This window comes from Janthinobacterium agaricidamnosum (genome assembly GCF_003667705.1).
Classification (GTDB): Bacteria; Pseudomonadota; Gammaproteobacteria; order Burkholderiales; family Burkholderiaceae_D; genus Janthinobacterium.
The window spans coordinates 1,257,861-2,172,083 of record NZ_CP033019.1; the positions used below are offsets into that span (position 1 = coordinate 1,257,861).

A 914,223-nucleotide genomic window follows, 5' to 3' on the forward strand; every position below is an offset into this window, starting at 1 on the left:
GGCGCTCAGCGTCAGGCGCACGATGCGCTGGTCCGGGCGGCTGCAGTTTTCTATCACCACCACCGGGGTGTCGGCACGGCGGCCCTGGGCCAGCAAGCGCTGCGCCGTGGCAATGGCTTCGCGGCCACCCATGTATTGCACCAGGGTGTCGCAGTCGGGAATGCGCGTCTGGTCCGGTTCGCCCGGCGCCGTGCTGGACGTGAAAAAGGCCACGCTGCGCGACACGCCCCGCTTGGTCAGCGGCTGCTGTGTTGCGGCCGCCGCCGCCAGCGCCGTGGTAATGCCGGGCACCACTTCGACGGCGATGCTCGCTTCTTCCAGCGCCCGCAATTCCTCGTCGGCACGGCCGAACAGCATGGGATCGCCCCCTTTCAGGCGTACCACGACGGCGTGCTTGCGCGCGTTGTCGACCAGTTGCTTGTTAATAAACGCCTGCGCCGTCGACAACTGGCCGCAGCGCTTGCCGACCAGGATTTTTTGCGCCTGCGGGCACAGCTCCAGCATCTCTTCGGTGACCAGCGCGTCGTGCAGCACGACATCGGCCTGCGCCAGCAGGCGGGCGCCGCGCAAGGTCATCAGGTCTTGCGCGCCGGGGCCTGCGCCGATCAGGTAGACCTTGCCGGGGAGAGATGCGGAGTTGTTCATGCTAGCCTTCTTCAGTCGAGATACGGGTTACAGCCGAACCATGCCCGCGGCGACGGTCTGGTGGGTGACTTCATCGATCAGGATGAATGCCCCCGTGGCGCGGATATCGGCATACGCATCGGCCGCCAGCGCCTGCTGCACGTTCAGGCTGATGCGGGCGATGTCGTTCAATTTCAAGCCTTCGGCCGGATGGCGCTGCTGCGTATTGATGTCGAGAATCGACTCGATCGCCGTCACCTTGGCCGCCGTCTGTTTGGTGCCATGCTTGATCCAGTACTTGCGGCGCAGGTCCAGCGCGTCTTCCGACAGCCAGCACACGTCGGCCACCACCTGTTTCAGCAGGGTGGCGGGGCGCTCGCTGCTGGCCAGCAAGTCGCCGCGCGAAATGTCCAGATATTCATTGAGCAGCAGGGTCACGGACTGGCCCACCACGGCCGTTGGCAGCGAACCGTCGAGGGTGACGATGTCTTTCACTGTCGCCGTCTGGCCCGATGGCTGCACCACCAGGGTGTCGCCGATGCTGACCTTGCCCGCCTCGATGCGGCCCATGTAGCCACGGAAATCGTTCGCTTCGTGGCCGTTGTGGCGCGCCACCAGCTGCACGGGGAAGCGGAATGGCGTGTCGTGCGATTCGTCGTAGACGGACAGCGATTCGAGCAGCTCGATCAGGGTGGGGCCCGTGTACCAGCCCAGCTTGTCGCCGCGCTCGACGACATTGTCGCCCGTCAAGGCCGACAATGGAATCGGCGTGATGTCCTTCAGGCCCAGCGACTGGGCAAATTCGCGGTAGGCGGCGACGATGCGGTTGTACACCGTTTCATCATAATCGACCAGGTCCATCTTGTTGACGGCCACGACCACGTGCTCGATCTGCAGCAAATGGGCAATCGTCGAATGACGTTTGGTCTGGATCAGCAGTTCCACGCTGCCGTCGTCACCGAGTTTGACTTTCGACACGTCGATCAGGATGATGACGGCGTCGGCCGTGGACGCCCCCGTGACCATGTTGCGCGTGTACTGTTCATGGCCCGGCGTGTCGGCGATGATGAATTTGCGTTTCGGCGTGGCAAAGTAGCGGTAGGCCACGTCGATGGTGATGCCTTGCTCGCGTTCCGCTTCCAGGCCGTCCGTCAGCAAGGACAGGTCGACCGTGTCGCCCACCGTGCGCTTGTGCTTGGAGCGCGACATGGCGTCGAGCTGGTCGGCGAAGATGCCCTTGCTGTCGAACAGCAAACGGCCGATCAGGGTGCTCTTGCCGTCATCGACGGAACCGGCTGTAATAAAGCGCAACATGCCGCGTTCAACGCTGTCGGTGAGAGTGGTGCTGGAGATTGCTGCGTTCATTAGAAATACCCTGCTTTCTTGCGTTTTTCCATCGAGGCTTCGGAAGTCTGGTCATCCATGCGGGTGGCGCCCCGCTCCGTGATTTGCGTGATTGCCGTCTCGGCGATGATGGCGTCCACCGTCGCCGCGTCGGACGACACGGGGCAGGTGCACGAGATATCGCCCACCGTGCGGAAGCGCACGACTTGCGTTTCCACCGTTTCGCCTTCGCGCGGCGGCGTCAGATCCGTCAGCGGCACCAGCAGGCCGTTGCGCGGGATCACCTGGCGCTCGTGCGCGAAGTAGATCGGCGGCAATTCCAGTTTCTCGCGGGCGATGTATTGCCACACGTCCAGCTCCGTCCAGTTCGAGATGGGGAAGACACGCATGTTTTCACCGGGATGCACGCGCGTGTTATACAAGTCCCACAGCTCGGGGCGCTGGGCTTTCGGGTCCCAGGCGCCAAATTCGTCGCGGAAGGAAAAAATGCGTTCCTTGGCGCGGGCCTTCTCTTCATCGCGGCGCGCACCGCCGATGCAGGCGTCAAAGCCATGTTCGGCGATGGTTTCCAGCAAGGTCACGGCTTGGGCCGCGTTGCGCGAATCCGTGGCCGGGTTGCGCAGGCGCACGGTGCCGCGCTGGATCGAGTCTTCGACGGAGCCGACGATCAGGCGCTCGCCCAGCTCGGCCACTTTTTTGTCGCGGAAAGTGATGACTTCCGGGAAGTTATGGCCCGTGTCGATATGCACGAGGGGAAACGGGAACTTGCCCGGGCGGAAGGCTTTCTCGGCCAGGCGCAGCAGGACGACGGAATCCTTGCCACCGGAAAACAGCAGGGCGGGATTGGCCGATTCGGCCGCCACTTCGCGCATGATGTGGATGGCTTCCGATTCAAGGCTGTCGAGGTGACGCTGGTTCAAAATATTGCTCATATAGGATGCTTTCTTGTTCTGTGTGTCTGTTCAGGCTGCCACGGATTTGATGCGGATCAACTTGCCGTCCACCATGTGCAGGCCGCATTCCTTGGAATCCGGGTTTTCCCACCACCAGCGCCCGGCGCGCACGTCTTCGCCCGGCTGCACGGCACGCGTGCACGGTTCGCAGCCGATGGACGGGTAGCCCTGGTCGTGCAGCGCGTTGTACGGCACGTCGTTCGCGCGGATATAGTCCCACACATCCTGCTCGGACCAGTCGGCCAGCGGATTGAATTTCGTCATCGCGTGTGCCGCGTCGTCTTCCTGCACGTGCAATTCTGCGCGCGTGGTGGACTGGGCGCGGCGCTGTCCCGTGACCCAGGCCTTGTTGCCGGCCAGGGCGCGGCCCAGCGGTTCGACCTTGCGGATACGGCAGCATTCGCGGCGCATCTCGACGCTGTTATAAAAGGCGTTGAGGCCGTTCTGTTCCACGTAGGCAGCGACAAGCTCCGGCTGCGGGCGGTACAGGGTGATGTCGTGGCCGTAGCGGGTTTTCACCTTGTCGAGCACGGCCAGGGTTTCCTGGTGCAGCCGGCCTGTTTCCAGGGAAAAGATGCCGATCGGCAGCTTTGCCTTGAGAATCATGTCGGTCAGCACCATGTCTTCGGCTGCCAGGCTGGACGCGAACACGGCCGGCGAAAAATCCGCGGCGATGCGTGTCAGCGTTTGCTCGGTGGCGTGAATCAAAGAAGTCAGATCGCTCATGATGGGTCCTCAGATGCCGGCCGCGTTGTCGAGGTCAGGATTCTGGCCTTCGCGGTGGTGGCGGCGGAACAGCGGCGATTTCTGGTCCCACGACGCCTGGTAGGTTTCCGAAAAGACGGACAAACCTTTCAGGGCGTCATGGATGCTGCGGTCCGGACGCGTCGCATAGGCATCGAAGCCGACGCGGTGCATGGAAAACAGCTGGTCGCGCAGCACGTCGCCGATGGCGCGCAATTCACCCTGGAAACCCAGGCGGGCGCGCAAATTGAACGCGATGGAATAGCCGCGGCCATCCGTGAATTTCGGAAAGTCCACGCCGATGACGGGCAGTTGCGCCACGTCGGCCGCCAGGTCTTCTGGCCGTTCGTCGCTGGCCAGCCACACGCCGATGTCGGGCAGGCGCGCCAGCAGGGTCTCGCGCTGTGCTTGCCACACGGGCAGGGGGACGATGACCTTGCCGGCAGGCACGACCACCGTTTCCGGCGTGTCGGTCTCATCGAGGCGCAGCAAGCCCCAGGTATTCGGCACCACGGCGGCGTTCTTGATGATCTCTTCGCGTACTTCAAACATATTCGTCTTCTCCCACCAGGTTGCCGACCGTGATCGGCGTTGCATATACGTGTTCCTTGAACGGCGCCAGGCCCAGGCGCTGGGCCGTATCGACGAAGCGCTCGCCTTCATGGCGGTCGCGCACGTAGACGTGCAGCAGGCGGCCGATGACTTCAGGCATCTGCAGGGAAGAGAACGATGGTCCGATGATCTTGCCGATGGCCGCATTGTTGCCTTGCGCGCCGCCAATCGACACTTGATACCATTCGCTGCCATCCTTGTCGACGCCGAGGATGCCGATGCTGCCCACGTGATGGTGGCCGCAGGCATTGATGCAGCCGGAAATATTCAGTTCGATCTCGCCGATGTCGTGCTGGAAGTCGATGCTGTCGAAGCGTTCCGCGATGGCGGCCGCGATCGGCAGCGACTTGGCGTTCGCCAGCGAGCAGAAATCGCCGCCCGGGCAGCAGATCATGTCCGTCAGCAAGCCGATGTTCGGCGTGGCCAGGCCGTGCGCCTTGGCTTCCTGCCACAGTGCAAACAGTTTCGACTGTTCCACGTCGGCCAGCACCAGGTTTTGTTCATGCGTCACGCGCAGTTCGCCAAAGCTGTAGCGGTCGGCCAGATCGGCCACGAAGTCGATCTGCTCGGCCGTCGCGTCGCCTGGCGGCACGCCCGTTTTCTTCAGGGACAGTACCACGGCCACGTAGCCGGGGCGTTGGTGCGGCTTGACGTTGCGCGCCAGCCAGTTTACATACGCCTTGTTGTCCGCGTGTTCGGCCTGGTAGTCGAGTTCTGGCAGGGCAAGGTAGGCGGGCGGATTGAAGAAGTCCGCCACGCGCTGCATTTCCTCGGCCGTCAAGGTTTCCGGACCATCCTTCAAATCGACCCACTCCGCTTCCACCTGGCGCGTGAATTCTTCCACGCCGATGGCTTTCAGCAAAATCTTGATGCGCGCCTTGTATTTGTTGTCGCGGCGGCCGTGCAGGTTGTACACGCGCATGATCGCCTGGATATACGTCAGCAAGTGCTGCCATGGCAGGAAGTCGCGCACGACACTGCCCAGGATCGGCGTGCGGCCCATGCCGCCGCCGGCCATCACCTTGAAGCCCACTTCGCCAGCGGCGTTGCGCACGGCCGTCAAGCCGATGTCGTGCACGGCGATGGCGGCGCGGTCTTCCTCGGCGCCATTGATGGCGACCTTGAATTTGCGGGGCAGGGCGATGAACTCGGGGTGGAAGGTGCTCCACTGGCGCAATACTTCCGCGTACGGGCGCGGATCGATGATTTCATCGGCGGCGACGCCCGCAAACGGGTCCGATGTTGTATTACGGATACAGTTGCCGGACGTCTGGATCGCGTGCATTTCCACGGAAGCGAGGTCCGTCAGGATATCGGGCGTCTGTTCCAGCTCAATCCAGTTGAACTGGATGTTCTGGCGCGTCGTGAAGTGGCCATAGCCGCGGTCATACTTGCGCGCGATGTGCGCGAACATGCGCATCTGCTTGGACGACAGCAAGCCGTACGGCACGGCGATGCGCAGCATGTAGGCGTGGCGTTGCATGTACAGGCCGTTTTGCAGGCGCAGCGGAATGAATTCCTCTTCCGTCAGTTCATTGGCGATACGGCGCGCAACCTGGTCTCGGTACTGGGCGATGCGTTCTTTGATGATGAGGTGGTCGTACTGATCGTAATGGTACATATCAATTCCTAAAAAAGCCGGGGTGCTTGAAGATTGCCTGGGATGATGTTCTTGATACTGCTCTTGTCACTTGTTCGGTCATTAATAGATTAGCTTCACTGCCACGCCGGTCAAGGTCATCGCCAGCAAGACTCTTAAAAACTGTTCCGGCACGGATCGCGCGACCCAGGAGCCGAGCGTGATGCCGGGCAGGGAGCCGACCAGCAAGGAGGCCAGCAATTCCCAGTGGATGGAGCCGAGCCACCAGTGGCCCAGCGCGGCGATGGCCGTCAGGGGCACGGCGTAGGCGATGTCGGTGCCCGCCACTTCGGCCGAGCTCATGCGTGGATACAGCATCACCAGCAAGGTCGCGCCGATGGCGCCGGCGCCGATCGACGAGACCGTCACCAGCACGCCCAGCACGGCGCCGGCAATGATGGTTGCGGCGGCAAGCTTGCTGCCTTGCAATTGTTTCTCAGGGTGGGCATTGATCCAGGCCAGCATGCGGCCCTTGAAAATGAGTGCCACGACGGTCAGCAGCACGGAGCCGGCGATCGAGTAACGGATGATCTGGCCGATTTGCGGCGACAGGGTGCCGAACGATTTGAGCGCCAGGGTCGCGATGACGGCGGCGGGCAGGGCGCCGATGCACAGGCGCTTGACGATATCCCAGCGGATGGTGCCGCGCAGGCGGTGCGTCAGGGTGCCGGCGCTCTTGGTGATCGAGGCGAAGGCCAGGTCGGTACCCACCGCCACGGAAGGCGGTACGCCAAACAGCAGGGTTAACAGCGGCGTCATCAGCGAGCCGCCGCCCACGCCGGTCATTCCTACGAGTAATCCTACGGCAAATCCTGAGACTATATAAGACAAAGTCATGCTTGCACCCCCAAAGTACTCGCAATAGTAATAAACTTAGTGTTTATTCCAAACTACTAAGTACGCATTTGCTTATATGCGATATGCGTATATGCATGCATGCAAAATCATGGGTGGGGCGGAAACTCGGCAAATCACGGCAATCTAGGGCAAACCAGCAATGAATCTCCATCAACTGCGCTTCGTGCGCGAAGCGGTCCGGCAGAACTACAACCTGACGGACGCCGCCAAGGCCTTGTTCACGTCGCAACCGGGCGTATCGAAAGCCATCATCGAGCTGGAGGAAGAGCTGGGCGTGGATATTTTTACGCGCCACGGCAAGCGCATCCGCGGCTTGACGGAGCCGGGCCGCCTGGTGCTGGAGTCCGTCGAGCTGATTATGCAGGAAATCGACAGCATGAAGCGCATCGGCAAGGAATTCGCGGCGCAGGACAGCGGCAGCTTTACCATTGCCACTACGCATACACAGGCGCGCTACACCTTGCCCAAGGTGGTGCAAGCTTTCATGCTGAAGTTCCCCAAGGTGCGATTGTCTTTACTGCAAGGAAATCCGCGCCAGATCGCCGAGATGGTGCAGCGCGACCAGGCGGATCTCGCCATCGCCACGGAATCGATCGCCGCCATCGATGGCCTGATCACCTTGCCATGCTATCAATGGGAACACGTGGTGGTGGTGCCCGTCGACCATCCGCTGCTCAAATCGAAGTCCGTGACCCTGGAAGAAATCGCCGCCTTCCCCCTGATTACCTATGACAGCGCGTTCGCCGGACGCAACAAGATCGACCATGCTTTCGTGCTGCGCGGCCTGAAGCCGGACATCTTGCTCGAAGCCATCGACGCGGACGTGATCAAGACTTATGTCGAGTTGGGCATGGGGATTGGTATCATAGCTGGTATGGCCTTCGATGCCGAGCGCGACAAAGGCTTGCGCGCCATCCCTGTCGGGCACCTGTTCGGCATGAATGTGTCGCGCGTGGCCGTCAAGCAGGGCGCGTATTTGCGCAGCTATATTTATACCTTTATCGAGTTGCTGACGCCGACCTTGAACCGCAAGCTCATCGAGCAGGCGATGAGCGGTGATAAAGAGCACTACGAACTATAACAATGCATGAAGTCGGCCGGGCGAGGTGCCTGGCCAAGATTATTTAAGAAGAGAAGAAACAATGATTACCGATCAGCTTGCCAAATATTACGCCACCATCGCGCAGCAGTACGAGCGCGTCTATGACAAGCCCGAACGCCAGGAAGACCTGGAAGTGTTGCGCGACAAGGTCGCCGACGTGCTGGAAGGCCACACCGTGCTGGAACTGGCTTGCGGCACCGGCTACTGGACGGAAGTGGTCGCCGAGTCGGCCGAGTCCGTACTGGCCACCGATATCAACGATGAAATGCTGGCGCTGGCCCAGGCACGCGGCTTGCCCGACAACGTCACCTTCGCCAAGCTCGATGCCTTCAACTTGCCCGACGACATGCTGGGCAAGTTCACGGCCGTGTTCGCGGGTTTCTGGTGGTCGCACGTCAAGCGCGAAGACCAGGACAAATACCTGAAGCAATTGCGCACGAAGCTGGGCAAGGACATCCTGCTGGTGCTGATCGACAACTCGTATGTCGATGGCAGCAGCACCGTGATCGCGCGCACCGACCTGGAAGGCAATACGCACCAGTTCCGCACGACGGAGGCGGGCGAGCGCTATGAAGTGCTGAAGAATTTCCCATCGGATAGCCACCTGCGCAAGAAGTTTGCCCACTCGGCCCGCGAAATCCGCATGAAGCGCCTGGAATACTACTGGCTGTTGAGCTGCCGTCTGAAGTAAGGCTGATCTGTCTATATGGTAGCGGTAGGTCGGATTAGCCCGTAGGGCGCAATCCGACAGGCGTTGCCGAAGGTGCTAGTCGGATTATGCGTGGCCTTGTCCCGCTAATCCGACCTACGGTAAATAGGCCTTGCCGCCGCATGAATCGCCTCCGGGCGGTTTTTTTTCGCCTGTTGTTTTTATCTGACAAGATGTTGTTCCAAAAAACAACATCTTGTCGATGTCATATTGTTGAAGTATTTCGTGGGCATGATTCGGTTCAGCAGCTAAGCAGCACCATTCTTGTCCAACCTAATGTAGAGAATCTCAAGTGAAAAAAATTACTCTGGCAGCATTGATCATCGGCACCTTCGCAGCAGCTACGGCACAAGCACAATCGAACGTCACCGTGTACGGCCTGGTTGACCTCGGTATTGCCAAGACCACTGGCCAGCCGACGGTACAACGCGAAAACAATGCGTCGCGCCTCGGTTTCAAGGGTACGGAAGATCTGGGTGGCGGCCTGTCCGCAATTTTCAACCTGGAAAGTGAATTCCTGGCCGACACCGGCGCGCAAAAAGGCGTGTTGTTCGACCGTCAAGCGTACGTGGGCTTGAAAGGCGCTTTCGGTACCGCCATCCTGGGCCGCACCAAGAATCTGGTCGATGGCACCATCGCCCGCGTCGACCCATTCAACACCTACGGCGTGGTCGGCAAGAACAATGAAACCCTGCTGCGTTCGGGCGTCGGCTCGTCGCGCGTCAACAACGCCGTCACCTACAACAGCCCAAGCTTTGAAGGTTTCGTGGGCAGCCTGCAATACGTGCTGAGCGAAGTCAACAGCGCTGACGCGGGTGTGATCGGCCTGGCAACCTACGACAATGGCCCGATCAGCCTGCACGCCGGCTACGAAAAAGCCGTGCAAGCAACGGCAACGGCGGCCAAGCCTGACCTGTGGTCCATCGGTGGCGGCTATAAATTCGGCCCGGCCAAGATCACGGCCGCCTACTCGAAAGGCGACACCAAGGTTGCGACGACTGGCGAATTCAAGTCCTACTTGATCGGCCTGAACTACACGGTGGGCGGCGGCGATGCCAAAGTGTCGTATGGCAAGCAAGAGCAAAGCAACAACAAGTTCAAGGATCAGGACACCATCAAGGAATTCGGCGTCGGTTACGACTACCACCTGTCGAAGCGCACCGACGTGTACGCTTACGCTGGCCGCGAGCGCGTCAAGTCGCTGACTTCGTACCAGATCGGTCTGGCACACAAATTCTAAGCATCATTCGATGTGACGAAGCAAAGGCGCCTGCGGGCGCCTTTTTTATTGCATCGCCGCGGATGCCGCCTCGGCATTCATGGGCAGCGAGATGTCGATGCGTGTGCCGCCAAGCTCGCTATCGGCGCCGATATGGATGCTGCCGTTCAAGCCCCAGACCCGCTCGCGCATGCCCAGCAGCCCTAGTGCCGTGGCTTTTTCCAGGTCGTGTTCGGCAATGCCGCGGCCGTCATCCTGGATGGTGATGGCCAGCGAGGAATCGATGCGGTGCAGGGCGATGGTGATGTGGTTCGCTTCGGCATGGCGCGCGATATTCGTCAGTGCTTCCTGCACGATGCGGTAGATGGCCGTGCTGCGCGCGTCGTCGAGCACGAGGTCAGCCTCGTCGGCCAGCAAGTCGAAATGGATGGCGCGGCGCAGCAGGAAGTCGTGGCGCAGTTTTTGCAGCGCAAAATACAATCCCCCTTCATCGAGCGCGCGCGGGCGCAGGTTGCTGGCGATGCGCCGCAGCGAGGTAATGGCCGTCACCAGCAAGCCGTCCATGCTGTGCAGCAGGGCTTGCAGGGGCGCGGTGGTGTCCGTGTGCTGGCGCACCAGGGTCAGGTCGACGCGCAAGGTGGCCAGCAATTGCCCCAGGTCATCATGCAGTTCGCGCGCGATATGCTTGCGTTCTTCTTCGCGGATGGTTTGCAGCGCGCTCGACAATTCACGCAATTGCGAAAAGGAGCGGGCCAGCTGTTCATGCATCTGCTGACGCGCCGTAATGTCGCGCACGATGATGGTAAAGACGCTGTGGCCGTCTTCCTGCATGGCCGAGAGCGATCCTTCGAGGGGAAACATGACGCCATCGCTGCGCCGTCCCGTCAAGGTGTAATCGGTGGCGCGCCGGCCCGTCAGGCGCAGTTCCTGGCTGATATCGCCAAACGGCGGCTCGCCATCGTGCTGGCCCAGGCCGCCGAGGGTGCGCAAGTCGCGCAGGATGTAGTGACCCAGGCGCATGCCGCGCATGCCGGCCGGCGTGTCGTCGAACAATCTGGCCGCTGCCGCGTTTGCATGCAGGATGATTTGCCGGCTGTCGATGCTGATGATGGCGTCGCTGGCGCTGTCGATGATGGCTTGTCCGCGCGCCTGCTGCTGCCGGCGGGCTTTCAGTGGCGGAAACAGGCACAGCAAAAGCGCAGCCGCCATACCCAGCGGCAAGATGCGCAGCAGTGCAGGACTGCCTCGGTCGGGCATGGGGCTTCTCCTTGCGAACGTGTACGAAGGCAGACAGGACAGCGATGGAGAGTTGGACTTTATCTAGCCTATGCCTGCTGGTGCGGCGCGGCTTGATGTGGCGCAGGAAGGGGAAAGGAAGAGATCAAGGCGCCGCACCGGCCTGGGCCGGGCGGCGGCGGAGTCTTACATTTGCTTGAACAGGTGCAGGAAACTGCGGCTCACTTCGAGCTTGTCGGATTTGCCTTTGATGAGTACCAGGTGACGGCCGCGGATGTCGCGCGTCACGCCTTCGATGGCATTCACGTTGACCAGGGTGGCGCGGTGGATTTGCCAGAACAGCGAAGGGTCGAGCTCTTCGGCCAGGTCGCGCACGGGCTTGCGGATCAGCGCTTCATACTTGGCCGTCTGCACGCAAGTGTATTTCTCGTCAGAACGGAAGAACAGGATCTCTTCCACGGGGATCATGCGCAAGTCCTGGCCGATGCTGGCCTGTATCCATTGCAGGTAGGTGGGCTTGGCCGTGATTTTTTCCGCCAGTTGCGACAGCATGGCCGTGACGCTGCTGTTGACGTCCAGGGCCGGCTTGTTCAAGTGCGTTTTCAGGCGCTCCACCGTCACCAGCAGACGCTCATGCTCGGGCGGCTTGAGCACGTAGTCGACGGCGCCCCGCTCGAAGGCTTCGACGGCGTGACTGTCATAGGCCGTGACGAAGACGATATGCGTCTTGTTGCCTATTGCTTGCGCCGCCTCCATGCCCGTCTTGCCCGGCATGCGGATATCGAGGAAGGCAAAATCGGGTTTGAGTTGTTCCACCAGTTCGATCGCCTCGTCGCCATTCTTGGCTTCGCCGATGATTTCCAGTTCAGGCCAGGCCTGGCCCAGGCGCAGGCGTAGCTGGTCGCGCATCAGTCTTTCGTCGTCGGCAATAATAGCGGTAGGCATAGGTCTCAAGTGTGAACAGGCGAAGATTGATTATTCAATGATTTAGCGTTTTTATCAACTACTCTGTCTTACTTGGACAATTGATATGGCACTTCGATCACGGCGCACACGCCGGACGGTTGATTTGGCGTAATGGTCAGGCTGCCCTCGTCGCCATGCAACAGCTTCAGGCGTTCGCGTATGGTGGGCAAACCCAGTCCCGTGCCATCGCTGGGCACTACGCCAAAGCCCAGGCCGTCATCGGTGACGGTCACGCGCAGCTTGCTGTGCGCCACTTCGGCCACGATGCGCAGGGTGCCGCCTTCCGGTTTGACTTCCAGGCCGTGCTTGATGGCATTTTCCACCATCGATTGCAGCATCATGGGCGGGAAGGCGGCGCTGCGCAGGCCGTCGGGAATCTGGAAGTCGACGGTCAGGCGTTCTTCCATCCGCATTTTCAGCAGGTTCAAGTACGCTTGCACCATGTCCGCCTCACGGCCCAGGTTGGTAATCAGGGCGTTGTCGCGCATTTGCGGCAGCACGGCGCGCAGATACTGGATCAGGCTGCGCTGCATCTTGGCCGCGCGCGGCGGATCGACCTGGATCAGGTGTTCGACGGAGGCAAGCGTATTGAACAGGAAGTGCGGCTCGACTTGCGCCTGCATCATCTGCATCTTCGCCTCGCTGAGCTGGCGCTGCATGGATTCGCGCTCGGCCGCCTCATTTGCGGTGACGGTTTCCGCTTCGGCCCGCTTCTTGCCGCCGACCAGGGCCTTCATGGCGAACAGGGCCAACACCAGCAAGGAGACAAAACTCTTGAACCATGTCGAGGCTTGCTGGTGGTAGCGCGACACTTTTTGCTCGGCGGCATCATCGACCGCTTCTTCGATGGCATTCGACAACTCTTCGCCGATTTGCGGCGGCAATTCGATATGGACTTCTTCCCCTGAAGCATTGGTGGTCACCGGATAGTTGGGCTTGGCGGGGGCGGCTGGTGGTTGCGGCGGTTCCGGCGGCACGGCACTGGCTTTTGCGTCCGCCTCGGCGGCATCGGCTGGATCGCTGGCCGCCTCGGCCGCGCTGCTGCGGCGATTCTTGCCACTGCGGGGATTGAAATGGATGCCCGTATCGTCGATCAGGATATTGGTTTCCCCCGAACCCTTGCTGCTGCGTTTATGCGACTTGATGACCACTTCTTCGTCCGGGCTGGACGAGAACAGCTCATCTTGCAAAATGGAGCCGGCGATCAGAGCCAGTGCAGCGAACAGGAAGAATTTCCACCAAGACAGTTGGGTGACCCAGGTTGTCGTCGCGTCGAATGCCCGTTGTAACCAAGCGAGGATGGTTTTCAACAATTGGGGCAGGCTGGAAATCGGAAGCATGAGGGGACACTTTCAAGTACTAGAGTTTAATCGACGCAGCGGGCAAGTTTAACCCCTTGTTGAGTAGCGTCAGAGTCTGATATTGCCACTGTGCCTAAAGACCACGAACTACGCCAGCCGATTGCGACAGGCTGCACAAAAAGGCGCTTGAAGTGAAGACAAGGCTTGCTGGGCTGTGAGCGCGGGAAAATAGCGCTTGCGGGCCGCGCGGCGCAGGGCTATAATTCGCCCCCTCGCTGAACGACGCATGCAAATGCCGAGTAAAGCAGGGTGAAAAAAGAAGGTTGACGAATTAGCCGAAACGCTTCATACTCTTCCTTCTTCGCAGCTGACAAACACAACGCTTTGTCGATGGCGCGAAAGTAGCACCGAATACAGTTCTTTAACAATTAACAGTCGATAAGTGTGGGCATTTGATGTAAGTGCAGCGCTGCGCAAGCAGCGTAAAACTTAAAATATCAAATGTTCACAAGAAATAATGAAATAGGCGCTACGAAAGTAGTGGCCTGTCAGTTTTTTGAGTGAGCGACCCGTCAGCAATGACGGTGCCGGTAAAATGGCAAAGTAACAGAGATTAAACTGAAGAGTTTGATCCTGGCTCAGATTGAACGCTGGCGGCATGCCTTACACATGCAAGTCGAACGGCAGCACGGAGCTTGCTCTGGTGGCGAGTGGCGAACGGGTGAGTAATATATCGGAACGTACCCTGGAGTGGGGGATAACGTAGCGAAAGTTACGCTAATACCGCATACGATCTAAGGATGAAAGTGGGGGATCGCAAGACCTCATGCTCGTGGAGCGGCCGATATCTGATTAGCTAGTTGGTAGGGTAAAAGCCTACCAAGGCATCGATCAGTAGCTGGTCTGAGAGGACGACCAGCCACACTGGAACTGAGACACGGTCCAGACTCCTACGGGAGGCAGCAGTGGGGAATTTTGGACAATGGGCGAAAGCCTGATCCAGCAATGCCGCGTGAGTGAAGAAGGCCTTCGGGTTGTAAAGCTCTTTTGTCAGGGAAGAAACGGTGAGAGCTAATATCTCTTGCTAATGACGGTACCTGAAGAATAAGCACCGGCTAACTACGTGCCAGCAGCCGCGGTAATACGTAGGGTGCAAGCGTTAATCGGAATTACTGGGCGTAAAGCGTGCGCAGGCGGTTTTGTAAGTCTGATGTGAAATCCCCGGGCTCAACCTGGGAATTGCATTGGAGACTGCAAGGCTAGAATCTGGCAGAGGGGGGTAGAATTCCACGTGTAGCAGTGAAATGCGTAGATATGTGGAGGAACACCGATGGCGAAGGCAGCCCCCTGGGTCAAGATTGACGCTCATGCACGAAAGCGTGGGGAGCAAACAGGATTAGATACCCTGGTAGTCCACGCCCTAAACGATGTCTACTAGTTGTCGGGTCTTAATTGACTTGGTAACGCAGCTAACGCGTGAAGTAGACCGCCTGGGGAGTACGGTCGCAAGATTAAAACTCAAAGGAATTGACGGGGACCCGCACAAGCGGTGGATGATGTGGATTAATTCGATGCAACGCGAAAAACCTTACCTACCCTTGACATGGCTGGAATCCCCGAGAGATCGGGGAGTGCTCGAAAGAGAACCAGTACACAGGTGCTGCATGGCTGTCGTCAGCTCGTGTCGTGAGATGTTGGGTTAAGTCCCGCAACGAGCGCAACCCTTGTCATTAGTTGCTACGAAAGGGCACTCTAATGAGACTGCCGGTGACAAACCGGAGGAAGGTGGGGATGACGTCAAGTCCTCATGGCCCTTATGGGTAGGGCTTCACACGTCATACAATGGTACATACAGAGCGCCGCCAACCCGCGAGGGGGAGCTAATCGCAGAAAGTGTATCGTAGTCCGGATTGTAGTCTGCAACTCGACTGCATGAAGTTGGAATCGCTAGTAATCGCGGATCAGCATGTCGCGGTGAATACGTTCCCGGGTCTTGTACACACCGCCCGTCACACCATGGGAGCGGGTTTTACCAGAAGTAGGTAGCTTAACCGTAAGGAGGGCGCTTACCACGGTAGGATTCGTGACTGGGGTGAAGTCGTAACAAGGTAGCCGTATCGGAAGGTGCGGCTGGATCACCTCCTTTCTAGAGTTTGCACGAATCAGGTAACTGGTTCACGCATCAAATGTTCACACTTATCGGCTGTTAGTCAAAGAAGAAACAGTAGTCGTAGAAGTTCCGCGTTGGGGCTGTAGCTCAGCTGGTTAGAGCACCGTGTTGATAACGCGGGGGTCGTTGGTTCGAGTCCAACCAGCCCTACCAGTAAGACCCGAGTCGTAGAAATATCCTGGGGGATTAGCTCAGCTGGGAGAGCACCTGCTTTGCAAGCAGGGGGTCGTCGGTTCGATCCCGTCATCCTCCACCAAGTACTTTGAAAGTGCAAACGTAAGCCGGTCAGTGACTCAGGTTTAGGTTTGATCTTTTAGCGATCAAAGCTGTTTCGTTCTTTAACAATCTGGAAGAAGTAAAGATTATTTATTGATCGGTTTGCCGTAACAAGCGAATCGATGGGTAATGATTGTATGTATCAACAAACAAGCAACAACGTTGTACTTTCTTATCCCTGTAGCGCTCTTTGAGGACTTCGGTCTTCAGAGGCTAACGTTATAGGGACAAGCGAATAAGTGCACATGGTGGATGCCTTGGCGATTACAGGCGATGAAGGACGTAGTAGCTTGCGATAAGCTGCGGGGAGTGAGCAAACACACTTTGATCCGCAGATTTCCGAATGGGGCAACCCACCCTTTTAGGGTATTGCATACTGAATACATAGGTATGCAAGGCGAACGCGGCGAACTGAAACATCTAAGTAGCTGCAGGAAAAGAAATCAACCGAGATTCCCAAAGTAGCGGCGAGCGAAATGGGAGGAGCCTGTACGTGATAGTCGGACCGATAACAGAATCCTCTGGAAAGTGGAGCCATAGCGGGTGATAGCCCCGTATGTGAAATCGGACCGGTGGTACTAAGCGTACGACAAGTAGGGCGGGACACGTGACATCCTGTCTGAATATGGGGGGACCATCCTCCAAGGCTAAATACTCGTAATCGACCGATAGTGAACCAGTACCGTGAGGGAAAGGCGAAAAGAACCCCGGAAGGGGAGTGAAATAGATCCTGAAACCGTGTGCATACAAACAGTAGGAGCGGACTTGTTCCGTGACTGCGTACCTTTTGTATAATGGGTCAGCGACTTACATTCAGTGGCAAGGTTAACCGCATAGGGAAGCCGTAGAGAAATCGAGTCCGAATAGGGCGATCAGTCGCTGGGTGTAGACCCGAAACCAAGTGATCTACTCATGGCCAGGATGAAGGTGCGGTAACACGCCCTGGAGGTCCGAACCCACTAATGTTGAAAAATTAGGGGATGAGCTGTGGGTAGGGGTGAAAGGCTAAACAAACTTGGAAATAGCTGGTTCTCTCCGAAAACTATTTAGGTAGTGCCTCAAGTATCACCATCGGGGGTAGAGCACTGTTATGGCTAGGGGGTCATTGCGACTTACCAAACCATTGCAAACTCCGAATACCGATGAGTGCGAGCTTGGGAGACAGACGTCGGGTGCTAACGTCCGGCGTCAAGAGGGAAACAACCCAGACCGCCAGCTAAGGTCCCAAAGATTGGCTAAGTGGAAAACGAAGTGGGAAGGCTAAAACAGTCAGGATGTTGGCTTAGAAGCAGCCATCATTTAAAGAAAGCGTAATAGCTCACTGATCGAGTCGTCCTGCGCGGAAGATGTAACGGGGCTAAGCCAGTCACCGAAGCTGCGGATATTGTTCTGTGATTTATCACAGATATATATGGTAGGAGAGCGTTCTGTAAGCCTGCGAAGGTGTCTTGTAAAGGATGCTGGAGGTATCAGAAGTGCGAATGCTGACATGAGTAGCGATAATGGGGGTGAAAAGCCTCCACGCCGTAAGCCCAAGGTTTCCTGTTCAACGTTCATCGGAGCAGGGTGAGTCGGCCCCTAAGGCGAGGCAGAGATGCGTAGCTGATGGGAAGCAGGTTAATATTCCTGCACCGTCGTATGATGCGATGGGGGGACGGATCGCGGAAGGTTGTCTGACTGTTGGAATAGTCAGTTTCTGTCTCATAGAAGGCGCTTAGGCAAATCCGGGCGCGCAATTCAAGGGGATGGGACGAGTGAATTTATTCACGAAGCAATCGGAAGTGGTTCCAAGAAAAGCCTCTAAGCTTCAGTCATACGAGACCGTACCGCAAACCGACACAGGTGGGCGAGATGAGTATTCTAAGGCGCTTGAGAGAACTCGGGAGAAGGAACTCGGCAAATTGGTACCGTAACTTCGGGAAAAGGTACGCCCCGGTAGCTTGATTGGTTTACTCCATGAGGGTGAAAGGGTTGCAATAAACTGGTGGCTGCGACTGTTTAATAAAAACACAGCACTCTGCAAACACGAAAGTGGACGTATAGGGTGTGACGCCTGCCCGGTGCTGGAAGATTAAATGATGGGGTGCAAGCTCTTGATTGAAGTCCCAGTAAACGGCGGCCGTAACTATAACGGTCCTAAGGTAGCGAAATTCCTTGTCGGGTAAGTTCCGACCTGCACGAATGGCGTAACGATGGCCACACTGTCTCCTCCCGAGACTCAGCGAAGTTGAAATGTTTGTGATGATGCAATCTACCCGCGGCTAGACGGAAAGACCCCATGAACCTTTACTGTAGCTTTGCATTGGACTTTGAACCAATCTGTGTAGGATAGGTGGGAGGCTTTGAAGCGGGGACGCTAGTTCTCGTGGAGCCAACCTTGAAATACCACCCTGGTTTGTTTGAGGTTCTAACCTTGGTCCGTTATCCGGATCGGGGACAGTGCATGGTAGGCAGTTTGACTGGGGCGGTCTCCTCCTAAAGTGTAACGGAGGAGTTCGAAGGTACGCTAGATACGGTCGGACATCGTGTTGATAGTGCAATGGCATAAGCGTGCTTAACTGCGAGACTGACAAGTCGAGCAGGTACGAAAGTAGGACATAGTGATCCGGTGGTTCTGTATGGAAGGGCCATCGCTCAACGGATAAAAGGTACTCTGGGGATAACAGGCTGATTCCTCCCAAGAGTTCATATCGACGGGGGAGTTTGGCACCTCGATGTCGGCTCATCACATCCTGGGGCTGTAGCCGGTCCCAAGGGTATGGCTGTTCGCCATTTAAAGTGGTACGTGAGCTGGGTTTAAAACGTCGTGAGACAGTTTGGTCCCTATCTGCCGTGGGCGTTGGAAATTTGAAGGGGGCTGCTCCTAGTACGAGAGGACCGGAGTGGACGAACCTCTGGTGTACCGGTTGTCACGCCAGTGGCATTGCCGGGTAGCTAAGTTCGGAAGAGATAACCGCTGAAAGCATCTAAGCGGGAAACTTGCCTTGAGATGAGATTTCCCAGAGCCTTGAGCTCTTTGAAGGGTCGTTCGAGACCAGGACGTTGATAGGCTGGGTGTGGAAGTGCAGTAATGCATTAAGCTAACCAGTACTAATTGCCCGTACGGCTTGTCCCTATAACCTTAGCAGGTACAGAGGATAAGACGGTACAACGTTGCGTGTGTGTTGATACACCAATTCATTACCCCCAATCTTTGCTTCTTCCAGATTCATGGCCTTGTCGTCCTACAGGAGACAAGCGTCAGTACAAGTTATGCCTGATGACCATAGCAAGTTGGTCCCACCCCTTCCCATCCCGAACAGGACCGTGAAACAACTTTGCGCCGATGATAGTGCTGCAACCAGTGTGAAAGTAGGTTATCGTCAGGCTTGTTATACGCAGTAAGAGAAAAACCCGTCAAGCAATTGGCGGGTTTTTTTTCGTCTGGTGGTTTTGTGTACGCCAGCGATTGTCGGATTTTTGAAAGGGATATCTTGTCTGCTATGCATACGCTGGAACAATTACGCACTGGCCAACTGGCCGGCCTGCGCCGCCTGAAGCTGTCGTGCGGCTTGACGGACTTCCCACGCGAGATATTCGACCTGGCCGACAGCCTGGAAATCCTCGACCTGTCCGGCAATGCGCTATCTTCGCTGCCCGACGATCTGCCGCGCCTGCACAAGCTGCGCATCATATTTTGCTCGGATAATCTGTTCACCACCTTACCGGCCGTGCTCGGTTCCTGTCCTGGGCTGGAAATGATCGGTTTCAAGGCGAACCGGATCGGCCACGTGCCGGCCGCAGCCTTGCCATCGGCACTACGCTGGCTGACGCTGACCGACAATGCCATCGAAGTCTTGCCTGATGAACTCGGCAAGTGCGGGCAATTGCAGAAACTCATGCTGGCGGGAAATTGCCTGAGCAGTTTGCCGGCATCGCTGGTGAACTGCCGCAAGCTGGAACTGGTGCGCATCGCCGCCAACCGTTTCACGGCGCTCCCCGATTGCCTGCTGGCCTTACCACGCCTGAGCTGGCTCGCGTATGCGGGCAATCCCTTTACGGAAGCGCGTGAACTGGCGGCCCTGAGCGGCGCCGGGACGGCGGGCGTGGCTTGGCCGCGTTTGCAACTGGCGCAGCAGCTGGGCGAGGGGGCATCGGGCGTGATTTTCCGTGCCCGCCTCGATGGTGTTGAGGATGTCGCCGTCAAAGTATTCAAGGGGGCGATGACCAGCGACGGCTTGCCGCGCAGCGAAATGGCTGCCTGTGTCGGCGCCGGCGCCCATCCGGGGCTGATCCCCATCCTTGGGACGCTCGATGCGCATCCGCAAGGGGCGCTGGGACTGGTCATGCCGCTGATCGACGTGGCCTATCGCAACCTGGCAGGGCCGCCCAGCCTGTCATCATGCACGCGTGATGTGTATGCCGAAGGCGTGCGCTTTGAGGCACCGCAAGCCTTGGCCATTGCCCAGGGCATCGCCTCGGCCGTATGCCAGCTGCATGCGCGCGGCATCGTGCATGGCGACTTGTATGCACACAATATCCTGTATGCGGACGGTGGCGCCTGCCTGCTGGGCGACTTCGGCGCGGCGTCGATGTTTGCGTCCGGTTCACCGCATGGGGAGGTACTGCAAGGCATAGAGGCGCGCGCCTTTGGCGTGCTGCTGGGCGAGTTGATCGCGCATTGCGCGACGTCGATGCCCAGCCTGCAGGCCATGATGGATGCTTGCCTGCAGGAAGAAGTATTGCGACGGCCCAAGTTCGACGTGATCGAACGGGCATTGCGGCAGATGCTCCCCGCATAAAAAAATGGCGCAGCCTTCGCAGGCTGCGCCATTTTTATGTCAGGCTGACAAGATTCAGCCCGCTACCAGGATTTCTTTTTCCGGCAGGGCGATCTGGTTGTCGACGCTGAACTGGTAATCCTTGAAGACGTGTTCGGCCGTCAGGATCTGGTATTCGCCGTTGTCGAGCTTATGCGTGGTGTCCTTCAGGCGATACGTGTAATGGCCGCAGGTCCAGCAGTTGAAGTTGCGCATGTGCGTGCACAGGCAAGTCTTGTCCATCACGACGACGGTTTTTTGTTCCGGATGGGCCGCCACTTCGCGGTTGTACGAGTTGATGTATGCGCAGTTGCCCGTCGCGTCGAGCAGGTAGCCATACGATTCGCAGCCTGGGCGGATACCGGCGCCGATGGCGGGCGTGTTCTTCAGCATGCGCATCGGGTAACCGGTCGGCGAGACGCCGTTGACGATGATGTCTTCTTCCGAGGCCTTGTAGTATTCCTGCTTGACCTTGTTTGGCAAGCCGCATTCCTCGGTGACGGTAAAGCGCGTCGCCACTTGCACGCCAGCCGCGCCCGCTTCCAGGAAGGAGACGGCATCGCTGCCCGTGAAGATGCCGCCGGCGGCGATCAGCGGGATGTCCAGCTGTTCCGCTTTCAGGTAGGCCAGCAGTTCAGCCGTGATCGTGTGCAGGTCGTAATTGGCCCAGTCCATGCCGAAACCCAGGTGGCCGCCGGCCAATGGTCCTTCGACGATGATGAAGTCGGGCAAACGGTCCAGCTTGGCGTTCTTGCGCAGGAAAATCTGCAAGGCGCGCACGGACGAGACGATGATGCCCAGCTTGGCGTCACGGAAACGCGGATGGTCGGCCATCAGGGCGAACGAGCCGAAGTGCAGACCGGCGGACAGGGTGATGCCGTCGATGCCCGCGTCCAGTGCCGCATTCAGGCGCACGCGCAAGGTTTCACGGGGGCCATTCATGGTCAGCTTTTCCATGCAATTGACGAAGATCAAGCCATCGCCTTTTTTTGCTTCCATGGTGCGGCCGATATGCAGGCGCTGCGCTTCCGCCAGGCGGCCCAGGTCGAACTGCACCACGGCCTTGTCGCTGTTATTGATGTTGAATTTGTACAGTTTCGTCTTGTCTTTGACGAAGGTGGTGTCGAAACGGCGATCCGACACGTCTTCCACCATGGCATCGGAGATATGCCCGATACCGTTCAGCCGTGCCGCTTCCAGGGCCAGCTCCGACGTGGAAATATCCACACCCATTCCGCCTATCATGATGGGCACATATTCTTTTTTGCCAAATCGCAGGCGGAAATCATCAACACGTTTCATTGCTATCCTTAGACTACCGTGGTTATCACTGAGCCAGATGTACGGTCAAGCCCGCTGCCGGTCAGGCGCGCGGGCGCATGTAGCTGTGCGCAGCTTCAATTCTACCCCAAGCGGGCAGGTGCTCCGAGGCAGCTTGCCGCCATGCCGGTGCAAGCGCAGGCCGGAGCGTGCGCATCATCGAAATTAATCGCGGAAATTGTTAAATTCCAGCGGCATGTCGGGCACGTCCTTGCGCAGCATGGCCATGGCCGCTTGCAGGTCGTCGCGCTTGGCGCCCGTGACGCGCACGGCTTCACCCTGGATGCTCGCTTGCACTTTCATCTTGCTGTCCTTGATGACGCGCACGATTTTCTTGGCATCATCCGATTCGATGCCATTCTTGATCTTGATGATCTGCTTGACCTTGTCGCCGCCAATCTTCTTGATGTCGCCTTCGTCGAGGAAGCGCACATCGACCTTGCGTTTGGTCAATTTATTGGTCAGCACGTCGCGCACCTGGCTGAGCTGGAATTCCGAATCCGCGAATGCGGTCAATTCGTTTTCCTTGTGTTCGACGCGGGCATCGCTGCCCTTGAAGTCGAAGCGGGTCGTGATTTCCTTGTTGGATTGCTCGACGGCATTCTTGACTTCGATCATATCGGCTTCGGAGACTACATCAAATGACGGCATGGTCTGTTCCTTTTCTTGTTAAAGCGAGCGCGCGCTCGGCGCGCTGGGCCTTGGCGGCTGATTCTGCGCCATGGGACGGCCCTGTTAAAGATGCGACATTTTAACGGACAACGGGCAAGTCGCCCTTGTCCTGAGGTGGTTTTTTGTCGCTTTCGCTCTATAATCGAGCAAAATTTCCCTATCCCATGCATCCAGAGCTCACCATCGAACACAATTACAACCTCCAGCGCCTGAATACCTTCGGCATCGCGGCCCATGCGGCCGCCTACGTACGCATTACTTCGCAGGCCCAGCTGCAGGCCGCACTGCAAGATCCCGCCCTGTCCGCCATGCCGCGCCTGATATTGGGCGGCGGCAGCAACATCGTACTGACGGGCGATTTTCCCGGCGCTGTGCTGCACATGGCCACGCGCGGCATGCGCCTGGCGCAGGCGGACTTCGAGACGATACTCGTCACGGCCGCGGCCGGCGAAAACTGGCACGACTTCGTGCAGTGGACCCTGGCACAAGGCGTGGGCGGACTGGAAAACCTGTCCTTGATCCCCGGCACGGTGGGTGCGGCGCCTATCCAGAATATCGGCGCGTATGGCGTGGAAATCAAGGATTATCTGCATAAGGTGAGCGTCATGCACAGCGCCAGCGGCATCGTCTTCGACATGGACCGCGACGCCTGCCGTTTCGCCTATCGCGACAGCATCTTCAAGCAGGCCGACGGGCGCGAGCTGATCGTGCTGGAAGTGACGTTTGCCTTGCCCGCCGAGTGGCAGCCGAACTTGCGCTACGCGGAACTGGCGCAGGCCGTGGCCGAGCGCAATCTTGCCGAACCGACGCCGCAACAGGTGGCCGACACGGTGATGGCGATCCGCCGGAGAAAATTGCCGGACCCGGCCGTGATCGGCAATGCGGGCAGCTTCTTCAAGAATCCGGTGGTGTCACGCGAGCAATGTCTTGCCTTGCTGGAACGTTTCCCCGCCTTGGTGCACCATGCGCAGCCCGATGGCACGGAAAAGCTGGCGGCCGGCTGGCTGATCGATCAGTGTGGCTGGAAGGGGAAAAACCTGGGGCCCGCGGGAGTGTATCCCAAGCAGGCGCTGGTTCTTGTGAATAATGGCGGCGCTCGTGGCGCGGACATTACCCGGCTGGCGGAAGCGATACAGGATGATGTAGAGGCGAAATATGGCGTGCGCCTGTCGCCCGAGCCTGTGTTTGTTTAATCAAGCGAAGTGGCAGACGTAATCCACGGTTTCCGTTGTTTCGATGTCAAAATAGCTATTGCCCGGGATTTTGAATTCCGTGCCCGCGCCATAGCTGTTCCACTCCGTCGCGTCGGCCAGGCGCACCTTGCACAGGCCGCCGACGATTTCCATCGTTTCCGGCGCGCCCGTGTTGAAGCGCAGCGATGACGCGAAAATCACGCCCACGCTTTTCTTCGTGCCATCGGCGAGGATGACGTTGTGCGAGACGCATTTGCCGTCAAAGTAGATATTCGACTTCTTGACGACGCTGACATTGTCCAGTTGTGTGCTCATGCTTCACTTTCCTTGCTGTTAAAAATCAGTCCTGGACGTCATCGGCGCTCAGCACGCTGTTGCGTCCGCCGCGCTTGGCCGCGTACAGGGCCTGGTCGGCGCGGTTGATCAGTTGCTCGACCGTCGAGTCGGGCGAAGGCACGACGGTGGCCACGCCGATCGAGATGGTGACGATGCCCGTGCCTGCCGCCGGGTTCTCGATCTGCAAGCCTTCCAGATGGCGCCGGCATGCTTGGGCGATCAGCAGCGCGCCGGCCGCTTCCGTTTCCGGCAGGATCAGGGCGAATTCTTCTCCCCCGTAGCGGGCGGCCAGGTCGGCCGGGCGTTTCAAATGTTCCGTGAGCACGGCGGCAACTTTTTTCAGGCACAGGTCGCCCGCCAGATGGCCGAAATGGTCGTTATAGCTCTTGAAATGGTCGATATCGCAGAACAGCAGGCTCAGCGGCGCCTTGTCGCGCTGGCCCCGCTGCCATTCGAAATGCAGGGTTTCATCGAAACGGCGGCGGTTGGCGATGCCCGTCAAGCCATCGAGGGCGGCCAGTTTCTGCAATTCAATGTTCGCGTCCGCCAGGTTCTTTTGGCTTTCGCGCAGGAAACGAAAAGCCTGGTCGCGCTGCAGGCGGCTGATGTGCGCGTTGGAATGGTAGCGTATGCGCGCCAGCAGCTCCAGGCGGTCCGGCAGTTTCACCACATAATCGTTGGCGCCGACGGCAAAGCTGTGGGCCTTCAGTTTCGGGTCGTCCTTGGCCGACATCACGATCACCGGCACGTGCGCGAGCGCCTCGTTTTCGCGGTACTGCTGGATCAAGGCGAAGCCGTCGATGCCCGGCATCACCAGGTCTTGCAGGATGACGGTCGGTTGCAAACGCAGCGCCGTGTCCAGCGCCTGCGTGGCGTCGGTCACATAATGAAATTCGATATCCTGCTGGTCGCTGAGCATGCGGCGGACTGCCTCGGCAATGATCAACTGGTCGTCCACCAGCAGCACGCTGACCTTGAATTCGGTCAATGCGGGTTCATGCTGGGTGAAGCTGGAGGAGAATTCTGGCATTGCATTCTTTTCAGATGTTAGGGGAGGGCTCCCACCCATTGTTGAGTTTTGCGCCCAGACGGCCGCGCAGGCTGGCGCCTATTCTATCCAATGGCAGGATTTGCTGCGCCGCATCGAGTTCAGCCGCCGCGCGCGGCATGCCATACACGGCGCTGCTGGCCTGGTCTTGCGCGATCGTCGTCTTGCCTGCGCGGCGCATGGCCAGCAAGCCGTCGCCGCCGTCGCGCCCCATGCCTGTGAGCAATACGCCGATGGCGTCGCCGCGCCAGTGCTGCGCCACGCAGTTGAAGAAGACATCGACGGACGGGCGGTAAACATAGTCGCGCGGTGCTGCATCGTAACCCAAACGATAATTTTGATCTAGCAGCAAGTGGTCATTGGTCTTGGCGATCAGTACCGTGCCGGACACCAGTTCATCGCCTTCGGCGATCACGCGCACGGGCATGCTGAGCTGGTCGTCCAGCCATTTGGCGAAGTGCGAGGCGAAGGTTTCATCGATGTGCTGCACCACCACGATGGCGCAGCCGGGCGGCGCCGTCCAGCCGGCCAGCACCTTGGCCACGGCCGAGGGGCCACCCGTCGAGGCGCCGATGGCCACCAGCGTCGATACCTGGCCGTCGCCGCGTTCGCCGCCATTGCCGTTCGCCGGGCGCGGCGGCGGTGCTTCGGCGCTGTGGCGTATCAGCTTGCCGATGGTCTTGATCTTGGCCAGCAGTTCGCTGTCGCCGCCCACTTCCCCCTGCAGCACCGGCGTGGCCGTGACGTCGAGCGCGCCCGCGCCCAGCGCGCGGAAGACCTGGTTGACATTGTCTTGCGGGCGGCCCGTGACGACGAGGATGGCGCACGGGCTTTGCTCCATGATCAGGCGCGTCGCTTCCACGCCATCCATCTCCGGCATGTTCAGGTCCATCAGGATCAGGTCGGGGCGGTTGCCCTCGCACATGCGCACGGCCTCGAGCCCCGTGCGGGCGATCCACAGCACCTGGTGTTCCTGCGTACTGGCGACCACCCGGCGCAGGGCCTCGGCGGCCATGGCGACATCGTTGGCAATGGCAATTTTCATGAATGACGGCTCATAAGCGGGCATCTCCTATCAGGTCGGCTACCGCGTCGAGCAAGGTCTCGTCGTGGAAGCTGCCTTTGGTCAGATAATAATCGGCGCCGGCGGACAGGCCGCGCGCGCGGTCTTCCGGGCGGTCCTTGTACGAGACGATCATCACCGGCAGCTTGTGCAGGTGCAGGTCCTTCTTGATCAGCGAGACCAGTTCGATGCCATCCATGCGCGGCATGTCGACGTCGGTGATCACCAGGTCGTATTCGCCGCTGCGCACCACGTTCCAGCCGTCGATGCCGTCGATGGCCACGTCGACCTCGAAACCGCGCGCCAGCAGCAGCTTGCGCTCCATCTCGCGCACCGTCAGCGAATCGTCGACGACAAGGATGCGCTTGGCGCGGCGCTGCTGCGCGTGGCCGGCCTGCGCCAGCTGGTGCAGGCCGCCTTCGTGCAGCAGCTTGTCGATCGACAGCAGCAAATCGGGCACGTCGAGGATCAGCACCGGCTCGCCGTCGTCGAGCAGGGCGGCGGCGGAAATATCGCGCATCTTGCCGAAGATCGGATCGATGGCCTGCACGGCCAGGCTTTGCTCGCCGCGGATGGCGTCGACCACCAGCGCATAGCTTTGCTTGCCGCGCCCGATCACCACCACCGGCAAATCGTCGGTCTGGCTGGCCGCTTCGCCCAGTTCCAGCACCTGCGCGGCCGACACCAGGCCCAAATGTTCGCCCTTGAGTTCGAAGAACTGCTTGTTTTCCAGGGTATGGATGGCCGCTTGCGGCACGCGCACCACGCTTTCCACCTTGACGATGGGGATGGCATAGGCTTCGCCGTGCACGTCGACCACCAGCGCGCGCACGATCGACTGCGTCAGCGGCAGGGTGATCAGGGCGCGGAAGCCGCGGCCCGGCTCCGATTCCAGGCGCACCGTGCCGTTTTGCTGGCGTATCGTCTCGTGCACGATGTCGAGGCCCACGCCGCGTCCGGACAATTGATTGGCCGTCGCCTTCAGGCTGAAGGCGGGCAGGAACAAAAACTCCAGCAGCTCGCCCGGCGACAGCGCGGCGGCCATGGCGGGACTGGCCATCTTGCGTTCGATGACGGACTGGCGGATTTTTTCCAGGTCGACGCCGCGCCCGTCGTCGCTGATCTCGATGCTCAGCATGCCGGCGCGGTGGCGCGCTTCCATGCGTATCGTGCCCATCGCTTCCTTGCCCGCGTCGATGCGCTCGTACGGGCCTTCCATGCCATGGTCGATGGCGTTGCGCAGCATGTGGTTCAGCGGGCTTTCAATCTTCGCCAGGATGTCGCGGTCGACCAGGGTATCCTCGCCTTCGATCTCCAGCTGCACTTCCTTGCCCAGGCTGCGCGCCAGGTCGCGCACCATGCGCGGAAACGCATGGATGCCGTCGCGGAAAGGGCGCATGCGCAGGGCCAGCACTTCGTCGACCATGCCTTGCGAGACGGCCAGCAGGCGCCGCTCATAGGTTTCGATGTCGGCGATGTGCTCGAGCATGAACTGCTTCAGCGGTTGCGTCTTTTGCAGCGCCAGCAGGGACTTTTCCATCAGGCCCGGGTCGGCCAAGCGGGCAATGGCTTCGTGCAGGTGCTCGATGGCGGAAAACAGGCTGCTCTGGTTGCGCTTGAAACGCTGCAGGGCACCGACGAACGGGTGCATCTGGTGCGCATTGATGCGCGATTCGCTGGCCAGCGACAGCAGCTTGTCGAAGTTTTGCGCCACAGCCTTGGCCGGTGCGGCACCCGCACGCGGGGCAGGCGCGGCCGCCGATTCAGGCTCTTCGCCTGCCAGGCCGCTGGCCACGGGAGCCTGCAGTTCGGTCGGGTTGGGCGTTTCCTGCGGCAAGGGGGCGGGAGCGGAGGCAGGCAACGAGGGCAGGGCCGGCAATTCGGGCAGGTCGGCGATGCCGGCGATGGCGTTCAGGGTCTGGTCGATTTGCGCCGCATTCGCGGCCAGCCACGCTTCGGCGCCCGCGTCGTCCAGGCGCGACAGCTGCACGATCAGGTCGACGCCCGACAGCAGCACGTCGACCCTTTCCGGCGTCAGCTTCAAGCGGCCGTGCTGGGCGGCGACAAAGCTGTCTTCCATGCCGTGCGCCAGCTGCACCACCACCTGCAGGCCGACGATGGCGGCGGCACCCTTGATCGAGTGCGCCGCGCGCATCATCGCCTCGACGGCCGCCGCGTCGCCCGCATGGCGCTCCATGGCCAGCAAGCCGTCGGTGAGAATCTGGGTCTGGCTGTCCGCCTCCATGCGGAACAGGTCCAGCATGGAAAAGGCACTCAGGTCGCCGTGCTGGTCCTGGCTCATCGTAATAGTCTCGCAAGTTGAAAGCCGATCAGCGCCGTGTCGAGGCAGCCGATGCGCATGTCGCCCTCGGTGATGACGCCGGACAAAAAGCGCGACAGGCCCTTGTTGATGGTCGCCGCCGGCGCCTGCACGGCGCCCGACGCATAGCGCACGATGCCGTGCAGGTCGGCCACGGGCAGCGCGTAAGCCTGCTCTTCCCAGCGCAGCAGCAGCAGGCGCGCAAACGTGTGGCGGCCGCGGGCCGCTGGCGCACCCTGTTCGTCGATGCCCAGCAAACTGGCCAGCGACATGCACGGATACAGCTTGCCGCCGATATTGACGATGCCCGCCAGACCGCGCCCGCTGCGGTGCGGCAGCACATGCGGCCTGGCCTGCGGCGCCACGGCGTCGAACACGCGCGTGGGCAGCGCCAGCCATTCGCGGCCGATGCGAAACACCAGCGCGGAACTGTCGCGCACTTCGCCGCCCGTATCGATCTGGCGGAAGTGGCTGGCCCAGTCGCGCCGGTAGTGTTCGTCCACGGGCCGCTGCAGGTTTCGCCGGGCGGCGCCCGCGTACACGTCGCAGTTGCGGCAATGCACGTTGGCTGGCAGCTTGGGGCAGCTCTGGTCGCCGACCACGCCGATATGGTTCCAGCAGTCGTCGATGGTGGCGGGGGACTCGGTGGCGATGAGATTTGTCATGCTTGCCCCTTAGTTGGACGCCTGGCGGCGCTCGTAAATGCGTGCCGCGCGCGCCTTCAGGGTGGCGGCGGCCGTTTGGTTGCCATTGCGTTCGGCCAGCAGGGCCAGATGGCACAGCGCCTCGTAATGGTCGGGCTGCAGGTAGATGCAGCGGCGCCAGTAGTCGTCGGCCAGGTCCATCTTGCCGGCCAGTTCATTGATGATGCCCAGCATGAAATACGCTTCCGCCGCCTCGGGCACTTTCGCCAGGTGCGCGTGGCATTTGTCGCCGGCCTCGCGCAACTGGCCGCGGTCGGCCAGCAGGCGCGCCTCTGCCAGCAAATCGGCTTGCGCTGCCGGCGCGGGCGATGGCACGGACACGGGGCGCGTGCGCGGCACCGCCGACGCGGCGGAAGAGGGGGCTGCTACTGCAGCGCGCCCTGGCGCGGGCGGCACGCTGCGCAGGGGACGCGCGACAGGCAGCGGCGCCACTAGCACGGGGCTGGCCGGCGCCGCTGTTTCCTTCTTCAGGGCGAAAGCCTGGCGGAACTGCAGCGGCGCAAAGCCGTTCTGGCAGAACGACGGCACTTCCGCATAACCGGCCAGCAGCATGCCGTCGTCGGCCAGCAGGGCGGACAGGTTGGCGATGGCGGCGCGCGTGGTCGGTTTGTCGAAGTAAATCAGCAGGTTGCGGCAGAAGATGACGTCGTAATGTTTGTTGCAGCTGGCGGTATCGAACTGCAGCAGATTGCCCTGCCTGAAGGTCACCTGGTCGCGCAGGGAGTCGATGATGCGGTAGGCGTCGTCGGCCACGTGCGTGAAATAGCGTTCGCGGAAGGCCACGTCCTGCGCGCGGAAGGCGTTGCGGCCATACACGCCGGCCTGCGCCCGCTCGATGCAGCCGGGGCTCAGGTCATACGCGTCGATGCTGAACGCCTGTTTCGGCACACCGCCGTCGCGCAGCGCCATGGCCATCGAATACGGTTCCTCGCCGCCCGCGCACGGGATCGACAGGATGCGCGTGGCGCGTCCGCGCGCCCAGCGCTCCTGCACCAGTTCGACGGTGGCGTAGAACGCTTGCGGATCGCGGAACAGCCACGATTCGGGCACCACCACCAGTTCGATCAATTGCGTCATTTCGGCCGGCGTGAGCGCCTGCAGGTAAGCCTGGCTATCGGCAAAGCCCGTCCGCTCCATGCGCTGATTGACGGCCCGCTCGGCCACGGATTTGGACACCGACAGGCCGGTCGCGCGGCGCAGCAGGGCTTGCGCCGTCATGCCGCGCTCGCTTCCTGAAACAGCAGCGCGCGCACGTCCGGCGGCAGCAGGTGATCCAGCTCGACCAGCTGCACGATGCCGTCGGCGTCGCTGGCCACCTGGCCCAGGAAGGGCGCCGTCGCCACGCCGCTGTCCTCAAGCTGGAGCGGGTCGATGTCGGCGATGCCGCGCACCTGCGAGGCCAGCAAGCCCAGCGCGTGCGTCGTCCCGCCGCCCGGTGCGCGGTAGTCGACGATGACGATGCGCGTGTCGAACTGCGCGGCGGCGGGCGGCAGCCCGGCCAGGCGCGACAGGTCGATCACGGGCACGGGCGTGCCGTGCAAGTCCATCAGGCCGGCCACGTAGTCTGGCGTGAGCGGCAACTGTTTCAGCTCCAGCAGCGGCAGCACGCGCACGATGCCGGCCAGGGGCAGGCCATAGCGGTCGCGTCCGATGTGAAAGAGCAGCACTTTCATGGGATCAGATGGTGACGGCGAAGGTCGACACGCTCGACTGCAGGTCGCCCGCCGCATATTGCAGCTGGTGCACCGCTTCGCTGGTGGCTTTTAATGACTCCACCGTTTGCTGGGTGGCGTCGTTGAGCTGCATCATGGTGTCGGAGATTTGCGACGCGCCGATCGCCTGCGACTGCATGCCTTGCAGCACGGCGTCGAACTGCGGCGTGAGTTTCTGCACCTGGTCCATCACGGACGACAGCTGCTCGGCCACTTGCCGCACTTCGCCCACGCTGCGGCGAATTTCTTCCGAGAATTTATCCATGCCCATCACGCTGGCGGACACGGCCGATTGCATTTCCTTGAGCATTTGCTCGATATCCCAGGTGGAGACGGACGTCTGGTCGGCCAGGCGGCGGATTTCCGTCGCCACGACGGAGAACCCGCGGCCCGCCTCGCCCGCCTTTTCCGCCTCGATGGCGGCGTTCAGCGACAGGATGTTGGTCTGGTCGGCCACCTTCGTGATGGTGATCAGCACGCTATTGATATTGCTGGCTTTTTCCGACAGGGCGGCCAGCTTGGCGTTGATGGAATCGGTGGCCGAGACCATGTGCTGCATGGTCGAATCCATGCGCTTGAGGTTGTTTTGCGCTTCGGCCGTCGCATTCGTCGTGTAGTCGGCCACGGCGGTAGCGTCTTCCATGGTTTTGAGCAACTGGCTCGTGTTGGCCGAGATTTCCTTGGTGGTGCTGAGAATTTCCACGCTCGTTTGCGCTTGCTCAATGCCCGTGGCTTCCTGCTGGCGCGCCGAGGCGGCGATTTCCGTGGCGGACGTCGTCACCTGGATGCCGGCCTTTTGCACATTGTTGAGCAGGCTGCGCAGGTTTTCGAACATCTTCGCCAGGCCATTGCCCAGCTGGCCGATGGCATCGCTGCCCGTGATGCCGACCTTGCCCGTCAGGTCGCCCGAGGCTGCCTTGGACACCACTTCCAGCAGGGAATCGACCTTGGCCCGCAAGGTGTTGGTGGCGGCCAATTCGTTGGCCTGGTTGTCCTGGATGGTTTGCGCCATGCGGTTGAACTCTTCCGTTACCTTGCCCAGTTCGTCGCGCGAGAGGATGGCGGCGCGCGCGCCTTGCTCGCCGCCGGCGATGCGCCCGACGGCGTCCGTCAGGCTGTTCAGCGGGCCGAGGATGGCACGGCCCAGCAGATAGGAAATGCCCAGCGCCAGCACCACGCACAGCAGGCCGCCCAAGGCCAGGGTCAACATCATGGTTTCCTGCAATTTTGCCGTGGTGGCCGTGCGTTCGGCCAGCAAGCGGGTTTCCTCGGCGGCCACTTCGTCGAGCAGCTTGTTCGCTTGCGCGACAGCCGGGTAGCCGCTTGGCGGCATGGAGCGCGCCACCGCTTCCGTGGCGCCCGGGGCATTGCCCAGCGCGCGGCGCTTCTCGATCAGGGGAGTGATCCATTCCTTGACCCAGGTGGTGGTCAGCTGGTCGATCTTGCGGAAGCGTTCCGACTGCAGCTTGTTGTCGACCGTCATGGCGATGGCTTTTTGCGTGTGTTGGCTCAGCATTGCCGTTTCATCGGTTTCCGGCGTCAGCGAGGCTTCGTTGCCGGTCAGGATGAAACCGCGCGCTTCCACCTGGATTTGCAGGATGGAATTGTGGATCTTGTCGATCTCGACCAGCACTTCCATCGTATGGCGGTCCCATGCATTAGCCTCGGACAGCCGCGAAAAGCTGTTGTAGGCCACGCCCAGCAGGATCAGGATGATGGCCACGATGGAGCCGAAGCCCAGGTACAGTTTATTCTTGATACTCAGGTCTTTGAACATGGTGGCTCCGGAAGCGGGAAGTTTTCGACTAAGAGCGCCTAACAGAACCGTAGCGAGCGGTAGCGAGTTGCGGCTGAGAAGCGCAACTGTGCGCATGCACAGTGAGCATCGCAGGCCGCAAATCGCGCCGCGCAGTAGGTTATGTTAGGTGCTCTAAATTGCACTGTAGCATTTTGCCATGCGGACAGCAAAATGGGGGTGATCCGGGCGCGCGCAGGGCCGTAAATCGCGGACGAGTGCGTTTCAAACGCAAAAAAGCCGCCCGTGGGCGGCTTGAGCTGGCGCGGGAGCAGGTGCCCCCTGGCTAACTAATTACTTCTGGCCCCGTTTTTCGCGGGCGATGGCGGCGATGCGCATGCGCAAGGCGTTCAGCTTGATGAAGCCGCCGGCATCGGCCTGGTTGTAGGCGCCGCCGTCTTCGTCGAAGGTGGCGATGTTCATGTCGAACAGCGAATCCGTCTTCGAATCGCGGGACACAACGATGACATTGCCCTTGTACAGCTTGATGCGTACCCAGCCGTTCACGGTTTCTTGCGTGTGGTCGATCAGGGTTTGCAGGGCAACGCGCTCGGGCGCCCACCAGTAGCCGTTGTAGATCATCGATGCGTAGCGTGGCATCAGGTCATCTTTCAGGTGGGCCACTTCGCGGTCCAGGGTGATCGACTCGATGGCGCGGTGGGCCTTGAGCATGATGGTGCCGCCCGGGGTTTCATAGCAGCCGCGCGACTTCATGCCGACGTAGCGGTTTTCCACCAGGTCCAGGCGTCCCACGCCATGCTTGCCGCCAACTTTATTCAGTTCGGCCAGCACGGTGGCGGGTGACATGCGCACGCCGTTGATGGCGACGATGTCGCCTTTTTCGTATTCGATGTCCAGGTATTCCGCTTCGTCCGGCGCCTTTTCAGGGCTGACGGTCCAGCGCCACATGGTTTCTTCCGCTTCGGCGCTCGGGTTTTCCAGGTGGCGGCCTTCAAAGCTGATGTGCAGCAAGTTGGCATCCATCGAGTACGGCGCGCCGCCGTTCTTGTGCTTCATGTCGATTTCGATGCCGGCGTCTTCCGCGTACTTCAGCAGTTTTTCGCGCGACAGCAGATCCCATTCGCGCCATGGGGCGATGATCTTCACGCCTGGCTTCAGGGCGTAGGCGCCCAGTTCGAAACGCACCTGGTCGTTGCCCTTGCCGGTCGCGCCGTGCGAGATGGCGTCGGCGCCCGTGGCGTTGGCGATTTCGATGAGGCGCTTGGCGATCAGCGGACGGGCGATCGAGGTGCCCAGCAGGTATTCGCCTTCATACACGGTGTTGGCGCGGAACATCGGGAAGACGAAATCGCGCACGAATTCCTCGCGCACGTCTTCGATATGGATGTTTTCCGGCTTGATGCCGAATTTGATGGCCTTGGCGCGCGCCGGTTCCAGTTCTTCGCCCTGGCCCAGGTCGGCCGTGAAGGTGACGATTTCGCACTGGTAGTTATCTTGCAGCCATTTCAGGATGACGGAGGTGTCGAGTCCGCCGGAATAGGCCAGGACTACTTTTTTAATGTCGCTCATATTGCTTCCAGTTGTCGTTGTCGATGTATGTATTGCGATGCTGCCAGGTTTTTTTATGCAGTGCCGGGCGAATTATTGGATTTTACCGAGTAACAGGTATTCGATCAGCGCTTTTTGCACGTGCAGGCGGTTTTCCGCCTCGTCCCACACGACCGATTGGGGGCCGTCGATCACTTCGGCGGCCACTTCCTCGCCGCGGTGGGCGGGCAGGCAGTGCATGAACAGGGCGTCGGGCGCGGCGCGGGCCATCTTCGCGCCATCGACGATCCAGCCGTCGAAGGCGGCGATACGGGCCGCGTTTTCCGCTTCGTAACCCATGCTGGTCCACACGTCCGTGTTGACCAGGTGCGCGCCTTCGCAGGCGTCGGACGGGTTGGCGAAGAAGGTGTAGCGCTCGGTCTTGACTTGCGACAGGTCGATGTCGTAGCCCTTCGGCGTCGATACGTTGACGTGGAAGCCGAACACTTCGGCCGCCTGCAGCCACGAGTACAGCATGTTGTTGGCGTCGCCGATCCAGGCGACGACCTTGCCGGCGATCGAACCGCGGTGTTCGATGTAGGTGAAGATATCGGCAAAGACCTGGCACGGGTGGTGTTCATTGGTCAGGCCATTGATCACCGGCACGCGCGAATTGGCGGCGAAACGCTCGATGATTTCCTGGCCGAAGGTGCGCACCATGATGATGTCGCACATGCGCGACATGACCTGGCCCGCGTCTTCCACCGGCTCGCCGCGGCCCAGCTGGGAGTCGCGCGTGTTCAGGTAGATGGCGGCGCCGCCCAGCTGGTGCATGCCGGCTTCGAACGACAATCGCGTGCGGGTGGAGTTCTTTTCAAAGACCATCACCAGGGTGCGGTCGATCAGTGGATGGTAGATTTCGTAATTCTTGAACTTGCGCTTGATCAGATGGGCGCGTTCGATCACATATTCATACTCTTCCAACGTGAAATCGGAGAACTGGAGGTAGTGCTTGATCGGTTTTTTTGTCGACATAATGACCACTTGAAGATGCGCAGGCCGCCGGCGGCGTGCCTTTCCCGCCGGGTTGCATCAGCGTACAACATCTCGTCTGATGACTGCCTCGCCCGGCGCGCTGCTGTGTTGATCGGTGCCCGCGCCTGTTTGTCGCGCGGGTCGATGCGGTTTGCCAAGTTGTAAATCATGCAATGGCAGGGACTTCAGCCATTCAATTATAAGGGTTTTGCTTTTAGATTGGAAAGACTGGCCGGACGGGTACTTGTGTAGACAAGTATCCGCGTCCAGCCACGGTCTTGCCGGCATCAATAGATGCTGGCCGGGCTGGCCGCATCGATCTGCGGCGCCACCAGGGGCAAGTCCAGCGTGAAATGCGTGCCGGCGGGGCTGCTGGCCACCTGGATGGTGCCGCCCAGCAGGGCCGTGACGATGTTGTAGCTGATCGACAAACCGAGGCCGCTGCCGCCCTGGCCCAGCTTGGTGGTAAAGAAAGGGTCGAAGATGCGCGACAAATGCTGTTCGGCGATGCCGCCGCCATTGTCGGCGAAGACGATCCGCACGCGCGCGCCATCGGGCGTGGCGGACAAACGCATGCAGCCCTTGCCGGCGGCGCCGTCGTTGGGCGCGGGAGCGAAGGCGTGCAGCAGGGCGTTGTTGATCAGATTGGTGATCACCTGGCCGAACGGGCCCGGATAGCTGTCCAGCGAGATGCCGAATGCGATATCCGTCTCGATGCGGTGGCCCGAGCTGCGGATGCGGTTCATGACGGTGGCGATGATTTCATTGCTCACCTGCTGCAGGTCGAACTGGCGCCGTTGTTCGGTGGTGCGGTCAACGGCCACCTGCTTGAAGCTGTTGACCAGGTCGGCCGCGCTGTGCAGGCCGCGCATCACCAGCGCCGATGCCTTGCCCGCATCGTCGATGTAGGCGGCCAGGTCCGAGCGTCGCAGGCCGGGACCGTTCATCAGGCGTTCCACGTCTTCCGTCTTTTGCAGCATGGTGCTGGCGATCAGCAGGCTGTTGCCGATCGGGGTGTTGAGTTCATGCGCCACGCCCGCCATCAGCGAACCCAGGGCGGCCAGTTTTTCCTGCGATACCAGTTGCGCCTGGGCGTCTTGCAGTTGCCGGTAGGCGCTGGCATTGTCGAGCGCGATGGCGCCATACGCGCACAGGGTGCGGAAGATCAGGCGTTCGCGTTCGCCGTAGGCATGGGCATGGCAAGCCTGCACCGTCATCACGCCCAGCACGCGTTCGCCCACCGTCAAGGGCACGTACAGTACGCTCTGGTTATGCAGCGTGCCGGGCACGGTGTAGGCGTGGCGCTTGGGCGGCACCTGGTCGATATACACTTCGCGCCGGCCCAGCAGGCAGCGCACGGAATAGGCGCGTGGGTTGCTCAGTGGAATGGCGTTGTCGGACAGGGGCCGGCCCGCCTCCATGCCGTGCGCGCGGCGCAGCGCTGTGCCCGCCGCATCGAGCATGTAGACGGCAAAGGTATTGACTGGCAGCAAGGCATGCACGTGGCGGTCCAGTACCTGGAACACGGCGCTGGCGTCGAGGTGGGTGGTGATTTCCTGGCCGATGGCCGACAGCCGCTCCAGGGTCTCGCTGGTCTGCTGCAATACTTCGGCGCGGCGCGCTTCGGAGGCGGCCAGTTCGCGGTGGTGATAGCCTTCCGAACGCGCATGTTCCGTCTGGTGGTAGACCTGCATGGCGGTGGCGCGGTTGCTCGCCTGCTGGGTGTGGCTTTTTTCGCGCGCCACGCCCGCATCGAGGGCGATATCGTAGGCGCGCGCATAGTCGCCCGCATGCGCGTACTCGCGCGCCAGCGCATCGAGCAGTTCGCCCGGCGGCACATAGCCTTCGATGGAGTCGGCCACCTGCAGTGCCTGGTGCAAGAAATGCAGGGCGGGATTGCGTTCCTGCATGCCTGCGGGCGGCGGCAAGTCGTGGCGCGCATGCAGCATGGACAAAACGCGCAGCGCCGCCACCTGGTGCATGGCGTCGCCCTGCGCGGTGGCCAGCTGGCAAGCCCGTTCGGCCGCCTGCAGCGCCTCGTCCGGACGGTCCAGATAGGACAGCGCGTGGGCGCTGCCGCGCTGGGCCATGCTGCGGAAATCGGCCTGGCCCAGCGCTTCGGCGCGCTGCGCCAGGCGGCTGAAGGCGTCGAGCGCCGTGTCGTAGTCGCCCTTGTCCAGGCTCAGTTCGCCCAAGTGGAACAGGGCGTTGGCATAGGTGCGCGCGCCCGCCACGGGGGCCAGGATGTGCAGCGCTTCGCGCAGCAGTGTTTCGGCGTCGGCCAGGCGCCCCAGCTTGCGCATGGTTTCGGCCGTATGCGTCTGGCAGGCGCCGATGCTGCGCGGCCAGCCGGTGGGACGCGCCAGGTCCAGCGCGCACTGCATCCATTCAAGGGCCGATTCGTTGTCGTTGAGGCTGGAGAAACAGTCGCCGATATTGATGGCGGCCGTGATCGCGCCGCGCAGCTGGCCGCTTTCCAGGGCCGCCTCATAGCTTTGCATGTAGTGGCCGGCGGCCGTGCCCAGGTCGCGCGAGGTGTGCGCCAGCAAGCCGCGAAAGTCGTGCACCCAGGCGGCCAGCGGCGCGGGCAGCTTGCCGCTGGCGCCGTCGGTCTGGAAGTAGCCGCCCCATCGGACCTGGGCGGCCGGCGCGTCGTGCAAGACGGCCCAGCGCGCCGTGGCCGCGTCGGCCAGGCCGGCGCGTATCGCATCGCCGGCGCTACGCGCTTGCTGCGCCGCAGCCAGCAGTTCGGCGTCGCAGCGGGCATGGTCGCCCCGGTCGACGGCGATCGAGGACAGCAGCCAGTGGGCGTCGGCGCAGCCGGCGCCGTCGCCATGCGCGCATAGGATGGCGTGCGCCGCCATGGCCAGGCTTTCGGCCGCATCGAGTGCGCCTTGCAGCCATGCCACTTCCGCCTGCACCAGTTGCAGACGCGCTTGGGCGCTGGCCAAGGCGGGGGGCGGCAGTTGGACGTGGGGCAACAAGGCTGCCGCTTCGGCTGCATGGTGCAGAGCCTGTGCGCAGTTGCGCTGGCGCAAATGCCATGCCAGCAACAGCAGCAGCGGTACGCGCCCGGCGCCGCGCAACGGCAGCAATGCGCTTTCCCACTGCGCTACGTCATGTTCGAGCGCGAACATTTCCATTCAAGCATTCTCCCCGCAAACAGTGGCGCCAGCCTGCGACCGCACAGGCCATGCGTCATCGCATTGTAAGCTGCATTCAGGGGAATTGTTCAGCCCGCAGGGCAGAATTGTGCGTCCCGCCCGGCCGCCACGACAGGGCGTTTCTCCGGCCGTGCTACGGCCGGCCGCAGGCGTCTAGCGTGACACGAGGCGGATGCGGGCGCTGCCGTCCATGGTGCTGGCGCTGCGCATGTCGGCAGGCATGCGCAAGCCGGGCAGGAACTGGGCGTCGTCGATCACCACGCGCTCGCCCGTATTGCTGAAAACGAAGGTCGAGCCCTTTTTGCTGACAAACTGGCCCGGCCCGGTGGGATAGATTTCCACGCTGGGCTTTGCATGCAATTCCCTGTCGTCGATCAGGCGGCCAAAGAAATGGGTGTCCTGCTGCTGGACTTCCAGCCGTTGTCCATTCGACAGGCGGTATTGCTGCTCGATGTCTAAGGCTTCCTGTGCCGTGACGTGATAGTAGGTGCCAGAGGTGACGCGCACGCTGTCTGCGGCTTGCGGCGTCATCGCGGTTTGGGCCTGGGCCGTGCCGCCGGCAAGGGCAAAGATAGCGACGAGGAGGGGGAGTAAGCGTTTGGTCAGCATGACATTCACCTTCGATCAGGATGGCAGGATGGAGAGTAGTTAGATCGTGTGGTCGCTGGCGGGTTTCCGGCAGCGACTGGTGTCAAGTTAGCAAACGCGCCTGGCCATCGCCAGCGGCAGGCGACGGGCGGCAGGTTTGACGCGCTGAAATGCCTAAAACGGCGGATGAACGGTTTTGGGATTAAAGTCGAAAAGCAAGCTCGGCCGCAAAATTAAATTTTGCCGGCCGAGGTTTTGTCGTGGCTTTATTCGTGCTGCGGCATTTTCTTAATACAGTGTCTGCGCCGATTCGTGCAGCAGCTGGCCATACAGGGTATGGCGCATCTTGGCGATCTTGCCTTCCGACAAGGCTTGCAGGATGGCGCACTGCGGCTCGATCAGGTGGCGGCAGTTATAGAACTTGCAGCCGCCCAGGTAGGGCTGGAACTCGCGGAAAGCCCGCTCGAGCATGCCTTCGGACAGGTGATACAGACCGAATTCCTGGAAGCCGGGCGAGTCGATGATGGAACTGTTGGCGCCCAGTTCATCGAGCTTGTACAGCCGCGTAAAGGTCGTCGTGTGTTTGCCCGTGTCGAGCGCGGCCGAGATTTCGCGCACGGCGATGTCGGCGTCCGGCACCAGCAGGTTGATCAAGGATGACTTGCCCATGCCCGACTGGCCGATCAGGATCGACGACTGGCCCGCCAGCAGCGGCGCCAGGGTGGCCACGGCGTGTTCAGGTTCGGCGCGCGCCGACACTTCATCGACGGGATAGCCCATCGAGGAATACGGCAGCAGGCGCTCGCGGGCCCGTTCCAGCGAAGCGGTCACGTCCGTTTTATTCAGGATGATGCGCGCCTCGATGCCGGCCGCGTCGGCCGCCACCAGCGAGCGCGAGATCAGGTCATCGGCAAAGCCCGGTTCCGTCGCCACGACGATGAACAGCTGCGTCAAATTGGCCGCCAGCAGCTTCGATTTGTACTGGTCCGAGCGGTACAGCAGGGTCTTGCGTTCCTCGATGCGGTCGATGACGGCCTGGTCGTTCGAGGTGCGCGTCAGGTGCACGATGTCGCCCACGGCCACATTGGTTTTCTTGCCGCGCGTTACGCATTGCAGCTTGGCGCCGTCCACGTCGGCCAGGTAATGGCGGCCGTGGGCGGCGATGATGACGCCCGTCAACTTGCCTTCGCTCATGGGGCCACCTGGCTGCTCTGGTAAATGAGGTCGGCCTTGGCGGCGCAGATGAAGTCGTTTTCGGACAGGCCGCCGGCGCCCTGGTTGACCGAGTGCGTGTCGTAGCGCACGGCGCAGGTTTTGTAAGTAATGATGAGCTCCGGATGGTGGTCTTGCGTATGGGTCATATAGGCCAGGGCGTTCACGAACGCCAGGGTCTGGTAGTAATTCTTGAAGCCGAAGTCGCGGCACAGCTTGCCATTTTGTACTGTCCATTGCGGCAGCAGCGCGTGCAGGGTGGCGACGCCGGTGTCGCCCAGCGCGTGCTGGCGCGGCGCGCAGGACAGTTGGGCCAGCTCTTGCAGTGTGGATGGCGTATTCATGTCGTAGCCCCTTTCAGGTGGCGGATGCGCACGCTGGCCGGTGGGTGGCTATCGTAAAAGGCCGAGTGCAGCGGGTCAGGCGTCAGGGTCGACGCATTGTCTTCATACATTTTCACGAGGGCCGAGACCAGGTCGTCCGCCTGCGTGTGCGTGGCGGCAAAGGCGTCGGCTTCGAATTCGTGCTTGCGCGAGCTGAGCGAGGTCAACGGTCCCAGCAGGAAGGTGAAGACGGGCAAGGCCAGCATGAACAACAGCAGGGCCAGCGCGTCCGTCGGCTGGCCCGTCAATGCCAGCGCGACAGGGTCGACGCCCAGGCCCGCATAGAACCATGGCTGCGTTTTCAGGAAGCCCAGCAGCGCCAGAAAGCCCAGCGAGATGACGAACATCATGGCGATGCGCTTGACGATGTGCTTGAGCTTGAAGTGGCCCAGTTCATGCGCCAGCACGGCCTCGATCTCCTGCGGCGCCAGGCGCGACAGCAGGGTGTCGAAGAAGACGATGCGCTTGTTGGCGCCAAAGCCCGAGAAATACGCATTGCCGTGGGCGCTGCGCTTCGAGCCATCCATGACGAACAAGCCTTTCGAGGCGAAACCGACGCGCTGCATCAAGCCTTCGATGCGGTTTTTCAGCGCTTCGTCGGCCAGCGGCGTGAATTTGTTGAACAGGGGCGCGATGACGGTGGGAAACAGCACCATCATCAGCAGCTGGAAGCCGCTCCAGACGAACCACGCGTACAGCCACCACAGGCCGCCCGACTTGGCCATCAGGGTCAGCACGACCCAGATCAGCGGCAGGCCGATGGCAGCGCCCAGGCCCACGCCCTTGAGCATGTCCGTGAAGAACAGCTTGCGCGCCATGGTATTGAAGCCAAAACGTTGTTCCAGCACAAACTGGCGGTAGTAATCGAAGGGCAGGTCGATCAGGCCCGAAATGACGGCAAAGGCGACGATCAGGCCGATCTGGTACAGCATGGGCGAACCCGCACCCATCCATTCATTCAGGTGCAGCGCCAGCCATTGCAAGCCGCCCAGCAGGGTAAAACCGATCAGCACGGCATAGTTGACCAGCAGGGTCAGCAGGCCGAACTTGGTCTTGGCCACCGTATAGTCGGCCGCCTTCTGGTGCGCCGCCAAGGGAATTTTTTCCGCGAATTCGGGCGGGACTGCCGCGCGGTGCGCCAGCACGTGGCGGATCTGCCGCGAAGCGAGCCAGAAGCGCACGGCCAGGGTCAAAACGAGGACGGATACAAACAAAATCGAAAACGCGAGTGAATACATTCTGTGCCTGTGAGAAAATGGCTGATTATTTAGTTTGATTAGGCCAAGAGAGAATTATGTCACAAGCGACCGACTTAACCGCATCCACCCCCGCACCCGCCGTGCCAGCACGTCCCAACGAGATGAACCTGGTCTGGGTCGACATGGAAATGACGGGCCTGGAGCCTGATACCGACCGCATCATCGAGGTGGCGGTGGTGGTGACGGACATGCACTTGAACCTGCTGGCCGAAGGCCCCGTGTTCGTGATTCACCAGTCGGATGAAACCCTGAACAAGATGGATGCCTGGAACAAGGGCACGCACGGCCGCTCGGGCCTGATCGACAAGGTGAAAGCGTCGACCGTGACGGAAGCCCAGGCGGAAGCGGAACTGATCGCCTTCCTGAAGAAATACGTGCCTGCTGGCAAGTCGCCCATGTGCGGCAACACCATCGGCCAGGACCGCCGCTTCATGGTGCGCGGCATGCCGAAGCTGGAAGCATTCTTCCACTATCGCAATGTTGACGTATCGACATTGAAAGAGCTGTGCAAGCGCTGGAAGCCGGAAATCGCCACCGGTTTCAAGAAACACCAGAAGCACACGGCCCTGGCCGATATCCTCGAGTCGATCGAAGAACTCAAGTACTACCGCGAGCATTTCATTAAATTGTAATGGGGTTGTCGGCTTAGGCGCTGCGCGCTAAGCCGACCTACCTGCTCTGATCGGTTTCTCCGGTTGCTTTCCGGGTGTTGTCGGCTTACGCGCTGTGCGCTAAGCCGACCTACGGGGCATTGCAACCTCTGGCGTAGGTCGGGTTAGCGCCTTGGCGCGTAAGCCGACACAGCCGCCTCAAAGGCAAGGCTGTGCCAAACCCCATCCTCACCCCGCCACTCCAGCGCAAACGCTCCCGTTTGCCGCAAGTCCGTAATCCAGCGCACTTCGCCAGGCTGGCGGTAGTATTCCGCGCACTGGCCGAACCCCTGTTCCAGCCGGCAAATCACCAATCCTTCGCCCGCCACGGCGCACCATTGCTCATGGTCATCGATCAAGGCCACGGCCGGGTCGCCATAGAATTCGCCCAGGCTGGCGTGACGCCCATCGGCGGCCGTCACCCTGGCATGTTCGTATTCGTGCTGGACAATATAGTCGGCGCTGCGCGCCAGTTCGTGTGTCGTCATGCTGTCTCCACGGTGGGCCAGACGGTTTCCTGGTCGGCGCGCGCTTCGGCGATCAGCCATTCGCAAAACGCGTGCACGAGGGGCCGCGTTTCCGCCTGGGGCGAACGCAGCAGATAATAGCAGTGGGGGCCGCGCACGGCGTGTTCGAACACGCGCACCAGGCGGCCCGAGCGCAGGTCGTCGCCGATCAGGGGACTGGCGGCAATGGCCACGCCCTGGCCGCTGGCGGCTGCGTCCAGGCATAAATACGTGTGTGAAAAGCGCGCGCCGCTGTTGCCGCTATTGCCGCTGTAATGCACGCCGCAGCTGTGCAGCCAGCGCGTCCAGTCGATTTCGCCGGGCAGGTGCACTTCCGGCTCGTCGTGCAGCAGCGGATAGCGCAGCAGGTCGGCCGGCTGGCGCAGGCTGGCCGCGTTGGCGCGGAAACCGGGGCTGCAGACGGCGGAAAACCATTCTTCCATCAATAGATCCACTTTGAGGCCCGGATAGCGGCCTGGTCCCAGGCGGATGGCCACGTCCACGCCATCGCGCGCCAGGTCGACCGGGTGCATGGACGCCAGCACGCGCAGTTCGATCTGCGGGTAGCGGTCGCGCAGCCGGCCCAGGCGCGGCATCAGCCAGCGCGAGACGAGCGAGCTGGTGGCCGTCACCGTGACGACCTTGTCGTCGCCCTGGCGCCGCGCCTGTTCGGAGACGTCGGCCAGCTGGTTGAGTATCGGCCCCAGCGAAGCCGCATAGCGCTGGCCGGCGCTGGTGAGCACCACGCCGCGCGGCAGACGCTGGAACAGCACGATGCCGAGCCACGCTTCCAGCTGTTTGACGTGGTGGCCGATGGCGCCGGCCGAGACGTGCAATTCTTCGCCCGCGCGCTGGAAACCTTCATGGCGGGCGGCCGCCTCGAAGGCGTGCAGGGCGGCGAGCGGTGGCAAGGGACGTGACATGGCGTTCTTAATAGAATTGAGCCTCAGTAATATTCGGCCTATCCGTGAAGAATATTGGTTTGTTTCATTTTGCGCAAGCGAATATGATGCCGCTCATGCGTGAAACGACCCGCAACAGGATTCACGCATGCATCATCTTCCAGCCTTGCTTGGCATTAATATTTACAACGCCTGGGAAAACCGTCGCGAGCGGCAGTGATTTGTGGCTGAGAAGCGCAACCGTACTTCAGTACGGTGAGCATCGCCGGCCGCAAAGCGCGACGCGCAGCAGGTTTACCCTGGCGTACTCAAAGAGGTTTAGTCATGTCTGATCGCCGCGCCGTTGCGCTGGTGTTGCTGTCGGCCGCCGGTTTCGGCAGTTCCGCAGTGTTTGCCAAGGCGGCCTATGCGTCCGGGGTCAACCCGTCGACCATGCTGGCCTTGCGTTTCGTCATCGCCGCCATGCTGTTGCTGCCGCTCGTGTGGCTGGGCGGCTGGCGCTTGCCGCGCGGCCGCCTGCTGGCCGGCTACATGCTGATGGGCCTGATGTACACGGCCCAGTCGCAAGGCTATTTCAATGCCCTCATGTATGCCAGCAGCGGCCTGTGCGGCATGCTGCTGTACGTGTATCCCGTTCTGGTCACCATCCTCGCGCTGGCCTTGGGCTGGGAAAAGCTGGACCGGCGCATGCTGGTGCTGATGGCGCTGGCCATTGCCGGCATGGCCATCACCCTGGGCGGCAAGCTGCAGGGCCAGCCCATCGGCATCGCCCTGGCCTTGATGGCGGCCGGCGTGTACGCCGTGTACATCCTGTTTGGCAACAGCCTGTCGAAAAGCCGCGAGAATATTCACCCATTGGCCGCTTGCGTCGTGATTCTGGGCACGGCGGGCCTGTCGAACAGTGCGATTGCCTTGTGGCAAGGCGTGTCCTTGCCGGGCACGGCGACGGGCTGGCTGGCCGTCAGCGCCATCGCCCTGTTCTCGACGGCCATCGCGATCGCCGCCTTCTTTGCCGGCGTGGCGCAGATCGGCGCGGCCAAGGCGTCGATCATTTCGACGTTTGAACCCGTCATCACGATGGCGTTCGGCGTGACCTTGCTGAAGGAATCCGTCAGCGGCACGCAGTTGCTGGGCGGCGCCATGGTGCTGGCCGCCGTGGTCTTGCTGGCGCAGCGGCCCGCGCCCAAGGCAGCGGCCATGCCGGGCGTGCAGGCCAGCGCCTGATCCTGTTTTTCCCGAACTGATCGGTTGTCTCGATCGGTCTCCTTTGGCGCCGCGACGGGTTTCCTGTCGCGGCGCTTTTTTTATGCGCGCACAAATAAGACTTGATTGCGAATGATTCTCATTTATAATTAACTTCAAGATTCCCCCACCACCAGCCAGCCCATGCCAGCCAGTGTTCGCCTTGAAAGGAGACACCGTGTCGAGCATGCCCCCTATTTGCAATATCGAGCTGGTCACCAGCGAATTTGCCCGCCTGCGCCGCGAAAAGAAGGCCCGCCACCGCGACATCGCCGAGGAACTGGGCATAGCCGAAGGCGAGCTGATCGCTGCGCATGCGGGCCTGTCGCTGGCCGATGGCGCCTTGCTGGGCGCCGAGCGCCTGCAGGCCGACTGGCCCGCCATCATCGCCGCGCTGGAGCCGCTGGGCGAAGTCATGGCGCTGACGCGCAACGCCTCGTGCGTGCATGAAAAGACGGGCGTCTACCGAAAAGCCAGTCACAACAACCATGTGGGCCTGGTGCTCGGTGGCGACATCGACCTGCGCGTGTTTTACCGCCAGTGGGCGCATGGCTTTGCCGTGCGCGAGCTGGGTGAAAAGGAAGTGCAGCGCAGCCTGCAGTTTTTCGATGCGGCCGGCCACGCCGTGCACAAGATTTTCCTCAAGCCGCAAAGCGATATTGCCGCCTACGACGCGCTGGTGGCGCGCTTTGCCGATGCCGACCAGACGGCCGGCATCGCCGTGACGGCACCGCTGCCGGCGCCGGCCGAATTGCCCGACGCGCAAATCGACGTGGCCGGTTTTCGCGCCGCCTGGGCCGACTTGCGCGACACGCACGAATTCTTCACTTTGCTGAAAAAATATGCGGTCTCGCGCCTGCAGGGCCTGCGCCTGGCCGAAGCGCGCTTCGTGCAGCAGATCGACAAATCCTGCGTGCTCGACCTGCTCAACGATGCCGCGCTGGAAAAAGTATCCATCATGGCCTTCGTCGGCAATGCCGGCATGATCCAGATCCATTCGGGGCCCGTGCACAAGATCGCCGTGATGGGGCCATGGATCAATGTCCTCGACCAGCGCTTCAACCTGCATTTGCGCGAAGACCATATCGCCAGCGCCTGGGTGGTGAAAAAGCCCACCGTCGACGGCCTGGTGACGTCGGTGGAACTGTTCGATGCGAAGGGCGACACCATCGTCATGTTCTTCGGCGAACGCAAGCCGGGCGTGCATGAATTGTGCGAATGGCGCCATATCGTCGACAGAGTGGCGCAGGAGGGCGAATTATGCGCCGCATGATCGCCGCCAGCGTGGCGCGCCGCATCGCGCTGAAAAAGATGGGGGCGGGAGCATTGGCCCTGGCCGCGCCGATGCAGGTGCTGGCGGCAGTGACCGACGCGGGCAAGCCGCTGGCCAAGGCGCGGCGCATCGTCAGCGTGGGCGGTGCCCTGACGGAAATCGTGTATGCGCTCGAAGCGCAGGGCGAACTGGTGGGCGTCGACACCACTTCGCTGTATCCGGCCGTGGCGCGGCAGCTGCCGCAGGTCGGCTATGCGCGCACCCTGTCGGCCGAAGGCGTGCTGTCGCTGGCGCCCACGCAGCTGATCGCCACCGAGGAAGCGGGGCCGCAAGCGGTGCTGCGCCAGGTGCGCGAGGCGGGCGTGCCGGTGGCGGTGCTGAGCGCGAACAACCGATTCGAAGGCTTGCTCGAACGGGTAAAGCAGGTGGGCCGCATCACGGGCCGCGCCGAGCCCGCCGCGCGCCTGGCGCAAAGCCTGCAGCAGCAGTGGAGCGGCGCCCTGGCCACGGTGCAGCAGCGCCAGCATGCGCCCGTACGCGTGCTGTTCATCCTCGCCCATGCGCCGAACCAGGTAATGGTGGGCGGGCGCGAGACGGGCGCCGATGCCATGCTCGCGTATGCGGGCGCCGTCAACGTGATGGGCGGGCAGGGCGGATTCGCCGGCTACAAACCGCTCACGCCTGAAGCCGTGATCGCCGCGCGGCCCGACATCGTGCTCGTCACCGACCAGGGCTTGAAAGCTTCGGGCGGCGTGGACGGCATCCTGAACCTGCCAGGCCTGGCGCAGACGCCGGCCGGGCGCAAGCACCGCATCGTCTCGCAGGAAGCCATGCTGCTGCTGGGCTTTGGCCCGCGCATGCCGCAGGCGCTGGCGGAACTCGACGCCGCTTTCGCCAAAGCCATGGCCGCATGAACGTGGCCTCCCTGGTCTCCGCCGCGCCCTGGCGCTGGCCACGCTGGGGCGCCGGCGGGCTGCTGGCCGCCGCACTGGCTGGCGGCCTGCTCGTCGCCGTGCAGGCGGGCGCCGTGCCCGTGACCCTGGCCGACTGGCTGGCGCCGTTTCAAGCGGGCGACGCGGCGCTGTCCGGCGGCGCGTACGTGCTGTGGCATATCCGTTTGCCGCGCGCGCTGTTCGCCGCCCTGATCGGCGCCGCGCTGGCGCTGGCCGGCGGCCTGACGCAAGGGCTGTTCCGCAATCCGCTGGCCGACCCGGGACTGCTGGGCGTGAGCAGCGGCGCCGCCTGCGCGGGCGCGGCCACCATCGTCTTCGCCGCCAGCCTGCACGTGGCGCCCGAACTGCGCGTGTGGCTGCTGCCGGCCGCCGCGTTTGCGGGCGCCATGCTCATTTGCGTGCTGCTCGACCGGGTCGCCCGCTGGGCCACGCCCGGTTCCATCGTCGGCCTGCTGCTGACGGGCGTGGCGCTGAACGCCATCACGGTGGCCGTCATGGGCCTGTGCATCTACCTGGCCAGCGACGATCAATTGCGCACCCTGACTTTCTGGACGTTAGGCTCGCTGTCGGCCGGCAGCTGGCGCCAGGTGGCTGCCCTGCTGGTGGTGCTGGCCGGCGCGCTGTGGGCCACGCGTTTCCTGATGCGTTCCCTGAACGCGCTGGCGCTGGGCGAGGCGCAGGCGCTGCACGTGGGTATCGACGTGGGCCGCCTGCGCACGCAGGTGATCGTGCTGGTGGCCGTGCTGACGGGGTTTGCCGTCGCCTGGTGCGGCGGCATCGGCTTCATCGGCCTGATCGCGCCGCATCTGGTGCGCACCTGGCTGGGGGCCGACCAGCGCAAGGTATTGCCGCTGGCGATGCTGATGGGCGGCTTGCTGCTGCTGTCGGCCGACACCCTGGCGCGCACGGTGGCCATTCCCGCGGAAGTCCCCGTCGGCATTTTCACGGCCTTGCTGGGCGGGCCATTTTTCCTGATGCTGTTGCGGCGCTTCCGCCACGGCACCGCCTGAAAGGATGAGCATGACGCCTTTATTGGAACTCGCCTTCGCCACCACGCAACTGGGCCAGCAGTATTTCGGCCCGTTCAATCTGCAGGTGGCACCCGGCGAGCGCGTCGCCATCCTCGGCCCCAGCGGCGCGGGCAAGTCGACCCTGTTGAAACTGATGGCGCGCGAACTGCGGCCGCAGGCGGGCCAGGTGGTCTTCGCCGGCCGGCCGCTGGCGCAGTGGCCGCTGGCGGAACTGGCGCTGCGCCGCGCCGTCCTGCCGCAAGGTTCGACCGTGGCTTTCGGCTTGCCGTGCGAACTGGTGATCGGCCTGGGGCGGGTGGCGCGCCTGGCCGACCCGCAGCTGGGACGGATCGTGCAGCAGGCAGCCGCCCTGGCGCACGCCGCGCATTTGCTGGGGCGGCGCCTGGACACCCTGTCCGGCGGCGAGCAGGCCAGGGTGCAGCTGGCGCGCATCTTCGCGCAGATGTGGGATGTGCAGGATGGCTTGATACTCGTCGACGAACCGCTGGCGGCGCTCGATCCCGGCCTGCAATTCGATTTGCTCGACAGCCTGCGGCAGTTTTGCGCCGCGCGCGGCCACGCCGTCGTCGCCATCCTGCACGACATCAACCACGCCTTGCTGGGCTTCGAGCGCTTGCTGCTGGTGCGTTCGGGCCAGCTGGTGGCGGATATCGCCAGCGATGCCGGCGCCGTGCCCGCGCTGGCCGCGCTATATGGCATCGCCCTGACGACGGCGACCAGCAGCGACGGCCACGTGTGCGTCATCCCTGCGAGAAGCGCGGTGCGCAGGGCCGCCTGATCGATCCATTTACCAGACGTCCGCCGCGCGCGGCCGCGCCATCTGGCCGCTGCCCAGCAGCCAGACCATCAGGGCATCGGCCTGTTCGCGCGTGGCCGTCACCTCCTGCACGATGCCGAACGCTTTCATGGCGCCGGCCGCCAGCGCCTGCAGACGCGCGCGCTGCTCCGCGTCCGCCTCGACCGATACGAGGCCGCGGCAAAGGGCGGCCAGCGCAACCTTGTTATGCTTGAGCCACAGGCCGCGCCGCTTGCGGTCGATGTGCGCTTCATCGCTGCGTTCCGCTTCAAACAGCAGGACGAACGGCTCGCCATGGCGCAGCAGGGCGTCCATGTCGTTTTCCCACAGCGGGGCATAGCCGTCGACGGCCGTTTCAGGGCGAAAGCGCACGATGGGAAAGTCGCTGACGTCGTGGATGGAGAAATGGGCGGGATTCGGTTTCATGGCGTGCTTCCTTGCGAGGTGGTTGAAAATGCTTGCCAGCCGCCGCCCAGCGCCTTGTAGACCTGGACCAGCGACAGCGAGGCGGTGGCGCGGCTGTCGACCAGCGCCGCTTCGTTGTTCAATAAGGTGTTTTGCACGTGCAGCACGTTGATCAAGTCCGTGCCGCCCTGGCGGTACCGCAGTTCCGCGCTGCCCAGCGCCCGCCGTCCCTGCCTGACGGCTTCATCGAGGCTGGCCTGGCGGCGGGCGTTGGCCTGGTAGCCAGAGAGCGCGTCTTCCACTTCGTGCCAGGCGGCCAGCACCGTCTGGCGGTAGGCGATGGCCGCTTCCTGCTGCTGCGCCTCGCGCAATTGCAGTTTGCCGCGCAGGCGGCCGCCATCGAACAGGGGCACGCTGAAACCGGGGCCGAAGGCAAAGCGTTTGGCGTCCCAGCCGATGTCGGACAGCTGCATCGCTTGCAGGCCGATGCTGCCCGACAGCGTGATGCGCGGATAAAAATCGCCTTGCGCTACGCCGATGGCGGCCGTGGCCGCGTGCAGCTGCGTTTCGGCACGGCGGATGTCGGGACGCCGCTCGGCCAGGCCGCTCGGCACGCCCAGTTGCACCTGCATGGCCACGGCCGGAATGTCCTTGCCCGCCGCCAGTTCCGCCTGCAAGGCTTGCGGCGGCAGCGCCAGCAAGAGGGCGAGGGCGTTGCCCAGGCGCGCTTCGCGCTGCTGCAGCGGCGGCAGGCGTGCTTCGATGGTGGCCACGTGGGCCGCCGCCTCGGCTTCGTCGAGTTGCGTCGCCACGCCTTCGCGCAGGCGGATGCGGGTCAGGTCCAGGGTATGGCGGGCGATATCGAGCAGCTGCTGCGTGATGGCCAGCGTCTGCTGCGCGCCGCGCAGCTCGATGTAGTCGCGCGCCGTCTCGGCCAGTACGGCCAGCAGCACGCCGCGCTGCGTTTCCAGCGCCACGTCGACGTGCGCGTCAGCCGCTTCCACTTCACGGCGCACGCGGCCCCACAGGTCCAGCTCCCAGGCGGCGTCGAGGTTGCCTTGCCACAGGTTGTAGGCTGACTGGCCGTTGTTGCGCGACGGGTCGCTCAAGCCCTGCTCGCTGTTGCGCGCGCGGCCGTAGCTGCCATTTGCGCCCAGGGACGGGCCTTGCGCGGCACCGGCCACGCCGCGCGCGGCGCGGCTTTGTTCCAGCCGGCTGCCGGCCGCCAGCACGTCGAGGTTGGCGCCGGCGGCGCGCTGCAGCAGGGAAGACAGGGTGGCATCGCCGAAGCCGTCCCACCAGCGTTGCTCGATGGCGGCGTCCTGCTGGGCGGCGAAACGGGCATCCTGCGCCTGGCGCCATTGCTGCCCCAGCTCGTGGTGCGGAGGCTGGAAGTCGCTGCCGACGCTGGCGCAGCCGGCCAGGCCCAGGGCCGTGAAAATGATCAGTGCTTTCATCGCGCGCTCACCTGTTGCAGCAGTTGACGGCGCATGGCCGCAGCTGTACTAATGCGCACTTCGGCCGACATGCCCACGCGCAGGCGGCTGCCGTCATCCTGGCCCGGATCGAGCGCGATCCTGACGGGGATGCGCTGCACCACCTTGGTGAAGTTGCCGGTGGCGTTTTCCGGCGCGATGGCGGCAAAGGTCGCGCCCGTGGCGGGCGCGATGCTGTGCACCGTGCCGCGCAGGAGCATGCCCGGATAGGCGTCGACGGCGATGCTGGCGCGCTGGCCCTGGCGCACGTGCGTGAGCTGGGTTTCCTGCAGGTTGGCGATGACGAAGCTGCGGTTCAGGGGCACCACGGCCATCAGGCTGGCGCCGGGCGCCACCAGGGCGCCGACGCGCACGGCGCGGCGTCCCACGATGCCGTCGATGGGGGCGCGCAGCTGCGTATGCGACAAATCAAGTTCGGCCCGCTGCAGGCTGGCGCGGGCGCGCAGCAGGGCCGCTTCGGCCGCGCCTTGCTGCGCCTGTAAAATGTCCGTCTGCTTGCGGGTGGCGACGAGGGCGGCGCGGTTTTGCGCCAGGCGCGCCCGGCTCACGTCGAAGCGCGATTGCGCCTGCTGCGCGTTCTGCACGCTGCCCGCGCCCTGGCCTGCCAGGTGCGTTGAGCGGGCCAGTTCCTGCTGCGCCAGCTTGTCTTCCGCCTGGTTGGCGTCGACCAGGGTCGTGGCTTGCTCGATCACCGATTGCTGGCGCTGCAAGGTGGCGCGGGCATTGGCCAGCTGCGCTTCGGCGCCGGCTACCTCGGCGCGGGCCGAGGCGGCGGCGGCCTGATAGTCGCGGTCGTCGATGCGCGCCAGCAGCTGACCCGCCTTGACAGTCTGGTTGTCTTCCACCAGCACTTCCCGCACGATGCCGCCCACCTTGGGGGAGAGCACGGTGTAGTCGGCGCTGACGAAGGCGTCGTCGGTGCCTTGTTCGTCGCCGCGGGCGAACAGTAGTTGCCAGGCGCAAAAGGCGAGGGCGCAGGCCAGCAGGGCCAGGCCGAGAAGAAATGCGCGTGAGCGCAGTATGGTTGTTTGCATGGGGATGCTCTTTCTTGAAATAAAAGTCAGGCTGCGCGCGGCGGATAGACGCGCGTCGGCAGGATGGGAATGATCACAATCATGGCCAGCGCGATGGCCGCCACGCACAGGTACAGATCGGACGAGGTCAGGGTGACGACTTGCGCATGCATGCGCGCACTCAGGCCCGGCACGTCCACGACGCCAGGCAGGTTGCCCAGGCGCTCGCTGAGCACCGTCGAATGAAAATGGTTGCGGCGCGTGATCAGCGCGTCGAGCACGCCGGTGGCGACGACGGCCGACATGCCCTTGATGGTGTTGAACCAGGCCGAGGCGAAGGGGCCATCCTGCGGCGCCAGGCCCGTGGTGGCCAGCAGCAGCAAGGGAATCACGGCCATCGGTTGCGCGAAGATCTGCACCGCCTGCAGCAGGTAGAAGTGCGTGCGTATCCAGTCCGGCGACATGCGCGCACCCAGCACGCAGGACAGGGCCAGCAGGGCCAGGCCGATGGCCAGCACCCAGCGGCAGTCGACGGCGCGGATATTGCACAGGGCGGCCACCAGCGGCAGGGCGACCAGCTGCGGCAGCGCCACCATCAGCATCACGGGCGCCGTTTGCAGCGGGCGGTAGGCGTGCACCTGCGCCAGGTAGGACGAAGGGATCAGGATCATGGCCAGCAGCACGAACAGCACGCCGCCCAGGGTCAGCAGGGCGTGGCTGAGGTTACGCCGCGACAGCAGCTGCAGCTTGAAGAACGGCAGCGGATGCGACCATTCATTGACAAAGAACAGCACCAGCAGCAATAGACCGCCACCCAGCAGCACGCAGATCAGGGGCGAGGCGAACCACGCCAGGCGTTCGCCCTGCAGCAAGCCCACCACCAGCATGCTGATGGCGGGCAGACCCAGCAGCAGGCCGCGCCAGTCGAATTGACGGAAACGCTCGAGGCGCAGCGGGTCTTGCGGCAAGCCCCACGACACCATCAGCAGCGCGACGATGCTGCCCGGGACGACTTGCCAGAACGCCCATTGCCAGCCCAGGTACTCGGTCCAGAAGGCGGCCAGCGGCGTGCCCAGGCTGGGACCGAAGGTGGCGCTCAGCGCGTAGCCGCCCAGGCCATACAGCTTGATGTTCGGCGGCAGGAAGCGCAGCGCCACCGTCATCAGCATGGGCGGCAAGGCGCCGCCGGCCGCGCCCTGCACCACGCGCAGGAACATCAGCACGGACAGGTTCGGCGCGAACGGGCAAAGCACGCCGGCGGCCATGCAGACGACGATGGCGGCGGCCGTCAGGCGGCGCAGCGAGAAGGTGACGGAGCACCACGGCGCGAACGCCATGGCCGACACCGAGGCGGCCGCATACAGGGCCACGAGCCAGCTGGCGTCGTCGCGCGCGATGCCCATGGCGCCGCGGATGTCGGCCAGCGCGACCTTGGTGATGTTTTCATTCAGGCCCGATACCAGCACGGCCAGCAGCACGCCGGCCAGGCCGGTGGCCAGGCGCGGACCAAAGACGGGTGGCGCCGGCGGTGAAGGGGGAGGCGGCGCCATCGTCGGGATGGCGCCAGGAAGTAATACAGCGGACACAGGGAACTCCGTGGATGAGAATCAGTCCACGCAGTATAGGTAGCCGTTAATCTTGTGAAAATTGATAATTGATGAAGTCTCGATTGCGTCTGGCGCAATGATATTGGGTTCAGCGCCTACGCGCCCGGCGCGCTGCCGCACAGCGACTTGATCGTCGCGCGCAGCCAGCGGTGTGCGTGGTCGTGGTCGAGGCGCGGATGCCAGGCCTGGAACACGTCGACGTTGTCGACGGGAATGGGCAGCGCGAAGGTGCGCAGCTTCAATCCCAGGCGCTCGACGATGGGCAGCAGGGGCGTGGGCATCAGCGGCAGCAGCAGGCGCGAATCGGCCACGGCGAAGATGGCGGACTGAAAATTGGGCGTGATCAGCGAAACGCGGCGCATGTAGCCCCGCTCGGCCAGGGCCGTGTCGAACGGGCCGCGCGCCAGGCCGCGCCGCGACACGCTGATATGTTCGTACTCGGTGAAGCTGTCCAGGTTCATGGGGCCGTCGAAGATCGGATGGTCGCTGCGGGCGATGCCGACAAAGCCGCTGCTAAACAGCTGCTGCAGCTTGATGTCGGGCGCAAAGGCGCGTCGCGCGCTGATGTACAGGTCGATGCGGCCCGCGTGCAGGGCGTCGTTTTCCGTGGCGCCATCGCCTTCGGGCACGAAGCGCAGCACCGTGTTCGGCGCATGGCTGGCCAGCAGGTCGCGCAGCTTGCCGCCGTAGGCGCCGACGAACACGTCGTTGGCGCACAGGCTGAAGGTGCGTTCCAGGGTGCGCAGGTCGATTTCACGGCCGGACGTGAAGACGGCGTGCGCCTGCTCCACCACGCCGCGCACCTGCTCGCGCAATTCCAGCGCGCGCGGGGTGGGCGCCAGGCCGCGCCCGGAGCGCACGAAGACGGGGTCGCCGATGGCGTCGCGGATGCGCGCCAGGGTGCGGCTCATGGCCGGCGCGCTCAGATTCATGCGCCGCGCGGCGGCCACGGCGCTGCCTTCCTCGAGCAGGATGTCGAGGGCGACGAGCAGATTCAGGTCGGGGAGTTTCATGCGGCGATTATAGCCCGGGGGCCAGCGCCAGCGCTGCGCCGGCAGGACGCCGGCGCAGAGGGGATGCTATTGCGGTATTACTCGGCTGCCGGCTCGGCGCCGCAGCATTTCTTGTACTTCTTGCCGCTGCCGCAAGGGCAGTCGTCGTTGCGGCCCACTTTCGGCTCTTCGCGCTTCAGGGTTTGCACCGGTGCTTTGCGGCGCGGCACCCAGAAACGGTGGATGGCCGGCAGGTTCGCTTCCAGTTCCTGCGCCAGCTTGTGCGCCTTGACCGGGTCTTCCACCAGTTTCAGCTCTTCTTCCTTGATTTCGTCGGCGCCCAGCAGGTAGATCGGCTGCATCAGCGCGGCCACTTCGGAATCCCAGATTTCGTTCCACGAGCCTGGACGCAGTTCCATGCCGTCCCAGAAGCCCCAGCACCACGCTTCGGCGTCGATCAGGGTCTGGCCTTCGTAGTCGTGTTCGACGAACAGGGCTTCGAATTCCTTGGGTGCCACTTCAAACGTCACCAGCACTTCGTTCATGAAGCGCATGATCAGGTTGACGATGCGCTCTTCTTCCTTGCTGTTCTTGAATTTCGGCGCATCCTCGGCATCTTCGCCCCACACGCGCGGCAACCACTCGGCCGGCATGATCGGTTCCGGACCGATGGCGACGGCCGTCAGATAGCCGTGCAGCATATCCATGGTCATGGCGTCTTCGGAGCACCGGTCCGACAACAGGAATTGGTCTAATTCGTCAAATTCTTTTTCTGATAATGGCTGTTCGAGTGACATGGCTTGCTCTTTGATGAAATGTAAGGCGTCAGTATACGCCTTGCGGCGCTTCATCACCGAAGTGTTTGCACCGGCGGCCCGCGCGCGCCTTACAATGTCGCTCATGCACAATGAAAACCAGCCGCACGAGGACGACCGGCCCGTCCATCCCTTTTCCGCCCTGAGCCCCGATTGCGTGCTCGACGCCCTCGACAGCGTGGGCTTGCGCGGCGATGGCCGCCTGCTGGCGCTGAACAGCTATGAAAACCGCGTCTACCAGGTGGGCATCGAAGACAGCGCGCCCCTGGTGGCCAAGTTTTACCGCCCAGCGCGCTGGAGCGATGCGGCCATCCTGGAAGAACACGCGTTCGTATCCGAGCTGGTCGAGCGCGAAATCCAGGTGGTGCCGGCGCTGGCGATCAACGGCAGCACCCTGCACCAGTACCAGGGCTTCCGCTTTGCCGTCTTTCCCCGCCACGGCGGCCGCGCGCCCGAGCTGGACGACCCGGCGACCCTGGAATGGATAGGGCGCTTCATTGGCCGCATCCACGCCGTCGGCGCGCTGTCCACGTACAAGGAACGCCCGGCGCTCGATCACCAGACGTTTGGCGTCGAACCGCGCGAGTTCTTGCTGGAGGGTAACTTCCTGCCGCCCGAGCTGCTGGCCGCGTATTCCAGCGTGGCGCAGCAGGCGCTCGACGGCGTCAAGCGCTGCTATGACCGCGCGGGCGACGTGGCCGTGCTGCGCACGCATGGCGATTGCCATGGCGGCAACGTGCTGTGGACGGACGCCGGCCCCCATTTCGTCGATTTCGACGATAGCCGCATGGGTCCGGCCATCCAGGACCTGTGGATGATGCTGTCGGGCGAACGCGGCGACCAGGTGCGCCAGATGAGCGACATCCTGGCCGGCTACGAAGATTTCTGCGATTTCGACCCGCGCCAGCTGTACCTGGTCGAAGCGCTGCGCACCCTACGCCTGATCCATTATTCGGCCTGGCTGGCGCGCCGCTGGGACGATCCCGCCTTCCCCGTCGCCTTCCCGTGGTTCAACACGCAGCGCTATTGGCAGGACCGCATCCTTGAACTCAGGGAGCAGGTGGCGCTAATGGATGAAGCGCCGTTGTGGCCCATCTGAATGCATATTTTGCCAATAAAACCGTAGCGAGCGGCAGTGATTTGCGTCCGAGAAGCGCAACTGGGCTGACGCCCAGTGAGTATCGCCGGACGCAAAGCGCGACGCGCAGTAGGTTTGATTGGTGAAATGATGAAAAGGGCGGTAAAACAGGCTCTTCTTGCCGCGCTGATTTGTGCATGCCTGTTCGATAATGGTGGTAATAAATTCCCATAAGCAACGGAATTCACCCGAATAAGCGAGAAATCATGCAAGCACAGCAAAATCAGCGCCAGGCCGCCTCCCTCACCGTCGCGTATTCCGCCGACGACGAGTTCGACCAGGACAGCATCGTTTCGCTGCATGATTTCAAGGACCTGGAGCGCAAGGCGGAAGCGCCAGCGCCGGTTCCAGCCGCTCCTGCCACTCCTATGTCCGAGCCGCAAGCCGAGCCGGCAGCGGAAACCGACAGCAAGGCGCCTGCCGCTGAACGCCAGAAAATGGAACTGAAGGCCATCCACGAGGCGATCGCCCGCGTGGAAGCGGAAGCGAAGGCCACCTGCGCCGCCGAAAGCCGGGCCCTGGCCGAGGCGCGCGTGCGCTCACTGGCCGAGGACCGCGCCGCCATCGACGCGGCCGCCGCCGCCGCCGCGCAGCAAAATGCGCAGGCGGCCGAAGAAGCGATCGCCGCCAACCGCGAACGCCTGGAAACCATGCGCGCTGCCGCGCAAGCCAGCGTGGCCCGCCTGGAAGCCGTCAAGCAGGAGACGGCCGAACTGCGCGCCCGCGTGGAGTCCGACAATGAAATCCGCCTGGCCGCGGAACAGCGCGCCCGCGCCGAGCAGGAAAGCCGCTTGCGTGCCAGCGAACAGGTGGCCGTGCAGTCGGAACTGGCCGAGCAGGCAGCCCGCGCCGCCGAGGAATTGCAGGTGCAGACGGAGCAGGCGCGCCTGCAGGCCGTCGAGCGCGTCGCCGCCGTGCAGGCGGCCAAGGAAGAAATGGTGGGCATCGCTTCGGCGGACGCCCGTGTCGCCGTGCTGGCCCGTGAACGCGAGCGCCATGCGCACGGTGCGCGCCAGACGGCGCAGATGCTGGCCGAAGCGGAAAGCGAAGCGCTCGACTTGACGGTGCAGCGCGAGCGCGCCGACCAGATCGCGCTGGAATCGGCCTTCAACCGGGCCGCCGCCGAAGTGCGCGCCCTGGAAGAAGCGCGCGCGCTGGCGCACCTGGAGCAGGAACGCGAAGCCATCGCGCTGGCGCAGGCGGAATCGGAACGCCATGCGGCGCAGTCGCTGCGTTTGCGCCTGCAGACGGAAAAGGAATTGCGCGACGCGGCCATCCACCGCGAGCGCCTGGAAATGGTCGCCGTGGCCAGCGCGCAGGCGCGCCGCGATGCCGACGTGCGCATCCTGGCCGCCACCGAGGCGCGCATCGAGGTGGACCGCCAGCTGCGCGCCGTGGCCCTGGCCCGCGTGACCGCCGAACAGGATGCGGAAATCGCCGGCCACGCCAAGCTGGAAGCGGAAACGGCGGCCCTCGAAGAAACCAAGGCCCGCGAAGCGGCCGAGCAGGCTGCCGCCGTGGCGGCCGCCCGCGAACTGGAAGAGCAGCAGCGCGCCGCCAGCCTGGCGCAGGAACGCGCCGAACTGGCGCGCCAGGCGGCAGAACTGGCCGCCAGCCAGAACGACGCCGAGCAGGCCGAGGTAGATGCCGGCAAGGCGACACTGGCTGCGCAGGAACAGGCAGCGCAACTGGCGCAGGAAAAAGCCCGCCAGGCAGAGCAGCTGCTGCAGGCGGAGCAGGAGCGCCTGGCTGCCGAACAGGCCGCCATCGCCGCCTTGAAAGAAAAACTGGAAGCGGAAGCGCTGGCGTGCCACGCGGCGCAGGAGCGCATCGTCGCCGAAGGCGCACAAGCGGAACTGCTGCGCGGCCAGCAGGCGGCCGAACAGGCCTTGCGGGAGGCGGCGCAAAAGGAAGCGGACGCCATCCGTATCCTGATGGACCAGGCGCTGGTCGAGGGCGAAAAAAAGACCGCTGCCGCGCAAGCCGTGCAGGCGCAGGCGCGCCTGGCCGTGGAACTGGGACAAGTGCATAGCGAGCGCGCCCGCGTGGAGGAAGACAAGGCGCAAGCTGCCGAAGCGCTGCTGGCGTCCGAGCGCGATTTCGTCGCGGCCGAACGCGAGTCGCTGGCGCTGATCGCGCAAAAACTGGTGCAGCAGCGCCAGACCAGCAGCGCCGAAGAGCGTGCCTCGCAAGCGATCGCCGGCCGCCTGGAAGCGGAAAAACAGGCGACGGCGGCAGCCGAAGCGCGCGCCGCCATGGAACAGCAGGCGCTGGAAGCCGTGCGCCAGCGCGAGCAGCTGGAATTGGCTGCACAGCAGGCCGCCAGCGAGAAACTCGACGCGCAGCAAGCCTTGCTGGCCAGCGCCCAGGCCCACGCCGCCCTGCAGCGCAAGGCGGCCGAGACGACGCGCGCGATGGCGGCCGCCAAACAGCAGTTGCTGGAACGCGATACGGCCCGCGCGCAGCAGCAGGAGCGCGAACTGGCGGCCCTGCGCGCCAGCCTGGAGCAGCCGCAAAGTGCGTTTTCCAGTTCATTGACCGCCGCCCGCGCGAAAGCCGAACAGGTGAGTTCGGCCAGTCTGACGCGCGAAGTGATCGAGCGGCTGACGCAGCCTAACGACGCTGGCGCCGTCTGGCGTTCGCGCTGAGAGCCTGAAAACCCGATAACAGCCGGGGTCGGACCCTCAGGGTCCGACCCCAGTCCCAGGTTTGGGTTGCATCTGTATTCCCATCAAAACTTGCGTCCTACCCCCACCAAAATGACATCCGCATCGCGGTGATAATCGGTGATGACCCGGTTCCACGCCACGTGCGTCACCCAGCGGCGGTCGACGTGGTAGCGGGCCACGGCCGACAGCAAGCCCGTCAGGCGCGTGCTGTGGCCCTGGGTGTCTCGGCCGTCCCATGCCACGTAGGGCCCGCCGCCCATGCCGAATTCCACCTTTTCATTGAGCGAGCGGATCAGCCACAGCTGGGCGGCGATGCCGCGGCGGTGCGCCAGGTCGGTGTTGCCTTCGTCGAGGGCGGTGACCGTCCAGTCCACGTATTTTCCCGCCGCGCGCCGGTATTCCAGGGTGAACGGGCGCGAGGACTCCGAGCGCAAGCTGTTGACGATGGTGTGGCCGGTCGATAAGGTCAAGGTGTCGTCGTGCGCCCAGTTCTGCAAGTGCAGCTTGGCACCCGGCACGCCGTCATAGCGGTAGCCGGCGCCGATCAGCAGGTGCGTGGTGTTGTCCTTGCCGCTGGGCCGGATGCGGTTGAGCTGCGCTTGCGCATACCAGCGGTTGTCGAACTGCCAGCGCGCCTGCAGGCTGACGATGGAGCCCCAGCCGTGGTCATTGTCGAAGTTGTGCAGGCCGTCGTCGGTCTTGGCCGTGTCGAAGAAAAAGTAGCGGCCCGCGCCGGCGCCCAGCATCAGGCCCTGCTCCACTTTTTTCGTGCGCAGCCAGACCTGGCCCGCCATGCCGTCGCGGTGATGGTCTTGCGGGTGGCCTTCATTGATGTACGACAGGCTGACGGCGCTGTAGTCGCCCACCGGCTGGGTGTAGCTGATGGCCGCCACAAAGGTACGCTCGTTGGTCGAGTTCACTTTCAGGGCGCCGGCCATGCCGGAGATATCCTGTGCCTGGGCGGACAGGGCGAGCGAGGCGGCCAGCAAGGCCAGGGCGGCGGGGCATATGCGCATGGTATTTCCGATAGTGGTGATACACGCTAATGGTGGGCTGGCTGGACGTGTTGCGCTAGCGCAAGCATTGTGTGTTTTTACTACAGCAATGAACAGTTCCAGTCAGAACTAATTGCGAGTGTATAAGAAAGTGAGAATGTGTGAGGCGCGCCATGCGGCTGGAGAGCGGGGAGGGGCGCCGGCGCGAGTATGGCTGGCCGGCGCGATGCTGCTGAAGTTGCTGGACTTGCGGTGGTATTGCTGTCTGTATTACTGACTCAGGACGACTTTATCGGCAAAATATTCCGTCTCGCCGAAGCATTGCGTGGGCACGCCCTTGTGCTGGCTGTAGGTGACGAGGATGCGCTTGCCGGCGGCGGCCGACAGTTGCTTCGCCACTTCCTCGTCGCGCACGCTGAACTGGAATTTTTCCGGGATGGTGCCCGGCAGCGCCGTCAGCAGCAATTCACCCTCCCATGTCTTGCAAATCCAGCCCCGCTTGGAAAACTTTTGCAGGTAGCCCGCCCGTTCGCCTTCCGAGTACGAGAAGCTGAGGGCCATCCACGTGTAGGCGGCCAGCAGCAGGAAGCCGGCCACGAGGAAGATGGCGAAGGCGAAGGTGACTTTTTTGGTCGTAGGGGTCATGTTAAGGGGTGAATTGTTTAGTTGGAGAAAGAGTTAGTCTTTCCGTCCGGCTTTCCAGTTGAGGCCAAAATTGTATCGCTCGTCCATGGCCTGGTGCGCCGTGATTTTACCTTGGCCGCCGAAGTATTCCACCAATTTTGTCACCTGCAGGTTGCCGCCGTGGTTTTCCAGCATGGCGATGGCGCACATGGCGTGCGGGCTGTCTGTGTCGAGGCGTACTTCCACGGTCGGCTGGCCGGGAATTTCGATCGTCACGACGCCATCCGTGGCGGCCCAGTTCGGCACGCCTTCGTAGATGAACGCGTACACGAGCACGCGCTTGATCTGGTCGAAATGGGTGCCGTTGATGAAGATGTTTTCGCCGCTGCTGACGCTGCCCGTGCGGTCGTCGCCTTCCAGGTGGATGTACGGTGGCCTGTCATACGCGCCCCAGCTGTTGCCCAGCGCCTGCACGGCGCTCTTGCTGCCATTGCTCATCTCGAACAGGCAGCCGATATCGAGGTCGATGCCGCCCGAACGGCCGGCCGGCTTGTTGAACAGCTTGCCGAGGAAGCCCGTGTCCAGTTTTGAGGCGGGCGCCTGGCCTTGCGACGCGTTCTGGTTCCAGTTCAGATTGACCCGGATGCGGCCATAGCCGCCGCTGTCGCGCTTGTCGAGCGAGATCTTGTCGCCGCGCTTTTCCAGGCGAATTTTTGAGAGCGAGATTTTATTCGCCGCTGGCGGGGCCGCTGGCGCCGGCGCAGGCACGGGAGCCGGCGACGGAGAAGATTGCGCTGCCTCGCTACCGCCGAAGTGCTTCAGCAGCGCCGCCAGGCCGCCCGCGAAACCCTGGCCCACGGCGCCGAAGCGCCAGCTGCCGTCGCGGCGATACAGTTCGCCGATGATGACGGCTTTTTCGTCCTGGAAGTCATTGCCCGTGAAGGCGAACGTGGCGGCCTGGCCCAGCGCCATGCTGGAGTTGCCCAGCGCGCGCATGCTGCCCTGTTCCGTCGCGGCCGTGAAGACCAGCTTGTCGATCGAGGCGGGCAGGCGGGACAGGTCGACCTGGAAGGTGGAGCGGGGACCGTTCAATTCCACCGTGACGGCGTTGTCCGGCGCGCTTTTCTGATTGTAGAACACCATGTAGCGGTCGTCCGACAGCTTGCCGGCCGCATCGACGCCGAAGCAGCTGACGTCCACTTCCATCGAGCCCGAAACGATATCGAGCGTGACGGCAAACGGGCCGTTCAAGCCCAGGTCAGTCAGTTTGCCTTTTTGTCCGCGTGTGAAATTGGTCATGGTCGTGCAATCCCTTCGTCGCTTGAGAGTTGAGTCAATGAGATAGTCGGCACGTGCGCGGCGGCGTTGTCGGCCGCATGGCGGATGCCGAACAGGCGCGCCTGCTCGATGATGCGCAGCGCCCAGCTGCTGTGCGTGGCCACTTCGCACATCGATTCCTGCATGCGGAACACGGCCGGGCTGTCCGGGTCGATGATGCGCAGCGCCAGTTCGATGTCCGACTGCGCCACCTGGTAGTGGCGCTCGATCTGCGGCACCTGGTCCGGATGGATGGCCGTCTTGGCGATCATGCCGTGCGCCATGTCCTGCGCCACTTCGGCGTCCAGCCAGCTGCCCTGCGACAGGTGCTCGAAGACGGGCGCCGTCAGCTGGAAGCCGTGCGGCTTGAAGATCGTCACCAGGCGGCCGATGACCTGGCCCAGCGGCGTTTGATAGATGGTGCCGCTGGTGGGGCGGCGCAGGCCCAGCAGGGCCAATAAATCGTTGCCGCCGATGCGCAGGGCCAGGATGCGGCGCCGCACTTCCGGCGCCGACAGGATGAGGCGGAACTGCTTCATTTCCTCGTCGTCGAATACTTCCGCCGTTTCCAGGGTCGGCATCAAGAGGTGATGCGTGTGGCGCACGAGGTCGAAATACGTGGCGAAATTGTGGCGCGTGGATTTCGGCAGCACGAAGCCGCTCAATTTGTCGGCGCCCGGCATGGCCAGCACGCGCGCCAGCACCTCGAGATTACGCACGCGCACGAAGCGCAAGGTATCCGATTCGTCGGCCATGTTTTGCAGCGCCAGCGACAGGTTGAACAGCGCGTAACTGAGGTCGCGTTCGGCGATGGCGTCTTCGGTGCACAGGATGACCGAGCGCAAATGGCTGAATTTGTCGCCATTGGCGATCGCCAGCAAGTCCTTGTGCGTGGTCGGCACGTACATGGAGGCGCCCAGCGCCGCTTTATGTTCGCTTTGCGGGTGTAGGGAGTTGTTATCCATCGACTGCGCTCCTGATAAGGGCGACCGCCTGGTAAGGCAGCGCCGGTTCTACTATGACGGGTATGGCTTTTTCCTGCGCCAGAAGCAGCAAATGTGCCACGTCCGGCGCATTCGTGTCGCGCACGATCAGGCGCTCGGGCACGCGGCGCAGCAGCACGCGCGTCGCTTCGCCGATGCCTGGCTTGATCAGGTTGATGTCGCTGATGCCGTATTGCTGCTGCGCGGCGGCCATGTAGGCTTGCGAGCGGGCCGCCATGGCTGGCGCATCGCTCGCTTCGGCCAGCGGAATGCCGCTGCTGGCGGCAATCGCCATGGCGTCGGCCACCAGGCCGTCGGCGAAAGCGCGCGACTGGTCGTGCTGCTCGAACTGCGCGTAATACACGCAGCCGTGGAAGTCGTCCGGGCCGATGGCATCATTCAATACGGAGCGGCTCACCAGGCCCGAGACGGTGGCATTCAAGATGCTCGACGGGATCAGGTAGTCGCTGGCCGAGGCGGCGCAGGCGGCCGTGCCGGCCAGGTCGGACAGCACGAACAGGCCGCCGTCGATCGCCGTGCCATTGGCCGCGTTGAAATCGTGGACCGTCTGGCGCAGCTCGCGCGAAATCACGCCCTTGCCCGTCCAGCCGTCGACGAAGACGAGGGAAGCGTCGCCATGGCCCTGCGCCAGGATGTGGTGCAGGGCGTTCGCGTCGATGCCGCGGTCGCGGATGATGGAGACGGAATAATGGCTGCACTCGCGCTGGAAGACCTGGCGCAGCAAGTGCCCGAGGATGACGCCCACGGGCGTGCCGGCGCGCGCCAGCGACACGAGCGTGATGGGCCCCGTGCGGCGCGCCGCGATCAGGGCGGCCAGGCGCAGGCAGTCGCGTGCCATCTGCAGGCGGTTGGCCGCGAACGCGTTCTGGAACAGGGCCAGGTAGGCGGGCGAAGGCAGGGATTCCGGCGACAGCATCTCGCTGTAATGGCGCTGGCCCGACTGGATCAAGCGCTCTTTTTCGGCCAGGTCGAGAATCGGTTCGAGCGCCATCGGCGTCAACAGAAACTCCACGTCTTCCTGGCGGTAGCTGCCGCTGAAATGCAGCGTGCTGTCGGTCATAGCGCCGCCACCGTGAGGGCCGCCAGCTGGGTGCCGTTGGGGATGATGGCGTAGTCGCAGGCGGCCATGAAGCGGGCGTCCGAACGGCTGTCGCCCATGCCGAAGCTGACGATGGGGCCATGTTCGGCTTCCAGTTCCGCGCGCAGGTAGGCCACGGCGCGCGCCTTGTTCAAGGTTTTCGGCAGCACGGCCAGGTTGTTGCCGTTGCGGTGGATGAAGTAGTCGGCGCCTTCGCCGGCGATCCACTGCTGCAGCACTTGCTCCTCGATGTCGGCCAGGCGCTCGCCGCGCGCTTCATGGTCCTTGACGACGATGTAGAACGGCGTGTTGTAATCCTCGATCAGGCGCGCGCGCGAAGGCATGCCCGTCTTGATTTGAAAATCGTCGATGATACGCATGGCGTCCCGCAGGCCGGGCAGGGCCGTCTGCATGTCGTTCTGCATCAGGGACAGCCAGCCAGCGTCGAGCGCGCCGCCCGGCTGCAGCACGATGCCGCCGTAATCGAGCACGCTGTAGCTGGTAAACGGCAGGTCGACACGGCGGAATGCGTCGCCATTCCTCGCCGTGGCGGGGATCAATGTCATGCCGCTTTGCGCGAATTCAAAGAAGGCGCGCTGGCGCGCCGTCGTAAACGAGCAGGCGTCGCCATTTTTCAGATAGGCGGCCGCTTGCAAATCGGTCTCGCCAGCGCATTTTTTCGGGGTCTGGAACAGTGTGTCGTCCAGATCAACAAACAGGAATTTCTTCAATTTTGGTCTCTGACTGAAAGTGGAACAGGCGGCCGTTCAATTGGCCGGCGAGTTGCATGAGGGCGGGGCTGGTCGGGGTTTCATGGCAGATGAACACGTGCTGGTACTGGCCAGGCGCCACGTTGTACAGGTAATTGGCGATGCCTTCGCCGTAATTGTCGTCGCAGTGGACGATATGGCCGACGGAGCCCCACGACAAAATGGGCGAGCGCGTGGTCGACTGCACCACGACGTTCTTGCCCAGCGCTTCGAGTTCGCGCGCCAGCAAAAACGACGGGTGCATGAATTCGCCCGTGCCCAGCACCAGCACGGAATCGCCGGCGCCGATTTCCTGCGCCAGCTGCACCGCCAGGCCCTGCGGCGGCGCCAGGGCGCGTCCCACGCCGATGCGGCCAAAGGCGGGGCTGGCACCCCGTTCTTCATTCGCCTCGAAGCGCTGCGCGCTGGCCGCCACGGGGGCTGGCGCGGCGCCGGCCTGGAAGGCGTAGTGGCCGGACAGCGCCGCGCCGATGGTCGTGGGCAGGCCGAAACGCTCACTCAAGCCCGCGTTGGCGGCTTGGCCCATGAAGTTGGTGATCACGCCCAGGTGCAGCTTTTCCAGTTGCGGATAGCGCGCGCGGCACACTTGCACCAGGTTGGCGAAGGTGTTGCCGGTCGACGCTTCATCGTCGATCAGCACCAGGCTGCGGGCCGTGGAAAACAGGGCGCTGGCCGCATCCGACAGGTGCAGGAACTGGCGCGGCGCGTGGCTGTGCGATTCCTCGAATTCGAAGAAGGGCACCGTGCCCACGCGGTAGCGCGAGCTGTGCAAAAACAGAGCCTTGCAGGAAGAGCCGGGGTTGGCGCGCAACCACGCTTCGAACACGCCCTGGCCCAGGCCGACGGCCGTTTCCGCCATGGCGATGAAGACGACGGGGCCGGGCAGGCTGGGGGGAATCTGCGCGGCCAGGTCGTCGTGGATGGCTTGCATGGCGCGCGGCGTGACGGGCCAGTGCTTGCCCAGCACCTTCGAGAGGAACAAAAAGCCGCGTTTGGCGTTGGCGCGCGCGGCAAAGCCGATCAGCCAGTCCAGCGGAAAGCGCGCCTCGTCCACTTTCAGGGTCAGCTCGCCCGTGGGCATTTGCTGCTTGACGAGGTTCATGGCAGCTCCACGGCATAGGCGGCTTCGCCCACGCGCATGCCCTCGCGGATGGCGGGCACGGCGAGCTTGTCGAAACCGTGGTCGAAGCCGGCCAGCGCCAGGTAGGGCAGGTTGGGGCCGGCCGCGCAGGCCATGCCGATGCCGCCCGACATGCGCGGATTGATCTCCAGCAGCGCCAGGCCGTTCGCCCCTTCGCGGAACTGGATGTTGAACACGCCATTGAGCCGGTAGTCGCGCGCCAGTTTGTCGCAGGCCGCCAGCAGGTCGTCGCGCAGTTCGATCAGCTGGCCGCTGCCGCCCCCATGCAGCTTCTTGCGCGGCACGGCGCAAATGAGCTTGCCCTGGTCGGCGACGCAGTCGGCGCTGTATTCGTGGCCGTCGAGGTATTCCATCAGCAGCAGGGTTTTAAATGTACCCATCTGCGCCAGGCCGGCGCGCAGCTCCTGCGCATTGATCTGGTAGGCGGCGCCGGCCAGCAGCAGCTGGGCGCTGGTGCGTTCTTCATCGAGTATGGCAAAGCCCAGGGCATACACGGATTCGGACGGTTTGATGCACAGCTTGCGGTGCAGCGGGCGCAGTTCGGCGTAGGCGGCGTCGTATTCTTCAATGGTGGTGACGGCGCGGTAGTCGGCCGGGCGCGCCATGGGCAGGTCGAGGCCCTCGCAGAAGCGCGCCTTGTCATGCATCAGGGTCAGGGTGTCTTCGCTGGCCACGCTGAGCACGCGCGTGCCGATGGCGGCGAAGCGCGCGCTGGCGCTGCCGATCAGGCCCGCTTCCTTGCCGGGCCAGAAAATCGTGATGCCCCGGTCGCGGCAAAATTCCAGGCACCACTCGACATAGTTGTGGCCCGTCAGGCCCGACGGTTCGACCGCGTATTCGTGCGCCGACAAAAAGGCGGCCGCATGCGCGTTCGTATTGCTGCACACGATGTGATAGCGGGGCGCGCCACTGGTGGCGGCGCTATCGGCTTCGCGGATCAGGCGCATCGCCGTGCCGACCGAGGAAAATGTTTTGTTGAACCAGACTCTTTGCATGTACGGGGACCGGGTGGAAATAGGAGAAGCCGCGCGCAGGTGCGCGCGCGGGCAGTGTAGCCAGAAAAACTTAACATGGCCTTAGAAAAACGCCAGCCCAAACCTGCTGCGCGTCGTGGACGCGGCCTGCGATGCTCACTGTGCCTCCGCACAGTTGCGCTTCTCGGCCACGTCCCCATCCGCTCGCGACGGTTTTGGCGGGCGTTTGGGAATCAGCCGGCCTTGCCGCTCGCTGTCCACTTGAGGAAGGCGTCGCGGTTGCGCGAGCAGATGAACACCTTGCCCGAGCCGGAAAAGCGCAGCACGATGCCTTCGCCGCTGGTCACGCTGTTGACGATATTGCCGAGGAAGCCGCCGATGCCGCCGCCGCTGGCACCGCCGCCCGTGGTCACGGAAATCTCGTACTTCAGGCTGTTGTCCCAGCACACGACGTGGGAATTGTCGATCACGACGTCCTTGCCCGGCTCGACGTCGAGCTGGAACATGGAGCCGAAGCCCGACACCACCACTTGTCCCGTGCCGGCCGTCTCCATGACGAAGAAGCCGCCCGACTGGGCGAACAAGGCGTTGCCGATGCTTTGCGTGCGCACTTTCATTTCCGTGCCCGAGGTGGCGGCGACAAAGGCGCCGTCGTTGAGCAGGTACTGGCGCGCGCCCACGTCGACCACTTCGATGGCGCCCGGCAGGGTGGGCGAGAGCAAACAGTCGCCGCTGCCGCGCACCGCTTCGATGTGCTGCTGGAAGAATGATTCGCCGTTGGCGAAGCGGCGCATGATGGCGCTGCCCAGGCCGCCCGTCATCTTGCCCTTCAAATCGAGCGCCGTTTCCATCATCACCATCGCATCCGATTCGCAATAGATGGTTTCGCCCTGCTTCATGCTGACGTGCAGGAAGGGATCGACGTCGCCCGTGACACTAAATACTGGCATGATAAATCTCCAAAAAAAAGCCGCCTGATCTGTGCAGGCGGCAGTAATGATATGACATTAAGATAATTCACCTCGGAAAACCGTAGCGAGCAAGCTCGATTTCGGGTTAAGTCGCGCAGCTGTACGGAGGTACAGCGAGCAACGCAGGCCCGAAAGTGAGCGGCGCAGTAGGTTTAACGAGCGTGAATTAAGCGTTGACGCCGAAAGAACGGGCGAGGGGACCGAGGCCGCCGTTGAAGCCCTGGCCGATGGCCTTGAACTTCCATTCGCCGTTGTAGCGGTAGATTTCGCCAAAGATCATCGCCGTTTCCGTCGAGCTGTCTTCGGACAGGTCGTAGCGGGCGATTTCTTTTTCGCCTTCCGCGTTCAGGCAGCGGATGAAGGCTTTCGACACCATGCCGAAGTTCTGGCGGCGCGCGTCGGCGTCGTGAATGGTGACGGTGATGCTGATGCGGTCGATGTCGGCAGGTACGCGGGTCAGGTCGATTTCGATGCGCTCATCGTCGCCTTCGCCTTCACCGGTCGTGTTGTCGCCCGTGTGCACGACGGAACCGTCGGTCGACTTCAGGTTGTTGTAGAAGATAAAGTCAGAGTCGCCACGGACTTTACCGTCGTTTTTCAGGAGGAAAGCACTGCCGTCAAGGTCGAAGGTGGCGCCATCCGTCGAACGAGGATCCCAGCCGAGGCCGACGATGATCTTCTTCAGGTTCGGTGCTTCCTTGCTCAGGTTGACGTTGCCGCCTTTTTGCAAACTGATTGCCATGTGGTGCTCCTTTTCAGTAAATAACTCAAACATGCCTTCATGGGATGAGCGCCAGGCGCTCGTGCCATTATTCTCTCAATTGGGGGCGGAACCCCCGATTTCAAGCTTGTGCCGCGTGCCGTTTGCGATAGCGCAGGGACGACCACAGCGAGACCAGGATGAAGGCCACGCCCGACAGGCCCGTGAACCACTCCGGAATATGGTACTTGACGGATGCCAGCATGATCAGGGCGAGGATGCCGATCGCATAATGGGCGCCGTGCTCGAGGTAGACGAACTCGTCCAGCGTGCCCTTGTGTACCAGGTACACCGTCATCGAGCGCACGAACATGGCGCCGATGGCCAGGCCCAGCATGATGATGACGACGTCGTTGGTGATGGCGAACGCGCCGATCACGCCGTCAAAGCTGAACGAGGCGTCCAGCACTTCCAGGTACAGGAAGCCGCCGATACTGCCGCGCGCCACCGTTTTTACCAGGTCGCCATTGCCGCTTTTGGCGGGCGCGGCGCCTTCTTCTTCATCATCCTGCAGGTCCGGCTCGCCTTCTTCCAGCAAGCCGCTGATCCAGTTCACGCCGATGTAGACGGCGATGCCGACGATGCCCGACGCGAGCACGCTGTATTTTGCTTCCGCAGGGCCCATCGCCACGCAGGCGGCCACGGCGCCCATGGTGATCAGCACGGCCAGGCTTTCGGTGCCCAGCGCGTTGACTTTTTCCTCGGCCCAGCCCAGCCAGTGCAATTCCTTCTCGTCGTCGAACAGGAAGTTCAGGAACACCAGCAGCAGGAAGGCGCCGCCGAAGGCTGCCACTTGCGCATGGTTGTCCGTCAGGTGCTTGGCATACACGTCCGGCGTGGTCGTGGCCATGGTCCACACATCGACCAGGCCCAGGCCCGTGGCGACGGAAACGATGACCAGCGGGAACAGCAGCCGCATGCCGAAAACGGCCACGAGGATACCGACCGTGAGGAACAGTTTTTGCCAGAATTCATTCCAGTGGCGCAAGACGGAGGCATTCACCACGGCATTGTCGAACGACAGCGACACTTCCATGACGCCCAGCACGCCCGTGATCCACAGCGCATTGATCAGGCCGGGCATGCCGCCATGGCTGTAACCCCACCAGCCCGACACCGCCATCAGGATAAAAGTGACTAAAAAGGAAATTCTGAAATGCCGCATGAGTACCCCGTTGCAAGTGAAAGACGTTTGATTATCCGCGCCGCTGTGCGCGCCGCGCTCAGTGTTGATATACGTCAATTGTTGTATATGCCATGATTTTATATTAGTTGCCGCCCGGGGCGGCGTTTTATAGACCGGCGACAGACAGTTCTGCTGGCGCGGACGATCTGCGATAATTGCGGCGCGCCCATCCGGCTGCCGCAGTCTCTTGCACACTCTCGACATATATAGAAGAAGGAATACCCCGTGGATATCGCTTACCTCGTCACGCCCCTGATCACCTGGATCCTGGTCGGACCGATCAAATTCCTGATCAACAGTGTCCGCACGCGGCAATGGGCGTTCGGCCTGGTCGGCAATGGCGGCTTTCCCAGCAACCATAGCGCCGTCGTGTCCAGCATGGCCACCCTGATCGCCTTGCGCGAAGGCATAGGCCATCCCGCCTTCGGCGTGGCCGTGACCCTGGCTTTCATCGTCATCATCGACGCCAACAGCCTGCGCCAGCACGTGGGCAAGCAGGCGGCCGCCATCAACCGCCTGGCGGGGGAAGCGGCCAGCCCCGCGCACAAGACCTTGCGCGAGCGCATGGGCCATACCCTGGTGGAAATCGCCGGCGGCCTGTGCACGGGCGTGGCCATCGGTTTCCTGATCAATTACGTGTTTGCCCGCTAAGCACTCGTTTCCTCTAGTCAAAACCCCGCTTCAAGGCGGGGTTTTGCGTTTCAGGGCGCAAAAACTACGTTTCATCCACTGATTAAAGCATTACAGGAAACGGCCGATTGACATGGCCGGATGCGCTCATGGATACTTTGGCGCTTGTGGTTTTAATAAAAATATATGCCTGCCATCGCCTGCAGTCCTATCCGGGCCGCCGGGACGGCCGTGGCGCTATCTATCCGGAGAATTACCCATGTTGCGCAAAACCCTGTTTGTTCTGGCAATTGCTTCTGCCTTGGCCGCCTGTGGCAAAGAGTCCAAAGATCCCGGCAAGGGCGGCAAGGATGGCAAGGAACAGGCGGGCGCTAGCGTCAATCTGCTGGTGTCCCCGGAAGACTTGCTGACCATCCAGAGCAATGCGCTGGCATCGGGCCCCGTCATCACCGGTTCCGTGCAGCCCGAGCGCAACGCGGACTTGCGCGCCGAAGTGTCGGCCGTGGTGATCCAGGTACTGAAGGAAAACGGCGAAATCGTCAAACGGGGCGACGTGCTGGTGCGCCTGGACGAAACGGCCATCCGCGACAGCCTCAATTCGGCCGAGGAAGCCAGCCGCGCCTCGAGCCAGGTGCTGGAGCAGTCCGAACGCATGTTCCAGCGCATGAAAACCCTGCGCGCCTCGGGCATGACGTCGACGCAGGCGCTGGAAGACGCGGAAATCCGCCGCAACAATGCGCAAAGCGATTTGTCCGCCGCGAAGAGCCGCGCCGCCCAGGCGCGCCAGCAACTGCAGCGCACCCTCGTGCGCGCGCCGTTCGACGGCATCGTGAGCGAGCGCAAGGTATCGAATGGCGATACGGCGCAAATCGGCAAGGAATTGATCAAGGTCATCGATCCGACCAGCATGCGCCTGGAGGGCCTGGTATCGGCCGACAAGATCGGCGTCGTCAAGGTGGGCCAGCCCGTGCTGTTCCGCATCAATGGCTATCCCGGCCAGGATTTCGCGGGCAAGGTGCGCCGCGTCGATCCTGCCGCCAACGCCGTCACGCGCCAGGTGGCCGTGCTCGTCGATTTCAATGACAAGCAACAGCCACGCGTGGCCGGCCTGTACGCGGAAGGCCGTATCGAGACGGAAACCGTCAGCGCGCTGATGATCCCCGATTCGGCTCTGGTGAAGGCGGGCGACGTCACGTACACGTGGAAAGTCAAGGACAAGGCCTTGCATAAAGTCACACTGCGCATCGGCGCGCGCGACGTGCGCACGGGCCAGTGGGAAGTGCAAAGCGGCCTGGCCAGCGGCGACACCGTGCTGCGCACGCCCGGTTCGACCTTCAAGGATGGGCAGAAAGTGGAATTGACGGCAGCCAAGGCCGTGCCCGCCGCCGCCATGGCCAGCAGCAGCGCCGCCGTTGCCGGTAAAGGAAACTAAGCCATGTTCCTTTCCGATTTCAGTATCAAGCGGCCCACCGCCACCATCGTCCTGATCCTGGCGATGATGTGCGTCGGCTTGCTGGCGCTCAAGAAACTGCGCGTCAACCAGAATCCGGACGTCGAAGTGCCGTTCATCGTCGTCAGCATTCCTTACCCTGGCGCATCTCCCGACACGGTCGAGCGCGAAGTGGTGAACCGCCTGGAAAAGTCGCTGCAAAGCATTTCCGGCGTGACCGAGGTCAACAGCGATTCAAATGAAGGTGCGGCCAGCATCTTCCTGAAGTTTTCCTTCAATACCAATTTGATCGAAGCGTCCGACAATATCCGCAATGCGATTGCCGCCGTGCGCTACAAGTTGCCGACGGAAATGCGCGAGCCTATCCTGCAGCGCATCGACCCGGCTGCCGAGCCGATCATGCAGCTGGCGCTGTCGTCGAACTCGCAAAGCCATGCGGAAATTTCGCGCCTGGCCGAAGACGTGCTGTCGGACCGCTTCCGCACCGTCGATGGCGTGGCGCTGGTCAACGTGGGCGGCTCGCTCAAGCGCGAACTGTCCGTGCTGCTGCGGGCGGAGAAACTGCGTGAATACAATGTGTCCGTCAGCGACGTCGTCACCGCCCTGCGCAACCAGAACACGAATGCCCCCGTCGGCAAGGTGCGCGGCACCCTGGACGAGAAAAGCATCCGCCTCGTGGGCCGCATCGAGTCGCCAAGCGACTTCGAGAAAGTGGTGATCAAGCGCCGCGGCGAGGAAATCGTGCGCCTGGCCCAAGTGGCCACCATCGAGGACGGCTTTGCCGAAGTCAACAGCCTGAGCATGCGCAGCGGCAAGCCCAACGTGGGCATTTCGATCACCCGCGTGCGCGACGCGTCCACCGTCAGCGTGGCCAACAAGATCCGCGACATGGTGGCGGACATCAACAAGACCTTGCCGAAAGGCACCTTGTTGCAAGTGACGCGCGATGGCGGCGAAAACGCCCAGCATAGCTTGAACAATGTGATCGAATCGCTGGTCCTGGGCGCCGTGCTGACGATTTTCGTCGTCTACGCCTTCCTGAACTCGTGGCGTTCGACCCTGATCACGGCGCTGAGCCTGCCCACGTCCGTGATTGCCGCCTTCATCGCCGTGTGGCTGTGCGGCTTTACCCTGAACTTCATGACCCTGCTGGGCCTGTCGCTGGCCATCGGCGTGCTGATCGATGACGCCATCGTCGTGCGTGAAAACATCGTGCGCCACATGCAGATGGGCAAGGACCGTCGCACGGCCGCGCTGGAAGGCACGGCCGAGATCGGCATGGCCGTGGCCGCCACGACCTTCTCGATCATCGCCGTCTTCATTCCCGTGGCCTTCATGCCGGGGATCTCGGGCGAATGGTTCCGTCCGTTTGCCCTGACGGTGACGTGCTCGGTGCTGGTCAGCCTGGGCATCTCGTTTACGCTCGACCCCATGCTGTCGGCCTACTGGGGCGACCCGGTGGAAGAGCACTCGGCGCCGAAAAAAGGCATCGGCCGCGTGCTCGATAAATTCAACCACTGGTTCGACCACCAGGCCGACCGCTATGGCCGCGTGATCGCCTGGGCCCTGCACCACCGCCGCTGGATGGCCTTCATTGCCGTCATCAGCCTGGCGGGCGCCATCGCCCTGCACATCACGCATGGCGGCACGAGTTTCTTGCCTGCATCCGATTCGGGCAATCTGATGATCAATGTGCGCACGCCATCGTCGAGCAGCATCGAGTATTCGCGTCTGAAACTGGAAGCGGCGGCCGTGCTGGCGCGCACCTTGCCTGAAACCAAGGATACCAACAGCTCCATCAATGCGGGCGGCGGCCGTGTGTATGTCGACATCGGCAAGCGCAACACGCGCAAGCGTTCGGCCAAGGAAATCGCCGTCGAGCTGCGCGAGAAGATGTCGCGCCTGGTGGGTGCCGAATACGTGGTACAGGATGACTTGAGCAACGGTTCGCAAAAGCCGATCCAGGTGGAATTCACGGGCCCCGATTCGCGTAAACTCATGGAAATTACCAACGCCTACATGGACAAGCTGCGCGCCATTCCCGGCGCCGTTGACGTGGGCCTGTCCGAGCAGGACCCGAAGAACGAGCTGCAGATCGAGCTCAACCGCGGCCTGGCCAACTCGATGGGCATTTCCGTCAATGATGCGGCGCAATCGTTGCGCGTGGCGTTTGCCGGCGTGGAAGTGGGCGACTGGGTCGATCCGACGGGCGAAACGCGCGACGTGGCCGTGCGCCTGCATCCCGACGACCGCGTGGCATCGGAAAACATCGAGCGCCTGCCGATCAGCGTGACGGGCACCTCGCAAATGGTGCCGCTCGACCAGATCGCCACCATTACCATGGGCAAGGGCCCGTCCGGTATCGAGCACAAGAATGGCAAGCGCACGATCACCGTGTCGGCCAATGCGCAGGGCCGTTCGAATGGCGAAGTGACGAGCGACGCCATGAAGCTGGCCAACTCCATCGACTTCCCGCCCGGCTACGGCCTGGCGCTGGGCGGCGCCGGCCAGGACCAGCAGGAGCTGTTCACGGAAATGCTGATTGCGCTGGTGATGGGTATCGGCCTGATGTATTTGATCCTGGTGATGCAGTTTGGTTCCTTCACGGCGCCGGTGGCCGTGATGATGTCCTTGCCGCTCAGCCTGATCGGCGTGGTGGTGGCGCTGGTGATCACGAACAACACCCTCAACCTGATGAGCTTTATCGGCATCATCATGCTGATGGGCCTGGTCGCCAAGAACGCCATCCTGCTGCTCGACGCGGCGCGCAAGCGCGAGGAAGAAGGCCATGGCCGCGAAGATGCGCTCATGTATGCGGGCCGCATGCGTCTGCGCCCCATCCTGATGACGACGTTCGCGCTGATCGCCGGTATGTTCCCCGTGGCGCTGGGCCTGGGCGAGGGTGGCGAGTTCTACCGTCCATTGGCGATCGCCATCATCGGCGGCACCATCACTTCGACGATTCTGACCCTGCTGGTCGTGCCGACCTTCTATGACAGCATCGAAATTGCCCGCGATGGCGCCGTGGCCAAGTTCCACCGCCGCGCCGCGCGCATGCCCGTGGTCGTGGCCATGATATTGACCCTGATCGAATGCGTGCTGACCCTGCTGATGGTGCGCTTCGTCTACCGCATGCTGAAGAAGGCCGTGCTGTTCCTGATGGGACGCCGCGCGCCGAAAGCGGCGTCGGTCAGCCTGCAAAAGTAAGTCAGGCAGCCTCGGCTGCGCAATCCTTGTTCCAGGTCAAAGAGCCTTCTTCGGAAGGCTCTTTTTACGTCCGGTGCTCTACAATCGTAGGACGGGTGGGCAGGATCGCCAGCCTGGTATCGCGATACTTTTGCGATATTTTTCAACGGCAATGTGGCACGGCAACGTAACGGACCAGCACCATGTTCTTCAGCATCCGGCAGCCCATATTCGGCATCCTCATGGCATGCCTGCTGGCCGCTTGCGCCGTCGGGCCGGATTTCCGGCCTCCCGCCGCCCCCGGCGGCGACCGCTACACGCCGGCACCGTTGCCGGCGCACACCGTGGCCGCCCCTGGTCCCGCCGGCCAGGCGCAGCGCTTCGTGCCGGGCCAGGATATTCCCGCGCAATGGTGGTCGCTGTTCCAGTCGCCGGCGCTGGACCAGCTCGTGCGCGGCGCCCTCGCGCGCAGTCCGGGCCTGGCGTCGGCCCAGGCGGCCCTGCGCCAGGCCGATGAAAACTACCGCACCCTGTCCGGCCGCCTGCTGTATCCCGAAGTGGGCGCCCGGCTGGGCGTCAGCCGCGAAAAAAACAGCAGCCTGGAAGGGGCGGGCGGCGTCCTCAATTTGTACAATGCCTCGGTGAATGTGTCGTATGCGCTGGATGTATTTGGCGGCAACAAGCGCCAGCTGGAGGGCTTGCAAGCGCTGGTCGACTATCGGCAGTATCAGCTCGAAGCCGTGTACCTGGCCCTGACGGCCAACCTGGTGACGGCGGCCATCCGCGAAGCGTCGTTGCGCGCCCAGCTGCAGGCCACCGGAGAAATACTCGACGCGCAGCAAAAGCAGCTGGACCTGATCGAGCAGCAATTGCGCTTCGGCGCCATCGGCCGCGCTACGGTGCTGGTCCAGCGCAACACGGTGGCGCAGACGCGGGCCAGCGTGCCGCCGCTGGAAAAGGCGCTGGCCCTGACGCGCCACCAGCTGTCCGTGTATGCGGGCCGCTTGCCCAGCGAGCCCGGCATGCCTGAATTCGACCTGGCGTCGCTGCACCTGCCGCAGGACTTGCCCGTCTCCCTGCCGTCGGCCCTGGTGCGTCAGCGTCCCGACATCCGCGCCAGCGAAGCGCTGCTGCAGCAAGCCAGCGCGCAGATCGGCGTCGCCACGGCAGCCATGTATCCCCAGTTCACCCTGACGGGCAATGCCGGCGCGCTGGCCACCAGCGTTCCCGCGCTGCTGCACGCCGGTTCTGCCGTGTGGGGCGTGGCGGCCGGGCTGGCCCAGCCTATTTTCAGTGGGGGCGCATTGCGCGCCCAGCGGCGTGCCGCCATCGCCGCCTACGAGGGCGCGGCGGCCGATTACCGCGCCACCGTGCTGGCCGCCTTCCAGAATGTGGCGGACAGCTTGCGCGCCCTCGAGGCCGATGCCGCCGCCTTGCAGCAGCAAGCCGAAGTGGAGGCGCTGGCCAGCGAATCGCTGGCGCTGAGTACGCAGCAATTCAAGCTGGGCGCCATCAGCTACCTGAGCCTGCTGGACGCCCAGCGCACCTACCAGCAGGCCAGGGTGGGGCTGGTGCAGGCGCAGGCGGCCCGCTATGCCGATAGTGCCGCGCTGTTCCAGGCGCTGGGCGGCGGCTGGTGGAACCGTCCTGCGTTGCAGGCCGTTTCCATGGCGGCAGACTGACGGGCTGGCAAGGCAAGGTCTTGCAACACGACACGCGCAATGGCAGCCGCAAGCAACAACAAGGAGCGTATCCATGACGAAACGCACGAAACGCATGCTCATCATGCTGGGGGCGGTGGTGCTGTTGATTGCCCTGCTGGCGCTGGGATTTTTCCTGCACATCCGCCAGCTCATGGCCAGTTCGCCCAAGCCCGCGCCGGAAACGGTGTCGGCGACCGTCATCCGCAAGGTCGAGTGGCAGCCGCACCTGGCGTCCGTGGGCACCCTGGTGGCCGTGCGCGGCGTCGACGTGACGAGCGAAATCGCCGGCCTCGTCAGATCCATCCATTTCAAGTCCGGCCAGGAAGTGAAGGCGGGGCAAGTGCTGCTGCAGCTGAATGCCGACGCCGACCTGGCGCAGCTGCGCGCCTTGGAGGCGGCGGCCGAACTGGCCGCATCCGTGCTGGCGCGCGACCGCCAGCAATTTGCCGTGCAGGCGATCAGCCAGGCGCAGGTCGACAACGACGTGGCCGACCTGAAAAGCCGCAAGGCGCTGGCGGCCCAGCAGGCGGCGCTGGTGGACAAGAAAACCATCCGCGCGCCGTTCGCGGGCAAGCTCGGCATCACCACGGTCAACCCGGGCCAGTATCTCAATCCCGGCGACAAGATCGTCACCTTGCAAACCATCGATCCCATCTATGTGGATTTTTATATTCCGCAAAAGCAGCTGGGCGGGCTGCAGGTGGGACAGGTGCTGAACCTGTCCAGCGATGCGCATGCGAACACGGCGTTTGCGGGCAAGGTCAGCGCCATCAGTTCCAAGGTCGACCCGGCCACGCGCAATGTGCAGGTGGAGGCCACGGTGGCCAATCCCCAGCGGCAGTTGTTGCCGGGCATGTTTGCCAACGTCAAGGTGGAGGTGGGAGAAAAAAAACAGTACCTGACTTTGCCGCAGACGGCGATCACCTACAACCCGTATGGTTCCACCGTCTTCGTCGTGCAGCCGGCGCAGCAGGCGCCCAAGGCCGCCGCGCCGGGCAGCGCCGCCCCCGCCGCCCCACCGCCGAAGGCGGGCGAGCTGGTGGTGCGGCAAGTGTTCGTCACGACGGGCGAAACGCGCGGCGACCAGGTGGCCGTGCTGACGGGGCTCACCGAGGGCCAGCAAGTCGTCACCAGCGGGCAGATCAAGCTCAAGAACGGTAGTCCCGTGGTGATCAGCAACGTCGTCGAGCCGCGCAATAATCCGCAGCCCACGCCGCAGGAACATTGAGGCGCCGCCATGAACTTCACCGATCTCTTTATCCGCCGGCCCGTGCTGGCGATGGTGGTGAGCCTGCTGCTGGTGGTGCTGGGCTTGCGCTCCCTGTTCAGCTTGCCCATCAACCAGTATCCGAAGACGCAGAACGCCGTCGTGACGATCTCGACCACCTATTACGGCGCCGACGCGCAGACGGTGGCCGGTTTCATTACGCAGCCGCTGGAATCGGCCATCGCCCAGGCGCAGGGCATCGATTACCTGTCCTCGTCGAGCAGCAGCGGCGTGTCGACCATCACGGCCACCCTGCGCCTCAATTACGACGCGAACCGGGCTTTGACGGAAATTAACACCCAGGTCAGTTCCGTGAAGAACCAGCTGCCCGCCCAAGCGCAGACGCCCGTGCTGACGGTGCAGATGGGGCAGACGACGGACGCCATGTACCTGGGCTTTTACAGCAAGACCTTGCCGACGAATAATGTGACGGATTACCTGAGCCGCGTGGTCAAGCCCAAGCTCGATTCCATCAGCGGCGTGCAGACGGCGGAACTGCTGGGCGCGCGCCTGTTCGCGCTGCGCGCCTGGCTCGATGCGGACAAGATGGCCGCGTTCGGCGTGACGGCGGCCGAGGTCAGCACTGCCCTGGGCAATAACAATTATCTGGCCGCGCTGGGGTCCAGCAAGGGGCAGATGGTGACCGTTCCCCTGACGGCGGGCACGGACCTGCATTCGGTCGAGGAATTCAGGAAGCTTGTCGTCAAACGCAGCGGCGACTCCATCGTGCGGCTGGAAGACCTGGCCACCGTCGTGCTGGGTTCGGAAAACTATGATTTCAACGTGGCTTTCAGCGGCGTGCGCTCCGTCTTCATCGGCATCAAGGTGGCGCCGGAAGCCAATATCCTCGACGTGGCCAAGCGCGTGCGCGCCAGCTTTCCCGATATCCAGTCCCAGCTGCCGGCCGGGCTGACGGGGGAGATCGTGTACGACTCGACGTTCTTCATCAATACCTCCATCAGGGAGGTCATCAAGACCCTGGTCGAGGCGCTGCTGATCGTCACCATCGTCATCTATCTGTTCCTGGGCAGCCTGCGGGCCGTGATCGTGCCCGTGATCGCCATGCCGCTATCGCTGATCGGCACGTTTACGGCCATGCTGGCGCTCGGCTATTCCATTAACTTGCTGACCTTGCTGGCCATCGTGCTGGCCATCGGCCTGGTGGTCGACGACGCCATCATCGTGGTGGAAAACGTGGACCGCCACATGAAGCAGGGCCAGCCGCCGCTGGAGGCGAGCCTGCTGGCGGCGCGCGAACTGGGCAGCCCGATTCTGGCCATGACGGTGGTGCTCATCGCCGTGTACGTGCCCATCGGATTCCAGGGCGGCCTGACGGGTGCGCTGTTCACGGAATTCGCCTTCACCCTGGCCGGCGCCGTGGCCGTGTCGGGCATCGTGGCCCTGACCCTGTCGCCCATGATGTGTTCGCGCTTTTTCCGTCCGGAACAGGATAGCGGCCGCTTCGTGCAAGCCATCGACCGCGTCTTCGGCAAGGTGCACGACACGTACCAGCGCCTGCTGCATGCGCTGCTCGACACCTGGGTGGTGCTCATCGTCATGGCGGCGCTATTGATGGTGGTGCTGGGGCTGATGTTCAAGATGTCGCAGTCCGAGCTGGCTCCCGAGGAAGACCAGGGCGTCGTGCTGTCGCAGGTGGTGGGCGACCCGACGGCCACGTCGGACCAGATGCAAGTGTATGCGGAGCAAATCTACCAGGTGGCCAAGGCCATGCCCGAATACAGCCAGATGTTCCAGATCACGGGCGTGCCGACGGTCAACTCGGGTTTTGGCGGCATGCTGATGACGCCGTGGAACGAGCGCACGCGCAGCGCCAAGGAAGTGCAGCAAGACTTGCAGGCGGGCTGGAACCGGATTGCCGGCGCCCGCGTGGCCGCCTTCCAGTTTCCCGCCTTGCCCGGTTCCTCGGGCTTGCCCGTGCAGTTCGTTATCTCTACCACGGAGCCGTTTGAAAATCTCGACACCATTGCGCAGCAGGTGCTGGAGAAGGCGCGTTCATCGGGCAAGTTCTATTTCATCGATACGGACTTGAAAATCGACAAGCCGCAAGCGACCGTCGTGATCGACCGCGATAGTGTCGCCGCGCTCGGCATGACACAGCAGGATGTGGGGCAGGCGCTGGGCGCGGCCTTGGGCGGCAACTACGTCAACTATTTTTCCATCGCCGGGCGTTCCTACAAGGTGATCCCGCAGGTGCTGCAGGTGGACCGCCTGAATCCGTCGGCAGTACTGGATTTCCACATCAAGACGCCCGGCGGCACGATGATACCGGCCAGTACCGTCGCGCATATCCAGTACGACGTCGTTCCCGAGTCGATCAACCGCTTCCAGCAACTCAATTCCGTGACGCTTGCCGGCGTGTCCGGCGCCTCGCAGGGCGAGGTGCTGGGCTTCATGCGCGACACACTGGCCCAGGTGGCGCCCAGCGGCTACACGGCCGATTATGCGGGGCAGTCGCGCCAGTTCGTGCAGGAATCGGGCGGCTTCATCGTCACCATGCTGTTTGCCGTGGTGATCGTCTTCCTGGCGCTGGCGGCGCAGTTCGAGAGCTTCCGCGATCCCGTCGTGATCCTCGTTTCCGTGCCGCTGGCCCTGTTTGGCGCCACCATGTTCATCTTCCTCGGCTTTGCGTCGATCAACATCTACACGGAGGTGGGCCTGGTGACCCTGATGGGCCTGATCAGCAAGCATGGCATCCTGATCGTGGAAGTGGCCAATCAGCTGCAAAAGACAGGCAAGAGCAAGCGCGAGGCGGTGGAAGAAGCGGCTGCCGTGCGCCTGCGCCCCATCCTGATGACGACGGCCGCCATGGTGTTTGGCGTGCTGCCCCTGGTGATCGCCTCGGGCGCGGGCGCGGCCGGGCGCCACGCGATGGGGCTGGTGATTTTCACGGGCCTGTCCATTGGCACCTTGTTTACCCTGTTCGTGGTGCCGGCCATGTATCTGTTCCTGGCGGCGGACCACCAGGCGCTGAGCGCACGGGCGGCTGGCAAGGCGGTTCCGGCCCACTGACGCGCGGTGGCTGCGAGATATTGCGCTCTGCAATAAAAAGAGCCTTCATCGGAAGGCTCTTTGTTGCGTATTCTGCTACGGGCTTGCAGCCCGGCCGGTCGTCGGGGCGGAGCGCAGGCGGTATTTAGCTGCCGCGTGGTGGGGTGGTGCCGGTCCCTGTGCCCGTCCCGCCCCCTGTGCCAGTTCCGGTCCCAGTGCCGGTTCCGGTCCCTGTCCCGTTACCGGTGCCGGTACCCGGCGTCGTGTTGGGCGTGGTGGTCGGCGGCGTGGTCGTGCCGTCGGGATTGGTGGTCGTGCCCGGTGCAACGGATGGGGTAGCGGGCGTGGTGGTGTCCGGCGTGGTGGTGCCGCTGGTGCCCGAGGTGCCGCTGCCGCCTGTGCCGGGCGTGGTGGCGGGCGTAGCTGGCGTGGCCGGGGCGGTCGTGGTTTCGTTATGCTTGTTGCAGCCGCCCAGCAGCGCGCAGACGATGGCGGTGCCGAGGACAAGCTTGCTGGTGCTAGGGAGTGGGGCCGTCATGATTGTTCCTTTCTCGTTGGAAAGCTGTCGTGGGTAGTCATACCTTGCCAACTGCCTGCCACGGTGCGGGCAGGCCGTCGTAGCAAGGCTGGCATCGCTTGCAAAAAATTAGAGTGGGCAGGTGCGCGCAGGTTCACCGGATTTACAAATCAACGGCTATCGGCAGCAGGATCGGCGATCCGTTTTGATATGGCGCAAACGCGCCACGTGAACGAGAAAGAAAGGGCCAGGACAGGACGTCCCGGCCGCGGGCTTATTTTGCGGCAGGGGCCTTGCTCACTTCCACTTCCCAATCCACGCCTGACGCGACGTGGTGTTTGGCGGCGAAGTCGCCCTGGCTGATGGCCACGGCCACGTCGAGCAGGCTGTTCAGGTAAACCAGCGGCTTGCCTTTGGCGACGCCGCCAAACGTGTGCTCGAACGGCGCGATTACCTTGGCCACTTGCTTGCCCTTGTGCAGGATGCGTACTTGCAGCGGATCGTGCAGTTTCACCTGCAATTCGTCGAGCAGCGATTTCGGGATATTCGTCCAGACATTGCCATATTTCACATCGAGCACGGGCACGATACCGCGGATGGTATTGCCGTCGCGCACGGGTTTTTGATACGCGATCTTGACCACGGATGCGCTGGGCAATGACGGGCCCACCTGTTCGTAGGTGATGGCGCCCGAGGCCAGGCGCGCGCCCACGTACGCGTACACGTCGCGGCCATGGAAAGTGTAGGACTCGGCGGAGCCCGCCAGGCGGTTGACCTTTTCATCGATTTCACGCAGTTCGGCCACGCCGTCGCGCTCGGCGATCAGGGTGAACAGGCCGTTGTCCGGCCCCACGAAGTAGCGGCCACCCTTGGTTTTCAGCACCACCGACTTGCGCGCCGTGCCCACGCCCGGGTCGATGACGGAAACAAACACCGTGCCTTGCGGCCAGTAATTGGCCGTCTGGTACAAACGGTAGGCGCCCAGCCAGATGTCGTAGTCGGGAATCTGGTGCGTCAGGTCCGAAATGGTGAGCTGGGGATCGACGCCATAGGCGACGCCATGCATGGCGGACACGGCGCCGTCGGCCGTGCCGAAGTCCGTCATCAGCACCAGCGGCGCGGCAGCCTGGGCACTGGATAACAGGAGGGCGCTCAGGCAGGCACCGGCGACGAGATGGGAGATTCGTTTGATAATCATGTTTTATCCTTTGCTTTTAGTACAAATAACAGTGCTTGGAAACGCATAACAAAACCGTAGCGAGCAGCAGTGAGTTGTGGCTAAGAAGCGCAACCGTACTGTAGTACGGTGAGCATCGCAGGCCGCAAATCACGACGCGCAGTAGGTTTTGTTGGCGTTTAAAATGTGTAGCTCAGCTTGGCGTAGAAGTACGCGCCGTTCACGCCGATGGGGTTGATGAAATTGTAGGGCAGGGCGCCGCCATACGTGGCGTTGTTCGTTTCCCGCACGCGCTGCGGATAGCGGTCGAGGATATTGTTGCCGCCCACGCTCACCGTCAGTTGCTTGCTCAGTTTCAATTGCCCTTCCAGGTCCAGCGACCACACGGCGCCGAAGCGCTGCGCGGGAATGCCGTCGATCAGGGGCGCATCGCTGTCGTAGGAAAAATCTTTCAGTTCGCCAAAGCGCGTGGCGCGCGCCTGCACGCCCCAGCCTGCCGCTTGCCAGTCGGCGCCGAGGATCACTTTGCTGGTGGGCGACGCATGTTTGATGCGGAACAAACTCGTCTCCGTCAGCAGGGTCAGACTCGGATCGATGGCGGCCAGCGCGGTGGAACTTTGGCGCACCTTGTCGAGACTGGTCTTGTTCAAGTTCAGGGCCGCATTCAGGTTCAGCTTGCCTGACGTGAAGGCCAGATCGTGGTTCAGCACCACGTCCAGTCCTTTGGTACGCGTGTCGAGCAAATTGGCCAGGTAGGCCACGGACTGGATATCGCTGCGGCCATTCGCGGCCAGGTAGGCCGTGACGGCGTCGCTTTGCAAGTCGCTCGAACGCGTGATGCGGTCGCGGATGCGGATCACGTAGGCGTCCACCGTCACGCTGGTGGCGGCCGCCGGTTTCCAGGCCAGGCCCAGCGAGACGTTGGTCGATTTTTCCGGTTTCAGCTGTTGTGCGCCGAAGTTGCGCGCCAGCGGGTCGCTGGCCGGCAGCAGGGCCGCCGTTTGCAGGGCCGTGCCATCGGCGTTGAAGTTCAGGGTGGCGAAGCGGAAACCCGTTTGCACGAGGGCCGGTGCGCGGAAGCTGTTCGACAGCGAGCCGCGCACAAGAAAATTGTCCGTGACTTTATAGCGCGTGGACAACTTGCCCGTGCTGGCGCTGCCGAAGTCGCTGTAGTCGGAATAGCGGGCGGCGGCGCCCACCAGCAGGCGCGGCGTGAGGTCGCTTTCCACATCCGCATACACGGAGCGGATTTGCCGGCTGCCGTCGTAGGCGTCCGATGGACGCAGGCCCGGTCCCGCCTGCGCGCCCGGTGGCGCATCGGTGAAGCTGCCGGCCGCATACGAGGCAGGATCGCCGGCCGAGCTGGTGTAGGTTTCGCGCATCCACTCGGCGCCCACGGCCACGCTCAAGGGGGCGGGCAATCCGATGTCGATGCTGCGCGTGGCATCGATATTCAGGGCATTCTGGCGGAAGTCGAAACCGGCCAGATTGAAACGCGTGGGGCTGGCCGCGCCCAGCGAAGCGTTGACGGAGTGGCTTACGCCGTAGTCAAAGCGGTCGCTGCCGTGGCGCGCGCTGGCGTCCCAGTTCCACGCGCCCGCGCTGCCGCGCACGCCGGCAACGATGCTGAGGTCGCGCTTGTCGCCGTTGGTGACGGGGCGGTAGCCGTTCGGATACAGGGCCGGTACATTCGACGGGTCGCCCGGATAGCGGAAGTAGGCGCTGCCGTCGGACTTGCGCTCGTTGAGCGTGGCAAACGAGTACAGGTCCAGGCCGTTGGCCAGGGTGAGCTGGGTGTTGTAGAACAGGTAGTTGTTGCGCTGGCGCGAGTCACCCGACTTGAACACCACCTTGCCGTCGAGCGCCTGGTCGGCCGGCGTGAAGTTGTAGGACGTCCAGCCGGCGTCGCTGGGGCCGGCCCGTTCCGTGGGCGAGCGGCGCCGGGTTTCCGCGCCGAAGCGGAAGAATCCCGCCTCGCCCAGCGGCACGCCGTAGTCGGCGTTGACGATGACGGTCTGGCCATCCGTCAGGGTTTGATCGGTGGGCTCGAAATGCGTGTGGTTGGCGCCGTAGCTGACGGAGGCGGCGCCGCCCGTGCGCGCCTTTTTCAGCACGATGTTGATGACGCCCGCCACGGCGTCGCTGCCGTACTGGGCGCCCGCGCCGTCGCGCAGGATTTCGATGTGGTCGATGGCGTTCGGCGGAATCGCGTTGATGTCGACCGGCACGGTGCCGGCAAAGCTGCTTTCCGTGTCGAGCACGGCGCTCGTGTGGCGGCGCTTGCCGTTGATCAGCACCAGCACCTGGTCGGGCGCCAGCCCCCGCAACTGGATGCCGCGCACGGAGTCCGACGCGCCGCTCGATTCGATGCGTGGGAAGTTGATCGAGGGCGACAGGTTTTGCAGGGCCGCGCCCACGTCGCCCGTCGACAGCGCATTGCTCACTTCGCGCGCGCCGAAGCGGTCGATGGGCACGCTGCTGTCGAACACCGTGCGGTTGCGCGCGCGCGAACCGACGATGGTGACCTGGTCGATGCTGGCGCCGGCTGGCGTGGCGGCACTCGTGAACGTGTCATCAGCTTGGGCCCAGGCGGGTGCGGCGCCCAGCATGGCGCAGGCCAGCACGATGGCGCGCAGCGGCGTGGCGGGAAGGGAAGGCGTGGCGGATGAATGGCGCGGATACAAGGCGGTGTCCTTTTGGCTCGATTAGTGTTAGTACGGAAACAGTTGCAATGAGCTTAAGGGAGGTGGCGGTGTGCGCTAACGATTCTTTCTGGATATGCTTATGCTGTTGTTTTTATGCCGCCAGATTGCGCAGCAGGGCGGGAATCTCGGTCGGGATTTCGCGCGCCAGGTAGCCGAGGATGCCGAAGCGCAAGGCCAGCTGTTCGCCCGCCAGCGCATGCAGGGCGATGCCCCAGGCGCACGCCTGCTCCAGCGGCGCGCCGCGCGCGGCCAGGCCCGTGATGATGCCGGCCAGGGTGTCGCCGGAACCGGAAATGGCCAGGCCGATATTGCCGCCCGCATGCGTCCAAGTGTTGCCATCGGGCATGGCGATGACGGTCAGCGCGCCTTTCAGCGCGACGATGGCATGCCAGCGCCGCGCCGCGTCCACGGCGCAGGCATGCGGGTCGGCCAGCACGGCATCTTTGGTCACGCCCATCAGCTGGGCCAGCTCGCCCGCGTGCGGCGTCAGCAGCACGGGCTGCTTAAAATGAAACTGCGGCGGCTGGCGCACGACCTGCATGGCGCAGGCGTCGAGGATCAGGCGGCTGCCGGCAAACAGGGGCAGCAGGTGGCGCATCAGCTCGCAGCTAGCGGCTGTGTCGCACATGCCTGGCCCGACGAGCACGGCATCGACCTTGCCGGCCAGCGGCGCCAGCTGGTGGCGCGCCTCGTGGCGGAAGCCGCCCTGCGCCGTTTCGTCCAGGCCGATGACCCGCGCCTCGGGCATGGCGACGGCCACTTGCGCCGCCACCGACGCGCCCGTCGCCAGGGTCAGCTTGCCCGCGCCCGCGCGCAGGGCGGCCGTGGCTGCCAGCACAATGGCGCCCGGCATTTCTTCCGAGCCGGCGACGATCAGCAGATGGCCGCGCACTTCCTTGTCGCCGTCGGGCTGGGGCATGGGCAGGGGCCAGGAGCGCAGCAGGGAGGGGGTGATGTCGATGGCGTCCATGGATGAGCTCCGAAGGATCAGGATTTCGGTGCGGCCGGCATGTCGGGCTGTGCCGTGACGGGTGTGCCGGCCGCTTCCAGCGGCGCGACGAAGTTGCACAAGTCCAGCTGCAGCTTGCCGTGTCTGCCCAGGGCGGGGTTGAAGGCATACGAGGTGATGCCGCAGTTGGGCACGTCGGCCGCCTTGTCGATGGCCAGGATGGTGTGCTCGTCGCAGCGCTCGAGCAGGTAGCGGAAGCAATTGACGATGACCTGGTGGCCGACGATCAGCACCCGTTCACCCCGGTATTCGCGGGTGATGGTGTCGAGCACGCTGCGCAGGCGCAGGATGACGTCGCACCAGCTTTCGCCGCCCGGCGGGCGGAAATAAAACTTGCCGACGTGCTGGCGCTGTTCGTGCAATTCCGGGTACTTGCTGGCGATACCGTGCACGGTCAGGCGGTCGAGGATGCCGAATTCCTTTTCGCGCAGGCGTTCGTCGGCCACCACGGCGCCCAAGCTGTCGGCATCGATGCGCGCCAGCACGGCGTGCGCCGTCTGCTGGGCCCGCACGTAGGGCGAATACAGCACGACGGTCGGTTGTTGTTCAGGGGGGAGGGCGGCGAACCAGTCGCCGAGGGCTTGCGCCTGGCGCGCGCCAAGCTCGGAGAGGGGGACGTCGACATCGCGCTCGGCGATGGCGATTAATAACTGTTTTTCCGCTTCGGCGGCATCGCGCGCCACGTTGCCGGCACTTTGGCCGTGACGCACGATCCAGATTTGCTGCGGCCATTTCTGTTCCATCGCCTTGCGCCTTCCTCCGTATTGATTGCGATCCAATATAGACGAAAGCGGCAAGGCGCGGCGCGCAACTCGTTGGGCTTTTAGGCGGCGTGTTCCGCCTCATCCAGGTCCGGCGCGTCGTCGCTGTTGTAGACGGCCAGGTCGGTCTCGCCCATGACCCGGCTGGTGACGGTGCCGGCCGTGATCGAGCCGCTCACGTTCAGGGCCGTGCGGCCCATGTCGATCAGCGGTTCGACGGAGATCAGCAAGCCGGCCAGCGCGACGGGCAAGTCCATCGCCGACAGCACGATCAGGGCGGCAAACGTGGCGCCGCCGCCCACGCCGGCCACGCCGACGGAACCGATGGTGATGATGGCCAGCAAGGGCAGCAGGAAGCTGATGGTGAACGGATCGACGCCGACGGTGGGGGCGATCATGACGGCGAGCATGGCCGGATAGATGCCGGCGCAGCCATTCTGGCCGATGGTCGAGCCGAACGAGGCGGCGAAGTTGGCGATGCCTTCCGGCGTGCCCAGGCGCTGGGTTTGCGTCTGCACGCTCATCGGGATGGAACCGGCGCTGGTGCGCGAGGTAAAGGCGAAGGCCAGCACGGGGAAGACTTTTTTCACGAAGCGCAGCGGGTTCAGGCCCACGCCGGCGATGATGGCCAGATGCACGAGGAACATCAATATCAGCGCGCTGTACGAGGCGACGACGAAGTTGATCAATTTCAAGATGTCCGTGTAGCTCGACGACGCCACCACTTCAAACATCAGCGCGAACACGCCGTACGGCGTCAGGCGCAGCACCAGGGTGACCATGCGCATGACGATGGCGTGCGCCACTTTCATGAAGTGCTCGAAGGACGCGAAAATTTCCGGCTTTTTCGCCGCGATGCCCGTGGCCGAGATGCCGATGAAGATCGAGAACACGACCACGGCGATGGTCGACGTCTTGCGCGCGCCCGTCATGTCGAGGAAGGGGTTGGTCGGGACGAAGCTGACCAGCAGTTTCGGCAGCGACAGGGCTTTCGCCGTTTCCAGCGAGCCTTGCAGCTGCACGCCGCGCGCCACTTCGGCCGCGCTCGAGGTCAGGCCGACTGCCGTCAGGCCGAACAGCTTGGCCATCAAAATGCCCAGCGCGGCGGCGATCGTGGTGGTAATGAGCAGGGTGCCGATGGTCAGCGCGCTGATCTTGCCCAGGGAACTCGCATCCTTGAGCTTTAAAATGGCGGAGATGATGGAGACCATGATCAGCGGCATGATGATCATCTGCAGCAGTTTGACATAGCCGCTGCCGACGATGTCGATGTATTCATTGGTGCCCGCGATGACGGGCGAACCGGCGCCGTACAGCCACTGCACGGCCGCGCCCAGCAGCACGCCCAGGCCCAGGCCCGTGAAGACGCGCACGGTGAACGTCGCGTGTTTGCGTTGCTGGTGGAACATGAAGGCGAAGACGATCAGCGCAACGAGCAGGTTCAGAATGATGTTAATTGCCATGAAGGGGCCTTATCTTGGTTTTATTCGAGACTGCGGAGAGCACTTTACTACAAGTCATTGCTGCCCCAGCCTGGGGCGAAAGGGCAAGCACTGTACAGTACTATGGGGTGTTTTACGCGATACTGCTGCGAATATTACGCTATATAAATATGCTCCACAGGCATAAGCCTTCAGGATGATTGTGAAATTGGCTATTTCGTGCCAGCATGGTTTTCCCGTTTGTTAATATGCGCGCGTGATTTTAATAAGGAAAAAAATGAATGCTTTAACGGAAGTACAAGTGCTGGATGCGGAAGAGCGCTTGCGCCTGGCCATGATGGCGTCCGACGTGGCCGCGCTGAATGTCTTGCTGGCCGACGAGCTACTGTTTACGAATCACCTGGGTCATCTGCTGAGCAAGCATGCGGACCTGGCCGCGCACGAGCAGCGCCTGCTGGCCATCACGGACTTGCGCGCGTCCGAGCGCCATGTGCGCATCAACGGCAACGTGGCCGTGGTCTCCGTGCGCATGCAGTTGACGGGCAAGTATCACGACGTGGAAACGCATGGCGACTTCCGTTTTACGCGCGTGTGGGCGCAGGATGCGGCCGGCGCGCTGCAAGTGATCGCCGCCCATTCGGGCGTCGTGGCTTGAGGAGCACGGTTTAGTGGATCATCGTTCCAAAGGGCAGCTGTTTGAAGCTGTCATCGCCGCCGGCCCCGCCACGCTCGCTATCACGGCCGGCTATCCTCTGCTGCTGTACAACCTGGTGCGTACCTGGGCCGACGCCCCCGGCGCCAATGCGCTGGCCGCGCTGCTGCTGACGGGCGGCCTGTGGGCCTTGCTGGAATTCTGGCGCATCGCGCTGGCGACGGTGGCGCGCAAGGCCTATGCATTCAACTGGCGCTTCTGGCTGGCCATCGCCGGCTTCCTTGCCTGCTTCGTGCGTTTCGTGCCGGACATGCCGGCCGGACTGATGTTGTTGCTGATGGTGTTGCCCGCGCTGGCGTGGACGCATTTCATCTTGTTGCAGATCAAGCGGCCGCGCGACCTGTAGGGTTTATTCTTCCTCTTCGGCTTCTGCCTTCAGCCAGGCTATCCGCCCATTGCCCGCCTCATGCAGATGGGCGAGCAGGGCGGTGGCCGCCGTTTCAGGCAGGCTGAAGTCGAACAGCACGTCTTCCCCGTGCGCCACGTTCAGCAGGGTGGCGCCGGCGCCATCGAGTTCGCGGCGCAGCATGCCTTCCATCGCATACGGTACCGTGCAGCGCAGGGTGCGCTGGCGCACGATGGCCGTCTTTTCCGCCTGCAATAATGCTTGCGCCACGCTGTCCGTGTAGGCGCGCACCAGGCCGCCCGCACCGAGCTTGATGCCGCCAAAATAGCGCACGACGGTGGCCAGCACGCCTTCGAGGTCCTGGTGGCGCAGCACGTCGAGCATGGGCCGCCCGGCCGTGCCGCTCGGTTCGCCATCGTCGACGGCCGCCGACTGTCCGCCCGCCAGCAGCGCCCAGCACACGTGGCAGGCGCCCGGATGCTGCGCCCTCAAGTCATTGACCACCTGCTGCGCGCTGGCGCGGTCCGTCATCGGCTGCACGCAACCGATGAAACGGCTTTTCTTGATGATCAGTTCGCTGTGGACGGGGGCGGCAATGGTAAACGGCATGGCGGGTGCGAAGGCGGGCAAAGCAGCATGATAGAGGAAATGCGCGCCGGGGACGAGCCGTTGGCCGCTTACTCCGTTGCGACGGCCACCAGTTCGCGCAGCGCCGCATCGCGCACCTGCAGGATATCGAACAGTCCCAGCGCGTGCAGGGCGGGCAGGGCGTCCACAATGTCGCGCTCGGCGATGGCCTTGTCCTCGATGCTGCTGGCGTCGTCCAGCCACAGCCGGGCATTGGCCAGAAAAGCGCCCACCGTGCCTTTGCGCACGGTGACGCCATTGAACTGGCCCTGGTTTTGTTGATCGGCTAAGACGTCTTCTGCACGCATGCTGAACTCCTGAAGGTTGGAAAGACTTCACTGTATGATGGCCGGATTGTCTTGCCTGCGTTGTTTATGTCATTCGATACGTCAAATCCGCCAATCTTGCCGCCAGCACCGCCGCTGCGCGCCATGCGCATTGTCCAGCCGCAGGAAAGGGTGACGGCGGCGCACCGCCATGCCAGCGGCCAGCTGTTCGGCGCCATGCGGGGCTTGCTTTCCGTTGCCGCCGACAGCGGACAGTGGGTGGTGCCGGCCAGTCACTGTGTGTGGGTGCCGCCCCATCACGTCCACGCGCTGCGTTCGCACGGCCCGTTTGCGGGCTGGAGCGTATATGTGGACGAGGCCAGCTGCGCCGGCTTGCCCGCCGCGCCGTGCGTGATGCGCGTCTCGGGCTTGCTGCGCGAGGCGGTGAGCCGCGCCAGCACCTGGGGCGAGGGCGCGCTGGAGGCACTGGATGCGCGGCAGGCCCGGGTGGCGGGCGTGATCCTCGACGAGATCGCCGCCGCGCCGCACGAATCCTTCGGCTTGCCCCTACCCACGGACCCACGCCTGCTGCGCGTGGCGCGCGCCGTGCTTGACGACCTGGCCGACGAGCGTGGCGTGGAAGCACTGGCCGCCTGGGCCGGCGTCTCGCCGCGCACCCTCGCGCGCCGATTCACGATCGAGACGGGCTTTACCCCGTCCGTCTGGCGCCAGCGCGCCCGCATCCTGCGCGCCCTGGAACGATTGGCCGCCGGCCAGCCCGTCACGACGATTGCGCTGGACCTGGGTTACGACACCGTCAGCGCCTTCATCGCCATGTTCAAGCGGGTGATGGGGGTGACGCCGGGCAGGTATGGGGATGGCAGTGGATCGGGCAATATCGGTGTTTGATAAAGCGCAACTTGCTGTTGATAGAGGCGGTCAAGGCTGAAATTGTGTATGAATGGTGGACTTGACCCGGCCCTTGGTTGGTGTTGGCGGCGAAAACAATATTTGCGCAAGCGCAGTTTTGGATGTTGTTGTCTGATATACACTCTTGATATTACATAAGCTATGTACGGGGCGCAAATGTTTGATTTCACGACACTCTCAAAGTCTGCTCACGCGGATATTCCCAAAACCTTACAAGAACTATTTGGTCAGTTGGATAGGAAGGCTACCCACATCAGTTTGCGATTGGCGCAGGCCGCTGCAATGTCCGCGATTGACGCTCAAATTGACCATCACGACGTGGTTGTTAAGCTCAGTACCGGCTCCGGGAAAACAGTGGTTGGACTGGTCTACGCTGAAATGATGCGGCGTAGATACAAGGGCGACCCAGTAGTTTATCTCTGTCCAACGACCCAGCTTGTAGATCAGGTCGTCCAAACTGGCCAAGCGATCGGAGTGAATGTCGCTACGTTTCCAGCCAAGGGTGCACCCTACGAGGCATTCGCTGGCGATATGATATTGGCATGTACTTACGACAGACTCTTCAACTCTAGGTCAACCTTTGAGAACAACTCAATTCGTCCAGCAGCGTTCGTTTTAGATGACGTTCATGCAGGTATTGAACGAGTGCGCCAGTGTTATACGGCGAAGTTGCCCGCTCAATGTTTTGTCCAACTTCGTGAGCTGCTGAAGCCGCTTTGCGAGAATACTGATCCTGCTACTTGGCGAGGAATCGATGCGGGAGCTTTTGATTCGCGTTACGAGGTGCCTTACTGGGTATGGACAGCGGTCCAAAAATCGGTCATGGATTTGCTTGAACCACATAAGGAAGAAGAAGACCTTTTGTTCCGCTGGGATAACATCAATCGGTATGCCGAATTGGCAAGAGTTTGTATTTCGGGGACCGGTGCGGAGATTTCGTTGCCCCTCCCAGCAGTGGAGGAAAACGCAGCCTACAGCATGGCGAAGCACCGATTGTTTATGTCTGCGAGTATAAAAGATGGATCGTCGTTGATCTCAGACTTGGGCTGTGATGTGGCTGCCTTTTCGAGATTAATCGAACCACTGGAGGATGCAGGGGCAGGTGAGCGCATGATTCTACCGACTTCGTTGATTAGCAACGGAGTTACCAAGCAAGAGATCGCGAACATGTGCTCGGGACTCGCTAAATATACGAACGTTGTGGTGTTAACCAATTCCACCGCACATTCGAAAGTATGGGAAGAGTCTGGGGCGACACTTTCACAGGGGAAGCAGGTAGACGCTGCAATCGAAACGTTGCGAACAAGCACCAAGAACTATGCGGTCTTTGCACAGCGATTTGATGGCGTTGACCTTCCTGATGATGCCTGCCGAATTTTGGTTATTGATGGAATTCCCGGTGGGGATCGTCTTTGTGATCAGATTGACTCCAGTCGGCAGAAAGATTCACCAGAGTACGATGTCCGCGCTGTGAATCGGTTTGAGCAGGCATTAGGGCGGCCCGTTCGATCGAGCGCAGACTATGCGGCTGTACTTTTAGTTGGAACCGATATAGCTTCATTTATTGGCAAAAAATCGGTTCGAAACTTGCTGGAGGGGAGAACTCGGGTGCAAGTTGACCTGGGGAAGGAACTGTCGAAAATGGGGCCAGGAAAATCCATTTCGGAAGTGATCTGGGGAATGGTTGCGGGTCTACTTAGTCGCAACGAGGGTTGGAAAGATGCTCACCGGGCGCGGGTAAAGGAAGCACCGTTGACAACGAGGTTAAGTGCAGAGCTTACTACTCATGAGAAGGTCGCTATCGCGAACCGGGAAGCATGGAAGTACGCGAAATCAAGGAATTTCCAGGCTGCGGTGTCAGTCTTGCGGGAGGCTGCCAACGACAGAACGCTGCATCCAATTCAGAAGGCAGAAATCCTGTATCGCGTTGCTACTTATTTGCATCAATTTGAGCCTGGTGCGGCAGTTGATGCCTATCGTGCAGTGTTTGATATGAACTCGAACTTCCCGAGGCCGGAAAAGGTGGCTGATAGAAAATTCACCAAAATGAGTGATCAAGCTGTAGCCGTATGCGCGTATTTCAGCGAATTCGTCTCCGCTAATGCCGCGATAGCACGACTAGATGAAATTCGCGGCAAGCTGAGTTTTTCATTGCCCGCAGATGTGGTTGAGCAAGGTTTATATGAGCTTGGTGTAGCGCTAGGATCTGCATCTAGTCGCCCCGAGAAACAAACTGGACGTGGGCCAGATGCGCTTTGGATTTTCGATGACATTGCCTATTGCATTGAGGCAAAGAGCGAGAAGGCTGCCCCTGTTCACAAAAGCGATGCAGGACAGCTTTATCTCAGCCTTGAGTGGTGTCATCAGTATGTTGAGCTGGATAAGAACTCCGTTCATCCAGTTTTTGTCACAAATGTGCTGGCGGTTGATCGAGTTGAGGATATTTCTTACGGTCCGCTTGTTCAGGATGAAGCTACTACGCTCTTATTGGTGGAAAAGCTTAGGCAGCTAGTACTCGGGCTTTCCTTCGATGGCCCCCTATTCACGGAACCAGCACTGGTAGCTATGCGTTTAGCGGAGCTTGGGCTTCGTGGGCGGCAATTGTTGCCTACATTGCGGAAGCTGAAGCCCTGATCGGGAAGAATTTTTGCCCCCTACGTTTTTCATGGCCTAGATTTTCGTTATCTAGGCAACCCTCCGAATCTTTACCGCGACCAGAGCACGGCCAGAAACAAAAAAGCCCACGAACCGAAATTCGTGGGCTTCTCTGAAGTATTTGGTAGGCCGTGCGGGATTCGAACCTGCGACCAACGGATTAAAAGTCCGCTGCTCTACCAGCTGAGCTAACGACCCAAAAACTTTTTACTACTACTGCGGTAACACTGTGCGGTGCGTGCTTGCCATGGTGGCATGCAAACGACTGCAAATTCTTGGTAGGCCGTGCGGGATTCGAACCTGCGACCAACGGATTAAAAGTCCGCTGCTCTACCAGCTGAGCTAACGACCCAAGGGCGGCTATTATGACGGCCAACGGCGGTTTTGGGAAGGGCCGGGGTGGAAAAAAGCCTTGCGTGGCCCACATGCTCGGTCTAATATAGGTAGATAGCCTACCTATTTAACTCATTCCATGCTTATTACCGAAGACCTTCCCATCCCCGAACGCGCGCTGGCGCTGTCCGATGACTTGCGCGTGGCGTTCAAGCGCCTGTTGCGCTCCATGCAGCGCGAAGGGGGCGAGCTGGATGCCCATGTGTCGATGATGCAGTACATGCTGCTGGCCCTGATCCACGAGCAGCCGGGCATCGGCGTGGCCGCGCTGGCGCGGCTGCAGAACGTGCGCGGGCCCACCGTCAGCGCCCAGGTCAAGTCGCTCGAAGAGGCGGGGCTGGTCGAGCGCAGCGCGCCCGATCCGCAGGACCGCCGGCGTTCGGGCCTGCACGTGTCCGCGCAAGGCTTGACCATGCTCGAGGCCCTGCGCGCGCGGCGTCGCGATGCGCTGGCGCGGCGCATCGCCCGCTTGTCGCCGCAGCAGGTCGATGCACTGGAAGCCGCCATGCAGCCCTTGCTTGAGATCGGACAAGCATGAGCCGCCACGATCAAGCCTCCGATGCTGTAAAACCCGTCACCGAGCGCGAAGTGCGCGCCATCTACCTGGGGCTGATGGCCGTGCTGGGCCTGGGCGCGCTGGACCAGAGCATCGTCGCCACGGCCTTGCCGCGCATCGTCGACGACCTGGGCGGCATGGCGCATCTGTCGTGGGTGGTGACGGCGTATGTGCTGGCGTCGACGGCCACCATGCCCCTGTACGGCAAGCTGGCCGACCAGTACGGCCGCCGCCCCATGATCTTCACGGCGCTGCTGACCTTTTTGCTCGGCTCCGTGCTGTGCGGGCTGGCGCAGAACATGACGGAGCTGATCATTTTCCGCGCCATCCAGGGCCTCGGCGCGGGCGGCTTCATGCCGCTGGCGCAAATCATCATCGGCGACATCGTGCCGCCGGCCGAGCGGGGCAAGCGGCAGGGCATGGTGCCCGTCGTGTTTGCCGTCACCAGCGTGCTGGGTCCCGTGCTGGGCGGCGTCATCACGGATGCCCTGTCGTGGCACTGGATTTTCTATGTGAACCTGCCCATCGGCGCGGCCGCCTTTGTCATCATCGCGCGCGCCATGCGCAAGCCGGCGCGCATGCATGCGCACCAGATCGATTACCTGGGTTCCGCTTTGCTGACGGGCGCCATCACGGCGGCCCTGCTGGTGCTGGCGCTGGGCGGCACGGAGTGGCCATGGGACTCTCTCGCCATCAAGGTGTGCGGCGGCATTGCTGTGTTGCTGGGCGCCTGGCTGGCCGTCCACGTGGGCAGGGTGGACGAACCCGTGCTGCCGCCCGACCTGTTCGAGAACCGCACCTTCAATATCGCCAGCCTGGTGATGGCCATGACTTTCATGGGGCTGATGGGCGCCAGCGTCTTCTTCCCCCTGTTCTTCCAGCTGGTGATGGGCACGAGTCCCGCCGAATCGGGCGTGATGACGGTGGCGATGATGGTGGGGCTGGTGGCGTCGTCGATGTTCAATGGCCGCGTGCTGTCGCGCTCGGGCAAGTACAAGATGGTGCAGGTGGCGGGGCTGGCCGTGGCGCTGCTGGCGTTTGCCGTGCTGGCCTGGGCCATGGAAACGTCGCGCGGTTACTGGGTCATCGAACCGGCCATCTTTCTGCTCGGCACGGGATTAGGATTGGTGATGCCGAACATGACGATCGCCGTGCAAAATGCCTTGCCCCTGGCGCGCCGCGGCGTGGGCACGGCCATGCTGGCCTTTTTCCGTTCGCTGGGCGGCTTGCTCGGCGTGACGGCGTCCGGCGCCATCCTCGCGCACCAGCTGCACAAGCATGGCGTGGAAGCCGTGTCGGCGCTGGGCGCGCAGGCGGCGGTGCAGACGGTCGAGGTGTACCGCCATGCGATCGCCAGCGTGTTTGGCGCCGGCGCCGTGCTGCTGCTGGTGGGACTGGTCTTCCTGCTGTTCCTGCCGGAACTGCCCCTGGAGGGGCATCCGGCAACGTTAAAGCCCAAGACCGATCAGTAGCGCTCGAGCCAGTGCGCGTACGGTGCCGGCAAGGTCCACGAGGCGCGTTCCACGCCGAGTTCTTTGGCGGCAAAGTATGCCCAGTGCGGATTGGCCAGGTGCGCCTTGCCGACCATCACCACGTCCAGCTGTTCTTCCTTGACGACGCGCTCGGCGATGGCCGGCGTGCCGAAGCCCCAGGCGGACGAGACAGGTACGCCCGCCTCCGTGCGCACGCGCTCGGCAATCGGTCCCATGAAGGCCGGGCCCCACGGAATCGACACGTCGGGAATGGTAAAGCCCATGCTGACGCTGATCATGTCCATGCCCGCATCCTTGAACTGGCGCACGAGGCCGATTGATTCGAGCAGGGTTTGCTCGTCGCGGCCGTCGAATTCCAGCACGCCGAAACGGATGGTCAGCGGCAGGTGCTCGGGCCACACTTCACGCACGGCTTTCAAGGTTTCCAGCAGGAAGCGGCTGCGGTTTTCCACGCTGCCGCCATAGATGTCGTCGCGCTGGTTCGAATGGGCGGAAAAGAAGCTTTGTGCCAGGTAGCCGTGGGCGAAGTGCAGTTCCAGCCATTCGAAGCCCACTTCGCGGGCGCGGATGGCCGCGTCGACGAAGTTCTGTTTCACGCGGGCGATATCGTCGAGGTCCATGGCGCGCGGCACCTTGCCCAGGCCGCCGCCGAAGGCGATGGCGGACGGGGCGATGGTTTGCCAGCCGCGCGCGTCGCCTTCAGCAATGTGGTCGTCGCCTTCCCATGGGCGGTTGGCGCTGGCCTTGCGGCCCGCGTGGGCGATCTGGATGCCGGGCACGGAGCCGGCCGCCTTGATGGCTTTCACGACGGGCACGAAGGCTTGCGCCAGGTCATCGTTCCAGATGCCCGTGCAGCCGGGCGTGATGCGGCCTTCGGGCGCCACGGCCGTCGCTTCGACGATCACCAGCCCGGCGCCGCCACGGGCCATGCCCGCGTAATGCGACAGATGCCAGTCGTTGGCCTGGCCATCGACGGCCATGTACTGGCACATGGGCGGCACGGCGATGCGGTTGCGCAAGGTGACGTTTTTGAGGGTGTAGGGCTGGAAGAGGGCGGACATGGTGGCCTTTGTGTTTGTTAGTAGGAAAATGGGGAGATGCTGATTCGGTAGTTCGTAAATATTCGAAGAATGGAATTAGTATAGCGCATGCTGTATGATTCTGCACATGCGTCCACACAAACATCCTCCCGCCAGCGAATTCGTCCTCGAGCGCGTGCTCTACGCCTTGAGCGATTCGATCCGCCTCGACATCGTGCGCCACCTGGCCAGAGTCGACGCGGCCGCTTGCGGCGACCTCGACGGCGGGCGGCCGAAATCGACCGTCTCTCACCATTTCAAGGTCTTGCGCGAAGCGGGCCTCGTCTACACGGAAAACGCGGGCACGACGCACATGAATACGCTGCGCCGCGCCGATATCGACAGCCGTTTCCCCGGCTTGCTCGACGCCATCCTCGCGCAGCAGCCGCAAGCGAATCAGCCCTGAGTCAGTCCTGAATCTGCCGTAGAATGCCTGCAAGATTGCCGAATTTGCAGCATGGGCGGGCAGTCCTGACCTGAAGGGCTGACGACGCATGAAAAATTTCGCACGGTATCGCTGGTGGTGCGCCGCCGCTTTCGTACTGCTGACTGGCTGCTGGCCTTACACGGAGCCGGCCACGGGCGAATACGCCGCCGTGCTGCGGCGCGGCGAAAAGGTGACCAGGGCCGACACCTACGGGCGGTTTGCCGCCTTGTCGGTCGAGTACCGCCAGGGCGGCGGCTCCCTGATGTCCACCGAGAATCACTCCATGCGGCTGATATATAACGACAAAATCGTCGTCAAGACCACCGATGGCATCGAACGCTGGACCGATTTCGCCCAGCCCGTGTATTTCGTCAAGCGGCAGGAAGACGACGGCATGCTGGCGCTGGTCCACGAGCAGGCGGGCAAGGCCGTGGTCGAGAAGATTGCGGCGTCGGAATACGGCTACCGTGGTAACGAGACGTACATGCATGGCTTCCCCCTGTCTCCTGGCGTGCGCTATTTTCCCGTCGACCAGCGTCCCGGTTTCCTGTTGCGTGGCCTGCCGCTGAAAACCACCGTGCTGCCCAGTCCGCCCGAAGGCGACGGCTACCTGCAAGCCTATGTTCTGGCGGCCATCTCGCCCGACGGGGCATCGTTTGCCTATGTCGACAGCGAATATGCGCCGTCCGTGGTGCTGGTGGTCGATGCGGACGGCAAGCGGCGCGATCCCATTCCCTTGCCGAGAATCTACCTGGCGGACGCGCCCAGCTATCAATTCAACCCCTACGAGCGGCTGTGGGCCTGGTCGCGCACGGCGTTCGCATGGCACAAGAACGGCGCGGGCAGCTGGGAGGTCCGTCCGGACGGTATTGCGCCTGGCGCGGCCGGCGCACGCAATGTGGTCGAGGAATTGTTTATCAGCGATCAAACCGGCTACCGGACCTGCTTTGCGGCCGCCAATGCCGCCTGTCTGCCGGGCTGGCGCGCCGCAAACGCCGCCGAGCAGGCCAGGACTTTTGTGCGGGACGGCGCCGCGCCGCCGTTTGCCTACGTGCCATCAGCCCCAACGGCCGCTTTTGGCTCCGCGGTCGGTGTGCTGTTGCTGTCCAGGGAATGCTGCCGTGTGCCGTCCTACCATCTGTATCTGGATGGCGCGCCGGCAGCGGTGACGGCGCAATTGTCCGCGCGCTTGCGCGAGAGCAAGACGCCTTTCGTGCGCGTCGATGAGTGTCCGCGCCGCACTGGCAATGACGGCAAGTGCGCGGCGCAACTGGCGCAGCAGCTCAAGCGGCCGGAATCGCTGGGGCGCGAGCTGGAGCAGTTGCTCGACACCTGGGAGGAGCGGGATGGCGTGCTGTTCGTCATGCCGTCGATGGTGGTCGCGGTGCGCGCGAACGCGCAGGGCGGCAGCGTGGTCCAGACCCTGTTGCGCGCCGATTTGTCGCGCAAGGACTGATGCCGCTCATCTGCCGCGCGTCACCAAAGTGCCAGGCTCGGCTATGATGTCGGCCTTTCGGTAAATCCTCGGCCGCGCGCCTGTTGCGCGATGGGCTGGCGACACTACCTGGCACGGCAAGGATTGGGAATGACGGCAGCAGCAGTGGTATCACAGGCGGACCTGGCAAATCGTCCGCAGTTTGGCTGGATCAATGGTTTGAAGGCGGGCGCGGCGCAGTTGATCGTGTTGCACCATCTGGCGTTTTACGGGCCCATGTCCGACTACGTGCAGCCCCTGTGGCCCGAGTTGCTGGGCTGGCTGGGCGGCAGCGCGCGCATCGCCGTGCAAGTGTTTCTCGTCATCGGCGGCTTTCTCGTCGCCAAGTCCCTCTCTCCCGCAGGCCGTCCCGGCATCGCCACCCCCTTGCAGGCCGTCTGGCGCCGCTATGCCAAGCTGGCGCCGCCTTTCCTGGCGGCCACCTTGCTCGCGGCCATCATCACCCCTGTGGCCGGCATCTGGATGATGCACGACTCCATGTCGGCCGCCGTTACCCTGGGCCAGCTGAGCGCCCATGCCTTGCTGCTGCACGGCGTGCTCGGCTATGAGTCGCTGTCGGCCGGCGCCTGGTACGTGGCCATCGATTTCCAGCTGTACCTGCTGACGGTATTGCTGCTGTGGCTGGGTGGCCGCCTGGCCGGCCAGCGGCGCGGGCACTGGCTGATGCCGCTGGCCATCACTGTGGGCATCACTTTTTCCCTGTTGTATTTCAACCTCGATGCGGGCTGGGATAACTGGGCGCCGTATTTCTTCGGCAGCTATGGCCTGGGGCTCATGGCCTGGTGGGCCAGCGACCCGGCCCGCAAGCCCGGCGCCATGACCGCGCTCATGGCCATGGCCGCCGTGCCCGTGCTGCTGGCTCTGGCCGTCGACTACCGCAGCCGGATCGCCCTGGCCCTGATCGTCGCCTGCGCCCTGTTCCTGTTCGGCCGCGCCCGCACCCCGTCGCAGGGCCGTGCCTGGAATATCGTCAACACTCTGGGCCGCATCTCGTATGCCGTCTTCCTCGTGCACTTCCCCGTCAGCCTGCTGGTGAATGCGCTGTTTATCAGCTATGTCCCGCTCGAACCGGAGTGGCAGGCGCTGGGCATGCTGACGGCTTGGGGCGCCAGCCTGGCGGCCGGCGCCGCGTTTTACCGCTGGGTGGAGGTGCCGCTGGGGCGGGTCGTGGGCGCGGTGGTCGCGCATCTGGCTGGAAGGCCGGCGCTGGCGTCGCGTTAACGACTGGTTTTCGATATGCGGGGGAGGGAACTTTGAGTCAGCGATGGCATCCCGCGCAGGTGATGCTGCCGAAAACAAAAAAGCCAACCGCGAACGGTTGGCTTCTCTGTAGTATTTGGTAGGCCGTGCGGGATTCGAACCTGCGACCAACGGATTAAAAGTCCGCTGCTCTACCAGCTGAGCTAACGACCCAAAAACTTTTTACAACAACTTCGGTAACACTGTGCCGTAAAAAAATGCTTGCTATAACAACTCGCAAGCAGATCAGTACTGCGTATTCGTGGTAGGCCGTGCGGGATTCGAACCTGCGACCAACGGATTAAAAGTCCGCTGCTCTACCAGCTGAGCTAACGACCCGAAGAAGAAAGATTATAGGGGGTGCCCGGGATTCTGTCAAACCTAACGGGCAACTTTTTCCCCGCTTTTACTTTTTGCCGGCCCGTTCCTTGGCCGCTTGCGCCGCGCTGGAGTCCGGGTAGCGCGAGATCAGGGCGTTCAGCGTCTTGGTGGCGTTCGGCTTGTCTTTCAGCTCCGTGTAGCAGCTGGCGATGTTGAGCATGGCGTCGGGCGCCTTCGGGCTGTCCGCGTAGTGTTTCAGCACTGCCTGCTGGGCCGTGATGGCGTTTTTGCAGTCGCGCTGGGCGTAATAGGCGTTGCCCAGCCAGTATTGCGCGTTGGCTGCGTACGCCGATTCCGGATAGCGCTTGACGAAGGCGTCCAGGGCCGTGACGGCGCCCTTGTAGTCGCCCGACTTGAACAGGCCGAACGCGGACTCGTACGCGCTTTGTTCGGACACGCCCACGGCCGCTTCCTGGCCGTCGATGGTGACCTGGCGCGGTTCGAGCTTGCGCAGGCGCGCGTCGATGTCGGTGTAGAAATCCTTCTGGCGCTTTTGCACATTCGCCAGGTCGTTGCCCAGCACTTCGATCTGGCCGCGCAGGCGGGCGATCTCCTGCATGGTCTGGTCGTGCTGGTTGAGCAGGCTCAGGGTGCTGGTCTTGTCCGCCTTGGCGTCGATGCGGCCGTTCAGGTCGCGCGCCATCGCGTCGACCTTGGCGCGCAGCTCGAGGATGGCTTTGCGTGCTTCGTCGTCGTCGAACAGGGCGGCGTTGGCGTGCAGGGGCAGGTAGGCAAACGCGGCCATCAAGGCGGCGGCGACGCCGGCTTTCGAGAATGTCATCATGGGTCGGGCTTTCTAAGGTTACGCAAAACATGCAAACGGGGCGCCGGGCGGTGAATCACCGCGCTGCGCCCCATTATTATGCCTATGACTGGCCAGTTAGGTAAGCGCCAATGCTGCCGCGCTCACCCGTCAACATCAATAAACGATGTCAGCGCGGCGGTTTTCAGCCCATGCTGCTTCGTTGCTGCCTTGTGCTTTAGGCTTTTCTTTGCCCAGCGACACGGCTTCCATTTGGCCTTCCGGCACGCCCAGGGCAGCCATCGACTTGCGCACGGCTTCAGCACGTTTCTGGCCCAGGGCCAGGTTGTACTCAGCGCCACCGCGTTCATCGGTGTTACCTTGGATCAGGATCTTGCGCGATGGGGTTTTCACCAGGTAAGCAGCGTGGTTTTGCACGACTGGGGTGTCCGCTTCGCGTACGACGTATTTGTCGAAGTCGAAGTAGATGCTGCGGTTAGCCAGCACGCCTTTTGGATCGTCCAGTGGATCGACCGATGCGGTCGTTACTGGCTGAACTTGACGGGTGTCAACTGGAGCTGCGACTTTTTCAGGAGCGCGCTCAACCACTGGGGTCTCTGCAACTTTGACTGGGGTGCTGCAGGCGGACAGCAGAGCTGCGGTAGCGGCGATGAAAGCCAAACTTTTAAAGTTACTCATTTTTATTCTCCGGGTCATGGTTAAAGGTGAAACTGTACAGCATTTACTTCATAAAAGGACCCCAGGTGGGCTCCTTGATATTGCCAGCTTGCGTAGTCAAACGCTGTTTGACGCGGCCATCCACCGATACCACTGCCAGCGACTTGCGTCGTCCGGATTCGGTCGCGTACATGATATATTTCCCGTTGGGCGAAAAGCTCGGTGATTCGTCGTTGGCGGTGTCCGACAGGCGCAGTTCCTGGCCACTAGCCAGGTCGAGCGCGTAGAGCTGGAAATTGCCGTCGCGACGGGAAATATAAGCGAGTGTCTTCCCGTCGGACGAAATCCGCGGGCTGATGTTGTAGGAGCCGCCAAACGTCACGCGCTTGGCTTCGCCACCGCTGGTCGACATGCGGTAGATTTGTGGTCCGCCGCTGCGATCGCTGGTGAAGTAAATACTTTGGCCATCGGCCGAGAATTGGGGTTCCGTATCGATGCCGCTGCTGGTGCTGACGCGGCGCAAGCCGCTGCCGTCGGCATTGACGGTGTAGACCTGGGTATGGCCGTCGCGCGACAGGGCCACGGCCAGGCGCGAGCCGTCCGGGCTCCAGCTCGGCGCCGAATTGCTGCCTTTTTCATTCGACACGATGGTGCGCTGGCGCGTCACCAGGTTTTGCACGTAGACGATGGGCTTTTTCTTTTCAAACGACACATATGCGACCTTGGTGCCGTCCGGCGACCACGATGGCGAAATGATCGGCTCGTTCGAGCGCAGGGCGACCTGGATGCCTTCGCCATCGGCGTCGGCGATTTCCAGGCGGTATTCGCGGCCCGATTGCGTGACGTAGGCGATGCGGGTGGCGAACGCGCCCTTGACGCCCGTCAGCTTTTCATAGATGTCGTCGGCGATCTTGTGCGCCAGCAGGCGGTTGAACTGCGGCGCGGCCGCATTGTTCATGCTGGAAATCTGCGCGCCCTTGATGGTGTCGAACAGTTTGTAGCGCACGTCCAGGCGGCCATCGGCCATGCTTTGCACGCTGCCGGCCGCCAGCGCGTCGGCGCCGCGCGATTTCCACTGCTCGTAGCTGACGGGCGCCGTTTCCGCCACGGGCGCATCGGCGTCGATCAGCTTGAACACGCCGCTACGCGCCAGGTCGGCCTTGATAATGCCCGACAGCGATTGCGGCGCCGCCGATTCATTGACGAAGCTGGCCACAGCCACCGGGATCTGGTTGCTGCCGATCCCCGTAATCTCCACGCGCAGCTGCGCCTGGGCGCTTGACGCTCCCAGCATCAGGCTGGCGCAGAGCACGACATAGCTCATTTTTTTCATGGTCATCATTTAGGCAAATCCTTCATCTCGAATATGAGTTCAATCTCGCGTTCCACGGTGCCGTCTTTTTTCTTCGGCAGTGGCGACGATTTATTAATGGCGTTTTCCACCGAGCTGTCATACGCCGGCAGGCCGCTGCTTTTAATCTTTCGGACCGAAATAATTTCCCCAGTTGGCAGTTGCTCGATCTTGAACACGGCGCGCGGGTTGCCCGGCACCTCCGTGCTACCGCTGTACGCGATATTGCTCTTGATCTTGCTCGTCAGGGCAGCGACATAGCCGCTGTCCTTGCGTGGCGCGGTCGCTTTCGCGGCCGTGCCCGTTGTGCCGTTGCCTGCCTGCGCCATCAGGCGCTTCATATCATCGGCACGCAATTTGTCTGCCGCCGCTTTTTCCGCAGCTGCTTTTTTTGCCTTGGCGGCTTTTTCCGCCGCCGCTTTTTTCTCGGACAGTTCTTTCTCGGCTTTTTCTTCCGCCGCTTTTTCTTTCTCTTTGGCCAGCTTGGCTTTCTCCAGCTTGTCGGCCTTTTCTTTTTCCAGCTTTTCAGCCTTGTCTTTTTCTTTCTGCTTCTGTTTTTCCAGTTCGCGCTTTTCTTCCTCGCGTTCCTTCTGTTCCTGCTTGCGGCGTTCTTGCTCTGCCGCTTTCTCTTTTTCTTCCTTCAGCTTGGCCTTCTTGCGTTCCAGGGCGATCTCTGCCTCGCGCAGGTCGACCTTCGGCTCGGGCGCGGCCACGGGCGGTGGCGGCGGCGGGGCCGGCTGTTCCACTTGCGGTTCCGGCGGCGGGGCGGGTGTCGGCTCCGGTTCCGTCGCCACTTCGGGCGGCGGCGCGGCCGTCTGCACTTTCATGTCCCACACTTCCGCTTCGACGGCGACAGGTTCCGTATTTTGCCAGTGTACGCCCACCCACAGGAAAAACAGCAGGCCAAGGTGCATCGCCAGCGCCAGGCCCAGCGAGGGCCAGCGGCTGCGTTCGCGCGGCACGCTGTAGGGCTTGCCGAGTACATGGTCGATTTGTTTGTTCTGCAAAGTCTAGTCTATCTAAAAACGGTCAAGTCTGGAAACAGGATGCTGCGCTTACTTGGTGGCCAGGCCGACACGGGTAATGCCCATCTTTTTCGCTTCCGAAATGAGCTGGATCACATCGTCGTACTTGCTTTCCTTGTCGCCCGCGATCATCACGGGATAGTCTGGATTGCTCTCGTGCAAACCGCGCAGCTTGCGCAGCAGGGCGTCGCGGTTCGGTTCCGTTTCCGGCGCCAGCTGTTCCTTGCCGATGACGCCGATCGACAGCGAACCATTCGGTTTCAGCACGATCTGAATATAGTCATCGGGCGGTTTCGCCGACTTTTCCGCGTTGGGCAGGTTCACCACGCTGGGATTGTTCGACGACGGCATCACCATGAAAATGATCAGCAGCACCAGCATCACGTCGATATACGGCACGACGTTGATCTCGGACTTGAACTTGCGGCCACGGCCACCGCGCATGCCGCCGCTATTGAATGAGGAACCCATGGACGCTGCTCCCTCTTAGCGCGACTGGCGCTGCAAGATGTTGGAGAATTCCTCGACGAAGCTTTCGAAGCGGATCGCCAGGCGGTCGATGTCATGCGAAAAACGGTTGTAGGCGACGACGGCGGGAATGGCCGCGAACAGGCCGATGGCCGTGGCGATCAGCGCTTCGGCAATGCCGGGCGCGACGGCGGCCAGGGTCGCTTGCTGCACGTTGGCCAGGCCGCGGAAGGCGTTCATGATGCCCCAGACGGTACCGAGCAGGCCGATGTACGGCGAGACGGAGCCGACGGACGCGAGGAAGGCCAGGTGCGATTCGAGCACGTCCATTTCGCGCTGGAAGGCGGCGCGCATGGCGCGGCGTGCGCCGTCGAGCACGGCGCCCACGTCCAGCGCTTCGCGCGAACCGTAGGAAGCCTTGCCCTTGATGAATTCGCCCATGCCGGCGTCGAAGATGCGGGCCAGCGCGCCGCTCTGGTCGCGGTTGCCGCTGGCGTTCTGGTGCAGCGCATGCAGGTTGCCGCCGGCCCAGAAGCTGCGTTCGAATTCGATGGTTTGCTTGCGCGCCTGGCGCACGGCAAACATCTTGCGGAAAATGTAGGTCCAGCTGGTCAGGGAAATCAGCAGCAGCAGGGCCATGATCAGTTGCACGATCAGGTGGGCATTGGTGATGAGCGCGAGGAAAGAAAGATCTTGTGTAACGTTCATTGGCAGGCAGTCTGTTGGGTGAATTATCCGGGGGTGGCGGTAGGGCTCAGGTGGCGCGCATGCGGGCCGCGACTGCATCAGGCACGGCGCGCGGGCGCAGTGCCGAATCGACGCAGCCGATCTTGACGCGGGCCGTGTTGAGCAGGCGGTCGCCGCACCAGGCTTGTTGCAGGAAAACGATGGAGGCACGCCCCATTTTTTCTATGCTTAAGGTTAATCTTACCGTGTCATCGAGCCTGGCTGGCGCATGATAGTCGGCGTTGACGCTTTTGACAACGAACATCGCGTCATGCTGTTCCAGCAATTCCTGCTGGCCCACGTCGATGGCGCGCAGCCATTCCGTGCGTGCGCGCTCGAAGAATTTGAGGTAGTTAGCGTAATAGACGATGCCGCCGGCGTCGGTGTCTTCATAGTAGACACGTACGTTCCAGGTAAAGACTGAAGGCATGTTTATTGCGCCAGTAGTGAGATTGAGCAACATTTTACGCGATTTTTCTTCTTGTGACTGTGGGCGCTTGCTGGAAAGCCATGCAAAAGCTGCATATAAGTTGCACCGCAGCATTGTAAATCCGGGGCGGGCAATGGCAAGCCTCGTAACATACGCTTACAAGCCGCAGCCAGGTTTAAGTCCAGCTTAAGCGCCGCGGCCTTGTCCGGGCTGCGGCGGCGCGCGGCGATTATAGCTGCACGGTTGCATTCCTTGCTCAATTTGGGCACTTAACTTACAATTTGACTTCCATTACGTCTCACGTGACTGGCGAAAAGTCGGGCGATCTCCCTGAGTGGCGATCGGCAAACCGGCGAAAGGTGGGCACCCACCGGGAAACGTGAGATTTTTCATCAGCCGTTCGCCTGGGTAGCCACTATGGAAAAGCACGAAGAGGCTGCCCGTCCAATGTTGTTATTCACTTAACGCCGGCTCCCCTCATTCGATCCAACCTGCCAGTACAAGCACCCTCATACTTGGAGTTTTTACATGTTTGCAAAAGATCACACCCTCGCCAACGTCGATCCTGAATTGTTCGCCGTCATTCAAAAAGAAAACACGCGCCAGCACGATCACATCGAACTGATCGCCTCGGAGAACTACACGTCGCCAGCCGTAATGGAAGCGCAAGGCTCGCAGCTGACGAACAAGTACGCCGAAGGCTACCCGGGCAAGCGCTACTACGGCGGCTGCGAATACGTCGACGTGGCCGAGCAACTGGCCATCGACCGCGTCAAGAAACTGTTCGGCGCCGAATGCGCGAACGTGCAGCCGAATTCCGGCTCGCAGGCGAACCAGGGCGTGTTCTTCGCCATGCTGAAACCAGGCGACCTGATCATGGGTATGTCGCTGGCCGAAGGCGGTCACCTGACCCACGGCATGCCGCTGAACATGTCCGGCAAATGGTTCGATGTCGTCTCCTACGGTCTGACGGCGGAAGAAGACATCGACTACGAGGCGATGGAGCGCCTGGCCCGCGAACGCAAACCGAAACTGATCATCGCCGGCGCATCCGCGTTCTCGAAAAAAATCGACTTCGAACGCTTCGGCAAGATCGCCAAGGAAGTGGGCGCCTACTTCATGGTCGACATGGCCCACTACGCGGGCCTGATCGCCGCCGGCCTGTACCCGAACCCGGTGCCGTTCGCCGACTTCGTCACCTCGACCACGCACAAATCGTTGCGCGGTCCGCGCGGCGGCATCATCCTGATGAAGGCCGAGCACGAAAAAGCCATCAACTCGGCCATCTTCCCTGGCATCCAGGGCGGCCCGCTGATGCACGTGATCGCCGGCAAGGCCGTCGCCTTCAAGGAAGCGCTGAGCCCTGAATTCGTCGAATACCAGAAGCAAGTGATCAAGAACGCCGACGTGCTGGCGAAAACCCTGATCAAGCGCGGCCTGCGCATCGTGTCCGGCGGCACCGAATCGCACGTCATGCTGGTCGACCTGCGCGCCAAGAACCTGACGGGCAAGGAAGCCGAAGCCATCCTCGGTTCCGCGCACATCACCTGCAACAAGAACGGCATCCCGAACGACCCGCAAAAACCCTTCGTCACCTCGGGCATCCGCCTGGGCAGCCCGGCGATGACGACGCGTGGTTTCAAGGAAGCGCAAGCGGAAGAAGTGGGCAACCTGATCGCCGACGTGCTGGACAACCCGCATGACGCCGCCACCATCGAGCGCGTCAAAGCGGCCGTGAAAGTGTTGGCCGACGCGCACCCTGTGTACGCAGCATAATTATTTGTCCAGAATGTGTCATACGGAGTAAGATTCCGTATGACACATTCCTTCGTGCCCAAGGGCGCCCGGAGTGATTCGGGCGCCCTTTGTACAAGGGCGGCGATTTCCCGTAATTATTACTATAAAGTTGTAACCAGCCCATGAAATGTCCATTTTGCCAGCACGGCGACACCCAGGTTCTCGATACGCGCGTATCGGAGGAAGGGGATGCCATTCGGCGCCGCCGCCGCTGCGGCAAATGCGACAAGCGGTTTACCACGTACGAACGCATTGAACTTATCATGCCGGCCGTCGTCAAAAAGAATGGCAGCCGGACGGAGTTCGCTGCGGATAAGTTGCGCGGCAGTTTGATGCTGGCCTTGCGCAAGCGTCCCGTCGCGGCCGCCTCGGTGGATACGGCCATCGCGTCCATCCAGGAAAAACTGCTGACCAGCGGCTTGCGCGAAGTCGATTCCGGCTATATCGGCGAACTCGTCATGCAGGAACTCAAGCGCCTCGACAAGATCGCCTACATCCGCTTTGCCTCAGTGTATAAAAATTTCGAAGACCTGGCCGAGTTCCAGGATGCGATCGCCGAAGTGGGGCAGGCGCGCAAGCCCTGACGCCTGCTCGAAGCCTCTTGTTCGACGACGGGGCTGCTCATGTGCCCCGTTTTGCGCCCCGTGTTCACCACGCCAGCGCTCGCCTGGCAAGCGGCCTGATCAATAACTACACCGTTCTTCTCCCTTTATCGCTGCGCTGTTTGCGCTAGCGCAGATACTGGTTTTTGCGTGCGCCTATCGTGTAGCTGGGCCGCCTGTTCTTGCGACTCTTTCTGCGGAAGGGAGCAAGGCATGCACATGAGCGGTCGCACTATGTTTCCAGCGGGTGGCAGCAGCCTCGTCGAGGTGCTCGTGTCGCTGCTGCTGTTGGCGCTGGGCCTGCTCGGTGCCAGCATTTTGCAACTGCACTCCCTGCGCGCGCGCCATGAGTCGGCGCTGTTGTCGGCGGGCGCGCAGCTGGCGGCCGGCATGGCCGAGCGCATGCGCGCAAACGGCGTGCTCATGAATGGTCCCGATGAGGGCAATCCCTACTTGAACGTGGCCTACGCGGCGGCGGACGACGCCGAAGCAGGCGGCACCGCGCCGGACTGCTTTGGCGCTAGCGCCTGCAGCGCGGCCGAACTGGCGCAATTTGACATCGCTGAATGGAAGCAATCGCTGCATGCGGCCTTGCCCGGCGCGCGCCTGCATATCTGCCGCGATGCCTCTGTCTGGGATGCCGCCGCGCAAGGCTTGCACTGGGCGTGCAGCGGCGGCAAGGGCGCGCCCATCGTCATCAAGCTGGGCTGGCGCGGCCGCTTGCCCGATGGCTCGCCCGCCGTGAATGCGGCAGGCGAGTCGCTGCCCAGGCTGGTATTCCAGCTGGGCGGAGGCGGCGCATGAACGGCGTGCATGCCGCGTGGCGCTGGCGGCGCGGCATGAGCCTCGTCGAATTGCTGGTGGCTCTGTCGCTGGGCGCGCTGCTGATGCTGGCCGCCAGTAGCGTGCTGGTGGCGGCCAGCGGCAGCTATGGCGACCAGTCCGCCAGCGCGCGTCTGGACGATAACGGCCGCTATGCGCTCGACACCATCGCCCGCGCCGTGCGCCAGACGGCGTACGTGAATTGGGATAGCAGCGCCGCGCCCGTCGCCCATGCCGATGACGACAGCGCCAGTGTCGCCGGGCTCGACGCGCGCAGCCTGGGCAAGAACAGCGAAGGCATCAGCGGCGCCTTGCCCGGTGTCCTGCATGGCAGCGATGTGCTGGCCCTGCGCTATTACGGCGCCGGCAAGGAAGAGGGCGGCGACGGGTCCGTGCTCAATTGCGCCGGCTTTGGCGTGGGTGCCGCGCAAACGGAGGCGCAGCGGGGCTGGAGCATTTTCTATGTGGCGCAGGGCGCCGATGGCGAAGGCGAACTGCGCTGCAAATACCGTGGCGCGAACGGCTGGGGCGCGGATGCCGTCATTCGTGGCGTCGACGGTTTCCAGGTGCTGTATGGCCTCGACACGGATACGCCGCCCGACGGCGTGGCGAACCGCTATGTCAACGCCAGTGCGCTCGACGCCTACGATGCGGCGCTGGTGCTGCAGGGCGCGGATGCGGCCGCGCGCCAGCGCGATTTGCGGCGCCGCACGCACTGGAAGCGCGTGGCCAGCGTGCGCGTGGCCTTGCTGCTGCATGGCGAGGCGGACCAGGCGGACAAGATGGCGGAGCTGGGGCCGGCGCAGTTCGACCTGTTCGGCAAGGCATATGCCGAGGCGCACGGCGCCGGCGACACGGGCGTGCGCATCGCGCGCGCGTCCTTGCCCGCCGCGACGCGCTCCCGGCTGCGGCAATTGGTGCAGACGAGCATCATGCTGCGCAACGGGCCGGCCTAGGCGGGCGGCACGATGGCTGGCGCGGGCGTCCGCTGCTGCCTACCTCGTTGCGTGCCTTGTTCACCTTGCGCGCGCCACAGTGGCGCCACCCTCGTGTATGTGCTGTGCCTGTTGGTGATCATCTTGCTGCTGGGCATATCGGCGGCGCAGATGGCCTTGCAGGGCGAAAAGGCGGCGCGCGGCGAGCGCGACCGGCAGATCGCGTTTCAGGCGGCGGAGGAAGCATTGATGGATGCGCAGAACGATATCGAAGGCTTGCCCGGCGCGCCGGGGCGTAGCAGCCTCTTTGCGCCAGGCAGTGCGGCCGGGTTCGCGGACGGCTGCGGCGAGGCAGGCGCACTGGGCCTGTGCCTGCCCGCAGCCCCGGAGGCGCCGGCGCTCTGGCTGAGCATGGACCTCGACGGTCCTGAAGGCAGCAGCCACACCGTGCCGTATGGCCAGTTTACGGGCGCCGTCATGCAGACGGGGCAGGGTTTCCTGCCGTCGCGCCGGCCCCGTTACCTGATCGAATTGCTGCCGTTTTACCCGCCCGGCGCGCAGGCGGCGGCAGTGGCCGGCGGCCTGGCGACGGAAAGTTATGTGTACCGCATCACGGCCATCGGTTTTGGCGCGCAGGAAAGCACGCAAGTCGTGCTGCAAAGTTATTACCGAAAGCAGGCGGCGGGAGCGGGACCATGAGGGCTTGGTCGTTTGCTTTGCCATCCGCTTGGTGCTCCGCCTGGCTGCTGCTGATCGGCCTGGTTTGCCTGGTTTGCGGCGCCGCTGTTGCGGCTGCACCTCCCGTGGCGCTGGCGCGGGCCGACGCTGGCTTGCACGGCGCCAGAGTGCCGCCGAACCTGCTGCTCAATCTATCCTTCACGCATGCGGCGGCTGCTGCCGCTCATGGCGGCGAGTATGCGCCGCAGCGCGAGTACCTGGGGTACTTCCATGCGCGCATGTGCTACAGCTATCCGTACCGCAGCAAGGACGGCGTCATGCTGCCGGACTTGCGCGTAGCGACCGCTTACTTCTCCGTACTGAAACCGGCGGATGTGCTGCACGGCTGCGGCGGCGATAGTTTTAGCGGCAACTTTCTGAACTGGGCCAGCGCCAGCATGCTCGACATCGTCCGCTATGCCCTGACGGGCGGCGACCGCGTCATCGACGAAGTGCGCAAGACGGTGCTGCAGCGCGCCTACCTGCCCGATGCCGACGGTCCCGTCGATTTCTATGCCAACCCCGTCTTTTTCCCGCGCAAGGTCTTGCACACCGGCGTGGCGGCGGCGACGCCGTTTGCGGTGGCGCAACTGGCCATCGTTTCCTGCCGTAATCGCCTGCTGTTCGGCGACGCCAGCTTGCCTCCGGGCGGCAGTTGCGACGCGCCCGGCATCGCCGCCACGCACGGCGTGTTCCTCGCGCGCGTGCGTGTTTGCGATGCCGATGAGGGGCCGCTGCGCGACGACCTGTGCCTCGCGTACGGCAAGAACTACAAACCGGTGGGCGCCGTGCAGCGCCTTGGCGGCAGGGTACGCGTGGGCGTGTTTGGCCATTTGAACGGCGTCTCTGCCAGTGCCGGCCCCGTGTATGGCGGCGTGCTGCGCGCGCCGCTGGCCCACGTGGGCAGGCAACGCTGGACGGCGCCCGACTTTTTGCTGCAAGACAATACCGGCGCTGAGTGGAATCCCGTCAATGGCGTGTTTGCCGTCCAAGGCGCTGACCAGGGCGCAGGCCCTGGCGGCGGGGTGACCGCTTACATCAACGGCCTGGGCCGCAGCAATGCCGGGCATCCGGGCGCGTACGCGAGGGCCGCGCCGCTGGCTGAATTGCTGTACGAATCGCTGCGCTACCTGCAGGGGCGGCAAGCGAGCGCCGCCGTGCCGCCCGCCACGGCTCCGCCTGCCATCGACGACGGCTTGCCGGTCGTGACCCCATGGAGCGACCCGCAAACGGCCAATTGCCAGCGCCACGTCGTCGTCAGCCTCGGCGATGCGGGCATGGCGGGGGACCGCTACGTGCCCGGCAACGTCCCTGTTGTGCCTGCCTCGGCCGGTGACCGCGCACGCGCCGCCGATGGTTTTGCGCCGCCGCCGTTCGATGCGATGGCGTGGACGCATGCGGTGGGCAGCCTGGAAAGCGGCGGTGCGCAGGGCAATCCCGCGCCACGGCCCGACCTGGCGGGACTGGAATGGCTGGCCGACGGCGCGGGCGGCGCCAGCTACCATGCGGCTGGGCTGGCCTACTGGTCGCATGTGCAGGCGCTGCGTCCTGGCGGCAAGAACGACGGCCTTGCCAAGGTCGAGCACTACGCGGGCGACTTGCGCCAGGGCGACCCGGCCGGCGAATCTGCCGCCACTCCCGCTGCTACTCCCTTGCTGCTGGCGGCCAAGTATGGCGGTTTTCTTGATGCGAACGGCGACGCCAACCCATTCAAGAGCGCAACGGGCAGCGCGTTCGATGAATGGAGCCTGGACGGCCGCTGGCCCACCCATTACTTGCCCGGCAGCGATCCGGCCGCCCTGATCGCGGGACTGCGCGCGGCCTTTGTCTCCGCCGACAAGGGCACGCTGGCGGCGACGCTGCCGGGGCCGGCCCTGATGGCGCTGGCCAGCGGTACGGAAGAGGCTTACTGGTTTCACACGCGGATGCGCCTGGCCGATGGCGGCATGATCTTGTCGCGCAGCGCGTTTGCCGTGGGCGCCGATGGCGCACTGCTTCCCGGCAAGCCATTGTGGACTGCTGGCGGACAGTCCAAGACCATGCCGGATGGACCATCCACGGCCTTGCGTCCCGTCTACACGCTTGACGCCAAGGGCGCCCTGATGCCGCTGGCCTGGAAGGCGCTCGATGCAGCACAGCGCGGCGCATTCGACGGCGGCGATGGCAGAGGCGAGGCGCGTCTGGCATATTTGCTGGGCCAGCGTACGCACGAGGTGGGCCAGCCCGGCGGCTTCCTGCGGCGCAGGTCCGGCAGCCTGGGCGCGGCGCCGCACGGCAACCTGCTGTACGTGGGCGCGCCGGGTCTGGGCATGCCGGGGGCCGGCTATGGCGTGCATCGCCAGGCGCTGCTGCAGCGCCGGAAAATGCTGTACCTGGGCGCCAACGACGGCTTGCTGCATGCGTTCGATGCGCGCACGGGCAGCGAATTGTTTGCCTATCTGCCGCAGGCGCTGCTGCGGGCGGCGCCAGCTGCTGCGAGCACTCACTACAGCCCCGGCCCGCTGCTCGATGGCGCGGCGGCCACGGCGGAAGTGCTGGCGCTGGGACACTGGAAGACGGTGCTGGTGTCGGGCATGGGCGGCGGGGCGCAAGGCGTGTTTGCGCTCGACATCACCGATCCGATGCGTTTTGCGCAAGACGGTGCGTTGTGGGAATTCACGGACCGCGACGACAAGCTCATGGGCAGTGTGCGCGCGCCGCCCGCCTTTGCCCGCATCAACATGGGCGGCAAGGAGGGCGCGCCGGCCTACCGTGATTTTGCCATCGTCGCCAGCGGCTACAACAACCATGTGAATGACGGCAAGGACACGACGGCGCCCGCATCGGCCGCCGCCATCTTCCTGCTGGCCCTGGACAAGGCGCCTGGCACGCCATGGGTGATAGGAAGTAATTACTTCCGGTTCAAGGTGCCTGTGGCCGACGCCAACGGTGGTGGCGATGGCGGCCATGACGCTGATGCGGGCGCGGATGCCATGCCCCAGGCGCTGGGTCCGCCCGCCGTGGTGCCTGGCGGCGACGGCGCGCTCGCGTATATCTATGCGGGCGATTTGCAGGGCAATATCTGGCGCCTCGACATGGCCGGCGGGCCGCCGTGGAAGGAGGGCCAGGGGCGCAAGCTCGTGTTTGTCGCGCGCGATGCACAGGGCCGGCGCCAGCCCGTGACGCAGCAGCTGAGCGTGGCGTATGCGCCCGGTGGCGGCTATCTGCTGCTGTTCGGCACGGGCAAGCTGGTCGAAGCGGGCGATACATGGCCATCCGCCTTTCTGTCGCAGTCGTTTTATGCCGTGCACGACGATGTGCGGGAAACATCCCCTACGCGCAGCCGGGCCGACCTGGAACAGCGCAGTCTGGGCGAGACGACGGGCGGCGTGCGCGTCGACGGCGCCGAACTGCGCTACACGGGCAGCGACGCCATGCGCGGCTGGTATCTCGACTTTCTCGATACCGCGCAGACGGGCGAGCGCAGCATCAGCATTCCCGTACTGGCCGCCGGCAAGGTACTGTTCAATACCGTCCTGCCGGGGCGCGACGCTTGCGCCAAGCCGGTCACGCGCCTGTACGTGCTCGATGTGCTGAGCGGCTTTGCCGCCGATGGCGCCGGTGTGGTGCAGGCGGGCGAGCAGACGGGACGCTTGTTCGACGGCCTGGCGCGCGCGCCGCCGCTGGCGCTGGAATTGAACAGCACGGTGGGCGCAGCAACGGCGACAGGGCGGGCCGAGGGCCGCAAGGAGCTGGCCGTGCTGCAACCGGGCTTGCCCGGCGCGGCCAGCGTGGCGGGACTCAAGGTCGTCAGCGCGCCGCTGCCCGCACGGCGCCTCAGCTGGCGCGAAGTGGCGAACTGGCGCGAATTGCACGAGGCGGCCAAGAAGAAATAAGAGAGGGGCATGGCTGGCGTGTCGCAAGTGACCGGCGTGCAGACCGGCGCCGCGCATCGGCTGGCGGTTTTTGAGAAGAAGGGAGGTCAGATGGAAATGCTGGCAAGCCGGAACTGGGCCGCTGCAAACGGTCGCGCCCCTGCCGCCGTCCCGGGCTTCAGCCTGATCGAACTGCTGGCCGCGCTGGCGATCATGAGCCTGCTGCTGGCGCTGGCCGTGCCCGCTTATCACGGCCATGTCGTGCGGGCCAAGCGTGTGCAGGGGCAGGCGGCCCTGCTGCGGCTGATGCAGCAGCAGGAGCGCTATTACTCGCAAAACAATCATTATCTGGCGTTTTCCTCGGCCTCGCCGGCGCCGCAGGCGCAAGCGTTTCCATGGTGGTCTGGCGAAGGGGGCGCGGCCGGCAGTGCGTATGAAATCGAGGCGCTGGCCTGTCCCGGCCTGGCGATCGGGCAATGCGTGCTGTTGCGCGCCGCGCCGGGCACGTCCAAGGTTGATGCGCAGTTCCAGGATGCCGATTGCGGCGTGCTGTCCTTGAGCAGCACGGGCCAGCGCGGCAGCAGCGGCCCCGCCAGCCATTGCTGGCGCTAAGTAACCCCCAATAAATTATTGTGATTTCTGACTTCCATAACCGGCCCTCTGCGGCGTTGCCCGCTGCTAGCAGTGCTCGCACTGCGTCGCAGCGGGCGCCTTGCATAGCATCCGGTTCTGTTCGTCATAAATTCACAATAATTTCCTGAGGATTACTTAGGCCATGGCCACGCGCAAGCGGCCACCGCGGACCGGGCGCACCTTTGGGCGGGCCTTCGGGCACACCATGCTCGAATTGCTGGCCGTGCTGACGATTGCCGCGCTGCTGGCGGCCGCCGCCATGCCCAGCTTGCAGCAGGTGCTGGCGCGCCAGCAGGTGCGCGCGGCGGCCATGGACTTGTTCTCGGCCATCGAATTGACGCGGGCGCAGGCGATGGCGCGCGGACAGCGCGTGCTGTTGATGCCGGCCGGGCCTGGCGGCACGGATTGGCGCACGGGCTGGCTGGTGTTTATCGACCGTAATGCCAGTCTGGCGTTTGACGACGGCGACGAATTGCTGTTCCGCCAGGGGCCGCTGCCACCGGGCATCACGGCCCAGTTTGCGTTTTCGTCTGCCACGGCGCCGTTTTATATCGCCTACAATGGCGCAGGACGCAGTTGCAGCGCGACCAATAGCCTGGCGGCGCGCTGGGGGACCTTGTCCCTGGCTTTGGGAAAGCAGGTGCGCCATATTAAAATCAATATGCTGGGCAGGGTGCGCGTGTGCGACCCGCAGCAGCAGGCGGCCAACTGCAGCGGCGTGGCCGACAGTTCGTAACCCGACTTATCTATTACTCACTCTCAAAGAAGCCCGTGGAAATACTCAACGATATCGATGGCATGCGCCTGGCGCTGGAATGGGCGGCGCGCGGTTTATACACGACCTCGCCCAATCCCCGCATCGGCTGCGTGATAGTCCGGGATGGCCAGGTGATCGGTGCCGGCGTGACACAGGCGGCCGGGCAGGATCATGCCGAGGTGCAAGCGCTGGCCAATGCGGCAGCGCGCGGCAACGACGTGCGCGGCGCCACCGCCTATGTCACCCTGGAACCGTGCAACCACCATGGCCGCACGCCGCCGTGCTCCGATGCGCTCGTGCGCGCGGGGCTGGGGCGCGTCGTGGCCGCCATGACGGACCCGAATCCGCTGGTGGCGGGGCAGGGGCTGGCCAAGCTGGAAGCGGCAGGCATCGCCGTCACCACGGGCGTGCTGGCTGACGAGGCGTATGAAATGAATATCGGCTTCTTTTCGCGCATGCAGCGCGGCAAGTCGTGGGTGCGCATGAAAACGGCGGCCAGCCTGGATGGCATGACGGCCTTGCACAATGGCCAGAGCCAGTGGATCACGGGGCCGCAGGCGCGCGCCGACGGCCATGCGTGGCGCGCGCGCGCCTGCGCCATCCTGACGGGCATCGGCACCGTCAAGGCGGACGACCCGCAATTGAACGTGCGCGCCGTCGAGACGCCGCGCCAGCCGCGCCGCATCGTCGTCGACAGCCGGCTCGACATCAGCCTTGACGCGCGCATCTTGCAGGGCGGCGGCACGTGGATCGTGGCGGCCGTGGCCAACCCGGAAAAGGAAGCGCAGCTGCGCGCCTTGGGCGCGGAAGTCATCATGTTGCCGAACGCGGCCGGCAAGGTCGACCTGGCCGCGCTGATGCTGGAACTGGGGCGCCGGCAAATCAATGAAGTCCACGTCGAGGCCGGCTCCAAGCTGAACGGCTCGCTGATCCGCGAAGGCTGCGTCGACGAGTTGCTGGTCTACCTGGCGCCCACCTTGCTGGGCGACGCGCAAGGGATGTTTGCCTTGCCCGCATTGACGGATATCAAACAGCAGCGCACCTTGCAATTTCACCAGGTTCAGCAAGTGGGCGAAGATTTGCGTATCCTTGCAAGATTCGCCCAGCGCAATAATTAATACTCACATTTTATAGGGTTAGTTCATGTTTACAGGAATTGTTGCCGCCATTGGCAAGATTGAAACCGTGCAAGCACTCGAAGGCGGCCTCGACGCAGGCGTGCGCCTGACCATCCACGCGGGCGGCTTGCCGCTGGCCGATGTGGCCCTCGGCGATTCCATCGCCATCAATGGCGCCTGCATGACGGTGGTGGAAAAGTCGGACACGGGTTTTGCCGTCGATGTCTCGCGCGAAAGCCTCAATTGCACCGTGGGCCTCGATACGACGACGGAAGTGAACCTGGAAAAAGCCCTGACCCTGGCCGAGCGCCTGGGCGGCCACCTGGTCTCCGGCCACGTCGACGGCCTGGGCATCGTGCGCAAGTTCGAAGCCGTGGGCGAATCGTGGGAACTGGTGATCGAAGCACCGCACGAACTGGCGAAATACCTGGCTTTCAAAGGTTCCGTCGTCGTCAATGGCGTGTCGCTGACCGTCAACAGAGTGGAAGACCTGGGCGCGGGCGCCGTCAACGGCTGCCGTTTCTCGATCAATTTGATTCCCCACACCATCGCCATGACGACCCTGAAACACTTGACGGTCGATGGCAAGGTCAACCTGGAAATCGACCTGATCGCCCGCTATGTCGAGCGCATGTTGTCGCTGGACAAGGCTGCCGCCTGATACAAGAACACCGCAACACATTCTCGCCTTGCCAAGCGTGTGTTGCTTTTCTTTCAGACGCGCATACTATGAAGCTTTCCGCAGTGGAGGCTAGCCATGGACCCGATTTCGCGCGCAACCGTGCCCAATACCATCGCGGCCACGTCCCGCGTGGGTGAGACGGCGCCGCTGGCGCCGGCGCTGCCCGTGCCGCCGTCCAGCGCGGCGGCGACCCTTGCCGCTTTGTCATCGACCCAGGTCGACATCTCTCCGCTGGGCCAGTTCCTGTCCGGCGTGGCCTTGTCGCGCCGGCAACTGCTGGCCTTGCAGGGCGCCACGGACGAGGCCAGGGCGGCCAATACCCCCGTGAATGTCAATGACGACTTGCTGGCGCTGGCGCGGCAGTTGACGGAATCGTTCGCCCAGCTGCAAACGAGCGGCATCGACGCGAGCCAGCTGGCGACGGCCGGCGACACCCCGGGCAGCCTGGCGCAGCGTTATGATTTGCTGTCGGGCGACGGTACGACGGATGCGGCGGCCGCACTGGCGCAGGACGGCAGCCTGCTCACCCAAGCGCAACTGGCCCGCATCGGCATCGACTTGCGCAATGAAGATGTCGATCCCATCACTTTGCAGGCTGCCTATGCGGCCGACAGCAACGCCACCCTGGATGCCCTGCAACAGGGAACGGACGTGCTGGCGCAGGTGGGCGCCGTGCTGGCCCAGCAGCAGGGCGCGCCGCTGGCTGCCGCTGTCGAGGCGGATTTGACGGGCGATGCACTGCCGGCCAGCGCTGCACAGGACTCGCAGGCCGCGCAGCCGCAAGCCATCGACGAGGCGCCGCCGCAAACGGCCGCGATTGCACAGCGACAGCTGGAATTGCAGCAGCAACTGGAAGCGCAAGAGCTGAACGTGGATTTGCAGGAATTGCGGCCCCCGTCGACGGCGCAACAAGCCGACAATACCGCGGACTTGCTGCAGGTGCAGCGCACGGACAGCCAGCGCGTGGATGCCCAGCGTGTTGACGACGAACGCCTCGACAGCGAACGTATTAATGCCAGTCAGCAGGCGCAGCAGCAGGAAGCCGCGGGGTTGGACGAGCTGCGCCAGGGGCAAGTACAGCAGCAGGGCTTGCAGCAGCAGGCGCAAGCGGCGGCGGACGATGCGGCGCGGGCGCAGCTGGCCGCCAGCGATGCGCAAATGGCGGCCCAGGCGGCCAGCGAGCGGGCGCAATTGCTGGCGCGCGCCGCGCAGGGACAAGCCGATGCGGGCCTGGCGACGGCGCAAGCCCAGCTGGCCCAGCAAAATGCGCAGGCGCAAGAGATGGCGGCGCAAGCGGCGGGCCAGGCCGTGCCGCCACCGTCATCGCAAGACCCGTCCGTGGCGGCCGCCATCGCCGCGTATAACCTGAACAATGCGGCCCTGAATCCCGGCTTGATGAACCGGCCATTGCCGGCCAGCGACTCGCGCCTGCCGCTGGTGGCGCCGGTGGCGCCCGTGGAACCCGTCAAGCCCGTGACGAAAATCTAGGGCAGCAGGGTGGCGTCGAGGGTAATGTTGGCTTTAAGCAGCTTCGACACGGGACAGCCGGCCTTGGCCTTGCCCGTCAATTCCTCGAATTTCGCCTGGTCGGCGCCGGGAATTTTCGCTTTCAGGATCAGGTGGACGGCCGTGATGGCAAAGCCGTCGTCCACCTTGTCCAGGGTCACTTCGGCCGTCGTTTCCATCTTTTCCGCCGTCAGGCCCGCTTCGCCGAGGATCAGCGACAGGGCCATGGTGAAGCAGCCCGCGTGGGCGGCGCCGATCAGTTCCTCTGGGTTGGTGCCGGGCTTGCCTTCGAAGCGGCTGGCAAAGCCGTAGGGATATTCCTGCAAGGCGCCGCTGCGCGTGCTGATGGCGCCCTTGCCGTCCTTGATGCCGCCTGACCAGATGGCCGATCCGTTGGTTTTCATGTTGCCGCTCCTGTGTGGGGTGTCGCTGCGAATGGGTGTCAGCGCCGTGGCGGTGACTGACTGATCTTATGCTCTTTGCAAGGCCGGCGGCGCGCGCCTTGCCGCCGCCGTGTGCGTTGGATCGCGGAATCGGCGCTTTGCGGGGCAGGCTGCGGCACCCATGCCGCAAACCTGTCTTATTTCAGGTCTGCAAGCGCTAAATCCTTTAAAATAGCGGGTTATAAGAAAATTCCCGGAAATCCGAGGAATATTCGCGCTCGAGGTTCAGTTTTAGTTTCAGTTTTAGTTACATTAACAACGCCCGGCAAAACCGTCGCGCAGCAGGTTTTGACTGGCGTCATACGAGGATGAAGAATGTCTATATCGAGCACCGAAGAGATCGTCGCTGAATTGCGCGCCGGCCGCATGGTGATACTGGTCGATGAAGAAGACCGGGAAAATGAGGGCGATCTGGTGCTTGCCGCCGATTTCGTGACGCCTGAATCCATCAATTTCATGATCACGCATGCGCGTGGCCTGGTCTGCCTGACCCTGACGGAAGAGCGTTGCGACGAGCTGAACCTGTCGATGATGACGTCGCGCAACGGCACCGCGTATGGCACCAACTTCACCGTGTCGATCGAAGCGGCCGAAGGCGTGACGACGGGCATTTCCGCCGCCGACCGTGCCAAGACCATCCAGGTAGCCGTGGCCAAGGGCACGCAGCCCAGCGATATCGTCCAGCCTGGCCATATCTTCCCGCTGAAAGCGCAAAAAGGCGGCGTGCTGATGCGCGCAGGCCATACGGAGGCCGGTTGCGACCTGACGGCCATGGCCGGCCTGACGCCCGCGTCCGTGATTTGCGAAATCATGAAGGACGACGGCACCATGGCGCGCCTGCCGGACTTGCTGGTGTTTGCCGAGCAGCATGGCCTGAAGATCGGCACGATTGCCGACCTGATCCATTACCGCAGCCAGACGGAGTCCCTGGTCGAGCGCGTTGCGGAGCGTACCCTGCACACGGCGCATGGCGAATTCCGCCTGATCGCCTTCCGCGACAAGCCCAGCGCCTCGGCCCACCTGGCCCTCGTGCATGGCGACCTGGCGCCCGGCCTGGAAGCGCTGGTGCGCGTGCACCAGCCCGTTTCCCTGCTGGACGTGCTGGAAAGCGAAGCGACTACCCACTCGTGGACGGTGGCTGCCTCGATGGCCGCCATCAAGCAGTCCGAGCGGGGCGTGATGGTCTTGCTGAACTGCGGCGAGACGTCGAGCGAGCTGTTTGCCCAGTTCGCCGCGCTCGATACGCCGCAAGCCAAGCCGAAAGGCCGCGCCGCCAGCATGGACTTGCGCAGCTACGGTATCGGTGCGCAAATCCTGCGCGACCTGGGCGTGAGCAAGATGCAATTGCTGGCCAGCCCCCGCAAGATGCCGTCGATGGTCGGTTTCGACCTGGAAGTCACAGGTTTCCAGTGCCATCCTGGCCAGACGTCGATGTGAGAGTAAACGATGGCGGCATGTGCATGCCGCCCTGAACCACCAGATTAAAGAGGCATATGATGACCGTAGGAACCTATGAAACCAATTTTGCCGGCGAAGGTTTGCGCGTCGGTATCGTCCAGGCACGATTCAATGAAATCGTCGGCGGTGGCTTGCTGTCGGCATGCCTGGAAGAGTTGAGCAAGCTGGGCGTGGCCGATGAAGATATCCTGCACGTGACCGTGCCGGGCGCCCTGGAAATCCCGCTGATTCTGCAAAAAATGGCAGAAACCGAGCAATTCGACGCCCTGATCGCATTGGGCGCCGTGATTCGCGGTGAAACCTACCACTTCGAGCTGGTATCGAATGAATCGGGCGCGGGCATCACGCGCGTCGGTCTCGATTACGGCATCCCCATCGCCAACGCAGTGTTGACGACGGAAAACGACGAGCAGGCGGAAGTGCGCATGCTGGTCAAGGGAGCTGAAGCGGCACGCGTGGCAGTGGAAATGGCTAATTTAGCGCAAGCGCTAGAAGAGTTGCAAGAATCCGAGGAGGACTAGCCGTGTAGTGAACGTCCGATAAAACGCCCATAGCTGCGTTGCAAGCCCTCGCCGTACATTCGTACTGTCTTCGGGCTCGCGCCTTGCTCTGAGCATTTTCTCGAACGTTCTGACACGCGGTTGGCTGCGGCGCGTTGAAAAGCGCGCCGTGCTGTCTCGCCGGAATTTGTAGTGAACACGTACTTAAGAACAGGTAACAATCATGACTGAGAAAAATTTGCTCGCCAACCCCAGCAAGAACCGCACGCCGCGTCACCGCGCGCGCGAGTTCGCGCTGCAGGGCTTGTACCAGTGGCTGCTGAACAATGAAGACGCGACCACCGTCGTGAACAATATTCGCGCGGCCCACGGCTTCGACAAGGCCGATGGCGATCATTTCACGGTGCTGCTGTACGGCGCCATCAAGGATTCGCTGGCGCTGCGCGACAGCATGGCACCCTTGATCGACCGCAATATCGCGGAACTGTCGCCCATCGAACACGGCATCCTGCTGATCGGCGCGTTCGAGCTGAAGAACAACATGGAAATTCCGTACCGCGTCGTCATCAACGAAGCGGTCGAGCTGGCCAAGTCGTTTGGCGGCATCGACGGCCACAAGTATGTGAACGGCGTGCTGGATAAATTGGCAGTGAAATTCCGCGAGGAAGAAGTCAACGCCAACAAGCGCAAGTAATAGCGTAGGAGATCCTGCGGCTGCTGCCGCAGGGCAATAAAAAAGCCACCGGCACTTGCGTGCGGTGGCTTTTTCATTGGATGCTGCTTTTCGGATGCCGCTGTGAGGGCTTTTAAAGGGTCACAGGCCGGCGATCTCGTTATGCGGTGCAATCTTGATGGTAATGTTGCCGCTTTCCGCTGCAGGCGCCTTGGCTGGCGCTGGCGTGTTCGATGCCATCACCGGCGTCGTGGTCGGCACGCGCTGGCCGGCCGATACTTGTTTCAGGCGGCGGTATTCGGCCAGCACGCGCGAGCCGTAGCCCGAGTCGGTGGCGAAGTTGGCGGCGCCTACATAGGTTTTCAAGCCCGCTTCGACGGAACCGCCACGCGTGACGTAGTCTTTCAGGATCAGGGAGCCGACGCGGATGTTGGCGACGGGATTCAGCGCTGCCTGCACGCCGCCCATTTCCTGGAAGCGCTCATGGTGCACTTTCGACATGACTTGCATCAAGCCTTGCGCGCCGACGGGGCTTTCCGCAAACGGGTTCAAGCCCGATTCGATGGCCATCACGGCCAGGATCAGCAGCGGGTCCAGCTTGATTTCGCGGGCCGTCAGGTAGGCCGTCGAGACGAGCATATTGGTCGCGTCGTTGGCCACGCGATAGCGCTTGGAGAGCCAGTTGGTGACCCATTGCTGCTGCTTTTGCGTGCCCAGCAAGGCTTTTTCTTCCTTGGTCAAAGGTGCTTCGCTGGCGGCGGCCGTTTGTACGGATGCAGGCGCTTCCATCAGTGCCGACAGGGCCGGCGCTTCGACGGCTTGCGCTTCTGTCATCGGCAGCGGGAACAGGCTGTGCGTCAGTTGCTTGCCCAGGTCCGGGCGGAACATCAGCAGGGCGATCAGTGCCAGGGCGGAAATGCCGAAGACTGTCAGTGTGTGTTGCGCGGTGGTCAAAACACCACGTGCCGAAATGGCTTGTGCGCGGGCGCGCAAACGCGCCAACGCTGGCTGGCCAGCCACGGTTGAAGCAGGCAATGCTGCTTCAGTGCTACGATGAGTCATAGAGTTCCCCGAAATGTCGCGTCAACAGGCAGTCCCTCCGCGGTGTCGCGGTGTTGTGGGTACTGCCAATGCCGTGCATCAGAAATATCATCGTTTCCGCCGCGTATGGATGCGTGCGAGAAACGCCGTCATTGCTTGCTTGAGCTGATCGGTCCCATGCTGGTATTGGATCAGTCGCAATACAACTTTTACCGGGGGTAAGGCAGACGCCTTTTGAAAACACTCCTTAAAATGTCATGTGGAGCCCCGACTCCGTGAATGAAAGAGAAACGCTAAAATCAAGCTCTGGGCCGGCGTGCTCTTTCAAGTTGGGCGAATTGTAGAAGCCGTTTTATATCAAGTCAATACTAACGAATCGTTTCTTTATTACTTTTATGTCTTACTTTTTGACTTGCATTGTGCCAAAAGCCAATAAAATCAATTACTTGGCATAGATCCTTCAGCAACGGCGTCCGACGTCAAAAAAAATTAAAAACACATGAAATATTCAGATTTACGAGATTTTATTTCTCAACTGCAACAAATGGGTGAACTTAAGCCCATTTCGACCCCCATTTCACCGATTTTAGAGATGACGGAAGTGTGCGACCGCACCCTGCGCGCGGGCGGACCGGCCTTGCTGTTCAACAATCCGACGGGATATGACATGCCGGTGCTGGGCAATCTGTTCGGCACCACGCGCCGCGTGGCGCTGGGCATGGGCGCGGAAGACGTCAGCGAATTGCGCAAGATCGGCCATGTGCTGGCGCGCCTGAAGGAACCGGAGCCGCCGAAGGATTTCAAGGATCTGCTGGGCCTGGGTTCCTTGGTGAAATCCGTGTGGGACATGTCGCCGAAAGAGTTGCGCGGCGCCAAATGCCAGGAAATCGTCTGGGAGGGCAATGACGTGGACCTGGCGCGCCTGCCGATCCAGCATTGTTGGCCCGGCGACGTCGCTCCCCTGATCACCTGGGGCCTGGTGATCACCAAGGGTCCGAACAAGAAGCGGCAAAACCTCGGCATCTACCGCCAGCAAGTGCTGGGACGCAACAAGGTCATCATGCGCTGGCTGGCGCACCGGGGCGGGGCGCTGGACTTCCGCGAGCATGCGATCCAGAGCAAGGGCAAGCCGTATCCGATCGCCGTCGCCCTCGGTGCCGATCCCGCTACTATATTAGGGGCCGTCACGCCGGTGCCGGACAGCCTGTCCGAATACCAGTTCGCCGGCTTGCTGCGCGGCAGCCGCACGGAGCTGGTGAAAGCCATCGGCAGCGAGCTGCGCGTGCCCGCCTCGGCCGAAATTGTGCTCGAAGGCCATATCTACCCGGACGAAAACCATCCGAGCGGCTACGAGCACGCGCTGGAAGGGCCATATGGCGACCATACGGGCTACTATAATGAGCAGGACAGTTTCCCCGTGTTTACCATCGACCGCATCACCATGCGCCGCGACCCGATCTACCACTCCACGTATACAGGCAAACCGCCCGACGAGCCGGCCGTGCTGGGCCTGGCCCTGAACGAAGTGTTCGTGCCCCTGCTGCAAAAGCAGTTCAGCGAAATCACGGATTTCTATCTGCCGCCCGAAGGCTGCAGCTACCGCATGGCCGTGGTGCAGATCAAGAAACAGTACGCGGGCCACGCCAAGCGCGTGATGTTTGGTGTATGGAGCTTTTTGCGCCAGTTCATGTATACCAAGTTCATCGTCGTCGTCGACGAAGACGTGAATATCCGCGACTGGAAAGAAGTCATCTGGGCCATCACCACGCGGGTCGACCCCATTCGCGACACCACCCTGGTCGACAATACGCCCATCGATTACCTGGATTTTGCCTCGCCCGTCAGTGGCCTGGGCAGCAAAATGGGTATCGATGCGACAAATAAATGGCCGGGCGAAACGACGCGCGAGTGGGGTACGACGATCGCCATGACGCCGGAAGTGAAGGCCAAGGTGGATGGGATATGGCAAGAGCTGGGTTTGTAGGTACTGGGTAGGTCGGGGTAGATCGGGGTAGGTCGGGTTAGCGCTGGCGCGTAACCCGACGTTGCGGCTCGGCAGTGTCGGCCGCGTACGCAGGACTGTCGGCCGCGTACTTAGCAGTGTCGGCTTACGGCCTGCGGCCTAAGCCGACCTACGCCGACCTGCGCCGACGCACACAGCATTGAGACGGCAATTTCCCAATCTGGCGCAGACCGGTTATAATTGTCCCCGGCGGGCCCCTGCGCATCGTGGCATGGCTAACCTGGTCAGGTCGGGAACGAAGCAGCCACGGCTATTAACCATGAGTGCCGCAGATCAGGCTCGCCTCCTTCGGGAATGTTTTATCAGGATCAACAATCAAGCTGCCATGGGCAGCTTTTTTGCTTTTGCGGCGCCATTTTCCTGCGACGCCGCAGCATTGCCGGGCTTGCCGTGTTTTCCATATTTCCAGCTGGCCATGTTATACAATTGCTGCTTTGCCGCGTTTGCCAGGTTTGCCTGGCCCGGCCATGAGGCTTGCGCCCGCCGCGCAGGATCACCCGCAAAATCGCATGGTAAAATCTCAGCATGTCCTATCAAGTCCTCGCCCGTAAATACCGCCCCAAGAATTTCGAGACGCTCGTCGGCCAGGAGCACGTCGTGCGCGCGCTCACGCATGCCTTGCACAGCGGCCGCTTGCATCACGCCTACCTGTTCACGGGCACGCGCGGCGTCGGCAAGACGACCCTGTCGCGCATCCTGGCCAAATCGCTCAATTGCATCGGCCCCGACGGCACGGGCGGCATCACGGCCCAGCCTTGCGGCGTCTGCGAAGCGTGCACGGCGATCGATGCGGGACGCTTTGTCGACTATATAGAGATGGATGCGGCGTCGAACCGCGGCGTCGATGAAATGGCGCAACTGCTGGAGCAGGCGGTCTACGCGCCCAGCAATGCGCGCTTCAAGGTCTATATGATCGATGAGGTGCACATGCTGACCAATCACGCCTTCAATTCCATGCTGAAGACGCTGGAAGAGCCGCCCGAGCACGTCAAGTTCATCCTGGCCACGACGGACCCGCAAAAGATTCCCGTGACCGTGCTGTCGCGCTGCCTGCAGTTCAACCTCAAGCAGATGCCGCCCGGCCACATCATCAGCCACCTGGACAATATCCTGGGGCAGGAGGGCATCGCCTTCGAACAGCCGGCCTTGCGCCTGCTGGCCCAGGGCGCCCACGGCTCCATGCGCGATGCGCTGTCCTTGACGGACCAGGCCATCGCGTATGCGGCCGGCGAAGTCACGCTCGATGCCGTGCAAGGCATGCTGGGCGCGCTCGACCAATCGTACCTGGTGCGCCTGCTCGACGCGCTGGCGCAGCAGGATGGCGCCGACTTGCTGGCCGTGGCCGACGAGATGTCCTCGCGCAGCCTGTCGTATAACGGCGCCCTGCAAGACCTGGGCACCTTGCTGCACCGCATTGCGCTGGCGCAAACCGTGCCCGCCGCCTTGCCGCAGGATTTGCCCGAATACGCGGACATCGTGCGTCTGGCTGCCGCGTTCGACGCGGAAGAAGTGCAGCTGTTTTACCAGATCGCCGTGCATGGCCGCAATGAACTGGGGCTGGCGCCCGACGAATACGCGGGCTTTACCATGACCTTGCTGCGCATGCTGGCCTTTCGGCCCGGCATAGGCGGCGCCGAAGGCGTGCCGGCTGCCGCACCTGCGTCGGCTCCTGGCAATCGTCCCGCCGCCGTGGCCGCCGCGCGCGCCGCCGCTGGCGCATCCGCACCGGCCGCCCGCGCCGCCACGAACAGCGTGGCCAGCCATGCCGCCGTGACACCGCCCGCCGTTGTCGCAGCTGCTGCCGCCAGCATGGCCCGCAGCGAAGCGCCGCCGCCACGCGCACCGGCACCCGCACCCGCACCTTCAGCAGCCCCGGCACCCGCACCAGCGGCGCCGCCGCCCGCCGCCCCTGTTCCCGCAGCCGCGGCTGCCCCGGCAGCATCGGGCGCCCCGATCAGTTCCGCCCGCGCCGCCATCAATGCGGCGCTGGAAGCGGCCCGCGCCGCCTCGAAAGGCCGTCCGGGCAGCGCACCGTCGGCGCCATCGTCGGCGCCCAAGCCGGCCGCTCCGGCACCGGCCGCCGTAGTCGCTACGCCAGCCCCGGCAGCACCCGTCCAGGCGGCACCGCCGCCGGCCGCCGCGCAAGCGCCGGCGCCGTGGGACGATGCGCCGCCAGTGGCCGTGATGGAAGCGCCCGCGCCGGTGCCGCCTGCGCGTCCCGCCGCCCCGCCGCCACAGCAGCAAGCCGATGACGACTTGCCGCCGTGGGTCACCGAATTTTCCGACGACAGCGCCTCTGCCGCCGTGTCCGCGCCCGCCGCGCAAAGCAGCGAGCAGCCGGCCGTCATCATGCCGCAGCGTGCCGCCAAGCAAGCCGCGCCCAGCGGGCCGTATGTGATCACGCCCGTTCCCGGCCTGGACTGGGACGGCAACTGGCCGGCCGTGGCCGCCGTGCTGCCCTTGCGCGGCGTGGCCCAGCAGCTGGCCGTGCAGGCCGAGCTGATCGAATGCCTGCACGATGGCCACAGCACTACGTTCCGCCTGCGCGTGCCGATCGATACGTGGCGCAGCCCGGCCAACGTGGAAAAACTGGCGGCCGCGCTGACCGAACGCTTCGGCCGCAAGGTCAATGTCGACACGGAACTGGGCGCCGTCTGGTACACGGCCAGCGCGGAGGCGCAGGCCCACCGCGAGGCGTGCCAGCTTGCCGCGGAAGCAACCATCGCCAGCGATCCCTTCGTGCTCGACATGAAGCGTGCATTCGACGCTTTTGTCGTGCCGGGAACGATTACCCCTGCACCGGCCGGCTCCGCCGCGCCGACCCTGCATTGATGATTAACACACTCACAAACTGAATTAACGGAGCATTCTTATGATGAAAAATCAACTGGCTGGCCTGATGAAGCAGGCGCAAGCAATGCAAGACAACATGAAAAAGGCCCAGGAACAACTGGCGCTGGTGGAAGTGGAAGGCCAGTCCGGCGCCGGCCTCGTGAAAATCGTCATGACGTGCAAGAACGACGTCAAGCGCGTCTCCATCGACCCGTCCTTGCTGGCCGACGACAAGGACATGCTGGAAGACCTGGTGGCTGCCGCCTTCAACGACGCCGTGCGCAAGGCGGAAGCGACGTCCGCGGAAAAAATGGCAGGCTTGACCGGCGGCATGAACTTGCCAGCCGGCTTCAAAATGCCATTCTGATGCACAGCCGCATGCGCCCGATCGATGGCACGGGGCAGGGTTGATCCATGTCCAAGTCGCTTGAATTTTTGACCGAGGCGCTGCGGCGCCTGCCCGGCGTCGGCCCCAAGTCGGCGCAGCGGATGGCGTTTCATTTGTTGCAGCACGACAGGGAAGGCGCGGCCATGCTGTCGCGCGCCTTGTTCCAGGCCGTCGATGCCGTGCATCACTGCGGCCTGTGCAACACCTTTACCGAACATGAAGTGTGCGAGACCTGTCTCGACGACGAGCGCGACAAGCGCTTGCTGTGCGTGGTGGAAACGCCCGCCGACCAGCTGATGATCGAGCAGACGCTCACCTACAAGGGCCTGTATTTCGTCCTCATGGGACGGCTCTCTCCGCTGGACGGTATCGGCCCGAAAGATATCCACCTCGAAAAATTGCTGAACCGCGCCAACGATGGCGTGGTGAGTGAAGTGGTGCTGGCCACCAATTTCACGAATGAAGGCGAAGCGACGGCCCATTACATCAGCGAAATGCTGAAGGCGCGGGGCTTGCGCGTGAGCCGCCTGGCCCGCGGCGTGCCCGTGGGTGGCGAACTGGAATACGTCGACGCGGGCACGATTGCCCGCGCGATGCTCGACCGCAGGGCAACCTGAGCACAACATGACAGAATCCTCCGCGACCACTGGTCCATTGCAAGGCATTAAAGTGCTGGAACTGGGCACCCTGATCGCGGGGCCGTTCTGCGCCCGCATGCTGGCCGAATTCGGCGCCGACGTGATCAAGATCGAGTCGCCCGATGGCGGCGACCCCATCCGTACCTGGAGAGTGCTGAAAGACGGCACCTCGCTGTGGTGGTCGGTGCAGGCGCGCAACAAGAAAAGTTTAACGCTGAACCTGAAGTCGCCCGAGGGCCGGGCGATTGCCCGCCAGCTGGCCCTGGAAGCGGACATCATCATCGAGAACTACCGTCCCGGCGTGCTGGAAAAGTGGGACTTGGGATACGAACAACTGAAGAAAGACAAGCCTTCGCTCATCATGGTGCGCCTGTCCGGCTTTGGCCAGACGGGACCGATGAAGGATTTGCCCGGTTTCGGCGCCATCGGCGAATCGATGGGCGGCTTGCGCTATGTGTCCGGCTTTGCCGACCGTCCGCCCGTACGGGTCGGCGTGTCGATCGGCGACTCGGTGGCGGCCCTGCACGGCGTGATCGGCGCCATGATGGCCTTGCGCCACCGCGACGTGACGGGCGGACGAAACGGCGGGGAAGGGCAGATGGTCGACGTGGCCCTGTACGAATCCGTGTTCAACCTGATGGAGTCGCTGGTGCCCGAATACGACCAGGCGGGCGTGGTGCGCGAGCGCACGGGCGGCTCGCTGCCCGGCATCGTGCCCTCGAATACCTACACGACGGGCGACGGCGAAAACATCGTGATTGCGGGTAATGGCGACGCCATCTTCAAGCGCCTGATGCTGGCCATGGGCCGCATCGACATGGCGGGCGACCCGCAGCTGGCGCGCAACGACGGCCGGGTGGCGCGCACGCAGGAAATCGACGACGCCATCGGCGCCTGGTGCGCCACGCACACGATAGCCAGCGCGCTGGCCGTGCTGAAGGCCGCCGACGTACCGGCCGGGAAGATTTACTCGGTGCGCGACATGATGAGCGATCCGCAATTTCTCGCCCGCGACATGTTCGAACAGCACCATTTCGCCGACGGTACCCCTGTGAAACTGCCCGCCATCAGCCCGAAACTGTCCGCCACGCCGGGCAAGACGCAATGGCTGGGACCGGCCCTGGGCCAGCACAACGACGAGGTGCTGGCGTCGCTCGGCTATGACGCCGCCGCCATCGCGCAACTGAAGGCCGATGGGGTGGTGTGATTCATTCTTAGCCGACAGAATTAAAGCTGGGGGCAGACCCGGCGGGTCTGACCCCTGAATTTCGAAGTGGGGTAGGTCGGGTAGGTCGGATTAGCGGCGTAGCCGCGTAATCCGACAACCACCACGTCACGTTATCGACACCACCGCGCCACGTTACCAACACCACCACGTTATACCGACACCACCAGCCAAGCCAACAATGTTGTCGGCTTACGCGCTTCGCGCTAAGCCGACCTACGCAACTCACTGATACCTGTCATGCATCGAATTTTCCGTACCGCGCTTGTCCTGGCATCCAGCATTATCCTCCTCTCCGCCTGCGCCAGCTTCCCCCACGACGCGCCGATTGCTGGCCTGCGCCTGATCGGCGAGCAGCGCATCGCGCTTAAGTACGCGTTCGAGGGCACCACGGTGGGCGGCTTGTCGGGCATCGACTACGATGCGGCGAGCAATACTTGGGTGATGGAAAGCGATGACCGCTCGGAAATCAATCCGGCCCGCTTCTACCGCGCCAGCCTCAATTACGACAGCAAGGCGTTCTCTGGCGTGACTTTGAGCAGCGTGCATTTCTTCACGCAGCCCGATGGCAGCCGCTACCCGAACCTGGCCCATGCAAAACTGGACCGGGGCGACCAGGTGCCCGACATCGAAACCATCCGCGTCGATCCGCAGGACGGCAGCCTGTGGTACGGCAGCGAAGGCAACCGCAAGGTGGGCTTGCATCCGTTCGTGCGCCATGCGGACCGCGATGGAAAATTCCTGGCCACCTTGCCCACGCCCGCCATGTTCAATGTCTCGAAGGAAGAAATCGGCTCGCGCAACAACATGACGTTTGAAGCGCTGTCGTTTGCCAGCGATGGCAAGAGCTTGTGGCTGGGCATGGAAGCGGCCCTGTACCAGGACGGCCCGCTGGCCACGCCCGACAACGGCTCCGTGGTGCGCATCACGCGCCTGGACCGCGCGGGCAAGGTGCTGGGCCAGTATGCGTATCCGATTGAGCCCGTGGCGTCGCGGCCCGCGCCGGGGCGCGAGGCGGACAATGGCGTGTCGGAAATCCTCGCCGTGAACGGCCATCAGGTGCTGGTGGTGGAGCGGGCCGGCGTGGCCAACGCGAACGGCCTGTACACGAATCACGTGCGCATCTACGAAATGGAGACGGATGGCGCCACCGATATCCGGGATATCCCGGCCCTGGCGGGCGCGGCTTATGTGCCGGCGCGCAAGCGATTGCTGCTGGACCTGGAAAAGACCGGCTTGCCCAAGGTCGACAATATCGAAGGCATCAGCTGGGGGCCGCGCCTGGAAAACGGCCGCCGCAGCCTGGTGGTGATTTCCGACGACAATTTCAATCCGCAGCAAGTCACGCAAATCCTTGCCTTCGAAGTGCTCTAGTTTCCAGGCTGGCCAGCTGGCCCGCCTGCCTGGCCAGCATGGCCGTGATCGTGTCGTGCGGCGACGGGTGGCCTAAAAAGTATCCCTGGGCCATGTCGCAGCCGTATTCTTCCAGCATCAGCAGTTGCTCGTCCGTCTCCACGCCCTCGGCCACCACCACCATTTTCAAGCCGTGCGCCATGGCGATGATGGCGCGCGTGATGGCCGCGTTTTCCGTATCCTGCGGCAAGCCGGCGATAAAACTCTTGTCGATTTTTAAAGCCCGGACGTCGAAGCGCTTCAGATAATTCATCGACGAATAGCCCGTGCCGAAGTCGTCGATGGACAGGTAGACGCCGATGCCGCGCAATTGCTCCAGGGTCACCATGGTGGCGCGCGCATCGTCCATCAGGGTACCTTCCGTCAATTCCAGTTCCAGCAGGCGCGCATCGAGGCCCGTGTCGGCCAGTGCCGAGAGCACGATCTGCATCAGGTTTTCATCCTTGAATTGTTTGGCCGACAGGTTGACGGCCATGCGGATGGCGTGCCCGCCATGGCTTTGCCAGGCCTTGGCCTGGTTGCAGGCCGTGCGCAGCACCCATTCGCCGATGGGCACGATCAGCCCCGTCTCTTCGGCCAGCGGGATGAATTCCGTGGGCGAAATGATGCCCCGCTCCGGATGGCGCCACCGCACCAGCGCTTCCACGCCCACGATCTGCGTGCTGGGCACGTCGATCTGCGGCTGGTACAGCAGATACAGTTCGTTGTTCTGCAAGGCTTTGCGCAAGCCCACTTCCATCTTGACGTGGCTCATGATTTCCATCGTCAGCGAGGAGCTGTACAGCTTGGCGTTGTTCTTGCCGCAGTTCTTCGCGTGATACATGGCCGTGTCCGCATATTTCAACAGCGAGTTGCAGTCCTCGCCATCTTCCGGATACAGCGAGATGCCGATGCTGGCCGTGACGAAAATCTCGTGCCCCTCGATCATGAAGGGCCGGCGCATGGCTTCCTTGACCCGGTGCGCCACGTTCAGCGCGTCTTCCACCCGCTCCAGGTCGGGGATCAGGATCGTGAATTCGTCGCCGCCCAGGCGCGCCAGGTTGCTGCCGCCGGAGGACGCCTCGAACTCGTGTTCGGCGCGCAGCACCAGGTCGCTGGGGCGGATGGTTTCGCGCAGGCGCTCGGACACCACCTTGAGCAAATGGTCGCCCACGTCGTGGCCCAGGGTGTCGTTGATGCGCTTGAAGGCATCGAGGTCCATGAACAGCACGGCAAATTTCTTGTCGTGCTCCTTCGAACGCAGCAGTTCCCGTTCCAGGGTTTCCAGGAAGGCCTGGCGGTTGGGGATGCCCGTCAGACTGTCGCAATAGGCGAGGCGGCGGATCTGCTCTTCCGTGCGCTTGCGCTCGCTGATGTCGCGCACCAGGCCCAGCACCTCGTCGGCCCCCGTCGCCACCAGGCGCGCCTCGAAATGGCGCGTGCTGTCCTCGTGCGTGAGCGTGTAGTCGACCGAGCCGATGTGCTGCGTGGCCAGCACCGCGTGCGCCTTGTCGAGCAGGCGCGCGGCGATTTCAGGCGGCAGCACGTCGCGGATATGGCTGCCCACGCAGTTGCTGATGGAAAAGCCGGCGCTGGCGTCGTGGCCCTGTTCGTAGTCGAGATAGAAGCCTTCGCGGTTGAGACGGAAGAAGGTGTCGGGGATGGCGGCCAGCACGGCGCGGTTGTGCGCGTCGGCGATGCGCAGGCGGGCGATGGCGTCGCTGGCGCGCAGCACGTACAGCACGCGGTGCCCGAGGATGGGCCAGTTGATGGGTTTGGAAATGAAATCGGTGGCGCCCACCTCGTAGGCGCGCGTGACGGCTTCCAGTTCGTCGCCGCCCGTGACCATGATGACGGGCACCGTGCCGCCCACTTCCTGGTGGCGGATTTCGCGGCACACGGCAAAGCCGTCCATGGCCGGCATGTCGATGTCGAGCATGACGAGGTCCGGCCCGCTGTGCTTGTAGCTGGCCAGCGCCTGCACGCCGTCTTCGGCCTCGATCACGTCCAGGCCCACTTGCGTGAGCATTTGCCGCATCAGCAAGCGCATCACGGGATCGTCGTCGGCCACCAGCACCAGGCCGCGGGGAGGGGAGAGGGGCGCTGTCATGTCAGTGTTCCTTCACGAGGATGGCGTTCAGCGATTCGCGTACGGTCAGGAAGGCTTGCTGCATCTGCAGCAGCAGGGGAGCCGCGCCCTCGGTGCTGCCGGCGCGGCCCAGTTTTTCCATCTCCTTGCACAGCTGCGCCAGGCCGTCGGCGCCCACGTTGGCGCTGCCCGATTTGAGGCTGTGCGCCACCTTGCGCAGCGCTTCCGCGTCCGCGCCGGCGATCGCTTCGCGCATGGCGCTCAACTGGCGCGGCGTCTCGCCGGTGAAGGCCTGGATGACCCGTTCCAGCAGCGCATCGCCGTCGGCGTGCGACAGGGCGCGGATGTTTTCCAGCGCCTGCCGGTTCAGCGGCTGGACCGATGCCGTGGCGGCGGATGGCGGCGTCACCTCGGGCGGCGGCCCGGGCGGCGCTTCCTGCGGCGCTTCTTGCGGCGTCTGCGGCTCCGGCGCTTCGCTGTGGTGCACGGTGGCGGCGCGCGGCAGGGTGATCCAGCGCGCGATCGTGTGGCCCAGGTCCAGCTGCGTGAACGGTTTGCTCAGGTAATCGTCCATGCCGGCCGCCAGGCACGCTTCGCGGTCGCCCTGCAGCGCATTGGCCGTGATGGCGACGATGGGCAGCACGCGCGCGTGGCCGCACTGCTGTTCGTGGCGGCGGATTTCCGCCGTGGCGGCAAAGCCGTCCATCACGGGCATCTGGCAATCCATCAGGATCAGATCGAAATCCTCGGCCTGCGCCGCCTGCAGGGCTTCTTCGCCGTTGCGCGCGCAGACCACGTCCAGACCCAGGCTGTCGAGCATGGCCAGCGCCACTTCCACGTTGACGGGGTTATCTTCGGCCAGCAGCACGCGGCGGCGCTGGCGCCGGCCCACCTGCCGCGCCGCGTGCGGCGGATGGATGCGCAGGCTATCGCTGGCGCGCGGCGGCGTGACGATGCAGTCGAATAGGTCGCATTCGCGGGCCGGCTTGATCAGCTGGAAGGCCACGCCCGCCTCGCGCCGCTGCACGGGGTCGGCCGCCGCCTGTTCCGTGCTCAGCAGCAGTAATTTGAGGTCGGCCAGCAGCGGGTCGCTCTTGATGGTGGCGGCCAGGGCCAGGCCGCTGGTGCGCGGCAATTCCATGTCGAGCAGCGCCACGCCATATGGCGTGCCCGCCTGGGCCGCCGCGCGCAGCTTGGCCAGGCAGTCGCTGGCCGTGCCGGCGCTGTCGCTGACGATGTGCCAGCTGGCCAGTTGCCGCTCCAGCACGGCGCGCGTGGCGGGTGTGTGGTCGACGATCAAGGCGCGTAACCCTCGCGTGGTTTTCAGGTTGAAGGAGGGGTCGTCGCTGTCGACTCGCCGCTTATCGAAATTTACTTCGAACCAGAAGATCGAGCCTTGCGTTAAAGCATTATCAACGCCGATAGTGCCGCCCATCAGTTCCACCAGCTGTTTCGAGATCGTCAACCCAAGGCCCGTGCCGCCGTGCTTGCGCGTGGTCGAGCCGTCCGCCTGCGAGAACGATTCGAAGATGCGCGTCTGCGCCTCGTTTGATACGCCGATGCCCGTGTCGTGTACCTCGAAGCGCAAGCCCACGCTGGGCGCGTCTTCGCTGCACACGGTCACTTTCACGGTGACCTTGCCCGTTTCCGTAAACTTGATGGCGTTGCCCAGCAGATTGACGATGATCTGGCGCAAACGGTTGGGGTCGCCGCAGATGGCGATCGGAATGTCGTAGGCGATGTCGAATTCCAGGCTGATATTCTTCGCTTCCGCCTGCGGCGCGAACACGTGTTCTATGTCGTCGAGCAATTCGCGGAAATTGAAGCGGATGTATTCCACGCTCAGCTTGCCTGCCTCGATCTTGGAAAAGTCGAGGATGTCGTTGATGATCACCAGCAGATTCTGTCCCGAGCGCTGCACCATGCTCGTGTAGTGGCGCTGCTGCGGGCTCAACGGGCTGGCCAGCAGCAATTCCGTCATGCCCAGCACGCCGTTCATCGGCGTGCGGATTTCATGGCTCATGGTGGCGAGAAACGCGCTCTTCGCCTGGCTGGCCGCCTCGGCCGCATCCTTGGCCTTTTCCAGCTGCGCCGTGCGCACGCCCACCTGGCGCTCGAGCTGGTCGCGGTAATTGGCCAGGGTGCTGTCGCGGCTGTCGATCTGCGCCAGCATGTCGTTGAAACTGTCGATCAGCACGCCCAGCTCGTCGCTGCGCTGGTGCGCAATGCGGTGGCTGTAGGTCTGGCTGCTCGACACTTTTTGCGCCGTATCGATCAGCTTGGTGATCGGTTCGGCGATCACGCTCTTGAAACGCCGCGCGAGGAACACGGCGATCAGGAAGGACAGCACGGTGGCGCCGCCGATGGCGCCCACGTGGCGGCCGATGTCGCGCCACATGTGGTTCAGGTCCGCCTCGATCAGCACGGCGCCGATGATCTGTTGCGGCTCGCCTGGCCGGTAGACGGGGCGGTACAAGCGCATGGCGGGCGCCAGGGTCGTGCCCGAGCCTTGCGTGACGGGCTGCACGGCCATGTCGGCCAGCAGGGCCGGGTCCATGTCTTCCGGCGCCGCCAGGCCGTCCGCATGCTGCGGCGCGCGGTACAGGGCGAACAGGCGCCCGCCCTTGTCGAACAGGGCCGCCTGGGCGACCTCGTCGCGCGCGGACAGTGCCGCCAGCACCTGTTCCGCCTGCGCCTGCGCCGGCTTGCCCAACAGCATGGGCGCCGCGCTGGCCGCGCCGATCACGCCCGCCAGCGACAGCAGTTGCTTGCCTTCATCGTTCTTGTGGTTGAGCACGGAAGTCAGCGCAAACGCCACGAACACCAGCAGCAGCGCGCAGCCCGACGACAATACCGAAATCATGGTCAGCTTCTGGCTGATGCTGGAGCGTTGGAAATTGAACATGGTTGTGGCGCTTCTCCGGTCGGCCTGTTGACTGTTTTTTAATTTCCTATTGGAAAAATATAGACGCGAAGACACATCCCGATATTGATGTGGGTCTAATGGAGGAGAGGGGAGGGGAACTTATAAGAGATGAAACAACGGAGGGCAGCACATAGGTCGGATTAGCGCGGCAAAGCCGCGCGTATCCGACAGCACCACCGGCCGCGCCAACGATGTTGTTGGATTACGCTCTACGAGCTAATCCGACCTACGCAACTGACCCCGGTATTTGCTTTTGGGGATGCAATTAAACCCCTGAAAGGCCGGGGTCAGACCCAGGAGGGGGCATGTGTCCCAATGGGGCACATGCCGATCCCGAAGGGACTGACCATACTATTAACAACAACCTCCACGTTTTCCCGCCCCGCCGTAACGGGCTTCCTGCCGCTCGCGGAAAAACTCTTCATACGTCATCATCGGCTCGCCGGGATGGGTCACTTCCCGGTGCGCCACATAGGTGTCGTACTCGGGCAAGCCGCACATGAGCCGCATGCTTTGCCCCAGATACCGTCCAGCCTTGATGATTTCATCTATCATCATTGCACCGTGGGCATGGCCTGGAACGGCGTTTCCTTGGTGCTCGGTTTGCTGTCGGCGCGCGCCTTCATGATGGTGCGGATGCCGAAGAACAGCACGCTGATCACGACGATGACGAAGAAGGCGGCCAGGCCGGCGTCGAGGTAATCGTTGAAGATGATCTGCTGCATCTGCGCCACCGACTTGGCCGGCGCCAGCAGGGTGCCTTCATCGAGGGCCGCCGAGTATTTCTTCGCATGCGCGAGGAAACCGACGCGCGGGTTGGCGTCGAAAATCTTTTGCCAGCCCGCCGTCAAGGTGCACAGCAGTAGCCAGATGGTCGGCGTGATGGTGACCCATGCGTACTGGCCACGCTTCATCTTGAACAGCACGCAGGTGCCGAGGATCAGTGCAATCGCCGCCAGCATCTGGTTGGCGATGCCGAACAGCGGCCACAGGGTGTTGATGCCGCCCAATGGATCGACCACGCCCTGGTACAGGAAGTAGCCCCAGGCCGCCACGCACAGGCCCGTGGCCAGCAGGTTGGCGATGACGTTTTCCGTCTGTTTCAGCGCTGGCACGAAGCTGCCCAGCAAGTCTTGCAGCATGAAGCGGCCGGCACGTGTGCCCGCATCGACGGCCGTCAGGATGAACAGCGCTTCGAACAGGATGGCGAAGTGGTACCAGAAGGCCATCATGGCCTTGCCGCCGATGGCGCCGGACAGGATCTGCGCCATGCCCACGGCCAGGGTCGGTGCGCCGCCCGCGCGTGAAATGATGCTGTGCTCGCCAACGTCCTTGGCCGTTTGCGTCAGCATTTCCGGCGTGACATAGAAGCCCCACTGCGAAATCGCCTGGGCGGCCGATTCCGCCGTGGTGCCGATCAGGGCGGCCGGGCTGTTCATGGCGAAATAGATGCCCGGCTCGATGGTCGAGGCGGCCACCAGGGCCATGATGGCCACGAACGATTCCATCAGCATGGCGCCGTAGCCGATGAAGCGGGCGTGGCTTTCGTTTTCAATCATCTTCGGCGTGGTGCCCGAGGAAATCAGCGCGTGGAAGCCGGAAACGGCGCCGCAGGCGATCGTGATGAACAGGAAGGGGAACAGATTGCCCGACCAGACGGGGCCGGAGCCGTCGATGAACTTGGTCATGGCCGGCATTTTCAGGTAAGGCGCGACGACGATGATGCCGATGGCCAGGCCCAGAATCGTGCCGATTTTAAGGAAAGTCGACAGGTAGTCGCGCGGCGCCAGCAGCAGCCACACGGGCAGGACGGAAGCGATGAAGCCGTAGCCGATCAGCATCCACGTCAGTTCCGTGCCCGTGAACGTGAACATCGGGCCGAGAACGGCATGTTCCTGCACGTACTGGCCGCCGATGATGGCCAGCATCAGCAAGACAAAGCCGATGATGGAGATTTCGCCGATGCGGCCCACGCGGATGAAGCGCGAGTACACGCCCATGAACAGGGCGATGGGAATCGTCGCCATCACGGTGAAGCTGCCCCAAGGCGAGCCCGTCAGAGCCTTGACGACGATCAGTGCCAGCACGGCCAGGATGATGACCATGATCATGAAGCAGCCGAGCAGAGCGATCATGCCGGGAATTTCGCCCAGTTCAGCCTTGATCAGGTCGCCCAAGGAACGGCCATCGCGGCGCATGGAAATGAACAGCACGATGAAATCCTGCACGGCGCCGGCAAACACGACGCCCGCCAAAATCCACAGCATGCCGGGCAGATAGCCCATCTGCGCGGCCAGCACGGGGCCGACCAGGGGGCCGGCGCCGGCAATTGCCGCGAAATGGTGGCCGAACAGCACATATTTGTTGGTCGGCACGTGGTCCAGGCCATCGTTGTGCTTGAAGGCGGGCGTCATGCGGCGTGCATCGAGGCCCAGCACCTTGTCGGCGATGAACAGGCTGTAGAAACGGTAGGCGATCAGATAGACGCAGACGGCGGCGATGACGATCCAGATCGCGCTGATCGGTTCGCCACGTTGCAGGGCGACAACGCCCAGGGACCCGGCGCCTGCCAGCGCAAGCGCTGCCCAGCCGAGTTGTTTGAAAATGCGGTTCATGCTTCCTCCAGAGATTGACGGGCGCTGTGCCGTGCGATGATGTGTGCTGCCGAGCCTGGTCGTCGCCAGTTTGGATGTGACTTTTGGTGTATCTGCAGCTTATGGCGAGTATTCAGGAATCGTATAATTGCCGCAAGCGCAGCACTACGCAGTAACGCTCAGTATTACTACGCAGACCGATCGCCGCGCCGCGACGTAAAATCACCCATTCCCACCAGCATCGACGCCGCCGGAGCGCGCAAGGCCATGAAACTCAGACAGAAAGTCATCTTCCTGGCCCTCACGCCGCTCATCCTCGCCCTGTGCGCCATTGCGTTTGCCGTGCGGCACCAGGCGATCACCCTGGCCGAGCAGCAGCGCGCCACCATCCAGCAAGCGTACCTGGCCAGCAAGGAAGCCGAGCTCAAGCATTACGTGACCCTGGCCAGCCATTCCATCGCCTCGTTATATGGTTCTGGCCGCAAGGATGACGCCACGCAAGAGGAGGCCAAGCGCATCCTGTCCGCCCTCAGCTATGGCGACGACGGCTATTTCTTCATCTACGATTTGCAGGGCAAGTCGCTGATGCATCCGCGCCAGCCCGAGCTGGTGGGGCAGAATCTGTGGGAGCTGCGCGACGCCGAGGGCAATCTGACCATCCAGCGCCTGATGCAGCGGGCGAAGAGCGGCGGCGGTTTCGAGCGCTACAACTGGATCAAGCCGTCGACCAACAAGTCCGCGCCCAAGCTCGGCTATGTGATCCTGATGCCGGAATGGGGCTGGATGATGGGTACCGGTATTTACATGGACGACGTGGACCAGGCGCTGGCCAAGGTCGACGCCCAGCAGTCGCGCAATATCCGCTCGACCATGGAGTTGATCGCCGCCATCGCCATCCTCGGCTCCCTGCTGGTCGCCGCCTGCGGCCTCGTGCTGAACTTGCGCGAACTGCGCGTGGCCGATGCCAAGCTGAAAGTGCTGGCGCAGCGCGTGGTCGAATCGCAGGAAGAAGAGCGGGCGCGGCTGTCGCGTGACTTGCATGACGGCATCAGCCAGTGGCTGGTGTCGATCAAGCTGCAGATCGAGGCGGGCATCGCGCGTCTGGCCGGCAATGCGGAACAGAAAGACAAGGCGCCGGCCACGTTCGAGCGTGCCGCCGAGCAGCTGAACAAGGTGCTGGGCGAGGTGCGGCGCATTTCGCACAACCTGCGCCCGGCCATCCTCGACGACCTGGGCCTGGCCGCCGCGCTCGACCATCTCGTGCATGAGTTTAACGACAGCAGCAGCGCGCAAGCCAGTTTCACGGCCAGTCCGGCGGCGGCGGGCGAGGGCTTGCCCGACATGGTCAATACCGTGCTGTTCCGTATCGCCCAGGAAGCGCTGACCAATTGCGAGCGCCATGCCCACGCCCGCGGCGTGGAAGTAAGCCTGCGCGAGGCGGGCAAGGCCGTGGAATTGCGCATCCAGGATAACGGCGGCGGCTTCGACTTTGACGGCATCGCCCTGCATCCGCAGCGCGGCATCGGCCTGCGCAACATGACGGAACGCATGGAAGCCATCGGCGGCAGCCTGCACATCACCTCGTCCCCGGCCGGCACCGTGGTGCTGGCGCGGCTCGCCCTTTCATCCACCCACTAAGAATAGATACGCAACCATGACCGAGAAGATCAACATCCTGCTGGTGGACGACCACCCCCTCGTGCGCGACGGCTTGCGCGCGCGCCTGGAAGCGGTGGCGCATTTCGACGTGGTGGCCGAGGCGGGCGGCGCCGACGAAGCGCTGGCCCAGGCGCGCGCGCACCAGGTGGACCTCGTGTTGATGGATATTAATATGCGCGGCACGAACGGCATCGAGGCGACGGCGCTGTTCAAGCAGGCGTTCCCGCAGATTGCCGTGCTGATCCTGTCCATGCACGACAAGCTCGAATACGTGTCGCAAGCCATCGCCGCGGGCGCGCGCGGCTATGTACTCAAAGATGCTCCAGGGAAAGATATTGTGTTTGCCATCGAGACGGTGATGTCCGGCGGCATTTATTACAGTGCGGCGCTGGCGCGGCAGCTGTCGCGCCCGCAAGTCCACGATTCCTTCCTCACCACGCGCGAGCAGCAAGTGCTGCAGCACATCGCGGCGGGCCAGTCGAACAAGCAGATCGCCCGCGTGCTGGACCTGAGCGTGCGCACGGTGGAGACGCACCGGCTGAACATCAAGCGCAAGCTCGGCATCGAAGGGCAGGCCGAATTGATCAAATATGCGGTCGAGCATGCACAGGGCGGCAGCGCCTGAGAAGGCGCGCGCGGCGGCACCCGCATGCCAGGCGGGTCTCGCGGGGGAATGTTCTTTTTGAATATTTATTGCCAAAATTAAACTGTTTCATGGGTGAGATTCGGATAGAATGAATCTCGCTGTCGAAATGGCATCCCTGTCGGGCCAGGGTTGCCAATGCTGGTCAGTTTATTTACTATGGCGCCCTACCCACACTGAGATACCGATGTCAGCGTCTGAATCAAACCTGTTTCCGTTGGTGGGATTACAAGCAGTAGCCAATGCTCATAACGAGTGGGTCGCTGTTACCCTGCATGTACCGCAGGCCTCGACGGCGTCGCTGCTGGCGGCGCTGGCCGCCGCCGATGCGTATGCCTTCCTGGCGCCGCTCGACTGCATCATTCCCCTGGCCGACCCGCATGGCGTGGACGAGGCCGTGCTGGCGCAACTGGCGCCGCAACGCACCATCTTCCGTTTGCCTGCCCATCTTGCCGGCGACAAAGCGCTGCAGAAAAAATGCCGGCAATGGCGCGACGCCGGCTACCGCATCCTGCTCGATGGCGCCGAGGCCGGTCCCGTGGTGGCGGCGCAGGTCGACGCGCGCGCGCTCAGCTTTGACGCGGCCGGCGCCCGCCCGGCCCTGCATCAGCTGCTGCCCCTGCCGGGGCCGCACCTGGCCTACAACATCGCCGACGCGGGGCAGATTGCCGAATTGCAAGAACTCGGCGTGAGCTGGTTTGCCGGCGATTACGCCCTGCAGCATGCGCGCCAGCAAAGCGAGCCGGAAGACGCCACGTCGCGCCGCCGCGTGCTGGCGCTGCTGGGTCTGCTGGCCCGTGATGCCGACGCGCACGAGCTGGAAGTGCCGCTCAAGCAAGACCCATCGCTCAGCTATCATCTATTAAAACTGGTTAATTCCGCCGCCTTCGGTTTCACGGCGCCGATTAGCAGCTTCAGCCAGGCCATCACCCTGCTGGGCCGGCGCCAGCTGCAGCGCTGGCTGCAACTGCTGCTGTATGCGCGCCAGCAAGATGACGGCAAGATCCACGCGCTGCTGCCGCTGGCGGCCGTGCGCGCGGCGCAGATGGAAGCGCTGTGCCAGCTGCGCGGCGGAGACCGCGACGCGCAAGACCTGGCCTTCATGGCAGGCGTGTTTTCCCTGCTCGACGTCCTGCTGGGCATGCCGATGGAAGACATCATCGCCACCCTGAACCTGGCGCCCGAAGTGAGCACGGCCTTGCTCGAGCGTAATGGCGAGCTGGGCACCTTGCTGGCGCTGGTCGAAAGCGCCACGCCGCCGCCCGACGGCTTGCGCCGCGCCGGCATCGATGGAGAAACCTATTGGCGCAGCCTGCTGCAGGCCTACCAATGGGCCATCCAGGTCAGCCGGAACCTCTAGCATGACCCTGTTTCCGGTGTCGGATTTCCTCGCTGACAGCGCCGCCCTGTGCGACGCCGTCGTGCGTTTGCGCGGCTCTGCGCTGGTAGCTGAGCTGGGCCGTATCGCCAGCACCGTGATGGCCAGCCCGCATGGCCAGTTCCTGCCCGCGGCCAGTACGGACGCCGCTGCGCCAGCCGTGCCGTTTCCCCGCGATACGCCCGCGTTGTTGCAGGAAGTCAGCTTCGACGGCCATTGCTTCGGCCATTACAGCGTGGCCGGCCGCCCGCTGTATAACGATGCCGACCGCCGCCACCTGGCCAGCCTGGCATCGTTGACGGCCGGCGTCTTGCAGGTGCATTCGCTGGCGCAACGCTCGACCCATGCCTACGCGCAAGTCGAAGCCTTGCTGGCGCAGCAGACGCAAATCCTCGACCAGTTGCACGAATCCGTGCTGACGATGGACTTGACGGGCTACATCACCAGCTGGAACAAGGGCGCCGAGCGCCTGTTCGGCTACACCTCGGTGGAAGCCGTGGGGCGCAACATCCTGTTCCTGTACGACGACGAAGACACGGGTTTCCACGACGCCTTCCTGGAGCAGGGAGGGCGCCTGATGGAGGTGCGCCGGCGAAAGAAGTCGGGCGAGGTCTTCTGGGCCAGCCTGTCCTTGTCGCCGCTGCAAGACCTGGACGACAAGCCCATCGGACTCATCGCCTACCTGACGGACATCACGGAACGCAAGCTGGCCGAAGAGCGGCTGCACCACCTGGCCTACTACGACCCGCTGACCAGCCTGCCCAACCGTACCTTGCTGGCCAAACTGGTCGACCAGGCTCTCAGCGTGGCGCAGCGCAGCAAGATGCTTGGTTGCGTGCTGTTCATCGACCTGAACCGTTTTAAGCTGATCAACGACACCCTGGGCCGGCGCATCGGCGACGAACTGCTGCGCCAGGTCTCCTTGCGTTTCCGCCAGGTATTGCGTGACCAGGACCTGGTGGCCCGCCTGGGCGGCGACGAGTTCGCCGTCGGCCTGTTCGACATCGGCCAGCATTTCGAAGCGAGCATGGTGGCGCAAAAGCTCCTCGCCTCGCTGGTGGAGCCGTTCCTGATCGAGGACCACGACCTGCGCGTGGGCGCCAGCATCGGCATCAGCGTGTATCCGCAGGACGGGCAGGATGCGGAAACCCTGCTGCGCCTGGCCGACATCGCCATGTACCGCGCCAAGCAGGATAGCGGCGGCGAAGCGGAAAGCGTGGCCTTCTACAGCCAGGACATGAACCAGGGCATGCAGGCGCGCATGCGCCTGGAAACGGGCTTGCGCCAGGCCCTGTCGGAGCAGCAACTGCTGCTGCACTACCAGCCGAAGTATGCGCTCGGCAGCGGGCGCATCATCGGCGCCGAAGCACTGGTGCGCTGGCATCACCCGCAGCACGGCATGATCCCGCCCGCCGAATTCATCCCCTTGGCCGAATCGACGGGCCTGGTGGTGCAGGTGGGCGAATGGGTCTTGGAAGCGGCCTGCGCCCAGGCGCAAGCATGGAAGCTGGCTGGCCTGCCGCCGATCCGCCTGGCCGTCAACGTTTCCGCGCGCGAATTCACGGCAGCCTTGCCCGCCAGGGTGGCGGCGACCCTGGCCCGCTACGGCCTGGAAGCGGCCTGGCTGGAACTGGAAATCACGGAAAGCACCCTGATGCACAACATCGAGAGGGTCATCGCCATCATGGACCGCATCACGGCTCTGGGCGTGGCCCTGTCGCTGGACGACTTCGGCACCGGCTATTCGAGTCTGTCCTATTTGAAGCGCTTTCCCATCGATACCCTGAAAATCGACCGTTCGTTCACCACCGGCATCCCCACCGACGCCAGCGACTGCGCCATCGCCAGCACCATCATCAGCATTGCCCAGCAGCTGCACCACAAGGTGATCGCCGAAGGCGTGGAGACGGCCGAGCAGCTGGCCTTCCTGAAGAGTTCCGGCTGCGACGAAGTGCAGGGCTACCTGTTCTCGCGCCCGCTGCCGGCGAGGGAGTTCGAGCGCGCGCTGCGGGAAAACTGGGGCGTATAGGTGCCTGCCCCAGCCCTTGCCGTTGGGGGAGTAAGGCCACGACAGTACTAGCCATTGGTAAGCCAGTGACCTTTATGTATAATGCTGCCATCTGGAAGCGTGGCCGAGTGGTTGAAGGCACTAGTCTTGAAAACTAGCGACGGGTTACACTGTTCGTGAGTTCGAATCTCACCGCTTCCGCCAAGTACATAAAAAATTCGTGAGTATACTCAACCTATATTCAACCGAATTTCATTGAAAATCAACGACTTAGCTTGATTTTCGGCCTTTTGAATCGCAGATTCGGAGGTATCCAAAAACCCTCTCGCAGAATGACGCGTAGGCGCAATTGTAGGTATGATGCGGTTTTTCTCAAGACCGTACCTACAGGATATCGCATGGCCATCAATACCCTTACCGACGCAGACTGCCGCCGCGCAACGCCGAATGACGGCAAGCTGCGCAAGCTATTCGATGGCCACGGCCTGATGCTGGCCGTCCTGCCGAGCGGAAACAAGGTTTGGCGCATGGCCTATCGTAACGACCAGGGCAAGCAGCAAACTGCCGTGATTGGCCCGTATCCGCTTGTCGGCCTCAAGGAAGCCCGCGACCGCCGCGACGCTTTGCGTTTGAAGCTGCTCGACGGGGAAGACCTCAAGCCCAAGCGCAAGACGAGCCCATCCATTGCCCTTGATGTCGCAATCGATACCTACTGGGCCGGGCGCACGGACATCAGCGCCGGCTACAAGGCAAATGCATTACGCGCGCTGGCCATGTACGTCTCGCCAACGCTGGGCACGAAAACTGTGCGTGAAATTACCAAGGAAGACTTGATGGACGCGCTGCGCCCGATGGATGCCGCCGGCCTGTCCGTGTACGTCCGGCGCGTGCGCATGTGGGTGGGCCAGGTTCTCGACTGGTCCATCCAGCACGGCCACTGCGAAGAGAACCCCGCATCGAACATCAATTCGAAGGTCGCATTTTCCCGCAAGCCGCGCGAAGGGTTCGCCGCCCTGGCATTGGCCGAGGTGCATCCGTTCATGGAGCGCCTGGACCTGGAAGATGAAATTCAGTCTGTGCTGGCCTGCAAGCTGCTGGCGTTGACGTGGACGCGCACGGACGAGTTGCGGCGCATGACCTGGGCGGAAGTGGAGGGCGATGTCTGGCGGATACCGGGCAAGCGCATGAAGAAGGGCCGCGAACATCTGGTGCCGCTGTCATCCCAGGCGCTAGACCTGCTGGCTGAAATGAAGCTGCGTTCGCGGGGTAGCATTTACGTTTTCCCGAACGACCGGGGCGGCAGCCGCCCCATGAGTGAAAACTCTATCCTCTACCTCATTCACCGTATCGGCTTCAAGGGTAAGATGACCGGCCACGGCTGGCGCAAGGTCGGTTCCACCTGGGCCAACGAGCACGAATACAACTCGGACCACGTCGAGGTGCAGCTCGCGCACAAGGACGGCGGCGTGCGCGGAGTGTACAACTCGGCGGAATACCTGAAGCAGCGCCGCGTAATGCTTCAGGCCTTCGCTGACTGGCTGTTAAAGAAGCCTGATCCCAGCGGCTTGGAGCGTTGACAGGCGCCACCCCAGCGTGCGTTGTGTGATGGCCACGTCCGCTGGCGGTAGCTTGTTTTCCTTGACCCATCTGCGCAGCGTCTCCGAAGTGACGCCCAGCATTTTGTATAAGTCCTGTCGATAGATAATGCGGTCTTCATTCATTGGTTTTTTCCATTCGTGGGTTGGTTGCTTTGATGTTGGTGGAGCTGATTCTTCATGAAGTCCATTTTTCTATGAGCCTCGTCGCGTTGATCCCAGCCTTGTAGGCGCCCCGCTTCACGTTGCTGCGCCCCCCAGGTGGTGAGGTGGGTAATGATTGCCTGGCGTGTCTGCTCCACTGCTTTGGTTTCAGTGTTGCTGTATGGATCGACACATGCAGCGCGAAACCAATTCAGCAGTTCCTGGAACGCTGGCGTGTCAACGCTTTCATCAGCTTTGGCCGAGTTGAAGGCGGCTAAAGTTTGCAGGGCTACGAGCTGGTGTTGTTCCTTAAGACCTGCCAGTACTGAAGCGAAATTGCGAAATGCCATGGCGCCGTCCAGTGGTGTATAGCCGTTGCCGAACTCTCTTGCTAAAAGATACGCACTGTCCATCACGTATTCGTGCCGTCCAGCTAGAAATGCAAGTTCGCCTGCTGCAGCTTGGATTGCCACCATGGCGAACGCTTCTGCCTCGGTGTATTGCGGTACTTCGGCCCCACACTTGCGTGAGTCGCGCAGCCGGCAGAATTCTTTGTATTGGTCCATATGGTTTGTTTGTGCTTCAGTTGATTGATTAAATTGGCCGAAAAACAGCTTTCTTCGTTGCTTGTCACTCATGCAGACCAACTCGTCGAAATATTGCTCATTCAGGTAGCTCATCATGCGGGGATACTCTCGTCATTTTTTGCGGCGCTGCACTTCACCCTGGCAATGCCATATTCAGTCCGATCTGCGCACGATTTACACTCAGCACGACCATGCCGCCGCGCTCTACGGTGACGCCGCCACGGTACTTCCAGACTCGCGCAATGTCGCCTGGCTGACTGCCGGCCATAACCAGCGCGTCAAGGCGCATTTCTTCGCTAGTCAGCTTCGCTTGGAAGGATTTTTTGTAGGAGGTTTTGTTCATGGCTTAAAACTCCGTGGTCAAACTGCCGTCTGGCAGCCTGAACATCACATCGAATCTCACTCCGCAGTCACCGCCCATTCGCAATGCCTCGCGGTACGTGCTGCACCTACAATGGTCCCAAACGTATTCATCCACTGTTCCAGGGGCCTCTACCACCACCCAGCGTTTCGCTTCGTGTTTCTCAGCCAGCTTCTGTGCGCGCAGCGCGCGTGCAGCTTCACGATCTGCGCTGGTTATTGATTTGCGCGGTGCGCGGACCTCTGGCGGAAACATGTCGAGCGTTGCGGTATCGTTCATGCGGCCGCCAACAGGGCAGCGTGGCTGGAAACGATGGCCGCCAGCGGCACCGCCCGGAACATGCCCGGCCACTGGTGGTCCAGCTCCACCCACGCATGCAGCTCCCCATTGCCCACGTCGCGGCGCAGGTCGTTGACGGTGCCGGCCTGGTAGCCCTCATCCGTATCGAATGTCACGCGGTCGCCACGGGCGACGCGCCGCGGCGAATTAGTCAGGGTGCTCAGCATTGCGGTTTTCCTTTCAGTTTGGCGGTAACGCCGCACACGCCGTAGCGGTCGATGGCGGCGTCGATCACGTCGCCGCTGGATGCGGCAACCTCAAAAAATTCAAAGCGTTCGGTTTGCGTGCGAACGATCACGGCAAAGGTGCTCATGTGCCATCCCCTTCAAGGGGCGGGGAGTCAGGGACGATCAGCCGGGGGTACGGGCAGGCGTTGACGGCCGCCCAGGCGGCAATCAGTGCTGCTTTTGCCTCGTCAGGCAGGTTTGGCGTGGGCGCCGCTGGCGGCGTGGCCGGGGCAGGGCCAACGGGGTGCGTACAGTTATTTACACGAGTCCGAGGAACGGCAACCCCAACAGCCACCCCGTGCCCGCCTGTGGCCTGTACGGGCGTCCACGTATGGCGTACGGACTTGAAGACCACGCCGATGAGGTCGCTGCAGCGCACGCCGTAGGGCGTGGTGCGCAGTGTTTCGCCGTAGCGGCCGATGACGATTTTTTCGTCCTTGGCCAGGGTGACAACCAGTTCCTTGCGCGGCACCAGGGCGCCGCCCTGGGCGCGCAGGTATTCGGCCCAGCAGGCGCGCTTTTCGCCGTCGATCTTTTGCACGGCATCCCAGGCGCGGCGCATCGCGGCCGGCGCTTCATTGAGCATGTTTTCCTCGATGCGGCGCAGTTCGCGCCAGACGGTGACGGGCGCGCCGCCCCATTGCTGGAATTGACGGATGCCCCAGCACGCGGCCCAGGACTCGACGCGCGCTGATGGCGTCAGCTCGACATCGCCTTCGGTGTCGGCCGTGACGACGTAGCCTTCTTTCGTCTTGTGCTCGGCCACGCCGTCGATGTTCTTGGCCACGTACTTGGCGATGTAGCCGGCGGCGCTGCCCTTGGCCCAGTCGATGCGTTTCACGTCCAGGCGGCGCGCGAAGGCGCCCGGTTCGCCACGGTCCACGCGCCAGGCGTAGCGCTTCATGATGCGGATGGCGCGGCCGGCCACGTCCTGCAGGTGCGCCGTCTTGTATTTCGGGGTGGGGCGCACGAACAGCAGCAGATGCCAATGCGGACAGCCGTCGTGATGCGGCTCGGCGATGCGAAAGCCGTACAGGCCAATACCCCGACGCGCCAGCGCGGAGCGGCACAGCGACGTCATCTTGCCCAAGTAGGCATTCGCTTCGCGCGGCGTGGAGCCGTCGAACTTGTCGTTGGGCTTGCCGCTGTGCTGCATGGCGTGAAAGCGCGATGGGCACGTCCAGGTGATGAAGATTCCCTGGTCGCCGCATTCGCGGGCGATCTGCTCAAAGCCGTTGATGCGCAACATTAGCTCGCCGCGCCGGATGGCCTTGTTGGCCGTCGTTTTCTCGGCCAGCTCGGCGATGCTGAATTGCTGGCCGTTTTCGTTCTGCACCAGGGTGGCGGCCAGCGCCGCCGCGTTGCGGCGGTTCTGCGCCAGGCGCGACAGCACGGCGTCATTGCTGGCGTAGGGTTCGCCGCGATAGTTCACGTAGCCCAGGCGGATGTTGCCCGCTTCAAATGCGCGCTTGACGCGCTTGCGCAACTGGCGGCGCCACCAGCGGGCATCCACCAGGCGGGCGATGGTGTCGGTCATCGTGTCGAACTCGGGCAGCTCGATGCCATACGAGGCGCATTCGTCTTCCATGATCTGCAAAGCGTGCGTGTCGGACACGGCCATCCACAGCATTTTGGTGACGCCTGCCGCCGCGCGCTCGGCGGTGGCCACGATGTCGGCGTCGCTCTGCGACAGGTCGACGCCGGCCGGCACGTACAGGCCGGCGAACTCGCGCACAAAGCCGGTGGCGACGGACTCATAGACTTTGTACCAGGACGACCAAGCCATCTTGGCCATGGCGGCCTTGATGACGCGGTTGCGCCACTTGTATGGAATGCGGGCCAGCTCGGGAGCAAATTGCGCAGATCGCAAGAATGCTTCGTGGCGTTGCGGGGCAGGCAACAGGATTTGTTTAGATTGCATTTAACAGTCTTTCGTACACACGGATAGCGGCAGAGGTGGCGGCGCGCAGCTCGATGCGCTCTTTGTCGGTAAATGAATGGATGGGCGATTCCCAGCGGTTAGCGTCCATGCCGGCGGCGATCAGCACGGAACGGCGCGCGCCGCGCGGCGACAATCCCCAGGCCTGCGCGATAAAGCGCGCCTCGCTGGTACGCCGCTGCTCGATGGCGCGCAAGCTGGCCCGCTCGGCCAGGCTGGCTTTCGCCGCTGCGATGGCGGCCAGCGCCTCCGGCGCCCTTGGGGGCGTCGGCACGTCCTTGTCACGCGCGGCGAGGATGGCCGCCGCCGGCAAGAACGACTGGTGATTGTCGATAAGGGACGCCGGCATGGTTCAGTCCTTGATGGCGCCGATGGCCTGCAGCACGGCAGGGGTGATGACGATCAGGAGCGACAGCAGCCAGATGCCGCAGGCTTTGGCCAGGCGCAGCATTAGAGCGCTCCTTCCTTGGCAAAATACTTGGCCCAGTAAGTCAGCGTGCGCGAGGAACTGCTGGAGTGGACGACGCCTGATTCGCTGGCGAACAGGTAATGCAGTTCGATGGCCATATCGCCGACCAGCGCTCGCTGGTTTTCCGGCGTGAAAAACCCGCCAAGTTGCAACGCTTGCAGATCGCTGATGATGAAGGTGAGATTCGCCGCACCAAAGGCGTGATAGGTCTTGACGATCTCGCGGAGGTAATCGGACAGCACAGCAATGCTGTCAGGAGTGCGGGTGCGAGTCTGAGCATTGGCCAGCAACAGGAAGCAGGTAGGAGCAATAGGTACGACGCATTTTTCAAGGGCCGGACGGCCCGGTTTCGGCATTGCCGGGATGTCGGCGGGACGGGTGGCGTGCAGCGTGTTTTCCATCGGTTTTCCTTATTTCAGGTTGAACGAATCCCGCACGCTCAAAAAGGAGCGCTGCAGGGCACAGCAAAAAGAGGGGAGTTACGGTGGCCGGGCTACGGCGGCGCGAGGATCGGGATAGGCATCAGCAGCCCGCCGTCAGGTCCAGGGCCAGCTGGCTGGTGGCCGCCGTGCGCGCATGCTGGGACATCGGGATGCGGATATCCGGCTTGGGCATGGCGGACAGCGAGAGGGTGCGCAGCACTTCCAGGCCTGCCACAAAAGAGTGCCCGCATTCGGGGTTCTGGCACATGTAGGTGATTTCCTTGAACATGGCGGACATCGTGCGGCTTTTTACGGCGCGGACGGTGTATTCGCAATGCGGGCAGGGCAGGCCGATGACTCTCATTTCAGCTTTCTTTCCACTTGGTACAGGGCGCGACCGCGACCCGTCATGTTTTTCGACTGCTTGCGTAAGCGCGATTTGACGAGCCATTCAGCCGCTTGCTCGATACTTGCCAGCCCCTGTCGTTCGCGTACGCGCTCCAGCAATTCGCGCTCTTCATCGTTGATGGTGATTTCGTGATCGGGCATGTTCTGCAGCTTTTCAGTTACTCAAAAGTTACTATTCAGGGACTCGGTTTAAGCGCTGCGACGCTGTACGCTGTCGATGTCGTCTGTAGCAATGGCGGCAAGGGCTTCACGCATGACGATCTGGCGTACCAGGACGGCTAATTCTTCGCCCTGGTAATCAGCGATCGAAGAAACGAGCTGGTGCTCATAATCGTCCAGGCGCAGCATGACTTTATGTTTGCGGATACGTTTTGCATCGGGGTACATGACGTCGTCCTTAATGGGTGGTTTTTGATGCGAGTTCGCGCTTGTAATCGGCGAGGCCGCGCAGGATTAGGAAGCGCAGGAACCAGGCACGGGAGCGCTCAAGTTCTTCTGCGCGGGCTTCGACTTCATCCACCTCGTCAGATGTGAGACGAACGCCAAGAGGCTTAGTCGTGACGCCCTTGGCAGTACGCCTTGCTATGGATACGTTTTTCATAATGTTATGATGTGTAATCGCTACAGGATGGCGTAACTATAGTATGTCAAAACATACTTGTCAACGTAGATGTATGGATAAAAATATTTTTGGTGATAGGTTAAGGCAGGAGCGAACTCGCTTGGGCCTTACACAAGAAGCGTTCGCGGCCATTGGTGGCGTGAAAAAACTCGCACAGATTAATTATGAGCAAGGGAAGACCTTGCCTGATGCCGGCTACATGGTTTCATTGGCCGGCATAGGAGTAGACATCTCGTATGTGATGCTTGGTGTTCCGACAAGTAATTCTTTAACTGACGATGAGAACGAGTTGTTAGTGGGCTATCGACGGCTAGATTTGCGCGGGAGAGCACGTGTGCTGGGAGTTGTCGAAGGGATTGCTGACGCACCTGCTAGTGCTGTCGCTAAGTCTGGAGAACGGCATACTCAAGTCATTGTTCATGGCGAGATTGGTCAGCAGATCCACGGGAATATAACTGCGCCGCAAACGATCCATGTTGGTCGTAAAAAAAAATGATCGATGCTGTGCAATGGTCGACACAAATCACTCACCGTTTGGCTGTGCGATACAGCGGATTATCCTCTACTTCGTAGTGTGCATGGTTGCCGTGTGTTTCAAACGATAGAAAAAACATTCGATGAACTAAATTAATTGGAGATTTCATGGCACTTACAGACGAAATTCAGGCGACTAGAAAGAGAGTTGTGACCGATGGATATGAAATGTCACTCGGTGAAATTATCAACTTGTACAAGGATGGAGAGCTTGTTATTGACCCAGTTTTCCAGCGGCTTTTTCGCTGGGGAGATGAGCGAAAAACGCGCTTTATTGAATCATTGATTCTTGGAATTCCTATTCCACCAATTTTTGTTTACCAAGATGAAAACGGAGTTTGGGAGCTTATCGATGGGCTTCAGCGCCTATCAACCGTTCTTCAGCTTACTGGCGATCTTAAAGGTGAGCGCGCTGAGCAATTAGGTCCTCTCGTTTTGAATGGAACTCGATTCTTGCCGAGCCTGGATAAAAAACGTTGGAAAGAGTCTGCTGCAGGTGCAGATGACGGGATTGGGCAAGCGCTGCAGATAGAGATGAAGCGTGCACGAATTCGCGTGGAAATTCTTAAGGCTGATAGTGATGTAGCCGCGAAATTTGAACTCTTTCAGCGTTTAAATACAGGTGGAGCTGGGCTATCCGAACAGGAAGTTAGAAACAGTATGGCGGTTTCTTTAAATAGAGAATTTTACAACTGGCTAATGGAACGTTCTGTTGATGTTTCCTTTTTAAAAACCACAGATCAAACTGATGTTGCGATAGAGTCGCAAACTGGCGTTGAATTGGCGTTGCGATTCTTTGCATTTAGAAATGTTCCGTATGTGGCTGGTTTGGATGTTCATGAGTATCTCGATGATGCCTTGATAAAAATGGCTACTGATGAGAGTTTTAATATGGACTCTGAAAAAGAAGTATTTTCTAAAACATTTAAGTTCTTAGATGATGCGTTAGGTAACATGGCATTCAAACGCTGGAACGGAGCCACTTTTTCCGGCAAATTCTTAATTTCTGTATTCGAAGTGATGGCTACTGGGGTTTCTTTGAACCTTGAGCAGATCGAAGCCATGTCGCCAGCAGATCGTCATACATTCCTTAATGAAGTTGCTCGACGGCTGTGGGTTACAGATGCTTTTACACAGAGTTCTGGCGCTGGCATAAGAGGTACGACGCGCCTCTCAAGACTTCTTCCTTTGGCCGCTATTCTCCTGAATCCAACAGGCGCTGGCAATGTCTGATATTAAAACCTTAACCCAGCTTCAGGATGCACTCGATAAAGAGATGGGGTGGAGAGTTAAGGAGATAGGCGCATTTAGATTTGCGTCTAAATCTGTTGGGCAGGAAAAGAAGTTTTTTATTCGAGCTGGCGTGGCGATTCTTTACGCTCATTGGGAAGGGTTTGTAAAGAATGCATCTGAACATTATTTGAATTATATAAATAATCAAGGGCATACCTATAAGGAGCTGCAAAGTTGCTTTTCATTGTTTGGTTTGAAAGGTAAGTTGCAGACTCTTGTGAATTCAAGAAAATCAGGTCCGAATCTTGAGGCATTTAACTTTATTTTTTCTGAGCTTGAAAAAAAAGCTAATTTGAATATGTCGTCAGCTATTGATACGGAATCAAATTTGACTTCAAAAGTATTTTCTAATATTGCTGCATCTTTGGATATAAGTACAATCGCTTATGCGACTAAGTTTAATCTTATTGATGAAAGTCTTGTGAATAAGAGAAATAAAGTCGCGCATGGCGAATATCTGGATTTGGGTGGCCGGGAGTTTGGGGAGCTTGTCGAGGAGATTTTACAGTTGATGCGAGAATATAAAACTGATATAGAAAATGCTGCTTCGATGAAGAAATACATAAGATCGACCCCGGAATTTTTGCAAGCATAGCGGAGAATTTTAGGTGAAAAATTATCCTGCTCCTATTCTACCTACCGCGGAAATTCGCTAAGGTTCCTCTTTATTTTCGTGGATGATCTCCCGGACCTCCTCAATACGCCTCCATGCATGCTGGGCTGCCCGTTTTGCAGCCTGCTTGCTCTTGTAAGTATGCTCCAACGTCTTGAGCGTGCCCATGGCGCCGGCCTGTTCCTGCCCCGCCTTTTTCTTCTTCGCCGCCACGTCCTTCCACTTGGCGACCACGCCCGTGATGCCTTCGTCCGGGTCTTTCTCTTCCTCGCGTTCCGCCTCGACCGCTTCTGTCTTCGTTTCAAATTCCACCCGCGTGGTAAAGCCGCTGCCGCCCAGGCTGTGCGTGACCTTGACCGATAGCCATTCAGTGGCGTCAATCTCTGGCTTGAAGCCTTGCACCGTCACGGGCGATTGCGGGAACACGGCTGGGTTGCCCAGGGCCAGGTTCATCTCAAAGGTGGCCAGGCCGCGCAGGATGCGCTGCCATTCGGCCACGGCTGCCGCGCGCGCGTCTGTTTCGTTGGCGAAGGTGGTGCGCAGGCGCTTGCTGTTGCCGGGCACGCCGGCCACGACGCTGCGGCGGCGCGCGTAGCGCTCGTCGTGCCAGAAGGCGCGCACGCCCGTGTAGGCGTCGCTTTCGGCGCTGTGGTAGCGGTGGCCGTCGCCCAGGGCGCGCGTGATGGGGATGACCGGAAGCGCCTTGCCGCTGGCGGTGCGGCTCTGGTTGATGGGAATGAAGAGCAGGGTGTCGTTTTTGACGGTGGCCACCGCGTCGTATTTCCTGCCCAACCGGCGCAGGAAAGCCGCATCGCTTTCGTGGGTCTGGTCGATGTGCTCGATGGCCGTGTCGCGCAGGCGCGCCGATACGCCCGACGCCAGCTCGTTGCGAAAGGCGATGGCCTCGATGATGGCGCCCAGGGTGGTCTTGTGGAAGCTGTGTTCCTGCTGCTGTTTGAACGTGTCGATCAGGTTGGCCGACCGCGCGCGCAGGGTGATGGTGTCGGGCGCGCCGCTATGCTCCACCTCGTCCACGGTGAACTTGCCCATGTCCACCAGGCCAGATGCTTGCCAGCCCAGCGCCAGGGCGATCTGCGCGCCGCGCGGCGGCAGGGCGAGCTTGCCGTCGCTGTCGTCCAGTGCAATGTCGAGCTGGTCGCTCTCGTCGCCACGGCACAGGGTCAACGTCAAATTAATCAGCCGCGGCGAGACGATGGCCGTCAAATCCTTGTCCTCGATGCTGACCTTGAAGGCGGGGATATGCTCGCTCATTTGAATTTGTCCGCCGCGCTGCCAATGGCGCCGCTGATGCTGCCGCCGATCTTGTCTTTCATCTCGCTGACCACGCCGCCGTATTTCGACGTGATGCCGCCGACCACATTGCCCACCACGCTGCCCACGGCATTCCTGGCTGCGCCGGCAATGCTGCTGGTCATGCCGTCGATGCTGAGCATGTTTTTCAGGTCGCCGATGTCGCCCAGGCCGACCATGGCCAGCACGCCGTCGTCGTCGCGCTTGAGTGCAATCGAGAACTCGACGCGCCGCGCGCCGCCGCTGCCGTCCAGGATGCTGCGGCCCTCGGTCATGTTCGTGATGCGGTACGAGCCGAGAATGCGGCCCGTGCCCTGGATCAGAATCCACGATTTTCCCGTGTCGGCCATCATGCGCAGCGCATCGAGCGAATACAGGGAGCCGGTCAGCTCCGGCGCCACCCAGCCCGACAGGGTAATCGTGTCATCACCTGGCCCCACGTACTGGTGCGCATCGCGCAGGCCCACGCGCGCCGTGCTGGCGTGCTTCCATTCCGTTTGCCGCTGCAACTCGTGATAGGCCAGGGTCGGCAGGCTGAACACGAACATTCCTAAAATCATCATCATGGTGGTTGTTCCTTCTTAATCGTGGTCGCGCAGCGACGAGCGGATGCGTGCCGCCTTTTCGCGGTCGCGCTGTTCCATTGCCGCATACACCGCGCGGGCGATGGCCTGCGGATCGGAACCGGCTTGCGCCTGGATCGTGATTTCGATCTTGTCGCCCTGGATGGTCATGCCGGCACCGAACCCGCCCTGCGACAGCGGCGCGCGCATGTCGAAGGCGCTGGCGGGTAGGGCGGTGGCCGTGCCGATGGCAATGCCGGCGCCCAATTGCGTCAGGCGCTGCGCCAGGCCGGATACCTTGGCAATCGGCGCGCCCTCGCTGCGGTCCAGGCCCACGACCAGGCCCTGCATGGTGTAGTCGCCCAGCTGGGCAAACACGCGGCTGGGGCTGTGGATGCCCAACTTTTCCTTGAACCAGGCAATAGTGCTGGAACCGGCATTGCTGACGGCGTCCTTGACGGCGCCCATGGACCCGGTGATGCCGTTGACTAGGCCGCGCAGGATGTTGCCGCCGAACTCGGTGAATTGGGCCGGCAGCTTGATGCCGAACCAGCTCATGACGCCCGCAAACGCTTGGTAAAACACGCCGACGGGCGACCAGTTGATAATCAAGGCGCTGATACTGGCCATGCCGCCAGCACAGACGGTGCGCAGGCGCGACCAGATGTCGGCGAAGAAAGCGGCGATAGGTTGCCAGGAGGCGGTGATGCGCTGCAGGAGGCTGGCGCCGAAGTCGGTGAACTTGGCCGGCAGCGCAATGCCGAACCAGCCCAGCACGCCCGCGAAGGCACGATAGAACAGGCCCAGTGGCGACCAGTTGGCGATCAGGTTATTCACGCCGACGAAGCCGCCGGCAAACGCCGTCTTGACGTCAGACCACAGGCCGCGAAAGAAACCCTTGATTGGCTCCCAATATTTGTAGATCAGGTAAGCGGCGCCGGCGATGGCTGCAATGGCCAAGATGACCCAGCCAACTGGTGTCGTCAGCAGGGCGGTCCCGAACCCCAGCGCAGCCCGGCCGGCCCACATGAAAGCCCCACCCAGGCCGCGCATGATGGGCGTGAGCACGCCGCCCGTCACGCCCATCTTGGCGAACATGACGTGCAGCATGGCATATGGGCCGATCAGGGCGGCAATGCCCAGCATCAGCGGGCCGAGCACCAACAGGATGCCGGCGAGGATGGAAAAGCCAGCGATCATGACCTTGGCCACGGTCGGGTTGCGCTCCATGAAACCATTCAGGCGTGTGATGGCACTGATGGCCATTTCCAGCCCCTGCGCATACAGCGGCAGGATTTTTTCGCCCATGGTGAGTTTCAGGTTGGCCAGCCTGGCCGTCGCTTCCAGCTCTGCACCGCCGGCCTGCTGCTTGCCCAGGGCATCCATCTGCTCGATGTCATACGCGCCTTCGTTCAGCTTGGCATTTTTGTGCATTTGAATACGCTGCTTGAACATATCCAAGAACTGATTACCGGCCGTACGGGTTGAGAAGAGACCACCAATGATATCTTCGATTTTTTTCGGATCAGTGATTCCCTTTTTTGCCAATTGTGGAAGCAATACCTTTTCCAGCCATTCGAATTGGCTACGGCGAAAAATGTCACTTCCAAGCAGCGCACCAGGGCCGATGGTTGAAGTTTGCCCAACCTTATCATGCGTAACCTTGCTGTGATCGCCGATCAATCCCAGCTTTTCCATATTGTGCACGGCCCGCTTGGTGGTGCGTCCTTGATAAAGATTTGAGTACCCTGACATTAAGGCAGTGCCAGCACGATGGCCTCCGACCTCCTGCACCAGCGGTTCCATCTGGTAATAGAACTGCTTGTCGTCCATGATCTTGGCGGCGATACCGCCCGTCTTGATGAAGTTTAGCCATTCGGTCGGTCCCACGCGCCCGCCCGTGGCGGTGATGACCTTTTGCATCATGTTGGCCTGCGTGTGGAATTTCTCCGAACTGGCCGTGCCGCCGCGCTGTTCGATGACTTTCAGCAAGTCCATGAAGATGCGTTCGTTCTCTTCGCCCGACTCGGCGCCGAAGAATGCCTTGTTGGCAAACTTCATCTTGGCCAGGGTAGGCGCGACCATTTCCGCGTGGTGCAGATCGCCAAAGATCGACATCGCGTCGCGCACCAGTTCCAGGTTTTCGTTCTGACTGGTGCCGTAGGTCTTCATGTTCTTGGCAAAGGCGATTGCCTGCTGGCTGGTTTTCGGCCCCAGGCCCAGCGCATTCACGCGGGCTTTCTCTAACTGGTAGTGCTTCGCCTCGTGCAGTCCCTTGGCGATGGGCATTGCCATGACCGCGCCGGCCGCTGTCGCGCCTGCGCCGGCCATGGCAATGCTGCCCGCCTTGCTGCGCAGCTTGTCGGCATGCTGGGTGGCGTTGGTGACGCGCTGCTGCTTGGCGGCCGCGTTGGCCAGCTTCTGCTGCTGCAGCGTCATGGTTTTGTTGGTGGCCTCGATCTCGCGGCGCAAGGTGCGCTCGTGGTTGGCCAGGTCTTTGGTGCCGATGCCGGCGCCCGCCAGGCGCTCGCGCATTACCTGCAGTTGCTGGGCCTGCTGCTGGCCTGCCGTCTTCAAGGCGCCGGCCGCTTTGGTGGCAGCGTTAAACTCACGCGTCATGGCGCGCGTGGGCGTATCCGTTTGCTTCATTTTGGCGGCCAGCTTGCTGACCGCCTCCTGCGCTTCCTTGAGCTTGGTGCGCGTCGCGTCCAGGCCGCCATGCAGCTCGCGGAATTTGCTGATGTTCTTTTGCTGGGCGTTCAAGTCGCGCAGGCGGTCGCTGGTGGCCTTCAAGGCCTTGGCCGTGTCGCTGGAGCCGTCCATGATCTTTTTCAGCGGGCCGGTAATTTTGTCCAGTGCCGCAAATACCACCTGTAATTTCAAATCCCGACCAGCCATCTATTCCGCTCCGCTTCGCTGCCGGGCGCGTTCGCGCCAGGCCATCAGTTCATCAATCGTAAAGCCGTCCATCGCTGCCGGCGTCCAGTGGAAGACGCCGGCAATGTCGGCCATGGCGTCTTCTACTTCGCCGGGGATACCGAAAGGCGATCGACTTTGCTCGCCAAAAAACCGGCAACCTCGACGCCCACGGCCAGCAGGTCGGCCGGGTCCATGTTGGCGATGTCGTGCGCCGTCAGGGTCGGCTCGGTGATGCGCGGCAACACGATCTGCAGGGCCGATACGTTCAGGTTGGCCAGTTCGATCAGGGAAATGCCGCGCAGCGCGCCCGCCTTGGGCTTGCGCACGGTGAGCGAGGTGATGAAACCGTCGCCGCGCCTGATCGGGTCGTCCAGTTCGATGACGGCTTGATTTTGGGTATCGTTGTGCATGGTGTTGTCCTGGTAGGGGGGTGGTGAATAAAAAAGGGATTACAGGCCGATGGCCTTGCGGATGGCGGCGTTGGTGTCGCCGCCGCCAAAGTTCTCGGTGCCGCTCATGAAGTCCAGTTCGATGACAGTGGCGCCGTCGATCAGCAGCTTGTAATAGCTGCAGGCCATGGTGTATTTATGGGTGGTGTCGTCGCCCATCTTGGCGCCGCCCATATCGATTTCCTTGTAACGGCCGCGCACGACGACTTCGACGGCGGCGACTGTGCCGTCATCGTCTTCCTGGTAGGCGCCGGCAAAGCGCAATTGCACTGCGCCGTGCGCGTGCACGCCGTATCGCTTCAAGGCTTCCACGATCAGGCCGCCAGCGCTCCATTCCAGCGACAGCGCCTCGTTGCCAAAGTCCACGGACACGGGGCCGCTCATGCCGCCGGCGCGGTACTCTTCCATTTTGCGGCTGAGCTTGGGCAGGGTGACTTCGGGCACCATGCCCATGAACGACACGCCGTCCTGGAACAGGTTGAAGTTTTTCAGTTTGCGGGGCAGGCCCATAATTTCTCCAGTTATTCAATGCGCCCGCGCTGGCGCGGGCAGGGTGGTGACGGCGATTAGGCGGCGATGCGCGAGGCGAAGTCGGCCAGGTAGCGGTCGGTGATGCGCTGCTGGAATTTCAGGTTTTCCAGCGGCGGCACGGGCGTGTAGTCGTAGTCGATGGCCAGCTTGCCCGCCTTGAGCGTGTCCTTGTCGTTGAACTGTTCGTCATACCAGGCATGGCCATCGATGATGTAGCCCTGCAATTTCAGGTCGCGGAACTTGGCGTTGATGCTTTCCAGCAGGTCGCGTACCAGGGACGGATGCAAGGGCAGATCGACATAGGCGAAATGCGCTTCGGCGATGGTGTCGGCCAGCACCTGGGCCGTGCGCGTGTAGCTTTCGAAATAGAAGAAGCCGCCCGGCGCCTCGCAGGTACGTGAACCCCAGAAGCGGTAACCGCCCATGTTAATCAGGGTGGTCACTTCCTTGGCATTGAGCACGCCGGCGTCGGTGGCCGGGTCTTGCAGGTCGAAAAATACGTCCTTGGTGATGCCGGTCGGGCCATTCACGACCACGTTGGACAGCGTTTTGTGCCAGCCCGTTTCTTCGTCAATCTTGGCGCGCAGGCCCATGGCGTAGGCGACGGCGGAAATGCTGGCCTCTTCGTCGGTGGCGGTATTCCAGTTCACAAAATCCGGCCAGATCATCATCACTTCGCGCTGGCCGAACTGGCCGCGATAGGTGGTCGCCGCCGTGACGGTGGCGCAGCCATAGGCCGACGCATACACGAAGCCGCGCAGGCGCTGCGCCACGCTGGCCAGGGCGTTGGTCACTGCCTGGGTGTCCAGCCCCGGGGCGCCCAGGATGCGCGGTTTCACGCCCAGCTTGCTTTGCGCGGCCAGCAGCGCCTGGGCGCCCAGGTACTTGCCATCCGGCGACACGCCGCCCACGGCGTTGCTGGTGGTTTCCGCTTCCGTCTCGCCCTGGGCCACGCGCACCACAATGGTCAGGGGTTTGGTTTGTGCGGCGATGGCCTGCAGGCTGCGGTACAAGGTGCCCGTCTTGCCGGCCTTGCCCATGGCGGCCAGCACGTTGGTGACGAGCACGGGCGTGTCGAGCGGGAAAGCCGCCGGGTCCGCGTCGTCGGCCGTGGCGATCAGGCCCAGCACGGCGGTGGAGACGGTGCGGATCGGGCGCGAACCCTCGTTGATTTCAATGACGCGCACGCCATGGTGGTAGTCGGTAGCCATGTTGCTCTCCTGGTAGGTGGTGAATGTCGGGGGTGTTACTGGGTGCTGCCTGCATCATCGAAGGCGCGCCGGGCCTCTTGTGGCAAGGTGTCGGCGATGCGCTGGAATTCGGCGCTGACGGCCGCTTGCAGGGCGTCCATATCCTGTGCGGCGGCGACCGTCGCGCAGATGGTGATGTCGAGCAGGCAGGTGCGCGCCGTGGCGATGGCTTGCGCGGTTGCCGCGTCGCCGCTGGCCATGGCGGCAAAGCCGATGCCGGCCAGGCGGTTGAGGATGCCGTCACGGCGCGCGCGAACGGTATCGAGGTAGGCGGCGCACACTTGGCCATAGGGAATGGCAGGGGCCGGCGTGATGCGCAGCGCCCCTTTGACAAACTTGAACGATCCGCCGGATGCGCGGACGGTGTGGGCGGCCAGGTGGTCCGCCTCGGATACCTCAAACACATCGGACGGGATGTCCTGGTACTCGATGTTGACGGGGTAAAAAAAACCTGTGCTCGGGGAATATCTGACGGCCATGATTAGTATCCAATCGCAAAATAGGATGGGGTGATGCCGGCCGAAAGCGCATTCCCGTTGTAAGTGAACAGCCGACAGCCCGTTTTTGTCCTCATACCGGCGTTGATGTTGCTGGGCAGACTGGACCCGCTTCCACCTTGCCCTTCATATCCAGGGAAGACGTGAAAACACGCGTTCGGAAACGGAATAGGGAAGATCACGTCGACATAGCCAGATTCCGGTGTCTGCGCGCCGCCGCCCCATTGCAGGATCATGCCGCCGGGTTGTTTCTGGTAGCCGCTCGAAGACAACATTGCCGCAAAGTCGGCATTGCGCCACAGCTCGGCGGTCGATTCGATGACTTGCCAGACTTTTGGCCCGGTCGCCATGAGGGTGAGAAATTGCCCCGGCTTGATTGTGATGCTCGGTACACTGCCGACATCAAATCCAATGTTCACTCCTGGCGCGGCAAGAATGGTGCCGGTATTGAAAAGTCCGAAGAACTTGACGCACTTGCCAGAATTGTGGGGAATGCCAAGTGATACCGGGTCGGGAATGGTGATGGCCTTGCCCGGATAAGGGAAGTACAGGGCGCAGCCAATATCCTCGGCGGTGAGTGGGCGGCTTTCAACGACGTCGGCATAACGCACCATGTTTCCTTGCGCGCGCTGCACAAAATCGGTGTTGGCCAGCTTGCTCGACGCGTCAAACTTCGGCGGTGTCCCGATCTCCTTCATGCTGTATTGCGGATGCGGGTCGGCAGCAGCCAAGTGCTTGGCCAGCTGCTGGTCGCCATAGGCGCGCGCGCTGGTGTCTTGCTGATCGACATAGGCGACCTTGGCCAGCAGCGGGTGCGGGTCTGCAGCAGTCTGGTGCTTGGCCAGTTGCTGGTCGCCATAGGTGCGTGTGCTGGTGTCTTGCTGATCGACATAGGCGACCTTCGCCAAGAGCGGGTGCGGGTCGGCGGCAGTTTGGTGCTTGGCCAGTTGCTGTTCGCCATAGGTGCGCGCGTTGGTGTCCTGCTGATCGACATAGGTGACCTTGGCCAGCAGCGGATGCGGATCAGCAGCGGCCAGGTGCTTGGCCAGTTGCGCGTCACTGTAGGCGCGCACGGTAATGTCCTGCTCATCGACATACTTGCGCGTGGCCAGGATGACAGACGGGTCGATTTTCAGCTCGATGGCGGTCGTGCTGGCGACGATCAGCACGATGCGCACCACTTGCGTGCGGCCGCTGCCTTCTGCCATCAGGGGCTTGTAGCTGGGTGGGCAATTGGCCACCGCGCACAGGTCGCCCGCCTCGTCGTAGATGCCGAGTTCTCGCATCCACCAGCCGCCCACGTTCTCGGGCAATACTTGCTCGGCAATGATCTGGCTGGCGTTGTCCGGGTCTTTGTCCAACTTGTTCAGGTCGGCGCGGTGTACTTCGCGCACAAGCGCCTTTTGTCCTCGGTCGGGAACCGGCAGGGTGCCGTTGCCGTCGCCAACACCCATTTTTTTCAGTTTCAGGGTTTGGCCCAGGGCGATGGCGTTGGCCAGCTTGGCCTCGCCCACCTGCGTCAGAATAGCGAAATATGTGCTCATGGATAGATGGTCATGGTGTCGATGGTATGGGATGCGCCAGCCTGCAACAGCGTGCCGCGCACTTCGATGGTTTCCGCGATCCACGGATAGACGGTCATGACGTCGCCGTGGTACGCGGCAATGCCGGTGTAAACCGTGCCGCGACTTTCCAGATAGAGCGCCAGGCCCGTCATGTGACGGCTGACGGGCTTGGCGTCGGCAATCAGGCGTTCCATTTCCTGAAACATGGCGTCCGTGATGCCCGTGTCCAGCACTCCCACGTCGAGGCGGAACGTGCCAGGCACGCCCGGTGGTGTGGTTTGCCACCATTCGGTGATGCGGATCAAATAGCCCAGGGACTCGACTACGCGGCGCACGGCGGCAATCGTGCCCTTGTGCTTGTGGATGAAATAGGCCGCCTTGATGGCGCCGCGCTTGGTCGATTCGGGCCAGGCGTCATCCCAGCGGTCCACGGAACAGGCCCAGGCCAGAAACGGCAACAAGTTGACGGGGCAGCGGTCGGCGCTCCACAGCTCGCGCAGCGGCACGGGCACGTTGACCAGCTCGGCGCAGGCCACGGCAATGGCGCGCTCCAGCGCCGTGGTGTTGGGCGGCAGGGTCGGCACGACCTTATTCATCGAGCACCACCACATTCAACTTAATCGCCGTGCAGCGCGCGGCCTGGGTGGCGTTCAGTTCGATGTCCGCTGCCGGGCTGTTCAAGATGACCTTGCGCACGCCTTCGACATGGACGGCTGCGCTACAGGCGGAACGGTAGATGCTGTGCCCCAGCGGGCGGCGCGGTTGCGACACGCGCGCGGCGTTGGCGCGCGCGGCGTCCAGCAGAATGGGTACTTCCGGGCCGACGCCGATAAACAGGGTGGCCTCGATCTGGTAGTCGATGACTTGGGCGGCTTGCACCGTCAGGCGGTCGCCCAGGGGGCGCACGTCCTCGGCGTTGAGCGCGCACGCCACGGTGGCCAGCAGCGCGGCGTCGGCAATGCCGGTGTCGTTGTTGGCCAGCACCGTGACGGTGACGTGTGCCGGCGCGGGGCTGGTGGCGCTCGCATCCTTGACGCGGCCGTCGCTGCTGCGCGCGTGAAATTCATACGACGCCTTCGGGCCGGCCACGGACAGGCCGTCCGGCGCTTCCTGGATGCGCAGGCGATAGGCATCGTTATCTTCCATGACGGCGGCCACGGGCGGCAGGGCGTTGGGATTGGCCGGCGTGATGGTCAGGCGCGCCACATTGACGTTGGCGCCCAGCTGGTCCAGGTCGCCGTCGAGGGCAAACGCCAGCATGACGGCCTTGCCCGCCTCGTTGACGCGGTTGCGCAGGATGGTTTCTTGATAGCTGTTCTCTTCCAGCAGCTTGGTGGCTGGTTCCGATTCCAGCTCCAGCAGGGCCGTCACGGCGGCGCGCTCGGCTTCCGGCAGCAGGCTCACCAGGTGGGCTTTGCGTGTGGCGAGGATGGTTTCGAAGTCCAGTACCTCGACCACGGTGGGGGCCGGCAACTGGGTCAGGTCGATAGGCGTGCTCATACGATGCCCCCTTGCTTGACGGGCACGGACAGGGTGATGCCCTGGCCATTCGCCGTGCCATCGAGCAGCAGCGCGATGGCGCCGTCCGTGTCGCGCGTGAGCTGCACGCTTGCGAGCTGCAGGCGCGGTTCCCAGCGGCGCAGGGCAAAGGCGGTGGCGGCGTAGATGCGCAACTGCGTGGCGCTGTTCAGGGGCTGGTCGATCAGTTCGGGCACTTCGGAGCCATAGCGCCGGCGCCGGATGCGCGAGCCGATGGGTGTGGTGAGAATGTCGGTAACCGACTGGCGCAGGTGGCCCAGGCCTGTCAGGCTGCGCCCGGTGGCGGCGTGCATGCCCATCATGGCAATGGCCCGTCCGACTGGTCGCCACCTTGCTTGACACCGCCGTGCGGATGCTTGAGCAAGCTGATGGCGCCGGCCAGCACGTCGTCGCTGGCTTTGACCGTCCCTTGCACGGCCATGGCCACACCGCCAGCGGCGCCAGCCTTGGCGTTCACGCCGCCGTTCAGCGCGGTGGCGCCGTTGACGATCAGGTTTTTCATGACGGTCAGGTCGCCCGTGCAGATGGTGCTGGGCGCGTTCGATGTGACCTTGTCGGCCGTGATGGTGGCCGTGCCGCCGTGGAGCGTCGCCGTCAGGGCGTGGGCCGCATGGTCGTACTGCACCACGGCGCCGTCGGGGTAATGCGTGGTGTGGATGCTGTCGCTGGTGTCGGGCGCGTCAAATTCCTGCGAGTACAGCGCCGGCACGATGATGCCGCGCGTCAGGTCGCCGCCGGGGGAAAAGACGATGACCTGTTCGCCCACGGTGGGTGCCGACCAGGTGCGCGTGTTGCCGGCGCGCCGTGTGGCCCATTTTAGCCATTCGGTGGTGAGTGTTGGCCCGAGCCGCACGCGCGCCCTGGCTCCTTTGACCTCGGCAATGGTGCCCAGGCGGATCAGGTTTTGCAGCAAGCGGAGGAGGTCGGACAGGTCGGCGTTCATGCAATGCATGTTGCCGAAGTCCGCGTGCGGATGCACGCGGGGGCGGGTTGATATGCGATTTAGTGACTATGGCAGTCCGTGACGTATAAACTTATATTTCCCAGGTAGGGGCGATGTGGCGGGTGTCCGCTTTCGCTCCAAAGCAGTCCGTCGACAGTTAAGATTAGACGCCTGGAACCGAACATCCACACTGAAAAGAATCGTGGCGGGCTGCCGAGACTCTGGCCAGTTCAGGCATTGACGATCTTCATCAGTTCGACATGGAATTGATTCCGAAGGAAAGTCCTCATCGCCTCTGTGTACTCGGGAACGGGCTGCAACTCCACGATGGAAAGCAACTCGCAGCCACTCGCAGTGAACTGCATACCCTCAAGACGCATCTCGCTACGAGCTTGCCCTTGCTGCTTTGCCAGCATCCAGTGTTCGTTTTGATGAGTCAAAGGCAAGAGCACGGTGCCGTCTACTCGCTGAGTGATTTGGTAATCGGTGTACCCCGAGAGATCAGATACGACCAACCCATACTCCTGCAGGATCACGCATGCGCCGTATGGCATTCCGTAAGCAGCGAGTGAGTTTTGACCAATCTGGCCTAGGCCGAGCACGCGGGCATCGACAACACTTCCGGACCGCTGCAAGGACACCGACATCGAGCATGCGAGACTGAAGAGATGCGCCGCTCGGTTGTCAAGCTGCGAGATGAGCTTGATCGTCTTCTTTGAGAACGACGCAGGACGGTTGATTTCTCCCGCCAAGATTTTTGCGAAGATTTTTTGAGCATGCTCGCTACTTACTTGAGCCGCTTCCCCCTCGAAGACGTTCAGCCAGTCTTCATCGACGTCGGAGCGATCTTCGGGCGAATTGCTGGGTAACTGATCAGGCAGCGGCAGTTTCGCAAGTTCTTGTACAGCCAGCGCGGCAATCTGGTCGACATTAACTCGTTCACGGACTATACGCTGGGCAAACTTACTTGCGGCAGCTTGAGCGTACGCCGGGTCGACCTTCATCTGCTTTGCGATCTGCGTCTTCGAAGCATCGATCAGGCGAACGCGTGCATTCGACTCCGCCTTACGTTCTTTGATCGCATTATCAAGTAGGGTCACCGGGTATTCGACTACGGCCGTGGTCAGTCTTCCGAGTACTTTGAACAAACTTCGTCGGATTGGAGCAGGTACCCCTGTGGTGACCAGCTCAGTTAAATCTGCCGCGGTGCCAAGCAGTCCCCCGCCATCTTCACTGCCGTCACCTTCCTGATTGTCGTTCGTGTCCCTGTCGCTCATGCCTGCCCCTTTTGTGGTTATTGCTCCCGCCTTTGATCCTACCAGCGATGGTCCGGAGCGCGAGTCCATGGAAAGCGGACATCGGCAAACGGCTGTTCGTGGCCGGTAGCGGTTAGCATCATACGACTCTAACTCATTTGATAACTAATGTCAGTTGAAGTTTGCATTGATGCATCTTAGTTTTTTTCCATGTGACGCAGCAAGGATTCGCGTATCAACGTCCGATCCAGTTCATTCAGTCCTAGTAACGGCCGCTCCGGGTACTTGTAGACTGGCCCTTTCTTGGCAACGCGCTCTTGCCGGCCAAACTGATGCACATGCGCCACGCGCGCCACCCAGCCAAAGAATCCGACCGCGATCTGGTCGCCGGTCGCCTTCACTTTCAGGTATTTCGCCGTACGGATTTTGGCGAACATGGCCGCCTTCTGCCGTTTGATGCGCCCTTTCTTCCGCTTGAGTTCTTTACGTTTTTTGCGCGCCGGATAAGCTGTGCCATCCGGCCCCTGCTGCGCCTTGATGCGTTGCGCCTGGCTGCGGCGCAGGTCGATGGCCACCTTGTGATTGATGGCGCGGCGCTGGGCCGGCTGCAGCTTGGCCAGCAGCGCGCCGACCCAGGCTTCCAGTGCGTGCAGGTCGTCGCTCATGCTGCCGCCTGCGGCACTTGCCATTCGGCCAGCAGGGTGTCGCCGTCGTACAGCGTCCAGAACGCGTCCGCATAGTCGGGCGTGCCTTGTGGCTCGGCCGCGTGCTTGATGTCGTGGCGGCCGCCTTCGCCGCGCTTGACGATGACGCGCTCGGTCAAGTCCAGATGGATCGAAATATCGACTGTTTCGTGGTTATTAAAATCCACCTCGAAGGCGATGCCGTGCTTGCGGGTTTCCTCGTTGGCCATCAGGTCGAGTTGGTGGACTTTCAGCCAGGCGATCAGGGCCACCATGATGGCGTCGGCGTCGCCCGCGTAATCGGTCACGATCAGATTGAGCTTGAAGCGGTATTCGAAGGAGAGGGAGGCGGTGGCCGACGCCACCACGTTGCCCTCGTCGGCGAAGACCAGCAGGCGGTCGGGGTCGCGCTGCAGGTCGGGGATGGCGGCGGCTAAGTGCTGGCGCAGGCTATTCGGTTTGTACATGGTAGGTGTCTCGCACTTGGTTATAGGCGTCAATGCAGGCGTTTAGCTGGCGGGTGGCGTCGTCGCCATCGCCGGCAATGGCGTCAAGAGCTGCCGCAGTCGCCGGGTCAAGTTCGGCGCGCGCTTCACTCCGATGGCCTGCGGCAGCGGTGGAATCTGCAGTGGTGGCGCACCGGCCGCTGGCGACGGGGATTGACAGGCGCACAGCGCCGCTGCGCACGTCAGCATTGAAATGGTCGCGTTCAGCTTTCGCATGGGATTGCTCCTGGGTGAGGTGGTCGGCGCGCTGCGCCAGGGCGGCGCCGGCGGCGCGCTCCAAGGTCAGCACGCGGGCGGTGGCCTGGGCCAGTTCGGTGGCCGCGGTGGTTTTGCTGGTAGCGGCCGCCCGCTGCAGTTCGGCGATGGCGGCGTCCTTGCGCCAGCCCTGCGTCGTCCAGCCTGCGATGGCGCCGCACAGCAGGCAGGCGGCCAGCGGGCGCCAGGTGGTCGCCGTCACATGGCCACCCGTTCCTTGATCCAGCCGAACAGGAAACGGCGCTGGCTCTTGTTGGCTTCGGTGATTTCCAGGTAACGCGCCGCCTGCAGGCCATTCAAGGCGCGCAGCAGCACGGCGGCGCCGTCCTGGCCGCGCCATTTGAGAAAAGCGGCCAGCGCGCCCAGCGACTGCGCGCCCAGGCTACCGTCGACGAACAGGGCCGGGTAGCGCGTGCCGGTGTCGTTGAAACCGTTCAGCCAGCGCTGCAGGAACTCGGCCGCACGGTGCGGGCCCATGTTGACGCCCGTGTCGATCAGCTCGGCGCCGATGCCGGCATGCAGGGCCAGCACCTGGTCGAACTTCGGTTCCGTGATGTAGCGGGCCGTGTAGATGGCGCGCGCCACCGTCACGGGCAGGTCGCGCATCGGGCCTTGATAGCCGTTGGCGCGCGCCACGGCCACGGTGATGCCGAAGTTCGTTTCGCCGCCCTTGTCTTGCGGGTCATTCACATAGCCGCCTTCGGTGCGCAAGATGGCGTCAATGACGCGCGCGATCAGTGGATTGTCGGTGGTGGCCATCAATGCTCCTTCGCGTCTTTGACCAGCTCGGCGATGTCCTTGTCGCTGCGGCGCTGGAACCACAGGGCTACGGCGCGCGATACCCACCAGCCGGGGGCGCCGACGATCAGGTCGATGGCGGAAGCGTTGACCATGGCGCCGATGGCCGGGAGCTGCGCGCACAGCAGTTGGTACACGGTGCCGCCCAGCAGGCACGAAAACACGCCCGCGCAGGCCAGGCGGGCGACGAATTCGCCCTTGTTGAAGGTGCCGTCGCTGTTCAACGGTGGCAGCACGATGTACAGCATGGCGGCGCCGACCATGCCCAGCGCCGCCTTGAAGCCATACAGTTTGACCAGGGTGGCGAAACCACCAAACGATTCTGCGGACATTGCTTGATTCTCCGGGGTGAAGTTAGATAGATTTTTCATGATGAATAAAAGGGTGAATGCCAGGATCAATCCCATAGCTGTACAAGATCGGCTGCGGCCACCTGGCCCATGCTGGGCGCCGGCTCGGGCAGGGTGACGACCAGGCCGGCCGGCAGCACGGCGCCGTGGCGCGCCAGCGCGGGATTCATTTCCAGGGTTTGCTCGACGTATCCCGCGCCGTCGCCCAGGTAGCGCCACACCAGGGCGTCTACCGTGTCGTGCTGCTGCGTGCGTACCTGCATCAGATCAGTTCCACGGTGAGGTGCGTGCGGCCGACGATATCGGCGATGGCCCATTGCGCATTGCGCCGCTGCGCGCCGGGGGCCTCGTCCAGCCATTCCATGCTTTTCTTGTCGCTGACGGAGGTGGCCGTGCTGTCGTAATCGCGGTAACGCTCGATCAGATCGGCTTTCGCCGTACTGTAGACGGCGCGCCGGTACTGCGCCAGCAGGCGGGACTCACGGTTGATGCGCGCGGCCGGCACGTCCACCAGGGCAGCGATACCGGCAGCGGCATGCTTGCCCTGCCAGTCGGCCAGCTCGCGGTTGACCTGCAGGATGGCATCGACCACGGCTTGCACCAGGCGCGCGTCGGTGACGGTGCCGTCCAGGCGCATGGCGTCGCGCAGATCGGTGAGCAGGATGTCGGGAAACCAGCCGTCGTTCTCGATGATGCCGGCGGCCTGCGCTGGCGGCGCGGGCGTGGTGCCGGGCGGGATGGACGGGGGCAGGGCCATGAAGGACATACGGGCGCTTTCAAAAGTGGGCGGTGGACGGGGTTCATCAGGTCAAAGGGTTGGCCAGAATCCCCCCGTGCCGCCGTGCTGCGGGGGATGCTCTTTACGTGGAACCGGCCGCGCGCTTGAGGCGCCGTTCCAGCCGTTCCATATCTTTCTTGACGCCGCACGACTCCGACAGGGCGCGGGCGCGCTTCAACTGGCCCATGGCCGTTTCCGCCTGCGCCACCAGCGCCGGGGCGATGTCCGTGTCGTCGGCCTGATCGAGCACGGCAATCAGGGCCAGGCCGATGGCCTTGTGCAGCTTGGCGCGCGCCTGGTCGGGTGCGTCGCTGGCGGCCGTTAGCTGCTCGACGGCGCCCAGCACCTGGGCGGCGTGCTGCGGATCGCTGGCCAGCTTGCCGTGCAGGTAGCCTTCGGCGAACTCGTCCAGCATCAGGGTGGCGATATCGCGGCTGTAGGTGTCGGGCAGGGTGAACTTGTGCGCCAGCGCGTATTCGGCCATGACCAGGGCGCGCGCGTACTCGCCCGTGTCGATGTGCCACACCAGCAAGGTGGCGAACACGTCATCCTGCGCGCCCTTGCCGCCGGCCAACACGCCGTCGATCCATTGCGCATAGTCGGGCAGCATGGTGGCCTTGACCTCGATCTTGCGTTCCACGGACTGAATGGACTTCAGGCGGCGCCGGTCGTCGGACAGCTTGTAGAGCATCAGCTCGTAGGCCGTGCCGGTGGTCACGCCCTGCGGCGCGGCGGCGCCGGCCGTGCGCTCGGCCAGCATGCGCGCGCGGTGGCGCAGGGCGGGGGACTGATTCGCCATCATTTGTCTTTCAGCACGATGTTTTCCACCAGCGCGGCCAGGCCCAGGTCTTCGATCACGTAGGCGTCGTTGGACGACTCGTAATTTTCGATGCGGTCGCGCTTGGGCACGTCCTCGACGCGACGGCGGCGCGCGCCTTCCTGGAAGTAGATCGACAGATTGTCGAAACGCGTAATCAGGATGGCGTTGTCCGGGAAGTAGGGTACGCGCGCGGCCGGCAAGCCGCCGATGCGTTTCTGGCTGATGATGATGTCGGCCGCCAGCGTTTCCGTGGGCGCCTGCTTGGTGTTGACCAATGGAAAATACTTGTCGTTCAACAGCTTGCGCCCGACGATGGCCACCAGGTTGGTGTCTTCCTGATACCACGGGTCGAGCAGGTTGACGGCATCGGTGACGGCCGCGTCCAGGTTGGCATAGTCGGCGCCGTCCACCTCGCCGATGATGACCTTGCCCGGCATGCCGCTGGCCACCAGGCCCAGCACGCGCTCGGGCGCCAGCTCGCGCAGGTGCTGCAGCCAGCCCTTGTTCACGTCCTGCAGCAGCGGGTTGGCGTCCAGGTCGGTGTCGGCCATGGCTTTCACGCCATTGAAGCCGATGACGATGCGATCTAACGCCTGACGCGTCAGGATGGCATTGGCCACGCGCGACTGGAAGTCAGGGAACTTGGCCCAGGCGTCCAGCTTGGCATAGTTCAAATGCGTGTCGAAGTTGGTTTGCTCGCAGCGGTACTTGGTGCCGTCCAGGGTGGACAGGTCGCGCGTCTTGCGTTCCTTGTCCTTGGTGTTGGTGCGGCCGGCAATCGGGCCGGATACGCCTAGGCCCAGTTTTTCACCTTCCTGCTCGGTCACGCCGATGATGTTCACTTTCGACAGGAACTCGCTCGATTCCTGCATCTTCGTTTCCAGCTTTTGCTGCACGCTGGGCGTGACGCTGAAGGTCTTGGCCACATTGTCCGTGTCGTTCAGTTGGCCCAGGCGGGTTTCATACTGGCCAAAGACCTGGCGCGTTTGCTTTTTCATAAATCATTGCTCCGTTGTTGAATGGGGTAGGTGGATGGCGCGGGCGCTTAAAACTCGGTCTGCACGGCGCCGTCGTTGCCGGTGGCGGCCGGGCGGCGCGGGCCGTTGCCGGGCGCTTCATCCATTTGTGCCTTGAAGCTGGCCAGTTCGTCCTGCGTCGCTTTCTGCGCCTTTTCCGCTGCATCGAGGCGCTTGAGGGTGTCGGCATAGTTGTCGTTGACGGTGACGACGTGGCCAGCCAGCTCCTGCACGGCTTCGCTGATGTCGGCGAACTGCGCGGCGTCGGCGCCGGATTTATTGGAGAAGCGCGACAGCAGGTTTTTCATGGCGTCGGCCAGTTTGGTGCCCTGCGGCTCGTCAAATTCCAGCGTCACCTCGACGGCAGAGGTGAACAGGTTGGCGCTTTGCTGCTTACGGCTGGCGGAAAATTTCAGCGCATCGGTGCCCAGGCTGGCCGGGCTGTCGGTGACGCCCAGGCCGACCAGGTAGGGCTGCGACGAGTCGGCAAAGTCGGGCTGAATTTCCAGGCTGGTGTACAGCTTCTGTTTCGCCTTGTTGATGGCTACCAGTTCCGGCGTGGGTTCAATCTGCGCGAACAGGGCCAGTTTCTTGCCGCTGTCGGTGTCCACTTCCTCGGCTTTCACGGCGATTACGTCGCCGTAGGCCTTGAACTGGCTGTCGGGCAGGATGCCGCGAATGTGCTCCAGCCAGATGCGCGCGCCGTAGGTTTTCGGATTGTAGGTGGCGGCGAGCTGCTCGATGGTGGCGCGGTCGATGTTGCGGCCGTCCGTGGTGGCGCCTTCGGTGGCAACGCGGAAGAATTGGGATTTAGGCATGGTGGCGTGTCTCGGTTGATCGGATAACGCCATGGTCAACGTCTTGGCGCCGCGATTCAATGCGCTGCGGGTTGCTATGGGCAATAGCGACTTTTGCCTTTCCCCGCTCCGCGCGCGCGCGGCCTACGCTGGCGGCATGCTGACAATCGAGAAAAAAAGCGAACAAACGGCCGACGAGAAAATCGCCGAATTGGCCGTGCCCGAATCCGAGCCGCGCCGTGCCGCGCGCGCCCTGTACTGGAAGGGCTGGCGCATTTCGTCCATCGCCCGGCACTTAGGGATAAAGCGCAGCACCATCAATAGCTGGAAAGAGCGCGACGAGTGGGACAAGGCGCAGGCCATCGAGCACGTTGAGGCGTCGGCCGAGCTGCGCCTGGTCAAGTTGATCGAAAAGGAGGTCAAGAGCGGCAGCGACTACAAGGAAATTGACCTGCTCGCGCGCACCATCGTGCAGATGGCGCGCGTGCGCCGCTATGAGCAGCCGGGCGGCAACGAGGTGGACCTCAATCCGAAGCTGGCGAACCGCAATGCGGGCCCGAAGAAGAAACCGACCCGCAACGACTTTAGCGAAGAACAGAAAATCCAGCTGCTCGACGCCTTCCAGGATTCGCTCTTCGACTACCAAAAGGTCTGGTATCGCAATGGCGACCAGCGCACGCGCGCCATCCTCAAGAGCCGCCAGATTGGCGCCACTTGGTATTTCGCCCGCGAGGCGCTGGCCGATGCCATGCAGACGGGCCGCAATCAGATTTTCCTGTCCGCCTCCAAGTCGCAAGCCCACGTCTTCAAGCAATACATCGTGCAGTTCGCGCGCGAGGCGGCCGGCATCGAGCTGACGGGCGACCCTATCGTGCTGCCGAACGGCGCGCACCTGTATTTCCTGGGCACCAACGCGCGCACGGCGCAGGGCTACCACGGCAATTTCTATTTCGATGAATTCTTCTGGACGCAGAATTTCCAAGAGTTGAACAAGGTGGCCTCGGGCATGGCCATCCACAAGAAATGGCGCAAGACCTACTTTTCCACGCCATCCTCGACCACGCACCAGGCGTATCCGTTCTGGATGGGCGAGCTGTTCAACAAGCGCCGCGCCAAGGCGGACCAGGTGAATATCGATGTGAGCCATGGCCGCCTCTCGTCGGGTTTCACGGGCGAGGACAAAATCTGGCGCCAGATCGTCACCATCCTGGATGCCGAGCGCGGCGGCTGCAACCTGTTCGACATCGACGAGCTGCGCAACTTCGAATACAGCCCCGACCAGTTCGACAACCTGCTGATGTGCAACTTTATCGACGACTCGGCCTCGGTCTTCCCGCTGGCCGAGCTGCAGCGCTGCATGGTCGATTCCTGGGTCGAATGGGACGACTACAAGCCGTTGCTGGGCCTGCGCCCGTTCGGCAACCGGCCCGTGTGGATCGGCTATGACCCGGCCTTGAACGGCGACAGCGCCGGCTGCGTCGTGCTGGCGCCGCCCATGACGGCCGGCGGCAAGTTCCGCATCCTGGAGCGCCACCAGTGGCGCGGGCAGAGCTTCGAAGACCACGCCGACGCCATCCGCCAGATGACCCAGCGCTACAACGTCGAATACATCGGCATCGATACCACCGGCATGGGCATCGGCGTGCTGCCCATCGTACGCGGCTTCTTCCCGGCTGTGACGGCCCTGAACTACTCGCCCGAAGTCAAAACCCGCATGGTGCTAAAAGCCAAAAACATCATCAGCAAGGGCCGGCTGGAATTTGACGCCGGCTGGACCGACATCGCGCAGTCCTTCATGGCCATCCACAAAACCCTCACCCCCAGCGGGCGGCACGTGACCTATGTCGCCGGCCGCAGCGACGAAACCGGCCACGCCGATCTGGCGTGGGCCTGCATGCACGCCCTCGATCACGAGCCATTCGAAGGCACCACCGACAACCACCACTCTTTCATGGAGATTTATTCTTGAGCAAAGCACGACACTTGCGCGGCCGGCAGGCCGAGAGCGCACCACCAGCGGCCACGGCGCCGGCCGCCGCCGGCATCGAGGCGTTTTCCTTCGGCGATCCGACGCCCGTGCTCGAGCACGCCGACATTCTCGACTGCTTTGAATGCTGGAAGAATGGCCACTGGTATGAGCCGCCCGTCAACCTGGCCGGCCTGGCCAAGTCCTTCAATGCCGGCGTGCACCACAGCAGCGCGATCCACTTCAAGGCCAACGTGCTGGCGTCCACGCTGATTCCCAGCAAGTACCTGTCGCGTGACGCTTTTAAACGCATGGCCCTGGACTTCCTGACGTTCGGCAATGCCTACCTGGAAGACCGGCCCAGCCGCAGCGGCAAAGCGCTGACGTACCAGCACGCCCTGGCCAAGTACATGCGGCGCGGCGTCGATCTGGATACCTACTTTTTCGTCAACGGCTACCAGGCCGTGCATGAGTTCGACAAGGGCCGCGTGTTTCACCTGATGGAACCGGACGTGAACCAGGAGCTGTACGGCGTGCCGCAGTACTTGAGCGCTTTGCAATCGGCCTGGCTCAACGAGGCGGCCACTCTGTTTCGCCGCAAGTATTACAAGAACGGCTCGCATGCGGGCTTCGTGTTCTACATGACGGACGCCGCCGCCAACACCCAGGACGTGGACAACTTGCGCCAGGCCATGCGTGACAGTAAGGGGCCGGGCAACTTCCGCAACCTGTTCATGTACGCGCCGAACGGCAAGAAGGACGGCATCCAGATACTGCCGGTGTCGGACGTGGCCGCCAAGGACGAATTTTTCAACATCAAGAGCGTCACGCGCGACGACCAACTGGCCGCGCACCGCGTGCCTCCCCAACTGATGGGCATCCTGCCGAACAATGCCGGCGGCTTCGGCGCCGTCGAACCGGCCGCGCGCGTCTTCGCGCGCAATGAACTGGTGCCGCTGCAGGCGCAGTTTGAAGCGATCAACGAGTGGGCCGGCGTGGAAGTGGTGCGCTTCGCCCCGTATGACCTGGCCACGGGCGGGGAGGGCGCGCAATGAGCGACCACATCGACAACACCGACAAGATCATCTTCGCCGAGGTGGCGCGCGGCCTGGCCGCCGTGCGGCGCCGGCCGGGCCTGGTGGCGCATGGTTGTTGCCACTACTGCGACGAGGCGCTGGCGCCCGCGCTGCTGTTCTGCAATGTGGACTGCCGCGACGACTACGAGAAGGAGCAAGCGGCCAAGGCCCGCGCCGGCCGCACAGGATGACCGCCACGCCGCGATAGCCGGCAGGGCAGGGCCGCGCCAGACCCGCCGCGCCAGCACGCCCCAGCCACCGCACAAGCCGCCCACGAGGCGGCTTTTTCACGTCCCGACGAAAGATGTTGCACCAGAAGCAAGAAAAAGGCCCGTTTCGGCCCGGCGCGCGCAGTTGTCCCCCCTCCACACCTGCCCGCTAGTTAGGGCTCTTTTGACTCAAATTTGCGCCATGGCCGAAGGCGCATGAGGACTGGCGCGGCGGGGCGAAGAGGGGGCATGCGATTTGACGCATTTTGACGCACTTTGAGCGGTTTTTCGTGCGGGTGGTGCATGGGCGTGGGAAGGGCGGTTTTCGTGCGCTGGTGGGGCTGCATTGCAGCCCCACGGCACATGCCTATTTGGTGCGGCCTTGCGATGCTGAAGAAGTGTAGACGACTGTATTTTTGAAGTGTGTAAGATCGATCTCTTCCTCAAAATCAGCGAAACCGTCAATTTCGCTGGTTGACCAAGTTATGGCAGTTCTTCGTTCCGCCTTCTTCAAAACAACTCGTAATGCAAGTGCCATGTCGATGTTATGCCGACGCATATAGACAATGGCGTACACTGTTCCGAGAGCCGTCTCCATATCAATTGCAGAGTTGATGATGGCCGCCGTAAGAAGATCTGTCCTCTTTTCAGGCGGTGTAGGAGTAGATTGAAGAAAACCATTGGCCATAATTTCTCCTTTGTTTTATGTGTGGATTCGCATCAACTACTGGAAAATTACTTTAAAGAAATGTTTCGGACTCTACCGGCCATGAATTGGCCTTGCCTCCTTGTGGCATAAGTGCAGTCATCGCGCCAGTTTCTATAAGTTGGCAAGCGAGAGCCGAAGCTTCAATCCTTGCCGCACGCTCCGCTTTGAAAGCGCTAGGTGTCGGGATTTCAATAATTGGTGAGTACTGAATGCCTGCATGAGCGGTAAGCAAGATCATTCCTTGAAACATTCCATCGCCCTTCCTGTAACTGGTTATCTGGTACTCATAACCTCTATGTTGCATTTTTTGACAGGCGTCCATGGGGCTTCTCCATCAAGTCGGATGATAGGAAGTAGATTTGCGAAGTGGTAGATTAGTTCTTACTTGGGAAGTTGAAAAATATTGTTTTGTAATCTCTCGTGAACCGAACTTGAGCAAAAACCGTTATATTAGTGATATGTGCGCCGACTACACCCCCAGCCGTAAAGAGCAGATCGAAGAAAGTTTTCGGATCGGATACCCGCTACTCGACCTGCCGACCGAGGCATGGCCGGGCTACATGGCGCCCATCCTGCGCGGGTCACACGAAGCGCCCGGCGATCTAGAAATCGCCCCTGCCATGTTCGGCATGGTTCCCCACTGGGCGGACCACAAGCTGGCCCGCCAGACCTACAACGCGCGTACGGAGACGGTGGGCAGCAAGCCATCTTTCCGCAACGCATGGAAGCGCAAGCAGTTTTGCATCATCCCGGCCGCAAATTTCTTCGAACCAAATTACGAAACCGGTAAGCCCGTGCGCTGGCGCATTGAGCGCGCCGATGGCGGCCCGGTGGCGATTGCTGGCATCTGGGAATACCGGCCGGCGGATCAGCTGCTGTCGTTTTCGATGCTGACGATCAACGCCGACGGGCACCCACTGATGCAGCGTTTCCACAAGCCCGACGATGAAAAGCGCATGGTGATGATCCTGGACCCGGACCAGTACCAGGGCTGGCTGGAGGGCTCGCTGGTGACCGAACAGGATGTGTACCGGCAGTACCCTACTGACCTTCTCGTCGCGCAGCCCGACCCTATGCAGCCGCGATCCCGTGCGAAGGCGCCCACGCCGGCAGCGCCCACGGAGCCGGGCGGGCTCTTCTAGTTACAAATCTCGCCTTCTGGTTTCTCAATCTTGGCAATATACTGTGTTTTTATACAGTGTATTGAGCTAGTTATGGACGGAACAACAAATAAACACAAGTGGCCTAAAAAGGTGGTCGAAGTACCGGGTGTGCCATATCAAGTGATTAAGCTCAGGGACAAGGGACGCAAGATCACCAAGCGGGAAATGGACGACTTTGTACCGCTAAAAGGTTTGCTTACCGTAGAGCGCGGCGGCTTCGGTGTTGCGTACCATCGAGCCGCAACCCTCGTTCGGCCAAGTCACGGTATGCCAGTTCGCATCAGCGATCCGTTGTTTGAGCCGCAATTGGAGCTGCTGAATGCTGATGGCATGATTTTGCGGGGCCATGAAAATGAAATGGTCGATGGGATGCTAGTCCAGCATGTTCAGGTCTGGCTTTGCAAGGCCATCTGGCCTAGCGCTGATACAGCGAGCGCCTGACGATACCCAGCCGACCACCTGCTGGGCCGGTTCGACCAGCACGATGAGCCGACAGCCGCTTGCGGCGCTTCCATAGTTTAGTTGTAGATACTCGCCTTGGTGCTGATAGCTGGCGGGCGTGCCGTAGCGCGCGGCAAGGGCGAAGCTGCTCTGTCCTACTTGAAGCATTTCAGCTACTGGTACGGGCCTTGGTGAGTTGCAAGACAAGGCTGAAAAAGCGACCAGGTATTTAAGCAAAAGATTCATGATCATCGCCTCATATGCGTCGTGCGGAGATGCGATCAGGATGTCATGCGTAGAAGAGATAGGGCTTGCGCAGACTCATGCCGAGTCAATGATTTGGGTAGGCGCGTTGGAAAGTTGTGAAATCCGTTGGAAAATACAAAAAAAGGTTACAAGCCGAAGCATGTAACCCTTTGATTTTTCTACTCATTCTGTGGGGTGGCTGATGGGGCTCGAACCCACGACAACAGGAATCACAATCCCAGCATGTAGGCACTCTTGGTGTAGCCATTGATCAAATATTACTTTGCGAATGGGAAAGGTACTGGCGTCCAAGTCTTATTTGCTGCTTCGGCATTATTGTAGTCAAATGTATACACCTCGGATGGCACCCAAGCTGGTCGCTTATCGATGCGGAAAAATCTTGCAGTTTCAGACTCCTGCCAATTGTCGACCGTGTGGCCATACTGGGCCAACATCAAAATTACGCACGCGCCAACGGCATCGAAAGCATGCCCAAGCGTAGCACGATAAAAACTCCCCTCTCGATCATGTTTTACAGCATTGTAGGCATCGTACCAGCTAAGTGATTCAGTTGGAGTCATCGAGTTCCACCCATGAAAAGGTCCTCTGGTGTTCAGCCATGGGTAATATGGGTAGCCTAGGCTATACTCGTCAAGACGCATTGCAGCTAAAATTTGAACGTATGTTGCTGTAGTGTAACGTTTCTGCTTAATATCATTTGCAATTAAAATACCTCGCCAATGCGCTTCAACCTCGGTGCATGCGAGTATCAGTAAATTGCGAATCGAGTGTCCGTAAGTTTCTAGAGTGTTGTTGGCAGGATGAACAGTTTGGCAAATTTCTGCTAGCTGCCTAGTAAGGACGTTTAACTGCCCTAGGGACATAGCAATAGCGTGTGCATCATTGATCGCACCAGGGTAGTTGCCAGGAAATTGTTGGAAGTGTTGATCTCCTGGTCGCGCGATTCGCGGATAATATTGGCCCGGTTCTAGTTCCAAGGGCCAGTGGGAACATTCGCCAAATCCCATATTATTTAGAAGTTCACGTATAGCTTCAACTCCTGATTGGCCTGGTTTTACCATACAACTTGAGTTTTTGACTGTTTCCGGATTGGCTATGCCAAGTCGAACAGCTCTCCCATCGGTAACTTCCCAAATAGATGTATAAGGCCCGTTCTCATGAGGCTGGCTGAAAAAATGAAAGCGCATGTCGATCAAGCCTTATGTTATTGAGATGTGATGGCCACAGAAACGCGAGCGAACTGTAAGAGAGAATCTGGCGTAGTTTTTGGCGTAACTAATTTTAAACTAGCTACTGCATCATAGGGGAAACACGCTGCTGCATCATCACTGTGTGATGCTGCGAGGTGTCGTCAGGTACGGTTGGGCGGCATGCACAGTCTTTTTTGCATCAATGTTCGTGTGTAGGTATTTTCGTAGGTATGGATTTGCTAATTGGCTTAAGAATGGCATGAAAGCTTGCTATTCGCATTACACCGCTTCCGTCAGGAAATAAAAAAACCGCCTTCTGAACTGAGCCATCTCTCACAGCACTCCACACATCAGCCCGTCTCTGAATAGCAGACCAGACTCCAGTACGTTTCATGGCAATTCCAACAACACCACCCCATCAGCATGGTATATAACGAATACATGTCACGGCATGTGTGACGCACAGAACCGGCGAGTGTAGTGCTCGCCAGGAAACCTCATAAGGAGACCGCTATGCCAAAATACGTTATTGAGCGTGATATTCCCGGGGCCGGGAAGTTGTCTGAGCAAGAACTTCAAGCCATTTCGCGGAAGTCCTGCAGTGTCTTAAACAAGATGGGGCCACAAATTCAATGGCTGCAAAGCTATGTTACTGGCGATAAAATCTATTGTGTTTACATCGCTGAAAATGAAGCGCAGGTTCGCGAACATGCCCAGCAAGGTGGCTTTCCTGCAAACCGCGTGTCGGAAGTCATCTCAGTCATTGATCCGACTACGGCAGAGTAGTGCCGCCGCCAATGTACTTGTGTCTCGTCCCTGGCAGAGATGACTCGGGCAGGGACGAGTTGTGCGTTACATGACCGTTTGGGAAGACGTTGACCGAGCGGAATGGGGCGAGAGTAACCATCAGTCCGCATCATCACTGTATCGAGCTTCTGACGAGTCAGCCTGCGTAGCTTTTGCGCCGAGCCGCCTTCTACGACGCCCAACGCATCCGTTCGTGTCCAAATGACGGAACTGCCCGTCGCGTTGGGGAATCTCAGGAGTTTGCCGGCATACCCGCGGCGCGTTGTGGCCTCTTGTCGACCGGCACAAATACTTCCCATTTATGTTGTATTGTCGGCTTTACGGTCCTGGCGCAACTCACAGCAACATTCGGTCCAGACAGGCCATGGCTCTTCGGCACCCATGCCACATGCAAAGGTAGCGCGCATTTCGTCACCAGAATCTTCCGGTTCGGCTCCAATACCTGCCACCGTGTGCCGTTTTTGGCATTTTCTGCTGCCATGAACTTGACTGCGGCCTCCCTGATCTCAAACAAGCCATGTATGTCACCGCGGGTTCTATCGTCGTCAAGCGTGGCGGCGATTGCCGAGGCGATGCCAGCGACTAGAAAAAGAGAGCAAGCAAGGGCGGCACACATGCGTTGATTCCATCGTAACGGTAGCTGCATCTTTACAATCCTTGCCGAGGCTGTTTGATATCCCCCGCCATCACAAAATCAAGCCACTTCATCGCGCCTGAACACGAATTGTTGACGCTGAATGCCTTGCGTGACGAAGTCCGCATCGGGCGGGATTGTTTCCCAGAAAAAAACATGTTTAAAAATGGGGATTTTGTTGAATTTTTTCGAACGAAATATCCATCTGTTTTTCGTGAAATCGCTGTAACGGTCGCCCTTGAACTGTTTATGTACAGTTGTAAAAGGAAGCAACTTTTCCGCAATATCCGGGAAGGAATAATCTGGGTGGTTATCCTTGAATTTCTCGAAAATTCCAAATTGATCTCTGCAGATGACTTGAATGGCCGTTTCTGGCATGCGATAGCGCGGGGACCACAGGACATTCCAGCCTGATTCGATTTCATTGATGAATTTTACCAGGCGCGGCGTCATGATATAGGCGTCCGACTCGATATGGATGATTTTATCCACGCCTAATTCATTGGCCACCTTGACCGAGTGCAGAAAACTGCGCCACCAGCCAGGGTAGTCAGCCCCGCTTTGCCGTCCCAGGTTGTTGTCGAAGCGGATGATGAGATTTTTATCGTCATTCGAAGCCAGAGGAGCGCTATGGGAAACTGCCTTGATAATGTCGGCAGGTGGAAGAAATGGCGACCCATCGTCAATCATTATCTTCTTTACTGCATCGATTGGAATGTCTTTATAGTAATCGAGCCACCGTTGATACCGGCTTTCCCATGATGGTGCATCTTTTATAAAGCTGGTGCAGAATATAATGGCTTTCATTTGCTAAACACATTCCTTGTGTCGGAAAATACAGGTTATTCACGGATCATTAAAATTTTCAACTATTTTAGCAGATCGGAGGCGGTTTAATCACTGAACGGGCATGCCGGCGATGTGGCCGCTGGCAGCATGGCGCCTCTGGCACGCACTCCTGGCGCCCCGTCACCGATGCCGTATCGTCCACATGCCGCGATCATCGCTGCTTATACTAGGTGCATGGCAGAGGTTTCCCATGCGCCATCTCCTTACACCCGTGAACCAATGAAAAACACCACTGTCGAATATCGTCATAACTTTCCTCTTGATCCACTGGACGTTGTTCGCGTCTTCGATCAGTCCGGCATCAAGCGGCCCACCAGCAACCTCCCGCGAATCGCGCGCATGTTTGCCGCGCCTTGTCTGGTGCTGTCGGCATGGGTGGATGGCCAGCTTGTGGGGCTGGCCCGGTCGCTGACCGACCATGCGTATTGCTGTTATCTCTCGGATCTGGCGGTAGACAAGCAATACCAGGGCCTGGGTATCGGCAAAGCGCTTGTCCAGCGCACCCAGGCCGTCATCGGCGACGAAGTGTCCCTGATATTGCTTTCCGCCCCTGATGCCATGTCCTACTATCCGACGCTCGGTTTTGAGCCTGCCGCCAATGCTTTTATCATTCAGCGCAAACATTAAGTGAGCGCTTCCAGGAACGCTTGTGCCCTTATGAAACCCGTCTACACCCTCGCCGAAGCCCTGGCGCAAGACCCCGCTCGCGTGGCCAAGACCCAGGCTCTTACCCTCGACAGCTCCCGGCCCCACATGGGCCTGAAAGGCAGGCACGGCCTGTTCGCCTCCGTAGCATGGTGGGAAAGCATCAAAGCCGGCCGCATCCAGACGCAAACGTTGATGGGCTGTATCGAGCGCACGTATTTCGCGGGCCAGGATAGCCGGCGCGGCGATCAAGTCAACAGCTTCACTTTGCGTCTGACCGATGGCTCGACAGTCGACGAGAGCATCTACACGCATCGGAAGCAGGACATCAAGCTGTTCGTGCCCGGCGCCACGGTGACGATGGTGTATGCGCTGGACGAGATGAAGGCGCAGGCGGCTGACGGTGGTGCCTGCTACGCGCGGATCGTGCTGGAAGTGTCCGTTTCTGCGTCATAAGGCGCTTATATCCACTTGATACCGCTGCCATAAGCCTCCTGTTCTCTGTCAACAACATCCCTCCAGGTTTGCATTAAATTAAGGGTATTTGATGATGATGGAGGCGAGATGAACGACGAACTCAGTGGTGAGAAATGGGGGCGAAAATTTCCAGGCAGCACCAACACCAGGGATTTGTCAGGAAATTTTCGTTTGGCAGTAGAAGATTTTCTATATGCAATGAAAGAGGCGGGGATCAGGGTTGCAATCAATGCCACCTACAGACCGCCGCAGCGCTCCTACCTGATGCATTATGCGTGGAGAATCGCAAGAAAACAGCTTGATCCCCAACACATCCCGAAAATGGCGGGTGTGCATATAGAATGGGATCACGGCGAAATTGACGCATCTGTCAAGGCTGCAAAGGCAATGTTGATTGTCTTGCAGATTAATCATTTACCCATCAAACCCGCACTGCGCTCGCAACACAATTCTGGTCTGGCGATTGATATGGATTTGCTGTGGAGCGGAACGGTTGAGGTGAAAGATGCGAGCGGCAATCTGGTGAGGATTGCCACTTTGCCTAGGACGGGCATGAACAGGCAACTTATTGCGGTCGCTGCAACATATGGGGTAAAGAAATACAGCGGGCCTGGAAGCGACCGGCCACACTGGTCCAATAATGGCTATTAAAGGAAAGTCATGCGAAAATTTCTTCTGATAGTGCCTATTTGCTTTGTTCTTCCTTTTGCCTTTTCAGCCGAGCCACTCCCTAAGGATGTCAGCAGATTTATCTATAACGCCGAAGCATGTGAGCATCTGGCGGGAGAATTTGATGGAGAGCTACCTAAGCGGCAGCAGGATGATCTCCTCAAGAACATACATCAATACTGCAAGGTGGCGCAAAATCAGCTGAGAGTTCTTGAGGTGAAATATAAAGGCAATGCCAAAATAATGAAGGTCATCAAGAGTCATGCCAATGATGCGGTAAGCAGTTATGAGGGGGAATGACATACGCTGGTCTTCTGGGGGCACGCAGGGTGCAAGCTGCCGCCGCAGTAATCTTCGCAAAATTGACTTAAGCAAATTCCCAACCGAAATTCGTTTGACCGTCCTCCGCGCCAGGTCTAGAGTCGTCAACGAGACCTCAACCGACCCCATCGCCCCCATGGCCAAGCCCTTTCCCCTGAACCCCAAGAACCCCGAGCGCATCTGCTGGGGTTGCGACAAGTATTGTCCGCCGGATGCCATGCGCTGCGGCAATGGTTCCGAGCGTACGCAGCATCCGGTCGAGCTGTTTGGCGAAGGCTGGAATGACTGGGGGCTGGCGGCGGCCGACAAGGAAGAGGATACGAAGACGCCTTGAGCCGGCGGTGGCCAGGCGGCACACTGCTTGTCAGCGGCTGAAACCTGGCGGAAGCCGTCGATTCCGGGCTTGGTGCATGGGCTGACCTTCGGCATTCCCCATCTGAAACTAAAAAGGGCTGAGCCCTGTGCAAGACAGGACTCAGCCCTTGGCTATTGGCGCACCATCACGCCGGCAGCAGAGGATTACATGAAGTGGTAGTTGGCGCTGATGCGGAAGTAGCGGCCTTGACCATTGTGCAACTGCGGATTGAAGCCTTCCACTGGGTAACGTGGATCATATGGCGCCTTGATATCAAACAGGTTCTTGATATTGAACGACAGGGTCAGATCCTTGAAGCCCGTGTAGGAGTACGCCATATTGGTCGTCGTCCAGCTCTTCACGTCGCAGCTGCTGATGTAGTTGCTGTACTTCGGCAAACCACCGAGCCCATATGCCGACTTCGGCTGACCCACGCCGTACTGGCAGTATGGTTTCTCGTAGACCACATTGTTGTCGCTACGGCGCAGCAACGATACGGGACCGACGAAATCTACCGATGTCGTCAGCGAGTGGTCGCCACGGGTCCAGTTGACCGACAGGTTGCCGCGGTTCTTGGGATTGTCGCCGACCGAGGTGGCATAGTCGGACAGGCCGCCGTTCGCACCGGAGGTATCGGTTGCCACTTCGCCCGGACGTTCGGCGCGCTTGAAGCTCATCAGATAGCTCCAGTTCAGGTTGGCGGTCAGACGGCCCAGATCGCCCAGCGATTTGCGGTACGCCACTTCGAAATCGATGCCCTGCACTTCGGTGCTGCCCTGGTTCACATACGAACGGTTGACCTGGGAAATCGGACCGGAGTTAGGCACCACGTTGCCATTGGCATCGGTCACCAGATTGGCCGGATTGTTGTCGCGTACGACGCTGCCAGGGTAGCGGTCCTGGCGATCCACCATGTACTGCGCACTGAACAAAGCGGTTTCATCCACTTTCTTGATGCGGTAGTAATCGACCAGCACGTCGATTTCCTTGGTCGGCGCCAGAATCAGGCCCAGCGAGTAGCTCTTCGATGTTTCAGGGCGCAGATCAGGCGTGGCGGAGGACAGGCTGGAAATGCCTTTCTTGCAATCAGTTTTATCCGCGCCGGTGGCCGGATTGACGCCGTCCGGGCAGCGCAGCGGGTCAACCACGTTGCCAAACGACTGCACGCCGCCAGGCGAGACCTGGGTCAGCGCTGGTGCGCGGAAACCTTCGGCATAGGTGCTGCGAACGGCTACGCGGTCGCTGATGGTCCACTTGGCGCCGACTTTCGGCACGAAGTTGCCCTTCAGGTTAGGGTATTTGTCGTAACGGCCGGCAAAGTCCATTTCAAAGTATTTCGCAAACGGCGTGCGTACTTCGACGAATGTCGAGCTGACATTGCGTTGGCCATCGGCCATCGAGTTGGCCAGGCCGATGATGTCGCCGCGCTGCGTCGCCATGTCTGGCGTCAGGCCGATTTTTTCTTGACGGAATTCAGCGCCGAATGCCACGCCGACCTGGCCGCCGGCCAGCTGGCCAAATGCGGTACTCGCCTTGGCGTCGACTTGCGTTACCTGGGCAAAGCCGCGGTTTTCCAGGTCGCGCGTGACGCTAGGATCGGCATTGACCTGCGCCAGGGTCCAGTTCTGCGTCATGACCTTTTCCAGGGTCGGGCGATACAGCATGCCATTCGTGGTTTCTGTGCGTTCGGAACGGTTCCACAGTACGGCCGTTTCCCAATCCCACGCACCAGCCGTGCCGCGCACGCCAGCGAGCAAGCGATAGCTTTCGTTCAGATTGGAGGCGCCGCCCGGGGCGCTGACGCGGTAGCCGACAGCGGCGCGCTGTGTCGGGAATGGATTGTCAGGATGACCTACCGGCAAGATCATCTGGAACTGCTGCGGTGCGCCGTTGAGTTGATACACGGTGGTCGAAGCCGTGCTGCGGAAGGCCGTCGGCACGCGCAGATAGGTGCGCTCCGAACGGCTGTAGCCGGCTTCGGCAAAGGCGGTCACGTCGTCATTGATCTCGAACGTGGCGCGCGACAGCACGTTGGCGTCCTTGCCGGCGCTTTGCACTTCGGCGTAATCGTCGATGTTGAAGTTGCAGAAGGTGCGTCCCACCAGCGTGTCGCTTGCCAGCATGTTATGCGCCGCCATGTTGCCGGTGATTTGCTGCGACGCCGGGCAGTCCAGGCGGTTGATGATTTGCGCGCGCTGGGCGTAGGTGGTGGCGAAGTTCTTCGTGCCAGGCTTCGTTTCAGCGTAGAAGAAAGGCGACGTGGTCAGGCTGCTGGAGAAAGGGTTCAGGCGGCCGTTGATGTCGGCATACATGCCTTTCTCGACGTCATTTTCGTTCTTGATGATGGTGCTGTCGCGCTTGGCTACGTCAAAGCTGACGAAGGCATTGAAGCGGTCCTTGCCAAAGCCGAAGATACCGCTGGCGCTCTTGCGGGCAAATTCGCCGTCGTCGTTGGCGCTGATGCTGGCGCTCATTTCGGCGCCAGTGTACTTGGTTTTCGTAATGAAGTTGACGACGCCGGCGATGGCGTCGGAACCGTACACGGCCGATGCGCCATCCTTGAATACTTCGACGCGTTCGATGGCCGAGACGGGAATGCTGTTCAAGTCATAGACGGCCGATTTTCCCTGATTCGGGTCGGCATAGGCGGATGCGGTGATACGGCGGCCATTGAGCAAAATCAGCGTGGAAGACGAACCGAGGCCACGCATGGAGGCGGTTGCCGCACCGCGGGCAAAGCCGCCATCGGTCACGTCCACCGACGAGCCCGAGCCGAAGGCAGGAATCGAGTGCAACAGTTCGGCCACAGTATTGGCGCCGGTAGCGGCAATCTGCTTGGCATTCAAGGTCTGGATAGGCGAGGAGCCTTCTTTTTCAGTGCGCTTGATATTCGAACCGGTCACCAGGACTTTTTGCAATGCCGGTTCTGCCGGTGCTTCCTGGGCAAACGCCATATGGGATGAGGACAATGTCAATGCGACAGCGACGACGCTGCGCTTCAAAACAAACTTCTTAGTCAATTCACTTCTCCGTACGAGTCATTCTCAGGACCCGTTATATGTGAAAAACTGTTGAAACAAGCACCTTGCGATAGGCACGCGCCTGCCAACTCGATCTAGTTTGACCGTTCAATTGCAGTCATTTTTTGTAAAATGTGATATTCATTTTACCTAGAAGACACATAAAAACATTTCCATATGGGAAATGTCAATTTTATCTATCACTGTTGCTCTTATTTACAACAGTAAAGATTTTCTTTACAAATGGATGCTGCTGAAATTTCCGTGTTTTCGGAAGATGATGATCGGAAGGAAACGCGCGTAGCGTGAGGCAACGAGGCGGTGGACATGAGAGAACATGCCGCTCCAGACGGAAATCCCATGCTTCAAGGCGATTGCCTTGTGGGTAATTCATGCATGGAGGAAATTGTCAACAGGCGTTTTTTTGATAACGGTGGCGTGGCTGTCGCCAATACGCGAAATCGTCATGCTCGACAGCACGGGTGGCGGCGGGAAATACGATGGAGCTGCGCATAACAGGGGACGACGAAAGCGCTGCGACGGCGTCCCTTGCTGTCAGTTGAGCACGAACTCCAGCACGTCGTCGCCATACTTGTCCGTCTCGCCCGTCGCCGTCCAGCCCAGGTAGCGGTAAAAGCCGTAGGAGCGCGAGGCGGGGTCGCTGGAGCAGCCGAGGAACAGCCGCTGGTGGCCCTGCGCGCGCAGCTCGGCCATCACCAGTTCCAGCAAGGTCTTGCCGATGCCCAGGCCTTCGAATTCCGGCAGCAGCGCCAGGACGATGATTTCGCCCGTGTCGCGCTCGCCGAAGCAGTAGCCGGCCAGCTGGCCATCGTGATGGCAGACCTGGCCGGGCAGGCTGCCCGAGCGCATCATCTCGGCCCAGGTGTCGGCCGTGATGCCCACTTCCGCCAGGCGTTCTTTGGAAACGGCGTTTTGCCGCGTCTTGCCGCGCAAGGCGATGAAGGCCGCGGTATCTTCCGCCCTGGCGGCATGGAAAGTAATTGATGCTGAATGTGTCGTCATGTGTAAGTGAATTATTCGATGGTAGTGAAGGATTTACTCCCAGGATTTGCGCATGGTTTGCGCATGGCGCTGCCAGTCAACGACGTTGGTATGTTCGATGGCTTGCTGGCCTGGATTGCCGCTATCGATCTTTTCATCCTTGACGATGACCAGGTCGTTTTTATCGTTCAATCCATATTCCCGGTAGCGCTCGCAATCCTGTGCGCGCCGGGCGACGGTGATTAATTTGTTAGCCTGCCACTTATAGCTGTCTTCATAAAAGCATTGCGCCGCGCAACCGCAATTGGCGATGCCGCCTTCGATTCTTTGCTCGGCGATGCTGATATCGAGATTCGGAATGGCCGATAAGGGTTTGTTGAAACTGTATTGTTTTGCTTGCGCATCCCACAGCCACACGTCGGAACAGCGGATGCGTCCCTGGCTATCCGTATAGCCGGTGACCCACAGGTCGGCATGGCCGTCGAAATTCATGTCGGCCAGCAGCGCGTGCAAATTGCCCGTGCCGCTGGTGCTGCAACTGCCAGTCATCCACTGCTTGCCGATTTTCAGCTGGTAGGTCTGTTTTTCATCGTGATTCGCATAGCGGATATCGGCCGCTTGCCGTACTTTCCCTGTCGCGGCTTTGTCCAGATGCAGTGTACCGCCATAAGCGGAGGTGGAAAGCAGGGATAAAAGCAAAGCAATCAGTTTCATGGAGATATTCTTGGGCTGGCACTTGTCGTTATGGGGGGATTAAATTGTGCAGTCAAGGATCATAACGCAGGATCTGGGCAATGCGCCACACGGTTTCTATTGTGCATTCTGCCTGTAACAGTGCTGTGTACAATGCCAAAAATCCCCGAACAAGGAATCTTCATGACTGTTTCCAGCGCATCTTTTAATGAAGCGGGCATCCTCGCTTATAACGACGGCAATTACGCCGAGGCCTTTAAACAATTCGATGCTGCCGCGCGCACCGCCGATCCCGCGGGACAGCATTTATTGGCCAGCCTGTATTACCAGGGTCATGGCGTGACGCAAGACTTGCCGAAAGCGGTGGAATTGTTCACGGCGGCCGCGCAGGCAGGCTTTCCCCCGTCGCTGGCCAACCTGGCCCTGATGTATGCAAGCGGCGACGGCGTCGCGCAAGACATGGCGCAATCGCTCGCGTACGGACGCCAGGCGGCCGAGGCGGGCGATGGCCAGTCGCAATTCAACCTGGCGCAGGCCTACCGCAAGGGTATTGATGTACCGCAAGACTACGCCGAGGCGGCCTTCTGGTACAAGCAGGCGGCCGAAGCCGGTTCCCTGTCGGCGCAGAACGAATACGGCTTGCTGTACGCGCAAGGGCAGGGCGTGGAACTCGATTACGTGCAGGCGTACGCGTGGATCGCCATGCCGGCCGAGGCGGGCAGCGTGCAATCGATCAAGAACCGCGACCAGTTGCTGGAGATCCTCACGCCGTCACAGCAGCAGGCGGCGCGCACGCTGGCGGCCGAGTATGCGGAGCAATACGGCGTCAATCCCCACTGAACGACGATTTCGCCGGCACCTTGGTCAGCACGCCCGCCGCATCGAGTTCATAGCTGTCGAAATCGCGCGCCAGGAACAGTTCACCCGAGTAATGCAGCCGTGCTTCCGCTTCCAGCTCGGCCATGCCTTCCGCATTGTGATAGCGGGCGCTGAAGTGCGTGAGGATCAGATTCGGCAAGCGGACCGCTTCGGCAAACTGCGCCACGCGCTGCACGGAACTGTGCGTGGGGCCGGGTCCCACTTTTTGCAGCATGGCTTCCGTGTAGGTGGCTTCATGCACGAGCAACTGCGCATCGGCACAGGCGTCCGCCAGCAAGGACGGCGTGTCGTTGTCGCCGCCGATCACCACGGTGGCGCGCTGCGTTTCCGTCTGGCGGAAAGCGGCGGCGCGCAAGACCGTGCCATCGTCGAGCAGCGCATCCTGGCCCGCCTGCAATAGCCCCCAGGCGGGGCCGGGCGGCGCGCCGGCCGCCTGCAGGGCCGTCTTGTCCAGTTTCCATCTGCTCGTTTCCAGCGCAAAACGATACGCGACGCTCGGTGCGCGGTGCGACAGCGCGTGGCGCGAGACGGTCAAGCCCGCTGCTGCATGCACGACTGGCGCGCTGTCCACGTCGATGTGGATCAACGGGTACGTCAAAAACAGTTCCGTGTGCAGCAGGGTCGCGTCGATCCAGGCCTTGATGGCGGCCGGGGCGATCAGCAGCAAGGGTTTCTTGCGCCCCGTCATCGAGGCGCTGGCCAGCAGGCCCGGCAGCCCATAGCTGTGGTCGCCATGCACGTGGGTGATGCAGATGCCCACCAGGTCGTGCACGGACAAGGGCAGGCGCTGCAGCCGGTGCTGCGTGGCTTCGCCGCAATCGATCATCCACCAGTCGCGGTTGTGCGTGGTTTGCAGGGCCAGCGAGGTGACGTTGCGGTGGCGCGTGGGCACGCCGGAAGACGTGCCGAGAAAAGTCAGTTTGAACATGGGCGCATTATGCGGCAAGCCACCGCCGTTGCCAACGCGCCCGCCTTCAGCCTGCCAGCGGCGCGCCCAGTTTGTTCTTGTAGATGCGGCCGTTCTTCATGATCAGGAACAGGCTTTCCTCGGGATGCGCAAGGAAATCGAGGTTTTTCGTGGGATCGCCCTCGGCCACCAGCAAGTCGGCCAGCGCGCCTGCCGCCAGCTTGCCCAAGGCGCCCGGGTAGGGCGCGCGCTGGCCGGACAGGGCCAGCAATTGTCCATTCTGCCCCGTCGCCTGCGCCAGCAAGGTCAGGGGATCGTAAAAGCGTGTGAGCTTGGCCAGCTGGCGGCCCTGCGTGGGCGTGTTTTTCGCGTTGAACAGGATATCCGTGCCCCAGCCCGTTTTGATGCCGTACTTTTGCGCCAGCGCATACGCCTTCACCGTGCCTTCCGAGACGATGGCCTGGCTGGCCTTGCGCGCCGCGTCGGGATACACGTTTGCATCCGCGTCTTGCAGGAACGGTTGCAAGCTCCACCACGTGCCCGTGTCGCGCATCATGCGCGCGGATTCGTCGTCGGCCAGCTGGCCGTGCTCGATGCTGCGCACGCCCGCGCGGATGGCGCGCTGGATGCCTTTCGGCGTGTAGACGTGGGTCATCACATACGTGCCCCAGTCGGCGGCCGCTTCCACGCCGGCGCGCAGTTCGCGTTCCGAATACTGGGTGCTGTCGAGCGGATCGTACATGGAGGCGACGCCGCCGCCGGCCATCATCTTGATTTGCGTCGCACCCAGCATCAGCTGCTCGCGCACGCGGCGCAGCACTTCCGCTTCGCCATCGGCGATCATGGCCATGCCGGCCGTTTCCGCCATGCCCAGCGGCGCGTTGGCCGCGCGCGGGATATCGGAACGCATGCGGAAGTCGCCATGGCCCGAGGTTTGCGAAATCATGGCGCCCGACGGGAAGATGCGCGGACCGTCGACGATGCCTTCATCGATGGCGCGTTGCAATGCAAAGGCGGGGCCGCCGGGATCGCGCACGGACGTGAACCCCCGCAGCAGGGTGCGCCGCGCTTCCTGCGCCGCCACCAGATATAAATAGCCGACGTCGGACGTCATGGCCGTCACCTGGTTGATGGCGGCCAGCATGGTGTGCCAGTGGGCGTCGATCAGGCCCGGCATCACCAGCTTGCCCTGGCAATCGATCACTTGCGCGCCCTCGACTTTCTCGCCGGCCGGCAGCAGGGCGGTAATCCTCGCCCCCGTCACCAGCACGTGGATGCCTGCACGGGGCGCCTTGCCCGTGCCGTCGAACAGGCGCAGATTGGTCAGCAACAGGGGACGCTCGGATGCTTGCGGCTGCTGGGCAATGGCATTGCTGGTGGACAAGCCGATGAAGGGCGCCAGCATGGCGGCCGTGCCGCCGAGAAATTGCCGGCGTCGCATGTCCGCCATCACCCGCTGGTGCAGGATGGTGAAGACGGTGCCTCCGCAGTCGCAGGCGCGCGGCTTCAAGCCACCCGTCTGCCAGGTGTCCGCCAGATGCTGTTCTTGTGCCAGGGCCATCGCGCCATCCTTTCATCGCTGCCGCGCCGGGAGCGTGGCAGCAGATAAGTTAATAATTAGTAACCATTGCCATTGAATGCCCGCTGCGGCGGCAAGTCAAGCGTGCACTTGCTTTACGGAAAAAAATGTAGCATCGGCTGTTCACGGTGCATGCTGGCCGCTATTTTCCCCTTCGCCCGCCGTGTAGTCGACAAAACCGTCGCGGCGGCAAAAGCTGGCCAGCTGCATGCCGGCCTGGCGCGCGATGCGAATCGCCAGCGAGGTGGGCGCCGAGATGGTGGCGACGAGCCCGATATGCATGCGCGCCGACTTGCGCACCAGTTCATAGCTGGCGCGGCTGGACAGGAAGACGAAGCCGTCGTGCATGGCGATGCGGTGCAGCGCCAGGTAGCCGATCAGTTTGTCGAGGCCGTTATGCCGGCCCACGTCCTCGAACACTTTTACCACCGCGCCCTCGGCCGTGCACCAGGCGGCCGCATGCACGCCGCCCGTCTTGTGCATCAGCTCCTGGTAGGGCAGCAGTTCGCGCGCGGCCCGGCCGAGGATGGCGCTGCTGGCCACCAGCGGCGGCAGGGGCCGCGTAATCTTTTCCGGCACCAGGTCCAGTAGGGCCAGGCTTTCGATGCCGCACACGCCGCAACCCGTGCGCCCCGTCAACGCGCGGCGGCGGGCCTTGAGCTTGATCAAATCGGGCTGCGCGATGGTCAGCCGTACTTCCGCGTTGTCTTCGCCGCAGCACACGTCGAGGTCGTAGATGTCGCGCACGCTGCCGACGATGCCCTCCGTCAAGGTAAAGCCGACGGCGAATTCCTCGAGGTCGCGCGGCGTGGCCATCATCACCGCGTGGGCGATGCCGTTGTAGACGAGGGCCACCGGATATTCCTCGGCCACCATGTCGTGGCCCGCCGTGGTCACGCCCCCTTGGTGGCGCACCATGGGCACTTCCAGGAAACCGTCGCGTTCGATGGTGGTGATGTCGATGTTGCATTCCATGATTTTTCCTCCGGTTAATCGATCAGATAGCGGGGGCAGGGCCGTATCGAGGGCGGCAGCGGGTCGCCGTTCAATTCCAGCAGCGAGCGTTCCGTTTCGCGCGTCATGGCGTTCAGGGCCAGGCAGTTGGGCGCCAGGCCGAACGGTTCGGCGATCTGCTGCGCGATGGCTTCCAGCGCGAACAGGGTGTAGGCGACGAAGACGGAAATAAGGGGCGTGGCCACGCCGATGGCGTCCACCAGGCCCAACGGCAGTAAAAAACAATACATATAGACGGTGCGGTGCACGAGCACGCCATACGGATACGGAATCGGCGTGTTCTTGATGCGCTCGCAGCCGGCCACGGTGGCGGCCAGATCGTTGAGCTGCGTGTCGAGCATCCACAGCAGTTGCGTCTGGCCCGGCTGGCGCTGCACGGCGTCGTGCAGCATGGCGCGCACCGCATGCAGTATGGCGATGGGCTTGAAGTTGACGCCCTGCAAGCGCTGCACGTCCTCGGCCGGCAGGTAGCGCGCCAGGTCTTGCTGCGGGTCCGTCTGGCGCAGCTGATGCTTGAGCGCGTAGACGAAGGCGATCAGGCGGCGCAGCAGCAACTGGTGGTCCAGGCCGCTCGTTTCCTGCGGCAAATACGTGAGCGCCTGCGAAGCGAGGGCCCGCGCGGCGATCAGCAATTGCCCCCAGATATGCCGCGCCTCGACGAAGCGGGCATAGCTGGCGTTGTTGCGAAAGCCGAGAAAGATCGCCAGGCTGATGCCGACCATGGGAAACGGCGCCGTATCGAGCGGAATCTTGACGCCGAAGATGCGGCCGTCCGTCAGCAGGGCCAGCGAACTGACGACCAGCATCAGCAGCAGTTGCGGGATGATGGCTTGCAGCACCGAGCCGTTCCAGACGAACAGCATGCGAAACCAGTTGGTGGTAGGCCGAATGATCATGATCTGATGCCGATCAATGCTTGCGGGGCACGACTTTGCCCTCGAAGACGTAATATTGGAACAGGTTGTAGCCGATCATGATCGGCAGCATCGTGCCCATGCCGATCAGCATGAAGATCAGGGTCGGCTCATCGGACGCGGCCGCCGCGATGCTCAGCTTGCCCGGCACGAGGTCGGGGAAGAAGCTGATGGCCAGGCCCGCGAACGACGCCAAAAACAGCACGATGGCGCCGCGGAAGGGGCCACGCACGCCGTTCACGTGCACGGCCCACAGGATGTAAATAAACGCGCTGGCGGCGACGGCGGCCAGGGCCAGCAGCACGCCGAACACGCCCGGCTGCGCCCAGCGGTCGTGGCCGATGGCGCTGAAGACCATGGTGCCGGCAGACAGCACGATGGCGGCCGCGACCGTCGCCAGCACGCTGGCCGTCGCGTAGCGGCGCGCGGCCGCTTCCAGCTGGCCGCCCGTCTTCTTGATCAGATAAGTGCTGCCCAGCAGGCAGTACCCGGCCACCACGCCCAGCGCCGTGCAGGCCGTGAAGACCGCACTCAGCGGGCCCGGCTGCAAGCCCGTGATGACCTCGCCCAGCACCACGCCCTGCGCCACGGCGGCCAGCAGGCTGCCCACGCCGAAGACCAGGTCCCACAGGCGCTTGTTGCCGGCCGCATGGCGGAACTCGATCGAGGCGCCGCGCATGATCAGGCTGGCGATCAGCAGCATGATGGGAATGTACAATTGTTCCAGCAGGGTGGCGTAGGCGCTGGGAAAGGCGCCGAACAGGGCGCCGCCCACCACCACCAGCCAGGTTTCATTGGCGTCCCACACGTGCTCGATAGATTGAAAGATCAGATTGCGTTCCTGCTCGCGGCCGGTGAACAGGCTGAGGATGCCCACGCCCAGGTCGAAGCCGTCCGTGACCACGTAAAACACCAGCATCAGGCCGATCAGGCCGAACCAGGCATTGCCCAGCATGGCATGCGAATTGATATCCATTACATACTCCTTGATTGATGGGGGCGCATTTCAATACCCCGCGGCATGGGCGGCGTCCGGCAGCGGCAGCGCCACGTCCGGGCCTTGCTGCAGCCATTTCTTGGCAAATACAAAGAAAGTGACGAACAGCACGATGTAAAACACGAAGAACATCAGCATGCTGCCGGCCACGGCATGGGCCGCCACGTCGGAGACGGCGTCGCGCGTGCGCAGCAGGCCGTACACGACCCATGGCTGGCGTCCCACTTCGCGCACGATCCAGCCGCATTCGACGGCGATGTAGGGCAGCGGTATCGTCAGCACCCAGGCCAGCAGCAGCTTGCGGTTGCGCACGAACTCCTGCACCCGCCCACCTGCCTTGCGCCAGGCGACGAAGGTCCAGAACGCCAGCAGCACGAACCACATGCCGATGCCGGCCATGGCGCGAAACGCGTAGTACAGCAGCGGCAGCGCGGGCGGCTGGTCTGCGCGGGCGATGTCGGCCAGGCCCGTGATCTTGCCCGTGGCGCTATGCGTGGCGATCACGCTGAGCATGCCGGGCACTTCGAGCGACCAGTCGTTCTTCTGCTCCGCCTGGTTGGGCCAGGCCAGCAGGGACCAGGCCGCCCCTTCGCCATCGGGGTTCGTGTGCCAGTGGCCTTCGATGGCCGCGCCCTTGGCGGGCTGGGTCTTGAAGACGTCGACGCCGCTCGAATCACCGAGCCACACTTGCAACGGTGCGATGACCAGCAACAGCATCAGCGCCAGCTTGAACGAGCGGGCGAAGAAAGCCGGTTCGCGGCGCTTGAACATATACCAGGCGGAAATGCCGGCGATGACGATCAAGCCCGTTTCCACGGCGGCCACCCACATGTGGCCCACGGCCCAGGCCATGTCTGGATTGAAGATGGCGGCCACGTAATCGGTGACGATGATCTTGCCATCAAGCACGCGCACGCCGGCCGGCGTCTGCATCCAGGAATTGGCGACCATGATCCAGAACGAGGAAATGCTGGAACCGAGCGCCACCATGCCGGTGGCAAACAGGTGCACGCCCTTCGGTACGCGGCCCCAGCCGAACATCATGACGCCGATGAAACCCGCTTCCAGCATGAAGGCCATGGCGCCCTCGAAGCCGAGGATGTTGCCGATGAACTGGCCCGAATGGTGCGAGAACGGCGCCCAGTTGGTGCCGAACTGGAATTCCAGGGGAATCCCGCTGACGACGCCGACGGCAAAGTTGAGTACCAGCAGCTTGCTCCAGAAGCGCGCGTGGCGGTAGTAGACGGGGTCGCTGGTGCGCAGCCACAGCGCCTCGACGACGAACAAAAACAGCGACAGGCTGATCGTCAAGATGGGCCACAGGATGTGGAAGATGGCCGTCATCGCAAATTGCGCGCGCGACAGGTCCAGGGTATCGAAACCGAACATGGCGTTCTCCTGTTCAGCTGGCGGCGGCCGACGGCGCCAGCAGCACGGGGATGGATTTGAAGGTCGGCGTGCGCGAGCCTTCGCCCACGCTGCCCAGCGGCACCAGCGGATTGGTTTCCGGGTAGTAGGCGCCGATGCAGCCGCGCGGAATGTCGTACTCGACCAGCAGGAAGCGGTCGGCGCGGCGTTCGATGCCGTCATGCCACACGCCGATCAGGTCGACCCAGTCGCCGGCCGCAAAACCCAGCATGGCCAGGTCGTCCTTGTTGATGAAGACGACGCGGCGCTGGCCGAACACGCCGCGGTAGCGGTCGTCCATGGCGTAGATCGTCGTGTTGTACTGGTCGTGCGAACGCGTCGTCATCAGCACCATCAGGCGCTCGCCATATTGCTGGCGCGCGCGGTGGATCGGCGTATCGCGTTCCACGGCGTTGACGAGGAATTGCGCCTTGCCGCTGGCCGTCTTCCACACCCGTTCGCGCGAGGCGATTTCCAGGTGGAAGCCGCCGGGCTTGGCTATGCGCAAGTTGTAGTCGAAAAAGTCGTCGAATACTTGCTCGATGGAGTCGCGCAGCAGCGCATAGTTGCCGGAAAAGCGCAGCCAGTCGATCTTCTCGCTGCCCACGGTCGCCTGCGCCATGCCGGCCACGATGGCGATTTCCGAGCGCAGATTGGGCGAGGCGGGCTGGTTCATGCCGAACGAGATGTGCACCATGCTCATCGAGTCTTCCACCGTCACGCCTTGTGCCACGCCGCCCTGCACGTCGATTTCCGTGCGGCCCAGCGTAGGCAGGATCAGCGCATCCTTGCCGTGCACGAGGTGGCTGCGGTTGAGCTTGGTGGCGATGTGCACCGTCAGGTCGCACGAACGCAGCGCGTCCCAGGTGCGCGGCGTGTCCGGCGTGGCCATCGAGAAATTGCCACCGAGGGCGACAAACACTTTCACCTTTTTCTCCAGCATGGCTTCGATGGTGCCGACGGCGTCGTAGCCGTGGTGGCGCGGCGGTTCAAAACCGAACACCAGGCCCAGGCGGTCGAGGAATTCCTTGGTCGGCTGTTCCTCGATGCCCATGGTGCGGTCGCCCTGCACGTTCGAGTGGCCGCGCACGGGGCACAGACCCGCGCCGCGCTTACCGATATTGCCGCGCATCATCATCAAGTTCGACAGGATCTGCACGGTGGCCAGCGAATTCTTGTGCTGCGTCACACCCATGCCCCAGGTGGCGATGACGGCCTTGCCCTTCACGTAGATCTGCGTCAATTCTTCGATCTTGTCGCGCGCCACGCCCGATTCGGCCAGCAGCAAGTCCCAGCTTTCCGCGCGCAGGTCGGCGGCGAAGGCGTCGAAGCCGCTCGTGTGCTCGGCGATGAAGGCACAGTCGAGCACGCGCTCCTGGCCGTGGGCGATGGCGTCATCATCGAGCTCGACGACGCGCTTGGCCATGGCCTTGATCAGCGCGAAGTCGCCGCCCAGGGTGGGGCAGATGAACAGCGAACAGATGTTCGTGCTGCCGCCCGTCAGCATTTCCAGCGGATGCTGCGGGCTGGTGAAACGCTCGAGGCCCCGTTCATGCAGCGGGTTGATGGAGACGATGGTGGCGCCGCGGCGCGATGCTTCGCGCAATTCGCCCAGCATGCGCGGGTGGTTGGTGGCCGGGTTCTGGCCGAACAGCAGCAGGGTGTCCGCATGCTCGAAATCGTCGAGCAGCACCGTGCCCTTGCCGATACCGACGGTTTCCGGCAAGCCACGGCTGGTCGCTTCGTGGCACAGGTTGGAACAGTCGGGGAAGTTATTCGTGCCGTAGGCGCGCACGAACAGCTGATACAAAAAGGCCGCTTCGTTGCTGGCGCGGCCCGACGTGTAGAAGGCGGCCTGGTTCGGGTCGTCCAGCGCGTGCAAATGGTGCGCCACCAGGGCGAACGCATCGTCCCAGGCTATCGCCTGGTATTTGTCGCTGGCCGCGTCGTACACCATGGGGTCCGTCAAGCGGCCATGTTGTTCCAGATCATAGTCCGACTGCTCCATCAATTCCGTGACCGTGTGCTCCTGGAAAAACTCGGGGCGCACGCGCTTGCTCGTCGATTCGGCGGCCACGGCCTTGACGCCGTTTTCGCAGAATTCGAACGTCGACGCGTGTTCGCGGTCGGGCCAGGCGCAGCCGGGACAGTCGAAGCCGTCGGGCTGGTTTTGCTCGAACAGCGAGCGGTAATTGCCCGCGCTGACTTTTTCCTTGAACAGGTTGATGGCCACGTACTTGAGTGCTCCCCAGCCGGCCGCGGCATGGGTGTAGGGCGCGATGCGCGCGTCGGACTTTGGCTTGCTCATGATGACTCTCCTGGTGATATGCGATGGGACAATCACATGGTAGGGGCGGCGGACTGCCCCGTAGGCGCACAGTTCCGGACAAAAAAACAGAGTACAGATGGGCATGCGCCGATTTGCATCGCACCCGCCATGCCGCTGATTTATGATGCAAACGAGGGAAGTGCATTGCGCATTTCCAGCCTTCAACGAGGAACACTATGCAACAGGAAGAAGGAATCGACGCGGCGCTGATAGCGCTGCTGGCGCTGCTGTGGGAGGCGCGTCAGGAGGCGCCCGATAAACCGTGGTCGCTGGCCAAGCTGGCCAAGCGGGCAGGGGTACAGATGAGCACTTTGTTGCGCCAGCTCAATGCGCTGTCCAGCGCGCAACTGGTGAACGTGACGACGGCGGAGAGCGGCGGCGGCAGTGCGCTGCTGAGCGAAGCGGGCGCGCAGCTGTGCTCCAGCGTGTTCGCGCCGCCGCCAGCAGAGTAAAGCCGCATCTGTACTCTATCGCCCGGCGCTGGACTGTACCTCCTGGCCTGCCCCCATTCGCCCTATGCTACGTCCTGACGAATGCACATCAAGGGGGAAGCACAATGAACACCATCCTGTATCCGCAGCCAGCACTCCGGCAGCCAGACCATATCGCGCCGTGCGTGGACATGCTGGGCCGTCCCCTGACGGACTTGCGCATTTCCGTCATCGACCAGTGCAACTTCCGCTGCACCTATTGCATGCCGGCCGAGCTGTACCCCAGCGATTACCCGTTCCTGCCATCGAGCGAGCGCCTGTCCTTCGCGCAGATCGAAACGATGGCGCGCGCCTTCGTGCACCTGGGCGTGGATAAGATCCGCATCACGGGCGGCGAACCGCTGCTGCGCAAGAACCTGGAACAGCTGATCGAGATGCTGGCGCGACTCACCACGCCGGACGGGCGCGCCGTCAGCATCGCGCTGACGACGAATGGCAGCTTGCTGGCCGCCAAGGCGCGCTCGCTGAAGGACGCTGGCCTGGAGCGGGTCACCGTCAGCCTCGACAGCCTGGATAACGGCATCTTCCAGCGCATGAACGGCGTCGATTTTCCCGTCGAGAAAGTGCTGCACGGCATTGAGGTAGCGCAAGCCGTCGGCTTGCATCCCGTGAAGGTCAACATGGTCGTGCAGAAAGGCGTCAACGACAGCCAGATCGTGCCGCTGGCGCGCCATTTCCGCCACACGGGCGTGGTGCTGCGCCTGATCGAATTCATGGACGTGGGCGGCATCGGCGCCTGGTCGCGCACGCACGTCGTCACGTCGGACGCGGCGCGCGCGCTGATCGCGGCGGAATTTCCCCTCGTATCGCTGGGCGAAGGCAAGCCGATCTCGCATGAAACGGCCAGCCGCTACACTTATCTCGATGGCGGCGGCGAAGTGGGTTTCATTTCCAGCGTGTCGCAGCCGTTCTGCGGCGACTGCAGCCGCGTGCGCGTCTCGTCCGATGGCAAGCTGTTTACTTGCCTGTTCGCCCAGGACGGCCTCGACCTGCGACCCCATCTGGATACCGAGCAAGGGCTGGAAACCGTGCTGCGCCGGCACTGGCAGCGCCGTGGCGACCGCTACTCGGAAGTGCGCGGCGCGCTGGCCCAGGCCGGCGGCGCCCAGCGCAAGCAGTATCCCACCGTGCGCATGTCGCTGGTGGGCGGGTGAATGGTTTACAAAAACTCGGTGATCAGTTTGCCGAGCAGGATGATCGCCTGTTCCACGTCCACGCTCCACGGATAGCTGTAGTTGAGGCGTATGCAATGCTTGTAAGCCTGGCTGACGGAAAACATGCGCCCCGGACCCACCGTGATCTTGCATTCCAGCGCGCGCCGGTACAGTTGCATCGAATCCACGTTGCCGGGCAACTCCACCCACAGCACGTAGCCGCCTTGCGGTTGCGAGACTTTGGTGCCAGCAGGAAAGAAGCGCAGCGCGGCGGCCGCCATGATGCGCGCCTGCTGGGCGTAGGCCTTGCGGGTGCGGCGCAGATGCTGTTCGTAGCCATCGTTTTGCAGGTATTCGGCGATGGCCAGTTGCGGAAACGAGGACGTGGCCAGGGTGTTGAGGAATTTGAGTTCCTCCACCTTGCCCCGGTAGCGCCCGGCCAGCGCCCAGCCCACGCGCTGGGCCGAGCTGAGGCTCTTGGAAAACGAGGAACAGTGCAGCACCAGGCCCTTGCGGTCGTAGGACTTGAGCGAGGACGGGTGGGCGTCGCCGTAATACAGCTCGTTGTAGACGCCGTTTTCGATGGCGGGCACGTCGTGCTGTTCCAGCAGCTGATACAGCGCGCGCTTGCGCTGGTCGGACATCTGGAAACCCAGCGGATTCTGGAAGTTCGGCATCACCATGACGGCGGCGATCGGTTGCCGCGCCATGATGTCGGCCAGCGCTTCGATGCTGATGCCGTCGTACGGATCGGTGGAGATTTCCACCACCTTCATGCCCAGCCGTTCGACGGCCATCAGCATGGCATAGAAGGTGGGCGACTCGACGGCGATGGTGTCGCCCGGCCTGGCCACGGCTTGCAGGCACAGGTTGATCGCTTCCGTGGCGCCCACGGTGACGATGATTTCGTCGGGATCGACGGCCAGGCCGTTTTCCATGTAGCGGCGGGCGATTTCGCGGATCAGCTGCGGGTTGCCCGGCGGCAGGTCGTCCGTCATGTTCCACTCGCGGTTGCGGCGCGCCACGGCGCCCGCATACTGATTGATGCGTTCCCAGGGAAACAGCGAAGGGTCGGGGTAGGGCGAGCCCAGCGGGATGGCGTCGTGCAAGCCGATCGAGCGCAGGGTCGACAGCACCAGGCGGCTGACGTGCACTTCGGCAGGCACGGTGCTCGGCTGGGAGGCTTGCATGCACAGGTCGGCCGGCTGTGCATCGCCGTCGGCGCGGGGCCGCACGAAGTAGCCGGACTGGGGCCGGCTTTCGATCACGCCCATGCTTTCCAGCTTGACGTAGGCGCGCAGCACCGTGGTGATGCTCAGCTTGTGCTGCTGGCTGGTCTGGCGCACGGAGGGTATGCGTTCGCCGGGCAAGAGCACGCCCTTGGTCACCAGTTGCTCGATGTCGCTGACGAGCTTTTCATACAATTTCATTGGTATCCATTCTTGAATCTTGCTCTACGTCATTGCATTATCGTTCAATTTATGACGACCTATAGTTACAGTTATCGCATGTTGCCTAAATGAAACTCCCAGGCTGCACTTCTGGTTTAATATCCATAGAGAAAACTAAAAGAGGAACATCTGTCATGGCAATTCCACAAAGCATGCTGTCTGTCGTCGCGCGCGACGAAGTGCATTTGCAGTTCAATGTGAAGGCCGGCGTTGAACCGGAGCAGCTGTTCAGGGTGTTGGGAAAACTGTGGGAATCCGAGGTCACGGGCATCCTGGATCCAACCCTGAACCGCCACCATCAGTTAACAGGCGGCACGGCCAATGTGGTGCTGGGATTCAAGCCCGAGCTGTGGCGCGCCGCTTGCCCCGGCTGCGTGCCCGACAACATGGCATCGTTCGCGCAAGACCTGGTGGGCGCCAATGGCAAGACGGCGCCGGCCACCCAGCACGATTTCTGGGTCTGGATCACGCAATCGAACGCGGCCACCCTGTACGACAGCATGCGCACGACGCTCACCTTGCTGAGCCCTTACGCCGAGCTGGCCAGCGAGCAGGTGTGTTTTCCGTATCACAATAACGTGACCTTCGACGGCTTTGCCGACGGCGTCGCGAATCCGAATCCGTTCCGCGCCAACGGCGTGGCCATCATCCCGGACGGCGAGGCGGGCGCGGGCGGCTCCACCGTGCTGCTGCAGAAATGGCGCATGGACGTGGAGCGCCTGCGCGCCTTGCCCGTGCACGCGGCGGAGCAGGTGTGGGGCCGCACCAAGGCCGGCAGCCATGAATTGTCGCCGCTGCCCGTCGATTCCCACGTGGGCCGCAACCAGTTTATCCGCGATGGCGAGGAAGTCGATATCGTGCGCCGCAATGCCAATTACGCCAATGCGACCGAGGCGGGCGTCATGTTTGTCGGTTTCTGCAAGGACATCACGGTGACCATGGGCATGCTGCGGCAAATGTACGGCGTAGGCTATGATGGCGTCACCAAGACGGACAGGCTGCTGGATTTTTCCACGGCGCTGTCGTCGGCGATCTATTTCGTGCCCAGCATCGACGCCTTGCTGGCCGTGGGTATTTCGCCGGCGGATCCCGGCTAAGGGCCGCCCCGGCGGTCCCTATTTTTACTTAACTAGGAGTTTTCCATGCGTATTCGTCCCGCCACACTGCTGTCCACCTTGATACTGGGCAGCGCCGTCTTCAGCGCTTCCGCTTCCGCCGTCGGCCTGGGTTTCCTGGCCGATACGCCGATGGCTTACCTGAACAAGAACGACAAGCCCGTCTTCGTGAAAGCCGTCACCGACGTGCTCAACGACAAGAAGGATGGCGAAACCGTGCAATGGAGCAATGAAGGCTTGCGCAATTCCGTGCGCATCGCCGCCGACATCACGGCCAGCGACACGGAAAAGACGGACGCGCAAACCTGCCGCAAGGTGCAGGTGGGCTTGAACGCCAAGGGCCAGGAACAGACCCTCAAGCTGAAAGTCTGCAAGGCTGGCACGGCCGCGTGGAAAGTGGCGAAGAGCTGATCGTCCGTGTTTTCCTTGCCGGTCCTGCGCCGGCAAGGTGACGACTTTCTCATAGGTGAGTCTGGCAGCGGTTAGAATCACGTTTTACCCTCACTTTTCTCACCTGCATGCAGCAAAGTCGCCTCCTGTTCTTCCGCCTGGCCGGCCAGTTTCGCCGCTATGGCGCCATCGTTGCCGCCACTTTGCTGGCCGTGGGCGTGGCGTCCGCCACCGATGTGTTGTTAATCCGCCAGTTGCAAAACGTCGTCGACGCCATGCGCACGACGGCCAGCACGCAGGTCGCGCCCGTGTCCGGCGTGATGGGCATGCTGCAGGGCTGGGTTGATCGTTTCTTGCCGGCACAGGCGGGACAGGTGGATCTGTGGGTGATTCCCGCCACCATCCTGGGCCTGGCCGTGCTGCGCATGGTGTCGAGCTTTGCCGGTGATTACGGTTCCGTCTGGCTATCGAGCCGGGTGCAGGCCGATTTGCGCGAAAAGATGTTCGCCACCATCATGCGCCTGCCCAGCCGCTTCTTCGATACCACCACTACCAGCCTGACGCAGTCGCGCGTGGCCTTCGACGCCAGCCAGGTGTCGCAGGCCGGCTTGAACGTGCTCAACGTGATGGTGCGCGATTCCGTCGCCACCGTCGGCTACCTGATTTTATTGTTTAGCATCGACGTGAAACTGGCCCTGTTCTGCATGGCCTCAATGCCCATCGTCGCCATCGTCGTGACCCTGGCGGGACGGCGCATGCGCCACCTGAGCAAGAGTTCGCAGCAAGCCGTGGGCGAGCTGACGTCCGTGCTCGATGAAAGTATCGGCGGCCAGCGCGTGGTGAAAATCTTCGGCGGGCAAGACTATGAACAGGCGCGCTTCGGCAACGTCGTCAAGCGCAACCGCCAGCTGGCCGTCAAGCATGCGGCCACCTCGGCCATGAATTCCGGCTTCATCATGATGCTCGTCGGCATTACCCTGTCGTCCGTGATTTATTTCGCCATGCTGCGCGCGCAAAGCGGCGCCATCACGCCGGGCGCTTTTGTTGCCTTCATGGGCGCGCTGATGGCCATGCAGTCGCCGATCAAGAACCTGACCAAGATCAATGAGCCGCTGCAGCGGGGCCTGGCTGCGGCCGAGTCCGTCTTCGGTTTGATCGACACGCCGCTGGAACCGGACCCGGGCACCATCGCCCCTGCCGCCGTGCAGGGCAATCTGTCTCTGCAGAACGTGCACTTCCGCTACAACAGCGACGACCCCGATGCGCCCACGGCCTTGAGCGATATCACGCTCGACATCCGCGCCGGCGAAACGGTGGCCCTCGTGGGCGGCTCGGGCGGCGGCAAGACGACCTTGCTGGGCCTGCTGCCGCGTTTCTATGACGTCAGCGGCGGCCGGATTTTGCTCGACGGCGTCGACGTGCGCGACTACGCGCTGCTGGCCCTGCGGCGCCAGTTCGCTCTCGTCAGCCAGGATGTGATCCTGTTCAACGATACGATGGCGGCGAATATCGCGTACGGCGACCCGGCGCCGGACATGGCCCGCATCGAAGCGTCGGCGCGCGCCGCCTACGCCCACGATTTCATCATGCAGCTGCCGCAAGGCTACGCGACCCAGGCGGGCCAGAACGGTTCGCGCCTGTCGGGCGGGCAACGCCAGCGCCTGGCCATCGCGCGCGCCCTGTACAAGGATGCGCCGATCCTGCTGCTCGATGAAGCGACCAGCGCGCTGGACACGGAGTCGGAGCGCTCCGTGCAGGCGGCGCTGGAAGTGCTGATGCGCAACCGCACCACCATCGTCATCGCCCACAGATTATCCACCATCGAAAGCGCCGACCGCATCGTCGTCATGCAGGGCGGGCGCCTGGTCGAGTCGGGCAGCCATGCCGCCTTGCTGCAGCAGGGCGGCGCGTATGCACGGCTGCATGCGAGCCAGTTGTCGCCTGTCAAGGATGGCATGGGCTGATGTGTGGCGCGCTTGCCGCGCCAGCGCATGTCCCCGGACCGGGGCCGGACCAGCAGGTCTGGTCCCGGTTTTTTATTGTTGGGACGGCAATCGTGCCCATGGCGAACGGCGCTTGCCTTTATGATAGTGGCCGCAAAGCAACATGAACAATGGAGCAACATGAAGAATCACAAGACGATGCGCTGGCTGCTGGCCGCCGCGCTGGGCATGGGCGCAGCCCTGCCATTGGCGGCTCAGGAACAGCCCGAAGGGCAAATGCCAACGCCAACCTTGCAGGAGGAAGACCACACCATGTATCTGGATGAAAATTTCATGCCAAGCAACCAACGCCGCGCCGTGTATGCGTTGCGCACGCCGCCCGTGCGCGACGAGTCGCTGGGCGCCTGGCATGTGCGGCTCGAATTTCCCGACACGCCGGGCGTGCTGGCCTTTGAAACCTATGCCACGGACCTGGACCTGAGTCAGATCAGGTTCGTGCGTTTTCGCAAGTATTACCACGAGAATGGCCAGCTGCTGCGCGAAACCTACTTCAATGCCCAGGGCGAGGAGCTGCTGGGCGGCTGCGTGTACTTCGAGAATGGCCAGATCCAGCAGAAGGTCACGCCGCTGCCGAACGGGCGCGACAGCATCTCGGAAACGTATCACAAGAACGGCCAATTGATGAGCCGCACGCTGTACCACGGCGACGAGATGGCCGATGGCGAGCACGTGTCGTATGGCGCGAATGGCGCCGTCAGCAACCGCTCGTATCGCCGCAATGGCCAGATGGATGGCGTGGAGGAATCGTTTTATCCGGATGGCAAACTGTTCCGAAGGGGACGGCACGTCGATGGCCAGCGCGAGGGCGAGTTTGTCATGCTTGCCGAGGACGGCAAGGTGCTGGCCCGGACCGTCTGGGTGCACGGCCAGCCCGACGGCTGGTCGTTTGAAAGCCATGGTAATGGCGTCGTCTCGAACAAGACGTTGTACCGGAAAGGTGCCGTGCTCAGCTTGCAAACGTGGGGGCCGAATGGCCAGCCCAAGTTTGCGTGGCAGAAAGACGCGCAGGGGCGCGACCACGGCGACACGACCGACTGGCATGCCAACGGCGTGCGCGCCAGCGTGACCCCGTTTGTCGAAGGCCAGCGCCACGGCTTGCTGCAGACCTGGTACAGCGATGGCAGCCTGCGGCAGATCGTGCCGTATGAGCATGGCAAGAAGCACGGCATCGAGCGCCAGTGGGACAAGGCGGGCAAGCTGGTGCTGGAACAGACGTGGCAGGATGGCCAGCCCGTGGCGGCGCAGTAGGGGGGCGCATGCGGTATGCACAGAAAATGCGCCTGGCGCTGCTGGCAGCGCTCATGACGGTGCTGCCGCTGGCGGCGCAGGCGCAGGCGCTGGCTGGCGGCACATCGTTCTATGACAACGGCCAGCTCAAGCAAAAGGTGACCCTGCTGCCGAACGGACGCGACCGTATTGTCGAGTCTTACCATGAGAATGGCCAGCTGATGAACCGCATCCGCTACCACGGCCAGCAAATGGCCGATGGCGAGTATGTGTCGTATGGCCCGAATGGCAAGGTAAGCAGCCGCGCCTTCCTGAAAGGCGGCAGGATGCATGGGCTGCAGCAAGTGTTTTACGCCGACGGCAAGCTGTTCCAGCGCAGCCATTTCATCCATGACCAGCAGGATGGCGAGGCCGTCACCTTGGCGCCCGACGGCAAGGTAGTCGCCAGCACGATGTGGCGCCATGGCGAGCCCGACGGCTGGTCGTTCGATAGCCATGACAATGGTCAGCTGGCGCAGAGAGCGCTGTACCGCAAGGGCAAGCTGCTGAGCATGCAGAAGTGGGGCAGCAATGGCCAGCCGACCGTTGCCTGGCAGCAGGATGCCCAAGGGCGCGAGCAGGGCGACGTGACGCAATGGCATGACAACGGCGTGCGCGCCAGTGTCACGCCCATGCGCGACGGCCAGCGCCATGGCTTGCTGCAGACCTGGTACGCGGACGGCAGCCCGCAGCAGGTCGTGCCGTATGAACATGACAAGAAACACGGCATCGAGCGCCAGTGGGACCCGGCTGGCAAGCTGGTGCTGGAGCAGGCTTGGCAAGCTGGAGAGCCAGTCCCCATGCGCTAGGAATCTCCCCGCCTTTGCAGGTATCATGCAGGGATTCCGGCCCGCCAGCAGGCGCGCAGCCGGGACGATAACGGAGGCAATGGTGGTGGAAGCGGACATTTCGGTGGTGGCCAGAGCGCAGGGCATGGCCTTGCAAAACATGCGCGTCGTCATGCGCGCGGCGCAGCGGCACTCGGCGCAGATCGAGAAGCAATGCGGCGTGTCTGGCGCGCAACTGTGGGTGATGCAGGAATTGCTGGAGCGGCCGGGCCTGCGCATGGGCGAGCTGGCCGGCAAGATGTCGATACACCAGACGACGGCCAGCAACCTGGTCGAGGCGCTGGTGAAAAAAACCTATGTGCGCAAGGCGCGCGACCAGCCTGACCAGCGCGTCGTCACCCTGACCCTGACGGCGGAAGGGCAAGCCGTGATCGCCGGCGCGCCGCAGCCGGCGCGCGGCTTGCTGCCGAGCGCGCTGGCCCAGCTGGACCCCGACAGCCTGGCGCACCTGAACCAGGGCTTGAACGCCTTGCTGGCCGTCGTCGCCCCCGATGACAGGCAGGCGGGCATGCAGCCGTTTCCGTTTACGATGTAGTGTCCCGGCCAACCTGCAGCTGCAGCGGCAACCGTTGCAGCTGCAGCTGCGCCAGCGCCCCGTACAGCGGTTCGCTGAGCACGCGCGAGACGGTGCTGGCCACCACGGCGCAGGCCATCAGGCTCAGCACCATGCCGTGGCCATCGACCATTTCCATGACGATGATGAACGCCGTCAGCGGCGCCTGCGTGGCGGCGGCCAGGAATCCCACCATGCCCAGCGCGATCAGGGCGGGCGCATGCGGATAGTGCAGCAATTGCGCGATGTCATGCCCGATGCCGGCGCCGATGGCCAGGGATGGCGCGAAGATGCCGGCCGGCACGCCCGACCAGACGGTCAGCCACGTCGCCACATATTTGAAGGCCACAAAGGCGGGCGCCACGTCGGACGCGCCTTCGAGCATGGCGCGCGTGGCCACGGTGCCGCTGCCGAACGTGGCGCCGTGGCTGGCGATGCCGATGGCCGCCACCAGCAAACCGCAGACGGCGGCAAACAGCACGGGCCGGCCTGTTCTCCACGCCGATAATTTCCCCAGCGGATTGCCCCGGGCGGATGCCAGCAGCAGCCGCGCAAACAGGCCGCCGGCCACGCCCGCCACGAGGGTGACGAGTAAACCTGGCAGGGCCAGCGCCAGGCCGATGGGGCCGGGGTGGATGATGCCGAAGTGGGTGGCGTTGCCGTGGATCGAGACGGCCATCATGCCGGCCAGCACGATGCCGGCGACGATGAGGCCGCTGTTGCGTTGCTCGGGCGAGCGTGACAATTCCTCGATGGCAAACATGACGCCCGCCAGCGGCGTGTTGAAGGCAGCCGCGATGCCGGCCGCGCCGCCCGCCACCAGCAGCGAATGGGCGCTCACCTGCGAATGGCGCGGCAGCCAGCGGCGCGCGGCCAGCATCACGCCGGCGGCGATCTGCACGGACGGCCCTTCGCGCCCCAGCGACAAGCCGCCCAGCAAGCCGCCCGCCGTCAGGACTATCTTCGCGGCACTGAGTTTCAGGGACACGAACAAGGAGCGCTGCTCCGGTGCCACGGCCGGATCCAGCGTGGCCATCACTTGCGGGATGCCGGAGCCGGCCGCGCCCACGGCATAGCGGCGCGTCAGCCAGACGAGCAGGGCGGCGCAAGCCGGTGTCCACAGCAGGGCGAACCACCAGGCCTTGCCGTTAAAAAAGAGAAAACAATCGAGCGCTGTTTCCGCCAGCCACGTAAAGCCCACGACGACGAGGCCCGCGACGGCGGCCATGCCGACGACGACGGCACGCGACCACCACAGGCGCGGGTTGGCAAATTCATGCTTGAAGGCAGAGGGGATGTCGTGCAAGTGCTTCATTGCGGCAAGTCCAGGAAGGGGCGCGCAGGGCGTCGGGGAGGCTTGCCATTATATAGATGTATTTGCTCAAATGTATTTACGGGGTTTTAATTGTGGAACTTCAGTTGTGGAACTACTACACGAACAGTTCGCGCCGCGCGCTCTGGCTGATGGCGACGGTGGCCGGGTGGCTCAGCCGCCGCTCCGTGGTGATCGCATACACTTGCTCGACGAGGCTGTCGACCCGGCCCAGCGCCACCACGCCATGCTGTTCGCACACCTGGGGCGCGATCACGGTGGGGGCGAAGAACAGGCCGGCGCCGGACTGGCCGAAGGCCTGCATCATGGCGCTGTCGTCGAACTCGCCCACGATGCGCGGGTGCAGATGGTTGTCGCCCAGCCATTGCAGCAGGCGGCCATAGATGGCGAAATCCTCGCCCGGCAGCAGCAGCGGCGCGCCGTTCAGGCATAGCGGAAAGCCGCCTTCCAGGGTGGCGGCCAGCGCCGGCGTGCCGAACAGGGTCATGCCGCTTTCGCCCAGCAGGTGGTTGTAGCCGCGCACGCTCAGATGGGACGGCATGGGGCGGTCGGCGATGATCAGGTCCAGCCGGTGCACGGCCAGGTCCGCCAGCAGGCTGGCCAGCCGGCCTTCGCGGCAGATCATGCGCAGCGGTTCGGCCAGGCCCAGCGCCGGTTCGACCAGGCGGCAGGCGATCAGTTTCGACACAGAATCGGCGCAGCCCACGCGAAACGTGGTCGTCGCCGTGCGCGACTGGTCGCGCACGATTTCCAGCAATTCGTCGCCCGTGCTGAAAATCTCTTCCGCATGGCTGAGGATGCGTCTGCCCGTGTCCGTCAATTCCAGCTTGCGCCCGCTGCGGCGGAACAGTTCCACGCCCAGGGTGTCGGCAAAGTCGCTGAGCTGGCCCGAAATCGATTGCGGCGTCAGGTGCAGCTGCTCGGCCGCGCGGGCGATGCTGCCCGTCTTGGCCACCATCCAGAAATAGCGCAAGTGCTTGAAGTTGAGTGTGGACATGTTTGTTCCCGGCAAATTAATACATCGAATTTTTCGATGTATTCATAAATTATATTCGATTTGTTCGATGTTTATATTCAGCCTATGATGACTGCTCAATTCATGCAAGGAGAGTGCCATGGGCATCAGGATAGAGACAGACAGTTGCGGAGGCCGCCGATGAACGGCCTGGAGAGTATTGCAACGGCACCCATGTGGGCCGGCTTCATCGTATTCGTCCTGCTGATGCTGGCGCTGGACCTGTTCGTCTTCGGCGGCAACAAGGCGCACAAGGTCAGTGTCAAGGAAGCGGCGACGTGGTCGCTCGTGTGGGTCAGCCTGGCCCTGCTGTTCAACGGCGGCCTGTGGTGGTATCTGAACGGCACGGCCGGACCCGAGATCGCCAACCAGAAGGCGCTGGAGTTTTTCTCCGGCTACCTGATCGAGAAAGCCCTGTCGGTCGATAACGTGTTCGTCTTCCTGCTGATCTTCAGCGCCTTCCAGGTGCCGATCCAGTACCAGCGCCGCGTCTTGATTTACGGCGTGCTGGGCGCGATCGTCATGCGCGCCGTGATGATCATGGCCGGCGCCTGGGTGGTGAGCGAGTTCAGCTGGGTGCTGTACTTGTTCGGCGCCTTCCTGTTGATTACCGGTATGCGCATGCTGGTGGCGGCCGATGCGGAGCCGGACGTGGCGAACAATCCCGTGCTGCGCTTTGCCCGCCGCCACTTGCGGGTGGCGGACGGCGACCACGGCGAGCGTTTCTTCGTGGCCAAGGGCGGTTTGCGCTATGTCACGCCCCTGTTCCTCGTGCTGATCCTGATCGAGGTGACGGACCTGGTGTTCGCGGTCGACTCGATCCCGGCGATCTTCGCCATCACGACGGACCCGTTCATCGTCTTCACGTCGAACCTGTTCGCCATCATGGGCTTGCGCGCCTTGTACTTCCTGCTGGTGGACGTGGCTGACCGCTTCCACATGCTCAAGTATGGCCTGGCGATGGTGCTCGTGTTTATCGGCGCCAAGATGCTGATCATGCCGTGGTACCACGTGCCGGTGGAAGCGTCGCTGCTGGTGGTGGCGGTGCTGATCGTGTCGAGCTGCGTGGCGAGCGTATTCATCACCCGCAGCGACAAGAAATAAACAGAGTAAAACTGCAGTACGGCGCGCCCCGCAAGGCGGTGGCGCGCTTTTTAAACTTACAATGGAAAGTAAAGATTATGCGTACCTATGAAACGAACAGTCCCCAGGCAGCGGGACGTATCCTGGCCCTGATGATGGTGGTCGACGGCAACCTGGCCAGCGCCGAGCTGCAAGCCATGCACCGCAGCAAGATCCTCGAGCATATCGACCTGGCGCCGGCCGCTTTTCAACAGCTGTTGCAAGACCTGTGCGACGACATGCTGACGTCGACCGTGCATGGCGCCGTGCAGCTGGCCCATGGCGTGATCGACAGCCTGCTCGATGAGATCACGGACCCGGATTTGCGCCGCAAGCTGCTGCAAGCCATGTGGAAGATTGCCGACGCGGACGACTGGCTGGCCGATGGCGAAGCCGTGCTGCTGGCCCGCGCCAGCGCGGCCTGGTCGGCGGAAACGAATTTCCGCCAGCACGCGGCGTAATTATGCTGCCTTGTGTCCCATGGCAATCACGGCGGCGCCGGCCAGGGCCAGGCCCACGCCCGTCACATCCGTCCAGGCGGGCGTGACGCCGTCCACCAGCCACAGCCATCCCAGCGCCGTGGCGATGTAGACGGCGCCATACGTGGCGTAGACCCTGCCGCTGGCGGCCGGATGCAGGGTCAGCAGCCACACGAAGACCAGCAGGCTGAGGGCGGCCGGCAACAGCAGCCAGGCGCTGCCCTTGTTGCTCAACCACAGCATGGGCAGGTAGCAGCCCAGCAGTTCGGCCACGGCCGTGACGGTAAACAGCCCGAAAGTGCGGGCAAGACTGGTCCATTCGATGGCGTCGTTCATTGCATTCCTGTTCGTGATCAAGCCGCCATTGTAGTCTCCGGGCAGCGCCGTCCCTGCTATGATCGGCTTCGGATACCCGAGGAGAACACCATGACGACGCCCCCCGCGCCGCGCGCATTGCTGCAAGCCATGTTCCACGCCGCCGTCGAGGCGGCGCAGCCATCGCACTGCATACCGCCCCATCTGCCGCCCGCACCCAAGGGACGCTTGATCGTCATCGGCGCCGGCAAGGCGTCGGCCGCCATGGCGCAAGCCGTGGAGCGGCACTGGCCGGGGCCGCTGTCGGGCCTCGTCGTCACGCGCTACGGCTATGCCGTGCCCTGTGAACGCATCGAGATCGTGGAAGCGTCGCATCCTGTGCCGGATGCGGCCGGCATGGCGGCCGCGCGGCGCATGCTGGACCTGGTGGGCAATCTGCAGGCGGACGACACGGTGCTGTGCCTGATCTCGGGCGGCGGCTCGTCGCTGCTGGCCTTGCCCCTGGACGGCATCACCCTGGAAGACAAGCAAGCGTTGAACCGCGCGCTGCTGGCGTCGGGCGCCACCATCGGCGAAATGAATTGCGTGCGCCGCCATTTGTCCGCCATCAAGGGCGGCCGGCTGGCAGCCGCCTGCCATCCGGCGCAAGTCATCACTCTGGCCATCTCCGACGTGCCTGGCGATAAGCTCGGCGATATCGCGTCCGGCCCCACGGTGGGCGACGCGACGACGTGCGAGGACGCGCTGGCCATCGTGCGCCGCTATGGCATGGACTTGCCGGACAGCATAAGAAAAACGCTGGAAAGCGGGCGCGGCGAATCCGTGAAACCCGGTGACCCGCGCCTGACGCGCACGCGCACGACCCTGGTCGCCACGCCGCAGATGGCGCTCGAGGCGGCGGCCGCCGTGGCGCGCGCGGCCGGCGTCACGCCGTATATATTGGGCGACAGCCTGGAAGGCGAGGCGCGCGACGTGGGCAAAGTCATGGCCGGCATCGCGCTGCAAACGGCGATGCGGGGCCAGCCGTTTCCCGCCCCGTGCGTGCTGCTGTCGGGGGGCGAAACGACGGTCACCGTGCGCGGCAAGGGCCGCGGCGGACGCAACGTGGAATTTTTGCTGGCGCTGGGCATCGCGCTGGACGGACACGAGGGCATCCACGCGCTGGCCGGCGACACGGATGGCGTCGACGGCCAGGAAGACATCGCCGGCGCTTATCTCGCGCCCGACACCCTGCAGCGTGCCTGGGCGCAGGGCATCAAGCCCCGCGATAGCCTCGACAACAACGATGGACACGGCTTCTTCCAGGCGCTGGGAGATAGTGTGATTACGGGCCCGACATTGACGAATGTCAATGATTTTCGGGCCATTTTGATTACCTGATCAGTTAAAACCTTCCAGGACGATTTTTCCCTTCGCCGTATTGCTCTCCAGCAGGGCATGCGCGCGCTTCAAATTTGCCGCGTTGATCGTGCCGAAGCGCTCGGCCACGGTGGTCTTGATGATGCCGGCGTCCACCAGCTGCGCCAGTTCCTCGAGCAAGGCGTGCTGCTGGACCATGTCCGGCGTCTGGAACAGCGAACGGGTAAACATCAGTTCCCAGTGCAAGGACACGCTCTTGCCCTTGAACTTGCGCACGTCGATGTGCTCGGGGTCGTCGATCAGGGCGAACTTGCCTTGCGGCGCGATCAGTTCGACGATCTGCTCGAAATGCTTGTCCGTCTGGTTCAGGCTGATCACGTAATCGACGGGCGGTAAACCCAGGCGCGTGATTTCGGCGGCCAGCGGCAGGCTGTGGTCGATCACGTGGTGGGCGCCCAGTTGCTTGACCCAATCGGCCGTTTCCGCGCGCGAGGCCGTGCCGATGATGGTGACGCCCGTCAACTGCCGCGCCAGTTGCACCAGCACGGAGCCGACGCCGCCCGCTGCGCCGATCACGAGCAGCGACTTGCCGGTCAGGCTCTTGTCGCGGCTGATCTGCAGGCGGTCGAACAGCAATTCCCACGCCGTGATCGCCGTGAGCGGCAGGGCGGCGGCCGGGGCGAAATCGAGGCTGGCCGGCATGTGGCCCACGATGCGCTCGTCGACTAATTGAAATTCGCTGTTGCTGCCGGGGCGGTTGATGGCGCCCGCGTACCAGACTTTATCTCCCACCTGGAACAGGGTGACGTCGGGGCCGACGGCCGTGACGACGCCGGCCGCATCCCAGCCCAGCACTTCGGGCTGGCCGTCTTTCGGCGCGCGGTTCTGGCGCACCTTGGTGTCGACGGGATTGACGGAGACGGCCTTGACGGCGACGAGCAGGTCGCGTCCCGTGGCGGCGGGCACGGGCAGCTCGATGTCGAGCAGGGCGTCGGCATCCGTGATGGGCAGGCTGTGGTGGTAGGCGATGGCTTTCATATTCTTCCTTTGGTAAAACAGTGATGGAGTCGGGTAGGTCGGATTAGCGCGGCTGTACCGCGCGTAATCCGACACCACCATCGGCCACGCCAACAATGTTGTCGGATTACGGTCCTTTGGACCTCATCCGACCTACGCCATACAGGCTTGATGACGTATCATGGCCATTTTCTCGCCAGCGAAAAAGAGGGCGCGTACCGAAACACTTTCAAAGGAATGCTGAAAATTGCTGCGACTCGATGACTTGCAGGTGTTTGTCCGCACGGCTGACCGGGGCAGTTTGTCGGCGGCCGCGCGCGAGATCGGCATCTCGCCCGCGCTGGCCAGCGCCGCCGTCAAGCGCCTGGAAGGGGAATTGGGCTTGCGCCTGCTGGCCCGCACGACCCGCTCGCTGAGCCTGACGCCGGAAGGCACGCAATACCTGGAGCATGCGCGCGAAGCCCTGCGCCTGCTGCGCGCGGGCCACGACGCACTGCTGGCCGGCAAGGACAGTTTCGGCGGAACCTTGAAAATTGCCATGCCTTCCGACCTGGGCCGCAACCTGATGCTGGGCTGGCTGGACGCATTCCAGGCGCGCCATCCGAAACTGCACTACCAGCTCAGCGTCAGCGACCGGGTGGCCGACATGGTGCGTCAGCAAGTCGACATTGCCCTGCGCTATGGCCAGCAGGATGATTCGAGCATGGTCGCCATGCCCATCGCGCCCGCCAACGACCGGGTGCTGGTGGCCTCGCCCGGCTACCTGCGCGAGCATGGCCCCTTGCTGGCGCTGCAAGACTTGTCGCAGCGCAATTGCCTGCGCTTCGCGCTGGAAGACGGCTTGCACGACCGCTGGACCTTTTACCGCTTGCCCCAGCGCGAGCAAGTCACCGTGCAGGTGAGCGGCAACCGCAGCGCCGACGACGCCGACCTCGTGCGCCGCTGGGCCGTGGCGGGCCTGGGCATCGCCTACAAGTCGCGGCTCGACGTGGCTGGCGACCTGGCCACCGGCCGCCTGCAAGCGCTGTTGCCTGACGTGGCGGGCGAGGCGACGCCCCTGCACCTGGTCTGCACGCACCGGGCGCAGGTGACGCCGCTGGTGCTGCAGTTGCGCGACTTCCTGCGGGATCAGTGCGTGGAGTTACTCAAACAGGATAATTGATTTCGGATTATTCCTGCGCGAGGTGTACTCCGCTGATTTCAAGATCAGCGGTTTTTGAAAATCACATCACTCATGTATTGATTCAAATCGCGAAAATCCTTTACCCGCCAGGCGTATGGCGCGATCTTGACGCCATTCTCTTTCAAGGTCTTTGGAATCAAATCGCCATTGGGGCGCAGTATGACCGACGATACGATCACGCCCGGATAATCCTTCAGGCGTTTTTTAAAAGCGGCCGTTGTCAGATCCGGTGTAGGGGGATTGCTTTTATTCGCCAATGGCCCGGTTCCCTTGATCTCTGCTCCGTGGCACACGGCACATCGCTGCACATACAGGGTTTTTCCATTCAGATTCTCGGCGAAGGATAAGGGCGTTTGAATGAACGATAAGATTCCTGATGCGGCGATAAATAATATTTTCATTTATTTTTAATGTGGACGTATTGTATGGATAATGTCTGGTTTAAGAGAAAATACGCAGCTGCCATTGCAGTACGCCATTCTCTCGATAACATTTTATCCGAGATTGTTCATTACTAACGTGCCCGCGCCCGCGCGCGATCGGCTGGCGAACACGCCCGCTTGATTACAACTCGTTGCAAATGGCAATCATGCGCGGGTCAACCTGGGCGTACCCTCAGGCATTCTGGTTGAAACCGCTTGAAAGATTGCCATGAGCCCGAACCGATTATTGCCGACGACCTTGATATCCCTGCTGTTGCTGGCCGGCTGTGCCGCGACGGCGCCGCCGGCCGCGCAGCATGCCGTCGCCGCGCCCGACAATGCCGCGCAAGGCATCGCGATGCTCGAGCGCGTCAGCTGGGGCGTGAACGGCGGCAGCGTGCGCCAGGTGCAAAAGGAAGGCTGGAACGCTTACCTGCAGGCGCAGTTACACCCAGGCAAAACGAGCCTGCCGCCCGCCGTGCAGGCGCAGATCGACGCCATGACCATCAGCCAGGTGCCGCTCGACCAGCTCGTCATGTCCGTGGAGCAAAAGCGCAAGGAGTCGGCCGGCGTCATGGACGACATGGCGAAGCAGCAAGCGCAAAAGGAGTACCAGCAGGAACTGAACCGCCTGGCGCGCGAGGCGGCCACGCGCTCGCTGTTGCTCGACGTGTATTCGCCGAACCAGCTGCAGCAGCAGCTGAGCTGGTTCTGGCTCAACCATTTCAGCGTGCACCAGGGCAAGCACAACTTGCGCGCCATGGTCGGCGATTACGAGGCGAACGCCATCGCGCCGCATGCCCTGGGGAAATTCCGCGACTTGCTGGGCGCGACCGTCCACCACCCGGCCATGCTGCGCTACCTCGATAATGAAGCCAACGCCGTCAAGCGCATCAATGAAAACTATGCGCGCGAGCTGATGGAGCTGCATACCCTGGGCGTGAACGGGGGCTATAGCCAGACCGACGTGCAGGAACTGGCGCGTATCCTCACCGGCGTGGGCGTCAACCTGGGCACGGATATGCCGAAGGTGAAACCGGCGCTGCAATCGCAATACGTGCGCCGGGGCCTGTTCGAATTCAATCCGAACCGCCACGATTACGGCGATAAGCAATTCCTCGGGCAAACGGTGAAGGGGCGGGGACTGGCCGAACTCGATGAAGCGCTGGACCGCCTGAGCCGCAGTCCCGCCACCGCGCGCTTTATCAGCGGCAAGCTGGCCCAGTATTTCGTGGGAGATAACCCTCCAGAAGCGCTGGTGGCGCGCATGGCGGCCACCTTCCAGCACAGCGACGGCATGATCGCCGACGTGCTGCAGACCATGTTCAGCAGCCCCGAGTTCAGGCAGTCGCTGGGCAAGAAATTCAAGGACCCCATGCATTACGTGGTGTCGGCCGTGCGCCTCAGCTATGACGACAAGCCCATCCTCAACGCCGGTCCCATGCTGAGCTGGCTCGCGCGCATGGGACAGCCCCTGTACGGGCGCCAGACGCCGGACGGCTATCCGCTCACGGATGCGTCCTGGGCCAGCCCCGGCCAGATGACGACGCGTTTCGATATCGCCCGCACCATCGGTTCGGGCAGCGCCGGCCTGTTCAAGACGGACGGCCCGCAGCCACAGGAAAAGGTCGCGTTTCCCCAGCTGGCCAGCGCCCTGTACTACCAGTCGCTACAGCCGACCTTGAGTGCCGCCACGCGCCAGGCCTTGGACCAGGCCGCCTCGCCGCAGGAGTGGAATACATTTTTGCTCTCTTCGCCGGAAATGATGCACCGCTAGATTGAAAGGATCGCCATGAACCGTCGTGACTTGTTGAAAGCCCTGGCCGCCGCGCCCCTGTTGTCGCACTCGGGCGGCTTGCTGGCCGCGCCCGCCACGAATGCGAAGCTGCTGTTCGTCTTCCTGCGCGGCGGCTATGACGCGAACAACCTGCTGGTGCCCATCGGCAGCGATTTTTATTATGCATCGCGGCCGAATATCGCCATCGCGAAACCGGGTGCGGACAACGGCGCGCTGGCCTTGAATAGCGATTGGGCCCTGCATCCGGCCTTGCGCGAGACCATCTATCCCATGTTCACGGGCGGCGAGGCGGCCTTCATTCCGTTTGCAGGCACGACGGATTTGACGCGCAGCCATTTCGAGACGCAGGACAGCATCGAACTGGGACAGGAACTGGGCGGGCGCCGCGATTTCCGCTCGGGCTTTTTGAACCGGCTGGCGCAAAGCCTCAATAGCGGCAAGCACGCCATTTCCTTCACGGACCAGCTGCCCCTGATCTTCCAGGGCGGCGTGCAAGTGCCGAACATGGGGCTGCGCTCCGTGGGCAAGTCCGGTATCGATGCGCGTCAAAGCCAGCTCATCGCGGCGATGTACAAGGGCACGCCTCTGCAGCAACCGGTCAGCGCGGGCTTTGCCGTGCGCGAGGACGTGAGCCGGGAATTGACGGGAGAAATGCAGGCGGCCAACCGCAACGCCATCAGTACCAAGGGCTTTGAACTGGAAGCGCAGCGCATCGCGCGCTTGATGAAGGACAAATACAACCTCGGTTTCGTCGACGTGGGCGGCTGGGATACGCACGTGGGGCAGGGCGGCGCGAATGGCTACCTGGCGGGGCGCTTCGACGAACTGGGCCGGGGCCTGGCCGCGTTTTCCCAGGAAATGGGCAGCGAATGGCGCAATACCGTCGTCGTCGTCGTCAGCGAATTTGGCCGCACCTTCCGCGAAAACGGCAACCGCGGCACGGACCATGGCCACGGCAGCGTGTTCTGGGTGCTCGGCGGCGGCATCAAGGGCAAGCAGGTGGCGGGTGAGCAGGTGGCGATTTCGCAGGCGACGCTGTTCCAGAACCGCGACATGCCCGTGCTCAATGAATACCGCGCCGTGCTGGGCGGCTTGCTGCGCCGCACCTTCGGTTTGACGCCGGCGCAACTCGATCATGTGTTTGCCGGCGTCAAGCCGGTGGAGCTGGGCCTCGTATAAATCGCCATGGCTCCGTGTTACGCTACGCCTGCGCAACTGGCGCGTAGCTAAGTCCCGTCGCGCTTCCCGGCGCCGGGCACGAATGGAGTGGTATGACCGATACCCAGCGCGACATCGTCAGCGCAGGCTTTTCCCTGGCCCTGATCGCCGTGACGGCCTTCGTCATGCAGCGTTTCTTTTTGCCGCTCGTATGGGCCGGCATCCTGTGCGTGGCCACCTGGCCCCTGTACCTGCGCGTGCGCGCGGCACTGGGCCAGCGCACCATCATCGCGGCGGCCGTGCTGACCCTGGCGTTCGCCTGCATCTTCATCATCCCCGTGCTGTTCGGCGTGGCGCAGGCGGCGCGCGAAGTGCCCGTGCTGGCCAATTTCGTCGTCCATGCGAATACGGACGGCTTGCCCGTGCCGGACTGGGTGGCGCACATTCCGCTGGCCGGCAGCGCCATCGGCGACTGGTGGCAAGCCACCCTGAGCCAGCCCCACGGCCTCGGCCACTTCTTTGCGGGCAGCGCCGTGGGCGGTTTTCATTCCGCGCGCGACATGCTCAAGGTGCTGGGCGCGGACGTCTTCCACCGCCTGGTCGATTTCGGCCTGGCCTTTCTATGCCTGTTTTTCTTTTACAAGGATGGCGAAGCGCTGACGCGCCAGATCACGGCCGTCGGCAGCCATTTTTTGCGTCCTGAACGCTGGGGCCGCTATGCGCAAAAGATCCCCACGGCCATCCGCGCCACCGTCAATGGCCTGGTGCTCGTGGGCCTGGCCGAAGGCGTGCTGATCGGCTTCGCCTATGCGATTGCCGGCTTGCCGTCGCCGGCCCTGTGGGCGTTCGCCACCGGTATTTTGGCCATCATCCCGTTCGGCGCGCCGCTCGCTTACCTGTGCGCGGCCGCTTTGCTGGTGTTCCAGGGCAATGTGGGCGCCGCCATCGGCGTGGCCGCATGGGGCACCGTGGTGCTGTTCGTGGCCGATCACTTCGTGCGTCCCGGCATGATCGGCAACGCTACCCGCTTGCCTTTCCTGGCCGTGCTGTTCGGCATTTTGGGCGGCGTGGAAACCCTGGGCCTCGTGGGCCTGTTCATCGGCCCCGTCGTGATGGTGCTGTTCGTGACCTTGTGGTACGAGGCGAATGTGTTCGACAAGGCGGCGCCTGTCAAGACAAGCGCGAATACACCTGCCAGCCCGGCCGCACCGGAACGCACGCAGTAATGAGGGGTCGGCCAGCGTTGCCGCTGGCCGGTACTGGCGCGCTCCCGGCGTGGCCGGGCGGAGCAGACTTCAAAACAGAGTGCAAGCACCTTGTTTTAAAGTCATTCTTAATGCGCCTTGGATAAAATGAGGAGCCAACGGCGCATCAGCAGCACTTCAACATAGCCCGGCTCGATGCCCGTACCGCACTCGATCAAGGGATTGACGGTGTAGTAGCGCTTGCGGAAGTCGCGGCAGACGAGGATTTCGCGCTTGCCCATGCGGACGAGGAAAGAGCTTGGGGCGTATTCCAGGCCGAACCGTGAGCCAAAACCGCTATTCAATGTTGCCATGACAATTCCTTTGAGGGAGATGTGTTGAACGAGTCATCAGAATAGCATAACTACTGTATGAATACACAGCCACTGTATGAATAAACAGTATTTTTTGCTGGTGTGGTTTTTTTGATCATCGCCAGGAACAAGAAAGAGAGATCAGTTTGCAAGAGAAAAATGACATGGGCGTGACCATGGGCTGGACCATGAAACTGCGCCGCTTCGTCGAGGCGCGCCTGTCGCCCGAAGGCGAACTGGGCCTGCATATGACGGTCGGCGTGGCCCTGATGCTGGTGGCCATCGTGGTCTTCCACGAGATCTCCGAAGCCGTGATGGGCATGGAGCAGATCACCGTGATCGACTTGCAGGTGGCGCAGTGGTTCAACCGGCATGCCGTGCCGTGGATCACCAGCGTGCTGCTGGTCGTTACGCATATGCATGGCGTGATCGGCGCCATCACCCTGGCCGTCTTGCTGGGCTGGTATCTGCACCGCAAGGGCGCTGACTATTGGCTGTTTACCCTGGTCATCACCATGCCGGGCGTCATGTTTTTGAACCTGCTGTTAAAGTACATTTTTGTGCGCGCGCGGCCCAGCTTTGACGAGCCCATCCTGCAGACGGCCTTGAGCACGTACAGCTTTCCCAGCGGCCATACGGCCACCTCGACAGCCCTGTATGGCTTGCTGGCCGCCTACCTGATTTGCCAGACGGCGCCGGGCGCCTGGGGCAAGCGCATCGGTATCGCGCTGGGCGCATTCCTGATGGCGTCGCTCGTGGGCTTCAGCCGCATTTATTTGGGCGCACATTACCTGAGCGATGTGCTGGCGGCCATGGCGGAAAGCTATGGCTGGCTGGCCATCTGTATCGCCGGCGTGTCGACCCTGCGCCGCCGCCGGCACATCCGGCAAACCACATAAGGGGAACGATCCTGAGCAAAATCGCCGTCATCATCAACGCGGGCGCCGGCTGCGGCTATGCGCGGGACTGGGCGCAGCAGCTCGAAGCGCAATTCCTGGCCGTGGGCCTCGACGCCGCCATCACCCTGGCGCAAAGCGGGGCCGAGATGATCGCCACTGCCGAGCAAGCCCTGCGCGATGGCGCGCCCATCGTCGTGGCCGGCGGCGGCGACGGCACCATCAATGCCGTCGCGTCCGTCGTCGTCGGCAGCGGCACGCCGTTTGGCGTCCTGCCGCTAGGCACCTTGAACCATTTCGCCAAGGATTTGAATATCCCGCTTGACCTCGATGCGGCGATTGCCAACGTGGCGCAGGGCGTGCCGCACCAGGTCGACGTGGGGGAAGTCAATGGCCGCATCTTCCTGAATAATTCCAGCCTGGGCCTGTATCCCGATATCGTGCGCGACCGCGAAAAGCAGCAGCGGCGGCTGGGGCGGGGCAAGTGGCTGGCCTTCAGCTGGGCGCTGGTGGCCGCCTTGCGCCGCTATCCCTTTCTCAGCGTGCAATTGAAACTCAACGACGCCGTGCATGCGCGGCGCACGCCCTTCGTCTTCATCGGCAATAATGAATACCGGATGGAAGGCTTGAATATCGGCGAGCGCGAACGCCTCAACGGTGGCCAGCTGAGCCTGTACGTGGCGCAGCGTCCGGGCCGCCTGGGCCTCGTGCGCCTGGCCCTGCACGCGCTGTTCGGCAAGTTGTCGCAGGCCAAGGATTTCGATGTGCTGACGGCCACCGACCTGGAGATCGCCACGAAACACCGCCGCCTGCGCGTGGCCACCGATGGCGAAGTGACCGTCATGAATACGCCACTGCGCTACCGCATCCGCACGGCCGCGCTCGAAGTGATCGTGCCGGCGTCCGTGCCCGCCGCCAGCTAGGAGAACGCCATGCGTACCATCGTGCATTTATCGGATTTGCATTTCGGCCGGGTCGACGGGGATTTGCTGGCGCCCTTGCGCGCGCTGGTCGAGCGCCTGGAACCGGATGTGGTGGTGGTCTCGGGCGACCTCACCCAGCGGGCCCGCAGCGCCCAGTTCCAGGCGGCGCGGCACTTTCTCGACAGCTTGCCGGGGCCGCAGATCGTGGTGCCGGGCAACCATGACGTGCCGCTGTATAACGTCTTTTCCCGCTTCCTGACGCCGCTGGTGAAGTACCGGCGCCACGTGACGGACGATTTGTCGCCCGAATATGTGGACGAGGAAATTGCCGTGCTGGGTATCAACACGGCCCGTTCATTGACGTTCAAGGATGGCCGCATCAGCCACGAGCAGATCGATTTCCTGCGTGAACGCCTGGGCCGCTTGCCGCCCGGTTTGACGCGCATCATCGTCACGCACCATCCATTCGACTTGCCCGAGCACTTCGATGAAGACGATCTGGTGGACCGCGCGCCGCAGGCGCTGCAAATGTTTTCCGAATGCGGCGTGGATTTATTGCTGGCGGGACACTTGCATGCCAGCGTGGCGGGCAACACGGCCGAGCGCTACAAGATCGCCGGCTACGCGGCCCTGATGGTGCAGGCGGGCACGGCCACGTCCACGCGGGGCAGGGGCGAGTCGAACTCGTTCAATGTGCTGCGCGTGGAAAACAGCTGCATCCGGGTCGAGCGCTACAGCTGGAATGAAGATAGCGCCGAGTTTGAAAAGGTCAGTACGGAAGCGTTCGAACGCCAGGGCGGCGTGTGGGCCAGCTTACGGCCGCTGTGATCGGTGATGTTTTAATTACAGATGGCGTGCCGCATCCATGCGGTCATGCAAAATGCGGACGATGGCAATGCCATAGTGAGTGATGCGGAAATAAATCATGTGCCGTCCCACTTTGCGGCGCCGGTAGCCGGGCCGAATCTGCTCGCATGCCGGTGCCGTCTCGGGTGCGCGTGCCAGGTCATCGAAGGCCGCCGTCATGTTGTCAAGATAAAGACTGGCCTGCTGCACGTTCCAGCGCTGCGACGTATACGCCCAGATCGCCTCAAGATCATGCTCGGCGGCGGGCGTCAGCCGGTATTCAGCCATGCGCTGCCAGCATTCTCTGCTTGAAAGCCCTGGCGTCGAAAGGCTGGGGTTCACCGCTGGCCTCGCCTTCCACCAGCGCCGCGCGGATCGCATCGAGTTCGGCGCTGCGTTCCTGTTCACGCCGGATCAGGTCGCGGATGTATTCGCTGTCGTTCGTATAGCGCCCGGCGTCAATTTGCGCCTTGATCCAGTCGTCCTGCTGGTCCGTCAAGGTAATGGTCTTGCGCACGGTTCCCATGATGGTTCACTCCAGATATGAGCAGTACGACGATCGTCATACTATTGGTGCAATATAGTGCATATTTGTGCAAATATTCAGTCGCCTGATCGGTGCTTATAACCAGTAATTCATGAAACGGGCCGCCCATTCCTTCATGCGGTCGGAGATGGGCCGGGTTTCCCATTTCGCCTTGGTGATCTCTTCCGAGTCGCGCAAGTCTTCCTGGAAGGCGTTTTCCATTTCCCTGCCGAAGCTGTCGCCCAGCACGATCACGTTCAGCTCGCTGTTGTGCAGGAAGCTGCGCATGTCGATGTTGGTCGAGCCCACCGTCGACCAGGCGCCGTCGATGACGGCCGTCTTGGCGTGCAGCACGGCCAGTTTCAAGTGAAAAATGCGGATGCCGCCGGCCAGCAGCTGGTCGTACAGTGCGTGTCCCGCATGGAACACGAGGCCGCTGTCGGACACGCCGGGCAGCACCACGGTGACGTCCACGCCCCGTTTGGCGGCCGCGACCAGCGCGTCGACCGTCTGCTGGTCGGGCACGAAATAGGCGGACGTGATGTGGATCGATTTCTTTGCTTCCTGGATGGCCAGGATGTAGGCCTTGTAGATTTCAAAGCCGCCTTCCGGCTCGCTGGCCACCACGCGCACCAGCTTGTCGCCCACTTCGGACAGCACGGGGAAATAATTGGCGTCAGGCAAGTCTGCCTGGTCTTGCTGGGCCCAGGTGCGGATGAACAGCCACTGGAAGGCGGCCACGGCCGGGCCTTCCACTTTCACGTGCGTGTCGCGCCAGCCCACGTCCTTCTTGTCGGTGGGCTTCGATTTCGAGCGGAACAGCGAGCTTTTCGCATAGGTATCGCTGATATTGATGCCGCCCGTAAACGCTGTCTTGCCGTCGACGATCAGCACCTTGCGGTGATCGCGGTTGTTGATCTTCCAGTCGTCGCCCTTGAGCTTGGCCGGATTGACGGGGTTGAAGGCCACCAGGTGCACGCCGGCCGCGCGCATGCGCTCAAAAAACGCTTGCGGCACGCCGATGGTGCCCACGCTGTCGTAGATGACGTTGACCGTCACGCCCGATTGCTGCTTTTCGATCAGCATGTCGGCGAACTTCAGGCCCAGCGGGTCCTGGTCGAAGATGTACGTTTCCAGGTTGATGCTGGTCTTGGCGTCGCTGATGGCCTGGAACATGGCGGCCATGGTTTGCGGGCCGTCAAACAGCAGGGTTACCTTGTTGCCCTTGATCAGAGGCACGCCCGTGGCCGCCTCTTCCAGCGCGGCCTGGGTCTTCAAGTCCATGCCGGACTTGGCCCAGCGCTTGTTGAGCAGGGCGGCCCGGCTGTTGACGTTCAGCACGGCGCCCTTGCCCGTGATCACCTTGGGCTTGGCCACGGGTTCCAGGGTGGTGTTGAGGTTCTTGACATTGGGCAGCGAAGCGCATGCAGCCAGGGTCCAGCACAGCAGGAGGGCGGTGAGACAGGGTTGCATGCGCCTAGCGGTCATTTTTGAGCCTTGTTTGTCAGTGACAGGTTTGCCGTATCATCGGCCAGTGCCAGGGGCGGCGGGTTTTTCGAACCAAAGAAGAAGACGATGGGCGAGCGCAGGAAACGCTTGCCCAGGATTTTCAACAATTGCATGCCGTGCTTGAAGCGCACCTGGCGCGAACGCAGCGCCACCCACAGGGCCAGGCCGAAGCTGACCAGCAGGTTGGCCGTGCCGATGGCGAAGATGCCCGACAGCGACTTGACGGCCAGTTGCCAGCTCATATTGTGGTCGAGTCCCACCAGGGCCGTTGCAAAGTTGGCGGCCGAGAAGGTGATGTGGCGGATATCGATGGGCAAGCCGATCAAAAAGCCGAGGGTGCCGATGGAGCCCAGCAAAATACCGAAATAGAAGTTACCCATCAGGCCGCCCAGGTTGTTTTCCAGGTACAGGCCCAGCCGCTGCAAGCGCTCCTGGCCGATCACCCGGCCCAGGCCGCGCAATTGCGCGATGCGCTGCGCCCAGCGCGTGTACAGCGCCTGGTTATCGTAGTAGCCGGAAATCAGGCCGGCCACGAACAGGCACACGCCGGCGATCATGGCGTAAAAGATGGCGGGGCTGCCGATGGGATCGATATCGTGCAGCAGATGCATGGCTTTTTCCGGCGACACCAGGTTGTGCCCGGTGATCGCCTTGTAGCCGAGCGCGATCAGCCACGCCGTGGGGATGGCCGTCGCCAGGTTGCCCAGCACGGCCATGTTTTGCGTGCGGAAGACCTTGTTGATCAGTTCCGCCATGCTGTCGAGGTCGATATTCCGGCCATCCTTGCTGTGCAGGCCGGCGGCGATGCGCGAGGCCGTCATGGCCGGCTGCTTGGTGGCCACCGTGAAGTGCAGCAAGTGGATGAACATGAAGCCGATCGAGTAATTCATGCTGAACATGAACGCTTCGACCAGCGGCGCCGAGCGCAAATACGACATCAATATCTTGAACAGGGCCATGAAGCCGATGATCACGCCCGCGCCTGCGGACGAGAGGAACATGGCACCCATTTCGCGGCGGTTTTCCGCGATGTAGTGCTCGCCCGTGCGGCTGGCGTTTTCCGTCACATTGCGCGCCAGCAAGTTGATATTGTCGGAAAACAGGTCGCTGACCTTGTATTTGTGGTTATGCGCGCGTATCAGTTCCAGCGCCAGCCCCACGGCGCCCGCGCGGCGGCGGCTGACGGGCTGCGGGTGCAGCAAGTCCTGCGTGGCGTCGACCGTGATGGCGTCAATGTCCACGTTGTTTGAAGCGGGCAGCTCGCCGCTCGTGTCGACGAGGAACAGCAGCTTGCGCAGGCGGTCGATGCTCTGCGCCAGCGCCACCAGTAAATACGTGAGGGGAATGCTGGTGCCCTGGTACAGCGCCTTCTTGCGGATCTTGGCGATGACGGCGTCGCACTGGTCCAGCATCACCAGCAAATGGCGCGCGTCCTCGATGTGCTCGATGTCGCCTTGCAGCAGGCTCGAATAGGCATCCAGGTAGGCGTTCACTTCCGTGTTCTGCACCATGAACGGCGACTGGAACACTTCGATTTCATTGTGGAAACGCGTCAGTTCCGGCTCCAGGCCCATGGCGCAGACGCGGTAAGACAAGGTGCGGATGGCGTCTAGCATCCCTGGCAACATGATATTGCCGTCGCCGACGGCCAGTTCGACCTCGTCGCTGGTGAGCACGTCGAACAGTTCCAGCCAGTCCGTGGCAGGCACGTTGCTGATCCACAAATAATCGGTCTTCAGGTACAGCACCTGATCGAGCGCGTCGTTCAGGTATTCATCGCCAAGGGCGGGCGGCAGCATGCGGTAGGCGATGCGGCGTTTTAATTCTGTAAAGAAGCCGCTGTTCGACAGCACGCCGATATCCGTGTACAGGCTGGCGTGGCGGCGCGCGGCCAGCACGCGCAGCACGTATTCGTGCAGGGCGCGCGCCTGGGCGGGATTACCTTTGAGAAGCTGGCGCAGGGTGCGCACGTTGGCGATCGCGGTAGCGCTGTCGTGGGGGCGCTTGGGACGCAATGAGTTGAATAATTCCACCAGCAAGTCGATATTGCTGGAGTTGGGGTCAATGCGTTCGAGGATAGCTAGCATGCAGAAAAAACGGGCGAGCCGCTGTCGGTAAAACCAGTAGTGTACCGCCTGCGTCAGATCGCGCAACGTTCGCCACCGAACATTGCTTTACGGCAGGGGCTGCAATTCACGCCATTTTGCCGCAAATTGCCACAATCATGGTCAAACTTGCGTGTTGTCAGTGTGCGACGTGTTTCTTGGGACTAAGCTGAAGTTTCTGTTGTACAACGCACGGATGGCTGGACAAAAAGCGAGGATAAGGTAACACTTGGATCAGACACACAGCGCATGTCCTGATCAATACCGGGTAGTTTACTTTTCACGTCACCGAGATATTTATCATGAAGACCTCGTATTTTGCGCTTGCTGTGATAGGGATGGGGCCTTTCGCGCTGGGCGCGACGGCCCAGGCTGCCGATGGCGCGGGCAGTGCCGCATCCACCAACGTTGCCGTGTACGGCGTGCTCGACGCGGGCATCGTGGCCGAGCAGGGCTGCGCCGCCGGTTGCGCCGGCACCAAGGTGTCCGGCGGCGTCGCCTCCGGCTCGCGCCTGGGCGTGCAGGGGCGCGAAGCGCTGGGCAACGACGTTTCCGCCGTGTTTACCCTGGAAGCGGGCGTCCAGAACGACACGGGCCAGTCGGAAGATGGCCGCCTGTTCGGCCGGCAAGCCTACGTGGGCCTGGACAGCCGCCTGGGCGCGCTGACCCTGGGGCGCCAGTACAACCTGCAATACCTGGCGCTCACCGACGTGGCCGACCCGTTCAAGGGCGGCATGGCCGGCAGCGCCAGCAACCTGGCCGGCTACAGCGTGAAACGCTACGACAATACCGTCAAATACGTGACGCCCGCCTTGCGCGGCGTGACGGCCAGCGCCATCTACAGCTTCGGCGAGTCGCCGTACAGCAGCGCCAACAACCGCGCATATGGCGCCACCCTCGGCTATTCGTCCGGCGCCGTGAATGTCAGCGTGTCGCACCAGCGCAAGAACAACTTCATCCTCGCCTCCGGCACCTTGCCCGCCATCGACATGTCGTCGCGCAACACCCTGATCGCGGCGAACATCGACCTGAAAGTGGCCACCGCCTTTGCCGCCGTGGGCGTGAACAAGGGCTATGGCAGCTCGCCGTGGGACCCGAACAATGCCTACAGCTCGCTGGCCCTGTCGATGTCGTCGTCCGACAGCCGCGACACCTTGCTGGGCGTGTCCGTGCCCGTGGGCGGTTTCAAGCTGCTGGCCTCGTACGTGCGCAAGGATGACCGCGACCTGGCCAACCGCGACGCCAATCAGGTGGCCGTCGGCCTCACGTATTCCCTGTCAAAACGCAGCGATTTCTACGCGTCCTACGCGAAGATCCACAACAAGAACGGCGCCCGCTACACGGTGGGCAATGCCAGCGATGCGGGGCGCGGCGACGCGGCTTTTAATATGGGCTTCCGTCACGGTTTCTGAGCGGCGGCGGATGGGGCAGGGCACGTTGCTCCCAGCCACTTGCCGTTGCTCGTCACATTCACCTGTTCCGGCGTGCCGCGCGCGCTCGTCGTCACGGCCAGCTGCATGCTGAACGCCTGGTCGCCCGAGAACAGCACCTGGCCTTCGCCGCTCGATTTCGGATTCGCGCACGTGAACGACACCTGCATGCCGCCCGCGATGTCCTTGTTCTTCGAGGTGCAATCGCCGGGCTGGCCCGTGGGAATCTGCTTGCGCGCCGCCATGTCCGGCGTCACGCACGCCGTCACGCGCACGGCGCCGTCGGCGCCCACGGTGGGCATGGCCATGCCGCGGCTGGCCGCCATGCTTTCCAGCTGCTTGCGTTGATCGGGAGGAAGGTTGCCCAGCTGCTGCAGCACCATGGACATGGCATTGTCGGTGGCGGCGTCGGGCGACGCCATCTTGCTGTCGACTTGCCACAGGCCAGGCTTGATGGTGGCCGATGGCGCGGCGGCCATGGCTTGGCTGCCGAAGGCGGCGCAAGCGAGCAGGGTCAGGCGTAGCAAAGAATGTTTCATGTGGGCGTCTCCAGAAAAGGCAGACCCCAGCATACGGCATGGCAAGCGGGGCACGCTTGCCATTGTGTTACAAACTGTGATCGGGCTCGATCCGGCGCACGTCCACGCTGGCGATGCGGCGCTCGTCGGCCTCGAGGATTTCATAGCGCAGATCGTCGAGTTCCAGCACTTCGCCCACGGCCGGCATGTTTTCGAAATGCGCCAGCAGGAAGCCGGCCAGCGAGTTGTACTCGCCGTCTTCGCTGACCAGGGTTTCCGTCTCGAATACTTGCTCCAGGTAATGCAGGTCCGTCGCGCCGTCGATGCGCCAGTGGCCGGGACCGAGCACTTCCACGTCCGGCTGCTCGTCCTCGTCGGGGAATTCGCCGGCGATGGCTTCCAGGATATCGATCGGCGTGAGCACGCCTTGCACGGTGCCGAACTCGTCTACCACCAGCACCAGCTGGCCGCGCGAGCGCTTCAAGGTCTCCATGGCTTTCAGCACGCCGGCCGCTTCCGGCACGACGACGGCTTCGCGCATGCTGGCCGGGTCGATCTTGCCGCGCGAGACGAGGTCCTCGATCAGATCCTTGCTGCGCGCGATGCCGACCACATTGTCGAGGTCATCATTGCAGACAGGAATCATGCTGTGCGGCGTGTCGCGCAGCAATTGCAGCATCTTCTCGCTGCTGTCGTTCAGGTTGACCCAGGAGACGTCGCCGCGCGGCGTCATCACGGAACGGATCGAGCGTTCGGCCAGGGTCAGCACGCCGCTGACCATGTTGCGCTCTTCCACGCCGAAGGCGGAGACGTCGGGCAATTCCTTGACTTCGTGCTCTTCCACGGCTTCGCGGCCTTTGCGCCCGCCCAGCAGGCTCAGCACGGCTTGTGCCGTGCGGTCGCGCAGCGGGGCATTCGACTGCAGCTTGAGGAAGTTGCGGCGCGCCAGCTGGTTGAAGAACTCGATGACGATCGAGAAACCGATGGCGGCGTACAGATAGCCTTTCGGAATGTGGAAGCCCAGGCCTTCGGCCACCAGGGACAGGCCGATCATCAGCAAAAAGCTCAGGCACAGCACGACGACGGTGGGATGGGCGTTGACGAAGCGCGTTAGCACCTTCGAGGCCAGCATCATGACGACGATGGAAATGACGACGGCCGCCATCATCACGTACAGGTTTTCCACCATGCCGACGGCCGTGATGACGGCGTCGAGCGAAAAGACGGCGTCGAGCACGACGATCTGCGCCACCACGAGGCCGAAGCCGGCGTAGACTTTCGGTCCCGTCTGCGCATGCGTGACGCCTTCGAGGCGCTCGTGCAGCTCGCTGGTGGCCTTGAACAGCAGGAACAGGCCGCCGATGAGCAGGATCAGGTCGCGCCCCGAAAACGAGAAGGCCCATATGGAAAACAAGGGCGTCGTCAGGGTGACGAGCCAGGAAATCAGCGAGAGCAGGCCCAGCCGCATGACGAGGGCCAGGGTCAGGCCCAGCACCCTGGCCTTGTCGCGCTGGTGCGGCGGCAGTTTTTCGGCCAGGATGGCGATGAAAATCAGGTTGTCGATACCCAGTACGATTTCCAGTACGACCAGCGTCAGCAGGCCGACCCAGATTGTCGGGTCAAATAACCATTCCATGTGTGTAACCTTGTAAAGTCAGTAAGTATCAAGCTTGCCTGGCGGCCAGTGCCCCAGGGAATCGTGTTGCGAGTACGTGATGTAGCGGCGGACGCGCGGCGGCCGGGTAGCCTGCCGCGCGTCCGCTTCGGCAAGTGCCCCCGGTCCCGCTTGCCAAATGATGGCGCAAAACGGCGCCGCCTGGCGCGAGGTCGGGTAGAGCGTGATGGGGTCGTTGTCGCATTCGTCGGCGTCGCAGCTGTCGCCGGGCAAGCCCGCATGGGCGCCGGGGTCAAGGCAATCGGCGACGAAGGCAGGCGTGGCAGTAGTGCCGGCCGCGACTGCATGCTGGAATGGGGAAGGGCTGGCGTCAGCCATGCTGGCGAACGCCTGGGGTAAGGCAATGAAGACAAAAAGGCAGAGCAGGACGAGAGCTCGTCTCATATACAGGCAGATAGTTCCGGAACCGTGGAGTATAACACGCGCACATAACAGCCCGATGACAGGCACTTGCGTAACTGACAAGCATGACGTAAATTGCGAGAGCAATGATTTCCCTGGGCAGCGAAGACGCAGCGCGGGTCCATGGCAATTCTTGCATTCGTATTCCATTGCGCCCGCTTTTGCGCTTGTCTAATAACGTAGTGCTACCAGGACTCCGATTTGAAACCAATTACCGCCCTCCTGCTTGCCGCCGGCATCCTCTCGCCGTCGTTCATCCTGGCCGCCACCCCGGTCGAAGCCGCGCCGATTCAGAAAACCGGCAAGGCCGCATCGAACCGTGCCGCCGCCGTCAAAGTCACGTCCGTCGAAGGCATCACCGAATACCGCCTGGCCAATGGCTTGCGCGTGCTGCTGTTTCCCGATGCCAGCAAGCCGACCCTGACCACCAACATCGTCTACCTGGTCGGCTCGCGCCATGAAAACTATGGCGAAACGGGCATGGCCCACTTGCTCGAGCACTTGCTGTTCAAGCCCAGCGCCAACTTCGGCGTCAGGAAGGGCACGAAAACTCCCGTCGAGATCCTGAACTCGACAGGAGCCGATTTCAACGGCACCACCTGGTACGACCGCACCAATTACTACGCCACCTTCCCCGCCAACGACGACAACCTGCGCCAGATGCTGGCCATGGAAGCGGACCGCATGGTCAACGCGGCCATCGACCAGAACGATCTGTGGAATCCGAAGACGCAGAAGGGCGAAATGACGGTCGTGCGCAACGAGTTCGAAATGGGCGAGAGCGACCCGATCGGCGTGACCAGCGAACGCATCCAGGCTGTCGCCTACGACTGGCACAACTACGGCAAGTCGACCATCGGCGCCCGTTCCGACATCGAACAGGTCAACATTCCCCGCCTGCGCGCGTTTTACCATAAATATTATCAGCCGGATAACGCCGTGCTGATGGTGGCCGGCCGCTTCGATGAAGCGAAGGTGTTGAAGCAGATCAATGAACTGTTCGGCAAGATCCCGAAACCGACGCGCGTGATCGAACCGACCTACACGGCCGAGCCGGTGCAGGATGGCGAGCGCGCCGTGACGGTGCGCCGCAGCGGCGGCACGCAGTTCGTCGGCGCCGGCTATCACGTGGCGCCGTCCGGCAACCCGGACGCTGTCGCCATCGAGGTGCTCGGTCACGTGCTGACGGACGCGCCCGCCGGTCGCCTGCACAAGGCGCTGGTGGAAACCAAGCTGGCCAGCAAGATCGAATACAACTCGGTGAGCAACCTGGAGCCGGGCTACAACCTGTTCGGCGCCCTGGTGCCCGTCGATGGCAACCTCGACGCGGCGCAAGCGGCCATGCTGAAAGTGCTGGAAGAACTGAAATCGCAGCCGGTCACGGATGCGGAAGTGGCGCGCGTGAAACAGCAGCTGAACAAGCAGGTCGAACTGATCACGTCGAATACGGCGCGCATGACGATCGCCCTGACGGAGTCGCTGGCGGCCGGCGACTGGCGTCTGTTCTTCCTGCAGCGCGACCAGCTCGACAAGCTGACGACGGCGCAGGTGCAGGCGGCGGCCGAGAAATACCTGAAGAGCTCGAACCGCACCCTGGGCCGCTTCATCCCCACCGATGCGCCGGACCGCACCGTCGTGCCGGCCTATGCCGACGTGGCGCCGCAACTGGCCGGCTACACGGGCCGCGCCGTCGTGGCGCAGGGCGAAGCGTTCGACCCCAGTCCCGACAATATCGAAGCGCGCACCACGCGCTTCACCTTGCCGAACGGCTTGAAGGGCGCCTTGCTGCCGAAGAAAACCAAGGGCAATACCGTCAGCGTCGTGTTGAAACTGCAGCTAGGCAGCGAAGAGAGCCTGCGCGGCAAGGGGCAAGTGGGCAGCTACACGGCCAGTCTGTTGTCGCGCGGCACGGATAAACTGTCGCGCCAGGAAGTAAAGGACAAGTTCGACCAGCTGGGCATGCAAGTAGCCATCTCCGGCGGCGCCGAAGGCGTGACCGCCATGCTGACGGGCAAGCGCGAGAACTTGCCGGCCGCCATGGACCTGCTGGCGCAAGTGCTGCAAAAGCCGGCCTTGAACGAAACGGAATTTCTGGAATTGCAGCGCGAGCGCGTCGGCCGCGCCGAGCAGGAATTGCCTGAGCCGCAGCCGCTGGCCGTGAACGCCTTCCGCCGCCTGCTCGACGCCACGCCGGAAGGCCATGTGCGCCACGTGGCCACCTTGCCGCTTGAGCTGGCGCAATGGAAAGCCATCAAGGTTGCCGATGTGAAAGCCTTCCATGGCGCCTATTATGGCGCGTCGAACGCCACGTTTGCCGCCGTGGGCGACTTCGACCCGGCCGCGCTGAAGGCGCAAGTGGCCAGCCTGTACGGCAGCTGGAAGACGCAGCAGCCGTATGTGCGCATTCCCGATGCCGTTAAGCCTGTGAGCGGCGAGAAAGTCACGCTGGAAACGCCGGACAAGGCCAACAGCGTGCTGTTCGCCATCCAGCCAATTCCGCTCAAGGATGACGCCGCCAGCTATCCGGCGTTGCTGATCGCCAATCACATGCTCGGTGGCGGCGCCTTGCGCAGCCGCCTGGCCGACCGCATCCGCCAGAAGGAAGGCCTGTCGTACGGCGTCGGTTCGCAAGTGAGCGTGCCGTCGCGCGAACCGGCCGGCTACTGGATGGCGTATGCCATCAGCGCGCCGCAAAACACGGTCAAGGTGGAAGCGGCCCTGCGCGAGGAAATCGCCAAGGCGCTGGCCGACGGGTTCTCGGAAGCGGAACTGGCCGAGGCGAAAAAGGGCTGGCTGCAATCGGAAGAAGTGAGCCGCACGCAGGACAGCGCTCTGGCCAGCGGCCTCGCCAGCTACCTGGCGCAAGACCGTACCATGGCTTACGACAAGGACCTGGAAGCGAAAGTGGCCGCCTTGACGCTGGCGCAAGTGAACCAGGGCCTGCGCGAGTACCTGAAGCCATCGGCCGTCTCGATCGTGACGGCGGGCGACTTTGCCAAGGTGGCGAAAGAGGGCGACAGCGGCGCCAAGGCAACGACGTCGAAATAAGCTACTTCAAAATAAGCTGCTTTAAATGGAAAAAAACCCGTTGGCAAGTGACCTTGCCGGCGGGTTTTTTTACGATCTTGATTTTGATGTCAACGTCCCGACACCGAACAAAACCGTAGCGAGCGGAAGGGAGAGGTGGCCGAGAAGCGCAACCGTACTCTGGTACGGTGAGCATCGCAGGCCGCCTATACCGACGCGCAGTAGGTTTGGTTCGGTGTTACCCCCGTGGGGCTAGCTCTGCTACGTAAATTTCGACGCGGCGATTGCGTGCGCGTCCCGAGGCATCCGCATTCGAGGCGATCGGCTCGCGGGCGCCGCGGCCTTCCGTGACGACGCGCGTCGGCGAGACGCCGCGCATGGCCAGGTAGTCGCGCGTGTGGGCCGCGCGTTCCACCGACAGCGGTTCGTTGATGGAATCGCTGCCCGTGCTGTCCGTATGGCCGATGATGCTGACCGTGGTGTTCGGGTTTTCGTTCAGGGTGGCGGCAAAGCGGTCGAGGATGGGGCGGAAGTTGCCCTTGATGTCGGCGCGGTTGGTGTCGAAGGAAATGTCGCTGGGGATTTCCATTTTCAGGCGGTTATCGGCCGTTTGCGACACTTGCACGCCGGTGCCCTGTGTCGCTTGCTCCATCGCGCGCTTCTGGTTTTCCATGCGGTTCGACCAGATATTGCCGACCACGGCGCCAGCTGCGGCACCGATCAGCGCGCCGCCGGCCGTGCGGCCGCTGCTGCCGCCACCGGTGGTGCCGCCGATCAAGGCGCCCAGGCCCGCGCCGATGCCGGCGCCCGTGGCCGTGCCACGTTGCGTCGAGGACATATCCGCGCAGCCGGTGGCGGCCAGTGCGATCACCAGCATACCGATCAGGGATGTGGCGCCAGGGCCTTTTTTGAATGCTTCTTTCATGGATTTTCTCCTTGTTTTGTTATTGGGACATACCCAGGAATTACCTGCACACGTTACTGCAAAATGCCGCAGTGTGCCAGTGCGCGCACGCTGTACGCAAAAGGCGGAAAAAGGGCGGCGCCCGTTTGCACGCGCGCCGCCCCTGTCTGGCCAATGGAGTGGCCTCTATAAACCGCGCCCGCTGATCAGACGCAACAGGATCATGATGACTGCCACCACCAGGAGGATGTGGATGAAGCCGCCAATGGTATAGGAAGTTACCAGGCCCAGCAGCCAAAGAATAATGAGTACGACGGCGATTGTATACAGCATGATGTGTCCTCCGAGAGTAATGTGTGGATGACGGCGGCTGCCTTGGCCTTGCGCCGTCATCAGTTTTTGTCATTGCGCAGCGACCGGGTCGCTGAACGCTTATGCCATGACTAAGTGTCTACTTTGTTTTCATTGTGTTCTGTACGCTGTCGTACACAAGGCTCAACTAGCGGGAGCGGTCGGCGTGTTCATCGGCCATGCCCGGTATCCAGGCCAGCATGCCGGCCATCCCGACGGCGCCGGCCAGGCAGCTGACCATGCCGCCGGTCAACAGCAGCATGACGCCAAACACGGGCGCGCTTGTTTGCACGGGCGCCAGATCCAGCGCGCAAAAGCCCAGCGCCGTGGCCAATATGCCGCCACCGATAAAGCCGAGCCAGATCCGGTGACTGTTTGTCTTGTCGTTTTCCATCGCACCTCCTTGAAGATATTCGTTGAACTTTCTTGAACGCATCATCTCGCGGGACGGCGTACTCATCTGTACGCCAACGAACATTGTCAAAAAGAAAACGCCCGGACAGGCCGGGCGTGTGTTGAATTTGCAACTTATCGCGGCAGCGGCGCCGCCGCGCTTCGCTTAGCCCATGGCGCGCAAGCCGCCGTTGACGACGCGCACGCGGTCGCCCTGGCGCCAGTTCGGCGCGGCGCTCTGGTGCACGGTGCGCGTCTTGCCGTTATCGAGGCGCACGACGATGTTGTAGCTGCGCGTGGCGCGCACGCTGCCTTCGATCTGATTGCCGGCCACGGCGCCGCCTACGGCGCCCAGCACGGTGGCCAGCTGCTTGCCGTGGCCGCCGCCTACCTGGTTGCCCAGCAAGCCGCCGACGACGGCGCCGCCGGCCGCGCCCACGCCGCTGCCTTCGGCGCGCGTATTGACTTCATGGATGGCTTCGATCACGCCGCAGTTGCTGCACACTTGCGGCGTCGGGGCAGCCGCGTATTGCTGTTGCGGTTGCTGCTGGGGCTGGCGCACTGGCTGTTGCTGCTGTTGCTGCTGAGGCGGCAGGGCGGCCAGCGGCTGTGCGCCGGCAGGCTGCAGGTTCGCTGGCGGCTGGTTCGCCTGCAGGTTGGCCATCTGTTCGGCCGAAGTGCCGGCTGCCAGTGGCCGGCTGTCGCTCTGGGACGAAGGCAGCCAGCCCATCAGGGCCGCCGTGCCCACGCCGCAGAACAGCAGGACGGCGACGGCGGCGGCAAGTACCAGCGGATGGAGGGATTTGGTGGTGGTGGTCATGGAAAGCTCCTGTTTTTTTAGATAATGAAATGGGTAGTGCGTGTTATCCGTGCGATTCGCGTGTATTGCCAGTGTGCTGTGCCGCTTGCTTCGCTTCCGTGCGTCACCGTACATACATGGGCGGTACTGCACCGTAGGCTAAGTAAAAATTATGTCGAGTTGTAACGACACCAAGGAAAAGCAATGCCACTAACGAACGCCAGCATGACCCTGTCCCGCGATACAGGCCGATCCGGCCTGGGGTCGTCCGTGGGCGCGCCTGACGCCGGCAACCGCTTGCTGGCCAGCCTGCCCGAGCACGATTTGCGGCACTTGACGGCGCTGTTCGATACGGTCACGGTCGAGGTAGGCGAGGTGCTGTACGAACCGGGCCAGCCTATCGGCCACATTTATTTCCCCCGCGACTGCCTGATCTCCCTGTTGGCTGTGGCGGAAGGCCGCATGACCCTGGAAGTGGGCTCGGTCGGCCGCGAAGGCGTGCTGGGCGCGTCCGTCGCGCTCGGTCATGAGCTGGCGCAAGTGCGTGCCGTGGTGCAACGTTCCGGCATGGCCAGCCGCATCGCGCGGGGCGATTTCTGCGCCGAGTTCGCCCAGCTCGAGTCCCTGCAGCGCTTGCTGTACCGCTACACGGATACCCTGCTGGCGCAAGCCATCCAGATTGCCGTGTGCAGCCGCTTCCACGTGCTCGAGGCGCGCCTGGCCCGTTCGCTGCTGATCACGCGCGACCGCCTGCAATCCGAAAAATTTCACCTCACGCATGAATTCCTCGCCCATACCCTGGGTGTGCGGCGGGTCGGCGTGACCAAGGCAGCGAGCGCGCTGCAACAGCAAAAACTCATCACTTACAGCCGCGGCAATATCGAAATCCTTGATTCCGCCGGCCTGGAAGCTGTCTCCTGCCGCTGTTACGAGCTGGTCAAGGACAGCGGCACCATCGGCATGGCCAACGTCTTCGTCTGACTTTCCTCGCTTGCCTTGCATCAGGCTTGCCTTTATCCCGCCTGCTTTTATCCTTGTGCCGCAGACGCAAAAAAGCGGGGCGGGCGCCTGCGCACCCACCCCGCTTTCTTGAGCAATAATTACTTCGGCTTGACCTGGTTACCGATCACGCCACCGACAGCGGCGCCGCCGACTGCGCCGACAGCGCTGCCGCCGGTCAGTACGGAACCGGCAACGGCGCCGACGCCAGCGCCGATGGCGGTGTTTTTATCCTGGCCGGACATGTTGGCGCAAGCCGTCAGGCTCAGCAGCAGGGCGGCAACGGAAGTGGTAGCGGCGATTTTTTTAATGATTTGCATGATAGTTCTCCTATGAATTCAGACCTCGTGGCGCCGGCATGGTATGGGCCGGATGACTTCGTGACGCCGTGTGTTTCAGGCACGATCACAGCATAGGATTGCGGCAAGGCAGGGTCTGTTCGGCAACGCACATAGGGGTGTAACAATTGTAAAGGCGTCCACGCCGCGCTCAGCGCACCTTGCGCACGGCTTTCCCCGGCTTGGGCGCCACCGGTTTCACGCGCGCCTGGGCCAGCAGGGCCGCGCACTCGCTATCTTCGACGGGGCCGGTATTGACCAGCGGCAGCAGCGCTGCCACTGGCGCCACCACGGCCAGCGCCAGTGCGCCGCCGGCGCGCAAGGCCAGCACGCCCTTGTCGACGCTCACGTCGGGCTTGCTGAAAGTGCCATGCACGTACAGGGGCGAGCGCAGCGAAAAGACGCGCAAGCCCTTGCTGTCCGGCCGCAGGGTCAGGTCCAGCCGTTCATCGGCCAGGTTCACCGTGCCATCGATATGCAGGACGGCATCATCCGTGTCGACGATAAACTGGCGCGTCTGCATCAATCCTTTGGTGACGGCGAAATCGGCGGCCATGCAGTTCAGCTTGACCTGCTTGTCGCCAGACAGTTTGGCCAGCACGACACTGCCGATATTCAAGCCCATTTCTTCCAGCAGCAGCTTGCTGATGCTGCCCCGGTTGATCAGCGCGCGCACTTCGCCGTTCGAGCTGCCCAGCAGGGTGGCGACGGAATTGCCCGTGGCCGACAGCGAAGCGTCGCCATTGATTTCGCCCACGCTCGCTTGCAGGGCGGGCAGGCGGGGAAACAGTTGCTGGATGTGCAGATGGCGGGCGCTGGCCTTGAGTTCGGCCGCGATGCCGTTGGCGATGACCTTGCCGCTGCCGTCGAGCTTGATTTGCGACGTCAGGGTGCCGCCCGCCACGTTGAAGTTGAGCGGCGTCAATGACAGCACGCCATCCGTCAGCACCACATGCGTGTCGAGCTTGCTGATTGGCAGCTCGGCATCGCGCGTGATCTTGTCGGCAGTATAGCGCACGTCGGCGTCCAGGCTGGTCCAGCGCACCGTCTTGAACGTTTCCACCGGCAGCACGCGGCCGGCCGGCTGCGTCGATGCCACGCCCCGTTCCTTCTTGCTGGCGCTGGAATCGGCGCCCACCAGCGGGCCCAGGTCGGAAAATTGCAGCAGGCGCGAGTGGACTTCTCCCGTCAGGCGCTTGCGCGGCGTGCTGGCGGAAAAGGCCAGCTTGCCACTGATGTCGCTGGAACCCACCTTGCCGGTGAACTTGTCGTACACCCATTCACCGCCGCGCGGCGCCAGGGTGCCCGTCAAATGGCCTTCCGTGCTGAAGTGCGGCGTTTCCGGCAGCAGCACGCCCGTCAATGGATACAGGCTCGCCATGCTGGGCCCCGATAGCTTCAGGCGCACGTCGAGCGCGGCCAGCTTGGCCGGACGCGTCAGGGTGCCTTCGATGGCCATGCTGCTGCCGCCCGCGCGCATGTCGGCCTGGATGGGGAAGGGCGTGCCTTGCTGCTGCAGCGACAGCACGCCGCCGGCCTTGCCGCCGCCCTTGACGCTTTCGCCATGGTATTTGCCCGACAGCGTCCAGGCGATGCCGTAGCGCGCATCGTTTGCGATGGTGTCGACATCGGCGCGCATCGCCGTTTTCGTGACAGCATCGTCCAGATACACGGTGCCCTTGCTGAAGACCACGCCTTGCAATTCCAGCTGCCACGGCGATGGCTGCTCCTGTTTGTCGAAGGTCCAGTTGTTCTTGCCGTCCTTGTTGCGCAGCAAGCGCACCTGCGGCGTGTCGAAGCGCAATTGCGGAATGAGGATTTTCTTGTCCAGCAGGGCCAGGGGATTAAGCGAGAACGCCAGCTGGCTGACGGTAGCCAGCTGCGCCCCGTCGTCCGTCCCGGACATGGTGCTTGGGTTGCCCAGGCGCACATCCTTTGCCTGCAGGTGCGGCCATGGCAAATAGTCGCGCCAGCCTTGTTTGCCTCCCGTCGTGGGCTGCTGCCACGTCAGCGTCAGGTCGCCTTCGATGGCAAACGGTCTCCCCAGCGCTTCGCTGGCGCGCGCATTGAGCCAGGGCTTGGCGCGGTTCCAGTCCATATTCATCAGGACGATGGAGGCGGTGACGGGCAGGGCGATGAGCACGGCGGCGCTGGCGAGGGAGATTTTCTGACGGCGGGACAGTTGCATGGTAGACGATTCTTTCTGGACAAGTATTCACGATGCTACAGGAATCGCTCCTCAGCCGGGCCCGTTTCTCGCTTTTACGGTCCGGCACGTGCGCTGGCGCACGTTGCCGATGCAAGTATTGTCGATTTCTTACTCTATGTGCGGCACCGAACGGATATGCGGGGAGCCGGAGCCTATAACGTCTACATCAAACGCCGTTCCTGATTCCAGATGCACCGACGTATGAACCCTAACGCTTACACATTCTCCAGGAGAAAAAAAATGACAAACCGAGATTTCAAAATTTCCCCACTGGCCGCCCTGGCCGCCTGCGCCACGGCCGTTGTCCTGATGACGGGCTGCTCCAGCCTGAAAACGCCAGCCACGGCCGATGTCGCCGTGTCGCGCGCCGCCGTCGATAACGCCGCCAGCGCCGGCGCCGCCGACCTGGCACCCGATGAAATGCGCTCGGCCCGCGAAAAAATGCGCATGGCTAACCAGGCCCTGAAAGACCGTGACTACAAAACGGCGCGCGACCTGGCTGACCAGGCGCAAGCCGATGCCAAGCTGGCGCAAAGCAAGGCCAACTCGGCCAAGGCCACCAGCGCCGCCGATGAAATCAACGAGAACATCCGCGTCATGCGCGAAGAACTCGACCGTGCCAATCAGCAAGCCCCGAAACAATAACCAAGAATAAGAACAGGATTCCATCATGAAAAAAGCTACTTACACCACCATTCCCGGCCTGCTGGCCATGGCCGTCCTCGTTGCCGCCTGCAGCTCCGCACCGACCACCACCAGCCTGCTCGACCAGACCCGCGGCGACTACATGGCGGCGCAATCGAACCCGATGGTATCGACCTATGCGCCACGCGAATTCCGCGAAGCGAGCGCTGCGCTGGAAGCGGCAAACGCCGCCGCCACGCGCCAGGAAGATAGCGAAAAAGTCGACAAGCTGGCCTACCTGGCCAAGCAAAAGATAGCCACGGCGCAAGAAGTCGCCAAGCAGAAAGCGGCCGAAGCCGATATCGCCAACGCGGGCAAGCAGCGCGACCAGTTGCGCCTCGATGCGCGCACGCAGCAGGCTGACCAGGCCACGGCCCGCGCCCAGACGGCGCAAGCGGATGCGGAAGCGGCCAAGGCCCAGGCTCAGGCTGCCGAAGCATCGGCCCGCGATGCGCAAGCGCGCGCCGCCGGACTCGAAGCACAGCTGGCCGACCTGGCCGCCAAGAAAACCGAACGCGGCATGGTCATTACCCTGGGCGACGTGCTGTTTGGCACGGACAAGGCGAACCTGACGGCCGATGGCGTGAATACGGCGCGCAAGCTGGCCGAGGTGCTGAAAAACAACCCGCAACGCACCGTGCTGATCGAAGGCTTTACCGATAGCACGGGCGGCTCCGCGCACAACCTGGAATTGTCGCAACGCCGCGCCGAATCCGTGCGCAATGCGCTGCTGGAGCAAGGCATCAGCCGTGACCGCATCGCCACGAAAGGCTATGGCGCCGCCTATCCGGCCGCCGGCAACGATACGGCGGCAAACCGCCAGCTGAATCGCCGTGTGGAAATCGTCTTGTCGGAAGATAACACGGCCATTCCCGCCCGCCGTTAAAACACCAGGCCAAACTACGGTTTTTGCCTGGCGTTTGATTTATTAGTAGGCAGCACCGGCCGCTACTTGGCCGGTGGATACCCATGTAATACTTGAAAGGAAGCATCATGACCCAAACATCTGTTGAGATTCCAGCTGGCATCGATACGGCCGCCATCCGCGCCGCCGCCAAAAACCTCGATGACGGCGCCGTGACGGCCGGCTACCAGGGCGACCGCCAGGAGTTGATCACCCTGTTGAATGGGGCGCTGGCCACCGAACTGGTGTGTATTGCGCGCTATAAACGCCATTACTACACTGTGAGCGGGCGCGACAATGGCACCATCAAGGCCGAGTTCCTTGAGCATGCGCAGCAGGAGCAGGAACACGCCGACTGGCTGGCCGAACGCATCGTGCAACTCAATGGCAAGCCAGATTTTAATCCTGCAACATTGCTTGCGCGCAGCCATGCCGAGTATGATGACTCCGAAGACGTGCAAAGCATGGTGCGTGCCAATCTGATCGCGGAACGGGTAGCGATCGAGTCGTATCGCCAGATGATCGTCAAAATTGGCGACAAGGACCCGACCACACGCCATTTGTTGATCAAAATCATGGCTGTCGAAGAAGAGCACGCCGATGACATGCGCGATCTAATGGAATAGTGTTTTTGAGTAAAGTAGGTATAGTAACTACATTCATCCACAGCTAAGGAGCTAAACCATGTTGGAAAACAATATCACCACCGTCAATAACGATGTCAAAACCCTGGTCAAGGATGCGCAAGCCCTGTTCAGCGCCGCTGCCGCCCTGACCGGTGAAAAAGCCGATGAAGTGCGCATCAAGGGCATGAAAACCCTGGACGCTGCCCTGGCCAAGGCGCACGAAGCGCAAGCGTCGGCCATCGTTGCTACCAAACAGCTCGCCTCCCAGGCGGACGGTTATGTCAAGGAAAACCCATGGCGCACGGTAGCCGTCGCCGCTGGCGTCGGCGTACTGGTCGGCTTCATCCTGGGCCGCAAGTAATCCATTGTCAGGAGCGATATGGACAAGTCTGCTTCGTCTCACCAGGGGCCGGGATTGATCGGCTCGGTCGCCGGCCTGGCCAAAAACGCCGTCGGCCTGATGTTGTCGCGGCTGGAACTGGCCACCATCGAACTGTCGGAAGTGCGCAATCACATGCTGCAGCTCGTGGTCATTTTCGCCCTGGCGACAGTGGCGGGCTTGTTTGCCATCGCTTACGGCAGCGTACTGATCGTTTTCCTGGCCTGGGATAGCCTGGGCTGGAAGATCCTGGCGATCATGACGGTCGTATTCGTAATGCTGGCCATCGCGCTGGTCATGTATGCGCGCGCCATGCTGCGTCAAGGAAAGCTGTCCATGCCTGCCACCATGGCGGAATTGAAGGCCGACCGCGACATGCTGATGTAAGCGGGCTCACGAGGAGAATTCATGTCGGAAACCGACAAACTGGCGGCGCAAGCCGCCCGCAAGCGCCTGCTGATCGCCCAGGGCGAAATGTATCGCGTGGGCATCGTGCATGCGCGCGCCAATGTGGGCTATGCCCTGCGTCCCGAATCGCTGCTGCAGGGCGTGGTCGAAACGGCGGTCGGCTTTGCCGGCCACCGCGTCGAGTCCTTGCTGGCGCCGGGCGGCATGCGTTTGCAGGGCGCCATGCCCTACGTGCTGACGGCGTTATCGTTTATCGGGCGCAAGAAGCTGGTCAAGCCGGCCCTGGTCCTCGTGGCCGTGGCCGCCGTGGCCGCCAGCTGGCTGCGCCGCAAGCGCTGAACGCCAGCCGTGTTGCACAGGAACGCCGTCATTGACGGCGTTTTTTTTTGCCCGTACCCAACGTCCGGCACGGGCAGGCGCAATCCCTTACAATGATTCACGCCGCATTTTGCGCGGCGCACAGAGGGGCCATCTTGATGACGAATTCAAAGACACCGATCAATCAGTTAAATCCCTCGCGCCTGCGCATCGTGCTGGTGCTGCAGGGCGGCGGCGCACTGGGCGCCTACCAGGCCGGCGTCTACCATGCGCTGCACGAACATGGCCTGGCGCCCGACTGGGTGGTGGGCACCTCGATCGGCGCCATCAATGCCGCCATTTTGGCCGGCAACAAGCACGAGGACAGGCTCGTGCGTTTAAAACAGTTCTGGCAGCGCGTGGCACACCGCGACAGCGTCGACATGAATCTCGTTTCAGACCAGCAGCGCCGCTCGAACATCTGGCTGGCCACGCTCGATACCGTGTTGCGCGGCGTGCCCGGCTTCTTCAAGCCGCGCATTTTCAGCCTGTTCTCCGCAGGAATCGCCGTCAAGCCGGAAGAGGCCAGCTTTTATGACACCAGCGAGCTGGCCAGCACCCTCGAGGAACTGGTCGATTTCGATTACCTGAACCAGCCCGGCGGCATGCGCCTGACGGTCAACGCCCTGCGCGTCAAATGCGGCAGCCTCACCAGTTTCGACAGCCAGCAGCAACCGCTGACGGCGGACCATATCCGCGCCAGCGGCGCCTTGCCGCCCGGCTTTGCCGGCGTGCGCGTCGATGGCGATTTATATTGGGATGGCGGCCTGTACTCGAACACGCCGCTGGAAACCGTGCTCGACGACACGCCCCACGTTGACACCCTGGTCTTCATGGTCGACCTGTGGAGCTCGGAAGGGCCGGAACCGACCACCCTCGATGAGGTGCAGACGCGGCAAAAGGACGTCACCTTCGCCTCGCGCTCGAAACGCCATATCGCCGATTATGTCAATACGCACACCTTGCAGCGCAAATTGCGCGAGCTGTACGCCGGCCTGCCCGACACAAAGCACAACCGCCAGCAGACGGAAGAGCTCGTAGCGCTGGGCTGCGACAGCACCATGCACATCGTGCGCCTGCCGTATGCGGGGCGCGACTGGCACATGGCGGCCAAAGACATCAATTTCTCCAAGGGCTCCATCGAGTGGCGCTGGGAGCAGGGCTACCAGGATGGCTTGCGCGCGATCAAGGCGGCCGGCTGGCTGGCCTTCGTCACGGAAGACACGCCGCTCGTGGTGCACGAACTCCCGCCCTATGAGCGCGATGCGGCTTAGTGACGCCTGTCAAAACCTGCTGCGCGTCGGTATAGGCGGCCTGCGATGCTCACCGTACCTTCCGTACGGTTGCGCTTCTTAGCCACCTCTCCCTCCCGCTCGCGACGGTTTTGTCAGGTGTTGCAATGTTGTTCAGCGTCGCAACAGCACGGCGCATCACTGCGGATGCGCCGCTGCACGCAGTTTTTCCGCGTTCGCCATGTCTTGCCGGTAAGTATCCTGCGCCTCCTTCAGGCAGGTGGCGCGCGTGGCGGATGGCTCCAGGCGGCACGCTTTTTTGGCCTCGGCCAGGGCGGCGGCGATTTCCTTGCGCAAAGTGCGCAGCTGGGCTTGCGCCGTGCTGTCTTCCTGGTACCAGCGTTGCGGGTCGCCCGGCTGCGGCGTGGCCGTCTGCGCCAGTGCCATCGGCGCCAGGCTGCAGGCGAACAGGGTGGCCAAGAGTGTATTGTGGATAGTCATGATATTTCCTCCTTGAAATAAAAAAGGCGCCGTAGCGCCTTTTTTTACAACCTGCCCGTCAGTAATAGCAGGATCAGTATCACTACGACCAGGCCGGCGATGCCGCTGGGGCCGTAACCCCAGTTGCGGCTATGCGGCCAGGTAGGCAGGACGCCGACCAGGGCCAGGATCAAGATGATCAGAATGATGGTGCCCATGGCAACTCCTTGTTATGGTACGACTCATGCGAGATGGCGGATGCCTGCTGACAAGCTCCGCCGAGAATTAATAGCGGTAGACGCGCCCGTCGACGACGCGCACGCGGTTGCCCGGGCGCAAATCATTCGCGTTGTCCTGCACTACAGTACGGTATTCGCCGTTGTCGAGACGCACGCTGATCTGGTAGGCCTGCGCCTGCTGCCTGCGGCCTTCGACCTGGTTGCCCACGACGCCGCCGGCGACGGCGCCCGCCACGGTGGCGGCCGTGCGTCCGCTGCCCGAACCGATGGTATTGCCCAGCAGGGCGCCGGCGATGCCGCCGACCACGGCGCCGGCGCCGCTGGTTTGACCGCCACCCTGCACGATCTGGATGGAGTCGACGGTGCCGTACATGGCGGACTCAGGCTGGTTGGCCGGGTAATATTGTTGCGACTGGGTAGGGCCGGTGGCACAACCGCTCAGTACGGCGGTGGCGGCGAGCATCAGTGCAGCCAAGGTGGCGTTGGTTTTCATTTTATTCTCCTGACGAGGTGAGGGTGTAGAGCCATCTTAGTCATGCCCCTGTCCCCGGTCTGTACGCTGCCGCACGTACTTATTTGCAGTCGAAAAGGGTAGTGCGGGCTGGAGCGATCCGGCAAAAACGTTGTTATTTCTCCATATTGCCCTTCCACTTTCAAAATAAATTACTTGTGTACGGCAGCGTACAGAAGAGCGGCGACTATCCACGTAAAACGGTAGTCATGCCAAGCAGACATGCTTGCTACCACCAGGGAGAAATACAACATGAACAAGAATAAGCTTTTCACCGCCATCGTCGTCAGCCTGGCATGCGCCGCATGGGGCGGTCAGGCAGTGGCGGCCACGCCGGAAGCAAAAGCAGCTTACAAGGCGGCCAATGAACAGGCTGGCCTGAATTACAAACTGGCGCATGCCGAGTGCGAAAAAATCACGGGCAACCCCAAGGATGTCTGCATCGCCGAAGCGAAGGCCGTGCGCACCTACGATGAAGCCGTGGCCCAGGCGCAATACACGAATACGCTGCGTGCCTACACGAAGGCGCGCATCAAGATTGCCGATGCCAATTACGATGTCGATCTGGCCCGCTGCAATGCGCTGACGGGCAACGACAAGGATGTCTGCGTCAAGCTGGCCAAGTCCACCAAAGTGGCGGCCCTGGCCGACGCCAAGGCGGACAAGAAAGTCATCGAAGCGCGCAGCGATGCGCGTGAAGCAAAAAGAAAAGCCGAGTACAAGGTCGCGACAGAAAAATGCGATGCATTGGCCGGCGCAGCCAAGGATGACTGTATCAAGGCTGCAAAAACCCAGTTTGGCTACTGAGCTCCCTCCGGCGCGCAGTCACCACACTGGTATAAGAAGCTCATTGTGAGCACATTGATTGACCACTCCTAAGGAAAAAACCATGAAATTTACTAAATCTATCGCTACTGGCCTTTTCGTCGCTTCCCTGTTCGCCGTTGCAGGCTGCGCTTCGACCCCAACCAAGGAAGGCACGGGCGAATACCTCGACGACGCCGCGATCACCACCAAAGTGAAAGCCAGCATCTTCAATGAGCCTACCCTGAAATCGACGGAAATCAACGTTGAAACCTTCAAGGGCGTGGTTCAGCTGAGCGGCTTCGTTGCCCAGCCAGCCGATGCCGCCAAAGCGGGCGAAGTCGCCCGTGGCGTCAAGGGCGTGAAGTCGGTGAAAAACGACATCCGCGTCAAGTAATGGCCTGACCTGCCGCAGCGGCCAGCCTCACGGCTGGCCCTGTGGCCTTCCACCGACCGTCGCGGGAATCGCATGCATACCCAGCCTTCAGATACCCCGCCCGATCCGGTGGCGGCTGCCTCCACCGAGCCTGCCGGGCCTCCTCCCGGCGCGCCCGTGGAGCAGCCAGACTCAACCTTGCGCTTGCCGCTGCATGTCAATGCGCGTGGCATGGCCTTGGGCATCATCGCCACCGTCAGCTTTATTTATGCGCTGCAGTGGGCACAGAAATTCCTCATTCCCGTCATCTTCGGCATTTTCATTGCCTACACCCTCAATCCCGTTGTCGCCTGGCTGGAAAAGCTGCGCCTGCCGCGCGCCATCGGCGCCACGGCCGTCACGGCCCTGATCCTGTTCGGCTCCATCGTCGTGGTCGAGCGCGTGCAGGGCGAATTCGAATCCATCGTTGAAGAGTTGCCGGCCGCCACGCATAAACTGTCGCGGCTGATCGCCGCCAATACGGGCGGCAAGAACAGCACCTTCCAGAAGATGCAGGCCGTGGCCAATGAAATCGAGCAAGTGGCCGCCGGCGCCGAAGCGCGCCGCAACAACCGCCGCGCCGCCGCGGCCGAGGCGCCCAACTTCAAGATCATGGACTGGGTCTGGGCCGGTTCGCTGGGCCTGGTGGGCTTCCTCAGCCAGGCCACCATGGTCATCTTCCTCGTATTCTTCCTGCTGCTGTCGGGCGACACCTTCAAGCGCAAGCTCGTCAAGCTGACGGGACCGTCGCTGAGCCGCAAGAAGGTCACCGTGCACATCCTGGAAGACATCAACACTTCAATCCAGAACTATATGTTCATGCTGCTCGTCACGAATGTCTTGCTGGCCGTCCTGATGTGGATCGCCCTGCGCGTGATCGGGCTGGAAAACGCGGGCGCCTGGGCCATCGTGGCCGGCTTGCTGCACATCATGCCGTATTTCGGCCCCTTGCTCATCACCATCGCCACGGGCCTGGTCGCCTTCCTGCAGTTCGAATCGCTGGAAATGGTCTTGCTGGTGACGGGCACGTCGATGGCCATCGCCACCCTGGTGGGCACCTTTGTCACCACCTGGATGACGGGGCGTATCGCGCGCATGAATCCCACTGCCGTGTTCGTCAGCCTGCTGTTCTGGGGCTGGCTGTGGGGCGTCTGGGGATTGCTGCTGGGCGTGCCCATCATCGTCATGGTGAAGGTCGTGGCCGAGCGCGTGCAAGGCATGGAAGTGGTGGCGGAACTGCTGGGCGAATAGCTTGCGGCAAGGCCAAGAACAACGGCGCCCGCGGGCGCCGTTGCTGCATCCGGAGCGACACCTTACGACTGGTGGCGTTTCAGTATCTTCACTTGCACGTCGCCGTCTTCCGTCTTCGGCATATCCTTCATGCTGCCCAGCTGCAGGGCGAACTGGCGCGTAAACTCGGCGCCCAGGAAGAAGATTTGCGCCGAGTAATACACCCACAGCAGCAGGGCGACCAGCGAACCGGCGGCGCCATAGCTGCTGGCCACGCCGCTATTGCCGATATACACACCAATCGCATATTTCCCCAGTGAAAACATGAAAGCCGTGCCGATGGCGCCGATCAGCACGTCGCGCCAGGACAGGCGCACGCGCGGCAGCATTTTATAGATGACGGCAAACAGGCTGGCGATGACGGCAAAGCCGATCAGGTTCGACAGGATGGTAAACAGCACGGCAGTGTCTTTCCACACGCCTTCCCAAAAGTTGGCGAGGATGGCCATGGCGGCGTTGACCACCAGCGACACCATCAGCAGGAAGGCCAGCACCAGTACCAGGCCAAACGACAGCAAGCGCGTGCGCACCATGTCCCAGGCGCCCGCTTCCTTCAAGGGTGGCACTTGCCAGATTTCATCAAGGCTGGCTTTCAGTTCGGCAAATACGCTGGTGGCGCCAAACAGCAGCAGGGCGCTGGCGATGAGGGTGGCGATGCGGCCCTGTTCATGGTTTTTCGCGCCGGCCAGCACGAGCTGGATGGCTTCGGCGCCCTGCGTGCCCAGCAAGCCCTGCAGTTGCCCCATCAGCTCGCCGCGCGCGGCGGCCGGACCATAGAAAAAGCCGGCGATGGCGATCACCAGTACGAGGATGGGGGCGATGGAAAACAGGGTGTAATAGGCGAGGGCGGCGCCCTTGCTCGAGGCGCGGTGTTCCAGCCATTCGGTGACGGAGCAGTAGACGACGCTGCGCATCTGCTTGCTTAACGGCGCGAGACCGGCCAGTCTGGGATAGCGGGTAAAGAAATTCATGATGGCTTTCAATGCAAAAAAGGGGCGCGAGCCCCTTTTTTTTAATTCACAAGTGGCGTACCACTGTCGAGCTTACTGCACGCGGCGTTCGATGGTGATTTGTTCCACTTCAACGCGGCGGTTAGGTTCCAGGCACTTGATCAGGTCGGCACGTTTCTTGTTGTTGCACTCCACGACCGGATTGGTCGAACCCTTGCCTTCAGCCGTCAGGCGGTTGGCGGCGACACCGTGCGCGACCAGGTATTCCTTGACTGCGTCAGCGCGCTGCTGCGACAGTTTCAGGTTGTACTTGGGCGAACCGATACGGTCGGCATAACCACTGATGACGACGTTGTTGACGTCCGGCGCTGCGTTCAGCACGCGTGCGATTTCGTCGAGCTTGGTTTGCGTCGGGCCCAGCTTGGCGCTGTCGAACGCGAACAGTTCCGTTGCCGACATCGTCACTTTTTCAAAGCGTGGCGGCGGTGGCGGTGGTGGTGGCGGCACGACCACGACGACTTCTTCACGTACTGGCGGCGGTGGCGGTGGTGGCGGCGGTGCAGGCGGTTTGTCGAACGCGTAGTTCAAGCCCACGGTGACGTAGTAGTTGTTGGACTTGCTGCTCGGGTCGAACGTATTGCCGCGCAGGAAACCGTGCACATTGCGCACGTCAGCCTGCAGGGACAGCTGCTCCGTAATGCTGGACTGGAAACCCAGGCCCACGCTCGCGTATGGCGAGCTCTTTGTGCGTTCACCGAAGGCGAAGCTGGTGTCCTTGTCGCGCTGCATGCCGGCACCGACCAGCAGGAAAGGACGGAAGGCTTTGCGCGAGAACATGTACAAGCCGTCTACGCCCAGCGTATTTTGCTGGTAGCGCTGACCGCCATCCTTGGAACGGGCATACGTGGTGCCCAGCTGGATATCCCAGTCCTGGGAAACAGGCTTACCGAAACGCAAGCCTGCGCCATAACCGGTTTTATCCGTGGCGAAGTCGGAATCTGGCTTGAGTGCGTTGATGCTAGGTTGAATATACCAGGAGGGATTGATTTCCTGGGCCTGTGCGCCGAGGGCGGAGCACAGGACTGCGGCGGCAACGGCGATTTTTTTTAGATTATTCACAAGTAACTCCCAACGTTGATAAGAGATTTTCTCTACGGCATCAAAGACACATCTTGCTACACGTGCTATTGCTAGATATAGACCACACTTCCAGGTGCGCATTCTTGTGATAAATGCACTGCTGTTGGACTAGAGAATACGATTGCAGGTTCAGGTGGTCGGTGCGCTGGCGCACAAAGCATTGCGGTATATCAATAGTGTTGCAGATTCACGACAAAGATTTTGGTGTTGAAAAAAACTAATTTTATTGGTGAAACTTTTACAAGCACGGTCATTGCCTGGCACCGCGGCGACAGGCAATCGTACGACTTGTCACCTGCATGCCACTGTATATTAGCAACAATGATGAGCTTGATAACTAATAATACATTGATGTTGTATTCCGGCCGCGTTCTGTTGTTTTTCTGGGCTTCCGCCAGGCAACTTTTGCGCGCCTCAGCCAGCTCCGCCACTTTTTCTCAAGGAGTCATCCGTGCCTGACCTGTCCCGTGTTCTTACTTCCCCGCTGTCCGGCAAGCTGGGCCCGCTGTGCCTGCTGCTGTCGCTGGGCCTGGCGGCGCCAGCCTGGGCCGATAGCGGCGTGTCCCTGTTTTCACCGAGCGGCACGGTCAAGGCCGTGCGCCAGGTGCGGGCCCAGTTCGCCACGCCGATGGTGCCGTTCGGCGACATGGGCTTGCCCGCGCCGTTCGCCATCGATTGCGGCAAGGCCGAGCCGGCCGTCGTGGCGGGCGCGGGTCGCTGGGCCGACGAACGCAACTGGAACTTCGATTTCGAGCGCGACTTGCCGGCCGGCGTGGCCTGCAGCTTTACCTTGAAGCCGGGACTCAAGGACCTGGCGGGCCAGACCCTGCAGGGAAGCACGTCCTACCGTTTTTCCACGGGCGGGCCAGCCATCGTCGAGGCCGTACCGTATGACGGTCAGCCCTACATCGATGAAAACCAGATCTTCGTGCTGGGCCTGGATGCCGCACCGAACGAGGCCAGCGTGGCCGCCAACGCGTATTGCCGCGCCGATGGCATCAATGAAAAGATTCCCGTGCGGCGGCTTGTAGGCAAGGAGCTGGAGCAGGTATTGACTTTGCGCAAGAGCTTTCTCGACCGCTACCTGACCGTGTACTTCAAGAAGCGGGGCGTCGTGTGGAAAGCGGGTATGCCCGTTGCGAGCAAGGGCGCGCCGCCTTTGCCTGTCACCGTGCTGCAATGCAAGCGCAGCTTCCCCGCCAATGCCAAGGTGTCGCTGGTGTGGGGCGAGGGCATCGCCAGCGCCGGCGGCATCGCCACGGACAAGGCGCAAACCCTGCAGTTCAAGACGCGTCCCGACTTCACGGCCAAGTTCAGCTGCGAGCGCAGCAATCCGAAGGAGCAATGCATTCCCTTCCTGCCCATGCGCGTGCAGTTTTCCGCGCCCGTGAGCGCGGCGCAGGTGCGCGCCATGACCCTGAACGGCGGCGGCAAGACCTATGCGCCGACGATTTCAAAAGAGGAAGAAAAGGCGGAATTCCTGTATGGCGCCACCTTCAATGGTCCATTTCCCGTGCAGGCCAGTTTTGTGCTGAACTTGCCGCCGAAACTGACGGATGATGCGGGCCGCGCCTTGCTCAACCGCGCGCGCTTCCCCATGACGGTGCGCACGGGCGAACAGCCGCCGCTGCTCAAATTCCCGGCCCCGTTCGGCATCATCGAAGCGAAGGGCGACGGCTTGCTGCCCGTCACCGTGCGCAATATCGAGCCTGTGCTGTCGGGCAAGGAAGTCGCGCAAGCCTCGGCTGCTGCCACGGGCGCCAGCTTGCGCGTGCCCGACAATGACGACAAGTTCATCATCGAGTGGATGCAGCGCCTGGCCGGCAATGGCGACGGGGGCGAATACTGGCAGCCTTACGCCCAGTATGCGGGCAACATGAGCAAATCCGTGCTGGCGGGCGCTGCCGGCACGCGCCCCATCAGCCTGCCGCGTCCCGATGGCCGGAAAACCTTTGAAGTGATCGGCATCCCATTGCAGAAGCCGGGCTTTTATGTGGTCGAGCTGGCCAGCCCCATCCTCGGCAAGGCGTTGCTGGGCAAACCGACGACCGCGTATATCCGCACGGCCGCGCTGGTGACGAACCTGGCCGCCCACTTCAAGCATGGCGCGCAATCGTCGCTCGTGTGGGTGACGTCGCTGGACAAGGGCGTGCCTGTTGCGAAAGCGCAAGTGGCCGTGCGCGACTGCGCCGGCAAGCTGCTGTGGCAAGGCGCCACGGGCGCGGACGGCGTGGCGCACATTCCCGGCGAGCTGGCCAATTCCAGCTGCAAGAACAATGGCCGCTACTTTATCAGTGCGCGCAGCGGCGGCGACATGACGTTCACCCTGTCGGACTGGGTGGGCGGCATCGAAGCCTGGCGTTTCAACTTGCCCACGGATGACACGCGCGCCGACAACACCTTGCTGGCCACGGTATTCGACCGCACCTTGCTGCGCGCCGGCGAAACCGTGCACATGAAGCACTTTATTCGCAAGCACACGGCCGAAGGCATGAGCCTGGTCGACAAGAACAACGGTCCCGGCAGCGCCACCTCCGTCGTCATCACGCACCAGGGCAGCGACCAGAACTATCAATTACCGCTGCGCTGGTCCGCCGGCGGCACGGCGGAAAGCGACTGGCTCATCCCCGCCGACGCCAAGCAGGGCGAATACAGCGTGACGATGGCGGGCCGCCCGTCCGGCAGTTTCCGCGTGGAAGCGTTTCGCGTACCGACCATGAAAGCCGTGCTGCAGGGACCGAAGGCCCCCGCCGTGCAGGCAAAGCAGCTGGCCCTCGATGCGCAAATCACGTATCTGGCCGGCGGCGCCGCCACCAACGCGCCCGTCAAGCTGCGCACGGTACTGCAAGACAAGAGCGTGACGTTTGCCGACTATCCCGATTTCAGCTTCAGCAACGGCGACGTGAAGGAAGGCCTGGTGAAACAGGGCACGGGCTACGACGACGATGAGGGCGAGTGGCAGGACGAGGGCAATGGCGGGCGTGCCGGCCCCGGCGCGACGGCTGCGCGCACGCAAAGCTTGACTCTGGACAAGGCGGGCGGCGCGCGCATCGTCATCGACCAGTTGCCGCAGCTGTCCGTGCCGCGCGACCTGGTGGCGGAAATGGCGTTCCAGGATGCGAATGGCGAGACGGCATCCGTCGCCACGCGCGTGCCGCTGTGGCCGTCGAACTACGTGATCGGCATCAAGCCCGACGCCTGGGCCTTGAGCAAGGATGCCTTCAAGTTCACGGTGGCCGTGCTCGGTACCTATGGCAAGCCCGTGGCGAATGCCCCCGTGGCCGTCGACTTCTTCCAGCGCAACAGCTATTCGCACCGCCGGCGGCTGATCGGCGGCTTCTATGCGTATGAAAACAGCAGCGAAGTGGTCAAGCTTGGCCAAGCGTGCTCGGGCAAGACGGACAACAAGGGCCTCTTGACTTGCGACGTGAAGGCGCCCGCCAGCGGCAATCTGGTGTTGCGCGCCCGCACGCAGGACAGTGCCGGCAATGCGGCCGTCGCCAACCGCGAAACGTGGGTGGCCGGCAGCGGCGACTGGTGGTTCAATGCCAGCGACAACGACCGCATCGACGTCTTGCCGGAAAAGAAACGCTATGAGCCGGGCCAGGAAGCGAGCTTGCAGGTGCGCATGCCGTTCCGTTCGGGCACGGCGCTGATCACGGTCGAGCGCGAAGGCATCCTCGACACCTATGTGCGCCAGTTGAACGGCCGGGAACCTGTGGTGAACATCCCGGTCAAACCGAATTACGCACCGAATGTGTATGTGTCCGTGTTTGTCGTGCGGGGCCGGGTCGATGGCGTGCAGCCGACGGCCCTGGTCGACTTGGGCAAGCCGGCCTACAAGATGGGCATCGCGCCGCTGAACGTGGGCTGGCAGGCGCACGAGCTGAACGTCATGGTCGTGTCCGACAAGGAAGTATATAAAACGCGCGACAAGGCGGAAGTGTCCGTGCGCGTGCGCCGCGCCGACGGAAAACCGCTGCCGGCCGGCGCCGAAGTGGCGCTGGCGGCCGTCGACACGGGCTTGCTGGAGCTGATGCCCAACGATAGCTGGAAGTTGCTCGATACCATGATGGCGCAGCGCAGCTTGCAGGTGGAAACGGCGACGGCGCAGATGCAGGTGATCGGCAAGCGCCACTTCGGCCGCAAGGCGTTTCCGGCCGGCGGGGGCGGCGGCAAGGGCGCCAGCCGCGAGCTGTTCGACACCCTGCTGTTCTGGAAAGGCACCGTCAAGCTCGACGCCAAGGGCGAAGCGACGGTGCAGGTGCCGCTCAACGATTCCCTGACGGGCTTCCGCATCGTTGCGATTGCCAGTGCCGGCAAGGAATTGTTCGGCACGGGCAGCACGGATATCCGCAGCTCGCAAGACTTGATCTTGATGTCGGGCTTGCCGTCCCTCGTTCGCGAAGGCGATCAGTTGCGCGCGGGCTTTACGGTGCGCAACACCTCGGCCGCATCCTTGAACGTGGACCTCAATGCCATGGCGGCTGGCAAGTCCTTGCCGCGCCAGAGTTTGACGTTGGCGGCGGGCGAAGCGCGCGAGACGGGCTGGGATTACCAGGTGCCGCTCGGTGCGCAAACGGTCGTTTGGGAGATCAGCGCCAAGGCGGGTAGCGGGCTTGGCAACACCTCCGATAAACTGAAAATCACGCAAAAAGTCGGCCAGGCCACGCCCGTGCGCACGTACCAGGCCACCTTGATGCAGATCGACAAGCCCGTCAATATGTCCGTGCAAATGCCGGCCGGCGCCTTGCCGGGCCGGGGCGGCATCCAGACCAGCTTTGTCGCCAAGCTGGGCGGCGAGCTGCCCGGCGTGCGCGAGTACATGGCCGCCTACCCGTACACCTGCTTCGAGCAAAACACGTCGAAGGCCATCGCCCTGCAAGACCAGGACGCGTGGAACCGGCTGGCCGCCAGCCTGCCCGCCTACCTCGATGGCGACGGCTTGCTGAAATACTTTCCCATCATGGAGCAGGGCAGCGACAGCCTGACGGCCTACGTGCTGTCGGCCACCAGGGAAGCGGGCTATGCGATTCCTGAACAGACGAAAAACCGCATGGAAGCAGCGTTGACGGCCTTCGTGCAGGGCAAGATCGTGCGCCGCTCCGCGCTGGCCACGACCGACCTGGCCGTGCGCAAGCTGGCCGCGCTGGAAGCGCTGTCTCGTTCGAACAAGGTGCCGCCCGATGCGCTCGAGAGCATCAGCATCAGCCCGAACCTGTGGCCGACCTCCGCCGTCATCGACTGGAGCTTGTTGCTGCAACGCACGCCTGGCCTGGCGCGCCGCGATGCGCTGCTGGCCGAGGCGCAGCAGATCTTGCGTTCGCGCCTGAATTTCCAGGGCACCACCATGGGCTTTTCCACCGAGCGCAAGGATAACTGGTGGTGGCTGATGGTGTCCGGCGACGTCAACGCCAACCGTTTATTACTGGCCGTGATAGACGACCCGGCGTGGAAGGACGACATCGGCCGCCTGGTGCGCGGCAGCATGGGGCGCCAGAAGAAGGGCCGCTGGGATACGACGGTGGCCAATGCCTGGGGCACCCTGGCCATCGCCAAATTCTCGGCCAAATTCGAGTCGACACAAGTGACGGGCGCCAGTGCCGTCAAACTGGGCGGCGATACGCAAGCGCTCGTGTGGAATGGCGCGGCGAAAGTCGGCCCCGTGCTGCAGGCGTGGCCGACGGGCACGGATACCCTGGGCCTGGCACACAGCGGCACGGGCAAGCCGTGGGCCACCGTGCAAAGTCTGGCGGCCATTCCGCTCAAGGCGCCCGTGTCCAGCGGCTACACGATCAAGAAAACCGTAACGCCGGTGGAACAGAAAACCACCGGCCAATGGTCGCGCGGCGACGTCTACCGCGTGCGCCTGGAGTTGTCGGCGCAGGCGGACATGAGCTGGGTAGTGGTCGACGACCCGATACCGGCCAGCGCCACGGTGCTGGGCAATGGACTGGGGCGCGACTCGCAGCTGCTGACGGCCGGCGAAAAATCCACGGGCTGGGTCTGGCCCACGTTCGAGGAACGGGCGTTTGACGCTTTCCGCGCCTATTACGCCTTCGTGCCGAAAGGTAACTGGAGCGTGGAATACACGGTGCGCCTGAACAATGCCGGGGATTTCAGCCTGCCGGCCACGCGCATCGAAGCCATGTATTCGCCCGAGATGTTTGGCGAAGCGCCGAACGCGAATGTGAAGGTGGGGCAGTGAAAGGGTTAGTTTTACTGATGGGCGGCCTGCTGTCCGGCCCGGTCTTCGCCGAGGCGGTCCTGACGCCGGCCCAGGTGCAGGCCGCCTACCGCAGTTCGGAAGCGCAGTTGCTGGACCGCAGCGGCGCACCGTTGCAATCGTTGCGCGTGGACATGAAGGTACGGCGCCTGCCGTGGGTGCCGCTGGCCGATATTTCTCCCGCCGTGCAGCAGGCCGTGCTGCTGGCGGAAGACCAGCGCTTCATGCGCCATGGCGGCGTGGATGTGTCCGCGCTGGCCACGGCCGCCTGGGACAATCTGTTTTCGAAAAAGCCACGCGGCGCTTCCACCATCACCATGCAGCTGGCGGGCCAGCTCGATGCGGACTTGCAGGCGCAAGCGGGCGGCCGCAGCCTGCGCCAGAAATGGGACCAGATGCGCGCCGCCAAGGCGATCGAAGACAGCTGGAGCAAGGCGCAGATTTTCGAAGCGTACCTGAACCTCGTGTCGTTCCGCGGCGAACTGCAGGGTATCGCCTCCGCCTCGTACAGCTTGTTCGGCAAGGCGCCGTCGGGCCTGAACCAGACGGACGGCATCATCCTGGCCAGCCTGGTGCGGGCGCCGAATGCGCCGCCGGCCACCGTCACGCGGCGCGCCTGCGCGCTGGCAAAGGAATGGCGCATGGACAGCAGCTGCCAGCTGATCGGCCAGCGCGTGCAGACGGCCTTGCAGCGCAATGCGCTGTATGCGGAGCTGGCGCCGGCGCCGCAAGTGGCGCAGCAACTGCTGAAGCAGCCGGGCGCCCAGGTCGCCAGCACGCTCGATGGTCCCTTGCAACGCTTCGCACAGGAAAACCTGCGCCAGCAGCTGGGATCTTTGCGCGAGCGCAATGTCAACGACGGCGCCATCATCGTGCTCGATAACCGCAGCGGCGAGATCCTCGCCTATGTCGGCAATGCGGGCGGCAGCCACGTCGATGGCGTGACGGCCCTGCGCCAGGCCGGTTCCACCTTGAAACCGTTTTTATATGAACTGGCCATCGAGCGCCGTCTGATGACGGCCGCCTCCGTCATGGACGACTCGCCGCTGGACGTCGCCACGGCGTCGGGCATGTATGCGCCGCAAAACTACGACCGCAATTTCAAGGGCTACGTCAGCGCCCGCACCAGCCTGGCCAGTTCCCTGAACATTCCCGCCGTGCGCACGGTGCTGCTGACGGGACAGGACGGCTTTTACAACCGCCTCAAGGACGTGGGCCTGTCCAGCCTGACGGAACCGGCAGAATACTACGGCCCCTCGCTGGCGCTGGGTTCGTCGGAAGTGACCCTGCTGGAACTGGCCAACGCCTACCGCGCGCTGGCCAATGGCGGCCTGTACAGCACGGCCAGCCTGCAGCCGGGGCAGGCTGGCAAGGACCGGCGCCGCGTGATGGAGCCGGGCGCCGCCTTCATCGTCGGCGATATCCTGGCCGACCGCGCCGCGCGCAGCATGACCTTTGGCTTGCGCAACGAGCTGGGGACGAATTTCTGGAGCGCCGTCAAGACAGGCACGAGCAAGGATATGCGCGACAACTGGTGCATGGGTTACTCGGAGCGTTACACGGTGGGCGTCTGGGTGGGCAACTTCGACGGCAAGCCCATGTGGGACGTGTCGGGCGTGACGGGCGCCGCGCCCGTGTGGCGCGACGTCATGGATTATCTGCACAAGAACGTGCCCAGCCATGCACCGAAAGCGCCGCCCGGCGTGCTGCAGCAAATGGTGGCGTACCAACCCGCACTGGAAGCGCCGCGCCGCGAATGGTTTATCTCCGGCACGGAAAGCCCCGTCATCGCCGTGCTGGGCGACACCGTGAAGCCGCCCGCCATCGTGTATCCGGCCGAGGACAGCATCCTCGCCATCGACCCCGACATCCCGCCCGCCCTGCAGCGCGTGTTCTTCCAGGCGCAAGGCAGCCACGGCTTGCGCTGGGTGCTCGACGGCAAAGATATGGGCGGTGCAGCCGAGAGCATCAGCTGGCGCCCCGTACCGGGCAAGCACGCGCTGGCCCTCGTCGATGACGCCGGCAAGACGGTGGCGCGGGTGGCGTTCCAGGTGCGGGGGAATGCCTTGGCGCAGCTTGCCGCACAGGAAAAATAATCAGTTCGATGGATAATTCGCCGGGTCGATGGCCGGCGTGACGTAGTGCCGCAGCACATCGCCGCCGTGCGGGTGTTTTTGCGTGCGGCGCTTTTCGTCCGATGGCGGGCTGACCAGCACGATGGTCGCCTCGTCCGGATTGCGCAAATTCACCACGGCGCTGACGCCGCCATCGCGGTAGCTGCCCATCACGGCTATGGCCATCTGTACGAACAGGGTGGCCGCGCCCGTGTTGCCCAGCCGCCGGTCCGTGTCTATCCATTGCGCCGTGTTGCCGCTGTCGAGTTCCGTGCCGCCATCTTCCGCATGTTTCAGCAAGGTCTTGTGCAGCGCCACCAGCTGCGCCTGATTGCCGCCCGTGGCGGCGACGAGGCGTGCCGGTGCGGCGGGACGTTCGGTTTCCGGCAAGCTGTGCAAGGCTTGCCGCCAGCCCGCCTGCAGGGCGCGTTCGCGCTGGTCGCGCCGCGTCAGCGGCTTGCCGTGTTCATCCGTCAACCTGATAAAAGTGGGCCGGTGGAGGAAGCCGAAGGTGGGCAGGCGGTCCAGCTGCGCCAGCTGTTCCTTGTTGAACGGCAGGGGAAACCAGGGCGTGGGCTGCCACTCTTTCGGCGGGTGATAAGTCTTGTGCTGGAGCCTGTCGAGCATGCTGAAGCTGCCCGTGCCGCGGATGTCGGGGCGCCGGGCGAATTGCGCGGCGACGGGCAGCCATTCGGCGATGCTGGGCTGGCGCCGGGTGATGGCTGTGGGATCAGTTTCCAGGCGTGCCTGTGGCACGGTTCCCATCAAATCATAGTAGGCCAAATACAAGCGCCGCGCCACGCCGTAGGTATTCAAATCGTCGACGCTGTCCTCTGGCGGCGCATCGTCATACGCAAACTTGCGTACGGCATCGATGCGTTCGCGCCGGGCCAGCACGAACAGGGCGGAGGCGTCGGGCATTTCGGGGATGTAGCGGCCGTCTCTTGTGAGCGGTGGCGAGTTGTCCGGGCTGTACAGATCGCGCGTGGGCATGCTGTCTTCCGAATTGAGCACGATGTAGGGCACGTCGGGATGGGCATCGAAAAATGCAAATACATCTTCCAGGATGCGGTCCGGATGTTCACTGAGGCGGCGCGGACCACTGGCGAACAGATGCCAGTGCAGGCCGGATGACGCAGCGCCACCGGCCAGACCTATGGCCGGCGAGTCGGGGCTGTCCAGCATGTGCGAATTAAAGATCGGCGGTTCGGCATTGAAAACGGGCACGCCAAAATACATGGGAATGTCCCTTGCCCCATTTTCCAGCGTGTCACCGCCGCGGCCACCTGCTATCCCAGCTCTCTGCATGGCATCCCAGGTGTATTTTTCCTTGTCCAGTTCACGGATGCTGGCATAGGCATTTCCCTGCTGCAGCACTTCCCACAGCTTGCCTTGGCGATACTTGTCCAGAGTGACGCCGAGACCGATGACTTCCAGCACATATTCCCGCTTGTCCTGTTCGCTGGGCGCCGCCTGTTGCACTTGCGGCTGTGCGACGGCCACAGGCTTGGACGAATGCAGCCAGCGAGAACCGAGCAATGTAGCCGCGACGATGGGCGGGATCAGCAACAGCCATTGCAGGTGGCGCCATATTTTGCTGCTCATCGTGGACTCCTGTAAATAAGTAGGACTGATAAATACAAACCCAAGCAATAGCAGAGTCATCAATGCGAGGGTTACGCAGAAGGGAGAGAGCAAGTTTGGGAAAAAATTTTTCATCGTGGAATGTCATCGCTGGCTTTATGTACAAAAGGAGTGACGACCGATTCGGTACGCCTGCCATTCACTGTTTCACAAACGACGGTAGACGGCAGGCCTGTTTGCAGTGCGGGCACAAAGGCAGGTAAGTCTCCCGAACTGTAGTAATGTGCATTACCTTCAATGATTTGCTTGCGTTGTAGAGGTTCTGCAGCCCAATAGATTGCAAATTTTTTCATGAAATCCTCCCATCTCAGGATGGATTTTCTTATAGGATTTTTTTTGTCGTTTTGCAGCCGCCAATCCGCCACCGCACACAAATACTGATAAAACTGCGGATCGCTGCTCGCCTTCCCGCTGCCAATGGCCACGTCATACGCCGTCACGTTGCGGTGGTTTTCCGCGTTGCCGATGATGGCGCCGTGGAAGGATTTGGGGCTGACCTCGTTCTGCCAGCGCTTGCGCGCCTCATTCGGGGTCTCTTCGCGGTCGACAATCAGCTTGTCGCCACTGCCCGGATGGCGCGAAACGCGGTCTATCCTGCATTGGTCGCCCGCTTCCTTGCCCAGGTTCAGGGCTTTTTCCACCTGCTCGCGCTCGCCCGCGCCGAACATGCCGGCACCGAATTCGGGGATGCGATGCTGCTTCGGCCGCGGGTCGGCGATGATTTCCTGCTTGCGCATCCGCAAACCTTTCGTGCTGGTCACCGCGATGGCTGCATCGATGGGGTCGACTTCTTCGCACGGTCCTTGCTGGTCGCGCGGCAGCCTGGCCTGGTCGGAATCCTTCGGGAATTGCCCAGGGCGGATCTCGCCGCCGTCCAGCACGGCCGCCCTGGGCGCGCGCAGCGCTTCGCCATTGATCGTGCGCAAGCCTTCACGCCGGCCTGGTTCCGTTGAAAAGATATTCCATTTGCCGGGTTTGACGGGCGGCCATGGTGCCTCGGCATGGCTGCCGCGATGGCCACGATTGGCACCGGCCACATGGGCGTGATCGTCCTCGCCTTCCAGGCGCAGGGCGAAGTCGTGCGGCGGCTGGCCCACCAGCACCGGACCGTTGTTCTTTCCAGTCGCATCGGGACGTTGCTTGTTGGTAAAGACACGCTGGTAAAATCCCTTGCCCAGTTCCGCCAGCGGTTGCCGGCGCTGGAATTCCTTTTCCCAGCAGGTGGGGCCGTCGCCCCAGATGCTTTTGTCCGTCTTGCCCTTGGTCTTGGACAGACGATGGCCGTCGATGTAGTCGGGTATGCCTTGCCAGCCGATGCCCTGCATATTGTCCAGCGCTACCGTCATATCTTCGGGGCAGAAGTACAGGTAGACCTTACCCCGGTTGTCGCGGTCCGCTTCCGCCCGCCATGCCGCGCCCGCCATGCCATGGCAGACGGCGTGATCCTTGATCTGCGCAAAGGCGGGACTGGCATGCTTTTTTGCCACCACGCCCTGCACGATCTGCACCAGCGTCTGCAGGCGCGCATGCAGGGTCTGGCGGTTGTCGATGGCATCGTATTGCTCCTCCATCACCGCATCCCGGCCGCCGCCGAAGATGCGGCTAGCTTCCGCCGCGCCGAAGAACATCGTGGTGTCCTCCACCAGGCTGTAGGGAGGATGCGTGAGGATCAAGGTGTCGGCGGGCCGCTTGCCCTCGTCGAGCAGGAAGGCCTGCGCCAGCAGCGAGATCAAACAGCCCTGGCTGTGCGCGACGATGGAGACCACGTCGTTACTGTCGTAATCGCGGATCATGGCGATGAGGGCTGCCAGGCGCTTGGCGGCCAGTACCATGTACATGCGCCCCGGCGCCGTCTTCAACGGGCGCACGGGGTCGCCGCCCACGTCGTAGGGTGAGAACAGCCCCTTGTTCCACATGTCGGGCAGGGTGTTGGTGGCATTGCCGAACGGGCCGCCGTTCTTCGACATGTCCTTGTCCAGACGGTTGCCGTAGCGGTCCGTGTTCTGGCCGTTGACCACTTTGCTCGCGTTGCTGCGTTCGCGAAAGCCCCAGTAAAACGGGATCACCGGGCTGTACGTGGTCTCATCAGGCTGGCGCTTGAAAAACACGTCGTCCGGGTCGGCCAGGGCTTCCTTCTTGTCGGACGCCTGCGGCATGCGGTAGGCGGCTGGCATGAACACGTGGCCGCCGCCATACATGCGTGCATCGAGTCCCTGGCATAAACCCTTTTCCACGGCGCCGAAACTGGTGCCTACGTCGTTGACGCCATGGATGACGATGACGTTGCCGGGCAGCTCAGGGCGGATGCGCACGATGGCGTCGTTTAAGCGGCCGCAATGGAGCAGGGCGGTGCTCTTGCCGCTGGTGTAGGGAAGTTTGGGATACGCCATCGCCGCTCCATGCTGACCAGTCAGGACAGTGTAGAGAGGCGCGATGGCGGATTAGTTGCGCTTACGCAAACTTTGCGGGAAAGAAGGCAGCGATGCCGTAGGTGCAGGCGCTAGCGGCTGGCCGGCTTGCCCTCGGTCAGCTTGCTGTCCGCCAGCCCCGGCGCGCCCCACAACAGGCCCATCCAGATGCAGAACGACAGGCCGCGGTGCAGCGATGCGAAGCACAGGCCGAAAATCAGGCTGCGCGCGAACAGGTTCGTGTTTGGTACGTTGGCACTGTCGAGCAGAAACAGGGTGGCGACGGCGGCGACCGTCATGACGGGCAGCATGAACCACCATTTGCGTTCGATCGGCGACATGATTTCCTAGTAAGAAGTGTGTCACCGATTCTAGCGCAATATTGTCAAGGCATTTATGGTGCGCTGATAATTTTCGTCAATGCGATGCGGTACGCGGGCTGCACGTCGCCAGCCTGGTCAATCTTGTCCGTCATGATCACGCCGAAACCCTGCGCATACCACACGTATTCGCCGCTTTTGCCTTTGCTTTTGCCGCCCACGTCGTGCAGTTCGAACTTGCAGGCGTCGGGGAAGCGGCGCCCGCCCAGTTCCAGGCGTTCCCAGCCCAGGAAGGTGATCGAGAAATCGCGCTGGTCCGTGCGCGTGGAGGTGGTGATCTTGTCGGACAGGCCCGCCAGCGGGTAGTGGGTGCTCGTTTGCGTGTCGGTGAATTGCACGCGTACTTCCTGGCCCGGACGCATTTTGGCAGGGATGGCCGACTGCGGCGCGTAGACGTTCTTGCTGCGCACTGTGCCGTCTTCGTTGTAATGGACCGTGCCCGTCAGGAAGACCTGGCCGTCGCGGATGTCCTGGTAGGACGTGGCCAGCAAGACGCCGCCGTCGAGGATCAGCTGGATGCCCTTGAGTTTCCTGCCTTCGAAGACTTCCTCGACGTTGACTTGCGCGTCGCCATTGTTCTTGCTGAACTTGACACCCGTCGTCAGTTCCATGCACTCGCCCACCGTGGGCGCCGCCTGTACGCCTGCGGCCGCCAATACGGCTGCCGCCACCAACACTTGCCATGCTGCTTTCATTGTCATCCCGGCTATCTTGTAAAGGCGTGATGATAGCGTGCCTTGGAGCAATGTGGCGCAGCGCTGATCTTATTTCGCAGGGGCGACGGGGATGCTGGGCACAGCGGGTGTGGACGCTGGCGGCGCCGTCGGCTTGCCGCGCCGCGTGCGCTTGTCGGTGCGCGTTTTGGCAGGCTTGCCGTCGTGGATCAGCTTGCCCTTGTTGTCGAGCTTGTCGGATTGGTCCGATTGCTGGCCCGGATCGTTGGCATTGTTGGTGTGGTTGCCCGTCTGGTTGACGTTCGTCGTCGACTGGGCTTGCACCCAGGCGCCGCCGATGGTCATCAGGGTGGCGGCCAGCAAGAGAGCGGCGGTTTTCATGGTGCGTCTTCCTGTGCAAGAGAGTGAGAGGGCGGTGGATACCGCTGTCGAGAATGCATTGTCACACGCGGACCCGTGCGCGCAAGTAGGATTACGCCTCATCCTTGTGTGGGCGTATTGCCAATGTTCAAGCCGCTCTTGCGCCGCTCGCGCGCAGGCGCAGGCGCCGGGCGCTCAGGGCATCGCGCATGCTCCATGTCAGCGATATGGCGCCCATGGCCGCCAGCCAGCTGCCGGGGCCGTCCGCAGGCAGCGCATGCACGCCCGATGGCAGGGCAAGCCAGTCGGGCAGCGCCTGCAGCAGCAGGGTGGCGATCACGCCCAGGTTGATGAACAGCAAAACGTGCAGGATCTGCTCGGGCAGGGGCAGGCGGCGCGTGCGGCCTTCCACGACCGTGTCGCGCAGCGAAACGCCGATTTCCGCCAACAGCAGCAATGCCGGCCACCAGGCCAGCCAGCCCTGCCAGGCAAACAGGCCCAGCGAGGGAAACAGCAGGCCGAAGATGGCTTCGCGCAAGCTGTGCAGGCGCTGCTCGGCCGCCGCGCCGGGACGCGACGGCAAGCGCACGAGCAACTCGTGGTTGAGCAGCACGTCAGCTCCGCCCAGCAGCCCGTGCAGAAGCAGCATGGCTTGCAGCGCCGTCATGGCCGGGGCGGGCTGCCCGCGCTTAGCGGCCCGGCGGGCGCGGCGGCACCACGCCGGTGTTGCCAGTATTGCCAGTATTGCCAGTATTGCCAGTATTGCCGGTGGTGCCAGCGTTGCCCGGCGTGTCCGTATTGCCTGTGGTACCTGTCGTGCCCGGGGGAACCGTGCCACCCGTATTGCCATTCATGTCTTGCGTGCCGCTGCGCGTGGCGTTAGCTGCGGACTGGCCGGCGCTGTCAGGGGCGCCGCCACCCGAATTCGTGCCGCTGGTCGATTGCCCCGTCGTGTCATGGTTGCGCGATTTTCCCGATTTCTTCGCCTGCTTCTTGTCGTGCTTGCGCGGCTTGGCCTTGTCATTCTGGTTCACTTGCGGATTTTGCTGTGTCGCCGTGTCGGTATTGCCCGTGTTATTCGACGTGGTATTGCTATTGCCGGTCGATTGCGCCTGCGCCAGGACGGCTGCGCTGCCCAGCAGCATGGCCGCGAGCATGAATGCGGATGGTTTCATGGGAACTCCTTCGGATGAAGTGGAGTACCGATTCTGCCACGCGCGGGCTGGCCCGCAAGTAGGAATCCGCCGCCACCCGATGTGGGGGGATGGCTGGCCGTGGCGCAGGCCTTAGCGGAACTGCTCCGTCGAGATATCAAATCGCTTGAGCTTGTCGTACAGGGTTTTCTTCGGGATATTCAGCGCGGCGGCCGCGTCGATGACGTTGCCATTGTGTCGGCGCAAGGCTTCCTCGATGATGGAAATCTCGAAGGTGTCCACCTGTTCCGCCAGCGACGCTTCGCGGCAGCCGGCGGGACTCAGGGTGTCGTCGAGCAGGCCCAGCACGAAGCGGTCGGCCACGTTGTGCAGTTCGCGCACATTGCCGGCCCAGCGCTGCGCCATCAGGGATGCGATCAGTTCGCCGCTGACGAGCGCGGCCGGCTGGCCATAGCGCAGGGCCGCCTGCAGCACGAAAAATTCGAACAGCAGGGGGATATCCTCGCGCCGGTTGCGCAGCGCGGGCAGCGTGAGGCTGGCCACGTTCAGCCGGTAATACAGGTCGGGCCGGAATTTCCCCTGCTCGGCCAGCACATTCAAGTCTTCCTTGGCGGCGGCGATGACGCGGAAATTGACGGATATCAATTTGTTGGAACCGAGACGCTCGACTTGCCGCTCCTGCAGCACGCGCAGCAGTTTCACTTGCAGGGCCAGCGGCATGCTTTCGATTTCATCGAGGAACAGGGTGCCGCCGTTCGCGTACTCGATCTTGCCGATGCGCTGGCGCTGCGCCCCCGTAAACGCGCCTTCCTCGTGGCCGAACAGTTCCGATTCGAAGATCGACTCGGGCAGGGCGCCGCAGTTGATCGCCACGAACGGGTGGTCGCGCCGCTCGCTGAAGTCGTGCAGGCAGCGGGCGATCAGTTCCTTGCCGGTGCCCGTTTCGCCGAGGATGATGATGTCGGCCGACTTCGGCGCCAGGTTCAGCACCAGCTGGCGCACCTTGGCCATGGCCGCGCTGCGGCCCACGATGCGCGCCTCGATGCCGACGCGCTGCTCGAGCTGACGGCGCAAGTTCATGTTTTCCAGCACCAGGTGGCGTTTATCCAGGGCGCGGCGGCACACTTCCACCAGCAAGTCGGCGGAAAACGGTTTTTCGATGAAATCGTAGGCGCCACGGCGCATGGCGCCCACGGCCATCGACACGTCGCCATGGCCCGTGACGAGGATCACGGGCAGGCTGGCATCCTGTGCCACGGCGATATCGAGCAGTTTCAAGCCATCCATGCCGGGCAGTTTGATATCGCTCAATAAAATACCCGCGAATTCGGGCACCAGGTAAGGCAGCGCTTCCTCGGCCGTGGCAACGGCCGTCACTTGCAGTCCCGCCAGTTCCAGCGATTGCCGGGCGCCCTTGCGCACGACGGCGTCGTCTTCCACCAGCAGCACTTGCATGCCTTCAAAATTATTCTCGTGCATTCCCTATTCCTTCGTCTCTATCTTATTCTCCCCCGGGGCGCAGCTCAGGGTGATGGTAAATTGCGCGCCGCCCCCTTCCTGCGCGCTGCGGTTGCGCACGGCCAGGGCGCTGCCGGCCGCGCGCAGTATGCCAGCGCTGATCGACAATCCCAAGCCCAGCCCGTGTTCCTTGGTGGTATAGAAGGGATCGAAGATTTTGTCGAGCGAGGCCAGCGGGATGCCGGGGCCATTATCGGTGATATGCAGCACGGCGAGGCCGCCTTCGCGCCGTACCTGGAACCAGATTTGCACGGGCTCGCCTTCCGGCACGGCATCCATCGCGTTCGTGATCAGGTTGGTAAATACCTGTTCCAGGCCGATGGCGTTGCACAGCACGATGATGTCGTCCTCAAGCCAGCTTTCATGCAGGGTCAGGCGCTGCGAGCCCTTGCGCGTGCGGATTTGCAGCATGGTTTGCGCAAACGCCTGGCGCACGCTGACGGGCTTGCGGGCATCGTCGCTGCGCCGCGCAAAGCCTTTCAATTGCGAGGTCACGTAGCCGAGGCGCTTGACGAGGTCGGAAATGGTCGACAGGTTGTCGAGCGCGTCGTCGATCTGGCCGCGTGCCAAAAAGACCTTGGCATTGTCGGAAAACGTTTGCAGGGCGGCCAGCGGCTGGTTCAGCTCGTGCGTGACGCCGGCCGCCATCTGGCCGATGGCCGCCAGCTTGCCGCTTTGCACCAGTTCCGCCTGGGCGTAGCGCAAGGTCTGCTCGGCCCGCTCGCGCTCGGCCACTTCCGCCTGCAGGCGGCCGTTCGCGTGGACGAGGTCGGCCGTGCGCTGCTCGACCTTGATTTCCAGCTGTTCATAGGCACGGGCCAGCGTCTGCTGCGCATTGAGCTTGTCGGCGATGCGGCGCCGGCGCTGGCGCGCATACATCAGGGCCAGCAGCAGCAAGGCCCAGCCCAGCGCGGCGGCGATGGCCGCGTTGCGCGCCGCCTCATCGACCTGGTCGAGCTCGGCCAGCACGGTAATTTGCCATTGCAGCGGGCCCAGCGCGCGGTTCACGGCCAGATAGCTCACCTTGTCGGCACTGCCGGACAGGGCGGGGGAGTCATTCGTCTGCGGGCGTTCCAGCGTCATCACGCTGGCGCCATCGGCGAACTGGCGCTGCACCTTGTGCGGCAGGATGGGCAGATTTTCTTGCAGGAACTGGCGCTGTTCGCTGATGTCTTTCTTGGCGGCCGGCGACAAAGGCGCCAGGGTCTTGAACTTGAAGGCGGGGGTGGTGGCCAGGATGATCACGCCATTCGCATCCTTGACCCAGATCTGTTCGCCCGCGCCCGGCGTGCGCCACGATTGCTCGATCCAGTCCAGGTTGACTTTGGCGGCGACGATGCCGATGATGCGTCCGTCGCGCTGCACGGGCTGCGAAATGAAGTAGCCGGCTTCGAAGGTGGAAAAGCCGATGCCGTAGAAGCGGCCGATGCCGCCCGCAATGGCGTTCTTGAAATACGGGCGGAAGCCGTAGTTGACGCCCACGTAGGAGCTGCGGTCTTGCCAGTTGCTCGACGCCAGGGTCGTGCCCTTGTCGTCGAGCACGTAGACGGCAAAGGCGCCCGCGCGGCGGTTCATGTCGACCAGGTAGGCGTTGATCTGCGTGACTTTATCGGCGCTGGGCTGCTCCAGCAATTGCGCCACGGCATCGCTCTGGGCCACGGCCAGGGGCAGGAATTCGTATTTGTTCAGGGCGCCGCCGATGGACGCCGCATACAGTTCCGCGCGCGAATCTAGCGTGCGGTGCAATTCATCGAGCTGGCGCTGCTTGACCCAGGCATACGAGGCCCATGTCAGCACGACCAGCGAGCCCACGGCCAGCAGGGGGGCAAGCAGCTGTCTCAGGGGCCATTTGCCGAATGCCATGGTGCTCCGTGTGTATGTTTATGCCCGTGTGTGGTCAATCTGGGGTCAGACCCGCCGGGTCTGACCCCATTACTTAGTCTGCCGTACTTGCCATCGTCTCCGCATTATGATGCCTTTGTTGCTCTTCCATCACCATCTCGCCCAGCATGCGTTTCAGGCGGTTGAACTCGGGGTCGCTCGGGTCGCGCGGGCGGGGCAGGTCGATGGCCACGTCGCGCTTGATGGTGCCGGGACGGTAGGTCATGACGATGGTGCGGTCGGCCAGGTAGATCGATTCCTCGATCGAGTGCGTGACAAACACGATGGTGGTGCCGAAGACTTTCCAGATTTTCAGCAATTCATCTTGCAGGTTGCGCCGCGTCAAGGCGTCCAGCGCGCCGAACGGTTCATCCATCAGCATGATCGGCGAATCGAGGGCCAGCACGCGGGCAATCGCCACGCGCTGGCGCATGCCGCCGGACAAGTCTTTCGGGTAGCGGGCGCGGAATTCCGTCAAGCCCAGCATACTCAGCAGCATGTCGACCCGTTCCTTGATCTCGGCCGGCGTCTTGCCGGCGATTTCCAGGCCGAAAGCGATATTGCTTTCAATCGTCATCCATGGGAACAGCGCGTATTCCTGGAACACCATGCCGCGGTCGGGGCCGGGCTCGCTGATCAGCTTGCCGCCGGCCAGGATCTGGCCCGACGTCGGCTGCGAAAAACCGGCGATGGCGTTGAGCAAGGTCGACTTGCCGCAGCCGGACGGCCCCAGCAGGCAGATGAACTCGCCGCTGGCGATTTCCAGGTTGATGTCCTTCAGGGCGATGACGTCCGCGCCGCCCGTGGTGAAGATTTTATTGACTGCATTGATATTGATCGTGGTCATGGCCGTTCCTCTCAGTGTTCCAGGCCGCGGTGCCACTGCAGCAAATGATTATTCAGGGCATTCATGGCCATGTCGATGGCCAGGCCGAACAGGCCGATGGTAAACATGCCGGCGATAATCTTGTCAGACCAAAAATACTCGCGCGCTTCGAGGATGCGGAAACCGAGGCCGCTATTGACGGCGATCATTTCGGCCACGATCACGACGATGAAGGCCGTGCCCATGCCGATGCGCGCGCCGGCCAGGATATACGGCGTGGCGGCCGGCAAGATGACGCGGCGGAACATGGTCATCTGGCTGGCGCCCAGGTTGCGCGCGGCGCGGATATAAATGCCGTCGACCTGGCGCACGCCGGCGATGGTATTCATCAGCACGGGGAAGAAGGAACCGATGCTGATCAGGAAGAAGGCGGGCGGGTTGCCCAGGCCGAACCACAAAATGGCCAGCGGAATGTAGGCGATCGGCGGAATCGGGCGCAGCACCTGCACCAGCGGGTCGAACAGTTTATAGATGGTCTTGTTGGTACCCATCAGCAAGCCCAGCGGCAAGGCCAGGCCGGCGCCGATGGCGAAGCCGCCCAGCACGCGCGACAGGCTGGCCCAGGCGTCGTGCGGCAATTCGCCGGAGAACATCCACACCAGGTAGTTGCCCGCTTCGGGCGTGTACGCTTGCATCGGCATCAGGTATTCATACCACTTCACCAGCACGGCCACGGGCGAGGGCAGGATTTGCGGGTTGATCCAGCCGAAGGTCGACATGGCTTGCCAAAGAAGCAATGCAGCAGCGGGCACGGCGGCGCCGTGCGCGAAGCGTTTCATCATTTGCATATTCATTGTGATACTTTCAGATTAGCGTGGCCGTGGTTAGCGTGGGACATAGGACTTCTTGGCTTTTTCCAGCAGGTCCAGCTTGACCCAATCCTTGGCGGCAGGCGCCTTGGCCATGCGGCCCACGCCGAATTTCACCATGTAGTCGGTGGTCAGCTGCACGTGGCTTTGCGTGATGTCTTCCGTGAAGATGGCGTTGTCGATGGCATCGCGGTAATCCTCGGTCGTGATCTGATTCTTGAACATCGATTCGCGCACGTATTTTTCCGCCAGTTTCGGGTCGGCCAAAAACGCCCGCGTGGCGGCGACGAAGCAATCCATGAAGCGCTGGGCCACGGCCGGCTTTTCCTTGTACATCTTTTCCGTCATCACGAGGGCGCGCACGGGCTCGCCCAGCGGCGTGTCATACGGTTTGATGATGGCCGCGCCGTATTTCTTGTGGATCGCCTGCGTCGAGTACGGTTCGGACTGGCTCATGACGTCGATATCCTTGGTCAGCAGCGCCTGGTTCAGGTCAGGGTAGCCCATGTACAGGATCTGCACGTCCTTGCCCGGCTTGTCGGACCAGGTCAGCTTGGCCTTGGTCAATTCGGCAAACAGCAGGATTTCCTGCGGGCCGCCGCGCGTGACGCCGACTTTCTTGCCTTTCAGGCCAGCAATATCCTTGATGTTCAGGTCGGGACGCCCGACGATCTGCACGCCGCCTTTGGCGAAGCCGCCCACCAGGTACACGGGCAAGCCCGTGGCGCGGCCCGTGATGGCCGCTTCCAGCGCGCTGGCGGACACGTCGATTTCGCCGGCGATCATGGCCGGCACGATGTCGAGGCCCTTGGCGAAGATGCGTTCTTCAATTTTCAGGTCGTACTTCGGCGCGATTTCCTTCATGTAGGCGACGGCGCCGTAATGGGCGAATTTCAGGTTGCCCAGACGGACCAGGTCGGCCGCATGGACGGCCAGCGGGAATTGCGCGGCCAGTGCGACGGCCACGGCCAGTGCCTTGGTGTTCAGGAAGGACGAGATGCGGAAGGTGCGTGCCATGCTGTTGTCTCCAAAAAAAGGTAGATGGTTTTTATATTGGGTGAGGCTGCCGCTCTGGTGGCGGTTATGAAAATATAAAAGCATCTTCCGTGCCAGTGGAGCGCATTTTGGCGTTTATTGCAAGTGATTGTTTATAAAGGTTTAATTTGAATCTATTGAAAATGGGAAATGACGAGATTCCGTCTTTCCGCACGGCGAAGGGAAAGACTGTGCGGATTGCCGCATTTTGATTGGCTGATCCGGTGCCGGCTTGCGGTGCCGCATGCCGGTGAACCTTCAGGGCGCGGCCGACTCCAATCGTAAAAAAACGCGTTGCAAACAGGCTGGCAACGCGTAACTCCCCCGTGGAGTAGGGGCGGCGCCGCAGGGGCGCCTGATCGGTCGCCTTTGGCGGGCCTTATTTCGGCGCAGTGGCGGGCGGCAGGGCCGGCGCGGTGGCCGGATCGGTCAGCGGGGCAGGCGGCGTCGTGCTGCCCGGGCCCGTTTCCGGCGCGGCTGGCGTGACGGGAGGGGGCATCACTTGTGGGGCGGAAGCAGGGTTGGGCGCCGTTTCAGGCAGCGGTGCTTCGGCCGGTTTTTTGCAGGCGGACAAGGTGATCAGGGCGGCGGCGGCCAGCAGAGTAGGCATGTTCATGATGGTTCCTTTGCAAAGTATCAAGATTGGCGCGATGCGGACGGCGGGTGCCGCGCGCGAAGCTTGAATTTATTGCAAGAATGCCGACGCTTCTGTTCGCTATTTCACTTTGTGCGCGCATCGAGGCACAGCGGTTTAAATGTCTTTTATAGATGCATCAAGAGAAATAATTCAACAAGGCAATATTTTTCACTTTCTTGCTTCTAATGTTCGTTAACGCACAGACCAGTGCGGAGCAGGATGGCATTCTGTGCCCAGACGCTCAGGATTCGTGGTGTTCTGGTATAAAAATTGCCAAGAACTTAACAATCCGGGCTACCGGCAATCGTTTAAAAGGAGTATTCAAATGCATGCAATGACTCAGTCTCACGTGAAGAGCGAATTAAAGGCAGCGCACCAGGAACTTCGTAGCCCCGAAAAAGGCTCGCAAATGGTCGAACGCGCAGCACCTATCCCCCCGGAACGCATGAATCCTATTTCCATGGCACCGATCGAGCGCGTGCGCTCGACGTCGGCCACCCTGCGCCGCATCGAAAACATGCAAAAACTGATCGGCGAATTGTCGCTGCACGAGATGCTGGCTGACGAAATCGCCTGGTTCCTCAAGTTTTCGCCATCGGGCGCCCGCAAATACATCCGCGACCTGCGCGAAGCGGGCGTGATCGAACTGGCCCGCTACATCGAAGGCACCGCCACCTACCTGGGCAAGGCAGTGTACCAGCTGACGCCGGATCCCGAGCGCGTGCGCGCCTTCCTGGCCGCCATCGTCCAGCCGAAACGCGAAGGCGCGCCACCGCGCAAGGACCGTCCCGGCTTGCGCGAGCAAAGCATGGCAGGCAGCGGCCGCCACTTCCACATCCTGGCCGATGACACGCATTACGCCATCCGCGTCAACCGCGGTCCCGTGACGCGCGATCCGCTGGTCGCCGCCCTGTTTGGCGCGCCACAGCAAAAGTCGGCCGAGTAACACCTGACCAAACCTCGCGCGGCGTGCGGCCTGCGATGCTCACCGTACTAAAGTACGGTTGCGCTTCTTAGCGACAAATCATCGCCGCTCGCTACGGTTTTGTCAGGCGTTGGGACGTAATAGAAGCCGGGTTACAACCCGGCTTTTGGCGTTGGGGCAAGCCCTTTGAGCTGGGCGGATTGAAAAGATATTAATCAACCCCATGTGGGCTGGACTGCTGCCCGCAACGCGCGGGTTCACTTGAAGGAGCTTGTCCTTGTCTGCCTACGCCGCCCTGTTATCGTTCCCGCCATTGCGCTGCCTGAAACGGGCCGCCGCATGAACCCGTTGCTGTGGATCGCCCTCGTCACGGCCGCCATCGTCTTTTCATTATGGTTCCCCCGCTGGCGCTTGAAGCGTGCCCTGTCCAGGCCCTTGCCGCCGGAAGGCCTGGCCGTGTTGGAAAAGAATATCCCCGTGTATCCGCGCATGCCGGCCCCGCTGCAGCAGCAGTTGCGCCGTCTGGTCGTGCAATTCCTGTACCAGAAGAAATTCGTCGGTTGCGGCGGCCTGGAGATCACGGACGAGATGCGCTACACGATTGCCGGCCAGGCGTGTTTGCTGCTGCTCAATCGCCAGACCCAGGTGTATCCGGAACTCGACACGATCCTCGTGTATCCCACGGAATTCATCGTTACGCGCGATGAAGTGGGGCCGGGCGGCGTCGTCACGCCATCGGCCAATGGTTTATTGGGCGAATCCTGGGGCGATGGCCGCGTGGTGCTGGCCTGGGACCACGTGCAGCGCGGTGCGGCCGACTGGACCGATGGCCACAACGTCGTGCTGCATGAATTCGCCCACCAGCTCGACAGCGAATCGGGCGCCGCGAATGGCGCGCCCTACCTGCCCAGCGTGTCGAGCTACCGCAGCTGGGCCACCGTGTTGTCGCGCGACTTCGACAACCTGCGCCACGATGCCATCTATCAGCAGCACAGCGTGATGGACCACTACGGCGCCACGAATCCCGCCGAATTCTTTGCCGTGGCGACGGAAACCTTCTTTGAAAAGCCATACCAGATGGCCGAGCACCACGAAGAACTGTACGCGCAATTCTTGCAGTACTACAAGGTCGATCCGCGCGACTGGATGGCGCCACCGGTGGAAGCCGAACACATGGCCTCGCCGTTTCCCAATTACGCGCCCCACTGGTAGCGGCAGCGCCTTACATGATTTACTCATAAGCAAGGCTGAAAAGATTCCTTTTTGGAAATAATAACGTTGCGGTCTAATGGCGGCATTCGTTATCCACCAGAGGAATTCCATGCAGACCCGCCTTCATTTCGCAGCGCTTCTTTTCACTTCCATCGCTTTCACGCAAGTGGCGCAAGCGGACCAGCTGGCCGCCATCAAGGCGAAGGGCGAACTGGTCTGCGGTACCCTGGGCACGGACGAGCCGAACAGTTTCATCGACGCCAAGTCGCGCCAGCTGGTCGGCTATGAAGTGGACCTGTGCCGCGCCATCGCCCAGGGCCTGGGCGTCAAGCCCGTGATCAGGCAGCTGGCCGTGGCCGCCCGCATTCCCGAACTGCAGCAGGGCCGCATCGATATCCTGACGGCGTCCTTGACGCACAACAAGGAACGCGAAGCGCTCGTCGATTTCTCGCTGTCCACGTTTTACACGGGCCAGCGCGTGCTGGTCAAAAAAAGCAGCAATATCACGACGGTCGCTGGCCTGGCCGGCAAGAAAGTGCTGACCGTCAAGGGCGGCACGCAGGAACCGAATATCCGCAAGGCCGTGCCCGGCGTGGAGGTGGTGACGTTCGAGACGGCGGGCCAGGCTTATCTGGGCTTGCAGCAAGGCAAGGGCGCCGGCTATGTCGACGATGAAGTCTCCTTGTTGAACAATTACGCCAAGCTGGGCGCCGCGCAAAAGGATTACCTTGTGCTGCCGCAAAACATCAGCCAGGAAGTGTTTGCCTTCGGCATCCGCAAGGGCGAGACGGGCGTGAAAACGGCCGTCGACCAGGTGCTGCGCGGACTGGAAAAATCGGGCGAGGCGGAAAAACTGTTCTTCAAATGGTATGGCCCGACGAGCAATGTGAAATTTCAGAAGCGCACATTCAAGATTGAGTCGGACAAGATTGACGCCTAAGCAAACCTACTGCGCGGCGCGCTTTGCGGCCTGCGATGCTCACCGTGCTCCAGCACGGTTGCGCTTCTCAGCCACAAATCACTGCCGCTCGCTACGGTTTTCTTAAGCATCAATGATATTTCACCATCATGTTCCAATTTGATCTGACCTTTTTGCTGGCCGGCGACTACCGCGACTGGCTCGTTTCCGGCTTGCTGCTGTCCTTGCAACTGATGGGCATCACCTTGCTCTTGTCTTTGCCGCTGGCCTGCGGCGTGGCCATGCTGCGGCTGGCCCCGTCGCGCCTGCTCAATGGCCTGGGCGCCGCGTATGTCGAGCTGATCCGCAACGTGCCCTTGCTGGCCCACTTCCTGTTCTGGTATTTCGGCGCGCCCGAATTGTTGCCCGATGCCTGGAAGGAGCGTTTGTATGCCGGCAATATCGAAGCCGTCAGCGCCGTCACGGCCCTGACTTTATATACGGCCGCCTACATGGCGGAAGACATCCGCAGCGGCATCCGCGCCATCCCCGCCCAGCAATTCGAGGCGGGCCGGGCGCTGGGCTTCAGTTTTCTTGCCACCATGCGCCTGTGCATCGTGCCGCAGGCGCTGCGGCTGGCCGCGCCGCCGCTGCTGTCGCAAACCCTGACCCTGTGGCAAAACACCAGCATCGCCACCGTCATCGGCGTGGCCGAGCTGATGTACCAGACGCAGCGCGTGGAAGCGGCCTCGTTCCGCAGCGTCGATGCCTTCGTCTTCGCCAGCGCGGCCTACCTGGCCGTCTCGCTGCTGATCGCCGGCCTGGCGGCCTTGCTGCAAAAGAAGGTGTCCTGATGCTGGAACTCCTCCATGATTACTGGCTGTATTTCCTCGTGGGACGCTATCCCGAGGGGCCGCTGGGCGGCCTGGCGCTGACGGTCGTGCTGGCCAGCCTGGCGCTGGTGCTGAGCCTGCCCTTCGGCCTGCTGCTGGGGCTGGCGCGCCTGAGTCCCTGGCACCTGCTGCGCTGGCCCGTCGCCTTACTGATCCACGTGGTGCGGGGCATCCCCTTGCTGTTGGTCATCTTCTGGGCGTATTTCTTCCTGCCCAGTATCACGGGACATGAAAGCGGGCAATTCGGCACCATGCTGGCCGCCCTCGTCATCTTCGACTGCATTTATCTGGCGGAAATTGTGCGCGCCGGCGTGCAAGCCGTGCCGCGCGGGCAGGTGGAGGCGGCCCGCTCGCTGGGCCTGAATTATCTGGACAGCATGCGCTCGGTGGTGCTGCCGCAGGCGCTGCGCCACATGCTGCCCTCGCTGGTCAACCAGTTCGTCTCGACCATCAAGGAAACCTCTCTCGGGTACATCATCGGCCTGGCCGAGGTGTCGTTCATCGCTTCGCAAGTGAACGGCCTCGTGCTGACCAAGCCCGTGCAAGTGTATTTCCTGCTGGGCATGACGTATTTTGTCTTGTGTTTCAGCCTGTCGCGCGCCGCCTTCTGGCTCGAGCGGCGCCAGGCGCGTCTCCTGAAAGCGGCAGCATGATTACCTTTGACAACGTCAACAAATACTATCGCGACTATCACGCCTTGCGCGAGATCAATGAACACGTGGCCAAGGGCGAGGTGCTGGTCGTGTGCGGACCGTCCGGCTCCGGCAAGTCGACCCTGATCCGCACCATCAACCGCCTGGAGCCGATCGCCTCAGGGCGCATCGCGGTGGCGGGCCAGGATATCCACGCGCCGGGGCTGGACGTGAATGCCTTCCGCTCGCATATCGGCTTTGTGTTCCAGCAATTCAACCTGTTTCCCCATTTATCCGTGCTGGACAATTGCGCGCTGGCGCCGCAGCGCTTGCGCGGCCTCACCCGGCGCGAAGCCGAGGAGCGGGCGCTGGCCCTGCTGGAGCGCGTGGGCCTGGCGCACAAGGCGCGCGCCATGCCGGCGGCCTTGTCGGGCGGGCAGCAGCAGCGGGTGGCGATTGCCCGCGCGCTGGCCATGCAGCCGCCGCTGATGCTGTTCGACGAGCCGACCAGCGCGCTGGACCCGGAAATGGTGGGCGAGGTGCTGCAAGTGATGCGCGACCTGGCGCACGGCGGCATGACGATGGTGTGCGTGACGCACGAGATGGGTTTCGCGCGCGAAGTGGCGGACCGCGTCTGGTTCATGGACCACGGGCAAGTGCTGGAACGGGCCACGCCCGACGATTTCTTTGCGCGGCCGCAACATGTGCGCGCACAGCAATTCCTGTCCGATATCCGCAGCCCATATGGGGCACCGGCCTGAGGATTTCTGGGCTGTGTGCGCAAGCGAACGGTATCTTGGCGTTCTCCGGCGCACGCTATCGGAGTGGCGCACGGGGCGCCCGCAGCCGACCAGGAGGGCCGTATCATGTCACGCATCATCGCAGGTCATTTTCAGTTGCAGGAGCAGATAGACGCCGCGCGCGCCGCCCTGAACCAGGCGGGTTTTCCTGACAGCCGCATCAGCGCCTTCTTTGTCAACCAGCCGGGCCAGCATGATTTGCATGCGCTCGGCGGCGACCGCGACGTCTCGCCGGGCGCCAAGGAGACGCCGGAAGGCGTGGTCGAGGGCGTGGCCGTCGGTGCCGCCGTCGGTGCCGGCATCGGCGCTGCCACCACGCTGGCGACGGGGCCGCTGGGGCCGGTGGTGGGCGCGCTGGTGGGCGCCCATGTGGGCTCACTCTACAGTTTCAACAAGATGAAGGAGGCGGGCGAGCCCGAGAAACATGGCGAAAATCACCGCCAGCCGCGCCATCCGGGCATGCTGATCGCCGTGGCGCTGGGCGGCCTCGAAGAGCGCGAACGGGCGCTCGAGACACTGCACCGGCTGGGCGCCGAGCATATCGAGGAAGCGGAAGGCACGATCGCCAATGGCGACTGGCATGACTTCGATCCGCTCAGCATTCCCGTGCTGGTGGCGTGAATCAACGCCTCTGTGGTGCCATATGCATAAATTCCGCGCTGCACGAAATTTAGGTATGATCCTTGTTAGTATGAGTAATTATTGGTAAACAATGCCGACAGGGATAGTTTCCGCGCGCCCGAAGTGACACTGGACCAAGGTGACTGCCCGTAGTACTTGCCTCGCATGCTAACGAGTATGGATAGGAGGGCGCGTCATGACACAGGCATGGTTCATTCTGACACGGGCCGATGGGCGCGACATCTGTGCGCCCTCGCCGGCACAGCTGGCCGATGCGCTGGCCGAGGTGTACCGCGGCGGCGCCGTCACGCCGGACGGCAGCCCGGCCGCCGTATTGTTGCGCTTTGGCTACGACGACGGCTTGATGTATCAGGTCGAAGTCGCTAGCGGAGGCGAAGTCACTTTCGAGGAATGGTCGGACCGCGATTGCGAAATTGCCCTGGCCAGTCCGCGCCACATGTCGGCCCTGCCGCAGCACGACGCGCTGCAGCTGTGGCAGTGGCTGGCGCAGCGCCAGGTGGCGAAGATCCGCAGCCAGCCCTGGCAGGGTAGCTAGCCCTGCCGTCTTTCCAACGGCCTAGTGCGCCATCAGCACGGGGATCGTCATGCTCTGCAGAATCGTGCGCGTGACGCCGCCGAGGATGGTTTCGCGCAGGCGCGAATGGCCATATGCTCCCATCACCAGCAAGTCGGCCGACAGGTCGGCGGCCTGCGACAGCAGCGCTTCGCCGATATCGCCGCGCCGCACGCCACCCCCATCGAGCAAATGCAGCCGCGCTTCCACGCCGTGGCGCGCCAGGTAGTGCACCAGTTCCGCGCCCGGCTGTTCGCCGTGCTCGGCCGCATGCACCTGGGCGTCGAAGATGGCCACGTGGACTTGCCCGGCGCGCTGCAGCAGGGGCAGCGCGGCGGTCACGGCGCGGCTCGCTTCCTTGCTGGCGTTCCAGGAAATGAGCACATTGCGCGCCGCTGCCGGCGGCGCCAGCAGGGGCAGCGGCGGCGCATACGGCACGATCAGCACGGGTCGGCCCGAATGCAGCAGCACATAGGCGGGAAAGTCGCGCATCACGGACGGCGATTTATCCTTGGCATTGTATTGGCTGATGACGACCAGGTCCGCATAGCGGGCCAGCAGGCTGATGCCGCCCGCCGCTTCGTCGTCGACGACGCGCTGTTCGAACGAGGCGACGCCTGCCGCGCGCACCTGTTGCTCGAAACCGTCGAGGGCGCGCGTGGCGCGGTCGCGCAGGAAATTCAGATGCAAGCTCAGGTTCGGGTCCGCATCGAGGTCGGGCTGGTGCTGGTACAGCAGGCGCGACACGCCCGTCAGCGCCACGCCCGTCAGGTGGCCGCCGCACGCCTGGGCGATGCTGGCCGCCGCTTCGATGCGGGCGGCGCGCCCGGCGCTGTCGTCGATGTGGAGCAATACGGTTTTGTACGTCATGGCCTGTCCTCTCGCTGTGCAGTAGGGGCCATTCTGGCACAGTCCGGGGTGCCGGCCGCGCACGACTGCATCAGGCTGGGCACTTGATCTGGCGCAAGGCTGGCAATAAAAACTGCTCCTACACTTGATGCCACGCAGAACAACCATAACAAGCGGGGAGAGACAGTCATGAAGGAACAAAAGGTAGCGCTGGTCACGGGCGGCATGGGCGGCCTGGGCACGGCCTTGTGCCGGCGCCTGCATGCGGCGGGCTTTGCCGTCGTGGCGGCGCATACGCCGGGCAACACGCGGGTGGAAAGCTGGCTCGACGAGCAGCAGGCGCAGCAGTATTATTTTCATCCGCTGGCCCTTGACGTGACGGACTTTGCTGCCTGCAGCGAAGCCGTCGGCAAGGTGCTGGCGCAGTTCGGCCGCATCGATGTGCTGGTCAATAACGCCGGCATCACGCGCGACCAGAGCATGCGCAAGATGGAGTTGCCGCACTGGTCCGAGGTGATGCGGACCAATCTCGACAGCCTGTTCAACATGAGCAAGCAGGTGCTGGAACCCATGCTGGAAAAGAAATGGGGACGCATCATCAATATCTCGTCCGTCAATGGCCAGAAGGGCGCGTTTGGCCAGTGCAACTACGCGGCCGCCAAGGCCGGTGTGCATGGCTTCAGCAAGGCGCTGGCGCTGGAAGTGGCGCGCCACGGCATCACCGTCAACACCGTGTCGCCCGGCTACCTGCGCACGCAGATGGTGACGGCCGTGCCGGCCGATATCCTGGAAACGAAGATCTTGCCGCAAATCCCCCTGGGCCGCCTGGGCGAGCCGGACGAGGTGGCGGCCCTGGTCGCTTACCTGGCGTCCGACGAGGCGGCATTCGTCACGGGCGCCAACATCGCCATCAATGGCGGACAGCACATGAGTTAAGCAAGCGTACAGCTTGCATAGAGGCAATGGCAGTAGAGGAGACCCATCCACCCAGCCGGCGCATAGACGCTGGCGGAGGACGGCAGGCAGCATGGTAATTACGCTGGAAAACAGGGGGCAGGGCAGCGATGCCTTGCCCTTTGTTGTCGTGCCGCCGTTAAGCTAGGGTCATGTTATGGCGCGCCGGGCCTTTTCCAGCCGGGTCTGGCAATCGATGCACAGGCGCGCTTCGGGGCGGGCGTTCAGGCGCGACAGGCCGATGGCTTCGCCGCAGTTGTCGCACAGGCCGTAGCTGCCGTCGGCAAACTTCGCCAGCGCGTGCTTGATGATGGCCAGTTGCGCCTGATTGTGCTCGGCCGCTTCGCTGACGAGGGCGTTCAAGGTGCGCACGCTGGCGTTGTCGGCCGGCGAGGCTTCGATTTCATTGAGCAGCGAGGCGCGCGCGTCCGCTTCGGCCGCTTCGTTCTCTATCTGTTCCAGCAACGCCAGCTTGCGTTGCTCCAGCACGCCTTGCAGGCGCTGTAGCTGGTCTTGCGGCAATCCATTCATGGCTGTCCCCGATAGGAGTCTCTCCTCTATGGTAGTCCAGGATGGGCGCTTCTGCTTGCGCTACTACCCGCGCCGCGTTTGACGCGGCGCAGGCAGGCGCGGGCCGTTCTATGCTGGCTCTTTCAGGCAGTTGACCATCCAGGCCACGCCGAACTGGTCTTTCAGCATGCCGAAGCGTTTGGCCCAAAACGTTTCTTCCATGGGCATCTGGATGGCGCCGTCACGCGCCAGCGCGGCGAAGGCCCGTTCCGCCTCCTCCGGCGTGTCGACGGTCAGGCAGATCGAGCTGCCGCTCATGCCCTTGGCGCCCTCGTCGCAGCCGCCGTCAGAGCCCATCAGCATGGTGGGACCCAGCTGCACGGAGCCGTGCATGATCTTGTCATACCAGTCTTCCTTGACTTGCTCCTGCATCGGCGTGCCGCGATACGGCATCAGGCACAGGTCCGTGCCATGCAGGTGCTGCCGGTAGTATTCCAGCGCTTGCGCGCAGTTTCCATTGAATTGCAAATACGGTTCGATACGCATGTTGGTCTCCTCTGGCAATCGCCCCGCAGGCACGATTGCCAGGCGGGGACGTCCCAGTATAGGCGCTCGCCGGCCGATTTCAATCAGTCCGGCGCCATCTCTTGCAGCCGCTCACGCACCTTGCCCAGCGTGCTGAGGATGCGCTCGGGATTGCCGGCCAGGACGGCACTGCCCAGATGTAACAAACTCGTCGACAGGCTGATCCAGTGCCGCACATCGTCGTTGCGGGCGATGCGAAGGCGCACCGTGTCGAGCAGGCCGCTGAGCTGGCGCTGCGCCGTTTCCAGGCCCATTACCGTATGCCCGGCGGCATCGGCATACAGCTGGTTGGCTTGCTGGCGCAAGGCTACTTCCAGGGCGAAGACGGCTTGTGCCTGGCTGTGGCTAATGCCGTTTTCTCCCTGGCTGGCGCGCTTGCGGATGGCGCGCATGACGGCGCCGTGCAAGGTGACGGCCGCCTGCGACAGGCTGTCGGCCAGTTGCTCGACGCGCATGGCGCTGCTGAGAGCCGCTTCGCGGCGTTCGCTGCCGCTGCTCCTGCCTACCGATCCGTCCATCTTGCCTCCGTGGTGGTGAGGGCGGCGGCCAGCTGTGCGTGGTCGCGCGCCAGTGCCGCCAGTTGCCGGCGCGCCAGCGTGTGGCGCAAGCCAAGCAGCCGGTATTCTTCGGTTTTACTTTGCTGCATGGTTTTCGCCAGCACGGCCAGCAGGCGCTGCTGCGGCGTGTCGGCAAACGCGATTTCCACGTCGAGCAGGCCGAGCACCATGTCGCGCTCGTTGTCGCCGCTTTTGTCGTACAGCGCCAGCAAGCTGTCGAGCGCTGCCAGCAGGGCTTGCAGCGGCGCGTCGCCGTCGTGCAGCACTTGCGCCAGGTGCGCCTGCTGGCTGGCCGCGCCGCCCAGGCGCGACAGTTGCTGCAGCAACAGGGTGTAGGCGCTGACATGGCGGTCGTCGATGCCGCTGCCGGGCCAGGCGCGGATGGCGGCGCCGGCGCCGGCCAGTTCCGGCTGCACGTCGTACGCATCGGCATTCGCCAGCCGGCCCAGCGCCTGCAGATACAGGCGCACGGCCTGCGCCAGGCGCGCGACGTCCGCTTGTGCGGCGCGGCGCTGCGCATCGAGCAGGCGCTCGCGCGCGTCTTCGGCGGGCGACAGATAGGGGCGGGCGCGCTGGTAGCTGTCCACGTGGCGCTGCGACAGTTCGCCGAAGGCCGTCAAGGCATCGGTGCCGGCGGCCAGGGCGCGCACTTGCGCCAGGTCGGTGCGCGCACTGGCGCAGCCGCACAGCACGACGGCCAGGAAGAGGCTCAGGTACAGGTTGAGGCAAAGGGCGCGGCGATGGCGGGCGGGCAGGGTGGACACGTCACCTCTCGACAGGAAATACTGTATGGAAAGGTATTGTCGTGCCGGCCTGTGTTGCCCGCCTTGTGCGGGCGCAAGCGCGCTGCGATCAGGCGCCTGTTGTGCCCGTGGTGGTGGTCAATTGTTCGCGCCAGCCCAATCCAGCCACGGTGTCGCTGGCGGGACGGTATTCGCAGCCGACCCAGCCCACGTAGCCGACCTGGTCGAGCAGCTTGAACAGGTGGCGGTAATTGATCTCGCCCGTGCCCGGTTCGTGGCGGCCCGGCGTGTCGGCGATCTGGATGTGGCGGATCAGGGGCAGCAGGGCGCGGATAGTGTTGCTCAGCTCGCCCTCCATGCGCTGCATGTGATAAATGTCGTACTGCAGGAAGATATTGCTGCGCTGGCAGTCGGCGATGACGTCGGCCGCCTGCTGACTATGGTTCAGAAAGTAACCGGGCATGTCAAAGCGGTTGATCGGCTCGATCAGCACGTTGATGCCGTGCGGACGGCATGCGTCGGCCGCAAATTGCAGGTTGCCGATCAGGCTTTGCCGCGCACGCTCCAGGCTCATGCCGGGCGGCACGATGCCGGACATGCAGTGCAGCTGCTTCGCCCCCAGCGCCAGCGCATAGTCGAGCGCCAGCTGCACATTCGTGCGGAATTCCTCGCCCCGGCGCGGGTCGCAGGCGATGCCCCGTTCGCCGTGCTCCCAGTCGCCGGGCGGAAAGTTGAACACGGCCAGCTGCAGATGGTGGCGTTCCAGCCGCATGGCGATCTGCCGCGCCTCGACGGCATAGGGAAACAGAAACTCGACGGCATCGAAGCCCGCTTCCCTGGCGGCGGCAAAGCGGTCGAGGAAAGGCAGTTCGGTAAACATCATGCTGAGGTTGGCAGCGAAGTTCGGCATGGCGGCACGCAGGTGAGGAAGATGGATACTATCCTAGCCCAAATTGCCAATCAGTGGCGTGCATGAAAAATGCGCCCGCCAACCAGGTTGGGGAGCGCATCTCAAGAAAGATAAACGGGGTCTGAAAGCGTAGCGAGCGGGAGTGATATTGCGTCGAGTAGCGCAGCCGTACTGGAGTACGGCGAGCAACGCAAACGCAATAGCGCCCCGCGCAGTAGCTTTCAGGCCGCGTTTTAGCGGCCGCGGCCGCCGGAGCGGTGGTTGGCGGCCGAACGCGGCGCATTGCCCGAACGGTTGCCGCCGCCACCGCCGCCCGATGGGCCGCCACCGCCGCCCGATGGGCCGGCGCTGCGTGGCTTGGCGCCGCTGCCGCCCGTTTTCACGCGCACCACGGCGCCGGCTGGCGCGCGGCTGTTGTTGCGGTGGCCGCCGGTGCCGCTGCGCAATTGCACAGGCTGGGCGCGGGCGTTCAGGTCCGGCTCGAAGCCCGGGATGACTTCGCGCGGCAGGGTTTGCTTGATCAGCTTTTCGATGTCTTTCAACATTTCGTGCTCATCCACGCAGACCAGCGACACGGCTTCGCCCTTGGCGCCGGCACGGCCCGTGCGGCCGATACGGTGCACATAGTCTTCCGGAATGTTCGGCAAGTCGTAGTTGACGACGTGCGGCAACTGGTCGATATCGATACCGCGCGCGGCGATGTCGGTGGCGACCAGCACTTGCAGGGTGCCATCTTTAAATTCCGACAGGGCGCGCGTGCGCGCCGACTGGCTCTTGTTGCCGTGGATGGCCAGGGCGCCGATGCCGTCCGCGCCCAGCTGCTCGACCAGTTTATTCGCGCCATGCTTGGTGCGCGTAAAGACCAGCACTTGCGTCCAGTTGTTCGACTTGATCAGGTAGGACAGCATCGGGTGCTTCTTGTCGCGGTCGACGGGATGGATCTTTTGCTTGATCACTTCTACGGTCGAATTGCGGCGCGCCACTTCGATCATGGCCGGCTTGTTCAGCAAGCCGTCGGCCAGGGCCTTGATCTCTTCCGAGAACGTGGCCGAGAACAGCAGGTTCTGGCGTTTCGGCGGCAGCACGGCCAGCACTTTCTTGATGTCGCGGATGAAGCCCATGTCGAGCATGCGGTCGGCTTCGTCCAGGATCAGGATTTCCACTTTCGACAGGTCGACGGTGCCCTGACCCATGTGGTCGAGCAAACGGCCAGGCGTGGCGACGAGAATGTCGACGCCATGCTTGAGCTGCTTGATTTGCGGGTTGATGCCGACGCCGCCGAAGATCACGGTGGAGTTCAGCTTGGTGTACTTGCTGTAGGCGCGCACGCTTTCCTCGACCTGCGCGGCGAGTTCGCGCGTCGGTGCCAGGATCAGGGCGCGGATCGGGCGCGTCGAGGTGTTGCTGGTGATGGCAGCGCCATTCGTGTCGGTCGACAGGCGGTGCAGCACGGGCAGGGTAAAGCCGGCCGTCTTGCCGGTACCGGTTTGTGCACCGGCCAGCAAGTCGCCGCCAGCGAGCACGGCGGGAATCGCCTGCGACTGGATCGGGGTCGGCACGGTGTAGCCGTGTTCGGTAACGGCACGTACGATAGCGTCGGACAATCCGAGGGAGGAAAAGGACATGGTAACTTTATTGTGAGATCGGCCTGTCGCCATCGTGGGGCGCCAGTCGCAGGCAATCAGATTAGGGGTCGAAAGACAGCGGCAAGGGGACTGGTCATATGTGCCGCACACGCGAAGTATAACAGCATGGCAAAAAACCGCCGAGTTTGTTTAAAGTATGCAATACCACAGGTAAAAGAAATACATGGCCACGGTGCGCCTTTGCATGCCGTTTTTCATTATTATTGCCTGTAGCACTCCATCTGCGGGACTCGCCGTGGCGCCGGGGTGTTCACTCCCGGAGGACTATCATGCGTATTGCCGATCTTCGCATCGCCACCCGCCTGTACGGCGGTTTTGCCACCATCGTCCTGTTGCTGGCCGCCCTGGTCACCGTCGCCACATTGAACGTCTCGCGGCTGGCCGACGCCAATGCCATCAATACCCACACTTACCAGGTACTCGCTGAAAACAGCGCGATCCTGGAAAGCCTGATCAATATGGAAACGGGGCAGCGCGGCTATGTGATCACGGGCGCGGAGGCCTCGCTGGAACCGTACAAGGCGGGGCAGGCCGCGTTCGGCGCGCACCTGGACAAGGCGCGCGCCCTGACCAGCGACAATCCTGCCCAGCAGGAGCGCCTGGCGAAGCTCGATGCCGCCAAGCAAGCCTGGCTGGCCGGCGCGCTCGAACCCGTGATCGCCATGCGGCGCGCCGTGGCGCAGGGCACGGCGGCCATCGAGCCCGTGCTGGCGCTGGAAAAGGAGGGCCGGGGCAAGCAGGGCATGGATGCCATGCGCGCATTGCTGGGCGAGATCGGCCAGGCGGAAACGGTGCTGCTGGCGCAGCGCTCGGAAGCGGCGGCGGCCTTGCAGGCGCGCACGCACTGGACCTTGCTGGGCGGCGGCGCGGCGGCGCTGATCCTGGCCGCCCTGATCGCCTGGTGGCTGGCGCGCAACATCAGCGGGCCGTTGCGTTCAGCCATCGACGTGGCCAGGCAGGTGGCGCAGGGCGACCTGACGGTACAGGTGGAAGTGCGCTCGAAGGACGAGACGGGTGAACTGATGCAGGCATTGAAGGAGATGACGGCCAGCCTGCTGCGCATCGTCACCGAGGTGCGCGGCGGCACGCAGGCCATCGCCACGGCCTCGCGCCAGATCGCTTCGGGCAACCTCGACCTGTCGGCGCGCACGGAACAGCAGGCCAGTTCGCTGGAAGAGACGGCCTCGTCGATGGAAGAACTGACCAGCACGGTACAGCAGAACGCGCAGAATGCCCATGAAGCCAACGGTCTGGCCGCGTCGGCTTCCACCGTGGCGGGCAAGGGCGGCAGCGTGGTAGCGCAGGTGGTCGATACCATGGGTTCGATCAACGACTCGTCGCGCAAGATCGTCGACATCATCGCCGTGATCGACGGCATCGCCTTCCAGACGAATATCCTGGCCCTGAACGCGGCCGTCGAGGCGGCCCGGGCGGGCGAGCAGGGGCGCGGTTTTGCCGTCGTCGCCACGGAAGTGCGCAACCTGGCCCAAAGATCAGCCGGCGCAGCGAAGGAAATCAAGGCCCTGATCAACGACTCGGTGGCGCAGGTGGAGAGCGGCGCGCGCCTGGTCGACGAGGCGGGCCACACCATGCACGAGATCGTCGACAGCGTGCACAAGGTCAGCAGCATCGTCGGGCATATCTCGTCTGCCAGCGATGAGCAGCGGGCCGGTATCGAGCAAGTCAACCAGGCGATCAGCGAAATGGACCATGTGACCCAGCAAAACGCTTCATTGGTGGAAGAGGCCGCCGCGGCTGCGGAAGCCATGCAGGAGCAGGCGGCGCGGCTGGCCGATGCGGTGAGCGTGTTCAGGACGGCGCAGGTGGACGCCATCGCGGCGCCGGCACCCCGGCCCGCCGTGCGCCGTCCCGTGCCGCCCAAGGCGGCGCGCGCGCCTGCCCGCCTGAGCGTCAAGCCCGCAGCGCCCCATGCGCCGCAAGTTCCAGCCGGCAAACAGCGTCCGGGGGACGATGAGTGGGACGAGTTTTAGCACAGGCGCCCAGTGCATGCGACAGTTGTCGCAAATACCGCTTGCATGCGTGTGACTGTTGTCGCATAATTGTGTCAACAGTCACTCAAAGGATGCACCATGAGCACGCCCTCCGTCACCGAACTGTCGTTATTGAAAGCCTTGTGGAAAGACCACCCGCTGTCCGCGCGCGAATTGCATGCCCGCGTGGAAGAAGAGCTGGGCTGGTCTTTTTCGTCCACGCGCAAGACGCTTGAGCGCATGCTGGACAAGGGCATGCTGCTGCAGCGCAGCGTGCACGGCGTGCTCGTGTATGAAGCGAACGTGGACAAAGTGGCCACCCTGGCCGCGTTCGCCCACGACTTTGGCCGGCGCGTGATGGAAATCGACAGTCCCTTGCCGGTCAGTATGTTTACGGGCAGCAAACTGGTGGACCAGCAGGAGCTGGCGGCGCTGGAGCTGCTGCTGCAGGACTGGCCGCTCGAGGGAAAGGAATAAGCGATGCTGCTGTTTTCTCTCACGCTGTTGCAGGCCAGCGCCGTCTGTCTCGTGACGGGCCCGCTGCTGTGGGCATTGCTGAGCCTGGCGCAACGGCGCTGGCCCGCGCTGGCGGCGCAGCGCTGCGTGTGGCTGGGCGCTCAGCTGGTGCTGGCCGCCGTGTTTGTGCTGCCGCTGCTGCCCGACACGCGCCAGCTGAGCGTGGTGCCCGAGCTAAGCGTGCCCGTGTTCCTGGCCAGCGCGGCGCCCGACGCGCCGATGGCCGTGGCTGCGCCGGTTGCCGGGCTGCCATCCGCTGCTTCCTGGCTGGCCCTGGTGCCGTCCGCCTGGGGCCTGATCTACCTGCTGGGCGTCGCTTGCGCAGCCTGGCGCTGGCAGCGTGGCCACGCCATGTTGCGCGCCTTGCTGCAGCTGGCGCAGCGCCGCCGCCTGCATGGCATGGACGTGCTGGAAGTGGACGCGCCGATCTCGCCGATGCTGGTGGGTGTGTGGCGGCCGCGTTTGCTGTTGCCGGCGCACCTGGCGCAATTTACGCCGGAACAGCGGCAGCTGGTGATCGCCCATGAGCTGACCCATGCCCGCCGGCGCGACCCCGTGCTCTTGCTGCTGGCCAATCTGCTGCAGGCGCTGCTGTGGTTCAATCCGGCCGCGCGCTGGCTGGCCGGCCAGCTGGCTTGGGCGCAAGAACTCGGTTGCGACCGCCAGGTTCTGGCCGGCCGCCCCGCGCGCCAGCGCCAGCAATATGCGGCGGCCCTGGTCCGGCAGCTGGGATTGCAGGCGCAGCCGCTGCCGGGGCTGGCTTTCGGCGGCGGCAGCATGGCCGAGCGCCTGCTGCGCATGCGTGACGGGCAGACACGCCCGCCTGCGGCCCTGCGGGTGCTGACGCCGCTGCTGCTGTGCGCGATCGGCGCGGCCAGCCTGGCGCTGCAGCCGGCATTGGCGTGGGCCGTGGCAGCCGCACCGGCAACCCTGCCCGCTGCGCCGGCGACGGCGCCAGCGCTCTGGCGCAATCCCCTCGATACCATGCGCGTGACCGGCTTCTTTGGCGTGGTGCGCCAGCTGACGCCGCAGGGCCATCGCGGCATCGATCTGGGCGCCAGGCGCGGCACGCCCGTGCATGCGGCGGCCGACGGCATCGCCAGCGTCAGCGAAGATGCGCGCCTCGGCAAGGTCGTGCGCATCGACCATGGCGGCGGCGTCGAGTCGCTGTATGCCCATCTCGACCGGGTCACGCTCACGACCGGCATGGCCGTCACGGCGGGGCAGGCCATCGGCACCGTGGGCGCCACCGGCCTGGCGACGGGGCCGCATCTGCATTTCGAGGTGATCCGCGACGGGCGCTTGCAGGACCCGCAACAGTGGCTGGCCGGTCTCGATGCCAACGCCACCGCGCGCGCCCTGCGCACGCGCAAGGAGCAGTTCGGCCATTAGCGTGAGCTGGCCGCTGGTCGGGTGAGCGCGGGAACGCGCAAGCCGACACCACCACAACCCTTTCAGGATTCTCCATGCGATTGAGTATTGTATTGTGCAGCTTCGTGCTGCCGTTGACGGCGCACGTCCGTGCCGAAGACATTCTCCCTTCCGTGACGGTCCATGCCGGTAAAGTGGAGCAGCGCCGCAACGACACCGTCGCCGCCATCGTCGTCGGCCACGATGAATTGATACGCCAGGGCGACCGCGTGCTGTCCGACGCCCTGAAGCGCCTGCCCGGCATTTCCATCGGCGGGCCGTCCGGCGCGGCTGCGGGCGCCGCTGGCGGGCAAATCCAGATGCGTGGCCTGGGCCAGGGCTATACCTTGATCATGCTCGATGGCGTGCCCGTGGCGCCCGGCTTTTCGCTCGACGCGCTGGACCCGGAACTGGTCGAGCGCGTGGAAATCATGCGCGCCGCCACGGCAGAATTTTCCACCCAGGCGATCGCCGGTTCCATCAACATCGTGCTGAAAAAGTCGGGCGGGCGGCGCGAACGCACGTTCAAGCTGGGCGCGTCCGCCAGCCATGGCATGCCCGCCGGCAGCGCCACCGTGCAGTGGTCGGACAAGGATGGGCGCCGGTCGTACGCGCTGGCCGGCACGCTCAGCCATACGGGACGCGAAGCGCTGCTCGACGAGTGGAGCCGCGAATTCGACACAGCGGGCGCGCCCACGGTGGTGCGCCACGTGCCGCTCACCGAGCGCGTGACGAGCGACGCCATCGAACTGGCGCCCCGCGTGCAATGGGCGCTGGCGGGGGAGGGCAGCCTGGCCTGGCAAAGCCTGGTCAACGTGCGCCGCCTGGCCAGCCGCCGCCATGCACAGGAAACGGCTTACCTGGGCGGCACGACCGCCTATCCAGAGAACCAGGCCCATTTCAACCAGGACAGCAGCACCGTGCGCAGCGACCTGCACTGGCTGCGCAAGCTCGACCATGGCGCCAGTCTCGACGTGAAGCTGGGCGCCAGCATCAATCACCGCGCCAATGATTATCAGTTCCTGGGCCGCGGCGCGGCGCCGGGACAGGGCATCACGCGCCTGGTCGATTCGGGCCTGGACGAGGTGGGCGTGCAGGCGAGCGGCACCTACCGCCGCGCGCTGGGCGAGCACCACACGTTGGCGGCGGGCTGGGATGCCGGGCACCGGCGGCGCACGGATTTTCGCCGCGAACGCCAGCTGGAGCCGGGCGGGCGGCCCGTGCTCAGGGACGAAGACTATGCGGCCACGGTGCGGCGCCTGGCACTGTTCGCGCAGGATGAATGGGAACTGTCCGCGCATTGGTCGCTGTACCTGGGCTTGCGCTGGGAAAGCTGGCGCACGGCCAGCGCCACGGGCGGCGGCGAGCCGGTCGACGTGCGCGCGCAGGTATGGAGTCCCTTGCTGCAAAGCCTGTGGAAGTCCGGCGGCAAGCAGCAGGTGCGCCTGGCCGTTACGCGCACCTACAAGGCGCCGCAGATTTTCGAGCTGATCCCGCGCCCGTACACGGTCGACAATGGCAACAGCCCCACGAATCCCGACACCCAGGGCAATCCGGCGCTGCGCCCGGAGCTGGCGTGGGGCCTCGATGCCGCCTATGAATACTATCCGGGCGCGGGCGCCATGCTGGGCGCCAGCGCCTCGCTGCGGCGCATCAGCGACGTGATGCTGGAGCGCCTGTACCAGGACAACGGGCGCTGGGTGAGCACGCCCGTCAACCATGGCCATGCCGGCGTGCGCTCGATCGCGCTGGAAGCGAAGCTGCCCTTGACGGCGCTGTGGGCGGGCGCTCCCGCGCTGGACTTGCGGGCCAACGTGGCGCGCAACTGGTCGAGGCTCGATGCCGTGCCCGGCCCCGATAGCCGCCTCGACAGCCAATTGCCGTGGAGCGCCAACGTGGGAGGGGACTACCAGCTGGCCCGCCTGCCCCTGAGCCTGGGCGTCGACCTGAATTACCAGGCGGGCGGGCGCTCGCGCGAGTCCGGCCAGCTGCTGGCCTGGCAGGGCGGCAAGCGCGAACTCGATATGTACGCGCTATGGAAAGTCAGCGACAGGCTGCGCCTGCGCCTGTCGGGCGCCAACCTGCTGGGGCAGGATTACCGCACGCGCAGCCTGTATGCGGATGGCGCGCGCAGCCTGCTGCGCACGGTCGATACGGGCAGCTACCGCACCTGGCGGCTGATGCTCGAGGGAACCCTGTAGCCAGCTGTAGCCAGCCTAGTCGTCGATCTCGTCGACGGTGTAGCTGACGCCCTGCGCCTCGAGGTAGCCGCGCACGGCGTCCAGGCCGTGCCACGGGTCGGGGCGCAGGTGCTGGCATATATACAGGCCGGCGTCCGTCAGCCTGGCGTCGGTGTCGGGCATGGCGGCGCCGGTTACGCGCGGCGCCTGCGGCAGTGCCGCCAGCAGCTGTTCGAGGTGCTGGCGCTGGCGCGGCGCCAGGCTGGCCGCGATCCTGAATTCAAATCCCATGTTTTCTCCTTGATTGACAGGCCGCCGCAGCGGCTATTTTTCATTATCGAAAAAATTGCACATATCTTGGCATTCTTTCCGTTTTTGTTTTCAAAGTATCTCGTCCATACTGCATAGCACTGGCCCGGCACACACAGCGTGACGCAAGGGCAGGAGCAGAAATGCCGTACAAGGACCTCTCTTTTTTATATTCAATTATTTTCACTAAGGAAAACATCATGCCTATCGCCACCGCCCAAGCCGCCCACAAACTGCTGACTCCAAACGATCATACCCTGATCATGATCGACCACCAGTCGCAGATGGCGTTCGCCACCCGTTCGATCGACCTGGCCTTGCTGCGCAACAATGCGGCCCTGGTGGCCAAGGCGGCGGCGCAATTCAAGGTGCCGACGATTCTGACGACGGTGGCCGCCAAATCGTTCTCCGGCCCTATTTTTGACGAGATCCAGTCCGTCTTCCCCGAGCAGGCGCCGATCGACCGCACCAGCATGAATACCTGGGAAGACGCGCGCATCGCCGACAAGGTCAATGGCTACGGCAAGGGCAAGATCGTGCTGGCCGGCCTGTGGACATCCGTCTGCATCGTGGGCCCTGCGCTGTCGGCGCTGGAGCAGGGCTTCGAGGTGTACGTGATCGCCGACGCCAGCGGCGACGTCTCCGACGAAGCCCATGCGATGGCCATGCAGCGCATGATACAGGCGGGCGCGCAGCCCATGACGTCCGTGCAATACCTGCTGGAACTGCAGCGCGACTGGGCCCGCGGCGAGACCTACAACGAGACGGTGGCGACGGCCGTGGCGCACGGCGGCGGCTATGGCCTGGGCTTGATCTACGCCAAATCCATGTTCAACGCCAGCGAAGGCCATTGATTTTTCACTGACTCCGGCTCTGCCGCCCGCCGGCGGGGCCGTGTTTTCACCTGATCCGGGAGTTCCCATGCACGCAAACACGATCTTGCTCAATGGCCGTTTCCACACGGTCGACAGGACGCAGCCGCTGGCGTCCGCCGTCGCCATCGCCGATGGCAAATTCCTCGCCGTGGGCGACGTCGAAGACGTGATCCGTCATCGTGGTCCCGCCACGCAGCTGATCGACCTGGCTGGCCGCACGGTGATTCCCGGCCTGAACGACTCGCACCTGCACCTGATCCGCGGCGGCTTGAACTACAACCTGGAACTGCGTTGGGAAGGCGTGCCCTCGCTGGCCGACGCCCTGCGCATGTTGAAGGAACAAGCCTTGCGCACGCCGAACCCGCAATGGGTGCGCGTGGTGGGCGGCTGGACGGAATTCCAGTTCGCGGAAAAGCGCATGCCCACGCTCGATGAGATCAATGCAGCTGCGCCCGACACGCCCGTTTTCATCCTGCACCTGTACGACCGCGCCTTGCTCAACCGCGCGGCCCTGCGCGCCGTCGGCTACGATAAAAATACGCCGAACCCGCCCGGCGGCGAGATCGTGCGCGATGCATCGGGCAATCCCACGGGCTTGCTGATCGCCCGGCCGAACGCCATGATCCTGTATGCGACCCTGGCGAAAGGCCCCAAGCTGCCGCTGGAATTGCAGGTGAACTCCACGCGCCAGTTCATGCGCGAACTCAATCGCTTGGGGCTGACCAGCGCCATCGACGCGGGCGGCGGCTTCCAGAATTATCCGGAAGACTACGCGGTCGTCGACGAGCTGGCGCAAAAGGAGCAGCTGACCATCCGCATCGCCTACAACCTGTTCACGCAAAACAAGGGCGCGGAATTGCAGGACTTCCAGAAGTGGACGGGCATGGTGAAACCCGGCGATGGCACGGATTACTATCGCCACAACGGCGCCGGCGAAATGCTGGTGTTTTCCGCCGCCGACTTCGAGGATTTCCTCGAACCGCGCCCCGAGCTGGCGGCCGGCATGGAGGATGAGCTGGAAAAGGTCGTGCGCCACCTGGTCGAACAGCGCTGGCCGTTCCGCCTGCATGCCACCTATGACGAATCGATCGGCCGCATGCTCGACGTGTTTGAAAAGGTCAACCGCGACACGCCGTTCGGCGGCCTGCACTGGCTGTTCGACCACGCGGAAACCATCAGCCCGAAAAATATCGACCGCGTGAAAGCGCTGGGCGGCGGCCTGGCCATCCAGCACCGCATGGCCTTCCAGGGCGAGTATTTCGTCGAGCGCTATGGTGCCGAGGCGGCCAAGGCCACGCCGCCCGTGCAGCGCATGCTCGACGCGGGCGTGCCCGTCGGCGGCGGCACGGATGCGACCAGGGTGGCCAGCTACAACCCGTGGACGGCGCTGTACTGGCTGGTATCGGGGCGCACCGTGGGCGGCCTGGCCCTGACGGATGCGGCGGGCAGGTTGCCGCGCGACACGGCGCTGGAACTGTGGACGGCGGGCAGCGCCTGGTTTTCCAGCGAGCAAGGCAAGAAGGGGCGCATCCGCGAGGGCATGCTGGCCGACCTGGCCGTGCTGTCGGCCGATTACTTTACGGTGCCGGAAGAGGCGATCAAGTCCATCGAATCCGTGCTGACCATGGTGGGCGGCAAGGTCGTCTACGGCCAGGCGGAATTCACGACCCTGGCGCCGCCGCCCATTCCCGTGCTGCCCGAGTGGTCGCCCGTGCGCACGGTGCCCGGTCATTACCGGCCCGCGGCCAGGCCGGCGCAAGCCATGCTGCCGCACCAGTGCGCGGGCGCCTGCGGCGTGCATGCGCATGCGCACGACTGGGCGCGCAAGTCGGCCGTGCCGATCAGTGACTTTTCCGGCTTCTGGGGCACCTTGGGCTGCAGCTGTTTCGCCTTCTAGAGGGCGGCCTGGCCTTATTTGGAAATGCGCAGGATGGCCGAGGCGAGCCGCGTGAAACATGGGCTCAGCTCGCTTTCGGTGGCCGCATAGCAGTACAGGCCCACGGGTTCGGCCGGCTTGCGGCAAGCCGCTTTTGCATCGGTGGTATTGGCCAGGCAGCGCAGCAAGTCTTCGCCCAGCTCGTTGTCCGGCCCTTCCTTGGCCTTCAGCGAGGCGCCCATGCCCAGGGTAAAGACAAAAATGCCCTCCTGGCGCGCTTTTGCCGCCATCGCCTCGACCAGGTTGCGCGAGGCGCGGTGCACATTCGTCCATTGCGCTTGCGCCGTTGCGGTGGAAGCGGTCACGACGCGGGGCGTATTGGTGACGATGGGAAACTCGCGCAGCGCCGCGTCATTATTCGCGTTATACCATGCGGGAAGTCCGGTGATCTGACTGGCGGCGCAATCGCCGTATTGGAGCGAGTCGCTCACTTTCATCCTGTACAGGCCCGCCAATGCCGGGTTTTGCAGTTTCGGAAAGGTGGCGAGGCCGCCTGCGTCCTTGCATTTGTTGTCCTTGTTGGGGAAGTACGCGGAAAACGCCGCTGGCGAGCCATCGGAAAAAAACACGATGACGCGCAGGCTGGAGCGGTTGACCTGCGCGATGTCGTTCAGCTGTTTGCGCGCCTGGAACATGCCGGCGGAAGAATTGGTGCCGCCGACAAACGAGAATTGATCGATCTTTCCATTTTTCATGGTCATGCTGTCGCGGTCGAAACCGCGCTCGACCTGCCTGATCGGGATATCGATTTGCGCTTCCGAAGCGAAATGCAGCAAGCCGACCCGGTCGACCGTGGAATTGAATTTGTTCAGGAAGGACTTGCCTGCCGCCCGCACGGCGTCCGCATTGTTTTCCAGCGAACGCGACGTGTCCATCACCAGCACCATGTCCAGGTCCTTGCGGATGGTTTGCGCGCTGGCGGACACGTTCAGGGTCTTGAAACCGAGTACGCCCATCAGCGAGACGGGCAGCGAGGCGGTGGCCGAGACGTCGATGGTGACGGTACCCCTGTCGAACACCACGCCGACGGGATCGAGGACCGGCGTTGAGAGCAGGAAGTTGTCCGGATAATTGATGTCGAAAAACTCCCTGGCCGCCTGGCGCGCGCTGTCCCGCTGTTCCGCTTCCGAATTGCCCGCGGTAATGCCGCGCGCCGCCGCCAGGCTGGCCGCGTCGACGGCCGCATTGAGCTTGGCCTTGACGAAGTAGCCGAGGGCGGAATCGACGGCCAGGCCCACCGAGGCGATCAGGACGACGGCCGACAGCGCCACCATGATCAGCACTTGGCCGCCTTGCCGCTTGTGTGGAATGCGCATCAGAATACCGTCATCGAAGTGAGGTTGGGGCCCAGCACGGGCGTCGTGCTGTTGCCAAAGTTCAGGGTGCCGAACAGCATGTCGAAATCGTAGAACGTTTCCACGGCGTAGATCAGTTCGCCATCGGCCAGCTGGTTCTGCATCAATGCCACCGTGGGGGCATGCTCGTCCTTGGCGATGCCGGTGCACGTGCCGTTGCTCCAGCTGCCGCATTGCCATACCTGGCTGGCGGGCAGGTAGCCGCTGGCCCTGGCGCCGGCATCCCAGCGGTATTGTTCCAGCACGATATTGCGCAAGCCGTTCTTTGCCGTGTAGCCCATGATCTTGGTGATGTAGATCATGCCGCGCTTGTTCATGTCCAGCGGCGGCGTGCTGGCGGCCAGCGCATTCATGATGGCCTGGCCCGAGCCGCTCAGGTCGGACGTGGAGCGCGAGGCCAGGTTGGCGCCTTCGCGGCTGATGTTGAGCAGGATGGTCTTGGCCTGGATGGCACGCGACAGGTCGGCCAGCATGAACAGCAGCAGCGCCAGCAGCGGCAGAACGATGGCAAATTCCACGGCGGCGATGCCGCGCGCGGCGCGCGGCGCAGGAGGGCGGGCGCGCATCACAGGCCGCCAAAGCTTTCATTGCGCATGGTGGCGGCCACCACGAAATGCGCCTGGCCGTCGCGGAACAGGGCCCGGATCATCGGCGTGGCAAACGCCCAGCGGCAATCGACGGAGATGACGACGATATCGCCGGCCTGGCCGAACATGGCGGCGCCGACCGCATCGCTGCCGTTGACGGAGATCACGGGGCTGACCTTGTCATACATGCCCATGGAGCTGTCGCGTATTTTTTGTATCACGGCCTGGTAGCGCTGCTGGTTGGCGCTGTCGGGGTCGAGGTCTTTGGCCCCCGTGACGGCATAGCGCGCGCCTTCGCGCACCGCGTGCTGCATGGTCATATTGGCAAAATACGCCATGCTCAATTCAATGATGCCGATTATCAGCATGAGAAACACCGGCGTTATCAGGGCCAATTCCAGCAAGGTGGCGCCGCCCTGTCCGCTTTGCTTGCGGAATATAGGGGAATCGGCCTGTTTTAAACGCATGGGATTAATCCGGTTAGGTGCCGCGATGAAGAATGTCGAGCGGATGGTATTACGCCATTTGACTGGCGATTATTCTATATCGATTTTCAAGGGCATGTCTTCCCATTAAATTATTACAGGTCAAGATAATCGTAATTAAGCGCCTTATTTCAAGTGTGCGGCCCCCGTCCCTACAGGGCCGGGAGTAATATGCGCGGGTATGAAAACAGGCTTGGTGTCAGGATTGTCCTGCGTGCAGGCAAAGACTTGTTTTGCAAGGTGATGCAATAAAAATGCTGCAATGTAAGCAACAGCAGCGATGGCAGCAGCGATGGCGCGCCGGCGGTGCGCCCGCCCTGGCCGCGCTGTCCATCCATCGGCACTCGCCCGGCGTGCGGCGACCGCTGGCGTGGGTCACGCACCGCGTTTGCGCGTGCCGGCCCAAGGCCTCTTCCTTCGTGCCCCCATGACTTCCTCCCCTGCGCGCGGCAACAGAGGCGCGCGCGGGCGAGGCTGGCAATCCGATTCGGATCAACAACATTCCCCGAAGGGAATGGGTTACACGTTAAGAGGTAAAGCATGTCAACAAAAAATGTCATACGCGTCATGCTGGTGTCGGACCACAAAACCTGGCTGTGGGGCCTGGAGCAGCTGCTCGCCGGCGCCCAGCCGGCAATGCAGGTGGTGGCCAGCGCCACCGAGATCGACGGCGCGCTGCTGCTGGCCCGGACCCTGTGTCCCGACGTCATCGTGCTTGACGCCGATCTGGGCTGCGGCGGCGCCTGCGCCATCGATTATCTGCCGCAGCTGCTCGGCAATGGCGTCTCGCGCGTATTGCTGTTCAGCGGCACGCAGGACCAGGCCGAGTGCGGACGCGCCGTGCGCAGCGGTGTGCGTGCGGTGGTGGGCAAGGAGACGCCCGTCAAGCAAATGGTCGACGCCATCGCCCGCCTGCATCAGGGCGAGTTGTGCCTGGCTCCGGCGCTGCTCGACAGCATGCTGGGGGTGCTCAACAAGCCGGAAGCGGCACCCGATCCGGAAGAGCAGCGGATCGCCAGGCTGACGCTGAAGGAGCGCAAGATCGTTGCCATGATGGTGGAGGGAAATGGCGCGCTGAACCGTGCAATAGCCCAGCGCGCTTTTATCTCGGAGCAAACCTTGCGTAATCATCTGACATCGATCTACAGCAAGCTCGATGTCACCAACCGCCTGGAATTATATGTGTACGCCACCCGCAACCGGCTGGCCGAGTCCCTGCCTGCGGAGGGATAGTACATATGTCCTGAATGTGGACAAAAAATTAAGATGGTTTGTACTGCGCATAAAATGACTTTTCTCTGATTCGATTTAATGTTTGTTTATATAAAATACACGCATCAGAAATTGGCAAATAAAAACAAGGTGAATGTTTTTATTTTCAGACTGTATTTTCAGTTTTTATCATGTTTAAAACTTGACCTGAAAGGGAATAATATGAATTTCATTAAAAACTTTATCGCCGAAGAAGATGGCGTGACCGCCATCGAATATGCGCTGATCGCTGCGCTGGTGGCGGCGGCGCTGGTCACGGCCGTCGGCTATTTCACCACCGGCCTCGATGGCGCCTTCAAGGCCATCGGCACCAAGTTGACGGGCGCGGCGATCTAAGACGCCCGCCCACCGCGCTGCACCCCGGCATGCCAGCTGCCCATGCGCACTGGCCTGCCGGCTTCCCGCCCAACGATGCGCATCCCGTCATGCGCTCGGCTTGCATCAGGTACACGATGGACCCTCATTCTTTCTGGACGTTCAGCCCCGCCATAGTCTTGTGGGGGCTGCTGGCCGCCGCTGTCTGGCATGACGTGCGCCGCCGGCGCATTCCCAACCGGCTGGTCTTTTCCGGTGCCTTGCTCGGCGTGCTGCTCAACAGCCTGGCGTTGCCAGGGCTGACGCCGGCCGGGCCGTGGCTGGCCTTGGGCGGCTTGGCCGTCGGCCTGGGCTTGCTGCTGCCCATGTATGCGCTGAAGGCGCTGGGCGCGGGCGACGTCAAGCTGATGGCGATGGTGGGGGCGTTTCTGGGCCCGCGCCCCGCCGTGTTTGCCGTGCTGTGCAGCCTGCTTGCTGGCGGCGTGCTGGCGCTGGCCGTCGCCCTGTGCCAGGGCACGCTGCGCCAGGCCTTGGCCAATGCCCGGCAATTGCTGCTGCAAGGCTGGCTGCGCGCCGCGGCAGGCGAGGCGCCGCAGGTCGGCCCGCCCGCGCTGGCAAGCGGCAGCCTGCCGTACGCGATCGCCATTGCCGCCGGCACCGCCATCAGCCTGGCCTTGGCGGCCGGCGGCCATGCATGACGCGCCGGGCAGCGATATGGCCGCGTGCGCGCGGAAACCCATGTTTCACCAAGAGGATAAATCATGAGAAATAGCCGCGTTGCGATCGTGCTGCTGCTGGCGTTGCTGATGGCGGGCGGCGCCGTGCTGGCGGCCGCCCGCTGGATGTCAGGGCAGGGCGCGCCGGCCAGCCAGACGGTGATGGTCGCGCTGGTCGATATCGGCGTGGGCGCGAAGGTGACGCCGGCCATGCTGCGCGGCATGGACTGGCCGGCGGGTGCCATGCCGCCGGGGGCGTTTGGCGAGGCCGGCGCGCTGGACGGGCGCATCACGCGCAGCGCCGTCAGCAGGGGCGAGCCTGTGCTGGAAAGCAAGCTCGCGCCGCCCGGCGCCACCGGTGGCCTGTCGGCCATCGTCGCTGCCGGCAAGCGCGCCATGACCGTGCGCGTCAACGACGTGGTGGGGGTGGCCGGCTTCGCGCTGCCGGGCAACTTCGTCGACATTCTCGTGCATACGCAGGATGACCGCGCCAGACCGGCGGGTGGCGGGCCGCTGGCCATTTCCAAGATCGTGCTCGAACGCATCCTGGTGCTGGCCGTGGCGCAGGAATCCGGCCGCGACGACAACAAGCCCAAGGTGGTCAACGCCGTGACCCTGGAGCTGACGCCGGAGCAGGTGGAAAAGCTGGACCTGGCGCGCAGCGTGGGCAGCCTGTCGCTGGTGCTGCGCAACCAGGTCGATCCGGCGCCCGCCGACACGGGCGGCGCCACCAAGGAGTCGCTGCTGGAATTGAAGGCGCTGGCGCCCGCGGCGGCGCCCGTGCGCGCGGCGCGGCGTCAGACGGCGCCGGCACGCGCTGCCGCGCGCGACAGCGTCACCGTCATCAAGGGCATGGATACCAGCGTCCAGCAATTTTAAATCAGCAGGCAAGCAAGGATGATCGATGAATACATTTCGTAAGCACGCCTCGAGTGCGGGCATGCGCCTGGCCCTGGCCTTGGGCGGCGCGGCCGCGGGCCTGGCCTGGCCCGGCAGCGCCGGCGCGGCGGCGCCTTCCCGGCAGGCCGTCATGACGCCAGTCGCGGCGCCGCCCATGTCGCTGGGCGCCGATATCGCCCGCCTGGGCGCGCCCGTGCGCATCGCCGTGGGCAAGTCCACCTTGCGCAGCCTGAGCCTGCCGGTGTCGCAGATCGCCGTCAACGATCCGCGCGTGGCCGGCGCCAGGATGCTGGGCTCGTCCAGCCAGCTGTTCGTCTGGGGCCTGGCCCCGGGCAGCACCAACCTGATCTTGTGGGACCGGCAGCAGCGCCCCGTGATCGTCGATATTGAAGTCGAGATCGATGTCGAGGGCTTGCAGGCGCAGCTGGCCTATGTCTTCCCCGGCGAGCATGCCGTCAAGGTGGGCGCGGCCGGCGGCAGCATCGTGCTGTCGGGGCAGGTCAGCGACAGCGTCAAGGCCAGCCAGATCCTCGAGATGGCGCAAGCCTATGCCAAGCGCGGCGCGGGCGAAGCGGCGGCGCCGGCCGACGGCGCCGCCAGCACTGCCAATGCCGCCGGCGGCGTCAAGGTCATCAATATGCTGACGGTCGCGGCGCCGCAGCAGGTCATGCTGGAAGTGAAAATTGCCGAAGTGTCGAAGACCCTGGTCGACCAGCTGGGCGCCAGCGTGGGGATCAGCGGCACGCGCGGCAACTGGAGCTACGGCCTGTTGTCGAACTTGCTCAGCGGCCACCCCAGCCAGCTGGGCGCCGTCAACGGCAAGAATGGCAACGGTCTCACGCTCGATGCGCAAAAGCGCGACGGCCTGGTCAAGGTGCTGGCCGAACCGAACATCATGGCCATCAGTGGCCAGGAAGCCAGTTTCCTCGCGGGCGGCAAGATTTTCATTCCGGTCGCGCAAGACAGCACCACCAACAAGATCACGCTGGAAGAAAAGGAATTCGGCATTGCCGTCAAGTTCACGCCCACCGTGCTCGAAGGCGGACGCATCAACCTGAAGGTGGCGCCGGAAGTGTCGGAGCTGAACCGCGAAGGCATCGGCATCACCACCGGCGGGGGCGCCGCCGCCAACGCGGTGCTGCCGGCCTTTACCACGCGGCGCACCACCACGACGGTGCAGTTGTTCGATGGCCAGAGTTTTGCCGTCGGCGGTTTGATCAAGAACAATGTGACGACCAATATCAAGGCCTTGCCCTTCCTGGGCGAGATCCCCGTGCTGGGCGCGCTGTTCCGCAGCAGTGATTTCCAGACGGACCGCACCGAGCTCGTCTTCATCATCACGCCGCACCTGGTCAAGCCACTCGATAGTGAAATCGTGCTGCCGACCGATGCCTACGTGGCGCCCAGCCGCGGCGAGTTCTTCTTGCAAGGAAAAATGGAAGGCGCCGCCGCGCCACGGCCGCGGCAGGACGCGGCCACGCAGACAGCGCCGGCCGATCCGGACATTCAATAGGAGCACATCATGCAGCATGCCGTTTTCCTCCCCGTACTGCTGGCCGCCCTGGCCGCCAGCGGCTGCGCCGCCACGCCGAATCTGGACCGCCAGTTCGGCCACAGCGTCGCGCAGCTGCGCCAGCGCCAAATGCTGTCGCCGCAGGCGGGCGCGAACCGCGACCCCGTGGCCGGCTTGGACGGCAAGGCCGCCCAAGCCGCCTACGCGGCGTACCAGAAAAGCTTTGCCGCACCCGCGCCGCAAGCGGCCGCCTTCACCATCGGCGTCGGGGCGCGCAAGTGAAGCTGGCACCGTCACCACAGAACCAGCAAGGCCTATCGTGAAAATCGCCATCAATTCCAGGGATGAAAAAACACTGTCCGCACTGGGCCAGCTGTTGCGCGGCCGCAACCGGCTCGACGAGATCGATGCGGGCGGCGAAACGCTCGAACCGCTGCAGGCGGCGCAGTCGCCGCCCGACGTGCTGATCTTCGACCGTCCATCGAACGACGGCGCCGACCTGGCCGCCATCGAGCGCCTCAGCAACCTGCATCCGCGCATGGCTTTCATCGTGCTGTGCCACCAGCAGCCGCCCGAATTCCTGCTGCAGGCCATGCGCGCGGGCGTGCGCGACGTGCTGCCGTTTCCCGCCGCGCCGGCCAGCCTGTATGCGGCGCTCGAACGCATCGAGGAAAAGCTGGAGCGGCGCGAGCATGGCAATGGCAAGGTGCTGGCCTTCATCTCGTGCAAGGGCGGCAGCGGCGCCACCTTCATCGCCAGCAACCTCGGTTATGCGCTGGCCGCCGGCGGCCAGCAGCGCGTTGCCCTGATCGACATGAACCTGCATTTTGGCGACGCCTCGCTGTTCGTCTCCGAGAACAAGCCGCTGGCCACGCTGTCGGACGTCACGCGCGACATCCACCGGCTCGATTCCTCGTTCCTGGGATCGAGCATGCTGCACATCCTGCCCAACTACAGCGTGCTGGCCGCGCCCGAGGATCCCGCCCACGCCAGCGAAGTGGCGCCCGAACACATCGACGCCATCATCCGGCAGGCCAGGCGCCAGTACGATTTCATCGTGCTCGACGTGGGCCGCAACCTCGACGCGGTCAGCGTGCGCGCGCTGGACCACGCCGACATGATCTTTCCCGTCCTGCAGGCGACCTTGCCCTACATCCGCGACGGCAAGCGCCTGCTGGGCATGTTCCGCTCGCTCGAATACGCCAGTGACAAGGTGCATATCATCGTCAACCGCCACGACAAGGGCGGCGAGATCCGCCTGCGTGACCTGGAAGCGGCGTATGGCACGGCCGTCTACCGCACCGTGCCCAATCACTACGCCTCGGCGGCCGCCTCGGTCAACCAGGGCGTGCCGATTTTACAGCTCGACAAAGCCAGCCCGATCACGCGCTCGCTGCAGGAATTCGCCGCCAGCCTGGCCGGCGGCGCGGCCAGCACGGCGCGCCAGGGCTGGCTGGGCCGCGTCCTGCGGCGCGCCTGATCCACATCCCAGAACAGGAGCATTTCATGGCTAGTTCCCCCATCGCCGCCTTGTCCATCCGCGAACGGCTCGGCAGCGCCAAGATCGCCGCGCTCGCGCCGCAACGCATGGCGGTCATCGACAACCGCGGCTACCGCGACCTCAAGCTGCGCATCCATGGGCTGCTGCTCGAACGGGTCGACCTGGAAAGCATGCAGCGCCTGTCGCAGGAGCGCATCCGCGAAGAATTGCGCGGCCTGGTCGAGCGCTTGCTGGATGAAGAGGCGGTGGTCATCAACGAGGCCGAGCGCAGGAGCCTGACGCGCGACATCCAGCACGAGATGCTGGGCTTCGGCCCGCTGGAAACCCTGCTGTCGGACGCCAGTGTGTCGGACATCCTCGTCAACGGCCACCAGCAGGTCTATGTGGAGCGCGGCGGCCGCCTCGAGCTGACCGACGTGTGCTTCGACGATGACGCCCACCTGATGAAAATCATCGACAAGATCGTCTCGCGCGTGGGCCGGCGCATCGACGAATCGAGCCCCATGGTCGATGCGCGGCTGCCCGACGGTTCGCGCGTGAACGCCATCATCCCGCCGCTGGCCATCGACGGCCCCGTGATGTCGATCCGGCGTTTTTCCGTCGATCCGCTGCGCCTGGCCGACCTGGTCGCCTACCGCAGCATGACGGCGGAAATGGCCGAGGTGCTGCAGGGCCTGGGCAAGGCGAAGATGAATATCCTCATTTCCGGCGGCACGGGCAGCGGCAAGACCACCATGCTCAACGTGATTTCCGGCTTTATCGGCCAGACCGAACGCATCGTCACGGTGGAAGACGCGGCCGAACTGCAGTTGCAGCAGCCGCACGTGGTACGGCTGGAAACGCGTCCGCCGAATATCGAAGGCAAGGGCGAAGTGAGCCAGCGCGCGCTGGTGCGCAATGCGCTGCGCATGCGCCCCGACCGCATCATCCTGGGCGAGGTGCGCGGCGCCGAGGCACTCGACATGCTGGGCGCCATGAACACGGGCCATGAAGGCTCGATGGCGACCATCCACGCCAACACGCCGCGCGACGCCATCACGCGGCTGGAAAACATGATCAGCATGGCGGCGGCCAACCTGCCCAGCAAGGCCATCCGGCAGCAGATCAGCTCGGCCGTGTCGGTGGTGGTGCAGGTGTCGCGCCTGATCGACGGCAAGCGCAAGGTGACGTCGATCCAGGAAATCACGGGCATGGAAGGGGAGGTCATCACGATGCAGGAAATCTTCAGTTTCCGGCAGACGGGCGTGGCCGAGGGCGGCGCGGTGGTCGGGCATTTCTCGGCCAGCGGCATCCGCCCGCGCTTTCTCGAACGCCTGAACAGCTTCGGCATCGGCGTGTCGGCCTCGCTGTTCGAACCCACCGCGGCGGGGCGCTGACCCGCCATGCTTTCCTACCTTGTCTATCTGTTTATTTTCCTGGCCGTCCTGCTGCTGGTGGCTGGCGCCTGGCTGGCGTGGCAGGCGGCGCGGGGGCCGGGCGCGGCGCGCGTGGCGCGGCGCCTGCAAGCCATGTATACGGCCAGCGATGGCGAACAGGCGCTGTCGATCACCAAGCAGCGCCCGCTGAGCGTCCATCCGTTTCTGCAAGGCGTGCTGGAAGGCTTGCCCGGCGCGGGGCGCATCGAGCAGTTGCTGCTGCAGGCGGGCATGCGCTGGCTCGTGGCCGGCTTCCTCGGCTATTGCGCACTCGGCGCGCTGGCCGGCCTGCTGCTGGCCGGCGCGCTGCCGCTGCCCTGGTATGTGCGCCTGGGCCTGGGCGCGGGCGGCGCCATGCTGCCGTATCTGCTGGTGCGCCGCGCCAGGAGCCGGCGGCTGGTGCGCATCGAGCAGCAACTGCCGGATGCGCTCGACCTGATGGGCCGCGCCATGCGCGCCGGCCATGCCTTTCCCACCGCGCTGAAAATGGTGGGCGAGGAGATGACGGGGCCGCTGGCCGAGGAATTTCGCGCCGTGTTCGACGAAGTCAGTTTCGGCGTCGCGATGGCCGATGCGCTGGGCAACCTGGCCGCGCGCGTGCCCAGCACGGACTTGCGCTATTTCGTCATCGCCGTGCTGATCCAGCGCGAAACGGGCGGCAACCTGACTGAATTGCTGAGCAGCATCAGCGCCATCATCCGCGACCGCCTGAAATTGCTGGGACAGGTGCGCGTGCTGTCGGCCGAAGGGCGCATGTCGGCCTGGGTCCTGGGCCTGCTGCCGTTCGGCGCGGCGCTGATGATGCACGTGATGAATCCGCAGTTTATCGCCGTGCTGTACACGGATGGGGGCGGGCGCAAGATGGTCGGCGTGGCGCTGGGCTTGCTGATGGTTGGCGTGCTCTGCATCAGAAAAATTATCCATATCCGGGTGTGACATGAAAGAAAAAACACGATGAGCGGCATGAGCGCGGCGCAGCTGGCTTTGCTGGGCCTGCTGTTCCTGATCGTTTTCGCGCTGGCCTTGCTGGTGCTGCGCATATTCGCCGGCAGCGCCGTGCAGGAGCGGCTGCAGGCGCTGGGCGATGCCGGTGCCGCCGGCGATAGCGGGCGCCATGCCAGGCGGCGCTGGCTGGCGCATGCCGTCAGCCTGACGCGCCCGCTGGCCAGGCTGTCGCTGCCGGACGAGGGCTGGGAAAGTTCGCCCATCCGCAGCCGCTTCGTCCATGCCGGCTGGCGCAGCCAGGCCGCGCCCGCGCTGTTTTACGCGGCCAAGACGGCCTTGTTCGTGGGCTTGCCGCTGCTGGCGTACTTCCTGCTGCGCCACGGCGGGCACAATATGCTGTTGTGGCTGGTCGCGGCGGCCGCCCTCGGCTATTACCTGCCCAATGTCTGGCTGTCGCATTGCCTGCAACAGCGCCAGCGCGAAGTGTTCGAAACCTTTCCCGATGCGCTGGACCTGATGACGGTGTGCGTCGAAGCGGGGCTGGCCATGGATGCGGCGCTGGCGCGCGTGGCGCAGGAAATCGGCTTGAAAAGCAAGGTCCTGGCCGAAGAGCTGCAACTGGTGACGCTGGAACTGCGCGCCGGCAGCGCCAAGGACAAGGCCTTGCGCAACCTGGCCCTGCGCACCGGGGTGGAGGATGTCGATGCGCTGGTGACCTTGCTGATCCAGGCCGAGCGCTTCGGCACGAGCATCGCCGCGTCGCTGCGCGTGCAGTCCGACCAGCTGCGCACCAAGCGGCGCCAGCGCGCCGAGGAAACGGCGGCCAGGATCGCCCTCAAGCTGCTGTTCCCGCTGATCTTTTTTATCTTCCCGTCGCTGATGGTGGTGCTGATGGGGCCGGCGTTCCTGCAGATTTACCGCGTGCTGCTGCCGGCCATGCGGGGCGGCTGAGGGCTGGCCGGAGCCAAAAAAAAGCTGCCGGAGTTTCCTCCGGCAGCTTTTTTACATCAGGGCGCGTCTGGCGATCAGGCGAATGGCGCCAGCAGGGGGATCATCTGGCCGAAGATCTTCGGGCTGGCGGCGATGACGTCGCCCTTGTACAGGTAGTCCGATTCGCCGGAAAATTCACCGACGATGCCGCCCGATTCCGTGATCATCAGGGCGCCGGCGGCGATATCCCAAGGCTTCAAGCCTTTTTCGTAGAAGCCGTCCAGGCGGCCGCAAGCGACGTTGGCCAGGTCCAGCGCGGCCGAGCCGGCACTGCGCACGCCCTGGCTGCGTTCGGCCATGATCTGGTACATCTTCAGGTATTCGTCGAGCGCGCGCGGGCCGGCGCCGTGGCCGGTGCCCAGCATGGCGTTCGAAATGCGGTCCAGCTTGGTGACGCGGATGCGTTTTTCGTTCAGGTAGGCGCCGGCGCCCTTGGTGGCCGTGAACAGGTCGTTGCGGACCGGATCGTAGATGACGGCTTGCGTGACGACGCCGCGATGCGCGAGGGCGATCGAGATGCAGTATTGCGGGAAGCCGTGGATAAAGTTGGTGGTGCCATCGATCGGGTCGATGATCCACTGATATTCATTCTCGTCGTGCGAGTTGGCGGAAGCTCCCGATTCCTCAGCCAGGAACGCGTGGTCCGGGTAGGCCTTGGACAGCACCTCGATGATGGCTTGTTCGGCCGCCTGGTCGACGTCGGTGACGAAATCGTTATGTTGTTTTTCCGTGACGACGACGCGGTCGAGGTCAAAAGAGGCGCGATTGATGACGGCGGCGCCGCGGCGGGCGGCTTTGATCGCCGTGTTGAGCATTGGGTGCATGTGAGCTTCCGTTAAAAGCACGCGACCGCCCATGGCCGCCTTGCGGCGCCGGTACGATAGAGTGCAAGAATGAATTAAAGAGCGGAGCGGTGCCGAAGTGGTTAAAATCCCGGCCTGGCGTCAGCGTTTTGTGACTCCGTTTCCCGAAATTTCCTGTATCGATACCGCGCAATAGCGCTATTTTAAATGAATCTGCCCGAAATCAACACGTCTCTTTTCAAACGCCTGCGATTTATTCTTGTCGAAACTAGTCGCTCTGGCAACATTGGCGCCGTCGCGCGCGCCATGAAAACGATGGGTTTTTCCGATCTGGTGCTGGTCAACCCCCGCTTTCCCGATGCCTTGACGGATGCGGAAGCGGTGGCCTTCGCCAGCGGCGCGCAGGATATTTTGTCCGGCGCGCGCATCGTCGGCTCGATCGCCGAGGCGCTCGAAGGCTGCAATTACGCGGCGGCCGTGTCGGCCCGACTGCGCGAATTCTCGCCGCCCGTCACGGCCCCGCGCGCCATCGCGGCCCAGCTGGCGGCCAGCGAAGACTTGCACGCGGCCGTCATCTTCGGCAACGAGCGCTTTGGCTTGCCCAACGAGATCGTCGAGCAGTGCAATGTGCTGATCAACATTCCCGCCAATCCCGAGTATTCCTCGCTGAACCTGTCGCAGGCGGCGCAGGTCGTCGCCTATGAATGCCGCGTGGCGGCGCTCGGCGATGCTCAGGCGGCCAGCCCCGTCGGCTTCCATGGCGACGCGGCCAGCCTGGCGCAGGTCGACGGCATGTATGCGCACCTGGAGCAGGCGCTGGTCGCCATCGACTTCCTCGACGCCGACAACCCGAAAAAACTGATGCCGCGCTTAAAACGTCTGTTTTCGCGCACGGGGCTGGAAACGGAAGAAGTCAATATCCTGCGCGGCATCGCGCGGCATATCCTGGCGGTCGCCAAAAAAGGCCCATGATCGAGACGCGGCTGCTGCGCCAGTTCATCGCCGTCGCCGAGGAACTCAATTTTCGGCGCGCGGCCGAACGGCTGCACATGGCGCAGCCGCCGTTGTCGCAGGCGATCCTGCGGCTGGAAGAGGCGCTGGGCTACCCCGTATTCGAGCGCACCAACCGCAAGGTCAGCCTGACGCCGGCAGGGGATGCTTTCCTGGCCACAGCGCGCCAGGTGCTGGCCAGCCTGGAAGAGGGCGTGGCCGCCACGCGCCGCGTGGCGCAGGGCATCGAAGGCTACTTGCGCCTCAGTTTCATCCACATTACGCCGTACGCCCACGTGCTGGACGCCTTGCGCGCCTTCCGCGCCGCTTCGCCCGCCGTGCAATTCACCTTGCGCGAAGCGTCGACGCAGCAGCAGGTCGAGTGGCTGGAACGGGGCGAGGTCGATATCGCCGTGCTGCGCGCGCCCGGCCGCAGCACGCCCGGCCTGCGCTTCGAGCGCCTGTCCGGCGAAGATATCGTGATCGCGCTGCCGTTGCATCACTGTTGCGCGGGCCAGGCGCGCGTGGACCTGGCGGACCTGGCCAGGGACGATTTCGTCGCCTCGCCGCGCGAGCTGGGCCAGGGTTTCCACGACCAGCTGGCCAGCCTGTGCCTGCATGCGGGTTTCGTGCCGCGCGTGGTGCAGCAGGCGCGCCGATTGCAAACGGTGCTGGGACTGGTGGCGGCCGGCTTCGGCGTGGCCCTGCTGCCAGCCAGCCTGGCGGCGTCCAAGCCTGCCGGCGTCGTCATGCTGCCGCTGGCAAGCAGCGCGCCCGTGCCGCTGCGCCAGCTCGACCTGTACATGGCGTGGGACCCGCAGCGCACGTCCGCCGTGCGCGAGCGGCTGCTGGCGCAGCTGCGGCTGTTCGCTGCTCAATAAGACTTTGAGCGTCTCGTTTCAAGATAAATAAGATATTTTACAGATGGTGGTGCAGGGGCCAGCATGGCGTTTTTGATTGTCAGGAATGCCATGTCCAACGTTACGCCGCGCCGCCGCGCGCTACCTTCCTCCATTTATTGGCTGTCCTTGTGCAGCTTCGCCTTCGGCTTGTCTGAATTCATCGCCGCCGGCCTGTTGACCCCCATGGCGCGCGACTTGCACGCGAGCGTGGCGGCGGCCGGCGGCGCCATTGCCGCGTATGCGCTGGGAGCGGCCATCGGCGCGCCCGTCCTGACGGCCCTGCTGGCGCGCCGGCCCGTGCGCCAGGTGCTGGTGGCCACCATGCTCGTGCTGGCGGCCGGCAGCATGGCCATGGCGGCCGCGCCGGCGCTGGGTGCGCTGCTCGGTGTGCGCTTTGCCGTCGGCCTCGCGCATGGCGTGTTCATGGCCGTCGCCTCGCATGCGGCCACCAGCCTGGTCGACCCGTCCCGTGCGGGACGGGCGCTGTCCATCGTCTGGCTGGGCCTGACCCTGGCGCTGGCGGGCGGCGTGCCGCTGGGGACGTGGCTGGGCACCGTCTCGTCGTGGCGCTGGGTCTTTTTCACCATCGGCGTGCTGGCCCTGTGCGGCGGCGCCGGCTTGCGCTGCGCCATGCCCGACGTGCGCCAGCCGCTTGCTGCCACGCCGGCCCTGGCCAGCCTGCGCGCCATCCTGCAGCCGCCCCTGCTGCTGGCGGCCGGCGTGGCGGCGCTGGTCAGCATGGCCACCTTCAGCTTTTTCACGTATGTCTCGCCGTTCCTGCTGCAGCTGGGCGGGCTCGACGCTGGCTGGCTCAGCGCCGCCATGCTGTGCTTTGGCGCGTGCGCCATCGGCGGCAACCTGCTGGGCGGCTGGTGCGCGGACCGCCCCCACGCCCTGCGCTTCACCGTGCTGGCCCTGGCCGCACTGGCGCTCAACCTGCTGGGGTTTTATGCGCTGCGCACGCATCCCCTGGCCATGCTGGCCCTGTGCGGCACCCTGGGCTTGCTGTTCTTTGCCCTCGTCACCCTGTCGACCATGCGGCTGCTGCGCCTGGCGCAGCAGCATTGCCCGGGCAGCGATGCGGTGGCGGCGGGCCTGAATATCGCCGCCTTCAATGCGGGCACGGCTGCTGGCGGGGCGCTGGGCGGTGTGCTGATCGTCGCCTTCGGCTTGCCAGGCATCGCCGTCGGCGGCGCGCTGGCGGCGCTGCTGGCCATGCTGCCGCTGTGGTTACAGTCGCGCAAACTAGACGGCTCGCTCTAGTTTTTGCGCGCGGAAGCGCACTTCCTTTGGCGTACACTGGCCTGCAAAAGGCGGTACAAAACAAGGGGAGACATGGGAATGCGACGCAGATCGTTCTTGAAACTGGGCGTGTTGGGCGCCTGTGCGCTGGCCGCCGGCGGCGGCGCCTACCGCCTGGTGCGCGGGCCGGCGCCTCCTGGCCGTTTCGTGCTCGACGGCGAAGCGCGCGCGGCGCTGGCGGCCATCGTGCCGGCCATGCTGGGCAGCGCGCTGCCGCGGGAAGCCCCCGCGCGGGCCGCGGCGCTCGATGGCGCCATCGCCGGCGTGGACACGGCCATCCATGGCTTGCCCTTGGCGGCGCAGCAGGAAGTGCAGGATTTGTTTGGCTTGCTGGCGCTGGCGCCCGCGCGGCGCTTCGTCGCCGGCGTAAAAGATGGCTGGCACGCAGCCGATCCGGCCCAGGTGGCCGCCTTTCTGCAGGCGTGGCGCACGCACCGCCTGGCCACCCTGCAGACGGCCTATCTGGCCCTGCATGACCTGATCCTCGGCGCCTGGTACGCCGATGCCGCCCACTGGGCCGCCATCGGCTATCCGGGGCCGCTGCCCGAACTGAGCGCATAAGGCATCCATGAGCACATCCCCCATTCCTGATCCCATCGCCGCCGGCATTGCTGCAGGCTGGAACGTCACCGACGCCAGCACCCTGGGCACCGACCGTACCTTCGAGGCGGACGTCGTCGTCATCGGCAGCGGCGCCGGCGGCGGCGTGACGGCGGAAATCCTCGCGCTGGCCGGCTTGAAAGTCTTGATCGTCGAAGAGGGCGGCTTAAAGTCCTCGAAGGACTTCAAGATGCGCGAAGCGCAGGCCTATCCCGCGCTGTACCAGGAATCGGCCGCGCGCAAAACGCGCGACAAGGCCATCAATATCCTGCAGGGGCGCACGGTGGGCGGCTCGACCACCGTCAACTGGACTTCGAGTTTTCGAACGCCGCCCGGCACCCTCGAATACTGGCGCCGGCATTTCGGCTTGAGTGCCTACTCGGTGGATGCCATGGCGCCGTGGTTTGCCATGATGGAGAAGCGCCTGCACGTGAGCGACTGGGCCGCGCCGCCCAATGAAAACAACGACTTATTGCGCCGTGGCGCCATGGCGCTGGGCATCCCCACGGCCGCCATCCGGCGCAACGTGAACGGCTGCTGGAACCTCGGCTACTGCGGCATGGGCTGCCCGACCAACGCCAAGCAATCGATGCTGGTGACGACGATTCCGTCGGCGCTGGCGCTGGGCGCGGGGTTGCTCGTGCATGCGCGCGCCGAGCGCTTCAGCTTCCAGGGCGAGCGTATCGACAGCCTGCAAGTCAGCGGGCTGGACGCGGCCGGGCAGGCGCCCACGGGCGTGCGCCTCACCTTGCGCGCGAAACATTTTGTGCTGGCCGGCGGCGCCATCAATTCGCCGGCCCTGCTGCTGCGCTCGCAGGCGCCCGACCCGCACGGCCTGCTGGGCCAGCGCACCTTCTTGCATCCGACCGTGGTGTCGGCGGGCTTGTTCACGCAGCGCGTCGACGCCTATGCGGGGGCGCCGCAGACGATTTATTCCGACCATTTCCTGCACACGGCGCCCATCGACGGCCCCATCGGCTACAAGCTCGAAGCGCCGCCTTTGCACCCGCTGCTGATGGCCACCACCATGGGCGGCTTCGGCGACGAGCATGCGCGCACCATGCGCGACTTCCCCCATGCACACGCCTTGCTGGCGCTGCTGCGCGACGGCTTTCACCATGAGGCGGTCGGCGGCAGCGTCTCCATCGACAGCTTCGGCGCGCCCGTGCTCGACTATCCGCTCACGCCGTTCATCTGGGATGGCGTGCGGCGCGCGCTGCTGTCGATGGCGGAAATCCAGTTCGCCGCCGGCGCCAGGAGCGTGTATCCCGTGCACGAGATGGCCAGCCACTACACGAGCTGGACGCAGGCGAAGCGGGCCATCGGCGATTTGCCGATGCAGGCGCTGCTGGCGCGCGTGGTATCGGCCCACGTGATGGGCGGCTGCGCCATGTCGGACGATGCGCGCCTGGGCGTGACGGGCGCCGACGGCCGCTACCACGGCGTGCGCAACCTGTCCGTGCACGACGGCTCGCTGTTTCCCACGTCGATAGGCGCCAATCCGCAACTGACGATCTATGCGCTGGCCGCGCGCCTGGCCAGCGGGCTGGCGCAGCAATTAACGGGCAAGCCGGCGCCAGTTCCTCTTGCAGGCGCTGCATGATCGCGCGCATCCTCAAGTGGCTGATGCTGCTGCAGGTGCTGGCCGTGCTGGGGTTGGCGTACCTGGCCATGCACGCGTGGGGCGTCGCCTCGCCCGCCAAGGCCCTGCTGCTGGCGGGCGCCATGCTGCTGGCCGTGCGCGCGCTGATCGTGGCGCGCAATTTCTGGCAGAGCCGGCGCCTGGGCAGCCCCGTACCAGAGCAATATCAGTTGGGTGCCGGGGGCGTCGCGCGCCTGTTTTTCGGCGAGCTGCGCGCCACCCTGCGGTCCTCGTCGTGGGACATGCTGCGTCCGCGCCTGCATGCGGCCGACAACGTCGCTGGCCAGGGTCTGCCGGTGCTGCTGGTGCACGGCTATGTGTGCAACCGCGGCTACTGGACGCAGCTGAGCCGGCAGCTGGCGCGCGCCGGCATCGCGCACGACGGCGTCGACCTGGAGCCGATAGGCGCCGACATCGAAGACTTCGTGCCGCAGGTCGAGCAAGCGATCGAGGTGTTGTGCGCGCGCACGGGCAGCGACCGCGTCATCATCGTCGCCCACAGCATGGGCGGCCTGGTGGCGCGCGCCTGGCTGCGCCGCCATGGCGCGGCCCGCGTGGCGCGCATCATCACCATCGGCACGCCGCACCACGGCACGGCGCTGGCCAACCTGGCGGCGGGGACGAATGCGCGGCAGATGAGCCGCATCGACGATGCGCCCAGCGGCTGGCTGGCGCAGCTGGCCGCCAGCGAGACGCCGGAGACGCGCGCGCTGATCACGTCGATGTATTCGCATCACGACAATATCGTCGCGCCGCAAGCGTCCGCGCAGTTGCCGGGCGCGCGCAATCTCGCCTTTGGCGGCATCGGCCACGTGGCGCTGGCCAGCGACGCGCGCGTGCTGCGCCGGCTGCTGGCAGAAATCACTATCAAGAACGAAGTCGCCCAGCCCCCTTCGGCCCCCCATTTCGCCTGAGTCCTGTTGTGTTTTGTCTGCATGGCAAGACTGTCTGTTTTGACTCTGCTGTTGCCCCTGTTTAACAACGCAAGGGGCAGATAATGCTGTTTTCCACTGGCGTACTGTATTAAGCTAGCATCGGAAGACAGGCGGTGGAAATTTGTTCTTGAGGCCGCTTGCCCCGTTCCGCAGCCTGATGACGGCCACCTATTTCTCTGGATATATGGCAAGATGTTGTAGGATTGTTATGTAGGCCGCGCAAGCGGAAAGTTGAACGCAGGCAGAAAATGAGTCCATGCAGTTTTTATTGGGGGCGCTAATTGTCCGCACGTATACTGATTATCGAAGATAACGCCACCAATATGGAATTGATGGTGTACTTGCTGCGTGCCTTCGGGTACACGCCGCTGGCCGCCTATGACGGTGAAGAGGGCGTGCGCATGGCGCGCAGCGAATTGCCCGACCTGATCATTTGCGACGTGCATTTGCCCAAGCTCGATGGCTATGGCGTGGTGGCGGAGCTGAAGAAAGACCCGCTGCTGCGCAAGATTCCTGCCTTGGCCGTGACGGCGCTGGCCATGGTGGGCGACCGCGAACGCCTGCTCGAAGCGGGCTTCAATGGCTACATCGGCAAGCCCATCGAACCCGACCTGTTCGTGGCGGAGCTGGAGTCTTTTTTACCCGGGGCGCCGTCGACGCCAGTTAAAAACGACATAGCCACCATCCTGATCGTCGATGATCATGTGCTGAACCGCGAATTCCTCACCGCTCTGCTGGGCTACGGCGGCCACCGCCTGCTGGAGGCGGCCAATGGCGCCGACGCGCTGGAAATCCTGCGCACCGAGCGGCCGGACCTGATCATCTCCGACATCCTCATGCCGAACATGGACGGCTACGAATTCGTCACGCGCGTGCACGCCGATCCCGCGCTGACCGACGTGCCCATCATCTTTTATACGGCCACCTACCGCGAGCAGGAAGCGATCCTGCTGGCGCAGGCATGCGGCGTGCGCTGGGTGCTGCCCAAGCCGTCCGATCCCGAGGTTATCGTGCGCACCGTCAACGAGGCGCTGGGGCTGATGCCGGCGGCGGCCCAGATGGCGGCGGGGCCGGGCGCGGGCGGCGGGGCGGCGCTTCCCGTCACGGGCAAGCTGGCCGGCATCGAGCATCAGGTCAGCGGCTACCTCGACGAACTCGAATCGAGCAGCCAGCAGATTTCGCAGCTGGCCAGCCAGCGCGAGGGCCAGGCCGCGCTTCCCGAAGACCTGGGCGTCATGACGGAGCGCCTGTCGCGTTCGCTGTCGAGCCTGCAGGCGGTGAGCCTGCGCCTGACGGCCCTGATCGAACTCGGCATCGAGCTGGGCGCCGAACGCGATCCGCGCGCCCTGATCGAGGCGGGCTGCAAGGTGGCGCAGAATATCTGCGTCTCCAAGTACGCCTGCATCGGCGTGCTGGAAGAGGGCGCCGAAAAGCTCAGCTATTTTTCCTCGTGCGGCGCCGAGAAAAACCTCGAGCGCATCGCCAGCGCGCCGCGCACGGGCATTTTGAACCGCTTGCTGGAACAGCGCCAGCCCTACCGGGTCAATGGCTTGAAGGGCGACCCCGGCGCGCTCGGCTTGCCCGACACGCACCCGCCCGTGCATTCCTTCCTGGGCGTGGCCATCGCTTCGCGCGAACGCAGCCACGGCTGGCTGTACCTGGTCGACAAGCTGGGGGCGAATGAATTTTCCGAAGTCGACGAGCGCGTCGCCGCGACGGTGGCGGCGCAGATCGCCGTCGCCTACGACAACCTGCTGCTGTACGACGAGATCAAGCGCCATCACGAGCAGCTGACCCTGGACATGGCGGCGCGCATCCGCCTCGATGAAGACTTGCGCCGCTTCCGCCTGGCGATGGATGCCACGGCCGACGCGATTTTCCTCGTCGACCGCGCCGGCATGTGCTTCGTCGACGTCAACCAGACGGCTTGCCGCATGCTCGGTTTCGAGCGCGAGGATTTCCTGCGCGTGGGGCCGGGCCGCGCGCACGAGGGCGAATCCCAGCTCGAAGAGCTGTACAACAAGCTGCTGGCCGGCGACCAGGGCGGCCCCATGACGGAATTGCAGCTGCAGCGCAAGGACGGCTCGCCGCTGTCGGTGGAAGTGCAGCGGCGCACCCTGCGCTCGGGGCAGAGCTGGATCCTGGTGGCCGTGGCGCGCGACATCACCGAGCGCAAGGATGCCGAGCAGCGTTTGATGAAGCTGGCCCATTTCGATACCTTGACGGGTTTGCCGAACCGCAGCCAGTTTTATGCTTCGCTGACCCATTCGCTGTCCCAGGCGGCCGAACACCAGTGGGCCGTGGCCGTGCTGTTCATGGATGTCGACCGCTTCAAGAATATCAACGATACCCTGGGCCACACCATCGGCGACGACCTGCTGCGGCAGTTTTCCAGCCGCCTCGTCGATTGCCTGCGCGTGCGCGACACCATCGGCCGCTTTGGCGGCGATGAATTTGCCACCATCCTGGTGCTGCCTGAAGGCGCACAGCATGCCGTGGGCGTGGTCGACAAGATCCGCGAGGCGATGCGCAAGCCCTTCGACTTGCAGGGCCACGAGGTGACGGTGACGGTCAGCATCGGCATTTCCGTGTTCCCCGAGGATGCGGTCGATGCGGACACTCTGATTCAATACGCCGACACGGCCATGTACCGCGCCAAGGAAGCGGGGCGCGACGCCTTTCGCTTCTTCACGGCGGAAATGAATGCGCAATCGATGGCGCGGCTGGACATGGAAAATGCCTTGCGGCGCGCCATCGACAACGAGGAATTCGTGCTGTTCTTCCAGCCCAAGGTGAATATCATCTCGGGGCGCATCAGCGGCGCCGAAGCGCTGATCCGCTGGCGCCGTCCGGGCCACGGCATGGTCTCGCCGGCCCTGTTCATCCCCCTGCTGGAAGAAACGGGCCTCATCGTACGCGTCGGTAACTGGGTGCTCGACGAGGCCTGCAAGAAGATCAGCGAGTGGGGCGCCAGCAGCATCGGCCCCGTGCACCTGTCGGTGAACGTGTCGGGCATCCAGTTCTTCGTCGGGGGCCTGGAAGAGGAGGTGCTCAAGGCCATCCGCAAGTACGATATCGCGCCCGACCTGCTGGAACTGGAGCTGACGGAAAGCTCGCTGATGTCGAACGCCGAGGAGACCATCTCCGTGCTGCGCAACCTGAAGGCGCTGGGCATCCAGATTTCCATCGACGATTTCGGCACCGGCTATTCCAGCCTGGCCTACCTGAAGCGCTTCCCCATCGACAAGCTGAAGATCGACATCGCCTTCGTGCGCGAAGTGACGAGCAATCCGGACGACGCGGCCATCGTGCTGGCCATCATCAGCATGGCGCACAGCATGAAACTGGAGGTGATTGCCGAAGGCGTGGAAAACGATGCGCAGCTGGCTTATTTGCGGCGCCACGGCTGCGACGAGATGCAGGGCTATTATTTCAGCCGCCCCGTGCCGCAGGAAGAATTCGAGCAGATGCTGATGGGGGGCAAGCTGCTGCAGGCGCCGCAGGATGATGGCAGCGAAGAGCAGCAAACCTTGCTGATCGTCGACGACGATGTCTTCATGCTCGACGTGCTCAGCGACTTCCTGGCGCAGGACGGCTACCGCATCCTGACGGCGCAGACGGCCGCCGAGGGCTTCGACATCCTGGCGCGCCACAAGGTGCAGGTGATCCTGTGCGACCAGTGCATGCCGCTCATGAGCGGCACCGAATTCATGGAGCGGGTCAAGCACCTGTGCCCCGACACCTTCCGCATCATGCTGTCGGCCTTTGCCGACCTGACGCCCATCATGGCGGCCATCAACCGCGGCGCCGTCGACCGCTTCTACACCAAGCCGTGGAAAGGCGCCGTGCTGCGCGAGAATATCCGCGAAGGCTTCCGCTTGCACAAGCTGCTGCATGGCCCCGTGAAAGCGGCGGCTTAGGCGCTGGCCGCGCGCAAGCGACCGGCCGCCGCGTGCGCTGGCGCACCTTGGGGCGCAGCTCGCTATCGAATTAGACTCCCGTCTCTAGTTTTGCTCTCTAGAATAAAAACATCCATGTAGTGGCATGGCCTTTCACATGACGGGAGCGGGCGATGGTAAAGAAATTGAAGGAACTGGCGGAAGACACGGAATTGGCGAGCGCCGTGCGCTCGTCGGCGCAGCAGATCTGGCAAGCGGGCCTGGGCGCCTTCGCCAAGGCGCAGGAAGAGGGCGGACGCGTGTTTTCCAAGCTGGTCAAGGAGGGCACGGAATTCCAGAAGCGCGCCGAAGACAAGGTGGCCGATGTCAGCGGCAGCGTCAGCAAGCTGGCCGATGGTGTGGGCAAGCAGGCCAGCGGTTCCTGGGACAAGCTGGAACAGGTGTTTGAGGAGCGTGTGGCGCGGGCCCTGGCCACCATCGGCGTGCCCATGCAAAACGACATTGCCGCGCTGCACGCCAAGATCGATGCCTTGAGCGTGCAGGTAGCGGCCCTGTCGGGCAAGGCCGCGCCGGCGGCCAAGCCGAAGGCCGTTGCCAAGCCTGCCGCGAAGACGGCGCCGAAAACGGCACCGAAGGCGGCCGTCGCCAAGGCTCCGGGCAAGGCACCGGCCAAGACGACCGCCAAGGCGGTGCCGCGCACCGCCGCCAAGTCCGTGACCAAGCCCGTGACCAAGCCAGCCGCCAGCAAGCCAGCCGTCAGGCCGGCGGCGAAGAAAAAAGCATCGCCGGCCTGAGCTGGCGCAGCATTCCTCCAGCCTGCTCGCGCAGGCTTTTTTTTGCCTGCCTTATTCGCCGCCGCCGTGGGGCGCGGTGTTTCATTACGGCTATCTTAGGTGGTATGCTTGAGGCAGAACACAGAGAGATTGCCCGCCATGCTACAAAAAGCACCACGCCGTACCCGCGAACGCATCCTGGAGTTGTCGCTGCGCCTGTTCAATGAGTTTGGTGAGCCGAATATCACGACGACCGTGATTGCGGAAGAGATGAATATTTCGCCGGGAAACCTGTATTACCACTTCCGTAACAAGGACGACATCGTCAACTCGATCTTCGTCCAGTTCGAGGCGGAAATCGAACGCATCCTGACCGTGCCCGACGGGCGCCGCTCGAATATCGAGGATGTCTGGCTGTACCTGCACCTGATGTTCGAACTGATCTGGCGCTACCGCTTTTTCTATCGCGACCTCAACGATTTGTTGTCGCGCAACCGCAAGCTGGAATTGCACTTCAAACTGATCCTGGCGCACAAGATCAAGGTGGCCACGCAGCTGTGCGAAGATTTGCGCAGCGAACAGTCGCTCGAGGCGTCGGACATGGAAGTGGCCGCCATGGCGACGAATATGGTGGTCGTCGCTACCTACTGGCTGTCGTACGAATACGTGCGCAATCCGCGCAAGTACAGCGAGCAGCAATCGATGTCCGATGCGCTGGCGCGCGGCTGCTACCAGGTGCTGTCCCTGATCGGGCCCTATTTGCGCAATGAAACGCATTTGCTGTTTCGCAAACTGTCGGAAGAGTATGTGACCAAACTCAAGAACGACTGATGCGGCTGTTGGCGCCACGTCGTCAATTACAGGAGAGATATATGGCTTGGAAACAATTTCCCTATCCGGACGCAGCATATGTCTACACCCCGCAAACCCTGGAAGCGGCCTGGTCGCGCCTGCATGCGGGCGACGTGGAACCGTTTCCCACGCATCCTGCGCTGGTGCAAGCCTGGCTGGCCTTCCATGCGGGCGACTTCGAGCGCGCCGTGAAGCTGGGCCTGGCCGTCGGCGTGCCCGGTTATGCGGTGGCGCACAAGGCCACTTGCATCTACGCCACGCACCTGGAAGGCAACGACAGCCAGAAACTCGACATGTACGAGGAAGTGGCCGAGCGCTGCGAGCGCCAGCAGAGCGAGCAGCCGGACAATCCGGCCGGCTACTACTGGCATGCCTACAGTCTGGGCCGCTACGCGCTCGGCACTTCCGTCGTCAAGGCGCTGGCGCAGGGCATGGGGGCGCGCGTGCGCAACAGCCTGGACCGCACGATGACGATCGCGCCCATGCATGCGGAAGCGCATATCGCGTTTGGGATTTATCATACGGAAATTATCGACAAGGTCGGCGTCATGATAGGGGGGCTGACCTATGGCGCCAACAAGGAAGACGGCTACCAGCACTTCAAGACGGCGCTGGCCCTGACGCCGTATTCGGCGCTCGCGCACAGCGAATATGCGCGCGCATTGAATATGCTCGATGGAAAGAAAAAGCTGGCGGAAGCGCTGGCCTTGTATGAAAAGGCGGCCGAGTGCGTGGCACTGGACGCCAAGGAACGCCTCGAAGTCGAGGCGGCGATCGATGAATTGAAAGGGTAGGGACGACTGTGATCAAGGCTTTATGTGTGTACTGTGGCGCCAACGCGGGCGTCTCGCCGGACTATGCCGTGGCGGCGCGCGATCTGGCGCGCGTGCTGGTGGCGGAAAATATTTCGCTCGTGTATGGCGGCGGAAAAGTGGGCTTGATGGGCGTGATCGCCGATGAAGTGCTGCGCCTGGGCGGCGAGGTAACGGGCGTGATTCCCACCCAGCTGGTGGAACGCGAAGTGGGCCACATGGGCTTGACGCGCCAGTTCATCGTGAAGGACATGCATGAGCGCAAGGCGATGATGGCCAGCCTGTCCGATGCCTTCATCGCCATGCCCGGCGGTTATGGCACCCTGGAAGAACTGTTCGAGATGCTCACATGGGCCCAGCTGGGCTTGCATGCCAAGCCCATCGGCCTGCTCAATGTCGACCGTTTCTATGATGGCTTGATTGCTTTCGTGCAAAACGGCAAGGAGCAGGGTTTCATCCGCCCGCAGCACGCGGCGTTCCTCAATGCCGACGCCGATCCTGCAGCGCTGGTGCAGCGCCTGAAGGAGTGCGCGCCGTAATGCCGTTTTCGCCTGGCGGTGCGTATGCCGCCAGGCAACTATTTTCCCTGTCGCTTGCAAGGGCCATGCAGTACGCACTGCATGGCTTTTTTATTTCCGCATGGGAAAATTGATCGGGCCTGATGAGTTAATTAATAAAAATATGGCAAAAAAATTGCAGTGATAGCATGTTTTTTTGAAAGTGAAGATGATTTTTAAGCATGGCTGTGGTCTACTGGCATGGTTCAAAGTTAGGAATATCGGACACCGACGAGCGTTGTACAGACTCCCAAAAAAAAGGTGCCGGTCCATTTCAAGTTGCCACAACCACGCTACTTCATCATCTCGAAAGGATGCTATTTTGAAACCTATGACCCTCTTGCGAGCGACCGCTGTCGCCGCCATTCTGGCCAGCGCTGGCGGCGCCCACGCACAAACCACCATCATCGGCTTCGATCCGCTGGAACAACCCGGCTACTTCGGTTCCGTGTTCAAGTCCTACTCCGAAGGCGGCTACAACTTCGACAGCAGTTTCGGGCTGCTGAGCTCGGCACACCAGAATAGCCTCGCCTACGCCGGTTCGGCCGGTCTCGGCGCGACGCTCCTGTCGACGACTACCTTGAGCCGTGCCGATGGCGGCGCTTTCTCGCTGAGCTCGATCAGCCTGGCCGACTTCGTGAGCTTGCCCGGTTCCTTTGACGTGACCTTCGTCGGCCACCAGGTGGGCGGCGGCACGGTGAGCCAGACCTTCACCCTCGGCGGCGGCCACACCTTCGCCGACTACACGTTTACGGGTTTCAGCAATCTGCTGTCGGCAACGTGGAAGGAAGGCGCCTTGCATACCTTCCAGGTCGACAATATCGCCGCCACTGTGAGCGCCGTGCCGGAACCGGCCACCTACGGCATGCTGCTGGGCGGTTTGGGCCTGCTGGGCTTCATGCTTCGCCGCAAGAACGCCGTCTGAGCCTGAACGTGGTGCCGGCCATGCCGGCGCGCCTGTAAAAAAGCCGCCCGTTTTACCGGGCGGCCATGCTGACTAGCCAGCGCACTCGAACAATGCCGCCCAGTGTATGTCGGGCGGAATTTTCACGTGGACTTCATGCGCAGACCGTCATCCGCAGCAGTTCATGACCACAGGCGCTGGCCTGACAGGTCGAGCTGGGTCAGGTACAGGCGCACGTCGAATTCGTACTGGTGGTACTGCGGTTCCATATATGTGCACAGCTTGTAGAAGGCCTTGTCGTGCTGCTTTTCCTTGACGTGCGCCAGTTCGTGCACAGCGATCATGCGCAGGAATTCCAGCGGCACCTCCTTGAACATGGTCGCCACGCGGATTTCATGTTTGGCCTTGAGCTTGCCGCCCTGCACGCGCGAGATCGAGGTATGCAAGCCCAGCGCATGCTGGATCACATGGATCTTGCTGTCGAACGCCACTTTGTTGATCGGCTCGGCATTGCGCAGGAATTCATTCTTCAAGTCCTGCACATATTGGTACAGCGATTTGTCGTTGCGCACATCGTGCGCGTTCGGGTAGCGTTTTAATAACACTTCGCCCAGCTTGTCTTGCACGATCAGTTGCTGCACTTGCGCTTGCGTTTGTTCGGAATAGGCGCTCAGGTATTTCAGGGATGGCTGCATGCGGGGAGGGGCGGGACGTGGCGCGGAGGTGTCGGTAAGGCGAGAATGTACCATACCGCCGCGCCCCGCGCTGCGCCACCCCTTGCACGGAGCTGCCAGGGCCGCCCCGTGCCTTCCCGCGCCAAGCCGTGCGTTGCCGGGCTAAGCCGCTCGCTCGGCCCGGCAAGTCCCGCAGCCCGGTCAGCCCTTGTCGTCTTCGTCCTTGCCGCCCTGACGGCCCGTGCCGCCGCTGCGCCCCGCCGTGCTGCTGCGGTTTTCATTGGCGCGCTGGGCCGATTGCCGGCTTTCGCCGCCTTTCCTGCCGATTTCCGCCATGTGTTCGCGGTTGCGGCTGACGGCTTCACCGCCTTTCTGCCCGGCACGGCGTGCTTCTTCCGAGTCGAATTCATGCGCCGTGCCTTTTTGATGGGCTGCCTGGCCGCCCTTGCTGGCAATTTCGCGTTGCTGTTCCTCATTCATTGCGGCGAAACCGCGCTTGCTCGTGCCTTTGGCGCTGCCCGATTCGCTGGCTTTCTGGCTGCTGCCAGTGCCTTTGCCCTGTTCATTACCTTGATTGCTAGCCATGTCGCTCTCCTTGCTGTCGAGTGGGGGTCAAGTGGTCTGTGCAGGCGCTCAATGCGCCTGATCGGATTGCCTGCTGTTATCGTGGCTGCGGCCCGCGCCGTCGCGGTGGCCTATGGCGTGCATTTTTTCGATCATTTCACGCTGGCGCTGCGTGGCTTTTTCCGTTTCTTCCGCTGTCTTGCGCACCACTTCGTCAGCGAAGGCCACGGCCGTGCGGCTCGTTTCGGGCAGGTGGTTCTCTGCCGTGCGGTTCATCTCGACATTGGCGTTGGCGACGAGATTGCCGAGCTGCTGCTGGTATTGGTGCAGCTTGTTACTGCTTGGCTGCAACTGGCCAGCGGCCAGCGACATGAACTCGCCCGTGTCGCGCGCGCCCAGCAGTTGCTGGCTGGCGTTGCTCCACTCGTGCAGCAAGTCCTGCGCCAGCCGCAGATGCAGCTCGCTCAATTGCTGCGCCGTATCGAACATCTTGCGCGATAGTTCCGTGGCGAAATTGCACTGGGCCTCGAGATGGGACTTCAGGGCCGGGCTGAGACTGGGGAAAATACTGTTTGTGAACATGTTCTACCTCAATGAAAAGCTGATCCAGAAAACATCCGGTGCACCGGATGCGGCGTATGGTGAAACAAGCAAAGAGATAGACGCCGGATGGCGTGCCAGGTTCCACGCCAGTTACCGGTTTGGCGCGAGAATGGGAGCTGGCAGGCGCAAAAACGCGATGCCTTTGTGTTAGATCAAATGAACGCCAGTTAGCTCGCTGCTGCTGGCAGCCATGCTGTTTGTGTGGAAAATGCCGGCTTACCGGCCCGGCCGTGCGACAATAGCCGGCTCGCGGCAGCGCAGCCGATGGCCGGCGCGCGTGGCTGAGCCGAGCATCGCCTTACTTTTTTACCTATTTCCGCGACCATGACGCATCCCGAATACATCCTGACCCTGTCCTGCCTGGACCAGCGCGGCATCGTGCACCGCGTGTCCGGCTTCCTGGCCGATCACGGCTGCAACATCCTCGATTCCGCCCAGTTCGGCGACCAGGAATCCCAGCTGTTCTTCATGCGCGTGCATTTCGCGCTGGAAGACGGCGCCGTCAGCGACGCCCAGTTGCGCAGCGACTTCGCCGACTTGTCGCAAGTCATGCAGCGCAATGGCCCCTTCCATGGCCAGTTGCACGATGCGCGCGTCAAGCCGCGCGTGATGCTGATGGTGTCGAAGATCGGCCATTGCCTCAACGATTTGCTGTTCCGCTACAAGAGCGGCTTGCTGAACGTGGAAATTCCCGCCATCGTGTCGAATCACATGGAGTTCTACCAGCTGGCGGCCAGCTACAATATTCCCTTCCACCACTTGCCATTGGCGGCCGGTGCGCCGGAAGCGGCCAAGCTGGCGCAGGAAGCGAAGATCCTCGACCTGATGGACACGCACAAGATCGACCTGGTGGTACTGGCGCGCTACATGCAGATCCTGTCGCCCGGCCTGTGCCAGGCGCTCGACGGCCGCGCCATCAATATCCACCACTCCTTCCTGCCCAGCTTCAAGGGCGCCAAGCCGTATGCGCAGGCGCACCACCGCGGCGTCAAGCTGATCGGCGCGACGGCCCACTTCGTCACGGGCGACCTGGACGAAGGCCCGATCATCGAGCAGGACGTCGAGCGCGTCGACCATGCGATGGATGCGGAAACGCTGACGGCCATCGGCCGCGACGTCGAGTGCGTGGTGCTGGCGCGCGCCGTGAAATGGTTCGTCGAGCATCGCATCCTGAAAAATGGCGACAAGACCGTGGTTTTCCGCTGATACCGGCTTCACTATTTACTTTACCGAGACAGAAACACGATGGCCCTCAAAGCAACAATTTTCAAAGCCGATCTGCAGATCGCCGACATGGACCGCAATTACTACCAGGATCATGCGCTGACCCTGGCGCGCCACCCGTCCGAAACGGACGAGCGCATGATGGTGCGCCTGCTGGCGTTCGCCATCCATGCGGACGAGGCGCTGACCTTCACCAAGGGCCTGTTCGATACGGAAGAGCCCGACCTGTGGCAGAAGGATTTGACGGGCGCCATCCAGCTGTGGATCGAAGTGGGCCAGCCCGACGAAAAGCGCATCCTGAAGGCCTGCGGCCGTTCGGAACAGGTCATCGTCTACAGCTATGGCGCAACCAGCCACATCTGGTGGAAGCAGATCGCGAATAAACTGGAACGGGCGAAGAACTTGACCGTGATCAACTTGCCGTCCGAGGCGGCGCAAGACATGAGCAAGCTGGCGCAGCGCACCATGCAGCTGCAATGCACGATCCAGGATGGCCAGATCTGGCTGACCGACAGCGTCAACACGGTCCTGATCGACCGCGAACCGGTGAAGCCGGCACGCTGATGTTGGCTGTCTGAAACGCAAAAAGCCCGGATCGCTCCGGGCTTTTTGCATTGCGCCGCCGCTTTACGGGGCCGCGTCTTCGTCGTTGCTGACGATGACCAGCAACTGCGCCTGCTGCGCGCCAATGCTGCGCGTGCGGTGCGGAATCAGGGCGTTGAAATACACGGAGTCGCCCGTGTGCAACTGCACGGTTTCCTGGGGAAACTCGATTTCAATCGCGCCCTGGTGCACGAACAGGAATTCCTCGCCCGCATGTTCCTTGAAGGCGGAGGCGGCGAAATCGGCCGCCGGATACACCATGAAGGGCAGCATTTTCTTCGGTGCCACGCCGGCGGCGATGCTGGCGAAATGCGGCAGCGGCGGCATCGCGCCCGCGCTGGCCGGATCGCCGGCGCGGGTGATGGTGACGGCCGCCTGCCGGTGGCTGTCGCTGAACAGCTGCTCCACGTCCACCTGCATCGCGTGCGACAGTTTCAGCGCCACGGCGATTGAGGGCACGCTCAGGCCCCGCTCCACCTTGGACAAGTAACTCTTCGTCAAGCCGCTTTTTTCCGCCAGCTGTTCCAGGGTCCAGCCCTTGTGTTTTCTCAGCAGTTTCAGACGCATAGCCATGGTTGCATCGGTCGATTTAAAAAAACTATTGTACCTCATGACACAAAGTGTCCTAAAATACACTCAGTTTCCTTGGATTGGGTTGCGCGGCTGTTGCCGTGCATGCCGGGAAGCGTAGTCAGCATGAGTGAAGGATCAACGATGCAACACAATACTCAGTATGAAGCAGCGGCACCGGGCGCCAGCCTGGCCTTGTCGAAAGACGAACTGGTGGCCATCGCCGAGCGGCGCCTGGCCAGCGTCACGCAGGACAGTGCCTGGTCGGCGCGGCAAACCCTGGCGCTGTCCTGCCGCATCCTGTTCGATGGCGGACATGATTCCGGCCTGGCAGGGCAGATCAGCTGCCGTGGCGGCCAGGACGCCACGTTCTACACGCAACAGCTGGGCCTGGGCTTCGATGAAATCACGGCCAGCAATCTGCTCGAGGTCGACCATGACCTGCGTGTGGTGCACGGCGAGGGTATTCCCAACCCGGCCAACCGTTTCCACAGCTGGATCTACCGCCAGCGCCCGGACGTGGCCTGCATCATCCACACGCATCCAACGCACGTGGCGGCGCTGTCGATGCTGGAGCAGCCGCTGCAGGTGTCGCACATGGATACCTGCCCCCTGTTCGACGATTGCGCCTTCCTGCCCTCGTGGCCGGGTGTGCCGGTAGGAAATGAAGAAGGCGAGATCATCGCCGGCGCCCTGGGCGACAAGCGCGCCATCCTGCTGGCCCATCACGGCCAGCTGGTGGTGGGCCGCACGGTGGAAGAGGCGTGCATGCTGGCCTTGCTGATGGAACGGGCAGCCCGTTTGCAATTGCTGGCCATGGCGGCCGGCACCATCCTGCCCTTGCCCCCGGCCCTTGCGCGCGAGGCGCACGACTGGATTTCCACGGCCCGGCGCGACACGGTGACCTTCGCCTATTACGCGCGGCGCGCCCTGCGCCAGCACGCCGACTGCCTGGCCTGAACCACACACACTGATTAAAGGAAGGAACATCATGCAGACACCATTTCACGGCATCATTGCCTACCCTGTCACCCCCTTCACGGCCGATGGCGGCGACGTCGACCTGCCGCGCCTGCAACAACTGATCGAGCGCCTGATCGCCGACGGCGTGCACAGCATCGCCCCGCTGGGCAGCACGGGCGAGAGCGCCTACCTGCAGGACGCGGAGTGGGAAGCCGTCGCCGCCACCTCGCTGGCCGCCGTCGCCAGGCGCGTGCCCACGGTGGTGGGCATTTCCGACCTGACCACGGCGGGCGCCATGCGCCGCGCCCGCTTTGCGGCAAAGCAGGGCGCCGACGCGGTGATGGTCTTGCCCGTGTCGTACTGGAAATTGAGCGAGGAAGAAATTGTGCGCCACGTGGCGCGCATCGGCGACGCCGTGGGCATTCCGATCATGCTGTACAACAATCCGGCCACCAGCGGCATCGATATGTCGCCCGAGCTGATCGTGCGCATCTGGCGCGAGGTGCCGAATGTGACGATGGTCAAGGAAAGCACGGGCGACATCCAGCGCATGCACCGGCTGGCGCAGCTGAGCGGGGGAGCGTTGCCGTTCTACAACGGCAGCAATACCCTGGCCTTCGCCGCGCTGGCGGCCGGCGCCCGCGGCTGGTGCACGGCCGCGCCCAACCTGCATGCGGGATTGCCGCTGGCCCTGTATGCGGCCGTGCAGGCGGGCGACCTGGCGCGGGCGCGTGAACTGTTCTTCCAGCAATTGCCATTGCTGCAATGCCTGATGAAAGGGGGCTTGCCGCCAACCGTCAAGGCGGGGCTGGCGCTGCGGGGCTTTGATGTGGGTACGCCCCGCGCGCCGCTGCAGCCGCTGGACGAGGCGGCCACGCGCGCGCTTGCCGCCGTGCTGGCCAGCCTCACGGCCTAATTCGGCGCGGCACCCAGGCGCTTGATGCTGCTCGAACGCTGCATGCTGCGGCTGATGCGCGGGTCGCCGTAGTAGCTCACTTCGCCCGAACCGCCGATGCTGATGGTCAAGTCATCCTTGGCCCATACCTGCGCCTCGCCCGAGCCGCCGATGCTCACCTGCACGTCGCGCGCGGCCAGCTTGCCCGCCTGGATATTGCCCGAGCCGCCGATGGAGGCCGTCAGCTGCTCGGTCTTGCCGCTGGCCTTGAAGTTGCCGCTGCCGCCGATGGCCACGGACACCTGGCGGCTGTCGAGCTCGCGCGCGTTGATGGAGCCGGAACCGCCCACGTCGAAGCGCAGATTCTCGGCCCGCAAGCCCGTTGCCGTGATGTTGCCCGAGCCGCCCACGCTGACGCGCTCCACCTGGCGCGCCTGGATGACGATGGTCAGGCTGCTCTGGCGGAAATTCGCGTTGCGCTTGGCGGGGCGGATGCGCAGGGTGCCGTTTTCCACGGCTGTCTCGATCAGCGGCAGGATATTGTCGTCGGCTTCGATGGTGACGCTGTCCGTGTTGCCGATACGCAGCTCGACCGTGCCCGGCACGTTCAGCGCCACGCCATGGAAACTGCCCACTTCGCGCGTCTGTTTTTGCAGCTTGCCGCTGCCCTGGATGCTGTTGCCGGAAATCCAGTCCAGCGGCGAGGCCAGCGCCGGCGCGGCCGGCATGGCCAGTGCGCAGGCGGCCAGCAGCAGGGCGGTCGCGGCGCTGACGCGGCGGCGGTGGAAAAGTGTCGGTGTCATTCTTGCTCCCTGTTTTGAATTGGACTGCAGCCATGGTATGCGAGCCTGCTGCGCCTGCGTAGCGCGTTGCGACAGACTGCGCCGGCAGCGGCATGGAATGCAGGAGGATGCGACAGGATGGCATGAGGTATCATGCCGGTATTGGACATACGACGAGGGGCACGCGCCGCTCACACTACTGGAATTACATGCTGATCATCACCATCAAACAGGGCAAGGAAAAGAGCTTGCTGGGCCAATCGTGGATTTACGCGTCCGCGATTGAAAAAGTCGAAGGCAAGCCGCAGGAAAAAATGAAGCCCGGCTCGACGGCCATCGTGCAGAGTTCTTCGAAACAATTTATCGCCCGCGCCGCCTACAATTCGAAGTCGCAGATCCGCGCGCGCATCTGGAGCTTCAAGGAAGACGAACCGGTCGACCACGCGCTGATCAAGCGCAGGGTCAAGGCCGCCATCGAGAAAAAACTGCCAGCCATCAAGAAGGCCGGCGAAAACCAGCTACTGACCCTGATCAAGGGTGAAGACGAGGGCTTGCCGGGCCTGGTGGTGCAACTGTTTGGCGGCGTGCAGGGCTATCTGATCTGCGAATTCAACGCCGGCGGCGTCGACGCGTGGAAAGTGGCCATCGTGCAATCGCTGATGGCGTCCACCGGCTGCGTGAACGTGTATGAGCGCTGCGACGACCTGATGCGCAAGGGCGAAGGCTTGCCCCTGATCGACGGCGCCCTGGCCGGCGAAGAACCGCCCGATGAAGTCATGCTGACGGACAACGGCGTGCGCTATGCGCTGGACCTCAAAACGGGGCACAAGAGCAAGTTCCGCTGAGAACGGCTGTTTGACATGAAAAGAACCGGCGTGTGAACTGACCCCACATAGTTGGACGGTTTAGTTTGCTGGGTCGCCCAGGGCTGAGTTCTGTATTGCACGGGACTCAGCCCTTTTAGCTTGAGCTTGATGCGGTCGTGATTATAGTAGTGGATGTACTTTTTGATGCCGCGTTGTAGTTCATCGACGCTGCCGAACTTGTTCAGATAGAAGAACTCTGTCTTGAGCACAGCGAAGAAGCTTTCCATGGCCGCGTTGTCAAGACAGTTCCCTTTACGCGACATGCTCTGCACCACTTTTTTTTCTTGCAAGGCACGCTGATAAGCCGGCATTCGGTATTGCCAGCCTTGATCCGAATGCACGATGGGCCTCTCATCGTGCTTGAGCTTTTTCAAAGCCTTCCTGAGCATGCTGCCAACCAATGCGAACTCTGGATGCCTTGAGGTCTCAAATGCAATGATTTCGCCGTTGTACAAATCCATGACCGGCGAGAGTTACAGTTTCTCGCCGCGCACCTTGAACTCCGTCACATCGGTCACCCATTTTTGATTGGCGCCATTGGCCTCGAAGCATCGCTTCAGGATATGCGGCGCTGCTTGTCCGACCTCTCCTTTGTACGACCGATACTTTTTGGGCCGCACCAGCGACTTGAGGCCGAGTTTGCGCATCAGGCTTTGAACGGTCTTGTGGTTGACCTTCTCGCCCAATTGTCTGATGGCCAAAGTGATGCGCCGGTAGCCATACCGCCCCTTGTGGCGAGCATAGATGGCAGCGATCTGCTTCTTCAGTCCTGCATATTTGTCACATGCCTGGGCCGCTTTCTGCTGATAATAGAAGGTACTGCGTGGCATGCCAGCGAGCTCAAGCAATGCGCGCAACGGGAAATACTGCCTTAGCTCAGTAACTACTTGCGTTTTTTGCGCATTGTCGTACTCTGCCGCTTCTGCGCTTGAGCTAAGGCTTCTAACTTTTTTAGGTAAGCTACCTCCATGCGCAATTGGTTGACCTCAGCGACCAATTCGTCGTGGGTGCGTTCCGCGGGATCCGGAAGGGATTCGGACGGCTCTGTAGGTGGTAGTAAGGGCATTTGCTTGGGCTTTCCACGTGTGCGTGGCATCAGGGCTTCTAGACCACCGCTATGATAGCAGCGCTCCCAATGACGGATGATGCCGCGATTGCGGATATTGAATACGGCGGCGACCTGCCAGCAAGACAAATCAGCGGACCACATATGCTGCAACACAGAGAGCTTGAACGCTGCACTGTAATGGCTGAACTTTTTTACCAGACCGTCAATGCCATGCGCTGCATGCAATTTAATCCACAATCTCACAGTTGAATGATGAAGATTGTGCTTGTCGGCAATCTGTTTATACCCCGCAGAACCGGACAAATATTGCTCGATAATGCTGAGCTTAAATTGCTCACTGTACTTCGACATGAAAAACCCCAAAAGTTGGTGTCCAACTTTTGGGGTTCAGTTCAGTGAGCCGGTTTTTTATTGGATTACGCAATAAAAACACTGGGAGGGACGTCGAATCGTTGTGCCAGGGCCTTGATTTGCCGCACATTCAGATCCCGCTTGCCGTTGAGCACTTCAGAGACGACGCCTTGGGTGCCGACTTCCGGTACGTCGGACTGTGTCAGTGCATGTTGTTCCATTAACTGGCGCAGCGTGGCCGCAGGCGAAACAGGGGCAGCCGGGAAATGCTCCTGATCGTAATCGGCTATCAACCGGCCGATACTGTCAACCAACCCCGCCAACGGGTGTTTTTCATCGGCCGCCCCCGCGTCCAATAGCTGATGCAATACGCTGACAGCTTGTTCATAAGCGGGCGCATCAGGAATCGCCTGCAGAGGGACCAGTTTGGACAAGGCCTGATAGTGGACAGTGATTTCTGTAATCATCTCACGATGCATCAAGGTTTCCATGCGTCGTACTCCTGTGCGTCAACACTTCCCGGATGAACAGCAATTGGCGATTGAAGTGAATGGCCGCAATGATCCGGTACTTGTTACCGCCAATATTAAAAACATAGTAATCACCGACGCGATCCGTGGCGTTAAATATCGACTTCAGCACGGCGAAATTGGCAAAAGGCCGCGATTCGATGATCTTGCGCCATGCCTGCATGGGCTCGCCCGCCAGGGGATGTTTCCTGGCGAAATCGATCAAAGCCTTGTTGGCGACGATGCGCATATGCCGAAGCGATGCCGTGACGAAGCGATATCATGAGCGCAGATTATCTCAATTTGAGATAATCGTCAAACGGCATTATTCCAGCGGCACGCTGCGGTATTTGTTTACCTCCAGCGCCGACACCGCCGGCGCATCATTGCCCCACGACGCGCGCAGATACGTGACCACGGCCGCCACTTCCGTATCATCCATGACGGGACCGAACGGCGGCATGCCGTAGGGACGCGGGTTGCCTTTTGTCCCGGGCGCGAAGCCGCCGTTGAGCACGAGGCGGATGGCGTTCACGGCCGACTGCGTCGTCAGCGCGCGGTTGCCGGCCAGCGGCGGGTAGCCGGGCGGCACGCCCTTGCCGTCGGTCTGGTGGCAGCTCGCGCACTGCGCCTCATACAGTTTTGCGCCCAGCGCCAGTTGCTGCCGGGCTTGCTCCGACGTGTCGCGCGGCGCCCGTTGCGCGGGCTGTGCCGGGCCGGGCAGGCTTTTCAGGTAGACGGCCATGGCCTGCACGTCGGCGCCGCTCATGTGCTGCAAGCTTTGCCGCACGACTTCCGCCATGGGGCCGAAGACGGTGGCGCGCGGCGAGACGCCCGTTTGCAGCAATTCCACGATATGCGCCGTGTCCCAGTCGCCCAGGCCCGCTTCCGCGTCGGACGTCAGCGACGGCGCATACCAGCCCAACACGGGGATCAGGCCGCCCGACAGGCCGTCGTCGCTGCCGCCCAGGGTCGTGCGGCTGCTATGGCAGGCGCTGCAGTGGCCCAGGCCTTGCACCAGGTAGGCGCCCCGGTTCCATTCCATGCTTTTGTTTGTGAGCGGCTGGTACACGCCCGGTTTGAAATACAGGGCGCGCCAGGCGGCCAGCGCGATCTGCTGGTTGTAGGGGAAGCGCAGCGCGTGCGGCGCGTTCGCCTGCTTGTGCGGCGGCACGCTTTGGAAATACGCATACAGGGCGTCGCTGTCTTCGCGCTGCACCTTGGTGTAGCTGGTGTAGGGAAAGGCCGGATACAGCAGCCGGCCGTCTTTCGACTTGCCGTTGTGGATGGCGCGCCAGAAATCGTCGGCCGTCCAGCTGCCGATGCCCGTTTCCTTGTCGGCCGTGATGTTGGGCGAGAGCACCTTGCCGAACGGCGTCTGCAGGGCCCGTCCCCCCGCGTAGGGCACGCCGCCGCGCGTCGTGTGGCAGGCCATGCAATCGCCCGCCTTGGCCAGGTAGGCGCCGCGCGCGACCAGCTGTTCCTGGCTCAGGGGGCTGGCAACGGCGGGCGGGCCCATGTCGTCGTCTGGGTACAGTACGAATCTGGCGCCGGCCGCAACGATGGCAACGCCGGCAATCGCGATCATCCATTTTTTCATGGCGCCACCTGCGCACCGGAGCCCGGCACGCCGCCGCAATGCAGGGGCAAGGGCAGGGCGATGCTGCTGGCGGGGCGCGCGTCGGCGCTGGCCACTTGCGTGCCCAGCCAGGCCGAGACGGCGCCCACGTCCGCGTCCGACAGGCGCTGCGCCACTTGCGCCATGCAGTCGGGGGCGTGGGCGCGGCGGATGCCGTTCTTCCACGCGCCCAGCTGGGCGTTGATATAGTCGCGCGGCAAGCCCAGCAAGCCGGGGATGGCGGGCGCCACGCCGGCCAGCTTCTCGCCATGGCAGGCGATGCAGGCGGGAATCTTTTTACTGGTATCGCCGTGCAGCACCAGCTGCTTGCCGCGCTCCAGGGCCATCGTGCCGGCGCCGCTGGGCTGGGCCGGCGGCGGTGCAGGGTGCTGCGCCGCAAAATACTCGGCGATTTCGCGCAGGTAATCGTCGGGCAAGTGTTCGACCATATAGTTCATCATCGGATACTGGCGCCGTCCCTCGCGAAAGTTCAGCAGCTGGTTGTACAGGTAGCCTGAAGGCTTGCCGGCGATGCGGGGAAAGAAGGCGTCGTGGCGTTCCTTCGGCGCATGGCAGGCCGTGCACGCCTTGATGCGCTGTTCCAGGCTGTCGTGGCCGGCTGGCAGCGCGGCGGGCGCGGCCAGCCCCATGCCGGGCCAGGCGATAGCCAGGGCCAGCACCAGCACGCGGGGAGAATGGAGTAGCATGGGGAGTTGCATGGGGAAATAACCTGTCTCGTCGGTCGATGTGCCGTGCCGGTGTTGCTGCCCGGATGTTGTTACCCTAGCATATACCGGGTGCTGTCACTGTGACAGGATCAGTTGTGCAATAAAACTACGGATCAGTTTGAGGAGCAGGGTTGAAACGATATGAGGAATTGGCGGAAGAAGTCGCCGCCATGATAGCCACGCAGTTGTTGCTGCCTGGCGATAAATTACCGTCCGTACGCCAGCAGCATGCGCGCAGGGGCGTCAGCCCGTCGACGGTGTTCCAGGCGTATTATTTGCTCGAAGCGCGCGGCATGATCGTCTCGCGTCCCCGCTCCGGCTATTACGTGGCGCCGCAGCGCGCCGCGCTGGCGCCCGAGCCGGACAGTTCCCACCCGCTCGACGCCAGCACCACAGTCGATGTCAGCGACCTCGTGTTCGAGGTGCTGGGCGCCGTCGGCGCGCGCGATATCGTGCCGTTCGGTTCGGCCTTTCCCAGCCCGCAGCTGTTCCCCATGGAAAGGCTGGCGCGGGCCGTGTCGGCCAGCATGCGCCGCCTCGACCCGTGGAGCACCGTCACGGATTTGTCCTTGGGCAATGCCGAGCTGCGCCGCCAGATCGCCCTGCGCTATCAGCTTGACGGCGTGCCCGTTTCCAGCGACGACATCGTCATCACGAATGGCGCGCTGGAAGCGCTGAACCTGTGCCTGCAAGCCGTCACGCGGCCCGGCGACACGGTGCTGATCGAGTCGCCCAGCTTCTATGCCTGCCTGCAGGCGCTGCAGCGGCTGGAACTGAAGGCGGTGGAAATTGCCACCAGCCCCCGTGACGGTGTCGACCTGGCGGCGCTGGAAGAGTTGCTGCAACGCCACCGGCCCAAGGCGTGCTGGCTGATGACGAGTTTCCAGAACCCCCTGGGCAGCCTGATGCCGCCGGAAAAGAAGCGCGCGCTGGTCGAACTGCTGGCGCGCCATGGCGTGCCGCTGATCGAGGATGACGTGTATGGCGAGCTGTATTTCGGCAAGCAGCGTCCGGGCCTGACGAAAAGCCACGACAGCGCGGGCCTCGTCATGCATTGCAGCTCGTTTTCCAAGACCCTGGCGCCCGGTTTCCGGCTGGGCTGGGCCGTGGCGGGCCGCTATGCGCGACAGGTCGAGCGCTTGAAACTGACGACGAGCCTGTCGGCGCCCATCCCCCTGCAGATGGCGCTGGCCGATTATCTGGCGCAGGGCGGCTACGACCGCCATTTGCGCCAGCTGCGCTTGACCCTGGCGGCGCAGCAAAACACCATGCTGCAAGCGATCGCCGTGCATTTTCCGCCCGGCACGCGGGTAACGCGGCCGCAGGGCGGCTATTTCGTCTGGGTTGAAATGCCGGCGGGCATCGATGCGCTGGCCTTGCACCGCAGCGCGCTGGCGGCCGGCATCAGCATCGCGCCCGGCCCCATCTTTTCCGCCACGCGCGCGTTTCGCCACTGCATCCGCCTCAATTATGGCCACCCGTGGAGTCCGCAGCTGGAAGAGGCCATCGCCACCCTGGGGCGGCTGGCGCAGAGGGCGGCAAGCGGCACGTGAAAAAAAGTCCTTGCGCCAGCAAGTGTTTCATTCCAAAAGGAAATATTGCTGTTATATTGAAGTATCTATAACGAATGATGGGAATGATAATGGATAACACGCAGCCGGAACTGGGTCGTACGCAAGATACGACGCTGGCCATTCTGTCCCACGTTGGCGGCCTGTTCACCAGCTGGGTGGCGCCGCTGATCATTTACCTGATCAAGAAAGACGATGCGGATAAATTCTCGGCCGAGAACGCCCGCGAGGCGCTCAATTTCCAGATCACCCTGATCATCTGGTATTTTGCCTGCTTCATCCTGTCGTTCGTGCTGATCGGCCTGTTCCTGTTCTGGATCGTGGCGCTGGCCAATCTGGTGTGCTCGATCGTCGCTGCCGTCAAGGCCAGCAATGGCGTCACTTACCGCTATCCCCTGACCTTGCGTCTGGTCAAATAAGGCTGCGCCGGCCGCCGGGTGTCAGCCCGGGCGGCCGGGCAGTATCAGGAATGACGCAAAGTCGGGCGCCACCGTGGTGGCAGTCCCTGTTTCGTGCGACCACAGCACGACCATCGGCTCGCCCGATGGCCCCGTTTGCGCATAGTCAAAACAATAGTAATCGCCCGTGCCGAACTGGGCAAAGGGCAGCAGGGATGCGGCATCGCCGTCATCCGTATTCTCGAGCCACTCTTGCCAGTCGGTGCGGTAATGGCGTTCTATCGATTCCCACGTCTTGCGCGCATTAGCCGCATCGTAGACGGGAAAGATGCTCAAGGCGCCCAGCGCGCGGCCATTGTTGACCAATAACCATTGCACGTAGGACGCGGGCAGCCCACGCCCCAGCGCCTGTTCGGCGGCGGTGATCGCGTCAGGCGTGGTGCCGATGGACTTGTTCTTGCTCATGTTGCAGGAAGGCGCGCCGGCTCAGGCGGCGACTGGCGGCGGGGCAGGCGGCGTGCTGACGCGCGGCGCTTTTTGCGGCGCCACCTTGCCGCCTTCGGCGATCCAGCGGCGGTACACGCGCAGGGCCACTTGCGCATCGTCGGCCGCGTACAGGATCTGCTTTTCCGTCAGGCGCGACGTGGCCCAGTTGGTGGTGGAGATCTTTTTCGATTTCTGCAGATGCAGGCCGAAAAATTTGGCCACGGCCGTCTTCGCGCCCAGGTCGTTGCGCTGGCCGCCGCGCAGGGCGACGGACAGGTCGAGCACCTGGGCTGGCGCGATGCCCAGCTTGTTGCGCAGGCGCTTGACGTCGTCGGACAGGCCAAAGCCCACCTTCAGGGTGGTGGTCGATTCGAGGATGGCTTTGAGTTCGGCCAGGGCCGGCGCCGGCGTGCTGCCCACCTGGAACAGGTAGGCGATGTCGTCGGTAGCCAGCTGGATCAGATGCGGTCCCGTGGAGGACTCGCCCTTCACAAAAGTAGGCTTTGATTCCGTATCGAAGCCGATGGCGTCCGCTGCCAGCAGGGCGGCCATGGCCGCCTGTGCATCATCGCTGGTACGTACCAGCTTGACGTGGTCGAGGGCGATGCCTTGATACGGGGGGAGTGGCGGTACGGCAGCTGTGTCCATGAAACCGGATCAGCCTTTGCGCGAGAATTTCGCGGTCAGCTGATTCAGTTTTTCCAGGCGCAAGCGGTTCGCTTCTTCGGCGGCCGCCGCGTCGCGCTCGGCTTTCTTGCGCTCGGCTTCCTTCTTGAAGCGCTGCTGCAAGACTTGCGTGGCGTGGTCGCGGTGCGTTTGCGTCACTTCCGCGCCGGCCGTGCCGTCGAGGTCGTAGCGGATCTTGGCTTTTTCCATCACGCGCAGGTAGCGCAGCGAACCCGTGTGGATGCCCAGCGCCGTGCGCATCAGCTTGCGGTCCAGGTCCGGCAGGCGCGCCAGGATCTGCTTGTCGATACCGATCGACAAGGGCAGGCAATCGCGGAATGGCGGGAATTGCTCCTGGAACTGCTTCAGCAGCGCGCGTGCGGTCAGGCCGGCCGGCGCCGGCGTGGTCGCTGCGGCCGGTGCCGCCGCTGGGGCTGCATCGACTGGCGTGTCAGGAGTGGTGGCTTGCTGGTCTGGCGTGGAGCTGGTCATCGACATCATTGGTTGGGCTATAAAAGGGGAGCATAGCACGCGCCACAGGCAAGTGCATTGTCTTTTTTGGCAACTTGCGCTGCAACAAGCGGGTCCGCCCTACAGCGGACACAGCGCGAAATACGGGAAATGTGTATAATGTCGGCTTGCGCTGATGACTGGACCCCGTTTTTGATGGTCTGGCTCAGGTGTGCAGGGGATAGGAGCAGTGCGGTGCAGGGCCATCATTATTGATATTTTTGATATCAGATATTTTGCTTATCAATTATCCAGATAACTGGCCTTCGTGCATAATCTTGCTCTCCGCTGTGTCTTCACTGAACAACAATAGATTCAAGCCCGTTCTGGTACGGGCTTTTTTTCATTCCGCAATGTACATCGCTTATTTATCTGACCCGGCTTCGGCCCCGCCGCTCCGCATGACGGATGCGCGGGCTTTGAACGTCCCGATAGACAGGCGCCGCTGCCGTTAACACGGCAGCCGCAACAATACGCTCCATCGAGTCCGGTTTCGCAGGCTTAGGTGGAATCATTCACTTCGCGCCGACACCATCTGGTCTCGCATTAAGAGATATCTCATGAAGAATACGCCAAAAACTTTAACGTTGTCCGCCAAGGCGCCACGCCCAGCCGCGGCGCCACTTGCCGTACCCAAAACGACTTTATCTTACTTCATCGATAATGCGCAAGCGAATCCGGAAGCGACCGTCACGACGGCACCGACCGTCGTCACCGTGGTGAAGAAAAGCCGCTCGCGCCTGGCTGCCGTGCCGCCGGCCGATGCGGCTGCCGAAGCGCCAGCGGCGGCTGTCGACGCCGTTGCCGAAGTGGCCGAGGTGGCCGACGCCGCACCGGCCAAAACGCCAAGCGTGAAGGTCGCCCCCGGCGCCAAGGCCCCGGCCGCGCCGCGCAAGGTCAGCGAAAGCGCCGCCACGAACAAGGTGGTGACGGCAGCCCGCTCGAAAGTCGTGCGCGCCAAGCCTGAGGCAGCGCCCGTGACCATCATCACCGGCGCGCAAGTGGTCAGCAAGACCACGGACGCCGATGCCCTGGCCGCCATCGACACCTCGAATTACTTCCTGCCGACCGTCAAGGTGCCAGGCCGCCGCGGCCGCAAGCCGAGCGAATTCACGCCGGAAAACGATGAAGTGGCGGCACTGAACGCCGTCGAGCGCGCCGAACTGAAGGCCGTGTCGAAAGCGCGCGACCGCAAGGCCAAGGGCGGCCTGGCGGACGCGCTCGGCGATCCGGAAGCATCGGCAGCGGACCTGGAACGCCGCCGCAAGCAGATCACGGGCTTGATCAACATGGGCAAGGAACGCGGTTTCCTCACCTACGCCGAGATCAATGACCAATTGCCGGAAAACATCATCGATCCGGAAGCGATCGAAGGCATCATCGCCACTTTCAACGACATGGGCATCGCCGTCTACGAGCGTGCCCCTGATGCGGAAAGCCTGTTGTTGACTGACAACGTCGCCACCGTCACCAGCGACGATGAAGTGGAAGCGGCTGCCGCCACGGCCCTGTCGACGGTCGACTCCGACTTCGGCCGCACCACCGACCCCGTGCGCATGTACATGCGTGAAATGGGCGCCGTGGCGCTGCTGACGCGCGAAGGCGAGATCGAGATCGCCAAGCGCATCGAAGGCGGCCTGAAGGACATGATCCAGGCTATTTCCGCCTGCCCCACCACGATCGGCGAAATCGTTGCGCTGTCGCAAAAAATTGCGCGCGATGAAATCAAGGTTGATGAAGTGGTCGACGGCTTTGTGGATTTGAACGAAAGCAATGCCCCGGCACCGGCCGCCGCTCCCGCCGCCCCCGCCGCCAGCGGTGACGACGAGGAAGAGGAAGAAGAAGCCGAGGAAGAAGACGGCGACGCCAATGGCGGCGCGGCCGGTTTCTCCAGCGAGCAACTGGCCCAGCTGAAAAAGAATGCGTTGGAGAAATTCAACGTCATTTCCACGCAGTACGACAAGATGCGCAAGGCGCCCGAGGGTTACAACTCGAAAGCCTACATCAAGGCGCAGGAAGCCATTTCGCAGGAATTGCTGGGCATCCGCTTCACGGCCAAGGTCGTGGAAAAGCTGTGCGACACCCTGCGCGGCCAGATGGAAGAAGTGCGCCACATCGAGCGCGCCGTGCTGGAACTGTGCGTGAACAAATGCGGCATGCCGCGCGCCCACTTCATCAAGGTGTTCCCGGGCAATGAATGCGACCTGGAATGGGTCGACCGCGAAGTCGACTGCAAGTACCCGTACAGCGCCATCCTCAGCCGTAACGTGCCTGCCGTCAAGGAACTGCAAAAGAAGATGATCGACCTGCAAGCGCGCGTGGCCCTGCCGCTGGCGGACTTGCGCAAGATCAACAAGCAGATGGCTGCCGGCGAAAAGCGCGCGCGTCACGCGAAACGCGAAATGACGGTCGCTAACTTGCGTCTGGTGATTTCGATCGCGAAGAAATACATCAACCGCGGCTTGCAATTCCTCGACCTGATCCAGGAAGGCAACATCGGTCTGCTGAAGGCCGTCGATAAATTCGAATACCGCCGCGGCTACAAGTTTTCGACCTACGCCACCTGGTGGATACGCCAGGCGATCACGCGTTCGATCGCCGACATGGCCCGCACCATCCGCGTGCCGGTGCACATGATCGAAACGATCAACAAGATGAACCGCATCTCGCGCCAGATCATGCAGGAAACGGGCAGCGAGCCGGACCTGGCGACCCTGGCCGTCAAGATGGAAATGCCGGAAAACAAGGTGCGTGAAATCATGAAGATCGCGAAAGAGCCGATTTCCATGGAAACGCCGATGGGCGAAGATGGCGATTCGCAACTGGGCGACTTCATCGAAGACAACACGACGTTGGCGCCGCTGGACGCCGCGCTGCACGCATCGATGCGCAACGTGATCAAGGAAGTGCTGGACTCCCTGACGCCGCGCGAAGCGAAAGTGCTGCGCATGCGTTACGGCGTGGAAATGTCGAACGACCACACGCTGGAAGAAGTGGGCAAGCAGTTCGACGTGACGCGTGAGCGCATCCGCCAGATCGAAGCGAAAGCCATGAGCAAGCTGCGCCAGCCTTCGCGCTCGGACAAGCTGAAGACTTTCCTGACGCAAAACTAAGCGGTCAGCAGGCAATAAAAAAAGAGGCGCAAGCCTCTTTTTTTTCGTCCCTACCTGTGCCGATTTACAGAAAATGCGTGCGCTGTCCCAGCAGGCCGGCGCGCACGTGCCGGCGCGCGCGGAACAGGGCCGCGCCGCAGGCGGCGGCGATGACGGTCAGGAAGAACCAGTCCAGCGGGTTGCGGCGCGGCGGCGGCGGCGATGCTTGCGAGGGCACGGCGAAGGCCTGGAATTTATGCCCTGTGTAGACGGCGCCCACCACCAGGCCGGCGTCCGTGATCTTGTTGGTCAGATACAGGCCGTCGTCGCGGCGGCGTACCGTCATCACGCCTTCCTTGTAGACAAAGGTCATCGGTTCAAAACCGTTGATGTTGACGCTGCCGACGACGTGCCCGGCCGCGTTGACGGCCGTGGCGTAGCTGTCGCCCTGGCCGATCAGGGCGCCCAGGTCCAGCATGCGCTTGCCATCCCAGGCAAACGCGTGCCAGCGGCGTTTTTCCGTTTCCGAGGCGCCCACGATCAGGCCCGCGTCATTGATGGCGGTGGCCGAGCTGATGCGCCCGCCGGGCAGAGTGCCGATTTCCTGCATGCCCGCGCCGGGGTGGTAGACGAAGGCGCGGCGGTAGCCATCGCCGCGCTGGGCCGTGCCCACCACCACGCCATGGCTGTTCAGGCCGCTGGCATAGCTGCTGGCGCCGCCCAGGGTGCCCAGGTCTTGCAGGCTGTGGTCGGCTTTTGTCACAAAGGCGTGGAAATCGCCGCCGCTCGTGTCGGCATAGCCGGCCACCTGGCCGCCTTGTGCGATGGCCGTGGCATAGCTGCTGGTACCGCCCAGGGTGCCCAGGTCGCGCATGCCGCCCGCCGCGTCGTAGCGGAAGGCGTGCCAGGCGCCGCTGGCCGTTTGCGCCGAACCGACCACCGCGCCATGGATATTGATGGCCTTGGTAAAACCTTCATCGCCGCCCAGGGTGCCCAGCTCGCGGAGGCGGCCATGCTGATACGTCACGGCGCGGCGCCGTCCTTCCTCTTCCATGATGATGCCGGCCACCAGGCCAGCCGGGTTCAGGTCGGATGCGATGCTGCCGTTGCCATCCCTTTCTCCAAAGCCCCGTTCGGCATAGATGGTGGCGCTGGCGCTGGAAACGGCGGCCAGCAGGCACAGGCCGAGCAATGGGGCGGGGAGGCGGGAGAACCGTGTCAGCATGATAGTTTCCTCTAGGAAAAAACTTACTATACTTTTATTTGCCAAAAATGCATATTTAATTCGCTACTGTTTTTGGTAATGTTTGTGTTCTGGCATGGCCGGCATGGCGCGTCTGGCGGCGTGGGGCAGGTAGATGGTCAGCACCGTGCCCCGGCCCGCCTGGCTGTCGATGCGCAGTTCGCCGCCCAGCGCGTGGACACGTTCGCGTATGCTTTTCAGGCCGAAGGCGGCCCGCTTGCCGTCGTCGCCCGGCTGCATGCCGATGCCGTTGTCGCTGATGCGCAGGATGATGGAATCCGCATCTTGCTCCAGCGCCACCTCCACTTCGCTGGCCTGGGCGTGGCGCACGATGTTCGACAGCGATTCCTGCAGCACGCGGAAGATGGCCGAGGTCTGGCGCTGATCGAGGCCCAGGTCCGGCACCTCGCTGTCGAGCGTGAGCCGGTAGCGGATGGCGCCGCGGCTTTCCATCTGGCGGAGCAGCCATTCGGCCGCCGGACCCAGTCCCAGTTCGAGGGTGCTGGGATGCAGGTCATTGATGATGGTGCGCACCGAGCGGATGGTGGTGTCGATGGTGTCGAGCACGCGCTGCGCGTGGCGGTGCAGGCGCGGATGGGTCTTGGCCGTGCGCGCGTGCAGCAGCGACACATCGATGCGCAGCACCATCAGGTTCTGGCCCAGGTCGTCATGAATGTCGAGCGCGATGCGCCGGCGTTCCTCTTCCTTGATCGTTTGCTGGTGGTCGCTCAGTTCGCGCAGCTGGGCCAGGGTGCGTTCCAGGTTTTCCTCGTTGCGCTTGCTGTCGGTGATGTCGATGGCCATGGCGATGATCATCTGCGGCCGCCCTTCGGCATCGAAGATGGGTTTCTTGTGCGTCTGCAGCAGGCGATTTTCCTGCAGCTGCGCATTCCATACCAGTTCTTCGCGTATCACCACCTTGCGGCTGGCAAACGCTTCCTGGTCCGCCGCGTGGAAGCCCACGTTCTGGTCGCTGGGGAAATGCTGCAAGTCGCGCCCTTCGGCAATGTCCTGCTGGTGCACGCCCCATTGCTGCTCGCAGGCCTGGTTCATCAGCACGATGCGCGAATCGGCATCTTTCAGGAACAGCGACAGGGGCATCATGGAGATGATGTCCTGCAGCCGTTCTTCGCTGCGCGCCAGGGCCGCTTCCGTTTGCGCGCGCATGGCGATTTCCGCCGATAGCTGGAGATTGACGTCGAGCAGCTGGGCCGTGCGCAGGGCCACGCGGCTTTCCAGTTCCGCATGGGCGACGCTCAATGCATGTTCGGCCCGCTTTTGTTCGGTGATGTCGCTGGCCAGCACGAGCGCGCCCGTCAGCGTGCCCTGTTGGTCGTACAGGCGGCGGCCGCTGATCATCGCCCAGCGTTCCGAACCGTCGCTGTGCCGGTATTGCAGTTCTCCCATGCAGCTATCCGTGGCTGTCTGGCGCAGCGGACACAGGCGCAGCAAGGTCGCCTCATCGTAGAATTCGCTCATTTTATGGCCCAGCAGCTTTTCCGCAGGCATATCGAGCATGTCGCACAGGCGCTGGTTGAGATGCAATATCGTGCCTTGCGCATCCGTTTGCCACATGCCGTCCTGCGCCGTCTCGCTCAGGTGGCGGTAGCGCATGGTGCTGGCATCGAGCTGCAAGCGCGTGCTGGCGAGGTGGGCGCGCAGCTTGCGCATCAGCCACATGGCCGTGCCGGCGGCTGCCGCCAGCAGCAGCAACAGCCAGATATGTTCCCAGGAGTCGAGCTCCTGCCAGGCCGCGCCGGCCAGCCAGCCCAGCACCACCAGGACGAGGGCGGCGCATGCCGTACTCAGCGTTTCAATCGACCATTTGCTCATACGCGTCCCTGGCGTCATCGTTGGCCGCTGCGGTGCACGTAGCGCCGGAGTGGGAAAAGTATTCGACGCTAGTGTAATACCAAATGTTGTTTTATTGAGAATATTTTTCCATTTGGAAAGCAAAAGGGCCGACCCTTGCGGTGCCGGCCCCTGCTTGCCGAAGGCAATGCGGCGCGATCAGCCCGTGTTGCGCAAGCCTGCCGCCACGCCGTTGATCGACAGCTGGATGCCGCGGTGCACCCGTTCATCGACTTTACTGGCGCTGGACAGGGCGCGGTTGCGCTTGATCAATTCCACCTGCAAATGGTTCAGCGGGTCGAGGTAGGCGAAGCGGTTCTGGATCGAGCGGGCCAGCAGCGGATTGCCCGCCAGGCGCTCGGTATTGCCGGTGATCAGCTCCAGGCAGCGCAAGGTGTTGCCATGCTCTTCCGTGATGCGCTTGTAGATGCGTTCGCGCAAGTCCTGGTCCGCCACCAGTTCCGCGTAGCGCGACGCGATGGCCAGGTCCGTCTTGGCCAGCACCATGTCCATGTTCGACAGCAGGGTGGCAAAGAACGGCCATTCGGCGTACATGGCGCGCAGGGTGGCGATCCTGTCATCCTTCGACGCTGGCTCGCCATCGTTGATCCACGCTTCGATGGCGCTGCCGAAGCCGAACCAGCCCGGCAGCAGCAAGCGGCACTGGCCCCAGGAAAAGCCCCAGGGAATGGCGCGCAAGTCTTCGATGCGCTGGTTGGCCTTGCGCGAGGCGGGGCGCGAACCGAGGTTCAGCTCGGCGATTTCCGCAATCGGCGTGGCCGAGAAGAAATACTCCGTAAAGCCCGGCGTTTCATACACGAGGTGGCGGTAGGCGTGATAGGCGAGGTCCGACAGCTGCGCCATCACGGCTTCGAATTGCGCCAGCTGGCCGTTGCGGGCCGGATTGGCTTCCTGCGGCGCCAGGCTCGCTTCCAGGGTGGCGGCGACCAGCAATTCCAGGTTGCGCCGGCCGATTTCCGCGTTGGAAAACTTCGAGGCGATGATTTCGCCCTGCTCCGTCAGGCGGATCTGGCCGTTGACGGTGCCCGGCGGCTGCGCCAGGATGGCTTCGTAGCTGGGTCCGCCGCCACGGCCCACCGTGCCGCCGCGGCCATGGAACAGGCGCAGCTTGACGCCTGCCTTCTGGAAATCCGCCACCAATGCCAGTTCCGCCTTGTACAGTTCCCAGTTCGACGTGAGAAAACCGCCATCCTTGTTCGAATCGGAATAGCCGAGCATGACTTCCTGCAACTGTCCCTGCTTGGCGATCAATTGCTTGACCAGCGGCAAGGCCATGAGCTGGCTCATGATGCCGGCCGCGCGCTGCAGGTCGGGGATGGTCTCGAACAGGGGGATGACCATCAGCTCGCACGTGCTGTCGCCGTCGCCCCCGGCCTGCCAGTCGGTGCGCAGCAAGCCTGTTTCCTTTTGCAGCAGCAGTACTTCCAGCAAGTCGGACACGGTTTCCGTGTGCGAGATGATGTAGTTGCGGATGGCCCGCGCGCCGTAGCGCTGGCGGATGTCGCGCGCCGCGCGCAGGATGGCCAGTTCGGAATCCGTTTCCGTGGCGTAGGCGATGTAGGGCGAGTACAGCAGGCGCGGCTGGGCCAGTTCGTTCAGCAGCAGCGCCTGCTTGTCTTCCTCGGACAGGGTCGTGTAGTCGGCGGCCACGCCGCTTTTCGCGAACAGGTCGGCCAGCACGCGCTCGTGCACGTCGGAAGTCTGGCGCATGTCGAGCGACGCCAGGTGGAAACCGAAGATGTCGGCCGCCCGCGCCAGGGTCGCCAGGCGCGGGCGCACGAGGGCCGCGCCGTGGTGCGACTCGAGCGAGGCGACGATGGTGCGCAAGTCGGCCACAAAGGCGGCCGCGTCAGGGTACGCCGCGGCCGCGCCCACTTCCTTGCGCAGGATGTTGGTGGCGCCCAGCGCGCGGGCCGTGGCGGCCAGGCGCGCATAGATGCCGATCAGGGCGCGGCGGTACGGTTCGTCGCTGCGGTGCGGCGAGGCGTCCGGCGACTGGTCGGCCAGCGCCTGCAGTTCGGCGCTCACGCCCACCATCAGGGTCGAGACGGACAGTTCCGCGCCCAGCGCGTGCACTTCGTCGAGGTAAAAGTCGAGGATGGTGGTGGCGTGGCGCGCCAGCGCGTGCTGCATGGTGCCCGCGTTGACGTTGGGGTTGCCGTCGCGGTCGCCGCCGATCCAGCTGCCCATCTGCACGTAGGCGGCATTGATCGGCTCGATCGTGCCGTTGCCGTTCGGGTACTCGGCGGCGATGTCTTCCTCGATGTCGTCGTACAGGCCCGGCAGTTCGCGCAGGAAGGTGATGCGGTAGTAGGACAGGGCGTTTTCGATTTCGTCAGCGACTGTCAGCTTCGAGTAGCGCAGCATGCGCGTCTGCCACAGGGTGGCCACGCGCGAGCGCAGCAGCTGCATGTTGGCCTGCCGTTCCTTCGGCGTCTGCGGCAGGTCGCGCTCGGCCAGCAGGCGGGCGATGTCGTGCTCGGCGTCGAGGATGCTCTTGCGCTGCACTTCCGTCGGGTGGGCCGTCAGCACGGGCGCGATCAGGGCGTCCTGGAAGAAGGTGTCGACGGTCTTGCGCGGCACGCCGGCGGCGCGCAGCTTCTTCAGTGCGAAGCTGACGCTGCCCTTTTGCGCCGGGGAACCAGCCAGCAGGTGGGCGCGGCGGCGGCGGATGTGATGCTGGTCTTCCGCAATGTTGGCCAGGTGCGAAAAATAGGAAAACGCGCGCACGACGGAAATCGTCTGTTCGCGGCTCAGTTCCTTGAGCATGGCGTCGAGTTCCAGCGCCGCGTCGGCGTCCGCTTCGCGGCGGAAGCGCACGGAAGTCTGGCGTATGGTTTCCACCACATTGAAGACGGCGTCGCCTTCCTGTTCGCGCAGCACGTCGCCCAGCAGGCGGCCCAGCAGGCGGATATCTTCTTTCAGCGGCGCGTCCTTGTCGGAGCCGGCCGCCGGGACTATTTCTGGTGCTACTGCGTCATTGGGCATAATAAAGAACCAAAGTAAGTGTAAAAGCAAGGGAATGTGGATCGCACCGGGCGTTTGGCCGCAGAGGGGAGGGGGCGCATGATAAAATTTGTGGTCTTCAACATGGACGCTAGCCTGACTTGGCCTTCTAGGCTAAGGGATAACGATTATAGCGAGGCCGGGCGCCATTCCGATACAAATTGATATCGGACGGGCGAATTGGCAACGACAACGACAGCCACAGCGAAAGAACTTGTTTTGAAAGCATCCGAATTGACCCAAAATATTCCTTCCCGCCTGGTGATCGCCACGCGCGAGAGCCGCCTTGCCATGTGGCAAGCCGAACACGTGCGTGCGCGCCTGGCCGCCCTGTATCCGCAGTGTAGCGTTGAAATTCTCGGCATGACCACACGCGGCGACCAGATTCTGGACCGCGCCCTGTCCAAGGTAGGCGGCAAGGGCCTGTTCGTCAAGGAACTGGAAGTGGCGATGGAAGAGGGCCGCGCCGACCTGGCCGTGCATTCGCTCAAAGACGTGCCGATGGAGTTGCCGGCAGGCTTTGCCCTGGCCGCCATCCTCGAGCGCGAAGACCCGCGCGACGCGTTCGTGTCCAACGATTACGCCAGCCTGGCCGAGCTGCCGCACGGCGCCGTCGTCGGCACCAGCAGCCTGCGCCGCCAGTCGCTGATCGCCGCGCGCTACCCGCACCTGACGATTCTGCCCCTGCGCGGCAACCTCGACACGCGCTTGGGCAAGCTGGACCGTGGCGATTACGCCGCCATCATCCTGGCCGCCGCCGGCCTGAAACGCCTGGGCCTGGCGTCGCGCATCCGCGCCGTGCTGGCGCCGGAAGACAGCCTGCCTGCCGCCGGCCAGGGCGCGATGGCGATCGAGGTGCGCGCCGGTCGCGCCGACGGCGTCGACATGACGGCCCTGCTGGCGCCGCTGAACCATATTGATACGGCGCAAGCCGTCACGGCCGAGCGCAAGGTGTCGAAGATTTTCGGCGGCAGCTGCCAGATTCCGCTGGCCGCGTTTGCCACTGTCGAAGGCGACAGCATGCGCTTGCGCGCCATGGTCGCCACGCCGGACGGCGCGCGCATGGCCAGCGCCGAGTTCGAAGGCCCGGCCAGCGCGCCGGAGCTGCTGGGCGAACAGGTGGCCGAACTGCTGCGCGCACAGGATGCCGCCGGTATCCTCGCCTCGTGCGTCATTACGCCCGACAACCATGAAGGCCTGGCGCCGCATGCCTGACACGGTGGTGATCACGCGGCCCGCGGCGCAAGCGGGGCCGCTGGCCGCCAGGATCGCGGCGCTGGGCTTGCCCGTGCAACTGTTGCCGCTGCTGGAAATCCACGCGCTCGACGGCGCAGATGAATGCGCGCAGCTGCACGCCGTGCTGGCGCGTCTGGTCGATTACGACCTGGTGGCCTTCGTCTCGCCGAACGCCATCGATTGCGTCTTTGCGCACCTGTCCGCCTGGCCGCCAGGCGTGCCGCTGGCCGTCGTGGGCGAGGGCAGCCGGATGGCCTTGGCCGCGCATGGCGTCACGGATGCGAATGCCAGCATCACCAGTCCGCTCGACACGGCGCGCAGCGATTCCGAACATTTATTGCTGGCGCTGGACTTGCCGGCCCTGCGCGGCAAGCGCGTGCTGATCGTGCGCGGCGACGGCGGACGCGATTACCTGGCCGACGGCTTGCGCGCCGCTGGCGCCGAAGTCGAGTTCGTCACAGCCTACCGCCGCCAGGTGCCCAAGCTGACGCCGGCCTTGCGGGCGACCCTGGAAAAGCTGTTGCAGCATAATAATGACTGGATCATCACCAGCTCGGAAGCGCTGCGCGGTTTGCTGGCGCTTCTTGAGGAATTGGATGCTGAAAAGACGGCTGTTGTGAAAATGCAACAGCAACATCTGATCGTGCCGCACGCCCGCATTGCACAAACGGCGGCGGCCCTGGGTTTTGCCCGTGTCACCCTGACAGGATCAGGCGACGCAGGAGTGCTCGCCGCGTTACAATCACGACCATGAACGAAATGCCTACACTCTCCGAACCGAATGCAACGCCTGGCAGCGCCGTGAAGACGGCGCCGCAGGCGGCCGACCAACCTGCCGGCCGCGCGCCGACCTTGCTGGAACAGCTGCAAAAGCCCATGAGCATCGCCGTCATCGTGCTGGCCGTGCTGCTGGCGGCGCAAAGCTGGTCGTCCAGCAAGCAGATCCGCAACCTGCGCGAAGAAGTGGCCAAGCGCCTGCAAAAGGGCGATGTCAGCAACGCCGAAACGGGCGTGCTGGCGCGCACCGTGCAAGAAGGCACGAAAGAGCTGGAAATCAAGGTGGGTGCGCTGGAAAACCGCCAGAGCGAAACGCAAAGCCAGCAGCTGGCCCTGGAACAACTGTATAACGACTTGTCGAAGAATCGCGACGAGTGGGCGCTGACGGAAATCGAGCAAGTGCTGTCGACGGCCAGCCAGCAGCTGCAGCTGGCCGGCAACGTGCCCGGCGCGCTGATCGCCCTGCAAAACGCGGACCGCAGCCTGTCACGTTCCGACAAGCCGCAATTCATCACCATCCGCCGCGCCATCGGGCGCGACATGGAAAAACTCAAGGCCCTGCCCAGCGTCGATTCGACGGGCGTGGCCCTGCGTCTCGACGCCGTGATCGCCCAGGTCGATTCCTTGCCGATGCTGTCCGACGAAACGCCGGCCTTGCCGGCCGCGCCGGAAAAACCGGGCAAGGCCAAGCCCGTGCGCGATGCCAGCGGCAAGCTGGTGGGTCCTCCGGCGCCGGAACCGCTGCTGCAAAAGGTGCGCGACGGCTTCAATACCTGGAGCGGCGACATGTGGGCCGACGTGCGCCAATTGATCCGTATTCGCAGAGTCGATACGCCGGAAGCGCTGATGCTGTCGCCGACGCAATCGTATTTCTTGCGCGAAAACGTCAAGCTGCGCTTGCTCAATGCCCGCATGGCCTTGTTGTCGCGCAATGAAACGGCGTTCCGCAACGACTTGATCGCCGCGCAGGATGCGCTGGCCAAGTATTTCGACACCCGCGCCAAGAGCACGCAGACGGCGCAAGCCCTGCTGCGCCAGGTGCAGGGCAGCAACCTGGCCATCGAAATGCCAACCTTGTCCGACAGCCTGACTGCTGTGCGCAACTACAAAGCGAAGTCCTGAGCCCATGCGTCTATTTCTCTGGTTACTCGCCCTGATGGCTGCGGCGATCGGTATCGCCGTGACGGCCCGATTCAACCCTGGCAACGTGGTGCTGTTCTATCCGCCGTACCGCATCGATTTGTCGCTGAACTTCTTCCTGCTGCTGCAGGTCGTGCTGTTCGTGCTGCTGTACCTGCTGGTGCGCGCCGTGCGCGCCACCGTGCGCATGCCGGCGCAAGTGGCGGCCTACCGCCAGCGCAAGCGTGAGCGCGATGGCAACAAGGGTTTGCGCGAAGCCTTGAAAGCCCTGTTCGAAGGCCGTTTCGGCCATGCAGAGAAGGCCGCCTTGCGCGCCGCCGAACTGGACGAAAACGCCGGCCTGGCCGCGCTGATCGGCGCGCGCGCCGCGCACCGCATGCGCCAGTCCGAACGCCGCGACAGCTGGCTGGCCCGCGTCGAAGGCGACGCCAGCCTGAAGACGGCCCGATTGATGACGGTGACGGAATTGCTGGTCGACGACCACCAGCCGGAAGCGGCGCTGGCCGCCGTGCGCGAACTCAACGCCAGCGGCACGCGCCATATTCACGCGCTGCAATGGTCGCTGAAAGCCGAGCAGCAGGCGAAGAACTGGCCGGAAGTGCTGCGCCTCGTGCGTTCGCTCGACAAGCACCGCGCCCTGCATCCGGCCCTGTCGTCGCGCCTGCGCGAACTGGCTTACGACCATTTGCTGTCCGACCCGTCGCATGACGCCGAATCCTTGCTGCGCGTATGGTCGACCGTGCCAAGCGCCGACCGGGTCAAGCCGTATATCGCCTGCCGCGCCGCCACGGCCCTGAATGCGCGCGGCCTGCATGACGAAGCGCGCCTCGTGTGCGAAGAGTCGCTGGCCGCCGACTGGGACGAGCGCGTCGTGCGCGCCTACCGCGAAGCGGCGGCCCCGAGCGGCACGCCGGCCTTGCTGCTGCAGATCGAGCATTGCGAGCAATGGCTGAAACAGCGTCCGCTCGATGCGGAACTGGCGCTGACCCTCGGTACCTTGTGCCTCAAGCAAAAACTGTGGGGCAAGGCCCAGCGCCACCTGGAGCAGGCTTTGTCGGACGCGAACGAGCCGCAGATGGTGCGCGACGCCCACCTGAAGCTGGCGCAGATGCACGATGCCTTGCAGCAGACGGAACAGGCCGCCGCCCATTACCGGCAGTGCGCGCTGGCCACCATCCTGTAAGCCTTGTAGACCATTTCTTCAGACATAAAAAAGCCGTTCAGTGCAGACTGAACGGCTTTTTTTTTGCGCTGCTACCTTGCTAATTTACTTCTTCGAGCTTTACTTCTTCGGTACGGCCGTACCTTCGGGCAAGGCATACGCGATCAGGGTATCGCTCATCTTCGTGCCCAGCGAACCGTGGCCGCCGGCCATGACGACGACGAACTGGCGTCCCGACTTGTTCGACACATAGCTCATCGGCGTAGCCTGGCCGCCGGCTGGCAAACGGGCTTTCCAGACGACCTTGCCGTTGCTGACGTCGTAGCCGCGGATGTAATAGTCGAGCGTGCTGCTGAGGAAAGTCACGCCGCCGCCCGTGGTGACCATGCCGCCCAGGCTGGGCACACCCAGCGGCAACGGGATCGGCACGGGACCGCTGTCGCGCGTGGTGCCGTTCTTGTGCATCCACACTTTTTTCATGGTGCGCAGGTCGACGGCGGCCACATAGCCCCACGGCGGTGCCTGGCATGGGAAACCCAGCGGCGACAAAAAGGCCTTGATTTCCACGGCAAACGGGACGCCCGTCTGCGGCTGCAAGCCCATTTCGCCGCCCGTGCCGCCCTTGGCCGTCGTTTCGGCGCGCGGCACGAGTTTCTCCAGGAAGCCCATGTAGTCAGGGTTGACGATCAACAACTGGCGCACGGGGTCGATGGCCGCGCCACCCCATTCGAAAATACCCAATGGGCCCGGCGAGATGACGGCGCCCTTGCCGGCCGTTTGCGGCGTGAACGGGCCTTCATAACGGCGTTCCTTGAAGATGATGCGGCAAGCGAGCTGGTCGAACGGCGTGGTGCCCCACATGTCCGCTTCGCTGATATTGCGTTCAGGCAAGAAGGTCAGGGCCGAGAACGGCTGCGTGGGCGACAGGGTGTCGCCGGCGGCAGGATTGCTCGTCGGCACGGGTTTTTCCGGCGCCGGCACGACCAGGCTGCCGTCGCGGCGGTCGATCACATAGATGTCGCCCCGTTTCGTCGTGGCGACGACGGACGGGACTTTGCCTTTCGGCGTGTCGATGTCGACCAGGCTCGGCTGGCCGCCGATATCCATGTCCCAGATATCGTGGTGCACGGTCTGGTAGACCCAGCGCACTTTGCCGGTCGCCAGGTCGAGCGCGACGATGGCGCTGTTGAATTTCTCGCCATTCTTGTTGCGGTTGCCGCCCCAGGTATCGGGGGTTTCATTGCCCATCGGGATGTACACCATGCCCAGCTTTTCATCGATGCTGGCCACGCCCCACGAGTTGGGCGAGTTGTTGGTGTAGTTCTTGCCTTCCGGGAAGGGCTTGGTATCTTCCGGCGTGGCCGGGTCCCAGTTCCACATCAGCTTGCCCGTGACGGGATCGTAGCCGCGGATTACGCCCGATGGCTCTTCCGTCGAATGGTTGTCCGTCACGCTGGCGGCGATCACGGCCATTTTCTGCGACACGGCCGGCGGCGAGGTCGGCATCAGGAAACCGCGCTTGATCATGGCCATGTTTTTATACAGGTTGACGACGCCGTTGTTGCCAAAGCTCTTGCACGACTCGCCCGTATCGGCATTGACGGCGATCATGGTGCCGTCCATGGTCGGCGCCAGGATGCGGCGCGGGCATTCCATGCCGGCCGCTTCGGGGGCGGGATTGTTCTTCGCGCGGCCCGCGTTGACGTCCCAGTACGCCACGCCGCGGCAGATCATGTGCTGGTAGCTGGCCGCGTCGCGGTTGATCTTCGGATCGTGGCGCCAGATTTCCTTGCCCGTGTCCGGGTTCAGGGCGATGACGATATTGTGCGGCGTGCACAGGTACAGCATGTCATTGACCTTCAGCGGCGTCACTTCATTGGCGATCTCGCCCGGATCGTTCGGCCCCTTGAAGTCGCCCGTATGATAGGTCCAGGCTTCTTTCAGGCCGGAAATATTCGTCGGCGTGATCTGCGCGGCCGGGGCGTAGCGGTCGCCATAGCCGGAGCGGCCATACGCGGACCAGTCGTTGTGCTCGACGCCGGGCGCCAGATCGCCGCTGGCGGTGGCGGCCATGTTTTCGGCAGGCACGTCGCCATGCAGGTCATGGTAGTCCTGGAACAGGGCGATGACGCCGGCGATGACGGTCAGGGCCACGGCGGCGGACAGGGCCGTGCGTCCCAATTGCCCCTGTTTCGTGGCGGCGGGTGGCGCCAGGCGGCGGCTGACGAAGGGCAGCAGCAGCCAGACGGCGGCGGCAAACCAGATGTCGAGGCGCGGCAGCAATTGCCACCAGTCGAATTTCACTTCGATGACGGACCAGATGAGGGTGGCGGTCAGCAAGAAGGCGAGGAAAGCTTGCGCGCTGCGCTTGCCCTGGAACACCAGCACGCCGGCGACGAGCATGCCTATGCCGGCCAGCAAGTAGTACCAGGAGCCGCCGAGCGTGGCCAGCCAGATGCCGCCGCCCAGCAGGGCGAGGCCAAACAGAATGAAAATAACGCCGGTGACCTTTAATAAAGGCCCGGGCCGGAAAGAGGGAATCATCATATTCCTTTTTGCAAGGATTTATCGGTGGCGCGTTGAAAGCGCCATATTGAATTCAGGGAAGGCGTCGATTGCAGAATATACAAAGTTTGGAATCACCAGAATGTGACAGTTTATCAGAATTGATGATTGTCTTCTGGTCGCGCCATTTTTTGGCCAGGCCGTCATTTGAATCAAATAAATGCTTCAAATAAGCGCAAAGATTATGCTGGATGAGGGAGTTTCCGGGCTGGCAGGCTTGATGGCCATCGATGGTGAGACGGCCGCGCCATCACGCGCTGACAGTTCGGGGAGAATAAGCCTGACACAGTTGTTATAAGTGGCTGCAATAAATGCAATGCCGGTTATGATAACCATGTCCGCTGCATGGTGATATTGAAATGAAAATATGACGATATTTCAGGTATTAACTCGGGGTCGACCGTAGTAATGCTTAAGTGTTTCTACTTATTATTCCCAATAGCCTGTTTATTCTCTCGGCAGCAGCTTGCGCGTGCCGGACGGCCGTGCTGGCGAGTGTTGCTGGCTGGACGCGCAAAACGCCGGCGCGCCGCTGCTGCATCGCACAAGCTGCCTGTACTTCGCTATAATTGCGTGGTTAAAACACCATCCGCTAATGAGGAACCCCATGAGTTTGAATAACGTCTCTTCCGGCCGCGACCTGCCGAACGATTTCAACGTCGTCATCGAAATCCCGATGAATGCCGATCCGATCAAGTACGAAGTCGACAAGGAAAGCGGCGCGATCTTCGTCGATCGCTTCATGGGTACCGCCATGCATTACCCGTGCAACTACGGCTACGTGCCGAACACCCTGTCGCCGGACGGCGATCCGGTCGACGTGCTGGTCATCACCCCGTTCCCGCTGATCCCGGGCGTGGTCGTGCGCTGCCGTCCTATCGGCGTGCTGAAAATGACCGACGAGTCGGGCGAAGACGCGAAAGTGCTGGCCGTGCCAGTCGACAAGGTCCTGTCGATCTACAGCCACTGGCAAAAGCCGGAAGACTTGAACGAACTGCGTTTGCGCCAGATCCAGCATTTCTTTGAGCACTACAAAGATCTGGAAAAAGGCAAATGGGTCAAGATCGACGGCTGGTATGGCCCTGAAGTGGCCAAGGAAGAAATCCTGGGCGGCGTCGCCGCCTACAAGGCAGATGCTGCAAAAGCCTAACAGCATCAGTTAAAAAACGCTCCCCGCCAGTCATGGCCGGGAGCGTTTTTTTATGCGCGAAACGGGCTGTGTTCGTTCAACTCATCGAGATAGGCATCGATGCCGCCCCGTTCGCGCTCGAGGAAGCGCTGCACGGCGTCGGCAAAGGCAGGGTGGGCCAGCCAGTGGGCGGACCAGGTCTTTTGCGGCAGGAAGCCGCGCGCCATCTTGTGCTCGCCCTGGGCGCCCCCTTCGAAGGTGGCGATGCCGTTGGCGATGCAAAATTCCAGCGGCTGGTAGTAGGCCGTCTCGAAGTGCAGGCACGGCACATGCTCGAGCGCGCCCCAGTAGCGGCCATATAAAGTGTCGGCCGTGTGGATCACCAGCGAAGCGGCAATGGCCCGGCCTTCGCGCTCGGCGATCACCAATAAAATGTTCTGCGGCATGCCGGCGGCGATGCCCCGGAAGAAGTCCAGCGACAGATAGGGCGAGGAGCGGTGTTCCGCATAGGTATTGCTGTAGCAGCGGTGGAACAGTTTCCAATCCGCGTCCGTGGCGTCCATGCCGCGCACCTGGCGCATGGTCACGCCCGCTTCCCGCACCTTGCGCCGCTCGGCGCGGATATTCTTGCGTTTCTTGTGTTCCAGGGTGGCGAGAAATTGCTCGAAATCCGTGTAGCCGGGATTGAGCCAGTGAAACTGCACGCCGCTGCGCATCAGGTAGCCGGCCTCGGCCAGCTGGCGCGCCTCGCTTTCCGGCGGGAACAGGATATGGCAGGACGACACGTCGGCCGCTTGCTGCTGGGCCTGCAAAAAGGCCAGCAGGGCGGCGCGCGCTTCGCCATCGCGGGCCAGCAAACGCGTGCCGCTGACGGGCGTAAAGGGAATAGCGGACAGCAGTTTCGGGTAGTATTCGAGGCCATGCTGCTGATAGGCGTCGGCCCAGGCCCAGTCGAACACGTATTCGCCATACGAGTGCATTTTCAGGTACAGGGGCAGGGCGGCGGCCAGCGTGTCTCCTTGCCACAGCACCAGGTAATTCGGTTGCCAGCCCGTGTCCGCGCTGGCGCAGCCGGACTCGTGCAGCGCGTGCAAAAAGGCATACGAGAGGAAGGGATTGCTATCCGCCTGGCACGCCAGCAGTTCAGACCAGGCCGCTTCGCCAATTTCAGCCAGGGTAGTGACGATAGCCGTGCGATAATTCATTGTTGTAGTGTGCATTCATCACTCTCGGGGCGCCACCATCGGCCTGTGTGCCCCTGTCTTGTTTAATAGAACGAAAATATCCATCATCATGACAGTCAAAGTCGCAATTGCTCAAATGAATAGTACGGTCGGCGATCTGGCCGGCAACCGTGCCAAGATCTTCGACCTTTCCCGCCGCGCCTTTGAAGCGGGCGCCGATATCGTGCTCACGCCGGAACTGTCGCTGGTCGGCTATCCACCCGAGGACTTATTACTGCGCAATGCATTCTACGCAAAAACGCAGGAAGCGTTTGCGGGGCTGGCGGCCGACCTGGCCCAGTTCAAGGATTTGCACGTGGTGGTGGGCGTGCCCCTGCAGGACGAGAAGGGCGTGCGCCACAATGCCGCCTCCGTGCTGGTCAATGGCGAAGTGCTGGGCACCTACCGCAAGCACGACTTGCCGAACACCACCGTGTTCGATGAAAAACGCTACTTTACGTCGTCGGACCAGGCTTTCGTGTTTGGCGTGAAAGGCGTGCGTTTCGGCATCAATATCTGCGAAGACACATGGTTCGAGCATGCGCCGATGCGCGCCCGCGCGGCCGGCGCGCAAGTGCTGCTGGTGCCGAACGGTTCGCCCTACCATATGAACAAGCAGCATCTGCGCTATGAAACCATGCGCAAGAACGTCAGCGCGCAAGGCATGGCCCTCGTGTACGCCAACCTGGTCGGCGGCCAGGACGAGCTGATTTTCGACGGCGATTCGTTTGTCATGGATGCGGCCGGCACGATTTGCGCCCAGCTGCGCCATTTCGAGGAAGACTTGCAACTGGTCGAGTTCGACGGCGCCACGCCCTTGCCGCAGCCGCTGGCCGCCCCGTTGACCACCGAGGCGCAGGTGTACCAGGCGCTGGTGCTGGGCGTGCGCGACTATATAGTCAAGAACGGCTTTCCGGGCGTGCTGATCGGCATGTCGGGCGGCGTCGATTCCGCGCTGACCCTGGCCATCGCCGTCGATGCGCTGGGCGCCGACAAGGTGCGCGCCGTGATGATGCCGTCGCAATTTACGGCCGATATCTCGTGGATCGACTCGCGCGACATGGTAAAACGCCTCGATGTGCGCTACGATGAAATTCCGATCAAGCAAACCTTCGACGCCTTCCGCGCTACCTTGGCCGGTGAGTTCGCGGGGCTGGCGGAAGACGCGACGGAAGAAAACATCCAGGCGCGCATCCGCGGCACCCTGCTGATGGCCCTGTCGAACAAGCATGGCAGTATCGTCTTGACGACGGGCAACAAGAGCGAGATGGCGGTCGGCTATTGCACGCTGTACGGCGACATGGCGGGCGGCTTTGCCGTGATCAAGGATATTGCCAAGACGCTCGTGTACCGCCTGTGTGCCTGGCGCAACAGCGTGTCGGACGTGATTCCCGAGCGCATACTGACGCGGGGACCGTCGGCCGAACTGCGCGCCGACCAGTTGGACCAGGATTCCTTGCCGCCATACGACGTACTCGACGGCATCATGCAGCTGTACATGGAAGAAAACCGGCCGATCGCCGAGATTATCGAGGCTGGCTACCCGCCGGCCGATGTGGCCCGGGTCACGCGCCTGATCAAGATCAATGAATACAAGCGGCGCCAGTCGCCGGTGGGCATCCGCGTCACGCACCGTGGCTTCGGCCGCGACTGGCGCTACCCGATTACCTCGAAGTTTTACGAGTAAGGCGGGGTTCCGTTAAGCCAGCTAATGAAGAACTGACGATTATCAATAAGGAGAAAGCCATGAAACAGATTACCGCCATCATCAAACCATTCAAGCTCGACGAAGTACGCGAGGCGCTGGCCGACGTGAACGTGACGGGCTTGACCGTGACGGAAGTGAAGGGCTTTGGCCGCCAGAAGGGCCATACCGAGCTGTACCGTGGCGCCGAGTACGTGGTCGACTTCTTGCCGAAAGTCAAAGTCGAAGTGGTGGTGGACGACAGCGTGTCGGAACTGGTGGTCGACGCCATCATCAAGGCGGCCCGCACGGGCAAGATTGGCGACGGCAAGATCTTCGTGCGCGACGTGGAGCAGGTCATCCGCATCCGCACGGGCGAGACGGGTCCGGACGCGGTGTAAATCCAAGCCAACAATGTTGTCGGATTACGGCTCTTCGAGCCTAATCCGACCTACGGCCTGATGCACGTTGATACGCGTAGGTCGGCTTAGCGCGCCAGCGCGTAAGCCGACGCTGCTGAGCCACCCAAGCTGCCGGATTGCGCATCAGCGCCCCAGCCGCATGTCGAATTTCCAGCAGATCAGGCGCAGTATCGTGATGCCGCTGGCGCTGGTCCACAGCGCGAAGTCGTGTTCGGCGCCGAAGTGCATCTGCAATAAATAAGCCCAGCAGCCGAAGAACGCGCAGATGGCGTACGGTTTGCCGTCGCGAAACACCATCGGCACTTCGTTGCACACGATGTCGCGCATCACGCCGCCGAAAATCCCCGTAATCACTCCCATCATCGACGCGATGAAGATCGGCATGCCGGCGCGCATGGCTTCGGCCACGCCGGCGATGGCGAACATGCCCAGGCCGATGGCGTCGGCGATGACGATCAGGCGTTCCGAGACGATCTGCCGCAAATGCTGGATCAGGGGCGCGGCCGTCAGGGCCAGCACGAAGATCAGGATCGCATATTCCTGGTGCGAGACCCAGAACAGAGGCCGCTTGTCGAGCAGAATGTCGCGCAAGGTGCCCCCGCCGAACGCCGTGATGAAGGCCACGACGAATACGCCGACCAGGTCCATGCGCTTGCGCCGCGCTTCGATGAAGCCGGAAAACGCGCCCACCAGGATGGCGATGACCTCAATGATCTTGATCAGCGAGCCAGGCGGCAATTGGGGTGGCATCATGGGTGGAGCGCGTGCACGAGACGCTAAGCAGGAAATAATTGTCACAGGTTAACATGACACGGCCCCGAATGGTGACAAACGGGGCCGTGCGCAGGGTGTAACTTGTTACTGAATTGTAATTTCTTGCTATCTATCCTAGCGGATGGGCTGCAGGGCTGCCGAGAGCAGCACGACGAGGGCGCCATCGCCCCCTTCGGAGCGGCGCGCCTGGCAAAAGGCGATGACTTCATCCTTTTGCACGAGCCAGCTGTGCACCATCGATTTCAAGACCGGTTCCTGGCCTTTCGAGCCAAAACCCTTGCCGTGGATTACGCGCACGCAGCGCAGCTTGCGCCGCGTCGCCTGGTTCAAGAAGGCGCCGATGCCGTCGCGCGCCTCGTCGCGGCGCAAGCCGTGCAAGTCCAGCTCATCCTGGATGGGCCAGTGGCCCTTGCGCATCTTCTTGACCACGTCCGGCCCCACGCCGGGGCGGGCGTAGTTCAGGGCCGGATCGTTTTCCAGATAATGGTCGACCTCGAACAAGTCCGACAGCGACTCGCGCAGCACGGCCGCGTCGTCCTCTTCCGGGGACAACTTGCGCGCGGGCTGCTGGACGCTGGCCGCGCCCGCCTTGGGCAGGCTGGGCATGTAGCGGTCCGACTCGGGCAGGCGCTTGACGCCGCCGATGCTGGCCTTGAACAGATTGCTTTCCACGGCCTGCACCTTGACCTGTTGCGCGCGCTCAGCCGCGGCTTGCGCGCGCGCATCGGCCTGCTCCTTGAGCTGCTTGCTGACCGCTTTCAGGTCGGCAAAGTCTTTCATCGACGCCATGCGACGCTTACTCCTGGCCTTCCAGGTAGCGCTGGGCGTCCAGTGCTGCCATGCAACCCGTGCCGGCGCTGGTGATGGCCTGGCGGTAGATATGGTCTTGCACGTCGCCGGCGGCAAACACGCCAGGCGCGCTGGTGGCCGTGGCCATGCCTTCCAGGCCCGTCTTGGTCTTGATGTAGCCGTTGTGCATTTCCAGCTGGCCTTCGAAGATGCCCGTGTTCGGCTTGTGGCCGATGGCGATGAACACGCCATGCACGCTCAATGCTTCGACCTTGCCGTCGATGGTCGACTTGATGTTCAGGCCCGTCACGCCGCCTTCGTTGCCCGTCACTTCATCCAGAGTGTGGTTATATTTCAACACAATCTTGCCCTCGGCAACCTTGGCGTTCAGGCGGTCGATCAAGATCGCTTCGGCGCGGAACTTGTCGCGGCGGTGGATCAGGGTGACCTTATTGGCGATGTTCGACAGGTACAGCGCTTCCTCGACGGCCGTGTTGCCGCCGCCGACGACGGCCACTTCCTGGTTGCGGTAGAAGAAGCCATCGCAGGTGGCGCAGGCGGACACGCCCTTGCCCATGAATTCCGCTTCCGACGGCAGGCCCAGGTATTGCGCGGACGCGCCCGTGGCGATGATCAGCGTATCGCACGTGTATTCGTGGCTGTCGCCCTTCAGGCGGATCGGTTTTTCATTGAGGAAAGTGGTGTGGATATGGTCAAACACGATTTCCGTATTGAAACGCTCGGCATGCTGCAGCAAGCGCTGCATCAGGTCCGGACCTTGCACGCCCATGGGGTCGCCTGGCCAGTTTTCCACGTCGGTGGTGGTCATCAGCTGGCCGCCTTGTTCCACGCCGGTGACCAGCATCGGGTTCAGGTTGGCGCGGGCGGCGTAGACGGCGGCGCTGTAGCCGGCTGGGCCGGAGCCGAGGATCAAAACGCGGGCGTGTTTGGTAGTGGTCATAATGAGGCTTCTCTATGAGTGGGGTCTATCCGAATTGGGGGCATACGCGCGAAGAACAAGGGCGTATTGCGCTTGCGCAAGCAATCCACGATTATAGACCAAGCCGCCTGTAGCGACGAATCGTGGGGCCGTCCGGGGCATATATGGCTTAGAATACTTCCTTATTATGGGAAATTCCCTTTCAGAAACATTTTTCACCTTGCAGCGCTTCCCAGAATGACTAAACCAGCCCAGGCCAATCAAAATAGCTACACCCGAAAACCGGTCGAACGCCGGCCCTTGCCCAACCGGCTGGTACGGCTGCTGTCCGAGGCGCGCTGGTTCGCGCTGGCCGCGTTTGCCCTGTATTTCGTGCTGATACTGGCCAGCTTCAACAAGCTCGACCCCGGCTGGTCGCATGCCACCAATGTCGACAAGGTGGCCAACCTGGGCGGCAAGCTCGGTGCGACCTTTTCCGATTTGCTGCTGTATATCTTCGGCTTTTCCGCCTGGTGGTGGTGCGTGTGGCTGCTGCGCACCGTGTGGAATGGCTATCGCCGCCTGAGTAAGCGCTTCCTGCTGGAAGAGGAGGAGGTGGAGCGCGAGCACCATGTCGAGATGCTGATCCGCATCGTCGGCTTCTCCATCATGCTGATCGGCAGCATGGGCCTTGAATACCTGCGCATGGCGAAGAGCCTGCACGTGCAGCTGCCGCGCGACCCGGGCGGCGTGCTGGGCCAGCTAGTCGGACATGCTAGCAAGGAAGCGTTTGGCTTTACTGGCGCCACCCTGCTGCTGTTGCTGCTGTTCGGCCTCGGTTTCAGCCTGTTCTTCCATGTATCGTGGCTGCAAGTGGCCGAACGCATCGGCGGCGCCATCGAAGACGCATTCAATTGGTTTGTGCTGCGCTACCAGGACCGCGAAGACCGCCGCCAGGGCGAAGTGGCCGCCGTGCGCCGCGACGAGGTGGTGGTGATCGAGCGGGCCAAGCACGTGGAAAAGCACGTGGCCGCGCCGCCCGTCAAGATCGAGCCGCAAGTCGTGACCGTGGTGAAATCGGAGCGCGTGGAAAAGGAGCGCCAGGCGCACCTGTTTGAAAACTTGGGCGATGGCAAGCTGCCGCCTTTGTCGCTGCTCGACGAAGCGCCGCCCGTGGTGGAAACGGTGTCCGTGGAAACCCTGGAATTCACGAGCCGCCTGATCGAAAAGAAATTATCGGACTTTGGCGTGGATGCCAAGGTAGTGGCCGCTTACCCCGGCCCTGTGGTGACGCGCTATGAGATCGAGCCGGCCACGGGCGTCAAGGGTAGTCAGATCGTGGGCCTGGCGCGCGACCTCGCCCGTTCGCTGTCGCTCACCTCGATTCGCGTCGTGGAAACCATTCCCGGCAAGAATTACATGGCGCTGGAATTGCCGAACAGCAAGCGCCAGATCGTGCGCCTGACGGAAATCCTCGGCTCCAAGGTCTACAACGATGGCGTGTCCAGCCTGACGATTGCGCTGGGCAAGGATATCGCCGGCAAGCCCGTCGTGGCCGATCTCGCCAAGATGCCCCACTTGCTGGTGGCCGGCACCACCGGTTCCGGCAAGTCCGTCGGCATCAATGCGACGATTTTGTCGCTGCTGTATAAATCCGACCCGCTCGACGTGCGATTGATCCTGATCGATCCGAAGATGCTGGAAATGTCCGTTTACGAAGGCATCCCGCACTTGCTGGCGCCCGTCGTGACGGACATGCGCCAGGCAGGCCATGCGCTGAACTGGGCCGTGAACGAGATGGAGCGCCGCTACAAGCTGATGAGCAAGATGGGCGTGCGTAACCTGGCCGGCTACAACGCGAAGATTGCCGACGCGAAAAAGCGCGAAGAACACATCCCGAATCCGTTCAGCCTGACGCCGGATTCGCCCGAGCCGCTGGAAAAACTGCCGACCATCGTCATCATCATCGACGAGCTGGCCGACTTGATGATGGTGGTGGGTAAAAAAGTCGAGGAATTGATCGCGCGTATCGCGCAAAAGGCGCGCGCCGCCGGCTTGCACTTGATTCTGGCCACGCAGCGCCCATCTGTAGACGTGATCACGGGGCTGATCAAGGCGAATATCCCGACGCGTATCGCCTTCCAGGTCTCGTCGAAGATCGATTCGCGCACGATTCTGGACCAGATGGGCGCGGAAACCCTGCTGGGCATGGGCGACATGCTGTACATGCCGCCCGGCACCGGCTTGCCGATGCGCGTGCACGGCGCGTTTGTGTCGGATGAAGAAGTCCACCGCGTTGTCAGCCATTTGAAGCTGCAGGGCGAACCGAATTACATCGAGGGCATCCTCGAAGGCGGCACCCTGGAAGGCGACGGCGCCGAAGGCGGCGCGCCGGGCGAGGGCGGCGGCGAGGCCGATGCCCTGTACGACCAGGCGGTGGCGGTAGTGCTGAAAAACCGCCGCGCCTCAATTTCGCTGGTGCAGCGTCATTTGCGCATCGGCTACAACCGCGCGGCCCGTCTGCTCGAGCAGATGGAGCAGAGCGGGGTGGTTTCAACCATGCAATCCAATGGCAACCGGGAAATCCTGGTGCCGGCGGCGAGTAGTGAACAAGGGTAACGGAATGAAGAATACGACTTTCGCAGCAAAAATGATCATCGGCGCGGCCAGCGTCGCCTGCAGTATGCTGTTCGCGGCCAGCGCCTCGGCCAGTGCCCTCGAGCAATTCAAGAGCTTTGCGGCCGGCACCAAGTCGGCCAAGGGCGAGTTCGTGCAGCGCCAGGTCAAGAAGGCGGACGCCAGCGGCAAGGCGAAAGTGTCGACGCCAGCCAGCGGCACGTTCGAGTTCGCGCGCCCAGGCAAGTTCATCTGGACGTATCTGAAACCATACGAGCAGCTGCTGCAGGCGGACGGCGACAAGCTGTATATCTACGACAAGGACCTGAGCCAGGTGACGGTCAAGAAGCTGGGCGACGCGCTCGGTTCCTCGCCGGCCGCCATCTTGTTCGGCAGCAACGACCTGGAAAAGAATTTCACCCTGGCCGAAGCAGGCACGCGCGATGGCCTGGAATGGCTGAAAGCGACGCCGAAAGCGAAGGACACGACCTTCGACGAAATCACCATCGGCCTGCGCAACGGCGTGCCGGAAGCGATGGAATTGCGCGACTCGTTCGGGCAGACGTCGGTGCTGGCGTTCAAGAATTTCCAGAAAAATCCGGCACTGTCCGCGAACCATTTCAAATTCGTGATGCCTAAAGGCGCGGACGTGATCAACAACTAAGTTTTTCACGTGCTGTTTTTTTGACCGGCCTCGCACCATGCGGGGCCTTTGCATTCTTACCTGGTACATATTATGGCGGATCTCTTTTCCACCGCACCGCGCCAGCCGCTGGCCGAAGCCTTGCGGCCTGCTACTCTCAACGAAGTCATCGGCCAGACGCATCTGTTGGGCGTCGGCAAGCCGCTGCGCCTGGCGTTCGAGGCGGGCAAGGCCCATTCGATGATTTTATGGGGGCCGCCCGGCGTGGGCAAGACGACCCTGGCGCGCCTGATGGCCAACGCGTTTGACAGCGAATTCATCGCTCTGTCGGCCGTGTTTGCAGGGGTGAAAGATATCCGCGCGGCCATGGACCAGGCCCGCCACAGCCTGGACCAGTTCGGCAAGCACACTTTATTGTTTGTCGACGAGATCCACCGGTTTAATAAATCGCAACAGGACGCCTTGCTGCCTTTCGTGGAGTCGGGTCTGGTGACCTTCATCGGCGCCACCACCGAAAACCCCAGCTTCGAAGTGAACTCGGCGCTGCTGTCGCGCGCGCAAGTGTATGTGTTGAAGTCGCTCAACGAAGACGAGATGAAGCAGTTGCTGGCCAAGGCGCAAAGCACGGCGCTGACGCATTTGACCTTCGACGAGGCGGCGGCCGACACCCTGATCGGCTATGCGGATGGCGATGCGCGCCGCTTTTTGAACTTGCTGGAGCAGGCCGAGACGGCCGCCAGCTCGACGGGCACGACGACCATCGACGCGGCCTTCGTCGACAATGCGCTCACCTTGAATTCGCGCCGCTTCGACAAGGGCGGCGACAATTTCTATGACCAGATTTCTGCCCTGCACAAGTCCGTGCGCGGTTCGAACCCGGATGCGGCCCTGTACTGGTTTTGCCGCATGATCGACGGCGGCGCCGACCCGCGCTATCTGTCGCGGCGCATCGTGCGCATGGCCTGGGAAGACATCGGCCTGGCCGACCCCCGCGCCTTGACCATGGTCAATGACGCGGCGGAAACGTATGAACGCCTCGGTTCGCCCGAAGGCGAGCTGGCCCTGGGCCAGGCCGTGATCTACCTGGCGATCGCCGCGAAAAGCAATGCCGGCTACAACGCTTTTAATACGGCCATGGCGTTTGTGAAGAAGGACAAGTCCAAGGAAGTGCCCGTGCATTTGCGCAATGCGCCGACGAAATTGATGAAGGAACTCGGCTACGGCCACGCCTACCGCTACGCGCACGATGAACCCGATGCGTATGCGGCCGGTGAAACGTATTTTCCGGACGGCATGGCGGAACCGGGCTGGTACCAGCCCGTGCCGCGCGGCCTGGAAAGTAAAATCGCCGACAAGCTGGCGTGGCTGCGCGAACTGGACAGAAAAGCGGGCAAGCCAGCCGGCAAGGGCTGACGCTACAAGCCCAGCAAGCTAAAACCGTCATCCTGCGGCGCGTAGCCCACCAGCTGGCGTGTCGCCGCAATGGACAGCCGTTTGTAGCGGTTGTCCGACACCCCATGCACGACGTGGTAGCCGGGCGGCACGTCGGCGGCGATGCAGCGGGCCAGCAGCTGCACCACATCGCGTTCGCTGATGAAGGCGGCGATGTCGCGCGCGCTGTGTTGTTGACCTTTCTCAAACTGCGCCACGTTGGCGATGCGCACGGCGATCGCCGTCATGCCATGCTGGTGGGCGAATGCGGAGGCCACGCCTTCGCCGAAGGCCTTGCTGGCGCCATACATGTTCGCCGGCCGCGCCGGCATGCTTTCGTGCACTTGCACGTCCAGCGGATAGCCTTCGACGGCTTGCGCGCTGCTGGCGAATACCACTCTTTTCACTCCCTGCGCTTGTGCCGCGCGGAAGATGTTGTGCGTGCCGATGATGTTCGGCTGCAGCAATTGCGCGTCGAAATCGGCGCTGGCGTGCGGCACGCCGGCCAGGTGCAGCACCACGTCGGTATCGGTGCAGGCGGCCAGGCAGGCGGCGTAATCGCTGACGTCGAGCTGCATGGGCGGGCAGGGCGCTTCGGCCAGCTTGCCTGTGTGCAGGTCGGCCAGGCGCAGGGAGAATTCCCCGTGCCGGCGCTTCCAGAAAGCGGTGCCGATGCTGCCGGCGGCGCCCGTGACGAGGACGCGCAATGGTGGTGCTTGAGTCATGTATTCCTAATATTCAAGGTGTGAGGCAGTGCCAGGTTCAGCCAGCGCAGCAGGGCGGGGCGCGGTGCGGCCGTCCCATGCACGCGGATGCGTCCGTTGCCCACGGCTTCGACCAGCACCAGGCCGTCATTCGGGATCGTGTAGCGTTCGCCGCTGCGCAGCACGCAATCCTCGAACTGGGCGTAGGCCGTGATCCACGCCGTGCCGGACAGGCATTCGATGACCCTGGCGCGCGCTTTTTCCAGGCGCAAGGGCCGTTCGCTGCGTAATTCGTGGTCGGTTTGCATGGCATCGCTCCTGTTGTGCTGACAGGAACAGCTTAGGCGCTGGGCTTGAACCATGACAGATGCAGGAAAACGAAATTGTCATGCATACAGTGCGCTTCATCGTACACTGTGCTTGTCAAAAAAACGGGCAACTGTATCTGTGCGTGCCGCGCGCGCCAGCCGCATACTGAAGGGATGAACATGAGCGCGCCTTTGAATCTGTACGAGCACCTGGCCAACGAGCTGGGCGCCTTGATCGACGCGCGCGTGTTCGCGCCCGGCGACCGCCTGCCGTCGATCCGCCACCTGGCGCAGCAAAAGCGCATTTCCGTCAGCACGGTGATGCAAGCCTTGCGCCTGATGGAAGACCGGGGGCAGGTCGATGCGCGGCCCCAGTCCGGCTATTTCGTGCGCCACCGGGCGCCGCGCCGGCCCTGCAGCGCGGACGCGCAGCATTTGAAGGAGCCGGCCTTTGTCGGCATCAACAACCTGTTGATGCGCGTGCTGAAGGAAAACGAGGCGCCCGCTATCGTGCAGCTGGGCACGGCCTGGCCGCCCGACGAGATATTGCCCATCAAGCGCATGCAGCGCACCATCAGCGCGGTGGCGCGGCGCGAGCCGGCGTTATTGAGCAAGGTCAGTTGCTACGACGTCAGCGAAGGCAATTTCTTGCGCCAGGTCACGCGCCGCGCGCTGGATTGGGGCAAGCTGGACCCGCACGAGATCGTCGTGACGAATTCCTGCACGGAAGCGATCAGCCTGTGCCTGCGCGCCGTCGCCAAACCGGGCGACACCATCGCCATTGAGTCGGCCACGTATTTCGTGCTGCTGCAGATGATAGAAAGCCTGGGCATGAAGGCGCTGGAAATCCCCACCGACCCAAAGACGGGGCCGTCGCTCGATGCGCTCGAACTGGCCCTGCGCGCCGGCCTCGTGCAGGCGTGCCTGTTCGTGCCGAACGCGAATAATCCCCTGGGCTGCGTCATGCCGGAAGCCAACAAGAAGCGCTTGGCGGGGCTGCTGTCGGAATTCAATATTCCGCTGGTGGAAGACGACGTGTATGGCGACCTGTGCTTTGCACCGCAGCGCCCGTGGCCCGTGAAGGCTTACGACACGAGCGGCAATGTGCTGCTGTGTTCCTCGTTTTCCAAGGCCATCACGCCCGCGTCGCGCGTGGGCTATGTGCTGGCCGGGCGTTTCGCGCAGGAAGTGGCCTTGCTGAAAACCGTGTCGAGCGGCGCCACCAGCCATTTTTTCCAGGCCGTACTGGCCGATTTTTTGGAGGGCAGCAGCTACGACCAGCAGCTGCGCAAGATGCGGCGCACGCTGGTGCAGCGCATCGCGCGCATGTCCGATGCCGTGGCGGCCAGCTTTCCGGTCGACTGCATGCTGTCCGAGCCGCAGGGCGGTTTCGTGCTGTGGGTGCAGATGCCGCCGCAGGTCGATGCGCTGGCCCTGCATGGCCATGCCATTGCCGACGGCGTGGCGTATATGCCGGGCCAGCTGTTCTCGGCTTCGGGCAAGTTCGGCAATTATCTGCGCCTCAATTGCGGCAATGCGTGGACGCCGCGCATCGAGCAGGCGATCGGCCGGCTGGGCCGTCTGGTGCATGAGGCCTTGTAACTATTCTTTGCGTTTCAGTCCCCGTTTTTCACCGTTCGCTCCCTGTTTTTCGCCGCTGGTCGCAAGCCGGTGGCCTTGTTTGCCGCCGTTGGCTAAAGTAGCACCATACCAGCAGCAGTCAACGAAACAAACTAACCAGGAGTCACATCATGAACGCACTGAAAAACATGGAAATCGCCTTTATCGCCGCCGCCGTCCTGGCCATCGGTAGCAGCTTCGCCACCGCCGGCGCCAACACGGTGGAGGTGAGCGCCACGTCGACCCTGATCGCCCAGGCCGCCGACAGCACGATGCCCGTCGTCACCGTCAGCGCCCGCCGCCTGACCGCTGCCGAAAAAGCCGCTTTCATTTAAGTATCCGCCGTAAAGCGGGCGCGAGTGCCCGGCCATGCCGCCATGACGATGGCAGAGCGAGTGCAAAACTCATAAAGAACTGAACGGGTCTTGGTACAATGAGTGCTTTCGATACATCGGCACCGCCATTCACCCATGATAGATATCCAACTTCTCCGTAAAGACATCGCCAACGTCGCAGAACGCCTGGCGACGCGCAAATTCCAGCTCGACGTGGCAGGTTTTACCGCCCTCGAAGCCGAACGCAAGGCGATCCAGACGCGCACCGAAGAGCTGCAGGGCAAGCGCAACGCGCTGTCCAAGCAAATCGGCATGTTGAAAGGCAAGGGGGAAGACACCTCGGCCGTGATGGCGCAAGTGGCCGGCCTGGGCGATGAGCTGAAAGCCGATGAAGCGGCCCTGACCGTGGTGCAAGCCAAGCTGAGCGACTTCATCATGGCGGTGCCGAACCTGCCGCACGAATCGGCACCGGTAGGCACGGATGAGTCGGGCAACGTGGAAGTGCGCAAGGTCGGCACGCCGCGCACGTTCGATTTCGAAGTCAAGGATCACGTCGACGTGGGCGCCCCGCTGGGCCTCGACTTCGAAGTGGCCACCAAGCTGACCGGTTCGCGCTTCTCCGTGATGAAGGGCGGCATCGCCCGTCTGCACCGCGCACTGGCGCAATTCATGCTCAACACGCACGTGGACGAGCACGGCTACACGGAATGCTATACGCCGTACATGGTCAACGCCGATTCGCTGCGCGGCACGGGCCAGCTGCCAAAATTCGAAGCTGATCTGTTCTCGGTGAAAAAAGGCGGCGTGGAAGGCGAGGGCGAGACCTTCTACCTGATCCCCACGTCGGAAGTGTCGCTGACCAACATCGCGCGCGATGAAATCCTCGCGCTCGACCAATTGCCCCTGAAAATGACGGCCCACACGCCATGCTTCCGTTCGGAAGCGGGCAGCTATGGCCGCGACACGCGCGGCATGATCCGCCAGCACCAGTTCGACAAGGTGGAAATGGTGCAAGTGGTGCACCCGGACACCTCGTACCAGGTGCTGGAAGAAATGGTCGGCCACGCGGAAACGATATTGCAACGCCTGGGCCTGCCGTACCGCGTGATGTCGCTGTGCACGGGCGACATGGGCTTTACGGCCAGCAAGACCTTCGACCTGGAAGTATGGCTGCCGGCGCAGAACACCTACCGTGAAATCTCGTCCCTGTCGAACACGGAAGCCTTCCAGGCACGCCGCATGCAGGCACGTTTCCGCAACGCCGCCGGCAAGCCGGAACTGGCCCACACCCTGAACGGCTCCGGCCTGGCAGTGGGCCGTACCCTGGTGGCCGTGCTGGAAAACTACCAGCAAGCGGACGGCAGCGTCGAAATCCCGCCAGTGCTGCGCCCGTATATGGGCGGCCTGACGCATCTGAAGGCGTAAAAAAGACCAGGCAGCTTGCTGCAATGGAAGGCTTAAAATAGTCCTTCCATTTTTTCAAGCGGCTGCTATAATCTTGCCTTCTCGCAGCAATGCGGGAAAAGACCGCAGCAAATGGAGAGGTGGCAGAGTGGTCGAATGTACTTGACTCGAAATCAAGCGTACGTTAAATCGTACCGTGGGTTCGAATCCCACCCTCTCCGCCAGAACAAATAGAGAAAGCTCCCGCAAGGGAGCTTTTTTTATTTGTGGCGGCGAAGAGGAGTACGCCCCCTGCGGGGCGTACGCGTGGGATTCGAAGCCCCGCGCATATTTGCGCGGGGCTCTCCGAATCGTCCAATTGGTTTTCACGCGTGCGCCAAGGTGGCGTCTACAAAGGCGAGCCGCGCCTTGCGCCGGGCTCTCCGAATCGTCAAATTGTTTTTCGGGTTGGCGTCCAGCATTGGGTTGCAAATCACCAATAAACCCCTACCCAACCCAACAACACCCATGCTAAAATAGCGCCTCGTTCAAACAGGCATGCCCGTTTGAGCGAATAGACCGCAGTAAACGGAGAGGTGGCAGAGTGGTCGAATGTACTTGACTCGAAATCAAGCGTACGTTAAATCGTACCGTGGGTTCGAATCCCACCCTCTCCGCCAGAATACATAAGAGAAGCTCCCCCCAAGGGAGCTTTTTTTATTTGCGCAACGCCAAAAAATCGTCAGCGTCTCAATGCAGGTAGAAAAACCGCCCAAAGCGCGCAGCGCAAGGCGTTTTTTCCTCCATTCAGGTTTTAAAGGCCAGCCCCCAGGAACCCAAGCTAATGCACGAGCTTGGCTACCGCAAACGCGACACCCGACATGGCAATGATCGTCCCCACACACGACAGGATGACAGCCGACTTCGCCTCAGCCACATCTGACTTGGTCGCATAATTGGAGCGCACCACAGCGAGGTCCAGTTTCAAGCCACCGACATCGGTCTTGAGAACGCCGACATCCGTTTTCAGACCAGCCACATCCACCTTGATGCCGGCCACATCAACCTTCAAATCAGCAACGTCCAGTTTCACCCCGGCCATGTCTTTTCCCAGTGTGTTGACTTGCTCGTCCATGGCGCAATCCTCCGTACTTGTCACTGCATGCTCCTCGCTTTTTTCACCGCTGTCAAACAGTGTCCCGAGGGTATCGCGCATGGCTTTGCTATTGTTTGCCAGGCGTTGTGCCAGTGCCGTCACGCGCTGCAAGTCGGCCATACCCTCGCCCTGTAGCTGCTCAGTGGCAGTCTGCAATTCGACGGCGATCTGTTCGCCGAGGCTGGTGGCAACCCGCATCCATGCCTCGATCTTGCGCTGGCGTGCCTGTTGCGTGAGCGCGTCATGCCGCACCCGCGTATCGCTCAGCTTGTGCATGCTGTTCATGCCACGTCCTCTACAGTCTGGGGCCGATGCCGATGCTGTCCACGCTACCCCTTGCCGATGCCCCCCACCTTGACCCCGCTCAGCCTATGTTAATCTACCCCCTCCCATCCCGACCCCACCCATAAAAGCAATGAGCCGATTCTGGAGCAACATCGTCAGCGAGCTGACCCCCTACGTCCCCGGCGAGCAGCCGAAACTGCCCGACCTGGTGAAACTCAACACCAACGAAAACCCCTACGGCCCGTCGCCGCAGGTGCTGGCCGCGCTGCGCGAAGCGGCCAACGACAGCCTGCGCCTCTACCCCGATCCCACGGCCAGCGAACTGAAGCAAACCCTGGCCGCCTACCACGGACTCGACAGCGCGCAGGTGTTCGTCGGCAACGGTTCCGATGAAGTGCTGGCGCTGGCCTTCATGGCCTTGCTCAAGCACGACGCACCCCTGCTGTTCCCGGACATCAGCTACAGCTTCTATCCCGTGTATTGCAAGCTGTACGGCATCGATTACCGGACGGTCGCGCTCGACGACACCATGCGCATCCGCCCGGAAGACTATCAAGGGCCGTGCGGCGCCATCATCTTCCCGAATCCCAACGCGCCCACGGGCGTGGACTTGCCGCTGGCCGGCGTGGAAACCTTGCTGCGCGAGCATCCCGACGCCGTGGTCGTGGTCGATGAAGCGTATGTGGATTTCGGCGGCGAGAGCGCCGTGGCCCTGGTCGACCGGTATCCGAACTTGCTGGTGGTGCAGACGTTCTCGAAGTCGCGCTCGCTGGCCGGCTTGCGCGTCGGCTGCGCCTTCGGCCATGCGGACCTGATCGAGGCGCTGGAGCGCGTGAAGAACAGTTTCAACTCGTATCCGCTGGATAGGCTGGCCCTGGCCGGCGCCGTCGCTTCGCTGCAAGACGAAGCGTATTTCCAGCAGACGCGCCAGGCCGTGATCGCCAGCCGCGAACAGCTGGCGGCGGACCTGGCGGCGCTGGGCTTCGAGGTGCTGCCGTCGGTGGCCAACTTTGTCTTTGCCCGCCACCCGCAGCATGATGCGGCGCAACTGGCGGCCGGCTTGCGCGCCAAGTCGGTGATCGTGCGCCATTTCAATGCACCGCGCATCAGCCAGTATTTGCGCATCAGCATCGGCAACCCGGCCGAGTGCGCCGCCTTGATGGCGGCCTTGCGCGCAGTGCTGTGACGCCATGCTGACCTTCGTCCCAGCCAGCAGCGCCGATGGCGAGGCGCTGGCCAGCCTGCGCGTGGCCGCCATGCGCGACAGCCTGGAGCGCATCGGCCGCTATGATCCGCAGCGGGCGCGCCAGCGTTTCCTGTCCACCTACGACCCCGCCTGCACCTGGCAGTTGCGCCACGGCGGCGCGCTGGCCGGCTTCTATGTGTTGCGCCCGCAAGCGGATTATTTGCTGCTCGACCACCTCTACCTGGCGCCGGAATGCCAGCGGCAAGGCATGGGTGCGTCCGTGCTGGCGCGCGTGTTTGCCGAGGCCGATGCGGCCCGCAAGAGCGTGCGCGTGGGCGCCTTGCGCGGCAGCGAGGCGAACCGCTTCTATATGCGTCACGGCTTCGTGCCGGATGGCGAGGAAGAGTTCGACCTGTATTATCGGCGCGCCCCCGCGCCTTGATGCTGCCGGCGGCGACTGTTTGTGCAACAATAATCGGATTCACACATCGACAGGACGGACAAAATGGCAAAAGTGGCATTCATCGGCTTGGGCGTCATGGGTTTCCCCATGGCAGGTCATCTGGCGGCGGGCGGGCACGACGTCACCGTGTACAACCGCAACCCGGCCCGCGCGGCCGCCTGGCTGGAGCAATACAAGGGCAGCAGCGCCGCCACGCCGGCCGCCGCCGCAGCGGGTGCCGAGTTCGTCTTCACCTGCATCGGCAACGATAACGACCTGTATCAAGTGATCCTGGAAGAGGGCGGCTTGCTGTCCACCATGGCGCCGGGCAGCATCCTGATCGACCATACGACGGCGTCCGCCGAAGCGGCGCGCACCATCCACGCGGCGGCGAAAGAGCAGGGCGTGTTCTTCCTCGACGCGCCCGTGTCCGGCGGCCAGGCGGGCGCGGAAAACGGCAAGCTGACCGTGATGGTGGGCGGCGATGCGCAGGCGTATGCACGGGCCGAGCCCGTCATCGCCCTGTTCTCGCGCGCCGTCACCTATATGGGCGCTTCCGGTTCCGGCCAGCTCACGAAAATGGTCAACCAGATCTGCATCGCGGGCCTGGTGCAAGCCTTGAGCGAGGGCATTGCCTTTGCGGAAAACGCGGGGCTCGATGCGGCGCTGGTCGTCGACGTGATTTCCAAGGGCGCGGCGCAATCGTGGCAGCTGGAAAACCGGGGCAAGACGATGATCGAGCGCAAGTTCGACTTCGGTTTCGCCGTCGACCTGATGCGCAAGGACCTCGGTATCTGCCTGGCCGAAGCGAAACGCAACGGCAGCGACTTGCCCGTGACGACCTTGACGGACCAGTTCTATGGCGAAGTGCAGCAGGCGGGCGGCAACCGTTACGACACGTCCAGCCTGATCACCCGCTTGAACAAAAAGTAAGTCTTCAGTTAATCGGCAAACAGCGGCGCGTCCCTGTCCAGGGCCGCGCCGCTTGTCGTTTACGGTGCTGATACCATTAAAACGTCAGTTTCCGGAACATCTGGTTTCGATTTTCATGGAAAAGCATGGACTTCGCTAGCCCATCGTGTATTATTAAAAAACGAGATGAAATGTCCCAATTTTTAAAACATTATGAGCGGACCAGCATGAAAACTAACTCCTCAGCGATAACGCGCGTTGTCGACAAGAACATCCCCTATTTGTCTTCCGCCATCGCCATCTGGCGTCCCCGCGCCGTGCTGCGCAGCTGGCCCGGCGTGGCCATCGCGCTGGTGATCGCCCTGTCGGCGACCTTTATTTCCAGCAATTACGGCGGGCCCCAGCTGCTGTACGCGCTGTTCTTCGGCCTGGCCTTCCACTTCCTCGCGTCCGATCCCACCTGCAAGCCCGGCATCGAGTTTTGCAGCAAGGTGCTGCTGCGCACGGGCGTGGCCCTGCTGGGCGCGCGCATCACCTTCAACCAGATTGCTTCCGTGGGCGTGACGCCGTTATTGATCGTCGTCGGCGGCCTGATCGCCACCCTGGGCTTCGGCTACCTGCTGGCCAAATGGCTGAAACGTCCGATCACGGAAGGTATTTTGTCGGGCGGCTCCGTCGCCATCTGCGGCGCGTCGGCCGCGCTGGCCATCTCGGCCGTGCTGCCGCAAACCAAGGAAAACGAAAAGTTCACCCTGCTGACGGTGGTGGGCGTGACGTCGCTGTCGACGCTGGCCATGATCGTGTATCCGCTGCTGGTCAAGCTGCTGGGCTTTGACCCGACGGAAGCGGGCGTGTTCATCGGCGGCACCATCCATGACGTGGCGCAAGTGGTGGGTGCCGGCTACCTGGTCAGCAACCATACGGGCGACGTCGCCACCTTCGTGAAACTGACGCGCGTCGCCTGCCTCGTGCCCGTCGTGCTGGGCCTGTCGATCATGTTCAAGCGCAAGGACGGCAAGAGCGAAGTCGATGCGCCGCCGCTGGTGCCGTTCTTCCTGATCGGCTTTGTCTGGCTCGTCATCACGAACAGCCTGGGCCTGATTCCGCAGGAAGTGAATGGCTGGATCAACAATGCCTCGCGCGCCTGCCTCGTCATTGCGATTGCCGCTCTGGGCGTGAAAACTTCGTTCCAGTCGCTGGCCTCGCTGGGTTGGCGTCCCGTGATCATGCTGGTGATGGAGACCGTGTGGATCGCCGCCTTCGTCGCCATCGCCGTCCTGCTGACGCGTTAAGCGCATCGGGCCCGCCATGAAAGTCCTCGTTCTCGGCGCCGGCGTGGTCGGCACGGCATCGGCCTGGTATTTGCGCCAGGCGGGCCATGACGTGCGCGTGCTCGAGCGCCAGGCGGGCGCCGCGCAGGAAACCAGTTTCGGCAACGGCGGGCAGATTTCCGTCTCGCACGCGGAACCGTGGGCCAATCCCGCCACCCTGCGCAAGGTCGTTAGCTGGCTGGGCAAGGACGACGCGCCGCTGCTGTTCCGTCCCCGCCTGGACCCGCTGCAATGGCAGTGGGCCTTGCACTACCTGCGCGAATGCCTGCCGTCCAGGGTGGCGCGCAACATGCGCCAGATCGTCGCCCTGGCCGAGTACAGCCGCCAGAGCCTGCAAGCCTTGCGTCGCGAGACGGGGATTACCTATGATCACCTGGAACGGGGCATTTTGCATTTCTATACGGACGAGCAGGAGTTTGATAAATCGCAAGCGGGCGCCGCGCTCCTGCGCGAACTGGGCTGTCCGCGCAATACCGTCAGCGCCGATGAAGTGATTCGATTGGAGCCGGCCTTGCGCCACGCGCGCAGCCGTATCGTGGGAGGCGACTTCACGGCCAGCGACGAGTCGGGCGACGTGCATCTGTTTACCACGGCGCTGGCCGCCCGCGCGGCGGCGGCCGGCGTGGATTTCCAGTACTGCACGACGGTGACGCGGCTGCTGGAAGATGGTGCGAATGGCGCACGCATCACGGGCGTGGAATGCATCGATGCGCAGGGGCGCCACCGGCTGGAATACGCGGACGCCGTGGTGGTGGCCATGGGCAGCTTTTCCGCACCGCTGCTGCAGCCGCTGGGCATCCGGCTGATGTTGTATCCGGGCAAGGGCTACTCGGCCACGTATCCGATTCTTGATTCCGCCGCCGCACCCAGCGTATCGCTGACGGACGACGGCCACAAACTCGTGTTTTCGCGCCTGGGCGAGCGCCTGCGCGTGGCGGGCACGTGCGAGCTGAACGGCTACACGCGCGAACTCAACCCCGTGCGCTGCGCCGCCATCACGCGCCGCGTGCAGGCGCTGTTCCCCGATGCCTGCGATTACGGCGATCCCGTCTACTGGGCCGGCCTGCGCCCCCTGACACCGTCGAACGTCCCCTACATCGGCGCCACGCGCTACCGCCAGCTGTTCCTCAACACGGGCCACGGCACCCTGGGCTGGACCATGGGCTGCGGCGCGGGCAGGGCGATCGCCGACCTCGTGTCGGGACGGCGGCCGGAAGTCGATTTTGCGTTTTGCGGGCAACGCTTGGCACCGCAGTCTGCGGCAGAGGAGTTCCGGGGTCAGACCCGCCGGGTCTGACCCCAGCTTTAACTTAGGAGATCACGATGAGAGACGACGCCACCCCCGCCCGCCCGCCAGTGGCCTGACCCTGGCCGGCACCACCTACCAGTCGCGCCTGCTGGTGGGCACCGGTAAATACAAGGATTTCGAGGAGACGCGCCTCGCCATCGAGGAAAGCGGCGCCGAGATCGTCACCGTGACCATCCGCAGGGTGAATATCGGCCAGGAAAAGGGCGAGCCGAACCTGCTCGACTTCATCCCGCCGTCGAAATACACGATCCTGCCCAACACGGGCGGCTGCTACAACGCACGCGATGCCGTCTACACTCTGCAACTGGCGCGCGAGCTGCTGGGCGGCCACCAGTTGTGCAAGCTGGAAGTGCTGGGCGATGAAAAGACCCTGTTCCCGAACATGCCGGAAACGTTAAAGGCGGCGGAGCAGCTGGTGCGCGACGGCTTCCAGGTGATGGTGTATTGCAGCGACGACCCCATCCAGGCGCGCATGCTGGAAGACCTCGGCTGCATCGCCGTCATGCCGCTGGCGTCATTGATCGGCTCGGGCATGGGCATTCTCAATCCATGGAATCTGTCCCTGATCATCGAGCAAGCCAAGGTGCCCGTGCTGGTGGACGCGGGCGTGGGTACGGCGTCGGACGCGGCCATCGCCATGGAACTCGGTTGCGACGGCATCTTGATGAATACTGCCATCGCGGCGGCGCGCGAGCCGATCCGCATGGCGCGCGCCATGAAACTGGCAGTGCAGGGCGGACGCGAGGCCTATCTGGCCGGACGCATGCCCCGGAGAGCGGGCGCCATGAGCGCTTCGCCCTCGTCGCCGATGGCCGGGCTGATCGCCTGAGTTGCCGCATTTACCGCAGTTTGCAGCACCGTTGTTGATTCTGTTTGAAGCACCCATAAAAACCACAATACCTGGAGATGACATGAAACACACACTCGTAGCGGCAGCCATCCTGGCCTCCTTCTTCGCCGGCAACGCCAGCGCCCAATCGTCCGTCACCGTGTACGGCTTGCTCGACGCGGGCTTCACGTCCGAGCACGGCGGCGCGGACGGTTCCGTCACCAAGCTGGCCACCGGCGTGCAGTCGGGCAGCCGCATCGGCTTCAAGGGCACGGAAGACCTGGGCAACAACTTGAAAGCCAATTTCCTGCTGGAAAATGGCCTCGACGTGGACACGGGCGCCAACCGCCAGGGCGCCTTGTTCGGGCGCAAGGCCTACGTGGGCCTGTCCGGCGGCTTCGGCGCCGTGAACCTGGGCTTGCAGCACAACCCGCTGTTCACGGCGCTGGACAATATCGACCCCTTCGAGACGGGCCTGACGGGCGCCTCGATCAACCTGATGAGCGTGGCCAGCCTGCGCACGAAAAATTCCATCATGTATGAGACGCCCAAGGTCAAGGGCCTGTCGGCATCGATCATGTACGGTCTGGGAGAGAAGCCGGACAGCAATACGCTGGGCCGCACCATCGACTTTTCCATCGACTACGCCAACGGCCCGCTCGTGCTGACCCTGGCGCACGACAACCGCAAGGACACGCCGCTGAACACGGCGAAAGTGACCTTGCTGGGCGGCACTTACGACTTCGGCCCCGCCAAGCTGCACGCCGCCTATGAAACGGACAAGGACGATGCGGGCACGGATTTCCGCAACTACATGCTGGGCGCGTCGGCTCCCGTGGGCGCGGCGGGCAGCGTGATGGCCTCGTACATCCGCAAGGATGACCGCACGAATGCGCGCCGCGGCGGGCGCCAGCTGGCCATCGGCTACACGTATGCCTTGTCCAAGCGCACGAACCTGTACACCTCGTACGGGCGCATCAGCAACGATGGCGCTGGCACCAACTTCGTTGGCGACGCCTCCAGCGGCGGCAGCGTGCCCTTGCCTGGGCATAACTCGAGCGCCTTCACGGCCGGCATGCGCCTGAAGTTCTAAACGCGGCGGCGCAGGTAGCGATGGCGGCTTGTCTGTTGCGGATAAGCCGCCATTGTTGTTTCAGGAATGGGCCTAAGTCACGGATTCCGGATTCAGGAATGAAACAGTCCGATTTTTCATGAATTTTCATTGACAGCGCATTTCGCAACCGTTAAATTGAACACGTATTTCAAATATCGGAACAAAATATACCGATTTTTTATAAAACCGTAAGGAGACTGAGCCATGACCGATTTGTCCGACCAAAAAGCCGCCGCAGCCGCGATACCTGTGGGCCCGCAAAAGATGACGCCTTCCGAAGCGTTCGTGGAAACCCTGGCCGCCAATGGCGTGACCGACATGTTCGGCATCATGGGCTCGGCCTTCATGGACCCGATGGACATTTTTGCCCCCGCCGGCATCCGCCTGATCCCCGTCGTGCACGAGCAGGGCGCCGGCCACATGGCTGACGGCTATGCCCGCGTCTCGGGCCGCCATGGCGTCGTCATCGGCCAGAACGGCCCCGGCATCAGCAATTGCGTCACGGCCATTGCCGCCGCCTACTGGGCGCATACGCCCGTCGTGATCATTACCCCCGAGACGGGCACGATGAGCATGGGCCTGGGCGGCTTCCAGGAAGCGAACCAGTTGCCGATGTTCGAGGAATTTACGAAATATCAGGGTCATGTGACCAATCCCGCCCGCATGGCGGAATTCACGGGCCGCTGCTTTGACCGCGCCATGTCGGAAATGGGGCCGACGCAACTGAACATCCCGCGCGACTATTTTTATGGCGAAATCAAGGCCGAGATCCCGAAACCGAACCGCCTGGACCGCGGCGCCGGCGGCGAGCAAAGCCTCAACGATGCGGCCGAGCTCTTGGCCAAGGCCAAGTTCCCCGTGATTATCTCGGGCGGCGGCGTGGTCATGGGCGAAGCGATCGAAGAGTGCAAGGCCCTGGCCGAGCGCCTCGGCGCCCCCGTCGTGAACAGCTATCTGCATAACGATTCCTTCCCCGCCAGCCACCCGCTGTGGTGCGGCCCGCTGGGCTACCAGGGTTCCAAGGCGGCGATGAAACTGATCGCCAAGGCCGACGTCGTCGTCGCTTTGGGTTCGCGCCTGGGACCGTTCGGCACCTTGCCGCAGCACGGCATGGATTACTGGCCGAAGAACGCGAAGATCATCCAGATCGATGCGGACAACAAGATGCTGGGCCTGGTCAAAAAGATTTCGGTCGGCATCTGCGGCGATGCCAAGGCGGCCGCCAAAGCCATCCTGTCCCGCCTCGATGGCAAGAGCCTCGACTGCGACGCCACGCGCGACGCGCGCTATGTCACCGTGCAAGCGGAGAAGGCGGCGTGGGAAGAGGAATTGACGAACTGGACCCATGAAAAAGATGCGTACAGCCTGGACATGATCGAAGAGCAGAAGAAAGAGCCGGGCAACTACCTGCACCCGCGCCAGGTCTTGCGCGAGCTGGAAAAAGCCATGCCGGAAGACGTGATGGTGTCGACCGACATCGGCAACATCAACTCGGTGGCCAACAGCTATCTGCGCTTTGAAAAGCCGCGCAGCTTCTTTGCGGCGATGAGCTTTGGCAACTGCGGTTATGCCTTCCCGACCATCATCGGCGCGAAAGTGGCGGCGCCGCACCGTCCGGCCGTGTCGTATGCGGGCGACGGCGCCTGGGGCATGAGTTTGATGGAAACGATGACCTGCGTGCGCCACAACATTCCCGTCACGGCCGTGGTGTTCCACAACCGCCAGTGGGGCGCGGAAAAGAAGAACCAGGTCGATTTCTACAACCGCCGCTTCGTTGCCGGCGAGCTCGACAACCAGAGTTTCGCGGAAATTGCGCGGGCCATGGGCGCCGAAGGCATCACGGTCGACAAGCTGGAAGACGTGGGCCCGGCGCTGAAGAAGGCGATCGACATGCAGATGAATGAAGGCAAGACAACCATCATCGAAATCATGTGCACGCGCGAACTGGGCGATCCGTTCCGCCGCGATGCGCTGAGTAAACCAATTCGTCATCTGGATAAGTATAAAGACTACGTTTGATGCGCTGAGGTTGTTGGATTACGCCCGTTGGGCTAATCCAACCTACCCAACCTGCCCAACCTACGCGACTGTGTAGGTCGGATTAGCCGGGCAAAGCCCGGCGTAATCCGACACCACCCGGGCAGTAGCCAGGCCCGGCGTCATCCGACGCCACCCCGACCGATCCTTGTATGACCCCGGCTTGCCGGGTTTTATGTGCCGGAACCATCTTTATGCTTCCATGGTTCCGGCACTTTTTTTACCGAATTGGAGTCGCCATGAAAGCCCTGCACCGCATCATCGAGCAAGCCCGCGCCGTGCCGAAAAACATCGTGTTGTGCGAGGGCGGCGATGCGCGCGTGCTGCAGGCGGCCGCGCGGGCTGCCGCCGAAGGGCTGGCGCACATTACCCTCGTCGGCCAGCCGGCCGCCATCCTCGCCCTGGCGCACGAGCACGGGCTTGACCTCGATAGCGTGCGCCTGGTCGACCCGGCCACGTCCGACGAGTCGGAACACTATGCCCAGCAATTGTTCGTGCTGCGCCAGGCCAAGGGCATGACGGTGGAGCAGGCGCGCATCGCCGTGCAAGACCCGCTGTGCTACGCCAACCTGATGGTGCGCCTGGGCGACGCCGACGGCTGCGTGGCGGGGGCCGTGCACACGACGGCCGACGTGGTGCGCAGCGCCATCCAGATCATCGGCGTCGATCCCGCCTTCAAGCTCGTGTCGAGCTTTTTCCTGATGATGTTGTGCGAACCGTTCCACAGCCTGAAGGGCGGATTCATCTTTTCCGACTGCGCCCTCGTCGTCGATCCGAAAGCCGAGGAATTGGCCGACATCGCCATGGCCGCCGCCGACAGCGCGCAAGCCTTGCTGATGGAAGAACCGCGGGTCGCCATGCTGTCGTTTTCCACCAGCGGCAGCGCCCACCATGCGGCCGTCGACAAGGTGCATGCGGCCACGGACCGCGTCAAGGCCCAGCGTCCGCTGCTGGCCATCGATGGCGACGTGCAGCTCGACGCGGCCATCGTGGCCGAGATTTCCCAGAGAAAAGTCAAGGACTCCGTCGTCAACGGCCGCGCCAACGTGCTGGTGTTCCCGAACCTCGATGCGGGCAATATCGGCTACAAGCTGGCCGAACGCATGGGCGGCGCCGTCGCCATCGGCCCCTTGCTGCAAGGCTTGAACAAGCCGGCCAACGATTTGTCACGCGGCTGCAGCGCCGACGATGTCTACAACGTGATTGCGGTGACGGCCGTGCAGGCCCAGGGTGGGCGCTGAGTTGTTCAGCTTGCCCGTGCTGGCGCTGCTGGGCGTGGTGGCGGCGGGCACGTATTTCCAGACCGTCACGGGCTTTGGCCTGGGCATGATCGTCATGGGCGTGGCCAGCGGCCTCGGCCTGGCGCCCGTGCCCGCACTGGCGGCCCTCGTCAGTTTGTTGTCGCTGGCCAATTGCCTCGTGGCCTTGCCGGGCGCCTTGCACCACCTGGACTGGCGCGCCATCCGCGCCGCCAGCATCGGCTTGCTGCCGGCCATGGCGGCCGGCGTCTTGCTGTTGGGATATCTGGACCAGGCGTATGCGCCCGTGCTGAAACTGTTGCTGGGCGCGGCCATCGTATATGGCGGCGTCAGCATCCTGCTGCAGGCCCCGCCGGGACCGGGCGCGGCGGATAAACGCAGCTTTTTCATCAGCGGCGTGTGCGGCGGCCTGTTCTCGGGCCTGTTTTCGCTGGCCGGCCCGCCGCTCGTGTACCAGTTTTACCGCCAGGAAATGAGTTTGACCACCATCCGCTACAGCCTGATCTTTTTGTTTGCCATCAGTGCGGGCGGACGCTCGCTGATGGCGGGCAGCCAGGGCCAGCTCGATGGGAAAGTCTTGCTGCTGTGCGCGCTGGCCTTGCCCGTCGGCGTGCTGGCCACGATGGCCGGCAAGCGCTACCCGCCGCCGATCGCCCAGCGCGGCATGCGCCGCATCGCGTTTGCCGTGCTGACCGCCATCGGCCTGTCGCTGATGGCGGCGGCCGTGCCGCAATTGCTGCGCTAGGCCTTGAACGTCAATAAAGGTTTCAAGTGCGCCACCGATTGCAGCAAGCCCGCTTCCTCCTGCGCGGCGATGACGGGACCGATCTTTTTATACGCCATCGGCGCTTCCTCGACGCGGCGTTCCTCGCGCAGCGTCACGCACTGGAAGATCATCTCGTCGCCGCCCACCGTGGGCCGGATGGCGCGCATGGCTTGCCTGCGGATGCTGCGTCCCGCGCCGTGCGAGCACGACCACAGCCAGTCGGGGTTGCCCATCCCCGTTGCCACGTAGGAATAGTCGCCCATGGAGCCGGGGATCAGCGCCAGGTCGCCTTCGCGCGCCGGCGTGGCGCCCTTGCGGTGGATGTTCATGCCATGCTCGCGCAGGATGACGTTGTGCGGCACGTCGACCACCAGGCGCGATTGATCCTGCGCAAACACTTGCGACAGGCTGTCGCGCACCAGTTCGGCCAATACCATGCGGTTGACCCAGGCATAGCGCGAGGCCACGCCCATGGCGTCCATGTATTCGCCGGCCAGTTCGCCCGTCAAGCCGTACAGGCCCGACTGCGGGTGGCGCACGCCTTTCGGCCACGCCTCCCTGGCGCGATCCATCCAGCGGCTGCCGACAAAAAAACCCACGTCGCGGCTGCCGCTGTGGATCATGACGACCACTTCGCCCGGTACCAGCCCGTGCCGGTACGCGGCGTGGCGGTCCATGACCGTATCGACCAGCTGGATTTCCACAAAATGGTTGCCCGATCCTGTCGTGCCCAGGCTGGGATCGCGTATCACTTCGCGCGTGCCGACCAGCGCTGCGGGCGCATGGCGCAAGCCGCCGCCCAGTTCGCGCAGGGCGATGCAAGCGTCGAGCTCGCGCAGCAAACGCTCCTTGTCGACGCGGGGCCACAAGCCATCGTCATGCAGGCTGTCGATGAACGCTGCCGGACCCACGTCGAACAGGGCGGCAAACGCCTTCGAGCGCAGCGGCACGTTGCGGCCGTCTTCCAGCAACACGTGTTTGAGCTTGGCGAGCAGTTGCGGCTTGCGCGCTTCGAACTGGGCCAGGGTCAAGCCCGTCGTGATCAGGCGCATGCCGCAGGCGATGTCCGTGCCGGGGATGGCGGGGATCACCATGTCGGGGCTGGTGGCGACGATGCTGCCGACGGGCGCGATGCTGCCAGGGTGGAAGTCGGGCGTGGCGCACGCCTTGCACACATGGCCATCCTGGCCGGGCACGGCGACGGCGGCAAATTCCATCAGCTGTCGCACGGCTTTTTCCTCGAGGGGAAAGTTATGGGGCAGCAGCACGGACGCCTGGGCGTGCGGATTGCTGAGCGTATAAATACCGTCGGCATAGGCGACGGCGATGCCCAGGCGGCGCAGGGCTTTTTGTAATCTGGATAGGGGAAACACGATTCTGCTCCGGAAATAACGAATGCACGGCCCTTTTGCAAGGGCCATGTTTGTTTTCCACGCAGCAGCGACAGGAAGTGCCGCCAGCTTAGCAAATTTTGCGCAGCCTGCAAAGCGGGGGTGCGTACAAGGTTGCGCACGATACGGAAGAGCCACTTGCAAAATAATCAAACAGCCTTTATATTCGCGGTTCTTTCTCGAACCTCTTCCTTATTGGAGCCAAAAGTGCCTCGCTTCTTCGCCATCACCTGCTAACGCTGACGAAATGCTCTCTGCAGCATCGTTCGGCGCGTTGACGCCCCCGATTGCTGCGGCACTGTTTTTGCTCCCTCCGCGCACGTATACAGGACCACCGTCCTGATCGTCCACGCCCGAACACGTCGTCAGCACCCCTGACCCTGTATGGACACGCCCCGGTGAACGCGGCGTGGGACGCTATGTTTTTACAATCTTTACCCTTATTTAAATACCCGCGCACGCCGCACCTGGAAGGCTCGCGCCTGCAGGACGGCGACGACGGTTCCGACCAGATGCCATTGAAAAAGCTGGCCGGCAGGTACGTCGTCATCGAGGAAAAAATCGATGGCGCCAACTCCGCCGTGTCGTTCAGCGATGCGGGCGAGGTGCTGCTGCAGTCGCGCGGCCACTACCTGGCGGGCGGCGGCAGTGAACGCCAGTTCAACCTGTTGAAACCGTGGGCCCATGCGCACGAGCACGCCTTGCTGGGCTTGCTGGAAGACCAGTATGTGCTGTTTGGCGAGTGGTCTTACAGCAAGCATTCCGTGTTTTACGACCGCCTGCCTCATTATTTCAACGAGTTCGACGTGTATTGCCGCCGCAGCCAGATGTTTTTGTCGACGGCGCGCCGCCACGCCATGCTGGCCGGCTCGCCCGTGCTGTCCGTTCCCGTGCTGTATGCGGGCACCATGCCCGCGTCGCCGAAACAGCTGTGGCAGCTGCTGCGCCATTCGCTGGCCAAGTCCCGGTTGTGGCGCGACGCCTTTGAAAACGTGGTGGCGCGCGAACGCTTGCCGCTGGACCTGTGCTGGAAGCAGACGGACAAGTCCGACCACGCGGAAGGCCTGTACCTGAAAGTGGAAGACGACGAGCAAGTGCTGGCCCGCTACAAGCTGGTGCGGCATGACTTTACGCAAACCATCCTCGACAGCGGCTCGCACCACAGCACGCGACCGTTGATCCCGAATCTGCTGGCCGACGGCGTCGATCTGTACGCGCCGCAGCCGCTCGTGACGTGGGAGAGCCTGGGTTTACACACCTGCAGCACGCTCGACGAGCTGGCAGCTTACTCAAGGAGTACACAATGATGAACTGGAAAACCCTGCAGCAACTGGTGCCCACAGCGGGCCAGTCGCCCGACTTCAGCGCCTGCCTGGCTGCCTTCCCGCAGCTGGAACTGGCGAAGACGACGCCGCAAAACCCCGTGTACCACGCGGAAGGCGACGTGTGGACGCATACGATGATGGTGGTGGAGTCCCTGCTGGGCATGCCTGAATATCAGCAAGCCACGCGGGCGGAACAGGAAATCGTGTTCCTGGCCGCCTTGCTGCACGACGTGGCCAAGTGCAGCACCACGGTGATCGACCCGATGACGGGCGCCATCGGCCAACCCGGTCACTCGCGCAAGGGCGCCCTTGATGCGCGCATCGCCTTGTGGGACTATGACGTGCCGTTTGCCGTGCGCGAGGAAATCTGCCGTTTGATTAACGTACATCAAGTGCCGTTCTTTGCGCTGGAGCAATCGCGGCGCGGCGTGACGCCGGAATTTACCGTGCGCGAACTGTCGTGGCAGGTCGATATCCGCCTGCTGGCCATGCTGGCCGAGGCCGATATTCGCGGCCGCATCTGCCCCGACCCGCAGCGCATCCTCGACGCCATCGAGCTGTTCCGCGAACTGGCGCGCGAGGAGGGCTGCTATGGCCAGCGCAGGGTCTTCGTCGACGACCACACGCGCGTCAAATACTTTCGCGGCGCCGAGGCGCATCCCGATTATCCGCTGTTCCAGGAGCCGGGTTCGCACGTGATCGTCATGTCGGGCTTGCCCGCATCGGGCAAGAACACGTGGGTGGACAAGCACCATCCGCGCCTGCCCATCGTGTCGTTTGACGATGCGCGGACGGCCTTGGGCTTGAAGCACGGCAAGAACGAGGGGCAGGTGGGCGACTATGCGGAAGAGCGGGCGCGCGAACTGCTGCGCAAGCACGAACCGTTCGTGTGGAATGCCACGCATCTGTCCAAGCTGATGCGCGAGAAGACGCTCAACCTGCTGTACAAATACCATGCGCAGGTGGAGCTCGTGTACCTGGAACAGCCGCGCAAGGAGTTGCTCAGGCGCAACGGCCAGCGCGACACATCGCTCAGCAACAAGAAGCTGCAAGCGATGCTGTGGAACTGGGAAATTCCGCTGCCGATGGAGGCGCATGCCGTGCGTTACTGCGTCGATTGAGGCGCCCGCCAATGTGTCGCACTGCGTTCGTCCGCTTTTGCGATAGTTGCATGAGCAATCAAAATGTTAATGGTTATTTTTAAAATTGCAACAAACTGAGTATATTGTGACTCTTTCATTTATTACAATGAATTGTCTGGTTAGCTGAATGGCCGGGCTGTGGCGCGAGGGACTTCCCTCGCGCTTCCTGCGTGAATCACTGCGTGATCCACTCTTCCTCATTGAATGAACAGGAGTCATCGATGCAAAAATCTCTCATCGCACTGGCCGCAGCCGCCGTGCTAAGCCTTGGCGCCGCATCTTCCGCGCAGGCGGCCACCCAGACCATCAGCTTCAGCGCCGACCGCGCCCTGGGCGCCACCAACTGGTCAGACACCCTGGGCCTGGGCAAGTTCGACAGCAACCTGGGCACCCTGACGTCGATCAAATTCCATCTGGAAGGCGCCGTGCAGGGCAGCGGCCGGACGGAAAGCCTGGACGCCAGCGCGTCGAACGTGACCCTGAGCCTGGCCTCGCTGCTGACCTTGTACCGTCCCGACAACTCCACCTTGCTGGTGGCCAATCCGCTGTTCACGCAGACATTCGCCCTGAGCGCCTTTGATGGCAGCATCGATTTCGCCGGCACCTCGGGCGCCAGCACGGGCCTGCGCTCGAGCACGGGCTCGAATGGCTACACGAGCGCCAGCGCCAGCGACTTCGCCCTGTTTTCCTCGGCGGGCGGCGGTTTGATTTACCTGGGCTTGAACGCCGTCGGCTCCTCGACGGGCAGCGGCGCGGGCAATTTGCTGACGCAGTTCCAGACGTCCGCTTCCGGCCGCGTGGCAGTGACGTATGAATACGTGAGCGCCGTGCCGGAGCCGGAAACCTATGTGATGCTGCTGACGGGGCTGGCGCTGGCCGGCGTGATGGCGCGCCGCCGCAAGCCCCGCACCTGATCAGCGCCGGCCGCGCCCGGCGATCAGCTGGGCGATCTCGCTGAACAGTTCATTGTTCAGCGAGGCGGGCAGGGTGGTGGCCAGGCTGCGGCTGTAATAAGCGCCCAGGTCCAGGCCCAGGCCCAGCCCGCAAATTTCCACGGCGCCCTGCGCTTCGCGGCGCGCCACCACTTGCTTTAAATGTTGCGCCAGATAAAACTCGTCGTTGGCCAGATTCGTGGCCGTATCCATCGGGCAACCATCTGACACGACGAGCAGGATGCGCCGCCGCTCCGGGCGTGCCAGCATGCGGTTGCAGGCCCAGTCCACGGCTTCGCCATCGACGCCTTCGCGGTACAGGTCCGCCTTCAGCAGGGCCGCGATGTCGGGCCGCGCGCGGCGCCAGTTCGTCTCGCCATCCTTGAACACCATGTGCACGAGTTCGTTCAAGCGGCCCGGGTTGGCGGGCGAGCGGGCGCGCATCCAGTCGCGCTTGACGCGGCCCCCGTTCCACGCGCCCGTCGTAAAGCCCAGCAATTCCGTCGTGATGCCCGCCTGATCCAGTGCGCGCAGCAAGATGTCCAGCAGCACGGCCACGGATTCCGCATGCGTCTTCATGGAACCGGAGCAATCGACGAGAAAGGTGACGAGGCAATCAGCCTGGGGCAGAAATTGTTCCTTGCGAAACAGCCTGCGCTCGGAGGGCGAGCTGATCAGCTGCGCCAGGCGCCGGCCATCGATATAACCTTCTTCCTCGCCGAACGACCAGCCGTCGCGCTGGGGCACGGCCAGCAATTGCGTGAAGCGCCGGGCCAGGCGCGCCGTGTTGATGCCCAGGCTGGCGATGCGACCATCCATGCGTTCGCGGTACTCGAGCAGCAGGGCGCGGCGCACGAGCTCGCCCGCCTTGTCTTCGCGGTCGTAGGCCGTGGAGTACGCCTTGTAGCCGCCAGCGCCATCGCTGAAGGCGCGGCTCTCGCCCAGCGGGGCGGCGTCTGGCACATTGTCGTTATCGCTGTCGAAATCGAGCAGCAGCTTGAACGCTGCCCGCGCCTTGGCGTCGCCCCCGTCGTCCTGGTCTCCCTCGCGCGCCGCTTGCGCCTCTTTCAGCATGGCATCGACGGCGTGGGCGATGGACAGCGCGTGGCGCGCAAAGGCGGCCTGGTCGGTGCGGTGGCGGCGCAAGCCCGCCAGGTCGCCGCTCAGTTGCGAGGAAACGGACCAGCGCGTCGCTTCGATGAAATCTTCCGTCTTTTCCAGCACGGGCCGGGCCGTCAGGCGCGACCAGCACATTTGGAACACTGTATACAAGAGCAAGCCCGATGCGCCTTCGGCCAGGCCGGAATCGTAGAACGCGTGCGACCATACCGTAAAACGGTGGCGCAGGTTGGCGATGACGCCGGCATGTTGATCTGGCGCCAGCGTTTCCACGCGCAGTTGCTCCAGCAGCTCGAAGACGAGCCGCGCCACGGGGTCAAGCGGGCACAGCGACTTGTGCAGGGCCGCATCCGTGTGCAGCAGGCGCAGGGCCACGCTGTCGGCCGCGCCGCGCAGCGAGGGCAAATCCTGCAGCGCCGCATCGGGCTGCAGATGGGCCGCGTGGATGGGCAGGGGACGGTGGCCGTCGTGCAGGCGCCGGCCCCGGTAGCGGACGGAGGCAACGCCGCTCAGTGCGCGGATCGCGCCCGCGCACAACTCGTCCGTTTCCTGTTGTTCGCGCGTGTAGGCGGCGGGCGCGGTCGCTTCGGTGCTCATGCCTGGCTCGCCAGCAATTCCTCGTTGAAACAGCGCTGGTAATACTCGGCCACCATGGGCCGCTCGGCCTCGTCGCATTTGTTGAGGAAGGACAGGCGGAAGGCCAGGGCCGGATCGCGGAAGATCTGGCAGTTTTCCGCCCAGGTGATTACCGTGCGCGGCGACATCAGGCACGCGAGGTCGCCCGCCGCATAGCCGTGGCGCGTGAGGCTGGCCACGGCCACCATGCTGCTTGCCAGCTGGCGGCCCGCCTCGTCATTCATGGCGGGGACACGCGCCAGCACGATCTCCGTTTCTTCGTGCTGCGGCAAATAGTTCAATGTGGCAACGATGTTCCAGCGGTCGATCTGCGCGTGATTGAGCACTTGCGTGCCGTGGTACATGCCGTTCAGGTTGCCCAGACCCACCGTGTTCGACGTGGCGAACAGGCGGAAGTGGGGGTGCGGCGTGATGACCCGGTTCTGGTCGAGCAAAGTAAACTTGCCGTCGCGCTCGAGGATGCGCTGGATGACGAACATCACGTCGGGGCGGCCCGCGTCGTACTCGTCGAAGATCAGGGCCACGGGCCGTTGCAGCGACCAGGGCACGATGCCTTCCTGGAATTGCGTCACCTGCTGCTGCTCGCGCAGCACGATGGCGTCCTTGCCGACCAGGTCCAGGCGGCTGATGTGGCCGTCGAGGTTGACCCGCACGCAGGGCCAGTTCAGGCGCGCCGCCACCTGCTCGATATGCGTGGATTTGCCCGTGCCGTGCAAGCCTTGCACCATCACGCGGCGGTTATGCGTGAAACCGGCGAGTATCGCCAGGGTCACATCCTTGTTGAAGCGGTAGGCGGGATCGATGTCGGGCACGTGCGGGTCGCGTTCCGTGAAGACGGGCACGAGCAGGTCGCTGTCGATATGGAACAGGCTGCGCACGGACTGCAAGGATTGCGCTGCGGCGGCGGGGGGATGTTGGCGTGAATCTGGCACCTTGTTCTCCTGGTCAAGCCGCAGCATGGGTGCCGCAGCGGTTATGAATTACCTGTCTGCAATGCGTCGTCGTCCCCGCCCGTCGTCGGCATGGTTTCCGATTCGATGGCGGCCAGGGCTTGCGCGGCGCGTTGCAATGCTGGCAAGAAATGTAAAGCCTTGTCGTGCGTCAAACGGATGATGGGCGCCTGGATCGCCACGGCCAGGTTCGAGCGGCCGTTCGGGTTCGGCACCAGCACGGCCACGCACAGCAGGCCGGGCAGGAATTCCTCGTCGTCCAGCGCATAGCCGTTGCGGCGCACCAGTTCCAGTTCGCGCTCGAGCTTGACGGGGTCCGTTTCCGTCTTGTCCGTAAAGCGCGTCAATTCCATGTGGCCCAGCAGGCGGCGCCGTTGCACAGGCGTCATTTGCGCCAGGAACAGCTTGCCGCTCGACGAGCAGTGCGCGGGCACCCGCGAACCCGGATGCAGGTAGAAGCGCAGCGGCGCCGCCGTTTCCACGCGGTCCAGGTACACCACTTCGCTGCCGCTGAAGGCCGTCAGGTTGCAGCTTTCGCCCACTTCCTCGACCAGCTGGCGCAAGACCATGCGGCGGGCGCCATGGAAGGTGTTGTTAATCAAGAGGTTAGACGCCAGGCGGCGCAGGCGCACGCCCGTGCTGTAGTGGCGGCCGTCGCTTTCGCGCTGCAGCACGCCCACGCTTTCCAGCTGTTGCAGCATGCGGTGCAGGGTGGGCTTCGGCAGCCCCGTTTCTTCCACCAGCGCTTGCAGCGACAGCAACTGGTCTTTTTCGGCAATCACTTCCAGCAAGGCAAACAAACGCATCGTGGGCGTGTCGCCTTCCAGTTTTTCCGGCTCAAGTTTTGGGGATGAAATCATGTCCATGGTGGCCTCGGTTGGGTATCTGAGTGTTACATCAGCTTATTTCATTTTCGAACTCAAATTGTACCGTTTCCTCGAAATTCTGTTTGACTTTTGATTGCTGAACGCTTAAATTGAATTGTATATCAAATTTCGGAACAAAATATACCGTTTTTTGATAAATAAGTTGATAAATACGCTGCAGTTCATTACCACAGACCAGGAGACACCCATGAATGACATGACCGAGCAAAAAGCCGCCGCCGCAGCGGCCACCCCCACCGGCCCGCAAAAGATGACGCCTTCCGAAGCGTTCGTGGAAACCCTGGCCGCCAATGGCGTGACCGACATGTTCGGCATCATGGGCTCGGCCTTCATGGACCCGATGGATATCTTCGCCCCCGCCGGCATCCGTTTGATCCCCGTCGTGCACGAGCAGGGCGCCGGCCACATGGCTGACGGCTATGCCCGCGTGTCGGGCCGCCATGGCGTCGTCATCGGCCAGAACGGCCCCGGCATCAGCAATTGCGTCACGGCGATTGCCGCCGCCTACTGGGCGCACACGCCCGTCGTGATCATTACCCCGGAGACGGGCACGATGAGCATGGGCCTGGGCGGCTTCCAGGAAGCGAACCAGTTGCCGATGTTCGAAGAATTTACAAAATATCAAGGCCACGTCACGAATCCGGCCCGCATGGCGGAATTCACGGGCCGCTGCTTCGACCGCGCCATGTCGGAAATGGGGCCGACGCAATTGAACATCCCGCGCGACTATTTTTATGGCGAAATCAAGGCCGAGATCCCGAAACCGAACCGCCTGGACCGCGGCGCTGGCGGCGAGCAAAGCCTCAACGATGCGGCAGAACTGCTGGCCAAGGCCAAGTTCCCCGTGATCATCTCGGGCGGCGGCGTCGTCATGGGTGAAGCGATCGAGGAATGCAAGGCCCTGGCCGAGCGCCTCGGCGCGCCCGTGGTGAACAGCTACCTGCACAACGACTCGTTTCCCGCCAGCCACCCGCTGTGGTGCGGTCCGCTCGGCTACCAGGGTTCCAAGGCGGCGATGAAACTGATCGCCCAGGCCGACGTCGTCGTCGCCCTCGGTTCGCGCCTGGGACCGTTCGGCACCTTGCCGCAGCACGGCATGGATTACTGGCCGAAGAACGCCAAGATCATCCAGATCGACGCCGACAACAAGATGCTGGGCCTGGTGAAGAAGATTTCGGTGGGCATCTGCGGCGACGCCAAGGCGGCCGCGAAAGCCATCCTGGCGCGCCTCGATGGCAAGACGCTCGACTGCGATGCCACGCGCGACGCGCGCTATGCCACGGTGCAAGCGGAAAAGGCGGCGTGGGAAGAGGAATTGAGCAACTGGACCCATGAAAAAGATGCGTACAGCCTGGACATGATCGAAGAGCAGAAGAAAGAGCCGGGCAACTACCTGCACCCGCGCCAGGTCTTGCGCGAGCTGGAAAAAGCCATGCCGGAAGACGTGATGGTGTCGACCGACATCGGCAACATCAACTCGGTGGCCAACAGCTATCTGCGCTTTGAAAAGCCGCGCAGCTTCTTTGCGGCGATGAGCTTTGGCAACTGCGGTTATGCCTTCCCGACCATCATCGGCGCGAAAGTGGCGGCGCCGCACCGTCCGGCCGTGTCGTATGCGGGCGACGGCGCCTGGGGCATGAGTTTGATGGAAACGATGACCTGCGTGCGCCACAACATTCCCGTCACGGCCGTGGTGTTCCACAACCGCCAGTGGGGCGCGGAAAAGAAGAACCAGGTCGATTTCTACAACCGCCGCTTCGTTGCCGGCGAGCTCGATAACCAGAGCTTCGCCGAGATCGCGCGGGCCATGGGCGCCGAAGGCATCACGGTCGACAAGCTGGAAGACGTGGGTCCGGCCCTGAAGAAGGCGATCGACATGCAGATGAATGAAGGCAAGACGACCATCATCGAAATCATGTGCACGCGCGAGCTGGGCGACCCGTTCCGCCGCGATGCGCTGAGTAAACCAATTCGTCATCTGGATAAATATAAAGACTACGTTTGATGCGTTGAGGTTGTTGGATTACGCCCGTTGGGCTAATCCAACCTACCCAACCTACGCAATTTACGCGTGGTGCTGGCGTAGGTCGGATTAGCCGGGCAAAGCCCGGCGTAATCCGACAAAGCGTTGTGACCAAATTCTCACAGATTGTCACGAAAACATCATAATTTCAATAAAGAAGACAAAGCGTCCCGGTAATTGAATTATTTGATTTGACAAGGCCATGCTTAAGGCTTAAATTCAATAAAAGACAAAAAACGGAACGTAGCGTATCAAAAACGATTTACGGAGACCACCATGAACCACCCTGTACCGCACACCGACGCCGTCACCACCGACTTCCTGCAAGCCTTCGGCGATGCCTGGAACCGCCACGATATCGAGGCCCTGATGGCCGCCATGGCCGACGACTGCGAATTTCACGCCGTGGCCGGCCCTGACTTGCTGGGCAAGAGTTTTGTCGGCCGCGACGCCGTGCGCGCCGGTTTCGAGCTGGCCTGGCAAACCTTTCCCGACGCCGCCTGGCTCAACCCGGAGCACTTCGTCAGCGGCCAGCGCGGCGTGACGGAATCGACCTTTGCCGGCACCAAGGCGGACGGCACGCGTATCGAGGCGCGCATGGTCGACATCTTCACTTTCCGCGACGGCAAGATCGCCGTGAAGAACGCCTTCCGCAAGGATCGCCCACCCGTCGTCAAAGCTTAAGCCAGTACGTTCACCGGGAATGATCATGAACAAACCTGTCGACACTCCATCTGACGTATTGGGCAGCAGCACCGCCGCCCGCACGCCCTACGATCCCGCCTTCGATCCGCTGGTGGCCCAGCGCCCCGGCCACGGCAATGCCTACGCGCCCACCTACTGGATCGGCACGGCCGGCGAGCCGCCCGCCGACGACGGCCCCATCACGCATGACATCGACGTCGACGTGGCCATCATCGGCTCGGGTTTTACCGGTCTCTCCTGCGCCATCTTCCTTGCCCAGGAACACGGCATCAAGGCTACCGTGCTGGAAGCGAACCGGGTCAGCTGGGGCTGCAGCACGCGCAACGGCGGCCAGGCGCAATGCACGACGGGCCGCCTGAAGCGCTCGCAGTGGATCGCCCGTTACGGCATGGACACGGCCCTCAAATTGCACACGGAAGTGTGCGACGCGATGCAGACATTCAAGAAGATCACGGCCGACATCGATTGCGACCCGCAGCCGGGCGGCCACCTGTACATCGCCCACAAGGCGAAAGCCATGCCCGCGCTGGAAAAAGAAGCCAAGGTCATGCGCGAGATCTTCAAGTATGACGCGCGCATCCTCGATGCCGACACCGTCAAGCGCGAATTCGTCGACGACAAGGAAGCGGCCGGCGCGCTGCACGAGCCGGAAGGCATCGGCATCCACGCGGGCAAGCTGGCCTTCGGCTACCTGCGCAAGGCGCGCGCGCTGGGCGCCAAGGTGCATCCGTCCAGCCCCGTGATGGGCTGGGAAACGCGCAACGGCGTGCATTACCTGCAAACGCCGGGCGGCGTGGTGCGGGCCCGCTCTGTGGCCGTGGCCACGGGCGGCTACACCTCGCCCCACCTGCATGCGCAAGTGAAGAACCGGTTGCTGCCGATCCTGTCGAATTCCATCGTCACGCGCCCGTTGACCCCGGCGGAAATCGAGGCGTGCAACTTCCGTACCCACCAGGTGATCACGGATACGCGCATCCTGCGCCACTACTACCGCTTGATGCCGGACAACCGCGTGCAGATCGGCAGCCGCAGCGCCATCACGGGCGCCGACGCGCCGGACGACAGATATAAACAGTTTTTGATCAACGATCTGCACCGCAAGTTCCCCGCGCTGACCGGTATTCCCATCGATTACTCATGGTGGGGCTGGGTCGACGTCAGCCACGACATGATGCCGCGCATCGTGCAACCGGACCCCAAGCAATCGATTTTTTATTCACTCGGTTACGGCGGCAACGGCGTCATGTACTCGGCCCAGGCGGGCCGTCGCATGGCCGAACGCATCGCGGGCAAGGCCAGCGACACGGGCTTGCCGATCTTCAATTCGAAATTGCCGTATCCCAACATGATGGAACTGGTCGAGTCGCAAGCGTTCGCCCCGTTCCGCCGCCTGGGCCAGCGTTTCCTGTACCGCTGGTATCACTTGAAGGATGAAGTGTTTTAAATAGCAGTAGCCGTACTAAGCCGCCGCATGGTTGACAAAGAGCAAACAGCGGCGCCTCCCGCAAGGGATGAGATTGCCCGAACGTTCACACATAACAATAAATCTTGGAGTGAGACATGAACACATACACGAGCAAAAACGCGAGCAAAACGGTTTTTTCAACGCTGCGCCGCGCCGTTCTCGGCACCCTGGTGCTGGGCGTGGCGGTCGCATCGAGCGGCACGGCCTTCGCGCAGGGCAAGGAAGTAACGATTGCCTACCAGGAAATCAACGGCCCCTTCCTGGTGGCGATCGCCAGCGGCGAAGTGGAAAAGACCACCGGCTATAAAATCAACTGGCGCAAGTTCGACTCGGGCGCCAAGGTAGCCACGGGCATGGCGTCCGGCGACGTGCAGATCGGCGTCATCGGTTCCAGCCCGTTGACGGCGGCCGTCAGCCGCGGCGTCGACCTGCAGCTGTTCTGGATCATCGACGACATCAACGAAGCCGAAGCGATGGTGGCCCGCAATGGCGCCGGCATCAGCAAACCGGCCGACTTGCGCGGCAAGAAGATCGCCGTGCCGTTTGTTTCCACCACACACTTCCACACCATGTTCGCGCTGGAAACGTGGGGCATCAAGCCCACGGAAGTGAAATTGCTCAACATGCAGCCGAACCAGATCGCCGCCGCCTGGGAACGGGGCGACATCGATGCGGCCTTCGTGTGGGACCCGGCCTTGAGCAAACTCAAGCAAAACGGCAAGGTGCTCGTCACTTCCGGCGAACTGAGCAAGAAGGGCAAGGCCACGTTTGACGGCATGGCCGTCGAGCGCGCCTGGGGCGAAGCGAACGCCGACTTCATGGCCAAGTTCGTCAAGGTGATGGCCGCTGCCGACGCCGACTACCGCGCCAATCCGAAGGCGTGGACCATCGATTCCCCGCAAGTGAAAGCCAACGTCAAGCATTCGGGCGCGGCTGCCAAGGACGTGGCCGCTTCCGTGGCCTTGTACGCCTATCCATCGCTGCAGGAACAGGCCTCGCCGGCCTGGCTCGGTGGCGGCGCGAAGGGCGGCGTGGCGCAAGCCTTGCTGGCCACCGCGCAATTTTTGAAAGCTGAAGGCAAGATCGACAGCCTGGCTCCCGATTACGCCAAATATGTGACACCCAGGTATGCACAGGCCGCCGGCCTGCTGAAGTAAACGTTGTGCGATGGCGCGCCTGCGGGCGCGCTGACTGAACAGAGTGCGTTGAACAGAACTGTGGGGACACGATGGAAAATCTGTACGTCAAGGATGTCAGCGTGATTTATCCGGGCAAGACGGCCGGTGAACGCGTACATGCCTTAAATAATATCAATCTCACCATCAATAGCGGCGACTTCGTCGTCGCGCTCGGTGCTTCCGGTTGCGGCAAGACAACCTTGCTGAGCCTGATGGCGGGCTTTATCGCCCCGTCCAAGGGTGAAATCATGCTCGGGGACAATAAAGTGGAAGGGCCGGGCGCCGACCGTGGCGTGGTGTTCCAGAAACATGCCTTGCTGCCATGGCTGAACGTGATGGAAAACGTGGAATTCGGCCTGAAGCTGCAAGGCGTGCCGAAAGCCGTGCGGCGCGAACAGGCGGCGAAGAACCTGGCGCTCGTCGGCTTGAAGGACTTTCACGACAATATGATCTATCAGTTGTCGGGCGGCATGCAGCAAAGGGTCGGCATCGCCCGCGCCCTGACCAGCAATCCCGCCATGCTGCTGATGGATGAACCGATGGCGGCGCTCGACGCGTTGACGCGCGAAACCATCCAGGAATTGCTGCTCGATATCTGGGCCAAGTCCAGCACCATGTTCTTCTTCATTACCCACAGCGTCGACGAGGCGCTGTTCCTGGCGAACCGGCTGATCGTCATGTCGCCCCGTCCGGGCCGCATCACGCACACGTATGAACTCGATTTCAACATGCGCTTCCTCGAATGCCGCGATGCGCGCGCCGTGAAATCGAGCCCGGACTTCATCAAGATGCGCGAAACCGTGCTCAACATCATTTATGGCGACGAGCGCGCCGTCAATAAAGAGCTGGAGGTGTCCCATGCATAGCCCATCCGTCGTGGGATTTCCTCCCGCCACCGCCAAGCGCGCCGGCTTTTTTGGCCGCCTGTTCGCTCCCCGCTGCGCCATGCCTGGCGAAGCGTTTGGTGCGCCGGGGCAGGGCAATTCCAGCCGCATCGCCACCGTCACCGTCATCGCCGTACTCTTGCTGTGGTTTGGCGTGACGGCCAGCGGCCTCGTGAAACCGCTGTTCCTGCCGTCGCCGCAAGCCGTGTACGAGAAATTCATCATGGCGGCCACCACCGGTTTCGGCGGCGCCACCCTGTGGGAACATACCGTCGCCAGTCTGGTGCGCGTGTTCGGCGCCTTTGGCCTGGCTTGCCTGTTTGCCATCCCCGTCGGCGTGATGATGGGCGTGAACCGCGTGGCGCGCGGTATCTTCGATCCCTTGATCGAGTTCTACCGTCCGCTGCCGCCGCTTGCTTACTTGCCACTGGTTATCATCTGGTTCGGCATCGGCGAGTTTTCGAAGGTCTACCTGATCTTCCTGGCCATCTTCGCGCCGATGGCGATCGCAGCCCGCGCCGGCGTCAGCTCCGTGTCACTGGAGCAAATCCACGCGGCCTATTCGATGGGCGCCACCCGTTTCCAGGTGATCGTGCACGTGATCCTGCGCGCAGCGATTCCGGAAATCCTCACCGGCATGCGCATCGGCATCGGCGTGGGCTGGACTACCCTGGTGGCGGGCGAGATGGTGGCGGCCACGCGCGGCCTGGGCTACATGGTGCTGAGCGCCTCCGAGTTCCTCGCCAGCGATGTCGTGATCATGGGCATCATCGTGATCGGCTTCTTCGCTTTCCTGTTTGATTTGATGATGCGCTACCTCGAACGTACCCTCGTGCCATGGAAGGGCAAGGTGTAAGACGTTCCCGGGAGTGGCGCTAATGCCACAAGTGTTGCCGCCGCTCCCATTTTTTAACCAGCAATAACTGAGCCATACCCCGTACGTATCCTCCAGCGCGCTTGCCCCTTGGGCGCCGCGCCGGGCCGCTGCATTTCCAGATTGACTTATGGCATGCAGCCAACCAGACTGATTTGATGATGTATCGATGCTGCTTGACGGTGTTGCCCAAATAAAACAAAGCCGCGCGGCAGGAACCGGCCGCAGCAGGCGAGGGCGCACCGGGCTTCAGAGATTTTCAGGAGACAAAAACATGATTAGCGAATCGCATAACAGTACCGGCTTGCAGCACTCGCTGAAGCAACGCCACATGAGCATGATCGCCATCGGCGGCGTGATCGGCGCCGGCCTCTTTGTCGGCAGCGGCGTCATCGCCAAGGCTGCCGGCCCGGCCGCCATCCTATCCTTCCTGCTCACGGGCGGCCTGGTCGTCCTGATCATGCGCATGCTGGGCGAGCTGGCTTCGTCCCTGCCCGTGGTCGGCTCCTTTTACGAATATGCGCGCCTGGCCTTCGACGACAAGCCGAAGGTCTCGAAATTCCTCGGCTTCATGAGCGGCTGGATGTACTGGTATTTCTGGGTCGTCGTCGTCGCCCTGGAAGCCATCGCCGGCGCCAAGCTGGTCAACTTCTGGCTGCCCGACGTGCCCTCGTGGGCCATCAGCCTGGTCTTGCTCGTGTCGATGACGGTGCTCAACCTGTTCTCGGTGAAAGCGTTTGGCGAATTCGAGTTCTGGTTCGCCTCGATCAAGGTGGTCGCCATCGTCGTCTTTCTGTTCGTCGGCGCCCTGTTCATCACGGGCAGTTTGCCTAACAGCATCCCAAGCCTGGGCTTTTTGACCAGCCATGGCGGCTTCATGCCGCACGGCTGGGGCCCCGTGCTCAGCGGCGCCGTGGCCGCCACGGCCTTTTATTCGGGCGCCGAGATCGTCACCATCGCGGCTGCCGAAACGTCGGACCCGGCCAAGGCCATCGCCCGCGCCACCAATTCCGTCGTCACGCGCGTGCTGATGTTCTATGTCGGCTCCATGTTTGTCGTCGTCTGCATCGTGCCCTGGGATTCGCCGGCCATCGCCACGCCTTTCGTCAGCGCCCTGACCGTCATGAACATTCCGTACGCGGCCCATATCATGAACGCCATCATTTTGACGGCCGTCCTGTCGGCGCTGAACTCCAGCCTGTACGCCTCGTCGCGCATGATCTTCGCGCTGACGCGCCGCGGCGACGCGCCGACGGGCCTGGTCAAGCTGAGCAAGAATGGCGTGCCGATTCGCGCCATCCTGTTCAGCACCTTGTTCGCCTATTTCGCCATTGCTGTCTCGTATGTATCGGCCGACCTCGTGTTCCCCTTCATCGTCAACTCTTACGGCATCCTGATCCTGTTCGTGTACTTGCTCATTGCGATATCTCAATTGCGTTTGCGCCGCCGCCTGGAACGCGAATGCCCGGAACGCATCAAGGTGCGCATGTGGCTGTTCCCCTATCTGACGTATTTCACCATCTTCGCCATGCTGGTGATCCTGGGCGCCATGAGCGTGTCGTCCGATACGGAGCAGCGCGTGTCGTTCTGGTTCGGCCTGTTGAGCGTGGCCATCATGAGCGTCATGTACTACATCAAGAAGCTGGTCAACGATGACCGCAACGGCGGCGAAGCGGCCGATACTAAAGTGGAGCTCAAACATGTCTGATACGACCTTGTTGCCTGCAGGCCGGCGCCGCTTCCTGCGCACGACGGCCGCCCTGGGCGCCGCCGCCGTGGCGGGGCCTGGGTCAGCCTTGGCTGCGTCTGTCACCTTGCCGTTTGAAAACGGCGAGCGCGAACTGGTGGCCTTCCCGCAAAAGCGCCCGCTGATCCTGCTGACCAGCCGCCCGCCCCAGCTGGAAACGCCGTTCAGCGTGTTCAATGAAGGCGCGATCACGCCCAACGACGCGTTTTTCGTGCGCTACCACTGGAGCGGCTTGCCCACCAGCATCGATGGCGGCAGCTACCGTTTGCGCATCGGCGGCCTCGTCAAAACGCCACTGGAACTGTCGCTGGCGGAACTCAAACAGCTGGCCGACCCCGTCGACGTGGTGGCCGTGACGCAATGTTCGGGCAACAGCCGTGGCTTTTTTTCCCCGCGCGCGAATGGCGGGCAGCTGGGCAATGGCGCCATGGGCAATGCCTGCTGGACGGGCATCCCCCTGAAGACCGTGCTGGAAAAGGCCGGCATCGCGGCCAGTGCCGTGCAGGTGGCCTTCAACGGCTTGGAAACGCCGCCCGTGGGCGATGGCCCCGACTTCCAGAAAGCCTTGTCCGTCGAGCACATCATGGCGGGCGACGTCCTGCTGGCCTGGGCCATGAATGGCGAAGACATCCCGTTCCTCAACGGCTATCCGCTGCGCCTGATCGTGCCGGGCTTCTATGGCACTTACTGGGTCAAGCACCTGAGCGACATCACCGTGCTCGACAAACCGTTTGACGGCTTCTGGATGAGCACGGGCTACCGTATTCCCGACAACGGTTCCGGTTTCATCGAGCCGGAGACACCGGTGGGCAAGACGACGCCGATCAGCCGCCTCAACGTGCGCTCCTTCATCACCAGCGTGCAAGATGGCGCGCAAGTGAAGGCGGGGCGCGACCTGGCCTTGCGCGGCATCGCCTTCGATGGCGGGCAGGGCATCAGCGAGGTGACCGTGTCGGCAGACGGCGGCCAGACGTGGCAGGAAGCAACGCTGGGCAAGGACCTGGGACGTTTCTCGTTTCGCGAGTGGACGATGGTCATGAAGGCGCCGCACAAGGGCAAGCACGTGCTGATGGTGCGCGCCGTCAACCGCATCGGCCAGAGCCAGCCGATGAAAGCCCTGTGGAATCCCATGGGTTATATGCGCAACGTGGTGGAAACCACGCGCATTCAGGCAGTGTGAGGAGAACCGGATGCTGATCAGAACACTCGCCACCGCCGTGGCCTTGATGCTTGCCGGCAGCGCTGGCGCGCTGGAAATCCATTTGCCGCCCGAAACGGCGGCCTATAAACCCAGCGAATTGCCCGGCTACCAGCTGGTGCAGCGCAACTGCATGACGTGCCACGCGGCCCAGTATGCATCGAGCCAGCCGCCCGCTTCGCCGCGCGCTTACTGGGAGGCGACCGTCAAGAAGATGAAAAAGCCGTTCGGCGCCCAGTTTGACGACGCGGACATGCCGGCCATGGTCGATTACCTGGTGAAAACCTATGGCGCGGAGCGGGGCGCCGCCGCGCCTGCCGCCGCAGTGAAGCCCGCCGCAGCGGCTGTCCCTGCCGCCAGCGGCAAGGATGTGAAAACCTTGCTGGCGGCAAATGGCTGCATGGCATGCCACGCCCTCGACCAGAAGGTGGTCGGACCCGGCTTTGCGGAAGTGGCCGCCCGATACAAGGGCCAGGACAGCGTCGCTGCCGTGGCGGCCAACATCCGCAATGGCGGGGCCGGCAAATGGGGCCCCGTGCCCATGCCGCCATTCAGCCAGCTCAGCGTAGCCGATGCGGCCACGCTGGCCAAATATGTGCTGTCCAGATAAGACCCGGCCAACGCGGCCGCGTCGCTGATCTTCTCTTCCTTTCCGCCGGCATCCGGCGTGGCCGATGCCTGCCACGCCGGTTTTCCTCGCCGCGATCATATGCGCCGCCCGCTCCCCGCGCGACCGCCAAAAATAAGTTTCCATTCCTAATATTTATTCATTGATTATCTATTTTTTGCAAGAATGTGACATGTTAATTTGCAGCAAAAAAGTGTGTCATCAGATGAACATGCACATATGTAAAAAATAACATTGTTTTATATTGTGATAATGCCAATCTCTTGTTCATTTCGCATGCATGGTGCGCTCATGGAATAGCATGTCGATAGTGACAGCGATGCAATTTTGTTGTGTTATGACAACGAATTTCTTGCCGGGAAGGCGCATTTTCACGGTGTTTTGCGAATTTTAAGGGCATCCCTGTCGAGACCGCACCAATGTGGTGAAAGAGCTCATTAGATAGGTATTTTCTCGCCTGATGACGGGCTAAAATGGGTCAATGTTGCTGAGGGGAATTTATTTTTTTGTTGTCATTGTATTTGACAATGATGCTAAAAAAATACGTCCTTTGCAGCTCTTGTATTCCCCGTCAGCACAGCCGCCAGCGGCTTGCCTGGCGCGGGCGCGCCGCCTGAAAGGATGACCTTGAACACCACATTACTTCCATTGACCTTGCTGGCGCTGATCCAGACCGCCTGGGCCGTCGATCCTCCGGGCGCAGGCAGCCAGCTGCAGCAGATTCCCGCCGCGCCCCAGCTGCCGAAAGCGCCGCCAGCCATCCGCGTACAGCAGGGCAATGTGCCGGCCACGACGGTGGGCGATACCACGCGCATCACCGTACAGCGCCTGCGGATCACGGCACCGCCCGTCTTTGCCGAAAGCGAACTGGTCGCCGCCGCGGGTTTCGTGCCCGGCAGCGAGCTGACCCTGGGCGAATTGCGCGCCATGGCGTCAAAAATTGCCAGCTATTACCAGAACCGCGGCTATTTTCTTGCGCAGGCCTATCTGCCGGCGCAGGATATCGAGGATGGCGTCGTCGCCATCGACGTGCTGCCGGGCCGTTATGGTCAGGTGCAGCTGCGCAATCAGAGCACGCTGTCCGACGGCCTGGCCGGCACGATACTGGCCGGGCTCGACGGGCAAGTGATCGCCACGCCGCCGCTGGAGCGGCGCTTGCTGCTGTTGTCGGACTTGCCGGGCGTGCAGGTGAGCTCGACCCTGGCGCCGGGGGCGTCCTTGGGCGCGTCCGACCTGATCGTCAACGTGCAGCCCGGTTCGCGTTTCAACGGCAGCATCGACCTGGATAACCAGGGCAACCGCTACACGGGCCGCAACCGCATCGGCGCCACCCTGAACATCAACGAGCTGGCCGGCATAGGCGACGTGGCCACCGTGCGCGCCTTTACTTCGGCCGATGGCTTGAATTACGGCCGCCTGGCCTACCAGGGACAGGCGGGCCTGTTGCGCCTGGGCGGCGCCTACACGTATATGGATTACAAGCTGGGCAAGGAATTTGCCGTGCTCGACGCCAAGGGAACGGCGAAGATCGCCAGCGCGTATGCCAGTTATCCGCTGATCCGCTCGCGCAGCAACAATCTGTATGCGCAAGTGAGCTACGACGACAAGACATTCCAGGACAGGACGGAATCGACGGGCAGCGTCAACGACAAGACAGCCAAGGTGTGGATGCTGAACCTGAATGGCGATGGCAAGGACGGCTGGGGCGGCGGTGGCGTGAGCACGTATTCGGTGACCTACACCACGGGCAAGATCGATATCGAGACGCCGATGGCCTTGCTGATCGATCAGCTGACGGTGAAGAGCAACGGCCACTTCAACAAGCTTGCCTTCAACGCGGCGCGCGTGCAAAGCCTGGGCGGCGAGACGAGCTTGTTCGGCATCATCAGTGGCCAGGCAGCCTCGAAAAACCTCGATGTCTCGGAAAAGATGGGCATCGGCGGCGTGGGCGGCGTGCGCGCCTATCCGGGCGGCGAGGCGTATGGCGACCAGGGCTATGTGCTGAATGTGGAATTGCGCCAAAACATCACGGCGTTCACGGCGTTTCCCGGCCAGCTGCAGGTGCTGGCCTTTGCCGACACGGGCACCGTCAAGCTGAACCGCGACGCCTGGGGCGCGGGCGAGAACCGCCGCACCCTGAGCGGCGCCGGCGTGGGCGTGACGTGGACGGGCGCCAATGCGCTCGTCCTGAAGGCGTATTACGCGCACAAGCTGGGCAATGCCAAGGCGACTTCCGCACCGGATGCGGCAGGCCGTTTCTGGCTGCAAGCCATTAAATACTTCTAATTAAGACAAGTTAATACAATCAGGACACTGCCATGAACCGCATCTACCGCTCCATCTGGAACCAGGCCACCGGCGCCTACGCCGCCGTTTCCGAAAACGTCAAATCCGCCGGCAAGCGCTCGATGCCAGGATGCAGCGGGAGCGGGGCGCATTTCGCCTTGACCGGCATGGCGGCGGCGCTGATGCTCGGTTACGGCTCGCTGGCCCTGGCGGGGCCGGCGGGCGGTACGGTGGTGGCGGGCCAGGCAACGATCAATGGCGCGCCGGGCGCCACGGTGATCAGGCAGGGCAGCCAGAACGCCGTGATCAACTGGGCCAGTTTCAATATCGGCAAGGGCGAGTCGGTGCAGTTCCAGCAGCCCAACAGCAACGCGGTGGCCCTGAACCGCGTGCTGGGCGGCGACGGTACTACCATCCTGGGCAACTTGTCGGCCAACGGCAAGGTGTTCATCGTCAATCCGAACGGCATCCTGTTCGGCCAGGGCGCGTCCGTGAACACGGCCGGGCTGGTGGCGTCCACCCTGGACATCAGCAACGCCGACTTCATGGCGGGCAAGTACCAGTTTTCCGGCAATGGCACGGGTAAAGTCCTGAACCAGGGCAGCATCAGCGCGCCGGGCGGCTATGTGGCCCTGCTGGGCGCGCACGTCTCGAATGAAGGCACGATCCAGGCACTTCTGGGTTTTGTAGCCCTGGCGGCGGGCAAGGCGATCACCCTGGACGTGGCCGGTGACGGCTTGCTCAATGTGGCCGTCAACGCAGGCGCCGTGGGCGCTTTGGTCAACAATGGCGGCCTGATCCAGGCCGACGGCGGCAGCGTGGTGCTCACGGCGCAGGCGGCGGGCGACTTGCTGAAAACCGCCGTCAACAACACGGGCGTGATCGAGGCGCACACGATAGCCACGCGCGGCGGCACGATCAAATTGCTGGGCGACATGCAAAGCGGCACGGTGAACGCGGCCGGCACCCTGGACGCCAGCGCGTCCGACGGCGGCAATGGCGGCTTCATCGATACTTCGGCCGCGCACGTGAAGATCGACGATGCGCTGAAGGTGACGACGGCATCGAGCAAGGGCCTGGCCGGCACCTGGCTGATCGACCCGACCGACTTCAATATCGCCGTTTCCGGCGGCGACATGACGGGCGCTTTCCTGAGCAACTCCTTGAAATCGGGCAATGTGCAAATCCAGAGCGTGTCGGGCGGCAGCGGCACGCAGGGCAACATCAACGTCAACGACAACATCAACTGGACCGCCAACAAGCTGACCCTGACGGCACAGAACAACATCAACATCAACAAGGCCATGCGCGGCGCAGGCACGGCCAGCCTGGCGCTCGAATACGGCCAGAGCGGGGTCGCCGCCGGCAATCTGTCGACGTACAACGTCAAGGCCGAAGTGGATTTGCCATCGGGCAATAACTTCAGCACCAAGCTGGGCAGCAATGGCAGCGTGACCGTGTATCAGGTGATCAACAGCCTGGGCGCCTTCAACAGCACCACCGGCAGCGACGTGCAGGGCATGCAGGGCAATTTGTCCGGCAAGTACGTGCTGGGCAGCAATATCGATGCGCGCGGCACCTCTGGCTGGGATGGCGGCAAGGGATTTGCGCCCATCGGCAGCGATGCGGCGCCTTTCACGGGCACGCTCGATGGCCTGGGCCATGAAATCGTGGGGTTGACGATCAACCGCCCTGACGTGCCTGTCGGGATGTTCGGCAATATCGGCGCTGCCGCTGCCGTGCGCAATATGGGTTTTAGCGGCGTCAGCGTTGCCGGATCGGCCGCCAACTATAGCAGCACCTATGCGGGCATAGGCGCACTGGCTGCCGTCAACAGCGGCAAGATCGATAATGTGTATAGCAGTGGTGCCGTGAGCGCCTCCGGTTATGTCAATCTGGGCGGCCTGGTGGGCATCAATGCCGGAACGATCAGCAATAGCCGCGTCTCCGGCACGGTCGTCTCCGCGGGCGATCCCGGGCCGGGCGGCTACGGCGCGGCAGGCGGCTTTGTGGGCCTCAACGCCGTAGGCGGCTTGATCAAGAACAGTTCCAGCTCCGCCACCACCAGCTCCACGCGCTACGTGGCGGCCGGGCTGGTGGTCACCAACTCCGGTGCGATCAGCGATAGCTATGCGACGGGCACCGTGAACGCAGGAGCCAACTATGGCGGCGGCCTGGTCAGCTTTAACAATGGCAGTATCAGCAATAGTTACGCGACCGGCGCGATGAACGCCTCGGGCAGTGCCGGCGGCCTGGTGGGAACCAATAACAGCGGCAGCGCGACCATCAGCAATAGCTACGCGACCGGCAAGGTCACCTCCACCGGCGGCTATGTCGGCGGCCTGGTGGGCCTGTTGCGTGGAACCTTGAGCAACAGCTATGCGACGGGCGACGTGCAGACCACCGGGCTGGCCGGCGGCGTGGTCGGTTACAACGTGGGCGGCACCATCACGAATGTCTATACCACCGGCAAGGTGACGGGCGGCGGCGCCAGCGTGGGCGCCATCGTCGGCGAGCACAACGGCGGTAGCGTCAACCGCGCCTATTTTGACAGCACGATCAATTCCGGCCTGAATGGCATCGGCCGAAGCTTCAATGGCGCCACCTCGAATGCGCAAGGGCTGAGCACGGCGCAGATGCTGGTATCGAGTAATTATGTGGGCTTCAATTTCACGGCCACGGGCGGCGCCACCGGCAATAATTGGGTGGCGGTCAGCGCCGACGGCACCCTCAATGGCGCTGCCGGCACGCGCCCCATGCTGGCGTCGGAGTGGTCAAATACCATCAATTCGGCGCACCAGCTGCAATTGATGGCGATGAACAAGACAGCCACCTACACGCTGGGCAGCAGCTTCAGCGCCGCCACGACGGCGGCCAATGGCCAGGATATCTGGGGAACCACTGGCTTCATCCCCGTCGGCACGGCAGGTTCGGCCTTCACGGGCAGCCTCGACGGCACCGGCCATATCATTTCCAGCCTGACCATTGCCAAGGCGGGCGTGAACAACGTGGGCCTGTTCGGCGCCATCGGCAGCGGCGGGGTGGTGGCGAATGTGGGCTTGTCCGGCGGCAGCGTAGCGGGCGGCACGAATGTGGGCGCCCTGGCCGGCAGCAATGCCGGCACGATCAGCGGCAGCTTTGCCACCAGCGGCGTGACGAGCACGTCCACCGGAGGCGGCCTGGTGGGCAGCAATACGGGCACGGTGGCGGACAGCTATGCCAGCGGGGCCGTGGGCGGCACCAGCATCGTCGGCGGCCTCGTCGGCAGCAATGGCGGCAGCATCGCCAACAGTTATGCGAACGGCAGCGTGAGCGGTTCCAGCAGTGTGGGCGGCCTGGTGGGCGCCAGTACGGGCAGCGCCGCGGGCAGCTATTGGGACACGACGGCCAGCGGCCAGGCGAACAGCATGGGCGGTACCGCCATGACGACGGCGCAGCTGAAAAACCTGTCGAATTACACGGGCGCCGGCTGGGAACTGGCGCAGATGTGGGTGGTCTACGACGGCCAGAGCGCGCCTTTCCTGCGCTCGTTCATGAAGCAGATCGCCGTGCGCGTTTCCTACGACAGCAAGGTGTATGACGGCGTGGCCTACGCAGGCGGCAGCAATAGCGTCACCTACTCGAACACGGTGGATGGCGCCAACCTGCTCGGTACGGTCGTGTATGCGGGCAATGCCGCCGGCGCCGTCAATGCGGGCACCTATGGCGTGTCGGCCAGCGGCCTGTACGCTTCGGGCGGCCAGTCCGGCTATGCCATCAGCTATATCGATGGCGGCCTGGTGATCACGCCCAAGTCCGTCACCCTGAGCGGCGCGGCGGTGGGCGACAAAGTGTATGACGGCACCACCGTGGCCGCCATCAGCGGCACCCTGAACGGCGTGCTGGCGGGCGACCTGGCCAATGTCAGTTCGACCGTGAATGGCACGTTTGCCAGCAAGAATGCCGGCAACGGCATCGCCGTGACGGTCAACGCGGCCCTGGGCGGCAGCGCCGGCGGCAACTATGCGCTGGTGCCCGTGAACGGCTTGACGGGCAATATCAGCAAGGCCACCATCAGCGGCGTGAGCGGCATTGTTGCTGGAAATAAAGTATATGACGGCACTGCCACGGCCAGCCTGAACACGGCGGGCGCCACGTTTGCGGGCATGATCGGTGGCGACAGCCTGAGCGTGGCGGGCGCCAGCGGCAGTTTTGCCGACAAGAACGCGGGCACAGGCAAGACGGTCAGCATCAGCGGCATCGTGCTGGGCGGCACGGATGCCGGCAACTACAATTTGACCGGCACCACGGCCAGCGGCACAGCCGATATCAGCAAGGCCACCCTCAGCGGCGTGACCGGTATCGTTGCCGGAAATAAGGTGTACGACGGCGGCGTGGCCGCCAGCCTGAACATGGCTGGGGCGTCGTTCACGGGGATGGTGGGCGGCGACAACCTGACGGTCTCGGGCGCCAGCGGCAGTTTTGCCGACAAGAACGCCGGAAATGGCAAGACGGTCAATATCAGCGGCATGGTCCTGGGCGGCACGGATGTTGGAAATTATGATTTTACCAACGCCACGGCCACCAGCACGGCCAACATCAGCCAGGCCACCCTCAGCGGCGTGAGCGGCATTGTTGCTGGAAATAAAGTGTATGACGGCACCGCCACGGCCAGCCTGAACGCGGCGGGCGCCACGTTCGCGGGCATGATCGGTGGCGACAGCCTGAGCGTGGCGGGCGCCAGCGGCAGTTTTGCCGACAAGAACGCGGGCACAGGCAAGACGGTCAGCATCAGCGGCATCGTGCTGGGCGGCACGGATGCCGGCAACTACAATTTGACCGGCACCACGGCCAGCGGCAGCGCCGATATCAGCAAGGCCACCATCAGCGGCGTGACCGGTATCGTTGCCGGAAATAAAGTGTACGACGGCGGTGTGGTCGCCAGCCTGAACATGGCTGGGGCGTCGTTCACGGGGATGGTGGGCGGCGACAACCTGACGGTCTCGGGCGCCAGCGGCAGTTTTGTCGACAAGAACGCGGGCACAGGCAAGACGGTCAATATCAGCGGCATGGTCCTGGGCGGCACAGACGCTGGAAATTATGATTTTACCAACGCTACCGCCAGCAGCACGGCCAATATCAGCCAGGCCACCATCAGCGGCGTGAGCGGCATTGTTGCTGGAAATAAAGTGTATGACGGCAGCACGGCCGCCAGCCTGGATGCGGCGGGCGCCACGTTCGCGGGCATGATCGGTGGCGACAGCCTGAGCGTGGCGGGCGCCAGCGGCAGTTTTGCCGACAAGAACGCGGGCACAGGCAAGACGGTCAGCATCAGCGGCATCGTGCTGGGCGGCACGGATGCCGGCAACTACAATTTGACCGGCACCACGGCCAGCGGCAGCGCCGATATCAGCAAGGCCACCCTCAGCGGCGTGACCGGTATCGTTGCCGGAAATAAAGTGTATGACGGCAGCACGGCCGTCAGCCTGAATACGGCTGGCGCCGCTTTCAGCGGCATGGCCGGCGGCGACAACCTGACGGTATCGAACGCGACCGCCTCCTTCAGCGACAAGAACGCGGGCAATGGCAAGACGGTCAATGTCAGCGGCATCGTGCTGGGCGGCACGGACGCAGGCAATTACAACCTGGCCAGCGACACGGCCAGCAGCAGTGCCAATATCAGCGCCAAGGCGCTGACGCTGACGGGCTTGACTGGCAACAATAAAGTCTACGACGGCACAGCCAGTGCGAACCTGACCGGCGGCACCCTGAATGGCCTGGTCAATTCGGAAACCCTGGCCTTCACTGTCCAGGGGGCAAGCTACAGCGACAAGAACGCGGGCACGGGCAAGGCCATTACGGTGGGCGGCGTGACCTTGAGCGACGGCAGCGGCCTGGCCGGCAACTACACGCTGAGTACGCCAAACGGCATGACGGGCGATATCGCGAAGGCAACGATTTCCAGCATTAGCGGTTTGAGCGCCCTGGACAAGATATATAACGGCAACCTCAACGTCAGCCTCAGTCCCGGCCAGGCGGTGATCAACGGCAAGATTGCCGGCGACGATGTGCAATTGTTCAGCGCGAGCGGTGCATTCACGGATAAAAACGTGGGCAGCAACAAGGCCGTCAATATCACGACTATCACCTTGTCCGGCAGCGATCTGGTCAATTATGACTTCCTCAACAATACGGCCAGCGCCACGGCCAGTATCACGCCCAAGGCCGTCACGCTCTCCGGTGTGACTGCAGGCAATAAAGTCTACGATGGCACGACAGCGGCAGTCTTGTCGGGCGGCACCCTGACCGGCATGGTCGCGGATGAAACGCTGGGCTTCAGCGGCGGTGTCGGCAGCTTTAGCGACAAGAATGCCGGTACCGGCAAGGTGGTGACCATCAGCGGCGCCAGCTTGCAGGATGGCACTGGCCTGGCCAGCAATTATGCCTTCAGCAGTCCCGCCAACGTGAACGCCGACATCAGCAAGGCGACCATCAGCGGCGTGACGAACGTGGGCGTCAACAACAAGACCTATGATGGCTCGGCCATGGCCACGCTCAACGGCGCGGCGACCTTCAATGGCATGGTGAACGGCGACAGCCTGACCGTGGCCGGCAACGGCGCCTTCAGCGACAAGAATGCGGGCACGGGCAAGACGGTGGCGGTCAGCGGCATCACCCTCGGCGGCGCCGATGCGGACAACTACAACCTTGCCAGCACGGTTGCCAGTGGCACGGCCAGCATCACGCCGGCGTCCATCAGCGCTATTTCCGGCATCGTGGCGGCAAACAAGGTGTATGACGGCGGCACGGCGGCCAGCCTGAATCTGGCGGGCGCCAGCTTCAATGGCATGGTGGCCGGCGACGTCCTGAGCCTGGCTGGCGGCCCCGTCCTTGGCGCGTTCAGCGACAAGAATGCGGCAACGGGCAAGACCGTGAATATCAGCGGCCTGGGCCTGGCCGGCGCCGATGCGGGCAATTACGTATTGGCCAGCAGCCTGGCCAGCACCACGGCCGATATCACGCCGGCGGCCCTGACGGTCAGCGCCACCGGCATCAACAAGGTGTACGACGCCACCACGAACGCCGTCGTTTTCTTGCGCGACAACCGTATCGGCAATGATCAGCTCAATATTGCCAGCAATGGCGCCAGTTTCAGCAACAAGAATGCGGGCGCGGGCAAGACGGTGACGGTGGCGGGCATACGCCTGAGCGGGGCGGATGCGGGCAATTACGTGGTCAACACCACGGCCAGCACCACGGCCACGATCTCGCAGGCACTGCTGACGGTGAAAGTCGACAATGCGGCAAAAGACCAGGGACGCGCCAATCCCGACTTCAGCGCCAGCTACAGCGGCTTGCTTGGCGGCGACACGCTGGCCGCCGAAGTGAGCGGTCAGCTGGCCTTCGGCACGCCGGCGACGACGGCTTCCGCGGCAGGCAATTATCTGGTCTCGGCCTCGGGCCAGGCGTCGAACAATTACGCCTTGAACTATGTTGACGGCGTGCTGAAAGTCAATCCGACGGAAGCGCTGCAAAGCGCCGTTGCGAACGTGATCGCGGCTGTTGCCGTGGCGCCGTCGCAGGGCAATATGGTGCAGGCCGACATGATCGTCAGCGGCGAGACGGCGCCAGGCAAGCCTGCCGCCGCGCAGGATGCGCCGCGCGAGGGAGAGAAGGGCGGCTCGGGCAGCGCACCGCTGGTGCAACTGGCCGGCAACGTCGTCAGCAATGTCTTGCCAGGCCTGCGCCTGAGCGTGGTGGACAGCGGCTTGCGCTTGCCGGTTGAGGTTTCCGTCGGTACGCGCCAGGACAGCCAGTAAGGTCCGCCGCGTCACCAGATGCCGGCGCCGGAGTGCCGCTTCGTGTTTCGAGGCGGCATTTTCATGCCTTCGCATCGTCGCAACACTTTTACAATGGCTGCATCATCCTTGTTTTCCGTCAGAGGCGCAGCGCTGAACAGAAAGTACAATCGCATGACATCCCATTTCATCGGCGTGGCCGGCTTGCCACGCGCCGGTTCCACCTTGCTGTGCCAGCTGCTGGCGCAGCATCCCGACTTGCATTGCGAAGGCAATAGCTCGCCCCTGTGCAACGCTTTGCTGGGCATGCGGCGCATGGTCAGCGATGACGCTTTTTTCCTGTCGCAGCTCGACAGCACCTTCGACGCCAGCTACGGCCACCTGAAAACGGCCATGCAGGGCTTTCTGCGCGGCTGGTACCGCGATTGCGGCAAGCAGGGCGTGGTCGACAAGAACCGCGCCTGGCTGCATTGCGTGGAAATGCTGCTGCAGCTGGCGCCGGAAGCGAAGATCATCGTCTGCGTGCGTGAACTGGGCCAGGTCTACGGCTCCATCGAAGCGCAGCACCAGCGCACCATCCTGCTCGATTTTGTCGACCATCTGGCCGATTTTGACCGCCTGGGCCGGGCCGACATGCTGTTTGCCAAGGACCGCACCATCGGCGCTCCGCTGAGTTCCCTGCATGCCGTGCTGGACCTGCCTGCCGAAGTGCAGCAAAAGCTGTATTTCGTGCGCTTCGAAGACTTGATGGCGCGGCCCGTGGAATGCATGTCCCACCTGTACACCTGGCTGGGCCTGGCACCGTTCCAGATCGACCCGCACGATCTTGCCGTGGGTATCCAGGAAAGCGACAGCCACTACCGCATGAAATACACGCACCGCCAGCAGGCGACGATCAGCCCGCCCGGGCAGCATGCGATTCCGCCGCGCATCCAGGCGCAGATCGAAAGCGCCTATGGCTGGTTTTACGACCTGTATTATCCGCAACACCAACGTGCGGCAACGCCATCGGCCTGAAAACACCTGCGGCAGTGCCAATACCACTTGCCGCAGCGCTGCCGGCGCGGTATTGCCGGCAGTTGTCTTGAAAACGCCTTTTCTCCCTCTTCCCACTCTTCGCTTGCCGCACCGTGGCCCCGCCGCCTGAAGTCACTGGTATTGTAAAAAACACCGTTTTATAAAACCACTTGACTACCAATTTTCGGCGTCGCATTCTTGGTGCAGAAAGCCGACGCTTCGCTGTGCTTTCTTTACGTACAACATAAAAAGCTACTTCGATAGTTTTCGTACAACGTTCAGGAGACATTGTGAAGACACGGCAAATTAGCCGGCTGGCCTCGCCCTTGATGGCTGGCTTGCTGGGCAGCGCGCTGCTCGCTTGCGGCGGCAATTCCACCACCGAACCCCCATCGACCCTGCTGGCCGCCACGGCCGCCAGCGACAGTTGCGCAGCCTGGAGCGCCAGCGCCGTCTACACGGCGGGCCAGTGCGCCGTCTACGACGGCAAGGTGTACCGGGCCAAATGGTGGGTGCAGGGCACGGCGCCGAACAACGACCAGTGGGGACCGTGGAGTCTCGATACCACCACGCCGACGCCCACCCCGACGCCTACACCCACGCCTACACCCACGCCTACACCCACGCCCACGCCGGGCGTGCCCACCAGGGCCCAGGCCGAGGCGAACGAGGCGGCGCTGACGAACAACGATTTCTTCCGCAAGGTCAAGGCGTCGATCCGCACGCTGGGCAATGCGGCCGTCGAAGCCGTCCAGCCTGGCCTGGCCGGCAATCCGCTCAACGTCAAGCGCGTCGAACGTCTGCTGCCGGCGGCGAAGTGGGATTATTATTTTGCCGCGCGCGATACAAGCTATACCTACCAGCGCTTCCTGCAAGCGGTGGCCAAGTTTCCCGCCGTGTGCGACGACTATAGCGACGGGCGCAACGCGGACGCCATCTGCCGCCACAGCCTGGCCACCATGTTCGCCCATTTCGGGCAGGAAACGGGCGACCATAACGCCAGCAGCCCGCTGCCGCAATGGCGCCAGGGCTTGAAGTATTTGCGCGAACTGGGCTGCGACGAGACGGGCGCCGGCTGCGGCTACAACGTCGAGTGCGCCGATCCCGTCTTCAACAAGGTATGGACGTGCGGCAAGAATGCCGACGGCAGCTTCAAGAAGTATTTCGGCCGCGGCGCCAAGCAGCTGTCGTACAACTACAACTACGGCCCGTTCTCGCAAGCGATGCATGACGGCGACCAGTCCGTGCTGCTGAAAAATCCGGACCTTGTCGCCTCGACCTGGCTGAACCTGGCGTCGGCCACGTTCTTCTTTGTCTATCCGCAACCGCCGAAACCATCGATGCTGCACGTGCTCGACGGCACCTGGGTGCCGAACGCGGCCGATACGACGGCAGGCGCGGGCAATAACTTTGCCACCACCATCATGATCATCAACGCCGAATGCGGGCAGGGCACGGAAAAGCAGGCCGCGCAAAACCGTATCGATTACTACAAGCAGTTTGCCGCCGACATGGGCTGGGATTATTCCGGCGAACAGCTGTCCTGCGCCAACATGCAACGCTTCACCCCGGCCAGTTCCGCTGCCTACAACATCTACTGGGAAAAGAACTGGAGCGCCGGTGGCGAGAACCAATGCCAGCTGGTCAGCTATCAAACCCCGTACAGCGCCTTGCTGGCGGGGAACTACGTGAAATGCGTGGAAGCCAACTGGAATGTGAAGTTGCAGTAGCAGTAAAGGCAGGAAAGCCGGCCAGGGATAACAGTTGACAAGAGCCCCTCGAGGGGCCTGCAACAGCTCTCGATGTAAAACCATAACGGAGACCAATACAACATGAAATCGAATGCATTATTGATGGCCCTGCTCAGCGGCGTGCTCGTCGCTTGCGGCGGGGGCCAGGAAGGCACGACCGCCACGCCAAACACCTTGCTCGCCGCCGTGGAAGCGTGCGCCGTCTGGGATGCCGCCACCGTCTACACGGGCGGCCAGTGCGTGACGTACCAGGGTGTCACCTACAAGGCCAAATGGTGGACGCAAGGCAATGTCCCCAGCGCCGCCGACCAGTGGGGCCCATGGGCCGTGATCGATACGCCAACGCCGACGCCGACGCCGACACCGACACCGACACCGACACCGACGCCGACACCAACGCCGACACCGACTCCGACGCCAACCCCAACCCCAACCCCAACCCCAACCCCAACCCCAACCCCAACCCCAACGCCAACTCCCACGCCAACCCCCACGGCTTGCCGTCCGGACGGCCTGATTTCAGCCGTGCCGAATGTGCCGTATTGCAAGGTATATGACGCGAATGGGCGCGAAGTGCTGGGCAATGGCTTGAACCGGCGCATCGTCGGCTATTTCGCCAGCTGGCGCACGGGCGTCGATGGCAGCCCGACTTACCTGGTGAATAACCTGCCCTGGGATAAGATCACCCACCTGAACTATGCGTTCGCTTCCGTCGATCCGGCCACGTCGAAGATCTCCATCGGCAGCGGCGCGGCCAATCCCGATACGGGCCTCACCTGGCCCAACGTGCCGGCCGCGGCCATGGACCCGTCCTTGCCGTACAAGGGCCATTTCAACTTGCTGGCGCAATACAAGAAGAAGTATCCGGGCGTGAAACTGATGATTTCCGTGGGCGGCTGGGCCGGCAGCGGCGGCTTCTACACGGCCACGACGAACGCGGACGGCAGCATCAACACGGCCGGCATCAACACCCTGGCCGACTCGATGGTGGCGTTCGTGCGCCAGTACAACTTCTTCGATGGCGTCGACGTCGATTACGAACACCCGACCACCAACAATGAAGCGGGTAATCCGAACGACTTCGCCGTGTCGAAACCGCGGCTGGCCGGACTGATGACGAGCTACAACGTGCTGCTGAAAGTGCTGCGCCAGAAGCTCGACGAAGCGGCCGTGCAGGACAATAAATACTATCTGCTCACCATCGCCGGTTCCGCCTCGGGCTGGGTCTTGCGGGGCGAGGAAAATATGTCGGGATTGAAATATCTCGATTACGCCAGCCTGATGAGCTATGACTTGCACGGTGCGTGGAATCAGTACGTGGGACCGAACGCGGCGCTGTTTGACGATGGCAACGATGGCGAATTGCGTGCCGGTAACGCCTACCAGTTCCAGAACATCGGCTACCTGAACACGGACTGGGCCTACCGCTACTACCGGGGCGCCATGCAGGCGGGCCGCATCAATATCGGCGTGCCGTTCTACACGCGGGGCTGGAAGGATGTGACGGGCGGCACCAATGGCTTGTGGGGCACGACGCCGCTGATCAGCTCCACCGTCACCTGCGCCGGCACCAAGACGTGCGGCACGGGCGCCACCGGCATCGACAACGTGTGGTACGACCTCGATACACAAGGCAAGCCCACGCCAGGCGGCGGCAATCCCATCTGGCATGCGTTGAACTTGCAAAACGGTATCGTTCCAAGCTACCTGGACGCGTATAAAGTCACGGACAAGGCGCTGGTGGGCACGTATGTGCCGTACTACAGCAGCACCATGGTGGCGCCGTGGCTGTGGAATGCGACCAAGAAAGTCTTCATTTCGACGGAAACCACGCAGTCGATCGCGGCCAAGGCCCAGTACATCGTCAACAACAATATCGGCGGCGTGATGATCTGGGAAATGGCGGGCGACTATGCCTGGGATGCCACGCGCAATGGCGGCAAGGGCGAGTACTTCATGGGCACCACCCTGACGGACGTGCTGTACCAGGCCTTCCGCACGGCTGGCGCGTACGGCAACAAGCGCGCCGAAATCGCCATGCCGGGCACGGCGGCGAACGTCAGCATCACCCTGGGCGGCTGGAAGCTGGGCGACAACAACTTCCCCATCAACCCGGTGATGACGGTGAAGAACAACACGGCGTCGACCCTGCCGGGCGGCACCGTGGTGGAGTTCGACTATCCCGTGTCGGCGCCGTCGGACATGAGCGACCAGTCCGGCTTCGGTTTGACGGTGATCAATGCCGGCTACACGGGGCCGAACAATATCGGCGGCTTCACGAAGAACTACAACCGGGCCCGCTTTGCGATTCCCGCCTGGCAATCGCTGGCGCCGGGCGGCTCCGTGGCGCTGACCCTGAACTACCGCCTGCCGATTTCGGGACCGGCCAACTACACGGTCACCGTCGGCGGCACCAAGTACGCCTTGACGCAGGAGTATCCGGAACTGCCGGTGGCCTTGCCGTAAGTTGAATCCGGCAGGGTAAACAGAAAAGGGCGGAACCGGGGTTCCGCCCTTTTTTCGGGGTCTGACCCGTCGGGTCTGACCCCAGCCTTTGCTTCTGGGTTGTTTCAGCTTAAAACCACGTCTCTACCTGGAAACCATAGGAAGTACCGCTGGTATTGTTGTTGTAGATCGGGCCGCCGTTGTTCGACGCATTGACCGAGGCGGTGGCCGCATCGTTCCATTTGCCGTAGGTCACGAAAGCGCGCAACTCGGGACGCGACCACAGGCCAGGACCGGCCGAGATCGTCGGGGCGATGGTCAGCTTGGTCAGGCGCTTGGCCGGCAGGCCGCCCGCTTGCGTCACGCGGTCCGTGCCCAGTTCGCCCACCAGCTTGAAGTTGTTGGTGAACGCGTACACGGGACGCACGCCGACCGAGGTCCAGGTCGAGGAACCGTTGGCGTTCGATTCGTCTTTTTGCCACAGGGCGACGAATTCCATGCCGAAGTTGGCCATCGGCTGGATCGCCATGTCATTGAAGATGCGCGTGCGTTTCACGTCCGAACCGAAATTGGTGTCGCCCGACGCGCCGAACTGCGCGCCCTTGCCGGTGCCAGGACCGACGCCGTACTGCACGCCGAAGGTATTGCCGCCGCCGAACACTTTCGCCTGGCGGTGGAAGGCCGACAATTGCCAGCCGTTATGCTTCTGGCCGTAAGCGTCGTTGTCCTTGCCTTCGCCGATGATGTAGGTCGCGGCCAGGTCCAGGGTGCCGTTTTCATTGACGGGAATCTCGCCGTAGATGAAGTTCTGGCGCACGGCCGACTTGGTGCTGACGACGCCGGTCTTCGACACGGTGTTGATGTCGTTGTCCTTGAAGAAAGCGTACGAGAATTTACCGGGGCCGGCAGGAATGCGGTCCAGGCCGGCGCCCGTGCCGTTCATGTTGATGTACTGCAAGTCCAGCATGTGAATGTCAGGACGGTAGTAGAAGCGCTTGCCGATCCAGGCAGTGCCGCCGTTCAGGAAATCGAGTCCCTGTGCTTCGACATAGGCCTTGACGATGCCCAGTTTGTTGTCGCCGAAATCCGAGTTGGGCGCGTAAGCGTTGACCCAGATGGTGGCCAGGTAGTTCACGCCGCCGGACTGGGCGACGGACTTGGTGTAGCCGAATTCCGTATAGGCGTCGCACTCATTGCCCAGACGATATTTCATGGTATTGCCGCCCAGACCGAAGCAGCCTTGCGAACCGCCGCCGCCCGAGGTATTGCTGCCGGCGCCGGCGCGCAAGTAGCCATGGAAGCCTTCGGCGTCGCTTGGGTACATGGGGTCGGCCATGGCGGAAGCGCTGGCAATGGCCAGGAGCAGGGCAGGTAAAGTTTTCAATGCAGTGCGATTCATGCGGTCTCCAGAAGAATGTTGGTGGTAGCGGTGGCGCCCCGAAAGGCCGGTCACCGCACACGGTCTAATGCCGAAAACCAAGTCTAGCAGCGCTTTTTTAACCACCCTGATACAAATCGAACAAGTACCGATACTTTCTTTCAAAGTGTTGTTTTTACTCAATATCGATACTCTGGTGCATGGAGGGGGTGCAAAAGAGTATCGAATTGCGGTTTTGGAGTATCAGAAAGTATCAAAGTCCGGTGCTACATTGTGGTCGTGGTGCTAAGTACCTGAGCATTGCCAACGACAAAAAACACTGGAGACACATAATGAAACGTTCCGCCATTGCCGCGCTGTGCGCCGGCGCGCTCTGCCTCAGCTCGTCCGCTTTTGCCGCAACCGACCTCGTCATCGCCACCGTCAACAACGGCCACATGATCGAAATGCAAAAGCTCAGCAAGTTCTTCGAGCAAGCCAATCCCGACATCAAGCTCAAGTGGGTGACCCTGGAAGAGGGTGTCTTGCGCCAGCGCATGACCACCGATATCGCCACCAAGGGCGGCCAGTTCGACGTGATGACCATCGGCCTGTATGAAACGCCCATCTGGGGCAAGAAAAACTGGCTGATCCCGATCAAGCCGGACGCCAAATACGATATCGACGATCTGCTGCCCGCCATCCGCGAGGGACTGTCCGGCGACGGCAAGCTGTACGCGTCGCCGTTCTATGGCGAAAGCTCGATGATCATGTACCGCAGCGACCTGGTCAAAAAGGCGGGCGTGACGATCGAAGACCGCCCCAGCTGGAACCAGTTGCGCGACGTGGCGGCCAAGCTGCACGATCCGGCCAACGGCGTGTACGGCATCTGCCTGCGCGGCAAGCCGGGCTGGGGCGACAACATGGCGCTGATCACCACCATGGCCAATTCCTACGGCGGCCAGCTGTTCGACATGCAATGGAAACCGCAATTTACCAGCAAGCCGTGGAAGGATGCGGTCACCATGTACGTCGACCTGATGAAGAAATACGGCCCGCCGGGCGCGGCCGCCAACAGTTTCAATGAAAACCTCGCGCTGTTCAACCAGGGCAAGTGCGGCATCTGGATCGACGCGACGATCGCCGCCTCCTTCATCACCGACCCGAAACAGAGCAAGGTGGCCGACAAGGTGGCGTTCGCCCAGTCGCCCGTCGGCGTGACGGAGCGGGGCGCCAACTGGCTGTGGATCTGGTCGCTGGCCATCCCGTCGAGCTCGAAGCATCCGAACGAGGCGCAGCGCTTCATCAACTGGGCCACCTCGCCCGATTACGTGAAACTGGTGGCCAAGGAAACGAGCTGGGCGAACGTGCCGACGGGCACGCGCAAGTCGACGTATGCGAGCCCCGAGTTCCAGAAAGTGGCGAAATTTGCCGCCGCCGAAGGCAAGGCCCTGGCCACCACGCGCGCCGTGCAAAGCACCTTGCCGCCGTCGCCGTACGTGGGCGTGCAATTCGCGTCGATTCCCGAATTCCAGGTGATCGGCGTAGCCGCCGGCCAGCAGATGGCGGCAGCGCTGCTGGGCAAGGTGACGGTGGAGCAGGCGCTGGAGTTGTCGCAGCAGACGGCGGAACGCGAGATGCGCAAGGGCGGGTATTACAAGTAAGACTTTTCTTGCCGTCTGGTTTATCAACAGGCGAAGAGATTGGTGGCTTAAAACTGGGGTCAGACCCGACGGGTCTGACCCCGGATTTCTGTTGATGATCATTCCCTCACGTCCCAAGAGTATCCTATGAAACGCATTATCCCCCGGACTTTGCTGACGCCGGCCGTGCTTGCCGTCTCCGTCATTTCCGTGATCCCGTTATTGATCACCCTGTATTACGCGTTCATGCGCTATTCCATGCTCGATCCGAGCGGCCATCCTTTCCATGGCCTGGCCAATTTCCACTTTTTCTTTACCGATGCCTCGTTCCTGCCGGCCTTGCAGAACACGTTTACCTTGCTGTTTTCCGTCATGCTGATCACGGTGGTGCTGGGCACGGCGCTGGGGTTGCTGATCAATGAAGCGTTCCCGGGGCGCGCCATCGTGCGCGTGCTGCTGATTTCGCCGTTTCTCGTCATGCCGGCCGTCAATGCCCTGATGTGGAAGAACATGCTGCTCAATCCGATCTACGGCCTGTTTGCGCAGATCAGCCTCTTCTTTGGCGCCACGCCCGTCGACTGGCTGTCGGCCCACCCCCTGTTTTCCATCATCATGATGGTCTCGTGGCAATGGCTGCCGTTTGCCTGCCTGATTTTCATGACGGCCCTGCAATCGATGGACCGCGAACAGCTGGAGGCGGCGCGCATGGATGGCGCCACCTACCTGCAGCAGTTGCGCTATCTCTACATACCCCACCTGGGCCGCGCCGTGTCGGTGGTGCTGATGATCGAGATGATCTTTTTGCTGTCGATTTTTGCGGAAATCTTTACCACCACGGGCGGCGGTCCCGGATTCGACACGACGACCATCACCTTCATGATCTATCAGCAGGCACTGCTGTCGTATGACGTGGGAGCGGCCTCGGCCGGCGCCCTGTTCGCCGTGCTCATCGCCAACATCGCCGCCTTCTTCCTGATGCGCGTCATCGGCAAGAATCTGTCGAAATAAGGAGACCTTGATGCATAGCAAACTCAATCTGTATGGCCGCACGGCCGCCGCCTGGCTGTGCGCGCTGCTGCTGTTCTTTCCCATCTTCTGGCTGGGCCTGATGGCCTTCAAGACGGAAGGGCAAGCCATCGCCACGCCGCCGCTGCTGTTTTTCACGCCGACCCTGGACAGCTTCCGTGAAGTGCTGGCGCGCGACAATTACTTCGGCTACGCGTGGAACTCGCTGTTTACCAGCGTGGTATCGACGGCCATCGGCCTCTTGATCGCCATCCCGGCCGCCTATTCGATGGCCTTCTTTCCCACGGGCGGCACCATCGGCTTGCTGAAATTCATGCTCAGTTCGCGCTACATGCCCGGCGTGGGCGCGCTGATGCCCATCTATATCTGCTACCAGTACTTCGGCCTGCTCGATACGCGCATCGGCCTGACCATCATGTTCATGCTGATGAACCTGCCCATCATGATCTGGCTGCTGTACACGAGCATGAAGGAGCTGCCGCGCGAAATCCTCGAGGCCTCGCGCATGGACGGCGCCACCGTGTGGGATGAATTCCGCCACGTCGTGCTGCCCCTGTCCGTGGGCGGCATCGCTTCCACGGCCTTGGTCTGCATGGTGTGGTCGTGGAATGAATCGTTCTGGTCGCTGAACCTGGGCGCCTCCAACGCGGGCACCCTGGCCTGGCTCATCGCTTCGTATTCGAGCCCGGAAGGTCTGTTCTGGGCCAAATTGTCGGCCGCTTCGCTGATGGCCATCGCGCCCATCATGGCACTGGGCTGGTTCTGCCAGAAACAATTGGTCCAGGGTATGACCTTCGGCGCTGTTAAGTAAACACTATTGGATGACATCATGGCTTACCTTCAACTGAGCAATATCGAGAAATTCTTTGGCGAGCACCGCGCCATCAAGGGCATCGACCTGGAGATCCAACAGGGCGAGTTCGTCGTCTTCGTCGGGCCGTCCGGCTGCGGCAAATCCACCCTGCTGCGCCTGATCGCGGGCCTGGAACCGATCGACGGCGGCAAGCTGTCGCTCGACGGGCGCGACATCACGGCGCTGCCATCGTCCAAGCGCGACCTGGCGATGGTATTCCAGTCGTACGCGCTGTATCCGCACATGACGGTGTTCCAGAACATGTCGTTCGCGCTGAAACTGGCCGGCGTCGATCCGGCCATCATCCGCGAAAAAGTCGACAAGGCGGCCGCCATCCTCGACCTTGGGCGTTACCTGGAGCGCACGCCGAAGGAATTGTCGGGCGGCCAGCGCCAGCGGGTGGCCATCGGCCGCGCCATCGTGCGCGATCCGAAAGTGTTCCTGTTCGACGAGCCGCTGTCGAACCTCGATGCGGCCCTGCGCGTGCAGACGCGCATCGAGATCGCCAAGCTGCACCGCGAGCTGGGCGCCACCACCATCTATGTCACGCACGACCAGGTCGAGGCGATGACCCTGGCCGACCGCGTGGTGGTGCTGCGCGACGGCCAGATCGAGCAGCATGGCTCGCCATTGAAATTGTATGACCGCCCGGCGAACCGCTTCGTTGCGCAATTCATCGGCACGCCCAGCATGAACGTGGTGCCCGCCGATGCGGCGCCGCAGCTGCTGGCGCAGGCGGGCAGCGCGGCGCAGGCGGACGGCTTTGTCGGCATCCGCCCCGAACACGTGCACCTGGGCGCGGCGCAGCCGGGCAGCGTGCCCGTCACCGTCGACCTGGTAGAGTCCTTGGGCGTGGAAACGCTGACCTATGTGCGCCTGCCGAACAATGTGCAGGTGGTGTCGCGCGGCGCGGAGCGTAGCAGCCTGCAGCCGGGCCAGCAGACGCACCTGACGTTCGAGCCGGGCTTCGTCCATTATTTCGACCGCGCCGGCAAGACCTACGCGGCGGCGAAAGGAGCGCTGTAATGGACGCCATCGCATTGAAGCAATCGAACCTGGCCAAGCTGCCGGCGAACGTCGCCGTGCCCGCGTATGCGCGCGAGACGCTCGTGCCCGGCATCGTGCACATCGGCGTGGGCGGTTTTTTTCGCGCCCACCAGGCCGTGTATCTCGACGATTTGCTGGCCTTGCCCGGCAACGCAGAATGGGGATACTGCGGCGTGGGCTTGCTCGCGCATGATGCGGCCATGCGCTATGCCATGCGGGCGCAGGACGGTTTATATACGGTGGTCGAGCGCAGCGCGGCCGGTGATAGCGCGCGCATCATCGGCTGCATCGGCGACTACCTGTATGCGCCCGACGAGCCGCAAGCCGTGCTGGAAAAGCTGGCCGACCCCGGCACGCGCATCGTCGCGCTGACCATCACCGAGGGCGGCTATTACGTCAACCAGGGCACGGGCGAATTCGATGCGCAGCACCCCGACATCGTGCAGGAACTGGCGCACCCGGAGGCGCCGCGCTGCTCGTTCGGCTACCTGGCCGCCGCGCTGGCCCTGCGCCGCCAGCGGGGACTGGCGCCATTTACCATCATGTCCTGCGATAACCTGCAAAACAATGGCGATGTGACGCGCAAGATGCTGCTGGCCTTTGTCGCCTTGCGCGACGCAGAACTGGCGCGCTGGCTGGCCACGCATGGCAGCTTCCCCAACAGCATGGTCGACCGCATCACGCCGGCCACCACCGATGAACACCGGGCGCTGGTGCGCGACAGCTTCGGCATCGTCGACGCCTGGCCCGTCGTGTGCGAACCGTTCCGCCAGTGGGTGATCGAAGACGAGTTCCCGCTGGGCCGCCCGGCCTGGGAAAAGGTGGGCGCGCAGATGACGCACGACGTGCTGCCGTATGAAAAGATGAAGCTGCGCTTGTTGAATGCCAGCCACCAGGCCCTGTGCTACATCGGCATGCAGCTCGGCTACACGTATGCGCATGAAGCGATGGAGGATGCGGGCATCCGCGCGCTCGTGCGGCGCATGATGGATGACGAGGTCACGCCCTTGCTCGATAGCGTGGAAGGCATCGATCTGGCGCAATACAAGGACACCCTGATCGAGCGCTTTTCGAATCCGGCCGTGCGCGACCAGCTGGCGCGCATCGGCACGGAGGGTTCCGCGCGCATCCCGAAATTCGTGCTGCCGTCCGTGCGCGAAGCACTGGCCCGGGGCGGCGCCATCAAGCTGCTGGCGTTTACCGTGGCGTGCTGGTTCCGCTACCTGGAAGGCCACGACGAAGCGGGGCGCGAGATGCCCTTGAACGACCCGTACGCGGTGCGCCTGCGCGCGCTGGCGCTGCAGGGCGGGGTGGACGCCGCGGCGCTGCTGTCACTGCGCGAACTGTTCGGCGACCTGTCCGACGCACCCGCGTTCACGCAGGCGGTGGGGCAGTCGCTGGCCAGCCTGTATGGGCTGGGCGCGCGCGCGGCGCTGGAACAGATCGTCGCCTGACGGGGAGGGCGCGCCATGCCACCGTCGTTGCCGCAGATGGAGCTGGAACAGCAGCGCGACGCCACGCCCGGCTTCGAGCCGAAAGGCAGTTTCGGCTTCATCCGCTACCTCGAGCACGGCTTTCCGAATGCGCTGGTGCGCTGGCACTATCACGACGAGTACGAACTGCACCTGATCGTCGAGAGCAGCGGCAAGGTCTTTGTCGGCGACTACATCGGTCAGTTCACGCCTGGCCACCTGGTGCTGACGGGGCCGCGCGTGCCGCACAACTGGGTCTCGCTCGACACGCCGGCCGAGGGCGTGGCCCTGCGCGACATGGTGATCCAGTTCGGCCATGCGCCGCTGGCGTCGATGGCGGCCGCCATTCCCGAATTGAAGGGCATCTTCCCGCTGCTGCAGCGCGCCCTGCACGGCGTGGAATTCTTTGGCGTCAGCGAACAGTCGCTGCGGCGCTTCCGGCGAATCCGCGACACGAGCGGCCTGCCGCGCTTCATCGAATTTCTCACCCTGCTGGGAGAACTGGCGCAGACCAGCGACTACCAGCTGCTGTCGACGGTGCCCATGCAGTCGAGCGACGACGACGTGGCGCTGGCGCGCATCAGCTCCGCCATCAACTTCATCGTGCACAATTACAGCAGCCAGTTCTCGCTGAAACAGCTGGCCGAGCAGGTGGACATGCCAGAGCGGACCTTTTCGCGCTTCTTTCGCAGCGCCACGGGCAACAGCTTCACGGATTTCGTCAACCGCCTGCGCATCAACAAGGCGTGCCAGCTGCTGATGGAGACAGAGCGCTATGTGAGCAACATCTGCTACGAGGCGGGTTTTAACAATGTGGCCAATTTCAACCGGCGCTTCCTGGAATTGAAGGGCATGACGCCGAAGGAGTTTCGCCAGCAGGCGCTGGGCCGTTTTGGCGAGTGAAGCTTTTTGAGGTACATTCGATGGCACGGGCGGGGACAGCCTGAGAGAGACAAGCATGGAACACCTATGGCACAAGGACAGCGAGCGCAAGGCGCCCGAGCTGGAACGCGAAAGCTACGACGGCATCATCAATTACCTGGAACATGGCTATCCCAGCTCGCGCGTGCGCTGGCACTGCCATGAAGAGTATGAGCTGCACCTGATCGTCGCCACCAGCGGGCGCCTGTTCGTGGGCGACTATATCGGCGAATTCTCGCCCGGCCACCTGGTGCTGACGGGCCCGCGCCTGCCGCACAACTGGATTTCCAACGTGATGCCGGATGGCGGCGTGGCCCTGCGCGACATGATCGTGCAGTTCGCCCATGCGCCGCTGGCCGGCGCCGCGCGCGTGATTCCCGAATTGCGCGAACTGCTGCCGCTGCTCGAACGCTCCAGCTATGGCGTGGAGTTTTTCGACATGGGCCACGAGGCCGAGCGCCACCTGGCGCGCATCCGCGCCACGCATGGGGCCGAGCGCTTCGCCGAATTCGTGCAATTAATGAGCAAGCTGGCGCGCACGGCCAACTACCGTTTGCTGTCGAGCGCTTCCCTGCGCTCCTACGACGATGACGCCACCCTGGCCAAGGTCAATTCCGTCCTCAACTACATCACGGACAATTACCGCGAGCCGATTTCGGCGGAAATGCTGGCCGAGCAGGTGGGCATGTCGCTGAGTAAATTCTCGCGCTTCTTCCGCAAGGCGACGGGCAACAGCTTTACGGATTTCGTCAGCCGGCTGCGCATCAACAAGGCGTGCCAGCTGCTGATGGACACCGACCAATACGTGTCGAACGTCTGCTACGACGTGGGTTTCCAGAACGTGGCCAACTTCAACCGCCGCTTCCTGCAGGTGAAGGGCGTCACGCCCAAGGAATTCCGGCGCCAGGCCGATGGCCGCTTCGGCGGCATCGGCGGACCTGTTGCGGATACGCCACTGGCGTGACGGCTGTCATGGGCTTGTCACTTTGAGCAGTTACTCTCCACGGCTTCAACCCCACCTTAGCCGAGGAATGCATGAATACTGCTGTAACGTCGACCCCGAAACTGACCCTGCTGGCCATCGCCGCCGGCCTGGCCCTGGCCGCTTGCGGCGGCAGCGATAATCCGCCGGCGGAGCCTTCCAAGCCCGTGGCGCAGACGGGTGTGTTCCTCGACGGCGCGGTGGAAGGACTCGATTATGTGGCCGGCAGCGCCCCCAAGGCCAGCACCAATGCCAAGGGCGAATTCATTTGCAACCCGGGCGAGACGGTAGCCTTCAGCGTGGGCGGCCTGGCCCTCGGTTCGGCCCCATGCGGCGCCGTCGTCACGCCGCTGGCGCTGGCCGCCAGCACGAATGTGGCGGATGACAAGGTCGTCAACCGCCTGCTGGCGCTGCAACTGCTCGACGACGACAGCGATCCGTCGAACGGCATCAAGCTGACGGCGGAAGTGAAGGCCGCGCTGGCCGGCAAGACACTGGACTTTGCCACCGCTCCGGCCGTCTTCAACACGGCCCTGGCCGCGCACCTGGCCAGCGTGGGCGGGAAATTCGCCGGCCGCACGGTCGATGCCGAACGCCGCGCCCTCGTGCGCGAGCATTTTGAAGACACGCTGGCCTCGAAAGCGGGCGCGCCCGTCAACGAGGCGCTGACACAGGCCAATCCTGTCGGCGAAGTGAAAGTGACGGTGACGCGCTACCAGATCCAGGCGGCCGACAAATTCTACGTGCCGTACGAAGGCGCCAATGCCAAGATCAAGGGCGAATTCCCGAACGGCTTCCTGCCGTCGTACGGCTCGGGCCTGGCCTACAAGGGCAAGAACGCGGCCGGCGACCTGGAATTCTATGGCTTGACGGACCGCGGCCCGAACGGCGACGGCCCGCTGGTGCCCGATCCATCGGGCAAGGGCACCATCGGCAGCAAGATCTTCCCGTCGCCCAGCTTTACGCCCTCGTTTGGCGTGATCACCGTGGGCAAGAACGGCGCCGTGCTGGGTTCGTCGACGCCGATCAAGGTATCGGCCACCGTCAACAGCTCGGGCTTGCCCGTGCCCGTGGGCGCCGTCGGCAATTCGGCCGAGATTCCCGTCATGGATGCGATGAAGTTCGATGCGGCTGGCAAGGCCGTCTTCAATGCGGGCGGCCTCGATTCGGAAGCCATCGTCGTCGATGCCAAGCGCAATGCGCTGTGGGTGTCCGACGAATACGGTCCCTTCATCGTCAAGATCGACGCCGCCACCGGTATCATCCAGGCGAAATACGAGCCGGGCAAGGGCTTGCCGGCGCTGTTCGCCAAGCGCCGCGCGAACCGCGGCATGGAAGGCATGACCTTAGACACGAGCAACGACAAGCTGTACGCCTTCCTGCAAAGCCCTCTGTCCGACGGCACGGCACCATATTCTGTGACGAAGAAGAATGAACAGGTCGAGCGCTTTGCCCGCTTCACGCGCTGGATCGAATTCGACCCGGTGACGGGCACCAGCGGCAAGATGTACGCGTATCCGCTCAACGCGGCCGACTACCAGGATGGCCGCACGGGCAACGCCAAGCTGGGCGACATGGTGGCGCTGGGCGGCGGCAAGTTCCTCGTCATCGAGCAGGGCGCCGCACCGTCGGGCAAGGTCTTCAACAAGCTGATGCTGGTCGAACTGAAGGGCGCCACGGACATCGCGGCCGCCGCCTTCAACACGACGACGTCCGACCTGGAGAAGAGCAGCATGGGCGGCGCCGCCGTCAATGGCGCCGACTGGGCCGCTGTCACGCCGCTGAAGAAAACGCTGCTGCTGGACTTGAACGCCATCGGCTGGGCGGCGGAAAAGGCCGAAGGCCTGACCCTGATCGACGACTCCACCATCGCGCTGGCCAACGACAATGACTTCGGCCTGAAAACCAAGGTCTTCGACGCGAATGGCGTGGAAGTGGCGGACGCCGACGTGACCAAGTGCACGGTCGATGCCAATGGCACCATCGTCACGAGCAGCGCGGCCGGCTGCAATGCCGCCAACACCATCCGCGTGGCGCGCGGCGACGACCGCGAGCGTCCTAGCCGTTTGTGGATCGTGAAGTTCGCCAAGGCGCTCAATAGCTATTGAGCGGGAGCGGTGGTGATGTCGGATTACGCACCGCTGCGCGGCGCTAATCCGACCTACAAAACAAAAAATCGCGCGGTGCAGAGATGCACCGCGCGGTTTTTTTAACCCCTGAAGGCGAAGTACCGGGGTCGGACCCTGAGGGGCCGACCCCAGCCTTTGCGCTGCGGGTTATTTCTTTGCTGCGGGTTATTTCTTTGTATACGTATTCAACCAATCGAGCACCGTGTGATGCCACAGCAGCGAGTTCGCCGGCTTCAGCACCCAGTGGTTTTCGTCCGGGAAGACCAGCAGCTTGCTCGGGATGCCGCGGCGCTGCAGCGCCGTGAAGGTACCCAGGCCTTGCGCGGTGGGGATGCGGAAGTCCAGGTCGCCCTGCACCACCAGCATCGGCGTCTTCCAGTTCTTCACGAAGTTGACGGGGTTGAACTGCTCGTGCTTGGCCGGCGCGTCGTAGTAGGTGCCGCCGTTTTCCCATTCCGTGAACCACAGTTCTTCCGTCGCGTAAGCCATGCCGCGGTTGTCGAACACGCCGTCGTGGTTGACCAGGCACTTGAAGCCGTCCGGCCAGTTACCGGCGATCCAGTTCATCATGTAGCCGCCGTAGGACGCGCCCAGCGCGCAGCTGCGCTCGCGGTCCAGCCACGGGAACTTCCTGGTGGCCGCTTCCAGACCCTTCTGCAGGTCGACCAGCGGCTTGCCGCCCCAATCGCCGCTGATGGCATCCGTGAACTTCTGGCCATAGCCGGTGGAACCGTGGAAGTCGATGAAGACGGTGGCGTAGCCGGCGCCCGCATACACTTGCGGATTCCAGCGGTAGCTCCAGCTGTTGCCGAAGCTGCCTTGCGGGCCGCCGTGCACCAAAAAGGCGATCGGATACTTTTCGCCGGCCTTGGCGTTCCATGGCTTCATGACGTGGCCGTAGACGGTTTCGCCATCTGCGCCCGCGAACGAGAACTGCTCATATTCGCCGAAGCGCACGTTGGCCAGCGCTGCCGCATTCTGTTTCGTCAGCTGCACCATCGGTGCCGATTCGGACTTGGCGTCGAGCTTGCGCGTGTACAGCTGCGCGCCCGAGGCCAGGTTCGCTTGCGTCAGCACGATGGTATTGCCGCGCACGTCGAAGTCGCCCACGGCGCCTTTGCCCGTCAGCGCGTTGACCTTGCCGCTGGCCGCGTCGATGTGGAACAGACGGTGCTGGCCCACGTCATCGGCGGCGACGAGGAAGGCCTTGCCGTCCGGCGTCCAGCGGAAATCAGCCACGGAACGGTCCCAGTCGTCGGCCAGGGTGCGCTTCTTGCCCGTGGCGACATCCATCAGCACCAAATGAAAACGGTCCGCTTCGAAGCCCGGCTTGGTCATGGCGACATACGCGAGGGTGCGGCCGTCCGGCGAATAGCTGGCTTTCGCATCCCAGGCCGGATTGTCGGCCGTGAGGTTGCGCGGCGCCTGGCCGCCGGCGGCAGGAATCGTGTAGACGTCGAAATTGGTCGACCACGATTCCGTGCGGCCGGCCACGCGCACGGAGAAGGCCACCGTCTTGCCGTCCGGGCTGAAGTGGTATTCGCTGTTGTCGCCGAATGGCTTCGATGGCGCGTCGCCATCGAGGGTGCCGCTCAGGCTCACCGGCGTGGCGCTGACCTTGCCGGCCGCGTCGATCGGCGCCGAGTACAGCGCATTGCGGCGGCCATCGGCCCAGGTATCCCAGTGGCGCACGAACATCTGGTCGTAGACCATGCCGCTGGCCTTGTTTTTCGTTTTTTCATCAAGGCGCTTCCTGGTGCAGGCGATATCGGCGCAATCGAGGTAGACGCCCATGCTGAAGGCCAGGCGGTCGCCCTGCGGCGACAAGCGGTAGGTGTCGACGTCCAGCGCCAGGTCGGTGACCTTGGCCGCTTCGCCGCCGTTCAGGGGCAGCTGCCACACTTGCGAGGAGCCGGAGCGGCCGGACAGGAAGTAGATGGCGTCGCCGTTCGGCGACCATTGCGGATCGCTGGCGCTGGCGTCGCCGCGCGTGAGCTGGCGCGGCGACGCGTTCGGCGCGCGCAGGTCGATCATCCACAGCTGCGTGTTGCCGCGGTTTTTCTCCAGATTGGTCGTGCGCACCGTGTAGACGACGCGCGTGGCGTCCGGCGACAGCACGGGGCTGCCCACCCGTTCCATGGCGACCATGTCTTCCACGGTGAAGCCGCGCGGCGCGGCCAGCGCCGATTCCGCAGCAACGGCGGTGGTGGCCATGGCGGCACTGAATGCTCCCAAGAGCAGCAGACGTAAACTCATTCAAACTCCCAATGTTATTGCGACGTTGTTGATGTGATATGAACGTGGCCGGCTGTACCGCCGGCAGCCCGACATCATAGCAATAAAGACGCGTCCGCTGCGGGAGTTGACCGCCGGTTAGCCGGCCGGCAGCGCCAGTTGGTCGAGCGCCACGTGGCCCAGGAAACCGCCCTGGCTGGCGGCCGGCAAGCCCGCCTCGATGGCGTGGGCAAAGCGGATGCCGGGGTCCTGTTCCAGCGCCGCCAGCACGCGCGCCACCTGCGGATAGTCGCTTAGCCGCGCCAGCTGCAGCGGTTCGGCCCAGCGCGCCGTGGCGGCCAGGTAGGCGTCGGCAATCGTCGGCGCGGCATCGGAAGCGAGCCAGGCGCGGCCATCGAGCAGGCGTTCCAGGTGCGCCAGGCTTTTGTTGACCTTCTCGACGGCCATTTCGCGCCAGACGGCCGCGCGCGCATCGCCATCGGCCGCGCGCGACGCCTGGAAGGCGGGCATGAAGGCCGCGTGGAAGGTCGTGTGCAAAAACGAGAGCGCGCTGTTCAGGCGGTCGCAGGCGGGCGTGCCCTGCGCAAAGCCCAGGCCGCTGTCCGGCGCGCGGGCGGCGATATGCAGCAGGATCGCCATGCTTTCCAGTAGCGGCGTGCCCGCGTGCGTGAGCAGGGCCGGCGTCTGGCCCAGCGGATTGATGGCGAGAAAGGCCGGATGCTGCTTGCTGGCCGGGTCGCGCGCTTCGACGCGGGCCAGGCGATACGGCAAGCCGCTCCATTCGAGGGCGGCGATGGCGGCAAACGAGCAGCCGAACGGCACGCTGTAGATCAGGGTGGTTTCCATGCTGGAGTTCCATTCAGGTGAGGGAAGGGCAGTCTAATCGCGATAGTTACTATTTGGAAGAAGGCAGAATAATGTGGTATAGGTACATTTTTTATACCAGATAGGGATCGCCATGAAGGACAATGTCTCCGGCTGCGCCGTGGAAGAAGCCATGCGTTTGCTGGGCGGGCGCTGGAGGGCTGTGCTGCTCAGCTATCTGATGGCGGGGCCGAAGCGCTTCAGCGAAATCCGCCGCGCCGTGCCGAATATCTCGCAGCGCATGCTGACCCTGGACTTGCGCGCGCTGGAAGAGGCGGGCTTGCTGACGCGCACGATCTATGCGGAAGTGCCCGTCAAGGTGGAATACCAGCTGACGGACGAGGGCATGCGCTTGCGCGAGCTGGTCGAGATGCTGCGCGCCATCGGCCTGCGCCTGCGCGGACAGGCGGACGGGGGCGGCGCCTTTCTCGCGCACGATGCCGTGGATAGTTCTCTATAGAAACAGCTGTTTTTTATGCAAAGTGCTAGACTGCCGGCCTTTGATCACTACTTTTGACACCCATGCGCCTGACTACCCTCGCCCTGACCGCCGCCGCCCTGTTCGCCGCCTTGCCGGCCCAGGCCGCTACCATGCCCACGCTCGAACACATCCAGGCCGCCGTGCAGGCGGGCGTGGCCAAAACGCAAGCCAGGATGCAATCGTCGATACCGGTTCCCATTCCCGTCAAGGCCACCAGCCTGCAGGGTTGCCAGGATTCGCAGGAAGTGCCGGGCGAGGTGGTGTGTCTGATCGGCATGAGCGCTGGCATGCGCGACGGTTTTATGGTCTTGCCGCTACGTAACGATAACGGCACCTGGGTCGGCGTCGAGCGCAAGGATGCCAAGTTTGCGGGACCGTCGCCGGCCGAGGCGCAAGCGATGATACGCGCCTGGGCCAAGGAAGAAGTGGCGCGCAATCCGGAGGCGGCCAAGGACGTGCAGATGCAGGAAGCGCAAAGCACCATGCAGGTCAAGGCCGTCAACGAGTGCGACGTCAAGCGCAAGACGGGCTACCTCGTGTGCGATACGCAATTGAGCGTGCCGAGCCGTCCGGAAGGCATCAAGACGGAACTGACCTTCATGCTGGAAAACGCCGGCTGGCGCTACGTGCCGCGCTAAGCTGCCGGCCGCCAGCCCGCTCGCCCAGCGGCCTGACATTCCTTTCTGCATAGCGCCAGCCCCACTTCGGGGCGTCTGGCGCTCACGCACTTCCCTCCTGCACGTCCAGCCTGCGTGGCGGCCCACGCGGCCGCCGGCAGGCATATCGCATCCCTCATCAGCACCAGACATACAGTTTAGCGTAGGCAATATGGCTGAATTGATATATTTGTTGATTCAATATTTTATGAAATGAAAATGATAGAATTGGTGATTATTTTTATTTATGTTGTGATTCTGCCATATAAAGCAATATATTTGGTGTAATCGTTATTTTTGGCGTATGATATTGATAATGCGCAAGTAAATGCTGCGATCTGAATGTCTGGAGAACCGCCGTGCTGAAAAAAATAACGAGTAGCGAACTGATGCTGGGAATGTATGTCGAACGTCTGGGCCGTTCCTGGCTCGATACCCCTTTCTGGACGCGTTCTTTCTTGCTGGAGTCGCCGGCTGACCTCGAGCGTATCCGCTCGGCACGCCTGTGCGAAGTGTGGATCGACACGACGCGCGGGCAGGCGCCGCAAGTCGCGCCGCCCGCCGTGCCTTCTGCCGCGCCGCCGGCCGCGGCAGGCGCTCCCGCGGCCGCGCCAGCGAAGGTGTCGGCAAGCAAAACCATCGCCGATCCGGGCCCGCCCCGCTCGCGCGAGGAGGAGCTGGCGCGCGCCCGGCGCCTGATCGAACGCTCGCGCCAGGCCGTGCAGACGATGTTCGACGAGGTGCGCATGGGCAAGGCCTTGTCCGCGGCGCAAGCTTACGAACTGGTCGACGATATTGCCGCCTCGATGCAGCGTGGCGGCGACGTCCTGCTGGGCCTGGCGCGCCTGAAATCCGCCGACAATTACACGTATATGCACTCGGTGGCCGTGTGCGCGCTGATGACGGCGCTGGCCAGGGAGCTGGGCCTGGCGCCCGAGCAGGTGCGCTCGGCCGGCCTGGCGGGTTTGCTGCACGATATCGGCAAGATGGCCGTACCGTCCGCCATCCTCAACAAGCCGGGCAGCCTGAGCGAAGCGGAATTTTCCTCCGTGCGCGCCCATCCGGCCGCCGGCCACCGTATGCTGCAGGAAGTGGGCGAGATCGACCCGGTGGCGCTCGACGTGTGCCTGCACCACCATGAAAAACTTGATGGCAGCGGCTACCCCAAGGGGCTGCGCGGCGAGGAAATCAGCCTGTTTGCGCGCATGGGCGCCATCTGCGACGTGTACGACGCGATCACCTCGAACCGGCCGTACAAGCAGGGCTGGTGCCCGGCCGATTCGCTGCGCCGCATGGCAGGCTGGCGCGGCGGGCACCTGGACGCGCAACTGTTTGCCGCCTTCGTCAAATGCCTGGGCATCTATCCGCTGGGCACCCTGGTGCGGCTGCAGTCGGAGCGCCTGGCCGTGGTGGTGGGACAGTCGCCGGGCAAGCCGCTGACCCAGCCCACCGTGCGCGTGTTTTTTTCCATCCGCGCCGGCACCTGCATCGTCCCGACTCTGCTCGACCTGGCCGCGCCGGGCTGCCAGGAGCGCATCGTTTCCACGGAAAGCGCAGCTCAGTGGCGCCTGCAGGACATCGACCGTTACTGGGCCGGCGAACCTGCCGTGGCATGACGGCCGGCAGGGCCGTAATAAAGTGCATTTTGTTAATAATAAAATATTAAAATAATGGTGCCAGTGCCGTGCCCGCTTTGCTGGCTGGCGACCGTTCCTTGTCCGCAAACCCGTCACTGTACGGGCTACTTTTGAGGATGTGACCATGCGACTCAATCTTCCCGTCAGCGATACCGAGATCACACTGAGCGATAGCGAGACCATCGTCTCGACTACTGACTTGCAAGGCAATATCACCTATGCCAACCCGTATTTCATCGCCGTCAGCGGTTACAGCGCGGAAGAATTGATCGGCGCGCCGCAAAACATCCTCCGGCATCCGGACATGCCGGCCGAAGCGTTCGCCGATTTCTGGGCGACCATCCGTTCGGGACGCTCGTGGAGCGGCATGGTGAAAAACCGCTGCAAGAGCGGCGATTATTACTGGGTGCTGGCGAACGTGACGCCGGTGGTCGAAGACGGCGTGGCCGTCGGCTACATGTCGGTGCGCACCAAGCCGACGCGCCAGCAAGTGGCGCAGGCGTCCGCCCTGTATGCGCGCATCAAGGCGGGGCAGGCCGACGGCATCGTCATCAGCCAGGGCGCGGCCGTGCGCACGGGCTGGCTGGCCAGACTGGCGCGCTTGCGCGACCTGCCGCTGGGCCAGCGCATCGGCTGGAACCTGGGCCTGCTGAGCCTGGTATTACTGCTGCAACTGGCGTGGAATGCGGGCGCGTTGCCGGCTGCGGCCCACGGCTGGCTGACGGGCCTGTCCGTGCTGGCCTTGTGCGCGACGCTGTATTTCTGGCACAGCTTGCACCGCGCCGTGCTGCAACCGCTGCAGCGGGCGCGCCAGGCCTGCGACGTGATGGCGGGCGGCGACCTGACGGGCGAGCTCGACACCACGCGGCGCGACGAGATGGGACAGTTGCTGCGTTCCTTGCGCCAACTGCGCGTGAACCTGCATTCCATCGTTGGCGACGTGCGCGGCAATTTCCTGCGCATCAGCATGGCCAGCCAGGAAATCGCCGCCGGCAATATGGATTTGTCCGGCCGCACGGAAGCGCAGGCCTCGGCCCTGCAGCAGACGGCGTCGAGCATGGAGCAGCTGGCGGCCACGGTGCAGCAAAATAGCGGCAACGCCGTGCAGGCCAGCGACATGGCGGGCAAGGTGCACGGCCTGGCAGGGCGCGGCGGCGAAATCGTCGGGCAGATGGTCCGCATGATGGAGGGCATTAACGTCTCGTCGAAGAAGATCGGCGACATCACGGGCATTATCGAAGGCATCGCTTTCCAGACGAATATTCTGGCCTTGAACGCGGCCGTCGAAGCGGCGCGCGCGGGCGACCAGGGGCGCGGTTTTGCCGTCGTGGCGGGCGAAGTGCGCAGCCTGGCCCATCGCAGCGCGGCGGCCGCCACGGAAATCAAGCAATTGATCACGGCGTCGCTGGAGCAAGTGCAGGCGGGTGCGAAGCTGGCGCAGCAGGCGGGCGTCAGCAGCGCCGAAATGCTGGGCGCCGTGCAGGGCGTGCACGGCATCATGGAAGAGATCGCCTCGGCCTCGCGCGAGCAAAGCCATGGCATCGGCCAGGTCAACATGGCCGTCACGCAAATGGATGAAGTGACGCAACAGAACGCGGCGCTGGTCGAGGAATCGGCGGCCGCCTCCGCATCGCTGCAGGGCCAGACCTTGCAGCTGGAACAGGCGATGGCCCTGTTCAAGCTGGAACGCCGGGGTGCTACAGCAGGCGCTCTGACAACGCCTTGAAGGCAACCTTGGGCACGAGGAAGGCAAACGGCTTCGATACGGGCGGCAACTGCCCCAGCAAGCCGCAGTCGGCGCGCAAGGCTGTCAGCGCTTGCACTTGATCCACATCAACGGGCAAGTCGATTTCGCCGAAGACCAGCTTGCCGTTGCGCGGCACGTGCGCGATGGCCCCATCCTGGCACGCGAGGAAAGCGACGGCGTCGCGCCAGTTGCCGAACAGTTGCTGCCATTCGGCATCGAGGCCATGCGCCGCCGTGATGGCCGCCTGCACATCGAGCGCCGGAGCGCTGCCGGCGCCGCTGGCGATGCTGCAGTGCGCCTGCGTGGCCGTGACGTCCAGCGCCATGCCGGCCGCCAGGTGCGTGGGCAGGATATCGCTGAACAGGCGCGTGCCCAGCGCATGCGGCAGGCTGGCCATGATGTTTTTCAAAAAATATACGCAGGGTATGGCCGGCGCGCCCGGCGGCGTGCGCTCCAGGTACAGGCGCCAGTTGCTTTGCAGGGGAGACGGCAGCAGACGGCGCAGCGGGCCGAGCAGTGCAGGGCCGAAATGCCCGTGGCGGTAGGTCAGCACCGTGAACGGCGTCTTGCCGTCGCGCTGCCACAGGGTCACGCCCGGCGGCAATAATGTCTGCGCCGCAGCGGCATCGACCAGCCAGCTTACGTAGACGACGTCGCGCACGTCGCTGTGCAGGGTCAGGAAGGGCAGGCGCGACATGACGGCCTGGCGCAGTTCGGCGAAATGCGCGCAATTGGCGAGCGCGGCAAACAGGCGCCCCGGCCAGCCCGCGCGCGGGTGGCGGTAAGTGTTGTCTTGCAATTGGGAACTTTCGGGGAAAAAACTGAGAGGTAACACTCACGCAACAGCGCCCGTCCACATCATCGCGAGCGGCAGCGATGTGTGGCCGAGACGCGCAGCTGTGCTGGAGCACAGCGAGCATCGCAGGCCGCACAGGGCGCCGCGCAGCCGATGTGGGCGGGCGTCACTATTACTGCATATGCCAGCCGTGGCTGACGACGATCGATTGTCCGCTCAGGGCGTTCGACGGGAAGGCGGCCAGGAAGATGGCCGTTTGCGCCACGTCCTGCGTGGTGGTGAATTCGCCGTCGATCGTGTCTTTCAGCATCACTTTCTTGATCACGTCTTCTTCGCTGATGTGCAGCTGGGCCGCCTGTTCGGGGATTTGCTTGTCGACCAGCGGCGTGCGCACGAAGCCGGGGCAGATGACGTTGGCGCGGATGCCATCCTTGGCGCCTTCCTTGGCCACCACCTTGGCCAGGCCCAGCAGACCATGCTTGGCGGCAACGTAGGCGCTCTTGAATGGCGAGCCTTCGTGCGAATGCACGGAACCCATGTAGATGATGGCGCCGCCGCGGCCCGCCTTGATCATTTCGCGCATGCACGCGCGCGTGGTGAGGAAGGCGCCGTCCATGTGAATGGCCAGCATCTTTTTCCACTGGTCGAACGGGTAGTCGACGACGGGGCTGATGATCTGGATGCCCGCGTTGCTGATCAGAATGTCGATGCCGCCGAAGTGGGCCACGGCGTCCGCCACGCCCTTGTCGACCTGCTCTTCGCTGGAGACATCCATGGCGACGGCAAACGCCTGGCCGCCCGATTGCTTGATTTCCTCGGCCGTCTTGCTGGCCGCTTCCAGGGCCAGGTCGGCGATGACGACCTTGGCGCCCTGTTTTGCGTATTCGATGGCCATTTCCTTGCCGATACCACTGGCGGCGCCGGTAATCAGTGCGACTTTGTCTTTGAGTTGCATATTAATCCTTTGCATTGCGGGTTGGAGTGATCGTGGGAAGTCAGACTTTGCCAGTATAGCCAGAAAACGCGTCAGGCATGGCCCGCGCACGCCTGTAAACCGGCTTGCTTTTCCTGTAATTGCTGCAGGCGCCAGGCGCCGGGATTGGTGCCGGCCCAGACGCGGAACGCGTGGTTGAACGCGCTTTGCTCCTGGTAGCCGAGCAGGAAGGCGATGTCGACCAGCGACAGGTCCGGCTCGCGCAGATAGTCGCGCGCCAGGCCATAGCGGGCCTGGTCCAGCACGGCCTGGAAGCTGGTGCCCGCGTCGGCCAGCTTGCGCTGCAGGGTGCGCGGCGTGACGGCCAGTGCGGCGGCAACGGTGGCCAGCCGTGCCGAACCCTGGCGCAAGCCCGCCACGATGGCCGCGTGGACTTGCGCGTCGATGCCGGCGCCCGTGTCCGCTGCGGCCTGGCGCTGCGCCAGCAATTGTTCCGCATGCTGGCACAGCACGGGATACAGGCTGATGTCGGCGTTCGGCACGGGCCAGTCCAGCAATTGCGCGTCGAAGGTGGCGGTGTTGGCGGCGGCGTTGAAGGCGGGCAGGCTGCCCAGCACGCGCACGTATTCGTCGCGGTGCGCCGCGTGGCGCAGCAAGTCGCCGCCGCCATCGTGGGTAAAGGCCAGCCGGGCCGGCGGCAGCGGCATGCCCGCCAGCCAGTCGCCGCACACCTTGACGCCGGCAAAGACGCTGTCGACCAGGTGCCGGCTGGCGCCCGGATAGTTGCTGGCCCAGCGGTAATGTGCGATGGCGCCGTCGCGCTGCAGGGTCGAGCGGCCCAGGTCGTGCGCCAGCCGTTCATAGCGGGCCGTCTGTTCCAGCGCCTGGCCCACGTTGCTGCAACTGAGCAAGATCAAGCCATACGCGCTGTACGTGCCCATGCGCACGCGCTGGCCCACGTGCAGGCCGAAATGCGCGTCGCCCGCCAGCAGCGCGCCCGCATCGAGCAGACGCACGTAGTCGCGCGCGGCCAAGCCCATGCCAGGCGCGGAGGCTTCCAGGCCGTGCGGCGCCACGCCGGCCGCCTGCGCCAGGGTGACGCTATCGATGCCGTGGGCGCCGGCCGCTTCCAGCAGCGGCAGCAGATAGGCGCCGGCGACCCGGCCGTCAGTGCTTGTCATGATGGAACAATGCGATTGTCATGAAAAACCAATACCCTTCGTCTGTGGCGGCATATGCTATTGATCTAGCAAGAAAATCAGGCAAGAACAGTATAGCAAGCCGCCGTGGCGCGCAACTGGCCGAATACAGGGGATGTCCATGCAACGCTGGAATGGCTGGGGAGATGAAAGCATCGTGTATGCGCTGAACGAGGATGCGCTGGCATTCCTGCGCGAGCGCCTGGGGCCAGGCAGCGGCATAGCCGACGCCAGCTTCGATGACGCCTGCGCGCAGGTGCCCGCCTCGCGCCTGGCGCCGCATCCGCTGATCGACACCCGGCCTGCCACGCGCGTGCGCCATGCGCTCGGTCAAAGCCTGCCCGACTGGTTTAAATTACGCCACGGCCGCATCGGCGCGGTGCCCGACGGCGTGGCCTTTCCCGACAGCGCGCTGCAGGTGCGCCAGCTGCTCGCGTATGCGCGTCAGGCGTGCGTGACCGTCATTCCCCATGGCGGCGGCACCAGCGTGGCCGGGCATTTGACGGTGGCGGCGGGGCCGCGCCCCGTGCTGTCGATCAGTCTCGTGCGCCTGTGCGCGCTGGGCCACCTGGACCGCGAGGCGCAGCTGGCCACGTTCGGCGCGGGCGTGTATGGCCCCGACCTGGAGGCGCAGCTGCGCGCGCAGGGCTACACCCTGGGCCATTATCCGCAGTCGTTCGAGTATTCCACATTGGGCGGCTGGATCGCCACGCGCTCGTCGGGCCAGCAATCGCTGCGCTATGGCCGCATCGAGCAGCTGTTCGCGGGCGGCGAGGTGGAAACCCCGTCCGGGACCTTGAGCATCCCCACGTTTCCCGCCTCGGCGGCCGGCATCGACCTGCGCGAAATGGTGCTCGGCTCCGAAGGGCGGCTGGGCATCGTGACGCAGGCCACCGTGCGCGTTTCGCCGCTGCCGCCGTATGAGGCGTTCCACGCCGTGTTTTTCGCCGACTGGGGCCAGGCGCAGGCGGCCGTGCGGACGCTGGCCCAATCGCGCCTGTCCTTGTGCATGCTGCGCCTGTCGAACGCGCTCGAAACGCAAACCATGCTAACCCTGGCCGGCCATAAAAAACTCGTGGGACTGCTGGAGCGCTACCTGTCGCTGCGCGGCTGCGGCGAAGGCAAGTGCATGCTGATGCTGGGCGTCAGCGGCGACGAGAAACCGGCGCGCGCGGCCCTGCGCGGCGCCCTGGCTGTGGCGCGGCGGCACAAGGGCGTGCACGTGGGGCGCCACATGGGCGACAAGTGGAAGCAGGGACGCTTTCGCAACGTCTACCTGCGCAACGGCGCGTGGGAACACGGCTATGTCATCGACACGGTGGAAACGGCTGTCGACTGGCCACGCGTGGCGCCCATGATGGCGGCGCTGGAGCAGGCGGGCGCCCGCGCGCTGGCACAGCACGGCGAGCAGGTGCACGCGTACACGCATTTGTCGCACGTGTATGCGCAGGGCGCCAGCGTCTACACCACGTATGTGTACCGGCTGGCGTCCACGTATGAAGACAACATGGCGCGCTGGCGCAGTTTGAAAGACGCGGCCGGCGCCGCCATCGTCGCCAACGGCGGCACCATCAGCCACCAGCATGGCGTTGGCACGGACCATGCGCCGTGGCTGATGGCCGAAAAGGGAGAACTGGGCATCGCCGCCATGCGTGCGCTGCTGCGCCAGTTCGACCCGCAGGGCATGATGAATCCCGGCAAACTGCTGCCCGAGGCCGGAGGCCCATCGTGAACAGGGCGGATCTGCCTGGCGTCCTGGCGCGCGAGTGGGATGTGCTGATCGTCGGCGGCGGCATCACGGGCGCCGGCATCCTGCTGGAAGCGGCGCGGCGCGGCTTGAAGGCGCTGCTGGTGGAACAGCGCGATTTCGCCTGGGGCACGTCGAGCCGGTCATCAAAGCTGGTGCACGGGGGCTTGCGCTACCTGAAGCAGGGACAGTTCGCCATGACGCGCGAGTCGGTGCACGAGCGGGTAGCCTTGCTGGCGGATGCGGCGGGGCTGGTCGAGCCGCAAGGCTTCGCCTTCGGCGACTACGCGGGCAGGAAGCCGGGGCGGCGCCAGTTCATGCTGGGCCTGGCCATCTACGACGTGATGGCGGGCAAGCGCGCGCGCCGCTATGTCGATGCGTCTGACTTTGCCATGCTGGCGCCGCACGTCCGGCGCGACGAGCTGCGGGGCGGCATGCTGTACCAGGACGCCAAGACGGACGACGCGCGCCTGGTGCTGCGCGTGCTGCAGGAGGCACGGCGTCATGGCGGCGTGGCCGTCAATTACCTGGGCGTGGCATCGCTGCTGCGCGAAGATGGCAAGGTCGCCGGCGCCACCTTGAACGATGCGCTCGATGGCATGGCATGCACCGTGCGCGCGCGCCTGGTGATCAGCGCCACGGGCGCCTGGGCCGACGCCTTGCGCGGCCAGGTGGGAGAGCAGCCGAAACTGCGGCCCCTGCGCGGCAGCCATCTGCTGCTGCCGGCCTGGCGCTTGCCGCTGGCGCAAGCCGTCAGCCTGATGCACCCGCACGACGGCCGTCCCGTGTTTGCGTATCCGTGGGAGGGCGTGACCCTGGTGGGCACCACCGATGTCGACCACGGCGCCAGCCTGGACCTGGAACCGGCCATCACGCGCGGCGAACTCGATTACCTGCTGGCGGCGCTGCGCTGGCAATTCCCGCAGCTGGCGCTGGGCGAAGACGACGTGCTGGCCACGTTTGCCGGCGTGCGCCCCGTGATCGACAGCGGCCGGCTTGACCCGTCGAAGGAAGCGCGCGAACATGCGCTGTGGCTGGAAAACGGCTTGCTGACGGTGGCGGGCGGCAAGCTGACGACGTTCCGCGTGATTGCCCTCGATGCCTTGCGGCGCGCCGCGCCGCTGCTGCCGGGCTGGCAGGCGGATTTGCGTCCGCTGCCGATTTTCGACGCCACGCCGCCCTTGTCGGGCAAGGCCTTGCTGCTCGACGGCGAGCAGCGCGAACGGCTGCTGGGCCGTCATGGCGCGGGGGCGCAGGCCCTGTGCGATGCGGCGCGGGACGGTGAACTCGAGCCGATTCCCGGCACGCAGACGCTGTGGGCGCAGCTGCGCTGGGGCGCGCGCATGGAAGACGTGCAGCACCTGGACGACTTGCTGCTGCGGCGCACGCGCCTCGGTTTGCAGCTGGCCGGCGGCGCGCTTGCTATCATGCCGCGCCTGCGCGCCATCTGTCAGCATGAACTGGGCTGGGACGATGCGCGCTGGGAGGAAGAACAGCGGCGCTACCTGGCCCTGTGGCGCCGCCATTACAGCGTGCCGCAGGGCGATTGAAAAACCATAAAAAATAAACAAGAGGAGAGCATCATCGACACGACCCTGTTTGGCCAGCCCCTGGTGCTGGGCGACGCCCGCATCACCTACGACAGCCTGTCGCCGCTGGACTTGCGCCAGCCCATCGATACCCTCGTCGACGACCTGGGCGAAGACCTGCTGCAAATCACGTGCGCGAATGGCGACATCGTCGACGTGGGCTGGTATCCGGCCTGGAGCGAACAGGGGCGCTTGCGCGTGGTGGCCGTGCGCGGGCAGGACTGGGAAGCGCCCGTCTTCAGCGCGCAGCCTGAAAAAGATCCGCAGGCGCTGCTGCAGGCGCTGCGCGCCGCGCTGGCCAGCCTGGCATAAGCGATGACCAGCGTCTCCGGCCAGGGGCCGTACATTCTTGCCATCGACAATGGCACGCAAAGCGTGCGCGCGCTGCTGTTCGACCGGGACGGGACACTGGCGGCGAAGGCGCAAGTGTTCCTCGAAGCGTATTACTCGGACCACCCCGGCTGGGCCGAGCATGACGCCGACGGCTACTGGCAAGCCGTGTGCGCGGCGTGCCAGCAGCTGTGGCGCAGCACGGACATCAATCAATCCTCGGTGGCCGGCGTGGCGGTGACGACGCAGCGCGGCACGGTGGTCAACGTGGACGAACACGGCGCACCGCTGCGCCCCGCCATCACCTGGCTGGACCAGCGCAGCACGCGCGACATTCCCCCGCTGGCGCCGTGGTGGCGCGCCGCCTTCCGCGCCACGCGCCTCGACGGCACGATCACGTACTTCCGCCGCGAGGCCGAGATCAACTGGATCGCGGCGCACCAGCCCGACATCTGGCGCCGCACGCACAAATTCCTGCTGCTGTCGGGCTTTTTGAATCACCGCCTGTGCGGAAAATATATCGATTCGACGGGCTCGCAAGTGGCCTACATCCCGTTCGACTACAAGCGCCACGCCTGGGCCGGGCGCTTCGACTGGAAGTGGCAGGCGCTGGCGATACGACGCTCGATGCTGCCGGAACTGGTGACGCCGGGCACGCGCATGGGCGCCATCACGGCGTCGGCCGCCGCGGCGACGGGCATCCCGGAGGGCACGCCCTTGCTGGCGGCGGCCGCCGACAAGGCGTGCGAAGTGCTGGGCGCCGGCTGCGTCGAACCGCACGTGGCGTGCCTGAGCTATGGCACCACGGCCACCATCAACACGACCAGCCGCAAATACGTGGAAGTGACGCGTTTTATTCCGCCGTACCCGGCCGCCATGCCCGGCGCCTACAGCACGGAAGTGCAGATTTTCCGCGGCTACTGGATGGTCAACTGGTTCAAGGAGCAGTTCGGCGACCGCGAACGGGCGGCGGCCGCCGAGGATGGCACGGGCTTGTCCGCCGAAGCGCTGTTCGACCGCCTGGTCGAGGCCGTCCCGCCCGGCTCCATGGGTCTGATGCTGCAGCCGTACTGGAGTCCCGGCATCAAGGTGCCGGGGCCGGAAGCGAAGGGCGCCATGATCGGCTTTGGCGATGTGCACACGCGCGCGCACATCTACCGCGCCATCCTCGAAGGCCTCGCCTATGCGCTGCGCGAAGGCAAGGAGCGCATCGAGCGGCGCAGCGGCGTCGCCATCACGGAGCTGCGCATCGCGGGCGGCGGCTCGCAAAGCGACGCGGCCATGCAGCTGACGGCCGACATCTTCGGCTTGCCCGCCGCGCGCGCCCACGTGTATGAAAGTTCGGGCCTGGGCGCGGCCATCGCCGCTAGCGTGGGCCTGGGCTGGCATGCAAACTTTCCCGCCGCCGTGCAAGCGATGACGCGCAGGGGCAAGGTCTTCCAGCCCCATCCCGAGCACCGCAAAATCTATGAGCAGCTGTACCGGCGCGTGTACAGCAAGATGTATGCGCGGCTGCAACCGCTGTACCGCGAGATCGCCGACATCACCGGCTATCCGGAGTAACTACGTCTTCAATGCTATTGCGAATCATTCTCATCCAGTATATGATGTGTTCCGCATTTCACCAAGGCAACGTATCCCGGTGACTGCAGTGCGCCGCCGGCCATGCGCCGGCGGCGTGTCCGTGCGGGCAGGGTTCCGCCGCAACGCTTCCGTCAACGCCGCCGCTTGATCGTGCACCGCCTGTCCTCTGCCCAGCGTTTTTCATTCCACAAGCATCAAGCAAACCCAGGCAAGGATAGCGATGAAGAGCAGCAAACAACGATTGACCCCGCTGGCCGCCGCGCTGGCCCTGGCATTGAGCGGCGCGCACGGCCATGCGTGGGCGGCAGCGAAGGCGGACAAGGCCGATGCGGTACAGATGCCGGCCATCAGCGTGTTTGGCGACGCCATCAGCGCCGGCACGGCCGGACGCTCGTATATCACCAGCGCCGACATCGAACGCCAGCAGGCCGACAATGTCGCGTCCTTGCTCGACACCTTGCCTGGCGTGGACCTGGCCGGTACGGCCCGTCCCAGCGGCCAGAGCCTCAATATCTGGGGCTTCAACAAAGTGCAGGACGTAAAAGTCATCCTCGACGGCGTGCCCAAGGGTTTTGAAAAATACCGCCAGGGTTCCATCTTCATCGAGCCGGAACTGATCAAGCAGATCGAAGTGAACAAGGGCGCGCATACGAGCTTGTACGGCAATGGCGGCTTCGGCGGCGTCATCACGGTCGAGACCAAGGATGCGCAGGACTTGCTCGAAGGCGGCGAGAGCGTGGGCGCCATGCTCAAGTACTCGCGCCACTCGAACAATGCAGAAAACGACGCCACCGTGGCCGTCTACGGCCGCACCGAAGACGGCCGCTTCGACGCGATGGCCTTCACCACGCGGCGCAAGTCCGACGATTTGCGCAAGCCTGACGGCAAGCCATTCCGCTTTTCCGCCATCGACGCGCCATCGAGCCTGGCCAAGCTGAATATCCGGCTGACGCCGGAGCAGCTGCTGACCCTGACGGCGATGAAGAGCGGCAGTTCGGGCTGGGGCCCGTTCGCCGCCATGGGCGAGGACGTGCCCACGCCGACCGAGGCGGAAATCAAAAAATATGGACTGGAAGAGGCGTGGCAGCGCAAGGCCGTCTACCGCGACCAGGACGACGATACGTATTCCGTGAAGTGGCAGTACGCGCCGCAAGATAATCCATGGATCAAGCTGACGGCCAGCGCCGGCTATTCGCACACGGACCAGCATGACAAGCGCCTGCCATCGGCTTCGCCGGGTTCCTACCTGGGCTCCCTGGGCAACGAAAGCTGGGCCTCGTACGTGGACCGCATCGCGGAAGTGCGCAACGAAAGCGTGTTTGCGACGGGCGCCGTGTCGCACGTGCTGCAAACGGGGCTGCAATGGCACAAGAATGTGCGCGACACCCTGATGTACTACCCGTCGTCGACGGCGCTGAAGGACCCCAGCTACAACTACGGCTACTTCCAGCCCTACTACATGCCGGCCGGGCGCCAGGAAACCACGGGCCTGTATCTGCAGGATGCGATGACGTATGGCGACCTGACGCTGACGGCGGCCTTGCGCCACGACCGGGTCGTCTCCGAGGGCGTGCCGAACAAGGCGCCGCGCTACAACAGTCCGCTGGCGGCGGCCGGCCACGACTTCAGCGAAAAGGCGCACGAAGACTGGTCGCCCCGTCTGGGCCTGTTCTGGAAGGCGTCCGGCACGCTGGCCTTGTTCGGCGACTTGAGCCGCACCTGGCGCGCGCCCACGATCGACGAGATGTATTCGAACGAATACTATGTGTCGTCCAGGCTCGGTTCATCGACGCCGGGCACCAGCCGCGACCTGGCCGTCGAGCGCGTGACGGCCGTGCGCGCGGGCGCCATGCTGCACCGCCAGAACGTGTTCATGGAGCGCGATGACGCGCAGTTGCGCCTGACGGTCTACCGCAACCGTGTCAGCGACAATATCGGCCCGCGCCTGGGTGTGCTGGTCGAAGGATACGAGCCGGGCTCGGGCAAGGTGCCGCCGGCGCTGTCCGACTACCGCAATCTGGCCGGTTTCCATACGCAGGGCGTGGAAGTGGAGTCCTACTACAATTCGCCGCGCTTGTTTGCCAGCGCCTCGCTGTCGAAGCAGCGCGGCACGCGCACCGGTTCCCAGCGCGACCCGTGGGGCCGGGACGAACCCGTGTCGACCATCGCGCCCGATAAATTGATGGCGGGCCTGGGCTGGCGCATGCCCGACCTCGGCGCCAGCATGGGCTGGCAGGGCCGCTTCGTGGCGAAGCAGGAGCGCGTGCTGCCGGTGGGGAACGTGTACCGCCTGCCGCCGTCGAAAGGCTATGCGCTGCATACCCTGTTCGCGTCATGGAATGGCAGGCAGGGCGTGTGGCGCGGCACGGAGGTGCGGCTGACGGTTGATAATGTCTTCAACCGCAATTACATGCCCTACCTGAGCGAAGCGGTCACCGGCGTGGGGCGTAATGCGAAATTGAGCGTGTCGAGAAAATTTTGATTCGGTTTGAGAACGGCGGGCCGGAGACGCGGGCCTGAGAAAATGCCGATGGCGGCGTTGCAGCTCCTTGCCGTACTGGCGTACTGTCTGCGTCGCTGCGCCTTGCCCTCGACATTTTTCAGGCCCGCTTGGCCCGGAGTGCCTTTGCATCGGGCGTGGGCCTACCCTTGGTTCGCGACATGTTTCGTTGAATTTCCCTGTTAACGCAGTACGATCGCCTTGACCGTTTCCCAGGCCGTGCTGCCCGAGTGCGTGGCGCGGACCTGGTTGCGGCCCGCTTCCTTGGCCACGTACAGGGCGCGGTCGGCGGCGACGAACAGCGCTTCGCGGTCGTCCAGCTGGTGCGGGCGGATGGTCGCCACGCCGATGCTGACGGTGATCCACGGCGAGGTGGTGGAGCGCGGATGCGGCAGTCGCAGCGCTTCGATGCTGGCGCGGATGGCCTCGGCCAGGTGCAGGGCGCTGGCCGCGTCCGTATCGGCAAACAGCAGGACGAATTCCTCGCCGCCGTAGCGGGCCGCCAGGTCGCCGGAGCGGCTGGCATGCGCATCGATGGCTTGCGCCACCTGCTGCAGGCAGCTGTCGCCGGCCGGGTGGCCCAGGCTGTCGTTGTACAGCTTGAAGTGGTCGACGTCGAGCACCACCAGCGACAGGGCGCCGCCGCCGCGCACGGCGCGCTGCCACTCTTTTTCCAGGAAGCTGTCGAAATGCCGGCGGTTGGCTATTTGGGTCAGCGGATCGAGATAGGCGGCGCGCTGCAGCGCGTCTTCCGACTGCTTGTGGTGCGTGATGTCGTGCAGCAGGCCGATATACAGGGGCTGGCGCAGATACATGGGCGTCAGGGTCAGGTCCATGCTCAGCGCCGCGCCGTTGCGGTGGCGGATCGCCACTTCGCGCGTACCGTGGTTGTGCGCCTTTTCCGGATTGGCCGCGTGCATGGCGAAGTAGTCGAGGTATTCCTGCGTCACGAGGGGGCTGAGCAGCTCGCCGATGAAGCGCCCGGCCAGTTCGTTTTCGCGGTAGCCCAGGTATTGGTCGCAGGCCGGGTTGGTGTACTGGATGCGCCCGTTCGCCTCGATGATCAGCAAGCCCTCGGCCATGTTGTTGACGATGGTGCGCAGGCGCTCGGCCTGTTCCTGCTGGGTTTCATTGTTGCTGCGGATTTGCAGCTGGGCGCGCACGCGCGCGCGCACTTCGGCCATGCGCAGCGGCTTGCTGATGTAATCGACGGCGCCGCAGTCGAAACCGGCCACCACGTCTTCCGTTTCCGTCCTGGCGCTCATGAAGATGACGGGGATGCGCTGCGTCAGCGGATGCTGCTTGAGGCGGCGGCACGTCTCGATGCCGTCCATGTCCGGCATCATCACGTCGAGCAGGATCAGGTCGGGCTGGGCGCGTTGGGCGATCGCCAGCGCCCGCTCGCCGGACGTGGCAACATAGGTTTGATAACCCTGTTCGCTCATCAGCTTGCGCAGCAGCTCAAGGTTGGCCGGCGCATCGTCGACAATCAAAATGGCGGCTTCATGCCGCTGGGAATACTCCACACTGCCTGGACTCATTGCTTCCGGCCTTCTCGATGTACTCTGCGCTGCCAGCGTTTGCTGCATTTTCGGTGATGCTGACCGGGCTCAAATCTGATGCAGCGGTCAAATCATACCGCCTCGCCAATTTTTTGGGTGAAAAAATCGATGCTGCGCGAGGCGTGAAAATATTATTTTTATGCTATCTTTAAAAATAAATAAACGCAGTTGCTATCGTGAAAGCTGTTTTTAAACGGCAAAGATGCGTGCTCGGTGGCGCCGGGGCAGCGGGGGGCACGCCCCGCAGTTGCGGGGCGTGGAGAGTGCGATTACATTTTTGCGGCGATCAGTTTGCCCAGGATGGCGATGCCTTCGCGGATGCGTTCCGGCGGCACCGTCACGAACGACAGGCGCAAGGTGTGCGTGTCCGGCGTGTTGGCATAGAACGGCGCGCCCGGCACGAAGGCGACCTTGTTGGCGATGGCTTCATCGAGCAGTTTCATCGCATCGATGTGTTTCGGCAGGGTGACCCAGATGAACATGCCGCCTTCCGGCTTCGTCCAGGTGACGCCGGCCGGGAAGTGCTCTTCCAGCGCCGACAGCATGGCCTGGCACTGGTTGCCGTACAGGCTGCGGATGCTGGGGATATGCCGCTCCAGGAAACCATCTTTGATCACTTCATGCACGACCATCTGCGTCAGCTGCGAGGTGTGCAGGTCGGCCGCCTGCTTGGCCAGTTCCAGGCGGCGTACCAGCGGCATCGGCGCCACCACGTAGCCGAGGCGGATGCCGGGCGTGAGCACTTTCGAAAACGAGCCCATGTAGATGACGCCGTCCGGATTCATGTTGATCATCTTCGGATACGGCTCGCCGCTGTAGCTCAGAGCGCCGTACGGATCATCTTCGATCAGCGGCAGGCCGTGGCGGGCGCAGGTTTCCACCAGTTCCACGCGGCGCGCCACGGACAGGCTGCGGCCCGTCGGGTTCTGGAAGTTCGGCAGCGCGTACAACAGGCGCGCGCCATCGGCGACGGGATCGATCGACGACGGCACCAGGCCTTCGTCATCGGTATCGACGGACACGAATTCGGGACGGTAGACGGAAAACGCCTGCAGGGCGCCCAGGTAGCTGGGGGTTTCCACCAGCACGCGGCTGCCTTCGTCGATCAGCACCTTGCCCAGCAAGTCCAGCGCCTGCTGCGAGCCGGACGTCATCAGCACCTGTTCGGGCAGGATGGTGCTGCCATTGCCGGAGAGCGAGTCGGCGATCCACTGGCGCAGCGGCAGGTAGCCGTCGGTGGGGCCGTATTGCAGGGCCACCTTGCCATTGTTCGACAGGACCTTGTCGAAGGCGGTCTTCATTTCTTCCACGGGGAAGGTGGCGGGCGAGGGCAGGCCGCCGGCAAACGAGATGATCTCGGGACGCTGCGTGATCTTCAGGATTTCGCGGATGAACGAGCTTTGCAGCTGTTCCGCGCGTTCGGCAAAGCGCCATTGGATCGGATTCGGATTTTCAATTTTCATACGAGTCTCACAGAAGATGCCGAGCTGCGCCGGCTGGATTTGTTGGCCCGCTTGTGGCGGTGCGTGCGCAAGCGGCGCCGGATAGGCGTCGCCATGGTGCTGCGGTATTGTACGGCTTGCACGCCGCCGTGCCCATGCGCACGCGCAACGGCGTTGCAAATGGGCGTCAGGGAAGCTTACTTCAGCTTGCGTCCGATGCCCACGACGGCGATCACGGCGCCGGCAAACAGCAGGCTTTCGCCCGTCAATGGCTCATTCAGCAGCACGGCCGCGCCCACCAGGGAGAGGAAAGGTTGCAGCAGCTGCGTCTGTCCCACGCGCGCCACGCCGCCCAGCGCCATGCCACGGTACCAGAAAAAGAAGCCGATAAACATGGAAAACACGGAGATGTAGGCAAAACCCAGCCAGGCCACGCTGCTGGCCTGCGCCATCAGCGCGCGTTGCGGCCAGGCGTTCCACAGCGTCACGGGCAAGACAAAAGGCACGGCCAGCAGCAGCGCCCAGGAAATCACATGCTGGCCCGGCATCGTCTGCGCCAGACGCCCGCCTTCGGCATAGCCGAGTGCGGCCAGCAGCACGGCGGCAAAGATCAGCCAGTCAGCCAGGTGGAAGCTGCCGCCGCCCTGGCGCAACGCGAACGCCACCACCAATAGCGTGCCGAGCAGGGCCATCAGCCAGAACCCTGCGGAAGGGCGCTCCTTGCCGCGCAGCACGGCAAATACGGCAGTGGCCAGCGGCAGGATGCCCACCAGCACGGCGCCGTGCGAGGCGGGCAGGCTGCGCATGGCGATCGACGTCAGCCAGGGAAAGCCCAGCACGCAGCCCAGCGACACGAGCGCCAGCGGCAGCCATTGTTCGCGGCGCGGCAACGGCGCGCGCTGGTGCCACAGCCACAGGCCGGCCAGGCCGGCGGCCACCAGGGCGCGGCCCAGGGCGACAAAGGTGGGATCGAGTTCGGCGACGGCCATGCGCGTAAAAGGCAGGGTCAGGCTGAAGAGGGCGACGGCGATGAGGCCCAGCAGCAGGCCTTTGCGGTCGGTGCCGAGGCGGGGAGGATGGCTGACGGGGGCGGTACTGGTAGTCGATGGCATGTTTTTCCTGATACTGGCTGATAGGTGTGCGGGGTGCGCGGCAGGCGTGGATTAATTTCTGCCGTACTGCTATCCTAGGGCGCAATAGCAATACAGTACAAATACACTTTCGCGCATAATTTCACATACTGTCATGGCCATATGAGCAATACACTTCCTTTGCTGTCGCGCGCCTCGGGCGAAACCCTGATCGACCAGATCGCGCGCTCGCTGGCGGCGCGCATCGACGACAAGCTGCTGCGCGGCGGCGCGCGCATGCCTTCGATCCGCCAGTGCGCCGCCAGCCTGGAGGTGTCGTGCGCCACGGTGGTGGCCAGCTACGACAAGCTGGTGGCGCGCGGCTACCTGGAATCGCGGCGCGGCGCCGGCTTTTTCGTGCGCGAGCGCTCGCCGCTGAACACGCCGGCGCCGCCCCCCGGCGCGCAGGACGCGGCGGCGCAGCCGATGGATGTCGTTTGGCTGATCCGAAACATGTTCCGCCAGACGCCGGTCATCCCCGCGCCCGGCACCGGCATGCTGCCCGCCGAGTGGCTCGATGGCGATCTGGTGGCGCGCGCCCTGCGCGATGTCAGCCGCCAGCCGGGCAGCCTGCTGCTCGGTTACGGATCGCCGCAGGGTTTTTTGCCTCTGCGCCAGCAGTTGCAGCTGAAACTGGCGGGCCTGGAAATCGCCTGTCCGCCCGAGCAGATTGTCACCACGGTGGGCGTGATGCAGGCGCTGGACCTGGTGGCGCGCGAGTTTGCCCGCCCTGGCGACACTATTTTCGTCGACGATCCCGCGTACTGGCTGATGTTCGGCGCCTTTGCCGCCATGGGCATGCACGTCATCGGCATCCCGCGCCTGGGTGACGGCCCCGATATCGCCGTGCTGGCCGAGCTGGCAGCCCTGCACCGTCCCAAGCTGTACGTGATCAATTCGGTGCTGCACAACCCCAGCTCGACGTCGCTGTCGGCGGCCAAGGCTTTCCAGGTGCTGCGCCTGGCCGAACAGCACGATTTCCTCGTCGTCGAAGACGATATCTATTGCGACATGCACCCGGGCGGCGAGGTGCAGCCGGCCACCCGCCTGGCCGCGCTGGACCAGCTGCGCCGCGTGATTTACCTGGGCGGCTTTTCCAAGAGCCTGTCGGCCAACCTGCGCGTGGGCTTCATCGCCACCTCGCCGGAATGGGCGCAGCGCCTGGCCGACCGCAAGATGCTGGCCACCCTGACCACCAGCGACATCGGCGAGCGCGTGGTGTATAAAATCCTCTCGCAAGGTCTGTACCGCAAGCATGCGGAACGGCTGCGCGCGCGGCTCGACAAGGTGCGCGAGGGCACGTACCGCCGCGCCGAGCGGGCCGGCCTGCGTTTCGATCCCGCGCCGGCCGGCATGTTCATCTGGGCCGATGCGGGCTGCGACACGAATGTGCTGGCCGAAAAGGCGTTGGCCGAAGGCCTGGTGCTGGGGCCGGGCAGCCTGTTTTCGCCGCGCCAGCTGCCGTCGACCCGCATGCGCCTGAACCTGGCCACGGTGCAGGACGAGCGCGTCTGGGATTTTTTCGGCCGCGCACTGGGCTAAAACTGCACATTTGCCGGGGGCTCTTGAAATCGCTTGTACCATCCCCAACTCCGTAGAATCCGTCCCATCCACAAGACTATGAGGTAAAAATGGCTGTCTCCGAAAAGCAAACCCTGGGTTTTCAGACCGAAGTGAAGCAAATGCTGCACCTGATGATCCATTCCCTGTACTCGAACAAGGAAATCTTCCTGCGCGAATTGATCTCGAACGCGTCCGACGCGGCCGACAAATTGCGCTTCGAAGCGATCGATAACGACGCCCTGTACGGCAACGATCACGAATTGAAGATCAAGGTCAGCTTCGACAAGGATGCGCGCACCATCACCATTTCCGACAACGGCATCGGCATGACCCGCGACGAGGCGATCTCGCACCTGGGCACCATCGCCAAGTCGGGCACCAAGGAATTCTTCGGCAAGCTGTCGGGCGACCAGCAGCAGGACGCGGCCCTGATCGGCCAGTTCGGCGTGGGCTTCTATTCCGGCTTCATCGTCGCCGACAAGATCACCGTCGAAACGCACCGCGCCGGCGTGGACGCTTCCGAAGGCGTGCGCTGGGAGTCGGCGGGCGAAGGCGATTACAGCATCGAGTCGATCGACAAGCCGTCGCGCGGCACGGACATCATCCTGCACCTGCGCGAAGGCGAGGATGAATTGCTGTCGAGCTGGAAGATCAAGTCCATCATCCGCAAATACTCGGACCATATCTCGCTGCCGATCGTGATGCAGAAGGAAGAGTGGGACGACGAGAAAAAAGAAACCGTCCTGAAAGACGAATTTGAAACCGTCAACCAGGCCAGCGCCCTGTGGGCCCGCAACAAGGCCGACATTACGCCGGAACAGTACGACGAATTCTACAAGCACGTGTCGCACGACTTCCAGTCGCCGCTGACGCACACGCATAACCGCGTGGAAGGTCGCAGCGAATACACGCAGCTGCTGTACATCCCGGCCAAGGCGCCGTTCGACATGTGGGACCGCAACAAGCGCGGCGGCATCAAGCTGTACGTCAAGCGCGTCTTCATCATGGACGATGCCGAGCAGCTGATGCCGACCTACCTGCGCTTCGTGCGCGGGGTGATCGACTCGGCCGACCTGCCGCTGAACGTGTCGCGCGAAATCCTGCAGGAATCGCGCGACGTCAAGGTGATCCGCGAAGGCTCGACCAAACGCGTGCTGGGCATGCTGGAAGAACTGGCGAACGCGGACGAGCAAGAGAAGAAGGACAAGTACGCCATCTTCTGGAAGGAATTCGGCCAGGTGCTGAAAGAGGGCATCGGCGAGGACGCGGCCAACAAGGAGCGCCTGGCCAAGCTGCTGCGCTTTGCCTCGACGGCCAACGACAGCGACGAGCAAATCACTTCGTTCGCCGACTACGTGGCACGCATGAAGGAAGGCCAGGACAAGATCTATTACGTCACGGCCGACAACTACGCCGCCGCCAAGAACAGCCCGCACCTGGAAATCTTCCGTAAGAAGGGCGTCGAAGTGCTGCTGCTGACGGACCGCGTCGATGAATGGATGCTGTCCTTCCTGCAGGATTTCGAAGGCAAGGAACTGGTCTCCGTGGCCAAGGGCGGCCTGGACCTGGGCGCGCTGGAAGACGAGGCGGAAAAGAAAGAGCACGAAGAAACGGAAACTTCATACGCCGACCTGGTGGGCAAGATGAAGACCGTGCTGGCCGACAAGGCCAAGGACGTGCGCGTGACGTTCCGTCTGACCGATTCGCCAGCCTGCCTGGTGGCCGATGAAAATGAATTGTCGGGCAACCTGCTGCGCATGCTGAAGGCGGCTGGCCAGAGCGCGCCGGAATCGAAGCCGATTTTGGAAATCAACCCGAACCACCCGCTGGTGACGCGTCTGAAATACGAAGACGCGGAAGGCGGCAAGTTCGGCGACTGGGCCAATATCCTGTTCGACCAGGCCATGCTGGCCGAAGGCGGTTCGCTGGCCGACCCGGCCAGTTTCGTCAAGCGCCTGAACGAATTGCTGCTCAATACGGCGAAGTAATCGCCACCGCATGCCTAAAACGTAGGTCGGATTAGCGCAGCGTAATCCGACACGGCGGCGGTGACCGATGTACTGAAGCCGGCCCTTTCCTCGTGGAAGGGCCGGCTTTTTTCATGCGCATGCCTCAAGCCCTGGCCGCGGCGACTTCAGGCATAATTGCCCCTTGTTGAATTTAATTCGTCAATGGCCGGCATGGCCGTTGATGCAGGAGCCTGTCATGTCAGTGAGTACCCGCGACGCCCTTTTGAAAAGCGCAGAAATCCACCTGCGTTCGAAAGGCTACGCCGCTTTCAGTTATGCCGATTTGTCCGAAGAAATCGGCATACGCAAGGCCAGTATTCACCATCATTTCCCCACCAAGGAAAACCTCGGCGTGGCCTTGATCACGCAATATATCGACGTGTTTACGGAAAAGCTGCAGGCGATCGATGCCGCGCATGCCGATCCGGTCGAACGCCTGCGCGAGTTCGGCGGGCTGTTCCTGGCCAGCGCCAACGACCATTTGCTGCCGCTGTGCGGCGCGCTCGCGGCCGAAATGGCGGCGCTGCCCGAATCGCTGCAGGCCTTGGGCCGGCAACTGATGGCGCAGCAGCTGGACTGGATGGAAAGCAATCTCGTGCAGGCGGCGCAGCTGCACGGCTGGACTTTGCGGAAGCCGCCGCGTGACTATGCCTTCATGCTGCTCAGCGCATTGGAGGGCGCCAGTTTTATCGGCTGGGCCCTGGGGCCTTCGACCGATCCGCTGGCCGCTTTCCATTACATGCTCGACAATCTGGCGTAGCGCGGGCCAGCCCGCTCAGGCAAACAGGGCGGGTTTGGCGACCATGAGCGCGCAGATGGTCAAAAATACGGCCAGCTTGAGGCACAGCCAGATCCGCAGTCTGGCGCCCGCCTGCACGTATCCCTGTTCCACCTTCTCTTCCACCTTGTCCGCCCAGAAATGGTCGATGGCTTGCGCGCCGATAAAAAGCGTGAGGGACAGCCGCATCCAGCCCATGTGCAGCCAGGCCCACTGTTGCTGGTACAGCAGGACCAGCCCGCCGGCAAGCACTATCCAGCCTGCGACGGCGATCTGTTGATGGAGTTTATGTAATGTATCGCGGCCGGCGGCATCGCGCATCAGGTTCAGCAGGCGCGGCGTCAGCATCATCGGACCGATGAAGGCGATGGCGGCGACGACGTGCAGTATCATCAGGAATGTATAGGTGTTCATGGCGTTCTCGTATCGGCAAAGACGGTTGTTTGCGGAACGTTTAGAATAAGTTTTACTACCCACTTTCGCTACTCGCATTCATGGCAAAAACTGCAGCGCATGCGGAGCCCCGCAAGCGGCCGTCCCAGGCCAGATCGGCCGCCACCGTCGCGGCGATGGTGGAGGCGGCTGCTCGCATTATTGAGGTGCGGGGCTGGGCCGCGTTGACGACGAATCATGTTGCCGAGCTGTCCGGCGTCAGCATCGGCTCCCTGTACCAGTACTTCCCGTCGAAAGAGCCGCTGCTGGCCGAACTGGTACGCCGCGAACGCGCGATGCTGCTGCGCGACGTGGGTCTAGCCATGGCGCTGGAGGGGGAACTGCCGCTCGCGATAGAACAGGGTGTGATGGCCGGTCTGGCGCACCAGTTCAGGCGCCCCGCGCTTGCCCTCGCGCTGGAATCGGCTCCATCGTCGCCATCCTTGCAGCATGAGGACGAGGCCTTGCGGCAGGCGCTTGCCGGCCAGCTCGCGGGGCTGCTGGCGCGTCATGGCGTCGCCGATGCTGATATGGCCGCCGCCGACGTGATTGCGCTATGCCGCGGCATCATCGACGCCGCGGCGCTGCGGGGAGAAACCGATATGGCGTCGCTTGCCCGGCGCCTGGGGCGCGCGGTCCATGGCTACCTGGACACGGCGGGACCTGCCAGGGAAGCTGCCGCCAGCGCTTAAGGGAGGATGCAGCCGTCCAGGCCACACATCTCCCCGGCCGATGCGGCCAGGTTCTCCCGGGATTGCGCATGGAGGTTCTCCAGCGCCTGCAGGAATACTTCTGGCGGCTGCGCGCCGGAAATGTGCGCTCCATTGCCAAAGACGAACAGCGGCACGCCGGAAGCGATGCGCGATGCGCTGCGCTCATCGTCCTGCACCTGCTGGCGCAATTGCGGTGTCGACCACGCGCGCTGCACCGCCTCGGCAGGCACGCCCGCCTGCGCCGCGAGCAGGGCGAGGGAATCGTGGTCGAACAGCGATTTTCCGTGCGAAATACTCTGCTCATACAGCACTTCGACCAGGCGCTGTTGCAAAGCCTCGTCGCTGACGGCCTTGACGAGCATGTGCGCGTCCATGGTGTCGCCAAACAGCATGGTGTCGAAGCGGTAGTCCAGGCCTTCGGCCGCTCCATGCGACTGCACCGAATACAGCATGCCCTCGGCGGCCATCGGATCGCGAAATTTTTTCAGCAAGGCTGCCTTGATCGGTTCGGCCTGATGGTTCGGTGCGATGCGGTAGGCGCGCAGCCTGACCTGCACGGCGTCCCTGTGTTCGAAAGCGGCAAGGGCCTTCTCGAATCGGCGCTTGGCGATCCAGCACCAGGGGCAGACGAAATCGGACCAGATGTCGACGACCAGCGCTTGTGTGTTGTTTTTCATGGTTGCTCCTTGAGTGGCCGGCTCGGCGTGCACGCATGCCAGGCCGGCTGATGCGGCGGTATCAAGCCTTGTCGAACGCGTCCAGCACGTGGGTGCTGTAGACAACGGCGGCGCCCGCATTGAGGTTGATCGCCACGCCGAGCGCCTCGGCAATTTCTTCCACGGTCACGCCCAGCTTCTTGGCGGCGGCAGCGTGGAAGGCGATGCAGCCGTCGCAGCGCGTGGTGACGGCCACTGCCAGCGAGATCAGTTCCCGCGTTTTCGCGTCGAGATGGTTGGTCTTGTCGCCGGCGCCGCCCAGTGCGGCGATGCCTTTCATGGTGTCGGGCGTCAGTGCGTTCAATTGCATCGCACGCGTGTTGATGTCTTGCCGAGCTTGTTTCCAGTCTTCCATGATTTCCTCGCTATGTAGGCGCTTGCGCGCGGGTTGGTGGCTAGATGATTCCCGGGATGGGTATCAGGCCTCGATTACTTCCAGGGTGGGCCGCATGCGGATGGCCTTCGAGAAATTGGCCAGGTTGACCGACGTTTTGGTGACGGCCTGGTGCAGCGCCTCGACGCGCTCGCGCGAGGCATCCGTGCGCAGCCGCACCACGTAGCTGACTTCGTCGTAGCCGGGATTGACGCTCTCGTCCAGGCCGAGGAAGCCACGCAGGTCCAGCTTGCCGTCCGTTTCGATTTCCAGGCTGTGCACGGTGATGCCCATGGCCGCCGCATTGGCTGCGTAACCGACTGACAGGCAGGCGTTGAGGGCGGCCATCAGCAGCTCTTGCGGATTGGGCGCCGTGTTTTGGCCCAGCAATTCATGCGGTTCGTCCGAGGCGATCTCGAAATGGCGCGCATGCTTTTCACCGCCCAGCACATAGTGGCTGACGGTGGCCACGCTGCGCGTCTGGTGTTGCCAGCGGGTCTTGACGTTGAAACGCACCTCGCCCTTGTCGGGATGCCCTGCCACGCCCTGGGCGAATTGCTGCAATGCTGCCACGTTGATGCCATTGAGCATATTGCTGGCAGGCGCCGCGCCATACGCGGGATAGTCGGTATAACCGTGGGACGGGGCGCCGCTGGCGCCGTAATAGGTCGAGCGGTCGCTGTCGGCCAGAGGCCAGTTGTTTTGCATGCGCTCCACCAGATCCGGGTTGGAGATGAATGGCATGCCGAAGGCGATCAGATCGAGGTCGCCTTTTTCCAGTTCGCTGCGCGCCAGTTCCTGCGTGAAGCCGCCCGCGCCGATCAGGGTGCCGTGATAGTCCTGGCGGAATTGCGCACCAAAGCCGGCTGGCACTTCCGCCGCCGTGATGGTCGGCTGGTAGTTCAGGTGCACATAGGCCAGCTTCCTCGTATCGAGTGCCTGCGCAACGCTGCTCCACACCTGCGCTTCATCGGCATAGGCGCGCATGTCGTACAGGCGGCCGAATGGTGAGATGCGTACGCCGACCTTGCCGCTGCCGATGGCGGCCGACAGCGCGTCTATGGTCTCGAGCAAAAAGCGCTGGCGGTTGGCGATGCCGCCGCCGTACTGGTCGGTGCGCGTATTGACGGCGCTGCTGAGGAACTGGTCGAACAGGAAGCCGTTGGCGGCCATGATCTCGATCCCGTCAAAGCCAGCGTCGATAGCGACTTTTGCCGCATGCACGAAGTCGGCGGTGACGCGGGCGATCTCGTCGACGCTCAGCGCGCGCGGCACGCTGGGCAGCACCGGTCCGGCCTTGCCCGGTTCGATCCAGGCGTAGACGGTGGTGTTTTCCGCCGCCACGTCGCTGGGGCCGACGGGCGCCGCGTTGCCCGGCTGGATAGATACATGTGACATGCGGCCCACGTGCCACAGCTGGGCGAAGATCTTGCCGCCCTTGGCATGCACGGCATCGGTGACCTGGCGCCAGCCCTGGCCCTGCGTGCTGCTGTAGATGCCGGGCGTGTACAAATAGCCGCGGCCTTCATCGGAGACGGGCAAGCCTTCGGTGACGATCAGGCCGGCCGAGGCACGCTGGGCGTAATACAGCGCGGTGAGCGCATCGGGATTGTTTTCGAGCGTGCGCGTGCGCGTCATCGGCGCCATGACGACGCGGTTGGCCAGGGAAATGCCGGACAGGTCATAAGGGGTGAACAGTTGATGCATGTGATGCCTCGCAAATGGTCGAATGCGCCGTGGCGCGGAAGGATTGCCGGGTGAAATACCGGGTGTGAAATAAGTCTACCATCTAGTAGGTAGGCAAGTCAACCGGTCGCATTGCCGGCAAAAATCGCTATGATGCGGCTTTGCACGGGACGATACGGATGATTGCCATGAAAAACCGCCTGATGGCGGGCCTGGGCGCGCACGCGCTGGGCTGCCTGCTGTTTATTGTGTTGAGCTGGCTGGGGTTTTATTTGTACACGCAGCTGTTCGGCAGCCTCGGCTCGCGCGGCGTGGCCGGCGGCCTGGCCCTGCTGCTCGTGTTTTATGTGTATGCGGGCACGAATCTGCTGCTGGCGCTGCTGCCGCCCGGCAGGTGGAAGCCTGCGCTGTGCGGCTTGCTGGGCGCGGCCGTGCTCGCGTATCTGCTGCCGCAGCATCCGCTGCGGGCCATCTACTTCAGCGTGCTGGCGGGCGGCTTGAGCTGGCTGGCCGTGCTGGCCAGCGCGCGTTTAAGCAGATATTTGCGCGGCTGACAGGCCCGCAATGAAAGCGGCGACGGCGCCGGCGGCCGCTTCCGGCGCCGCCTGCAACAGCATGTGCGGCGCGGCGATGTCGACCAGCTGCGCGCCCGCTGCCTGCCGCAGTATCTGCACGGCGTTCGCCGGCGGCACCAGGCGGTCGTGGCGGGCGCGCAGATACAGCACGGGCAGGCTGCCGCGCGCGAAGCTGCGCGAGGCGTCGGTTTCCAGCACGGCGCGCAGGCGCTGGCGCAGTACGCTGGGCGGCACTTGCGCCAGCGCCGCTGCCAGTTCATTCTGCAGCTGCGGCGTGGAGTGGGGCGCCAGCAGCGCCTGGCGCAGGGCGAAGCCGGGCAGGGTGCCAAAGGGCACCAGGCCGAGCAGATGGCGCAGCGGCGCGAGCATCGGGCGCGGATTGCGCACGAACGAACAGCACAGGATCAGGGCTTGCATGCCGGGCGGCGGATCGGCGCGCAAAGCTGACCCCAGCGGTCCCGAAAACGATTCTGCCAGCACGATGAAAGGGCGGTCCTGCGGCAAGCGCTCGCGCACGAATGCTTCCAGCGCCGCGTAATCGAGCGGCGCGGCCGGGTAGGCGATGGCCTGGGTGTCGATGGCGCTCTGCGCGCGCAAGGCGGCGTCAAAACGGTGGAAGAGCCGGGCCGTGCCATCCATGCCGGGCAGGAGGACAAGCAGTGTCGAGGCGTGGGTTGGTGTCGTCATTGCTGCCATCATAACAGCCGCACCGGCGCACCTGCCGTCCGCCTGCCGCACGGCATGGGCACTGGCATCATGCTAGAATCGCCGGCGCGCCATGCGTGGCCAGTGGCCACTGGTAGCGGCAAAATCCCCCGACAGACAGAATCATGCATATCATCTTTTCGAATTACCGCACCCTGGGCGGCGCCTTGCTGGCGGCGGCCTGCCTCCTTTCCCAGCCTGCCCGCGCCACGGCGGCGCCCTTGGCACCGGCGGGGAAAAGCCTGTCGTCCCTGCTGGCCGGCGGTCCCTTGCCGCGCCTGAGCGAAGACCCGCAAGTGCGCGCGGCCCTGTTCGATTTCTTCGGTTACGCGCGCGGCAGCTACACGGAAAACGATGAACTGCTGCTGGCACAGGCGCTCGAAGCGATCAGCGAAAAGCGCGACGCCACGCGCGCCGTGCTGGCCGATGGCCGCCAGTTGCTGGCGTCGATGAATGACCGCAAGCAGGGCCGCGAACGGGGCGCCATGCTGCTCGACAAACGCGGCGTCATCATCGCCTTTGGCCTGGTGAACGGGCATTGCCGCCTCGAGGGCCAGCCGCTGGCGAAAGTCTGCAATCCCGATCCGAATGCCGTGCTGACGGTGTTCCACCGCAAGGGCATGCTGGTTGGCGACGCTGCACCCCTGCTGGCCTGGGCCCGGCAATTGCCGCCCATGCTGGCGCTGATCGCGGGCGACAAGGAAGCGGGCGCCGATGGGCAGAAGATCGCCAGCGTCGAATACGTGCTGGCGCAGCCGGCCCTGCCGGGCTGGAACCGCGCCCAGCTGCCGCCCGCGTATCCGCCGGCGCTGCTGCCGCTGCTGCTCGATAAATCCACGGTGCTGACGTCGGCCGGCGCCGGCGTGTTTGCCTATCCGCTCACGCTCAAGGGCAAGAAGCAGAACAATGTGCTGGACCATGCGGAAGGCCGCCCGCCGCGCGACCTGGAAGTGGCGCTGCGCAGCTATGCCAGTTTCGACACGGTGGTCGAGCGCTACCGCCAGCTGGCCAAGGGCGCCAGGCTGCAGCGCAACGAGCGCACGGCCTACCTCGATGGCGACATGGGGCAGGGCAGCTACCGCGTCTACATCCGCAATACGGGCGCGGACGGCGTGATGATCGACGTGGCACTGTGGCAGCGCAGGCTGGCGGCCAGCCGCTGATTTCAGCGCCGCTTTTAGGGTGCTGAGGTGTAGCCTAGCTCCGCCAACCGCGCGGCGATGGCGTCGTCGCGTGTTTTCCTGCCGGTGCGCAGGCGCGCATGCGTCAGGGACGCGGGCAAGCCATGCGCCAGCAATGCGTCGATGTCGAGCATGGTCCCGGATGCCGACAACTGGCGCAGGGCGGGCAAGGCGGCGAGGCCGGGCAGGCTGTCGAGCGTCTTGCAGGTGTGCAGGTTCAGGCGTTCGAGCAAGGGATTGGGCCCCAGCGCGATCTGCCGCAGCTTGATCTGGTCTTCCACCCATAGCGCCTGCAGCAGCGGGAAACGGCTGATATCGCCCAGCGTTTCCAGACCGCGCACGCGTATCACTTCCAGTTTCCTCAACAGCGGCGCCTCGATGTGTGCGAGCGATTCGCGGCCGCCCAGTTGCAGCAGCAGCCTGTCCAGGCGGCTCATCTCCGAGATGAAATCCAGCGGCACGGTGTTCTTGATGCGGTACAGCGACAGGTCATGCAGCGCCGGCAGGCTGGCCAGGGTCTCGATATGCTGGCTGTGGCCTTCGATGACGAGGCTGGCCAGGTGCACATACTGGCGCAGGGGCGCCAGGTCGATATTGTTCCTGGCAGATTCGCCCAGGTTCAGGTATTCGAGGGCGCGCAAATTGTCCAGCTGCAGGATGTCGGCTTGCCCTAGTTCGTACACGCCCAGGCTCAGGCGCTTCAGGTGGCGCAGCTCGCCCAGGGTTTCCAGATACAGGGCGTTGCGGTGGCAGTCGATGGACAGGCTGGCCACATGCGGCAGCGCGCGCAGGATGCGGGTATCGAACACCCTCGGGTCGTAGCCGTAGATGCGGATGGTCAGCGCCGTGCCGCAAGTGGCGGCCAGGGCGTCGAGGTCGGCCAGCAGCGGCGTTGGCTCGGCCAGGGTATTGAACTGCACCAGCACCTCTTGGCCGCCCGCGATGGCGGCGCGGATCGCCCCGGCATCGATGCGCTGGGGATTCTGGATGCGCTGCGGCTGTCTTGCTTGCGTCATCGTCACAGTCCTATCGGGTAGTCGACTTTCCTGGGAGGAGGGCAGCCTTCCGGCCCCGGGAACGTCTGCTTGCCCGTGTCGTCGTAGCGCTTGCCGCAATCGACGAGCACGCGCTTGCGGAAGGTGTAGATGCTGGCCACCTTGCCGTTCGGGTGGTAGCAGATATTGTCGCCATCGCGGTCGGCCGAAGCGTAGCTGATCATGGTCTGGCCATTCACCGTGCGCGTGCTGTGACCGCTGCGCGGTTCCGTGCATTTGAGCTGGCCGCTTTCATAGTATGCGTTGACGACGGAGGTGTCGGCAGCGCGGTCGACCAGCAGTTCATCCTTGCGCTTGCCGTTCGGGTAGTTCGAATAGCCTTCCTGGCGCTGGCCGTACTGGAAGGCATAGTAGTACTGCGGCTTGCCGTCCGGGTAGTACATGTGGTGGTACTCGCACACGTCGTCGCGCGTGCTGCCGTACTCCTTGAAGGTGCAGCGGTGGATGTCGTTGAGCAGCTGGCCGTCTTCATAGTATTCGCGCAGGTGCGTGAGCAGCCTGCCCTGGTCGATGACGGCCAGGCGTTCCGGCTTGCCGTTCGGGTAGTAGCGCGCATCGAGGCCCTGCTTCTTGCCGTTGTCCCACAAGGTGTCGAGGCGCAGGATCTTGCCGCTGTCGTCGAACGCCTGTTCGCGCCCGTCCAGCTGGCCGTTGCGGTAGGTGGCCGTGTAGACCACGTATTCCTTGCCGGCCGGACCCAGGTAGCGCGTGCGGCTGCCATCGAGCACGCCGGCCTGGTAATGGTCGCGCACGCGCAGCGCGCCTTGCGCATCCATGTCGATGGCCTCGCCCTGTTTTTTGCCTTTCACGAAAGTGACGCTTTGCGTGACACCGTCCTTGAGCTTGAGCTTCCATGGCCCGTCGCGCAAGCCGTCGATAAAGCTGCCGTCGCCGTCTTCCGTGATCCACGCGCCGTGGCGCGCACCGTTGACGTAGTTGCCGCGCGTGCGCACTTTGCCGCCCATGCGGCGTTCGTGCGGGCCGTTCAGCTGGCCGTCCGCGTAGGTATCGAAGCCCGTCACTTCCTCTTCATCGGCATAGTTGACGACCGTCCAGCGGCCTTCGCGCTTGCCGGCCCGGTACATGCCGCTCTCGCTCTGTTTGGGATAATTGAAGTACCACATGCCTTCCTGCAGCCCGTTGACGAAATGGCCTTTTTCGCTGCCTTCGTGCATGCCTTCGCGCACCCACAGTCCCTGGCGCTTGCCCTTCGCGTACTGGCCCCGCTCGACCACCGAGCCGTCGTCCCAGGCCAGGCTGTAGATGACGGACGGACCGTCTTCGCTGCCCGTGAACTGCTGCGGCGCCGTCTCCCACGTCACTTGCCAGAGGCGGTAATTGGGCAGGATGCCGGCGCCCGCGTCGCTGTACAGCGTGTAGCTGGCGGTGAGAAAACGCTCGCCTTTTTTCAGGAAGGTTTTCTTGTAGGTGATGGCATCGTTGCCGCCGGGCGCCACGGGCTTGCCGTCATCGCTGTAGTAGCCGACGATCGTGCCTTGCGTATGGTCGATGGCGTCAAAGTCCGCATTGCCGCTCTTGCCGCGCGCGACGCTGTAGTCCATCGGCGCCAGCTTGGCCAGCGCGGCCTTGACCTGGCCCGCGTTGGGAGCGGCGCTTTGCGCCACGATGCGGTTCAGGGCCGGCTGCAAGCCGTCGAGGCGCCGGTACTTGCCGGAGCTGCGGTGGTAGCGGTAGGCGCGCAGGCCGTTCTTGCCGTCCTGGCGGAACAGCACCAGCATGGTTTGCACGCTGGTATCCGATTCCTTGTCCAGCGATGCATAAAAGACGGAGCGGATGACGGCGTTGCCGAACTGGTCGAGCAGGAAGGTTTTCGAAGCGCTGTTCGTGCACTCGCAGTAATAGCCGTTGACGCCCTCTTTTTCCTTGAGAAAAGCGATGTCGAGGCCGCTGTCCTGCGATGCCGTGATGGCGGGATGGGCGAGGGTCTTGCCTTCGTAGAAGGGCGCGCCGTGGGCGAGGGCGGAGCAAAGCAGCAAGGGCAGGAGGACTGGCAAGAGCGGACGTTTCATCGTGAGGCTGGCGCCGGGGCGCCGCAATGGAAAGGCCACGATTCTGCCTGCGTTCTTACTTGTGGGCAAATGCGGGCGCGTCTATCGTGCGCGCGTGCGTGCCCCGGTTCAGGGCTGGTGCGCGGCGCAGAAGTCCAGCAGCAGCTGTTCGCCGTCCGGCCAGGGGCCGTAGCCGGCGTCGCCATTGATATGGCCGGCGTCGCCGATCATGGTGAAGTCGCTGCCCCAGGCGGCGGCAAACGCGCGCGCCCGCGCGAAGCTGACGTAGGGATCATCGCCGCTGGCCACTACCAGGCTGGGAAACGGCAAGGCTTGCAGCGGCATGGGAGAGAACCCCGTGGTGCCGGACGGGTAGGACGGCGCTTCCACATCGCTGGGGGCGACGAGGAAGGCGCCGGCGATCCTGTGCGGCGAGCCGCTGGCCGCCCAATGGGCCACCAGCGTGCAGGCCAGGCTGTGCGCGGCCAGCACGGGCGCCCGCTCGCAGGCGGCGATGGCGCGGTCGAGCTCCGCCACCCATTCGTCCTTGTCCGGCGTCTGCCATTCCCGGTGCGGCACGCGCGACCATTGCGGGTGGCGCGCTTCCCAATGGGTTTGCCAATGCTGCGGCCCGGAATTCCACAGGCCGGCCAGGGTCAGGACGAGAGGCGACATCGAGGCTCCTTAAGTTATAACTCAGTGCGCAGGGCGAATAGTTCCGGGAACAATACCACGTCGAGCATCTTGCGCAAATAGCTCACGCCCGCCGTGCCGCCCGTGCCCGTCTTGAAGCCGATGATGCGCTCGACCGTCGTCACGTGGCGGAAGCGCCAGAAGCGGAAGGCCGTTTCCAGGTCGACCAGCTTTTCGGCCAGTTCGTACAGGGCCCAGTGTTTCGACGGGTCGCGGTAGACTTCCAGCCAGGCCGCCTTGACCGAGGCGTCGGAGGCGGTGGGCAGGGTCCAGTCGGCGTCCAGGCGCTCGGGAGCGATATGCAAGCCACTGCGCGCCAGCAGCTTGATGGCTTCGTCGTAGACGGACGGCGTGCGCAGGGCGGCGTCGAGCACCGTGTAGGTATCGGGCGCCGTCGTGTGCACGTTGAGCAGGGCGGCGTTCTTGTTCCCCAAAATGAATTCGATTTCGCGGTACTGGAAGGACTGGAAGCCGGACGAGGCGCCCAGGTAGGGCCGGATGGCCGTGTATTCGGGCGGCGTCATGGTGGCCAGCACGTCCCAGGCATGGACCAGCTGGTCCATGATGCGCGCCACGCGGGCCAGCATTTTAAACGCGGGCGCCAGGTCGCCGCTTTGCAGGTTGGCGCGCACAGCGTGCATTTCGTGCAGCATCAGCTTCATCCACAATTCGCTGGTCTGGTGCTGCACGATGAACAGCATTTCGTTGTGGTTCGGCGACAGCGGATGCTGGGCCGTCAGGATGCGGTCCAGCGCCAGATAGTTACCGTAGCTCATCGATTCGCTGAAATCCATCTGCGCGCCATGCCACTGCGCATCCTGACCGCCGGCATGCATGGGGCAGCCGCTGGTGTTTTCTTCTTTGCTCATGGTGTTCTCTTGGTCCGGGGTCAGGTGACGGCATCGCGCTTGGCGGCGATGTCGTAGGATTGGGTGTCGAGGATGTCGCGCAGGATTTCCACCGCATCCCACACGTCGGCAAAGCTCGTGTACAGGGGCGTGAAGCCGAAGCGCATGATGGCCGGCTCGCGGTAGTCACCGATTACGCCGCGCGCGATCAGCGCCTGCATCACGGCATAGCCGTGCGGGTGCGTGAAGCTGACCTGGCTGCCGCGCCGTGCATGCTCGCGCGGCGTGACGAGGCCCAGCGGATGGCTGGCGCAGCGCTGTTCCACCAGCGCGATGAACACATCCGTCAGGGCCAGCGACTTGCGGCGGATGGCTTCCATGCTCGTTTGCGCAAAGATATCGAGGCCGCATTCGACCAGTGCCAGCGAGACAATCGGCTGCGTGCCGCACAGGGCGCGCGCGATGCCGTCGGCCGGCGCAAAGCCCGGGTCCATGGCAAACGGCGTGGCGTGCCCCCACCAGCCGGACAGCGGCTGGCGGAAGCGCGCCTGGTGTTTTGCCGGCACCCAGATGAAGGCGGGCGAGCCGGGGCCACCGTTCAGGTATTTATAGGTGCAGCCGACGGCCAGGTCGGCGCCGGCGCCGTTCAGGTCCAGCGGCACGGCGCCGGCCGAATGGGCCAGGTCCCACAGCGCCAGCGCGCCTTGCGCGTGGCAATGGCTGCTGATGGCGGCCATGTCGTGCTGGTAGCCGGTGCGGTAATTGACGTGCGTGAGCATGGCGACGGCGCAATCGGCGTCGATGGCTTGCCCCAGTTCGTCCGGGCTGTCGACCAGGCGCAGCTGGTAGCCGCGGTCGAGCCAGGCGGCCAGGCCTTGCGCCATGTACAGGTCGGTGGGGAAGTTGCTGCGTTCGCTGACGATGACGCGCCGCGCGGCCTGCGCGGGATCGCTGGCCTGCATCTGCAGGGCGGCGGCCAGGGCCTTGAACAGGTTGACGGAGGTGGTGTCGGTGATCACCACTTCGCCAGTCTGCGCGCCGAGCAGCGGGGCCAGGCGGTCGCCCAGGCGCTTGGGCAGGTCGAACCAGCCGGCCGTATTCCAGCTGCGGATCAGGTCCGTGCCCCATTCGGCCGTGATGACGTGCTGGGCGCGGGCCAGCGCCGCTTTCGGCCGCGCGCCCAGGGAATTGCCGTCGAGGTAAATCACGCCTTGCGGCAAGTCGAATTGCTGGCGCAGGGGCGCCAGGGGATCGTCGAGGTCGCGCGCGCTGCAGTCATGTCGAGAAATCATGGTGGCTTTCATGTTGATACTTGTCTCAATGGCGCAATATTGTTTGAAGCTTAAAGTATTGTGCGGGAGCAGGCAGTGTAGCAAATCCGCGCCGGAAAGCGGAATTTCCACCCTGGCTGCAGCGTGAAAAGAGCCTGCCTGCGGGGCGTCAACGAAAAAAATCACGATTTTTAAAAATATTTCCAAATCACCCTAAAGTTTCGCCAGACGCCGCCGTCAACGATTACATGAGCGGTGTCAAACCGGCCAAAAAAGAATGCGGGTCTTTGAAATATTTTTCGAAAAAGCCCTAAAGTTCCTGCCAAGGCGGCCGTTATCTAGGTAGACAGGCTTGATTCCGATCAAGTTGTTGTAAAAAAGTGATATTTTTTACAGGCCCAAAGTCGGGTAAACCCGTTGCAGAGCCAACCTCCCACATCCGCGCCGTTGCTGGCGTGCGACCATGATCGAGCAGTGTTTGTCAGACAAACACCTACGATCCCATCCGCTATTGCCCGACCAAAAATACAGCGCTACGCCTCTGTTGCATTTAATGTTGCTCCTGCAGAATGTATCTCACTGGCAACACACAACGCCAGCTGAATTCAACGGATTGAGGAGATGGAAATGACTGCTAACGACATGATGGCTGAGATTCGCGACGCTAACCTGAGCTACCTGATGCTGGCCCAGCAAATGATTCGTGCGGACAAGGTAACGGCCATCTTCCGTTTGGGCATCGCCGCCGACATCGCCGAACTGATCGAAGGCATGAGCAATGCGCAGATCCTCAAGCTCGCTGGCGGCAACATGATGCTGGCCCGCTTCCGCTTTGACGACAGCGCCATCTTGGGCATGCTGACGAACTACAATAAAGACCGCTCGCTGGCCCAGTCGCACGCTGCCATCCTCATGGCCGGCCAAGGCGTCGAAGAAATCGCTTAAGGTTGCCATCAAACGTCCATGGCGGCGTTGCATTGCCCTGAACATTTTGCCGGCAGCCTTTCAGTCAGTATCAGTTAGTCAGTATCAGTCAGTCGCGGAGTACACAGCATGGCCAAGAAAAGTGTCGTATCGGAAGCGCAGGAAATCCAGCTGGCCATCGAATTGATACAGCTGGGCGCACGCCTGCAACTGCTGGAGACGGAAGTCTCGCTGTCGCGCGAGCGCCTGCTGAATCTGTACAAGGAATTGAAGGGCGTCTCGCCGCCCAAGGGCATGCTGCCGTTTTCCACCGACTGGTTCCTCACCTGGCAACCGAATATCCATTCCTCGCTGTTCATCAACATCCATAAATTCCTCGTCGACCACGCGGGCGCCACGGGCATCGAAGCCGTGATGAAGGCGTATAAGCTGTATCTGGAACAGATGCCGCCCGAAGCGGGCGAAGAGCCCCTGCTGTCGCTGACGCGGGCCTGGACCCTGGTGCGCTTTTTCAGCAGCAAGATGCTGGACATGGCGCCCTGCGGCAAGTGCGGCGGCAAGTTTGTCGTCAACTGCCTCGACCTGAACGCCGATTATGTGTGCGGCCTGTGCCACATGCCTTCGCGCGCCGGCAAGACCAAGAAGGCGCGCGATGAAGCGGCCGCTGTTGCGCCGGGCGCGGTTGTCTGAGCCCTGCATAAGACAGTAAATAAGCCGGAGCCGGTCGCCTGACCGCACTCCGGCTTTTTCATGTCGTCATCGCTTACACTGGCGTTTTCCTTCTCTGACTACCCCATGCTGCAACAAATCCTGCGCGCGCCCGCGCTCAAGGCCATCCTGATCCAGGTGCTGGCCTTTCCCTTGATGTTGCTATTGGTATATGGCCTGGCGCGCGCGGGCGCGGCCATGTCGCTGCCGGCCGTGGCGCTGGTGCAGGGCGTGCTGGCGGCGCTTATTACCTGGCGCGCGGGCCTGGCCCGCTGGTGGTGCGCCATCGGCCTGCTGTTTGCGCCCGCCTTGCTGGGCGCCAGCCTGCTCGACTGGCCTCCGGCCGTGTTCCTGGCGGCCTTTGTTTTCCTGTTGAGCCTGTACTGGTCCACGTTCCGCACGCAAGTGCCGTTTTATCCGTCGGGGCCGAAGGTGTGGCAGGCGGTGGCCGAGCTGATCGCGGACCGTCCCGGCGTGCGCCTGGTCGATATCGGCAGCGGCCTGGGCGGTCTGGTGCTGGACCTGGCGCGGCGCCGGCCCGACGGGCAGTTTTCCGGCATCGAGCTGGCGCCGCTGCCCTGGCTGGCCAGCCGCTTGCGCGCGCGGCTGGCGGGCAGCCGCGCGCGCTTCCTGCGCGGCGATTACGAAGCGCTCGACTTCGGCCGCTACGATGCCGTGTTTGCCTACCTGTCGCCGGCGGCGATGGCGGCCCTGTGGAATAAGGCGGAAAAGGAAATGTTGCCCGGTAGCATGCTTCTTAGTTACGAATTCCGGATTGCGGCACGCGAGCCCGATAAGACCATCGCCGCCACAGAGGGTGGTCCTTTGCTTTACATATGGTGCTTTTAAGCAATTGTCTGCGTTATTTGCTTGCCCGTGGGGCAATCTCACGTTATTGTAGTTCCACACGGCATTTTCTCGGATTTGCATTGAAAAGCAGCACATTTCAATTAACTTCCGGTTGCTTTTTTGCCGCAGTCTTTACCGGCGGCGCAGCCGCCAAAAGACAGGAACAGGTTTGAACATGCCGCGCATACAGCCGCGGCCATTATTGGGAGTCAGGGCACTTGTTAGTCATAATCGGATACATCATCGTCTGCGCCTCGGTCTTTGGCGGCTTCGCAATGGCCGGCGGCCATCTGGCGGCGCTGTTCCAGCCGCTGGAGTTGCTGATGATCGGCGGCGCCGCCCTGGGCGCCTTCCTTGTTGGTAACAATAACAAGGCCATCAAGGCAACGATCGCCGCCTTGCCCAGCCTGTTCAAGGGATCGCGCTATACCAAAGACCTGTACATGGAACTGATGTCGCTGTTGTTTGAAGTGCTCAGCAAGGTGCGCAAGGAAGGCTTGATGTCGATCGAAGGCGATATCGACAAGCCGGAAGAGAGCCCGCTGTTTTCCAAGTATCCGGCGGTGCTGGCCGACCACCACATCGTCGAATTCATGACCGATTACCTGCGCCTGATGGTATCGGGCAATATGGATGCGTTCCAGATTGAAAACCTGATGGACAACGAAATCGAGACGCACCATCACGAAGGCGCCGTGCCGGCCCATGTGATCGCCAAGGTGGGCGACGGCTTGCCCGCGTTCGGTATCGTCGCCGCCGTGATGGGCGTGGTGCACACGATGGAGTCGGTGGGTATACCGCCGGCCGAGCTGGGCATGCTGATCGCGCACGCGCTGGTCGGCACCTTCCTCGGCATCTTGCTGGCCTATGGTTTCGTCGGTCCGCTGGCCAGCCTGCTGGAGCAGAAGCTGGAAGAGTCGAGCAAGATGTTCCAGTGCGTGAAAGTGACGCTGCTGGCCAGCCTGAACGGCTATGCGCCAGCGCTGGCCGTGGAGTTCGGCCGCAAGGTGCTGTTCTCGACCGAGCGCCCGACGTTCAATGAGCTGGAAGACCACATCAAGAAATCGAAAACGAAGTAAGCAGTGAATATACGCCTGGACACCATGAGTCATTTGCAGCACACGGAAGGGGGACGCCATGGCCGATGAAGGCATGCGCCCGATTATCGTCAAACGTATCAAGAAGACGGCTGGCGGACACCATGGCGGGGCGTGGAAAATCGCCTACGCCGACTTTGTCACGGCCATGATGGCCTTCTTCCTGCTGATGTGGCTGCTCGGCTCCACCTCGAAGGGCGACTTGAACGGCATTTCCGAATTCTTCAAGACGCCGTTGAAAGTGGCCATGGCGGGCGGCTCCGGCAGCGGCGAAAGCAATTCCGTGATCCAGGGCGGCGGCCAGGACCTGTCGCGCCAGGATGGGCAGGTGCGCAAGGCGCAGGAAGAGCAGCAGCGCAAATCGTTCGACCTCAATTCCGCCAAGGCCGCGCTCGAGCGCGAGGAAGGCAAGCGCCTGCAGGCGCTCAAGGCGCGCATCGAAGCGACCATCGACGCCAATCCCCTGCTGAAAAAATACAAGAACCAGCTGCTGCTCGATATTACCAGCGAAGGCTTGCGCATCCAGATCGTCGACGAGCAGAACCGTCCGATGTTTGCGCTCGCCAATGCGAACCTGCAACCGTACACCAAGGAAATCCTGCACGCCATCGGCTCCGTGCTCAATGAAGTGCCGAACCGCATCGGCCTGTCCGGCCATACGGATTCGACGCCCTATATGAGCGATGCAGGCTACAGCAACTGGGAATTGTCGGCCGACCGCGCGAATGCGTCGCGGCGCGAACTGGTGATCGGCGGCATGAAGGAAGAAAAAGTCTTGCGCGTGGTGGGACTGGGCTCGGCCGCCCACCTGGACAAGCTCGATCCCTTCAATCCGATCAACCGGCGCATCAGCATCATCGTCATGAACAAGCGCACGGAAGAAAATGTCTTGCGCGATGGTTCGGCGATCGAGCTGCCGGTGACCGATGCCGCTTCCGCCGCTGTCGCTTCAGGGCTGGCTGCCGGTGCGCCGCCCGCGGCGGCGCCAGTCCCGGCCCCGGCAGCGGCGAAAAAATAACACGCAAGGCTGTCGACGCGTGGTGTATTGAAACAATGAGACCTTTATGACAAGAAAGAAAATACTTGGCTCGCATGTAAAACGCCTGCTGTCTGGCGTGTCGGACCATGGCCGCAAGCACTTGACGGAGGTGGAAACCGACCTGGTGCAGACCGGCATCTTGCTGGAAGAGGCGATCGAGAAGCTGTCCTTCAATTTCATGGCGATACACGCAGCCGTCGCTGCGCAGCAAGACACTATCGCGCTGCTGCTCGACGGCGGTGTTCCGGCCGAGCAGCAGCGCGAAAAACTGCTGGCGTTGCAGGATGAGGTGGGGGGCTATGTGAATGCCGCCATCACCAGCATGCAGTTTCAGGACATGACCAGCCAGCTGATCGAGCGCACCCTGAAGCGCGTGACGGGCTTGCGCGAGTTCCTCGGGACCCTGGGCGAGCATGGCGCGGAGATGTTGCCGGAGAGCGACAATGAAGAAATTGTCGCCTTGCTGGGTCGGGTCAGCATGGCGCTGGCGATTCAAAGCCTGGAGTTGCGCAGCGTGCTGCGCAAGGCTGTCAGTCAACAGCATTTGGAAAGCGGCGACATCGAGCTGTTCTAGCATGCCAGTGCGGAGCGCTTGTGGTCGCATGGATTGATTAATCAAATACTCGGGCAGGATGCCCGGAATAAGTGGGAGCAAAGATGGCCAAAACGATACTTGCAGTGGACGATTCCAGCTCATTGCGCCAGATGGTGGCGTTCAGCCTGAAAGCCGCCGGTTACCAGGTGGTGGAGGCCGTGGACGGCCAGGACGGACTGGAAAAAGCCAAGCTGCAAACCGTAGACCTGGTATTGACGGACCAGAACATGCCGCGCATGGATGGCCTGGAACTGATCAAGCTGCTGCGTGAATTGCCGACCTACCAGAAGGTGCCCATCCTGATGCTGACGACGGAGTCGTCGGACGAGATGAAATCGAAAGGCCGTGCCGCCGGCGCCAATGGCTGGCTGGTCAAGCCGTTCGATCCGCAACGCCTGATCGAAGTGGTCAAGAAGGTGATCGGCTGATGCCAGCCGCGCAGCGCAATGATGCAATTGACGGAGTCACCCTATGACCATCGATATTAGCCAGTTTTTTCAGGTCTTTTTCGATGAGGCCGAAGAACTGCTGGCTGAAAAAGAACGGCTGCTGCTGGCCGTTGATATTGCGGCGCCCGACGCCGAAGATCTGAATGCCATTTTCCGCACCGCCCACTCGATCAAGGGCGGCGCATCGACGTTCGGCCTCTCCGACATGAGCGAGGTGACGCACATCCTCGAGTCGCTGCTCGACCGCATCCGCCAGGGCCAGATGGCCCTGACGGCGGAACACGTCGACGCCTTTTTGGCGGCCAAGGACATCCTCAAGATGCAGCTCGACGGCCATCGCCTGGGCAGCGCCGTCGACCAGGATGCCGTGGCCAACGTGCGCATGATGCTGCAGTCGTTCTCGCAGGACGTGCCCGTGGCCGCGCTCACGCCCGTCGCGCCGGCCTTCCACACGGCGGAAAAGGCCGCCGTCAGCCATGCCGGCGGCCACCGCATCCGCCTGGAACTGCCGGCCATGGAGCCGCGCGAAGTCGATGCGCTGGCGGCCGAACTGGGCTTGCTGGGCGACGTCGCCGTATCGAGCCTGCCCGACGCGCGCAAGGTGCTGGAAGTGACGACGCATGAAAGCCTGGACGATATCCTGGCCATCTGCTCGTTCGTGCTCAATCCCGACGACATGGTGATCACGCAGGCGCCGCCACTGGCGCCAGGCGAGGCCGAAGCGGCCCGCGCGGCGCAGGAAAAGGCCCAAGGCTACGGTTTCTTCGACCCGCTGCCAGGCACTCCTGGCGCGCCGGGCGCGGCCGATCCCGGTTACGGCTTCTTCCAGCCGATCGAGGATATCCGCGCCGCCGCCGGCGTGCAGAGCGACGCCGAACAGGGTTACGGATTCTTCCAGCCCCTCGAACAGATTCGCGCAGACGCGGCCAAGGCGGGCAACGCCAGCGCTGCCGCCGCGCCGGCCGCGGCGAGCGCCGTGGCCGAAGCGGAGCAGGAAAAGAAACCGGCCAAGAAAGAGGGCGACAAGGCCGGCGCCGAATCGTCGTCGATCCGCGTCTCGATCGAAAAAGTCGACCAGCTGATCAACCTGGTGGGCGAACTGGTGATCACGCAGGCGATGATCGAGCAGCGCGCCAGCGCGCTCGATCCGATGCTGCATGAAAAACTGCTCGACAGCGTCAGCCACCTGACGCGCAACACGCGCGACTTGCAGGAAGCGGTGATGTCGATCCGCATGATGCCGATGGATTTCGTCTTCTCGCGCTTCCCGCGCATGGTGCGCGACCTGGCGACGAAACTGGGCAAGAAGGTCGACTTCATCACGAATGGCGCCGCCACGGAACTGGACAAGGGCCTCATCGAGCGCATCGTCGATCCGCTCACGCACCTGGTGCGCAACAGTATCGACCATGGCGTGGAAATGCCGGCCGCCCGCGTGGCCGCCGGCAAGACCGAGGCGGGACGTCTGTTCCTCTCGGCCAGCCACCAGGGCGGCAACATCATCATCGAGGTATCCGATGACGGCGCGGGATTGAACCGCGAGCGCATCCTGGCCAAGGCTGCGCAGCAGGGCCTGGACGTGTCCGAGTCGATGAGCGACGCCGACGTGTGGCAGCTGATTTTCGCACCCGGCTTTTCCACCGCCGAAGCGGTCACCGACGTGTCGGGCCGCGGCGTGGGCATGGATGTCGTCAAGCGCAATATCAGCGCCATGGGCGGCGTCGTCGACATCCGTTCGGCCAAGGGTTTCGGCACGACGATTTCCATTTCGCTGCCGCTGACCCTGGCCATCCTGGACGGCATGTCGATCCGCGTTGGCGACGAGGTGTATATTTTACCGCTGGGCTTTGTCATCGAATCGCTGCAGCCAGCCGTTGAGGACATCAAGGACATCAGCGGCAAGGGGCAGGTGGTGAAAGTGCGCGGCGAATATCTGCCCTTGATTCCGCTGTACCAGATGTTCGACATCGCGCCGCGCTTTACCAGTCCCTCGGAAGGCATCTGCGTGATCCTCGAGACGGAAGGACGCAAGGCGGCCCTGTTTGTCGACGACCTGGTGGGGCAGCAGCAGGTCGTGGTGAAAAACCTCGAATCGAATTACCGCAAGGTGGTGGGCATTTCCGGCGCCACCATCCTGGGTGATGGCGGCGTGTCGCTGATTCTCGATGTCGCCGCCCTCATCCGTTCCTCTCGCCAGCTGGCCGACGAGTCCATTTTTTCGTAATACCGATAGATAAAGATAGGAAAACGCACCATGTCAGATACTCAACAAACATCCGGAAGCAATGCGGGCGACGGCAAGGACATCGCCGGCCGTGAATTCCTGGCCTTCACCCTGGGCTCCGAAGAGTACGGCATCGATATCCTGAAGGTCCAGGAGATTCGTGGTTACGAAGCGGTCACCCGCATCGCCAACGCGCCTGAATTCATCAAGGGCGTGATCAACCTGCGCGGCATCATCATCCCGGTGGTCGACATGCGCATCAAGTTCAACCTGGGCACGCCCGTGTACGACCAGTTCACGGTGGTGATCATCCTGAACATCGGCGGCCGTATCGTCGGCATGGTGGTCGACAGCGTTTCCGACGTCACCACCCTGACGCCGGAGCAGGTCAAGCCGGCGCCGGAAATGGGCACAGCCTTCTCGACCGACTACATGATCGGCCTGGGCACCATCGACGAGCGCATGCTGATCCTGGTCGACATCGACAAGCTGATGTCGAGCAGCGAGATGGGCCTGATCGACAAGCTGGCGGCTTAAGCGGCAGTTTTACCACGCAAAGAATCACTACAGATATGCATGTACCGGCGCGGGAAAGTAATCCTCGGGAAATTATTGTGAATTTATGACGAACAGAACCGGATGCTGTGCAAGGCGCCCGCTGCGACGCAGTGCGAGCACTGCCAGCTGCGGGCAACACCGCACAGCGCCGGTTATGGAAGTCAGAAATCATAATAATTTATTGGGGGTTACTTGCCAGAGGCGCGCCGGCAGGCTGCAAGGTCCGACAGAGACCCGGCCACAACACGGCGCCGTCCGGTTGAACGGGCGCCGTTCACATAAATATTGGAGACTGTAATGAGTTTGCGCGATTTCAAGATAGGCACCCGGCTGGGGATAGGTTTTGGCAGCATCCTCGCCATCCTGGTGGTGGTGATCGTTTCGGCGAATGCACTGAATTACCGTAACAAGGCCCAGCTGCTCACGGGGCTGGAGCTGGCAAGCGAAAAGAATACGCAGGCGTCGCAGATGAAAAGCGCGATGCTGGAAACCGGTATCGCCATGCGCAATATCGGCCTGCAGGGCGATGTGAGCCTGATGCAGGCGGAAGAGGGCAAGGTGCGCGAGCAGCGCAAGCTGTACGACGGCGCCCGCAGCAAGCTGGCCACCTTGGGCCTGTCCGATGGCGAGAAGGCGCTGCTGGCCAATATCGCCAAGGTCGACGGCGAAGTCGATGCCGCCTTCAAGGAAGCGATGGGACAGGTGCTGGCGTTTAACAGCGAGGGCGCGGCGAAGGTGATCGCCACTCGCATCGATCCCTTGAACAAGACGACCCTGGCCGATATCAACAAGCTGCTCGATTTGCAGCACGTGGCGCAGCAAAGCTTCATGGACGACTCGCTGGCGGCCGATGCGCGCCTGATGATGGTACTGTTCATCCTGGGCGGCGCGGCCGTGGCGATCGGCGCCTGGTGCGCCATCTTCATCACGCGCTCGATCACGGTGCCATTGTCCGGCGCAGTGGCCGTGGCGCAGAAGGTGGCGGCCGGCGAGCTGACCTCGCGCGTGGTGGTCGAAGGCAAGGATGAAACGAGCGCGCTGCAGCAGGCGCTCAAGGACATGAACGAGAGCCTGGTGCAGACGGTCAGCGACGTGCGCACCGGGACGGACACCATCACCGTGGCGTCGCGCGAGATCGCCAGCGGCAATGCGGACCTGTCGGCGCGCACGGAAACGCAGGCCAGTTCGCTCGAAGAGACGGCGTCGTCGATGGAAGAGCTGACGTCGACCGTGAAGCAGAACGCGGACAACGCGCGCCAGGCCAACCAGCTGGCAGTGTCGGCGTCGTCGGTGGCGGAGCAGGGCGGCAAGGTGGTGTCGCAAGTGGTCGACACCATGGGTTCCATCAAGGACAGTTCGCGCAAGATCGTCGACATCATCGGCGTCATCGACGGCATTGCGTTCCAGACGAATATCCTGGCGCTGAATGCGGCCGTCGAAGCGGCGCGCGCAGGCGAGCAGGGACGCGGTTTTGCGGTGGTGGCGTCGGAAGTGCGCAATCTGGCGCAACGATCGGCCGGCGCGGCGAAGGAAATCAAGGGCTTGATCGGCGACTCGGTCGACAAGGTCGATGCCGGCAGCCGCCTGGTGGACGAGGCGGGGCAGACCATGGGTCTGATCGTCACGTCGATCCGGCAGGTGGCCGACATCATGGGCGAGATCACGGCGGCGACGCAGGAGCAGAGCCACGGCATCGAGGAAGTGAACCAGGCCATCGCGCAGATGGACCAGATGACGCAGCAAAATGCGGCGCTGGTCGAGGAAGCGGCGGCGGCCGCCGAAAGCATGCAGGACCAGGCGCAGAAACTGGCCGATGCCGTCAGCATCTTCAAGCTGGACGGCGAGAGCGCGGCGCAGGCAGCCATGCCCGCGTCCGCGCCCGTGGTCAAGGCGGCGGCACGGCCGGTACCGGGTGTGGCGGCAACTACACGGCGGGTGGCAACGGCGGCGCAGGCCGGCACGCCACCGCCCGCGAAAAAGCTGGCGGCGGCCGGCGGCGACGATTGGGAAGAGTTCTGACGCCAACCCGGTCCCGCTAGTTATACTTGCAAAGGCATTGGTCAGAGTAGTCATAGAGAGGTAAAAACAAAATGCCGCAAACTAAAACGGATTCGGTCAAGGAATTTGATTTCACTGGCAAGGACTTCGAACGGGTCCGCGCCATGATTTACAAGCGGGCCGGCATCGCGCTGGCCGACAGCAAGCAGGAGATGGTCTACAGCCGCCTGGCCAGGCGGCTGCGCGCGACCGGCATCTCCTCGTTCGTCCGCTACCTGGACGACCTGGAAGCGGGCCGCATGGGCGACGAGTGGGAAGCGTTCACGAATGCGCTGACGACCAACCTGACGTCGTTCTTCCGCGAGGCGCATCACTTCCCGCTGCTGGCCGAGCATGTGAAAAAACTGAGCGGGCCGATCACCATCTGGTGTTCGGCCAGTTCCACCGGCGAGGAGCCGTATTCGATCGCCATGACGGTGTGCGAGGCGTTCAATACGCTCACGCCGCCCGTCACCATCATCGCCACGGACATCGACACGAATGTGCTGGCCACGGCTGCCAATGGCGTCTACAACCTGGACCGGCTCGACAAGATGCCGGCCGACCGTGCGCGGCGCTTTTTCTTGCGCGGCAAGGGCGACCGCGAAGGGCAGGTGCGGGTGCGTCCTGAACTGCGCCAGATGATCACCTTCAAGCCGCTCAACCTGCTGGCCGACGGCTGGCCATTGACGGGCCAGTTCGACGTCATCTTTTGCCGTAACGTGATGATTTATTTTGACAAGGCGACGCAGCGCAAGATCCTGTCGCGCTTTGTGCCGTTGATGAAACCCGATGCCCTGCTGTTCGCGGGCCATTCGGAGAATTTTCTGTACGTGTCGGATTCACTGAAGCTGCGCGGTAAAACAGTCTATGAGCTCGACCAGCCTCGGGGCGCCGCGCCCAAGGCACCGTCGCATCGTACATGAGAGTGAAATATGAGCCTGGAATCCAAAGAGCAATTCGCCACTAACGTCTATTACGACAGGACGTTCAACTGTGACGCCGCCAAGATCTTGCCTGGTGAGTATTACTTTACCAACAAGGACATGCTGATCGTCACCGTGCTCGGCTCCTGCGTCTCGGCCTGCATCCGCGACCGTGTCACGGGCCTGGGAGGCATGAACCACTTCATGCTGCCCGATGGCGGCAGCGATCCGAACAGCCCGATTTCCGCGTCGATGCGCTATGGCACCTACGCCATGGAAATCCTGATCAACGATTTGCTGAAGGCGGGCGCGCGGCGCGAGAACATGGAAGCGAAAGTGTTCGGCGGCGGCGCCGTGCTGCGCGGCTTCACGGCGATCAACGTCGGTGAGCGCAACGCGGCTTTCGTCATCAATTATCTGAAGGCGGAAAAGATGCGCGTGGTGGCGGAAGACCTCAACGACATCCACCCGCGCAAGGTGTATTTTTTCCCCCGCAGCGGCAAGGTGCTGGTGAAAAAGCTGATGCAGACGCATAACGATACGCTGGTACGCCGCGAACTCGATTACGCCAGCCGCCTCAAGGTCGCGCCGGTGGGCGGCGAAGTCGAGCTGTTCTGATACATATCGGACCAAACCTGCTGCGCACCGCGTTGTGCGGCTTGCGGCAGTGTGGTCCGGGTACTAATTTAATAAGAAACAAGGGCCGCAAGGCCTGGAAGGATAACTATGAAGATCAAAGTATTGATCGTGGATGATTCGGCGCTGATTCGCAGCGTCATGACGGAAATCGTAAACAGCCAGCCCGACATGGAAGTGGTGGGCGCGGCGCCCGATCCGCTGGTGGCGCGCGAGATGATCAAGCAGACCAACCCCGACGTGCTGACCCTCGATGTCGAGATGCCGAAGATGGACGGCCTGGACTTCCTGGAAAAGCTGATGCGCTTGCGCCCGATGCCGGTGCTGATGGTGTCGTCGCTGACCGAGCGCGGTTCGGAAATCACCATGCGCGCGCTGGAACTGGGCGCCGTCGATTTCGTCACCAAGCCGAAGATTTCCATCCAGAGCGGCATGCGCGAGTACACGGACATGATCGCCGACAAGATCCGCGCCGCCTCGAAGGCGCGCATCCGCGCGCGCACCCTGCCGTCGGCCGGCGACAAGGTGGCCGCGCCGCTGCCTGCGCTGCGCAGCCCATTGACGTCGAGCGAAAAGCTGATCATCGTGGGCGCCTCTACGGGCGGCACGGAAGCGATCCGCGAATTTCTCATGCAGATGCCGTCCGATTGTCCCGGCATCCTGATCACGCAGCACATGCCGGAAGGCTTTACGCGTTCGTTCGCGCGCCGCCTCGATTCGCTGTGCAAAATCTCGGTGCAGGAAGCGGCGGGCGGCGAACGCGTGCTGCCTGGCCACGCCTACATCGCGCCCGGCCATTCGCACCTGACCCTGACGCGCAGCGGCGCCAACTACATGACCAAGATCGACCAGGGTGAACCGGTCAACCGCCACCGTCCGTCGGTCGATGTGCTGTTCCGTTCGGCCGCGCAATCGGCGGGTAAAAATGCCGTCGGCGTGATCCTCACCGGCATGGGCAAGGACGGCGCACAAGGCATGTTGGAGATGAAGGCCGCAGGAGCGTATAATTTTGCGCAGGACGAAGCCAGTTGCGTGGTGTTCGGCATGCCGCGCGAGGCGATCGCTGTCGGCGCTACGCATGAGGTCGGTGCTCTGACGGCGCTGCCTGGCATGGTACTGGGACACCTGGCGGCGCATGGTATGCGTGCTTTGCGCGTGTAAGCCACGTTTTATATGATCTGAGGCAAGTTTGTTCGCCTAAAAGCAACGAAAATGCTATCCTACAACTTGCTGCCGTAGTGTCGACCATAATGTCGGCATTCATGTCGATATTATTAACAAACCGCTACAGAAACAACGGAGTTATTCATGGCTGATCCAAAGATGAAATTTTTAGTCGTTGACGATTTTTCGACGATGCGCCGCATTGTCCGGAATCTGTTGAAGGAACTGGGTTATGCCAACGTCGATGAGGCGGAAGACGGCGTGATGGGCCTGGCCAAGCTGCGCGCGGAATCGTTCGATTTCGTCGTGTCGGACTGGAACATGCCGAACATGGATGGCCTGACGATGCTGCAGCATATCCGCGCCGATCCCGCACTGGCCAAGCTGCCCGTGCTGATGGTCACCGCCGAAGCGAAGAAGGAAAACATCATCGCCGCCGCGCAAGCTGGCGCCAGCGGTTATGTCGTCAAGCCGTTCACTGCAGCGACCCTCGATGAAAAGCTGAACAAGATTTTCGAGAAGCTGGAAAAAGCCGGCGCCTGATCACGGCTTGATACCGATCAAGAAAAACGCTGCCCGTGCAAACCGGCGGCGTTTTTTTCGTCGGCTTGCGCCGTGCTTACCTCCAGCTCATCCCGCGTGTCCTTCGCTCTGACCGGATGAAATTGCGCAAAGGAATGAAATATTTCCAATAGTTAACTTTACACGTCAAATGATTTGGCCCATGATCGCTGCAGTATTCCCCCTTTGTCCCCGACCCTGACAAGAAGGAGCGCGCGATGCGCCGAGCACCCGTATTATTTTTCGCCCTGAGCACGGCCCTGTTGGCGGCCTGTGGCGTGAGCCTTGAACAAACCGCCGTTGCGCCTGTCGCGTCTGTCGAAATGCAGGAGCCACCCGCGCAGTCGCCTGCCGAAGCGGATGGCCGGCATGCCTATCTGCACCGCGTGGGCGGCCAGGATTATGTCAGCCTGAGCCAGCACGGCTCCGAGGGCGGCTTGCCGATCCTCACGGGCACGCAGCGCCATGCGCGCGCCATCCGCCTGCTGGCGGCCGATCCGGCCCAGGTGCGGGCCATACTGCGCAGCCTGAGGCTGCCTGCGAACCAGCGCAAGCTGTGGGCGGGCGAGGAAATCGTGCTCGACGCGGCAAGCTACGACATGTTGCAAGCGGCACGCGGCAGCAACAAGCCGCTGTTTGCCGAGCTCAAGCTGGTAGGGATGGAAAAGTAGGTAAAGCAACGGGGCCGAATGGCCCCGCTGTGACTGCGTTTAAAACATCTGACAAAAACCGTAGCGAGCGGCAGTGAGTTGTGGCCGAGAAGCGGAGCTGTGCTGAAGCACGGTGAGCACCGCAGGCCGCAAATCGCGACGCGCAGCAGGTTTTGTTGTATGTTAAATTTCCAGGTTGTCGATGAGTCTGGTCTGCCCCAGCTTGGCGGCGGCCAGCACCACCAGCGGTTCGCCCGCGGCCAGTTCGGCGGCGCTCGGCGCCTGCAGGTTGGCGCGCTTGCGCACGGCGATGTAGTCCGATTTCCAGCCGCGGCTGTTCAATAGCTGCATGCTGGCCTGTTCCAGTTCGCCCACGGCCAGGTTGCCCTTGCGCACTTCCTCAGCCACGAAATTGAGGCCCTTGAACAGTTCCGGCGCTTCCGCCCGTTCGCTTTCCGACAGGTACATATTGCGCGAGGACAGGGCCAGGCCGTCGTCGGCGCGGTAGGTTTCGGCGGCGATGATTTCCGTCGGCAGGGCGAACTGGCGCGCCATGTTGCGGATGATCATCAGTTGCTGGTAATCCTTCTTGCCGAACACGGCCACTCGCGGACCCACGCACGAAAACAGCTTGGTGACGACCGTGCACACGCCTTCGAAGAAGCCGGGGCGGAATTCGCCTTCCAGGGTATTGCCCAGGTCATCGGGCGGGCGCACGCGGTATTCCTGCGGCTCCGGGTACAGTTCCTTTTCCGTCGGCGCGAACAGCACGTACACGCCTTCCTTTTCCAGCTTGGCGATGTCGGCCGCCATGGTGCGCGGATATTTCTCGAAGTCTTCATTCGGCCCGAATTGCAGCCGGTTCACGAAGATCGAGGCGACGACGGGGTCGCCATGCTTGCGCGCCAGGCGCATCAGTGACAGATGGCCTTCGTGCAGGTTGCCCATGGTGGGGACGAACGCCGTGCGCAGCTGTCCGCTGAGCTGGTCGCGCAATTCTTCAATGTCGGAAATAATTTTCATGGATTGCTTTCGCTAAAACCCCGTTGTACGGTGGTCAGTGACAAAGGGAAGGGGTCAGGCGGGCGAATACGCCAGCCGGACGTAGATGGGGGCAAACGGTTCTGCCTGCGTGATTTCGATCAGGGTTTCCTTGGCCAGTTCCAGCAGGGCCACGAAGTTGACCACCACCACGGGTACGCCGCCGGCAATGTCGAACAGATCGCTGAATTCGACGAAGCGCGACGATTGCAAATGGCGCAAAATGCTCGACATGTGCTCGCGCACGGACAGTTCCTGGCGGCTGATGCGGTGATGCTGGGTCAGCTTGGCGCGCTTCAGCACGTCGAGCCACGCCTGCTGCAAGTCCACCGGTTCCACGTCGGGCCAGGTGGGCGTCAGGCTTTGCTCGATGAAAATCTGCGTGCGCACGAAATCGCGCTCGAACTGCGGGATGGCGTTCAGGTCGTAGGCGGCCAGCTTGATCTGCTCGTACTCGAGCAGGCGGCGCACCAGTTCGGCGCGGGGGTCGCCGCCATCTTCCTCGACGTCGCTCTTGCGCGATGGCAAAAGCATACGCGACTTGATCTCGATCAGCATGGCCGCCATCAGCAGATACTCGGCGGCCAGTTCCAGGTTGCGCACGCGGATCTGGTCGACATATTTCAGATATTGCAGGGTCACCTGCGCCATCGGAATATCGAGAATGTTGAAGTTTTGCTTGCGGATCAGGTAGAGCAGCAAGTCGAGCGGGCCTTCGAAGGCTTCGAGGAAGATTTCCAGCGCGTCCGGCGGAATGTACAAATCCGTCGGCATGCGCATCATGGGCTCGCCATACAGGCGGGCGATGCCCAGCGGGTCGGCGGCGGGCGCCGCCTCCGTTACCTTGGCTGCAGATGCTGCAGGGTCGCCGCTGCCGTCGCCATCGGCGACAGGTTCGGGCGACTCGATGACTGCGCCGGCACCGGAAGCGTCGGCTTCCGGCGTGACTGCAGACTCTTCAGGCAACATCGTGCCGGTTCCAGATCTTAGTTCTTGTTCTGGTAAACGTAAGCCTGTTGCTTGACGGCCGACGCCAGCTGGCGTTCCTGCTCATCGATGCTGACGGCCGGCTTGTCCCACAGCAGGGCGCGGCCCGCTTGCTGGCCCGCTTCCATGCCAGGGTTCTTGGCCTTCAGTTCGGCGATGAACAAGGTGTGGTCGGATACGTAGTTGTTGTGTTTTGCAGGCAGTTTCATATTCTCTTCTGAGTGTCTTATGGGTAAGGTCAGCCGGCCGTATTTTACCGCGCCGTGCCGCTTGGCGGGTTGTTGTATCGGCAAGTCCGGGGCGAAATTGCTAAAAATCAATAACGCAGCAGGCGCCGCATCACCATCGGCGCCGGTTCGGCGGGGTTGGCGTGCGAATATTCCAGTTCTTCGGCCAGCTCGAATTCGAAGGCCGCATAAAAATCGATCAGCTTGCGCTGGTCGCGCCGCACGGCCAGGCGCAACTCCTCGGCCTGGCACGATAGGCCGTGATGAATGATGGCTTCGAGCAAGTGCTGCGAGATGTGGCTGCCCCGGTAGGCGGGCAGTACGCCCATGCGCGAAATCTTCCAGATGGCAGGGTCGCTGTCGAGCGGCATCCAGCGCAGCGAGCCGGCTGGAATGTCGTCGATCAGCAACAGAAAACCGCCGCCGTGGCGCAATTGCGCTTCCACCTGCTGCGCCGTCTCGTGGTGTCCACTGGACGAGGCCGCGACCTTGCCGGCCCACGCGGCGCGGGTCAGCTCGGCCATCAGTTGTGCATCGGCATTTGTTGCTTCGCGCACCACGATATTCATCATCGGTCCTTGTGAGGGCTTAGCGGATGCGCATGCCAGGTTCCGCGCCCGGCCATGGGTTCAGGATGTAGATGCCCGGATTGGCCTTCTCGTCGGCGGCGGAGGCGGCCATGACCATGCCTTCCGAAATGCCGAACTTCATCTTGCGCGGCGCCAGATTGGCCACCAGCACGGTCAGCTTGCCGATCAGTTCTTCCGGCTGATAGGCCGAACGGATGCCCGAGAAGACATTGCGCAAGCGGCCTTCGCCCGCATCCAGGGTCAGGCGCAGCAGCTTGTCCGAGCCGTCGACCAGTTCGCAATTGACGATTTTCGCGATGCGCAGGTCGACCTTGAGGAAGTCGTCGATCTTGATTTCGGGCGCCAGTTCCTCGATGGCGGCAGCGGCGGCAGCAGGGGCTGCGGCGTCGTTCGCGGCGTCGCCAGCCGGTGCGGCGATGGCGGCGGCTGTTTGCGGCGCGTCGAACAGCGCTTCGATCATCTTCGCATCCATGCGCGTCATCAAGTGGCTGTAGGCACCGATGGTGCGGCCCAGCATGCTGTTCGAGACGTCATCGACGTGCGTATCGGCCCAGGTGAACTCGGCGTCGTTGAGGAAGGAGGCCACGTTCTTGGCCACGCCTGGCAGCACCGGCGACAGCAAAATCGTCAGCTGGCGGAACAGGATCAGGGCCGTCGTGCACACGTCGTGCAGTTCGGCCGTCTTGTCCGCATCCTTGGCCAGGATCCATGGCTTGTTTTCATCGACATACTGGTTGGTGATGTCGGCGATTTCCATGATCTCACGCAAGGCCTTGCCGAATTCGCGGTTTTCGTAGTGGGCCGCGATGCTGGCCTGGCGTTCCTTGCTCAGGACTTCGTCGCCGGACGGCACGTTGTAGGTCAGCGCGCGCCAGATGTAGCCCTGCGCCTTCGACGACAGGCTGGTGGCCAGCTTGCCGTCGAATTTCTTGGCGATGAAGCCGGCGCAGCGGCTGGCGATGTTCACGTACTTGCCGATCAGGTCGCTGTTCACGCGGGCGACGAAATCCTCGCCGTTGAAATCCAGGTCTTCCACTTTCGAGTTCAGCTTGAACGCGATGTAGTAGCGCAGCCATTCCGGGTTCATGCCCAGGTCCAGGTAGCGCAGCGGCGAAATACCGGTGCCGCGCGACTTCGACATCTTTTCGTTGTTAACCGTCAGGAAGCCGTGCACATTGACTTTCAGTTTGTCGATCACCGGGTGATCGGCGAACTTCAGCATGGCAGGCCAGAACAGCAAATGGAAAGACACGATGTCCTTGCCGATGAAATGGATCTGTTCCGTCGTCGGGTCGTTCAGGAAGGCGTCGAAATCGATGCCTTTCTTGTCGCAATAGTTTTTCAGGCTGGCCAGGTAGCCGACGGGCGCGTCCATCCATACATAGAAGAACTTGCCCGGTGCATCGGGAATCGGGATGCCGAAGTAGGGCGCGTCGCGCGAGATATCCCAGTCGGCCAGCTTTTCACCCGCTTCGCCCAGCCATTCGCTGACCTTGTTGACCATTTCAGGCTGCAGGCGGCCTGGCGTGTTGAGCCAATCCTTGAGGAATTCGAAGCAGCGCGGGTCGGACAGCTTGAAGAAATACTGTTCCGACGGCTTCATCACGGGCGTCGCGTTGGTGAAGACCGAGAACGGGTTGACCAGGTCGGTCGGCTGGTAAGCGGCGCCGCACACTTCGCAATTGTCGCCGTACTGGTTCTTGGCGCCGCATTTCGGGCATTCGCCCTTGATGTTGCGGTCGGCCAGGAACATGCCCTTGACCGGGTCGAAGAAGCGGTCGACGGTTTTTGTGACGATCAGGCCCGTATCGCGCAGCTTGCGGTAGATCGATTGCGACAGGTCGACGTTTTCCGGCGAATCGGTCGAATACCAGTTGTCGAAGGCGATATGGAAGCCATCGAGGTACTGGGCGCGGCCGGCCGCGATGTTTGCGACGAATTGCTGCGGCGTGATGCCTTCCTTTTCGGCGGCGATCATGATGGGCGTGCCATGCGTATCGTCGGCGCCCACAAAGTGCACTTCACGGCCGGCTTCGCCATCGCGTTGCATTCGCTGGAACCGGACCCAGATATCAGCCTGGATGTATTCCATGATGTGGCCAATGTGAAAAGCGGCGTTTGCGTAAGGCAGGGCAGTGGTGACGAACAGCTTGCGAGTCATGATTGATGCACTTTTGGGATGGATAATAGGACATTTTAACAGCGGAAAGGCAATATGAGCAGATGCAGCGCCGGCAAGTGATGCTTTTGCCGCCATCGCACCATGCAAATTTGCGCTAGACTGCGCGTATTGCACATATGTAGTACACACGGAGATTTACATGAGCATCACAGTAGAAGACGTCAAGGCCGCGCTGGCCCAGGTTATTGATCCAAATACACATAAAGATTTCGTTTCCAGTAAAACCGTCAAGAATCTGAAGGTCGATGGCAGCGACATTTCGCTCGACATCGAACTGGGCTACCCCGCCAAGAGCCAGATCGACCTGATCCGCAAATCCGTGCTGGCCGCGTTGCGCGTGCTGCCGGGCGTGGGCAACGTCAGCGTGGGCGTGTCGTCGAAAATCATTTCGCACACGGTGCAGCGCGGCTTGAAGCCGATGAGCAATGTGAAAAACATCATCGCCGTCGCTTCCGGCAAGGGCGGTGTTGGCAAATCGACCACGGCCGTCAACCTGGCCCTGGCCCTGGCTGCCGAAGGCGCCACCGTCGGCATGCTGGACGCCGACATCTATGGCCCGTCGCAGCCGATGATGCTGGGCATCAGCGGCCAGCCGAAGACGCTGGACGGCAAGAGCATGGAGCCGATGGAAAACCACGGCCTGCAAGTGTCGTCGATCGGCTTCATGATCGATCCGGACGAGCCGATGGTGTGGCGCGGCCCCATGGTCACGCAAGCCTTGCAGCAATTGCTGGACCAGACCAACTGGCGCGACCTCGATTATCTGATCGTCGACATGCCGCCAGGCACGGGCGATATTCAATTGACCCTGTCGCAGAAAGTGCCCGTCACGGGCGCCGTGATCGTCACGACGCCGCAGGACATCGCGCTGCTGGACGCGCGCAAGGGTCTGAAAATGTTCGAGAAGGTCGGCATTCCGATTTTGGGCGTGGTGGAAAACATGAGCACGCACATCTGCTCGAACTGCGGCCATGCGGAAGAAATCTTCGGCGCCGGCGGCGGCGCGAAGATGTGCGCGGACTTCGGCGTGGAATTCCTCGGCGCCTTGCCGCTGACCATGGCGATTCGCCAGCAGACGGATTCGGGCACGCCCACCGTCGTGGCCGAGCCGGAAGGCCCCGTCGCCGTGATCTACAAGCAGATCGCCCGCACCATCGCCATCAAGGTGGCGGAAAAGGCGAAGGATATGACCAGCAAGTTCCCGTCGATCGTCATCAAGAACGACTAGTGGCTGGGTGGCCTTGCAAACCTGGTTTTCAAGGCCACCAGTGGCACCATTGGCTTAACTCGTCCCCGGCGCCATGACCGCCAGGAATATGGTTTCATGCAGTCCGTGTTGTTATTAACAAGAGGAGACATCATGCAATTGACCACCGTATTCCTGCGCCAAGCCGCAGTCCTGCTTGCCGGCAGCCTGCTGGCCGCCAGCGCCTTCGCCCAATCCGTTTCCTTCGTCGAGCCAGCCGATGGTGCGACGGTGACGAGCCCGTTCAAAGTGAAATTTGCCGTCAGCGGCATGGACGTCAAGCCGGCCGGCGACATGACGGCCAAGACGGGCCACCATCATCTGCTCATCAATACAGGGCCGATGAAGGCGGGCGAGATGATACCCATGGATGACAAGCATTTGCATTTCGGCAAAGGTCAAACGGAAACGGACGTCACCTTGCCGCCGGGCCAGTACACGCTCACCATGCAGTTCGCCAATGGCGCGCACCAGTCGTATGGGCCGGAGTTAAGCAAAAGCATCAAAGTGACGGTCAAGTAAGTCGGATATATTGTCTGTTGCGGCACAGGCCGGGTTCCAGCGATGGGGCCCGGCCTTTTCATATTGTTGCTTCTTGTCATTGTTGTGTCATATAGTCGGCGTATGCTGCCCGGTGGCCTAACTTTTGATGAGTGGATATGACGAAACATTTCTCCCTTTCCCGGCAGCTGGCGCAGGCGCTGCTGCTGGTGACGAGCGTGGCGGCTTGCCAGGCATATGCGGCCAAGGCCGTACCCTCGGCTGCGGCGCAGCCCAAGCTGGTCGTGGTGCTGGTGGTCGACGGTTTGCCGCAGGAACAGGTGACGCGCTACCGCGAGCAGTTCGGCCAGGGCGGTTTCCGCCGCCTGCTGGAGCAGGGCGCGTGGTTCAGCGATGCGCACCAGGCGCATGGCATCACGGTTACCGCCATCGGCCACTCGGCCGTGCTGTCGGGCGCCTATCCTTACCAGCATGGCGTGATCGGCAATAACTGGATCGATCCCCTCACGAAAAAGTCCGTGTACTGCACCGAGGATGGCAATTTCCATTACATCGGCGAAGAGACGAAGCCGGACGACGGTACCGCGCCGACCAAGCTGCGCGTGGGCACCCTCGGTGACGAGCTGCGCTATGCCACGGGCGACAAGGCCAAGGTCGTCACCGTGTCGGGCAAAGACCGCGGCGCCATCCTGCTGGCCGGGAAAACGGGCACGGCCTATATGTACATGGAAAAGACGGGCAATTTCGCCAGCAGCACCTATTACATGCAGCAGCATCCGCAATGGGTGCAGCGCTACCAGGCGGCCAAGCCGCAGGACCGTTATTACGGCAAGAGCTGGACGCCGCTGCTGGCCGACGGGGCATATGTCAACGATGCGCGCGATGATCTGGTGGCGGCCAAGCCGGGCACGCGCAACACCTTCCCGTTCGCCTATTACAGCGACAGCGGCAAGCTCGACGGCGAGTACTACAGCCGCTTGAAGTCCGGTCCCTTCCTCGATGAACTGACCCTGGAATTTGCCCGTGCCGCCATCGACGGCGAAAACCTGGGCCGCAATCCGGCCGGCGTGCCCGACATCCTGGGCGTGAGCCTGTCCGCGCACGACTACGTGAACCATGCCTACGGCCCGGAAAGCAAGATGTCGCACGACCACCTGCAGCGCCTGGACCGCATGCTGGCCGGCTTCTTTCTTGATCTCGATAAAAAAGTCGGCATGGACAACGTGCTGGTGGTGCTGACGGCCGACCATGGCTTTGCCAACGTGCCGGAATTTACGGAAGCGCGCGGCGGCTTTACGGCCAAGCGCATCGACGGCGACAAGCTGGTCGCAAGCCTGAATCAGCACCTGGCGACGACCCTGGGCGTGGACAAGCTGGTGACGACGTCGTCGCTGCCGAATATCTACCTCGATTACGCGCTGGCGGAAAAGGGCGGCGTCCATCGCGCCGCGCTGGAAGACGCGGCGGCCCGCTTCCTGCTGCAGCAGGACGGCCTGGCGCAAGTCTATACGCGCACGCAGATGGAAACAGGCGCCGTGGCCACGCGCATGGATACCCTGATGCGCCGCGCCTGGAACCGCCAGCTGTCGGGCGACCTGATGGTCGTCACAAAACCGGCCTGGTACTTCGGCAAAGGCAGCGGCGGCACTTCGCACGGCACGCCGTACACGTATGACACCAACGTGCCGCTGATGGTGTTCGGCCCCCGCTGGATCAAGCCGGGCGCCTATGGCCAGTACGCGGAAGTGGTCGACATCGCGCCGACCCTGGCGCATCTGCTGCGCATACGCCAGCCGTCCGCGTCGGAAGGGCGGATTTTGACGGAGGCGGTGCGCTAAGGGCGGTGCTGCGCGCTTGTCGGCTTACGCGCTTTGCGCTAACCCGACCTACGATGACCTCGTAGGTCGGATGACGCGGGGCGCAGCCACGCGTCATCCGACAACATCGTCGGCAAAACCGCTTACAGCAGCCAATCAATCGGCAGCACCGACAGAATCGCCACTCCCATGCGCTTCCACACGCTGGTGCCCGGTTCCGTGTCGTAGCGCGTGGCGGCGCCGCTGGCGTCGCGGGCGATCCAGTACAGCGCGCCGTCGTCGCCAAGCAGCACCTGGTAGGCGCGCTGCGGGATGGTGGTGCGCATGGCTAGCCCCAGCTGGCTGGCCAGCGCGGGGCTGTCGATGACGAGGCCCATTTCCGTATTCAATTCGATCGAGCGCGGGTCGAAGTTGAACGAGCCGACAAAGATGCGCCGGTCGTCGACGGCGAAGGTCTTCGCATGCAGGCTCGATGCGGAGCTGCCGAAGCGGCCCGTCTGCTCGCGCGCGTCGCCGGCTTCCCACGAGCGGCGCGACTCGTACAGCAGCACGCCCGCTTCCAGCAGCGGTTTCCGCCACTTCGCGTAACCCGCATGCACGGCCGCCACGTCGGTCGCTTCCAGCGCGTTCGTCAGGATGCGCACGCCCACGCCTTTTTTCGCCAGGTCGGCAAAGGCTTGCGTGCCGGACTTGCCGGGCACGAAATACGGCGATACCAGATCCACTTCCTTTTCCGGCACACCGAGCAGGTTTTGCAGGTTTTCCGCCACGCCCGTGCCGGGTCTGGCCTGGTCCAGCACCTTGGCCGGGTCGTCGCTGACCATGCGCGTCCTTGCCCATTCGAAGGGCAGGGTGCGTTCCATCATCTGCTTGACGAAGGGCGAGGTGCGCAGCGCCTGCACGTATTCTTCGGCCGCCCTGGTGTCGTCGATGCGGTCCGCCTCGGCGGCGATGGTGGCCGCGTCGCCATCGACAGGGCTGGTCAGCAGCAGTGCGGCCGGGTAGGCCGAGGCGCTGTTCCAGTAGCGGTCGAAATCCTGCGAGACCTCGCCGACGACGGGGCCGATGGCCAGCACGTCCAGGTCGGCGAACAGCACGTCACCGGCCGCGCCGAAGTATTCATCGCCCACATTGCGCCCGCCCACGATGGTGGCGTGGTTGTCGGCCGTGAACGATTTATTGTGCATGCGCCGGTTGAGGCGCGAAAAATCGGTGGCGAAGGCCAGCGCGCGCGGCGCGCGGGGCACGAAGGGATTGAACAGGCGGATTTCCAGATTCCGCTGCTTGCCCAGCATGGACAGGGTCTGGTCCAGGCCCGCCGTGTTGTTATCGTCGAGCAGCAGGCGCACGCGCACGCCCCGTTCGGCCGCCTGGCGCAAGGCATCGAACAGCAGGGTGCCCGTGATGTCCTTGTGCCAGATGTAGTACTGCACGTCCAGGCTGCGCTGGGCGGCGGCGGCCAGCAGGGCGCGCGCGGCAAAGGCGTCGCGCCCGTCGACCAGCGGATAGATGCCGGACACGCCGGGATGCTGCGCCACCATGGGCGCAATGGCCGTGGCCAATTGGGTGTGCTGTGTGTCGGCGATGACGCTGGAGGGGATGCGGCCGTCCAGCGAGGGCAGGGAAGCGCAGCCGGCGAGGACGGCGGACAGCAGCAGCGGCAGCAGCAGCCGGGTGGCGCTGCGGAAGGGAAGTGCTTGGGCGGGCATGGCGGGCTTTCATCGAGTTGCCCCGATGTTAGCAGATGCGCATGCCCGCACGCGGGCGAGGATTTACAGTTGTTCCAGCGCGATCAGCTCGGCCACCGTCTGGCGGCGGCGGATCAGGCGCGACGGGTGTTGCTCATCGGCGCCATCGACCAGGTATTCGGCTGCATGCGGGCGGCTGTTATAGTTCGACGACATCGACGCGCCATACGCGCCCGCGCCTTCGAAGACCACATAGTCGCCCACCTGCGCTGCCGGCAGCTGCCGGGTTTCCACCACGCCGCCATCGCGCTGGGTGAAGACGTCGCCCGATTCGCACAGGGGGCCGCCGACGACGGTGGCGTGCTGCTCATCGAGAGCGCGGCCGTCGTGCGCGATCACCGACATTTCATGGTAGCTGCCGTACATGGCGGGGCGCATCAGTTCATTGAAACCCGTATCGAGCAAGGTGAAGTGCTTGCCGCCCATTTGCTTGGTGGCGCGCACTTCGGCCACCAGCAGGCCCGCATCGGCCACGAGGAAGCGGCCAGGTTCGATTTCCAGGTGCACGCGATGGCCCAGGTGCGCCTCGATCTGCTTGCGCGCCGCATCCCACAGCTGGAAGTAGTGGTCCGTGTCGACTGGTTGCTCGCCTTCGCGGTAGGGCACGGACAGGCCGCCGCCCGTGGAAATGGCTTCGATGTCGTGGCCCATGTTCTTGACCAGGTCGACCATGGTGCCGCAGACGGTTTCCAGGTGGCTGTAATCGACGCCCGAGCCGATGTGCATGTGCAGGCCCACCAGGTGCAGTCCGTGGGCGCGAATGACGGCCAGCGCCTCCGGCAGCTCTTCGTACCAGATGCCGTGCTTGCTGTTTTCGCCGCCCGTATTGGTCTTGTTGCTGTGGCCATGCCCATAGCCGGGATTGATGCGCAGCCAGACGCGGTGACCGGGCGACACGGGGCCCAGCTGGCGCAGCATGTCGACGGAGCCGCAATTGACTTCAATTTTTGCTGCTGCCACGCGCGCCAGGGTGGCGCGGTCGAACAGGTCGCAGGTGAACACCACGCCGGCCGCGCCATTCGTTTGCGCCGGCGTAAAGCCTGCCTGCAGCGCGCGCTCGATCTCGCCCAGCGAGACGGCGTCCACGTGCACGCCCGCTTCGCGCATCAGGGTGAGCAAATGGATGTTCGAGTTGGCCTTTTGCGCGAAGCGCACGGTGTCAAATTGCGCCAGCTGCGCGATGCGCGCGCGGATGGTGGCCGCGTCATACACCCACAGGGGCGTGCCGTGTTCCTGGGCGAGTTGGGCGAGGGTGGCGTCTGGCACTGGTTTCATGGCGGTGGTCTTTGTCATTTTATGGAGGGGTGTCGGATTACGCGCTTTGCGCTAATCCGACCTACGATGCTGACAATGATGCGGCTTTTCTGTGTAAACATAAAATATCCATTTAAGGTGACCTTATTCATTTATGATATGGTCATGACCATCTCATTGCGCCACATCGAGGTTTTTCGCGCCATCATGACGACGGGCAGCGTGACGGCCGCCGCCGCCATGCTGCACACCTCGCAGCCCACCGTCAGCCGCGAGCTGGCGCGCCTCGAGCACTTGACGGGCCTGACCCTGTTCGAGCGCGAACGGGGGCGTCTGCGCCCCACGGCCCAGGCGCTGCAGCTGTTCGAGGAAGTGCAGCGCGCGTATTTCGGCCTGGAGCGCATCGTCAGCACGGCGGCGGCCCTGCGCCAGTTCGACCAGGGGCAGTTGTCGATCGCCTGCCTGCCCGTGTTTTCCCAATCCTTGCTGCCGCAGGCGTGCAAGCGCTTCGTCGCCGACTTTCCCAAGGTGAGCATCAGCATCACGCCGCAGGAGTCGCCGCTGCTGGAAGAATGGCTGTCGGCGCAGCGCCACGACATCGGCCTGACGGAAGTGGGCAATGCGCCGCCGGGCACCGCGCTCGATACCTTGATGTCCGTCGACGAAGTATGCGTGCTGCCCGACGGCCATGCGCTCGCCAGCAAGGCCGTGCTGCGGCCGGCGGACTTCGCGGGCCAGCCTTTCATCAGCCTGGCCGCCGTCGACCCCTACCGCCAGCAGATCGACGCCATCTTTGCGCAAGCAGGCGTGGAGCGGCGCATGGCGCTCGACACGCACAGCGCCGCTTCCGTGTGCGCCATGGTGCGCGAAGGCGTGGGGCTGGCCATCGTCAATCCGCTCACGGCCCTCGATTATGCGGGGCAGGGCTTGCAGATCCGCCGCTTTGCCGTATCCCTGCCGTTCACGGTGAATCTCGTGAAACCGTTGCACCGGCCCTTGTCGCAGCTGGTCGCCCTGTTCGAGCAGGCGCTGCATGCGCAGGCGGACGAGGTGAAAAGGCGCTTGCTGCAGCTGTGACGGCGCTTGTGGAGCGGCGGCGGTCAACAGAGTAAAATGGCGTTTTACTTATTCAAGCCTGATTACTTCGATGACCACAAACGCTACTCCCGTCCGTACCCGTTTCGCTCCCAGCCCGACCGGCTATCTGCACCTGGGCGGCGCCCGCACCGCTTTATACAGCTGGGCGTATGCCCGTCACTTCGGCGGCACTTTCGTGCTGCGCATCGAAGACACGGACGTGGAGCGCTCCACGCCGGAAGCCGTGCAAGCCATCATCGAAGGCATGAAGTGGCTGGGCCTTGATCACGACGAAGGCCCGTTCTACCAGATGCAGCGCATGGACCGCTACCGCGAAGTGGTGGCGCAGATGCTGGCCGAAGGCACGGCCTACCATTGCTACTCGTCGCCGGAAGAAGTCGAAGCGATGCGCGAGCGCATGCGCGCCGCCGGCGAAAAGCCGCGCTACGACGGCACCTGGCGCCCGGAACCGGGCAAGACACTGCCTGCCGTGCCAGCGGACCGCAAGCCCGTCGTGCGCTTCAAGAATCCGCTCGATGGCGACGTGACGTGGGACGACGTGGTCAAGGGCACGATCACGATCTCGAACCGCGAACTGGACGACCTGGTGATCGCCCGCCCGGACGGTACGCCAACCTATAACTTCTGCGTGGCCGTCGATGACTGGGACATGGGCATCACGCACGTGCTGCGCGGCGACGACCACGTCAACAACACCCCGCGCCAGATCAACATCCTGCGCGCCATCGGCGCGCCGCTGCCGCTGTACGGCCACCTGCCGATGATTCTGGGTTCGGACGGCCAGAAGATGTCGAAGCGCCGCGATGCCGTCAGCGTGATGGATTATCCGGCGCAGGGCTTCCTGCCTGAATCGATGCTGAATTACCTGGCGCGCCTGGGCTGGAGCCATGGCGACGATGAAGTCTTCTCGGTGGCGCAGTTCTGCGAGTGGTTCAACCTCGAGCACCTGACCAAGTCGGCCGCGCAGTTCGACCTGGAAAAGCTCAAGTGGCTCAATAACCAGTACATCAAGCAGGCCGACAATACCCGCCTGGCCGACCTGGCGCGTCCGCAAATGGTCGCCGCCGGCGCCGTCTTCGAAGGCGCGCCGGACCTGGCGCAAGTGCTGGGCATGATGAAAGAGCGCGCCAACACGGTCAATGAACTGGCTGACGCTTCGATGCTGTTCTTCCGCGAGCCGCAGCCGGAAGCGGAACTGGCTGCGCAGCACATCACGGATGCCATCAAGCCCGTGCTGGCGCAGTTTGCCGAGCGCATCGCCACGGTGGAGTGGAGCAAGGAAGCCGTGGCCGCCATGATCAAGGAAGTGCTGGCCGCCAATACCATCAAGATGCCGCTGCTGGCCATGCCTTTGCGCCTGATTCTGACGGGCCAGCTGCAGACGCCGGCCATCGATCAGGTGGTGGTCATGTTCGGCCGCGACACCGTGCTGGCGCGCCTGGCAAAGTGTCTGTAATCGCTGTTCTGAAATAAGCGCTGGAATAGCCGTAAAAATAGAGTGCGGAAACCGCCCCTATGAAAAGTTGCTCATAGACGAAAAAGGGTATTTGCAGAGTGAAACTTCTTTGCTATACTCTTGTTTCTGCACCAACGGGGGTATAGCTCAGCTGGGAGAGCGCTTGCATGGCATGCAAGAGGTCAGCGGTTCGATCCCGCTTACCTCCACCAGCAGCAATGATGTTGCTTGTTGAAGTGGTGCAGATGTTGTTTGGAAGTTCCGCGGTCCCCATCGTCTAGAGGCCTAGGACATCACCCTTTCACGGTGAGTACAGGGGTTCGAATCCCCTTGGGGACGCCAGGTAGTTGTGGTATAGTAGTGGCAGTTGTTTGTACTGATTGTTGTAAGTTCAGGCCCGTAAAAAACGGAATCTGGATGGAAAGCAAGTAGTGGAACAAAGTCGCCAAGTGCGGCTTTTATTATTTCTGCGCCCGGGGGTATAGCTCAGCTGGGAGAGCGCTTGCATGGCATGCAAGAGGTCAGCGGTTCGATCCCGCTTACCTCCACCAACAGCGCAGAAGTAAGGTAGTAAACTGTAGTTCCGTGGTCCCCATCGTCTAGAGGCCTAGGACATCACCCTTTCACGGTGAGTACAGGGGTTCGAATCCCCTTGGGGACGCCAGTTCAGTCTGGTGTTGTAGTAAGAAGTAGCAGTGTTTCTGCGCCCGGGGGTATAGCTCAGCTGGGAGAGCGCTTGCATGGCATGCAAGAGGTCAGCGGTTCGATCCCGCTTACCTCCACCAACAGCGCAGAAATCACGTGATAATCAAAGTCGCCTCGGGCGGCTTTTTTTATTTCCGCAACACTTCCCGCCATACCCGACAGGGGAGTGTGGCGTAGGTCGGATTAGCGTAGCGTAATCCGACAGCACCATCTTCTGAAGCCAGCATCCGTATCCATGCCGCCTCCACCAACAGCGCATAAATCACATGATAATCAAAGTCGCCTCGAGCGGCTTTTTTTATTTCCGGACTCTTTTCCGCCATACCCGACAGGGGAGTGTGGCGTAGGTCGGATTAGCGTAGCGTAATCCGACAGCACCATCTTCTGAAGCCAGCATCCGTATCCATGCCGCCTCCACCAACAGCGCATAAATCACATGATAATCAAAGTCGCCTCGAGCGGCCGAGGTGGCCAGCGGGCGGCGCATGGCCGGCAGTTATCAGCGTTCCGTTATGCTGCCCAGCGGTCGCGATAGATCGGCAGTGAAGTCGACATATTGGGTGGAAAGCCCGCGTAGCTGGTCGAGCAGTGGACGGTTGTCTCCGCGCCGCCACTGAAAAGAATAGATTACCGGCGCTGGCATTTCGGCGGCGGCGAGCGGGAGCAGCAGACCCTGGTCAACCAGCTTTTGACTCCAGCCAGTGGGCAGTATGCCGATCCCGACAGAGGCAATCAGCATGCCGGCAATGGCCCCCCAATTATTGCAACTTATACGCTCAACGGCAGCGATGCCGTGAGCCAGTAGCCAGTCATCAATCAGTCGCGTGGTGCCAGCTGATGGCGGTAAGGCAACGATGGGCTGTCCAGCGTCAAGTAAATCGGCGGCACCACGTAAGCCAGGCGGGCTGTCAGATACAGCCAGGGTTGGCGCGGCAAGCCAGATGAATTGTGCTTGGCTGACTGGTTGCGACAGGATGCCGTGGTGCGATGAGCGTCCGGCAATGATCGCAAAATCGAGCTCGCCCTTGGTGACACGGCTTTCCAGAACTGAGCCCACGTCGACATAGGGTTCGAGCGTCAATTTGGGATGCAGTGCCCGGACTTGCGCAATGAACTGCGGTAGCCAGGTCAGCGCGCTGAGTTCGCCAACACCAAAGGTGCAACGGCCAACTAGCCCGGCAGAGGGTGCGAAGGCGGTACGTATTGCGGCGGCGTCATCGAGCAGCGCCAGCGCGCGTGGCAGCAATGCCTGGCCTGCATCGCTGAGTACGGCGCGGTGGCCACTCCGGTCGAACAGATTGATGCCAAGCGCTTCCTCCAGTTCTGAAATGCGCTTGGAGAGAGACGATACGGACAAATGCAGGCGTTCGGCGGCAATCGCAAAGTTGGCGCAGGTGGCGGCCCAGTAGAACGCTTCGAGTTGCTTTAAAGTCATGGACATCACTTGTTCTCTTTTTTCGAAATTAATTGTACATAATTTTTCGCTTTTATCTAAATTGTGCTTGATCAAAAATGCTTGACAGGGCAAATCGCGTCGGTGCCAGGCGTTGGGCGGGCGGCATATGCAGGCCCTCGTCCTTCACCAAAGTGATGCATGTAGCAGTGAAATGACGAGTTTGCTATTTTTTGAGAGGCGCAATGAACAAGAAGCGTTATGCAGTTATCGGCGGGGGGATAAATGGCCTCGCAGTCGCACGTCAGTTATTGTTGGATTTTCCCGACGCCACGGTGGTGCTGTTCGAAAAGGAGGCGAGTGTCGCCAGTCATCAGTCCAGCCACAATTCGGGTGTAGTCCATGCCGGTCTGTACTATGAGCCGGGGGGGCTCAAGGCACGACTTTGCAGGCGCGGGGGCGAATTGATTGGCAACTATTGCCGCGACAATGCGATCCCCTACGACGAGTGCGGCAAAGTTGTCGTCGCGCTACAAGAGGAAGAGTTGCCTCGCCTGGAGGCGATTTATCGGAAAGCGCAGGCCAACGGTGTGCCTGGCGTGCGGCTGATCGGCTCAAATGAGCTGCGCGAAATCGAGCCCAACTGCATCGGCCTGGGCGCCTTGCATTCACCGAAAACGGCGATTGTCAGTTACGGTCAAATTGCGGCCCGAATCGCCGATGAAATCAGGGAACGTGGCGGGCGCATTTGTCTGAATTCGCCGGTTGAGCGCCTGCTGGAGCAAGGCGGCGAAGTACGGGTCGAACTTGCAGACGGAGAGGTCTTCGATACGGTATTCGATCAGGCAATTGCCTGCGCGGGTTTGCAGTCAGATCGCCTGGCAGAGCGTTCGGGCGATCAGGACGCGCCACGCATCGTACCGTTCTTCGGCCAGTATTACGTGATCGACGAGGCTTTCAAGTCGCATGTCAAAGGCTTGATCTACCCGGTGCCGGACCCGCGCTTTCCTTTCCTCGGGGTGCATTTCACAAAGCGTATCGACGGACAGATGACGATCGGCCCGAATGCTTTCATATCCTTCGGTCGCGAGAACTATGACGGCCGCAGCATGAACCTGGCCGACATCTTCAATTTTGCCAGCTACCCCGGCTTTTGGAAGTTTGCTGCCCGTAACCTGCCGGCGACGCTTCGGGAACTGAAGACTGTGGTCAGTGAGGCGAGCTTTGTCCGCGAGGCGGCGCGCTATGTGCCGACGCTTGCCTCGGTCGGTATTGTTCCGGCGGTGCGTGGGATCCGTGCCCAGGCAATGGAGGCCAATGGTGCGCTGGTTGACGATTTCGTGATTCGCCAACACGGCAACATTACCCACATCCGCAATGCACCGTCACCAGGGGCGACATCGTCGCTAGCCATTGCTGAATACATTGTGCGTGAAGTGATGAGGCGCTGAGTTTGCGTAGCGGACAACGTACGGTTGTCTGTCGCCCCCCAGCCAGCCCCAACTCGAACGCTCTAGGCGAAAAATAAAAAAATTAATTCATGAAGGAGACATTTTGAACATTCAAAAAACGGAACAGGAAACCCCGGCACAGACAAAAAGTCGTTTGCGCAAAGTGGCGGCAGCGACCATCGTCGGCTCAATGCTGGAGTGGTATGACTTTTATCTTTACGCGACGATGGCGTCGATTGTCTTCAGCAAGGTCTTCTTCGATACCTCGGACCCGGCGAATGCATCGCTGCAAGCCTTTGCCACCTTCGCCATCGGCTTTGTGGCGCGACCGATCGGGGGGCTGTTCTTCGGCTACTTCGGCGACCGCTACGGGCGCAAGAAAATGTTGTTCGTTACTTTCTGTATGATGGGCTTGTGCACGACCGCCATTGGCCTGGTCCCTTCCTACGCCAGCATCGGCGTTTGGGCGCCCCTGTGCCTGGTGCTGATCCGCATTGTGCAGGGCCTGGGCGCCGGTGCCGAACTGGCGGGAGCGGCGGTAACTTCCTACGAACATGCGGCCGACAACAAGAAGGGACGACAAGGTGCGTGGCCTGCATTGGGGCTGAACCTTGGCCTGTTGCTGTCGTCGCTGACCGTTTATCTGCTGACCGTCAATGGCGACAAGTTTTTGCTTGCCGGCGGCTGGCGCATTCCCTTCATCCTCAGTTTCGTGCTGGTACTGGTTGGGCTCTGGGTGCGTGGGAGTCTGCCGGAAACGCCAGAGTATCACCACTTCGAGGAAAGCCATCGCCAGAAGAGGCCGTTCCGCGAATTGTGGAAAACCAATCTTAAGGGCCTGGGCGTCGTCTTCTTTGTCGCCATCGGTTACAACGCACTGAGCTATGTCTTCAAGACCTTCTCGCTGGCCTACCTGACCCAGTTCAAAGGCATTTCGGCCAGCGTGACATCGCTATCGGTGACACTGGCCAGTCTGGTCGCAATCTTTACCGTCCCGCTCTTCGGCTATCTGTGTGACAAGTTCAGCAGCAAGAAGCTGCTGATCGTCGGCGGCCTGCTGTCAGCATTGTTCGCGTACCCGTTCATGCAGTTGCTCGACAGCGGCGAGAACAGGCTGATTTACCTGGCGCTGATCGTCGGCACCGGGGTGCTGGCGCCGATGATGTTCGCCCCACAGGGCTCTTTCCTCAGTCGCCAGTTTGCCGTGCAAAACCGCTCGACGGGGGTCGGTTCGGGGCGTGAAATCGGCACTGCCATTGCCGGCGGTATTGCCCCGTTGTGGGCGTTATCAATGGTGGCCCAGTCCGCGACGCGTGACACGAGCGCCGTGGCCTTGATGCTCACGTGCTCCGGAGCGATCGTCGCATTGGCAGCATACTTCGACCAAGGTTATCGCTTCAGCCATTACAAGAACTGATGGTCAACGCGGCGGGCCAGGCTTGCTCAGCTCCTCCCGCCGCCCAACCCTTGTATGACGCGGGTTTGGGCCAGTGCAAACGAAGGGGGGGCAAGAGGCTTTCCTTTTGCTGGCCTGGCTGCTGTTGCCGAGGACCTGTACCTCGCCCGCGCAGCCGATCGATTGCACATTGAGCAATCGCCGCCGGGAACGGTTTCCTCCATGGAAAATAAGATGCGCCTGCGGTTGATTTTATGAATGGCCCCGTGCTATACTTCGCGCACGCTTTTTTGAGGGGCTAAGCAAAGCCTTCAACGAAGAGTCCGCTGAGAGTAAAGCCAGCACAGGTCCCCATCGTCTAGAGGCCTAGGACATCACCCTTTCACGGTGAGTACAGGGGTTCGAATCCCCTTGGGGACGCCAGGATTTAGTTGTAAAGCAAGAGTGCAGTGCTGAACGGGCCTGACAAGTCAGGCCTTTTTTGTTTCTGCGATTGCTGCAGTACCGGGTCAGGATGCGAAGTAATGCATTCAGGACAGATTTCTGTCCCCATCGTCTAGAGGCCTAGGACATCACCCTTTCACGGTGAGTACAGGGGTTCGAATCCCCTTGGGGACGCCAGATTCGCACGCAGTCAGCAAGTAAAGTAACAGGTCGGGATGCAACGCAGCGCATCCAGGACAGATTTTCTGTCCCCATCGTCTAGAGGCCTAGGACATCACCCTTTCACGGTGAGTACAGGGGTTCGAATCCCCTTGGGGACGCCAGACCGGCTGAATCAGCCAACAAAAAAGCCGCCTGGTAACAGCGCGGCTTTTTTGTTATTGGTCGCCATGCCCACGTTTTTCTCTTCCCCTTGACTATGCCACTACCTACCGATCGCGCACCATCTCTCGCCATCTTCTGCAAAGTCGTCGACAACTACGGCGATATCGGCATTTGCTGGCGCTTGGCGCGGCAGTTGAACGGCGAGCACGGCGTCGCCGTCACCCTGTGGGTCGATGATTTATCCAGTTTCCGGCGCATCTGCCCCGAAATCGACGTGGCGGCCGAAGCGCAGCAGGTGTCCGGCGTCACGGTCCGCCACTGGCGCGGCCAGGATGGCGCGTTTGCCCCCGCCGATATTGCCGACATCGTCATCGAGTTTTTTGCCTGCGACATTCCGCCCGGCTATATCGCCGCCATGGCCCAGTGTTCGCCGCAGCCCGTATGGCTGAATCTGGAAGGATTGACGGCGGAAGAGTGGGTCGAGGGCTGCCATGCGCTGACGTCGCCGCGCCACGGCATGATCAAGCATTTCTTCTTTCCCGGTTTTACCGATAAGACGGGCGGCTTGCTGCGCGAAGCGGCGCTCGATGAAAAAAGGCTGGCGTTCCAGTCCGATGCGCCCGCCATGGCGGCATTCCTCGGGCAGTTCGGCGTCACGGCGGCGGAAATGTGCGCCGTGAAAGTATCGCTGTTCTGCTATCCGTCCGCGCCCGTCGCCGAGCTGTTCGCGGCCTGGCAGGCGGGTGAGCAAGCTGTGGTATGCCTGGTGCCGGAAGGCGTCGCGTTCGATGCCGTTCAAGCGTTTATCGGCGACGATGCGGCGCTGCCTGGTGCGGCGCGCACGCGCGGCGCGCTCACCGTGTGCGTGCTGCCTTTCGTGCCGCAGGACGATTACGACCGCCTGCTGTGGGCTTGCGACGTGAACCTGGTGCGTGGCGAGGATTCCTTCGTGCGCGCCCAATGGGCGGGCCAGCCGTTTCTCTGGCATATCTACTTGCAGGACGAAAACTTGCATCACGTGAAATTGCGCGCCTTCCTGCAGCGCTATGCGGTCGATGCGGACGGCGCCATCGACAGCCTGGTGCAGGCGGCGCTGGCCTGGAATGGCGCCAGCGCGGACGCCTTGCCGTGGGCGCAGCTGTGGCCCGCATTGCAGGCTGATCTGCCGCGCATCCGGGCGCGCGCGCAAGCCTGGCAGCGGCAGATGCAGGCGCATGGCGATCTGGCAAGTAACTTGCTGGCGTTCGCCGGCGCGACGAGATAGGCGCTTGCCCAAAATTAAGGTAAAATGCCCGGTTATTTCTAACGTATTTTTAACCGATCAAACGCAAGCTTGCGGCGCTGATGGCGCACAGGCGGCAGATGGTCTTCATGCAACCCACTTTTTACGTACATTCCTATGAAACCCGCAAAAGAAATTCGTGTTGGCAATATCATCATGGTCGACAGCAAGCCAATGATCGTGTTGCGTTCTGATGTCAACGGTTCGAGCCGCACGGGCTTCACCTACAAATGGAAGATGAAAAATCTTCTGACGAACACCCCGATGGAAAACGTGTTCCGCGGCGACGACAAGTTCGACGTGGTTGTTCTGGATAAAAAGCCAGTGACGTATTCGTACTTCGCCGACCCGCTGTTCGTTTTCATGGACACCGAGTACAACCAGTACGAAATCGAAGAAGAAAACCTGGGCGATGCACTGCATTACCTGAAAGATGGCATGGAATGCGAAGCCATTTTCTACGACGGCAAGGCTATCTCCGTTGAACTGCCGACGACCATCGCCCGTCAAGTGGTGTACTCGGAGCCTGCGGTCAAGGGCAACACGTCGGGCAACGTCCTGAAAGAAGCCAAGATCGAAAACGCCATCGACGCGCACCGCCACACCGTGCAAGTGCCGCTGTTCGTGGCGCAGGACGACGTCATCGAAATCGACACCCGTACCAACGAATACAAGCGTGTCGTGCGCAACTGATACGCGCCAGTGCTTGACCATCAAGAAACGCTGCCTTCGGGCGGCGTTTTTTTTTGCTTGAAAAATAATTCCTTTCAACAACAATTGAGTTGCAAGGACTGCTATGCTACGGCTAGCACATTATTGCGTTAGAAACACTGAGGTTTCCTGGAGATACGATGCAGCGCAGTCAGATGTTACGCAGTGGCGCGTCCCGGGGCGTGTCGCGCCCCGTATTGGCCCGTGCCACGGCGCCCGCCAGTCCCATGGCCCATTTGCTCGACGCAGGGGTCTTGCCGCAACAGCAGATGATGCAGGCAGGCAAACTCAGTTCCCATGCGCTGACGTCGCAGTACCTGGCGCGCATCCGCTCCCTGTGCAGCATCGGCGCGCGCGCCTATCCCGGCATTGAAATCAATCCCGACGCGCTGAAAATTGCGCTGGAAATGGACCGCGAGCGGCAGGTGCACAAGGTGCGCGGCCCCTTGCATGGCATCCCCGTCGTCTTGCGCGACAATATCGCCACGGGCGACCGCATGAAGACGCGCACGCAGGCACCCCTGGCCACGCATGCCAGCTGCGATTCCTTTGTGGCGGCGCGCTTGCGCGCGGCCGGCGCCGTCATCATCGGCAAAAGCAATTTGCGCCAGTGGGCCGCCGTCAGCGTGCCGCATGCCAGTGCCAGCTGGGCCGGCCTGACTATCCTGGCCGTCGACAGCGCAGCGGACGGCTCCATCGTCGCGCCTGCTTCAAACTGCGGCCTGGTCGCCATCAAGCCCACGGGCAGGACCGCTGGCGGGCAGGGCGGTGAGCCAGCCACGGCAGGGCCGATGGCGCCCAGCGTGCGCGAGGCGGCCTGGCTGCTCGCCGCCCTGACGGGCGAGCGCCTGGCCGATGGCTTGACGCTCGACCTTGCCGGCTTGCAAGGGCGCCGCATCGGCGTGGCGCGCAGCCTGTTCGGCCTGTGCGCCGGGACCGATGCCGTGATCGAGCAGGCGCTGCTGGTGTTGCGCGAACAGGGCGCCGAACTGATCGAGCCGCCGCCCGCGTCCGGGTCTGGCGGCATTGAAGCGCTGCTGCGTTCGCATGCGCTCGATGCGCTGGTGGGGCCGACCTGCCATGGCGTATCGCCGCAGTCCGACTTGCCGCATATTACAGTGCCTGCCGGCATGGTCGGGGGCTTGCCGGTCGGCTTGTCCTTCATCGGCCCAGCCCACGGCGACATGGCGCTCATTGCAATGGCGTATGCCTACGAGCAGGCGACTTTGCACCGGCGCACGCCCGCACTGCCATCGAGCATCACCCTGGCGCTGCGTTGACCATGATGATTCCTTTCGTTTTCTTTCGATAAACTATGCTTGCAAGCTTGCTGCTGAGTGCGGCCGTGGCCGCCACCCCGACTCCTTTTGACGCCGAGCAGCTGTCCGGCAGCTGGTCCGACAGCGTGAATACGAATAGTGTGTGCGAAGAAGCGCGGCACTTTACGCGCATGCAGTTGTCTGACGATCATCAGCGGCTGGCGATCTTCAACGACCGCACGTGGAAAAGCAAGCTGGGCGAAACCAACCGCTTTGCCGCGACGGTGGTGGCGGAAACGGAGCGCAGCCTGACGTTGCGCTATGACAATGAGACCCGCCTCAATGCCGCTGGCAAGCTGGTGGAATGGCAGTTGATCATCGTCGCGCCCGGCGTGTACCGCTGGCGCGAGACGGGCTGGCCGGAAGGCAAGGTCAACGGCGTGGTCGGCATCCGCTGTTCTCCCTGAGGCGCGCGCACAAGCATGCCATTCTGTTATGCTTCCGGCATTACATTATGCTTTTAGGAGTTTGCATGTCTGTACGTTTGCTTTTACCCGTATTCCTGGGCGCCACCGTGGCGCTGGCCGCCGTGCCGGCACAAGCGCGTACGCCCAGACTGTCGCTGATCGAGCAGGCGCAGAGCTGCGACGGCGGCCATACCTGTCCGTATTTCCCCGATGTCTACAAGGCAGACTACGCCTTTCGCAAGGCCTTCAATGAGGGCTTGAAAAAGGCGGGCCTGAAGCGGCAGCGCTGGGTGCCCGATGGCGTGGCCAGCCCGCTCAAGCCCGTCGAGATCGACGGCAAGGCACGCCTGCTGAGCAGCGTCTGCGAACCGCACAATTGCGGCCACCGCTATTCCATTTTGTACGACCCCGTCGCGCGCAGCATGACGGGCGTGTACATGGGCAGCGATGCCAAGGGCGGCTTGCGCACCGTGTATTTCGGCGAGCCCAGCATCGCCGAAGCCGACTTGCTGTACAAGAACTGATGCACGCGCCGCTACGCATTTCCAGCGAGCGCGGCGAGCTGGACGTGCCCATGATCCACCGCTACCTGAGCGAGCAGTCGTACTGGAAGCGCGGCGTGGCGATCGAAACGGTGCGCAAGGGGATCGCCAACGCGCTGTGTTTCGGCGGCTATGTGGATGGCCAGCAAGTGGCGTTCGCCAGGGTCATCACCGACTACACGGATTTTGCCTACCTGCGCGACGTGTTCGTGCTGCCGTCCTACCAGGGGCGCGGCTACGGCAGGCAGATGGTGGCCGCCGTACTTGGTGATGCGCGCTTGCGCGATGTTGCCTGGATGCTGGGCACCGATGACGCGCATGGCCTGTATGCGGGCTTTGGCTTTGCGCCGCTGGAGGCTCCGGAAAAGTATATGCGCCGCCCCGCGCCATGAGAATTATCAAAACAACCTTTAGGTGTCAAGAGAACTATTAGCATTATTGTACGTAATAATGTTGCATTGATAATGACGTCGTGTCATTATGCGCGCTCTGCAGCGTGCGTTGCTGGTGCTGTGCTTTGCCGTCGCCCTTGGGCGGGGCAAAGGTGGTGAGCGGTCCGATTGGTCGTCCCTGGCACGTTTTCTCGTCACTTTAAAGGAATACATCATGAAACAATATGGCGCCGAATTTCTCGGCACGTTCTGGCTGGTACTGGGCGGTTGCGGCAGCGCCGTGCTGGCCGCCGCCTTTCCCGGCCTTGGCATCGGCTTTGCCGGCGTAGCGCTGGCGTTTGGCCTGACGGTGCTGACCATGGCTTACGCCATCGGCCACATCTCGGGCTGCCACCTGAATCCTGCCGTCTCGATCGGCCTGTGGGCCGGCGGCCGCTTTCCCGCCAGCCAGTTACTGCCTTACATCATCGCGCAAGTGCTGGGCGCCATCGTGGCCGGCGGGGTACTGTACGTGATCGCCAGCGGCCAGGCCGGTTTCGACGTCAGCAAGGGCTTTGCCTCGAACGGCTTCGGCGCCCATTCGCCGGGCGGTTATTCGATGCTGTCGGCGCTGGTCATTGAAATCGTGCTGACGATGTTCTTCCTGATCGTCATTCTGGGCGCCACCGACAAGCGCGCCCCGGCCGGCTTCGCCCCGTTGCCGATCGGCCTCGCGCTGACCCTGATCCACCTGATCAGCATCCCCGTCACCAATACTTCCGTCAACCCGGCCCGCAGCACGGGCGTGGCCCTGTACGTAGGCGATTGGGCCACGAGCCAGCTGTGGCTGTTCTGGCTGGCCCCTATCATCGGCGCCTTGCTCGGGGCGCTGGCCTACCGTCTGATTGCGGGCGAAAAAGAGTAGGTCGGCTTAGCCCGCAGGGCGTAAGCCGACAATGCCGGCAGCTTAGCTTGTCGGCTTACGCGCGGCTGCGCCGCACTAAGCCGACCTACGACGCTGGTTTAGCGGCTGCCCATGAAAAAGTGGTTTGTCGGCTTACGCGCGGCTGCGCCGCACTAAGCCGACCTACGACGCTGGTTTGGCGGCTGCCGGTGAACAATCAAGTTGTAGGTCGGCTTAGCCCGCAGGGCGTAAGCCGACAATGCCAACAGTGCAGCTTGTCGGCTTACGCGCGGCTGCGCCACGCTAAGCCGACCTACGCGGCGCGCCACTCGCTCAGGTAGTGCTGCGGCGTGCGGCCCAGGATGCGGCGGAACATGGCGCTGAAGGCGCTGGGGCTGGCGTAGCCCAGCGCATAGGCGATGGCGGCCACGCCTTCGCCCCGGTCCAGGCGGCAGAATGCCTCGGCCAGGTGGACTTGCTGCAGCCATTGGCGGTAGTGCAAGCCCGTTTCCTTCGGGAATAAGCGGATCAGGGTGCGCGCGCTGGCGCCCGCATCCTGCGCCCAGTCCTCGATGCTGCGCCGGCTGCCGGGCGCGTCCATGATGGCCGAGCAGACGGCCACCAGGCGCCGGTCGCGGGGCCAGGGGATGGCGAGGGGCACGGTATCGGCCGTCGCCAGTTCCGACAGGATCAAATGCGCCAGCCAGTCGCCGCGCCCCGCCAGCGCATATTCGATCGGTTCGGCCAGCAAGGCCAGGATCAGCTCGCGCAGCAGCCGGCTCACTTCCAGCACCTTGCAATCGGCGCCATACGGGGCCGCCACCTGCGCATCGATGTACACGGTGCGCATGCTCAATTCGCTCAAGATATGGACTTCATGCACGACGCCCACGGGGATCAGCAGGGCGCGCCGGGGCGGCAAGATCCACACGCCATGTTCGGTGGAGACGCGCATCACGCCTTCCGTTGCATACAGCAGTTGCGCCCGCACGTGGCTGTGCGGCGCCGTGTAGTCGCCGGCCGCATATTGCCTGGACATGGCCGTCACCGGGCGCGGTACATGCTGGTAGTCGTGCGAGCTGGTGCTGCGGCTGAAGGGCACGCCATCGGGGTGGGTCTGGGCGGGTGGGTGGGTGTACATGTCGGTCGTTGGCTTGTCGCCTGATTGTCACTCAGTTGTCACTTGGGCGACGATTATTGGAAGTTATCAGTTCAGTGACCATACTATACTGGCTTCTTTGCCGGGCCGCCCGCCGTGCCCGATTATTGCGGAAGACACATGCATACAACCACAACTGCCCCGGCATTGGCCAAGTCCGTGCCGGCGGCTCCCTCGCTTCATAGTTCCCAACAACAATCCGGTCTGGCCATGCACATCCTGGGCGCCGTCGCCTTCGTGCATTTGCTCAATGACTTGATCCAGGCATTATTGCCGTCGATTTATCCGATGCTGAAAGCCGAGTTTTCACTCAGTTTTACCCAGGTCGGCCTCATAACCCTGACGTTCCAGTGCACGGCATCGTTGCTGCAGCCCTGGATCGGCTTGTATACGGACCGCCGTCCGCTGCCATTCCTGCTGCCGGTCGGCATGTGCTTTACCCTTGCCGGCGTGCTGATGCTGTCCGTCGTCTCGACCTTTCCGACCCTGCTGCTCGCCGCCGGCCTGATCGGCGTTGGTTCCTCGACTTTCCACCCGGAAGCGTCGCGCGTGGCGCGCATGGCCTCGGGCGGGCGCTACGGCTTTGCCCAGTCCCTGTTCCAGGTGGGAGGCAATGTCGGTTCCGCCCTGGGACCGCTGCTGGCGGCCGCCGTCATTGTGAACCGTGGCCACGGCAATGTCGCCTGGTTCAGCTTGCTGGGAGTGCTGGCCATCGGCGTGCTGTACAAGGTCAGCCACTGGTATAGCGGCCACCTGGCCAGCTTCAAGCCGAAGGCGGGCGGCCATGGCCCGAACTTGTCGCGCAACAAGGTGATTGGCGCGCTGGGCGTGCTGGCGCTGCTGGTGTTCTCGAAGTACATCTACATGGCCAGCCTGTCGAGCTATTACACCTTCTATCTGATCGACAAATTCCATTTGTCGCTCGGCGATGCCCAGCTCTATCTGTTCCTCTTCCTTGCCGCCGTCGCGGCCGGCACCTTCATGGGAGGCCCCATCGGCGACCGCATCGGCCGCAAGCGTGTGATCTGGATTTCCATCCTGGGCGCCGCGCCATTTACCCTGCTGCTGCCGTACGTCGACCTGTTCTGGACGGCCGTCCTGACGGTGATCATCGGCTTCGTGATTTCGTCCGCGTTTTCCGCCATCGTCGTTTTCGCGCAGGAATTGGTGCCGGGCAAGGTGGGCATGATCGCAGGCATCTTCTTTGGCCTGATGTTCGGCGTGTCCGGCATCGCGGCCGCCGCCATGGGCCACCTGGCTGATATCTCCGGCATCGCCTATGTGTATAAAATCTGCTCCTATTTGCCGCTGCTGGGCATCCTGACGGTGCTGCTGCCGCAGATCGAGCAGGCGAAAAAATAAGCGGGTGACGCGGGAGGGCTTGACGGCCCGCCCGCGTACATGCGATATTCGTCCCATGATCACTTTCATCCTCCCTCCAGTTTCCGCATCCGGCGCCGCTGCTGCGCTGTGTCCGTGCGCCTGGCCCCGTGAGGATGCGGCTGCGCGCCGCTGACGTTCTACTCCTCATTCCGATGGCCACAGTGTTGAAAAACCTGTGGCCATTTTCTTTTTCCGCAGCGTTAATGAAAGCCCCGCATGACACTTCATCTGTACGATACCTATGCGCGCAGCCTGCGCCCGTTTGAACCCATCGCCCCGGGCCAGGCGGGCCTGTACGCCTGCGGCCCCACCGTCTACGATTACGCGCACATCGGCAACCTGCGCACCTACCTGTTCGTCGACGGCTTGCGCCGCGCGCTCGCATTCAACGGTTTGCAGGTGCGGCATGTGATGAATATCACGGACGTGGGCCATTTGACGTCGGACGCGGACAGCGGCGACGACAAGGTCGAAGCGCGCAGCCGGCGCAGCGGCGAGTCGGCCTGGGATATCGCCGCCGCATTCACGCGCGCGTTCGAGGACGATCTGCGCCAGCTCAATATCCTGCCGCCCACCGTCTGGTGCCGCGCCACCGACCACATCGCGGAACAGATTGCCTTCATCCTCGACCTGGAAGCGAAGGGCTATACCTACCGCACGGACGACGGCATCTATTTCGACACGACGCGCCAGGACAGCTACGGCAAGCTGGCGCGCCTGAACCGCGACGGCCTGCAGGCGGGGAAACGCGTGGACTTGGGACAGAACCGCGACATCTGCGACTTCGCGCTGTGGAAGTTCAGCGGCGTGCCGGGACAGCGGCAGATGGAGTGGGACAGTCCGTGGGGCCTGGGTTTCCCCGGCTGGCACATCGAATGCTCGGCCATGGCGGAAAAGCACCTGGGCGCGTATTTCGACATCCATTGCGGCGGCGAAGACCACGTGGCCGTCCACCACAGCAACGAGATCGCGCAAACGGAAGCGCGCCATGGCACGCGCCTGGCCAACTTCTGGCTGCACGGCGCCTTCCTCAAGACGCAGGAGGCGAAGATGTCGAAATCGTCGGGCGACTTTTTGCGTTTGCAAAGCCTGGTGGAGCAGGGCGTCGATCCGCTGGCCTACCGCTACCTGTGCCTGGGGGCCCACTACCGCAGCAGCCTCAATTTCACGGATGAAGCCCTGCGCGCCGCCAGCAGCGGCCTGGCGCGCCTGCGCGTGGCCGTGCATGCCTTGAGCGAAGAGCAGGGCCAGGCGGATGGCGAGGCCGATGCGACATGGCGGGCGCGTTTTAGGACCTGCATCAACGATGACCTGAATTATCCGCGCGCGCTGGCCGTCGCCTGGGAGCTGCTGAAAAGCGGCCTGCCGGACGCCGTCAAAAAGGCCACCATGGCCCGCTTCGATATGGCGCTGGGGCTCGATCTGCTGGCCTGGCAGCCGGCGCAGGTGGACGTGCCGCAGCCGGTGCTGGCGTGGCTGGCGGAGCGGGCCAGCGCCCGCGCGCAGCGCCAGTGGGCCGAGGCGGACCGCTTGCGCGAATTGGCGCGCGCGGCCGGCTACGACATCGACGATACGCCGCAGGGGCAGCAGGCGCGCGCTTTGTGACACACTGTGAGCGTGTGGCCGTATCCGCGGCGGCCATGCATAATGACCGCCTGATGAAACTGGAGATGCCGTGAAGCGTGCTGTGTTGTTACTCAGTTGTTGCCTGGCCTTTTCTGCCGCCCGCGCGGCCAGCGAGTGTCCGGGCTTTCCCGTGCTGGCCACGTCCGGCGAAGCGCTGCTGGCGCAAGTGCGCGCGCTGCCGCCCGTCGGCATCGACCGCGAGCGGCAGGCGTGCGCGCCGGCGACCGTCATCGACTTCGCCTACAGCGGCGGCACCTTGTGCCGCTTTGGCGGCGACGAGGGGACGGCCGATGCCGCGACGGCCGCCGTCACGCGCCTGGCCGATGGCGGCGAACTGGTCGAATACCTGTATCTGTTCCCGTACGCACCGGCCACGCACGCGCGTTTGCTGGCGCTGCTGGTCTCGCGTTTTGCGCCAGTCGACAAGGCGGCCTGGCCGGCCTTCCTGCAACGCGCCGCGCCAGGCAAGGAAACCACGGCCCTGTTCACGCATGGCGGCTACTATATTTCGCTGGGCAAGCCCACCGCAGGCGATCCTGCAGAATGGTATTCGAACGTGATCTTTGAAAAGATGGATCAACCTGCGCTGGGCGTGCGCAAGGTATGCCGGGAGGAGCGCGATGGCTGAAGCGGATGCCTTTCCGGCGGCCTTGGCCGGCACTGTGGCGCAGCTGCTGCCCGCGCTGGGGAGCGGCCGGACACACCCGCCATTTGCCGTGTGCCAGGATGGCGAGGCCTTGCTGATCCCGGCGCGCACTTACTACGACAGTGAGCGGCTGCTGGCCTGCACACGGCTGCCCGGCGACGCGGGCGTGATCGCCCTGTGCCTGGGCACGCGCCACCATGACGGCCATCTGCGCGAAGCGTGTGCAAGGCAGTTGCTGCTGCAGGAACGGGCGTGGACGGTGCCCTTCGTCGTGCACCTGTGCGGCGAATACGTGCTGGAGATTATCGAGGTCATTGGCGCGGCGCTGCCGGCCTGGAATGCCGATGCACTGGCGCGCTACCTGCGGGAGAATCCCGCATATCTCGATACGCTGGAGCGGCGCAGCATCAGCTACTGGAGCTGTTATTACCGCCGGGAGTATCCCGTGTGGGACAGCTATCCGGGACGCAGGACCATGGCGGCCCTGCGTACCTTGCAAGGCCTTAGGCCTCGATAAAGCGCATCTTGAAGCTGCGGCCCTTGATGTTGCCGAAGTCGCGGCCCAGGGTATTGCCTGCGTTCAGGCGCTTGAAGGCCGCTTCGGCCACCTTGCGGTCGAGCGCCACGTAGGTCATGAACTCGAACACGTTGATCTTGCCCACCTGCTCCTTGGTCAGACCAGCATCGCCCGTTAGCGCGCCCAGCAAGTCGCCCGGACGCAGCTTGTCCTTCTTGCCGCCCATGATGCACAGGGTGACCATGGGCGCCGGCAGCGCCTCGATCCCGTCATCTTCCGCCAGTTCCTTCAGGTCGTGCCATTCGGCGGCGCTGTTCTGGTATTGCTCGATCAGCTTGACCCATTTCTTCTCGTTCGGCGCGCACAGCGACAGGGCCAGGCCCTTCTTGCTGCCGCGGCCCGTGCGGCCGATGCGGTGGATGTGCACTTCCGTGTCTTTCGAGACGTCGACGTTGATCACGGCGCCCAGGTCGGAAATATCGAGGCCGCGCGCGGCGACGTCGGTGGCCACCAGCACGGAGCAGCTGCGGTTGGCGAACAGCACGAGGATTTCATCGCGTTCGCGCTGTTCCAGCTCGCCGTACAGGGCCAGAGCGGAAAAGCCTTGCTGGCGCAGTTCCTCGGCCAGCTCGCGGCAATGCACCTTGGTGTTGCAGAAAGCCAGGGTGGACTCCGGCTTGAAGTGTTTTAACAGCTTGCCGACGGCGCTGTTGCGCTCGTCGAAGCCGATTTCATAGAAACGCTGCTCGATCTTGTCGTTGTCGTGCTGCGCCTCGACCGTCACTTCCAGCGGATTGACGAGGAAGGACGCCGTGGCGCGGCGGATGTCTTCCGGATACGTGGCCGAGAACAGCAGGGTCTGGCGGCGCGCCGGGCAGGCGCTGACGATGCCCGCGATTTCCTCGTAAAAGCCCATGTCCGTCATGCGGTCCGCTTCATCGAGCACCAGGGTCTGCACATGATTCAGATTGATGGTGCCGCGGCCCAGGTGGTCGCGCAAACGGCCCGGCGTGCCGACGACGATGTGGGCGCCGTGTTCCAGCGAGGCGATTTGCGGGCGCATCGGCGCGCCGCCCGTCAGGGTCAGGATCTTGATGTTGCCCGCCGCGCGCGCCAGGCGGCGCAGCTCATTGGCCACCTGGTCGGCCAGTTCGCGCGTGGGGCACAGCACCAGGCCCTGCACGGCAAACCAGGCCGGATTGAGCTTGTGCAGGATGCCGATGCCGAAGGCGGCCGTCTTGCCGCTGCCCGTTTTCGCTTGCGCGATCAGGTCGCGGCCATCGAGCACCGCCGGCAGGCTTTGCGCCTGGATGGTGGTCATCTCGTGGTAGCCGAGCGAGTCCAGGTTGGCCAAAAAGGCGGGCGTCAGCGGCAGGCTGGAAAAAGAGGTGGTGGCAGTGGTGGTGTTCATAAAGGGCGGAGCCGGTAAAAAGCGGGTGGATGGGCACAGTCTACAGGCGTTCTACGCCCTTGTGCGGATGGTGGTGTGGAAGCCGGCGGCAAACGGCCGCCGGCGTGGGTACTAATTATCTGGCGCCCAGATGGGCAAGCCGGTGAGATCGAGGCCGGCGTCGCGCGTCCATACGGGCAAGCCCGTGGCGTCGGTCGGCTCCAGCAATTCGAGCTGCACCTGCTTCAGCGCCGCCTTGCGCACGCGCGCGCGGCGCTGCGGCTCCGGCGCCGGCTCTGGCGCCTCGAGCACTGGCGGCGGGCCGAAACCGGGCAAGTCGATGGTGGCGTTGTCTTTTTTATCTCTCATTTCTGAACCTCTGGCCCCTGGCAGCGAAAAAACGGCGCCGGGGAGCGGGCAAAAAGCTGTCCGCTGTGTGAATACGCTTTAACTTCATCCACAAAACAAAAGCCCGGCTACTGGAGTCGGGCTCATGGTTGGGATAACCTGCAGGAAAACTTGTCCTGCGGATTTAAGTGCGGCACGCAGTGTATCACAGGCGTGCCGCACCGTGGGTGGCTTATAACGCCTGACAAAACCGTAGCGAGCGGCAGTGAGTTGTGGCTGAGAAGCGCAACTGTGCTTTAGCACAGTGAGCATCGCAGGCCGCAAATCGCGACGCGCAGCAGGTTTTGGATGGCGTTTAGCGGAAGCTCAGGGCGCCCGTCAGGTCACCCGGCGGCAACGCGCCCCGTGCCGCGAAGGCATCGTTGCGCACTTTCAGGCCTTCGAGCAGCGGCAGGTCGTGCAGGCGCGTGATCAGGCGCAGGATCGACGTCGTGTCGTAGAAACTGTGGTCGACGGCGCCTTTCTTCGCGTACGGCGAGACGACGATGGCGGGAATGCGCGTGCCCGGACCCCAGCGGTCGCCCTTTGGCGGCGCCACGTGGTCCCACCAGCCGCCGTTTTCGTCGAACGTGATCACCACGATCATGTCCTTCCACTGCGGCGATTCCTTCAGATGCTGGATGACGTTGGCCACGTGCTGGTCGCCCGACTCGATGTCCGAATAACCCGCGTGCAGGTTCAGATTGCCCTGCGGCTTGTAGAAGGTCACGGCCGGCAGCTTGCCTGCCACGGCGGCGGCGAGGAATTTGTTCGAGATCGGGCTGTCGCCCGTGCCGCCGTCGCGCAAGTGCTCGGCGCGCGCGGCCGTGCCGGGGGCGAACTGCTTGAAGTAGTTCAGCGGCTGGTGGTGGAACTGGAAGTTCGGCTTGCTGCCGCCGCCCTTGTGGTCGAGCGCCGCTTGCCAGCCGCCGCCATACCACGCCCAGCTGACGCCCTTGCGCGACAGCAGGTCGCCGATGGTGTCATAGGTTTGCGGCGGCAGGGTATTCGCGTCGGCCGGGTCGGCGTGCAGCGGGTCGCCGTCGAAGGCAGGGCGAATGTAGCTGGGCTGGTAGGGCGGCGCCATGGTGTTGACGGCATAGCCGTCCGGCGTGATGGCGCCGTCGTTCACGTATTTCGGCTTGCCGTCCAGCGCCGAGGCGGGGCACTCGGGAGACAGGGCCAGGCGCACGCCTTGCGGGCCGTCGGCCAGCACGGCGATCTTTTTCTTCGCTGCCGTCTCGGCAGCATTGAAGTATTCGTTGGCGCGGCCCGTGACGAGGAACTGGTGGTTCATGTAGGAGCCGCCGAAGGCCGCCATGAAGAAGTTGTCGCACAAGGTGTACTGCTCGGCGATCTGCCACAGGTTCAGGTTTTTCGACGTTTCGCCATAGTGGCCCATCACCAGGCCGCCGCTGTCGGCCCACGCGGCGAAGCCGTCGTTCTTGCCGCCGTTGATCTGCATCTGGTTGTTATAGAAGCGGTGCACGAGGTCGCGCGTGACGATGCTCTCGGGCAGGGGCTTGCCGGCCGCGTCGCTCAGTTTGTAGGGAGCGTTGGGCAGGCCGGAAATCTGCTCTTCCTTGATCAGGTAATCGATGCCGCCGATGTTTTGCTGGTTCGGCACCAGGCCGCCCCAGATCTTCGGCAGGGTTGCCAGCGGCTTGCCGTCGCGGTCCAGCTGCTGCGCCTGTTCCGCGGTGACGGCGGACAGGGGCGCGCTGGTGCCGGGGAAGTTGGCGAACAGGTTGTTGAAGCTGCGGTTTTCCAGATAGATCACGACCACGTTCTTGACGTGCGCCTTGAGTTTCGCGTCGAGCGAACCCTTGGCGATGGTCTTCCTGGCTGGTGCGGCGTCGGCCAGCGCCGGCAGGCTGGCGGCCAGGCCGACTGCGGACGCAGCCTGGAAAATGCGCCGGCGCGAGGGATTGGCGGGTTGGTCGGCCGGATCGGCTGGCAGGGCGGGGGCGAGGTCCTTCACACATTCTCCTTGGGTGTCTCTATGGGCACGGGCGTTGGCGGCAATGGCCGGCAACGCCCGTGAAGCGGGAAAATTGTATCACCGGCCCTGCGCCCCTGTGAAATATTCGGCCTGCCTTAGAACTGGTAGCGCACCTTCAGTGCCACCTTGCGCGCCGGGCCATACATGCTCGAGTACCACCAGTCCGACACGGAAGCCGTGTACTGCTTGTCGAACAGGTTGGCCACGTTCACGGTGGCAGAGAGCTTGTCGTTGACGTCGTAGCGCGCCATCAGGCTGGCCACCGAGTACGCCTTCTGTTCCCAGTGCAGGGTACTGTTGATCTGCCACGCGTCGATGTCGGAATACACGCGGCTTTGCCAGTTCACGCCGCCGCCCACCGTCAGGCGATTGAACTCGCCGGGCAGGCGGTAAGTGGTCCACAGTTTCACCAGGTGGCGCGGGAAGGTGGTCAGGATCGCCTTGCCGGTATTGTTTTCCGTCTGGCTGTAGGACCACGCAGCCGAGATGTTCCAGTCCGGCGTCAGCGCGCCCGTCGCTTCCAGATCCACGCCCTGGGTCCTGGCGCCCTTGATGGTGCGGTTGGCGGGATTGTTCGTGCCAGGGACGGTGTAGCCGGGGTCCGATTCGGCCAGGTTGCTCTGGCGGATCTGGTACAGCGCGGCGGCCGTGTTCAGGCGGCCATCGAACCAGCCGCTCTTGATGCCCGCTTCAAAGGTCTTGCCCTCGCGCGGCGCCAGCAGCTTGCCGTAGCGGTCTTGCTGGGCTTGCGGCTGGTAGATGGTGGAATAGCTGGCGTAGGCGCTGTGCGTGGCGTCGATGTCGAACACCAGGCCGCCATACGGCGTGAAGACGCGGCTTTCCGAGGCTGGCGACGCGCTGTAAAACGGCACGGAAGGCGCGTCCGAGATGTAGTTCTCGCTGTAGCGCAGCACCTTGGCGCCGGCGATCAGTTTCAGGCGCTCGGACAGGTTGAGGCGCGTGGCGGCATACGCGCTGGCCTGGCGGCGCGTGCTGTCGTAGGTGACGTAGGTATCGCCAAACACGGGCGTTGCCAGGCGATTCCAGCGGTACAGGTTGACGCCGCTGCCCTGGATGCTCCAGTCGAAGCGGCCATCCGTCTTGCTCTGGAATTGGCTGTAGTCCATGCCCAGCACCAGTTCGTGCTGGCGGCCGAAGGCGCTGAACGGCCCGCGCACGTTGACGTCCACGCTGTTGACCTTCAGCTGGTAATCGCGGTAGTCGGCGCTCAGGCCCAGGCCATCGCCCGTGGCCTGGTCGGGGAAGCCAGCGCTCACGTTCATGTAGACGGCGCGCTCCTCCTGCGACGACTGCACGCGGTTGGCCGAGATTTTCAGCTTCCAGTCGTTCGCCAGCGCGTGTTCCAAGGTGACGAAGATGTCGGTTGAATTGGTGTTGAAGCGATTCGACCTGGCCGCCGGGCTGAAGGAGCGGGGCAGGTCCGTCATGACGCCATTGCTGTAGAACAGGGGGAAGCCCAGGTAGGAGAGGGAACCGTCCGAGCGCTTGCGCTGGTGCGTCACGCCGGCCGTCAGCTTCGTGTCGCTGGACAGGTCCGCCTCGACCACGCCGTAGACCACTTTCTTGTCGCGGCTGTAGCCGTCGATGATGCTGTCGCCTTCCTCGTACACGGTCACCAGGCGGCCGCGCACCGTGCGCGCCTCGTTCAGCGGACCCGAGATGTCGGCCATGGCGCGCCGTTCATCGTAGGAGCCCAGCTCGCCCTCGACGGCGGCCTGGAACTGCGCCGTCGGTTTCTTGCGCACCATGTTGATGGCGCCCGACGCGTCGCCCGCGCCCGTCATCAGGCCCGAGGCGCCGCGCAGCACTTCGATGCGGTCGTACAGCGCCATGTCGGCCAGGCTTTGCGACGGTATCGCGTCGAGGCCCAGGTTTTCCGAATGCGTGCTGACGCCGTCGAGCTGGTAATTGGTGATCGAATAGCCGCGCGAGGTAAAGCCCGTGCGCTCGCTGCCCAGCGAGAACAGGGTGATGCCCGGCGTTTGCGCCATCACTTGCGCGATCGTGCTCAAGCCCTGGTCCTGCATGCGCTGCTGCGTGATGACGCTGACCGACTGCGGCGTTTCCCTGATCGACAGGCCCAGCGGCGTGGCCGTGGCGATCGGCAGGGTGGAGACATACGCGCCCGAGCCTTCGGTGGCGTCCTGCTGCGCCTTGACCGATACTTCCGGCATCATGGCGATGGCCTCCGCGCCGGAATCCGCCTGGGCCTGGGCCGGGCGCAGCACGTAGCTGCCATTCGCGCTGCGCTCGGCCTTCAGGCCCGTGCCGCGCAGCACGCCGTTCAGGGCGGCCAGCACGTCGTGGCGGCCGCTCAAGCCGGCCGACGTCTTGCCGCGCGTCTGCTCCGGCGTGAAACTGAGGATGACCCTGGACTGGCTGGCGACCTGGCGCAGCGCCGCCGCCAGGTCGCCGGCCGGCACCTGGAAGTCGAGACTGGCCGCAGCGGCGGCCGCGCTTTCCTGCGCTAGGGCTGGCGCGGGAATATTCAGCAGCAGGGCCGAACCGATGAAGACGAGCTGGATGGCATACGCCATGGGTTTGATACGCGGCTTGGAATGAATGGCAGGAGACATGGTTACCTTGTGGTGTAGTCGTCAAAAAGAACGTTGCCTACACAGGTCACGCGAGAATCGAAAACGGGTACCTTTTTTTTGCACTGGCGTCAAAATACATGTTCAGCGCTGCCGCCGCGCTTCCACCTGCACCCAGTAGCGCGTGCGCAGGCGCACGTCCACCGGCAGGGAATCGGGCAGCGACAGCAGCACGGCGTCCAGGTCGGCCAGCGGGAAGACGCCGGAGATGCGCAGGCCGGCCACCGCGTCGTCGCAGCCCAGCAAGCCGTGGCGGTAGCGGCTCAACTCATGCAGGAAGTCGCGCAGCGGCATGGCGTCGGCCAGCAGCAAGCCCTGCCGCCAGGCCCAGATGTCGGGCGAGACGGCGTGCGCGGGCACGATGCTGCGCGCGGTCATGCCGCCGCCCTGGCCGGCCTGGATCACGAGACTGCCATCGCCCTGGCACGGCATCAGCCGCACGGCGCCTTCCTCGACGGCGACCAGCGTGCTGCCCTCGGCCTGGCGCACCGAGTAGCGCGTGCCCAGCGCCTGCGCGTGGCCGTGCGCCGTTTCGACGAGGAAGGGGCGGTAAGGCCGGCCCGTTTCGCGGGCGGTGGCGATGAAGACTTCGCCCCGCACCAGTTGCAGCAGCCGCTGCGTGTCCGTGTAGCGGATGTTGACGGCGCTGCCGCTGTTCAGATGCAGGCGACTGCCGTCGGCCAGGGTCAGCTCGCGGCGTTCGCCCACGCCGGTGGACAGGTCGGCCAGCGCGGCGCGGGCCATGCCGGGCGCATATTCCGAGCGTGCGCCGAACCAGCCCGTGATGCCGATGGCCGATACCCACGCCAGCAGCCGCAGGCTGCCGCGCCGCGAGACGGAACGCGAGAGGGGACTTTGCAGCAGCGCCTGGCGGCTGGCTGGCCCATCGAGTTCGCGCAAGCCGCCGCTGACGCTTTCGATGTGACGCCATGCCCGTTCATGGTCCGGGTGCGCCTGGCGCCACTGCTGCCACGCCGTTTTTTCCGCCGGCGTCGTTTCGCCGCTCATCAGGGTGGTCAGCCATTCGGTCGCTTGCATGGCGACGGCCAGGTCGATGGGCTGGCCCTGGGCGTAGACGGTGGCGCCGCGCATGTCAGGGCGCGGCAAAATCGGGCACGGCAAAAAAGCACAGCAAGTTGGCCTTGCTCAGGTATTTTTTGACGGAATGCGTGGTGGTGCCCAGTTCGGCGGCGATCTCGGCATAGCTCATGCCGTCCAGGTGGGCCAGCAGGAAGGCGGCCCTGGCCTTGGCGGAGAGCCGGTCCAGCGCGCGGTCGATCAGTTGCAGCGATTCGAGCAGGATGGACATCGCTTCCGGCGACGGTGTACTCGCTTGCGGCTGGTGCAGCAGGGCGTCGAGGTAGGCGCGTTCCAGTTCTTCGCGCCGGCAGTGGTTGGCCAGCAGGCGCTTGGCGATGGTAGCCAGGAAAGGGCGCGGCTGCGCGATCCCGGCACTGCTGCGCGCAACGAAGATCTTGAGGAAGGTATCCTGCGCCAGGTCGCCCGCCAGCCCCGCATCGTGCAGGCGGCGCTTCAGCCAGTGCAGCAGCCACGAGTGGTGCTCGGCGTACAGGGCCTGGAATTCGGACGGCGGGGAAGGGGCGGACAGCATGCGGACGGGATGGAATATCTTAATCTAAATGAGAATTGTTCTCATAATAGCGCAGCGGCGCGCACCAGGCAATCAGGAAAACGCGGCGTTGCTGAAATGCGACTGCGCGCCCGGGCCGCGCGTGGCGCGGGCTTTGCGCCTGCGCACGGCAGATGTAAAAGTTTCCTTGGCGCAAGCTTTCATGTGAGAAAATGGGGTTGGCCATGTGGAGCGGAGCAAAAAAAATGATGTGGATGGTTGGCGGTGTCCTGGTTCTTCTGGTCGCCAGATTTTTATGGTTGGCCTATTTCCATCGGGTCAACGCGATGTCGCGCCAGGCGGAAGTGATGAACTGGATCGACATCGGCCGGGTGTCGAATGCCGATGGCGGCAAGGATATTCTGTTGGCGAGAAACGAGCGCGGTGCCCGGATCGACTGGCGCACGGGCGAAGTCTGGCTGATGAACCCCAAGGTGGGCGAGCCGTTTGCCGATTTTCTCGCCGTCGAGCGCTGGCTGACAATGCGCGACATGCCGGCGGCGAACAAGCCGGCCGCCGCTGCGCCTGCGCCAGTGGCGCCGGAGCCGGAAGCGGCGCCCGACGCCGGCCCCGTGCGCGATACCTTGCCTGCTTTCCAGCAAAAGGTCGATGCATGTTTGGCCAAGGCCGAGGGCGGACAGGAATTGCTGGAAACGAAGCAGGCGTTCGAGGCGGGCAGCGAGCCTTATCTCGAGGCGTCGACGGAATTGAGCAAGACCGCGCTGGAGCTGGAAGTGTCGCCCGCCATGGTGGCCACGTTTCATATCAGCGCCTTTGCCGCCCTGGCTGAAACGGCTGGCGCCGACAAGCTGGAACGGGTGGCGGCCAGCCTGCATGCGGCGGCCAGGCAGATCAGGGCCAGCGTCACCGCGTAACAGCATGGGCCCGGCCCGGAATGAAAAAAACCGCTGACTCCCTTGCAGGCATCAGCGGTTTTTTATGTATTGGTTGCGGGGACAGGATTTGAACCTGTGACCTTCGGGTTATGAGCCCGACGAGCTGCCAGACTGCTCCACCCCGCAGGCGAATTATAACCGAGTTTGCTGCATTGCGAAAGAGCGGATGGGAATGAAGGATATTTGGCTTGCAGGATGGCCATTGAGATACTGCACCGCAATGGGAAAAGCCGCTGATTCTCTTGCAAGAATCAGCGGCTTTTCGGTATCTGGTTGCGGGGACAGGATTTGAACCTGTGACCTTCGGGTTATGAGCCCGACGAGCTGCCAGACTGCTCCACCCCGCAGGCGAATTATAGCGGGGTTTGCTGCAATGCGCAATGGCCGGGTTTCAGACCCTCGATTACGCCGCCGCCAGACGCCACAGCGAGGTGATTTCTTTCGAGCGGGCCGCGTGCAGGCTGTCCGTGGCGTCCTGCGCGCGCGGGTGCGTGGGTTTCACGTCCAGGCGGTCGACGACCTTCAAGCCCGCTTGCGCTATCCATTCGAGCAATTGCGCGCGCGGGCGCAGACCCAGGTGCTCGGCTAGGTCCGACAGGATCAGCCAGCCTTCACCGTTGGCTTCCAGGTGTTCCGCCAGGCCGGAAAGGAAGCCGCGCAGCATGCGGCTGTCCGGATCGTAGACGGCGTATTCGATCGGCGAGCTTGGGCGGGCCGGCAGCCATGGCGGATTGCACACGACCAGCGGGGCGCGGCCGGCGGGGAACAGGTCGGCCTGCACCACCTCGACCTTGTCGATCAAGTCGAGGCGGGCGAGGTTTTCGCGCGCGCAGGACAGGGCGCGCGGGTCCTGATCGGTGGCGACGATGCGCTTGACGCCGCGCTGCGCCAGCACGGCGGCCAGCACGCCCGTGCCGGTGCCGATGTCGAAGGCCAGGCTGGCGCGCGCGGGCAGCGGCGCTTCCGCCACCAGGCCCACGTATTCGCCGCGGATGGGCGCGAATACGCCGTAGTGCGGGTGGATGCGCTGGCCCAGGGCCGGCAGATCCACGCCCGTGCGGCGCCATTCATGCGCGCCGATCAGGCCCAGCAGTTCGCGCAGCGAGGCGACGAACGCTTCCTCGCCACGGCCGTATGCTTCATTGCAAGCCAGTTTCACGTCCGGCGCGCGGCGCAGCGGGATCGTGTAGTCGGCGTCAAAAGGCAGCAGCAGCATGGCCAGGGTGCGGGCGCGCTGCGACTGCGCCTGGCGGTGCAAATGGAAGGCTTCCGTGGCCGATGGTTCGGGTTTCGCCAGCTTGGCGGCCTTGGCCTTTTTGCTTGGTTTGTCGTTCTTGTGGTCGGCGCGCCGCGCCAGTGCCTGCAGCAGCTGGCGCGCGTTCTGGAAGTCGCCGCGCCACAGCATGGCCGTGCCTTCGCAGGCCAGGCGGTAAGCCTGGTCGGCCGTCGTGCGGTCATCGGCGATGACGACGCGCTTGGGCGGCGGCATGCCGCTTTCCGAGCGCCAGCGGGCCGAATGCTCGGCGCCGTTTTCGCTCCAGTGGATCTGCGGATGAACGGTAGGGGAAGAAGTGTCGGACATGGATTTCAATCGATAGAAGGGGGCGCGCGGCATGGTCGCCTGCGCAGGCCGTCTTCCATTATACGTCGCTGGCCGTGCCGTTAGCAGTGTCCGTGCCATAGGCGAGTGCCAGCGCGCGGGCGCGTGCCTGGTCTTCCGGCGTCGTTTCCACGGCTTTCTGGTCGGCTTTGACCGCCGCGTCCGGCTGCACCAGCTTGAGCAAACGCAAGCTCAGGCTGCCTGCCAGGTCGCCATCCTTGCCGCTGGCGCTGGCGCCATCGGACGTGCCCTGATAGAGATTGCTTTGCAATTGCTGGCCCAGCAGCTTGAACAGGTCGTGCAGATTGCCGCCGAAGTGCGTGGCGGGCAACTCTTTGGCGGGCAGGGCGCCGTCTTCGGATGATGTGGCTTCCGGCGTTTCGCCTTGCGTTTGCTCAAGCACGCCCGCGCTGATGTTCGATTGATATTGCACTTCCACTTCGAAGTCGAAGGTTTGCCCATCGGCCGTCGTGATCTTGCCCTTGCCGATGAAATGGGCGTTTTCATCGAGGCTGAAGGCGGCCGCGCGGCTGCTGGCGCCTGCGCCCGAGACGCTGGCGCTGCCGCTGCTGAAACTGGAACCGGCTTGCAGGTCGACCGAATCGAAGGCGACGGTGGCGCCGTCGCCGAACAGCTGGCGCGTCATGTTGGAGAGAAAATCCTGCGCCACGTCGACGGTGGCGTTGCCCAGCGCATCGGTCCGTTGCGACAGCCCCTTGGCCGACAGGTCCAGGCCATTCTTCGACAGCGCGACCACGTCTTGCGCCGTGCGCTGCATCAGGGGCGAGCCGGCCAGGCCCGTGGCGCTGCTGCCCGTGCGGGACGGTTGCTGGCCAGCCAGCGTAGTCGAGGCGGGTTGACGGCTGGCGAGGGCGGGAAGCTGGGACATGGTCGGTTCTATATGGGCTGTGTACCGTAATTAACGACAACAATCGCCCAGACTTTAACCATTAGTGGTGGTGCGACCAGCTACCGTCCGCCGACTCCAGGTAAGACTTGACGGCATCGGCCTGGCCCGTGGCGTGGCGCTTGAGTTCGCCGCATGCGCAAATGCCCTGGTAGGGCTGGATATGCGAGCAGGCGGAGACTTTTTGCAGGTAGACCTGCATGGATTTGTGACATTTGACGCACTTGAAGGTGAGGCTGCGGGCGGCTTTCATGGGGCTCCTTGAACTGTTGCGGGGCGTAGCGGGTAGTTACGCGAAGGCGGCGATTTTAACGCACTCCGTCCATCGTTACACGTTGTTGCATCTGCGCCACGCGCAGGTCAACTGAATCCGTGCCATGACGTTGAGCGTATATAGGAGGTCGTCTGACCGCCATTGAAGAGGTAGCACCATGGACAAGCATGACAAGGAAAAGCCTGTACAGCCCGCCAAGGAGCTGGTCAGGAAGTGGCTGAAAGCGGAGCTGGAACAGCGCCGGCCCCCGCCCGATCCCGAGCAGATCCGCCGCGAACTGGGCTGGGATATGCTCAGGCTGTGCCGGGAGCCGGCCAGCCGCTAGCGGTTTACAACGCCTGACAAAACCGTAGCGAGCGGAAGTGGGTTGTGGTTGAGACGCGGAACTGTGCTAAGCACGGGGCCGCCGAGGCAGTGAGCATCGGAAACCGCGACCCGCGACGCGCAGTAGGTTTTGACAGGTGTTCTTAGCGCACCGTCACCACGCTCTTACCGCCTGAACCGGGCTGCACGAGGATGCGGGTGGCGATGCGCTCCGTCATTTCCTGTACGTGCGAGATGACGCCCACCTTGCGGCCCATCGCTTGCAAACCGTCGAGCGCGTCCATGGCCACGCGCAGGGTTTCCGTGTCGAGGCTGCCGAAGCCCTCGTCGATGAACAGCGATTCCACGCGCACGCGGTTCGAGGACAGCGAGGCCAGGCCCAGCGCCAGGGCCAGCGAGACGAGGAACGATTCACCGCCCGACAGCGAATGCACGGAGCGCAGTTCGCCGCCCATGTCCTGGTCGCGCACCATCAGGCCCAGCGACGGATTGTTCGGGTTGTCGATGCGTTCGAGCTGATAGCGGCGCGCCAGGTGGTTCAGGTGCGCGTTGGCATAGCCAAGCAGCACTTCCAGGGTGAATTGCTGCGCGTAGTTGCGGAATTTCTTGCCGTCGGCCGAGCCGATCAGTTCATTCAGGCTGGCCCAGCGCCGCTCGATGACGGCTTGCGCCTCGATCTGCGCCAGCATCGCTTGCGCGCTGTGGCGCCGCGCATCGTCCTGCGCGATGGCCAGGCGCAACCGCGTCGCTTCCTGGTTGGCTGCCTGGCGTTCCAGCAGCAGCGCGTCGAGCGCGGCCTGCAGCACCGCCACGTCCATTTCCAGGGTCTCCGGCGGCTGCTGCACATGCGCCGCCAGCTGCTGCCGGCGCTCGGCCAGCACGGAAACGGCCGCCGTGTGGCGGTCGGCGATCGCTTGCAGGGCGTCGCGTTCGGCGCGCATGGCGTCCGGTGCGATGGCCAGATGCGCGCGCAAGGCGTCCATGTCGGCGGGCGCATGGGCCGGATGGGCATCCTGGAACTGGCGCAGCCAGCCGTGCAGGGCGGCGCTGGCGCCGTGTTCCTGTTCACGCTGGGCAGCCAGGCGCTGCGACAGCTGCACGCACGCTTCTTCCAGGCGCGTGCGCTGATGGCTGGCCGATTGCGCCGCCGTTTGCTGCTGCGTCAGCAGCTCTTTGGCTGCCGCGATGGCGCCTGCCAGCGCGCGTTCGACCTCGGCCACGCTCCGGCCCTGCCATAGCGCGTGGCGTTCCGCCTGCATTGTCGTGCGCTGCTTGTCGGCGGCGGCAAAGACGGCGTGGGCTTCCTGTGCCGCTTGCTGCGCCTTGGCGGCAGCCAGCAGCGCCGCTTCCAGCTGCGCGGCCAGGGTCGCCAGCGCGTGGCCGCGGTGGTCCTGCTCCGCCTGCTGTTTCAGCCATTGCCGGCTTTCTGTTTCACGCGCCGCGCGGAAGGCGGCCGGGCCGGCGCGCCAGCTGTCTTTCCAGTCCTCGGCGCCGTCGGCATCGGTGAACGCGCCATCGAGCTGCGCCAGCAAGGCATCGAGCGCGGCGCGCGCCGTCTCTCCCTTGTCGGCGTTGCCCGCTTGCTGCGCTTGCAGTTGCGCCAGCCGCGCTTGCGCATCGGCGACGGTGCTTGTGCAGCGCGCGTGCTCGCTGGACGCCAGTTCATGCGCCGCCTGCGCCTGTTCGCGCCGCGCGCCGGCCTGGCGCAGCGCCGTTTCCTGCTGCGCCAGCGCCTGCAAACCGGCCGCATTCGCCGCCAGCTGCTGCGTGAACCAGTCCGTGCGCTGCTTTTCCGGCGGCAGTTCCAATGTGTCCGCATGCGGCTGCCACTGCGCATTCAGGCTGTCGATGGCGGGCGGCAGGGCCGCCAGTTCGGCATCCGTTTGCGCCTGTTCGCGCGCCGTCGCGGCCAGCGCCGCCCTGTGCGTGGCCAGTTGTTCCAGATTGCCGCGCGCTTGCGTGCGGCAAGCCAGCACCTCATCCTGCAAGCTGGCCAGCATCGCCTGCAAAGCGTGATCGGCGTGGCTGTACGGGTGTTCCAGCGCGCCGCAGACGGGGCAGGGCTGCTCGTCCTGCAAGGTCGCGCGCAGCTGTTCGACGCTGGCCGCGCATGCCGCTTCCGCGCCCTTCAAGGACTTTTCCGCCTGCGCCAGGCGCGCTTCCAGCAGCGGCGTTTGCGCCGCTGCCGCCGCCAATGCCGTACTTTCCGTTTGCGCGGCCTGCGCCAGCTGGGCCGCCCTGGCTTGCCAGTGCGCCAGCGCCTGCTGCTGGCGTGTCAGTTCGCTCCAGGTTTTTTCCGCGCTGGTCAAGATGCGCGCGTGCGCCTCCAGCTGGCCGCGCTGTTCCTGCAGCGCCTGGCCATCGATGGCTTGCACGAGCGCCTGCGCCTCGCGCCGCGCCGCATCGCGCACGGCCAGCGCGGCAGCGGCGCTGGCCAGCGCCGCTTGCGCCGCCTGCGTGGCGTCCAAGGCCAGGCGCACCTGCTGTCTTGACTCGGCCATGCTGGCGTCGGCCGCATCGGCTTGCGCGGCCGCTTGGCCTGCCTGGGCAAACAATTGATCCCACAACTGCCACGCTTGCGCCAGTGCCCGCCACTGCTGGTGCGATGCCAGCCACAGACGGCCCGCTTCCTGTTCCGCCTGCGCGGCATGCTGGCGCTGTTGCAGTGCCTGCAGCGCGGCGCGCGCCGCCTCGTTGGCCTGGTCGGCGGCCAGGGCGCCGTCTTGCGCCTGGCGGTGCGCCGGCAAGTGTGCCGCAATGCCGGCATCGAGCGCCTTGGCCTGATCGAGCAGGGGCGCCGCATCGCGCTGCGCCGCTTCACTGGCCAGCAAGGCCGCTGTCGCCTGCTGCACGGCCTGCGCCAGTTGCGCTTCGGCGGTGATGGCTTGCGCTGCCTGCACGCGCGACGCTTCCAGCGCGGCGCCGCTGCCGGCGATGTCGCTGGCCAGGCGCGCCACGTCGTCGATCAGGGGCCGCGCCGGCTGCAGCAATTCCCACTGCGCCAGCGCCGCGCGGCGTTCTTGCGCAGCGGCGCGTTCGGCATCCGCGCTATCGAGCGCCTTTTGCGCGGCCGTCACCTGGGTTTGCAGCTTGTGCGTCTCCTGGTGCCAGCGCTGCTGCAGTTCCAGCACCGCCTTGCGCAGGTCGATGTGTTGCAGCGTGGTTTCGGCCGCGCCGCACAGCGCCTCGGTGTCGCTGCGCTCTTGCGGCGACAAGGGCCGCTGGTCGGCCAGTTTTTCGCCCAGGCGTTCAAGGATCTGCTTTTCCTTCTTTGCCCGCTCGAAGGCGCGCATGGAAATGTCGGTATAGATGCTGCTGCCCGTCAGGGTTTCCAGCAATTCACCCCGTTCATTGTCTTCCGTCTTGAGGAAGGTGGAAAATTCGTTCTGCGCCAGCAGCACGGCGCGCGTAAACTGGTCGAAGGACAGGCCGATGCGCTTTTCGATCTCTTCCTTGACTTCCGTCTTGGTGCCGCCGATCGCTTGCAGCGCGGGCAACTGGTGCAAGCTCATGGCGGTCGCCTGCAGCGCCCCTTCGGCTTTGGTGCGCGAGCGGCGCACGCTCCAGCGCGCGCGGTAGCTTGCGCCGTCGTTGCCGACGAAATCGACTTGCGCGTAGCCGTCCGGCGTGCCGCGGCGCAGCAGGGTGCGCGTATCTTGCGCGTTGACGGTTTCCTTGCCCACGTCGGGCAGGGCGCTGCCCCGTCCAAGCACTTTCAGCAGGCGCGGCGTGGCGTCGTACAGGGCCAGGCACAGGGCGTCGAGCAGGGTGCTCTTGCCCGCGCCCGTGGGGCCGCTGATGGCGAACAGGCCGGCGGACGCCAGCGGCTCCTGTTGGAAGTCGACTTCAAATTCACCGGCCAGCGAAGCCAGGTTCTTGCCGCTGATGTTCAGGATTTTCATGGTTTTTCAGGAGTGTTCAAGCGCCGGGCAGCAGCAGTTCGGCCAGGGCCGAGAGGAGTTCGGGTGGCGCTTCCTTGGCGTATTTTTGCTGGTACAGGCGGCGGAAGATGTCGTCGGGCTGCAGCTGGCCCAATTGGTCGAGCGTCATGTTCTCTGGCGCGCTGCTGCGCGCGGCGCTCGACGTTTCGATCTTCGCCAGGCGCACGCTCTTGCCGTCGAGCGCCGTTTCGATGCGCGTGCGCAGGCCAGGTTCGGGCGCCTCGAGGCGCACGCGCACTTCCAGGAACGGCTGCGCCTCGGCTGGAGCGTCCGGCACGTCGAGGGCGGCCAGCTGTTCCAGCACTTCGGCTATGGGCGCCGGTGTGGCGGGTACGCGCAGCAGGGGCACGGCGCGCGGCACCTCGATGGCGCGCACGGATTGCAGCGCTTCGCCATCGATGTCGAGGCACAGCACCTGGTGGCGGTAATTCACTTCCGCGAACGACAGCGGTATCGGGCTGCCGCAGTAGCGGATGTGCTCCTGGCCGCCCACGGCCTGCGCCTTGTGCAGATGGCCCAGTGCCGCATACGCGATGGACGTATCGAAAATCCCCGAGGGCAGCATTTCCGTGCCGCCGATGACGATGCGCCGTTCGGAATCGTTCGACATTTCGCCGCCCACCATGTGGCAGTGGCCCATGGCAACGATGGCTTGCCCGGGCTGGCGGCGCGCCAGCGCCAGGTCGGTCAATTGGCGGTACAGCAGGGCGATGCCGCCCAGGTAGGCATCCTGGGTGTCGCCGGCCGGCAGTTTCGGCACGTCGCCGGGGCGCAGGAACGGTACGGCCAGGCACCAGGCTTGCACTTGCCCATCGTTGCCGGTAAGCGGTAGCAGCAGGCGTTCCAGGTCGATCTGGCCATCGTCGCCGCGCAGCACATGGCCGATCACGTGCGTGCCATGCGCGGCCAGCAGGGGGCCGGGTGCTTCCAGCCGTCCCGCCGAATCGTGGTTGCCGGCGACGACGACGAGTTGCAGCGCGGGCAGGCGCGCGCGCGCCTGCTGCAGGAAGACATATAACTGCTTTTGCGAGGCGGCCGATGGGTTGGCGTTGTCGAACACGTCGCCCGCCACCAGCAGCACGTCGACCTGCTCCATCACGAGCGTGTCGAGCAGCCAGTCGAGGAAGCGCTGGTGTTCGTAACCCCTTTCAAAATTGTGCAGGGTCTGGCCCAGATGCCAGTCGGAAGTGTGCAGCAGGCGCATGGTGTGGCAAGGGTAGGGAAGACAGGCGCCAATATAGCTGAAATGAGGCAGGTACTGGAGAATTGAACGAATTTCGAAGAGCGTTTTCGATTTTTATCGATACATCCAGAGTGCCTGAAAAACGTTCAGGGCAAGGCACTGCAACGCAGCCATGGACGTTTTCTCAGGTACTCAAGTCGTCAGCACGCCGGCGCGATAGGTATTACGCCCATCCTGCTTGGCCTGGTACAGCAGCACGTCGGCCCGCTGCAGCAGCACGGCGGGGGAAATGTCTTCGTCGCGGTAGAAGGCCAGGCCGATGCTGGCGGAAATGCGCACGGTGATGCCGTCGAGTTCGAACGGCTGCCGCATGGCGGCGACGATTTTTTCCGCCAGCACGGCCGCGTCGTCGGGCCGGGCGATCTGTTCCATGATGATGGTGAATTCGTCGCCGCCCAGGCGGGCGATGATGTCGGTGGCGCGCATGGTCTGCGTCAGGCGCTGGGCGAAGGCGCGCAGCAGGGCGTCGCCCGTGCCATGGCCGTGCGTGTCGTTGACGGGCTTGAAGCGGTCGATATCCATGTACATGACGGCCATCAGGTGCTGCTGCCGGCGGCTCGCGTGCATGGCGTCGCTGAGCTTTTGCTGGAAGCCGGCGCGGTTCGACAACCCTGTCAATGCATCGACCTGGGACAGCTTCAGCAGCCGCTGTTTTTCGCGCTTTTGCACGGTGATATCCTGGCGCATCACGTGAAAACCCACGACCTGCAGCCTGTCTTCGCCGATCTGCGGGATGTAGATCACTTCCATGCAGCGCTCTATGCCTTCCTTCTCGTCTTCTTCCTCGAAGCTCAAGGTTTCGCCGGCCAGTACTCTTTCGATATATGGCGCCACCGTGCCGTAGCGCGCCTCGCCCACCGTGTCGCGCACGCTCTTGCCCAGCGCCTGCCGCCCCGTCAGGCCGAATTCGCGTTCATAGGCGATGTTCAGGAAGCGGTAGACCTGGTCGGCGTCGATGTAGGCGATCATGGCCGGCAAGGTGTCGGCGATGGTGCGCAGCCGCGCTTCGCTTTCCAGCAGCGCCACTTCCGATTCGCGCAAGGTGGTAATGTCGTCCAGGCTGCCCACGTAGCCGTCGATCTGGCCGTCGATGAGGATGGGGGCAATTTTGACGGAGACCCAGACCAGCCTGCCGTCGCGCTGCAGGCAGCGCAGGGTGGACTGGAATGGCGCGTGGCTGCGCGTGAGCTGTTCCAGCGCCACGTGCATCAGCGGATAGTCGTCCGGGTGCAGGGCGCTGGTCCAGCCGGCGCCCAGCGCGGCGGCGCGCGGCAAGCCCGTGATGGCTTCGAAGGTGCGGTTGACGTAGGTGCAGCGGCGCTGGCGGTCCAGGCGCACCAGTCCGAGCGGCGAAGCATCGTTGACGGCGGCCAGCTCGGCCTGTTTCTGGCGCAGTTCCAGTTCCTGCTGGCGGCGCTGCGAGATATCCTCGGCGATGCACAGGATATGCTCGACCTGCTGGCGCTCGTCGAACACGGGCACGGAGACGGCGCGCAGGTAGCGCAGGCTGCCGTCAAGCAGGCGCAGCGGCTTTTCCGTGTGGTCGATGACGCCGCGTTCGGCCAGGATGGCGCGGTCGTCCTCGGCGTCGTGCAGGCCGAAGCCGGGCGGAAAGGCCTGGCAATCGGTCTTGCCGATGACGTCGGCGGCCAGGTGGCCCGTGATGTCCTCGGCCGCCTTGTTCCACACTTCCATCCGGCCGAAGTTTTCCGGGCGCGCGCTTTTCACGTAGACCAGCACGGGCAGGTGGTCGATCAGCGACTGCAGGAAGCTGCGGTTGTCCTGCAGCGCCAGCTCGTCGTGCTTGCGCGCGCTGATGTCGCGCGAGGTGACGGCCACGCCGTCGGCGATCGGCACCACCTGGTGGCGCAGCCAGCGCGTGCCGCCCGACGCCAGTTTCAGCTCGAATTCATCCTCCAGCGGCTGGCCCGTTTCCATCACCAGCACGAAGCGCTTGAAAAAGCGCTCGCCGCGCAGCAGCGGCACGCGCGGCAGCACGCGCTGACCCAGCAGTTCGGAGCGCGGCTTGCCCAGCATATCGGCGGCCCGCTCGTTGATGTCGGCAAAGGTGAAATCTTCCACCGGCTTGCCCGGCGCGGGGCGCCAGGCTTTGAGCAGCAGCACGGCATCGAGGCTGGCCTGGTGCGCCGCGCGCAGCAGCGCCTGTGTTTCCTTGGCCTGGCGGATGCTGCGGCGCAGGCGCGCGCTCTGGCGCATCAGCAGCGCCGTAAAGCCGGCGATGAGCACGCTGGCGGCGAGCAGGGCGCCGATATACGCCAGGCGGCGGTGTTCGAAGCGCGTCAGGGCGACGGCCTGGCTGACGCCCACCACCGCCAGCAGCGGGTAGCGCGGCAGCTCGCGGTAGCTGTAGATGCGCGCCGTCGCATCGACGGGCGGTTCGATCAGCAGTTCCTCGGGCGCGTGCCGCGGCGGGCCCGGCATGCGGAAGTCGATGCGGTCGCTGAGGATCAATTGCTCGCCGATGCGCCCCACCGTCAGGCCGCTGTCGCGCGCCACCAGCATCAGCGCGCCATGCTCGTCGAGGTTCAGGCGGTCGTAGTCGTCGACAAAATACGTAGGGTCGACGTGGATGACGATGGCGCCCGCAAAGCGGCCCTGGCCATCGTTCAGGCGGCGCGCCAGGCGGATGGTCCAGTGCTTGCTGCCCGCGTCGAGCATGGGCGTGTCGACCAGGGCCGTGTCGGACGCATTGGCGGCCAGCGACTTGAAAAATGCCTGGCCGGCCAGGTTTTCCGGCAGATACGCGTTGGCGCTGTCGATCACGTCGCCGCGCGCGTCGACGAGCGCGATCGGCAGTTCCAGCTTTGATGGCAGCACGCTGTCGAGCAAGCCCTGGCGGCGCGTGAATTCATTGAGGCGCAGGGCGCCGTCCGTTTCCTCGTATTTGAGCTTGAACAATTGCGTGGCGTGATCGGTCTGGCGCAAGGTGAAACTGGTGTGGTCGGCCAGGGTACGGGCCAGCGACTGGCTGACGGCCACGGCGTCGCGCACGGCGCCGGCCCGTTCCTGGCCCACCTGGTACAAGACGGCCGCCCACAGCGCCAGCAGCAAGATAAGCGCGAACAGGGGTACCAGGCTGAGACGGTACAGGCGGCGGGCAAGGCGTTGCAGGGGTCTTGTTATCGCTATCACGGGCGCTTGCAGGCTAGGGTCATGGAAAGGTGAAGGGCGGCGTGGCGCGCATCATAGCCGAAATATGCTGACCTGCGCGCTGCCTGCTGCCCTAGCGTCTGTTCGTGGTCTGTCGCTGGGCTTATTTTGCGTTAAATCAAGAACCTGTGGTGCCGCGCACGCTAAAAAAAGCACGCCGGGGGCGGCACGGGCTGGCGCCGTGGCAGAAAAAGTACAATTGCGCCCCCATCCTCATTAAAATGGATGCTTCTTCCTCCCATATCGAAAGTTGTCATGCAGAGTAAAAAGCCCGACGCGGCAAGACTGGACAAGATCGTGGCCGAAGCGCGCCGCGCCGCCGACCAGCGCGAGAGCGGCTACCGCGAGCGCTCGCTGAAGATGTATCCGTGGGTCTGCGGCCGCTGCATGCGCGAATTTACGCGCGCCAACGTGCAGCAACTGACGGTGCACCACCGCGACCACAACCACGACAACAATCCGCCCGACGGCAGCAACTGGGAACTGCTGTGCCTGTATTGTCACGACAATGAGCACTCGCGCTACCTGGAAGCGGACCGTGGCGCCGGCCTGCTGTCGGCCGAGGTGGCGCCCGCCACGCACAATCCGTTTGCCGCGCTGGCAGGCCTGATCAAGAAAAAGGACTGAGCGGATCGCCGCTTCTCCATGCGCATCCTGCTGACCGAAGACGACCCGCAGCTGGGCCGCGCCACGCAAATCGGCCTGGAACAGGGCGGCTACGCCGTCGACTGGGTCACGAGCGCCGAACACGCGCACACGGCCGTGCGCCTGCACGACTACGGCTGCATCCTGCTCGACCTGGGCTTGCCGGGGCAGGACGGCATGCAGGCGCTGGGCATGCTGCGCGACAATGGCTACAGCGGCGCCGTGCTGGTCGTCACGGCGCGCGACCAGGTGGGCGAGCGCATCGCCGGCCTCGATGCGGGCGCCGACGACTTCATCGTCAAACCGTTCGACCTCGACGAGCTGGCCGCGCGCATCCGCAGCGCCTGCCGGCGTGCCGCGGGCCGCCTGCGCGAGCACCTCGTGCACGGCGACCTGGCGCTCGATATCGCGGACCGGCAGGTGACGCAAGGGGGCGTGCCCGTGATGTTAACCGTGAAGGAATTTCGCATTCTGCAACTGCTGCTGGAACATGGCGGCCGCGTGCTGAGCCGGGAACAGCTGGAGAAAAACCTGTACAGCTGGGGCGATGAAGTGGAAAGCAACGCCGTGCAAGTGCACATCCACCACCTGCGCAAGAAGCTGGGGCGGGACTTGATACGCACCGTGCATGCGGTCGGCTATTGCATCGACAAGCCCAAAGCGGCCTGACGGGAAAAAGGCGGCCGGGAGGCCGCCTCTCTTGATCAGAAATCGACGGTGGCCGACAGCCACAGACGGCGGCCGTCCAGGCTGTTGACATAGCGGTTTGCGTAGTTCAAGGCCGGTGCGCGGTAAGGCTGGTAGTCGATGAAGTCCTTGTTGAGCAGGTTGTACACGGCCGCGTTCAGGGTTACGCGCTTGCTCAGCTGGTAACTGGTGCCCAGGTGCAGCATGGCGTAGCCCTGGTAGTCGCCCAGCGCAGCCTTGGCGGCGCGCGTGGAAGCCGAGGTGCCCGGATCGCGGAAGCGCTCGCTGCGGTATTCGGCGCGCAGCCAGCCGTTCCACTCGCGCGAAATATCCCAGCTCAGGCGCGCGTTGACGGCGTGCTTGGGCGTGTCGCTCAGCGGCTTGCCCGCATTGCTGCCGCTCTTCTGTTCGCTTTCCGTGTACGTGTAGTTGGCGCTGGCCGACAAGGTCTTGCCCAGCGGGAAGCGCGTGTTCAGCTCGACACCGCGTGTGACGGCCTCATCCACGTTGACCGACTGGCCAAACGCATCGACATTGGGCCAGTTGCCGAAGCTGACGCAGCCGGGACGGTTCGGCGATGGACGGTAGCTGCAGTTGACGAGGCCCGTGCCCGTCGTGATCTTGTCCTTGAATGCGTTGTTGAACAGCGAACCGCTGGCCGTCCAGCCAGCCAGGTTGTCGAAGTAGGCGCCGATTTCCGTTGTCGTGCTCGTTTCCGGCTTCAGGTCCGGGCTGCCGACGAGGGGGATCGTGCCCTGGCCGCCGAAACCGTTGATGCCTGGGGACAATTGCTCCACGCGCGGCGTCTTGTAGCCCTTGCTGACGCCGCCCTTGACGGTCCAGCTCGGTGTCGCGTTCCACACGGCATAGGCGCGGGGGCTGGTCTGGCCGCCGAAGATGCTGTGGTCGTCATAACGGGCGCCGAAGGTCAGGGCGATATTTTCCAGTACCTGCCATTCGTCTTCCACGAACAGGGCTTTTTGCGTGAATTCGAATGTCTTTGGCGCCACGCCGTCCGTCATGTCCGCTTTCCACCATTGCGCGCCGACGGTCGCCATGTGCTTGCCCAAAGGCATGACCAATTTGGTGTCGAACACCTGGCTTTCCACTTCCAGGGTGCGCGCGCTGCCGGCCACGGCACCGGGCGTGCCCGGCGGAATCGTGCGGCCCAGGGTTTCCGTCTTGTTCACCATGTAGCTGCTGTCGAGCGTGCCGAAGCCGAAGCGGCCCGTGTGCGACAGGGTCCACTGGTCGCGCTGGTATTTCTGCTCGGGACCGTAGCCGCCCTGCAAGCCCAATGTGCCCAGCTGCTGTTTCGAATTGTCGTAGGTCTGGCGGCCCGCGTCCGCGTCGAGGATGACAGTGTGGTAACGGTTTGGCGTGAAGGCCAGGCGCGCGCCGAAGTTGGCGATGTCCGCGCGCACGGGATTGGCGCCCATGCTGGCTGCCGTACTCCCGCCGGCCGCGTTGGGGACGCGGATGTCGGCCGCATCGCGGCGCTGCTTGCTGCCGCGCAGGGACAGGCCCAGCAGGTCGGCGGCGATGGGGCCGCTCAGGTAAAAGCGGCCGCTTTTCACGTCGCCGAAGTCCGATTCCTGCTGCGCGGTATAGTCGGCCGAGACGGAACCCATCCACTGTTTGCCCACCTTGCGCGTGATGATGTTGATCACGCCGCCCATGGCGTCCGAGCCGTACAGGGTCGACATGGGGCCGCGGATGATCTCGATGCGCTCGATGGCGGCCAGCGGCGGCATGAAGCTCGTCTGCGTGCCGCCGAAGCCGTTCGGCGTGACGTTGCCGGCCGCATTCTGGCGACGTCCGTCGATCAGCACCAGGGTGTAGTCGCTGGGCATGCCGCGGATGCTGATGTTCATGCCGCCCGTCTTGTCGCCCGCCGCGCCCACGTCGATGCCTTCCACGCTTTCCAGCGCCTGCGTCAGATTGCCGAAGCGTTCCTTCGACAGATCTTCGCGCGTGAGCACGGTGATCGATGCGGGCGCCTGTTTGATGTCCTGTTCGAACCCGGAGGCGGAGACCACCACTTCCGGCATGCTGGCCGGCGTGCCCGTCTGGGCGTGAGCCGGCAGGCAGGACAGGGCGGCCAGAGTCAAGGCCAGGGTGGTGGGACGCGGCAGGCGCGCGCGGCGGGTGAGGTTGGACATGCAAACTCCTGAAGGGTGAATGAATAATTGCGCTGTATCGGCGAGGGAATGGGAATCATGAAAGCAATAAGAATCATTTACAATTACGGCCATGGCTACCCAGAAAATATTTCGCTCCGGATCTTGCGCAGAAGTTCTTAAGAGATTCTTAACTGCCGGCCGCAGCGTGCAAACCTGGTCGCTGCGGCGCACCCTGCTGACGGTCCTGCTGGGCCTGACTCTGGCCCTGTGGGTGGGCAGCGCCGCCATCGTGTATGTGGAAGCGCGCCGCGAAAGCCAGGAATTGTTCGACCAGTCGCTGACCGAGACGGGGCATTTGCTGCTGTCGCTGGTGGCAAAGGAGGCGCGCGAACACGGCTTGACGGGGCCCATCGACCTGCCCCTGCGCGGCCAGCACAATCCCCACCAGTATTTGCTGTTCAAGGTGCGCGACGCGCAGCAGCGCGTGCTGTACCGCAACGATGCGGCGTCCGACATCGCCCTGTCGCGCAGCGCGCCCGATGGCCTGTCGTGGACCACGATAGGTGGCCAGCGCTGGCGTCTGTTCTCGCTGTGGGACCCGCAGCGCACTTTGCAACTGCTGGTGGCCGAGCCGACCAGCCACCGCGACGACATCAGCCGCGGCTTCTTTTACCGCGTTGCGCTGTTCGGCCTGCTGCTGGTGGCGCTGGCCACCGTCGCCATCTGGTGGGCCGTCCACCGCGTGTTTCGCGTGCTGCAAGCGTGCGCCGATGAAGTGTCGGCGCGTACGCCCGATGAACTGGCCGACGTCGGGCTCGCTGGCGCGCCGGACGAACTGCATCCGCTGCTGCTGGAAATTAACCGCCTGTTCGGCAGGGTGCGGCACAGCCGCGACAACGAACAGCGCTTCACGGCCGATGCGGCGCACGAACTGCGCACGCCGCTGGCCGCCATCAAGACGAATCTGCAAGTGCTGCAGCGGGCCCGCAGCGCGGACGAGCGCGAGGAATTCATCGCCGCCCTGGGTGCCAGCGTGGAGCGCGCCACGCGCCTCGTCAACCAGCTGCTGGCGCTGGCCCGGCTCGATCCGCAGGCGCAAGCCCAGGTGGCGCTGGCGCCGGGCGACCTGGCGCAGCTGCTGGCGCAGCAGGCCGCGCAGTGGCAGGCGCTGGCCGCGCCGTACCGGCTGTCGCTGGCCGTGAACGTGGCGCCGGCGCCCTGCGCGCTCGATGCGGACAGCCTGCAGATGCTGCTGCGTAACCTGGTCGACAATGCGCTGCGCTACACGCCGGCGCCGGGCGCCGTCGAGATCAGTTGCGGCGTGGAAGCGGGACGCAGCTATGTGCGCGTGGCCGATACGGGACCGGGCATCGCGGAAGACATGCATGAGCGCGCGTTCGAACGCTTCGTGCGCCTGGGGCAGGCGGAAAGTGCGACGCAGCTGCCCGGCAGCGGGCTGGGCCTGTCCATCGTGCGGCGCATCGCCGAGCGGCATGGCGCGGCCATCGTGCTGGGCGCCGGCTTGCAGGGCAGGGGGCTGGCGGTGACGCTGGTGTTTCCCGCCGCATAGCGTGGCTGCCGGCTGCGCGATCCGATAGCGATAAAACGCACAAGGCGCGTCCGGAATGCGGTATCTTTCTGTTATGCACAGACCAGACAAGCACCCGCCTTCCGACCTCCCCCCGCTCTCGCTGGCCGCCGCGCGCGCCCTGCACCTGGCCGCGCAGGGCTTGCTGCAGGCGCGGCGTAAAAAAGCCGTGAAGGCCGACGTGCTGGCCGCCATCCGCCAGATGGGCGTGCTGCAGATCGACACCATCAACGTGGTGGCGCGCAGCCCCTACCTGGTGCTGTGGAGCCGGCTGGGCGACTATCCGCAGCCGTGGCTCGAGCAATTGCTGGCCGAGGGCGCGCTGTTCGAATACTGGGCGCATGAAGCGTGCTTCGTCCCCATCGAAGACTATGGCTTGTACCGTCACCGCATGCTGGATCCCGCCGCCATGGGCTGGAAGTATTCCGTCAAATGGATGGCCGAGCAGGGCGACGCCGTCGCTTCGGTGCTCGACCATATCCGCGTCAACGGCGCCGCGCGCTCGGCCGATTTTGAGCGCACGGATGGCCAGGCGGGCGGCTGGTGGAGCTGGAAGCCGGAAAAGCGCTCGCTTGAAGTGCTGTTTACGTCGGGCGTGCTGATGATCGCCAAGCGGCATCAGTTCCAGCGCTATTACGACCTGGCCGAACGGGTGCTGCCTGGCTGGCACGACGGCTTGCTGCCGCCCGAGGACCAGGTGCGCCGCCGTTTGCTGCTGGCCAGCGTGAAGGCGCTGGGCCTGGCGCGGGCCGGCTGGATCAGCGACTATTTCCGCACCAAACAGCCGCGCGCCAGCCTGGCGCACGATCTGCAGGCGCTGGTGGACGAGGGCGCGCTGCTGCGCTGCGCGGTGGCCGGCTGGAGCGACGCCGTCTACGTGCATGCCGAGCATGGGGAGTTGCTGCGCGCGGCCGCCGCCGGCAAGCTGGCGCCCACCTTGACGACGATCCTGTCGCCGTTCGACCCCGTCGTCTGGGACCGGCGCCGCGCGCTGGAACTGTTCGACTTCGACTACCGGCTCGAATGCTACACGCCCGCTGAAAAACGCCGCTATGGCTACTTCACGTTGCCGATCTTGCGGCGCGGCGCGCTCGTGGGACGCCTGGATGCCAAGGCGCACCGCGCTCAGGGGTGCTTCGAGATCAAGTCGCTGGCGCTGGAAGAGGGCGTGCGCGTCAGCCCCCGCCTGGTGCAGGACGTGGCCGGCGCCGTGCGGCGCCTGGCGCTCTGGCATGCCTGCCCGCAGGTCGAGATAGCCCAGGCGCAGCCGGCGTTATTTGGCACGCAGCTGGGCGAGGCCCTGCACGACGGCGGCGCTGCCGCAAGGAGGGCCGCATGATGCTGCCGCCCGCGCCGCCATCCCTGCTCGCCGCCGACGGCCAGCCATGCTTCGGCCGCTACACGGGCCAGCTGAACGCCTTCGACTGGGCCGCGCTGGCGCCGCCGCATGCACGGGGCGCCCTCTGGCGCCTGTTCCACCACAAACGCTGGCATTACGTGGCCCTGTCGACGCCGGCCGTGTTCTGCGGCGTGGCCATCGTCGAGCTGGGCTGGACCAGCACGGCCTTCGCCTATGCCTTCGACCGCCACAAGGGCAAGATCGTGGCCAGTTTTTCGCAGGATGGCATTCCCGGCCTGTGCGCCACGCTGGCGCCGCATGCGGGTGCTTCCAGCCGTTTCCGTTTTTTGTCGCAGAAAATCAGCATCGAGGCGCAGCCGCAGCAGCGCTACCGCTTGCGGCTCGATTGCGGCCATTTCGGCATCGACGCGGAATGCGGCCCGCCCGTGGCGCCCACCTTGCTGGCCATCGGCCCCGTGGGCGAGGGCGGCAGCGTGCATGCGACGCAAAAGTCGGGCGGCCTGCCCTTGTGGGGCAGCGTGCGCTGCGGCGCCGTCGGCTACAGCCTGGACGACGGCGTGGCCAGCTTCGATTATTCGAACGGCTTGCTGGCGCGCGAGACGGAATGGCGCTGGGCTTCGGCGCACAGCCTGGACCTCGGGTTCAACCTGCAGGCCGGCTATTTCGGCGCGCATGAAAACGCGCTGTGGCTCGATGGCCAGCTGTATCCGCTGGGCCGCGCGCATTTCGACTTCAATCCCGACAACCCGCTGGCGCCGTGGCACGTATGGACGGACGACGATCTGCTGGACCTGCACTTCAAGCCGGAAGGGGCGCGGCGCGAGGATAAAAACCTGTGGATCGCCGCCAGCCGCTACATCCAGCCCATCGGCACGTTCAGCGGCTGGGTGCGCACCAGCGCGGACTCGCCCAAGCGCATCGTGGCGCAGCTGGCGGGCGTGACGGAAAGCCACCGCTCGCGCTGGTAGAGGCACTATTTTTTTGCGAAACGCGTGACAAGGTCAAGTTTTTTTGGCAACGCATCCTATACACTGGCGCAGCCGCTCCGGCATCCCGCTCCGGCAATCCATGAGGCCAGAACATGAGTATCCGTAATCTCGACAAGCTGTTCAAGCCGGCCTCGGTGGCCCTGATCGGCGCCACGGCGCGCGAACGCAAGCTGGGCGCCATCGCCCTGTACAACCTGCTGGGCGGCGGCTACCAGGGAGAGATTTGGCCCGTCAACCCCAAGTACGACGAGCTGATGGGCCTGAAATGCTACCGCAAGCTGGCGCACCTGCCCAAGGCGCCGGACCTGGCCATCATCTGCACGCCGCCCGCCACCATCACGGCCCTGATCCGCGAACTGGGCGCGCTGGGCACGCGCGCCGCCATCGTCATGACGTCGGGTCTGGACCCCGTGCGCGAGCAGTCGCTGCGCCTGGCCATGCTGAAGGCGGCCAAGCCGCATTTGCTGCGCATCCTCGGCCCCAACAGCATGGGGCTGCTGGTGCCCAAACTGGGCTTGAACGCCAGCTTCGCCCACGTCGGCGCGACGAGCGGCAAGATCGCCTTCGTGTCGCAATCGGGCGCGCTGGTGTCGGGCGTGCTCGACTGGGCCAATGCGCATGGCGTGGGCTTTTCCAAGTTCATTTCGCTGGGCGCCAGCTACGACATCGATTTCGGCGACCTGCTCGACTACCTGGCCGGCGACATCGACACGGCCGCCATCCTGCTGTACATGGAAGACATCCAGGCGGCGCGCAAATTCATGTCGGCGGCGCGGGCGGCCGCGCGCAGCAAGCCCGTCATCGTGCTGAAGGCGGGGCGCGAGGCGGAAGGCGCGGCCATGGCGGCCTGGCATACGGGCGCGCTGGCCGGTTCCGACGCCGTCTACGACGCGGCCATCCGCCGCGCCGGCATGCTGCGCGTGTATTCGGCCGAAGAACTGTTCGACGCCGTGGAAACGCTCACGCACATCCGCTCGCAGCGCGGCGAGCGCCTGGCGATTTTGTGCAACGGCGGCGGCCTGGGCGTGATGGCCACCGATGCGCTGGTGAGCAGCGGCGGCAAGCTGGCCGAGCTGTCGCCGGACACCGTGATCGCGCTGGAAAAGGCGCTGCCACGCGGGTGGTCGCACGACAACCCCGTCGGCTTGCCCGGCGACGCGGCCGTCCAGCGCTATGCCGACGCCATCAAGCCGCTGCTCGACGAGCCGCAGGCGGACGCCTTGCTGCTGCTGCACGCACCCACGGCCATGGTCTCGTCGATCGATATCGCCGAAGCCGTCACGCCGCTGATCAAGGCCACCTCGCGCACGGTGCTGTCGTGCCTGCTGGGCGGCACCACCGTGGCGCCCGCGCGCCAGGTCTTCAATCGCGCCGGCATTCCCACCTATGACACGCCGGAAAAGGCCGTGCATGGCTTCATGCAGATCGTGCAATACCGGCGCAACCAGGAAACCCTGATGCAGGTGCCGGCGCAGCTGCCCATGTCGGCCACGCCGCGCCGCGCGAGGGTGCGCGAAATCGTCGCCGCCGCGCTGGCGGCCGGCCAGACGGTGCTCGGCGAATGCCGCTCGAAGGAGATTTTGGCCGCCTACGGCATTCCCGTCGCGACCACGCGCATGGCGGCCGACGTGGAAGAGGCGCTGGCCGTGGCGGCCGATATCGGCTATCCCGTCGCGCTGAAGATCCATTCGCCCGACATCGCCCATAAATCCGACGTGGGCGGCGTGGCGCTCGACCTCGACACGCCCGACATCCTGCGCACGGCCGCCGCCGCCATGCTCAAGCGCGTGCGCCGCATGCGGCCCGACGCGCTGATCGACGGTTTTACGGTGCAGCAGATGGCGCGCCGGCCGCAATCGCATGAATTGATCGTCGGCGTCACGACGGACGCCGCCTTCGGCCCCGTGATCCTCGTGGGGCAGGGCGGCATCGCCGTGGAAGTGACGGCCGACCACGCGATCGGCCTGCCGCCGCTGAACATGGTGCTGGCGCGCGACATGCTGGCGCGCACGCGCGTGTCGAAGCTGCTGGCCGGCTACCGCAACCAGCCGCCGGCCGACATCGACGCCATCTGCTACACCCTGATTCAGGTGGCCGAGCTGGTGGCCGACATCGGCGAGCTGGCCGAACTCGACATCAACCCGCTGGTGGCCGACGCGGACGGCGTGATCGCCCTCGACGCGCGCATCCGCCTGCAGCCGGGCCAGCAGCGCGACCGCCTGGCCATCCGCCCGTATCCGCAGGAGCTGGAAGAGCAGGTGACATGGATGGATCAATCGATCCTGCTGCGCCCCATCCGCCCCGAGGATGCGCCGCAGCACATGGATTTGTTCCACGCGCTGGACCCGGACGACGTGCGCCTGCGCTTTTTTACCTCCATGCGCGAGCTGCCCGTGTCGCAGCTGGCGCGCCTGACGCAGATCGATTACGACCGCGCCATGGCCTTCATCGCCACGCACACGGGGCCGGACGGCAAGCCGGAAACCCTGGGCGTGGTGCGCGCCGTGGCCGACCCGGACAATATCCACGCCGATTTCGCCATCGCCGTGCGTTCGGCCCTGAAGGGCAAGGGACTCGGGCACATCCTGTTCGAGAAGCTCGTCGACTACTTCCGCAGCCGGGGCACGGAAGCGCTGGTGGGCGAGGCGATGGCGCGCAACAAGGGCATGCAGCGGCTGGTAAAGAGCTTTGGCGGCGAAGTCACGCCATCGGAAGAGCCCGGCGTCGTCAACCTGCATATCGGCTTGCGCGCGCCGTAAAAGAAAGCGCGGCTGGCCCGCTGCGGGTTTGTGCAGGATCAAACCCATCGCTGTCGGTAGTCTTTACACTTTCACTTCCAGGATCAGACATCCAGCGCATTTTCGGGAGTGAGTGCATGCTTACGGCAACATATATATTGGTTTCCCTGTCGGTGGAACAGGCCAGCATCCGCATGAGCCTGCTGGCCTTTCAGAAGTACATGCATGTGCAGCTGCGTCACCAGAGCAGACTCAGCCTGGCGCAGCTGCAGTATGCGGGCGACTGGCTGAGCCGGCTGTACCAGGGCGGCTACTGGCGCAAGGTGGAAATGTATCTGGTGCCCGCCATTCGCCAGGCCGCACCGCATGCCGACGGCTTGCTCAATGAAATCAATGGCTTGAACCGCGTGGCGCTGGAAAGCATCAATGCGGTGCAGCAGCGCGCGGGCGCCGCCATCGACCATTCCGAATTGCAGGCCGAGCAGCTGTGCGCGGCCATCGACGCCTTTTGCGCGGCCTTGCTGCAGCGCCTGGAAAAAGAAGAGCGCGAACTGTTCGCGCTGGCGCGCAAGGTCATCGTGGGCGAAGCGTGGTTTGCCATCGCCTACCAGTTCCTCGCCCACGACGCGCGCGCGCAGGAGGCGCGCCGTGGCAAGGCGCAGGTGCTGCCCTTTGTTTTGCCGGCGCCTTTGCCGACATCCTTGCCGGCGCCGGGCGCGCCTGCCACCGGCGGGGAAAACGCCGAGGCCGGCGGCGCGTCGGCGCAGCTTGCACCGTCACCGCCGCTGCGCGCGCAGGCTTGAACGGGTAGCGAGCGCACACCCCGGCAGGCCCGCCTGTGCCAGGGTGGTTTTATCGCCGGGCACATGGCGCCGTCATAGGGAAAAGATTCATTTTAGTCATTTGATAACTTGTTCAGCCCTGTCCGATGCAATACCCCGGGCTTTGTTATGATGGTGGTTTTGATCCACGCGAAACCCGTCATGTTCGAATTTCTCTTCAAGCGTTCTGCCAGCAAGACTGCCGTCCCCGATCCTGTCGTGGCAGAACAGGCCGCCGCTTCGGCGCAGAGCGCATCGCGCCGCGCCGAACAGGTTGCGCGTGCCCATGCCGTGGCGGGCGACGAAGCCGCCGCCTGTGAATTCATCGTGTCCAGCGAATTTGCCGATGCCCGCCTGATCGCGGCCGAACACGTCCATAGCTTGCCCCTGCTGGAAAAAGTCCACCACGCCATGCGCAATACGGACCGCCGCGTTGCCAAGCTGATGCAGGGCCGCATCGACCTGATCCGTCATCAGGCGGCCGAGACGCAACGCGCCCAGGCCAGCATCGCCACGGCGCAGCGCCTGTTGAACGATGACAAGCTGAGCCCGAACCAGGTAGCCGAGCTGGACCGTCAATGGCAAGTCATCAAGGCCACGCCCGAGCTGGAGAGCGCCTTTGCCGCCGCGCGCGCCGCGCTGGCCGCCCGCCTGGAAGCGCAAGTGGTGCTGCAGCGCGCCGTGATCGACACCGTCGCCGCCGCGCGCGCCTTGGCTGCCAGTGGCCAGTCCTCCGATGAGCTGGCCCAGGCGCTGGCCCGCCTCGACGCGGCACATGCGCAGCATGCGCAATCGCCCGAACGCGCTTCCTTGCCGAAACACCTGGAAACCGATTTCACGCAGGCGCGCGAGCAGGCGCAGTCCGCCTTGCAGGCGCTGCAGCAGTACCAGGCCGTGTTCGACGCACGCCAGCTTGCGCTGGCCGCATGGCAGGCGCAGGACGCCGCCACGCTCGATGCAGACACCTTGAAACGCGCGTGGCAAGCCTTGCCGCGCCTGCCCGAGTCGCCATTGTCCGACAGCCTGCAGCAGCAATTTGCGGCCCTGCTGGCCAGCGCCCCGGCACCGGTCGTCCCTGCCGCAGCCGTGGACGCGCCAGCGCATGTGGAACCGGCGCCGCGCAAGCCGCGCCAGGAACACGCGCCCGTGTCGAAGGAAGCGACGGAGCAGTTCTTCAAGGTGCTCGACGCCATGGAAGCGGCGCTGCAGGATGGCTTGTTGCACGTGGCTTCTGAACATGACAAGACCTTGCGCGATAGCAAGCACGGCCGTTTGACGCCTGCGCAAGCGGATCGCCTGGCCCATGTGCGCGGCGAGTTCAAGCGCCTGGCCGACTGGGCGCGCTGGGGCGGCAATGTCTCGCGCGAGGAACTGGTCAAGGCGGGCGAGGAATTGCCGGCGCAACAATTGCCGATGACCGAGCTGGCCAAGAAAGTGGGCAGCCTGCGCGAGCGCTGGAAGTCGCTCGACACCTTGTCCGGCCCCGCACCGAAATCCCTGTGGGAGCGTTTCGACGCCGCCTGCAGCGTGGCGTATGCGCCGGCGGCCCAGCATTTCAAGCAACTGGCCGAAGAGCGCCACGGCAATGCAGCCAAGGCCCAGGAACTGATCGCGGAAACGGCGGCCCTGGCGGCCGAAGAGAGTACCGACTGGAAACATGTCGCTTCCGCCTCGCAGCGCTTGCGCCAGGCGTGGACGCGCCTGGGCACGATCGATCGCAAGGAAAAGAAACGCCTGGATACGGAGTTCGGCGCCGCGCTGGACGCCCTGTCCAAGCCGCTGGACACGCAGCGCCAGATCGAGACGGCGCGCCGCGAGCAATTGATCGTCGAAGTGGGCCTGCTCAAGCCATCGGAGCGCAACACGGTCGACATGCTGAAAGCCTTGCAGGACAAATGGCAGGAGCTGGCGAAAGCCCTGCCGCTGGAACGCCGCGCGGAACAGGCGCTGTGGCAGCGTTTCCGTGCCGCCTGCGACGATATCTTCGCCAGGCGCAAGGAAACGGCCCACGCGGCCGACCACGAGCGCCGCGAACACCTGCATGCGCGCGAAGCGCTGTGCGCCGCGCTGGAAACGGCCGTCGTGCCCGAGGGCGACGACAAGGCCCGCAGCGCCTTTATCAATCACTTGCTGCGCGACACGCGCGCCGCCTGGAACGCCACGGGCCCAGTGCCGCGCGCCAGCGAAGCGAAGATCGAACAGCGCTACCAGGCCGCGGTCGCCGGCGTGCAGGCGCAGGCGGACGCCATCGCCGAACGGGCTGGCGCGGCGCAGGCCAACGCCCTGCGCGACAAGCTGCGCCTGGTGCAATCGCTGGAAGCCGCACTGGCCGATGGCGGCGACGGCGCCGACGCGCAAGCGTGGTCCGAGCGCTGGAGCGCCTTGCCGCCGCTCGACGCCCAGTACGAACGCAGCCTGCAGCAGCGCTTTGCCGCCGCTCAGGCCGCGCTGGGCGAGGGCAGCGCGGCCTACGTGCAGCAATTGCAGGCCAATCAGGAGCGTCTGCTCGGTGAAGTGTTGCGCCTGGAAATCGTCGCCGGTGTCGACAGCGGCGCCGAATTTGCCCGCGACCGCCTGAAAATGCAGGTGGAAGTGCTGCAATCGTCGCTCAAATCGGGCCAGAAGCCGCTCACGCAAGTGTCGCAGCTGATGCAGTTGTGCGCGATCGCCGCCACCACCGATGCGCGCACGGCCAGCCGCATCGAAACCCTGCTGCGCCGCATCGGAGGTAATGCAAAATGAGTACATCCGTCCGCATCCAGCACGCCGATTTTGACTTGAGTCAAGAAATCGCACAATTGCGTGCAGGCAACCCCAAGGTGGGCGCCGTCGTCGGCTTCGTCGGCACGGTGCGCGACATGAACGAAGGGCTGGACGTGGCCGCGATGGAGCTCGAGCACTATCCGGGCATGACGGAAAAGTCCATTGTAGCCATCGTGGAGCAGGCGCGGGGCCGCTGGCCCCTGTCCGGCGCGCTGGTGATCCACCGCGTGGGGCCCTTGCTGCCGCAGGAGCAGATCGTGCTGGTGGCCGTGTCGTCCGCCCACCGGGGCGAGGCGTTTGCCGCCTGCGAATTCATCATCGACTACCTGAAGACGGAAGCGCCGTTCTGGAAGAAGGAAGACACGCCCGAAGGGGCGCGTTGGGTCGATGCGCGCGACAGCGACGAGACGGCCCTGGACAAGTGGGCCGCAAAAGCAAGCGCCATTTGAAGCGAACGCGCCGCGCACGCTAGCATTTGCCAAAATGCATCAGTTTTCTGCTTTGTGTATGCTTGAAAAGTACTGCCTCACCCCAATTTGGTTAACAACTAATTAACCGGGAGCGCTTTTCATGCGACAAGATAAACTGACTACCAAGTTACAGGAAGCCCTGGCCGACGCGCAAAGCTTGGCCGTGGGCAACGACAATCCCTATATCGAACCAGTCCACCTGCTGACGGCCCTGTTGAACCAGGACGACGGCGGCGCCCGCTCGCTGTTGCAGCGGGCCGGCGTCAACGTGGGCGGCCTGTCCAAGGCCCTGGGCGCGTCCATCGAACGCTTGCCGAAGGTCTCGGGCACGGGCGGCGACGTGCAGGTCAGCCGCGAATTCGTGGCCCTGCTGAACCTGGCCGACAAGGAATCGCAGAAGGCGGGCGACCAGTTCGTGTCCAGCGAAATGGTCTTGCTGGCCATGACGGACGACAAGTCCGACTGCGGCAAGCTGGCGCGCGAAAACGGCCTGACCCGCAAGGCGCTGGAGGCGGCCATCGACGCCGTACGCGGCGGCAACAAGGTCGATTCGCAGGAAGCCGAAGGCCAGCGCGAAGCCTTGAAAAAATACACCTTGGACCTGACGGAGCGGGCGCGCAAGGGCAAGCTCGATCCCGTGATCGGCCGCGACGATGAAATCCGCCGCACCATCCAGATCCTGCAGCGCCGCAGCAAGAACAATCCCGTGCTGATCGGCGAGCCGGGCGTGGGCAAGACGGCCATCGTCGAAGGCCTGGCGCAGCGCATCGTCAATGGCGAAGTGCCTGAATCGCTGAAAGGCAAGCGCGTGCTGGCGCTGGACATGGCCGCCCTGGTTGCCGGTGCCAAGTTCCGCGGCGAGTTCGAAGAGCGCCTGAAGTCCGTGCTCAAGGAACTGGCCATGGATGAAGGGCAAACCATCGTCTTCATCGACGAGATGCACACCATGGTGGGCGCGGGCAAGGCCGACGGCGCGATGGATGCCGGTAATATGCTCAAACCGGCACTGGCGCGCGGCGAGCTGCACTGCGTGGGCGCCACCACGCTCGACGAATACCGCAAATACATCGAAAAGGATGCCGCGCTGGAACGCCGCTTCCAGAAAGTGCTCGTCGACGAGCCGACCGTGGAGGCGACGATCGCCATCCTGCGCGGCTTGCAGGATAAGTACGCGCTGCATCACAAGGTGGAAATCACGGACGCGGCCATCATTGCCGCGGCGGAATTGTCGCACCGCTACATCACCGACCGCTTCCTGCCCGATAAGGCCATCGACCTGATCGACGAGGCGGCGGCGAAGATCAAGATCGAGATCGATTCGAAGCCGGAAGTGATGGACAAGCTGGAACGCCGCTTGATCCAGCTGAAAATCGAGCGCGAAGCCGTCAAGAAGGAAAAAGACGAAGCATCGCTGCGCCGCCTGGGCCTGATCGAGGAAGAGATCGTCAAGCTGCAGCGCGAATACAATGACTTCGAGGAAATCCTGAAGGCGGAAAAGGCCGTGGTGCAGGGCAGTACGCACATCAAGGAAGAAATCGAGCAAGTCAAGCTGCAGATGGAGCAGGCCACGCGCGAGAGCAACTGGCAGAAAGTGTCGGAGCTGCAGTATGGCAAGCTGCCGCAGCTGGAAGCCCAGCTCAAGCAGGCCGACAGCGGCATCCCGAAACTCGATCCCGACCAGCCGAAATTGCTACGCACGGAAGTGGGTGCCGAGGAAATCGCCGAAGTGGTGTCGCGCGCGACGGGGATTCCCGTGTCGCGCATGATGCAGGGCGAACGCGACAAGCTGCTGCACATCGAAGAGAAGCTGCATGAGCGCGTCGTGGGCCAGGATGAAGCGATCACGGCTGTGGCCGACGCCATCCGCCGCTCGCGCGCCGGCCTCTCCGATCCGAACCGTCCGTACGGTTCCTTCATGTTCCTGGGACCGACGGGCGTGGGCAAGACCGAGCTGAGCAAGGCGCTGGCGACCTTCCTGTTCGATACGGAGGAATCGATGATCCGCATCGACATGAGCGAGTTCATGGAGAAGCATTCCGTGGCCCGTCTGATCGGCGCGCCACCGGGCTACGTGGGCTACGACGAAGGCGGCTACCTGACGGAAGCCGTGCGCCGCAAGCCGTACAGCGTGATCCTGCTCGACGAAGTGGAAAAGGCGCATGCCGACGTCTTCAACGTGCTGCTGCAAGTGCTCGACGACGGACGCATGACGGACGGCCAGGGCCGTACGGTGGATTTCAAGAATACCGTCATCATCATGACCTCGAACCTGGGTTCGCATAAGATCCAGGCGATGGAAAGCGATGATCCCGGTGTCGTGAAGCTGGCCGTGATGGCCGAGGTACGCTCGCACTTCCGTCCCGAGTTCGTCAACCGCATCGACGAAATCGTCGTGTTCCACGGCCTCGACGAGAAAAACATCGGCGCGATCGCGAAGATCCAGCTGAAGATCCTCGAAGAACGCCTGGCGCGCATGGACATGCAGCTGAGCTTGACTGACGCCGCGCTGCAGCAAATCGCCGAAGCGGGCTACGACCCGGTGTATGGCGCCCGTCCTTTGAAACGGGCGATCCAGCAGCAGATCGAAAATCCGCTGTCGAAGCTGATCCTCGAAGGCCGCTTCGGCCCGAAAGACGAGATCCGCATCGACGCCCAGAACGGCAACCTGGTGTTTACAGGGGCGCAGGTGGGGCTGGACAAGGTGTAATGTTGGCTGGTCAGTCCCTGCGGGATTGGAAGCTACCCCATTGGGGCAGCTTCCCCCGTCGGGTCTGACCCCAGTTTTACGGCATTTGCAGTGAGGAAGATGTGCGACGATTTGCGACGTCTAACAAAACCGTAGCGAGCGGCAGTGATTTGTGGCAGAGAAGCGCAACCGTACTCTAGTACGGTGAGCATCGCAGGCCGCAAAGCGCGACGCGCAGTAGGTTTTGTTAGACGTCCTCAGGCAGGGCGGTATCAGGCTAGACCTGATGCCGCCCTTCTTGCTATCATCGTCACTATTTTCTGACTAATTTTCGGAGGCGGTACGATGGCAAACACATGGCAAGCAGGACGGCGCATTGGACTGGGACTGACCTTGGCGGCGGCCGTGCTGGCCTTGTCTGGCCAAGCGCAGGCCCAGGAAGAGAAGGTCCTGAACATCTACAACTGGTCGGACTATATCGGCGACGATACGATCAAGAATTTTGAGAAGGAAACGGGCATCAAGGTACGCTACGACGTTTTCGACAATAACGAAATTCTCAATGCGAAACTGGTGGCAGGCAAGTCCGGCTACGACATCGTCGTGCCGACGGCCCAGTGGGCGCGCCTGCAGATCGATGCGGGACTGCTGCGCAAGCTCGACAAGAGCAAGCTGACCAACCTGGGCAACCTCGATCCGAACCTGCAGGCGAAGCTGTCGAAGATCGACCCGAACAACGATTACCTGGTCGACTGGCTGTGGGGCTATACGACGGTGGGCATCAACGTCAACAAGGTCAAGGCCGCGCTGGGCGGCATGCCCATGCCCGACAATGCCTGGGACCTGATCTTCGACCCGAAATATGCATCGAAGCTGAAATCGTGCGGCGTGTCCTTCATCGACTCGCCGTCGGAAGTGCTGCCGGCCGCCCTGCAATACCTGGGCAAGCCCGCGTACTCGAAAACGGCCGCCGACTACCAGGAAGCGGGCAAGGTGCTGCAGGCGATCCGCCCCTACGTAACCTTGTTCAGCTCCTCAGGCTACATCAATGACATGGCCAACGGTTCCGTCTGCGTCGCGCTGGGCTGGTCGGGGGACATCAATATCGCGCGCCAGCGCGCCATCGACGCGAAGAATGGCAATGTGATCCAAGTGCTGGTGCCGAAGACGGCCGCCCTGATGTTCGACACCATGGCCATTCCCGCCGACGCGCCGCATCCGAACAATGCGCACCTGTTCATCAACTACATCCTGCGTCCGCAAGTGCATGCCAGCCTGAGCAACAAGGTCTTTTACGCGAATCCGAATCCGGCCAGCATCAAATATGTACGCAAGGACATCGGCGAGAACAAGGCCATCTTCCTGTCGGACGCCGACAAGCAGCGCATGGCGGCCCCGGAAGCGACCACGGCCGATATCCGCCGCTTGATGACGCGCATTTATACGAAGTTCAAGACGGGAGTGTAATACGGGGGCGTAAGACGGGAGCGTAAAAACAAGGATGGCGCGAGGGACGGGCCTGTTGGCCGTCGCTGGCGCCATGCGATAGTGCCGAGGTGAACGCTACTCGTGATAGCGGTCCATCAGCTTATGGTGGCTGCCGCGCATTTCTTCGACCAGTTCAAAGGCGACAAAGCCGATGATGGCGGCGAAGATGGCGATGAAGAGAAAAACGAGGAAGGTGATTAACATGGTCTTTCAGCCGCCGTTGGACGGCCGTCCGCTGGGTTGCTCAATGTGCCGGAGCAGCGCTCCAGCACGTAGTTGATGCAATTAAACTCTAGCAGATCGGCAGCGCTTTACAAGGCTGCTGAGTTGTGAACTCCACCAGTATTTGTCCCAGCGCACTTTTTGCGCATTTCAATCTGAGGTCAGACCCGGCGGGTCTGACCCCGTGGCCTATTTCACGACCAGATCATGCGCCATCACGGCTTTCAAATAGACGCTGACGGGGTCACCTGGTTCGCGCTGGGAGAACCTGTCCATCCTGCGCTGGCCTTGCGCATTTCTCTGTTTCAGTATTTTATTTCACCACCAGATCATGCGCCATCACGGCTTTCAAATAGACGCTGACGGGGTCGCCTGGCTCGGGCTGGGAGAACCTGTCCATCCTGCGCTGGCCTTGCGCATTTCTCTGTTTCAGTATTTTATTTCACCACCAGATCATGCGCCATCACGGCCTTCAAATAGACGCTGACGGGGTCACCTGGTTCGCGCTGGGAGAACCTGTCCATCCTGCGCTGGCCTTGCGCATTTCTCTGTTTCAGTATTTTATTTCACCACCAGATCATGCGCCATCACGGCCTTCAAATAGACGCTGACAGGGTCACCTGGCTCGCGCTGGGAGAACCTGTCCATCCTGCGCTGGCCTTGCGCATTTCCCTGTTTAGTATTTTATTTCACCACCAGATCATGCGCCATCACGGCCTTGGGATAGACGCTGACAGGGTCACCTGGCTCGCGCTGGGAGAGCCTGCCCATCCTGCGCTGGCCTTGCGCATTTCCCTGCTTCAGTATTTTATTTCACCACCAGATCATGCGCCATCACGGCTTTCAAATAGACGCTGACGGGGTCGCCTGGCTCGGGCTGGGAGAACCTGTCCATCCTGCGCTGGCCTTGCGCATTTCCCTGTTTTACTATTTCACCACCAGATCATGCGCCATCACGGCCTTCAAATAGACACTGACGGGGTCGCCTGGCTCGCGCTGGGAGAACCTGTCCATCCTGCGCTGGCCTTGCGCATTTCCCTGTTTTACTATTTCACCACCAGATCATGCGCCATCACGGCCTTCAAATAGACGCTGACGGGGTCGCCTGGCTCGCGCTGGGAGAACCTGTCCATCCTGCGCTGGCCTTGCGCATTTCCCTGTTTTAGTATTTTATTTCACCACCAGATCATGCGCCATCACGGCTTTCAAATAGACGCTGACGGGGTCGCCTGGCTCGCGCTGGGAGAACCACCACGCGCTGGCCTTGCGCATTTCCCATTCCTGCTCTTCGCCCGTCAGCAGCAGGGCGGCTGCCTGGCCCAGGGTGGGTTGGTGGCCGACGATGAGCACGGTTTCCTTGCCGCCGGGCCAGTTGGCCGCCTTCAGGATGTCTTCCGCCTCGGCGCCCGGTGCCAGTTCCGGCATCAGCTTGAACTTGCGCCCCAGCGCCTCCGCCGTTTGCAGGGTGCGCAGGGCGGGGCTGACGAGGATGCGGCAATTTTCCGGTAGTTGCGAGGCCAGCCATTCCCCCATGCGGCGCGCCTGTTTCTGGCCTTTGACGGTCAGGGCGCGTTCGAGGTCGGGGAGGCCCGGCTCGGCTTCTGCGTGTCGCCACAAGATGAGATCCATGCTGTACTCCTGTGTGTAGAGTTGCCTATTCGCCGACCTCCGCGCCCGGCGTGCCCAGTGTGTGCATCAGGTATTGCTGGGCGCTGAACGGCATCTGCTTGCCGCGCGGCTTGCGGCGCGCATAATGGCCCGTCGGCTCCAGTTCCCATGCATTGGTATTATCCTTCAAATACGGATTCAAGCCCTCGGCGATCACGCGCCGTTTCAGCGCCCGGTCCAGCACGGGGAAGGCCACTTCCACCCTGCGGAACAGGTTACGGCTCATCCAGTCGGCGCTGGCCAGGTAGACATCGTGCGCCAGGTCGTTGCGGAAGTAGTAAATGCGGCTGTGCTCGAGGAAGCGGCCGATCACGGAGCGCACCTTGATGTTTTCCGACAAGCCCGGTACGCCCGGCTTCAGGGTGCAGGCGCCGCGCACGATCAGGTCGATCTTCACGCCATCGGTCGAGGCCGCATACAGGGCGCGGATCACGGATTCATCGACGAGCGCGTTGACCTTCACGATGATGCGACCGCGCCGGCCTGAACGGGCGATCTTCGCCTCGTTGCGGATGGCCTTGATGATTTCGCTTTGCAGGCCGAACGGCGCCAGCCACAAATGGTTCAGATTGTGCGGCTTGGTCAGGCTGGTCAGGTGGATGAACACCTCGTTGACTTCCACGGCCAGGTCCTGGTTCGCCGTCAGCAAGCCGAAATCCGTGTACAGCTTGGTGGTCGTGGGGTGGTAGTTGCCGGTGCCCAAGTGGGCGTAGAAGCGCAGTGCGCCTTCTTCGCGGCGGATGACGAGCGCCACCTTGGCGTGGGTTTTCAGGCCCACCACGCCGTACACGACTTGCGCGCCAGCCTGTTCCAGCTTGTCGGCCCAGTTGATATTGGCTTCTTCGTCGAAACGCGCCATCAATTCCACGATGACTGTTACCTCTTTGCCCATCTTCGCCGCCGTGATCAAGGACTCCATCAGGTCCGAGTTCATGCCCGTGCGGTAGATCGTCTGCTTGATGGCGACGACGGACGGATCGTAGGCGGCGCTGCGGATGAAGTCGATCACCGTCTGGAACGATTGATACGGGTGGTGCAGCAGGATGTCATGCTTGGTCAGTGCGGCAAAGATGTCGTTGCCGATGGCCTTGTGCGCGAGGCCCGGGAAGAACGGCGGGAAGCGCAGCTCGGGCTGTTTGACGTGGTCGATCATTTCCGACAGACGCACGAGGTTCACGGGGCCGTTGACGCGGTAGAGGCGGCTTTGATCCAGATTAAACTGGTCGAGCAGGAATTGTGACAATTCTGGCGGGCAATTGCGCGCCACTTCCAGGCGCACCGAGGTGCCGAACTGGCGCCCCACGAGTTCGCCTTTTAACGCCTGGCGCAGATTCTTGACTTCGTCTTCATCGACCCACAGGTCGCTGTCGCGCGTGACGCGAAATTGCGAATAGGCAATTACTTCGCGCCCGGCGAACAAGTCCGAGATATGCGCATGAATGACAGACGATAACAGGCAGAAGGACACGCCGTCGCCGGAAATGTCGTCCGGCAGCTTGATTACGCGCGGCAAGACACGGGGCGCCTTGACGATGGCGATCGCCGTGCCGCGGCCGAACGCATCCTTGCCGCTCAGCGAGACGATGAAATTGAGGCTTTTATTTACCACTTGCGGGAACGGGTGGGCCGGGTCCAGGCCGATAGGGGTCAGCAGGGGGCGCACTTCACGGTCGAAATACTGCTTGACCCAGGCGCGCTGCGCATCGTTGCGGTCGTTGTCGCGCAGCAAATGCACGCCCGCTTCGCGCAGGGCCGGCAAGACTTCGCTATTTAATATCTCGTACTGGCGTTCCACCAGCGCATGGCATTCCTTGCCGATGCGCTCCAGATTGGCCGCCAGGGCAGGGTGGCCGGCCAGCGAACCGCCGATGCTGCCGGCCGCCAGCAGACTGGCCACGCGCACTTCGAAGAACTCATCCATGTTGCTGCTGACGATGCACAGGTAGCGCAGGCGCTCGAGCAGCGGAATGTTCGGGTCTTCCGCCTGGGCCATCACGCGCCGGTTGAAAGTCAGTTGCGACAGTTCGCGGTCAAGCAGGATGCCCGATTTGGTCACTTCCGTGTGCAGTTCAGGTTTCATATTCTTTTGTCTTTGCAGATAGTTAATTCTAGCCGTATTTCATCCGTATTTCATCGCGTATGACGCGTTGTGAGTGTAATCATGAAATATGACGTAAGCGTGACATAAGCTGTCATAAAGCGTCGCCCGCCCTGTCATTTTTCGCGCCGAAAAGGGCGGTTCGCGGGGCGTAGCCAATTATTTCAGGATTTTTTGCCCATGTCATAAACCTGTCATATTCGCTTGCTAGACTGCGCAGCATTCAACCGGGACTTTGAGCCCTAACAACCCTGAGGACTTGATATGCAAATGAAGCAAATGTTCAAATTTATCGTCGTGGGTGCTTCGGCAGCGATGGCATTTTCTTCCGCTTCCGTCATGGCGGCAGATATGACAGGTGCTGGTGCAACCTTCCCGTACCCGATCTACGCCAAATGGGCTGAAACGTACAAAGCCAACACGGGCAACGGCCTGAACTACCAGTCCGTCGGTTCCGGCGCCGGCATCAAGCAAATCAAGGCCAAGACTGTCGAATTCGGCGCTTCGGACATGCCTTTGAAGGCGGAAGAGCTGGAAGAAGCGGGCCTGATGCAGTTCCCGGCCATCATGGGCGGCGTGGTCACCATCGTCAACCTGGACGGCGTGACCCCAGGCCAGCTGAAAATGACGGGTAAAGTCGTTGGCGACATCTACCTGGGCAAGATCACCAAGTGGAGCGCGCCTGAAATCGCCGCACTGAACAGTGGCGTCAAGCTGCCGGACACGGAAATCACCGTGGTGCACCGCGCCGACGGTTCGGGCACCTCGTTCCTGTTCACCGACTTCCTGTCGAAAACCAACCCGGAATTCAAATCGAAAATCGGCGCTGGCTCGGCCGTGAAATGGGCCGTCGGCGTGGGCGGCAAGGGTAACGAAGGCGTCGCCGCCAACGTACAGCGCATCAAGGGTTCGATCGGCTACGTCGAGTGGGCTTACGCCAAGAAAAACAAGATGTCGCACACCCAGCTGCAAAACAAGGACGGCAACTTCCTGCAGCCTGACGACGAAAACTTCAAGGCCGCCGCCGCTTCGGCACCCTGGACGCAAACCCCAGGCTTCGGCGTGGTCCTGACCGACCAGGCTGGCAAGAACAGCTGGCCTATCACGGGCGTGTCGTTCATCCTGATGCACAAAGTCCAGGCTGACCCAGCCAAGGCAAAAGAAGTCCTGAAATTCTTCGACTGGGCCTACAAGAACGGCGGCCCTGCTGCCGTCGAACTGGACTACGTGCCGATGCCGGCATCGGTCGTGAAACTGGTGCAGGAATCGTGGAAAGCCAATTTGAAAGATGCATCGGGCAAGTCGATCTACTAATCGCATAGCCTGAGTCATTCATCCTTGCCCCGCCGGCAGTATAGCGGGGCAGGGAGTTAGCCAGGACCGCCCGCAAGCCCTTGCAGACGGTCCTGGCTAAAAGAATAAAAGTAGCTGAAAGAATAAAAGCAACGACGCCTGACAAAACCGTAGCGAGCGGAAGGGAGTTGCGGTCGAGAAGCGCAACTGTACAAAGGTACAGTGAGCATCGCAGGCCGTAAATCCCGACGCGCAGTAGGTTTTGACAGGCGTATTAAAACAGCAGCACCGGCAGTACCACCCACATCTGGCACAATATGAGCGCACAATCTACCTCCTCCACGATCCCCCTGCCAGGCGGCACCATGACCGATTCCATCAGTCACGCGCAAATGCTTTCCACCATGCGCAAGCAGCGCTTCCAGGATTTCATGTTCCACAAGGTGACGATGCTGTTCGCCCTGTCGGTGCTGATCGTCCTGGTCGGCATCATCATTTCGCTGATCATGGAATCGATACCGGCCTTCAAGACCTTCGGCCTGCATTTCATCGTGTCCGCGGAATGGGACCCCGTCAATGATCAGTACGGCGCCCTGATCCCCATCATCGGCACCCTGGTGACGTCCGTCATCGCCTTGCTGATCGCCTTTCCCGTCAGCTTCGGCATCGCCCTGTTCCTCACGGAAATCTGCCCGGCCTGGCTGCGCCGCCCGCTGGGCACGGCTGTCGAGCTGCTGGCCGGCGTGCCATCGATCATCTACGGCATCTGGGGCCTGTTCGTGTTTGCCCCCCTGTTCGCCGACCACGTCCAGCCCCTGCTGAAAGCCACGCTGGGCAACGTGCCCGTCATCGGCCAGCTGTTCAGCGGCCCCATGATGGGCATCGGCTTGCTGACGGCCGGTCTGGTGCTGGCCATCATGATCATCCCCTTCATCGCTTCCGTGATGCGCGACGTGTTTGAAATCGTCCCTGCCGTGCTGAAGGAATCCGCCTACGGTCTGGGCTGCACGCGCTGGGAAGTGGTGCGCAAGATCGTCTTGCCATACACCAAGACCGGCGTCGTCGGCGGCGTCATGCTGGGCCTGGGCCGCGCGCTGGGCGAGACCATGGCCGTGACCTTCGTCATCGGCAACGCGAATAAACTGTCGTGGTCGCTGTTTGCCGCCGGTAACAGCATCACCTCGCTGCTGGCGAACGAATTCGGCGAAGCGCAATCGGCGCTGCACGTATCGTCGCTGTTCTCGCTGGCCCTGATCCTGTTTGTCATCACCTTTATCGTCTTATCCGCCGCCAAGCTGATGCTGGCTGGCATGTCCCGCAAGGAAGGCACGAAATGAGCCAGCTCAGCCAAGTTAGCACCCTCGACGTTCCGGCCAAGCCGGCCATGAACCCCGTCTACCGCAAGCGCCTGCTGATGCACCGCGTCGGCATCGCCCTGTCGGTGGCCGCCATGGCCCTGGGCCTGGCCGTGCTCGTGTGGATTTTGTTCACGCTGGTGATCAAGGGTTTCGGCGCGCTGTCCGTCGATCTGTTCACGCAAACGACGCCGGCTCCCGGCAGCGAAGGCGGCGGCTTGATCAACGCCATCGTCGGCAGCGCCCTGATGGTGGGCCTGGCCACCGTCGTCAGCACCCCGATCGGCATCCTGGCCGGCATCTATCTGGCCGAATACGGCGAAGAAAACAAGCTGGCGCAAGTGACGCGTTTCGTCACCGACATCATGCTGTCGGCGCCATCGATCGTCATCGGCCTGTTCGTGTATGCGCTGTACGTGGCGCACGTGAAACACTTCTCCGGTTACGCCGGTGCCATCGCCTTGTCCCTGATCGCCGTGCCCGTGGTGGTGCGCACGACGGACAATATGCTGCGCCTGGTGCCGAACAGCCTGCTGGAAGCCGCGTTTGCCCTGGGCGCGCCGCGCTGGAAGGTCGCCACCCTGGTGCGCTTGCGCGCTGTAAAAGCTGGCGTGATCACCGGCGTACTGCTGGCCTTGGCCCGCATCGCCGGCGAAACGGCGCCGCTGCTGTTCACGGCCCTGAATAACCAGTTCCAAAGCTTTAACATGAATGCGCCGATGGCCAACTTGCCGTCCGTCATCGCATCGTTTGCAATGAGCCCGTACGACAACTGGCGCTCGCTGGCCTGGGGCGGCGCACTGCTGATCACCTTCAGCGTGCTGGCCCTGAATATCCTGTCGCGCACCGTGTTCAGCCAAAAAGTCCCACATTAAACAGATACCGAGCGAAGCGAACCCATATGAATACGCAAATGAATCCAGCCCAAGACTTGGCACCAAAGAAAAAAACCATCGAGATTTCGGGCCTGAACTTTTTTTACGGCAAAACGCAAAGCTTGCATAACGTCAACCTGGACATTCACGAGAAGAAGGTCACGGCCTTCATCGGCCCGTCCGGTTGCGGCAAGTCGCCCCTGCTGCGCACCCTGAACCGCATGTACGACCTGTATCCGGGCCAGCGCGCGGAAGGCTCCATCCTGTACCGCGGCCGCAACGTGCTCGACGCCGACCAGGACGTCAACATGCTGCGCGCCAAGGTCGGCATGGTGTTCCAGAAGCCGACGCCGTTCCCCATGTCCGTCTACGACAACATCGCCTTCGGCGTGCGCCTGTATGAAGACCTGTCGAAGGGTGAAATGGATGAGCGCGTCGAGTGGGCCCTGAAGAAGGCCGCGCTGTGGGGCGAAGTCAAGGACAAGCTGACCAAGAGCGGCCTGTCGCTGTCGGGCGGCCAGCAGCAGCGCCTGTGCATCGCGCGCGGCGTGGCCGTGAAACCGGACGTCTTGCTGCTCGACGAGCCGACCTCGGCGCTGGACCCGATCTCGACCTCGAAGGTGGAAGAGCTGATCAGCGAACTGAAACAGGATTACACGATCGCCATCGTGACGCACAATATGCAGCAGGCGGCGCGCTGCTCCGACTACACGGCGTATATGTATCTGGGCGAGCTGGTGGAATTCGGCGAAACGGACCAGATTTTCATGAATCCGGCCCGCAAGGAAACGCAGGATTACATCACGGGCCGCTTCGGCTGATCCGCCCAGAATAACGATATACAAGACTACTGAATACGGAGAGACAGCATGATAGGCGAACATTCATCCAAGCAATACGACAACGAACTCGAAGCGATCCGCTCGAAAGTGCTCCTGATGGGCGGCATCGTTGAAACCCAGTTCCTCGACGCGATGACATGCTTTCGCATCGGCAACCCGGAACGCGCCGACCGCGTGATGCGCGAAGACGACGTCGTCAACCAGCTGGAAGTGTCGCTGGACGACGCCTGCAGCCATTTGATCGTGCGCCGCCAGCCGGCCGCCAACGACTTGCGCACCATCATGGCCACTATCAAGGTGATTACCGACCTCGAGCGCGTAGGCGACGAGGCGACCAAAATCGCCCGCGTGGCGAAGAACTTGCACAAGCGGGGCAACGCCGTCGTCAACCATTACGAGATGGTGCGCGGCATCGCCAACACGGCCACCGACATGCTGCACGACGCGCTGGACGCCTTCGCGCGCAACGATGGCAAGCAGGCATTACAATTAATTGCACAAGACGCCATCATCGACCATGAGTTTCGGTCTATCATGCGCAACCTGATTACCTTTATGATGGAAGACCCGCGCACGATTTCGGCGGCGCTCGATACCCTGTGGGTGGCCAAGGCCATCGAACGGATCGGCGACCATGCGAAAAACATCGCCGAATACGTGATTTACGTGGTTGAAGGCAAGGACATCCGCCACACCAAGGTGGCTGCTCCCGCCATTTCCGAGGAGCTCCCTGAGTAAGCTTTATGGCATCTGATAAAACCACGGTATTGATTGTTGAAGATGAGCCGGCCATCGTTGAACTGGTGACCTATTCGCTGCGCGAATCCGGCTGGAATTGCTGTTCCGTACAAAACGTCGCCGATGCCTGGGAATTCATCCAGCACCGCACGCCGCATCTGATCCTGCTGGACTGGATGCTGCCGGACCAGACGGGTTTGCGCCTGCTGTCGCGCATCCGCGCCGACCGCAATTTCGCCGCCATCCCCGTCATCATGCTCACCGCCAAGAGCATGGAAGAAGACAAGCTGGCCGGACTGAACAGCGGGGCCGACGATTACGTCACCAAGCCGTTCTCGCCGCGCGAGCTGCTGGCCCGCGCCAAGGCCCTGTTGCGACGCAAGAGTCCGGAACACGCGCAGGCGCCCATGCGCGCCGGCAACGTGGCCCTGGACCCCGTCAGCTGCACGGTGATGATGGATGAACAGAAGATCGATATCGGCCATGCCGAATACAAGCTGCTGAAATTCCTGCTGGCCCATCCGGAGCGCGTGTTTTCGCGCAGCCAGCTGCTCGACAAGGTGTGGGGCGACCATGTGGTGATCGAGGAACGCACGGTCGATGTCCACGTATTGCGCTTGCGCAAAGCCTTGAAAGAGGCGGAAAGCCTGATCAAGACCGTGCGCAGCGTCGGCTACATGTTGTCTGAAAAGTAAAGCCTCACTCTATGAATCCGAAATTGCTGTTCTGGGTACCGGCCGCCCTGCGCATGGTGCTGGCGCTGCTGGGCGTGGCCGTCGTCTGGTATCTGTTCGGCGCCACGTATGCGCTGGGCATCGCCTTCGTGCTGATGGCCATGATGGTCTTCGTGCAGCTGTCGTATTTGTTCCAGCTGAGTAACTGGCTGGACAATCCGCAAAGCGCCAAGCTGCCCGACGGCTGGGGCGCCTGGACCAGCATCTTCGCGCGCCTGTACCGCATGCGCCGCGATGACGAGAAAAACCAGGCCGAGCTGACGGAATGGCTGGCGCGTTTCCGCCAGGCCATGCATCTGTTGCCCGACGGCGTAGTCATCATGGATGACGTGCTGTTCCTCGAATGGTGCAATCCTGCCGCCGAGAAACACCTGGGCCTCACGCACGAGCGCGACAAGGGCATGCGCGTGACGAATTTGATCCGCAGCCCCGAGTTCATGGATTACATCATCCTGGGCCGCTACGACCAGCCGCTGACGATTACCTTCCGCAACCGCAAGCTGATCGTGCAAATCATCCCGTTCGAGAACCGCCGCCAGATCCTCGTCACGCACGACGTGACGGAGACGGAACGCATCGAAATGATGCGCCGCGACTTCATCGCCAACGCTTCGCACGAATTGCGCACGCCGCTGACGGTCATCGTCGGCTTCCTGGAAATCGCTTCCGCCGAGCTGGACCTGGATGCCGCCACGCGCGCCGCCCACCTCAAGCTGATGACGGAGCAGGGTCACCGCATGCAGCATCTGATCGAGGACATGCTGACCCTGTCGCGCCTGGAATCGGTCGACTATCCGCTGCGCCCCGAGCCCGTGGACATCAAAAAGCTCATGCAGCAAGTCTTGCGCGACGCCAAGGGCTTGTCGGCCGGAAAGCATGAAGTGACCATGGAATGCGACGGCCCCGACGTGCTGGGCAGCTACGACGAACTGTACAGCGCCTTCGGCAACCTGGCCTCGAACGCCGTGCGCTACACGCCGGCCGGCGGCACCATCACCCTGCGCTGGCAGGATGGCCCGGCCGGACCGCAATTCATCGCGCAAGACACGGGCATCGGCATCAGCCAGGAACATATTTCGCGCCTGACGGAACGTTTCTACCGCGTCGACAAGAGCCGCTCGCGCGAAACGCAGGGCACGGGCCTGGGCCTGGCCATCGTCAAGCACGTGCTGCTGCGCCACGGCGGTACCCTGGCCATCCAGTCCGTGGCCGACAAGGGCAGCAGTTTTATCGTCAGCATGCCCAAATCCGTCGTCACGCCGCTGCAGAGCGAGTTGCTGGTCAAGTAGGCCGGGGAGGGGAGCATCCCCTGCCTGTTTCCCGTGCGACTAGTGCAAAGTTGGCATAAGTCGTTACAATCTGGCTATGACTTTAATCAACGCCTCTTTTCGCCAAGCCGGCGCGCAGCAACTGGCCCAGTCGCTGCTGGCCGCGCGCCAGGACACCCTTTCCCTGTTTGACTGTTACGTCACTGCCGGCCTGGACGTGGTGGCGGGCCTGCCCCGTCATCCGCGCCTCAATCCGCCTTTATGGCAACTGGCGCAGATCGCCTGGTTTGCCGAGTGGTTCATCCTGCGCGAAGCGGCGTCCAGCCATCCGGCCGATGCTATTTATAACTCCCTGCTGACGCGCGGCGACGACTTGTTCGACGCCAACATGGTGCAGCAGCGCGCGCGCTGGACGCTGGAACTGCCCAGTCCTGGCGCCGTCAAAACGTATTGCCACGAAGTACTCGACAGGGTCCTCGATAAACTGTCGCGCGAAGCCAATGTCGACAGCGCCCTGGCGCCGTACCGGCTGGCCCTGGCCCATGAAGACTTGTGTGGCGAGGAAATGCTGGCCGGCCTGCAATGGCTGGGCCTGGAAGCACCGGAATCCCTGGCCGCCAGCCCGGCTTTGCCGCCCGGAGCGGGCCAGATCGCTTTTCCTGGCGGTACCATCGCACTGGGTTCGCCGCGCGGGAACGGGTTTGCCTTCGACAATGAATCGCCGCCCCACAGCTGCCACGTGGCGCCGTTTTCCATCGATGCCTGCGCCGTATCCAATGCCCAGTTTGCCGACTTCGTCGCCGATGGCGGCTACCAGAACCGCCAGTTCTGGAGCGCGGCCGGCAGCGCCTGGCTGATGCGGCAGGAGCGCTCGTCGCCGCTGTACTGGCTGCGCGAAGCGACGCAGTGGCGCACCATGCGTTTCGGGCAGCGCACGACCTTGCCGCCGAACGAAGCCGTGCGCCACATCAACCTGTATGAAGCGCAGGCCTATTGCGCCTGGGCGGGGCGCCGCCTGGCGACCGAGGCGGAATGGGAGTATGCTGCGCTGTCCGGCCACCCGCGCTTTCACTGGGGCCAGGTGTGGGAGTGGACGGCGACGCCGTTCGAGCCGTATCCGGGCTTTGCGGTGGATGCCTGGCGCGAATATTCGGCGCCGTATTTCATGCAGCACCAGGTACTGCGCGGCGCCTCCTTCGCCACGCCGCCGCGCCTGCATTCGGCCCGCATGCGCGCCTTCCATGCGCCCGAACGGGGCGACATCTTTGCCGGCTTGCGCACCTGCGCCTGGTAGCGCGCCGAGAACAGACATCATTTCAGGATACCCTTGAGTACAGATAACGCCCCGCAGTTCATTCCCAAACGCATCACGCCCACGCCGGAGCAGGTCGCCATCCAGACGGCGCAAAAGAAAGTGGTCTTGATCGACGCCAATGCCGGCGCGGCCAAGACGACGACCCTGGCCCTGCGCCTGGCCGAAGCCCTGCACCGGGGCCGCGCGCCCGAACGCATGCTGGCCCTCGTCTTCACGGAAGCGGCGCGCGTGGCCCTGCGCCAGCGCCTGCTGGAAGTGGGCGTGCCGCTCGGTGTCGTCAAGCGCCTGACGGTCGACACCTTCGACGCCTTTGCCGCCAAGGTGCTGTTGCAGCTGGAAAACATGCAGGTGGCCTCCATGCGCAGCGATGAAGAGCTGCGCCCCGTGGCCTGGGAAGCGCTGGAAGTGGTCTCCGAGAAATACGCTCACCGCTATCCGCTGGAAATCAACACGACGAATGGCGCCATCGCCGAATTCCTGAAACTGCAATTGCGCACCAAGGCGCGCCTGGATTTCCAGAATCCCGACTTCGAGAGCAACTCGCTCGATGACAACCTGGAAATGCTGGGCATGTCGCGCACGCATTATCTGTGGCTGCGCGAATATGAAGGCTTGCGCGGCGCCGACACGGGCGATATCCAGTTCCGCGCGCCCTTCGACGCCACCTACGACCTCGTGCGCATGCTCGACGGCGACGAGCCGCTGCGCCAGCAATTGCCGGCCTTCCAGATCATCGTGGCCGATGAATTGCACGACTTGAACGAGGCGTCGTTCCGCCTGCTGACCATGCTGATACGCCGCGGCAACGCCTTTTTCTGCGGCGCCGGCGACAAGGATCAAGTGATCTACACGTGGTCGGGCGCTGACCACCGCTTCCTGCGCCAGCGCTTCGAGCAGGAATTTCCCGCCTTGCAGCGCCTGCCGCTGACGGCGTCCTACCGCTACGGCCCGCAACTGGCGCAGGCTGTCGGCGTGCTGAAAAACAAGCCCAGCGTGTCGGCCCTGTCGCGCGCCACCCACATTGAACTGCTCGAGTATGACCATGCGCAGCCGCAAGCGTGCAGCGCCCAGCTGATCGCCGCGCTCGAACACGCACATGCGGGCACGACGGCCATCTTGCTGCGCGACCGCGACCAGGCGATCCGCGTGGAAACGGCCCTGTTCCAGAGCGGCATCGCGTATGGCCTGGTGGACATGAACAGTTATCTGCTGAGCCTGGAAGTGCTGATGCTGCGCGGCATGGTCGCCATCGCCCGCAAGGATTTGCACGCGATCAAGAGCGGCCCGCGCCGCGGCGAAATCCTCGAAGCCCTGGTGGCCTTCGCGGAAATCCCGTTTACACGCGCGGAATTGCAGCAAGCCAAGGCCGACGTGGCCAATTATCCCGACTTGCTGGAAGGTTTCTTGACGAACCAGCTGGCCAAGTCGCAGAACCAGGACAAGGCGGCGCTGACCCTGGCCGCCGTCGATTACCTGCGCGCCTTGCCCCCCGATGCCCTGGCCGGCGACGCGCTGCAGCACATCTTTGGCCTGATGCAGCTGGAACAGACGGCGCGCCGCATCTATGTCGACCCTGCCCAGGCGCGGGTCGTGGCCCGTTCCCTGCATGGCTTTATCGCCGTGTGCCGCGAAGCGGGCGTGGCGCTGGGCGGCTTCGCCGGCTGGCTGGGCGAGATGGAAGACGCCGTGACGGTCTCGACTGGCAAGGCCAAGCTGGTCATCGCCTGCATCGACCAGATCAAGGGCCTCGAATACAACCACGTGATCCTGCCTTACCTGGCCGTCGACGAATTCCCGCGCAGCAAGACTGATCCGCTGGAAGAAGAGAACCGTTTTTATGTGGCCGCCACGCGCGCACGCGACAGGCTCAGCTTGCTGACGCCGGAAGACCCCGCCTACCGGAGCCGCTACATCGCCGCCCTGCAGCTGAAAAACAAGACTGTTGCGTCCAAGGCATAAATCTTTTGCCGCGCGGCCGCTTTTTGCGAAAGACGAAAGCGCGCATACTTTGTTCATGTGATCGCTTTTGATCTGAATTAACAAAGCTAACCAAGGAGGAACGACGCCTAACAAAACCGTAGCGAGCGGCGATGATTTGTGGCTAAGAAGCGCAACCGTGCTGGAGCACGGTGAGCATCGCAGGCCGCAAAGCGCGACGCGCAGTAGGTTTTGTTTGGCGTCCACGGTATGAAAGTATTTTTGACAGGTGCGGCAGGTTTCATCGGCAGTTCCATCGCGGCGGGCCTCGTGCGCGCCGGCCATCAGGTCACGGGCCTCGTGCGCAAGCCGGAGCAGGTGGCCGAGCTGGCCACTATCGGCGTGCAGGGTATCGTCGGTACCTTGAACGACCGCGAGCTGATCATCGAACAGGCGAGGGCGGCGGACGCCGTCATCAATGCGGCCAGCAGCGACCACCGGGGCGCCGTGGAAACCATCATTGAAGCGCTGGCCGGCAGCAACAAGCCTTTCCTCCACACCAGCGGCTCGTCCATCGTGGGCGACGCGTCGGGCGGCGAGGGCACGGAACAGATCTATTATGAAGACAAGCTGCCGGCGCCCACGGCCGACAAGGCGGGACGGGTCGCCATCGATGAGCTGGTGCTGGCCAGCGCAGGCCAGGGCGTGCGCGCCAGCGTGTTGTGCAACACCCTGATCTACGGCCATGGTGCCTTGCCGCGCGACAGCGTGCAGCTGCCCCGTTTGCTCAAGCAGGCGCGCAAGAGCGGCATCGTGCGCCACGTGGGGCCGGGCCGCAACATCTGGTCCAACGTGCATATCGACGATGTCGTCAGCCTGTATTTGCTGGCGCTGGAAAACTCGCCGGCCGGCACCTTTTACTTTGTCGAGTCGGGCGAAGCGGCTTTCCGCGACATGACGGCCGCCATCGCCCAGGCACTGGACCTGGGACCTGCGCAGGACTGGCCGCTGCCGGAAGCGATTGCCGAATGGGGTTACGAGATGGCTTCCTACGGCCTCGGCTCCAACAGCCGCGTGCGCGGCGAGCGGGCGCGCAAGCTGCTGGGCTGGCAGCCGCAGGGACCGTCCGTGCTGGCATGGATCGGGAACGACATGCTGCGTTCGCCGCGCGCCACGACTGCTTGATGCAGCTCAGCAAATCCGCATCTGTGTGCGCTAGCGAACGGTGCTTTTGCCCGATCGGGAGTATGATGCCTTTGCTTGGTTGAGACGCACTGCCGTGAAGTTGGCGGCATGTTCGATCTTCCAGCAGGTCAGCCGGTCGCCTCAAGGATCGGCACCAGATTTCCGCTGCCGGCGCGCTTGCGCCAGGCAGCCATGCACTGCAACTCCAGGTCGCGGTGTGAACTGCGAACCCCTTCAAGGCCGGCCCTAGCCGGTCTTTTTTTTGCCTGTTTTTTGCCCGTTATTCCCGCCGCCGCGCCATTCACCGCTGCCCGTCCGCCATTCGCCGAAGCGCTGTTTTCGCGCGGCCGAAATCCGCGTATCTTTACGATCAATTCACTTCAAGGGGCGACCGTGAAACCTGAACCCGCTTATTACCGCCGTACCCAGCTGCTGTGGGGCGTGCTGCTGATCGCCATCGGCGCCGTCATCCTGCTGGACCGGCTCGATGTGATCCATCTCCATGATTACTATGCACTATGGCATTATTGGCCGCTGATACTGGTCGTCTTCGGCCTTAACAAGCTGCTCACGCCCGTGTCCGCCAAGCAGGTATTGAGCGGCTTGTGGCTGATCTTCTTCGCCGCCTGGTGGTATGTGTCGTATGAAGAACTGTGGAACTTGAATTTCTACAATAGCTGGCCAGCCTTGCTGATCGCCTGGGGCGTGGGCCTCGTGCTGGAACCGCTGCTGAACAAACACTTTATTGCCTATCGGGAGTCCGAGCATGAAAAATAGACCGCCGCTGCACTCGCCATCGCAGATCGTGCTGGGCGTCATCGTCATCGGCCTGGGGCTGCTGTTCCTGCTCGACAACCTGGGCTTCATCAACGTGCGCTACACCTTCCGTTTCTGGCCCACCATCCTGATCATTTTCGGCTTGCTGAAAATATCGCAAAGCCATAACCGCTCCGGCTACATACTCGGCGGCGTGATGGTCTTGCTGGGCTTGAGCTGGACCCTGAAAGCCATGGGCTTGTTTTATATCAACTGGAGCATGCTGTGGCCGCTGCTCATCATCGCCGCCGGCGTGGCCGTGGTGTCGAAATCCTTGCCCGGCGCACAGCAGCGGCAGCGCCGCCGGCATTTTGCCGCGCCGCCCGATGGCAGCGCTGCGCCTGACGCCTTCGTCCAGCCCAGGAATGGCGCCGTGTCGCTCGACAAGGAACCCGCCGATGCCGATGCCGCTGCAGCACCCGGCACGGGCGGCCAGGCCGACGACGACAGCATCATCGAAGTGACGGCCATCCTCGGCGGCTACGTGCGGCGCGTGTCGTCGCAGCGCTTCAGGGGCGGCGATATCAACGTCATCATGGCCGGCTGCGAAATCGACTTGCGCCAGGCATCGATCGACGGCGAAGCCGTGCTCAACGTGTTTGCCCTGTGCGGCGGCGTCACCATCAAGATTCCGCCCGACTGGAGCGTCGTGCTGCAAGGCACGCCCATCCTTGGCGGCTTCGAAGAAAAGACCATCGTGCCGCCGAACCAGAACAAGCGCCTGTACGTGACGGGTTACGCCATCATGGGCGGCCTGGAAATCCGCAACTAGGCGCGCATGTCCGGACCCTTGTCGAAGCGGCGCGGCGCCGTGGTGGTGTTCCTGGTGTGCATCGCGCTGGGCCTGGCCCTGGCCTCCCTCCTGGCCAGGGTGGCGCACGCGCCTTGGCTCAATGCCGTCCTGCTGGTGGTGCCCGCCACGCTCGTGTATGCGATCGGTTCCGGCTTTTCCGCGTTTTACCTGTGCCGCGCCTACCCCTTGCACGCGCGCCATCCGCTCGCCATTGCCGGCGTGATGGGCGTGGCGGCGCTGTTCGCGGGCTTGCTGTGGGCAACCCTGCTGCAATTTCTGAACAGCGTCAGCCTGTTGCCGGACGTGCGCTGGCTGGGCGTGGACCTGACGCAGTCGCTGCTGGCCCTGTTCTTCGGCCTGGGCGCGCTGCTGTATTGCCTGGCCGCCGCCGTGCATTATCTGCTGCTCGAATTCGTGCGCGCCAGCATGGCCGAGCAACGGGGCCTGGAAGCGCAGCTGATGGCGCAGGAAGCACAACTGCGCATGCTGCGCACGCAAATCGATCCGCATTTCCTGTTCAACAGCCTGAACTCCATCAGCGCCCTGACGTCTATCGATGCGGCGGGCGCGCGCCAGATGACGGTGCAGCTGGCCAGTTTCTTTCGCCAGAGCCTGAGTCTGGAAGCGCACAAGCACATCACCGTGCAAGAGGAACTGGTGCTGATCCGCCACTTTCTCGCCATCGAGCAAGTGCGTTTTGGCACGCGCCTGCAAGTGGCGGAAAGCATCGACACTGCCGTGCTGGCCTGTTTGCTGCCGCCCATGCTGATACAGCCGCTGGTGGAAAATGCCGTCAAGCACGGCATCTGCGGCTTGACGGAGGGCGGCCTGATCGCCATCGAAGTCCGGCGCGTGGGCAGCCTGTTGCAGATTGCCGTGCGCAATCCTGTTGATGCGGATCAGGGGCCAGCGCGCGGTAATGGCGTGGGCCTGGAAAATGTGCGCCAGCGCCTGGCCGGCGCGTATGGCCACAAGGCCGGCGTGCACTGGGCGCGGCACGGCGCGACGTTTGAAGTATCCTTATCGATGCCGGCGCAGACCGGCGGCACGGAGGAAGCATGATGCAGGCAAGAATGCGGGTGGCCATCGTCGATGATGAATTACTGGCGCGCAGCGTGTTGCGCGAATACCTGGCGCGCCACGACGATATCGACATCGTGGCCGAGTGCGCCAACGGCTTCGACGCCGTCAAGGCCATCGCGGAACTGGAACCGGAACTGGTGTTCCTCGACATCCAGATGCCGCGCCTGGACGGTTTTGAAGTGGCCGAGCTGATCGGCGCAAAGACTAAGCTGATCTTTGTCACGGCCTACGACCAGTACGCCTTGAAGGCGTTCGAATGCCATGCGCTCGATTATCTGCTGAAACCGTTCAGCGAACAGCGCTTCGACCAGGCGCTGGCCCATGCGCGCGCCAACCGCAGCACGCCGGACACTGTGCAAACGCTGGCGCGCGAGGCGGCCACGCGCGCCGCGCCCCTGGACCGCGTGCTGATCCGCGACGGGGCCAAGGTCCACGTCATCGCCAGTGCCCGGATCGATTACATCGAGGCGCAAGACGACTACATCAGCATCCGTTCCGAGGGCAAGTCCTACCTGAAAAGCCAAACCTTGGCGGAGCTGGAAACCCAGCTCGATCCCGCCAAGTTCCTGCGCGTGCACCGCTCGTACCTGCTCAATATCGACGGCATCCGCCGCATCGAGGCGGCGACGAAAGACAGCCACGTGGCCATCTTGCGCGACGAGACGAGGATACCCGTGAGCAAGGCGGGGTATCAGAAACTCAGATTATTGGTGGGCTAGCATTTTCTATGGCATAGATGCTTAATCATCTATGCGTGATATCATCAGGAGATGATAATTGAATGCGCCGAAGACTTGGCCGGTCACGTTTCACGATGACTTCGATGCGGAATTCGATGCTCTGCCGATAGATGTCCAGGATGAATTGCTGGCGAGTGCCGATGCACTGTCGAAGCTGGGTCCGGCTGCCGGGCGTCCTCATGTCGGGACGTTGAAAAATCCTAAACACCCGAATATGAAAGAGCTGCGTTTCAAGGCCAATAACGGGGCAGAGGTGTGGCGTGCGGTCTTTGCTTTCGATACCCGGCGAGAAGCGGTGATTCTGGTTGCGGCAGCCAAGCAGGGTGTCGACGAGGACAGGTTTTACAGGGATTTGTTGTTCAAGGCAAATGCGCGCTACGAGCAACACCTCAAAAACCTGACCACGGCGAAAGCAAGGCAGGGCAAAGGCAGGAGATGATTTCAGGAACAGGAGCTTGCCATGGGAAGAAATCTGAACGACGTGATCCACAGTTTGCCGGCCGAGCGTCAGGCAAAAATTGCGGCTCTGTCCCAGGAAAAAATGCAGGAAATGATAGCGCATGCCGCCACGCTGACGGATTTCCGCAAGGCCGTGGGCAAGACCCAGGCGGAGGTTGCCAGGGAACTGGGGATTCAACAGCATGCCGTTTCCCAGCTGGAAAAGCGTACCGACACCTATGTCTCGACCTTGCGCCGCTTCCTGCAATCGCTGGGCATGACATTGGAATTGTCGGTCGTCGCGCAAAACGGCGTTCGTATCGAACTGCAGAATTTTCTGCGTAGCCAGGAAGTTGATGCCGATGTCCATGACAGCGCACTTGCTGAGTCTGCGACGCCCCCCCGAAAGCGGAAGGCCAGTGTGCCGCGCAAGCGGGCTGGCAACACCTGAAGAGATTAACCGCGTGCTATCCGCCAGCCTGCTGCACATCCCACCACGTGGGCAAGAGCTGGCGGATTTCCGGGCGTGAAAAACGGTCGTCGATCAGGTAGACGACGCCCTTGTCCGACTGGGTGCGGATGACCCTGCCGGCCGCCTGCACCACCTTCTGCATGCCCGGATACAGATACGTGTAGTCGTAGCCGGCGCCGAAGATGTCGCCCATGCGCTGGCGGATCTGCTCGTTGACGGGATTGATCTGCGGCAAACCCAGGGTGGCGATAAAGGCGCCGATCAGCCGGGCACCGGGCAAGTCGATGCCTTCGCCGAACGCGCCGCCGAGCACGGCAAAGCCGATGCCGCGTGTTTCCAGGCCGAAGCGGCCCAGAAATTGCGCGCGGGCACCGTCATCCATGCGGCGCGGCTGCTGCCAGATGGGCACGTCCGGGTAGTGCTGGGCGAACAGGGTGGCCGTCTTTTCCATGTAATCGAAGCTGCTGAAGAAGGCCAGGTAGTTGCCCGGCGTTTCTGCGTATTGCTTCGCTATCAATTGCACGATGGGCAGCAGCGAAGCGGCGCGGTGCTGGTAGCGCGTGGAAATGGTATCGGCCACGCGCACGGACAGTTGTTCCGCCTGGAATGGCGATTCCACGTCGACCCAGGCCGTGTCGGCCGGCATGCCCAGGGTATCGCTGTAGTAATTCCACGGGCTCAGGGTGGCGGAAAACAGGGCCGTGCTGTGGCTGGCCGCGAAGCGCTCTTTCAAGAACGGTGCCGGCACGATGTTGCGGATGCAGACGGTGGAACCCGTCTCCGTCTTGCTGACGTCGAACAGCGAATGCTCGCCAAAGCTTTCCGCCAGGCGGTTGATCAGCAGCACGTCGAAATAGAAGCGCTGCAAGTCTTCATCGAGCGCGGTAGCATGCTCGGCCATGTAGTCGCCGATGGCCGTGGCCACGCCTTGCAGGGCGCCAAAGAATTTGTCGGGCAAGGCGGCATGCACGTGGTAATCGCCATCCTGCTCCTTGAGCAGGGCCGTCCACTGGCGCGAGAGGCGGTCCAGCGGCTTTTTCAGCCCTTCGGGCGCGAACTTGCGCAGCATTTTCAGGTCGATCTGCGCCAGTTCGGCCGAATACATGCTGCGCGCGCGCGACACCATATTGTGCGCCTCGTCAACCAGCACATTGACTTTCCAGTCGTGGGCCAGGGTCATGCCGTACAGCATGGCACTGAGATCGAAATAATAATTGTAGTCGCCGATGACGACGTCGCTCCAGCGCGCCAGTTCCATGCCCAGGTAATAGGGGCAAATACCCTGCTGCAAGGCGACGGCGCGCACGGCTTCCTTGTCCAATATCAAACCGCTGGCCAGCGCCACCTCGCGCGCCAGCGGCAAGCGGTCGTAAAAACCCTTGGCCAGCGGACATGATTCGCCGTGACAAGCCTTGTCGGGATGCTCGCAGGCACTGGTCTTGGCGCTCAGTTCCAGCACGCGCAAGGGCAGCAGCGGGGCGCTCTCCTTGAGGATGGCGCAGGCGTCGAGCGCCATCTGGCGGCCCGGCACCTTGGCAGCCAGAAAAAACAGTTTGTCGAGGCCATGCGCGGCCGTCGCTTTCAACATGGGAAACAGGCTGCCCACCGTCTTGCCGATGCCGGTCGGCGCCTGCGCCAGCAAACCGCAGCCGCGGCTGCTGGCCTTGTACATGGCTTCGGCCAGCTGGCGCTGTCCCGGGCGGAAGTTTGCGTGGGGAAAGGCCATGGCCGTGAGCTGTGCGTCGCGGCTGGCCCGGTGCGCCATTTCCTGCTCGGCCCAGTCGAGGAACAGCGCGCAATGCTGCTCGAAGAACAGGCGCAGCGCCTCGGCCGTGCATTCCTCGTGCATGACGGTTTCCTTCTGGCTGGCGATGTCGAAATACACGAGCGCCACGCGCAGCATGGGCAAGTTCAGCTGCTGGCACAGCAAGTGGCCGTAGATGCGCGCCTGCGCCCAGTGCAGCTGGCGGTGGTTGGCGGGCATCGTGTCCAGCTCGCCCCGGTAGGTCTTGATTTCTTCCAGCTGCCGGCGCGCCGGGTCGTAGCCGTCGGCACGGCCCCGCACGTGCAGGGGGCCGAAGTCGCCGCACAGGCTGATTTCGCGCTGGTAATCGTCGTCGCGCCGGCCCGTGACGGTGGCGTGGCCGGCCATGCCTTCCTGCGCCGTGGGCGAGGGCGTGAAACGCAGGTCCAGGTCGCCCACCTTGGCCGTGAATTCGCACAGGGCGCGCACGGCGATCGTGTACCTCCTGGCGTTCATGCCGCCGCCTGCCATTGCAGGTAGCACACGCTGACGGGCATGGCGTGCTGGGCGCAATAGGCGATCCAGCGCAGCTGGTTGTCTTGCAGGCGGTCGCCCGGACCCTTGACTTCGATCATGCGGTAGCGCCGTTCTGCCGGCCAGAACTGGATCAGATCAGGCAAGCCGCTGCGGTTGCTTTTGATATCGAGCAAGATGCGCTCGAACGCCTTCTTCAGATGAAATGCCGGCACGCAGGCCAGCGCCAGGTCCAGCAAGCCGTCGTCCAGCGCCTCCCAGCTGACGAAGGGCGAGACGACGCCGTGCTTCGCGGCAAAGGTGGCGCGGATGGCGGCGTGGTAGCTGCCGTCGTCCAGTTGCGCCAGGCAGGCGGCGAAGTCAATGCTGCGGCGCTGGTAAAAATCGGCGCTGTGCAAGTCGGCCGGGCCACGGTGGAACGGGTGGAAGAAGGCACCCGGCATGGCCTTGAAGATGGCGGGCCAGCACAGCAGACCGAACAGCGAGTTGATCAGGGTGTTTTCCACGTAATACACGGGCGCGTCATCGCGCATCAGGTGTTGCTGCACCACGCCTTCCACGTAGCAGGCTTCGCCCGGATGCGGCAGCAGCAGGTCGAGGCGCTCGACGCTGGCGGGGGCGCTGGCCGCCTGCTTCGCATGGCCCAGCTTGCGCCGCAAGCGGGGGGCCATGCGCAGCAGCAATTGTTGTTCCGCCTCGCTTTCCGGCGCCGCCAGGGCGATCATCAGGCGTTCATAGGCCGCTTGCGGCTGCTCGTCTTTTTCCAGCACGCGGATGGCGCGGCCCCGCGCACCCGGATAGCGGCAATCGGCATAGGCGCGGTAGGCGGCCGGCCAGTCCTGGCATTTTTCCAGGTGCTGGGCGATCTGGAAACGCAGCTTGTCGCGCCGGCTGGCCAGCCAGGTATTGTCTTCTGGCAATGGCAGCGCCGCCAGTTCCTGCAGCACCTCGTCCGCCGGTGCGCTGTCGTTGTAGCGTTCCCGGCACTGGTGCAGCACTTCATAGTGCTCGATATCCTGGCGCGTGCGAAAGCCGCGCGACTCGGGCGAAAAATCCACTCTTTCATATTGATACACGCCCAGGTCGGACAGCACGAATTCCGACCAGTCCTGATGATAGTTGCCAAAGTAAATCAGGCGCAGGCGGTCGCACAGGGGCTGCAAACCGATGCGGTACAGCACGTCGCTGCAGGCCGGATGCCAGGCGGAAAACGGTCTGTTTTCCGCATGCTGTTCGCGCAAGACCTCCAGCTGCTCGGCCTTGCGCGCCGCCTTCAGGGACGGGGCGAGATCGAAAGCCTGGGCGATTTCCGCTTTCAGCAATTGCTCGAACAGCTCGTCGAGTGCAATGACGGGATCGACTTCCACCCATGCCAGGGCCAGCAAGGGCAGGGCGGCCGCGCGCGTGTCGCCGATTTCCGGATACTTGAGCTTACTGGCGCGAAACAGGCTGCCTTTGCGCATGACAAGGCGCACGAACAGGGCGCGCGACGGCTGCGGCAGTGCGCCGAAGTCGGCGATGAAGCGCGTTTCTTCAGGGCTCAGCAGATCGGCGTAACGGGCGCTGATCCAGCTCAGCACGTCCTGGAAATTATCCAGATAGTACAGGGGATTTTCCAGGACTCTCAACATGGTGGGGCAATAGGGCAAAGATGCAAGGTGACGGATTTTACTGTGTTTATATACAGTTTAAACCTTCATCCGCCGCTTGCCCAGCGATTTTATGCTCAGCGAGCCGCGCTGTAGGCAAAACAGGTATCAAACTTTTCGTAGGGAATCAGTTCGGCGCGCAGGCTGGCCAGTTCGATGTCGGTCAGCAAGCCCCGGTGCGCCTGCTTGCGTCCTTTCGGCAACGCCACCTCGTAATCGAGGATGTCCCTGGCCAGCAAGGTTTGCAGCACGTCGGCTTGCCGCGCCGTCAGGTAGCGCGCATGCGTGCCCAGGGTGTTGGCCAGCTGTTCCCTGAATGCCTCGTCGCTGACCTCGTTATAGGTATCCTGATCCGCCATGCTGTTCAACAACATGTGGAACACGAAATCCTGCAGGTTTTTCGCCAGGTACTGCGCTTCATTCTGGTCATGCCACAGCAGCACGACGGGCATGTCGCCGTCGTGCTGGCCGGAGGCGAAAAAGCAGTAGTGGTCGCCCGCGCCCGTTTGCGCGAACGGGATGAAGCGGAAGGCGGGATCGATCTGCCGGTAATCGTCCGCGTCGCGCAAGGTGTCCGCCTCTTCGGCCACGGCCTTGATGTTGAGCAATTCGAAATCATCGGCATGCAACAGCAGGGTAGGGCGCTCCGTCAATGTGGGATAGACCAGCTTGTACCAGTCGGGCCCGTATTCGCCCACGGCGAGCATGCCGTCGCTCTCGAGCTGCCGGTACAGCGCAGGATAGATAAAGCCGTGTTTGCTTTCAATTTCTGAGAGCGTCATGTTTGTCCTGTTCAACGTGGGTCATGGCGGCATGATAGCCGAGGCGATGCCTGGCACGCTTCATGGCGGCAAGGATGAGCATGATTAATAGATATTTAAGTTTGCTTGTGTGGCATGGTCAACGTATGCTTGCCAGACTAAAATTCGCTGAGCCCGCATGAAAAACATCATCTTGATTTCCGCCGCCTGTTTGCTGGCGCTGCTGTCGACCATCGGCGCCTCCTTGCCATACCCGATCCTGCCGCCCCTGTTCGCGGCCGAGGCGCCCAATGCCTTCAACAATTTCCTCGGCTTGCCGTCCAAATTGCTGTTCGGCCTGGCGCTGACCATCAACCCGCTGGGTTTGCTGATCGGCTCGGCCCTGCTGGGGCCCCTGTCGGACCGCTACGGCCGCCGCCCCTTGCTGATGCGCACGGCCGTGGGCGCCGCCATCGGCCACGCGATCACGGCCTGGGCGCTGGTGATCCAGTCCTATCCGCTGTTCATCGTCGCCCGTTTCATCACGGGTTTACTGGAGGGTAACGGCGCCGTGGCGCGCGCCATGCTGGCCGACCAGCTGACGGGAGCGCTGCGCCTGCGCGCCATGTCGTGGCTGAACGGCGCGTTTTACCTGGGCTGGCTGGTCGGGCCAATTTTGGCGGGCGCGACCCTGCATTGGGGCGTGACGGTGCCGTTCTGGATCGCCGCCGCCGCGCTGATGCTCGTCGCCGTGCTGGTGGCCGTCGGCTTGCCGCGCGAAACGCCCTCGCTATTGACGACGTCGTGGTGGCAAGTGGCGCGCGACCGCCATTCGCTCAATTTGCTGCGCCATGAGGAGCTGCGCACCCTGTTCATCGTGCAACTGGCGTTCACCTGCGGCGTGGCCAGTTTTTATGAGTTCTATCCGCTGTGGCTGGTCGAGACGGCCCATTACCATGCGCAGGAGATTGCCTGGGTGAATGTGGGCCTGTGCGGCACGATGACGGTCACCTCCTTGCTGGCGGGCGGTCCCAGCCGCCATGCGCCGCTGCTGCGGGCCTGCTGGTATGCGTGCGGCGTGGCGCTGGCCGTGGGGATATTGGCGCTGGGTAATATCTGGGTGGGCATCGCCGCCATCGTGCTGTTCGGCATTCCGAATGCGCTGTACAACACGGTCATACAGGGCTGGTGCGCCGAGCGCTTCAGTGCGCACGGACAGGGCGCCGTGATGGGCTTGCTGGCCACCACCTTTTGCATCGCCAACATCGTCGTGGCCTTGAGCGGCTCCGTGCTGACCCTGATCGACACGCGGCTGATCCTCGTCGCGGGCGCCTTGTCCGCCGCCTGGGCCGCATGGCGCATGGCGGCCTGGCGCCGCCAGCTGGCCGGAACCGTCGAGGCGAAGGCTCGCCAGGATTTCTGCAGCTAGGCGCAGGCTATTTCTGGGGGTGTGGGAGGGGGGGGCGAATACCGGACCCTGCCGGTGAATTCTTGTAGGTCGGGCAGGTCGGATTAGCGCGCAAGCGCGTAATCCGACATCACCATGAGCGCCAGCAGTGCGTCGGATTACGCGCGGCCTTGCCGCGCTAATCCGACCTACGGCTTACTTTTTAGCAGCCTTCGGTTTGGCCGCCGGCGCCGCTTTTTCAGCCGCAGCCTGGGCGCCGGCCGTCGCTTTTTCCGTGGCCTGCGCCACTTGCGCGCTGGCCTTGGCGATCTGCTCTTCCACGGTCTTCACGGCCTGTTTCGTGGCCTTGGTCACTTGCTCGTAGCCGAGGAAGGCGTTGTCGATGGCGGCCTTGACGATGGCGACGGCATTTTCCGAGCCTGGCGGCACGTTTTTCGTGACGTCGTAGATCAGGGCGCTCAGATTGCTTTTCGCTTCGGCCACATGGGCTTCGGCGGCCGTGGTGAATTCCGTGTGGATTTCCTTGATGATGTCGTCGAGCTGCTGTTTATACGCTTTTGCGCCGGCCACGCCCGGCTGCAGCTGGGCGGCGGCGGCGGCCATGGCGGCCTTCGGATCCTTGGCCTGGCTGATTTCCTTGCCGGCGGCAAGGCCATCCTCGATGCCGGACTTGGCCGTGGCCATGTTCAATGCCAGCACCTGTTCCACGCCTTGCACGGCCTTGGAAGTGAGGGTGTTGAAGGTCATCAGCTGGAATTCAAACAGGGCCTTGGTGGCCGATGCGAATTGTTCGGGATTCGTAAACATGTGGTCTCCTCGGTTTGAATAGATACGTTCTTATCGTTCCATACTCTTTCGACGCCGCATTGCCATCGCTTGATCTCAAGCCGGTGCCCCGTGTGGTCATGGCCCCATTATTTAACAAGCGCCGGTTTTTCGCAACGGCTATCTTTGTACGGTCCCGAGGCCAGTTCCCAGCCAAATCCGAGGGTGGACTGGGCGCACGACAGGGTGCCGTCGATCTTGCTGCGCCACTTGTACCAGGGCGCCGGTCCGGCCGTGGCGTACGCGCAGGCGGCCAGCAGGGCCGTGGCGATCAGGTATTTCATAAGTACTCCGAAAGAAAAGCCTGCCGGCATTGTAGCGTGCCTGCCGTTCAGGGGGCGGGCGATTGCGGCGCCACGGCGGGCAGCTGCAGGGTGAAGGTGGTGCCGCTGGCGTCGCCGATGCTGCTGGTGGCGTCGATATGCCCGCCCAGCACGCCCGTGACGATGTTGTGCGCCACATGCAAGCCCAGGCCCGAACCACCGGAACCGAGCTTGGTCGTGAAGAAAGGGTCGTAGACGTGCACGAGGTCGTCGGCGGCGATGCCCACGCCCGTGTCGGCGATGGACATGGTGATCGTCTTCCCGTCGTCGCTGCCCCGCGCCCTGACGTTTATGGTACCGCCGCTGCGGCCCTCGAAGGCGTGGCGCAGGCAGTTTTCCAGCAGGTTGCTCAGCACCTGGCCCAGCGGACCGGGATAGCTGTCCATCGCCAGGCCCTCCGGCACGTCCTGCGTCAGGCTCAGGCCGGCGGCCTTGAGCTGCGTACACAGGGGTAGCATCAGCTCGGCCACGAACTGGCGCAGCAGGAAGTGGCGGCGTTGCGAACTGGCGCGGTCGACGGCGATCTGCTTGAAGCTCGAAACGAGGTCGGCCGCGCGCTGCAGGTTGCGCAGCATGATGGCGTCCGCCTCGCTGGCCTGGGTCAGGTAGGCGCCCAGTTCGGAGCGGCGCAGGCCATCGAGAAAGCTGGCCTGGATTTCGCGCGTGCGTTCGGCCATGGTGGTGGCCACCACCAGACCGTTGCCGATCGGCGTATTGAGTTCATGCGCGATGCCGGCGACGAGCGCACCGAGCGCGGCCAACTTGTCGCGGCGCACCAGTTCTTCCTGCGTGATGGACAGGTTTTCCAGCGCGGCGGCCAACTCGCGGTTCGTCTGCTCCGAATGTTCCTTGGCCTGCGTCAGGGCCGCCGTGCGTTCGGCCACCAGCTCTTCCAGGTGGGTGCGGTGGCGTTGCAGCTCGCGTTCATGGCGCATGCGGCCAATCGCGATGCCGGCCAGGTCGGTGGCCGTGTCGATCAGTTCCAGGTCGCGCGCATCGGGCTGGCGTACTTCGCGGTAGTACATGGCGAAGGAACCGAGCACGGCGCCATCCTGGCCGAAAATGGGTTGCGACCAGCACGCGCGCAAGCCGAACGGCGCGGCCAGCTCGCGGTAGGGCGCCCACAGCGGATCGCGCATGATGTCGCTGACCACCACCTGTTCGCGCAGGAACATGGCGGTGCCGCAGGAGCCCACGCCGGGGCCGATGGCCACGCCTTCTAGCAGGGCCATGTACTCGGTCGGCAGGCTGGGACCGGCCGCGCTGTGCATGTGGGTGCCGTCGTCGTCGAGCAGCATGATGGAGCACAGCACGCCGCGCGACTGGCCTTCGATCAAGAGCAGCAGCTGGTTCAGCGTGGGGATCAGGGGCGCGCCCTTGGCGACCATTTCCAGCAGGGCGCTCTGGCCCGAGCGCATCGCTTCGGCGAGGTTGCGTTCGGTCAAGTCGATGATGCGCGCATGCACGAGCTGGCGGCCCGGCACGGACAGGCGCATCAGGCGGATTTCGCAGGCGATCGGGTGGCTGTCGCGGTGGCAGCAGCTGGCGCGGAAAACGACGATCTTGCCTTGCAGGGTATCGCGGATCTTTTCTTCCAGCAGCTGCGGCGAGGCGCGGCCATCGCTCTGATGTTTGGGGAACAGCGGCTCCATGCCGCCTTGCAGCAACTCGGCCAGCGGCATGCCGAACAGTTCTTCGGCCAGGTGGTTGGCGTCGATCAGCAGCTCGTTGTCGATATCGAACAGCAGCACGGCGTCGGGTGAACCGGCCAATATCGAGTGGTAATTGACTTCCAGCGTTTGCGGATGCACGGGGCGCGGCGGCGTGGCGGCATGCGGCGCGGAAGCTTCGGCCTTGTGCAAGGCCAGTTCCATGAGGATTTTTTCCGCCACGTCGCGTGCATTGAAGGGCATCTTGATGTAGTCGGAAGCGCCGGCGCCCACGCTGCGGCCCTGCTCCTCGGCGCTGGGCGTGGCCGACATCAGCAGCAGGGGCACGCTGTGGCGTCCGCCCGCATTGCGCAGACGCATGCAGGTGGCGCCGATATTCGAGCCCGCCAGAGCCGCGTCGAGCAGGATCAGGTCCGTGCCGCCGGCCGCCAGTTCCACGCCTTCGTCGATATCGCCCGCCAGCCCCGTGCCCAGGTTATGCCGGTCCAGCACATACAGCAGTTCGCGCACTTCGTTTGGCGAATTGCTGACCAGCAGTACATTAGCCCGGTCGGTGATGGAAGAAATCAACTGATTCATGGTGTCGCGCCCTTACGCGGTTCATGGGCCTAGTATTACATCAAGGCAAGTAGGAGTAAACGATAATTCTTGATGATCAAAAGCAATCTGCTCAAGCCGCATTTTGCGCTGGCGGTGCCGCATCCAGGGCCGCGCGCGCCTGTTCGATGCGCGGGTAATTGTCTTCGATCCAGTCGACCAGCACGGCCAGGCGTTCGGCCGCCTCGCGCCCCAGCGGCGTGAGGCTGTATTCCACCTTGGGCGGGATCACCAGATACGCCTGGCGCAGCACGAAGCCGTCGCCCGCCAGCGCTTCCAGGGTTTGCGCCAGCATTTTTTCGCTGACGCCGCCCACTTCGCGGCGCAGTTCGCTAAAGCGCCGCGTGCCGCTCAGCAGCAGTACCAGCACCAGCACGGCCCAGCGGCTGGTCAGGTGGCTGAGCACGGCGCGCGACGGGCAGGTGGCCGCCAGCAGGTGCGCCTCCTGATTCTGGCGGGCGAGGGCGGCGCGCAGGCTGGCGCCGGGAGTGTCTGTGGGCATGATAGTTGGTCTTCAATGTGAGGGTAATCCATACTTACCAAAAGGTACGTACTTACAATAAGTAAGTAATGGCCCTATTATAGGGTTTTACCAGCCACCCTCCAAGGAGAAATCATGATCGTCATCACCGGCGCCACAGGCAATCTGGGCCAGCACGTCATTGCCAGCCTGCTCGCATCCGTTCCCGCAGCCAACATCATCGCCGCCGTGCGCAACCCGGCCAAGGCCGCCGGTCTGGCCGCCCGGGGCGTGCAGGTACGCCAGGCCGATTACAACGACGGCGCCAGCCTCGATGCGGCCTTCAAGGGCGCAACGAAAATCTTGCTGATTTCGTCGAGCGAAGTGGGCCAGCGCGCGCAGCAGCACCAGAACGTCATCGATGCGGCCAGGCGCGCCGGCGTTTCCCTGCTGGCCTATACCAGTGTCTTGCGCGCCGATACGTCGCCGCTGGGCCTGGCCGCCGAGCACGTGATCACGGAAGCGGCCATCCGCGCGTCCGGCCTGCCGTACACTTTCCTGCGCAACGGCTGGTATCTGGAAAACCATACGGAGCACCTGGCGCCCGTGCTCGAGCATGGCGTCGTGCTGGGCGCGGCGCAAAACGGCCGCTTCTCGTCCGCCGCGCGCGCTGACTACGCGGCGGCCGCCGCTGCCGTGCTGACGGCGGTCCAGCCGCAAGCGATCTATGAACTGGCCGGCGACCACGGCTTTACCCTGGCCGAGTATGCGGCCGAAGTGGCGCGCCAGTCGGGCAAGGCGATCGTCTACAAGGATTTGCCGCAGGTGGACTTCAAGGCGGCGCTGGTGGGCGTGGGCGTGCCGGAAGGGTTTGCCGAGTTGCTGGCCGATTCCGACGCGGGCGCGGCCAAGGGCGGCCTGGAAGACCATGGCAAGCAATTGAGCGCGCTGACAGGCCGTCCGACGACGACGCTGCTTGACGCCGTGAAGGCGGCGCTGGGCAAATAAGGGGAGGGAGGGCGCCATGGCAACACATGGCGTTCTGCAATGAAAAAAGCCGCAAACTCGTGAAAGTTTGCGGCTTTTTTGCGAATTAGGTAATGGTGCCCACGAAGGGACTCGAACCCCTACACCCGAAGGCACATGGACCTGAACCATGCGCGTCTACCAATTCCGCCACGTGGGCACTGATGCTGCTTGTTGCTTACTGCTGTATCTCACTACTGTACTGCGGACTACAACGAAAACAACTCGTTGCTGGTGGTGCCCACGAAGGGACTCGAACCCCTACACCCGAAGGCACATGGACCTGAACCATGCGCGTCTACCAATTCCGCCACGTGGGCATTGTGCTGCGTTTTGCTGCTGCTTGCTGTCTGCTGCGTGTTCTGCAGCGACGGACAAAATAATAAGGGTTGGCGGCGATTCGGTCAATGAACATTTTGCTCTTTTCTTCAAGAAACCCCCTTTTCCGCTGAAAAAAGGGTTTTCCCTATGAGAAATGGCGTAAAGCTGCCTGTTTTTTCAGCGTAGTCAGCGTCGTTGCTGCCATGCCAGTAGCATCAATGCCAGACATAACAGCGGGAAGGTGCCCGGCGCCGGGATGGCGTTCGGGGCGATATCCCAGCCGATGGCATCGAGGGCGATCAAGTCGTTCCAGCGCAGGCGCAATAATTCGCCGTATGCCACCGCCGGGTCCATGATGCCCAGGTGTAAATTGTCGCGCCAGTGGCTGGCCTGGTCGCCGTCGCCGTGAAAGCTGCCGTTGGCAAACAGCGGACCGCGCGTCGCGCCGCCATCGAGCGAGAAATACTTGTCGCGGTTGTCGGCCGTCCAGTCGATCACGCCGGCCGCGGCGCTTTCTGCCGAGTAGCGGAACAAGTCCAGTCCCGAGACGTAGGTAAATTCCGTGTCGTCATAGGGGCCGCCCAGCGGCGGCGAGTTGTAGTCGAGGATATCCACGCCGCTGAGAAAGCCCAGTGCGTGGCCGATTTCATGCATGGCCACGCCGATGAAGTCGATGCTGTGGGCGCCGATGCCATTGCCGGGATCGAAATCGAAGTTGAAATCGCTGTTGAACTGGATGAAGCCGTCGCAATTGCCGATGCAGCCGTCCAGCGATTGCGGCGGCGGCGCCAGGCCGACGGCCTTGGCTTCGGCATTGCTCAGGGATAAATACTGATTGTTGGCGTCGCCATTGTTGTCGAGATAGGGCAGGGCGCTGCCGGGTCCGTTGGGGCTGTTGGCCGTGCGGTTGATCAGCATGCCGAAGCTGTCGCCCGTTGGCAGGTGCGCCAGCGCCCGCTGGTCGATGGTGGACGTGGCGTCGGCGGCCAGGGCGCCGCGAAAGTCGCTGTAGCGGTAAAACGCTTCCGACGAGCCCGTTTGCCCCAGGATGTTGCCGCCCAGCGAATTGAAGCCCACCGTCAGCTCGATGGTGACATTGTCTTTCAGGACGCGCGACCAGCGCGCGGCCGCCGCCTGGAATCCCTGCTGCGCCTGCAGCGAAGTGCCGGGTACGTATTGCAGATTGAACAGGGGCGAGGCGATAGTGCTGATAGGTAACATCAAGGCGAGGACGGCGACGAGGCTTTTCATGGCGGCGCTCCGGCAATGGCGATGCCATCGTGCAGGCAAGAAGCGTGCTCACTCGTAAAATCAAGGACTTGGCGCGTGCGCAGCCGTCAACTGTCAAGAATGCCGACAGGGTTTGCTGGGGCTGGAAATGAAAAGAGCCGCAAACTCGTGAAAGTTTGCGGCTCTTTTGCGAATTTTGGTAATGGTGCCCACGAAGGGACTCGAACCCCTACACCCGAAGGCACATGGACCTGAACCATGCGCGTCTACCAATTCCGCCACGTGGGCACTGATGCTGCTTTGCTGCTTGTCGCTGCGTGTTCTGCAGCGAGGACAAAATCATAAGGGCTGGCGCGCATTCGGTCAATCAACATTTTGCACTTTTCTTAAAGAAATACCTTTTCCACCTGAAAAAAGGCATTTCCCTAGGAATGGAGGATGGATGCAGCTGTTTTTTTAGCAAAAACAGGCGTTTGGCGCTTATTGGGGCAGGGTGATGGTTTGCGTGCCTATCTGCAGCAAGCGTCCGCCAGACACCGGCTGCAATGAAGTTGGCACCGATTTGCAGCCGATATCGAGCACGATCAGGAACTCTGCCGCCATGGCCGGGCTGGTCTTGACGTAGGCGGCATGCTGCTGGCTGGCTTCGAGGGGCGGATTGGGGGCGCTAAAGCCGGACAATTGCTCCTCGTCTGGCCGTAGTGATTGCAGGCAAAGTGATGCCGTGCCATTTTCTATGCTGGCTCGGCCATTCGGGTAAAGGTACAAGGTATTGAGTGCATGGATGTTCCATTCGAAAGTGCGGGCCGTCGCGGAGGTCAGCTTGTCGAGTACTACCACCACGTCATTCTGGCGCGAGTACCATACCTGGCGCCTGGCCAGGCTCAGGTCGTTGCTGTAGGCGGCGCTGGCATCGCCTTCCACATAGTCGAGGTCCGTACCGTGCGTGAAGGCCGTGATCTTGCCGTTTTTGTAGCGCGTCTCGTAATGGCCTTCGACGAGTTGGCCTTTTCCGCCATCAAATGTGATGGCGTTATGCGCGCGCGACTGGCGGTACCAGCTTTTCGAGAGCGGCGATGCATAGTAGTCCTGGTAGCCGGCTTCGATCAGCAGTGGTTTGTTGCCGCTGTTGATGACCAGGCTGTTTTGATCGCCGTGGCTGTGATTGAAGGCTCCAAACGGACTCGATTTGAAGTAGACGGAAGTGCGGGCAGCATTGCTGATGTCGCTATGCATGGCCGCCCAGCCAATGCTGGGAAAGAGCATGGCGTTGGGCGGTGCTTCGGGTGCGACCGTATCGGCGGGAAGCGGGTAGGGCGCCTGCAGCAGGGTGATGGGATTTTCTTGTGCGCCTGGCTGGTTGCTGTACCAGGCGGCCGCTGGCGTGGCTTGCCGTGCTACATATGCCTTCAGGAGTGCCGGGTCCGGTTTGCTTTCATGGACATCGCCGAAGACATGGCGCGGTGCGTTCGGTGGAATGAACTGCATGAAATAATTGGAGAATCCCGCCGTCCAGGGTTTGTTGAACAGGCTGACGCCAGTGGCTTCGGCCAGCGGCTGCCATAATTGCATTTGCATGTCGGTGGTGTACTGGCCATACGCCGAGCCGTTGGCAAAGCCGCCTTCCGGGCCACTCCAGACGTGGACGATATGCATGTACGAGCGCACGGCGAAGTTGAACCAGGCTTGCGCTTCCGGTCTGGCATCGAGCAGCAGGGTTGAGGTGGCGGCAAGGTAACCGAGCGCCTCGACGCCGTGCGAGTCCATGGGGGACTGGTCCAGACGTCCGCCGGCGATGGACAGGTCCGCATAAATCGGTGTCAGCCGCTGCGCGGCGACCGACAGCCAGTGCGCGCGGCGAGGTGCGTCCAGATCCAGCCACAGAAAATCGGCGCCCTTCGCAAGTACCAGGGCAATCATGCGCGCGACCTGATCCTGCGCCTTATAGCTGGTGGGGCCCTCCGGATTCAGCGCGGCCAACTGGTCGCCGCGCAGTATGGCTTCGTCCAGATATCTGCGTTCCTGTGTCAGGCGAAACAGGAGGGCGGCCGCTTCCATCTGCCGGATCACGGCGCCGGCGGCATTGGCAATGCGGTTGTACTGGCCGCTATCGTTGGGCTGGGTCCACAGGCCATCGTGGACGCTGGCCACGGCGGTGGTATTCAGATTGACCTCACTCACGAGGCGGTTCAGGAAGGGGCGCCGTTTGCTGTTCATGGCGGCATCCCAGGCGCTTGCTTGCGCAAAGGAGGCTGGCAACTGGCGCGGGCGCGGGTGGGCTCGCACGGTGGCCGCCAGCTCGGACGATTCGGGAACGACAAAAGTGCGTGAATTGCTGTCGATGGTAAATGGCCGCTTATTGGACCAGTCGGGGGACGTCGAGAGAGGGCTCACGCGCCATTCATAATTGCCTGGCGGCAGTGCGCTTGACGGCAGCAGGAAGTTGCGCGAAACGGTGTGGGTGCTTGCTGTGCCCTCAGCCGGCAAAATCTCCACGACATATTGCGCGGGATAGCTGGCATGGCGCGGCCAGGCAAAGGAAGGGGGATTTTGCACCTGCAAAGTCACCTGTTCGGGCGCCGGTTTGACGATTTCGGGGCTGCTGGAACGGGTGGTCACCCAGTCGGTCGCCTGGCTGGTGCCAGCGCCGAGGCTTAATACGATGAGGCTGCTGAAAAGAATCCGTTTGTGTTTGCCGGGCCTGCATGTCATGACGTCTCTCCGTAATGCTGTTGCCAGCCACGCGCGATGCGTGGCATGGGGGAGATGTCAATATACTATTAAATGGAATGCAAATATTCTTTTTTGATAATTATTTGGCGTTCGATGTGCTGCATCGGAAATGAAAAAAGCCGCAAACTCGTGAAAGTTTGCGGCTTTTTTGCGAATTAGGTAATGGTGCCCACGAAGGGACTCGAACCCCTACACCCGAAGGCACATGGACCTGAACCATGCGCGTCTACCAATTCCGCCACGTGGGCACTGATGCTGCTGTGACTTATTACTTTACTGCTCGAGTACTTGTTGCAAAATAACTTTACAGCAATTCTGCTATTATAGCGACTTGAAGAGTTTTGCGCCAGATGAGCTTTCGCTCCATACTGCACATCAACCCTGTACCGCTTTCCTGCAACTGCATTCCCGTGAAGGTTTGTTGCTGCAAGAGACCGAGATTATAGAGCAATATTTGCCGAAGTCAAATGCATTGCGCAGCTTTTCTCCTTTTTTTCATCGGCGGGGCACTTGTTCGGTTTCCGCTACGCTGTGCGTTAGGCAAACCAAGGCGTCCTCCGGTACACTACCGCACATCACCGTGTCAATATTGACGGTGATGTCATCGGTCTTTGTCTTCCGTTTGATCACTGTCAATAACAACTATAGAAATACTTTTGAGCCAAAATACCCACACCATCCCCAGCCGGGAGGACATTCTCGGCATATTCCGCAGCGTCAACGCGCCTCTCGACCCGCAGTCTCTCGGGAAAACGCTGCAAGTGCATGCCGATTCCATGGATGTCCTGGTCCGTCGCCTGAAGGCGATGGAGCGCGACGGCCAGCTCAAGTCTGACGCCAGCGGTGTTTTCAGCCTGGCCGACCAGAGCGCGCTTGTCGCCGGTCGCGTCATGAGCCACCGCGACGGCTTCGGCTTTGTCATTCCCGACGACGCCAGCGCCGACCTGTTCCTGCCCGAGAAAGAAATGCAGAAAGTTCTGCATGGCGACAAGGTCATGGCCCGCATCGTCGGCACGGACCGCCGCGGCCGCCCGGAAGGCACGATCGTTGAAGTCACGCAGCGCGCCAATACCCACGTCATCGGCCGCCTGATCCAGGAAAACGGCACCTGGGTCGTGGCGCCGGAAGACCAGCGCATCGGCCAGGACATTCTCGTCACCGGTTCGGTGGGCAAGGCGAAAGCCGGCCAGATCGTCAGCGTCGAGCTGACCGAGCAGCCGATGCGCTTCAAGCAGCCGGTCGGCAAGATCGTCGAAGTGCTCGGGGCGCTCGATGACCCCGGCATGGAAATCGAGATTGCCGTGCGCAAATTCAATGTGCCGCACATCTTTTCCGCCGCCGCCCTCAAGCAAGCTGAAAAACTGCCATTCGAAGTGCGCGCCGCCGATCTGAAAGACCGCGTCGACCTGCGCGACGTGCCGCTCGTCACCATCGACGGCGAAGACGCGCGCGACTTTGACGATGCCGTGTATTGCGAACCCGTCAAGGTAGGCCGCGCCAACTGCTTCCGCCTGATCGTGGCGATTGCCGACGTCAGCCATTACGTGAAACCGAACGACGCGCTCGATATCGACGCGCTCGAACGCAGCACGTCCGTCTACTTCCCGCGCCGCGTGATCCCGATGCTGCCGGAAAAACTGTCGAATGGCCTGTGTTCGCTGAACCCGGCCGTCGACCGTTTGACCCTCGTCTGCGACGCCGTCGTCAGCGACAAGGGCGAACTGAAGGCTTACCAGTTCTACCCGGCCGTGATTCACTCGGCCGCGCGCCTCACGTATGACGAAGTCGCTGCCGTGCTGGGCAATACCAAGGGACCTGAAGCGGCACGCCGCGCGGACATCCTGCCGCACCTGCAGAACCTGGAAGCCGTCTACCGCGCCTTGCTGAAAGCACGCACGGAGCGGGGCGCCATCGACTTCGAGACGACGGAAACGTATATCGTCTGCAACAGCGCTGGCAAGATCGAAAAGATCATCCCGCGCACGCGCAACGAAGCGCACAAGATCATCGAAGAGTGCATGCTGGCGGCCAACGTCTGCGCGGCTGATTTGTTGCTGCGTAATAAGCATCCAGGCACCTACCGCATCCACGCCAGCCCGACCAAGGAAAAGCTCACGCAAGTGCGTACTTTCCTGAAACAGGTTGGCTTGAACCTGACGGGCGGCGACACGCCGTCGGCATCCGATTACCAGACCCTGATGCAGCAGATCAAGCAGCGTCCCGATGCGGCTCTGCTGCAAACGATGCTGCTGCGCTCGATGCAGCAAGCCGTCTACAGCCCGGACAATATCGGCCACTTCGGCCTGGCTTACGAGGCGTATGCCCACTTCACCAGCCCGATCCGCCGCTATCCCGACCTGCTGACGCACCGCGCCATCAAGGCCATTTTGCAAGGCAAGAAATACGAGCCGAAACTGTCCGATAAGGTCGTGCTGAACACCAACGTGTCGAACGCCACGCGCAAGCAGCTGGCGAAGGACAAGGCCGACGGCAAGCCGAAGAAGACGGACCTGACCATCTGGGACGCGCTGGGCGTGCATTGCTCGGCCAACGAGCGCCGCGCCGATGAAGCGTCGCGCGACGTGGAAGCCTGGCTCAAGTGCTACTTCATGCAAGATAAGCTGGGCGAAGAATTCACCGGCACCATCACCGGCGTGACCACCTTCGGCGTCTTCGTGCAGCTCGACACCCTGTTTGTCGAAGGCCTGGTGCACGTCACCGAGCTCGGTACCGACTACTTCCAGTACGACGATGCGCGCCATGAATTGCGCGGCGAACGCACGGGCAAGCGCTACCAGCTGACCGACCGTTTGACGGTGCAAGTGGCGCGTGTCGACCTGGAAACGCGCAAGATCGACCTGCGTCTGGTCACCGATGCGGAACTGGCGGGCGAAGAAGCGCCGGCCAAGCAGTCTGACGGCAAGCGCAAGGGCGAAAAGAAGTCGATGGTCAAGCCCGGTCCCGCGACCGAGCAGCGCCATGAAATCAAGGCCAGCGGCAACAACGGCGGCAAATCCGGCAATGGTTCCGGCGGCCCTGCCAATGGCGCCAAACCTGCCGCCAAGGCGCAAACCAAGGCAGCGCCGCAAGCAGCAGCCCCCAAGGCCGCCGCGCCGAAGCGCAGCAAGAAACCAGCCGCGGCACCCGCTGCGGCGGCACCACGAGCAGCAAAAACTGTATCAAAATCAAGCAAGAACAAGCGATAAAAGAAACGATAACAAATGAAGAATAAAATGATTTTCGGCTTCCACGCCGTCACTTCGCGTCTGCGTCATGAAGCGTCGTCCGTGGAAGAAATTTTCGTCGATGCCAGCCGCGTCGACGGCCGCATGAAGGACATGATCGCCGCCGCCAAGGCGGCCAACGTGCGCGTCATGCCCGTCGATTCGTCGCGTCTCGATAAAATCGTCGGCACGCGCCGCCATCAGGGCGTGATCGCGTTTGCGTCGCAGCTGTCGCTGGCGCGCAATCTCGACGAGCTGCTGGACGCCATCGATGGCCCGCCGCTGCTGTTGATTCTCGACGGTATCACCGACCCGCATAACCTGGGCGCCTGCCTGCGCGTGGCCGACGGCGTCGGCGCACATGCCGTCATCGTGCCGAAGGACCGCGCCGTGGGCTTGAACGCCACGGCCGCCAAGGTTGCCAGCGGCGCCGCCGAAACCGTCCCGTACATCACCGTGACGAACCTGGCGCGCACCATGCGCGAACTGAAGGACCGCGGCATCTGGCTGATCGGCACCTCGGACGACGGCGAAAAAGGCTTGTACGAAGCCGATTTCACGGGCCCGACGGCCCTCGTCATGGGTTCCGAAGGCGAAGGCATGCGCCGCTTGACGCGCGACACCTGCGACATCCTCGTCAGCATCCCGATGTTCGGCTCCGTCGAGAGCCTGAACGTGTCCGTGGCATCGGGTGTGTGCCTCTACGAAGCCCGCCGCCAGCGCATTGCGCTGGAAGCCTAAAAAACGTCCATGGCGGCGTTGCATTGCCTCGCCGTACATTCGTACTGTCTTCGGCAATGCGCCTTGCCCTGAACGTTTTGTAGCGCTTCCAGAAAATCAGCCGCCGCCCTTGAGGCGGCGGTTGTTTATCTGCCTCTCCGGCAGCACGCCGCCGAATACGCTACCATTTGCATTCCACCTTATCCATTTTCATTATGTTCCACCACCTGCGCGAAGACATCAACAGCATCATTGAACGTGACCCGGCCGCCCGCAATGGCTGGGAGGTGCTGACCTGTTATCCGGGCCTGCACGCCATCGTCATGCACGGCTGGGCGCACTGGTGCTGGACGCGGCACATGAAATGGGTGGGGCGCTTCATTTCGTATATCGCCCGCATCATCACGGGCATCGAAATCCATCCCGGCGCCGTCATCGGCCGGCGCGTCTTCATCGACCACGGTTTCGGCGTGGTGATCGGCGAGACGGCCGTCGTCGGCGACGATTGCACCATCTACCAGGGGGTTACCTTGGGCGGCACCTCGCTGCACAGCGGCGCCAAGCGCCATCCGACCCTGGAGCGCGGCGTCATCGTCGGCGCCGGCGCGCAGGTGCTGGGCAGTTTTACCGTGGGCGAGTACGCCAAGGTGGGCTCGAACGCCGTGCTATTGAAACCCGTGCCGTCCGGCGCCACGGCCGTCGGCAACCCCGCGCACATCGTGCAAAAGGATGTCAGCGCCTTGCGCGAAGGCAGTACGGCGCACCTGTTCGCCGCGTATGGCGTCACGCCCAACGGCGACGATCCGCTGTCGAAGGCCCTGCAAGGCCTGATCACGCATGCCGTGGCGCAGGAGCAGCGCATCGAAACCATCCTCGCCACCCTGAAGGCGGCGGGCATCTGCTGCCAGGGCGTGCCCGAGTGTGATAAATTCGATTCCGAGCAAATGAACAAGCTGGTTGATTAAGGATACAGGCATGAATACTGATGTGACGGCAGGCGAAAAAAGCAATGACAATCCGAATCTGCTCGATCCCTTCGAGATCCGCGTGCTGGCCGTGCTGGCCGAAAAGGAAGCGCTGACGCCGGACAGCTACCCGCTCTCGCTGAACGCGCTGACGAACGGCTGCAACCAGCTGTCGAGCCGCGACCCCGTCATGGCCCTCTCCGAGGAAACCGTGTACGACGTGCTGCAGCGCTTGATGCAGCGCAAGTTCGTCAACGGCATCACGCAGGCGGGCGCGCGGGTCGCCAAGTACGAACACCGTATGCGCATCAAGTGGTCGCTGGAACAGGACAAGCTGGCCATCCTGACGATCTTGATGCTGCGCGGCTTGCAGACGGCGGGCGAAATCCGCAGCCGCAGCGGCCGTGTGCACGAATTCAAGTCCGTCGCCGAGGTGGAATCCGGCCTGCAATTTTTGATCGACAAATACCCGCCGCTGGTGGCGAAGCTGGCCGTCGCCCCCGGCGCCAAGGAACCACGCTACGGCCATTTGCTGGGCGGCGAGGAAGCGCTGGCGCAAATCGAGACGGCGGCAGGTTACGCTGGTGCCGTCAGCGCGCCGCAGCAGGGCAGCAGGGTGGCCCAGCTGGAACAGGAAGTGCTGCAGCTGCGCAGCGATTTCGACGGCCTGGCGGCGCAGTTCGAGGCGTTCCGCAAGCAATTCGAATAAGCAGCCTTCACGCATGCGTTTTTCCTTCCTGTGCCGCGCCTGCGGCGAGACTCACACGGGCATGCCCAGCTTCGGCGCCGACGCGCCGTGGCTGGTTGAGCAGATGGCGCCCGCCGAGCGCGAAACGCGCTGCCAGCTCGACAGCGACGCCTGCATCGTCGATGAAGAACACTGCTTCGTGCGCGCCACCATCGACATCCCCGTGCATGGCTCGGATGAACCATTCAGCTGGGGCGTGTGGGTGTCGCTGAGCAGCGAGAGCTTCGATGCGTGGGATGCCTGTTTCAATGACGCCAGGCGCACGCATATCGGCCCCTTCTTCGGCTGGCTCAGCACGCAGCTGCCCGTGTATCCGGCTACCCTGAACCTGAAAACCCGTGTACACCTGCGCGACGACGGCATGCGTCCGTACCTCGAGCTGGAGCCGACCGGCCATCCGCTGGCGGTGGAACAGCGCGACGGCATCACGGCCGAGAGGGTGGCCGAGCTGTATGTGCGGCTCGTGCATGACGCGTGACAGGAGCCGCTCCCTGTCAGTCCGCCCGCGTTTCCGGTATCATTCGGCATGAATAATATTTCCTTCCAACCGTTTGTTATTGGTGTCGCTGGCGGAAGCGGCAGTGGCAAGTCAACCGTATCACAGCAGGTGCTGGCGTCGTTCGGTGCCGACATGGTCTCGGTCGTGATGCAGGACGACTATTACTGCGACCAAACCCATCTCTCCCCTGAAGTCCGGCGCCAGCAGAATTACGACCATCCGCAGGCGTTCGAGTGGCCATTGCTGGTGCAGCACATCCAGGCCTTGCGCAATGGCGAAGCGATCGAGATGCCGGAGTACGACTTCACGCTGCACAACCGCTCCAACAGGACCATTCCCGTCAAGCCGGCGCCGGTGATTGTGATCGAAGGCCTGTTTGCCTTGTATGACGAAGACTTGCGCAACATGATGTCGCTGAAGATCTTTGTCGACACGGCTTCCGACGTGCGCTTCATCCGCCGCATGCAACGCGATATCACCGAACGCGGCCGTTCTGTGGAAAGCGTCATCGAGCAGTATCTGGAAACGGTACGCCCGATGCACAAGCAATTCATCGAACCGACCAAGCGCAATGCCGATGTGATCTTGCCGCACGGCGCCAACGGTCCCGCGGTCGACATGATCACGGCCAAGGTGGCCAGCGTGATCGGCCGGTTGACGCGGGCCTGATCCCCGCCGGTCCGCTGCGAGTATGCCGGGCCGGCATACGCGTTACGCGTGCAGGGCGCCGCCCAAATCCTCCCATCATGGAAGAGGGGACTCAGCCTTCCTCGCGCCAGCGGCGCAGGCGGATGGCGGCGTAAATCAGCGCCGTACCTGCCGCCGCACCCAGCCACACGGCTGGCGAGGCCAGGCTGGACCAGGAGTTGCTGAACACATCAGTGCGCGTCGCGTGCGATCCCCCCTCTGCCAGCGCGTGCATCTGCGGCAGCAGGTCCGGCTCGAACAGATACCAGCTGCCGGGGAGGGTGCCCAGCAGGGCGCGTCCGATGACGTTCATCTGTATCCAGTCGACGCCGCTTTCCGTCTGCGTCAGCTTGCCGGCCCAGACGGCCAGGATGAGCAGCAGCAGCGGCACGCCGACGGCCCACAGGAAGACTTTCGACTTGGCCCAGCTCGATACCATCAGCAGCCAGCCGACCGTCGGCAAGGCCCACAGGCAATACACGGGCAGCAAGCCGAACACGCGCAGCGGTCCCAGATACAGGCCGGGCGTGGCGAGCAGTTCGGCGAACACATGGATGCCGTTGACCGCCAGCACGCCGCTCAGGATCAGCACCAGGAGCAGCGAGGTCACGCTGGCGGCGGCGGCCACGATCAGCGGCGCGACGAGCAGGGCGATGGCCGCTTTCGACAGCACCGTCTGGGCATCCGAGATGGGCAGCGATTTCCAGAACAGCACGCTGCGGTCGCGGCGGTCTTCATGCAGGGCGCTCAGGCAATAGAAAAACACGAGAAAGCCCAGTGCCAGGAACAGCGGCGCGGCCGCGTACGTGTAGTTGTTGGCGACGGCGTCGATGATTTCCGTGCGGCGCGGGCCGAAGGTGCGGGTATTGAAGACGGTGCTCCAGGACACTTCTTCGCCATTGACGATCAGCGCCGTGCGCATCTTGGTCTTGGCGATGGTGCCTATCGTCACCAGGGCGCCCAGCACGGTCATGACGACGCCGATCAGGGCGGGCGTCCACACCAGCATGCCCTTGTGTTCCCACAATTCACGCCGGATCAGCCATTGCATCTTGTTTGCAGGGGAAATACTCATTGGTACGATCCTTTCATGGTCGCGACAAACAGGTCAGCCAGGCTGGGCGTGCGGACTTCGCCCAGGGCCGCCAGCTGGGTGCGGGCGACGCCGTCGAACAGCATCACCGACTTGCCGAACACGCTGCGTTCGCTGATCGGCTGCAGCGCGCGCGCCGGATTGACGTGCTGCGGTCCCACCATCACCTCGATATAGCGCTCGCCCACTTCTTCCATGCTCGAGGCCAGCACGATCTTGCCGTCGCGAATAAACATCAGGTCGCTCAGGATGTGTTCCACTTCCTCGATCTGGTGCGTGGTGATGACGATGGTCTTGTTTTCATCGAAATAGTCTTGCAGCAGGTTCTGGTAGAACTGCTTGCGGTACAGAATGTCCAGCCCCAGGGTCGGCTCGTCGAGCACCAGCAGTTTGGCGTCGATGGCCATCACCAGCGCCAGGTGCAGCTGCACCACCATGCCTTTCGACATGGCCTTGACCTTCATCTTCGGCGCCAGCTTGGTGTGGGCCAGATAGCGCTCGGCCTTGCTGCGGTCGAAACGTGGATGCACGCCGGCAACGAAATCGATGGCGTCGGCCACGCGCAGCCAGCCCGGCAGGATGGCCACGTCGGCGATGAAGCATACGTCGTCCATCAGCGCGTCGCGCTGCAGGCGCGGATCGCGTCCCAGCACCGACAGCTGGCCTTCGAAGCCCGTCAGGCCCAGGATGGCTTTCAGCGTGGTGGTCTTGCCCGAACCGTTCGGCCCGATCAAGCCGACGATGCGCCCCGGCGCGATATCGAAGCTGATGCCGTCGATGGCGACTTGCTTGCCATACTGCTTGCGCAGGCCGCGGGCGCTGATGACGCTGTCCTTGTTCAATGCATTCATGCGCTCTCTCCGTGTGCGCCACTGTCGCGGCTCGCCTGCAGTAGTTGCTCGAGGTTAAGGTCCAGTTGCGTGATGCGTTCCAGCATCGCCGGCCATTCTTCGCGCATGAAGCGCTCGCGTTCACTGGCCAGCAATTTGTCGCGGGCGCCTTCCAAGACATACATACCGAGTCCTCTGCGTTTTTCCACCAGGGCATCGTCGACCAGTTCCTGATAGGCGCGCGAAACCGTGATGGGATTCAATTGATAATCGGCCGCCACCTGGCGCACCGAAGGCAGGGCGTCGCCGGACTGCAGCACGCCATCGAGCATCATGCCCACCACCCTGGCCTTGAGCTGGCGGTAGATGGGGCTATTGTCATTCCATTCCGCGCTCATGGGATGCGCTCCCACAAGGGCGTGGCCGTGCGGCGCGTGAAAAATGCTGTAGGCATCGAAGCTCCGTGATGTAGTTGATCGGTGTTGTAGTTAACTATAACACTAAGTCTCAAAGAGTCAACACGTATTTTCAGGCCAGCCGCGCATGCAGGTCCAGCGCATTGAACAGGGCTGCGCCGGCCGCCGTGTTATCGAAGATGCACCAGCTGCCCGCCTGCGCCGATGTGTGCAAGTCGGCGGCCAGCGCCGCCAGGTAGCCGGCCGGGTAGTCCGAGTAATAAATCTTTGGGCTGCCGTGCAGGCGCAGGTAGGCCACGCTGGTCGTCGGTATGTGCGGCCCCGGCTGTCCCGCAGGCGGATCGGCCCGCACGCGCGTGATGCCTTGCAGCGTCAATAGTTCGGTCGCGCCCGCCTCGAACCAGCTGGGGTGGCGCGCTTCGCAGGCGAGCATGCCGTCGAAGCGCTGGCGCAGCGCATGGAAAAATGCGGCGGCCACGTCGGCCTCGAAACGCAGGCTGGGCGGCAGCTGCACCAGCACGCAGCCCAGTTTATTCCCCAGTTGCATGACCTCTCCCGCGAAGCGATCCAGTTCGGCCGCACAGTCGCGCAAGCGCCGTTCGTGCGTGATGCTTCGCGGTAATTTCACGCTGAAGCGGAAATGCTCGGGCACGCTGGCGGCCCAGCGCGCGTACGTGGAGGGCTGGTGCGGACGGTAGAAGGAACTGTTGATTTCCACGCAGTCCAGTACCTGGGCATAGCGCTGCAGGTGGCTGCCATCGAGGGGGAAGCGGCTGGCGGCGGCGCTGGCGATGCTCCAGCCAGCCGTGCCGATGTAAACGGTATGCATGGCGCCATTACAGCAAGGCCAGGCGGGCGCGGCTATCGGACAAACACCCGTGCGGCCGTCGGCGCAGGCCTAGTCGACGATCTCGCCGTTCAGGTCGTGGCGCGTGATGTTGCCGCGCGTATCGATGGCGATCCAGCCGCCGCGCGGCTGTTGTGGCGGCGTCACGTCGCATTCCCAGTCGGGCAGGACATAGCGCAAGGTATTGTCGACCTGGTGCAGGGCGGGGCGGTGCGTATGGCCGTGGATCATGACGGTGCTCGCATGTTCGGCAAACACTTGCGCGACAGCATCGGGGGTGACATCCATGATGTCCATGGATTTTTCGCCATTATGCTCGCGGCTGCTCTGACGCAAACCATCGATGATGGCCTTGCGCTGCGCCAGCGGCATGGACAGGAACTGTTTTTGCCAGGCGGGCTGGCGCACCATGGCGCGAAACTCCATGTAGCTGACGTCTTTCGTGCATTCGGCGTCGCCATGCAGCAAGACGATGCGCCGGCCGGCAATCGTGGCCACGTGCGGTTCGCTGAGCAGCGTAGCGCCGGCGGCGGCGGCAAAGCCGGAGCCGACAAGAAAGTCGCGGTTGCCGGCGATCCAGTAGACGTGCACGCCAGCATCGCTGACGGCGCGGATGGCGGCCGTCATGCGCGCATTGAACGGGTCTTCCAGGTCATCGTCGCCGGCCCAGTATTCGAACAGGTCGCCTAATAGATACAGCGCTTGCGCATATTGCGCATGATGTTCCAGGAAAGAAAGAAACGCCGCGCTGGTGCGCGGGTGCGAGCTCTGCAGATGCAGGTCGGAAATAAAGAGTGCGGCAGGCATTGTCATCGTTCAACGCTCCCAAAAAGTGATGTAGATGGAGAGGCGCCAACGCGGCAATGCCTGTGATTCATGATGCCTGAGCCGAATTACGCGGCTTCTACCTTCTCGATGATGACGTCGGTCACTGGCACATCGGCGAACATGCCGGCGCGCGAGGTTTTCACGGCGCGGATGGCGTCGACGACTTCCTTGCCGTCGGTAACTTTACCGAACACGGCGTAACCCCAGCCGTCCTGGCCTGGGTAGTCGAGGAAGCTGTTGTTCTTGATGTTGATGAAGAACTGGGCCGATGCCGAGTGCGGGTCCGACGTGCGGGCCATGGCCAGGGTGTAGGTATCGTTTTTCAGGCCGTTCTTGGCTTCGTTTTCCACGGTGGTGTCGGCAGGCTTCTGTTTCATGCCTGGCTCGAAACCGCCGCCCTGGATCATGAAGCCGTCGATGACGCGGTGGAAGATCGTGTTGTCGTAGTGGCCGGCTTTCATGTAGGCCAGGAAGTTGGCAACCGTTTTCGGCGCTTTTTCGGCGTCCAGTTCAGCGGTGATCTTGCCCAGATTGGTGGTGATGATGACGGAGGTCATGATGATCCTTAATAAATTGGATGAATAATTGATTCAGCGGCGCCAAGCAGGCCGGCGCCGCAAAAACGCTATTTTACAGTTTTGCGGGCGCGGGCTTGAGTAAAGTCGCCGATTCGATCACCACGGGGGTGACGGGCACGTTCTGGTGCGGTCCCTTGTCTGTCACGGGCACGGCCTTGATCTTGTCGACCACGTCCATGCCTTTGATGACTTTGCCGAACACCGTGTAGCCGAAGCCGTCGCGGCCAGGGTAGTCGAGCGCGCCGTTATCATTCACGTTGATAAAGAATTGCGCAGTGGCCGAATGCGGATCGCCCGTGCGCGCCATGGCGATGCTGTAGGTGACGTTTTGCAAGCCGTTTTGCGCTTCATTCTTGATCGGCGCCTTGGTGGCTTTCTGCTTCATGTTCTTGTCGAAGCCGCCGCCCTGTATCATGAAGCCGTCGATGACGCGGTGAAACACCGTGCCCTTGTAATAACCGCTTTTGACATACTGCAAGAAATTGGCGACGCTTTGCGGCGCTTTTTCCTGATTCAGTTCCAGCACGATTTCGCCCATGCTGGTTTTCAGGGCCACATGGGGCGTGGGGTCGAGGGCGGTCGCCGGAGCGGCCGCCACGACGGCGCTGCCCAGCGTCAGGCCGGCAAACAGGGTGCAAAAGCGGGCCAGGAAAGACAGGCGTTTCGATTTGGTTTCTTGCATGAAGGCGTCCTTGATCGTTATTTTTCTCTAAACTTGCTTTAATTGTAAAGAGCTGAAAATTCGGTTGAACATCGTAAAAACCTGATTCATATCGGGCCAGTATGGTTTTTATCAATGTTATACTTGACCGCTAACGCCCCAATTCTAACAAACAAGAACAACAATATAGCGGGTCGACAGTTTTCGGCGCACACGGCAGTTCAGTGGCGCGGCACCCCCGGTGTCCGCGCCTGTCTGTCGTTTTGCCAGGCTGGCGGCCGCTTCACTTGCAAAGTACGATGAGCAATCTAAAGATTTACAACACCCTGGCTCGCGAGAAGCAGGTATTCGTCCCGATGGAAGCGGGCAAGGTACGCATGTACGTCTGCGGCATGACCATCTACGATTATTGCCATATCGGCCATGCGCGCATGATGATGGCCTTCGACGTCATCTACCGCTGGCTGAAGGCGTCCGGTTTCGACGTCACCTATGTGCGCAACATTACGGACATCGACGACAAGATCATCCGCCGCGCCGTGGAAAACGGCGAGACGATTTCCCAGCTGACGACGCGCTTCACCCAGTACATGGATGAAGACACGGCCGCGCTGGGCATTTTGACGCCCGACCACACGCCGCGCGCCACCGAGTACGTGCCGCAGATGCTGCGCCTGATCGAGCAGCTCGAAGCGAAGGACCTGGCCTACCAGGGGGCCGACGGCGACGTCAATTACGCCGTGCGCAATTTCCCCCACTACGGCAAGCTGTCGGGCAAGTCGCTCGACGACCTGCGCGCGGGCGAGCGTGTCGACGTCAACACGGGCAAGCGCGATCCGCTCGACTTCGTGCTGTGGAAGTCGTCGAAGGAGTCCGAGCCGGAAGAAGTCAAATGGGATTCGAAGTGGGGCAAGGGCCGCCCGGGCTGGCATATCGAGTGCTCGGCCATGTCGTGCGCCTTGCTCGGTGAACAATTCGACATCCATGGCGGCGGCGCGGACTTGCAATTCCCGCACCACGAAAACGAGATCGCCCAGTCCGAAGGCGCGTTCGGCCACACCAGCGTCAATTACTGGATACATAACGGTTTCGTGCGCCTGGACAATGAAAAAATGTCCAAGTCGCTCGGCAATTTCTTCACCATCCGCGAAGTGCTGCAAAAGTTCGATGCCGAAGTGATCCGCTTCTTCATCCTGCGCGCGCATTACCGCAGCCCCCTGAATTACTCGGACGTGCACCTCGATGATGCGCGCCTGTCGCTGACGCGCCTGTACACGGCGCTGGCCGACATGGCGGTGGAAGAGGGCGCCATCGACTGGAGCGAAGCGCATGCCGTGCGCGTGCGCGAAGCGATGGACGACGATTTCAATACGCCGCTGGCCGTGGCGGCCCTGTTCGATCTGGCAACGGAAGTCAACAAGAGCAAATCGCCCGCCCTGGCGCGTCAATTGAAGGGCCTGGCGGGCGTATTCGGCTTGCTTGAGCGCACGCCGCAGCAATTCCTGCAGGCGACCGTCGGCGCCGCCGGCGGCCAGGACGAGGCGGCCGGCATCGAAGCGGCCATCGCGGCGCGCAGTGCGGCGAAAAAGGCGCGCGACTTTGCCCAGTCCGACAAAATCCGCGCGGAATTGTTGGCCGCAGGCATCATTCTTGAAGACAAGCCTGACGGCTCGACCAACTGGCGCCGCGCATGATGGCGACGTCCAGGGAAAACGGGGAAGCGCCAGTAATCGCTGCGCAGGTGATCCAGGTGCCGCATTACTGGGAAGAGGCGAAGATCGAGCTGATGAAGCGCGACCGCATCATGAAAAAACTCATCCCGCAGTTTGGCGACCTGCACCTGGTCGGCCACAGCGACCCGTTTACCACCCTGGCCCGTTCGCTGGTGGGGCAGCAGATCACGCCCAAGGCGGCTGATGCCGCCTGGAAAAAGCTGCTGCTGGCTTGCCCGAAATGCACGCCTTCGCAAGTATTGAAGGCTGGCGCCGAGCAATTGTCCGCCTGCGGTTTGTCCAAACGCAAGACCGAATACATCCTCGACCTGGCCGACCATTTCAAGGCCAAGCGCGTGCACGCGAGCCAGTGGGACCAGATGGATGACGAAGCCGTCATCGCCGAACTGGTGCAGATCCGCGGCATCGGCCGCTGGACAGCCGAGATGTTTCTGATATTTAATCTGCTCCGGCCGAATGTCTTGCCGCTTGACGACCCTGGTTTGATCCAGGGCATCAGCGTCAATTATTTCTCCGGCGAACCCGTTTCCCGCAGCGATGCGCGCGAAGTTTCCGCCAATTGGGAACCGTGGCGCACCGTGGCGACGTGGTATTTGTGGCGCAGTCTCGACCCTGCAGCCGCCCCTGCCGCATCCGATACAGCCCCCGGCGCACCAGCCGGTACGGTAAAATAAACATAGATGACGCCGCGCGCCCTGGCGCCGTGGCCGGTAAAACCTGGAGGTACAATGACTAAAACGACTTTCCTCAATTTTGAACAGCCGATCGCGGAACTCGATTCCAAGATCGAAGAGTTGCGCTTCGTGCAAGACGATTCGGCCGTCGATATCTCGGAAGAGATCGACCGCCTGGCCAAGAAGAGCCAGCAGCTGACCAAGGATATCTACGCCAAGCTGACCCCTTGGCAAGTGGCGCAGATCGCGCGCCACCCGCAACGCCCCTACACCATGGATTACGTGAATGAAATCTTTACCGATTTCCACGAATTGCATGGCGACCGCAGCTACGCGGACGATCTGTCCGTCGTCGGCGGCCTGGCCCGCTTCAACGGCCAGCCGTGCATGGTCATCGGCCACCAGAAGGGCCGCGACACGAAAGAGCGCGCCATGCGCAATTTCGGCATGCCGAAACCGGAAGGCTACCGCAAGGCCATGCGCCTGATGAAAGTGGCGGAAAAGTTCAACCTGCCCATCTTCACCTTTGTCGACACGCCAGGCGCCTTCCCCGGCATCGACGCGGAAGAGCGCGGCCAGTCGGAAGCGATCGGCCACAACCTGTACGTGATGGCCGAACTGAAAGTGCCGCTGATCGCCACCATCATCGGTGAAGGCGGTTCCGGCGGCGCACTGGCCATCGCCGTGGGCGACGCCGTGCTGATGCTGCAATACTCGACCTACGCAGTGATCTCGCCGGAAGGCTGCGCCTCGATCCTGTGGAAGAGCGCCGAGCGCGCCTCCGATGCGGCCGAAGCGCTGGGCCTGACCGCCCACCGCCTGAAAGCCATGGGCCTGATCGACAAGATCATCAACGAACCGCTGGGCGGCGCCCACCGCGATCCGAAACAGATGGCCACCTTGCTCAAACGCGCACTGGCCGACACCCTGCGCCAGTTCCAGGGCATGAAAACCAAGGACCTGCTGGCCGCGCGCCACGAAAAACTGCTGAGCTACGGCAAGTTCAAGGAAACCACGCCGAGCGAGTAAGCCAGCGCAAGTCGGCGTAGGTCGACGTGGGTCGACGTAGGTCGGCGTAGGTCGGCTTAGCGCAGCGTAAGCCGACAAGACGTAAGCCGACAAAATATCAAGAGTTACTAGGGACAGTCCGCTAAACGACACCATCCGTTTAGCCGCCTGTCCCTCTTTGCATTCCCGGAGTCCGAATGAAAAAGCAACAAACCGCCACCGTGCCCGACATCTTCGCCCGCGCGCTGGACGCCTGCGCACCTGCACCCGGCAGCACCGTCGGCATCGCCCTGAGCGGCGGCCTCGATTCCGCGGCCCTGCTGCACCTGGCGCATGCCTGGGCGCAAGAGCACGGCGTGGCCTTGCACGCGTTTCACGTGCACCATGGCCTGAGTCCGAACGCCGACGCCTGGCTGGCCCACTGCGCGCAGTTGTGCGCCGGCATGGGTATCGCCTTCGAGGCACGCAAGGTCACCCTGGAAAAGAATGCGAAGACGGGCACGGAAGAGGCGGCCCGCAAGCGCCGTTACGCGGCCCTGGGTGAATTGTGCGCCGCGCACGGCGTGCGCCTGCTGCTGACGGCCCACCACCAGGACGACCAGGCGGAAACGGTGCTGCTGCAATTGCTGCGCGGCTCCGGCACGGCAGGGCTGTCCGGCATGGATGGCGCCAACAGCGCGCCCGAGCTGCTGGGCAATCCGGACCTGGTGATGGCGCGCCCGCTGCTTTCCGTGTCGCGCAAACAACTCGAAGCGTACGTGGCGAAGCATGCGATCGCGCACATCCATGACGAATCGAACGACGATCCCCGCTTTGCCCGCAATGCCTTGCGGCACCAGGTGATGCCCGTGCTGGCGCAGGCCTTTCCCGGTTTTCAGGAACGCTTCGCCCGCAGCGCCCAGCACGCGCAATCGGCGCAGCGCCTGCTGACGGAACTGGCGACGCAGGATCTGGCAATGTGCCTCGATGGCGACTGCATCGAACTGGCGAAATTGCGCGCGCTGAGCGCGGACCGCTGCTACAACCTGCTGCGCCACTGGTTCGGCACGCGCGGCTTGCGCATGCCGTCGACGGCATGGCTGGCGGAAATGCTGGCGCAATTGCTGGAAGCGCGGCCCGATGCGCAATTGCTGGTCACGCATCCCGAATGCCACGTGCGGCGCCACCGCGACCGGCTGTACCTGACGCCCAAGCTGAATGACCTTGCCGGCATGCGCGAGCGTGACGACGCGGGTATTCCCGGCCTGGAAAAGGCCGGCCAGCAATTTAGCTGGCAGGGCGAAGCGAGCCTGGCGTTCCCCGCGTATGGCGGCGTGCTGCATTTCGATGCGGTGGAAGACGGCGGCCAGGGTATCGATATTGCCTGGTTGCAAGCCCAAACCTTGACGATCGACTTCCGCCAGGGCGGCGAGCGCTTGAAGCTGGCCTTGAACCGTCCCACCAAGAGCTTGAAATACCATTACCAGGCGTTCGACGTGCCCGCCTGGGAGCGCGAACGCCTGCCGCTTGTCTGTGCGGCGCAACAATTGCTGTATGCGGCGGGTATCGGCCTCGACTGCCATTGTCTGAGTCTGCTGGACCGTCCTCGCGTGACCTTGCGCTGGCTCTCCTGCTGAGCGCAGGGGCAGCCTCCACGGCCACTCTCGCGGTGATCGCCAAGTGGCTGCTCCAGCCAGCTGGACTGTATGGATTGGTTATTTCCATATGTACAATTGGTATGAGCTAATGCGCTTTTTAGCTTGTTATTTTGCATTGCGGCATGTAGAGTAAAGCCCTCCTTTTTTATTCTTCTTGAGCGGAAACTTCACTCTTATGGCTTTAATCGTCCACAAATATGGCGGTACGTCGATGGGCTCGACTGACCGTATCAAGAATGTCGCCAAGCGCGTTGCCAAGTGGCACGACGCCGGGCATCAAATCGTGGTGGTGCCATCCGCCATGTCGGGCGAAACCAACCGCCTGATTGGACTGGCCAAGGAAATCATGGATCAACCCGATCCCCGTGAACTTGACATGATCGCCTCGACAGGCGAACAGGTGTCCGTCGGCCTATTGTCGATGGCACTGCTGGCGATCGGCAAACAAGCCGTATCCTATGCTGGCTGGCAAGTCGCGATCAAGACCGATTCCGCCTTTACCAAGGCACGCATCCAGTCGATCGATGACGAAAAAGTCAAACGCGACCTCGATGCGGGCAAGATCGTCATCATTACCGGTTTCCAGGGCGTCGACGAACACGACAACATCGCGACCTTGGGCCGCGGCGGTTCCGACACCTCGGCCGTGGCGATCGCCGCCGCCATGAAGGCGTCCGAATGCCTGATCTTCACGGACGTCGACGGCGTCTACACGACCGACCCGCGCGTGGTTTCCGAGGCGCGCCGCCTGAAGACCATCACCTTTGAAGAAATGCTGGAACTGGCTTCGCTGGGTTCCAAAGTGCTGCAAACGCGTTCGGTGGAATTTGCCGGCAACTACCGCGTTCCCACGCGCGTGCTGTCGTCGCTGACCGACCCGATGTTGCCGCTGGAAATAGAAGCCAATTCAGGCACCCTGATTTCGTTTGAGGAAGATACAAACATGGAACAAGCAGTCATCTCCGGCATCGCCTTCAACCGCGATGAAGCCAAAATCACCGTGCTCGGCGTGCCCGACCGTCCAGGCGTGGCCTACCACATCCTGGGACCGGTGGCGGACGCGAATATCGAAGTCGACATGATCATACAGAATCAGTCGGTCGACGGTAAAACGGACTTCACCTTCACCGTCTCGCGCGGCGAATACACGCGCGCGCTGGCCGTGCTGGAGGCGAACCGCGAAGCACTGGGCGCGGCCAGCATCACGGGCGACGCGAAAGTGTCGAAACTGTCCGTCGTCGGCGTGGGCATGCGCAGCCACGTGGGCGTCGCATCGCAAATGTTCCGTACCTTGTCGGAAGAGGGAATCAACATCATGATGATCTCCACTTCCGAGATCAAGATCTCCGTGCTGATCGATGAAAAGTACATGGAACTGGCCGTGCGCGCGCTGCATAAAGCGTTCGAGCTGGAAAAAGCTTAAATATCCAAAAATATTGCCCCACGCCCTTGACCAAAGGGGGGGCAATCGATATTATGACGTTCGTCGCTGCAGCGCAGTTAGCTACAGAGACATAGTTGAGTAATCAGCTAGGAGACGTGGCCGAGTGGCCGAAGGCACATCCCTGCTAAGGATGCATACGGCTTATACCTGTATCGTGGGTTCGAATCCCACCGTCTCCGCCAGAATCAAATAAAAAAGCCTCCCCTGCGGGAGGCTTTTTTATTTGTCTGGACGGAACGGTGGGATTCGAAGACGGAGCGCCCTGAAGGGCGCGCAGGCTCTCCGAATCGCCCATCTGCCGCGCCACGCGCGGCCCCGTTGGCCGCGCAGCGGCCAACGCCGTCCCCTCATCTCAGGCACTAGCGGCCAGCGCATGCGCCGGCCTCTGCGGGCGCCTGCGCCAGCCTTTGCTCAGCAAGAGATTCTTTTTCACCGCATTCAGCCCAATCCCCTTAAAAAGTTGCATAATCCACAAATGCCGCGCAGAAATTTCATACTGGCCAGCGCGGCCTATGCCGGTGGCATTGAGGCATGGTCCGGATAAACGAGGGGGTACGCACATGCAGCTGCTTCGCCAAGTCAAACTGTCGCGCCGGCTGGCCTTGTTGGTCGCCATCTTTTCGCTGGGCCTGATCGTGTATGGCGGCTGGTCGCTGCGCGTGCTGCACGAACTGAAGGTCAACGGTCCCGTATATCACCGCATCGTACAGGGCAAGGACCTGGTGGCCGACGTGCTGCCGCCGCCGGAATACATCCTCGAATCGTATCTGGTCGCCTTCCAGCTGATGGCGTCCGAAGACAGAAGCGCGCAAGACAAGCTGGTCGAACGCCTGAAAACCTTGAAGGCCGAGTACGACACGCGCCATCAGTTCTGGCGTACCCAGGATCTCGATCACGATATCGCCGAAGCCCTGCTGACGCAGGCGCATGCCCCTGCCGTGGCATTCTATGAGACGGCATTCACGCGCTTCATCCCGGCGCTGCAGGGGCAGGACAAGGCGGGCGTCGCCACTGCCATGGCGGCCATGGCCGCCAGCTACGACAACCATCTGGCGGCCATCAACCGCGTGGTCGACATGACCAGCAAGCGCTCGGCCGCGTTCGAGACCGAATCGGCCGACAAGGCACGCTCGGCAACCGTGCTGCTGGCGGGCTTGCTGCTGGCATCGCTGGGCGTCAGCATCGCCGGCGCCGTGCTGATCAGCCGCAGCATTACCGGCCCCTTGCAGGAGGCGTTGCTGGCCGCGCAGAGGGTGGCGGCCGGCGACTTGAGCAATCGTGTCGACAAGCGTTTTTCCGACGAGCCTGGTCAATTGCTGCAGGCCCTCGAAGCGATGAATGGCAGCCTGTCGCACACCGTGGGCCAGGTGCGCAGCAGCACGCAAAGCATCACTATTGCTTCGCGCGAAATCGCGGCCGGCAATTTCGATCTGTCATCGCGCACGGAGGCGCAAGCCAGTTCGCTGGAAGAAACGGCGTCCGCGATGAAGGAGCTGACCAGCACGGTAAAGCAGAATGCCGACAATGCGCGGCAGGCGAACCAGCTGGTGGTGTCGGCGTCGGAATTTGCCGTGCAGGGCGGACAGGTGGTCGGGCGCGTGGTCGATACCATGGGCGCCATCAATGCCAGCTCGCGCAAGATCGTCGATATCGTCGACGTGATCGACAGCATCGCTTTCCAGACGAATATCCTGGCCTTGAACGCAGCGGTAGAGGCTGCCAGGGCGGGCGAGCAGGGACGCGGCTTCGCCGTCGTCGCCAGCGAAGTGCGCAGCCTGGCGCAACGTTCGGCCAGTGCCGCGCGCGAAATCAAGGCCATGATCGGCGATTCGGTCGAGCGCGTCGACGCGGGCAGCAAGCTGGTGGACGAGGCGGGCGCCACGATGGACAAGATCGTGGCATCCGTGAAGCAGGTGGTCGACTTGATGAGCGAAATCGCCGCCGCCAGCCAGGAGCAGAGCCTGGGCATCGAACAGGTCAACCAGGCCATCACGCAGATGGATGAGGTCACGCAACAGAATGCCGCCCTGGTCGAGGAAGCGGCGGCCGCCGCCGGCAGCCTGGAAGAGCAGGCGGCCAGCCTGGTGCGGGAAGTGGGCGTGTTCAAGCTCGATGCGGGCGCCGCTGCCAGCGCGCTGGCGGCGCCCGCGCATCCGGGCCGCTGACAGGCTGGCTGGCGGTCAGGACGCCGCTCGGCTTGGCGTTTCCTGGGCGTGGCTGCGCTATGGCGCGTGGGCCGCTGCCGTGGCTTGCTTGTCGCACGTTGCCAAGGTACCTGTGCATGCGGAAAACGTTTCCAGATAGGTGATGGTTTTCTCGTATTCGTCGATCAGGTAGCGCAGCTGATATGCCATCTCGACAGATTCGCCTGTGCCTTTGTCCCGCAGCCTGTACATATCTTTCAAGAAGCGTTTTCTTCGCGCCAGTTCCGCAGCCAGGCGCGCCTTGCGCTCGGCGGCCGGTGGCAGCGGATACGGCTTGCCATTGATGGATTTGACGCCCTCAGACGTCAGATCCAGGTCCTTGCCGGGGGCGCGAAATTCCACGCCCATTGTTCCATCCGCCTGCACCAGTATCAGCAGTTCGTCGGCGTCGCTGTTGGCTGGCAAGGTCATGGCCAGCACTTCAGGCTTGCCCTTGGGCAGCCAGCGATATTCGAGCTTGACCTGCAACGGCGCCGCGGCCTGCGCCGGCAGGTAGAAGCAGCAGCTGGCGGCGCTGCTCATGTAAGGACTCAGTGGATCGGTATCGACAGCGTTGTCGGGATCGCCGACGGAACTGATGCCCACCTGTATCATGCGCGGACTGTAGTTCAAGGTACTGACCGTTACCTTGCGCTCACCGGCGCCGGGCGTGTACGCGTGCAAGCCCCGCTCACCGCGCTCGTTGCCGCCCGCAAGCAGGGGCCGGTGGAACAGGGGGGTAATGCCGAAGCTCGCGATACTGCTGATATAGCCGGTATCGGACGGGCCGACGCGCGAGTCGCTGTTGCCCGGCGTGTGGTAGAGGTAGCCGATCTCGTCCAGCGATAGCGCGCTGACCATGCGGTCTTGCTGAAACAGTGGCGGTGACGCGTAGCTGTCGCCGTTGCCCATGACTTTGGCGTAGATGGGGCCCGTCCATGGACCATGGCCGCCAAAGCGCGCGAGTACCACGTACTCGCCCAGCAGCGATTTTACTTTCAGGACATCCTTGGTCTCGCCAGTGACGGGGTCGATGATGGAATAAATGCCCGGAAAGGGATTGGTGGCGACACGCCACAGCGTGGGCATGGCAAAGCAGAGTCCGGCAACGATGGCGATGCCGGTGGCGATGGCAGTGCTGGTTTTCATGCTTCGTCCAGTCGTTGTTGCTGCGTGTCCTGCGTTGCCGCAGTGGCGCCGGGGGCGATCCCGTTCATCCGGCAGAACGCCACGAGGTCGGCCGGATAGAAGGGCGCGCCGCGATAGCCGCTGTCATCGATATCGAGCACGCAGGTGATGGCGGCCGCTTCCCAGGACCAGTAGCCCCAGAACGAGGTGTCGCGCCGGTGGCTGTCGTAATAGGGCTCGCGGCGGCTGGCTGCATACCATTGCTGCAGATAAGCTGCATCAGCGCAGGACGGGCATCTTTTTCTGCCGCGAATATCTTGAGTGTATTGACGTAGGGCAGATGGCGCGTGCACTTTGGCCAGGCGGCATCCCTGCCGGCGACGAAGCATGCCAGCAGCCGCTCCAGCAAGCCATCCTTTTCATGGTTATTGAAATCGATGACGGGCGCCAGCCGGGGCAGCAAACTGCCGCAGCCCAGCAAAATGCCTAGGCAGACCATGCGGTTGACCTGCTCGTAGCCGTCGCCGGGCAGGGCGAAGTGGGTAAATCCCTGTTCGGCTTCGCCGGCCTGAGCGTCAAATGTCATGTCATAGCGGGCAAACGCCAGCCAGTAAGCGAGTATCGTGGAGTACGCGGCGCGCAACTCATCCAGCGCGTGACCGGCGCTGTAGGCGAGGGCTAGCTGGTCGACGCCATCCCAGGCCCGCTGGCGCGTGGCCGTCATGAAATTTTCTGGTGGAATATGTTGCAGCACGTGCGCCGGCTGTTGCAAGCCGGCTGCCACCATGTCGTAGCACTCATCCTGGCTTTCCTTGCTTTCAAGGTAGATGGCATAGGACAACCGCGCTTCCCTGCGCCGGGCCCAAAAATCCCGTTCGTTCAGCGTCTGCATCCTTGCCCCTTGCTGATTATGGTTGCGGCCATGTAACTTCGCTGGTGTAGCGGCCTTCCTTGCGTAGCCGTCGCGCATAGTCGACCAGATCCCTGGGGTACACCAGATGCGCGGCCTGGCTATCTTCCAGGTCGAGCAGGAAAACCGTCGCCCCCGCTTCGAATGCCCAGTAGCCGTAGTAGCCGGCATAGCCTTCCTCGCTGATATTGAGATGCTCGTTGTACCAGCGCGGATGATGTTTCATGGCCGGATACCATTGTTTCAGGTATTTCTGGAGCAGGGCCAAGGTAGCGTCCTCATCCTCCTCATAGAACACTTGCAGCAGGGTGTCATAGGGCCTGGCGATGATGCAGGCGTCGAGTGCTTGTCCATCCTCCACATACCCGTCGATCAATTGCTCGAACAGGCCATCGCGGCCACGGTGGCTGCGCAGCACGTGGATGATGCGCAGCACCGAACGGTGATCGCGCAGCAGGATGGCAATGCTGAGCAGTTGCAAGGTGTCCTCATAGTCGGACAGGACGTAAAACTCTGGTGCTCCCTCATATTCGTAGGGCCCAAACTCTGGAAACTCAAGCGCCGCATCCTGCTGATAGAGTTGATCGACCGCATTCCATTCTTCAAACTTATCCACGATGCCCGCGATGCGCGGCGCCAAGGCCTCGATGGACTCGCCCGCCGTATAGTCGAGCATCCAGATCCAGAGTTCTTCTAAATACAAAAAATGATGGACGGAAGCATTTTCCTGCGCTGAGTCGGCGACCTTTTTGTTTTCCAGTCCTCCTGCAATCAGCGCAAATTGATTGCTGCGCGTTTTGACATACAGTTCTTCATCCAGAAATTGCTGGCGGCGCCGCTCAGTGAATGGACGATTGTTCATCTTGTCTGGCTGCCGTCGTGATCGACGCGTAAGGAAGATGCGTTTACATGGAAAAATGCGGACATTGCCTGGGACTCCGTGTGATGAGGGAAACGTACTGGCAGTTGATGTAATGACTTGTTTGCAAGATTACATACTAGAAATAGTGATTCAACAAGCGCGATTCAATTGAATCGTGTGCCAGAAAGAAATATTCAAAATAGCTACCATGAGCGACTCGATGGCGTGCCGCAGGTATTTTTCGGCCGTCATCGTCTTTTACGTGAACCGGAGCAAGCATGAGCAAGATCAAATACGCGGCCGCAGCGGCCTTATGGGCCAGCCTGTCGCCCGCCATGGCGGCGTCCACCCCGGCCGCACCACCATTCCTCGATGTGCTCGCCTATCAGTACGCCAATTGCGTCAAACCTGCCTACCATCAGGCCGACCTGCTGGTACAGGACGGGGCGGGGCACTACCAGATCGACGTCAAGGGGGAGGCCTACACGGTCGAACTGCAGGAACGCATGGGCTTTTCGCTGCAGGCGGGCACAGGCGGTCCCGTGGCGGCCGTCGTCAAGCTGGACCGGCCGCCACAGGGACAGTTCGCGGAGCAGGCGCGCTGGCGCGAGCGCTGGCTGCGCGACGTGGCCGAGCGCAGCGGCGTGGCGCTGGACGAGCGGGCGCTTGCCGGCGGCGCGCGCCTGCTGGCCGTCAACAAGGGTGAGATCAAGGGGAACTATGTGGGGCAGTCGCTGCTGATCGATCCGGCACGGCAGTTGTTCATCGATATCGCGTGGCCGAACACGCTGGATATCTATCGCGGCCCCGATGCCCTGCGGCAGGTGCGGCAAGTGCAGGACGATGTCTGGAAACGCATGCTGTCCTGCCCGCCGGCCGCGTGAAGCCGGTCGCCTTCGCATATCCCTGCTGCGTGCACGTGCATACACAAATAATAATGATTCTCATTTATAATTCAGCGCTATGGGATGCAATGGGCTGGCGCCATGGCGCCACGGGTGGTGAAGGAGGGCATGATGGGCAGTGTGTATGGCAACGAGGACGCGATCGCGCACGAGCATCGCGTACTGATGGGCGAATATGGGCGGGCGCAGGCGCGTTGCAGTGCGCAGCTGGCGGCGCAGGCGGCCCGCATCGCGCAGCTGGAGTCGGAATTGATGCGCGCGCGGGCGCAGGTGGTGATCCGCGATTCCAGGCTGGCGCTGGCGCGCGATGAACTGGCCGAACTGGCGGCCAGCGTGCCGGGCTTGCCGACGCGTGCCAGGCTGGCCCGCCGGGTCGAGTGGCTCGGTGAGCGCGTGCAGGACCTGATGCGCGAGCTGCTGCGCCTGCAGTGGCTGCCGGCGCCATCCTTGCAGGCCGACGTGCGCGAAAAAGCCGTGCTGTATGTGGGCAATTATTCAGGCCTGGCACCGGGCCAGCACGCGGCCGGCGCCAACGTGGCGCAGCTGGCCATCGAGCAGGCGGGCGGGCGCTTCCTGCACCATGCGGGCGGCGATGACGGCGCCGACGACGTGGCTGCGCTGGAAGCCGGTCTGGTGGCGGCCGACCTGGTGATTTGCCAGACGGGCTGCGTCAGCCACGATGCCTACTGGCGCGTGCATGACCATTGCAAGCGCACGGGCAAGCAGTGCGTGCTGGTGGACCAGCCGCAAGCCATGCATTTCGTGCGCAAGGAGGCGCTGGCCGATTTTTGATGCCGGATTAACGCCTGCTTAATCCGCATGGGGCAGAATGGCCATCCATTCGATGTCATAGCGAGCGCCCATGCTGTCCCTGCAAATCGGTCCCCTGGCCCTGCCCACGGGCCTGGTCCTGTTGTTCGTTTCCCTGTGCGTCGCCTACGGCGCGGCGTGGTGGCTGCGGAAGCACCGCCGGCTGCCGGACGCCGGCCCCCTCGTTTCCGACATGCTGATCGCCGGCCTGTTGGGGGCGCGCGTGGCGTTCGTGCTGCGCTGGCACGAACAGTATCTGGCCGCGCCCGCGTCCATCCTCAATATCCGCGACGGCGGCTTCCTGGCGCCGGCTGGCATCGCGGCCGCGCTGGCCATCGCCGCGTGGCGCTGCCGGGGTCCCGCCATGGCGCTCATGCGCCGGCCGCTGGCTGTCAGCGTGGCCTGCGGTGCGCTGGCCTGGGGCGTGTTGAGCGCAGGGCTGGGGCTGGCGTACGACAAGCCGGCGGCCTTGCCGGCCGTGGCCCTGCAGACGCTGGACGGCACGTCCACCCGCCTGGCGGCGCTGGCCGGTGGCAAGCCCATGGTGGTCAACTTGTGGGCCAGCTGGTGCCCGCCATGTCGGCGCGAGATGCCCGTGCTGGCCGCCGCACAGCAGGCGCGCGCCGATATCGTCTTCGTGTATGCGAACCAGCGCGAGGATGCGGTCGCCGCCATCGCTTTCCTGGACAGGAGCGGCGCGACCCTGCGCAACGTGGTGCTCGACGGCGAGGCGGCGCTGGGCAAGGCGGCCGGTTCCTCGGCCCTGCCCACCACCCTGTTTTATGACGCGCAGGGGCGGCTGGCCGATACGCACCTGGGCGAATTGTCCGACGCTTCGCTGGCCAGCAAGCTGCAGAAGATCGCGCCCGTTCCCTGAGGCGGGTATGCTTTGTTGACGTAGCCGTGGAGTTCTCTGATAGTATACCCCCCTATAGTATTTATCGGAGTGAATTATGGGCCACACGGCACACAACAAGACCAGGCTGCTCAATCGCGTCAAGCGCATCCGTGGACAGGTGGAAGGCCTGGAGCGGGGACTGGAAGAGGGCCGCGACTGCGGCGAAGTGCTGCAGCTGATCGCCGCCGTGCGCGGCGCCGTCAATGGCCTGATGGCCGAAGTCATCGAAGAGCATTTGCGCGAGCACGTGGCCAGTCCCGATATCTCCGGCGAAGAGCGGGCCAGAGGCGCCGACGACATCGCGGGCATCCTGCGCACCTACCTCAAATAAGGAGAACGTCATGAAAACGCAATCCCTCAGCGAAGACCTCTCCGCCTGGCAGCACGAACACGTCTTCGGCGCCGCCAGCGACAAGGCCGAGCGCCGCGCGCGCATCGTCATGTGGATCACCTTGGCCACCATGGTGCTGGAAATCGTCGCCGGCTGGTGGTACAACTCCATGGCCCTGCTGGCCGATGGATGGCATATGAGTTCGCACGCGCTGGCCATCGGCCTGGCCGCATTTGCGTATGCGGCGGCGCGCCGCTATGCGCGCGACCCCCGCTTTGCCTTCGGCACGTGGAAGATCGAGGTGCTGGCCGGCTATACGAGCGCCATCCTGCTGCTGGGCGTGGCTGTGCTGATGGTGGCCGCTTCCGTCGAGCGCCTGTTCTCGCCGCAGCCCATCCACTATCCGCAGGCGATGGCGGTGGCGGCCTTCGGCCTGGCGGTCAACCTCGTGTGCGCGCTGATCCTCGGCGGGCACCACGACCATGACCACCATGATGGCCACGATCACCATGACCATCATGGGCACCACGACCACCATGGCCATGGCGAAGACCTGAACATGAAGGCCGCCTACATCCACGTGCTGGCCGACGCCGCCACGTCCGTGCTGGCCATCGTGGCGCTGGCCGGCGCGTGGGCTTACGGCTGGCAGTGGCTCGATCCCGTGATGGGTATCGCGGGCGCCGTGCTGGTGGCGCTGTGGGCGAAAAAGCTGATGCTGGACACGGGCAAGGTCTTGCTGGACCGCGAGATGGACCACCCCGTGGTGGATGAAATCCGCGAAGCGGTGGAAGTGGAAAGCGCCGGCGACACGCCGCGCATCGTCGACCTGCACGTGTGGCGAGTCGGCAAGCAGCTGTATTCGTGCGCCTTGTCCGTCGTCAGCCGCGACGCTGCATTGACGGCCGCCGAACTGCGCGCGCGCATCGGCATCCACGAGGAAATCGTCCACAGCACCATCGAGATTATTCGCCGGCCTTGATAATGATGGGGAAAAAAGCCCGTTGATGCGGGGCGTAGGCCGTATAATGTCGGCTTTTACAGCACGCGCTGTTCACCAGACAGAGAAGAAAATGAGCACATTACCACCATGCCCGCAATGCCAATCCGAATTCACGTACGAAGACGGCAGCCAGTTGATCTGCCCTGAGTGCGCGCATGAATGGTCGGCCACGGCTGGCGAAGCCGTGGAAGAGGGCGCCCGTGTGTACCGCGATTCGGCCGGCAATATCCTGCAGGACGGCGACACGGTCAGCGTCATCAAGGACTTGAAATTGAAGGGCGGCGGCGGTGTCGTCAAGATGGGCACGAAGGTCAAGAACATCCGTTTGGTCGACAGCGACCACGACATCGACTGCAAGATCGACGGCTTCGGTTCCATGAGCTTGAAGACGGAATTCGTCAAGAAAGTGTAAGACTTTTCCTTGCCATTCGCGGCGCGCCTCGCATTGTTGCCGGCGCGCCGTTTTTTATTTCAGACCCCATGCAAATCGACCATCTCCGCCAGCGCCTGCGCGCCTTGGGCGCCAAGCCCCTGCACGAACAGCGCGTGCTGCGCGACTGGATACAGGGCCAGCCGCACGACCAGGGCCGGCGCCGCGCCGAAGACTTTTTGCCGCTGCCCGTGCGCGACGCCTTGCCTGCGCTCGACCTCGAACTGCAGGGCATGCTGAAACTGCTCAGCACCCATCCGGGTGCCGACGGTTCCGCGCGCCTGCTGGTGGGGCTGCACGACGGCCAGACGGTGGAAAGCGTGCTGCTGCCGCGCGACGGCCTGTGCGTGTCGAGCCAGGTGGGCTGCGCCGTCGGCTGCCAGTTCTGCATGACGGGCCGTGACGGCTTGATCCGGCAAGTGACCAGCGGCGAGATCGTCGCCCAGGTGGTGCTGGCGCGCACCTTGCGCCCGGTGAAAAAAGTCGTCTTCATGGGCATGGGCGAACCGGCGCATAACCTGAACAATGTGATGGAAGCGATCGAGCTGCTGGGCACGGAGGGCAATATCGGCCATAAGAACCTCGTGTTCTCCACCGTAGGCGACCCGCGCGCCTTCGAACGCCTGCCGCAGGGGCGGGTCAAGCCGGCGCTGGCCCTGTCGCTGCACACGACGAAGCCGGCGCTGCGCGAACAGCTGCTGCCGCGCGCACCCAGGCTCACACCGCGCGAGCTGGTGGACTTCGGCGAAGCGTATGCGCGCCTGACCGGCTATCCGGTGCAGTATCAGTGGACGCTGATGGAAGGCGTCAACGATGGCGACGACGAGATGGACGGCATCGTCGCGCTCTTGCAGGGCAAGTACGCGGTGCTCAACATGATCCCGTATAACACCATCGATGACTTGCCGTTCAGGCGTCCCAGCTGGGACAAGGCGCGCGCCATCGCCGCCGCCCTGCACGCGCGCGGCGTGCTGACCAAATTGCGCGATTCGGCCGGTCAGGACGTGGAGGGGGGCTGCGGGCAGTTGCGGGCGCGCGAAGCGAAGGGCAAGGTCATTGCCATCCGTGCCAGCGTGACGGCGTAGGTCGGATTAGCGGAGCGTAATCCGACATTCGCCCATACGCCTACAATGATGTCGGATTACGCGGTGCCCGCTAATCCGACCTACTCGGCTCACACCCCACCGAGCAAATCATTTTCATTCAATATCGCAAACGCGATCTCGGGATGCGCGACCAGGCAGCGGCGCACGGCGGCGGGAATGGCGGCGCGCGTCTTGCGGCACAGGCCGGGCCGCTCCAGCAGGCGGATCTGGAAGCCGCGCACGGTGCGCACTTCGCCGCTGCCGGGCACGATCTGCAATTCCACGCCTAGGTTGCTCTTCAACAGCCGCTGCAGCTTCTGCAGTTGCGCATATGTGGCGATACCCTCGATGTGCGCCAGCAGGCGCTTTTCTTCCGTCAGGTTCAGGCGCAGGATGGACAGGTCCGCCTGCGGATCGTCGAGCAATCGCTCGCGCTCGCAGTCGCACAGCTGCGGCGGGCACTCCTTGCGGACTTCAAAATCGACGATGCGCATGCTGGTGTTCCAGTGACGTTCCAATGGCGATCCGGGATCAATCAAGTATCGTCCGCCGCCTGGCGCATGTCAATCAGCGCGGGCTGACGATCAGGCGCCAGCGGATGGCGCCTTGCTCGCTGCTGTGCTGGTGGTGGTTTTGCGGCGGCATGACGTGGCCTTCCGTCGAGACGATTTCATGCGCGCAGCCGTCGCAGCGGTAGATGCCCGAATACGGCACGGCTTCGCCGGGCGAGGTCAGTTCATCGAAACGCGGGTGCATGGAGCGCGCCACGTAGCTGGGGTTCTTGTAGTCGGCCATGGCTTCCTCGTGGAGTGGATAATGGCCCATTTTGGCACACAATCGTGCACGGCCTTGACCGCGTGTCTTGGCGCGCGCGCCGCCCTGTGTTGTAATGTTGATCATCCCGACGGAGTACGCAAGGCCATGAGAACCCGCATCAAGATCTGCTGCATCGCTTCCATCGACGAAGCGCAACTGGCCATTGCCGCCGGCGCCGACGCGCTGGGCCTGGTGGCCGCCATGCCGTCCGGCCCCGGCCCGATTCTCGACGTGCGCATCGCGCAGATCGCCGCCTGGACGCCGCCGCCCGTGGCCACCTTCCTGTTGACGTCCGAGACGACGGCGGCAGCCATCGCCGAACACGTGCGCGCCACGCAGCCTTCCACCGTGCAGATCGTCGGCCATATCGATCCCGGCGAAGTGGCGCAGCTGGCGCGCTTGCTGCCGCACGTGCGGCGCGTGCAGGTGATCCACGTGGAGGGACCGGAGGCGTTGGCGCTGATCCCCGCCTACGCGCCCCATGTCCACGCTTTTTTGCTCGATTCGGGACGCCCCGGCGCGGCTGTGCCGGAGCTGGGTGGCACGGGCCGCACGCATGACTGGTCCGTCAGCGCGCGCTTCGTGCGCGCCAGCCCCCGTCCCGTCTTCCTGGCCGGCGGCCTCGATGCGAACAACGTGATGGAGGCGCTGCGTCAGGTACGCCCCTACGGCATCGACCTGTGCTCGCGCGTGCGCACGGACGGCCAGCTCGATGTCATGAAGCTGGCCTTGCTGATGGCGGCCGTGCGCGACGCGGATGCGGCGCTGTATGCGGAAGGCTAAGCCGTAGTTGCCGATGCGTTCATCTCGCGCACGAACGCTTCCGTAAACGCGGCCACCATGCCGCTGGCCGCGCGCGGCGAGATCAGGCCCACGACGGAATGCGATTCCTCGTCCGGCAGCGCGATGAAACGCACGCCGGGCGGCGCCACCAGGCGCATGCTGTCGGGGACGATGGCGATGCCCATATTGGCTTCGATCAGGTTCAGTTGCGAGGTCTTGCGCGACAGCGCGCGCGCCGCCTTCGGGAAGAATCCCTGCGCCAGGCACAGGCCCGCCACCAGGTAGCTCAGGCCCCCCCGGTCCTTGTGCGGGATCGAGACGAACGCTTCGTCGCGCAGGGCGGCGATCGTCGTGCGCTCCAGCGCCGCCAGCGGCGACATCGCCGACACGGCCACCACCAGTTTTTCCGCAAACAGTTCGCGCACGACGATGTTGGCGTGCTTGCGCAGGGTGGGCAGGCGCACGAGGCCCAGGTCGGCGCGGCCTTCTTCGATATCAAACGCCTGGTTTTCCGACGAGCCTTTCGACACGTCGAGCGAAACGCCGGGGAATTGCGCCAGCAGCCGGTTCAGCACGGCGCCGATGGCGGGCGTGAGGGTGACGGAACTCGAATGCAGCAGGCGGATGATGCCTTGCGCGCCTTGTCCCACGTGGCGCGTCTGGCGCACGGTTTCGTCGATGTCGTCGAGGATGCGCTTTGCCCGCTCATAAAAGACCTGTCCGGCGGGCGTGAGCTCGATATGGCGCGCGTCGCGCGTGAGCAGCAGGGCTTGCACCTCGCCCTCGAGCTCCTTGATTTGCCGGCTCAGGGCCGACTGCGCGATGTACAGCTTTTCCGCCGCGCGCGAGTAGCTGCCCGCATCGACGACTTCGACAAAGTAGCGGAACTGTCTGATGGAAATCAATCGTATGCCTTTTCGAGATCGGAGACTGCCTGATTTGATATTGGCCTGGCCCCGGCGTTCGCGCTACAGTGGCCTGGTCTGCTGTCACTGCAAAGGAAAGACCATGCTGGAATTGATCGGGGTGCTGGGACTGCTCGTCAGTATTATCGTAAAACTGATTTTCGTCCAGATCGGCGGCGCGGCCGAGGGCAAGGAGGACTAATATGCCAGCGTCGCCACATACGGTGCCGACAACGCCAGCGTTTTCAGGCGGCAGGCCGGTGCGGCCCCATCCCACTCCGCCAACTGCTTGCCCGCGCACTTGAGCGCCGCCTCGCGCGCCGTCCATGCCTGCGCCAGGCGCCGCGGGCGCTGATCGGCAGGGCAGTCGGCCAGCTTAGCTGCCACTTGCGGCCCCAGATAGTCGCGTGCCAGATGGAACCAGTCGGCAATGTCCTGCACCCGCATCACGTCGATGCCGACGAGATCATGCAGGCCGATGGCGGCCAGCGACAGTCCTTCGTCATGGCTGAACGACAGGCTGGCCGCGCGGCCGGCCAGCAGCAAACGGGGAGGGGCGCCCGGTGTCGATTCCACTGTAATCGCCCCGATGTCCAGGTTTTGCCACTGCGCCGCCGCTTCCCGCACGGCCTGGCGCAGGTGCGCGCGCGCTTCCGTGCGGGATGGCGGCGGCACGATGCCGATCGCCAGCACGCCGTCTCTTGACAAGAGCACCGTAAAATCCATCAGCTGCAATCAGCTACGCAAAGGCGCGGCCGGGCAGCCCGCCCAGTTGCTGCCGGCGGGGATGTGCTCGCCCTTCATCACCAGGGTCAACGGTCCCAGGCGCGCATTGTCGCCCACCTTGGCGCTGTACAGCACGGAGCTGCGCGGCCCCATGTAGACGCGCTGGCCGATCTCCACGTGGTCGATCTTCATCACGCGGTCTTCAAATAGATGCGTTTGCGGGCAGGTGAGTGCATTCAATTCGCTGTAGTCGCCGATGTGCACGCAGTCGAATTCCGTGATGTCCGTCGTATCCATGTAGACGCCGCGGCCGATCTTGCAGCCGAACAGGCGGAAGGCCAGCGGCAGCCACGGCGTGCCGCGCAGGTAGCGCATGAAGTTGGGCACGGCGATGCCTTCATACAGGTTCGTGACGCCTTCCGAAATCCACACGAAAGGCGTCCACATGGGCGCCGCATGTTTGCGGTAGCGTCCCAGCAGCAGCCACTTGAACAGTACGACCACCAAAAAATTGCCGATGCCGTAGGCGATGCCGGCGATGGCCAGGTCGCCCACCACTTCGCCCCAGCGCCCTGCGCCCGCGATCGGCATCACGTCCAGCACCAGCGTGTAGCCGACGGCGATCACCACGGCGTGCGGCGCGACGATGCGGAACGCTTCGATCAGGCTGCGTCCCAGGCGGCGCAGCAGCGACGGCTTGAACGTCAGGTGCTCGGCAAAGCCGCTGACCTGTTCGCGCGCGGGCAAATGCATGGGCGGGGAACCCAGCCAGGTATCGCCGCTGTGCATCTGCTCATTGCGCGGCGCGTGCGTGTGCACGCCGATCAGCACATGTTCGGGCAGCACGGTGCCGTCCGGGATATAGCTGCCGTTGCCGACGAAGCTGCGGTGCGAGACGACGGTGGGGCGCATGGTCATCCAGCCGCCGTCGATCTGCTCGTCGCCCAGCATGACGGCGTCGGCGATGAAGGTGTCGTCGCCCAGTGTCAGCATGTCGGGCACGACGCCCAGCGCCGTGGAAATCTCGGCGCCCTTGCCGACCTTGGCGCCCAGCAGGCGGTACCAGTACGGCGCGTACACGGTGGCGTAGATGCCGTGCAGGACGTTCAGGCTCGATTCCTGGATATGGCTGACCAGCCACTTGGCGCAATAGATATTGCTGTGCACGGGCGAGCTGCCCGGTTTCAGGCGCGGCAGCGCGCCCCAGCGGATGGCGGCCGACAGCAGGGCCGTGAGCACGATCAGCACGGCGCTGGCGGGGAAGGCCAGCAGGAAATAGCGGGCCAGCTGGGTCGTCACGTCGCGCCCCTGCAGCCATGGCATCATTTCGCGCTCGTCGAACCAGTCGATCAGCACGAAGCTGGGGAAGACGGGCATGAAGAACAGCACGGCGATGAGGACCATGCCGAAGCAGAAGAACACGGTTTCGCCCGTCAGGCGCAGGCGCGAGACGGCGGGGCGCGGCGGCTGGCTGGCCCTGTCATAGGGGCCGATGTCGCGCGCGGGCGACCCCGTCCAGACGCGACCGGCGGGCACCGAGGCGCCGTCGGCCAGCGCCGATTGCCCCTCGAGGTGACCGAAGGCACCCACTTGCGTATTGCCTTCCAGGATAGCGTAAGAGCTGATGCAGGCATCGTCGCCGATGCTGATCTGCCCCAGCAGCAAGCGGCCCCGTTCCACCCTGGCGTTTTCAAAGTTGACGGCATTGCCCACGCTGACGTTGTCGCCGATGGACAGCAAGTCGGGCGCGCGCAGGGTCATCGAGCCGATGACCACTTCCTTGCCCACTTTGGCGCCCAGCGCGCGCAGCCACCAGCTGTTCAGGGACGAGCCGCTGAGCAGATACGCGGGCGCCGATTCGACCAGGCGGTCGGCCAGCCACCAGCGGTAATAGGTGAAACCCCAGAGCGGATAGCTGCCCGGCTTCAGGCGCCCGGCGATCAGCCACTTGCCGGCAATCGCGATGGCAAATTCTGCCAGGGTCGCGAGCAAGAACACGCCGATCGAGGCGGCGATGGCGCGCGGCACGGTGTCGCCCGTGTCGCCCGTGAAGAAGTGGTAGGTGAAGAACGGCGCCATCCACTGCGCCATGCGCAGGGTGACGAGGCCCGGCACGGCCGCCGCCTGGGCCGCGCCGCAGACCCAGCGCTTCACGGCCGACGGCGGCGTCCAATCCGCTTCCGGCGTGGCCAGCGCGGGCGCCTCGCTCAAGACGGCGGCGATCTTGCCGATCTGCCGGTTCTGGTAAATGTCGCGTACCGTCATGTGGGCGTAGGCCGGATCGGCGCGCAGGCTCGACGCCAGGCGGGCGGCCAGGAAGGAGTGGCCGCCGAGGTCGCTGAAGAAATCCAGCTGGCGCAAGATGGCCTGGCCCGGGAACAGCTTGGCCAGGGCCGCGAACAGGGCCGCTTCGGCCGGCGTTTCCGGCACGTCCGAGACACCCGCCTCGCCGGCCTGCGGCGCGGATAATGGCATGGCTTTCAAGGCCTTCCTGTCGATCTTGCCCGAGGTGAGGCGCGGCATCAGCGGCAGCAATTCAAAACGGCCCGGCACCATGTAGGGCGGCAAATGCAGGTTCAGGGCCGCGCGCAGGGTTTTCGCCGCCAGGGCGTCGCCGGGCGCCTCGTCGCTGCCGACGATGTAGGCCACCAGCTGGTCGATGCCGTCATCCTTGCGCAGCAGGACGGCCACCGTGCCCACGCCCGGCTGCTGCGCCAGCACGGCTTCGATCTCGCCCAGCTCCACGCGGAAGCCGCGTATCTTCACCTGGTCGTCGGCGCGGCCCAGGCACAGCACCTGGCCGTCGGCATCGATGCGTGCCAGGTCGCCCGTGCGGTACAGGCGCGCGTCGTCGTCGCTGCTCGCCCACGGGTTGGGCAGGAATTTTTCCACCGTCAGGTCGGGCCGGCCCAGGTAGCCCTCGGCCAGGCCGGGGCCGATGATGCACAATTCCCCCGTTTCGCCGCGCGCCAGCAATGTCAAGGGACGGTTTTCGCCCGGCTCGGCCACCTGCAGCACCAGCAAGCCGTAGTTGGGCAGCGGCGTGCCGATGGTGACGGGTTCGCCGGGGCGCAGCCGCGCCAGGCTGCACGAGACGGTCGCCTCTGTTGGGCCATAGGTGTTGAACATGGCGCGGCCCGGGCGCGACCAGCGCTCGACCAGGGACTCGGGGCACATCTCGCCGCCCAGGTTGATCAGGCGCAGGCTCGGTACTTCTTCGGCGAACAGGGCCAGCAGGGTCGGCACGGCATGCAGCACGGTGACGTGGTTGGCGGCCAGCGCGCGCGGCAAGGCTTCCGGGTCGCCCGAGATTTCCTTGGGCCCCAGCCACAGGGTGGCGCCCACCAGGTAGGCGATCCAGATTTCCTCGAACGACATGTCGAAGGCGACGGAAAAACCCTGGTAGACGGTGTCGGCTTGCGTGACTTCCAGCACGGCGTTTTCGCTGCGCAGGAAGTGGCAGATGCTGCGCTGATTGATAAATATGCCCTTGGGCTTGCCCGTGGAGCCGGACGTGTAGATCACGTATGCCGGGTGTTCGGGCAAGACTGTGCCGCGCGCGGGCAGCAGTTCGCCCGGCGCGGCAGGGGCCAGCAGGCTTTCCGCCGTCCACACGGGACGCTGGACGCCAGCCTGCTCCAGGCGCGGCGCGAACTGTGCGCAGCTGACGACACCGGCACCATTGGCGTCATCGAGGCACACCTGCAGGCGCTCGACGGGCGTGTCTTCATCGACGGGCAGCCAGGCGGCGCCCGCCTTGGCGATGGCCGCCTGCATCAGCAGCAGAGGGGCGCCGCGCGGCAGCCACAGGCCCACGATGTCGCCGGGCTTGACGCCGGCCGCCACCAGGCGCGAAGCCGCCAGGCCCGCCTGCGCATCGAGTTCGGCATACGTGATGCTGCGCGCGCCATCGATCAGGGCGATTTGTTCGGGACAGCGGCGCGCCGTCGCTTCCAGCAGGTCGGCCAGCACTTCCTCGCGCAGCAGATCCGGTCGCGGCGGGCCGTACAGGATGTCGGCGTGGGTGGAAGGGATGTCTGGGCTGACTGCGGTGAAATCGTTCATGGATGACGCTTATCTGTAATGCGGTGTGAGGAATCTGACGGGCTGCGCATGGTGCGCGGCACAGTTGATACATTACAGCACACAAGACATTTCAGCGTTGCAGAACGGGGAATTTTGCGGGACTTTCAATAATTATGTGGCTGCACGATCAACTGCCATGATTACGGAATGTAAAACGGGGAAACATGGCGCCGATTTGCGCCACAGTAGCCGCCGCCGGATAGCCGTGCAGGGGGCGGCCGGACAGCGCCGCGTCCGCGCAGCCTTCGGCGCGGAACTGCTGCAGCACGTAGTTGTCGACGCCGTTGGTGGCCAGGGTGGCGGCCAGGGCCAGCAGCTGTTCGTCCGGCAGCAAGTCCGGATGGGTGGTGGTGCGGCATTCGTAGGCGACGCCGCTGGCGAGGATGGCGTCCAGGCAGGCGCGTGCCGGGTCGCCGCTGCCGGCCACGCGGGTCACATGACGATAGTCGGCAAACGGCGCCTTGATGTCGAAGCCGACCCAGTCGACCAGGGGCAGCACTTCCTGCAGGCGCTGCGGATAGATGCAGGCCGTGTGCAGGCCGATGCCGAAACCCAGCGCCCTGACGTCCAGCATGGCGCGCGCCAGCGCCGGGTCCATGCATGCCTCGCCGCCGCTGAAGACGACGGCGTCGACGAGGCCCACGCGGCGCCGCAGCCAGGTCAGTACGTCCTGCCACGGCATGGCGCCTTCGGGCGTGCGCGCCTGCAAGTGCGGATTGTGGCAATAGCCGCAACGCCAGGGGCAGCCCTGCACGAACACCACGGCAGCCAGCTTGCCCGGGTAGTCGGTGGCGGAAAAGGGCGTCAGGCCGCCCACTTTCAACTCAGCCATGGCAGGCCGGCTGGCCAACCCGGGCGCTCGCTTCCGTAAAATACTGGCGCTCGTGGAATTCGCCCTGCTTGCCGATGTTGAACGAGGCGACGGGGCGGTGATAGCCCATCACGCGCGTCCAGATTTCGCAGCGCTGGCGTTCGCTGTCGAGCAGGGTGATGGCGGGAGTGAAGTCGGGACGTGCGTTCATGGCGTTTCCTTGAGTGGGTGAGCGAGATCGGACTGCTTGCGGGCGATCAGCTCCGCGTCGCAGGTGGGGCAAAATTCATGTTTGCCGGCCAGGTAGCCGTGGCGCGGGCAGATGGAAAACGTGGGCGTGACGGTGATGTAGGGCAGCGAGAAGCGGCTCAGGGCGCGTTTGACCAGCTCGCGGCAGGCGTTCGCGTCCGACAGCGCTTCCGTCATGTACAGGTGCAGTACCGTGCCGCCCGTGTACTTGCGCTGCAGCGCGTCCTGCAATTCCAGCGCTTCGAACGGGTCGTCCGTGTGGCCGACGGGCAGTTGCGACGAGTTCGTGTAATACGGATTGTCGACGGTGCCGGCCTGCAGTATGGCGGGATAGCGCTTGCGGTCTTCGCGGGCGAAGCGGTACGTCGTGCCTTCGGCCGGCGTCGCTTCCAGGTTGTACATATGGCCCGTCTCTTCCTGGAAGGCCACCATGCGGGCGCGCACGTGGTCGAGCAGGCGGATCGCCAGCGCATGGCCCTCGGCGGACGTGACGTCCCAGGCGTCGCCGCTGAAATTGCGGATCATCTCGTTGATGCCGTTCACGCCCAGGGTAGAAAAGTGGTTGCGCAGGGTACCCAGGTAGCGCTTCGTGTACGGGAACAGGCCCTGCTGCATCAGTTCCTCGATGGTGCGGCGCTTGATTTCCAGGCTGGTCTTGCCCAGTTCCAGCAGGCGGTCCAGGTCCGCCATCAAGGCCGCTTCGTCGCCGCGCCACAGGTGGCCCAGGCGCGCGCAGTTGATCGTCACCACGCCCAGGGAGCCCGTCTGCTCGGCGGAACCGAACAGGCCATTGCCCCTTTTCAGCAGTTCGCGCAAGTCCAGCTGCAAGCGGCAGCACATGGAGCGGATCATGTTCGGCTTGAGTTCCGAATTGATGAAGTTCTGGAAGTAGGGCAGGCCGTAGCGGGCCGTCATTTCGAACAGGCGTTCCGCGTTTTCGCTATGCCAGTCGAAATCCTCGGTGATGTTATAGGTGGGGATGGGGAATGTGAAGACCCTGCCCTTGGCGTCGCCCGCCATCATGATCTCGATGTAGGCGCGGTTGATCATGTCCATCTCCGCCTGCAGCTCGCCATAGCTGAAGTCCATTTCCCGGCCGGCGATGACGGGAATCTGCTCGCGCAGGTCGTCCGGGCAGACCCAGTCGAAGGTGAGGTTGGTGAACGGCGTCTGCGTGCCCCAGCGCGACGGCACGTTGAGGTTGAAGATCAGCTCCTGCATGTACTGGCGCACGTCTTCGTAGCGCAGGCTGTCCTTGCGGATGTAGGGCGCCATATAGGTATCGAAGGAACTGAACGCCTGCGCGCCGGCCCACTCGTTTTGCAGGGTGCCGAGAAAATTGACGATTTGGCCGATGGCACTCGACATGTGTTTCGGCGGGCCTGATTCGATCTTGCCCGGCACGCCGTTCAAGCCTTCGTGCAGCAGGGTGCGCAGCGACCAGCCGGCGCAATAGCCGGCCAGCATGTCGAGGTCGTGGATGTGCAGGGCCGCTTCGCGGTGCGCCGCGCCCACTTCCGGCGGATACACCTGGTCCAGCCAGTAGTTGGCGATGACCTTGCCCGATACATTGAGTATCAGGCCGCCCAGCGAGTAACCCTGGTTGGCGTTGGCGTTGACACGCCAGTCGCGCCGGTCCAGGTATTCATTGATGGACGCGGCGACATCGACCTGGCCGCGTGTGGGGGAAACTGCATTTGTCGTCATGAAACCTCCAATAAACACAACATGCGGTGTTTTTATGGAGATTAATCACTAAATATAGTGGCGTCAAAGGGCGCGTGCAGTTGCGTGACGAATCCTTGATGCAGGTGAAAAAACCACGTCAGCCGCTTTTGTTCCAGCGCGTTTCGCGCAGGATCAGCCAGCTCGCGCAAAAGAACGCGGCGCCGCAGGCGGCCACGCTGGCGACGGAGGCGGGCAGCACGTGCGTCCAGATTTCCAGCGGCGTGTAGGTGCTCCAGCTGGCCACGCGCGCGTCGAAGGTGACGTAGTTCGCCAGCAGCCAGTAGACGGCCAGCAGGCCCGTGCAGATGGCGGCCTGACGCAGCAGCGGCATCTTGCGGCGCGCGAACACGGCCAGCAGGAACAGCAGCAGCACGCCCGGATACGCGCCCAGCACCTCGGGCGACAGCACGGAGATGGTCCCTGCGTCATAGCCATCGGGCGGCCCGGCCCACTGCACCTGCAGCGCGGTGAGGAACAGGGTGAGCAGGAAAATCAGCAGCGGTTTGCGGGTCATGGCGGGCAATCGGATAGGGAAAAAGTGGGGCATTTTACAGCCAGGTCAAGCAAGTTGAACGCGCGCCAGCCATGCATGCATTCCTTCACCTGTGTCAAGGACTGGGCGGTATGGGCGGGGCTATAGTCTGCACCCTGAGCCGATACAGGACTGTGAACACCATGATGCTTGAATCAACCACCGCCACCCGCGTGGCCGGACCGCTGGAACTGGTCTGCCCCGCCGGCAGCCTGCCCGCCTTGAAAGCGGCCGTCGACAATGGCGCCGACACCGTGTACCTGGGTTTTCGCGATGCCACCAATGCACGCAATTTCGCCGGCCTCAATTTCGACGAAAAGGCCATCGCCGAGGGCGTGCGCTACGCCCACCAATATGGACGCAAGGTGCTGCTGGCGCTGAATACCTATCCGCAGCCGCACAACTGGGCCGTGTGGCGCAGCGCCATCGACCGCGCCGCGCAAGCCGGCATCGACGCCATGATCGTCGCCGATCCGGGCTTGATGGCGTATGCAAGCGAGCATCACCCGCAGCTGCGCCTGCACCTGTCCGTGCAAGGCTCGGCCACCAACTACGAAGCGATCAATTTTTACCAGGAACACTTCGGCATCGCCCGCGCCGTGCTGCCGCGCGTGCTGTCGATGGCGCAGGTCGAGCAACTGATCGCCAAGACGGACGTCGAGATCGAGGTCTTCGGCTTCGGCAGCCTGTGCGTGATGGTCGAAGGGCGCTGCGCGCTGTCATCGTATGCGACGGGCGAGGCGCCGAACACGCACGGCGTGTGCTCGCCGGCGAAATCCGTGCGCTGGCTGGAAACGCCGAACGGCCTCGAATCGCGCCTGAACGGCGTGCTGATCGACCGCTACGCACCGGGCGAAAACGCCAGCTATCCGACCCTGTGCAAGGGGCGTTTCGAAGTCAACGACGAAGAGTATTACGCCATCGAGGAGCCGGCCAGCCTGAACACGCTGGCGCTGCTGCCGCAGCTGATCGCCATGGGCGTGCGCGCCGTGAAGATCGAAGGGCGCCAGCGCAGCCCCGCGTATGTGGCGCAGGTGACGCGCGTGTGGCGCGAAGCGATCGACGCCTGCCGCGAAGGCAATGCGCGCTACGCCGTCAAGCCGGGCTGGATGGCGGCCATGGACAAGCTGGCCGAAGGCCAGCAGCACACCTTGGGCGCGTATCACCGCTCCTGGAAATAGCAAAACCTGCTGCGCTTCTCGCCCCCGCCGCGAGCCGCTCGCTACGGTTTTGTCACTTAAAAAAATATTGGAAAAGGCATGCTAAAACTCTCTTTGGGTCCCTTGCTGTACTACTGGCCGCGCGCCACCGTCTTCGAGTTTTACCAGCAGATCGCCGGCACCGCCGTCGATATCGTGTACCTGGGCGAAACCGTCTGCTCGCGCCGGCATGAGCTGCGCCTGGCCGACTGGCTCGATATCGCCGACATGCTGGCCGCCGCCGGCAAGGAAGTGGTGCTGTCGACGCAGGCGCTGATCGAGGCGGGCGCCGAACTGGCCACCCTGCGCCGCATCACGGGCAATGGGCGCTACGGCGTCGAGGCCAACGACATGGGCGCCGTGCATTGCATGGAAAAGGGCGCATCCTTCGTCGCCGGCCCCCATTTGAACCTGTTCAATGGCCCCAGCCTGCAACTGATGGCGCGCCTCGGTGCGCGGCGCTGGGTGATGCCGCTGGAAATGGGACAGACGGCGCTGGCCGAGATGCAGCGCCAGAAACCGGAAGGGCTGGAGACGGAAGTGTTTGCCTACGGACGCATGCCGCTGGCGTTTTCCGCGCGCTGCTTCACGGCGCGCAACCGCAACCTGCCGAAGGACGACTGCGGCTACAGCTGCCTGGAAGAGCCGGACGGCCTGCTGCTGCGCACGCGCGACGAAGTGCCCTTCCTCGTACTCAATGGCACGCAGACGCAGTCGGCGCTCGTCTACAACCTGGTGCGCGAACTCGACGCCATGCGCGACATGGGCGTGTCGGTGGCGCGCATCAGTCCGCAAGCCATGCATACGGAACAGGTGATCGCCATCTTCGACCGCGCCCGCCGGGGGCAGGTCAGCGGCATCGGCGCCCAGGCCCAGCTGGCGGCCTGCCAGCCGGCCGGCGCCTGCGACGGCTATTGGCACGGCCAGCCCGGCATGGAACAGCACGCCGCCCATTGAACGCATCGAAAGGAAGAACATGCAAGATCAACTGGAAAGATTGCCGGTCCCGGTCCCGGCCAAGCCTGCCATGAGCAAGCCCGCCGTGTCGTACCGGCTGCCCGAACCGCTGGCCGAATTGCTGTCCAAGCTGCCGCCGTATCCCGCCTCCTGGCTGTTCGTGCAAGGCTTGAACCGCTTGCTGGCGCCGCAATTGCCCGACGACGTGCGCTGCAGCCTGGAGGGGCGCAGCCTGCGCTTGCGCTTGCTGGACGCCGGTATCGCCTTCGATTTTGAGTGGCAGGGCACGGTGTTCGTGGCCGAACGCTATGTTGACGTGCCGGACCTGTGCATCGCCGCCAGCGTGCATGACTTGATGCTGCTGGCGCGGCGCCAGGAAGATCCGGACACCCTGTTCTTCAGCCGCCGTTTGAGCCTGGAAGGCGATACGGAGCTGGGCTTGCTGTTCAAGAATACGCTCGATGCCATCGAATTGCCGCCGTTCGACCTGCAGTCGCTGGGACCGCGCCGCGTGCTGGCGCATTTGCGCGACCGGGGCGCGCGGGGAGGCTGAGCGGAAAAGGGGAGGCGGGCGCTCAGTGGCGGCAGTGGCCGCAGGCGCCGCTGCACGATGGCAATTGTTCTTCATCGGACGCCTCGCCCATGAAGCCGGCGTCGTTGACGGCGGTCAGCAAACGTTCCTGCGTGGCCAGGCGTTCGTCGAATTGCACCGTGGCGCCGTGGCGCGCCAGCGAGACGCAGACGGTGGCCACGCCTGTGACGGCCTCAAGTGCGCCCGTCAATCTGTCGGCGCAGCCTTCGTGATCCATTCCAATAATATTCAAGCGCGCTGTCTGCATGTGGTCCTCTTGTTTTTCAGATAAAAAAACAGCGTAGGCGAGGGGCGCGCATGCCGTCCAGAGCAGCACGCAAGATTTATTTTCTATTTACGGTTTTATTGATCTGGATTAATTTGCACCGCTCCACTTCCGCCTGAATTGCTGTTGTTTTGTACACAGTTTCCATAATCCAGTCGACAAGCGTGCCCTGCTGCGCGATACTGTCATTCTGATAAGAACGCTGATGAAAGCGCTGGAAAGGAGGGGCCATGCAGCGCCGCCCCCTGCTCAAGCTTGCCGCCCTGTGGCCGTTGGGCGCTGCCGCCGCCGGCACGTCGCCGCCGCTGCCGCTCGTCTATCCGCGCCACCAGGCGCTCGATGATCCGCAGCAAGGTTATGTGACGGCCTTGCTGCAAATGGCGCTGTCGCGGTCGGGCCATGCCTATGCCTTGCGCCGCTCCGCACTGCGCATGGTGCAGACGCGCGCCATGCAGGAAATCGCCATGGCGTCAGGCAGCGTCGATGTCGTCTGGGCCATGACGAGCCGGGCGCGCGAAACGCAATTGCTGCCGGTGCGTATACCGATCGACCGTGGCCTGATCGGCTGGCGCGTGGCCCTGATCCATGCCCGCCAGACGCAGCTGCTGCGCGGCGTGCGCAGCGTCGCCGCCCTGGCGCGGCTGTCTGCCGGCCAGATGCGCGACTGGCCCGACTGCGCCATCCTGCAGGCGAACGGCTTGCGCCTCGATACCTCGAGCACCTACGAAGGCCTGTTCCAGCAGCTGGCGGCGGGGCGCATCGACTACTTTCCCCGCTCCGTGATCGAGGCCCAAAGCGAGCTGGCCAGCCACGCGCAATTGCCGCTGGCGCTAGACACCCACCTGGTCATCCGCTACCCGGCCGCACTGTACTTTTTTGTCGGCAAGCACCGGCCGGAACTGGCGCGCCACATTGAACTGGGACTGGAAACCATGCTGGCCGATGGCAGCTTTGCGCAGCTGTTCCAGCGCCATTTCGGCCGTCTCGCGCAGGGCCTGAATCTGTCCCGGCGTTACGTGCTGGAGCTCGTCAATCCTGACCTGCCGGAGGAGACGCCGCTGGCGCGCAAGGCACTTTGGTATCGTCCAAATCATTACTAATGGTTTAGTTGAGCTATGTCAAACGACTGCTTCAATCGTGCGCAGGATGTTTGAGGAAACGCAAAGCGAGTTCAACAGAACACCTGTTGACACTTATAAAATTTTCGCCGAACATCATTCCATCTTGCAACACTTTGCAATACTTTCCCAGCGATAGCCGCCATGGCGGCTGTCGTGCGGACCCGTGCGCCCGTTCAACGGCAAGCCGCCGCCAGCCACCGAACGCTGTGCTCCCTTGTAACCATCCGTTATCTTTTCGAAGGTTTGCCCATGCTCGATTCGATCGCGTCGGTATTGCACCAGGTGCCGGAATTGGCCCTGTTCCTGGCGCTGGCGCTGGGCTACGCGGTAGGGCAGATACGCTTCGGCCCGATCCAGCTCGGCGGCGTGTGCGGCACCCTGATCGCCGCGCTGCTGATCGGCCAGCTTGGCATTACCCTGGACGCCAGCGTGAAAAACGTTTTCTTCATGCTGTTTATCTTTGCCCTCGGCTACGCGGGCGGTCCCCAGTTCTTTGCCAACCTCAATGCCAAGGGCTTGCGCTTGGGAATACTGTGCCTGATCGAAGTGGTGGTGGTGCTGGCGCTGGTGCTGCTGGCCACGCGTTTCCTGGGCCTGGACCAGGGGACGGCGGCCGGCATGATGGCGGGCGCGGCGACGGAATCGGCCGTCGTCGGCACCGCCACGGACGCGATCTCGAAGCTGGCGCTGCCGGCGGCCCGCATCGCCGAGCTGCAAGCCAATGTGGTCACCGCGTATTCCATCACGTATATCTTTGGCCTGATCGCCATCGTCATCGTCACCAGCCAGATTTTTCCGCTGTTGTTGCGCGTCAATCTGCGCGAGGAAGCGGACAAATTATGGGAAAAAATGGGCGGCGCGCAGGCGGGCGCCGACGATTTGCAGGCGACGCCGGAAATGGTCGGCCGCGCTTACCGCATCAGCCGGGGCGCGGGACGCCGCCTCGATGCCTTGCAGCATATTTTTGCGGGCCGCGCCAGCATCACGCGCGTGCGCCGGCACGGCAAGGTCTTGCCGCTGGAGCCGGCACTGCGCCTGCGCAATAACGACGAAGTGCTGGTGATCGGCCACCGTCCCGCACTGGTGGCGGCCGAAGCCATCCTGGGCGAGGAATTTGCCGACACGACGGGCTTGAACATGGCCGTCTCCGCCGTCGAAGTGGTGCTGCAGCAAGCCGCGCTGGTCGGCCAGCCCTTGCGCCAGCTGGCCTTGCCCACCGGCGTGCATGTGGCGGCCGTCATCCGCGGCGAGCACAGCATGCCGCCCTTGCCCGACCTGGCCCTGCAGCGCGACGACGTGCTGCGCCTGTATGGCACGACGGAAGGACGCGAACTGAACACGGCGCTGTCGGCCATCGGCAAGCGCGTGCCCACGGGCGACCGCAGCAATATCGTCTACGCCAGCATTGGCATCGTGCTCGGTGTGTATATCGGCGGCTTTACCGCCAGGCTGGGCGGCATTCCGTTTTCGCTGGGCACGGGCGGCGGGGCCTTGCTGACGGGGCTCGTATTCGGCTGGTACCAGGCGCGAAAACCTGGCATGCCGGGCATCCACCCCAGCGCGCTCGACATGATGAAGGATATCGGCCTGGCCACCTTCATCGCCTGCGTCGGCCTGGCGTCGGGACCGCAGGCAATCGAGCTGGTGCGCCAGTACGGCTTGTCGCTGCCGCTGATGGGCGTCTTGATCGCCGTCATCCCCGCCTCGCTGTCGTTGCTGGTGGGCCACTTTTTCCTCAAGCTGGAAGCGCCCGTGCTCTTGGGCGCCATCGCCGGCCAGCAGTGCAGCACGCCAGCCTTGTCGGCCGTGCAGAACGCGGCCGGCAATTCCACGCCCTTGCTGGGCTACACGATTACCTATGCCATCTCGAACGTGGTGCTGCCTCTGCTGGGGCCGCTCATCGTGGCCCTGGCCGGGTCCGTTCATGCATGAGCAGCTTGCAAGAGCACAGGCAGTAAAGAATTCCTTCAACACGAAAGGCGGTCCGCATGGAATGGTTGCATGAGTTATTCAAGAAGTCGCCCGAAATTGCCTTGTTTCTCTCCCTGGCAGTGGGCTACTACATCGGCAAGATCAAGTTCGGCTCGTTTCAGCTGGGCGGGGTCGCCGGTTCACTGCTGGTGGCGGTCCTCGTCAGCCAGGTAGGCGTGGCCATCGATCCCGGCGTCAAGTCGGTGCTGTTTGCCCTGTTCATTTACGCGGTCGGTTATGAAAGCGGACCGCAATTCTTCAATTCCCTGGGGCGCCAGTCCGTGCGCGAAATCATCCTGGCCGTCGTGCTGGCCGTGACGGCGCTGCTGACGGTGGTCATCATGGCCAAGGTGTTCGGCCTGGACAAGGGCCTGGCGGCCGGCGTGGCGGCGGGCGGCTTGACGCAGTCGGCCATCATCGGCACGGCCGGCGACGCGATCACCAAGCTGGGCCTGGCGGCCGACGAGGTGGCGCGCCTGCAGGGCAACGTGGCTGTCGGCTATGCCGTGACCTATGTGTTCGGCTCGTTTGGCGCCATCATCGTCTGCGTCAATATCTTGCCGAAACTCATGGGTCGCACCATCCGCGAAGATGCGATCAAGGCGGAAACGGCGCTGCAGGCGGGCGTGCAGGTGCTGGGACCTGGCCAGACGCCGGCCGCGCCCGACTTGATCGGCCGCATCTACGACGTGGGTCCCGGTGCCGGCCGCACCGTGGAAGAGATCGAAAGCGCTCATCCGAACACGGCCATCACCATCGAGCGCGTGAAACGCAATGGCCAGATCATCGACGTCAGCCCGGACCTGGTGCTGGCGGCCGACGATATCGTGCTGCTGGTGGGCCGCCGTGAAGCCATGCTCAGCGTGTCTTCCCAGCTGGGCAAGGAATTGCTGGCCGTCGAAGGCATGGAACTGGTGATGCAGCGCCGCGACATGGTGCTGACCAACAAGGCTTACCACAACAAGACGGTGGGCGAAATCCGCAGCGCGACGGCGCCGGGCGTGCGTCACGGCATCTTTGTCGTGCAGCTGAGCCGCATGGGCAAGATCCTGCCCATGCAGCCGGAAACCGTCGTGCAGACGGGCGACGTGGTGACCATCTATGGCGCCGAGCAGGACGTCAAGCGCGTGGCGGCCGAAGTGGGCTACATGATCGTGCCGAGCGCCAAGACGGATTTCGTCTACATGGGCGCCGGCCTCGTCGTCGGCCTGCTGGTGGGCTTGCTGGTGGCGCGCATCGGTTCGATTCCGCTGACACTGGGCAGCGGCGGCGGCGTGCTGCTGTCGGGTCTCGTGTTCGGCTGGTTCCGCGCCAAGCGCCAGACCTTCGGTTACATGCCCAGCGGCGCCGTGCAAATCCTCAAGGATCTGGGCCTGGCCGGCTTCGTTGCCGTCGTCGGCCTCACGTCCGGCCTGCAAGCCGTGCAAACCGTGCGCGAACACGGCCTGACCCTGTTCGGCGTGGGCGTCGTGGTGACCATCCTGCCGATGATACTGACCATGCTGATCGGCCGTTACATCTTGCGCTATGACAACGTTGCCGTGTTTGCGGGCGCCTTGTCCGGCTCGCGCAGCGCCAATCCCGCGTTCGGCGAAGTGCTGAACGCGGCGCAAAACTCGATTCCCACCGTACCGTTTGCCATCACATATGCCTTGGCCAACGTTTTCCTGACCTTGCTGGGGCCGCTGATTGTGGCCTTCGTCTGAGTCTGCATGTATGTGCAAGCACCTTTGCAAGAACCTTCAAAATTATCAGTCTGATAAGGAGTAGCAAAAATGGATTTCAGTAACCCAAGCAAACTCGCCCTGTTGAGCCCCTTCGAATTGAAGGATGCGCTGATCCAGACGGCCAAGCAAAGCAACCGCCTGATGCTCAATGCGGGCCGCGGCAACCCGAATTTCCTGGCGACCACGCCACGCCACGGCTTCTTCCAGTTCGGCCAGTTCGCCATGACGGAAGCGGAGCGCTCGTATGTGTACATGGACGACGTGGGCGGCTTTCCCACGCGCGAGGGCATCGAGGCGCGCTTTGAAATCTTCGTGCGCAAGCACGAAGGCAACCCGGGCGCGCATTTCATCGAGGCGGCCGTGTCGTATGTGCGCGACCAGCTGGGCCTGAGTGCGGGCGACTTCATCTATGAGATGTGCGAAGCCATCCTCGGCTGCAACTATCCCGTGCCGGACCGCATGCTGCGCCTGTCCGAGAAAATCGTCGGCCAGTATATCCACCGCGAAATGATCGGCGACCATCCATTCGTCGGCAACTTCGACATGTACGCGGTCGAAGGCGGCACGGCGGCCATGACCTATCTGTTCGCCAGCCTGAAATCGAATCACATCATCCAGGAAGGCGACACGATCGCCCTGGGCATGCCGATCTTCACGCCCTACATCGAGATTCCGCAGCTGAACGACTACAAGCTGAACACCGTGCACATCGATGCGCCGCAATCAAACAACTGGCAATTCACCAAGAAGGAACTGGACAAGCTGCTGGACCCGAAAGTGAAAGCTTTCTTCCTCGTCAACCCCAGCAATCCGCCATCCGTCAAGATCGACGACGAGACCCTGGAATACATCGCCAAGATCATCAAGAAGCGCCCGGACCTGATCATTTTGACGGATGACGTGTACGGCACCTTCGCCGACAATTTCGTCTCGCTGTTCGCCATCTGCCCGTTCAACACCATCCTCGTATATTCGTTCTCGAAATACTTCGGCGCGACGGGCTGGCGCATGGGTGTGGTGGCCACGCATGAAAACAATGTGCTCGACGACAAGATTGCGAAGTTGCCTGAAACCATCAAGAAGCAGCTCGATGCGCGCTATCACTCCATCACGACGGAACCGCGCCAGCTGAAATTCATCGACCGCCTGGTGGCCGACAGCCGCACGGTGGCGCTGAACCACACGGCCGGCCTGTCCACGCCCGTGCAGGCGCAGATGACCCTGTTCTCCTTGTTCTCGCTGATGGATGAAGAGCAAAAGTACAAGCAATCGATGAAACGCATCGTGCTGCGCCGCAAGGAAGCGCTGTACCGCGAACTGGGCTTGCCGATGGTGCACGACGCCAATTCCGTGCGCTACTACCATCTGCTGGACATGGAATCCTTGGCCGCGCAGATGCATGGCGTGGAGTTTTCGCAGTGGCTGCTGAAAAAACTCAAGCCGAACGAAGCGCTGTTCCGCCTGGCCGAGGAAACGGGCGTCATCCTGCTGCCGGGCCGCGGCTTCGGCACCACGCATCCGTCCGGCCGCGTCTCGCTGGCCAACCTGAACGAATACGACTACGCCAATATCGGCCGCGCCATCCGCAGCATGGCGTCCGAGTTCTTTGCCGTGTTTGAAAAGGAAAAGGAAAAGGGCGGCAAGAAGGCGAAGAAGTAAGCCGCTAGCCGTGTAGTCTGACAAAAACGGGCGCCCCGCATGAGGCGCCCGTTTTTGTCTGTCAGCTTGCGTAACCAATAGTGCAGGCTGGAATGGACATCCGTGGATATAATTGCTATTGTGAAAGTATAAACATGGCAACCCCGTGCTTTCCCCTCATTCATTGACTGGACGCTACATGGGCAGATTGCAAGGACATTTATCATTATTGCTGGCGAGCGCGCTGGGCGCGGCCATGCCGGCCCTGGCGGAACCTCTGACATTCAGCGAAGCGCTGCAGCAAGCGGCAGCCGCTTCGGGCGCCGTGCAGGGCGCCGCGCTCGACGTGCGCGCAAAAACCCTCAAGGCAGAGGCGCTGTCGAATATCGACGGCCCTTCCGTGGACTTGACGGCGTTTCGTGGCCGCCTGTCGACGGACTTGAACATCGATACGAGCGGCTTGTCCGGCGTGGTGGGCGGCATCGAGTCCGTGCTGCCATCGATTCCCGGCTTGCCCAAGCCACAGATTCCCAATTCCCTGAGCCGCGAAGTGGTGACGGACCTGACCTCGTTCGGCTTGCTGGGCATGTGGCCCATCTACACGGGCGGGCGCCTGGACGCCGTCAAGGGCCTCGCTTCGAGCCTGACCCTGGCCGCGCAGGCGGAGCGCACGGAAGCGGAAGAACAGCTGGCGACCCTGGTGGCGCAGCGCTATTTTCAATTATTGCTGGCGAAGCGGGTGGTGGCCGTGCGGGCCGAAGTGACGGCCGGCGTGACGCAGCATCAGCGCGACGCGGCCAAGCTGGAAAAGGGCGGCCTGATTTCGCGCGCGGAACGCCTGCGTGCCGACGTGGCCCTCGACAGCGCCCGCAGCGACGAGGCGCAGGCGCGCAGCGATGAGGAAATCGCCCAGGTGGCGCTCGACCGTTTGCTCGCCGTCAACACGCAAGTGCGGCCCAGCACTCCCCTGTTCGTCAACAGCCTGCCGGTGGGTACCTTGCAATCGTTCATCAGCACGGGCATGCGCGAAAATGCGAACTGGAAAAAGATCGACAGCAAGCGCGTGCAGGCCGAGCAAGCCTTGAAGCTGCATGGCAAGGAGTACGCGCCCACCGTGTTTGCCATCGGTAACTACAACTTGAATCGCGGCAACGAAAAACTCGTGCGGTCGAACTGGGCCATCGGCCTCGTCGTGGCCGTGCCGCTCGTGCACCGCATCAACACGGGCAAGATGATCGCCGCCGCCAAGCTGGACCAGGAGCGCGTGGAAGTGGTGGCGCGCCAGGCCGAGCGCGACATTCCCACCCTGATCGAAAAGAACTGGCGCGCGCTGGAAAACGCCCGCATCCAGTACCTGTCCACGGCGTCGTCGGTGGAGCTGGCGCGCGAAAATATCCGTTTGCAAACGGTCGCTTTCCAGCAAGGACAAGTGACGTCGCTGGAAGTGGTCGACGCGCGCCTGAACCTGGCCAAGGTCGAGACCCAGCGCGCGCAGACTGCCTATAACTATGTGATGGGCCTGGCGCAATTGCTGGAAGCGACGGGCGAGACGCAGCGCCTGGGCAGCCTGGCCGCTGCGGCCGATATCCAATTACCTGTGGACAAATAATAATGAGCACCTCCAAAAAACCATTGGCCATAGTCGCCGCCATCATCGTCCTCGGCTTCGTGGGCTGGGGCTTGTACCAGGCGTTCCAGCCGCAGCGCCTGCCTTTGCAGGGACAGATGGATGCGCAGGAAGTCAATGTCTCGTCGAAAGTGCCGGGCAGGGTGGGCGAGCTGTACGTTAAGCTTGGCCAGACGGTGCCGAAAGGGGAATTGCTGTTCCAGCTGACGAGTCCGGAAGTGGACGCGAAGATCGCGCAAGCGACGGCCGCCACGCAGGCAGCCGATGCCGTGGCGCAAAAGGCGCAAGCGGGTGCGCGTCCGGAAGAAATCGCCGCCGCGAAAGCCAACTGGGAGCGGGCGCAAACGGGCGCCACCATCGCCAAGACCACGTACACCCGCGTCAACAATATGTACGAGCAAGGCGTGATCGCGCAGCAGAAACGCGACGAGGCGCAAGCGCAATGGCGCGCCGCCGACCAGCTGGCGCAAGCGGCCCGCGCGCAATATGACATGGCGCAAAAGGGCGCCCGTCCGGAAGACAAGACGGCCGCCGCCGCCCAGGCGCGCCAGGTGGGCGCCGTGCTGACGGAAGCGCAGGTCGCCCTGGCGGAAACGAAGATCGCCGCGCCCGTGGCCGGGCAGGTCAGCAAGATCCAGATACAGCCCGGTGAACTGGCGCCGCAAGGCTTCCCCGTGATCACCCTGGTGAACCTCGATGACGCCTGGGCCGTGCTGCAGGTGCGCGAAGATGAAATGGCCGCGTTTGCCATGGGCAGCACGCATACGGCCAATGTGCCGGCCTTGAAGCAGCAAGTGAGCTTCAAGGTCAGTTCCGTGGCCGTGCTGCCCGATTTCGCCACCTGGCGCGCGGCGCGCCCGGGCGGCACAGACTTGCGCACGTTTGAAATCCGGCTGCGCCCCGCCATCAAGGTCGAGGGCTTGCGCCCGGGCATGTCGGTCGTGTTTCCACCGCTCTGATACGCGATGAACGAAGCGGATAAGGGGCCGGTTTCTGCGCTGGCGCGCGAGTGGGCGCGGCTGCGCGGCGACTTCTGGGACTTCGGCATGCTCAGCTGGATTCCCGTCGTGCTGTGCGGTATGTTGTGGCTGGTGTTTTCCGCCGGCATCGCGCGCGACTTGCCCATCGTCGTCATCGATAACGACAACTCGACCTTGTCGCGCCAGCTCACGCGCTGGCTCGACGCTTCGCCCGGCATCGCGGTGGCGGCGAAAGTGGCGTCCAGCGACGAAGCCCTGCATCGCTTGCGCGAGCGTACGGCGTTCGGCTACCTGCTGATCCCCAACGATTTCGAACAGAAACTGCTGGGCGGCCGGCAAGCCACCGTGCAATGGCTGTACAACGCGCAGTTTTCCTCGCACGCGGGCGCCTTGCTGCGCGACGTGCGCACGGTCAGCACGACCTTGTCGGCCGGCATCGAGATGACGGCGCGCGCAAAAAAGGGCATGTCGGGCGTGCAGGCGGCGGCCCAGTTCGAACCGATCCGCACGACACTGAACAGTTTGTACAATGAAAACACCAGCTATGAAGCATTTTTAACGTTGGCCCTGATGCCGGCCATGCTGCAGATCTTCATCGTCGTTGCCGTCGTCACGAGCATCGGACGCGAGTTGCGCGACGGCACGGTGCCGCAATGGCTGGCCTCGGCCAAGGGCAGCTGGCTGCGTGCCGTCGGCACCAAGCTGCTGTTTCCCGTGATCGCCTACTGCGCGCTGGCGCTGCTGTATCTGCTGTTCTTCAGCCTGGCGCGTGGCTGGGCCGTGGCGGGCAGCTTGCCGGCCCTGCTGCTGAGCATGTTGCTGCTGGTGCTCGCGTATTGCGGCATGGCCACCTTGCTGATCGGCGCCACCCTGTCCCTGCGCCTGGCCCTGTCGGGCGCGGCATTTATTACGGCACCGGCCTTCGCGTTCGCGGGCCAGGCCTTTCCCCTGATGGCCATGCCGGCACCGGCGCGTGCCTGGGCGGAAGCCTTGCCGCTCACGCACTATCTGCAATTGCAAACGAAATACTGGCTGGCCGGCGCGCCATGGCGTTATGGCGTGCAGGAAATGCTGATCTTGGCCGGCTTTGCCATCGGCTGCGGCGCCGTGGGCGTATTCCTGCTGGCGCGCCGCGCGAATATGCCTGCGGCCTGGGGGCGTGCATGATCTGGCCGGCTTTTATCGCCACCTGGCGCGCCATGCTGACGGACAAGGGGGCGCTGACCTTGCTGTTTATCGGCGGCATCATCTATTCCTTCTTTTATCCGCTGCCATACTCGACGGAAATCGTCCAGCGCGTGCCCGTGGCCGTCGTCGACCAGGACCGCAGCGCCATGTCGCGCCAGCTCACGCGCTTCGCCATGGCTCACCCCTCGCTGCAAGTCGTGGCCGTCACGCCGGACTTGCCCGTCGCGCAGGATTTATTGTGGCGCGACAAGGTCATGGGCGTGCTGATCCTTCCCGACGGTTTGCAGACGGACGTGCTGGCTGGCCGCGCCGCCCATGCGCAGGTGGCGGGCAATGGTCTGTACTTGATGCTCAACAAGGTGGCCTTGAACGGCCTAGCCGAAGTGGTGGGCACGGTGTCGGCCGGCATTGAGCTCAAACGCCTGGGCGCGGGCACGCCGTCGACCGTGCAGGCCAACCAGCAGCGCTCGCCCATTGCGTTTGACGCCGTGCCCCTGTTTAACGTCAAGGAAGGCTATGGCGCGTATGTCGTGCCGGGCGTGGCGACCTTGATCGTGCAGCAGACCTTGCTGATCGGCATGACCATGCTGTTCGGCACCTGGTATCAGCGCAAGAGCTTCCCCGTGGCAGGCCGGCGCACGGCGGGCGGCTATGCGGGCATGCTGCTGGCGTTTGCCTGCGTGGCCTTCCTCAACTGCTGCTATTTCTTCGGTTTCGTCTTCTGGTTCCAGGATTACCCCCGTGGCGGCAACTTTGGCGGCATGCTCTTGCTGCTGGTGCTGTTCTCGCTGGCGGAAGCGGCGTTCGGCATGCTGCTGGGCATGCTGTTCCGCACGCGCGAACGGGGCACGCAGCTGATGATCGCCACCTCGATGCCGGTGCTGTTCCTCGCGGGCCTGACCTGGCCCGTATCGTCCATGCCCGTCGTGCTGCAATGGCTGCGCTGGCTGCTGCCGTCCACGGCTGGCATCCAGGGCTTTGTTGCGCTCAACCAGATGGGCGCGTCGCTGTATGAAATCCGCCATGAAGTGGCGGGCTTGCTGGCCTTGCTACTGGCCTGCGTGGCGCTGGGCTGGTGGCGCTGGCGCAAGCTGGAGGAAACCGTTGTTGATTTGAACAAGGCCGAAGGCACTTGATATGCAATAATTTCATTTCCGTAACCCCAGCGAAATGCTGGGGTCGGACCCTGAGGGTCCGACCCCGGTCCTTGGCTTTAGGGGTTGATTCGATGCCTTTTTGATGATTTCTATGTCTGCATTCAATTTGTTCCAGCGCTTGTCCCAAGCCCCCACCAAGCCCAAGGCCGCGCCCGCCGTGCGGCAGTTCGACGTGGCGGATTTGTACCAAGGCCCCATCGCGCTGGGCGCGGAAGGCGAGGCGCAAGCGCGGCCTTTCGATGAAAAGCTGCGCCAGGCGTATTTCTGGATCGTCAACCACGCCATCATCAGCCCCCACTACGACATCGAGTACAACGACGGCCCGTCGCAGACCTATTCCGTGGGCGACAGCCGCCGCACATTGAATTTGCCGTCGGCGCAAAGCTATTCGAGTTTTATTTTGCTGCCCCTGCTGACGTTCGCCACGCGCCGCAAATGCCTGTTTGTGGGCGGGCCGGGGCGGGGCAAGACGGCCAGCGCCCTGCTGATGGGCGTGCTGGCCGGCTCCACCGTCAAGGAGGTGAAACGCGCCATGCAGCATGGCCACCCGCAGATGACGGTGGCCGACTTGCTGGGTAATCCCTTGCCGGCCGACCTGGTCAACGCGCAAAGCATGGACGATATCCGCATCGCCTGGCGCGCCTGGCTGGGCATGCGCGTGAAGATCGTCGATGAATACAACCGCATCCCCACGCGCACGCAAAGCGCGCTGCTCACCGTCATGGGTGACAATTACGCGGAAGTGCTGAACCATATTTACGAGTGCCCGGAAGCGGCCTGGTACCTGACGGCCAACGACGACCAGGGCGGCGGCACCTACCAGGTGATCGAGGCGCTGCGCGACCGGGTCGACGTGACGGTGCAGGCGCTGGCCTTCAACCCGCGCTTCCTGAACGAGCTGCTGCTGCGCGTGGAAGAAAACGTGCGTCCCGAAGAGCTGGTGCCGCCCGATATCATCTTCACGGAAGGCGAGGTCGATCAGATCGGCGAGGCGATCCGCCAGGTGGGCATACCCGACGCCGTGCGCCGCCGCCTGGAATTTTTTGCCAGCCAGTTCGAGCTGTTCGAGACGGCCGGCGGCCAGTTCGAATACATGACCAAGGATACGGCCCGTTTGGCCGGTGCTGACCGGGGCGCCGCGCAGGCGGCCGACAATGGGCGCGACCGCCTGAAGGACCTCGGTTGCCAGACCTTGAACGGCATCTCCGTGCGCACCCTGATGGCGCTCATGATCTACGCCAAGGCCATGGCGTATTTCCGCGGCAATGGCGAGGTGGCGCTGGAAGACTTGCGCCAGGTGCTGCCGTTTGTGCTGCATAACAAGCTGCAGCCGGACCCGGACGCGCCGTTTTTCGCGCTGCCGGAAAACGCCGCCTACCGCAGCGACAGATTGGGCTGGCTGCGCCGCCTGTTCGACCTGTCCAACGATGAATTCAACCGCCTGGACCTGGACCGCGACGATCCGGTGGGCGTGCTGTCGGCCGAATTCGACCTGGGCCTCGACGGCGTCAGCGAACGTGAAACCCTGGTGCGCCTGAACCGCATCGAAAAGCTGATCGGCGAACGCACGAAGGGGCGCAAGCTGTACGGCCCCCTGTACGACGACCTGCTGAAATTGAAATACCTGCATCAGCGCTACACCAACTATCGCAGCTGGCTGCGTTCGCAATGAGCGTGCCGCACTGTCAAGGCTTCCTGGAAGCGCTGGCCATGCTTAATGGCGAAGCGAGCGACCTGTGCGCGAGCTACGAATTATCACGCCTGCCCGACGCGCCGGATCTTGCCACGGCGCTGGGCTTGCGCGTGGAAGACCATGCCTTGCACGTCATCGAGCCCGCACGCGACTTGCCGGCCGCCTTGTGGCACATCAAGGCGGCGCCGTGCGGACGCGCGCAGCTGGAACAAGTGTGCCAGCGCTGGTTTTTCTCGTCGCGGCACATGCAGGCGGCGCCGCCGACACGCTTCCGCGCGCAGCTGGTGGCCGCCTTCCTCGAATCGCTCGACGAGGCGCTGGGCGGTTTTTCCACGTATGCCGTGACGATGACGCCGCCCGCCGGTTTCTGGTACGCGATCCACTGGGACGAGATCGCGTTCGAACTGGGGAATGAACGCTATCTGCTGCACTTTTCGCACAGCGACTGAGGGGCCGCGATGATCTCTCCTGCCTTTGCCTCGCTACTTGCCGGCGGCCGCGCCCAGTTCAATGCGCGCGCGGCGGAAGCGCGCCGGCGCTTTCCCTCGCTCGACATGGCCGCCTTCGGCGCCTTCTTGCTCGACGGCGTCGATCCGCTGATAGTCGCCGTGGTCGCCGCCGCGCCCGAGCGGGCGGGCGGCGCGACCCTCGCTGCCTACGACATGGCCCTGGAATTGGTGGGCCATGGCCTGGCCGGTCCGGCGGCGAAAAACCCGTTCTTGAATACCGTCTGGCGCGAGCTGGCGCCGCAGCTTTCAACGCTGCTGGCGACGGCGCCCATCGACGTGCTGGGCATGCTCAGCAACGCCGCCGTCCACATCGCCTCCGTGGCGGGGGCGCGTCCCGCGCAGTGGCAGCGCGAGCTGGCCGCCCTGGCGCCGCAGATCGCCACGCTGGCGCAGCTGCGCGCAGTGGGCCAGGTGCTGGCGTGGCGCGCCGGCGTCGCGCATTTCCGCCAGGGCGCGCTGGCCGCCGCCGATACCTTGCCGCCGGACTTGGCGCTGGCCGCCTTTGGCGAGCCGGGTGCGCAGTGGCCGCAGGTGCATGCGCAGCTGATGGAGTATCCGTGGCGCGGCAATGCGGACGGCAGGGAGTTCGGCAGCTTTACAGGCCTCGGTGGCGACTTCGGCACGCCGCCGCAGGTGCGCGCTGCCGCGGATGGTTTTATCGTGCGCAGCGGCGAGCGCCATTACCTGTTGGTGGCCGACGCCTTTGGCGCCGTGCTGCACAGCGCCACGGCGCCGGAGTTCGAGCAGGCGCAAACCGGCACGCCATCGGCCGTGCGGCTCGATGGGGCGATCCTGCATATCGGCGCGCGCCGCATCGAACTCGATGTGCCGGCCGGCGACATCGCCATCGCCGCCAATGCGCATACGCTCGCCATCACGTCGCCATGGACGCACGCGATCCGCCTGCTGCCGCTCGCATGAAGAACGATGCCGACACCGCGCTGATCGAGGCCTGGTGCGCCGCCTGGCCCGAGGCCCTGGCCGTGTGGAGCAAATTCACGCGCTTGCGTGACCCCAGCCTGTGCGCCAGCCGCGTCGAGGCCAGCAAGCAGGGCCTGTCCGGCAGCTTCGCCATGATCCGTTTGCTGGACCAGAGCGTGGTGGTGGACTTGCCGCTGGTGACGGAACTGGGGCTGGACGACTATGCGCTGGAAATCCTCGCCCATGAAATCGGCCACCATATCCTCGCGCCGGGCAGCGCCGGCGACCAGTTCCGTTTGCTGGCGCGCATGCGCCGCGCCTTGCCCACCCTGGAGAGGCACGCGCCCATGGTGGCCAATCTGTACACGGACCTGTTCATCAACGACCGCTTGCAGCGCCAGGCGAATCTGCGCATGGCCGACATCTACCGCAAGCTGCAGCAGGGGCGCACGGTGGAAGCGCGCGCCAAGGGCAGCGGCGGCGTATGGACCTTGTACATGCGCATCTATGAAAACCTGTGGCAGCTGGAAAAGGGAGAGCTGGGCGGAGCAGGGGCTGAGCACGAGGCGGACGAACGCCTGGACACGGACGCCTGGCTGGGCGCGCGCCTGATACGCGTGTATGCAAACGACTGGATGCTGGCGGCGGGCCGCTTCGCCACCTTGCTGCTGCCCTATCTGGTCGACGATACGGATGCTCTGGGCCCGAGCCGTTATCTGCAGGACACGCGCGACGCGGCCCGGGGCTGCCAGACGTATGGCGCGCAGCAGATCGAGGATGACGAGGAGGGCGGCGCCATCCACCCGGTGCACGACAAGCGCATTTCCGGCCTCGATGGCGAGGAGCCGCAAGGCGAGGCGCCGGCAAGGCAGGGCGGCGGCCAGCTGCGCGAACCGTTCGAGCTGGGCGACATTCTGAAGGCCTCGGGCATCGATCTGAGCGACCATGAAATCGCCATCCGCTACTACCGCGAGCGGGCCTTGCCGCACCTGGTGGCGTTCCCCAGCCGCCCCGCGCCCGAGTCGCAGGAGCCGCAGATGGAAGGGCTGGAAGCGTGGGAGATCGGCGATCCGCTCGAGGAAATCGACTGGCTGCAGTCCGTGATGCAGTCGCCGCGCCCCGTGCCCGGCGTGACCACCGTGCGCCGCGTGTATGGCCGCGAACCGGCGCGCGCCGTCGACGCCGTGCCCGTCGACCTGGACATGTACGTGGACAGTTCAGGCTCCATGCCGAACCCGCAGGCGCACATCTCGTTCCTGACCCTGGCCGGCGCCGTCATCGCCTTGTCCGCCCTGCGCGCCGGCGCGAAAGTGCAGGTGACCCTGTGGAGCGGCAAGAACGAGGTGATGCAGACGCCCGGCTTCGTGCGCGATGAAGACCTGATCCTGGGCGTGCTGACGGAGTTTTTTGGCGGCGGCACCTGTTTCCCCATCCACTGTCTGCGCAAGACCTATGCGGGCAAGCGCGAACGGCCCGCGCACATCCTGATGATTTCCGACGATGGCATCACCACCATGTTCGACAAGGATGAACTGGGCAACAGCGGCTGGGATATTTCCGCCAAGGCGCTGGCCCAGGGCGGCGCGGGCGGCACCATGGCCCTGAACCTGGCGCGCGACTGGGATGGCGCGGCGGCCAGCAAGTGGCTGCAGCAAACCTATGACGACCTGAAACGCGCGCGCCGCGAGCAGGGCTGGGATATCCACGCCGTCGAGCGCTACGAGGACTTGCTGGACTTTGCGCGGGCGTTCAGCCGGCGCCACTATGTTTAAATCCGGGGTCAGACCCGCCGGGTCTGACCCCAGCCTTTGCTTTTCGGGCTAAATTTGCACATCACTGTATAAGAAAAGGCCCATGAATATCTCTGGTCCCCACCTCGAAACCTTAACCCACCGCCTGGCCGACACGCCCGTCGAATTCTTCGCCGAGCCCCGTATCGCCGGTGTTGCCAATGCGCAGGCGGTGGCGGTGGCCGCGCTGGTCAACGACATTGTGCTGCTGCATGGCGCGCGTGCGCCTGCCGCGTCCCTGCAGGGTTTTATCGGCGCGCAGGTGAAGGCGGACCGCAACCGGCTGGCGCTGGCCATGATCCTGTGCTGGCTGCTGGCTGACGAGTGGTTCATCGCACAGCGGTTGCCGCAGCATGATCTGCTGCAGGTGCTGGGCGAGGCGGCGCGCGAACTGGCCGCCAGTACGCCGGCCCACCAGTTCACGCAAGACCCGGAGCGGCGCGAGGAACTGGCGCGCATCGTGCTGGCGCGCCTGGGTTTTCGGCCCCGCGATGAAAGCGTGGCGCAGGCCACGGACAGATTGTCCGCCATCAGCGGCACGGAGCGCCGCCGCCTGCTCGAAGCGAGCCGCCTGGCCGAGCAGCGTTCGCGCGAGATCCGCGAGGCGCTGGCGAAGAAGGCGGCCGAGGAATCGGCCGACAAGTGGTCGCGCGAATGACGCTCGCTGGCAAACCTGACGTCAACCTGCCGGGCGGTGCCTGGGAATCGGACCGCGACTATTGTCCCACCCTGACGCCGGCGGGCGCACGCATGCTGGACAAACTGCGCAGCCATCCGTGCGCGCCCCGGTACCGCAACCGCAGCGGCAACAAGCTGCTGGCGGCGGAAGTCGAAGCGCTGCGCGCCTATGAACAGGACGTCATGGATGCCGCGATCGGCTGGAGCGTCGATGCGCCGCCGTCCTGGCTGGCGGATTATCTCAGGACGACCTACTCCACGGTGCCGTATTACCGCGCCTGCGGCTCGCCCCCCGCGCGCCTTGCGGACGTGGCGCCTGTCAGCCGCGCCGAACTGGCCCACGACATCGCCGCCTTCGTGCCCGACGATGCGGACCTGGCGCGCATGATCAATTTCCAGACGACGGGCACCACGGGCCATCCGCTGCTGATCGCCTCGCATCCGCTGGTGGCGGGGCGATACCTGGCCTTCCACAAGCGCGCGCTGCGCCGCTTCGGCGTGACCCTGCGCCATGGCGCGGGCCAAGTGGGCGTGATGCTGCTGGGGCACCAGCGCCGCTGCTTCACCTATGTCTCCGTCACGCCGACGATGAACGAATCGGGCCTGGCGAAGATCAACCTGCACGTGGACGACTGGCGCCAGGCTGAAGACCGCGCGCGCTACCTGGACGCCATGGCGCCCGAGCTGATCGCGGGCGACCCCATCTCGTTTGCCGAGCTGCTGACCTTGTCCATGACGCACAAGCCTGCCGCGCTGCTGTCCGTCTCGATGATGCTGTTGCCCGGCATGCGCGCGCGGCTGGAAGCGGCTTTTGGCTGCCCCGTGCTCGATATCTATTCGCTCAATGAAGTGGGACCCGTCGCCGTCTACGACGAGCGGGCGGGCGGCCACGTGCTGCTGCAGCACCGGCTGTACGTGGAAATCCTCGATGCGGATGGCCGTCCCGTGCCCGATGGCGCGCGCGGCGAAATCACGGTGACGGGCGGTTTTAACTTTTGCCTGCCCCTTGTGCGCTACCGCACGGGCGATTACGCGTCGCTGCTGCATGGCCCGCATGGCCCTGTGCTGGTGGGCCTGGCTGGCCGCAGCCCTTTGCGCTACAGGACGGTCAATGGCGAGTGGCTCAACAATATCGACATCACGCATGCCCTGAAACCGTTGGCCATCGCCCTGTTCGGCGTGCATCAGCATGGCGACGGCGCCGTCGCGCTGCGCCTGGCACCGAACGCCATGCCGCAGGCTGACCGTGCTCGCGCCTTGCTCGCGCCTTTTTTCGGCGCCATCACGGTCGAGATCTTGCTGGCGGAAGACAAGATCATTCAATACACCTCGGATTTGCGGGAAGCGGCAGCATGAAGCTCCATAAACGCGGCCTTGTGGTCGGCAAATTTTGCCCGCTGCATCAGGGCCATGAACTGTTGATCAACCGTGCGCAAGACGCCTGCGAAGAGCTGCTGGTGGTCAGCTACACCAAGCCCGAATTTCCCGGCCTGGAACCGGCGCGCCGGGAACGGTGGCTGCGCGCGCAATTCCCGCAAGCGCACATCGTGGTGCTCGACGATGCGCGCCTGGCCGCCCTGTGCGCGGCGCGCGGCGTGCCGGCGCGCGCGCTGCCGCACAACGACGCCGATGGCGACGACCATCGCCACTTCATGGGCTGGCTGTGCTGGACGGTGCTGGACTTGCCCGTCGATGCCGTGTTTAGCAGCGAAGAGTATGGCCCCGGCTTTGCGCAGGTGCTGGAACGGCATTATGCAGCTGGCGCGGTGGCGCACGTGAGCGTGGACCAGGCAAGAACCCTGGTACCCGTGTCCGGCACCCTCGTGCGGCAAGACCCGCATGCGCACAGCGCCTTCCTGTCGCCCGTTGTGCGCGCCGATTTCGTCACGCGCGTGTGCGTGCTCGGCGGCGAGTCGAGCGGCAAGACGACTTTGACGCAAGCGCTGGCGCGGTATTTCGAGACGGCCTGGGTGGCCGAATATGGCCGAGAGTTATGGGAGCGCCAGGATGGCGTATTGCACTATGACGATCTGCTGAAGATCGGCCGGGAACAGCTGCGCCGCGAAGCGCAGGCGCTCCTGGTTGCGCGGCGCTGGCTGTTTTGCGATACCTCGCCCATGACCACGTATTTTTACTGCGTCGAGATGTTCGGCAGGGCCGAGCAGGAATTGGCGCAGCTGGCCGAACACCGCTATGACCTTATGCTGCTGTGCGCCCCTGATTTCCCCTTCATCCAGGACGGCACCCGCCGCGACGAGGATTTCCGCGCGCGCCAGCATGCTTGGTACCAGGCCGAGCTGGCGCGGCGGGGGATCGCCTATGTCAATGTGTCAGGTTCCGTGGATGACAGGGTCAGGCAGGTGGCGCAGGTGCTGACGGGACCTTAATGGCGGATGCGTGGCGTACGCGGCGGTGTCGGATTACGCTGCGCTAATCCGACCTACGCTGTTGCTACGGCGGCGCACGCGGATACCGCAGGGTAGGTCGGATTCGCGGCGCATGCCGCGTAATCCGACGAGATTGTTACAGCGGCCGCACGGGGATGCAGATCTCGCAAGAGAATTCGCCGGTGGCCGGGTCCATCGCCGTGGCGGCGGCAAAGCGCTCGAAGCAGGGGCGCTCGTCCCACTGCAGGCCGCTGGCCGGCAGCCATTCGCGCGCCATGCGCGTCCACGCGTCGGGGATGGCGCTGGACGGTCCCTTGAATTGCGCCACCGCGTAACGCCCGCCTGGCAGGGTGGCGAGGCTGGCGCGTCCGGCTGACTGGAAGCCGTCGGGCACGGCGACGCAGGCGTCGTAGCGGCATTTTTCCGGCGGCGTGATGCTTGGATCGTCAAGGCCGATGCCGTAGCAGGTGGCGTCGCCCAGGCCGTGCGACTGCATCCACGGTGATACGGTGTCGCGCCAGAAGGCGCTGATGGCGGGGCCGTAGGGGCCGATATGGCGCTGGCACGCGACGGTGACGGGCGGCAGGTCGAGGATGGTGACTTGCATGGGACTCTCTCTATCAAGTGGATTGGAGTGCCCATGGTGCGGGAAGTTCGGCCCGTATTCCTGATCGGTATTGCGCATGGCCTGATCCGGATTGCTATCTTGCCGGCGCAGGCGCATGGCCGCGAGCATGGCGGCGTTTTTCGCGGCAATGCCGGCGCGCCAGGCTGTCGGCGTGCAGCCGAATTTCAGCTTGAAGGCGCGCGCAAACGCTTCGCCGGAACCGAAGCCCGTCGCCAGCGCGATGTCGAGTATCGACTCGCCGGGACGGCAGGCCAGCCGCAAGGCGGCCGATTCCAGGCGCCGGCGGCGCGCATAATCGCCCAAGGTTTCACCCATCCAGGCGGCGAACACGCGGTGAAAGTGGAAACGGGAAAAATGCGCGACATCGGCCAGTTGGGCCAGGTCCAGCGGCGTGTCCAGGTGGCGGTCGATATGGTCGAGCACGGCATTCATGCGGCGCGCGTATTCGGCGCGGAACAGCCCGGACGCCCGCTGTTCAGGGGGAATAGGAGGGGAAGACATGCCGCCGATTATGGCATGAACTCCCCTGGGAACGGCGCGAAAAAAAGTCTTACGCCGCGTTCAAGGCCTGTTCCAGGTCTTCGCGCAAGTCGTCGATATGCTCGATGCCCACGGACAGGCGCAGCATGTCTTCGGACACGCCCGCCTTGGCCAGTTCCTCGGGATTGAGCTGGCGGTGCGTGGTGGACGCCGGGTGGGTGGCCAGCGACTTGGCGTCGCCGATGTTGACCAGGCGCGTAAACAGCTGCAGGGCGTCGAGCACGCGGGCGCCGGCAGCGCGCGGGTCTTCGCTTGCCGCCAGTTTCAGGCCGAAGGACAGGATGCCCGAGGCGCGGCCGTGCATGTATTTTTTCACCAGCGCGTGGTCCGGGTGGTCTTCCAGGCCCGCGTAATTGACCCACGCGACTTTCGGATGCTGCTTCAGGTGCTTGGCCAGGGCCAGCGTATTGTCGCAGATGCGGTCCATGCGCAGGGCCAGCGTCTCGATGCCCTGGATCAGCTGGAAGGCGGAGAGCGGCGAAATGGCCGCGCCCATGTTGCGCAGCGGGACGACGCGCGCGCGGCCGATGAAGGCGGCGGGGCCGAACGCTTCCGTGTAGACGACGCCGTGGTAGGAAACGTCCGGCTCGTTCAGGCGCTTGAAACGCTCCTTGTGTTCGGCCCACGGAAATTTGCCGCTGTCGACGATGGCGCCGCCCACGGTGGTGCCGTGGCCGCCCAGGTATTTGGTCAGCGAATGGACGACGATGTCGGCGCCATGCTCGATGGGGCGGAACAGATAGGGGCTCGGTACGGTGTTATCGACGATCAGCGGGATGCCGTGCGCATGCGCGATTTCGGCCAGTTTCGCCACGTCCGTCACGTTGCCCAGCGGGTTGCCGATCGATTCGCAGAAGATGGCCTTGGTGCGCGCGTCGATCAGGGCGGCGAAGGTCTCGGGCTGGCGCGCATCGGCGAAGCGCACTTCGATGCCGATCTGCGGCAGGGTGTGGGCAAACAGGTTGTAGGTGCCGCCGTACAGCTGGCTGGCGGAGATGAAATTGTCGCCCGCTTCGGCGATGGTCTGGATCGCGTAGGTGATGGCCGCCATGCCGGAAGCGACGGCCAGCGCGGCCACGCCGCCTTCCAGCGCCGCGACGCGCTTTTCCAGCACGTCCTGCGTGGGGTTCATGATGCGCGTGTAGATGTTCCCGGCGACCTTGAGGTCGAACAGGTCGGCGCCATGCTGGGCATTGTCGAAGGCGTAGGCCACCGTCTGGTAGATGGGGACGGCGGCGGCCTTGGTGGTCGGGTCGGGGGTGTAGCCGGCGTGCACGGCCAGGGTTTCGATTCTCATGTGGTCTCCGGTTCGATTGGTCTGCGATGGTGAAGCGTTTGAAATTCGCAGCCATTGTGCCATGCCCCCGTTAACTGCTTGCTACGCTTGATAGAATATTAAGTTATAAGCTAGTGCTGTCTTGATATAAGTCATCCAGCTCTGCCTGGCCGATGAACCGTTCATGCGTGCCGTTCTGCATGCAGGCAAACGCGCCGCCGATGGCGCCGCGGCGCATGGCTTCGTCGAGCGGCAATCCTGCCAGCCAGGCGTGCAGGAAGGCGGCGACGAACGAGTCGCCGGCGCCATTCGTGTCCACCACGGGCAGCTTCAATCCCGCCGTCGGAGTGTGGCGCACGGACGCGCTGCCCCGTTCCAGCAGGTAGGCGCCATGCGCGCCGGCCATGGCGATCACGGCCTGCGCGCGGCCTTGCGAAATAATTTCGCGCATGACGGACTCCGTACGCTCGCCCAGCGCTGCCGTGCTGAGGAAAACCAGGTCGGCGCGCAGCGCAAAGACCTTGTGGTGCGGGTTGACGCCATCCCAGTCGTGCAGATCGGTCGACACCGTCGTGCCGCACGTCAGTGCATCGTCAAACAGTGCGGCCACCCAGCCCATGATGGAAAAGTGCGCGTGGCGCGCCGGTCCCAGGTAGGGAAGATAGAAAGCGGCCGGCATGCGCAGGTCTTCCGGGTGGCGGCCGTCGTACAGCGACAGCCGGCGCCCCTGCGGGTCGACCAGGTTGACGCTGCGCCGCGTGCCCGACGGTTCGACTAGGTGTGAAAAATCGAGCCTGGTCTCTTTATAGCGCTGCAGGATGGCCGCGCCTTGCGCATCGTCGCCGATGAAGTCGATGAACTTGCAGCGCAGGCCCAGCGCGTGGCAACCGAGCGCCACGCCATTGCCCGTGTGCGCCACGTAGTCGCGGATGGGGGGCACGTGCAGCGAATCGGCCACGGGCAATTGCAGGTCGGGGACGCGCACGATCGTGTCGATGCCGGCGCCGCCAACTACTAAAATGTCATAGGTACTCATGGTGCAGCCTTTTCTAACAGGACGGTGCCGGCCGCGTTCACCGCGACGGCGCCATTTTTTACCAGGTAGGTTTGATTTGTATAAGCGTCGCGCAGCTTGGCGCCATCGGCGAACACGCCGTGTACCTTCAGTGAGAGCGCGCCTTGCGCCTCGGGCACGGCGATGACGGCGTCACCATCCATCACGCGGGCGAAGGCGTACGGCTTGTCGTTGATGAACCGGTGTTCACCGCGCGCCAGGGCAGGGTGGCGCAGCCGGAACTGGCCCAGCTTGCGCGCATGCGCGAGGGTGGCAGCATCGAGCGAGCCCCAGTTCATGCTTGACCGCGTCGCCTGCTGTTCGTCGCCGATGGGCGCCGCGCCAGGCTGGCGCGCGCTTTCATCGCCATAGAACAGCTGCACGCCGCCCGGCGCCAGCAGCAGGGCGCTCAAGCCGTGCTTCAATTGATCGCGCGGGAACAGGCTGGTGTCGTGCGAGGAGATGTACGACAGGATGTCGTAGCGAGGCTCATTGCCAATGCGCTTGCCTAGCAAGCCCGCGTACTGGCGGTACACGCCGTCGATGCTTTTCCAGTCGCCGCCCGCGCGGTGTTGAAAGTCGAAATTGATCATCGAGTCGAAGCCGGCATCAAACCAGCTGCTGCGCTCGGGGCCATGGCCCCACGCTTCGCCCGTCATCCAGAATGGCGCATCGTCGATCTTCTGTTCGGGATGGCGCGTCTTCCAGTCTTTTAATGCATCGCTGGCGGCCGCGCGCAGGGCCAGCCAGCTGGCCGGCTCCACGTGCTTGACGGTGTCGGCCCTGAAACCGTCGACGCCGAATTCGCGCACCCAGTCGGCCAGCCAGTGCACCAGATAACCGCGCACCGTGGTGCCGGGCAAGGCGACGGCGCGCGTGTCCGTCTTGCGCTGCAAAATCGGCGGCAAGCCCACGGCCTTGCCGCTCTCCGTGCGGAAGTCGGGCAGGTAGGCCAGCTGCATCGTGTAGTCGTCCTTGCCGCCATCGGAATAGCCGGGCAGGCCCGCACGTACCCAGTCCGGCCCCCACCATTGCTTGAATTCGAAGTTGTTGTAGTCGATGAAGCTGTGATAATCGCGCAGCGCGGCCTTGTCATGGCCGGGCCACAGCACGGGCACCTTGTATTCGGCCAGGGTGCGCAAGTCCGCATAGCCGGGGTGGTTCAGCACCACGTCGAACAGCACGCGGATGCCTTGCGCGTGCGCCGTGGCGATCATCTCGCGCAGCTCGTCGCGCGTGCCCATGTTGGCGTCCATCGTGGTGTAATCGAGTGCCCAGTAGCCGTGGTAGGCATAGTGCTGGAATTGCTGCTTGCCGCCCACCACCCAGCCGTGGATCTGTTCATACGGCGCCGTGATCCACAGCGCGTTGATGCCCAGTTCCTTGAAATAGCCGGCTTTGAGCTGCTGCGTGATGCCGGCGATGTCGCCGCCGTGAAAGCTGCCCACGTCGCCGCCTTGCGGGTCGGCCGCGCGGCCGTAACTGTGGTCGTTGCCGGGATTGCCGTTGGCGAAACGGTCCGTCACGGCAAAGTAGACGATGGGGTTCTCTGCAAAGCTGCCCGCCTGCGCCGGCAGGCAGACGAGCAAAGCGGCGAGGGCGGTCAGCACGGTCTTCATGTCAGCCCTTCACGCCGCCGGCCGTCAGGCCGGAGATCATCCATTTTTGCGCCAGCAGGAACACGGCCGTGATCGGCAAGCCGGACAAAATGGCCGCCGCGGCGAAGTCGCCCCACAGGTATTTTTGCTCGTACAGGAACAGTTTCGAGCCGACGGCCAGGGTCAGGTTGTTCTGCTCATGCAGCAGCACGGACGCGATCGGGTATTCGATGATGGCGCCGATGAAGGACAACAAAAACACCACCATCAGGATGGGCACCGTCATCGGCAGCAGCACGTAGACGAAGGCCTGCCACTGCGTGGCGCCGTCGACCTTGGCCGCTTCCTCGATCTCGACGGGGATGGTTTGATAATAGCCCTTGATGGTCCAGATATGCAGGGCGATGCCGCCCGTGTAGGCCAGTACCAGGCTGCCGTGGTGGTCGATGCCCAGCCACGGCACGTAGCTGCCCAGCACGTCGAAGATGGCGTAGATGGCCACCAGGGCCAGCACGGCGGGGAACATCTGCAGCAGCATCAGCGCGGACAGCGTCTGCGACTTGAAGCGGAATTGCATGCGCGCGAACGCATACGCGCAGGTGGTCGATAGCAGCACGGTGACGGTGGCGCTCATGCTGGCCACCTTGATGGAATTCCACAGCCACAGCAGCACGGGGAAGTCCGGCTCGACCAGGGCGCCGTTGGGCGCCTGGTAAGACATGCCCAGCGCCAATCGCCAGTGCTCGAAGCTGATCTCGGGCGGGATCAAACTGCCCGAGGCGAAGTTGCCTGGTCGCAAAGAAATCGACAGGATCATCAGGAAGGGGAACATCACCAGCGCGATCAGCGCGATCACGGCGACATGGGCCGCCAGGATGCGCCAGCGGTTGGAACGGTCGACAACGATAGCCATTACTGTCCTTTATGCTTTGTTCATGCGCGTCAGGCGCATGTTGACCAGCGAAATCGCGGCCACGAGGAAGAAGATCAGGGTCGAGATGGCGGCGGCCAGGCCAAAGTTCTGGCCGGAATCCTCGAACGCGATACGGTAGGTGTAGGACACGAGCAAGTCCGTCGTGCCGGCCGGTAACGTTGTATCGAGGAAATCGGGACGCCCGCCCGTCAGCAAGCTGATCAGCACGAAATTATTGAAGTTGAACCCCAGGCTGGCCACCATCAGCGGTGTCAGCGGCTTGATGATCAACGGCAGGGTGATCTTGAAGAAATTCGTCAGCGGTCCCGCGCCGGCCAGGGCCGACGCTTCGTACAGGTCCGACGGGATCGCCTTGATGAGACCCATGCACACGACCATCATGTAGGGGTAGCCGAGCCAGGTGTTGACGATCAGGATCATGGCCTTGGCCAGGGTGGTGTCCGAGAACCAGGCGGGCTTGATGCCGAACAAGGCGTCGAGCACGAGGTTGATTTCGCCGAAGTTGTTATTGAACAGTCCCTTGAAGACCAGGATGGAAATGAAACCGGGCACGGCGTACGGCAGGAACAGCAGCGTGCGGTACAGGCCGCGGAAGCGCAGCGCATCCCAGTTCAGCAGAACGGCCAGCACCATGCCCAGGCCCGTCGTGGTCGCCACGCTGATCAGGGCGAAGACGATGGTCCAGACGAAAATGCGCAGGAAGGGGCCGCGGAACGCTTCGTCGGAGAAGATTTTCACGAAGTTGGCAAAGCCAACATTGACCTTGAAACCCGGTTCCAGTTTGGTGCCGTCCGGCATTTCATAAAAGCCCGTCTTGAAGTTCGGCGTCACGAGTTCGCCCGTGGCGACTTTCTTCAGGGTCTTGTCCGGCAATTGCTTGTAGACATGCGCGACGGGACCGAATTCGCGCAAGCCCACCATGCGCAGCTCGATCCTGTTCGGCAGGATGAGCGTCAGCAGCTTCAAATCCTTTTGCAGCGCGATGATGTCCTTGATGGGCAGAGCAGGGGACAGCACGGGCGCCTGCACGGGGTCAGCCGGCGCCACGTCCACCTTCAGCGGGACGGCGCGCTTCAGGGCTAGCGGCGGCGTCAGCAGCACTTCGCCCGTGTCCGGGCTTTCCAGGCGCAAGCGGTATTCCTTGTTGTCGGCATGCACGGTCATGGCATAGCCGGCGCTTTCCACGCGCTGCGTCTCGTCGAGCAGGTATTGCGTGGCCCTGTCATAGGTGAGCAGGTTGCGCGAACTGAAATTGGTAAAGCCGATCGACACCGTGTACACCATCGGCAGCAGCACGAAGACGATGACCGCCGTGATGCCGGGGAACAGATAACGGTAGGCATAGGCGCGCGGCGACGTGAAGACAAACGTCGTCAGGGTCAGCAAGCCGAGGAAAACGGCGGCCAGCATGGTCTGGCCGGAAATGTACAACATGAAGAGCAGATACAGACCCAGCGCCATGCTGATGGTCAATACCGTAGGGCCGATAAACTTGCGCACGATGGGATACCTGTGAAGATGGATGCTGGATGTCAAGCGTGGTGGCGTAGGTCGGATTAGCGGCTGCGCCGCGTAATCCGACATCAGCCGCCAACAATGTTGTCGGATTACGGCCCTTCGGGCCTAATCCAACCTACCTAAAGCTAATTAATTGGCGGTCGTAATCCGCTTCGCCGCCGCATCCAGGCCATCCTTGGTCGTCTGGCGGCCCTGGGTGATGTTTTCCAGCGCCGATTGCATCGACGACCAGAAGCGGCCCATTTCCGGATTGTTCGGCATCGGGCGGCCCGCTTGGGCGCTTTCCATCGTCGCCTGGATGTTCGGATTGGCTTTCAATTCCGCGAACAGCACCTTGTTCGCTGGCGTGCCCAGCGGGACGTCGGCGTTGATGGTTTTCAGGCCATTGAGCTGCAGCATCTGGTTTTCCAGAAATTCCGTCGCCAGGTCCTTGTTCGGACTGGCTTTCGAAATCATCGCACCCAGCACGCCCACGAATGGGGTGGCCGTCTTGCCTGCCACGGTAGGAATCGTTGCCACGCCGTAATTGATCTTCGATTTGCGCGCATTGTCCCACGACCATGGGCCGTTGATCATCATGGCGATCTTGCCCTGGTTGAAGCCTGCTTCCATTTCCGCGTAGCCCGCGCCCTTCGGCATGGCGCCGCTGTTGATCAGAGTCATCAGCGCATTCACGCCCGCCTGCGAACCGGCATTGTTCACGCCCGTTTTCGCTGCATCGTAGCGGCCGTCGGACTTGACTTCAAACGGGAAGCCGCCGCCCGCGCCCAGCAAAGGCCACGTGAAATAGGTATTCGTGTAATCCCACAGGATGGCTTTCTTGCCTTGTGCGGAGAGTTTCTTGTCCAGCGCGGCGATTTCCTCGAAGGTCTTGGGCGGGGTCGGCACCAGGTCCTTGTTGTAGACGAGGGCGACGGCTTCGATCGAGATCGGGTAGCCCCAGGTCTTGCCGCCCACGGTAAAGGCATTCCAGGCCAGCGGCAGGATGGCGGCGCGCGCTTCCTTGCTTGGCGTCACTGGTTGCAGCAAGCCTGCGTCGATCCAGCCGCCGATGCGGTCATGCGGCCAGATCCAGATGTCCGGGCCCTTGCCGGCGGCGGCCGCCTGCTGGAATTTGTTCGGCGCATCTTCCGGGTGCTCGACGACGACCTTGATGCCCGTCTTCTTGGTGAATTCTTCGCCGACCTTGGCCAGGCCCTTGTAGCCTTTGTCTCCATTGATCCAGATCAACAGGGTGCCTGCTTCGGCCGCGTTCGCCATGCTGACGGCGGCCAGGTTGCCGATGCCGGCCAGGGCGGCGGCGATCAGGGTGGTTTTGATGAAGCTGCGTTTCGGGTGCGTGAAGGACATGTCAATCTCCAGTATCTTTTTTTATGCTAAGTTTATGTTGAGTATCAAGGCTGAAACGATGCAACCAGGCCAGGCGGCGCCTGTAGCGCCTGGCCCCTAAAGCGGATAGATCAGGTGCGGGTCTGGCCGTGCTCGTCGAACACGTGGACGCGGGCGGGCGCCACCTGCAGCGCCACGGACTGGCCAATCGCCCAGTCCGTATCCGCATCGGCGCGCACCACCAGCGGCTCGTCGCCGCCCGGGACGTGCACATACAGATAGCTGATGTCGCCCAGTTTTTCCACCGCCTGCACGGTGGCCGTGATGGCGGCAGCGGCACCGGGCACGCATGCCTGCACGTGCTCGGGGCGCGCGCCGACGGTGACGGGCATACCGCTGGCCAGCGGCTGCGTCAACGCCGCCTGCAGCATGCCGCCCGCGTTGGTGGCGATGGTGGCCACGCCGTCGATATAGCTGTGGATCTTGCCTTTGAGGAAGTTCATGCGGGGCGAACCGAGGAAGCCGGCCACGAACAGGTTGGCGGGATGGTGGTACAGCTCGAGCGGTGCGCCCACCTGTTCGATGCGTCCCGCGTTGAGCACGACGATGCGGTCGGCCAGGGTCATCGCCTCGACCTGGTCATGCGTGACGTAAATCATGGTCGAGCGCAATTCGCGGTGCAGATTCGCCAGTTCGATGCGCATCTGCACGCGCAAGGAGGCGTCTAGGTTGGACAGCGGCTCGTCGAATAGGAAGACGTCGGGTTTGCGCACGATGGCGCGGCCGATGGCGACGCGCTGGCGCTGGCCGCCCGACAAGTCTTTCGGCTTGCGTTCGAGCAAAGGTTCGATGCGCAGGATTTGCGCGGCGCGCTGCACGGCGTCGGCGATCTGTACTTTACTCATACCGGCCAGTTTCAGGCCGAAGGCCATGTTCTGTGCCACGCTCATGTGCGGGTACAGGGCGTAGCTCTGGAACACCATGGCGATGCCGCGCTTGGCGGGCGGCACGTCGTTCATGCGCGTCTTGCCGATGAATAAGTCGCCGCCGCTGATTTCTTCCAGGCCGCAGATGCTGCGCAGCAAGGTGGATTTGCCGCAACCCGACGGGCCCACGAAGACCATGAATTCGCCATCGGCGATCTCCAGGTCGATGCCGTGCAGGGTTTGCACGTCGCCATATGCCTTCTTCAGGCCTGTTAATTTCAGTCCAGCCATGTCGTCCTCGTTCTCTCAATTTGGCCCCGCTGATGCGCGGGGCTCGTTATTGTAATTGGCGGCATGGCCGCCAAAGGGTACTGTTTAAGCGTGCGTGCCGAACCAGCCGCCATGCGGGGGCAGGCTGATCTGCTGGCCATCTTTACTGCCTGGCAAGCCGTGACCGGCCAGGCCGGCTGCTGGCCCCGCGTCAGGCCAGGCGAAGGTGACCGCCTCCGTGCCCAGGTTGAAGGCGGCCAGCAAGGACGGCTGTCCCGGCAAGTCGCGGCGCAGGGCCAGCACGGGTTCCGGCGCATCGAAGAAGACGATATCGCCGCGCAGCAACTGCGGCAGGGTGCGGCGCCAGGCGAGGATGTTTTGCGCAAAGCGCAGCGGCGAGCCGGCATCGTTTTCTTCCACATCGACGGCGCGCGCCAGATGCTCGGGCGGCACGGGCAGCCAAGGTTTGGCATTACTGAAGCCGCCATGCGGCGCATCGGCCACCCATGGCATCGGCGTGCGGCAGCCGTCGCGGCCCTTGAACTGGGGCCAGAACGGGATGCCGTACGGGTCTTGCAGCGCTTCGAAAGGAATGTCCGCTTCCGTCAGGGCCAGCTCGTCGCCCTGATACAGGCAGGGCGTGCCTTTCAAGGCCGCCTGCACGGCCAGCACCACCTTGGCCAGCGACGGCGACGGGTTCTCGCCGCCCCAGCGCGTCATCACGCGCACGCTGTCGTGGTTGCCCACGGACCAGGATGCCCAGCCGTCGGCCACTTGCGCTTCGAATTCTTCCACCTGCTTGCGGATATGCGCGGCGGAAAACTCGGCCGTCAGCAAGTTGAAACTGTAAGCCATGTTCAGCTTGTCGGCACCCGTGTAGGCGGCCATCGTGGCCAGCGCATTGTCGTCACCCACTTCGCCGATGGAAATGGCCTGGTATTCATCAAGGATGGCGCGCACGCGCTGCAGGTAGGCGATGTTTTCCGGCTGCGTCTTGTCGTACATGTGCGCCTGCATGCCGTACGGGTTGATGGCCGACACGCTGCTCGCATCGCGCTGCGCGGCGGGCGGATTGTCGCGCAGCAACTGGTCGTGGTAGGGGAAGTTGCAGGAATCGAAGCGGAAACCGTCGACGCCGCGCTCGAGCCAGAAACGCAGGTTGTCCAGCTGCGCTTGCTGCACGGCCGGGTTGTGGAAGTTCAGGTCGGGCTGGCTGACGAGAAAATCATGCAGGTAGTACTGGCCGCGGCGCGGCTCCCATTGCCAGGCGGAACCGCCGAACACGGAGAGCCAGTTGTTCGGCGGCGTGCCGTCCGGTTTCTGGTCGGCCCACACATACCAGTCGGCCTTGGGATTGTCGCGGCTGGAGCGGCTTTCCACGAACCACGGGTGGACGTCGGACGAATGCGACAGCACTTGGTCGATCATCACTTTCAGGCCCAGTTCATGGGCGCGCGCCACCAGGCGGTCGAAATCGGCCAGGGTGCCGAACATGGGATCGACGTCGCAGAAGTCGGCCACGTCGTAGCCGAAGTCCTTCATCGGCGATGTGAAGAAGGGCGAGATCCAGACGATGTCGGCGCCCAGGGCGGCGATGTAATCGAGCTTGGAGGTAATGCCGGGCAAGTCGCCGATGCCGTCGCCATTGCTGTCGAGGAAGCTGCGTGGATAGACCTGGTAGATGACGGCGCTGCGCCACCAGTCGGCGGGCAGGTGGGCGAGATTGTTCTGAATGGTCGGCATGAATGATTTCTTAAAAGTGCCTGTAGCCGTGGCTATCAGGGCGGCGCTGCTGGTTGGTAGGCGAACGTCTTATTTTAAAATTCAAAGCGCTTTGGGTATGAAATGAGTATAGTTCAAAGCGCTTTGAAAAGTAAAGCGATACACGCGCCAGACATACGATTTTTTTATGAGGGTGATTCAGGAGGGCAAAACAGAGCGGAAGAGGGCGTTTTACGAAACCCCAAGCGGAGGCTGGGGTCGGACCCTGAGGGGGAATGCGTCCAATGGGATGCATTCCAATGCAGTGTCCGACCCCTGTAGTTTGCTCTAGGGGTAAATCAGGCGTGGATTACCGGCCCCGCCGATTCCCCCGGCAACAGTTCGCATGGCCACAGTTCCTGCAGGTCGGTGACGGGCGTGCCGTCCATCAGGGCCAGCAGCATGTGGATCATCTTCGCGCCGGCGCCGCGCGGGTCGGGCTGGACGACGGTGGTGACGTTGTGGCCGGCCAGGGAATCTTCCATCACGCCCCAGACGATCAGCGACATTTCGCGCCCGATGGCGATGCCCGCGTCGAGCAGGGCGCGCACGGCGCCCACGCCCGACATGTGGTTGTCGACGATGACGGCGGTGGGGCGGGGCGAGCGGGCCAGAAGGCGCTGCATGGCCTGGTAGCCGGCGCGGCGGTCGTGCGCATTGTCGACCAGGTTGTCGGGATCGATGGCCAGGCCGCCCGCCTGCATGGCGTGCTGGAAACTCTCGACGCGCTGGCGCACGAAGTTCAGGTCCGGCGTGGCGCTGATCAGGCCGATGCGCTGGTGGCCCAGCTGCGCCAGGCGCTCGACGGCCAGGCGCATGCCCGCTTCGTTGTCGTAGTCGAACCACGCATGCGGCTGGTTCAGCTGCGTGCGGCCATGCGCGACGAACGGCATGCCCTGCTGCGCCAGGTAGGCGATGCGCTCGTCGAACGGTTTCGTGCGCCCGACGATCAAGCCATCGATGCGGCGGCCCTTGACCATGCGTTCATACGTGTGGAATTCGTTGGTGGCCGAGGCGGGCGCGATCATCATGTCCATCTGCTGCGCTTCCAGCGCTTCGGACATGCCGCCGACGATGTCGATGAACATGGGGTCGGCCAGGTCGTTCGGCATCAGCGGGTAGATGATGCCGACGATGTTCGTGCGCCCCACAGCCAGGCTGCGCGCCATGGGATTGGGGCGGTAGCCGGCCGCCTGCGCGGCGGCCAGCACCCGCTCGCGCGTGCGTTCGCTCACTTCCGGATAGCCATTCAAGGCGCGGCTGACGGTGGTTTCGGATATTCCTAGCGTTCTGGCGAGATTTTTGAGGTTCATGGATGCTGCGTATGGGGTGGGTCGGGAGCGATGCGGTGCGATGAAGGGTAGTTTATCTGATAAATGCCGGAATGATCAGGGGTATGACCTGCGGCGGCGGCGCCCAAAAAAATACGCGGGCAAACCCAGGGGCGCCCGCGCTAAAAGAGGATACTGCTGAATCACTACATTGAAGCTGCCGGCCATCGCGTGCAGCGGCGAAATGGTGGGTCCGGTTACTGCCTGCCCCGAAATGCGGGCGTTGTTGCTGCCACCGGCAAGCGTCCGGGGACGCTTGCCGACGTTCTAGATGCCGGCGATTACCACCAGCTTTCCACCTGGAAGCCCATCGAGCTGCCATTGGTCTTGCCACCGAACACGCCCGTCGACGACAGCGCCGATTCCGCCGCGGCGGCCGACTGGGCTGCCTTGTTCCATTTGGCGTAGGTGTAGAAGGCGCGCAGCACGGGGCGCGACCAGAAGCTGTTGCCGGCCGACAGTTGCGGCGCGAAGGTCAGCTTGGTCAGGTTGCGGCTTTCGCCGCCTTCCGGCTTGACGATGTCGTGGCCCAGTTCCACGGCCAGGCTGTAGTTGTCCGTGAAGTGGTAGACGGGGCGCGCGCCGATCGACGTCCACTTGCTGCTCACGCCTGCCGTTTCCTTGTCTTCGTAGACGAAGGTACCCATGCCCGACCAGGAACCTTTGGGCTGGATCATGATTTGTTCCGTCAGGCGCACGACCTTGTCATCCTTGCTGGCGCCCAGGCTGAAGCCGCCCGTGTTGGCCGCGCTGCCTTTGCCGTACTGCAGTGCCACCTTGTTGAAGCCGCCCAGCAGATTGCCTTGCGTATGCATGATGGTCAGCAAGTGGCCGCTGGCGATGGGGGCTGCGCCTTGCGCGTTGCGTTTCTGGTTGAATTGCAGGCCCAAGGTCAGTTCGCCGTCCGGATTGACCTTGATGCCGGAGAAGCGCAAGTCGTGGGACAGGCCCATGCGCTTGCTGTCGCCGTCGTCGGCCGTGCGCACGATGGCGTAGGCCAGCTTGGCCGCGCCCAGGTCGATGTTTTCCAGGCCGGCGCCAGGGCCGCTGTTATTCCAGAAGTAGTAATCGGTGATGTGCACGTCCTGGCGGTCGTAGTAGCGCTTGCCGACCCAGGCGCGCGCTTCGGCGAAGGCGCCCGTGCCGATCTTGTCCGCCACCACGTTCATTTCGCGCCACGACGGGTCCGATTGTTCCCAGTCCTGGTTCTGGTTGACGGAGAACGCCACCAGGGTATTGATGCGGAAGGTGGTGCCGTTCGCTGCCTTGAAGGCCTCGCCGCCGAATTTCAGCTCGCCGTAGGTTTCGCACTCATTGCCCAGACGATATTTGGACGAGGCGCCGGCCAGGCCGAAACACGCTTCCTTGCCGCCTTCGCTGCTGGTGCCGATGCCCGAGCGGATGTAACCGCCGAAGTCGATCGGCAGGGCCGCCTGGGCCGACGCGCTCAAGGCCATGAGCACTGCCGCTGGCAACGCTTTCAAGAAAAATTTGTTCATTGTGTCTCCAGTGTTTTTATAGATGTGGGATCGGCGCGCATCACTTTGCACAACCAAAGCGCTTTAACTATGTTTCAAAGCGCTTTGAGTATAGTTCAAAGCGCTTTGATAAGTAAACTCGTTTTGTTCTTGGCGTCGTTCGGAAACTTTGTGGGTGTTGCGGAGAAACATCAAAGGCGGGCGACGGCGCGTGGGCGCCGCCGTGTATGGCAGGAGGAGATCAGGAGGGAGTGTCGCAGGCGGGCAGGGTGGTCGAGTCCGTTGCCACAGGGGCAGGATGCCGCAGGAAGACCAGAATCAGTAGGGCCGAGGTCGTGGTAATGCTGGTCAGCACATACAGCAAGTGGCGGAAGGCCGTGCCGTACGCTTGCGCCAGTTCGGCGGCGCCAGCCTGCGGCAGCAGGGTGGCCGCATGGCGCAGTTCGCCCAGCGCCAGGAAGGAGCCCGCGTGCGCCGCCTGTTCCGCACCGATGCCGGCAAGGTCGGCGTGCCCCAGCGCCGCGACAGTAAACGTGCCCAGCAGCGCGCTGACGATGGCCAGCGCCAGGCCTTCGCCCGCCACCCTCGTCGTGTTAAAGATGCCGGCCGCCATGCCGGCCCGCTCGACGGGCACGACGCTGATGGCCAGGCCATCCATCAAGCCCCAGGGCAGGCTGATGCCGCAGCCGATCAGCAGCAGTGGCCCCAGCAAGCTGGTGGGCGACTGGCCTGGCGCGCAGGTCGACAGCCACAGCAAGCCGCCCGCCGCCAGCAGCAGGCCGCTGGCGCAGATGTGCGCGGCGGCAAGGCGTTGCGCCGCCAGGCCGGCCAGGACCGGCAGCACCAGCATGGGCGCGGACAGGGCGATCATCATGCGTCCCGCCTCCAGCGGGCTGTAGCCTTCGATGCCGATGAAGCGGGCCGGCAGCAATACGAGCAGCACGACGAAGGAAAACGCGGGCGCGGCGGCCAGCAATTGCACGCCGGCAAAGGCGGGCAGGCGGAACAGGGTCAGATCCAGCATGGGCCGCGCGGCGCGCCGCTCCACGCGGATGAACGCAGCCAGCAGCAAGGCCGCGCCACCGAACAGCCCCAGACTGGCGGCGCTGGCCCAGCCTTTGTGCGGCGCCTGCAGCAAACCATAGGTAAACAGGGACAGCGCGCCCGTAAACGTCAGGGCGCCGGGCCAATCGACGCCTTGCGCTTGCGGGTCGCGCGTTTCGCGCATGGCGCGCGCGGCGGCCAGCAGGGCGGCCAGGCCGGCCACGGCCGTGGAGACAAAAATGGCACGCCAGCCCGTATGCGTGATCAAGGTGCCTGCCAAGAAGGGGCCGAAGGCCAGGCCCACGCCGAAGGCCGTACCGATCAGGCTGAAGGCCCGCGCGCGGGCCGGGCCGTCGAATTCCTGCGCCAGGGCCGCCAGTCCACTCGACAGGGCCATGGCGCAGCCCAGGCCCTGGACGGCGCGCAGCACGTCGAGCCACAGGATGGCGGGCGCGGCCGCCAAGGCCAGCGCGGCGGCGGAAAACACAGCCATGCCCAGCAAGAACACGCGCTTGCGGCCATAACGGTCGGCCAGCGCGCCGGCCACCATCAGGCAGCCGCCAAAGCTGAGCATGAAGGCATTCGTGATCCAGGCCAGCGCCAGCGGCGTGCCGCGCAGCTCGGCGGCGATGGCGGGAATGGCGATGGCCGGTCCCGTAAAACTGAGCGGCATGCACAGCGCAGCGAGGCAGACGGCGGCCAGCACGAAGGCGCGCCGGGACGCGGAGGCAGGCTGCATGCGGTGATTCGTATCCATGGGAATGATTCCAGAAAGAGGGAATCCGATGATAATATGGATGCAATCCATGAAAAAGTGGCTGAGAATCCACTCATAACGGACAAATATTCCCTAATTGAGGTCGCATGGATAATTTGAACGGCATTGCCGCTTTCGTGCGCGCGGCGGAAACCTCCAGTTATGTGGCGGCCGGGCGGTTGCTCGGCGTGTCGGCTTCGGCCGTGGGCAAGAGCGTGGCGCGGCTGGAAGAAAAGCTGGGCGTGCGCCTGCTCAACCGCAGCACGCGGCGCATCAGCCTGAGCAACGAGGGCGCGCTGTTTTACGAGCGCTGCCAGCGCATCCTGGCCGACCTGGGCGATGCCGAGGCGGAACTGTCGCACCTGGCCGAGGCGCCGCGCGGCAAGCTGCGCATCAGCCTGCCCGTGATCGGCTACCGCATCATCCTGCCCCTGCTGGCCGACTTTACGCGCCAGTACCCGGAGATCGAGCTCGACCTCGATTTCAACGACCGCCTGGTCGACGTGGTGGCCGAAGGCGTCGACGTGGCCGTGCGCAGCGGAACGCTCACGGATTCGCGGCTGATGGCGCGCGAACTGGGGCCGTTTGCCTTTGCCATCGTCGGTTCTCCCGCGTACTTCGCCCGCCATGGCGTGCCGGCCTCGCCGCGCGCGCTGGAAGGGCACGCCTGCGTGCGCTATAAATTCCCCACCACGGGCAAGTTGCAGGAATGGGCGCTGCAGCGCGCCGAGGGCGACAGCGGCGGCGAGTTGCGCTTGCCGACCGCATTGACTTGCAACAATATCGAAGCCTTGATCGGTGCCGCCACGCAGGGCGTGGGCCTCGCCTATTTGCCTGACTTTATCGTGCGCGACGCCATCGCGCGCGGTGAACTGCAAGCCGTGCTGGCAGACAGCTTGCTGTACTCGAGCAAGTTCTGGGTGCTGTGGCCGTCGAGCCGCCACCTGTCGCCCAAAATTCGCGTCTTTGTTGACCATCTGTGTACCCACCTGCATTTTTCCGCGTCCCCTCCCGACCCTGCATCCATCGCTTGATACCTCTGGCCCCCGCGCTGGCGGCGGGTTGGGGAATATTCCTACCCCAAAGCGATTAATCCTAATCCGCTAAATTTATATTTGCTGCGCCGCATCAAGCAATGCCGCACAGCATCAGCTTATGCCCTTCCTGAATACCAGTCATACGTTATTGAAATTGCCATAAGGAATTTATTTATGTTAATTTCATATCTGTTTCTGCAACATTGCATCGCTTCGGCGGTTGCCGGGACATGTGCAGGATTAGGCGCCATAAGCGTGTAGTAACCAACAATTAAGGGGTGACTGCCCCGTTCCGTTCAGGGAGTGTGCATGAAGACAGTGATGACGACGCCGCCGGATCCGGCGCCAGCCGCGACCGCGAAACCGGCCCGCAAAACGGGTTTGCTGCTGGGTGGCGGTGCACCAAATTCCACCCTGATCGCCGGCGCGCTGGCCGCTTTCCTCGATGAGGGCATCGAGTTCGACGTCATTTCCGCGTCCGGCGCGGGAGTGCTGATGGGTTTGCTTTACACGACGCCGCACGAGGCCACGCCGCGCCAGGCCTTGCAAAGCTGGGCCGACACGGGCGTGGCCGACAGCATCTACAAGATGATCCCGATCAACTACAAGGTATTCCAGAAGCCGGGCATGCACGCGAGCACCTTCCGCGACGCTTTCCAGCCGCCGGCCAACAATCCTTTTTTTCAGGCGTTCCAGCAAACGTTTGCGGGCGTGCCCACGGCCTGGTCGGACTGGGGCAAGCTGATGGTGTCGTCGCTGTCGCCATCGGACCTGTCCGCGAAAAGCCTGGGCCTGTGCGCGCATTTGCCCTTCCTGGAAAAAGCCGTCGACTTCTCGGGCGTGACGCGCATGCGCCCCGATTTCTACATCAATGCCTACAACCTCAGCGAGCACCGCATGCAAATCTGGGGCAAGCACGAGATCGAGCCCATCCACGTGCGCGCGGCCCTGTCGTTTCCCTTCCTATATGCGCCGACGACCATCGACGGCGACGACTACATCGAAGGCGCGGCCCTCGACACGCTCAATTTCGACCCGTTTATCGAAGGCAAGGGCGAGCACCATGACGCCGACACCCTGGTCATCCTCGACATCCTCGGCGACGAGCGCCTGTTGCGCAAGCCGCGCAACCTGTACGACGCCTGGGTGCGCTCCATCATCACGCCGCTGGTGAAAATTTCCAAGAGCGAGCTGCGCCTGTTTGAGCTCGAGCACAACACGGATGCACGCACGGGCCAGCCCAAGCGGCGTCTGCTGAAACTCGATCTGATGGGCGGCATCCCGGAGCAGCACTGGCCCGATACCCTGGACTGGTCCAGCTCGAACATGCAGCTGCTGTTCGACGTGGGCCACAAGGCGGGCCTGGCGTTTTGCCGCCAGCATGGCGACTTGCTGCGCCGCACGCCTGACGCAGCCCCGCTGGCGGCCTAAGCCCGCGCCGCCTGCCACCGGTCCTGGCCACCTGATCGGCAGCTACTCATCCCGCCTGGCCTTGCCAGGCCACCTTTTTACTGTGAAACACCATGAATATCACCAAGCAACTCATTCTGACCCTCACCATCGCCTTGCTGGCCCTGCTATTGCTGGGCGCCGGCGGCGCCATCCAGCTACAGCGCGCCCAGGAACGTTTCGACACCGTGCAAAACCGCATCATTCCCAGCATTCAGGGCTTGAATGCGGCCAAGGGTTTCCTGGCCGATTCGCGCCTGGCCGGCTATCGCCTGTCCGTATTCTCGAATCTGGCCGACAAGACGGCGCTGGACAAGGCCGTGGCCGACGCCAACACGAATTTCGACAAAGTGATTGCTACCTACCGCGCCGAGCGCCTGTACGACGCGACGGACAGCAAGATGCTCGACGCCGACCAGGCCGCCATGGAAGCGTACCGCCGCGCGCTCGTGCCATTCTTTGCCGCCGCCTACGCGGGCGACATGGATGGCGTGCGCGCCACCTTGCTGGCCGGCACGCCGCTGGCCATCACGGCCGCCGCCGCGAAAAAGAGCATGGATGACCATATCGCCTACAACAACAAGCTGGTCGACGATGTCAAAGCGGAAAGCCTGGCCGCCTACGACACGGCGTTCAACACCATGCTGGCCGTGCTGGGCGTGGCCGTGCTGTTGACGGGCGCGCTGGCCTGGCATATCTACAGCACCATCAGTGGCGGCCTGGGCAATATCGAACATACGCTGGAGAGAGTCAGCGCCTCGCTGGACCTGTCCGCCGCCATGCCCGTCGAGCGTATGGATGAAGTGGGCCGCACGGCCACCGCCTTCAACAAGTTTCTGGAGCGCATAGTCGGCGTGATCGCCACCGTGCGCGCCTCGGCCGATACGGTCAGCGTGGCGGCTGCGCAGATTTCCGCCGGCAACGCGGACTTGTCCGTGCGCACGGAGCAGCAGGCGTCGTCGCTGGAAGAAACGGCCTCCAGTCTGGAAGAGCTGACCTCGGCCGTGCGCCAGAATACGGACAATGCGCGTCAGGCGAACTCGTTGGCCGTGTCCGCCTCGGACGTGGCGCGCAAGGGCGGCGCCGTGGTGGCGCAAGTAGTAGGTACGATGGGCTCGATCAATGAATCGGCGAAGAAGATCGCCGACATTATCGGCGTGATCGACGGCATTGCCTTCCAAACCAACATTTTGGCGCTGAATGCGGCCGTCGAAGCGGCCCGCGCGGGCGAGCAGGGCCGCGGCTTCGCCGTGGTGGCAACGGAAGTGCGCAACCTGGCGCAGCGTTCGGCCGCGGCTGCCAAGGAAATCAAGGGCTTGATCGAGGATTCCGTCGATAAGGTCAACACGGGCAGCGCGCTGGTCGACCAGGCGGGCGCGACGATGGAAGAAATCGTCGCCAGCATCCGCCGCGTGACGGACATCATGGGCGACATCGCCAACGCCAGCCACGAGCAAAGCGCCGGCATCGAGCAAGTGAACCAGGCCATTTCGCAAATGGACCAGGTCACCCAGCAAAACGCGGCCCTGGTGGAAGAGGCGGCGGCCGCCGCATCCTCGCTGCAGGACCGCGCCGTCGAACTGGTCGATGTGGTGGCCGTATTCCGCCTGCGCGGCGATGCCAAGGAAAAATCATTGAAGGTGGCGGGCGGCTTGCCGGCTCCCGAAACGGCCCCGCGCCGCGCAGCGCAACCGGCGCGCCGCATGCTGGGATGAACTCGGGCATGCCGTATGTCATTGTCAGGTGCTGGAAGGCTTCCACACCTGCTTTGACGCATCGACGCCATATTCCCAAGTAAACGTTTTTTCTATTTATTAATCAATAATATAAATGGGATTTTGAAAAAGCTGGAAATGGCCTCGCCAAACGGTTTGGAGGGAAATTCAACGATGTTCCTCCCTGTTTTTTGACGAATCTGGTTCGCCAAATCGTGAATATCGCTGGCCTCATTTCCATGCAGGCGTCTGCCGTTTACTCCCCCCATCATGCCCGCAGAATGGATGGTTTCGAGGTCGTCTATATATGCCTGTCGTTGGACGTTGTTCATGTAGAGCGTCTGCTTATAGATTGATGACTTTGCGGCTTGTTCGTTTTCCGCATCCCAATCGAAGTCAACAAAGGCCAGAGCGGAGCAGAAGGTCAGATAAATAAGGAAAGCAGTTGATATTCTTTTCATTGAGAGGATGGTTTTAATCAGATTCAATCTGAAGATAAGGAAGGAATGCCATCAACGATAGCAAATTTTCCACATGGAAACATCACACATTGTCACATTCGCGTAAGCGCCAAGGTGCAAGCTTGGGTTATTCAAGCTGATGTGGAAATAAATATGGTGCCATGCCAAAGTTTCAGATATCGGTATCGCATTACGGTTGGCGGACCATTTTTTGAAAAACAGCTAACAGGCATGTTATATTATATAAGTTGCCTCTTGGAAATTTTATCCTCGGCCACGTTATATCAATTAACCACTTTTCTTTTCGGCCGCCGATGACCTGCCCAGTGTGTAATGCCCAAAATTCAGCCATGAGTGCACGTTGCCTCGAATGTGGAACCATCCTTATACAGGAAGCAATTGCCCGTCCTGAAGCGTTGCAACAAACCGTGGACAATCTGGATCGGCGCATGTACATCGGCTACGGCGGCTTGGCAGGTTTCGTCGTTGGCATGGGCAGTTGGATGGTTATTTCTCAGGATGAGGCAGAGGTCAAAGGCTGGCTTTTGATCTCGGTCATGACGGGCGCCGCACTGGGCCGTTTTATTGCATGGCGCAGGCGCAATACGCTTGAGTAAATTCGAGCGAACTACCTGCGGCTGTTCTTGACGGGTAGCGGCGATGTCGTGAAACGTAATAAGCAAACGTAAGAAGCAAACGTAAGAAGCAAACGTAAGAAGCAAACGTAAGAAGCAAACGTAAGAAGCAAACGGCTTGTCGGCAATTTCTAAGTAATCCTCGGGAAATTAGTGTGAATTTATGACGAACAGAACCGGATGCTGTGCAAGGCGCTCGCTGCGACGCAGTGCGGGCACTGCTAGCAGTGAGCAACGCCGCAGAGCGCCGGTTATGGCAGTCAGAAATCACAATAATTTATTGGGGGTTACTTAGCGCGTCGGCATGGTCCTCCTGATCAGACACGGCGTTCGCTGTTCATGCGGACGACGCTGCGCCATTCGCTGCCCCAGGTCAATTCCTCGCAAACTGCCGCGTCAAATTAACGTGCCCTTCCCGTCATGATGGAATACAATTCCTGCGTGGCAGCCAGCTTGCCTGGCAAGGCCGGGCACGGCGCCTTTGACCTCGGAAAGATGTTGGCTTATGACTCTGCAGTTCCCCCAGCGAACGGCGCCGTGTGCGCCATCCACGCTCCGTATTTCACGCAAGCCCCTCGTTTCCCTGTTCGTCCTGACGTTGTCGTCTCTGCTGGGCACGGCGCCCGTCATGGCGGCCGCGCCTGCCAGCGGCAGCGTCATGCTGGAAGAACTGACCAGCACGGAGTTGCGCAGCCGTATCGAGCACGGCGCCACCACCGTGCTCGTGCCGATCGGCGGCGTTGAGCAGAGCGGGCCGTATATCGCACTGGGCAAGCACAATGTGCGCGCCGGCTTGCTGGCGCGCCAGATCGCACAGCAGCTGGGTAACACCATCGTCGCCCCCGTCGTGTCCTACGTGCCGGAAGGCGCGATTTCGCCGCCGGCCGGCCACATGCGCTTTGCCGGCACGATTTCGATACCGCCGGCCGCCTTCGAAGCCGTGCTGGAAGGGGCCGCCGCCAGCCTGCGCCAGCATGGCTTCCGCGACATCATTTTCCTTGGCGATCACGGTGGTTACCAGAAGAACGAGCAGAACGTGGCGAATAAACTCAACCGCGCCTGGGGCAAGACACCCGCGGGCAAGGAAGCGCGCGCCTACGCCTTGCTCGATTACTATGACATCACGCAATCGGCCTATATTGCCGAACTGCAGAAGCGCGGCCACAGCAGCGCCGAGATCGGCCTGCACGCGGGCTTGGCGGACGCGGCCTTGATGCTGGCGACGGACCCGTCGCTCGTGCGCAGCGAGGCCATGGCGCACGGGGCGAAGCCGGGTGTGGCGGACGGCGTGCGCGGCGACGCGACGCGGGCAACAAAGGAGCTGGGCCAGATCGGTATCAAACTGCAGGTGGACACCTCGGTGGCTGCCATCAAGCAATTGCTGCAACGAAATAAGTAAATCTTCCGCTGGAAGTGCTGAACTTCCGGCTTTTGCAACGAAACGACGCGAAAACACATGAAAAAATCTCAACGACGCACCATCGTCACCTTGTCCGCCCTGGCTGCCGCACTGGCCGGCCTGGGCGTGGCCAGCCAGGTCATCGGCGCCAGCACGCCGGCCCCGGCCGCTGTCGCCGCGGCGCCGGCGGCCGCCTATTCGCCGCTGCCGGGCATGCCGCCGCTGGTGGACCCGAAAAACGTGTACGGCAGCATCGCCAGCAGCAATATGAGCCCCGTCGTCAAGGATCACCTGCGCCGCGTCTACGTGCCTAATTTGCGCTCGAACGACGTGTACGTGATCGACCAGGACAGCCTGAAAGTGGTCGACAAGTTCAAGGTCGGCAGCGGCCCGCAGCACGTCGTGCCGTCGTGGGACTTGCGCACCCTGTGGGTGGCGAACAATGCCGAGCGCACGGACAAGGGCAGCCTGACGCCGGTCGACCCCTTGACGGGCAAGCCGGGCAAGGAAGTGCCCGTCGATGATCCCTACAATATGTATTTCACGCCGGACGGCAAGTCGGCCATCGTCGTGGCCGAAGCGCGCCACCGCCTCGATTTCCGCGATCCGAAAACCATGGCGGTGCAGTATTCGATCGACACGCCCCAGTGCGGCGGCATCAACCATGCGGATTTCTCGAATGACGGCCGCTACGCCATGTTCACCTGCGAATTTGACGGCACCATCGCCAAGATCGACCTGGTGGGCCGCAAGGTCGACGGCTACCTGAAATTGCAGATGCCGGCCAAGCGCTTTGCCGAGTCCGGCCCCGTGGGCGGCCCCGCGAATGAAATCTGCAGCGTCAAGAAGGGCATGCCGCAAGACATACGCATCTCGCCGGACGGCAAGAAATTCTTTATCGCCGACATGGACGCCGACGGCGTGCACATCGTCGATGGCGCCACCCTGAAGGAAATCGGCTTCATCCAGACGGGCGTGGGTGCGCACGGCCTGTATCCTAGCCGCGATGGTAAAAAGCTGTACGTGGCCAACCGCGGCACGCACCGCATCCACGGCAAGCCGAAGGGCAAGGGCAGCGTCAGCGTGATCGATTTCGCCACGGAAAAAGTCGTGTCGAACTGGCCGATTCCCGGCGGCGGCAGCCCCGACATGGGCAATGTGAGCGCCGACGGCAAGTATCTGTGGCTGTCCGGCCGTTTTGACGACGTGGTGTACCGCATCGATACGAACAGCGGCGACGTGTCCAAAGTGAAAGTCGGCCAGGAACCGCACGGTCTGACCGTCTGGCCGCAGCCGGGCCGCTATTCGCTGGGCCATACGGGCAATCTGCGCTAAGCGGGGGGCGCATGGAAATCGATTCGCTGGAGCAACTGCGCGCGCATTATCCGCCCGCGCAGGGGCGGGCGCTGAGCAAGCAGCTCGACCACCTCGACCCGCATTGCATCGCCTTCATCGGGCTGTCGCCGTTCGTCGTGCTGGCCACGGGCGGGGCTGGCGGCCAGCTCGACGCCTCGCCACGCGGCGGCGCGCCCGGTTTCGTGCATGTGCTCGATGCCCATACCCTGCTGCTGCCCGATGCCAAGGGCAATAACCGCCTGGACAGTTTCAGCAATATTGCCGAGATGGGCAGGGCGGGACTGCTGTTCATGATTCCCGGCGTCGATGAAACCTTGCGCGTGAATGGCGAGGCCAGTCTCAGCGACGATGCGGCGCTGCTGGCGTATTTTGCCGGCGAGCGCAACCCGCCGCGCCTGGTCATGCGCCTGCGCGTGGCCGAAGCTTATCTGCACTGCGCCAAGGCCCTGATGCGTGCGCGCCTGTGGGATAGCACGGCTCAGGTCGAACGCTCCGTCCTGCCGACGATGGGCCGGATGATCGGGGACCAGACGGGAAGTATCGGCCCGCTGGAAACACAGGAGCAGATGCTTGCCCGCTACGCGCAGGATCTGTAGCTTTGCTTGCTTAAAAGGCAATGCTGGCGCATACTGCGCTTCCTTTCCCACTACCTGCAAGGAGCGCCATCATGATTCTTGATCACATCGGTTTGACTGTCAGCGATGCACAGGCCAGCAAGGCTTTCTTTTCCGCCGCCCTGGCGCCTCTGGGCGTCTCGGTGGTGATGGAAGAGCAGGGCTGGGTTGGCATGGGCAAGGATGGCAAGCCCGATTTCTGGTTCGGCGTGGGCGGCGCGGCGCATGCCGGCATGCATCTCGCCTTCGCGGCCGACAACCGCGCCCAGGTGGACGCGTTCTACAAGGCCGCGCTGGAAGCGGGCGGCAAGGACAATGGCGCGCCCGGCATCCGCGCCATCTATCACCCGAATTACTATGGCGCTTTCGTGCTGGGGCCCGATGGCCATAATGTCGAAGCCGTCTGCCACCGTCCCGAGCCTTGATGCCGGGCATTACCTGAAGAGAGCAGCATGAAGCACAGCGCCACCCTGTTTGCCGATGATGCCGGCCGCTATGCCTACGTCAAAGCGGGTTTCTCCTGGCCGGCCCTGTTCCTGGGTTCGTTCTGGGCGGTCGCCAAGCGCCGCTGGTGGCTGGTGCTGCTCATGTTGGCAATGGATGTGTGCCTGTGGTTTGGCAGCCATCTCGCCACCGAAATGCGCATCGGCCCGATGATGCTGCTGATGGCCGGCGCGGAACTCAGTTACCTGCTGGCGCGCGGCTGGTACGGCAACCGCTGGCTGGAAGCGTCGCTGCGCAGCCATGGCTACAAGCCCGTCGTGCCGGGCACGGGCGCCGCTGGCTGAGCTTGCCTGACACAGATTTCCCTTTCCGTTACTGACGTTTGCCAAGAGCAAGCCGTCCAGCCCAAACTTTTTGCGCAGCCTAGCGCACCTTTGATCCAGATCATGCCTCACCTGCGGTGCTCACGTAGCCTTGGGACTCGCGTTGCAAAGCATCTTCCCACCAATCGGATATGTTTTTTCGCGTTTCGTGGCGTAGCCCGGCTGTCTGTCTCACCGTTCGACAGCCGGTGGTGTCGCCATCTGTTTATGTCCACCCAACCGCTATTAATGAGGAACTCCATGTATCCATATTCCCGTAGTGTTACCCCCGCCGCCAAAAATCACCTGGAAGCGCAGCTGGCTTTCTTCAATGGCCTGTCGAAGTCGCTGTTTCAATCGATGCAGCATTTCAGTGACCTGAACATGCAACTGGCGCAAGGCTTGCTGGAAGAAAGCACGGTCACCAGCCAGAACCTGTTGACGGTCGAGCGCGCCGAAGATGTATTCCAGGTGGCCGCCGCCTCGGGCCAGCCAGCCGCCGAGCAACTGCGCAAGTATCAGCAACAGGTGTCGCGCCTGGCTGCCGATACGCAGGTCGAACTGGCCAATGTGGCAGAGCGTCATGTGAATGAAACGAGCCGTACCGCCAAGGCCCTGGCTGAAGAAGTGGCCCGCACCGCTTCGGAAGAAACGGAGAAAAACGTGCGCAAGCAGCAGGAAGCGATGCAGCGCATGGCCGAACCGTTCCAGGCCTATCAGCAAAACGGCGCTAACCGCGACCAGCAGCGCGGTGCGCAAAGCCGTGACGGTCAAAGCCTGCAAAGCGCCAGCCACCAGGGCAGCCAGCAGTCGTCCGGCAGCGAAAGCTCGGCCAGCGGCAGCGCATCGCAAGCGGGCTCCGCTCAAAGCAAGAGCAGCAGCGCCAGCCGTAAAGAGTAAGTACGAAGCTGCTTGCAGCTGAGCCGCATCGCGAGGGCCGAGCCTTGCTCTGCGGCCAGCCGGCACGCGGCATTGTGCGTATTGGTTTGGGCAGAGCGCCCGCCCTTCACGGGGCGGGCGTTTTGTCGTATGCGTGCAGCTCCGGGGCTGGCGTGCCTGAGCCAGGTGAGCGGGGCGGCAAGGCTGGGCCTGCCGGCGAGCCGGTATCTGACAAGACTGCGGGCAAGACCGCTGACGAGACCGCGTTGCCGGCGCCACTGTTCGCATCGATGAAGGCGCTGACGGCGTCCAGCGTGGGCGCCAGCCTGCGCAACGGGGCGGCCAGCGTGGCGACCAGGGTGGCGTGGCCCACATGGTCGAAATAGGTTTCCGTCACGGACCGGTGCAGCGCGCGCAAGGCACTGGCCAGGCCGCCTGTGTTGCGTTGTGGATCGACCAGCTTGTCCTTGCCGGGCTTTGGAGCGATCAGCAGGGCGGGAGGGGCGTCGGCCGTCACGTGGTGAATGGGCTGCGAAGCGGCGGGCGTGTCCGGGTAAAAGAACACGGGCCGGGTGATGGTGTTTTCGATCGGCAGGAAATCATAGGGGCCGGCCAGGCCTATCCAGCCCCGCAAGTCGTGCGGACGCATGCCATGGCGCGCCAGCAGGCTGGCGTCGAGCGCCAGCATGGCCGCATTGTAGGCGCCGGCGCTATGGCCCATGACAAACAAACGCGTCGGGTCGCCGCCATGGCGGCTCGATTCCATCGCGGCCCAGGCCACGGCGCGGGCCGCATCCTGCAATATCTCGGGGTAGTGCACGTCCGGATACAGCCGGTAGTCGGCGATCACGGCCAGGTAGCCGCGCGCCGCGAGCGCGTGGCCGACGAAGGCATAGTCGGCGCGCTCGCCCGTCGTCCAGTTGCCGCCGTAAAAGAACACCACCACGGGAACGGGGCCCGTGCGGGTCTTGGGCGCGTACACATCGAGTTTCTGCCGTGGCAGGGGGCCGTAGGCCAGGCCGCGCGTCACTTGCGAGGTGCTGCCGGATGACAAGGCATTGATGGCGGTCAAGGGCGAACAGGCAGCCAGGCCGGCAGCGAGCGGGATGGCCGCCAGCAAACCGAGCAGGGTGGTGCGCAGGATCGTCATGCGGGCTCCTGATTCTTGTGGATGATGCTTGCAGTGTAGGCCAGGCTGGGCAGGGCGCACATGGGGATGTTGCTCTTTATCATAGATAACTGTCGCATGCGTCTATCAATCCTGTAACAGCCATTTGCGCGCCGTGGCGATGACGGCGTCCGACAGGGTGCGCGTGAGGGGGGTCTGGATATCCCAGGCATGCCAGGTCAGGGGCACGTCGAGCGCCTGTCCGGCCGCCACGTCGACGAGCCGGCCGGCGGCCAGCGCCGTTTCCGCCTGCAGCAAGGGCACCATGCCATAAGCATAGCCCGCTTCGATGAAGCGTACGAAGTCGCGCGCCGAACCGAGCACATGGTGCGGATAGCGGCCCGTGTAGCCGAGGCGGTGCTGCAGATAGCGCTCGTGCAGCGCATCCTTGCTGCCAAAGGTGATGGCGGGCGCCTGGCTGACGGCTTCCACCGTAAATCCATGCGGAAACCACTGCTGCGCGAATGCGGGGGACGCCACGCACAGGTAGCGCATGCCGCCCAGCGGCGTGGCCGTGGTGCCGGCCACCAGGTCGTTGGCGCTGGTGACGCAGGCAAACACGCGTCCTTCGCGCAGCTGGCTCAGGGTATGGTCCTGGTCGTCGAGGCGGATATCGAGCAGGCAGGACGGCGGCGACAGCAGCGGCCCCAGCGCTTCCGGGATCCACGTGGCGGCGCTGTCGGCGTTGACGGCGATGGCCAGTGCCGGCAATTGCGTCGTGGGGCCGGGCTGGGCGTCGAGCGCCGCTTCGAGCAGCTTGACTTGCCGGTAATGGGCGATCAGGCGCTGGCCCGCTTCCGTCGGCAGGGGCGGGTGGCTGCGGATGATCAATAACGTGCCTTCCAGGTTTTCCAGGGTGCGGATGCGCTGCGACACGGCCGGCTGGCTGATCGCCAGCGCCTGCGCGGCCTTTTCAAAGCTGCCCAGGCCGATCACGGCGTCGAGGGCGGCCAATCCACGGTAATCGACGACGCGCATAAGTTTCTCTTATATATGTTTAGAATCATTCATTATACTTATATTTACTTTTTCTTTACACTGTTGAAATAGGGTAACAACTCCACTCTCCCGCGCGGTCCCCCTGGTACCGCACCACCCTCCACCTACCTCTGATGACTTTGCCGTTGCCGGCAGAGCGTGGGCGGCCGTGCGCGTGATGGAAAGCAATGGAAAGGAATCGATATGGACAGCGCAATTTTCTTGAAAGGCATGGGGCTCGGCGCGAGCCTGATCGTGGCCATCGGCACGCAAAACGCCTTCTTGCTCAAGCAGGGCTTGAAGCGTCACTACGTGCTCACCTGCATTCTTGTATGTTTGTTGTGCGACGCCATCCTGATCACGGCCGGCGTGGCGGGCATGGGCACCTTCATCGCCGACAATCCCAATTTCCTGCTGTGGGCCAAGGCGGGCGGCGCCACCTTCCTGATCGCCTACGGCTTGCGCGCGGCCAAATCGGCCTGGCGCCCGACGGCCATGACGGTATCGGCCGCCAAGGCGCCCGAAGGCTATTGGGCCGTGATCGGCGCGGCGCTGGCGTTCAGCTTGCTGAACCCGCACGCCTTCCTCGATACGGTGATTTTGCTTGGCTCGATCGGCGGCCAGCATGAAGGCGTGGGACGCTTTTACTTCGCCGGCGGCGCCATCATGGCCTCGGCCCTGTGGTTCTTCCTGCTGGGCTTTGGCGCCCGCTACCTGGCGCCCGTGTTTGCCAAGCCCATGGCATGGCGCGTGCTCGACGGCATTATCGCCCTCGTCATGTGGGCCATCGCCGCCTCGCTGTTCCTGTAATCAGCGGGTCAGGAAGTTCAATACGCGGCTGGCCAGCTTGCCGTATGGCGGCCGCAGCAGCGTCAAAGGGCTGTAGCGCGCCTGGTAGAACACGGGCCGCAGCTTGCTGAATGTGTGAAAACCTTCGACGCCGTGGTAGTGGCCCATGCCGGACTCGCCCACGCCGCCGAAGGGCAGATCATGCTGGCCCACGTGGAACAGCGCGTCGTTGACGGACACGCCGCCCGACATCACCGTGTCGATCAGCATCTGCACGGTCTGCTTGTCGTTGCTGAACGGATAGATGGCCAGCGGACGCGGCCCCCCGTTGATGCTGGCGATCACCGTTTCCAGGTCGGCATAGCCGCGCAGGGGCAGGACGGGGCCGAAGATTTCCCGCGTCAGCAGCAGGCTGTCTTCGGGCGCGTCGAGCACGATATGCGGCGCGATCTTGCGCGTGGCGCGGTCGTATGCAGGCCCCGGCAGCAGCGAAATCACTTGCGCGCCCCGTTCCCGCGCTTCATCCAGGGCCTGCAGCAGGCGCTCAAAGGCGGCCTCGTCGATGATGGAGGTGTAGTCGGGCGTTTCCAGCCGCGGGTAGCGCGTGGGCACGATCCGGCGCGCATGCTCGACGAAGGCGGCGATGGCGGCCTCGGGCAGCCAGGCGTGGTCGACGCTGGTGCAGATTTGCCCCGCATTCAGGTACTTGACGAACAGGATGCGCTCGGCAGCCGTGCGCACGTCGAAATCGGCGCAGACGATGGCCGGCGCCTTGCCGCCCAACTCCAGCGTGACGGGGCACAGATTGCGTGCGGCCGCCGCCATGACGGCCCGGCCCGTCTGGCCGGAACCCGTAAATAGCAGATGGTCGAACGGCAGTTGCGAAAACGCCATGCCCACGCCGCCCGTTTCGTCAACAAACTGCAGCTTTTCCGGCGGGAAATAGGCGGGCATGGTCTCCATCAGCAGCCGCGCCAGGTGGCGCGAGTTCTCGCTCATCTTGACCATGGCGCGGTTGCCGGCGGCAAAAATGTAAGTCAGAGGCACCAGACTCAGGTTGACGGGGAAATTCCACGGCACGATGACGCCTACCACGCCCAAGGGCTGGGGCAGCACGCGGTTGCGGGCGCCCGGAAAATTGCGCCAGTCCACGCTGCGGCGCTGCGGTGTCATCCACTTTTTCAACTTTTTCAGTACGTGGTCGATGCCGTCGATGGCGGGGAATATCTCCGCCAGCAAGGTTTCGTGGTGGGAGCGGTTGCCATAATCGGCGCTGATCGCCGCGCACAGCGCTTGTTTGTGGTCGCGCAGGTAGCGCTGCAGGGTTTGCAGGTCGCGCTTGCGCTCGGCCAGGGTCGGCGCGGGGTGGGCCAGACAGGCGGCGCGCTGCAAGGCCAGGGCGGCAGCGAGTTCGGCGTGCTTCAGTTCCATGTTGTTTGCGACATCAGGCATGTTGCTCCTTGGCCGGTCGGGCAATACGCGCGCCGTTCCAGCGCACTATAGGCGAGTATTGGCAAATGTGCCGCCAGCGAGCCGACGCTGCTGCCCGATACCCCGTAAAATGTCCGTCAACTTGACGCTACGCTTTCCAGGAATGCCATGACCTCGACCACGCCAGACTCCCTGCACATCGTGTGCCCCCATTGCGACGCCGTCAACCGCCTGCCGGCGGCCCGGCTCACGGAACAGCCCACGTGCGGCAAGTGTCAGAAGGAGCTATTCACGGGCCAGCCCGTGGACCTGGCCAGCGCCCGTTTCCTCAAGCATATCGAACGCAGCGACATTCCCGTGCTGGTGGACTTCTGGGCGCCATGGTGCGGCCCGTGCCGCAGCATGGCGCCATTCTATGTGCAAGCAGCCAGGACCTTGGAACCAGCGTTTCGCGTCGTCAAGGTGAATACGGAAGCGTCGCCGGACCTGGGCAGCCGTTTCAATATCCGCAGCATTCCCACCCTGGCCCTGTTTTTGCGCGGCGTGGAAGTGGCGCGCCAGCCGGGCGCCATCGATGCCAACGCCATCGTTGCGTGGGCGAGGGACAAGGCGCGTTTCTAAGCACGAGGGAAAACCGTTCAGGTTTTCCATTTGACATTTAATATGGCGCCATATTATATTGCGCCATATGATAAAACTCGAACAGAAATACACGGCCTTGCTCGGTGACGTGCAGCGCCGCGCGCTTGGCCCCGACATGCCGGCATCCGTCGGACGCCTGCGCCTGTGTTTTGAAGTGCTGGGCCTGGCGTCCGCCATCGATGGCGATTGCGCCACGCGCCTGGGCCGGCATGGCTTGTCGGAAGGCAAGTTCGTGCTGCTGGCCCTGCTGCGCGACGTGCCTGATGGACTCTCGCCGCACGCACTGGCCGAGCGGGCCGGCGTGACGCGCGGCACCATCACGGGCTTGCTCGACGGCCTGGAGCGCGACGGCTTCCTGGCGCGCCACGCGGACCAGGTCGACCGGCGCAAGCTTCTGGTGCGCCTCAGTGCCAAGGGAGACGCGGCGGCCGCCACCCTGGTCGATGAGCACGCGCAATGGATCGCCAGCCTGTTTGCCGATTTCACGCCGGAAGAAATGCAATTATTGAGTGCGCTGCTGGAAAAAGCCTGGCGCAAGACGGAGAAGGGTGAAATGCAGGGTGCTGCATGAGCCGCGGCGTCGCCGACGTCGCGCCCGCGCGCCTGGCCCTGCTGAACCAGGGAACGGTGGCCAGCGCCACCTTGACGGAAGGGCTGGCCGTCGACTTTGCTCAACTGCTGGCTGCAGCCGTGCCCGCTATCGGTGTGGCCCGCCTGGAGCGGATGCGCGCGCAGGCGGCCGCCGGCATCACCAGACGCATGGCGCTGGCGGCGCAATTGCTGCTGGAGGCCGGCACCGACCTGGCGATGCTGCAAGTGCATCCGTCCGACACGGTGCGGGGCTGGGCCTGCTTTGCCATCGCCGCGCAAGCGGGCTTGACCTTGCCGCAGCAGCTGGCCGCCATGCGGCCGCTGGCCGACGATGGTCACTTCGGCGTGCGCGAATGGGCCTGGCTGGCGCTGCGGCCCGGGCTGGCCGTGCATTTGCTGGATGCCATCGCACTGTTGGCGCCGTGGACGGCGGACCCGTCGGAAAGAGTGCGCCGCTTTGCCTGCGAAGCGCTGCGCCCGCGCGGTGTGTGGTGCACGCATATCGCCCGGCTAAAGGAAGAGCCGCAGCTGGCCTTGCCCCTGCTGCAAGCCTTGCGCGCCGACCCGGCCGTCTACGTGCAGGATTCCGTGGCCAACTGGCTCAACGATGCGGCCAAGAGCCAGCCGGACTGGGTGCGCAGCCTGTGCGCGCAATGGCTGCTGGACAGCCCCGCTGCCGCCACGGCGCGCATCTGCAAGCGGGCGCAGCGCTCGCTTACTTGATTCTTTGGAGGACAAACATGCATTACCTGTTAGAACTGTACAGCCCGAAACCGGCCTGGCTGGCCCTCGACGGCGCCGCGCGCCAGGCGTATTTCGCCACGGTGGGCGCCGGCATGGCGGCCTTGTCGGGCAGCGGCGCCGAAGCGCTGGCCATGGGCGCCATCAACGGCGGCAAGCTGCATGCGGCACCCCAGCAATTCTATGCCGTCTGGCGCTTCCCGGACGAGGCGGCACTGGACGCCTTGCTGGCCGGCATCGCCGCCACGGGCTGGCATGATTATTTCGACACCGTCAATGCGGCCGGTCCGGCCGTGGATTTTCCTGGCCACCTGGCGCAGCTGGCCGCCTAGCGTCCGCCATTTTCCTTGCTGCTAAGGTAAAGTTGGCATTTCCATCTGATTATCGACGTTGATGCCAATCAAAGTGTTCTCCCTCCTGATGCTTGCCGTGGCGCCCATGCTGGCGTCGGCAGCCCCTGCCACCCCGCAAGCGCTCGTCGCCGCCGCCCGCAGCCAGGTGGGCGTGACCCTGCAGTACGACCCGCGCTACGAGCGCCTCGCCTATCCGGGCGGCGACGTGCCGCTCGAACGCGGCGTGTGCACGGACGTGGTCGTGCGTGCCTACCGTAAACTTGGGCAGGATTTGCAGGTGCTCGTGCACGAAGACATGCGCAAGGCGTGGCAGGTGTACCAGCAGCAGGGACGCTGGCAGATGAAGGGGCCGGACCGCAACATCGACCACCGGCGCGTGCCGAACCTGGGTACGTATTTTGCCCGCCACGGCACCAGCCTGCAGCCAAGCAAGGAAGCAAACGCTTACCGCGCGGGCGACATCGTCACCTGGCGCCTGCCGCGCAACCTGACCCACATCGGCATCGTCAGCGACAAGCAGTCGTGGGGCGGCGTGCCGCTGATCATCCACAACATCGGCGAGGGCGCGCGCGAGGAAAACATTTTATTCAGCTATCCGATTACGGGGCACTATCGTTGGCAACCCCGTTGAGAGGCAGGGGCGCGATCTCTTGCAGGATCGCCAGCACCCTGGCCAGCGCCGTGTCGATATCGAGCTTGTCGATGGCGCCATAGCCGAGGAACAGGCCTTCATGGCGGGCTGGACCGTGGTAAAAACCGGCCAGCGCATACAGGCTGACGTCGGCCAGGCGCGCGCGGCGCAGCAATTCCGCGATATCGAGCGGCGCCTGCGCCAGCGCCGCCACGTGGAAGCCGGCGCTGGCCGGCACCAGGCGGAACCATGGGGCCAAGGGGCCGTTGAACCAGTGCTGCAGCCGTTCGCGCCGCCCCGCATAGATGTCGTGGCAGCGGCGGATATGGCGCAGCAAATGGCCATCGCCGATGAACTTGGCCAGCGCATGCTGGCCCAGGCTGGCCGTATGGCAATCGCTCAGGTATTTCACCGTCTGCATGGCGGCCACGATGGCTTGCGGCAGCACGACATAGCCCAGGCGCAATTCCGGCAGCATGATCTTGGAAAAGCTGCCCACGTGGGCGACGATACCGTAGCGGTCCATGCTTTGCAGCGCATCCTCGGGCCGGCCCTCGTAGCGGAAAGCGCTGTCGTAATCGTCCTCGATGATGATGGCGCCCAGCTGCTGCGCCCGTTCCAGCAGGGCATGGCGGCGCGCCATGCTCATCGGCATGCCAAGCGGAAATTGATGGGCGGGCGTGACATAGATCAGTCGCGTGCCGTCCGGGATTTGCGCGACGATGATCCCATCCTCGTCCACTTCGACGCCCACCACGCGCGCGCCCTGGCTGGCGAACACGGCGCGCGCCACGGGGTAGCCGGGTTCTTCCACGGCAACCGTGTCGCCCGGCTCGAGCAGGGTCAGCGCGAGCAGGTGCAAGGCTTGCTGCGCGCCGCTGGTGACGAGCACCTGCTCCTCGGTGCAATGGATGCCGCGGCTGAAGGCGGCATGGCCGGCGATCGCCGCGCGCAAGGCGGGCAAGCCTTCCGCGGGGCCATAGCGGCCGCGCGCCTGGCCGCCCTGGCGCAGTGCATGCAGCATGCAGGCGCGCCATTCATCCTGCGGGAAATGCGCGGGCGTGGCACGTCCGCCGATGAAGGCGTAGCGTGCCGGCGTTTCCTGGCTGGCGCGGCGCAGGGGCGTGGGTGTCGCTTCCCAGCGGGCGATGCGCTGCGCGCTGGCCAGCGGCGCGCTCGCATGGCGGCGCTGCGGCGAGGCATGCGGCGTCTGCACGAAGCTGCCCACGCCCACTTTGCCGACCAGCAGCTTTTCATAGCCGAGCTTTTCATATACGTCGGACACCGTCTTGCGCGACAGGCCCAGCTGGCTGGCCAGCAGGCGCGAGGGCGGCAATTGCTGCCCATCCGTCAGCCGGCCCGAACGGATGGCTTCGCTGAGCTGGCGGTACAGCTGGCCGCCCAGGTCGCGCGTGCCGTCGATCAGGATATGTAATTCCATGGAGTATCTGTTGGTGGTCTGCTGTTTTTCGTGGGGATTGGCCTGCCGCGCGTACTTCCTGCGCTTCTACAATGATGCATCTCTCATTATCAAGGAATGCATCATGACACAGCAACGACTCGATTTCACGCAAGCCTCGCCCGACGCCGTCAAGGCCATGTATGCGCTGGAAGCGGCCATCGCCAAACTGGGCGTGGAACACTCGCTGCTCGAGCTGATCCGCCTGCGCGCCTCGCAAATCAATGGCTGCGCCTTTTGCGTGGACATGCACACGAGTGATGCGCGCAAGGCGGGCGAAACGGAGCGCCGTCTGTATGCCGTCTCCGTCTGGCGCGAAACGCCGTTCTTCACGCCGCGCGAGCGGGCCGTGCTGGCCTGGACGGAGGCGCTGACCCTGCTGCCGCAAAATCATGCGTCCGACGAAGACTATGCGGCGCTGGCGCAGCAATTGACGTCGGCCGAGATGGTCAACGTCACTCTGGCCATCGGCTCCATCAATACCTGGAACCGCCTGGCCGTGGGCTTTCGCAAGATGCCTGAATAAGCTCTTTGTTCGTTCGCGAACAGACGCCTGGCTGCTGCCTGCGTAGGCTGGCAGGACGATTGATCAGCCAGGGAGCAGCCATGCAAGTACATATCGGGGAAGGCGCCGAAAAGACGCCGCAGCAGGAGGAAGAGGCGCGCCGCGAATTCATCGCCGAACTGTGGCGGCGCTTCGAAGCCTTGCAGGAATGGGCCGTCAGCCACTGGCCCGACCAGCAGCACCCCTTGAGTTCCGCCGACTTCGTCGAGACGCGCAAGGAAATCTTGAGCTTGCGTTCGCCGGCAGGTTCCTTGAACCAGCCATCGCAGAACAATGAAGCGGAACCGGAGCAGGGCGGGGCGCAATACCAGGATGTGACGCCGGCACCGTGGCCGTAACCTTGGCCGTCATCGTGCCTCTATCTTGGTTGTAGGTCGGATTAGGACCGAAGGGCCGTAATCCGACAACATGGTTGGCAGATGCAGTCGGATTACGCGCTTGCGCGCTAATCCGACCTACGCTTCTGCCTTCCCTTGCGCAAACACCCAGCAAACCAAACTCACCAGCAGGCCCGCCATTACGCCATACGCCAGGTTCAGGGCGCTGTCGAACAGCAGCGGCGCCACCAGGCCAGACACCAGCGCGAACAGGCCGTAGGTCGGCTTAGGTCGTAGGTCGGATTAGCGCTTGCGCGTAATCCGACGTCACCCGCCAACAATGTTGTCGGATTACGCGCTTTGCGCTAATCCGACCTACGTTTCGGCTTTGCCTTGCGCAAACACCCAGCAAACCAAACTCACCAGCAGGCCCGCCATTACGCCATACGCCAGGTTCAGGGCGCTGTCGAACAGCAGCGGCGCCACCAGGCCAGACACCAGCGCGAACAGGCCGTAGGTCGGCTTAGGTCGTAGGTCGGATTAGCGCTTGCGCGTAATCCGACGTCACCCGCCAACAATGTTGTCGGATTACGCGCTTTGCGCTAATCCGACCTACGCTTCTGCTTTACCCTGCGCAAACACCCAGCAAACCAAACTCACCAGCAGCCCCGCCATCACGCCATACGCCAGGTTCAGCGCGCTGTCGAACAGTAGCGGCGCCACCAGGCCAGACACCAGCGCGAACAGCAGCATCTGGATGAACGACTGCATCGACGACGCCAGGCCGCTGTTGTTGGGGAAGTGGTTCAGGGCCATCAAGGTCATCGGCGGCATGGCGATCGACAGGGCGAACGAGTAGAAGAACAGCGGCAGCACGGCCCATGGCACTTCGGCGGCAAACACATAGTTGTAGCCGATGTTGGCCAGCGCGGCGATCAGCATCAAGATGAAGCCGGCCCAGATCATCTGGCCCTGGCTGTAGCGATGGGCGATTTTCGCCGACAGGGCCGAACCGAACACCATGCCGCTGATCAGGGGAATGAACAGCCAGGCGAAGGCCGTTTCCGGCAAATGCAGGATGTTGATGATGAAGTAGGCGGCCGAACCGATGTACAGGGCGAAGCCGCCAAAGGCGGCGCCGATGGCCGTCGACAGCAGCAGGAACTGACGGTGGCACAGCACTTTCCAGTAATTGACGGCGATGCCGCCCAGGTGGAAGGCGTGGCGCTGCTCCTTCGGCAAGCTTTCCGGCAGCGCGCGCCAGACGACGACGAACATCAGCACGCCGAAGGCCGTCAGGAACCAGAAGATCCAGCGCCAGCCCAGGCTGACCTGCAGCCAGCCGCCCAGCACGGGCGCGATGGCCGGCGCCAGTGCGAACACCATCATGATGTGCGAGAGGATTTTCTGCGCGGCGGCGCCGGAATAGCGGTCTTGCACGATGGCGCGGCCGATCACGGAACCGGCGCCCGCCGAGAGCCCCTGCAGCACGCGCCAGGCCAGCAGCCAGCCCAGCGACGGCGCCAGCGCGGCGCCCACGGAAGCGATCACATACAGCACCAGCGAGACGAGGATCACGGGACGGCGGCCGAACGAATCGGACAGGGTGCCGTAAAACAGCATCATGAAGGCGAACGTGAACAGGAAAAAGCTCAGGGTCTGCTGCACCAGCAGGGGGCTGGCATTGAAATCTTGCGTGATGGCGGGGAAAGACGGCAGATAGGTGTCAATTGCAAGCGGTCCGACCATCGCCAGGCCCGCCAAAATCCAGGTTAATAATTTAGTCATGTTGAAGAGTGTTTTTGTTAGTCCGTCATTTTACGCTAGCGGCGGGAATCGGGTCCGGTGCTGCGGCGGCCTGCCATCCATATGCGTTTTTCGTATATGGAACCTTGAAATTCTTCGTTTGCACCGCTTGCCGTCACCGTTAAGCTGGGGCGACCCGGCTTGTTGGCCATTTTCTGGAAGTGATACGCCATGCACAGTATTTATCCGGCGGCGCCCGCCGACGACACGGCCCAGTGGAACCTGGGACCCGTGATCCAGGCCCTGCGCAGCTCGCGCGAAGACAAGCACAAGATCCGCCATAACGGCAGGGTGCGTGAACTGCCGTCGCGCGAAGCGCTCACCACCATCGTCAACGGCCTGTCGGCGGCCCTGTTCCCCACGCATTACGGGCGTCCGAATCTGACCGATGAAAGCATCGACTATTTTGTCGGCGACACGCTGAACACCACCCTGAACCGGCTCAGCGAGCAGGTGCGGCGCGGCTTGCTATTTTCCATACCCGCTGGCGATGAACAGAACGGCGCCAGCGACGACGCGGCGCTGGCGCAGCAGGCGCGCGACATCACGCGCGCGTTTGCCGCCAGCCTGCCCGACATCCGCGCCCTGCTGGTGTCGGACGTGCAGGCCGCCTATGCGGGCGACCCGGCCGCCACCTCGGTGGCCGAGATCATGCTGTGCTATCCGGGCACCATCGCCATCTTGTACCACCGCCTGGCCCACCAGCTGCACGCGCTCGGTGCGCCGTTCCTGGCACGCCTGATCGCCGACATCGCGCACACCCTGACGGGCATCGACATCCACCCGGGCGCGCACATCGGCGCATCGTTCTTCATCGACCATGGCACGGGCGTGGTGATCGGCGAGACGGCCATCATCGGCCAGCGCGTGCGCCTGTACCAGGCCGTCACCCTGGGCGCCAAGCGCTTTCCCGCCGATGCTTCCGGCGCTCTGATCAAGGGAACGCCGCGCCATCCCATCGTCGAGGACGACGTGGTCATCTACGCGGGCGCGACCGTGCTGGGGCGCATCACCATCGGCGCGGGATCGACTATCGGGGGGAATGTGTGGCTGACGCAGAGCGTGCCAGCGAACAGCAATGTATCGCAGGCGCAGATGCGCAACGATTGAGAAGAATGAAAGGAAAAACGAACCCCAGCGCAGAAACTGGGGTCGTACCCTCAGGGTACGACCCCGGTATTTGCGGTTGGGTTTACTTCACCGCCAGCGCTTCATAGCGGGCCACGGGCACGCCATCCTTCAGCAGCAGCAATTCCTGGTCCGCGTAGCGGTAGCCATTGACTTCGCCCAGGGTGGTCAGGAGCTCGCGTTCGAGGTCCATGTCCTGCGGCTGGCACATCATCATGGTGCCGGCCAGCTGCCCAAAGTTCAAGGTGCTGACGCCATCGCTGGTGTAGCCGCCCATCATCTGGTTGCAGCCGCTGTGGCCACTGGCGCGGCCTTCGGCCAGAAGCAGGGTCACTTCGCGCTGCTCGGGCGCCTTGCGCACGACTTTCTTGCCCTTCAGTTCCTTCAGCTTCCACTGCGTGCCCGCCAGCTTCGGCGCCGGCTGGGCGGGCGAGGTGGCGCCGGGCGCGGCAGCGGCTGCGTCGCTGCGCACGGGCGTTTGCGCGCAGCCGGCCGTGATGGCGACCATGGCGGCGAGGGGAATCAGTCTGGCAATCTTGAACATGGCATTTCCTTCTTCAAATGAATGACGTCAGATTAGCAGATACGCGCCGCGCCGGCGTGCACGGTTGACAAGCCTATCGCTCCTGCTCCAGCCGCGCCTCGAGCAAGATGCGCGCCACCGCCACGTAGGCGCGACAGGCCTGCGGGTCGACGAAGGCCTCGCTGCCGGCCGTGGCACTCGCTTCCAGGCGTTCCCACAGCTGCGACGCTTCCGGGTGGGCCGAGATCAGCACGTCGCAAGGCAGCTTTTCCAGGGTCTCGAAGCTGTGGCGCAGGTCCGTCACCGCGTTCGGATACTCGCTGCTGGCGCTGAACTTGAAGCCGGGGCGCGAGACGGCGTTGAGGCTGTCCGCGTAGACCATGTTCAGGCAGCGGGGGCCGTCGCACGATTGCCACGTCCAGCTCAGGCCCCCGGGCGTGTGGCCCGGCGTGGCGTGCGCCGTCAGTTGAATCGGGCCGACATTGAACTGGCCGCCGTCGCGCGCCAGACGCATGTCCTTGACGGGCGGGTACTTGGGCAGCGCGTGGTACTGCGGGTCGTCCGGTCCCACTTCGCCCGACGCCAGGTCCAGCGCGGCCGACGGGCTGGCGGCCACCAGCGCATTGCTGCGCCGCTGCAGCTCGGCCAGGCCGCCCGCGTGGTCGATATGGCCGTGCGAATTGAGGATCAGCTTGACGTCCTCGATGCGAAAACCCAGCGCGCCGATATTGGCGATGATCTTCGGCGCCGATTCCGGCAAGCCGCCGTCGATCAGCACATGGCCCTGCGGCGACGTGATGAGCACGGAACTGAGGCCTTTCACGCCCACATAATAAGTATTGCCGAAGATGCGGAACGGCGTCTGGTCGGCATTCCAGGCGGCGCAGACTTCGCAGCCAGGCGTCGGCGGCGTGGCTGGCGCCTGCGCATGGGCGGCGGAGCTGGTCAGCAGCAGGGCCAGAACCAGCGCGCGTGGTGGTGTGAGGGGCATTGTGATCCTTATCCGTGTTGCCAGTGTGACATATGCTGACACGGAGCGGGGCGCGATGCAAACGCTGGCAGCGATGCCGGTCAGGGTAGCTGCGGATAGCGTGCCCTCAGGCGGCGGCCAGCGTGGCGCAGGGCGGGACCGAAGGCGCGATGCTGACCTGGCGGCCCGCGTGACTGGCGGGCAGGCGCGGGCCCTGGCCGAAGACCTTGTGGCGCAGGCTGCCTTGCTCGTAGCGGGTGCGGTAGCGGCCGCGCCGCTGCAGTTCCGGCACGATGTGTTCCACCACGTCGGCCATGCTGTCATGGGCCACGGCGAAGGCGAGATTGAAGCCGTCGATGCCCGTCTCGTCCAGCCAGCTTTCCAGCTGGTCGGCCACCTGGCGCGCGTCGCCCACGAGCACGGGGCCCCGCCCGCCGAGGCCGATGTATTCGGCCGCCTCGCGCACCGTCCACGTGCGATCCGGGTCGGCCTGGCTGAACGAGGCCAGCGCCGAGCGGCCGGCCGGGGAATCGATGTAGTCGATGGTGGCGTCGAGCGGATAGCGGCTGAAATCGACGCCCGTCCAGCCGGACAGCAGCACCAGCGCCGCCTCGATGTTCACGTGGCGCAGGTAGTCGGCGTGCTTGGCGCGCGCTTCCTCTTCCGTGGCGCCCGTGATGACCAGCGCCTGCGCGTAGATCAGCAGCGCGTCGCCATCGCGCCCGCTTTGCCGCACGGCGGCGCGCAAGTCGTCGGCGTAGCGTTTCACCACCGTCTTGCTGGGGCCACTGACGAAGGTCGCCTCCGCATGGCGCGCCGCGAAGCGCGTGCCGCGCGGCGAGGTGCCCGCCTGGTACAGCAGCGGCGTGCGCTGCGGCGACGGCTCGCACAAATGGATGCCGGGCACCTGGTAGTGGCGCCCGGCATGGTTGATCGGATGGACCTTGGCCGGATCGGCGTAGATGCCGCGCGCCTTGTCGTTGACGACGGCGTCGTCGTCCCAGCTCTTTTCCCACAGCTTGTAGACCACTTCCAGATATTCGTCGGCCAGGTCGTAGCGCTCGTCGTGGCCCAGCTGCTGGTTCAAGCCCAGGTTGCGCGCCGCGCTGTCGAGGTAGCCGGTGACGATATTCCAGCCGATGCGCCCGCCGGTCAGGTGGTCGAGGGTGGAAATGCGCCGCGCGAACGTGTACGGATGTTCATAGGTGAGGGCGCAGGTGACGCCGAAACCCAGGTGCGTGGTGGCTTGCGCCATGATGGGCACGAGGGCCAGCGGGTCGTTCAGCGGCACCTGCACGCCGTGTTCCAGCGCCGCATCGAGGCTGCCCCGGTACACGTCGTACACGCCCAGCACGTCGGCGAGAAAAACCGCGTCGAACAGGCCCGCTTCCAGCAGCCGCGCCAGTTCCGTCCAGTGTGCAGGATCGGTATAGCGGTGGCTGCGGTCGCGCGCGTGCGCCCACAGCCCCGGCGACTGGTGGCCGACGGTATTCATCTGGAAGGCGTTGAAGCGTATCGTCTTGGCCATGGCTTATTTGGCCGCCGTCTGCAAGGCTTGCTGGTAGTCTGGTTTCGAGTAGCCGGCAAAGTGTTTATTCGTGATGTCGAGGAATTCGCGCGAGCGGTAGGCGGCCGCCAGGTCCTTGGCGAACTGCTTGTCCTTGTCAGCCGTGCGGATGGCCACCAGGTTGATGTAGTTGGGCGAGATCTTCTCGGCCACCAGCGCCTCCGTCAATTTCAGCCCCGAGGCCAGCGCGTAATTGCCGTTGATGAAGGAGTAGTCGGTGTCGCCCAGCGAGCGTGGCAGCTGCGCCGCTTCCAGCGGCAGCAGCCTGATTTTCTTCGTGTTGACGGCGATATCTTTTTCCGACGCGCGCACGGGGTCGAAGCTGGCGCGCAGCTTGATCCATCCCAGCTGGTCGAGCAGCACCAGCGCGCGCGCCTGGTTGGTCGGATCGTTCGGCAAGCCCACCGTCGTGCCTTCCTTCACGTCGTCCAGCGTCTTGTGCTTCTTGCTGTAGATGGCGATCGGCGCCGTGGGGATCGTGATCAGGTCCGTCAGGGCCAGCTTGTGCTCGAGCGCGAATTTTTTCAGGTAGACGATGTGCTGGAACACGTTGGCGTCGAGTGAACCTTCCGCCAGCGCGAAGTTTGGCTGGATGTAGTCGTTGAACTCGACCAGCTTGACCTTGTAGCCCTGTTTTTCCAGGATAGGCTTGATGCCCAGCTTGATCTGGTCCGCATACGGCCCGGCGCTGGTGCCGATGGTGATGTCTTTCGGGTCCTTGGCGTGGGCGAAGCTGGCCGTCAAGGCCAGGGTCAGGGCGGTGAGGACGATGCTGCGGCGGGCGATGGTCATGTTAACTCCTGCTTAGTGAAGAACTGGGGTCAGACCCGCCGGGTCTGACCCCGGAAGTCCGTTAAATTGCCTGCGGCGCAAATGTATCGATTCGCCCAGGCCGTGGTTTTACGAATACGCCGTCGGCTCGGGTACCGTGCCGGTCAAGGCAAAGCGTCCCAGGTCGCGCAGCTTGTAGTCGATGGGGTCGTGCAGGGTATGCACGCGCACGTTGCGCCAGTAACGGTCGAAGCCGTACTGAGCCGAGGTGGAGCGGGCGCCCGTCAGTTCGAACATCTGGCTGCTGATCTCCAGTCCCGCCTTGTGCGCCAGGCACTTCGCCTCGGCCACGGCCACGGCCAGCAAGCCCCGTTCGCGCGCCGTCACCAGCGCGCCCTTGCGGAAGACCTTTTCCAGTTCCTGCGCCGCCGCGTCGGCCAGCACTTGCGCGGGGCGCAGCAAGAGCCACAGCTGGCCGTAGCGGTGCTGGACCAAAGGGTCATCCGTCGCTTGCGCCACGCCCGAGGCAAACCAGGCTTTCGCCTGCTCGCCCGTGTAGCGGCGCGCCGCCTCGAACGCGCCTTCGGCGATGCCCAGGTATAAATTCGCCATGATCAGCTGCGCGATCTGCGAGCGCACGGTGGCTTGCGGCGTGGCGGCCTGCGCGGGTGCCTGCAGCACCAGTTCGCGCGGCAGGGCGACTCCTTCAAAGCGGACATTGCCGCTGTCCGTCTGGCGCTGGCCGAAGGCGTCCCAGTCCGCCTGCACGGTCACGCCATCCTGGCGCGTGGGCAGGGCGGCGATCAGCGCCGTCTGCGTGGGCGCGTGCCAGGCGGAGACGGTCAGCCAGTCGGAGCCGACGGAACCGGAAGAAAAGCTCTTGATGCCATCGAGGACGTAGCCGTCACCGCTGTCGCTGGCCGCGACCCGCTTGTCGAGGGGATTCAAGGCATTACCCCAGAACAGGCGCTCGTCGACGGTCAAGGTGAGCAGGCGGCGCTGCTGCTGCGCGCTGCCGTACAGCTGCAGGCCCGCCAGTTGCAGATGGTGGAAGCCGAAGACATGCGCCAGCGCGCTGTCGGCCCGCGCCAGGATGCGGATCACCTGGTACACGAGGGGCCACGACGCGCCCTGGCCGCCGAATTCCACGGGAATCGACAGGGTCAGCAAGCCTGACTCGCGCAGCCATTCGCGTTCCTGCGCCGCATGGCCGCCGGCCTGGTCGCGGGCATTGGCCGTTTCGGCCAGGCGCGCGGCCAGCAACGTGGCGATGCTGATGGCGTCCTGCAGGGGTTCCGGCACAGGCGGCTGAGGACGGGCGGCATGGAGTAAAGCGCTAGACATGGGGGACATTCCAGAAAGACGATGAGGCCGATATTGCACCGCCGGGCGCGCGCCGTACACGAAGAAAACCGCGCATGGATATGCGAAAAAAGCCATGCGGGGAGGAGCGTCTTCGCTTGCGGGGCGTCAGGCCCGGATAGACAAAAAACGCATATCGAAGCGCGAAAGCATTCGTTTTATCGGGCCGCTGATGGCGATAGGCTGCAAGCATCCAAGTAGCCAAATCAAACCATCACGTACAGGGACGGGCACCACATGAGCATCTTGTTATTGGGCGGCAGCCCGCAACTCCCATCGAGTTCCAGCCGTTTGCTGCTGCATATCGGCGAACAGCTGGCGCTGCAGGGCCACAGCTACGCCCAGCTGCATGTGCGCGACCTGCCGGCGCGCGCCCTGCTGCTGGCCGACTATGACGACGCGGCGATCGCCCGCGCCGTGCGCGCCGTGGCCGATGCCGACGCCATCGTGATTGCCACGCCCATCTACAAGGCGTCGTATACAGGCTTGCTGAAAGCCTTCCTCGACCTGCTGCCGCAAGATGGCCTGGCCGGCAAGCTGGTGCTGCCGCTGGCCACGGGCGGCGGCCACGCCCACACCCTGGCGCTCGACTATGCGCTGCGCCCCGTGCTGCATGCGCTGGGCGCCAAGCAGGTCTTCACCAGCATCTATGCCAATGCGCAGCAGCTGGCGTGGCACGAAGAGGGGGGCTTGAGCCTGGACGCGCCGATCGCCGCGCGCGTGCAGGCCGGTATCGAGGAGCTGTCCACCGGCCTGTTCGTGCTGCAGGGCCGGCGTCCGCCCGCGCCAGTCGATATCTCGTTACCCGTGCGTTCGCTGCAAGACCAGCCTTACGCCCCCCAGTATCAAGCCGCCTGATTATTCACCGACCAAGGAACCGCCATGACACACCGCCACGCACAACGCCTCTCGCGCCGTACCACTCTGGGCCTGCTGTTTGCCGCCGCTGCCGGCGTGATGGTGGCCGGCATGCCGGCCACGGCGCAGGCGCAGGCCAAGGGGGAGGTCCGCATCGGTTATCAGAAATACGGCACCCTGACCTTGTTGAAGGGGCGCGGCACACTGGAAAAACGCCTGGCCGAACAGGGCGTGGGCGTGAAATGGACGGAATTCCCGGCCGGTCCCGTGCTGCTGGAAGGCTTGAACGTGGGGAGCATCGATTTCGGTACCGTGGGCGAGGCGCCGCCGATCTTTGCCCAGGCGGCCGGCGCCAACCTGGTGTATGTCGGCAATGAGCCGGCGTCGCCCGCCAGCGAAGCCATCGTCGTGCCCAAGGGGTCGGGCTTGCGCACCCTGGCCGACTTGAAGGGCAAGAAAATCGCCCTGAACAAGGGCTCGAACGTGCATTACCTGCTGTTGAAGGCATTGGAAAAGGCAGGCGTCGCGTACGCCGACATCCAGCCCGTGTTCCTGCCGCCGGCCGATGCGCGCGCCGCTTTCGAGCGGGGCAGCGTGGACGCGTGGGCCATCTGGGACCCGTTCCTGGCCGCCGCCGAAAAGCAGCTGGGCGCCCGCGTGCTGGCCGACGGCAAGGGCCTGGTGGCGAATTACCAGTTTTATCTCGCCTCGCGCACGTATGCGGAAAAGCATCCCGAAATCCTGCGCATCGTGCTCGATGAAGTGGCCAAGGTCGATGACTGGGGCCGCAACAATCCGGACGAGGTGGCGACGATCCTGTCGGCACAGACGGGGCTGGGCAAGGATGTGGTGGCGCTGGCCGCCTCGCGCTATGCGTATGGCGTCAAACCCGTGTCGCCCGACGTCATCGCCTCGCAGCAAAGGGTGGCCGACGCCTTTTCCAGCCTGAAGCTGATCCCGAAACCCATCCTTGTCAAGGATGCGCTGCTGCCGGCGCGCCAGCTGGCCACCAGCGCAAAATAAGGAACAAATATCATGTCATTGAATGTCTTCTGGTTTATCCCGACCCACGGCGACAGCCGCTACCTGGGTACGTCGCAGGGCGCGCGCCCCGTCGATGCCGATTACTTGCGCCAGGTGGCCGTGGCCGCCGACACGCTGGGCTACGACGGCGTGCTGCTGCCCACGGGCCGCTCCTGCGAAGACGCGTGGGTGGTGGCGTCGTCGCTGATCAGCGTGACGCAAAAGCTCAAGTTCCTCGTGGCCGTGCGCCCCGGCCTGTCCACACCCGGCCTGGCCGTGCGCATGGCGTCCACCTTCGACCGCCTGTCGAACGGGCGGCTCCTGATCAATGTCGTCACGGGCGGCGACCAGGGCGAGCTGGAAGCGGACGGCCTGTTTGCCGACCATGCCAAGCGCTACGAGATTTCCGATGAATTCATCAAGGTCTGGCGCGCCACGCTGGCGGGCGAGGGCGGCGCGGCCGGCTACGATTTCGAGGGCAAGCATATCCAGGTGAAGGGCGCGAAAACCCTGTATCCGCCCGTGCAGAAGCCGTATCCGCCCCTGTATTTCGGCGGCTCGTCGGAACCGGCGCACGAACTGGCGGCCGAGCAGATGGACGTGTACCTGACGTGGGGCGAGCCGCCCGCCGCAGTCGCCGAGAAAATCGCCGACATCCGCGCGCGCGCAGCAAAAAAAGGCCGTACGGTGCGCTTCGGCATCCGATTGCACGTGATCGTGCGCGAGACGAACGAGGCGGCCTGGCGCGCGGCCGATGAACTGATCAGCCACCTGGACGACGACATCATCGCCAAGGCGCAGGCGGCCTTCGGCAAGATGGATTCCGTGGGCCAGCAACGGATGGCGGCCCTGCATGGCGGGCGGCGCGACAAGCTCGAAGTGTCGCCGAACCTGTGGGCCGGCGTGGGCCTGGTGCGTGGCGGCGCGGGCACGGCCCTGGTTGGCGACGGTCCGACCGTGGTGGCGCGCATGCAGGAATACGCGGACCTGGGCATCGACACCTTCATTTTCTCGGGCTACCCGCACCTGGAAGAGTCGTACCGTTTCGCCGAACTGGTGTTCCCGCTGCTGGGCAAGGGCAAGGCCGTGGGCGAGCAATCCTTGAGCGGCCCCTTCGGCGAAGTCATGGCCAGCAATATCGTGCCGGCCGCGCCGCAGAAAAAGGCGGCCTGAGATGGCGACGGCCGCCGTCAAGAGGTTGCCCGGCACGCCATGGCGGAATGTCTTGGCGCCATGGGCCTTGCCCGTGGCGCTGCTGCTGGCCTGGCAGCTGGCGGCGCAGTGGGGCTGGCTGTCGAGCCGCATCCTGCCCGAGCCGTGGGCCGTGGCGAAAGCCTTCTGGCATCTGGCCGTGTCGGGCGAATTGTGGCTGCACCTGAAGACGAGCTTGTGGCGCGCCACGGTCGGTTTCGCCGTCGGCGCGGGACTGGGCTTGCTGCTGGGCCTATTGACGGGCAGCTTCCGCCACGCGGAAACCCTGCTCGACACGACATTGCAAATGGTGCGCAACATCCCGGCACTGGCCCTGATTCCGCTGGTGATCCTGTGGTTCGGCATCGACGAGACGGCGAAACTCTTTCTGCTGGCCGTCGGCGTCTTCTTTCCCGTCTACCTGAATACCTTCCACGGCATCCGCTCGGCCGACCAGGGCTTGATCGAAATGGCGAAAAGCTATGGCTTGTCCGGCTGGCCCTTGTACCGCGACGTCATCCTGCCGGCCGCCATGCCCTCCATCCTGGTCGGCGTGCGCTTTTCGCTGGGGCTCGTGTGGGTGCTGCTGATCGTCGCCGAAACCATCTCGGCGCAGGCCGGCATCGGCTACATGACCATGAATGCGCGCGAATTCTTGCAAACGGACGTGGTGCTGGTGGGGATTTTGCTGTACGCCTTGCTGGGCAAGCTGGCCGATATGTTCTCGCGCCGGCTGGAGCGCCACTGCCTGCGCTGGAATCCCGCTTACCGCTAATGATTGAAGAGGACACCATGCTGCTTGCCCCCATCCAGATCGAAACGGACTTTTTGTCGCACTTCGTGCAATACGACCCGGCCAGCGCGCCGCCGCAGGCGAAGACGGCGCCATCCACCCCTTTGCAACGGCGCGGCGTTTCCCTGGAACTGACGAAGCTGAGCAAATCCTACACCAGCCGCCCCGTGCTGAAAAACGTCGACCTGCAGCTCGAGGCGGGAGAATTTGTCGCCATCGTGGGACGCAGCGGCTGCGGCAAGAGCACCTTGCTGCGTTCGATCGCGGGGCTGGAAAGCATCGATGAAGGCAGCGTCGCCATCGGCAGCGGTGTCGGGGCGCCCGACATCCGCATCATGTTCCAGGAGTCGCGCCTGCTGCCGTGGAAGACGGTGCTCGACAACGTGGCCCTGGGCTTGCCCCGTTCCGTCGGCGCGGCGGCCGCCTCGCTGTGGACGGTGGGCCTGGCCGAGCGGGCGGACGACTGGCCGTCGGCCCTGTCGGGCGGGCAGAAGCAGCGCGTGGCGCTGGCGCGCGCCCTCGTGCACGAGCCGCAACTGCTGCTGCTCGACGAACCGTTGGGCGCGCTCGACGCCTTGACGCGCATCGAGATGCAGCAGCTGATCGAGTCGCTGTGGCTGGCGCGGGGCTTTACGGCCGTGCTGGTGACGCACGACGTGGCCGAAGCGGTGGCGCTGGCCGACCGCGTGCTGCTGATCGAGGATGGCCAGATCACCCTGGATGTGCAGGTGGACTTGCCGCGCCCGCGTCAGCGCGGCCATGCGGCCTTCGCCGCGCTGGAGCAGGCTATCTTGTCGCGGGTGCTGCAGCCGCAGGGTCAGATGACTGCGCCAGCACGATGAAGCCATCGCCATCGACGGTCGCCACGATGCCTTCATAGCTGGCGATGGCCGGGTGGCGCGTGGCCAGCGGGTGCGCATGCGTGGCAGTGACGACGATGACCTTCGCGCCGGCCGCTTCTCCCGCCTCGATGCCGACCGAGGCATCCTCGAAGACCAGGCAATCCACGGGCGCCACGCCCAGTTTTTCCGCCGCCAGCAGGTAGCAATCGGGTTTTGGTTTGCCAGCCTTGACGTCTTCCGCCGTCACCATGATCGCGGGTATCGGCATGCCGGCCGCCTTCAGGCGCGCCGTGGCCAGCGCGCGCGGCGCCGAGGTGACGATGGCCCATTGCGCGGGCGGCAGCGACGTCAAAAAACGCAGCGCGCCCGCGATTTCAATAATCCCTTCCACATCGATGATTTCCGCATCCGTGATGCCCTGCGATTCGCGCTGCGCATCGATGCCGGGCAAGCGCAGCTTGGCGATGGTGTCGACCGAGCGCGCGCCATGGATCGTGGGCAGAAAGGCAGCCACGTCGAGGCCCTGGCGCTGCGCCCAGGTGCCCCAGATGCGTTCGGCGGCGGCGATGGAATTGATGACGGTGCCGTCCATGTCAAAAAGAAAAGCCCGGTAGCGGCCGGCGGCCGATGGTGTTGGGGATGACGACGGCGAGGGCAGTGCGGACATGGCTTCCTTCCAATTGATGGGCTGGAAGCCATTGTAACGGCAGCCGGTTTTTATTTCACAGGTAGACCGATTCAAACCTGGCCACGGGCGCGCCATCCTTGAGCAGGATCAGGTACTCGCCATCGAAACGGTAGCCCGTCACGCTGTTCAAATTGGCCAGCACGGCGCTTTCCAGCTGCATCAGCGGCGGCGGGCAGGCCATGCGCGTGCCGGCCAGCTGCGTGAAGCGCAGGGCCGTGCCGGCCAGCGTGTAGCCGCCCATGACCTGGTTGCAGCCCGTAAAACCATGGACCTTGCCATCGTCGGTGAGCGTGATGCGCACTTCGCGCTCCTGCCCGGGCGCCATCGTCACGGGGGCGCCATCGAGCTGCGTCAGCTTCCAGTAGGTATTCGTCAGGCTGTACGTGGGCGTCAGGCCCGTGTCCGGCCTGGCGCTGTCGGAGGTGGCGGCGCAGCCGCCGGCCATGGCGATGGCGGCGGCGAGGCACAGGTATTTGAAACGATGCGTCAGGCGATGCAGCATGGGATGCTCCTGTGATGGGTGGTATGTCTGCAGCCTAGCAGATTTTTCGCGCCGACCGGCGTACCGCAGCGGCGTTTGTTTCCATTTTGCCAGTCCTGGCATTACACTCATGCTTTCCATTGTTTTAACCTTGATCGGGGAGCCGGGCCGATGCTGCAAGCGCAAGCGCTGGATAACCGACTGGTCGCCACCACTGGCGACGACGTGCTGGTCGACCGCATCGTGCCCGGCGCGCCGCTGGTCATCACCTTCGGCTTCGTCTCGTGGACGACGCGTCCCGCCTTCGATTTTTACGGGCGCCTGAGAAAGCTCGAGCAGGCCAGCGGCCAGCCGCTGAACAAGATCCTCGTGCGCGATTCGGGCAATGGCTGGTACCACCGCCGCATCGCGGGCCTGGGCAATCATGTCGACGAAACGGCGCAAGCCTTGCGCGATCTCGTGCGCCGCATCGCGCCAAGTACCGTCACCACCCTCGGCCAGTCCATGGGCGCGTACGCGGCCGTCATGTATGGCTTGCTGCTCGAGGCGCAGCAGATCGTCGCCTTCGGGCCGCTGTCTTTTCTCGACGTGCAGCAGGCGCGTTTGTATCACGAGCTGCGCTGGCTGCCCGTGATGGAGTCGCTGGCGCAGGATCCTCCGGCCTCCCGTTATTACGACCTGGCGGCCCTGTGCCGCGCCAGGGCCACCGAATATACGCGGATGCACCTGCTGTTCGGCACGCGGCCTGACGCGGCCAACGCGGGAGGCAGTGCCAGCGAATCGGTCAACCTCGACGCCATGCACGCACAGCGCCTGGCGCCATTTGGCCGCTGCACCCTGCATCCGTTCCCCCACTCGGGCCACGCGGTGGTGCAGCACCTGATCGACACGAAGCGCATCAATGGCTTGCTGGCCAGCTGCATACTCGGTCTGACCTTGGACGATGAACCGATGCCGGACATCAGCCGCGAATGGCAGGACTGGGTGGCGGAAAACCTGCGCCTGGGCTGCGCCGGCGAACAGCTGGTGGCGGTGCTGCAGCAGCACGGCTTTTCGCTGGCCAGCAGCATGGCGGCCGTGGATGCGGCGCGCGCCAAGGCCATATGACGCCGCAGTTCGAACTCGACACCCTGAAAATCCGCATCGCCGCTCCCGGACTGGCGGAGCTCGACCTGCGCGTGCGCGTGCAGCGCGCGCTGCGCCAGCTGATACTCGACGGCGTGCTGGCGCCCGGCGTGCGCCTGCCGGCCACGCGCACGCTGGCGCAATCGCTGGGCGTGTCACGCGACACGGTGGAAATGGCGTATGCGCAGCTGCGCCTCGATGGCTATCTGCGGCGCCAGGCGGGATCGGGCAGTTTCGTCTCGCCGACGATAGGCGCGAGCTTGCTGGGCAAGCCTGCGACGACGCTGCCGTCCTTGTCCGCGCAGCCGATGGCGCTCAGCGCGCGCGGCGCGCAGATACTCGCCAGCGGCGGCGTGGCCGACCAGCAAAGCGTGAAGGCGTTTGCCACGGGCTTGCCGGAAACGCGGGCCTTTCCGCTCGATGTGTGGGAGCGCTTGCGGCGCCAGGCGGCCGGCGAACACCATGCGGGCATGCTGCTGCACGGCGACCCGCAAGGCGCGGAGCCGCTGCGGCAGGCCATCGCCGACTATGTGAACCTGGAGCGGGGCGCGCGGGCCACGGCCGGCCAGGTGCTGGTGCTGAGCAGCACGCGCCAGGCCCTGTACCTGTGCGCGCAGGTGCTGGCCGACGCGCATGGCCCCATCCTGATGGAAGATCCCGGCTATTTCGGCGCGCGCAAGGCCTTCGAGATGGCGCAATTGCAGATCGTGCCCGTGCCCGTCGATGCGCATGGCCTGTCCATCGACCACCTGCGCGCGGACCGCAGCGGGGCCAGCACGATTTATGTCACGCCGTCGCATCAATACCCGACGGGCGCCACCCTGGCGCTCGAGCGCCGCCTCGCGCTGACTGCCTGGGCGGCCGAGCGCCAGGGCTGGATCATCGAAGACGATTACGACAGCCAGTTTCACTACGCGGGCTTGCCGACGGCTTGCGTGCAGGGGCTCGACGCACAGCAGCGCACGATTTACCTGGGCACCTTCGCCAAGTCGCTGTATCCCGGTCTGCGCATCGGCTACATGGTGCTGCCGCCCGCGCTGGTGAAACCGATGACGTATGCGCGCAGCATTCTCGATGGTCATACGCCGCAGCTGGACCAGCTGACACTGGCCCGTTTCATCGCCGATGGCCATTTCGCGGCCCATGTGCGCGCCATGCGCAAGGTCTACGCCGTGCGCCGCGATGCGATGGCGCAGGCCGTGCAGCGGCATTTGCCGCACGTCGTCACGGCGCAGCTGCCGCCGGGCGGCTTGCAGATGCCATGTCTGCTGCACGAAGGCAGGGACGAGCTGGACACGCTGCGCCTGGCGGCGCAGGCGGGCATCGTGCTGCCTGGCCTGAGCCGCTTGTACGCGACGCCGCCGGAACGCGGCGGCTGGCTGCTGGGCTTTGCGGCGCTCACGCCGCACGAGATCGACAGCGGCATCGTCCGCCTGGCGCGCGCGCTGGGTTGATTGTTCAAGTGGTCTGTTGGATGTGAATAAATTGGCCTGTCTGAGCAGTCCATGCGAAAGCTAAGATGCCCCTTTTCACAATCAGGCAAGGGCACACGCATGCAGACAAGTTCCACACCATCGGCCTCGATCGATAACATGGCGCAGGCGCGCTGGCGCGACCTGGCGTCCCCCATCATGGCGGCCTTCATCTCCGTCCTCGTCAACTATGGCGGCACCTTCGTGCTGGTGTTCCAGGCGGCCCAGCTGGCCCAGCTGAGCGCCGCGCAGACGGCGTCCTGGGTCTGGTCGCTGAGTATCGGCGTGGGCGTGACGGGCATCTGGCTCAGCTACCGCTACCGCGCTCCCATCATCACGGCCTGGTCCACGCCCGGCGTGGCTTTCCTGGCCACCGTCATGCCGCATACGCCGTATGCCGAGGTGATCGGCGCCTATATCATTTCCGCCATCGCCTTCATTGTGCTGGGCATGTCCGGCGCCTTCGAGCGCCTGGTGCGGCTGATACCGGGCGGCATCGCCGCCGGTTTGCTGGCCGGCATCCTGCTGCAGTTTGGCGTCAACGCGTTTGGCGGCGCCAGCGCCGATCCCGTGCTGGTCGTCGTATTGCTGCTGTCGTACGCCGTGCTGCGCCGTTTCACGGCACGTTTTGCCGTGGTGGGCATCATGCTGATCGGCCTGGCCCTGCTGCTGGCGCAGGGGCGCATCGATGCGCAAGGCATCGAACTGGCCCTGGCCGCACCCGTGTTCGAGATGCCGCGCTTTTCCGTGGCGTCGCTGCTGGGCGTGGCGCTGCCCCTGTTCCTGATTACGCTGACGGGGCAATACATGCCCGGCATGCTGGTGCTGCGCAATGACGGCTACGCCGTCAGCGCCAATCCGATTTTGACGGTGACGGGCCTCGGTTCGCTGCTCATGGCGCCGTTCGGCGCGCACGCCTTCAATGTGGCTGCCATCACGGCCGCCATCTGCACGGGCAAGGATGCCCATGCGGACCCGTCGAAGCGCTATGTGGCGGGCCTGGTGTGCGGCGTGCTGTACATCCTCGTGGGCATCTTTGGCGTGACCCTGGCCAGCCTGTTCATGGTCTTGCCGCGCCCCTTCATCACGGCGTTGGCGGGCCTGGCCCTGCTGGGCGCCATCGGCAACAGCCTGGCGCAGGCGATGGCGGACGTGCGCATGCGCGAAACGGCCCTGATTACTTTCCTGGCCACGGCCGCGAACGTGACCCTGCTGGGCGTGGGCGGCGCCCTGTGGGGACTGGCGGCGGGGCTGGCGGCGCATGGGCTGATGCATGGCTGGCGCAAGGCGGCATAGCAAGACAGGTTGCCCATGTTGCCAGCGGCCGCATACAATTGCTGCGCCCGTGCCCGTTGGCACCGTACTTTCTCCGATGTGAACGATGGACGACCTGACTTCCCTGGCGCAGTATCTGCTGGCGATCACGCCTGCCTTCCTCGTCTGTGCCGCCATGCTGCTGGCCGCTCCCCGGACGGTACCGCTGCTGCGCGTGCTCGTGCATATCCTGTTTTTCGTGCTGGCGCGCGACGCGATGACGGCGCACGGTTACTGGCAGGTGGCGGCGGGCGGCTTGCGCTTCACGGCGCCGCCGCTGGTCTTGCTGGCGCTGGGCGCCATGTCGCTGGGGCTGGTGGCAAGCACGTGCTGGCTGGAAAGCGAGGCGCTTGGCCAGATCCGCTGGCTGGGCATGCGGCCAGCCCTGTCCGTGCTGCTCGGCGTGGCCGGCGCGTGCGTGATCGTTGCGCTGGCGGCGGGCTTGAAAGCGCTGTTCGGCTTGCCGTCCTTGCCGTCCGTCGCGTCATCCACGCTGCCCTTGCTGCTGGGTTTTGCGCTGGCGGCCAACTGTTATGAGGAATTGCTGTTCCGCGGCTTGCTGCAGCAGCAATTGCGCGCCTGGCTGCCCGCCTGGCGCGCGGCGCTGGTGTCGGGCCTGCTGTTCGGCCTGTGCCACGCCTTTCTCGCCACCACCGTCACGCAGGTGGGCGCGCCCATCCTCGTGTTTACCGTGATCGAAGGCGTGGTGGCGGGGCTGGTATATTGCCGTGCCGGCTTGTTGGGCGCATCGCTGGCCCATGGCCTGGCGATTTTTGCGCTGGCGGCCGGCTGGGTGTGAATGTCTACTAATTAATGAAAAGCGAGAAAGCGATGCCTGTCAGTTCCTACCTGAATACCCGTCCCGTGCTGGGCGAAAGAGTCTATCTGCATGACACGGCGCAAGTGATTGGCGACGTGCAGATCGGCGACGACTGTTCCATCTGGTGCAACAGCGTGCTGCGCGGCGACGTCAACCGCATCGTCATCGGCGAGGGCAGCAATATCCAGGACTTTTCCATGGGCCACGTATCGCACAGGAATGCGGCCAAGCCCGATGGTTCGCCCTTGACCATCGGCAAATACGTGACCATCGGCCATTCCGTGATCTTGCACGGCTGCACGATTGGCGACGAATGCCTGATCGGCATGGGCAGCATCGTCATGGATGACGTGGTGGTGGAAAAACACGTGATGCTGGGCGCGGGCAGCCTGGTGTCGCCGGGCAAGGTGCTGGAAAGCGGCCACCTGTACGTGGGCCGGCCCGCCGCCAAGGTGCGCGCACTGACCGAGGCGGAAATCGCCTACCTGCGCTATTCGGCCGAGCACTATGTGCGCGTCAAGAACAATTACCTGGCCGGCGGCGACGACGCCTGACCGCCAGCGCCATCAAGGCGGCGCAGTTCCGGCCGCGGCGCCAGGTCTTGTGGCAGGCGCAGGCCCGATACGAGGCCCAGGCGCCGCAAGAGCAGCAGCATCCACCAGCCCGGGTCCCATTCGCCCGGCAGCAGGCCCAGCCTGGCCGAGCCCGGATACGCATGATGGTTGTTGTGCCAGCATTCGCCCATGGTCAGCAGCGACGTCAGGCGGATATTCCTGCCTTGTACGGCGGCGCCGTCGACATGAAAGTGCATATGCCCATGGTTGTGGGCGAAGTAGCCGATCAGCCAATGGCCGAGCACGCCGGCGCTGACCCGCGCGCAGACGCCCCAGCAAACCAGGCTCCAGCCGCCCCAGGCGAAGCACAGCACGGCCCATGGCAGTTGCTGCAGCATCCAGCTTCTTTCCAGGAAACGGTAAAAGCGGTCGTGCGCGATGCGCGGCTCGATGGCGATGTGCGGCGGGTGGTCGAGTTCCAGGCGGCAGAATAATTGCCACCAGGCATCACGCCAGAAGCCGGCGCCGTGGCGCAAATAGGGGTGGCAATCGGGCAGGCGCTGCGCATAGTCGCGCAGTTCGTGCTGGCGCAGCAGGCCCAGCGGGCCGCTGAGGCCCACCAGCACGCCCAGGTAGACGAGTACATATTCCAGCCATGGCGGGCATGCAAAGCTGTCGTGGATCAGCTTGCGGTGGCTGCCCAGCGAATGGCCGAACAGCAGGACGACGGCCGTGCTGGCCGTAAACAGCAGCAGGCCGGCCCAGCTGAAGAAGCACAGGGCGCCCGTCACGGCGCCGGCCAGCATGACTAGCAGCCACAGCGATTGCACTGGTGCATAGCGCACCGTGCCGTCCAGTACGCTGCCGGCATGGGTGGCGCGGGCGCGGTGGCCGTCCAGGCTGGCTGCGGACATCAGCCCTTGGGGGCCGACGACGGTTGCGTGTACTTGTCGAAGTTGGTGATGTAGTCGTTGAAGTTGTCGGTCAGCATGCGCTTGTACTGTTCCGTGAAGAAGGCCACGGCGCCTTCCTTCTCTTCCTGCATCTTGGCCACGTCGTTGCTCTTGCTGGCGACGAGGAAGGCGTTGAAGCGGGCGGCCGCGTACAGCAGCGAGGTGGCCACTTCATTGCCGCCGCTGTGCATGCATTGTTCATTGGCCAGGGCGATGACCTGGTCGGCGCGTTCCCAGAATTCCGGGCCTGGTGCTGGTTTTGTCGTTGGTGTGCTCATAGAAATCCCTCATGAAAGTGCGCGCCAGTCTACACAGGGGGCCGCGGGCTGTCCAGCCGCGCGGCTGCCTGTCAGGGCGTTTGCAGGATCTGTGCGACCAGCACGGCCAGCGGCTGGCGGATGTCGAGCACCATGCCGGCTTCGTCCGCTTGCAGCGGCTGCAGGGTGGCCAGCTGGCTGTCGAGCAGGCTGGCCGGCATAAAATGGCCGGGGCGCTGCAAGCGGCTTTCCAGCACGGCGCGCGGGCCGTCCAGGTGGGCAAAGCGCAGGGCCGGATCGCCTGCGCGCAGCACGTCGCGGTAGGCGCGCTTCAGGGCCGAGCAGGAGACGACGAGGCCGCTGCCTTGCGCGCGGGCCGTGGCGATCCGGTCGCGCAGGGCGGCCAGCCAGCCGGCCCGGTCGGCATCGTCGAGCGCGATGCCGGCGGCCATCTTGGCCACGTTTTCCGGGGAATGCACGTCGTCGCCTTCCACGTAGGGCACATGCAAGGCCTCGGCCAGCAGGCTGCCGACGGCGCTCTTGCCGCAGCCGGACACACCCATCACGACCCAGCGCACGGCGGGCACGCCCATGGTCAAGGGGCCGAGACGATGACGGTGACGCGGCGGTTTTCCGCCTTGCCCGTCTTGCTGGCATTCGAGGCCACCGGCTTGCTCATGCCCAGGCCCTTGACGCTGATGTTATCGCGTGGAATGCCCGATGCGCTCATGGCGTCGGCCACCACGTTGGCGCGCGCCAGCGACAGCTTGTTGTTGTAGGCTTCCGTGCCTTCGTTATCCGTATGGCCTTCCACGCGCATGTGCGTGATGCCCACTTTCAGCAGGGCGGCGCTGATTTTCTGGATGGCCATGCGGCTCGGCGGCGTCAGCTTGGCGGCGTCGAATTCGAACAGCAGCTTGTCGGTAAAGCTCAGTTCCCAGCCTTCGTCGGTCTGGTTGAAGCCTTGCTCCTTCAGGGTGGCGACTTGCTCGGGGCTGAACAGCGGTTTGGTCTCGGGCGTGCTTTGGCAGGCGGCCAGCAGGCCCAGCATGAACAGGCCGAGAAAGCCGCGGCGTAATTGCTTGTAGATGAATTGCATGGTGTTGCTCCTTGGTTCAGGGGTGAATATGGGGTTGCGGCAGGCGCGCCACCTGGCGCGTGCCGCGCTGCGCCTGCTTCGCGCGGTACATGGCTTCGTCGGCCGCGCCGACCAGCGAGACGGCGTCGATGGCGTGATCAGGGAAGACGGCCACGCCGATGGTCAGCGAGCTGACGATGCTGTTGCCGGTGGGCAGTTCAATGGCTTGCGCCATGGCGGCGATGATGTTGTCGGCGATGTGCATGGCGTCGCTGCTGTTGCGCAGCGGCTTGAGCACGATGGCGAATTCGTCGCCGCCCAGGCGCGCCACCAGGTCGCCCTCGCGCAATTGCTGCTTGATGCGCGCGGCGATCGTCACCAGTACGCGGTCGCCCGAGGCATGGCCGAAGGTGTCGTTGATGTACTTGAACCGGTCGCTGTCGAGGAACAGCACGGCCACCTTGCCATTGCCGACCCGCGCTTCGAGGATGGCGCGTTCCAGTTCCGCTTCCATGAAGGCGCGGTTCGACAGGCCCGTCAGGCTGTCGTGGTTGGCGCGGTGCGACAGCGAAGCGTGTTCCTTCTGCAGGTGGCTTTGCCACGCTTCCAGTTCGTCGAGCAGGGCGTTGAAGTCGTCATTGATCTGGTTCAGCTCGGCAATATTGGCGGGCGGCACGCGCAGTTCGAACGAGCGGTCGCGCCGCACGCGGTGGGCCGTTTCCGCCAGGTGGCGCAGCGGCGACGTGATCTCCGTTTCCATGCTGCGCGACAGGCGCACGGCGACGACCAGGCTCAGCACCAGGCAAGCGAGCAGGCAGGTCAGGCCGCTGAGCAGGAAGGGTAGCAGGCTGCGGCTGTGCGGCACCAGCCTGATGCTGCCGATGACCTGTTCATTGCGCGTGATGGGGAACGACAGCGAATCGGGCAGCATCCAGCCCGTCAGCGCGCGTTCGATGTAGTAGCGCGTGCCGTGCTGGCCCCGTTCCCAGCGGGCCAGCACCTTGCCGGCCTGGTCGCTCACCTGCGCCTGGTCGATGTCTTCATTGACGCCGATCAGGGCCAGCGCTTCCCTGGCGGCGAAGGAGTCGCCAAAGACGACGGCCCCTTCCACCGTATAGCTCATCGAACGGGCCACCAGGCGCAGGTTCTGGTCCGAATACACGCGCAGGGCGAGCAGCGCCACGGCCGTCAGGGTCAGGCCGGCCGCCAGCACGGCGATCAGCGACACGCTCAGGTGGGCGCGCCGCAGCACGCTGTCGAGCGTGGGGCGGGGCTTGCGGGCAGGCTTGTTGCGCATGCGGGCGCTCATGGCGGTGGTCCCTTGCGACGTGCAATTTGCAAGGCGTTCGGATGCACGCGCAGGCCGCTGCGGGCGATGGCGTCGAGATTGACGTCAAAACCGATCTGTGCCTCGTTCAGGCGCAGGCAGAACATGGTGCCCACGGCGCACGACGTGCCGGGCTCGGCGACCGACAGGATGGGTTTGCCGATGATCTGCGCCAGCAGATGCTCGCGTTCGCTCTCGGGCAGGCTGCCCAGGTAGGCGACGTCGCATTCGCTGGCCGCGCTTGCCGGCGGCGGAATTTTCACGCGGATGCGCGGTCCCAGGCTGGAGGCTGGCGTGTCGACGATGGCCGCCCCGTAGCGGGGTGTTCCGAGCATGCAGACGCGCACTTCCTGGCGCGCCACGGGCCAGCGCACATAGCTGATGATACCAAACAGGACCTGGGCCACTTCGGCGGGACGCCTGGCGTCGGCCGCCGCGCCCGCTTGTGCCCAGGCGCATGGCGCCAGCGCGCTGCAGGCGAACAGCGCGGCCAGAAGGACGACGGCGAGCAGGACGGGCGGCGCGGAGCGCTGCCGGTGGCGGGGGGAGGAGGGCACGGCGTCGGTGTCTTTATGCAGGTCGGGGGGCTATTCAAATAGTTACTCAGCAACCCAGACTCTACGGAAGTCCCTGTCGAAAGTAAATCACGGCATGACGCCATAAACCTTGCATTATAAACACGAATGTGAAAACTTGCATTCTTTACCATGAGAATTACTTATCAACACTGCCGTGGCGCGCTAAAGTGTTGCTATTCTTCCAGTGTCGCTTCCAGCAAGTCGATTTCGCGCAGCAGGCGCAAATGGATGGTGTCGTCCAGTTCGCCCGAAATGCGGCGGCGGAACAGCTCGTCGCGCTCGGCATTGAGCGCTTCCAGGCGCAGCGCCCGTTCGGCCTTGGCCAGTTCCTGCAAGCGCATTGCCTCGTCGTTGCTGCTTTCGCCATAGGCGAGGCGGCGCCGGTAGGCTTCGATCAGGCGGTTGGCCGCCTCCGTGACGACTTGCTGCTTGTCATTCTTGTCGATGCCTTCGCACACTTTTTCCAGCCGCGCGATGGCCGCTTCAGCGGCGGCGGCGCGGGCATTGCGCTCCTCCGTCGAACGGCGCGCGGGCGGCGCGAATACGAGGCCCTTGGTCAGCAGGGGCAGGGTGACGCTGGCCAGCAGCAGCGACAGCAAAATCACGCCCATGGCCAGGAAGATGACGAGGTCGCGCGCGGGAAAGCGCGTGCCGTCGGGCAGGAACAAGGGCAGGGTCAGTATGCCGGCCAAGGTCAGCGCGCCGCGCACGCCCGCGAACGACGCCACCAGCAGCAATCGCAGGCTGGGGCGCGCCAGCAGCGCCGCGTCCTTCGGCTCGCCCGCCACCTTCTTGTGGTGCTTGAACAGGGTCAGTTTCATCGAGATGAAGACCCAGAGGAAGCGCATGAAGGTCAGCCCTACCGTGATGGCGATGACGAACAGCGGCAATTTCCAGGCGCTGCCGGCGCCTACCTCCATGGAGGCGGCGGGCAAGCCGGCCACGGTGGCGGGCAGTTGCGCGCCCAGCATGACGAAGATCACGCCATTCAAGACCAGTTGCACGGTATCCCAGACGGCCTTGCGCTGGGTGCGCGTGGCGGCCAGCGGACGGCCGATCAGGTCGGCATAATGCATGGACACGCCCGCCGTGGCGGCGGCCAGGATGCCGGAGCCGTGGATTTGCTCGGCGCCCAGGTAGGCGGCGAACGGGATCAGGATGCTGATGAGGATTTGCAGGCCAGGCTCTTCGCCGACCTTGCTCACCAGCCATTTATTCGCCAGGCCCACGCCCCAGGAGATGCCCAGGCCGATGACGATGCCGCCGCCCGCTTCCTGCAGGAAACTCAGCGAGGCGGCGCCGATGGAAAAGCCGCCCGTCATCATGGCGCCCACGGCAAACGTGAAGCAGACCAGGCCCGAAGCGTCATTGAGCAAGGATTCGCCTTCGAGGATGTGCATCAGGCGCGGCGGGATCGGGTTGCCGGCCGCGATGGCCGAGACGGCCACGGGGTCCGTCGGCGACAGGATGGCGCCCAGCGCGAAGGCGACGGCCAGCGGCACGCTGGGGATCAGCCAGTCGATGAAGAAACCCATGCCCAGCACGGTAAACAGCACCAGGCCGATGGCCAGCATCAGGATCGAGCGCGCGTCGGAAAAGAAGGCGCCCTTGGGAATGCGCCAGCCATCGAGAAACAGCAGCGGCGGAATGAAGAGCAGGAAGAAAATGTCGGGATCGAGCGGCACTTGCACGCCAAACACGGCCAATCCCGTGCCGCCGGCGATCTGGATCAGGGGCAGCGGCAGCTTGACCCAGCGCGAGCGGGCGAGAAAGCCGCACAGGACGACGGTCAACACGAGGATGAGGATGATGGTAACGGTATGCATGAAGGAGCGGCGGCGTGCTGAAACGCTGATTATAAGGCGCAGCCCGCCTGCGGCACGACCTCCGTGTCATTGCGTACATACAACAAGTCACAATCGCGGTAAGATTGTCACCGTGGCCTTGTTGCGGCCGCCATTGGCTGGCGGTCCGTGCGCCTTGCTTTTACCCTGGCCTTTACTTTTCATTGGTTCCTGTTTTGCTCAAGAAAATCCTCACCGGCCTGCTGCTGTCGCTGGCATTGCTCATCGTCGCGGCGCTGGCCGCCTACCTGTATTACTGGCGCCCCGCGCTGGCGCCCATCGACCCGCCCGCCGCCACGGCCTTTTCGCCGCAAGTGGTGGAGCGGGGCCGCATCCTGGCCGGCATGGGCAATTGCGCCGCCTGCCATACGGCCCAGGGCGGCGCCGAGTACGCGGGCGGCCACGGCCTGGCTACGCCGTTCGGCACGATCTATGCGACGAATATCACGCCCGACAGGCAAACGGGGATCGGCCGCTGGTCGCTGGCCGCTTTCCAGCGGGCCATGCGCGAAGGCGTGGGCCGCGATGGCGCGCATTTGTATCCCGTCTTTCCGTACACCCATTTCAACCTCGTTTCGGATGCCGACCTGACGGCCCTGTACGCGTATTTCATGACGCGCCCGCCCGTGTACGCGGCCGCGCCCGCCAACAGCGTGCCGTTCCCTTTGAACCTGCGTCCCTTGCAGGCGGGCTGGAAGTTGCTGTTTTTCAAGCCGGCCGGCTTTCAGCTTGATCCCGCGCAAGGGCTGGACTGGAACCGGGGCCGCTATCTGGCCGAGGGTCTCGCCCATTGCGCCGCCTGTCACACGCCGCGCAATGCGCTGGGTGCCGAGCTTGCCGGTTCGGCCTATCTGGGCGCGCCCATCGACCACTGGTATGCGCCGGCCTTGACCAGCGCCAACACGGCGCCCCTGCCGTGGACGCAGGACGAGCTGTACGCCTTTTTGCGCACGGGGGCGACGGCCTTGCACGGCGTGGCGGCAGGTCCCATGTCGGCCGTCGTGCACGAAGGCATGGGCGCGTCGCCCGACAGCGATATCCGTGCCTTGTCCGTGTATTTTGCCGGCGTGGCCGGGGCCGAGCAGCGCAAGGTGGATGCGGATGCCGTGGTGAAAGCCGGCATCGAACGCTCGCAGCGCGTCAGCCTGGTCGACAATGACCGTGGCGCCAGCCTGTACGTGGCCGCCTGCGCGTCGTGCCATTCGAACAGCGATGGAAAACCCGCAGCCTTGCGCCCGGAACTGAGCCTGAACAGCGCCGTCAGCGCGCCCGATCCCGCCAACCTGATCCAGGTGATATTGCATGGCATCGGCAAGGACGAAGCCATGTCCGGCGTGCTGATGCCGGGCTTTGCCGCCTCGCTGACGGACAACGACGTGGCCAACCTGGCTGCCTATCTGCGCCGTAGCCGCAGCCACCAGCCGGCCTGGACGAACCTGGAAGCGGCCGTGGCACGCGCGCGCGCCGGCAAGTGATAGTTGAAAGTGTCTTAAATATTTATGTATAACATTACCGTCAATGGCCAGCCCTTCGGCACCGAGGCCGACGCCGAAACACCGCTGCTGTGGGTGCTGCGCGACGAAGCCCATTTAAAAGGCACCAAGTTTGGCTGCGGCATCGGCATGTGCGGCGCCTGCACCGTGCACGTCGATGGGCGCGCCATGCGCTCGTGCATCACGCCGATTGCCGCCGTGGCCGGTTGTGCCATCACCACCATCGAAGGCCTTTCGCCGGACGGCACGCATCCGCTGCAGCGGGCGTGGCTTGCCACGCAGGCGCCCCAATGCGGCTATTGCCAGTCGGGCCAGATCATGCAGGCGGCTACCTTGTTGAAAGACTATCCGCAGCCGACCGATGCGAATATCGATGCCGTCATGAGCGGCAACCTGTGCCGCTGCATGGCGTATGTGCGCATCCGCAAGGCGATCAAGCTGGCGGCCGGCATGCAGGAGGCGCCCGGTGTTTAAGTTGCCGAAAGAAAATTCAGGGACCCGTGCTCCTTCGCCGGGCCGGCGCGGCTTCCTGATCGCCGCCGCCGGTACGGGGTTTACCCTGGCCTTCCTGCGCGCGGACAGCACCTTGGCCGCCGGCAAGCCGGCGCCCGCGCCACCGACAAAGTCCACCGCGCCCGATTTCGATCCCAGCATCTGGTTCCAGATCGGCCGGGACGGCATCGTCACCGTCAATATCGCCAAGGCGGAAATGGGCCAGCACATCGGCACGGCCCTGGCGCGCATCGTTGCCGAAGAGCTGGAAGCGGACTGGAGCAAGGTACGCCTGCATTACGTGGACACGGACCCGAAATGGGGCTTGATGGTGACGGGCGGCAGCTGGTCTGTCTGGCAGAACTTCGATCCGCTCAGCCGAGCCGGCGCGGCCGGGCGCCTCGCGCTGGTCGAGGAGGGCGCGCGCCTGCTGCGCGTGCCCGTGTCCGCCTGCCACGCCCGGCTGGGCGTCGTGCATGGCCGGGGGCGCTCGATCAGCTATGGCGACATCGTGCGCCGTGGCAAGCTGGCGCGCCAGTACACGCCCGAGCAACTGAAAGCCATCGTGCTGAAAACGCCGCAGCAGCGCAGGCTGATCGGCCAGCAGGTACAGGCGCTCGATATCCCCGCGAAAATCAATGGCACGGCCGTGTACGGCATCGATGCGCAGGTGGAGGGCATGCTGTATGCGCGTCCGAAGATCCCGCCCACGCGCTACGGTGCCAGGGTGGTCTCCATCGACGACTCGGCGGCAAAGAAAGTGAACGGCTATCTGCGCAGCGTGGTGCTGCAGGACCCCAGCGGCACGGTGCCCGGCTGGGTCATGGTGGTGGCCGAAACGTATGCGGCCGCCATGCGCGCGGCCGATCTGGTGCAGGTGAAATGGCGGGCCGGCGCGGCCGCCCACGTGTCGGAGCAGGATATCGTCAGCTATGCGGGCAAGCAGCTGGCCGACGCGAGCCTGGGCGCCCGCGTGGTCGACGATGATGGTGTGGAGCAAGCCTTCAAGGATGCCAGCTTGCAGCTGGAACGCCATTACACGACCAGCACCGTGCTGCATTTCCAGCTGGAGCCCGTGAATGCGCTGGCCCAGGAAGTCGACGGCGTCTGGCATATCCATGCGGGCAATCAATGGCAATCGTTGATCCTGCCCGTGCTGGCGCAGGCGTTGAAGGTGCCGGAGAGCAAGGTCATGCTGCATACCTATCTGCTCGGCGGCGGCTTCGGTCGGCGCCTGAACGGCGATTATTGCGTGCCGGCCGCGCTGGCGGCGCAAGCCGTGGGGCGCCCCGTCAAGATGATCTGCACGCGGGCCGACGACGCCCGTTTCGATTCGCCCCGTTCGCCGTCCGTGCAGCATGTGCGCATGGCGTTCGACGACGCCGGCAAGGTGTCGGCGATGGTGCACGAGGCCAGCGCGGGCTGGCCCACGCAAGCGATGATCCCCGCCTTGCTGGCCAAGGATAAGCAGGGCCATCCGTACGACCCGTTCGCCATCGCCGGCGCCGACCACTGGTATGCGGTGGGCGCGCAGCGCGTGCGGGCCGTGTCGAACGACCTGGCCAACAGCAGTTTCCGTCCCGGCTGGCTGCGCTCCGTGGGGCCGGGCTGGACGAATTGGGCAGTGGAAAGTTTCATGGACGAGGCGGCGCAGGCGGCCAAGGTCGACCCGCTGGCGTTTCGTTTGTCCTTGCTGCAGGCCACGGGGCGCAATGCGGGCAGCGCGCCGAATGCCGTCGGCGGCGCCGCGCGCCTGGCCCACGTGCTGCGGCGGGTGGCGGACAAGGCGGGCTGGGGCACGGCCATGCCGCCCGACACGGGCCTGGGCATCGCCGCCACGTTCGGCCAGGAACGCGACATGCCCACCTGGACGGCCTGCGTTGCCCGGGTGAAAGTGGACCGCAGCACTTGCATGGTGAAAGTCGAAAAGCTGTTCATGGTGATCGACGCGGGCAGCATCGTCGATCCCGACGGCGCGCTGGCGCAGGCGGAAGGGGGCGCTTTGTGGGGCGTGAGCATGGCCTTGCACGAAGGCACGGCTTTCCTCAATGGCGAAGTGAAGGATACCAATCTGAACACTTACACGCCGTTGCGCATGGCCGACGTGCCCGAGCTCGACATTGAATTCGTGGCCAGCACGGCAACGTCGACGGGCATGGGCGAGCCGCCCACGACGGCTGTGGCGCCCGCGATCGGCAACGCCATCTTCGCCGCCGTGGCCTCGCGCGTGCGGCATTTGCCGATCCGTCCGGAAGCCGTGCTGAAGGGGCTGGACCGGTACGGCGCCGTCTGATGCGGAGGCGTGGCGAATTTGACGTGCGCCGCGCGCGAACGGACGCAGGCTGGTACACTGAGGCTTGCCGCTCAGGGCGCGCAGGCGGTGCCCGTTCCGGCAAGATCAACGCAACAGCAGCTTGATGTCAGTCCGATTTCAGCTCGATAGCGGAGGCAGCCATGCAAGAACAATTTGTCAGCATCACGGCCGATGAACTTCAAATGGACGGCGTGCTTGAAATGCCCGAGCGGCCCGTGGGCATCGTCCTGTTTGCCCACGGCGCGGGCGCCGATAGCGACTATCTGGGCGCCTCCAGCCACGCCACTTCCCAGGATTTTTTGCGAGCGGGCATCGCCACCTTGCGCTTCGATCAGGGCGGTATCGAGCCTGGCGGCGGCAGCAATGGCCACGCCTACTTCGTGCGCAGCGATATCGTGCTGCTGGCGCGCCAGCTGGAAAAAGCCCTGAGCTGGCTGCAAATCGACCAGTCCACCCGACGCTTGCCCTGCGGCCTGTATGGCTATGGCACCAGTGCGGCTGTCGTGATGCAGCTGGCGGCCTGGCGCAGCGCGGAGATCGCCGCGCTGGCCGTGTGCGATGGCCAGGTGGAAATGGCGGGCAAGGCGGCGCTGGAAAACGTGCGCGTGCCATCGTTGCTGATCGTGGGCGGGCGCGACCCCGACGTGGCCGGCCTGAACCGCATGGCGTTTGCCACCTTGCGCTGCGACAAGCAGCTGGAACAGATCGCCGCACCTGGCGGCCCCGACACGCGCCACCAGGCGGCCCTGCTGGCCACGGACTGGTACACGCGCCATTTCAACGGGCATACCAGCACGGCGCAGTAATTCAATCAGGCAAATGCGTCAGGCAAATGCGTCAGGCAAGTGCGTCAGGCAAGTGCTTCAGCCAAGGGTGCGCAGATTCCGCGCATGGAAGCGCACATGCTCTTCCATGAAGCTGGCGATGAAATAATAGCCGTGGTCATAGCCGGCATGGCGGCGCAGCTGCAGGGGCTGGCCGGCGTCGCGGCATGCCGCTTCGAATACCTCGGGGAACAGTTGCTCGGGCAAAAACTTGTCGGCCAGGCCCTGGTCGATCAAGATGCCGTTAGGAAACAGTGCCGGTTGGCCTTGCAGACCGCGCATCAGCGCGCTGGCATCGTACGGCTGCCAGTTGGCTGCGTTGCTGCCCAGGTAGCCCGTAAACGCTTTCTTGCCCCACGGACATTGGCTCGGCGCGGCGATGGGGGCGAAGGCGGAGACGGAGCGGAACAGTTCCGGATTGCGCAGGGCCAGCACCAGCGCGCCGTGGCCGCCCATCGAATGGCCGAAGATGCCCGTGCGTTGCGCATCGATAGCCAGTTCCTGCTCCAGCAGCGCGCGCAATTCCAGGATGTAGCTGTACATGCGGTAGTGGCGGCTCCAGGGCGCCTCGGTGGCGTCCACGTAAAAGCCGGCGCCCGCGCCGAAATCCCAGGCATCCGTCTCGCCCGCGATGTTGGCGCCACGGGGGCTGGTGTCGGGGGCGATCAGGATCAAGCCTTCCTCGGCCGCCACGCGCTGCGCACCGCCCTTGATCATGAACGTTTCTTCCGTGCAAGTCAGGCCCGCCAGGTAAAACAGGGCGGGGCGTTTGGTGGTGACGGCGCTGCCTGGCGCCGTGTCGGGAATGAAGGCCGAGAAACGCATGGGCAAGCCGATGGCTTGCGCGTCGTGGCGATAAAAGCGTTGTACGCCGCCAAAACAGGCGTGTTCACTCAACAGTTCCAGCATGAATTCTCCTCGTTAATTGCACAGTATAGCCAGAGCGGCGCGGGGCCGGCACGGGATCACCCCAGCATGGCCGCTAATGCAGGCAAGATGTCTTGTGCCGGGGCATCGGTCTTGAATGCCAGCAAATGGTCGGCGCGCGTCTTGCCCATGTTGATGGCGGCCACGGGCTTGCCCGTCTCGGCCGCCATGCGGCACAGGCGAAAGCTCGAATACACCATGACGGACGAGCCCACCACCAGCAGGGCGCTGGCCGCGTGCATCTTGCTTTCGGCTTCGGCCGCGCAGGCGGCGGGTACGCCATCGCCGAAAAACACCACGTCGGGCTGCAGGGTGCCGCCGCAGCGGGGGCACACCGGCACGTGGAAGGTGGCCAGCTGGGACGGCTCCAGCAAGGCGTCGCCGTCGGGCGCCGGCGTGGCCGTGGCGCCCAGCATCCGGGGATTGTCGCGTTCGAGCTGATCCTGGATCAGGCGGCGCGTATGGCGGGTCCGGCAATCGAGGCAGATCACGCCATGTATGCTGCCGTGCAACTCCGTGACGGCGGCGCTGCCTGCCTGCTGATGCAGGCCATCCACGTTTTGCGTGACCAGGCCGCCGATGCACTGGCGCTGGGCCAGCCGGGCGATGGCCAGGTGACCGGGATTCGGCATGGCGCGCGCCAGGGTCGGCCAGCCCACCATGCTGCGCGCCCAGTAGCGGCGGCGCACGGCTTCCTGGCGGCGAAAATCGGGGCCTTGTACGGGGGCATTGCCGCGCCGCACGCCTTCCGTGTCGCGGTAAGCGGGTATGCCGGACGCCGTGCTGATGCCGGCGCCCGTCAGCAGCAGCACGTCGGGATGGCGCTGCAGGAACTGCGCCAGCTGCTCGAGGGCGTGGTGCGCGCTGGCGGGCTGCTGGCTGGATGAAGGAAAGTTGTGCATGATGCGCCATGCTAACCGAAAAGCGCGGCGCCGTTGCGAGGGCGAGGTTTACTCCAGTTTCATGCCGAAACGTTGCAGCCGTGGCTGCCAATGCTCCTCGATATTGGCCGAGACGAGGATGCGCTCGGCCTTGCCGATCAGCAATGCGCGGGGCACGAAGCCGAAATAGCGCGAGTCGGCGCTGTTGTCGCGGTTATCGCCCAGCATGAGGAAATGGTCGGGCGGCACCGTCACGGGAGCAAAGCTGCGCGCCGCCCCTGCGATTTGCGGCAAGACCTGGATGCGGTGCTGCTCCGTCGCGTTGCGCTCGCTGATGCGCTGCGCCGTCAGCTGGCCCACGTGGGCGATGGTTTCGGGCGCCGTGTCGAGCGCCGTGTACTGGGCCGGCTGGCCATTGATGACCAGCTGCTCATTGCGCATTTCCACCGTGTCGCCGGGCAGGGCGATGATGCGCTTGATCAATCGCGTGCCGTCTTTCGGCGAGGAAAACGTAACGATGTCGCCCCGCTGCGGTTCACCGAGGCGCTGCAGCACGATGTCGGTGAGCGGCACTTTCAGGTTGAAGGCGAGGCGGTTGACGAAGACCACGTCGCCCTCGAGCAGATTGGGGCGCATGGACGCCGACGGGATGGGATTCCAGTCCGCCACGGCCGTGCGGAACACGCCGAACAGCAGGAGAAACATCAAAAAACCTTTGTTGGCGCGCATCCATGTGCTCATGTCGGCTCTTTCGCTGGGCTGTGCCCGTGATGGTGTAGGGAGGCGCCATTGCTGCTGGCGTCCTATGCACGATGCACGGCGAGGCTGAAGCCAGTCTTAAATCCAGCGCATGCGGGGCCGATGGCGTGACCGCTGTTGCGTGCACGCATCACCGTGTCAGCCATCAGGGATGGCGGCACGGCGCTTGCGTGTCGTCGTTGCCGTTCGGCAGGCGCTTGCCATGCATTTCATCCCACAGTTCGCCCAGCGCCACCAGCAGGCCGCCGGCCACGAGGGGGATCGCCACCAGCCATGGAATGCTGTCGAGCCAGGGACCCAGCACGATGGCCGAGGCCACGGCGATGACAAGGGCGCTGCACCAGAAACGGCGCGGATGCCGGAGCGTGAACAGGTAATGAAGGTGCTTCATACATCCTCCTTGGTGAGCATGCGGAACAGCCGGGCGGCCAGGATGCTGCTGACGGCGATGACGATGCAACCGTCCAGGAAAAACAGCACCTTGCCCACCAGGTGCATGCCCTGTATCAGGTAGGCGGGCAATTCCTGCGCTTCCGCCCATTGCGTCATGCGTGCCAGCACGATGGCGGCGGCAAAGATGACGAGGGCCAAGGCCAGCACCAGCAGCACATGTTCGAACAGGCGTAGCCGCAGTTTCATGTTGGACTTGGCAAGGTAGGGAAGATTCCCGGACCTTGACGTTATCAGTCCGATATCGCCGTGCTTTGCGCTGTCACAAAGGCGCGCCCGATAGGATGAAAACGACGTTGGCGCGGGAAAATGGCTTATGTGAAGGCCTTGATGACGGCATCGAGCTTGACCTTCAGCGACTTGTCGTGCGCGTGGATGGCCGGCACGTCGCGCTGCACGCCGAGCAGCTGGTAGACGGCCGTCTGCGCCGCGCGCACCGAGTATTCCACGGTAAACACGACATCGTCGGCGATTTCCACGAACTGGCTCACGAAGGCCAGGTTGACGGAGCCGGCCGGCACGGGCAGCGGGCGGTCGCTTTTTGCGCGGGGCATGAACATGCTGGTGATGTAGGGCATGCGGCAGGGAATGCAGTTGGCCGTGGCCATCATGTCGAGGTCGAAATTCAGATGGCCGCACAGCTCGCGCAGGATTTCCTCGCCGCTGCAGTCGGACATGGGCTTGGCGACGAAGTTGCCGATGCGGTCGGGGTGCAGCGCATAGCCCCAGAACACTTGCACGCCCTCGGGCTGGCCCGCGAAATGCGGCTGGTGCGCCAGCACGATGGACATGAACCAGTTGCTGTCCTTGAAGGTGACGAGGCCGCCCGTGCCCGCGCTGTTGCCCGTGAATTGTTCCATCCTGTCGAAGAAGGCGCTGTCTTTCAGGGTGACCGTGTACGAGGCCCAGTACGATTCGGGAATGCTGCTGTTGAAGGCGGCGGGGCGACCCAGTTGCGGGCGGCCCTCGGCCAGCTTTTCCCACAGGCGCCAGCCGTGGCTGTCGTTCTTCGTGCGCTTGGCCGGCGCGCTGTGCATGCTGCCATAGCTCGATGCATCCGTCATCGAGGCATTCTGGAAAAAGACCAGGTCGCCGGCAGCGACAGGAATCACGTCGGCCATGCCGCGGCGCTGGCAGGCAATGGCGGTGGCGCTCAGGCGGCCTTCGGATTCCTGCACTTCGATATCGGTTACCGCGCAATCCATGATGACGTTCACGCCTTGCTCCTGCAGCCACGCGACCAGCGGGCGCACCAGCGAATCGTACTGGTTGTAGACGGTGCGCTTGACGCCGGCCAGCGTCTCGATGCGCGAAAATTCCATCATGAAACGGTGCAGATAGCGCTTGAACTCGACGGCGCTGTGCCAGGGCTGGAAGGCGAACGTGGTGGCCCACATGGTCCAGAACTTGGTGTCGAAAAATGCGGGCGAGAGCCAGTCCGTGATGGCGCTGCTGCCCAGAACGTCTTCATCGGCTTCCGTCAGCTTCAGCAGTTCCAGCCTGTCCTGCATGGAAAAGCCCATGCTGCTGACGTCGACCTTGAAACGGTTGCGGTCGACGAGGCGCGCGCGCGAGTGGGGAATATGCCGTTCGTTGAAGGCGATGGTTTCGTCGTAGACGCTCTGGCCCGCATGCTCGAGCGAGGGGATGCTCTTGAACAAGTCCCACGTGCATTCGTAATTGTCGGTGGTCAGCATGCGCCCGCCGCGCAAGGTGTAGCCATCCTCGGCATTGCCGCCGCCATCGAGGCTGCCGCCCGTCACGGGCGCCGCTTCGAAGATGGTGATGTTGCTGCCTTGCATGCCGCCGTCGCGTATCATGAAGGCGGCCGCGGCCAGCGAGCCGATGCCGCCGCCGACGAGGTAGGCTTTTTTATCTGTATTGTGCATATTGTTCCCTGAATGTGATATTTGCCTATTTTATAACATTAGGGCAGAAGCGGCCTCACAATAGAGCAACTGCTCGGTTTTATTCCATGCCGGCGTGCTCGTTGCGCCGTTCAAAATACAGCAAGTCCGACCAGGCGCCCTGGAAATGCATGGCTTTTTCCGAGCGCCCATACTGGTGAAAGCCGTTGCGCTGCATGACCGCGACCGAGCCCAGGTTTTGCGGCCGCGCCGTCGCTTCCAGGCGCCACAGTTCCAGTGGACCGAACGCTTCTTCCAGCAGCAGGGCCACGACGCGCGTGGCGTAGCCGCGTCCGCCGAATCGTTCGCCGATGCGGTAACCGAGCGCTGCCTTGTTGAAATACGGGCGCGTGACGGCCGTCAGGTTGACCCTGCCGATGATTTGTCCGTCCAGCCTGGCCAGATACTGGTAGGCGCGGTCCTGCTCGCGCTCGCGCTGCGCCTGCTCGATGGCGGCGGCGATGGCTTCCTGGCTATAGTAGGACGGCGCCCGGGCCGTGACCCAGGATTCAAAATAGGCGCGGTTTTCCAGTTCGAAGGCGAGCAAGGCGGAGAGGTCGGCGCTGGTCGGAGGGGACAATTGGAGGCGGTCGATGTCTGGCATGGGATCTGGTCCGAAAGAGATGCGCCATTATAATCAGCTGGCGCATTCCGCCGCACACCCGTTTCTAACCATGAAGGAGCAGCATGCTGTCCCATCTCTGCCTCGGCACCAACGACTTTCCCCGCGCCTACGCCTTCTATACGGCCTTGCTGGGAGAACTCGACCTGATCGAAAAATTTCATGATCCGGCCAAGCCCTGGGCGGGCTGGATGGCGCGGCAGGCGCCGCGTCCCCTGTTCGTGCTGACGGCGCCGCACGACGGCTTGCCGGCTACGTCCGGCAACGGCCAGATGACGGCCTTGCTGGCGTCCAGCCGCGCGCAGGTGGACCGCTGCCACCAGGCCGTGCTGGCGCTGGGGGCCGTGTGCGAGGGGCCGCCTGGCTTGCGCCCCCATTACCACGATAATTACTATGGCGCCTACTTCCGCGACCTCGACGGCAACAAGCTGTGCGTCTGCTGTCACGGCGAGGAGTAACTCAGCGTTCTGCCCACACCTCGTCTTCCGTCCAGCCCAGTTCCAGGAAATCCTGCGCCCGCTCGTCCGCTTCGCCGGCGCAATAGAATTCGTCGAGCTGCGGCGGCGCGATGCGCGTGCCGGCCAGCATGGCGTGCACTTGCCCCCGGTGGTGGATCTGGTGCTGGAACACATGCGCCAGCAGGCGTTGGCGCGTGTCGACTTGCGGCGTGTCGCGCAAGATCGTCACGGGCCGCGCCAGGTCAAGGTCGCACAGACTGCGGCAATGGGCGATCAGGCGCAGGTCCGATGCGCGCTGCGCCGCGTGCAGGGCCGCGCAATCGGTGAACGGTTCATCCTGTGCAAAAAAGACGTAGCAGTCGGCATGGGGCGCTTCGCCGCGCAGCTCGCGCTCGAGCGCGTCGAGATAAAACCAGTCGCATGTGAGGATGTGGTTCAAGGTGAACTGGATGGTGGGAAAAAAACTGACGCGCGTGGCCTGGAACTCGGCCCGGGTCAGCTGCCCGCAAGCTTTCAGCAGGCGGTGGTTGGCCCAGGCGTTGTTGTACGCCTGGCTGGTGATGTAGTGCGCAAGTGGATTGTTCATGATGGATCGCTTGTTAGGCAGGACAGGGGGCATGTCATGCTACTTTAGCATGTTGCGGCAGGTGGACAAAGCGCTCACGCCCGCCGCACCGGCGCCGCTGTCATCAAGTAAAATCGCGGGGCGGATTTCGCGATAGTGATGCACATAGGGCTGGAAGAATAAAATGGGTTGGATAGGAAAATTACTGAGCGGCGGCGGCGACAAGGCTGCGCACCTCACGGCAGCGGCGGCGCCCGAGGCGGCACGGCAGCCGGCCACCATCACCGAAATCGATGCCATTTACTACCGCTGGCTGGCGGCCGCCGGTTCGGCGCAGGCGCCGGCGGAGGCGGAACAGCAGATTCTGGACGAATTGGCGCGCCTGGTCCGTGAACCGGTCGCTGGCGCTGCGCTGATACCGCGCATTCCGGCCATCATTCCCCAGTTGATGCGTACCTTGCAAGATGAAAACATGAGCGCGGCCAAGCTGTCGGCCCAGCTGGCCCAGGACGTACTGCTGGTCGCCGAGGTCTACCGCGAAGCGAACCGGCCCCGCTACCATTCGCGCTACAACGCCAGCCCGTCGATCAACAACATGGAAGGCGCCATCATGCTGCTCGGGCAAAACGGCATGCGCATGCTGCTCGCCCGCGTCGCCTTCCGTCCCATCGTCAGCATGCAAAGCGGCGGCCTGACCATACGCACGGCGCCGCTGATCTGGCGCCAGTCCGAGAAATGTGCACTGGCGGCCAACCTGGTCGCGCCGGCCATGCAGGCCAACGCCTTCGACGCGTATCTGGCGGGACTGATGGCCAATGTCGGCCTGGTGGTGGCCTTCCGGCTGATCGACCAGATGCATGCGCCCGATGCCTTTCCGCAATCGGACGCCTTCATTGCCCAGGTGTTTGCGCAAGCGCGCATCTTGTCGGTACGGATCGCGGAATTATGGGAGTTTCCCGTGTCCGTCACCCGCGCGATCGCTCAGGTGGGGCAAGCCGATGCCGATCCGCAGGCGCAGGCGCTGGCGCTGGGCGAGCGCTTGAGCAAGCTGCGCATGCTGCTCGATACCGGCCGCTTTCCTGCCGATGATCCCTTCGTGATGACGGGACTGAGCAAGGCCGAGCTGCAGGTGTTTGACAAGCTGGCCGACGACGACGACGAGGACGACGATGAGGAGTGATGGCCGCAGGCCGCTCAACCTCGGCGGCGGCCATGCCGCTCAGCGCGCAAAATACAGCGCATGCAGATGTTCGAGGTCGACATCAACCGCCGCCTGCGACAGCGCCACCTTACCGCTTTGCATCAGGTAGACGTGATCGGCCACGCCGACGGCGCGCGCCGTGTTCTGCTCCACTAAAATGATGGTGCGCTTGCCGTCGTTCAGGCGCGCGAGGATCTCGAACAGCTCGTTGACCACCAGCGGCGCCAGGCCCAGCGACGGCTCGTCGATGATCAATAACGACGGATCCGACATCAATCCCCGCGCCATCGCCAGCATCTGCGCCTCGCCGCCGGAGAGCGAGCCGGCCAGCTGGCGGCGCCTCTCGTGCAGGCGCGGGAACATGGCGTAGGCTTCGGCCAGGCGCGCCGGCATGTGGCTGCGGTGCTCCTTCGGAAACGCGCCCATGATCAGGTTTTCTTCCACGCTCATGTCGCGGAACGTCATGCGCCCCTCGGGGATCATCGTGACCCTCGCATCGCTCATCTTCCAGGTGGGCGTGCCGTTGATGGGTGTGCCGTCGAGCGCGATGCTGCCCGCGCCCACAGGCAGCAAACCCATGATGGCGCGCAGCAGGGTCGTCTTGCCGGCCCCGTTCGGGCCGATGATGGTGGTCAGCTTGCCCTTCTGGATCGAGAGCGACACGTCCCACAGCACATTGATGGCGCCATAGCCGGCGCGCAGATTACTAATTTCAAGCATCGTTTCAAGCATCGTTTCAGGCATGAGCGGCTCCCGTATAGCTTTCGATGACGGCCGGATCGCGGAAGACGCAATCGGGCGTGCCGTCGGCGATCAGCTGGCCAAAATTGAGCACGGCCACGCGCTGGCACAGATTGCTGATGGTCTCGATGTCGTGCTCGATCATGACGATGCCCACGCCAAAGGCGGCGTGCAAGTCCTTGAGCATGCCCATGAAGCGGCGCTTGCCGTTCGTTTCCAGGCCCGCCAGCACTTCGTCTAACAGCAGCAGTTTCGGATTGGTGGCCAGCGCCTTGGCCACTTCCAGCGCTTTCAATTCCGTCAGCGCCAGTTCGCTGGCCGCGTCGCGTTGCGCCTTGTCCGCCAGGCTCGTGAAATCGAGGATTTCATCGATCTTGCGCATGTCCACCTTGCCCGTGCCGAAGCGCTGCGCCACGACGAGGTTTTCGCGCACCGTCAATTCATGCATCGGTTGCGGGATCTGGAAGGTGCGGCCCAGCCCCAGGCGGGCGCGCTGGTACATGGGCGTGGCCATGATGTCGCGTCCCTCGAAGCGGATGCTGCCGCCGGTGGGGCGCACCAGGCCGGAAATGGCGTTGAACAGGGTGGTCTTGCCGGCGCCGTTCGCGCCCACAAGGCCGATCACGTCGTGGCTGCCCACTTTTAACGTGACAGAATCGACGGCCGTCAGGCCGCCGAAGCGCACGGACACATTATCGAGTTCAAGCATGTTGTTTCTCCTTCGTTTTGAAGGTGTTTTTCAGCCATTTTTGCAGCAGCGGCAGCAAGCCGTTCGGGCTGAAGACGATCATCGCCACCAGCAGCACGCCCAGCACCAGCTGGTGGCCCGTGGGGATCAGCGACTTGAAAATGAGCTGGTCGACCAGGTAGACCACGACGGCGCCCAGCACGGGGCCGAGTATCGTGCGGTAGCCGCCGAAGATGGCCGCCACGATCGGCAAGGTCACCCACAGGCTGTTGAAGGCGTAGTCGGGCTCGAGGAAGTTGATGTAGTGGGCGTTGAAGGCGCCGAACAGGCCCGCCATGAAGGCCGACACGAGCAGCATCGCGCCTTTCAGCAAGGTGCTGTTGACGCCGACGACGCGCGTGGCGTCCTCGCTGTCGTGCATGGCGCGCAGGGCGATGCCGTAGTGGCTGGCGCGGATGTGGCTGTAGGCAAAGGCGCACGCCACCACCAGGGTCAGCACCACCAGGTAGGCGCCCGTCTTGCTGGCCAGATCAAAACCGAAGACGGTGGGTAAAGCCGGGATATTGTTGATGCCGCCGGCGCCGCCCGTCACGGCACTCCATTCCGTGGCCAGGATGCGGAAGATGTGGGCGTAGGCGAGGATGGCCAGCGCAAAATACGGCCCGCGCAGCCGCAGCACGGGCAGCATGATGACGGCGGCGATGGCCGCGCCCGCGCCGCCCAGCAGCATGGCGGCAAACACGGGCAAGCCCAGTTTCACGGTGGCCAGCGCGGAGACATACGCCCCCACGCCGAAGAACGCGGCATGGCCGAAGCTGACCATGCCGCCCAAATTGCCCAGCAGGGCCCAGGACATGGCCACGCCGCCGATGATCAGGGCCGCCACCACCATGCTCATCACATACTGGTTGGCGCCCAGGGCCAGCGGCACGGCGACATACGCGGCCAGCAGCAGGATTGCCGTGGAAATCAAAGTGGAGCGCTTCATCCGCGCCTCCGTTGTGCGCCGAACAGGCCGTTCGGCATGATGAACAGCACCAGCAGGAACAGCACCATGCCCGACAATTCCTGCAGCGCGGAGCTGGCCAGGGTGACGGTCAAGGCTTCGGCCACGCCCAGCAGCACGGCGGCCAGCAGCACGCCCGGTATCGAGCCGATGCCGGCCAGTACCGTGATGATGAAGGCTTTCACCGTCAGCGCGCCGCCGTAGGCGGGCTGGATCACGCCATAGCTGAACAAGGCGACGCCGGCGAAGGCGGCCAGGATGCCGGCGACCAGAAACGACACCAGTTCCGTGCGGCCCGGATCGATGCCCATCAGCTTGGCCGCGTCGCGGTTGCTGGACACGGCGCGCACGGCGCGGCCATACCAGCTGGTCGACAGCCAGCGCCACAGGGCCGCCATCAGCACCAGGCTGACGCCGAAGAAAATCACTTCACTGCGCATGCTGAAAAACGGGCCGATCTCGAAGCCTTCCTGCAGCCAGCTTGACGAGGTCGAGCGGATGTCGGCCTTCCATACCAGCAAAATGAAATTGGTGAGGATCACGCCGATGCCGTAGGTGAGGATCAGCGAATTGATTTCGCGGTCTTTCTTGATGCGGCTGACGATCAGGTAGACGCCCACGGACGTCAGGCTGACGATCACCAGCGCGATGGGAATGGCGAACATCGGCCCCAGGCCCAGGCCCGATTCCACGCTGTAGGCGATGTAGGCGGCCAGCAGCACCAGTTCGCCGTGCGCCAGGTTGATCACTTTCATGGTGCCGAAGACCAGCGCCAGTCCCAGTGCGATCAGGGCGTAGGAGCCGCCCTGCAGCAAGCCCGAATACAGGGCTTGCAAGATTAATTCTGTCATATCGTCATCCCGTCAGGCGGCCCAGGCGCATCGCGAAGAGGCACCAGGACCGCCGTTCATCGGTGCACGCCCGGCGGGCGCGCGCGTGTGCAGCGGGAGGCTGCTTACCAGGGCAGGGCAGGATAGTTCAGCTTGCCCGTCGCGTGTTCCTTCGGCCAGACGATCACCACTTTCTTGTCCTGGTGCTGCGCCATGCGGTGCACGAAGTTCTGGTTGTCGCCGTTGGCGGCGAACTGCACGCGGCCGATCAGGGTTTCGCGGTCCGTCTTGCGCATCTCGTCGGCCACGCCGCCTTTCTTGAGCGTGCCCTTGTCGGCCGCGCGCGCGATCGCTTCGAACAGCAGCATCGACTGCACATAGCCGAACTGGCCCAGGTAGTCCGGCTCCTTCTTGTACAGCTGCTTGTAGGCGTCGCTGAAGGCCTTGCCGTCGGCCGTCTTGAATTCCGTCGGGAAGGGCAGAAGGGCCGTGCCGAAGACGTTCGGCATCAGGTCGGGGAAGTCGGCCGCCATCTTCGGCGTGGCCAGCGACCACACGCCCACCATGGCCTTGATCTTCGGTTTCAGCACGCGGGCGGCGCGGATGATGCCCACGTAGTCGTTTTCGTAGCCGACCATGGCCACCACTTCCGATTTGTCCTGCAGCTTGATCTTGTTGATGATGGGCTTGAAGTCGGTAATGGCCGGGTCGAACGAGTGCGTCGTCACCTTCACGCCCTTGGCCGCCAGGGCCTTTTCCACGTCCTTGGCCAGGCCCGTGGTGGCATCCTTGGTCGAATACACGATGGAGACGGACTTGGCGCCCACATCCTGCAGCAGTCCCAGCATGGCTTTTTCGTAGCCGGCCGTGTTATTGATGCGGAAAAAATTCTTGCGTCCGCTGGCCACCAGGCTGTCGTCCACGCCGCCCGAGGTGATGTAGACCAGGCCCAGTTTATTGGCCGTGTCCGAGGCGGGCGAGATATTGTTCGAGCCATAGCCGCCCGTGATGGCCACCACGCCCTGGCTGGCCAGCTTTTCCACGGCGGCGATGGCCTTGGCGGGCGCCGATTCGTCGTCGACGGTGATGATCTTGATGGTGTGCTTGCCGTTGGTCTTGTTGAATACCTCGGCCGCGACCATGATCCCTTCCTGCATGCCGGCGCCGACCCGCGCCAGGTTGCCCGTCAGCGGGATTTCCGCGCCGACCAGGAATTCGTCGGCGCTGGCCTGTGCAATCCAGGCGCTGGCAACCAGCGCTGCCATGGCGATGCGTGTGTAGGTGCGTTTCATCGTGTCTCCTCCGGTGATGTGGCTTGGTTTTATTGTCGGGTCTGCTACTACATGGTCAACTTATCGTGCATTCTGCGCCATTTGCCGCAGCTGCCCCTTTAAAATCTTGCCTGTGGCCGCTGCCGGCAGCGCTTCCATGACGATGATGGCGGACGGGCACTTGTACGGCGACAGGGTCTGCGCCAGCCAGGCCTGCAATTCTGCCACGCTGGCGGGCTGGCGCGGGTCCAGCTCCACGTAGGCGATGACGTCCTCGTTGCCATCGGCCAGGGTGCGCCCGACCACGGCCGACTGCACCACGGAAGCGTGGGCGTTCAGGGCCGTTTCCACTTCCAGCGGATACACATTGAAGCCGGAGCGGATGATCAATTCCTTGGTGCGGCCCACGATGAACAGGGCGCCGTCCGTGTCCTGGCGCGCCATGTCGCCCGTATTGAGCCAGCCGCCGTCGCGCATGGTGGCCGCCGTCATGGCCGGTTCGCGGTAATAGCCGGCCATGATGTTCGGCCCGCGTATCCACAGTTCCCCCGGCTGGCCCGGCGTCACGTCCCGGCCGGTCACGTCGACCACGCGCACTTCCACGCCGGGAATCGGCGTGCCCACGGAATCGTCGCGGCGCGGCGTTTCCAGGCGCGTCTGGCTGATGGTGGGGGCGCTTTCCGTCATGCCGTAGCCATTGTGCAGCGCGGTACCCAGCAGCTTTTCCACCTCGTGCTTGAGCGAGGGCGCCAGCGGCGAGCCGCCCGCATACGCAAAGCGCAGCCGCGTGGGCAGCGGCGTATCGGCGCCGCCCAGGGTTTGCAGCAGCTTGGCGTACATAGCGGGCACGCCCTGCACGATGGTCAGACCGTCGTCCTTCAGTGCCGAGAGCAGGCCGTCGACGGAAAAGCGCGGCACCAGGTACAGTGCGGCGCCCGCATACAGGGTGCCCAGGGCCACCGAGGCCAGGCCGTACACGTGCGAAATCGGCAGCACGCCATAGGCGCGGTCGGTGCTGGTCAGGCCGCGCAGGGTGCTGGAGACGGCGGCGATGAACAGCAGGTTGCGGTGCGTGAGCATCACGCCCTTCGACTGCCCGGTGGTGCCCGTCGTGTAGATCAGCGCGGCAACCTGTTCGTTGCCGGGCACCGTGTCTTCCGCGATGGCCGCCTCGTTCAAGTCGCCCGCCAGCAGCTCGCCCATGCCGTCGACCGTGGCGCTGGCCGCGCCCAGACGTGCCGCATGCGCGGCCGCTTCCGGCGAGGCGCCGGCCAGGAACAGCATCCTCCGCGCCGAACTGTGCGCGGCGATGGTGTCGATCTCGCGCGCCGACAGACGCGCATTGACGTTGACGATCCAGGCGTCGATGCTGGCGGCAGCAAAAATCAGCGCCACCTGCAGCGCGCAGTTCTCGCCCACCACCATCAGGCGGTCGCCGGCGCGCACGTCCAGCTGGCGCAGCAGCTGCGCGGCGCTGTCCACACCGTGCTGCAGCTGGGCGTAGGTCCAGCTGCGCCCACCTTCATGCAGCGCGGGCGCGTCGGGCGCGCGCGTCGCCCAATAGATGGAGATGGCCGACAGGCGCGCCGGCAAGTGGGCCAGCAGGGCGGGAATGTCCATCGCGGCCTCCTTCACTTTTGTGCTGCCTTGATCATGTTGCGGGCGATGACGATCTGCTGGATCTGCGTCGTGCCTTCGTAGATGCGGAACAGGCGCACGTCGCGGTAGAAGCGCTCGGCCGCGTATTCGCTGATGTAGCCGGCGCCGCCGTGGATCTGCACGGAGCGGTCAGCGACTCTGCCGCACATTTCGGAAGCGAACAGCTTGCAGCACGACGCTTCTGTCGAGATGTCTTCCTTGTTGTCGCGCCGCCGCGCGGCGTCGAGCACCATGCTGCGCGCCGCATAGATTTCCGCCTTGCTGTCGGCCAGCATGGCCTGGATCAGCTGGAATTCCGCGATGGGCTGGCCGAACTGCTGGCGTTCCATCGCGTAGGCGAGGGCGTCGGCCAGCATGCGTTCGGCCGCGCCCACGCAGACGGCGGCGATGTGCAGCCGGCCCTTGTCGAGCACCTTCATGGCTGTCTTGAAACCCACGCCTTCCTTGCCGCCGATGACGTTCGCGGCCGGCACGCGGCAATTTTCAAAGATGACGTCGCAGGTATGCGCGCCTTGCTGGCCCATTTTCTTATCTATTTTGCCCAGCGAGAGGCCCGGCGTATCCTTTTCCACGATGAAGGCGGAAATGGCCGAGGCGCCCCGCTTGACGGGGTCCGTGCGGGCCATGACGGTAAAGATGCTCGCTTCGGGCGCGTTGGTGATGTAGCGCTTGCTGCCGTTGAGGATATAGAAGTCGCCGTCGCGCACGGCCGAGGTGCGCAGCGAGGCCGCATCGGAGCCCGATCCCGCTTCCGTCAGCGCGAAGGAGCCGATGATCTCGCCGGCCGCCAGCTTGGGCAGATAGTATTGTTTTTGCGCTTCCGTGCCGTCAATCACGATGCCTTGCGAACCGATGCCGTTGTTCGTGCCGATCAGCGAGCGGAAGGCGGGCGAGGTGCGGGCGATTTCAAACGCGACGCGCACTTCCTCTTCCATGCTCAGTTCCAGGCCGCCGTAGGCTTCCGGAATGGACAGGCCGAACAGGCCCAGTTCGCGCATCTGCGCCACGATGGCGGGCGGGATCGTGTCCGTTTCAGCCACCAGCGCCTCGTTCGGCACCAGCACTTCGCGGACGAAACGGGCGATGCTGTCGAGCAGAATGTTCAGGGTTTCTTCGTCGCGTATCATCGGGTTCCTCGGCGCTATGATTTGATCTGTTGTTGAGAGGGGGCGCGCAGTCTAACCGCGGCCCAGGTTTTTTTCCACTGTCTTGACCAGGGCCACCAGACGCGGACCCAGGTCCGATTCGAGTTTTTCGCGCGACAGCAAAAAGGCGGGGCCGCCGCAATTGAAGGCCATCACCTGTTCGCCATCGGCGCCCAGCATGGGCACGCCCACGGCATGCACGTCGTTCTGCCATTCGCCGGCCGAGATGCAAAAGCCCCGGTCCTGGTAATCCTTGAAGCCTTGCTCGATGCCGGCCTTGATGCGCGGCCAGCGTTCCGTTTCGTGCACGCGCGCATGGTCCATCAGATAGTCGCGCTCGGCCTGCGGCAGGATGCACAGCAGGGCCTTGCCCATGGCCGTCGTCATCAGGGGAATGCGCGAGCCGACGTCGAGGCGCAGCGTGACGTTGGCGCTGCTGCGGCAGGTTTCCACGTACACCATGCTGAGGCGGTCGCGCGTGCCCAGCGACACGGACGCCTGCGCATGTTCGGCCAGTTCCTCCATCAGCGGGCGCGCCATCTTGCGCACGTCCAGGTTCGACAGCATGCGGTAGCCGAGGGCCAGCACGCCGGCGCCCAGCTGGTACTTGCCCAGGTTGTCCGAGTAATTGAGGTAGCCGAGTTTGGTGAGGGTGTAGGTGAGGCGCGAAATGGTGGGCTTGGGGATGCCCGTGCGCTTGGCCATGTCCGCATTCGACAGGAACACTTCGCCGGGGCGAAAGCACCGCAGCACTTCGAGGCCGCGCGCCAGCGCGTTGACGAACTGGCGGTCCTTGCCTTCCTCGTCATCGCTGAAGACGATGATTTCCGGATCTGCTGCGGCCTGAATATTTGTCATATTTGCATTCATTTGCTGGCTCCCTGGAAATCAGTTTGCCTAGCCGGCTCCCGCATGTCAACCGTTTTGTGAAACATTCGTTCGCACAGCGAAATGGTGCGGTGCATGAAAAATCGCCGGGAAATTGACTTGCGCGCCCGTTTTGCCTCTCCCCGCTTGAGCATCGCTATATACGTCTGTATATTGCGCTGTTGGATGACGGCCGCCGCACGAGTGGCCGCTTTTTTGCATATCGCTATATAAAACGATATATAACGGAAGAGAACAAGATGACGATGGTGAAACAGGTAATGGCAGGCGCCGTGATGCTGGCGCTGGCGCTGGCGCTGGCGCAGACGGTGCAGGCGCAGCAGACAGCAGGCAAAGATGAGGCTGCGCCGTTCGTGCTGGGCACGGTGACGGTGATCGGCCCGCGCGAGCAGGCCGGCCAGGTGGAACAGCAAGTGGGCACGCAAGTGAGCCGTGCCGGGATGCGCCGCTTTAACCGCGACAACGTGGGCGACGCCCTCAATTTGCTGTCCGGCGTGTCGCTGTCGACCAATGCGCGCAACGAGAAAACCGTCGCCATCCGCGGCTTCGATGCGCGCCAGGTGCCGCTGTACATCGACGGCATTCCCGTCTACGTGCCGTATGACGGCTACGTCGATTTCAACCGCTTCACGACCAGCGACCTGGCCGCGATCCAGGTGGCCAAGGGCTTCAGTTCCGTGGCCTACGGCGCCAATACCCTGGGCGGCGCCATCAACCTGGTGTCGCGCAAACCGACGGCTTTGATGGAAGGCGATGCGTCAGTGGGATTCGGTTCGGGCAGCGAGCGCCAGGTGTCGGCCAACGTGGGCACGAACCAGGGCCTGTGGTATCTGCAGGCGGGCGTGTCCTACATCGACAGCGACGGCTTTCCCCTGTCGTCCGATTTCCGCCCCACGGCCACGGAAGACGGCGGCATGCGCAATAACGCCTATCGCAAGGACCATAAGGTGTCGTTCAAGGTGGGTCTGACGCCCGATGGCGCGCACGCGGGCGATGAATATGCGCTCAGCTACTACAAGCAGCATGGCGAAAAGGGCCAGCCGCCATCGACGAACCCCGTCGGCGCGCGCTACTGGCAGTGGCCGTACTGGAACAAGGAAAGCGTGTATCTCGTCTCGCAGACGCGTCTGGGCCAGCAGGAACGCCTGAAACTGCGCCTGTACCACGACAGCTACGACAATGAAATCACCTCCTATACAAACGGCAGCTACGCGACCCTGAAGACCAGCGGCCAGGGCAGTGTCAGCGGCGGGCGCAGCATCTATAACGACCGCACGAACGGCGGCGCGGTGGAACTCGAATCGTTCCGCCTGGCCGCGCACAGCCTGCGTTTTGTGGCCAGCTACAAGGCCGACGAGCACCAGGAACTGGGCGCCAGGGGCGTGCGCACCACCTGGTACAAGGATGCCCTGTGGACTCTGGGCGCGGAAGACAGCATCGCCCTCAATGCGGCGACGGAACTGTCGCTGGGCGTGTCGCGCAATGCACTGCGCCCGGACACCGTCTACAGCGCCGGCAATGCGTATACCTTGCCCGAGAATCAATCGGCCACCGACCTGCAGGCGGGCCTGTTCCACAAGACCGGTCTTGCATCGCGCGTGTACGCCACCGTGGCGCGCAAGTCGCGCCTGCCGACCCTGAAGGACCGCTACTCGCAGCGCCTGGGCACATATATTGAAAACCCGGCCTTGCGCGCGGAAGAGGCAATGAATTATGAGCTGGGCTACCAGGCAACCGTGCGCGGGCTGGCGCTCGATGCCGCCCTGTTCTACAGCGACGTGAAGGACAAGATCCAGAGCGTGGCGAATGTGGCGGGCGTGCGTGCGCAGATGCGCAACGCGGGCAGGGAGCACATCAGCGGCGTGGAACTGGGCGTGCGCGGCCGCGCCGGCGCATGGCTCGATTTCGGCGGCAACTACACGTACACGGACATGAAGAACGTCAGCGACCGTGCCATCCGCCTGACGGACGTGCCGCGCCACAAGCTGACGGCGCACGCCGTGCTGCACGCGGCGCGCCAGGTCGACGTGGTGGCCATCGCGGAAGCGAACAGCGGCCGCTGGGTCTCGAACACTTTGGCCCTGGGCGGCTTTGCCAGCGTGAACCTGAAGGCCGTGTACCGCCCCTTGCCGGCCTTGACCCTGGATGCGGGCGTGAACAACCTGGCTGACCGCAACTATGCGCTGGCCGACGGTTTTCCCAGCGCGGGCCGCACCTGGCTGGCCAATGCGCAATACCAGTTCTGAGTTTTTACTGTCATGAAAGGACACAGCATGTTGAAGAAAATATTCCTTGGTTTGGCTTCGGCCGCACTGCTGGCGGCGGCCCCCGCATGGGCCGACCCGGCGCCGGCGCGCGAGAACATGAGCCGCGCGCTCGCCGTCACGGGCAAGGTGGCAACGCCGTTGACCCTGACGGTAGCCGACCTGCGCCGGCTGCCGCAAGCCAATGGCGGAGACATCGCCGTCACGCGCCACAACGGCGACAAGGCCGAAACCATCACCAGTTACAAGGGCGTGCGCCTGCGCGACATCCTCGACAAGGCGGCGCTCGATGCGCCCGGCCACAACGACGTCAAGAAGCTCGCGATCATCGCCACTGCCACCGATGGCTATGCGGTGGTGTTTTCCTGGGGCGAGCTGTATAACTCGCCGGCCGGCGAGGGCGTGATCGTCTACTACGAAAAGAACGGCAAGGCGCTTGACGACAGCGATGGCGAGATCGCCCTCATCTCGGCGAAGGATATCCGCACGGGCCCGCGCCATGTGAAGTGGCTGAACGCCATCGAGGTGCGCAAATTGGTGGAATAGAGGCATGCTGGGGTCTGACCCGCCGGGTCAGACCCCAGCATTTTTCTAGTGGACTATTTACGCAAACATGGCACTTTTCATTGCTTGGCCCGCCACGTCGAACAATCCCCGCGCCTTTGGTGCCAAGCCCGGCATGTGTATCGATGCATGGATCATGCCGTCGAGCTGCACGCATTGCGCCGCCACGCCGTCGTCGCGCAAATACCGCGCATAGGCTTCGCCCTCGTCATGCAGCGGGTCGTACTCGCATACCAGCACCGTCGCCGGCGGCAAGTCCTTGAGCGACGTTGCCCGCAGGGGCGCCGCGTAGGCGTTTGCGCCGTCGGCCGGCTCGTTCAGGTAGGCGGACCAGCAAAAGCGCATCGCTTCCTGCGTCAGCGAGTGGCCCTCCGCATAGCGCTGGTAGGACGGCGTGTCGAAGGCAAAATCGAGCGCCGGGTACAGCAGCAGCTGATGCGCCAGCGCGGGACCGGCCTGGTCGCGCGCCATCAGGGCGGCGGCCGCCGCCAGGTTGCCGCCCGCGCTGTCGCCGCCCACGGCCAGCCGTTTCGCATCGATGCCCAGCATCTCCGCCTGGTCGGCGACCCAGCACAGGGCCCGGTAAAAATCGTTCAGCGGCACGGGAAACTTGTGCTCGGGCGCCAGCCGGTAGTCGACGGAAACGATCACGCAGCCGGTGGCGTTGGCCAGCGCGCGGCAGGGATTGTCGTACAGGTCCAGCGAGCACAGACACCATCCTCCGCCATGCGCAAAGACGATGGCCGGCAGGGGCTTGCTTGTGTCCGCGCCGGCGGGCACGTAGGCGCGCACGGTCAGCGCATGCTCGCCCGGCAGCACGTAATCGGTGATGGATGCGACGTCTTCCAGGGGGCCATGCAGCTGGCGCAACCCCGTTTCCGTGGCCGCGCGCAGGTCCGCCAGCGAGGCGGGCGGCGGCGCATCTTTTATCTCTTCCAGCCAGGCGGCAATCAGCGGATCGAGGCTCATGCTGATTTTTCTCCGGCCAGGAAGGGCAGCAGGTGGGCGATGAACGCTTCCGGCTGTTCTTCCATGATGAAGTGGCCGCATTCGGCAACGATGGCGCCTTTCAAATTGTCCGCCTTGCCCTGCATGGTCAGCAGCGGCGCGTCGTTGGTCGCATGGTCGGCGCCGATGGCCAGCACCGGCATGGTCAGGCTGCGTTTTGCCCGTTCCAGATTTTGACGGATGGTTTCGGGTATGGCGCGGTAGTAGGCAAAACCGGCGCGCAGGGCGCCCGGCGTGGCATAGGCATCCGCATACACGTCGACGGCGACCTTGTCGCGGCGGTAGGACCAGCGGTCCAGGATGAAGCGGATGTATTCGCGTTCCTTGCCCGCCGTGAGCATCTCCGGCAAATCGAGCACCTGGTTGAACATGAAGTGCCACAGGAAGATGTTGTCGGACGGGGCGACGAAAATCGGCGGCGCGGGCGCCAGACCGGGAATCACGGCTTCCGTCAGCGCCAGTTTCGTCACGGCCTGCGGGAAATCGCTGGCCAGCGCATAGCCGACCCACATGCCGATGTCGTGACCGACCACGTCGTATTGCGCGTGGCCCAGGGCCAGCATGGCGCGGTGCAGGGTGGCGGCAACGGCGCCCGTGTCATAGCCGCCGGCCGGACGTTCCGAATGGCCGCTGCCCGGTGGATCGATGGCGATGGCCTGGTAGCCGCTGGCGGCCAGCGCCGCCATCACGTGGCGCCAGGCATACCAGGTTTGCGGCCAGCCGGGGATCAGCAGCACGGGTTTGCCGGTGCCGGGACCGGCGATGACGCAATGCAGGCGCTGGCCGTCGATGCGGACGTAGTCGTGAATGTAGTCGTTCATATGTTTCCTTGATTAGTGATGCTCGATGCCGAGCAGGGTATTGATCTGTTGTGCGCTGACGGGTGCGCCGGCGAAGTCGTCGAAGATCTTGTCTGTGACGGGAATGATGTGGGCATTGATGAAGGCCACGCCTTCGCGCGCGCCCACTTCCTGGTCCTTCAGACAGCATTCCCATTCCAGCGTCGCCCAGCCCGCGTAATCGTTCTGCGCCATCTTCGAGAAGATCGCCTTGAAGTCGACCTGGCCGTCGCCCAGCGAGCGGAAGCGCCCGGCGCGGTTTTCCCACGACTGGTAGCCGCCGTAAATGCCTTGCCGCCCCGTCGGATTGAATTCCGCATCCTTCACATGGAACATGCGGATATGGTCCTTGTAGATATCGATGAATTCCAGGTAGTTCAGCTGCTGCAGCACGAAGTGACTGGGGTCGAACAGCATCTTGCAGCGCGGGTGGCGGCCTACGCGCTCGTAAAACATCTCGAAGCTGATGCCGTCATGCAGGTCTTCGCTCGGGTGGATTTCGTAGCACAGGTTGACGCCCTGTTCCTCGCACACGTCGAGGATGGGCAGCCAGCGGCGTGCCAGTTCGTCGAAGGCCGCCTCGATCAGGCCGGGCGGGCGCTGCGGGAAAGGGAACAGGTAGGGCCAGGCGAACGAGCCGGAAAACGTGCCCATGTCGGTCAGGCCCAGGCGTTTCGACGCCATGGCCGCCAGTTTCACTTGCTCGATGGCCCACTCGGTGCGCGCCGCCGGCTGGCCGTGCAGGTGTGCCGGGGCGAAGCTGTCGCACAGCGCGTCATAGGCCGGGTGCACGGCCACCAGCTGGCCGAGGATGTGCGTCGTCAGTTCGCTGATGACGAGGCCATGGCTGGCCAGCATGGCAACGAGGTCGTCGCAGTATTGCTGGCTGTGCGCTGCTTGCGCCACGTCGAACAGGCGCGCATCCCAGGCGGGAATCTGCAGGGCCTTGAAGCCCATGCCGGCCGCCCACTCGGCGATGGCAGGCAGGGTGTTGAAGGGCGCCGTGTCGGCGGCGAATTGTGCCAGGTGCAGGCTTGGTCCTTGGATGGTTTTCATATCGGCTCCTATTGTTTGTCGATCGACAAAGAATAGGCGAAATTGTTGGCGCGGTCAAGCCCGTGATGCAAAATAAATGGCGAACGCGGCGCGGGCGCCAGGCGTTATACTGGCCGCCACTTCGCAAGCAGAGGATCAAGATGGCAGGAAGACCGAGGGAATTCGACCGCGCGCTGGCGCTGGCAAAAGCGCGCGACGCGTTCTGGACGCGCGGCTACGAGGGGGTGTCGATGGCCGACCTGGTGGCGGCGCTGGGCATCGCTTCGGCGCGCATCTATGCGGCGTTCGGCTCGAAGGAGCAGCTGTTCCGCGAAGCCGTGGAGCTGTATGAAACGGGAGAGGGCGCGTTTGCCGTGCACGCGCTGGCGGCCAGCCTGAACGTGCGCGATGCGGTGGCGCGCATGCTGGAAGAAGCCGTGCTGCTGTATACGCGCAGCGGCCAGCCGCAAGGCTGCATGGTGGTCACGGCCGCCACCAACACGAGCGCGGAAAACGCGGGCATCGCCGACTGGCTGGCGCAGCACCGCCGCGCGCGCACGCAAGCCGTCATCGAGCGCCTGCGCGCGGCGCAGCTGGCGGGGGAATTAAAGGCGGAGGCGGACGTGCAGGCGCTGGGCGACTACTATGCGGCCTTGCTGCATGGCTTGTCGGTGCAGGCGCGCGACGGCATTCCGGCCGAACGGCTGCTGGCGCTGATTGCGCCGGCGATGGCGCCATTGGCGCTGGAAATGCAAAAGCAAGCTTTCTAAGCGCTAGTGACTGTGCTTAAGTCTTGACGTCGATCAGGCTGCCCAGGGCCTGGTCGGCCGCCTTGACGACGTTCGCCGACAGGTTGAAACCGGCCTTGTAGACGAGGTTATCGGTCAGTTCGGAAGCGAGGCCCACGCCGTTCGGCCGGCTTTCGGACGCCTTGGCCGCATTGGCATTGGCGCCGCTGACGCTTTCGCTGGCGGCCAGCTTGCGCCCCTCGACGGAGAGGGTGACGCCCGTGCCGGCCGGGCTGGCTTCCTGGAATTCGGCTTGCTGCGGCTGGAAGCCCGGCGTATTCGCATTGGCGATATTGTTGGCGGCCACATCCAGCGCGCGCTGGTTGGCGGTCAGCCCCGAGGTACCGGTGGTGAGGGCGGATATGGACATGGCGACTCCTTCAGAATACGCCCAGTTTACTCCCGTCAGCGGAAAAAGTGTGGTGGCGCAAGGCAACAATTTTTCCCGCAGTTGCTTGCCGCAAAAAATATGTGCGTCACGTAATTTTTTTATATTGTTCTGTGGCATTTCACTGCCTAGACTGGCAGGGAAGTCATCCACGGAGTCCGTCATTTTCCATCTGTTACGCCCCATTTTTCTGGGTTTGCTGCTCAGCCTGCCTTGCCTGCCCCTGAAAGCCCAGCTTGTTCCCTCCCAGCTACCGCTCGATGCGCGCCTGAACGAGCAAGTCATCATGGTGCCGGCCGGCGACGGCTTGCGCGAGACGCTGGAGACGACGGTGTTCCGTCCCCCCGGCTCCGGCCCGTTTCCCTTGCTGCTGATGAACCACGGCAAGCAGGCCGGCCCGGCCCGGCTGCAGCAGCGCGAGCGCTTCATCTATATGGCGACCGAGTTCGTGCGCCGCGGCTATGCCGTGATGCTGCCGATGCGCGCCGGCTTTGCGCGCTCCACGGGCGCCTACCGCGATTTCGGCTGCGACATGCTGGGCAACGCCCAGGGCCAGGCGCGCGACATGCTCGCCGCACTCGCGTATGCGCGCCGCCAGAGCTGGGTCGACCCGCAGCGCATCGTCGTCGCGGGGCAGTCGTACGGCGGCATGGCGGCGCTGGCGCTGGCCACACGGATGGTGCCCGGCGTGCGCGGCGTGCTCAATTTTGCGGGCGGCTTGCGCGTCGACATGCCCGGCTGCGACTGGCAAGGGGCGCTGACCAAGACCTTCGCCACCCTGGGCGCCTACAACCACATTCCCAGCCTGTGGCTGTATGGCGCGAATGACGCGTACTTTTCGCCGGCGCTGGCGCAGCGGCTGTTCAATTCCTTTACCGGTTCAGGCGGCCGGGCGCAGCTGCTGGCCTATGGCCCGTTCAAGCGCGACGCCCACCTGACCCTGGGCAGCCGCGACGGGGTGGCCGTGTGGCTGCCCGCCACCGAGCGCTTCTTGCAGAAAATCGGCATGCCGGTGCGCCAGGTCTACCGCGTGGCCGATGCGCCGTCGCCGCCCGCCACGCATTTCGCGCCGCAGGACGATATCGCCGCCGTGCCCTACCTGGAAGAGCAGGGCCGCGCCGCCTACCGCGTCTTCCTGGAAAAAACCGCGCCACGCGCCTTTGCCTTGTCGGCCAGCGGCGCCTGGGGCTGGGCCGAGGAGGGCGAAAGCCCCGATGTGCGCGCGCTCGCTTCGTGCCAGCGCCGCAGCAGCCTGCCATGCCAGCTGTATTCGGTCGATGAAAGCGTTGTTTGGCCCGTCGCTGGCGCCAGCGCGAGCGCCGCCGGCGGCGCGCAATAGGCCGCCGCGCACGATAGTTGTCGCCGAAACGGGGGATGGGCGAATATACTAGTCGAAAAGGGAGGCGTTGCGCTTCCCGTCCGCCCTTATCATCAGCGAGAATTCACCCTTATGGCGTCATCCCCAGAAAACCTCAGCATGGCCGTGTTTTGCGACTTCGAGAACGTCGCGCTCGGCGTGCGAGATGCAAATTACGAAAAATTCGATATCAAGCCCATCCTCGAACGCTTGCTGCTCAAGGGCAGCATCGTTGTCAAGAAGGCATATTGCGACTGGGACCGTTATAAAAGTTTCAAGGGCACCATGCATGAGGCGAACTTCGAACTGATCGAAATTCCCCACGTGCGCCAGTCCGGCAAGAATTCGGCCGACATCCGCCTCGTCGTCGATGCACTGGACCTGTGCTACACCAAGGCCCACGTGAACACCTTCGTCATCATCAGCGGCGATTCCGATTTTTCGCCGCTGGTGTCGAAACTGCGCGAAAACGCCAAGCAGGTGATCGGCGTGGGCGTCAAGCAGTCGACGTCGGACCTGCTGGTGGCCAACTGCGACGAATTCATTTTCTACGATGACCTGGTGCGCGAGAGCCGCCGCACGGCCGCCAAGCGCGACGCGCGCGAAACTCCGGCGGCCAAGCGCTCGCCCGACGAGGAAGTGCGCCGCAAGGAAAAATACGAGTCGCGCAAGACGGAAGCGATCGAAATGGCCGTCGCCACCTTCGACGCGCTGGTCTCGGAGCGCGGCGACAGCGGCAAGATCTGGGCCTCGATGCTGAAGGAAGCGATCAAGCGCCGCAAGCCGGACTTCAGCGAATCGTATTACGGTTTCCGCACCTTCGGCAACCTGCTGGAAGAAGCGCAGACGCGCGGCTTGCTGGAATTCGGCCGCGACGAGAAATCGGGCGCCTATGTCTACCGCAGCAGCGGCCTGGTGCCTGTCGCTGCGCCCGTGAACGGGGAAGTCGCCAGTGACGTCATCGCCAGCGGCGAAGCCGGCGCGACGGCGGAAGAGGGCAATCACCGCGATGGCGGCAGCCGCCGCGATTCGCGCCGCAATGGCCGTGGCGGCCGCAAGCAGAACGAGCAGCGCCGCGGCGAGTCCGCGCCACAGGCTTTTGTGCCGGTGGCCGACGTGGAAACGGCCGTCGAGCAGTATGCGCCCGCGCCGCAGCCGGAGATCGTGCATGAAGTGGCCGAAGCCGCAGTCGAGGTCGTAGCGGAAGAGGGCAACGCCAAGCGCGGTTCGCGCCGCAATGGCCGTGGCGGCCGCAAGAACGGCGATGGCGGCCGTGAAGCGCGCGTCGAGGTGGTCGAGGTGGTGGTGGCGGAAGCCATGCCTGCGCCCGTGCCTGAACCGGTAGCCGAAGCGATCGTGGAAGCGGCCGCCGAAGCGAAGCCGAAGGCCAAGCCGCGCACGCCGGCGCGCAAGACGGCAGCGGCGAAGAAGCCGGCCAAAAAGGCGGCTGAAGCCGTGGCGGAAGCGGCGCCGGTGATTGAGCTGGCGCCGGTGGACGTGGCTGTCGTGGCGGAAGACAAGCCGGCCAAGGCGCCGCGCAAGACCCCGGCGCGCCGTCCCGCGCGCAAGAAGGCGGAAGCGGCTTGATTGACCGCTCGCAGCGGAAGGCTGGGGTCAGACGGGGACGCCGAGTCCCGACGGGTCTGACCCCGGGTGTCTGTTGCGTCTTAGCAAAGCGGTGTTAAGCATGTACCACGGTGAACGGTTCAACAGCATTTCCCATACGGTGGGCGCCGCGCTGGCGGCCATCGGCGGCGTCATCCTGATCGTCGCGGCGGCCCGCACGGGCGACCCCTGGAAAATCGTCAGCTGCAGCGTGTATGCGGCCATGCTGCTGACCCTGTACCTCACTTCCACCCTGTACCACAGCGTGCGCGGCAAGGCCAAGGCCGTGCTGCAGCGGCTCGACCATTGCGCCATCTACCTGCTCATCGCGGGCACCTACACGCCCTTCATGCTGGTGACCCTGCGCGGTCCCTGGGGCTGGTCGCTGTTCGGTGTCGTCTGGGGCTTGGCGCTGTTTGGCATCGTGCAGGAATATGTGTATGCGAAAGGCGCGCGCATCCTGTCGCTGGTGATTTACGTGGCCATGGGCTGGCTGATCGTCATCGGCATCAAGCCGCTGCTGGCGGCGCTCGAGTGGAACGGTTTCCTGTGGCTGGTGGCGGGCGGGCTGTGCTACACGGGCGGTATCGCTTTCTATGCCACCGATCACAAGCTGCGCCATGGCCACGGCATCTGGCACCTGTTCGTGCTGGCTGGCAGCAGTTGCCACTTTATCGCCATTTTGTTCTACGTTGCCTGACGTAGCGCGCAGCCGGGCCACCCTCGCTGACTATTGCCTGCAATCCATTATAATGCCCTGATCTGTGAAACAAGGGCAAGAATGGACATCAACTCGGACGACCTGAAAATCTTCGTCACCGTCATCGACAGCGGCACCCTGAGCGCGGCCGCCGTGCACCTGGGACAAACCACCTCCGGCGTCAGCCGCGCGCTGTCGCGGCTCGAAGACAAGCTGGCCACCTCGCTGCTGACGCGCACCACGCGGCGCATGGAGCTGACGGAAGAGGGACAGCTGTTCCTCGACAAGGCGCGCGCCATCCTCGCCTCGATGGAAGACGTGGAAGAGTCGATCCGCATCCGCCGCCAGAAGCCGGCCGGCCGGCTGTCCGTCGATGCCGCCTCGCCCTTCATGCTCCACTGCGTGGTGCCCCACGTGGCCGAATTTCGCGCCATGTATCCGGAGATCCGCCTGGAGCTGACCAGCAACGACCAGATCGCCGACCTGCTCGAGCACCGCACCGATATCGCCATCCGCATCGGCGCCCTGGTCGACTCGACCCTGCATGCGCGCGCCCTGACTGCCAGTCCGCTGCACGTGCTGGCCACGCCCGCCTATCTGGCGCGCCACGGCGAACCGGCCACGCCGGAAGCGCTGGCCGGCCATGCGCTGCTGGGCTTTGCCCAGTACGACCTGGGGAATAACTGGCCGCTGCGCCACGCAGCGGGCAACAGCCTGCAGATCGTGCCCGCGCTGGCCGCCTCCAGCGGCGAAACCCTGCGCCAGCTGGCCCTGCACGACCAGGGCATCGTCTGCCTGTCCGACTTCATGACGAAGGACGATATCGCCGCCGGCCGCCTGGTGAAAGTGCTGCAGCCGTTCTACACGGGCTACCGCCAGCAGATCCATGCCGTCTACTACCGCAACACGCAGCTGGCGCAGCGCATCAGCTGCTTTCTCGAATTCCTGCAGCACAAGCTGTAGGCCGGGCATGAAGGATACGGGCATGCAGTGTCCCACCTGCGGCGAATACGGCGACCTGATCCTTGCGAAAGTCAGAAAGACGGGGCAGGAGGTGGTCGTTTGCACCGAATGCGACAACCTGTGGGCCGAGCCGGGCAGCGCGCCCGACATCGACGCCAGCGAGGGCGTGGCGGAGTTTCTGGCGGCAGCCGGTCTTGCTGACGACTGGGAGGAACTGGCGCTGCTCGCCAGGCTGCCGGCCGGCTAGCCTGCGCGCACGCGCGTCAGGCCGCGGCGTTCGCTTCCTTCGTTTCGGCCCGCAGCAGCAGTTCCACCTCGTGCGCAGGCAGCGGGTGACTGAAGTAATAGCCTTGCGCCTCGTCGCAGCCGTGCTGACGCAGGTAGTCCAGCTGCTCGGCCGTTTCCACGCCTTCGGCCACCACGCGCAGTTTCAGATTGTGCGCCAGGGCGATGATGGAGACGACGATGGCTGCGTCGTCCGCGTCGCGCGCCACGTCGCCGACGAAACTGCGGTCGATCTTCAGCACGTCGATGGGGAAGGTGCGCAGGTAGGCGAAGCTGGAATAGCCGGTGCCGAAGTCGTCGATCGACAGCTGCACTCCCAGCGCCTTCATGTCGTGCAGCTGGCTGACGGCCAGCGCCACGTCGTGCATGAACAGGCTTTCCGTCAGTTCCAGTTCCAGGCAGGCGGGCGGCAGGCCCGTTTCCAGCAGCACTTCGGCGATCGAGGCGACCAGGTTCGGCTCGTTGAACTGGCGCGCCGACAGGTTCACGGCCAGGCGCAGCGGGTCCAGCCCCGCCGCATGCCAGCGTTTCACCTGCGCGCACGCCTCGCGCATGACCCAGGCGCCGATCGGCACGATCAGGCCCGTATCTTCCGCCAGCGCGATGAAGCGCTGCGGCGCCACCATGCCCAGGTCCGGATGCTGCCAGCGCAGCAGCGCTTCCACGCCGACGATGCGCCCGCTGGCCAGGTCCAGCTGCGGCTGGTAATGCAGCACGAACTGTTCGCGCTCCAGGGCGTTGCGCAGCGCCGTCTCGATGCGCAGGCGCTCCAGGGTGGCCTGGTTCATGGCCGTCGTGTAGAACTTGATGTTGTTGCGGCCCTGTTTCTTGGCGCAGTACATGGCGATGTCGGCCTGCTCGATCAGGTTCTGCGTCTCGCCATTCAGGGTCACGTCGCCGGGAGCGTCGTGGCGCGACATGTCGTAGACGGCTACGCCGATGCTGCAGGTGACGAAGAATTCCTTGCCATCCAGCAATACCGGCTGGGCCACGGCATCCATCACGCGCTGCACGATGGCGGCGCTGAGCGCTTCGTCGGCCTGTTCGCACAGGATGGCGACGAATTCGTCGCCCGACAGGCGCGCCACCGTATCGGTTTCGCGCAGGCTGGCCTGCAGGCGCGTGGCGATGGTTTTCAGCAGCAGGTCGCCGGCCTTGTGGCCGAGGCTGTCGTTGACGAACTTGAAGCGGTCGAGGTCGATCAACAGCACCCACAGCGCGCGGTTCTTGCGGCGCGACAGGGCCATCGCTTGCGCCAGGCGGTCGCGCAGCAGGGCGCGGTTGGGCAAGCCCGTCAGCACGTCGTGGTGGGCGATGTGCTGGATTTGCTGCTCGGCCAGCTTGCGTTCCGTAATTTCGGAACCCGTGCCCCGGTAGCCGCGAAATTCGCCGAACTCGTTGAACAGCGGTTCGCCATTGACGCTGAACCAGCGCAGCTGGCCATTGCGGTCGTGCATCGCATATTCGAGGTTGGAAAAGGGCAGGTGGGCTTCCAGATTGGCGATATGCTGCTTGCCCCAGCGCGAATTGCGCATCTCCGGGTTGTTGTCCCAGCGCGTCATGCCGATGAAGCGTTCCAGCGGCATGTTCGACTTGTCCGTGAAGCCGCTGGTGATGTGGGTGAAGCAGAAGTTGGCGTCCTGCTCCCAGTACCAGTCCGAGGACAAGGCCAGCAGGCGGCGGAAGCGCTTTTCGCTTTCCTGCAGGGCGCGCTCCGTGCGCTGGCGCGCGCGCACGTCGGCGCTGAGCAGCTCGTTGCTGCGCTTGAGGTCGGCAGTGCGCTGCTCCACCAGCAGCTGCACGCGGCGCGAGCGCTGCGTCAGCGATTGCACGAAGGCGGCCGTCAGCAAGCTGAACAGCAAGCCCATGATCACGGTGAACAGCGAGCCCAAGTGGTCGGCCAGGAAGGGCCGCGGATGGGCCACCACGCGCACGTGCCAGGGCCGGCCGGCGGAAAAAAAGGCACGGTCATAATGGCTGTGGTAGGCAAAGTGCAGCCAGCGCGGCAGCACCTCCCAGGTGACGCCCGCTTCGTCGGCAGGCGCCTGGCCGTGCCGGAAGATCAACTGGCGCGGGTCGGCGCCGGCGTCGGCATAGACGCTCAGTTCGAGCTGCGGGTCGCCCAGCAGGTCGGCGCCGGCGAGGATTTTCTGCACCAGTTCGCCAGCGCGCACGATGGCCGCCGTATCGCCGATCAGCGCCGCGCGCCGCTGCTGCACCGTTTGCAGGGGCACGCCGTGGCGGTACACGGGCCGTACGATGACGAAGCCCTGCTGCGGTCCCTGCGCCAGGGTCAGCAGGCCTGTGGCGGTGGTCTGGCCGCTGATGATCGATTGTTCCAGCGCGCGCGCCAGCATGCCGCTCGGGCTGACGTTCAGGCCGAAGGCGGGGCGGTTGCCCTGCAAGGGTTCGAGATAGTCGACCACCATGTAGCTGGCCCGCGTCGTCGCGGGCACGATGACGCCGTCGCGCATTTCCATCATGGCGTAGTCGGGCACGATGCGCCGCAGCTCGGCTTCGAATGCCGCGCGCTGCGCATGCGGCACGATGCGGTGGAAATTGAAGGCCTGGATGAACGGGTGGCGCTGCAGCAGCGGCGTGGTGAAGTCGTGGAACTGTTCGCGCGTGACGGGCACGACGGCGGCAAACAGCTGGTTCGTCGTGGTCAGCACCTCGACCGCGTCGTCGAGTCCCTGCTCGATGGCGGCCACCCTGGCGCCGGCGCGTTGCTGCAGGCTCAGGCTCATCTTGTCGTATTCGAGCTGGCTGATGGCGGCGAACAGCACGGCCGTCACGCTGACGCCGCAGGCGAAGGTCAGCGCGGCCGCGGCGGAAATCGACAATGGCAGGCGGCCACGCAGCATGGTTTTTCCTATCTCACTTCATGGACACAATTGCTCGGCAGCACCTGCCGGCCCGCGCAGGCCGTAGTTTGTCATAAACCACATCCATCATGCGAATTTTGTACCAGATCGCTGCTAATAAGCAACAATATAGATGGCCATGGCGGACGACTATCAGTTGTCGCGTGCGCCTGATTGCCGGCGCAAACGCCACAGTTGCCATGCCGGCAGCAGCCGGTTCAGGAAAGCCAGGCCGCATACGCGGCGCCAGCGCACCAGGCGCACGACGCGCACGGCGCGGCCGTCGGCGCCTTGGCCTTGCTCAGGCTTGGCGGCGAAGATGATGCGGTTGTTGCCGGCGATGCCGTCGAAGTGACAGACGGCGCCGCGGAAGGTGAGCATCAGGCGCGCCAGCATGGCGGGATAGTGCTCGTCGTAACTGAACAGGTTGGCCGCCAGCACGCCGCCGGGCAACAGGGCGCGCAGGCAGTCCGCATAGAAGCGCGCGCTGCCGAGGGCGGGCGGCAAGCCCGTTTCGTCGTAGCCGTCGAGCAGCAGCACATCGGCGCAGCCCGGATGCTGGCGGATATAGCTGACGGCATCCGTCTCGATGATGCGCAGGCGCGCGTCGTCGGGCGGCAGCATGAACTGCTCGCGCAGGGCGATCACGTCGGCGCGCAATTCCAGTACCGTGATGCGCGTGTCGGGCAGGTGGCGGTGGCAGAATTTCAGCAGCGAACCGCCGCCCAGGCCCACCATCAGGATGTGCCGCGGGCGCGGCACGAACAGGGTAAAGCACATCATGGCGCGCGCATAGCGCAGCAGCAGATGGTCGGGGCGCGACAGCAGCATTTCGCTCTGGATCATGCCGGGCTGGAATTCCAGGCGGCGCCGGTCGCCACAGGTATGCACCTGCGGGGCAAGTGGGGTGGTGCTTCTGTGTTCCGGCATGGGACGACTTCGCTGAGTGGACTGGGGAAGATGCTTTGTTGCATTCAGAGAAATCTGATAAGCTCCCGTGAGCATACCCGATTAATCCGCGCCGAGCATGCGTATATGCAGATATACGGCGCGCGGCGGCACGGCCGCGCAGTCGGGCACCATGGAGACAAGCATGTTTTTGGATCACCCCATCATTACGGCGACGAACAGTTTTACGGAGCCTGACCGCATCGAGCGGCTGACGCGCGTGTACGGCTACGCGGCGGCGCTGGCGGACCAGGCCGGCAATGTCGGCTTCATTGAAAAAGTGGCGCAGATCCACGACCACAAGGGCACCCTCATCGTGTTCTGGCACGAAGCGCCCAGCGACGTGGAAAAGCAGTATTTCGTGCAGGCGTGGGCCAGCAAGATCGGCGACGGCAGCACCAATGTCGAACACGAAATCTGACACAGCGTGCCGCGGATTCGCGGCGATGGCGTAGCCCATGGATATCAAGACCCTGGTACTGGCCCTGGCGCTCGGCAACCTGAGCCTGTGCGCGGCCCTGTTTTTCTTCGAATACGAGCGCAAAAAGTCGCTCAGCATGTCCACCTGGGCGGTGGCCAAGCAATGCCAGGCCATCGCCTGGTGCCTGCTGTATTTCCGCGGCGTGCTGCCCGATTTCCTCTCCATCCTGCTCGGCAACAGCCTGCTGTTTGCCGGCATGGCGCTCGATGCGGGCGCGCTGTGGCAGGCGGCCGGGCGCGGCGGCTGGCGACGTTATGTCTTGCCGGCGCTGGGCCTGTCGGTGGCCCTGTTTGCCGCCTGCTACCTGTTCGACGTGGCGCCGCTGCTGCGCAGCGCCGGCGGCTCGCTCATCGTGGCCGGCTTTTTCCTCGCCGGCGTGGCCGCCCTGTGCCTGAAATGGCGCGAGGCGAGCATGCTGCGCCGCTTCCTCGTCGTCAGCATGGGCGTGCTGTCCTTGCTGATCGCCGCGCGCGGCGTGCTTGCCGCCACCGTTCCCGGTTTCGATGCGGAGCTGATGCAGCTGGCCGGCTTCGGCGCCCTGTACCTGATGATGCTGACGAACGCCTTCGGCTATCTGCTGCTGTCGCGTGAAAAACTGGGCGGCGAGCTGGCGCGCCTGGAAGTGCTCGACGCGGCCACGGGCGTGCCGAACCGGCGCGGCTTTTACCAGGCGCTGGCGCCGTGGATGGCGCTGGCGCGCCGGCCCGGCTTGCCGACGGCGCTGGTGGTGCTCAATATCGACCATTTTAAAAGAGTCAACGACAGCTACGGCCATCCGGTCGGCGACGCGGTGCTCAAAACCATCGTCGACACCTGCCGCCAGCAGCTGCGCGACAGCGACCTGATGGGCCGCCTGGGCGGCGCCGAATTCGCCATCCAGCTGCCGCGCACGACTCTGGCCGATGCGCTGATGGTGGCCGAACGCATCCGCGCCGCCGTCGAAGCGCTGCCCGTCAAGACGGAGCGTGCCGTGCTGCAGCTGACGGCCAGCCTGGGCGTGACCACCATCCGCGCCGAAGACAGCACCGTCAGCCTGTTCAAGCGGGCCGATGAGGCGCTGCAGGCGGCCAAGCAGGCGGGCCGCAACAGGGTGGTGGAAGCGCAGGGCGCCAGCACCCTCGATATCTAAGGCTCTGTTCCCGCTAAGTAGGGGAAGTTCAGGAATCTTCCCCAGCCCCGGCTGTCTGACTGTACATATCAGACAAACGGGAGCCTTTCATGCAGTCAGCCGAATGGAAAACCTTCATCGCCCAGTTCGCCGCACTGAGCCGTCGCCAGCGTTTGGCGAGCACTGCTCTGCTGCGCGGGGCAGGATCGCAGAACGCCGCCGTGGCACTGATCGAAAGCGTGGCCCGGCAGCGGTTACACTGTCCCGCCTGCAACAGCAGCCATGCGCATCGGCACGGTCATGCGCACGGACTGCAGCGCTACCGTTGCGTGCCGTGCGGGCGCACCTTCAATGCGCTCACCGGCACGCCGCTGGCGCGCTTGCGCCACAAGACCTTGTGGCTCGACTACGCCGACTGCCTGCTCGAATCGGCTTCCGTGCGCAAGGCGGCAGGCCAGCTGGGCGTGCACCGCAACACCGCCTTTCGCTGGCGCCACCGGTTTTTAAGCCTGGCCAAGACGGACCGGCCCCATTGCCTGCATGGCATCGCCGAAGCGGACGAGCTGTATGTGCTGGAGTCAGAAAAGGGCGCGCGGCATCTGACGCGTCCGGCGCGCCGCCGTGGCGGCCATGCCCACAAGCGCGGCATTTCCAGTGAGCAGGTCTGCATCCTGGTGGCGCGCGACCGCACGGGGCAGACCCTCGATTTCGTCACCGGAAAAGGAGCACTGACGAAGGCGCAAGTGCGCCATTATTTGTTGCCCATGATCGACAAGGATATCCTGTTGCTCACCGATGGCCATGCCGCCTATCGCGCCTTTGCCAAGGAAGCGGGAATCAGCCACCAGGCCGTCAATGTGCGCGCCGGCATCCGCGTGCAGGGCGCCGCCCACGTGCAGAACGTCAACGCGTATCACAGCCGCCTGCGGGCATGGCTAGGCCCCTTTCACGGCGTGGCGACGCGCTACCTGCCGAATTACCTGGGCTGGCGCTGGATACTCGACGCCGGGCGCATCCGCTCCCCAGAAACATTATTGAAGGCAACACTGGGCGAGTTCCCACATTTGACGGTGACATAGCCATATCTAAACCGGATTATTTTTTGCGCGAGCCCAGCCAGCTGGGTTCCTTGCCGCATTCTTTGGGCAAGAACAGCGCATCGAGGCCCGGATCGCAGCGCCGGTCAGGCGCCTTCATCGGCTCGACGCTGAGCCATTCGCTCTTGGGCAGTATCTTTTCTTCGCGTGGCGCCACGGGCGGCGCGGGCGGCAGGCTGTCTTGCCAGCGTGCCTCCGGGGCAGGCGCGGGCGCGGTGGCCCAGTTGGCGTCAACCTGCGCTGCCTGCGCCGGCGGTGTGTCCGCGTGCGCGGCGGCGCACAGCAGGCTGCCCGCGAAGAAGAACGCGCGCATGGCTGTGCTGTTTATGGAAATCATGGTTTGTCCTTGGTCGGTGCCCGGAAGGCGGACCCTGCATTATGACGGCGGCAGCAAGCAAAAAGACAAGAAAATTGCAACGGCATGTTACCAAAGGGACTATAGTTACTGGTAGCAAGCAGGTGCACTGTTGCAAGGTGATTGAAAGGCGGGTCAGGCGCGGGTCGCCGTCACTCGAGATGTGTATTCCCTAACTTGCATTTAAGCTAGGCAAGTTATGCTGTGGCATGCACGCCAGGCTGTCCTTTGCCGTCCGCACCGCGCCCCTCTTTTTTTACTCTTGCCAGGCCCATAATGAAAATGCTCAAATCCCTGCCTGTATGGCCGCTTGCCGCCCCGCTTGCCGGCTGGCTGTTCCTGTTCGGTTCCACCCTCAATCTCGGCGGCGCCTATCAGATCCTGCTGGTGGCTGGCCTGATCGGCAGCGTGCTGGCCGCCGTGTACCACGCGGAAGTGGTCGCGCACCGCATCGGCGAACCGTATGGCACCCTCGTGCTGGCGCTGGCCGTGACGCTGATCGAGGTGGCGCTGATCGTCTCGCTGATGCTGGCTGGCGGACCGGAAACGACGGGGCTGGCGCGCGACACCGTGTTTGCCGCCATCATGATCATTTTGAACGGCATCGTCGGCATCTGCCTGCTGCTGGGCGCCGGGCGCCACCGCGAGCAGACCTTCGGCCTGCTGGGCGTGAGCGCGCCGCTGGCCACCCTGGCGGCCATCGCCATTTTGACGCTGGTGCTGCCGAACTACACGTCGAGCGCCGCCGGCCCGTACTACAACTCCAGCCAGCTCATTTTCATCGCCGTCATCTCGCTGGTCCTGTACGGCACTTTCGTGCTGGTGCAGACGGTGCGCCACCGCGATTACTTCCTGCCCAAGGAAGCCGTCGGCGATGAAGAGGTGCATGCGGCGCCGCCCACGCCCACCGTCGCCTGGGTCAGTGCCGGTGCGCTGCTGGTGTGTCTGGGCGCCGTGGTGCTGCTGGCCAAGTCGCTGGCGCCCGCGCTGGAGACGGCCATTGCCGCCATGGGCGCGCCGAAAACCCTGGTCGGCATCGTCATCGCCGCCATCGTGCTGCTGCCCGAAGGCCTGGCTGCCGTGCGCGCCGCGCGCGCGAACCGCCTGCAAACGAGCTTGAACCTGGCGCTCGGCTCCGCGCTGGCCAGCATCGGCCTGACGATACCGGCCGTGGTGGTGGTGTCGCTGGCCACGGGCCTGACCATTACGCTGGGCCTCGATATCAAGTCGACGGTGCTGTTGCTGCTGTCGCTGATGGTCGCTACCCTGTCGCTGGGCACGGGCCGCACCACGGTCATGCAGGGCACGGTGCACCTGGTGATTTTCGCCGTGTACCTGTTTACCACCATCGTCCCATAAGCTGCCGCACGGCTGCCGTTTTGTCACAATCCTGTCACGCCGCTGTCATACGATGAGGGTAGTGTGGTAGGATTTTTAAATCGTTTAAATGATTTATATAGTTTAGCAACTGAATTTGCCAACTTTTTCAGTTGGCACAGTCATGACAAGACAAGAGGCCAGTATGTATGCAGCGGTGGACCTGGGGTCCAACAGTTTTCGTTTACACGTCGGCAAGCATGATGGCGACACCATCCGCGTGGTCAAGAGCGTGCGCGATCCGATACGCCTGGCCGCCGGCCTGGACGCCAATGGCGACCTGACCGAAGCGGCCATGCAGGGCGCACTGGCCTGCCTGCAGCGCTTTCGCGCCATTCTCGCCGGCTTCGAACTCGATGCCGTGCGCGTGGTGGCCACGTCGGCCATGCGCGTGGCGCGCAACGGCGCCGTCTTCCTGCCGCTGGCCGAGCAAGCCATCGGCTACCCGATCGAAATCATCTCGGGCGAGGAAGAGGGGCGATTGATCTACATGGGCGTGGCCAATGCGCTGGCCATTCCCGGTGAACGCCGGCTGGTGATGGATATCGGCGGCGGTTCGACCGAACTGATACTGGGGCGCGGCAACGATATCGAACGCGTCGAATCCTTCAGCCTGGGCACGGTCAAGCAAAGCCTGTCGTTCTTCATCGGCGGACGCATCGATGCGCCGTCGTTCGAGGCGGCCATCCTCTCGGCGCGCAGCCATTTCGAGGATGCCGCGCCGCCGTACCATCCGCAGCACTGGAAGACGGCTTACGGCTCTTCCGGCACCATCCGCACCATCGCCGACATCATCGCCCGCAACAAGCTCGGTGACGGCTTGCTCACCAGCGTCAGCCTCGATGCGCTGGCGCGCCGCTTCATCGAACTCGGTCACACCAGCCGCATCGACATGCCGGGCTTGCGCCCCGACCGCGCCAGCACCATCGTCGGCGGCCTGGCCATCCTGATCGGCTTGTTCCGCGAATTGGCCATTCCCGCCATGACGCCGATCGAGGCGGGTTTGCGCATGGGCGTGATGTGGGACCTGTACCTGCGTTCGACCAAGCGCGACCGCCGCGAACAGTCGGTGCAGGGCTGCATGGAGAAATTCCATATCGACCAGCAGCGCGCCGGCCGGGTGGCCGAGCAGGCGCTGGCCATGTACGCGCAGCTCAAGCCCACGTCCGATGCCCTCGTGAAATGCCTGCGCTGGAGCAGCCTGCTGCACGAGGTGGGTCTGGCCGTGTCGCAGACGGGTTATCACAAGCATGCATCCTATATCGTGGAAAATGCGGACTTGCCCGGTTTTACCACGCGCGAACAGAAGACCATGAGCCGGCTGATCCTGGCGCAGAAGGGCAACTTGCGCAAGATCGGCGAAGTGCTGTCCGACCCCGATTTCGCCAAGGCCGTGCTGGCGCTGCGCCTGTCGATTCTGCTCATGCATGCGCGCATCGAGGCCGATTTCAGCGAACTGCGCCTGCGCATGAAGAGCCGCATCGAACTCGACATCAAGCGCGGCTGGGTGGCGCACCATCCCACCGTGTCGTTCTGGATCGAGAAGGAGCAGGAATTCTGGGATGAGGTCGGGGTCGATTTCACCATCCGCGCCAGCGCCTAGAAGGTCATGGCATGCGCATGACTTGATGTGCAGCAAGCAAGATTTCAAAAAACAGTATATATTGTTTATATTATTTACTAGATTGGAGAATCCATGACCAAAACCACCCCAGCGAAAAAGGCCGACAGCGCGCCCGTATCGATGTTCCCGACCAGCGCATCGATCAACGCGGCAGCGGCCAAGGCCGCACCGGCCGCCAAGCCTGCAGTGAAGCCCGCCGCGAAGCCGGCAGCCAAGCCGGTGGCCAAGGCCGCCGTCAAGCCAGTGGCCGCCAAACCGGCCGCTGCGAAGCCGGCGGCAGCGAAACCGGCTGCCGCCAAGCTCGCCGCCGCCAAGCCGGCGGCCAAGGCCGTCGTGGCCAAGCCCGTTGCCAAACCTGTCGCCAAGGCCGCTGTCAAGCCTGCCGCCAAGACGGCAGTAAAAACCGTTGCCAAGCCAGCGGCCAAGGTTGCTGCAAAGCCCGCCGCCAAGCCGGCAGCGAAAACCGCCGTCAAACCGGCTGCCAAGGCCGCCGCCAAGCCTGCGCCAGCGAAAAAAGCACCGGTCGCCAAGGTCGCCGCCGTCAAGGAAAAAGCCCGCAAGCCGAAACTGGTGCGTGACAGCTTCACCATGCCCGAAGCGGAATACGAAGTCCTGGGCCAAGTCAAGAAAGCCTGCCTGAAGGCCGGATTCGAGATCAAGAAAAGCGAATTGCTGCGCATCGGCGTGGCGCTGATCAGCCAGATCGACCTGGCCACGCTGCAAAACGTGCTGGCCGGTTTGCCGCAGCTGAAAACGGGTCGTCCGAAGAAGGATTGATGGCGCGGGCAGGGGCCGCCCCCTGCCTGGCTGTTCTGGTTTACCATGGGGCCTGTGATAGTTCCCCCATGGTTGCCATGTCAGAAGATACAGAGATCGAACGCGCCGGCTTCGTCGAGCGCGCCATCGTCCGCCATCGCGCGGGCCAGTTCACCGATGCCATCGACCACGTCGCCGAGGAAATCCCCGTCGCGCTGGTCTTCAATGGCATTTCCCACGTCGTCATGATGGCCACCCCGCGCGACCTGGAAGCGTTTGCCTACGGTTTCGCGCTGACGGAAGGCGTGGTGGCATCGGCTGCCGCCATCTTCGATTGCGAAGTGTTGCTGCGTCCCGATTCCGCCGAAGTGTCCTTGAGCATCGCGCAGGAGGATTTCGTGCGCCTGAAGGACCGGCGCCGCCAGCTGACGGGCCGCACGGGCTGCGGCGTGTGCGGCATCGACAGCATCGACATGCTCGATTTGCGGCCCGCGGCGCTGCCGCCGTCCCTGATCCGCGTCGACTTGCCCGCCGCGCTGGCGCGCGCATCGGCCGGCTTGCGCGAGCACCAGGCGCTGATGCGGGAAACGGGCGGCGTGCACGCGGCCGCGTGGTGCACGCCCGACGGCGACATCGTGCACGTGTTCGAGGATGTCGGCCGGCACAATGGTCTCGACAAGCTGATTGGCTACCTGGCGCTGCACGATATCGACATGCGGCGCGGCTTCGTCTTCCTGTCCAGCCGTGGCAGCTACGAGCTGGCGCGCAAGGCGGCGCGCATGCAGATACCCTTGCTGGCGACGATTTCCGCCCCCAGTTCGCTGGCCATTTCCATCGCCACGCAGGCCGGCATGAAGCTGGTGGGTTTCTGCCGTCAGGACGCGTACGTGGACTACACGCCAGGCATCAGCATCTAAACAGCACCGGCACGGACTTCGACGTCGGCGTGCCGGCGCCGTCGGCCGTGCTGGCCAGCGGCACCAGCGCATTCGTCTCCGGGTAGTAGGCGCCCAGGCAGCCGCGCGGGATGTCATAGGCGACCAGCCGGAAACCATCGGCCCGGCGTGCCACGCCATCGTCCCAGGCGCCTATCAAATCGATCATGTCGCCATCCTTAAAACACAGCATGGCGATATCGGCCGCCTTGGCGGCGACGGCCTTGGCGCCGTTTTCGCAAATGGCGAACGTGGACGCGTGGTGGCGGTCGGGCCAGGCGCAGCCGGGGCAATCGAAACCGTCCGGCTGGTTTTGCGCCAGCAGCGCCTTCAGATTCCCGGGCGCGACGCGCTCCTGGCGCAGGCTGATGGCCGCGTTTTTCAAGGCGTCCCAGCCGGCGGCAGGCTTGGTGTAGGGCGTGATGTGGACGGCGTCGGTGTCTGTCATGGGCTCTTTCGGCCGGGCGAGTGTGGTAATTATGCACGATCCCCGCATGGCATTGCCTTGCGTCATGGAAATGACATTCGGCTGTCATTTTCCTGACATATTAGGCAAGTACGCTGGAGTCGTCTTGATCACAGGGGGATGAAACCATGCAAAACATAATCGCATCAAACGAAGCCAAGGCCCGGCCGGTCCAGCTGGTGCTGAGCCAGGCCTCCACGGCGGCGGAATTGCGCGAAGTCCAGCGTTTGCGTTACAAGGTGTTTATCGAGACGATGGGATTGACGTCGCTGGCCAACGCCGATGGCCTCGACAGCGATGAATTCGACGCGCACTGCGATCACCTGATCGTGCGCGACGCCGACACCCTGAAAGTGGTGGGCACCTACCGCGTGCTGAGCGCGGCCAAGGCGGCCAAGATCGGCCGCCTGTATGCGGAAAACGAGTTCGACCTGAGCCGCCTGAAGAACCTGCGCGGTCGCATGGTCGAAGCGGGCCGCGCCTGCATCCACCCGAAATACCGGGGCGGCAGCGTGATCATGCTGCTGTGGTCGGGCCTGGCCGAGTACATGCGCCGCGAGCGCTGCGACTACCTGGTCGGCTGCGCCAGCATCAGCCTGGCCGATGGCGGCCACAACGCCGTCGCCGTGTACCAGGCGCTGGCGGAAAAGCACATGGCCCCAAGCGAGTACCGCGTCACGCCGCACCTGCCTTTCCCCATCCACCAGGTGGAAGCGGCGCACAAGCCGCAAGTGCCGCCGCTGATCAAGGGCTATCTGCGTTCGGGCGCCTGGATTTGCGGCGAGCCGGCCTGGGATCCTGATTTCGAAAGCGCCGACATGTTCATGATGATGCCGTTGGCGAATCTGGACGAGCGCTATGCGCGTCATTACGGGGTGGTGCCTGGCTAAGGCTGCCAGGGCTCGCGCCGGGCAGTGAGGCCTGCAGCTGGCTGGCCAGCGCCTGCACGGCGCTGCGCAAGCCGGTCTCCGGGCTGTCGGGCGGCAGCAGTTCGAGCAGGAAGCGCAGCGGCGCCGTGATCGTTTCGGGTTCGCCGATGCTGCCGTGGCGCCGCACGGCGTCGTGGTACAGGGCCAGGAAGGCGGCGCGCGCGGAAGAGTCGAAGGACTGGCCGTCCGGCGCCTGCCACAGGGCCGCCAGCAGGGCGGCGCGCACGGGGGCGCCGGCGTCGATGGCGCGGTGTTCATCCGCGTGGCGCTGGCGCGCATAGGCGATGGCGTCGTGCAGCAAGTCGCCCAGCTGCGGATCGAGCGCGCGCCAGGCGCCGCCGTCGCCATGGGCTTTCAGCAGCAGGGCGCCCGCCAGCGCCTGGAAAATCAGGTCGCAGTCGGCCGCGCCGCTGCGCCGCCGCGCTTCTTCCAGCGCGGCCAGGCAGGCGTCCGTCATGGCGCGCAGGGCCGATGCGCCGGAGTTTCCTTCGCGGCAGGCCAGGCGCGCCTGCAAGGCCCAGTAGCGTCCCAGCAGGGCCAGGCGCTGCGCCGTGGGCGCCAGCGCCACCAGCAGGTCGATATGCTGTTTTCCATCCTGCAGCAGCTGGCGTCCCTGGGCCGGGTCGGGCACGGCGGGCACTTCGATGCCGGCACCCGCATCGAGGCCGCACAGGGCCGCGCCCTGTCGTATCTCCAGTTCCGCCCAGTGCGCGAGCGCGCGCAATCCCACCTTGCCGTCGGCCGCGCTGTGCGCCGCCCGGTAGTGTTCGATGGCGCGCAGGGTGTTCTCCAGTCCACCGAGACCGGCGCGCGTGGCGGCCATGTTTTCGCGGATGTCGGCGCAGCCGAAGAAGCGCGCGCGCACGGCTTCCTCGATGCTGCCCAGCTTTTCCTCGATGGCCGCGCGGCGCGCAGGATCGGCGCCCGCCAGGCGCGCGTGCAGGGTTTCCAGGTCGGCCAGCAAATGGCCGTGGTAGTGGTAATCGGGCGCTTGCCAGGGCCGGCTCTGCGTGTTCGGAAAGCGGTAGCGGTCGTCGCCGTACGCCTGGTAGGCGCCCCAGGTGTTCGAGGCGGGAAATTGCAGATACGCCGCCTCGCGCCCCAGGCGCACGGCGTCGCCGAAGTATTCGCCGCTCAGCATGGCGTGATAAAAGCTGTGCGCGAAGATGCTGGCTGCCTGGTCGTCGATGCGCCAGCCGGCCGCGATCACCGCCTGCGAGCCCATTTCAATGAAGGCCGTGGCCAGGCTGGCGGCCAGTTTCGACCACGGCGCGATGGCGTCCGGGCGCATGTCGCCCAGGTGGCAGCAATTGATGAAGACGAATTGCGGCACGCGCTTCAATTTCCCCACCTGCGCCGCCGTCAGCCGCGTCTTCGGTCCCAGCACCAGGCCCGTATGGGCGATGCCGGGGCCGGCCACTTCGCCATGGCCGGCCAGGTGGATGGCGAAATAGCGCTCGTCGAACAGGTGCACCAGCACGCGCTGCGCCTGCGGGCGCAGCAGCTCGCGTACCTGGTAGCCGTACGCGCCGAACATGCGCGCCACGTCCTGCGCTTCGGCCTGCGCGGCGGGCAGCTCGGGCAGGCCGGAATCGGTGTCGCCGATCACCAGCACGCTGTTGCTGGGCGGGCTGACGGCCGGCGGCTGCTCGCGCAGGCTGGCCAGCTGGCGCACCATGCCGATGCGCGTCGACAGGGGGCTTTCCTCGCTGCCCGCCTCGTCGCGCATCAGTTCCCACGGGTAGATGGCGGCGCTCTGGTCGACGGCCAGGATCAGGCCGCGCATCTCGGGGATGGCCGCCTTCAGGCCATTGGGCAGCATCAGTTCGTACAGCGCGCGCGACAGGCCCGGCTGGTCGGTGGTGTTGTCGGTGGCATCCATGATCAGGCCATCGACGGCTTGCCGCTGGTTCGGCTCCTCGTCGACGCTGTTGTGGGCGCGGTCCGTCAGCACGGTGAAGCGCAGGGCGCCCGACAGATCGGCGGCGACGATCTGCACGCGGCGCCAGCCGTTGTCGCCGCTCAGGCTGGGCAGGATGCGCCGGTAGCCGCCGGGGCTGTGGCGGATACGCCGCTCGAACGTGAAGCTGCCCTGGTAGCGCGCTTCGGCCATGATCTGTTCGATGGCCACGGCGGCGGCGATGGCGCGCGCCTCGGACTGTTCGTAGATGGCGATATGGCCGATGCGGCAGGTCATGCCCGCGTCTTCGAGGCGCCGGTTGGCGCTGCGCGCGCCGTCGATCAGGGCCCGCGCGCACAGGGCGATGCTCAAGCCGCCGTAGCCGGAACCGGACAGCAGGCTGGCCACGCGCAAGCCGTGCTCGCCCATCGGCGGCGTGGCCACATGGCCGGCGGCGCGCACCTGCAGGCAGACGCACGCGTATTCGAGCAGGCCGCCGGCAAAGGCGCGCGCCAGTTCGCCCGGCGTCAGCTCGCCCAGCGCGCCCAGGCCGATGACGATGGCGCCGCCGGGCCGGCGCGCCGCATCGGGCTGCAGCACCACGAGGGCGGAGTCGGGACGCTGCGGGAAGCGCCCGAGCGCGTGGATTTCCTGCAGCTTGCCCGCCAGCAGGCGGTCGAGAAAACTCATGCTGCCGCGCAGCGATTCGGACGCGTAGCAGCCGCTCATGACGGGCGCATCGGCCGAGGCCATGCTGCCGTGGATGACGGATAAGCTCAGCTGCGGCGCGCGGCTTTCTGGCGCGCTGGCGGGGCCGGCGGCGCCGATGGCCGCGTCGAGCAATTCCTGCGGCTGCGGGTACAGCGGCGTGGCGTCGGGCACGTAGGGATGGAAGCGGGGCGGGGCGCCGCCGGGCGCGTGCGGCGGGTGCCGGGGCAGGGCGGCGCCCTGGCCGCCGTCGAGCAGCTGCGCGATGGCCGGGTAGTATTCCTTTTGCAGCAGCAGGTCGCCATGCGCCACCGGCAGGTAGCAGGCCGCCACGCCGTCCGGCACCGCGCCTAGCCAGGCCGTGCGGCCATCGCCGTCCGGCGACCAGGCCGTCTCGATGGCGCCGTCGCGCAGGCGCAGCGCCACCGGCGTGGCGGCGCAGCCGGCCAGGTAGCTGCAATGGCGCGCGTCGAGCGGGGCCGCTTCCAGCAGGGTCACGGTGGCGCGCGCGGCGGCCAGCGCCGGCGCCTCGGGCGCCTGCCAGCCGCCGGGCAGGCCCGCTTGCGCGTCGCCGGCGGCCAGCTGCGCCCAGGCGCCGGCGTCGAAATAATCGATGCCGCCCGCCTGTGGCCACGGCAGCATGTCGAGCACGCCGGGAAAGGCGCGCACGAAGCCGAGAAACTGGCGCCGCGTGTGCTTCCAGCCGATCCAGCAGGCCAGCATCTGCACCAGCCGGTCGCGCCCCAGCAGCACTTGCACCATCGCCTGCGTGCCACGGTTGGCCGTGCCCACCTGCAGCAATCGGCTGCCGGGCAGGGCGCCGAAGCGCTGCCAGCGGTCCTTCAGGGCCAGGCGCGCCACCAGTCCACCCATGCCATGGGCGACGATGCGCAACGGTTGGCCGCGCTGTTCGGCGTCGCGCATGGCGTCGTCGAGCACGGGCAGGAAGGCGCGGCACGACTCCTGCAGCGACAAGCGCCAGTCATAGGTAAAGGGCCGCACTTCCTGGCTTTGCGCGAGAAAGCGGGCGAACGGTTCATAGCAGGACTCGAGCCAGCCGGCGCTGACGATGTGCGGCTGGCCCACGGCCAGGCGTTCGATGCGCCCTTCGACCAGATTGACGGGGTCGAACCAGATGCGGTTGCTGCCCACTTGCAGGTGGCTGCCCATGATGTCGGGCAGCAGCAGCACGATGGGCGCGTGCGCGCGCCGTTTCGGCACTTCGCCGCCGCGCGCCAGCGGGCCGTGCTCGATGCCCGGCAGCGGCTGGTAGGCGGTCTCGTCGCCGGCGAGCGCCTGCACGGCGGCCTGGCTCGATGGCGCGCGCTCGAAGTAGTTCAGGTGGTGCGTGTGCGGCCCGCGCAGCAGCAGTTGCCGCACGGGCGTGCTGCGCGTGGCGCCGCCGGCCATCGAGGCGCAATTGACCACCAGGTCGTTCTGCCCGCCGTACAGCTGGTCGTCGAGGCAGTCGCCCAGCCAGCCCAGCAGGCCGTCGCCGCTGCACGCGCCGGCCAGCACGTGCAGCGGACTGGCCACGCGCACGTCGGGCGCGTTGAGCAGCGCCACCAGGGGCGAGTCGGGCATCATCGCTTCCAGTCCCGGCAGGATGCGCGCGTCGCAGCGCTGCTGCACCACGGCCAGCAGGAAAGCCATGGCGCCGTCGGGAACGCCGCCGTGCAGCAGCAGGTTGAACATCACGCTGGCCCAGCGGTCCAGGCGGCCCGACATCAGGGTGGTGCCGCGCGACGGGCAAGCCACGCGCACGAAACGGGCGATGCGGATGGCACGTGTTTTGAGTTCCACGCTCAATTCGCGCAGGCGCACCGCATCCGCGTCGTAGCCGCCGCGTCCGCCCAGCCGCGCCTGCGCCGTGAAATGCTCGATATCGTGGCTGTTGAACGCTTCGCCGCCCACCGTGTTTTCGCTCAACCGCTCCAGGCCGTCGCCGGCCAGGTCGACGGCGCCGCGGCTGTCGATGCGCTGCGCCCGGGCCAGCAATTCGCCCACCAGGCCGCCGCGCGAATGGGTCAGCAGGTGCAGCACGGCGCCGTGCGGCAACTGGCGCACGAGGGCCAGCGCGTTCTCGATGGGACTGTCGCTGAGGCTGCGGTGCTCATAGCCGTAGATGCGGTTGCCGTACTGCGCCGCCAGTTGCGGCGCCAGGCCGTTGCGCCACAGGCCGGCAAAGCTGCGCTGGGTCGACGAGGCCGTGCCGTGCAACAGCAGCAGCACCGGTTCCGGCCCGGCGGGCAGGCTGGCGACGGCCGTCATGCCGCCCGCCTCGATGCCGCAGCGGTACAGGCCCAGCCGTTGTTCCAGCTGGCGGTCCTGGAAGGCGCCGGCCGCCGCCAGCGCCGTCATGGCGGCGGCGCCGCAGCGGTACACGCGCACGGCCCGCAGCATCCAGGCGCCCAGGCCGTCGCGGCTGGCGCCGGGCGGCGGGCGCGCCGCCTGCGGGCGCAGGGCCAGCCCCACTTCGATGCTGGCGGGCGCGCCGTCGCGCGCCAGCGTGGCCGGCCCCAGGTAGCGTGGCAGGTCCAGGCTGCCTGCCAGCAGCGAACTGCCGTCGCACAGCAGCAGCTGCACCACGTCGGCCGGGCCGATATCGAGGGCGATGCGGCAGCTGCCGATGCCGCGCGCGCTCGACAGCACGTGGGTTTCGCTGTGCCAGCCGGGCGCGGCGGGGCAATCGCCGGCGCTGGCGAGCGGATCGCGCGCGAGCGTCAGGCGCAGCACGGGCGGCGCAAGGGGATTGCTGGACATGCGGTTGAGATCACTGGTTAAAAGCTGACCTTGATGCCTGCGCGGACTATGCGTGTTGTGTCAGATCAAGTATGTGTGGAAATGCAGGGGGAGAAGCTGGGAGGGCTGGCGCGGCAGGGCAGAGAAACGGTCAGCATGGTTTGGGCTGGGTCTCTTCGCTATCGTGCTCGGATGTTGTGCGGTGAGCGAACTACGCGAATTGTATGGCAAAAGTTCATGGCGCCGGGGACCTGGGTGCCTGGCATGGCATTACAACAGCGGGTGGTTCAATGGACTGGTGTGGCGGACAGTTCCTTCAGTTCGCGGATGGTGATGTCCGATTTTTCATGCATGCGCAATAAAATCGTTGCACCGACCGACAGTTTGCCGTGCCGAATCTTGCTGATGATGGGAGGCTGAACTTCCAGGACGCGGCACAGTTCCGCATCATTTTTCAAGTTCAGCTTCTCGATCAGGGTATCGAGCAGCTTGTTGGGCACAAAACTCGATGGTTCGAGCGCACGCGCCCGGTTCATCGCTTCAATCATTTCCAGCTTCTTTTGTCGAACGTTCATTTACTCCTCCTTCAGGTTATGCAAGGGACGAGACCACTTTTTATATGGTCCCGGCTATGGTTCGTCATCGCAGTACGGCTGTCTGGGTGACGTGACAACATTTGCGTTACAACATTGATAACCAGGCAAGTGTTTTCAATAATACTACGATAACAAAACTTGTGACAGATGGTCAGTTAAATTAACTGATTGTTTGATCAATTTGGTTGACGGTTGTTGTATTTTGTAAGCCGCTTTTCGTCAGAATCATGGTCCGGTCCGCCATTTCGGCGGCGGCCAGCGAGTGCGTGACCATGATCGCGCAACTGCCGTTGGCCTTGATTTCGGCGCGCAGCAATTGCAGGATGCTGTGCGCCGTGTCCGGGTCGAGGTTGCCGGTGGGTTCATCGGCCAGCACCAGCGCCGGCTTGTGCACGAGTGCGCGGGCGATGGCCACGCGCTGCATTTCGCCGCCCGACAATTGCTGCGGAAAGTCGCCGCCGCGTCCGCCCAGGCCGACGGCCTCGAGCATGCTGGCGGCACGCTCCTGGGGCAGTCCGTTGAGCAGCAGCGGCAGGGCCACGTTTTGCAGCAGGGTCAGGTGCGGCAAGACGTGGAAAGCCTGGAAAATAAAGCCCATGCGGGCGCGACGCAGTCGGGTGGCGGCGGCGTCATCGAGGCTGGACATGGCAATGCCGTCCACCAGGATAGGGTGCGCTTCGGCACCCGCATCGGGCGTATCGAGGCCGGCGATCAGGTTCAGCAAGGTCGACTTGCCCACGCCCGAATCGCCCATGATGGCGATGAATTCCCCCGCCTTGAAGCGGCAGGAAATGTTGGCCAGCACGGGACGGGCATTGGCATAGGACTTCGACAGATGGCGCAATTCGAGCATGGTGATCTTGATTAATAACGGCTATCGTAAAGGGAGGCACGCGGGGGAGAGGGGGGCCTGGGAACTGCAAGGGGCGCGGATTGTTTGGCCGGCAATGTGTAGTATACGACAGCCTTATCATTTTTGCTGGGTAATACCAATTTTATGTGCATGCCGGCTGTTCGACCTTAAGTTACCTGCCGCACGGCTGGCTTGCGCGGATTCCGCTATGATGGAAAAAAGTCATCGGCAAGGCGCCCGCACACCGCTGCGGCAGGGGCGGCGCGCCCGGTGGCTGACCGTGCAAGCCCTTCGTGAACCTCATATTGACGACGCCAGCCCATGACCATGCCACTCGCGCAACAGCAGTCCGATTTGTATCCCGCCAGCAACGCCAGCGCGGCCAGCGCCACTCCTGTCACGATAGCCGAGATCAGCGCAGGCCTGTTGGCGCGCGATGCCTGGACGTCGCCCAAGTACCTGTACGACGCGCTCGGCTCGAAACTGTTCGAAGCCATCTGCGCCTTGCCCGAGTACTATCCGACGCGTACCGAGGCGGCCATCTTCGCGCGCCACGGCGCCGAGATCGCGCACGCCGTGGGGCCGGGCAGCACCCTGATCGACCTGGGCGCGGGCAATTGCGCCAAGGCCGCCAGCCTGTTTCCGCTGCTGCATCCGGCGCAATATGTGGCCGTGGATATTTCCTACGATTTTCTCAGTGAATCGCTGAGCCGGCTGCAGCAGCGCTTTCCGCATATCGAGATGACGGGTCTGGGCCTGGATTTCTCCAGCCGCCTGGACTTGCCCGACAGCGTGCGCGAGGCGCGGCGATTGTTCTTCTATCCCGGCTCGTCGATCGGCAATTTTGCGCCTGAGCAAGCGACCGCTTTTTTGCGCCGCCTGCGCGCGAACGCGGACGGCGATGGCGGCCTGCTGATCGGCGTCGACCTGATCAAGGAAGACGCCATCCTCGACGCCGCCTATGACGACGCGCTGGGCGTCACGGCCGCTTTTAATCTGAACATGCTGCGCCACGTGAACGGCCTGATCGGCGCCGACTTCGACGTGCGCGCGTGGCGGCACCACGGCTTTTTCAACGCCGACGAGCACCGCGTCGAAATGCACCTGGAAGCGCGCAGCGAACAAGTTGTCCATTGGAAAGGTGGCCAGCGCCGTTTCGCGAAAGGCGAACGCATCCATACAGAGGACAGCTATAAATATACGCGCCCGGCCTTCGTCGGCTTGCTGGAGCAGGCGGGGTTTTCCACCGTGCAAGTCTGGACGGACCCGCAGCAGTGGTTTGCCGTCATTTATGCGCGCATCATCAGGGACTAAGAAAAAGATGCTGATCGATCATTACAATACAGTGCGCCAGCACTCGCTGCGGCTGGCCGAACCCCTGTCCGACGAGGATTGCGGCGCCCAGTCGATGCCGGACGCCAGTCCCGTCAAATGGCACCTCGCGCATACGACCTGGTTTTTCGAAACGTTTATCCTGGAAAGCATGGAAACGGCGTTCGCGCCATTCCACCCGGCTTTCCGCGTGCTGTTCAACTCGTATTACAACGGCGTGGGCGAGAAGCACCCGCGCGCCCAGCGGGGCTTGCTGACGCGCCCCGGCATGGCGCAGGTGCGCGCTTACCGGGCCGACGTCGATGCGCGCGTCGCGCGCCTGCTGGCGGGCGAACTGGCGCGCGACGAACGCGAACGGCTGACCATGCTGCTGGCGCTGGGCCTGGAACACGAGCAGCAGCACCAGGAATTGCTGTTGACGGACGTCAAACACCTGCTGGCGCAGAGCGCCCTGTTTCCTGCCTATCTAGACGGCGCGGTGGCGCCGGCGCGGCAAGCCGCGCAGCCCACGGCCTGGCTCGCCTTCGACGGCGGCCTGGCGCAGATCGGCCATGCGGGCGACGGCTTTTGTTTTGACAATGAATTGCCGCGCCACCCGCAATACGTGGCGCCGTTCGAACTGGCCAGCGCGCTGGTGACGAATGGGGAATTTCTCGCCTTTATCGAGGCGGGCGGCTACCGCACGGCGCATTGGTGGCTGGCCGAAGGCTGGGACTGGGTCCGCACGCAACAGCTGTCCTGCCCGTTGTACTGGCAGTGCGACGAGGCGGGCCGCTGGCAGGAATTCACTTTATCCGGCTTGCGCCCGCTGGACCCGCAGGCGCCGGCCACGCACTTGTCGCTGTTCGAGGCCGATGCGTATGCGCACTGGGCCGGCGCGCGCCTGCCGACGGAAGCGGAGTGGGAAGTGGCGGCGCAGGGCGTCGACATGCAGGTGGGCCAGCTGCATCCGGCGGCCGGCGCGCCGGGAACGGGATTGCGGCAGATGTTCGGTCATTGCTGGCAGTGGACCAGCAGCAGCTATGCGCCGTACCCGGGCTACCGCACGGCGCCCGGGGCGCTGGGCGAATACAACGGCAAGTTCATGCTGAACCAGTATGTGCTGCGCGGCTCGTCGTGCGCCACGCCGGCCGGCCATGCGCGCGCCAGCTACCGCAATTTCTTCCCGGCCGGCGCGCGCTGGCAATTTACGGGCATCCGCCTGGCGCGCCAGGTGGAATAAGCAAAGGTGGAATAAGCAAAGGTGGAATAAGCAAAGGTGGAATAAGCAAAGGTGGAATAATCAACTTAGTGCAGGCGCGGGACGGCGGGCGCGTCAGGGCGGGGCGGTGCCTTGGCGCTGGCGTTCTGCTCGAGCTTGAACTGGCTGACGAGGGTTTCCAGGTCGCCCGCCTGTTCATGCATGGCCGCCGCCGCCGCGGCCGCTTCCTCGACCAGGGCCGCGTTCTGTTGCGTCGTCTGGTCCATCTGCATGATGGCCGCATTGATCTGCTCGATGCCTTCGCTCTGCTCGTGGTTGGCGACGCTGATTTCACCGACGATGGCGCTGACCCGGCCCACGCTGGCCACCACTTCATCCATCGTGGCGCCCGCCTGGCTGACCAGCTGCGCGCCCTGGCCGACCCGCGTGACGGAGTCGGCAATGAGTTCCTTGATCTCTTTTGCCGCCGCCGCCGAGCGTTGCGCCAGGTTGCGCACTTCCGACGCCACGACGGCAAAGCCGCGGCCTTGCTCGCCGGCACGCGCCGCTTCCACGGCCGCATTCAGTGCCAGGATATTCGTCTGGAAAGCGATGCCGTCGATGACGGCGATGATGTCGACGATCTTGCGCGACGAGGCATTGATGGCGTCCATGGTGCCGATCACTTCCGCCATGGCCGTGCCGCCGCGCTGGGCGATGGCGGAGGCCGAGCGGGCCAGGCTGTCGGCCTGGCGCGCATTGTCGCTGTTGCTGCGCACGGTGCCCGTCAGTTCGATCATCGACGAGGCCGTTTCTTCCAGCGCGCTGGCCTGCGCTTCCGTGCGGGCCGACAGGTCGGCATTGCCGCTGGCGATCTGGCTCGACGCCACGGCGATCGTGCCCGTGCCGCCGCGCACCTGGCCTACGAGGGTCGCCAGGTTGCGGTTCATGTCGTGCAGCGCGCGCAGCAGCTGGGCCATTTCATCGTTGCCCTCGGCCACGATCTTGCTGCTCAAGTCGCCTGCCGCCACGGCTTGCGCCACGCCAAGCGCATAGGCGACGGGCGCGGTGATCGAGCGCGTGACCCGCCAGGCAAAGAGCACGCCCAGCAGCAAGGCGGCCGTGCCCAGGCTGGCCATCAGCACATTCGCTGCGGAAATATTCTGCTGGATTTGCTGGCCGCCATGCACGACCACGCCGCGCTGGATTTCATTCAGGCGGTTCACCGTCTTTTGCAACTGATTCAGGGCGGGCAGGGTATCGTCGCGCACGTGCTTGGCCGCTTCCGCGCGCTGTCCCGCCACCAGCAGCTTGTCTGCCTGGCTGAACGAGACGACATAGGCCTTGCGCTGCTGTTTCAGCGTAGCCAGCAGTTCCTTGCCTTCAGGCAGCACGATCAGGCGGTCGAGGATGGCCAGCGCATCGGTGATGGTGGCCTTGTTGGCATCGATTTCGCCGTGGATGGCGCTGGCGCGGGCCGGATCTTCATGGATGAACAGTTCCAGCACGAGTGCCGCGTTCGAGCGCGTGGTGCTGCGGATGGTGGCGATGGCGTCCGCCTTGGCCCAGTCTTTCTCGATGATGGCTTCGCTGAGCGTGCCGATCTTGTCCAGGCGCAACAGGCCCGTGCCCACCAGCACTGCCATCAGCAGCAGCACCACGCCAAAACCCGCGCCCAGGCGCGCGCCTATCTTCATGTCCGTCAATTTCATACTGATTCCCTCGGTAGCTAATGATCTGTCTCCGGTGGTCTTATTATGAAACGATTATACGGTCGGCGATACCTGATTTGCACTACTAATTGCCTTGCAGAAATGAAAAAGCGGCACGGCGATCAAGCCATACCGCTTTTTCTCCCTATGGAGCGTGCCGAAAGGAACTTAGGCGGCGCTGGCAGCCACGTCGGCCGCTGTTGTTTTTTCGGCGTCCGTCTGCTTGATGCGGCGGTTCACGGCCGACAGCACGGCCTTGAACGAGGCGGTGACGATATTGCTGTCGATGGCGGCGCCGAACAGGGTCGGGCCGTTGTCGAGGCGCAATTCCACATAGCACGCCGCTTGCGCGTTGGCGCCGGAACCGATCGAGTGCTCATGGTAATCCATCAGCTTGATGTCGAGACCGAGCGCATTGACGAAGGCGTCGATGGGGCCGTTGCCGCCGCCTTGCAGGGCCAGCGGCGTCTGGCGGTGCGACAGGCTGATGTCGATCTGCACGGATTCGTCGCTGCTGGTGTCTTCCACCATGCGGTGCGCAGCGTAGGCGTACGGCGCCGTCTGCTCCAGGTATTCCTTCTGGAAGATTTCGTGGATATCCTGCGCGGCGATTTCGCGGCCCGTGGCGTCGGCCACGGCTTGCACGGCGCGCGAGAATTCGATCTGCAGGCGGCGCGGCAAGACCAGGCCGTATTCCTGTTCCAGCAAATACGCCATGCCGCCCTTGCCGGACTGGCTGTTGACGCGGATCACGGCGTCATAGCTGCGGCCCAGGTCGGCCGGATCGATGGGCAGGTACGGCACTTCCCAGATGCTGTCCGGTTGTTGCTTGGCGAAACCTTTCTTGATGGCATCTTGGTGCGAGCCGGAGAATGCCGTGAACACCAGGTCGCCCGCATACGGGTGGCGCGGGTGGACGGGCAGCTGGTTGCACTCTTCCACGCACTTGCGCACGGTGTCGATGTCGGAGAAATCCAGGCCCGGGTGCACGCCCTGCGTGTACAAGTTCATCGCCAAAGTGACGAGGTCGACGTTGCCCGTGCGCTCGCCATTGCCGAACAAGCAACCTTCGACGCGGTCGGCGCCCGCCATCACGGCCAGCTCGGCCGACGCAACGGCCGTGCCGCGGTCGTTATGCGGGTGCACGCTGATGATGATGGAATCGCGGCGCGCCAGCTTGCGCGACATCCATTCGATCTGGTCCGCATACACGTTGGGCGTGCTGCATTCCACGGTCGACGGCAGGTTGATGATCATCTTGTTGGCCGGCGTCGGCTTCCAGATGGCGCTGACGGCGTCGCAGATGTGCTTGGAGAAATCGAGTTCCGTGGTGGAGAACGATTCCGGCGTGTATTCGAAGCCCCATTCCGTTTCCGGATGCTGGGCCACCAGCTGTTTTACCAAAGTGGTGCCGGTGGTGGCGATATTCGTGATTTCTTCGCGCGACATGCCGAACACGACCTTGCGGAACACGGGCGCCACGGAGTTGTACAGGTGGACGATGGCGCGCTTGGCGCCGACGACCGATTCCACCGTGCGGCGGATCAATTCTTCGCGCGACTGGGTCAGCACGATGATGGTGACGTCGTCCGGAATGCGGCCTTCATCGACAAGCTTGCGCACGAAATCGAAATCCGTCTGCGATGCCGATGGGAAACCCACTTCGATTTCCTTCAGGCCGATGGCGATCAGCATCTCGAAGAACCGCAGCTTCTTTTCCGCACTCATCGGCTCGATCAGGGACTGATTGCCGTCGCGCAAGTCGGTGCTCATCCAGATCGGCGGTTTGCTGATGATCTGGTTCGGCCATTGACGGTCGGTCAATTTAACTGGAGGAAAGGCGCGGTATTTGGAAGCTGGGTTTTGCAACATCATGATCGGGTACTCCTGAAGATAGGGGGAAATCAATGGTTGTGGCGCAAGCTTGCCGGGCGGCCACGCAACACTAGGCCAGGCAAGCGATCGGTAGCGGTAGCAGTGCGGCCGCGATGCCGGCAGGGGCGGTCGCAGCGGGGATTACGTGTACGTATGGGGATGGTGCAAACATCATCAAACCTTCCAGGGTTTTTGAAACACGCCGGCGTGTGGCCAGGCGAAGCAATGCGGCAAACTTATGCGCGTGCTAGTAGTAGTCGCGATAGCGACAGCAGGGAAGGGGAGGAATGTTTGAAGGAGGACATGCACTCAATGTAAGGGATGTCGGGCGGGGCTGTCAAGCGTTTCCGTCTTACATGTAGTGCACGTGTGATGCCGAGTCCGGCATTTCCTGCCGCGCGCGTTCCAGGCAGCGCCGCAACAGGGCCGCCTCGCGGGGCAGGCGCGCCGCCAGTCCCTGCCAGCCGCGCAGCTCCAGTTGTTGCGGCATGTCCACCAGGCCCGTGACGGCATCCCAGAAGGCATCCCAGTTCATGCCGTAGAAGGAAGGGAAATCCAGCGCGGCCGCCAGCGCCGCGTGCAGCTGGCGCGTGGTGTTGATCTCGCTCAAGTCGATCGTCACCAGGGCAGGTCGATTCACAATATGCCTTTGAGCAAGTTCTGCAGGTTTTGCCGCATGCCGCCCACCACAGACGCGTGCTGCACCAAGATGGCGGGCGCATCCTTGAATGGTGCCGGGTCCAGGTACAGGCGCGGCAAGTCGGCCACGGCCACGCCGCGGGGGCCGCCGCGCAGGATCTCGTCCACGTGCTTGTTGATCGAGTCGATGGCCGCCTGGATGCGCGGCGTGGGAGATGCCGCCAGGCAGGCGGCCAGCGCGGCGTCGAGTTCGGCGCGCGCTGGCGCTTGCGGCAGCACGGGGGCGGCGATCTGTTCCAGCGGCGACATGTTGACGGCGGGCTTGCGGCACGCGAGCAAGGCATCGAGCGCCATCAGCCGGTGCGCGCCGCCCCGTTGCAGCCAGTCAACGATTTGCGGCCACGGCGTGCCCAGCAGGGCCGCCGCCACGCCCCATTGCCCCGCCACGGGCGAGCCGATATTGTTCTCTAGCCAGGCGATTGCGGCCGGGTTGCCCGTGTAGGCCAGCAGGATGGCGTTCGACGAGCGCAGCGCGGGCGCCTGCGTGGCGAGTACGGTGATCAGCCAGGCGAGGGCGCCGTCGGGCGGCAGCTGCGATAACTGTTGCGCAAATGGGGCGCTCAGGGCGCGGCTGTCGGAAAATTGATATTCGTTGGACATGTTGACTGATTCGGCGAGTGATAGGCGGTTGGGACGATTCTGCATGCGAGCCAGCTACCCAGCGGGTGCTCTTCGCTTGGCCCATGGCCCGGACGCTGCTATTGCTCCGATTTTTGGCAGCGAGCGGAAAATGGCAAGGCGGTGCTGTTTTCAAACGGGGAATTGAATTCGCCCTTTACTTGCGTCAAGTTGCCGCTAAAGCGCATGGTCAGCGGGCCGCTGCTTGGCCCTGCGTCATATGTGCAAGACAAGCTGTCGCCGCTTTGCCGGCAATCGTAGAAATTACTCGCTTTGCCGCGCCCGTCAATGATGTGGGTGCCTTGCGCGCCGTGCCGGTCGGGGACGTCGAAGCTGAGTTCAATCGTGTGCTCCCCCTGATCATTGGGAATCTGTATGTTACCCGTGCAGGTAAAGCCCGCCATCCTTTCCGCGATGCTATCTGGGCGCTGCGCCGCGGCGGGGGTGGCGTTGGCGCAGGCTGCACCGAGCAGGGTGGCAACGAGCAAGCATGGGTGCGCGATGAAGCGGAACAGGTCTGTTTTCATAAGCCAGGAGGTGGTGAGGTGGGGAACCAGGCGCCAGTCTAGCAGCCGGCATGGCGCGCACGGTTCGCAATCTTGTCACTATAAACATTTAAGACCGCCTTCAGTGCGGCCGGCTCCGCTTGCGCTACAATCGGCTCTCCTTTATTGCCACTGCCGCGCGCGGTTCTCTTCTGCCACCATGTTCCCTAAACGCCTGACCCTGCTTGCCCTGGCCGCCTTCGTGCTGGCCGGCTGCGATACCACCGCCCCGAAACCTGTACAAGTATTGACGCCGCCCGAACCCGTCGTCGCTCCCCGCAAGATCAAGATCGGCCTGGCGCTGGGCGGCGGCGCGGCGCGCGGTTTTGCGCACATCGGCGTGATCAAGGCGCTCGAATCGCAGGGTATACATGCCGACATCGTCACCGGCACCAGCGCCGGCAGCGTGGTGGGCGCCCTGTATGCGGCAGGCAACTCGGGCTTCACCTTGCAAAAGATGGCCTTCGACATGGACGAGGCGGCCATTTCCGACTGGGCCTTGCCCCTGTTCGGCAAGTCGTCCGGCGTGCTGAAAGGCGAAGCGCTGCAAAGCTATGTCAACAAGGCGGTCGGCGGCGTGTCGCTGGAAAAGCTGAAGATTCCGTTTGGCGTGGTGGCGACCGACCTCAAAAATGGCCAGCCGATCCTGTTCCAGCGCGGTAACACCGGCATGGCCGTGCGCGCCTCGTCGGCCGTGCCGGGCGTGTTCCAGCCCGTGACGATCGCCGGCCATACCTATGTCGATGGCGGCCTCGTCGCTCCCGTGCCCGTGCGCTTTGCGCGCGACATGGGTGCCGACTTCATCATCGCCGTGAATATTTCGTCGCAAACGGATACGCAAAAGGCCATCAGTTCGATGGAAGTCATCATGCAGACCTTCGCCATCATGGGGCAGCGCATCAACCAGTTCGAATTGAAAGATGCGGACGTGGTGATCCAGCCCAGCCTGGGCACCATGAAAGGGAACGATTTCAACAGCCGCAACCAGGCCATCCTGGCGGGCGAGCAGGCGACGTTTGCCGTCATGGCGCAACTCAAGCAAAAGCTGAAAGCCAAACGCGAGCAGTAGGCGATCATGACGCGATCGCGCCGCTGCGCATTTCGTATACAATTTTGCTTTAACATAACAAGGATGTCTCATGCAATCGAAACCGATTTTGACCCTGGACGACGTAAAGAAAATCGCTGCCGCCGCCGAAGCGGAAGCGGTCAAGAATAACTGGGCGGTCACGATCGCCATCGTCGACGACGGCGGCCATCTGGTATGGCTGCAGCGCATGGATGGCGTGGCGCCGATCTCGTCGCACATCGCCCCATCGAAAGCCAAGACGGCCGCGCTGGGCCGCCGCGAATCGCGCATCTATGAAGAGATGATCAACGGCGGCCGCGTGTCGTTCCTGAGCGCCCCGGAAATCGACGGCTTGCTCGAAGGCGGCGTGCCCATCGTGTTCGACGGCCACTACGTGGGCGCCGTCGGCGTCTCGGGTGTCAAGTCAGCCGAGGACGCGCAAATTGCCAAAGCGGGCATCGCCGCTTTGACGGCCTAAGTAGTAACCGATATTGCTTTGCAAGCCGCTCCGCGCAAGCCGGGCGGCTTTTTTCATGGGGCGCAGGATTTATGTTGCTGCGCAAAAAATGCCGGGCTTTCTGAATTTTCTTCCTTGTGGAAAAGCTTCCTTTTGGTTATAATTCAAAGGTTTAGCCAATCACACATATACCGTAGCGACTACCCATCCCCTCATTCAAAATGACCGTTGAAACACCCTGAGTGCATCTGGCTCGGGTATCTAGGCGGTCGGTCTGACGTGGCGCAGCTACGGTAACTTTATCAGGAGTTGCCCTTGCCGCCATTTTTTTCTGGCCCTGCCGTTCCAGCCATATTAGCGCTTGCTGATGGAACGATCTTTAAAGGTTTTTCGATCGGTGCCGCCGGTCATACCACGGGCGAGGTTGTTTTCAACACCTCGATGACCGGGTATCAGGAAATCCTTACCGACCCAAGCTATTGCCGCCAGATGGTCACCCTGACCTATCCGCATATCGGCAATACGGGCGTCAATCCCGAAGACGTCGAGTCTTCCAAGGTACACGCCGCTGGCCTCATCATCCGCGATCTGCCATTGCTGGCATCCAATTTCCGTTCCACGCTCTCCCTGTCCGATTACCTGAAAGCTGAAAATATCGTCGCCATCGCCGGCATCGATACACGCAAGCTCACGCGCATCCTGCGTGAAAAAGGTGCGCAGGGCGGTGCCATCCTCGTCGGTACGCAAGGCAACGAGCCATCTAGCGCCCAAGCGCTGGAGCTGGCCCGCTCCTTCCCCGGCCTGGCCGGCATGGACCTGGCCAAGGTCGTCTCGGCCAAGGCGCCGTATGAATACCGCGAAACGGAATGGACCCTGGGCGAAGGCTACGGCCAGCTGGCTGACGCGGACGCGAAATACCACGTGGTCGCCTTCGACTACGGCGTCAAGCGCAACATCCTGCGCATGCTGACGGCGCGCGGCTGCAAAGTCACCGTGCTGCCCGCGCAAGCGACGGCGGCCGACGCCCTGGCGCTGAATCCGGACGGCATCTTCCTGTCGAACGGCCCCGGCGACCCGGAACCGTGCGACTACGCCATCGCGGCGACCCGCGAGTTGATCGAGAAGGGTATCCCGACCTTCGGCATCTGCCTCGGCCACCAGATCATGGCGCTCGCTTCCGGCGCGAAGACCTTGAAGATGAAGTTCGGCCACCACGGCGCCAACCACCCGGTGCAAGACCTGGAAACGAAACAGGTCTTGATTACCTCGCAAAACCACGGTTTCGCAGTCGACGCGGCAACTCTGCCCGCGAATTGCCGCGTGACCCATGAATCGCTGTTCGACGGCTCCCTGCAAGGCTTTGCCCGCACGGACAAGCCGGCCTTCTGCTTCCAGGGCCACCCTGAAGCGTCGCCGGGCCCGATGGATGTTGCTTACCTGTTTGACCGCTTCATCAACTTGATGGCTGCGGAGGAGAAAAAGAAAAATGCCTAAACGTTTAGATATCAAAAGTATTCTGATTATTGGCGCTGGCCCGATCGTGATCGGCCAGGCCTGCGAATTCGATTATTCCGGCGCGCAAGCGTGCAAGGCCCTGCGCGAAGAGGGCTATAAAGTCATCCTGGTCAACAGCAATCCTGCGACCATCATGACGGACCCGGAAATGGCCGACGTGACCTACATCGAACCGATCACCTGGTCGGTTGTCGAGCGCATCATCGCCAAGGAGCGTCCTGACGCCATCCTGCCGACGATGGGCGGCCAGACGGCGCTGAACTGCGCGCTGGACCTGTTCAACAATGGCGTGCTGGCGAAATACAACGTCGAGCTGATCGGCGCATCGCCGGAAGCCATCGACAAGGCCGAAGACCGTTCCAAGTTCAAGGACGCGATGACGAAGATCGGCCTCGGTTCGGCACGCTCGGGCGTGGCGCACTCGATGGAAGAATCGTGGGCCGTGCAGCGCACCCTGGGCTTCCCGACCATCATCCGTCCATCGTTCACCATGGGCGGTTCCGGCGGCGGCATCGCCTACAACGAAGAAGAATTCGAAACCATCTGCAAGCGCGGCCTGGAAGCATCGCCGACGAAAGAGCTGCTGATCGAAGAATCGTTGCTGGGCTGGAAAGAGTACGAGATGGAAGTGGTGCGCGACAAGGCGGACAACTGCATCATCATCTGCTCGATCGAAAACCTCGACCCGATGGGCGTGCACACGGGCGACTCCATCACGGTTGCGCCAGCGCAAACCCTGACGGACAAGGAATACCAGATCATGCGCAATGCCAGTCTGGCAGTGCTGCGCGAGATCGGCGTCGACACCGGCGGCTCGAACGTGCAATTCTCGATCAACCCTGTCGATGGCCGCATGATCGTCATCGAGATGAACCCGCGCGTATCGCGTTCGTCGGCGCTGGCATCGAAAGCGACGGGTTTTCCGATCGCCAAGATCGCCGCCAAGCTGGCCGTCGGTTTCACCCTGGACGAGCTGCGCAATGAAATCACGGGCGGCGCCACGCCGGCATCGTTCGAACCGTCGATCGATTACGTCGTCACGAAGATTCCCCGTTTCACGTTCGAGAAATTCCCGACCGCCGACCACCACCTGACGACGCAGATGAAATCCGTCGGCGAAGTGATGGCCATCGGCCGTACCTTCCAGGAATCGTTCCAGAAAGCCTTGCGCGGCCTGGAAGTGGGCGTGGACGGCATGAACGAAAAGACCAAGGACCGTGAAAAGATCGAAGAAGAACTGGGCGAGCCTGGTCCTGAGCGCATCTGGTACGTGGGCGACGCGTTTGCCCAAGGTTTTACTTTGGAAGAAGTGCACCAGCTGACCAAGATCGACCCATGGTTCCTGATCCAGATCAAGGAAATCGTCGACCTGGAACTGTGGCTCGATACGCAGAAGCTGGAAAACCTGGACAAGAACACCCTGTACAAGTTGAAACAGAAGGGCTTCTCGGACCGCCGCCTGGGTTTCCTGTTGCAGACGACCGACACGGCCGTGCGCCAGCAGCGCCATGCGCTGAACATCCGTCCCGTCTACAAGCGCGTCGACACGTGCGCGGCGGAATTCTCGACCGACACGGCGTACATGTATTCCACGTACGACGAAGAGTGCGAATCGAATCCGACCGACAAGAAAAAGATCATGGTGCTGGGCGGTGGCCCGAACCGTATCGGCCAGGGTATCGAGTTTGACTATTGCTGCGTCCACGCGGCCCTCGCCATGCGCGAAGACGGCTACGAAACCATCATGGTCAATTGCAACCCAGAAACGGTTTCGACCGACTACGATACCTCGGACCGCCTGTACTTTGAATCGCTGACGCTGGAAGACGTGCTGGAAATCGTCGCCATCGAAAAACCGGTGGGCGTGATCGTGCAGTACGGCGGTCAGACGCCATTGAAACTGGCGCTGGACCTGGAAGCGAATGGCGTACCGATCATCGGCACCTCGCCCGACATGATCGACGCGGCCGAAGACCGCGAGCGTTTCCAGCAGATGCTGCACAAGCTGGAACTGCGCCAGCCGCCTAACCGCACCGCGCGCACGGAAGCCGACGCCCTGGCGCTGGCGCAGGAAATCGGCTACCCGCTGGTCGTGCGTCCATCGTACGTGCTGGGCGGTCGCGCCATGGAAATCGTCCACGAGCAACGCGACCTCGAGCGCTACATGCGCGAAGCCGTCAAGGTCTCGCACGATTCGCCGGTGCTGCTGGACCGCTTCCTGAACGACGCCATCGAGTGCGACGTCGATTGCATCTCCGACGGCGAAACGACGTTCATTGGCGGCGTAATGGAACACATCGAACAGGCTGGCGTCCACTCGGGCGACTCGGCTTGCTCCTTGCCGCCGTATTCGCTGGCACCGGAAACCATTGAAGAACTGAAACGCCAGACGGCGCTGATGGCCAAGGGTTTGAACGTGGTCGGCCTGATGAACGTGCAGTTCGCGATCCAGAAGCAAGAGATCGATGGCGCAATGAAAGATGTCGTCTTCGTGCTGGAAGTCAATCCACGCGCGTCGCGCACCGTGCCTTTCGTCTCGAAAGCCACGGGTCTGCAACTGGCGAAGATCGCCGCGCGCTGCATGGTCGGCCAGTCGCTGGCGTCGCAAGGCATCACGCAGGAAGTCGTGCCGCCATATTTCAGCGTCAAGGAAGCCGTGTTCCCGTTCGTCAAGTTCCCGGGCGTGGACACCATCCTCGGCCCTGAAATGAAATCGACGGGCGAAGTCATGGGCGTGGGCCTGACCTTCGGCGAAGCGTTTGTGAAATCGCAACTGGGCGCCGGCGTCAACCTGCCAAAATCGGGCAAGGTTTTCATCAGCGTGAAAGCGTCGGACAAGCCGCGCGCCGTGCAAGTGGCGCGCGACCTGGTCGAGTCCGGTTTCACCGTGGTCGCCACCAAGGGCACCGCCGCCGTGATTGCTGCTGCCGGCATCGCCGTCACGCCAGTGAACAAGGTGATCGAAGGCCGTCCGCACGTGGTCGACATGATCAAGAACCATGAAATCGTGCTGGTAATCAACACCGTGGAAGAAAAGCGCAGCGCCATCGTCGATTCGCGGGCCATCCGCACGTCGGCCCTGGCCTCGCGCGTGACGACCTACACGACCATCGCGGGCGCGGAAGCGGCCGTCGAAGGCATCCGCCATCTGGATGAGTTGCGTGTGTATGATTTGCAAGGTCTGCACAAGACCTTGAACTAAGTGCGTTTGCAGTGACCGCCGTTAGGCGGTACACTGCATGCTTATCAACCACAGAGTTCCGTGCAGAGCAGCGCGCGGCCTCTGTGGTTTTCACTTGGTAAGTCCGTTAACCGTGGCAAAACACGGACAACGGCGCCGATAACTAGCAGATAGTAGAGATAACATGACCTCAGTCCCATTGACCAAATACGGCGCAGAACTCCTGAAGGAAGAGCTGCATCATTTGAAGACCAAGGAACGCCGCATCGTCATCGATGCGATCGCCGAAGCGCGTTCGCACGGAGATTTGTCGGAAAACGCCGAGTACGATGCCGCCAAGGAACGCCAGGCCTTCGTCGAAGGCCGCATCGCCGAGCTCGAAGGCAAGCTGGGCGCAGCGCAAATCATCGACCCGACCGCGCTCGACGCGGAAGGCCGCGTGGTGTTTGCCTCGACCGTGAACCTGGAAGACCTGGAATCGGGCCAGAAAGTCACGTACCAGATCGTGGGCCTCGATGAAGCCGACCTGAAAATGAACAAGGTGTCCGTGACGTCCCCGATCGCCCGCGCGCTGATCGGCAAGTACGCCGGCGACGTGGTGGAAGTGCAGGCGCCGTCCGGCCCGCGCGAATACGAGATCCTGGAAGTACTGTACATCTGATGCTGGGCCGCGTGCGCTTCCTCGTTGCCACCCTGTGGGCGGGCAGCCTGTGGACCATCGGCTTCGTCGTGGCGCCCACCCTGTTCGGCACCCTGAGCGACCGCGTGCTGGCAGGAAACATCGCCGGCAGCATGTTCCGCGCCGAGGCGTGGCTGTCCATCGTCTGTGCGCTGGTACTGCTGGCCTTGCTGCAATGGGCGCCCGGTGCGCTGGAGCTCAAGCGCCGCCGCCTGCTGGGTGCGCTGGTGCTGTCCATGCTGGTGTGCGCGCTGCTCAGCCATTTCGGCATCACGCCGCTGATGGCCGAACTCAAGGCGCAAGCGCCGTCGGGCATCATGGACGAGGCCATGCGCAGCCGCTTCGGTATGCTGCATGGCGTGTCGACCCTGATCTTTGCCGTGCAGAGCCTGCTGGCGGGCGTATTGATCTGGAAACAGCAGTAATCGGCTGTGGTGTTGTCGGATTACGCGCTGCGCGCTAATCCGACCTACATGACTGATGGTCGATATCGTAGGTCGGATTAGCGGCGCCTTGGCGCCGTGTAATCCGACAAGCGCAATTGCAATAAAAAAGCGGAGCAGGGGATATCCCGTGCTCCGCTTCTTGTTTCAAGCCCGGCCGCCTCGCGGTGGCCGGGTGAACAGGCTTACTTGCTGCCCAGTGCGCTTTTCTTGGCGCTTTTCTGACGTGGCTTGGCACGCTTGATGGAACCGCCTTCGGTAACGCGCTCATTGCCCTTGATCATGACTTTCGTCACGCTCGGGCGCTTGGTGCCGCTGGCGCTGGCCTTGACGATGGTCACTTCGCGCATGCCTTTGCCGGCGCTGACCTTCTCCTTAACCACTTCTTTTTTCGGACGGTAGATTACCAGCAGTTTGCCAATATGTTGTACCGGGGCGGCGCCGAGATTGCCGCAAATCGTATCGTACATTCCGACGCGGGCTTCGCGGTCGTCGCCGAACACGCGGACTTTAATCAGGCCGTGCGAATCCAGGCCAAGGTCGATCTCTTTGAGGACAGCAGGTGTCAAGCCCGCTTCGCCAATGATGACGATAGGCTTCAGCGCGTGTGCTTCGGCGCGCAGTGCGCTGCGCTCTACGGGTGTAAGTTTTAGCATAATAATATTTAGTAATTCCCTTAAAAGCAGTATTCTACGCGAATGGCAAAGAAGAAATTAAACAAAAACTGGTTGCACGACCACATAAATGATCCTTATGTGAAGTTGGCGCAAAAAGAGGGCTACCGCGCCCGGGCAGCATACAAGCTCAAAGAAATCGATGAAGACGAGAAACTGATCAAACCTGGCCAGGTGATTGTCGACCTTGGTTGTACTCCCGGCAGCTGGGCCCAGTACACGCGGCGCAAGCTGGCCGGCAAGGATGGCGGCGGGGTCAATGGTACCCTGATTGGCCTGGACATGCTGGAAATGGAGCCGATCGCCGATTTCCACTTCATCCAGGGCGACTTCCGCGAAGCGCGCGTATTGCGCCAGCTGGAAGTGGTGTTGCAAGGCCGCAAGGTCGATCTGGTCCTGTCGGACATGGCGCCCAACCTGTCGGGCATTGCCACGGCGGATGCCGCGCGCATGGAACATCTGATCGACCTGGCCATCGAATTTTCGCAATTGCACCTGAAGCCGTCTGGCGTATTGCTGGTGAAATGCTTTAAAGACATGGGTTTCAGCCAGATCGTGGAGAAATTCCGTGCTGAATTCAAGGTCGTGGTACAGAAAAAGCCGAAGGCCAGCCGCGATAAATCGTCGGAAATCTTCCTGATGGGCCGTGGAATCAAGAATCCGCTGAAAAATGCCGTAGAAGAAGATGATCCCGCCCTTGATATTTGAGCGGGAATCCGCACATGGGAACGAGAAGTGCAGTAGCGTCTGATGGCATAAAAGCCTAAATTGTTTATACTGCATTTTTTTGCGTGAACGCGGTTTTTTCGCGCGCACGGATCGGCGGGCTTTGGCACGGCCCGCTTATTGCGAGTAAAATCGTGTTTCTAGCTATAGGTAAAGAGATGCGCACTGCATCCAAGGAGTCTTCGTGAATAACATGTTTTCCAAATCTGCCATCTGGGTAGTCGTATTGCTGCTGTTGTTCATGCTGTTCAAGCAATTCGACAGTCATGGCGCCACAGGCGGCAGCAAGGCCATCGCTTATTCCGATTTGCTGGATGAAGTCAAAGCCAAGCGCGTCAAAGATGTCGTGATCGAAGGTTCGTCGATCACCGCCAAGCTGATGGACGACACCAAGGTGCGTACCACTGCCACCAGCCTCGACAAGGGCCTGATCGGCGACTTGCGCGACAATGGCGTGCATTTCGATGTGCGTCCGCCCGAGGAAGCGTCTTTCCTGCAAACTATTTTTGTTTCCTGGTTCCCCATGCTGCTGTTGATCGGCGTCTGGGTCTTCTTCATGCGTCAGATGCAAGGCGGCGGCAAGGGCGGGGCATTCTCGTTCGGCAAGTCGAAGGCGCGCATGATGGATGAAGCCAGCAACACCGTCACCTTCGCCGATGTCGCCGGTTGCGACGAAGCGAAAGAAGAAGTCAACGAAGTGGTCGACTTCCTCAAGGATCCGAGCAAATTCCAGAAACTGGGCGGCCGTATTCCCCGCGGCGTGCTGATGGTCGGTCCTCCTGGCACGGGTAAAACCCTGCTGGCGCGCGCCATCGCCGGCGAAGCCAAGGTGCCGTTCTTCTCGATTTCCGGTTCTGACTTCGTGGAAATGTTCGTCGGCGTGGGTGCCAGCCGCGTGCGCGACATGTTCGAAAACGCGAAAAAGCATTCGCCATGCATCATCTTCATCGATGAGATCGACGCTGTCGGTCGTCACCGCGGTGCCGGCATGGGCGGCGGCAATGACGAGCGCGAACAGACCCTGAACCAGTTGCTGGTCGAGATGGACGGTTTTGAAGCGAACTCCGGCGTCATCGTCGTGGCCGCCACCAACCGCGCCGACGTGCTCGACAAAGCCTTGCTGCGTCCGGGCCGCTTCGACCGCCAGGTGTCCGTCGGCTTGCCCGATATCCGCGGCCGCGAACAGATCTTGAACGTGCACATGCGCAAAGTGCCTATCGGTACCGATGTGAAAGCCGATATCCTGGCCCGCGGTACGCCTGGTTTCTCGGGTGCCGACCTGGCCAATCTGGTCAACGAGGCAGCCTTGTTCGCCGCCCGCCGCAGCAAGCGCCTGGTGGAAATGGCTGACTTTGAAGATGCGAAAGACAAGATCTACATGGGTCCCGAGCGTAAATCGATGATCATCCGCGAGGAAGAGCGTCGCAACACGGCTTACCATGAGTCCGGTCACGCCGTCGTCGCCAAACTGCTGCCGAAGGCCGATCCCGTGCATAAAGTGACGATCATGCCGCGCGGCTGGGCCCTGGGCCTGACCTGGCAGCTGCCGGAGCACGACAACTTGTCCGCCTACAAGGACAAGATGCTGGAAGAAATTTCCATCCTGTTCGGCGGCCGTATTGCCGAAGAGATTTTCGTGGGGCAGATGTCCACCGGCGCGTCGAACGACTTCTCGCGCGCCACCAAGCTGGCCCGTTCCATGGTGACCCGCTTCGGCATGTCCGACAGCATGGGCGTGATGGTCTACGAAGACAGCGAAAACGAAGGTTTCTTCGGTGGCGCCACCAAGACGATCTCGGAAGCGACCCAGCAAAAGGTCGATGCTGAAATCCGCAACATTCTCGACAAGCAATATGCTTTGGCGCGCACCTTGCTGGAAGGCAACCGCGACAAGGTCGAAATGATGACGAAAGCCTTGCTGGAATGGGAAACCATTGATGCAGAGCAAATCAATGACATCATGGCCGGCCTGGAGCCGCGTCCACCGAAAGTCATTCCGCCACGCCGCAATGCGGGCGACAGCGGCACGGGCGGCATCTCGCCAAACGTGACGGCACCAGCCTGATTAGTGCGGCCCTGACGGGCGGCACGCAAGGGGATGGCAAGAACGAGGGTAAGGAGCAATCCTTGCCCTTTTTCGTTGCCGCAGCAGTTTTTTCCTGACGACTACAAAGATTCACATGCGACACTATTTGCAATTCGGCCGTTTCGGCTTCAACCTGTCCGGCGCGCAGGCGCTGGTGATGGGCATCCTGAACATCACGCCCGACTCGTTTTCCGATGCGGGCCAGTATCAGCACCTGGAATTTGCCCTGTCGCGCGCCGAGCAGATGATGCTTGATGGCGCCGACATCATCGATATCGGCGGCGAATCGAGCCGCCCCGGCGCGCCGCCGCTGCCGCTGCAGGACGAGCTTGCGCGCGTCATGCCGGTGCTGTACGCCTTGCGCGACTGCGGCAAGCCCTTGTCCGTCGACACGTACAAGCCGGAAGTCATGCGCGAAGCCATCCTGGCGGGCGCCGACATGATCAACGACATCAACGGTTTTCGCGCGCCAGGCGCCATCGAGGCCGTGCGGGACAGCGATTGCGCGCTGTGCATCATGCACATGCAAAACGTGCCAGAAACCATGCAAGCCCAGCCGCAGTACGACGACGTGGTGCGCGAAGTCATCGACTTCCTGCGCGAACGCATCGACACCATGACGGCGGCCGGCATCGCCCGCGAACGCCTGTGCGTAGATCCCGGCTTCGGCTTTGGCAAAACGGTGGAGCAGAACTACGCTTTATTGCGCGCCACGCGCCAGCTGCGCAGCGAGCTGGACCTGCCTGTGCTGGCGGGCCTGTCGCGCAAGTCGATGATCGGCGCCGTGACGGGACGTCCCGTCGAGCAGCGCCTGGCCGGCAGTGTTGCCGGTGCGCTTGCGGCGGTAGCGCAAGGCGCGGAAATTATTCGTGTGCATGATGTAGCAGAAACCGTCGATGCCCTGAAGGTCTGGCGCATGGCGCACTGAAGCTGTAAGATTCATTATAAACAACAAAAGAGAAATTTATGACGCGTAAATATTTTGGCACCGATGGCATCCGCGGCCTGGTGGGCACCGCTCCGATCACCCCCGATTTCGTCATGCGCCTCGGTTATGCGGCCGGCAAGGTGCTGGCCAAGTCGGAGGGCGGCAAGGCGCGTCCGACGGTACTGATCGGCAAGGACACGCGCATTTCCGGCTACATGCTGGAAGCGGCGCTGGAAGCGGGCCTGTCGGCCGCCGGCGTGGATGTGATGCTGGCCGGCCCCATGCCGACGCCGGCGATCGCTTACCTGACGCGGGCGCTGCGCCTGTCGGCTGGTGTGGTCATTTCCGCCTCGCACAATCCGTATCACGACAATGGCATCAAGTTCTTTTCCGGCCAGGGCACCAAGCTGCCCGACAGCGTGGAACTGGAAATCGAAGCGGCGCTCGACGAGCCCATGGCTTGCGTGGCGTCGGACAAGCTGGGCCGCGCCAAGCGCCTCGACGATGCCCAGGGCCGCTACATCGAATTTTGCAAGAGTACCTTCCCGAACGAGCTGGACTTGCGCGGCCTGAAGATCGTCGTCGATTGCGCGCATGGCGCCGCCTACCATATCGCGCCGCACGTCTTCCATGAACTGGGCGCGGAAGTCATCGCCATCGGCAACAAGCCCGATGGCTTCAACATCAACGCGGGCTTTGGCGCCACGGCAACCAAGGCCATGGCCGAAGCCGTCGTCGAGCACGGCGCGGACCTGGGCATCGCCCTCGACGGCGATGCCGACCGCCTGATCATGTGCGACGCCACGGGCCGCTTGTACAACGGCGACGAATTGTTGTACGTCATGGTCAAGGACCGCCTGGCGACGGGTCCCGTGGCCGGCGCCGTCGGCACGTTGATGACGAATATGGCGCTGGAAGTGCTGTTCAAGCAGCAGGGCATCGGCTTTGCGCGCGCCAAGGTGGGCGACCGCTACGTGCTGGAAGTCATGAAGGAAAAGGGCTGGATACTGGGCGGCGAGGGCTCGGGCCATTTGCTGTGCCTGGACCGCCACACGACGGGCGACGGCATCGTCTCTGCGCTGCAAGTATTGTCCGCGCTCAAGCGCAGCGGCCAAAGCCTGCAGCAATGCCTGGCCGAACTGGTGCTGTTCCCGCAAACCCTGATCAATCTGCGCGTGGCGCCCGGTTTCGACTGGCAGAAGAATGCTGCCATGGTGGCCGAGAAGGAACTGGTCGAGGCCGAACTGGGCGACACGGGCCGCGTGCTGATCCGCGCTTCGGGCACCGAACCGCTGATCCGCGTGATGGTGGAGGCGAAGGACAAGGAGAAGGCCGAGTCGATGGCGCGCCGCATCGCCGACAAGGTCGGCAGCTGAAAACGCCCAAGGCGGCGTTGCACTGCCTTGCCCTGAACGTTTTCAGCAAGCCTCTTCAAGCAGGCGCGATAGTTATTTCCATCTAATTCGCCTGGGGCAATTGACGAAATTGGGCAGGGGCGTTATTATCTTGTCTTCGGAGTGTGGCGCAGCCCGGTAGCGCACCTGGTTTGGGACCAGGGGGTCCAAGGTTCGAATCCTTGTACTCCGACCAAAGTCATAAGCGGGCTGTCAGAAATGACAGCCCGTTTTCTATTGTGCGACGCCTTGGCATTGCTGGCGCGCATAGACTAAAATGCTGCACCTTTCCGCCCATCGTTCAACGGATAGGACAACGGTCTTCTAAACCGTGAATGGGGGTTCGATTCCCTCTGGGCGGACCAGTTCATGCTGGTCATGCACGCGACAGCCTGTCGCATTGCCATCACTCTTCATCTTTTGCCTGCCTGCCGTGTCACGGCTGCGCAAACAGTACCACGCTCAGCAAATATAACAGCGGCGCCGCGCACAGCAGCGCGGATAGTAGCGACCCCATTTTCTTGCTGGCCAGCCGGGCCAGGCGCAGCCGTTCCCGCGCGGGCAAGTGCTGGCGGATCACGCTGCGCGCGCGTGGCTGAAACGGTTGTTCGTGCATGAGATCTCCCTCGTCGATCAGCAGTGGATGCCGTCGAGCATAGCGAGGGGGATCTAAAAATGGTGTAAAAAGCGTGCCTGGCGCCGCAAGCGCGGTGTAAAGATGCGGCTGGCATGGAGGCGGCAGCGGGCGATGTTGCGCCGCTGCCGCTGGTGATGCTTACTTTCCCTGGCGGCGGCGTGCCAGGAAGCCCAGCAGGCCCAGGCCGGCGAGCAGCATGGCATAGGTTTCAGGTTCCGGCACGGCGGAAATGAAGGCCCTGTAGTTGCTCAGGTCCTTGGGCAGGCCCGCCACCGTGAACGTGGTGCCGGCAGCCACTGGCGCGGCCCAGTGGAACACCAGTTCGCCCTGGCCGAAGTGGATGGCCAGATAGTCATAGGCGGCCGCGCTCGTATAGGAATTGACCCCGCCGCTCAGGCCTGCCGTGGTGCCGGCAGTGCAGCCCGAAGTGGCGCTGTCGCAATACGAAACGGCGGCGCCCAGGCTGCTGCCGAACACGCCATTGATGTAGCCCTGGATGTCCGAGGGGCTCTGCGGCACCAGATTATCGTCATAATATTTCACCTCCAATGCCGGTGATGGCGAATAGGTGACGGTGCTGCCGGCAATGACGAAACCGCTGGCCGGCCCCACATCGACCCAGGTGGCCGCTTGCGCTGCACTTGCCAGTACGGTCATTGCGGCCAGCATGGATGCCTTGACGGCAATGCTTTTTATGCTTTTCATGAAAATCCCCTTGTGCTTGAGACAGTTGCTACATCGTGTAGGGATACGCCCCTGCCTGCCGGGGAAGTCATCCCATTGCCCGTTTTTAGCTGCTATTTCCTGCGCGTACTGGGTACGCAAATGCAAGCTTACTCTTGATGTAAATTAATACAATTTTAATAATTCTATTGGTTTGCTTGACAACATCGCATGCGGCTATGTATGGATGTGCTAGCGATGGCCAACATGACGTTAGGAAATAGCGTGACAAGGCGCGCCAGCTTGTGCTAGCGGCGTTAGGACTTGGGAAAAGGGGAGGCGCGTGCTTCAGTCGCTGTTGTTGCTGACGCCAAACAGGCGATCCTTGGCGTTGAGCAGCTTTTGTACCTTGGCGCCCATTTTCATCAGTTGCGCCATCGATTCGGGCGACAGGCGCTGCAAGTCGTCGAACCAGGTGTTGGCCAGGTCGACCAGTTCATACATTTCGCGCATGCGCTCCTGGGCATATTGATCCACGGGTTCCGTGGCCGGCGCCAGCAGCGCTTCGCGCAGCACCGTCAGGGTAGGGGCCACCTCGCGGCGGCGGCGCTCGGCGGCCACCACGCGGAAGATTTGCCACACGTCGCCCAGCGAGGAAAAATATTCGCGCCGGTCGCCGGGGATGCGCGACTGGCGGATCAAGCCCCAGCCCTGCAATTCCTTCAGGCCGATGCTCACGTTCGAGCGCGAAAAACTCAGGTGCTCCGCGATTTCATCCGCGTGCAAAGGATGCTCCGCGACAAACAACAAGGCGTACACTTGCCCCACCGTGCGGTTAAAGCCCCAGCGGCTGCCCATCTCGCCGAAATGGCTGACGAAGGTCAGGATCAGCGGCGTCATTTGGATATTTTGAGTTTTCATAATTATCTGAATTTTTTCACGCCAAACCGCCAGGGTCAATTGATATATGTCATGTTTCGCAGTATTATACAAAAAATCGAATTTACAGAAAATTCTGAAAACTCAAAAAATATAAGATGACGACCTCGCCACTGTCCTTGCCCCGCTTTATTCTTCCCCGTGCCGCCAGTCTGGCGCAAGGCGGCGCCGCCTTGCTGTGGCTGCCGCAAGCGGCCTTGCTGGCCTGGGCCGTCCAAGCCATGCTCGATGGCGCGCCGTGGCGCGCGGCCCTGTTGCCGGCCGCCGGCGTGCTGCTGCTGGGCATGCTGCGCGCCGGCTGCGAAGCGTGGGGCGCGCGGCGCATGTATGCGGCCGCGCGCGCGCACCTGTCCACCTTGCGCGGGCAAGTGGCGCAGGCGCTGGCGCGCCGTTCGCCGCTGGACCGCCAGCGCGCCCAGTCAGGCCAGGCGGCCAGCGTCATCGCCGAGCAGGCCGAAGCCATCGTGCCGTATCTGGTGCGCTACAAGCCGGCGCGCTGGAAAGTCATGCTCGTGCCGCTCGTGATCCTCGCCGTGGTGACGCCGCTGTCGTGGATCGCCGCCTTGATCCTGCTCATCGCCGCGCCCCTGATTCCCGTCTTCATGGCCCTCGTGGGCATGGGCGCGCAGGCGGCCAGCCGCGCGCAGATGGTGGAAATGGGCAGCATGAACGCCTTTCTGCTGGACCGCCTGCGCGGCCTGGCCACCTTGCGCGCGCTCGATGCCGTCGATGCCACGGTCGCGCGGCTGGACGCCTCGTCGCAATCCGTGCGCCGGCGCACGATGGTGGTGCTGCGCATCGCCTTTTTGTCGTCCGCCGTGCTGGAACTGTTTTCCGCGCTGGGCGTGGCCATGGTGGCCGCCTTCATCGGCTTCTCGCTGCTGGGCAGCCTCGATTTCGGCACCTGGGGCCGCGAACTGAGCCTGGGGCAGGGCTTGTTCATCCTGCTGCTGGCGCCCGCGTTCTTCGAGCCGCTGCGCGAGCTGGCCGCCGTCTGGCACGACAAGGCGGCCGGCGAGGCGGGCCTGGCCGGACTGCACGATCTGGCCGCCGAGGGCGTGCCTTTGCCGGGCTTTGGTGCGGAAGTTGCCGCCGTCTCCGCCGCCGCCATGGCGGTGGCGCCGCCGCCTGCCATTGACATCCATCAACTGCGCTTTGCCCATCCCGGCGAAGCGCCCGTGTTCGACGGCTTGGACTTGAGCGTGCGCGCCGGCGAACACGTGGCCCTGCTGGGCGCCAGCGGCGCCGGCAAGACCACCTTGCTGTCCCTGCTGGCCGGCTTGCTGCCCGCCGGCGGCGGCGACATCCGCATCGGCGGCGTGCGCCTGAATGACGGTACCGTCAATACCGTGCGCCAGCGCATGGCCTGGATGGGCCAGCGTCCGCACGTGTTTGCCGCGTCCGTCAGCCAGAACGTGACACTGGGCCGGGCAGGTGCGAACGCCGCGCACGTGACGCAGGCGCTGCACTTGGCCGACCTGGCCAGCGTGGCGCAGGCGCAGCCGGCCGTCATGCTCAGCGATGGCGGCCAGGGCTTGTCCGGCGGCGAAGCCGTGCGCCTGGCCCTGGCCCGCGTGGCCCTGCATCCGCATGCGGACTTGCTGCTGGTCGATGAACCGACGGCCCACCTGGACAGCGAAACGGCGGCGCGCGTCACGGACGCCTTGCTGGCCCTGGCAAAAGGCAAGACCATGCTTGTCGCCACGCACGACCCCGTGCTGGCTGGCCGGTTGCAGCGCACGGTGCAAGTTGATGCCCAGGCGCATGCGCAGACGCAGAAGGCAGAGGCGCGCGCATGAAAACATCGCTGATATCGCACCCCGTGCTGCGGCAATTGCTGCTGGCCCAGCCCCGCAAGCTGATCGGGGGCGCCATGCTGGCGGCCCTGACGGACGTGGCCGGCATGGCCTTGCTGGGCTTGTCCGGCTGGTTTATTACCGCCACGTCGATCGCCGGCTTGCACGCGTCCACCGCCATCGTCTTCGACGTGTTCGGCCCGTCGGCCGGCATCCGCCTGCTGGCTATCGGCCGCACTGGCTCGCGCTATGCGGAGCGCCTCGTCACGCACGACGCCACGTTCGCCGCCCTGGCGGCCATCCGCGTGCAGCTGTTTCGCGGCTGGTCGCGTCCGGAAGCGGCCGGCCGCCTGCTGCGCCAGCCCGCCAGGCTGCTGTTCCGCCTGACGGCCGATATCGACGCGCTCGAATCGCTGTATCTGCGCCTGCTGGTGCCCGCCTTCACGGCACTGTGCGTGGCCCTGCTGGCCGGCGTGGCGTTGGGCGTGATGCAGTGGCAGCTGGGCCTGGGCCTGGCCGCGTGGCTGCTGGCCGCCGGCGGCGGCATCAGCTGGCTTCTGGCGCGCGGCGCCCGCCGTCCCGCCATCGTGCGTACACGCGCCATCGAAAAACTGCGTTCCGCCACCATCGACCTGGTGGCGGGCCAGACGGACCTGGTGATGGCGGGCCGCATCGGCGCCCAGTGCGCCGCGCTGGGACAGATCGACCGCTCGCTGGCGCAAGCCGATCTTGCCCTGCTGCGCCTGGAGACGGCGGCGGGCGCCGCGTATGGCGTGGCGGGCAGCGCGACCCTGGCAGGGGTGCTGCTGGCCGTGGCCGCGCTGGTGCAGCAGCAGGCGCTGAACGTGCCGCTGGCGGCCCTGGCCCTGCTGATCGCCCTGACGGCCGTGGAACCGTTTGCGGGACTGCGCCGCGGCGCGCTGGAAGCGGGGCGCATGCTGCTGGCCATGCACCGCCTGGCGCCGCGCCTCGATGCTCAGGAGATCGCAGTGCCGCCGGCTGACGGCGCACCGGGCTTGCGCCTGGAACATGTCAGCGGCGCACATGCGGGCAGCCATGTCGCCATCTTGCATGATGTTTCCCTGCACATCGGCGAGGGCGAACGCGTGGCCTTGATCGGCCCCAGCGGCGCGGGCAAGTCGACCTTGCTGGCCATCGCCGCGCGCGAGCTGGCGCCGTTGTCGGGCACGGTGCACGCGGGCCGCGCCTGTTTATTCACCCAGAAGACGGAACTGTTCCAGGACAGCTTGCGCGACAACCTGCGCCTGGCCGACCCGTCCGCCAGCGATGCGCAGCTGTGGGCGGCGCTGCAGGCGGCCGGCCTGGAGGACGAAGTGCGCGCCTTCGCGGGCGGCCTGGACACCATGCTGGGCGAGGGCGGCCTGGGCTTGTCGGGCGGCCAGGCGCGCCGCTTGGCGCTGGCGCGGCTGTTCCTGCACGCATCGACCTTGTGGCTGCTGGACGAGGCGACGGAAGCGCTCAATGCGCAGACGGCGATCGATGTCCTGCAGCGCCTGGGCGCGCGCTGCGAAGGGCGCAGCTTGCTGATCGCCACCCACTTGCGGCGCGAAGCGGCGCTGGCGGACCGGCTGATCAGCCTGCGCGATGGCCGTATCGTCGGCGACGCGCGCCGTGGCACGCCAGCCTTCGAGGCGGCGCTGGCGGGCCTGCGCGCAGATTAAGGAGTGAAGGGAAGACTGGAGACACAGGCGGTCCGTATGCCAGCGTGAGGGCGGCGGACCAATCGAATCGCATCAGATAGATACCAAGTTTACACACAGTAGGGAAATACCAAGGAAATCATATGGACTTCGATATTGTCGCTTTATCCAGACTGCAGTTCGCGCTGACAGCTCTGTACCACTTTATATTCGTTCCGCTGACGATAGGGCTGTCAGTGATCCTCGCCATCATGGAGACGGTCTATGTGATGACGAACCGTCCCATCTGGCGCGACATGACCAAGTTCTGGGGTGTCTTGTTCGGCATCAACTTCGCCATGGGCGTGGCGACGGGCGTCGTCATGGAATTCCAGTTCGGCATGAACTGGAGCTATTACAGCCATTATGTGGGCGACATTTTCGGCGCGCCGCTGGCCATCGAGGGCTTGATGGCTTTCTTCCTGGAAGCGACCTTCGTCGGCCTGTTCTTCTTCGGCTGGGACAAGCTGTCGAAGCGGGGCCACCTGGTCACCACCTGGCTGGTGGCCATCGGCTCGAACTTCTCGGCCCTGTGGATTTTGATCGCCAACGGCTGGATGCAAAATCCCGTCGGCGCGGCCTTCAATCCGCAGACCATGCGCATGGAAGTGACGGATTTCGGCGCCGTGCTGACGAACCCCGTGGCACAGGCGAAATTCGTGCACACGGTGTCGGCCGGCTATACGGCGGCGGCCATCTTCGTGCTGGGTATTTCCGCCTGGTATCTGCTGAAGGGCCGCCATGTACAGCTGGCCAAGCGCTCGATGACGGTGGCCGCCTCGTTCGGCCTGGCCGCCACCTTGTCGGTCGTGGTGCTCGGTGATGAAAGCGGCTACCTGTCGTCCGAACACCAGAAAATGAAGCTGGCCGCGATCGAAGCCATGTGGACCACGGAGCCGGCGCCCGCCGCCTTCACGGCCATCGGCTTTCCCGACGCGAAAGCGCGCGAGACGCATTACGCCGTGCATATCCCGATGGTGATGGGCTTGATCGGCACGCGTTCGCTGACGACGGAAATCCCCGGCATCGAGCAATTGGTCGACCGCGGCGAGCTGCTGATCCAGGATGGCATCAAGGCGTATGACGCGCTGCAAACCATCCGCAGCGTGGCGCCGGGCAGCCCCGTGCCGCAAGAGGCGAAGGACGTGTTCGAGTCGAAAGGCCAGTCCATGGGCTATGCCTTGTTATTAAAACGCTATGTCGACGATCCGCGCCAGGCCACGCCCGAGCAGATCCGCCAGGCCGCGCTCGACACCGTGCCGCCCGTGGGGCCCTTGTTCTGGTCCTTCCGCGTGATGGTGGGCCTGGGCATGTTCTTTATCCTGTTGACCGGCACCTTCTTCATTCTGTCGACGCGCCGCACCCTGGACAAGCACCGCTGGCTGCTGAAGCTGGCCGTGTTCGCCATCCCGTTGCCGTGGGTGGCCATCGAGGCGGGCTGGATCGTGGCCGAAGTGGGCCGCCAGCCGTGGGTCATCGAAGGCGTGCTGCCGACGGCCGTGGCCGTCTCCAACCTGGGGGCGTCGACGCTCCTGATTACCATCGCCGGCTTTGCCGCCATCTACACCGTGCTGTTGATTATCGAGATGAAGCTCATGCTCAAGGCCATCCGCAAGGGGCCGGAAGAGACGCCGCGGGCTCCCGTGCCAGCGGCCGCAGCCATTCATACTCAACGCGCCTGAGGAGGACCAGACCATGATTTTGCATGAAATGATTTCGTATGAAACCCTGCGCCTGATCTGGTGGCTGCTGATCGGCATATTGCTGGTGGGCTTTGCCATCACGGACGGCTTCGACTTGGGCACGGGCATCCTGCTGCCGTTCGCCGGCAAGACGGACCTCGAGCGCCGCGTCATCATCAACAGCATCGGCCCCGTATGGGAAGGCAACCAGGTATGGCTGATCCTCGGCGGCGGCGCCATCTTTGCCGCCTGGCCGCAGCTGTACGCCGTCTCGTTCTCGGGCTTTTACCTGGCCATGTTCGTCATCCTGGTGGCGCTGATCGTGCGTCCCGTGGCCTTCAAATTCCGCAGCAAGCGCGAAGACCCGCGCTGGCGCGCCCGCTGGGACGCGGCCCTGTTCGTGGGCGGCTTCGTGCCGGCCCTGATCTGCGGCGTGGCCATCGGCAACGTGCTGCAAGGCGTGCCGTTCCGTTTTTCGCCGGACATGCATATCTTCTATGACGGCAGCTTCTTTGCGCTGCTCAACCCGTTCGCCTTGCTGTGCGGCCTCGTCTCGGTGGCCATGCTGGTGATGCATGGCGCCACCTGGCTGCAAGTGAAAACGGACGGTGCCGTGGCGGAACGTTCGCGCCGCTACGGCAGCGTGGCGGCAATCGCCACGGTCGTGCTGTATGCGGCAGCCGGCGTGGCCCTGTGGCTGTGGGTCGATGGCTACCGCGTCACCAGCGCCGTCGTCGTCGATGGCCCGTCGAACCCGATGCTGAAAACGGCGCAAGTGCACGTGGGTGCCTGGTTCCTCAACTTTGCCGCCCATCCGTGGACCTGGATCGCCCCTGCGGCCGGTTTGCTGGGTCCCTTGCTGGCGTTCGCCTTGCTGCGCGCGCGCCGCGAAGTGCCCGCCTTGCTGGCCAGCGCGGCCAGCATCGCCGGCATCATCCTCAGCGTGGGCGCGGCCATGTTCCCGTTCATCCTGCCATCGTCGATCGACCCGCGCGCCAGCCTGACGGTGTGGGATTCCTCGTCCAGCCACATGACCCTGTTCATCATGCTGGTCGTCACGGCCGTCTTCATCCCCCTCATCGTGGCGTATACGACGTGGGTGTATAAAGTGCTGTGGGGTAAGGTTGACGGCAAAGCCATCGAAGACGACAGCGGTCACGCTTATTGAGAACACCTGACTAAACCTACTGCGCGTCGCCCTTTGCGGCCGGCGATGCTCACCGTACTGGAGTACGGTTGCGCTTCTCGACCACAAATCGCTGCCGCTCACTACGGTTTTGTTAGGTGTCGTTAGTTTGATAGTAAAAACGATCAAGCTGGAATTGAAGAAAGGAAATAATTATGTGGTACTTCGCCTGGATACTGGGTCTTCCGCTGGCGGCGACGTTCGCCGTGCTCAATGCGATGTGGTATGAAGTCGCCGATGGCGACACGACGCCCGAGCAGTACCGCGACACGCCGAACTAGTCGCGCCTGAATTTGATCTGCCCCGCCCGGTGCAATGGTTTTGCCATTGCCGCCCGGCGGGGCATTTTTATGGTTTTTCGCGGATTTCAGTCAAGCAAATCCCGCCATGCCGTGAAAGAGGAAAGATTTGTTGTACGGCCAACACGGTATTCGCCGCCGTACCGGCAGAACTTCACTGAGCCGTGCCGAACGCACGGCTTTTCATTGCCCGCTCCCTGCATTGTCATCGACGCGACGTACGTCCGCGGATCGAGCCGGTCTGCACAGGCGGAAATTCGCTAACACTTGCCCTTGCACACTTCACATCATTTGATAATAAATTTGTGATTTTTGTTTTGTTTTTGTTGTTTTCATTTATTTTTATTAAATTTACTTTAAATCGCCAAAATTAAGCTGTAAAATAAGTTGCTTCCTATAAATATAGAGTGACGATTTGGCAAGGAACTTGACTTCGAATGATCGCCTCTCACTCATGCGAGAGCAATGTCATCTCGGTAGCTGAACCAGAGGCAAGCATAGTTAATTCAAGGAAAATATTATGAGCATGATAAGGGGACTCAAGCTAACGCACCGTCTGGCTGTACTGATTGTGATCTTTTCGGTCGGTTTCATCCTCTATGGCCTGTGGTCGTTCAAGACTCTGCAAGAATGGAAAGTGAACGGCCCTGTTTATCAGAAAATAGTGCAAAGCAAGGATCTGATTGCGGACGTGTTGCCACCGCCGGAGTACATACTGGAATCCTATCTGGTCAGTTTTCAGCTGCTGGCGACCGAGGATCGTGCCGAACAGGCGCAGTTAATCGCACGATTTAACACGCTCAAACGTGATTACGATGAGCGCCATGCATTCTGGAAGGGCGCGACACTGGATGCCGATATCGCCGGGCTGCTGCTGAACAAGGCGCATGCGCCGGCGCTGGCCTTCTACACGGTTGCACTGCAACAGTTCATCCCCGCAATAGAGGCACAGGACAAGGCCGGCGCCACCGTTGCGATGAAAAAAATGACGATCAGCTACGCCCAGCATCTGCAGGCCATCAAGCAACTGGTCGAGATGACCAGCCAACGCGCGTCGGCGATAGAGGCGGATTCGAGCGCGCGCATCACGGTGGCGGGCAGCTTGCTGTTGGCGATACTGCTGGTCTCGCTGGGCACGGCGATTGGGGTGGCTGTGCTCATTAGCAAGAGTATTACCAAGCCACTGCAGGACGCCGTGCACGTTGCCCGCATTGTCGCTTCCGGTGACCTGCGCAGCCATATCGCGACCGACTATCGCGACGAGCCGGGCGAATTGATGCGTGCTCTGAAAAGCATGACGGAGAGCCTGCGTCATACGGTGGGCCGTGTGCGTGGTGGTACTGAAACCATCTCGACTGCCTCGCAGGAAATTGCTGCTGGCAATTTGGACCTCTCGGCCAGAACCGAGGCTCAGGCCGGTGCACTGGAGCAAACATCGTCGGCGATGCAGCAGTTAACCAGCAATGTGCAGCAGAATGCCGAAAGCGCTCAGCAAGCCAATCAACTGGTCTTGTCGGCTTCAGCGGTAGCGGTGCAGGGCGGGCAGGTGGTCGAACGTGTCGTCGCGACCATGGTATCCATCAAGGACAGCTCGAACCGTATCGTCGAGATTATTTCCGTGATCGACGGCATCGCGTTTCAAACGAATATTCTGGCCCTGAACGCGGCTGTCGAAGCGGCGCGCGCCGGTGAGCTGGGGCGCGGTTTTGCTGTCGTCGCATCGGAGGTGCGCGCCCTGGCGCAACGTTCCGCCACGGCCGCCAAAGAGATCAAGCAGCTGATTGCCGAGTCGGTCGAAAAAGTCGAGCTTGGCAGCAATCTGGCCGATGAAGCGGGCGGCACGATGAAGCAAATCGTCTCCTCTGTCCAGCAAGTCGCCGGCATCATGGGGGAAATCGCCGTCGCCAGCCAGGAACAAAACGATGGCATCAAACAGGTGAATCAGGCCATCAGTCAGATGGATGCAGTGACCCAGCAGAATGCCGCCCTGGTCGAGCAGTCGGCGGCGGCAGCGGCCAGCATGCAGGAGCAGGCGGACAGCATGATGCAGGACATGCGCGTGTTCAAATTGCTGGCGTGACCTTGGTGACCGGCCTTGTGCAACCGGGGCCTTTCCTGGCCGGCCAGGAAAGGCAGGGGACTCAGGCCGGCGACTTGCTGACCGGTTTTGGGGTGGCAATGGCGATCGGGTCGCTGGCCGGAAAGCTCTCCTTCAGCGCTTCATCGAGCGCTTCCTCGGCGTGGCTTTCGCCCGCCGGCGTGGGCGAATCGCGCTCTGGTGGCGGGGCGGGCGTGGTGGCGGCGTTGGTGCTCGAATGCATGGTGATTCCCTCGCGGTGGTGCGCCAGGTAGCCGGGAGGCGATGGCGCGGGCTGATGCTACCAGCCTAGCACATCGCGCGAAAAAAGCGCGCCCGCCGCGCTTGCCGCAAGAGAGCAGGGCGGCGTCTGCTACACTGCGCTCCACTTTGACCGACGGAATTGCCATGACTTCCCCATCCCTGCCATACCGCGCCACCGCAACCGAAGCCTGCGCCTGGCTGGCGCAACAGACGGGCACCCCGTGGACCCTGGCGCGCCTGCTCGAGCAGGGCGGCTTGCCGTTTATCTGGCTCGACTACAGCGTAGCCTGGGCCGAGCTGTTCCATGATGGCGTGACGCGCTATGCGGCGCCCGTCGTGTTCATCGAGGACAAGCAGCACCTGGCCGCGGGCGCCGGTGATGTCTGGCTGCGTTTTACGCGCGACTCGGGCAATCTCCCCATTGAACTCAAGGGGCAGGGCTTGCGCGTGCCGCTGGACGGCTTGCACTTCCAGGAGCGCGACCTGTTGCGTTTGCTCAAGGAACTGCAGCATCCGCAGCCGGTCGACACGGCAGCGGACAAGGCGCCCGTGGTCTTGCCCAGCGCCTTGAAAGGCCTGGGGCGCGAACAGATCCTGACTGCTTTTGCCGGCGTGGGCAAGGTCGACCTGGACCAAGGCATGGCCAGCGGCGTGGGCATCTTTGGCGACGATGGCGCGCGCGTGCGCAAGAATTCGCGTGGCGGCAAGAACAGCCATTTGTGGCATCCGGTGACCCTGGCGTTCGGCTTGCACGATGTGCACCGCGTGCCGATGGCGCATTTGAAAAAGGCGTTCGCCACGCAAACGTTGCTGCGCGACTGGAAGGCGGACTGGCTGGAATCGCTGCGCCTGCTGGGAGAGTGACCTTATAACTCGATGGGGGCGACGTCCGTGCCGATATCGGGCGCCGCGTAATGCATGCTGAAATACACGAAAGCGCCGATATTGAGGGCGACCGTGATCCAGAACACGATGCGGAACGAGCGCTTGCTGGACTTGTGGCGCAGCCATTGCTGGGCCAGCACGGCGCCCGGCCAGCCGCACAGCAGTCCCAGCAGCAGCAAGGTGCGCTCCGGGGTGCGCCAGCGGCCCTCCTTGGCGGCGGACTTGTCGATCGCATAGGCAACGAAGCATCCCAGGCTCAGCACGCCATACACGAGGGCAACCAGGGCGGGGATGTGGAAAAAGAAGGTGGCGAGTAAGTACAGTACGACAAAGAACGCGATGACAAGGTAAGGCATAGGATGTGTTGGCTTGAACGGAGGGCGTGAGTATCCCACATGGGGAGCGATGGCGCCGCCTAAAATAAACAGCCTTGCGCCGTATCGACATGCACGGCGCGGCGGCGGGCGTGGCCCGTTTTCAGCGCTTCGCGGTCGCTGGACAGGGAAATGCCTTCCAGCGCCAACAAGGTTTCCTTGGCATGCAGACCGCCCGCAAAGCCCGTCAGCTCGCCCGTGGCACCGACGACGCGGTGGCAGGGGGCGATGATGGAAATGGGATTCTTGCCGTTGGCGGCGCCCACGGCGCGCACGGCGGCGGGGCGGCCGATCTGGCGCGCGATCTCGCCATAGCTGCGCGTCTGGCCGTACGGTATCGTCAGCAGCGCGCGCCAGACTTCCTGCTGGAATGGCGTGCCGGCAAAATCGAGCGGCACCTCAAAATGCTGGCGCGTGCCGGCAAAATATTCATCCAGCTGCCGCGCCGTTTCCTGCAGCACGGCGCAACCGTCATCGACGCGCATCGCGCCCAGGCGCACGCGGTTCGGCTTGTCGTTTTCCCAGAGGATGGCGGCCAGGGCTTCCCCGCGCGCCACCAGGGTCAGCTCGCCCACGGGCGAGGGCACCACGATGCAGTCGTATTCCATGTTGGTTCCTTGATCAGATGGCGCCAGTGTAGCAGGCTGGCGGCAGCCTGCGTATTGCGTGTAGGATAGTGTTTTATCGACATGGAGCACCGGCTTTGACGACGATCCCCACCTATGAGACCATTCGCGCGATTGCCCAGAGGCTGGTGCACGAGCGCTATCCCACGGCCGTGGCGGCCATCATCGGCGGCTCGTTCGCCACGGGCCGGCAAACGCCTACTTCCGATATCGACTTGCTGCTGCTGTTCGACCACGTCGATTGCGCCTGGCGCGACACCATCGTGGCCGAGGGGCGCACAGTGGAATTGTTCGCGCACGACGTGGCCACGTTCACGTATTTCTGCAAGGAAATGGATGCGCCCGGCGGCACGGTGCCGCTGGCGATGATGGTGGCGGAAGGGGAAAACATCGTCGCCGCCGGCGACGCCTATGCGCAGCTGCACGCGCTGGCGCACGCCTTCGTCACGGCCGGGCCGCCCGTGCTCGACGCGGAAAACCTGCAGCGCCGGCGCTACGCCATCACCACCGCGCTGGAAGACCTGGTCGACAGCACGCACCCGGGCGAGGCGCTGGCCGTCGCTTGCCAGCTGTACGAAGCGCTGGCCGACCTGCACTTGCGCGCGGCGGGGCAGTGGAGCGGCGGCGGCAAGCACCTGTTCCGCCGCCTGCAGGCCTTCGACGCCGTCATCGCCGGGCAGCTCGACGGCGCGCTGCGCCTGGCCGCCGCCGACTTGCCGGCCGGCCAGCGCGCGTTCGGGCAAGTCGCCGCCGCCGTGCTGGCGCCCGTGGGCGGTCCCTTGCTCGACGGCTTTACCCTGCCGGCGCCCGCGCACTGGCGCGCTTAAAACATCGTGCGCAAGCTCAGGCTGATGTTGCGCGGTTCGCCCCAGAAGACGCCGTCGAAGAAGCCCACGTTGCGGTAGTACTTTTTATCGAGCAGGTTATTCACGTTCAGCTGCACGCTGGCGTGGCGGTTGAGCGCATAGCTGGCCATGGCGTTGACCAGCGCATAGCCCGCTTGCGGAATGTCGGTGATGGTTCCCGATGGCGGGCGGCCGTACCACGATTCGCTGTAGGTGGCGCTTTGCGCCGTCATGCTGGCGCCCGCCCTCAAACCGGCCAGGCGGCCGTCGAAGCGGTAGCTGGTGGCCAGGCGCAGCAGGTGGCGCGGCTGCGTGGTGGCGGCGCGGCGGCCATCGGCCTCGGCCGCGTGCAGATAGGTATAGCCGCCGCTCGCTTCCCAGGCGGGCGATAACTGGCCGGAGACGTCGAACTCGACGCCCTTGGCCGTCACGCCGGTGCCATTGGCCGCCATGGCCTGGCCGCCGTCGGGCAGCAAGAAGCCGGGCGGCACCGTGCGGTCGAGTTCCGCCATGTTCTTTTTCTTCGTATGGAACAGGGCGGCCGACGCGTTCAGCTTGCCTTCATAAAATTCGCCCTTGATACCCAGTTCCGCATTGTCTCCCGTTTCCGGCGCCAGGAACTTGTTGTTGCGGTCCTTGCTCGATTGCGGGTTGAACAGCTGCGTGAAGCTGGCGTAGGCCGAATACTGCTTGTTGATATCGAACACGGCGCCCACATACGGCGTGACTTCATTGCGCGTTTCCACGAAGTCGCCGCTGCCCGTGTACGCGCCACGCGTATCGTAGCTGCGCGTATCGGTGCGGTAAGTGCTGCTGCGCGCGCCGATGATCAGGTGCAGCGGGTCGGCCAGGCTCAAACGTGTGGCCACGTAGCCGCCTGCCAGGCGCGTGACGGTTTCCGTGTGCGAGCCGTCCGGGTGGAACACGGGGCGGGGGATGTTGCCCGTCCAGCTACGGTAATCGGGGACGACGTTCGGGTAGTTGATTTCCGCCTCGCCGCCCAGCGAGCGGGCGCGCTGGTTGCCGCCGTTCCAGCCGACGATGGCCGTATGCTTGCGCCCCAGCAAGGTAAACGGGCCGCTGGCGTACACGTCGAAATTATCGCCCGTGGTCTTGCCCGGGCCATAGGCGCCCGTCCACAGGAGCATGCCTTCGCCCGTGGCCGGATCGGGCTTGCCGCCGCCCGCATAGGCGACGGTGGTGCGGTTCGTGCTTTCCGTGCGCGCATAGCCAAGGTGCATGTTCCAGTTGCCGGGCAGGCGCTGGTCCAGCGACGTGAAGATGGTGTGCTGCTTGTTGGCCCAGGTGCTCCAGGGCGTCGTGAGGCTGGTGTTGCGCGGCAACCTGGCCAGGCTGCCATCCGCATTCCAGTACGGCACGGCACCCCAGGTGGCGCCTGTCGGCTTGTTGTCCTGGAAGTCGACGCCCGCCGTCAGCAGGGTGCCGGGACGCACGTCCGCCTCAAGGATGGCCATGCCCACCGTTTTGCGCTCGTGATACATGTCCAGGTAGGAATCGCGTTTTTGCCAGGCCAGGGCCGTGCGTGCGCGCACGCTGCCCTCCGCGTTCAGGGGCGTGGACAGGTCGGCTTCGAAGCGCTGGTCATCCCAGCGGCCCATGATGAGACCGGCGCTGGCCTGGAAGTCCTTCGCCGGACGCTTGCGTATCATGTTGATGGTGGCGGACGGGTCGCCCTTGCCGCCCATCAGGCCCGTGGCGCCGCGCACGACTTCGATGCGGTCGTACAGGATGGTGTCTTGCAGCGGCGCATTGCCGCCGCGCGCCATGCCGTCGATCTGGAGATTGTTGATGCCGAAGCCGCGCGCATAAAATGTCGTGCGCTCCGTGTCGTTCTGGCCCACCTGGATGCCTGTCGTCTGCGCCAGCGCCTGGTCCAGCCGCACGGCGCCCAGGTCGTCGAGCAGCTGGCGCGTGATGACGCTGACCGATTGCGGCGTCTCGCGCAGCGACAGGTCCATGCGCGTGGCGCTGCGCGCTTCGCCGGCCGTGTACGACTGCGTGCCTTCCGTCGTCGCGGTCGACTGGCCCAGCACGGTGACGGCGGGCATGGTCACGTCGGCTGCGGCGGCGTCGGCGGCCTGTGCCGGCAGGGCCACGCCGGCGGCAAGACTGAGCAGGCTGATGTGTAATAAACGGGGGAGGGCGCGCAAGGCGGGCTGGCGCGAAGATGAGAAGGCTGTCGTTGATTGCATTATTTTCCTGGATATTTTTAGTCGTGAGTGTTCCTATCTCGTCTGGCGAGCTGCGCAGTAGCTGGGGGATGGCGTAACGCTGGCCCGTGGTCTGGCTTGGATAGCAGTTCCACCGCAAGGCCCGGCGCGGACGGGCAGTGGAAAAGAAAGGCGCGCGATTTCTGTCACTTTTGTGAATAAGAATCATTATCAATATAGGTGATATTTGCCAAATAATCAAGCGTGTGCACCAAAGGAGTGCAGGCGGGAGTGCAGGCAGACCCGGGGCGGCGCATCGGCTTGCCTTCTGCGATAATGCAGGCGCTGACAAATATTTTCCTTAATGAAAGAAATGCATGCGTACATGGATCGCTTGTGCCGGATGGTTGTGTGTCGTTTCGCTGGGTCAGGCCCAGGAACACGCGCCGCCGCCGGCTGCTCCCGCGCCGCTGCAGAGCGCCAGCGTGCCGCCCGCCGCCGATGCCGTTGCGCCACCGCTTGCGCCGGCCACATCCGCGGCATCAGCACCCAAGGCAACGGCGCCAGCAGAGGAAGCCTTGCCACCGCAAACGGTGACGATCACGGCCACCAGCGATGCCAAGGCGCCGCACGTGCGGTTCACGGCATACCGTGAAAGTTATCTGACGGCCAGGAAAGTGTGGCAAGTGTCGAGCGGCAGCGTGGTCATGGCCCTGCGCCTGATTCCTGCCAAGCTGAGCGCCACCATCGACGATGTGCGCGTGGCCTTGCAAGGCAATGGCGCCCCCATGCCGATCAAGGTGTCGGCCGGCGGCGTGTTTGTCGTGCCGCTCAACGATGATATTGCCGCGCAGGACGGCACGTTTTTGGTGAACAAGGGCAGGGGCGAGCTGACGGCCAATATCGTGCTGCAGCCGTCCGTGGCGCGCGATGCGTGGAACGTCACGCGCGTGGGGCAGGTCTTGCGCGACGCCCGGCGCGCCGTGCGGGCCATCACGCCGTGGTACAAGCGGCCGTTCGCCAGCGACGTGCAATCGCTGGCCTTTTGCGCGGCCGAGCGGGGCAGCGCCTTGCAATTGATGGATGGAGAACAGCTGATCGCAACGCTGCCCATGAACGAGGCGGCCGTCAACGACATCAACCAGCCCGTGTTTTGCAAGATTTTCGACGGCGAAGACAAATACCCGGGACACTACCGCGTGGTCATGCCCGAGCAGGCGACGGTGCTGTTGCTGTAATGAACTGCTAGTTAGGCTGGCGCTGCACCAGTTCCAGCGCCGCCGCCAGGGCCAGGTCCATGGTGGCCTGGTGGAAGATCAGCCACTGCGGCAACAGCGACAGCGCATGGCGGCCCTGTTCCAGGTCGCCTTCATCGACGGCGGCCCAGGCATGGTGCAAGCCGCTGAGCACGCGGGCATGCTGTTCGCGGTGGTTGGCCAGCGAGGGAAAGCCGATTTGCTCCATCAAATCTTCTTCCTCGCGGAAATCGCGTTCGACGGCCGCAATCAGCTCGCGAAACGCCACGCTGAAATGCTGGTCGCTTAAATGCCCCAGCCGTGCCAGCTCCTGAAACAGCGCCTCATGCGCCTCGTCGATGGCGGGAACGCCCAGCGCCATCTCATCTTTCCAATGCGATTTACCCATGCCGATGCCCCCGGTGAAGTCCGTCGCGGCGCGAAGCGGACTGTTCCAGTGTGGACGCAGCGAAGGGCGAAATCCATGATCTGGATCAAAAGTATGGTGAAGAGGGGAAGAGGAAAGCAAGACAAAGACAAATGGACGAAGGGAACAATTCCCCACTCGCAATAAAGCGGTCTTAACGATGCGCCGTGTTACCGAGCGCCGCTGAAAAACGCCGCTGGCAAGGCGTCTTTGACGCAGACAGTACGCTAGTACGGCAAGTCAAAGCAACGCAGCCAGCGACGTTTTCTCAGCCGCGCGTCTTATTGCCGAGGCCAGCGGGCCCACAGAGCTTGCGCATCGACATTCGGCACCTGCAACTGCTGTCCGGCCGACGTCTGCATCGCATCCCTCAGCACGAGGGGCACGAGCATCAGGGCCGACAAGGCAAGGCAGAGCAGCACTTTGAGCGTCAACATGGTCGTCTCCCGGTGTCCCGGCGGCGGCGCGGGGATGCGGCGCCTGCCGGTCACGTCCTATGTACTACCATGCTTGCAGTTTAGTTCATCTGATTGAAACTTCAACTAGTTGCTGTGATGCACTGCACCAGTGACGCCTCTTATTTGGCCTTGCGGCTGCGCCGCGGCTTGCCTGCGGCGGGCAGGAAAGAGTCGAACCACACTTGCGTCAATTGCCGCGTATTTTTCGCCGCTTCGCGCTTGACGGCGGCCGTGGCGTGGCCGCGCGCCGTGTTGGCGATGCGGTTGGCGGCGCTCAGGTACATGCTCATCCAGGGGTTCTTCATGGCTAGCCTCGCAAACAGTGGGTGGGGGCGGCGCGGATATGCCGCCATGCCGCTACTGTAGTCCGATGGCCGGCGCTGACCGTGCGGCGGCCCACATAGCCGGGCGGCGCTGGCAATGTGCTGAGGCAGATCAATACACGTCGCGGCGGTAGCGCCCGGCCGCCAGCAGGGCGTCGAGACCGTCCTGTCCCAGCACTTCTTGCAGTACAGCATCGATTCCCGCCGCCATGCCTTGCAGGCTGCCGCACACGTAGACGATGGCGCCTTGCGCCAGCCAATCGCGCAGCTCGCCGACGTTGGCGCGCAGGCGGTCCTGCACGTATTCGCGTTTGCCGCCTTCGTTGCCGTCGCGCGAAAAGACACGGTCCAGGCGCGCCAGGTGGCCAGCGTCCAGCCAGCCTTGCAACTCTGCGCCGCAGACGCTGTCAACAGCTTGCTGGCGCTCGCCGAACAGCAGCCAGTTGCGGGCCAGCCCCGCCCGCTGGCGCGCGCGCAGGTGTGCCCGCAGGCCGGCCAGGCCGGAACCATTGCCGATATAAATGCAGGGCACGTCGACCAGGGCGGGCGCGAAGGCGGGATTGGCTTGCAGGCGCAAACGGATGCCGGCGCCCAGCGGGGCGAAGCGCGTGAGCCAGCCGGAACAGAGACCGTACCCGTCGTTTGTGCCGCCCGCGTGGCGCTCCTGGCGCACCAGCAATTGCAGTTCGCCATCGGATGGCAGCGAAGCGAGCGAATAGCTGCGCGGCGCATGCTGGGCACTTTGCGCGTCGCCCTCGCTGCCATCCGCGTTGCAGGCGATGATTTCCGCCAGCGCGCCCGCTTCCCAGGCAGCATCGGCGGGGCCCGTCAAGGTGATTTCATGCAGTTCGCCGCCCAGGCTGCCCGGGTTCAGCAGCACGCGGCGCGTCAGGCGCCATTCGGCGTACGACGCTTCTTCCTGTACGCCGATGGCGTCGATGGCGCTGCCGCTGCAGCGGGCCAGCGCTTGCGACCAGGCGGCCAGGGCGGCGGGGTCATGCTTGTCCACTTCGATCAGCGGGAACATGGGCGTGGCGCCCAGTGCTTGCAATTGTTGCGCCAGCGCATGGCCAAAGCCGCAGAAGGCGCCGTAATGGCGGTCTCCCAGGGCCAGCATGCCGAATTCCAGGCCGGCCAGCGGCGTGCCCGCCGTTTGTTGCAGCAGGCGCGCGAAGCGGCGCGTGCCGTCCGGCGCCTCGCCTTCGCCAAAGGTGCTGGCGACGATCAGGGCCCGTTCGTACTGGCGCAATTGCGCGGGATCGAAACGGTCCAGCGACTGCACGTCGACGGCCACGCCCGCTTGCTGCAGGGCGCGCGCGCTTTCCAGGGCCAGGCGCTCGGCCTGTCCCGACTGGCTGGCGTAGGCCACCAGGGTCGGTAAACCTGTGTCCGTCTTGCCCGGTGCGCCGGCGCCCAGCAGAGCGCGCTGCGCTTGCACAGCCCGCTTGGCCTTGCGGCGGCCCAGGTACAGCATCCAGCCCGTGATGGCGAACAGGGGCAGGCCCAGGCTGGCCAGGGTGACGATGATGCGGCCGGGCAAGCCAAAATACGTGCCCATGTGCAGCGGATAAATGATGTTGACGAGGCGCTGCCCCAGCGCCTGCTGGCTGTACGGTTCGTTTTCCGTGAGCGTGCCGTCGGCCGGCGCAATGCTCATGCGGCTGCGCGCCCGTTCGTGCGGCGCATCGCCGGCCAGCCACGTGAATTGCACGGCTTCGCCGGGGCGCACGGGCAGACGCACCGTAGCCAGGGTCCAGCCGGGGGCGTGCTGCTGGAAAACGCTCCAGGCCAGGCCGATGTCGGCGACAGGCGATGGCTCCTGCCGCGCCCCTTTCTTGCCGGGCGCCTGCGCCGTCCGGGGCGGCTTGCCGGCCCAGGCGTCGATATTGTCGCGCACCACGTCATAGCTCCAGTAGATGCCCGTCAGGGTCAGCGCCACATAGACGACCAGGCACCAGGTGCCGGCCACGGCGTGCAGATTCCACAAAAAGGAGCGGCCTTTTAATGCCGGATCGAAGGTCAGCCAGGTGCGCCAGTCCAGCGGACGGCGGGGCCAGCGCAGGTACAGGCCGGACAGTGCCAGGCCCAGCAGGCACAGGGCCAGCGCGCCCGCCACTTGCCGGCCCGGGTCGCGCGGCAGCAGCAGCCAGCGGTGCAGCGATTCCGTCCATTCGAAAAATGCGGCGCCCGCCAGCGCCGGCTGGGTCGCGCCCGTGTACGGGTGCAGATAAACGGACTCGCCGCGCCGCTGGCCATGCTTCGGCGCGAAAAACAGGCGGGGCGCCGCGCCCGCCTGCGCATACATGGTGACCGAGGCCACGCGCTGGCCGTGTTCGGCTGCGGCAATGCTGCTCAGCTGGGCCGGCGTCAGCGGGGCGCGCGTTTCCACGGGGACATGGCGCACGCCGGGGTTAATAACGTCGAGCAATTCATCCTTGAAGGCCAGGGTGGCGCCGCTCAGTCCGATGATCACCAGCACCGTGCCGGCCGTGATGCCGATGAACCAGTGCAATTGAAACCACACCTGCTTCCAGTTCCAGTGCCAGCGCCGTTGTTGCGGGACGGCAAGCTGACGAGTCTGCGTCGCCTCATCGGCGCCGGCGCGCGGCAGGGGGTGTGGAAGGGAGTAGGTCGTCATGAAGCGGCTTTCGATAGCGCCGCCATGCGGGGCATCAGGCATGGCGGGGAAGAAGGAGGATTGACATAGTAACGCAAACGAGAATCATTCGCAAATGATGACTCCCTGTTTTCGCGGGGTGGTGGCCATTCTCGTTTGCCTGATCGGGCGCTGGAGGCGCTACAATAGGGATACTGTTCACTAGTTCCCATTGCTGCCATGACCACTTCCACACCGAATCTCGTCGTCACCCCGTCCGCCCACCCCCTGTCCGACGCCGAGCGCGCCGCGCGCATGGTCAACCCGGCGTTTGGCCGCATCTTCACGGACCACATGGTGGTGATTCCTTACCGCGACGGCAAGTGGCAGCAGGGCGAACTGAAGGCCTACGGCCCTTTGACGCTGGACCCGTCCGCCTCGTCGCTGCACTACGGCCAGGCCATCTTCGAAGGTTATAAAGCGTTTGCCCAGCCCGATGGCAGCATCAAGACTTTCCGCCCGGAACAAAATGCCGAGCGCTTCAACCGCAGCGCCGCGCGCCTGGCCATGCCGGCCATTCCCGTCGAGCTGTTCCTGGAAGCGGGCGATGCGCTGATCGCGCAAGACCGTAACTGGGTGCCGAAGAACACGGGCGAGAGCCTGTACATGCGTCCGCTGATGATCGCCACCGACCCCTACCTGGGCGTGCGTCCATCGGAAGAATACCTGTTCGTGCTGTTCGCCTCGCCGGCCGGCGCCTACTTCCCGAAAGGCGTGAAACCCGTCACCGTGTGGATCAGCGAAGACTTCGTGCGCGCCGCGCCGGGCGGCACGGGCGAAGCCAAGTGCGCGGGCAATTACGCGGCCAGCCTGATGGCCCAGTCGCAAGCGCAAGAAAAGGGCTGCGACCAGGTCGTGTGGCTCGACGCCGTGCACCGCGAGTTCATCGAGGAAATGGGCGGCATGAATCTGTTCTTCGTCTACAAGGATGGCGAGAAAGTCACCGTCGTGACGCCGGAATTGACGGGCACCTTGTTGCCAGGCATCACCCGCCGCAGCCTGCTGGAAATGGCGAAAGACCTCGGCTATGCGACGGAAGAGCGTAAATTGTCCGTCCAGCAATGGCGCGACGACATCGCCTCGGGCCGCATGACCGAAGTGTTCGCCTGCGGCACGGCCGCCGTCATCACGCCCGTGGGCGTGGCCAAGGCCAATGGCTTTGAAATGACCATCAACAACAATGAAAACGGCGCCGTCACCCTGGCCCTGCGCGAAGCGCTGCTGGGCTTGCAGCATGGCACGGCACCGGATACGCACGGCTGGATGCATACCGTCTGCTAAGTTGATGGTGTAATTTCACTACTGCGCCGGCACCCAGTTGCCGGCGTTTTTATATCTTGAAGGAAATACGATGAAAATTCGCTCTATCCTGCCTGCCTTGGCCGCCGTTTTCCTCAGCCTGTCCGCCGGTGCCGCGTACTCAGCCGACGCCACGTGCGCCATTCCCCGCAACGTCAGTTATTACGACTACGACGTCAAGCCGTCGGACGAGAAAAACACCTGCTACAAGCAAAGCACGAACGTGCCCACCGATTACTTCATGCTGGCGCTGTCGTGGTCGCCAGGCTTCTGCGACAGCCAGCGCCGCCGCGGCGAAGTGTCGAAGAAGGCCGCCTTCCAGTGCGCCGAGAGCAACCACTTCGGCTGGATCGTGCATGGCTTGTGGGCACAGTCGAATAACCCGGGCACGTGCGAAGACATTTCCGTGACGCCGCCGCGCAAGACGGAGATGCATCCGCGTTATTGCAAGGGCAATTTGCCGAAGCTGGCGCCGTCGGACATCCTGCCGTACATGTGCATGCAGCCCGGCGAAGCCTTGCTGCAGGGTGAATGGGAAAAGCATGGCGCCTGCGATTTCGATACGGCCAAGCAGTATTTCGAGAAGGAACGCGAACTGTTCCAGGCCTTGAAGTTGCCGGATTCCACCATGCCGAAAAACGCGCTGTTCCAGTGGATGAAGCAGCACAACCCGCAGTTGAAAGGCCGCTGGCTCGGCTATGAAAAGCACTCGGGCGAGTTGCGCATCTGTTATTCGAAAGATTTTAAAGTGATCGACTGCCAGAAGTGATGTTGGGTGAAATCGGCGGGCCTGCCCGGCAGAGTCCGTCCATCCATGCTAGTGTCTTGCCTGCGGCACCGTATGCCGCCCCGGACGGGCTAGACGAACAGGCAACATGATGAAGCAGAAAAACAAGGCGCAGCCTTTCCTCGTGGGCGAGGACGGCTTGCCGCCCGGCGCCCGTTTATGGGCCATGCTGGCGCTGGCCATCGGCGTGGGCATGGCCTCGCTCGACACGGCGATCGCCAACACGGCCTTGCCGGCCATCGCCAGCGAGCTGCACACGACACCGGCCGCCTCCGTCTGGATCGTGAATGTGTACCAGCTGGCCATGGTGGCGACCTTGCTGCCGTTTTCCGCCCTCGGCGAAATCGCTGGCTACCGCCGCGTGTTTATCTCCGGCATGTTCCTGTTTACCTTGGCGTCGCTCGCCTGCGCGCTGGCCTGGTCCTTGCCGTCGCTGGTGGTGGCGCGCCTGTTCCAGGGCGTCGGCGCCAGCGCCATGATGAGCGTCAACACGGCGCTGCTGCGCGCCCTGTACCCCAAGCATTTGCTGGGCCGCGCGTTCGGCAACAATGCGCTGGTGGTGGCCGTCGCGTTCGCCATCGGGCCCACGGCCGCTTCGCTGATCCTGGCGACGGCGTCGTGGCCATGGCTGTTCGCCATCAACGTGCCGCTGGGCGTGGCCGGTTTTTTCCTGGCCAGCCGCATGTTGCCGGCGACAAAACTGTCTGGCCACACGCTCGATGCGCGCACGGCGCTGTACAACGTGGGCGCCTTCGGCTTGCTCATCTTGCTGTTCGGCGACGCGGCCCATCACGCGGACCTGTCGACCTTGCTGCCGGAACTGGTGGCCGTGGTGGTCTTTTTTATGTTGCTGCTGCGCCGCCAGGCCGGGCATGCGGCACCGATGCTGCCGATCGACCTGTTCCGCCGCCCCCTGTTCTTGCTGTCGTCGCTGACGGCCATCTGCACGTTTGCCGCGCAGGGGCTGGCGTTCGTCTCGCTGCCATTCTATTTTGAAGTCACCCTGGGCCGCTCTCCCGTGGAAACGGGATTTTTGATGACGCCGTGGGCCGTGCTGGTGGCCGTGATGGCGCCTTTGGCCGGGCGCCTGAGCGACCGCTATTCGCCGGGGGTGCTGGGCGGCATCGGCCTGGCGGCGCTGGCGGGCGGCTTGCTGACACTGGTGTGGATACCGGCGCATCCGAGTGCGTTCGACATCGGCTGGCGCATGGCCTTGTGCGGCATCGGTTTCGGCTTTTTCCAGGCGCCCAATCTGAAAGCCATCATGGGCAGCGCGCCGCCCGAGCGGGCCGGCGGCGCCAGCGGCGTGGTGGCCACCTCGCGCCTGATCGGGCAAGCGACGGGCGCGGCGCTGGTTGCGTATTGTTTTACTGTTTCCGCCAGCCGGGGCACGACGTACGCGCTGTGCCTGGCGGCAGGGTTCGCCGCCGTGGCCAGCATCGCCAGCTTTTCGCGCCTGGTGGTGGCGCAGCCGGCGTGGCTGGCTGGCAAGGACAATTAAGCGTCTAGACGTCGATGGCCTTGTCCGAATGCATGCGCTTGCGCAATTCGAACTTCTGGATCTTGCCCGTCGACGTACGGGGCAGGGGGCCGAAATAAATGGCTTTCGGCACCTTGAAGCCCGCCAGGTTGTTCTTGCAGAAGGCGATCAATTCCGCTTCCGTCACCGTCGCCCCTTCGCGCAGTTCGACGAAGGCGCACGGCGTTTCGCCCCATTTCTCGTCGGGCTGGGCGATGACGGCGGCGGCCAGCACTTGCGGGTGATGGTACAGCGCATCTTCCACTTCCACGCTGGAAATGTTTTCGCCGCCCGAGATGATGATGTCCTTGCTGCGGTCCTTCAGCTTGATGTAGCCGTCCGGATACATCACGCCGAGGTCGCCCGTGTGGAACCAGCCGCCCGCGAACGCTTCCTGCGTCGCCTTTTCATTCTTTAAATAACCCTTCATGCAGATGTTGCCACGGAACATGATCTCGCCGATCTGTTCGCCATCGGCCGCCACCGGTTCCATGGTTTCCGGGTCCAGCACGGCCACGGCGCTTTGCAAGTGGTAGCGCACGCCCTGGCGCGATTTCAATACGGCCCGCTCTTCCTGGCTCAAGGCCGCCCACTCGTCCTGCTCGGCGCAGATGGCGGCGGGGCCGTAGACTTCCGTCAAGCCATACGAGTGGATCAAATCAAAACCCATGGCTTCGATCTTCGCCACCATGGCCGCCGGCGGCGGCGCGCCGGCCACCATGCCGCGCACGGTCCAGTCGATTCCCTCGCGCCAGTTGGCGGGCGCGTTGGCCAGCGCCGCATGCACGATGGGCGCCGCGCAATAGTGGGTGATGCGCAATTCGCGCATCAGGTCGAACACGAGCTTCGGTTCGAACTTGCGCAGGCACACGTTGACGCCCGCGCGGGCGGCCACGGTCCACGGGAAGCACCAGCCGTTGCAGTGGAACATCGGCAAGGTCCATAAATACACGGCATGCTTGGGCATGTCCCACTCTAATATGTTCGACAGGGCATTCAAGGCCGCGCCGCGGTGGTGGTAGACGACGCCTTTCGGGTCGCCCGTGGTGCCGGACGTGTAGTTCAATGCGATGGCGTCCCACTCGTCCGCCGGCGGCTGCCAGTCGTAATCGGGGTTGCCGCTGGCCAGCAAGGCTTCGTAGTCGAGGTCGGAAAACGCATCCACTTCCGGTCCCAGCACGTCGTTGACCTGGATCACGCGCAAGCCGGGAATCTGCGCCGCCATCTGGCGCGCCAGTTCGGCAAATTCCGTATCGGCCAGCAAGACTTTCGCCTGGCCGTGGCGCAGCATGAAGGTCAAGGAGGCCAGGTCGAGGCGGATATTGAGCGCATTGAGGACGGCGCCGGCCATGGGAACGCCAAAGCTCGCTTCCACCATGGCGGGCGTGTTCGGCAGCATCACGGCCACCGTATCGCCCGTGCCCACGCCCAGCTTGATCAAGCCGGAGGCCAGGCGGCGCGTGCGCGCATAGGTCTCGCGCCACGTCTGGCGCAGGCTGCCATGTGCAATTGCCAGGCGATTGCCATATACTGCGGCTGCCCTGGCGATATAGTCGAGCGGGGTGAGGGCGGCGTAGTTGGCGCTGTTTTTGCCGAGGCCGGTGTTGAAATCAGCAGTCATGCTTGTCTCCTGTTAAATAAAATTCTGTAGCTCCCTGTTTCGGGATTGATACCGGTTAGCATAGCACCGGCGCTGGAAAATCACTGTCATCTTAGTGACAGGTCTGAAGGATGGAATGGATAGCAACGATAGTGTAGACCTTGCAATGCTGGAACTCGACAGCCACGACTGGTTCGCGGCCCTCGATGCGCGGCATCAGACTCTGTTGCGCGCAGGCAGCGTGCTTCGGCATTTCGAGGCGGGCGCCTTCATCACGCGGCGCGGCGAACCGTCGGCGCACTGGATCGGCGTGCACACGGGCTTGATCAAGCTGGCCGTCTACAACGCCGATGGGCGCGGCGCCACGTTCTCCGGCGTGCCGGCCGGCGGCTGGAGCGGCGAGGGCAGCGTGCTCAAGCGCGAATTGCGCCGCTACGACGTGGTGGCCGTGCGCGCATCGAGCATCATCCTCGTGCCTGTGGACCTGTTTCATCTGCTGCTGGCCGAGAGCCTTTCCTTCAATGCCTTCGTCATCCGCCAGCTGAACGAGCGCATGGGGCAATTCATCGCCACCATCCAGAACCAGCGCCTGCTGGCCGTCGACGCGCAGGTGGCGCAAGCGATCGCGCAGCTGTTCCACCCCATGTTATATCCGCGCACTTCCCGCGTGCTTGAGCTGTCGCAGGAAGAAATCGGCTTGCTGACCGGCATTTCGCGCCAGCGCGTGAACCAGGCGCTGGGCCATCTGGCCGAACTCAAGCTGATCAGCATCGCCTATCAATCGATCCGCGTCGTCGACCTCGATGGCTTGCGCCGTTATGGCGTAGCGTCGCTGTGATGACAGACTGCTTGCGCGATGTGTGGCATGCTGGCGGCTGGCTTATGACATTGAATTGACGCATGGCACTCGTTTCCGATCATCCTCTGCACTTGCTGGGCTTGCGCTTTCCGCTCCGGCTGCGCGTCACCGTGCGCCAGGGTTTTGTCACCTTGCATAATGAAATCGCCACCAAGAAACTGGCCAGCGGCGACAGCTTCGTCGTGCCTGCCTTCTTGCGCTTTGCCTGCGACGTGATGCCGGGGCGGGGCAAGCCGGCCGTGTTCACCTTGGCGCTGGAAGGCGATGAAGCCGATGGCGGCCACGGCGGCGGCAAGCGCTGGAGCCAGGCGCTGGCGCAGCACATCTTTGATACGCCGCAAGGCAAATGGACGGCGGCGCGCCTGGCGGCCCTGTGGCAAGTGACGCCGCACAAGGCGCGCGCGCGCCTGTTTGCCGAGGGCGAGGCATTGCTCAGCCTGGTACGCGAACAGCGTCTGGCGCACGCGCTGCACACGGCGGCGCAAGCGGACGCCGATGGGGAAGACGGCGAGCGCGACCTGGCGCAAGTGGCGGCCGGCTCCGGCTTTGCCTCGATCCCCGCATTTTGCGATGCCTGCGTGGACGTGGCGGGCGTGCGTCCCAGCCTGTTCCTGCGGGGACAGGCGCCCGGATAGCCAGACTCCGTTATAATCGGGGCCATGGGATCTTTATTGAAACGCAAACAGTGGCATATGTGGTTCGCCTGCCTGGCGCTACTGCTCAATGCGCTGTCGCCGTCCCTGTCGTATGCGTTTGCCTCGTTGCACGCGAACGCGAACAATGCCGCCGTCGAAATCTGTTCGGCCAGCGGCGCCGTCTATACGCAGGCGGACCTGGCGCCAGCCGCCAGATCCACCACCGATTCCGTGCTGCACCACATCGAACATTGCCCGTTCTGCATGAGCCATGCGGGCAGCGTGGGCTTGCCGCCGTCCTCATCCTCGCCGCTGGCCGTCATCACGGGCCACGATCACTATCCGCCATTGTTTTACCAGGCGCCCAAAGCGCCGTTCGCGTGGCTGGCCGCCAGTCCGCGCGGTCCGCCTTCGGCTGCCTGAACGCAGCAGTCATACCTTCCACGTCTTAACCGTCTCCACTACGCCCATCGGGCCAGAATGCCATGAAACGTCGTCTTTTCCTTCTCGCCGGCACGGCGGGATTGCTCACGCTTGCCGCTTGCGAACAAGCGCCGAAACCCCATTACAACGGCCTCGACCTGACGGGAGGCGATTACAAGCCCGACTTCAAGTTGAGCGGCCCCGACGGCAAGGTCTACACCCTGGCCGACTTCAAGGGCAAGTATGTGATGGTCTTCTTTGGCTTCACGCAATGCCCGGACGTGTGCCCGACAGCCCTGTCGCGCGCGCTGGAAATCCGCCAGAAACTGGGCGCCGATGCCGACAAGCTGCAAGTGCTCTTCATCAGCATCGACCCCGAGCGCGACACGCCCGAGCTGCTGGGCGAATACATGCGCGCCTTCGACCCCAGTTTCCTGGGCTTGCGCACGGACCCGAAGGACACGGCGCAGACGGCCTTCAACTACAAGGTCTTCTACCGCCGCGTGCCGAGCGGCAGTTCGTACACGATGGACCACACGGCCATCAGCTACGTGCTCGACACCGAGGGGCGCATGCGCCTGGGCCTGAAGCACCAGTTGACGGGCGATGAGTGCGTGCAGGACATCAAGACCCTGATGAAATCGAAATACACCTTGTAACTATCACGAAAGGAATAATCATGACCCATCTGAAAACCCTGCTGGCCACGGCCCTGACCGTGCTGTCCTTCTCCGCCGCTGCACAGACGTCCGTGCAGATTAGCGACCCGTGGGTGCGCGCCACCGTGCCGCAGCAAAAAGCCACGGGCGCCTTCATGCAGATCACGGCGCCGAAAGCCATGCGGCTGCTGGAAGTGCGCTCGCCCGTGGCGGGCGTGGCGGAAATCCATGAAATGAGCATGACGGACAATATGATGCGCATGCGCCAGGTCAAGGAAATCGCCTTGCCAGCCGGTAAAGCCGTCGAACTGAAGCCGGGCGGCTACCACGTGATGCTGCTGGACCTGAAAGGGCAGGTGAAGGCGGGCGACAAGATCCCGCTGACCCTGGTCGTCGAAGGCGAGGACAAGCGCCGCGAAACCATCGAAGTCAATGCCGTGGCCCGTCCGCTGGGCGCCAGCTCGACGTCAACTGCGATGCCGGCGATGAAGCACTAAGCCTTCCGCTGTCCCTTGAAAAGCCCGGTACGCCGGGCTTTTTTGCGTCCATCTGAAAGTTAAACGGTTGTTTGATATAATTCTGCACAATATTAAACGGCTGTTTAAATGATGGGAATGGCATGGCGGAAGAGAAAGAAAACGAACCGGCGCGCGCGCGCATCCTGCAGGCGGCGCTCCAGCTGTTTGCCGACGAAGGCTACAAGCTCGCGTCCGTGCGCAGAATCTGCGAGGCGGCCCACGTCAACGTGGCGATGGTCAATTATTATTTTCATGGCAAGGAAGAGCTGTATCTGGCCGCCTTCGACCATGCACGCGAACTGGCGCGCGCCTCGGCTGCTGACGTGGCCGCCGCCAGCGCGCAGGCGCAGTTACCGTCCGTGGAACAGTTGCGCCTGGCAATCGAAGCGCTCGTCTCCGACATGTTGCGCGCGGGGCCGGCGTCCTTGTTCAGCCGGCTGGTGGCGCGCGAGCTGATCGAGCCGACTGCCGCCATCCACAAGCTGGCCGAGCGCAATGTGCGCCCGCAGCACGCCCTGTTTACGGGCTTGATCCGTGGCGTGGTGGGACCTGTCATGCCGGATGACGTGGTGCAGAAATGCGTGTTCAGCGTGATTGGCCAGGTGGTGTTCTATTCCCGTTCGCGCATCGTGCATGAACTGGTGGCGCCGGAAATTACCTATGACGAGACTGGCACCGCCAGCATTGCGCAGCATGTCGCCGCGTTCTCGCTGGCGGCCCTCGACGGCTTGCGCCGCCAATATGCTGTGCAGGCGGGCGCATGAAGGCGCGCAACCTGACCCTGGTGCTGGCCGGGCTGGCCATGCTGGGCCCGTTCGCCACCGATACCTTCCTGCCGTCGTTTCCCGCGATCGGCACGCATTTCGACGTCAGCAGCGTGCTGGTGCAGCAGACCCTGAGCGTCTACCTGGCCGCGTATGCCTTCATGACCCTGTTCTACGGCACCTTGTCCGACTCGTTCGGCCGCCGTCCCGTGATTCTCGCTTCGTTGCTGATCTTTGCCGTCGGCTCCATCGGCGCCGCCTTCGCCCCCAGCTTTGGCTGGCTGCTGTTCTTCCGCGGCATGCAGGGCGCTTCGGCCGGTGCGGGCAGGGTGATCGGCCAAGCCATCGTGCGCGACAGTCTAGCCGGCGCGGCCGCGCAAAAGATGCTGGCCAATATCATGATGGTGTTCGGCATCGCGCCCGCCATCGCGCCCATCATCGGCGGCTGGCTGCACGTAGCCTACGGTTGGCAATCGACGTTCGTGTTTACTTTTTCCGTCACCGTGCTGCTGGCGCTGGCCTGCCTGAAAGGTTTGCCGGAAAGTTTAGCCGTCGAGCAACGCCAGCCTTTCCATCCAGGCAACATCGCGCGCAATTACTGGCTGGCCTTGCGTCACCGGGCATTCCTGCTGCGTTCGCTGGCCGTGGCCTTCGCCTTTGGCGGCTTTGCGCTGTACATCGCCTCGGCCCCGCATTTCATCCTGGAACTGCTGCACCTGCCGGAAACGGCGTTCGGCTGGATGTTCATCCCCATGGTGGCGGGACTGGTGCTGGGCTCGGCGCTGTCGGGCAAGCTGGCCCATGTGGTGAAAAGCACCGTGCTGGTGCGCTGGGGCTTGCTGGTCATGGCGGCCACGGGGGCGGTCAATATTGCTTATAACCACTGGTTTTCGGCCAGCATCCCGTTCGCCGTCGTGCCCGTGATGCTGTACGCGTTCGGCATGTCGCTGGCCTTGCCGGGCATGACCATGTCGACGCTCGATATCTTCCCGCAGATGCGGGGTCTGGCCGCGTCCCTGCAAAACTTCGTGCAAATGCTGGTGTTTGCGCTGGTGTCCGGTTTTGTCGCACCGTTGCTGTTCGACAGCGCATTCAAACTGGCGCTGGGACAGGCTTCGGCCGTCGTACTGGCCGCCGCATTCTGGTGGCTGGGCAGCCGGCAAGGGGCGGGGAAGGGCGTGGTAGGGGTTGTCAAAACAATATGACGAGCCCTGGAAAAGGATGGCATGCATTCTGCTTTGTTACACTGTGACAATCAGACCCTCGCTGCGGGCAGCACAGCACGCGCGCGGGTCTAAGCAGTTTTGCAACTTTACCTTTGGCTATCATGCACTTGATTAACTCCAGTTTGAACCACGCCTTGCGCGTGCCGCTGGCTGCGGAAATCCACTCGCGGCCGTTTTTGCAGCTCGATGCCCCCGAGCTGATCACCCACCTGGCCGTCTACAAGGATGACAGCGCGGCGCCCGGTGCGTCGAATATGGCGGCGCAACATGCCACGCTGGCGGCCCTGTGCACGCATTTCGGCGTCACGCCGCCCGCTGCCGAAGCCAAGTATTTCTATTACGACTTTGGCCGCTTCCGCCTGAAATGGGAATGCCACACGGAATTTGCCACGTTTACCTTCGCCGAACATCCGGGCGCCGCCTTGCCACTGGAGCAGGCGTTCGAACGCATGCCCCTGGAACAGTTGCCACAGCAATGGCTGGTGGGCTTGAAGGGCAAGCTGATGGTGGCCGCCCACGTGGTGCTCGAGCAGGCAACGGAGCCGGCCGAAATCTTCATGCAAGGCTTGTCGCGCGTGTTCGAGGGCAATACCCTGGCCGGCAGCAAGGTGCTGCAGGGCGGCGAATTGTGGACGGATTTCACCATCCAGTCTGACGGCTTCAGCCGTTTCGTCATCCGCGACGCGGGCATGCGCTCGCAGCAGTCGGGCCGCCTGGTGCAGCGCGTGCTGGAAATCGAAACCTACCGCATGATGGCCTTGTTGGGCTTGCCCTACGCCATGCAGGCGGCGCCATCGTTGAATGCCATCGAGAACGAACTGGCGACCCTGGCCGCCGCCATGGTCGATACGGACGACGCCCCAGGAGCCGGCGATGAGGGCGTCTCCGAGCAAGCCTTGCTCGACCGCATCACGCGCCTGGCGGCCCGCATAGAAAAGCTGTCGCTCGACAATAGCTACCGTTTTTCCGCCTCGAAAGCCTATATGGGCCTCGTCAAGGCGCGCATCGACGAGCTGCGCGAAGTGCGCATCGAGGGCATCCCCACGGTCGAGGAATTCATGGACCGCCGTTTGACGCCCGCCATGAATACGTGTGAAGCGATGTCCAGCCGCCAGGAAGCGATGGCGCAGCGCATTGCCAACACGAACGATTTGCTGCGCACGCGCGTGGGCATCGTGCAGGAGTTGCAAAACCGGCAAATCCTGCAATCGATGAACGCCCGCGCGGCGCAGCAGCTGCGCTTGCAGCAAGCGGTGGAAGGCTTGTCCGTGGCCGCCATTTCGTATTATGTGATCGGCCTGTTCAGCTACACGGGCAAGGCGGCCAAGGTGCTGGGGCTGCCCGTGAATCCGGAAATCCTCGTCGGCGCCCTGGTACCGTTCGTGGCGGCCGCCGTCTGGCTGGGCTTGCGCCGCATGCATCACAAGCTGCACGCGGACTGACCAGGGCAGGCACTCAGGCGGTGCGTACGCCGCGCGCCGCCAATCTTTGCTATCGTGCTGGCCTCATTGTTTGCTACAAGGAAATCAGCGTGCTTGCCAAGGTTGGAGATATCTACAGTGTGTTTTCGCACAGGCTGCAGCAGTATGTGGCTTGCCAGGTCACGGCCATCGACGATGCCGCGTCCGGCAGCGCCCCGCTGGCCGCCATTTTGCAGCTGGACTGGACGGGCGACACCTTGCCCGATGCGCACGCCGTGCAGGCGATGCGCCCCCTGGTGTGCGATTACTATTTCTGGAACAAGCGCCACGACCACAGCTTTGCCAGCGCGACGGTGCCGCGCCACTACAGCCTGGTGGCCAATGTCGCGCCGCTGGTCGAGACGGCAGTGAAAAGCTACAGCGGCGGCTGGCACGTGGGCGACAGCGTGTACCGCCAGCGCCGCTGGGAGCAGGTCGACCCGGCCCGGCGCCAGCGCTTCAAGGCGGCATCGAGCGAGGAAGTGATGGTCGGCGGCCAGGCCGTGCGCCAGAAGACGAGCCGCATCGGCGACGATATCCTGCAGGCGCTCGGCGACCTGTCCGAACTGGACCAGCTGCCTTGCCTGACGACCATCGAGACGCGCCACGGCAGCGCGGCGCTGGCCGCCTACATCAACGGCAACCCCATCATCAACGAAGTGCACTGGCAATCCTCGACGGAGAGCGAACTCGACTTGCGCAACAGCAATGTCAGCCGTCTCGTCGTGCATGGCGCAGGCTTGCGCTCGCTGCGCCTGAACGAGGGTTTGAGCACCCTGATACTGAATGGCGCGCCGTCGTCCGCGCTGCGCATCGACGACCCGCATGCAGGGCGCTTCCTGCGCCTGCAGTGTTCCGGCGCCCTGACGCCATTCCACGGCCTCGACCAGCTGGCGCGCCTGTCGCTGAGCGCCATGCCGGCCGTGGATTTCGACATGGTGGCGCAGCGTTTCCCCTTGCTGACGGACCTGACCGTGTGGGGCAAGCCGGGGCTGGCGTCAAACGTGGCCAGCATCGCCAGACTGGACCGTTTGCGCTCCTTCACCGCGTATGAACTGTTCGGCTACGGTGCCGACGACTTCCCCGCGCCGGCGCAGTTGCCGGCCTTGTCCAGCCTGTGCCTGACCAGCCTGCCGGCCGACGCCGCCAAGGCCATCAAGGCCAGTTATAAAAAGGCGGCGGTGCTGGGTCTGGACCTGTCGGTGACGCGGCCGCGCAAGCCGGAATGGCTGGCGGAAAACCTGGACAATCCGTTCCGCGACTGGGATGGCCGCGCGCACATTGCGGCGGCGTATGCCAAAAAAGCCGCGCAGGCGTATAAAAAGCTGCTGGCCACGGCGCGCACGCTCGACGGCGCGAACGATGCCGGGACGGCGCAAGCCGTGGCGCAGGAGATGGTCACCGCCTATGTCGGCGTGTTCAACCAGATCGAGCGGCGTTCCAGCGTCATCGAAACGGTGGAGCGCGATGAAATCTATGTGGCGCTGGAGCAGGTGCTGGCGCAAGTGCCGCTGCCGGATGTGGCGGCGCTGTATGCCTTGTTTGACCGCTTGCGCGATTTTTAGTCAGACATGCGCTAGAAAAAAAGTTCTAGACATAGAGTTCTAGAATGGGTATTCTAGCGTCATGTTAAAAAATACCTCCACTCCCCATCCCACGGCCGCCGAACTGGATCTGCTGCGCATCCTGTGGCGGCGCGGTCCGTCCGACGCGCGCGCCGTGTACGACGCCCTGGCCGAAGAGCGTGCCGACGCCAGTTACGCCACCGTGCTGCGCCAGTTGCAGCTGATGCATGGCAAGGGCTTGCTGAGCCGCGACGAAAGCCAGCGACCGCAGCTGTATGCGGCCGTCGATGCGCAGGAAAAGCTGCAGACGAGTCTGCTCAAGGACTTGATCGGCAAGGTGTTTTCCGGCTCCGGCAAGGCGCTGGTGCTGACGGCGCTGCGCGAGCACGTGAGCGACGCGGAACGCCTGGAAATTGAAAAAATTCTGCGCAGCAAGGATGGCAAACAGCCATGAATGTGGACATGCGCTTGGGCATCGAGTTGGGCAAGCTGGTCCCTGCGCTGGGCTGGGTCTTGCTGTATTTCGTCTGGCAGGGCTTGATCGTCGGTGCCGTGTCCGCCGTCCTGCTCTGGCTGCTGCGTCAGGCCAGCGCGCGCTGGCGCTATGCCGTCTGCGCGCTGGCGCTGCTGCTGTGCGTTTGTATTCCTTTTGTGCACCTGCTGTCCCTGCTGTCGGGCGCATCGCCGGCCCGGCTGACGGTGGACGCTCCGCCCGCCTGGCGCGCCGCGCTGCAAGCGTGGATGCCGGCCCTGGTGCTGGCCTGGAGCGCCGGTGTCGCCCTGATGAGTTTGCGCCTGTGCCTGGGCCTGGCCTGGGTCGGCAAGCTGCGCCGCCAGGCGGTCGCTGCCCCGGCCATCTGGCAGGCGCGCCTCGATGCGCTGGCGCTGCGCATGGGCTTGCACGGCAGTCGGAAAGTGCCGCTGAAGCTGCATAGAGGACTGGCTAGCCCCGTCACGGTGGGATTCTGGCGCCCCGTCATCCTGCTGCCGGCCGCCTTGCTGAGCGGCATGCCCGTCGCCTTGCTCGAAGCGCTGCTGGCGCATGAACTGGCGCACGTGCGGCGCTGGGATTACCTGGTCAACCTGCTGCAAAGCGTGGCCGAGGCGCTGCTGTTCTTTCACCCCGTCGTCTGGTGGCTGTCGGCGCGCATGCGGGCCGAACGGGAACAGGTGGCCGACGCGCTGGCCGCGCAAGCGCTGCAAGATCCGCAGCAGCTGGCCACGGCGCTGCATGCCTTGTCCCTGCACGCTGCCGCGCCGCAACATGCCGGCTTGCTGATGTCGGCCCGGGGCGGGGCGCTGCTGACGCGCATCGAACGGCTGATGACGCCCGGGCTTGACACGGCCGGCTGGAAACTGGCCGTGCCCGCCTTGCTGCTGGCCTGCGCCACCCTGCTGCTGCAGGTGCAGGGCAAGCCTGCCGTCAACGGGACGATCCTGGCCGATGCCGCCGTCGCCATGCTGGACTTGCCCGTCAGCGCGAAACACATGCTGGTATTTGACGACAGCACGGGCAAGGTGCTGATGGCGAAAGATGCGGACGCCGTCGTGCCCATCGCCTCGATCACCAAGCTGATGACGGCCATGGTGGTGCTCGATGCGGGCCTGGCCCCCGACGAACAGTTGCGCATCGTGCGCGCCGATGGCGATGCGTCCTTGCAGCGCCACAGCCTGCTGGCCGAGGGCGTGGCCGTGTCGCGCGGCGCGCTGTTGCAACTGGCGCTGCTGCCCTCCGAAAACCGCGCCGCCGCCGCGCTGGCGCGCACTTATCCGGGCGGCAGCGCGGCGTTTCAACAGGCCTTGCAAGCGAAGATCCGCCACCTGGGCTTGACGCGCACATCGCTGACGGACCCCGTCGGCAGTTCGCCCGCGAATACGTCGACGGCCAGCGAGGTGGCGAAGATCGTCGCGGCGGCCGCGCGCTATCCGGACATCGCCCGCATCACCAGCCACCCGCAGGCCAGCGTGGCCGTCAATGGCAAGGTCCGCACCTTGCACAACACCAACCCGCTGGTGGGCGGCAAGGGCTGGGACATTTTATTGTCCAAGACGGGCAGCAGCCACGCGGCGGGCAGCTGCCTGACCATGCGCATGCGCAGCGGCGGCAAGCACGTCACCGTGGTGCTGCTCGATGCCGACGGCGCGCAGCGGCGCTCGCTCGACGCCGGACACATCCGCGACACCCTGGCCGGGAGCCCAGGCCGCATGCATTGATACCCCCCCGGGCGCGCCGCGCGTGCGGCCGCCTTTCTTTTTACACTCTGGAGATGACAATGACACTATTGGCGAAGTTGATGCTGGCTACGGTTGCGACCATGGCGGCAGGCACGGTGCAGGCAAAGACGCCCGCGCCGGTGCAGGATAAACCGGTTAATTGCGACAATTGCAAGGAATGGAATGCGCCCGTCAAGCCGTTCAATATCTATGGCAATAGCTGGTATGTGGGCACGGCAGGCCTGTCCGCCGTGCTGGTGACGAGCCCGCAAGGCCACATCCTGCTCGACGGCGCGCTGCCGCAATCGGCGCCTTTGATCATCGACAATATCAAGGCGCTGGGCTTTCGCATCGAGGATGTGAAATATATCCTCAATTCGCACGCGCATTGGGACCATGCGGGCGGCATTGCCGCGCTGCAGCGGGCCAGCGGCGCCACCGTGATGGCCAGCGCAGCGGGCGCCCCGGTGCTGCAAAGTGGCACCAATGGCAAGGATGATCCGCAATACCAGGCCAATCCCGTCGTGCATGTGGCCAAGGTAAGCAAGGTTAGCCTCGTGGGCGAGGGCGATACCGTCAAGGTTGGACCGTTGAGCTTGACGGCCCACATGACGCCGGGCCACACGCCCGGCGGCACGACGTGGACCTGGACCTCATGCGAAGATGCACGCTGCCTGAATGTGGTGTATGCGGACAGCCTGAATCCTTATGCCAGCGGCGATTTCAGTTATACAGGCAAAGGCGGCACGCCCGATATTTCTGCCTCGTTCGAAGCGAGCATCGCCAAGGTGGCGGCCTTGCCATGCGACATCATCATCCCCGTGCATCCGGGCACGACGGACGTGCTGGGCAAGGCGGCCAGGCGCAGCGCCACAAGCAATCCCCTGATCGACGCCAGCGCCTGCCGCGCCTATGCGGCCGAAGCGGGCGGCTTGCTGGCCAAGCGCCTGGCGAAGGAACGGGGCGAGGCAGTGCCTCTTGATGCCAAGGCCGCGGCGCACGCGCACTAAGCCGTTTTTACTGTGCCGCCTGCCGCTGTTTTTGCAGGCGTTTCAGGAATACCGTCATTTCCTTGACGGCTTGCAGGTCGCCTTGCTGCTGGGCGACTGTGACGCCCGTGGTCCAGGCAGCCTGCGCTTCATCCAGCCTGCCCAGCTGGAGCAGGGCCTTGCCCAGCAGTTTCCAGGCGGCAGAATAGCTTGTTTGCTGTTGCGTCGCCTGCGCCAGGTGGATGACGGTTTGCTCGGCGTCATTGTCTTTCAGGCAGGCGTCGCCCAGGCCAAAGCGCAGCAGCGCGCTGTCGCGGCCCTGCGCCAGCAGTTTTTCCAGTTGTTCACGCAGCATTTTCGCCTTACCTCAATATGCAAGTTAATTCTTGCATATTAGCGCTTGCGCGCTTGAGAAACAAGCCTGCCTTCAATCTGCCACATCCACCACCAGCTTGCCGCGCGCGCTGCCGTCCATCTGCGCCACATGCGCCTCGTGTGCCGTGCGCAAGCTAAAGCGGCGTGGATCGAGCCGCACCCGCAGCTTGCCCGCCTCTATTAACTTGTTGGCTTCGCGCAGAATCGCGCCATGGCGCGCGTGATGCTCGCCGCTCAACAGGGGCAGCAGGGTGAATACGCCCGAGTAAGTCGCCGCGCGCGCCGTCAGCGGGCTCAGGGCGAACGTGCCCCAGCCGAGGCAGCTGACGACGTGGCCGCCATACATGCGTGCCGCCTTGAAACTGGCATCCAGGGTGGCGCCGCCCACCGTGTCGTAGACGATGTCGAAGCCGGCGCCGCCGGTATGCTCGGCCACGTAGTCATCGACCATGCTGGTGTGGTAATCGATGAAGCGCGCGCCCAGCGCTTCGATGGCGGCGCGGCTGGCGGCGCTGCCCGTGGCAGAGACCTTCGCGCCCAGGGCGACGGCGAGCTGCACGGCCATGTGGCCCACGCCGCCCGCGCCGCCATGCACGAGCACGCTGTCGCCCGCCTTCACGTGGGCGCGGTCTACCAGCCCTTCCCAGGCCGTGATGAAGACGAGGGGCAGGGCGGCCGCTTCGCGCATGCTCAGCGCGGGCGGCACGGGCGCCAGCAGGGCGGCGTCGAAGATGCCGTACTCGGCCAGCGAACCCTGGATGCCGGCGATGCCGCCCGCCATGCCATACACTGTTGCGCCAACGTGCAAAGTCGTCACGCCTTCGCCCACGGCCGCCACCGTGCCGGACACGTCGATACCGAGGATGGCGGGCAGGCTGGGCCGGGCGTGCGGCGCGGCGCCGGCGGCGATCTTCGTGTCCAGCGGATTGACGCCGCTGGCGGCGATGCGCACGAGGACTTGCCCGGGGCCGGGCTGCGGCACGGGCAGCTGCTCGATGGTCATGCGGGTGGCGAAGCTGGTGAGGACGAGGGCTTGCATGGGGTTCTCCTGTGGTTGATGCCCCCAGTCTAGGCGGGAAGGGAATAAAGAAAAACGGGGCGCGGCCCGATGCACTATTGCGGAATCGTGGATAATCCTCTGAAAAACAGCAAGGAAAAGCATGGACAGGCTGGAAGCGATGAAGGTATTTTGCGCCGTGGTCGAGGCGGGCGGCTTCAGCAAGGCGGCGCAGCGCCTGGGCATTTCCACCTCGTCGGTGACGAACCAGGTGGCGGCGCTGGAAAAGCATTTCGGCGTGCGCCTGTTGCAGCGCACGACGCGCAGCATGTCGCTCACGGCCGAAGGCCAGCAGTGCCACGCGCAGGCGCGCCAGGTGCTGGCCGGCATGGCGGCGCTGGAATCCAGTCTGGAACAGGCGGCAGGGAAACCCTCGGGCAGCCTGCGCGTGGATATGCCCAGCAGCATCAGCCGCAATCTGATGGCGCCCGCCTTGCCCCGCTTTACCGCCGCCTATCCCGACATTTCCCTGCGCCTGACGGTCAGCGACCGCCTGGTCGACATGGTGGAAGAGGGCATCGACGTGATGCTGCGCATCGGCGAACCGCAGGATTCGTCGCTGGTGGCGCGCAGCGTGCTGACCATGGATTATCTGTGCTGCGCTTCCCCCGCCTTCATCGCCCGGCATGGCGTGCCGCGCACGCCGCAGGAACTGGATCAGTTTGCCTGCCTGCATTTCCTGTATCCGAAAGCGCGCCAGGTGCGGCCCTGGCTGTTCCAGGATGGGGAAGCAGGCGAGCCGTACGCCCACACGCCGGCCGCGGCCTTGTCTTTCGACCATATCGAATCGATGATCGCCGCTGCCCAGGCCGGTTGCGGCATCGTCCAGGCGCTATCCGTTTCCGTCTTGCAGCCTTTGCGCGAGGGGACCCTGGTGCCCGTGCTACAGCCGTTCCGCACGCGGGGACCGGATTTGTGGGCGCTGTTCCACCCGCGTCAGCTGCGCGCCGCCAAGGTGCAGGTGTTCGTGGAGTTTTTGGCGCAGATTGTTCATGAAGGCTTTAATGAGAATTGATTATCAATTATAATGCAAGCCTATTGCATTGATTTGCGCCTTCGTCAGGAATTCCATGCCCGTGTTTTTACGCCGCCCCGTGGCGCTGTTACTTGCCGCCGCCAGCCCCTGGTCACTGGCAATCGATGATGTGCAGGCCGGCGATGTCGTTACCGTCAAGGCCGAGCGCCAGCATTACCGCAGTATGTCCGCCACGGGCGCCACCAAGACGGACGCTTTATTGATGGACTTGCCGCAAAGCGTGCGCGTGCTGACCGGCGACCTGCTGCGCGACGCCGGCGTGACGACTTTGGCGGGCGCGCTGGACCTGGCCAGCGGTATTTCAAAACAAAGTCCGCTGGGCGGCCTGTGGGACAGCTATGCCATGCGCGGTTTCACGGGCGACCCGAATTTCGGTTCCGACTACATGGTCAACGGCTTCAGTTCCAGCCGCGGCTACAACGGCATGCGCGACGGCGGCAATACGCAGAATGTGGAAGTGCTCAAAGGCCCCGCGTCGGCCCTGTACGGCCGGGGCGAGCCGGGCGGCACGGTGAACATCACGACGAAAAAGCCGAAGTTCGCACCGGAATACAGCGCCGATGTTGCGCTGGGCAGCTTCCAGACGCGCCGCGCCGCGCTGGACTTGACGGGACCGTTGAGCGAGACCATCGCCTATCGCCTGAACGCCGCGCATGAGGAAGGGCACAGCTTCCGCGATACGGTGAAAGTCGAGCGCAGCCTGTTTTCTCCCTCGTTTATCTGGCTGGCGGGCGAGCACACGACCGTGGCGTATGAAATCGAAGCGGTGCGCCAGCGCGCGCCGTTCGACCGGGGCGTGGTGGCCGTGAACGGCAAGCTGGGGGCCGTGCCCGTGTCGCGTTTCCTGGGCGAACCGGGCGACGGCCCCATGACGGTCAAGTCGCTGGGGCAGCAGCTGTTTATCCACCATGCGCTGTCCGACGACTGGACGCTGCAGGCGGGCGCTTCCTACCGCGACAGCGAATTGCGCGGTTATTCGACCGAGGCGAACAAGCTGCTGGCCGATGGCCGCACCCTGAACCGGCAGCGCCGCCACCGCGATTTCTCGGCCACCGACGTCTCCGCCCGCGTCGAGTTGCTGGGCGAGTTCAAAACGGGCGCGCTGGCGCACGAGGTGCTGGCCGGCGTCGATGCCTATCATTTCGACGACCACCGGGTACAGCTGCGGCGCAATCCCAGTGCCGCGAATGCCTATGCCATCGACATTTTCAATCCCGTGTATGGCGGCAAGGCCGCGCCGCTGGCCCTGTCCATCGACACGCAGGAAGGGCAACGGGCGCGCGGCCTGTACGCGCAGGACCAGATCGACCTGGGGGCGCAATGGAAGGCGCTCGTTGGCGTGCGCCGCGACAGCTACACGCAGGATGTGGCGAACCATCGCCTGAACGTGAGCAACCGCCAGTCGCTGTCGGCCACCAGCCCGCGCGCGGGCCTCGTCTACCAGCCGTCGACAATGTGGTCGCTGTACGCGAGCGCGGCGAAGGGTTTCCGGCCCAACAGCGGCATCAGCCTCGATAACCAGGCTTTCCCGGCCGAGCGCAGCCGTTCGTATGAACTGGGCGCGAAGCTGGAAACGGGCAAGCTGACGGGGACGGTGGCCGTGTATGACATCCGCAAGAGCAATGTGCTGACGACCAATCCCGCCAACACGGACTTCGCCATCGCGGCGGGCGAGGTGGGCAGCCGGGGCCTGGAGCTCGATGTGTCGGGCGAACTGGCGCGCGGCTTGCGCGTCTCGGGCGCCTATGCCTACACCAACGCCACCGTCACGCGCGGCGACAATACGATCGTGACGGGCAGCCGCTTCGCCAACGTGCCGCGCCACAGCGCCAACCTGCTGGCCACGCAGCAGTTCGCGCTGGGCACGGGCACGGCCAGCGTGGGCGGCGGTTTTCAGTATGTGGGCGAGCGCCTGGGCGACGTGGCCGTCAGCAGCCAATTTACCCTGCCGGCCTATACGACGGCCAGATTGCTGGCGTCGTATGCGCCCAACGCCAGACTGCGATTGGCTTTGAGCGTGGAAAACCTGTTCAACCGCAGCTACTATGCGAGTTCCTACAGCCAACTGTGGGTGGCGCCGGGGGCGGAGCGCACGGTGAACTTGAATGCCCATTACCGGTTTTAACTGTGGGGCTCTGTACATGCCACATCATTGTTCGAACCCAGCAGCATAGAGCCGGGGTCAGACCCGGCGGGTCTGACCCCAGATTTTGCTGGTGGGGTGAAATAACACTGCCGACTCACTAAAGTTTTTATAAATCAACCAATGACTGTTCCACTGACTTCCTCCGCCACCCTGCGCACCCGCATCGCCGTCATCGACGTGCTGCGCGGCCTCGTCATGCTGATCATGCTGTTCGACCATGTGCGCGAGACCGTCTTTTTACATCACCAGGTCAGCGACCCCATGGATGCGGCCCACGTCGATCCGGCCCTGTTCTTCACGCGCCTGGCCGCCCACGTCTGCGCGCCCATGTTCGTTTTCCTGACGGGACTGTCCGCCTGGTTGTACGCGCATCCGGCCGCCGGTCCTCGCAGTGCTAGCGGTTTCCTGTTCAAGCGGGGCTTGCTGCTGGTCGTGCTGGAACTGGTGTTCGTCAATTTCGCGTGGAGCGGGGCGTTTCCGCCCGCCGTGCTGTACCTGCAGGTGATCTGGGTCATCGGCCTGGCCATGATGGCGCTGGCCGTGCTGCACAAGCTGCCCTTGAAAGTGCTGCTCGTGCTCGGTGTGGCGATGATCGCGGGCCAGCATTTGATGACCGGCTTGCGCGCGGAACAGGACAGCCTTGGCTATTACGCTCTGACGCTGCTGCTGCAACGCGGTTATCTGGTGGCCGACGGTGCGATGAAGATCAAGGTCAGCTATCCGCTGCTGCCGTGGATAGGCGTGATCGTGCTCGGCTATGCTGCCGGCCCCCTGTATGCGCGCAGCCGCTCACCGGAAGGACGGCGCCGCCTGCTTCTGGCGCTGGGCGCGGGCAGCTTGCTGCTGCTGGGCCTGCTGCGCGGCTTCAATCTGTATGGTGAAACCCTGCCGTGGGTGGCGGGCGACACGGCCTTGCGCACGGCCATGAGCGTGCTGAACTTCACGAAATATCCGCCGTCGCTGGGCTTTTTGCTGTTCACCCTGGGCCTGGGCCTGCTGGGCCTGGCCTGGCTGGAAAGCGTCGATAACGGGTTCACGCGGGCTTGCGCCACCTTTGGCGGCGCGCCCATGTTTTACTACTTGCTGCATCTGTATCTGCTGCTGGCCATCGGCCTGACCTTGACGGCCGTGCTGGGCGCCAATCACGGCACCCGCTACGGCGTCGAACATATCTGGCAAGTCTGGCTGCTGGCCTTGCTGCTGATGCCCGTGCTGTACTTCCCCTGCCGCGCGTTTGCCAATTACAAGCGCACGTCGCAGCAGGCGTGGGTGCGTTACTTCTGAGTCAAGCCTATTCTATTTGCAGTACAGCCTGTCAATGCTGTGGCTGGACGCCAGGTAATGCCGCGTTTGCCAACCGATGGCCACTCTGTAGGCGCACGGCGGATCCAGCGCCACGTTGACGGGGAAGCCGCCATTGTTGCCTGACAGGTGAGGCCCGCCTGCGCCGCCGCGGAACAGATAATTGCTGGGCGGTGGAGGCGGCGTGAAACTGGCGGCCGGCAGCGGTGGCGGCGGATGCTGGATGCCGTTGTTGTTGGAAATCGTGATATTGAAAAAGCGCAAATGCGGATGGTCTATCGTGTACAGGATATGCACGAGGCCGCCCGCGATGGGATTGCAGGCATTGCTGCGCAATTCTTCCAGGTCCAGCGCCACGATGACGGGCGAGTTGTCGAAGACGATGGAGTCGAGCCCGTCCGTGGCCACGAGCGCCAGGGTATTTCCGTCACGCACTTCGAAACCCAGGCGGTAGCGGCGTATCGGTTCGCTTTCGGCCGCCGTCAGGCTGCGGCCCGCGTCGAGGATGGGCAAGCCGCCAGGCAGCTTGGCCGGATGCAGGCTGGTGATGGCGGGCGTATTCACGGTAAGCAAGTCGAAGGTGCGCAGGAAGATGTTGGGCGCCACGTTGACGACGGCCGTCGTGCCGTCGCGCATGTCCACGGTGACCGGCTTGCCGTCCACGCGTATCCAGCCGCCCGGTTTCAAGTCGCCCGCATCGACGATCACCTGCGCCGAGTCGGCCAGGCCCAGTCCGTTCGTATAAAACACATAGCCGACGAGCGTGCCGAGCACTTGCGTGAGCGGCGCCAGGCTGGCGGGCGCCACCGTCGGCAAGGCTGTCGGGTCGTCCGTGCCGCCCGGCCAGGACCATTCGCCGATGAGGAAACGGTATTCGAGCGGATTGGCGGGAATGGCGCTGTTGCGCAGCGGGCAATTGCCTTTCAATGTGACGCCGCCAGCGAACACGTACGAGGCGCCGGGGCCGCCCGCATAGCCTTGCGCGGAAAAGCCCGCCAGCGAAGGGAAGGGGTGGATGTCGAACACTTCCACCTGCTGCCAGTGGGGCACGCCTTCCACATCGGGAGGTAGCACTTCTTTCGAGCACAATTCGACGCAGAAACAGTGGCCCACGTTTTCGCGTCCCGGCTGGCGGCCGTTGGCCTGCGTTTCCGACAGGATGGTCACGCTGCCCAGCTGCGCCGTGAAGTACACGTCGGGTCCGCTGGCAAATTCCACGTTGATGAACGGCGAGAATGGCGTGAGCGTGAAGTCCGACGTCAGGTAGTCGATGCGGAAGCGCCCGTTGGTGTCCGTCACTGCAACGCCCAGCGCATCGTCCTGCAGCCAGTCCGCGTCGAACGCGCGCACGGTGGCGCCCGCGATCGGCGTGTGCGGCGCATCGCAGGTGCGCAGGCGGCCGCAGATGGTCCAGGCGCTGAAACGGGCGCGCACCAGGCACCAGAAGCGCTGCGGCAGGCAGTAATCCCAGATGGCGACGAAATCGTTGTCGACCTGGCGCCAGCGGGGCTGGATGGTGGTGATGGAAAATTGCAGCGGCACGGGGTCTTTCGGTCCCGGTTTCAAATGGGGCACGGTGGGGCACAGGATATCGACCTCCACAGCCTCGCCCTGGTAATCGCCTGCCAGGGTGAAACTGTAGTTGCCGTCGTCATCGGTGCGCGCTTCGGCCAGCAGGAAGGGGGCTTTCGCCTGCACTTCCTCGTCGGTGAGGATGGCGAAGGTTTCCTTTGCGCTGGCCACGGCCAGGGCCGTGACGTTTTGCGTGTCGCGCGGCCGGTACAGGCGCACGATGACGTGCGACAACGGTTCCGGACATTCGGCACAGATCAAGCCGCACAGCTTGCCCCGCAGGATATAGGCCATGATGGTTCTCCAGCTCGGTTGGACAGTTGCGCCGTTCAAGATGGCGGCGCTGTTACCAAGCTAGCAAACGGGCGGCCGATGGGTTTGATCCTGCGTAAAGGAGTGCCTATTTGATCAGCGCCAATACCTCGCGGAAACGCGGGTGCTTGCAGTCGCGTAGCCATTCAAAGGCCAGCATTTCCACCGTCACCAGCTGCGCGCCCAGCTTGCCCAGGCGCGCCAGCGCCGCGTCGCGGCTGGCGGCCTGGCGCGAACCGACGGCGTCGATGGCGATGATGACGTCATACCCGAGCTCGAGCAGGCCGATGGCCGTCTGCAGCATGCACACATGGGCTTCGCAACCGGTGACGACGATCTGTTTGCGTCCGGGCGGCAAGATCGCCTGCAAGCCGTCGGCACAGGCGCCGAAATGCGTCTTGTGCAAGGTCCGTTCGCACAGGGCGGCGACCTCTTCCACGTTCGGTCCCAGTCCCTGGCGGTTCTGTTCCGTGCCCAGCACGGGCACGTCGAGCAGGTGGGCGATTCTGGCCAGGCGCAGGTTTTGCGCCAGCACCAGGCCGGCGTCGTGGATGGCCGGCATCAAACGGCCTTGCAGGTCGACAATGACCAGTACGGCCTGGTTTGCATCTATCAGCATGGCGATCTCCTGAAACACCTGCCAAAACCTACTGCGCGTCGGTAGTCGCGGCCTGCGATGCTCACTGTACCTTCGTACAGTTGCGCGTCTCGACCACAACTCCCTTCCGCTCGCTACGGTTTTATCAGGCGTTGTTAGTAATTAATATGTGGCGACAGTGTAGCGCGCCGCAGTGTGCTCAAGTTGGCCAGCTGGGCGTGGCCGTCTCGCCCATCAGATAGGCGTGATTCAAATCGATGGCGCTGCGCAGGTAGTTCCACAGGGCGCTGACCCGGGCGATGTTGCGCCGCTCGCTGGGCGAAATCATCCAGAAGGCGCGCAGCAGGTCGATCTCGCCGTCGAGCACGGGCACCAGTTCGTTCGACTGCTGCGCCACGAAGCAGGGCAGGATCGCCAGTGCCTGGCCCGCGCGCGCCGCGTGGTACTGGGCGATGACGCTGGTGCTGCGAAACGCGCGCAGGGAATCGGGTGCCACGTTGTCCATGTAGCGCAGCTCCGAACTGAAGACCAGGTCGTCCACATAGCCGATGATCGGGTGCTGCGCCAGCTGCGCCACGCTGGTGATCGCTGCGTGGCGCGCCAGGTAGGCCGGCGTGGCGTACAGTTTCAGCCGGTAATCGGACAACTTCGTCACGACATACGGGCCGGACAGGGGCCGTTCGATGGAAATGGCCACGTCCGCCTCGCGCTTTGACAGGCTGACGAAACGGGGCACGGCGATCAGGTCCACGCTGATGTGCGGGTATCGTCCGCAAAACTGCGCCAAATGGGGCGCCAGCACGATGGCGCCGAAGCCCTCTGTGGCGCCCAGGCGCACCTGGCCCGACAGCAGGCGGTTGTGTTCGCCCAATTCCTCGGTGGCGGCAAACACCGTGCTTTCCATCGTTTCCGCGTATTCCATCAGGCGGTGGCCCTCGGGCGTCAGCTGGTAGCCCACGTAATTGCGGTCGAACAATTGCGTGCCCACCTGCTCCTCGAACTTGCGCATGCGGCGCGACACGGTGGAATGGTCGATGCCCAGCTTTTTCGCTGCGTCGACGAGTCCCGCGCTGCGCGTCAGTTCCAGGAAGACCCGTACATTGTCCCAATCGAGCACTTTGTTCTCCTTGTGCATTTTTGCAAAGGAATTATGCATTAATTCCACTTGAACGCATATTTTTACACATGCAGAATGCATCTAAACATATAAGAAAACCCGTTCACCTGGAGACACGCATGAAAAAAACCGTTCTGGCCATGGGCGCGCTGGCGCTTTCCCTGTCTTTCACCGGCGCGCACGCGCAGATTTCCGATGGCGTCGTCAAGGTCGGTATCCTGACCGACATGTCCGGCCCGTACTCGGCCATGGGCGGGCGCGGCTCCGTCGTCGCCAGCCAGATGGCCGTCGAGGATTGTCTGAAAGCCGAATGCAAGGGCATGAAGATCGAAATCCTCTCGGCCGATCACCTGAACAAGGCCGACATCGCCGCCTCCAAGGCGCGCGAATGGATCGACCGCGACAAGGTCGACGCCATCGCCGATCTGACCAATTCCTCGGTGGCCCTGTCCGTGCAAAAACTGATGAAGGAGAAGGGCGGCATCGCCATGTTCAGCGGCCCGGCCACGGGACGCCTGACGAACGAGGATTGCTCGCCGAACGGCTTCCACTGGATGTTCGACACGTATTCGCAGGCGGCCGGCACGGCGGCGGCGCTGACCAAGCTGGGACAGAAATCCTGGTATTTCGTCACCGTTGATTATGCGTTCGGCCATTCGCTGGAAAAGGATGCCAGCGAAGTCGTCAAGCGCAATGGCGGCACGGTGCTGGGCGCCGTGCGCCATCCGCTGAACGCGTCGGATTTCTCGTCCTTCCTGGTGCAGGCGCAAGGGTCGAAAGCACAGGTGATCGGCCTGGCCAACGGCGGCGCGGACACCGTCTCGGCCATCAAGCAGGCGCGCGAATTTCGCATCGGCAGCGGCAAGGAGCAGCGCCTGGCCGCCTTGCTGGTGTTCCTGTCCGACGTGCACGCGCTGGGGCTGGAAACGGCCCAGGGCCTCGTCTATGCGGACGGTTTTTACTGGGATTACGATGACCGCAGCCGCGCCTTCGCCAAGCGTTTCGAGGCGCTCAACAAGGGTGCCAAGCCGACCATGGTGCAGGCGGGCGTGTATTCGAGCGTCTACCACTACCTGAAATCGGTGGCGGCCGCGAAGAGCGACGACTCGAAGATCGTCGCCCAGAAAATGCGCGAGCTGCCCATCAAGGATGCCGTCATGAACAACGCCTCGATCCGCCCGGACGGCCGCGTCATCCACGACATGTACCTGGTGCAGGTCAAAACCCCGGCCGAATCGAAAGGCGCGTGGGATTACCTGAAAGTGCTGTCCACCATCCCCGCCGACCAGGCGTTCAAGCCGATGGATGGGGCGGCATGCAATCTCGTTAAAAAATAATTCCGGGGTCAGACCCGTCGGGTCTGACCCCAGCTTTACGCCGTTGGGTTTAGCTGAACAAACATCGCACACCCGGAGCCTCAATCATGAACCAAGCCCTCACCTCTGTCCCCGCCATCCCCCTGCACATCGCCGGCAAGCATCACGCCTCGGCCAGCACGGAATGGCGCGACGTCGTCAACCCGGCCACGCAGGACATCGTCGCCAGGGTGCCGTTTTCCACGCCCGACGAAGTCAATCTGGCCGTCGCCACGGCCAAGGAAGCGTTTAAAACCTGGCGTAATACCCCGCTGGCGGCGCGCATGCGCATCATGCTCAAGTACCAGCAGCTGATCCGCGAAAACATCGGTGCCCTGGCCGAACTGATCACCCGCGAACATGGCAAGACCCTGCCCGACGCGGAAGGGGAAGTGATGCGGGGCCTGGAAGTGGTGGAGCATGCGTGCTCGATCGCCACCCTGCAGTTGGGCGAAATCGCGGAAAACGCGGCCACGGGCGTCGATGTCTACAATATCTACCAGCCGCTGGGCGTGGGCGCCGGCATCACGGCCTTCAATTTCCCCGTCATGCTGCCATGCTTCATGTTCCCCATCGCTATCGCCTGCGGCAATACTTTTGTCCTGAAACCGTCGGAGCAGGACCCGTCATCGACCATGTACCTGGTCGAACTGATGTACCAGGCGGGCTTGCCGGCCGGCGTGCTGAACGTCGTGCATGGCGGCGCCGACGTCGTCAACTTGCTGTGCGACCATCCCGACATCAAGGCCGTGTCCTTCATCGGCTCCACCCATGTGGGCACGCATGTCTACCGCCGCGCCAGCGAATCGGGCAAGCGCGCACAATCGATGATGGGCGCGAAAAACCATTGCGTGGTGCTGGCCGACGCCAACAAGGAACAGGCGATCAATAACCTGATCGGCGCCGCGTTCGGCGCGGCCGGCCAGCGCTGCATGGCCAATTCCGTCGTCGTGCTGGTGGGTGAGGCCCGCTCCTGGCTGCCGGAAATCGTTGCCCGCTCGCAAGCGCTGAAAGTGGGACCTGGCAGCGACCGCACGGCCGACCTGGGTCCGATGGTGTCCAAGGCGGCCATGCAGCGCGCGGAAAAACTGATCCAGGCGGGCGTGGATGAAGGCGCGCAGCTGCTGCTCGACGGCCGCGGCCACAAGGTGGCCGGCTACGAGGGCGGCAACTTCATGGGCCCGACGATTTTCTCGAAGGTGGCTGCGTCGAACGCCGTCTACACGCAGGAAATCTTCGGCCCCGCCATGTGCGTGGTCGAGACGGAGACGCTCGACGAAGCGATCGCCTTCATCAACGCCAACCCGAACGGCAACGGCACCTCGATCTTCACCTCGTCCGGCTGGGCGGGGCGCAAGTTCCAGAACGAGATCGACGTGGGGCAGGTGGGCATCAACGTGGCCATCCCCGTGCCCGTGGCCTATTTCAGCTTCACGGGCTCGCGCGCGTCGAAACTGGGCGACCTGGGCCCGAACGGCAAGCAGGCGCTGTATTTCTGGACGCAGACCAAGACCGTCACGGCGCGCTGGTTCGCCCCGGACGATGGCGGCAGCGGCGTCAATACCACCATTGCGATGAAATAAGGAGGCGGCGATGAGCACCAATATCGTTTTCATCGGCCTGGGCAACATGGGCTTACCCATGGCGCAAAACCTCGTGCGGGCCGGCCATGCGGTGACGGGTTTCGACTTGCTGCCGGCCAGCGTGCAGCAGTTTGCCGACGGCGGCGGCCTGGTGTCCGATGACCGGGCGGCGGCGATAGGCCAGGCCGACATCGTCATCACCATGCTGCCGGCCAGCCGCCACGTGCTGGGCGCTTATTTGGGTAACCCTTTGGGCGACGCGGGCATCCTGGCGCAGGCGCGGCCCGGCACCCTGCTGATCGACTGTTCGACGATTTCCACCGAGGCGGCGCGCCAGGTGGGGCGCGCGGCCGAGGAAAAGGGCATGCCCATGCTGGACGCGCCCGTGTCGGGCGGCACGGCGGGCGCCACCAACGGCACCTTGACGTTCATGGTGGGCGGCGAAGAATCCGCGCTGGCGGCGGCGCGCCCCTACCTCGACGTCATGGGCAAGGCGATCTTCCACGCGGGCGGCTCCGGCTGCGGCCAGACGGTCAAGATATGCAACAACATGCTGCTGGGGATTTTGATGATCGGCACCAGCGAGGCGATACGCCTGGGCGTGGCCAATGGCCTCGATCCGAAAGTGGTGTCGGACGTGATGGCGAAAAGCTCGGGCCGCAACTGGACCCTGGAGGTGTACAACCCGTGTCCCGGCGTGGCCGAGAACGTGCCCGCGTCGCGCGGCTACACGGGCGGCTTTGGCGTCGACCTGATGCTGAAAGACCTGGGCCTGGCCGTGGAAAGCGCGCTGGCCAGCGGGGCGAGCGTGCCGCTGGGCGCCCTGTCGCGCAATTTATATAGCTTGCACAGCAAGGCGGGGGCGGGCGCGATGGATTTTTCCAGCATTTATCAGCTGCTGGGAGAGAAAGCCTAAGGCTGCTGCGCCTGCAGGGCGGCCAGTTCCGCCCTGGCTTTTTCCAGCTTGCCTTCCAGCTTGGCGATCTTCTTCGGCTCTTTATTCGCTTCCTGGGCCAGGCGCAGCGAGCGCTCCGTCTGGTTCACCTTGGCCTGCGCCTTGACGATTTTCTTGTTGTGGCGTTCGATCAGGGTACTGTCGCGGCAGTGGGCGTTGACCTCGTCGAGCGCGCGCGTCAGGCCCGCGACCTTGTCGGACAGGCCCTGTTCCTGCGCCTGCTGCAATTCGCTGCGGATGCTTTCTCGCTTGGCGGCGCAGCCGGCCAGCTGGGTGTCTGCGGCGCTGGCGCCCATGGAGGCGGCGGCGAACAGCAGGGTCAAGGCGGTTTTCGATAGAAGGTTCATGGCATTCCTGTGTCAGTGGTGGGCCCGTGCAATGTAAGCCTGCCGGCGTGCCCTGTCAAACTTCGCCTACCGTGCGCGCCTGTCCCGCATGGCATCGGCTACCATGCGTATTTTCTTCTTTTCGACACCGCCGCATGCCCACGAAATTACTATTGCTGATCCCTTTGCTATTGCCGCTGCCCGTCCTTGCCCAGACCTCGCCCACCTTGCTCGATCTGCAGCTGATCGCCATCAAGGCACGGGCCGATGCGGCCAGCCATAGCCCGGAAAGCATCGCCGAGTTTGCCGAGACCCGGCGTATGGCTGAAACGGGCGACGTGGAGGCGCAGCTGGAGCTGGCGCGCATGCTGCAGCTGGGCGTCGGCACGCCGCAAGACACGGCGCACTCGATGGCCTGGATACGCAAGTCGGCCGAAGGCGGCTACGCGCCGGCGCAATCGGCCTTGGGCCTGGCCTACACCGTGGGCGGCAAGGTGCCGATCGACCGCGTGCAGGGAGAGTACTGGCTGCGCAAGGGCGTGGCGCAGGGCGACGCGCTGGCGCAAACCATCCTGGCGCTGGAATTCATCGATGGCAGCAGCCCTGCCGAAGAACAAGCGCTGGCCATCGCATGGCTGAAGAAGGCCGCGCTCGAAGAACACTTTATTCCTGCCTATAACGCGCTCGGTGAACACCTGATGCGCGCAGCCGCCGATGAGCAGGAGCGCGGCGAGGCCTTCCGCTGGTATGACAGATCGGCGCGTGAAAAGGAGCCGGCCGGCATGCGCAACCTGGCCCGCTCGCACGAGCTGGGTCTGGGCGTGGCGCAGTCGGACAAGCTGGCCCTGGTCTGGTACGAGCGGGCGGGATGGAGCGGCGACCTGCCCGCCATGCGGCGCATGCTCGAGGTGTACGTGAAGGGTGAACTGGGACAGGCGGCGAATGCCGAAGACGCCGCCGAATGGCGCGCCAGGCTGGCGGAAAGCGAGAAGAAATGAAGACCATCGTATTGTTATTGACCCTGGCGCTGGCGCAGCCCGTGCTGGCGCAGCCTGCGCCCTCCAAAGAACCGCGCCAGCATCCGGCGCTGGCCGAATTCGATATGTCCGGCCTCGACGACATGCGCGCGAAGGTGCAGGCCGTGGTCAACCGCCCGGCCGACCTGTCGCCGGAAAAAATCGCCGCCTACGAAAAGACGCGCCGCGCCGCGCAAAAGGGCGATGCGGCCGCCCAGCTGGAGCTGGCGCAGATGCTGCACGAAGGCGAGGGCACGCCGCGCGACGTTGACGCCGGCCTGGCGTGGATGCGGAAATCGGCCGAGGGCGGCTATGGCCCGGCGCAGGCATTCCTGGGCGTCGCCTATACGCTGGGGCAGGGCATGGCGGTGGACCGCAAGCTGGGCGAATACTGGTCGCGCAAGGGCGCCGCGCAAGGCGTGGAACTGGCCAACTTCATGGTGGCCCAGCATTTCGAAAACATCCACAGCAGCCCGGAAGAACAGGCGCACGCGCTGCACTGGCTGAAGTTCTATGCCGAAAACGGCTTCATTCCCGCCTACAATGAAATCGGCTACCGGCTGATGATGACGGCGCACGATGACGCGCAGCGCAGGGAAGCGTTCGGCTGGTACATGCAGGCGGCCAAGGCGCTCGATCCGCCGGGCTTGAACAATGTCGCCTACTCGTATGAAGTGGGGCAGGGCGTGCCGCAGAGCGACGAGGCGGCGCTGGGCTGGTACGAAATGGCGGCCATCGCGAAAAGCCCGCCGGGCCAGACGGGTTTTGCGCGCCTGCTGGAGCAGGGTCGCGGCGGTCCCACGCGTCAAGGGCCGGCACCCCAGCCCTTCGAGTTGTACCTGCTGGCGGCGAAGCAGGGCGACGCGGAAGCCATCGAGCGGCTGGTCAAGGTGTACGATAAGGGCGAGTTGGGGCAGGCGGCCGACCCGGCCAAGGCGGCGCTGTGGCGTGAAAAGCGCAAGTCAGCCACGCCCCCTTAAGTGGACGAGACGGGGCGGAAACGGCATGCTATCATCATTGTTATCGATAACAATATCATGAGAGACCCATGAATCCCGATTTTCGCTCCAGGGCTATGCTTGAAAAGCACATCCTGCACACGATGCATTTCTACCACCCGCGCGCGTTTGACCCGAGCGGCGGCTTTTATCACTTCTTCCTCGACGACGGCACCGTGTACGACGCTGCCACGCGCCACCTGGTCAGCAGCACGCGCTTCATCTTCAATTACGCCATGGCTTACCGCCATTTCGGCGGCGACGATTACCAGGCGGCGCTGCGCCATGGCGTGGCATTTTTGCGCGACGTGCACCGCGACCCGGACACGGGCGGCTACGCCTGGCAACTGTCGTGGAAAGACGGCGTCAAGACTGTGGAAGACGGCGCCAATCACTGCTATGGCCTGGCCTTCGTGCTGCTCGCGTATGCGCATGCCTTGCAAGCCGGCGTGACGGAAGCGCGCGCCTACCTGGACGAGACCTTCGAACTGATGGAGCAGCGCTTCTGGCTGCCCGAGCACGGCCTGTATGCGGACGTGGCCAGCGCCGACTGGGTCACGCTCGATGGCTACCGTGGCCAGAACGCGAACATGCATGCGTGCGAAGCCATGCTGGCCGCGTTCGAGGCGACGGGCGAAGCGAGATATTTGCACCGCGCCGAGACGCTGGCGCACAACATCACGGTGCGCCAGGCGGGTCTCGCCAACGGCATGATCTGGGAACACTACAAGAGCGACTGGGCTATCGACTGGGATTACAACCTGCACGACAAGAGCAATATCTTCCGTCCCTGGGGCTACCAGCCCGGCCACTTCACGGAATGGGCCAAGCTGCTGTTGATCATGGAGCGCCACGCCAGGTTCATGGCCGGACCATCGGAGTGGCTGCTGCCGCGCGCGCGCGAACTGTACGACACGGCGCTGGCCAAGGCCTGGGATGGCGCGCATGGCGGCATCCACTACGGTTTTGGCCCGCACGATGAAATCTGCGACGGCGACAAATATTTCTGGGTGCAGGCGGAAAGCTTCGCCGCCGCCGCCGTGCTGGCCGCGCGCACAGGCGACGACGCCTACTGGCAAAGCTACGACAAGATATGGGACTACAGCTGGAAGCATTTCGTCGACCATGAACACGGCGCCTGGTACCGCATCCTGACGCCCGAGAACCAGAAAATCAGCAACGAGAAAAGCCCGGCCGGCAAGACCGATTACCACACCATGGGCGCCTGCTATGAAGTGCTGAACGTGCTCAAAGGTGCCGCATGAGCGCCGCCTTCCCGCGTGAATTTCCACAATTCGTGTCGGCCGGCGAAGCGCTGACGGACATGCTGCGCACGGGCGCGGACGCCTGGAGCAGCCAGGTGGGCGGCTCGACCTGGAACGTGGCGCGCGTGATGGCGCGCCTGGGCGTGCCCAGCGCCTTTGCGGGCGCCGTCAGCCTCGACGTCTTCGGCGACGCGCTGGCGCAAGCGACCGACGCGGCAGGCCTGGACATGCGCTTCTTGCAGCGCCGCGCGAAGTCGCCGCTGCTGGCCATCGTGCATGAACTGCATCCGCCCACGTATTACTTCATCGGCGACGACAGCGCCGACCTGCATTTCGACGCGGCGCAGCTGCCGGCCGGCTGGATGCAGGGCGCGCAATGGGTGCATTTCGGCGGCATCAGCCTGGCGCGCGAACCGCTGGCGGGCAAGCTGGTGGCGCTGGCGCAGGAGCTCAAGGCGGCTGGCGTGAAAATCAGCTACGACCCGAATTTCCGCATCATGATGGATGCGCGCTACGACGCCACCCTGCGCCGCATGACGGAGCTGGCCGACGTGATCAAGGTGTCCGATGAAGATCTGGCAGGCCTGTTCCGCCACGACGACATCGATGGCGCGTTTGCCATGCTGCGCGGCTGGAATCCGCACGCCACGTATTTGTATACGCGCGGCGCGCAAGGTGCGGCGCTGTACCTGGGCGAGCAGACATGGCAGGCGGCCCCGCCCGCCATCGAGGTGGTCGACTCGGTGGGCGCGGGCGACGCCAGCATCGGCGGCTTGCTGTACAGCCTGATGTACCGGCCCGATGCGGACGGCGGCCAGCACTTGCGCTTTGCCGTCGCGGCCGGAGCGGGCGCCTGCCTGGCGGCCGGCGGCTCGCCGCCTTCGGTGGACCTGGTGGAATCGCTGGCGCAGCGCACGCAGCTGCGTTAAGTCGTATGGCGCGGTGCGCCGGCAGGCAGGCGCACCACGCATATTTTTTACGCAATGCAAAAATTTATCATGGTCAGCTTGATCTGCATCGAAACGCGTTGACCTTCCCGCCAGGCCTACCTTGACGTTGGCAATCCTCCTACATGCACGCCGCATGGCCCTGTCTAGAATGGGGACTTCATTGCACACCTGGAGAACACATCATGGCCACCCAATCCCATCAGGCAGCGTCCGTTTCCCAGCAAAATGCCGGTATGCAAGACATGGATGCGATCGAATTGCTGACGCAAGATCATCAGACGGTGAAGGACTTGTTCGAACAGTACGAGGGGCTCAGCGACAGGTCGCTCGCCAGCAAACGCAAGCTGGCGCTGAAAATCTGCGAGGAATTGAGCAAGCATGCGATGGCGGAAGAGGAAATCTTTTATCCGGCCGTGCGCGAGGCCAGCCGCCTGAATGAAGACCTGATCGATGAAGCCATCGTCGAACATGCCTCGGCCAAGGAATTGATCGCGCAAATCGTCGCCATGGCGCCCGGCGAAGACTTGTACGACGCCAAGGTCAAGGTCTTGTCCAGGCAGATCGAGCAGCACGTACAGGAAGAGGAGGGCGAGATTTTTCCGCGCGCGCGTGAGGCGCAACTCGATCTGCTGGCCATGGGCGGCCAGATCGCGGCGCGCAAGGCGGAAATGCAAGTGCCCGGGATGCAGCCCTGAGCCTGCCTGGCCGCGTCTGACTAGCGCGCTGGCCCTGTCGACGCCCGTTACATCAAGGTAAGCGCCATCAGAGGATGCGTGGAGGGCGCCTGCTGGCGGCAGGCGGTTCGCCGCCAGCGGTGCAAGTGGTGGAATCGTTGCTGGAGCGTACGATATGGCGATGATGTGGGGATGGCGTGTCTATTCAGCGGCGCCAGGGCGCCCTTTTTGCGAGAATAGGCGTAAGATTTGCTCTCTTGCCATGTCAAGAGCCTGTTCTGGGAGTGTATTCATCCGGGGATAGGTTCGAAGTCATGCGCTGACCGATATGCCGTGCTTCCCATTGCCATGCATGGCGCCACTTGGCCGGGTCCGTGCGCTTTACAGAGCACGGGCGCTGAGAAGGAAGTCCGCATGCATAAGATCTGGAAGTTTTTCAATCCCCGGAGCTTCAAATTCAAGATGACTGTGCTCGTGGGCGTACTGGTGCTGTGCGCAACGGGTTCTGTTGCGCTCACATCGCTGTCTGTCGCGCAAGGGCAGATGGTATCCGTTATCGGCAATCAGCAATATGCCTTGCTGACCAGTGCCGCGGCATATATCGACGAAGACTTGAATGCCAAGAAAGCGCTGCTCAAGGTGCTGGCGGAAGGGCTGCCTGCGGATGTGTATGAACATCCGCAGCGGATGCAGGCATTTATAGAAAATCATCCAACTCTGCGCGAGGAATTTTTCAATCTCGTCGCCTTTGATGCTACCGGGAAACTGATTGCCAGCATGAATGACCGGCGCGTGGCCGGCAAGCTCAATTTCGCTGCGCGCGAATATTTTATCGATACCGTGAAGCTCAGGGAAGGCGTGATATCGCGTCCATTCAAGAGCCAGCTGTCGGGCAAGCCCGTTGTGCTGGTAACCGAACCGATCTATGACAAAGCCGGAAAATTGTTGTATGTAATCGCTGGCGGTCTGAATTTGCAAAGCCCGACATTTTTTGGCCAGTGGGAGCAGCTCAAGCCGGGCAAGAGCGGTTATCTGTTCATGTTGACCGACGACGGCACGATACTCCACCATCCGGACCCGGCGCGCGTCCTGAAGCGGGTGCATGATGAAACGGGCGGCGCAACCCCTTCCACCTTGGCCGCATTGCGGGGATTCGACGGTTGGACGCAAGGTAAAACCAAGCTGGGCGTGCAGGCAATTATGACGTACAAGCATTTGCGCGCGGCAGATTGGATCATCGGCGCCGTCTATCCTGAAAGCGAGGCATTCACGCCGGTCACCGATATGTATGCCAAAGTCATCATTGCTTCGTCAGGCGTGGCCTTTCTGGCCAGTTGTGCCGGCTGGATCGCGGTAATGCTGCTCTTGCGTCCTTTGGGCGATCTGGGCCGGCATGTGGCGAGCATACGCTCAGGCAATGCCGATATTGCGGTGTTTGATATCGCCCGTAAAGACGAGTTTGGAAAGCTGAGCCGTGCATTCTATGCGCTGTCGCTGCAGAGGGAAGCGGCGGAAAACAACCTCGCCGCTCTGGCGCGTACTGACATGCTGACGGGCCTGCACAACAGGCGCATGTTTGACGAGGCGCTGGCCGCGGCATTGACGCGTGCGCGGCGCGCTGGCACGGGCCTGGCGCTGGCGTATCTGGATATCGACTATTTCAAAAAAATAAATGACACATATGGTCATGGTATCGGCGATCTGGTATTGATTGAATTTGCCAAACGGCTCAAAGCTTGCGTCCGGGCCTCCGACACGGTGGCGCGCCTTGCCGGCGACGAGTTTGTCATTATTTTTGAACAACTGACGGAGCAGTCCGAGCTCGCGGTACTGGGCAAGAAAATCGTGCAAGGGATGGCCGTGCACTTTGATTGCGGCGGTATCGGTCTGCATGTCACCACCAGTGTCGGCTTGGCGTTCTGCACCCGCGGCGATACGACGGCGGGGGCATTCTTGACGGCGGCCGATACGGCGCTCTACAAGGCAAAAAGCGCTGGCCGCAACGGTTATGCCGTCACTTCCATCGGCAGCCCCGCCTTGACCGAGGCGCTGTAGGGCCGGGTGCGCCGGAATGGCGGGTGGTGGCATCGCCTGTTCCGGCAGCGTCAAGGCCTGCGCTGGCCCTGTGCCGTCGGCGGCGCATAGCTGCCCGACGATGCGCGCTCTACCAGGGTAAATTCCATCAAGTGATGCGTGGCGGGCGCCGTTTCCCCGGCGCGGCGCTGGCGTATCTCGTCGATGACGAGCTTGACGGCGGCGCGCGCCATGTCGGCGATGGGCTGGTGGATGGTGGTCAGCTCGGGCCAGACGGTGCTGGCGACGGGCGTGTCGTCGAAGCCGCACACGCTCAATTGCGCCGGCACCTGCAAGCCCATGCCGTGCGCCACGGCCAGGGTGGCGGCGGCCATGTCGTCATTGCTGGCGAAGATGGCGCTGGGGTACGGTTCGTGCGCCAGCAGCCGGCGCGCCGCGTCGAGCCCCGAACGGTAGGTAAAATAGCCTTGCGCCACCCTGTGCGGCGGCACTGGCAAGCCCGCTTCCCGCATGGCGTCCTCGAAGGCCTGGCGGCGCAGCAGGGCGGGCGTGTGCGCCGGGTCGCCCTCGATGAAGCCGATGTCGCGGTGGCCCAGTGAGATCAAATGGCGCGTCATGGCCAGCGCGCCCTCGTAGTCGTCGATGCGCACGGCCGAGACGCCGGGCGAGGGGCGCGCCGTGGCCACGGCGATGGCGGGGATACCCATGGTATTGAGCTGCGCCAGCACTTCCGGTGAATCGCACAGGGGCGGCGGCACGAGGATGCCGTCCACGCCGGCCGCCACCAGGCAATCGATGCCGGCGCGCTGGCTATCGAGGTCTTCGCAGCGTTCGAGCAGCAGCTGGCCACCGCCCTGGCGGCACTGGTCCATGGCGCCGACGAGAAATTCACTGAGGAAGGCCGCGCTGGGGTTGCTGTATAACAAGCCGATGCGCAGGGTGCCCGTGCGGGCGGCACGGGCCGCCAGGTTGGGCTGGTAGCGCAGGCTGGCGATGGCCGCCTCGACCTTGTCGCGCGTGGCCGCCCTGACGCTGGCGCGCCCGTTGATGACGCGCGATACCGTCATGGCCGAGACGCCGGCCAGGCGCGCCACGTCGTGCACGGTGGCGCCGCTGGCCGTGTCGGCGGCGGCGTGGGCGGCATGCGCCGCCTTATTCGAGGTGGCCACCGAATTTCAGCTTGCCGCTGATGCGCATGCCGTGCAATTGACCCTCTTCCAGCTGGGCGGCGCTGGTGCGCTGCGCCGTGTCGCGCCGCGCCAGTCCCACCGACAGGATATCGAGCATCATCAGCTGCAGCAGGCGCACGATCATGGGCACGAAATTGAGGTTGCCTTCCGGGTGGTTCAGGGTCAGCAGCACGTCGGCCAGCTTGGCCAGCGGCGAACCGCTGGCCGTGATCGCCAGCACGCGCGCGCCGCAGCCCTGCGCCACCTTGACGGTACGCAGCAGGTCGGGCAGGGCGCCCGAACGGGAAATGACCAGCGCCACGTCGCCCGGCTTGAGCATGGCGGCGCTCATTTCCTGCGCCTGCGGATCGGCAAAGAAGCTGCTGACGATGCCCAGATTGAGCAGCTTGTGCTGCATGTCGTCGGCCACCACGCGGGCGCTGCCCACGGCCAGCAATTCCACGCGCTGCGCGCCGCGCAGCAGTTCGATGGCCGCCGTCAGCGCCTTCACGTCGAGCATGTCGCGCAGGGCCAGCGCGGCCGAAGCGTTATTGCCCAGCACCTTGCGCGCCAGTTCCGCGTCGGAGTCCGAAATCTCCACGTGGCAGTGCGCCACCGTGATGGCGCCGCCCGTCAGGCCGGAAGCGAGTTTTAATTTGAAATCGGCCAGGCCCTGCACGCCGATCGAGCGGCAAAAGCGCATCACGGTCGGCTGGCTCACGCCGACCCGCTGGGCGATTTCGGCGATCGGCAGGGTCAGCATGGCGTTCGGCTCTTTCAATACCCAGTCGGCCACCTTGCATTCCGATGGACTCATGCGCCCGCGCGCCTGGCGCACGGATTCGAGCACGGGCGCGCCGGTATGGGCGCGCTTGAGCTTTTGCGCCAGGATGGCGGCGATGCCCAGAAAAGTAGGCAGTTCGGCCGTGATCAGAAACGTGGGGATCTGCGCCAGGTATTCGTTCAGGCGGCCCTTTTGCTCGAAGCGGGCGCGGAACTGCGACCGTTCGAACAAAGGCCCCAGGCGCGGCACGATGCCCCCGCCTATATAGATGCCGCCCAGGGCGCCCAGGGTCATGGCCACGTTGCCGGCGATGGAGCCGAGGATGGCGCAGAAGCAGTCGACCGCTTCCAGGCACACGTCGCATTCATTGTTCAGGGCGCGGCTGGTGATGTCGGCCGCCAGCAGCGGCGGGACGTCATGCCGGCCAGCCCGGTCGGACAGGGCGCGGTAGATCAGTTCCAGCCCGCGCCCGGAGGCGAGGCGCTCGGCCGAGACGTGCGACAGTTCGCGCCAGGCGAAGGACAGCACGTCCATCTCGCGCTGGTCGCAGGGGGCGAAGCTGACGTGGCCGCCTTCGCTGCCCAGCGCGATCCAGCGGTCTTCCGCGGGGATCATGCCCGACACGCCCAGGCCCGTGCCCGAACCGAGCAAACCGATGACGCTGTCGGCGCGCGCCATGCCGCCGCCGATCTGCTGGCGCTGGTCGGGCCGCAGATAGGGCAGGGCCATGGCCAGCGCCGTGAAGTCGTTCACCACCAGCAAGGTGTCGAGGCCCAGTGCGGCGCGCATCGCCTCGATCGAGAAGAACCAGTGATGGTTCATCATGCGGATATTGTCGTCGTCGATGGGATTGGCGATGGCGATGGCCGCATGGCGCACGCGTGCCGAACCGGCGGCGCGCGCCTCGCTGCTATCCATATATGCGGTGATGGCGTCGAGCAGCGACGCGTAGTCGTCGCAGGGCAGCACGGCGACCGCTTCCAGGTGGCCCTGGCGCGTTTCCAGCACGAAGCGGGCATTGGTGCCGCCGATGTCTGCCAGCAGGCGCGGGCCTTCACTGAAACGCTCCGCTGGATCGCTGCCTGCTACTTCCATTTTTTCATCAATTTTCATGGCGGTGCTTTGTCTCGTCTGCGTGCGTGGTCGTGGCCGCGCACTGTCGTTATGGGCAAAAACCAAGGATTTTAATTCGTATACGTGCCGCGTGCCGAAAAATGCGGGATGCCTGCGCAAATGCCTGTCCAAGGTGCCAGATGCGGTGGCGCCAGCGGGAAAAACAGGGCAGTCAACTCGCCTGTCGGTACGCAAATAAAGTGTCGCAGAGTAGTCGTAGGATTACAACATAATATGTTGATATTTGTTCGTAGTATAGTTACTATGTCCCTGCTGGAAAGAATTCTGGCCAGTACATTCGGCCACGAATGACTAGATAAAAAATAACTACTGAGGAGACTTATCATGCTGCATCGCAACATGTTGAAGGCCGTGTTGAAGACACTGCCAGCTGCCATCGTCTTGGCCATCGCCAGCGGTTCCGCTGCCGCCGACCCTATGTACCCATCCGATTCCGAAGGCTTCCATGGCTACCTGCGCGCCGGCGCCGGCAGCAATACCTCGGGCGGCGGCGGTTCGCAAGGCTGCTTCGGTCTGGGCGGCAATACCATGAAATATCGTCTGGGCAATGAGTGCGACGCCTACACGGAATTCGGCTACACCAAGTCCGTCGCCCAGTCCGGCGGCGTGAACTACCTGGCCACCATCTGGGTCAACGCTTACGCGCCCAACTCGGATTTCGGCGACAACAAACTGGGCATCGTCAAGGCCTATGTCGAAGCACAGGGACTCGATTTCCTGAACGGCGGCACGGCCTGGATCGGCAAGCGCTTCTACTACCGTCCTGACATCCACATGCTGGACTTGCAGTACATCAACATGAACGGCACGGGCGCCGGCCTGGACCGCATTCCTGCGGGCCCCGGTAAATTCTCGTACGCCTTCTTCAAGGACAACGACATCAACACCGTGTCGAAGACCGGCGTCGTCAGCACCAAATCGGCCGTGCGCCAGAACTTCATCTACGGCGAGATTCCCGTCAATGAAAACGGCACCCTGGACCTGGCCGCGACCTACATCATCGGCGAAGGCAAGGACAACGACGCTTACGGCCAGAAGCACAATGGCTGGCAATTGTCGGCCTTCCACCGCCAGGCGAAAGTGTTCGGCGGCGGCAATACCTTCGGCGTGCAGTACGGCGTCGGTCCTGGCACCGGCAAGGGTGCGCAGTTCGGCGCGTCGGGCGACACCAATTTCGGTTCGGACGTGAAACGCACGCGCATCTTCAATGACATGGCGATCCAGCCGATGGCCAACTTCGGCATGGAATTCGTCGCCCTGTGGCAAAAAGACGAATCGAACGCCAACGGTTCGTCGACCTGGACCTCGGTCGGCGTGCGTCCCGTGTACGCGTTCACCAACAACTTCAAGCTGGTGGGCGAACTGGGCACGGACCGCGTGACGCAAGCGGGCGGCCTGCCGGCCAAGCGCCTGACCAAGCTGACCATCGCCCCGACGATCTCGGCCGGCCCTGGCCTGTGGTCGCGTCCTGAACTGCGCGCTTTCGTGACCTACGGCAAATGGAACGATGCGGCCACCGCCTCGGTCAATGCGTCGAACAACGGCGGCCCGATCTACAACAACAATACCAGCGGCACCTCTTACGGTTTCCAGGTGGAAACCTGGTTCTAAACACCGAACCAAACCTGCTGCGCGGCGCGCTTTGCGGCCTGCGATGCTCACCGGGCTTTAGCCCGGCTGCGCTTCTTAGCCACAAATCACTGCCGCTCGCGACGGTTTTGTTCAGTGTTGACGTTTGTAATGCAGATCAACCTGGCGCATCCTTCGCGGATGCGTTTTTGGCGCCGTCCCGTGATATAAATGCAATGTAGTCATGTCATGGATCACGGCGCCGTCTTTACACCAAGATGATGCCCGTTTGCAAGCGGGTCTGAGCACAAGAGCGCCGGTACAGGCGCAGATTTCACCTTTTTCGGCCCCGTATGCCGAAGCCCCCTAAAAGCTTGATCAAAAAAGGAATGTGGAGATGAAACTGAAATTCAAGATTACCCAACTGGCCGCATTGACCACCCTGGCATTTGCCGGCAGCGCGTTTGCGACCGACGTGGAAGTGTTGCACTACTGGACCTCCGGCGGCGAAGCGAAGTCCGTGGGCCAGTTGCAGCAAATCGTGAAGGAAAGCGGCTTCGGCTGGAAAGATTTCGCCGTGGCTGGCGGCGCTGGCGAAAACGCCGCGACCGCGCTGAAAACCCGCGTCATTTCCGGCAACCCGCCGACGGCTGCGCAGATCAAGGGCCCATCGATCCAGGAGTGGGGCGCCGAAGGCGTGCTGGCCAATATCGATGATGCCGCCATTCCAGGCAAATGGGATGCCGTGCTGCCGAAAGTCGTCGCCGATATCATGAAATACAAGGGCCACTACGTTGCCGCTCCCGTCAACGTCCACCGTGTCAACTGGATGTGGGTCAATCCGGAAGTGCTGAAAAAAGCCGGCGTGGCCACCACCCCGACCACCTGGGATGCGTTCTTCGACGCGGCCGAGAAGATCAAGAAATCGGGCGGCATCGCGATCGCCCACGGCGGCCAGCCTTGGCAGGACGCCACCGTGTTTGAATCCGTCGCGCTGGGCGTGGGCGGCACGGAGTTCTACAAGAAAGCCATCCTCAAGCTGGATCAGAAGGAATTGACCGGTCCGACCATGCTCAAGGTGTTCGACACCCTGGGCAAGGTGAAGACCTACATCGACAAGGATGCGGCTGGCCGCGACTGGAACCTGGCGACCGCCATGGTCATCAACAACAAGGCCGGCTTCCAGTTCATGGGCGACTGGGCCAAGGGCGAGTTCACGGCCGCCGGCAAGGTGCCGGGCAAGGACTACCTGTGCGTGGCAGCGCCTGGCACGGACAAGGCCTACACCTTCAACATCGATTCGTTTGCCATGTTCACGCAAAAAGATGCGAATGCGAAGAAAGGGCAGATCGCCCTGGCCAATGCCATCATGAATCCGAAGTTCCAGTCGATTTTCAACCTGAACAAGGGTTCCATCCCCGTGCGTTCCGGCGTATCGAAGGACAAGTTTGACGCTTGCGCCCTGAAATCGATGGAAGACATGGACGCCACCAACAAGACCGGCGGCCTGGTGCCATCGTTCGCCCACGGCATGGCGCTGCCATCGGCCACGCAAGGCGCCGTGACCGACGTCATCGCCAAGTTCATGAACACCAACATGAGCTCGAAAGACGCGGTCGCAGCGCTGGCCAAAGCGGCAAAAGTGAAGTAATCACGACGGCGCCGGCACTCTCGCCGGCGCCCGCTGCATCGCATGCATCGCAGGCGTCCGCCCTGGCTTCGGCCAGGCCGGCGCCACACGCAGTTCTACTTCTACGGCTGTCCTATGTCCATACGCAAGCAATTCGACCGATGGATACCGCAGATGGTGCTGGGCCCCACGCTCATCGCCAGCTTGGTATTCGTCTATGGTTTTATCTTTTTGACCGGTTGGCTGTCGCTGACCGAATCGCGGCTGATGCCGAACTACGAGTTCGCCGGCCTGGTGCAATATTACGAGCTGTTCGACAACGAGCGCTGGTGGACCTCGCTCAAGAACCTCGGCATCTTCGGTGTCCTGTTCATCGGTTGCAGCATCGCCATCGGCCTGTTCCTGGCCATCCTGCTGGACCAGAAAATCCGCGCCGAAGGCGCGCTGCGCGCCATCTATCTGTATCCGATGGCGCTGTCCTTCATCGTCACCGGCACGGCCTGGAAATGGATGCTCAATCCCAGCCTGGGCCTGGAAAAGGTCATGCACGACTGGGGCTGGACCTCGTTCACCTTCGACTGGCTGGTGAACTCCGACATGGCCATCTACACGGTGGTGATCGCCGGCGTATGGCAGTCGTCGGGCTTTGTCATGGCCCTGTTCCTGGCCGGCCTGCGCGGCATCGACGATGAAATCATCAAGGCGGCGCAAGTCGACGGCGCGTCCCTGCCGACGATCTACTGGCGCATCGTGATTCCCGCCATGCGTCCCGTGTTCTTCAGCGTGCTGCTGATCCTCGCGCATATCGCCATCAAGAGCTTCGACCTGGTCATCGCATTGACGGCTGGCGGACCTGGCAATTCGTCGTCCGTGCCGGCCATCTTCATGTACCAGTTTTCCTTCACCCGCGGCCAGCTGGGCCTGGGCTCGGCATCGGCAATGATGATGCTGGCCACCATCGTGGCCGTGCTCGTGCCGCTGATGTACCTGGAAACGCGCAGCGCAAAGGCGATGAGATGACACCTACCCGCAATAATCGACTCACCCTCGGACGGGTGGTGGTATACCTGCTGCTGATTTTGTTCGCGGTGTACTACATCGTGCCTCTGTACGTGACCCTGTCGACATCGTTCAAGTCGCTCGACGAGATCCGCAGCGGCAACCTGCTGGCCTTGCCGCACGTGTGGCAGTTCGATTCCTGGGCCAAGGCCTGGTCGTCGGCCTGCACAGGCGTCACCTGCGACGGCATGCAGCCGTTCTTCTGGAACTCGATCAAGATGGTGATTCCCGCCGTGCTGATCTCGACCTTCCTGGGCGCCTTCAACGGCTATGTGTTCGCGCACTGGCGCTTCCGCGGTTCGGAAATACTGTTCGCCGCCTTGCTGGTGGGCTGCTTCATCCCGTTCCAGGTCGTGATCCTGCCGATGGCGCGTCTGCTGGGTGAATTCGGCCTGGCCAATACCACCACGGGTCTCGTCTTCGTCCACGTGGTGTATGGCACGGCCTTCACGACCCTGTTCTTCCGCAACTATTACATCGGCGTGCCGGAAGAACTGATCAAGGCGGCGCGGATCGACGGCGCCGGCTTCTTCCTGATCTTCCGCAAGATCGTGCTGCCGATTTCGGGTCCGATTTTCGTCGTCTGCATCATCTGGCAATTCACGCAGATCTGGAACGACTTCCTGTTCGGCATCGTCTTCGCCAGCGGCGATTCGCAGCCGATCACGGTGGGCTTGAACAACCTGGTCAACACGTCCACGGGCGTGAAGGAATACAACGTCAACATGGCCGCCGCGGTGATTGCCGCGCTGCCGACCCTGCTGGTCTATCTGGTCGCAGGCCGTTATTTTGTGCGCGGTCTGACCGCAGGCGCAGTCAAAGGTTAAGGAAAGAATATGTCCAGTTTATCGATACGCAGCATCCGCAAGGTGTACACGAATGGCGTCGAAGTCCTGAAAGGCATCGACATCGAGATCAAGGATGGCCAGTTCCTGATCCTCGTCGGCGGCTCCGGCTCCGGCAAGTCGACCCTGCTCAACATGGTGGCCGGCCTGGAAAGCGTCACCTCGGGCGAAATCCTCATCGACGGCAAGGTGGTCAACGACTTGCCGCCGAAGGACCGCGACATCGCCATGGTGTTCCAGTCCTACGCGCTGTACCCGTCGATGACGGTGCGCGAAAACATCGCGTTCGGCTTGAACGTGAAAAAGGTGCCGAAGGCGGAGCAGGAAGAAATCGTCTCGCGCGTGGCCGAAACGCTGCAGATCACGCACTTGCTGGACCGCCGCCCGGCGCAGCTGTCGGGCGGCCAGCGTCAACGCGTGGCCATGGGCCGCGCCATCTCGCGCAAGCCCTCGCTGTTCCTGTTCGACGAACCGTTGTCGAACCTGGACGCCAAGCTGCGCGTGGAAATGCGCGCCGAGATCAAGCTGCTGCACCAGCGCCTGAAGGCCACCATCGTCTACGTCACGCATGACCAGATCGAGGCGATGACGATGGGCGATCTGATCGCCGTCATGAAGGATGGGGTGGTGCAGCAACTGGGCACGCCGCAGGAAATCTACGACAATCCGGCGAATCTGTTCGTGGCCGGCTTCATCGGCTCGCCGTCGATGAACTTCATCACCGTCAAGCCTGTCATCGAGGGCAACGACGTGTTTGTCGCCATCGAGAATGCGGGCAAGAGCATGCGCCTGGCCTTGCCGTTCGCCGCCGACAAGCTGCGCAGCTATGCGGGCCGCGACGTGATCCTGGGCGTGCGTCCGGAGCAGATCACGGACATGAGCAGCGCGCACGGCGACGTGGGCCAGGAACTCGGTTGCCTGATCGACCTCGTCGAGCCGACCGGCCCCGATACCTTGCTGACGACGCGCCTGAACGGCGCCGCCGTGACTTGCCGCACGCACCCGCGCGAAGCGGTGCTGCCGGGGCAGACCATGCAGCTGTCGTTCAACCTGTCGAAAGCGGCCCTGTTCGACCCGGCCAACGGCGAGCGTATCGCGTAAGCGCCACCTGCCATGAAAAACGGCCCGCTTGTCCAGGTGACAGGCGGGCCGTTGTCGTTTACGCCGCCGCGCTTATTGCGCCAGCGATTTTTTATAGGCGATGGCGTGGCGCAGCTTGCCCTTGTCGCCGATCAGCTCATCGAACGCTTCCCGGTTGACTTCCCGCAGGGCGCCCAGTTCGCGCGCGCTCTTGCCGCCGCTGACGCTGTCGCCGGGCCGCAGCGCCGCCATTGCCTGCGCGGCCAGCAGGATCGCATTGGCATACGCGACCGGATCGCGCAGGTCGACACGCGCCAGGTCCAGCGCGGGCATGCGGCGCAGCCAGTCGGCCCAGTAAAACTCGAGAAATTCCGTGGCGTGCTCCGGCGGCTCGTAGCCGATCCCGCGCGTAAAGTAGACGAGCGAGCGGTACGGGTCGTTGCCCAGCGATGCGAGACCGATGGCGGGCGGCAGCTGCTGCGGCGTGATGGCCTGGTTGCGGCCGTTCTTCAGCCAGACCTTGTTTTCCGCGCGCATGCGGGTCCAGAAGGCCGCGTCGTCCAGCGCGCTGAAATTGTCGCTGACCTTGACCCAGACCTGCAATTGCTGATTGCGTCCGCCATCGGCTTCCCGGAAGGCGGAAAACGTGTGGTGGCCATCGGTCAGGTACACGAGGCCGCGCGGGCCGATGACGACGGTCTTCATGTCGTCCGGGCGGCTGCCCACGGCCGCCTTGCAGCGGTAGCCGGCCGGCGGCGCGGCCAGGGTGGCGCCGGCCACGTTGGCCGTGTTGGGCAAGACGTCGCCCTGGCCATTGGCCTCGCACAGGTCGGCAAATTTCCTGGGCTTGGCGATGTCCGCGATGTGTTTTTCTTCGGCCGCATAGCGTCCCAGCTTGTAGTACACCTGGTCGTAGCCGATGGCCGGTTGGGTCGGATGCAGTTCATCGAGGCGCACCTGCAGGATGCGCGGATGGGCGGCGCTGCCCGCCACGGTGGACATCAGCGCCTGCTGGCGCGCGCTGAGGGCGGGCGCGACGACGGCATCGCGGGACCATGCCATGCTGGCGAAAGACAGGGCCAGCGCGGCGGCGGCCCGGGGAAGTGCGGCGTGCATGCGACCTCCGAAGTGAGCGGTATGGCGTGCAGCATAGCGCGGCACGCGATTTCGCACAGTCCGACAGGCGCATGCACTGCGCCAGATCAAGCCAGTTTCTTAAAACCACGTCTCCACTTGCAGGCCGAATGAGGTGCCGCTGGTGGCGTTGCCGTATACGGGACCGGACTCGTTGGCCTTGTTGACGGCGGCCGTGGCGGCGTCGTTCCATTTGCCGTAGGTGACGAAGGCGCGCAACTCGGGACGCGACCAGTAACCCTTGCCCGCCGTCAGGGTGGGCGCGAAGGTCAGCTTGGTCAGGCGCTGGGCGGCGCCGCCCGTGGGCGAGGTCACGCGGTCCGTGCCCAGCTCGAACTGCAGCTTGAAGTTGTCGTTGACGGCATACACGGGGCGCACGCCCACGGTGGTCCAGGTCGAGCTGCCGCCCGAGACGTTGGACTTGTCGCGCTGCACGATGGCCACCATTTCCGCGCTCCACTCGGGCGTCGGCTGTATCCACAGCGAATTGAAGATGCGCAGGCGCGTGACGTCGCTGCCGTTGCGGATCGAGCCCGTGGTGCCCATGCGGTCGCAGCACTGGCCGCCGGCGCCCGTGCCCGGCCCGACGCCGTACTGGATGCCGAAGGTGTTGGCGCCGCCCCACACTTTATCCTGCTTGTGCAGCACGGTGGCCTGCCAGCCGCTGTGCGAGGTGCTGTCCTTCTTGTCGGGCGTGATGAGGGTGGTCAGTACTTCCAGCGTGCCATCCTGGTTGACGGGGATGCCCTGGTAGACGAGGTTTTGCCGGATGGCCGAGTTGCCGGGCTTGTCGTTATCCTTGAAGAAGCCATAGCTGATGCGGCCCGGTCCCAGCTTGTACTGGTCGATGCCGCCGCCCGTGCCGTTCATATTGATGTATTGCAAGTCCAGCATGTGGATGTCGGGACGCATGTAGTAGCGCTTGCCGATCCAGGCCGTGCCGCCGTTGAGCGTGGGTATGTTTTTCGCTTCCACGTACATCTTCGACATGCTCAGGTCCGAATCGCTGACGGCGGAGCTGGGCGTGTAGGCTGCCACCATGATATGGCCGACGAAGCTGACGCCGTTGGGCGACTTGGCCATTTCCTTCTGGTATTCGAATTCGCCATAGGTGTCGCATTCGTTGCCGAGCCGGTAGCGCATGGTGTTGCCGCCCAGGCCGTAGCAGCTTTGCGGGCCGCGGCTGTCCGTGCTCGAGCCGAGGCCGGCGCGGAAGTAGCCGTGGTATTCGCCTTCGGCATCGCTGGCGTGGGCGGCGCCGCAGGCCAGCAGCATGGTGCAGGCGAGGGCCAGCGAGGTCTTGATCGGGTGTTGCATACAATCTCCTTGTCGTTATTAAAATGCGTGCTTGGGCACGTCGTCTACCGGATCGCTGCCGATCCAGTCGGGGCGGCCGCCTGGGCGGGAAGGCTCAGGCGGCCAGATTCTGTTTCGAGGAAATCAGGTTGCCGGGCTGGCGCCGCGTGCGCGCCACGCCCTGCGCGTCGAACAGATGGAAGGCGCTGCTGGCGGCCGAGACCGTGAATGGCTGGCCCAGCGGCACGCGGTTGTTGCCGTCGCCGCGTATCACCAGTTCCTGGCCGTTGTCCAGGCTCAGGTAGATGAAATTGGCCTCGCCCAGGTGTTCCACCAGGCTGACGACGCCCTGGAAGCGGGCGCTGCCGCCGCCGTTTTCCAGGATATGTTCGGCCCGCAGGCCCGCCGTGACGGCGTCGCCCGCCCGCAGGCCGGCCGGATCGACGAGGGCCGTGATTTCCTGGCCGCTGGCCAGGGCCACGCGCACGCCATCTTCCTCGGCCGCAATGACTGTGCCCTCGAAGAAATTCATCATGGGCGCGCCGATGAAGCCGGCCACGAAGCGGTTCGCCGGCTGCTGGTATAGCTCCAGCGGTGTGCCCGCCTGCTGGATATGGCCGCCATGCATGACGACGATCTTGTCGCCCAGGGTCATCGCCTCGACCTGGTCGTGCGTCACATACACGATGGTGGCGTTCAGCTGGCGGTGCAGCTTGGCGATTTCCAGCCGCGTCTGCACGCGCAGGGCCGCGTCGAGGTTCGACAGCGGCTCGTCGAACAGGAACAGCTGCGGCTCGCGCACGATGGCGCGGCCGATGGCCACCCTCTGGCGCTGGCCGCCCGACAGTTCGCGCGGCAGGCGCTCGAGCAGATGGTCGATCTTCAGGATGGCGGCCGCGTGGCGCACGCGCCGGGCGATGTCATCCTTGCCGGCGCCGGCGATCTTCAGGCCGAACGCCATGTTGCGGAATACGCTCATGTGCGGATACAGCGCATAGCTCTGGAAGACCATGGCGATGCCCCGCTCGGCGGGCGGCAGGTCGTTGACGACCTTGCCGCCGATGGAGAGGGTGCCGTGCGAAATGCTTTCCAGACCGCACAGCATGCGCAGCAAGGTCGATTTGCCGCAGCCTGAAGGGCCCACCAGCACGACGAATTCACCGTCGCGGATGTCGAGGTCGATGCCGGCCAGCACGTTCGTGCGGCCGTCGTAGGATTTGCTCAGTTGTTGCAGGCTTACATGGGCCATGGTGCACCTATTATTTGACCGCGCCGGATGTCAGGCCGCGGATCAGTTGACGAGAGAAAATGACGTACATGACGAGCACGGGAATGACGGCCAGCGACAGCGCCGCCAGCACGGAGTTCCAGTCCGTCACGTATTGCCCGATGAATTGCTGTACGCCCAGGGTGACGGTCTTGGTGCGGTCCGACGGCGCCAGGATCAGCGGGAACCACAGGTCGTTCCAGGCGGGAATCATGGTGAATACGGCCACCGTGGCGATGGCGGGGCGGATCAGGGGCAGGATTACCTGGAAGAAGATGGCGAATTCGCCCACGCCGTCGCAGCGCGCCGCATCCTTCAGTTCGCGCGGCACCTGGCGCACGAATTCGGACAGGATCATCACGGCCAGCGGCAAGCCCTGCGCCGTGTACACGAGCACCAGCGCCGTCAGGGTATTGATCAGGTCGAGCCGCACCACCAGTTCCAGGATGGACACCGTGCCCAGGCGGATGGGGATCATGATGCCCAGCGCCAGGTACAGGGTCAGCAGGCGGTTGCCCGTGAACGTGTATTCGGACAGTGCCCAGGCCGCCATGGCGCCGAACAGGACGATCAGCAGCAGCGACAGCAGGGTGACGAACAGGCTGTTGCCGAAATACAGCAGGAAGTCCGAATTGGCCAGCACCTTGTGAAAGCCCACGAGGGAAAAGGTGGCGGGCGTGGGCAGGGCCAGCGGATTGTCGAAGATGGCGGCCCGCGTCTTGACCGAGTTGATCAGGATCAAGACGATGGGGAACAGCGCGATCAGGGTGTAGCCGGCCAGGATCACGTGCACGGCGGCGCGGCCCAGGGGGCGAGTGGAAACGTTGCGCATGGCGGCCCTTACAGTTCGTAGCGTGTCAGCTTGCGCTGCACGAAAAAGAAATACACGCCCACGCCCGCGAGGATGACGACGAACATCATGGTGGCCACGGCCGCGCCCATGGTGGGGCTGCCCAGCTGGGCCTGGTAACCGAAGAAGGTGCGGTAGAAGAAGGTGCCGAGGATGTCGGTGGCGTAGTTCGGCCCCGCCAGCGCGCCTTTCACGGAGTACACGAGGTCGAAGGCATTGAAGTTGGCGACAAACGTCAGGATGGTCACCAGTCCCAGGGTGGGCCAGATCAGCGGCAGCTTGATTTGCCAGAAGATGCGCATGGCGCTGGCGCCTTCCGCGTGGGCCGCCTCGATGATTTCCTCGGGCACGGCCAGCAGGGCCGCATAGATCAGCATCATGGGAATGCCGATGTATTGCCAAACAGAAATGAGCGCGATGGTCAGCAGGGCCGTCGATTCCTGGCCCAGCCATGGCGCGAAATAGCTGCCGATGCCCACGCCGTCCATCAGCGACTGGCCCACGCCCCACAGCGGCGACAGGATCAGCTGCCAGATGAAGCCGATGATCACCACGGACAATAAGGTGGGCAGGAAGATCAGGGTGCGGTAGCTGCGCTCGCCCTTCAGCCCCTTGAGGCTGAAGAGGGTGGCCAGCAGCAGGCCGATGGGATTTTGCAGCAGCATGTGGATGAGAAAAAACTTGCAGTTGTTCCACATCGCATTCCAGAAACTTTGCGACCATTGCGGGTCGAACAGGATGGTGGCGTAATTGGCCAGACCGGCAAAATGATGGCGGCCGCCCTCATCGGTCGTGTACAGGCCCAGGCGCAGGGTATCGGCCAGGGGCAGGGCGCTGAACAGCGAGTAGATGAGCAGCGCCGGCGCCAGGAACACGGCCACGTGCCACGGGAAAGCTTTCTTCACGGCGAAACTCCAGACGAATAAAAGCACCGGCGGCGGGGCCGCCGGCAAAACCGCGCCACCGGGCCGCTGCATCGCATTGCTCAGGCCGGTTGCGGGGGGAGGATGGGGGGATTACTGCTGCGGCTTGTACCACTTGGCAAAGCCGGCCTGGATCTGACGCGCCGCGTCTTTCGGCGCCAGCTTGCCGTTCAGGACCTGGGCGTTGACATTCCACAGCTCGTTTTCCATGCTCGGTTCGCCCCGGTTGAGGATTTGCGCGTTCAGGCGGATGGTCGAGGCGCAACTGGCGCGCCAGCCGTTCATCTGCTTGGCCACCGGATCCTTGATGGAAATCAAATGGTTCGACAGCGAGAAGAAGCCCGTCACCTTGTTGGTGTAGATGTCGGCGAATTCCTGCGAACCGAGCCAGGCGAGGAATTTGTAGGCGTCTTCCTTGTTCTTCGACTTCTTGTTGACGCTCATGCCGATGTCCGTGTGGTCGGAGATATAGCACTTGTCGCCGGCCTTGCGCACGGGCGGGTTGAAGGCGCCCAGTTCCAGCTCCGGGTCCTGCTTGAAGTAGGCGATGTCCCAGGAGCCGGAAGGGTAGATGGCGGCCTTGCCCAGCGCGAACTGGTTCTGGCTGTCGCCATAGGTTTGCGCGCTGGCACCCTTGGACAGATAGCTGCCCAGCCGGGCTTCATACTCCCAGGCGGCGACGAATTGCGGATCGGTAAACCTGGCCTTGCCCGCGATCAGCGCCTTGCGGCCATCCTCGCCCTTCCAGTAATTGGCGCCGATGCTGGTAAACACCACCTGGTTCGCTTCCCACTGGTCGGCCGTGCCCAGCGCCAGCGGCGCATACTTGCCGCTCTTCTTGACCGTTTCGAGCACCTTGAAGAATTCCTCTTCCGTGGCGGGCGGCTGCAGTTTCAGTTCGCGGAAGATTTTCTTGTTGTACAGGAAACCATGCATGACGGAGGCGATCGGCATGCAGAAGGTGTCCTTGCCATCGTCCGTCTGCCACGCCACCTTGGCCGAGGCGGGAAAATTCTCCATGCCGGCCTTGCCGTCGAGCTTTTCCAGCTGGCCCCGCTTGTACAGGGCCAGCGAGACGTCGAACGGGCGGCAAGCGAGCAAGTCGCCGGCCGTGCCGCCGCTCAGGCGCGCGTTCAGCGTGGAATCGTATTCGGTGGGGGCGGTGGGCGAAAACTTGATCTCGATGCCCGGATGCTTTTTCTGGAAGGCGGGGATGAGCACCGTTTCCCACAGGGTCTTGTCGTCCACGCGCCAGCTTTCGATGGTGAGCGTGCCCGCTTGCGCCGTGCCGCTGGCCAGCAGCAGGGCCAGCAATGTGTTGCGCGCGGCCACGCCGCCTTGTGCATGCAATCGCATGATGTCTCCTTGTTGGTGTTGGTCTTGTTTGGCTGCCTGATACGCTGCAGTTGGCGGACAGTAGCATCGGGGGAAATGTGACGCCAGCTCCCGGCTTTGCGCTGACGATCATTTCTTATCTTGTTGATTTCAAAGGATAATATTGAAATGTGCAGGGGCGCTTGCTTACCTTTCCTTACCGTTGGCCGCTGCCGTGGCGCGCCGCGCGGGGCGTCGGGCGGGCGGGGCCGCCTGGACGCCGTGCAAGATGGCGCAACAAAAGCTCACGTTTCTTTACAAATCAGGTGACTAAATTACCAACCTGCTGTTTTGTAGTTGGGCTATAGTTTGTCGCGACAAGAACAAGGGGACAGCATTGAAGACGCCACCGCGCAGCACCGCCGACCGCCATGCCGGGGCCGCCCGCCGTCGCGGCGTGGCGGCACTGGCACTGCTCTCACTGATGTGGACCGGCGTGCCCGTGCGGGCCGAGCCGCTGCAAGTGCTGCACTGGTGGACCTCGACCGGCGAGCGCCGCGCGGCCGACGTGCTGGTGGCGCGCCTGGCGCAGGAAGGCGTCGAGTGGCGCGACGCGGGTATCGCGGGCGGCGCCGGCGTCGGCGCGGGCAAGGTGCTGAAGAGCCGCGTGCTGGCCGGCAATTCGCCGGAAGTCATGCAGCTGATCGGCTACACGCTGGGCGAGTGGAGCGACCTGGGCCTGCTGCTGCAGCTCGACAGCGTCGCCGCCAGCAACAACTGGCGCGCAACCATGTATCCGACCGTGTGGGGCCTGCTGCAGAACCGCGGCCATACGATGGGCGTGCCGGCCGGCATCCACCGCATCAATACGCTGTTTTACAACCGCAAGATTTTCCAGCGCCTGGGCCTGGCCGTGCCGCGCAGCTGGAGCGACTTCGAGCGCGTGGCCGCCACGCTGCGTCAGGCCGGCATCACGCCGCTGGCGCAAAGCAGCGAGGCGTGGCAAGTGGCCACCCTGTTCGAGACGCTGGTGCTGGCCGAATCGGGGCCTGCCTACTACCGCGCCCTGTTTGTCGACAAGAAAGCCGAGGCGTATGCGGACCCCCGCCTGCGGCACGCCTTGCAGCGCTTGAGGTCGCTCAAGCAATGGATGGCGGCGCCGCTGCGCGAACAGAGCTGGCCCGAGATGGCGCGCCAGGTCGGTGATGGCGAGGCGGCCATGTACATCATGGGCGACTGGGCGAAGGGCGAGCTGAACGCCTGGGGCCGCGCCACGGACGAGGTCTTCGGCTGCGCCGCCGCGCCCGACACGGGCGAATATCACCTGTACAGCATCGATACGCTGGCCATGTTCGCTTCCGACTACACGCACCAGGGCGCGCAGGAAAAGCTGGCGCAGGTGGTCGCTTCGCCGTCCGTGCAGCTCGAGTACAGCCAGGTAAAGGGTTCGATTCCCGCCTTGCGCCAGACCGACCTGTCGCGCCTGGACAGCTGTGGGCGCGCTTCGGCGCAGGCGTTCGCGCGCGGCGCCGCCTTCCAGGCGCCCAGCCTCGTGCACCGCATGGCCACCGATGAAACCAGCAAGGACGCCATCATCGCCGAGGTGCACCGCTATTTCCTGGACGAGACGATCAGCACGGCCGACGCCCAGCGCCGCATCGGCAGCATGTTGCAGGTGCTGAATAAAAAAGGACGAGACCATGTCACGCAAAATCCTGGTCGTTGACGACGATCAAAAGACCCGCATGCTGTTGAAGGCATATTTAGAAAAGAATCAATATGAGGTCAGCCTGGCGCACGATGGCGCCACCTTCCTGGCCGAATTCCACCGCCATGTCGACAGCCTGTCGCTGGTGATCCTCGACGTGATGCTGCCTGACACGGACGGCTTTGCCCTGTGCAAGGTGGTGCGCGCCCGCTCGAACGTGCCCATCATCATGCTGACGGCCAGCTCCGACGAGACGGACCGGGTGGTGGGCCTGGAGCTGGGCGCCGACGACTACATCGCCAAGCCCTACAGTCCGCGTGAATTGCTGGCGCGCATCAAGGCCATCCACCGCCGCACGGGCATCGACGCGGCGGCGCCGCCCCGCTACTACCGTTTCGTGGGCTTTACGCTCGACACGCTGGAACGCACGGTCACGGACGCGGACGGCGAGGCGCTGCAACTGACGGGCCTCGATTTCCAGCTGCTGCGCTATTTTGTCGAGCATCCGGGCGATATCCTCGACCGCAGCGTGCTGTGCGAACAGACGCGGGGGCGCGATGCGGGGCCGCTCGACCGCTCGCTCGACGTGCAGGTGAGCCGGCTGCGGCTGCGCCTGAAGGATGATGGCAAGCAACCCGTGCTGATCAAGACGGTGCGCGGCGCCGGCTATGTGTTCTCGGCCGACGTCAGCAGTGCGCATGCCTGAGCGGGGCGCGCGCCGCCTGCTCGAGCGCCTGCTGCCGCCATCGCTGCTGGGCCGCCTGTCCGTCGTGATGGTGGCGGGCGTGCTGGCCACGCAACTGGTGGGTAACCTGATCTGGGCCGCGCAGCTGCGCCGCGACTCGGCCGTGGAAGCGCGCATGGCTTCGCAGCACCTGGCCCGCAGCGCTAGCAGCACCATCCGCTTCTTTCTCAGCCTGCCCGCCAATTACCGGCCCATCCTGATCCAGCAATTCCGCGAGATGGGCGGCACGCGCTTCTTTGTCAACGTCAACCAGGGCCCGCTGGCCATCCGCGAAATCGCGCCGCACGCGCTGGCCGACACGGTGGTGGCGACCGTGGGCACGGCGCTGAAGAGCGACTTGCCGCAGCTGGCCGGCTACCGCGTGGGCTTCGCCTGGCCGGCTGACCTGGTGGTGGCCGACAGCGGCGCGCGCATCGGCGACTTGCCGGAAAACTGGGTCCAGCATATCTTGCTGCTGAAACCGAATCCGGCCCCCGTGCTGGTGATCCAGGCCGAACTGGAACCGGGTAACTGGCTGTACCTGGCGGCGCTGATGCCGAATCCATATTTCTTGCAAAGCAGCAACCCTTGGACCCTGGACCGGGTACTGCTGCAGGCGCTGTCGCTGGCGGCCGTGCTGCTGCTGTCCATCCTCGTCGTGCGCTGGACCACGCGGCCGCTGGCGGCCCTGTCGGATGCGGCCGAAGCGTTTGGCCGCGGCGAGACGCCGCCGCCCCTGCCGCAGACGGGCAGCCGCGAGTTCGTGCAGACGGCGCGCGCCTTTGGCGCCATGCGCGAGCGCATCCAGCGTTATCTGGAAGACCGCGAACGCCTGTTCGTGTCGATTTCGCACGACCTGCGCACGCCCATTACGCGTTTGAAACTGCGCACGGAACTGCTCGACGACGATGTGCAGCGCAATGAATTCCACGACGACCTCGACGAGCTGGACATGATGGTCAAGGGGGCGCTGCAATGCGTGAAGGATAGCGACATCCATGAAAACGCCACCGAGGTGCGGCTCGACGCCTTGCTGCAGCGCATGGTGCGCGGCGCCCAACTGGCCGGCCACGAAGTGCATTACGTGGAGACGGGCCTGAGCGTGACGGCCAAGCCCCTGGCGCTCAAGCGCGCCATCGGCAACTTGCTCGACAATGCCTTGTTTTACGGCAAGACGGCGCACCTGTCCGCGCGCCGCGAAGGCGAGCACATCGTCATCCGCATCCGCGACGACGGCCCCGGCGTGGCCGAAGAGGCGTTCGCCAGCCTGTTCCAGCCCTATGTGCGCCTGGAACATGGCCGCGAGCAGAATGCGCACGGCATGGGGCTGGGGCTCGGTATTGCGCGCAGCATCGTGCAGGCCCACGGCGGCGAGCTGAGCCTGGCCAACCACCGCGAGGGCGGCCTGGAAGCGACCATCCGCCTGCCGGCGCAGTAAGGCGCCGGCGGCAGCGTCAGGCCAGCAGCGCGCTGGGCACGCGCGGCGAGGACATCAGGTCGCGGAAGGCGCCCCAATGCGCGGCACGCGTCGCGCCCTGGCGCTCGACATAGGCTTTCGCCATGTCCTGCCCCAGGTTGTAATTGATGACGTACGCGCCCATGGCATCGTAGAACTGCAGGCGCTGCGCGGATTTCTCGGCTGGATACAGGCGCACGTTGACCAGCCATTCCAGCGCTTCTTCGCGCGTGATGCTGCCTTCGAGGTACTGGCGCGCGATGTCGTTGTCGGCGTAGCTCAGTTTGACCAGCAAGGCATTGAGTTGCGCATAGCGGGGCGCCAGCGCCGGGTCCAGGCCGGCCAGCGGGTACAGCACCTGCTGTTCGAAGTCCAGCCTTTCCGCATCCGTAAAACTCAGTTCGATGCCGTAATTGGCCGTACCTTCGGCGATCAATGATTGCGGCGAATACAGCGGATAGATGCAGTATTCCATCCAGCCCTTGCCGCGCACCAGGTCGCGTTCCAGCAGCACGTTGTAGACGTGGTGGCCCGGATACGCTTCGTGGCAACCGAGGTCGACGGCGCGATCGATGTACACGGGCAAGTCCGTATTGATCTGGATCACGCTCTGGTAGTTGCCCTTGTACCAGTTGTAGCCGCTCCAGGGCTTGTCGGTGACAAATTCCAATACAAAATCTTCGCCGTCGGGCAGGGCGATGTAGCGCAGGGTGCGCTCGCGGCCCATGCGGATGGCCGCGTCCATGACGGCACGCAGCTTGTCGGCGGGAATGACGAGTTGCGCGCGCAAGGCGTTGACACGCGCGCTGACCGTGCCGGGACCGGGCAGCAGGGCGTCGATCTGCGCCACCAGGTCTTCGTAGTACGCACGGCTGTGATGGGGCGAGACGGCGTCGTACAGGCGCGCGCTTTCCGTATCGAAATCGAGGCGTGCGCCTTGCAGCATGTCCGCGCGCGCCAGCACGGCGTGCAACTGCTTGCGCAGGTTAAGGGCGCGCAGGCAAGGTTCGTCGGCCAGCAGGGCCAGCGCCTTGTCAGTCGCGGCTTTGATGTCGCTCAAACTCAATTGCTGTTCTACCGCTTCCTGTTGCCATGCGGGCGGGCCGTAATAGGCGTCCACGTACGACGCATCGTGCTGGCCCATGGCCAGGACCAGCTTGACGTAGCGTTCGGCCACGTCGGCAAGGGGAGGGGAGTTGTTATCGTTATTCGTCATGGCGGCAGGGTTTTTCGCGGTTGGGCAGCGCCGCTTATTGTATAGCGCAATCGGATGCGCGTGAGGCGTGTACGCGCCACATCATTTCTCTACAGTAACTGCGGAAGCGCATCTTGATATACATCAGTGATCCCGGCATTCGGCACCTGCGTCATGCGGTTTCGCCGCAAGATGGCGTGGTCTTCTTTTTTATGCAACCACGTGGATTTTCTCCTTGATCTTTCTTCGTTTATGGACGAACATGCTGTACGAGATCCGGCACTATCTGACGTCATCGGGCAGGGATTTATATACGGAATGGCTGAAACGCCAGCGCGATACTACGGCCAGGGTGGCCATAGCCCGGCGCGTGCTGCGTATGATTCCCGGCAATTTTGGCGACCACAAGTTCTGCCACGATGGTGTGTGGGAATTGCGCATCGACGTGGGGGCCGGTTACCGCGTGTATTACGCCATCGCCGGCGAACAGATCATTTTATTGCTGTGCGGCGGCGACAAGCGCACGCAGCCGAAAGATATCGAGTACGCCTGTGCCTGCTGGCACGACTGGAAGGAGAGAGGACATGAAAGAGGAACCAAGCAAACCACCGAGAGACCGCTCGCATGACGAAGCGATGGCCGAGCTGTACCGCGACGACCCCGCTCTCGCCCTTGAACTGATCAACAATATCCTCGTCGATGGCGACCATGGCGAACTGCTGGCCGTGCTGCGCCAGCTGACGCGCGCCTTTGGCGGCGTGCCCGCCGTGGCGCAGGCGGCCAAGCTCAATCCTACCCAGCTGTACCGTACTTTGTCGCCCGAGGGCAATCCATCGCTGAGCACCTTGACCGCCATCCTCGATGCCATGGGCTTGCGGCTGGCCGTGGAGCCCAGGCAGCCCGAACGTCCATTTCCCGCGCCGGCCGCCTGAGTCCACGGGGCGCTTAGAACTCCACGGGCCGCGCTTCGCGCATCGCTTGCGTCATGGCCAGGCCGATGCGCGTCGCTTCCGTCGCGTCGTGCAAGGTCAATGACAAGGTGCGCCGGCCCAGCGCCGCATCCGTGAACTCCTGCGCTTCGATCAAAAAGGCGTCGGCGAAGCGGGCATAGAAGTCCGGCGTGCATTCGTTGCGCACGCCGTGCGTATCGGAAATTTCCACCCTGTTCAGGCGCGGATTGCTGCCCACGGCCAGGCGGCCGCCCGTGCCGAACACTTCCGTCAGGGTTTCATGGCCGTGCGCCATGGTGCGCGAAGCCATGAAGCTGGCCATGCTGCCGTCGCTAAACTCGACCGTCGCCAGGCCGTTGTCGACGTCGCCGAACGTCTGCAAGCCCGTGTGGATGGCGTTGGTGCCGCTCGCATACACGCGTTTGGGCACGGGATTGCCCAGCAGCCAGCGCGCCAGGTCGATATCGTGCACGCTGCAATCGAGGAAGATGCCGCCGCTGGTGGGGGCGAAGCGCATGAAGGCGCCGCTGGGGTCGTTCTGGTCGCAGGTTTGCGAACGCACGAGATACGGCTTGCCGATGAGTCCTAGTGCGATCTTTTGCTGCGCGTCATGATAGCTGGCGTCGAAACGCCGCACGAAGCCGATCATGATGGTCAGTTGCGGGTGGCGCGCCGCCTCCGCTTCCACCTTCAGGCAGTCGGCCAGGTCCAGCGATAGCGGTTTTTCGCAAAACACGTGCTTGCCGGCGCGCAAGGCGGCGATGATCTGGTCCGCATGCAGCGAGGTGGGCGTGACGAGGAAGACGGCGTCCAGGCCGGGATGGGCCAGCAGCGCATCGTAGTCGGCATAGCCGGTGGTGATGCCGAGCTGGCTGGCGGCCCAGTCCAGTTCAGCCGGCACGGGGCTGCAGGCGGCCACGACTTCGGCGTTGGGCACGCGCTGCGCCAGGTTGATGGCGTGGCGCTGGCCCAGCCTTCCCAGGCCGACGATGCCGACTTTTAATGTTGGGGATGACATGTGGTCTCCAGATAGCTTTATTATTTGTTTATACAGTGACGACGCGCTGTTCGCGCCACGACAGCGTTGCCGCCTCGGCCAGTTCCAGTGCCTTCAAGCCATCGTGGACGGTGGTGCGCAGCGGCGTGCCGTGGGTGAGGGCGTCAAAGAAGTGCGCCATTTCCTGCGCGTAAGCCACGCGGTAGCGTTCCAGGAAGAAATCTTCCGGCTTGTCCACGCTGACGTTCACCGAGCCATAGGCCGTCACTTCCGTCGGCTTGTGGTTGCCCGCCTGCAGCATGCCGGCGCTGCCCAGCACTTCGAAGCGCTGGTCGTAGCCGTAGGCGGCGCGGCGCGAGGCATTGATCTGGCACAAGCGGCCCTTGGCCGTGCGGATGGTGACGACGGCCGTATCGAGGTCGCCCGCCTCGCCGATGGCAGGATCGACGAGGCAGCTGCCCGTGGCGTGCACGCTGACGGCTTCATCGTCGAGTATCCAGCGGAAGATGTCGAAATCGTGGATCAGCATATCCTTGAAGATGCCGCCCGACACCTTGATGTAGCTCACGGGCGGCGGACCGGGATCGCGGCTGGTGACGACCAGCAATTCCGGCGTGCCGATTTCTCCCGCTTCAATCCGTGTCTTGACGGCATGGAAGGTGGGGTCGTACCGGCGCTGGAAGCCCAGCATGCACAGCACCTTGGCTTCCTTGACGGCAGCGGCGCAGGCGCGTGCCCGGTCGATGGTCAGATCGACGGGCTTTTCGCAAAAGATGGCCTTGCCGGCAGCGGCCGAGCGCAGGATCAGGTCCGCGTGCGTGTCCGTGCTCGAGGCGATGACGACGGCCTTGATGGCCGGGTCGGCCAATGCCGCCTCGACAGTCGCGCTGCTGCCGCCATGCAGGCCGGCCAGCGCGGCCGCCGCTTCCTGGTTGACGTCGACCACGTACTTGAACTGTACGCCGGGCTGGGCAGCCAGGTTGGCCGCGTGGATTTTGCCGATGCGTCCGGCGCCGAACAACGCTACTTCAATCATCATGTTCTCCTGGGGTGTGGATTTCTTCGATGTCGAGCTCTAATTTGTAGGCCAGCGCGATGAACAGCGCCTGGCACAGGCAGATGGTGCTGGTCAGCGAGCGGAAGGCGAAGGCGCTGCCCTCGGTGACGGTCAACAACGCGTCGGCGGCCCGCGCGAGCGGCGCCAGTTTGCTGTCGGTAATCACGAGAACCTTGGCGCCCTTGTCCTGCGCCGCCTTGATGCACTGCTGGGTTTCCTTGCCGTAAGGCGAGAAACTGATGGCGATCGCCACATCGCGTTCGCGCACGCTGCGCATCTGTTCGCGGTGCATGCCGCCCAGTCCGCTAATCAGGTGCACGCGCTTGTCCGTGTGTTCCAGCGCGTAGGCGATGTAGGAGGCGATCGGGAAGGACCGGCGCACGCCGATCACATAGATGTTTTCCGCCTTGAGCAGCAGGTTGACGGCCGCTTCCAGTTGCGCGTCGTCGAGTCCGGCTGCCAGGTCGTCGAGGCCGGCGCGGCTGGCGCCGACGAACTCGCGCGTCAAGTCGCCCGCGCTGAGGGCGGCGTCGCGCGTGGAAATGAGCTTGCGGATGCGCTGCTGGTAGTCGGGCGTGGCGCCGGCCTGGTCCGTATAAGCCTGGCGGAACACATCTTGCATTTCGGAAAAGCCCGTGTAGCCGAAGCGCTGCGCGAAACGCACGATGGCCGACGGCTGCACATCGCAGGCGGCAGCGATGTCGCTGATGCGCTCGAGCATCAGGCTGGCCCGGTGCTTTTCAATGTATTGCGCGATGACTTTCAACTGGCGCGACAGGTTGTCGTACTCGGCGGCAATGTGCTGCATCAGCTGTTCGATGGGGGCGGTGGCTGCCATGATTTTTTTCCTCGGTGTGCTTGCTGGGCCGCGATGACGTATCAATTCCGTTCGGCTGGTTCTGGCGAGAATTATAGGAGGGAATCTTAAAAATAGAAACGAATTTCTATTTAAATTTATTTTGAAAATTTTATTGCATTTGTCTTTTTTGTGGCCTAAGCTGTGCGCAGTGCATCGGTTCGCGTGCCGCAAGGCCAGGCCGGTGACACCCTTCATAAAAGCTCGCAACTATAAAAATTAATCCGTCTAGGAGACATTCATGCATAGCAATAAAAGCAAGGGTTTGATGAAGTGCCTGGCCATCGCCAGCCTGGGCCTGAGCCTGGGTTTGAGCACGGGCGCCAGCCATGCTGCCGGCGAGAAATTCGTCATGGTCAGCCATGCGCCGGACTCCGATTCCTGGTGGAATACCATCAAGAACGCCATCAAGCAAGCCGGTGAAGATTTCAACGTGTCCGTCGACTACCGCAATCCGCCGAATGGCGACCTGGCCGACATGGCGCGCCTGATCGAGCAGTCGGCCGCGCGCAACTATGATGGCTTGATCGCCGACATCGCCGACTTCAGCGTGCTGCAAAAACCGCTGGGCACGGTCGTGGCGAAGAAAATCATGCTCGTGACCATCAATTCAGGCACCCTGGCGCAAAGCGAACAGTTGAAAGCCATCATGCACGTGGGCCAGCCCGAGTATGACGCGGGCCTGGGCGCCGGCAAGCGCGCCAAGGAAGCGGGCATCAAATCGTTCGTGTGCGTGAATCACTATGCGATGAATGCGTCGTCGTTCGAACGCTGCCGCGGTTTTGCCGATGCGCTCGGCGTCGATTTCAAATCGTCCACGCTCGACACCAATGGCGTCGACCCAGGCGTGATCGAAAGCAAGGTCAGCGCCTATCTGCGCAGCAATCCGAAGACCCAGGCCGTGCTGGCGCTGGGACCGGATTCGGCGCCGGCCGCCATGCGCGCCGTCGAAAAGCTGGGTCTGAAAGGCAAGATGTACTTCGCCAGCTTCGATTTGTCGGAAGAAATCGCCAAGGGCATCAAGGATGGCAGCATCCAGTTCGCCATCGACCAGCAGCCCTACCTGCAAGGCTACATTCCCGTTGCCGTGATGGCCATCATGAAACAGCAAAAAATCACTGACCTGGCCAAGGTCAAGGAAATCCTGATCGCCAATCCGAAATACCAGGCGCGCCTGGCCGAATACGGCCTGACGCCCATCTACGGCCCGCGCCACATCAGCTCCGGCCCCGGTTTCGTGACCAAGGAAAACATCGCCAAGGTCGAAAAATACGCCGGTCAATACCGCTAATCCACACAGTCGCCACCAGGAGTTGCCCAGCGCCGCACCGCCTCCCGCGGGCGGCGCATGGGAGGAACACGCCTGGCGCCAGCGATGCTGGCAGGAAAGTAATCGGAATTGGTAACAAGTATCACTGAAAGGAATTCGTATGACTGCGCTCAAATCCAGCCTGGCTAGCCCCGGCATGAATCCTCCTCCGCCTCCCGGCGCCTCCAGCAAGCCAGTTGCCGCCGCCGACGAGCGCGTGGGCACGACCAGCTGGGTCAAACGGTTTTTCGGCCGCCCCGAGTTCGCCTCGATTTCCGGCGCGGTGCTCGTGTTTGCCTTCTTCGTCATCACGGCCGGCGATTCCGGCATGTTCAACCTCGATGGCGTCGTCAACTGGATGCAAGTGGCGTCCTACCTGGGCATCATCGCCATCGGCGCCTGCCTGTTGATGATCGCCGGTGAATTCGACCTGTCGATCGGCTCCATGATCGGCTTTGCCGGCATGATGATCGCCATCCCGACGATTTATTTCCACTGGCCATTGTGGGCCGCGATCCTGTTCGCCTTCGCCGGTTCCATGGCGCTGGGCTGGCTCAACGGCTATATCGTCATCAAGACGCGCTTGCCATCGTTCATCGTGACCCTGGCATTCCTGTTCATCCTGCGCGGCCTGACCCTGGCCCTGTCGATCATGTTCGCCAACCGCACCATCGTCAGCGGCGTGGGCGACCTGGCGGCGCAAGACTGGCTGGCCAGCCTGCTGTTCCACGGCAACGTCGCCACCGGCCTGTTCCAGTGGATGGGCGCGCATGGCTGGATCGCCGTGCTCGACGACGGCTCGCCGCTGGTGAAAGGCGTGCCGAAAGTCATCGCCTGGTGGCTGGTGCTGGCCGCCGGCGCCGCATTCGTCTTGTCGCGTACCCGTTTCGGCAACTGGATGTTTGCCGTGGGCGGCGACGCCAATGCAGCCAAGAATGTGGGCGTGCCGGTGCGCAAGGTCAAGATTTCCCTGTTCGTCTTCACGGCCTTCTGCGCCTGCCTGTTTGCCACCTTGCAAGTCTGCGACGTGGGTTCGGCCGCCGCCGACCGCGGCATGCAAAAGGAATTCGAAGCCATCATCGCGGCCGTCATCGGCGGCGCCTTGCTGACGGGCGGCTACGGTTCCGTCGTCGGCGCCTGCTTCGGCGCGCTGATCTTCGGCGTAGTGCAGATCGGCATCACTTATACCAACATCAATTCGGACTGGTTCCGCGTATTCCTCGGCGTGATGCTGCTGATCGCGGTGCTGTTCAATAACTTTGTACGCTCACGCGTCACGGAAGCGAGATAAATCATGAGCGAATATATTCTTGCCCTGGAAAATGTCAGCAAGCGCTTCGGCTCCGTGCTGGCCTTGCAAAACATCACCATGCGGTTGCGCGAGGGGGAGGTTCATTGTTTGCTGGGCGACAACGGCGCCGGCAAGTCCACCCTGATCAAGACCCTGGCCGGCGTGCACAAGCCCACCGATGGCCAATACCTGGTCGATGGCAAGCCCGTCGTCTTCAATTCGCCCAGCGAAGCGCTGGACATGGGCGTGGCCACCGTCTACCAGGATCTGGCGCTGGTGCCGCTGTTGTCCGTGGCGCGCAATTTCTTCATGGGCCGCGAGCCGATGAAAAAGCTGCTGGGCCTGGTGCCCGTGATGGATATCGACTATGCGGCCGAGACGGCGCGCGACAAGCTGGCCGAGATGGGCATCATGGTGCGCGACCCGCACCAGGCCATCGGCACCATGTCGGGCGGCGAAAAGCAGTGCCTGGCCATCGCCCGCGCCATCCACTTCGGCGCCCGCGTGCTGATCCTCGATGAACCGACGGCCGCCCTGGGCGTGAAACAATCGTTCAATGTGCTGAAACTGATTTACAAGGCGCGCGAGCGCGGCATTTCCGTGATCTTTATTACGCATAATGTGCACCATGCGTATCCGGTCGGCGACTCGTTCACGTTGTTGAACCGGGGCAAGTCGCTGGGCACCTTTACCAAGGATACGGTAAGCAAGGATGCCTTGCTGGACATGATGGCGGGCGGTGCGGAAATGCAAACGCTGATGAGTGAACTCGACGGTGTCACGATTTAAGGATAGCCATGAATAATTCCACACAATTTGCCCAGGGCCGCGCGCTCGACGTGATCTGCCTGGGCCGCCTGGCGGTGGACCTGTACGCGCAGCAGATCGGCAGCCCCCTGGAAGATGCGACGAGCTTTGCCAAATACCTGGGCGGCTCGTCGGCGAACATCGCCTTCGGCACGGCCCGGCTGGGCTTGAAGTCGGCCATGCTGTCGAAGGTGGGCGACGACCACATGGGCCGTTTCCTCACCGATACCTTGGCGCAGGAGGGTTGCGACGTCAGCCACGTCGGTATCGACCGCGACCGGCTCACGGCCCTCGTCATGCTGGGCATCAAGGACAAGAACACCTTCCCGCTGATCTTTTATCGCGAAAATTGCGCCGACATGGCCATCGACGCATCGTCGGTGGATGCGGCCTTCATTGCGTCGAGCAAAGCCTTATTAATCACGGGCACGCATTTCTCGACTAGCGCCATGCACGCCGTCAGCACGCAAGCCTTGAAACTGGCCCGCGCGAACAACGTGCGCACCGTGCTCGACATCGATTACCGGCCCGTGCTGTGGGGTTTGTCGGGCAAGGCCGATGGCGAAACGCGGTTCGTCTCGAACGACGGCGTCACCAAACATCTGCAGGCGATCCTGCCGCAGTTCGACCTGATCGTCGGCACGGAAGAGGAATTCATGATCGCCGGCGGCGGTGCCGACATCATGGCGTCCCTGCGCGCCGTGCGGGCCGCCACCCTGGCCACCCTCGTCGTCAAGCGTGGGCCGCTGGGCAGCGCCGTCATCGACAATGTGGTGCCGGCCAGCCTCGATGACGCGTATAACTACCGCGGCGTGCGCGTCGAAGTCTTGAACGTGCTCGGCGCGGGCGACGCTTTTCTTTCCGGTTTCCTGAAAGGCTGGCTGCGCGGCGAGGATTACGAGGCATGCTGCCGCTACGCGAACGGCTGCGGCGCCCTCGTCGTGTCGCGCCACGGCTGCGCGCCGGCCATGCCGTCGCCCGTCGAGCTCGACTATTTCCTGGCTAATGCGGCAAAGCTCACGCAGCCGGACCAGGATGCGACCTTGTCGCGCCTGCACCGCACGACGGTGGCGCGCCCGCAGTGGAACGAGCTGTGCGTGTTTGCGTTCGACCACCGCACGCAATTTTTTGAGCTGGCGCAACAAACCGGCGCGCCCGAAGCAGCCATTGCGGCCTTGAAGCAATTGATGGTGCAAGCCGTGGCGCAAACGGAAACGGCCTTGCAACTGGCCGGCAAGACAGGCGTGCTGATCGATGGCCGCTATGGCGTCGACGCGCTCAACGATGCGACGGGGCGCGGCTGGTGGATAGGCCGTCCCGTGGAATTGCCGGGATCGAACCCGCTGCAATTCGACTGGGGCCGCTCCATCGGTTCACACCTGCTCAGCTGGCCGAAAGAGCACGTGATCAAGTGCCTGGTGCAGCTGCATCCGGATGACGCCGTGGAAAACCGCCTGGAACAGGAAGCGCAGATCAAGGCCCTGTACGATGCGGCGCAAGTGAGCGGTCACGAACTGTTGCTCGAAGTCATACCGTCGGAAGCCTTGCCGCACAGTGACGATACCGTCTTGCGCGCCGTCAAGCGCCTGTACAACCTCGGCATCTACCCGGAATGGTGGAAACTGGAAAGCATGTCCGCCCAGCAATGGCAAGCCATCGATGCCCTCGTGCATGAGCGCGATCCGTATTGCCGTGGCGTCGTCTTGCTGGGCTTGAACGCGCCCATCGCCGCCCTGGCCGACAGTTTTGAGCAGGCCAGTGCCAGCACCACCTGCCGCGGCTTCATGGTGGGCCGCACCATCTTCCAGGAACCGAGCCGCCGCTGGCTGGCCGGCGAACTCGACGATGCGGGCCTGATCGCCGCCGTGCGCGCCAATTTCGAGCAGCTGATCAGCTTGTGGCAACGCACGCGCAACCGCCTGGAGCGTGCGGCATGAGCGCCACGATCAGATTGACCATGGCGCAGGCGCTGGTGCGCTATCTGTCGGTATTGCGTACCGAGGATGGTCAGCCTTTGTTCGGCGGCGCCTTCGCCATCTTTGGCCACGGCAACGTGGCGGGCCTGGGCGAGGCGCTGTACCAGTACCGCGAGCAATTTCCCACCTACCGCGCCCACAATGAACAGGCGATGGCGCATGCGGCCATCGCCTATGCGAAAGCGCACATGCGCCGGCGCATGATGGCGGTGACCAGCTCCATCGGTCCGGGTGCGACGAATCTGCTCACCGCCGCCGCCTTGGCGCACGTCAACCGCCTGCCCGTGCTCTTGCTGCCGGGCGACGTCTTCGTTTCGCGCGCGCCCGACCCGGTGCTGCAGCAACTGGAAGACGGCACGGATGGCAGCGTGTCGGTCAACGATGCCTTCAAACCGCTGTCGCGCTACTTTGACCGCATCGTGTATCCGGAACAATTGCTCACGGCCTTGCCGCGCGCGATCGCCGCCTTGACGGACGCGGCCGCCTGCGGCCCCGTCACCTTGTCCCTGCCGCAAGACGTGCAGACGATGGCGCATGACTATCCCGTGGATTTCTTTGAACCGAGAGTCGTGCGTTTCCGCGCCGTGCCGCCCGTCGAGCAGGAGCTGGAAGAGGCCGCGTTGCTATTGAAAAATGCGAAGCAGCCGCTGATCATCGCCGGCGGCGGCGTGCTGTACGGCCAGGCCGGCGCCGCCTTGCAGGCGTTTGCCGAACGCCATGGCATACCCGTGGCGGAGACCCAGGCGGGCAAGAGCAGCTTGCCGTGGGACCACCCTTTGCAGCTGGGCGCCATCGGCGTCACCGGTTCGCCGGCCGCCAACAGCCTGGCGGCGCAGGCGGACGTGGTGCTGGCCGTCGGCACGCGCCTGCAGGATTTCACGACAGGGTCGAACTCCCTGTTTGCGCAGGCGCAGCTGCTCAGCCTGAACGTCAACAGCTTTGATGCGCTGAAACGCCGCGGCCTGGGTGTACAAGCGGACGCGACCCTGGGTTTGCAGGGCTTGTCGCAAAGGCTGGCGCACTGGAATAGCGCGGGCCAGTGGCTGGACCGGGCGCAGCAGGCAGGGAATGCCTGGCGCGCCACCGTGCTGGCCATTACCGGCAAACGCGAGGTCGCCGGCTTGCCGTACGACGGCGAAGTCATCGGCGCCGTGCAGCGTTCCGCACCGGATTCTACTGTGCGCGACATCGTCGTCTGCGCGGCCGGTACCTTGCCGGCCGAGCTGCATAAACTGTGGAGAACGTCCACGCCGGGCGGCTACCACATGGAATACGGCTACTCGTGCATGGGCTATGAGATCGCCGGCGGCCTCGGCGTCAAGATGGCCAAGCCTGATGCCGAAGTCATCGTCATGGTGGGCGACGGCAGCTATCTGATGATGAATTCGGAAATCGCCACCTCCGTCATGCTGGACAAAAAACTCATCATCGTCGTGCTCGACAACCGGGGCTACGGCTGCATCAACCGATTGCAGCAGGCCTGCGGCAATGCCTCGTTCAACAATATGTTGCCCGACAGCGCACCGCGCATCGACTTCGCCCTGCATGCGCAATCCCTGGGCGCGCTGTCCGAACATGTGGGTTCGATTGCCGAACTCGAACAGGCCATGCTGCGCGCCCGGGCAGCTTCACGCACGTATCTGATCTGCATCGACACGGACGACACGCGCACGACAGAAGAGGGTGGTTGCTGGTGGGAAGTGGCCGTGCCCGAGGTCTCCACGCAAGCCGGCGTGCAAGCTGCGCGTGCCCGTTATGAAAACGATCGCCTGAAACAAAGGAATTGAAATGACTACCTGGAATGTACGTATCGGCATCAACCCGATCTCGTGGATGAACGACGATTTACCCAGCCTGGGCGGCGAAACGCCGCTGGAAACGGCGCTGAAGGAAGGCGCCGAGATCGGCTATGTGGGTTTTGAACTGGGCAACAAGTTTCCCAAGGATGCCCCGTCTCTGAACGCCGTGCTGGGCAAATATGGCCTGGCGTGCGTCTCCGGCTGGTATTCGGGCCGCCTGGCGCACCGCTCGGTGGAAGAAGAGATCGCTTCTGTTGGCCCGCATTTACGTTTACTTGCCGACAGCGGCGCCACCGTCATGGTCTACGGCGAAGTGGCCGACGCCATCCAGGGCGAAGCGCGTCCCTTGTATAAACGCCCGCGTTTCCAGTCCGCCCAGCAATGGCAGGACTACGCCGATAAACTCACGGCCTTTGCCGCCCACCTGCTGGCGCACGGCGTGCGCCTGGCCTACCACCACCACATGGGCGCCTACGTGGAAACGCCGGCCGACGTGGACCAATTGATGGCCCTGACGGGGCCGGAAGTGGGCTTGTTGTTTGATACGGGTCATATCACCTTTGCCGGCGGCGACGCGCTGGCGGTACTCAATAAACATATCGACAGGATTTGCCACGTGCATTGCAAGGACGTGCGCCCGAACGTGGTGAAACTGGCCCGCAATGGCCACTGGAGTTTTTTGCAGGCCGTCATCAATGGCGCCTTCAGCGTGCCGGGCGACGGCTGCATCGACTTCCCGGCCATTTTGACGCGGTTATATCTGCACGGCTATGCGGGCTGGCTGGTGGTGGAGGCGGAGCAAGACCCGGCCGTCGCGCCCAGCTACGCATACGCGAAGATGGGCCACGATTACCTGGCACGCCTGGTCGACGCCATCCCCCGCCTGGGTCGGGAGGCGGCATGAGCCCGCTGCTGGTGAAAGCGGGGCAGGGACAGACCATCGTCGAGGTCACGCCCGCATCGGCCGGCTGGACGCACGTGGGCTTTGCCGCGCACAGGTTGCAAGCCGGCGAACACATCAGCCTGGAGACGGGCCGCCGCGAGCTGTGCCTCGTCGTGCTGACGGGCACGGTCACGGTGCGGGCGGGCGATCACGTCTGGGAAGCCATCGGCAAGCGCGCCAGCGTCTTCGAGGACGTCTCGCCCTATGCCGTGTATGTGCCGCTGGAAACCACGGTGCGTATCACGGCCGTGAGCGCCGCCGAGGTGGCCTTGTGCAGCGCCCCGGCCACGACGCACCGCCCGGCGCGCCTGATCGAACCTTCCAGCATGACGCGTTCCGTGCGCGGCAAGGGTGCGAATACCCGCTATGTGTGCGACATCCTGCCGCAGACGGAAGCAGCGGACGGCTTGCTGGTGGTGGAAGTCGTCACGCCGTCCGGCCATTCGTCGAGCTATCCGCCCCATAAACACGACAGCGACAATATTCCAACCGAAAGCTCGCTGGAAGAAACGTATTATCACCGCCTCCATCCCGAGCAGGGCTTTGCCTACCAGCGCGTCTACACGGATGACCGCTCCATCGATGAAGCCATGGCCGTGGAAAACCACGACGTGGTGATGGTGCCGCGCGGCTACCACCCCGTGACCGTGCCGTATGGCTACGATGGCTATTACCTGAACGTGATGGCCGGCCCGAAACGCGTGTGGCATTTTAAAAACGACCCGGCCCATGACTGGCTGATGACGAAATAACCAAGGACAAGACAATGACGACCCCGATGATCGGCCACTTTATTGGTGGCAACCCGATGGCTTCGCGCACCGAGCGCACGAGCGACGTCTTCAATCCCGCCACCGGCGCCGTGACGGCCAAGGTGGCGCTGGCCACGCCTGCCGAACTGAACGCGGCCGTGGCTGCCGCCCATGCGGCGTTTCCCGCCTGGTCGCAGACCTCGCCGCTGCGCCGCGCCCGCGTCATGTTCAAGTTCAAGGAGTTGCTGGAAGAACATTCCGACCAGCTGGCGGCCCTGATCACGGCCGAGCACGGCAAGGTCTTCACGGATGCGAAAGGGGAAGTGACGCGCGGCATCGAAGTGGTGGAGTTTGCCTGCGGCATCCCGCAGATGATGAAGGGAGAATACTCGGAACAGGTGGCCGGCGGCATCGACGCCTGGTCGATCCGCCAGGCGCTCGGCGTCTGTGTCGGCATCACGCCGTTCAACTTTCCCGTGATGGTGCCGATGTGGATGTTCCCGATGGCCATTGCCTGCGGCAACACGTTTGTATTAAAACCGTCGGAACGCGACCCGTCGGCCAGCCTGCTGCTGGCGCAGCTGCTGACGGACGCCGGCTTGCCCGACGGCGTCTTCAACGTCGTGCAGGGCGATAAAGAAGCCGTCGATGGCTTGCTGCACCACCCGGACGTGCGCGCCGTCAGCTTCGTCGGTTCCACGCCGATCGCCGAGTATATCTATGCGACGGGCTGCGCGCAGGGCAAGCGCGTGCAGGCGCTCGGTGGCGCGAAAAACCACATGGTCGTCATGCCCGACGCGGACATTCCCCAGACGGTCGATGCCCTGATGGGCGCCGCGTTTGGTTCGGCCGGCGAGCGCTGCATGGCCATTTCCGTCGTCGTGGCGGTCGGCAATGTGGCGGACCAGTTGGTGGAAGCCCTGGTGCCGCGCATCGCGGCATTAAAGATCACGCAAGGCATGGATCTGTCGGCCGAAATGGGGCCGGTCGTCACGCAGGTGCACAAGGAGAAGATCGCCGGCTATATCGCCACGGGGGTCAAGGAAGGCGCCAAGCTTATCTGCGACGGGCGCGGTTTTGTCCTGCCAGGCCATGAGCAGGGCTTTTTCCTCGGCGGCAGCCTGTTCGACCACGTCACGCCCGAGATGACGATCTACAAGGAGGAAATCTTCGGGCCCGTCCTCTGCATCGTGCGCGTACCCGATTTCACGGCGGCGCTGGACCTGGTCAATGCGCATGAATACGGCAACGGCACGGCCATCTACACGCGCGACGGCAACACGGCGCGCGAATACACGCACCGGGTGCAGGTCGGCATGGTCGGAGTCAACGTGCCGATCCCCGTGCCGATGGCCTTCCACAGCTTCGGCGGCTGGAAGCGCAGCCTGTTCGGCGACCACCATGCGCACGGCCCCGAAGCGGTGCGTTTCTACACGAAGCAGAAGGCGGTGACGCAGCGCTGGCCGGCCTCGACGGCGGCCGGCGCGGAGTTTGCCATGCCGACCCTGAAGTAATTCCGCTGTAAAACCGGCTGGTTCGCTTCTTGCTTACTGCAATGGTTGTGTTTAGCCATTGCAGATCGCTCCCATGACGTCCAGCCGTACCCAGCCTTTGCGCATCGTCGTCGTCAACACTATTGTCGAGCACGGCGTGCACGAGAATGCGGCCTTGGCTGCCCAAGTGCAGCGCGGCAATGCCTTGCGCATCGGCTTGCTGGAATCGGGCTACGACATCGTCGCCTCCCTGCCAGCCGACCTCTACCTTCCTGAACGCATCGCCCAACTGCAGCCTGACCTCATCATCATTGACGCGGAATCGGATGCGCGCGACGTGCTCGAGCACATCGTCATCGCCACGCGCGACGAGCGCCGCCCCATCGTATTATTTACGGAAGACGGCGCCACGGCCAGCATCGACGCGGCCATGGCGGCCGGCGTCTCCGCCTACATCGTGGCCGGCTTGCATGCCGAGCGCATCTTGCCCGTGCTGAACGTGGCGCTCGCACGCTTTCGCCAGGAAGAAAAATTGCGCGCCGAATTGCTCGACACGCGGCACAAGCTGCTTGAGCGCAAGGTGATCGAACGGGCCAAGGGCCTGCTGATGACGCATCACGGCTTGACGGAAGACCAGGCTTACCAGCGCTTGCGCAGCATGGCCATGAACAAGAAACTCAAGCTGGCAGAGATTGCCCAGCGCATCCTCGACGTGGAGGACTTGTTGGGATGAATCGTCCATTTCCTGACACATGCTGGTGCAGCGCACCATTGCGGTGCGTTTCCAGCCGCCATGAAGCGGGCAGGTACGGGCACGCTCCTTGCTGCTGGAAGGTGAGAGCCTTGCCCACGGTGGCACGGCAAAACAGTATTTATCGGCAAGGAATGGTATGACAGAGAAAATGGCAGACAGTGCCCAGGTGATGCGGACCCTGCAGCCGGAAAGACAGACGATACGCATCGGCTACCTGCCGCTGACCGATTGCGCCTCGCTGGTGATGGCGTCGAAGCTGGGTCTCGATGAGAAATACGGCATCAAGATCGAACTGAGCCGCGAGATGTCGTGGGCCGGCGTGCGCGACAAACTGAACAGTGGAGAACTCGACGCGGCCCACGTGTTGTATGGTCTCGTATATGGCGTGCAGATGGGCATCGGCGGGCAGCAGCGCGACATGGCCGTGCTGATGAATCTCAATCACAGCGGTCAGGCTGTCACCGTGTCGGCGGCGCTGGCGCGCGAGGGCGCCCACGATGGTCCCACCCTGGCGCGGCATATGCGCGCCACGGCGCGGCCGTTTGCGTTCGCGCATACTTTTCCGACCGGTAACCACGCGATACTGCTGCAATACTGGCTGGCCGCGCATGGCATCGATCCGCTGCGCGACGCGCGCGTGATGACGGTGCCGCCGTCGCAGATGGTGGCCGCCTTGCGCGCCGGCCAGATGGACGGCTTTTGCGCGGGCGAACCGTGGGGCTACAAGGCCATCGTCGATGGCGTGGGCGTGACGGCAGCCGCCAGCGGCGCCATCTGGCCCGACCATCCGGGCAAGGTGCTGGGCACCAGCGCCGCGTTTGCGCAGCAGCATCCGAACAGCTGCCGCGCCCTCATCGCCGCCGTGCTCGAGGCGGGACGCTGGATCGATGCCAGCGATACCAACCGGCTGGCCATGGCGGCCACTCTGGCCGAGCCCGCTTACCTGAACACGCCTCAGGAAACGCTGGCGCCGCGCATTCTCGGCCATTACCAGGATGGCCTGGGCAAGACCTGGGACGAGGCGCACGGTTTGAAGTTCTACGGCGATGGCGCCGTCAATTTCCCGTATCTGTCCGACGGCATGTGGTTCATGACCCAGCACCGGCGCTGGGGCTTGCTGCGCGATGAACCCGATTATCTGGCGGTGGCAAGGCAAGTCAACCGCATCGACCTGTACCGCCAGGCGGCGGAGATGACGGCCACGACCGTACCAAAAGCCCCCATGCGCAGCTCGACCCTGTGCGACGGCGTCGTGTGGGACGGCAGCGCGCCGGAAGCGTACGCGGCATCGTTTGCCATCGGCCATTTTTTCTGACTGGAGAGTGCATCATGGCGCAATGTGGAAGTGTGACACTGGTCGGCGCCGGTCCCGGCGACCCGGACCTGTTGACGATCAAGGCAGTAAAGGCCATCGCGCGGGCAGACGTGGTGCTGATCGACGACCTCGTCAATCCGGCCGTCCTTGCCCATGCGGCACAAGGCGTGCGCGTGGTCGAGGTGGGCAAGCGGGGCGGCTGCGCCTCCACGCCGCAAGCGTTCATCGAACGGCTGATGCTGGCCGAAGCGCGCGCCGGCCTGCACGTGGTGCGGCTGAAAGGGGGCGACCCCTATCTGTTCGGGCGCGGCGGCGAAGAGCGCGCTTATTTGCGCAGGCACGGCGTGGCCGTCGAGGTGATCCCCGGCATCAGCAGCGGCCTGGCCGCGCCGTCCGGCATCGGTGTGCCGCTCACGCATCGCGCCTGGAGCCAGGGCGCCATCTTCGTCACGGGCCACGGCAAGGATAGCGCCTCGGAGCCGAACTGGGCGGCCCTGGCGCAGAGCAAGCTCACCCTCGTCATCTACATGGGTGTGGCCAGGGTGACGGCCATCCAGGCCGGCTTGCTGGCCGGCGGCATGGCGCCCGGCACGCCCGTGGCCGTGGTGCAATCGGCCAGCCTGCCGGCCCAGCGCCAGTTGCTGAGCACTTTGCAGGAGCTGCCCGACGACCTGCAGGCCAGCGGCCTGGGCAGCCCCAGCATCATCGTCGTGGGCGATGTGGTGCGCTGCGCCGATGCCTGGGATGAGCATGGTGCCTTGCACGCCGCCTGCGTCTGAGCCTGTCCGCGCCTAGCGGATCGGCAGGGCCACGGGACGGATGGGCGCCGCGTCGCCGCCACGGAATTTCAACGAGGCGCCGATGAAGGCGAACTGGTACACCTTGTCGCGCGACAGCGCTTCCAGGTCGACCAGTTCCAGGATGGGCGTGCCCTGCTGCGCCAGCAGATAGGTGTGCACGGGCAGGTAATTGTTCGCCACTTCGGACGGAAACGCCTCGAAACTGAGGTTGTCCGCGCCCACCACCATGGCGCCGCCATCTTCCACGAGGAATTTCGCCGCATCGAGCGACAGGCCCGGCGGATTGGCCATGTAGGTGTGCGCCTGCTCATAATGCTGCATGCGGCCCGTGCGTATCAGCACCACGTCGCCCTTTTCCAGCGTGACCTTCTGTTGCGCCAGCGCCGCGCGCAAGTCTTGCCGCGTCACCCGGTAATTATCGGGCAGTTGTTTGAGACCCTTGGCCACGGCCACGTCGATCAGCACGCCGCGCGCCACGATCGGCGGCAATTTCTCCGCGCCCGTCACGGTCCAGCCCCGGTCGCCCAGGTATTGTTCCTCCGTAAAGCCATTCCAGATCTTGCCGTTCAGGCCGAAGTGGTTCAGGGCGTCGATATGCGTGCCCATGTGCGCATACATGGACACGGCCGAGCCCGTGTAGCTGACGTGGCGGTTCATCTGTTCGCCCACCTGCATGGAATCGGCCACCACGTTGCCTTTCGGCGTGTGCGTCATCCACATCTGGTAGGGCGGGTCGCCGGCCGCCTGCCAGCTGGGCATGCCGATATAGAAATCGACGGCCAGATCATAGCTCTTGCCGCCGTCGATGCGCGCCAGGATGGCGGCACGCGAGGCCGGCGTCATCAGGTTCAGGCGGCCGATCTCGTCTTTCGGGCCCCAGGGGCTGATGCCCACTTCGGGCAGGGCGGCCTGCACTGTCCCTCCGAGCAGGGCCAGCAGCAGGGCAGTCAGGGTGGCGGATGGTTTGAACATGGGGTACTCCTTGTGTGACATGAATAAAGAAGCCGCCATCATATTGTTTTTCATTTCAATGATAATCAGCGATAAAATAATAAGATATTCAACTGTAGGGAAATAATGATGGATGTCCTGGCGCACATGCGCGTGTTTCGCAAGGTGGTCGAGCGCGACAGCTTCAGCAAGGCGGCGCTGGATTTGAATCAGTCGGCGGCGGCCATCAGCAAGCAGGTGCGCCAGCTCGAAGCGCGCCTGGGCACACTGCTGCTGGTGCGCACGACGCGGCGCATGAGCTTGTCGGACGGCGGGCGTGCCTACTATCTCGAATGCTGCCGCCTGCTCGACGAGGTCGATGCGCTGGAACTGGCCACGCGCGGCTGTACCGGCAAGGTGGCGGGGCGGCTGCGCGTGAATGCGCCGCTGTCGTTCGGCCTGAAGGTGCTGTCGCCCTTGCTGCCGGACTTCATGGCCCGTTATCCGGACGTCAAGATCGAGATGACCCTGGATGACCGCCTGCGCGACGTGGTGGGCGAGGGCTATGACGTGTCGCTGCGCATCCGCGCCGCGCTGGCCGATTCGTCCCTGGTGGCGCGCCGCCTGGGCGACGTCGAGCAGATGATTTGCGCAGCGCCGGCCTACCTGGCGCGGCGCGGCACGCCGCGCCAGGCGCAGGACTTGCACGGCCACGACTGCCTCGCTTACCGCCTGGCCGACAGTCCCGGCGTCTGGCAGCTGGCCGGCCCGGAGGGGCCGAGCAGCATCGTGCTGCCCGTGCGCTTTTCCGCCGACAGCAGCCTGCTGCTGGCCGATATGCTGGTGGCGGGCATCGGTGTGGGGGCGCTGCCGTCGTTCGTCGCCGCGCCGCTGCTGGCCAGCGGCGCCCTGGTGCGCGTGCTGTCGTCGCACGGCATGGCCAGGCGCGGCGTGTATGCCTTGACGCCCGACGGACGCCACGTGCAGGAAAAGGTGCGCGCCTTTTGCGACTTCCTGGCCGGGGCGCTGCAGGGGGGCTAGGCACCCGGTGTTTTCCAGTGCAACCATCCTGCGCGCTTTTTTTCTTGCGCAAGCGCGTCGGGCATGAGCTTTGATAGTATCCTCGTACTTGCTGGGCGGCCGGAGCGCCGCACATTCGAGGAAACCGGAATAAGCGATCGACAATGCACACTTTGAGCAAGGGCGGGGCGGTATCGGGCTTCAGGATATGGGCGGGCGGCCTGCTGCTGGCCCTGGCGGTGGGCGGTGCCCTGTATGCGGGCGCGGCGCGCACGGTCAATGACGACGCCGAACAGCGTTTCGACAATCTCACGCATGGCGCCCAGCATAGCCTGATCACGCGCGTAAAAAGCTATTCCGACCTGCTGCGCGGCCTCGAGGCCCTGTTCCGCACCAGCGAGCACCTGACGCGCCGCCAGTTCCACGATTACGTGGCCGGCCTCGATATCGTGCGCCAGTTCCCGGCCATCGAATCGGTCAACTACGCGGCGGCCGTCCCGTCGGCGCAGCGCCCCGCCTTCATCGAGGCCGTGCGCCGTGACACCAGCCTGGCGCCGCGCGGCTATCCCGCTTTCACCATCCGGCCTGCGGGCGAGCGGCCTGAATACACGGTGCTCACCTACCTGGAGCCCGATTCCCTGCTGGCCGAACGCCTGGGCGTCGATATCGGCGCCAACCCGCTGGTGGCGCAGTCGCTGGCGCAGGCCCGCGACAGCGGCCAGGTCAGCGCATCGGGGCAGGTGATCATGATCAAGGGGCCGCCCGCGCATATCGGCCTGGGCATGCGCCTGCCCGTGTACCGCAATGGCATGCCGCAGGGCAGCGTGGCCGAGCGCCGCGCCGCCTACCAGGGCTCCGTCGGCATCGGCTTTGGCGTGGCGCAGCTGGTGCACAGCGCGCTCGAACGCAGCGCCCTGGAACCGCTGCACCTGACCCTGTACAGCGCGGCCGACCCTTTGACGGCCAGCGGGCCCCTGTCCATCACGCCGCAGGACCGCCTGCTGTTCAACGATGACGGCGACCTGGCGGCGCCGCCGCCGCAACCGGGCAGCGATGCCGACTATTTCGACCAGGTGCTGCCCGTCGCTTACCAGGGCGGCCTGTGGAAAGCCCATTTCCGCGTGCGCAAGGCAGAGCTGTACAGCCCCTTCGACCGCTATTTTCCATGGCTGGCGCTGGGCGTCGGCGTGGCCGGCACCCTGCTCATTTACGGCTATATCTTTACCTTGTACCGGTCGCGCCGCAGCGCGGTGGCGCAGCGCACCCTGCTCGATACGGTGCTCGACAGCGTCGACGCCTACGTCTACATGAAGGATGCCGACCTGCGCTACCGCTATGTGAATGCGCGCACGGCAACCATCCTCGGCCGTCCCGCGGAGCAGCTGATCGGCCGCCAGGATGGCGAGTTGATGCTCGGCGATGCGGCGGCCGCCGCGCAGTTGACGGAGCGCCAGGTCTTCGACAGCGGCGCCAAGTTCGTCGGCGAGGAGCGCTTCGTCGATGCGCAGGGCCAGGTGCATCACCTGTGGAGCGTGAAGGTGCCGCTGGGCTTGCCCGGTCCCGTCACGGGCCTGATCGGCCTGTCCACCGACGTGACGGAACTGCACCGCCTGAAAGAGCAGGCCGACGCGGCCAGCCAGGCCAAGAGCGACTTCCTGTCGAACATGAGCCATGAAATCCGCACGCCGATGAACAGCATTATCGGCATGGCGCACCTGGCGCTGAAATCGGTGGCCGATGCGCGCCAGCGCGACTATCTGCAGAAAATCTTCCATTCGGGCCAGCATTTGCTGGGCCTGATCAACGACATCCTCGATTTTTCCAAGATCGAGGCGGGCAAGCTGGAACTGGAAGTGCTGGACTTCCGTCTCGACACCCTGCTGGCGAACATCGCCAGCCAGCTGGGCGACGCGGCCGCCGTCAAGGGCCTGGCGCTGCAGTTCGATATCGCGTCCGAGCTGCCGCAGCGCTGGCGCGGCGACCCGCTGCGCCTGGAGCAGGTCTTGCTGAACCTGACCAGCAACGCCATCAAGTTTTCCGACAATGGCAGCATCTTCGTGCGCGTGCGCCAGTCCGAGGAGCGCGCCAGCCATGCCATGCTGCGCTTCGAGGTGCAGGACCGGGGCATCGGCATGAACCAGGAAGAGGTGGCGCAGCTGTTCCGCTCCTTCCACCAGGCCGACCCGTCGACCACGCGCAAGTATGGCGGCAGCGGCCTGGGGCTGGTGATCAGCAAGCAGCTGGTGGAGCTCATGGGCGGCAAGGTGGGCGTGTACAGCCAGCCGGGCCTGGGCAGCACCTTCTGGTTCACGGCGCGCCTGGAGAAGAGCGCGCAGGGGGCCGACGAGCGCATCGCCGAAGTGGAGCCGGAAGTGCTGGGGGTGATCCGCGGCGCCTCCATCCTGCTGGTGGAAGACAACATCTTCAGCCAGCAGGTGGGCTGCGAGCTGCTGGAAGACGCGGGCGCCACTGTTTGCGTCGCCTGCAATGGCCGCGAGGCGCTGGAATTGCTGGCCCGCCAGCGCTACGACTGCGTGCTGATGGACGTGCAGATGCCGGAGATGGACGGCTTCGAGGCGACGCGCCGCATCCGCGCCGATCCGAAACTGGCCGGCCTGCTGGTGATCGCCATGACGGCCAACGCGGGCAGCGAAGACCGCGCCCGCTGCCTGGAGGCGGGCATGGATGAATTCGTGACCAAGCCGATCGCCCCGAATCTGCTGTTTCACCTGCTGGCGAAATGGTTTCGCCTGCGTGGCGGCATTGGCGGCATCGGCCGCGACAGGCTGGCGGCGGCACCGACAGCGCCGACAGCGCCGCCATCGGACGCCGCGCCGGAATCGCGCGACACGGCCATCCTCGATCTGGCCACCCTGGCGCTCACGTTCAGCAATGACGCCGTGAAGATGCGCAAGTACACCCAGCTGTTTCTCGACACGGCGCGCGACGGCATCGCCGAAATGGAGCAAGCCTTGGCGCTGGAAGACCTGGGGCGCCTGGCCGACCTGGGCCACCGCAGCAAATCGTCGGCGCTGGCCGTGGGCGCGCACGCTTTCGCCGCCCTGTGCCTGTCGATCGAAGGCTTGCGCCTGGGCGGCGACATGCAGCAGGCGCGCGCCTTGCTGGCGGCGCTCGGGCCGGCGCTGGCGCAGGTGGCGGAACAAATTTCCATGGAATTTGCCGCCAGCGACGCCCCTTGAGGCAGGCAGCGGCGATAATAGGCGTTTGACGTCTCCGGTCACCCGGCCGGAGACGCGGCAACCCATCGGATCAGCATGCATACACCCGTCACGCCCGGCCTCCTCATCCTGCATGGCAACCAGCTGGAACAGCTGCGCGCCGCCGTCTTCCAGTGGCTGCGCCAGCATCCGCTGGCGCCGCTGGAAACGGATATCTTCCTGGTACAGTCGAACGGCGTGGCCGAATGGCTGAAGATCGCCCTGGCCGAGGAGATGAAAGTGTGCGCCGCCACGCGCATCGCGCTGCCGGCGCGCCTGCTGTGGGAAAGCTACCGGGGCATGCTGGGCCGCGAGCGCGTCCCGCGCGTGTCGCCTTTCGATAAATCCCCGCTGACCTGGCGTTTGATGCGCCTGTTGCCGTCGCTGCTGGCCGACCCGGTGTTTGCGCCGCTGCGCTACTTCCTGGCCGATGGCGATTGCGAACGCCGGCTGCAGCTGGCCGAGCGCCTGGCCGACTTGTTCGACCAGTACCAGGTCTACCGCGCCGACTGGCTGGCCGACTGGGCGGCCGGGCGCGACCAGTTGCGCACGGCGCGCGGGGAAGCCATCGTCTTGAAGGAAGACCAGCGCTGGCAGGCACAGTTGTGGCGCGCCGTGGGCCAGGACGTCGAGGCCTTGGAGCGCGATACGGGCCGCGCCGACATCCATGAGGCCTTCCTGGCGGCGATCGCCGCCGGCGATGCGCCGCTTGGCAAGCTGCCGCGCAGGGTGGTGCTGTTCGGCGTGTCGGCCTTGCCGTACCAGACCTTGCAGGCGCTCGCTGCGCTGGCGCGCCACACGCAGGTGGTGCTGGCCGTGCCCAATCCATGCCAGTTCTACTGGGGCGACATCATCGACGGGCGCGACTTGCTGCGCGCGGAAAACAAGCGCCAGCGGCAGCGCAACGGCACCGACCTGGCGCACATTCCGCTGGAAGAATTGCATGCGCACAGCCATCCGCTGCTGGCCAGCTGGGGCAGGCAAGGGCGCGATTTCATCCGCATGCTTGACGAATTCGACGAACACGCGCAAGCCGAAGGGCGTGACGACAGCCTGCGCATCGACCTGTTCGGCGAGGAGACGGGCGAAACCCTGCTGCAGCAGGTGCAGGTGGCCATCCGCGAACTGCGCCCGCTGGCCGAGCATGAGCAGATGCCGCCCGAGGCAGGCGACCGCTCGATCGAATTTCACGTGGCGCACAGCGTGCAGCGCGAAGTGGAAGTGCTGCACGACCAGCTGCTGGCCATGTTCGCGCACAGCGCCGAGACGCTCTTGCGTCCGCGCGACGTGGTCGTGATGGTGCCCGACATCGACACGTTTACGGCCGCCATCCACGCCGTTTTCGGCCAGTACCGGCGCAACGACGAGCGTTTTATTCCGTTCGAGATCGGCGACGTGAAGGACCGCAGCGTCAACCCGCTGCTCGTCGCGCTCGAGTGGCTGCTGCAGCTGCCGCAGCAGCGCTGCCGCCAGAGCGAGGTGCGCGACCTGCTCGACGTGCCGGCGCTGGCGGCACGTTTTGGCCTGCAGCCGGACGACCTGGCCACCCTGGGCGCCTGGATCGAAGGGGCGGGCGTGCGCTGGGGCCTGGACCAGGAACACCGCGCCGGCCTGGGGCTGGGCGCGGCCGGCGAGCAGAATGCGTGGATCTTCGGCGTGCGGCGCATGCTGCTCGGCTATGCCAGCGGCAGTGGCGCCAGCTTCGGCGGCATCGAGCCGTATGCGGAAGTGGGCGGCCTCGATGCGGCGCTGGCAGGGTCTTTGGCGCAGCTGGTCGAGGCGCTGCTGCACTGGCGCACCGTGCTGGCCGGCGCGCGCACGCCCGCCGAGTGGGGCGCGCAGGCGCGCGCGCTGCTGGCCGCCTTTTTCGATGCGGACGACGAGGGCGACCGCCTGACCCTGGCGCAGCTCGAGGGCGCCTTGCAGGGCTGGCTGGAAACCTGCGGGCATGCGGGCTTTGTCGAGCCGGTACCGCTGTCCGTGCTGCGCGTGGCGTGGCTGGGCGCGCTGGACGAACCGACTCTGAACCACCAGTTCGTCTCCGGCGGCGTGACTTTCTGTACCCTGATGCCGATGCGCGCCGTGCCGTTTCGCGTCGTCTGCCTGCTGGGCATGAACGATGGCGATTTCCCGCGCCGCGCGCAGAAGGCCGATTTCGACCTGCTGGCGCTGCCCGGCATGGCGCGCCCGGGCGACCGCTCGCGCCGCGACGACGACCGCTACCTGATGCTCGAAGCCTTGCTGGCCGCGCGCGACAAACTGTACGTGAGCTGGGTGGGGCGCAATGTGCGCGACAATTCCGAGCAGCCGCCGTCCGTGCTGGTGTCGCAGCTGCGCGATTACCTGGCCGCCGGCTGGTCGCTGGACCGGCACTTGGTATCGCTGACCACGGAGCACGCGCTGCAGCCGTTCAGCCGCCGCTATTTCGAGGCCGATGGCTTGCTGACCTATGCGCGCGAATGGCGCGTGGTCCATACCGATGCCGATGCGGCCGATGCCGATGCGCAGGCCGCCGCGCTGCCGCTGGGCCCTTACGAACTCGATCCCGGCACGCGTCTGAAGCTGGGCGAGCTGGCCAGCTTTTTGCGCCAGCCCGTCAAGTACTTCTTTCGCCGCCGCTTGAGCGTGTATTTCGCCGACGCCGCCATGCTGGGCGAGGATGAGGAGCCGTTCGGCCTGAACGCGCTCGAGCGCTACCTGCTGGAAGACACCATGCTCGATGACGGCGGCGCCGTGGAAGATATCGACGACGTGCGCGCCAGCCTGGAGGCGCGCGCGGCGCGCCTGGCGCGCGAAGGCGTGCTGCCCATCGGCCTGATCGGCCGGCAGGTGCAGGCGCAGCTGGTCGAGGCGCTGGTGCCCGTGCGCAGCGCGTGGCTGTCCTTGCGCGCCTCGTTCCCGCTGGCGGCCGACAAGCGCGCCATCAACCTGCCCTTCGGCGAAGTGCAGATCGACGACTGGCTCGACAGATTGTGCAGCAACGGGCAGGAGACGGCCTGGCTGATGCAGATTTCCTCGAAGGTGACGGACAAGGGCGGCCAGGCGCGCGGCGACAAGCTGATGCTGATGTGGCTGCGCCAGCTGGCCGCCGCCGCCCTCGGCTTTCCCGTCACCGGCTACCTGGTGGCGCGCGACGCCATCGTCAGCATGGCGCCGCTCGATCCGGCCAGTTCGCGCGACGCCCTGGCCACCCTGCTGGCGCTGTGGCGCGAAGGCATGAACCATCCGCTGCCAACGGCCTGCAAGACGGGCCTGGCGCTGGTGCAGCAGGGCGACCCGCGCGCCGTGTATGACGGCGGCTTCGATATCTCGGGCGAGCGCGATGAGCTGTGCCTGGCGCGCCTGTGGCCCGAGTTTGCCGCGCTGGCCGCGGAGGAAGCATGGGAAGACTGCACGCGCGAGCTGTATGGCCCGCTGGCCGACTGGCTGCAGCAACACATCACGATCGACCCGATCAGCGCGCCCGATGATGGCGCGGGAGAAGAACCATGACGAGCCACCTGCTCAACCCCCTGGCGTTTCCGCTGCACGGCTCGCGCCTGATCGAGGCCTCCGCCGGCACCGGCAAGACCTGGACCATCGCCGCGCTGTACGTGCGGCTCGTGCTGGGACACGGCGACGATGACAGCCGTTTCACGCGTCCGCTGCTGCCGGCCGACATTTTGGTGATGACGTTTACGCGCGCCGCCACGCGCGAATTGTCGAACCGCGTGCGCGAGCGCCTGATCGAGGCGGCCGCGTATTTTCGGCACGAATCTGGCATTGAATCCGGCGGCGGCGACCCGTTTCTCGACGCCCTGCTCGAGTCCTGTCCGGACGAGAGCGAACGGCAAAAGGCCGCGCACCGGCTGATGCTGGCCGCCGAGACGATGGATGAAGCGGCCATTTTCACCATCGACGCCTGGTGCCAGCGCATGCTGCGCGAGCACGCGTTCGACAGCGGCAGCCTGTTCGACGAAGAACTGGTCAGCGACGAGCAAGCGCTGTTCGAGGATGCGGCCCACGATTACTGGCGCCAGCAAGTCTATCCCTTGCCGCCGCAGGCGCTCGACGTGCTGCTGGCATGCTGGCCCGACGTCGGCGCGTTGAAGAAGGGCGCGCGCGAGCTGGCGCGCCGCGCCGACAGCATGCAGATGGCGGACGAGGAACCGTTGTCCACCCTGATCGCGCGCGAACAGCGGGCGCTGGCCGCGCAGCTGGCCACCCTGAAGGCGGGTTGGGTCGAGCGCGTGGACCAGATGGCCGCCTGGATCAACGACCACCGCGCCATCAATCCCAAATGTTTTAACGGTGTCAAGATGAAGCCGGAGAACCTGGCGAAGTGGTTCGACGGCTTGCGCCGCTGGGCGCAGGATCCGCTCCTGCTGCTGCCCGCCATCACGGCCAAGGCGTGGGAACGATTGACGCCGTTCGGCATCGAGGATGCGTTTGCCAAGAGTTTCACGGCCCAGGTGCCCGAGTGCTTCCAGCATACGGAAGCGCTGGGCATCGCCCTGGCGGCCATCACGCCGCTGGCGCACAAGCTGCACCTGCATGCGGCGGCGGCCATCGCGCGGCGCATGGATCAGTTAAAACGCCAGTCGCGCCAGTTCGGCTTTGCCGACATGCTGCAGCGCCTGCACGACGCGCTGGCCGGCGAGAATGGCCCGGCCCTGCGCCAGCGCATCATCGACCAGTATCCGCTGGCGATGGTCGATGAATTCCAGGATACGGCGCCCGCGCAGTACCAGATATTCAATTTGCTGTACCGCATCGCCGACAACGATCCGGCGCTGGGCCTGTTCCTGATCGGCGACCCGAAACAGTCGATCTACGGCTTTCGCGGCGCGGACATCCAGAGCTACCTGGCGGCGCGGCGCGCCACGGCAGGGCGCCACTACCAGCTGGGCACCAACTACCGCTCGACGGCGCCCCTGGTGGCGGCCGTCAACCAGCTGTTCCTGCACGCCGAGCGCGACGAGGTGCCGGCCGGCGCCTTCCGCTACCGCAAAGGAGGCGAGAATCCGCTGCCGTTCGAGGCCGTCGACGCCAAGGGGCGTGATGAATACCTGGTGAACGCCGGCGGCCCGCTGCCGGCCCTGCTGGCCGCCTGCGCCAGCGATGAAGGGCTGCGCGGCGACGGCTACCGTGAGTATTTCGCCCAGCACTGCGCGGAGCACATCGTCGCCATGCTGGGCGATGCGCAAGCCGGTTTCGCTGGCCCCGACGGTTTTACGCGCCTGCAGCCGGCCGATATCGCCGTGCTCGTGCGCGACCGCAAGGAAGCGGCGGCCATCCGCCGCGCGCTGGCGCGCCGCCGGGTCGCCAGCGTCTACCTGTCCGACAAGGATTCCGTCATCGACAGCGAGGAAGCGCAAGACGTGCTGCGCTGGCTGGCGGCGCTGGCCAACCCGCTCGACGGGGGCCTGGCGCGCGCCGCCTTTGCCACGCGCACCATCGGCCTGTCGCTGGGCGAGCTGGCGCGCCTGTCGAGCGATGAACTGGAGTGGGAGCGCCGGGTCGAGCAGCTGAAGGCCCTGCACCTGATCTGGCAGCGGCAGGGCGTGCTGGCCATGCTGCGCCGCTTCATCCACGAACTGCGGTTGCCCGCCATGCTGCTGCAGCAGACGGGCGGCGAGCGGCGCCTGACGAATCTGCTGCACCTGGCCGAACTGCTGCAATCGGCCAGCCGCCAGCTCGATGGCGAGCAGGCGCTGATACGCTGGCTGGCCGAGCAGATCGCCGGCGAGGGCGACAACGGCGACGAGCGCGTGCTGCGCCTGGAAAGCGATGCGGAACTGGTGAAGGTCATCACCGTGCACAAATCCAAGGGCCTCGAATATCCGCTCGTGTATCTGCCGTTTGCCGTCACGGCGCGCAAGGTCGATAAGCGCAACCGCAGTTTCTTCGATTATGCGGATGACAAAGGCGAGCGCCGCCTCGACCTGTCCTTGTCCGACGAAGCGATGGCGGCGGTCGAAGAGGCGCGCATCGAGGAAGACTTGCGCCTGCTGTACGTGGCCCTGACGCGCGCGCGCCACTTCCTGTGGCTGGGCGTGGCCGCCCAGGCGGCGCGCAAGGCGGGCGAGAACACCCTGCACGAGTCGGCGCTGGGCTACCTGCTGACGGGCGGCGACAAGCTGCCGGCGGAGCAGCTGCTGCTGCGCTGGCAGCAGGTCGCGGGCAGCTGCGACGCCATCTATGTGAGTTCTCTGGCGCAGCCCGACGCCTGCACGGTGCTCGATCGCATCGAGCGCCGTCCCGAATTGCGGCCCGCACCCGTGTTCGTGGGCGAATTCGAGCGTGACTGGTCGGTGGGCAGCTTTACGTCGCTGACGCGCCAGATCGGTGCCGTGGCGGCCGCGCACGTGCCGCAGCGGGCGCTGGAAGAGACCTTGCTGGAAGATGGCACGGCCGTGGCCGTGGCCGCGCCGATGCAAATGGGCGACGCGCCATGGCACCGCTTCCCGCGCGGTTCCGTGCCGGGCAATTTTCTGCATGAGCAGCTCGAGTGGATGGGCGGCGAAGGCTTTGACGGCGTCCACGATGCCAATTTCGATGCGCGCCTGGCCGCGCGCTGCGAACGGGCGGGCTGGGGCCACCGCCAGGAAGACGCCATCGCCTGGCTCCGGGAAATCGCCGTCACGCCGCTGCCGCTGCTCGATGCATCGCTGTCGCAACTGGACAGCACCCTGTCCGAGATGGAGTTCTGGTTCCCCAGCGAGCATTTGTCCACCGAAGCGCTGGATAAACTGTGCACGCGCTTGCTGCTCGACGGCGCGCCGCGTCCCGCGCTGCCGCGGCGCCAGCTGCACGGCATGCTGAAAGGCTTTGCCGACCTGGTCATCGAACGGGAGGGGCGCTACTGGGTGCTCGACTACAAGTCGAATGCGCTGGGCGCCAACGACGCCGCCTACCACACGCAGGCGCTGGCGGCCGGCATGGCGCAGCACCGCTACGACATCCAGGGCGCCATCTACATGCTGGCCCTGCACCGGCTGCTGAAAAGCCGGCTCGGCGACGCCTACGACCCGGCCGAACATCTGGGCGGCGCCATCTTCCTGTTCCTGCGCGGCATAGCGAATGCGGACACGCATGGCTGCTACTGGCTGGCGCCGCAGCTGGAATTGCTGGACGGCCTCGATCAACTGTTAGAAGAAACGGAACACCATGCAGCATGACGCGCAGATGGACGCATTGTTTACCCATGTCGACGGCATCGCCGGGGATGGCCATCTGCGCCGCCTGAGCGCCGCCTTTGCCCGCTTCATCGCCAGTCTGGAGGGGCAGGCGCCGCATGCGCGCGCCGTGGCCGTGGCCTGCGTGGTGCTGTCCGAACTGGAAGGGCGGGGCCACAGCTGTTTGATGCTGGCGGACCTGGCCAGCGAACCTTCGCAGCTGCTGGGCTGGAACGAGGAGCTGTGGCATGGGGTGCTGGCCGTTGCCGGCCCGCTGCCGGACAGCGTCGCCGGCTGGCGCGCGCTGCTGGCCGGCGCGCCGCAGGTGTGGCAGGTGGGTGCGCCCGATGTGAAACAGCCGCTGGTGCTCGATGGCGACCGTTTGTACCTGCGCCGCTACTGGCGTGACGAGACGCTGGTGGGCGAGAAAATCGCCCTCCGCGCGCAGGACTTGAGCGAGCCGCCGCTGGCGCAGGTGCGGCAATGGCTCGACATCCTGTTCGACCAGCCCACGCAGGACGGTGGCCCTGACTGGCAAAAGGTGGCCTGCGCCGTCGCCTTGCGCGGCAAGGTGGCCATCATCACGGGCGGCCCGGGCACGGGCAAGACGTACACGGTGGCCAGTTTGCTGACCTTGCTGTTTGCCGTCTCGCCGCAGCCGGAGCAGCTGCGCATCGCGCTGGCCGCGCCGACTGGCAAGGCGGCCGCGCGATTAAAACAGTCGATCGACAAGGCGCTCGAAGGGCTGGCGGCGAAGGCCGGCGACGCGCTGCCTCTGCTGGAACTGGCGCGGCGCATGGGCGCGGCGCGCACCCTGCATAGCTTGCTGGGCGCGCGGCCCGATACGCGCGCCTTTGCCCACCACGCGGGCAATCCGCTCGACGTCGACGTGCTGATCGTCGATGAAGCGTCGATGGTGCATCTGGAGATGATGGCGTCCGTGCTTGACGCCTTGCCGCCCACGGCGATATTGATCCTGCTCGGCGACAAGGACCAGCTGGCGTCCGTGGAAGCGGGCGCCGTGCTGGGCGACTTGTGCCACGACGCGCAGGCGGGCGGCTACACGGGGGACACCATCGCGTATGCGCAGGCGGCCAGCGGCGTGGCCATTCCCGCGCAGTTTGCCGGTAACGCCGGTGCGCTGGCGCAGCAGACGGTGATGCTGCGCCACAGCCACCGCTTCAGCGGCCCGATCGGCGAGCTGGCGCTGGCCGTGAATGGCGGCAGGCCTGATCTGGCCAGGGCGTGCTTCGCCGCCGACAGCGGCGGCCAGCTGGCGTGGAGCGTGCCGGCGCAGCAGGAAGACGTGCTGCGCCTGGCCTTGCGCGGGCGGGGGGATGCGCCGGGCGGCTATCAGCCTTACCTGGCGCTGGTGAACGCGGGCGAGGCCGCGTACGCGCAGCATGACGACTGGGTGCGCGCCGTGCTGCATGCTTTTGAATCGTTCCGCATCCTGTGCGCCGTGCGCGAGGGAGAATGGGGCGTGGCGGGCCTGAACACGGCCATCGAGCTGCGGCTGGAAAAGGATGGGCTGATACGCCGCAGCGAATGGTATGTGGGCCGTCCCGTGATGGTCACGCGCAACGATTACGGCACGGGCGTGTTCAATGGCGACATCGGCCTGACCCTGCGCGACCCTGCGCGGCCCGGCTCCCTGCGCGTGTACTTCCTGGAAGGGGACAATGTCCGCAGCGTGCTGGCCACGCGTTTGCGCCACGTGGAGACGGCGTTTGCCATGACGGTACATAAGTCGCAGGGCTCGGAATTTCGCCACACGGTGCTGGTGCTGCCGCAGGAAGGCGGCGCCATGCTGGCGCGCGAGCTGGTCTACACGGGCATCACGCGCGCGCGCGACTTCTTTACCCTGGTCTCGCCCACGCAGGCCGTGCTGTTCGACGCGATTTTGCGCCGCACGCAGCGCGCCAGCGGGCTGCGGGGCTTGATCGGCTGAGGGCTTGATGGGGGGGCGACGCGTTTCTTTAAAGAAATATATGTGTTGTATTCCGAATATTGACGATAATTGTTCCGTTTTTTGTGTGAGAATGCTTGCGTAGGTGAAGTAGTGCAAAAGCACTGTTCACGCCAATCAAATCGAAACGAGGAGTCCATCATGTTGTCTTCCCTTCGCACGCGCCTGGTGCTCATTTGCGTGGCCATCGTCGTCCTGTCCATGCTGGCCTTGTCGGTCGCCAATTACGTCACCACGCGCAGCAGCATGCTGGCGTCGTCGGACCAGCAGATGCAGCAGCTGCTGCAAAGCCAGTCCGCCGTGCTGGCGCAATGGGTCGATGGCAAGAAGAAAGTCATGGCCTCGGTCGTCATGTCGGCCGAGACGCCCGATCCGCTGCGCGCCTTCCAGATCGCGGAAAAGGCCGGCGATTTTGCGGAAGTGTTTATCGGCTACGCGGACAAGCGTTCCGTGTTTACCCATCCGGGCCGCCCGGCCGATTTCGATCCGACGGCGCGCGCCTGGTACACGGACACCGTCAAGGCGGGCGTGCCCATGCTCACGCCGCCGTACGTGGACGCGGCCAGCCACAAGCTGGTGGTGTCGTTCACGGCGCCCGTCGGGCCGAAAGAGGCGCTGCTGGGCGTGGCGGGCGCGGACGTGCTGCTCGATACGGTGATTGCCAACGTGGTGGCGATCAAGCCGACGCCGCACAGCTTTGCCTTCCTCGTCGACCAGAGCGGTACCATCATCGCCCACGCGGACAAGGAACTGAGCCTGCAGCCGGTGACGAAACTCGATGCCGCGCTGTCGGCCGCGCAGGTGAACCGCCTGGAAAGCTCGCGCGCGAGCGAGGCCGTGCGCCTCAATGAGCGCGACGGCAAGCTGTACGTGACGCGCGTGGCGGGCACCGACTGGCTGCTGGCCGTGGTGCTCGACCAGCAGGAAGCCATGCAAGCCTTGCAGACGATGCTGACGACGGCCACTGTCACGGCCGCGCTGCTGACCGGGCTGGCCGCGCTGCTGCTGTCGCTGCTGGTGTTCAAAATGCTCAAGCGCCTGGAACTGGTGCGCGACGCGCTCGACGACATCGCCTCGGGCGAGGGCGATTTGACGCGCCGCCTCGACGCTTCCGGCGTGGATGAACTGGCGCAGATCGCGGGCGCCTTCAACCGCTTCATCGACAAGATCGCCGCCGTGCTGGTGAAGATCCGCACGGCCAGCGAATCGGTCAAGGTATCATCGTCGGAAATCGCCGCCGGCAACCAGGACCTGTCGTCGCGCACGGAACAGCAGGCGAGCTCGCTGGAAGAAACGGCCGCCTCGATGGAGGAGCTGACTTCCACCGTCAAACAAAATGCCGATAATGCGCGCCAGGCCAACCAGATGGCACAATCGGCGTCCGGCGTGGCCAGCAAGGGCGGGCAAGTGGTGGCGCAGGTGGTCGACACCATGGCCTCGATCAATGACTCGTCGAAGAAGATCGTCGACATCATCAGCGTCATCGACGGCATCGCCTTCCAGACCAATATCCTGGCCTTGAATGCGGCAGTCGAAGCGGCGCGCGCGGGCGAGCAGGGACGCGGCTTTGCCGTGGTGGCGACGGAAGTGCGCAGCCTGGCGCAACGCTCCGCTGGCGCAGCGAAGGAAATCAAACTGCTGATCGACGATTCGGTGGGCAAGGTCGATTCGGGCGCGCGCCTGGTCGACGAGGCGGGGGCGACGATGCAGGAAATTGTCGACAGCGTGCGCCGCGTCACCGACATCATGGGCGAAATCACGGCCGCCAGCGTCGAGCAAAGCTCGGGCATCGAACAGGTGAACCAGGCCATTGCGCAGATGGACCAGGTGACGCAGCAGAATGCGGCGCTGGTGGAAGAGGCGGCGGCTGCGGCCGAAAGCCTGCAGGACCAGGCCAGCACCCTGGCGCAGGTGGTGGGCGTGTTCAAGCTCGATGACGGGCAGGCGCCGGCGGCCGTGCCGCATGCCGCAAGGCCCGTGGCGCGCGTGCCGGCTCCGGCGCGCATCGCCAGCCGCCCCGCCACAAAAGCGCCCGTCGCCAAGCAGGAGCGCAGCGACGAGTGGGAGACGTTTTAAACTTTAAGTACGCCGGGGCGCCAGGGTCGGCGCCATCTGCTTTGCGACTTCAAAAAAAGCGTTGGTGGCCGGCGTGTTCTGGCGCCGGTCGCGCACGGCCAGGCCCACCTTGCGGCTGACGGGCGGGTTCAAGGGCAGGGCGACCAGCTCCGGATACTGTTCCCGCAGCCGCTGCGGCAGGGCCAGTTCGGCGACGATGGAGACGCCGTCGCCGCGGCTGACCATGTCGAGGATGGTGATGACCTGGCTGATGCGGTAGGGGACATGTGGCTGCAGCCCCGCGTTGGCGAACAGGGGCTCGATCAGGCAGGCGCAGCCCGCCTCGGACATGATGAACGGCCCTTCGCACAGCTGCGCCAGGGTGATGGCCGTTTCGCTGGCCAGCGGGTGGCTGCGCGGCACCAGCGCCATCATTTGGTCTTCCACCAGCGGCGCCGTATCGAAACGCTCGTCGGGCAGCACGACGAAGCCCACGTCGACCCTGCGTTCGCGTATCCACTGCACCACTTCATGGTCGGCCCCTTCGTCGATGCGCAGGGCGATGCCCGGATAGCGCAGGCGGAATTGCGCCGTGATGGCCGGTAGCAGATTCAACGACGAGGTGGGACCGAAGGAGCCGATGCGCAGGCTGCCCTGGCGCTGGCCCAGCACGTCGGCCGCTTCCTGTCGCATCGCTTCCGACAAACCGAGGATTTCGCGCGCGCGCACGAGCAGCTGGCGGCCCACGTCCGTCAGCTCCGCCGACGCCTGGTGGCGCACGATGAGGTCCACGCCCATTTCCTTTTCCAGCGCTTTTAACGCATGCGAGACGGCCGACTGGCTGATGCCCAGTTGCGCGGCGGCGGCGGAAAAACCGTGCAGTTCGGCCACCAGGGTAAAGATTTCCAGTTGCGTGAAGGTCATGCTGTGGTTTTCCTGTTGTATGAGTATTTGCTCATTATTTCATGAGTTGATATTAGTATTAATATATAAGTGTACAGCATGTACGCCACCCGCCGCGCAAGCGGCTTTACAGGAACTCCCATGTCTTCTTCCGCCGTACCTTCAGCCGCCTTGCCTGCCGCGCAATCGCCGCTCGTCTATCTGAAACTGATCTGCGTCGCCCTGTTCTGGGGCGGCACCTTCATCGCGGGCCGCGTGCTGGCGCAGCAGATGCCGCCCATGACGGCCGCCAGCGGGCGCTTCGGCGTGGCCGTGCTGCTGCTCGTCGTGCTGGCATGGAAACTGGAAGGGGGCTTGCCGCGCTTGGACCGCAAGCAGCTGATGACGACGGCGGCGCTGGGCCTGACGGGCATCTTTTTATACAATCTGTGCTTCCTGGCGGCCCTGTCGCGCATGCCGGCGGGGCGCACTGCCCTGTTCGTAGCCTTGAATCCCATCGTCACGGCGCTGGCCTCGGCCATGCTGTTCCGCGAGCGGCTCGGATCGTTCAAATGGTTGGGCATCATGCTGGCATTCTGCGGCACGGCCATCGTCATCACGCGCGGCGACCTGGCCGGCGTGCTGCACGGCACGGGCGGCGGCATCGGCGCCGGCGAAATCTTCATGTTCTGCGGCATTTCCAGCTGGGCCGCCTATACGCTGATCGGCCGGGTCGCGCTGAAGGGCTTGTCGCCCATCGCCGCCACCACGTATGCGGCGATGTGGGGCCTGGCTTTTCTGCTGGTGGGGGCGGCCGTCGAATTCCCCACCGTGCCGTGGCACAGCTTCGGCTGGCAAGTGTGGGCCGCCATCGGCTATCTGGGCGTGTTCGGCACGGTGATCGGCTTTGTCTGGTATTACGAGGGCGTCAAGGCGCTGGGTCCGTCGCGCACGGCCGTGTTCAACAACCTCGTGCCCGTGTTCGGCATCGTGCTGGCGGCGGCGCTGCTGGGCGAGCCGGTGCTCGCCTCGATGCTGCTGGGCGGTGCGGTGACGATTGCCGGCGTGGTGATGACCAACCGCCAGGGAAAATAGTTATGGGGTCAGACCCGTCGGGTCTGACCCCGGCATTCAGCCGTGCTTAGCGGGCGCGGCGGCGCTTCGATGGCTTGGCCGGCGCCTTCTTGTGCCGGCTGACGGAAGCGCGCATCACCTTCGGCTCTTCGATGCCGTTCTCGGCCGCCAGCATGCGGCGGATGTTGACGGCGTCCATGGCGCGCACGGAATTGGCGCGCGCGTTGAGCAGGATCATGGTGGCGAACTTGCCGGCCGACTTGATGCGCATGATCAGGCAGCGGCCCGCTTCATTCGTGTAGCCCGTCTTCGACAGACCGATATCCCAGCCCTTGGCGCCCACCAGGCGGTTCGTGTTGTGGTATTCCACGTCGCGGCCCTTGATCTGAATGACGTCCTTCGAATCGGTGGTGATGCGGCTGATTTCCGGGTAGCGCGAGGCGGCCACGGCCATCTTGACGAGGTCGGCCGCCGTCGACTGGTTATTCGGCGACAAGCCCGTCGGTTCTTCGATCACGGTCTGGCGCATGCCCAGGGCCTTGATCTTGGCGTTGACGGCCACGGCAAACGCCGTCGGGCCGCCGGGGAAGGTGCGCGCCAGCGAGGCGGCGGCGCGGTTGTCGGACGACATCAGCGCCAGTTGCAGCACGTCGTGGCGGCTCAGGGTGGCGCCCACGGGCACGCGCGAAGTGCTGTGTTTCAAGGTGTCGACGTCTTCGCGGTCGATGCTGATCTCTTCCTGCATATTCGCCTTGGAGTCGAGCACGACCATGGCTGTCATGAGTTTGGTCAGCGAGGCGATCGGCACCACCACGTTGGAATTTTTTTCAAGCAAGACTTTGCCTGTGCCGTCTTCGACCACCAGGATCGACTGGGAACCGAAGGGCACGGCGATGGCCGCTGTCGAAAGCGTCATCAGCACCGCGGCGAACATTTTTTTGAGCATGGGATTGTATGTGGGAAAGCAGTTTTGGGGCGCCATCGTGGGCGCTGCGCGCAAATCCGGAACAGGGCCGCGCGGGGACGCGGCGTGTATCTCGGAGGCAATATTTGCCAAGCTTAAACAATACCATTAAAGATCAAGCGATGTCTACGGTACAAGCCCGCGACAGGCGGCTTTGCGGGCAATTTGGCAAATAAATGGGGCTATTCTTGCCGTAGTGAAAATTGTTCCGCACTTATTGATTTCATCTTGGAAACTTCGTATGAATTAAGCAATATTGGCAGTCTGATCCGAAGGCGCCGTGCGCTTCGCCGTTGATGCCTGTTCCTTCGCGCTTCGTTGCACCGCGCTAGGCCCCGCAAGCGGGGCGCCGTAGGCATGCGTTCACGCTCGCAGCGCGGACTGCGGAGAACGCATCGTGCTAAAAAATATATGGACTGGTGCCGCAGCATCGACCTCGGGGCGCATGCAGGTGCCGGTGCGCGAACTGGCCCAGCGCGGCGTGAGCTTTCGCGTCTGCAATAACACCTTGCAAGGACGCAATATCGACCGCCAGCGCGTGCTGCCCGAAGCCGTCATCGTGCCCTCGGGCGTGACCGAGCTGAGCCGCTTGCAGTGGCAGGAAGGCCATGCGTATATCCAGCCCTGACGCCCGCGCCGCTGCCGGATGGCAAGGGCGCGGCGTGAAAGGGGGCAACGCTTACTGGATCTTGGCGATCGACACTTCCGTCGATTTGACCAGCGCGATGACTTCGCTGCCCACTTTCAGGTCCAGGTCCTTGATCGAGCGCGAGGTGATCACCGAGGTGACGATGCCGTGCGGCGTTTCCACATCCACTTCGGATACCACGGGGCCAAAGATGATTTCCTTGATCTTGCCGCGAAACTGGTTGCGTACATTCACTTCCGAGATAGCCATGCTGTTTCCTTTATGCCCGTAATACGCCGTGCGGCGCGACATGGCCAGAGTACGGCGCGCGCACGCTTTTGACCACGAATCGATGCGCATATCGATATGCGCAAACAGCTGCGGACATGAAAAAACCGGGACATGTCCCGGTTTCTCGTTGATGCAGATCAGATTACTTCTGATAAATCTTGTCGAACTCGCCGCCATCGTCAAAGTGTTTCTTTTGTGCCTGTTTCCAGCCGCCAAACACCTCATCGATGGTGAACAGGGTGATCGGCTTGAAGCTGGCCGCGTATTTCTTCGCTACCGCGGCCGAACGGGGGCGCAGGTAGTGCTTGGCGACCAGTTCCTGGCCCGGCTCCGAGTACAGGTATTGCAGGTAGGCCGTGGCTTCCTTGCGGATGCCGCGGCGGTCGACGACCTTGTCGACGACGGCCACGGGCGACTCGGCCAGGATGGAGATGCTTGGATACACCACTTCGAAGTTGTCGCCGAATTCGGCGCGCACCAGTTGCACTTCGTTTTCGAACGTCACCAGCACGTCGCCGATTTCGCGCTGCGTGAAGGTGGTGGTGGCGCCGCGGCCGCCGCCGTCGAGCACGGGCACGTTCTTGAACAGCTTGGTCACCAGGTCGCGCGCCTGCGCTTCGCTGCCGCCTTTTTTCACGGCATAGCCCCAGGCTGCCAGGTAGGTGTAGCGGCCGTTGCCCGAGGTTTTCGGGTTCGGCACGATGACCTTGATGCCGGGCTTGGCCAGATCGTCCCAATCCTTGATGTGTTTCGGGTTGCCTTTGCGCACCAGATATACCATGGTGGAATAGAACGGCGCCGCATTGTTCGGGAATTTCTTGGCCCAGTCGGCCACCACGAGGCCGCGGTCGACGAGGATATCGATGTCATTGGCCTGGTTCATGGTCACGACGGACGCTTCCAGGCCGTCGGCGACGGAGCGCGCCTGCTTGCTCGAACCGCCGTGGGATTGCTTGATGGTGATGGTTTCGCCCGTTTTGGCTTTCCAATCCGCAATAAATGCGGGATTCACATCCTTGAACAATTCGCGCATCACGTCGTACGAGGCGTTCAGCAAGACCACGGGTTCGGCGGCGGACACGCTCATGGGCAGGCTCATGGCGGCAGCGGAAGCGGCCAGGGCGCTGGCCAGGAACCAGCGGCGCGAGCGTTGGGTGAGTGTCGCTGCGGCAGTCGATACGGCGTTGGAATGGGTCATGTTGAACTCTTGTTGTGAGAATAGAAAGACATAGTCTAAAATTCCGGCCGGAAAAGAAACGAATTTTTCGTAATATGCTTAGATACGATTCCCTTTGCGCTAAAAAACAGATATCGATTTTTGGAAACATTCGTGGGCAAGGCGCGCATCAGCACTTAGTCTGCAGGCATGGTGCCATAGGCAAAACCAGCGCGTGGCGTGCGGCAAAAAACCCGATTGCGCCGCTTGGTGTATAGTCGAATCGCACGATACAGGGGTAAAACCGTCTGCATCGGCAACTGGAATATTTTGTGAGCGTACATGAGTCTTGAAATTCGTATTGCAACATCGACCGACGCTTTCGAGGCGTGCAACGTATTACGACGCTCCATCGTCGAATGCTGCAGCCTCGATCATCGGGACGATCCGGCCATTCTGGAAGCCTGGCTGGGCAATAAAACACCGCAGATGGTGGCGTGCTGGTTTGCGTCGCCCACCAATTTCTCGCTGGTCGCAGTCGATCAGGGCGCCGTCGTCGGCGTCGGCTTGCTGACGCGCGCCGGCAAGCTGGCCCTGTGCTATCTGCTGCCCGAGGCACAGGGCCGCGGCGCCGGCAAGGCGCTGGTGGAGCAGCTGGAAGCGCAGGCGCGCGAGTGGGGCATCAAGGCCCTGCAACTGCACAGCACGGCCAGCAGCCAGGCCTTTTTCGTCAAGCAGGGCTACATCGAGGCGGGCAATGTGCGTTCGCCGTATGGCGTGGAAACGATTTTTTGCTGGAAACAGATTGACCCGGCAGGCATCGCCAGCGGCGACCCCAAGCGCAAGCGCTTCTGCAACTGCAATTCGGCCTGACGGCCCGCCAGCATTTCAGCCCGCCCATCCGGCGGCGGGCCTTTCCCTCCCTTTGAATCTTTCCCTTTAGTTTCCCTTCAGTAACTGATCTGGATATACACGCCTTGCGGCGCTGCATCGTTTGCGGGCAGCAAGGTGCCGCCGGCAAACAGTTTCAGTTCGCCGGGCGCGAACGCCAGCCAGTCCTCGTTTTGCGTCAGCGGATGCGTGGCGATGACGGCGATGCGGTCGTCCAGGTGGTTGTGCTGGCGAAAATCGATGCTGCGCTCGCAGTCGATCAGTTGCGCCACGGAAAACGGGTATTCGCGGATCACATAGTGCAGATGCGTGGAACAGTGGGCAAACAGCAGTTCGCCGTCCGACAGGATGAAATTGAAGGTGCCGTGCGCGGCGATGTCCTTGGCGACCTCGGCGATGGCGGCGCGCAGGGCGGCGCGCGCGGGCTCACCGGCGGGAAACTGTGTGCGCAAGCGGGCCAGCAGGTGGCAGAACGCCTGTTCGCTGTCCGTGTCGCCGCTGGCCTGGTAGTGGGCATTGGCGGGCGCGCGCCACGTTTTGAGATCGCCGTTGTGGGCGAAGGACCAGGTCTTGCCCCACAGTTCGCGGGCGAACGGGTGGGTGTTTTCCGGCGCGATGCGGCCCTGCGTGGCCTTGCGGATGTGCGCGACGATGTTTTTCGCCTTCACGGGATGTTGCTGCACCTGGGCGGCCAGCGGCGAATCGATGGCGGCCAGGTGATCGGTCAGCAAGGTGCAGCCGCTACCGGAATGATAGGCGATGCCCCAGCCGTCGCGGTGCTCGTCCGTGCGGCCGCCCCGCTCGGCAAAGCCGGCAAAGGAAAATCCCAGCGCGGCCGGCTTGCTGCTGTTCATTGCGAGTAACTGGCACATGGCGGCCCTTCCTGGTGGTATCGGTACACGCCCACAGTAAAGGCCGGGGCAGGGTGCTGGAACGAATGTTTCCGACTATCGATATGCGCCGTCCGTTGCGTCGTCCATATTTGCTGCGCGCATATCAAATGGCGAAACCATTCGTTCTCCTTTGCTTGGCGCGGCCTTACTCTGCACACTTTGGCGCCGTCGTCCCCATGCGGGACGCCGGCGCAGTCCGATGAAGGAGCACGTATGCCATTTCCCGTCCTGAAGAACTACCTGGCCCGCCTGTCGCACCAAACCCAGGCCGGCACCAGCGTCTGGCTCGACGGCGAAGGCAGGGCGCTGGGGCGCTTCTTCAATTGCACCATGACCAGCGCCTTCCAGCCGCTGCGCGAACTCGACAGCGGCAAGCTGGTGGCGTTCGAGGGACTGGCGCGCAGCGTGTCGAAGGCGGACGAGGGCTTGTCGCTGTGGCGCTTGCTCGACCACGCGGCCAGCGACGACGAATCCGTGGAGCTGGACCGGCTGTGCCGCATGCTGCACGCCATTAATTTCTTTCGCCAGAGCGAAGCGGAGCAGTCGGACCTGTACCTGAACGTGCACGACCGCTTGCTGAGCGCTGTCAGCAGCAACCATGGCCACGCCTTCCAGCGCATCCTCGACGCGCTGGGCTTGCCCATCGAGCGCATCGTGCTGCAATTGCCGACGGTGACGCCGAACCAGGGCTGGCTGCTCAACTACGTGGCCGACAATTACCGGCGCAACGGTTTCCGCCTGGCCATCAACGTGGCCAGCGTGCACGAGGCAACGGGCATGCTGGAGCGCTTGCACCCGCATGCGTTCAAGCTCGACGCGGGCAACCTCAGCGACGAGCAGGCCGTCGCCAGCTTCGTCACCGTGTGCCATGCGGCGAAGATCCGCGTCATTTTCAAGCGCCTCGACACGCCGGCGGCGCTGGCCGCGCTGCAGCGCGTGGCCGCCATCACGGGCTTGCCCATCGTGGCCCAGGGCTATTTATTGGACAAGCCCCTGACGGCGCTGGCGCTGGCAAACCGCGACGTCGCGGCCAGTGCGGCCGCCGGGTAAGATGCCGAATCCTGAAATGAGGGCGGCACGATAGGCATTGAGGGTTTTTCTTCGCAGCACAATACGCTATAGTATTCCCATCGTTACATTGGACTGACTATGGCATCGCGCAGAAATTTTCTACATCACGGTATGGGCCTGGCCGCGCTGGGCCTGGTAGCCACCCCACTCATCGGCTGCGCCTCGCGCACGGCCGCTCCCGCCTCGGCTTCGGCCAGCGCCAAGCCGCGTGCGCCGCGCACGGGCGTGCCGCCCCAGCCGACGCAGCTGGCCAGCGTCGACCGCTCGATCACCTCGCAGTCGCGCCAGGCCATCACGGAGATGGAACCGCCTCCCGACATCTTCGATGCGCAGGCGCTGGACCTGGAATTCTGGCTCAAGCCCCGCACCCTGGAAGTGGTGCGCCCGGCCAGCAATGAAAAGGCGAAACTGCTGTACTGGAAAGATGGCGAAGTCATCGATTCGGCCTACCAGGAACTGTGCCACTTGCTGCGCGACGTGAACGGCAAGAAGACGGCGCCCATCGACCCGAAACTGCTGGAAACCCTGTGGGGCACGCAAGCGTTCGTGGCCCGTTACGGCATCGAGCAGCCGCTGGAAATCCTGTCGGGCTACCGCACGGCCGAATCGAACGGCAAGCTGCGCGAAGCGGGCGTGCCGGCCGCGCGCCAGTCGCTGCACATCTCGGGCCGCGCCGCCGACATCCGCGTGGCGAATCTGAACGCGGAAGTGCTCGGTTCGCTCGTGCGCAGCTTCAAGCAGGGCGGCGTGGGCTTCTATTACCGCTCCGGCCCCCGTGGCGGCTGGATCCATGCGGATACGGGATTGCAGCGCGTCTGGAAAGGTTAAACACCTGACCAAACCTCGCTTGGCGCGCTTTGCGGCCTGTGATGCTCACCGTACCTTGGTACGGCTGCGCGTCTCGACCACAAATCACTGTCGCTCGGCTACGGTTTTGTCAGGCGTTTGTTTGATCAGTCATAGTGATACGGCGGCTCCGGCACGCTATCGGTGCCGGCGCGCCGCCATTCGTCGAAATTTACGGGGCGCTCCCAGAAAATGCGCCAGCCCAGGCGCTGGCTGGCCCGCACCTCCGGGTGCGCCTGCAGATAGCCGTCGATGAAACGGGTAAAGTCCGATACGTAACCGCTGCGGCGGTAGGGAAGTCGATGCGGCATGGCTGCTCCTTTCTTGCCTGGCCTGGCTTTTGACCTCTGGCGCACGCAAAAGTGCCGCGCTCTCTTCCATGAAACTCTCCAGCCATAACATCGAACTGTTCCTGGCCGTCGTTGACGGCGGCTCTTTCTCGGCTGCCGCGCGCGCCTTGCGCCGGGCGCCGTCGGCCGTCAGCATGGCGATGGCCAACATCGAGGCGGAACTGGGTATCGCCCTGTTCGACCGGGGCGCGCGCGAAGCCGTGCCCACGCCGGCCGCGATGGCGCTGCTGCCCCACGCGCGCCTGATCGCCGAGCAGCTGAAGCAGTTGCACCTGCATGTGCAGGAATTGTCGCAGGGACTGGAAAGCCGCATTTCGCTCGGTATCGCGGCCGAACTCGACCATGCGCCTTTTCTCGCCGCCGTGCGCGCGCTGTCGCAGCGCCATCCGCTGCTCGACATCGAGGTGCTGACGGCGCCGCAGGACGATGTGCTCGACATGCTGCACCGGGGCCGCATCAGCGCCTGCATGGCCTTTGCCGGCGGGCGCATCAATCACGAGGAACAGTTCCAGCTGGTGGGCAGCGATGCCTTGCTGGCGATTATTTCCACCCAGCATCCACCCGACGTGGCGGGCCGGCCCCTGTATATCGAGGAATTGGTGAATTTGCGCCAGATTATCGTGGCCAGCCGCGAACTCGACTTGGCCGATGCGCGCCCCGTGGTGGGGCTGTCCTACTGGCGCACCGACAGCTTGCCGATGGCGCTGGCGATGGTGGAGGCGGGACTGGGCTGGGGTAACTTTGCCGCCTCGGCCATCAAGGAGTCGCTGGCGGCAGGGCGCGTGCGCTGCGTGGCGTTCAAGAATACGGGCAATGGCCTGGTCGTGCCCATCCACCTCGTGTGGATGAAGGACCGGCCGCTGGGCATGGCGGCGCGGTCCTTTCTTCAGTTGCTCAGCGAAGCGGCCTGAACGTCAGCAGGCTCTTCCTTCGGCTGCTGCGCCGACAGGGGCACGCCGAACAGGCCGTCGAAGAAGTAATTGAAGATGAAGCTGTAGCAGGGGATGATCAGCATCAGCGCGAAGTCCAGCACGAACGCTTGCCACAGGCTGATATCGAGCCACCAGGCGATCAGCGGGATCAGGTAGATGACAAGCGTGATCTGGAAGCCGATCGCATGCAGGATGCGGCGCCAGACGGTGCGCGTGCGCGATACTTGCCGGATTTCCCAGTATTCGAACGCCGTGTTGTAGAGCAGGTTCCAGATCACGGCGATGGTGGTGATCATGATGGCCAGCGGGCCCGTGCTGGTGGGAGACTCGCCTGAAAGCAGGGTCAGCCAGGCCGTGGAAATGGCCATGCCGATGATTTCAAAGGCGGTGACGTAGACGATTTTGCGTTTGATGCCTTGCATGTAAAACCTGTAAAGAAGAGATGGCGCGTATTTTAAGTCAGTCATGCTGATGCTAAAAGTTGATGGCTATCAGTTTTTCTGATGGATGTGGCGTGGAATTACCATGCTTGCCGCGAACGAGGGATAATGGCGGCTGGCGGGCAAACGCTCCCCTGCATCACGGCAGCACATCACCGCAGAACATCACCGCAGAAAAGGTCAACGAGCATGCAAGGCGCAGCAGACAGCAACATTCCCGATCTCCCGGATTCCCCCGCCAGCGCGGACGAACGTCCCCGTTTCCGTCCCCGTCCGTGGGAGCACCTGGAAACGCCATACGACGTGGAAGTGTGGATCGAGGAACATAACCGCAGCATGCAGGACAATATCCGCGCCACGGAAACGGGCGTGGGCATCTGCTTTACCCTGGCCGAAGGGGGCGACATCTATATGCAGACGAGCGCCGACGGCGCCGTCGTGCTCGACGTGACGCCGGACGCGGCGTGGGTGTCTCCCCTGATCAGCGCCGCCACGGGCTGCGAGACACCCGCTTCGTCCTTGTGGATATTGCCTGACGATAAGCTGATCCAGCTGATCGTGGGGCTATCGAGCCTGGTGGCCAGCACCTTGCTGGTGGTGGGCCATGATTTCGGCTTGCGCCGGCACCGCATGGGCCGCTGAATCGGCCTTGTTGCGGAAACGTTATCTGCGGCAGGCATGGCTCGACACTGCGCGTGACGCGTGCTAGTCTCGCTACTGCACCCACCTGTTTGCCAAGGCGGCCGTGCAAAGGACAGCCATGGATACAGCACCGCAAGCGGTACCTGCTCTGGATTCCTCCCCGCTCGGCCGCGACGGCGTGCCGCGCCATGTCGCGCCCCTGCTTGACGATGGCGTCTTCAGTCCGGAACGGATGAAGGCCGAACGCGAACAAGCTTATTTCAACGATTTATATCTGCTGGCGCCCGTCGCCTATTTCGTGCTCGGTCTCGATGGCGTGATCCTGCAGGTCAACCTGGTGGCGGCGGAACTGTTCGGCCTGGCGCGGGGGCATCCCGGCCATGTGCTGTTCCGTTCCTTTGTGCACGAGGCGTTCCGCCACGATTACGACCAGTTCGTGCAGCGCGTGCTCAACAGCAGTGAACCCGAGCGCATCCAGCTGCAGGTACAGCTGCCGCCGCCGCGTCCCGGCGCGCGCGAGGCCGGCTTGCCCGTCAGCCTGCTGGGCAGCGCCGATCCGAACGGCCAGGCGCTGCGCCTGGTGCTGGAGCAGGCCGAAGGCAAGCTGGCCGCGCTCGAACGCAGCGAAGAGCGTTTCCGGCGCATCGTGCACAGCGCCGAGGAGGGTATCTGGGAAATCGATGCGCAGGCGCTGACGAGCTTTGTCAATCCGAAGATGGCGCAGATGCTCGATTGCCAGATCGAGGATATGCTGGGCCAGCCGCTGGCCGCCTTCATGGATGAAGAGGGGCGCGCCATCCTGGAGCGTAACATTGCGCGGCGGCAGGACGGCATCGTCGAGCGCCACGAATTCAAGTTCCTGCGGCGTGACGGCAGCACCTTGTGGGCCACCCTGGCCACCAATCCCATCTTCGACTCCGCCGGCACCTACCTGGGCGCGCTGGCGCTGGTCAGCGACATCACGGCGCAGCGCGCGGCGTCCGAGCGCATCTGGCGGCAAGCCAATTTCGACCAGCTGACAGGCTTGCCGAACCGCCACATGTTTCTCGACCGCTTGCAGCACGAGGCGGCCCATGCCAAACGCGAAGGCGCTTGCCTGGCCCTGCTGTTCATCGACCTCGACCATTTCAAGCAGGTGAATGACCGCCTCGGTCACGAGAAGGGCGACATGCTGCTGCGCCAGGCGGCGCAACGCATCAGCGAGCGCGTGCGCGCCACCGATACGGTGGCACGCCTGGGCGGCGACGAATTCACCGTCATCCTGGCCGGCGTGGGGCAGCTGGGCGGCATCGAGCGCGTGCTGCAAGAGCTGACGGCCGCGCTGGCCCTGCCGTTCATGCTCGACGGCGACACGGCGCAAGTGTCGGCCAGTGTGGGCGTGGCCCTGTATCCGGCCGACGCCGAGGCGCCGGACACCTTGCTGCGGCATGCGGACCAGGCCATGTATGCGGCCAAGAGTGCGGGGCGCAACGGCTACAGCTATTTCACGCCGGCCTTGCAGCAGGCGGCCGAATTACGCCGCAGCACGGTGCGCGAGATGCGCCTGGCGCTGGCGCAGGACCAGTTCGAAGTGCATTACCAGCCCATCGTCCGCCTGCGCGATGGCGCCATCGAGCGGGCCGAGGCGCTGTTGCGCTGGCGACATCCGCTGCGCGGCTTGCTGGTGCCTGCCGATTTCATCGCCTTTGCCGAGGCGAACGGTCTGATCATCGATATCGGCGAGTGGGTGTTTCGCCAGGTTGTGCGCCAGGCGCGCAAGTGGCAGGACGAGCATGGCGCTCCGTTCCAGATCAGCATCAACAAGTCGGCCATGGAATTTCGCTGCGACGCCGCGCTGTACCAGGACTGGGGCGGGCATCTGGCGCGCCAGGGGCTGGCGCCGGGTGCCATCGTCATCGAGACGAGGGAAGCGGTGCTGCTCGACGAGGGTCGCCAGGTGGTCGACCGCCTGCGCCAGTTCCGCGCCATGGGCCTGGCCCTGGCGCTCGATGATTTCGGCAGCGGCCAGGTGTCGCTTGCGTGCATCAAGAAGGCCGACATCGATTTTCTCAAGATCGGCCGTTCCCTGGTTGGCGAGCTGGGGTGCGATGGCGACGGGCAGGGCCTGTGCGAGGCGATCATCGCGCTGGCGCAGCGGCTGGGGCTGAAAGTCGTGGCCGAAGGCGTGGAGACGGCGTCGCAGCGCGACCTGCTGCGCGCCGCCGGGTGCGACTATGCGCAAGGGTACTTTTTTTCGCGCGCGTTGCCGGCGGGACAGATGGACCGCCTGCTGGCGTCTCAGCCGGCGGCCTGAAGCGTTTCCTGCGCCTGTCCGCCGCCTTCCATCAGCTCTTCCACGGCGGCCAGCGTCTCGGCGGCGCTGACCGAGGCCAGCGTCAGGCCCGGTGCCAGGATGACGCGGTAATGGCGGCTGGCCGGATAGAACCAGCGGTAGTTGTCGGTGCGGATGTAGTAGCCGACGATTTTCTTGTCGTATGCCGAGGCGATGTGGATCACCGACGTGTCGGGCGACAGCACCAGTTCGCAGCGGCGGATCAGGGCCGCCAGCTCCAGGATGTGGCCGGTGGGTGGCGCGCTCATCACGTTGGCATGGCCGGCGCCGCGCACGATGTCGGCGGCGCGCGCCTCGGTGCCCGGCGCGGCGATCACCAGCAGCGCATGGCGCGGATAGCGTGCCGCCAGGGCCGCGCAGCAGCGCTGGGCGTCGGCCACGCTGACCGTGCGCTGCGCATTGCTGCCCTGGAAATTGAGGCAGAACAAACCTTCATGTGTACGCAGCAAGGTGTCGCAGGCGGCGTCGACCCGGGCCGCGTGCGCGTCCACGCCGAACAGTTCATAGCGCATATCGATGTCGCGCAAGGAAAATTGTTCGAACGTGGCGAAAAAACTGTGCAGGATGTGGCGGCTGCGGTCGCAGGGCACGGTATGGTCGAACATGCCCAGCTTCGCCGTCGAGGTGCCGTACTTGGGAATGGCAAAGCCCGTCAGATAGTGCGCACCGAGCCATTTGATACGCAGCAGCAGGGGAATCGAAAAGCGGTTGTAGGGATTGAAGATGACGTCGTAGCGGCGCCGGCGCAGCTCGGCGATGGTGGTGCGCAAGTCGCGCAGCAGCGGCTGCTTGTCCCAGATCAGGATCTCGTTCACATGCGGGTTGTCGGCGATGACATCGCGGTTGGCGCTGCTGGCGGCCACGTCGATCTGCCAGTGTGGATAGTTTTTCTTCAGCTCGCGCAGCAGGGCCGAGGTGACGATCATGTCGCCGATCTTGTCGTTGCGCAAAATCAGTACCTTGCGCACCTTGGCGATATCGAGGGGCTGCTTGCCGGATTTGCCCAGCAGGGCATAGCTGATCAGCCGGGCGGCGGTTTTTATCAAGGAAACTCCGGAAGTAGATGGCGACAGCAGCATCTTACGGATTGGCTATGTCACCGTCAAATGTGGGAACTCGCCCAATGTTGCCTTCAATAAT

The 914,223-nt window shown here is 63.4% G+C and carries 822 protein-coding genes, 26 tRNA genes, 3 rRNA genes, 1 other RNA gene, 3 pseudogenes and 1 riboswitch (2 of these 856 running past the window's edge); of the genes and pseudogenes, 466 read left to right on the top strand and 389 right to left on the bottom strand.

The features are described from left to right. The 7 genes from cobA (D9M09_RS05715) to D9M09_RS05745 form a co-directional block, all read right to left on the bottom strand. On the bottom strand, positions 1-645 hold the 5' portion of the coding sequence (gene cobA, locus D9M09_RS05715; RefSeq protein WP_121668789.1) for a uroporphyrinogen-III C-methyltransferase. It extends 120 nt beyond the left edge of the window; 645 of the gene's 765 nt are visible here — the first part of the coding sequence; its start codon is at positions 643-645; the stop codon falls past the left edge of the window. A gap of 27 nt (positions 646-672) precedes the next feature. Further along, the gene (locus D9M09_RS05720) at positions 673-1,989 is read right to left on the bottom strand and encodes a sulfate adenylyltransferase subunit 1 (RefSeq protein WP_121668790.1); all 1,317 of its coding nucleotides are present in this window, start codon (positions 1,987-1,989) and stop codon (positions 673-675) included. Further along, positions 1,989-2,900 (bottom strand): sulfate adenylyltransferase subunit CysD, encoded by a 912-nt coding sequence (gene cysD / locus D9M09_RS05725; protein WP_121668791.1) that lies wholly within the window; start codon positions 2,898-2,900, stop codon positions 1,989-1,991. Before cysD ends, D9M09_RS05720 begins: the two co-directional genes overlap by 1 nt. 30 nt (positions 2,901-2,930) lie before the next feature. Next, a complete protein-coding gene (locus D9M09_RS05730; protein ID WP_070290524.1) occupies positions 2,931-3,647 on the bottom strand; it encodes a phosphoadenylyl-sulfate reductase in 717 nt (238 codons plus the stop codon). A gap of 9 nt (positions 3,648-3,656) precedes the next feature. After that, complete coding sequence (locus tag D9M09_RS05735) at positions 3,657-4,217, bottom strand: DUF934 domain-containing protein (RefSeq protein ID WP_070312124.1); 561 nt, start codon at positions 4,215-4,217, stop codon at positions 3,657-3,659. After that, positions 4,210-5,898, bottom strand: coding sequence for a nitrite/sulfite reductase (locus D9M09_RS05740; protein WP_086138740.1), 1,689 nt, complete (start codon positions 5,896-5,898; stop codon positions 4,210-4,212). Before D9M09_RS05740 ends, D9M09_RS05735 begins: the two co-directional genes overlap by 8 nt. A gap of 81 nt (positions 5,899-5,979) precedes the next feature. Beyond that, positions 5,980-6,753, bottom strand: a complete 774-nt coding sequence (locus D9M09_RS05745; protein ID WP_121668792.1) for a sulfite exporter TauE/SafE family protein — start codon at positions 6,751-6,753, stop codon at positions 5,980-5,982. 160 nt (positions 6,754-6,913) lie between these two features. Between D9M09_RS05745 and D9M09_RS05750 the strand changes: the two genes are divergently transcribed. From D9M09_RS05750 to D9M09_RS05760, 3 genes are all read left to right on the top strand, one after another. Next, the gene (locus D9M09_RS05750; protein ID WP_034751505.1) at positions 6,914-7,855 is read left to right on the top strand and encodes a CysB family HTH-type transcriptional regulator; all 942 of its coding nucleotides are present in this window, start codon (positions 6,914-6,916) and stop codon (positions 7,853-7,855) included. Positions 7,856-7,916: 61 nt separating this feature from the next. Continuing rightward, the gene (locus D9M09_RS05755) at positions 7,917-8,567 is read left to right on the top strand and encodes a class I SAM-dependent methyltransferase (protein WP_070219464.1); all 651 of its coding nucleotides are present in this window, start codon (positions 7,917-7,919) and stop codon (positions 8,565-8,567) included. A 310-nt stretch (positions 8,568-8,877) separates the two neighbouring features. Further along, on the top strand, positions 8,878-9,825 hold the full coding sequence (locus D9M09_RS05760) for a porin (RefSeq protein ID WP_046682561.1): 948 nt from the start codon (positions 8,878-8,880) through the stop codon (positions 9,823-9,825). A 45-nt stretch (positions 9,826-9,870) separates the two neighbouring features. Here the strand turns inward: D9M09_RS05760 and D9M09_RS05765 are convergent, their stop codons facing one another. From D9M09_RS05765 to D9M09_RS05775, 3 genes are all read right to left on the bottom strand, one after another. After that, complete coding sequence (locus D9M09_RS05765) at positions 9,871-11,061, bottom strand: PAS domain-containing sensor histidine kinase (RefSeq protein ID WP_070290527.1); 1,191 nt, start codon at positions 11,059-11,061, stop codon at positions 9,871-9,873. Positions 11,062-11,226: 165 nt separating this feature from the next. Continuing rightward, the gene (locus tag D9M09_RS05770) at positions 11,227-11,985 is read right to left on the bottom strand and encodes a LytR/AlgR family response regulator transcription factor (RefSeq protein ID WP_070219462.1); all 759 of its coding nucleotides are present in this window, start codon (positions 11,983-11,985) and stop codon (positions 11,227-11,229) included. A 68-nt stretch (positions 11,986-12,053) separates the two neighbouring features. After that, positions 12,054-13,346, bottom strand: coding sequence for a sensor histidine kinase (locus D9M09_RS05775; RefSeq protein ID WP_121668793.1), 1,293 nt, complete (start codon positions 13,344-13,346; stop codon positions 12,054-12,056). Positions 13,347-13,922: 576 nt separating this feature from the next. Between D9M09_RS05775 and D9M09_RS05780 the strand changes: the two genes are divergently transcribed. The 6 genes from D9M09_RS05780 to D9M09_RS05805 all read left to right on the top strand — a co-directional run bounded on the left by D9M09_RS05780 (position 13,923) and on the right by D9M09_RS05805 (position 20,534). Beyond that, a 16S ribosomal RNA gene (locus D9M09_RS05780) occupies positions 13,923-15,453 on the top strand. Between the two features lie 100 nt (positions 15,454-15,553). Beyond that, positions 15,554-15,630: transfer RNA gene (locus tag D9M09_RS05785), tRNA-Ile, on the top strand. 27 nt (positions 15,631-15,657) lie between these two features. Further along, positions 15,658-15,733: transfer RNA gene (locus tag D9M09_RS05790), tRNA-Ala, on the top strand. A gap of 245 nt (positions 15,734-15,978) precedes the next feature. Further along, positions 15,979-18,868, top strand: a 23S ribosomal RNA gene (locus D9M09_RS05795). Positions 18,869-19,008: 140 nt separating this feature from the next. Continuing rightward, positions 19,009-19,121: ribosomal RNA gene (gene rrf, locus D9M09_RS05800) — 5S ribosomal RNA — on the top strand. The 16S, 23S and 5S rRNA genes sit together here with 2 tRNA genes alongside, the layout of an rRNA operon. 114 nt (positions 19,122-19,235) lie before the next feature. Further along, on the top strand, positions 19,236-20,534 hold the full coding sequence (locus D9M09_RS05805; RefSeq protein WP_121668794.1) for a leucine-rich repeat-containing protein kinase family protein: 1,299 nt from the start codon (positions 19,236-19,238) through the stop codon (positions 20,532-20,534). Positions 20,535-20,588: 54 nt separating this feature from the next. Here D9M09_RS05805 and D9M09_RS05810 read toward each other — a convergent pair whose 3' ends face one another. Together D9M09_RS05810 and D9M09_RS05815 are read right to left on the bottom strand one after the other, a co-directional pair. Next, positions 20,589-21,854 carry a nitronate monooxygenase gene (locus D9M09_RS05810; protein ID WP_070220060.1) on the bottom strand — a complete coding sequence of 422 codons (1,266 nt, stop codon included), beginning with the start codon at positions 21,852-21,854 and terminating at the stop codon, positions 20,589-20,591. Positions 21,855-22,037: 183 nt separating this feature from the next. After that, complete coding sequence (locus D9M09_RS05815; RefSeq protein WP_034759416.1) at positions 22,038-22,523, bottom strand: YajQ family cyclic di-GMP-binding protein; 486 nt, start codon at positions 22,521-22,523, stop codon at positions 22,038-22,040. Between the two features lie 185 nt (positions 22,524-22,708). Here D9M09_RS05815 and murB point away from each other — a divergent pair, with 185 nt between their 5' ends. Beyond that, entirely contained in the window at positions 22,709-23,737 is a 1,029-nt protein-coding gene (gene murB, locus D9M09_RS05820) for a UDP-N-acetylmuramate dehydrogenase (protein ID WP_070290628.1), read from the top strand. Here the strand turns inward: murB and D9M09_RS05825 are convergent, their stop codons facing one another. From D9M09_RS05825 to D9M09_RS05895, 15 genes are all read right to left on the bottom strand, one after another. Further along, on the bottom strand, positions 23,738-24,052 hold the full coding sequence (locus D9M09_RS05825; protein WP_070290629.1) for a pyrimidine/purine nucleoside phosphorylase: 315 nt from the start codon (positions 24,050-24,052) through the stop codon (positions 23,738-23,740). A 25-nt stretch (positions 24,053-24,077) separates the two neighbouring features. Beyond that, complete coding sequence (locus D9M09_RS05830) at positions 24,078-25,103, bottom strand: diguanylate cyclase (RefSeq protein ID WP_070220067.1); 1,026 nt, start codon at positions 25,101-25,103, stop codon at positions 24,078-24,080. A 10-nt stretch (positions 25,104-25,113) separates the two neighbouring features. Beyond that, positions 25,114-26,166: a chemotaxis-specific protein-glutamate methyltransferase CheB gene (cheB, locus tag D9M09_RS05835; protein WP_121668795.1), complete on the bottom strand. Its 1,053-nt coding sequence runs from the start codon at positions 26,164-26,166 to the stop codon at positions 25,114-25,116. A 10-nt stretch (positions 26,167-26,176) separates the two neighbouring features. After that, positions 26,177-28,486, bottom strand: coding sequence for a hybrid sensor histidine kinase/response regulator (locus D9M09_RS05840; protein ID WP_070290631.1), 2,310 nt, complete (start codon positions 28,484-28,486; stop codon positions 26,177-26,179). Continuing rightward, positions 28,483-29,169 (bottom strand): chemotaxis protein CheW, encoded by a 687-nt coding sequence (locus D9M09_RS05845; RefSeq protein WP_121668796.1) that lies wholly within the window; start codon positions 29,167-29,169, stop codon positions 28,483-28,485. Before D9M09_RS05845 ends, D9M09_RS05840 begins: the two co-directional genes overlap by 4 nt. A 9-nt stretch (positions 29,170-29,178) precedes the next feature. Continuing rightward, the gene (locus tag D9M09_RS05850; RefSeq protein ID WP_070290633.1) at positions 29,179-30,426 is read right to left on the bottom strand and encodes a CheR family methyltransferase; all 1,248 of its coding nucleotides are present in this window, start codon (positions 30,424-30,426) and stop codon (positions 29,179-29,181) included. Further along, the gene (locus tag D9M09_RS05855; protein WP_121668797.1) at positions 30,423-30,881 is read right to left on the bottom strand and encodes a chemotaxis protein CheW; all 459 of its coding nucleotides are present in this window, start codon (positions 30,879-30,881) and stop codon (positions 30,423-30,425) included. Before D9M09_RS05855 ends, D9M09_RS05850 begins: the two co-directional genes overlap by 4 nt. Before the next feature lie 4 nt (positions 30,882-30,885). After that, positions 30,886-32,697, bottom strand: coding sequence for a methyl-accepting chemotaxis protein (locus D9M09_RS05860; protein WP_121668798.1), 1,812 nt, complete (start codon positions 32,695-32,697; stop codon positions 30,886-30,888). 312 nt (positions 32,698-33,009) lie between these two features. Next, positions 33,010-34,245: an argininosuccinate synthase gene (locus D9M09_RS05865; protein WP_034759383.1), complete on the bottom strand. Its 1,236-nt coding sequence runs from the start codon at positions 34,243-34,245 to the stop codon at positions 33,010-33,012. A 72-nt stretch (positions 34,246-34,317) separates the two neighbouring features. Beyond that, the gene (gene argF, locus D9M09_RS05870; RefSeq protein ID WP_070290636.1) at positions 34,318-35,238 is read right to left on the bottom strand and encodes an ornithine carbamoyltransferase; all 921 of its coding nucleotides are present in this window, start codon (positions 35,236-35,238) and stop codon (positions 34,318-34,320) included. A gap of 287 nt (positions 35,239-35,525) precedes the next feature. After that, entirely contained in the window at positions 35,526-38,375 is a 2,850-nt protein-coding gene (locus D9M09_RS05875; RefSeq protein ID WP_240453565.1) for an ATP-binding protein, read from the bottom strand. A 180-nt stretch (positions 38,376-38,555) separates the two neighbouring features. Then, on the bottom strand, positions 38,556-39,011 hold the full coding sequence (locus D9M09_RS05880; protein ID WP_070220085.1) for a hypothetical protein: 456 nt from the start codon (positions 39,009-39,011) through the stop codon (positions 38,556-38,558). A 267-nt stretch (positions 39,012-39,278) separates the two neighbouring features. Beyond that, complete coding sequence (gene rsgA, locus D9M09_RS05885) at positions 39,279-40,184, bottom strand: ribosome small subunit-dependent GTPase A (RefSeq protein ID WP_034785059.1); 906 nt, start codon at positions 40,182-40,184, stop codon at positions 39,279-39,281. Beyond that, positions 40,181-40,546, bottom strand: coding sequence for a 4a-hydroxytetrahydrobiopterin dehydratase (locus tag D9M09_RS05890; protein WP_070220087.1), 366 nt, complete (start codon positions 40,544-40,546; stop codon positions 40,181-40,183). Before D9M09_RS05890 ends, rsgA begins: the two co-directional genes overlap by 4 nt. Next, positions 40,543-41,823, bottom strand: a complete 1,281-nt coding sequence (locus tag D9M09_RS05895; protein ID WP_121668800.1) for a M48 family metallopeptidase — start codon at positions 41,821-41,823, stop codon at positions 40,543-40,545. The genes D9M09_RS05890 and D9M09_RS05895 overlap by 4 nt, the downstream gene beginning before the upstream one ends. Positions 41,824-41,879: 56 nt before the next feature. Here D9M09_RS05895 and orn point away from each other — a divergent pair, with 56 nt between their 5' ends. Further along, positions 41,880-42,476 carry an oligoribonuclease gene (orn, locus tag D9M09_RS05900; RefSeq protein ID WP_170846480.1) on the top strand — a complete coding sequence of 199 codons (597 nt, stop codon included), beginning with the start codon at positions 41,880-41,882 and terminating at the stop codon, positions 42,474-42,476. A gap of 143 nt (positions 42,477-42,619) precedes the next feature. Here the strand turns inward: orn and D9M09_RS05905 are convergent, their stop codons facing one another. Both D9M09_RS05905 and gcvA read right to left on the bottom strand, forming a co-directional pair. After that, positions 42,620-42,982, bottom strand: a complete 363-nt coding sequence (locus tag D9M09_RS05905; RefSeq protein WP_070290639.1) for a hypothetical protein — start codon at positions 42,980-42,982, stop codon at positions 42,620-42,622. Further along, on the bottom strand, positions 42,979-43,923 hold the full coding sequence (gene gcvA, locus D9M09_RS05910) for a transcriptional regulator GcvA (protein ID WP_070220093.1): 945 nt from the start codon (positions 43,921-43,923) through the stop codon (positions 42,979-42,981). The genes D9M09_RS05905 and gcvA overlap by 4 nt, the downstream gene beginning before the upstream one ends. A 303-nt stretch (positions 43,924-44,226) precedes the next feature. Here gcvA and D9M09_RS05915 point away from each other — a divergent pair, with 303 nt between their 5' ends. The 5 genes from D9M09_RS05915 (at position 44,227) to D9M09_RS05935 (ending at position 49,179) form a co-directional block, all read left to right on the top strand. Next, on the top strand, positions 44,227-45,126 hold the full coding sequence (locus tag D9M09_RS05915) for a DMT family transporter (protein ID WP_070290640.1): 900 nt from the start codon (positions 44,227-44,229) through the stop codon (positions 45,124-45,126). Between the two features lie 205 nt (positions 45,127-45,331). Next, positions 45,332-46,417 carry a hemin-degrading factor gene (locus D9M09_RS05920; RefSeq protein WP_070310863.1) on the top strand — a complete coding sequence of 362 codons (1,086 nt, stop codon included), beginning with the start codon at positions 45,332-45,334 and terminating at the stop codon, positions 46,415-46,417. Continuing rightward, a complete protein-coding gene (locus D9M09_RS05925) occupies positions 46,405-47,331 on the top strand; it encodes a heme/hemin ABC transporter substrate-binding protein (protein ID WP_070310862.1) in 927 nt (308 codons plus the stop codon). Before D9M09_RS05920 ends, D9M09_RS05925 begins: the two co-directional genes overlap by 13 nt. After that, complete coding sequence (locus tag D9M09_RS05930) at positions 47,328-48,380, top strand: FecCD family ABC transporter permease (RefSeq protein WP_070310861.1); 1,053 nt, start codon at positions 47,328-47,330, stop codon at positions 48,378-48,380. Before D9M09_RS05925 ends, D9M09_RS05930 begins: the two co-directional genes overlap by 4 nt. A 10-nt stretch (positions 48,381-48,390) precedes the next feature. After that, positions 48,391-49,179: an ATP-binding cassette domain-containing protein gene (locus D9M09_RS05935; RefSeq protein ID WP_083293497.1), complete on the top strand. Its 789-nt coding sequence runs from the start codon at positions 48,391-48,393 to the stop codon at positions 49,177-49,179. A 9-nt stretch (positions 49,180-49,188) separates the two neighbouring features. On the opposite strand, the gene D9M09_RS05940 is transcribed toward D9M09_RS05935, so the two are convergent. From D9M09_RS05940 to D9M09_RS05965, 6 genes are all read right to left on the bottom strand, one after another. Beyond that, positions 49,189-49,623: a hypothetical protein gene (locus tag D9M09_RS05940; RefSeq protein WP_070310859.1), complete on the bottom strand. Its 435-nt coding sequence runs from the start codon at positions 49,621-49,623 to the stop codon at positions 49,189-49,191. After that, on the bottom strand, positions 49,620-51,059 hold the full coding sequence (locus D9M09_RS05945; protein WP_121668801.1) for an efflux transporter outer membrane subunit: 1,440 nt from the start codon (positions 51,057-51,059) through the stop codon (positions 49,620-49,622). Before D9M09_RS05945 ends, D9M09_RS05940 begins: the two co-directional genes overlap by 4 nt. After that, positions 51,056-52,132: an HlyD family secretion protein gene (locus tag D9M09_RS05950; protein WP_121668802.1), complete on the bottom strand. Its 1,077-nt coding sequence runs from the start codon at positions 52,130-52,132 to the stop codon at positions 51,056-51,058. Before D9M09_RS05950 ends, D9M09_RS05945 begins: the two co-directional genes overlap by 4 nt. Before the next feature lie 26 nt (positions 52,133-52,158). After that, positions 52,159-53,697, bottom strand: a complete 1,539-nt coding sequence (locus D9M09_RS05955; protein WP_240453566.1) for an MFS transporter — start codon at positions 53,695-53,697, stop codon at positions 52,159-52,161. Positions 53,698-53,813: 116 nt separating this feature from the next. After that, positions 53,814-54,731, bottom strand: coding sequence for a LysR family transcriptional regulator (locus D9M09_RS05960; RefSeq protein WP_070290648.1), 918 nt, complete (start codon positions 54,729-54,731; stop codon positions 53,814-53,816). Positions 54,732-54,808: 77 nt separating this feature from the next. After that, complete coding sequence (locus tag D9M09_RS05965) at positions 54,809-55,507, bottom strand: UPF0149 family protein (RefSeq protein ID WP_070220116.1); 699 nt, start codon at positions 55,505-55,507, stop codon at positions 54,809-54,811. 103 nt (positions 55,508-55,610) lie between these two features. Between D9M09_RS05965 and D9M09_RS05970 the strand changes: the two genes are divergently transcribed. Further along, on the top strand, positions 55,611-56,624 hold the full coding sequence (locus D9M09_RS05970) for a serine/threonine protein kinase (RefSeq protein ID WP_121670981.1): 1,014 nt from the start codon (positions 55,611-55,613) through the stop codon (positions 56,622-56,624). A 245-nt stretch (positions 56,625-56,869) separates the two neighbouring features. Beyond that, positions 56,870-59,311, top strand: a complete 2,442-nt coding sequence (locus D9M09_RS05975) for a hypothetical protein (RefSeq protein ID WP_121668804.1) — start codon at positions 56,870-56,872, stop codon at positions 59,309-59,311. 83 nt (positions 59,312-59,394) lie between these two features. Here the strand turns inward: D9M09_RS05975 and D9M09_RS05980 are convergent, their stop codons facing one another. The 11 genes from D9M09_RS05980 to D9M09_RS06030 all read right to left on the bottom strand — a co-directional run bounded on the left by D9M09_RS05980 (position 59,395) and on the right by D9M09_RS06030 (position 70,131). Continuing rightward, the gene (locus D9M09_RS05980) at positions 59,395-60,348 is read right to left on the bottom strand and encodes a hypothetical protein (protein WP_121668805.1); all 954 of its coding nucleotides are present in this window, start codon (positions 60,346-60,348) and stop codon (positions 59,395-59,397) included. Positions 60,349-60,597: 249 nt separating this feature from the next. Beyond that, on the bottom strand, positions 60,598-60,972 hold the full coding sequence (locus D9M09_RS05985; protein ID WP_070224711.1) for a hypothetical protein: 375 nt from the start codon (positions 60,970-60,972) through the stop codon (positions 60,598-60,600). 33 nt (positions 60,973-61,005) lie between these two features. Continuing rightward, positions 61,006-62,250 carry a TerD family protein gene (locus D9M09_RS05990; RefSeq protein ID WP_121668806.1) on the bottom strand — a complete coding sequence of 415 codons (1,245 nt, stop codon included), beginning with the start codon at positions 62,248-62,250 and terminating at the stop codon, positions 61,006-61,008. Then, positions 62,247-63,233, bottom strand: a complete 987-nt coding sequence (locus tag D9M09_RS05995) for an HpcH/HpaI aldolase/citrate lyase family protein (protein ID WP_121668807.1) — start codon at positions 63,231-63,233, stop codon at positions 62,247-62,249. The genes D9M09_RS05990 and D9M09_RS05995 overlap by 4 nt, the downstream gene beginning before the upstream one ends. Beyond that, on the bottom strand, positions 63,226-64,332 hold the full coding sequence (locus tag D9M09_RS06000; protein WP_121668808.1) for a cysteine protease StiP family protein: 1,107 nt from the start codon (positions 64,330-64,332) through the stop codon (positions 63,226-63,228). Before D9M09_RS06000 ends, D9M09_RS05995 begins: the two co-directional genes overlap by 8 nt. Beyond that, positions 64,329-65,081, bottom strand: a complete 753-nt coding sequence (locus D9M09_RS06005; protein ID WP_121668809.1) for an HAD family hydrolase — start codon at positions 65,079-65,081, stop codon at positions 64,329-64,331. The genes D9M09_RS06000 and D9M09_RS06005 overlap by 4 nt, the downstream gene beginning before the upstream one ends. Then, positions 65,059-66,222, bottom strand: coding sequence for a phosphoribosyltransferase domain-containing protein (locus tag D9M09_RS06010; RefSeq protein WP_121668810.1), 1,164 nt, complete (start codon positions 66,220-66,222; stop codon positions 65,059-65,061). Before D9M09_RS06010 ends, D9M09_RS06005 begins: the two co-directional genes overlap by 23 nt. Beyond that, positions 66,219-67,256, bottom strand: coding sequence for an ATP-grasp domain-containing protein (locus D9M09_RS06015; protein WP_121668811.1), 1,038 nt, complete (start codon positions 67,254-67,256; stop codon positions 66,219-66,221). Before D9M09_RS06015 ends, D9M09_RS06010 begins: the two co-directional genes overlap by 4 nt. 212 nt (positions 67,257-67,468) lie before the next feature. After that, entirely contained in the window at positions 67,469-68,185 is a 717-nt protein-coding gene (locus D9M09_RS06020) for a TIGR00266 family protein (protein WP_035826041.1), read from the bottom strand. Positions 68,186-68,372: 187 nt separating this feature from the next. Further along, on the bottom strand, positions 68,373-68,948 hold the full coding sequence (locus D9M09_RS06025; RefSeq protein ID WP_070290657.1) for a TerD family protein: 576 nt from the start codon (positions 68,946-68,948) through the stop codon (positions 68,373-68,375). A 100-nt stretch (positions 68,949-69,048) separates the two neighbouring features. Then, positions 69,049-70,131 (bottom strand): DUF475 domain-containing protein, encoded by a 1,083-nt coding sequence (locus D9M09_RS06030; RefSeq protein ID WP_121668812.1) that lies wholly within the window; start codon positions 70,129-70,131, stop codon positions 69,049-69,051. A 246-nt stretch (positions 70,132-70,377) separates the two neighbouring features. Here D9M09_RS06030 and D9M09_RS06035 point away from each other — a divergent pair, with 246 nt between their 5' ends. From D9M09_RS06035 to D9M09_RS06060, 6 genes are all read left to right on the top strand, one after another. Next, complete coding sequence (locus D9M09_RS06035) at positions 70,378-70,803, top strand: divergent PAP2 family protein (protein WP_070224702.1); 426 nt, start codon at positions 70,378-70,380, stop codon at positions 70,801-70,803. Positions 70,804-71,041: 238 nt separating this feature from the next. Then, the gene (locus tag D9M09_RS06040; RefSeq protein WP_121668813.1) at positions 71,042-72,214 is read left to right on the top strand and encodes an efflux RND transporter periplasmic adaptor subunit; all 1,173 of its coding nucleotides are present in this window, start codon (positions 71,042-71,044) and stop codon (positions 72,212-72,214) included. 3 nt (positions 72,215-72,217) lie between these two features. Further along, the gene (locus D9M09_RS06045; RefSeq protein ID WP_070224700.1) at positions 72,218-75,439 is read left to right on the top strand and encodes an efflux RND transporter permease subunit; all 3,222 of its coding nucleotides are present in this window, start codon (positions 72,218-72,220) and stop codon (positions 75,437-75,439) included. A 182-nt stretch (positions 75,440-75,621) separates the two neighbouring features. Beyond that, positions 75,622-77,100, top strand: a complete 1,479-nt coding sequence (locus tag D9M09_RS06050) for an efflux transporter outer membrane subunit (protein WP_121668814.1) — start codon at positions 75,622-75,624, stop codon at positions 77,098-77,100. Between the two features lie 73 nt (positions 77,101-77,173). Beyond that, entirely contained in the window at positions 77,174-78,349 is a 1,176-nt protein-coding gene (locus D9M09_RS06055) for an efflux RND transporter periplasmic adaptor subunit (RefSeq protein WP_121668815.1), read from the top strand. Positions 78,350-78,358: 9 nt separating this feature from the next. Next, positions 78,359-81,418, top strand: coding sequence for an efflux RND transporter permease subunit (locus D9M09_RS06060; protein WP_121668816.1), 3,060 nt, complete (start codon positions 78,359-78,361; stop codon positions 81,416-81,418). 124 nt (positions 81,419-81,542) lie between these two features. Here the strand turns inward: D9M09_RS06060 and D9M09_RS28830 are convergent, their stop codons facing one another. The 6 genes from D9M09_RS28830 to D9M09_RS06090 form a co-directional block, all read right to left on the bottom strand. Next, positions 81,543-81,935, bottom strand: a complete 393-nt coding sequence (locus D9M09_RS28830) for a hypothetical protein (RefSeq protein WP_162995587.1) — start codon at positions 81,933-81,935, stop codon at positions 81,543-81,545. Positions 81,936-82,188: 253 nt separating this feature from the next. Beyond that, positions 82,189-83,112: an SAM hydrolase/SAM-dependent halogenase family protein gene (locus D9M09_RS06070; RefSeq protein WP_121668817.1), complete on the bottom strand. Its 924-nt coding sequence runs from the start codon at positions 83,110-83,112 to the stop codon at positions 82,189-82,191. Between the two features lie 158 nt (positions 83,113-83,270). Further along, complete coding sequence (locus D9M09_RS06075) at positions 83,271-85,775, bottom strand: TonB-dependent receptor plug domain-containing protein (protein WP_240453567.1); 2,505 nt, start codon at positions 85,773-85,775, stop codon at positions 83,271-83,273. A 112-nt stretch (positions 85,776-85,887) separates the two neighbouring features. Then, entirely contained in the window at positions 85,888-86,766 is an 879-nt protein-coding gene (locus D9M09_RS06080; RefSeq protein ID WP_070290664.1) for an NAD(P)H-hydrate dehydratase, read from the bottom strand. A gap of 17 nt (positions 86,767-86,783) precedes the next feature. Then, the gene (locus D9M09_RS06085; RefSeq protein WP_070290665.1) at positions 86,784-87,548 is read right to left on the bottom strand and encodes a histidine phosphatase family protein; all 765 of its coding nucleotides are present in this window, start codon (positions 87,546-87,548) and stop codon (positions 86,784-86,786) included. Between the two features lie 80 nt (positions 87,549-87,628). Continuing rightward, positions 87,629-89,029 carry an L-cystine transporter gene (locus tag D9M09_RS06090; protein ID WP_070224693.1) on the bottom strand — a complete coding sequence of 467 codons (1,401 nt, stop codon included), beginning with the start codon at positions 89,027-89,029 and terminating at the stop codon, positions 87,629-87,631. Positions 89,030-89,285: 256 nt separating this feature from the next. Between D9M09_RS06090 and D9M09_RS06095 the strand changes: the two genes are divergently transcribed. Further along, complete coding sequence (locus D9M09_RS06095) at positions 89,286-89,663, top strand: nuclear transport factor 2 family protein (protein WP_070290666.1); 378 nt, start codon at positions 89,286-89,288, stop codon at positions 89,661-89,663. 13 nt (positions 89,664-89,676) lie between these two features. Continuing rightward, positions 89,677-90,066, top strand: a complete 390-nt coding sequence (locus D9M09_RS06100) for a hypothetical protein (RefSeq protein ID WP_121668818.1) — start codon at positions 89,677-89,679, stop codon at positions 90,064-90,066. Positions 90,067-90,069: 3 nt separating this feature from the next. On the opposite strand, the gene D9M09_RS06105 is transcribed toward D9M09_RS06100, so the two are convergent. Then, the gene (locus D9M09_RS06105) at positions 90,070-90,675 is read right to left on the bottom strand and encodes an IMPACT family protein (protein WP_121668819.1); all 606 of its coding nucleotides are present in this window, start codon (positions 90,673-90,675) and stop codon (positions 90,070-90,072) included. Between the two features lie 68 nt (positions 90,676-90,743). Further along, positions 90,744-91,001: a hypothetical protein gene (locus D9M09_RS06110; protein ID WP_121668820.1), complete on the bottom strand. Its 258-nt coding sequence runs from the start codon at positions 90,999-91,001 to the stop codon at positions 90,744-90,746. A gap of 66 nt (positions 91,002-91,067) precedes the next feature. On the opposite strand from D9M09_RS06110, the gene D9M09_RS06115 reads away from it, so the two are divergent. Both D9M09_RS06115 and D9M09_RS06120 read left to right on the top strand, forming a co-directional pair. Continuing rightward, positions 91,068-91,868 carry an AraC family transcriptional regulator gene (locus D9M09_RS06115; RefSeq protein WP_121668821.1) on the top strand — a complete coding sequence of 267 codons (801 nt, stop codon included), beginning with the start codon at positions 91,068-91,070 and terminating at the stop codon, positions 91,866-91,868. A 177-nt stretch (positions 91,869-92,045) separates the two neighbouring features. Further along, positions 92,046-94,523 (top strand): DEAD/DEAH box helicase, encoded by a 2,478-nt coding sequence (locus D9M09_RS06120; protein ID WP_162995588.1) that lies wholly within the window; start codon positions 92,046-92,048, stop codon positions 94,521-94,523. Between the two features lie 143 nt (positions 94,524-94,666). Here the strand turns inward: D9M09_RS06120 and D9M09_RS06125 are convergent. Both D9M09_RS06125 and D9M09_RS06130 read right to left on the bottom strand, forming a co-directional pair. Beyond that, positions 94,667-94,742, bottom strand: a tRNA-Lys gene (locus tag D9M09_RS06125). A gap of 78 nt (positions 94,743-94,820) precedes the next feature. Next, a tRNA-Lys gene (locus D9M09_RS06130) sits at positions 94,821-94,896 on the bottom strand. A gap of 120 nt (positions 94,897-95,016) precedes the next feature. On the opposite strand from D9M09_RS06130, the gene D9M09_RS06135 reads away from it, so the two are divergent. Together D9M09_RS06135 and D9M09_RS06140 are read left to right on the top strand one after the other, a co-directional pair. Further along, entirely contained in the window at positions 95,017-95,475 is a 459-nt protein-coding gene (locus tag D9M09_RS06135; RefSeq protein ID WP_121668823.1) for a MarR family winged helix-turn-helix transcriptional regulator, read from the top strand. Further along, positions 95,472-96,965: an MDR family MFS transporter gene (locus tag D9M09_RS06140; RefSeq protein WP_240453568.1), complete on the top strand. Its 1,494-nt coding sequence runs from the start codon at positions 95,472-95,474 to the stop codon at positions 96,963-96,965. Before D9M09_RS06135 ends, D9M09_RS06140 begins: the two co-directional genes overlap by 4 nt. Here D9M09_RS06140 and D9M09_RS06145 read toward each other — a convergent pair. Further along, on the bottom strand, positions 96,959-98,047 hold the full coding sequence (locus tag D9M09_RS06145; protein ID WP_121668824.1) for an NADH:flavin oxidoreductase/NADH oxidase: 1,089 nt from the start codon (positions 98,045-98,047) through the stop codon (positions 96,959-96,961). The two genes, D9M09_RS06140 and D9M09_RS06145, sit on opposite strands and share 7 nt — an antisense overlap. Before the next feature lie 106 nt (positions 98,048-98,153). On the opposite strand from D9M09_RS06145, the gene D9M09_RS06150 reads away from it, so the two are divergent. The 3 genes from D9M09_RS06150 to D9M09_RS06160 all read left to right on the top strand — a co-directional run bounded on the left by D9M09_RS06150 (position 98,154) and on the right by D9M09_RS06160 (position 101,208). Next, positions 98,154-98,471, top strand: coding sequence for an ArsR/SmtB family transcription factor (locus D9M09_RS06150; RefSeq protein WP_070290678.1), 318 nt, complete (start codon positions 98,154-98,156; stop codon positions 98,469-98,471). Between the two features lie 88 nt (positions 98,472-98,559). After that, the gene (locus D9M09_RS06155) at positions 98,560-99,948 is read left to right on the top strand and encodes a hypothetical protein (protein ID WP_121668825.1); all 1,389 of its coding nucleotides are present in this window, start codon (positions 98,560-98,562) and stop codon (positions 99,946-99,948) included. A 129-nt stretch (positions 99,949-100,077) separates the two neighbouring features. Next, the gene (locus D9M09_RS06160) at positions 100,078-101,208 is read left to right on the top strand and encodes an acyltransferase family protein (RefSeq protein ID WP_070312455.1); all 1,131 of its coding nucleotides are present in this window, start codon (positions 100,078-100,080) and stop codon (positions 101,206-101,208) included. Between the two features lie 116 nt (positions 101,209-101,324). On the opposite strand, the gene D9M09_RS06165 is transcribed toward D9M09_RS06160, so the two are convergent. The 9 genes from D9M09_RS06165 to ybgC form a co-directional block, all read right to left on the bottom strand. Further along, a tRNA-Lys gene (locus D9M09_RS06165) sits at positions 101,325-101,400 on the bottom strand. Between the two features lie 89 nt (positions 101,401-101,489). Continuing rightward, positions 101,490-101,565: transfer RNA gene (locus tag D9M09_RS06170), tRNA-Lys, on the bottom strand. A gap of 67 nt (positions 101,566-101,632) precedes the next feature. Further along, a complete protein-coding gene (gene ybgF, locus D9M09_RS06175) occupies positions 101,633-102,391 on the bottom strand; it encodes a tol-pal system protein YbgF (protein WP_070219558.1) in 759 nt (252 codons plus the stop codon). 135 nt (positions 102,392-102,526) lie between these two features. Beyond that, entirely contained in the window at positions 102,527-103,048 is a 522-nt protein-coding gene (pal, locus tag D9M09_RS06180; RefSeq protein WP_034759187.1) for a peptidoglycan-associated lipoprotein Pal, read from the bottom strand. A gap of 43 nt (positions 103,049-103,091) precedes the next feature. Beyond that, a complete protein-coding gene (gene tolB / locus D9M09_RS06185; RefSeq protein WP_070219589.1) occupies positions 103,092-104,360 on the bottom strand; it encodes a Tol-Pal system beta propeller repeat protein TolB in 1,269 nt (422 codons plus the stop codon). A 5-nt stretch (positions 104,361-104,365) separates the two neighbouring features. After that, positions 104,366-105,385, bottom strand: a complete 1,020-nt coding sequence (gene tolA, locus D9M09_RS06190; RefSeq protein ID WP_083287381.1) for a cell envelope integrity protein TolA — start codon at positions 105,383-105,385, stop codon at positions 104,366-104,368. Between the two features lie 48 nt (positions 105,386-105,433). Beyond that, on the bottom strand, positions 105,434-105,874 hold the full coding sequence (locus tag D9M09_RS06195; protein WP_226939836.1) for an ExbD/TolR family protein: 441 nt from the start codon (positions 105,872-105,874) through the stop codon (positions 105,434-105,436). A 15-nt stretch (positions 105,875-105,889) separates the two neighbouring features. Beyond that, a complete protein-coding gene (tolQ, locus tag D9M09_RS06200; protein WP_046682323.1) occupies positions 105,890-106,579 on the bottom strand; it encodes a protein TolQ in 690 nt (229 codons plus the stop codon). Positions 106,580-106,625: 46 nt separating this feature from the next. Then, positions 106,626-107,027, bottom strand: coding sequence for a tol-pal system-associated acyl-CoA thioesterase (ybgC, locus tag D9M09_RS06205; protein ID WP_121668826.1), 402 nt, complete (start codon positions 107,025-107,027; stop codon positions 106,626-106,628). 292 nt (positions 107,028-107,319) lie between these two features. After that, positions 107,320-107,444, top strand: a riboswitch (ZMP/ZTP riboswitch). Between the two features lie 111 nt (positions 107,445-107,555). Between ybgC and glyA the strand changes: the two genes are divergently transcribed. From glyA to D9M09_RS06260, 11 genes are all read left to right on the top strand, one after another. Further along, the gene (glyA, locus tag D9M09_RS06210) at positions 107,556-108,803 is read left to right on the top strand and encodes a serine hydroxymethyltransferase (RefSeq protein ID WP_099409960.1); all 1,248 of its coding nucleotides are present in this window, start codon (positions 107,556-107,558) and stop codon (positions 108,801-108,803) included. A 143-nt stretch (positions 108,804-108,946) separates the two neighbouring features. Continuing rightward, a complete protein-coding gene (gene nrdR / locus D9M09_RS06215) occupies positions 108,947-109,408 on the top strand; it encodes a transcriptional regulator NrdR (protein ID WP_034759169.1) in 462 nt (153 codons plus the stop codon). 237 nt (positions 109,409-109,645) lie between these two features. Continuing rightward, a complete protein-coding gene (pilV, locus tag D9M09_RS06220; RefSeq protein WP_240453569.1) occupies positions 109,646-110,230 on the top strand; it encodes a type IV pilus modification protein PilV in 585 nt (194 codons plus the stop codon). Beyond that, positions 110,227-111,204: a PilW family protein gene (locus tag D9M09_RS06225; protein ID WP_121668828.1), complete on the top strand. Its 978-nt coding sequence runs from the start codon at positions 110,227-110,229 to the stop codon at positions 111,202-111,204. The genes pilV and D9M09_RS06225 overlap by 4 nt, the downstream gene beginning before the upstream one ends. A gap of 51 nt (positions 111,205-111,255) precedes the next feature. Beyond that, positions 111,256-111,882, top strand: coding sequence for a pilus assembly PilX family protein (locus tag D9M09_RS06230; protein ID WP_240453570.1), 627 nt, complete (start codon positions 111,256-111,258; stop codon positions 111,880-111,882). Continuing rightward, positions 111,879-115,775, top strand: coding sequence for a PilC/PilY family type IV pilus protein (locus D9M09_RS06235; protein ID WP_121668830.1), 3,897 nt, complete (start codon positions 111,879-111,881; stop codon positions 115,773-115,775). Before D9M09_RS06230 ends, D9M09_RS06235 begins: the two co-directional genes overlap by 4 nt. Positions 115,776-115,784: 9 nt before the next feature. Then, positions 115,785-116,366 carry a type IV pilin protein gene (locus D9M09_RS06240; protein ID WP_346428571.1) on the top strand — a complete coding sequence of 194 codons (582 nt, stop codon included), beginning with the start codon at positions 115,785-115,787 and terminating at the stop codon, positions 116,364-116,366. A gap of 226 nt (positions 116,367-116,592) precedes the next feature. After that, on the top strand, positions 116,593-117,123 hold the full coding sequence (locus D9M09_RS06245) for a GspH/FimT family protein (RefSeq protein WP_121670984.1): 531 nt from the start codon (positions 116,593-116,595) through the stop codon (positions 117,121-117,123). A 35-nt stretch (positions 117,124-117,158) separates the two neighbouring features. Beyond that, complete coding sequence (gene ribD, locus D9M09_RS06250; protein ID WP_121668831.1) at positions 117,159-118,262, top strand: bifunctional diaminohydroxyphosphoribosylaminopyrimidine deaminase/5-amino-6-(5-phosphoribosylamino)uracil reductase RibD; 1,104 nt, start codon at positions 117,159-117,161, stop codon at positions 118,260-118,262. A gap of 25 nt (positions 118,263-118,287) precedes the next feature. Then, complete coding sequence (locus D9M09_RS06255) at positions 118,288-118,923, top strand: riboflavin synthase (RefSeq protein ID WP_070219574.1); 636 nt, start codon at positions 118,288-118,290, stop codon at positions 118,921-118,923. A gap of 96 nt (positions 118,924-119,019) precedes the next feature. Next, the gene (locus D9M09_RS06260) at positions 119,020-120,432 is read left to right on the top strand and encodes a hypothetical protein (protein WP_121668832.1); all 1,413 of its coding nucleotides are present in this window, start codon (positions 119,020-119,022) and stop codon (positions 120,430-120,432) included. Here D9M09_RS06260 and D9M09_RS06265 read toward each other — a convergent pair. Next, positions 120,429-120,854 (bottom strand): OsmC family protein, encoded by a 426-nt coding sequence (locus tag D9M09_RS06265; protein ID WP_034759136.1) that lies wholly within the window; start codon positions 120,852-120,854, stop codon positions 120,429-120,431. The two genes, D9M09_RS06260 and D9M09_RS06265, sit on opposite strands and share 4 nt — an antisense overlap. Before the next feature lie 354 nt (positions 120,855-121,208). Here D9M09_RS06265 and ribBA point away from each other — a divergent pair, with 354 nt between their 5' ends. From ribBA to nusB, 3 genes are all read left to right on the top strand, one after another. Then, complete coding sequence (ribBA, locus tag D9M09_RS06270; RefSeq protein WP_121668833.1) at positions 121,209-122,330, top strand: bifunctional 3,4-dihydroxy-2-butanone-4-phosphate synthase/GTP cyclohydrolase II; 1,122 nt, start codon at positions 121,209-121,211, stop codon at positions 122,328-122,330. Between the two features lie 59 nt (positions 122,331-122,389). Continuing rightward, positions 122,390-122,872, top strand: coding sequence for a 6,7-dimethyl-8-ribityllumazine synthase (ribH, locus tag D9M09_RS06275; protein WP_070219579.1), 483 nt, complete (start codon positions 122,390-122,392; stop codon positions 122,870-122,872). A 202-nt stretch (positions 122,873-123,074) separates the two neighbouring features. Then, complete coding sequence (nusB, locus tag D9M09_RS06280; RefSeq protein WP_070219581.1) at positions 123,075-123,545, top strand: transcription antitermination factor NusB; 471 nt, start codon at positions 123,075-123,077, stop codon at positions 123,543-123,545. 120 nt (positions 123,546-123,665) lie between these two features. On the opposite strand, the gene D9M09_RS06285 is transcribed toward nusB, so the two are convergent. Next, positions 123,666-124,586, bottom strand: coding sequence for a lytic transglycosylase domain-containing protein (locus D9M09_RS06285; protein WP_162995589.1), 921 nt, complete (start codon positions 124,584-124,586; stop codon positions 123,666-123,668). A 478-nt stretch (positions 124,587-125,064) separates the two neighbouring features. Here D9M09_RS06285 and ubiD point away from each other — a divergent pair, with 478 nt between their 5' ends. From ubiD to D9M09_RS06320, 7 genes are all read left to right on the top strand, one after another. Next, positions 125,065-126,549 carry a 4-hydroxy-3-polyprenylbenzoate decarboxylase gene (gene ubiD / locus D9M09_RS06290; RefSeq protein WP_071650179.1) on the top strand — a complete coding sequence of 495 codons (1,485 nt, stop codon included), beginning with the start codon at positions 125,065-125,067 and terminating at the stop codon, positions 126,547-126,549. Between the two features lie 227 nt (positions 126,550-126,776). Beyond that, positions 126,777-126,875, top strand: an RNA gene (gene ffs, locus D9M09_RS06295) — signal recognition particle sRNA small type. A 238-nt stretch (positions 126,876-127,113) separates the two neighbouring features. After that, positions 127,114-129,420 (top strand): DNA polymerase III subunit gamma/tau, encoded by a 2,307-nt coding sequence (gene dnaX / locus D9M09_RS06300; protein ID WP_121668834.1) that lies wholly within the window; start codon positions 127,114-127,116, stop codon positions 129,418-129,420. A 40-nt stretch (positions 129,421-129,460) separates the two neighbouring features. Further along, entirely contained in the window at positions 129,461-129,787 is a 327-nt protein-coding gene (locus D9M09_RS06305) for a YbaB/EbfC family nucleoid-associated protein (protein WP_034759121.1), read from the top strand. Between the two features lie 47 nt (positions 129,788-129,834). Beyond that, positions 129,835-130,425, top strand: a complete 591-nt coding sequence (recR, locus tag D9M09_RS06310; RefSeq protein ID WP_121668835.1) for a recombination mediator RecR — start codon at positions 129,835-129,837, stop codon at positions 130,423-130,425. Between the two features lie 7 nt (positions 130,426-130,432). Then, a complete protein-coding gene (locus D9M09_RS06315) occupies positions 130,433-131,653 on the top strand; it encodes a CaiB/BaiF CoA transferase family protein (RefSeq protein ID WP_121668836.1) in 1,221 nt (406 codons plus the stop codon). A gap of 258 nt (positions 131,654-131,911) precedes the next feature. Further along, a complete protein-coding gene (locus D9M09_RS06320) occupies positions 131,912-133,045 on the top strand; it encodes an esterase-like activity of phytase family protein (protein WP_121668837.1) in 1,134 nt (377 codons plus the stop codon). Here D9M09_RS06320 and D9M09_RS06325 read toward each other — a convergent pair. The 4 genes from D9M09_RS06325 to D9M09_RS06340 form a co-directional block, all read right to left on the bottom strand. Continuing rightward, positions 133,014-135,173: a putative bifunctional diguanylate cyclase/phosphodiesterase gene (locus tag D9M09_RS06325; protein WP_121668838.1), complete on the bottom strand. Its 2,160-nt coding sequence runs from the start codon at positions 135,171-135,173 to the stop codon at positions 133,014-133,016. The genes D9M09_RS06320 and D9M09_RS06325 overlap by 32 nt on opposite strands. Before the next feature lies 1 nt (position 135,174). Beyond that, positions 135,175-138,057, bottom strand: coding sequence for a hybrid sensor histidine kinase/response regulator (locus D9M09_RS06330; RefSeq protein WP_121668839.1), 2,883 nt, complete (start codon positions 138,055-138,057; stop codon positions 135,175-135,177). Positions 138,058-138,432: 375 nt separating this feature from the next. Continuing rightward, a complete protein-coding gene (locus D9M09_RS06335; RefSeq protein WP_010396213.1) occupies positions 138,433-138,633 on the bottom strand; it encodes a YbdD/YjiX family protein in 201 nt (66 codons plus the stop codon). Beyond that, the gene (locus D9M09_RS06340; RefSeq protein WP_070224851.1) at positions 138,633-140,693 is read right to left on the bottom strand and encodes a carbon starvation CstA family protein; all 2,061 of its coding nucleotides are present in this window, start codon (positions 140,691-140,693) and stop codon (positions 138,633-138,635) included. Before D9M09_RS06340 ends, D9M09_RS06335 begins: the two co-directional genes overlap by 1 nt. A 246-nt stretch (positions 140,694-140,939) precedes the next feature. On the opposite strand from D9M09_RS06340, the gene D9M09_RS06345 reads away from it, so the two are divergent. The 6 genes from D9M09_RS06345 to D9M09_RS06370 all read left to right on the top strand — a co-directional run bounded on the left by D9M09_RS06345 (position 140,940) and on the right by D9M09_RS06370 (position 147,937). Continuing rightward, a complete protein-coding gene (locus D9M09_RS06345; protein ID WP_070313010.1) occupies positions 140,940-142,310 on the top strand; it encodes a cache domain-containing protein in 1,371 nt (456 codons plus the stop codon). A gap of 16 nt (positions 142,311-142,326) precedes the next feature. Beyond that, complete coding sequence (locus tag D9M09_RS06350) at positions 142,327-142,956, top strand: response regulator transcription factor (protein ID WP_070224853.1); 630 nt, start codon at positions 142,327-142,329, stop codon at positions 142,954-142,956. Between the two features lie 205 nt (positions 142,957-143,161). Further along, a complete protein-coding gene (locus D9M09_RS06355) occupies positions 143,162-144,334 on the top strand; it encodes an EAL and HDOD domain-containing protein (RefSeq protein WP_121668840.1) in 1,173 nt (390 codons plus the stop codon). Between the two features lies 1 nt (position 144,335). Further along, positions 144,336-146,381, top strand: a complete 2,046-nt coding sequence (locus D9M09_RS06360) for a putative bifunctional diguanylate cyclase/phosphodiesterase (protein WP_070224855.1) — start codon at positions 144,336-144,338, stop codon at positions 146,379-146,381. Between the two features lie 93 nt (positions 146,382-146,474). Continuing rightward, positions 146,475-146,564: transfer RNA gene (locus D9M09_RS06365), tRNA-Ser, on the top strand. 194 nt (positions 146,565-146,758) lie between these two features. Next, entirely contained in the window at positions 146,759-147,937 is a 1,179-nt protein-coding gene (locus D9M09_RS06370) for a tyrosine-type recombinase/integrase (RefSeq protein WP_162995590.1), read from the top strand. Positions 147,938-148,077: 140 nt separating this feature from the next. Here D9M09_RS06370 and D9M09_RS06380 read toward each other — a convergent pair whose 3' ends face one another. The 12 genes from D9M09_RS06380 to D9M09_RS06430 all read right to left on the bottom strand — a co-directional run bounded on the left by D9M09_RS06380 (position 148,078) and on the right by D9M09_RS06430 (position 153,452). Then, positions 148,078-148,782, bottom strand: coding sequence for a hypothetical protein (locus D9M09_RS06380; protein WP_121668842.1), 705 nt, complete (start codon positions 148,780-148,782; stop codon positions 148,078-148,080). A gap of 37 nt (positions 148,783-148,819) precedes the next feature. Then, on the bottom strand, positions 148,820-149,029 hold the full coding sequence (locus D9M09_RS06385; RefSeq protein WP_121668843.1) for a hypothetical protein: 210 nt from the start codon (positions 149,027-149,029) through the stop codon (positions 148,820-148,822). Between the two features lie 3 nt (positions 149,030-149,032). Further along, entirely contained in the window at positions 149,033-149,326 is a 294-nt protein-coding gene (locus tag D9M09_RS06390; RefSeq protein ID WP_240453571.1) for a hypothetical protein, read from the bottom strand. Beyond that, complete coding sequence (locus D9M09_RS06395; protein WP_162995591.1) at positions 149,323-149,502, bottom strand: hypothetical protein; 180 nt, start codon at positions 149,500-149,502, stop codon at positions 149,323-149,325. The genes D9M09_RS06390 and D9M09_RS06395 overlap by 4 nt, the downstream gene beginning before the upstream one ends. A 44-nt stretch (positions 149,503-149,546) precedes the next feature. Next, entirely contained in the window at positions 149,547-149,699 is a 153-nt protein-coding gene (locus D9M09_RS28835) for a hypothetical protein (protein ID WP_162995592.1), read from the bottom strand. Then, positions 149,696-151,534: a replication endonuclease gene (locus tag D9M09_RS06400; RefSeq protein WP_121668845.1), complete on the bottom strand. Its 1,839-nt coding sequence runs from the start codon at positions 151,532-151,534 to the stop codon at positions 149,696-149,698. Before D9M09_RS06400 ends, D9M09_RS28835 begins: the two co-directional genes overlap by 4 nt. Then, the gene (locus tag D9M09_RS06405; protein WP_121668846.1) at positions 151,524-151,901 is read right to left on the bottom strand and encodes a hypothetical protein; all 378 of its coding nucleotides are present in this window, start codon (positions 151,899-151,901) and stop codon (positions 151,524-151,526) included. Before D9M09_RS06405 ends, D9M09_RS06400 begins: the two co-directional genes overlap by 11 nt. Before the next feature lie 101 nt (positions 151,902-152,002). Beyond that, entirely contained in the window at positions 152,003-152,422 is a 420-nt protein-coding gene (locus D9M09_RS06410) for a hypothetical protein (protein WP_121668847.1), read from the bottom strand. Positions 152,423-152,543: 121 nt separating this feature from the next. After that, positions 152,544-152,807, bottom strand: a complete 264-nt coding sequence (locus D9M09_RS06415) for an ogr/Delta-like zinc finger family protein (RefSeq protein WP_070300963.1) — start codon at positions 152,805-152,807, stop codon at positions 152,544-152,546. After that, a complete protein-coding gene (locus D9M09_RS06420; protein ID WP_121668848.1) occupies positions 152,804-152,992 on the bottom strand; it encodes a hypothetical protein in 189 nt (62 codons plus the stop codon). Before D9M09_RS06420 ends, D9M09_RS06415 begins: the two co-directional genes overlap by 4 nt. A gap of 48 nt (positions 152,993-153,040) precedes the next feature. Then, positions 153,041-153,238 carry a hypothetical protein gene (locus D9M09_RS06425; RefSeq protein ID WP_121668849.1) on the bottom strand — a complete coding sequence of 66 codons (198 nt, stop codon included), beginning with the start codon at positions 153,236-153,238 and terminating at the stop codon, positions 153,041-153,043. A gap of 10 nt (positions 153,239-153,248) precedes the next feature. After that, entirely contained in the window at positions 153,249-153,452 is a 204-nt protein-coding gene (locus D9M09_RS06430; RefSeq protein WP_121668850.1) for a ribbon-helix-helix protein, CopG family, read from the bottom strand. A 73-nt stretch (positions 153,453-153,525) separates the two neighbouring features. On the opposite strand from D9M09_RS06430, the gene D9M09_RS06435 reads away from it, so the two are divergent. The 3 genes from D9M09_RS06435 to D9M09_RS06445 all read left to right on the top strand — a co-directional run bounded on the left by D9M09_RS06435 (position 153,526) and on the right by D9M09_RS06445 (position 155,895). Further along, positions 153,526-153,969: a helix-turn-helix domain-containing protein gene (locus D9M09_RS06435; protein ID WP_121668851.1), complete on the top strand. Its 444-nt coding sequence runs from the start codon at positions 153,526-153,528 to the stop codon at positions 153,967-153,969. Between the two features lie 146 nt (positions 153,970-154,115). After that, positions 154,116-155,240, top strand: coding sequence for a DUF262 domain-containing protein (locus D9M09_RS06440; RefSeq protein ID WP_121668852.1), 1,125 nt, complete (start codon positions 154,116-154,118; stop codon positions 155,238-155,240). Continuing rightward, on the top strand, positions 155,233-155,895 hold the full coding sequence (locus D9M09_RS06445; RefSeq protein ID WP_121668853.1) for an MAE_28990/MAE_18760 family HEPN-like nuclease: 663 nt from the start codon (positions 155,233-155,235) through the stop codon (positions 155,893-155,895). The genes D9M09_RS06440 and D9M09_RS06445 overlap by 8 nt, the downstream gene beginning before the upstream one ends. A 57-nt stretch (positions 155,896-155,952) precedes the next feature. Here the strand turns inward: D9M09_RS06445 and D9M09_RS06450 are convergent, their stop codons facing one another. The 24 genes from D9M09_RS06450 to D9M09_RS06565 form a co-directional block, all read right to left on the bottom strand. Further along, on the bottom strand, positions 155,953-157,185 hold the full coding sequence (locus tag D9M09_RS06450; RefSeq protein ID WP_121668854.1) for a phage late control D family protein: 1,233 nt from the start codon (positions 157,183-157,185) through the stop codon (positions 155,953-155,955). Then, positions 157,182-157,790, bottom strand: a complete 609-nt coding sequence (locus D9M09_RS06455; RefSeq protein WP_121668855.1) for a phage tail protein — start codon at positions 157,788-157,790, stop codon at positions 157,182-157,184. Before D9M09_RS06455 ends, D9M09_RS06450 begins: the two co-directional genes overlap by 4 nt. A 15-nt stretch (positions 157,791-157,805) precedes the next feature. Beyond that, on the bottom strand, positions 157,806-160,610 hold the full coding sequence (locus tag D9M09_RS06460; RefSeq protein WP_162995593.1) for a phage tail tape measure protein: 2,805 nt from the start codon (positions 160,608-160,610) through the stop codon (positions 157,806-157,808). A gap of 75 nt (positions 160,611-160,685) precedes the next feature. Beyond that, positions 160,686-160,799 (bottom strand): GpE family phage tail protein, encoded by a 114-nt coding sequence (locus D9M09_RS06465; protein ID WP_071650284.1) that lies wholly within the window; start codon positions 160,797-160,799, stop codon positions 160,686-160,688. 8 nt (positions 160,800-160,807) lie between these two features. Next, the gene (locus tag D9M09_RS06470; RefSeq protein WP_121668857.1) at positions 160,808-161,116 is read right to left on the bottom strand and encodes a phage tail assembly protein; all 309 of its coding nucleotides are present in this window, start codon (positions 161,114-161,116) and stop codon (positions 160,808-160,810) included. Positions 161,117-161,155: 39 nt separating this feature from the next. Further along, complete coding sequence (locus tag D9M09_RS06475; RefSeq protein WP_121668858.1) at positions 161,156-161,665, bottom strand: phage major tail tube protein; 510 nt, start codon at positions 161,663-161,665, stop codon at positions 161,156-161,158. Between the two features lie 56 nt (positions 161,666-161,721). After that, positions 161,722-162,897 carry a phage tail sheath protein gene (locus D9M09_RS06480; RefSeq protein WP_121668859.1) on the bottom strand — a complete coding sequence of 392 codons (1,176 nt, stop codon included), beginning with the start codon at positions 162,895-162,897 and terminating at the stop codon, positions 161,722-161,724. Positions 162,898-162,932: 35 nt separating this feature from the next. Beyond that, a complete protein-coding gene (locus D9M09_RS06485; RefSeq protein ID WP_121668860.1) occupies positions 162,933-163,415 on the bottom strand; it encodes a hypothetical protein in 483 nt (160 codons plus the stop codon). A gap of 2 nt (positions 163,416-163,417) precedes the next feature. Next, on the bottom strand, positions 163,418-164,977 hold the full coding sequence (locus tag D9M09_RS06490) for a phage tail protein (RefSeq protein ID WP_121668861.1): 1,560 nt from the start codon (positions 164,975-164,977) through the stop codon (positions 163,418-163,420). Then, entirely contained in the window at positions 164,974-165,594 is a 621-nt protein-coding gene (locus D9M09_RS06495; protein WP_205602334.1) for a phage tail protein I, read from the bottom strand. The genes D9M09_RS06490 and D9M09_RS06495 overlap by 4 nt, the downstream gene beginning before the upstream one ends. Further along, positions 165,587-166,498 carry a baseplate assembly protein gene (locus D9M09_RS06500; RefSeq protein WP_121668862.1) on the bottom strand — a complete coding sequence of 304 codons (912 nt, stop codon included), beginning with the start codon at positions 166,496-166,498 and terminating at the stop codon, positions 165,587-165,589. The genes D9M09_RS06495 and D9M09_RS06500 overlap by 8 nt, the downstream gene beginning before the upstream one ends. Next, positions 166,495-166,839 (bottom strand): GPW/gp25 family protein, encoded by a 345-nt coding sequence (locus tag D9M09_RS06505; RefSeq protein ID WP_121668863.1) that lies wholly within the window; start codon positions 166,837-166,839, stop codon positions 166,495-166,497. Before D9M09_RS06505 ends, D9M09_RS06500 begins: the two co-directional genes overlap by 4 nt. Continuing rightward, positions 166,836-167,489, bottom strand: coding sequence for a phage baseplate assembly protein V (locus tag D9M09_RS06510; RefSeq protein ID WP_240453572.1), 654 nt, complete (start codon positions 167,487-167,489; stop codon positions 166,836-166,838). The genes D9M09_RS06505 and D9M09_RS06510 overlap by 4 nt, the downstream gene beginning before the upstream one ends. Positions 167,490-167,710: 221 nt before the next feature. Beyond that, entirely contained in the window at positions 167,711-168,757 is a 1,047-nt protein-coding gene (locus tag D9M09_RS06515) for a DUF2806 domain-containing protein (protein ID WP_162995594.1), read from the bottom strand. A gap of 176 nt (positions 168,758-168,933) precedes the next feature. After that, complete coding sequence (locus D9M09_RS06520; RefSeq protein ID WP_121668866.1) at positions 168,934-169,401, bottom strand: phage virion morphogenesis protein; 468 nt, start codon at positions 169,399-169,401, stop codon at positions 168,934-168,936. Further along, the gene (locus D9M09_RS06525) at positions 169,398-169,886 is read right to left on the bottom strand and encodes a phage tail protein (RefSeq protein ID WP_121668867.1); all 489 of its coding nucleotides are present in this window, start codon (positions 169,884-169,886) and stop codon (positions 169,398-169,400) included. The genes D9M09_RS06520 and D9M09_RS06525 overlap by 4 nt, the downstream gene beginning before the upstream one ends. Further along, complete coding sequence (locus D9M09_RS06530; protein WP_240453573.1) at positions 169,870-170,382, bottom strand: lysis system i-spanin subunit Rz; 513 nt, start codon at positions 170,380-170,382, stop codon at positions 169,870-169,872. The genes D9M09_RS06525 and D9M09_RS06530 overlap by 17 nt, the downstream gene beginning before the upstream one ends. Continuing rightward, positions 170,379-170,939 (bottom strand): glycoside hydrolase family 108 protein, encoded by a 561-nt coding sequence (locus D9M09_RS06535; protein ID WP_121668868.1) that lies wholly within the window; start codon positions 170,937-170,939, stop codon positions 170,379-170,381. The genes D9M09_RS06530 and D9M09_RS06535 overlap by 4 nt, the downstream gene beginning before the upstream one ends. Next, complete coding sequence (locus D9M09_RS06540; protein ID WP_035820867.1) at positions 170,939-171,310, bottom strand: hypothetical protein; 372 nt, start codon at positions 171,308-171,310, stop codon at positions 170,939-170,941. The genes D9M09_RS06535 and D9M09_RS06540 overlap by 1 nt, the downstream gene beginning before the upstream one ends. A 65-nt stretch (positions 171,311-171,375) precedes the next feature. Continuing rightward, on the bottom strand, positions 171,376-171,591 hold the full coding sequence (locus tag D9M09_RS06545) for a tail protein X (RefSeq protein ID WP_121668869.1): 216 nt from the start codon (positions 171,589-171,591) through the stop codon (positions 171,376-171,378). Next, positions 171,591-172,094: a head completion/stabilization protein gene (locus D9M09_RS06550; RefSeq protein ID WP_121668870.1), complete on the bottom strand. Its 504-nt coding sequence runs from the start codon at positions 172,092-172,094 to the stop codon at positions 171,591-171,593. Before D9M09_RS06550 ends, D9M09_RS06545 begins: the two co-directional genes overlap by 1 nt. A 94-nt stretch (positions 172,095-172,188) precedes the next feature. Beyond that, positions 172,189-172,908, bottom strand: a complete 720-nt coding sequence (gene gpM, locus D9M09_RS06555; protein ID WP_240453574.1) for a phage terminase small subunit — start codon at positions 172,906-172,908, stop codon at positions 172,189-172,191. Beyond that, a complete protein-coding gene (locus D9M09_RS06560) occupies positions 172,905-173,924 on the bottom strand; it encodes a phage major capsid protein, P2 family (protein ID WP_121668871.1) in 1,020 nt (339 codons plus the stop codon). Before D9M09_RS06560 ends, gpM begins: the two co-directional genes overlap by 4 nt. 47 nt (positions 173,925-173,971) lie before the next feature. Then, the gene (locus D9M09_RS06565; protein WP_121668872.1) at positions 173,972-174,760 is read right to left on the bottom strand and encodes a GPO family capsid scaffolding protein; all 789 of its coding nucleotides are present in this window, start codon (positions 174,758-174,760) and stop codon (positions 173,972-173,974) included. A gap of 136 nt (positions 174,761-174,896) precedes the next feature. Here D9M09_RS06565 and D9M09_RS06570 point away from each other — a divergent pair, with 136 nt between their 5' ends. From D9M09_RS06570 to D9M09_RS06580, 3 genes are read left to right on the top strand one after another with little or no spacing between them, the layout of a single operon-like run. Then, positions 174,897-176,708, top strand: coding sequence for a terminase ATPase subunit family protein (locus tag D9M09_RS06570; RefSeq protein WP_121670989.1), 1,812 nt, complete (start codon positions 174,897-174,899; stop codon positions 176,706-176,708). Then, entirely contained in the window at positions 176,705-177,760 is a 1,056-nt protein-coding gene (locus D9M09_RS06575; protein ID WP_240453575.1) for a phage portal protein, read from the top strand. The genes D9M09_RS06570 and D9M09_RS06575 overlap by 4 nt, the downstream gene beginning before the upstream one ends. Further along, positions 177,757-177,972 (top strand): hypothetical protein, encoded by a 216-nt coding sequence (locus D9M09_RS06580; RefSeq protein ID WP_121668874.1) that lies wholly within the window; start codon positions 177,757-177,759, stop codon positions 177,970-177,972. Before D9M09_RS06575 ends, D9M09_RS06580 begins: the two co-directional genes overlap by 4 nt. Positions 177,973-178,357: 385 nt before the next feature. Here the strand turns inward: D9M09_RS06580 and D9M09_RS28840 are convergent, their stop codons facing one another. Then, positions 178,358-178,678, bottom strand: coding sequence for a hypothetical protein (locus D9M09_RS28840; RefSeq protein ID WP_162995595.1), 321 nt, complete (start codon positions 178,676-178,678; stop codon positions 178,358-178,360). 52 nt (positions 178,679-178,730) lie between these two features. After that, positions 178,731-179,021, bottom strand: a complete 291-nt coding sequence (locus D9M09_RS28845; protein WP_162995596.1) for a hypothetical protein — start codon at positions 179,019-179,021, stop codon at positions 178,731-178,733. Between the two features lie 109 nt (positions 179,022-179,130). Between D9M09_RS28845 and D9M09_RS06585 the strand changes: the two genes are divergently transcribed. Together D9M09_RS06585 and D9M09_RS06590 are read left to right on the top strand one after the other, a co-directional pair. Next, entirely contained in the window at positions 179,131-179,841 is a 711-nt protein-coding gene (locus tag D9M09_RS06585) for an SOS response-associated peptidase (RefSeq protein WP_240453576.1), read from the top strand. Between the two features lie 72 nt (positions 179,842-179,913). Next, complete coding sequence (locus D9M09_RS06590) at positions 179,914-180,303, top strand: hypothetical protein (protein ID WP_121668876.1); 390 nt, start codon at positions 179,914-179,916, stop codon at positions 180,301-180,303. A gap of 524 nt (positions 180,304-180,827) precedes the next feature. Here the strand turns inward: D9M09_RS06590 and D9M09_RS28850 are convergent. After that, on the bottom strand, positions 180,828-181,766 hold the full coding sequence (locus D9M09_RS28850; RefSeq protein WP_162995597.1) for a hypothetical protein: 939 nt from the start codon (positions 181,764-181,766) through the stop codon (positions 180,828-180,830). Between the two features lie 507 nt (positions 181,767-182,273). Here D9M09_RS28850 and D9M09_RS06595 point away from each other — a divergent pair. Continuing rightward, a complete protein-coding gene (locus D9M09_RS06595; RefSeq protein WP_070224858.1) occupies positions 182,274-182,546 on the top strand; it encodes a DUF4242 domain-containing protein in 273 nt (90 codons plus the stop codon). A gap of 715 nt (positions 182,547-183,261) precedes the next feature. Here the strand turns inward: D9M09_RS06595 and D9M09_RS06605 are convergent. Next, positions 183,262-184,008, bottom strand: a complete 747-nt coding sequence (locus D9M09_RS06605; protein ID WP_162995598.1) for a hypothetical protein — start codon at positions 184,006-184,008, stop codon at positions 183,262-183,264. Between the two features lie 261 nt (positions 184,009-184,269). Here D9M09_RS06605 and D9M09_RS06610 point away from each other — a divergent pair, with 261 nt between their 5' ends. The 5 genes from D9M09_RS06610 to D9M09_RS06625 all read left to right on the top strand — a co-directional run bounded on the left by D9M09_RS06610 (position 184,270) and on the right by D9M09_RS06625 (position 186,496). Further along, on the top strand, positions 184,270-184,677 hold the full coding sequence (locus D9M09_RS06610; protein ID WP_121668879.1) for a GNAT family N-acetyltransferase: 408 nt from the start codon (positions 184,270-184,272) through the stop codon (positions 184,675-184,677). Positions 184,678-184,707: 30 nt separating this feature from the next. After that, entirely contained in the window at positions 184,708-185,151 is a 444-nt protein-coding gene (locus D9M09_RS06615) for a hypothetical protein (RefSeq protein ID WP_121668880.1), read from the top strand. A 108-nt stretch (positions 185,152-185,259) separates the two neighbouring features. After that, positions 185,260-185,823 carry a hypothetical protein gene (locus D9M09_RS06620; protein WP_070313004.1) on the top strand — a complete coding sequence of 188 codons (564 nt, stop codon included), beginning with the start codon at positions 185,260-185,262 and terminating at the stop codon, positions 185,821-185,823. 9 nt (positions 185,824-185,832) lie between these two features. Next, positions 185,833-186,141, top strand: a complete 309-nt coding sequence (locus tag D9M09_RS28855; RefSeq protein WP_071653839.1) for a hypothetical protein — start codon at positions 185,833-185,835, stop codon at positions 186,139-186,141. Between the two features lie 157 nt (positions 186,142-186,298). After that, positions 186,299-186,496, top strand: coding sequence for a DUF3079 domain-containing protein (locus D9M09_RS06625; protein ID WP_070224865.1), 198 nt, complete (start codon positions 186,299-186,301; stop codon positions 186,494-186,496). 185 nt (positions 186,497-186,681) lie between these two features. On the opposite strand, the gene D9M09_RS06630 is transcribed toward D9M09_RS06625, so the two are convergent. The 3 genes from D9M09_RS06630 to D9M09_RS06640 all read right to left on the bottom strand — a co-directional run bounded on the left by D9M09_RS06630 (position 186,682) and on the right by D9M09_RS06640 (position 191,253). Beyond that, a complete protein-coding gene (locus tag D9M09_RS06630) occupies positions 186,682-189,486 on the bottom strand; it encodes a TonB-dependent receptor plug domain-containing protein (RefSeq protein ID WP_143449972.1) in 2,805 nt (934 codons plus the stop codon). A 606-nt stretch (positions 189,487-190,092) separates the two neighbouring features. Then, positions 190,093-190,560, bottom strand: coding sequence for a GNAT family N-acetyltransferase (locus tag D9M09_RS06635; protein ID WP_070291380.1), 468 nt, complete (start codon positions 190,558-190,560; stop codon positions 190,093-190,095). A 33-nt stretch (positions 190,561-190,593) separates the two neighbouring features. Then, positions 190,594-191,253, bottom strand: a complete 660-nt coding sequence (locus D9M09_RS06640; RefSeq protein WP_121668882.1) for an XAC2610-related protein — start codon at positions 191,251-191,253, stop codon at positions 190,594-190,596. A gap of 162 nt (positions 191,254-191,415) precedes the next feature. Here D9M09_RS06640 and D9M09_RS06645 point away from each other — a divergent pair, with 162 nt between their 5' ends. Next, a complete protein-coding gene (locus tag D9M09_RS06645) occupies positions 191,416-192,072 on the top strand; it encodes a tetratricopeptide repeat protein (protein WP_162995599.1) in 657 nt (218 codons plus the stop codon). On the opposite strand, the gene D9M09_RS06650 is transcribed toward D9M09_RS06645, so the two are convergent. The 7 genes from D9M09_RS06650 to D9M09_RS06680 all read right to left on the bottom strand — a co-directional run bounded on the left by D9M09_RS06650 (position 192,059) and on the right by D9M09_RS06680 (position 201,237). Continuing rightward, positions 192,059-193,039, bottom strand: coding sequence for a ribonuclease Z (locus D9M09_RS06650; protein ID WP_121668884.1), 981 nt, complete (start codon positions 193,037-193,039; stop codon positions 192,059-192,061). The two genes, D9M09_RS06645 and D9M09_RS06650, sit on opposite strands and share 14 nt — an antisense overlap. A 46-nt stretch (positions 193,040-193,085) precedes the next feature. Beyond that, entirely contained in the window at positions 193,086-194,579 is a 1,494-nt protein-coding gene (locus D9M09_RS06655; RefSeq protein ID WP_121668885.1) for a metal-dependent hydrolase family protein, read from the bottom strand. A 141-nt stretch (positions 194,580-194,720) separates the two neighbouring features. Then, entirely contained in the window at positions 194,721-195,572 is an 852-nt protein-coding gene (fdhD, locus tag D9M09_RS06660; RefSeq protein ID WP_070312997.1) for a formate dehydrogenase accessory sulfurtransferase FdhD, read from the bottom strand. 14 nt (positions 195,573-195,586) lie between these two features. Continuing rightward, on the bottom strand, positions 195,587-196,507 hold the full coding sequence (locus D9M09_RS06665) for a bestrophin family protein (RefSeq protein ID WP_070312996.1): 921 nt from the start codon (positions 196,505-196,507) through the stop codon (positions 195,587-195,589). Positions 196,508-196,520: 13 nt separating this feature from the next. Then, a complete protein-coding gene (locus D9M09_RS06670; RefSeq protein ID WP_121668886.1) occupies positions 196,521-197,501 on the bottom strand; it encodes a cytochrome d ubiquinol oxidase subunit II in 981 nt (326 codons plus the stop codon). Between the two features lie 30 nt (positions 197,502-197,531). Further along, entirely contained in the window at positions 197,532-198,911 is a 1,380-nt protein-coding gene (locus D9M09_RS06675) for a cytochrome ubiquinol oxidase subunit I (protein ID WP_070312994.1), read from the bottom strand. 13 nt (positions 198,912-198,924) lie between these two features. Next, positions 198,925-201,237 (bottom strand): FdhF/YdeP family oxidoreductase, encoded by a 2,313-nt coding sequence (locus D9M09_RS06680; RefSeq protein ID WP_070312993.1) that lies wholly within the window; start codon positions 201,235-201,237, stop codon positions 198,925-198,927. Positions 201,238-201,434: 197 nt separating this feature from the next. Here D9M09_RS06680 and D9M09_RS06685 point away from each other — a divergent pair, with 197 nt between their 5' ends. Both D9M09_RS06685 and moaA read left to right on the top strand, forming a co-directional pair. Then, positions 201,435-201,710 (top strand): helix-turn-helix domain-containing protein, encoded by a 276-nt coding sequence (locus tag D9M09_RS06685; protein ID WP_121668887.1) that lies wholly within the window; start codon positions 201,435-201,437, stop codon positions 201,708-201,710. A gap of 104 nt (positions 201,711-201,814) precedes the next feature. Further along, on the top strand, positions 201,815-202,903 hold the full coding sequence (gene moaA, locus D9M09_RS06690) for a GTP 3',8-cyclase MoaA (RefSeq protein WP_121668888.1): 1,089 nt from the start codon (positions 201,815-201,817) through the stop codon (positions 202,901-202,903). A gap of 5 nt (positions 202,904-202,908) precedes the next feature. Here the strand turns inward: moaA and D9M09_RS06695 are convergent, their stop codons facing one another. Continuing rightward, a complete protein-coding gene (locus tag D9M09_RS06695) occupies positions 202,909-204,333 on the bottom strand; it encodes a PLP-dependent aminotransferase family protein (protein WP_070312990.1) in 1,425 nt (474 codons plus the stop codon). Between the two features lie 155 nt (positions 204,334-204,488). Here D9M09_RS06695 and D9M09_RS06700 point away from each other — a divergent pair, with 155 nt between their 5' ends. The 6 genes from D9M09_RS06700 to D9M09_RS06725 all read left to right on the top strand — a co-directional run bounded on the left by D9M09_RS06700 (position 204,489) and on the right by D9M09_RS06725 (position 210,511). Further along, the gene (locus tag D9M09_RS06700) at positions 204,489-205,451 is read left to right on the top strand and encodes a Dyp-type peroxidase (RefSeq protein ID WP_162995600.1); all 963 of its coding nucleotides are present in this window, start codon (positions 204,489-204,491) and stop codon (positions 205,449-205,451) included. A gap of 45 nt (positions 205,452-205,496) precedes the next feature. Next, positions 205,497-205,880 carry a hypothetical protein gene (locus D9M09_RS06705; protein WP_070224881.1) on the top strand — a complete coding sequence of 128 codons (384 nt, stop codon included), beginning with the start codon at positions 205,497-205,499 and terminating at the stop codon, positions 205,878-205,880. A 107-nt stretch (positions 205,881-205,987) separates the two neighbouring features. Continuing rightward, the gene (msbA, locus tag D9M09_RS06710) at positions 205,988-207,823 is read left to right on the top strand and encodes a lipid A export permease/ATP-binding protein MsbA (protein ID WP_121668889.1); all 1,836 of its coding nucleotides are present in this window, start codon (positions 205,988-205,990) and stop codon (positions 207,821-207,823) included. A 159-nt stretch (positions 207,824-207,982) separates the two neighbouring features. After that, positions 207,983-209,110, top strand: coding sequence for a toxin-antitoxin system YwqK family antitoxin (locus tag D9M09_RS06715; RefSeq protein WP_162995601.1), 1,128 nt, complete (start codon positions 207,983-207,985; stop codon positions 209,108-209,110). An 8-nt stretch (positions 209,111-209,118) separates the two neighbouring features. Then, positions 209,119-209,937, top strand: a complete 819-nt coding sequence (locus D9M09_RS06720) for a toxin-antitoxin system YwqK family antitoxin (RefSeq protein ID WP_121668891.1) — start codon at positions 209,119-209,121, stop codon at positions 209,935-209,937. 79 nt (positions 209,938-210,016) lie between these two features. Further along, the gene (locus D9M09_RS06725) at positions 210,017-210,511 is read left to right on the top strand and encodes a MarR family winged helix-turn-helix transcriptional regulator (RefSeq protein WP_121668892.1); all 495 of its coding nucleotides are present in this window, start codon (positions 210,017-210,019) and stop codon (positions 210,509-210,511) included. Here D9M09_RS06725 and D9M09_RS06730 read toward each other — a convergent pair. Both D9M09_RS06730 and nhaR read right to left on the bottom strand, forming a co-directional pair. After that, positions 210,501-211,844, bottom strand: coding sequence for a chloride channel protein (locus D9M09_RS06730; RefSeq protein ID WP_121668893.1), 1,344 nt, complete (start codon positions 211,842-211,844; stop codon positions 210,501-210,503). The two genes, D9M09_RS06725 and D9M09_RS06730, sit on opposite strands and share 11 nt — an antisense overlap. Before the next feature lie 115 nt (positions 211,845-211,959). Further along, a complete protein-coding gene (gene nhaR / locus D9M09_RS06735) occupies positions 211,960-212,859 on the bottom strand; it encodes a transcriptional activator NhaR (protein ID WP_121668894.1) in 900 nt (299 codons plus the stop codon). A gap of 159 nt (positions 212,860-213,018) precedes the next feature. On the opposite strand from nhaR, the gene D9M09_RS06740 reads away from it, so the two are divergent. Next, positions 213,019-213,981, top strand: a complete 963-nt coding sequence (locus tag D9M09_RS06740) for a TerC family protein (protein WP_070224888.1) — start codon at positions 213,019-213,021, stop codon at positions 213,979-213,981. 77 nt (positions 213,982-214,058) lie between these two features. Further along, complete coding sequence (locus D9M09_RS06745; protein WP_121668895.1) at positions 214,059-214,460, top strand: TerB family tellurite resistance protein; 402 nt, start codon at positions 214,059-214,061, stop codon at positions 214,458-214,460. Here the strand turns inward: D9M09_RS06745 and D9M09_RS06750 are convergent, their stop codons facing one another. Next, positions 214,461-214,814, bottom strand: a complete 354-nt coding sequence (locus D9M09_RS06750; RefSeq protein ID WP_070312982.1) for a YnfA family protein — start codon at positions 214,812-214,814, stop codon at positions 214,461-214,463. A gap of 90 nt (positions 214,815-214,904) precedes the next feature. Here D9M09_RS06750 and D9M09_RS06755 point away from each other — a divergent pair, with 90 nt between their 5' ends. Then, entirely contained in the window at positions 214,905-216,173 is a 1,269-nt protein-coding gene (locus D9M09_RS06755) for a glycerate kinase type-2 family protein (RefSeq protein ID WP_121668896.1), read from the top strand. Here the strand turns inward: D9M09_RS06755 and D9M09_RS06760 are convergent, their stop codons facing one another. Continuing rightward, entirely contained in the window at positions 216,174-217,190 is a 1,017-nt protein-coding gene (locus D9M09_RS06760; protein ID WP_121668897.1) for a zinc-binding alcohol dehydrogenase family protein, read from the bottom strand. Positions 217,191-217,416: 226 nt separating this feature from the next. Between D9M09_RS06760 and D9M09_RS06765 the strand changes: the two genes are divergently transcribed. Further along, on the top strand, positions 217,417-218,331 hold the full coding sequence (locus tag D9M09_RS06765; RefSeq protein ID WP_121668898.1) for a LysR family transcriptional regulator: 915 nt from the start codon (positions 217,417-217,419) through the stop codon (positions 218,329-218,331). 44 nt (positions 218,332-218,375) lie between these two features. Here D9M09_RS06765 and D9M09_RS06770 read toward each other — a convergent pair whose 3' ends face one another. Next, positions 218,376-218,753: a c-type cytochrome gene (locus D9M09_RS06770; protein ID WP_121668899.1), complete on the bottom strand. Its 378-nt coding sequence runs from the start codon at positions 218,751-218,753 to the stop codon at positions 218,376-218,378. Between the two features lie 250 nt (positions 218,754-219,003). Here D9M09_RS06770 and D9M09_RS06775 point away from each other — a divergent pair, with 250 nt between their 5' ends. The 3 genes from D9M09_RS06775 (at position 219,004) to D9M09_RS06785 (ending at position 222,956) form a co-directional block, all read left to right on the top strand. Beyond that, positions 219,004-220,551, top strand: a complete 1,548-nt coding sequence (locus D9M09_RS06775) for a DUF1800 domain-containing protein (protein ID WP_121668900.1) — start codon at positions 219,004-219,006, stop codon at positions 220,549-220,551. Between the two features lie 15 nt (positions 220,552-220,566). Further along, positions 220,567-221,751 carry a DUF1501 domain-containing protein gene (locus tag D9M09_RS06780; protein ID WP_121668901.1) on the top strand — a complete coding sequence of 395 codons (1,185 nt, stop codon included), beginning with the start codon at positions 220,567-220,569 and terminating at the stop codon, positions 221,749-221,751. A gap of 92 nt (positions 221,752-221,843) precedes the next feature. Beyond that, positions 221,844-222,956: an AI-2E family transporter gene (locus D9M09_RS06785; RefSeq protein ID WP_099409913.1), complete on the top strand. Its 1,113-nt coding sequence runs from the start codon at positions 221,844-221,846 to the stop codon at positions 222,954-222,956. 107 nt (positions 222,957-223,063) lie between these two features. Here the strand turns inward: D9M09_RS06785 and D9M09_RS06790 are convergent, their stop codons facing one another. Continuing rightward, complete coding sequence (locus D9M09_RS06790; protein WP_010396348.1) at positions 223,064-223,288, bottom strand: hypothetical protein; 225 nt, start codon at positions 223,286-223,288, stop codon at positions 223,064-223,066. Between the two features lie 146 nt (positions 223,289-223,434). On the opposite strand from D9M09_RS06790, the gene D9M09_RS06795 reads away from it, so the two are divergent. Genes D9M09_RS06795 through D9M09_RS06805 form a run of 3 tightly spaced genes read left to right on the top strand, consistent with a single transcriptional unit; the run spans position 223,435 to position 225,935 of the window. Then, on the top strand, positions 223,435-224,187 hold the full coding sequence (locus D9M09_RS06795) for a phosphatase PAP2 family protein (RefSeq protein ID WP_346428572.1): 753 nt from the start codon (positions 223,435-223,437) through the stop codon (positions 224,185-224,187). A gap of 11 nt (positions 224,188-224,198) precedes the next feature. Next, a complete protein-coding gene (locus D9M09_RS06800) occupies positions 224,199-225,107 on the top strand; it encodes a diacylglycerol/lipid kinase family protein (RefSeq protein WP_121670990.1) in 909 nt (302 codons plus the stop codon). A 9-nt stretch (positions 225,108-225,116) separates the two neighbouring features. Then, on the top strand, positions 225,117-225,935 hold the full coding sequence (locus D9M09_RS06805; RefSeq protein ID WP_070224898.1) for a metallophosphoesterase family protein: 819 nt from the start codon (positions 225,117-225,119) through the stop codon (positions 225,933-225,935). A 15-nt stretch (positions 225,936-225,950) separates the two neighbouring features. Here the strand turns inward: D9M09_RS06805 and D9M09_RS06810 are convergent, their stop codons facing one another. The 4 genes from D9M09_RS06810 to D9M09_RS06825 form a co-directional block, all read right to left on the bottom strand. Then, a complete protein-coding gene (locus D9M09_RS06810; protein ID WP_070291352.1) occupies positions 225,951-226,241 on the bottom strand; it encodes a type II toxin-antitoxin system RelE/ParE family toxin in 291 nt (96 codons plus the stop codon). Then, entirely contained in the window at positions 226,234-226,479 is a 246-nt protein-coding gene (locus D9M09_RS06815; RefSeq protein WP_070224900.1) for a type II toxin-antitoxin system ParD family antitoxin, read from the bottom strand. The genes D9M09_RS06810 and D9M09_RS06815 overlap by 8 nt, the downstream gene beginning before the upstream one ends. Positions 226,480-226,575: 96 nt before the next feature. Beyond that, positions 226,576-227,952 carry a cardiolipin synthase gene (gene cls, locus D9M09_RS06820; protein WP_430886687.1) on the bottom strand — a complete coding sequence of 459 codons (1,377 nt, stop codon included), beginning with the start codon at positions 227,950-227,952 and terminating at the stop codon, positions 226,576-226,578. An 11-nt stretch (positions 227,953-227,963) separates the two neighbouring features. After that, positions 227,964-230,075, bottom strand: coding sequence for a site-specific recombinase (locus tag D9M09_RS06825; protein ID WP_070225020.1), 2,112 nt, complete (start codon positions 230,073-230,075; stop codon positions 227,964-227,966). Between the two features lie 320 nt (positions 230,076-230,395). Between D9M09_RS06825 and D9M09_RS06830 the strand changes: the two genes are divergently transcribed. After that, entirely contained in the window at positions 230,396-231,505 is a 1,110-nt protein-coding gene (locus D9M09_RS06830) for a porin (RefSeq protein ID WP_121668903.1), read from the top strand. Here D9M09_RS06830 and D9M09_RS06835 read toward each other — a convergent pair. From D9M09_RS06835 to D9M09_RS06845, 3 genes are all read right to left on the bottom strand, one after another. Then, positions 231,493-232,062, bottom strand: coding sequence for a DUF3617 domain-containing protein (locus D9M09_RS06835; protein WP_070291349.1), 570 nt, complete (start codon positions 232,060-232,062; stop codon positions 231,493-231,495). The two genes, D9M09_RS06830 and D9M09_RS06835, sit on opposite strands and share 13 nt — an antisense overlap. Positions 232,063-232,129: 67 nt before the next feature. Beyond that, entirely contained in the window at positions 232,130-233,677 is a 1,548-nt protein-coding gene (locus D9M09_RS06840) for a TerC family protein (RefSeq protein ID WP_070312973.1), read from the bottom strand. 18 nt (positions 233,678-233,695) lie between these two features. Continuing rightward, positions 233,696-234,034 carry a hypothetical protein gene (locus D9M09_RS06845; RefSeq protein ID WP_162995602.1) on the bottom strand — a complete coding sequence of 113 codons (339 nt, stop codon included), beginning with the start codon at positions 234,032-234,034 and terminating at the stop codon, positions 233,696-233,698. Positions 234,035-234,319: 285 nt separating this feature from the next. Here D9M09_RS06845 and D9M09_RS06850 point away from each other — a divergent pair, with 285 nt between their 5' ends. After that, the gene (locus D9M09_RS06850) at positions 234,320-237,166 is read left to right on the top strand and encodes a M16 family metallopeptidase (protein WP_121668905.1); all 2,847 of its coding nucleotides are present in this window, start codon (positions 234,320-234,322) and stop codon (positions 237,164-237,166) included. Positions 237,167-237,383: 217 nt separating this feature from the next. Here D9M09_RS06850 and D9M09_RS06855 read toward each other — a convergent pair whose 3' ends face one another. The 4 genes from D9M09_RS06855 to D9M09_RS06870 form a co-directional block, all read right to left on the bottom strand. Next, positions 237,384-238,022 carry an OmpA family protein gene (locus tag D9M09_RS06855; RefSeq protein WP_430886693.1) on the bottom strand — a complete coding sequence of 213 codons (639 nt, stop codon included), beginning with the start codon at positions 238,020-238,022 and terminating at the stop codon, positions 237,384-237,386. Positions 238,023-238,235: 213 nt separating this feature from the next. Then, positions 238,236-238,382 carry a lmo0937 family membrane protein gene (locus D9M09_RS06860; protein ID WP_121670992.1) on the bottom strand — a complete coding sequence of 49 codons (147 nt, stop codon included), beginning with the start codon at positions 238,380-238,382 and terminating at the stop codon, positions 238,236-238,238. A 166-nt stretch (positions 238,383-238,548) separates the two neighbouring features. Continuing rightward, positions 238,549-238,794: a hypothetical protein gene (locus D9M09_RS06865; protein WP_070224908.1), complete on the bottom strand. Its 246-nt coding sequence runs from the start codon at positions 238,792-238,794 to the stop codon at positions 238,549-238,551. 165 nt (positions 238,795-238,959) lie between these two features. Further along, entirely contained in the window at positions 238,960-239,613 is a 654-nt protein-coding gene (locus D9M09_RS06870) for a glycine zipper 2TM domain-containing protein (RefSeq protein WP_070224909.1), read from the bottom strand. Positions 239,614-239,796: 183 nt separating this feature from the next. Here D9M09_RS06870 and D9M09_RS06875 point away from each other — a divergent pair, with 183 nt between their 5' ends. Then, a complete protein-coding gene (locus tag D9M09_RS06875; protein ID WP_121668907.1) occupies positions 239,797-240,573 on the top strand; it encodes a Crp/Fnr family transcriptional regulator in 777 nt (258 codons plus the stop codon). A 119-nt stretch (positions 240,574-240,692) separates the two neighbouring features. Here the strand turns inward: D9M09_RS06875 and D9M09_RS06880 are convergent, their stop codons facing one another. Continuing rightward, the gene (locus D9M09_RS06880; RefSeq protein WP_034758955.1) at positions 240,693-240,911 is read right to left on the bottom strand and encodes a glycine zipper 2TM domain-containing protein; all 219 of its coding nucleotides are present in this window, start codon (positions 240,909-240,911) and stop codon (positions 240,693-240,695) included. A gap of 169 nt (positions 240,912-241,080) precedes the next feature. Next, the gene (locus D9M09_RS06885; protein WP_121668908.1) at positions 241,081-243,117 is read right to left on the bottom strand and encodes an AsmA family protein; all 2,037 of its coding nucleotides are present in this window, start codon (positions 243,115-243,117) and stop codon (positions 241,081-241,083) included. 261 nt (positions 243,118-243,378) lie between these two features. Here D9M09_RS06885 and D9M09_RS06890 point away from each other — a divergent pair, with 261 nt between their 5' ends. The 7 genes from D9M09_RS06890 (at position 243,379) to D9M09_RS06920 (ending at position 247,770) form a co-directional block, all read left to right on the top strand. Next, positions 243,379-243,783, top strand: coding sequence for a DUF4398 domain-containing protein (locus D9M09_RS06890; RefSeq protein ID WP_070224911.1), 405 nt, complete (start codon positions 243,379-243,381; stop codon positions 243,781-243,783). Between the two features lie 25 nt (positions 243,784-243,808). Further along, entirely contained in the window at positions 243,809-244,708 is a 900-nt protein-coding gene (locus D9M09_RS06895) for an OmpA family protein (protein WP_121668909.1), read from the top strand. 107 nt (positions 244,709-244,815) lie between these two features. Continuing rightward, positions 244,816-245,352, top strand: coding sequence for a ferritin-like domain-containing protein (locus D9M09_RS06900; RefSeq protein WP_070224913.1), 537 nt, complete (start codon positions 244,816-244,818; stop codon positions 245,350-245,352). A 58-nt stretch (positions 245,353-245,410) separates the two neighbouring features. Next, complete coding sequence (locus tag D9M09_RS06905) at positions 245,411-245,713, top strand: DUF883 family protein (protein ID WP_070224914.1); 303 nt, start codon at positions 245,411-245,413, stop codon at positions 245,711-245,713. 18 nt (positions 245,714-245,731) lie between these two features. Beyond that, positions 245,732-246,118 (top strand): phage holin family protein, encoded by a 387-nt coding sequence (locus tag D9M09_RS06910; protein WP_058049427.1) that lies wholly within the window; start codon positions 245,732-245,734, stop codon positions 246,116-246,118. Between the two features lie 21 nt (positions 246,119-246,139). Next, positions 246,140-246,478: a hypothetical protein gene (locus D9M09_RS06915; RefSeq protein WP_070224916.1), complete on the top strand. Its 339-nt coding sequence runs from the start codon at positions 246,140-246,142 to the stop codon at positions 246,476-246,478. Positions 246,479-246,615: 137 nt separating this feature from the next. Then, complete coding sequence (locus D9M09_RS06920) at positions 246,616-247,770, top strand: patatin-like phospholipase family protein (RefSeq protein WP_070224917.1); 1,155 nt, start codon at positions 246,616-246,618, stop codon at positions 247,768-247,770. A 156-nt stretch (positions 247,771-247,926) separates the two neighbouring features. Here D9M09_RS06920 and D9M09_RS06925 read toward each other — a convergent pair whose 3' ends face one another. The 3 genes from D9M09_RS06925 to D9M09_RS06935 all read right to left on the bottom strand — a co-directional run bounded on the left by D9M09_RS06925 (position 247,927) and on the right by D9M09_RS06935 (position 248,940). Further along, positions 247,927-248,229: a hypothetical protein gene (locus D9M09_RS06925; RefSeq protein ID WP_071650302.1), complete on the bottom strand. Its 303-nt coding sequence runs from the start codon at positions 248,227-248,229 to the stop codon at positions 247,927-247,929. A 44-nt stretch (positions 248,230-248,273) separates the two neighbouring features. Next, positions 248,274-248,426 (bottom strand): DUF3309 family protein, encoded by a 153-nt coding sequence (locus D9M09_RS06930; RefSeq protein ID WP_010396415.1) that lies wholly within the window; start codon positions 248,424-248,426, stop codon positions 248,274-248,276. 67 nt (positions 248,427-248,493) lie between these two features. Next, positions 248,494-248,940 carry a glycine zipper 2TM domain-containing protein gene (locus tag D9M09_RS06935; RefSeq protein WP_070224919.1) on the bottom strand — a complete coding sequence of 149 codons (447 nt, stop codon included), beginning with the start codon at positions 248,938-248,940 and terminating at the stop codon, positions 248,494-248,496. Between the two features lie 270 nt (positions 248,941-249,210). Between D9M09_RS06935 and D9M09_RS06940 the strand changes: the two genes are divergently transcribed. From D9M09_RS06940 to D9M09_RS06950, 3 genes are all read left to right on the top strand, one after another. Next, complete coding sequence (locus tag D9M09_RS06940) at positions 249,211-249,765, top strand: hypothetical protein (RefSeq protein WP_046682431.1); 555 nt, start codon at positions 249,211-249,213, stop codon at positions 249,763-249,765. Between the two features lie 82 nt (positions 249,766-249,847). Then, positions 249,848-250,159 (top strand): BON domain-containing protein, encoded by a 312-nt coding sequence (locus tag D9M09_RS06945; protein ID WP_070224920.1) that lies wholly within the window; start codon positions 249,848-249,850, stop codon positions 250,157-250,159. A gap of 72 nt (positions 250,160-250,231) precedes the next feature. Beyond that, positions 250,232-251,428 carry an AI-2E family transporter gene (locus D9M09_RS06950; protein ID WP_409026850.1) on the top strand — a complete coding sequence of 399 codons (1,197 nt, stop codon included), beginning with the start codon at positions 250,232-250,234 and terminating at the stop codon, positions 251,426-251,428. A 62-nt stretch (positions 251,429-251,490) separates the two neighbouring features. On the opposite strand, the gene D9M09_RS06955 is transcribed toward D9M09_RS06950, so the two are convergent. Next, positions 251,491-252,438, bottom strand: a complete 948-nt coding sequence (locus D9M09_RS06955) for a YihY/virulence factor BrkB family protein (protein WP_070224922.1) — start codon at positions 252,436-252,438, stop codon at positions 251,491-251,493. A 72-nt stretch (positions 252,439-252,510) separates the two neighbouring features. Then, entirely contained in the window at positions 252,511-253,536 is a 1,026-nt protein-coding gene (locus tag D9M09_RS06960; RefSeq protein WP_070224923.1) for an OmpA family protein, read from the bottom strand. Between the two features lie 472 nt (positions 253,537-254,008). Here D9M09_RS06960 and D9M09_RS06965 point away from each other — a divergent pair, with 472 nt between their 5' ends. Further along, positions 254,009-259,765, top strand: a complete 5,757-nt coding sequence (locus D9M09_RS06965) for an alpha-2-macroglobulin family protein (RefSeq protein ID WP_240453577.1) — start codon at positions 254,009-254,011, stop codon at positions 259,763-259,765. A 17-nt stretch (positions 259,766-259,782) separates the two neighbouring features. Beyond that, the gene (gene pbpC, locus D9M09_RS06970) at positions 259,783-261,879 is read left to right on the top strand and encodes a penicillin-binding protein 1C (protein ID WP_121668910.1); all 2,097 of its coding nucleotides are present in this window, start codon (positions 259,783-259,785) and stop codon (positions 261,877-261,879) included. On the opposite strand, the gene D9M09_RS06975 is transcribed toward pbpC, so the two are convergent. From D9M09_RS06975 to D9M09_RS07035, 13 genes are all read right to left on the bottom strand, one after another. Continuing rightward, positions 261,880-263,502, bottom strand: a complete 1,623-nt coding sequence (locus D9M09_RS06975; RefSeq protein ID WP_162995603.1) for a type VI lipase adapter Tla3 domain-containing protein — start codon at positions 263,500-263,502, stop codon at positions 261,880-261,882. 110 nt (positions 263,503-263,612) lie between these two features. Further along, a complete protein-coding gene (locus tag D9M09_RS06980; RefSeq protein ID WP_121668912.1) occupies positions 263,613-265,931 on the bottom strand; it encodes a T6SS effector phospholipase Tle3 domain-containing protein in 2,319 nt (772 codons plus the stop codon). 110 nt (positions 265,932-266,041) lie between these two features. Beyond that, the gene (locus tag D9M09_RS06985; protein ID WP_070224926.1) at positions 266,042-266,290 is read right to left on the bottom strand and encodes a hypothetical protein; all 249 of its coding nucleotides are present in this window, start codon (positions 266,288-266,290) and stop codon (positions 266,042-266,044) included. Positions 266,291-266,343: 53 nt separating this feature from the next. Further along, entirely contained in the window at positions 266,344-267,030 is a 687-nt protein-coding gene (locus D9M09_RS06990; RefSeq protein WP_141750041.1) for a hypothetical protein, read from the bottom strand. A gap of 63 nt (positions 267,031-267,093) precedes the next feature. Then, on the bottom strand, positions 267,094-267,384 hold the full coding sequence (locus D9M09_RS06995; RefSeq protein WP_121668913.1) for a hypothetical protein: 291 nt from the start codon (positions 267,382-267,384) through the stop codon (positions 267,094-267,096). Positions 267,385-267,511: 127 nt separating this feature from the next. Continuing rightward, positions 267,512-268,012, bottom strand: a complete 501-nt coding sequence (locus D9M09_RS07000; protein WP_139143736.1) for a hypothetical protein — start codon at positions 268,010-268,012, stop codon at positions 267,512-267,514. A gap of 40 nt (positions 268,013-268,052) precedes the next feature. Next, the gene (locus tag D9M09_RS07005; protein WP_121668914.1) at positions 268,053-268,538 is read right to left on the bottom strand and encodes a hypothetical protein; all 486 of its coding nucleotides are present in this window, start codon (positions 268,536-268,538) and stop codon (positions 268,053-268,055) included. A gap of 111 nt (positions 268,539-268,649) precedes the next feature. Next, positions 268,650-269,996, bottom strand: a complete 1,347-nt coding sequence (locus D9M09_RS07010) for a sigma-54-dependent transcriptional regulator (protein ID WP_070224931.1) — start codon at positions 269,994-269,996, stop codon at positions 268,650-268,652. A 3-nt stretch (positions 269,997-269,999) separates the two neighbouring features. Further along, complete coding sequence (locus D9M09_RS07015; RefSeq protein ID WP_070312959.1) at positions 270,000-271,898, bottom strand: sensor histidine kinase; 1,899 nt, start codon at positions 271,896-271,898, stop codon at positions 270,000-270,002. Positions 271,899-271,971: 73 nt separating this feature from the next. Next, complete coding sequence (locus D9M09_RS07020; protein WP_121668915.1) at positions 271,972-272,763, bottom strand: ABC transporter ATP-binding protein; 792 nt, start codon at positions 272,761-272,763, stop codon at positions 271,972-271,974. An 11-nt stretch (positions 272,764-272,774) separates the two neighbouring features. Beyond that, complete coding sequence (locus tag D9M09_RS07025) at positions 272,775-273,596, bottom strand: ABC transporter permease (protein WP_070224934.1); 822 nt, start codon at positions 273,594-273,596, stop codon at positions 272,775-272,777. 30 nt (positions 273,597-273,626) lie between these two features. After that, complete coding sequence (locus D9M09_RS07030; RefSeq protein ID WP_070224935.1) at positions 273,627-274,628, bottom strand: ABC transporter substrate-binding protein; 1,002 nt, start codon at positions 274,626-274,628, stop codon at positions 273,627-273,629. A gap of 397 nt (positions 274,629-275,025) precedes the next feature. Next, positions 275,026-275,262: a hypothetical protein gene (locus tag D9M09_RS07035; protein WP_070224936.1), complete on the bottom strand. Its 237-nt coding sequence runs from the start codon at positions 275,260-275,262 to the stop codon at positions 275,026-275,028. Positions 275,263-275,728: 466 nt separating this feature from the next. Between D9M09_RS07035 and D9M09_RS07040 the strand changes: the two genes are divergently transcribed. The 8 genes from D9M09_RS07040 to D9M09_RS07075 all read left to right on the top strand — a co-directional run bounded on the left by D9M09_RS07040 (position 275,729) and on the right by D9M09_RS07075 (position 281,820). Next, positions 275,729-276,229, top strand: a complete 501-nt coding sequence (locus tag D9M09_RS07040; RefSeq protein ID WP_223278908.1) for a winged helix-turn-helix domain-containing protein — start codon at positions 275,729-275,731, stop codon at positions 276,227-276,229. Positions 276,230-276,547: 318 nt separating this feature from the next. Beyond that, positions 276,548-277,420: a zinc-dependent peptidase gene (locus tag D9M09_RS07045; protein WP_070224937.1), complete on the top strand. Its 873-nt coding sequence runs from the start codon at positions 276,548-276,550 to the stop codon at positions 277,418-277,420. Between the two features lie 109 nt (positions 277,421-277,529). Further along, on the top strand, positions 277,530-278,360 hold the full coding sequence (locus D9M09_RS07050; RefSeq protein ID WP_121668916.1) for a transporter substrate-binding domain-containing protein: 831 nt from the start codon (positions 277,530-277,532) through the stop codon (positions 278,358-278,360). A 128-nt stretch (positions 278,361-278,488) separates the two neighbouring features. Continuing rightward, complete coding sequence (locus D9M09_RS07055; RefSeq protein WP_121668917.1) at positions 278,489-279,172, top strand: amino acid ABC transporter permease; 684 nt, start codon at positions 278,489-278,491, stop codon at positions 279,170-279,172. Continuing rightward, positions 279,172-279,864 (top strand): amino acid ABC transporter permease, encoded by a 693-nt coding sequence (locus D9M09_RS07060; protein WP_121668918.1) that lies wholly within the window; start codon positions 279,172-279,174, stop codon positions 279,862-279,864. Before D9M09_RS07055 ends, D9M09_RS07060 begins: the two co-directional genes overlap by 1 nt. Next, a complete protein-coding gene (locus D9M09_RS07065; RefSeq protein ID WP_121668919.1) occupies positions 279,861-280,604 on the top strand; it encodes an amino acid ABC transporter ATP-binding protein in 744 nt (247 codons plus the stop codon). The genes D9M09_RS07060 and D9M09_RS07065 overlap by 4 nt, the downstream gene beginning before the upstream one ends. Positions 280,605-280,709: 105 nt before the next feature. After that, positions 280,710-281,264: a glycine zipper domain-containing protein gene (locus D9M09_RS07070; RefSeq protein ID WP_070224942.1), complete on the top strand. Its 555-nt coding sequence runs from the start codon at positions 280,710-280,712 to the stop codon at positions 281,262-281,264. Positions 281,265-281,460: 196 nt separating this feature from the next. Further along, positions 281,461-281,820 (top strand): hypothetical protein, encoded by a 360-nt coding sequence (locus D9M09_RS07075; protein WP_121668920.1) that lies wholly within the window; start codon positions 281,461-281,463, stop codon positions 281,818-281,820. A gap of 21 nt (positions 281,821-281,841) precedes the next feature. On the opposite strand, the gene D9M09_RS07080 is transcribed toward D9M09_RS07075, so the two are convergent. After that, positions 281,842-282,708, bottom strand: a complete 867-nt coding sequence (locus D9M09_RS07080) for a universal stress protein (RefSeq protein ID WP_121668921.1) — start codon at positions 282,706-282,708, stop codon at positions 281,842-281,844. A gap of 168 nt (positions 282,709-282,876) precedes the next feature. Here D9M09_RS07080 and phbB point away from each other — a divergent pair, with 168 nt between their 5' ends. Further along, entirely contained in the window at positions 282,877-283,623 is a 747-nt protein-coding gene (phbB, locus tag D9M09_RS07085) for an acetoacetyl-CoA reductase (protein WP_070224945.1), read from the top strand. 168 nt (positions 283,624-283,791) lie between these two features. On the opposite strand, the gene D9M09_RS07090 is transcribed toward phbB, so the two are convergent. The 6 genes from D9M09_RS07090 to D9M09_RS07115 all read right to left on the bottom strand — a co-directional run bounded on the left by D9M09_RS07090 (position 283,792) and on the right by D9M09_RS07115 (position 288,571). Continuing rightward, positions 283,792-284,172 (bottom strand): TraR/DksA family transcriptional regulator, encoded by a 381-nt coding sequence (locus D9M09_RS07090; protein WP_070224946.1) that lies wholly within the window; start codon positions 284,170-284,172, stop codon positions 283,792-283,794. 108 nt (positions 284,173-284,280) lie between these two features. Further along, positions 284,281-284,697: a VOC family protein gene (locus tag D9M09_RS07095; RefSeq protein ID WP_070224947.1), complete on the bottom strand. Its 417-nt coding sequence runs from the start codon at positions 284,695-284,697 to the stop codon at positions 284,281-284,283. Positions 284,698-284,780: 83 nt separating this feature from the next. Beyond that, positions 284,781-285,254: a hypothetical protein gene (locus D9M09_RS07100; protein WP_083287293.1), complete on the bottom strand. Its 474-nt coding sequence runs from the start codon at positions 285,252-285,254 to the stop codon at positions 284,781-284,783. Next, a complete protein-coding gene (locus D9M09_RS07105; RefSeq protein WP_121668922.1) occupies positions 285,239-286,057 on the bottom strand; it encodes a hypothetical protein in 819 nt (272 codons plus the stop codon). Before D9M09_RS07105 ends, D9M09_RS07100 begins: the two co-directional genes overlap by 16 nt. An 88-nt stretch (positions 286,058-286,145) precedes the next feature. Continuing rightward, a complete protein-coding gene (otnI, locus tag D9M09_RS07110) occupies positions 286,146-286,946 on the bottom strand; it encodes a 2-oxo-tetronate isomerase (RefSeq protein ID WP_121668923.1) in 801 nt (266 codons plus the stop codon). Between the two features lie 233 nt (positions 286,947-287,179). Then, the gene (locus D9M09_RS07115) at positions 287,180-288,571 is read right to left on the bottom strand and encodes a DEAD/DEAH box helicase (RefSeq protein WP_121668924.1); all 1,392 of its coding nucleotides are present in this window, start codon (positions 288,569-288,571) and stop codon (positions 287,180-287,182) included. A gap of 290 nt (positions 288,572-288,861) precedes the next feature. Here D9M09_RS07115 and D9M09_RS07120 point away from each other — a divergent pair, with 290 nt between their 5' ends. The 4 genes from D9M09_RS07120 to D9M09_RS07135 all read left to right on the top strand — a co-directional run bounded on the left by D9M09_RS07120 (position 288,862) and on the right by D9M09_RS07135 (position 294,710). Continuing rightward, a complete protein-coding gene (locus D9M09_RS07120) occupies positions 288,862-290,583 on the top strand; it encodes a methyl-accepting chemotaxis protein (protein ID WP_121668925.1) in 1,722 nt (573 codons plus the stop codon). A 99-nt stretch (positions 290,584-290,682) separates the two neighbouring features. Further along, the gene (locus tag D9M09_RS07125) at positions 290,683-291,060 is read left to right on the top strand and encodes a BlaI/MecI/CopY family transcriptional regulator (RefSeq protein WP_099409880.1); all 378 of its coding nucleotides are present in this window, start codon (positions 290,683-290,685) and stop codon (positions 291,058-291,060) included. A 3-nt stretch (positions 291,061-291,063) separates the two neighbouring features. Beyond that, positions 291,064-292,491, top strand: a complete 1,428-nt coding sequence (locus D9M09_RS07130; RefSeq protein ID WP_121668926.1) for a M23/M56 family metallopeptidase — start codon at positions 291,064-291,066, stop codon at positions 292,489-292,491. 74 nt (positions 292,492-292,565) lie between these two features. Next, positions 292,566-294,710, top strand: coding sequence for a TonB-dependent receptor plug domain-containing protein (locus tag D9M09_RS07135; protein ID WP_121668927.1), 2,145 nt, complete (start codon positions 292,566-292,568; stop codon positions 294,708-294,710). A gap of 15 nt (positions 294,711-294,725) precedes the next feature. On the opposite strand, the gene D9M09_RS07140 is transcribed toward D9M09_RS07135, so the two are convergent. Continuing rightward, positions 294,726-294,980 (bottom strand): hypothetical protein, encoded by a 255-nt coding sequence (locus D9M09_RS07140; RefSeq protein WP_070224954.1) that lies wholly within the window; start codon positions 294,978-294,980, stop codon positions 294,726-294,728. Positions 294,981-295,198: 218 nt separating this feature from the next. On the opposite strand from D9M09_RS07140, the gene D9M09_RS07145 reads away from it, so the two are divergent. After that, a complete protein-coding gene (locus D9M09_RS07145) occupies positions 295,199-295,852 on the top strand; it encodes a hydrolase (protein WP_070224955.1) in 654 nt (217 codons plus the stop codon). 67 nt (positions 295,853-295,919) lie between these two features. After that, positions 295,920-297,770, top strand: a complete 1,851-nt coding sequence (locus D9M09_RS07150; protein WP_121668928.1) for an amidohydrolase — start codon at positions 295,920-295,922, stop codon at positions 297,768-297,770. 14 nt (positions 297,771-297,784) lie between these two features. Here the strand turns inward: D9M09_RS07150 and D9M09_RS07155 are convergent, their stop codons facing one another. Genes D9M09_RS07155 through D9M09_RS07165 form a run of 3 tightly spaced genes read right to left on the bottom strand, consistent with a single transcriptional unit; the run spans position 297,785 to position 300,218 of the window. Continuing rightward, on the bottom strand, positions 297,785-299,125 hold the full coding sequence (locus tag D9M09_RS07155) for a vWA domain-containing protein (RefSeq protein WP_121668929.1): 1,341 nt from the start codon (positions 299,123-299,125) through the stop codon (positions 297,785-297,787). After that, a complete protein-coding gene (locus D9M09_RS07160) occupies positions 299,125-299,730 on the bottom strand; it encodes a TadE/TadG family type IV pilus assembly protein (RefSeq protein ID WP_070312945.1) in 606 nt (201 codons plus the stop codon). The genes D9M09_RS07155 and D9M09_RS07160 overlap by 1 nt, the downstream gene beginning before the upstream one ends. Continuing rightward, complete coding sequence (locus D9M09_RS07165; RefSeq protein WP_070224959.1) at positions 299,730-300,218, bottom strand: TadE/TadG family type IV pilus assembly protein; 489 nt, start codon at positions 300,216-300,218, stop codon at positions 299,730-299,732. The genes D9M09_RS07160 and D9M09_RS07165 overlap by 1 nt, the downstream gene beginning before the upstream one ends. A gap of 558 nt (positions 300,219-300,776) precedes the next feature. Here D9M09_RS07165 and D9M09_RS07170 point away from each other — a divergent pair. From D9M09_RS07170 to D9M09_RS07215, 10 genes are all read left to right on the top strand, one after another. Continuing rightward, positions 300,777-301,469, top strand: a complete 693-nt coding sequence (locus D9M09_RS07170) for a LuxR C-terminal-related transcriptional regulator (protein ID WP_230505922.1) — start codon at positions 300,777-300,779, stop codon at positions 301,467-301,469. A 201-nt stretch (positions 301,470-301,670) separates the two neighbouring features. Beyond that, entirely contained in the window at positions 301,671-301,844 is a 174-nt protein-coding gene (locus D9M09_RS07175) for a Flp family type IVb pilin (RefSeq protein ID WP_071650303.1), read from the top strand. A gap of 116 nt (positions 301,845-301,960) precedes the next feature. Next, on the top strand, positions 301,961-302,521 hold the full coding sequence (locus D9M09_RS07180; protein WP_121668931.1) for an A24 family peptidase: 561 nt from the start codon (positions 301,961-301,963) through the stop codon (positions 302,519-302,521). A gap of 63 nt (positions 302,522-302,584) precedes the next feature. Continuing rightward, positions 302,585-303,418 carry a Flp pilus assembly protein CpaB gene (gene cpaB / locus D9M09_RS07185; RefSeq protein ID WP_070312942.1) on the top strand — a complete coding sequence of 278 codons (834 nt, stop codon included), beginning with the start codon at positions 302,585-302,587 and terminating at the stop codon, positions 303,416-303,418. A 25-nt stretch (positions 303,419-303,443) separates the two neighbouring features. Beyond that, complete coding sequence (locus D9M09_RS07190) at positions 303,444-304,952, top strand: type II and III secretion system protein family protein (RefSeq protein ID WP_121668932.1); 1,509 nt, start codon at positions 303,444-303,446, stop codon at positions 304,950-304,952. A 9-nt stretch (positions 304,953-304,961) separates the two neighbouring features. Further along, positions 304,962-305,234 carry a hypothetical protein gene (locus D9M09_RS07195; protein WP_070224963.1) on the top strand — a complete coding sequence of 91 codons (273 nt, stop codon included), beginning with the start codon at positions 304,962-304,964 and terminating at the stop codon, positions 305,232-305,234. A gap of 37 nt (positions 305,235-305,271) precedes the next feature. After that, entirely contained in the window at positions 305,272-306,432 is a 1,161-nt protein-coding gene (locus tag D9M09_RS07200; RefSeq protein WP_070224964.1) for an AAA family ATPase, read from the top strand. Between the two features lie 50 nt (positions 306,433-306,482). Continuing rightward, positions 306,483-307,829: a CpaF family protein gene (locus D9M09_RS07205; RefSeq protein ID WP_430886694.1), complete on the top strand. Its 1,347-nt coding sequence runs from the start codon at positions 306,483-306,485 to the stop codon at positions 307,827-307,829. Positions 307,830-307,835: 6 nt separating this feature from the next. Then, positions 307,836-308,804, top strand: a complete 969-nt coding sequence (locus D9M09_RS07210; protein WP_070312938.1) for a type II secretion system F family protein — start codon at positions 307,836-307,838, stop codon at positions 308,802-308,804. A gap of 18 nt (positions 308,805-308,822) precedes the next feature. Continuing rightward, positions 308,823-309,764, top strand: a complete 942-nt coding sequence (locus tag D9M09_RS07215; protein WP_162995604.1) for a type II secretion system F family protein — start codon at positions 308,823-308,825, stop codon at positions 309,762-309,764. Between the two features lie 74 nt (positions 309,765-309,838). Here the strand turns inward: D9M09_RS07215 and D9M09_RS07220 are convergent, their stop codons facing one another. After that, entirely contained in the window at positions 309,839-310,618 is a 780-nt protein-coding gene (locus tag D9M09_RS07220; RefSeq protein WP_070224967.1) for an inositol monophosphatase family protein, read from the bottom strand. A 195-nt stretch (positions 310,619-310,813) separates the two neighbouring features. Here D9M09_RS07220 and D9M09_RS07225 point away from each other — a divergent pair, with 195 nt between their 5' ends. The 12 genes from D9M09_RS07225 (at position 310,814) to D9M09_RS29570 (ending at position 324,795) form a co-directional block, all read left to right on the top strand. After that, positions 310,814-311,578, top strand: coding sequence for an RNA methyltransferase (locus tag D9M09_RS07225; RefSeq protein ID WP_070224968.1), 765 nt, complete (start codon positions 310,814-310,816; stop codon positions 311,576-311,578). Beyond that, positions 311,575-312,477 carry a LysR substrate-binding domain-containing protein gene (locus D9M09_RS07230; protein WP_121668933.1) on the top strand — a complete coding sequence of 301 codons (903 nt, stop codon included), beginning with the start codon at positions 311,575-311,577 and terminating at the stop codon, positions 312,475-312,477. The genes D9M09_RS07225 and D9M09_RS07230 overlap by 4 nt, the downstream gene beginning before the upstream one ends. 90 nt (positions 312,478-312,567) lie before the next feature. Continuing rightward, on the top strand, positions 312,568-313,761 hold the full coding sequence (locus D9M09_RS07235; protein WP_121668934.1) for an MFS transporter: 1,194 nt from the start codon (positions 312,568-312,570) through the stop codon (positions 313,759-313,761). Positions 313,762-313,833: 72 nt separating this feature from the next. After that, entirely contained in the window at positions 313,834-314,361 is a 528-nt protein-coding gene (locus D9M09_RS07240) for a hypothetical protein (RefSeq protein WP_121668935.1), read from the top strand. A gap of 7 nt (positions 314,362-314,368) precedes the next feature. Beyond that, complete coding sequence (locus D9M09_RS07245) at positions 314,369-316,003, top strand: GMC family oxidoreductase (RefSeq protein ID WP_121668936.1); 1,635 nt, start codon at positions 314,369-314,371, stop codon at positions 316,001-316,003. After that, positions 316,000-316,956, top strand: a complete 957-nt coding sequence (locus tag D9M09_RS07250; RefSeq protein ID WP_121668937.1) for an esterase/lipase family protein — start codon at positions 316,000-316,002, stop codon at positions 316,954-316,956. Before D9M09_RS07245 ends, D9M09_RS07250 begins: the two co-directional genes overlap by 4 nt. Before the next feature lie 302 nt (positions 316,957-317,258). Next, entirely contained in the window at positions 317,259-320,897 is a 3,639-nt protein-coding gene (locus D9M09_RS07255) for an EAL domain-containing protein (RefSeq protein ID WP_070224974.1), read from the top strand. Between the two features lie 152 nt (positions 320,898-321,049). Continuing rightward, the gene (locus tag D9M09_RS07260; protein ID WP_070224975.1) at positions 321,050-321,670 is read left to right on the top strand and encodes a phasin family protein; all 621 of its coding nucleotides are present in this window, start codon (positions 321,050-321,052) and stop codon (positions 321,668-321,670) included. Positions 321,671-321,808: 138 nt separating this feature from the next. Further along, entirely contained in the window at positions 321,809-322,480 is a 672-nt protein-coding gene (locus D9M09_RS07265; RefSeq protein ID WP_034758777.1) for a TetR/AcrR family transcriptional regulator, read from the top strand. Positions 322,481-322,521: 41 nt separating this feature from the next. After that, positions 322,522-323,295, top strand: a complete 774-nt coding sequence (locus D9M09_RS07270; RefSeq protein ID WP_070224976.1) for a hypothetical protein — start codon at positions 322,522-322,524, stop codon at positions 323,293-323,295. 11 nt (positions 323,296-323,306) lie between these two features. Continuing rightward, entirely contained in the window at positions 323,307-323,852 is a 546-nt protein-coding gene (locus D9M09_RS07275) for a TIGR00730 family Rossman fold protein (RefSeq protein WP_162995816.1), read from the top strand. 349 nt (positions 323,853-324,201) lie between these two features. Beyond that, on the top strand, positions 324,202-324,795 hold the full coding sequence (locus tag D9M09_RS29570) for a PEP-CTERM sorting domain-containing protein (protein WP_240453578.1): 594 nt from the start codon (positions 324,202-324,204) through the stop codon (positions 324,793-324,795). Positions 324,796-324,956: 161 nt separating this feature from the next. Here the strand turns inward: D9M09_RS29570 and D9M09_RS07285 are convergent, their stop codons facing one another. The 3 genes from D9M09_RS07285 to D9M09_RS07295 form a co-directional block, all read right to left on the bottom strand. Then, a complete protein-coding gene (locus D9M09_RS07285) occupies positions 324,957-325,469 on the bottom strand; it encodes a YgjP-like metallopeptidase domain-containing protein (protein ID WP_121668939.1) in 513 nt (170 codons plus the stop codon). A 180-nt stretch (positions 325,470-325,649) separates the two neighbouring features. Beyond that, positions 325,650-326,033, bottom strand: a complete 384-nt coding sequence (locus D9M09_RS07290; RefSeq protein ID WP_070224979.1) for a KGG domain-containing protein — start codon at positions 326,031-326,033, stop codon at positions 325,650-325,652. Positions 326,034-326,081: 48 nt separating this feature from the next. Then, positions 326,082-326,594 (bottom strand): phasin family protein, encoded by a 513-nt coding sequence (locus D9M09_RS07295; protein ID WP_070224980.1) that lies wholly within the window; start codon positions 326,592-326,594, stop codon positions 326,082-326,084. A 345-nt stretch (positions 326,595-326,939) separates the two neighbouring features. Between D9M09_RS07295 and purU the strand changes: the two genes are divergently transcribed. Both purU and D9M09_RS07305 read left to right on the top strand, forming a co-directional pair. Further along, entirely contained in the window at positions 326,940-327,821 is an 882-nt protein-coding gene (gene purU / locus D9M09_RS07300; RefSeq protein ID WP_070224981.1) for a formyltetrahydrofolate deformylase, read from the top strand. A 39-nt stretch (positions 327,822-327,860) separates the two neighbouring features. Further along, entirely contained in the window at positions 327,861-328,403 is a 543-nt protein-coding gene (locus tag D9M09_RS07305; RefSeq protein ID WP_070291303.1) for a YaeQ family protein, read from the top strand. Positions 328,404-328,466: 63 nt separating this feature from the next. Here the strand turns inward: D9M09_RS07305 and D9M09_RS07310 are convergent, their stop codons facing one another. Then, positions 328,467-329,015 (bottom strand): helix-turn-helix domain-containing protein, encoded by a 549-nt coding sequence (locus D9M09_RS07310; protein WP_070224983.1) that lies wholly within the window; start codon positions 329,013-329,015, stop codon positions 328,467-328,469. A 141-nt stretch (positions 329,016-329,156) separates the two neighbouring features. Here D9M09_RS07310 and D9M09_RS07315 point away from each other — a divergent pair, with 141 nt between their 5' ends. After that, on the top strand, positions 329,157-329,972 hold the full coding sequence (locus D9M09_RS07315) for an aldolase (RefSeq protein WP_070291302.1): 816 nt from the start codon (positions 329,157-329,159) through the stop codon (positions 329,970-329,972). A gap of 31 nt (positions 329,973-330,003) precedes the next feature. Next, complete coding sequence (locus D9M09_RS07320; protein ID WP_121668940.1) at positions 330,004-330,891, top strand: dihydrodipicolinate synthase family protein; 888 nt, start codon at positions 330,004-330,006, stop codon at positions 330,889-330,891. On the opposite strand, the gene D9M09_RS07325 is transcribed toward D9M09_RS07320, so the two are convergent. Next, on the bottom strand, positions 330,888-331,673 hold the full coding sequence (locus D9M09_RS07325; protein ID WP_121668941.1) for a head GIN domain-containing protein: 786 nt from the start codon (positions 331,671-331,673) through the stop codon (positions 330,888-330,890). The genes D9M09_RS07320 and D9M09_RS07325 overlap by 4 nt on opposite strands. A gap of 188 nt (positions 331,674-331,861) precedes the next feature. Between D9M09_RS07325 and D9M09_RS07330 the strand changes: the two genes are divergently transcribed. After that, a complete protein-coding gene (locus tag D9M09_RS07330; protein ID WP_070224987.1) occupies positions 331,862-332,497 on the top strand; it encodes an SAM-dependent methyltransferase in 636 nt (211 codons plus the stop codon). Between the two features lie 80 nt (positions 332,498-332,577). On the opposite strand, the pseudogene D9M09_RS07335 reads toward D9M09_RS07330, so the two are convergent. The 5 genes and pseudogenes from D9M09_RS07335 to D9M09_RS07355 form a co-directional block, all read right to left on the bottom strand. After that, positions 332,578-333,938 (bottom strand): annotated as a pseudogene (locus tag D9M09_RS07335) (IS3 family transposase); the annotation flags it as partial. 65 nt (positions 333,939-334,003) lie between these two features. Then, the gene (locus tag D9M09_RS07340; RefSeq protein ID WP_083287837.1) at positions 334,004-334,429 is read right to left on the bottom strand and encodes a helix-turn-helix domain-containing protein; all 426 of its coding nucleotides are present in this window, start codon (positions 334,427-334,429) and stop codon (positions 334,004-334,006) included. Then, positions 334,407-334,697, bottom strand: coding sequence for a type II toxin-antitoxin system HigB family toxin (locus D9M09_RS07345; protein WP_070224988.1), 291 nt, complete (start codon positions 334,695-334,697; stop codon positions 334,407-334,409). The genes D9M09_RS07340 and D9M09_RS07345 overlap by 23 nt, the downstream gene beginning before the upstream one ends. Before the next feature lie 75 nt (positions 334,698-334,772). Continuing rightward, a complete protein-coding gene (locus tag D9M09_RS07350) occupies positions 334,773-336,047 on the bottom strand; it encodes a c-type cytochrome (protein ID WP_121668942.1) in 1,275 nt (424 codons plus the stop codon). Further along, on the bottom strand, positions 336,044-336,772 hold the full coding sequence (locus D9M09_RS07355) for a c-type cytochrome (protein WP_121668943.1): 729 nt from the start codon (positions 336,770-336,772) through the stop codon (positions 336,044-336,046). Before D9M09_RS07355 ends, D9M09_RS07350 begins: the two co-directional genes overlap by 4 nt. A gap of 152 nt (positions 336,773-336,924) precedes the next feature. Here D9M09_RS07355 and D9M09_RS07360 point away from each other — a divergent pair, with 152 nt between their 5' ends. Together D9M09_RS07360 and D9M09_RS07365 are read left to right on the top strand one after the other, a co-directional pair. Further along, positions 336,925-338,346, top strand: coding sequence for a PLP-dependent aminotransferase family protein (locus tag D9M09_RS07360; protein WP_121668944.1), 1,422 nt, complete (start codon positions 336,925-336,927; stop codon positions 338,344-338,346). Between the two features lie 89 nt (positions 338,347-338,435). Continuing rightward, positions 338,436-338,783, top strand: a complete 348-nt coding sequence (locus D9M09_RS07365; protein WP_070291296.1) for a DUF4870 domain-containing protein — start codon at positions 338,436-338,438, stop codon at positions 338,781-338,783. 21 nt (positions 338,784-338,804) lie between these two features. Here D9M09_RS07365 and D9M09_RS07370 read toward each other — a convergent pair whose 3' ends face one another. From D9M09_RS07370 to D9M09_RS07380, 3 genes are read right to left on the bottom strand one after another with little or no spacing between them, the layout of a single operon-like run. After that, positions 338,805-339,227, bottom strand: a complete 423-nt coding sequence (locus D9M09_RS07370; protein WP_121668945.1) for an SMI1/KNR4 family protein — start codon at positions 339,225-339,227, stop codon at positions 338,805-338,807. A gap of 21 nt (positions 339,228-339,248) precedes the next feature. Next, entirely contained in the window at positions 339,249-339,896 is a 648-nt protein-coding gene (locus D9M09_RS07375) for a 3'-5' exonuclease (RefSeq protein WP_070313170.1), read from the bottom strand. 9 nt (positions 339,897-339,905) lie between these two features. Next, the gene (locus D9M09_RS07380) at positions 339,906-340,415 is read right to left on the bottom strand and encodes a ProQ/FINO family protein (protein WP_070224995.1); all 510 of its coding nucleotides are present in this window, start codon (positions 340,413-340,415) and stop codon (positions 339,906-339,908) included. Between the two features lie 569 nt (positions 340,416-340,984). Here D9M09_RS07380 and rpoD point away from each other — a divergent pair. Further along, positions 340,985-343,537: an RNA polymerase sigma factor RpoD gene (gene rpoD / locus D9M09_RS07385; RefSeq protein ID WP_121668946.1), complete on the top strand. Its 2,553-nt coding sequence runs from the start codon at positions 340,985-340,987 to the stop codon at positions 343,535-343,537. Between the two features lie 64 nt (positions 343,538-343,601). Here rpoD and D9M09_RS07390 read toward each other — a convergent pair whose 3' ends face one another. The 3 genes from D9M09_RS07390 to ppc form a co-directional block, all read right to left on the bottom strand. Continuing rightward, entirely contained in the window at positions 343,602-344,741 is a 1,140-nt protein-coding gene (locus tag D9M09_RS07390) for an HAF repeat-containing protein (RefSeq protein ID WP_121668947.1), read from the bottom strand. A gap of 63 nt (positions 344,742-344,804) precedes the next feature. Then, positions 344,805-346,592, bottom strand: coding sequence for a PAS domain-containing sensor histidine kinase (locus D9M09_RS07395; RefSeq protein WP_162995605.1), 1,788 nt, complete (start codon positions 346,590-346,592; stop codon positions 344,805-344,807). A gap of 177 nt (positions 346,593-346,769) precedes the next feature. Next, positions 346,770-349,619: a phosphoenolpyruvate carboxylase gene (gene ppc, locus D9M09_RS07400; protein WP_121668948.1), complete on the bottom strand. Its 2,850-nt coding sequence runs from the start codon at positions 349,617-349,619 to the stop codon at positions 346,770-346,772. A 237-nt stretch (positions 349,620-349,856) separates the two neighbouring features. Here ppc and hemC point away from each other — a divergent pair, with 237 nt between their 5' ends. From hemC to D9M09_RS07420, 4 genes are read left to right on the top strand one after another with little or no spacing between them, the layout of a single operon-like run. Then, positions 349,857-350,852: a hydroxymethylbilane synthase gene (gene hemC, locus D9M09_RS07405; RefSeq protein ID WP_430886688.1), complete on the top strand. Its 996-nt coding sequence runs from the start codon at positions 349,857-349,859 to the stop codon at positions 350,850-350,852. Beyond that, entirely contained in the window at positions 350,845-351,627 is a 783-nt protein-coding gene (locus D9M09_RS07410) for a uroporphyrinogen-III synthase (protein WP_121668949.1), read from the top strand. Before hemC ends, D9M09_RS07410 begins: the two co-directional genes overlap by 8 nt. Continuing rightward, complete coding sequence (locus D9M09_RS07415) at positions 351,624-352,772, top strand: uroporphyrinogen-III C-methyltransferase (RefSeq protein WP_070291290.1); 1,149 nt, start codon at positions 351,624-351,626, stop codon at positions 352,770-352,772. Before D9M09_RS07410 ends, D9M09_RS07415 begins: the two co-directional genes overlap by 4 nt. Before the next feature lie 4 nt (positions 352,773-352,776). Then, the gene (locus D9M09_RS07420; protein WP_071650305.1) at positions 352,777-353,973 is read left to right on the top strand and encodes a heme biosynthesis protein HemY; all 1,197 of its coding nucleotides are present in this window, start codon (positions 352,777-352,779) and stop codon (positions 353,971-353,973) included. Between the two features lie 99 nt (positions 353,974-354,072). Here the strand turns inward: D9M09_RS07420 and D9M09_RS07425 are convergent, their stop codons facing one another. Beyond that, positions 354,073-356,499, bottom strand: coding sequence for a membrane-bound PQQ-dependent dehydrogenase, glucose/quinate/shikimate family (locus tag D9M09_RS07425; protein WP_162995606.1), 2,427 nt, complete (start codon positions 356,497-356,499; stop codon positions 354,073-354,075). 625 nt (positions 356,500-357,124) lie between these two features. Here D9M09_RS07425 and ppa point away from each other — a divergent pair. Further along, the gene (gene ppa, locus D9M09_RS07430; RefSeq protein ID WP_086139428.1) at positions 357,125-357,667 is read left to right on the top strand and encodes an inorganic diphosphatase; all 543 of its coding nucleotides are present in this window, start codon (positions 357,125-357,127) and stop codon (positions 357,665-357,667) included. 50 nt (positions 357,668-357,717) lie between these two features. Here the strand turns inward: ppa and D9M09_RS07435 are convergent, their stop codons facing one another. Next, positions 357,718-358,851, bottom strand: a complete 1,134-nt coding sequence (locus D9M09_RS07435; RefSeq protein ID WP_121668951.1) for a GNAT family N-acetyltransferase — start codon at positions 358,849-358,851, stop codon at positions 357,718-357,720. An 88-nt stretch (positions 358,852-358,939) separates the two neighbouring features. On the opposite strand from D9M09_RS07435, the gene D9M09_RS07440 reads away from it, so the two are divergent. Together D9M09_RS07440 and D9M09_RS07445 are read left to right on the top strand one after the other, a co-directional pair. After that, the gene (locus D9M09_RS07440) at positions 358,940-360,556 is read left to right on the top strand and encodes an NAD+ synthase (RefSeq protein WP_121668952.1); all 1,617 of its coding nucleotides are present in this window, start codon (positions 358,940-358,942) and stop codon (positions 360,554-360,556) included. 59 nt (positions 360,557-360,615) lie between these two features. Continuing rightward, complete coding sequence (locus D9M09_RS07445; protein ID WP_034758685.1) at positions 360,616-360,954, top strand: P-II family nitrogen regulator; 339 nt, start codon at positions 360,616-360,618, stop codon at positions 360,952-360,954. Between the two features lie 144 nt (positions 360,955-361,098). Here D9M09_RS07445 and D9M09_RS07450 read toward each other — a convergent pair whose 3' ends face one another. From D9M09_RS07450 to trxB, 3 genes are all read right to left on the bottom strand, one after another. Then, the gene (locus D9M09_RS07450; RefSeq protein ID WP_034786156.1) at positions 361,099-361,728 is read right to left on the bottom strand and encodes a trimeric intracellular cation channel family protein; all 630 of its coding nucleotides are present in this window, start codon (positions 361,726-361,728) and stop codon (positions 361,099-361,101) included. A 135-nt stretch (positions 361,729-361,863) separates the two neighbouring features. Continuing rightward, positions 361,864-362,538: a Smr/MutS family protein gene (locus D9M09_RS07455; protein WP_121668953.1), complete on the bottom strand. Its 675-nt coding sequence runs from the start codon at positions 362,536-362,538 to the stop codon at positions 361,864-361,866. A 7-nt stretch (positions 362,539-362,545) separates the two neighbouring features. After that, a complete protein-coding gene (gene trxB, locus D9M09_RS07460) occupies positions 362,546-363,499 on the bottom strand; it encodes a thioredoxin-disulfide reductase (RefSeq protein ID WP_034786153.1) in 954 nt (317 codons plus the stop codon). Positions 363,500-363,715: 216 nt separating this feature from the next. On the opposite strand from trxB, the gene D9M09_RS07465 reads away from it, so the two are divergent. The 3 genes from D9M09_RS07465 to D9M09_RS07475 all read left to right on the top strand — a co-directional run bounded on the left by D9M09_RS07465 (position 363,716) and on the right by D9M09_RS07475 (position 368,129). Then, on the top strand, positions 363,716-366,076 hold the full coding sequence (locus D9M09_RS07465) for a DNA translocase FtsK (RefSeq protein ID WP_121668954.1): 2,361 nt from the start codon (positions 363,716-363,718) through the stop codon (positions 366,074-366,076). Positions 366,077-366,107: 31 nt separating this feature from the next. Further along, positions 366,108-366,737 carry an outer membrane lipoprotein chaperone LolA gene (gene lolA, locus D9M09_RS07470; protein WP_099410692.1) on the top strand — a complete coding sequence of 210 codons (630 nt, stop codon included), beginning with the start codon at positions 366,108-366,110 and terminating at the stop codon, positions 366,735-366,737. 72 nt (positions 366,738-366,809) lie between these two features. Then, on the top strand, positions 366,810-368,129 hold the full coding sequence (locus D9M09_RS07475) for a replication-associated recombination protein A (protein WP_070225008.1): 1,320 nt from the start codon (positions 366,810-366,812) through the stop codon (positions 368,127-368,129). 2 nt (positions 368,130-368,131) lie between these two features. Here the strand turns inward: D9M09_RS07475 and D9M09_RS07480 are convergent, their stop codons facing one another. Both D9M09_RS07480 and D9M09_RS07485 read right to left on the bottom strand, forming a co-directional pair. Next, complete coding sequence (locus D9M09_RS07480) at positions 368,132-368,872, bottom strand: NAD-dependent epimerase/dehydratase family protein (protein WP_121668955.1); 741 nt, start codon at positions 368,870-368,872, stop codon at positions 368,132-368,134. Next, entirely contained in the window at positions 368,869-369,159 is a 291-nt protein-coding gene (locus D9M09_RS07485) for a DUF2917 domain-containing protein (protein WP_070313181.1), read from the bottom strand. The genes D9M09_RS07480 and D9M09_RS07485 overlap by 4 nt, the downstream gene beginning before the upstream one ends. A gap of 180 nt (positions 369,160-369,339) precedes the next feature. Between D9M09_RS07485 and D9M09_RS07490 the strand changes: the two genes are divergently transcribed. The 5 genes from D9M09_RS07490 (at position 369,340) to D9M09_RS07510 (ending at position 373,177) form a co-directional block, all read left to right on the top strand. Continuing rightward, positions 369,340-370,761 carry a PLP-dependent aminotransferase family protein gene (locus D9M09_RS07490; protein WP_121670997.1) on the top strand — a complete coding sequence of 474 codons (1,422 nt, stop codon included), beginning with the start codon at positions 369,340-369,342 and terminating at the stop codon, positions 370,759-370,761. Between the two features lie 149 nt (positions 370,762-370,910). After that, the gene (locus tag D9M09_RS07495; protein WP_070313182.1) at positions 370,911-371,114 is read left to right on the top strand and encodes a hypothetical protein; all 204 of its coding nucleotides are present in this window, start codon (positions 370,911-370,913) and stop codon (positions 371,112-371,114) included. A gap of 135 nt (positions 371,115-371,249) precedes the next feature. Beyond that, complete coding sequence (gene serS / locus D9M09_RS07500) at positions 371,250-372,539, top strand: serine--tRNA ligase (protein WP_099410689.1); 1,290 nt, start codon at positions 371,250-371,252, stop codon at positions 372,537-372,539. A gap of 113 nt (positions 372,540-372,652) precedes the next feature. Next, a tRNA-Ser gene (locus D9M09_RS07505) sits at positions 372,653-372,742 on the top strand. 345 nt (positions 372,743-373,087) lie between these two features. Continuing rightward, positions 373,088-373,177, top strand: a tRNA-Ser gene (locus D9M09_RS07510). A gap of 161 nt (positions 373,178-373,338) precedes the next feature. Here the strand turns inward: D9M09_RS07510 and D9M09_RS07515 are convergent. Further along, positions 373,339-373,938, bottom strand: coding sequence for a hypothetical protein (locus tag D9M09_RS07515; RefSeq protein ID WP_139143733.1), 600 nt, complete (start codon positions 373,936-373,938; stop codon positions 373,339-373,341). Positions 373,939-374,068: 130 nt separating this feature from the next. Here D9M09_RS07515 and hisC point away from each other — a divergent pair, with 130 nt between their 5' ends. The 10 genes from hisC to D9M09_RS07565 all read left to right on the top strand — a co-directional run bounded on the left by hisC (position 374,069) and on the right by D9M09_RS07565 (position 385,102). Next, positions 374,069-375,124: a histidinol-phosphate transaminase gene (gene hisC / locus D9M09_RS07520; RefSeq protein ID WP_070291279.1), complete on the top strand. Its 1,056-nt coding sequence runs from the start codon at positions 374,069-374,071 to the stop codon at positions 375,122-375,124. Between the two features lie 4 nt (positions 375,125-375,128). Next, complete coding sequence (locus D9M09_RS07525; protein WP_070291278.1) at positions 375,129-375,566, top strand: GNAT family N-acetyltransferase; 438 nt, start codon at positions 375,129-375,131, stop codon at positions 375,564-375,566. 63 nt (positions 375,567-375,629) lie between these two features. Continuing rightward, a complete protein-coding gene (locus D9M09_RS07530; RefSeq protein ID WP_070291277.1) occupies positions 375,630-376,499 on the top strand; it encodes an NAD(P)-dependent oxidoreductase in 870 nt (289 codons plus the stop codon). 206 nt (positions 376,500-376,705) lie between these two features. Next, entirely contained in the window at positions 376,706-377,770 is a 1,065-nt protein-coding gene (locus D9M09_RS07535; RefSeq protein ID WP_083287284.1) for a YeiH family protein, read from the top strand. Positions 377,771-377,786: 16 nt separating this feature from the next. Next, positions 377,787-379,106: a D-amino acid dehydrogenase gene (locus D9M09_RS07540; protein WP_070291276.1), complete on the top strand. Its 1,320-nt coding sequence runs from the start codon at positions 377,787-377,789 to the stop codon at positions 379,104-379,106. Positions 379,107-379,170: 64 nt separating this feature from the next. Beyond that, complete coding sequence (locus tag D9M09_RS07545; protein ID WP_162995817.1) at positions 379,171-379,947, top strand: thiazole synthase; 777 nt, start codon at positions 379,171-379,173, stop codon at positions 379,945-379,947. 82 nt (positions 379,948-380,029) lie between these two features. After that, positions 380,030-381,040, top strand: coding sequence for a porin (locus tag D9M09_RS07550; protein WP_070225018.1), 1,011 nt, complete (start codon positions 380,030-380,032; stop codon positions 381,038-381,040). A 225-nt stretch (positions 381,041-381,265) separates the two neighbouring features. Next, positions 381,266-383,080 (top strand): sulfoacetaldehyde acetyltransferase, encoded by a 1,815-nt coding sequence (xsc, locus tag D9M09_RS07555; RefSeq protein ID WP_121668956.1) that lies wholly within the window; start codon positions 381,266-381,268, stop codon positions 383,078-383,080. A 257-nt stretch (positions 383,081-383,337) separates the two neighbouring features. Continuing rightward, positions 383,338-384,339 carry a phosphate acetyltransferase gene (gene pta / locus D9M09_RS07560; protein ID WP_121668957.1) on the top strand — a complete coding sequence of 334 codons (1,002 nt, stop codon included), beginning with the start codon at positions 383,338-383,340 and terminating at the stop codon, positions 384,337-384,339. Between the two features lies 1 nt (position 384,340). Then, positions 384,341-385,102, top strand: a complete 762-nt coding sequence (locus tag D9M09_RS07565; RefSeq protein WP_240453579.1) for a sulfite exporter TauE/SafE family protein — start codon at positions 384,341-384,343, stop codon at positions 385,100-385,102. On the opposite strand, the gene D9M09_RS07570 is transcribed toward D9M09_RS07565, so the two are convergent. Then, positions 385,099-386,496, bottom strand: coding sequence for an RtcB family protein (locus D9M09_RS07570; RefSeq protein WP_240453580.1), 1,398 nt, complete (start codon positions 386,494-386,496; stop codon positions 385,099-385,101). The genes D9M09_RS07565 and D9M09_RS07570 overlap by 4 nt on opposite strands. A 437-nt stretch (positions 386,497-386,933) precedes the next feature. On the opposite strand from D9M09_RS07570, the gene D9M09_RS07575 reads away from it, so the two are divergent. From D9M09_RS07575 to D9M09_RS07585, 3 genes are all read left to right on the top strand, one after another. Continuing rightward, positions 386,934-387,821: an RNA ligase family protein gene (locus D9M09_RS07575; RefSeq protein WP_121668960.1), complete on the top strand. Its 888-nt coding sequence runs from the start codon at positions 386,934-386,936 to the stop codon at positions 387,819-387,821. Further along, positions 387,818-388,960, top strand: a complete 1,143-nt coding sequence (locus D9M09_RS07580) for an AAA family ATPase (RefSeq protein ID WP_430886689.1) — start codon at positions 387,818-387,820, stop codon at positions 388,958-388,960. Before D9M09_RS07575 ends, D9M09_RS07580 begins: the two co-directional genes overlap by 4 nt. A gap of 242 nt (positions 388,961-389,202) precedes the next feature. Beyond that, the gene (locus tag D9M09_RS07585) at positions 389,203-389,895 is read left to right on the top strand and encodes a choice-of-anchor E domain-containing protein (RefSeq protein WP_121668961.1); all 693 of its coding nucleotides are present in this window, start codon (positions 389,203-389,205) and stop codon (positions 389,893-389,895) included. Here the strand turns inward: D9M09_RS07585 and D9M09_RS07590 are convergent, their stop codons facing one another. Genes D9M09_RS07590 through D9M09_RS07600 form a run of 3 tightly spaced genes read right to left on the bottom strand, consistent with a single transcriptional unit; the run spans position 389,896 to position 393,478 of the window. Beyond that, on the bottom strand, positions 389,896-391,629 hold the full coding sequence (locus D9M09_RS07590) for a cobaltochelatase CobT-related protein (RefSeq protein WP_121668962.1): 1,734 nt from the start codon (positions 391,627-391,629) through the stop codon (positions 389,896-389,898). Beyond that, on the bottom strand, positions 391,626-392,600 hold the full coding sequence (locus D9M09_RS07595) for an AAA family ATPase (RefSeq protein ID WP_240453581.1): 975 nt from the start codon (positions 392,598-392,600) through the stop codon (positions 391,626-391,628). Before D9M09_RS07595 ends, D9M09_RS07590 begins: the two co-directional genes overlap by 4 nt. Positions 392,601-392,641: 41 nt before the next feature. After that, positions 392,642-393,478 carry an IclR family transcriptional regulator gene (locus D9M09_RS07600; RefSeq protein WP_373632440.1) on the bottom strand — a complete coding sequence of 279 codons (837 nt, stop codon included), beginning with the start codon at positions 393,476-393,478 and terminating at the stop codon, positions 392,642-392,644. A 223-nt stretch (positions 393,479-393,701) separates the two neighbouring features. On the opposite strand from D9M09_RS07600, the gene xsc (D9M09_RS07605) reads away from it, so the two are divergent. The 14 genes from xsc (D9M09_RS07605) (at position 393,702) to D9M09_RS07670 (ending at position 419,505) form a co-directional block, all read left to right on the top strand. Further along, positions 393,702-395,510: a sulfoacetaldehyde acetyltransferase gene (gene xsc / locus D9M09_RS07605; protein ID WP_121671000.1), complete on the top strand. Its 1,809-nt coding sequence runs from the start codon at positions 393,702-393,704 to the stop codon at positions 395,508-395,510. Positions 395,511-395,804: 294 nt separating this feature from the next. Continuing rightward, the gene (locus D9M09_RS07610; protein WP_070219222.1) at positions 395,805-396,212 is read left to right on the top strand and encodes a nuclear transport factor 2 family protein; all 408 of its coding nucleotides are present in this window, start codon (positions 395,805-395,807) and stop codon (positions 396,210-396,212) included. Positions 396,213-396,237: 25 nt separating this feature from the next. After that, positions 396,238-397,677 (top strand): NAD(P)/FAD-dependent oxidoreductase, encoded by a 1,440-nt coding sequence (locus D9M09_RS07615; protein ID WP_121671001.1) that lies wholly within the window; start codon positions 396,238-396,240, stop codon positions 397,675-397,677. A gap of 116 nt (positions 397,678-397,793) precedes the next feature. Further along, the gene (gene tauA / locus D9M09_RS07620; protein WP_121668964.1) at positions 397,794-398,855 is read left to right on the top strand and encodes a taurine ABC transporter substrate-binding protein; all 1,062 of its coding nucleotides are present in this window, start codon (positions 397,794-397,796) and stop codon (positions 398,853-398,855) included. 71 nt (positions 398,856-398,926) lie between these two features. Next, positions 398,927-399,742, top strand: coding sequence for a taurine ABC transporter ATP-binding protein (locus D9M09_RS07625; protein WP_121671002.1), 816 nt, complete (start codon positions 398,927-398,929; stop codon positions 399,740-399,742). 79 nt (positions 399,743-399,821) lie between these two features. Next, on the top strand, positions 399,822-400,616 hold the full coding sequence (locus D9M09_RS07630; RefSeq protein WP_070219225.1) for an ABC transporter permease subunit: 795 nt from the start codon (positions 399,822-399,824) through the stop codon (positions 400,614-400,616). A gap of 292 nt (positions 400,617-400,908) precedes the next feature. Continuing rightward, positions 400,909-402,342 carry an amino acid permease gene (locus tag D9M09_RS07635; RefSeq protein WP_121668965.1) on the top strand — a complete coding sequence of 478 codons (1,434 nt, stop codon included), beginning with the start codon at positions 400,909-400,911 and terminating at the stop codon, positions 402,340-402,342. Further along, on the top strand, positions 402,335-403,561 hold the full coding sequence (locus D9M09_RS07640) for a molybdopterin-dependent oxidoreductase (RefSeq protein WP_121668966.1): 1,227 nt from the start codon (positions 402,335-402,337) through the stop codon (positions 403,559-403,561). Before D9M09_RS07635 ends, D9M09_RS07640 begins: the two co-directional genes overlap by 8 nt. Positions 403,562-403,571: 10 nt before the next feature. Beyond that, positions 403,572-404,189, top strand: a complete 618-nt coding sequence (locus D9M09_RS07645; protein ID WP_121668967.1) for a c-type cytochrome — start codon at positions 403,572-403,574, stop codon at positions 404,187-404,189. Between the two features lie 639 nt (positions 404,190-404,828). Continuing rightward, complete coding sequence (locus D9M09_RS07650; RefSeq protein WP_121668968.1) at positions 404,829-406,493, top strand: ShlB/FhaC/HecB family hemolysin secretion/activation protein; 1,665 nt, start codon at positions 404,829-404,831, stop codon at positions 406,491-406,493. Positions 406,494-406,525: 32 nt separating this feature from the next. Further along, positions 406,526-414,292 (top strand): YDG domain-containing protein, encoded by a 7,767-nt coding sequence (locus D9M09_RS07655; RefSeq protein WP_121668969.1) that lies wholly within the window; start codon positions 406,526-406,528, stop codon positions 414,290-414,292. A gap of 153 nt (positions 414,293-414,445) precedes the next feature. Beyond that, complete coding sequence (locus tag D9M09_RS07660; protein ID WP_121668970.1) at positions 414,446-415,288, top strand: sulfotransferase family protein; 843 nt, start codon at positions 414,446-414,448, stop codon at positions 415,286-415,288. 290 nt (positions 415,289-415,578) lie between these two features. Continuing rightward, positions 415,579-417,018: a glycoside hydrolase family 19 protein gene (locus D9M09_RS07665; protein WP_240453583.1), complete on the top strand. Its 1,440-nt coding sequence runs from the start codon at positions 415,579-415,581 to the stop codon at positions 417,016-417,018. A 102-nt stretch (positions 417,019-417,120) separates the two neighbouring features. Further along, positions 417,121-419,505: a chitinase C-terminal domain-containing protein gene (locus tag D9M09_RS07670; RefSeq protein ID WP_121668971.1), complete on the top strand. Its 2,385-nt coding sequence runs from the start codon at positions 417,121-417,123 to the stop codon at positions 419,503-419,505. 109 nt (positions 419,506-419,614) lie between these two features. On the opposite strand, the gene D9M09_RS07675 is transcribed toward D9M09_RS07670, so the two are convergent. Further along, positions 419,615-420,883, bottom strand: a complete 1,269-nt coding sequence (locus tag D9M09_RS07675) for a maltoporin (RefSeq protein ID WP_070308472.1) — start codon at positions 420,881-420,883, stop codon at positions 419,615-419,617. Between the two features lie 311 nt (positions 420,884-421,194). Here D9M09_RS07675 and D9M09_RS07680 point away from each other — a divergent pair, with 311 nt between their 5' ends. From D9M09_RS07680 to D9M09_RS07715, 8 genes are all read left to right on the top strand, one after another. Further along, positions 421,195-422,505, top strand: coding sequence for an ABC transporter substrate-binding protein (locus tag D9M09_RS07680; RefSeq protein WP_070219874.1), 1,311 nt, complete (start codon positions 421,195-421,197; stop codon positions 422,503-422,505). 126 nt (positions 422,506-422,631) lie between these two features. Continuing rightward, complete coding sequence (locus D9M09_RS07685) at positions 422,632-423,492, top strand: carbohydrate ABC transporter permease (protein WP_121668972.1); 861 nt, start codon at positions 422,632-422,634, stop codon at positions 423,490-423,492. A 10-nt stretch (positions 423,493-423,502) separates the two neighbouring features. Next, complete coding sequence (locus tag D9M09_RS07690) at positions 423,503-424,321, top strand: carbohydrate ABC transporter permease (protein ID WP_121668973.1); 819 nt, start codon at positions 423,503-423,505, stop codon at positions 424,319-424,321. A gap of 18 nt (positions 424,322-424,339) precedes the next feature. After that, on the top strand, positions 424,340-425,389 hold the full coding sequence (locus D9M09_RS07695) for an ABC transporter ATP-binding protein (protein WP_121671003.1): 1,050 nt from the start codon (positions 424,340-424,342) through the stop codon (positions 425,387-425,389). Beyond that, on the top strand, positions 425,389-426,864 hold the full coding sequence (locus D9M09_RS07700; RefSeq protein ID WP_205602336.1) for a mannitol dehydrogenase family protein: 1,476 nt from the start codon (positions 425,389-425,391) through the stop codon (positions 426,862-426,864). Before D9M09_RS07695 ends, D9M09_RS07700 begins: the two co-directional genes overlap by 1 nt. Positions 426,865-426,879: 15 nt before the next feature. After that, complete coding sequence (locus D9M09_RS07705; protein WP_070312312.1) at positions 426,880-427,785, top strand: helix-turn-helix domain-containing protein; 906 nt, start codon at positions 426,880-426,882, stop codon at positions 427,783-427,785. 55 nt (positions 427,786-427,840) lie between these two features. After that, a complete protein-coding gene (locus D9M09_RS07710; RefSeq protein ID WP_070219862.1) occupies positions 427,841-428,767 on the top strand; it encodes a helix-turn-helix domain-containing protein in 927 nt (308 codons plus the stop codon). Positions 428,768-428,838: 71 nt separating this feature from the next. Further along, complete coding sequence (locus tag D9M09_RS07715; protein WP_121668974.1) at positions 428,839-430,893, top strand: esterase-like activity of phytase family protein; 2,055 nt, start codon at positions 428,839-428,841, stop codon at positions 430,891-430,893. A 186-nt stretch (positions 430,894-431,079) separates the two neighbouring features. On the opposite strand, the gene D9M09_RS07720 is transcribed toward D9M09_RS07715, so the two are convergent. Continuing rightward, entirely contained in the window at positions 431,080-433,170 is a 2,091-nt protein-coding gene (locus tag D9M09_RS07720; RefSeq protein WP_121668975.1) for an alpha/beta hydrolase family protein, read from the bottom strand. Between the two features lie 117 nt (positions 433,171-433,287). Further along, the gene (locus D9M09_RS07725) at positions 433,288-433,995 is read right to left on the bottom strand and encodes a glutathione S-transferase family protein (protein WP_121668976.1); all 708 of its coding nucleotides are present in this window, start codon (positions 433,993-433,995) and stop codon (positions 433,288-433,290) included. Between the two features lie 112 nt (positions 433,996-434,107). Between D9M09_RS07725 and D9M09_RS07730 the strand changes: the two genes are divergently transcribed. From D9M09_RS07730 to D9M09_RS07745, 4 genes are all read left to right on the top strand, one after another. Then, complete coding sequence (locus D9M09_RS07730) at positions 434,108-434,473, top strand: winged helix-turn-helix transcriptional regulator (RefSeq protein ID WP_121668977.1); 366 nt, start codon at positions 434,108-434,110, stop codon at positions 434,471-434,473. A gap of 62 nt (positions 434,474-434,535) precedes the next feature. Next, entirely contained in the window at positions 434,536-435,132 is a 597-nt protein-coding gene (locus D9M09_RS07735; RefSeq protein WP_121668978.1) for a hypothetical protein, read from the top strand. A gap of 377 nt (positions 435,133-435,509) precedes the next feature. Then, positions 435,510-436,766 carry an HD-GYP domain-containing protein gene (locus D9M09_RS07740; RefSeq protein WP_121668979.1) on the top strand — a complete coding sequence of 419 codons (1,257 nt, stop codon included), beginning with the start codon at positions 435,510-435,512 and terminating at the stop codon, positions 436,764-436,766. A 145-nt stretch (positions 436,767-436,911) separates the two neighbouring features. Then, positions 436,912-438,513, top strand: a complete 1,602-nt coding sequence (locus D9M09_RS07745) for a methyl-accepting chemotaxis protein (protein ID WP_121668980.1) — start codon at positions 436,912-436,914, stop codon at positions 438,511-438,513. On the opposite strand, the gene D9M09_RS07750 is transcribed toward D9M09_RS07745, so the two are convergent. From D9M09_RS07750 to D9M09_RS07760, 3 genes are all read right to left on the bottom strand, one after another. Beyond that, the gene (locus D9M09_RS07750; RefSeq protein ID WP_121668981.1) at positions 438,485-439,333 is read right to left on the bottom strand and encodes a DUF2071 domain-containing protein; all 849 of its coding nucleotides are present in this window, start codon (positions 439,331-439,333) and stop codon (positions 438,485-438,487) included. The two genes, D9M09_RS07745 and D9M09_RS07750, sit on opposite strands and share 29 nt — an antisense overlap. A 169-nt stretch (positions 439,334-439,502) precedes the next feature. Beyond that, positions 439,503-440,285 carry a 3-hydroxybutyrate dehydrogenase gene (locus tag D9M09_RS07755; protein ID WP_121668982.1) on the bottom strand — a complete coding sequence of 261 codons (783 nt, stop codon included), beginning with the start codon at positions 440,283-440,285 and terminating at the stop codon, positions 439,503-439,505. 71 nt (positions 440,286-440,356) lie between these two features. Further along, positions 440,357-441,445, bottom strand: a complete 1,089-nt coding sequence (locus D9M09_RS07760; RefSeq protein WP_121668983.1) for an AraC family transcriptional regulator — start codon at positions 441,443-441,445, stop codon at positions 440,357-440,359. A gap of 139 nt (positions 441,446-441,584) precedes the next feature. On the opposite strand from D9M09_RS07760, the gene D9M09_RS07765 reads away from it, so the two are divergent. The 5 genes from D9M09_RS07765 to D9M09_RS07785 all read left to right on the top strand — a co-directional run bounded on the left by D9M09_RS07765 (position 441,585) and on the right by D9M09_RS07785 (position 449,195). After that, the gene (locus D9M09_RS07765) at positions 441,585-443,195 is read left to right on the top strand and encodes an FAD-binding oxidoreductase (RefSeq protein ID WP_070312358.1); all 1,611 of its coding nucleotides are present in this window, start codon (positions 441,585-441,587) and stop codon (positions 443,193-443,195) included. Then, positions 443,192-444,760, top strand: a complete 1,569-nt coding sequence (locus D9M09_RS07770; RefSeq protein WP_121668984.1) for a glycerol-3-phosphate dehydrogenase/oxidase — start codon at positions 443,192-443,194, stop codon at positions 444,758-444,760. The genes D9M09_RS07765 and D9M09_RS07770 overlap by 4 nt, the downstream gene beginning before the upstream one ends. 63 nt (positions 444,761-444,823) lie before the next feature. Further along, entirely contained in the window at positions 444,824-445,111 is a 288-nt protein-coding gene (locus D9M09_RS07775) for a hypothetical protein (protein WP_121668985.1), read from the top strand. 3 nt (positions 445,112-445,114) lie between these two features. After that, positions 445,115-446,692 carry an FGGY-family carbohydrate kinase gene (locus D9M09_RS07780; RefSeq protein ID WP_121668986.1) on the top strand — a complete coding sequence of 526 codons (1,578 nt, stop codon included), beginning with the start codon at positions 445,115-445,117 and terminating at the stop codon, positions 446,690-446,692. 241 nt (positions 446,693-446,933) lie between these two features. Further along, positions 446,934-449,195 carry a TonB-dependent hemoglobin/transferrin/lactoferrin family receptor gene (locus D9M09_RS07785; protein ID WP_121668987.1) on the top strand — a complete coding sequence of 754 codons (2,262 nt, stop codon included), beginning with the start codon at positions 446,934-446,936 and terminating at the stop codon, positions 449,193-449,195. A gap of 200 nt (positions 449,196-449,395) precedes the next feature. Here the strand turns inward: D9M09_RS07785 and D9M09_RS07790 are convergent, their stop codons facing one another. The 3 genes from D9M09_RS07790 to D9M09_RS07800 form a co-directional block, all read right to left on the bottom strand. Next, on the bottom strand, positions 449,396-450,754 hold the full coding sequence (locus D9M09_RS07790; protein WP_070219827.1) for a diguanylate cyclase: 1,359 nt from the start codon (positions 450,752-450,754) through the stop codon (positions 449,396-449,398). Between the two features lie 290 nt (positions 450,755-451,044). Continuing rightward, positions 451,045-452,238, bottom strand: a complete 1,194-nt coding sequence (locus D9M09_RS07795; RefSeq protein WP_070288853.1) for a PLP-dependent aminotransferase family protein — start codon at positions 452,236-452,238, stop codon at positions 451,045-451,047. A gap of 176 nt (positions 452,239-452,414) precedes the next feature. After that, on the bottom strand, positions 452,415-453,329 hold the full coding sequence (locus tag D9M09_RS07800; protein WP_121668988.1) for a DMT family transporter: 915 nt from the start codon (positions 453,327-453,329) through the stop codon (positions 452,415-452,417). A 141-nt stretch (positions 453,330-453,470) separates the two neighbouring features. On the opposite strand from D9M09_RS07800, the gene D9M09_RS07805 reads away from it, so the two are divergent. The 3 genes from D9M09_RS07805 to D9M09_RS07815 all read left to right on the top strand — a co-directional run bounded on the left by D9M09_RS07805 (position 453,471) and on the right by D9M09_RS07815 (position 457,679). Continuing rightward, a complete protein-coding gene (locus D9M09_RS07805) occupies positions 453,471-454,889 on the top strand; it encodes a PLP-dependent aminotransferase family protein (protein ID WP_240453584.1) in 1,419 nt (472 codons plus the stop codon). Positions 454,890-454,978: 89 nt separating this feature from the next. Further along, positions 454,979-456,898, top strand: a complete 1,920-nt coding sequence (htpG, locus tag D9M09_RS07810; RefSeq protein WP_121668990.1) for a molecular chaperone HtpG — start codon at positions 454,979-454,981, stop codon at positions 456,896-456,898. A gap of 217 nt (positions 456,899-457,115) precedes the next feature. Further along, positions 457,116-457,679, top strand: a complete 564-nt coding sequence (locus tag D9M09_RS07815; protein WP_121668991.1) for a TetR/AcrR family transcriptional regulator — start codon at positions 457,116-457,118, stop codon at positions 457,677-457,679. Positions 457,680-457,694: 15 nt separating this feature from the next. Here the strand turns inward: D9M09_RS07815 and D9M09_RS07820 are convergent, their stop codons facing one another. After that, positions 457,695-458,111: a hypothetical protein gene (locus D9M09_RS07820; RefSeq protein WP_162995607.1), complete on the bottom strand. Its 417-nt coding sequence runs from the start codon at positions 458,109-458,111 to the stop codon at positions 457,695-457,697. A gap of 80 nt (positions 458,112-458,191) precedes the next feature. Here D9M09_RS07820 and D9M09_RS07825 point away from each other — a divergent pair, with 80 nt between their 5' ends. Continuing rightward, positions 458,192-458,821: a TetR/AcrR family transcriptional regulator gene (locus tag D9M09_RS07825; protein WP_121668993.1), complete on the top strand. Its 630-nt coding sequence runs from the start codon at positions 458,192-458,194 to the stop codon at positions 458,819-458,821. Here D9M09_RS07825 and D9M09_RS07830 read toward each other — a convergent pair. The 4 genes and pseudogenes from D9M09_RS07830 to D9M09_RS07840 form a co-directional block, all read right to left on the bottom strand. Then, positions 458,818-459,519: a DsbA family oxidoreductase gene (locus D9M09_RS07830; protein ID WP_121668994.1), complete on the bottom strand. Its 702-nt coding sequence runs from the start codon at positions 459,517-459,519 to the stop codon at positions 458,818-458,820. The genes D9M09_RS07825 and D9M09_RS07830 overlap by 4 nt on opposite strands. A 61-nt stretch (positions 459,520-459,580) precedes the next feature. Then, complete coding sequence (locus D9M09_RS07835) at positions 459,581-459,913, bottom strand: carboxymuconolactone decarboxylase family protein (RefSeq protein WP_121668995.1); 333 nt, start codon at positions 459,911-459,913, stop codon at positions 459,581-459,583. 63 nt (positions 459,914-459,976) lie between these two features. Continuing rightward, entirely contained in the window at positions 459,977-460,522 is a 546-nt protein-coding gene (locus D9M09_RS29890; protein ID WP_268994174.1) for an OsmC family protein, read from the bottom strand. A gap of 21 nt (positions 460,523-460,543) precedes the next feature. Further along, a pseudogene (locus D9M09_RS07840) lies at positions 460,544-461,638 on the bottom strand (alkene reductase); the annotation flags it as partial. Positions 461,639-461,805: 167 nt separating this feature from the next. On the opposite strand from D9M09_RS07840, the gene D9M09_RS07845 reads away from it, so the two are divergent. Continuing rightward, the gene (locus D9M09_RS07845) at positions 461,806-462,171 is read left to right on the top strand and encodes a hypothetical protein (RefSeq protein ID WP_162995608.1); all 366 of its coding nucleotides are present in this window, start codon (positions 461,806-461,808) and stop codon (positions 462,169-462,171) included. Here the strand turns inward: D9M09_RS07845 and D9M09_RS07850 are convergent. After that, positions 462,148-462,879 carry an alpha/beta fold hydrolase gene (locus D9M09_RS07850; protein ID WP_121668998.1) on the bottom strand — a complete coding sequence of 244 codons (732 nt, stop codon included), beginning with the start codon at positions 462,877-462,879 and terminating at the stop codon, positions 462,148-462,150. The genes D9M09_RS07845 and D9M09_RS07850 overlap by 24 nt on opposite strands. Before the next feature lie 143 nt (positions 462,880-463,022). On the opposite strand from D9M09_RS07850, the gene D9M09_RS07855 reads away from it, so the two are divergent. After that, entirely contained in the window at positions 463,023-464,060 is a 1,038-nt protein-coding gene (locus tag D9M09_RS07855) for a hypothetical protein (RefSeq protein ID WP_070219815.1), read from the top strand. Between the two features lie 14 nt (positions 464,061-464,074). Here the strand turns inward: D9M09_RS07855 and D9M09_RS07860 are convergent, their stop codons facing one another. From D9M09_RS07860 to kynU, 5 genes are all read right to left on the bottom strand, one after another. Beyond that, complete coding sequence (locus tag D9M09_RS07860) at positions 464,075-465,094, bottom strand: hypothetical protein (protein ID WP_121668999.1); 1,020 nt, start codon at positions 465,092-465,094, stop codon at positions 464,075-464,077. A 2-nt stretch (positions 465,095-465,096) separates the two neighbouring features. After that, positions 465,097-467,202: a toxin-antitoxin system YwqK family antitoxin gene (locus D9M09_RS07865; protein WP_121669000.1), complete on the bottom strand. Its 2,106-nt coding sequence runs from the start codon at positions 467,200-467,202 to the stop codon at positions 465,097-465,099. 69 nt (positions 467,203-467,271) lie between these two features. Further along, positions 467,272-467,817 carry an RBBP9/YdeN family alpha/beta hydrolase gene (locus D9M09_RS07870; protein ID WP_070219811.1) on the bottom strand — a complete coding sequence of 182 codons (546 nt, stop codon included), beginning with the start codon at positions 467,815-467,817 and terminating at the stop codon, positions 467,272-467,274. 14 nt (positions 467,818-467,831) lie between these two features. Further along, on the bottom strand, positions 467,832-468,704 hold the full coding sequence (gene kynA, locus D9M09_RS07875; protein WP_121669001.1) for a tryptophan 2,3-dioxygenase: 873 nt from the start codon (positions 468,702-468,704) through the stop codon (positions 467,832-467,834). Positions 468,705-468,724: 20 nt separating this feature from the next. After that, positions 468,725-469,975 carry a kynureninase gene (gene kynU, locus D9M09_RS07880; RefSeq protein ID WP_121671005.1) on the bottom strand — a complete coding sequence of 417 codons (1,251 nt, stop codon included), beginning with the start codon at positions 469,973-469,975 and terminating at the stop codon, positions 468,725-468,727. 606 nt (positions 469,976-470,581) lie between these two features. Between kynU and flhD the strand changes: the two genes are divergently transcribed. From flhD to D9M09_RS07955, 15 genes are all read left to right on the top strand, one after another. After that, positions 470,582-470,899 (top strand): flagellar transcriptional regulator FlhD, encoded by a 318-nt coding sequence (gene flhD / locus D9M09_RS07885; RefSeq protein ID WP_010396649.1) that lies wholly within the window; start codon positions 470,582-470,584, stop codon positions 470,897-470,899. A gap of 108 nt (positions 470,900-471,007) precedes the next feature. Next, positions 471,008-471,568, top strand: coding sequence for a flagellar transcriptional regulator FlhC (gene flhC, locus D9M09_RS07890; protein ID WP_070219809.1), 561 nt, complete (start codon positions 471,008-471,010; stop codon positions 471,566-471,568). 105 nt (positions 471,569-471,673) lie between these two features. Beyond that, positions 471,674-472,435 carry an SAM-dependent methyltransferase gene (locus tag D9M09_RS07895; protein WP_070312345.1) on the top strand — a complete coding sequence of 254 codons (762 nt, stop codon included), beginning with the start codon at positions 471,674-471,676 and terminating at the stop codon, positions 472,433-472,435. Between the two features lie 218 nt (positions 472,436-472,653). Then, positions 472,654-473,514: a flagellar motor stator protein MotA gene (motA, locus tag D9M09_RS07900; RefSeq protein WP_070219712.1), complete on the top strand. Its 861-nt coding sequence runs from the start codon at positions 472,654-472,656 to the stop codon at positions 473,512-473,514. 58 nt (positions 473,515-473,572) lie between these two features. Further along, a complete protein-coding gene (motB, locus tag D9M09_RS07905) occupies positions 473,573-474,550 on the top strand; it encodes a flagellar motor protein MotB (RefSeq protein ID WP_046684787.1) in 978 nt (325 codons plus the stop codon). A gap of 46 nt (positions 474,551-474,596) precedes the next feature. Next, on the top strand, positions 474,597-475,145 hold the full coding sequence (locus D9M09_RS07910) for a chemotaxis protein (RefSeq protein ID WP_121669002.1): 549 nt from the start codon (positions 474,597-474,599) through the stop codon (positions 475,143-475,145). 83 nt (positions 475,146-475,228) lie between these two features. Continuing rightward, positions 475,229-475,594 carry a response regulator gene (locus D9M09_RS07915; protein WP_034758362.1) on the top strand — a complete coding sequence of 122 codons (366 nt, stop codon included), beginning with the start codon at positions 475,229-475,231 and terminating at the stop codon, positions 475,592-475,594. A 43-nt stretch (positions 475,595-475,637) separates the two neighbouring features. Continuing rightward, positions 475,638-477,839, top strand: a complete 2,202-nt coding sequence (gene cheA, locus D9M09_RS07920) for a chemotaxis protein CheA (protein ID WP_070312346.1) — start codon at positions 475,638-475,640, stop codon at positions 477,837-477,839. A gap of 30 nt (positions 477,840-477,869) precedes the next feature. After that, positions 477,870-478,376, top strand: a complete 507-nt coding sequence (locus tag D9M09_RS07925) for a chemotaxis protein CheW (protein WP_034758356.1) — start codon at positions 477,870-477,872, stop codon at positions 478,374-478,376. Between the two features lie 318 nt (positions 478,377-478,694). Continuing rightward, positions 478,695-480,416, top strand: a complete 1,722-nt coding sequence (locus D9M09_RS07930; protein WP_121669003.1) for a methyl-accepting chemotaxis protein — start codon at positions 478,695-478,697, stop codon at positions 480,414-480,416. 71 nt (positions 480,417-480,487) lie between these two features. Continuing rightward, a complete protein-coding gene (locus D9M09_RS07935) occupies positions 480,488-481,360 on the top strand; it encodes a CheR family methyltransferase (protein ID WP_070219720.1) in 873 nt (290 codons plus the stop codon). 9 nt (positions 481,361-481,369) lie between these two features. After that, positions 481,370-481,978: a chemoreceptor glutamine deamidase CheD gene (gene cheD, locus D9M09_RS07940; RefSeq protein ID WP_034758343.1), complete on the top strand. Its 609-nt coding sequence runs from the start codon at positions 481,370-481,372 to the stop codon at positions 481,976-481,978. 108 nt (positions 481,979-482,086) lie between these two features. Beyond that, on the top strand, positions 482,087-483,157 hold the full coding sequence (locus D9M09_RS07945; protein ID WP_035826603.1) for a protein-glutamate methylesterase/protein-glutamine glutaminase: 1,071 nt from the start codon (positions 482,087-482,089) through the stop codon (positions 483,155-483,157). Positions 483,158-483,304: 147 nt separating this feature from the next. After that, positions 483,305-483,703, top strand: a complete 399-nt coding sequence (gene cheY / locus D9M09_RS07950; protein ID WP_026132837.1) for a chemotaxis response regulator CheY — start codon at positions 483,305-483,307, stop codon at positions 483,701-483,703. A gap of 236 nt (positions 483,704-483,939) precedes the next feature. Beyond that, positions 483,940-484,392 carry a hypothetical protein gene (locus tag D9M09_RS07955; RefSeq protein WP_141750004.1) on the top strand — a complete coding sequence of 151 codons (453 nt, stop codon included), beginning with the start codon at positions 483,940-483,942 and terminating at the stop codon, positions 484,390-484,392. 162 nt (positions 484,393-484,554) lie between these two features. Here the strand turns inward: D9M09_RS07955 and panC are convergent, their stop codons facing one another. The 5 genes from panC to metG form a co-directional block, all read right to left on the bottom strand. Continuing rightward, the gene (panC, locus tag D9M09_RS07960) at positions 484,555-485,394 is read right to left on the bottom strand and encodes a pantoate--beta-alanine ligase (protein ID WP_070219724.1); all 840 of its coding nucleotides are present in this window, start codon (positions 485,392-485,394) and stop codon (positions 484,555-484,557) included. A gap of 54 nt (positions 485,395-485,448) precedes the next feature. Beyond that, positions 485,449-486,381: a segregation and condensation protein A gene (locus tag D9M09_RS07965; protein WP_121669004.1), complete on the bottom strand. Its 933-nt coding sequence runs from the start codon at positions 486,379-486,381 to the stop codon at positions 485,449-485,451. A gap of 17 nt (positions 486,382-486,398) precedes the next feature. Next, complete coding sequence (locus D9M09_RS07970) at positions 486,399-486,608, bottom strand: DUF3460 family protein (RefSeq protein WP_034778041.1); 210 nt, start codon at positions 486,606-486,608, stop codon at positions 486,399-486,401. Between the two features lie 107 nt (positions 486,609-486,715). After that, positions 486,716-487,195 carry a GNAT family N-acetyltransferase gene (locus tag D9M09_RS07975; RefSeq protein WP_121671006.1) on the bottom strand — a complete coding sequence of 160 codons (480 nt, stop codon included), beginning with the start codon at positions 487,193-487,195 and terminating at the stop codon, positions 486,716-486,718. A gap of 19 nt (positions 487,196-487,214) precedes the next feature. Beyond that, a complete protein-coding gene (gene metG / locus D9M09_RS07980) occupies positions 487,215-489,377 on the bottom strand; it encodes a methionine--tRNA ligase (protein ID WP_121669005.1) in 2,163 nt (720 codons plus the stop codon). A gap of 160 nt (positions 489,378-489,537) precedes the next feature. Here metG and apbC point away from each other — a divergent pair, with 160 nt between their 5' ends. The 3 genes from apbC (at position 489,538) to D9M09_RS07995 (ending at position 492,983) form a co-directional block, all read left to right on the top strand. Beyond that, positions 489,538-490,626 (top strand): iron-sulfur cluster carrier protein ApbC, encoded by a 1,089-nt coding sequence (gene apbC, locus D9M09_RS07985; RefSeq protein WP_070219730.1) that lies wholly within the window; start codon positions 489,538-489,540, stop codon positions 490,624-490,626. A gap of 132 nt (positions 490,627-490,758) precedes the next feature. Then, on the top strand, positions 490,759-491,166 hold the full coding sequence (locus tag D9M09_RS07990) for a DUF4399 domain-containing protein (protein ID WP_070312351.1): 408 nt from the start codon (positions 490,759-490,761) through the stop codon (positions 491,164-491,166). Positions 491,167-491,303: 137 nt separating this feature from the next. Then, positions 491,304-492,983 carry an alkaline phosphatase family protein gene (locus D9M09_RS07995; protein ID WP_121669006.1) on the top strand — a complete coding sequence of 560 codons (1,680 nt, stop codon included), beginning with the start codon at positions 491,304-491,306 and terminating at the stop codon, positions 492,981-492,983. Between the two features lie 122 nt (positions 492,984-493,105). Here D9M09_RS07995 and D9M09_RS08000 read toward each other — a convergent pair whose 3' ends face one another. Both D9M09_RS08000 and lysA read right to left on the bottom strand, forming a co-directional pair. Further along, positions 493,106-494,671 (bottom strand): phospholipase D family protein, encoded by a 1,566-nt coding sequence (locus tag D9M09_RS08000; RefSeq protein WP_121669007.1) that lies wholly within the window; start codon positions 494,669-494,671, stop codon positions 493,106-493,108. A 63-nt stretch (positions 494,672-494,734) separates the two neighbouring features. Further along, positions 494,735-495,985 (bottom strand): diaminopimelate decarboxylase, encoded by a 1,251-nt coding sequence (lysA, locus tag D9M09_RS08005; protein WP_070219738.1) that lies wholly within the window; start codon positions 495,983-495,985, stop codon positions 494,735-494,737. A 144-nt stretch (positions 495,986-496,129) separates the two neighbouring features. Between lysA and D9M09_RS08010 the strand changes: the two genes are divergently transcribed. From D9M09_RS08010 to D9M09_RS08040, 7 genes are all read left to right on the top strand, one after another. After that, complete coding sequence (locus D9M09_RS08010) at positions 496,130-497,041, top strand: LysR family transcriptional regulator (protein ID WP_070312354.1); 912 nt, start codon at positions 496,130-496,132, stop codon at positions 497,039-497,041. 70 nt (positions 497,042-497,111) lie between these two features. Beyond that, positions 497,112-498,518, top strand: a complete 1,407-nt coding sequence (gene gltX / locus D9M09_RS08015) for a glutamate--tRNA ligase (RefSeq protein ID WP_121669008.1) — start codon at positions 497,112-497,114, stop codon at positions 498,516-498,518. 136 nt (positions 498,519-498,654) lie between these two features. Further along, positions 498,655-498,730: transfer RNA gene (locus D9M09_RS08020), tRNA-Ala, on the top strand. A gap of 54 nt (positions 498,731-498,784) precedes the next feature. Next, positions 498,785-498,860 (top strand) — tRNA-Glu (locus D9M09_RS08025). 133 nt (positions 498,861-498,993) lie between these two features. Then, positions 498,994-499,069, top strand: a tRNA-Ala gene (locus tag D9M09_RS08030). Between the two features lie 37 nt (positions 499,070-499,106). Beyond that, positions 499,107-499,182, top strand: a tRNA-Glu gene (locus D9M09_RS08035). A 45-nt stretch (positions 499,183-499,227) separates the two neighbouring features. Beyond that, positions 499,228-499,303, top strand: a tRNA-Ala gene (locus tag D9M09_RS08040). Positions 499,304-499,722: 419 nt separating this feature from the next. Here D9M09_RS08040 and D9M09_RS08045 read toward each other — a convergent pair. Next, entirely contained in the window at positions 499,723-500,658 is a 936-nt protein-coding gene (locus D9M09_RS08045; RefSeq protein WP_099411979.1) for a LysR family transcriptional regulator, read from the bottom strand. A gap of 203 nt (positions 500,659-500,861) precedes the next feature. Here D9M09_RS08045 and lhgO point away from each other — a divergent pair, with 203 nt between their 5' ends. The 12 genes from lhgO to aqpZ all read left to right on the top strand — a co-directional run bounded on the left by lhgO (position 500,862) and on the right by aqpZ (position 509,788). Then, the gene (gene lhgO / locus D9M09_RS08050; protein ID WP_121669009.1) at positions 500,862-502,067 is read left to right on the top strand and encodes an L-2-hydroxyglutarate oxidase; all 1,206 of its coding nucleotides are present in this window, start codon (positions 500,862-500,864) and stop codon (positions 502,065-502,067) included. Positions 502,068-502,170: 103 nt separating this feature from the next. Further along, positions 502,171-503,484: an MFS transporter gene (locus D9M09_RS08055; RefSeq protein ID WP_227742140.1), complete on the top strand. Its 1,314-nt coding sequence runs from the start codon at positions 502,171-502,173 to the stop codon at positions 503,482-503,484. A 326-nt stretch (positions 503,485-503,810) separates the two neighbouring features. Beyond that, positions 503,811-503,886 (top strand) — tRNA-Glu (locus tag D9M09_RS08060). Between the two features lie 122 nt (positions 503,887-504,008). Next, positions 504,009-504,084, top strand: a tRNA-Glu gene (locus tag D9M09_RS08065). Between the two features lie 70 nt (positions 504,085-504,154). After that, positions 504,155-504,230: transfer RNA gene (locus D9M09_RS08070), tRNA-Glu, on the top strand. Between the two features lie 95 nt (positions 504,231-504,325). Further along, entirely contained in the window at positions 504,326-505,495 is a 1,170-nt protein-coding gene (gene earP, locus D9M09_RS08075) for an elongation factor P maturation arginine rhamnosyltransferase EarP (RefSeq protein WP_121669011.1), read from the top strand. Positions 505,496-505,630: 135 nt separating this feature from the next. Beyond that, positions 505,631-506,206, top strand: coding sequence for an elongation factor P (locus D9M09_RS08080; RefSeq protein WP_070223695.1), 576 nt, complete (start codon positions 505,631-505,633; stop codon positions 506,204-506,206). Positions 506,207-506,364: 158 nt separating this feature from the next. After that, positions 506,365-507,504 (top strand): amidase family protein, encoded by a 1,140-nt coding sequence (locus tag D9M09_RS08085; protein WP_070289890.1) that lies wholly within the window; start codon positions 506,365-506,367, stop codon positions 507,502-507,504. Between the two features lie 35 nt (positions 507,505-507,539). Then, positions 507,540-507,950 carry a hypothetical protein gene (locus D9M09_RS08090; protein ID WP_070223698.1) on the top strand — a complete coding sequence of 137 codons (411 nt, stop codon included), beginning with the start codon at positions 507,540-507,542 and terminating at the stop codon, positions 507,948-507,950. Positions 507,951-508,015: 65 nt separating this feature from the next. Then, on the top strand, positions 508,016-508,474 hold the full coding sequence (locus D9M09_RS08095; protein ID WP_162995609.1) for an Ivy family c-type lysozyme inhibitor: 459 nt from the start codon (positions 508,016-508,018) through the stop codon (positions 508,472-508,474). Further along, a complete protein-coding gene (locus D9M09_RS08100) occupies positions 508,474-508,884 on the top strand; it encodes a GNAT family N-acetyltransferase (RefSeq protein ID WP_070312216.1) in 411 nt (136 codons plus the stop codon). The genes D9M09_RS08095 and D9M09_RS08100 overlap by 1 nt, the downstream gene beginning before the upstream one ends. Positions 508,885-509,098: 214 nt before the next feature. Then, positions 509,099-509,788 carry an aquaporin Z gene (gene aqpZ / locus D9M09_RS08105; RefSeq protein WP_070223703.1) on the top strand — a complete coding sequence of 230 codons (690 nt, stop codon included), beginning with the start codon at positions 509,099-509,101 and terminating at the stop codon, positions 509,786-509,788. Between the two features lie 292 nt (positions 509,789-510,080). Here the strand turns inward: aqpZ and D9M09_RS08110 are convergent, their stop codons facing one another. Next, complete coding sequence (locus tag D9M09_RS08110; protein WP_121669012.1) at positions 510,081-510,908, bottom strand: AraC family transcriptional regulator; 828 nt, start codon at positions 510,906-510,908, stop codon at positions 510,081-510,083. 138 nt (positions 510,909-511,046) lie between these two features. On the opposite strand from D9M09_RS08110, the gene D9M09_RS08115 reads away from it, so the two are divergent. The 4 genes from D9M09_RS08115 (at position 511,047) to D9M09_RS08130 (ending at position 515,098) form a co-directional block, all read left to right on the top strand. Further along, positions 511,047-512,288, top strand: a complete 1,242-nt coding sequence (locus D9M09_RS08115; RefSeq protein WP_121669013.1) for an MFS transporter — start codon at positions 511,047-511,049, stop codon at positions 512,286-512,288. Positions 512,289-512,525: 237 nt separating this feature from the next. Next, the gene (gene cysS, locus D9M09_RS08120) at positions 512,526-513,914 is read left to right on the top strand and encodes a cysteine--tRNA ligase (protein ID WP_121669014.1); all 1,389 of its coding nucleotides are present in this window, start codon (positions 512,526-512,528) and stop codon (positions 513,912-513,914) included. Between the two features lie 70 nt (positions 513,915-513,984). Further along, positions 513,985-514,563 (top strand): hypothetical protein, encoded by a 579-nt coding sequence (locus D9M09_RS08125; RefSeq protein WP_162995610.1) that lies wholly within the window; start codon positions 513,985-513,987, stop codon positions 514,561-514,563. Beyond that, positions 514,556-515,098, top strand: coding sequence for a hypothetical protein (locus D9M09_RS08130; RefSeq protein WP_121669016.1), 543 nt, complete (start codon positions 514,556-514,558; stop codon positions 515,096-515,098). Before D9M09_RS08125 ends, D9M09_RS08130 begins: the two co-directional genes overlap by 8 nt. Here D9M09_RS08130 and dbpA read toward each other — a convergent pair. The 6 genes from dbpA to D9M09_RS08160 all read right to left on the bottom strand — a co-directional run bounded on the left by dbpA (position 515,085) and on the right by D9M09_RS08160 (position 523,104). Beyond that, positions 515,085-516,509 carry an ATP-dependent RNA helicase DbpA gene (dbpA, locus tag D9M09_RS08135; protein ID WP_121669017.1) on the bottom strand — a complete coding sequence of 475 codons (1,425 nt, stop codon included), beginning with the start codon at positions 516,507-516,509 and terminating at the stop codon, positions 515,085-515,087. The two genes, D9M09_RS08130 and dbpA, sit on opposite strands and share 14 nt — an antisense overlap. Positions 516,510-516,620: 111 nt before the next feature. Continuing rightward, a complete protein-coding gene (locus tag D9M09_RS08140) occupies positions 516,621-516,857 on the bottom strand; it encodes a hypothetical protein (protein WP_121669018.1) in 237 nt (78 codons plus the stop codon). Between the two features lie 334 nt (positions 516,858-517,191). Beyond that, complete coding sequence (locus tag D9M09_RS08145; RefSeq protein WP_121669019.1) at positions 517,192-518,856, bottom strand: acid phosphatase; 1,665 nt, start codon at positions 518,854-518,856, stop codon at positions 517,192-517,194. Positions 518,857-518,972: 116 nt separating this feature from the next. Next, entirely contained in the window at positions 518,973-521,435 is a 2,463-nt protein-coding gene (locus tag D9M09_RS08150) for a TonB-dependent siderophore receptor (RefSeq protein WP_240453586.1), read from the bottom strand. A 141-nt stretch (positions 521,436-521,576) separates the two neighbouring features. Next, the gene (locus tag D9M09_RS08155) at positions 521,577-522,584 is read right to left on the bottom strand and encodes a FecR domain-containing protein (protein ID WP_121669021.1); all 1,008 of its coding nucleotides are present in this window, start codon (positions 522,582-522,584) and stop codon (positions 521,577-521,579) included. 1 nt (position 522,585) lies between these two features. Then, complete coding sequence (locus D9M09_RS08160; protein WP_070223815.1) at positions 522,586-523,104, bottom strand: sigma-70 family RNA polymerase sigma factor; 519 nt, start codon at positions 523,102-523,104, stop codon at positions 522,586-522,588. 278 nt (positions 523,105-523,382) lie between these two features. Here D9M09_RS08160 and D9M09_RS08165 point away from each other — a divergent pair, with 278 nt between their 5' ends. Further along, entirely contained in the window at positions 523,383-523,997 is a 615-nt protein-coding gene (locus D9M09_RS08165) for a hypothetical protein (protein WP_139143036.1), read from the top strand. 70 nt (positions 523,998-524,067) lie between these two features. Here D9M09_RS08165 and D9M09_RS08170 read toward each other — a convergent pair. From D9M09_RS08170 to D9M09_RS08190, 5 genes are all read right to left on the bottom strand, one after another. After that, positions 524,068-524,144: transfer RNA gene (locus D9M09_RS08170), tRNA-Met, on the bottom strand. Positions 524,145-524,288: 144 nt separating this feature from the next. Beyond that, positions 524,289-524,365, bottom strand: a tRNA-Met gene (locus D9M09_RS08175). 56 nt (positions 524,366-524,421) lie between these two features. Next, on the bottom strand, positions 524,422-525,600 hold the full coding sequence (locus tag D9M09_RS08180) for a methyltransferase (protein WP_162995611.1): 1,179 nt from the start codon (positions 525,598-525,600) through the stop codon (positions 524,422-524,424). Positions 525,601-525,658: 58 nt separating this feature from the next. After that, on the bottom strand, positions 525,659-526,507 hold the full coding sequence (locus D9M09_RS08185; RefSeq protein ID WP_121669023.1) for a hypothetical protein: 849 nt from the start codon (positions 526,505-526,507) through the stop codon (positions 525,659-525,661). A 61-nt stretch (positions 526,508-526,568) separates the two neighbouring features. Next, the gene (locus tag D9M09_RS08190; protein ID WP_034755039.1) at positions 526,569-526,778 is read right to left on the bottom strand and encodes a hypothetical protein; all 210 of its coding nucleotides are present in this window, start codon (positions 526,776-526,778) and stop codon (positions 526,569-526,571) included. A gap of 178 nt (positions 526,779-526,956) precedes the next feature. Here D9M09_RS08190 and D9M09_RS28860 point away from each other — a divergent pair, with 178 nt between their 5' ends. Then, the gene (locus D9M09_RS28860; protein WP_162835746.1) at positions 526,957-527,124 is read left to right on the top strand and encodes a hypothetical protein; all 168 of its coding nucleotides are present in this window, start codon (positions 526,957-526,959) and stop codon (positions 527,122-527,124) included. 142 nt (positions 527,125-527,266) lie between these two features. On the opposite strand, the gene D9M09_RS08195 is transcribed toward D9M09_RS28860, so the two are convergent. The 3 genes from D9M09_RS08195 to D9M09_RS08205 all read right to left on the bottom strand — a co-directional run bounded on the left by D9M09_RS08195 (position 527,267) and on the right by D9M09_RS08205 (position 535,460). After that, positions 527,267-531,025, bottom strand: a complete 3,759-nt coding sequence (locus tag D9M09_RS08195) for an AAA family ATPase (RefSeq protein WP_121669024.1) — start codon at positions 531,023-531,025, stop codon at positions 527,267-527,269. A gap of 16 nt (positions 531,026-531,041) precedes the next feature. Then, complete coding sequence (locus tag D9M09_RS08200) at positions 531,042-532,268, bottom strand: exonuclease SbcCD subunit D C-terminal domain-containing protein (RefSeq protein ID WP_121669025.1); 1,227 nt, start codon at positions 532,266-532,268, stop codon at positions 531,042-531,044. Positions 532,269-532,439: 171 nt separating this feature from the next. Beyond that, positions 532,440-535,460 carry a PAS domain-containing protein gene (locus D9M09_RS08205; RefSeq protein ID WP_240453587.1) on the bottom strand — a complete coding sequence of 1,007 codons (3,021 nt, stop codon included), beginning with the start codon at positions 535,458-535,460 and terminating at the stop codon, positions 532,440-532,442. Between the two features lie 273 nt (positions 535,461-535,733). On the opposite strand from D9M09_RS08205, the gene D9M09_RS08210 reads away from it, so the two are divergent. Beyond that, positions 535,734-536,105, top strand: a complete 372-nt coding sequence (locus tag D9M09_RS08210) for a YajD family HNH nuclease (RefSeq protein WP_034755042.1) — start codon at positions 535,734-535,736, stop codon at positions 536,103-536,105. 18 nt (positions 536,106-536,123) lie between these two features. Beyond that, positions 536,124-536,792 carry a response regulator gene (locus D9M09_RS08215; RefSeq protein ID WP_070221401.1) on the top strand — a complete coding sequence of 223 codons (669 nt, stop codon included), beginning with the start codon at positions 536,124-536,126 and terminating at the stop codon, positions 536,790-536,792. A gap of 35 nt (positions 536,793-536,827) precedes the next feature. Here the strand turns inward: D9M09_RS08215 and D9M09_RS08220 are convergent, their stop codons facing one another. Then, positions 536,828-538,972 carry a TonB-dependent receptor domain-containing protein gene (locus tag D9M09_RS08220; protein WP_121669026.1) on the bottom strand — a complete coding sequence of 715 codons (2,145 nt, stop codon included), beginning with the start codon at positions 538,970-538,972 and terminating at the stop codon, positions 536,828-536,830. A 166-nt stretch (positions 538,973-539,138) separates the two neighbouring features. On the opposite strand from D9M09_RS08220, the gene D9M09_RS08225 reads away from it, so the two are divergent. The 9 genes from D9M09_RS08225 (at position 539,139) to D9M09_RS08265 (ending at position 553,815) form a co-directional block, all read left to right on the top strand. Further along, positions 539,139-540,503 carry a sensor histidine kinase gene (locus tag D9M09_RS08225; RefSeq protein ID WP_240453588.1) on the top strand — a complete coding sequence of 455 codons (1,365 nt, stop codon included), beginning with the start codon at positions 539,139-539,141 and terminating at the stop codon, positions 540,501-540,503. Positions 540,504-540,576: 73 nt separating this feature from the next. Beyond that, positions 540,577-541,860 (top strand): winged helix-turn-helix domain-containing protein, encoded by a 1,284-nt coding sequence (locus D9M09_RS08230; RefSeq protein WP_121669028.1) that lies wholly within the window; start codon positions 540,577-540,579, stop codon positions 541,858-541,860. Beyond that, a complete protein-coding gene (locus tag D9M09_RS08235) occupies positions 541,857-542,849 on the top strand; it encodes a DUF2804 domain-containing protein (protein WP_121669029.1) in 993 nt (330 codons plus the stop codon). The genes D9M09_RS08230 and D9M09_RS08235 overlap by 4 nt, the downstream gene beginning before the upstream one ends. Positions 542,850-542,962: 113 nt before the next feature. Further along, positions 542,963-545,629: a bifunctional acetate--CoA ligase family protein/GNAT family N-acetyltransferase gene (locus D9M09_RS08240; RefSeq protein ID WP_070221396.1), complete on the top strand. Its 2,667-nt coding sequence runs from the start codon at positions 542,963-542,965 to the stop codon at positions 545,627-545,629. 116 nt (positions 545,630-545,745) lie between these two features. After that, a complete protein-coding gene (locus D9M09_RS08245; RefSeq protein WP_139143077.1) occupies positions 545,746-546,411 on the top strand; it encodes a hypothetical protein in 666 nt (221 codons plus the stop codon). Positions 546,412-546,591: 180 nt separating this feature from the next. Then, positions 546,592-549,171, top strand: a complete 2,580-nt coding sequence (locus D9M09_RS08250; RefSeq protein WP_121671008.1) for a DUF349 domain-containing protein — start codon at positions 546,592-546,594, stop codon at positions 549,169-549,171. Next, positions 549,168-549,641, top strand: a complete 474-nt coding sequence (gene moaE / locus D9M09_RS08255; protein WP_121669030.1) for a molybdopterin synthase catalytic subunit MoaE — start codon at positions 549,168-549,170, stop codon at positions 549,639-549,641. The genes D9M09_RS08250 and moaE overlap by 4 nt, the downstream gene beginning before the upstream one ends. Before the next feature lie 121 nt (positions 549,642-549,762). Beyond that, positions 549,763-552,369 (top strand): ATP-dependent chaperone ClpB, encoded by a 2,607-nt coding sequence (gene clpB, locus D9M09_RS08260; protein WP_070221393.1) that lies wholly within the window; start codon positions 549,763-549,765, stop codon positions 552,367-552,369. A 324-nt stretch (positions 552,370-552,693) separates the two neighbouring features. After that, positions 552,694-553,815 (top strand): polyamine ABC transporter substrate-binding protein, encoded by a 1,122-nt coding sequence (locus D9M09_RS08265; RefSeq protein ID WP_121669031.1) that lies wholly within the window; start codon positions 552,694-552,696, stop codon positions 553,813-553,815. Positions 553,816-553,911: 96 nt separating this feature from the next. Here D9M09_RS08265 and D9M09_RS29895 read toward each other — a convergent pair whose 3' ends face one another. Continuing rightward, positions 553,912-554,040, bottom strand: a complete 129-nt coding sequence (locus tag D9M09_RS29895; protein WP_256267160.1) for a hypothetical protein — start codon at positions 554,038-554,040, stop codon at positions 553,912-553,914. Between the two features lie 597 nt (positions 554,041-554,637). Between D9M09_RS29895 and D9M09_RS29310 the strand changes: the two genes are divergently transcribed. Continuing rightward, a complete protein-coding gene (locus D9M09_RS29310; protein WP_205602337.1) occupies positions 554,638-554,916 on the top strand; it encodes a hypothetical protein in 279 nt (92 codons plus the stop codon). A 312-nt stretch (positions 554,917-555,228) separates the two neighbouring features. Here the strand turns inward: D9M09_RS29310 and sixA are convergent, their stop codons facing one another. Together sixA and ppk1 are read right to left on the bottom strand one after the other, a co-directional pair. Continuing rightward, positions 555,229-555,687, bottom strand: coding sequence for a phosphohistidine phosphatase SixA (gene sixA, locus D9M09_RS08310; RefSeq protein WP_070290771.1), 459 nt, complete (start codon positions 555,685-555,687; stop codon positions 555,229-555,231). Between the two features lie 25 nt (positions 555,688-555,712). Then, positions 555,713-557,806, bottom strand: a complete 2,094-nt coding sequence (gene ppk1 / locus D9M09_RS08315) for a polyphosphate kinase 1 (protein ID WP_070218042.1) — start codon at positions 557,804-557,806, stop codon at positions 555,713-555,715. Positions 557,807-558,088: 282 nt separating this feature from the next. On the opposite strand from ppk1, the gene pstS reads away from it, so the two are divergent. The 10 genes from pstS to D9M09_RS08365 all read left to right on the top strand — a co-directional run bounded on the left by pstS (position 558,089) and on the right by D9M09_RS08365 (position 569,346). Beyond that, positions 558,089-559,138 carry a phosphate ABC transporter substrate-binding protein PstS gene (pstS, locus tag D9M09_RS08320; protein ID WP_070218044.1) on the top strand — a complete coding sequence of 350 codons (1,050 nt, stop codon included), beginning with the start codon at positions 558,089-558,091 and terminating at the stop codon, positions 559,136-559,138. A 344-nt stretch (positions 559,139-559,482) separates the two neighbouring features. Beyond that, positions 559,483-560,454 carry a phosphate ABC transporter permease subunit PstC gene (gene pstC, locus D9M09_RS08325; RefSeq protein WP_227742171.1) on the top strand — a complete coding sequence of 324 codons (972 nt, stop codon included), beginning with the start codon at positions 559,483-559,485 and terminating at the stop codon, positions 560,452-560,454. After that, a complete protein-coding gene (gene pstA / locus D9M09_RS08330; protein WP_070218049.1) occupies positions 560,451-561,347 on the top strand; it encodes a phosphate ABC transporter permease PstA in 897 nt (298 codons plus the stop codon). The genes pstC and pstA overlap by 4 nt, the downstream gene beginning before the upstream one ends. A 38-nt stretch (positions 561,348-561,385) precedes the next feature. Then, positions 561,386-562,168 carry a phosphate ABC transporter ATP-binding protein PstB gene (gene pstB, locus D9M09_RS08335; protein WP_430886690.1) on the top strand — a complete coding sequence of 261 codons (783 nt, stop codon included), beginning with the start codon at positions 561,386-561,388 and terminating at the stop codon, positions 562,166-562,168. A gap of 48 nt (positions 562,169-562,216) precedes the next feature. Further along, complete coding sequence (phoU, locus tag D9M09_RS08340; RefSeq protein ID WP_070218051.1) at positions 562,217-562,927, top strand: phosphate signaling complex protein PhoU; 711 nt, start codon at positions 562,217-562,219, stop codon at positions 562,925-562,927. A 5-nt stretch (positions 562,928-562,932) separates the two neighbouring features. Next, the gene (locus tag D9M09_RS08345) at positions 562,933-563,622 is read left to right on the top strand and encodes a response regulator (RefSeq protein WP_034755074.1); all 690 of its coding nucleotides are present in this window, start codon (positions 562,933-562,935) and stop codon (positions 563,620-563,622) included. An 11-nt stretch (positions 563,623-563,633) separates the two neighbouring features. Then, positions 563,634-564,950 carry a phosphate regulon sensor histidine kinase PhoR gene (phoR, locus tag D9M09_RS08350; protein WP_070290773.1) on the top strand — a complete coding sequence of 439 codons (1,317 nt, stop codon included), beginning with the start codon at positions 563,634-563,636 and terminating at the stop codon, positions 564,948-564,950. Positions 564,951-565,026: 76 nt separating this feature from the next. Beyond that, positions 565,027-566,223 (top strand): selenoneine synthase SenA, encoded by a 1,197-nt coding sequence (gene senA, locus D9M09_RS08355; protein ID WP_240453589.1) that lies wholly within the window; start codon positions 565,027-565,029, stop codon positions 566,221-566,223. A gap of 33 nt (positions 566,224-566,256) precedes the next feature. Further along, positions 566,257-568,203, top strand: coding sequence for a UvrD-helicase domain-containing protein (locus D9M09_RS08360; RefSeq protein ID WP_121669033.1), 1,947 nt, complete (start codon positions 566,257-566,259; stop codon positions 568,201-568,203). A 228-nt stretch (positions 568,204-568,431) separates the two neighbouring features. Continuing rightward, the gene (locus tag D9M09_RS08365) at positions 568,432-569,346 is read left to right on the top strand and encodes an NAD-dependent epimerase/dehydratase family protein (RefSeq protein WP_121669034.1); all 915 of its coding nucleotides are present in this window, start codon (positions 568,432-568,434) and stop codon (positions 569,344-569,346) included. 128 nt (positions 569,347-569,474) lie between these two features. Here the strand turns inward: D9M09_RS08365 and D9M09_RS28865 are convergent, their stop codons facing one another. After that, entirely contained in the window at positions 569,475-569,720 is a 246-nt protein-coding gene (locus tag D9M09_RS28865; RefSeq protein WP_162995518.1) for a hypothetical protein, read from the bottom strand. Positions 569,721-569,739: 19 nt separating this feature from the next. On the opposite strand from D9M09_RS28865, the gene D9M09_RS08370 reads away from it, so the two are divergent. Genes D9M09_RS08370 through D9M09_RS08395 form a run of 6 tightly spaced genes read left to right on the top strand, consistent with a single transcriptional unit; the run spans position 569,740 to position 573,667 of the window. Beyond that, positions 569,740-570,123: a LiaF transmembrane domain-containing protein gene (locus D9M09_RS08370; protein WP_070290776.1), complete on the top strand. Its 384-nt coding sequence runs from the start codon at positions 569,740-569,742 to the stop codon at positions 570,121-570,123. Continuing rightward, positions 570,113-570,934, top strand: coding sequence for a LiaI-LiaF-like domain-containing protein (locus D9M09_RS08375; protein WP_121669035.1), 822 nt, complete (start codon positions 570,113-570,115; stop codon positions 570,932-570,934). The genes D9M09_RS08370 and D9M09_RS08375 overlap by 11 nt, the downstream gene beginning before the upstream one ends. A gap of 6 nt (positions 570,935-570,940) precedes the next feature. Beyond that, positions 570,941-572,017 carry a sensor histidine kinase gene (locus D9M09_RS08380; protein ID WP_121669036.1) on the top strand — a complete coding sequence of 359 codons (1,077 nt, stop codon included), beginning with the start codon at positions 570,941-570,943 and terminating at the stop codon, positions 572,015-572,017. Between the two features lie 11 nt (positions 572,018-572,028). Continuing rightward, a complete protein-coding gene (locus tag D9M09_RS08385; RefSeq protein WP_121669037.1) occupies positions 572,029-572,757 on the top strand; it encodes a LytR/AlgR family response regulator transcription factor in 729 nt (242 codons plus the stop codon). A gap of 58 nt (positions 572,758-572,815) precedes the next feature. Then, entirely contained in the window at positions 572,816-573,217 is a 402-nt protein-coding gene (locus D9M09_RS08390) for a type II toxin-antitoxin system RelE/ParE family toxin (protein WP_121669038.1), read from the top strand. A 21-nt stretch (positions 573,218-573,238) separates the two neighbouring features. After that, positions 573,239-573,667, top strand: coding sequence for an XRE family transcriptional regulator (locus D9M09_RS08395; protein WP_070290781.1), 429 nt, complete (start codon positions 573,239-573,241; stop codon positions 573,665-573,667). A gap of 16 nt (positions 573,668-573,683) precedes the next feature. Here the strand turns inward: D9M09_RS08395 and D9M09_RS08400 are convergent, their stop codons facing one another. From D9M09_RS08400 to D9M09_RS08410, 3 genes are all read right to left on the bottom strand, one after another. Continuing rightward, positions 573,684-575,948 carry an ATP-dependent DNA helicase gene (locus tag D9M09_RS08400; RefSeq protein WP_121671011.1) on the bottom strand — a complete coding sequence of 755 codons (2,265 nt, stop codon included), beginning with the start codon at positions 575,946-575,948 and terminating at the stop codon, positions 573,684-573,686. Next, on the bottom strand, positions 575,945-577,597 hold the full coding sequence (locus tag D9M09_RS08405) for a VRR-NUC domain-containing protein (RefSeq protein WP_121669039.1): 1,653 nt from the start codon (positions 577,595-577,597) through the stop codon (positions 575,945-575,947). The genes D9M09_RS08400 and D9M09_RS08405 overlap by 4 nt, the downstream gene beginning before the upstream one ends. Positions 577,598-577,692: 95 nt before the next feature. After that, positions 577,693-578,397 carry an SMI1/KNR4 family protein gene (locus tag D9M09_RS08410; RefSeq protein WP_121669040.1) on the bottom strand — a complete coding sequence of 235 codons (705 nt, stop codon included), beginning with the start codon at positions 578,395-578,397 and terminating at the stop codon, positions 577,693-577,695. A gap of 157 nt (positions 578,398-578,554) precedes the next feature. On the opposite strand from D9M09_RS08410, the gene D9M09_RS08415 reads away from it, so the two are divergent. Beyond that, positions 578,555-579,784, top strand: a complete 1,230-nt coding sequence (locus tag D9M09_RS08415) for an MFS transporter (RefSeq protein WP_070310499.1) — start codon at positions 578,555-578,557, stop codon at positions 579,782-579,784. A gap of 174 nt (positions 579,785-579,958) precedes the next feature. On the opposite strand, the gene phaP is transcribed toward D9M09_RS08415, so the two are convergent. From phaP to D9M09_RS08435, 4 genes are all read right to left on the bottom strand, one after another. Further along, on the bottom strand, positions 579,959-580,570 hold the full coding sequence (gene phaP / locus D9M09_RS08420) for a TIGR01841 family phasin (RefSeq protein ID WP_070218072.1): 612 nt from the start codon (positions 580,568-580,570) through the stop codon (positions 579,959-579,961). Between the two features lie 107 nt (positions 580,571-580,677). After that, positions 580,678-580,872 carry a hypothetical protein gene (locus D9M09_RS08425; protein WP_070218074.1) on the bottom strand — a complete coding sequence of 65 codons (195 nt, stop codon included), beginning with the start codon at positions 580,870-580,872 and terminating at the stop codon, positions 580,678-580,680. A gap of 47 nt (positions 580,873-580,919) precedes the next feature. Continuing rightward, entirely contained in the window at positions 580,920-583,160 is a 2,241-nt protein-coding gene (locus D9M09_RS08430; RefSeq protein ID WP_121669041.1) for an ATP-binding protein, read from the bottom strand. 91 nt (positions 583,161-583,251) lie between these two features. Further along, a complete protein-coding gene (locus D9M09_RS08435; protein ID WP_070218077.1) occupies positions 583,252-583,680 on the bottom strand; it encodes a winged helix-turn-helix transcriptional regulator in 429 nt (142 codons plus the stop codon). 114 nt (positions 583,681-583,794) lie between these two features. On the opposite strand from D9M09_RS08435, the gene D9M09_RS08440 reads away from it, so the two are divergent. Further along, positions 583,795-584,646, top strand: coding sequence for an SDR family oxidoreductase (locus D9M09_RS08440; RefSeq protein WP_121669042.1), 852 nt, complete (start codon positions 583,795-583,797; stop codon positions 584,644-584,646). Between the two features lie 93 nt (positions 584,647-584,739). On the opposite strand, the gene D9M09_RS08445 is transcribed toward D9M09_RS08440, so the two are convergent. The 6 genes from D9M09_RS08445 to D9M09_RS08470 form a co-directional block, all read right to left on the bottom strand. Further along, positions 584,740-584,824: transfer RNA gene (locus tag D9M09_RS08445), tRNA-Leu, on the bottom strand. A 75-nt stretch (positions 584,825-584,899) separates the two neighbouring features. Further along, positions 584,900-584,984 (bottom strand) — tRNA-Leu (locus D9M09_RS08450). A 187-nt stretch (positions 584,985-585,171) separates the two neighbouring features. Then, a complete protein-coding gene (locus D9M09_RS08455) occupies positions 585,172-586,236 on the bottom strand; it encodes an NF038122 family metalloprotease (RefSeq protein ID WP_121669043.1) in 1,065 nt (354 codons plus the stop codon). 182 nt (positions 586,237-586,418) lie between these two features. Further along, positions 586,419-586,503 (bottom strand) — tRNA-Leu (locus D9M09_RS08460). A 192-nt stretch (positions 586,504-586,695) separates the two neighbouring features. Continuing rightward, positions 586,696-588,834, bottom strand: coding sequence for a heparinase II/III domain-containing protein (locus D9M09_RS08465; protein WP_240453590.1), 2,139 nt, complete (start codon positions 588,832-588,834; stop codon positions 586,696-586,698). Between the two features lie 277 nt (positions 588,835-589,111). Then, positions 589,112-589,196 (bottom strand) — tRNA-Leu (locus tag D9M09_RS08470). Between the two features lie 408 nt (positions 589,197-589,604). On the opposite strand from D9M09_RS08470, the gene rnr reads away from it, so the two are divergent. From rnr to udk, 6 genes are all read left to right on the top strand, one after another. Further along, positions 589,605-592,154, top strand: coding sequence for a ribonuclease R (gene rnr / locus D9M09_RS08475; RefSeq protein WP_121669045.1), 2,550 nt, complete (start codon positions 589,605-589,607; stop codon positions 592,152-592,154). Between the two features lie 15 nt (positions 592,155-592,169). Further along, positions 592,170-592,913 carry a 23S rRNA (guanosine(2251)-2'-O)-methyltransferase RlmB gene (rlmB, locus tag D9M09_RS08480; protein WP_058048541.1) on the top strand — a complete coding sequence of 248 codons (744 nt, stop codon included), beginning with the start codon at positions 592,170-592,172 and terminating at the stop codon, positions 592,911-592,913. A 194-nt stretch (positions 592,914-593,107) separates the two neighbouring features. Next, positions 593,108-593,857 (top strand): serine O-acetyltransferase, encoded by a 750-nt coding sequence (gene cysE / locus D9M09_RS08485; protein ID WP_034784004.1) that lies wholly within the window; start codon positions 593,108-593,110, stop codon positions 593,855-593,857. A 10-nt stretch (positions 593,858-593,867) separates the two neighbouring features. Further along, positions 593,868-594,566: a YceH family protein gene (locus tag D9M09_RS08490; RefSeq protein ID WP_070221306.1), complete on the top strand. Its 699-nt coding sequence runs from the start codon at positions 593,868-593,870 to the stop codon at positions 594,564-594,566. A 13-nt stretch (positions 594,567-594,579) separates the two neighbouring features. Further along, positions 594,580-595,083 carry a DUF2199 domain-containing protein gene (locus D9M09_RS08495; RefSeq protein WP_121669046.1) on the top strand — a complete coding sequence of 168 codons (504 nt, stop codon included), beginning with the start codon at positions 594,580-594,582 and terminating at the stop codon, positions 595,081-595,083. 48 nt (positions 595,084-595,131) lie between these two features. Beyond that, positions 595,132-595,773 carry a uridine kinase gene (gene udk / locus D9M09_RS08500; RefSeq protein ID WP_070221308.1) on the top strand — a complete coding sequence of 214 codons (642 nt, stop codon included), beginning with the start codon at positions 595,132-595,134 and terminating at the stop codon, positions 595,771-595,773. A gap of 91 nt (positions 595,774-595,864) precedes the next feature. On the opposite strand, the gene D9M09_RS08505 is transcribed toward udk, so the two are convergent. From D9M09_RS08505 to D9M09_RS08535, 7 genes are all read right to left on the bottom strand, one after another. Next, positions 595,865-596,866: a hypothetical protein gene (locus tag D9M09_RS08505; RefSeq protein ID WP_070289842.1), complete on the bottom strand. Its 1,002-nt coding sequence runs from the start codon at positions 596,864-596,866 to the stop codon at positions 595,865-595,867. Beyond that, on the bottom strand, positions 596,863-597,735 hold the full coding sequence (locus D9M09_RS08510) for an ABC transporter ATP-binding protein (protein ID WP_070221310.1): 873 nt from the start codon (positions 597,733-597,735) through the stop codon (positions 596,863-596,865). The genes D9M09_RS08505 and D9M09_RS08510 overlap by 4 nt, the downstream gene beginning before the upstream one ends. Continuing rightward, entirely contained in the window at positions 597,732-598,112 is a 381-nt protein-coding gene (locus D9M09_RS08515; RefSeq protein ID WP_086138305.1) for a GntR family transcriptional regulator, read from the bottom strand. The genes D9M09_RS08510 and D9M09_RS08515 overlap by 4 nt, the downstream gene beginning before the upstream one ends. Before the next feature lie 130 nt (positions 598,113-598,242). Further along, positions 598,243-598,959 carry a DUF72 domain-containing protein gene (locus tag D9M09_RS08520; RefSeq protein ID WP_121669047.1) on the bottom strand — a complete coding sequence of 239 codons (717 nt, stop codon included), beginning with the start codon at positions 598,957-598,959 and terminating at the stop codon, positions 598,243-598,245. Between the two features lie 69 nt (positions 598,960-599,028). Continuing rightward, a complete protein-coding gene (locus D9M09_RS08525; RefSeq protein ID WP_070221313.1) occupies positions 599,029-599,784 on the bottom strand; it encodes a UDP-2,3-diacylglucosamine diphosphatase in 756 nt (251 codons plus the stop codon). Positions 599,785-599,870: 86 nt separating this feature from the next. Beyond that, positions 599,871-600,362, bottom strand: coding sequence for a peptidylprolyl isomerase (locus tag D9M09_RS08530; RefSeq protein ID WP_071326571.1), 492 nt, complete (start codon positions 600,360-600,362; stop codon positions 599,871-599,873). Positions 600,363-600,435: 73 nt separating this feature from the next. Then, positions 600,436-601,032: a peptidylprolyl isomerase gene (locus D9M09_RS08535; RefSeq protein ID WP_430886695.1), complete on the bottom strand. Its 597-nt coding sequence runs from the start codon at positions 601,030-601,032 to the stop codon at positions 600,436-600,438. Between the two features lie 311 nt (positions 601,033-601,343). Here D9M09_RS08535 and cysS (D9M09_RS08540) point away from each other — a divergent pair, with 311 nt between their 5' ends. The 7 genes from cysS (D9M09_RS08540) (at position 601,344) to D9M09_RS08570 (ending at position 609,705) form a co-directional block, all read left to right on the top strand. Continuing rightward, positions 601,344-602,738: a cysteine--tRNA ligase gene (gene cysS, locus D9M09_RS08540; RefSeq protein WP_121669048.1), complete on the top strand. Its 1,395-nt coding sequence runs from the start codon at positions 601,344-601,346 to the stop codon at positions 602,736-602,738. Next, positions 602,738-603,451, top strand: a complete 714-nt coding sequence (locus D9M09_RS08545) for a DNA-3-methyladenine glycosylase family protein (RefSeq protein WP_070221359.1) — start codon at positions 602,738-602,740, stop codon at positions 603,449-603,451. Before cysS (D9M09_RS08540) ends, D9M09_RS08545 begins: the two co-directional genes overlap by 1 nt. A gap of 54 nt (positions 603,452-603,505) precedes the next feature. Continuing rightward, positions 603,506-604,480 carry an acetyl-CoA carboxylase carboxyltransferase subunit alpha gene (locus D9M09_RS08550; RefSeq protein WP_034784047.1) on the top strand — a complete coding sequence of 325 codons (975 nt, stop codon included), beginning with the start codon at positions 603,506-603,508 and terminating at the stop codon, positions 604,478-604,480. Between the two features lie 176 nt (positions 604,481-604,656). After that, positions 604,657-606,075, top strand: a complete 1,419-nt coding sequence (gene tilS / locus D9M09_RS08555; protein ID WP_070221316.1) for a tRNA lysidine(34) synthetase TilS — start codon at positions 604,657-604,659, stop codon at positions 606,073-606,075. A 196-nt stretch (positions 606,076-606,271) separates the two neighbouring features. After that, positions 606,272-607,519 carry an aspartate kinase gene (locus D9M09_RS08560; protein WP_070221317.1) on the top strand — a complete coding sequence of 416 codons (1,248 nt, stop codon included), beginning with the start codon at positions 606,272-606,274 and terminating at the stop codon, positions 607,517-607,519. Positions 607,520-607,629: 110 nt separating this feature from the next. After that, positions 607,630-607,722, top strand: a tRNA-Ser gene (locus tag D9M09_RS08565). A 378-nt stretch (positions 607,723-608,100) separates the two neighbouring features. Further along, complete coding sequence (locus D9M09_RS08570) at positions 608,101-609,705, top strand: methyl-accepting chemotaxis protein (protein WP_121669049.1); 1,605 nt, start codon at positions 608,101-608,103, stop codon at positions 609,703-609,705. A gap of 57 nt (positions 609,706-609,762) precedes the next feature. Here the strand turns inward: D9M09_RS08570 and D9M09_RS08575 are convergent, their stop codons facing one another. From D9M09_RS08575 to D9M09_RS08590, 4 genes and pseudogenes are all read right to left on the bottom strand, one after another. Then, entirely contained in the window at positions 609,763-610,872 is a 1,110-nt protein-coding gene (locus D9M09_RS08575; RefSeq protein WP_121669050.1) for a hypothetical protein, read from the bottom strand. After that, a complete protein-coding gene (locus tag D9M09_RS30080) occupies positions 610,869-611,240 on the bottom strand; it encodes a PoNe immunity protein domain-containing protein (RefSeq protein WP_121669051.1) in 372 nt (123 codons plus the stop codon). Before D9M09_RS30080 ends, D9M09_RS08575 begins: the two co-directional genes overlap by 4 nt. A gap of 89 nt (positions 611,241-611,329) precedes the next feature. Next, a pseudogene (locus D9M09_RS30085) lies at positions 611,330-611,821 on the bottom strand (hypothetical protein); the annotation flags it as partial. Then, on the bottom strand, positions 611,760-612,623 hold the full coding sequence (locus D9M09_RS08590) for a PoNe immunity protein domain-containing protein (RefSeq protein WP_121669052.1): 864 nt from the start codon (positions 612,621-612,623) through the stop codon (positions 611,760-611,762). The pseudogene D9M09_RS30085 and the gene D9M09_RS08590, both read right to left, overlap by 62 nt. A 278-nt stretch (positions 612,624-612,901) precedes the next feature. Between D9M09_RS08590 and D9M09_RS08595 the strand changes: the two genes are divergently transcribed. From D9M09_RS08595 to D9M09_RS08625, 7 genes are all read left to right on the top strand, one after another. Beyond that, positions 612,902-613,507 carry a hypothetical protein gene (locus D9M09_RS08595; RefSeq protein ID WP_121669053.1) on the top strand — a complete coding sequence of 202 codons (606 nt, stop codon included), beginning with the start codon at positions 612,902-612,904 and terminating at the stop codon, positions 613,505-613,507. Positions 613,508-613,780: 273 nt separating this feature from the next. Further along, positions 613,781-614,320, top strand: coding sequence for a DUF2325 domain-containing protein (locus D9M09_RS08600; RefSeq protein WP_240453652.1), 540 nt, complete (start codon positions 613,781-613,783; stop codon positions 614,318-614,320). 70 nt (positions 614,321-614,390) lie between these two features. Then, complete coding sequence (locus D9M09_RS08605) at positions 614,391-615,215, top strand: TlpA disulfide reductase family protein (protein ID WP_121669054.1); 825 nt, start codon at positions 614,391-614,393, stop codon at positions 615,213-615,215. Between the two features lie 76 nt (positions 615,216-615,291). Further along, positions 615,292-615,567 carry a metal/formaldehyde-sensitive transcriptional repressor gene (locus D9M09_RS08610; protein ID WP_070311924.1) on the top strand — a complete coding sequence of 92 codons (276 nt, stop codon included), beginning with the start codon at positions 615,292-615,294 and terminating at the stop codon, positions 615,565-615,567. 10 nt (positions 615,568-615,577) lie between these two features. Continuing rightward, entirely contained in the window at positions 615,578-616,549 is a 972-nt protein-coding gene (gene dmeF, locus D9M09_RS08615) for a CDF family Co(II)/Ni(II) efflux transporter DmeF (protein ID WP_121669055.1), read from the top strand. Between the two features lie 91 nt (positions 616,550-616,640). Then, a complete protein-coding gene (locus D9M09_RS08620) occupies positions 616,641-616,982 on the top strand; it encodes a zinc ribbon domain-containing protein YjdM (RefSeq protein ID WP_070218308.1) in 342 nt (113 codons plus the stop codon). Positions 616,983-617,050: 68 nt separating this feature from the next. Continuing rightward, entirely contained in the window at positions 617,051-618,085 is a 1,035-nt protein-coding gene (locus D9M09_RS08625; protein ID WP_121669056.1) for an RNA methyltransferase, read from the top strand. A gap of 89 nt (positions 618,086-618,174) precedes the next feature. Here the strand turns inward: D9M09_RS08625 and D9M09_RS08630 are convergent, their stop codons facing one another. Together D9M09_RS08630 and D9M09_RS08635 are read right to left on the bottom strand one after the other, a co-directional pair. Further along, positions 618,175-618,579 (bottom strand): hypothetical protein, encoded by a 405-nt coding sequence (locus D9M09_RS08630; protein WP_121669057.1) that lies wholly within the window; start codon positions 618,577-618,579, stop codon positions 618,175-618,177. A gap of 73 nt (positions 618,580-618,652) precedes the next feature. Beyond that, positions 618,653-618,910, bottom strand: a complete 258-nt coding sequence (locus D9M09_RS08635) for a protein L (protein WP_205602340.1) — start codon at positions 618,908-618,910, stop codon at positions 618,653-618,655. Positions 618,911-619,006: 96 nt separating this feature from the next. Between D9M09_RS08635 and D9M09_RS08640 the strand changes: the two genes are divergently transcribed. Then, positions 619,007-619,684, top strand: a complete 678-nt coding sequence (locus D9M09_RS08640; RefSeq protein ID WP_121669058.1) for a phosphoribosylanthranilate isomerase — start codon at positions 619,007-619,009, stop codon at positions 619,682-619,684. Here the strand turns inward: D9M09_RS08640 and D9M09_RS08645 are convergent. The 7 genes from D9M09_RS08645 to D9M09_RS08675 form a co-directional block, all read right to left on the bottom strand. Further along, on the bottom strand, positions 619,681-620,589 hold the full coding sequence (locus tag D9M09_RS08645) for a LysR family transcriptional regulator (RefSeq protein ID WP_121669059.1): 909 nt from the start codon (positions 620,587-620,589) through the stop codon (positions 619,681-619,683). The two genes, D9M09_RS08640 and D9M09_RS08645, sit on opposite strands and share 4 nt — an antisense overlap. A 198-nt stretch (positions 620,590-620,787) precedes the next feature. Next, positions 620,788-621,303, bottom strand: coding sequence for a 4'-phosphopantetheinyl transferase family protein (locus D9M09_RS08650; RefSeq protein WP_162995612.1), 516 nt, complete (start codon positions 621,301-621,303; stop codon positions 620,788-620,790). Between the two features lie 21 nt (positions 621,304-621,324). Then, positions 621,325-625,380 carry a Pls/PosA family non-ribosomal peptide synthetase gene (locus tag D9M09_RS08655; protein ID WP_121669061.1) on the bottom strand — a complete coding sequence of 1,352 codons (4,056 nt, stop codon included), beginning with the start codon at positions 625,378-625,380 and terminating at the stop codon, positions 621,325-621,327. Positions 625,381-625,528: 148 nt separating this feature from the next. Then, positions 625,529-626,233: an anaerobic ribonucleoside-triphosphate reductase activating protein gene (locus tag D9M09_RS08660; RefSeq protein ID WP_121669062.1), complete on the bottom strand. Its 705-nt coding sequence runs from the start codon at positions 626,231-626,233 to the stop codon at positions 625,529-625,531. Then, positions 626,226-626,423 (bottom strand): anaerobic ribonucleoside-triphosphate reductase, encoded by a 198-nt coding sequence (gene nrdD / locus D9M09_RS29900; protein WP_070218300.1) that lies wholly within the window; start codon positions 626,421-626,423, stop codon positions 626,226-626,228. The genes D9M09_RS08660 and nrdD overlap by 8 nt, the downstream gene beginning before the upstream one ends. Next, positions 626,420-628,168, bottom strand: coding sequence for a ribonucleoside triphosphate reductase (locus tag D9M09_RS08670; protein WP_121669063.1), 1,749 nt, complete (start codon positions 628,166-628,168; stop codon positions 626,420-626,422). Before D9M09_RS08670 ends, nrdD begins: the two co-directional genes overlap by 4 nt. A gap of 118 nt (positions 628,169-628,286) precedes the next feature. Continuing rightward, positions 628,287-628,703, bottom strand: a complete 417-nt coding sequence (locus D9M09_RS08675; RefSeq protein WP_070289792.1) for a hypothetical protein — start codon at positions 628,701-628,703, stop codon at positions 628,287-628,289. A gap of 161 nt (positions 628,704-628,864) precedes the next feature. Between D9M09_RS08675 and ubiU the strand changes: the two genes are divergently transcribed. From ubiU to ubiT, 3 genes are all read left to right on the top strand, one after another. Then, positions 628,865-629,902 carry a ubiquinone anaerobic biosynthesis protein UbiU gene (ubiU, locus tag D9M09_RS08680; RefSeq protein ID WP_430886691.1) on the top strand — a complete coding sequence of 346 codons (1,038 nt, stop codon included), beginning with the start codon at positions 628,865-628,867 and terminating at the stop codon, positions 629,900-629,902. A 78-nt stretch (positions 629,903-629,980) separates the two neighbouring features. Continuing rightward, on the top strand, positions 629,981-630,877 hold the full coding sequence (ubiV, locus tag D9M09_RS08685; protein WP_070218297.1) for a ubiquinone anaerobic biosynthesis protein UbiV: 897 nt from the start codon (positions 629,981-629,983) through the stop codon (positions 630,875-630,877). A gap of 70 nt (positions 630,878-630,947) precedes the next feature. After that, positions 630,948-631,430, top strand: a complete 483-nt coding sequence (ubiT, locus tag D9M09_RS08690; RefSeq protein WP_070218324.1) for a ubiquinone anaerobic biosynthesis accessory factor UbiT — start codon at positions 630,948-630,950, stop codon at positions 631,428-631,430. Positions 631,431-631,452: 22 nt separating this feature from the next. On the opposite strand, the gene D9M09_RS08695 is transcribed toward ubiT, so the two are convergent. Next, positions 631,453-631,716, bottom strand: a complete 264-nt coding sequence (locus D9M09_RS08695; protein WP_070218296.1) for a heavy-metal-associated domain-containing protein — start codon at positions 631,714-631,716, stop codon at positions 631,453-631,455. Between the two features lie 248 nt (positions 631,717-631,964). On the opposite strand from D9M09_RS08695, the gene D9M09_RS08700 reads away from it, so the two are divergent. The 15 genes from D9M09_RS08700 to D9M09_RS08770 all read left to right on the top strand — a co-directional run bounded on the left by D9M09_RS08700 (position 631,965) and on the right by D9M09_RS08770 (position 651,121). Beyond that, positions 631,965-632,834 carry a substrate-binding periplasmic protein gene (locus D9M09_RS08700; RefSeq protein ID WP_121669064.1) on the top strand — a complete coding sequence of 290 codons (870 nt, stop codon included), beginning with the start codon at positions 631,965-631,967 and terminating at the stop codon, positions 632,832-632,834. Positions 632,835-633,104: 270 nt separating this feature from the next. After that, a complete protein-coding gene (gene aspT / locus D9M09_RS08705; protein ID WP_121669065.1) occupies positions 633,105-634,787 on the top strand; it encodes an aspartate-alanine antiporter in 1,683 nt (560 codons plus the stop codon). A 56-nt stretch (positions 634,788-634,843) separates the two neighbouring features. After that, complete coding sequence (gene aspT, locus D9M09_RS08710; RefSeq protein WP_070289786.1) at positions 634,844-636,532, top strand: aspartate-alanine antiporter; 1,689 nt, start codon at positions 634,844-634,846, stop codon at positions 636,530-636,532. Positions 636,533-636,601: 69 nt separating this feature from the next. Continuing rightward, complete coding sequence (locus tag D9M09_RS08715) at positions 636,602-638,212, top strand: bifunctional aspartate transaminase/aspartate 4-decarboxylase (RefSeq protein WP_070311935.1); 1,611 nt, start codon at positions 636,602-636,604, stop codon at positions 638,210-638,212. A 178-nt stretch (positions 638,213-638,390) separates the two neighbouring features. Continuing rightward, positions 638,391-639,800: a TolC family protein gene (locus tag D9M09_RS08720; protein ID WP_230506248.1), complete on the top strand. Its 1,410-nt coding sequence runs from the start codon at positions 638,391-638,393 to the stop codon at positions 639,798-639,800. Positions 639,801-639,802: 2 nt separating this feature from the next. Continuing rightward, positions 639,803-640,777 carry an HlyD family secretion protein gene (locus D9M09_RS08725; RefSeq protein WP_121669067.1) on the top strand — a complete coding sequence of 325 codons (975 nt, stop codon included), beginning with the start codon at positions 639,803-639,805 and terminating at the stop codon, positions 640,775-640,777. A 6-nt stretch (positions 640,778-640,783) separates the two neighbouring features. Then, the gene (locus tag D9M09_RS08730; protein ID WP_121669068.1) at positions 640,784-641,965 is read left to right on the top strand and encodes an ABC transporter permease; all 1,182 of its coding nucleotides are present in this window, start codon (positions 640,784-640,786) and stop codon (positions 641,963-641,965) included. Continuing rightward, entirely contained in the window at positions 641,962-643,122 is a 1,161-nt protein-coding gene (locus D9M09_RS08735; RefSeq protein ID WP_240453591.1) for an ABC transporter permease, read from the top strand. Before D9M09_RS08730 ends, D9M09_RS08735 begins: the two co-directional genes overlap by 4 nt. 112 nt (positions 643,123-643,234) lie before the next feature. Continuing rightward, positions 643,235-644,815, top strand: coding sequence for an AAA family ATPase (locus D9M09_RS08740; protein ID WP_121669069.1), 1,581 nt, complete (start codon positions 643,235-643,237; stop codon positions 644,813-644,815). Between the two features lie 2 nt (positions 644,816-644,817). Beyond that, positions 644,818-645,285, top strand: a complete 468-nt coding sequence (locus D9M09_RS08745) for a hypothetical protein (protein ID WP_162995613.1) — start codon at positions 644,818-644,820, stop codon at positions 645,283-645,285. A 9-nt stretch (positions 645,286-645,294) separates the two neighbouring features. Then, positions 645,295-646,266 (top strand): hypothetical protein, encoded by a 972-nt coding sequence (locus tag D9M09_RS08750; protein WP_121669071.1) that lies wholly within the window; start codon positions 645,295-645,297, stop codon positions 646,264-646,266. After that, complete coding sequence (locus D9M09_RS08755; RefSeq protein ID WP_121669072.1) at positions 646,263-648,038, top strand: VWA domain-containing protein; 1,776 nt, start codon at positions 646,263-646,265, stop codon at positions 648,036-648,038. The genes D9M09_RS08750 and D9M09_RS08755 overlap by 4 nt, the downstream gene beginning before the upstream one ends. A gap of 82 nt (positions 648,039-648,120) precedes the next feature. After that, complete coding sequence (locus D9M09_RS08760) at positions 648,121-648,714, top strand: hypothetical protein (protein WP_121669073.1); 594 nt, start codon at positions 648,121-648,123, stop codon at positions 648,712-648,714. After that, positions 648,711-650,090: an AMP-binding protein gene (locus tag D9M09_RS08765; RefSeq protein WP_121669074.1), complete on the top strand. Its 1,380-nt coding sequence runs from the start codon at positions 648,711-648,713 to the stop codon at positions 650,088-650,090. Before D9M09_RS08760 ends, D9M09_RS08765 begins: the two co-directional genes overlap by 4 nt. Continuing rightward, a complete protein-coding gene (locus D9M09_RS08770) occupies positions 650,087-651,121 on the top strand; it encodes an AAA family ATPase (RefSeq protein WP_121669075.1) in 1,035 nt (344 codons plus the stop codon). Before D9M09_RS08765 ends, D9M09_RS08770 begins: the two co-directional genes overlap by 4 nt. A 136-nt stretch (positions 651,122-651,257) precedes the next feature. Here the strand turns inward: D9M09_RS08770 and D9M09_RS08775 are convergent, their stop codons facing one another. The 12 genes from D9M09_RS08775 to D9M09_RS08830 form a co-directional block, all read right to left on the bottom strand. After that, complete coding sequence (locus D9M09_RS08775) at positions 651,258-652,250, bottom strand: AraC family transcriptional regulator (protein WP_205602341.1); 993 nt, start codon at positions 652,248-652,250, stop codon at positions 651,258-651,260. 49 nt (positions 652,251-652,299) lie between these two features. After that, complete coding sequence (locus tag D9M09_RS08780; RefSeq protein WP_121669077.1) at positions 652,300-653,586, bottom strand: O-acetylhomoserine aminocarboxypropyltransferase/cysteine synthase family protein; 1,287 nt, start codon at positions 653,584-653,586, stop codon at positions 652,300-652,302. 103 nt (positions 653,587-653,689) lie between these two features. Then, the gene (locus tag D9M09_RS08785; protein WP_121669078.1) at positions 653,690-654,601 is read right to left on the bottom strand and encodes a carbohydrate kinase family protein; all 912 of its coding nucleotides are present in this window, start codon (positions 654,599-654,601) and stop codon (positions 653,690-653,692) included. Further along, a complete protein-coding gene (locus D9M09_RS08790; protein ID WP_121669079.1) occupies positions 654,598-656,238 on the bottom strand; it encodes an alpha-amylase family glycosyl hydrolase in 1,641 nt (546 codons plus the stop codon). Before D9M09_RS08790 ends, D9M09_RS08785 begins: the two co-directional genes overlap by 4 nt. 1 nt (position 656,239) lies before the next feature. After that, positions 656,240-657,130 (bottom strand): maltose ABC transporter permease MalG, encoded by an 891-nt coding sequence (gene malG / locus D9M09_RS08795; RefSeq protein ID WP_070218276.1) that lies wholly within the window; start codon positions 657,128-657,130, stop codon positions 656,240-656,242. Between the two features lie 9 nt (positions 657,131-657,139). Beyond that, entirely contained in the window at positions 657,140-658,651 is a 1,512-nt protein-coding gene (gene malF / locus D9M09_RS08800; protein ID WP_121669080.1) for a maltose ABC transporter permease MalF, read from the bottom strand. A 147-nt stretch (positions 658,652-658,798) separates the two neighbouring features. Further along, positions 658,799-660,019, bottom strand: coding sequence for a maltose/maltodextrin ABC transporter substrate-binding protein MalE (malE, locus tag D9M09_RS08805; protein ID WP_205602342.1), 1,221 nt, complete (start codon positions 660,017-660,019; stop codon positions 658,799-658,801). Positions 660,020-660,129: 110 nt separating this feature from the next. Further along, the gene (locus tag D9M09_RS08810; RefSeq protein ID WP_121669081.1) at positions 660,130-661,215 is read right to left on the bottom strand and encodes an ABC transporter ATP-binding protein; all 1,086 of its coding nucleotides are present in this window, start codon (positions 661,213-661,215) and stop codon (positions 660,130-660,132) included. Positions 661,216-661,299: 84 nt separating this feature from the next. Then, positions 661,300-662,937: an alpha-amylase family glycosyl hydrolase gene (locus D9M09_RS08815; protein ID WP_121669082.1), complete on the bottom strand. Its 1,638-nt coding sequence runs from the start codon at positions 662,935-662,937 to the stop codon at positions 661,300-661,302. A gap of 317 nt (positions 662,938-663,254) precedes the next feature. Then, a complete protein-coding gene (locus D9M09_RS08820) occupies positions 663,255-664,268 on the bottom strand; it encodes a substrate-binding domain-containing protein (protein ID WP_121669083.1) in 1,014 nt (337 codons plus the stop codon). Positions 664,269-664,567: 299 nt separating this feature from the next. Then, positions 664,568-665,785, bottom strand: a complete 1,218-nt coding sequence (locus tag D9M09_RS08825; protein WP_070218271.1) for a maltoporin — start codon at positions 665,783-665,785, stop codon at positions 664,568-664,570. A 220-nt stretch (positions 665,786-666,005) separates the two neighbouring features. After that, the gene (locus tag D9M09_RS08830; RefSeq protein WP_121669084.1) at positions 666,006-667,565 is read right to left on the bottom strand and encodes an MFS transporter; all 1,560 of its coding nucleotides are present in this window, start codon (positions 667,563-667,565) and stop codon (positions 666,006-666,008) included. A gap of 107 nt (positions 667,566-667,672) precedes the next feature. On the opposite strand from D9M09_RS08830, the gene D9M09_RS08835 reads away from it, so the two are divergent. From D9M09_RS08835 to D9M09_RS08845, 3 genes are all read left to right on the top strand, one after another. Next, the gene (locus D9M09_RS08835) at positions 667,673-668,599 is read left to right on the top strand and encodes a LysR family transcriptional regulator (protein WP_121669085.1); all 927 of its coding nucleotides are present in this window, start codon (positions 667,673-667,675) and stop codon (positions 668,597-668,599) included. A gap of 312 nt (positions 668,600-668,911) precedes the next feature. Next, positions 668,912-670,033 carry a patatin-like phospholipase family protein gene (locus D9M09_RS08840; RefSeq protein WP_373631368.1) on the top strand — a complete coding sequence of 374 codons (1,122 nt, stop codon included), beginning with the start codon at positions 668,912-668,914 and terminating at the stop codon, positions 670,031-670,033. A gap of 92 nt (positions 670,034-670,125) precedes the next feature. Beyond that, positions 670,126-671,766, top strand: a complete 1,641-nt coding sequence (locus D9M09_RS08845; protein ID WP_121669086.1) for a methyl-accepting chemotaxis protein — start codon at positions 670,126-670,128, stop codon at positions 671,764-671,766. Positions 671,767-671,858: 92 nt separating this feature from the next. Here the strand turns inward: D9M09_RS08845 and D9M09_RS08850 are convergent, their stop codons facing one another. Continuing rightward, complete coding sequence (locus D9M09_RS08850; protein ID WP_070289735.1) at positions 671,859-672,227, bottom strand: hypothetical protein; 369 nt, start codon at positions 672,225-672,227, stop codon at positions 671,859-671,861. Positions 672,228-672,577: 350 nt separating this feature from the next. On the opposite strand from D9M09_RS08850, the gene D9M09_RS08855 reads away from it, so the two are divergent. The 7 genes from D9M09_RS08855 to D9M09_RS08885 all read left to right on the top strand — a co-directional run bounded on the left by D9M09_RS08855 (position 672,578) and on the right by D9M09_RS08885 (position 677,937). Beyond that, positions 672,578-672,844, top strand: a complete 267-nt coding sequence (locus tag D9M09_RS08855; protein WP_162995614.1) for a hypothetical protein — start codon at positions 672,578-672,580, stop codon at positions 672,842-672,844. Between the two features lie 523 nt (positions 672,845-673,367). Further along, the gene (locus tag D9M09_RS08860; RefSeq protein ID WP_346428573.1) at positions 673,368-674,261 is read left to right on the top strand and encodes a creatininase family protein; all 894 of its coding nucleotides are present in this window, start codon (positions 673,368-673,370) and stop codon (positions 674,259-674,261) included. A gap of 57 nt (positions 674,262-674,318) precedes the next feature. Further along, complete coding sequence (locus D9M09_RS08865; protein ID WP_070218263.1) at positions 674,319-675,596, top strand: YncE family protein; 1,278 nt, start codon at positions 674,319-674,321, stop codon at positions 675,594-675,596. 11 nt (positions 675,597-675,607) lie between these two features. After that, entirely contained in the window at positions 675,608-676,213 is a 606-nt protein-coding gene (locus D9M09_RS08870; protein ID WP_121669089.1) for a pyridoxamine 5'-phosphate oxidase family protein, read from the top strand. Positions 676,214-676,284: 71 nt separating this feature from the next. Continuing rightward, the gene (locus D9M09_RS08875) at positions 676,285-676,656 is read left to right on the top strand and encodes a VOC family protein (protein ID WP_205602343.1); all 372 of its coding nucleotides are present in this window, start codon (positions 676,285-676,287) and stop codon (positions 676,654-676,656) included. A gap of 27 nt (positions 676,657-676,683) precedes the next feature. Next, positions 676,684-677,019, top strand: coding sequence for a hypothetical protein (locus D9M09_RS08880; protein WP_070218261.1), 336 nt, complete (start codon positions 676,684-676,686; stop codon positions 677,017-677,019). Positions 677,020-677,298: 279 nt separating this feature from the next. Then, positions 677,299-677,937, top strand: a complete 639-nt coding sequence (locus D9M09_RS08885) for a phasin family protein (protein WP_070218260.1) — start codon at positions 677,299-677,301, stop codon at positions 677,935-677,937. Between the two features lie 106 nt (positions 677,938-678,043). Here D9M09_RS08885 and D9M09_RS08890 read toward each other — a convergent pair whose 3' ends face one another. Next, complete coding sequence (locus D9M09_RS08890) at positions 678,044-679,066, bottom strand: alpha/beta hydrolase (protein ID WP_121669090.1); 1,023 nt, start codon at positions 679,064-679,066, stop codon at positions 678,044-678,046. A gap of 105 nt (positions 679,067-679,171) precedes the next feature. Beyond that, entirely contained in the window at positions 679,172-680,062 is an 891-nt protein-coding gene (locus D9M09_RS08895; RefSeq protein WP_035817600.1) for a LysR family transcriptional regulator ArgP, read from the bottom strand. 204 nt (positions 680,063-680,266) lie between these two features. Here D9M09_RS08895 and D9M09_RS08900 point away from each other — a divergent pair, with 204 nt between their 5' ends. Continuing rightward, the gene (locus tag D9M09_RS08900; RefSeq protein ID WP_070312363.1) at positions 680,267-680,872 is read left to right on the top strand and encodes a LysE/ArgO family amino acid transporter; all 606 of its coding nucleotides are present in this window, start codon (positions 680,267-680,269) and stop codon (positions 680,870-680,872) included. On the opposite strand, the gene D9M09_RS08905 is transcribed toward D9M09_RS08900, so the two are convergent. Then, positions 680,873-682,303, bottom strand: a complete 1,431-nt coding sequence (locus D9M09_RS08905; RefSeq protein ID WP_121669091.1) for a coniferyl aldehyde dehydrogenase — start codon at positions 682,301-682,303, stop codon at positions 680,873-680,875. 147 nt (positions 682,304-682,450) lie between these two features. Between D9M09_RS08905 and trxC the strand changes: the two genes are divergently transcribed. The 5 genes from trxC (at position 682,451) to D9M09_RS08930 (ending at position 685,240) form a co-directional block, all read left to right on the top strand. Next, a complete protein-coding gene (gene trxC / locus D9M09_RS08910) occupies positions 682,451-682,903 on the top strand; it encodes a thioredoxin TrxC (RefSeq protein ID WP_099408708.1) in 453 nt (150 codons plus the stop codon). Between the two features lie 70 nt (positions 682,904-682,973). Further along, positions 682,974-683,495, top strand: coding sequence for a MarR family winged helix-turn-helix transcriptional regulator (locus tag D9M09_RS08915; RefSeq protein ID WP_205602384.1), 522 nt, complete (start codon positions 682,974-682,976; stop codon positions 683,493-683,495). Further along, a complete protein-coding gene (locus tag D9M09_RS08920; protein WP_121669093.1) occupies positions 683,492-684,238 on the top strand; it encodes a HEAT repeat domain-containing protein in 747 nt (248 codons plus the stop codon). The genes D9M09_RS08915 and D9M09_RS08920 overlap by 4 nt, the downstream gene beginning before the upstream one ends. Before the next feature lie 17 nt (positions 684,239-684,255). Next, complete coding sequence (locus D9M09_RS08925) at positions 684,256-684,588, top strand: DUF6616 family protein (RefSeq protein WP_070312368.1); 333 nt, start codon at positions 684,256-684,258, stop codon at positions 684,586-684,588. A gap of 61 nt (positions 684,589-684,649) precedes the next feature. Next, entirely contained in the window at positions 684,650-685,240 is a 591-nt protein-coding gene (locus D9M09_RS08930; RefSeq protein WP_070312369.1) for a DUF1287 domain-containing protein, read from the top strand. Here D9M09_RS08930 and D9M09_RS08935 read toward each other — a convergent pair. Further along, positions 685,209-686,681, bottom strand: a complete 1,473-nt coding sequence (locus D9M09_RS08935; protein WP_121669094.1) for a PLP-dependent aminotransferase family protein — start codon at positions 686,679-686,681, stop codon at positions 685,209-685,211. The genes D9M09_RS08930 and D9M09_RS08935 overlap by 32 nt on opposite strands. A gap of 103 nt (positions 686,682-686,784) precedes the next feature. On the opposite strand from D9M09_RS08935, the gene D9M09_RS08940 reads away from it, so the two are divergent. After that, the gene (locus D9M09_RS08940) at positions 686,785-687,225 is read left to right on the top strand and encodes a carboxymuconolactone decarboxylase family protein (RefSeq protein ID WP_121671016.1); all 441 of its coding nucleotides are present in this window, start codon (positions 686,785-686,787) and stop codon (positions 687,223-687,225) included. Between the two features lie 80 nt (positions 687,226-687,305). Continuing rightward, on the top strand, positions 687,306-687,602 hold the full coding sequence (locus D9M09_RS08945; protein WP_121671017.1) for a hypothetical protein: 297 nt from the start codon (positions 687,306-687,308) through the stop codon (positions 687,600-687,602). 117 nt (positions 687,603-687,719) lie between these two features. On the opposite strand, the gene D9M09_RS29905 is transcribed toward D9M09_RS08945, so the two are convergent. The 3 genes from D9M09_RS29905 to D9M09_RS08960 all read right to left on the bottom strand — a co-directional run bounded on the left by D9M09_RS29905 (position 687,720) and on the right by D9M09_RS08960 (position 689,369). Continuing rightward, positions 687,720-687,842 carry a hypothetical protein gene (locus D9M09_RS29905; protein WP_276208727.1) on the bottom strand — a complete coding sequence of 41 codons (123 nt, stop codon included), beginning with the start codon at positions 687,840-687,842 and terminating at the stop codon, positions 687,720-687,722. A 114-nt stretch (positions 687,843-687,956) separates the two neighbouring features. Beyond that, complete coding sequence (locus D9M09_RS29910) at positions 687,957-688,079, bottom strand: hypothetical protein (RefSeq protein WP_275528013.1); 123 nt, start codon at positions 688,077-688,079, stop codon at positions 687,957-687,959. A gap of 114 nt (positions 688,080-688,193) precedes the next feature. Next, entirely contained in the window at positions 688,194-689,369 is a 1,176-nt protein-coding gene (locus D9M09_RS08960) for a multidrug effflux MFS transporter (RefSeq protein WP_121669095.1), read from the bottom strand. Between the two features lie 189 nt (positions 689,370-689,558). Here D9M09_RS08960 and epsC point away from each other — a divergent pair, with 189 nt between their 5' ends. Further along, on the top strand, positions 689,559-690,497 hold the full coding sequence (gene epsC / locus D9M09_RS08965; protein WP_070218250.1) for a serine O-acetyltransferase EpsC: 939 nt from the start codon (positions 689,559-689,561) through the stop codon (positions 690,495-690,497). Positions 690,498-690,579: 82 nt separating this feature from the next. Here the strand turns inward: epsC and D9M09_RS08970 are convergent, their stop codons facing one another. From D9M09_RS08970 to D9M09_RS08990, 5 genes are all read right to left on the bottom strand, one after another. Beyond that, on the bottom strand, positions 690,580-691,059 hold the full coding sequence (locus tag D9M09_RS08970; RefSeq protein ID WP_121669096.1) for an META domain-containing protein: 480 nt from the start codon (positions 691,057-691,059) through the stop codon (positions 690,580-690,582). A 73-nt stretch (positions 691,060-691,132) separates the two neighbouring features. Beyond that, positions 691,133-692,029 (bottom strand): subclass B3 metallo-beta-lactamase, encoded by an 897-nt coding sequence (gene bla / locus D9M09_RS08975; protein ID WP_162995615.1) that lies wholly within the window; start codon positions 692,027-692,029, stop codon positions 691,133-691,135. A 106-nt stretch (positions 692,030-692,135) separates the two neighbouring features. Beyond that, a complete protein-coding gene (locus tag D9M09_RS08980) occupies positions 692,136-693,536 on the bottom strand; it encodes an LLM class flavin-dependent oxidoreductase (protein ID WP_121669097.1) in 1,401 nt (466 codons plus the stop codon). 3 nt (positions 693,537-693,539) lie between these two features. Continuing rightward, positions 693,540-694,367, bottom strand: a complete 828-nt coding sequence (locus D9M09_RS08985; RefSeq protein ID WP_121669098.1) for a MetQ/NlpA family ABC transporter substrate-binding protein — start codon at positions 694,365-694,367, stop codon at positions 693,540-693,542. A 108-nt stretch (positions 694,368-694,475) separates the two neighbouring features. Next, positions 694,476-695,690, bottom strand: a complete 1,215-nt coding sequence (locus D9M09_RS08990) for an acyl-CoA dehydrogenase family protein (RefSeq protein WP_070311479.1) — start codon at positions 695,688-695,690, stop codon at positions 694,476-694,478. Positions 695,691-695,945: 255 nt separating this feature from the next. Between D9M09_RS08990 and ssuE the strand changes: the two genes are divergently transcribed. Genes ssuE through D9M09_RS09015 form a run of 5 tightly spaced genes read left to right on the top strand, consistent with a single transcriptional unit; the run spans position 695,946 to position 700,415 of the window. Beyond that, positions 695,946-696,566, top strand: coding sequence for an NADPH-dependent FMN reductase (gene ssuE, locus D9M09_RS08995; RefSeq protein ID WP_070311478.1), 621 nt, complete (start codon positions 695,946-695,948; stop codon positions 696,564-696,566). Positions 696,567-696,590: 24 nt separating this feature from the next. Further along, on the top strand, positions 696,591-697,589 hold the full coding sequence (locus tag D9M09_RS09000) for a sulfonate ABC transporter substrate-binding protein (RefSeq protein WP_070311477.1): 999 nt from the start codon (positions 696,591-696,593) through the stop codon (positions 697,587-697,589). Between the two features lie 12 nt (positions 697,590-697,601). Further along, positions 697,602-698,762 (top strand): FMNH2-dependent alkanesulfonate monooxygenase, encoded by a 1,161-nt coding sequence (gene ssuD, locus D9M09_RS09005; RefSeq protein ID WP_070218242.1) that lies wholly within the window; start codon positions 697,602-697,604, stop codon positions 698,760-698,762. Between the two features lies 1 nt (position 698,763). Beyond that, positions 698,764-699,555: an aliphatic sulfonate ABC transporter permease SsuC gene (gene ssuC / locus D9M09_RS09010; protein WP_121669099.1), complete on the top strand. Its 792-nt coding sequence runs from the start codon at positions 698,764-698,766 to the stop codon at positions 699,553-699,555. A gap of 17 nt (positions 699,556-699,572) precedes the next feature. Next, positions 699,573-700,415, top strand: coding sequence for an ATP-binding cassette domain-containing protein (locus tag D9M09_RS09015; protein ID WP_121671020.1), 843 nt, complete (start codon positions 699,573-699,575; stop codon positions 700,413-700,415). Here D9M09_RS09015 and D9M09_RS09020 read toward each other — a convergent pair. Then, on the bottom strand, positions 700,360-701,082 hold the full coding sequence (locus tag D9M09_RS09020; protein WP_121669100.1) for an HAD-IA family hydrolase: 723 nt from the start codon (positions 701,080-701,082) through the stop codon (positions 700,360-700,362). The two genes, D9M09_RS09015 and D9M09_RS09020, sit on opposite strands and share 56 nt — an antisense overlap. Positions 701,083-701,137: 55 nt before the next feature. Further along, positions 701,138-701,605 carry an META domain-containing protein gene (locus tag D9M09_RS09025; protein ID WP_162995616.1) on the bottom strand — a complete coding sequence of 156 codons (468 nt, stop codon included), beginning with the start codon at positions 701,603-701,605 and terminating at the stop codon, positions 701,138-701,140. 150 nt (positions 701,606-701,755) lie between these two features. Here D9M09_RS09025 and D9M09_RS09030 point away from each other — a divergent pair, with 150 nt between their 5' ends. From D9M09_RS09030 to D9M09_RS09050, 5 genes are all read left to right on the top strand, one after another. After that, on the top strand, positions 701,756-702,691 hold the full coding sequence (locus tag D9M09_RS09030) for a hypothetical protein (RefSeq protein WP_121669102.1): 936 nt from the start codon (positions 701,756-701,758) through the stop codon (positions 702,689-702,691). Next, positions 702,688-704,163, top strand: a complete 1,476-nt coding sequence (locus tag D9M09_RS09035; RefSeq protein WP_121669103.1) for a PLP-dependent aminotransferase family protein — start codon at positions 702,688-702,690, stop codon at positions 704,161-704,163. Before D9M09_RS09030 ends, D9M09_RS09035 begins: the two co-directional genes overlap by 4 nt. A gap of 138 nt (positions 704,164-704,301) precedes the next feature. After that, positions 704,302-705,477, top strand: coding sequence for a benzoate/H(+) symporter BenE family transporter (locus D9M09_RS09040; RefSeq protein WP_121669104.1), 1,176 nt, complete (start codon positions 704,302-704,304; stop codon positions 705,475-705,477). Between the two features lie 85 nt (positions 705,478-705,562). Next, on the top strand, positions 705,563-706,294 hold the full coding sequence (locus D9M09_RS09045) for a CPBP family intramembrane glutamic endopeptidase (protein ID WP_121669105.1): 732 nt from the start codon (positions 705,563-705,565) through the stop codon (positions 706,292-706,294). Between the two features lie 32 nt (positions 706,295-706,326). Then, the gene (locus tag D9M09_RS09050; protein ID WP_070311470.1) at positions 706,327-706,869 is read left to right on the top strand and encodes a gamma carbonic anhydrase family protein; all 543 of its coding nucleotides are present in this window, start codon (positions 706,327-706,329) and stop codon (positions 706,867-706,869) included. On the opposite strand, the gene D9M09_RS09055 is transcribed toward D9M09_RS09050, so the two are convergent. From D9M09_RS09055 to D9M09_RS09085, 7 genes are all read right to left on the bottom strand, one after another. Beyond that, complete coding sequence (locus D9M09_RS09055; RefSeq protein ID WP_121669106.1) at positions 706,842-707,783, bottom strand: acyl-CoA desaturase; 942 nt, start codon at positions 707,781-707,783, stop codon at positions 706,842-706,844. The genes D9M09_RS09050 and D9M09_RS09055 overlap by 28 nt on opposite strands. Beyond that, positions 707,783-708,100 carry a DUF3144 domain-containing protein gene (locus D9M09_RS09060; protein WP_034782889.1) on the bottom strand — a complete coding sequence of 106 codons (318 nt, stop codon included), beginning with the start codon at positions 708,098-708,100 and terminating at the stop codon, positions 707,783-707,785. Before D9M09_RS09060 ends, D9M09_RS09055 begins: the two co-directional genes overlap by 1 nt. Before the next feature lie 71 nt (positions 708,101-708,171). After that, positions 708,172-708,672 (bottom strand): gluconokinase, encoded by a 501-nt coding sequence (locus D9M09_RS09065; protein ID WP_240453592.1) that lies wholly within the window; start codon positions 708,670-708,672, stop codon positions 708,172-708,174. Positions 708,673-708,674: 2 nt separating this feature from the next. Then, a complete protein-coding gene (locus D9M09_RS09070) occupies positions 708,675-709,178 on the bottom strand; it encodes an OmpA family protein (protein ID WP_099408687.1) in 504 nt (167 codons plus the stop codon). 16 nt (positions 709,179-709,194) lie between these two features. Beyond that, positions 709,195-710,466: a diguanylate cyclase domain-containing protein gene (locus tag D9M09_RS09075; protein WP_121669107.1), complete on the bottom strand. Its 1,272-nt coding sequence runs from the start codon at positions 710,464-710,466 to the stop codon at positions 709,195-709,197. Then, the gene (locus D9M09_RS09080; RefSeq protein WP_240453593.1) at positions 710,463-711,041 is read right to left on the bottom strand and encodes a YfiR family protein; all 579 of its coding nucleotides are present in this window, start codon (positions 711,039-711,041) and stop codon (positions 710,463-710,465) included. Before D9M09_RS09080 ends, D9M09_RS09075 begins: the two co-directional genes overlap by 4 nt. Positions 711,042-711,235: 194 nt before the next feature. Further along, positions 711,236-712,888: a Na+/H+ antiporter gene (locus D9M09_RS09085; RefSeq protein ID WP_121669108.1), complete on the bottom strand. Its 1,653-nt coding sequence runs from the start codon at positions 712,886-712,888 to the stop codon at positions 711,236-711,238. Between the two features lie 194 nt (positions 712,889-713,082). On the opposite strand from D9M09_RS09085, the gene D9M09_RS09090 reads away from it, so the two are divergent. From D9M09_RS09090 to D9M09_RS09105, 4 genes are all read left to right on the top strand, one after another. Continuing rightward, positions 713,083-714,381: a cytochrome c gene (locus tag D9M09_RS09090; RefSeq protein ID WP_121669109.1), complete on the top strand. Its 1,299-nt coding sequence runs from the start codon at positions 713,083-713,085 to the stop codon at positions 714,379-714,381. Between the two features lie 24 nt (positions 714,382-714,405). Continuing rightward, entirely contained in the window at positions 714,406-714,873 is a 468-nt protein-coding gene (locus D9M09_RS09095) for a (2Fe-2S)-binding protein (RefSeq protein WP_070218230.1), read from the top strand. Continuing rightward, positions 714,866-717,184, top strand: a complete 2,319-nt coding sequence (locus tag D9M09_RS09100; protein ID WP_121669110.1) for a xanthine dehydrogenase family protein molybdopterin-binding subunit — start codon at positions 714,866-714,868, stop codon at positions 717,182-717,184. Before D9M09_RS09095 ends, D9M09_RS09100 begins: the two co-directional genes overlap by 8 nt. A 161-nt stretch (positions 717,185-717,345) precedes the next feature. Then, positions 717,346-718,011 carry a dienelactone hydrolase family protein gene (locus D9M09_RS09105; protein WP_099408682.1) on the top strand — a complete coding sequence of 222 codons (666 nt, stop codon included), beginning with the start codon at positions 717,346-717,348 and terminating at the stop codon, positions 718,009-718,011. 57 nt (positions 718,012-718,068) lie between these two features. On the opposite strand, the gene fghA is transcribed toward D9M09_RS09105, so the two are convergent. From fghA to D9M09_RS09140, 7 genes are all read right to left on the bottom strand, one after another. Then, a complete protein-coding gene (gene fghA, locus D9M09_RS09110; RefSeq protein ID WP_121669111.1) occupies positions 718,069-718,938 on the bottom strand; it encodes an S-formylglutathione hydrolase in 870 nt (289 codons plus the stop codon). A 56-nt stretch (positions 718,939-718,994) separates the two neighbouring features. Further along, a complete protein-coding gene (locus D9M09_RS09115; RefSeq protein ID WP_121669112.1) occupies positions 718,995-719,858 on the bottom strand; it encodes an NAD-dependent protein deacetylase in 864 nt (287 codons plus the stop codon). Positions 719,859-719,906: 48 nt separating this feature from the next. Next, the gene (gene lepB / locus D9M09_RS09120; RefSeq protein ID WP_070289694.1) at positions 719,907-720,578 is read right to left on the bottom strand and encodes a signal peptidase I; all 672 of its coding nucleotides are present in this window, start codon (positions 720,576-720,578) and stop codon (positions 719,907-719,909) included. 163 nt (positions 720,579-720,741) lie between these two features. Beyond that, entirely contained in the window at positions 720,742-720,987 is a 246-nt protein-coding gene (locus tag D9M09_RS09125; RefSeq protein ID WP_070289693.1) for a hypothetical protein, read from the bottom strand. Beyond that, positions 720,984-721,235, bottom strand: coding sequence for a hypothetical protein (locus D9M09_RS09130; RefSeq protein ID WP_070218223.1), 252 nt, complete (start codon positions 721,233-721,235; stop codon positions 720,984-720,986). Before D9M09_RS09130 ends, D9M09_RS09125 begins: the two co-directional genes overlap by 4 nt. Positions 721,236-721,360: 125 nt before the next feature. After that, positions 721,361-722,935, bottom strand: a complete 1,575-nt coding sequence (locus D9M09_RS09135; RefSeq protein WP_070218222.1) for an oleate hydratase — start codon at positions 722,933-722,935, stop codon at positions 721,361-721,363. Positions 722,936-723,014: 79 nt separating this feature from the next. Continuing rightward, positions 723,015-723,557 carry a GNAT family N-acetyltransferase gene (locus tag D9M09_RS09140; protein ID WP_121669113.1) on the bottom strand — a complete coding sequence of 181 codons (543 nt, stop codon included), beginning with the start codon at positions 723,555-723,557 and terminating at the stop codon, positions 723,015-723,017. Positions 723,558-723,640: 83 nt separating this feature from the next. Between D9M09_RS09140 and D9M09_RS09145 the strand changes: the two genes are divergently transcribed. Then, on the top strand, positions 723,641-724,033 hold the full coding sequence (locus tag D9M09_RS09145; RefSeq protein WP_070311463.1) for a VOC family protein: 393 nt from the start codon (positions 723,641-723,643) through the stop codon (positions 724,031-724,033). Between the two features lies 1 nt (position 724,034). Here D9M09_RS09145 and D9M09_RS09150 read toward each other — a convergent pair whose 3' ends face one another. Beyond that, complete coding sequence (locus D9M09_RS09150) at positions 724,035-724,619, bottom strand: DinB family protein (protein ID WP_070218219.1); 585 nt, start codon at positions 724,617-724,619, stop codon at positions 724,035-724,037. 163 nt (positions 724,620-724,782) lie between these two features. Here D9M09_RS09150 and D9M09_RS09155 point away from each other — a divergent pair, with 163 nt between their 5' ends. Beyond that, positions 724,783-725,778, top strand: coding sequence for an HDOD domain-containing protein (locus tag D9M09_RS09155; RefSeq protein ID WP_070311462.1), 996 nt, complete (start codon positions 724,783-724,785; stop codon positions 725,776-725,778). 39 nt (positions 725,779-725,817) lie between these two features. On the opposite strand, the gene D9M09_RS09160 is transcribed toward D9M09_RS09155, so the two are convergent. The 8 genes from D9M09_RS09160 to D9M09_RS09195 form a co-directional block, all read right to left on the bottom strand. Then, a complete protein-coding gene (locus D9M09_RS09160; protein ID WP_121669114.1) occupies positions 725,818-726,519 on the bottom strand; it encodes an ABC transporter ATP-binding protein in 702 nt (233 codons plus the stop codon). 16 nt (positions 726,520-726,535) lie between these two features. Further along, entirely contained in the window at positions 726,536-727,249 is a 714-nt protein-coding gene (locus D9M09_RS09165; protein ID WP_070289689.1) for an ABC transporter ATP-binding protein, read from the bottom strand. After that, positions 727,242-728,216: a branched-chain amino acid ABC transporter permease gene (locus tag D9M09_RS09170; RefSeq protein WP_121669115.1), complete on the bottom strand. Its 975-nt coding sequence runs from the start codon at positions 728,214-728,216 to the stop codon at positions 727,242-727,244. Before D9M09_RS09170 ends, D9M09_RS09165 begins: the two co-directional genes overlap by 8 nt. Continuing rightward, positions 728,213-729,085, bottom strand: a complete 873-nt coding sequence (locus tag D9M09_RS09175) for a branched-chain amino acid ABC transporter permease (RefSeq protein WP_035817692.1) — start codon at positions 729,083-729,085, stop codon at positions 728,213-728,215. Before D9M09_RS09175 ends, D9M09_RS09170 begins: the two co-directional genes overlap by 4 nt. A 104-nt stretch (positions 729,086-729,189) precedes the next feature. Further along, positions 729,190-730,356, bottom strand: a complete 1,167-nt coding sequence (locus D9M09_RS09180) for an ABC transporter substrate-binding protein (RefSeq protein WP_121669116.1) — start codon at positions 730,354-730,356, stop codon at positions 729,190-729,192. Between the two features lie 60 nt (positions 730,357-730,416). After that, positions 730,417-731,955, bottom strand: a complete 1,539-nt coding sequence (locus D9M09_RS09185; protein ID WP_121669117.1) for a class I adenylate-forming enzyme family protein — start codon at positions 731,953-731,955, stop codon at positions 730,417-730,419. Between the two features lie 11 nt (positions 731,956-731,966). After that, complete coding sequence (locus tag D9M09_RS09190) at positions 731,967-733,121, bottom strand: acyl-CoA dehydrogenase family protein (protein WP_070289686.1); 1,155 nt, start codon at positions 733,119-733,121, stop codon at positions 731,967-731,969. 51 nt (positions 733,122-733,172) lie between these two features. Continuing rightward, complete coding sequence (locus tag D9M09_RS09195; RefSeq protein ID WP_121669118.1) at positions 733,173-733,997, bottom strand: IclR family transcriptional regulator; 825 nt, start codon at positions 733,995-733,997, stop codon at positions 733,173-733,175. Between the two features lie 269 nt (positions 733,998-734,266). Here D9M09_RS09195 and D9M09_RS09200 point away from each other — a divergent pair, with 269 nt between their 5' ends. Then, positions 734,267-736,273 carry a TonB-dependent receptor plug domain-containing protein gene (locus D9M09_RS09200; RefSeq protein WP_205602344.1) on the top strand — a complete coding sequence of 669 codons (2,007 nt, stop codon included), beginning with the start codon at positions 734,267-734,269 and terminating at the stop codon, positions 736,271-736,273. Positions 736,274-736,300: 27 nt separating this feature from the next. Then, positions 736,301-736,837, top strand: coding sequence for a molybdopterin-dependent oxidoreductase (locus tag D9M09_RS09205; protein WP_240453594.1), 537 nt, complete (start codon positions 736,301-736,303; stop codon positions 736,835-736,837). Positions 736,838-736,894: 57 nt separating this feature from the next. On the opposite strand, the gene D9M09_RS09210 is transcribed toward D9M09_RS09205, so the two are convergent. Genes D9M09_RS09210 through D9M09_RS09220 form a run of 3 tightly spaced genes read right to left on the bottom strand, consistent with a single transcriptional unit; the run spans position 736,895 to position 739,758 of the window. Continuing rightward, complete coding sequence (locus D9M09_RS09210) at positions 736,895-737,824, bottom strand: alpha/beta hydrolase (protein ID WP_121669120.1); 930 nt, start codon at positions 737,822-737,824, stop codon at positions 736,895-736,897. Then, positions 737,821-738,684 carry an alpha/beta fold hydrolase gene (locus tag D9M09_RS09215; RefSeq protein WP_121669121.1) on the bottom strand — a complete coding sequence of 288 codons (864 nt, stop codon included), beginning with the start codon at positions 738,682-738,684 and terminating at the stop codon, positions 737,821-737,823. Before D9M09_RS09215 ends, D9M09_RS09210 begins: the two co-directional genes overlap by 4 nt. Positions 738,685-738,696: 12 nt before the next feature. Further along, positions 738,697-739,758, bottom strand: coding sequence for a sugar phosphate isomerase/epimerase family protein (locus D9M09_RS09220; protein ID WP_070218209.1), 1,062 nt, complete (start codon positions 739,756-739,758; stop codon positions 738,697-738,699). A 140-nt stretch (positions 739,759-739,898) separates the two neighbouring features. Between D9M09_RS09220 and D9M09_RS09225 the strand changes: the two genes are divergently transcribed. Next, positions 739,899-740,507 (top strand): TetR/AcrR family transcriptional regulator, encoded by a 609-nt coding sequence (locus D9M09_RS09225; protein ID WP_121669122.1) that lies wholly within the window; start codon positions 739,899-739,901, stop codon positions 740,505-740,507. A gap of 16 nt (positions 740,508-740,523) precedes the next feature. On the opposite strand, the gene D9M09_RS09230 is transcribed toward D9M09_RS09225, so the two are convergent. After that, the gene (locus D9M09_RS09230) at positions 740,524-740,895 is read right to left on the bottom strand and encodes a flagellar basal body protein (protein ID WP_121669123.1); all 372 of its coding nucleotides are present in this window, start codon (positions 740,893-740,895) and stop codon (positions 740,524-740,526) included. Positions 740,896-741,109: 214 nt separating this feature from the next. Between D9M09_RS09230 and D9M09_RS09235 the strand changes: the two genes are divergently transcribed. From D9M09_RS09235 to D9M09_RS09255, 5 genes are all read left to right on the top strand, one after another. After that, complete coding sequence (locus tag D9M09_RS09235; RefSeq protein WP_240453595.1) at positions 741,110-742,252, top strand: dienelactone hydrolase family protein; 1,143 nt, start codon at positions 741,110-741,112, stop codon at positions 742,250-742,252. A 111-nt stretch (positions 742,253-742,363) separates the two neighbouring features. Then, the gene (locus tag D9M09_RS09240) at positions 742,364-743,857 is read left to right on the top strand and encodes an NYN domain-containing protein (protein ID WP_121669124.1); all 1,494 of its coding nucleotides are present in this window, start codon (positions 742,364-742,366) and stop codon (positions 743,855-743,857) included. A 100-nt stretch (positions 743,858-743,957) separates the two neighbouring features. After that, on the top strand, positions 743,958-744,575 hold the full coding sequence (gene trhA, locus D9M09_RS09245) for a PAQR family membrane homeostasis protein TrhA (protein ID WP_070222989.1): 618 nt from the start codon (positions 743,958-743,960) through the stop codon (positions 744,573-744,575). Positions 744,576-744,656: 81 nt separating this feature from the next. Continuing rightward, complete coding sequence (locus tag D9M09_RS09250; RefSeq protein ID WP_070222987.1) at positions 744,657-745,538, top strand: LysR family transcriptional regulator; 882 nt, start codon at positions 744,657-744,659, stop codon at positions 745,536-745,538. Between the two features lie 22 nt (positions 745,539-745,560). After that, on the top strand, positions 745,561-745,785 hold the full coding sequence (locus D9M09_RS09255) for a hypothetical protein (protein ID WP_070289679.1): 225 nt from the start codon (positions 745,561-745,563) through the stop codon (positions 745,783-745,785). A 16-nt stretch (positions 745,786-745,801) separates the two neighbouring features. Here the strand turns inward: D9M09_RS09255 and D9M09_RS09260 are convergent, their stop codons facing one another. Together D9M09_RS09260 and D9M09_RS09265 are read right to left on the bottom strand one after the other, a co-directional pair. Next, on the bottom strand, positions 745,802-748,687 hold the full coding sequence (locus D9M09_RS09260; protein ID WP_121669126.1) for a bifunctional diguanylate cyclase/phosphodiesterase: 2,886 nt from the start codon (positions 748,685-748,687) through the stop codon (positions 745,802-745,804). A gap of 153 nt (positions 748,688-748,840) precedes the next feature. After that, positions 748,841-749,617, bottom strand: coding sequence for a transferase spermidine synthase (locus D9M09_RS09265; protein WP_070222982.1), 777 nt, complete (start codon positions 749,615-749,617; stop codon positions 748,841-748,843). A gap of 163 nt (positions 749,618-749,780) precedes the next feature. On the opposite strand from D9M09_RS09265, the gene D9M09_RS09270 reads away from it, so the two are divergent. The 3 genes from D9M09_RS09270 to D9M09_RS09280 all read left to right on the top strand — a co-directional run bounded on the left by D9M09_RS09270 (position 749,781) and on the right by D9M09_RS09280 (position 752,303). Continuing rightward, positions 749,781-750,056, top strand: a complete 276-nt coding sequence (locus tag D9M09_RS09270) for a hypothetical protein (RefSeq protein ID WP_070222980.1) — start codon at positions 749,781-749,783, stop codon at positions 750,054-750,056. Positions 750,057-750,093: 37 nt separating this feature from the next. Then, entirely contained in the window at positions 750,094-751,245 is a 1,152-nt protein-coding gene (locus D9M09_RS09275; RefSeq protein WP_070222978.1) for a GGDEF domain-containing protein, read from the top strand. An 89-nt stretch (positions 751,246-751,334) separates the two neighbouring features. Beyond that, positions 751,335-752,303 carry an IS1595 family transposase gene (locus tag D9M09_RS09280; RefSeq protein WP_121669127.1) on the top strand — a complete coding sequence of 323 codons (969 nt, stop codon included), beginning with the start codon at positions 751,335-751,337 and terminating at the stop codon, positions 752,301-752,303. 16 nt (positions 752,304-752,319) lie between these two features. Here the strand turns inward: D9M09_RS09280 and D9M09_RS09285 are convergent, their stop codons facing one another. Beyond that, entirely contained in the window at positions 752,320-752,658 is a 339-nt protein-coding gene (locus D9M09_RS09285) for a hypothetical protein (protein WP_121669128.1), read from the bottom strand. 294 nt (positions 752,659-752,952) lie between these two features. Here D9M09_RS09285 and D9M09_RS09290 point away from each other — a divergent pair, with 294 nt between their 5' ends. The 4 genes from D9M09_RS09290 to fdhD (D9M09_RS09305) all read left to right on the top strand — a co-directional run bounded on the left by D9M09_RS09290 (position 752,953) and on the right by fdhD (D9M09_RS09305) (position 757,350). After that, positions 752,953-754,035: a calcium:proton antiporter gene (locus tag D9M09_RS09290; RefSeq protein WP_121669129.1), complete on the top strand. Its 1,083-nt coding sequence runs from the start codon at positions 752,953-752,955 to the stop codon at positions 754,033-754,035. A gap of 163 nt (positions 754,036-754,198) precedes the next feature. Further along, on the top strand, positions 754,199-755,656 hold the full coding sequence (locus D9M09_RS09295) for a Ppx/GppA phosphatase family protein (protein WP_070219545.1): 1,458 nt from the start codon (positions 754,199-754,201) through the stop codon (positions 755,654-755,656). A gap of 93 nt (positions 755,657-755,749) precedes the next feature. Continuing rightward, positions 755,750-756,454 (top strand): hypothetical protein, encoded by a 705-nt coding sequence (locus D9M09_RS09300; protein WP_240453596.1) that lies wholly within the window; start codon positions 755,750-755,752, stop codon positions 756,452-756,454. Positions 756,455-756,531: 77 nt separating this feature from the next. Continuing rightward, on the top strand, positions 756,532-757,350 hold the full coding sequence (gene fdhD / locus D9M09_RS09305) for a formate dehydrogenase accessory sulfurtransferase FdhD (RefSeq protein WP_162995617.1): 819 nt from the start codon (positions 756,532-756,534) through the stop codon (positions 757,348-757,350). On the opposite strand, the gene D9M09_RS29585 is transcribed toward fdhD (D9M09_RS09305), so the two are convergent. Next, positions 757,340-757,816 carry a hypothetical protein gene (locus D9M09_RS29585; RefSeq protein ID WP_121669131.1) on the bottom strand — a complete coding sequence of 159 codons (477 nt, stop codon included), beginning with the start codon at positions 757,814-757,816 and terminating at the stop codon, positions 757,340-757,342. The genes fdhD (D9M09_RS09305) and D9M09_RS29585 overlap by 11 nt on opposite strands. 146 nt (positions 757,817-757,962) lie before the next feature. Between D9M09_RS29585 and D9M09_RS09315 the strand changes: the two genes are divergently transcribed. Further along, complete coding sequence (locus D9M09_RS09315; RefSeq protein WP_070219538.1) at positions 757,963-758,724, top strand: GNAT family N-acetyltransferase; 762 nt, start codon at positions 757,963-757,965, stop codon at positions 758,722-758,724. Here the strand turns inward: D9M09_RS09315 and D9M09_RS09320 are convergent. The 3 genes from D9M09_RS09320 to D9M09_RS09330 all read right to left on the bottom strand — a co-directional run bounded on the left by D9M09_RS09320 (position 758,657) and on the right by D9M09_RS09330 (position 765,562). After that, positions 758,657-764,134, bottom strand: a complete 5,478-nt coding sequence (locus tag D9M09_RS09320; RefSeq protein ID WP_121669132.1) for a CHAT domain-containing protein — start codon at positions 764,132-764,134, stop codon at positions 758,657-758,659. The genes D9M09_RS09315 and D9M09_RS09320 overlap by 68 nt on opposite strands. A gap of 266 nt (positions 764,135-764,400) precedes the next feature. Beyond that, entirely contained in the window at positions 764,401-764,688 is a 288-nt protein-coding gene (locus D9M09_RS09325; protein ID WP_034757399.1) for a hypothetical protein, read from the bottom strand. Between the two features lie 181 nt (positions 764,689-764,869). Further along, the gene (locus tag D9M09_RS09330) at positions 764,870-765,562 is read right to left on the bottom strand and encodes an ABC transporter ATP-binding protein (RefSeq protein ID WP_070219534.1); all 693 of its coding nucleotides are present in this window, start codon (positions 765,560-765,562) and stop codon (positions 764,870-764,872) included. 321 nt (positions 765,563-765,883) lie between these two features. On the opposite strand from D9M09_RS09330, the gene egtD reads away from it, so the two are divergent. Together egtD and egtB are read left to right on the top strand one after the other, a co-directional pair. Then, positions 765,884-766,876 carry an L-histidine N(alpha)-methyltransferase gene (egtD, locus tag D9M09_RS09335; protein ID WP_083293744.1) on the top strand — a complete coding sequence of 331 codons (993 nt, stop codon included), beginning with the start codon at positions 765,884-765,886 and terminating at the stop codon, positions 766,874-766,876. 7 nt (positions 766,877-766,883) lie between these two features. Continuing rightward, entirely contained in the window at positions 766,884-768,116 is a 1,233-nt protein-coding gene (gene egtB / locus D9M09_RS09340; RefSeq protein ID WP_083293743.1) for an ergothioneine biosynthesis protein EgtB, read from the top strand. 65 nt (positions 768,117-768,181) lie between these two features. Here egtB and D9M09_RS09345 read toward each other — a convergent pair whose 3' ends face one another. The 5 genes from D9M09_RS09345 to D9M09_RS09365 all read right to left on the bottom strand — a co-directional run bounded on the left by D9M09_RS09345 (position 768,182) and on the right by D9M09_RS09365 (position 773,505). Continuing rightward, positions 768,182-769,786 carry a methyl-accepting chemotaxis protein gene (locus D9M09_RS09345; RefSeq protein ID WP_070313592.1) on the bottom strand — a complete coding sequence of 535 codons (1,605 nt, stop codon included), beginning with the start codon at positions 769,784-769,786 and terminating at the stop codon, positions 768,182-768,184. Between the two features lie 168 nt (positions 769,787-769,954). Beyond that, positions 769,955-771,661: a 2-isopropylmalate synthase gene (leuA, locus tag D9M09_RS09350; protein WP_070313591.1), complete on the bottom strand. Its 1,707-nt coding sequence runs from the start codon at positions 771,659-771,661 to the stop codon at positions 769,955-769,957. Positions 771,662-772,013: 352 nt separating this feature from the next. Then, positions 772,014-772,301: a barstar family protein gene (locus tag D9M09_RS09355; RefSeq protein ID WP_070313590.1), complete on the bottom strand. Its 288-nt coding sequence runs from the start codon at positions 772,299-772,301 to the stop codon at positions 772,014-772,016. Further along, positions 772,298-772,960: a hypothetical protein gene (locus D9M09_RS09360; RefSeq protein ID WP_083293742.1), complete on the bottom strand. Its 663-nt coding sequence runs from the start codon at positions 772,958-772,960 to the stop codon at positions 772,298-772,300. Before D9M09_RS09360 ends, D9M09_RS09355 begins: the two co-directional genes overlap by 4 nt. A gap of 98 nt (positions 772,961-773,058) precedes the next feature. Next, positions 773,059-773,505, bottom strand: a complete 447-nt coding sequence (locus tag D9M09_RS09365; RefSeq protein ID WP_121669133.1) for a hypothetical protein — start codon at positions 773,503-773,505, stop codon at positions 773,059-773,061. A 178-nt stretch (positions 773,506-773,683) separates the two neighbouring features. Here D9M09_RS09365 and D9M09_RS09370 point away from each other — a divergent pair, with 178 nt between their 5' ends. The 6 genes from D9M09_RS09370 (at position 773,684) to D9M09_RS09395 (ending at position 780,849) form a co-directional block, all read left to right on the top strand. After that, positions 773,684-774,592: a patatin-like phospholipase family protein gene (locus tag D9M09_RS09370; RefSeq protein ID WP_121669134.1), complete on the top strand. Its 909-nt coding sequence runs from the start codon at positions 773,684-773,686 to the stop codon at positions 774,590-774,592. A gap of 70 nt (positions 774,593-774,662) precedes the next feature. Then, the gene (locus D9M09_RS09375; RefSeq protein WP_121669135.1) at positions 774,663-775,070 is read left to right on the top strand and encodes a GlcG/HbpS family heme-binding protein; all 408 of its coding nucleotides are present in this window, start codon (positions 774,663-774,665) and stop codon (positions 775,068-775,070) included. A 294-nt stretch (positions 775,071-775,364) separates the two neighbouring features. Beyond that, positions 775,365-776,543, top strand: a complete 1,179-nt coding sequence (gene carA / locus D9M09_RS09380; protein WP_070219520.1) for a glutamine-hydrolyzing carbamoyl-phosphate synthase small subunit — start codon at positions 775,365-775,367, stop codon at positions 776,541-776,543. Beyond that, positions 776,536-779,766, top strand: a complete 3,231-nt coding sequence (gene carB / locus D9M09_RS09385) for a carbamoyl-phosphate synthase large subunit (protein ID WP_070219519.1) — start codon at positions 776,536-776,538, stop codon at positions 779,764-779,766. Before carA ends, carB begins: the two co-directional genes overlap by 8 nt. A gap of 163 nt (positions 779,767-779,929) precedes the next feature. After that, on the top strand, positions 779,930-780,406 hold the full coding sequence (gene greA, locus D9M09_RS09390) for a transcription elongation factor GreA (RefSeq protein WP_034757428.1): 477 nt from the start codon (positions 779,930-779,932) through the stop codon (positions 780,404-780,406). Continuing rightward, positions 780,406-780,849, top strand: coding sequence for a DUF4149 domain-containing protein (locus tag D9M09_RS09395; RefSeq protein WP_175444743.1), 444 nt, complete (start codon positions 780,406-780,408; stop codon positions 780,847-780,849). Before greA ends, D9M09_RS09395 begins: the two co-directional genes overlap by 1 nt. Before the next feature lie 203 nt (positions 780,850-781,052). Here D9M09_RS09395 and D9M09_RS09400 read toward each other — a convergent pair whose 3' ends face one another. Then, entirely contained in the window at positions 781,053-781,523 is a 471-nt protein-coding gene (locus D9M09_RS09400) for a YhbY family RNA-binding protein (RefSeq protein WP_010397237.1), read from the bottom strand. 42 nt (positions 781,524-781,565) lie between these two features. Here D9M09_RS09400 and D9M09_RS09405 point away from each other — a divergent pair, with 42 nt between their 5' ends. The 6 genes from D9M09_RS09405 to D9M09_RS09430 all read left to right on the top strand — a co-directional run bounded on the left by D9M09_RS09405 (position 781,566) and on the right by D9M09_RS09430 (position 787,040). Further along, the gene (locus tag D9M09_RS09405; RefSeq protein ID WP_070219517.1) at positions 781,566-782,249 is read left to right on the top strand and encodes an RlmE family RNA methyltransferase; all 684 of its coding nucleotides are present in this window, start codon (positions 781,566-781,568) and stop codon (positions 782,247-782,249) included. 202 nt (positions 782,250-782,451) lie between these two features. After that, positions 782,452-784,332 carry an ATP-dependent zinc metalloprotease FtsH gene (gene ftsH, locus D9M09_RS09410; protein ID WP_035817778.1) on the top strand — a complete coding sequence of 627 codons (1,881 nt, stop codon included), beginning with the start codon at positions 782,452-782,454 and terminating at the stop codon, positions 784,330-784,332. A gap of 115 nt (positions 784,333-784,447) precedes the next feature. Then, on the top strand, positions 784,448-785,281 hold the full coding sequence (folP, locus tag D9M09_RS09415; RefSeq protein WP_070219516.1) for a dihydropteroate synthase: 834 nt from the start codon (positions 784,448-784,450) through the stop codon (positions 785,279-785,281). A 38-nt stretch (positions 785,282-785,319) separates the two neighbouring features. After that, positions 785,320-786,657: a phosphoglucosamine mutase gene (gene glmM / locus D9M09_RS09420; RefSeq protein WP_070219515.1), complete on the top strand. Its 1,338-nt coding sequence runs from the start codon at positions 785,320-785,322 to the stop codon at positions 786,655-786,657. Positions 786,658-786,794: 137 nt separating this feature from the next. Beyond that, a tRNA-Pro gene (locus D9M09_RS09425) sits at positions 786,795-786,871 on the top strand. A 94-nt stretch (positions 786,872-786,965) separates the two neighbouring features. Continuing rightward, positions 786,966-787,040, top strand: a tRNA-Arg gene (locus D9M09_RS09430). 71 nt (positions 787,041-787,111) lie between these two features. On the opposite strand, the gene D9M09_RS09435 is transcribed toward D9M09_RS09430, so the two are convergent. From D9M09_RS09435 to D9M09_RS09445, 3 genes are all read right to left on the bottom strand, one after another. Further along, positions 787,112-787,291, bottom strand: coding sequence for a hypothetical protein (locus D9M09_RS09435; protein WP_070219514.1), 180 nt, complete (start codon positions 787,289-787,291; stop codon positions 787,112-787,114). Positions 787,292-787,450: 159 nt separating this feature from the next. Then, positions 787,451-788,017, bottom strand: coding sequence for a PEP-CTERM sorting domain-containing protein (locus tag D9M09_RS29590; RefSeq protein ID WP_230505431.1), 567 nt, complete (start codon positions 788,015-788,017; stop codon positions 787,451-787,453). Between the two features lie 306 nt (positions 788,018-788,323). Then, complete coding sequence (locus D9M09_RS09445; protein ID WP_175444744.1) at positions 788,324-788,875, bottom strand: GbsR/MarR family transcriptional regulator; 552 nt, start codon at positions 788,873-788,875, stop codon at positions 788,324-788,326. A gap of 137 nt (positions 788,876-789,012) precedes the next feature. Here D9M09_RS09445 and cydD point away from each other — a divergent pair, with 137 nt between their 5' ends. From cydD to D9M09_RS29915, 6 genes are all read left to right on the top strand, one after another. Further along, on the top strand, positions 789,013-790,713 hold the full coding sequence (gene cydD / locus D9M09_RS09450) for a thiol reductant ABC exporter subunit CydD (RefSeq protein WP_121669136.1): 1,701 nt from the start codon (positions 789,013-789,015) through the stop codon (positions 790,711-790,713). Beyond that, a complete protein-coding gene (locus D9M09_RS09455; RefSeq protein WP_121669137.1) occupies positions 790,710-792,392 on the top strand; it encodes an amino acid ABC transporter ATP-binding/permease protein in 1,683 nt (560 codons plus the stop codon). The genes cydD and D9M09_RS09455 overlap by 4 nt, the downstream gene beginning before the upstream one ends. Positions 792,393-792,514: 122 nt before the next feature. Continuing rightward, positions 792,515-794,092: a cytochrome ubiquinol oxidase subunit I gene (locus D9M09_RS09460; RefSeq protein ID WP_070310931.1), complete on the top strand. Its 1,578-nt coding sequence runs from the start codon at positions 792,515-792,517 to the stop codon at positions 794,090-794,092. A 13-nt stretch (positions 794,093-794,105) separates the two neighbouring features. Then, entirely contained in the window at positions 794,106-795,260 is a 1,155-nt protein-coding gene (gene cydB, locus D9M09_RS09465) for a cytochrome d ubiquinol oxidase subunit II (protein WP_070222087.1), read from the top strand. Between the two features lie 173 nt (positions 795,261-795,433). Next, a complete protein-coding gene (gene cydX, locus D9M09_RS09470) occupies positions 795,434-795,559 on the top strand; it encodes a cytochrome bd-I oxidase subunit CydX (RefSeq protein ID WP_070222085.1) in 126 nt (41 codons plus the stop codon). A 538-nt stretch (positions 795,560-796,097) separates the two neighbouring features. Further along, complete coding sequence (locus D9M09_RS29915; RefSeq protein ID WP_275527856.1) at positions 796,098-797,657, top strand: methyl-accepting chemotaxis protein; 1,560 nt, start codon at positions 796,098-796,100, stop codon at positions 797,655-797,657. A 61-nt stretch (positions 797,658-797,718) separates the two neighbouring features. Here the strand turns inward: D9M09_RS29915 and D9M09_RS09480 are convergent, their stop codons facing one another. Next, positions 797,719-797,898 carry a hypothetical protein gene (locus D9M09_RS09480; protein ID WP_070222083.1) on the bottom strand — a complete coding sequence of 60 codons (180 nt, stop codon included), beginning with the start codon at positions 797,896-797,898 and terminating at the stop codon, positions 797,719-797,721. Between the two features lie 164 nt (positions 797,899-798,062). On the opposite strand from D9M09_RS09480, the gene D9M09_RS09485 reads away from it, so the two are divergent. Then, entirely contained in the window at positions 798,063-798,782 is a 720-nt protein-coding gene (locus D9M09_RS09485) for a hypothetical protein (RefSeq protein WP_121669138.1), read from the top strand. 2 nt (positions 798,783-798,784) lie between these two features. On the opposite strand, the gene D9M09_RS09490 is transcribed toward D9M09_RS09485, so the two are convergent. Together D9M09_RS09490 and D9M09_RS09495 are read right to left on the bottom strand one after the other, a co-directional pair. Continuing rightward, positions 798,785-799,159 carry a DUF1294 domain-containing protein gene (locus D9M09_RS09490; protein ID WP_070222081.1) on the bottom strand — a complete coding sequence of 125 codons (375 nt, stop codon included), beginning with the start codon at positions 799,157-799,159 and terminating at the stop codon, positions 798,785-798,787. Between the two features lie 59 nt (positions 799,160-799,218). Beyond that, a complete protein-coding gene (locus D9M09_RS09495; protein WP_121669139.1) occupies positions 799,219-799,785 on the bottom strand; it encodes a methylated-DNA--[protein]-cysteine S-methyltransferase in 567 nt (188 codons plus the stop codon). Positions 799,786-799,880: 95 nt separating this feature from the next. Between D9M09_RS09495 and D9M09_RS09500 the strand changes: the two genes are divergently transcribed. Next, complete coding sequence (locus tag D9M09_RS09500) at positions 799,881-800,630, top strand: nucleotidyltransferase domain-containing protein (RefSeq protein ID WP_162995618.1); 750 nt, start codon at positions 799,881-799,883, stop codon at positions 800,628-800,630. Here the strand turns inward: D9M09_RS09500 and D9M09_RS09505 are convergent. Beyond that, the gene (locus D9M09_RS09505) at positions 800,627-802,861 is read right to left on the bottom strand and encodes a TonB-dependent siderophore receptor (RefSeq protein ID WP_121669141.1); all 2,235 of its coding nucleotides are present in this window, start codon (positions 802,859-802,861) and stop codon (positions 800,627-800,629) included. The genes D9M09_RS09500 and D9M09_RS09505 overlap by 4 nt on opposite strands. Before the next feature lie 335 nt (positions 802,862-803,196). Between D9M09_RS09505 and D9M09_RS09510 the strand changes: the two genes are divergently transcribed. Then, entirely contained in the window at positions 803,197-804,057 is an 861-nt protein-coding gene (locus tag D9M09_RS09510; RefSeq protein ID WP_162995619.1) for a hypothetical protein, read from the top strand. Positions 804,058-804,064: 7 nt separating this feature from the next. Here D9M09_RS09510 and D9M09_RS09515 read toward each other — a convergent pair whose 3' ends face one another. The 4 genes from D9M09_RS09515 to D9M09_RS09525 form a co-directional block, all read right to left on the bottom strand. Continuing rightward, positions 804,065-804,463 carry a bacteriohemerythrin gene (locus D9M09_RS09515; RefSeq protein ID WP_121669143.1) on the bottom strand — a complete coding sequence of 133 codons (399 nt, stop codon included), beginning with the start codon at positions 804,461-804,463 and terminating at the stop codon, positions 804,065-804,067. Between the two features lie 299 nt (positions 804,464-804,762). Then, positions 804,763-804,918, bottom strand: a complete 156-nt coding sequence (locus D9M09_RS28870; RefSeq protein ID WP_162995620.1) for a hypothetical protein — start codon at positions 804,916-804,918, stop codon at positions 804,763-804,765. A 140-nt stretch (positions 804,919-805,058) separates the two neighbouring features. Next, positions 805,059-805,244, bottom strand: a complete 186-nt coding sequence (locus D9M09_RS09520) for a hypothetical protein (RefSeq protein ID WP_070222074.1) — start codon at positions 805,242-805,244, stop codon at positions 805,059-805,061. A gap of 130 nt (positions 805,245-805,374) precedes the next feature. After that, entirely contained in the window at positions 805,375-807,900 is a 2,526-nt protein-coding gene (locus tag D9M09_RS09525) for a PepSY domain-containing protein (RefSeq protein ID WP_121671025.1), read from the bottom strand. Between the two features lie 198 nt (positions 807,901-808,098). Here D9M09_RS09525 and D9M09_RS09530 point away from each other — a divergent pair, with 198 nt between their 5' ends. The 3 genes from D9M09_RS09530 to D9M09_RS09540 all read left to right on the top strand — a co-directional run bounded on the left by D9M09_RS09530 (position 808,099) and on the right by D9M09_RS09540 (position 811,505). Further along, positions 808,099-809,199, top strand: coding sequence for a branched-chain amino acid aminotransferase (locus D9M09_RS09530; RefSeq protein ID WP_121669144.1), 1,101 nt, complete (start codon positions 808,099-808,101; stop codon positions 809,197-809,199). A gap of 70 nt (positions 809,200-809,269) precedes the next feature. Continuing rightward, positions 809,270-809,986 (top strand): ribonuclease T2 family protein, encoded by a 717-nt coding sequence (locus D9M09_RS09535; protein ID WP_121669145.1) that lies wholly within the window; start codon positions 809,270-809,272, stop codon positions 809,984-809,986. A 106-nt stretch (positions 809,987-810,092) separates the two neighbouring features. Further along, positions 810,093-811,505 (top strand): MFS transporter, encoded by a 1,413-nt coding sequence (locus tag D9M09_RS09540; protein WP_121669146.1) that lies wholly within the window; start codon positions 810,093-810,095, stop codon positions 811,503-811,505. A gap of 4 nt (positions 811,506-811,509) precedes the next feature. Here D9M09_RS09540 and D9M09_RS09545 read toward each other — a convergent pair whose 3' ends face one another. Then, positions 811,510-813,144 (bottom strand): acyl-CoA synthetase, encoded by a 1,635-nt coding sequence (locus tag D9M09_RS09545; protein WP_121669147.1) that lies wholly within the window; start codon positions 813,142-813,144, stop codon positions 811,510-811,512. Between the two features lie 115 nt (positions 813,145-813,259). Here D9M09_RS09545 and D9M09_RS09550 point away from each other — a divergent pair, with 115 nt between their 5' ends. The 12 genes from D9M09_RS09550 (at position 813,260) to bla (D9M09_RS09605) (ending at position 824,456) form a co-directional block, all read left to right on the top strand. Further along, entirely contained in the window at positions 813,260-813,961 is a 702-nt protein-coding gene (locus D9M09_RS09550; RefSeq protein WP_070222062.1) for a Crp/Fnr family transcriptional regulator, read from the top strand. Positions 813,962-814,023: 62 nt separating this feature from the next. Then, positions 814,024-814,617, top strand: coding sequence for an AraC family transcriptional regulator (locus D9M09_RS29600; protein WP_240453597.1), 594 nt, complete (start codon positions 814,024-814,026; stop codon positions 814,615-814,617). Positions 814,618-814,653: 36 nt separating this feature from the next. After that, positions 814,654-815,040 carry a DUF2946 family protein gene (locus D9M09_RS09560; RefSeq protein ID WP_162995621.1) on the top strand — a complete coding sequence of 129 codons (387 nt, stop codon included), beginning with the start codon at positions 814,654-814,656 and terminating at the stop codon, positions 815,038-815,040. Positions 815,041-815,102: 62 nt separating this feature from the next. Beyond that, on the top strand, positions 815,103-815,699 hold the full coding sequence (locus tag D9M09_RS09565; RefSeq protein ID WP_121669149.1) for an SCO family protein: 597 nt from the start codon (positions 815,103-815,105) through the stop codon (positions 815,697-815,699). A gap of 20 nt (positions 815,700-815,719) precedes the next feature. Continuing rightward, complete coding sequence (locus D9M09_RS09570; protein ID WP_205602345.1) at positions 815,720-816,196, top strand: copper chaperone PCu(A)C; 477 nt, start codon at positions 815,720-815,722, stop codon at positions 816,194-816,196. A 122-nt stretch (positions 816,197-816,318) separates the two neighbouring features. Next, on the top strand, positions 816,319-816,981 hold the full coding sequence (locus tag D9M09_RS09575) for a CerR family C-terminal domain-containing protein (RefSeq protein WP_121669150.1): 663 nt from the start codon (positions 816,319-816,321) through the stop codon (positions 816,979-816,981). Then, positions 816,978-818,186: a multidrug effflux MFS transporter gene (locus tag D9M09_RS09580; RefSeq protein ID WP_121669151.1), complete on the top strand. Its 1,209-nt coding sequence runs from the start codon at positions 816,978-816,980 to the stop codon at positions 818,184-818,186. Before D9M09_RS09575 ends, D9M09_RS09580 begins: the two co-directional genes overlap by 4 nt. Positions 818,187-818,308: 122 nt before the next feature. Continuing rightward, entirely contained in the window at positions 818,309-819,649 is a 1,341-nt protein-coding gene (locus D9M09_RS09585) for a DUF3422 family protein (RefSeq protein ID WP_070222052.1), read from the top strand. An 89-nt stretch (positions 819,650-819,738) separates the two neighbouring features. Then, positions 819,739-821,232: a hypothetical protein gene (locus tag D9M09_RS09590; RefSeq protein WP_162995622.1), complete on the top strand. Its 1,494-nt coding sequence runs from the start codon at positions 819,739-819,741 to the stop codon at positions 821,230-821,232. A gap of 61 nt (positions 821,233-821,293) precedes the next feature. Continuing rightward, positions 821,294-821,686: a BlaI/MecI/CopY family transcriptional regulator gene (locus tag D9M09_RS09595; protein ID WP_070310901.1), complete on the top strand. Its 393-nt coding sequence runs from the start codon at positions 821,294-821,296 to the stop codon at positions 821,684-821,686. Next, a complete protein-coding gene (locus D9M09_RS09600) occupies positions 821,683-823,446 on the top strand; it encodes a M56 family metallopeptidase (protein WP_121669153.1) in 1,764 nt (587 codons plus the stop codon). The genes D9M09_RS09595 and D9M09_RS09600 overlap by 4 nt, the downstream gene beginning before the upstream one ends. A gap of 80 nt (positions 823,447-823,526) precedes the next feature. Then, positions 823,527-824,456 (top strand): subclass B3 metallo-beta-lactamase, encoded by a 930-nt coding sequence (gene bla, locus D9M09_RS09605; protein ID WP_240453598.1) that lies wholly within the window; start codon positions 823,527-823,529, stop codon positions 824,454-824,456. Between the two features lie 7 nt (positions 824,457-824,463). Here the strand turns inward: bla (D9M09_RS09605) and D9M09_RS09610 are convergent, their stop codons facing one another. Both D9M09_RS09610 and D9M09_RS09615 read right to left on the bottom strand, forming a co-directional pair. After that, complete coding sequence (locus tag D9M09_RS09610; protein WP_240453599.1) at positions 824,464-824,790, bottom strand: hypothetical protein; 327 nt, start codon at positions 824,788-824,790, stop codon at positions 824,464-824,466. 72 nt (positions 824,791-824,862) lie between these two features. After that, complete coding sequence (locus tag D9M09_RS09615) at positions 824,863-825,849, bottom strand: zinc-dependent alcohol dehydrogenase family protein (RefSeq protein WP_121669154.1); 987 nt, start codon at positions 825,847-825,849, stop codon at positions 824,863-824,865. Positions 825,850-825,970: 121 nt separating this feature from the next. On the opposite strand from D9M09_RS09615, the gene D9M09_RS09620 reads away from it, so the two are divergent. From D9M09_RS09620 to D9M09_RS09630, 3 genes are all read left to right on the top strand, one after another. Beyond that, positions 825,971-826,882 carry a LysR family transcriptional regulator gene (locus D9M09_RS09620; protein ID WP_121669155.1) on the top strand — a complete coding sequence of 304 codons (912 nt, stop codon included), beginning with the start codon at positions 825,971-825,973 and terminating at the stop codon, positions 826,880-826,882. Between the two features lie 55 nt (positions 826,883-826,937). Beyond that, positions 826,938-829,028 carry a TonB-dependent siderophore receptor gene (locus D9M09_RS09625; RefSeq protein ID WP_162995623.1) on the top strand — a complete coding sequence of 697 codons (2,091 nt, stop codon included), beginning with the start codon at positions 826,938-826,940 and terminating at the stop codon, positions 829,026-829,028. A gap of 141 nt (positions 829,029-829,169) precedes the next feature. Continuing rightward, on the top strand, positions 829,170-830,333 hold the full coding sequence (locus tag D9M09_RS09630) for a DUF1624 domain-containing protein (protein ID WP_121669156.1): 1,164 nt from the start codon (positions 829,170-829,172) through the stop codon (positions 830,331-830,333). A 12-nt stretch (positions 830,334-830,345) separates the two neighbouring features. On the opposite strand, the gene D9M09_RS09635 is transcribed toward D9M09_RS09630, so the two are convergent. From D9M09_RS09635 to D9M09_RS09645, 3 genes are all read right to left on the bottom strand, one after another. After that, positions 830,346-832,217, bottom strand: coding sequence for a carboxypeptidase-like regulatory domain-containing protein (locus tag D9M09_RS09635; RefSeq protein WP_121669157.1), 1,872 nt, complete (start codon positions 832,215-832,217; stop codon positions 830,346-830,348). A 106-nt stretch (positions 832,218-832,323) separates the two neighbouring features. Beyond that, positions 832,324-832,854, bottom strand: a complete 531-nt coding sequence (locus D9M09_RS09640) for an isochorismatase family protein (RefSeq protein ID WP_121669158.1) — start codon at positions 832,852-832,854, stop codon at positions 832,324-832,326. 178 nt (positions 832,855-833,032) lie between these two features. Further along, entirely contained in the window at positions 833,033-833,950 is a 918-nt protein-coding gene (locus tag D9M09_RS09645; protein WP_121671030.1) for a LysR family transcriptional regulator, read from the bottom strand. 119 nt (positions 833,951-834,069) lie between these two features. Here D9M09_RS09645 and D9M09_RS09650 point away from each other — a divergent pair, with 119 nt between their 5' ends. From D9M09_RS09650 to mmsB, 3 genes are all read left to right on the top strand, one after another. After that, complete coding sequence (locus D9M09_RS09650; protein WP_121669159.1) at positions 834,070-835,287, top strand: ABC transporter substrate-binding protein; 1,218 nt, start codon at positions 834,070-834,072, stop codon at positions 835,285-835,287. An 86-nt stretch (positions 835,288-835,373) separates the two neighbouring features. Beyond that, positions 835,374-836,888, top strand: a complete 1,515-nt coding sequence (locus D9M09_RS09655; RefSeq protein ID WP_121669160.1) for a CoA-acylating methylmalonate-semialdehyde dehydrogenase — start codon at positions 835,374-835,376, stop codon at positions 836,886-836,888. Between the two features lie 10 nt (positions 836,889-836,898). Then, positions 836,899-837,804 carry a 3-hydroxyisobutyrate dehydrogenase gene (mmsB, locus tag D9M09_RS09660; RefSeq protein ID WP_121669161.1) on the top strand — a complete coding sequence of 302 codons (906 nt, stop codon included), beginning with the start codon at positions 836,899-836,901 and terminating at the stop codon, positions 837,802-837,804. On the opposite strand, the gene D9M09_RS09665 is transcribed toward mmsB, so the two are convergent. Then, positions 837,801-838,190 carry a DUF1090 family protein gene (locus tag D9M09_RS09665; protein WP_099408610.1) on the bottom strand — a complete coding sequence of 130 codons (390 nt, stop codon included), beginning with the start codon at positions 838,188-838,190 and terminating at the stop codon, positions 837,801-837,803. The two genes, mmsB and D9M09_RS09665, sit on opposite strands and share 4 nt — an antisense overlap. A gap of 134 nt (positions 838,191-838,324) precedes the next feature. On the opposite strand from D9M09_RS09665, the gene D9M09_RS09670 reads away from it, so the two are divergent. The 6 genes from D9M09_RS09670 (at position 838,325) to D9M09_RS09695 (ending at position 845,127) form a co-directional block, all read left to right on the top strand. Beyond that, the gene (locus D9M09_RS09670) at positions 838,325-839,167 is read left to right on the top strand and encodes a tetratricopeptide repeat protein (RefSeq protein WP_121669162.1); all 843 of its coding nucleotides are present in this window, start codon (positions 838,325-838,327) and stop codon (positions 839,165-839,167) included. After that, on the top strand, positions 839,164-840,165 hold the full coding sequence (locus D9M09_RS09675) for a tetratricopeptide repeat protein (RefSeq protein ID WP_162995624.1): 1,002 nt from the start codon (positions 839,164-839,166) through the stop codon (positions 840,163-840,165). The genes D9M09_RS09670 and D9M09_RS09675 overlap by 4 nt, the downstream gene beginning before the upstream one ends. A 68-nt stretch (positions 840,166-840,233) precedes the next feature. Continuing rightward, positions 840,234-841,448, top strand: a complete 1,215-nt coding sequence (locus D9M09_RS09680) for an AGE family epimerase/isomerase (RefSeq protein WP_070310691.1) — start codon at positions 840,234-840,236, stop codon at positions 841,446-841,448. Further along, positions 841,445-842,377 carry a carbohydrate kinase family protein gene (locus D9M09_RS09685; protein WP_070310690.1) on the top strand — a complete coding sequence of 311 codons (933 nt, stop codon included), beginning with the start codon at positions 841,445-841,447 and terminating at the stop codon, positions 842,375-842,377. The genes D9M09_RS09680 and D9M09_RS09685 overlap by 4 nt, the downstream gene beginning before the upstream one ends. 263 nt (positions 842,378-842,640) lie before the next feature. Further along, positions 842,641-843,093 carry a hemerythrin domain-containing protein gene (locus D9M09_RS09690; protein WP_070310706.1) on the top strand — a complete coding sequence of 151 codons (453 nt, stop codon included), beginning with the start codon at positions 842,641-842,643 and terminating at the stop codon, positions 843,091-843,093. A 393-nt stretch (positions 843,094-843,486) separates the two neighbouring features. Further along, on the top strand, positions 843,487-845,127 hold the full coding sequence (locus D9M09_RS09695) for a diguanylate cyclase domain-containing protein (protein WP_070310689.1): 1,641 nt from the start codon (positions 843,487-843,489) through the stop codon (positions 845,125-845,127). 50 nt (positions 845,128-845,177) lie between these two features. Here D9M09_RS09695 and D9M09_RS09700 read toward each other — a convergent pair whose 3' ends face one another. Both D9M09_RS09700 and D9M09_RS09705 read right to left on the bottom strand, forming a co-directional pair. Beyond that, the gene (locus D9M09_RS09700; protein WP_083293469.1) at positions 845,178-846,275 is read right to left on the bottom strand and encodes a LacI family DNA-binding transcriptional regulator; all 1,098 of its coding nucleotides are present in this window, start codon (positions 846,273-846,275) and stop codon (positions 845,178-845,180) included. Further along, positions 846,259-848,172, bottom strand: a complete 1,914-nt coding sequence (locus D9M09_RS09705; protein WP_070291724.1) for a glucokinase — start codon at positions 848,170-848,172, stop codon at positions 846,259-846,261. The genes D9M09_RS09700 and D9M09_RS09705 overlap by 17 nt, the downstream gene beginning before the upstream one ends. Before the next feature lie 345 nt (positions 848,173-848,517). Here D9M09_RS09705 and D9M09_RS09710 point away from each other — a divergent pair, with 345 nt between their 5' ends. The 5 genes from D9M09_RS09710 to D9M09_RS09730 all read left to right on the top strand — a co-directional run bounded on the left by D9M09_RS09710 (position 848,518) and on the right by D9M09_RS09730 (position 854,397). Continuing rightward, the gene (locus D9M09_RS09710; protein WP_083287142.1) at positions 848,518-849,804 is read left to right on the top strand and encodes a maltoporin; all 1,287 of its coding nucleotides are present in this window, start codon (positions 848,518-848,520) and stop codon (positions 849,802-849,804) included. A gap of 355 nt (positions 849,805-850,159) precedes the next feature. After that, complete coding sequence (locus tag D9M09_RS09715) at positions 850,160-851,413, top strand: ABC transporter substrate-binding protein (protein ID WP_035817882.1); 1,254 nt, start codon at positions 850,160-850,162, stop codon at positions 851,411-851,413. A gap of 114 nt (positions 851,414-851,527) precedes the next feature. Further along, entirely contained in the window at positions 851,528-852,412 is an 885-nt protein-coding gene (locus D9M09_RS09720) for a carbohydrate ABC transporter permease (RefSeq protein ID WP_034777935.1), read from the top strand. Continuing rightward, positions 852,409-853,278 (top strand): carbohydrate ABC transporter permease, encoded by an 870-nt coding sequence (locus tag D9M09_RS09725; protein WP_070290751.1) that lies wholly within the window; start codon positions 852,409-852,411, stop codon positions 853,276-853,278. Before D9M09_RS09720 ends, D9M09_RS09725 begins: the two co-directional genes overlap by 4 nt. Positions 853,279-853,287: 9 nt before the next feature. Further along, entirely contained in the window at positions 853,288-854,397 is a 1,110-nt protein-coding gene (locus D9M09_RS09730) for an ABC transporter ATP-binding protein (RefSeq protein WP_070218108.1), read from the top strand. Positions 854,398-854,469: 72 nt separating this feature from the next. On the opposite strand, the gene D9M09_RS09735 is transcribed toward D9M09_RS09730, so the two are convergent. The 6 genes from D9M09_RS09735 to D9M09_RS09760 form a co-directional block, all read right to left on the bottom strand. Further along, on the bottom strand, positions 854,470-855,492 hold the full coding sequence (locus tag D9M09_RS09735) for a ParB/Srx family N-terminal domain-containing protein (RefSeq protein ID WP_121669164.1): 1,023 nt from the start codon (positions 855,490-855,492) through the stop codon (positions 854,470-854,472). A gap of 99 nt (positions 855,493-855,591) precedes the next feature. Continuing rightward, a complete protein-coding gene (locus D9M09_RS09740; RefSeq protein ID WP_070218107.1) occupies positions 855,592-856,827 on the bottom strand; it encodes a maltoporin in 1,236 nt (411 codons plus the stop codon). 94 nt (positions 856,828-856,921) lie between these two features. After that, positions 856,922-858,055: an ABC transporter ATP-binding protein gene (locus D9M09_RS09745; protein ID WP_121669165.1), complete on the bottom strand. Its 1,134-nt coding sequence runs from the start codon at positions 858,053-858,055 to the stop codon at positions 856,922-856,924. A gap of 10 nt (positions 858,056-858,065) precedes the next feature. Further along, a complete protein-coding gene (locus D9M09_RS09750) occupies positions 858,066-858,905 on the bottom strand; it encodes a carbohydrate ABC transporter permease (RefSeq protein WP_070218105.1) in 840 nt (279 codons plus the stop codon). An 8-nt stretch (positions 858,906-858,913) separates the two neighbouring features. Next, a complete protein-coding gene (locus D9M09_RS09755) occupies positions 858,914-859,828 on the bottom strand; it encodes a carbohydrate ABC transporter permease (RefSeq protein WP_121671031.1) in 915 nt (304 codons plus the stop codon). A 111-nt stretch (positions 859,829-859,939) separates the two neighbouring features. Further along, complete coding sequence (locus tag D9M09_RS09760; protein ID WP_121669166.1) at positions 859,940-861,202, bottom strand: ABC transporter substrate-binding protein; 1,263 nt, start codon at positions 861,200-861,202, stop codon at positions 859,940-859,942. Positions 861,203-861,557: 355 nt separating this feature from the next. Here D9M09_RS09760 and D9M09_RS09765 point away from each other — a divergent pair, with 355 nt between their 5' ends. From D9M09_RS09765 to D9M09_RS09775, 3 genes are read left to right on the top strand one after another with little or no spacing between them, the layout of a single operon-like run. Next, a complete protein-coding gene (locus D9M09_RS09765) occupies positions 861,558-862,886 on the top strand; it encodes an ABC transporter substrate-binding protein (protein ID WP_240453600.1) in 1,329 nt (442 codons plus the stop codon). Next, positions 862,861-863,574 carry a response regulator gene (locus D9M09_RS09770; protein WP_070290746.1) on the top strand — a complete coding sequence of 238 codons (714 nt, stop codon included), beginning with the start codon at positions 862,861-862,863 and terminating at the stop codon, positions 863,572-863,574. The genes D9M09_RS09765 and D9M09_RS09770 overlap by 26 nt, the downstream gene beginning before the upstream one ends. Then, positions 863,567-865,030 carry an ATP-binding protein gene (locus tag D9M09_RS09775; RefSeq protein ID WP_240453601.1) on the top strand — a complete coding sequence of 488 codons (1,464 nt, stop codon included), beginning with the start codon at positions 863,567-863,569 and terminating at the stop codon, positions 865,028-865,030. Before D9M09_RS09770 ends, D9M09_RS09775 begins: the two co-directional genes overlap by 8 nt. 16 nt (positions 865,031-865,046) lie before the next feature. On the opposite strand, the gene D9M09_RS09780 is transcribed toward D9M09_RS09775, so the two are convergent. Then, positions 865,047-866,264 (bottom strand): hypothetical protein, encoded by a 1,218-nt coding sequence (locus D9M09_RS09780; protein WP_205602347.1) that lies wholly within the window; start codon positions 866,262-866,264, stop codon positions 865,047-865,049. A gap of 241 nt (positions 866,265-866,505) precedes the next feature. Between D9M09_RS09780 and D9M09_RS09785 the strand changes: the two genes are divergently transcribed. Both D9M09_RS09785 and D9M09_RS09790 read left to right on the top strand, forming a co-directional pair. Next, positions 866,506-866,871, top strand: a complete 366-nt coding sequence (locus D9M09_RS09785) for a type II toxin-antitoxin system RelE/ParE family toxin (RefSeq protein WP_070218118.1) — start codon at positions 866,506-866,508, stop codon at positions 866,869-866,871. Further along, entirely contained in the window at positions 866,828-867,175 is a 348-nt protein-coding gene (locus D9M09_RS09790; RefSeq protein ID WP_070218097.1) for a DNA-binding protein, read from the top strand. Before D9M09_RS09785 ends, D9M09_RS09790 begins: the two co-directional genes overlap by 44 nt. A gap of 13 nt (positions 867,176-867,188) precedes the next feature. Here the strand turns inward: D9M09_RS09790 and D9M09_RS09795 are convergent, their stop codons facing one another. From D9M09_RS09795 to D9M09_RS09805, 3 genes are read right to left on the bottom strand one after another with little or no spacing between them, the layout of a single operon-like run. Further along, positions 867,189-868,211, bottom strand: coding sequence for a Gfo/Idh/MocA family oxidoreductase (locus D9M09_RS09795; RefSeq protein ID WP_121669168.1), 1,023 nt, complete (start codon positions 868,209-868,211; stop codon positions 867,189-867,191). A 28-nt stretch (positions 868,212-868,239) separates the two neighbouring features. Continuing rightward, positions 868,240-869,226, bottom strand: coding sequence for an inositol 2-dehydrogenase (iolG, locus tag D9M09_RS09800; protein WP_121669169.1), 987 nt, complete (start codon positions 869,224-869,226; stop codon positions 868,240-868,242). Next, positions 869,219-870,085 carry a MurR/RpiR family transcriptional regulator gene (locus D9M09_RS09805; protein WP_034757651.1) on the bottom strand — a complete coding sequence of 289 codons (867 nt, stop codon included), beginning with the start codon at positions 870,083-870,085 and terminating at the stop codon, positions 869,219-869,221. The genes iolG and D9M09_RS09805 overlap by 8 nt, the downstream gene beginning before the upstream one ends. Positions 870,086-870,344: 259 nt before the next feature. On the opposite strand from D9M09_RS09805, the gene D9M09_RS09810 reads away from it, so the two are divergent. The 11 genes from D9M09_RS09810 (at position 870,345) to cobA (D9M09_RS09860) (ending at position 883,321) form a co-directional block, all read left to right on the top strand. Continuing rightward, positions 870,345-871,394, top strand: coding sequence for a sugar ABC transporter substrate-binding protein (locus tag D9M09_RS09810; protein WP_070290740.1), 1,050 nt, complete (start codon positions 870,345-870,347; stop codon positions 871,392-871,394). Positions 871,395-871,569: 175 nt separating this feature from the next. Next, positions 871,570-872,703 (top strand): ABC transporter permease, encoded by a 1,134-nt coding sequence (locus tag D9M09_RS09815; protein WP_070218115.1) that lies wholly within the window; start codon positions 871,570-871,572, stop codon positions 872,701-872,703. Between the two features lie 3 nt (positions 872,704-872,706). Further along, positions 872,707-873,492 (top strand): ATP-binding cassette domain-containing protein, encoded by a 786-nt coding sequence (locus tag D9M09_RS09820; protein ID WP_121669170.1) that lies wholly within the window; start codon positions 872,707-872,709, stop codon positions 873,490-873,492. An 8-nt stretch (positions 873,493-873,500) separates the two neighbouring features. After that, complete coding sequence (locus D9M09_RS09825) at positions 873,501-875,447, top strand: bifunctional 5-dehydro-2-deoxygluconokinase/5-dehydro-2-deoxyphosphogluconate aldolase (protein ID WP_121669171.1); 1,947 nt, start codon at positions 873,501-873,503, stop codon at positions 875,445-875,447. Further along, positions 875,444-877,273 carry a 3D-(3,5/4)-trihydroxycyclohexane-1,2-dione acylhydrolase (decyclizing) gene (iolD, locus tag D9M09_RS09830; RefSeq protein WP_121669172.1) on the top strand — a complete coding sequence of 610 codons (1,830 nt, stop codon included), beginning with the start codon at positions 875,444-875,446 and terminating at the stop codon, positions 877,271-877,273. The genes D9M09_RS09825 and iolD overlap by 4 nt, the downstream gene beginning before the upstream one ends. A 1-nt stretch (position 877,274) precedes the next feature. After that, positions 877,275-878,189, top strand: coding sequence for a myo-inosose-2 dehydratase (iolE, locus tag D9M09_RS09835; protein WP_121669173.1), 915 nt, complete (start codon positions 877,275-877,277; stop codon positions 878,187-878,189). Then, positions 878,186-878,980, top strand: coding sequence for a 5-deoxy-glucuronate isomerase (gene iolB, locus D9M09_RS09840; RefSeq protein WP_121669174.1), 795 nt, complete (start codon positions 878,186-878,188; stop codon positions 878,978-878,980). The genes iolE and iolB overlap by 4 nt, the downstream gene beginning before the upstream one ends. A 14-nt stretch (positions 878,981-878,994) precedes the next feature. After that, a complete protein-coding gene (locus D9M09_RS09845) occupies positions 878,995-880,494 on the top strand; it encodes a CoA-acylating methylmalonate-semialdehyde dehydrogenase (protein WP_121669175.1) in 1,500 nt (499 codons plus the stop codon). Between the two features lie 73 nt (positions 880,495-880,567). Further along, entirely contained in the window at positions 880,568-881,206 is a 639-nt protein-coding gene (locus D9M09_RS09850) for an ANTAR domain-containing response regulator (RefSeq protein WP_070291249.1), read from the top strand. A gap of 157 nt (positions 881,207-881,363) precedes the next feature. After that, entirely contained in the window at positions 881,364-882,542 is a 1,179-nt protein-coding gene (locus tag D9M09_RS09855; protein ID WP_121669176.1) for a CmpA/NrtA family ABC transporter substrate-binding protein, read from the top strand. A 14-nt stretch (positions 882,543-882,556) separates the two neighbouring features. Next, positions 882,557-883,321: a uroporphyrinogen-III C-methyltransferase gene (cobA, locus tag D9M09_RS09860; protein WP_121669177.1), complete on the top strand. Its 765-nt coding sequence runs from the start codon at positions 882,557-882,559 to the stop codon at positions 883,319-883,321. A gap of 12 nt (positions 883,322-883,333) precedes the next feature. Here the strand turns inward: cobA (D9M09_RS09860) and D9M09_RS09865 are convergent, their stop codons facing one another. Further along, positions 883,334-884,314, bottom strand: a complete 981-nt coding sequence (locus tag D9M09_RS09865) for a cyclase family protein (protein WP_099411560.1) — start codon at positions 884,312-884,314, stop codon at positions 883,334-883,336. 108 nt (positions 884,315-884,422) lie between these two features. On the opposite strand from D9M09_RS09865, the gene D9M09_RS09870 reads away from it, so the two are divergent. The 6 genes from D9M09_RS09870 to D9M09_RS09895 all read left to right on the top strand — a co-directional run bounded on the left by D9M09_RS09870 (position 884,423) and on the right by D9M09_RS09895 (position 899,712). Further along, positions 884,423-885,313: a LysR family transcriptional regulator gene (locus tag D9M09_RS09870; protein WP_121671033.1), complete on the top strand. Its 891-nt coding sequence runs from the start codon at positions 884,423-884,425 to the stop codon at positions 885,311-885,313. A 143-nt stretch (positions 885,314-885,456) separates the two neighbouring features. After that, entirely contained in the window at positions 885,457-888,492 is a 3,036-nt protein-coding gene (locus D9M09_RS09875) for a CHASE domain-containing protein (RefSeq protein ID WP_121669178.1), read from the top strand. Between the two features lie 75 nt (positions 888,493-888,567). Continuing rightward, the gene (gene recC / locus D9M09_RS09880; RefSeq protein WP_121669179.1) at positions 888,568-892,002 is read left to right on the top strand and encodes an exodeoxyribonuclease V subunit gamma; all 3,435 of its coding nucleotides are present in this window, start codon (positions 888,568-888,570) and stop codon (positions 892,000-892,002) included. Further along, on the top strand, positions 891,999-895,670 hold the full coding sequence (gene recB / locus D9M09_RS09885; protein WP_121669180.1) for an exodeoxyribonuclease V subunit beta: 3,672 nt from the start codon (positions 891,999-892,001) through the stop codon (positions 895,668-895,670). Before recC ends, recB begins: the two co-directional genes overlap by 4 nt. Beyond that, positions 895,660-897,618: an exodeoxyribonuclease V subunit alpha gene (recD, locus tag D9M09_RS09890; protein WP_121669181.1), complete on the top strand. Its 1,959-nt coding sequence runs from the start codon at positions 895,660-895,662 to the stop codon at positions 897,616-897,618. Before recB ends, recD begins: the two co-directional genes overlap by 11 nt. A 159-nt stretch (positions 897,619-897,777) precedes the next feature. After that, a complete protein-coding gene (locus tag D9M09_RS09895; protein WP_070224829.1) occupies positions 897,778-899,712 on the top strand; it encodes a methyl-accepting chemotaxis protein in 1,935 nt (644 codons plus the stop codon). A gap of 3 nt (positions 899,713-899,715) precedes the next feature. Here D9M09_RS09895 and D9M09_RS09900 read toward each other — a convergent pair whose 3' ends face one another. Further along, on the bottom strand, positions 899,716-900,615 hold the full coding sequence (locus tag D9M09_RS09900; RefSeq protein ID WP_121669182.1) for a LysR family transcriptional regulator: 900 nt from the start codon (positions 900,613-900,615) through the stop codon (positions 899,716-899,718). Between the two features lie 120 nt (positions 900,616-900,735). On the opposite strand from D9M09_RS09900, the gene D9M09_RS09905 reads away from it, so the two are divergent. After that, positions 900,736-901,668, top strand: coding sequence for a DMT family transporter (locus tag D9M09_RS09905; protein WP_070224831.1), 933 nt, complete (start codon positions 900,736-900,738; stop codon positions 901,666-901,668). A 46-nt stretch (positions 901,669-901,714) separates the two neighbouring features. Here the strand turns inward: D9M09_RS09905 and D9M09_RS09910 are convergent, their stop codons facing one another. After that, positions 901,715-902,593 (bottom strand): serine hydrolase, encoded by an 879-nt coding sequence (locus D9M09_RS09910; protein ID WP_034778183.1) that lies wholly within the window; start codon positions 902,591-902,593, stop codon positions 901,715-901,717. 415 nt (positions 902,594-903,008) lie between these two features. Here D9M09_RS09910 and D9M09_RS09915 point away from each other — a divergent pair, with 415 nt between their 5' ends. Further along, positions 903,009-903,239 (top strand): DsrE family protein, encoded by a 231-nt coding sequence (locus D9M09_RS09915; protein ID WP_227742150.1) that lies wholly within the window; start codon positions 903,009-903,011, stop codon positions 903,237-903,239. A gap of 51 nt (positions 903,240-903,290) precedes the next feature. On the opposite strand, the gene D9M09_RS09920 is transcribed toward D9M09_RS09915, so the two are convergent. Together D9M09_RS09920 and D9M09_RS09925 are read right to left on the bottom strand one after the other, a co-directional pair. Further along, a complete protein-coding gene (locus tag D9M09_RS09920) occupies positions 903,291-903,509 on the bottom strand; it encodes a TOBE domain-containing protein (protein ID WP_034757699.1) in 219 nt (72 codons plus the stop codon). A 163-nt stretch (positions 903,510-903,672) separates the two neighbouring features. Further along, positions 903,673-904,728 (bottom strand): sulfate ABC transporter substrate-binding protein, encoded by a 1,056-nt coding sequence (locus D9M09_RS09925; protein ID WP_121669183.1) that lies wholly within the window; start codon positions 904,726-904,728, stop codon positions 903,673-903,675. 300 nt (positions 904,729-905,028) lie between these two features. Between D9M09_RS09925 and D9M09_RS09930 the strand changes: the two genes are divergently transcribed. Further along, positions 905,029-905,559, top strand: coding sequence for a GNAT family N-acetyltransferase (locus D9M09_RS09930; RefSeq protein ID WP_070224833.1), 531 nt, complete (start codon positions 905,029-905,031; stop codon positions 905,557-905,559). Between the two features lie 77 nt (positions 905,560-905,636). On the opposite strand, the gene D9M09_RS09935 is transcribed toward D9M09_RS09930, so the two are convergent. Beyond that, positions 905,637-906,449, bottom strand: a complete 813-nt coding sequence (locus tag D9M09_RS09935) for a class II glutamine amidotransferase (protein ID WP_071650300.1) — start codon at positions 906,447-906,449, stop codon at positions 905,637-905,639. A 234-nt stretch (positions 906,450-906,683) separates the two neighbouring features. Between D9M09_RS09935 and D9M09_RS09940 the strand changes: the two genes are divergently transcribed. Then, positions 906,684-907,520, top strand: a complete 837-nt coding sequence (locus D9M09_RS09940; RefSeq protein ID WP_070224835.1) for an EAL domain-containing protein — start codon at positions 906,684-906,686, stop codon at positions 907,518-907,520. 99 nt (positions 907,521-907,619) lie between these two features. Continuing rightward, positions 907,620-908,369 carry a YcbK family protein gene (locus tag D9M09_RS09945; RefSeq protein WP_373633025.1) on the top strand — a complete coding sequence of 250 codons (750 nt, stop codon included), beginning with the start codon at positions 907,620-907,622 and terminating at the stop codon, positions 908,367-908,369. 125 nt (positions 908,370-908,494) lie between these two features. Here D9M09_RS09945 and D9M09_RS09950 read toward each other — a convergent pair whose 3' ends face one another. Continuing rightward, entirely contained in the window at positions 908,495-908,698 is a 204-nt protein-coding gene (locus D9M09_RS09950; protein ID WP_070224837.1) for a DUF3460 family protein, read from the bottom strand. Between the two features lie 68 nt (positions 908,699-908,766). On the opposite strand from D9M09_RS09950, the gene D9M09_RS09955 reads away from it, so the two are divergent. Then, the gene (locus tag D9M09_RS09955; RefSeq protein WP_070224838.1) at positions 908,767-909,648 is read left to right on the top strand and encodes a LysR family transcriptional regulator; all 882 of its coding nucleotides are present in this window, start codon (positions 908,767-908,769) and stop codon (positions 909,646-909,648) included. Here the strand turns inward: D9M09_RS09955 and D9M09_RS09960 are convergent. Beyond that, positions 909,624-910,091: a PACE efflux transporter gene (locus D9M09_RS09960; protein ID WP_070291265.1), complete on the bottom strand. Its 468-nt coding sequence runs from the start codon at positions 910,089-910,091 to the stop codon at positions 909,624-909,626. The genes D9M09_RS09955 and D9M09_RS09960 overlap by 25 nt on opposite strands. A 207-nt stretch (positions 910,092-910,298) precedes the next feature. On the opposite strand from D9M09_RS09960, the gene D9M09_RS09965 reads away from it, so the two are divergent. Next, positions 910,299-910,751 carry a hypothetical protein gene (locus tag D9M09_RS09965; RefSeq protein WP_121669184.1) on the top strand — a complete coding sequence of 151 codons (453 nt, stop codon included), beginning with the start codon at positions 910,299-910,301 and terminating at the stop codon, positions 910,749-910,751. Positions 910,752-910,869: 118 nt separating this feature from the next. Next, on the top strand, positions 910,870-913,044 hold the full coding sequence (locus D9M09_RS09970) for a putative bifunctional diguanylate cyclase/phosphodiesterase (RefSeq protein WP_346428574.1): 2,175 nt from the start codon (positions 910,870-910,872) through the stop codon (positions 913,042-913,044). Here the strand turns inward: D9M09_RS09970 and D9M09_RS09975 are convergent. After that, positions 913,029-914,129 (bottom strand): glycosyltransferase family 9 protein, encoded by a 1,101-nt coding sequence (locus tag D9M09_RS09975; RefSeq protein ID WP_162995625.1) that lies wholly within the window; start codon positions 914,127-914,129, stop codon positions 913,029-913,031. The genes D9M09_RS09970 and D9M09_RS09975 overlap by 16 nt on opposite strands. Before the next feature lie 45 nt (positions 914,130-914,174). Beyond that, positions 914,175-914,223, bottom strand: partial view of an IS1595 family transposase gene (locus D9M09_RS09980; RefSeq protein WP_121669186.1) — the 3' end only. 920 nt of this gene lie beyond the right edge of the window; the window shows 49 of its 969 coding nt (coding positions 921-969); its start codon lies beyond the right edge, outside the window; the stop codon is at positions 914,175-914,177.

Bases quoted from the DNA above. Each gene is read 5' to 3' on its own strand.
- D9M09_RS05720 (WP_121668790.1), bottom strand. From the start codon at position 1,989: ATGAACGCAGCAATCTCCAGCACCACTCTCACCGACAGCGTTGAACGC.
- cysD (WP_121668791.1), bottom strand. From the start codon at position 2,900: ATGAGCAATATTTTGAACCAGCGTCACCTCGACAGCCTTGAATCGGAA.
- D9M09_RS05730 (WP_070290524.1), bottom strand. From the start codon at position 3,647: ATGAGCGATCTGACTTCTTTGATTCACGCCACCGAGCAAACGCTGACA.
- D9M09_RS05735 (WP_070312124.1), bottom strand. From the start codon at position 4,217: ATGTTTGAAGTACGCGAAGAGATCATCAAGAACGCCGCCGTGGTGCCG.
- D9M09_RS05740 (WP_086138740.1), bottom strand. From the start codon at position 5,898: ATGTACCATTACGATCAGTACGACCACCTCATCATCAAAGAACGCATC.
- D9M09_RS05745 (WP_121668792.1), bottom strand. From the start codon at position 6,753: ATGACTTTGTCTTATATAGTCTCAGGATTTGCCGTAGGATTACTCGTA.
- D9M09_RS05750 (WP_034751505.1), top strand. From the start codon at position 6,914: ATGAATCTCCATCAACTGCGCTTCGTGCGCGAAGCGGTCCGGCAGAAC.
- D9M09_RS05755 (WP_070219464.1), top strand. From the start codon at position 7,917: ATGATTACCGATCAGCTTGCCAAATATTACGCCACCATCGCGCAGCAG.
- D9M09_RS05765 (WP_070290527.1), bottom strand. From the start codon at position 11,061: ATGCCCGACCGAGGCAGTCCTGCACTGCTGCGCATCTTGCCGCTGGGT.
- D9M09_RS05770 (WP_070219462.1), bottom strand. From the start codon at position 11,985: ATGCCTACCGCTATTATTGCCGACGACGAAAGACTGATGCGCGACCAG.
- D9M09_RS05775 (WP_121668793.1), bottom strand. From the start codon at position 13,346: ATGCTTCCGATTTCCAGCCTGCCCCAATTGTTGAAAACCATCCTCGCT.
- D9M09_RS05805 (WP_121668794.1), top strand. From the start codon at position 19,236: ATGCATACGCTGGAACAATTACGCACTGGCCAACTGGCCGGCCTGCGC.
- D9M09_RS05810 (WP_070220060.1), bottom strand. From the start codon at position 21,854: ATGAAACGTGTTGATGATTTCCGCCTGCGATTTGGCAAAAAAGAATAT.
- D9M09_RS05815 (WP_034759416.1), bottom strand. From the start codon at position 22,523: ATGCCGTCATTTGATGTAGTCTCCGAAGCCGATATGATCGAAGTCAAG.
- murB (WP_070290628.1), top strand. From the start codon at position 22,709: ATGCATCCAGAGCTCACCATCGAACACAATTACAACCTCCAGCGCCTG.
- D9M09_RS05825 (WP_070290629.1), bottom strand. From the start codon at position 24,052: ATGAGCACACAACTGGACAATGTCAGCGTCGTCAAGAAGTCGAATATC.
- D9M09_RS05830 (WP_070220067.1), bottom strand. From the start codon at position 25,103: ATGCCAGAATTCTCCTCCAGCTTCACCCAGCATGAACCCGCATTGACC.
- cheB (WP_121668795.1), bottom strand. From the start codon at position 26,166: ATGAAAATTGCCATTGCCAACGATGTCGCCATGGCCGCCGAGGCCCTG.
- D9M09_RS05840 (WP_070290631.1), bottom strand. From the start codon at position 28,486: ATGAGCCAGGACCAGCACGGCGACCTGAGTGCCTTTTCCATGCTGGAC.
- D9M09_RS05845 (WP_121668796.1), bottom strand. From the start codon at position 29,169: ATGACAAATCTCATCGCCACCGAGTCCCCCGCCACCATCGACGACTGC.
- D9M09_RS05850 (WP_070290633.1), bottom strand. From the start codon at position 30,426: ATGACGGCGCAAGCCCTGCTGCGCCGCGCGACCGGCCTGTCGGTGTCC.
- D9M09_RS05855 (WP_121668797.1), bottom strand. From the start codon at position 30,881: ATGAAAGTGCTGCTCTTTCACATCGGACGCGACCGCTATGGCCTGCCC.
- D9M09_RS05860 (WP_121668798.1), bottom strand. From the start codon at position 32,697: ATGTTCAAAGACCTGAGTATCAAGAATAAACTGTACCTGGGCTTCGGC.
- D9M09_RS05865 (WP_034759383.1), bottom strand. From the start codon at position 34,245: ATGAGCGACATTAAAAAAGTAGTCCTGGCCTATTCCGGCGGACTCGAC.
- argF (WP_070290636.1), bottom strand. From the start codon at position 35,238: ATGTCGACAAAAAAACCGATCAAGCACTACCTCCAGTTCTCCGATTTC.
- D9M09_RS05875 (WP_240453565.1), bottom strand. From the start codon at position 38,375: ATGTTCGCGCTCGAACATGACGTAGCGCAGTGGGAAAGCGCATTGCTG.
- D9M09_RS05880 (WP_070220085.1), bottom strand. From the start codon at position 39,011: ATGCTGACCAAACGCTTACTCCCCCTCCTCGTCGCTATCTTTGCCCTT.
- rsgA (WP_034785059.1), bottom strand. From the start codon at position 40,184: ATGAGCGAAGGCAAGTTGACGGGCGTCATCATCGCCGCCCACGGCCGC.
- D9M09_RS05890 (WP_070220087.1), bottom strand. From the start codon at position 40,546: ATGAATACGCCATCCACACTGCAAGAGCTGGCCCAACTGTCCTGCGCG.
- D9M09_RS05895 (WP_121668800.1), bottom strand. From the start codon at position 41,823: ATGTATTCACTCGCGTTTTCGATTTTGTTTGTATCCGTCCTCGTTTTG.
- orn (WP_170846480.1), top strand. From the start codon at position 41,880: ATGTCACAAGCGACCGACTTAACCGCATCCACCCCCGCACCCGCCGTG.
- D9M09_RS05905 (WP_070290639.1), bottom strand. From the start codon at position 42,982: ATGACGACACACGAACTGGCGCGCAGCGCCGACTATATTGTCCAGCAC.
- gcvA (WP_070220093.1), bottom strand. From the start codon at position 43,923: ATGTCACGTCCCTTGCCACCGCTCGCCGCCCTGCACGCCTTCGAGGCG.
- D9M09_RS05915 (WP_070290640.1), top strand. From the start codon at position 44,227: ATGTCTGATCGCCGCGCCGTTGCGCTGGTGTTGCTGTCGGCCGCCGGT.
- D9M09_RS05920 (WP_070310863.1), top strand. From the start codon at position 45,332: ATGCCCCCTATTTGCAATATCGAGCTGGTCACCAGCGAATTTGCCCGC.
- D9M09_RS05925 (WP_070310862.1), top strand. From the start codon at position 46,405: ATGCGCCGCATGATCGCCGCCAGCGTGGCGCGCCGCATCGCGCTGAAA.
- D9M09_RS05930 (WP_070310861.1), top strand. From the start codon at position 47,328: ATGAACGTGGCCTCCCTGGTCTCCGCCGCGCCCTGGCGCTGGCCACGC.
- D9M09_RS05935 (WP_083293497.1), top strand. From the start codon at position 48,391: ATGACGCCTTTATTGGAACTCGCCTTCGCCACCACGCAACTGGGCCAG.
- D9M09_RS05940 (WP_070310859.1), bottom strand. From the start codon at position 49,623: ATGAAACCGAATCCCGCCCATTTCTCCATCCACGACGTCAGCGACTTT.
- D9M09_RS05945 (WP_121668801.1), bottom strand. From the start codon at position 51,059: ATGAAAGCACTGATCATTTTCACGGCCCTGGGCCTGGCCGGCTGCGCC.
- D9M09_RS05950 (WP_121668802.1), bottom strand. From the start codon at position 52,132: ATGCAAACAACCATACTGCGCTCACGCGCATTTCTTCTCGGCCTGGCC.
- D9M09_RS05960 (WP_070290648.1), bottom strand. From the start codon at position 54,731: ATGAAACTCCCCGACCTGAATCTGCTCGTCGCCCTCGACATCCTGCTC.
- D9M09_RS05965 (WP_070220116.1), bottom strand. From the start codon at position 55,507: ATGTCACTCGAACAGCCATTATCAGAAAAAGAATTTGACGAATTAGAC.
- D9M09_RS05970 (WP_121670981.1), top strand. From the start codon at position 55,611: ATGCACAATGAAAACCAGCCGCACGAGGACGACCGGCCCGTCCATCCC.
- D9M09_RS05975 (WP_121668804.1), top strand. From the start codon at position 56,870: ATGCAAGCACAGCAAAATCAGCGCCAGGCCGCCTCCCTCACCGTCGCG.
- D9M09_RS05980 (WP_121668805.1), bottom strand. From the start codon at position 60,348: ATGCGCATATGCCCCGCCGCCCTGGCCTTGCTGGCCGCCTCGCTCGCC.
- D9M09_RS05985 (WP_070224711.1), bottom strand. From the start codon at position 60,972: ATGACCCCTACGACCAAAAAAGTCACCTTCGCCTTCGCCATCTTCCTC.
- D9M09_RS05990 (WP_121668806.1), bottom strand. From the start codon at position 62,250: ATGACCAATTTCACACGCGGACAAAAAGGCAAACTGACTGACCTGGGC.
- D9M09_RS05995 (WP_121668807.1), bottom strand. From the start codon at position 63,233: ATGGATAACAACTCCCTACACCCGCAAAGCGAACATAAAGCGGCGCTG.
- D9M09_RS06000 (WP_121668808.1), bottom strand. From the start codon at position 64,332: ATGACCGACAGCACGCTGCATTTCAGCGGCAGCTACCGCCAGGAAGAC.
- D9M09_RS06010 (WP_121668810.1), bottom strand. From the start codon at position 66,222: ATGAACCTCGTCAAGCAGCAAATGCCCACGGGCGAGCTGACCCTGAAA.
- D9M09_RS06015 (WP_121668811.1), bottom strand. From the start codon at position 67,256: ATGCAAAGAGTCTGGTTCAACAAAACATTTTCCTCGGTCGGCACGGCG.
- D9M09_RS06020 (WP_035826041.1), bottom strand. From the start codon at position 68,185: ATGCCAGTATTTAGTGTCACGGGCGACGTCGATCCCTTCCTGCACGTC.
- D9M09_RS06025 (WP_070290657.1), bottom strand. From the start codon at position 68,948: ATGGCAATCAGTTTGCAAAAAGGCGGCAACGTCAACCTGAGCAAGGAA.
- D9M09_RS06030 (WP_121668812.1), bottom strand. From the start codon at position 70,131: ATGCGGCATTTCAGAATTTCCTTTTTAGTCACTTTTATCCTGATGGCG.
- D9M09_RS06040 (WP_121668813.1), top strand. From the start codon at position 71,042: ATGTTGCGCAAAACCCTGTTTGTTCTGGCAATTGCTTCTGCCTTGGCC.
- D9M09_RS06045 (WP_070224700.1), top strand. From the start codon at position 72,218: ATGTTCCTTTCCGATTTCAGTATCAAGCGGCCCACCGCCACCATCGTC.
- D9M09_RS06050 (WP_121668814.1), top strand. From the start codon at position 75,622: ATGTTCTTCAGCATCCGGCAGCCCATATTCGGCATCCTCATGGCATGC.
- D9M09_RS06055 (WP_121668815.1), top strand. From the start codon at position 77,174: ATGACGAAACGCACGAAACGCATGCTCATCATGCTGGGGGCGGTGGTG.
- D9M09_RS06060 (WP_121668816.1), top strand. From the start codon at position 78,359: ATGAACTTCACCGATCTCTTTATCCGCCGGCCCGTGCTGGCGATGGTG.
- D9M09_RS28830 (WP_162995587.1), bottom strand. From the start codon at position 81,935: ATGACGGCCCCACTCCCTAGCACCAGCAAGCTTGTCCTCGGCACCGCC.
- D9M09_RS06070 (WP_121668817.1), bottom strand. From the start codon at position 83,112: ATGATTATCAAACGAATCTCCCATCTCGTCGCCGGTGCCTGCCTGAGC.
- D9M09_RS06080 (WP_070290664.1), bottom strand. From the start codon at position 86,766: ATGGACGCCATCGACATCACCCCCTCCCTGCTGCGCTCCTGGCCCCTG.
- D9M09_RS06085 (WP_070290665.1), bottom strand. From the start codon at position 87,548: ATGGAACAGAAATGGCCGCAGCAAATCTGGATCGTGCGTCACGGCCAA.
- D9M09_RS06090 (WP_070224693.1), bottom strand. From the start codon at position 89,029: ATGGCAATTAACATCATTCTGAACCTGCTCGTTGCGCTGATCGTCTTC.
- D9M09_RS06095 (WP_070290666.1), top strand. From the start codon at position 89,286: ATGAATGCTTTAACGGAAGTACAAGTGCTGGATGCGGAAGAGCGCTTG.
- D9M09_RS06105 (WP_121668819.1), bottom strand. From the start codon at position 90,675: ATGCCGTTTACCATTGCCGCCCCCGTCCACAGCGAACTGATCATCAAG.
- D9M09_RS06110 (WP_121668820.1), bottom strand. From the start codon at position 91,001: ATGCGTGCAGAAGACGTCTTAGCCGATCAACAAAACCAGGGCCAGTTC.
- D9M09_RS06115 (WP_121668821.1), top strand. From the start codon at position 91,068: ATGTCATTCGATACGTCAAATCCGCCAATCTTGCCGCCAGCACCGCCG.
- D9M09_RS06120 (WP_162995588.1), top strand. From the start codon at position 92,046: ATGTTTGATTTCACGACACTCTCAAAGTCTGCTCACGCGGATATTCCC.
- D9M09_RS06135 (WP_121668823.1), top strand. From the start codon at position 95,017: ATGCTTATTACCGAAGACCTTCCCATCCCCGAACGCGCGCTGGCGCTG.
- D9M09_RS06140 (WP_240453568.1), top strand. From the start codon at position 95,472: ATGAGCCGCCACGATCAAGCCTCCGATGCTGTAAAACCCGTCACCGAG.
- D9M09_RS06145 (WP_121668824.1), bottom strand. From the start codon at position 98,047: ATGTCCGCCCTCTTCCAGCCCTACACCCTCAAAAACGTCACCTTGCGC.
- D9M09_RS06150 (WP_070290678.1), top strand. From the start codon at position 98,154: ATGCGTCCACACAAACATCCTCCCGCCAGCGAATTCGTCCTCGAGCGC.
- D9M09_RS06155 (WP_121668825.1), top strand. From the start codon at position 98,560: ATGAAAAATTTCGCACGGTATCGCTGGTGGTGCGCCGCCGCTTTCGTA.
- D9M09_RS06160 (WP_070312455.1), top strand. From the start codon at position 100,078: ATGACGGCAGCAGCAGTGGTATCACAGGCGGACCTGGCAAATCGTCCG.
- ybgF (WP_070219558.1), bottom strand. From the start codon at position 102,391: ATGATGACATTCTCGAAAGCCGGCGTCGCCGCCGCCTTGATGGCCGCG.
- pal (WP_034759187.1), bottom strand. From the start codon at position 103,048: ATGAGTAACTTTAAAAGTTTGGCTTTCATCGCCGCTACCGCAGCTCTG.
- tolB (WP_070219589.1), bottom strand. From the start codon at position 104,360: ATGAAAAAAATGAGCTATGTCGTGCTCTGCGCCAGCCTGATGCTGGGA.
- D9M09_RS06195 (WP_226939836.1), bottom strand. From the start codon at position 105,874: ATGGGTTCCTCATTCAATAGCGGCGGCATGCGCGGTGGCCGTGGCCGC.
- tolQ (WP_046682323.1), bottom strand. From the start codon at position 106,579: ATGAACGTTACACAAGATCTTTCTTTCCTCGCGCTCATCACCAATGCC.
- ybgC (WP_121668826.1), bottom strand. From the start codon at position 107,027: ATGCCTTCAGTCTTTACCTGGAACGTACGTGTCTACTATGAAGACACC.
- glyA (WP_099409960.1), top strand. From the start codon at position 107,556: ATGTTTGCAAAAGATCACACCCTCGCCAACGTCGATCCTGAATTGTTC.
- nrdR (WP_034759169.1), top strand. From the start codon at position 108,947: ATGAAATGTCCATTTTGCCAGCACGGCGACACCCAGGTTCTCGATACG.
- pilV (WP_240453569.1), top strand. From the start codon at position 109,646: ATGAGCGGTCGCACTATGTTTCCAGCGGGTGGCAGCAGCCTCGTCGAG.
- D9M09_RS06225 (WP_121668828.1), top strand. From the start codon at position 110,227: ATGAACGGCGTGCATGCCGCGTGGCGCTGGCGGCGCGGCATGAGCCTC.
- D9M09_RS06235 (WP_121668830.1), top strand. From the start codon at position 111,879: ATGAGGGCTTGGTCGTTTGCTTTGCCATCCGCTTGGTGCTCCGCCTGG.
- D9M09_RS06240 (WP_346428571.1), top strand. From the start codon at position 115,785: ATGGCTGGCGTGTCGCAAGTGACCGGCGTGCAGACCGGCGCCGCGCAT.
- D9M09_RS06245 (WP_121670984.1), top strand. From the start codon at position 116,593: ATGCTCGAATTGCTGGCCGTGCTGACGATTGCCGCGCTGCTGGCGGCC.
- D9M09_RS06255 (WP_070219574.1), top strand. From the start codon at position 118,288: ATGTTTACAGGAATTGTTGCCGCCATTGGCAAGATTGAAACCGTGCAA.
- D9M09_RS06260 (WP_121668832.1), top strand. From the start codon at position 119,020: ATGGACCCGATTTCGCGCGCAACCGTGCCCAATACCATCGCGGCCACG.
- D9M09_RS06265 (WP_034759136.1), bottom strand. From the start codon at position 120,854: ATGAAAACCAACGGATCGGCCATCTGGTCAGGCGGCATCAAGGACGGC.
- ribBA (WP_121668833.1), top strand. From the start codon at position 121,209: ATGTCTATATCGAGCACCGAAGAGATCGTCGCTGAATTGCGCGCCGGC.
- ribH (WP_070219579.1), top strand. From the start codon at position 122,390: ATGACCGTAGGAACCTATGAAACCAATTTTGCCGGCGAAGGTTTGCGC.
- nusB (WP_070219581.1), top strand. From the start codon at position 123,075: ATGACTGAGAAAAATTTGCTCGCCAACCCCAGCAAGAACCGCACGCCG.
- D9M09_RS06285 (WP_162995589.1), bottom strand. From the start codon at position 124,586: ATGACTCATCGTAGCACTGAAGCAGCATTGCCTGCTTCAACCGTGGCT.
- ubiD (WP_071650179.1), top strand. From the start codon at position 125,065: ATGAAATATTCAGATTTACGAGATTTTATTTCTCAACTGCAACAAATG.
- dnaX (WP_121668834.1), top strand. From the start codon at position 127,114: ATGTCCTATCAAGTCCTCGCCCGTAAATACCGCCCCAAGAATTTCGAG.
- D9M09_RS06305 (WP_034759121.1), top strand. From the start codon at position 129,461: ATGATGAAAAATCAACTGGCTGGCCTGATGAAGCAGGCGCAAGCAATG.
- recR (WP_121668835.1), top strand. From the start codon at position 129,835: ATGTCCAAGTCGCTTGAATTTTTGACCGAGGCGCTGCGGCGCCTGCCC.
- D9M09_RS06315 (WP_121668836.1), top strand. From the start codon at position 130,433: ATGACAGAATCCTCCGCGACCACTGGTCCATTGCAAGGCATTAAAGTG.
- D9M09_RS06320 (WP_121668837.1), top strand. From the start codon at position 131,912: ATGCATCGAATTTTCCGTACCGCGCTTGTCCTGGCATCCAGCATTATC.
- D9M09_RS06325 (WP_121668838.1), bottom strand. From the start codon at position 135,173: ATGACAGCGCCCCTCTCCCCTCCCCGCGGCCTGGTGCTGGTGGCCGAC.
- D9M09_RS06330 (WP_121668839.1), bottom strand. From the start codon at position 138,057: ATGTTCAATTTCCAACGCTCCAGCATCAGCCAGAAGCTGACCATGATT.
- D9M09_RS06335 (WP_010396213.1), bottom strand. From the start codon at position 138,633: ATGATAGATGAAATCATCAAGGCTGGACGGTATCTGGGGCAAAGCATG.
- D9M09_RS06340 (WP_070224851.1), bottom strand. From the start codon at position 140,693: ATGAACCGCATTTTCAAACAACTCGGCTGGGCAGCGCTTGCGCTGGCA.
- D9M09_RS06345 (WP_070313010.1), top strand. From the start codon at position 140,940: ATGAAACTCAGACAGAAAGTCATCTTCCTGGCCCTCACGCCGCTCATC.
- D9M09_RS06350 (WP_070224853.1), top strand. From the start codon at position 142,327: ATGACCGAGAAGATCAACATCCTGCTGGTGGACGACCACCCCCTCGTG.
- D9M09_RS06355 (WP_121668840.1), top strand. From the start codon at position 143,162: ATGTCAGCGTCTGAATCAAACCTGTTTCCGTTGGTGGGATTACAAGCA.
- D9M09_RS06360 (WP_070224855.1), top strand. From the start codon at position 144,336: ATGACCCTGTTTCCGGTGTCGGATTTCCTCGCTGACAGCGCCGCCCTG.
- D9M09_RS06370 (WP_162995590.1), top strand. From the start codon at position 146,759: ATGGCCATCAATACCCTTACCGACGCAGACTGCCGCCGCGCAACGCCG.
- D9M09_RS06380 (WP_121668842.1), bottom strand. From the start codon at position 148,782: ATGATGAGCTACCTGAATGAGCAATATTTCGACGAGTTGGTCTGCATG.
- D9M09_RS06385 (WP_121668843.1), bottom strand. From the start codon at position 149,029: ATGAACAAAACCTCCTACAAAAAATCCTTCCAAGCGAAGCTGACTAGC.
- D9M09_RS06390 (WP_240453571.1), bottom strand. From the start codon at position 149,326: ATGAACGATACCGCAACGCTCGACATGTTTCCGCCAGAGGTCCGCGCA.
- D9M09_RS28835 (WP_162995592.1), bottom strand. From the start codon at position 149,699: ATGAGCACCTTTGCCGTGATCGTTCGCACGCAAACCGAACGCTTTGAA.
- D9M09_RS06400 (WP_121668845.1), bottom strand. From the start codon at position 151,534: ATGCAATCTAAACAAATCCTGTTGCCTGCCCCGCAACGCCACGAAGCA.
- D9M09_RS06405 (WP_121668846.1), bottom strand. From the start codon at position 151,901: ATGCCGGCGTCCCTTATCGACAATCACCAGTCGTTCTTGCCGGCGGCG.
- D9M09_RS06410 (WP_121668847.1), bottom strand. From the start codon at position 152,422: ATGGAAAACACGCTGCACGCCACCCGTCCCGCCGACATCCCGGCAATG.
- D9M09_RS06415 (WP_070300963.1), bottom strand. From the start codon at position 152,807: ATGAGAGTCATCGGCCTGCCCTGCCCGCATTGCGAATACACCGTCCGC.
- D9M09_RS06420 (WP_121668848.1), bottom strand. From the start codon at position 152,992: ATGCCCGATCACGAAATCACCATCAACGATGAAGAGCGCGAATTGCTG.
- D9M09_RS06425 (WP_121668849.1), bottom strand. From the start codon at position 153,238: ATGTACCCCGATGCAAAACGTATCCGCAAACATAAAGTCATGCTGCGC.
- D9M09_RS06430 (WP_121668850.1), bottom strand. From the start codon at position 153,452: ATGAAAAACGTATCCATAGCAAGGCGTACTGCCAAGGGCGTCACGACT.
- D9M09_RS06435 (WP_121668851.1), top strand. From the start codon at position 153,526: ATGGATAAAAATATTTTTGGTGATAGGTTAAGGCAGGAGCGAACTCGC.
- D9M09_RS06440 (WP_121668852.1), top strand. From the start codon at position 154,116: ATGGCACTTACAGACGAAATTCAGGCGACTAGAAAGAGAGTTGTGACC.
- D9M09_RS06445 (WP_121668853.1), top strand. From the start codon at position 155,233: ATGTCTGATATTAAAACCTTAACCCAGCTTCAGGATGCACTCGATAAA.
- D9M09_RS06450 (WP_121668854.1), bottom strand. From the start codon at position 157,185: ATGAGCGAGCATATCCCCGCCTTCAAGGTCAGCATCGAGGACAAGGAT.
- D9M09_RS06455 (WP_121668855.1), bottom strand. From the start codon at position 157,790: ATGATGATGATTTTAGGAATGTTCGTGTTCAGCCTGCCGACCCTGGCC.
- D9M09_RS06460 (WP_162995593.1), bottom strand. From the start codon at position 160,610: ATGGACGGCTCCAGCGACACGGCCAAGGCCTTGAAGGCCACCAGCGAC.
- D9M09_RS06465 (WP_071650284.1), bottom strand. From the start codon at position 160,799: ATGGCCGACATTGCCGGCGTCTTCCACTGGACGCCGGCAGCGATGGAC.
- D9M09_RS06470 (WP_121668857.1), bottom strand. From the start codon at position 161,116: ATGCACAACGATACCCAAAATCAAGCCGTCATCGAACTGGACGACCCG.
- D9M09_RS06475 (WP_121668858.1), bottom strand. From the start codon at position 161,665: ATGGGCCTGCCCCGCAAACTGAAAAACTTCAACCTGTTCCAGGACGGC.
- D9M09_RS06480 (WP_121668859.1), bottom strand. From the start codon at position 162,897: ATGGCTACCGACTACCACCATGGCGTGCGCGTCATTGAAATCAACGAG.
- D9M09_RS06485 (WP_121668860.1), bottom strand. From the start codon at position 163,415: ATGGCCGTCAGATATTCCCCGAGCACAGGTTTTTTTTACCCCGTCAAC.
- D9M09_RS06490 (WP_121668861.1), bottom strand. From the start codon at position 164,977: ATGAGCACATATTTCGCTATTCTGACGCAGGTGGGCGAGGCCAAGCTG.
- D9M09_RS06495 (WP_205602334.1), bottom strand. From the start codon at position 165,594: ATGAATAAGGTCGTGCCGACCCTGCCGCCCAACACCACGGCGCTGGAG.
- D9M09_RS06500 (WP_121668862.1), bottom strand. From the start codon at position 166,498: ATGAGCACGCCTATCGACCTGACCCAGTTGCCGGCCCCCACCGTGGTC.
- D9M09_RS06505 (WP_121668863.1), bottom strand. From the start codon at position 166,839: ATGATGGGCATGCACGCCGCCACCGGGCGCAGCCTGACAGGCCTGGGC.
- D9M09_RS06510 (WP_240453572.1), bottom strand. From the start codon at position 167,489: ATGCATTGCATGAACGCCGACCTGTCCGACCTCCTCCGCTTGCTGCAA.
- D9M09_RS06515 (WP_162995594.1), bottom strand. From the start codon at position 168,757: ATGAGCGACAGGGACACGAACGACAATCAGGAAGGTGACGGCAGTGAA.
- D9M09_RS06520 (WP_121668866.1), bottom strand. From the start codon at position 169,401: ATGAGCGACGACCTGCACGCACTGGAAGCCTGGGTCGGCGCGCTGCTG.
- D9M09_RS06525 (WP_121668867.1), bottom strand. From the start codon at position 169,886: ATGTACAAACCGAATAGCCTGCGCCAGCACTTAGCCGCCGCCATCCCC.
- D9M09_RS06535 (WP_121668868.1), bottom strand. From the start codon at position 170,939: ATGGCCACCACCGACAATCCACTGATCGCGCGCGTCATTGACGCCATC.
- D9M09_RS06540 (WP_035820867.1), bottom strand. From the start codon at position 171,310: ATGTCCGCAGAATCGTTTGGTGGTTTCGCCACCCTGGTCAAACTGTAT.
- D9M09_RS06545 (WP_121668869.1), bottom strand. From the start codon at position 171,591: ATGCAGGTACGCACGCAGCAGCACGACACGGTAGACGCCCTGGTGTGG.
- D9M09_RS06550 (WP_121668870.1), bottom strand. From the start codon at position 172,094: ATGTCCTTCATGGCCCTGCCCCCGTCCATCCCGCCCGGCACCACGCCC.
- gpM (WP_240453574.1), bottom strand. From the start codon at position 172,908: ATGATGGCGAATCAGTCCCCCGCCCTGCGCCACCGCGCGCGCATGCTG.
- D9M09_RS06560 (WP_121668871.1), bottom strand. From the start codon at position 173,924: ATGAAAAAGCAAACGCGCCAGGTCTTTGGCCAGTATGAAACCCGCCTG.
- D9M09_RS06565 (WP_121668872.1), bottom strand. From the start codon at position 174,760: ATGCCTAAATCCCAATTCTTCCGCGTTGCCACCGAAGGCGCCACCACG.
- D9M09_RS06570 (WP_121670989.1), top strand. From the start codon at position 174,897: ATGCTGACAATCGAGAAAAAAAGCGAACAAACGGCCGACGAGAAAATC.
- D9M09_RS06580 (WP_121668874.1), top strand. From the start codon at position 177,757: ATGAGCGACCACATCGACAACACCGACAAGATCATCTTCGCCGAGGTG.
- D9M09_RS28840 (WP_162995595.1), bottom strand. From the start codon at position 178,678: ATGGCCAATGGTTTTCTTCAATCTACTCCTACACCGCCTGAAAAGAGG.
- D9M09_RS28845 (WP_162995596.1), bottom strand. From the start codon at position 179,021: ATGGACGCCTGTCAAAAAATGCAACATAGAGGTTATGAGTACCAGATA.
- D9M09_RS06590 (WP_121668876.1), top strand. From the start codon at position 179,914: ATGGACGGAACAACAAATAAACACAAGTGGCCTAAAAAGGTGGTCGAA.
- D9M09_RS06595 (WP_070224858.1), top strand. From the start codon at position 182,274: ATGCCAAAATACGTTATTGAGCGTGATATTCCCGGGGCCGGGAAGTTG.
- D9M09_RS06605 (WP_162995598.1), bottom strand. From the start codon at position 184,008: ATGAAAGCCATTATATTCTGCACCAGCTTTATAAAAGATGCACCATCA.
- D9M09_RS06610 (WP_121668879.1), top strand. From the start codon at position 184,270: ATGAAAAACACCACTGTCGAATATCGTCATAACTTTCCTCTTGATCCA.
- D9M09_RS06615 (WP_121668880.1), top strand. From the start codon at position 184,708: ATGAAACCCGTCTACACCCTCGCCGAAGCCCTGGCGCAAGACCCCGCT.
- D9M09_RS06620 (WP_070313004.1), top strand. From the start codon at position 185,260: ATGAACGACGAACTCAGTGGTGAGAAATGGGGGCGAAAATTTCCAGGC.
- D9M09_RS28855 (WP_071653839.1), top strand. From the start codon at position 185,833: ATGCGAAAATTTCTTCTGATAGTGCCTATTTGCTTTGTTCTTCCTTTT.
- D9M09_RS06625 (WP_070224865.1), top strand. From the start codon at position 186,299: ATGGCCAAGCCCTTTCCCCTGAACCCCAAGAACCCCGAGCGCATCTGC.
- D9M09_RS06635 (WP_070291380.1), bottom strand. From the start codon at position 190,560: ATGACGACACATTCAGCATCAATTACTTTCCATGCCGCCAGGGCGGAA.
- D9M09_RS06640 (WP_121668882.1), bottom strand. From the start codon at position 191,253: ATGAAACTGATTGCTTTGCTTTTATCCCTGCTTTCCACCTCCGCTTAT.
- D9M09_RS06645 (WP_162995599.1), top strand. From the start codon at position 191,416: ATGACTGTTTCCAGCGCATCTTTTAATGAAGCGGGCATCCTCGCTTAT.
- D9M09_RS06650 (WP_121668884.1), bottom strand. From the start codon at position 193,039: ATGTTCAAACTGACTTTTCTCGGCACGTCTTCCGGCGTGCCCACGCGC.
- D9M09_RS06655 (WP_121668885.1), bottom strand. From the start codon at position 194,579: ATGGCCCTGGCACAAGAACAGCATCTGGCGGACACCTGGCAGACGGGT.
- fdhD (WP_070312997.1), bottom strand. From the start codon at position 195,572: ATGGAATGCAACATCGACATCACCACCATCGAACGCGACGGTTTCCTG.
- D9M09_RS06665 (WP_070312996.1), bottom strand. From the start codon at position 196,507: ATGATCATTCGGCCTACCACCAACTGGTTTCGCATGCTGTTCGTCTGG.
- D9M09_RS06670 (WP_121668886.1), bottom strand. From the start codon at position 197,501: ATGGATATCAATTCGCATGCCATGCTGGGCAATGCCTGGTTCGGCCTG.
- D9M09_RS06675 (WP_070312994.1), bottom strand. From the start codon at position 198,911: ATGTTCGGTTTCGATACCCTGGACCTGTCGCGCGCGCAATTTGCGATG.
- D9M09_RS06680 (WP_070312993.1), bottom strand. From the start codon at position 201,237: ATGAGCAAGCCAAAGTCCGACGCGCGCATCGCGCCCTACACCCATGCC.
- D9M09_RS06685 (WP_121668887.1), top strand. From the start codon at position 201,435: ATGCAACAGGAAGAAGGAATCGACGCGGCGCTGATAGCGCTGCTGGCG.
- moaA (WP_121668888.1), top strand. From the start codon at position 201,815: ATGAACACCATCCTGTATCCGCAGCCAGCACTCCGGCAGCCAGACCAT.
- D9M09_RS06695 (WP_070312990.1), bottom strand. From the start codon at position 204,333: ATGAAATTGTATGAAAAGCTCGTCAGCGACATCGAGCAACTGGTGACC.
- D9M09_RS06700 (WP_162995600.1), top strand. From the start codon at position 204,489: ATGGCAATTCCACAAAGCATGCTGTCTGTCGTCGCGCGCGACGAAGTG.
- D9M09_RS06705 (WP_070224881.1), top strand. From the start codon at position 205,497: ATGCGTATTCGTCCCGCCACACTGCTGTCCACCTTGATACTGGGCAGC.
- msbA (WP_121668889.1), top strand. From the start codon at position 205,988: ATGCAGCAAAGTCGCCTCCTGTTCTTCCGCCTGGCCGGCCAGTTTCGC.
- D9M09_RS06715 (WP_162995601.1), top strand. From the start codon at position 207,983: ATGAAGAATCACAAGACGATGCGCTGGCTGCTGGCCGCCGCGCTGGGC.
- D9M09_RS06720 (WP_121668891.1), top strand. From the start codon at position 209,119: ATGCGGTATGCACAGAAAATGCGCCTGGCGCTGCTGGCAGCGCTCATG.
- D9M09_RS06725 (WP_121668892.1), top strand. From the start codon at position 210,017: ATGGTGGTGGAAGCGGACATTTCGGTGGTGGCCAGAGCGCAGGGCATG.
- D9M09_RS06730 (WP_121668893.1), bottom strand. From the start codon at position 211,844: ATGAAGCACTTGCACGACATCCCCTCTGCCTTCAAGCATGAATTTGCC.
- nhaR (WP_121668894.1), bottom strand. From the start codon at position 212,859: ATGTCCACACTCAACTTCAAGCACTTGCGCTATTTCTGGATGGTGGCC.
- D9M09_RS06740 (WP_070224888.1), top strand. From the start codon at position 213,019: ATGAACGGCCTGGAGAGTATTGCAACGGCACCCATGTGGGCCGGCTTC.
- D9M09_RS06745 (WP_121668895.1), top strand. From the start codon at position 214,059: ATGCGTACCTATGAAACGAACAGTCCCCAGGCAGCGGGACGTATCCTG.
- D9M09_RS06750 (WP_070312982.1), bottom strand. From the start codon at position 214,814: ATGAACGACGCCATCGAATGGACCAGTCTTGCCCGCACTTTCGGGCTG.
- D9M09_RS06755 (WP_121668896.1), top strand. From the start codon at position 214,905: ATGACGACGCCCCCCGCGCCGCGCGCATTGCTGCAAGCCATGTTCCAC.
- D9M09_RS06760 (WP_121668897.1), bottom strand. From the start codon at position 217,190: ATGAAAGCCATCGCCTACCACCACAGCCTGCCCATCACGGATGCCGAC.
- D9M09_RS06770 (WP_121668899.1), bottom strand. From the start codon at position 218,753: ATGAAAATATTATTTATCGCCGCATCAGGAATCTTATCGTTCATTCAA.
- D9M09_RS06775 (WP_121668900.1), top strand. From the start codon at position 219,004: ATGAGCCCGAACCGATTATTGCCGACGACCTTGATATCCCTGCTGTTG.
- D9M09_RS06780 (WP_121668901.1), top strand. From the start codon at position 220,567: ATGAACCGTCGTGACTTGTTGAAAGCCCTGGCCGCCGCGCCCCTGTTG.
- D9M09_RS06785 (WP_099409913.1), top strand. From the start codon at position 221,844: ATGACCGATACCCAGCGCGACATCGTCAGCGCAGGCTTTTCCCTGGCC.
- D9M09_RS06790 (WP_010396348.1), bottom strand. From the start codon at position 223,288: ATGGCAACATTGAATAGCGGTTTTGGCTCACGGTTCGGCCTGGAATAC.
- D9M09_RS06805 (WP_070224898.1), top strand. From the start codon at position 225,117: ATGCGTACCATCGTGCATTTATCGGATTTGCATTTCGGCCGGGTCGAC.
- D9M09_RS06810 (WP_070291352.1), bottom strand. From the start codon at position 226,241: ATGGCTGAATACCGGCTGACGCCCGCCGCCGAGCATGATCTTGAGGCG.
- D9M09_RS06815 (WP_070224900.1), bottom strand. From the start codon at position 226,479: ATGGGAACCGTGCGCAAGACCATTACCTTGACGGACCAGCAGGACGAC.
- cls (WP_430886687.1), bottom strand. From the start codon at position 227,952: ATGCAACCCTGTCTCACCGCCCTCCTGCTGTGCTGGACCCTGGCTGCA.
- D9M09_RS06825 (WP_070225020.1), bottom strand. From the start codon at position 230,075: ATGCTAGCTATCCTCGAACGCATTGACCCCAACTCCAGCAATATCGAC.
- D9M09_RS06830 (WP_121668903.1), top strand. From the start codon at position 230,396: ATGAAGACCTCGTATTTTGCGCTTGCTGTGATAGGGATGGGGCCTTTC.
- D9M09_RS06835 (WP_070291349.1), bottom strand. From the start codon at position 232,062: ATGAAACATTCTTTGCTACGCCTGACCCTGCTCGCTTGCGCCGCCTTC.
- D9M09_RS06840 (WP_070312973.1), bottom strand. From the start codon at position 233,677: ATGGAATGGTTATTTGACCCGACAATCTGGGTCGGCCTGCTGACGCTG.
- D9M09_RS06845 (WP_162995602.1), bottom strand. From the start codon at position 234,034: ATGGCTGACGCCAGCCCTTCCCCATTCCAGCATGCAGTCGCGGCCGGC.
- D9M09_RS06855 (WP_430886693.1), bottom strand. From the start codon at position 238,022: ATGCTGGTGATCGCACTGGCCGCCACCGGCTGCGCGGATATGTCCTCG.
- D9M09_RS06860 (WP_121670992.1), bottom strand. From the start codon at position 238,382: ATGCTGTATACAATCGCCGTCGTACTCATTATTCTTTGGCTGCTGGGC.
- D9M09_RS06865 (WP_070224908.1), bottom strand. From the start codon at position 238,794: ATGGAAAACGACAAGACAAACAGTCACCGGATCTGGCTCGGCTTTATC.
- D9M09_RS06870 (WP_070224909.1), bottom strand. From the start codon at position 239,613: ATGACCACCACCACCAAATCCCTCCATCCGCTGGTACTTGCCGCCGCC.
- D9M09_RS06875 (WP_121668907.1), top strand. From the start codon at position 239,797: ATGCCACTAACGAACGCCAGCATGACCCTGTCCCGCGATACAGGCCGA.
- D9M09_RS06880 (WP_034758955.1), bottom strand. From the start codon at position 240,911: ATGCAAATCATTAAAAAAATCGCCGCTACCACTTCCGTTGCCGCCCTG.
- D9M09_RS06885 (WP_121668908.1), bottom strand. From the start codon at position 243,117: ATGCAACTGTCCCGCCGTCAGAAAATCTCCCTCGCCAGCGCCGCCGTG.
- D9M09_RS06890 (WP_070224911.1), top strand. From the start codon at position 243,379: ATGACAAACCGAGATTTCAAAATTTCCCCACTGGCCGCCCTGGCCGCC.
- D9M09_RS06895 (WP_121668909.1), top strand. From the start codon at position 243,809: ATGAAAAAAGCTACTTACACCACCATTCCCGGCCTGCTGGCCATGGCC.
- D9M09_RS06900 (WP_070224913.1), top strand. From the start codon at position 244,816: ATGACCCAAACATCTGTTGAGATTCCAGCTGGCATCGATACGGCCGCC.
- D9M09_RS06905 (WP_070224914.1), top strand. From the start codon at position 245,411: ATGTTGGAAAACAATATCACCACCGTCAATAACGATGTCAAAACCCTG.
- D9M09_RS06910 (WP_058049427.1), top strand. From the start codon at position 245,732: ATGGACAAGTCTGCTTCGTCTCACCAGGGGCCGGGATTGATCGGCTCG.
- D9M09_RS06915 (WP_070224916.1), top strand. From the start codon at position 246,140: ATGTCGGAAACCGACAAACTGGCGGCGCAAGCCGCCCGCAAGCGCCTG.
- D9M09_RS06920 (WP_070224917.1), top strand. From the start codon at position 246,616: ATGACGAATTCAAAGACACCGATCAATCAGTTAAATCCCTCGCGCCTG.
- D9M09_RS06925 (WP_071650302.1), bottom strand. From the start codon at position 248,229: ATGACTATCCACAATACACTCTTGGCCACCCTGTTCGCCTGCAGCCTG.
- D9M09_RS06930 (WP_010396415.1), bottom strand. From the start codon at position 248,426: ATGGGCACCATCATTCTGATCATCTTGATCCTGGCCCTGGTCGGCGTC.
- D9M09_RS06935 (WP_070224919.1), bottom strand. From the start codon at position 248,940: ATGAAAACCAACGCCACCTTGGCTGCACTGATGCTCGCCGCCACCGCC.
- D9M09_RS06940 (WP_046682431.1), top strand. From the start codon at position 249,211: ATGAACAAGAATAAGCTTTTCACCGCCATCGTCGTCAGCCTGGCATGC.
- D9M09_RS06945 (WP_070224920.1), top strand. From the start codon at position 249,848: ATGAAATTTACTAAATCTATCGCTACTGGCCTTTTCGTCGCTTCCCTG.
- D9M09_RS06950 (WP_409026850.1), top strand. From the start codon at position 250,232: ATGCATACCCAGCCTTCAGATACCCCGCCCGATCCGGTGGCGGCTGCC.
- D9M09_RS06955 (WP_070224922.1), bottom strand. From the start codon at position 252,438: ATGAATTTCTTTACCCGCTATCCCAGACTGGCCGGTCTCGCGCCGTTA.
- pbpC (WP_121668910.1), top strand. From the start codon at position 259,783: ATGGGCGGCCTGCTGTCCGGCCCGGTCTTCGCCGAGGCGGTCCTGACG.
- D9M09_RS06975 (WP_162995603.1), bottom strand. From the start codon at position 263,502: ATGAGCAGCAAAATATGGCGCCACCTGCAATGGCTGTTGCTGATCCCG.
- D9M09_RS06980 (WP_121668912.1), bottom strand. From the start codon at position 265,931: ATGGCGTATCCCAAACTTCCCTACACCAGCGGCAAGAGCACCGCCCTG.
- D9M09_RS06985 (WP_070224926.1), bottom strand. From the start codon at position 266,290: ATGTCGCCGATCGAACGCAAATGGTGGTTCATGCTGCCCGTCATGACG.
- D9M09_RS06990 (WP_141750041.1), bottom strand. From the start codon at position 267,030: ATGACAATGAAAGCAGCATGGCAAGTGTTGGTGGCGGCAGCCGTATTG.
- D9M09_RS06995 (WP_121668913.1), bottom strand. From the start codon at position 267,384: ATGAAAACCGCCGCTCTCTTGCTGGCCGCCACCCTGATGACCATCGGC.
- D9M09_RS07000 (WP_139143736.1), bottom strand. From the start codon at position 268,012: ATGCTGCTTCTGCACGGGCTGCTGGGCGGAGCTGACGTGCTGCTCAAC.
- D9M09_RS07005 (WP_121668914.1), bottom strand. From the start codon at position 268,538: ATGAAACCATCCGCATTCATGCTCGCGGCCATGCTGCTGGGCAGCGCA.
- D9M09_RS07010 (WP_070224931.1), bottom strand. From the start codon at position 269,996: ATGCACGAGAATAATTTTGAAGGCATGCAAGTGCTGCTGGTGGAAGAC.
- D9M09_RS07015 (WP_070312959.1), bottom strand. From the start codon at position 271,898: ATGGCATTCGGCAAATGGCCCCTGAGACAGCTGCTTGCCCCCCTGCTG.
- D9M09_RS07020 (WP_121668915.1), bottom strand. From the start codon at position 272,763: ATGACCACGATCAATATCAATGCAGTCAATAAAATCTTCACCACGGGC.
- D9M09_RS07025 (WP_070224934.1), bottom strand. From the start codon at position 273,596: ATGAATATGCAAATGATGAAACGCTTCGCGCACGGCGCCGCCGTGCCC.
- D9M09_RS07030 (WP_070224935.1), bottom strand. From the start codon at position 274,628: ATGGCACGCACCTTCCGCATCTCGTCCTTCCTGAACACCAAGGCACTG.
- D9M09_RS07035 (WP_070224936.1), bottom strand. From the start codon at position 275,262: ATGAACATGCCTACTCTGCTGGCCGCCGCCGCCCTGATCACCTTGTCC.
- D9M09_RS07040 (WP_223278908.1), top strand. From the start codon at position 275,729: ATGAATCCTATTTCCATGGCACCGATCGAGCGCGTGCGCTCGACGTCG.
- D9M09_RS07045 (WP_070224937.1), top strand. From the start codon at position 276,548: ATGAACCCGTTGCTGTGGATCGCCCTCGTCACGGCCGCCATCGTCTTT.
- D9M09_RS07050 (WP_121668916.1), top strand. From the start codon at position 277,530: ATGCAGACCCGCCTTCATTTCGCAGCGCTTCTTTTCACTTCCATCGCT.
- D9M09_RS07055 (WP_121668917.1), top strand. From the start codon at position 278,489: ATGTTCCAATTTGATCTGACCTTTTTGCTGGCCGGCGACTACCGCGAC.
- D9M09_RS07060 (WP_121668918.1), top strand. From the start codon at position 279,172: ATGCTGGAACTCCTCCATGATTACTGGCTGTATTTCCTCGTGGGACGC.
- D9M09_RS07065 (WP_121668919.1), top strand. From the start codon at position 279,861: ATGATTACCTTTGACAACGTCAACAAATACTATCGCGACTATCACGCC.
- D9M09_RS07070 (WP_070224942.1), top strand. From the start codon at position 280,710: ATGTCACGCATCATCGCAGGTCATTTTCAGTTGCAGGAGCAGATAGAC.
- D9M09_RS07075 (WP_121668920.1), top strand. From the start codon at position 281,461: ATGACACAGGCATGGTTCATTCTGACACGGGCCGATGGGCGCGACATC.
- D9M09_RS07080 (WP_121668921.1), bottom strand. From the start codon at position 282,708: ATGACGTACAAAACCGTATTGCTCCACATCGACGACAGCGCCGGGCGC.
- phbB (WP_070224945.1), top strand. From the start codon at position 282,877: ATGAAGGAACAAAAGGTAGCGCTGGTCACGGGCGGCATGGGCGGCCTG.
- D9M09_RS07090 (WP_070224946.1), bottom strand. From the start codon at position 284,172: ATGAATGGATTGCCGCAAGACCAGCTACAGCGCCTGCAAGGCGTGCTG.
- D9M09_RS07095 (WP_070224947.1), bottom strand. From the start codon at position 284,697: ATGCGTATCGAACCGTATTTGCAATTCAATGGAAACTGCGCGCAAGCG.
- D9M09_RS07100 (WP_083287293.1), bottom strand. From the start codon at position 285,254: ATGGACGGATCGGTAGGCAGGAGCAGCGGCAGCGAACGCCGCGAAGCG.
- otnI (WP_121668923.1), bottom strand. From the start codon at position 286,946: ATGCCGAACTTCGCTGCCAACCTCAGCATGATGTTTACCGAACTGCCT.
- D9M09_RS07115 (WP_121668924.1), bottom strand. From the start codon at position 288,571: ATGTCCTTTTCCTCCCTCGGATTGTCCGACGCTATCGTACGTGCCGTT.
- D9M09_RS07120 (WP_121668925.1), top strand. From the start codon at position 288,862: ATGCGTATTGCCGATCTTCGCATCGCCACCCGCCTGTACGGCGGTTTT.
- D9M09_RS07125 (WP_099409880.1), top strand. From the start codon at position 290,683: ATGAGCACGCCCTCCGTCACCGAACTGTCGTTATTGAAAGCCTTGTGG.
- D9M09_RS07130 (WP_121668926.1), top strand. From the start codon at position 291,064: ATGCTGCTGTTTTCTCTCACGCTGTTGCAGGCCAGCGCCGTCTGTCTC.
- D9M09_RS07135 (WP_121668927.1), top strand. From the start codon at position 292,566: ATGCGATTGAGTATTGTATTGTGCAGCTTCGTGCTGCCGTTGACGGCG.
- D9M09_RS07140 (WP_070224954.1), bottom strand. From the start codon at position 294,980: ATGGGATTTGAATTCAGGATCGCGGCCAGCCTGGCGCCGCGCCAGCGC.
- D9M09_RS07145 (WP_070224955.1), top strand. From the start codon at position 295,199: ATGCCTATCGCCACCGCCCAAGCCGCCCACAAACTGCTGACTCCAAAC.
- D9M09_RS07150 (WP_121668928.1), top strand. From the start codon at position 295,920: ATGCACGCAAACACGATCTTGCTCAATGGCCGTTTCCACACGGTCGAC.
- D9M09_RS07155 (WP_121668929.1), bottom strand. From the start codon at position 299,125: ATGCGCATTCCACACAAGCGGCAAGGCGGCCAAGTGCTGATCATGGTG.
- D9M09_RS07160 (WP_070312945.1), bottom strand. From the start codon at position 299,730: ATGCGCGCCCGCCCTCCTGCGCCGCGCGCCGCGCGCGGCATCGCCGCC.
- D9M09_RS07165 (WP_070224959.1), bottom strand. From the start codon at position 300,218: ATGCGTTTAAAACAGGCCGATTCCCCTATATTCCGCAAGCAAAGCGGA.
- D9M09_RS07170 (WP_230505922.1), top strand. From the start codon at position 300,777: ATGTCAACAAAAAATGTCATACGCGTCATGCTGGTGTCGGACCACAAA.
- D9M09_RS07175 (WP_071650303.1), top strand. From the start codon at position 301,671: ATGAATTTCATTAAAAACTTTATCGCCGAAGAAGATGGCGTGACCGCC.
- D9M09_RS07180 (WP_121668931.1), top strand. From the start codon at position 301,961: ATGGACCCTCATTCTTTCTGGACGTTCAGCCCCGCCATAGTCTTGTGG.
- cpaB (WP_070312942.1), top strand. From the start codon at position 302,585: ATGAGAAATAGCCGCGTTGCGATCGTGCTGCTGCTGGCGTTGCTGATG.
- D9M09_RS07190 (WP_121668932.1), top strand. From the start codon at position 303,444: ATGAATACATTTCGTAAGCACGCCTCGAGTGCGGGCATGCGCCTGGCC.
- D9M09_RS07195 (WP_070224963.1), top strand. From the start codon at position 304,962: ATGCAGCATGCCGTTTTCCTCCCCGTACTGCTGGCCGCCCTGGCCGCC.
- D9M09_RS07210 (WP_070312938.1), top strand. From the start codon at position 307,836: ATGCTTTCCTACCTTGTCTATCTGTTTATTTTCCTGGCCGTCCTGCTG.
- D9M09_RS07215 (WP_162995604.1), top strand. From the start codon at position 308,823: ATGAGCGGCATGAGCGCGGCGCAGCTGGCTTTGCTGGGCCTGCTGTTC.
- D9M09_RS07220 (WP_070224967.1), bottom strand. From the start codon at position 310,618: ATGCTCAACACGGCGATCAAAGCCGCCCGCCGCGGCGCCGCCGTCATC.
- D9M09_RS07225 (WP_070224968.1), top strand. From the start codon at position 310,814: ATGAATCTGCCCGAAATCAACACGTCTCTTTTCAAACGCCTGCGATTT.
- D9M09_RS07230 (WP_121668933.1), top strand. From the start codon at position 311,575: ATGATCGAGACGCGGCTGCTGCGCCAGTTCATCGCCGTCGCCGAGGAA.
- D9M09_RS07235 (WP_121668934.1), top strand. From the start codon at position 312,568: ATGTCCAACGTTACGCCGCGCCGCCGCGCGCTACCTTCCTCCATTTAT.
- D9M09_RS07240 (WP_121668935.1), top strand. From the start codon at position 313,834: ATGGGAATGCGACGCAGATCGTTCTTGAAACTGGGCGTGTTGGGCGCC.
- D9M09_RS07245 (WP_121668936.1), top strand. From the start codon at position 314,369: ATGAGCACATCCCCCATTCCTGATCCCATCGCCGCCGGCATTGCTGCA.
- D9M09_RS07250 (WP_121668937.1), top strand. From the start codon at position 316,000: ATGATCGCGCGCATCCTCAAGTGGCTGATGCTGCTGCAGGTGCTGGCC.
- D9M09_RS07260 (WP_070224975.1), top strand. From the start codon at position 321,050: ATGGTAAAGAAATTGAAGGAACTGGCGGAAGACACGGAATTGGCGAGC.
- D9M09_RS07265 (WP_034758777.1), top strand. From the start codon at position 321,809: ATGCTACAAAAAGCACCACGCCGTACCCGCGAACGCATCCTGGAGTTG.
- D9M09_RS07270 (WP_070224976.1), top strand. From the start codon at position 322,522: ATGGCTTGGAAACAATTTCCCTATCCGGACGCAGCATATGTCTACACC.
- D9M09_RS29570 (WP_240453578.1), top strand. From the start codon at position 324,202: ATGACCCTCTTGCGAGCGACCGCTGTCGCCGCCATTCTGGCCAGCGCT.
- D9M09_RS07285 (WP_121668939.1), bottom strand. From the start codon at position 325,469: ATGCAGCCATCCCTGAAATACCTGAGCGCCTATTCCGAACAAACGCAA.
- D9M09_RS07290 (WP_070224979.1), bottom strand. From the start codon at position 326,033: ATGGCTAGCAATCAAGGTAATGAACAGGGCAAAGGCACTGGCAGCAGC.
- D9M09_RS07295 (WP_070224980.1), bottom strand. From the start codon at position 326,594: ATGTTCACAAACAGTATTTTCCCCAGTCTCAGCCCGGCCCTGAAGTCC.
- purU (WP_070224981.1), top strand. From the start codon at position 326,940: ATGACGCATCCCGAATACATCCTGACCCTGTCCTGCCTGGACCAGCGC.
- D9M09_RS07305 (WP_070291303.1), top strand. From the start codon at position 327,861: ATGGCCCTCAAAGCAACAATTTTCAAAGCCGATCTGCAGATCGCCGAC.
- D9M09_RS07310 (WP_070224983.1), bottom strand. From the start codon at position 329,015: ATGGCTATGCGTCTGAAACTGCTGAGAAAACACAAGGGCTGGACCCTG.
- D9M09_RS07315 (WP_070291302.1), top strand. From the start codon at position 329,157: ATGCAACACAATACTCAGTATGAAGCAGCGGCACCGGGCGCCAGCCTG.
- D9M09_RS07320 (WP_121668940.1), top strand. From the start codon at position 330,004: ATGCAGACACCATTTCACGGCATCATTGCCTACCCTGTCACCCCCTTC.
- D9M09_RS07325 (WP_121668941.1), bottom strand. From the start codon at position 331,673: ATGACACCGACACTTTTCCACCGCCGCCGCGTCAGCGCCGCGACCGCC.
- D9M09_RS07330 (WP_070224987.1), top strand. From the start codon at position 331,862: ATGCTGATCATCACCATCAAACAGGGCAAGGAAAAGAGCTTGCTGGGC.
- D9M09_RS07340 (WP_083287837.1), bottom strand. From the start codon at position 334,429: ATGGAAACCTTGATGCATCGTGAGATGATTACAGAAATCACTGTCCAC.
- D9M09_RS07345 (WP_070224988.1), bottom strand. From the start codon at position 334,697: ATGCGCATCGTCGCCAACAAGGCTTTGATCGATTTCGCCAGGAAACAT.
- D9M09_RS07350 (WP_121668942.1), bottom strand. From the start codon at position 336,047: ATGAAAAAATGGATGATCGCGATTGCCGGCGTTGCCATCGTTGCGGCC.
- D9M09_RS07355 (WP_121668943.1), bottom strand. From the start codon at position 336,772: ATGCTACTCCATTCTCCCCGCGTGCTGGTGCTGGCCCTGGCTATCGCC.
- D9M09_RS07365 (WP_070291296.1), top strand. From the start codon at position 338,436: ATGGATAACACGCAGCCGGAACTGGGTCGTACGCAAGATACGACGCTG.
- D9M09_RS07370 (WP_121668945.1), bottom strand. From the start codon at position 339,227: ATGAGCAAGAACAAGTCCATCGGCACCACGCCTGACGCGATCACCGCC.
- D9M09_RS07375 (WP_070313170.1), bottom strand. From the start codon at position 339,896: ATGGACACAGCTGCCGTACCGCCACTCCCCCCGTATCAAGGCATCGCC.
- D9M09_RS07380 (WP_070224995.1), bottom strand. From the start codon at position 340,415: ATGATGTCGATGACCAGCTCCACGCCAGACCAGCAAGCCACCACTCCT.
- rpoD (WP_121668946.1), top strand. From the start codon at position 340,985: ATGAAGAATACGCCAAAAACTTTAACGTTGTCCGCCAAGGCGCCACGC.
- D9M09_RS07390 (WP_121668947.1), bottom strand. From the start codon at position 344,741: ATGCTGACACGGTTCTCCCGCCTCCCCGCCCCATTGCTCGGCCTGTGC.
- D9M09_RS07395 (WP_162995605.1), bottom strand. From the start codon at position 346,592: ATGAGCAAATGGTCGATTGAAACGCTGAGTACGGCATGCGCCGCCCTC.
- ppc (WP_121668948.1), bottom strand. From the start codon at position 349,619: ATGCCCAATGACGCAGTAGCACCAGAAATAGTCCCGGCGGCCGGCTCC.
- D9M09_RS07410 (WP_121668949.1), top strand. From the start codon at position 350,845: ATGCCTGACACGGTGGTGATCACGCGGCCCGCGGCGCAAGCGGGGCCG.
- D9M09_RS07415 (WP_070291290.1), top strand. From the start codon at position 351,624: ATGAACGAAATGCCTACACTCTCCGAACCGAATGCAACGCCTGGCAGC.
- D9M09_RS07420 (WP_071650305.1), top strand. From the start codon at position 352,777: ATGCGTCTATTTCTCTGGTTACTCGCCCTGATGGCTGCGGCGATCGGT.
- D9M09_RS07425 (WP_162995606.1), bottom strand. From the start codon at position 356,499: ATGATGATTCCCTCTTTCCGGCCCGGGCCTTTATTAAAGGTCACCGGC.
- ppa (WP_086139428.1), top strand. From the start codon at position 357,125: ATGAGTTTGAATAACGTCTCTTCCGGCCGCGACCTGCCGAACGATTTC.
- D9M09_RS07435 (WP_121668951.1), bottom strand. From the start codon at position 358,851: ATGAATTATCGCACGGCTATCGTCACTACCCTGGCTGAAATTGGCGAA.
- D9M09_RS07440 (WP_121668952.1), top strand. From the start codon at position 358,940: ATGACAGTCAAAGTCGCAATTGCTCAAATGAATAGTACGGTCGGCGAT.
- D9M09_RS07445 (WP_034758685.1), top strand. From the start codon at position 360,616: ATGAAACAGATTACCGCCATCATCAAACCATTCAAGCTCGACGAAGTA.
- D9M09_RS07450 (WP_034786156.1), bottom strand. From the start codon at position 361,728: ATGATGCCACCCCAATTGCCGCCTGGCTCGCTGATCAAGATCATTGAG.
- D9M09_RS07455 (WP_121668953.1), bottom strand. From the start codon at position 362,538: ATGGCGTCGATGAAAGACTTTGCCGACCTGAAAGCGGTCAGCAAGCAG.
- trxB (WP_034786153.1), bottom strand. From the start codon at position 363,499: ATGACCACTACCAAACACGCCCGCGTTTTGATCCTCGGCTCCGGCCCA.
- D9M09_RS07465 (WP_121668954.1), top strand. From the start codon at position 363,716: ATGACTAAACCAGCCCAGGCCAATCAAAATAGCTACACCCGAAAACCG.
- lolA (WP_099410692.1), top strand. From the start codon at position 366,108: ATGATCATCGGCGCGGCCAGCGTCGCCTGCAGTATGCTGTTCGCGGCC.
- D9M09_RS07475 (WP_070225008.1), top strand. From the start codon at position 366,810: ATGGCGGATCTCTTTTCCACCGCACCGCGCCAGCCGCTGGCCGAAGCC.
- D9M09_RS07480 (WP_121668955.1), bottom strand. From the start codon at position 368,872: ATGACTCAAGCACCACCATTGCGCGTCCTCGTCACGGGCGCCGCCGGC.
- D9M09_RS07485 (WP_070313181.1), bottom strand. From the start codon at position 369,159: ATGCAAACCGACCACGAATTACGCAGCGAACGGCCCTTGCGCCTGGAA.
- D9M09_RS07490 (WP_121670997.1), top strand. From the start codon at position 369,340: ATGAGCGCGCCTTTGAATCTGTACGAGCACCTGGCCAACGAGCTGGGC.
- D9M09_RS07495 (WP_070313182.1), top strand. From the start codon at position 370,911: ATGAACGCACTGAAAAACATGGAAATCGCCTTTATCGCCGCCGCCGTC.
- serS (WP_099410689.1), top strand. From the start codon at position 371,250: ATGATAGATATCCAACTTCTCCGTAAAGACATCGCCAACGTCGCAGAA.
- D9M09_RS07515 (WP_139143733.1), bottom strand. From the start codon at position 373,938: ATGAACAGCATGCACAAGCTGAGCGATACGCGGGTGCGGCATGACGCG.
- hisC (WP_070291279.1), top strand. From the start codon at position 374,069: ATGAGCCGATTCTGGAGCAACATCGTCAGCGAGCTGACCCCCTACGTC.
- D9M09_RS07525 (WP_070291278.1), top strand. From the start codon at position 375,129: ATGCTGACCTTCGTCCCAGCCAGCAGCGCCGATGGCGAGGCGCTGGCC.
- D9M09_RS07530 (WP_070291277.1), top strand. From the start codon at position 375,630: ATGGCAAAAGTGGCATTCATCGGCTTGGGCGTCATGGGTTTCCCCATG.
- D9M09_RS07535 (WP_083287284.1), top strand. From the start codon at position 376,706: ATGAAAACTAACTCCTCAGCGATAACGCGCGTTGTCGACAAGAACATC.
- D9M09_RS07540 (WP_070291276.1), top strand. From the start codon at position 377,787: ATGAAAGTCCTCGTTCTCGGCGCCGGCGTGGTCGGCACGGCATCGGCC.
- D9M09_RS07550 (WP_070225018.1), top strand. From the start codon at position 380,030: ATGAAACACACACTCGTAGCGGCAGCCATCCTGGCCTCCTTCTTCGCC.
- xsc (WP_121668956.1), top strand. From the start codon at position 381,266: ATGACCGATTTGTCCGACCAAAAAGCCGCCGCAGCCGCGATACCTGTG.
- pta (WP_121668957.1), top strand. From the start codon at position 383,338: ATGAAAGCCCTGCACCGCATCATCGAGCAAGCCCGCGCCGTGCCGAAA.
- D9M09_RS07575 (WP_121668960.1), top strand. From the start codon at position 386,934: ATGTTTTTACAATCTTTACCCTTATTTAAATACCCGCGCACGCCGCAC.
- D9M09_RS07580 (WP_430886689.1), top strand. From the start codon at position 387,818: ATGATGAACTGGAAAACCCTGCAGCAACTGGTGCCCACAGCGGGCCAG.
- D9M09_RS07585 (WP_121668961.1), top strand. From the start codon at position 389,203: ATGCAAAAATCTCTCATCGCACTGGCCGCAGCCGCCGTGCTAAGCCTT.
- D9M09_RS07590 (WP_121668962.1), bottom strand. From the start codon at position 391,629: ATGAGCACCGAAGCGACCGCGCCCGCCGCCTACACGCGCGAACAACAG.
- D9M09_RS07600 (WP_373632440.1), bottom strand. From the start codon at position 393,478: ATGATTTCATCCCCAAAACTTGAGCCGGAAAAACTGGAAGGCGACACG.
- xsc (WP_121671000.1), top strand. From the start codon at position 393,702: ATGACCGAGCAAAAAGCCGCCGCCGCAGCGGCCACCCCCACCGGCCCG.
- D9M09_RS07610 (WP_070219222.1), top strand. From the start codon at position 395,805: ATGAACCACCCTGTACCGCACACCGACGCCGTCACCACCGACTTCCTG.
- D9M09_RS07615 (WP_121671001.1), top strand. From the start codon at position 396,238: ATGAACAAACCTGTCGACACTCCATCTGACGTATTGGGCAGCAGCACC.
- tauA (WP_121668964.1), top strand. From the start codon at position 397,794: ATGAACACATACACGAGCAAAAACGCGAGCAAAACGGTTTTTTCAACG.
- D9M09_RS07625 (WP_121671002.1), top strand. From the start codon at position 398,927: ATGGAAAATCTGTACGTCAAGGATGTCAGCGTGATTTATCCGGGCAAG.
- D9M09_RS07630 (WP_070219225.1), top strand. From the start codon at position 399,822: ATGCCTGGCGAAGCGTTTGGTGCGCCGGGGCAGGGCAATTCCAGCCGC.
- D9M09_RS07635 (WP_121668965.1), top strand. From the start codon at position 400,909: ATGATTAGCGAATCGCATAACAGTACCGGCTTGCAGCACTCGCTGAAG.
- D9M09_RS07640 (WP_121668966.1), top strand. From the start codon at position 402,335: ATGTCTGATACGACCTTGTTGCCTGCAGGCCGGCGCCGCTTCCTGCGC.
- D9M09_RS07645 (WP_121668967.1), top strand. From the start codon at position 403,572: ATGCTGATCAGAACACTCGCCACCGCCGTGGCCTTGATGCTTGCCGGC.
- D9M09_RS07650 (WP_121668968.1), top strand. From the start codon at position 404,829: ATGACCTTGAACACCACATTACTTCCATTGACCTTGCTGGCGCTGATC.
- D9M09_RS07655 (WP_121668969.1), top strand. From the start codon at position 406,526: ATGAACCGCATCTACCGCTCCATCTGGAACCAGGCCACCGGCGCCTAC.
- D9M09_RS07660 (WP_121668970.1), top strand. From the start codon at position 414,446: ATGACATCCCATTTCATCGGCGTGGCCGGCTTGCCACGCGCCGGTTCC.
- D9M09_RS07670 (WP_121668971.1), top strand. From the start codon at position 417,121: ATGAAATCGAATGCATTATTGATGGCCCTGCTCAGCGGCGTGCTCGTC.
- D9M09_RS07675 (WP_070308472.1), bottom strand. From the start codon at position 420,883: ATGAATCGCACTGCATTGAAAACTTTACCTGCCCTGCTCCTGGCCATT.
- D9M09_RS07680 (WP_070219874.1), top strand. From the start codon at position 421,195: ATGAAACGTTCCGCCATTGCCGCGCTGTGCGCCGGCGCGCTCTGCCTC.
- D9M09_RS07685 (WP_121668972.1), top strand. From the start codon at position 422,632: ATGAAACGCATTATCCCCCGGACTTTGCTGACGCCGGCCGTGCTTGCC.
- D9M09_RS07690 (WP_121668973.1), top strand. From the start codon at position 423,503: ATGCATAGCAAACTCAATCTGTATGGCCGCACGGCCGCCGCCTGGCTG.
- D9M09_RS07695 (WP_121671003.1), top strand. From the start codon at position 424,340: ATGGCTTACCTTCAACTGAGCAATATCGAGAAATTCTTTGGCGAGCAC.
- D9M09_RS07700 (WP_205602336.1), top strand. From the start codon at position 425,389: ATGGACGCCATCGCATTGAAGCAATCGAACCTGGCCAAGCTGCCGGCG.
- D9M09_RS07705 (WP_070312312.1), top strand. From the start codon at position 426,880: ATGCCACCGTCGTTGCCGCAGATGGAGCTGGAACAGCAGCGCGACGCC.
- D9M09_RS07710 (WP_070219862.1), top strand. From the start codon at position 427,841: ATGGAACACCTATGGCACAAGGACAGCGAGCGCAAGGCGCCCGAGCTG.
- D9M09_RS07715 (WP_121668974.1), top strand. From the start codon at position 428,839: ATGAATACTGCTGTAACGTCGACCCCGAAACTGACCCTGCTGGCCATC.
- D9M09_RS07720 (WP_121668975.1), bottom strand. From the start codon at position 433,170: ATGAGTTTACGTCTGCTGCTCTTGGGAGCATTCAGTGCCGCCATGGCC.
- D9M09_RS07725 (WP_121668976.1), bottom strand. From the start codon at position 433,995: ATGGAAACCACCCTGATCTACAGCGTGCCGTTCGGCTGCTCGTTTGCC.
- D9M09_RS07730 (WP_121668977.1), top strand. From the start codon at position 434,108: ATGAAGGACAATGTCTCCGGCTGCGCCGTGGAAGAAGCCATGCGTTTG.
- D9M09_RS07735 (WP_121668978.1), top strand. From the start codon at position 434,536: ATGCGCCTGACTACCCTCGCCCTGACCGCCGCCGCCCTGTTCGCCGCC.
- D9M09_RS07745 (WP_121668980.1), top strand. From the start codon at position 436,912: ATGCGACTCAATCTTCCCGTCAGCGATACCGAGATCACACTGAGCGAT.
- D9M09_RS07755 (WP_121668982.1), bottom strand. From the start codon at position 440,285: ATGCAACTCAAAGACAAAGTCGCACTGATTACCGGCGCCGCCAGTGGT.
- D9M09_RS07760 (WP_121668983.1), bottom strand. From the start codon at position 441,445: ATGACAAGCACTGACGGCCGGGTCGCCGGCGCCTATCTGCTGCCGCTG.
- D9M09_RS07765 (WP_070312358.1), top strand. From the start codon at position 441,585: ATGCAACGCTGGAATGGCTGGGGAGATGAAAGCATCGTGTATGCGCTG.
- D9M09_RS07780 (WP_121668986.1), top strand. From the start codon at position 445,115: ATGACCAGCGTCTCCGGCCAGGGGCCGTACATTCTTGCCATCGACAAT.
- D9M09_RS07785 (WP_121668987.1), top strand. From the start codon at position 446,934: ATGAAGAGCAGCAAACAACGATTGACCCCGCTGGCCGCCGCGCTGGCC.
- D9M09_RS07790 (WP_070219827.1), bottom strand. From the start codon at position 450,754: ATGAGTCCAGGCAGTGTGGAGTATTCCCAGCGGCATGAAGCCGCCATT.
- D9M09_RS07795 (WP_070288853.1), bottom strand. From the start codon at position 452,238: ATGAAAATTGAAAATCCGAATCCGATCCAATGGCGCTTTGCCGAACGC.
- D9M09_RS07800 (WP_121668988.1), bottom strand. From the start codon at position 453,329: ATGCCATCGACTACCAGTACCGCCCCCGTCAGCCATCCTCCCCGCCTC.
- D9M09_RS07805 (WP_240453584.1), top strand. From the start codon at position 453,471: ATGAGCAATACACTTCCTTTGCTGTCGCGCGCCTCGGGCGAAACCCTG.
- htpG (WP_121668990.1), top strand. From the start codon at position 454,979: ATGGCTGTCTCCGAAAAGCAAACCCTGGGTTTTCAGACCGAAGTGAAG.
- D9M09_RS07815 (WP_121668991.1), top strand. From the start codon at position 457,116: ATGTCAGTGAGTACCCGCGACGCCCTTTTGAAAAGCGCAGAAATCCAC.
- D9M09_RS07820 (WP_162995607.1), bottom strand. From the start codon at position 458,111: ATGAACACCTATACATTCCTGATGATACTGCACGTCGTCGCCGCCATC.
- D9M09_RS07825 (WP_121668993.1), top strand. From the start codon at position 458,192: ATGGCAAAAACTGCAGCGCATGCGGAGCCCCGCAAGCGGCCGTCCCAG.
- D9M09_RS07830 (WP_121668994.1), bottom strand. From the start codon at position 459,519: ATGAAAAACAACACACAAGCGCTGGTCGTCGACATCTGGTCCGATTTC.
- D9M09_RS07835 (WP_121668995.1), bottom strand. From the start codon at position 459,913: ATGGAAGACTGGAAACAAGCTCGGCAAGACATCAACACGCGTGCGATG.
- D9M09_RS29890 (WP_268994174.1), bottom strand. From the start codon at position 460,522: ATGCTCAATGGCATCAACGTGGCAGCATTGCAGCAATTCGCCCAGGGC.
- D9M09_RS07845 (WP_162995608.1), top strand. From the start codon at position 461,806: ATGAAAAACCGCCTGATGGCGGGCCTGGGCGCGCACGCGCTGGGCTGC.
- D9M09_RS07850 (WP_121668998.1), bottom strand. From the start codon at position 462,879: ATGACGACACCAACCCACGCCTCGACACTGCTTGTCCTCCTGCCCGGC.
- D9M09_RS07855 (WP_070219815.1), top strand. From the start codon at position 463,023: ATGCATATCATCTTTTCGAATTACCGCACCCTGGGCGGCGCCTTGCTG.
- D9M09_RS07860 (WP_121668999.1), bottom strand. From the start codon at position 465,094: ATGACGCAAGCAAGACAGCCGCAGCGCATCCAGAATCCCCAGCGCATC.
- D9M09_RS07870 (WP_070219811.1), bottom strand. From the start codon at position 467,817: ATGTCGCCTCTCGTCCTGACCCTGGCCGGCCTGTGGAATTCCGGGCCG.
- kynA (WP_121669001.1), bottom strand. From the start codon at position 468,704: ATGAGCAAAGAAGAAAACACCAGCGGCTGCCCCATGCATGCCGGCGGT.
- kynU (WP_121671005.1), bottom strand. From the start codon at position 469,975: ATGATTTCTCGACATGACTGCAGCGCGCGCGACCTCGACGATCCCCTG.
- flhD (WP_010396649.1), top strand. From the start codon at position 470,582: ATGACTGCTAACGACATGATGGCTGAGATTCGCGACGCTAACCTGAGC.
- flhC (WP_070219809.1), top strand. From the start codon at position 471,008: ATGGCCAAGAAAAGTGTCGTATCGGAAGCGCAGGAAATCCAGCTGGCC.
- D9M09_RS07895 (WP_070312345.1), top strand. From the start codon at position 471,674: ATGCTGCAACAAATCCTGCGCGCGCCCGCGCTCAAGGCCATCCTGATC.
- motB (WP_046684787.1), top strand. From the start codon at position 473,573: ATGGCCGATGAAGGCATGCGCCCGATTATCGTCAAACGTATCAAGAAG.
- D9M09_RS07910 (WP_121669002.1), top strand. From the start codon at position 474,597: ATGACAAGAAAGAAAATACTTGGCTCGCATGTAAAACGCCTGCTGTCT.
- D9M09_RS07915 (WP_034758362.1), top strand. From the start codon at position 475,229: ATGGCCAAAACGATACTTGCAGTGGACGATTCCAGCTCATTGCGCCAG.
- cheA (WP_070312346.1), top strand. From the start codon at position 475,638: ATGACCATCGATATTAGCCAGTTTTTTCAGGTCTTTTTCGATGAGGCC.
- D9M09_RS07925 (WP_034758356.1), top strand. From the start codon at position 477,870: ATGTCAGATACTCAACAAACATCCGGAAGCAATGCGGGCGACGGCAAG.
- D9M09_RS07930 (WP_121669003.1), top strand. From the start codon at position 478,695: ATGAGTTTGCGCGATTTCAAGATAGGCACCCGGCTGGGGATAGGTTTT.
- D9M09_RS07935 (WP_070219720.1), top strand. From the start codon at position 480,488: ATGCCGCAAACTAAAACGGATTCGGTCAAGGAATTTGATTTCACTGGC.
- cheD (WP_034758343.1), top strand. From the start codon at position 481,370: ATGAGCCTGGAATCCAAAGAGCAATTCGCCACTAACGTCTATTACGAC.
- D9M09_RS07945 (WP_035826603.1), top strand. From the start codon at position 482,087: ATGAAGATCAAAGTATTGATCGTGGATGATTCGGCGCTGATTCGCAGC.
- cheY (WP_026132837.1), top strand. From the start codon at position 483,305: ATGGCTGATCCAAAGATGAAATTTTTAGTCGTTGACGATTTTTCGACG.
- D9M09_RS07955 (WP_141750004.1), top strand. From the start codon at position 483,940: ATGCGCCGAGCACCCGTATTATTTTTCGCCCTGAGCACGGCCCTGTTG.
- panC (WP_070219724.1), bottom strand. From the start codon at position 485,394: ATGAAAATTATTTCCGACATTGAAGAATTGCGCGACCAGCTCAGCGGA.
- D9M09_RS07965 (WP_121669004.1), bottom strand. From the start codon at position 486,381: ATGTTGCCTGAAGAGTCTGCAGTCACGCCGGAAGCCGACGCTTCCGGT.
- D9M09_RS07970 (WP_034778041.1), bottom strand. From the start codon at position 486,608: ATGAAACTGCCTGCAAAACACAACAACTACGTATCCGACCACACCTTG.
- D9M09_RS07975 (WP_121671006.1), bottom strand. From the start codon at position 487,195: ATGAATATCGTGGTGCGCGAAGCAACAAATGCCGATGCACAACTGATG.
- metG (WP_121669005.1), bottom strand. From the start codon at position 489,377: ATGACTCGCAAGCTGTTCGTCACCACTGCCCTGCCTTACGCAAACGCC.
- apbC (WP_070219730.1), top strand. From the start codon at position 489,538: ATGAGCATCACAGTAGAAGACGTCAAGGCCGCGCTGGCCCAGGTTATT.
- D9M09_RS07990 (WP_070312351.1), top strand. From the start codon at position 490,759: ATGCAATTGACCACCGTATTCCTGCGCCAAGCCGCAGTCCTGCTTGCC.
- D9M09_RS07995 (WP_121669006.1), top strand. From the start codon at position 491,304: ATGACGAAACATTTCTCCCTTTCCCGGCAGCTGGCGCAGGCGCTGCTG.
- D9M09_RS08000 (WP_121669007.1), bottom strand. From the start codon at position 494,671: ATGCCCGCCCAAGCACTTCCCTTCCGCAGCGCCACCCGGCTGCTGCTG.
- lysA (WP_070219738.1), bottom strand. From the start codon at position 495,985: ATGAAACCAGTGCCAGACGCCACCCTCGCCCAACTCGCCCAGGAACAC.
- D9M09_RS08010 (WP_070312354.1), top strand. From the start codon at position 496,130: ATGACCATCTCATTGCGCCACATCGAGGTTTTTCGCGCCATCATGACG.
- gltX (WP_121669008.1), top strand. From the start codon at position 497,112: ATGACCACAAACGCTACTCCCGTCCGTACCCGTTTCGCTCCCAGCCCG.
- D9M09_RS08045 (WP_099411979.1), bottom strand. From the start codon at position 500,658: ATGACTTTAAAGCAACTCGAAGCGTTCTACTGGGCCGCCACCTGCGCC.
- lhgO (WP_121669009.1), top strand. From the start codon at position 500,862: ATGAACAAGAAGCGTTATGCAGTTATCGGCGGGGGGATAAATGGCCTC.
- earP (WP_121669011.1), top strand. From the start codon at position 504,326: ATGCCACTACCTACCGATCGCGCACCATCTCTCGCCATCTTCTGCAAA.
- D9M09_RS08080 (WP_070223695.1), top strand. From the start codon at position 505,631: ATGAAACCCGCAAAAGAAATTCGTGTTGGCAATATCATCATGGTCGAC.
- D9M09_RS08085 (WP_070289890.1), top strand. From the start codon at position 506,365: ATGCAGCGCAGTCAGATGTTACGCAGTGGCGCGTCCCGGGGCGTGTCG.
- D9M09_RS08090 (WP_070223698.1), top strand. From the start codon at position 507,540: ATGCTTGCAAGCTTGCTGCTGAGTGCGGCCGTGGCCGCCACCCCGACT.
- D9M09_RS08095 (WP_162995609.1), top strand. From the start codon at position 508,016: ATGTCTGTACGTTTGCTTTTACCCGTATTCCTGGGCGCCACCGTGGCG.
- D9M09_RS08100 (WP_070312216.1), top strand. From the start codon at position 508,474: ATGCACGCGCCGCTACGCATTTCCAGCGAGCGCGGCGAGCTGGACGTG.
- aqpZ (WP_070223703.1), top strand. From the start codon at position 509,099: ATGAAACAATATGGCGCCGAATTTCTCGGCACGTTCTGGCTGGTACTG.
- D9M09_RS08110 (WP_121669012.1), bottom strand. From the start codon at position 510,908: ATGTACACCCACCCACCCGCCCAGACCCACCCCGATGGCGTGCCCTTC.
- D9M09_RS08115 (WP_121669013.1), top strand. From the start codon at position 511,047: ATGCATACAACCACAACTGCCCCGGCATTGGCCAAGTCCGTGCCGGCG.
- cysS (WP_121669014.1), top strand. From the start codon at position 512,526: ATGACACTTCATCTGTACGATACCTATGCGCGCAGCCTGCGCCCGTTT.
- D9M09_RS08130 (WP_121669016.1), top strand. From the start codon at position 514,556: ATGGCTGAAGCGGATGCCTTTCCGGCGGCCTTGGCCGGCACTGTGGCG.
- dbpA (WP_121669017.1), bottom strand. From the start codon at position 516,509: ATGAACACCACCACTGCCACCACCTCTTTTTCCAGCCTGCCGCTGACG.
- D9M09_RS08140 (WP_121669018.1), bottom strand. From the start codon at position 516,857: ATGAGAGATAAAAAAGACAACGCCACCATCGACTTGCCCGGTTTCGGC.
- D9M09_RS08150 (WP_240453586.1), bottom strand. From the start codon at position 521,435: ATGGCGTATGCCATCCAGCTCGTCTTCATCGGTTCGGCCCTGCTGCTG.
- D9M09_RS08155 (WP_121669021.1), bottom strand. From the start codon at position 522,584: ATGCGCGGCGCCACCGTCTACGCCCAGGGCCAGCCCATCGACCTGGCC.
- D9M09_RS08160 (WP_070223815.1), bottom strand. From the start codon at position 523,104: ATGCTGTCCGCCCCTTCCCCGCCGTCCGAATTCCAGGCCCTGTACGCC.
- D9M09_RS08180 (WP_162995611.1), bottom strand. From the start codon at position 525,600: ATGTCCGACACTTCTTCCCCTACCGTTCATCCGCAGATCCACTGGAGC.
- D9M09_RS08185 (WP_121669023.1), bottom strand. From the start codon at position 526,507: ATGTCCCAGCTTCCCGCCCTCGCCAGCCGTCAACCCGCCTCGACTACG.
- D9M09_RS08190 (WP_034755039.1), bottom strand. From the start codon at position 526,778: ATGAAAGCCGCCCGCAGCCTCACCTTCAAGTGCGTCAAATGTCACAAA.
- D9M09_RS28860 (WP_162835746.1), top strand. From the start codon at position 526,957: ATGGACAAGCATGACAAGGAAAAGCCTGTACAGCCCGCCAAGGAGCTG.
- D9M09_RS08195 (WP_121669024.1), bottom strand. From the start codon at position 531,025: ATGAAAATCCTGAACATCAGCGGCAAGAACCTGGCTTCGCTGGCCGGT.
- D9M09_RS08200 (WP_121669025.1), bottom strand. From the start codon at position 532,268: ATGCGCCTGCTGCACACTTCCGACTGGCATCTGGGCCAGACCCTGCAC.
- D9M09_RS08210 (WP_034755042.1), top strand. From the start codon at position 535,734: ATGCAGAGTAAAAAGCCCGACGCGGCAAGACTGGACAAGATCGTGGCC.
- D9M09_RS08215 (WP_070221401.1), top strand. From the start codon at position 536,124: ATGCGCATCCTGCTGACCGAAGACGACCCGCAGCTGGGCCGCGCCACG.
- D9M09_RS08220 (WP_121669026.1), bottom strand. From the start codon at position 538,972: ATGTCCAACCTCACCCGCCGCGCGCGCCTGCCGCGTCCCACCACCCTG.
- D9M09_RS08230 (WP_121669028.1), top strand. From the start codon at position 540,577: ATGCACAGACCAGACAAGCACCCGCCTTCCGACCTCCCCCCGCTCTCG.
- D9M09_RS08235 (WP_121669029.1), top strand. From the start codon at position 541,857: ATGATGCTGCCGCCCGCGCCGCCATCCCTGCTCGCCGCCGACGGCCAG.
- D9M09_RS08240 (WP_070221396.1), top strand. From the start codon at position 542,963: ATGAGTATCCGTAATCTCGACAAGCTGTTCAAGCCGGCCTCGGTGGCC.
- D9M09_RS08245 (WP_139143077.1), top strand. From the start codon at position 545,746: ATGCTTACGGCAACATATATATTGGTTTCCCTGTCGGTGGAACAGGCC.
- D9M09_RS08250 (WP_121671008.1), top strand. From the start codon at position 546,592: ATGTTCGAATTTCTCTTCAAGCGTTCTGCCAGCAAGACTGCCGTCCCC.
- moaE (WP_121669030.1), top strand. From the start codon at position 549,168: ATGAGTACATCCGTCCGCATCCAGCACGCCGATTTTGACTTGAGTCAA.
- clpB (WP_070221393.1), top strand. From the start codon at position 549,763: ATGCGACAAGATAAACTGACTACCAAGTTACAGGAAGCCCTGGCCGAC.
- D9M09_RS08265 (WP_121669031.1), top strand. From the start codon at position 552,694: ATGGCAAACACATGGCAAGCAGGACGGCGCATTGGACTGGGACTGACC.
- D9M09_RS29895 (WP_256267160.1), bottom strand. From the start codon at position 554,040: ATGTTAATCACCTTCCTCGTTTTTCTCTTCATCGCCATCTTCGCCGCC.
- D9M09_RS29310 (WP_205602337.1), top strand. From the start codon at position 554,638: ATGCGCCATCACGGCCTTCAAATAGACGCTGACAGGGTCACCTGGCTC.
- sixA (WP_070290771.1), bottom strand. From the start codon at position 555,687: ATGGATCTCATCTTGTGGCGACACGCAGAAGCCGAGCCGGGCCTCCCC.
- ppk1 (WP_070218042.1), bottom strand. From the start codon at position 557,806: ATGAAACCTGAACTGCACACGGAAGTGACCAAATCGGGCATCCTGCTT.
- pstS (WP_070218044.1), top strand. From the start codon at position 558,089: ATGCAAATGAAGCAAATGTTCAAATTTATCGTCGTGGGTGCTTCGGCA.
- pstC (WP_227742171.1), top strand. From the start codon at position 559,483: ATGACCGATTCCATCAGTCACGCGCAAATGCTTTCCACCATGCGCAAG.
- pstA (WP_070218049.1), top strand. From the start codon at position 560,451: ATGAGCCAGCTCAGCCAAGTTAGCACCCTCGACGTTCCGGCCAAGCCG.
- pstB (WP_430886690.1), top strand. From the start codon at position 561,386: ATGAATCCAGCCCAAGACTTGGCACCAAAGAAAAAAACCATCGAGATT.
- phoU (WP_070218051.1), top strand. From the start codon at position 562,217: ATGATAGGCGAACATTCATCCAAGCAATACGACAACGAACTCGAAGCG.
- D9M09_RS08345 (WP_034755074.1), top strand. From the start codon at position 562,933: ATGGCATCTGATAAAACCACGGTATTGATTGTTGAAGATGAGCCGGCC.
- phoR (WP_070290773.1), top strand. From the start codon at position 563,634: ATGAATCCGAAATTGCTGTTCTGGGTACCGGCCGCCCTGCGCATGGTG.
- senA (WP_240453589.1), top strand. From the start codon at position 565,027: ATGACTTTAATCAACGCCTCTTTTCGCCAAGCCGGCGCGCAGCAACTG.
- D9M09_RS08365 (WP_121669034.1), top strand. From the start codon at position 568,432: ATGAAAGTATTTTTGACAGGTGCGGCAGGTTTCATCGGCAGTTCCATC.
- D9M09_RS08375 (WP_121669035.1), top strand. From the start codon at position 570,113: ATGAAAAATAGACCGCCGCTGCACTCGCCATCGCAGATCGTGCTGGGC.
- D9M09_RS08380 (WP_121669036.1), top strand. From the start codon at position 570,941: ATGTCCGGACCCTTGTCGAAGCGGCGCGGCGCCGTGGTGGTGTTCCTG.
- D9M09_RS08385 (WP_121669037.1), top strand. From the start codon at position 572,029: ATGCGGGTGGCCATCGTCGATGATGAATTACTGGCGCGCAGCGTGTTG.
- D9M09_RS08395 (WP_070290781.1), top strand. From the start codon at position 573,239: ATGGGAAGAAATCTGAACGACGTGATCCACAGTTTGCCGGCCGAGCGT.
- D9M09_RS08400 (WP_121671011.1), bottom strand. From the start codon at position 575,948: ATGAACGCCAGGAGGTACACGATCGCCGTGCGCGCCCTGTGCGAATTC.
- D9M09_RS08405 (WP_121669039.1), bottom strand. From the start codon at position 577,597: ATGTTGAGAGTCCTGGAAAATCCCCTGTACTATCTGGATAATTTCCAG.
- D9M09_RS08410 (WP_121669040.1), bottom strand. From the start codon at position 578,397: ATGACGCTCTCAGAAATTGAAAGCAAACACGGCTTTATCTATCCTGCG.
- D9M09_RS08415 (WP_070310499.1), top strand. From the start codon at position 578,555: ATGAAAAACATCATCTTGATTTCCGCCGCCTGTTTGCTGGCGCTGCTG.
- phaP (WP_070218072.1), bottom strand. From the start codon at position 580,570: ATGTTTACGAATCCCGAACAATTCGCATCGGCCACCAAGGCCCTGTTT.
- D9M09_RS08425 (WP_070218074.1), bottom strand. From the start codon at position 580,872: ATGAAATACCTGATCGCCACGGCCCTGCTGGCCGCCTGCGCGTACGCC.
- D9M09_RS08430 (WP_121669041.1), bottom strand. From the start codon at position 583,160: ATGAATCAGTTGATTTCTTCCATCACCGACCGGGCTAATGTACTGCTG.
- D9M09_RS08435 (WP_070218077.1), bottom strand. From the start codon at position 583,680: ATGCCCACAGACACTCCCGGCGCCAGCCTGCGCGCCGCCCTCGCCCGC.
- D9M09_RS08440 (WP_121669042.1), top strand. From the start codon at position 583,795: ATGATCGTCATCACCGGCGCCACAGGCAATCTGGGCCAGCACGTCATT.
- D9M09_RS08455 (WP_121669043.1), bottom strand. From the start codon at position 586,236: ATGAAAAGCCTCGTCGCCGTCCTCGCCTTGATGTTACCTATCAGCACT.
- rlmB (WP_058048541.1), top strand. From the start codon at position 592,170: ATGAAGAATAAAATGATTTTCGGCTTCCACGCCGTCACTTCGCGTCTG.
- cysE (WP_034784004.1), top strand. From the start codon at position 593,108: ATGTTCCACCACCTGCGCGAAGACATCAACAGCATCATTGAACGTGAC.
- D9M09_RS08490 (WP_070221306.1), top strand. From the start codon at position 593,868: ATGAATACTGATGTGACGGCAGGCGAAAAAAGCAATGACAATCCGAAT.
- D9M09_RS08495 (WP_121669046.1), top strand. From the start codon at position 594,580: ATGCGTTTTTCCTTCCTGTGCCGCGCCTGCGGCGAGACTCACACGGGC.
- udk (WP_070221308.1), top strand. From the start codon at position 595,132: ATGAATAATATTTCCTTCCAACCGTTTGTTATTGGTGTCGCTGGCGGA.
- D9M09_RS08505 (WP_070289842.1), bottom strand. From the start codon at position 596,866: ATGAGTATTTCCCCTGCAAACAAGATGCAATGGCTGATCCGGCGTGAA.
- D9M09_RS08510 (WP_070221310.1), bottom strand. From the start codon at position 597,735: ATGAATGCATTGAACAAGGACAGCGTCATCAGCGCCCGCGGCCTGCGC.
- D9M09_RS08515 (WP_086138305.1), bottom strand. From the start codon at position 598,112: ATGAGCGCGGAATGGAATGACAATAGCCCCATCTACCGCCAGCTCAAG.
- D9M09_RS08520 (WP_121669047.1), bottom strand. From the start codon at position 598,959: ATGCATACCGTTTACATCGGCACGGCTGGCTGGAGCATCGCCAGCGCC.
- D9M09_RS08525 (WP_070221313.1), bottom strand. From the start codon at position 599,784: ATGCCTGCCGCACTCTTTATTTCCGACCTGCATCTGCAGAGCTCGCAC.
- D9M09_RS08530 (WP_071326571.1), bottom strand. From the start codon at position 600,362: ATGACCTCCGTCATCATCACCACCAATCTGGGCAAGATCACCGCTGAA.
- cysS (WP_121669048.1), top strand. From the start codon at position 601,344: ATGAGCAATCTAAAGATTTACAACACCCTGGCTCGCGAGAAGCAGGTA.
- D9M09_RS08545 (WP_070221359.1), top strand. From the start codon at position 602,738: ATGGCGACGTCCAGGGAAAACGGGGAAGCGCCAGTAATCGCTGCGCAG.
- D9M09_RS08550 (WP_034784047.1), top strand. From the start codon at position 603,506: ATGACTAAAACGACTTTCCTCAATTTTGAACAGCCGATCGCGGAACTC.
- tilS (WP_070221316.1), top strand. From the start codon at position 604,657: ATGAAAAAGCAACAAACCGCCACCGTGCCCGACATCTTCGCCCGCGCG.
- D9M09_RS08560 (WP_070221317.1), top strand. From the start codon at position 606,272: ATGGCTTTAATCGTCCACAAATATGGCGGTACGTCGATGGGCTCGACT.
- D9M09_RS08570 (WP_121669049.1), top strand. From the start codon at position 608,101: ATGCAGCTGCTTCGCCAAGTCAAACTGTCGCGCCGGCTGGCCTTGTTG.
- D9M09_RS08575 (WP_121669050.1), bottom strand. From the start codon at position 610,872: ATGAAAACCAGCACTGCCATCGCCACCGGCATCGCCATCGTTGCCGGA.
- D9M09_RS30080 (WP_121669051.1), bottom strand. From the start codon at position 611,240: ATGCTTCGTCGCCGGCAGGGATGCCGCCTGGCCAAAGTGCACGCGCCA.
- D9M09_RS08590 (WP_121669052.1), bottom strand. From the start codon at position 612,623: ATGAACAATCGTCCATTCACTGAGCGGCGCCGCCAGCAATTTCTGGAT.
- D9M09_RS08595 (WP_121669053.1), top strand. From the start codon at position 612,902: ATGAGCAAGATCAAATACGCGGCCGCAGCGGCCTTATGGGCCAGCCTG.
- D9M09_RS08600 (WP_240453652.1), top strand. From the start codon at position 613,781: ATGCGCGCGCGGGCGCAGGTGGTGATCCGCGATTCCAGGCTGGCGCTG.
- D9M09_RS08605 (WP_121669054.1), top strand. From the start codon at position 614,391: ATGCTGTCCCTGCAAATCGGTCCCCTGGCCCTGCCCACGGGCCTGGTC.
- D9M09_RS08610 (WP_070311924.1), top strand. From the start codon at position 615,292: ATGGGCCACACGGCACACAACAAGACCAGGCTGCTCAATCGCGTCAAG.
- dmeF (WP_121669055.1), top strand. From the start codon at position 615,578: ATGAAAACGCAATCCCTCAGCGAAGACCTCTCCGCCTGGCAGCACGAA.
- D9M09_RS08620 (WP_070218308.1), top strand. From the start codon at position 616,641: ATGAGCACATTACCACCATGCCCGCAATGCCAATCCGAATTCACGTAC.
- D9M09_RS08625 (WP_121669056.1), top strand. From the start codon at position 617,051: ATGCAAATCGACCATCTCCGCCAGCGCCTGCGCGCCTTGGGCGCCAAG.
- D9M09_RS08630 (WP_121669057.1), bottom strand. From the start codon at position 618,579: ATGCGCATCGTCGATTTTGAAGTCCGCAAGGAGTGCCCGCCGCAGCTG.
- D9M09_RS08635 (WP_205602340.1), bottom strand. From the start codon at position 618,910: ATGGGCCATTATCCACTCCACGAGGAAGCCATGGCCGACTACAAGAAC.
- D9M09_RS08640 (WP_121669058.1), top strand. From the start codon at position 619,007: ATGAGAACCCGCATCAAGATCTGCTGCATCGCTTCCATCGACGAAGCG.
- D9M09_RS08655 (WP_121669061.1), bottom strand. From the start codon at position 625,380: ATGAACGATTTCACCGCAGTCAGCCCAGACATCCCTTCCACCCACGCC.
- D9M09_RS08660 (WP_121669062.1), bottom strand. From the start codon at position 626,233: ATGGCTGAGTTGAAAGTGGGCGGCCTGACGCCCTTTTCCGCCACCGAC.
- nrdD (WP_070218300.1), bottom strand. From the start codon at position 626,423: ATGAACGCACGTCCCGACTTCACTCCCGCCATCACCCTGCTCGACAGC.
- D9M09_RS08670 (WP_121669063.1), bottom strand. From the start codon at position 628,168: ATGACGACAAATGCAGTTTCCCCCACACGCGGCCAGGTCGATGTCGCC.
- D9M09_RS08675 (WP_070289792.1), bottom strand. From the start codon at position 628,703: ATGACCCGCAAACCGCTGCTGATTTTCCTGCTCACCCTGTTCCTCACC.
- ubiU (WP_430886691.1), top strand. From the start codon at position 628,865: ATGATGCTTGAATCAACCACCGCCACCCGCGTGGCCGGACCGCTGGAA.
- ubiV (WP_070218297.1), top strand. From the start codon at position 629,981: ATGCTAAAACTCTCTTTGGGTCCCTTGCTGTACTACTGGCCGCGCGCC.
- ubiT (WP_070218324.1), top strand. From the start codon at position 630,948: ATGAGCAAGCCCGCCGTGTCGTACCGGCTGCCCGAACCGCTGGCCGAA.
- D9M09_RS08695 (WP_070218296.1), bottom strand. From the start codon at position 631,716: ATGCAGACAGCGCGCTTGAATATTATTGGAATGGATCACGAAGGCTGC.
- D9M09_RS08700 (WP_121669064.1), top strand. From the start codon at position 631,965: ATGCAGCGCCGCCCCCTGCTCAAGCTTGCCGCCCTGTGGCCGTTGGGC.
- aspT (WP_121669065.1), top strand. From the start codon at position 633,105: ATGCTCGATTCGATCGCGTCGGTATTGCACCAGGTGCCGGAATTGGCC.
- aspT (WP_070289786.1), top strand. From the start codon at position 634,844: ATGGAATGGTTGCATGAGTTATTCAAGAAGTCGCCCGAAATTGCCTTG.
- D9M09_RS08715 (WP_070311935.1), top strand. From the start codon at position 636,602: ATGGATTTCAGTAACCCAAGCAAACTCGCCCTGTTGAGCCCCTTCGAA.
- D9M09_RS08720 (WP_230506248.1), top strand. From the start codon at position 638,391: ATGGGCAGATTGCAAGGACATTTATCATTATTGCTGGCGAGCGCGCTG.
- D9M09_RS08725 (WP_121669067.1), top strand. From the start codon at position 639,803: ATGAGCACCTCCAAAAAACCATTGGCCATAGTCGCCGCCATCATCGTC.
- D9M09_RS08730 (WP_121669068.1), top strand. From the start codon at position 640,784: ATGAACGAAGCGGATAAGGGGCCGGTTTCTGCGCTGGCGCGCGAGTGG.
- D9M09_RS08735 (WP_240453591.1), top strand. From the start codon at position 641,962: ATGATCTGGCCGGCTTTTATCGCCACCTGGCGCGCCATGCTGACGGAC.
- D9M09_RS08740 (WP_121669069.1), top strand. From the start codon at position 643,235: ATGTCTGCATTCAATTTGTTCCAGCGCTTGTCCCAAGCCCCCACCAAG.
- D9M09_RS08750 (WP_121669071.1), top strand. From the start codon at position 645,295: ATGATCTCTCCTGCCTTTGCCTCGCTACTTGCCGGCGGCCGCGCCCAG.
- D9M09_RS08755 (WP_121669072.1), top strand. From the start codon at position 646,263: ATGAAGAACGATGCCGACACCGCGCTGATCGAGGCCTGGTGCGCCGCC.
- D9M09_RS08760 (WP_121669073.1), top strand. From the start codon at position 648,121: ATGAATATCTCTGGTCCCCACCTCGAAACCTTAACCCACCGCCTGGCC.
- D9M09_RS08765 (WP_121669074.1), top strand. From the start codon at position 648,711: ATGACGCTCGCTGGCAAACCTGACGTCAACCTGCCGGGCGGTGCCTGG.
- D9M09_RS08770 (WP_121669075.1), top strand. From the start codon at position 650,087: ATGAAGCTCCATAAACGCGGCCTTGTGGTCGGCAAATTTTGCCCGCTG.
- D9M09_RS08775 (WP_205602341.1), bottom strand. From the start codon at position 652,250: ATGTCTTCCCCTCCTATTCCCCCTGAACAGCGGGCGTCCGGGCTGTTC.
- D9M09_RS08780 (WP_121669077.1), bottom strand. From the start codon at position 653,586: ATGAGAATCGAAACCCTGGCCGTGCACGCCGGCTACACCCCCGACCCG.
- D9M09_RS08785 (WP_121669078.1), bottom strand. From the start codon at position 654,601: ATGAGTACCTATGACATTTTAGTAGTTGGCGGCGCCGGCATCGACACG.
- D9M09_RS08790 (WP_121669079.1), bottom strand. From the start codon at position 656,238: ATGAAGACCGTGCTGACCGCCCTCGCCGCTTTGCTCGTCTGCCTGCCG.
- malG (WP_070218276.1), bottom strand. From the start codon at position 657,130: ATGGCTATCGTTGTCGACCGTTCCAACCGCTGGCGCATCCTGGCGGCC.
- malE (WP_205602342.1), bottom strand. From the start codon at position 660,019: ATGTCCTTCACGCACCCGAAACGCAGCTTCATCAAAACCACCCTGATC.
- D9M09_RS08810 (WP_121669081.1), bottom strand. From the start codon at position 661,215: ATGGCTGGACTGAAATTAACAGGCCTGAAGAAGGCATATGGCGACGTG.
- D9M09_RS08815 (WP_121669082.1), bottom strand. From the start codon at position 662,937: ATGCCGACCATTCAGAACAATCTCGCCCACCTGCCCGCCGACTGGTGG.
- D9M09_RS08820 (WP_121669083.1), bottom strand. From the start codon at position 664,268: ATGAACCTCAAAAATCTCGCCAGAACGCTAGGAATATCCGAAACCACC.
- D9M09_RS08825 (WP_070218271.1), bottom strand. From the start codon at position 665,785: ATGAACAAATTTTTCTTGAAAGCGTTGCCAGCGGCAGTGCTCATGGCC.
- D9M09_RS08830 (WP_121669084.1), bottom strand. From the start codon at position 667,565: ATGGATACGAATCACCGCATGCAGCCTGCCTCCGCGTCCCGGCGCGCC.
- D9M09_RS08835 (WP_121669085.1), top strand. From the start codon at position 667,673: ATGGATAATTTGAACGGCATTGCCGCTTTCGTGCGCGCGGCGGAAACC.
- D9M09_RS08840 (WP_373631368.1), top strand. From the start codon at position 668,912: ATGAAGACAGTGATGACGACGCCGCCGGATCCGGCGCCAGCCGCGACC.
- D9M09_RS08845 (WP_121669086.1), top strand. From the start codon at position 670,126: ATGAATATCACCAAGCAACTCATTCTGACCCTCACCATCGCCTTGCTG.
- D9M09_RS08850 (WP_070289735.1), bottom strand. From the start codon at position 672,227: ATGAAAAGAATATCAACTGCTTTCCTTATTTATCTGACCTTCTGCTCC.
- D9M09_RS08855 (WP_162995614.1), top strand. From the start codon at position 672,578: ATGAGTGCACGTTGCCTCGAATGTGGAACCATCCTTATACAGGAAGCA.
- D9M09_RS08860 (WP_346428573.1), top strand. From the start codon at position 673,368: ATGACTCTGCAGTTCCCCCAGCGAACGGCGCCGTGTGCGCCATCCACG.
- D9M09_RS08865 (WP_070218263.1), top strand. From the start codon at position 674,319: ATGAAAAAATCTCAACGACGCACCATCGTCACCTTGTCCGCCCTGGCT.
- D9M09_RS08870 (WP_121669089.1), top strand. From the start codon at position 675,608: ATGGAAATCGATTCGCTGGAGCAACTGCGCGCGCATTATCCGCCCGCG.
- D9M09_RS08875 (WP_205602343.1), top strand. From the start codon at position 676,285: ATGATTCTTGATCACATCGGTTTGACTGTCAGCGATGCACAGGCCAGC.
- D9M09_RS08880 (WP_070218261.1), top strand. From the start codon at position 676,684: ATGAAGCACAGCGCCACCCTGTTTGCCGATGATGCCGGCCGCTATGCC.
- D9M09_RS08885 (WP_070218260.1), top strand. From the start codon at position 677,299: ATGTATCCATATTCCCGTAGTGTTACCCCCGCCGCCAAAAATCACCTG.
- D9M09_RS08890 (WP_121669090.1), bottom strand. From the start codon at position 679,066: ATGACGATCCTGCGCACCACCCTGCTCGGTTTGCTGGCGGCCATCCCG.
- D9M09_RS08895 (WP_035817600.1), bottom strand. From the start codon at position 680,062: ATGCGCGTCGTCGATTACCGTGGATTGGCCGCCCTCGACGCCGTGATC.
- D9M09_RS08900 (WP_070312363.1), top strand. From the start codon at position 680,267: ATGGACAGCGCAATTTTCTTGAAAGGCATGGGGCTCGGCGCGAGCCTG.
- D9M09_RS08905 (WP_121669091.1), bottom strand. From the start codon at position 682,303: ATGCCTGATGTCGCAAACAACATGGAACTGAAGCACGCCGAACTCGCT.
- trxC (WP_099408708.1), top strand. From the start codon at position 682,451: ATGACCTCGACCACGCCAGACTCCCTGCACATCGTGTGCCCCCATTGC.
- D9M09_RS08920 (WP_121669093.1), top strand. From the start codon at position 683,492: ATGAGCCGCGGCGTCGCCGACGTCGCGCCCGCGCGCCTGGCCCTGCTG.
- D9M09_RS08925 (WP_070312368.1), top strand. From the start codon at position 684,256: ATGCATTACCTGTTAGAACTGTACAGCCCGAAACCGGCCTGGCTGGCC.
- D9M09_RS08930 (WP_070312369.1), top strand. From the start codon at position 684,650: ATGCCAATCAAAGTGTTCTCCCTCCTGATGCTTGCCGTGGCGCCCATG.
- D9M09_RS08935 (WP_121669094.1), bottom strand. From the start codon at position 686,681: ATGGAATTACATATCCTGATCGACGGCACGCGCGACCTGGGCGGCCAG.
- D9M09_RS08940 (WP_121671016.1), top strand. From the start codon at position 686,785: ATGACACAGCAACGACTCGATTTCACGCAAGCCTCGCCCGACGCCGTC.
- D9M09_RS08945 (WP_121671017.1), top strand. From the start codon at position 687,306: ATGCAAGTACATATCGGGGAAGGCGCCGAAAAGACGCCGCAGCAGGAG.
- D9M09_RS08960 (WP_121669095.1), bottom strand. From the start codon at position 689,369: ATGACTAAATTATTAACCTGGATTTTGGCGGGCCTGGCGATGGTCGGA.
- epsC (WP_070218250.1), top strand. From the start codon at position 689,559: ATGCACAGTATTTATCCGGCGGCGCCCGCCGACGACACGGCCCAGTGG.
- D9M09_RS08970 (WP_121669096.1), bottom strand. From the start codon at position 691,059: ATGTTCAAGATTGCCAGACTGATTCCCCTCGCCGCCATGGTCGCCATC.
- bla (WP_162995615.1), bottom strand. From the start codon at position 692,029: ATGCCCCTCACACCACCACGCGCGCTGGTTCTGGCCCTGCTGCTGACC.
- D9M09_RS08980 (WP_121669097.1), bottom strand. From the start codon at position 693,536: ATGGCCAAGACGATACGCTTCAACGCCTTCCAGATGAATACCGTCGGC.
- D9M09_RS08985 (WP_121669098.1), bottom strand. From the start codon at position 694,367: ATGACCATCGCCCGCCGCAGCATCGTCCTCACCGCCCTGACCCTGGCC.
- D9M09_RS08990 (WP_070311479.1), bottom strand. From the start codon at position 695,690: ATGTCTAGCGCTTTACTCCATGCCGCCCGTCCTCAGCCGCCTGTGCCG.
- ssuE (WP_070311478.1), top strand. From the start codon at position 695,946: ATGAGCATCTTGTTATTGGGCGGCAGCCCGCAACTCCCATCGAGTTCC.
- D9M09_RS09000 (WP_070311477.1), top strand. From the start codon at position 696,591: ATGACACACCGCCACGCACAACGCCTCTCGCGCCGTACCACTCTGGGC.
- ssuD (WP_070218242.1), top strand. From the start codon at position 697,602: ATGTCATTGAATGTCTTCTGGTTTATCCCGACCCACGGCGACAGCCGC.
- ssuC (WP_121669099.1), top strand. From the start codon at position 698,764: ATGGCGACGGCCGCCGTCAAGAGGTTGCCCGGCACGCCATGGCGGAAT.
- D9M09_RS09015 (WP_121671020.1), top strand. From the start codon at position 699,573: ATGCTGCTTGCCCCCATCCAGATCGAAACGGACTTTTTGTCGCACTTC.
- D9M09_RS09020 (WP_121669100.1), bottom strand. From the start codon at position 701,082: ATGTCCGCACTGCCCTCGCCGTCGTCATCCCCAACACCATCGGCCGCC.
- D9M09_RS09025 (WP_162995616.1), bottom strand. From the start codon at position 701,605: ATGCTGCATCGCCTGACGCATCGTTTCAAATACCTGTGCCTCGCCGCC.
- D9M09_RS09030 (WP_121669102.1), top strand. From the start codon at position 701,756: ATGCTGCAAGCGCAAGCGCTGGATAACCGACTGGTCGCCACCACTGGC.
- D9M09_RS09035 (WP_121669103.1), top strand. From the start codon at position 702,688: ATGACGCCGCAGTTCGAACTCGACACCCTGAAAATCCGCATCGCCGCT.
- D9M09_RS09040 (WP_121669104.1), top strand. From the start codon at position 704,302: ATGGCGCAGGCGCGCTGGCGCGACCTGGCGTCCCCCATCATGGCGGCC.
- D9M09_RS09045 (WP_121669105.1), top strand. From the start codon at position 705,563: ATGGACGACCTGACTTCCCTGGCGCAGTATCTGCTGGCGATCACGCCT.
- D9M09_RS09050 (WP_070311470.1), top strand. From the start codon at position 706,327: ATGCCTGTCAGTTCCTACCTGAATACCCGTCCCGTGCTGGGCGAAAGA.
- D9M09_RS09055 (WP_121669106.1), bottom strand. From the start codon at position 707,783: ATGTCCGCAGCCAGCCTGGACGGCCACCGCGCCCGCGCCACCCATGCC.
- D9M09_RS09060 (WP_034782889.1), bottom strand. From the start codon at position 708,100: ATGAGCACACCAACGACAAAACCAGCACCAGGCCCGGAATTCTGGGAA.
- D9M09_RS09065 (WP_240453592.1), bottom strand. From the start codon at position 708,672: ATGGGCGTGCCCGCCGTGCGCTGGGTCGTGATGGGTGTGTCCGGCTGC.
- D9M09_RS09070 (WP_099408687.1), bottom strand. From the start codon at position 709,178: ATGCAATTCATCTACAAGCAATTACGCCGCGGCTTTCTCGGCCTGTTC.
- D9M09_RS09075 (WP_121669107.1), bottom strand. From the start codon at position 710,466: ATGAGCGCCCGCATGCGCAACAAGCCTGCCCGCAAGCCCCGCCCCACG.
- D9M09_RS09085 (WP_121669108.1), bottom strand. From the start codon at position 712,888: ATGCATACCGTTACCATCATCCTCATCCTCGTGTTGACCGTCGTCCTG.
- D9M09_RS09095 (WP_070218230.1), top strand. From the start codon at position 714,406: ATGTATAACATTACCGTCAATGGCCAGCCCTTCGGCACCGAGGCCGAC.
- D9M09_RS09105 (WP_099408682.1), top strand. From the start codon at position 717,346: ATGCAAGAACAATTTGTCAGCATCACGGCCGATGAACTTCAAATGGAC.
- fghA (WP_121669111.1), bottom strand. From the start codon at position 718,938: ATGCTGGAACTGTTGAGTGAACACGCCTGTTTTGGCGGCGTACAACGC.
- D9M09_RS09115 (WP_121669112.1), bottom strand. From the start codon at position 719,858: ATGCACAACTTTCCTTCATCCAGCCAGCAGCCCGCCAGCGCGCACCAC.
- lepB (WP_070289694.1), bottom strand. From the start codon at position 720,578: ATGAGCACATGGATGCGCGCCAACAAAGGTTTTTTGATGTTTCTCCTG.
- D9M09_RS09125 (WP_070289693.1), bottom strand. From the start codon at position 720,987: ATGAAGCACCTTCATTACCTGTTCACGCTCCGGCATCCGCGCCGTTTC.
- D9M09_RS09130 (WP_070218223.1), bottom strand. From the start codon at position 721,235: ATGAAACTGCGGCTACGCCTGTTCGAACATGTGCTGCTGGTGCTGGCC.
- D9M09_RS09135 (WP_070218222.1), bottom strand. From the start codon at position 722,935: ATGCACAATACAGATAAAAAAGCCTACCTCGTCGGCGGCGGCATCGGC.
- D9M09_RS09140 (WP_121669113.1), bottom strand. From the start codon at position 723,557: ATGCCAGACATCGACCGCCTCCAATTGTCCCCTCCGACCAGCGCCGAC.
- D9M09_RS09145 (WP_070311463.1), top strand. From the start codon at position 723,641: ATGCTGTCCCATCTCTGCCTCGGCACCAACGACTTTCCCCGCGCCTAC.
- D9M09_RS09150 (WP_070218219.1), bottom strand. From the start codon at position 724,619: ATGAACAATCCACTTGCGCACTACATCACCAGCCAGGCGTACAACAAC.
- D9M09_RS09155 (WP_070311462.1), top strand. From the start codon at position 724,783: ATGGGTTGGATAGGAAAATTACTGAGCGGCGGCGGCGACAAGGCTGCG.
- D9M09_RS09160 (WP_121669114.1), bottom strand. From the start codon at position 726,519: ATGCTTGAAATTAGTAATCTGCGCGCCGGCTATGGCGCCATCAATGTG.
- D9M09_RS09165 (WP_070289689.1), bottom strand. From the start codon at position 727,249: ATGCTTGAACTCGATAATGTGTCCGTGCGCTTCGGCGGCCTGACGGCC.
- D9M09_RS09170 (WP_121669115.1), bottom strand. From the start codon at position 728,216: ATGAAGCGCTCCACTTTGATTTCCACGGCAATCCTGCTGCTGGCCGCG.
- D9M09_RS09175 (WP_035817692.1), bottom strand. From the start codon at position 729,085: ATGACAGAATTAATCTTGCAAGCCCTGTATTCGGGCTTGCTGCAGGGC.
- D9M09_RS09180 (WP_121669116.1), bottom strand. From the start codon at position 730,356: ATGAAACGCACCTACACACGCATCGCCATGGCAGCGCTGGTTGCCAGC.
- D9M09_RS09185 (WP_121669117.1), bottom strand. From the start codon at position 731,955: ATGGACATTCCCGCCCTGCTGGCCCACTTGCCGGCGCGCCTGTCGGCC.
- D9M09_RS09190 (WP_070289686.1), bottom strand. From the start codon at position 733,121: ATGATACGCGACGAAGAAACCCTGAACATTCTGCTCGACAGCATCGCC.
- D9M09_RS09195 (WP_121669118.1), bottom strand. From the start codon at position 733,997: ATGACAAATATTCAGGCCGCAGCAGATCCGGAAATCATCGTCTTCAGC.
- D9M09_RS09200 (WP_205602344.1), top strand. From the start codon at position 734,267: ATGACGATGGTGAAACAGGTAATGGCAGGCGCCGTGATGCTGGCGCTG.
- D9M09_RS09205 (WP_240453594.1), top strand. From the start codon at position 736,301: ATGTTGAAGAAAATATTCCTTGGTTTGGCTTCGGCCGCACTGCTGGCG.
- D9M09_RS09210 (WP_121669120.1), bottom strand. From the start codon at position 737,824: ATGAGCCTCGATCCGCTGATTGCCGCCTGGCTGGAAGAGATAAAAGAT.
- D9M09_RS09215 (WP_121669121.1), bottom strand. From the start codon at position 738,684: ATGAACGACTACATTCACGACTACGTCCGCATCGACGGCCAGCGCCTG.
- D9M09_RS09220 (WP_070218209.1), bottom strand. From the start codon at position 739,758: ATGAAAACCATCCAAGGACCAAGCCTGCACCTGGCACAATTCGCCGCC.
- D9M09_RS09225 (WP_121669122.1), top strand. From the start codon at position 739,899: ATGGCAGGAAGACCGAGGGAATTCGACCGCGCGCTGGCGCTGGCAAAA.
- D9M09_RS09230 (WP_121669123.1), bottom strand. From the start codon at position 740,895: ATGTCCATATCCGCCCTCACCACCGGTACCTCGGGGCTGACCGCCAAC.
- D9M09_RS09240 (WP_121669124.1), top strand. From the start codon at position 742,364: ATGGCGTCATCCCCAGAAAACCTCAGCATGGCCGTGTTTTGCGACTTC.
- trhA (WP_070222989.1), top strand. From the start codon at position 743,958: ATGTACCACGGTGAACGGTTCAACAGCATTTCCCATACGGTGGGCGCC.
- D9M09_RS09250 (WP_070222987.1), top strand. From the start codon at position 744,657: ATGGACATCAACTCGGACGACCTGAAAATCTTCGTCACCGTCATCGAC.
- D9M09_RS09255 (WP_070289679.1), top strand. From the start codon at position 745,561: ATGCAGTGTCCCACCTGCGGCGAATACGGCGACCTGATCCTTGCGAAA.
- D9M09_RS09260 (WP_121669126.1), bottom strand. From the start codon at position 748,687: ATGCTGCGTGGCCGCCTGCCATTGTCGATTTCCGCCGCGGCCGCGCTG.
- D9M09_RS09265 (WP_070222982.1), bottom strand. From the start codon at position 749,617: ATGCCGGAACACAGAAGCACCACCCCACTTGCCCCGCAGGTGCATACC.
- D9M09_RS09270 (WP_070222980.1), top strand. From the start codon at position 749,781: ATGTTTTTGGATCACCCCATCATTACGGCGACGAACAGTTTTACGGAG.
- D9M09_RS09275 (WP_070222978.1), top strand. From the start codon at position 750,094: ATGGATATCAAGACCCTGGTACTGGCCCTGGCGCTCGGCAACCTGAGC.
- D9M09_RS09280 (WP_121669127.1), top strand. From the start codon at position 751,335: ATGCAGTCAGCCGAATGGAAAACCTTCATCGCCCAGTTCGCCGCACTG.
- D9M09_RS09285 (WP_121669128.1), bottom strand. From the start codon at position 752,658: ATGATTTCCATAAACAGCACAGCCATGCGCGCGTTCTTCTTCGCGGGC.
- D9M09_RS09290 (WP_121669129.1), top strand. From the start codon at position 752,953: ATGAAAATGCTCAAATCCCTGCCTGTATGGCCGCTTGCCGCCCCGCTT.
- D9M09_RS09295 (WP_070219545.1), top strand. From the start codon at position 754,199: ATGTATGCAGCGGTGGACCTGGGGTCCAACAGTTTTCGTTTACACGTC.
- D9M09_RS09300 (WP_240453596.1), top strand. From the start codon at position 755,750: ATGACCAAAACCACCCCAGCGAAAAAGGCCGACAGCGCGCCCGTATCG.
- fdhD (WP_162995617.1), top strand. From the start codon at position 756,532: ATGTCAGAAGATACAGAGATCGAACGCGCCGGCTTCGTCGAGCGCGCC.
- D9M09_RS29585 (WP_121669131.1), bottom strand. From the start codon at position 757,816: ATGACAGACACCGACGCCGTCCACATCACGCCCTACACCAAGCCTGCC.
- D9M09_RS09315 (WP_070219538.1), top strand. From the start codon at position 757,963: ATGCAAAACATAATCGCATCAAACGAAGCCAAGGCCCGGCCGGTCCAG.
- D9M09_RS09320 (WP_121669132.1), bottom strand. From the start codon at position 764,134: ATGTCCAGCAATCCCCTTGCGCCGCCCGTGCTGCGCCTGACGCTCGCG.
- D9M09_RS09325 (WP_034757399.1), bottom strand. From the start codon at position 764,688: ATGAACGTTCGACAAAAGAAGCTGGAAATGATTGAAGCGATGAACCGG.
- D9M09_RS09330 (WP_070219534.1), bottom strand. From the start codon at position 765,562: ATGCTCGAATTGCGCCATCTGTCGAAGTCCTATGCCAATGCCCGTCCC.
- egtD (WP_083293744.1), top strand. From the start codon at position 765,884: ATGACCATGCCACTCGCGCAACAGCAGTCCGATTTGTATCCCGCCAGC.
- egtB (WP_083293743.1), top strand. From the start codon at position 766,884: ATGCTGATCGATCATTACAATACAGTGCGCCAGCACTCGCTGCGGCTG.
- D9M09_RS09345 (WP_070313592.1), bottom strand. From the start codon at position 769,786: ATGAAATTGACGGACATGAAGATAGGCGCGCGCCTGGGCGCGGGTTTT.
- leuA (WP_070313591.1), bottom strand. From the start codon at position 771,661: ATGATGTTGCAAAACCCAGCTTCCAAATACCGCGCCTTTCCTCCAGTT.
- D9M09_RS09360 (WP_083293742.1), bottom strand. From the start codon at position 772,960: ATGTCCAACGAATATCAATTTTCCGACAGCCGCGCCCTGAGCGCCCCA.
- D9M09_RS09365 (WP_121669133.1), bottom strand. From the start codon at position 773,505: ATGAAAACAGACCTGTTCCGCTTCATCGCGCACCCATGCTTGCTCGTT.
- D9M09_RS09370 (WP_121669134.1), top strand. From the start codon at position 773,684: ATGTTCCCTAAACGCCTGACCCTGCTTGCCCTGGCCGCCTTCGTGCTG.
- D9M09_RS09375 (WP_121669135.1), top strand. From the start codon at position 774,663: ATGCAATCGAAACCGATTTTGACCCTGGACGACGTAAAGAAAATCGCT.
- carB (WP_070219519.1), top strand. From the start codon at position 776,536: ATGCCTAAACGTTTAGATATCAAAAGTATTCTGATTATTGGCGCTGGC.
- greA (WP_034757428.1), top strand. From the start codon at position 779,930: ATGACCTCAGTCCCATTGACCAAATACGGCGCAGAACTCCTGAAGGAA.
- D9M09_RS09395 (WP_175444743.1), top strand. From the start codon at position 780,406: ATGCTGGGCCGCGTGCGCTTCCTCGTTGCCACCCTGTGGGCGGGCAGC.
- D9M09_RS09400 (WP_010397237.1), bottom strand. From the start codon at position 781,523: ATGCTAAAACTTACACCCGTAGAGCGCAGCGCACTGCGCGCCGAAGCA.
- D9M09_RS09405 (WP_070219517.1), top strand. From the start codon at position 781,566: ATGGCAAAGAAGAAATTAAACAAAAACTGGTTGCACGACCACATAAAT.
- folP (WP_070219516.1), top strand. From the start codon at position 784,448: ATGCGACACTATTTGCAATTCGGCCGTTTCGGCTTCAACCTGTCCGGC.
- glmM (WP_070219515.1), top strand. From the start codon at position 785,320: ATGACGCGTAAATATTTTGGCACCGATGGCATCCGCGGCCTGGTGGGC.
- D9M09_RS09435 (WP_070219514.1), bottom strand. From the start codon at position 787,291: ATGCACGAACAACCGTTTCAGCCACGCGCGCGCAGCGTGATCCGCCAG.
- D9M09_RS29590 (WP_230505431.1), bottom strand. From the start codon at position 788,017: ATGAAAAGCATAAAAAGCATTGCCGTCAAGGCATCCATGCTGGCCGCA.
- D9M09_RS09445 (WP_175444744.1), bottom strand. From the start codon at position 788,875: ATGACGCCGCTGATCCTGACCTTCGTCAGCCATTTCGGCGAGATGGGC.
- cydD (WP_121669136.1), top strand. From the start codon at position 789,013: ATGACGACCTCGCCACTGTCCTTGCCCCGCTTTATTCTTCCCCGTGCC.
- D9M09_RS09455 (WP_121669137.1), top strand. From the start codon at position 790,710: ATGAAAACATCGCTGATATCGCACCCCGTGCTGCGGCAATTGCTGCTG.
- D9M09_RS09460 (WP_070310931.1), top strand. From the start codon at position 792,515: ATGGACTTCGATATTGTCGCTTTATCCAGACTGCAGTTCGCGCTGACA.
- cydB (WP_070222087.1), top strand. From the start codon at position 794,106: ATGATTTTGCATGAAATGATTTCGTATGAAACCCTGCGCCTGATCTGG.
- cydX (WP_070222085.1), top strand. From the start codon at position 795,434: ATGTGGTACTTCGCCTGGATACTGGGTCTTCCGCTGGCGGCGACGTTC.
- D9M09_RS29915 (WP_275527856.1), top strand. From the start codon at position 796,098: ATGAGCATGATAAGGGGACTCAAGCTAACGCACCGTCTGGCTGTACTG.
- D9M09_RS09480 (WP_070222083.1), bottom strand. From the start codon at position 797,898: ATGCATTCGAGCACCAACGCCGCCACCACGCCCGCCCCGCCACCAGAG.
- D9M09_RS09485 (WP_121669138.1), top strand. From the start codon at position 798,063: ATGACTTCCCCATCCCTGCCATACCGCGCCACCGCAACCGAAGCCTGC.
- D9M09_RS09490 (WP_070222081.1), bottom strand. From the start codon at position 799,159: ATGCCTTACCTTGTCATCGCGTTCTTTGTCGTACTGTACTTACTCGCC.
- D9M09_RS09495 (WP_121669139.1), bottom strand. From the start codon at position 799,785: ATGGAATACGACTGCATCGTGGTGCCCTCGCCCGTGGGCGAGCTGACC.
- D9M09_RS09505 (WP_121669141.1), bottom strand. From the start codon at position 802,861: ATGCAATCAACGACAGCCTTCTCATCTTCGCGCCAGCCCGCCTTGCGC.
- D9M09_RS09510 (WP_162995619.1), top strand. From the start codon at position 803,197: ATGCGTACATGGATCGCTTGTGCCGGATGGTTGTGTGTCGTTTCGCTG.
- D9M09_RS09515 (WP_121669143.1), bottom strand. From the start codon at position 804,463: ATGGGTAAATCGCATTGGAAAGATGAGATGGCGCTGGGCGTTCCCGCC.
- D9M09_RS28870 (WP_162995620.1), bottom strand. From the start codon at position 804,918: ATGTTGACGCTCAAAGTGCTGCTCTGCCTTGCCTTGTCGGCCCTGATG.
- D9M09_RS09520 (WP_070222074.1), bottom strand. From the start codon at position 805,244: ATGAAGAACCCCTGGATGAGCATGTACCTGAGCGCCGCCAACCGCATC.
- D9M09_RS09525 (WP_121671025.1), bottom strand. From the start codon at position 807,900: ATGACGACCTACTCCCTTCCACACCCCCTGCCGCGCGCCGGCGCCGAT.
- D9M09_RS09530 (WP_121669144.1), top strand. From the start codon at position 808,099: ATGACCACTTCCACACCGAATCTCGTCGTCACCCCGTCCGCCCACCCC.
- D9M09_RS09535 (WP_121669145.1), top strand. From the start codon at position 809,270: ATGAAAATTCGCTCTATCCTGCCTGCCTTGGCCGCCGTTTTCCTCAGC.
- D9M09_RS09540 (WP_121669146.1), top strand. From the start codon at position 810,093: ATGATGAAGCAGAAAAACAAGGCGCAGCCTTTCCTCGTGGGCGAGGAC.
- D9M09_RS09545 (WP_121669147.1), bottom strand. From the start codon at position 813,144: ATGACTGCTGATTTCAACACCGGCCTCGGCAAAAACAGCGCCAACTAC.
- D9M09_RS09550 (WP_070222062.1), top strand. From the start codon at position 813,260: ATGGATAGCAACGATAGTGTAGACCTTGCAATGCTGGAACTCGACAGC.
- D9M09_RS29600 (WP_240453597.1), top strand. From the start codon at position 814,024: ATGGCACTCGTTTCCGATCATCCTCTGCACTTGCTGGGCTTGCGCTTT.
- D9M09_RS09565 (WP_121669149.1), top strand. From the start codon at position 815,103: ATGAAACGTCGTCTTTTCCTTCTCGCCGGCACGGCGGGATTGCTCACG.
- D9M09_RS09570 (WP_205602345.1), top strand. From the start codon at position 815,720: ATGACCCATCTGAAAACCCTGCTGGCCACGGCCCTGACCGTGCTGTCC.
- D9M09_RS09575 (WP_121669150.1), top strand. From the start codon at position 816,319: ATGGCGGAAGAGAAAGAAAACGAACCGGCGCGCGCGCGCATCCTGCAG.
- D9M09_RS09580 (WP_121669151.1), top strand. From the start codon at position 816,978: ATGAAGGCGCGCAACCTGACCCTGGTGCTGGCCGGGCTGGCCATGCTG.
- D9M09_RS09585 (WP_070222052.1), top strand. From the start codon at position 818,309: ATGCACTTGATTAACTCCAGTTTGAACCACGCCTTGCGCGTGCCGCTG.
- D9M09_RS09595 (WP_070310901.1), top strand. From the start codon at position 821,294: ATGTTAAAAAATACCTCCACTCCCCATCCCACGGCCGCCGAACTGGAT.
- D9M09_RS09600 (WP_121669153.1), top strand. From the start codon at position 821,683: ATGAATGTGGACATGCGCTTGGGCATCGAGTTGGGCAAGCTGGTCCCT.
- bla (WP_240453598.1), top strand. From the start codon at position 823,527: ATGCTGGCTACGGTTGCGACCATGGCGGCAGGCACGGTGCAGGCAAAG.
- D9M09_RS09610 (WP_240453599.1), bottom strand. From the start codon at position 824,790: ATGCTGCGTGAACAACTGGAAAAACTGCTGGCGCAGGGCCGCGACAGC.
- D9M09_RS09615 (WP_121669154.1), bottom strand. From the start codon at position 825,849: ATGCAAGCCCTCGTCCTCACCAGCTTCGCCACCCGCATGACCATCGAG.
- D9M09_RS09620 (WP_121669155.1), top strand. From the start codon at position 825,971: ATGGACAGGCTGGAAGCGATGAAGGTATTTTGCGCCGTGGTCGAGGCG.
- D9M09_RS09625 (WP_162995623.1), top strand. From the start codon at position 826,938: ATGCCCGTGTTTTTACGCCGCCCCGTGGCGCTGTTACTTGCCGCCGCC.
- D9M09_RS09630 (WP_121669156.1), top strand. From the start codon at position 829,170: ATGACTGTTCCACTGACTTCCTCCGCCACCCTGCGCACCCGCATCGCC.
- D9M09_RS09635 (WP_121669157.1), bottom strand. From the start codon at position 832,217: ATGGCCTATATCCTGCGGGGCAAGCTGTGCGGCTTGATCTGTGCCGAA.
- D9M09_RS09640 (WP_121669158.1), bottom strand. From the start codon at position 832,854: ATGCTGATAGATGCAAACCAGGCCGTACTGGTCATTGTCGACCTGCAA.
- D9M09_RS09650 (WP_121669159.1), top strand. From the start codon at position 834,070: ATGAAAAAAACCGTTCTGGCCATGGGCGCGCTGGCGCTTTCCCTGTCT.
- D9M09_RS09655 (WP_121669160.1), top strand. From the start codon at position 835,374: ATGAACCAAGCCCTCACCTCTGTCCCCGCCATCCCCCTGCACATCGCC.
- mmsB (WP_121669161.1), top strand. From the start codon at position 836,899: ATGAGCACCAATATCGTTTTCATCGGCCTGGGCAACATGGGCTTACCC.
- D9M09_RS09665 (WP_099408610.1), bottom strand. From the start codon at position 838,190: ATGAACCTTCTATCGAAAACCGCCTTGACCCTGCTGTTCGCCGCCGCC.
- D9M09_RS09670 (WP_121669162.1), top strand. From the start codon at position 838,325: ATGCCCACGAAATTACTATTGCTGATCCCTTTGCTATTGCCGCTGCCC.
- D9M09_RS09675 (WP_162995624.1), top strand. From the start codon at position 839,164: ATGAAGACCATCGTATTGTTATTGACCCTGGCGCTGGCGCAGCCCGTG.
- D9M09_RS09680 (WP_070310691.1), top strand. From the start codon at position 840,234: ATGAATCCCGATTTTCGCTCCAGGGCTATGCTTGAAAAGCACATCCTG.
- D9M09_RS09685 (WP_070310690.1), top strand. From the start codon at position 841,445: ATGAGCGCCGCCTTCCCGCGTGAATTTCCACAATTCGTGTCGGCCGGC.
- D9M09_RS09690 (WP_070310706.1), top strand. From the start codon at position 842,641: ATGGATGCGATCGAATTGCTGACGCAAGATCATCAGACGGTGAAGGAC.
- D9M09_RS09695 (WP_070310689.1), top strand. From the start codon at position 843,487: ATGCATAAGATCTGGAAGTTTTTCAATCCCCGGAGCTTCAAATTCAAG.
- D9M09_RS09705 (WP_070291724.1), bottom strand. From the start codon at position 848,172: ATGAAAATTGATGAAAAAATGGAAGTAGCAGGCAGCGATCCAGCGGAG.
- D9M09_RS09710 (WP_083287142.1), top strand. From the start codon at position 848,518: ATGCTGCATCGCAACATGTTGAAGGCCGTGTTGAAGACACTGCCAGCT.
- D9M09_RS09715 (WP_035817882.1), top strand. From the start codon at position 850,160: ATGAAACTGAAATTCAAGATTACCCAACTGGCCGCATTGACCACCCTG.
- D9M09_RS09720 (WP_034777935.1), top strand. From the start codon at position 851,528: ATGTCCATACGCAAGCAATTCGACCGATGGATACCGCAGATGGTGCTG.
- D9M09_RS09725 (WP_070290751.1), top strand. From the start codon at position 852,409: ATGACACCTACCCGCAATAATCGACTCACCCTCGGACGGGTGGTGGTA.
- D9M09_RS09730 (WP_070218108.1), top strand. From the start codon at position 853,288: ATGTCCAGTTTATCGATACGCAGCATCCGCAAGGTGTACACGAATGGC.
- D9M09_RS09735 (WP_121669164.1), bottom strand. From the start codon at position 855,492: ATGCACGCCGCACTTCCCCGGGCCGCCGCCGCGCTGGCCCTGTCTTTC.
- D9M09_RS09740 (WP_070218107.1), bottom strand. From the start codon at position 856,827: ATGCAACACCCGATCAAGACCTCGCTGGCCCTCGCCTGCACCATGCTG.
- D9M09_RS09745 (WP_121669165.1), bottom strand. From the start codon at position 858,055: ATGGCCCATGTAAGCCTGCAACAACTGAGCAAATCCTACGACGGCCGC.
- D9M09_RS09750 (WP_070218105.1), bottom strand. From the start codon at position 858,905: ATGCGCAACGTTTCCACTCGCCCCCTGGGCCGCGCCGCCGTGCACGTG.
- D9M09_RS09760 (WP_121669166.1), bottom strand. From the start codon at position 861,202: ATGCGATTGCATGCACAAGGCGGCGTGGCCGCGCGCAACACATTGCTG.
- D9M09_RS09770 (WP_070290746.1), top strand. From the start codon at position 862,861: ATGTCACGCAAAATCCTGGTCGTTGACGACGATCAAAAGACCCGCATG.
- D9M09_RS09775 (WP_240453601.1), top strand. From the start codon at position 863,567: ATGCCTGAGCGGGGCGCGCGCCGCCTGCTCGAGCGCCTGCTGCCGCCA.
- D9M09_RS09780 (WP_205602347.1), bottom strand. From the start codon at position 866,264: ATGACGAATAACGATAACAACTCCCCTCCCCTTGCCGACGTGGCCGAA.
- D9M09_RS09785 (WP_070218118.1), top strand. From the start codon at position 866,506: ATGCTGTACGAGATCCGGCACTATCTGACGTCATCGGGCAGGGATTTA.
- D9M09_RS09790 (WP_070218097.1), top strand. From the start codon at position 866,828: ATGAAAGAGGAACCAAGCAAACCACCGAGAGACCGCTCGCATGACGAA.
- D9M09_RS09795 (WP_121669168.1), bottom strand. From the start codon at position 868,211: ATGTCATCCCCAACATTAAAAGTCGGCATCGTCGGCCTGGGAAGGCTG.
- iolG (WP_121669169.1), bottom strand. From the start codon at position 869,226: ATGATTGAAGTAGCGTTGTTCGGCGCCGGACGCATCGGCAAAATCCAC.
- D9M09_RS09805 (WP_034757651.1), bottom strand. From the start codon at position 870,085: ATGGCAGCCACCGCCCCCATCGAACAGCTGATGCAGCACATTGCCGCC.
- D9M09_RS09810 (WP_070290740.1), top strand. From the start codon at position 870,345: ATGCATAGCAATAAAAGCAAGGGTTTGATGAAGTGCCTGGCCATCGCC.
- D9M09_RS09815 (WP_070218115.1), top strand. From the start codon at position 871,570: ATGAATCCTCCTCCGCCTCCCGGCGCCTCCAGCAAGCCAGTTGCCGCC.
- D9M09_RS09820 (WP_121669170.1), top strand. From the start codon at position 872,707: ATGAGCGAATATATTCTTGCCCTGGAAAATGTCAGCAAGCGCTTCGGC.
- D9M09_RS09825 (WP_121669171.1), top strand. From the start codon at position 873,501: ATGAATAATTCCACACAATTTGCCCAGGGCCGCGCGCTCGACGTGATC.
- iolD (WP_121669172.1), top strand. From the start codon at position 875,444: ATGAGCGCCACGATCAGATTGACCATGGCGCAGGCGCTGGTGCGCTAT.
- iolE (WP_121669173.1), top strand. From the start codon at position 877,275: ATGACTACCTGGAATGTACGTATCGGCATCAACCCGATCTCGTGGATG.
- iolB (WP_121669174.1), top strand. From the start codon at position 878,186: ATGAGCCCGCTGCTGGTGAAAGCGGGGCAGGGACAGACCATCGTCGAG.
- D9M09_RS09845 (WP_121669175.1), top strand. From the start codon at position 878,995: ATGACGACCCCGATGATCGGCCACTTTATTGGTGGCAACCCGATGGCT.
- D9M09_RS09850 (WP_070291249.1), top strand. From the start codon at position 880,568: ATGACGTCCAGCCGTACCCAGCCTTTGCGCATCGTCGTCGTCAACACT.
- D9M09_RS09855 (WP_121669176.1), top strand. From the start codon at position 881,364: ATGACAGAGAAAATGGCAGACAGTGCCCAGGTGATGCGGACCCTGCAG.
- cobA (WP_121669177.1), top strand. From the start codon at position 882,557: ATGGCGCAATGTGGAAGTGTGACACTGGTCGGCGCCGGTCCCGGCGAC.
- D9M09_RS09865 (WP_099411560.1), bottom strand. From the start codon at position 884,314: ATGTTCAAACCATCCGCCACCCTGACTGCCCTGCTGCTGGCCCTGCTC.
- D9M09_RS09870 (WP_121671033.1), top strand. From the start codon at position 884,423: ATGGATGTCCTGGCGCACATGCGCGTGTTTCGCAAGGTGGTCGAGCGC.
- D9M09_RS09875 (WP_121669178.1), top strand. From the start codon at position 885,457: ATGCACACTTTGAGCAAGGGCGGGGCGGTATCGGGCTTCAGGATATGG.
- recC (WP_121669179.1), top strand. From the start codon at position 888,568: ATGCATACACCCGTCACGCCCGGCCTCCTCATCCTGCATGGCAACCAG.
- recB (WP_121669180.1), top strand. From the start codon at position 891,999: ATGACGAGCCACCTGCTCAACCCCCTGGCGTTTCCGCTGCACGGCTCG.
- recD (WP_121669181.1), top strand. From the start codon at position 895,660: ATGCAGCATGACGCGCAGATGGACGCATTGTTTACCCATGTCGACGGC.
- D9M09_RS09895 (WP_070224829.1), top strand. From the start codon at position 897,778: ATGTTGTCTTCCCTTCGCACGCGCCTGGTGCTCATTTGCGTGGCCATC.
- D9M09_RS09900 (WP_121669182.1), bottom strand. From the start codon at position 900,615: ATGACCTTCACGCAACTGGAAATCTTTACCCTGGTGGCCGAACTGCAC.
- D9M09_RS09905 (WP_070224831.1), top strand. From the start codon at position 900,736: ATGTCTTCTTCCGCCGTACCTTCAGCCGCCTTGCCTGCCGCGCAATCG.
- D9M09_RS09910 (WP_034778183.1), bottom strand. From the start codon at position 902,593: ATGCTCAAAAAAATGTTCGCCGCGGTGCTGATGACGCTTTCGACAGCG.
- D9M09_RS09920 (WP_034757699.1), bottom strand. From the start codon at position 903,509: ATGGCTATCTCGGAAGTGAATGTACGCAACCAGTTTCGCGGCAAGATC.
- D9M09_RS09925 (WP_121669183.1), bottom strand. From the start codon at position 904,728: ATGACCCATTCCAACGCCGTATCGACTGCCGCAGCGACACTCACCCAA.
- D9M09_RS09930 (WP_070224833.1), top strand. From the start codon at position 905,029: ATGAGTCTTGAAATTCGTATTGCAACATCGACCGACGCTTTCGAGGCG.
- D9M09_RS09935 (WP_071650300.1), bottom strand. From the start codon at position 906,449: ATGTGCCAGTTACTCGCAATGAACAGCAGCAAGCCGGCCGCGCTGGGA.
- D9M09_RS09940 (WP_070224835.1), top strand. From the start codon at position 906,684: ATGCCATTTCCCGTCCTGAAGAACTACCTGGCCCGCCTGTCGCACCAA.
- D9M09_RS09945 (WP_373633025.1), top strand. From the start codon at position 907,620: ATGGCATCGCGCAGAAATTTTCTACATCACGGTATGGGCCTGGCCGCG.
- D9M09_RS09950 (WP_070224837.1), bottom strand. From the start codon at position 908,698: ATGCCGCATCGACTTCCCTACCGCCGCAGCGGTTACGTATCGGACTTT.
- D9M09_RS09955 (WP_070224838.1), top strand. From the start codon at position 908,767: ATGAAACTCTCCAGCCATAACATCGAACTGTTCCTGGCCGTCGTTGAC.
- D9M09_RS09960 (WP_070291265.1), bottom strand. From the start codon at position 910,091: ATGCAAGGCATCAAACGCAAAATCGTCTACGTCACCGCCTTTGAAATC.
- D9M09_RS09965 (WP_121669184.1), top strand. From the start codon at position 910,299: ATGCAAGGCGCAGCAGACAGCAACATTCCCGATCTCCCGGATTCCCCC.
- D9M09_RS09970 (WP_346428574.1), top strand. From the start codon at position 910,870: ATGGATACAGCACCGCAAGCGGTACCTGCTCTGGATTCCTCCCCGCTC.